The organism is Mesorhizobium sp. BE184 (assembly GCF_031457045.1).
GTDB lineage: Bacteria > Pseudomonadota > Alphaproteobacteria > Rhizobiales > Rhizobiaceae > Mesorhizobium.
This window is the reverse complement of record NZ_JAVDVU010000002.1, coordinates 111,556-1,034,301: the sequence shown is the minus strand read 5'-3', so window position 1 is coordinate 1,034,301 and position 922,746 is coordinate 111,556. Positions and strand designations below refer to the sequence as shown.

Below are 922,746 nucleotides of genomic sequence, written 5' to 3'. Positions count from 1 at the left end.
TCCGCCCAGTAGGCGAGCGTCGAGGTCACGTAGCCGGGGAACTGGGTGATCGATGACGTCGCGTTGGCTACGACCGGCGGGATGCCGACAAGGGTCAGCGCGCCAAAGGACAGGAAGGTGCCACCGCCGGCGACAGCGTTGATCATGCCGGTCAGCAGGCCTGCGACGAACAAGAGGGCGATTGTCGTGAAGGTCAAGGCAGCGCGTTCCCCATTTCAGTGCCCTGATTAGAAAGGTCGGTACGCAGAGACAAGCCGCAATGGCCAACTTTCACAGGTCCAGCAGCCACGCATTCGAGGCCGAGGTCCTCGGCAAGGCCCATTTCCAGTCCTCATCAAGCGATCAGTTTGGGCGTGACAAGGCCCGGAAATAGATGTATGTGCCCGCCCGAACCGGAAGATAACTTTCCGGGTCCCGTCAACGATGACGGTGTAGTCGCCCCTGCCGGATGTTTGGCCAAAACCTGACAAATGGCATAGCCGAGCGGTCCCCGATCCGGGAAGACTGCAAGGCGAGCGCCGGGCGCTCTGGCTGTCGGAAGAACAAGAAGTGGATTTTTGAGATGGATCTCATCCGTCAGCTCGAGGCCGAACAGGCCGCCAAGATCGAAGCCAAGCGCACGCTGCCCGAATTCCAGCCCGGCGACACGGTTCGCGTCCAGGTGCGCGTCACCGAAGGCTCGCGCACCCGCGTCCAGGCCTATGAGGGCGTGGTCATCGCTCGCTCCGGCGCCGGCTTCCAGGAGAATTTCACCGTCCGCAAGATATCCTACGGCGAAGGCGTCGAGCGCGTTTTCCCGGTCTACTCGCCGATGGTCGAGGGCGTCGAGATCGTGCGTCGCGGCAAGGTTCGCCGCGCCAAGCTCTATTATCTGCGCGACCGCCGCGGCAAGTCGGCCCGCATTTCCGAAAACACCGGCGTGCGCGCCCGCAAGCTGAATGATGGCGAGCGCGAGGCGATGCTCGCCGAGCGCGCCAGGCTCGAGGCCGAAAAGGTCGCTGCCGCCGAGGCTCTGGCCGCCGAGAAGGCCGCGCAGGACGCCGCCGAGAAGAAGGCCGCTGCCGAGGCTGAAAAGGCTGCCGCCGCAGCTGAAAACACCGCCGCCGAGCAGACGGCGGAATAATGTCTTCCTGTCTTTGGAACGCATGAAAGGCGGCTTCGGCCGCCTTTTTCGTTTGCGGCACAGCGGTGCTGGCGTCCGCGGCAAATCGTACACGCCAAAGCGATCCCGACGACTTCCGCGATAACACAGAAATTCATTCCGGTTTCAGCCGGAATTTTGCGACGATGTTTCTGATCCTGTCATCGCGAAAGGCGTAAAGGGAAACGAAATGCCGCTTGCGCGTTTTTGCGGGCAGGCGTCATATTGAGCGCTCAAGCGCCCGTTTCAGACAGAGATCGCATCATGTCCCAGACACACGCTCATGCCACGCCGGCCCACCCGCGCGCTGCGAAACCCTTCTATTCTTCCTTCGGCTTCCAGGTGCTCGCCGCCATGGTGGCCGGCCTCGTCCTCGGCCTCGTCGCCCGCAATCTTGGACCCGATGCCGCCGGCAATCCGAACTGGCTGGTCCAGACCCTGTCCACCATCGGCTCCATCTTCGTCCAGCTGCTGCGGGCGCTGGTGCCGCCGCTGATCTTCACGGCCATCGTCGCCTCGATCAGCAATCTGCGCCAGCTTACCAACGCCGCGGCGCTGGTCTGGCAAACCCTGCTGTGGTTCGCCATCACCGCCTTGATCGCGGTGCTGATCGGCATCGCGCTCGGCCTGATCATCCAGCCCGGCCTCGGGACCGCCGTGGTCGCCGACGTGGCGAAGGCGCCGGCCACCAACGGCTCCTGGCTTGACTTCCTCAAGGGCCTGATCCCCGCCAACGTCTTCGGCCTCGAAGCGTCCACACGACTGACCGACGGCAAGGCCTCGACGTCGTTGAACTTCAACGTCCTGCAATTGCTGGTCATTTCCATCGTCTTCGGCGTCGCCGCGCTGAAGGTCGGCGACAAGGCCGAACCGTTCTTCACATTCAACCGCGCCGCCCTTGCCATCGTGCGCAAGATCCTGTGGTGGGTGATCAGGCTGACGCCCATCGGCACCATCGGCCTGCTCGGCAACGCGGTGGCGCAATATGGATGGCAGACGCTGGCGCAGCTCGGCTGGTACGCCGGCGCCATCTATATCGGCCTCGCCATCGTGCTCTTGATCGTTTACCCGACGCTTCTCCTGCTTCATGGGCTGTCGCCGGCGCGCTTCTTTGCCGGTGCGTGGCCGGCGATCCAGCTCGGCTTTGTGTCGCGGTCCTCGGTCGGCACCATGCCGGTGACGGAAAGCGTGACCGAAAAGAGCCTCGGCGTGCCGCGCGAATATGCCGCCTTTGCCGTGCCGCTCGGCTCCACCACCAAGATGGATGGCTGCGCGGCGATCTATCCGGCCATTTCGGCGATCTTCGTGGCGCAGTTCTACGGCGTGCCGCTCGGCATCCAGGACTATTTCCTGATCGTCTTCGTTTCGGTGATCGGTTCGGCCGCCACCGCCGGCCTGACCGGCGCGACGGTGATGCTGACGCTGACCCTGTCGACGCTCGGCCTGCCGCTCGCCGGCGTCGGCCTGCTGCTCGCCATCGATCCGATCCTCGACATGGGCCGCACCGCGGTCAACGTCGCCGGCCAGGCGCTGGTGCCGACGCTGGTGTCGAAACGGGCCGGCATTCTGGACCAGGCGCAATACGACCGTGCCGGCGGCATCGATGCGCTCGACGCGAGCAGTGAAGCAGTGCCGGCCTGACCTCGCCAAGCCCTTATGTCGCGCAATCATATAACCCGCATCGGCTGTGCCGGTGCGGGTCTTTTCAATCGCGCAAGCCAGCTTTGCAAGGCCACGCTTGGCCGCTAGTCTTGGCAGATCGCAGCCATTCTTACAGGAGCAGATCGTGAAGCCCCGCATCCTACTCCATGCGCTTGCCATGCTCGTCGCTTTGGCCTCCGCCGCCGCGGCGGCGCAGACACTGCCCGACCTGAAAGGTCGCAAGGTGGTTGTGGTGACGGAGAACGCCTATCCGCCGCTGCAATTCGTCGAGCCCAAGACCGGCAAGCCGGTCGGCTGGGAATACGATGCGATGAACGAGATCGCCAAGCGGCTGAATTTTGCTGTCGAATACCAGAACACCTCCTGGGACGCGATGATCCAGGCGGTTTCCGACAACCAGTACAACATCGGCATGACCGGCATCACCATCAATGACGAGCGCAAGGCCAAGGTCGATTTCTCCGATCCCTACATGCGCTCCGAGCAGTTCATGCTGGTGCGCGCCGACGAGTCGCGTTTCAGCGACGCCAAGGGCTTCGCCGCGCTCAAGGACGGGCTGGTCGGTGCGCAGCCGGGCACCACGCCCTTCTATACGGCAGTCTACAGCGTGCTCGACGGCAATGAGCAGAACCCGCGCATCAAGCTGTTCGAGACCTTCGGAGCCACCGTGCAGGCATTGAAGACGGGCGATGTCGATACGGTGTTGACCGACGGCACAGCCGGCATGGGCTATGTCGAGGCTTCCAATGGCGGCCTGAAGCTGGTCGGCGGGCCGCTGGGCAGCGAGGATTTCGGCTTTATCTTCCCGAAAGGCTCAGACCTCGTCCAGCCGGTAAACGCCGCCATTGCCGCGCTGAAGGCAGACGGCACGCTGGATGCTCTGAACAAGAAGTGGTTCCTCGACTACAAGATGGGGCAGTGAAGCAGGCGCGGGCACTTCATCATCCTGCTTGTGGGGGTCCGAAGGACGGGCAAGACCCGTGGCTTGCCCTGGCAGGTCGGACCGCAGGTCCGGGTTGGTGGTGCTCTGGCCTCGGTGTTGCCCCCACCCCGCTGCCACGCAGCGACCCTCGCCACAACGGGGAGGGTAAATGGCGCTGCCCCTAAAACCCGACTTCCCGTGGTGGCTGGTGGCCGTCGCCGGTCTTGCCGCCATGGCTGCGGTCTTCATCGCCACGAGCGGCCTCTACGCCCAGGTGTTCTCGACTGTCGTCACGGGCATAGGCGTCACCATCTTCGTCACCCTGGTCGCCTTCGCGCTTGCCTCGGCGCTCGGGCTGGCGGTGGCGTTGATGGGTCTTTCCGGTTCAGTGGCGCTGCGGCAGATCGCGCGCTTCTATGTCGAGATCATTCGCAGCGTGCCGATCCTCGTGCTGCTGTTCTGGATCGCCTTCGTTGGCGTCCCGGCCTTCGTCGCCGGCTGGAACTATCTCGCTACGCCATTGCGCGAGGCCGGCTATGTCGGCGACCTCATGGTGCGCGACGTCTCCCTTCTGTGGCGGGCGATCATCGCGCTGACCATCGCCTATTCCTCCTTCATCGCCGAGATCTTCCGCGCCGGCATCCAGTCGGTCGGCATCGGCCAGATCGAGGCGGCCAAGGCGCTGGGCCTCAGCCGCTACCGGCGCTTCCGCCACATCGTCTGGCCGCAGGCCTTCCGCACCATCCTGCCCACCTACGGCAACGACTTCATCGCCATGGTCAAGGACAGTTCGCTGGTATCGGTGCTTGGTGTCGCCGACATCACCCAGATGGCCAAGGTCTATGCCGCAGGCTCGTTCCGCTTCTTCGAGACCTATTCGATCGTCGCCTACATCTACCTGTTCCTGACCATTGGCCTGTCCTTGGCGCTGCGCGCGCTGGAAAAACGCCTGCGCCAGCCCGACAGCCAGTATGGCACGGCCGGCCGTTGACTATTCTTGAGGTCAACCAGATACGTTACCTCCAGTAGTCTGGATCGGCAGCCGCTCGTGCAAGCCCATCAGCGTAGGCATAGGTGCCGAAAGAGTTCGTCTGGAACTCAAATCCAAAACCATCCGCACATTTGATAAGACCGGCCATGAGAAAGAAACCAGCCCGGTACTCATCGACTTCGGATCGAAATGACATCTGGAGGACATAATCCCCATGGCTAAAATTGGCGCCGACCGCACCAATCCGCTGCAGGTCGGCGTTGAGGTCAAGTGGGATGAAGTCCGACGAGCTTGAAAGCGACAGCGTATAGGTAGCCCCGTCCTCAAGGGTGACTTTTTCCTTCGGGACGTCGGGTCTCATCCCAAACGCATATGGGCTATCCGGTCCGAGCTTTGTAATTGAAGCTTCGAGATCAATCCTTTTGCTTTCAAACGACACCACAAATCCAAGCGCTCCCGGAATGGTCGTGAGCGGTTGATCGGCGTCAGATGGAGAAGAGATGATGACCGCAACCGGATAGTCCAGCTCTCCCAGACACCGGTTCAGAACGACAGGTGTTGGCCAATTGGTACCGTGAATCGCGACGAAATAATCTACACTCATCCTTGCCTCCTGCCTGTCGTAATACTGTTTTGGTGTTCGGCCTCTGGCAAGCACAGGTTGCATTAATGGATACCTGCCAATAAGGCTCGTCGAGTCGCTGACAATTCCATTGACCGGCTAAGGAACTTCACCGGCTATAAGGCGTTCAGCCCCCGCCAACGGACAGGGATCAAATGGAACAGCTCGTCGAGGAATTCGGCCATCCCACCTACATCGCCTTTCCCGTCATCGCCGCGCGGCTGCTGCTCGCCACCCTGTTCGGCGCGCTGATCGGCTTCGAGCGTGAGTGGCGCGACCGCCCAGCAGGGTTGCGGACACATATACTCGTCTGCGTCGCTTCCGCTACCTTCGCCATCCTCACCATCGAGATCGTGCATGCGCCGATGTTTGCCGCCGGCACGATGAAGGAAGCCGTCAAGGTCGATCCGGTCCGCGTCGTCGAGGCTGTTACAGCCGGCGTGGCGTTCCTAGCCGCTGGCGTCGTGATCTTCACACGCGGCGAGGTCAAGGGCCTGACCACCGGAGCCGGCATGTGGCTCGCGGGCGCCATCGGCGTCGCCTGCGGCCTCGGTCTGTGGCAAGTCGCGCTGTTCGCTACCTTGCTGGCGCTGGTGGTGCTGGGTCTTTTGCAGACGCTGCAGGCGAAGCTGGAGATGAACCGGTCGCCGGAAGAGGAAGCCAAGGCCGAACCGTCAATCAAGGCGAAGCCGGACAAGCCATCGGAAGTCGAACCGGTCAGCAAGCGCAGGCGTTAGATCTGGCTAGGCACAGCCAGCCCCGATTGCCGCCGCCCCAAAACATTGCTATTTAGCCGCCATGGAAGAGCTTTTTGGCGATCCGGCCTACAAGGGCTTTGTGCTGCAGGACAGGAAACGCCTGCCGGCGCGGTTCTTTGCGCGGATTTCAGGCGCGCTGACCAGCCGACTCGACTGATTTCGTAACCGCTGTCACCGGCCGCTGTGCCGGCTTCTTCCTCAAAAAAATCGACGGATTTACGCATATGAGCGCACCGCGCACCCTCTACGACAAGATTTTCGACGACCATCTGGTCGACCGCCAGGATGACGGCACCTGCCTGTTGTGGATCGACCGCCACCTCGTCCACGAAGTGACCAGCCCGCAGGCCTTCGAAGGCCTGCGCATGGCCGGCCGCAAGGTCCGGCACCCGGAAAAGACGCTGGCCGTCGTCGATCACAACGTCCCGACCTCGGCCGACCGCAAGCTCGGCATCAACAACAACGAGGAAAGCCGCATCCAGATCGCGGCGCTGGCCAAGAACGCTGCCGATTTCGGCGTCGAATATTATTCGGAAAACGATATCCGCCAGGGCATCGTCCACATCATCGGCCCGGAGCAGGGCTTCACGCTGCCAGGCATGACCATCGTCTGCGGTGACAGCCACACCTCCACGCACGGCGCCTTCGGCGCGCTGGCGCACGGCATCGGCACCTCGGAGGTCGAGCATGTGCTGGCTACCCAGACGCTGATCCAGCGCAAGGCCAAGAACATGCTGGTGCGCGTCGATGGAAAGCTGCCCGAAGGCGTCACCGCCAAGGACATCATCCTCGCCATCATCGGCGAGATCGGCACCGCCGGCGGCACCGGCTACGTCATCGAATACGCCGGCGAGGCGATCCGCGCGCTGTCGATGGAAGGCCGGATGACCATCTGCAACATGAGTATTGAAGGTGGGGCTCGGGCCGGCCTGATCGCGCCGGACGAGACGACCTTCGCTTACGTCAAGGACAAGCCGCGCGCGCCGAAGGGCGAAGCCTGGGACAAGGCGCTGGAATACTGGAAGACGCTGACGACCGACGAAGGCGCGCATTTCGACAAGATCGTCGTGCTCGACGCCGCCGCTCTGCCGCCCATTGTCACCTGGGGCTCCTCGCCCGAGGATGTCGCCTCGGTGCAGGGCGTCGTGCCGGACCCCGACGAGATTGCCGACGAGACCAAGCGCAATTCCAAGAAGCGCGCGCTCGACTATATGGGCCTGACCGCCGGCACCAAGATCACGGACATAGCCGTCGACCGCGTCTTCATCGGCTCCTGCACCAATGGCCGCATCGAGGACCTCCGCGCCGTCGCCAAGGTGGCCGAGGGCCGCAAGGTGCATCCGAGCGTCAACGCCATGATCGTCCCCGGCTCCGGCCTCGTGAAGGAACAGGCGGAAGCCGAAGGCCTGGACAAGATCCTGATCGCCGCCGGCTTCGACTGGCGCGAGCCGGGCTGCTCCATGTGCCTTGCCATGAACGACGACCGGCTGAAGCCGCAGGAACGCTGCGCCTCGACCTCGAACCGCAATTTCGAGGGCCGCCAGGGTTTCAAGGGCCGCACCCATCTGGTTTCGCCGGCCATGGCCGCGGCCGCCGCGATCGAGGGCCACTTCGTTGACATCCGCGACTGGAAATGATCGGTCTGCAGCAGAAATGAAAAAGGCCCGCATCTTGCGGGCCTTTTTTTGCCTCACGGTTCCGAAGCGTCAGCCGGCTTCACCGACCATGCCGATGAAACGCTGCAACTCTTCCGTCTTCGGCTTGGTGAACACCTCCTGCGGCGGACCGACTTCGTGCACACGGCCCTCATGCATGAAGACGACGCGCTTGCAGACGTCGCGGGCGAATTTCATTTCATGCGTCACCATCATCAGCGTCATGCCTTCAGACGCCAGTTCGCGCACCACCGCCAGCACCTCGCCGACCAGTTCAGGGTCGAGTGCCGAGGTGATCTCGTCGCACAAAAGCGCCATCGGCTGCATCGCCAGCGCCCGGGCGATGGCGACGCGCTGCTGCTGTCCGCCGGACAGCTCGTCGGGGTAGGCGTCGAACTTCTCGGCCAGACCGACGCGCTCAAGCATCCGCCGCGCCATTGCCTCGGCTTCAGGCTTCGGCGTCTTCTTCACTACGGTTTGCGACAGGATGACGTTGCCGCCCGCCGTCAGATGCGGGAAAAGGTTGAACTGCTGGAAAATCATACCGACCTTCAGCCGCAGCGCCTTCAGGTGCTTGTCATCCGGCAGCAAGGGCTGGCCGGCGACCGAGATCGATCCGGCGTTGATCTGTTCCAGCCCGTTGATGCAGCGCAGCAGCGTCGATTTGCCGGAGCCGCTGCGGCCGATAACGGCGACGACCTCGCCGGCCTCGACATTGAGGTTGATGCCCTTCAGCACCTCATTGCTGCCGAAGCTCTTGCGCACCTCAGTGATTTCGATGAGCGACATTCAGCTTCCTTTCGAGCATCTGGCTGCTTTTCGAAAGCGGCCAGCAGATGGCGAAATAGATGAGGGCGACGAAGCCGTAGACGGTGAACGGTTCAAACGTCGCATTGGTGACTACGGTGCCCGCCTTCGACAGTTCGACGAAGCCGATGATAGAGGTCAGCGCTGTGCCCTTGATGACCTGCACCGAGAAGCCAACGGTCGGCGGGATGGCGATCTTGAAGGCTTGCGGCAGGATGACCCAGCGCATCTGCTGCAGGTAGCCCATGCCGAGGCTGGCGGACGCCTCCCATTGACCCTTGACGACGGCCTCGACGCAGCCGCGCCAGATTTCTGCAAGGAAGGCGGCCGTCCACAGGATCAGCGCCGTGCCGGCGGCCAGCCATGGCGGCACGTCGATGCCGAACAGGCCGAGACCGAAGAAGGCGAGGAAGAGCTGCATCAGCAGCGGCGTGCCCTGAAACAACTCGACATAGTATTTGACGAAGATCCGGCCGATGCGGGCGCGCCCGATGCGCAGGAAAAGCAGCAGCACGCCCAACAGCCCGCCGCCGACGAAGGACACCAGCGACAGGACCAGTGTCCAGCGCGTCGCCAGGAGCAGGTTACGCAGGATATCCCAGGTGGTGAACTCGGTCATCGCACCGCCCTCCGCGGGAAGATCAAGCTGCCGATCCCGGCCAGGACGTAGCGCAGCGCGATCGCCAGCAGCAGGTAGATGGCGGTCGAGATGAAATAGGCCTCGAAGGCGCGGAAGGTGCGCGACTGGATGTAATTGGCGGCGAAGGTGAGATCCTCGGCGGCGATCTGCGAGACCACCGCCGAGCCGAGCATGACGATGATCGCCTGCGAGGACAGCGCCGGCCAGATGCGCTGCAGCGCCGGCACCAGAACCACATGGCGGAACACCTGCAGGCGGTTCATGCCGAGGCTGGAGCCGGCCTCGAACTGGCCGCGCGGCGTCGCCTGGATGCCGGCCCTGACGATCTCGGCGCTGTAGGCGCCCAGATTGACCACCATGGCCAGCAACGCCGCCTCCATCCCGCTCAGGCTGAACCCCAATCCGGGAAGGCCGAAGAAGATGAAGAAGAGCTGGATGATGAACGGCGTATTGCGGATCAGCTCGATATAGGCGATCGGCAGCGGCCGCAGCCAGGCAGGCCCCTGCGTGCGGGCCCAGGCGCAGGCGATGCCGACCAGAACGCCGAGCACCGTACCGACGAAGGTCAGCTCCAGGGTGATCCAAATGCCTTTCAGGAAGACCGGATAGTAATCCGCGACCCACCCGAAATCGAACTGGTAATGCATCGCCGCTGTCCCCGTTGCGAATTGGCCGGCCCATGCGCCTGCGCGCATGGGCCGGGCTTTGGGCTAGGTCAATCCTAGAGGTCGGCGGGAAGCTCCTGATGCAGCCATTTGTCGATGAAGCCGGCCAAAGTGCCGTCCTTCTTGGCCTCGCTGATGATGGCGTTGACCTTGTCCTTCAACCCCGCCTCGTTCTTGTTGAGGCCGATATAGCAGGGGCTCTTGTTCATCAGGAATTTCAGCTCCGGCCGCTTCGGCGGATTTTTTTCCAGAATGGCGGCGGCATGGACGTTACCGGTGACGATCACTTCGGTCTGGCCGGCAAGGAAGGCCGACATGGTGCCGTTATTGTCCTCGAAGCGCTTGATGTCAGCGTCCGGCGGTGCAATCTTCGACAGCGCGAAATCCTCGATGGCGCCGCGGGTGACGGCGATCGTCTTGCCCGAAAGATCTTCAGGCTTCTCGATCTTGACGTCCTTCGGCGCGAACACGCCGTTGAAGAAAGGCGCATAGGCCTGGGTGAAATCGACCGCCTTCTCGCGCTCGGCATTCTTGCCCAGGCTGGAGATGATGAGATCGACCTTGTTGGTTTGCAGATAGGGGATGCGGTTCGGCAGCGTCACCGGTACGAATTCGACCTTGGCCCCCATCTTCTCGCCGATCATCGTGGCCATGTCGATGTCGAGACCCTTCAGATTCATGTCTGTGCCGACCGAACCGAAGGGTGGATAATCCTGCGGCACACCGATGCGGATTGTCCCGCGCGCAGTGATATCGGCAAGCGCGTCGGCCTGCGCCGGAGCACCGGATAGGGAAAAGCCCGCGAGCAACATGCCGGCGACGGCAAACAATGAGCGGCGTTTCATCATGCTGGAAATCCCTGTGTTGAGGCTGGAAGGTTGGGGCGAGGAAAAGGCAAACTGCCGGTGCGGCCGATGCGCAGGCGCGAACCGGTGACCCGTTCGGGCACGCCGGGATCTGACGCAAAACGACAAGGCGGCCCCGAGCGGCGACCGGGCCGGAGGCCGGGCAAGGTGGGGAAGCAGCAGCATACGCCGCAACGGATTTTGATGGGTTCGGCGGGAGAAACCTGAAGTCCTGAACAAAAAACAAGTCATTCGTCCCGGCTGGCTCTTACGCTCTCGCGCAAGTCAGTGGAAATAGTGCCGATCGAAAATGATCGGCGATCCATGCATCGCGTGAATATAGAAACCCCGCCATTCATACGTTCATATGCCTATAGATCAGGCACGCCGCCCACGAATTGAGTTGTTCAGACTCAATCCGGGGAGCAATTCCCCATTATCATTTTTTAGACTCGTATTTCTTCTGGCATTGTTAGTCAGATTAAATCGCCTTGTCACCGAAAATCTGACAGGCGCGCAATCTGGCGCGCGCGCTGCTTTGGCGCGGCGCATTCCGTCGGCCCGGTACGGCGCTCGCGCTGGGCATAGAAAGACTCACCGGTCCCTCGACCGATTCATATTGAAGGATCAGGAGGCGAAGCCGCCGAAGCTGCGGACAACCGGCTTGACCGATATGATCGGCTGAGCTTCCGGCCACAATATGCCTGCCGTGTTGGCGAAGGTGATGAAGGCGTCCCGCGCCGCGGCAACGGAAATGTCGCCTGCGCGCGCCGCTTCGACGGCCGCGACAGCCCCGCCATAGCTGACGCTGCGTCGGGAGGGTTCCCATTCCGTCAGGAACTCATGCATTTCCGACAGGCAGGCGATCTCACGCTTGACGCCAAGTCCCGCGGAAACTGCAACCGGGGTGAAGAACATCTGATCGCGCATGGGAACTCTTTCGGGAAAGCCGCACGGTCGGGTTTGACGCGGCGGCATTTAAGTTCGCGACGCGCATCAACGCCGGGCCTTTCCTTCGGTTCCCGGCGCAAGGCGCGAACGACGTCACGTTCCCGCCCAGGTCGCAAACATGAAAGAACCCCGAATCCCACGTCTCCGCGATTTCAGACCTCATATAACTTGATTGTCTTTGTCAGCATAAAAATGTTGACTCGATTAGTCAGGATATATAGGCGGTCCCTATATGCCCGGATCGTTGTTGGGAACCACCCGGGCGATTGATCATCGGGGGCGACATGCGTAAATTTCTTGCAGTCTTTCTTCTCTCTTCATCGGCGCTTTCCGGCTCGGCCTGGACGCAGGAAACCGCGCAGCCGGTCGCCGGCAACGCCACGGAACTCGACCGCATCGTCGTCACCGGACGCGACGAGCGCTCCATTTCCAGCGTCGCCCAGTCTGTCCAGGTCGTCGACCGGGAAGAGGTCGAACGGGCGGCGCAGGAAAACATCGACGCCGCCACCTTCATGAGCCGGATCGTTCCCGGCTACGCACCGCGCAACCAGACGATCTCCGGCGCATCCGAGACCTTCCGTGGCCGCAGCGTGCTCATCATGGTCGACGGCGTGCCGCGCAACACCCCGCTACGCGACGTCTCGCGCATCTTGGCCATGATCGACATGAATACGGTCGAGCGTGTCGAGGTCGTCAATGGCGCGTCCAGCCTCTACGGCGCCGGCGCCACCGGCGGCACCATCAATTTCATCACCAAGCGTGGCGCCAGCGACAAGCCGAAGGTGACGGTGCGCACCGGCTTCAACGCCTTCACCGAGAACGTCGGCAAATCCATCGCGCCGAACGGCAGCGTCTCGGTCGAAGGCCGCAAGAACAATTTCGATTATTTCTTCTCCGCTTCCGGCGACATGTCGCGCCGCACCTATGACGGCAACGGCAACGAAATGGCGTCGGACGCCATGCTCGGACAGGGCGGCGGCGACCGCACCGGCTCCGGCAACCTGTTCGGCGTCGCCGGTTACGAGGCCGGCTCCAGGCGCTTCGAGGTCAGCGCCGACTGGACCTATGCCAACCAGGAGCCTGACTGGTTCACCGACTACGCCGCCGACCCGGTGGCTCCCGATTTCGGCGATCCCTATTTCGGCAAGCCGCTGAAGGAGGATTCCAAGTACCTGACGGCGAAATACACCGACAGCGACTTCGCCCTCGGCAATCTCGAGATCAAGGCCTTCTACAACGACATCTTCAAGCAGTCGCCCTTCACCAAATTCTCGGCCGTCAATAGCCAGGTCTATCTGCCGTTCAATCCGGCGACCCCCATCCTGATCCCGGTGGGCGTCGATCCGACCGCGCCGTTCAACCAGACGGCGCTGTCATCGCAGCGCACCGGCGTCAACCTCACCGTCAACACGCCGGTCGATTTCATCAAGGAAGGCAGCACCCTGACATGGGGGGCCGATTACACTTTCGACAACACCGAGCAGCACCTGACCAATGGCCAGGACGCCATCGCGCCGACCGCGCAGCATTCGGTCGCCTTTTTCGCCCAAGCCGAGGTGCCGGTCACCGACCGGCTGCGTCTCAGCGGCGGCGCGCGTTTCGACCAGTTCTATTTGAATGTCGCCGATTTCACCCGGCCGGCGGCCGGCGTGCTCTTCGGTTCGCGCATTGTCGGCCTGCCGGCCATCGATGTGACCGGCGGCGAGTTCGACTACAACGCCTGGAGTTTCAACGCCGGCGCCGTCTACGATCTGACCGACGAGATGCAGGCCTTCGGCAATTTCTCGCAAGGCTACAGCCTGACCGACATTGGCGGCTTCACCCGCCGCGCCGGCCTGAACTCCAACGGCGAGATCTGCGATGCTTATGGCAGCACCGTCACGCCTCTGGGGCTGCCATGCGTCGGCGCCCCGGACTACGCCATCAGCTATGCCGACATCGCGCCCGAGCCTCAGCTGGTGAACACCTATGAAGCCGGCCTGCGCGGCGACTGGGGCACCTATCGGGGCGGCGTCAGCGCCTACATGTCCACCTCGGACAACGGCGTCAGCTACGACATCGCGGCCAACCGCGTCTCGCAGCAGAAGGAACGCATCTGGGGCTTTGAAGCGAACGCCGAGACGGACCTCAACGGCATGTTCACGCTGGGCGGCTCCGTCGGCTATGTCGAGGGCAAATACGACGCCGACCGCGACGGCAGGATCGAAAGCAGCGAATACCTGCCCAACAACCGAATACCCTCGACGTACAAGGGGCTGGTCTATCTCGTCACCCATTTCGAGAGCGATCTGACGCTGCGCACCGAACTGGAGCTGTTCTCCGGCCGCGACCGCGTGGCGACACAGGAACTGGACGGCGCGGCGCTGGTCAATGTCGGCCTCTCGAAGAAATTCGCCAATGAAAGCGTGCTGAGCCTCGCCGTCCGCAACGTCTTCGACACCGACTACGTCAACCCGTCGGCAACGGCGACGCGCGGCGCCGACGTTCCCGGTCTCGGCCGATCCTTCGGCATGTCCTACCAGGTCACTTTCTAGGGCAGCCCGATGACGATAACCCTGCAACGGCAAGGCAACGTGGTTTCGCTGGTCGGCGAAGCCCCCGCCGATCCGGCCGACGGCGAGCGCTACGTCGAGGCGATCAGGCGGATTTCGTCGGAGCCGGGACCGTTCGTCCTGCTGGTTGATATCGGCGTCGAGATCAATCTGACCGACGCCCAGCGCAAGGCGCAGAACCTTTGGTACAAGGCGGACCGCGAGACGGTCGAGGCCGCCTGCCGCGCTTGCGCGCTCGTTCGCCCTGCTGCCGACGACAAGATGCAACGCGTCTGGCAGGGCCTGTTCGACTTTCCGGTTCTTGTCACCCGCAGCCGCGCCAAAGCCGACGCCTTCCTGAACATATTCGTATCGGAGCCGCTTGTCGGCGGAGCGCACCAATGAGCCCGTCCGCTGAACGCCGTGCCCCCGGCGCATCGCGCATCAGGCTGTTCGTCGTGCTGGCGTGCCTTTATCTGGCGCAGGCCATCCCGAGCTACCTCTTCGCCGCCGCCATTCCGCCCATCCTGCGAGAGCAGGGCGTCTCACGCACCGCCATCGGCATGATGGCCCTGTTGATGCTGCCTCTGATCCTGAAATTCCTGTGGGCGCCACTGGTTGACCGCTTCCGCCCTGTGGCACGCGCGCACCGCGCCGGCTGGGTTATCATCACCCAGATCGGCGTCATCGCCGGCATCGTCGCCATGATGTGGGTCGAGCCTACGGATGTCACTGGCATCTTCGCCATCGGCTTCGTCGTCTCCGTCCTGATGTCAACACAGGACATCGCCACCGACGGCTACGCCGCCAAATATCTCGACCCGAAGGACCGGCCGATCGGCAATGCGATCCAGGGCGGTTCCGTCGCGCTCGGCGTCGTGCTGGGCGGCACGCTCGGCCTCCTGACCTACCACCATTTCGGCTGGACCAGCATGCTGGCCATGGTCGCTTCCGTGTCGGTCATCCCACTGTTCGCCGCCCTGGCCATGCGCGAGACTGACCCGGTCAGCAACGGCCAGGCGGCGATCACCCGTCCTTCCATCACGCGCTTTCTGCGCCGGCCGGAAGCACGCCAGATTCTGTGGATCGCGCTCATCTACCGCGCCAGCGAAGGGCTGGTGAAGTCGATGGAGGGGTCCTATCTCGTCGACGCCGGCGTGCCGCTCGACATCATCGGCTATCTGTCGGGCGGTGCGGCGTTTACTGTCGGGCTCGGGGGTTCGGCGCTGGCGGCATGGCTGCTGCACAAGCGCGGCGCGGCGTCCGTGCTCGGCCTGCTGGGCACCTTGCGCACCGTCTGCTTCCTGATGTTCGCGCTGCACGCCTTCGGCGCGCTGACCGGCTTCTGGCCGATCTTCGGCGCCTCGTTCCTGCAGACGCTGGTGCGCTATATGGAAATCGTCGCGCTCTACAGCCTGTTCATGGCCGTCACCTCGTCGGACCAGCCGGGCACCGACTTCACCATCCTGTCCTGCGCCCAGCTCATCGTCTATCTCGTCGGCTCGATGCTGGCCGGACGCCTTGCCGACATGCTCGGCTATTCGGCGCTGTTCACCCTGGCGGCGGCGCTGTCGGCCATTGCCGTGATCGCGACCTATCGCATGCTCAATGCCTATGCCGCCGATGCCGGAAAGATACGGGCCAATGCGCGGCCGCTCCCGGAGGTCGCCGAATGAGGGCGTTTCCGGCAGCCCGCTTCACGCTATTGGCCGCTACCCTTGACCGTGGTCGCGAAGCAGGCGGCGATAAGCGCCAGCGCCGCGCAGCCAGCCAGCGGGGCGAACGGCCAAAGCGTGAAGGCGAAGCCGCCGACCAGCGCACCGATGCTCTGCCCCAGCACATGGGTGGTGGCCAGCCATCCGGCCGCCGCACCCTGCTGTTGCGGCTCGACGCGCTTCGTCAACCAGGCGATGTAGCCCGGCGTCGCCACCGCGATGCCGGCCGCGGCCGCCGCCAAGGCAATAGCCGAGACGGTATGGTTGCCCGTGACCGCCAGCAGCACCATGCCGGCGCAGACCAGCAGGCATCCGGCGACGACGCTCTTGCGCTCGCTCAGGCGCAGCCGTGCCACGACCAACCCCTGCACCAGCACCATCACCACCGCCACCAGCATCAGCGCCACGCCGGTGACCGTCGTCGCCTGCGTTGCGTCGAGGCCGAAACGCTGCTGTATCATAGGCCCAAGCATCATCTGCACCTGACCGAAACCGAGCGTCAGGCAAAAGCCGATCGCCAGGCAGGGCAAGACACGGCGGTCGAACGGCGATATGCCAACGTCCTTGCTGGCATTGACCGCATTGCCGTCCGCTCGTCCGCCGCTTTCTTCCTTGCCCGGCGCCAGCCACAAGAGCAGCGGGCTGAGCACGAACAGCAGCGGAGGCAGCAGCGGCGAGATGATGGCTGCGGCAGCCGGCACCGCGCCGGCCAGCCTTCCGGTGCTGACGCCGGCGCCGAGCAGACCCAGCGCCGCCTGCCGCCTGTCGTCGGCAACCGCTCGGCTGGCCCAGACTTGCACCGTCGGCATGACGCCGGACGCGGCAAAGCCGTATACGAACCGCGACAGCATCAGCAGAACGATGCCCAGCGCCGCGCAGGCTCCGAACACCAGAAGCGCCGCGAACATCGCCTGCGCCGCCAGCATGGCGAGGCCGAGCAGACGCAACAGCTTCCCGTATCCGAGCCGCTCGCCCATGCGGCCCCACAGCGGCGAGCCGACCAGGAAGGCGGCGGCGCCAATGGCCGTCGCCGCGCCGATGGCAAATGCGTCCAGCTTCAGCCGTTCCATCACCATGGGGACAAGCGAAACGAAGGCGGACTGGCCGAACCCGATGGCCGATACCGCCATCGCCAACCGAGGCAGCAAAGCGGACGATTTTTCCATATCACTCACGGCAAAAGCAAGTTAGTTTCTTTGCGCTTGTTAATTGATAAAAAGTAATATTAAAAGCTCTAAAGTATAAATATCTATCTCCATTATATTGTACTTCCAATATGAGGAAACCCATGGAACCAAGTACATTTGGAGCGTCTCCGGCATTGAGCCCTTTTCTTAATGCTCTCTTACGGGAATGGAACGGCTGGGAATTTATCACCGGCGCACCGACCGGACTATTCCGCCCGCGGGCGGACGTCCTTCGCTTGAATTTCCCTGCCTCGCGCTGCGCGGTTTTGGTCGAGGCACGGCACCGCTCCAAAGTCGGCTACCACGACTTCGCCATGCCGCTCTTGCGGCTCCGGCCCGATGGAGAGGCGGCCGAGATCGATCTTTTCAGCCTTCTGGCGCTGATCCTTGAAGAGCCCGCCATTGCCGGCCGCGCCACGCCGAAAAGCCGGCTGACCTTCCTGCGCCGCAGCCTCGCCAGCATCGCTGCCATCGGCGAGGTGAGCGCGGCGCGTGGCGAAATAAGGCCCTTTGCCGAGCGCGACCCGGGTTTCATCGAGGCGGAAAGCGCCCTGCGCTTCGGCCACGCCGTCCACCCCGCCCCGATGAGCCGCGAGGAGTTCACGCATGTGGACTCAGAACGCTTCGGCCATGAATACGGCAATGACTTCACCCTTCGCTGGTGGGCCGTCGATCCCTCCATCCTTGCCTCGGGAAGCGTCGAGCCTCTCAACGTCGTCGATATGGCTCGCAAGCTCGCCGTCGGCGATCCGCAACTTCTGACCCGGGCAGCAAGGGAATATGGCAAGGTCCTTGTCCCAATGCATCCCTGGCAGACCCTGCGGCTGATGCAGGAGGAACGTATCGAAAGGCTGTTCCGCGACGGCCGCATCGTCGATCTCGGGCTCGGTGGGCCGGCGTGGCGCGCCACCACCTCGTTGCGCACGATCCATTCATCACGAACGGACTGGATGCTGAAGTTTTCGCTCAGCCTGCGCCTGACCAACTCCCGGCGCATTGTCGAGGAGCATGAATGCCGGCGCGGCCTTTCGGTGCACCGGCTGGTCAAGGGCAAGCTTGGTGAGGCCCTGCGCAAGCGCTGCCCGACCCTGACAGTGCTGGGCGAGCCGGCCTGGTTCGGCCTGCGCGATGAAGACGGCACCCTGATGACCGACACCATCGTCTCCTTTCGCGAAAACCCCTTCCGCGGTGAGGACAGCCCCTCGGCGGCCGTGCTCGGCGCATTGTGCGAGCGCCATCCCGGCCGCACCGAAAGCCATCTGTCCGATCTGGTCAGCCGCATCGCCCGCGACGAAAAGAAGCCGGTGGAGAATGTTGCGCACCTGTGGTTCGAGCGATTCCTCGCAACCGCCATCGAACCCTTCATCGTCGCCTTCTCGGAATTCGGCCTTTTGTTCGGCGCGCACCAGCAGAACCTCGTCGTCGGCCTCGCCGGCGGCTGGCCAGACGCGCTCTATTTCCGCGACTGCCAGGGCACCGGCTATGTCCAGGAATTCCTGCCGAAACTCCGGCAGTTCCTGCCCGAGGCCGGCCAGAAGGGTGACCACGTCTTCCCGGCACCCGCGGCGGCAAAGCTCTTCGGCTACTATTTGATCGTCAACGGCGCCTTCGCCACCATCGCCGCGCTCGCCGCCGCCGGCCTGGTAAAAGAGGACGAGTTGCTGGCGATCTTCCGCCACTCGCTGGAAGGATTGGCCAAGCAGCCGATGGCCGACCGGACGTGCCTCGACTATTTGCTCAGCGCCCCGACGCTGGCCGCCAAGGGCAATTTCCTGATCGCGCTGCGCAACATCAACGAGAACACCGAGGTGACCGACCCGCTGGCAGGTTACGTGGAGCTTCCCAACCCCCTGCTGGTGAGAGAACACGCATGAACATCGAGACCGCGAAGAACTGGCCACATGCCAGCGACCCTGGCACCAGGGGATGGCAGCACCTGACATCCGCCACCGAACCGCTGGCAATCCGCGTCGATGGCGAGCGCCTCAGTCTGAATGTCGCAGACGGCACGCCTGCCGGACAGGCGCGCGTCACGACCACGGATGGTCGGCTTCTTGTCGACGATGTCACCTTCGCCGCCGAACGGCTCAACCAACCGCAGATCCTCGCCGGTCTCGTCGACGCCGCGTTCCGCCTGTATCCGGCTATCGACCGCGCCTTGCTGCCGTCGGCCAGGACGCTTTGGCCGGTTTCGGCATTGGCGACGGAAACCCTCCCGGACGAAGCCGAACGCACCCTCGTCCATCGCTCGGTCCTGCGCCAGCTGCCGCTTCTGTGGCGCCGGCAGGCTTCGCACGTCACCTATCCCGAACTGCCCACGGCTCTCGGTCCGCAGGATCGCCTGCCGCCGCTGCGTCCGCCGCGCCCGTGCGGGCCGATGTACGAGCGCTGGATCGCGGAAATCGGCATGACCCTGTCGTTCCGGCCCATAGACCGTCGGTGCGATCTCGACCTCTTTCATCGCTGGATGAATGACGGGCGCGTCGCCTTTTTCTGGGAGCTTGCCCAGAGCCGCGAGGAGCTGGACAAGTATCTCGCCGACCAGGAAAGCGATCCGCATATTTTCGGCGTCATCGGCAGCTTGGACAACGAGCCTGTCGGCTATTTCGAATTCTACTGGGCCAGGGAGGATCGGCTCGGACCCTATTACGAACCGCACGACTATGACCGCGGCTGGCATGGGCTGATCGGCAACGCGCGCCACCTCGGCCGGCCGAAGACGCTCGCCTTCTTCCGCTCGATCACGCACTATTTGTTCCTCGACGAGCCGCGCACGCTGCGCATCGTCGGCGAGCCGCGCGCATCGCACCAGAAGATGCTGAGCTATTGCGCCGACGCCGCCTATAACAAGGTCAAGGAATTCGACTTTCCGCACAAGCGCGCCGCACTGGTCTGCTGCGAACGCGAGCGCTTCTTCCGCGAGGTGCCGCTGTGACGGCACACCAACCCATATCCAAGGCTCGCGACACCGCGACCTGGGTCGCGATCAACCGTGACGTGGTCGCCAAGGCGATTTCCGAATTGACCTTCGAGGAATGCCTTGCGCCGCGCGAGGCGTCGCCCGGGCGGTGGGAGCTGACGCTCGGCTCCGGCGTCACCTACCGCTTTGCCGCCACGCGCCGCATTTGGGGCCAGCTTAGCGTCCGTCCCGAAACCCTCACCCGCGATGCCGGCGTCGAGCTTCCCGTCGACGACGCGGTTGCCTTCTTCGCCGATGCGCGCGACAGGCTCGGCATGTCGCCGGCCACCTTCTGCACCTATGCGAAGGAACTCTACAACACGCTGATGGCCGACATCCGGATCGCCGAACGGCGAGGCGCGAGATCCGCTGCTGAACTCGCAATGCTGCCGGACCCGGAATTGCAGACGCTGCTCGATGGCCATCCGAAGGCGCCCGCCAACAAGGGCCGGCTCGGCTGGGGCCTGGACGATTTCGAGCTTTATGCACCGGAATCCGGTGAGACATTCCAGCTTTTCTGGCTCGCCGCCGCGCGCGACCGCTGCAAGCTGGCGCTGGATCGCGAACTGGACGAAGAGGCCTTGCTGCAGGCCGCGCTCGATCCGGACGAACGGAGAAGGCTTGAAGCAACCCTTGCCGCAGTCGGCCTTTCTCGCGCTACGCACTTGGCGCTGCCTGTCCACCCCTGGCAGTGGCAGGCGATGATCGCCTCGCAGTTCGCGGGTGAAATCGCCGCCGGCAGGCTGGCGCCGCTTGGCCGTTTCGGCGACCCTTTCCTGCCGCTGCAATCGCTGCGCACGCTGGCAAACACGGCGCGACCGGAGACGCTTCACGTCAAGCTCCCGCTGACCATCCTCAACACATCCGCCTGGCGCGGCGTGCCGGGTAAATACATGGAGATCGGCGCCGACCTGTCACGCTGGCTGGGTGAGGTTGCGGCCGCCGACCCTGTGCTCAAGAATGTGAAAGTGCTCAGGGAAGTCGCCGGCGCATTCTACCCGCACCCCCACTATAGCGGCGTCGATGGCGCACCCTATCAGTTCTGCGAAATGCTCGGCGCCATCTGGCGCGAAAGCCCGGAAAAGGACCTGCCTTCGGGCCACCGCCCGATGATGATGGGGGCATTGCCGCAGCGCGACTCCCATGGCCGCTCGATCGCCAGCGCCCTGATCGAACAGTCTGGTCTCGACGCCGAAGTCTGGCTCGACCGGCTGTTTTCCTCGGTTTTCGTGCCACTCTACCATTTCATGTGCCGCTACGGCGTCGGCTTCATCGCCCACGGGCAGAACATCACCGTCATCCTCGATGGCGCGACGCCTGTCGGCGTGGCGGTCAAGGACTTCCAGGGCGATCTCGACCTTGTCGATCAGTCTTTCCCCGAACTCGGCGCGCTCGATCCGAAAATCCTCTCAACGCTGAAACGACGGCCGCCGGCGCACCTGCTCCAGCATCTGCAGACAGGCCACATCGTCAGCCTGCTGCGCTTCCTCTCCGAGGCGCTGGCCGAATATGACAGCTTTGACGAACGACGCTTTTACGCCATTCTGGCCACAGCCACCCGGCGCTATCAGGCCGAACATCCCGAACTGGCCGACCGCTTCGCGCTTTTCGACCTGTTCGCTCCCGAAATACCGCGCATCGCCATCAACAAGGTCCGCTTCGCGATCGGTTACGGCGATGCCGGCGAGCGCCCCTTGCCCGATCTCGGCACACCGCTCGACAATCCGCTCAACCCGAGTCAGCCCGGCGATCTCCCATCGGCCCAGCCAGCTCCAAACGGAGTTTGACCGCCATGACCCATACGCTTGATCTTGCCGGCATCGGCATCGGACCTTTCAATCTCAGCCTCGCCGCACATCTCGATTCCATCGAGGGCTTCGAGGCCCGCTTTTTCGACCGCGAACCAAGTCTCGAATGGCATCCCGGCATGATGCTGCCGGGCGTCGAGCTGCAGACGTCTTTCCTCAAGGATCTCGTCACCGCCACACACCCGACCAGCCCATGGTCGTTCATGGCCTATCTGGTGGCGCAGAAGCGCTTCTATGAATTTCTGAATGCGGACTTCACCGCCATCCCGAGGCCGGAATTCGCCCGCTATCTCTCCTGGGTCAGCGAGAACCTCGCCTCACTTCGCTTCGCCAGCGCGGTCGAGGAAATCGATTTCGACGGCAGGGATTTTCGGCTCCGCCTTGGTCGCGAAGACGTGACCGCACGCAATCTGGCGATTGCCGTCGGATTGAAACCCAACATCCCTGCCTGGGCGCACGCGGCGGCGGGGGAGCGCTGTTTCCATAACAGCCAGGCCGCCGACCGGCTGGATCGCCTGACCGGAAAACGCATCGCCATCGTCGGCGGCGGCCAGAGCGGCGCCGAGGTAATGTTGCATCTGATCTCCTCGGACCGTTTCGCCGGCTGCGAGATCGACTGGATCAGCATGCGGCCGAACTTCCTGCCGCTGGATGACTCGCCCTTTACCGACGAGTTATTCACGCCGGGCTACGTTGAAAACTTCCACCGCCTGCCGCGGGGGCGGCGCGAAACCATCCTCGAGCAGCAGGTACTCGCCGGCGACGGAGCCTCGACCAGCACTCTGAAGGCAATCTACCGCCAGCTCTACACGCTGCGGCATCTTTCCGCCGATGCCACCACGATCAACCTGACGCCGCACCGCGAAGTGTTGAACCTGACGCGCGAAGGCAACGAATACCGCCTCATCATGCGCAACGGCTTCGACGGGGCGATCGAGGCGCGGACCGCCGACGCGGTGGTGCTGGCCACCGGCTATGCCTTCGCCATTCCCGACTGCATGAAACCGCTGCTCGGCAGGATCGCCCTGGACGAACGCGGCCACTACCGGCTCGATGCGAATTTCGAGATCGAGTGGGACGGCCCCGCCGACCGCCACATCTATGCGCTCAATGCCGGACGCCTGACCCATGGCATCGCAGAGCCGCAGCTCAGCCTGATGGCGTGGCGCAGCGCCACCATCGTCAACGCGCTGCTCGGCCGCGGCCATTTCGACCTCGAACTGCCGCAGCCGCCGGTGACATGGGCTTCCAGGCAGACGGCGCGGGCCAGCCATCTCTACAGCGTCGGCCAGGAAAGGCTCCCGGTGCTCGGATAGGGGGCTCAGGCCACGGCGATCTGCGACGGAGCCGCCGAAGTGCAGACCCGGTTGCGGCCAGATCGCTTGGCCTCGTAGACGGCGGAATCGGCGTCGGCCATCAAGTCAGCGATCGTCCTGTGCCGACCGGGTCCCCGGCAGGCCAGCCCGATGCTCACCGTCACGGTTCGCTTTATCGCCGGGGAATGAGCGTCGGACAGCATCTCCACATTGCTCCGCATCTGCTGCGCAACGGTTTGCGCCGTGTCTTCATCGACATCCACAAGGACAATCGCGAATTCCTCGCCGCCCTGCCGCGCGACGAGATCGACCCCCGGTCTGGCGCTAGCCTGCAGTTCTGCGGCGACTAGCACCAGGCAGGCATCGCCCTCCGCATGGCCGAAACTGTCGTTGTAGGCTTTGAAATGATCGACATCGACGATCAGCACCGCGCAGCGTTCGGGCGCGGCGCGGGCAAAGCTCATCAGCTGGCGCCGGTTGGCCACGCCTGTCAGCGGATCGGTCAGGCTCTGAATCCTGAGTTCGCGATTGGCGGCCTCCAGCGCCGCTCCGCGCACCTGCAATTCCTCAGCAAGCTTGCGGTTCTCGTCATAGAGGCGAAGCGCCAGCACCAATTGCGATCCCATCCCCTGACCGATGATCGCGGCGAAGATGCACAGCAGCCCGGAGGCTATGGAAAGCAGTGCGCCGAACTCCATGCCGCTTGTGGCAAGGCCGATAGCAAACATGAAAAAGATCGGCACCTGGAAAAGATTGTAAGCCGGCGCATAAACCACGGCTGGGAACGTAACCGTCACCGCGCCCATGGCCAGGCAGCAGATCACCAGGGCCTGCTGCTCGTTGCCGTGGCCGAGCATCCAGGCGCCGCCGACGCCCCAGGAGAGGCCGGAAGCAAAATAGATGGCGCTGGCGACGCGCGCCCAGGAGACCGGCGTCCATCTCACTGGCCTGCCGCTGGCGCGCAGGGCGGTGCCCGCAAGATGCAGCAGGGCCACCGTGCTGACGCAGCCGACCCAAAGGATCAGTCCGAACTTCAAATCAGGCGACCAGTAGGCGAAGATGGCCATCAGGGCGCCGGAAATGCTCAGTATGGAAGCTGGGGCCGCCTTGTAGAGCGCGTCCATCTGCAGGGCCAGCACATCGGCCGCCTCGCCCCTGTTCCCGTCTGCCTGCGTCACACCAAGCCCCTCGTGCGCCTGCAGCCATACATGCCTAGTCCTAAGATTTGATTGCCCCAAGGTCACCCCAAGGCAAGCCGCTTCATGGCTTTGGCCGGCGGGCGTCCTAGACCAGAGCCGCCACGTGGGCGGCAATCGCCAGCGACGCCGTCAACCCGGGAGACTCTATGCCGAACAGATTGACCAGCCCGACGATCCCGTGCGCCGCGCGGCCCTGGATGACGAAATCGTTCCAGCCGGCGCCGGGCGCGGCGAGCTTCGGCCTTATGCCGGCATAGTCTGGCAGCAGCGATCCATCCGGCAGCGCCGGCCAATAGCGGCGGATCGCGGCATAGAAGCTCTCGCCACGCGCCGGGTCGACGGCGTAGTCGATCTCGTCGATCCATTCCACGTCCGGACCGAACCGGGCGCGTCCGGCGAGATCGAGCGTCAGATGCGTACCGAGCCCGCCAGGGACTGGAACCGGATAGATCAGGCGGCTGAATGGCGAACGGCCTGCAAGCGAGAAATAGTTGCCCTTGGCGTAGTACGGTCTCGGCACCAGTGCAGGCGGCATGCCCTTGATGCTTGCCGCCAGTGTACAGGCAATCAGCCCGGCGGCGTTGACGACGGCGCGGCAGCGCATGGACATCCCCGCCTCACCGCCGATGTGAAGAACGATAGCGTCTTCACCTGCCTCGCCGCGCAGCACCGGAGCATGGAAGGCGAAGGCCGCGCCGGCGTTTTCGGCATCGCCTTGCAGCGCCAGCATGAAGCCATGCGTGTCGAAGATGCCGGTCGAGGGCGACAACAGCGCCGCCGTGCAGGACAGCGCCGGCTCGAGGTCGCGGGCGGCGGCGGCGTCGAGTTCGACGATGTCGTCGACGCCGTTTTGACGCGCATGGGCGGCGATGGCTGCGAGGCGGGAGCTTTCCGCCGCATTCGTCGCCACGATCAGCTTGCCGCATTGGCGGAACGCGATCTGGCGTTCGGCGAGATAGCGGTAAAGCCGATGCCGGCCCTCCACGCACAGAAGCGACATCAGCGAACCGGCGGGATAGTAAATGCCGGCATGAATGACTTCGCTGTTGCGGCTGGATGTCTCCCGGCCAATCGCAGAATTGGCCTCCAGCACCAAGACCTCGCGGCCGTTTATCAAGAGGCGAAAGGCGTTATTCTGAAACAGGTGGAAGTCGACACGACAAAAGCAAGGCGCGGGCCACGGGCGGACTCTGTCCGCAATCGGGAAAAGCTGCTGGACGCGGCGGCCCTCATCTTCAGCGCCGGCGGCCCCCAAGCCAGCCTGGAGGCCGCCGCGCGTGAGGCAGGCGTGGGGATCGGCACGCTTTACCGTCATTTTCCGACACGCGAGTTGCTATTTGAGGCGGTCTACAGGCACGAGGTCGATCATCTGGGAGACCTGGCTGAAACACTCGCGCTTGAGGCCGAGCCGGTGGAGGCGCTACGAAAGTGGCTGCACGCCAATGTTCGGTTGGTGGCGACAAAGAAGGGAATGATCGCGGCGCTTCAGGAAGCGGCGTAGGCATCGAACGAGTTGAGGGCCTATTCGCTTGAGCGGCTGACCGGCGCCATCGGCCTTTGCTCAACGTGGAGTGGCGTCAGGGCAATTGCGCGACGACATCTCTCCGGACGAATTGCTACGCACCGTGCTCGGCATCTTCTATTCGCAAGGAGCGAGCGACTGGCAGCCGAGCGCATTGCGGCTGGTCGACGTTTTCGTGGCGGCCTGCATAAACGCTAACACACCAGACGTCCGCAATCAACTGCTTCTCACGACTGGAGACTGCCTTGAGCGCTAAAATGGCCGGGTCGTTCAAGTTACAGATTGTGGAAAGTGGACCGTTTTCCGTGGATGTCGCTCTCCGCGAGCAGTTCGAAGCTCCGCCGGCTGGCCCGGGCGCGTTATTTTTCCGCCCGAACGGGCCAAGCGTAACGACCGCGCCTTTCCAACGCGACAGCGATCTCGAGCAGGGCGTATTCGACAGCAAAAAACAGCCGTGACATAAGCATGGAATTGAATAATGAGGTCACCACGCTGCCCAGCCTTTATAGCAGGTCCGGCATAGGAGGCCGCATCGTATACACACCTACCAGCGACGCCATCGGAACCGTCGCCAATGGCAATTCCAGGACGCCGCTTTGCACGGCTCCTCGTATTGGCGCGGAATCTGCTCGTCCCCGGCGGTACCGTCATTGATCTCATTCCCCTCAGACGCCTTGAGGTTTTACTGACGACATTCCCGTCAAGCAGGGACATTGCCCTGCGCGGCGCAATTCGGGCGGGACCTCGATCCGGTTTCAGCTCGGCGACGGCAATACTTTGGAGGCGAAGTCTACAGGGCTCAGGCGACGGGTTCTATCCGGATGCGGATACCGCCCCTGTAATCGCCACGAACGGCGGCAGTTCGGCTTTACACCCTCTCCAGGTGGCGGTACCGTCCCCATGTCGCGCCGTGACAGCGAGGCACAAGGGCCGTCACGCCGAACGCGGGTTCTCTTCGAGGGCGTCGCACAACCGGTCGGGAGGGAATCGATGGCGTCGGTCTCGATAGACCAGGTCTATAAGATGTTCGGAGCGGTTGAGATACTGCACGGCATCAGCGTCAATATCGAGGACGGCGAGTTCGTGACGTTGGTCGGGCCGTCCGGCTGCGGAAAATCGACATTGCTGCGCATGATCGCCGGACTGGAAAAGGTTTCCGCCGGAGAAATCTCGATCGGATCGCGCGTCGTCAACAATGTCGCTCCAAAGGAGCGCGACGTCGCCATGGTCTTCCAGAATTATGCGCTTTATCCGCATATGACCGTCGCCGAGAACATGGGGTTTTCGCTGATGCTGAAGCGGGTCTCGAAGTACGAGATCGACGCCGGCGTCAAACGTGCCGCCGAGATTCTGGGCCTTTTGCCCCTCCTGGATCGTTATCCGCGCCAGCTTTCGGGAGGTCAGCGCCAGCGTGTCGCGATGGGGCGCGCCATCGTGCGCGATCCTCAGGTCTTCCTGTTCGACGAGCCGCTTTCCAATCTCGACGCCAAGCTGCGCGTTCAGATGCGCGCCGAGATCAAGGAAATGCACCAGCGCCTGAAGACCACCACCGTCTATGTGACGCACGACCAGATCGAGGCCATGACCATGGCCGACAAGATCGTTGTGCTGCGTGACGGCATTGTCGAGCAGATCGGCCGGCCGCTGGACCTTTATGACCGGCCGGCGAATTTGTTCGTTGCCTCCTTCATTGGCTCTCCGGCGATGAATTTCCTGAAAGGCGAGATCAGCACGGATGGGTCGTTGGCCTTTCAAGGTGCTGGAGGCGTTTCCATGTCGCTTCCGCCGACGCCGGCGGTCCGCAACGGCGACAGCGTGATGCTTGGAATAAGACCGGAGCATCTCAGGCTGTCGAGCGATGGGTTCCCGGTCACGATCACGGTTGTCGAGCCGACCGGGTCGGAGGTGCAAATGGTCGGTCGGACCGGCGGAGGCGAAGAGATCGTCGCCAATTTCCGCGAGCGTCATGCCTTCACGCCGGGCGAAACGGTGCACCTCGCCGCGGAGCCGGGTGCAGTTCATCTTTTCGAACGGGAGACGGGAAGCCGGGTCGAAATGACCGGCGCGTGAGGCGCGAACACTGAAAAGACAAGAAGCAAAACAGGAGGAGATTGCCATGAAGTTCACCAGACGCGATTTAGTCCGCACGACAGCCGGTGTTGCGGCCGGCGTAATTGGAAGCCGCCTTGTTGGGTCCCCCGCCTTCGCCCAGGCCGCCGCGCCGAAATTCACGCCTGAGCAGGGCGCCAAACTCAGATTGCTGCGCTGGTCGCCCTTCGTTCAGGGCGACGAGGAGGCATGGCTTGCGCTCAGCAAGAAATTCACCGAGGCGACCGGTGTCGAGGTTCGCGTCGACAAGGAGAGCTGGGAGGATATCCGTCCCAAGGCAGCCGTTGCCGCAAATGTGGGCTCCGGCCCCGACCTGATGTTCGTCTGGTTCGACGATCCCTTCCAGTATCCGGACAAGCTCCTCGATGTCACCGACCTCGGCGAGTATCTCGGCGGCAAGTATGGCGGCTGGCACGAGGGTCCGAAGAGTTACGCGACCAAGGACGGCAAGTTCATCGGCCTGCCGCTGGCAACGATCGGCAATGCCATCGTCTACCGCGAGAGCTGGGTCAAGGAAGCTGGCTTCTCGGAGTTCCCGAAGGACACCGCGGGTTTCCTCGAACTGTGCAAGGCACTCAAGGCCAAGGGCCATCCGGCCGGCTTCACGCACGGCCACGGCGTCGGCGACGGCAACAACTACGCCCACTGGCTGTTGTGGAGCCATGGCGGCAAGATGGTCGACGAAGGCGGCAAGGTGGCGATCAACAGCCCCGAAACCCTGAAGGCGATCGAATACGCGCAGGAGCTCTACAAGACCTTCATACCGGGCACGGAAAGCTGGCTTGACGTTAACAACAATCGCGCCTTCCTGGCCGGCGAGCTTTCGGTCATCGCCAACGGAATCTCGGCCTACGAGACCGCCAGGATCAACAAGGACAAGGATCCGAAGCTGGCCGAGATGGCCAAGGATATTCGCACCGCTAGCCTGCCGATCGGCCCGGTCGGCGAGTCGGTGGAGCTCTATCAGGTCACGTCGGCCGTGATCTTCAACTACACGCCCTATCCGAATGCGGCCAAGGCGTATCTGCAGTTCATGTTCGAGGAGCCGCAGATGTCGGAATGGATCAAGGGTTCCTCCGGCTATTGCTGCCAGACGCTCAAGGCCTATGACAAAAATCCGATCTGGACCGCCGATCCGAACTACGCGCCCTATTCCAAGGCTTCGGCGACGCTGCGCAACAACGGCTATGCCGGCCCGCTCGGCTACGCTTCGGCAGCCACCATGGCCGACTACGTCCTGGTCGACATGTTCGCCAAGGCGGTGACCGGTCAGGCGACAGCCCAGGAGGCGATGGAAGAGGCGGAGAAGCGGGCGAACCGTTATTACCGGGTGTAGTTCCTTTTCTTCTCGCAGTTCACGGGACAGGAACGCCGAACACCCCGGAGCCATGGCGGAGGGCAGTCTGCCCTTCGCCACGGCTCCGCCTTCACCGTCCTCCCGGACCTCTCCCCTCGTAGAAGAGGAGAGAAAGCTTCCGCAGCCGGTTTCGCCAATCCTCGAATCCGGCAACCGGAAAACCGGGCAGCGGTCAGGCGCCGTTGGCCACAGCTTGGATTTCAGGGAAGAGTCAATGGCCGTGACGACCGCAACCGCTCCGCTCCGCCCCTCGCTGTTGGCGCGCATGGCGGAGAGCCGCAATGTACTGGGCTTCGGCTTCATGCTGCCGACTGCCGTATTGCTGCTTGTCTTCCTTACCTATCCGCTTGGGCTCGGCGTCTGGCTGGGCTTTACCGACGCGCGCATTGGGCGCCCCGGCATTTTCATTGGCATCGAGAACTACGAGTATCTGTGGGACGACAGCGTGTTTTGGCTGTCGGTGTTCAACACGCTGCTGTACACGATCAGCGCCTCGGTGCTGAAGTTCGCGCTCGGCCTGTGGCTGGCGCTTCTGCTCAACGAGAAGCTGCCGCTCAAATCCTTCTTCCGTGCCGTGGTGCTGTTGCCATGGGTGGTGCCGACGGTGCTGTCGGCGATCGCCTTCTGGTGGATCTACGACACCCAATTCTCCATCCTTTCCTGGGCTTTGCGGCAGATGGGCCTGCTCGATCACAATATCAATTTCCTTGGCGATCCCGAGAATGCACGCGCCTCCGTGATCGCAGCCAATATCTGGCGCGGTATCCCTTTCGTGGCGATAACCCTGCTGGCCGGCCTGCAGACGATCCCGCAGTCGCTCTACGAGGCAGCCACGCTCGATGGCGCCAGCCGCTGGCAATTGTTCCGGCATGTGACGCTGCCTCTGCTGACGCCTATAATCGCCATCACCATGACGTTTTCGGTGCTGTTCACTTTCACCGACTTCCAACTGATCTATGTCCTGACCCGTGGCGGGCCCGTGAATGCCACCCATTTGATGGCAACACTTTCATTCCAGCGCGGCATATCTGGTGGCCAGCTCGGTGAGGGCGCGGCGATCGCCGTCGCCATGATCCCATTTCTCCTTGTCGCCATCCTGTTCAGCTATTTCGGCTTGCAGAGACGGAGATGGCAGCAGGGCGGGAGGGACTGACATGGCCATGACTAGAACGATGAAACGCCAGTCACTCGATGAAGGCGGTATGGGCTATCTGCAAAGCCTGCCGCGCCGGGTGGTGACTGTCTACGTCCCGCTCGCGGTATTCGTTTTCGTGCTGCTGTTCCCGTTCTACTGGATGGCCATCACCGCGGTGAAGCCAAACAATGAGATGACCAACTACGACCAGTTCAATCCGTTCTGGGTCGTCCATCCGACACTGCAGCACATCCGCTATCTGCTGTTCGAGACATCGTATCCCGGCTGGCTGCTGAACACCGTCATCATTTCGGTCGCGGCGACCGCGTTGTCGCTGCTTGCCTCGGTGTTCGCGGCCTATGCGATCGAGCGCTTGCGCTTTACCGGCGCGCGCCAGATCGGTCTGGCGGTTTTCCTGGCCTATCTCGTGCCGCCGTCCATCCTGTTCATTCCGCTGGCGGTGATGGTGTTCAACCTCGGCCTCTACGATACGCCTTTCGCGCTGATCCTCACCTATCCGACATTCCTGGTGCCGTTCTGCACCTGGCTGCTGATGGGTTATTTCCGCTCCATACCGTTTGAACTGGAGGAGTGCGCCCTGATTGACGGCGCCAGCCGATGGCAGATATTGACGAAGATCGTGCTGCCGCTGTCGGTGCCGGGGCTGATCTCGGCCGGCATTTTCGCCTTCACCCTGTCCTGGAACGAATTCATCTACGCACTGACCTTCATCCAGTCATCGGAGAACAAGACAGTTCCCGTCGGCGTCCTAACCGAACTGGTGCGCTCCGACGTCTATGAATGGGGCGCGCTGATGGCCGGAGCATTGATCGGCTCGCTGCCGGTGGTCGTCCTCTATTCCTTCTTCGTCGAGCACTACGTGTCCTCGATGACCGGAGCCGTGAAGGAATAGGCTTGGGCGTTGGGCCGCGTCCGTTAAGCTTTGATGGTTGGCTGAAAGAAGTCGAACCGAGACGCTTGGCCGCCCAGCTACTTTTGCCTGCCTATGGTCGACGCATGCCGCAACCTAAGACTCAACTGACCCGTACCTTCTCCTCCTCTTCAGATGCGACTGCGTCGATGGGATCGACGCCCCCTGAGGATTGATCTTGTGCTCGGCGAAGTTTTCCTGGTCGGTCGGACTTTGCCCCCTTGTTGATGTGGCACGACGACCTCCACATCTTCGCAACCAACCAGGGCAATGGACGGATCCGGTGACCTCTACCTCATCGAGCGCCACCTTACCGATCAACATGGCGGTCGCGGGGCATGACGTTCCATAGACTTATGATACGGGGACGACCAAGTTTAAACCGCACAATCCTGGCGTAGCTCACCCGCAGGCATCAACTGCGCCCGTCGTCTTGGAATTCAGGAAACTTGGATTTCGCGTGCTGAACCGGTGGAGCGGGGGAGTCGTGCCGAAACGAAGCTAGGCACTTCAGTCAACGTCGGAGCGGCTGTAAACGGCGCGACAGCGACAGGCCCGGGCTGCGATGAGCGACTTCATGAGATACCGAGCTTTTGCAGCGACACGACTATATCTGGACGGATTTTCGCTCGCCCTATGGCGGCTATCCGGCCGACCGCAACCGCATTGCCCGGGCCGGCGAGCCCGAACCTTGGGAAGAGGCCGCTTACGAGGCTGTCCGAACCCTGACGATCGAGGTGGCGCGCTCGATCAGGCCCGGAATGCTTTGCCGGGATGTCTATGACACCTACAAAAAATTCTGGGCCGAAGCGAAGCTGCCCCAACCTTACGGATTGGTCTCGCGAATCGGCCATGGCGGCGGGCTCGACGTAACCGAGCCGCCTTCGCTTTCGGCAACGGACCTGACCATCATAGTGCCTGGGATGGTCTTGCACCTGGAGCCCAAGCTTGAACTTGAGGGCGCGGTCTTCCAGTTCGAGTAGATCGTGCATGTGAAAGAAAACGACGTGGACTTCATCAGCGCCTTGTCGCCGCAATCACTCCCCGTTATCGTCCGCTGACCCCGGCTCTCAGAGCTAGCCCGACCGTACGGCCACCGCGACCGCATGACAGGTTGTGAGGAAATCCAGACGTTGGTACCGCTGACATTTCATGGCGTGTCTTGTCACGCTCTGCCGGCTTTACGCAAGCTGCTGACGCTTGCGATGATGGCGTTCCCACGAGCCGGCGTCGAACTCTTTCAGCTTCGAGCCCTTCCTCGATGCCGATGACATCGCCGACGTTGTCGTCGCGGCCGTGAAACCGTTGACCCGCTGGCGAAAGGCAAAGAAGTCTGGACGCTGCTACGGATTTCCATGGCCACGCTCTAGGCAGCTGTTCCCGAATCTAACGGAGGCTCCGACATGCCCAAACATGACCTATCCCAGCAATCTACGCGCGAAATCCTGACAGACCGAAAATCTAGATACTGGCAGACCGTAGCAGTCGGACGTTCGATAGGCCTCTACGTTTCACCACAGGGGCTTCAGATTTGGAAAGCGCCGGACCGGCAGCGTCTATCCGATCTCTACCGAGAACAATCTCGCACCGCGACTAATGACGCGCTCGGCGTGTTCATGATCGGAGTGCCGCTAGGCGGCGCCGACCAGGAGCCGGAAATTGCTCGGCTCAAAGGCCGCTGTGGCGATCCGTCCAAGAAAACATCATGACAGCGCACTGCTGTGGCCGCTTAATGGCCGGTCTTGGTAGCGAGCGGCCTTTGGCACTGTCCCACAGCCGAGGCTCACGTCACGCTCAAGAATGCCGAGGAGGTCGCCACCCATTTCAAGCGTTTCAAGCGCTCGTTGCAGAACGCGAGGAACAGGGCCGTATGCCGGACCTTCGCGAGCCTTCGGACGCGGCTGTCCTCACACACGCCTTCGCTCCCGCCGAAACGGTTGGTGCCGCGCCCTACGACATATCTGACGCTGAGGTGCTTGTAGAGTTGTACACCGTTCTGGAGGGCACGCCATGGATGCGTGGGGCTGCTAAACAAGGCGTCGTCGAGCAACAAGACGAGTTCGTAACCGTCGTTGCCCTGCAACTTCGCGTCGCGACTGCGTTGCAGGAGGTCCTGCTCAAGTCCGTCGGTCAGCGAGAAGACCATGGATCTATTCTTCCACAGGTGGCAAGCGGCTCTGAACAGGTCCTCCGCGGCCTTCTGATCATGCTCGCTGACCCGGTTCTCACGGCCCGCAACCAAAGCATATTGCTGGATACCTATGAACTTGCCACAGCAAACTTGGCGTCAAATATCGCGCTGGCGCTTCGCCCAAACCTGATTGAAATGACCGAAGCTCTCGCCGACCGCCTCGATGAATCGCATTGATCCCAGGTGAACAAGATCGGAACAGTTCTCCGCTCGGCGGAGTGCGCAGCCTCTTGCGCTGATGTCGCCGGAGCTTCGAAGGACTAAATATGTGCCTCACCCTCGATCTCCGCACCGACGTATCAATCGCACTCCGCCGGTTCGAAGCCGGCACTGATGCGGAGAGGCTTGAGGAAGCCGCCGTCCTCGCGCTGCGAGAATATCTGGTCGAGACCGGGGATCTGGAGTTGGATTCGTCTCTTGAGGAAAAACAGGCGATAGAACGGGGTGAACAGAGGGGACGCCGCTTGGATGTAGAGCTCAGGGAAGTGAGTGTGGCCGATTCCTATCTTCAATTTTTCTGGGATGGCAGGTGCGCTGTACGGAACCGATGTAGGCCGGCTCTCCTCCGGGTTCGACCGGCGTTTTTGTTTAGAAGGGCGCTCGGCCCTTCTGCGCCTGAACATCTGCTTCCATCTCTCCCATGACAGCATAGAACAGGCCCCGCACCTCATCTTGGGCAGATCGGGCGTCAACGCCACGTGCGATCAGGTTTTGCATGAGAGCTTTTGCAGCATCCCGCCAGAAAAGCGTGGCATCATCGCCCCGCTTGCAACGCAAAACGTCGGCTATTCCCCGCACAAGCTTCTGTTGGCGGCTCAGTGGAAACGCGGTGACTGTTGACTGCATAGGCTTCCCTCCAGAATCAGGAAGAGGCTATGGCGGCGAGGGTTAACGTCTTCTATCCCCGTTGAAGCCGTCGTTCTCGTTTCTAGACGGCTCCCCGATTGCCGCCCTCAGCATGGATGCAGATATGGCAAACAGGAGAAGTTTCGTATGTTCCACGTCATTCCGAAGTCGCGGGTCATCGACAACGGGCTCATATTTGCTTGAAAGCAACCATTTCGAGAGCGACTGGCAAAATGCCTTTGGGGAGGAACTAACCTAAGCTGCTGCGGATCAAGAAGCTCTATGAGGTAAGCTCCAAGTTGAACTTGGTCACGGTTTTGGCCGATAGTGCATCGGGGCGGATTTTCGGTCCACGGGGCATTAAAGCCAGCCCGACCGCACCGCGACCGCGACTGCCTGGCAGGTCGTGAGGACATCGAGGCGCTGGCGGACATGGTGGAGCTGCGACTCCACCGCGCGTCTCGTCACACCGCACAAGATGGCGACATCCTGGTTTGCCTTGCCTTCAGCGGTCCAACTCAGGCACTCCAGTTGCACAGGCGTGAGAGGGCACGCGACGGCGTCGGAGACGTCACGAATCTTGAGGAGATCGACGAAGCTGTCGAGGAACGCACCGACGCTCAGTGCCGTATAGGGGTCGACAACCAGATCGTCGGCGACGCTCTCCTTCATGGAGCTGAAGGTGACGGACGCTTTTCGACCGAAGGCGGCATCAATGGGAATGGTGAAGCCGGAGCGGATGCCGTGACCGCGCGCTTCCCGCAGGAACGCCACACCCGATTTGGAGGCTTACCGCAACAATTGCCTCGTCGACCAGGAAAATGGCGACTTGGCCGCCGTAGCTTGCAGAAGCACTGGATCGACGGCAGCGTAACTGCGCTCATCATATTTGCAAGCACCAGTCCTCAGGATGCGTCGAAAGGCGCGCGGAATAGGGGCTGTGATCGCTGCGATAGCTGAACCAGTCGAAACCTGAACGCCGTGCGAAATGTCTAAGCGCACTCTCGACGGAGCTTCGATCGCGCAATGGCCGCAAAACTTCTCGCAGGCTTTCCAGATCCAGCTTCAAGAAACGCACTCCCTTTAGCGGGGGATTGCGTAGCAAAAGAAGCGCACGAACTGGCATGGTGGAATCTTGGGATGGCAGAAAACCGGGATCTTTACCGACGCTATCAATCCGCACTCCTCATGCAGCAAGAAGAACATTCATCACTCCCACAGCCGCGACACTCCTTGACGTGCGCACAACCTGGTGGTTAGTTAATGCAATTAATTAACATCGGTTTCGCGTTGTTGCACTCAGATACAAGACTCGCAGGAAGTCTCGGCCAGGTCCTATCGGCACTGGCCTTCCAGGGAAGCGTGGCGCGCCATGAGCTTGCAGACGCCGCCGGTCTCACGCGAGCGACCGTCACAAAGGCCGTACAAGAGCTCATCGATGCCGGGATCGTCGCAGAAGTTGAACGGGGGCAGTCGTCGCCGCGCGGCGGCCCGCGCCCGATCCTCTTGAAAATACGCAAAGACCTGTTTCACCTCGTCGGGCTCGACATAAGACGAGAGAAGGTAACCGGTTGCCGGGTGGACCTTGCTGGTACTGTGAAAGACAGCTTCGCTATCAGGCTCGATACGACCGCCACCCCTGACCGAATGGTTCAAATTCTGTTTGAGATTGTCGACCGGTTGGCGGCAGCGCAGCCGGAAATACCATTGGGAGCGATTGGCGTGGGCTCAATTGGGCCCGTGGATGTGGCGGCTGGCAGGACTCATCCCCAAAACTTTCCGGTTCTGGACGACCTCCCGGTCTGTGACCTGCTCTCCAAGCGCTACGGCATACCCGCCACCATACGCATAGGCGCGATGGCCGCCGCGTATGGTGAAGAACGGAAATACCTTGGTCAGAAATACGCGCCCAAATCCATTGCGTTCGTCGTAATCGACTTTAGAGGCATCGGATTGGGATTGATCTCCGGTGGCTCGGGCTGGCTTACAGATCACGGCGGTGTTGGAGAAGTCGGGCACGTCACAGTCGATTTGAACGGCCGTGCCTGCGAGTGCGGGCGCCGTGGGTGCCTTGTGCAATATGCATCAGGGCTCGCCGCCTTGAAGACGCGTGAGAAGGACGGCAAAGGTCGCGGTCACGACGAAACAATGCTGTCCCAACTTGCGCTCGATGCCGAGAGTGGAGACGAAAATGCTCAACAGTCTTTGCTGGAAGCGGGACGATATCTGGGCTCTGCGATTGTTGACATAGACAGGCTCTTGCGTCCTTCCCGCATCGTCGTCGGCAGCTCGCACGACCATATGGCCGAATGGTACATGCGCGGAATTCAGACCTATGTGGAAGCGGTCCGCGAAGCGAGCGAGTTCACCGCGCTCAGCGAAAGGTTGAGCCTTGCCAGCAAGGGCAGCCTTGCCATCGCCTATGGAGCCGCAGCGCTCCAGCTCAAGAATTTCATGATCGCTCCTTCGACCATACTCGACATTGTGACGAAACGTCGAAGCGAAGCGAAGCTGCGTACGGGGGCGTTGCGAACAGCTGCGAATTGATCACTAAGGGAGGAAATGACATGAGAACTTTATCCAGGCTTATGGTGGCGGCGTTGGCGGCCAGCACCGCATCCACTGCATTCGCTGCCGACAATGATCCAAAGCGTTTTGCAGGCACGACACTCGACATGCTCTATGCCGAGATTTCGTTCATTCCCGGACTGAAGCTGCTGCTGCCGGAATTCGAGGCCAAGACTGGAATCAAGGTCAATATAGAGACGATGGCCGAAGCTGCTGCTGTGCAGAAAGCTCAGGTTGAATCGGCCACCGGAACCGGCGCCTACGACATCTTGGGCATTCAAAGCGGAAATCTTCCGCTCTATGCCCAGAATGGCTGGCTCGAGCCGGTGAAGAATTTTATCGGCGATGCGTCGGTATCTGATCCTGCCCAGCTTGACCTCAAGGACTTCATACCGTCCACGCTGGATGGCATGGCCGATCAGGGCACGCAGTATTGCCTGCCGTTCTTCGCGGCAACGACCCTCCTCTATTACCAGATCGACAAGCTGAAGGCTGCCGGCTTTGACCACGCCCCCAAGACACTGGACGAGTTGCTCGATGTCGCGGCCAAGGTCAATTCGGATGCACTGCCGGCCATTGCCGTGCGTGGCGCCCCTGCGACGACTGCGGGTAACATCTGGGTTTTCAACACCTTCCTCTACGGGTCGGGCGGCAAGTACTTCAAAGACTTCCCGAAAGACATGGCGCCTGTCGTCAATTCCCCGGAGGCTGTCAAGGCGCTTGAGACCTATGTGAAGCTAAAGCAGTCCTACACCCCGAAGGGATCGGTAAACTTTACCTTCGATGACGTGGTCACGGCCATGCAGCAGGGAAATGTTGCAATGGCAATCGAGGGCGCGCCTCTCGCCGGTCGCATTCTCGATCCGAAGCAGTCGAAGGTTGCGAACAATCTCGGCTTCGCGGTGGTTCCCGGCGGTGCGGCTGGCCCCAAGCCGGCTTTCGCATCCCACGGCCTGTGCATATCAAAGGACTCTGACAGTCCCGAAGCGGCCTACATGTTCCTTGAGTGGGCAACCAGCGCCGAGACGATGATCAAGATTTCGCAGAATTCGACCTATCTGGCGACCACACGCAACTCCGTTTGGGAAAACAAGGATTTCCGCGCAAAGTACGATTACAACTTTGGCGGCGGATCATTTCTCGAAGCCTACCAGCAGAGCCTGGCGAACGCGCCTTCGGACTACTATCCCGCGTTCGCTGCCTGGACTGTCGTTTCGAACCGTATGGGTCAGGCCGTTCAGGCCGCAGAAATCGGCCAACAGACGCCAAAGGACGCCCTCGACCAGGCGAATTCGGACATCACGGACATCCTTAAACAGGAAGGTCTGCTCAAGTAGGCCAGTTCGAGGCGGGGGTCGGACCGATCCCCGCAAACCCGTTGCAGCAAAACATTAGCGTGAGGTTGCGATGCCCGCAGCATCCATGCCGGATCCGATGGCGCTTGTGCGCCTTTCCTACCGGCGATCAAATTCGGGTTACAGGCGGTTCATCATACCGGCGATGGTCATCATCGCGGTTCTGACGATCCTACCAATACTCACTACCCTTACGCTCAGCCTGACGTCCCTGTCTTATCTCAATACCAGGCCTACCGCTTTCATAGGGTTCCAGAATTACGCAGATCTGTTCAAAGACCAGCGCTTTCTCGCCAGCCTCTGGCAGAGCGCGATCCTGATCTTCGGCCCACTGCCATTCCAGCTCGTATTCGGCTTCTTCCTGGCCCTCACAATGAACGAGCGCCTGCCCGGCATGGGCTGGCTGAGGCTGATCTTCATCATCCCGATGTTCTTTCCACCGATCGTCATGGGATTGATGTGGAAGATCATGTTCACGCCACAACTCGGCGGGATCAACTACTACCTGAGCATTTTAGGCATCCAGGGCCCTTTGTGGCTAGGCCAGCCATTTTATGCACTGATCTCCATCTGCATTGCTGCAATCTGGGGATGGACGCCATTCGTCGCGGTCATGTTCTACACGGCGATGCAGACGTTTCCGAAGGACCTTTATGAAGCGTCACGCATCGACGGAGCGACCTGGTTACAGCAACTGAGGTTCGTGACGCTACCGCTCCTGCGCGAGACGGCATTGGTCGTAATCGTGTTCAGGATCATGGAGGCGTTGGCAATCTTCCCCATTATCTTCGTGATGACCTCGGGCGGGCCTGCGGGATCAACCGAGACGGCCAACTATTACGCTTACACGGCAGGCTTCCAATTCTTGAAGATCGGCTACGCGTCGTCGATCATCCTGACATTCCTAGCCATCCTGTTCGTTATCCTTGCGCCGGCTACCCGCCTGCTGTTGCGCAAGGTCGGGGCGGAGGGAGAGCGCTGATGAAAACGCGCAGCAACACCGTCACCGCAGGGCTCTATGCCTTCGGCATCGTGTGGGGTTTGGTGATTGTAGCACCAGTTTTCTGGCTGGGGCTGCTCTCGCTGAAAACGAGGCTCGATGCCTTCGCAATCCCTCCGAAGCTTATATTTACCCCGACCCTGCAGGCATATTACGACGTTTTCGGAGACAGCAAATTCCTCACAGCGATCGGCAACAGTCTCGTCATCTCGATCGGATCGGTCGTCCTGTCGCTGTTGGTCGCCATCCCTGCCGCCTATGGATTGAGGAACCTGCGCGGGCCGCTTCGCTATCACTCCATGCTTTCCATTCTGCTGATAAGGATGGTGCCCGGCATGGTCTATCTGCTGCCGTTCTTCGTCCTCTACAAATATCTGAATCTGCTCGATACACATATCGGCCTGATCATCGTCCACCTGATCTTCAACGTCCCGCTGATCATCTGGATGCTGGCGCCGATCTGGGCTTCGATCCCCAAGGATCTCAGCGAAGCGGCGCGGATCGACGGGGCAACGCCACTGCAAATCCTGATGCTTGTCGACCTGCCCCTTCTCAAGGGTGGGATCCTCGCATCGTCGATCCTTGCATTCATCTTCTCGTGGAATGAGTTCCTGTTCGCCCTCATCCTCACGCGCCGCGCCGTCGTCACGCTACCCGTCGCGATCGTCAATTTTCTCGCCTACGAAGGCACCGAGTGGGGCAAGATCTCGGCAGCATCCATGTTCATCATCGTGCCAGCCGTCGTCTTCGGTTTCCTTGTCAGACGCTACATGATCGCCGGTCTTTCCGGCGGCGCCGTGAAGGGGTGAGCGGATGTCAAACTTCAAACTCGCATCGCCAGCCCGAAGGATCGCATATCATGGCTGAAATCGTTCTTTCCAAGGTCGGAAAGGTCTATCCGAACGGGCAAAGCGCCGTCACTGATCTCGACCTTACAATCCACGACAAGGAATTTCTTGTCCTGGTCGGCCCGTCAGGGTGCGGCAAGTCTACGATCCTGCGGATGATCGCCGGACTTGAAGACATATCGACGGGGGTGCTGACAATTGGCGGACGTGTCGCCAACGACCTCGAACCAAAAGACCGCGACCTTGCCATGGTCTTTCAATCCTACGCGCTTTACCCGCACATGACGGTCGCCGAAAACATCGGCTTTCCGCTCCGTCTGGCGAAAGTTGAGAAAGTTGAGATCGACAAGGCCGTGCGTGAAGCCGCCCGCATCCTGGAGCTCGGCCCCTACCTTGACCGTAAGCCTGCGCAACTGTCGGGCGGCCAAAGACAACGCGTCGCGATGGGCCGGGCGATCGTGCGCAAGACCTCGGTCTACCTGCTCGACGAACCGCTTTCCAACCTCGATGCCAAGCTGCGAGACCAGACCCGAAGCGAAATGGTCGACCTGCAGCTGCGCCTGGGGGTGACAACCGTCTATGTCACGCACGACCAGGTCGAAGCAATGACAATGGGCCATCGCGTCGCGGTGATGAAGGACGGCTACCTTCAGCAGGTGGCGGAACCCAAAGTGCTTTACAGCAAACCGGTGAACACATTCGTGGCCGCGTTCATCGGAACGCCGGCAATGAATTTCATTGATGCCGATCTGACGGACGGCGGGCTCTCGGTCTGCGGACAATCCGTTCCGACGACACCTAAGCTTCAAGCCGGCCTGCGAAAGACTTCTGGCTCTGGTCTCACCCTGGGGATCCGCCCGGAGCACCTTGTGCTTGCCGCAATTGGCATACCGGCGCAGGTGACGGGTGTCGAATGGCTCGGATCCGATGCGCTGGTGCGCGCACGATTTGAAGACAAGGGTCAGCAAAAGACGCTGGTCCTGCGCTGCGATGGTGAGACCCGCGTGAAACGTGACGATCGCATACACGTCAATTTCGACCGCGGCATCCATGTCTTCGATGAAGCCGGCAATCGCATCGAAGATGGCAACTAGCCCGGCCATCGGGGCTTTTCGTAATTCAAACAGGATATCTGGAGTGAACATCATGCGGCGTCCGAACGTGCTTTGGATATGCACCGATCAGCAAAGATGGGACACGCTGTCTTATTTCGGGTTTCAGGGTGCGAAGACGCCGAACATAGACAGGCTGGCGCAAAAGGGGGTCGCGTTCGAGCGCACCTATTGCCAAAGCCCTATCTGCACGCCAAGCCGCGCATCGTTTCTGACCGGACAATATCCGATCTCGCACCAGAACCATCGAAATGGAAATACCGAGTTTCGAGACCACCTACCCCTGGTTTCAAAAACGTTTGAGGATGCCGGCTATGAAACGGGTCTGATCGGCAAACTGCATCTGTCCCGCAGCAAGGGGATCGTCGAAAAGCGCCCGAAGGCCGATGGTTACAAGGAGTTCTACTGGAGCCACCACCCTGATCCCGATTGGCCAGAGGGCCATGACTACCAGCAGTGGATGACCGAAAAAGGCATCGACGGCGAAGCCATCTACAACCGCCAAAGGGCCTATGGGCCGGGTGTCGATACCGACGCCCATCAGACCACCTGGGCGGGTGAGCGGGCCGGCAGCTTCATCGAACGGCATGCAGGAAAGCCGTGGTTTCTCTCGATCAACCTCTTCGATCCGCATCCGCCGTTCGATCCGCCGGCAGAGTATCTGGCAAAATTCGATCTGAACGACATGCCGGCGCCGATTTTTGCCGAGTCCGACATGCAGCATCAGTTGAAATTCAAGGACATCGACCAGCAGATCACAGTTCCGGTCGACCCAAGACGCGGTGATCCGGACTCGCCGCTCTACGAGAACCCGCCCCTGGCCGCCGATACAGAAGGGCGCGACACGCCGCCGACCCTCTACAACGCCAAATACATTCGCGCCTGCTACCACGCTATGATCGCCCTGATCGACGACATGGTTGGCGATCTGGTGAAGAAGCTTGGCGAAACGGGCCAGCTTGACGACACGATCATCATTTTCATGAGCGACCACGGCGAGATGCTGGGCGATCACGGGATCATCTACAAGGGATGCCGGTTTTACGAAGGCATGATCCACGTGCCGATGATCATTTCCTGGCCCGGTCATTTCAGGGAAGGGTTGGTGTCGAACGCCCTCACCGAGCTCGTCGATATTCCCCAGACCTTGCTGGAAGCAGCAGGTCTGGACGCGAACCACGAAATGCAGGGACGGTCGCTAGTAAGCCTGCTCGAAGGCAGAAGCCCGAGCGACCACCACAAGGATTACGTCCTGTGCGAATATGCAGACGCTCTCGACGTCCCCGATGGCAAACACACGCGTGCCAGCATGTATTTCGATGGCCGCTATAAACTGAGCATCTATCACGGTACCGGCCTGGGCGAGCTTTTCGACCACCAGACCGATCCGCAGGAGGTCAGCGATCTGTGGGATGATCCTGCCTCTCAATCGCTGAGGGCGCAGCTCACAGCCAGGCATTTCGACGCGATGATGCTGGTGTCTGGCGGAGGGCCCGCTCGGACTGCGCCTTACTGACCTGAAGAAACCGGGGCAGGACTCCGCCGGGGCGAGATCAACCTGCAAGAAGGGCGCCGCAAGGCGCCTTTCTTGTTACGAAATCAGCTCATCCACTGGCCGCCATCGACATTGTAGGTTTGCGACACGACATAGTCCGACTCCGCGCTTGCGAGAAAGATCGCCATGCCGGTGAGATCGGCTGGCGTTCCCATGCGACCGAAAGGCACGGCTTCACCGACTTCCTTTTTCTTCTGGCCGGGCGCCTTGTTCTCGTGTTTGGCAAAGAACGCATCGACCCCGTCCCAATGTTCGCCATCGACGACGCCCGGAGCGATTGCGTTGACGTTTATCCCATGCTTGATCAGGTCGAGCCCCGCAGATTGGGTCAGTGAAATCACCGCCGCCTTGGTCGCGCAGTAGACGGCCACGAGAGCCTCACCGCGCCGGCCGGCCTGAGACGCCATGTTGATGATCTTGCCGCCGCCGCCGCGCGCGACCATGTGGCGCGCAACCGCCTGCAGCGTGAAGAGCGTACCGGAAAAATTCACGGCGAACACGCGGTCGTAATCCTTGCGATCGATGTCGACGATGGGCGATGCGGTGAAAAGGGCCGCGTTGTTTATCAGGATATCGATGCGCCCCATTGCAGCGATCGCCTTTGCAACACCGGCGTCGATGCTTTCCTGCTTCGTCACATCCATCTCGATCGCAAAGGCTCCTTCTCCCAGGGCGTTCGCCGACTTCTCAGCCGCCGCGAAATTGATATCCGCGATCGCCACCTTTGCGCCTTCGGACAGGTAGGCCTTGGCAAAAGCAAGGCCGATCCCTCGCGCCGCGCCCGTGATCAACGCACACTTGCCTTCCAGACGACCCATCTCCTGCCCCGATCCTTTGGTGTTGATAGCTTCAAGCTCGCTGAGCAGTCCGAGCCTTACATGATTTTTATCGCGCGTAAAATATTGTGGACGCGTTTCGTCATGCCGACTGACGAACTTTCATGATGCCAGGAAGCAATTGCTCCTCGCGCCCTTGCTCTTCAGCGGAGCCGTTCAGCCTGCGATGGATGATCTCAACGTATTGCGACGCCATCCCCACGACATCCTGCGCCACAGTCGAAGCGCCGTGCGCCCACAAGAAGCATTCACAAATTGAGGCATGTTGATCTTGCAGATGGAGAGCCGTGCCCTACGATCAGCATATGCCTCTGTTTTCCGTCCGGCACATCAAGTCGCCCGCCTGCACAACGATCTTTCCGCAGTCGACTTCTACGACACTGCATACAATGTGAATGGTCGCGGCGACACATTCTTCGCTGCCAGTGCGCACGACCAATTCAGTGGGGCGGCTGAAGTCCCCTGCGCTCTGCCAAGGCGTCGATGCCGGTCAGGCCAGTGCGTTCCCAACGCCGCCGCCGGATCCTTCAACCGTCGCTGGAACGTCCTACCCGCTCGTTTGAACTCGGCAGCCATGGGATCGATGACACCGGGTACGGCATCGTTGTCGCCTTGCCGCTAGACGCGCTCCCAAACAGTCGCGATGCCCTGGCCGCCCCCTATGCACATGGTGGCGAGGCCGTATCGCCCCTCCACCCTGTGCAATTCGTAGATGAGCTTGGTCACGATGATGGCGCCGGTTGCGCCGATCGGATGACCCAGTGAAATGCCGCTGCCGTTCGGGTTGACGCGCGTAGGATCGAGACCCAGCTCTCTGCTGACGGCGCAGGCCTGGGCGGCGAAAGCCTCGTTGGACTCGATGACATCCAGATCCCCTACCCCAATTTGTGCATTCGCCAGCGCACGGCGCGTCGCAGGCACAGGGCCGATGCCCATGAAGGCGGGATCGACACCGGCATGGCCATAGGACACCAGCCGCGCCAATGGTTTGAGGGCCTGCTCCTTCACCGCCGTCTCACCAGCCAGGATAACAGCAGCGGCGCCATCGTTGATTCCGGAAGAATTGCCGGCCGTAACCGTGCCGTCGGCCTTCTTGAAGACCGGTCTCAGCTTCTGAAAATCCTGAAGCTTTGCGCCGTGTCGTACATACTCATCGACGGCGAACATGTCTGTTTTCCGGCCGACCTGAACCTCGATCGGCACGATCTGATCGGCAAATCTACCGTCGGCGATCGCCTGCGAGGCACGACGCTGGCTTTCGAACGCAAGTGCATCCTGATCGGCTCGAGAAACGCTGAAGCGGTCGGCCACGTTCTCCGCGGTCACGCCCATATGAATGGCGTTGAAGGGATCGGTAAGCGCACCGGTCAGGCCATCGACAAGTGCTGCATCCCCCATCTTCTGCCCCCAGCGAACGCCTTGCGCGAAATAGGGCGCCCGGCTCATGACTTCGGTTCCGCCGGCCAGGCCGAGGTCGTTGTCACCCAGAAGGATGGCTTGCGCGGCAGTGACGATAGCCTGCATGCCCGATCCGCAAAGGCGGTTGACCGTGAGCGCCGGGGTCTCGTGCGACACCCCGGCACCGAGCCCGGTAATGCGCGCCACGTAGGCATCGCGCGGCTCGGTATAGAGCACAGTGCCGAAGACCACATTGCCGATGCGAGCCGCATCGACACCGGCGCGCTCGATGGCGGCGCTGGCGACCAGAGCGCCCAACTCACCAGGCTTCTGGCCTTTCAGCGAGCCGCCATAGGCGCCAATGCCGGTGCGCGCCGCTGACACCAGATATACATCCTTCATGACAATTCCTTCCACTTTGCCGCGCTTCACCATTCAGCGTCGCAGAGATCGTTCAGAGATCTCGCCACAGCGGTTCGAGCCGGGATATTGAGTCCGGCTAGATGACTTGCGCCTCACGCAGGGCATCGATCTCGGCGTGGTCCATGCCCAGCATTTCCTTGAGGACCTTTTCGGTGCTCGACCCCAGCGCCGGCCCGAGCGTGCGAACCTCTCCGGGTGTCTCGCTCATGCGGGGTATAGGCGCCGCCATCAGCACCCGCCCGTATTCGTCGTCCTCCACCTCGATCAACGTTTGGCGCTCGCGATAGTGCGGATCGACCGCGATATCTGCCACGCTCATTACTGGCGAGGCCGGAATATCGGATGCGACAAGCGCCGTCATTGCGTCAATGAGGCTCGTGCGGCCGGCCCAGTCGGCAACCACGGCGTAGAGCTTTTCCTGATTGGCGACACGAGAGGCGAAATTCGAAAAGTCCGGTTCATCCGCCAGGCCCGGGCGTCCAACAACCTTGGCGAGGCGGCGCAGCAGCGTCTCGGTACCGCCATGTATGGAGATGCGCTTGCCGTCAGCGGTGTCGTAGTCGGCGGCCGGCACCACGTCGGGATTGGTGTTACCCATCCGCTCACGAACCTTACCGGTGGCGGAAAAGGCGATCATCGCATCCTCGCTGGCCCGAAAGCCCGGCTCATAGAGTGCGAGATCGATTATTTGGCCCGTTCCGCCCTTGTGATCGCGGTTGTAGAGCGCCGTCACGACGCCAAACGCCCCGGCATAGGCTCCCATATAGTCGATGACGGCATAGCCCGCGCGGACCGGAGGGCGGTCGGCGTCGCCGCTGACATAGGTGAGGCCGGAAAAGGCGCTGGCGATCCGGTCGAAAGCACCGCGGTCCGAATAAGGCCCGGTGAGACCATAACCGGTCACGTAAAGGGCAATCAAACGCGGGTGGCGCATTCTGATCGTTTCCGGGTCAAACCCCCAGCGGCGCAGGGTCGGCGGACGAAAATTGGTCACCAGCACGTCAAAATGCGGCAGCAGGCGGTGGACGATCTCACGCGCCTGCGGCTTCCTGAGGTCGAGCGTGACGGACGCCTTGTTGCGCGCGTCCTGCACCCATTGCAGCGAGCGACCGCCCTGGTTTGGCGCGGTGCGCCGCATGAAGTCGCCGTTGCGCGGTTCTTCGATCTTGATCACCTCCGCGCCGAAATCTCCCAAGGTGGTCGCTGCCACCGGGGCAGCGATGATGGAGGAAAGGTCAAGGACCTTTATGTTTTTAAGGGGAAGGGTCATGCATGCGCTCCGTATCTGCGTTCATTGCGGCCGAAAGTCCCGACGACACTTAAAAACCTGCGTCGGCCGTCCCGGTGCTCCGGCTTTAGGCTCGTGATCGCCGGCTTCATCCGGGGACATCCGTGCTTCCCTTGCTCCACCGCAGCAGACGGTTCTCGACGACATCGAGCAACGCCGTCAAAGCCATGACCACGGCGGCGACCACCAGGATCAGGGCCAGCACGCTGGCGACGTCGAAACGTCCGCTGAACGACTGGATCAGGACGCCGAGACCGCTTTGAGCGGCGATCATCTCGCCGATGACCGCGCCGGCGCTACAATAGATCAGGGTCAGCCTGAGGCCGGCGAAGATGCTGGGCAGCACCCAAGGCAGCCGGACATCGCGGAACAGACGCAGTTCGGAGGCGCCGAACAGACGCGACATCAGCAAGAGGTTGCGATCGACATTCTTCAGGCCGCCGAGCGTGCTGAGCAGCATGATGAAGTAGCCGAGGGAGACGGCGAGCACGACCTTGGAGGTGATGCCGATGCCAAACCACAAAATGAAAAGGGGACCGAGCGCTATGCGCGGCATGCTGTTGAAGGCGGTCATGAAGGGCGAAAGGATCTTGTTCAGCCAATCGCTGCGGTCGAGAACGAGGGCTGAAGAAATGCCGAGGACGACCGACAGCACGAAGGCGAGGACGATTTCGATCAGCGTGGTGAGGAGGTTGGAAAAAAGATCGCCCTGCCCTGCCAGGTCAACGAAGGCTTTTGCGACCAGAACCGGGGACGAGACAAAAGCGGGATCGGCATAACCATAGGCAACCGCGCCCTGCCAAATCGCCAGGAACGTGGCGAGGAACGCGACGCGCGCCAAAAGCACCGACAGGGAAATGCGCGTGACCGATCCATTCACGGCGCCGAGACCCGCTTCCGATGTGACGGTATCGCTCATTGCATGCTCGCCTTCAGCGCGGTCCACGTCCGGCGGTATAGATCGTGATAGCGGGCATCGGCCTGAAGGGCCTCGGCCGAGCGGGGCCGCGGAATATCGATTGCGATCTCGTCGGCGACGCCGGTTCCATTTTGCGACATGACCACCACGCGATCGGCCAAGGTGATCGCCTCGCCGATATCGTGTGTGACGAAGACGACGGTCGCGCCGCTTTTGTCCCACAGGTCGAGGAGTTGATCGTGGAGAAGAAGCTTCGTCTGGGAATCGAGGGCGCTGAAGGGCTCGTCCATGAGATAGACACTGCGCCCGACGGCGAAGGCGCGGGCCAGCGACACGCGTTGGCGCATGCCTTGCGACAATCTGGAAGGGTAGAAATCCCGAAAGTCCTGAAGCCCGACCTTTTCGATGTAGACACGGGCCCGTTGCCGGCGCTCGTCCTTGACGGCTTCTGAGAACTCAAGCCCGTATTCGACGTTGCGCTGAACGGTGCGCCACGGAAGCAACGCGTCCTGCGCCAGGACGTAACAAATGTCCTTGCGCCCCGCCGCCGGCGCCGAGCCGAGGACGGTTGCCGTCCCGCCAGCGACCGGCACCAGGCCGGCCACGACGTTCAAGAGCGTGGTCTTGCCGCAGCCGCTGGCGCCGATCAGCGCGACGAATTCTCCGCGCGGCACACAGAGGTTTACGCCGCTCAGGACATTGCGCAGCTGTCCGAAATTCACCGTCAGGTCACGGACGGCGATGTCGGCGGGCGCGTGTTCGCGTTGTGCCGGGCCTGTCGTCTTGGGATTGGCCATGGCTGCGCTACTTTGGGCAGGTATAGATCTCGGGCGCCGCGGCGGCGATGATGTCGGCGCGCGTCTTGCCCTTGGTGACCTGGCCCTGATCGATGACCATCTGCGACCAGGCGTCGACGGTCCGGCTATCGACTGCCGGGCCGTAGGCTGGCAACAGACGCTTCACCATCGCCTTATACTGGTCGTCCGACAGCTCGGGCACCTTGGCGTATTTCTGCATGATGACCACGAGCTCGTCGAGGTTGGCGGGATCGCTGTACCAGCAGTAGCTATCCTCCATGGCTTTGACGAAACCCGAGACGAGCCGCGGTTTTTGCTCGATCGTCGACGTCGACGCCCACCAGCCATTATAGCCCAGTCCTTGGAAGAACTTCGGCCCGTCATCGGCGGCGAGATTGACGACGATCTGGCCCTCGCCATTGGCTTCGACGATCGACGGGAAGGGCTCGACGCTCAGATAGGTGTCGACGGTGCCGCGCTGCAATGCTGGACGGCCCGTATTCGGCATGCCTACAGCCAGGAAAGTGGCGTCCTTAGCCTCATAGCCGCCCTCTGTCAGGATTTTCTGTGACAGATATTGGACGGAGACGCCCAGCGCCACGACCCCCCATTTGGTGCCGACCAGATCCTTGAGAACGCCCGGATATCCCTCTTTGAGATGAGGCAGTGCCAGGCCCTTGCGGGCAATGAGCGAGAACGGAACCTTGGCGGTCGAGCCGGCGACGCCGCGCACCGGCAGGCCCTTGTCCACGGCCACGATCAAATTGTCCCAGGCATTGTTGACGAAGGTCACGCTTCCGCTCGCCACGGCGGAGGTCATTGCGGGTCCGGTGTTGATGGGGATGAGCTCGACCTTGAGGCCGTTCGTTTCGAAGAACTTCTTGTCCTGGGCGACGAAGGCGGGCAGCGAGACCAGCGCGCCGGGATAAAACCCAACCATGGCGTCCATACCATCCTGCGCCCGGGCGCTGTCGCTCGCGCCGCCTGCGAGCGCCGCGACCAGTCCGGCGGTCAGCGCAAAGGCAAGGATCAATCGTCGGGCACGTCTGGGCTGTGTCATCATGTACCTCCTCATCTACGGCGCGGATTACGCGACCTTGCTCCAGTCTTCGGCGGCGCCTATTGCGGCGCACCGGGTTCACATTCGAAATTTCGCGTCCGGCAGGCCGCGCACGCCCAGGCCCCGAATGGCAAACAGATGTCCCGTTCGCGGCCGCGCGAGCCGGTCTGCTTCGTCGGAAAAGCGGCTGGCCGACGTAACGTAGAGCGTGCCGAGGTCGTCGTCCCCGAAGCTGCACATGGTCGGATAGGTGACAGGCAGTTCGATGCGCTTGATCAATTTCCCGTCGGGATCGAACTGCGCTACCGCGCCGGCCTGGAACAGGGCGGTCCAATAGCAGCCATCGGCGTCCACCGTCGCGCCATCGGGAACGCCGAGCGCCTCGGTCGAGACGAACAGGCGACGGTTCGCGACTTCGCCGTGTTCGAGGTCGAAGTCGTATTGCCAGATCCGCCGCAGGAACGAGTCGGCGAGATACATGATGCGATCATCGGGGCTCCAGGCAATGCCGTTGCCGGCCTGCAGGCCATCGTCCATCAAGCGCGCACCACTGCCCCGATCGAACCGCCACAACGCCCCGGAGCGCGTCTGCCGATCCGTGTTGATCGAAGCGCACCAGAAGCGACCCCTGCGGTCGCATTTTCCATCGTTTAGCCTGTTGGTCGGCGGCCTTTCGGTTTCGACCGCCGCCAGAAGCTCGACGTCACCGTTGCGCATGTCGAGCCTGTAGAATCCGCCCTTGACGCCGCTGATCAGAGCGCCGTCGTTGCCAAGGGCAATCGAGCCGATCGGCCGCCCGTCCAGAGGCCGGGCGAAATCGATGCGGCCGATATTGCCCGTGACGGGGTCGTAGGTCTGGACGAGACATTTCCACGCATCGATCCAGTAGACCAGCCCGCCATCCGCGTCCCATAGCAGCGACTCGCCGAGATCGTTTCCAAACGACGTGATGCACTCGACTTCGGCTTGCAAGGTGAGCTCCGCGACATTCCGGTTGTGACGAAAGGGTGAAAGCGTGCGCCTTACCGCGCGATGATACCGGCATTTTCCATGATCACCTTGTTCTTGGCGGTACTGTCTGCCATCTCCTTCGTTGCCGCGGCCGGTTCGAGGTATTGGATGGGAATGTCGACCGCGTCCGCGACCTTCTTGAAATCGGGATCGTTCTCGCAGGCCTTCAAGGCCATAGCCAGTTTGTCGATGATCGCTTTCGGGGTGCCCTTGGGAACGATCACCGTGGTGCGGGTGTCCATTCCAAGCGGATAACCCTGTTCCTCGACCGTGGGCACGTCGGGCGCCGAAGGATGGCGGAAGGTCGTCGTCGCAGCGATGCTCTTGATCTGGTCGGGATAGCGGTAGTGGATGCCGCCCGAATAGGCCAGCATCAACTGCCCGCCCAGGAGCCCGTTGATCACCTCGGAGCCCGACTGCACCGGCACGATATTTACCTGGATGCCGTTTTTCTTCATGATCTCGGTGATATAGAGCCTCGCCTCCGGCGCGAGCGCAGCGTAGCTGGAACCTGGGTTCTTCTTGGCCCATTCGACATATTCCGCGATGGTATTGAAAGGCGCGTCCTTCGGCGCGGCCAGCGCCAGCTGGAAGGCTGTGATCATGCCGACATAGTCGAACTGATCCGGCTTGAAGTCGGCGTTCTTCATCACAAAGGGCGCCAGATTGATCAACGCGTTCGAGTTGAACAGGATCGTGTAGCCGTCCGCCTTGGCCTGCCCCAGCTCGCGCGCTGCCACGGCGCCGCCAACGCCGGGCTTGTTGATGACATTGATCGGCTGGCCGAGCTGTTTGGACATCACATAGGCGGCGGCGCGCGCCACCAGATCCGTCTGGCCGCCGGCGCCGTAGCCGACCAACATGTCGATCGGCTGGTCGGGATAATCGGCTGCGACCGCCGGTCCGCTTGCCATTATTGCCATCGTGAGCGACAGGGCAAGCGCCCCTTTGACCAGGGTGCGTCTGTTAAAGAGCGTCATTTTAATCCTCCCGTTTGCCTGCATGTTTTCCATTCAAGAAACCGGTTCGTTCGGGACCGGTTGGACTGTGGCCGGCCTCAGATTTCCCCTGGCGGTCAACCAGACCGCGGCGAGCGTCAGGACGATGAAGACGATCGCGATGGGATGGCTTTGAAGGTTCCACACATCGTAGTTGAGCAACTGGATCGACTGGCGAAAGCTGAGCTCCAGATTGGGGCCGATCACAAAGCCGATCAGGAAGGTCACGAACGAGAAATCGAGCTTTCGCGACAAGAAGCCTATCAGCGTGAAAAACAGCATGATGTAGATGGAAAAGATGCTGTTTGTTTCGACGTACGCGCCGACCACGCATAGCAGCAGAACGCTGGGTATGATCAGCCGAAGCGGCACCTTGGCGATCTGGGCGAAAATTCCCTGCCCGAAATAGCCGATGGCCAGCATGATCGCGCTGGCGGTGATCATGGCGGCATAGACGTCGGCCACCAGCCGCGGCTGCTGCTTGAACATGAGCGGTCCAGGCGTGAGGCCGTGCAGGATGAAGGCGGCGATAAGAATTGCCGCGATGACGCTGCCGGGTATGCCGAGGGCAAACAGCGGGATCAGGCTGGAAGGGACCACGGCGTTGTCGGCGCATTCGGCCGCGGCGACACCCTCGATCATGCCAGTGCCGAATTTTTCCGGCGTCTTCGACGCGCGCTTGGTCGCACCGTAGGACAGGAACGATGCGACGCTTGCGCCGAGCCCCGGCAATATGCCGACGGCCGAACCGATCAGGGTGCCGCGGATCAGCGCGGGCATGCACCGGCGCCACTCCGCACCGGTTATGATGCGGTCCTCGCGCGAGGTGCCTTCGGCGATCTTCGCCGTCTGTACGTCAAGCGCCTTGATATCAGCGGCCTGCAGGATCATCTCGGCGACCGCGAGCATTCCGATCGTCATCGGAATGAGCGAAATCCCGTCCTCGAGTTCGAAGAGCCCGAAGGTCATTCGCGATACGAAGGTTTCGGTCTCGATCCCGACGGTTGCAAAAAAGACGCCGAACCCGGCGGCGATCAGCGACTTGATCAGACAACCGCCGGACAGTACGCCGATGATCGTCATGGAAAAGGCAAGGATCGCGCAAAGCTCGACCGGTCCGATCAGCAAGGCGTATTTGGCGAGCGGCGCGGCGAGGACGATCAGGATCACGGTGGAGACGAAGTCGCCGATGACGGACGCGAACAGGCCCATTTTCAGCGCCTTTTGCGCCTTGCCCTGCCGCGCCAAGGGATAGCCGTCCAAGGTTGTGGGGGCCGACGAGGGCTCGCCGGGGGTATTGAGGAGAATGGCGGTCACCGCACTTCCGGTGCCGGCGCCCTTAGCGATGCCGATCAGCATGCCGAGTGCTGCGACCGGGCTGAGATAAAAGGTGAGCGGGATCGTCACGGCAACGCCGGTCCCCTTGCCCAGTCCGGGAAGAACGCCGACGACGTAGCCGATCGTCACCCCGATGGTCACCCACACCAATGTCTGCAGGTCGAGGACGTCCCAGAAGCCGAGGAGGAGATAGTCCATATCCGCTACACGATCCGCGTGCCGAGGACTTTGTAGAAAAGCAACCAGAGCAACAGCAGCAGCGCCGTGGGAAGCGCCACGATCATCCATGAGCGCCGCTCGCCAAGCATCAACAAGGCGCCCACCACCAGGACGACGGCCGACAGCAACGGCGAGACCCACAAATAGAGGCCGATCGAAACCGCGAAGAGCGCGGTCATCCAGACGAACGCGACAAGTTCCGCGCGCGATATTGGCGGCTCCACATCGGTCTCGGACGCGGTCGGGGTAGCCCTCATGTTGGTGACGACCAGCAACACCGACAAGAGGGTGATGAAGCTCATCATGAGGTTTGGCATCAGCCGCGGGGACATGTAGCCAGGCGGACCGGGATCGATCTGCCAGGGAATGACGGCGAAAAGCATGACGAGGCCGAAAACGGCGAGCACCACGCCCGAAATGATGTTGGTTCGCCTCATGAACCCTCCCCTGCAGATTGTCTTGGATTTGCAACTCTGACGGCCGCTTGCTTGCGCATCTATCCACGATCGGTGCTAAAGAAACAGTCGAAAATTTGTAGAATGTGATAGGATTTTCTTATGCCTACACCGCCTATGCGCCTGGATGGATTGCGACTGCGCCACCTCAGGCTCCTGCAACTGATCGACGAGCAGCGATCGCTGCGATCGGTCGCAACGACGCTGAACCGGACGCAGCCGGCGGTGTCGCAGATGGTCAAGGATTTGGAATATGCTTTCGGAGTGCAGCTGGTCGAACGCTCTATCCGCGGCGTCGAACTCAGCCCGGCGGGAAAGCTTGTGCTTCAACGCGCACGCTCTGGTCTTGCGTCCTTCGAACATCTGGTGAGCGAACTAGGAGCCGACCCGTCTCCGATATTGAGGGTCGGCACAAACCCCGCCTTAATCTTCAAGTTGATGCCGGCCGCCATGCGCCTTTTGCAGGCCAGGCCGGAGCCCGTGCGGCTTCGCCTCCATACCGGCGTGGTCGGCGATATGCTTCGTTCGCTGTCGAACGGCGAACTGGACTGCTATGTTGGCCGCATCGACTGGGACCAGATCCCGCAGACCATGGTTTCGACGCTGCGCCACGATCCCCTGATCCGCGCCGATCTCGTCCTGGCATGTTCGATCAGCCATCCACTGGCAAGCCGGAAGAATATCGCGATTTCCGAGCTGGCGTCCTGGCGATGGGCCCTGCCGCCCGCCGACTCCAACAACCGGGTCGCGCTCGAAACGGAATTCCGGAACCGGGGCGCCGCCGTTCCGGTGCCGATGATAGAGGTCGCGGATCCCGCGGGCCTGCTGATCCTGGCACGTGAGCTCGAGGTGCTGACCTGCGTACCACGCTTCACGCTCGATACCCACATCGCCGCCGGCGAGTTGCGGGCGCTCGACATACAGAGCCTGGCCCTGCCTTTGATAGAGATCGGCTTCCTGACGCTGGTGGAACATGAAAACCTGGCGGCGCTACGGGCATTGCGACAGGTGGTCGGGGACCTGACCCCGCAACTCAATGACACGTCCGGGCAATAAACCGGGTTTGATGGTCGATCAGGACGATTAACGGAGGAACGAGAGCCGATCGCTGCGTTCTAAGCCAATATGCGACTAAGCACAGAAAGAACATCGTCTTTTTCAGAGCGGTCTTAAAAGCGCAAAGAAACCGCAGACCACAATATTCCTCGCCAGATCTGATGCGGCGGTCCGAGCGTAGACGAGCTTTCGGTGTCTGAAATTTGCTACAATTTTCGGACATGCTACGATCCACTTGGAGGTCGATATCGCTCGCCCCTACACCGGAACCAAGCGCTGGAAGCCGCCATCTCCGCGGCTTGTCACTGGCCGAGCACACGCTCTAACGCTTCGTAGGTGCGGCGGTGCCGCTCCTTCGGCATTCGCTCCAAATTACGCAACTTCCAGCGCACAGCAGGCAGTTTGTCGACCCCGTCAAGGCCAAGAAGCTTCCAGTCCGGTCTACGTGCCTTGAACGAGAGGATGAACATGCGCTGGTCGGCTGTCATCGCCTTGTTGATGGCGGCGATGAGTTACTCGCGAACAGCTAGCAATTCATCGAGCCCAACGTCGATCTGCGACATGCGCAGGAACTCGCCTTCATAGACGCCCGCGATGTCCTTGCGGTTGGCCGCAACAGTTCCGCCATCGTTCGGTTGTGGCTGATGAGGTAGGCGAGGAAGGTTTTCACGAGATCCTCGGTGAGGCCCTCGTTTTCGAGGAGCAGCTTGACGTCGAAGAGATCGCGGGGATGCTGCTAGTCGAGCGCCGCGCAAAGTTTTCCGGCGTAGAGATCTGGGATGGAAAGAAGCTGCATTTCGACGTAGCCGAATTGCTCTTCCACCACCGGCGCCACTTCGCGCAGTTCCTCCGGGAAGACCGATCCGCGTAGTACGGGTGACAACTCGATTTTGATGCGGTCATTGCCTTGGCTAACGAATAGCCTAAGTGCGTCCGCTTGATCCTCATAGGATCGGATGATCGCGGTGTCGGGAATCGCCCTGGTGATCGCATCTGCTATCCGAGACAGTGCTGCGGCAATTTTTCTTCAGCGCCTCATCGCGGTCGTCCATAGGCAGGTAGAGTACATGAGATCGATGTCGACAGACAGCCGCGTCAGATCTCTTGTGAAAAGATTGATAGCGGTTCCGCCTCTTAAAGCGAAAACCTTCTCCTCCGCTACGAGCGGAAGAACGCGAGTCAGGAGGCGACTTGTCGGTAGTATGGGCTGGTAGTGTCAACATCTCCTCCGGAACGGTTATGTGGTATTTTGAATGTCTGCCACCCTTTGCTACCACTCTGTTGCCGCTGCCCATGCCGAGTTCATCAAGCGCGTCGGGCCTGGGCAGCTTCTTCAGCCAAGAGAAGGAATGACGTTCGGCCATCCAGTAGAAGAGGCGGCGCACCTTTACGTTCGTGCACTTGCGCAGGAGTTGCTCCATGCGGCGCGGCGACAAGGTGGTCATTCCCTGGAGGAGCTGATCGGCATGCTCGAACGATACAGTCGTTGGCACATCCATTAGAACCTCAAGATAAGCCCGTTCCGGCGCTGACAGCGTGAAGGGCCAGGCAGAGGGGCGTTGTGTCTCCGTGTCTATGATGAGAGATCGCTCCCTTGTGTCGTACTCGTAGTTGACGAGTCCGGTACCCCCGAGCGCGGCTAGGCGACTGTGCCGAACGAACTGCCTCCGGCAGCGCGGCCGCTACCCATCGTGGCAACGGATCCTTGCCATAGAGATGAACCGCACGCCGCCGGGACAGTGGCAGGTAGTGGGCGAATCCATGCAGTTCCAGGGCAGTCAGCCCGCCGACGCTCAGATCGGTGCGAGAGATATTCTGCAGTGAGCTGACCACACCTTGCCAGGTGAGGTGTGTACCGGGCCGTGTGTAACACCCGGCGCAAGGGCTGTGAGTTGCCTGCTTTTGAGGAGGTTGTCGACCGCATGACGGTCGAGGTCGGGGTTCTGTTTTTGCAGCCATTGTTTCGTGACCGGGAGCCCGTCTGGCACCAGGTTCAACAGCAGTTGACGTCCCTCAGCGTTCGTTGGCATGAATTTTCTGGTTACCCAGCTTGCGGCGATGATCGCCGTAAAATTATGATCCTTTAAACAGTCCGACTTGCACATTGGCTTGATCGCCGGGCCGATCGCTCTCACATTCGCTCGCAGGTATGGCGAGCCTCGGAGCCTTCGTCTTCGAGGAACGGCTGGCGCAGGCGGCGGGCGCACGTTGCACCAATGGGAGCTTTGCGCCCTCGTTCCGGTCGTTGCTCAGCATTGTTGAATGTCCCAAAAGCTGCCAATCCGATTAGGGCACACAAAACACCATATCGGGCGGACCCGGATCTCAGTCTTTGGACTGTTGCGGTGAAACAGAGGCCATCGCGCTTAGCTGCCATGCGGTTCCGCTTACATTGGCGCGATCGTCAAGGCCATTGATCACATTGGTTGATGCCGGCAAGCTGTCAGAACCCGTAAAATAGGCGCTCTGACACGATTCTGAGTTTCCGAGACCCGCCGTTCGTTTGTCAACTGACTTAGTCAGCGATGACTGGCTCAGCTACCGTTACAGAAAGACTTTGCTCGCGCAATCCGGTCCAAAACATAGGTCCGATACATGGAAAGCAGCGCCAACTATCCTGGATCAGTGTTTGCAATCAACACCTCCAACGCATCGAGCGCGGCGACCAGTGTGAGCGGTCCCCCATCGGCATACGCTCCGGATAGGGTGAAGGTTCAGTGACCCTCCAGTTTTCTGTGTAGATACGGATCAGCCTTGCGCCGATCTCACCGGCGGCGCGGTAGCGGCGAGCCCTTCGCGGGCAGTCTCCACATCGATCCCCGGCATTAGGTCGTCCGCCTCTTCAAGCGGTGTCAGCGTTGGAGCACCATTCACTCGCAGCCGTCGTAGCGGCGTCCCCTTGCGTGAAATCTCGGCTCGAACCTCATCATCCGACATCCGATCCCAGCCGTCTGGATCGTGATCCAGGTCGATGCAGAACCTTCCTTGACGGTTATCCGGGCTCATTCCGATGCAGACGACCGCAAGGTGGTAAGCTTCGCCGCCGTAGAATTCCGTCAGCAAGAAGCCCTGTTCCTCGTCGACGAGTTCGGCAACGGCTGCTCTGTTCGAAAGTCGGACGAATCGCTGCCACGCGTCAGGCGATCGATCCTTGACCCTGCGGCACAGTGCGACTGTCCCAAGGACCTCGGACATTGCATAGTGGGCATCCTCCGAGCTGAGGCCGTTCGCGTCCAGGAGCGAGGCCAGGCTGAAGTCGCGTCGCCCGTCGACCTTGAGCGGGACTGCCAGACATCCGGGGCTTAGAGCGCAAGCAGTCTGGACCAAGCCATACGCGTCAGCCCTGCCGCAGCCTGTCCCGCTTGTCAGGTATGGATGGAAAAGGGTCTGAAAGAGGGCGTTGCGCAGCATTTCCTCGTCGACGCCAATCGAGTTGAAGCCGGCGAAGACTGCGGGGGACCAGGCGAGCAATTTGTGTCTCACCTCAGCCACCATCTCGCTATGCGTGGGTAGTCCGCGATCAACGAGCAGTTCGATTGGCAAGCGGTTCGTGAGCATAGCAGCAGGATGCGGCACTACATGCGGCTACAGCCGTGACCTGACCTCAAATCTGTCGAGTTCCTTCAGCTCATGATCCGTGTGGATGGCGGCAAAGTGCAGAATCTGATCGAACGCCGGAGAGAGCCCGGTCGTCTCGGTGTCAAAGAAGACGTATCCCAAACGACCCTCTCTCGCTACCAGGAGTAGCTCAATCGATTCCTCACGGCAGAGGCGCTCGCCTTAAACCTGCGCGCGAGTGCGTCGGCTGCAGCATCATCATCCAAATCGAGGCCTTCCTAGCCGATAGCATCGGCGAGGAAGGCTTCCGGCATGAGGAGTTCCGCCGCGAACGCGTTGGCTTCCACCTCCAAAGGATCGGTGCCCTCGGCCGAAACCCGCAGCGCCAGTTCGCGGGCCACGGCAAGGCCGACCGCGCCAGCACCGATGACGGCTACGTCAATGTCCTCCACATTGGTCTCCCGCTTGGCCGATGGCCGTTGCCCGGCAACATATGCCGCTCGCGCATAAACGCACGGCACCTATGCAGAAAGCTCAATTGCCAGATTTATGGATCGCGTTATGGGTCAGTCATGCTGACGATTCATTCCTCCCGGAACAATGTTGGCACAGACTGCGGTGCACCTCCTCCCGCGCCGCTGTTCAGATCAGGCCTGCCGGTCCTCCCCCGGCGGGCCTTTTTCTTGTCCGCGAGGTGATCTCATGAACATTGCCGTGATGGGCGCTGGTGCTGTTGGCTGCTACATGGGCGCGATCCTGGCGAAGGCCGGCCATGCCGTAACCCTGATCGGCCGGCCGCAGCATGTCGAGGCAGCCAGGCAGAGCGGTCTTCTTCTTGAGAGCAAGTTAAGGTTCACCGGCCATGTGCCGATGCAGGCGACGACCGAACCTGACGGCGTCGCCGGCGCGGACATCGTCCTGTTCTGCGTGAAATCGACCGATACCGAAGCGACCGGACGGCAGATCGCGCCGTATCTCGGCGACCGGACGGCGATCATCTGCCTGCAGAACGGCGTCGACAATGCCGAACGCCTGCGGGCCGTCATCGGACACACAACCATCCCGGCTGCCGTCTACGTGGCGACGGAAATGGCCGGGCCCGGCCATGTCAAACATCACGGCCGCGGCGATCTCATCATCGGCGCCTCGCTGGATAGTGACAGGATCGCCGAAGCATTCACGGCGTCCGGCATCCCGACGGTCGTGTCGGACAATGCCATCGGCGCGCTGTGGAGCAAGCTGATCGTCAACTGCGCCTACAACGCCTTGTCGGCCATCCCGCAGCTTCCCTATGGCAGGCTGCTTGAGACCGATGGCGTCAAAGAGGTCATGCAGGATGTTTTGAACGAATGCCTGGCCGTCGCCCGCGCGGCGGGGGTTACCGTTCCGGCGGAAACCGCGCAGACGGTCGCCAATCTCGCCGCGAGCATGCCGAACCAGTATGCCTCGACGGCGCAGGACATCGCCCGCGGCAGGCCGACCGAGATCGAGCATCTCAACGGCTACGTCGTCCGCAAGGGCGACGCGCTGGGTGTTCCGACCCCGGTCAACCGGACGCTTCTAACGCTGGTCAGGCTGATCGAGGCGAAGGCGCTTTCCTGAGACGTCAGCCGTCGCCGCGGGCGACGATGCGGCGCGGCTCGAAGAAGAACGGCCGCATTGCCGACGCCCAGGATGTTGCCCGCGAACGCCGCAATCGCCCATAGATAACCGTGCAGGCTGCCGGATGCGATGCCCGAGAAATAGGCGCCGATGTTGCAGCCATAGGCGATGCGCGCGCCATAACCCAGAAGCAGGCCGCCGATCACCGCTGCCGCGACCGAGCGCAGCGGAATGTCCAGGCTCGGCGCGAAGCTGCCGGCGAGCGCCGCCGCCAGCATGGCCCCGGCGATAATGCCGAAATCCATAACTGAGGTGATGTCGGCGAACACGCTGTTCGCCAGTGCGCTGGCATTGCCCGGCGTCTGCCAGTATGCCCATGCCGTCGGATCGATGCCGACAAGCTGTGCGCCCTTGGCGCCCCAGAGCGCGAATGCCGAGGTTATGCCCCAGGGGCGTCCAGCCAGCGCCAGCGTGACGAAGTTGAGCACCACCAGCGCAACGGCGCCGAACACAAGCGGCCATGGTCCGCGCAGGAATCGCGACAGGCCGTGACGCGGCGAGACCGGCGCCGTTTCCAGCGCGCCGTGCTTGCGTTTTTCCACCAGAACGGAAATGCCCGCCACGGCGGCGAAGACCACCAGCGACAGCGCGATGCCGCCTGCCGCGCCGAAGCTCTGCACCAACGAGATCGGCGGTAGCGAAGGCAGGCTCGTCCACCAGTCGAAATTGACAGTGCCGAGCAGCGACCCGACGATGAAGAACAGCAGCGTCACCAGCATCCGCGCATTGCCGCCGCCGGCCGTAAACAGGGTTCCGGAGGCGCAGCCGCCGCCCAGCTGCATGCCGAGTCCGAACATGAACGCGCCGACGACGACCGAGACCCCGGCCGGAGAGACCGAGCCCTTGATCGGGTTCCCGAACAGCGTGCCCTGCGCCAGGAAGGGGAAGAACAGCAGCACCGCCAACGCCAGCAGCAGCATCTGCACGCGCAAGCCCCGGCCACGGCCTTCGGCGATAAAGACCCGCCGGGCCGATGGGCGGGAAGCGGCTTTCGGCCGCCAGAGGCCGAACCAGTGTCGACATCGTCATTCTGCCCTTGGATGTTACCGTAACGTCAGGATCGGAACCTAAACCCTCCGGCGCCAGCCGGCGAGGCCCATGTTCCCGCTGGCTCGTGGTCTACCGGAACGATGTTTCCTTCAGCGGGTCTCAGCCGGATTCCCTTTCCGGGAGCGCGCACGGTCCTTGTCAGTCTGAGCGACGCACCAGCTGGTGATACTGTTCCCGCCTGCCGGCCTGCTCCGCTTCCACCACCAGGGCCAGTTCCAGTTCATCGAATAGCTTGAACCATTCATCCCACTCGACCAGTTCGTACCCGCCAGCATTGGCCGGCCGGTCCGCCTGATCGTTGTCGGCATAGGCGTGCTGGCCGAAAACGATCCGCAGCATAGGCTGCGTGCCGCTTTCCGGCGACACGTCGACGATCGCCGGGAAACCGGCGCGGGCGGCGGCCCAGTCGCGGACGGCTTCGTGTTCGGTAAGGGTTACGGTTTCAGCCATCTCATTCTCCTGAATCGCAGTGTGCATCCGCATCGAAGGGTTGGCCGTGCAACGCCGGCCGCCGCCGCTGGTTCCAGGCAAAGGCGCCGGGCCGTTCGTGCCATGCCGGGGTGGCCGACGCCGGCAACGTCGCGGCGTTGCGCCGCACTTGGCGATCCAGGAGTTTAACCCGTTGTTTGTGCTTGCCCCTTATGCTCCTTCCGCAGGGGAAACGGCTGAAGGCGCAATCGGTGAACATGGGCCTGGTGACAGCGCTGCTCAATCCGTCGATCGCGCTTATGCTGGCGGCGTCGTTCGCCACCTTGTGGCTTTATCAGCGCCATAGCCGCTATCTGGCCGTGCTTGCCTTCGGCTATCTGTTTTCCTCCGTCGGATTCCTGCTGCAGTATTTCGTGCTGCCCATCGGCTTTTACCCCACCAAGCTCATCTCCAACGTCGCCTTCATCGCGGGCACCGCCTGTATCGCTCTGGCGGTCAGCGCCCGCTACACGGCGCGCCCGCCCTATGCCGCCGTCGGCATCCTTTCAGCGATCGGGCTTTCGCTTCTGATCTGGTTCCTTTTCATCGATCCCAATCTGTCCTGGCGCATCTACGCCATGAACTTCTCGCTCGGCGGCATCACCTTCTTCGTTGCCGCGCAGATGTATCGGGCGCCCGGCAGAGGGCCTCTCGGAACGGTCCTGGTGATGCTAACTTTCGTTGTTGGGCTGAATTTCGTCGCCCGTACCGCCGTCGTCCTGTCCTTGCAGGATGGTCCCCTCACCTATGATAACCTCTACCAGTCCGCCTACTGGATGTCCGCCGTGCTGTCGCATGCGCTGCTGTCGCTGATGCTGGCGCTGGTCCTGCTCGCCGGCGCGGGACTGGACGTCGTGTCCGGGCTCAAGGCCGATTCGCATACCGACCCCCTGTCCCGGCTGCTGAACCGCCGTGGCTTCGAGGAGCGCGCCGCGCGCCTGCTGGATCGTTGCGGCAAGACCGGGTTGCCCGTGGCGCTGGTCCTGACCGACCTGGATCATTTCAAGGCGGTCAACGACGTTCACGGGCATCAGGCCGGCGACAGGGTGATCGCCGATTTTGCCCGCAAGCTGCAGGCCGCCGCCGGCAACCGCGCCTTGGTTGCGCGGTTGGGCGGCGAGGAATTCGCCATACTGCTGCCGGTGGCTGATCTCGCTGCGGCCCGCCTGTGCGCCGAGGCGATCCGCACCGGCTTCGCCGCCGCCGATGTGGACGGACTGCCGCCCGGCAAGCGCGTCACAGCCAGCTTCGGCATTGCCGCACGCAGCTTCGGCGAAAGCCTTGAGCCGCTGATGCGCCGCGCCGACGACACCCTTTATAAGGCCAAGCGAAGCGGGCGCGACAGCGTGCGCCTGTCCTATGAGCGCCCTGCCGCCAGCCCCTTGCCGGCCCACCCGATGTCATTTGTCGCCGTGGATCCTGCCTGACGTTAACTGGATTTTCGTGCCTGCGTGATTAGCTGGGCCACACGCGTGGAACGACGATGAGCGGAGCAAACTTCATCCTGGCGATCAACATGGTCGTTGCCGGCCTGCTGGCCGCGGCGTTCCTGGCGATTGCCGTTCAGGATGCAAGGCGCATAGCGGCGCGATGGATGGCCGCCAGCTATTGCATCGGCATCGTCTATCTCCTGATCGAACTCTCGATCCAGTCCTTCACCGACGCGCGCTGGCCGGTGGTGGCCGCCTTCGCCGTCCTGCTGGTCGCGACGATCGTCTTCAACACCGGTCTCGCCCGCAAATACGACGTCGCGCCACCCTGGCGCTCCATGCTGGCCTTCCTCGTGTTCGCCAGCGCCGCCGTCTATCTGGTTCAGGATCTGCCGCGGCAATCGCTGGCGAGGATGATGGCCTATCAACTGCCTTATGCCGCGATGCAGCTGATCGGCCTCGGCATCGTCTGGTCGTCGCCGCACCGGAAGGAGGCGCTGGATCGCATCCTCATGGGCGTTCTCGCCGCCAGCGCGCTGCAATTTCTGAGCAAGCCCTTCATCGCCCATGCCGTTGGCGGCTGGGGAGCCGATGCGACGGCGTATCTGCAGACCACCTATGCCATGGTTTCCCAGTCCCTCGGCACGGTGTTTTCGATGGCGCTCGCCCTTCTGGTGCTTGTCATCCTCGTGCGGGACACGCTGACGGAGGCAGCGTCGCGCTCCGACACCGATTCGCTTTCGCTGCTGCTCAATCGCGGCGGCTTCGAACGCCGGGCCGGGGCCGTGCTTTCAGGCGCGGTGCGCCGCGGCATATCCGTGTCGCTGGTGATCGCCGATCTCGATCATTTCAAGTCGATCAACGATAGTTTCGGCCATGCCTGCGGAGACAAGGTTATCGAGACCTTCGCCAGTTTCCTGCACGAAGCCAGCGTCGAACGCCATGTCGCCGGACGCATCGGCGGCGAGGAATTCGCCATTCTTCTGGTTGGCACCAATCTGGCCGGCGCCCGGCTGCTGGCCGAAGGCACCCGCAGCGCTTTCGGCGCGCTCCCGGTGGAGGGTCTGCCCCGCGACTATCGCTGTACTGCAAGCTTCGGCGTCGCCGAACTGACGCCGTATGAAAGCTTTGCCGAACTGATGCAGCGGGCGGATCACGCGCTCTATGAGGCGAAGAAGGGCGGCCGCGATCAGGTGCGTGTTTCGGCCGTTTCCTCGATCATCTCGACCGGCGCAAGATCCGGACGCGACTTCAACGGCAAGGGCTGATCTGCGGCATCTCCCCGTCTGAAAGACCGTACATGTAGCTGCGGCCCTTCACCAGGACGGGAGGCCGGTAGCAGTCGCGCTCCGAGGTGGCGTCCGGCTCGCTGGAATAGACGACCTCCGGCTGGCCGGCGCCGGTATAGCGCGACAATTCCTTCGCCATCGCGCCTTCGCCGACAAGGATGCGCTTGTAGCCGGCAGCGCTTTCCACCACCAGATTGCCGAACGAATCGGCATAGACGTGATCCCGCTCGCGCGCCGAGGCGGATTGAAGGCTTGCGCAAAGCGCCAGAACGGCAAGCATTCCGAAACGAAGCAAATGTGTCGAACGCATTGAGCGTCCTCCCTGATAAGAACGTGCCGCCTCGATTCGCCAAATTAACCTTTTCTTAACCTTTGTTAAGAGGCGCGTGCCTCAACCAGGCCTGCCTTCAGCAAACATGGTTAACGTCGTAGTTTCGGTCAGCCGAGCCAGCCATTTCTTGCGTTTGTCCGCCAGGACCAGCTAAGTTCTGCGGCAGGAGAATAGAAAATGGCGTCATGCCAATTCCATCGGACGATACTTGCCGTCCTCCCGCTCGTTGCTGTTTCAGCCTGTGTTTCCCAGCCCGGGACGCCACAAGCCGGCGCTTCCCGTCCGGGCCCGTCAGCAGCGCCGCCAGGGGCTCACGTCGAAACCGATCCGGCGCAGCCGCGCGTTGCGACCTACACTTGCGCCGATGGCGGCAGAATGACGGTCGAAAACCTCGGCGGGTCTGTGCGCGTCGTCGGGTCGGATGGCATGAGCGAGGAACTGCCCGCCTCGCCCTCCAATCAGAACAGCCGTTTCGGGTTTGAGCACGACGCTATCGTCATCGACGGCAGCGAGGCGCTGGTCATGAAGGGCGGCTCGTCTCCCATGGCTTGCAAGCGCTGATTTTTGGTGGAAGTGACACTTTCCGATGGGCCAGCCCGGGCCTGAAACCGGTCGGCAAGGATACCCTCACCGGCTTCAATCGTTTGAAGCGGCGCATGCGGGATTTCTCAGACTAAATGACTTTTCCAAAACGGTTTTCCGGCTTTGACGCAGTGCAAAAAGAGTTCTAGAAACGCGCTGTCCGAAGTCGCAACCGGAATGGCCGTGCCGTTTTCTGAGTTGCATTCATGGGCGTCGATTCTGGGGGAGCCATGAGCCAATCACCAGCCACCCAAGCGCCGATCCGCCGTGAGAGGCCGCTTTCACCGCACCTGACGGTCTATCGCTGGCCGATCACCATGACGGTGTCGATCGTTCACCGCATCACCGGCGGCGCGCTCTATGTCGGCACGCTGCTGGTTGCATGGTGGCTGCTGGCTGCGGCGACCTCCGAACAGCAATTCTCCTTCATCGACGGCATCGTCGGCTCCTGGTTCGGCCGACTGGTTCTGTTCGGCTACACCTGGGCGATTTTCCAGCATCTGCTCGGCGGCGTCCGCCACCTGATCTGGGATACCGGGGCCGGTCTGGAAAAGCATACCGCTTCACGTCTTGCCTGGCTGACCGTCATCGCTTCGGTGGTGCTGACCCTGGCGCTGTGGGCGCTCTATTTCTTCGTCGGGAGCGCCACATGAACGACTTTCGAACCCCCCTCAACCGCGTCCGCGGACTGGGCTCCGCTAGGGAAGGCACCGGCCATTTCTGGCGTCAGCGCCTGTCCTCCATCGCGCTTCTTCCCTTGTCCTTCTTTGTCGTCGGCTGGATCGTCTCGCTGCGCGGCGCCGGCTTCGCCGAAGTGCGCGCCTCGCTGGCGCAGCCGCTGGTGACGCTGGTGGTGGCGTTGTTCCTCGTCATCGGCCTCGACCACATGCGCCTCGGCATGAAGGAAATCATCGAGGACTACGCGCACCATGAAGGCAGCAAGCTTGCCCTGATGGTGCTCAACACCTTCTTCACGGTAGCGGTCGGCGTCGTCTCCATCTTCGCCCTGCTCAAGCTCGCATTCGGAGGCTGAGCCTTGGCAACTGAAACGAAAACGGCCGGCAATTCCGCCTATACCTATGTCGACCATAAATTCGACGTCGTCGTCGTCGGCGCCGGCGGCGCCGGCCTGCGCGCCACCCTCGGCATGGCCGAACAGGGGCTGCGCACGGCCTGCATCACCAAGGTCTTCCCGACCCGTTCGCACACCGTCGCGGCGCAGGGCGGCATCGCCGCCTCGCTCGCCAATATGGGCCCCGACAACTGGCAGTGGCACCTTTACGACACCGTGAAGGGTTCCGACTGGCTGGGCGACGTCGATGCCATGGAATACCTCGTGCGCGAGGCGCCGGCCGCTGTCTACGAGCTCGAGCACTATGGCGTGCCCTTCTCGCGCACCGAGGAAGGAAAGATCTACCAGCGTCCGTTCGGCGGCCACATGACCCAGTTCGGCGACGGCCCGCCGGTGCAGCGCACCTGCGCCGCGGCCGACCGCACAGGCCACGCCATCCTGCATACGCTTTACGGCCAGTCGCTGAAGAACAACGCCCAGTTCTTCATCGAGTACTTCGCCCTCGACCTGATCATGGAGCCCGACGGCACCTGCACCGGCGTCGTCGCCTGGAACCTCGATGACGGCACCATCCATCGCTTTTCCGCCAAGACGGTGGTGCTGGCGACCGGAGGCTACGGCCGTGCCTATTTCACAGCCACCTCCGCCCACACCTGCACCGGCGATGGCGGCGGCATGGCGGCCCGCGCGGGACTGCCCCTGCAGGACATGGAGTTCGTCCAGTTCCACCCGACCGGCATCTACGGCGCCGGCTGCCTCATCACCGAGGGCGCCCGTGGCGAAGGCGGCTATCTGGTCAATTCAGAAGGCGAACGCTTCATGGAGCGTTATGCGCCCTCGGCCAAGGACCTCGCTTCGCGGGACGTCGTCTCGCGCTGCATGACGCTGGAAATCCGCGAGGGCCGCGGCGTCGGCAAGCTCAAGGACCACATCTACCTGCACCTTGACCATCTCGACCCGGCCGTGCTGCATGAGCGGCTGCCCGGAATTTCCGAATCGGCCAAGATCTTCGCCGGCGTCGATCTGACCAAGGAGCCGATCCCGGTCTCGCCGACGGTTCACTACAATATGGGCGGCGTGCCGACCAACTTCTGGGGCGAGGTGCTGAACCCGACCGCCGGTGAACCCGACCGTATCTCGCCCGGCCTGATGGCTGTTGGCGAGGCAGGCTGCGCTTCCGTTCACGGCGCCAACCGGCTCGGCTCCAACTCGCTCATCGACCTTGTCGTCTTCGGCCGCGCCGCCGCCATCCGCGCCGGTCAGGTCATCGACCGCAAATCGGCGATTCCCTCGCCGAACCAGGCGTCTGTCGATGCGATCATGGACCGTTTCGACAGACTTCGTCACGCCAACGGCCCGATCCCCACCGCGGTGCTGCGCGACAAGATGCAGCGCACCATGCAGGAGGACGCCGCGGTGTTCCGTACTGAGGAATCGCTGCAGAATGGCTGCAAGCGCATTTCGGAGATCTGGAGCGAGTTGAAGGACATCAAGGTCTATGACCGCTCGATGATCTGGAATTCCGATCTGGTCGAGACGCTGGAGCTGGAGAATTTGATGGCCAACGCGATTACCACCGTCTACGGCGCCGAAGCCCGCAAGGAGAGCCGCGGCGCCCAGGCGCGCGAGGATTATCCCGACCGCGACGACGTCAACTGGCGCAAGCACACGCTGGCCTGGCTTTCTGCCGACGGCAAGGTGACGCTGGGCTATCGCCCGGTCCACACCGAAACCGTGCTGCCGCAGTCCGAAGGCGGCATCGACCCGAAGAAGATCGCGCCCAAGGCGCGGGTTTATTGAGGATCGCACCATGGTCGAACTGACCCTTCCCAAGAACTCGCAGATCAGGCAGGGCAAAACCTGGCCGAAGCCGGACGGCGCGACCAATCTGCGCGAATACCGCATCTATCGCTGGTCGCCGGACGACGACGAGAACCCCAGCATCGATACCTATTTCGTCGACATGGACGATTGCGGGCCGATGGTCCTCGACGCCCTGCTCTGGATCAAGAACAAGATCGATCCGACGCTGACGCTTCGCCGTTCCTGCCGCGAGGGCATCTGCGGTTCCTGCGCCATGAACATCGACGGGTCCAACACGCTCGCCTGCACCAAGGGCTGCGACGACATTTCCGGCGCCGTGAAGGTCTATCCGCTGCCGCACATGCCCGTGGTCAAGGACCTCGTGCCCGACCTCACCAATTTCTACGCCCAGCACCGCTCCATCGAGCCATGGCTGAAGACGGTTTCGCCCGAGCCGGCCAAGGAATGGCTGCAAAGCCATGAGGACCGGCAGAAGCTGGACGGGCTCTACGAGTGCATCCTGTGCGCCTGCTGCTCCACCTCCTGCCCGAGCTACTGGTGGAACGGCGACCGCTATCTCGGCCCGGCGACGCTGCTGCAGGCCTATCGCTGGCTGATCGATTCGCGCGACGAGGCGACCGGCGAGCGGCTCGACAATCTCGAAGACCCGTTCCGGCTCTATCGCTGCCACACCATCATGAACTGCGCGCAGACCTGCCCCAAAGGCCTGAACCCGGCCAAGGCGATCGCCGAGATCAAGAAGATGATGGTGGAACGGCGGGTTTAAGCCGCGATCGTCTGGTATTTAGGCGCCGCGGCTAGCACGCCGCGAGCCTGAGAGCAGCAAACTATGACCGAAGACCTCCCTCACCTCTCTCCGGCCGAAGCGCGCATCCTCGGCTGCCTGATCGAAAAGAAGGAGCTGACGCCGGACGTCTATCCGATGACGTCGAACGCGCTGGTCGCCGCCGCGAATCAGAAGACAGCGCGCGAGCCGGTCATGGCGCTCGACATGGCGGACATCAACCGGGCGCTCGGCACGCTGCAATCGAAGGGACTGGTGCGGCAGGTCTTCGCCTCGCGCGTCGAACGCTACGAGCATCAGATGGCGCAGAAATTCTCGCTGACGCGCGGCCAGACCGCCCTTGTCGGCCTGCTTCTGCTGCGTGGGTCGCAGACGGTGCATGAATTGTTGGCGCGCAGCGAACGGCTGGCGCAGTTCGCCGATGCCGATGCGGTGCGCGGCGAACTCGACATGCTTATCGGACGCCGGCCGCCGCTGGTGCAGGATATCGGCCGCGCGCCCGGCCAGCGCGAGGAGCGCTTCGCCCATCTGCTCGCCGGCCCGGTCGAAGCGGCAGCCGCGATTGAGCCTTTCAAGGCCTCGCCAGTTGCAAACTCAGGTCTCGAATCCCGCGTCGCGGCGCTGGAAGCCGAAGTCGCGGAACTGCGTGCGATTGTCGAGGCCATCACACGCGCGTAGCGCATCGTTACGGTCCCGAATCGAGCAGTGTGAAAATTCACTTCACAGGCCAGGTCTTCGAGCCGTGGCCCTCTCAGATATGAATCGGCTTGAAGAACGTCGCCAGAGCCGCTTCCTTAACCACTTCCGAAATGGTCGGGTGCGCATGGCAGGTGCGGGCAAGATCTTCCGACGAACCACCAAACTCCATCAGCACCGCCGCCTCGTGGATCATCTCGCCGGCGCCGAAGCCGACGATGTGAACGCCCAGAACCTTGTCGGTCGTCTTGTCGGCCAGGATTTTGACGAAACCGTCCGTGTGCAGCATGGCGCGCGCCCGGCCATTGGCCGTGAACGGGAACTTGCCGGCCTTGTACTCGATGCCGGCCTTCTTCAACTCCTCCTCGGTCTTGCCGACCGAAGCAATCTCCGGGCTGGTGTAGACGACGCTCGGGATCACCTCGTAGTTCACATGCCCGGCCTGCCCGGCGATGGTTTCCGCCACCGCCACGCCCTCGTCCTCGGCCTTGTGCGCCAGCATCGGCCCGGCGATGGCGTCGCCGATCGCCCAGATGCCGGGCACATTGGACTTCCGATGGCCGTCGGTCTTGACCCGTCCGCGCTCATCGACATCGACGCCGGCTTCCTTCAGCCCGAGCCCGTCCGTATAGGCGCGCCTGCCTGTGGCGATCAGCACCACATCGGCATCGATCGTCTCGGCCTCGCCGCCCTTAACCGGCTCGAAGGTGACGCTCGCACCCTTCTTCGCCTTGGCGACGCCGGTGACCTTGGCGCCGAGCTTGAAGTCGAAGCCCTGCTTGGCGAGCAGCCGCTGGAACTGCTTCGATACCTCGCCGTCCATGCCGCCGAGGATCGTGTCGAGGAACTCCACCACCGTCACCTTGGCGCCGAGCCGCGCCCAGACAGAGCCGAGCTCAAGCCCGATGACGCCACCGCCAACCACGACCAGATGGCCCGGCACCTTGTCAAGCGACAGCGCGCCGGTGGACGAGACAATGGTCTTCTCGTCGATATCGACCTTGACGCCGGGAATGCCGGCGACATCCGAGCCGGTGGCGATGACGATGTTCTTCGCCTCGATCTCCTGGCTCTTGCCGTCCTCGCCGGTCACCGAAACCTTGCCGGCGGAAACAACCTTGCCGGTGCCACGGAAGGCATCGATCTTGTTCTTCTTGAACAGGAAGGCGACGCCACCGACATTCGAGGCGACAGTGGCGTCCTTGTGCGCCATCATCTTCTTCAAGTTCAGCTTCGGCGTCACCTCGACGCCCAGCATGTCGAAGGAATGGCCAGCCTCGGCGAACATTTCCGACGCGTGCAGCAATGCCTTGGACGGAATGCAGCCGATGTTGAGGCAGGTGCCGCCGAAGGTCTCGCGCTTTTCCACCACGGCTACCTTGAGGCCAAGCTGCGCCGCCTTGATCGCGCACACATAGCCGCCGGGGCCGGAACCGATCACCACAACATCGTAAGCCATTTCATTTTCCCTTCTTGGTCCGGTCCACGACCTTAGCGCCCGCCGCTGACGTCGAGCAGCGCGCCTGTCGTATAGGAAGCTTCGTCAGAAAGCAGCCACAGTACGGCCGCGGCGATTTCATCGGCGCGGCCTTCCCGCTTCATCGGGATCAGCGCACGCATCCTTTCGATCCTGTCCGGCTGGCCGCCGGAGGCGTGGATCTCGGTATCGATCATGCCCGGCCGCACCGCATTGACGCGAACACCCTCGGTCGCGACTTCCCGGGCAAGCCCCACGGTAAAGGTGTCTATGGCCCCCTTGGACGCGGCATAATCGACATATTCGCCGCTGCTGCCGAGCCTGGCGGCTGCGGAAGACAGACTAACGATGGCGCCGCCCCGACCGCCATGCCGGCTCGACATGCGCTTCACCGCTTCGCGTGCGCACAGGATCGAACCGATGACGTTGATGCGGAACATCCGCTCCAGCCGTTCGCCCGACATCTCGTCGATCCGCGCCTTCTTGTCGACAACGCCGGCATTGTTGACCAGCCCATCCAGCGAGCCGAAATGGGCATCGACGGTTTCGAACAGCCGCATGATGTCAGCCTCGCTGCCGAGATCGGCCTGCACCGCCAAGGCTTTCGCGCCTGTCTCCTCCAGCTCCCGCGACAGACTGTCGGCCGCTTCGCGGTTCGCGACATAGCTGAAGGCGACACGCCAGCCGCGCGCCGCCGCCATGCGCACGATCGCCGCGCCGATGCCGCGCGAGCCGCCGGTCACCAGCAGCGTTTTCGGCGCGTTCATTCCTGGCACCCCTTCAACGCGAAGACGTCCCACGGTAGTTTCGAAAAGCCTTGCGCGCCGTAGGCGGAGGAGTGGCGCAGCGAAGGGCCGAGGTCGGGAAAGATCAGCGTCTTCGGCGCATCGCCCTTCTTCGGCAGCAGGCTGACCACGCCGGTCTCGTCGGCTGCATAGACGACGCCTTGCCATAATGTGCAGGCTTGCAGTTCGGCGCCCGTAACGTCGCCGTCCGGACACTTGTACATCAGAGCCCCATAGGGCCGCTCGACGCCTTCGCTCCACATCACCATGCCGTCGAGCTGGACGCCATTTTCGAGATTCATCCTGAAGGCGTTGGTCACCGTTGCCGACTCCGTCGCTGGCCGGAAGTCGATTCCGGCTGCATCGTCGCGATCACCATACACGGCGAGTTCGACCGGGCAGCCGGCAAGGGCCGCTTGCGCCGTCGAAAGGACCGGGACGGCCATCACCGCGGCCCTGATCAGCCACCCGCTGTGGCCAGGCAACAGTCCGGCTTTGGTAACTGATGCTCCGAGCGAACCCATTCCACTGTGCTTACAGATCCAGCACCAGCCGTTCGGGATCTTCCAGGCTTTCCTTGACCCGCACCAGGAAGGTGACGGCTTCCTTGCCGTCGACGATGCGGTGGTCGTAGGAAAGCGCCAGATACATCATCGGCCGGATCACGATCTGGCCGCCGACGACGACCGGCCGGTCCTGGATCTTGTGCATGCCGAGAATGCCCGACTGCGGCGCGTTGAGGATCGGCGTCGACATGAGCGAACCATAGACGCCGCCATTCGAAATCGTGAAGGTGCCGCCCTGCATGTCGGCGACCGACAGCTTGCCGTCGCGGGCAGCCACGCCAAGCCTTCCGATTTCCTTCTCGATCTCGGCGATCGACATCTGGTCGGCATTGCGGACGACCGGAACGACCAGACCCTTCTCGGTGCCAACGGCAACGCCGATATGGGCATAGTTCTTGAAGATGATATCGGTCGCGTCGATCTCGGCATTGACCGACGGGATTTCCTTCAGCGCATGGGTAACGGCCTTGGTGAAGAAACCCATGAAGCCGAGCTTCACGCCATGCTTCTTCTCGAACACGTCCTTGTATTTGGCGCGCAGATCCATCACCGCCTTCATGTCCACCTCGTTGAAGGTGGTCAGCATGGCGGCGGTCGCCTGCGCTTCCTTCAACCGGCGCGCAATTGTCTGGCGCAGCTTGGTCATGCGCACCCGCTCCTCGCGGCCCGCATCCTCTTCCGAAGTCGGCGTCCGCGCCGCTGCCTGCGCTGCGGGAACTTTCGGCGTTTCGGCGGGCTGCGACGGCGCGCCCTTGGAGATGGCGTCGAGCACGTCGCCCTTCAGCACCTGGCCACGCTTGCCAGAACCCGACACCTGGTCTGCCGAGAGATTGTTCTCGGCAAGCAGCTTGGCGGCGGACGGCGCCGGCGGGGTGTCGCGCGGCTCGACGGGGCTTTCGCCGGCGATCTTGGCCTGCTGGGCGGCTGCCTCCTTCGTGGTGGATGCGGCGGTCGGCGCCGACGCTTGTGCGACTGCCGTTTCCTGCTTGGGGGTAGGCGCTTCACCGGTCTTTTCCGAGGTCTTTTCAGCCGGTTTGGCAGCCGGCTTTTCCGACGCCTTGTCGCTACCAGCGGAGATCGCGCCAAGCACCGCACCGACGCCGACGGTTTCGCCTTCCTGGACGATGATGTCGGACAGCATCCCGGCAGCCGGCGATGGCACTTCGATCGTCACCTTGTCGGTTTCCAGCTCGACCAACGGCTCGTCGGCCGCGACGCTTTCGCCCGCCTTCTTGAACCATTTGCCGACGGTCGCTTCGGTGACGGATTCGCCCAGCGTCGGGACTTTGATTTCGGTGGCCATTGGTTGCTTCCGTTGATTCGAGGTCTATCAGCCGTGGGTCAGGTCAGCCGCCCAGCGCGTCTTCGAGGAAGGCGGCGAGTTGGGCGAGATGTTTCGACATCAGGCCGGTCGCCGGCGATGCTGCTGCAGGACGGCCTGTATACCGCACCCGTTGATGCTTGGCGTCGATATGGGCGAGCACCCATTCGAGATAGGGGTCGATGAACGCCCAGGCGCCCATGTTCTTCGGCTCTTCCTGACACCACACCATCTCGGCATTGCGGAACCGAGACAGTTCGGTGATCAGCGCCTTGGCCGGGAACGGATAGAGCTGTTCGACGCGCAGCAGATAGATGTCGTTGATGCCCCGCTTCTCGCGCTCCTCGTAAAGATCGTAATAGACCTTGCCCGTGCACAGCACGACGCGGCGGATCTTCGAATCCTTGGTGAGCTTGATCGCCTGATCGGGCAGCATCTGCGCATCGTCCCACAGCAGCCGGTGGAAGGCGCTTTCGCCCGACATTTCGGGAAGCGTCGATACCGCCCGCTTGTGGCGCAGCAACGATTTCGGCGTCATCAGGATCAGCGGCTTGCGGAAGTCGCGCTTCAGCTGCCGGCGCAGTATGTGGAAATAGTTAGCCGGCGTCGTGCAGTACGCGACCTGCATGTTGTCCTCGGCGCAAAGCTGCAGGAAACGCTCCAGCCGCGCCGACGAATGCTCCGGGCCCTGTCCTTCATAGCCATGCGGCAACAGGCAGACGAGGCCCGACATGCGCAGCCACTTACGCTCGCCAGACGAGATGAACTGGTCGAACACCACCTGCGCGCCATTGGCGAAATCGCCGAACTGGGCTTCCCACAGCGTCAGCGCCTTGGGTTCAGCGAGCGAATAGCCATATTCGAAGCCGAGCACGGCCTCTTCCGACAGCATCGAGTTGATGACCTCGTAGCCGGCTTGCGCGGCCGAGAGATTGTTCAACGGAATGTAGCGCGTTTCGTCCTTCTGGTCGTACAGCACCGAATGGCGCTGCGAGAAGGTTCCGCGCTCCGAATCCTGGCCCGAAAGACGGACCGGATTGCCGTCGAGGAGGATGGCGCCGAAAGCCAGCGCCTCGGCGGTCGACCAGTCGATGCCTTCGCCCGACTCGATCGCCTGGCGGCGATTGTCGAGAAAGCGGCCGATGGTCTTGTGGACCTCGAAGTCCTTCGGCACCTCGGTCAGCTTCTTGCCGATTTCCTTCAGCGTCTTGACCGGCACGGCGGTCTTGCCGCGGCGCTGCTCGTCCTGATTGTCGGCGCTCCGCAGGCCAGTCCATGCGCCGTCCAGCCAGTCGGCCTTGTTGGGCTTGTAGGACTGGCCGACCTCCCACTCGCTCTCCAGATGCGCGCGCCAGTCGGCCTTCATCTTGTCGAACTCATCCTGGGTGAGGAGCCCTTCCGAGATGAGCCGGTCGGCATAAAGCTGCACCGTCGTCTTGTGCGAGCGAATGTTGCGGTACATGAGGGGCTGCGTGAAGGCAGGCTCGTCGCCCTCATTGTGGCCGAAGCGGCGGTAGCAGAACATGTCCACCACGACCGGCTTGTGGAACTTCATGCGGAATTCGGTCGCGATCTTGGCGGCGTAGACCACGGCTTCCGGGTCGTCGCCATTGGCGTGCAGGATTGGTGCTTCCACCATTTTGGCGACGTCGGAGGGATAGGGCGACGAACGCGAGAAACGCGGATCGGTGGTGAATCCGATCTGGTTGTTGATGATGAAATGCAGCGTTCCAGCGACGCGATGGCCGCGCAGCCCCGACAGGCCGAAGATTTCGGCGATCACGCCCTGGCCCGCAAAGGCGGCGTCGCCATGCAGCAAAAGCGGCATGACCTTGGCGCGCTCTTCCAGCGGCACCAGTTCGCCGCGTGAGCGCCCGAACAGATAATCCTGCTTGGCGCGCGCCTTGCCCATCACCACGGGATTGACGATTTCCAGATGCGAGGGGTTTGCCGTCAGCGAAAGATGCACCTTGTTGCCGTCGAACTCACGATCCGACGAGGCGCCGAGATGGTACTTGACGTCGCCCGAGCCTTCGACGTCGTCGGGAGCGTAGGAGCCGCCCTTGAATTCGTGGAAGACCGCCCGGTGCGGCTTCGACATCACATTGGTCAGCACGTTGAGCCGGCCGCGATGCGCCATGCCGAGCACGACTTCCTGCAAGCCGAGCGAACCGCCCCGCTTCAGGATCTGTTCCAGCGCCGGGATCAGCGATTCGCCGCCGTCGAGGCCGAAACGCTTGGTGCCCTTGTACTTGACGTCGATGAACTGCTCGAACCCCTCGGCCTCGATCAGCTTCGACAGGATCGCCTTCTTGCCCTCCGCCGTGAAGATGATCTCCTTGTCGGCGCCTTCGATGCGCGACTGGATCCAGGCCTTCTCTTCGGGATCGGAAATATGCATGAACTCGACGCCCAGCGTCGAGCAATAGGTGCGGGTGAGGATTTCCAGCATCTGCCGGACGGTGCCGAATTCCAGCCCCAGCACATTGTCGAGGAAGATCGGTCGGTCGTAATCGGCTTCGGTGAAGCCGTAATTCTCCGGCGACAACTCGTTATAGTCCTCGAGCGGCTTGGCGATGCCGAGCGGATCGAGATTGGCGTGCAGGTGCCCGCGCATGCGATAGGCGCGGATCATCATGATGGCGCGCACCGAATCGCGCGTCGCCTGGTGGACGTCGGCGTCGGACATGGTCGCGCCATTGGCAACCGCCTTGTCCTTGACCTTCCTGTCGATGACCTTTTCGACCAGGCCCCAATTGCCGTCGAGCGCCGAAACCAGTTCGCCATTGGCGACGAGCGGCCAGGACGGGCGTTCCCAAGAGGCGCCCTTGGCGTTCCTCTGGACGTCGTTGGAATCGTCCTTCAGCCCGGCGAAGAACTCCTGCCACTGCGGATCGACCGACTGTGGATCCTCCTCATAGGCGGCATAGAGCGCGTCGATGTAGTCGGCATTGCCGCCATAAAGGAAGGAAGTGAGGGAAAACTGGTCGTTGGCCTGATCTTGTCGTGCCATTTTATGTCTGCGGAGCCTTGCTCCGTCTCCTTGTTCCGAGGCAGTCGGTCTCCGGCAGTCGGCAGTCGATAACGCGGTCCCGACTGCCTATTGCCGATTGCCCACTGCCTAGCCCTTTATCGCTTCCACCAGCGTCGTGCCAAGACGCGCCGGCGAGGGCGAAACCTTGATGCCCGCGGCTTCCATCGCCGCGATCTTGTCTTCCGCGCCGCCCTTGCCGCCCGAGATGACCGCGCCGGCATGGCCCATGGTGCGGCCGGCAGGCGCCGTGCGCCCGGCGATGAAGCCTGCCATCGGCTTCGAACGGCCGCGCCTGGCTTCGTCCCGGAGGAACTGCGCGGCGTCTTCCTCGGCCGAGCCGCCGATCTCGCCGATCATGATGATCGACTTTGTCTCGTCGTCGGCGAGGAACATTTCCAAAATATCGATGAACTCCGTGCCCTTGACCGGGTCGCCGCCGATGCCGACAGCGGTGGTCTGGCCGAGGCCGACATTGGTGGTCTGGAAGACTGCTTCATAGGTAAGCGTTCCCGAGCGCGAAACAACGCCAACCGAACCCTTCTTGAAGATCGAACCCGGCATGATGCCGATCTTGCATTCGTCCGGCGTCATGATGCCCGGGCAGTTCGGCCCGAGCAGCCGCGATTTCGACCGGTCGAGCCGCGCCTTGACCCGCACCATGTCCATCACCGGGATGCCTTCGGTAATGCAGACGATGAAGGGGATTTCGGCGTCGATTGCCTCGATGATCGCTTCAGCCGCGCCCGCCGGCGGCACATAGACGACCGAGGCGGTGGCGCCGGTCGCTTCCTTGCCTTCGGCGACGGTGGCGAAGATCGGCAGTTTCTCGCCCTTCGCGCCTTCCCAGGTCTCGCCGCCCTTCTTGGGATGGATGCCACCGACCATCTTGGTGCCGTGATAGGCCAGCGCCTGTTCCGTGTGGAACGTGCCGGTCTTGCCGGTCAGCCCCTGCACCAGGATCTTCGTGTTCTTGTCGACGAGAATGGACATGCCTTACCTTCTTGCTCAGAGGGTGATCGATGAAGACGAAACGCGGCTGAAAGCGCCCTTCGCCATGTCTTGCCAGGTTTCCGAGCCCGCCGGCCGAAATCGCAGTTCGGTACGGTAGCTATCCTGGCTTTCGAGAATATAGGTGATGCGCGCCGCGCCACGGGGCGACGAGCGCTCCAGGACCAATCTATCGCCGTCCCACGATCCGCTGGCCGGGGAAGCCGGGACGAAGCCCATCGAATCGAACGCGTACATCTTGGTCAGCCCGTCCGCCTGGTCGAAACCGAAGACATTGCGCGCGGCGAAGCTTTCCCTGCCGTCGCGCATCTGACGGTAACGCTGGGTGACGAACAGGCCGCCGAAATCGGCTTCCCCAACCGCCTCGGCGCTCGCCGTGCCCGCCGGCGCCCATTGCGTCGCCGACATTTCTTCCACGCCACGCCACGCGCCGACCAGCGCCTGCAGGCGCTGGTGACCGTCGGAAAGGGCAAAGGAAGGCGCCGCGTTCATGTGTCTCTCGCTCCGTCAGCCGGCTTACTTGCCCACCGCCGCGACGATCTTCTTGGCTGCGTCGTCCAGATCGTCGGCCGAGATAACGTTCAGGCCGCTTTCGTTGATGATCTTCTTGCCAAGCTCGACATTGGTGCCTTCCAGCCGCACCACCAGCGGGACCTGCAGCCCGACTTCCTTCACCGCGGCGATGACGCCCTCGGCGATGATGTCGCACTTCATGATGCCGCCGAAGATGTTGACCAGGATGCCTTTAACGGCCGGGTCCCTGGTGATGATCTTGAACGCCGCCGTGACCTTTTCCTTCGTCGCGCCGCCGCCGACGTCGAGGAAGTTCGCCGGCTCGGCGCCGTAGAGCTTGATGATGTCCATCGTCGCCATAGCGAGGCCCGCGCCATTGACCATGCAGCCGATATTGCCGTCCAGCGCGACGTAGGCGAGGTCGTATTTCGACGCCTCGATCTCCTTCTCGTCCTCTTCGGTCGTGTCGCGCAGTTCCACCATGTCCGGGTGGCGGAACAGCGCGTTGTTGTCGAACGACATCTTGGCGTCGAGCACGCGCAGCCGGCCGTTCTTCATCACGATCAGCGGGTTGACCTCGAGCAGGCTCATGTCCTTCTCGACAAACGCCTTGTAGAGGATCGGGAACAGCGTCTCGCCATCCTTCGCCGCATCGCCACTCAGCTGGTAGGCGGCGTTGATCTTCTTCACGTCCTCCGCCGTCACGCCCTTTTCCGGGTCGATGGCGAGCGTGATGATTTTTTCCGGCGTGTCATGCGCCACGCCTTCGATGTCCATGCCGCCCTCGGTCGAGACGACGAAGGCAACCTGTCCGACCGTGCGGTCCACCAGCAGCGACAGATACAGCTCGCGCTCGATATCGGCGCCGTCCTCGATATAGAGGCGGTTGACCTGCTTGCCGGCCGGGCCGGTCTGCTTCGTCACCAGCGTGTTGCCGAGCATTTCATTGACGTTGGCGACAACCTCGTCGGCCGATTTCGCCAGCCGCACCCCGCCCTTGGCGTCCGCCGCGAGTTCCTTGAACTTGCCCTTGCCGCGGCCGCCGGCATGGATCTGGCTCTTCACCACATAGAGCGGGCCGGGCAGCTTCTTCGCCGCCGCTTCCGCCTCGCTTGCCTTGAACACCGGCACGCCTTCCGCCACCGGCGCGCCGAAACCTTTAAGAACCTGCTTGGCCTGGTATTCGTGGATGTTCATGTCAGCTCCCGGTTATTTCTTGGCCAGTTGCGGCGCGATGCCGACACAGGCCTCGCAAAGGCCCTTCACCGCCGCCACCGACTTGTCGAACATCTGCTGCTCGGCCTTGTTGAAATCGATCTCGATGACGCGCTCGACACCGCCGGCGCCGATCACCACCGGCACGCCGACATACATGTCCTTGACACCGTACTGGCCGGTCAGGTGCGCCGCGCAGGGCAGCACGCGCTTCTTGTCCTTGAGATAGCTTTCCGCCATGGCAATCGCCGAAGCGGCGGGTGCGTAATAGGCCGATCCGGTCTTGAGCAGGCCGACGATCTCGCCACCGCCCTTGCGGGTCCGCTCGACGATCGCCTCCAGCTTCTCCTTGGTGGTCCAGCCCATCTTGATCAGGTCAGGCAGCGGAATGCCCGCGACCGTCGAATAGCGTACCATCGGCACCATGTCGTCGCCGTGGCCGCCCAACGTCATGGCGCTGACATCCTCGACCGAGACCTTGAACTCGTCGGCGAGGAAATAGCGGAAGCGGGCCGAGTCCAGCACGCCGGCCATGCCGACCACATGGCTCTTCGGCAGGCCGGAGAATTTCTGCAGCGCCCACACCATCGCGTCGAGCGGGTTGGTGATGCAGATGACAAAGGCGTTGGGCGCGTATTTCTTGATGCCCGCGCCGACCTGTTCCATCACCTTGAGGTTGATGCCGATGAGGTCGTCGCGGCTCATGCCGGGCTTGCGCGGCACGCCGGCGGTGACGATGCAGACATCCGCGCCCTCGATGCCGGCATAGTCGTTGACGCCGGTCAGCCGCGAGTCGAAGCCGTCGACCGGCGACGATTGGGCGATATCGAGACCCTTGCCCTGCGGCGTGCCTTCCGCGATATCGAACAGAATGACGTCGCCGAGATCCTTCAGTCCGATCAAATGGGCGAGCGTGCCGCCGATCATGCCCGAGCCTATGAGCGCTATCTTGTTGCGTGCCATGTGAGGATCAATTCCCTTTGCATTGGGCGACGCCGGGCGGCGTCGGAGAGGGGCCGAGGAGGACGGAAACCGCGAATTTTCGCCGCACCCAATAGCCCCGGAGCGCTGAAAATTCAAACGATTATTTCAAGCCTAATAATTTCAATCGGTTAGAAACGTTTTGTCTTACGTAAACGTCAAAATATACGAAGCAAGGTCGGCGCATGGAGGCGAGCTGGACCTGTTCAACCAGAAGAACGTTAAAAGCCGATGACAATGTGGCGTCCGCGGCGACAAACAGCAATCACATTGCGCTGCATCGTGACCAATGACAAACGGCGCACGGCGATTGCTCGCCGCGCGCCGTTCAAGCGTCGCGTTTTCAGGACCAACCGACAGCCGGCCCGTTCCCTTAGCCAGCGCTTTTTAGTAACCGCGCGGGCAACGGGAGGTGTAGACGCGGCCATAACGGTCGCGATAACGGCACTGGCCGCGTTCGCTGGCATGGCCGACCAGCGCGCCGGCAACGGTGCCGACGGCGCCACCGATGATGGCTCCCTCTAGCGGGTTGCCGGATACGGCCGCGCCGATGGCTGCGCCGCCGAGGCCGCCAACGGCGGCACCCTGCTCAGTCTGGGAGCAGGCGGCGAGCGGAATAAGCAGCGCCGCTAGCACGATCAATTTCTTCATAAGTTTTCCTCTCGAAACCGGTATTGCCCCTACCGGGCCCATAACGCGGCAGTCGCGGATTCGATCCATCGCTGTTCGACAACAGGCAAAGTCGCTGTTTTCAGCCTGACAGCGCGAGGACTAATTCAAGCCGCCTGCTTCTTCGGCTGGATCAGCCCGCGCTCGACCAGAAGCTCGGCGATCTGCACCGCGTTCAACGCCGCACCCTTGCGCAGATTGTCCGATACGATCCAAAGATTGAGGCCGTTATCGACGGTCGAATCCTCGCGGATGCGCGAGATGTAGGTGGCGTCTTCGCCGGCGCTCTCGATCGGCGTGATGTAGCCGCCGTCCTCGCGCTTGTCGATGACCAGGCAGCCCGGCGCCTCGCGCAGGATCTCACGCGCCTCGTCGGCGGTGATCGGCTTCTCGAACTCGACATTGACCGCTTCCGAGTGGCCGATGAACACCGGCACGCGCACGCAGGTCGCAGTCAGCTTGATCTTGGGGTCGAGCATCTTCTTGGTTTCCGCCACCATCTTCCACTCTTCCTTGGTGGTGCCGTCCTCCATGAACACGTCGATATGCGGAATGACGTTGAAGGCGATGCGCTTGGTGAACTTCTTCACGTCCACCGAATCGGCGACGAAGACGGCGCGGGTCTGCGTGAACAGTTCGTCCATGCCTTCCTTGCCGGCGCCGGAAACCGACTGGTAGGTGGCGACGACGATGCGCTTTATTGTGGCCGCATCGTGCAGCGGCTTCAGCGCCACGACGAGCTGCGCGGTCGAGCAGTTGGGATTGGCGATGATGTTCTTGCGCGTGAACAGCGAGATCGCGTCCGGGTTCACTTCCGGCACGATCAACGGCACGTCCTGGTCGTAGCGGAAGGCCGACGAATTATCGATGACGACGCAGCCTTGCTTGCCGATCTTCGGCGACCATTCCTTCGAGACGTTGCCGCCGGCCGACATGATACAGAGGTCCGTGTCGGAAAAATCATACTGGTCGAGCGTGCGCACCTTCAGCGTCTTGTCGCCGAACGACACTTCCGTCCCCTGGCTGCGGCGCGACGCCAGCGCCACGACCTCGTCGACCGGGAACCCGCGTTCCTCCAGTATGTTGAGCATTTCCCGGCCCACATTGCCCGTGGCGCCGACGACCGCAACCTTGAATCCCATAAGAATGTCTCCTGTCGCTCTCCGCTTGTTGGCTTGGAGAAACCCGCCGGCCGGTGCGGGTTCCGTCCCCCTCCGGCTAGACCCGGGAGAGGGCGGTGCAGCCAAGGGAGATCAGACCGTGGTGGCGGTCGTTTTTTTGGCCGTGGTTTTGGTGGAACGGCGCGCGGCTGCTTCTCCGGCCATATGATGGCCGGGGAAGTCGAATGCGAAAAGCGCCAGGATGAGGCCGCGCATGGTGTGTTCCTGTTCGAGGCGGGCTTTTACGCTGTTTGGAAGAAGAGTCAATCAGCGCTTCAGCCTGTGATGGCCGCCCGTCCGGTCGCGCTGCTTTCGAACGCTGCGTCGATCAGTTTCTGCATGTCGGCTGCGCGGTGGAACGAAGGCTCGCCGTTCACGCCGCTGGCCAGCGCATCGACGAAACGGCGGGCGTTGCGCTTCACCGCCAGCAGTTCGATCGCGCGCCATTGCGCCCTGTCGATGTCTTCGCCGAAGCAGCCCTTGAGCGAGGACTGCTTGCCATCGGTCTCGACCAGCAGCGCGCCGCGCGTGCCATGCAGCTTGAGCGTCAGTTCGTTGAGATGGCCCGTGGCGTAGCGCGTCGCCAGCACGGTGCCGAGCGCGCCGGATGAGAACCGCACGGTCATTGCCACGCTGTCATTGGCGTCCAGCGTGTAGGCGCCGATTTGGTCGCCCTCGGCCTTGGGGAAGGTGGCGAGATCGGCATGAAGCGAGACGATGTCCTGACCGGCGCCGAAGGTGGCGAAGTCGAGAATATGGATTCCGACATCGCCAAGCACGCCGGTCGAGCCATGACTGGTCGACAGCCGCCACAGCCAGGTGTCCAGGCTGCGCCAGTCGCCCCATGCCTTCGACACCAGCCAGCTCTGCCGGTAGCTCGCCTCGACATGGCGCAGTTCACCGATCTCGCCGGCCTCCACCATCTGCCGCGCCATCTGCAGGGCAGGGGAATTGCGGTAGGTCAGATTGACCATGTTGATAAGGCCGGCCTGCTCCGCAGCTTCGGTCATTTCCAGCGCCTCGGCATAGGTCGGCGCCAGCGGCTTTTCGCAGAAAACATGCTTGCCCGCCGCCAGCAGCGCCAGCGTCGTCGCCTTGTGCACGCCATCCGGCGTGGCGTTGATGGCGGCATCGAACGCGCCCCATTGCAGCGCCGTCTCAAGACCCTCGAAAGCATGGCCAATCTCGTTCTGCTCGGCGAAGGCTTGCGCCCGACCCGGTATGGCATCGGCGCAAGCGACGATGCGGCAATCTTCCAGCAGGCCGAATTCGGTCATGTGCTGGCCGGCAATGCCGCCGGTGCCGAGAAGCAGAAGCCGATGCATGATTTCAGAACCTTTTCGAGGATGCGTCAGAGCGCGACGAAGATTTTTAGCGGAGACCTTCCTCGCCGTCCCGATGCAGCCGGGGTCCCTTCTGCACCAGCTTTTCCTTCGCCGCCGCAACCGGGACGTTCGGCGCGTCGGCGATCGCCGTCCACGCCGGCGCGGGATTGTGGGCCCAGTGCACGGCGTTGCGCAGCACCTGCCGCACCTCGGTATTGTGATAGATCGGATAGGTCTCGTGGCCGGGACGGAAATAAAAGATTTTTCCGGCGCCCCGCTGGTAGGTCAGGCCGGAGCGGAACACCTCGCCACCCTCGAACCAGGAGATGAACACCGTCTCCAGCGGCTCCGGCACGGCGAAAGGCTCGCCATACATTTCGGTGTTGGGCAACTCGATGCATTCGCCCAGCCCCTGTGCGATGCGATGACTGCGGTTGACGACCCAGATGCGCTCGCGCTCGCCCGCCTCGCGCCATTTCAGCGAGCAAGCGGTGCCCATCAGCCGCTTGAAGATTTTCGAGAAATGGCCGGAATGCAGCACTATCAGCCCCATCCCTTCCCAGACGCGCTTCTGCACCCGCTCGACGATGGCGTCCTCGACCTTGCCGTGCGCCGCATGGCCCCACCAGACCAGCACATCGGTCTTGGCCAACCGCTCTTCAGTCAGCCCATGTTCGGCGTCCTGCAGCACCGCCGTTGTCGCCGCGATGCCGGCATCCTCGTTCAGCGCCGAAGCGATGGTGGCATGCATACCCTCGGGATAGAGGCCGGCGACGACCGGGTTCTCCTGTTCATGCACGTTTTCGCCCCAGACCAGTGTCTTGATCGGCATGATGCATCTCCTGCGAATTCGCGAATTGGATCGTTTCAAATACAACATCGGGCGTTCACCGCAAGGGCCTGGCTCAACGATCCGCCATTCGTGTCCAGCCTCTTGCGGATCGCCCGGACTTTGCACAATCTCAGCCGGCAAACCCGGAGGCTGAAATGCGTGGCGAAGTGCTCTACTACGATGAAAGCCAGGGTTTTGGCTTCGTCCATGCCAACGACGGCGAGCGCTATACCTTTACGCGTGAGGATTTACGCCGCGAGGCCACGGTCGGGCAGGGAACGCTCGTCGAATTCCAGCCGAATGGCGGGCGGGCGCGCGACATTCTCATCCTCCGCGCCCAGATCGGCGCCCCCATCCCCGATCGGCACGAAGAGGCGGCGGCTCAGCCCGCAGGGGCGCAATCCGTGGCGCATTTCGGCCGCCTGGCGATGGAGGATGAACGGCAGTCCTCGGCCAGCCTGCCGGGATATTTCTGGCGCGCGCTCACCACCAATTATGTGAATTTCGCCGGTCGCGCCCGCCGTAAGGAATATTGGGGCTACGCGCTGTTCTGGCTGATTGGATTCACCGTGCTGCTGATCGCCGGGCTGCTGCTCGATGTGTCAACCGGCAGCCTAGACAGCGGACAGGACTTGCCAATCGCCACGTTCGGCATAGTCGGCACCTTCATGGTGGCAACCTTCTTTCCCGGCATCGCGCTGATGGCGCGCCGCCTGCACGATATCGGCCTGTCGGGCTGGCTGGTTCTCGTCGTGGTGATCCCGCTCGGCTGGCTGGTCATGCTGGTCTTCGCGCTGGTGCCGACGCAAAAGCGCGAAAACCGCTGGGGACCGATCCCGGAAGGCGTCACGCCTACGCCAACGACGCCGCCGGATGAAGGGGCTGTCTACTAACGGGACACCTACCCCAGGAATTTTGCCAGGATCGCGTCGCCCATCTCTGTCGTGCCGACTTCCTTCATGCCGGCCGACATGATGTCCTTGGTCCGCAGGCCATCGTCCAGCACGGCGGCGATCGCCGCCTCCAGTTGGTCGGCCTCGGCCACCATGGCGAAGGAATAGCGCAGGCACATGGCGAAGGAGGCGATCATCGCGATCGGATTGGCGATGCCCTTGCCGGCGATGTCCGGCGCCGAACCGTGCACCGGCTCGTACAGCGCCTTGCGCTTGCCGGTTTTCGCGTCCGGCGCGCCGAGCGAAGCCGACGGCAGCATGCCGAGCGAGCCGGTCAGCATGGCCGCCACATCCGACAGCATGTCGCCGAACAGATTGTCGGTGACGATGACGTCGAACTGCTTCGGCCAGCGCACCAGCTGCATGCCGCCGGCGTCGGCCAGCATGTGGTCCAGCTTGACGTCGGAATATTTCGCTTTGTGGGTCTGGGTCACCACCTCGTTCCACAGCACGCCCGATTTCATGACGTTACGCTTTTCCATCGAGGTGACGTGGTTGTTACGGGTGCGCGCCAGCTCGAAGGCGACGCCGGAAATGCGTTCGATCTCGAACGTGTCGTAGACCTGCGTGTCGATGCCGCGCTTCTGGCCGTTGCCGAGATCGATGATCTGCTTCGGCTCGCCGAAATAGACGCCGCCGGTCAATTCGCGCACGATCAGAATGTCCAGGCCCTCGACAACTTCCTGCTTGAGCGAGGAGGACGCGGCGAGCGCCGGGTAGCAGATCGCCGGACGCAGATTGGCGAACAGCTCCATGTCCTTGCGCAGGCGCAGCAGTCCGGCCTCGGGCCGCACCTCATAGGGCACGCTGTCCCATTTCGGCCCGCCGACGGCGCCGAACAGCACCGCATCGGCAGCCATCGCCTTATCCATATCGGCGTCGGAGATCGCCGCACCATGCGCGTCGTAGGCGCAACCGCCTACCAGTCCTTCGTCGGTGACGAAACCGGCGCCGGTTTTATCGTTCATGGCTGCGATCAGCTTCTTGACCTCGGCCATGGCCTCGGGGCCGATGCCGTCGCCGGCGAGGAGGAGAAGCTGTTTCGATGCCATGATGATTGTCCTGAAATCTGCGCCTGGAATGTGTGAATAGCCGCGAACTTGCTAACCGCCGAAGGGCCGCCGCGCAAGCATATCCTTCGACTGATCGGTTATGTTCTGCAGGTCGAAACGGGAACCGGCTCTAGCGGTGCTGCAGGATATTCACCAGCCGCCCGAAGGGATCCCGCACGTAGAAGCGCCGCACGCCCCATGGCTCCTCCACCGGCCCGTATTCGATGGCGACGCCGGCCTCCTTCATCGCGGCAAGCGCCGCATTGACATCGTCGACCTCGATGGAAAGGTCCGGCACCGGCGTCCCGCTGCCGCCTTCCGAGGCGAAGCTGACCTGCACGCTCATGCGCTCGGCCGAACCGTAGGTGGCGATCCAGCCGTGGTCCATCAAAAGATCGAGGCCGAGTATATTCCCATAAAAATGTTTCGCTGCCGAAACATCCGCCGTCGCGATATTGGCGACGATGCGCCTGACCTTCACCGGGCTGACCTTCATGAGAAGAACTCCTCGCTGCCGCAGGCAAACACAACGAACGCATTTCCGGTCGGTCTTCAGCCAGTCAGGCGCCGCGGCGCAGCGCCGTCACTTCGATTTCGATCTTCATTTCCGGCCTGTTCAGCCCGCAGACGATCATCGTCGCGGCAGGGCGTATCTCGCCGAAGGCCTCGCCAAGGATCGGAAACACCCGATCCACGAATACCGCGTCGGTGATGTAGTAATGCGCCCGCACTACGTCCGCGATTTCGAAGCCGCCTTCCGCCAGCGCCTTTTCGATCGTCGCCAGGCAATTGCGCGTCTGCGCCTCGACCTCGTCCGGCATCGTCATGGTGGCGTAGTCGTAGCCAGTCGTGCCGGAAACGAAGCACCAGTCGCCCTGCACCACGGCGCGCGAATAGCCGGCGGTCTTTTCGAAGGGCGAACCGGTGGAGATCAGCTTGCGCACGGCCTGCTCGCCGGCTCAGTTCGGCGGCGTCAGCGCGGTCTTCATCGCCTGCCGCAGATCGGCCGGCCATTTATCCGCCGCCGGCCAGGCCTGCGGGGCGCCCTTGTCGCTCTGATGCGCGAAATACAGCGCCTTGTTGCCGGCATCGACGGCCATGAAGGAATCGGCGACACCGCAGGCATGCGGCGTGCAGCCGCTGGCGTAGATCGCGCCGGAAGCCATCTTTTCCGTGCCGCCGCCGACGAGCAGCCCGGTGACGACCTCGGTAAGGTCCTTGCCCAGCAGCTTGCGGCCCGCTTCATAAACGGCCTCGTTGTGGAAGGCGTCGATGATGTTTTGGAATTTCGATGCGTCGATATCCTTCCAGTCCGTCTTCGGCTCGGGGACATAGCTCAGCATGCCGGCCGTCATCAGCCCGCTGTCGGGTGTCCAGCTCAGCGCAGCCTTCGATTCACCTGGCAAAAGGTAGGGCACGAAACTGATGCTGTAGTCGGAAACCGCCGCCGGCGGCGCGCCGCATTCCTCGGCCCCGACCGAAACAGTGCGGATGTCGGCATCCTTCGGTTTCCACACCAGCAGCATGGCCGGTCCGCAGGCGTTGCCGCCGGGACCGACGTCGAACAGCGCCACCTTGGTGCCGGCGACATCGACGACCTTCTCGAAATAGACGACATAGTCGCGCGCCAGCTCCTTGCCGCCGAAGGACAGGATCTTCTCGCCATATTCTTCCGGCTGCGCGATCGTCAGCTCGCCGCCCTCGAAGGGGATCGGCGCCTGCTTTTCGCTGGCCCCGGCGTCCGCATCGGGCGCGGCCGTCTGGGCGAATGAGGCTGCGGGCGCCAAGAACAGCATTGCCGCCGTGGTTGCGATGAGAAAGGGCCGCATCGTCACCTCCCGGTTGCCGGCTCTAAGCGATGCCCGGGCCGTTCAGGCCCAGGGGCGGCTTTCGGCGTTGCGCTTTTCGAACGAGGCGATGGCGTCCGACTTCTCCATCGTCAGGCCGATATCGTCCAACCCGTTGAGCAGGCAATGGCGCTTGAAATCGTCGAGGTCGAAATGCACCACGCCGCCATCCGGACCGCGGATTTCCTTGGCTTCTAGATCGATCGAAACCGTCGCGTTGGAGCCGCGATCGGCGTCGTCCATCAGCTTTTCCAGATCTTCCGGGCTGACGGTGATCGGCAAGATGCCGTTCTTGAAGCAGTTGTTGTAGAAAATGTCGGCGAACGAGGTCGAGATGACACAGCGAATGCCGAAATCCAGCAGCGCCCACGGCGCGTGCTCGCGGCTCGAGCCGCAGCCGAAATTGTCGCCCGCCACAAGAATCTGCGCCTTGCGGTAGGCCGGCTTGTTGAGCACGAAATCGGGATTTTCCGAACCGTCGTCATTGTAGCGCATCTCGGCGAAAAGCCCCGTGCCGAGCCCGGTCCGCTTGATCGTCTTGAGGTAATCCTTGGGGATGATCATGTCGGTATCGACATTGATGATCGGCAAGGGCGCGGCGACGCCGGTGAGCTTGGTGAACTTGTCCATGGCTATTGCCCGTCTTTCACGTTGCGGGGATTTTTTGTTGGGGTCGGTTTACACAAAGGCTCGGGCAAAGAAAAGGCGGCTGTTGCGGGCGGGTCTTGATTCAGGAATGGTCCTGCTGCCTGCCGGCGTTGGAAAACCGGTCGAAACCATTCCATTTTCGTGCAAACTGCCGGCATGAGCGACCGCCCTGCCGTAATATACGCCGCCGAACCCGGCCTCGGTCCCGCCGAATTCCGTCGCGTGCTGGAAGAATCCGGGCTTGGCGCGACCCGTCCTGTCGATCCGGAGCGGCTGAAGGCGATGCTCGACGGCGCCGATCTCTTGTTGACCGCCCGTCTTGGCGGCCCCGAAGGCGAACTGATCGGCGTCTGCCGCGCCATCACCGATTTTTCATGGGTCTGCTACATCTCCGAATTGGCGGTGTCGAAACAGGCGCAAGGCCTCGGCATCGGCAAAGGCCTGCTGGACGAAACCCGCCGCCGGCTGGGCCCGCGGGTTGCGCTTGCGCTGATCTCGATGCCGGACGCGGTCGGCTTCTACGAGCGCGTTGGCCTGGCACGCATGACCGATGCGTTTTGGCAAAAACGCGAACGCTAGAACACCAGCGAGCGATGAAGCTGCACACCGGCCCAGGCGCCGTCGCCAACCGCCAGCGTGACCGAATGAGGGATACGTGCCGCATCACCACAGGCGAACGCGCCCGGCACGGTCGTTTCCTTGGTCTCTTCGGTCTTGATCTGCGATCCGAACGGCGTTGGCTCCAGCTCGGCACCAAGGCCTGCGGCGACGGACGAGGCAGGATGCGTCTCAGTCGCGGTGAAAAGCCCAGCGAAGGAAAGAACCCGCCCGTCTGTCAATTCCACATCCGCATGGCCTTTGATTCTTGCGATGGGTGTTTCCTCGACGCTGACCTGGCGCGCCACCAGGTCAGCGCGTATCGCATCGTCGAGCGGCACGGCGTCATTGGTAAAGAACGTCACCGCGCCCCATTCGGGGATGAACTGCGCCTGGTGCACCGACATCTGGCTCGTGCCGATGACGCCGATCCGGCCCCGGCCGAGTTCATAGCCATGGCAATAGGGACAGTGGAAGATGCTCTTGCCCCACCGTTCCCCGACGCCCTCGATGGCAGGTAAAGTATCGGCGACCCCGGTGGCGAAAAGCAGGCGGCGCCCTCCATGCTCGTCACCGTCCTCGATCCCGACGACAAAGGCGTCCTTGTCGCCCCGCGCTGTTTCCGCGCGTCCGTCGATCCAGGTCAGCGTCGGATAGGCGAGAAGCTGTTCGCGCGCCTTGGCCGCAAGGACCGCCGGATCGACGCCATCCTGGCCGAGAAACCCGTAGGAATGGCTGGCGAAGCGATTGCGGCGCTGCCCCGCGTCGATCACCAGCACCGAGCGGCGCGCGCGCAGAAGCTGCAGCGCGGCGGCCATGCCGGCATAGCTGCCGCCGATAATGATCACATCATGTTGCATGTCGATGTCCTATGCTTGCGGCGTCCGGATGGATTGGTGCCGCCGGGCAAAATCCGCTGCGATGTCGCCGATCCTCACCTGCGCGAAATGTTCCATCAGCAGCGCTTCGGCCTTGGCGAAGGCGCCGTCGAGCGCGGCATTGACCGACTGTTCGACCAGGCATTCCGGCACTTCGCTGTGGTTGCCGATGGCAAAGACAGCCGGTTCGCCAAGAACCTCGTGCAGTTGGCGCAGTGTCACCGTCGACAGATCGGCGGTAATCGACCAACCGCCGGCATGGCCGCGCGCCGAAGCGACGATCCCGGCCTCGCGCAGCAGCCCCATCGTGCGCCGCACCACGACGGGATTGGTGTTCATGCATTGCGCCAGCGCCTCCGACGTCATCGGCCGATCGTGTTCGGCCATGTGCAGAAGGGCATGCAGGACTGAGGAAAGGCGGCTGTCTCTTTTCATGTAACTTTTGATATTACGAATATGAACAGGCTGTCAAGAAGCCGCTGCCGAAGCCATCGTCATCGGAAGCTGCAGCGAAGCTGGGCTGTCCGGCTCCGGTCCCAGAGGACGCTGCTCTTCCTTCCCCGTTCATGGGAGGATGCCGCGGCAGGTGAGGGCAAAGCCAGGTTTTGATCAGTTCACGCCGCCCCTTATCCGTCGCTTCGTAGGGCTTTCTCCCCCGTATAGGGACGGGAGGAACGAAGGCCGCGCGCTTCCAACAAAAAATCTATCCACGGCCTCTCCATCCCCTCCTACACTTTCCGCAGTTCCTACCGCGGGAGCGCCGGTCATGACGGTGGTTGTGCGTAGAAGAACCGGTTCCCGGCAAAACCGCTAACGTGGCGGCGGAGGCGGGCCGCGGTCCTTTTCCGGAAGGGGAAGACTTGAAAATTGTTCGCAAGCCGGTAACGGGGCGCGGGCAAGAGACAAGCGGGCCTGATGAGGCAGCGCTGGGTTTTCCTCCGGAGCGGTAAGCTTCCTTCCAAAGAAGCAGCTCCGCTCCCTTGACCGGGGAGCTCCCCTGCGGAAGCCGCGGTAAAGACTGGACGGGCGGCTGCGAGACCGCACGACTGCCCCCTCCCAGATGAGCGATCGCGCGACCGCCCGTCTTCCCGACCTTCGCCTTGCGGCAGGTCAATTCTCCGGCAATGGCCAGACTGCGAAAGCAGGGCGTGGCGAAGAGGAAGCGCGTCCGTTCAAATCACATTCAGTTCCCGGAACGGACGCCCGGACGTCACCCGTTCGTAGCCAAAGGCCGAGCAATCGATGGAGCGGTAGCCGCCATGCACGACCAGTTCCGCCAGCGCCTTGCCCACCGCCGGCGCCTGCTGCAGGCCATGCCCGGAAAAGCCGTTGGCGAAGAGAAAGTTGCCGACCTGGGGATGCGGCCCGATCACCGCATTCTGGTCGAGCGTGTTGTAGTCGTAATGACCAGCCCAGGCGCGCGTCATCTTGATCGCCTCGAAGGCCGGGATGCGGGTCGCCAGCACCGGCCAGATCGTTTCCTCGAACAGGCTCCATTCCGGCTCGAAATCGGCCGGGTCGGCGGCGGTCTCGCCCTCTTCCGATTCGGCGCCACCGGTCAGATAGACCGAGCCTTCCGGCCGCACATAGATGCCGCTCGGATCGACCAGCAGCGGCATGTCGGCGAATTTTTCTCGCGCTTCGAACACGAACACCGTGCGCTTGCGCGGCTCGACCGGCAGGGCGATGCCGGCCATGGCGGCGACCTTGCCGGCATTGGGGCCAGCGGCGTTGACGACGATGCCGGCGTCCAGCCGCTCGCCATTGTCGAGCGTCACGCCGGTGACGCGGTTGCCCTCCCGGCCGATCGCGGCGACCGGCGCAGTGATAAGATCGACATCCATGCCGCGCAGCGCCTTGCGCAACAGAGCCAGCAGCGCATGGGCGTCGAACCAGCCTTCGCCGCTCAACCCGAGCGCGCCGGCAACCACGCCTTCCGGCGAAAGCCAGGGGAAACGCCGCCGCAGCGCCTCGATATCCTCCAGCACGATGTCGGCGCCCTCGGCGATCTGTGTCTCATGGTTCGCCTTGAGGATCGGCAGGCCTTCCTCGCCGGCGAGGATCAGATAGCCGCCTTCGCGGAAGCCGATATCGGCCTCAGTGCCGAACTCCTCGCGCAATCGCCGGAACAGGCCGAGCGTGAAGCGCGACAGGCGGATGTTTTCGGCGATGGAGAATTGCTGGCGGATCGACGCCATCGACAGGGTCGTCGCCGCGTGGGCAAACTGCGGATCGCGCTCGATCAGCGCCACCGTCCCCGAAAAGCCTTCCTTGCGCAGATGATAGGCGAGCGACGAGCCTACGATGGCCCCGCCGACGATCACGATGTCATAGTGCGCCATGATGCATGTCCCGGATTGCTTCGATGCAAACAGCTTGAGCCGCTAGACCCTTGCAAGGGCCAGCCTTGAAAGGCAAGAAGACCAGATGACCCAGACATACCGCCCGCGCCGTTCCGTGCTTTACGTACCCGCCACCAACGACAAGGCGCTGGCCAAGATCGCCACGCTTGCCTGCGACGCCGTCGTCATCGACCTCGAGGATGCGGTCGCGCCGCAGGACAAGGCCGCCGCCCGCGAAAAGCTCGGCGCCATTTTCGCCAACCGGCCCGGCAAGCGCTGCGAGATGATCATCCGCGTCAACGCGCTCGCCAGCGAATGGGGCAGCGACGATCTCGCCGCCGCCGCCGCCTGCGAACCGGACGGAATCCTCCTGCCCAAGGTGGATACGGCGCGCGATATAATCGAGGCCGGCGATGTGCTGGACGATGCCTTTGCGCCGGAAAGCGTCCGGTTGTGGGCGATGATCGAGACGCCGAAGGCGCTGCTCAACATTGGCGCCATCGCCGAACTCGGCCGCGACCCGGCTTCGCGGCTTGCCTGTTTTGTCGCCGGCACCAACGATCTGGCCAAGGAAACCGGTGTCCTCGCTTTGCCGGACCGGCGCTATATGGTGCCGTGGCTGATGCAGATATTGTTGGCTGCGCGTGCCGGCGGCCTCGATGTCGTCGATGGCGTCTTCAACGATTTCCGCGATGCCGACGGCCTGGCGCGCGAATGTGCCGAGGCGGTCGCCATGGGATTCGACGGCAAGAGCGTCATCCACCCGGCACAGATCGAGGCGGTCAACAAGTCGTTTTCGCCCTCGGAGGTGGCCTTGACGGAAGCCCGCGCCATCCGGGATGCTTTCGCCAGGCCGGAGAACGCCGGCAAGGGCGTCATCGGCCTGGATGGCAGAATGGTTGAGCGCCTGCATCTCGCCCAGGCCGAAAGACTTCTCGCCAAGGCCGGGTCGATTGGCGCATGATAACGAAGATTACAGCATAGGATCGACCCGATGCGACTCTACCGTTTCCTCACCGAAGTCGACGATTCCAAATTCTGTCACAAGGTGACCGCGGCCTTGAACAAGGGCTGGCACCTCTACGGTTCGCCCAGCTACGCCTACGACAAGAAGGGCAAGGTCATGCGATGCGGCCAGGCCGTGGTGAAGGATGTCGATGGCCAGGAATACAAGGCAGGCGAAACCAAGCTGGGCGACTGGTAGGACTTTTCCTTGCCCCTTCAGGAAGAGGTGCCGAGCGAAACGAGGCGGATAGGGCGTTTAGTTCTGAATCGCTCTAAAGCGGACAGTCCTACTCCGCCGCTTCCTCGAGCTTTTCCATGTCGTCGTCGGACAGGCCGAAATGGTGGCCGATCTCGTGGATCAGAACATGGGTGACGATGTCGCCCAGCGTCTCCTCGTTCTCGGCCCAGTAGTCGAGGATGGCGCGGCGGTAGAGCGTTATCCGGTTCGGCCCCTCGCCGGTCGCCGGGTTCCAGCGCTCGGCAATGCCGCGCCCCTCGAACAGGCCGAGCAGATCGAACGGCGTTTCCAGCGACAAATCGTCCATAATCTCGTCGGTGGGGAATTCCGCCATCTGGATGACGATCTCGCCGGTCAGTGTACGGAAATCCTCGGGCAGATGCGCATAGGCCTCCAGCGCCAGGAACTCCAGTTCCTCCAGCGAGGGCGACAGTTCGCCATGCCAGGTGCGTGTCTTGTAGATGCGGGCCATTCTTCGTCCTTCGTCTCGCGGCATATAGGCTTTTGTACGGGACTCGGCAAACGACGCTCATGCCCGGCGGGGGCGTTTCGAAAACAACAGGAATAAATTCTTTTCTTCGTGGCGCTTGACTCTTGGTCGGGCCTCGGGAATCTATAGGAACATAACAGGAACAAATAAGCAGGAAGCACCGCCATGGCGACGCACGCCGTGGCGCAGGAGACACTTTGTGCCCTGCGCCGGGAAATCGCGAGGATAGAAGGCACGCTGCCCGAACGGTTCGCCGAACCCGGTCAGGAGGGCGCAGTCGTGCTGCGCCACAACGGCCGCCCTGGCGGCGAGTCGGGCCTGCTCATTACCGGAGTCCCAGCCCTGGACGAAGCGCTGGGCGGCGGGATTTCCAAGGCAGCGTTGACCGAAATCCACGGCCAGCATGCCCGCGAAGCCGGCGCCGGGGCGGGTTTCGTGCTGGCGCTGGTCAGCCTCCTGCTGAAACAGGCGCCGCCAAAGCCGGTTCTGTGGATCGGCACATCGGGGGTTTTCGCCGAAGCGGGCCTGCCCTATGCGCATGGGCTTTCCCGCCTGTTCGGCATCATGCCGCAGGGCCTGCTGTTCGCCGAAGCGCCGAGACCGGTCGATGCGCTGTGGATCGCCGAGGAGGCGGCTGGGCTGAAGACACTGGCGACCGTCGTCATCGAGATCTCAGGCAACCCGCAACGGCTGGACCTGACGGCGACGCGCCGGCTGCACCGCCGCGCCACCGAGGCGGGCCGGCCCGTCTTCCTGCTCAGGCAATCGGCAGAGGCCGAGGCGACCGCCGCGCCCCTTCGCTTCGCCGTCGCCCCGGCGCCGGCCGGGCAGCGGCATATCCTTGGCCGGCCGCTCGCTGGTTCCATCGGGCCTCCGGCCTTCGCCATCACTCTCGACAAGAACCGTCTGGCGCCTTTGGCGCACTTCGTCCTGGAATGGAACGCCGATGAACGCACCTTTGAATCTCGCGACGCAGTCCGGCACGACAGGCCACAGGATCCTGTCGCTCTGGTTCCCTTACCTCAGCACCGACCGGATTTGGCGGCAACGGCTGGGCCGCGCATGGCTTACGGCCTGTTCCGCTTTCCCCCCGCTGCTCGTCAGCCATCGTGACGGCAACGCGCAGCGCATCGCCGCGCTCGACCATCGCGCGGAGATGCTGAAACTGAAGCGCGGCATGGGCGTTGCCGATGCGCGCGCCATGCATCCTTCGATCGAAATCGTCGAGGCAGACCCCGAAGCCGACCGCCGCCTGCTCGAAGGCCTCGCCGACTGGTGCGACCGCTACACGCCCCTGGTGGCGCTTGACGGGACCGACGGGCTTTTCCTCGACATCACCGGTTGCAGCCACCTGTTCGGCGGCGAGGAACCCCTTGTCGCCGACATGCTGCGCCGCTTTTCCGAACAGGGTCTCGAGGCCAGCGCCGCCGTCGCCGCAACGGCCGGAACCGCTTGGGCGATCACCCGTTTTCGCGGCAATATCGTCGTGCCCGATGGCGTCGAATGCGACTGGCTTTCGCCCTTGCCGCCCGCTGCGCTGCGGCTCGACGGCAAGACATGCACCGCTCTCGACAGCGTTGGCCTGCGCACGATCGAGGCGGTCATGGCGGCGCCCCGCGCGCCGCTTGTCCGCCGCTTTGGCAAGGCGCTTGTCCTGCGTCTTGATCAGGCGCTCGGCCGGATCGACGAAGCGCTGTCGCCGCGCATGCCGCTGCCGGAACTGTCGGCCGAGCGCCCGTTGGCCGAACCCGTCATGATGGTGGAAGACATCGAGCGCATCATCCTTCTCCTCGCCATTGCGCTCCAGGAAGCGCTGGAAAGGCGCGGCGTAGGCGCGCTCGGCCTGCGGCTCTTCCTGTTCCGCGTCGACGGCGCCGTCAGCCGGCTCTCCGTCCATCTGTCGCAGCCGGCGCGCGCCGCGGACCGGATGGCAAAACTTTTTCACGAACGGTTGGCGGCACTTGGCGATAGCCTCGACGCCGGCTGCGGCTTCGATCTCGTCAGGCTCGCGGTGGAATCGGTTGCGCCGCTTGCCGCACGGCAGGTCGATCTTGGCCATGCGGAGCGCGACGACGACACCGACCTGGCCATGTTCGTCGACCGCGTCTGCGCCCGGCTGGGCCGCAACGCCGTGCGCCGGCCGGTTCCCGTCGCCAGCCATATGCCGGAACGGGCAGTGGCTTTTTCATCCTTCGCCAATGCCGCCAAGATCGTCGAGGCCGCGCTGCCGGCCTGGGCGGAGCGCCCGATGCGTTTGCTCCGCCAGCCCGAACATGTCGAGGTCGTGGCCGAAGTCCCGGAGGGTCCGCCCCTGCAATTCCGTTGGCGACGCGCACATTACCGCATTGCCCGTGCCGAAGGGCCGGAGCGGATTAGCCCGGAGTGGTGGCTTGCGAGCTTGCCACCCTTCGAGAAAAAGGACGGTGAAACGGATCCAGATCACGAAAAGCGCCGCAAACAGGCCGCAGCGCTGAAAACGACGCGTTCGGTTCGCGATTATTTCCAGGTCGAGGATACCGACGGCCGGCGCTACTGGCTTTACCGCCAGGGATCGTACGGCAATGCCGATTCGCCCCCGCGCTGGTTCCTGCACGGCATCTTCGCATGAGGCCGACGCTACCGCCCTGCAACACGCCAATTGAACCGCGCTATATCGAGTTCGGCGCGCAGTCGAATTTTTCTTTCCTGCGCGGGGCTTCCAGCCCCGAGGATTTGGTGAAAACCGCTTGTCTGCTGGGTCATGCCGGCATGGGTCTTGCCGACCGCAACACGGTTGCCGGCGCGGTGCGCGCCTGGAGCGCGTCGAAGCATATCCAGCTTGCCGACGCGGAGCCCGTGCACCTGCCCTATCATCCCGGTTGCCGTCTCGTCTTTGCCGACGAAACGCCCGACATCCTCGCCTACCCACAGGACCGCCAGGGTTGGGGGCATCTGTGCCGCATGCTGACCCAGGCCAATCTGCGCGACGAGACGGAGAAGGGCGCGACGCTTCTCAAGCGCGCCGACCTTCTGGAATGGGGGGATCGCATGTCGCTTGCGGTCCTGCCCGATCTCGCGGTCGATGAAGACACGACATTGACCCTGCTGCGCGGCCTGAAGCATCGGTTCGGCGACGACATCCGTCTGGCCGCCGCCCCCGCCTATCACGGCGACGACCGTTTCCGTCTGGAGAAAGCCGCGGCTTTGGCTGGTGCGGCGAAAATGCCGCTGATGGCCACCAACGACGTGCTCTATCACGTATCCGAGCGCCGCCCGCTGCAGGACGTGCTGACCGCCATCCGGCTGAACAAGACTGTCGCCGAGGCCGGGTTCGCCCTGGAAGCCAACGCCGAGCGCCACATGAAGTCCGGTTTTGAAATGGCCCGCCTGTTCCGCCGCCATCCGGAAGCGCTGGACGAGACTCTGCGCTTTGCTGAAAACCTGACTTTCTCGCTCGATGAATTGAAGCACAATTATCCCGAGGAAGCGACCGAGGAAGGCGTCGATCCGCAGACCGAACTGGAGCGGTTGACCTGGAAAGGCGCCCACCGGCGCTATCCCGGCGGCATTCCGCAAAAAGTCACCGGCCTGATCCACCATGAACTGGCGATCATCGCGGAGAAGATCTATGCCCGGTATTTCCTGACCGTGAATGACATCGTCCGCTTCGCACGGGAAAAGGCGGATGTCCTGTGCCAGGGACGCGGCTCGGCGGCCAATTCCGTCGTCTGTTTCTGTCTCGGCATTACTGCGGTCGATCCCATGATCATGGGCGTGGATCTGTTGCTGGAGCGGTTCATCTCGACGGAGCGCGACGAACCGCCCGACATCGACGTCGATTTCGAACATGAGCACCGCGACAAGATCATCGCCTACATCTACGAGAAATACAGCCAGAAGCACACCGCGCTGGCTGCGGCGGTGATTTCCTATCGCGGCCGCTCCGCCCTGCGCGAAGTCGGCAAGGCGATGGGACTTTCCGACGATGCGCGCAGCGCGCTCTCCGGCTCGGTCTGGGGCTGGTGGTCGTCCACGCTGGGCGAGCACGAAGCCAAGGCTGGCGGCCTCGATCTGGAACAGGCCATATCCCGCCACGTCATTGATCGCTCCAATGAGATCATGGGCTTTCCCCGCCATCTTTCGCAGCATGTTGGCGGCTTCGTCATCACCAAGGACCGGCTCGACGAAATCGTCCCGGTCATGAAAACGGCCATGCCCGAACGCAAGATGATCGAATGGGACAAGGACGACCTCGATGCCGTCGGCCTCCTCAAGGTCGATGTCCTGGCGCTCGGCATGCTCACCTGCTTGAAGCGGGCCTTCATCCTCCTGGAAGATCACTATCGGGTCCGCGACGAATACGGCCGGCCGGTCACCCTGGCGACGTTGCCGCAGGAAGACCCCAAGGTCTATGACATGATCTGCCGGGCCGACACGCTCGGCGTTTTCCAGATCGAATCGCGCGCGCAGATGTCGATGCTGCCACGGCTGCGGCCACGCAAGTTTTATGACCTCGTCATCGAAGTGGCGATCGTTCGCCCTGGTCCCATCCAGGGCAACATGGTGCATCCCTATCTGCGTCGCCGTACGGGGGTGGAAAAGATCGACTATCCGAGCCCGGTGCTGGAAGCGATCCTGAAAAGGACGCTGGGCGTGCCGCTGTTCCAGGAACAGGCGATGAAGATCGCCATCGACGCCGCCGGCTTCAAACCGGGCAAGGCCGATCAGTTGCGCCGATCGATGGCGACGTTTCGGCGCAATGGCACAATCGACGGCCACAAGCGTGAATTCATCGAAGGCATGGTCGTCAACGGCTATGAGAAGGAGTTCGCCGAGCGCTGCTTCAGCCAGATCGAAGGCTTTGGCGACTATGGCTTCCCGGAAAGCCACGCGGCTTCCTTCGCCCTGCTCGTCTATGCATCCTGCTGGTTCAAGACCTTTTACCCGGACGTCTTCTGCGCCGCCAACCTCAATTCCCAGCCCATGGGCTTCTATGCCCCGGCGCAGCTCATCCGCGACGCACAGGACCACGGCATTGAAATCAAACCTGTCGACATCAATCACTCCGATTGGGCCTGCACACTGGTCAAGGGCGGCTTCCAGCCGGCTCGGGTCGCCGCGCGCCATGTCGAAATGCGGCCGGTCATCAAATCCATGCGGGCTGTGCGGCTCGGCTTCAATCAGGTCAAAGGCCTGTCCGAAGCGCGTATGAACGCCTTCGTCGCACGGCGCGAGGCTGGCTACACTTCAGTGCGCGACGTCTGGCTGCGGTCGGGTCTCGAGGTGCGGGAGATCGAATGCCTCGCCAATGCCGATGGCTTTCGCTCTATAGGCCTCGACCGCCGGGCTGCGCTTTGGGCGGTCAGGGCTCTGGGCGACAGGAGCACGGCCAATCTGCCGCTGCTCGATCAACCGGGGCTTGTCCTGACTGACAATGAGCCTGAGACCCGGCTTCCGGTCATGCCGCTGGGCGAGCATGTCCTGCATGATTACCGCTCGCTCGGCATGTCGCTCAAGGCGCATCCGATTTCCTTCCTGCGCCGGCGGCTTGGCCGGTCTGGCGTCACCCCTAACATAAGGCTGGCCGCCATCGCCAACGGTCGCAGGGTCTCTGTCGCCGGTCTGGTGCTGGTGCGCCAGCGTCCCGGCAAGGGCAATGCCATTTTCCTGACCCTGGAAGATGAGGAAGCGATCGCCAATATCATCGTCTGGAATCGGGATTTCGAACGTCTTTTGCCAGTGATCATGGGTTCGAAATTCATCCGCGTCACCGGCAAGCTTCAATCGGCCTCCGGTGTCGTCCATATCGTCGCCGAGCGGATGGAGGATCTTTCTTCCTGGCTGGGCGTCCTGCGCGATCCCGAAGACACGGCTGAAGAAAAGGGCGTTTCCGAAATGGCGGTCCGCGAGGTCAGGGAGGTCATGCCGAAAGGGCGCAATTTCCAGTGACAAACCGCGTTTGCGGCCGATCTGCTGGAGCAATCAAGGGCCTGCGAAGCTCGCGCATGCGTACAACCGATCGAGTAGAACCATCGCCCTAACCGTCATCGCCGCCGGTTGGCCGCGCTTCTGAGGGCAGCATGATCGGAATACCGTCCCGAACCGGGTAAGCCAGCCGCGCCAGCCTAGACACCAGTTCGCCATGTTCGCCATCCCAGACCAGCGGCCCCTTGGTCAGCGGACACGCCAGCAGTTCGAGAAGTTTAGGATCCACCTGCGCTTTACCGGGTTCACGGTCCTGGGCCATCGAAGTCTCGCTTGCTCTTGCAGGCCTCACTATTGCAGGCTCGAGCCGAAATCGTCGGCATCGCGCGCCAGCGCCATTTCGGTGATCGCAACCAGCGTCTCCGCTCGCGTTTTCAGGTCCGCGGCCTCCAGCAGCGCCTGCTTCTCCGCCGGACCATAGGGCGCCATCATCGAAAGCGCGTTGACCAACATCGTATTGTCGGCGCGGCTTACGCTTTCCCAATCGGCCTCCAGGTCGTTCGCCTGGAGATAAGCTCGAAACGTCTTCAACAGAGATGGCCGGTCGATTTCGTTAGAGGACTGGTCGTCTTGCAGATCGGCCAGAAACGGCATTATCCGGCATTGCCGGAAAGGCGTCTTCGCCGCCATCTCCTGCGCCACCCTGAAGCGGCAGACGCCCTGCAGCGAGATCAGGTATCGTCCGTCCCCGGTTTCGGCAAAGGAGGTGATGCGCCCCAGACAGCCGACATTGCACAATTCGGGCTCGCCATCGGCACGAACAGCGCCCTCGAGACTTGGCTGGATGATTCCGATCAGGCGGTGGTCGGCCAGCACGTCATCCAGCATCTGCAGATAGCGCGGCTCGAAAACATTGAGCGGCATGCGGCCGCCCGGCAACAGCAACGCACCGGCAAGTGGAAAGACCGGAACCGTCTGGGGCAGATCCTTGTCGCGCCGATAATGTGCGTTACCTGCCTGCACTGATCATCCCAGTCCCATCGACAAATATTCCCCAGTTGATCTGGCCGGCAATCGCGGCATGGCAAGCTTGATCAGGAAAATAACAGCGACGAAAGCTTCCTGCGCGACGAAAGCGTCGCCTCATCGGTCACTCCCCAGGCCTCGAAAAACTGCAGCAGCTGCGTTCGCGCCGCATCGTCCTGCCAGCCGCGGTCGGTCCTGATGATGGCAAGCAGGCTGTCGGCCGCTTTTTCCCGATCGCCGTGCGCATTCTGGATCATCGCCAGATCGAACCGCGCCTGATGGTCCTTCGGGTTTTCGGCCAGACGCTTTTCGAACTCCGCGGCGTCGCCCAGCGAAGCGGCCTGATCGGCCAGCGCCATCTTGGCGCGGACTGCGGCCAGGGCCGGCGCGTCCTTCTTCGCCTCCGGCGCGCCGTCCAGCAGCGCCCCGGCGCCCTCCCTGTCTCCGGCCTCGAACAGCAAATCCGCCAGTCCGGCAATCGCCTCGACCGAGTCGGGAGCCTGCTGCAGGACGGCGTCATAAAGGCCGGCGGCAGCCTGGATGTCACCCTTGGCGCGCGCTTCCGCTGCCGCCGCCAAGGTTTCATCGAGCTTTGGTTGCGCGCCGTTCTTGCCTGCCAGTTTGGTGATGAACTCTTCCACCTGACTTTCAGGAATGGCGCCCATGAAGCCGTCGACGGGCTGCCCGTTGCTGAAGGCAATGACCGCCGGAATGGACTGGATGCCGAGCTGTCCGGCAATCGAGGGGTGCTCGTCGATATTCATCTTGACCAGTTTCACCCGGCCGCCGGCATTCCTGACCACCTTTTCGAGAACCGGCGTGAGCTGCTTGCACGGATTGCACCACGGAGCCCAGAAATCCACCAGGACAGGCTGGGTTCGCGATTCCTGAATGACGTCGGCGGTAAAAGTCGCCGTCGTGGTGTCCTTGATGATGTCGGCAGCGGCAGCCGGCGCTGCGCTTGCCGGGCCGCCATCGCCGCCGAACTGGACAGTGGTGGTGTACTGGCCGCCCGCGGCGCGAAATGGATTGTCGTTGTTCGTCGTCATCTGGCCCTTCGCCGCGTCCTGCTCAATTTCGATATCGAAGACCGCAACCCGGTCTGCCGTGCCCACGCATGTGGCGATCACGCGGCCACTTTCAAGATGACGGGATCGTGCCCTGTCGCCTTGATGAACGAGAGCAAATCGCCTGCGGCAATCGACGTCGTCGCCTCATTGGTCAGCGGATGCGCGTTGATGACCGCATTTTGCATCAACGCCTCATCGAGGACAAGCTTGACCTCCAGCCGGGCGTCATTGATGAGCCCGAATACGGTGACCGCACCCGGAACGACGCCCAGCAGCTCCATCAGTTTTTCAGGCCTCCCAAAAGAGACACGGCCGGCGGCGCCGATCAGATGGTGTATCTGCTTCAGATCGACCGACGCCTCTTCATCGACGGTCACCAGGAAGTAATGGTCCTTCTTGTCCTTCAAAAAGAGGTTCTTGGTGTGCCCTCCGGGGATTTCACCGCGCAGCGCCTGCGAATCGGCCACGGTGAAAAGCGGCGGGTGACGCAGCGTCGAAACCGCAATTCCCAGTTCGTCGAGGAAAGCAAAAAGGTCTTCTTCAGATTTTGGCATTGGATCATCCGCACCGTCGAACTGCCGTTTTTGGCCAAGATGACAAAAGAGACAAGAGGCTTGTGCTTCTTTGTGTTTTATTGCGGCTCTCGATGATGTGAGAGCGAGCTTTCCACGTCTCCAGCGCGAAGGTTTCAAAGTCCACGATTTCCCTGTTGCAATCGCCGCGCTCTTCGGCCATATAGGCGCGGCTTGCGGCCAAGGCCGCGCGAGCGGGTGTAGCTCAGGGGTAGAGCACAACCTTGCCAAGGTTGGGGTCGAGCGTTCGAATCGCTTCACCCGCTCCAAATCTTCTTAATTCTGAAGTGCTTAGAGGCTCGGATATCCGGGCCTTTTTGCTGTCTGGAATCTTGTTCGGTGGCCGGCAAAACGCATGCGCGCAGGGCCTCTCCATGCTAGGAGAGATCAATGGCGCAGAAGAAAGCATTCGAAGTCGATTCCTGGCTGGCAAGACCGGACCCGCGGTTTTCAATCGTGCTGATCTATGGTCCCGATCGAGGGCTTGTCGCCGAGCGGAGCAGAGACTTCGCCAAGAAAACCGGTCTCGCCCTCGACGACCCGTTTTCCGTGGTCAAGCTCGATGCGGCCGACATCGACCGTGAAGAGGGCCGCCTTCTCGACGAGGCGCGCACTGTCCCGATGTTCTCGGATCGGCGACTTCTATGGGTGCGAAATGCCGGCGCGCAGAAAGGCCTGACCGAAGACATCAAGGCTCTGGCTGCCGATCCGCCCGGCGATGCGATCATTCTGGTCGAAGCCGGCGACCTCAAGAAGGGCGCCGCGCTGCGCGCTCTGGTGGAGAGCGCCGCAAACGCCATCGCTCTGCCATGCTACTCCGACAGCGGCCGCGACATCGACCAGCTTATCGATGAGGAATTGACCAAGGCGGGGATGACCATCAGCCTCGAAGCCAGGCACACGCTGCGCCGCAGTCTGGGCGGCGACAGGCTGGCTTCGAGAGGCGAGGTGGCCAAGCTTGCGCTCTTTGCCCACGGCGCCGGCGAAGTTGGTCTTGATGACGTGAGAGCCTTGACCGGCGACGTATCGGGTCAGTCCTTCGACAATGCGCTGGATGCTTTGCTGGAAGGGCGGGTCGAGGATTTCGATACCGCATTCAGCCGGCAGTGCCAGGCAGGCGGGCACCCATTTCAGGCGCTGTTGACCGTCATGCGACAATTCCAGTCCCTGCATGCCATGCGCGCAGTGCTGGACACCGACCGGAAGAGCGCTGCCGCAATCGTCGCCTCAGCACGTCCTCCGGTATTCTTTAGCCGGCGAAAGTCTGTCGAAAAGGCTCTTGAACGATGGAATTCCGAGGCGCTTTCCCGTGCTCTGACACGCTTGCAGGCCGCCGTTCTTCAGACCCGGCGCCGTTCCGACATGTCGATCGCCGTGGCCAGGCAGGCATTGCTTGGAATTGCCGTTGAAGGCGCCCGTCTTTTGAAACAACGGGAATAACCAGAGCCGGCTAAATATCACCGTTCCTGCTTCAGCCGCCGGCACAGTTCATCGAGTTGGTCCAGTGTCCGATAGGCGATGCGAAGGTGTCCGCCGTGGTTTTTGTGGGCTATCGATACCTGCATTCCCGTCACGTCGGTCAAAAGCTTCTCGAGCGCCAGAGTATCGGTATCTTTCTCATGCGAACTGCTGGACTTGCCGCCACCCTCCCGGGCTGCCGGCATTTGCGCCAGTGCTTCGGCCTGACGAACGGATAACCCGTCCTCGACGATCCGCTTAGCCAGCCCTGCCGGATCCTGAGCCGTCACCAGCGTCCTGGCGTGACCGGCGGAAAGCGCTCCGTCGACCAGCATGTCGCGTATCACCTCCGGAAGCTTCAGCAGACGCAGCGTGTTGGCGACATGGCTACGGCTTTTGCCGATCACCTGTCCGAGATCGGCCTGGCTGTAGCCGTGATCGTCGATCAATTGCTGATAGCCCAGCGCCTCTTCGACCGGATTGAGATCGGCGCGCTGCACGTTCTCAATGATGGCGAGTTCAAGTGCCGTACGATCGTTGACGTCGCGGACGATAACGGGGATTTCAGCAAGCCCGGCGCGCTGCGCCGCCCGCCAGCGGCGCTCGCCGGCGATGATTTCGAATCTGTCGCTTTGTTGGGGCGACGGTCGCACGACGACCGGCTGCACCACGCCATGCTCGCGAATCGACTGCGCGAGGTCGGCAAGATCTGCCTCGCCGAAGCTGCGCCTCGGGTTCTTGGGATTGGGCGAGACGAATTCGATCGGAACCCGGCCATCCGCTGAAGCCCGCGGCCTTTCGGCCGTCTCAACGGGACGGTCCATTTCGCCGATCAGAGCTGCCAGGCCTCGGCCGAGGCGTTTTCTTGCCGGATCTTCAGTCATGCTTCTTCCAGATCGTTTCGATATCGAATCAATTATGCGGCCCTCAAGCGGCGTTCCCGGCGGATCACCTCCGAAGCAAGCTGCAAATAGGCTTGGCTGCCTGAGCACTTCAAATCATACAGAATTGCCGGCTTGCCATAGGATGGAGCCTCGGAAACGCGCACGTTACGGGGAATGACGGTCTCGTAGACCTTTTCACCCATATGCGCCCGCACATCCTGCACAACCTGGTTGGCGAGATTGTTCCGGCCGTCGAACATGGTCAGGACGATTCCCTGGATCGTGAGGTCGGGATTGATCGAGGCCCGCACCTGTTCGACAGTCTCAAGCAACTGGCTCAACCCCTCAAGCGCGAAAAACTCGCACTGGAGCGGAACCAGCACCGAATCCGCTGCCGCCATGGAGTTCAAGGTCAGCAAATTCAGTGAAGGCGGGCAATCGATGAGAATATAGCTGAAATCAGGCGTTCTCAGGGTCGATTCGCGAATCGCGTTGCGTAGCCGCAGCACACGATCCGGCGAGGCGGCGATCTCCATCTCGACGCCGAGCAGATCCAGGGTCGATGGCACGACGAATAGCCCAGGCACGGCCGTCGCCATCGCGGCGCCTTCCAGCGTCAGTTCACCCATCAGCACATCGTATGACGAAACGGCGCGATCGCGCCGATCGATACCCAGACCTGTACTGGCATTGCCCTGCGGGTCGAGATCGACGATCAGCACCCGCTCGCCAATGGCCGCCAGGGCCGTGGCGAGGTTGATCGCCGTCGTCGTCTTGCCGACCCCGCCCTTCTGATTGGCGACTGTAATGATTCGTGGGCCGCTATGATTCATGATATATGCCGAATATATGCCGATAATTCAGGTCATTAATCCGGTTTCTTCGACACGGATCGTACATTTCTAAATTCGAGAACGACGCCTTCCGGATCGACCAGACTGGGATGTTCTATCAGATCGAAAGCCCAGTGGTGAGCGCTTTCTGCCACCTCCTGCCGATAATCCCGTCCTTTATGGAACAGACCGGTTGCACCGTTCGTCAGCCACGGCGCAGCGAGGTCCAGTAAGGCGACCAGGGGCGCCACGGCGCGGGCGGTAACAATTTCGGGCTGGGGCACCAGTTGATAGCAATCATGAATTCGCTGGGCAAATACATGCGCGGGGAGGCCGAATTGACCGATTGTGGTTTGTAGAAATGACGCTTTTTTCCGGTTGCTTTCAACCAAACGGATGAATCCGCGGCGCTCTTGCAAAAGAAATGCCACCACAATTCCCGGAAATCCACCGCCCGAGCCCAGGTCCAGCCAGTTCGTTGCGTCAGGGGCAATTGACATTAGCTGGGCGCTGTCCAGCACATGGCGCCGCCAAATCTCACCCTCCGTTGAAGATGCGACAAGGTTTATACGCTGGTTCCACTTGCGGAAAAGCTGCTCGAAGGCCTGAAGCCCCTCAAATGTTTCACGTGAAACGGGTCCCGCGACCGCCCGGAGACTCTCGATGGTTGCGGCAGTCAAGCCGCACCTTTTCGGAGGAGCTCTGCATTCCGAACATGGGCGATCACCAAACCAAGCGCCGCCGGGGTCATCCCCTCCATCCGTTGCGCCTCGGCAACGGAGCGCGGCCGGCGATCCCGCATCTTTTGCCGCAGTTCGTTCGAAAGACCAGGAATCATGGAGAAATCGAGACTGTCCGGAATGAGGCGAGCTTCTTCGTGGCGCAACTGCTCAACGTCCGCTCGCTGCCGATCGAGATAGACAGCGTATTTGGCCTCTGTCTCAAGGGTTTCGGCGGTCCTGGCATCGATATCGCCAAATTGAGGTTCGATACGAGCCAGCCATTCCACGCTTACGTCCGCATGGGACAGCAACTCATAGGCCGACCGACGGACGCCGTCCTGATTGACCGCCAGTCCATACCTTGCGGCTTCATTGGGCGTCAAAGTGGTCTGGAGGGCCAAATTCTTCGCTTTCTGGAAACGATCCTGGACGAGACGAAACCGCTGCCGCCTCGCTTCCCCTACGATTCCAAGGGCTTCTGCCCTCGGCGTCAGGCGTTCATCGGCATTGTCCGCTCGCAGTGAAAGCCGAAATTCCGCCCTGGACGTGAACATGCGGTAGGGTTCGGCTATGCCTCGACTGGTCAGATCGTCGACCATAACTCCCAGATAGGCCTCCGAACGGCTCAGCACCACGCCGTCGGCGCCGGAAGCGCGGCGGGCGGCATTGACCCCGGCAAGGAGACCTTGCGCTGCAGCCTCCTCATACCCGGTGGTGCCGTTGATCTGTCCGGCCAGAAAAAGCCCGGTCACACGCCGCGTCTCCAGCGACGGCGCAAGCTCACGCGGATCGATATGGTCGTACTCGATGGCGTAACCGGGCTGCAACATTGTCGCGCGCCCAAGTCCGGGAATGGTCTTTAGGACTTCCAACTGGACTTCTTCCGGTAATGAGGTCGAAATGCCGTTGGGGTAAACGGTAGTATCGTCCAGCCCTTCCGGCTCCAGAAAGATTTGATGACCTTCCCTGTCACCGAACTTGACGATTTTGTCTTCGATGGACGGGCAGTAACGTGGGCCCACTCCTTCGATCGAACCGGAATACATGGCCGAACGCCCGAGATTCTCCCGTATGACATCATGTGTGGCGGGGGTAGTCCGGGTGATCCCGCATTCGATCTGCGGGTTGACGATTCCATCCGTCATCAACGAGAACGGCACAGGATCGGCATCGGCAGCTTGCATGTCGAGGCCGGCCCAGTCGATGGTCTGTCCATCGAGCCGGGGAGGCGTTCCGGTCTTGAGGCGCCCGAGCCGGAAACCAATGCGGGACATGGCCGCGGAGAGGCCGATCGATGCCGGCTCATTCATCCGCCCGGCGGTGATCTTGCGTTCGCCGATATGAATCAATCCACGCAGGAACGTGCCCGTGGTCAGAACAATGGCCCCGCAGCGGATACGGCGCCCATCGGCCAGAACAACACTTGTCGTTCTTTCATTCTGGACTATCAGGTCAGCAACTTCGCCTTCGATCACCGAAAGTCCCGATTGCTCAAGAATCGCCGTCTGCATTGCCTGGCGATAAAGCTTCCGGTCTGCTTGCGTCCGCGGTCCACGCACCGCCGGACCCTTGCGCCGGTTGAGGAGACGAAACTGAATTCCGGCGGCGTCTGCGACCCGGCCCATCAGCCCGTCCATCGCGTCGATCTCGCGCACCAGATGGCCCTTGCCGAGGCCCCCGATGGCCGGATTGCAGGACATCGCACCGATTGTATTGAAGGACAGCGTTACCAACGCCGTGTGGGCGCCAAAGCGCGCCGCGGCGGCGGCGGCCTCGCAACCCGCATGTCCTCCGCCGACCACAACCACATCGAAATTCAAATCCATGGGTCCATATCCGCCATCATCAGCGTTTCACGTGAAACGACAAGCACCGGTGCATGTTTCACGTGAATCACTTCCCTATACAAAATTGACCGAAAATGACATCGAGCAGTTCTTCGGTATCGATACTGCCAACGATCCGGCCAAGCTGGTCAGCGGCCAGGCGCAAATCCTCGGCATGAAGTTCAGCGCCGCGACCGCGGCCAGCCAGGCATACGAGCAGGAATTCCCGGCACCCCCTCAGCAATTCGACATGGCGGAGCCTCGACGGCAAGATATCGCCATGGAACCCAGCCGCCGACGCCGCGCGGCGTTTCAGTTCATCGAGCAGAATATCAAGCCCGGCCTCAGTCCTGACCGAGATTGCCATGTCATACTGATGCCGGTCTTCTCCATCGGGCACCAGATCGAGCTTGGTGCCTATCCGCAGCACTGCCGACGAGAGCGTCGGAAGCTTCGGGTCGGCAGGCGAAACCATATCGGTGAGCAGGAGAACGAGGTCAGCGCCGTCCAACCGCCCCTTCGCCCGTTCGATCCCGATCGATTCCACCTTTCCCGCACCGTCGCGCAAACCCGCCGTATCCGTTATCCGCACGGGCAATCCGCCCAGATCCAGCGTCACCTCCAGCAAGTCGCGTGTGGTGCCCGGCTCGTCCGTTACGATGGCTACCTCACGCCGCGCCAATGCATTGAAAAGACTGGATTTTCCGGCATTGGGAGCGCCGACGATAACCACGTCAAAGCCGTCGCGAATGATCTCTGCAGCGTGGAATCCATCAATGTGATTCTGAATTTCCGCAGCGAGCGCCTCCACATCCGTCCACACCGACGACGCGACCGATCCCGGTACATCGTCCTCGTCGGCAAAATCGATCTCCGCTTCGATCATGGCGCGGGCGTGCACCAACCGTTGCCGCCAGCCGAGATAGAGTTCGCTCTGTGCGCCGCCAGCATTGGCCGCCGCAAAACGTCGCTGCGCCTCGGTCTCGGCGGCGATCAAATCCGCCAAAGCCTCGGTCTCCACCAGATCGAGCTTGCCGTTGAGAAAGGCGCGCCGGGTGAATTCCCCCGGCTCTGCCAGGCGCACGCCGTCGATGGATGTCAGGGCTTCGATCATCGACACGACAACGGCGCGGCCGCCATGCACATGGAATTCGACGACGTCCTCGCCGGTAAAGCTGGCCGGGCCTGGAAAAAAAAGCATCAGACCGCGATCGATCCTCTCGCCAGCGGCATTGCTGAAATCAGCGACCACTGCTTTCCGGGGTGAAAAAGCAGCTCCGTTAACGATCGTTTCGAGAGCGAATCGACAGTGGTGGCCCGACAGACGGATCACCGCCACTCCAGCTGGCAGCCTGCCGCTCGACAAAGCAACGATGGAGTGTGTGAAATTCATTGCCGCGGAACCGGATAGCCATAGTTTGATCTGAAGTCTCTAGGGATGCCGACATGAACCAGCCGCCACATAATCTGCTCGACAAGGAAGCCAGCCCGTATCTGCGACAGCACGCCGGCAATCCCGTTCATTGGCGGGGCTGGTCGGCAGCCTCCCTGGCGGAAGCGCAGGCGCTGGACCGGCCAATTCTTCTGTCGATCGGCTACGCCGCTTGCCACTGGTGTCATGTCATGGCGCACGAAAGCTTCGAAAGCCAGGAAACCGCCGCCCTAATGAACCGTCTCTTCGTCAATATCAAGGTGGACAGGGAGGAGCGGCCCGATATCGACCAGATCTACATGGCTGCCTTGTCGGCTATGGGAGAGCAGGGCGGTTGGCCGCTTACCATGTTTCTGACGCCGGAGGGCAAGCCATTCTGGGGCGGGACTTATTTTCCGCCAGAGCCCCGATATGGGCGCCCTTCCTTTGGGCAAGTCCTCGAGGCCATCGCCAAGAGCTGGAACGAGAAGAAGGACGATCTGACAAACAGCGCCCACGCCTTGTCCAGCCATGTCGAGGCTCAGCTCTCGAGCACCGCGAGCAAAATCGGACTCGATCCCGATCAGCTCCCGACGCTGGCAGGCAGGATCGGGCAAATGATGGATCCCGAACTGGGCGGCATGCGCGGCGCCCCGAAATTCCCCAACGCACCGTTCATGCATAGCCTTTGGCTGTCGTGGATCGGGACGGGAAATGCCGGACATCGCGATCTCGTACTACTCAGTCTCGAACGTATGCTCGCTGGCGGCATTTACGATCATGCTGGAGGCGGCCTTAGCCGATACTCGACGGACGAGCGCTGGCTGGTGCCTCATTTCGAGAAAATGCTCTATGACAACGCCCAGTTGCTCCGTCTGTGCAATTGGGCGCTGGGCGAAACGGCAAACGATTTGTTCCGGATACGAATCGAAGAAACCATCGCGTGGCTTCTGCGTGAAATGTCTTCATCGGGCGACGGTTTCACGGCCAGCTATGACGCCGACAGCCAAGGTGAGGAAGGGCTATTCTACACGTGGAAGAAAGAAGACATCGACGAAGCGCTCGGGGCCTATTCCTCCTTGTTTTACAATTACTTCTCGCTGGAGAAGCCCCCCGGTTGGGAGGGCGATCCAATTCTGTTCCAGACCAGCGGGCAACAGAGTGCAAGCATCGTCGATGCTCAAAAAGCGGCCGGCCTGAAGGAAGGGCTACTTGCTGCCCGCGCGCGCCGTCCCATGCCCGGTCGGGATGACAAGGTCCTGACCGATTGGAACGGCCTGGCGATCGCCGCCCTTGCTGAATGCGGTCGTTCTCTGGGCCGGGCCCAATGGATAGAACGGGCAGGGAAAGCGTTTGTATCGATACTGGAGTCCTCGCAGGAAGGCAGGCTTCCCCATTCACAGCTTGACCGACAGGCGCTGTTTCCAGCGCTGTCGAGTGACTATGCGGCGATGACCAGTGCGGCGGTGGCCCTGTTCGAAGCGACGTCGGACCGACGATTCCTGAACCATGCCCAGCATTTCATGGAAATGCTCGACCGCTGGCATTTCGATACTGACAGGACAGGCTACTATCTGACGGCTTCCGACTGCGCCGATGTGCCGCTTCGCGTCCGCGGCGACATTGACGAGGCGATCCCGTCCGCCACCGCCCAGATCATCGAGGCCTTGCAGAAGCTGGCGATGGCAACTGGCGATATGAAGCTGCAGGAGAAAGCCATTGTCGTAGCCGAACACGCTTTCGGCCGGGCTTCACGCCAGACCTATGGACAGGTCGGCATCGTCAATGCCTGTGCGGTGGTCATCGAACCGATGAAACTGATCCTCGTCGATGATCCGGACAACCCGGCACTTGTTACGGTAGCGAATCGACACCCGGACCCCAGGCGCGTCGATATCGTTCTGCCTTTGAGCGCAAATGGCGGCGAGGCAACGCTGCCAGACGGAACCCGCCCCGCCACAGACAGGCCTGCGGCCTATCTGTGCATCGGCCAGTTGTGTCATCCGCCGATATGGGATGCGACCGACCTGCAAGCCAGGCTCAGGAAGCGCTGATACCCGGCGCCCCGAGCCACGCGATCGAGAATCAGGCCGTCAGGTATTCATGGAATCGAAGAAGTCGCTGTTGGTCTTGGTCTGCTTGAGCTTGTCGATCAGAAATTCGATGGCGTCGGTCGTGCCCATCGGGGCGAGAATGCGCCGCAGCACAAAAATCTTCTGCAAGTCGGCGCGTGGCACCAGCAGGTCTTCCTTACGCGTTCCGGATTTGAGGATATCCATCGCGGGATAAATCCGCTTGTCGGCCACCTTGCGGTCGAGCTGGATTTCGCAGTTGCCGGTGCCCTTGAACTCTTCGAAGATGACCTCGTCCATGCGGCTGCCGGTATCGATCAGCGCCGTCGCGATGATCGTCAGCGAGCCGCCTTCTTCGATGTTGCGCGCGGCGCCGAAGAAACGCTTCGGCCGCTGCAGGGCATTGGCATCGACACCGCCGGTCAGCACCTTGCCGGACGACGGCACGACAGTGTTGTAGGCACGGCCAAGACGCGTGATCGAATCGAGCAGGATGACAACGTCACGGCCATGCTCAACCAGGCGCTTGGCCTTTTCGATCACCATTTCAGCGACCTGCACGTGGCGAACAGCCGGCTCGTCAAAGGTCGAGGAGATCACCTCGCCCTTCACCGACCGCTGCATGTCTGTGACTTCCTCAGGCCGTTCGTCGATCAGCAGCACGATCAAATAGCATTCAGGATGATTGGCGGTGATCGAGTGCGCGATGTTTTGCATCAGCACCGTCTTGCCGGTACGCGGCTGCGCGTTGATCAACGCGCGCTGGCCCTTGCCGATCGGCGCAACCAGGTCGATCACACGCGGCGAGATGTCCTTACCGGTCGGATTGTCCACTTCCATCCGTAGCCGCTGGGTCGGATAAAGCGGCGTCAGGTTGTCGAAATGGATCTTGTGGCGGATCTTTTCCGGATCGTCGAAATTGATCGTGTTGACCTTGAGTAGCGCGAAATAGCGTTCCCCCTCCTTCGGGCTGCGGATCGGTCCTTCAACAGTATCGCCGGTCTTCAGCGAGAAGCGGCGGATCTGCGACGGCGAAATATAGATGTCGTCGGGACCCGGCAGATAGTTCGCGTTGGCTGATCGCAGAAATCCGAACCCGTCCTGCAGAACTTCAACAACGCCTTCGCCGATGATCTCGATATCCTGTCCGGCCAGCTTTTTCAGGATAGCGAACATCAGCTCCTGCTTGCGCATGACGCTGGCGTTTTCGACCTCGAGCGATTCGGCATAGGCGATCAGCTCAGGTGGCTTCTTGTTCTTGAACTCTGAGAGTTTCATTTCCTGCATGGATAGACTCTGAATGTGCGTCAGGGGAAAATTTTCGGCTGTATGCGAAAGTGCCGGGCGCGGCCGAAAGCAATGAAAAGCGGCGGCGCATGGCGGGAGGAAGACCCGTCTTTTATCGTCGCTCCAGCCAAAGAGCAAGCGGCCTTTTGGCGTTGGCGAAGGTGTTCAGAAAGGCTTCACGATCACCAGGATCACAATGGCGATCATCAGCAATGTGGGTATTTCGTTGACGATACGCCAGTGTCTCGCCGGCTTTTCGTTGCGGTCTTCGGCAAACTTGCGCACGGCGCCGGAAAGATAGCCGTGGACGCCGGACATCAGGACGACCGCCGCGATCTTGGCATGCAGCCAGCCGCCCTGGAAACCGAAGCCTTTCCAGGCAAGCCATAGGCCGAAAGTCCAGGTCACGATCATGGCTGGATTGATGATGCCGCGCAGCAGCCGGCGCTCCATCACCTTGAAGGTCTCGGACTGGACAGAACCTGCCTCCGCCGCCGTATGGTAGACGAACAGGCGCGGCAGATAGAGCATGCCGGCCATCCAGGAAATGACGGCAATGACGTGGATCGCCTTGGCCCAGAGATAGAAACCGTCCGGCGCGAAAAGAAACAGCAACCCCGCTAGCACGACGAAAATAGCGATTGCCATTGCCGCCCTACGTAGCGCCATCTTTCCACTGCCCGTTTCCGTCGCTCCCGGCGTGGTCATCGCTTCGCCTCCCGCACCAGCCGCACCATTTCCTCGACATGCGGGATCGGCGTCTCCGGCGTGATGCCGTGGCCGAGATTGAAGATCAGCGGCCCACCGCCGAGTTTCCCGAGGATGGCATCGACGCCCTCGGCAAGCGCCGGGCCGCCGGCCACGAGCCGCAGCGGATCGAGATTGCCCTGCACGGCGCCGCCAGCCTGTAATTGCCGCGCCTGTTCCAACGGCACGGTCCAGTCCAGTCCCAGACCATTCACCCCGGTCTCGCCGCGATACCCGGCATAGTTGGCGCCGGCGCCCTTCGGAAAACCGATGATCGGAACATCGGGATAAACCTCGCGCACCCTGCTGACGATTTTCGCTACGGGCGCGACACAAAATGTCCGGAACGATGCCTCATCGAGAACCCCTGACCAGGAATCGAAAATCTGCAAGGCATCGGCTCCTGCCTCAACCTGGCGGATCAGATAAGCCGCCGATTGCTCCGCAAGGATGTCCAGCAGGCTCCGGAAAGCCGCAGGCTCCCGGTAAGCGAACAGCCGAGCCGGAGCCTGGTCCGGCGTTCCATGGCCGGCGATCATGTAGGTCGCGACCGTCCAGGGCGCCCCACAAAACCCGATCAGCGTGGTTTCCCGTGGCAGGGAGGTGCGAAGACGACGGACCGTTTCATAGACCGGCTCCAGATTCACGTGAAACGTTTCCGTCTTCAGCAAGCCGATCTCAGCCGCCGTGATCGGCGTCAGCACCGGCCCGCGGCCCTCCTCGAACCGAAGGTCCCGACCGAGCGCATGCGGCACGACGAGGATGTCTGAAAACAGGATCGAGGCATCGAAGCCGAAGCGCTTGATCGGCTGCAAGGTCACTTCCACGGCGAAATCGGGATCGTAGCAAAGATCCAGGAAGGAGCCGGCGCGCTTCCGCGTCGCTCTGTATTCGGGAAGATAGCGTCCGGCCTGCCGCATCATCCAGAGCGGAGGCGGAAATACCGCCTCGCCTCGCAGTACCTTCAGGACGGTCCGGTTCTCACTCATGTCTTCGTCCTCAAGAGCCCTTCTAAAAAATAAAGAAAAGAGAAAAGAAGGTATTCTGATTCTAAGAGTCTGTTTGTAGCGGGAATACGCACCTGTCCATTGCCACGGTCAAAAAGGCCATCTGCCACGGTGTCGCGGACAACAATCCGGATCGTTGAGAATATCGGGGACGATCCAGATTCCCCTTTTGGATTCAAAAGCCTGCGAGGCCGCCATGCCGCGGTTGCCTGTGGGTCGAAAAAGCCCCTATATCTTCGTCCACGCTTTTGTCCCCAGCCCTCCGGCGGAGCTGACAGCACATCGAATTGTGGATAATCGCCCACTTGATACAGTCGCCTCCGACACGCCTATCCGCTGCCCCGACTTATTCACAGTAACCCACAAGGCCTCAAGGATATCGTGAACAAACCGCAAAGCTTCTTCCATTTGCACCTGATCTCTGATGCGACCGGCGAAACCCTGCTGGCGGCCGGCCGTGCGGCGGCGGCGCAGTACAAGGACGCCCGCGCCATCGAACATATCTATCCGCTGATCCGTAATGAGAAGCAGCTGATGAAGGTGTTCGACGACATCGAGGAGGAGCCTGGCATCGTGCTCTATACGATGGTCGATCAGAACCTCTCCCGCATGATTGATGAACGCTGCGGAGCGATGGGCCTGCCCTATGTCTCAGTGCTCGAGCCTGTGCTGACCGTCTTCCAGTCTTATCTCGGAACGCCGGCGGGCCGGCGGGTCGGCGCCCAGCATGTCCTCGACGCCGATTACTTCCGCCGCATCGATGCGCTCAATTTCACCATGGAGCATGACGATGGGCAGCTTTCCGACGATCTTGATGAAGCCGACATCGTGCTCATCGGCATTTCCCGAACGTCGAAGACGCCAACCAGCATCTATCTCGCCAACCGCGGAATAAAGACGGCCAACATCCCGATCGTTCTTGGCGTACCGATGCCAGACAGTCTGGCCAAGGCGACGAGGCCGCTGATCGTCGGGCTGGTGGCGACGGCCGAGCGCATATCGCAGGTCAGGCAGAATCGCGTGCTCGGAAATGCCGGCTATGATGCCGCCAACTATACGGACCGTTCCAACATAAGCGAGGAACTGGTCTATGCGCGGCAGATCTGCAGCCGCCATGGCTGGCCGATGCTCGATGTGAGCCGCAGGTCGATCGAGGAAACGGCCGCGGCAATCGTTGCCCTGCGCGGCAAGACGCGTTAGGTCCGCCGTTCAGAAGGAGTGGTTGCGATGGAAAAGATCGTTCTTGCCTCCGGCAGTCAGTTCCGCAAGGCGATCCTGATGAACGCCGGTCTCGATATCGAAATCGTTCCGGCGCAAATCGATGAGCGGGCAGCCGAAGCTCCCTTGCAGGAAAGCGGCGCTTCGCCCGAGGACGTGGCCCTGATCCTGGCCGAGGCGAAAGCCGTCGAAGTCAGCACACGAAAGCCCGGCGCATTGGTGCTCGGCTGCGACCAGACAATGTCTCTCGGTGACGAGGTTTTTCACAAGCCTGCCGACATGGAGGGAGCGCGGCGCCATCTCCTCAAACTCTCCGGCAAGACGCATCATTTGAACAGCGCCGCGGTTCTGGTGCGCGACGGCGAAGTCCTGTGGCGCCATGTCGGCACCGCCAGCCTGACCATGCGCAACCTCGATCCGGCGTTCATCGGCCGGCATCTGGCTCGGGTCGGGCCGAAGGCCCTGCTGAGCGTCGGCGCCTATCAGATCGAAGGCGAAGGCATCCAGCTTTTCGAAAAGATAGAGGGCGACTATTTCACCATTGTCGGCGTGCCTCTGCTCGCCACGCTTGCCGAACTTCGCCGGCTCGGGGCCATCGATGGCTGAGACTGGCGGCAAGGCCTTTGTCGTTGGCCACCCGATCAAGCATTCCCGCTCGCCGATAATCCACGGCCATTGGCTGAAGCAATATGGCATTGCCGGCAGCTACGAGGCGATCGACGTGGCGCCGGAAGATTTTTCTGCCTTCGTCCAGTCGCTCGCGGCGAACGGGTTCAGGGGCGGCAATATCACCATTCCGCATAAGGAAGCGGCCTTCAAGGCCGTCGCCCGGCGCGACGAATCGGCCGAGGCGATAGGGGCGGTCAACACGTTCTGGCTGGAAGACGGCAGGCTCTGCGGCGGCAACACCGACGCTTATGGGTTCGCCGCCAATCTCGATGCTTACAGTCCCGGCTGGGCACGCAACGGTCCGGCGGTGGTGCTCGGGGCCGGCGGCGCCGCGCGCGCGGTGATCCACGCACTCAAGCAACGCGGTGCGGGCGATATCCGCATCGTCAACCGCACAGTGGCGCGAGCCGCGGAACTGCGCGACAGATTCGGCATCGGCATATCGGCCCACTCGCCAGCTCAAACCGGCGAGCTGCTTGAGGATGCAGGGCTGCTGGTCAACACGACATCGCTCGGCATGGAAGGTAGCGCCGAGCTGCAGGTTGACTCGACGCTGCTGCCGAGCCACGCCATCGTGACCGACATCGTCTACGCGCCGCTGGAAACGCCTCTGCTGGCTGCTGCCCGCCAAAATGGCCTGAAGACGGTGGATGGCCTCGGCATGTTGCTGCACCAGGCGGTGCCGGGCTTCGAGCGCTGGTTTGGCCATCGGCCCGAAGTGACGGCGGAATTGCGGGCGCTGATCGTCGCCGATCTGGACCGTGTAAAATGATCGTGCTCGGCCTGACCGGTTCCATCGGCATGGGAAAGTCCACCACGGCGAAGATGTTTGCCAAGGCAGGGGTGCCGGTTCACGATTCCGACGAGACAGTGCATCGGCTTTATGCGGGCAAGGCCGTGCCACTGATCGAGGCGGCGTTTCCCGGTGTTGCTTCCGATGGCGCCATCGACCGAACGGAATTGTCGCACCGGGTTCTTGGCAATGCGGCAGCGTTGAAGCGGCTGGAAGAGATCATTCATCCACTGGTACGCGCTGACGCCGATGCGTTTGTCGCCGGCCACCGCAAGGCTGGCGCGCCTCTCATTGTATTGGATATTCCGCTTCTGTTCGAGACCGGCGGAGAAAGCCGCGTCGACAGGATCGCCGTGGTGTCGGCGCCGGCGGAGATCCAGAGGCGGCGTGTAATGGCGCGGCCGGGGATGACGGCGCAGAAGTTCGAAGCCATCCTGGCGCGGCAGGTTCAGGATGCGGACAAAAGGGCAAAGGCCGATTTCGTCATCGACACCGGCCACGGGCTGAGGGCAGCCCGCGCGCAGGTCGAAAAAATCATCGCCAGCCTGACAGGGGAAAAGACCTGATCGCCCTCCGGCCGAACTTGCACCTGGTTGCCACAGCCGCCATCTTTGGCTCCGGAGCGATTCGATGCGTGAGATAATCTTCGATACTGAAACCACCGGCCTTGATGCGCGCGAAGACCGTGTCATCGAGCTTGGTTGTATCGAACTGGTCAACCGCTTCCCGACGGGCCGCACGTTTCATCACTACATCAATCCGCAGGGGCGCTCGATCAATGTCGAAGCCCAGGCCGTGCACGGCATCAGCGCAGCGGATCTCGTCGGCAAGCCGAGCTTTGCCGATATTGCCGAGGAATTCCTTGTCTTCATCGATGGCGCCAAGCTGATCGCGCACAATGCCGGCTTCGACATGGCGTTCATCAATGCGGAGTTCGGGCGGCTTGGCCATCCGGCCGTCGGCCAGGAGCGTGTCATCGACACGCTGGCGTTGGCCCGCCGCCGGCATCCCATGGGTCCCAATTCGCTGGATGCGTTGTGCCGACGCTATGGCATCGACAACAGCCACCGCACAAAGCACGGTGCGCTTCTCGATTCCGAGCTCCTGGCCGAGGTCTATATCGAGCTGATCGGCGGCAAGCAGGCCGCGCTCGTTCTCGACGCGGTCGTCGTGACGAAACAGGGCAACGATGCGGCCGAAATGATCGACATCACCATCGGCATGCGGCCGGCGCCGCTGCCTCCGCGCCTGACCGATGCAGAACGGGCGGCGCATGCGGGGCTGGTGGCTGAGCTCGGTGACAAAGCCATCTGGCTGAAAGTGCCCGCCAATTGAAAAATCCGGCGCGAGGCCGGATCTTTCTGGACAATCACGATTGCCGAATGCTGAGGCCGGTCAGCTGACCTTGACCTTGGAGGCGGCCTGGTCTTCGGCGATCTTCTGCTGGAACATTTGCGCGAAATCGATCGGGTCGAGCATCAGTGGCGGGAAGCCGCCATTGCGCGTGGCTTCCGCTATGATCTGGCGGGCGAACGGGAAAAGCAGCCGCGGGCATTCGATGAACAGGAGCGGCAGCATGTGCTCCTGCGGGAAGCCGCTGATGCTGAATACACCGCCATAGACCAGCTCGACGTTGAATAGCACTTCCTTGTCGTAGGCAGCCTTCGCGGTGAGCGTCAGATTGACATCGAACTGCTTGTCGGAAAGCGGATTGGCGTTGACGTTGACGTTGATCGCAATGCCTGGCGCCTTCTCGCGGCCGCGCAGGGAATTCGGGGCTCCTGGGCTCTCGAAGGACAAATCCTTGACGTACTGGGTGAGTACGTTGAGCGTCGGCTGCGTGCCGTTGCCATTGGTGGCGGCGCCTGTCGGCGCTTCGTTGTTATCGGCCATGAGCCTGTTCCTCGTGAAGCTTGCGGGTGGAATGCAGCCGATCGGCTAAGGTCGGCGGAAGCGGGCGTTCGCTATCATGCCCGGCGCGGCAAGACAAGGTTGAGGCCTTCCTCAGTCGTCGGCGGTTTTGTCGTCCTTCAGTCGCCGCCAGGGCGAACTGGGGTCAGGCCGGCGCGAATAATCGTCGCTGTCCAGATCAATGACCTTCTCCTTGCGGCGCTGCGAAAAGCCGCCGCCGCTGAAATTCGCCACGATGGAGACGCGGTTCTTCAGAAAACGCCAGGCGAAATCGCGGACGGCGGGAATGAACAGAAGGATGCCGAGAATATCGCTGATGAAGCCCGGTACGATGAGCAGCATCGCGGCGATCAGCACGATCAGGCCATGGGCAAGTTGCCTGCCCGGGTTGCGGCCGGCATCCATTTCGGCGCGTACGCGCGACATGACGCCAAATCCCTGTTGCCGCAGCAGGAAGGTGCCGACCAGCGCAGAAAGCAGCACCAGGCCTACCGTGGCAAGAACGCCGATCTCGCGTCCGACCACGACGAAGCCGGCGATCTCCAGGATCGGAAGGGCGAGAACGAGGAGGGGGAGGAACGAAATGCGCAAATCGTGCCGAATCCGCTTCTTGGCCTGTTCCGTGGCCGGCGCTCATCGCCTGGCCGCTATCGGATGGGGCGGGATGCCTTAAATAGGAACGCCCACCATCCATTTGAATGATTGCGCTGCACGTTCTATATGCTTTGATGATTGGGCGCTATGCGGAGCATGGCCGTAACCAGCCCGACAGGATCGATTGGCAAACCATATGGCATTCTTCGACTTCGGTACGATTTTCTTCCTGGTCGCGGCGGTTGTCATCTTCCTGCAACTGCGCAATGTGCTTGGCCGCCGCACCGGCAACGAACGGAAGCCTTTCGATCCCTATACGGCAAGCCGGACCAAGGAAGCTGCGCAAGGACCCGACAATGTGGTTTCACTGCCGCGCAAGCGTGCTGCCGGAGAGCCTCCGGTAGAGGTCTATGCTGGGATCGACGCATTCGCCAAGCCGGACGGCGATCTTAACAAGGGTCTGCGCGCGATCAAGGACGCCGATGCGTCCTTCGAGCCCAAGACCTTTGTCGATGGCGCGAAAATGGCCTACGAGATGATCGTCATGGCTTATGCCGATGGTGATCGCAAAACGCTGAAGAACCTGCTTTCGCGCGAAGTCTATGACGGCTTCGTCGCAGCGATCACCGAACGCGAGTCAAAATCCGAAAAAGTTCAATCGTCCTTCGTCGGTATTGACAAGGCCGACATCGTTTCCGCCGAAATGAAGGGTGGCGAGGCGCATGTGACCTTGCGCATCGTCAGCGAACTCATCTCGGCCACCCGCGACAAGGCCGGCGCGGTCATCGACGGCGATCCGGAAACCGTCGCCGAGGTCAAGGACGTGTGGACCTTCTCTCGCGATACGCGCTCGCGCGACCCCAACTGGAAGCTGGTCGCGACCGAAGAAGAATGAGCCAGGGCGACGCTGCCGTGTCGCTTTCGCCGCTCTTCGCTCAAAAAACTTTCGCGGATTTGCCCGGCTGGGATGGCGACGACCATCTGGCCGCCTTTGCCGCATTTCGGCGCTCAGCCTTTCATGTGTCGGAAAAACCCTACAGGACAGGGTCGCTTGGCATCGACTTCGCCGCCTTCCAGCCGGCCTATGCCGAGGCGCGGAGTTCTGTTCCCACCCATGCGAACACCGCGCGTGCTTTCTTCGAACAGCACTTCACGCCTTTCCGTGTCAGCCCCGAAACCGGCGCTTCGGGCCTCGTCACAGGCTTCTACGAACCGGAAGTAATGGCCTCGCCGGTCCGAACCGGTGAATTCAACGTGCCGTTGCTGTCGCGGCCGGTCGATCTGGAAGATCTGGACGACGAGAACAGGCCTGCGGCAATGGATCCCTATTTTGCGTTTGGACGCCGGACGTCCGGGGGACTGACGGAGTATTTTGACCGTGGCGAGATCGAACGCGGCGCCCTGAGCGGCGAGAATCTCGAACTGGCCTGGCTGGCCGACAAGGTCGATGCCTTTTTCATCCATGTGCAGGGCGCCGCGCGGCTCCGCATGACCGACGGCAGCCTGCGCCGCATCACCTATGCGGCCAAATCCGGGCATCGTTTTACCGGTGCCGGGAAGGTTCTCGCCGACCTGGGTGAAATTCCGCTCGCCGAAGTGACGATGCAATCCATCCGCGCCTGGTTCAAAAAGCACCCGCACCGGGTCGATGAGATCCTGTGGCGGAACCGCTCCTACATTTTCTTTCGCGAAGCACCGGTTGCCGATCTCGATCTGGGTCCGGTCGCGGCGGCGAAAGTGCCGCTGACGCCGGGCCGTTCGGTGGCCGTGGACAGGCTTCTCCATACATTCGGCACGCCTTTCCATATCCACGCGCCGTCGCTGACGGCGTTCGGTGATGACGGATTCCACCGGCTGATGGTCGCCCAGGATACCGGCTCGGCGATCGTTGGTGCTGCCCGCGGCGATCTGTTCGCCGGTTCGGGCGATGCGGCGGGCGAAATCGCTGGCGTCATCCGCCATGCAGCCGATTTTTACGCTTTGGTTCCAAAAGCTCTCGTTTCGGAACCGAATCGATGAAGCGGCCGGTGGCAAATCCACTAAGCGACGAAGATCGCGTTCTGTGGAACCTGGTCGCTCGCACGGCAATGCCACTGAAGGGCCGTCTCGCGGTCGAGATTCCGGATATGTCCCTTCCGGACAGCAAGGCCGGGGAAACCGGGACATCCCGCGAAGCTCCGTCCGTAACTGCGGCAACCAAGCCGAAATCCCAGACGGTCGTGCAGCGGCTTGACGAACCGACCCTGGACAAGCTTGCAAAGGGCAGGCTGCCGATTGAAGGCCGGGTCGATCTGCATGGGCTGCGGCAGGATGAGGCATACAGCCTGCTTCATTCCTTCCTGTTGCGCGCGCAAGCAGGCGGCGTGCGTTATGTGCTGGTGATCACCGGCAAGGGATCGTCGTCCGGGGGTGACGGCGTGCTGCGGCGCTCGGTGCCGGCCTGGCTGTCGACGCCGGCTTTTCGAACCGTCGTTTCCAGCCATGATCATGCCGCCCGTCACCATGGCGGCGGCGGCGCGCTCTATGTGCGGCTGCGCAAGACGAAGCCATGACTCCGCTAGGTGAAAAAATCCGTGCGCTTCGGCGTCAGCGCGGCGTTAGCCGGAAAGATATGGCCAGCGCCATCGGCGTCAGCGCCGCCTACCTTTCGGCGCTGGAGCATGGCCGGCGCGGTGCGCCGAACTGGACCATGGTCCAGAAAATCATAGGCTATTTCAACATCATCTGGGATGAGGCGGACGAATTCGAGCGCTTGGCGGACAGCTCCCATCCCCGCGTCCGCCTCGATACATCCGGCCTTTCGCCCGCCGCGACTGAGCTCGCCAACCTTCTGGCGGGAAACATTGCCAACATGGATGAGATCGACATCGCCCGAATAACCGCCGCTGTCCGCGAGGCGCTGGGCAAGTAGCCGGAATTATGATCCTGCTTCCAGATGCGCTTTGAGCATCTGCCGGAGCTCGTCCACGACACCGTCCCTCAATCGTTTCTCGCCGGTCAGCGCCAGCGGTATGCGCATGAGCTGCGGCACGATGACGGCGATTCGCTCAGCCTGCTCGGGGTTCAGCGCCGGCTCGGCCCTGGCGAACAAAGCTGAAATCTGGTTACGGCGGCGGATGCGGATCGCGCGTCGCCAGCTTGCGTCGCCCGGCAGGTCGAGCATGGCGGAATAGGCCGGATGGGTTTTAAGAAAATCGCCCAGCAAGGCAAACAGTGCATCGGCGATGGCGGCCGGCGCATGACCGACCATGCGTTCGCTCAAACAGTCGAGCTGTGAGGAGATTTCCTCGGCCTGCTCCCGCAGAATCGCCTCGGCCAGCGCTTCCTTAGTCGGAAAAAACAGATAGAGCGTGCCGATGGCCGCGCAGGCGTTCGCGGCCACCTCGGTCATGGTCGTCGCTTCAAAGCCCTTTTCGGCGAACAGTTCCGCGGCGCTGGCCATCAGCGCGGCGACACGAAGGCGGCCGCGCTCCTGCTGGGGCCGGCGCGGCTTCAGGGCTTTAGCACTTGCTTTTTCCGAGGCCATCCTCATATACCAAACCTGAGATAACCCTCATATAAGACGCCGGCGGCTGCCGCGCCATAGATTTCGAAAGCGTGTTCCATGAATTCCGCACATGCCGAGCGCCCGCAGAACCACAAATGGATGGTTTTGAGCAACACTACCTTGGGCATGTTGGCCGCGGCAATCAATAGTTCTATCCTGCTGATCAGCCTGCCGGCGGTGTTTCGCGGCATCGGTCTGAAGGCGCTCGATCCCGGCAACATCAATTACCTGCTCTGGGCGATCATCGGCTATATGATCGCCACGGCGGTTCTGGTCGTGGCGTTTGGCAGGCTGGGCGACCAGTTCGGCCGCGCCCGCATGTATAATCTCGGCTTCGCCATCTTCACGGCTGCCTCGATCGCGCTCAGCCTGCTGCCGGGGCAGGGCGATTTCGCCGCCTCTTATCTGGTCACGGTTCGTATCATACAGGGCATTGGCGGCGCGCTCATCATGGCGAACGCGACCGCGCTCTTGACGGATGCCTTTCCCCAGAACGAGCGTGGCTTCGCGCTCGGCATCAATGTCGTGGCGGCGATCGGCGGCCAGTTCATCGGCTTGCTGATCGGTGGCCTGCTGGCCGACGCCAACTGGCGGCTGGTGTTCTGGATCAACGTGCCGTTCGGCCTCGTCGGGACGATCTGGGCCTATATGAAACTGAACGACGCGCCGAACCGGCGCAGCCACACCATCGACTGGCTCGGCAATATCAGCTTCGGCCTCGGCCTGGTGCTGATTTTGACAGCCATCACCTACGGCCTGCAGCCCTATGGCGAGCAGGTGATGGCATGGACCAGCCCGAAGGTGCTGTCGTTCTTCGCCATCGGCATCCTGTCGCTCATCGCCTTTGTCGTCGTGGAAAGCCGCGTCGCCAAGCCGATGCTCGACCTCAAGCTGTTTCGCATTCCAGGCTTCGCCTGGGGCAATCTTGCCAATCTTTCCTCAGGTATTGCCCGTGGCGGCTTGCAGTTCATGCTCATCGTCTGGCTGCAGGGCATCTGGCTGCCGCTGCACGGCTATTCGTTCGAGGAAACCCCGCTGTGGTCGGCCATCTTCATGCTGCCGCTGACAGTCGGCTTCCTGCTGGCGGGTCCGCTTTCCGGCTACTTTTCGGACCGCGTCGGCGGCGTGCCGTTCTCGGTCGGCGGCATGGTTGCCGGCGCCATCTCCTTCCTCGCGCTGATGGAACTGCCGGCCAACTTCTCCTATACCGCCTTCGCCGCGCTGCTGTTCCTCAACGGCCTCGGTTCCGGCCTGTTCGTGGCGCCGAACTCCACGCAGATCATGAACTCGGTGCCAGCGTCCGAGCGAGGCCAGGCTTCCGGCATGCGCGCCACCACCACCAATGCCGGGCAGGTTCTGTCGATCGGCCTGTTCTTCTCGCTTATGTTGGTCGGGCTTGCCTCTTCGCTGCCGGCGGCAATGGAAAGCGGGCTATTGGCGCAGCATGTGCCGCTGGCAGTGGCGCATCAGGTGGCGAACATGCCGCCGGTCGCCAGCCTGTTTGCCGCCTTCCTCGGTTACAACCCGATGGGCGAGCTCATCCCAGTCGACGTGCTGCACGCGCTGCCGCCGCAGAACGTCGCGACGCTGACCGGCAACGAGTTCTTCCCCGGCCTGATGGCAGAACCGTTCAAGCACGGACTGGTCTTCGCCTTCACCTTCTCGGCGATCCTCTATCTGCTCGCCGCCTTCGCCTCATGGCGCGGCGGGAAAAAGGCGGATGCGCCGGCTATGGCCGAAGCGGTCGCCGGGGAGTGACTCCGAAACGGCAGGGATAGCCCTTACGCCGCTTCGCGCACCTGATAGTCCTTCACGGCCGTGAAACGGATGGCTTTCCAGCGCTCGGCCTCATAATTCAGCGAGAATTCGTGCTGCGCGAGATAGACCGGATCGTTGTCGAGGTCCCGGGCAATGTCGCCACGATGCGCTTCGATGAAGCGGTGCAGCTCGGCCCGGTCGTCGGCATCGATCCAGCGGCAGACCGAAAAGCGCGACATCTCGAAATCGACCGGCAGCGTGTATTCGAAATTGAGCCGCTCCTTCAGCACGTCAAGCTGCAGCGCGCCGACCACACCGACGATGGCCGGCGAGCCGTCTTCCGGCGAGAAAAGCTGCACCACGCCCTCTTCCGCCATCTGCTGCAAGGCTTCCTTCAATTTCTTCGCCTTCATCGCGTCGCCCAGCCGCACGCGACGCAGGATTTCCGGTGCGAAGTTGGGTACGCCGCGGAACAGGATCTCCTCGCCCTCGGTCAGCGTGTCGCCGATGCGCAGCGTGCCGTGGTTCGGAATGCCGACCACGTCGCCGGCGAAAGCCTCGTCGGCGGTGATGCGCGAGCGGGCGAAGAAGAACTGCGGGGCCGACAGGCTCATCGGCTTGCCGGTGCGCACCAGCTTGGCTTTCATGCCGCGCTGGAGCGTACCGGAGCAGACGCGCACGAAGGCGATACGGTCGCGGTGGTTGGGGTCCATGTTGGCCTGGATCTTGAAAACGAACGAAGTCATCTTCGGCTCGGTCGCTTCCACCTTGCGCATGTCCGCCTCCTGCGCGCGGGGCGGCGGTGCCCAGTCGCCCAATGCTTCGATCAGGTCGCGGACGCCAAAGTTGCGCAGCGCCGAGCCGAAGAAGACCGGGGTCAGATGGCCCTCGCGGAACGCCCCCAGGTCGAAGGGCCGGCAGGCTTCGCGGGCAAGTTCAAGTTCCTCGATGAAGGCCGCGCGCTCATTCTCCGGCAAGAGCCCGGCAACGCGGTTGGAGTCCGGTCCGTTGACCTTGGTGCGCTCGGTTTCGGCGTCACCACGCCGAACCGCGTTCTCGGCCAGGTGATAGGTGCCGGAAAAACTCTTGCCCCGGCCGATCGGCCAGGTGATAGGCGCGGTGTCGAGCGCCAGCTTCTGCTCGATTTCGTCCAGGATTTCGAAGGTGTCGCGCGCCTCCCGGTCCATCTTGTTGACGAAGGTGATGATGGGGATGTCGCGCAGCCGGCAGACTTCGAACAGTTTCAGCGTGCGCGGCTCGATGCCCTTGGCGGCGTCGATTACCATGACCGCGCTATCGACCGCAGACAGCGTTCTGTAAGTGTCGTCTGCGAAATCCTCGTGGCCGGGTGTGTCGAGCAGGTTGAAGACGTTGTCGCCATATTCGAACGTCATCACCGACGTGACGACCGAAATGCCGCGCTCGCGCTCGATCTTCATCCAGTCCGAACGGGTCTGGATGCGGTCCTTCTTCGCCTTGACCTCACCGGCGAGTTGGATGGCGCCGCCGAACAGCAGCAGTTTTTCGGTCAGCGTCGTCTTGCCGGCGTCCGGGTGCGCGATGATCGCGAAGGTGCGGCGGCGGGCGACCGCCTGTTCGATGCTTTCGGTCATGATTGGAAAATCCGTCTGGTGCGCGGGCTTCTAGCAGTGACACGTCAGGCTGTCGAACGGAAATGAGGGTCAAACGCGGGCCTGGGCATGCCGATTCGCGATGCATTGACAGTCTTGCCGCCCGTGACCATTGTGCGGCGCGATGGCTTCCAGGGACTTTTCCAGAGCAGCATACAGCCGACCGGATGGTGGCCTCCTTTCCATAGCGCGGATTCCGCATTGGCTGGGAATTCGGCCGTGACGACGGCGGTGGACCGTATTAGGGGCGGCCGTTTCCTGGTCCTTGGGCGGGCCGGAATGGATCTCTATGCCGATCCTCCCGGCACTCTTGTCGAGGATGCGAGCAATTTCACGCCATGCCTCGGCGGATCGTCCGCGAACATTGCCGTCGCGCTGACCCGCCATGGGTTGAAAAGCACGCTTCTCACATCTGTTTCGGACGATGCCGTTGGCGGTTTCTGCCTCAACCAGCTCCAGCGCTACGGAGTCTCGACCGACCGCATCCGCCGCGTTGGCGGTCCGGCGCGCAATTCGCTAGCGCTGGCGGAAAGCCGTTTGGTAGATGCCCGCTGGGTGGTCTACCGCAAGGACGCCGCCGATCTCGACATGACGGCGGCCGATGTCGAGCGGCTGGATTTCTCAAGCTTCGATGCGCTCGTCGTCGCCGGTCTGGTTCTGGCGACCGAACCATCGCGAAGCGCCTCCTTGAGGGCGGTCGAGCTTTCCCGGCAAGCGGGCGTCTGCGTCGTGTTCGACATCGACTACCGAGCTTTCGCGTGGGCCTCGCCGCAGGAGGCCAGCGCCGTCTGCGCGCAGGTAGCCGCGCTTTCCGATATCGTGGTCGGCAATGAGGAGGAATTCGAAGTCCTGTCGGGCTTCGATTCGAACGGCTTCGCAGCCGCGTCTCGCCTTGCTGCGACAACTGCGGAGATCGTCGTCTACAAGATGGGCGATGCGGGTGCCATAACCCTGCATGGCAGCCAGCAGGAACGGACCGGAATATTCCCCGTCGAAGCCGTCAAGCCAATGGGTGCGGGCGACGCTTTTCTGGGCAGCTTCCTGGCGGCATTGGCGGATGGACGGTCGGTTCGCGAATGCGTCATACGCGGGTCAGCCGCCGCTGCCATCGTGGTGACGAAGGTCGGCTGCGCGCCCGCCATGCCGACCACCGGGCAGCTCGACGATTTTCTTGCCGCGAACGGCGCGCCAACAGAGTTTGTAGCTGTCGCCTGATCCGGCCCGTTTTTGAGCCTGCCACGTCTTTTGCAAACTGGCCGGAACGGCAACGTTCCTGTGCAAAAAGAACGCGTCGATGGCCATGGCCGTTGACCGTTTTGATGGCGAGGCGAATAGGATGATGCCCATGCCAAATCTCGCCTATAGCCACTCCGTACTCGGCCCGGCCGTCGGAATCGTGCGCCTGCCGCATAGCGAAGGTTTGCCACTTCCGGCCTATGAGAGTTCCGGCGCCGCCGGCATGGATTTGCGCGCCGCCGTACCGGAAGACCGGCCGATGCTTATCCTGCCGGGCAAGCGTGCGCTGGTCCCGACCGGCCTGGTCATGGAAATCCCCGAGGGGATGGAAGGTCAGGTCCGCCCCCGTTCCGGGCTGGCGCTGAAGCACGGCATCACCTGCCTCAACACGCCGGGCACCATCGACAGCGACTATCGCGGCGAGGTGAAGGTCCTCCTCATCAATCTCGGCGATGAGGATTTTGTGGTGACGCGGGGAATGCGCATCGCCCAGATCGTCTTTGCACAGGTCACCCAGGCCAGCATCGAAGAACGCAGCCTCGCTGGGGGCACGGTTCGCGGCGCGGCGGGCTTCGGCTCCACCGGGACGGCCTGACGATTGTCCAGCCAACCACCCAAGCTTGTGATCTTCGACTGCGATGGCGTGCTCGTCGATACCGAGAACCTGGCCAACCGCCGATTGTCGGACTGGCTGAACGAGGCCGGATTTTCCACGACCTTCGAATATTGCCGCAAGGTCTTCACCGGCCGCAGCATGGTCTCTGTCCAGAAGGAAATCGAGGAAGGCGGCATCATGCTTGGCGCCGATTTCGTCGAACGCTGGAATGCCGGCCTGCCGGATTTGTTCGCCGGCGGCGTGACGGCCATACCCCATGTCCGCGAATTCATCGACACGGTGCGCACGGCCGGCATCCCTTACTGCGTCGCCTCATCGGCTCGCGTCTCCAAGATGCACATCACGCTCGGCGCAACCGGCCTGCTGCCGCTGTTCGAGCACGCCATGTTCTCGGCCACCATGGTCAGCCGGGGGAAACCCTTCCCCGATCTGTTCCTCCATGCCGCCAAGACCATGGGCGTTGCGCCGGAAAGCTGCATTGTCGTCGAAGACAGCGTTGCCGGGACGCAAGCCGGCATCGCCGCCGGCATGCGGGTCTTTTCCTATCATGGCGACCCGCATTCCGATCCGGATGGGCTTGAGGCGGCGGGCGGCGTCCTGTTTGACGACATGCGCGATCTGGCTGGGCTTGCTGGCCTCAGTTAGCGGACGATTCCGCTCCGGTTATGGAAAAATCCCTGCTACAGCGGCATCCGTTGCTCGCCGCGCAACGCCCGGCTATGAAATAGGCGGGGTTTTCGTTCATCGCGGGGTGACACGGATGGGGACGGGCAGCTTTTTTCGCCAACTTCACGACAACATTTTCGTCATGCCCAATCCGTGGGACATCGGCACGGCCAAGCTGCTCGCCTCGTTCGGCTTCAAGGCCCTGGCCACCACCAGTGCCGGTTTCGCCTTTTCGCGCGGCCTGCCCGACGGCGGTGTCGGCTTCGACATGATGATCCAGCATTGCCGCGAGCTGGCGAATGCGACCGACCTGCCGGTCTCCGCCGATCTCGAAAAGGGCAAGGGCGACAGCGCCGGAAGCGCCGCTGAAACGATCTTCGCCGCGGAGGCCGCGGGTCTGGCCGGCTGCTCGATCGAGGACCACACGGGCGACACTTCCCAGCCGATCTACGATTTCTCCCAGGCCGTCGAACGTGTCGCCGCCGCGGCGGAAGCGGCGCGGGCGCTGAAGCGCGACTTCGTCTTCACCGCGCGCTGCGAAAACTTCCTCTGGAACAGGCCCGATCTGGACGAGACCATTAAGCGTCTGCAGGCTTTCGAGAAGGCGGGCGCCGATGTACTCTACGCCCCCGGCCTACCGGATATGGAGGCGGTGCGCCTCGTCTGCTCGGCGGTGCGGAAGCCGGTCAACGTCATGGCCCGACCCGGACTGACCGTCGCGGCGCTCGCGGAGGCCGGCGTCAAGCGGGTGTCGCTTGGCCCGTGGCTGACCGAATTTGCTTTCGGCATGCTCGAAACGGCTTCCCGCGAGATATTGCAGGACGGCACATTCGGCTTTGCCCGCGCCGCCATGCCATTCTCCAAGCTTCAGGGCCTCTTCACGCCGAAGCCATGACGCCGCCGCCGGGATTGCCGCGGCGGGCTTGCAAATGTGCCACAACCGGCTAGAACGCGCCCGGCCCGCGTTTCATGCCGGGCAACGGCATGGAGACGCTTATGAGCCAGTATGACGTGCTTTGCATTGGCAATGCCATTGTCGACATCATCGCCCAGTGCGAGGAAACGTTCCTGGCCGAAAACGGCATCATCAAGGGCGCCATGAACCTGATCGATACGGACCGCGCGGAGCTGCTCTACAGCCGCATGGGGCCGGCGATCGAAGCGTCCGGCGGCTCGGCCGGCAATACCGCCGCAGGCATCGCCTCGTTCGGCGGCAGGGCGGCATTCTTTGGCAAGGTCTCCAGCGACGCGCTGGGCGAAATCTATGCGCACGACATCCGCGCCCAGGGCGTCGCCTTCGATACCAGGCCGCTGGGCGGCACGCCGCCGACGGCACGCTCGATGATCTTCGTCACGCCCGACGGCGAACGCTCGATGAACACCTATCTCGGCGCCTGTGTCGAACTCGGGCCGGAGGACGTTGAGCCGGAAAAGGCGAGCGGCGCCAAGGTCACCTATTTCGAGGGCTATCTGTGGGACCCGTCGCGCGCCAAGGAGGCGATCCGCCAGACCGCCGCGCTGGCGCATGGCGCCGGCCGTGAAGTTTCGATGACCCTGTCAGACTCTTTCTGCGTCGATCGCTATCGCGACGAGTTCCTCGACCTGATGCGTTCGGGCACCGTCGACATCGTCTTCGCCAACTCGCATGAGATCAAATCGCTTTACCAGACGGCGTCCTTTGACGAGGCGCTGGCCGCCATTCGCAAGGATTGCCGCATCGCCGCCGTCACCCGCTCCGAAAAGGGCTCTGTCATCGTGCGGGGCGATGAAACCCAGATCATAGAGGCGACCAAAATCCGCGAACTGGTGGATACCACAGGCGCCGGCGACCTTTACGCCGCCGGTTTTCTCTACGGCTACACGACAGGCCGCAGCCTCAAGGATTGCGGCGATCTGGGCTCGCTGGCCGCCGGGCTGGTGATCCAGCAGATCGGCCCGCGCCCGCGCCAGAACCTGCGCCAGGAAGCCGAGCAGGCTGGACTTATCTGACAGGCGGATTGGCCACTATCTGCAGCCTTTTCCAGCGGCTTGGCGCCGGGCTAGGATGCTGTGGGAACAGCTAGAGGAGTCCGCATGGCAGGCAAATTCCCTGAAATCTACCTGGTTCGCCACGGCGAGACCGAATGGAGCGCGACCGGCAAGCACACCGGCCGCAGCGACGTTCCGCTGACCGCCGCCGGCGAGGATGCAGCCCGGTCGCTGGCCGAAAGGCTTCGGGCCCACGCATTCTCGACCGTCTGGTCCAGCCCGTCCAGCCGCGCCTGGCAGACCTGCGTTCTATCCGGCTACGGCGGCAACGCGGTGAAGAAGGACGACCTGCAGGAATGGGACTATGGCGATTATGAAGGCCTGACCACCAAGCAGATAACGGCCGAGCGGCCGGGCTGGAGCCTCTACAGCGATGGCTGCCCCGGCGGTGAAAGCGTGGCGGAGGCAGGCAAGCGCGCCAACCGCGTCGTTGCCGCGCTGAGGCGCCTGGAAGGCACGACGCTGATCTTTTCCTCTTCGCATTTCCTGCGCACGCTGGCGTCCTGCTGGCTTGGCCTTGGCCCCGAAGGCGGCCGGCACTTCGTGCTCGACACGGCCAGCGTCAGCATCCTTGGTTACGAGCATGACATGACCGAGCCGGTCATTCGCCGCTGGAACCAGCGTGGCTAGTTCGGCAATGCGCCCGGCAGCACTTCTTGCGCGATAATCGTCAAATCAGACTTATAGACCAAGTTCGCGCCGCCTTTGGCCCTAGCAATACTTGACCGAAAACGCTTTGGTGTGTCCTAACGACAGACGCGCCCGACGAGGCGCCGTCAGGGAGGAATGACGAAGGATGACGGATCGGGTTCAGGCCGTTCGCCTGAAGCAAGTAAGCATCGCGTTCGATCTCAAGGACCGTGGCCGTTTCGAAGCCGTCGCGGCAACGGATCTGGCGGTGGGCGAGGGCGAGTTCCTGTCGATCGTCGGTCCTACCGGTTGTGGCAAGTCGACCTTGCTCAATGCGGCCGCCGGGCTCTTGCAGCCGTCTACGGGTACGGTCGAAATATTCGGCCAGGAATTGAAGGGCATCAACCGCCAGGCCGGCTACCTGTTCCAGCAGGATTCGCTCATGCCGTGGAAGACCGTGATCGAGAACGTCGCCATCGGCCTGGAAATCGCCGGTACGAAGAGATCCGAAGCGAGACGGATGGGCATGGAGTGGCTGGAGCGCGTTGGCCTTGCCGCCTTTGCTGATCGGTACCCGCAGATGCTCTCGGGCGGCCAGCGCAAACGCGTCGGCCTTGCCCAGGTCCTGATCCGCAACCCCAGGCTTCTTCTGATGGACGAGCCGTTCGGTCCCCTTGATGCCCAGACGCGGCTGATCATGGGTGATCTGCTGTTGAAACTGTGGTCGGAGAACCGCAAGGCGGTGATGTTCGTCACCCACGATCTCGACGAAGCCATCGCGCTCTCCGACCGCGTCGTCATCATGTCCGCCGGGCCGCGCTCATCGATCATCGGCGACTTCCCCATTCCGCTGGAACGACCGCGCGCCGTCGCCGACATCAGGCACGATCCGCGGTTCAACCGGCTGCACAAGGAAATCTGGGACGCGCTGCGCCAGGAGGTCCTGAGGGCTTATGGGCAGACCGGGGAGGACAGCCGATGAAAAAGGCGGTGCTTCTTTGCCTGCAGGTTCTTGTCGCGGTGGTTATCATCGCGGTCTGGCAGCTTGCCTCGACCACCACACTGTTCGGCAACCCCAAGACCATCGAGTTCTTCTTCGCCGATCCGTTCAGCGTCATGAAGCGTATCGTCCAGTGGTTCGTCGATGGCTCGATCTGGTACCATCTCGGCATCACCCTGTCGGAATCGCTGCTCGCCTTCGTGCTCGGCTCGCTGGGCGGTGTCTTCTTCGGCTTCTGGTTCGCACGGCGGCCGCTGCTGGCGGCGGTGTTCGATCCCTACGTCAAGGCGGCCAACGCGCTGCCGCGCGTCGTGCTGGCGCCGATCTTCGCGCTCTGGTTCGGCCTCGGCATCTGGTCGAAAGTCGCGCTCGGCATCACGCTGGTGTTCTTCATCGTCTTCTTCAACGTCTATCAGGGCGTCAAGGAAGTCAGCCGGCCGGTGCTCGACAATGCCCGCATGCTCGGCATGAGCGAGCGCCAGCTGCTGCGCCATGTCTATGTCCCCTCGGCGCTCTCCTGGATGTTCTCCAGCCTGCACACTTCGGTCGGTTTCGCCGTGGTCGGCGCGGTGGTCGGGGAATATCTCGGCTCGGCGGCGGGCCTCGGCTATCTCATCCAGCAGGCTGAAGGCGTCTTCGATGTCGTCGGCGTCTTTGCCGGCATGTTCGTGCTGATGGCCTTCGTGCTGATCGTCGACTGGCTGGTGACGCTGGTCGAACAACGCCTGCTGGCCTGGCGGGCGCAATAATTCAAACTGGAAAGTGGAGGAAACACATGAAACGCAGAACATTCCTGATCGGCAGCGCCGGTCTGGCCGTCGGGGCCTCAGCCGGACTGATGCCGAGCTTCGCGCAGGACGCCAAGCCGGAGAAACCCGCGCTGACGCTCGGCGTCGGCGGCAAGCCGCTGCTCTACTACCTGCCGCTGACGATCGCCGAGCGCAAGGGCTTCTTCAAGGAGGAAGGCCTGGATGTAACGATCAACGATTTCGCCGGCGGCTCCAAGTCGCTGCAGGCGCTGGTCGGCGGTTCGGTGGACGTCGTCACCGGAGCCTACGAGCATACGATCCGCATGCAGGACAAGGGCCAGGACATCACCGCGGTCTGCGATCTCGGCCGCTTCCCCGGCATCGTCATCGCGGTGCGCAAGAACCTCGAAGGCGAGGTAAAATCCGTCGCTGACCTGAAGGGCCGCAAGATCGGGGTCACCGCTCCCGGCTCGTCGACAGCCCTGATGCTGCAATATGCGCTGCTGAAAAACGGCCTCAAGGCTGAGGACGCCTCGATCATCGGCATTGGCGGCGGCGCCGGTGCTGTAGCCGCGATGAAGAGCGGTGAAATCGACGGCATCTCCAACCTTGATCCGGTGATCGCGCAGCTCGAATTCGAGGGCGACATCAAGGTGCTGCTCGACACCCGCACCGAGGCCGGCACGCGCGAACTGTTCGGCGGCCCGAACCCTGCCGCGACGGTCTATCTCAAGCGCGAGTTCGCCGAGGCCAATCCTGTGACGACGCAGCGCCTGGTCAATGCGTTCATGAAATCGCTGAAATGGATTGGCCAGGCCAGCCCTGCCGATATCGCCGATACGGTGCCGCAGGAATATCTGCTCGGCAACCGTGACCTCTATATGCAAGCGGTCAAGAACTCGAAGGAGATGTATTCTCCGGACGGGATGGTGACCAAGGAAGGCTATGATTCGATGATGGGCGTTTTGAAAACGCTCGATCCCGATCTGGCCAATGCCGACGTCGCCTACGAAAAGACTTTCGATCCGAAATTCGTTCAGGCCGCTAAGACCTGATCGGCAAAAAAGAAGGGCCGTTTGGCGGCCCTTCTTTTCCTTGCCTGGTTACAGGGACGATCACGTCCCTGCGGAAAATGCCGCCATTGCCGCCATGTTGACGATGTCAGAGTCCTTGGCGTTCAGGCTGACGATCTGCACCGGCTTGTTCAGGCCGACCAGCAGCGGGCCGATGACGGTCGAGCCGCCGAGTTCCTGCAGCATCTTCGTCGAGATCGAGGCCGAGTGAAACGCCGGCATGACCAGCACGTTCGCCGGGCCTGAGAGACGGATGAACGGGTACTGGCCCATGGCGCGCGCATTGAGCGCAACGTCGGCTGCCATTTCGCCGTCATACTCGAAATCGACGCGCCGCTTGTCGAGAATGCGGACGGCCTCCTGAATCCGCTCGGAACGTTCGCCATGCGGATGGCCGAAGGTGGAATAGGCGAGCATGGCCAGACGCGGCTCGTAACCCATGCGGCGGGCAAAGCCGGCCGCTTCCTCGGCGATATCGGCGATCTGCTCTGCATTCGGCATATCGTGTACAGCCGTGTCGGCGACGATGACGGTGCGGCCGCGCGCCAGCACGATCGAGACGCCGATGACGCGGTGCCCCGGCTTGGCGTCGATGACGCGGCGGATGTCGTCAAGCGCCGTCGAATAATTGCGCGTCACGCCGGTGACGATGCCGTCGGCGTCGCCCAAGGCCACCATGCAGGCGGCGAAGTGGTTGCGGTCGTTGTTGATGAGGCGCTGGCAATCGCGGAACAGGAATCCTTTTCGCTGCATCCGCTCATAGAGATAGTCGGCATAGATGGCGTTCTTGCGCGACAGCCGGGCGTTGATGATCTCGAGCCCGGGCTTGTTCAGATCGACGCCGGCATTGCGGGCGTTTTCCTTGATGACGTCGTCGCGGCCCAAAAGAATGGCGGTGCCCAGCCGCTGGTTGACGTAGGCAACCGCCGCGCGCATCACCTGGTCCTCCTCGCCCTCGGCAAAAACGATACGCTTCGGCTGCCGCCGCACGCGGTCGTAGATGCGCTGCAGGGTAGAGGCGATAGGGTCGCGCCGGGCCGACAGTTCGTTGGCGTATTTGTCGAGATCGAGGATCGGCTTCCCCGCGACACCGGACTCCATGGCCGCCTTCGCCACGGCCACCGGAATGGCCGAGATCAATCTCGGGTCGAAAGGGACGGGGATGATATAGTTGGGGCCGTATTTCGGCCGGTTGCCCTGATAGGCTGCCGCGACATCGTCTGGCACATCCTGTCGCGCCAGATCGGCAAGCGCGCGGGCGGCCGCGATCTTCATATCGTCATTGATGGTGGTCGCGCGCACGTCCAGCGCGCCGCGGAAGATATAGGGGAAGCCCAGCACGTTATTGACCTGGTTCGGATAATCCGAGCGGCCCGTCGCCATGATAGCGTCGGTGCGGATTTCGGCGGCTTCCTCCGGTGTGATTTCCGGGTCCGGATTGGCCATGGCGAAGATGATCGGGTTCTTGGCCATCGATTGCACCATCGCCGGCGTCAGCGCGCCCTTGGCGGACAGGCCGAGGAACACATCGGCGCCATCCAGCGCGTCAGCCAGAGAGCGTGCTTCTGTCTTCACCGCATGGGCCGATTTCCACTGGTTCATGCCTTCGGTGCGGCCCTGGTAGACGACGCCCTTGGTGTCGCACAGGATGACGTTTTCCGGCGCGAATCCCATCGCCTTGATCAGCTCGATGCAAGCGATGCCCGCCGCTCCCGCGCCGTTGCAGACGAGCTTCGTCGTCTTCATGTCGCGGCCGGTCAGGTCGAGCGCGTTGATCAGGCCGGCGGCCGAGATGATGGCGGTGCCGTGCTGGTCGTCGTGGAAAACCGGTATGTCCATCAGTTCGCGCAGCCGCTGCTCGATGATGAAGCATTCCGGCGCCTTGATGTCTTCCAGATTGATGCCGCCGAAGGACGGTCCGAGGTAGCGCACGCAATTGATGAACTCGTCAGCATCCTCGGTGTCGACTTCGAGGTCGATGGAATCGACATCGGCGAAACGCTTGAACAGGACTGCCTTGCCCTCCATCACCGGCTTGGAAGCGAGCGCGCCGAGATTGCCGAGGCCAAGAATGGCGGTACCGTTGGAGATGACGGCCACCATGTTGCCGCGCGTCGTGTAGTCGAAGGCACGCGATGGATCGTCCGCGATCGCCTTGACCGGAACGGCGACGCCGGGAGAGTAGGCAAGGCTGAGGTCGCGCTGCGTCGCCATCGGCTTGGTCGGGCTAATCTCAAGCTTGCCTGGCCGGCCCATGGCGTGGAATTCCAGCGCCTCCTGTTCACTCACAGACGGCGTCTGACCGTTGGACTTGTCGTTTCTTGCCATTTTAAGAGATTTCCTTCCCGGGGGTGCCGCGCCATTTGATCCGGCTGCCTGCTTTCTTCTGTGGAGTGTGATCGATTAAGGCTACACATCGAAACTGTAAACCGCCAAGCAGCAGAAGATTGTTTTTGTGCAGAGCTCGATCGGGATGTCAGGCAGAAAAAACAGGGGGACTTGCGCACCCTCCTCCTCGCCGGGGAGGGCGCCCGAACCTGGCGCAATGAAGCGGGAATCCCTGTGAACGACGAGACGCCGATCCGGACAGGAATCGCGGTGCCGGCTTCGGCTGCCGCTGGCACCGTCACGCCGATGATGGAGCAGTTCATCGAGATCAAGGCGGCGAATCCGGATTCGCTGCTGTTCTACCGCATGGGTGATTTCTACGAACTTTTCTTCGACGATGCCGAGAAGGCGAGCGCGGCGCTGGGCATCGTATTGACCAAGCGTGGCAAGCATCAGGGCGCCGATATCCCGATGTGCGGCGTGCCGGTCCATGCCGCCGACGACTATCTCCAGAAGCTGATTGCACGGGGCTTCCGTGTCGCCGTCTGCGAGCAGATCGAGGATCCGGCCGAAGCGCGCAAGCGCGGTTCCAAATCGGTCGTGCGCCGCGATGTCATCCGGCTGGTGACGCCGGGCACGATCACCGAGGAAAAGCTGCTCGCGCCTTCGGAATCCAGCTTCCTTATGGCGCTTGGCCGGGTCAAGGGCGCCAGTGGTGGCATTGGCGGCCTGGCCCTTGCCTGGATAGACATCTCGACCGGTGCGTTCCGGGTTGCCGAAACCACCGATGAACGGCTCCTGGCGGACATCTGCAGGGTCGATCCGCGCGAACTGATCGTGGCCGATGCCGTCTTCTACGATCCCGGGTTGAAGCCGGTCTTCGATCTGCTCGGTCGCGTCGCCAATCCGCAGCCGGCCAGCCTGTTCGATTCTGCTTCGGCAGCGGGCCACATCGCCCGCTTCTTCGACGTGGCGACGCCGGACAGTTTCGGCGCCTTCTCCCGCGCCGAGCTCTCGGCGATATCGGGTATCATCGCCTATGTCGAAAAGACGCAGAAGGCGGAGCGGCCGCCTCTGTCGAGGCCGGAACGCGAAGAAAGCGGCTCGACCCTGTTTATCGACCCGGCGACCCGGGCCAATCTGGAACTGCTGCGTACATTGTCGGGCAGCCGCGACGGCTCGCTGTTCAAGGCCATAGACCGCACCGTCACCGGCGGCGGCGCGCGCCTGCTGGCCGACCGGCTGATGGCGCCGCTGACCGATCCGGACAGGATCGCCGCGCGACTGGATTCAGTCTCCTTCTTCCGCGCCGAACCGCGCTTGTGCGAAGCGGTGCGGCAGGCTCTGAAAGGCGTCGCCGACATGCCGCGCGCTTTGTCCAGGCTGGCGCTAAACCGTGGCGGCCCACGCGACCTCGGCGCCTTGCGGGCCGGATGCGAGGCCGCCGCGCAGCTTTCCGCCATCTTCGCCAAAGCCGAACCGCCCGTCGAGTTGCAGCGGGCGCTGGAAGCGATCGCGGCATTGCCGCGGCCGCTGGTCGAGCATCTCGCTCGCGCACTGTCGGACGAACTGCCGCTGCTGAAGCGAGACGGCGGTTTCGTGCGCGCCGGCTACGACTACGAGCTCGACGAGATGCGGGCGCTGCGCGACGAGTCGCGAAAAGTCATTGCCGCCATGGAGCGCGAGCTGATCGAGGAGACCGGCATAAGGTCGCTCAAGATCCGCCACAACAATGTGCTCGGCTATTATATCGAGGTGACCGCCAACCACCATTCGGTGCTGGCGGGATCGGATGGCGCCAAGGCCCGGTTCATCCATCGCCAGACCATGGCCAACGCCATGCGCTTCACCACGACGGAACTGGCCGGGCTGGAAACCAGGATCGCCAACGCGGCGGATCGGGCGCTGACCATCGAACTGACCGCCTTCGAGCGGCTGTGCGCCGAAGCGGTAGCGGATGCTGCCAAAATCCGCGCCGCCGCCGAGGCGCTGGCAGTCCTCGATGTTTCGGCGGCGCTTGCGCTGTTGTCGGAAAGCGAGAACTGGTGCCGGCCCCTGGTGGATTCAAGCCTGGCCTTCGAAGTGGCTGGCGGCCGGCATCCGGTGGTCGAACAGGCGCTCCGGCGATCGGGCGAGGGGCCGTTCGTCGCCAATGATTGCGATCTGTCGCCGGAAGGCGACGGGCCGCATGGAGCGATCTGGTTGCTCACCGGCCCGAACATGGGCGGCAAGTCCACCTTCCTGCGCCAGAACGCGCTGATCGCGGTCCTGGCGCAGATGGGCTCCTTCGTTCCGGCGCAGAGCGCCCATATCGGCGTCGTCGACCGGCTGTTCTCGCGCGTCGGCGCATCGGACGATCTGGCGCGCGGTCGCTCGACCTTCATGGTAGAAATGGTCGAGACCGCCGCCATCCTCAACCAGGCCGGCGAGCGGGCGCTGGTTATTCTCGATGAGATCGGCCGCGGCACCGCGACGTTCGACGGTCTCTCTATCGCTTGGGCGGCGGTGGAGTATCTGCATGAGCAGAACCGCTGCCGCGCCATCTTCGCTACCCATTTCCACGAGATGACGGCGCTTTCCGGCAAGTTGCCCCGCCTGCACAACGTCACCATGCGGGTGAAGGAGTGGGAAGGCGACGTCGTCTTCCTGCACGAGGTTGGCAAGGGCGCCGCCGACCGCTCCTATGGCGTGCAGGTGGCGCGGCTCGCGGGCCTGCCCGAGGCCGTGGTGGCGCGCGCCCGAGAAGTGCTGCAGCAATTGGAAGCCGGCGAAGTGTCCGGCAAGACAGACCGGCTCATCGACGATCTGCCACTGTTCTCGGCTGTGCTGAAGCGTGAAGCGCCCGCGCCGAAGACAGCCGAAAACGTTGGCGAAGCGCTGGGCAACATGAATCCAGACGAGATGACGCCAAGAGAAGCGCTGGAAGCGCTCTACCGGCTGAAGGGGCTGACCCGGAAACCGTAGCTATTCCGGCACGTACTGGGCTTCGCCATTGCCGAACGACCAATCGATAAGCTCGTTCTCGGTCAGCACGATCATGATGTCCTCTTTACGAAGGCCTGCGCGCGCAACGAGGTTGTCGGCAATAGCCCGGTAGAGCGCCCGCTTCTTTGCAACTGTGCGACCCGAACGCATGGTGATCTGGATGATCACCGCATCTTCGCTGCGCTCGATATCCATGTAGGTCGGGTCGATCACCAGCCTGCCTGCGGCATGTTCGGTGATGACCTGAAACCGGTCTGCCTGCGGGATGTCGATGGTGGCGACCATCGCATCATGCACGCCTTCGGATACGCTTTTGACGAAGGCCTCACCTTTGCCCGCGGGAACGGAAATCCGAACGAGAGGCATCTGCGCGTTCCTTCCAAAAGGGAAATCCTACGCTTGGATAGATCGGTGCAGCAACGTCGATTGCTGAGAGGCCAGAAGGGCTGAACAGTCGGACCAGCCGGAGTTCTTGCGCTATTTCGGTGCGTGCGCGGCAAGCCACTCCTGCATCTGCTTGATCTCGGCCTCCTGCGCCTTGATCACTGTCTCTGCCAGCTTGCGGATTTCGGGGTCCTTGCCGTGTTCGAGCTCGACCTTGGCCATGTCGATGGCCCCCTGATGGTGCGGAATCATGCCGCGCACGAAGTCGATATCGGCGTTGCCAGTGTAAGGGATGGCCATGTCGCCATGCATCTTGTCCATCGCCTTCCTGTAGCCCTCGGTCGAGGGACCGTCGGCGGCGGTCGTGGTCATGCCGCTCATATCGTGGCCTTTGTGGTCCTGAGCCGGCGCGGTTTCGAGGAAAACGGCAAGCAGCATTCCAGCTGCCATCAGCGCCAGCACGATCTTCTTGAATGGGGTCATGGAGGTTCCTTTCGAGGTTACGTAGCGCCCCGCCCTGGGGTCTATAATTTCAGCGTCCGCAGCCGCAGCGCATTGCCGATGACCGAGACGGAAGAAAGGCTCATCGCCGCGGCGGCCAGCATTGGCGACAGCAATGCGCCGGTCATCGGATAAAGCACGCCGGCCGCCACCGGCACGCCCAGCACATTGTAGAGGAAGGCGAAGACCAGGTTCTGGCGGATGTTGCGCAGCGTGCCTTCCGCCAGCCTTCTCGCCCTCACGATGCCGGCGAGGTCGCCCTTGAGCAGCGTAATGCCGGCGCTTTCCACGGCAACGTCCGCACCCGATCCCATGGCGATGCCGACATCGGCCGTCGCCAGCGCCGGCGCGTCGTTGACCCCGTCCCCGGCCATGGCGACGATGCCGCCGCGTTGGCGCAGCTCTTCGATAAGGTCGCTTTTCTGCTCGGGCAGCAGGCCGGCGCGCATCTGATCGATGCCGAGTTTCGCCGCGACGGCTTTCGCCGTGCGCCAGTTGTCGCCGGTGGCCATCACTACCGTGACGCCCCTTTCCTGCAGGGCGCGGATCGCCTCGCCGGCGTTCGCCTTGAGCGGATCGGCAACCGCCACGAGACCGGCGAGCCGACCGTCGACAGTGACGAACATGACGGTTTTTCCCTCGGCTTGCATCGCCTCCGCCCGGGGGATCATCGGCTGTGCATCGATGCCGAAATCGGCCAGCATCGCCGCGTTGCCGAGCGTCACCTGCCGGTCCGAGACGGTTCCCGAAACGCCTTTGCCGGTGATCGCTTCGAAATTCCCGGCTTCGCCCGGGCGGACGCCACGTTCCCGCGCGCCATCGACGATGGCTCCCGCCAGCGGATGCTCGGAGCCGACTTCGAGCCCCGCTGCCAGCGCCAGCAGCTCGTCTTCAGCAATGTCTTGAGCAACCACATCGGTCAGCCGGGGCCGGCCTTCGGTCAGCGTCCCGGTCTTGTCGACCACCAGCATGTTGACGGAGGCTAGACGTTCGAGCGCCGCGGCATCCTTGACCAGGACGCCGGCATGGGCGCCACGCCCGGTGGCCGTCATGATCGACATCGGCGTGGCGAGCCCGAGCGCGCAGGGACAGGCGATGATCAGCACCGAAACGGCCGAAGCGATGGCGAAGGCGAGGCCGGGACCGAATAGCAGCCAAATCAGGAAGGACGCCAACGCCACCAGCGCCACGGCGGGGACGAAATAGAAAGAGACGCGATCGGCCAGACCCTGGATCGGCGCACGGCTGCGCTGCGCCTTGGCGACCAACTCGACGATGCGTGCCAGCGTGGTGTCGGCGCCCACCTTTTCGGCCTGCATGATCAGCGAGCCATTCTTGTTCAGCGTTCCGCCGGTCAGGGCGTCGCCCTCGGTCTTCTCGACCGGAACCGGCTCGCCGGTGATCATCGATTCGTCTACCGAGGAACGCCCCTCGACCACTCTGCCGTCGACGGGAACGGCTTCACCCGGCCGGATGCGCAGCCGGTCGCCGGCTTTCACCTCGTCGCGCGGTACATCGGTCTCGGAACCGTCACGGTTAAGCCGCCGCGCGGTCTTCGGAGCGAGGTCGAGCAAGGCGCGGATCGCCGAGCCGGTTTGCTCGCGCGCCCGCAGTTCCAGCACCTGGCCGAGGAAGACCAGCGCCACGATGACCGCAGAGGCCTCGAAATAGACCGGCACCGCGCCGCCATGGCCTCGGATTTCGTGCGGGAAAAGCCCCGGGAACAAGACGGCGACCAGACTATAGAGATAGGCGGCACCGACGCCGAGCGAAATCAGCGTCCACATGTTCAGACTGCGGTTGACGATGGAAGCCCAGCCGCGCTCGAAAAAGGGCAGCGCCGCCCACAGCACCACCGGCGTGGCGAGCACAAGCTCGACCCATACGGCCAGGCCCTCGCCGATCCAACTGCGCGCCGGCAGGCCGAGCATCGAGCCCATGGTCAGGAGCAGGAGCGGCACTGACAGCGCCGCACTCACCCAGAAGCGTCGGGTGAAATCGACCAGCTCGGGATTCGGTCCCGCATCGTCCGCCGGAACACCCATCGGCTCCAGGGCCATGCCGCAGATCGGGCATGAACCGGGTTTGTCTCGGATAATCTCCGGATGCATCGGGCAGGTGTATTGCGTTCCTTTCGGCATTGGGGCCGGGTCCGGTCGCTCACCCAGATACCTTGTCGGGTCGGCTTCGAATTTCTTCAGGCAGCCTTCGGAGCAGAAGTAGTGTTTTTCTCCGTCGTGATGCAGGAAATGAGCCGCGGTGGCGGGATCGACAACCATACCGCACACCGGATCGCGTAGGACACTGCTCTCCTTTGCCATGGCTGGATGCGCCGCGCAGCAGGCGCTGCTTGCGGCATGATGATGATGGGAGTGATCGGACTGGGCCATTGGCATCTCGCTGTCGTTTCATCAGGAGATAAGGCTTCCAGTTACTGGAAGGTCAAGGGCTTAGAATCCTGATGCTTGAATATGAGCTATCGCTAAAATCTTAGCCGTTCCAATAAACGGAATTTAGCCGCCGTAGACTAGGCTCGGCGAAATGAATGAAATAAAAAAACGTATATTGGCCAAAACCTTGCTGGTCATTGGGCCGGCGGTCATCGCAACGTTTGCACTCTCGTTTTCATTGCGTCTGGCTTTCGGCATGCCGATCGACTGGCTGAGCTGGGTCGAATGCGCCGCCATCCCTGTACTGGTGGGAACGCCGATCGCCGCTTTCATTTTCTCGCAGGCAGAGAGACTTCAGTCCGCACTTGCAGAACTGGGCGAATCACATCGCAGCCTCGTTGAAACGCATGACACGCTGGCATTCGTTACCGGCCATGACCGAATGACCGGGCTTCCCAATCGCGAGGTTTTCCTGCGGCGCGTGGAGGAAGTGCGCCGGCGCGACGAAGCCTACGCGCTTCTTGCTATCGATCCCGACGGCTTCAAGAGCATCAATGACCGCTTTGGCTACGCACGGGGTGACGAAGCCCTGATCAGGGTGGCAAAGGCCATCCAGTATGCCGTCCGTCCGGTCGACATCGTTGGCCGCATCGCCGGCGACGAGTTTGGCGTGTTCCTTGTCTCCGTGGGCCCAGATGAGGCGCAACGGCTGGCCGAACTGATCCGCCGCCAGGTCGAGATCATTCCATGGCATGTCGATGGCGCCCGCATGCCCGATGTGAAAGTAAGCGTCGGCGGTGTCCTCATCCCGCGGTGCAGCCCCTTCCGCATCGTCGACGTGCTGCGTCAGGCAGACCGCCAGATGGAGGATGCCAAACGGCAGGGCGGCAACCGCGTCGCTCTGAACCATGCGCTGCCGGCGGTCGCATGAGTTCGTCTTTTTCTGCCCATACCCACGGACCGGAAAACAGGCTATAGACCGCGCCGGAAAAAGGGTCCGTCCGGCTTTATGGCGAAGATATCTCTCAAGCTAGATCATCTCATCGACGGCGACGCCCTGCGCCGCGACCTAACGGCGCTGACATCGGCCACCGGCGGCGACGGTGCGGCCGCTTCGGTCCGAGCTCAGGTCCTGCAGGCGCTGAAGGAGAGAATGATCGCCGGTCGCAAGACCGCCGAGGACATGTTGAAGGAAGATGGCGGCGGCACCGCCTGCGCTGCCCGTCTTTCACATCTGATGGATGAGCTGATCAGGGCGCTTTACGACTTCGCCGTCACCAACGTCTACCGGGCTCGCAATCCTTCGCTGGGCGAGCGCATCGCCATCGTTGCCGTGGGCGGCTACGGACGTGGCACACTGGCGCCCGGTTCGGATATCGACCTGCTTTTTTTGCTTCCCTCCAAGCAAACGCCCTGGGGTGAGCAGGTCGTCGGATATATCCTGCACATACTGTGGGATCTTGGCCTCAAGGTCGGTCATGCCACCCGCGACATCGAGGACTGCATCCGACTTTCGCTCTCCGACATCACCATCCGCACCTCCATCCTCGAAGCCCGCTTCTTGTGGGGCGAGGAAAAGCTCTACCAGGAGCTTGTCGGGCGTTTCGACCGGGATGTAGTGCGGCCCACCGGGCCGGAATTCGTCCAGGCCAAGCTTGCCGAACGCGATGACCGCCACGCCAAGGCCGGCGAAAGCCGCTATCTGGTCGAGCCCAACGTCAAGGATGGCAAGGGCGGACTGCGCGATCTGCAGACGCTGTTCTGGATCGGCAAGTATTTCTACCGCGTCCGCACCGGCGAGGAATTGGTCGACAAGGCCGTCTTCACGGACGCCGAATACCGCTCATTCCTGAAGGCCGAGGATTTCCTCTGGGCGGTGCGCTGCCACATGCACTTCCTGACAGGAAAAGCGGAGGAGCGGCTGCATTTCGACATCCAGCGCGAAATCGCCGAACGCCTTGGCTACACCAGCCATCCCGGACTGTCGGCGGTCGAACGCTTCATGAAGCATTATTTCCTCGTCGCCAAGGAAGTGGGTGATCTGACCCGAATCTTCTGCGCAGCACTTGAGGAGGAACAGGCCAAGCATGTGCCCGGCTTCAACCGCATTTTCCAGACCTTTCAGCGGCGCAAGCGCAAGCTGGCCGGTACCGCCGACTTCATCGTCGACAATCACCGCATCAACGTCGCTGACGACAAGGTTTTCGAGCGCGACCCGGTCAATCTGCTGCGGCTGTTCTGGCTGGCGGACAAGCACGGGCTGGAATTTCACCCCGACGCACTAAAGCTGCTCACCCGCTCGTTGAAACTGGTGGACCGGGCGTTGCGGCGCGACCCGGAGGCAAACCGCCTGTTTCTCGATATCCTGACTTCGGACCGCAATCCGGAACTCAATTTGCGGCGCATGAACGAAGCCGGGCTGCTCGGTAAGCTGATCCCGGATTTTGGCAAGATCGTCGCGATGATGCAGTTCAACATGTATCATCACTACACGGTGGACGAGCACCTCATACGCTGCATCGGTGTGCTGTCCGAGATCGAGCATGGCGACAGCAAGAAAATACATCCGCTTTCGCACGCATTGATGCCTGGATTGAAGGGCAGCCGCGAAATGCTCTATGTCGCGGTTCTGCTGCACGATATCGCCAAGGGCCGGCCCGAGGATCATTCGGAGGCTGGCGCGAGGATCGCACGGCGCATCGGCCCGCATATGGGCCTGTCGGCCGCCGACACCGAGACGGTCGTCTGGCTGGTCGAAAATCATCTCTTGATGTCGATGACCGCCCAGACGCGCGACCTCAACGACCGCAAGACCATCGACGATTTCGCCTCCGTCGTTCAGACGGTGGACCGGCTCAAGTTCCTGCTCATCCTCACTGTCTGCGACATACGCGGCGTCGGTCCCGGTGTCTGGAACGGCTGGAAGGGCCAACTGCTCAGGACGCTTTACTATGAGACGGAACTCGCCCTCACCGGCGGCTTCTCGGAAGTGTCCCGCGCCGAACGGGCATCGGTCGCGCGCGAAAAGCTGGCTGAGGGCCTGTCCGGCTGGCCGGATGCGGAACGCCATCGCGTCGTCGGGCTCCACTACGAGAATTATCTTCTGGCGGTCGATCTGGCCGACCAGCTGCGCCATGCCGAGTTCATCCGCGAGGCCGACGGTGCCGGCAGGAAGCTCGCCACCATGGTGAAGACGCATCAGTTCGAGGCGGTCACCGAGATCACCGTGCTGGCGCCGGACCATCCGCGCCTTTTATCCGTCATCGCCGGGGCTTGCGTCGCGGCGGGCGGCAACATCGTCGATGCCCAGATCTTCACGACGTCCGACGGCCGGGCGCTCGACTCCATCCTCATCAATCGTGAATTCGATCGCGATGAAGACGAACGCCGCCGCGCCGAGCGGGTCGGCAAGCTGATCGAGGACGTGCTTTCCGGCCGGGCATGGCTGCCGGAGATGATCGAGAAACGCACCAAGCCGAAGCGCGGCGCCAAGGTGTTCCGCATTCCGCCCCGCGCCGAGGTCCGCAACGCCCTGTCGAACCGCTTCTCCGTCATCGAGGTCGAGGGTCTCGACAGGCCGGGGCTTCTCTCGGAAATCACCGGAACGCTGTCCGATCTCTCGCTCGACATTGCCTCGGCCCATATCACGACGTTCGGCGAAAAGGTCATCGACACCTTCTACGTCACCGACCTGACGGGCCAGAAGCTTGAAAACTCGGCCCGCGTAAAAACCGTGCGCGACCGGCTGACAGCGGTACTGGAGGATGCCGTCCCCCAGCGCGCTGGCAAGGTCAGGGCGGCGGCGGAATGAGGGTGCGTCTTTCGAGGCTCGTCCGCCCGTCGATGCGGCCGCCCGACGCGTGCCCTGCGCGCACGCACCTCAGGATCAGGGCTGTTTGTTCTCTACGCCGGCAAATCTTCGTAGGCTTTTCAGGGCTTGAATCGAAGGGCGGAGGCAACGCCCGCTGCAAGCTGTACGCGAAGCGCATCAACAGTCCTCATCCTGAGGCGCGAACGGAGCGAGCCTCGAAGGACGCACTATGAGCCTCGTCAGAAAATTCGCCACGGTCGCATCCGGCACGCTGATGAGCCGGATTCTCGGCTTCACCCGCGAAATGCTGATGGCGGCGGCGCTTGGCACCGGTCCGATCGCCGACGCCTTCAATGCCGCTTTCCAGTTCCCCAACACCTTTCGCCGGCTGTTCGCGGAAGGCGCGTTCAACGCTGCCTTCGTGCCGCTCTTCTCCAAGGAAATCGAAGCCCACGGCCTCGAGGGGGCGAAGCGTTTTTCCGAGGAAGTCTTTGGCGTTTTGTTCAGCGCGCTCCTAGCGCTAACCATCGTCATGGAACTGGCGATGCCGCTGATCGTCCGCTACGCCGTTGCGCCGGGCTTTGCCGACACGCCAGACAAGTTCGCCATGACGGTGACGCTGGCGACCATCATGTTCCCCTATCTGATCTGCATGTCGCTGGGGGCGATGATGGCCGGCATGCTGAATTCGCTGCGCCGCTATTTCGCCGCCGCGGTCGCGCCGGTGTTTCTCAACGTCATTCTCATCGCTGTTCTGGCCTATGCCTGGTATGACGGCCAGGACGCCATCCGCGTCGGCTATGCCTTGTCATGGGGCGTGCTGGCGGCCGGCCTGGTCCAACTCGCCATCGTCTGGGTCGCTGTGCGCCATGCCGGCATTTCCATCGGCTTTCGCATGCCCCGCATGACGCCCAACGTCAAACGGCTGCTGGTGCTGGCGTTTCCGGCGGCGATCACCGGCGGCATCACCCAGATCAACCAGCTCATCGGTACTGCCATCGCCTCGGGGCAGGACAGCGCGGTGTCGTCGCTCGCCTATGCCGATCGCATCTACCAGTTGCCGCTTGGCGTCGTCGGTATCGCGGTGGCCATCGTGCTCCTGCCGGAACTGTCGCGGGCGCTGAAGGCGGGCAATGTGGTCGAGGCCGCAAATCTGCAGAACCGGTCGGTCGAATTCACCCTCTTCATGACACTCCCGGCAGCGGCAGCGCTTCTGGTCATGTCGGAACCCATCGTGCGGCTGCTTTATGAACGCGGCGCCTTCGCCGCCAACAATTCGACGCCGACCGTTGCCGCCATCCTGGCCATCTTCGGGCTGGGACTTCCGGCCTTCGTGCTCATCAAGGCGTTCACGCCGGGCTATTTCGCCCGCGAGGATACGCGCACGCCAATGGTCTTTGCCGCCATATCGGTCGCCGTCAACGTCGCTACCGCGCTCACCCTGTTTCCGTCCATGGGCGCGCCGGGCATTGCCGTCGCCTCGGCGGCGGCCGGCTGGGTCAACGCGGCGCTTCTGCTAGGTGTGCTGGTCCGGCGCGGTCACTGGGGCAGGGACGTGCCGCTGCTCAAGCGCATACCGCGCCTTCTGCTATCGGCCGCTCTGATGGGCGTGGCATTGTGGTTCGGCCAAGACTGGCTCGCGCCGCAACTGGCTTCATCCGCCCCGCTTCTGACCAAGGCGGTGGCGCTCGCACTGCTTTCCGGAGCCGGCGCCATTCTCTATTTCGCGCTCGCCTTCCTCACAGGGGGCGCCGATTTTGGCATGATCAGAAGAAATGTGAAGCGGGGGGCCAAGGCCGCCGAACCACCGCCGTAAACCACGGATATCTTGCCTATGGCTGCGTCATCGGTCATAAGCGCGTCCGAATTTGCCCACCGGGTTCCAGCAGCGTGGCCGTCGAAAAGTGTCAAACTTCTCGGGGTCATGCTCGACCGGCCCTCCATAAGCCAGGGAAAACAATCATGCCCTCCAGTCCTTTCCGGGAACTCGTGTTTTCCGGCGTGCAGCCGACCGGAAATCTGCATCTCGGCAACTATCTCGGCGCCATCAAGCAGTTCGTCGCGCTGCAGGAAAAGTCCGATTGCATCTACTGCGTCGTCGATCTGCATTCGCTCACAGCACAGCTGGTGCACAAGGATCTGCAGGACCAGACACGCTCGATCACCGCCGCCTTTCTAGCATCGGGCATCGACCCCAAAAAGCACATCGTCTTCAACCAGTCGCGGGTGATGCAGCACGCCGAACTCGCCTGGATATTCAATTGCGTGGCCCGCATCGGCTGGATGAACCGCATGACGCAGTTCAAGGACAAGGCCGGCAAGGACCGCGAGAACGCCTCGCTCGGCCTGCTCGCCTATCCGAGCCTGATGGCCGCAGACATTTTGGTCTACCGCGCTACCCACGTGCCGGTGGGCGACGACCAGAAGCAGCATCTGGAGCTGACCCGCGACATCGCCCAGAAGTTCAACAACGACTTTTCCGGCCGCATCGCCGACCTCGGCCTTGGGGTCGAGATGCAGGTCGGCGACGAGACGGTCAACGGCTTTTTCCCGATCACCGAGCCTGTCATCGGCGGTCCGGCGACGCGCATCATGTCGCTGCGCGACGGAGCGAAGAAGATGTCAAAGTCCGATCCCTCCGACCTGTCGCGCATCAACCTGACCGACGATGCCGACACCATTTCCAAGAAGATCCGCAAGGCCAAGACCGACCCGGATGCGCTGCCGAGCGAGCCGGACGGTCTTGCCGGCCGGCCCGAGGCGGAGAATCTGGTGGGCATCTATGCCGGTCTCGCCGACATCTCGAAGGAAGCGGTGCTGAAGGAATTCGGCGGCCGTCAATTCTCGGAGTTCAAGCCGGCCCTGGCCGATCTGGCGGTGGAGAGAATGGCGCCAGTGGCAGCCGAGATGCGGCGCATTTCAGCCGATCCGGCCTTTGTCGATGCTGTTCTGAAGGATGGCGGCGAACGGGCCGGCGCCCTTGCCGAAGCCACCATGAAGCACGTGCGCGACATCGTCGGGCTGCTGCAGGGTTAGAAGACACCGCGGCAACGCTGCTTGCCGCTGAGGGGCGGCAATGGCAGATTGCCCGAAACGGGAAGACAGCCAATGGTTTCAAAACGTCTCAGCCGGGAAGCCGGCCACCGGCGGAAGTTCCTGGCCATCATCGACGATACGCCCGAATGCGAACGGGCCGTGGTCTATGCATCGAAACGAGCGCAGACCACCAATGGCGTTCTCGTGCTTCTCTATGTCATTGAGCCGGACGATTTCCAGCATTGGCTCGGCGTCGAGAAGATCATGCGCGAGGAAGCCAATGCCAATGCCCGTGCCGCGCTCGACGGCTACGCCACCAAGGTCCGGCAGAAATTGGGCATCGAACCCGAACTCGTGGTGAAGGAGGGCAAGCCGGCCGACGAAATCCACAGACTGATCGAGGAAGATCAGGACATCGCCATTCTTGTCCTTGCCGCCGGCGCCGGCAAGGAAGGTCCGGGGCCCCTTGTCGCCTCCATCGCCGGCAAGGGCGCGGCTTTTCCGATTCCTGTCACCGTCGTGCCGCAGAATCTGTCAGACGAGGATCTGGAAAACCTGGCGTAGGGTTCCGACATGATGCGGGACGGTTGCTGAGGCCGTTTCTGCTTGAAGGCCGGACCGATTGGGCTTATTTAGAACTATTCCAAACTATTTGGCCCGCCATACGGCAGGCGTGGAGATCAAGATGTTCATCCAGACCGAGTCGACCCCAAATCCGGCGACGCTGAAATTCCTGCCTGGCAAGGAAGTGCTGCTCGAGGGCACCGCCGATTTCCGCGACGCCGGCAGCGCGGCCGCCGCCTCGCCGCTGGCGGGACGGCTGTTCGAGGTTCCAGGTGTCACCGGCGTCTTCTTCGGCTATGATTTCATCACCGTCACCAAGGACGGCCCTGACTGGCAGCATCTCAAGCCGGCCATTCTTGGCGCCATCATGGAGCATTTCATGTCCGGCGCGCCGGTGATGGTCAACGCCGGCCCCGCCGCCGAGACCAGCCAGACCGGCGAATTCTACGACAAGGCCGACGAGGAGATCGTCGTCACCATCAAGGAACTGCTCGACACCCGCGTACGGCCGGCGGTCGCCCAGGACGGCGGCGACATCACCTTCCGCGGCTTCGAGAACGGCACCGTGTTCCTGCACATGAAGGGTTCCTGCGCCGGCTGCCCCTCATCCACCGCGACGCTGAAGCATGGCATTCAGAACCTGCTGCGCCATTTCGTGCCGGAAGTTCAGCAGGTCGAGCAGGTCTCCTGAACCTCCAAACCGCTTTTCTTTCGGGATAGCACAACAAAAAACCGGGCTGTGAGGCCCGGTTTTCCGTTTGGGACGTCCGTGTTGCCTGGACGGTCCGCGTAAGAAACTTTTGCACCGCTTGACCGGGAGGCAGGTCGCCTCCGCGTCCGTTGCTACTTCACGATGACCTTGGCGCCGACTTCGGCGCGGTTGTAGAGGTCGATGATGTCCTGGTTCATCAGGCGGATGCAGCCCGACGACATCGCCTTGCCGATAGAGTTCCATTCCGGGCTGCCATGCAGCCGGTAGCCGGAATCGCCGCCCTTGTTGAACAGGTACATGGCGCGCGCGCCGAGCGGATTGCTGAGCCCGGGAGGCATGCCGCCGGCCCATTTCGCCAGCTCCGGCTGGCGGCGGATCATCTCGCGCGGCGGCGTCCAGGTCGGCCATTCGCGCTTCAGCGCGATGCGGGCCGTGCCGTGCCATTCGAAACCCTCGCGGCCGACGCCGATGCCGTAGCGCATCGCCTTGCCGTCAGCCATCACGAGGTAAAGAAACTTCTCATTGGTATCGACGATGATGGTGCCGGGCTTCTCCTGGCTGTCGAAGCGGACGATCTGCCGGTGATATTTGCGCGGAACCTTGCTGATCGGAATGCTCGGCAGCCGGTAGCCTGCATCCGTGACCGAACCATAATTGTTGGTGAACATCGGCAGCGAGCCGATGGTGCTGCATCCGGAAAGCGCGGTCGCCAGCACAAGTCCGGCAACGATGGCCAGTGATTTCATCCGCATGAACTGTCCGCACCCCCCAAAATCCGTCGCAGCCCGATTCGAGCCGTCTTTTCGACATCATTCATGCTGGCATTTGCTTTGCTTGCCAAGCAGGCGATGCCTATATGCTTTCCCTTACGCACCGGTAAGCCGATACCTATGGTATTTCGGCAACAGGCTTCACGGGAATGTGAAGGAAAAACAATGAAGCTGCACTTCTTTTAACGGAAAGACGGCTTTGAAAAGGGCAAGGACCATGAATGTCGGAACTGCCGCCCGCCGGTCAGGACTGCCGGCCAAGACCATTCGCTATTATGAGGAAATCGGCCTGATCAGTCCGGTCCGCGCCGGCAATGGCTATCGCGACTATACGGGCGACGACATCCACCGCCTCGCCTTCTTGCGCCGCGCCCGCAATCTCGGCTTTTCCATCGACGATTGCCGTCAGCTCATGGCGCTCTATCGTGACCGCAGCAGAGCCAGCCATGATGTCCGCGCCATCGCCTCGGCGCATGTCGCGGCGATCGAGGAAAAGGTGCGTGAGCTGCAATCGATGCGCGCCACGCTGCAGAAGCTCATCCACGCCTGCCACGGCGACGACCGCCCCGACTGCCCGATCCTGGAGGAAATGGCTGGGGAGATTTCCTGACTGAGCGGGTTCAAACCGTGAACAGAATCGGCCATACTGGGCCATGCCCATCGTTTCGCCGATTCTCGTGAACCCCCTTGTCGATGGCCGTCAGTCCGAGCGTGCCATGCTGGTCAGGCGCGGCGTGCAGCGCCTGCTCATGCAGATGGGCGCGCATGTCCTGCCCGAACTGTCGCTGGCCACCGGCCGCCGGGCCGATCTGGTGGCGCTGACCCGGCAGGGCGATATCTGGATCATCGAGGTGAAGTCCTCGATCGAGGATTTCAGGGTCGACCGCAAATGGCCGGACTACCGGCTGCATTCCGACCGCTTCTTCTTCGCCACCCATCCCGGCGTGCCGTCGGAGATCTTCCCGGCCGAGTGCGGCTTCATTCTTTCGGACGGCTATGGCGCCGAGATCATGCGTGACGCGCCGGAGCACCGCATGGCGGCGGCCACCCGCAAGGCGCTGATGCTGCGCATTGCGCGGGCAGGCGCGGCACGCCTGCTGGCGGCGGAACTCGCCGGCGTCTCGGTGCCGGCGCTGGAAGGCGAAAGCGAGTAGCTATTCGCCCGTGTCGCCCACGGGTTTCGACGCCAGCAACAACACTGCCGCGCCGAGCGCCGCCGCGATCAGCGAGCCGGCCAGGATGCCGACCTTCACCGCATCCTGCAGCGCCGCATTATCGCCGAAGGCGAGCAGGCCGATGAACAGGCTCATGGTGAAGCCGATGCCGCACAGCAGCGAAATGCCGACCATATGGATCCAGCCGGCATGGGCGGGTAGGTCGGCGAGACCGAGGCGCACCGTCAGGGCCGAGGCGCCGAAGACGCCGACCAGCTTTCCAAGCACCAACCCGGCGGCGACGCCCAGCGTCAGCGGTTCGATCAGATTGGAGACGGAAAGGCCTGCCAGCGAAACGCCGGCATTGGCGAAGCCGAAGATCGGGATGACGAGGAATGGCACGGCTTTGTGCAGCGCATGTTCCAGCCGGTGCAGCGGCGAATGCTCCAGGTCGTGCGCCAGGCCGGGTGAAACGCGCAGCGGCACCGTCAGCGCCAGCGCCACGCCGGCCAGCGTCGCATGCACGCCCGATTTCAGCACCAGCACCCACAGGACCACGCCGAGGACCAGATACGGGATCAGCGAGAGAACGCCCATGCGGTTCATCGCGATCAGAATAGCGATGACGGCGAAGGCGCCGCCAAGATACGCGAGCGACAGACCGCTTGTGTAAAAAATGGCAATGATGATCACTGCGCCGAGATCGTCGATGATCGCCAGCGCCGTGAGGAACACCTTCAGCGAGGCCGGCACGCGACTGCCGAGCAGCGACAGCACGCCGAGCGCGAAGGCAATGTCGGTGGCGGTGGGGATGGCCCAACCCGGAAGTGCCGGCGCATTGTTGCGGTTGACCACGACATAGACGAGCGCCGGAACGATCATGCCGCCGACAGCTGCGATACCCGGAAGCGCCCGGCGCGGCCAGGTTGAAAGCTGCCCGTCCAGCACCTCGCGCTTGATCTCCAGCCCGACCAGCAGGAAGAACACCGCCATCAGCCCGTCATTGATCCAGTGCAGGACGCTGAGCGGGCCGAGATAGGCGTGCAGGGCGGCGAAATAGGGTTCCGCCAGCGGCGAATTGGCGACGATCAGGGCAAGCGCCGCGGCGACGATCAGGATGATGCCGCCAGAGGCTTCGCCGTCGAGGAATTCGCGGAAAACGGAAACCGGACGGCGATTTTCATTCGTCATGTCGGGCTCCCTCACGCCGGTTGCGGATGCAGTGAATCGGCGACGATGATGCGCAGGCCGGCTTTGGGAAGCAAGCCGATGTAACCTACTCTCGGGTCATGCGGTAAAGAACTCAGCGTGGGGCGCGCTTGGCGAGGATCCGCTGCAACGTGCGCCGGTGCATGTTGAGCCGCCGGGCCGTTTCGGAAACGTTGCGCTCGCACATTTCGTAAACGCGCTGGATGTGCTCCCAGCGCACGCGGTCGGCCGACATCGGGTTTTCGGGCGGCGCGGCGCGTTCGCCGGAGGTACGGGTCAGCGCGGCGAAAACATCGTCGGCATCGGCCGGCTTGGACAGATAGTCGACGGCGCCGAGCTTCACTGCCGTGACCGCCGTGGCGATGTTGCCATAACCAGTGAGGATGACCGTCCGGGCATCTTCGCGCTTTTCGCGGATCGCCACCACGACGTCGAGGCCGTTGCCGTCGCCGAGCCGCATGTCCACGACCGCGTAGGCCGGTGGATTGGCGCGCGCCTTGCCGATCGCCTCCTCGACGCTTTCGGCCGTATCGACGATGAAGCCGCGCGTTTCCATCGCCCGCGCCAGCCGTGTCAGGAACGGCTTGTCGTCTTCCACGATCAGCAGCGACGTGTCGTCGCCGGTCACCATGCTGCCGCTGTTTTCTTCACCCGCCATGATCGGTCGTTTCCTGCTGCCTTATTATGACGCAGATATAACTCCGGAGGCCGAATGTCCAATTTCGCCGCATTTCAGGCGGTGTCGAACATCGGGCCTGTGGCCGTTTCGGGATGCAGGAAGACCTCGCGCGGCCAGCTGATGTTGACGATGGCGCCTTCGCCCAATCCGCTCGAATTGCGGAAATCGATCGTCGCGCCGGAGCGCTCCAGCAAAGTCTTGGCGATGAAAAGCCCGAGCCCGAGCCCTCCGCCGCGTTCCGCGCCCTGCCGGGTCGACATGTAAGGCTCGCCGATACGGTCGATGATCTCGGGCGGAAAGCCCGGCCCATCGTCGATGATGGAGAACGTCACCTGCTCCTCGTTCCAGCTCCAGCGCACCGTGACGTTGGAGCGGGCGAAGTCGACGGCGTTTTCCACCAGATTGCCGAGACCGTAGATGACGCCGGCATTGCGCCGCCCGACCGGTTCCGGCCCGATGCGCTCGCCCGGCCGTAGTTTTATGGCGATACCGAAGTCGCGATGCGGCGCGATGACCTCCTCGACCAGCGAGGTCAGCGGCAAGCGGGCGAGATGCTCCTCGCCCTCCGAGGAGAGGCTGGTGAGGCGCTTCAGGATTTCGCGGCAGCGTTCGCTCTGCGAGCGCAGCAGCGTGACGTCTTCCCGGTATTTCGGATCGTCGCCCAGCGCCTTTTCCATTTCCCGCGCCACCAGCGTGATGGTGGCGAGCGGCGTGCCCAATTCATGCGCCGCCGCCGCCGCCAATCCATCCAGCGCCGACAAATGCTGTTCGCGCTGCAGCACCAGTTCGGTGGCGGCGAGAGCGTTGGCAAGCAGCCGCGCCTCCTCGGCGACGCGGAAGGCGTAGATGCCGGTGAAAGCGATGGAAGACAGCACCGCCATCCACATGCCGGCGACATAGATGAACGGCATCGGCAGCGGCGAGCCGTCATACCAGGGCAGCGGCAGGTGGAAGAACACCAGCAGCGAGGCCAGCGCCGTGACGATCGTGCCGAGAACCGCCGTCAGCTTCAGCGGCAGCGATGTCGCCGAAATGACCACCGGCACCGTCATCAGCAGCGAGAACGGATTGGTCAGCCCGCCGGTCATGTAGAGCAGGCCGGCGAGTTGCAGGCTGTCGAACACCAGGATGCCCATCGCCGCCAAGGGCTTCAGCCGATGCGCGGCGGGGAAGCGGAACGCGAGCATCAGGTTCAGCCAGGCCGAGCAGGCGATCAGCCCGAAGCACAGGCCGACCGGCAGCGGGAAGCTCAAGCCGTAGGCGACGACAAGCACGGCCACGCTCTGGCCGACAATGGCCAGCCAGCGCAGGCGGATAAGGGTATTGAGCCGAAGCCGGTTGCTCTGCTGGAAATCCGGCGTGCGTTGGACGTTGATCATCCGCCTGCATTACAGCCTGGCGTGCGGGAACGCCAGAATGTGCGGTCCGGATCAGGTGCCGCGCGGCTTGGCGCGGCTGGTCGCCGCCGCCTCGAGCGGGTTTTCCGGCCAGACATGCTTGGGGTAGCGGCCGCGCATGTCGGCGCGCACGTCCGCCCACGAACCGCGCCAGAAACCGGGCAGGTCGCGTGTCGTCTGGATCGGCCGGTGCGCCGGCGACAGAAGCTCCAGCGTCAGCGGCACCGTGCCGTCGGCGATGGCAGGGTGGCGGTCGAGACCGAACAACTCCTGCACACGGATCGAAAGCACCGGCCATTCGCCTTCATAGTCGATCGGGACGCGGCTGCCCGACGGCGCGTCGTAATGGGTCGGCGCCAGCGCATCGACGCGCCGATGCAGGTCGTAAGGGACGATCGACATCAGCCCCGCCGTCAGGGCTTCGCCCGGAATGGCTGCGAAGGAAGCCTTGCCAGTCAGGAACGGCAGCAACCATCTCTCCAGCGTGTCCAGCAGCGCTTCCTCCGACATGTCTGGCCATGGCGCGCCAATGCCACGCTGCAGCCAGGCAAGCCGGCGGCGCAGCGTCTGCGCTTCCTTGCCCCATGTAAGCAGCGACAGGCCGTGCTGACGCAGGGCGTCGAGGATGGCGCGGTCGGCGGCTTCGCCTTGCGGCGGCGGCAGCATCCGTTCCGAAAGCAGAATGGCGCCGAGCCGCACCGTTTCGCGCACCCGTACGGCCCGCTTTTCCGGGTCGAAGGCGGTTTGCCCGTGCGTCTCGATGCGGCCGGCGAGTGCGGTGCGGATGTCGGCCTCGGCGACCGCCGCCGCCGCCGTGATGCGCGCATTCTGCGCCTTGCCCTGCATGTCTGCGAGGACGAGATAAGGCTCGCCCGCCAGCGGATCGGATGCGTCGAGCGCGGCGCCTGAACCATTCGCCAGCACGAAACGCCCACGTTCCCCGCGTGCTTTCGCCACCCGGTCCGGCCAGGCATGGAGGAGCAGGGAGCCGGCCTCTATACCCTCCTCCTTGTGGGGAGGGTCCGACCGTAGGTCCCGGGCCGGGGCGCGGGGCGGTAAAGCCCGCGCCAGCCTTTCCGCCAGTTGCCGGGCGGCATTGGCGCGAGGCGACCGGTCCGCGCGAAACCGCATCAGCCGCCGTTCCAGATCGGCGCTGTCCCCGCCTAGGCCGCGCTCGGTCAAAAGCACCGCAAGTTGAGCCGCCTCGCCGGCATGACCGGTCTTCGCTGCTTCCGCCACCATGTGCGCCAGCCGTACCGGCAGCGCCAGCCGGCGCATGGCCGCGCCGGCTTCGGTGATCCGGCCTGTGTCATCGATAGCGCCGAGCGTCCCCAGCAGCGCCCGCGCCTCGTTCAACGCCGGTGTAGGTGGGGGGTCCAGAAAGGCGAGGCTTGCCGGGTCGGCGACGCCGAACGCAGCGCAATCGAGCACCAGGCCGGACAGATCCGCTTCGAGGATTTCCGGCGGCGTGAAGGCGGCGAGCGCCGAGGTCTGCTCCGCCCGCCACAGGCGGATGGCGACACCCGGCTGCGTGCGTCCGGCGCGGCCGGCGCGCTGCTCGGCCGAAGCGCGGGAGACGCGGACCGTCTCGAGCCGCGTCAGGCCGCTCGCCGGTTCATATTTCGGCAGCCGCGACAGGCCGGAATCGATCACCACGCGAACGCCTTCTATAGTGATGGAGGTCTCGGCGATCGCCGTCGCCAGCACCACCTTGCGACGTCCCGCCGGCGCCGGCTGAATGGCGGCGTCCTGCGCTTTGCCGTCCAGCATGCCGTAGAGGCGGACGACATCGACGTCACCGCCGACACGTCCTTCCAGCCTCTCCGCTGTCCGCTCTATCTCGCGCTGGCCGGGCAGGAAGGCGAGTACGCTGCCGTTCTCGTCGGCCAGCGCCATGCGCACCGCCTTGGCCATCGCGTCCTCGATGGCTTCACCCGCAGGCCGCTCGCTGTAGCGGACATCGACGGGGAAGCTGCGCCCTTGGCTCTCGATCACCGGCGCGCCCGCCAAAAGCCGCGCCACCCGCGCGCCATCGAGTGTCGCAGACATGACCAGGAGGCGGAGGTCCGGCCGCAACGCGCCTTGCACATCCAGCGCCAGAGCCAGGCCGAAATCGCCATCGAGCGACCGCTCGTGGAACTCATCGAAGATGACTGCCGAAACGCCGGGCAGTTCCGGATCATCAAGGATCATGCGCGCCAGCACGCCTTCGGTGACGACGAGGATTTTCGTGCGGGCCGATGTGCGGTTTTCCATCCGCATCGCATAACCGACTGTGCCGCCAGGCTCTTCACCGAGCAGCATCGCCATGCGCCGCGCGGCGGCGCGGGCCGCCAGGCGGCGCGGTTCGAGAAGCACGATCCGGCCTTCACCAATCCACGGTGCATCGAGCAGCGCGAGCGGCACCAGCGTCGTCTTCCCGGCGCCGGGCGGCGCCACCAGCACGGCACTGTTGCGGCCTTCCAGCGCAGTCCGCAGCGCCGGCACCACCGCGGTGACGGGAAGATCGGGAAGGTCAGGCAAGCTCATCGCTCGATCGTTCGCATGGCGCGCGAGCCCATAGCAGCGCTGGCGCCGTCCGGCAAATGCCCCGCCGACAAGGAGCGCTCAACCGGGATGCGCCGGCTCGCCTCGATGGCGCCTATTTCCCCGGATCGATCCAGCCATTGGGCGGCGCGAAGCCGGCCATCGCGTCCTCAGGCCCCCAGCTTCCCTGCTTGTAGACAGGCGGTGGCGTCTGGTCGTCAAGCACCGGCCCGACGATCCGCCAGGCGATTTCGCTGGCGTCCTGCCGGGTGAACAGCTCGCTATTGCCGTTAATGGCGTCGCCGATCAGCCGCTCATACGGCTCCATGTCGCCCTTGGCATCGTCCACGGCGGTCAATTCGACCTGCTCGCCGACCATCTCGTCGCCGGCCGCCTTGCGCCGCGCGCCGATACCGATCGACATGACCGGGGCGATCCGAAAACGGACGTAGTTGCCCTCGTTGCGCTTGAACTCGTCGAAGACAGGCAATGGCGGACGCTTCAGTTGAACCACCACCTCTGTCGCATGCACCGGCAGGCCCTTTCCGGCGCGGATGAAGAACGGCACATCCTTCCAGCGCCAGGTATCGACGAAGAAGCGCACGGCGGCGAAGGTCTCGACCGGCGAGTTCGGCCGCACGCCGGGCTCCTTCAGGTAGCCTTCGAACTGGCCGCGCACCACGTCGTCCCTGGTCAGCGGCCTTATCGCCTTCAGCACCTGCACCTTTTCGTCGACGAGGTCGTCAACCGTTCTCCCCGGAGGCGGCTCCATCGCCAGTAGCAGCATGACATTGAGCAGATGGTTCTGGATGACGTCGCGGATCGCGCCGACCTCGTCATAGAATTTGCCGCGGCCCTGCACGCCGAAATTCTCGGCCATGGTGATCTGCACGCTCTCTACATAGTTGCGGTTCCAGATCGGCTCGAGGAAGGAATTGGCGAAGCGGAAATAGAGCAGGTTCTGGATCGCTTCCTTGCCGAGGTAGTGGTCGATGCGGAAGATCGCCTTTTCCTCGAAGACGATGTGCAGCACGCGGTTCAGCCAGCGGGCCGATTGCAGGTCGCGGCCGAAGGGCTTCTCCACCATCAGCCGGGCGCCTGTGGCGCCGCCGGATTGTTCGAGGCCCTGCACCACCGGCTCGAACATGGAAGGAGGCACGGCGAGATAGTACAGGGGGTGCCGAAAACCGGACAATGCCTCCTTCAACGCGTCGAACGTCGCCTGATCGCGGTAGTCGCCGCTGACGTAGCGCAGCAGGCCTTTGAGTTTCTTGAATATCTTGTCATCGACCTTGCCGAAGGCGGCCTTGATGCCATCATGGGCGCGCTCGGCAAGCTGCTCCACACTCCACTTGTCGTAGGCGATGCCGACCACCGGCTCCTTTAAAGTCCCGCGGGAGACCATCGCGTAAAGCGCCGGAAAGATTTTCTTGTGCGCCAAATCGCCGGTTGCGCCAAACAACACCAGCACGTCGGATCGTGGTTCGCTCATGTCCTGCCGCCCTGGATTACTTGTCGGATTTCGGCTTTGGGCCTGTCTTCGGCTTTTCGACATGGCCGCCGAAGGCGTAGCGCATGGCCGAAAGCAGCTTGTCGGCGAACATGGATTCGCCCTGTGAGGAGAAGCGGTCGAACAGCGCCGACGACAGGACCGGTGCGGGAACGCCGGTATCGATTGCGGCCTTCAGCGTCCAACGTCCCTCGCCGGAATCGGAAACCCTGCCGCCGAATTGCTCCAGCGCCGGGTCGGCCTTGAGCGCGCCCGCGGTCAGGTCGAGCAGCCAGGAGCCGATGACGCTGCCGTGCCGCCAGACTTCGGTAACCGCCGGGAGATCGATGTCGAACTGATAATATTGCGGCTGCGCCAGCGGGCTGGTCTCGGCGTCGGCCTCGCGCTTCTTCTTGCCGGCATTGGCCGCCTTGAGGATGTTGATACCCTCGGCATAGGCGGCCATGACGCCGTATTCGATGCCGTTATGGACCATCTTGACGAAATGACCGGCGCCGCTCGGGCCGCAATGCAGATAGCCGAGCGGCGCGGTGCCTGTATCCAGGTCCGGACCAACCCCTTTCTCGAGACGGTGGCTGGTATTGTCGTCCGCGCCCGGCGCAAGGGTGGCGAAGATCGGGTCGAGATGCTTCACAGCATCGTCGGGTCCGCCGATCATCAGGCAATAGCCGCGCTCCAAGCCCCAAACGCCGCCGCTGGTGCCGACATCGACATAGCGGATGCCCCTGCCGGCGAAGGCCGCCGCCTGGTCGACCGCGTCGTGATAGTGCGAATTGCCGCCGTCGATGACGATGTCGCCTTCCTCCATCAGCGCCGCCACCTGCCCGGCGATCTTGGCGGTGATGGCGGCGGGCAGCATCAGCCAGGCGCTGCGCGGCTTCGACAGTTTGGAAACGAACTCCTCCATGGAGGAAGCGCCGATCGCGCCGTCCTCGACCAGGGCCGCAACGCTTTCCGGATTGATGTCGTAGACGACGCACTCATGTCCGTCGCGCAGCAGGCGGCGCACCATGTTGGCGCCCATCCTGCCCAATCCCATCATCCCGAGCTGCATTGGGTTCTCCGTGTTTGGTGGGTCCGGTGGCGGACGAATGAGACTTCGAGAATCGGCATCAAGCCACACGAATATGAAGTTTCGATGCCGCCTGCCGGTCTGGCGGACCGGTCAGTCAACACCGATAGGACATAGACCACAGGACGGGATTTTCCAATGGAGTGATGGAGACGAGCCGGAACCCGCCTACATCAGCCAAAGATAGAGAATTCTTCCTAGTGCGCCCAGGAGCAGCACGAAGGCGGCGATCGACTGAATGAAAAATCCCGGATAGCGCTTCAGGGGCGCCGACAGGTAGCCGGTGAAATACAAGATCCGGCCGATCAGCCATAAGAATCCCAGCCCGGCCGCCCAGGTCGGACTGCAGTAGATGGCGAACAGCCACAGCGAGGGAAGGAAAACGGGGAGCCATTCGATCGTATTCGAATGGGCCCGGATCGCCCGTTCAAGCAAAGGGTCGCCGGTCATGGCCGGTGCCAGTATGCCGGTCTTGGAATGCATTCTCGCCACGGTGAGCGCCATGCCGAATATGAGCAGGCTGCAAAGCAGGGTGACGACGGCCACAGGATAATATTGTTCCATCATGGCTCTCCTCCATGCCATGCCGGAAGACAATCAGAGGTGAAGTCCATCCGCAAGCGTCTGCGCCACCGCTCCTGACGGAAGATGTCACCACCCATGCCGCCGCGGGGCCAATCAGGTGGGCGCCAAAGAAAAAGCCCCGCACGATGTACGGGGCTTTTTGCTGAAACTGGTGCCCAGAAGAGGACTCGAACCTCCACGCCTTGCGGCACACGGACCTGAACCGTGCGCGTCTACCAATTCCGCCATCTGGGCTGGTGCGCGCTGATGTAAGCGGGCCGGACTGGCCTGTCAACGCGCTTTTTTGCCGGCGCTTGCCGCTCCGCAGGTGCCCCGGCGCTCAGCCTTCCAGCACTTCCTTGGAGGCGACGGTGGAATCGGCGTTGAGCTTGTAGACGATCGGCACGCCGGTGCCGAGTTCCAGCTTGACGATCTCCTCGCCCGAAATCCCCTCCAGCGCCATGATGAGCGCGCGCAGGGAATTGCCATGCGCCGCCACCAGCACCGTGCCGCCGCAGAGCACATGCGGCTGCATGACATGCATGTAGTAGGGCCACACGCGCGCCCCCGTGTCCTTCAGGCTCTCGCCGCCGGGCGGCGGCACGTCATAGGAGCGGCGCCAGACCTGCACCTGCTCCTCACCCCATTTCTGGCGAGCGTCGTCCTTGTTCAGGCCGGAGAGGTCGCCATAGTCGCGCTCGTTCAGCGCTTGGTCGCGAATGGTCTTGAGATTGCTCTGGCCGACCGCGTCGAGAATGTGCTGCGAGGTCTTCTGCGCCCTTATCAGGGCCGAGGTGAAGGCGATGTCGAATTTCATCCCGCGCGCCTTCAGCTTCTGGCCGGCCGACTTCGCCTCCTCATGCCCCCGCTCGGTCAGATCGACGTCGCGCCAGCCGGTGAACAGGTTCTTCAAATTCCATTCGCTCTGGCCGTGGCGGACGAGCACGAGGGTTCCCGACATGTTTTGCTCCCTTGACGAGTTAAGGCGGGCTGCTCAGCCGAGGCCGAGCACGTCCCGCATGGAATAGAGCCCCGGCTTGCGGCCCTGCGCCCAGAGCGCCGCCTTAACCGCTCCGCGGGCAAAGATAGCCCGGTCTTCGGCATGATGCGAAAGCGTCACCCGCTCGCCGAGCCCGGCCAGCAGCACTGAATGCTCGCCGATCACCGAACCGCCGCGCAGCGTCGCGAAACCGATGGTTCCGGCCTCACGCGCGCCGGTATGGCCGTCGCGCACGCGCACCGATTTCTCCGCGAGCTGGATTTCGCGACCCGCCGCCGCCGCCTCGCCGAGCAGCAGCGCCGTGCCGGACGGTGCATCGACCTTGTGCTTGTGGTGCATTTCGAGGATTTCGATGTCGAAATCCGCCGCATCCAGCGCCCGTGCCGCCTGCTCGACCAGCACCGAGAGCAGGTTGACGCCAAGGCTCATATTGCCCGATTTGACGATGGTGGCATGGCGCCCAGCCGCCGCGATCCTTGCATTGTCATCGTCGGAGCATCCCGTCGTGCCGATGACATGGACGATGCGCGCCTGCGCGGCGTAGCCCGCGAATTCGACCGAAGCCGCCGGGGTGCTGAAGTCGAGCACGCCGTCGGCCTTGGCGAAGGCCGGCAGCGGATCGTCGCTGATGACGACGCCGAGCGGGCCGACGCCGGCCAGTTCCCCGGCATCCTTGCCGACATGCGGCGAACCGGCGTGCTCGATGGCGCCGACCAGGGTGGCGCCCGGCGTGGCTTGGATGATCTGGATCAGCGTCCGGCCCATCCGGCCCGCCGCGCCGACAACCACGAGACCCATATCCTTTGTGCGCTGGTCGCTCATGTGCTTCCCCCTGCGGTCTTCTTCACCCCAACGCGCTTTGCCTTCGGCTTCGCGGCCACGGCTGGAAGGCTGTCATCGACGAGGCCCAGGCCTTTGCTGCCCTGCAGGCGATGGAACCGGGCATACACGCTGTGCGGGTCGGCGAGCAAGGAGGCGTGCGTGCCTTCCTCGACCAGCCGGCCCTGTTCCATCACGATGATCTTGTCGGCGTTCACGACAGTGGAAAGCCGGTGCGCGATGACGATCGTCGTGCGGTCATGCATCACCTCGGACAGCGCTTGCTGCACTTTTGCTTCCGACTCATTGTCGAGCGCCGAGGTCGCCTCATCGAGCAGCAGGACCGGAGCCTGCCGCACGATCGCCCGCGCGATCGACAGACGTTGCCGCTGGCCGCCGGACAGCGTCACGCCGTTTTCGCCAACGGGGGTGTCGTATCCCATCGGCTGCTGCAGGATGAAATCGTCGGCGGCGGCGAGGCCGGCGGCGGTTTCGATCTCGCTGTCGGTGGCATCCGGACGGCCGTAGCGGATGTTGTCGCGGATCGATCCCTCGAACAGAGAGGGCTGCTGCGAGACATAGGCGATGGATTGCCGCAGCGAACGCTTCGTCACCTTCGAAATGTCCTGGCTGTCGATTTCGATCACACCGCTGTCGACGTCGTAGAAGCGCTGCAGCAGCGACACCAGCGTGGTCTTGCCGGCGCCTGACGTACCCACGATGGCCGTGGTCTTGCCGGCCGCCGCGACGAAGCTCAGATCCTCGATGACAGGATTGTCGCCATAGGCGAACGACACATTGCGAAAACGGATTTCGCCGCGATCGACATGGATTTCCTTTGCATCTGGCGCATCGAGCTGGTGCGGTTCGATGTCGAGCAATTCATAGATCATGCGGGCGTTGACCAGCGCCCTTTCGAGGCTGACCTGCGTGCGCGCCAGACGCCGCGCCGGGTCGTAGGCCAGGAGCAGGGCAGAAATGAACGAGAACACCGCGCCTGGCGGCTCGCCATTGACGGTGGCGCGATAGCCGGCATAGCCGACCACGCCGGCCACGGCGATGCCGGCGAGGATTTCGGAGATCGGCGTCAGCCGCTCGGAGACGCGAGCGATCCGGTTGGCGCGCTGCTCCGAACTGTCGATCAGCTTTTCGATACGCTCGGAAAGCTGGTCCTCCATGGTGAAGGCCTTGACGATGCCGATGCCCTGCGTCGCTTCCTGCATGGCGCCGATCAGGCGCGAATTGATTTCCACCGCCTCGCGGGTGACGCGCCGCAGCCGCCGCATCAGATAGACGACTGAATAGATCAGCGGCGGCCCGATCAAAAGCGACAGTACCGACAGGAACGGGTCCTGCACGATCATCACCCCGATCAGGCCGATGAGCGAGACGAAATCGCGCGCCACCGAGGTCAGCGTTATGCCGAGCAGGTCGCGGATGCCGTTGACGTTGACGTTGATCTGCGCGGCCAGCCGCCCGGAGCGGGTGTCGGTGAAGAAGCCCATGTCGAGCTTCATCAGGTGCTCGAAGATGCGGCTCTGGTAGCGGGCGACGAGATTGTTGCCGATCTTGGCCAGCGTCACCGCCTGTCCGTAGCTCGCCAGGCCGCGGATCAGGAAGGCAGCGAAAATCGAGGCGCAAATCAACAGGATCAGGTCCCCGCGCCGGCGGTAGAAGATCTCGTTGATGACGTCGCGCATGATCCACGCGGTGAAAGCGGTGGTCGCCGCCACGGCCAGGAGGCACAGCACCGCGAACACGTAGTACCCGATATAGTCTCGGCTGTTTTCGGCGAAGACGCGACGGACTACGGCCACAATCTCGCGCGGTTCGGCCCGCTGCGTTTTTTGGGCTGATTTCAAATCGGACGTCCCATGTTGCGGCGCTTCTCTTAGCGCCCCACGGTGTCGTTGCCTATTCCCCGCACGCGAATAATTGGCTGACTATGACCGCCAGCGTCGTCCGTTCGTCTGCACGCCGAAAAGCGACGGCATGCGCGCATAGGCGGCAAGCCCGGCCAATGCGGCCAGCGGATGGGTGATGACGTAGACAGGCATGGACCGCAGCAATTCGCTGTGCGGGGCCTTGTCCTCGAAGGCGGCGCGGAAAGCGCCGTCCTTCAGCGCCGGAACGATCTTCTGTGCGATGCCGCCGGTGAGAAAGACGCCGCCGCGGCTCATGAACACCAGCGCCAAGTCGCCGGCGGTGCGCCCTAGGCACGTCACGAAAAGCGACAGTGCTTCCTCGGCCACCGGGTCGGATTTCGCCAGCGCCGCCGCGGTGATCTCCGCCGGCAGGGTGAACGGCGCCGGCTTGCCGTCGGCCTTGGCGACGGCGCGATAGACGTTGACGAGGCCACGGCCGCACAGGATCTGCTCGCCGGAGATACGGCCGTCGATCTTCTCGATGTGCGGGAAAACCTCGAAATCACGCGGCGTGCGCGGGCCGATATCCATGTGCCCGCCCTCGCCTGGGACAGGAATCCAGTGACGCAGCGCATAGACGAGCCCGGCGACGCCAAGGCCGGTGCCGGGTCCCAGCACCACGCGTCCGGCATCGGGCTCCGGCGCCCCGCCGCCGATCTTCTCCATATGCTCTTCGCCCAGCGCCACCACGGCCAGCGCCTGCGCCTCGAAATCATTGAGCACCACGATGTCGGCGAGTCTCAGATTGGTCAGCATCTGCCGTGGCTTGACGATCCACGGGCAGTTAGTGAGCTGGATTTCGTCGCTCTCGACCGGCCCGGCGACGGCGAGCACCGCAGATTTCGGCTGAACGGAAACACTGTCCAGAACGGTCTGGATCGCTTCGTCAATGGTCGCGAAATTGGCGGTCTGCACGATTTGCGGCTCACCGACGCCGGAATTCGCGTCGAGCACCACCGAAAAGCGTGCATTCGTACCGCCGATGTCCCCGATCAGGATCGGGAACTCGAGCACGGTCTCGTCTTCCGCTACGCTTGCCATTTTCATGTCGTCCCCAGTCCAGACGGCTTTAGCCGTTCTTTCGTTGCTTCGGCAAGATGGTGGCCACGGTAGACGGCGGTTCCGTTCGGTAATTGTATGAAAGAAGCAACGTCACTCGACCCCGGCTCCTCCTGGCCAAGGTTGGCAGAGCCATTTTCAACAATTCCAGCGCGGACAGGGATCGCGCCACATCGCAGCCCGATGCCACTAGTTTGTCGGGCGTGGACGTGGCAGCGGAACGCCCATATCGGGCGTTTCGGCAAAGGCGTTGACGCCAAGGGGAAGAGCCGCCTTGGGACGAAGCACGTTGGGCGCCATCGCTCCTTGAACCGTTGCTGGCCCCGGCGACGCGGCGACGGAGACCGCGGCGCTGCCGCCCGGGTACGTCACAGCTTCTGCGGAAACGGGTCCTGGCGCGTCGAGCACCGCCTGGCAGGCTTTCGGCAGGCTGGCCATCGTCATCAGGTCGCGGGCCTTCGGCGCGTCGGGATTCTTGTTTGGCCGCCACGGCTCCTCGGTGAACCACCAAGCCAGGCTCTTGTCGCAGCCGTCGCTGGTGCCGGTGCCCTGCTGCGGCTTGCAGCCCGGCGAACCGGGCTGGCAGCCGATGCGGACATGGAAATGGTAGTCATGACCCCAGAACGGCCGCACCTTGTTCAGCCATGACCGGTCGCCTGTGACGGTATCGCACAATTTCTTCTTGATGCCCGGATTGACCAGGATGCGCTCGACTTCCGGATAGCTTGCCGCCCGCCGCAACAGCCGTGTATGCGCCGACGTCCACAGTTTGTCTTTAACCAGATGCGTGCGCTCGTTGACCATGGATACGGCGCTCATGTTCTCGCGTTCGCGGGCCGAAAGCCGGTGATCCGGCATTGGCGTGAACCAGATGTCGGCATCGAGGCCGATCTGGTGCGATGCGTGCCCGGTCAGCATCGGGCCGCCGCGCGGCTGCGATATGTCGCCCAGAAGCAGCCCCGGCCAGCCGTCGGCGACGGCGTCGCGCGAGAATTTCTCGATCAGCGCGATCATCGCCGGATGACCCCAGCGGCGGTTGCGCGACAGCCGCATCGCCTGCCATGTCGGCCCGTCGGTGGCGATCGCCACGCCGCCGGAAAAGCACCCCTTGGAATAGAAGCCGTAGGATTGCGGATTGCCGAGGGAAGGCAATTCCTCAGAGCCGAACAGGGTCTTGGCCAAATCGGAGGCCGCCGCCGGCCGCGTATCCTGCGTGGTGAAGGACAGAAGCGTCGTCAGCCCCAGGGCGGCGAAACTTGTCCTGCGCAGGAAACCCATCATGGCCTTCATCCGGAAATCCTCTCCCTGACGCCCATGGCCTCTCGTTTCCAAAACCGCCCTCCGGCAAGACGAATCACACCATAGCCGGTCCGCGCGCGGCGATCACGGCTTCTTCATCGGGCTGCGCGGCTCTCCTTGCTCCCAGTTGCCGCTCGGCCACATATGGTCGAGAGCACAGCGATAGTCCGGGAAGCGAAAGCGATACCCGCCGGCCTTCATGGCCGCGTTGGAAACGCGTTTGTTCTCGCCATAGAAAGACCGCGCCATGGGCGAAAGTTGGGCGGTCTCGAAGGAAATTGCCGGCGGCGGCGGCACATTCATGACTGACGAGGCGTATTCCACGACGTCCTGCGGCGGCGCCGGCAGATCGTCGGTGACGTTGAAGATGCCACCCTGATTGCGGCCTGCCAGATGCCACAACGCGCCGGCGATGTCCTCGACATGGATGCGGTTGAACACTTGGCCGGGCTTTATCAACCGCTTCGCCGTGCCGTTGGCGAGATTGACGAAGGCGTTGCGGCCAGGGCCGTAAATGCCTGAAAGCCGCAGGATGGCGACCGGAATGCCGGTCTTCTCGCCGAGTTCCCGCCATTGCTGCTCGGCGGCGACCCGCAAGCGCGACCGTTTCGAGACCGGGCGGCATTCGGCTGTCTCATCCACCCACGCGCCGCCATGGTCGCCATACACGCCGACGGTGGAAAGATAGCCGATCCATTGCAAGGCGGGCATTGCGGCAATCGCGTCGTGTGCGGCAGCCAGCACCGGGTCGCCGCCTTCGTCAGGCGCGATGGAGATGATCAGGTGCGTCGTTTGCGGCAGGGCCGCGTCGATCTCCGGCGTCAGCATGCCATCGAACGTCAAAGGTGTCATGCCTGCCTCGCGCAGAGCGTCGAAATTGTCTGCCGAGCGGGTGGTCCCGGTAACGGGGAGCCTGTTGCGATTGTCCCGCGCGAACGCCTTGCCCGAATAACCAGCGCCGAAGATGAAAAACTTGCTCAAGCAACGATCTCCAGTGCGGCCTTTTCAGCCAATACCGTCCGCCATTCGTTGCGAACACTTTCATCTGGCTCGAACCGTAATGCCTCCGCTGCGCGGCCTGCGAAACCGCCGTCCTCGTCCAGTCGCGCCAGCGCCCACACCGCGGCCCCGCGCACCAGCGGCGATGGATCGGCCAGCAGCGTCGACACCTGCCCAAGCAGCGTGCCGTCGCCGGAATTGCCGGCGGCGATCAGCACATTGCGGATGAACCGGTCGCGGCCGATCCGCTTGATCGGCGAACCGGAAAAGAAGCTCCTGAATGCCGCGTCGTCGAGGGTAAGCAGCGCCGTCAGCGGCGGTTCGCGCAGATCGTCGCGGGCGACGAGTTTTGCCTCCGACGCCGCATGAGCGAATTTGTTCCAGGGACAGGCGGCCAGGCAGTCGTCGCAGCCATAGATGCGGTTGCCGATCGCGGCGCGGAATTCGTGCGGGATCGGCCCTTTGTTCTCGATGGTGAGATAGGAGATGCAGCGCCGCGCATCCAGTCGGTACGGCGCCGGGAAAGCATCGGTCGGGCAGGCGTCGAGGCAGGCGCGGCAGGAGCCGCAATGGTCCTCTTCCGGGACATCAGGCGCTATATCGGCGGTGGTGAAGATCGAACCGAGAAAGAGCCATGAACCATGCTCGCGGCTGATCAGATTGGTGTGCTTGCCCTGCCAGCCAAGCCCTGCGGCTTCCGCCAGCGGTTTTTCCATCACCGGCGCGGTGTCGACGAACACCTTCACGTCCCCGCCGGCGCGCGCGACGATCTTGCCGGCGATCTCCTTCAGCCGGCCCTTCATCAAATCGTGGTAGTCACGATTGCGGGCATAGACGGAAATAGCGCCGCGTCTTGGTTTTGATTGCAACGCCCGAGGGTCCTCATCCGGTCCGTAATTCATGGCGACGATGACGATCGAGCGCGCGTCGGGCCACAGGATGGAGGGGCTGCCGCGGCGGTCGAGCGTCTCGACGATCCAGTCCATAGAGCCGTGGAAGCCGTCGGCGACGAACTGCGCCAGCCGTTGCGGCGCCAGCGGCGCGGCATCGGGCGAAGTGAAGGCGACCGCGTCGAAGCCGGCGCGATGAACCTCGCGCTCGATCAGATCACGCAGTTTCTGGGCGTCAGAAGTCGAGGTCCGCATAATGCGATACCGGGGACAGGCCGCGCACGCGATCGGTAAGCAGCGGCCGGAAGGAAGGCCGCGATTTCACCCGCGTGTACCATTCGCGCGCCGCGCCATGCTCGCGCCAGTCAATCTCGCCAAGATAGTCGAGGACCGAAAGGGCCGCCGCCGCCGCAAGATCGGCATAGGTGATGCGGCTGCCGGCCAGCCAATGACGGGTGCCGGCGAGCCAGTTGGTGTACTTCATGTGCTGGCGGATATTGGCGCGCGCCGCCCTGATCGCGGTGGAGTCGGGCGAGCCGCCGCCGGCCTCGGCCGGCATATGCGGTTTCAGCACGCGCTCGCGCACCAGATGGCGGGTGACCTCGCTCTCGGTCTTGGTCAGGTACCAGTCGGTGACGCGACGGATCTCGGCGCGTTCCATCGGCCCTTCCACGAAAAGGCGCTTGTCGCGCTTCAGCACGCCGCGCGTCTCGTCGAGATATTCGGCGATGACAGACGCACCCACCACCGGCACGTCTCCTTCCGCCAGAAGGATGGGCAAAGTGCCCGCCGGGTTCAGCGCCAGGAACTCCTTGCGCCGCGTCCACGGCTTTTCTTCGATCAGCGCCAGCTCCTCTCCGTACTCGCCGAAAGCGAGACGTACGAACCGGCAGGAAGTGAACATGGGGTGATGGAAAAGGGTCAGCATGGTCCGTGCTATCAAAAGCGCTCTGGCGAATCGCCGCCCGCGCCGATAAGTCTTGGTCGCCCGATTCTATGGGCGATAAGGGTGCTGGGACCTATAGGGGGAGTCCCGCGCCGTGACAAGTAAAGCCACAACGGGCAAGGCCTGAGCAAGGGTGCCGATGGAAATCCAGACGCTGATCGAAGCGCTTTTGCTCGGACTGCTCGAGGGCCTGACCGAGTTCTTACCGGTCTCCTCCACGGGACACATTCTGCTTGCCGGGCATTTTCTCGGTTTCGAATCGACCGGCAAGGTCTTCGAGGTGCTGATCCAGCTCGGCGCCATACTTGCCATTCTCAGCGTCTATGCCGGGCGATTTTTTACTTTCCTGCGCCGGCCTGGCGCCTTTCGGCTGATCGGCGAAGCGATCGTCGGCGTCATCGCAGCCCTTGTCTGGCTTTGCGGCTGTGCCTTCGAAATCGTTGCCGCGACTGTCCGCCGTCGCAAGGTCAACCTGTTCCTGCCGCCAGAACTGCCGAACGATCCGGCCGTGCGGCTGATGGTCGGTGTCGGCCTCGGCTTCCTGCCCGCTGCCGTAATCGGCGCGCTGGCGCATGATTTCATCAAGACCGTTCTGTTCGAAACGCCGATCCTGATCTGCGTCATGCTCATTCTGGGCGGCATCGTGCTGTTGTGGATCGATCGGCAGGACCTGAAGCCGAAGTATCATGATGCGGCCAGTCTGCCGCTTTCGACCTATCTCAAGATCGGCCTGTTCCAGTGCCTGGCGATGATCCCCGGAACCTCGCGTTCAGGCGCCACCATCGTCGGTTCGCTGCTGCTCGGCGTCGACAAGCGCGCCGCGGCTGAATTCTCGTTCTTCCTCGCCATCCCGACCATGATGGGCGCCTTCGCGCTCGACCTGTTCAAGAACCGCGACCTGCTGTCGGCCTCGGATTTCCCGGTGATCGCGGTTGGCTTCATCGCCGCTTTCGTCACGGCGGTATTGGTCGTCCGCAGCCTGCTCGCTTATGTGTCGCGGCACGGCTATTCGCTGTTCGGCTGGTGGCGTCTGGCCGTCGGCGGCGTTGGACTGATCGCCCTGCTCATCTGGGGTTAAGACAGCACTCAGGCCGCAGGCTTGCGCTGGAACTGTCCGGCGGCGCGGAACCGCCACAGGTAGCTCGGCAGGATGGTCCCCACCGACTGGCCCTGGATGCCAAGGCCTGCAAGCGTCCGTCCATCCTTTTCGGCGACTTCCGAAACCACATTGTGCTGTCGAAGCTGGATCACCTGATCGCGGGTCAGCAGCGGGTTCGGCAGCAATTCCAGGATGGAGGCCTGAATGTTGGCCAGCCACCACGGCACCGGCACAAGCAGGCGCTTGCGGCCGATGACGTCAAGCAGCTCCTGCATGCACTCCTTGAAGGTCAGGACCTTCGGACCGCCCAGTTCATAGACTTGGCCGCGCTTCACCTTGCCATCGACGGACCGCGCGATTGCCTCGGCCACGTCGCTGACATAGACCGGCTGGAACCGGGTCTCGCCGCCGCCGATCAGGGGCAGCACCGGCGAAAGACGCGCCATACCGGCAAAGCGGTTGAAGAAGCTGTCTTCCGGGCCGAACATGATCGATGGGCGGAAAACAATCGCTTCCCGCACGGTCTCCAGAACGGCCTGCTCGCCCAGCGCTTTCGTGCGTGCGTAGCCGGATTCCGAGTTGGCGTCTGCGCCGAGCGCTGAAACATGTGTCATGCCGGCGCCGACCGCTCGCGCGGCTTCCGCTATGGCGCGCGCGCCGAATTCCTGCACGGCGGAAAACTTCTGCCGGCCGCCTTCATGCAGGATGCCGACGAGATTTATGACGTGATCGGCGCCGCGCACCGCGTTGTCGACCGACCAGCGCACCCGCACATTGGCCTGCACCGCCTGGATCTGACCGACATTGCCCAGCGGCTGCAGATGCCCGGCGAGATCGGGCCTGCGGCAGGCCACCCGTATGCGATAGCCGCGCTTGGCCAGCGCCCGCACCACATGCCGGCCGACGAAGCCTGAACCGCCGAAGATCACCACGAGCTTGGGGGTCTGCAGAATCTCGGTCATCGTCGGCTCCGGCTGTACGCCCTTTTCTGCGGGCTTTGGCTGAAGCCGTTTCATAGTGCGTTTCGGCCCAAACGCAAAGGGCAAAGCGGCCGTTAGCCGCTCCGGAGCCCTGCGTTAAAGCGCCCTGCCCAGATGTGCGTCGACCGACTGCCGGTTGCCGCCGCGGATGACGAAGAAGAACAGGGCCGTCGCCCACAGCAGCGACTTTTCCGCACCGGAAAAACCCTGCCCCTGGACGATCCAGTGAAACCACACCGTGACCAGCAAGATGATCATGCCCGCGAAAGAGGCCGGGCGCGTCAGAAAGCCGATGGCGATCAGGATGCCACCGAAGAACTCGGTGACCGACAGTAGCGGCGACCAGAACGTTCCGGGATAGAAGCCCAGGCCCTCGACCATACCCACTGCGCCGAACGGATCGACGATCTTCTGCGAGCCGTGGATGGCCAGGAAACCGCCGGCCACCACACGCAGAAGTGTTTCGGCCAGATCGTGCAGGGCGCTGTAGATGTTTCCCATTGCCGGTATTAAAAGACGGGTGCGGCCGGGTTCGGTCGTGTGTGACAAGAATGGTCTCCTTCGTGGTCGAGGACCTGAAACGCCCGATGGTCAACCTCACGGTCAAATGAAAACAAGTTGATTAGTCGGGTCATATTTAAGGCGAATGCGGTTACGCGCTGCGGCCTTCGGCCAAGCGAATTTCGGTTGAGGGAATGCGCCGAAGGCGCAAGAATCGGCAGGGATCGAATAAGGAATTGCAGGAATGACGAGTAAGCTCGAAGGCAGGCATATCGTGGTGACGGGCGGCACCGGGCAGCTCGGCAGCACGGTGGTGGCCAAGCTTTTGGAAGAAGGTGCGGTCTGCCACGTCCCCAACAGCCACGCGGCGGCGCCGGAGCATTTTCCTTTTGTCGGGCACGAGCGCGTCAGGCTGGTGAACAATGTCTATCTCGCCGATTCCGCCGCGGTCGAAGCATTCTATGCGGATGTGCCTGAGCTTTGGGCGTCGGTTCACCTTGCCGGCGGGTTCGCCATGGCGCCGCTTGAAAAAACCGAATCGGCTTCATTCGCAGAGATCATGGACACCAATGTCCGCACCGCCTTTTTGTGCAGTCGCGCCGCGGTGCGGGCGTTGCTCGCGGCAGGCAATGAAGGCCGTATCGTCAATGTTTCGGCCCGTCCCGGGCTCGATCCGCGTCGCGGCGCCGGCATGGTCGCCTATGCTGCCAGCAAGGCGGCCGTTGCGGCGATGACCGTCGCCTTGGCCGAAGAGGTGAAGAGCAAGGGCATCCTCGTCAATGCCATAGCCCCGTCGACGCTGGACACCGCTTCAAACCGCGCCGACATGCCCGATGCCGATTTTTCGCGCTGGGTCAGCCTCGAGGCGGCGGCGGAAGCGATTTTCTATCTTGTGTCGCCGGCCAACCAGGCGATGAGCGGAGCTCTCGTTCCGCTCTATGGCCGCGCATAGGCGTTCAGCGCCAATACGCAGAGCCCTCTCGGCGAAAGGCAAGCCGCATAAAAAAAACCCCGCGAACCATGAGGCTCGCGGGGTTTTTGTTTTTCGTGGCAGGCTTAGTTGCCGGACTTCTTCAGCGCCGCGCCCAGGATGTCGCCGAGCGAAGCACCGGAGTCGGTGGAACCGTACTGGGCCACCGCTTCCTTTTCCTCGGCGATTTCCAGCGCCTTGATCGAAACCTGCAGCTTGCGGGTCTTCTTGTCGTAGGCGATGACGCGGGCATCGACCTTCTGGCCAACGGTGAAGCGTTCCGGACGCTGCTCGTCGCGATCACGTGACAGGTCGGAGCGCTTGACGAACGAGTCGAGACCGCTCTCCACCAGCCGCACCTCGATGCCGCCATCCTTGATGCCGGTTACTTCGCAGGTGACGACGGCATTCTTGCGCAGTTCGCCCGAAGTGGCGGCTTCGCCGGCCGCGTCGCGCTGCAGCTGCTTGACGCCGAGCGAGATACGCTCCTTCTCGATGTCAACGTCGAGCACCTGCGCCTTGACCATGTCGCCGCGATTGTACTCTTCGATGACCTGTTCGCCCGGACGGTTCCAGTCCAGGTCGGACAGGTGAACCATGCCGTCCACGTCGCCTTCGAGGCCGATGAACAGGCCGAACTCGGTCTTGTTCTTGACCTCGCCCTCGACTTCCGAGCCGACCGGATGGTTGGCGGCGAAAGCATGCCAAGGGTTTTCCAGCGTCTGCTTCAAGCCCAGCGAAATACGGCGCTTGGCCGGATCGACCTCGAGCACGACAACGTCGACTTCCTGCGTGGTGGAGAGGATCTTGCCGGGATGCACGTTCTTCTTCGTCCACGACATTTCCGAAACGTGGATGAGCCCTTCGATGCCCGGCTCCAGCTCGACGAACGCGCCGTAGTCGGTGATGTTGGTGACGGTGCCGGTGATCTTCTTGCCGATCGGGAACTTGGTGCCGATATCGGACCACGGATCGCTTTCGAGCTGCTTCATGCCCAGCGAGATGCGGTGCGTCTCCTGGTTGATGCGGATGATCTGCACCTTCACCGTCTGGCCGATGTTGAGGATCTCGGTCGGATGGTTGACGCGGCGCCATGCCATGTCGGTGACGTGCAGCAGGCCGTCAATGCCGCCGAGGTCGACGAACGCACCGTAATCGGTGATGTTCTTGACCACGCCCTCGACCACCTGACCCTCTTCGAGGTTCTGGACGATCTCGGAGCGCTGTTCGGCGCGGCTCTCTTCCAGCACGGTGCGGCGCGAAACCACGATGTTGCCGCGGCGGCGATCCATCTTCAGGATCTCGAAGGGCTGCGGGTTGTGCATGAGCGGCGTGACGTCGCGGATCGGGCGGATATCGACCTGCGAACGCGGCAGGAAGGCCACGGCGCCGTCGAGGTCGACGGTGAAGCCGCCCTTGACCTGGTTGAAGATCACGCCTTCGACGCGCTCGCCCTTGGTGAATTTCTCTTCGAGCTTGACCCAGCTCTCTTCGCGGCGGGCCTTCTCGCGCGACAGCATCGCCTCGCCCAGGGCGTTTTCGATGCGCTCGACATAGACTTCGACCGTATCGCCGACCTTGAGGCCGCCTTCTTTGCCCTTGACGCCGAATTCCTTCAGCGGCACGCGGCCTTCGACCTTGAGGCCGACATCGATGATGGCCATGTCCTTTTCGATCGCGGTCACGAGACCGCGCACGACCTGGCCTTCGCCGGAATGGCCGGCGCCGAAAGATTCGTCGAGCATGCTCGCGAAATCATCGCGAGTCGGTGTTGCAGTAGCCATATTTTCTCCTGGAAACCCCGCATTTGTCAGCGAGGTCGGCGCCGTGGTTAGCGTTGCGTTGGCCTGCCGGCGTTCCGGGTCGAAACCCTGGCCGCCCTGGAGCGGCAAATCCGGCGCATGCTAGAATGCTGGCAGGCTGGTTCTTGGTCTCGCCTGGGCTTCGCCGCATCTCCCGGCGGGAGCACAGGGCAAAAGCCGGTCAGGCCTTGTTCCGGATGGCAATGGCTTCGTCAACGATCGCCCGCGCCGCCTGGAACGCGGCTTCTATAGACATTTCCGAGGTGTCGAGCAAGTGCGCGTCAGCGGCGGGCCGAAGCGGCGAGTCGGCACGGCCCATGTCACGCTCGTCGCGCCGGACGATGTCGGCGAGGATATCGGCTCCATCGGCCTTTCCGCCGCGCGCCTCGATGTCGCGCAGCCGGCGCTGCGCCCGCACCTCGGCGCTGGCGGTGACATAGAGCTTTACGTCCGCTTCGGGGCATACAACCGTACCGATATCACGCCCGTCCAGCACGGCGCCGGACGCTTGCGCGGCGAAGGCGCGCTGCTTGTCGACGAGGATTTTGCGCACGTCCGAAATCACCGCCACGCGGGAGGCTGCATCGGCGACCTCGTGGGCGGATAAGGCCTCCCGGTCGAGGTTGCCGAGATCGACCAGTTTCGCAGCCTCGACAGCGTGCGTTTCATCTCCGAGCGGCCAGCCCTTGGTCAGGAGCATGTGCGCCACGGCGCGGTAGGTCAGCCCGGTGTCCAGATGCGGCAGATGATAATAATCGGCCAGCCGCCGCGCCAGGGTGCCCTTGCCGGAAGCCGCCGGTCCGTCGATGGCGATGATCATCGCTTCGCCCTGTAATGCCGCACGATCGCTGCCATATCGGCATTGGCGTGGACTTCACCGGGGTCGCCGAGACCGTCCGCCACCCGCTCCATGTCGGTCACCGGGCGGTTCTGGCTGGCCTTCCACTTGCCGTCGATGGCGGTGATCTCGATTTCGACGCCGATAATGCCCTTGATCTGCGCCTGGATGAAGTCTTCCGGCGCGTCCTCGACCGCCCACGGGGCCGGTCGGGCGGCTTCATGGTCGCGCGTCAGTGCGCCGATCTGGGTCCGCAGCCAACCTCCATCATCGATGACGCGCGCCACGCCACGCACCTGCACGACGGCATAGTTCCAGGTCGGCACGACCTTGCCGGTTTCCTGCTTCGCCGCATACCAGGACGGCGTGACGTATGTTTCCGGCCCCTGGAAGACGATGAGCACCATCGCTCCGTCGGCGATTTCGCGCCATTGGCCATTGGCCTTCGACATGTGCACCTGCAAGGTACCCTTCTCGGACCGCTCTGCTTCCAGATGGAAGGGAAGCAGATTGGCGTTCGGTCCGTCTGCGGCCGCGGTAATGAGCAGGCCGAGAGGATGCGACCGGATCAGCGCATGCTGGACCGAGAGATCATCCTCGCGGAAGTGCGGCGGCTGATACATGTCACTCTATCCCTGCGCCGAGTCCCTTCATAAGTCCCATGAATTCGGGGAAACTGGTGGCGATCATGGCGGCGTCGTCGATGGTAACCGGCTTTTCTGCTGCCAGTCCCATAACCAGGAAGCTCATGGCGATGCGATGGTCGAGGTGGGTTTGCACCATATCATCTTTCGCCTGACCGCCGAGTCCCTTGCCGCCGGGAACGCCGCGCACGGCGAGCGTGGAATGCCCCTCGGTGCAATCGACGCCATTGAGCTTCAGCCCTTCGGCGACGGCGGACAGCCGGTCGCTCTCCTTGACCCGCAATTCCTCCAGGCCCTGCATCAGCGTCTCGCCTTCGGCGAAGCTCGCGGCGACGGCCAGCACCGGATACTCGTCGATCATCGACGGCGCCCGCTGCGGCGGGACTGAAACGCCCTTGAGTTCGGAGTGACGCACCCGCAGATCGGCGACGTCCTCGCCACCCTCGTTGCGCGGGTTCAGAATGTCGATCCGGCCGCCCATTTCCTGCAGGGTCAGAAGCAGTCCGGTGCGCGTCGGGTTCATCAACACGTTCTCGATGACGATATCCGAGCCAGGCACGATCAGTGCGGCGACCAGCGCGAAGGCCGCCGACGACGGGTCGCCGGGCACGGCGATGGTCTGGCCGGTCAGTTTTCCCTGGCCTTCGATGAAGATGTGGCGCACGCCGCGCTCGTCCGTCTCCACCGTCAGATTGGCGCCGAAACCCTGCAGCATCTTTTCGGTGTGGTCGCGCGTCATCACCGGCTCGATCACCGTGGTGATGCCCGGCGTGTTCAGCCCGGCCAGAAGCAGGGCCGATTTCACCTGCGCCGACGCCATCGGCACCCGATAGGTGATCGGCGCCGCATGCTTGGGGCCGCGCAGCGTGATCGGCATGCGGTCGCCGGCGGCCGCCCGCAGAACCTGCACCCCCATCTGGCGCAGCGGGTCGAGCACCCGGCCCATGGGCCGGCCCGACAGCGACGCGTCGCCGATGAAGGTCGTCTCCATGTCGTAGGTGCCGACCAGCCCCATGGTCAGGCGCGAACCGGTGCCGGCATTGCCGAAATCGAGCGGTCCTTCCGGCTGCAGCAGCGCCCCATTGCCGGTGCCGCGGATGATCCATTCATCACCCTTCTTCTCGATATGGGCGCCCATTGCCTTCATGGCGGCGCCGGTGCGCATCACGTCCTCGCCCTCCAGCAGGCCGGTAATGCGGGTTTCGCCGGAGGCCAGGCCGCCGAACATGAAGGAGCGGTGCGAGATCGATTTGTCCCCCGGCACGCGGGCATTGCCGGAAAGCGGCGGCGAACGCCGCGCGGTCGCTGGTCGTGGTTTGGCGTCATGCGCCATGTCGTTATGCCCTGGATTGTTCGGCCGAGCGTGCTCAAAGCCGGAATGATCATTTTTGCACCGCTTCCGTAGCATGAAGGACATCGGCCGTCATCCTGAAAAAGCCTCGTGAAAATGCCGCCGGGCAACGTGGCTTTTGGCTTTGACAGCACGGTCAACTGTGAGTAAGGGGACCAGTCTTTCTGTACGAGGCTTGCCGTGGCAAAATCTGAACTTGGCACAAAACGCATAGACCCTGAGACGGGTCAGAAATTCTACGACCTGAACAAGGACCCGATAGTTTCGCCCTATACGGGCAAAACCTACCCGCGCTCCTACTTCGAGGAAGGCAAGGTTGCCGCCATCGAGGAAGAGGAGGAGGTCGAGGAAAAGGAAGCAGACGCCGAGGAAGAAGGCGCCGAGATCGTTTCGCTTGAGGATGCCGACGAGGAAGCCAAGGCCGACGATCTTCCTGACCTTGGGGACGACGAAGACGATGTCGACATCGGCGACGATGACGAAGACACCTTCCTCGAGGATGAAGAGGAAGAGGACGACGACGTTTCCGACATGATCGGCGTCGGCGATGACGAGGACGAAATCTGATCGGGCCGGTGGGCGCCAGGGCGCTCGCCGGCTTTCGCTGCCGGCATGATAAAAAGCCGCCGCGGAAGACTTGCTATTGCTGCGAGGCGGCGCTAGAAGCCGCCAGCATTAGGCGGCCGGGACCCAACCCGGCCTGATCTTTTCGCCGGAAACGGCGCCGGCGGCTTGCCGGGTGTGGGGCCATAGCTCAGCTGGGAGAGCGCCTGCATGGCATGCAGGAGGTCAGCGGTTCGATCCCGCTTGGCTCCACCAAATCGTTCTTCCTGAATTGCAATTCTTGGATTCCTGGAGTGTCCTCGGCATATTCGGAGCTGGTCCTCCGATCTGTTGGCCGGTTCAGGCAATCCAACGTGGCGATGCCGCCGGCTCAACCCAGTCTCTTTAAAGCATCCAGAGATGCAGCCCACGAGATATTCCTCGGTCGATGGGATCGATTTCTATCCCGTTCATCCGCCTGCCCGGCAAGGAAATCGCTCGGCGTCGGCGATCTGTAGCCGCAAGTCTGGTGGGTACCAACACAAAAAATGAATTGCACGCCTGTGCAAAATGCCCTGCCCAGCACTTGTCAGGCGAAGAAATTGCCATCTCCGCCGCAAGCGGCCCAGAAAGACAAAGGGTTGATTTTTCACGAGAAAGACAAGTTAATGCCAAGAGTGAACGCCCCTCATCCGGGTATGAGTCATGTTCAGAAAGCTATGCGCCTATATGCACACCAGTGCAAAAATGTCGCAAAGTTGGGTTGACTTTTGTCGACGGCACGGCGACAAAAATAAAAACCGTACTTCACGTGCGGTGCGGGCCGCGGGAGGTTGGCTCGGCAGGCGGGTGGCAGTAGCCGGCCTGCAAGCGTCAGGGAGGAACAATGACGCCTGGATTCTGTCTTCGTTTGTCCGCGGTCCGGCAATCCGGACCGATCATGGCTTCGGCATGACTCTTTCGAAGGCTGAACCGTCGCCAATGCGCCGCCGCGAAGCGCATCATCATGCGGTGTCGCGCCCGGACGCACGGGTCGCGCCGAGCCGCTGGCAGCGTTTGCGCTACAAGCTGCGGATCGCCATGCGCGAGCCCACGACCCTGATCGGCGTGCTGGCGGCGCTGCTGTTTGCCTATCTGATCGTCGTGCCGATCATCTCCATGCTGCTCGACGCCATCCGGGTGCAGCTGGGCGATGGCCGGCGCATCAAGGCGGAAACGGGTGAACTCACCTGGTACTATCTGGAGAGGACCTTCACCTCGCGCGTGGCGCGAAGCCTGTTCTGGGAGCCGCTCGCCAACACGCTCTCGGTCGCCTTTGGCGCCATCGTGCTGTCGGTCATTGTCGGCGGCATCCTGGCATGGCTTTTGGCGCGCACCGACATGTTCGGGCGCAAATGGTTCGCCACGGCGCTCATCGTTCCTTACATGCTGCCCGCCTGGACCTTCGCGCTCGCCTGGACGACCCTGTTCAAGAACCGCACCGTCGGCGGCCAGGTCGGCTGGTTCGAGGCTCTCGGCTTTTCCCCGCCCGACTGGCTTTCCTACGGCCGCCTGCCGGTGACGCTGATCCTGGCGCTCCACTATGCGCCCTTCATCATCCTCCTGTTCGGCAATGCGCTGCGCCGCTTCGATTCCCAGCTCGAGGACTCGGCGCGGATCCTCGGCGCCGGCCGCGTCACCGTCACCCGCAAGATCATCCTGCCGCTGATGCTGCCCTCGCTGCTGTCGGCCATCGTGTTGATCTTCGCCAAATGCCTCGGCGAGTTCGGCGTGCCCTATGTGCTCGGCCTGCCGGTCAATTTCGACGTGCTGGCGACGTCGCTTTACCGCAACATCTCCTCGCGCCAGACCGGCGTCGCCGCCGTGCTCGCCGGCTGCATCATGCTGATCGGCATCATCACGATCGTCATCGACGCCAAGCTCATCAAGGAAGCGCGCCGCTTCGTCACCATCGGCTCGAAGGGTTCCATGGACCGTCTGCAGCCGCTCGGCGCCATGCGCATTCTAGCAATGGCCTTCGCGGCGGGAATCTTCTTGGTAAGCGTCGGTCTGCCGCTGCTCACACTGTTCCTGTCGACCGTCATGAAGGTGCCTGCGCGGTTCACCCTGGACAATTTCACCCTCGACTACTGGATCGGCACGGATCTGAACACGGTCGCCCTGCAGACCGGCATCCTGCTCAGCCCCGACCTTTGGAACGCCGCCTGGAACAGCCTGCGTATCGTCGGCCTGGCATCGGTCACGTCCGGCCTGCTCGGCCTGCTGGTCGGCTACGTCGTCGCCCGCACGCCGGTGCGCCCGCTGGCAACCTTCCTCCGCCAGGTGACGTTCCTTCCTTATCTGGTGCCCGGCATCGCCTTCGCCGCCGCCTATCTGTCGCTCTTCGCCGTGCCGCGCGGACCGATACCGGCGCTCTACGGCACCACCCTCATCCTCATGCTGGCGCTGATTGCGGATCAAATGCCTTACGCTTCCCGCGCCGGCATCTCGGCCATGATGCAGCTTGGCAAGGAACCCGAGGAGGCGGCGCAGGTCGCCGGCGCCGGCTGGTTCCGCCGCATGCGCTCGATCGTAGTGCCGATCCAGAAGGGCTCGCTGGTCACCGGCATCCTGCTGCCCTTCATTTCGGGCATCAAGGGGCTGAGCCTGTTCGTCGTGCTGGCCGTTCCCTCGACCGACGTGCTGACCACCTACTCGCTGCGGCTTGTGGATTACCACTACACGCAGGCGGCCAATGCGGTCGTGCTGATCATCGCCGCGATCGCCTATTTCGGCACGCTGCTCGGCCAGAAACTTACCAGAACGAATCTCGCCCAGGGATTAGGGGGCTGACATGCCAAGAATAAACCTTCGCGGCGTCGACAAGAGCTATGGCTCCAATTCAGCCAATGCCGTCGCCAACCTCAATCTCGAAATCGGCGACGGCGAGTTCATGTGCCTGCTCGGCCCGTCCGGTTGCGGCAAGACAACGACGCTGCGCATGATCGCCGGGCTGGAGCATCTCAGCGACGGCGAAATCCAGGTCGGATCGCGGATCGTGGATTCGGTCGGGCAGGGCATTTTCATTCCGCCTGAGAAAAGGCAGATGGGCCTCGTCTTCCAGAGCTATGCGCTGTGGCCGCATCTGACCATCGAGCGCAACACCGATTTCGGCCTGCGCCTGCGCAACATGCCGAAGGCCGAGCGCGAACAGCGCGTCAGCGACGTCATGAAGACGCTGGGGATCGAGCAGTATCGCGACCGCTATCCGTCGCAATTGTCGGGCGGCCAGCAGCAGCGCGTCGCGCTGGCGCGCATGCTGGCGGTCAATCCGGAGGTCCTGCTGCTGGACGAGCCGCTCTCCAACCTCGACGCGGCCCTGCGGCTGGAAATGCGCGCCGAGCTGAAGCGGCTCCACAACGAGTTCAAGACCACCATCGTCTTCGTCACCCACGACCAGTGGGAGGCGATGACGCTTGCCACGACCATTGCGGTGATGAGTGAAGGCCACCTCCAGCAGGTCGGAACGCCGAATGACATCTACGACCGGCCGGCCAACCGTTTCGTTGCGCAGTTCGTCGGCAATCCGCCGATCAACATCGTCGAACTGGCTGGCAAATCGGCCTTGAGCCGGATGGCCAGCGACTACTTCACCGCCCGCTATCCCAACCTCTCCAACGTCGGTTCGATGGGAATTCGTCCGGAATCGCTGCGCATTGCAGGACCCGACGCGCCGGTTCCGCAAGGCGCTTTCACCGGGAACGCGGAGGTGACGGGCATCCTGCCCACCGGCGGCAGCTGGATCGTCGAGCTGACCCTGCCGGGCGAAAAGCTGTTCATGGCGACGCACCAGTCACCGGAGATGAGCTTGGGCGACCGTATCGAATTCTTCGTCAAGGCGAAGGCGCTTCACGTCTTCGACCGGCAGGGCAACCGGCTGGCGGAAGCGGACAGGGCGCTGTCGGCTTCGAAAGTTCATTGAGACATTGGGGGGAAACGACATCATGAAGCCATTGAAGAAGCAGCTCGCAGGATTTGCCGCCGTCGGCGCAATCACATTCGCCTTTGTGGCGGGCGCATCGGCGCAGGAAAAATTCGATCTCGACGCGCTGGTTGCCGCCGCCAAGGGCGAGGCTCCGATCACCGTCTATGCGGTGACCGGCAAGATCGTCGATACGGCGAAGGCGTTCACGGAAAAGTACGGCGTGCAGGCGACCGGCAAGAAGGTCAACGAGGCGACGCAGGCCGATCTCATGATCCGCGAAAGCCAGTCGGGCAAGGTCATCGGCGATGTCAGCCTTGCCATGGATGTCGGCTCGGCCATGGCGCAGCTGCTCCCCGAGGGGATCGTCGAAAGCTGGGTGCCCGGCGATATCGAGCCCGATATCGCCGACGCATCCCGCAATCCGCTGGTGGTCGTCTCGGACCCGCAGGTGTGGACCTACAACACCGAAAAATACAAATCCTGCCCGGTGAAGAACATCTGGGAGCTGACCGAGCCGAAGTGGAAGGGCAAGGTCGCCATGCTCGACCTGTTCGAAAAGCCGCTTTACGCCGACTGGTTCAACCAGCTCGAGACGCATCACGACGCCGAGATCGCCAAAGCCTATGAGGACCTCTACGGCAAGAAGCTGGAGACCGACCAGCCGAGCGCGACCGCCGCATGGGTCAAGGCCTATGCAGGGAACGCGCCGCTTCTGGCCGACTCGACCGCCGTGGCCGATGCCGCCGGCGCACCCGGCCAGGCCGAGCCGTTCATGGCGATAACGGCGACGGCGAAATACCGCGAGAACGTCACCGGCGGGCTGAAGCTTGGCATCTGCGAGGGCATCGAACCTTTCGTCGGGTTCTCGTATCCCGGCTTCGGTCTCATCGCCAAGGGCACCAAGAGCCCCAATGCCGCGAAGCTGTTCATCCACTATTTGCTGACCGAAGAGGGCATCGCCAACCAGACCGTCGACGGCAAGCTGCCCAGCAACGGCAAGATCGCGCTGCCCGACGACGAGCCGTCCGGTATCGCCAAGCACCGCGACAGCCTGATGCTTTTCGACTCATCCACCGCGGCCGACGATTTCGACAAGCGTCAGGATTGGCAGGACTTCTGGCGCGTCAACTACAAGAAATGAGGCTGGAACCGCCGGATGGCAAAGCTGCCGGCCAACGATAGACGGGAGGAACATCATGGTATTGGAAGGCATGGCAAGGACCTGGAAATCGATTCTGCTCGCCGGCTCGGCCGCGGCGCTTGCCGCCCTGTCGGTTCCGGCGCATGCGGACACGTTCGATATCGACGCGCTGATCGAGGCGGCCAAGAAGGAACCCCCGGTTTCGGTCTACTCGACCACCGGCAAGATCGTCGAGCAGGCCAAGGCGTTCACGGCGAAGTATGGCGTTCAGGCAACCGGCACCAAGGCCAATGCCGCCGCGCAGCTGGAAATGGTCGTGCGCGAAGCGCAGGCCAAGAACGTCCAGGCGGACGTACTGCAGATCAGCGACGTCGCCGCCGGCGTCGCGCAGCTGGTGCCGGAAGGCTATGTCGAGAGCTGGGTGCCATCGGATCTGGCCGACAAGATCGACCCGATCTACCAGAACCCGCTGGTCATCTCCAACGAGGCGAACGTCTGGGCCTACAACACCCAGACCTATGACAGCTGCCCCATCAAGAACATCTGGGAACTGAGCGAGCCGAAGTGGAAGGGCAAGGTCGCCCTGCAGGATCCGCTCGGCAAGGCGTCCTATGTCGACTGGTTCAACCAGATGTCCATGCATGCCGACGACAAGGTCGCCGCCGCTTACAAGGAGCAGTACGGCAAGGATTTGGAAACCGATGAGGACAATGCGACCTCCGCCTGGGTCAAGGCGCTCGCCGCCAACGGCCCGCTGCTGACGGATGCGGACGAAGCCGCCGCCCAGGCAGCCGGCGCCCCGGACCAGAAGGAGCCCTTCATGGGCATGATGAGTTCGGCCAAGTTCCGCGACAATCAGGAAGCCGGCACCAAGCTTGGCCTGTGCACCGGACTGAAGCCTTTTGCCGGCTGGATGTATCCGAGCCTCGGCTTCATCGCCAAGGGAACCGACAGCCCGAACGCGGCGAAGCTCTTCATCCACTATCTGCTGACCGAAGAGGGCATCGCGCCGCAGGCCGTGGACGGCAAGATTTCCACCAACAAGGACGCCAGGCTGCCTGCGGACGAGCCTTCCGGCATCGCCAGGGTTGTCGACCAGATGTTCCCCTATGACGCCTCGTCGGCTGGAGACGACTGGGATGCGCGCCAGGATTGGCAGGATTTCTGGCGCGTCAACTACAAGAAGTGAGACATGGCCGCACCGCCTGCACGCGGTGCGGCGTCATCCGTGGGAGGAAGACAATGACTTTTCTGAAAAGGCGCGCCGCCATCCGGCGCGGACAGGCGATCGTCGCAAGCATCGTGGCGGCGGGCGCGCTGGCGACGGCGGCCGTCGCGCAGGAGGCATCGAGCGTCGATGATTTGGTCAAGGCGGCCAAGGCCGAAGCGCCGATCAACATCTACGACAGCACCGGCAAGATCGTCGAGATGGCCGACAACTTCTCCAAGAGGTACGGCCTGAAGGCGACCGGCATCAAGGTGTCGGCTTCCAGCCAGCTCGAGATGATCGTGCGCGAGGGGCAGGCGAAAAACGTCCAGGGCGACGTCGTTCTGATCACCGACGCCCCTGCCGGTCTGGCCCAGCTGCTGCCGGGCGGCTACGTGGAAAGCTGGCTGCCGCCGGACATGAAGGACAGGATCCCGGCGAAGTTCCAGGACCCGCTATCCATCACCACCAATGCCAGCGTCTGGGCCTACAACACCGAGGTCTATGACAGCTGTCCGGTCAAGAACATCTGGGAGCTGACCGAGCCGAAATGGAAAGGCAAGGTCGCCTTCTACGATCCGCTGTCGAAGGGCACCTATCCGGACTGGTTCAACCAGACCGAAACGCATTTCGATGCCGAGATGAAGGACGCCTACAAGGCGCGGTTCGGCAAGGACATCGACACGGGCGGCGAGGAAAGCGCAACGGCGGCCTGGGTAAAGGCTTTCGCGCAGAACGGTCCCCTGCTGGCGGATTCGGACGATGCCATTTCCGAGGCGGTCGGCGCGCCGGGACAGAAGGAGCCTTTCTTCGGCCTGCTCTCGTCGGCGAAGTTTCGCGACAATGCCGACAAGGGCTTCAAGCTCGGCCTCTGCGCCGACATGGGACCGTGGCCGGGCTGGACCTATGTGAAGCTCGGGCTGATCGCCAGCGGCACCAGGAGCCCGAACACGGCGAAGCTGTTCATCCACTATATCCTGACGGAGGAAGGCATCGCGCCGCAGGTGATCGACGGCAAGCTGCCCACCAACCCGGATATCAAAATTCCTGCAGACGAGCCGTCTGGCATCACACGTGTGCTCGACAAGCTCGAACAGTACGACACCTCGACCGCTCTCGACGACTGGGACGCCCGCCAGGACTGGCAGGATTTCTGGCGCGTCAACTACAAGAAATGAACCCTGTGAGGGGCCGTGCCCGCAAGGCGGCCGGCCTCTTTTACCTCTGGAAGCCGATGATGAATTCGTTGCCGCAATCCGCACGGCTGCTCGATGTCGCCACAAGCGCGGCGCTGGCTGTCGAGGTCCAGCTCAGGTCTGCCTTCCGTTCCGTGATGACCCACAGCGCCAAGCGCGATTTCCATGACATCGTTACCGAGCACGACCGGGCGAGCGAGGAACGTATTTCCGAAGTCATTTTCAAGCAGGTGCCGGACTCGACCATCGTCGGCGAGGAAGGCGGCAGCAAAGGTTCGGGGGCGGTGACCTGGTATGTCGATCCGATCGATGGGACGTCCAACTTTGCGCGCGGCATTGCACAGTGGTGCGTATCCATCGCAGCCGCGGTCGAGGGCGAGGTCGTCGCTGGCGTCGTCTTCGACCCGGCGGCCGGCAATCTCTTTTCCGCCAGCCTTGGCGGCGCCTGGCTGAACGGCGCGCCCATCGTGGCATCGTCCTTTGCGCAGGAACGCCAGGCGACGCTGCTGACCAGCTTTCCCAATGTCCGCAACATCAACGATCTGGGCGCTCAGGCCTTCGATGCGCAGGTCGAACTGCTACGGTCGTTCCTGGCCGTCCGCAACCTCGGCAGCGGCGCGCTGAACCTCGCCTATATCGCGGCCGGCTGGTCCGACGCGACGCTTGGGCTCTCCACCAATCCCTGGGATGTCGCGGCGGGGACCCTGATCCTGCGCCAGGCAGGCGGCGCATATCGCGGCCTCGAAGCGGGGAGGGACATTTCCCCCGCGCATCTGGCGCCGGATTATTTCGCATTCGGCGCAGGCGCGGATTACCCGGTGCTGGAACGCGTGGCGCGCACGCTTTCCGCGCAGTCGAGTTTCAAGCCCAGAGCCGCCGCAGGAGGAAGATGATGACCACGGCCAAGCAACTATCCGGCAAAAGGCCGGCCTTTCCGCGCGCGCTGCTGCTGGATTTCGGCGGGGTCATTGTCGAAACGACGCGGATTGTGGACTGGGAAGATCGGCTCGCCGAAAAGGTGGAAACAGTGCTCGACCGCGCCGGCGTCCGCGTGGCGCTGCTGTCGCGGCAGCGGATCGTCGCCGACATCCGCGCCGGCTGCATCGCGGATTCGCATTGGAAGAACGCGATGTCGCGAACCCTGTCGCCGCCGGAACTGACCTACGGGCAATTCTGGGGCGAATTCGTCGGCGCCGACTGGCCGGCCGATGCGCGCGAAGCGGTCCTCGCCGAAGCGCGCGAACTCTGCCGCCGGATGGGGCACCTGCGCAGCGACCGCAAGCTGCGCGACGGCATGAGGGAACTCCTCGACCGCTGCGACGCCGCCAGTATTCCCGTCGGCATCGTCAGCAATGCACTGTCGGGACAGGTCCATCTCGATTTCCTCCATGACATCGGCTGGACGGGTCGGTTCGCGGTGAAAATCCACAGCGACGAGGTGAAGGTCCGCAAACCGAACCCGGAAATGATCTGGCTGGCATGCCGGGAGATCGGCGTCGACGCGGGCGATGCCTGGTATGTCGGCGACAATTTCGACCGCGACGTGCTGTGCGGCGTGCGCGCCGGCATCGGCGGCAATATCCTGATGGAGGCGAAGGGCACCTATGACATGCCCTATGATCTCGGATTGAAGCCCGACGCCATCGTCGCCACCCCGCGCCATCTCCTGGCGCTGCTCGAGCAATCGCAGACAGGCAAGGTGGCATGATGGACCGGAGCCAATCCGCCGAACTGCGGACAATCGCGATCGAGGCCGCGCTGCTGGTGCGCGCCCCGCTCGCCGCCGCCTTCCGGTCCGAAATGGCGATCGACTACAAGGTCGATCTTCACGACATCGTCACCAAGCACGACCGGCAGGCCGAAGAGACGATCCGAAGCCATATCCTCGAGCGGCTGCCCGGTTCCACCATTGTCGGCGAGGAATATGGGGCCAGCGGCGAGGGGCGGGTGCGCTGGTACATCGACCCCATCGACGGCACCTCCAACTTTGCCCGCGGCATCGCGTTCTGGTGCGTCTCGATCGGCGTCACGGTCGACGACGAGATCGTGGCCGGGGCGATTCTCGATCCCGTCACCGGAAACATGTTCTCGGCCGACCTGACCGGCGCCTGGCTGAACGACGAGCCGCTCAGATCATCCGCCATCGCCGATGAGCGGAAAGCGACGCTGATCACCGGCTATCCGGTGGCGCGGGATTTCCGGCTCGACGGACGCGAACGCGCACTGGAAAACTTCGCCACGCTTGCCGAGACGTTCTCGACGTTGCGGCGGCCAGGAAGCGCTGCGCTCAGCATCTGCCATGTCGCAGCCGGCTGGGCGGATGCGGCCGCCGGCTTCGGCGTCAACGCCTGGGATGTGACGGCCGCCATCCTCCTGTTGAGGCAGGCAGGCGGAGCCTACACCGGCTTGCCGATGGGCGAGGTCGCGCCGGGGAGCCCGGACCATTTTTGTCCCGGCTATATTGCGACGGGGAAAGGGGCTTCCTACCCGACCTTGTCACGGATCGGCCATGACATATCGAGGCATCGCTTCGAGGCGGGCCAACCAGTTCAGGTGCAAGGATAAGCCAATGCACGCGAAACCATACGGCCAGGCCGACGCGAAGGGTGGTTCCCTGAAAACGCCTGAACTTTGCTATTCTGGCTGGTTGCACGCGCGTGCAAAGAAGACTAGAAGCGCGGCAAATCACACACGGGAAAGCGCAAGGCCATGAACGTTGCAACTGGATCGCAGCCAGCCTCGAAGGTGCCAGGCCTCGATGCGCGCGAGGCGCTTTGCCGCGATATGATCCTCGCCGCTGGACAACTGGCTCTGGAGGGCTTCAAGGCGGCGAAGGAAGACCGCACGGCGATGAAAGGGCCGCAGGATTTCCTCACCGAGACCGACGGCATGGTCGAGCGCTATCTGCGAAGCCGGATCGAGCAGACTTTCCCGCAGGACGGGTTTCTTGGCGAAGAGACCGGCGGGACGCCGAGAGACAATCTTTGGGTTGTCGACCCGATCGACGGCACGGCGAATTTCGCTCGCCAGATACCGCATTTCTGCATCTCAATCGCCTTCGTCTCACAAGGCATTGTGGAAATCGGGGGGATCTACAATCCCGGGCTCGATGAATTGCATTTCGCCCGGCGCGGCATGGGAGCGACCCGCAACGGCAACCCTATCCAGGTCGCCGACACGGTCGACTACCAGCGCGCCTGCGTCGAACTTGGTTGGTCGAACCGGCTGCCGAACATCCGATATCTGGATGCATTGAGTCACATCCTGACGCAGGGCGCCAATGTGCGCCGCGGCGCATCAGGCGCGCTGGGACTGGCTTTCGTCGCCGACGGCCGGTCCGACGGCTATGCCGAATTGCATATGCATCCGTGGGATTGCCTTGCCGGCCTGCTCATGGTGCGCGAAGCTGGCGGCGTGACGGCGCCCTTCCTGGAACTGGATGGCCTGGCCAAGGGCGGCGGCGTGCTGGCTGCGTGCCCCGGTATCGCGCCGGGAATGAGTGAAGCGACCGGCATTGCGCTGACGCTGTGACCCGCTGAAGAACCGATACCGAGATACTGCCCATGAACATCGCGCCGCGCTACGAACGACCCAACATCAGCCTGATCGAACCAGATCTGCCCGGTTATGGCGTCGATCTTTTCATCGGCGGGATGGAGGGCGCTGGCGACCTGGCTGACCTGAAGGCCAGGAACATCACCACCGTCTTCAACTGCGCGGTCAATCTCGATTTCAACTATGCGGTTGAGCCCTTTGCAGACGAACCCGATCCGGCGGCGATCTATGGCGTCGGCGCTGTGCGTTATTACAAGCTCGGGCTGATCGACGGCGACGGCAACCCGGAGACCATGATGCTGGCCGGCTTCTACATGCTGCGCGGCGCGCTTTCGCAGACACTGCCCGACAGGCCGACCTATCCGCGCCGCGAAAAGGGCAATGTGCTGGTCAATTGCAGAGGCGGGCGCAGCCGCTCGGTGTCCCTCGTCGCGTTGTTCCTGCATGTCGAGGCGAGCGAACGCTATCCCACCTTCGATGCGGCGCTGGACCATGTCCGGACCATGCGGAAGCTGCGCCCCGACGAATGGTTCGAGACGCCGAAGCCGATGCTGGTCGCCGCCGCCCGCCGCGCCGCCGAATGGATCCGCCTGATCGACACCGGCGTGGCGCCGTCGACGCTCGCCCGCTCCCCGGAACAGGGCTGAAGACCAACGCATGGCCCGGCAAGAAATCGCTGTCATCGCCGATCCGCATTTCCATGACGTGACCTACCGGCCGGGCGGCGGAGGCGGCACCGCGTTTCGTTCCCTCGCCAATACGGTCGAATCGACCCGCGTCTTCAACGAAAGCTTCCAGGCGCTGCCGGCACTGCTCGACGACATCGTCCGCCGCGGCATCGAGATCGTCATCGTCGTCGGCGATTTGTCCGATGACGGGCAGCGGTCCACCATGACGCGTGCCTGCGCTCTGCTCGAACGCTACAACAGCGCGCACGGGTTGCGGTTTTTCGCGACGCCGGGCAACCATGATCTGTACGCCATGCATGGCCGCCATCAGAGCAAATTCTTCCTCGATGGGGATGGAACGCAAACGCTGGTCACCAGCGACCCGGCTGTTGCCGCCGCCTGCGCCGGGGATTGCATCCTGACCGACGAGATCTATTGCGGCGGCTACCCGCAATCGCTCGGATTGATGGCGTCGTTCGGGTTCTTCAAGCGGCCTGAGTTTCTGCACTGGGAATGCCCTTTCGGGCAGGACGACAGCCTTTCGGCGCGGCAATTCGAAATCCGCTCTCAGGACGGATCGGTCGTCACGCCCATGACTGACGCTTCCTATCTGGTGGAACCGGTCGAAGGGCTGTGGGTCCTGTCCATCGATGCCAATGTCTTCGAACCGAGAAACGGCGCAACGGATCTGACGGCCGAGAAAAGCTACTTCGACAGCACCGATGCCGGCTGGAATTCGATGCTGCGCAACAAGCGCTTCATCCTCGACTGGATGGCCGATGTGGCCAGACGCGCCCGAGAGCAGAACAAGCGCCTGCTCGCCTTCTCCCACTACCCGATGCTGGATACGCTGAACGGCACCGCCCCAGCGGAAGCGGAACTGCTGACCAAAACCGGCTTCAGCCGTCGCACGCCTTCGGCGGGGGTGGCGCGAGCCGCCGCCGCCACCGCCATCGGCGTGCATTTCAGCGGCCATCTGCACCTTAACGACACGGCCGTGGCCAAAGTCGGCGACGACATCATCGTCAACATCGCGGTGCCCTCCACCGTCAGCTTTCCACCGGCGTACAAGATCGTTTCGTTCGAAGACGCCAGCCTGAACGTCGAGACCGTGCTGGTCGATACCGTGCCGGGTTTCGATGCGACCTTCGACGCCTACGCCGGGGAGGTCGCACATGACGGGCGTGCGTTTGGCGATGTTCTTGCCGCCCGCGACCATATGGATTTCCTCGACAAGGTACTGCGCCAGACCGTGCTTTCCCGCTACGTGCCGCGCGAGTGGCCGAAGGACATGGCTGCGCTCGTTCCCAAGCTGCACGAAAGCGACCTCGTGCGTCTGGCGGGCGAAGCGCCGGTGCCGGCTGCCGAGTTCCGGCAGGCTTCAGGGAACAAGCGCAACGGCGACTTGTCCTTCCTCGACATCGTCGTGGACTGGTACAGGCTGCGCCATGGGCGCAGCCTCGCCTTCCATCTGATCGGCGCCAAGCGTCTGCAAAAATATCGCGATCTGGCGGATTTGTTTGCTGCGGCGGCGTGGCCCGAAGGCAGCGCGCAGTCCTGGCTGATGACCTTCTTCTCGGTCATGACCGCTTACATGGATGCTCAGCCGTCGGACCGCTTCTCGGTCGATCTCACGCGCGGCGAAATCACCGGGGCGCTGCCCGGGCGGACCGTCTTGCGCCAGACCGGGACGGCCTGAAATTTCGCCGTCGGTTCGCTGACGATGCCTTTCTCGGATTCGTCGAGCAATGTGGCGATGTGATCGGCCATCTGCTCGATGGGCTGGCGGAAGGTGGTAAGCGCATAGGAACCCCATGCCGCTTGCTCGATATCGTCGAAGCCGACGACGCAAAGCTCGTCGGGTATGGGAATGCCGAACTCTTTCCGGGCAGCGTCCATGAAGCCGCAGGCGAGCAGATCGGTTACGCAGAATGCCGCATCCGGACGTTCCGATCCGGCCAGAATCTGCCGGCCGGCTTCATAGCCGCTTTCGTAGCCGGTCGGGCCGGTTCGTATCACCCGCACCGACAGGTCGTGTTCCGCGGCCGCCTGCTCGAAGGCCTTCTCGCGTGTCGTGATGCTCGGCGTCCCGGCGCTGGAAGACACGACAGCCATGTTCCGGCATCCAGCCCGGCGAAGCATGTGGAAGGCTTCGCGGCAGGCGGTGACATTATCGACATAGATGTTTTCCGAACCGCTGTGACGGTCGTCGCGGTTGATGAGGATCACGTGCTGGCCACTGCGGACGCAGGTTTCGATCAAGGACGCGGGCGGCGCGCCTGAAAGGACCAGCGTGGCGTCCGCCCTGTAGTTCAGGGTCTGCCGCAAGGCCGCCTCGACGGAGTTCGTTTCGCCCGACGTGTTGATCACCATCGCGACGCGGTTGGTGCTCTGAAGCCGCCGTGTGATCGCATCCAGGATCTTGGACGGATAGGGAAGATTGAGGTCCGCGCCGATGATGCAGACGATGCCGCTGCTGTCGTGGATCAGGCTTCGGGCGAGATGGTTGACATGATAGCCGAGCTGTTCGGCCGCCTCCATGACCTTTCGCCGCGTGCCGTCGGAGACGCTCGCGCCATTGGTGAAAGTCCGCGAAACCGCCGATCGCGAGACGCCGGCCAGGGCAGCCACCTGCTGTGCCGTCACGAAGGAGCGTGTGGTCTTCACGTCGGGCATTGCCGGGTTTCCCAAGCGGTTCGCTGCTGATTCCAGCCATTGTAGGATCGCAGCCCGTTGGTTGACCAGAAGCCATTATTGTTCAAGCCAAATCGTGGCCTGCCTGGTCAGGCGACAGAAATGACGACGAGCGGCCGCATCTGCTCGAGCACGGCAGGCCGGTCCGAACTGGAAGCTACTTGCGGCGTGTCCCCGAACAGCCGGTCTGGCCGAAGGTTCCCGTGCTCGACTCATCTGTTGGATCGAAGCTAGGCGCTGAGTTCCCAGGTGGTGATGCGCTCGCCGGTCACCGAATCCTTGCCATCCTTGAGGCGGACCTGGCGGCTTTGAAGCTCCTCGCGGATGCGGTCGGCTTCCGCCCAGTTCTTGTCCCGGATGAACGCCAGCCGGCGTTCTATGGCGCGGTCGATCTCGCCGGTGTCTGCGCCCGCCAGCATGGCCATCAAGGTGCGGAGCGTGTCGGGAACCGATCCGCCGTGGCAGGCTGCGATCTCGATCAAGGCTTCCTGCTGGCCGAGGTTCGCCAGTTTCTGTAGCGGCGTCGGCAGGACGCCGAAGAAGGCCATGGCGGCGGCAAGCGCGTTGGAGTCGCTGTCTTCCGCTAGCCTGTGGATGGCAAGACTTGCCGCCGGGCTGTTCAGATCGTCCATCAGCGCGGCTACGACTTCTGGGGACGGCTCCCGCCAAAGCGAGGCGACGGACGCGGCGCCGATCTGCTCGCGCCATTTGTGCAGAATGTTCTCGGCCTCCTCCAGCTTGCGTATGCTGAAATCGATCGGCTCGCGATAGTGCGTCATCAGCATGGCCAGCCGCAGGACCTCGCCCGACCACGAGCGGCCGGCGAATGTGTCGGTCGAAAGCAATTCGCGGATGGTAACGAAATTGCCTTCACTCTTCGCCATCTTGCGACCCTCGACCTGGAGGAAGCCGTTGTGCAGCCACACGCTCGCCATCCTGGTCGTGCCGAAGCCGCAGCAGGACTGCGCCAGTTCGTTCTCATGGTGCGGGAAGGTCAGGTCGATCCCGCCGCCATGAATGTCGAACTGATGCGGATTGGCGAGGCCAGCGGCCGACAGCGCTGGTTTCGCTTCCTCCCACAGCCAGCGGTCCGCCATGGCTGAGCATTCTATATGCCATCCGGGACGGCCTCGCCCCCATGGGCTTTCCCAGCCCGGGTCTTCCGGCGAAGACGGCTTCCACAGAACGAAATCCATGGGATTGTGCTTGTAGGGCGCCACCTCGACGCGCGCGCCGGCGATCATGTCGTCCAGGGAGCGGCGTGCGAGCCTGCCGTATTCGGACGCGCCGTCGGCATCTTTCCAACTCGTCACGGCGAACAGCACATGGCCGTCGGCGGCATAGGCGTGACCGTTGGCAATGAGCCGCGCGGTGAGATCGATCATATCCTGGATATGCGATGTGGCGCGGGGTTCGATGTCTGGCGCCAGGCAGCCCAGTTCAGCGACGTCCAGATGAAACTGCCTTGCGGTCTTTTCCGTCACCGCGCGGATCGCCTCGTTCAGGGGAACGCCTGGATAGTCGCGGGCGGCCCGCGCATTGATCTTGTCATCGACGTCGGTGATGTTGCGGACATAGGTGACGCGCGCCTTGCCACCATGCGCTTCCCAGTGGTTGTGCGCCGCCAGATGCTTAAGAAGACGGTAGAGCAGGTCGAAGACGATGACCGGCCGTGCATTGCCGATATGGGCGTAGTCGTAGACCGTCGGTCCGCACACATACATGCGTATGTTGGAAGGGTCCAAGGGTGCGAAGTCTTCCTTCGCCCGCGCGCCGCTGTTGTGGAAACGCAATGTCTGGCCGCTATCCGGCATGGCCAATCCTCACTTTGATCGGTTCGCTCCACCCGGTCCCGGAACCCGGAGGGATGAAATCGAAATCGCCACTTTCCGGCGGCGCGAACATCCCGTCCACCACCTTGCTCGGAACGTCCTCGACGCTGCCATATTTCCAGCGCGGTTCGCGATCTCTGTCGATCAGAGCCGCGCGCACCCCTTCAAGGAAATCGCCGTGCTCCATGCAGCCGCAAACGAGCCGGTATTCGGTGCGCAGCGCCCCGGCAAGGTCTGGCGTCAGACGTCCCTGCTGGATCGCGCGCAACGTCATCGCAAGCGACAGCGGCGATCCCCGGTTCATCCGCCGCAGGCTGGCCCGATGCCATTCGTCGTCATCCCTCGCCGACAGCGCCTCGACGATTTCCGCCAGCGTCGCCAATCCGAAAACCGCGTCGATATCCTCCCGGCGGTCCAGCAAACCGCCAGCGTGTTCGGGTCGCCCTGCGAAGGTGAAGACAAGGTCCGGCTCGCCGCTTGCCGCGATTGCAGCCGAAAGCTCCGGCAGTTTTTCCGCAACCACGTAAACCGAGGCAAAGCCAGCATCGATCGCGTCGGCGGCGTTGAGCTTGACGCCAGTCAGGGCCGCATATTCGCCAATGTGCCCGGGCGCGCGCGACAATATATGGGTCGCGCCGGAATCGGGAACGAAGCCCACAGAACATTCCGGCACCGAAATGGCGGTGTTTTCGGTCGCCACCGTGTGGCTGGCGTGCGCGGATATGCCGATGCCGCCTCCCATCGTCATGCCGTCCATCAGCGTGACGACAGGCTTGGAATAGGTGGCGATCAAAGCGTCCAGCGCGTACTCCGTGCGGCAATGACGGCGCGCGGCTTCGATGTCCCCTGCCTTCACCGGATCGTAGAGCTCGGCGATATCGCCGCCGGCACAGAATGAGCGGCCTCCCGCTGCATCGATAATCACGATGCGAACGGCCGGGTCATCGACCCACGCCAGCAGTGCCTGCTCCATCAGCGTCACCATTTGCAGCGTCAGGGCGTTCAAAGCCCTGGGACGGTTGAGCGTGATACGCCCGGCGCGACCGTCAATGCGGATGATGACATCCATCTCGGTGTGTTCCAGCCTGAAACGACTCAGTGATGGACAAGCGCGGCCGACCAGGCGAAGCCGGCGCCGTTGGAAACCACCATGACCCTGTCGCCCTTGCGGATGAGGTTCTGCTCGACCGCCTCGGCGTAGTTGATGACCATGTCGCTTTCCTGGACATGGCCGCGCTTGGCCAGCGCCTTGGTGTAGACCTTGTCCGGCGTCAGCTTGAACCGCCGCATGAAGTAGGCCTGATCCCAGGTCGAAAAGGTCGGATAGACGTAATAATCGACGTCGTCGAAATCGAGTTTCAGCCTTTTGAGGAGCTTCTCCATCACCTTCCGGAACATGACGAAGTTGATCGGAATGACCCCCTCGTTGAACTTGTCCATCTTGCAGTACATGTGCAGGAGTTCCTCAGAGACCGCTTCGTCGGAGGTCCGGTTCTGCAGTCCCGGCACATACCAGACATCGTGCAGCCGACCGATCGAGATTGTCTCGACACCCAGAATCCTGGCCCGCTCGGAATTGCGGCGCAGCACGATGGCGCTGCCGCCGTCGCTGGCCACGGTGATCGGATAGTATGTCTTGTTGCGATCCGGCGTTCGGTCGCCGGCGAACAAAAGCGCCGTGTTGAAACGGTCGTCGCACTGCATCATCGCGACAACGGTCTTGAGCGCCAGATGGTAGCTGGCGCAGCCACCCGTATTGACGGCCGTCGCAAAGGCGTTCTTCAACCCCAACCTTTCCTGCACCAGCCCGGCCGCCGACCATGTCGGCCCGACATAATCTTCGGGAATACTGGTGAAATCGACGATCAGGTCGATCTCTTCGGCTTTGACATGCGCCTTGTCCAGCGCGCGTTGCGCGGCCTTCAGTCCAAGTTCCGAGGGCAGTTCATCGGTCACGTGCACTTCCTCGACGCCGACGTCGCGCTGGAAGTCGATGTTCTTGGATAGCGTGCCGAAGGGCACGTTTTCGTCGCGGAACACGTCCACGACCTTCTTTTTCTTTTCCGGAAGATAGAACGCTTCCGCCAGGATGCCGATCATATCCATGCAACTCTCCGTCAAAGCCGCAGCAATGTCGCAGCGGTGGTAAATCCCATGCCGTGCGAGGCCAGCATCACCAGGTCGCCGGCGCGGGCGCCGTTCAGTTGGGCGCTGAGATAGTTCATCACCAGATCGTTTGAATGAAGGTGTCCGCAGCTTGACAGGTTCTGCCGCGCGAGATGGTCCTGCGATCCCATGTGGTCGAGAAAGGCGTCGATATCGTCGCCGGAGATGTTCGGTGTGATAAAATGGCCGATATCGCGCTCTCCCAGCGCATGCTTGTCGAGCAAGGCGGAGGTCAGCCTCTTGAGTCCGCCGACGCGGTCGAAGGCGTCGTACTTGGCGCGGTCCAGCATCAGCCTGTACAGGTCCAGCCGCGCCGGATGGGCGATGCCGCCGCCCGGTATGTTGATGACGTCGTGCAGACTGCCCTCGGTGGAGACCATCGTATCGATGATGGCGCTTCCCGGCGCGCCGCGCTGGACGATGAGCGCGCTGGCTCCGTCACCTATCGCGGTCACCGGGTTCGTCCTGTCGATCAGGCGGTTGCCGGGGATGGCGCAGTCGCTGGCAACCAGCAGGATTGTCCGGACTTCCTCGTCGGTGCGGATCAGCGACGTGGCGAATTTGAGGGCGACATGCAAATTGGAGCAGCCGCCGCCGCTATAACCGAGCGTGAACGCCTTCTTGGCTCCCAGTTCCGCCTGCAACTCATTGCTCATCGACCATGCCGGCTCGACATATTTCTGCGGCATCACCGAGAAGTCGATGATGGCGTCGAGGTCGAGCGGCGACAGCGATCCCTTGCCGAGCGCATCCTTCGAGACCTCGACGGCCATGTCGGTCGGGCTCTCGCCCTCGAAGACGTGGACCTGCTCGACGCCGAGACGGGAAGCGGCCTCCTCGCTGAAAGGTACGCCCTCCTCCTCGAATATCTCGCGCAGGGTTTTGGTCCTCGGCGGCAGCAGGGTAGCCGCGGCCAAGATGCCGATAGGCTGGTCGTTCATCGGGAACCTCCTGGAAATGTGCCTGCGGCCAGTGTGGCCGTCGATCTAGTGAAGGCAGCTCTGGATGACGTCTTTCGGCACCGCATGGTCGTCGTACCAGCGCCCCTCTAGCGGCTTCTTCACCAGCACGACGTCCGCTGCGTAAGAGAGGATGTCGTTGTTGTGGTCCAGAAGCTCCCGCCGCAGCGATGCCGGCAGGGCGCCGTCCTTCGCATAGGCGCGGTCGATCGATCCGGTCAGGTAGCGCAGATGATCGATGCGCGAATTGACGATCTTGATGCTCTTCTTGGTGACGCGCCCGAAATCGGCCTTGTAATTGGCCAGCGTCTGCATCGCTTCGTACATGGAAGGCAGGAATTCGTCGCGCGCCATCCACTTGGTCTCGTAGTTCATGGCGTCTTTCCACATCGGCTTCAGCAGCGACTCCCGATGTGATTGCAGGTCGCGATGGAAGACCTTGTAGCCGTGTTTCTCGGGCTCCTCGAACCATTGGCAGCCGGGATCCAGGAACGGGATCATGCCGAAGATGGTTGGTATGACCTTGTCGTCGGGAAAGCGCTCCATCAGCCTGGCTGAGTATTCCACGGTCTCCATGACGGAAGCGTGGGTCTGCTGCGGCATCCCGATAGTGTACCAGAGGTAGAAGCCCTTGATGCCGATATCGAGCGCTTCCTGTATCCAGTCCTCCATCTCGGGATTGGTATAGGTTCCGCGGCCGGTCAGCCGGCTGATCTCCACGTCGTGCGACTGCGGCGACAGATTGATGTAGATGTCGGTGTTCGGCGCAGCGTTCACCATTTCCCTCAACAGCGACGGTTTGGTCAGCCGGAACTGCTCGAACGAAACGGATTTCACCACGCCGCTTTCATCGACCGCCTTGAGATAGTCGATCAGGCGCGGGCCGGACTCCGAATAGGCCTGCAGCGTGTAGACGCTGAGCGGCGATTCCGTCTTGGGGAAGGTGGTTATCTCGCGTGCAAGCTGTTCGGAACGGCGGTGGAAGACCGTCTTCTTCGATACGTTCATCATGCGCTGGTAGGCCCAGCGCGATCCGGAACACCAGCCGCAGCTCTGCTGGCAGCCGGTGTTGGGCAGAACCATGAGATTGGGGAGGTTCAACAGGCTCTGCGTTTTGGGGAACATCTTCGACCAGTCGATGGCGACGTCGTTGAGGATGTCCGGCGTGTAGGCATGGCCATTGTCGACGATGAACTCGTCGTCCTTGTAAATCATGTTGGGCACGTCGAACTTGCCCCGCTGACCCTTCTTGATGTCGCTGACGAGCTGGCAGAGTGGCTCCAGCGTGTCGTAGCCCCTGATGACGCCGTCAATCTGGGGATACTGCATCATTTCCTTGGCGTAGTAGGTGGAAACGATGCCGCCGAATACGACGAACGAATCCGGATGATGCTTTTTCAGCACGCCCGCAACCTCGACGGAACCCTGGCAATGGGGAAGCCAGTGCAGATCGATGCCGAAGATCGGCGCGTCGAGATGCCCGATGAGCTTGTCCACGTCCAGCGTCGGATGCTTCAGCATCAGCGAGGCGAGATTGACGATCTCGACATGCAGCCCGCGCTCGGCCAGGTAACTTTTGATCGAGAGAAATCCGAGCGGATACATTTCGAATATGGGCGTCACATTGCTGCTCTCCTGGCTGGAGTACCAGCCGAGCGCCATGTCGTCCCTGTTCCTGAAATCGAAGATCGCCGGCGCGTGAACGAGAATCAGGTCGGCTTTGACCGTGCTCTTCATCGACAGTTCCTTTAAGGGAAGGGATTTAAGCGGCGGCTCTTCCGAGCTTCGCCAGGCAGAAATCGGTCAGCGTTTTCAGCGACCGGTAGTTCTTCGCCGAAATCTCTTCTTCGTCGATCTCGACGCCGAATTCCTTTTCCATGAACTCGGTGATTTCAGCGATTCCCAGCGAATCCAGGATGCCTGTGTCGAGAAGGTTTTCTTCGGGGTCGATTGTGCCCGAGACGCTGACGCTGGAGTTCTCGACCAGATAGTCGTTCAGGGATTTCTGCAGCTGGGCTGCATTCGGCACAGTGTTGCTCACAACAATCTCCTCCTCGTTTGTGCAATTGTGGAAAACAAGCAGTCCCTTTGAGGGTCCTCGGCATCTGTGCTGCTGTCATAGGCCCGCCGGCGCGACAGACAGTTCCGAACGACGCAAATCCACGCTCCTTCCGCAGGCTTCAGGCTTGAAGCGCACGAAGATTAAACTTGTCGAGCCCGTGGATTTTTAGGTCTGCTTTGACACCAGATTGCAAAAACAAAAACTACATGTCAAGCGGGAACCAAGAATAAAATGCTATATTTTTGAGATTCGCCGATAAATTCATAAAATATACAAGTAACTATATTATGCCTATTTTTATATCAAGCAACAATACTTACTGACGCCGGCAAGACCTTCGCCGGCATCTCGTTTTCCAGAAGGAAAGAGGCCTCGGGATCAGAGGCCGAGAAAGCGTGCCGCTATGCTACGCTGGATATCGGACGTGCCGGAATAGAGCAGACTGCCGGCGGAATCGCGATAGTCCCGTTCGATCTCATAATCCGACATGAAGCCGTAGCCGCCATGGATGATCAACGTGTTCTGACAGGACGCCACCCAGGATTCGCTCAGGTAGAGTTTTGCCAGCGCCGCTTCCATGGCGCAGCTGCCCTTCACCTTTTTGAGGTAGGCGACCTTGTAAAGCAGCAGCTTCGACGTCTCCAGCCGCAGCTTCATGTCGACAATCCGGTTGGCAACCGACTGAAATTTGCCGATCGGCTTCCTGAACTGCTCGCGCTTGTTGGCGTGAGCGATGCAGGTTTCGATCTGGTACTCCATCGCGCCGACCAGATTGGCCAGGATCGCGCTGCGTTCCCACTCCATGGAATAGTTGAAAATCCTGCCGCCCTGGCCTTCTTTGCCGATCCGGGCAGTCACCGGGACGACGCAATCCTCAAGCGTCAGTTCCGCCATCGGCGATGTCCTGAGGCCCATCTTTCTCTTGTTGGGGCTGACGATCAGGCCGGGCGTATCGCGGTCCACCAGAAAACCGGTGATGCCGAGCGATCCGGCGCTGGCGTCGACTGTCGCGAAGATAACGAACACGTCCGCCACCGGCCCATTGGTGCAGAACACCTTGGCGCCATTGAGGACATAATTGTCTCCCTGGCGGACGGCCGAGGTCGAAAGGCTCATGACGTCGGAGCCGGCGTTCGGTTCGGTGATGCCATGGGCGCCGATCAGATCGCCGGCGATCAATCCGCGCAGATATTTTTCCTTCTGCTCGTCTGTACCGAATTTGGATATCGGCATCTGCACAGTCCACATCTGGCCATTGATGCTGAACAGCAAGCCGTTGTCCCGGCAGCCGTAGCCGAGGGCCTCCATGGCCAGAACGGTGGTGACGATGTCCTTTTCAGAGCCGCCATATTCCTTGGCGAAGGGAAGTCCCTGGACGCCGAACTGCGCGCACTTCTTCCACAGATCGCGTGACAGCTCACTGTCGGCGTCACGCTGCTTCAGCGTGCTGTCGGCCAGTTCCGCAAGGGCGAAATCCCGCACCTGCTGTTTAAAGTTCTCCTGCTCCTCGGTGAATGCGAAGTCCATTTCAACTCCTATTCGCAGATCAACTTTCTCGTCCCCCGGCCTGTCCTCCTGCCGGTCAATATCCCAGCGCTTGCGGCAGAGCCGTCGATAGGGCCGGAATGAAGGTAAGCAGCATCAGCACGATCAGATGCCCGATCAGGAACGGCGTCAGTTCCTTGGTGAGATCGGACATGCTGACCTTGGTGGCCATGGAAACCACGAAGAGCAGGCTTCCGACGGGCGGCGAAATCATGCCGAGTGTCAGATTGTAGATGACGATCATGGCGAACTGGATCGGGTCGACGCCGAGCGCGGTGGCGATCGGTGCCAGGATCGGCACCAGGATCAGCACGCCGGGCAGCGGCTCGAGAAAGATTCCGAACAGCAGCAAAAGCACATTGACTGCCAGCAGGAAGCCGATCGGGCCCAGGTTCCAGGAGACGATCGCCTGTGCGACGTCCTGCGGAAGACCTTCGATCGTCAGGATCCAGGCGAAGGCTTGCGACGTTGCCAGCACCAGCAGCACCGACGCCGTCATCATCGCCGAGCGGGCGAGGATGCTGGGCAAATCCGCGATCTTGAGCGTCCGGTAGAAGAACATGCCGCAAATGAGCGCATAGAACACGGCGATGACGGAGGCTTCCGTCGGCGTGAAGACGCCGGAGCGTATGCCAACGATGATGATGACCAGCAGCATCAGCGCCGGAATGGCGCGCCATGTATTGAGAACCATCGTCCGCCAGTCGGGGCGCGGTTCGGTCGAACGGTAGCCACGCTTGCGGCAGATGTACCAGTTGGCGGCCGCCATCGCCAAGGCGATGATGATTCCGGGAATGAAGCCGGCGATAAAAAGCTCGATCACCGAGACGCCGTCATACTGCAGCGCATAGATGATCATGGTGATCGAGGGCGGAATGATCGGACCGATGATGGCGGTCGATGCCGTCAGCGCAGCGGCATAGGAGCGTTTGTAGCCGGCCTTGTCCATCATCTGGATCATCATGGCGCCTGGTCCGGCGGCATCGGCGAGCGCCGAACCCGAAATGCCGGAGAATAGCGTCAGCGAAAGAATATTCGCATAGCCCATGCCGCCGCGCAGATGACCTAGGAACTGCATTGCAAAGCGCAGCAGGACGATCGTCAGCGCGCCGCCGGTCATCAGCTCGGCGGCAAGGATAAAGAACGGCACGGCCAGCAGCGGGAACGAGTCCATGCCGGTGAACATCTCTTTGAGCACGACGATCTGCGGAAACTGGCCACCCACGGCTACTGCGAGCCAAGCGGCGATTCCGAGTGCGAATGCGACCGGCATTCCCAGGGCCAGCAGCAGAACAATTGATATGACGAGTGTGGCGATCACGACTGTGTAGACCCTCTGTAGCCGGGCGGACGCGCCGGACTTCCCCTGTTTTTTTTTGAATTCCGGAATCCGGCTCTTTGGCCGGTGCCGTGTCTTGAACCCGGCGGGAGCGTGGATCTAGATCGATGCCGCGGCTTCCGCATCCATCTCGTCGCTCTCGGCAAACCGGTATTCGAGCACGTAGGAGCGCATAATGAGCAGCAAATGGATGATAAGCAGCCCGAACCCGATCGGGAATGCCGCATAGGCATAGTCGAACGAGAAGCCCATGGCGGGCATGGTCTGGTAACTCATCATGTCCATGTAGACTAAGCTCTGCCAGATCATGACGACGAAGAAAGCGAGCAGGAGCAGGCAGAGGAAGATGCGCAAAAGCCGCGCCAGCGGCTTGCTGAGCATGAAATGAATGTTGTCGATGGCCACGTGCCCACCGAAGCGAAGCACCAGCCCCGCTCCCAGAAAGGTCATCCAGATCATCAGATAGCGGGCCAGTTCCTCGGCCCAGACGATGGAATCGTTTGTCAGGTAACGCAGAGTTACGTTGGCGAAGACGATCACGCTCATCGCCGCGAGGATCAGGATAAGCGCCCAACGGTTGATGGCGACGAAGATTTCTTCCGCTTTTGCCATTTTTCCCTCCAAAAAAATGCGGAAGCGCCGGTTAAGACGCTTCCGCCAGTTGGGGCACGTTATTTCGCGGCGATGATGCTGTCGATTAGATCCTTGCCGTACTTCTCATAGTACTGGTCGTAGGCGGATTTGAGGGCCTTCTGGAAGCCTTCCTTCTGTTCCGCCGACAGTTCGTTGACCTGCATGCCGGCGGTCTTGAGCGTCTCGACGCCGGTCTTTTCGACATTGTCCACATAGGCGCGCATGGCGTCGCGGCCCTTCGCGGCGCCGTCGCGGAAGATTTTCTTCTCGTCGTCGCTCAGGCCGTCATAGAACTTCTTGGACATCAGGATCATGGCCGGCGAATAGACGTGGCCGGTCAGCGTCAGATATTTCTGCACCTCGTTCAGCTTGGCCGAAACGATCACCGACAGCGGGTTTTCCTGGCCATCGATCGTGCCCTGCTGGAGCGCGCCGATCACTTCCGGCCATGCCATCGGGGTGGGAGCCGCACCAAGCGTCTTGAATGCCGTGATGTGGACCGGATTTTCCATGGTGCGCAGCTTCAGGCCGGCGAGATCTTCAGGCTTGGTGATCGGGTGCTTGTTGTTGGTGATGTGGCGGAAACCCTGCTCACCCCAGGCCAGCGCCACCATGCCGCGCGCATCGAACTTTCCGAGCACGTCCTGGCCGATCTTGCCGTCGAGGACGCTGCGGGCATGCTGCAGGTCGCGGAACAGGAACGGAATATCCGTCGCGCCGACCTCCGGCACGAAATTGCTGAGGGTGCCGGTAGAGACAATGGTCGCCTCGACGGTGCCGAGGGGCAGACCTTCGACCACTTCGCGCTCGCCGCCCAGACCGGAGGACGGGAACATGCGGAACTTGTATTTGCCGTTGGTCTCTTTTTCCACATAATCGGCCCACGCCTTGGCGCCTGCGCCGTAGTGGGAATTTTCGGCGAGTGCATAGCCGAGCTTGACTTCGGTCTGCTGCGCCATGGCGACCGTACCGAGGCCGCAGACGCCGGCCACGATCGCGGCCGCCAGGAATGGAACTTTCAGAATTTTCATCATACTCCCCTTTGGAATGTTGCCGGCAATTTCTGGGAAGAAGCCTTCCAGATGCTCCCAGCCGTCTGCAGGACAGGCGCGGACGGCTTCGGCCGTTCCGGCTGATCCAGGCGGATCGCGACCGCGCACAAGTACGGCCTTTGCGCGTCGGCTGTTTTTTTCGTGCGAGGCGATTCCTGCGCTCCATCCGGCAGATCAGAACCGTAGCCGCGGTGGTGCAGTGAGAACTCACATGCACCATTACCTCCCGCAGCCCGGAAAAATGCTGCAACAATGGACAGCCCGGCGGCTGGATGGCCACCCAAGCGACGAAAAAACATCTATGCATTTCCTCCCATTTAAGCGAAAGCATCCTTTAGTAGGAGTTTCACTTGAAATCTTGCATAGACTTTTTTCGCAGTATTGGGAAATATCTCTTTTAGACCCAAATAGGTTGCGCGCTGAATTAGAGGCCACCGATGAACCTGAGGCAGCTTCGTTTTTTCGTTACCGTCGCAGAGGAATTGCATTTCGGTCGGGCCGCTGAGCGGCTGAGTATGACCCAACCACCGCTGAGCCAGGCCATACTGGCTCTCGAACAGGAACTGGGGGTGACGCTTTTCAAGCGCACCAAAAGACATGTCGAGCTTACCCCCGTGGGGGAGCACTGGCTCGTTCATGTGCGCAAGATACTGGACGATGCCGAGACGCTGCCGGTTCTTGCCCGGCAACTGGCCCGCGGCGAGATAGGAACCTTCAAGCTCGGGTTCGTATCCACGGCGGACTATAGTGTGCTTCCCGATCTGGTCGGCAATTATGGCGCCGCCTACCCGGACGTGAAGGTCACGTTGCGGGAAATGACCAGCGATCTCCAGATCGAGGCGCTTCTTCAGGGCGATATGGATGCCGGCCTGATCATACCCGTCCACGCCACCCTGCATTCATCCCTGGCCTACCTGCCCCTCCTGCGCGAACCGCTTGTCGCAGCCATTCCGGAGGCCTGGCTGAACGAAGGACGCATCAATTGCGCCGATGGCAGATTGCGGCTTTCGGAACTCGTCGATACGCCGCTGGTCATCTTCCCGCGCCGCAGCGCGCCGGCGTTCCACGACATCATCACAAGCTATTTCGCCACCAATGGCATTCGGCCCAATATCGGCCAGGAAGCCATCCAGATGCAGACGATCGTCAGTCTGGTATCGAGGAGCATGGGGATAGCGCTGGTGCCGGAATCGCTGCGCCGGCTAGGGCGCAGCGGCACCTGCTATATCCCTCTGGAAGGCAACCCGCCGATGATCGAAACCGGTCTTGTCTGGCGCAGCGACGACCCATCTCCCACAGTCAAGCGTTTCGTCAATATTGCCCGGCAGCAGGGGATCGAGCCGCAAAAGATGGTTGGGGCTGCCTGACGCTCGCCCGTCTGCCACGCGAACGGCTTGGCCGGGTTTTGGAAGGCGGGCAGGATCGTCTTTTCAGATGTATGGATGAAAACGAAAATTCTTTCGTTGTTTCGGCATTCGTAATACGCAAATCAACTCAAAATAATATGACAAATAGATTTCAGAAATAACCGAGCGGCATGTAGTGTTCTCCCACATGAGACTTGAGCCCTAGGGAGGGGACGGAGTGGCGTACGACAAGCGTTCTAGGAATATTATTGAAGGAGTGGAACGTTCGCCCAACCGGGCGATGTTTTACGCGCTTGGCTACACCAAGGAAGACTTCGACAAACCGATGATCGGCGTGGCCAATGGCCATTCGACGATTACGCCCTGCAATGGCGGGCTTCAGGTTCTGGCCGACGCGGCCTGTGCCTCGATCAAGGAAGCGGGCGCCAATCCGCAGGTTTTCGGCGTGCCGACCATCTCTGATGGCATGTCGATGGGCACCGAGGGAATGAAGTATTCCCTCGTCTCCCGCGAGGTCATTGCCGATTGCATCGAGATGACCGTCCAGGGTCAATGGATGGACGGCGTTCTGGTCATCGGCGGCTGCGACAAGAACAAGCCCGGCGGCATGATCGGCATTGCCAGGGCCAATGTGCCGGCGGTCTACGTCTATGGCGGAACCATCAAGCCGGGCAATTGGAAGGGGCAGGATCTGTCTGTCATTTCCTCGTTCGAGGCGGTTGGCGCCATTAAGGCCGGCCGCATGAGCCAGGAGGATTTCGACGGGATCGAGCGCAACGCATGTCCTACCACTGGCGCCTGCGGCGGCATGTACACCGCCAACACGATGAGCTCCTCCTTCGAGGCGCTCGGCATGGCGCTGTTTTATTCCTCGACGATGGCCAATATCGACGAGGAAAAGCGTGAATCGGCAGCAGAATCAGGTCGTGTCCTCGTCGAGGCGGTAAAAAAGGGCCTGCGCCCGCGCGATATCATCACCCGCAAGAGTGTCGAAAACGCCATCGCCCTGGTCATGGCGACGGGTGGCTCGACCAACGCGGTGCTTCACTATCTGGCTATCTGCCACGCCGCGCAGGTGGAGTGGACGCTCGATGATTTCGAGCGCGTCCGGCGCAGGGTCCCGGTTATTTGCGACCTTAAGCCTTCGGGCAAGCATATGGCGGTCGACCTGCATCGCGCCGGCGGCATTCCGCAGGTTCTGAAGATCCTGCTGAACGCCGGCCTGCTGCACGGCGACTGCATGACCGTTACCGGCAAGACCATCGCCGAGGAACTGGCGAATGTGCCGGACGAGCCGCCCGCTGGCCAGGACGTAATCCGGTCGATCAAGGATGCGCTTTATCCCCAGGGCCATCTGGCCATCCTGCGCGGAAATCTGGCCACCGACGGCGCCGTGGCCAAGATAACCGGCCTGAAATCGACGTCCATAACCGGCCCGGCCCGCGTCTTCAACGATGAGCAGTCGGCGATGGATGCGATCCTGTCCGACAGGATTCAGCCGGGCGACATCCTGGTGCTTCGTTATCTCGGGCCGAAAGGCGGTCCAGGCATGCCCGAAATGCTTGCCCCGACATCGGCGATCATCGGGCGGGGACTGGGCGACAAGGTTGGCCTCATCACCGACGGACGATTTTCCGGCGGCTCCTGGGGGATGCTGGTCGGCCATGTCACCCCGGAAGCTTACGAAGGCGGCCTTATCGCGCTGGTTGAAGAAGGCGACAAGATCACGATCAGCGCGGAAAAGGCGCTGCTGCAACTCGATGTCGACGAGGCGGAAATCGAGCGCCGGCGCAAGAACTGGCGGCAGCCGAAACCACGCTATGTAACGGGCGTGCTTTCGAAGTTCGCCCAGCTTGCGCGCCCGGCGAACGAGGGAGCGGTGACGGGCTGACGAGACAGCCAAAGACAACAAGGCGCGGGCAAAAGTATTCGCGCTACCAGGGCAGATGACATCGCAGGTTTGAAGAACGCGGTAACCGATTGGTGCCAGCGCTGGGAGGAGTCATGCGCAATATCGAGTCTGGAATATCTGCCACTCTATCAAATGTTTTCCGCATCTGCCGGCGTCACGCATATCGGCCAGGTCTCCTGGGCGCGAGCGTTCTCACGCTGGGAATGGCCCTGGGCGGTATGCCGGCCAAGGCGGCGACCTTCACGATGACGATTGCCCATCTCTATCCGGACGATCTCACCAACAACGAGACGGCGCCTTCGCTCAAACATTTCGAACAACTGGTCGAAAGCGCCACCAATGGCGATATCGACGTGCAAATCTTCGGCAACGGCGCCCTTGGCGGCGAGGTCGAGGTGGCGCAGCAGGCCCAGGCTGGCGTCACCGTCCAGTCGATCATGCTTGGCTCCGGAACACAGGCCTCGATCTTCAGAAATTACGAGATGATCACGGCGCCGTTCCTGTTCCCCGACTACCAGACGGCTTGGGCGTTTTTCGACTCGCCCTGGTTCGCGGACTTCATGAAGCCGATGGTCAAGGAAAGCGGTCTTCGCTACCTCGGCACGCTCGATGACGGCGGCGGATTCGTAGCCTTCGCCAACAACAAGCGGCTGATAAAGACGGTCAAGGACATTGAGGGCCTGAAGATCCGCGTCGAGGAAAACCAGGCGCATATGGCCATCGTCAAGGCCCTCGGCGGAACGCCGATTTCCCTGCCGTGGGGCGAAGTCCAGACCGGGCTGGCGACAGGCCTCATCGACGGCCATTTCCACGCACCCGGCGTCAACGATATTTTCCGGCTTTACGATGTCACCGACTACACGACGTGGACAGGCCACATCTACAACACGATCACCTGGAGCGTGAGTGAAGCCTGGTTCTCCAAGCTTCCTGAAAACTACAAGGAGATCGTCATTCGCTCCGCCAGGGAGTCGGTGAAGATGGCGCACGGCATCTCCGCTCAGATTTCCGTCGTCGGCTGGGTCAATTCCTGCAAGAAGTTCAAGGAATGCTACCTCCTGCCCGACAGCGAGAAGCAGAAGATGCGCGAAGTCTCGCAGTCCTACTATCGCGACTGGCTGGTCGAGGAGTTCGGTCCGCAAGCTTCCCGGTTCGACGATATCCGCACGGAAGTCGATCGCATCAAGGCTTCCCTCGATGAGGCCGACAAGCGCTACCTGAACTGAACAGCGATCACGGCGGTGGGCCCGCCCGCGTGCCGCCGGCGACGATCCCGCACAGCCAAATCGAACAACCGTAAGCTGGGAAGATCACGATGAGCGCTACCCTGCGACTAAGTAGAATAAGCGACGTGGCGAACCAGATATGTATCGCCATCTGTGCGTTGCTGCTTGTTGCCATGATGCTGGTTTCGACCCTCGGCATCCTGCTCGACCTGCTGCGCATGACACTGCGGTATGTCGGCATGGAAGCCGCACTCCAGTCGGGCGCTTTCGACTGGCTCTACTCCAACACCCGGCCTTCCTTCGTCAGGCTGTTCCTGCCCTGGTTCGGCATGCTCAGCATCACCGTCGCTTTCAAGTTCGGCGAACACATAGCCATCTCCGTGTTGGCCAACAGCATGCCGCGCTGGGCTTTGACGACCACGCGCTGGATCAACTACATTTCCGTCGGCCTCTTCGGGCTGGCGCTGCTCTGGTACGGTTACACCTTCTTCCTGCACGCCACGCACATCTTCGTCGTTTCCGACACGCTGCAGATTTCCAATCAATGGATGGCGGCATCGGTTCCCATTACCGGTCTGATCATTTGCATACATCTTCTGGATGGGCTGGCGCTCGTCGAGGAGCGCAATCCAATGCCCTTTGTCGAAGATGAGCCGGCGCATGATCCGCCCGCCGCCAACATACTGGAGGGCGTGTCGTGAGCGCCGCCGCCGGAGCCTTCATTCTCCTCATGCTGATCGGCGTGCCATTGGGGCTCGTCATGACCGCGGCCGGCCTCGTCGGCGCCTACACGATCGGCGGCACGGGCTTCCTCGGCATCATCGCCGACCGGTTCTACGCCGGTGTCTCGGGCTATGTGCTGATCGCCGTGCCGTATTTCATCATCACCGCAGAGATCATGAACCGCGCCGGCCTGACCGATCGCCTGATCGCCTTCGCCGGCAGTCTGTTCGGCCGTGTCCCTGGCGCGCTGTCCCACGTCAACGTCACCACCTGCCTGCTGTTTTCCGGTCTCACCGGCGCCGCCGTCACCGAGACGGTCGCGATCGGCAAGACCCTGATCCCGTCAATGCGGCGCGAAGGCTACAGCGCCGCCTACTGCGCCGCCGTTACCGCCTGCGCATCCATCGTCGGGCCGATCATCCCGCCCAGCATCATTATGGTCGCCTATGCGGCCTCGCTGCGTGACGTGTCCATCCTTGGCCTCTTCGCAGCCGGCATCGTACCGGGCCTGATGATGGGTTTCGGCATGCTGATCGTCAGCGGCATTATCTCATGGCGCCGGGGCTATGCCAGCCACCAGAAAGTCAGGCTGTCCACGGTCCTGCAGACGGGGGCCAGCGCCATTGCCGCCATGGGCATTCCCGTCGTCATTCTCGGTGGCATCCTTTCAGGTCTCACCACGGTGACCGAGGCAGCCGTTCTGGCAGCCGTTTATGCGCTGGTGCTTGGCACGCTGGCCTATCGCAGGCTGACCTGGCAGGACCTTTGGGAATCGGTCGTCGCCACGGTCAGTTTCAGCGGCGTGGTGTTCTTCTTGCTCGGCGCATCGAACGTGCTTGGCTGGTATATCACCCGGTCGGGAATAGCGCTGTATTCCGCCGAGACCATCGCCTCGGTCAGCGACAATCCGGTCATCCAGATACTTGCCGTCGATGCTCTGCTCATCATCATCGGCATGTTCATCGATGTCCTACCGGCGATCATCATTGCCGTGCCCGTTCTGGCGCCGGCATTGGTGGAACTGGGCTTTCACCCGCTCCATGCCGGCATGGTGATGCTGCTTGCGCTCAACCTCGGCAATATCACCCCGCCGGTCGGGCTGACGCTGATGACGGCGGCGCGCATCGCCAACGTTCCCTATGAGAGCGCGATCCGCGAGGCGCTGCCTTTCATGGCGGCGCACGTCGTCATCATCCTTCTCGCCTCGATTTATCCGGCCATCAGCCTGCTCCTTCCGAGCCTTCTCGGTGTCGCGGGATAGGCATGGCGCTTTCACAACAACGACAACAGGCACAGGACGGAAGCATCATGGGAGAAACGCTGCAACGGCTTCAGGCCGTACGCGACAAGGTCGCCGCCGCTGAGCGCGCACGCGGCGGGCAGGCGGCAGCCGTCACACTGGTCGCGGTCAGCAAGACGTTCGAGGCTGAGGACATCCGTCCGGTCATCGAAGCCGGCTGCCGGGTCTTTGCGGAAAACAAGGTTCAGGAGGCCGCGGGAAAATGGCCGGCGCTGAAGAACGAGTTCCCGGGCATCGAATTGCGGCTGATCGGTCCGTTGCAGTCCAACAAAGCCAAGGATGCGGTCGCCGTCTTCGACGTCATCGAATCCGTCGATCGCGACAAGATCGCCGCGGAACTGGCTCGGGAAATGAAAAGTCAGGGCAAGTCGCCGCGCTTCTACGTCCAGGTCAACACCGGGTCAGAACCGCAGAAGGCAGGCATCGAACCCGAAGACGCTGTCGCCTTTGTCGACCGCTGCAAGAATGTTCACGGCATGCAGATCGAGGGGCTGATGTGCATCCCGCCTGCCGGCGAGGACCCCGGTCCGCATTTCGACATGCTGGCGCGGCTGGCGCGCGAGGCCGGCCTGCAAAAACTGTCGATGGGCATGTCCGGCGACTACCAGGCGGCAATCGCTCATGGATCGACGAGCGTCCGGGTCGGGTCGGCGATCTTCGGCAGCCGCACCTACCCCGTAACCGAAAAAATCTGATGGGATTACACGGATGAATATACGCCAACGTCTGAACTACACGGTTACGCATAGCTATGACGGTCTCGACATTTCCGAGAAGGAGAGGACGAGGTTGCTCGACATAGCCAGTTGGAATGGCGCTGTGCCGACCTTCACCCGCCGGGGCCGCGGCGCCTGGGAAGGGCTGCACGAAACCGTTGCGCTGAAAGAAGACCCGACGGTCACATTCCATGCAGCGAAGCTCAAGGGTGTCGGCCTCTGGAACCCTGTCCTGCCCGGCGATGCCGCCTATTCCAACAAGCTCGCCGACGGCTCGGGCGACGATCCGGTGCCGCCATTGACCGATCTTCTCGAATATCTGGTTACCTATCCGCATTTCGGCGTCTCGAACACCGGCGAGTATCAATATGCCTACAGTTCGCCGAGCCCGATCGGCGGCATCGTGCACAGCCGCGCCCATCGCGAATACTGGGCGGCGGAACGCCTGATCGCCCATAACGTGCCGTCCATCGCGCCGCTTGCCGTCATCCAGTACGACAAGTCGCTCGAATTCCAGGGTGAGCCGATGGGGGCCGTGATCACCCTGTCGCCCGGCCTTGCCCCCTACCGCATTTCGGAAGTGCTGTTCGGCGCCGGCGTGGCGCGCGGGTCCGACCCGAAATTCGACGTTCATTACGACGAGATGCGCGCCTGCCTCGGCATCGAAGGCGATCCCGACGACGAGCGGGTGCGCCTCGCCGTCATCTGCGCTCTCGCCCGCGAAGCCGGCAAACTACTGCACGATTTCTCGCTGGCCGAGATGTTCCGCTATTCCGGCGACTGGGGCAATTTCGTCTATTCGACCGAAAGCAGGCGGCTGTTCCTGATCGATCTCGATTCCGTCCAGGACATCAATGTCCTGCCTGAACCGGTGCGACCGCTGCAGGCTTGGCGTGACATCGTCAGCTCCGTCTACCGGATGGTGGCGAAGATCGGCTACCCGACGGCCCTGGATAAATACACGCTCAACAATTTGCTCGAGTTCGATCCGATCACGGCGCTGCTGCAGGGCTATTTCGTCGAAGTTCCCGAAGCCGAGCTGCGGGCGATCTCCAAAAAGATGTGGGGCTATTTCATCCCGCATCTCTTCTTGCTGAAGAAACACCAGAACGCGATCCTGAACGAATGGTCCGGCGATGTCCGCAAGAGTTACAAGATGGACCATGACCTGTTCTACATTCTGGCGCTGACGCTGCTGCAGCCGCTGTTCGAGCGCTCGGCGGTCGGCCGTAAATATCCGAGCCCGATCACGCAAAAGGACATGTGGGGCAAGGCGGAACGCTTCCTCGGCCGGCGTTATGAATATTTCGCCTATCTGATGGGCGAATCCCGGCACGGCTGAGTTAATTGCCGGCCCTCCCGCGACGGGGGCCGGAAACCTCCTGGGGGAGCGGGTCGGCGATGAGCGGCATCATACCTTCGATACTGGAGGCGGCAACCGCCCGGGCGGGCGATAGGATTGCCGTCACATTCGAAGACCGGGCGATCTCCTACCGCGAACTGGACGGATTGGCGAACCGGATCGCGCACACGCTGCTGGCGGCCGGTACCCGGCATGGCGACAGGGTCGGCGTCTTTCTCGACAAGTCGATCGAATCCGTCGCCTGTCTCTTCGGCATTATGAAATGCGGTGCCGTCTGCGTGCCTCTCGACCCCACCGGACCGGCAGAGCGGATAGCCTATATCATCGCCGACTGCGCCATCCGCCGGCTCGTCACCAGTGTCGGCAAAAAGCGCAAGCTCGCCGAGATTCTGGCTCTTTCGCCGCCGCTCGGCACGATTGTGACGGTGGGCTCCGGTGCGCTTGACATCGATGCGGGCGATGCTGCCGTCGTACCCTGGGACACGGTGCTCGCCCAGAGCGAAACGGCTTTGCCGCAGACGGCCATCGATACCGATCTTGCCTACATCCTTTACACCTCAGGCTCCACCGGCAAGCCCAAGGGGGTGATGATCACTCATCGCAACGTGCTCTGTTTCGTCGACTGGGCCAGTGAGTATTTTGGTCTGACGCAAGACGATCGCGTCTCCTGTCATGCTCCGTTCCATTTCGACATCACGCTTTTCGACCTCTATGCCACGATGCGGCGGGGTGGCACGGTCTGCCTTGTTCCGCAGGAGATCAGTTTTCTCGGCGTCGATCTTCTGCGCTTCATCGTCGACAACCGGATTACCGTCTGGCAGTCGGTACCGTCCGTGCTGACGATCATCGCCAAGCAGATAACCGGGCCCGGCATTGACCTTGGCAGCTTGAGGACCATTTTCTTTTCCGGGGAAGTTTTTCTGCCCGAGGCACTGCGTGACTTGATGGCGAAGATACCGTCCGCCCGCTACGTCAACATCTACGGTTCGACTGAGATGAACGACGTCACCTGTTTCCCGGTCGATACGCCGCCGTTGGGGCCGGTATTGCCGATTGGCAAATCCTGTTCCCACATGAATGTCTTTGCCCTCGATGACGACGGCGCGCCCGTTACGAAGCCGGGTGCAGTCGGAGAACTCCATGCACGCGGCGGCACCTTGGCGGCCGGATACTGGGGCGACCCCGAGATGACGGCTGCCCGCTTTATCCAGAACCCGCTGCACGACCGCTTTCTTGATCTGGTGTATCGAAGCGGCGATCTGGTCGAACTGGATGCGGACGGCAACTACCTCTATGTCGGTCGCCGCGACGCGCAGGTGAAAATCCGCGGCTTCCGCATCAATCTGAACGAAGTCGAGGAGGCGCTTTCGCGCCATCCCGCTGTCGAACAGATTGCCGTCGTCGATCTGGAGGACGAGTCCCGGCAACGCTTTCTCAAGGCTTTCGTCGTTCCAGCCGCAGGCGCCGCGCTGGCCTATGGAGACCTGAAGAGGCATTGCCTCGACAAGCTGCCGAAATACATGGTGCCCGAGCAATTGGAGCTGTGCGCCTCGCTTCCGAAAACCTCCACCGGCAAGATCGACCGGCGTCAGTTGCGTCAGGCGGCTACCAGTGCAGAATCTTAGTAACACGCCAAGTAAAGCACCGGGAAATCAAGCTTTTCCCGAGGGGTTGCCTGATTCCTCGTACAAGAACAAAGATGTGAGAAGTCAGCGCCTATCAAAGAAGAAGAGTGGAGGCTTCGCCCGGATTCGAACCAGGGGTAAGAGGATTTGCAGTCCTCTGCGTAGCCACTCCGCCACGAAGCCGTATCACTTCTTTCCGATAGAGACTGGATACGTCAATGTGATGGGATGGTCAACACTTAGACTAAATAAAATGAATTCCTATCGGTTTATATACTATTTGATATATATCGGCCGCGAGGCCTCCTGTGTATCCGCCGGCCCTTCACAGCGGCGAAGGCGCATGCATATCCTTCAGGCTGCGAATGACGAAACTGGTGCGCGTGTTCTGGATGCCGCCAATCTTGTAGAGTTTGCGGAACAGAAAATCCTCCAGCCCTTCTGCCCCCTTGACCGCAACTTTGATGAAATAGTCGAATTCGCCAGTGGTCAGGGAAACATCCATGACCTCGGGGAGCGCCGCGACGAGCGTTCCGAACTTTCGAAGGACGTCTTCGTCGTGCCTGTTGAGCGTGACATCGATGAGCACGGTGTCGGTGTAGCCGAGCTGCTGGAAATCGACCAGGGTGGTGTAGCCCTTGATGTAGCCTTCCCGTTCGAGCCGGCGGACGCGCTGCCAGCAGGGGCTCGGCGTAAGGCCTACGCGCTGCGACAGGTCGTTCGTGGTTTGCCTGCCGTCGGCTATAAGCGCGTTCAGGATTTTCCGGTCGGTCGCGTCGATCGGCTTGCTCATTTGAAGTCCTCCACCGTCAAAAGAAACTATTGAGTTTTTGAACGAATAGCGGATTTTCTTTCAGCTGACTAAGACTTATGCAGACTTTTTCGAAAGCTTTTATCTCATAGTCCGGTAAAATAAACTGTGTCGCGGTTGCTTGGTCAAATGCGCGGCGGGAGACGGCCGGGAGACGTTTCATGGCACCTGCTTCAAAATCAACATCTGTCGGGCCTGAAGCCGGCGCAACATCAGCGCCGCTGCGTTTTCACGTCCCGGAACCAGAAGTCCGGCCCGGCGGCGCGCCGGATTTCTCCAGGGTCAAGATTCCGGAGGCCGGATCGGTCGAACGCCCGCCGGTCGATGCCGATCCGGAATCGATCCGCAAACTGGCCTTCTCCATCATCCGCGTCCTCGATCGCAAAGGCGAGGCCGTTGGCCCATGGGCCGGCTCGCTGACCGACGAGGAACTGGTTGAAGGCCTGCGGCACATGATGTTGCTGCGAACCTTCGACGCCCGCATGCAGATGGCGCAGCGGCAGGGCAAGACGTCCTTCTACATGCAGCATCTGGGCGAGGAGGCGGTCTCCTGCGCTTTCCGCAAGGCGCTTGCGCCGGGCGACATGAATTTCCCGACCTACCGACAGGCCGGCCTGCTCATTGCCGGCGGCTATCCGATGGTCACGATGATGAACCAGATCTATTCCAATGAGGCCGATCCGCTCAAAGGCCGGCAGCTGCCGGTGATGTATTCGGCCAAGGAGCACGGCTTCTTCACCGTATCCGGTAATCTCGCCACCCAGTTCGTCCAGGCGGTCGGCTGGGCCATGGCCTCGGCGATCAGCGGCGACACCCGCATCTCCGCCGCCTGGATTGGCGATGGCTCGACCGCCGAATCGGACTTCCATTCCGCGCTTGTTTTCGCCTCCACCTATAAGGCGCCTGTGGTGCTCAATGTCGTCAACAACCAGTGGGCGATCTCGACGTTCCAGGGCATTGCGCGCGGCGGTTCCGGAACCTTTGCCGCCCGCGGGCTCGGCTTCGGCATCCCGGCGCTGCGGGTTGATGGCAACGATTATCTGGCCGTCAACGCCGTGGCCAAATGGGCGACCGAGCGGGCACGCAGCAATCTCGGCCCAACGCTGGTCGAATATGTCACCTACCGCGCCGGCGCGCATTCCACCTCCGACGATCCCTCGGCCTACAGACCGAAAGCCGAGTCGGACGCCTGGCCGCTTGGCGATCCCGTCATCCGGTTGAAGAACCACCTCATCGTCAGGGGCATCTGGTCCGACGAGCGCCATACCCAGGCGGAGGCAGAGGTGCTGGACGAGGTCATCACCGCCCAGAAGGAGGCCGAAAAGCACGGCACGCTGCACGCTGGCGGCAAGCCGTCCGCCCGCGACATGTTCGAAGGGGTCTACGAAGACATGCCGCCGCATCTGAAACGCCAGCGCCAGCAGGCGGGAGTCTGATGCCGATGGTCCACGCCGTTCGCCGCTTCCTTGCTATCGGAGCCTGACCCATGCCGCGCAAGACAATGATCGAAGCCATCCGTGACGCCATCGACGTATCGATGGGACGCGACGAGCGCGTCGTCGTCTATGGCGAGGATGTCGGCTATTTCGGCGGCGTCTTCCGCTGCACGGCCGGCCTGCAGGCCAAATACGGGAAATCGCGCTGCTTTGACGCGCCGATCAATGAATCGGGCATCGTCGGTACCGCCATCGGCATGGCGGCCTATGGGATGAAGCCCTGTGTCGAAATCCAGTTTGCCGACTACATGTATCCGGCCTACGACCAGCTGACGCAGGAAGCGGCGCGTCTGCGCTACCGCTCCAATGGCGAATTCACCTGCCCAATCGTCGTGCGCATGCCGACAGGTGGCGGCATCTTCGGCGGCCAGACGCACAGCCAGTCGCCTGAAGCGCTGTTCACTCACGTCGCCGGCCTGAAGACGGTCGTGCCTTCCAATCCCGCCGACGCCAAGGGATTGCTGATTGCCGCCATCGAGGATCCTGATCCGGTCATCTTCCTGGAACCGAAGCGTCTCTACAATGGGCCATTCGACGGCCATCACGAGCGGCCGGTGACTCCATGGTCGAAGCATGAACTGGGGGAAGTCGCCGACGGTCACTACAAGGTGCCGCTCGGCAAGGCGGCCATCCGACGCAAGGGGTCGGCGGTGACCGTGCTTGCCTACGGCACCATGGTCTATGTGGCCTTGGCCGCCGCCGAGGAAACCGGCATCGACGCCGAGATCATCGATCTGCGCACCTTGCTGCCGCTTGATCTCGATACGATCGTCGAGTCGGTGAACAGGACGGGTCGCTGCGTCGTCATTCATGAAGCGACGACGACCTCCGGCTTCGGAGCGGAGCTGGTGACGCTGGTCCAGGAGCACTGCTTCTACCATCTCGAAGCGCCGGTCGCGCGCGTTGCCGGCTGGGACACGCCCTACCCGCATGCGCAGGAGTGGGACTATTTTCCCGGCCCGGCCCGCGTCGGCCGGGCGCTGATCGAAACCATGGAGGCCTGAGATGGGTGAACATGTCATCAAGCTTCCCGATGTCGGTGAGGGTGTTGCCGAAGCCGAGCTGGTCGAATGGAATGTGAAGGTCGGCGATCTCGTGCGCGAGGACAGCGTGCTCGGCGCGGTCATGACCGACAAGGCGACGGTGGAAATTCCCTCGCCGACCGATGGCGAGGTGTTGTGGCTAGGCGCCGAGGTCGGCGATACGGTGGCCATCGGCTCGCCGATCGTCAGGCTGAAGGTAGCCGGCGACGGCAATGGTGTTGAAAGCGACACGGCCACGGCAAAGCCGGAAAACTCTCCGAAGGCCGACCTTGCCGCAGTTGAAGAGCCGGCCAGGTCGGAACCTGCTGTCGTGGCAAAGTCGCCAGAACCAAAGCCGGTATCGAAACCCGCTTCCGCCAAGGTTCTTGCAAAACCGGCATCGTCCGGCGCGCCGCGTCCCGAAGGGGAAAGGCCGATTGCTTCGCCGGCCGTGCGCCAAAGGGCGAAAGAGGCGGGGATCGACCTGCGCCAGATAGCTGGCAGCGGACCCGCCGGCCGTATCACGCATGAAGACGTCGAAGCCTTTCTTGTTCGCGGGCCGCAAACCGCCGGTACGGCCGGCGGCCTCATCCGGAACAACACTGTCGAGGACATCAAGGTAGTGGGTCTGCGCCGCAAGATCGCGGAAAAGATGAGCCTTTCCAAGTCGCGCATCCCGCACATCACCTATGTCGAGGAGATCGACGTCTCTGCCCTCGAGGAACTGCGTGCTTCCCTCAACAAGGACAAGCGTGCTGCCAATGGATTGGAAAGGCCCAAGCTGACCATCCTGCCGTTCCTCATGCGCGCCATGGTCAAGGCGATTGCCGAGCAGCCGCAGCTCAATGCCGTCTTCGATGATGAGGCTGGCATCGTCCACCAGCATGGCGGTGTCCATATCGGCATGGCGGCGCAGACGCCGAACGGTCTCGTCGTCCCAGTCGTCAAACATGCCGAGGCGCGGGACCTGTGGGACTGCGCCGCCGAAGTGATCCGCCTGGCCGAAGCCGGGCGCTCGGGCGCGGCGACGCGGGAGGAACTTTCCGGCTCGACGATCACCATTACCTCGCTGGGCGCGATGGGTGGCGTGGCGACGACGCCGGTGATCAATCATCCAGAAGTCGCCATCGTCGGCGTCAACAAGATGATGGTCAGGCCAGTCTGGGACGGCGCCCAGTTCATCCCGCGCAAGATGATGAACCTGTCCTCGTCGTTCGACCATCGCGTCATCGACGGTTGGGACGCGGCGGTGTTCGTCCAGCGTATCAAGGCGCTGCTGGAAACGCCGGCGCTGATTTTCATGGATTGAGAGAACGCTCGTGAAAGACATCACCTGCAAGCTTCTGGTCATCGGCTCTGGTCCGGGCGGCTATGTCTGCGCCATTCGCGCCGGCCAGCTTGGCATCGACACTGTCATCGTCGAAGCGCAGAAGCCCGGCGGCACCTGCCTCAATGTCGGCTGCATTCCTTCCAAGGCGATCATTCATGCCGCAGAAGAATATGAGATCGCGCTGCATCATGCCGCCGGGACAAGCCCGCTCGGCATTTCCGCCGGCGCGCCGAAACTGGATTTCCGCAAGACCATCGCCTGGAAGGATGGCGTGGTCAGCCGCCTCAATGGCGGTGTCGCCGGCCTTCTGAAAAAAGCCAGGGTCAAGGTGGTGCAGGGCTGGGCCGTCTTCCGCGACGGCAAGACCGTTGCGGTGGACACCGAAACCGGCGTTCAAGTCATCAGGGCCGAAACGATCGTCATCGCCACGGGGTCGGCGCCCGTCGAGCTGCCCTTCCTCAAATTCGAAGGTGACGTCATTTCATCGACCGGCGCGCTGGCGCTGGCCGATGTCCCAAGACGTCTCGCCGTTGTCGGCGGTGGCTATATCGGTCTCGAACTCGGCATCGCCTTCGCCAAGCTCGGTTCGAAAGTGACCGTGGTGGAGGCGCTGCCGCGCATCCTTGCCACTTACGATGCCGAACTGACGCGCCCGGTTGCCAAGCGGCTGGGCGAACTCGGCGTTATCGTTTTGACCGGAGCCAAGGCGAAGGGGCTTTCGGCCAAGGGCGATGCGCTGCTCGTCGAGGATGCCGGGGGCGGTGACCAGAAAATCGCAGCCGACAAGGTGCTCGTCACCGTCGGCCGCAAGCCGCTCACGGAAGGCTGGGGGCTGGAGGAGATCGATCTGGCGATGAACGGCCGGTTCATCCGTATCGATGACCAATGCCGCACATCGATGCGCGGCGTCTATGCCATCGGCGACGTCACCGGCGAGCCGATGCTGGCCCATCGCGCCATGGCGCAGGGCGAGATGGTGGCTGAGATCGTCGCCGGTCACAAGCGTTCTTGGGACAAGCGCTGCATTCCGGCGATCTGCTTTACCGATCCGGAGGTAGTCTCTGCCGGTCTCTCGCCGGAGGAGGCCAAGGCGGCTGCGCCCGAAATCAAGGTCGGGCAATTCCCCTTCCAGGCCAATGCCCGCGCCATGACGAAGGTCGCGGAAGACGGGTTCATCCGTATCGTCGCGCGCGCCGACAACCACGTCGTGCTGGGCATTCAGGCCGTCGGCCAGGGCGTGTCGGAATTGTCAACGGCGTTCGGGTTGGCAATAGAAATGGGCGCCCGGCTGGAAGATGTCGCCGGCACGATCCATGCTCACCCCACCCAGGGTGAAGGGTTCCAGGAAGCCGCGCTGAAGGCGCTCGGCCACGCGCTGCATATTTGAAGCGGCTGTCGCGTGGCGAAAAACCGTGCCGTGAAGCGGCAATGAACCCAGTAATAGATTCCATGACTATCCACACCGGGAAATATATATTTCTAACAAAAAGCACTACGTTCTAATCTCCTCCTGAGCGTCCCGCATGCGCGCTCGAACAATTCCGGAGGAGAACGACGTGCGAGCATTGAGAGCGTTTCTGTCTGTCGTTCCGATTGCCGTCGGAAGACATGAGCCAGAGGCGTTTTCATTTCATCCTTCATCCACTGTGAAGAAATAGTCGCCGCGCCTGGATCCGTCCGGATTCACGGTTGGTCTGCAACGAATGCGGCTGTGCAACCGATCGGTTCACCCAGCGCGCAGATTACAAACCAGGAAACGTCCCTATGTCCAACACCGACGTAAAACGCTCAGGGCTCATGGAAAACTGGCCGACCCTGGCTGTGGCCGCGCTTGGCGCCTTCCTCGTGATCATGGATGTTACGGTTGTGGCGGTCGCCCTGCCGTCCATCGAGCGCGACCTCAACTCAAGTTTCGCCGAGCTGCAGTGGATCATCAATGCCTATAACATCGCTTATACATCGGTGCTGGTCGCCGTCGGCGCGCTCGCCGACCGGATCGGCCGCAGGCGAACGATGGTGACCGGCCTCGCCCTGTTCGGCGTGATGTCGCTCGTCGTCGGTTTGGCGAATTCGCCCACCGCGCTCATCTGGGGCCGTCTGGCGCAAGGCCTCAGCGCCAGCGCGATGCTGATCCTTGGCGTGGCGTTGATCTCTCATGCTTTCCAGGGCGCCGACCGCGCCAAGGCGTTCGCGTTCTGGGGCGTCTCCATCGGCGTGGCAGCCGCCTTCGGACCGATGATCGGCGGCGTGCTCGTCGATTTCCTGAGCTGGCGCTGGATCTTCCTGATTAACATTCCGCTCGTGGCGATACTGATCGCGCTCTGCTACTGGCGCGTCGAGGAATCCCTCGATCCGAATCCAGGCAAGTTCGATTGGCCGGGCATAGCAAGCTTCACCGTGGCATTTGCGCTCCTGTCCTTCGCCGTCATCGAAGGCGGCGAACTCGGCTGGAACAGCACACCGATCGTCAGTTCCTTTATCGCATCGGCGGCGCTCTTCCTTTTGTTCGTGTGGATTGGCTTGAGTTCGAAAAACCCGGCCTTCGATCTCGGCCTTTTCCGCATCCCGACTTTCACCGGCGCGCAGCTCCTTTGCATGCTGAGCAGCGTCACCTTCTGGGTCATGCTGGTCTACCTGCCGCTCTACTTCCAGGTGATGCGCGGCATGTCGCCCTGGGCGGCCGGCCTTATGCTACTGCCGCTGACGGTGCCTCTGCTCCTCTTGGCTCCCCTTGGCGCCAAGCTGGCCGCACCATCCAGTCTCGGCGTGCGTGGCCTGATGATCCTGGGCTGCCTGCTGCCGGCCATCGGCTTTGTCTGGCTGGCCGTCGCGCCGCCGGAGTCGATCGCCCTTTGGGTCGTCGCGTTCCTCATCATCGGCATCGGCACCGGCCTGATCAACGGTGAACTCGCCAATGTGGCGACCGCCGTTGTCCCGCCCGAGCGTGCCGGTCTTGCCTCGGGCATCAACATTACCTTCCGCCATGGCTCGTTCACGCTGGCCATTTCACTCGTCGGCGCCATTCTGCTTGCAAGCGTCACCGCGCAACTGGCCGCCGCGCCGGTGGCCGCCGCTCTCAGCGACCTGCCGCGGACGGCCAATTTGATCGCGCTTGGCGATTTCAGCTCAGCCGTCAGCGGAGCGCCGGCGGGCGCCCAGGAAGCATTGACCCAATTCGGCAGGGCCAGCTTCGAAAACGCCTTCTCACTCATCATGGGGATCGTTGCTCTCCTGGCGGTGCTGGCGGTGATCTGCGCGGTGTTCATGATCCGGCGCAGCGATCTGCCGGCAGCCGAGCCGGTAACGTCCAGCAGCTGATCGCTGCGGATTGAAGCCTGCAGCTTGCGGGCGGGATTTCGAGGCCGCGCGATTTTCGCGCGGCCTTTTCCTTCCGACCAGCGTCTGTGTGACTCGGTTCACGGAAGTGATGGGATTTGGCGTCCGCTTATCAGCGCAGACATCAAAAAAATGGCCCCGAAGGGCCATTTCGTCGAGCAGTGCACAGAACGGCGCAACAGCTCAACTCCAGTAGGTCAGCGGCGCCTCGTCGCCGCGATAGCCGATGAACGAGGACATGGTGACGCGGTCCGATCCCTTGCCGGGCGTCACGCCGTGTATGAGCTGCGAGTTGAAAATCACCAGGTCGCCCTGTTCCGGCCGGATCAGCAAAGGCGGTTCGCCGAGCACCGTTCGGTCCAGCCCGTCGCTGATCACCATTTCCTTGTCCTGATCGGGGGTCGGTTCGCGCAGCCACAGTTCTATCTCGCCGCCCTCCTGCGGCATCTTGAGATAGATGTTGACGGCAAGCTGGCCAGTCAGGTCGGATTCGCCGTTGATGAGCATGCGTCCCAGCCGGTCGCTGTGCGGCAGCATCTTGGCGCCGGGATCGATGACGCGGCAAGTCCCGACGAAGCACTTGTGCTCGTCGATCGATTCGATGTTCGATCCCGCCGGCCAGATTTCCTCGAGCATCAGCCGCAGATGGTCGAGCGGCGTGATGTAGGGATACATCAGATTGCGGATATCCCAGACCGCCTGGATGGCTTCGTCGTGGTACCGGATGGCGTTGCCGGCATCCTGGCCGACGTCAACATACCCCATGCCCAGGCGCTTGAGCGCAGTCTGCGTCTTGTAGGCTTCGAGCTTGGAGTTCGCCGCGATCTTCTCGGCAAATTTCAACGAGATGTCGCGCGGATAGAATCCAGGAACATGGATGACGTCTATCTCCTTGGCGACAAGTTTCCGGATGCTGTCCGGGGTCAATTCTTTCGCGATCTTTGCGCTGGTCATCGTCTCGGGCTCCTCCTGGCCAACATGCTGATTCGATTGATGCTGAACGGAACGCTTTATGTCGCTCCTCACTCTTGCCCGGCTTCAACAGTGGCAACCCCTGGCTTGGTCTGGTTCGGCTTCGCCTGGCCAGCCGCCATGGCCCTGACTTTCGCCGCGGCCAGCGGGTTTCTCAGCGTTCCGGCATACTGAAAGCCTTTCGCCGGATCGTTGGGGTCAAGAAGCTGCTGGTTGTCGCGAAGCTGCAGGCGGTTGATGCAGTTGCGGGGAAATTCGGCGATGAAGAGATCGTGGCGGGAAAACTTCTCGGCCAGCTGCGGCTGGCTGGCCTGGTAGTCTTCGACGCATTTTGCCACCAGTGTCCAGAAGCGCTGTTCCGGCAGGACGCCCTTGTCGTCGAGGATCGCCGCCAGATGGCGGAAATAGCAGTCGAAGACGTCGGTGAAGATGCCGTCCAGCCAGACCTCGTCGCGCACGGTGATGCAATTTCGTTGCACCGTCTCCGGCAGGCCGGCGCCGTCGTTGAGGATACGCATCTCCTCGGCGATGTCCTTCATGACGATGCGGGCGGGAGCATTGTCCTCCAGCATGAGAATGACGTTTTCGCCATGCGGCATGTAGATGATGTCGTAGGCGTAGAGGCAGTGCAGGATGGGCGACAGATAAGCCTTCAGGTACCGCTCTATCCAGGTATCGGCATCCAGGCCGGAAGCTTCGATCAGCGCGGCCGTCAGCGACTCGCCCTGCGGATCGAGATGCAGCAGCGCCGCCATGGTCATCAGCCGCTCGTTCTTGCCGAGCAGCGCCACCGGGCTCTCGCGCCACAGCGCTGAAAGCATGTGCTTGTAGCCCGAGTCCGATTTCAGGCCCTGTTCGTAATAGCTGTTGCGATAACCGAGTGTGGCTGCTTCGCAAATGATCTGGAACCCGTTATCCTGGAGGTATGGATCGGCATTTACCAGCCCGCGCACCCAGTCGTTGACTGGTGGCGTGGCCGCCATGTCCTCCGGCGACAACCCGCGCATCAGCATGAAGCCCATGTTGAGAATGGACAGCGCCATCTTCACATAGCGCCTGGTCGGATGGCTGATGTTGAAGAAAGTCCGGATCGACTGCTGCGGAAGATAGAGATCCGGCGACGGGCCGAGATAGACCACATTATTCAGGGCGATTTCCGCGGCGAAACTCATCGAGATGCGGTTGAACCACTGCCAGGGATGAACCGGCATGAAATAATAGGCGTCCGCGTCGAGCCCCTTGGCTTCGAGGATGGACTTGAAGCCGGCGATCGTTTCGGCGCCGAGTTCCTCGTCCATCAGCCGCTGATAATCCAACCCCTGCATGGCGGTGAAAGTGGCGTTGCGGCGCACCACAGCCACCCAGATAATGCTTTGGGCATGGGCTGCTTCCGGCGCATAGATCGGATAGTCCAGCGTGTCGAAGCCGATGCGGCCATTGTTGGCGACGAAGGTCGGATGGCCCTCGGTCATCCCGGTTTCGATCTGCTGGTATTCGCCGAGCGCCAGCCGCGCGGCATGATGCGGCTTGAAGGCGCGCTTGTAGGCGGCGCCGTAGAGAATGCTGCTGATCTCGTCGAGATAGACAGCCATCATCGCTTCACGGATGCCGAGAGGCTTCTGGAATTCGATGACGAACTTCAACGCATCGAGCGGCACGGCTTTGCCATCGATCGATTTTACGATCGAGTCCGGGTCGATATGCCAGTGGTCGAGGCTCATCTTTCGGGCGCGGAAACGGTATTGCAGCCGTTGCGCCTCGTCTGCCAGCACATAGGTCTGCCAGATGCCATCGGCACCCGTAGCAATCGGCTCGAGCAGAAGTTCGTGCGCGAATTCCGCGATCGCCTTGCGCACGAGAAGCCGGTTCACCTGCGACCATGTCTCCGGTTCCAGCTGGGCGACTGCAATGCGGCCGGCGTCCTGAAGAGACGGGTCGTTATGCTGATCCATGGTCCGGGCTCCTCGCATCAGCGGCAATGTCATTTTTCAGGCGAGTTCACGCCGGCCAGCATCGACACCGGCCCACCCGGGGTCTGTGCGGCGGCCGTCTCGGGCGCACCAAAGCGCTGGAACGCCACGCTGCGCTCGATCGGGTAGTATTCGCGGCCCAGGATTTCCTTGATGATGCAGGAATTGCGGTAGCAGGCTTGGCCAAGGTCGGGCGGGATGAAACTGTCGGCATGCGGCTCTGCGCTCTGCACGAAGATCTCATTGCCTTTGAGATCGACGGAACAATTGCGCGCCACGGCGAAGCGGCCATTGTCGCGCCAGTTTATGCGGTCGGCGATAGACTGGACGAATTCGGGCTGCTTGAAGCGGTAACCGGTCGCCATGATCACCGCTTCGGTTTCGAGATCGAAGCTTTTCTCCTCCTCGCGCTGGAAGAGACGCAGATTGAACCTGTGGTTCCGGCTGTCGTAGTCGCAGGACGACAATTCGGTGTTGGTCATCAGCGTCGTGTCGAAGTCGCTGACAAAGCGCTTGCGGTAGAGAAGATCGAAGATGTCGTTGATGAGCGACGCATTGATGCCGCCATAGACATCCTTCATCGATTTGACGAGGCGGGCGCGTTTTTCGGTCGGCAGCGTGTAGAAATAATTGGTGTAGTCTGGCGACGTGTGCTGCAGCGTGAACTTGGTCAGCTCCATCGGCGTGAAGCGTGGCGAGCGCGTCATCCAGTTCAATGTGTAGCCGTAGCGATCGATGTCCTTGAGCAGGTCGTAGTAGACTTCCGCCGCGCTCTGGCCGCTGCCGACGATGGTGATGGATTTCTTTGCTCTCAGCCTGTCCTTGTTGGCCATATAGGTGGAGGTGTGGACAAGCTCGTCCTTGAGATCGGCACAGAAATCGGGAATGGCGGGCGTCATGCCGGAACCGAGGATCAGCCGGCGGGTCCAGTAAGTCTGTTGCTCTCCCGTCTTGGTGTTTCGGGCGACGACTTGATAGAGACCGCTCGCCTGATGGTAATCGACGCCTTCGATTTCGGTGCTGAACATGACGCTGTCGAGCTGCGCCGCCGCCCATTGGCAATAGCGGTTGAATTCGTTGCGCAGCAGGAAGAAGTTTTCCGTCACGACAAGGTACGAATAGAAAGAATAGATTCGGCCCTGCCGCTTGAGATAGTTTAGGAAGCTGAACTCGCTTGTCGGGTCGGCGAGCGTGACCAGATCGCACAGGAACGGCGTCTGCAGCGTCGCATTTTCCAGCAGCATTCCCGCATGCCAGTTGAATTCGTCGTTGCGTTCCAGGAACAGGCCGTCGATGTCTTCGATCGGCTGCGTCAGGCAGGCAAGACCGAGATTGAACGGCCCGACGCCGACGCCAATGATGTCATATACTCTTGAGTTCATCCCATTCTTCCCGAAGATAATCGGCTGTCGAACCCGCCGCGTCCGGCGGGGCAAATCATGCGGGCTTGATGAAGGCTCTGCTTCTGGCAACCGTAAGCCGGGAGAGCCTCGGTTATACGGCTGCCGGCTGGGTCGTATGCTGGCTCAGCGCACAAACATCATGGCTGAACCATCAGCGAGGGTTTTTCCGCGAATCCTGCCAAATTGCAGTTGTTGACGCTGGAAACAGTCCTCCACCAGCAAAGACAGCCTGTGTTTCCTCCTCAGGCAGAATGTAGAACGCCTCCCGTGCGGCTGGGAAATATATAATAGTCTAGCAACTCGGTTACTTTTGGTATGAGTATTCAATCCATAGAGCAGAGCCGAACGTTTCATCTCCCAATATGACCGAACACAGAATGATTGCCGTGCGGGAAGCCATGAACGAAAGAGCAGCTTAGTAGGAAGAAGAACTGCCCGCCGACATATTGTGCGATTCATGGCCTTCGATGGGTGGCGAAAAGATGCTGAGGCATATGGATTCGTCTTTGACCACCATGCGGTGCGCATCGTTCCGGTTCATGATGAAAACAGTCGAGGTTCCCTCGCCCGTGTCGATCGGATGCCGGTTGGTGTCCCACACATACTCGCCGCTTCCCGAGACATAGTAGCAGGATTCGAAGTGGTTCCTGTACTGCAGGGGCGAGTCCGTGTTTGCGTTGCCGAAGGTTATGCAAAGGGCGAAGCCCAGCCCGTCTTTCCGGACCAGCAGCCTTCGGCTCTGGCCGTTGCCCCAGAATACGTCGCGTTCCGTCCCGACGATCTCATGCAGCGAACGCACCACCGCCTGGCCTGGTAGGGAGTCGTTGCCGAGGATCGTGCAGACGCGCATGTCCGTTTCAGCGATGATTTCAACGCTGTTTGGCAACGAAGCCGCTATCAGGGTGCCGGGACCGATATTGTGAAGCGCGCCGCCCAGCCGTGCCGTCCCACGCCCCTCAAGGCAGTAATGCGCCTGGCCCGAATAAAGCGCGACATAGTCGTCGGCGATGGTGTCTGACGTTCCGGCCTTGATTGTCGAATCGAACAGGAGATGTCCGACCTCGTCACTCGCAGTGACGATGTGCCTTGAAATAGAAGTTTTGAATAAATTGACAGAGTCAGACATATTAAATGTCCGTACGATCATCTTTGCCTCCTGTCTCGATGACAGGCAAATTAGATATCGTGTATTTATAGTTTTCAAGCATTGTTTTGCGCAGGAAAAGCTATGAAAGGAAATGATGTCCAGGGACATCAACCAAATATCGATATATTTACAAGTAATATGTAAATTATACATTCTAGAACAAAACCCGTATTTCAAAAGTCGAGATGTCGGATCGCGGTGGCCTGCCGCCGCGAAGCCGCGGCAGGTCTTGACGTCCATCCGCGTAATCCTGAAATGGCGCGGCAAGGAAAGGGAACAGGCAGGCCATGGCGTTTCTCACCAACACGGATGTCGTCGAACTGACCGGCTGGCGGCGCCATCTGCACCAGATGCCTGAGCTATCTGGCGAGGAGGCGGAAACCGCCGCTGAGGTCGAGAAATTCCTGTCGCCGACCTGTCCGGATCTCATCCTCTCAAGGCTGGGCGGGCACGGCGTCGCCCTTGTCTATGACGGCGCGGCAGCCGGTCCCACTCTGTTGTTCCGCTCCGAGCTGGATGCACTGCCGATCGAGGAACTCGGTGACATCGGCCATAAGTCCCGAGTTCCGGGAAAGGCGCATCTGTGCGGCCATGACGGGCACATGGCGATCCTGGCGGCGATGGCGCGCGGACTGGGCCGCCAGAAGCCGCGGCGCGGGCGAGTCGTGCTGGTGTTCCAGCCCGCGGAGGAGACGGGCGCTGGCGCGGACGCCGTTATCGCCGACCGCCGCTACAAGGAGATCGCGCCGGATTATGCCTTCTCGCTGCACAATCTGCCGGGCTTGCCGTTCGGCCATGTCGCGCTGAAGCCTGGGCCGGTGAACTGCGCTTCGCGGGGCATGCGCATCGTGCTTGAAGGTAAGACCGCGCATGCCTCGATGCCGGAAACCGGAACGTCGCCGATGGCGGCCATTTCATCGCTGATGCCGGCGTTGACCGCCTTGAGTGAGGGCAACGTGTCCTCGCCCGCCTTCACCCTGGTCACGGTCACCCATGCCGAAATGGGTGCGTCGGCCTTCGGCATAGCACCGGCGCGGGCGGAAATATGGGCGACGCTCCGATCCCTCGTTGACGACCGCATGGAGGCGCTGTGCGCCGCGGCCGAAGCGTTGGTGACCGAGACGGCGGCCAAGGCCGGACTGCGCTGCAGCATCTCCTATCACGAGATCTTCCACCACTGCGAGAACGATGCCGAAGCGACGCAGCATCTGCGCGAAGCGCTCGATGCCGAGGGCGTGGCGCATGACGAGGCCAATCTGCCGATCCGCGCCTCGGAGGATTTCGGGCGCTTCGGCGATACGGCCAAGTCCGCCATGCTTTTCCTGGGCGCCGGCGAAAACCATCCCGCCTTGCACAATCCCGATTACGATTTCCCCGACGACCTCATCGGTATCGGCGCGCGGATATTCATGCGGACGGTTCGCAATATCCTCGGCTAGAAAGGTGCAAAATAGCAGCCCCGATCAATAAGCCGGCTTCACCGGGAACCAGTCCTTGCGTTCCTTGTCCAGATAGGCGCCGGCAATGCCATCGACGCGATATTTGTCGATGAGGCCCTCATCGATCTCGACGCCGAGGCCTGGTTCCTCGGGCACTCCGAAACGGCCATCGGTCAGCTTCGGCGCGTTGGGCGAGATGTCGCCGCCCAGATAGGTCCGTTCCGTGTCGATGGCGATGGACATGTTGGGGATCGACGCGGCGAGATGGACATAGGCCGATTGCGACAGCGCCAGTTCGGCTCCCGAGTGCAATGTGACCGCAATGCCGACGGCCTCGCAGACCGCCGCCGCCTTGATCGTCTGCCACAGGCCGCCCGCCTCATGCGGATCGATCAGCACGACATCCGCCGCCTGCGCCCGCACGATGTTGCCGACATCGGCGAGCGTATAGGCGCTCTCATCCAGGGCAATCGGCACCGGGCTTGCGGCGACAAGCGCCGCGTGGCCGGCGAGATCGTCCAGTTCGAGCGGTTGCTCGACATAGGCCGGGTCGTATGGGACGAGCTTGTTCAACTGCCGCTTGGCGGTCGCCGGGTTCCACGCGCCGTTGACGTCGAGCCGCAGCGGCCGGTCGCCGATCACGCTTCGCGAAGCTTCGGCCAGCGCGATGTCGCTGCGCTCGTCGAAGCCGATCTTGACCTTGAACGTCTCGAAACCCTTGTCGAGGAAGCCTTGCAGGCGCGGCTTCAGCGCCGCTGGATCGTTGGTGAAAAGATAGGCCGCCGCCTCGACATCCTTGCGCCAGCGTCCGCCCCATAACGCATAAAGCGGCTGGCCCGCCTGCTTGCCCAGTGCGTCCCACATCGCCATTTCGAGCGCTGCGATCGCCATCACCGCGGCGCGCTTGTGATGGTAGTAGCCGGCGCCCAGCACATGGCGATGCAACCGCTCGACATCGGCGACCGGATAGCCGATGGCCAGCGGCGCGACGATGTCGGCGAACACTGCCGGCACATTGGCGATCAGCGAGATGGTCTCGCCCCAACCGGTGATGCCGGCGTCGGTTTCGATCTTGCAGACCAGCCGCGTCGTGCCGATGCGCCGCCCCGAACCCCACAATATATCCTCGGTGAACGGCATGCGGATCAATGCATGCTCGACCTTGATGATGCGCACGCGGGACCTCCTGCGGAAAAAATGCTCGAACCTGACGGAAGCTGGAACTGAGTTCCAAACCTGTTGACATGGAACTTAGTTCCAAGATATAGCGGCGGTCAAGACAAGGATTTTTTGGAGGAGAAGCCCTGTGGCGCAGATGCTCGGCATCGAAGCCGGCCGCGACCCGAGCGCCGAGAGCCATGGCGTTCCTGGCGTCCAGGCGCTGACGCGCGGTATCCAGATCGTCGATGCTATCGCGGCTCGCACCAAAGGCATGCGCTTCACTGACCTGCTGGAAGATACGCAGCTGCCGAAGGGAACTTTGCATCGCCTGCTGCAGGCCTTGGTCGAGGAACGGCTGCTCGCCTTCGACGAGCGCGACCAGGTCTACCGCCTGGCGCCGCGTGTGTTCCAGTGGGCGCACAAGGTCTGGGACGAGTTCGACCTGCGCGGCGCCGCCGAGCCTGAACTGGAAAGGCTGCGGGACCTGACCAGCGAGGCGGTGCGCCTCGGTGTCCTCGACGGCAGCTCCATTCTTTACATCGACCAGCGCGAGTCGACCCAGCCGATCCGGCTCAACAATGGCGTCGGCGCGCGCGCCGCCGCCCATGCCAGCGGCCTCGGCAAGGCGATCCTCGCGCACCTGTCGCTGGAGCGGCGGCACGCGCTGCTGACCGACAAGGCCCTGCAGCAACTGACGGCCAACACCATCATCGACGCTCGGGAATTGATGCCGCAGCTCGACCTCATCAAGGCGCGTGGCTACGCCATATCGGTCGACGAGCAGAACAGCGGCATTTCCTCCGTCGCCGCTCCGGTGCTGAACCATCGCGGCGACCCGATTGGCGCCATCGGCATCATCGGGCCGACCTATCGCCTTCCGGAAGAAAAGCTGCATGCGCTTGGCCGGGACGTCATCGAAGCGGCCCGCCGCACATCCGGCAATTTCGGAGAATTCGTCATGTCGCTCGCCATCAAGCCGCGTCCGCTCGGCCCCGACCGCTCGGACGTGCGCTGCGCCGTTCCCGCCAGCACCTTCCTGGGCGAGGGGCCGCATTGGTCGGCAGCGGAGAAGAAGCTCTATTTCGTCGATATCCTGGCGCCGTCGATCTATGTCAGCGATCCGGCGCTCGGCACCCACAGGACGGTGCCGGTGGGCGACCTGATAGGCTTTGCCATCCCGCGCCGCGACGGCGGGCTGGTCGCCGGCATGCATGGCAACATCGTCGGTGTCGATCCCGCAACCGGCGCGACCTCTATCCTCGCGCGGCCTGAACAGGACCGGCCCGGCAACCGCTTCAATGACGGCAAGTGCGATCGCAAGGGCCGGCTCTGGGCCGGCTCGCTGGCGATCGACACCACGGCCGATCGTGGCCGCCTGTGGCGCATCGATGGGGATGGCCAGGCCACCGCCATGGAAAGCGGCCTCCACGTCGCCAACGGCCTCGGCTGGAGCCCCGACGACAAGACCTTCTACTTCGCCGATACCGGCAAGCATCTGATCTATGCCTATGATTTCGACCTGGAGCGGGGCGAACTCGCCAACCGGCGCCTCTTCGTCGCCGTGCCGGAAGCCGAGGGCAAGCCCGACGGCCTGACCGTCGATGCCGAAGGCTTCGTCTGGGTCGCGCATTGGGATGGCTGGTGCGTCACCCGCTATGACCCGGCCGGCAAGGTCGAGCGCGTCATCAATCTGCCGGTGCCGCGGCCGACCAGCTGTGTCTTCGGCGGCGAGGACATGCAGACGCTGTTCGTCACCTCGGCGCGCATCCGGCTCTCGGCCGCCCAGCTCGCGGACGCGCCGCTCTCCGGCAGCGTCTTTGCCGTCAATACCGGCATTGCGGGCCTGCCGGATCCCGTCTTCGCCGGCTGAGAAAGGAAACATCATGGCAAAACTGGAACTCAGCGGCATCCGCAAATCCTTCGGCCCGGTCGAGGTGCTCAAGGGCATCGACCTGACTGTCGAGGATGGCGAATTCGTTGCCTTTGTCGGCCCCTCCGGCTGCGGCAAATCCACCTTGCTGCGGCTGATCTGCGGCCTCGACGAGATAACCGCCGGCCAGATGGCCATCGATGGCGAACTGGTCAACGACGTGCCGCCGGCCAAGCGCGGCATCGCCATGGTGTTCCAGTCCTACGCGCTCTATCCGCACATGTCGGTCGCCCAGAACATGGGCTACGCGCTGCGGCTCGCCGGCACGCCGAAGGACGAGATCAAGAGCCGCGTCACCGAGGCGGCCAGGGTGTTGCGGCTCGATCCCTACCTGGAACGCAAGCCGCGCCAGCTTTCCGGCGGCCAGCGCCAGCGCGTCGCCATCGGCCGCGCCATCGTGCGGGCGCCGCGCATCTTCCTGTTCGACGAACCTCTGTCGAACCTCGATGCGGCGCTGCGCGTCGACATGCGCATCGAGATCGCCCGCATGAAGGACGACCTCGGCACGACCATGATCTACGTCACGCACGACCAGATCGAGGCGATGACGCTGGCCGACCGCATCGTCGTGCTCAATGCCGGCAAGGTCGAGCAGATCGGTTCGCCGCTCGAGCTCTACAACAAGCCGGTCAATCGCTTCGTCGCCGGCTTTATCGGCAGCCCGCGGATGAACTTCCTGGCCCTGAAGGGCCGCTCCGCCGACAAGGCCGGCATCGTCGCCGGCGGCGAGGTGCGCCTGCCCGCCGGCCTGACGGAGGAACCTGCCGAAATCGGCATCCGCCCCGAGCATCTTTTGCTGACGCGGCGCGGAGCACCCGACAGCCTGGCCGGCAAGGTGACGATGACCGAGCATCTCGGCAGCGATACCTATGCCTATGTCGCGCTTGAAGGTTCGTCCGACATGCTGGTCGTCAGGCTCGCCGGCGAGAACGCCGTCGCGCGCAACGAGCCGATCGGTGTCCATGTCGATCCGAAGATGATCCATGTCTTCGCCGCGTCCGGCGCGTCGCTCGCTTCGGCGCAGCCCGCGGCGCTGGAGGCGGCATGACCCTCCACCCTGAATTGATTGCGAAGGTGAAGGTCGAGACGGCGCGGTACCCCAGCCTGGAGGGCAGGGGCGTCATCGTCACCGGCGGCGGCTCCGGCATCGGCGCTTCGCTGGTCGAGCATTTCTGCGCGCAGGGCTGCAAGGTCGGCTTTCTCGATCTGCATGCCGAAACCGCCGCCGCGACGGTCGAAGCCGTCGATGCGGCAACCGGCAACAGGCCGGTGATGGCGGTCGCCGACCTGCGCGATATCGATGCGTTGCGCGGCGGCGTCGAGATGCTGACGGCGGCGATCGGCCCGGTGCGGGTGCTGGTCAACAATGCCGGCAATGACGACCGCATGCCGCTCGAGGAGGTGACGCCTGATTATTGGGACGATCGCTTCGACGTGAATTTGCGCCATCAGTTTTTTGCTGCCCAGGCGGTGATCGGCCAGATGGCGGCGGCCGGCGGCGGCTCGATCATCAATATGGGCTCGATCTCGTGGATGCGCGGCGCCGCCGGGCTGATCTTCTACACCACCGCCAAATCGGCCGTCATGGGTATGACCAAGTCGCTGGCGCGTGAGGTCGGCGAACGCAACATCCGCGTCAATTCCATCGCGCCCGGCTGGGTGCTGACCGAACGCCAGGTCGAGCGCGCCAAGCGCGTCTACCAGGGCAAATTCGCCGAATATCTCGAGGTCCAGTGCCTCAAGGAACATCTGCTGCCGCCCGACATCGCCCGCATGGCGCTGTGGCTGGCGGCCGACGACTCGCGGCTGGTCACGGCGCAGACCTTCATCGTCGATGCCGGGGCGGTGTGAACATGTTGGTGAGTACGGTTGAATCAATCTGTAACGGGAGGAGTACGAAATGAAACTGAAGAAACTTGTCATCGCAACATTGGCCGCAAGCCTCATGGCTTCAGGCGCCGCGCGCGCCGCCGATCTGAGTTGGATGGGCTACAGCTATGCCGAGGAATCGGCCAAGCCGTCCGTCGAAAAGATCATCAAGGGCTTCGAGGCCAAGACCGGCAAGACGGTCGAGCCGATCGCCTCGTCTTTCGGCGACATGCAGAAGAACCTTCTGTTGCGCGCCCGCTCCAAGACGCTGCCGAGCATCGCGCAGATCTCGGAACGCTGGCTGCCTTCGCTCAGCAAGCTGCCCGGCCTGGTCGACTACAACACCGTCCTCGGCAAGGAATATCTCGAAAAGACCTATGCGCCGGAAGCGCTCGCCATGGGCCAGATCGACGGCAAGCAACTCGCCATCCCTCTGATGTCCGGCTCCATCGGTATGGTCGCCAACCAGGCCGTGCTGGACAAGGCCGGTATCAAGGACCTGCCGAAGACGATCGAGGAGTTCAAGACCGATCTGGAATTGATCCGCGACAAGGTCCCGAATTCGGTGCCCTATGCGATGGCGACCAAGAACAACAGCGACATTCTGGTCGACTTCCTGACCTGGGAATATGTCTTCGGCGCCCATGTCATCGACCCGCAGGGCAAGGTCGTCGTCGACAGCGACGCCAGCAAGAAGGCGCTCGCCTTCCTCGTTGACCTGATGAAGAACCGTCTGGTCGCGCCCGAAATCGGCAGGCCCGACGCACGCCGGCTGGTTGGCCAGAACGCCGCCGCCTTCTACCTCGATGCACCGCAGTCGCGCGCCTTCCTGCGCAGCTTCTCCGGCCAGGGCAAAGCTTTCGACGTCAACGTCAAGCCGATGCAGGTGCCTTCGCTCAAGGCGGGTGACACGCCGGTCTCGATCCAGTGGGCGCATCTGATCATCGCCTTCGCCCAGAGCAACCCGCCGACGAAGGAAGACGCCAACATGATGTTCGCCGAATATCTCGGCGACGACGCGGTCGAGACGCAGTTCCCGGTCGAGCAGAGCGCTCTCCCCGGCACGATCTCGGCACGCGCCAACCCTGTCGTGGCGGATGATGTCTATCTGACGGCCTGGGCGAAGAACAACACCCATCCGCTCCGCAACGAAGTGGGCATCTGGAGCAATGGCGGCGAGCTGACCGACATTCTGGCGCAGGAAGTGCAGGCGGCGTTGCTTGCACAGAAGAGCCCTGAAGAAGCGATCGCCTCCATGGGCGAACGCATGAAGGCGTCGATGACCAAGGCAGGCTACGCGCAGTAATGGCGCGGTGGGCAGCCGCGTTCAGCGGCTGCCCTTGCCTTTGAAGGATTGAAACGATGAGCGATGTGACGCTGGCCCCGAGCCGCCTGAACTATCCGGTTTCGCCGCATGCAAGGCGCGGCGGCCTGCACGCCGTGCAGCGCCGGGTCGGCATATTGATGCTGGCGCCAGCCGCCATCGCCTTCGCGATCGTGATCCTTTACCCGTTCTTCCAGGCGCTCGGCCTGTCGCTGTTCGAGGACACGCTCCAGTCGATCGAGCCGACCTTCATCGGCCTGGCGAACTTCAGGGCGATCCTCGCCGATCCTGAAACGTGGAATTCCTTCGGCATCACCGTCATCTATGTCGGCGGCGCCACCATCGGCACCCTCGTTCTCGGCCTCGGCTGGGCGCTGATCCTCAACCAGCCCTTTCGGGGCCGCAAGGCGTTGCGGGCCCTGACGATCATGCCCTGGGTGGTGCCCAGCACCGTCAGCGCCTTCATCTGGGCCTGGATCTTCAACAGCCGTTTCGGCGTCATCAACGGCATATATCTCGAACTGGGCTTGATCGACGTTCCGAAAGCCTGGCTTTCGACCCCGGAAGGCGCGCTCATCGCCGTCATTCTCACCCGCATATGGCGCTCGATCCCGCTGTTCATGGCTTTCTTCCTGGCCGGCCTGCAGAATGTCGACCAGGAGCAGATCGACGCCGCGCGCGTCGATGGCGCCGGCAACTGGGCGATCCTGCGCGACCATCTGCTGCCGCATCTGCGCCCGGTGCTGATCGTGGTGGTGGTGCTGGGCGTCATTGGCGGTCTCCAGGATTTCGACACCATCTACGCCTTGACCGGCGGCGGTCCCGTCAGCGCCACCTCGGTCCTGTCCATCTCCGTCTACCGCAAGGCATTCGAGCAGTGGGACATCGGCATGGCCTCCGCCATGGGCGTGCTCTGGGTCGCGACCCTTCTGCCGCCCGCCTATTTCTACCTGCGGCTGCTGATCAAGAAGGGCAATTGAAATGTTCGACCTGTCCAGCCGCACCGCCAAGCTGGTGTTCGGCGTCTCCATCCTGCTGATCGGTTTTTACCTCTTCTTCCCGATCTACTGGATGGTGATTTCCTCGTTCAAGGCCAATGGCGAGCTTTACCAGGTGCTGCCGACCTTCTTCCCGCGCGACGTGACGCTGGCGCATTACTGGTCGGTCTTCACCGAAAGCCAGCTCGGACTCTATCTGGTCAACAGCCTGATCGTTTCGGGCGCGAGCGCCGCCATCAACACTGTGCTTGCCGTCTATGCCGGCTACAGCTTTGCCAAATACCGCTATCCCGGCCGCCAGCCGATCATGCTGTTCATGCTGTCGGCGCAGATGTTTCCCTTTGGGCTGCTGCTCATCAGCCTCTATCCGGTGCTGACCAGTTTCGGCCTGCTCGATACGCGGCCGGGCCTGATCCTGAGCTACATCGTCTTCGCGCTGCCGGTGGCGGTCTACATGCTCTACAGCTATTTCACCCAGGTGCCGGACGAACTGATCGACGCGGCGCGAGCCGACGGCGCCAGTGATCTGCGCATCTTCCACACCATCGTTCTGCCGATATCGATCCCGCCGGTCGTCACCGTCTTCCTCTACTCCTTCATGTGGAGCTGGAACGACCTGCTCTATTCGATGACGCTGATCGTTTCCGAAGACAAGCGCACCATCGGACCGGGCCTTCTGCTGACCTATCTCAACGAGACCAATGCCGACTGGGGGGGCGCCATGGCGGCTTCGCTTGTGGTCTCCGCGCCCATCGTCATCGCCTTCATGTTCCTTCAACGCTACTTCATCCAGGGCGTCACCGCCGGAGCCGTCAAATGACCGAAACCGTGAAACTCGCCGGCTCCTTTCCGGTCCTGCCGACGCCCTTCCGCGACGATGGAAGCATTGATGAGAAAGACTTCCTCTCGATCATCGACTTCGCCGTCGAGAGCGGCTCCAACGGCGTCGTCTATCCGGGCGTCGCCTCCGAGGTCGATACGCTGACGCCGGAGGAGCGTCGCCGCCAGGTCGCGCTGCTGGCGGAACGCATCGCCGGCCGCATCCCGATCGTCATCGGCGCCAGCGATCCCGATCCGGCCAAGTCGGCCGCCCACATCGCCCAGGCGGCCGGGATCGGCGCCGCCGCCGCGATGGTCATGGCGCCGCTGGCGCTCGGCAACGACATCGCGGCGCAGGTCGCCTATTTCAAGAAGGTATCCGAAGGCGCGGGCGTGCCGGTCATGCTTCAGAACCAGCCGAAGCCGGTTGGCGCCGGCCTCACGCCGGAGGAGGTTGCAGCTGTCGTCGCGGCCGTGCCGGCGATCCGCTACATCAAGGAAGAGACGCCGCCCTGCGGCCAGCATCTGACCCGCATCAAGGCAGCCGTGAACGGCTCGGTCGATGCCATTTTCGGCGGTGCCGGCGGCCGCTACATCACTGACGAACTGGCGCGCGGCGCCGCCGGCACCATGCCGGCCAGCGAACTGGCAGACATCCACGCGGCGCTGGTCGATGCCTGGCGCGCTGGCGATGTCGCCACCGCGCGAAAGCTTTACTCGGCCTCGCTGCCGCTGCTCAATTTCCAGGCGATCTTCCGCATGCACATGACCAAGGAAGTGCTGCGCCGCCGCGGGGTCATCGCCAACACCTTCGTGCGCGGCAAGGGGCCGAAGCTGGACGAGGGCGACCGCGCCGAGCTGGCGCTGCTTCTCGCCGAGGCAGACCTGCCTTACAAGCATCATCGTCCGGTCTGAGCCGCTCCATGCCGAAAAACATCGTCGATGCCATCGTCAAGGTCGAGACCTTCATCATCTCGATCCCGCGCGCCGTGCCTTATCTCGGGCCGCTGAAAGAAGGCGAGGCGATCAACGAGCGCGGCTATCTGGTGCGCAAGGGCAACCGCACGATCTACCCCTCCACCGACATGACCTTGCTGGTCAAGATCACCGGCGAGAGCGGCAAAGCGGGCTGGGGCGAATGCTATGGCATCGTCGCACCGGAAGCGACCAAGGCTATCATCGACGACGTGCTTGGACCCGTCATCGTCGGCCGCGATCCCGGCGACGCCATGGTCATCCATGAAGACCTCTACGACCTGATGCGGGTGCGCGGCTTTTTCGGCGGCTTCTATCTCGACGCGCTGGCCGGCGTCGACATCGCGCTGTGGGATCTCGCCGGCAAGAACCTCGGCGTGCCGGTATCGACCCTGCTCGGCGGCCGCCGTCACGACACGCTGTCGGCCTATGTCTCCGGCTTGCCACGCGCCACGCTGAAGGAACGCTGCGATCTTGCCGCCGAATGGATCGGCAAGGGCTTCAAGGGCATCAAGTTCGCCGCGGTGGTATCCGACGAGGGCATCGTCGAGGAAATGGCGGCGCTACGCGAGGCGGTAGGCCCCGGCATCGACCTGATGGTCGATCTGCACTGGAAGTTCGAGGCTGCCGAAGCGGTACGGCTGATACGGCGTCTCGAACCCTACAACCTCTATTTCGCCGAAGCCCCGTGTCAGCCCGAAAACCTCGAAGGGCAGGCGCATGTCGCCCGCACCATCGGCGTGCCGTTGGCGCTGGGTGAGGAACTGCGCACCGTCTACGAATACCGTCCGCGCTTCGAGGCGCGCGCGATGAGCATCGTCCAGCCGGAGATGGGCCATACCGGCGTCGCCGAATTCGTGCAGATCGGCCGCATGGCGCAGGCCTTCCACATGCATGTCATCCCGCATGCCTCGATCAGCGTCGGCATCTTCATGGCTGCGAGCCTGCAGGCGGCCTCCACCTTGCCCAATGTGCCCTACCACGAGTACCAGCATTCGATCTTCGACCGGAACCTTGGCTACACCGATGGCGACATGGGTTGCGCGGCGGGCGCCTACACGGTGCCGACCGGGGCGGGCATCGGCGTCGAGCCGCGCGAGGAACTGTTCGAATTCGTCGTCCGACGCTGACGGCGTGTGGATATGCCGCGTCAGGGCGTGCTTGCGAGCAGGTAAAGCCCCTGCACGAAGTAGAACGCGCCGACGCCTGTCACCAGCCACCGCAATCCCTGGCGAAAGCCGTGATTGGTCAGGCGCAGCAGGATACGGTGGCCGACGATCGACCCGATGACCGAGAACGGTGCGGCGATGGCCACCGCCGCGGTCTCGCCTTTCGAAAGCAGCCACAGCGACTGCGAATAGAAGACGATCTTGGCCAGATGCGACAGCACCTGGATCGTCGCCTTGGTGGCGATGATCTGCCTTCGGTCATGTTCGGTCCGCACGAAGAAAATGTCGATGACCGGGCCGGAAACCCCGACGCCGATATTAAGGGCGCCGGAGATGAAGCCGCAAAGCATGGCGTGGCCCGGGCGCGAGGCGTCGAGCTGCGCCCATCGCATCGGCAGCCAAACCAATATCGGCATCAGGCCGATCGCGATCGAGACGACGGCAAGCGTCGGCGTATAGCTGACCAGCGCCAGCACGGCGGCGGCGAAGCCCAGGCCCGCCATGGCGAAGCCGACGATTTTCCATTCGACGAAAGCGCGGGCGAAATAGGCGCGCGAACCGTTGGCGACAAGCTGGATCACGCCCTGTATGGCGATGGCCGTGGCGACAGGCATCATCAGGAGCAGCAGCCACAGCAGCACCATGCCGCCGACCATGCCGAACACGCCTGACAGGGTGGAGGTGGCGAAGACCGCCAGGATCAGAAGCGCAGTGGTCAGGATGGGCACGGCCGGTCTTTGTTCGCGAAGCTTTTTTGCAGTTCGGCCGGATGGGAGAACCTGCCGGCTCTCTTTGCCGGGCGGTGGGTGCAATGTCCAGCGCAACGGTCATATAGGGACGGTTAACCAGGGCGCGACACCGGAGTGATGCGGAACAGCGGGCCGCAACTCCATTGCGGACACGGCACTGGCGTTCGCTTTTATTGAACATTGAGAATGCGCAAGTGAGCGTCACGTTCTGGAGGCGAGCTTTGCATCGATCGCCCTTCGTTCACGCCCGAGCAGCTGCTATCAATTCGCCGGCCGCGCGGGCTGACAGCGGCGCTTCTGGCTTCGGTTCCAGCCGGCAGATGGCGTCTTGGCGGCAATCGACGCGTTCAACAGAGAATCTATCGCCGTGTCGACCTGCGTTTTTCGATCTCGCGCGACATTCGGTCAACGGACGGAAAATCGATGAACCAGCGCGGCGAGATGCCGACCTCGAAACGCCTGTCGAGCTCCGACGCCAGCTTAACGGCGATGATCGAATCGACGCCGAGATTCGTGAATTTTGCATCGGTCGGAATCGCATCCGCCCGCAGCATCTTCTTCAGGCTCGACGTCAGATAGGTGGCGACAGCATCCAGGTCCCCGGCGCTGGGCGGGCCGGATGCGAGTTGGGCAGGATTCTGCGAACGCAGGTGTGCGGCAAGCAGCGCCACCGAAGGATACTGCAGCAGTTCCTTCGGCGACAGGCGCAGCTGCATACGCTGCTCCACAAGCACGATCAGCCTGATCGCCATGACGGAATCGAGACCGAGGCTTGGGAACGGACTTTGAGGATCGATTTCGTCAAGCTTGAGCAATTCGCGGATGATCGCAGACAACCGGACTTCCAGAACATGCTCGCCGCCGCCGGCGCCTGGGGAGACGACGGCTTGTTCCTCGGCGGCGTGGGAGATTGGATTTGAAACCGGCGTTCGGTCCGGCAGGCCTTTTGCGATGGAACCCTCCGCCAGACTCGCATGGGTGGAATTCACGGCCTCCAGTCCGGTCGGTTCAGCGTCTTTGCCGCCAGCGAGCATAAGGCCCGTTTCCAGATCGAGATGCTTGAGAATTTGCTCTTGCCAGCCTTGGGTGGCGAAGATTTCGCCGCTGCCTCGACCCATGATCGCGCGCCAGGCGTCAAGACCTTCCTCGATATCGAGAAAAGCGTAGCCGAGCGATGCGAACCATTCGTCGAAAGTTTCGGTGACGTATTTATCCCACTTCCATCGCGACCAGCTGATGGCGCGGCTGGCCCCATGCCGGACGCCGGCGGCAACGGCTCGCTCGCGCCATTGCGCGAAAGCATTCTGGAAGGCGCAGCCATAGGCGTAGTCGCTGCCACCGGCTAGTCCCAGCGCCGCCAACGACGAGAAGGCGACAAAGAAATCGAGGTCTACGTTTGCTGTTGCCAGATCGAGGTTGATCGTGCCCTCGACCTTCGAGGCGGCGACGGTGGCGAAATCGGCCCAGTCCTTGCGAAAGAGGTAGGCATCGTTATGGGCCGTGACCATGTTGACAACGCCGTTGAGCCGTCCCTGGCCGAGAAGGATCGCGTCGACCATGGCGCGCGTCTGGACGCCATCGGTGATGTCGCAGGCAACGTAGTGGATGGAGTCGGACGTCCTCGCCTGCCCTCGCAGCAAGTCGAGACGCTCGGCGATGAGACCCTGCAACTGGGAACGACCGCACAGAATAAAGGTGGCATCGATCTGGGCGACAAGCTTTTCGAGCAACCGATAGCCAAGTTCGCCCATGCCGCCGGCGATGAGATAGACCCCGCCCGGGCGGAACCATGTGTCAGGCCTGGCAGGGCCGGCCTGCAAGTCAGCCAGCCGCAATCCCTGGACTTCGCGCGCCGGATTGAAACGGAGCACGAGCGGCGTCCGCGGATCCGCGGCGGAGAGTTCGGCAGCCACCAGTTCGGCCAGATCGCCGGGTTCGGAATTGCGGCAAAAGATCGTGTGAACCTTTAACCGCTCGTTTTCGAGGAACGCCGATTTGGCGAGCGCGGGCATGGCGTCCGCGGCGGGCGAAACGCCGAAATCGAAGCCGGCCAGATAGAAGACGTCGATATCCCGGCCGAAGGAACGCTCCATCAACTCCTTGGCAAGGCCGAAAAGGATGCGTGTCTCTCCGTTCGCCGCCGCCGCTGCGTCGCTGACTTCAGGCGGCAGGACGATGACGGCGTCCGGCTCGTCGCCGGCCAGGTTCCAGACCTCCAGCGAGGGCTCGGGCCGCGCTTCCGCGGGCGCGTCCAGCAGGGAGGTAACCAGTGTCGTCCTTGCCGGCAAGGCGGCGCGCAACAGCGCTTCGAAGACTTCCAGCTGCGCGTCGCTCCGGCCGATGATCCAGACGCACTTGCCCTCTGTTCCCGGTCCGGTTCCCGCCTCTTGCGCCCGCCAGTGCCTTTCCAGATAGATCATCTGTGCAGGCTCGTCGGTTGCCAGGTCGGCGTCGTGTCTCGGCTCGAACCAGCAGGTCCTGTCCGGCCACGGTGACAAAGGCAGCGGACAGCGCCTTGCCCGGGCGATCTCGGGCCACTCGGCAACGCCGCCGCCGAGCCAGCGCACGACATTTTCTGGCCAGTCCGCCTGCCCGGGACGGTCGAAGCCGGACATCGCCACGGTGTCCGGCAGCGCGCCGCCGGCGGCGATGGCCTGCAACCCGTGTTGCAACTCCGCCAGCGACGAAGCAAGGACCGCCGCCCGTACCGCGCCGCACTCATTGCGGCTTCGCAGCGTGAAGGCGACATCGGCGAGCAGTTCATTGCCGCCGCGCCCTTCAAGCAGGCCGACCGCATCGGCGAGTTCGTCCGCGTGGATTTTCATCAGCTCGGCGTTCGACGCCGCGACCGGCACGAACAGCCGCTCCGCAGCTGCCGGCTCGCGGTGTGCCGCGGTGTGTTCCACCACGACCACGCAGGCATTGGCGCCACCGAAGCCGAAGGAATTCACCACGGCTGCCAGCGACTTGCCGCTTGCCGGAGCCTGCCATGGCGCTGTTTCGGACTGAATGGAGAAGCCGTCTTCCAGTTGCAGATGAGGATTGAGGCTGCGGAAGTTGGAAAGGCCGGGCAGCGTGCGGTTCGCCATCGCCATGACGACGTTGGTCACACCGGCGACCCCGGCAGCGGGTTCCAGATGACCGATATTCGTCTTCACGGAGCCGATGGCACAGGCCGTCGAAGGCAAGCCGCCCTCGGCCCGCAGCTTGCGAAATGCGGTCTTCACGCCTTCCAGCTCGATGGGATCGCCGAGTTCCGTGCCGGTGCCGTGCATTTCCACATAGGAAATGTCGTTCGGCGTCATCCTGGCGTCCTTCAGGGCGCGCATGACCAGGTCGGCGTGGGCGCGGCTGTTCGGCGCCGTCAGCGAGGCCGCCTTGCCGCCGTGATTGACGGCGGTGCCCTTGATGACGCCGTAGATGTGGTCGCGGTCTTCCATGGCATTGCGGAGCGGCTTGAGCAGCAATGCGCCAACGCCTTCACCGCGCACATATCCATCGGCGGCGGCATCGAAGGTGCGGCACTGGCCGGTGGGCGAGAGCACGCCGAGCTGGCGGCCCATGATGAACAGATCCGGCGTCAGGAGCAGGTTCACGCCGCCGGCGATCGCGACATCGCACTCGCCCTGGCGGATGGCCCTGACGGCATTGTGGATCGCCACGAGGCTGCTCGAACAGGCGGTATCGATCGCCTCGCTCGGGCCATGCGCGTCGAGCAGGAACGAGACGCGGTTTGCCAGCATCGCATGGGCGTTGCCGGTGCAGGCTTGCGCGCTGAGCACCCCGCCCTGATCCAGCAGCTTCTGGTAATCCTGGAACTGGACTCCGGCGAAGACGCCGAGCGGCTTGCCGGCGAATTGGGCCGGATCGTATCCCGCGTCCCAGATCGCTTCCCACGCTGCCTTCAGGAAAAGCCGGTGCTGCGGGTCCATCTGCTCGGCCTCATAGACCGAAATGCCGAAGAACTCTGGCGCGAACTGATCTTCACCGTCGATGAAGCCACCCCATCTGACGTCCGTGCGGCCATTCTCGCGCAACGGATCGCCGAACAGGGCCTGCCAGTCCCAACGCCGTTTCGGCACTTCCCGGATGCAATTCCGACGCGCCGCCTGGTTGGCCCAGAACTGCTCTTTCGAGGCAGCGCCCGGCAAACGGCAGGATAGACCGACAATGGCGATCTCATGGCTGGTGTCGGTGCCGTCGTGCTTCGCCACGGTGACGGGCAAGCCGGCAACGGGTTCCTGCTGGCTAGCCGGCGCTTCCTGCTCTGCCAGATAGTCCGCCAGTGAACGCAGGGTCGGATAGGTGAACAGGAGAACCGTATCGACCGGTGTGGCGAAGTGCTGTGCAAGCCGGCCCGCCAGAAGCTTCAGTGAAGCCGAGTCGAAACCGAGATACCCCAGCGCCTCGTCCGGATCGAGGGCGGCCGTGTCCGTTTCCAGTATGGAAGCGGCAATCGTCAGAATGTCGGCAAGCCGGTAGGGATGTCTGGTCGCACGCGTCACGTCATAATCCATCGTCATGCCTCGAACGTCGCTTGTTCGCCGCTGCGCTGCCCGGAGGAAGCGCCGCCGCGCTCACATTCCATCCGCCTGCAGCCCCACCGGCGCGGTCTTGCGGTCGCTGAACCAGAAACGCGTCGGTGCGAAGGGGTAGCCGGGAGCCGCGACCCGGCGCCTCTGCCCCGGCGCATAAAGGTTGGCGAAATCGACCTTCGCACCTTCCACCCACTGCCGCGCAAAACGCAGGGAGAGCGCTTCCATTTCGTCTTCCGGCGTGTCCTGCCTGATCACGCCGTCCACCGCTATGACAGCGGGGTGCGCCTGGCCGGCGGCGAAGCGCGCCAAAGCGACCTGGAGGCTTGACCAGTCCCTGGCGATGAAGGCGACGCGGCTGGGCAGGAACGCCCGTCCCGTCTGAAATGTATAGAGAAGGTCTTCCAGCGCCACGGCTTCGTCCGTGCCGGAGCCTTGCCCGGCGTTGCCGGTGGCGATCTCCTGCACGAACGACGACAACTGTCCGGCATAGCGCCGCAGCCGCTCCGGATCTTTGGCCGAGAGCGGCAGGATCGGCAACACAGGCGCGGCATCGGCGCCGACATCGTCACGGACCCCTGGCTGCGGATATTCCTCGACCACGACATGGCCATAAGCGCCGCCGAAGCCGAAAGCACTGACGCCGGCCCGATAAGGCAGCGGCTTGCCGTCCGCGTCATGCAAACGTTCCCAGCTTCCGGTCTCCCGGGCGAAGTGAAACGGCGTTCCCTGCGTCCTGCACATCGGATTGACCATTCGCAGATGTGGATTGCCGGGAATGCGTCCGTGCCGCATCGCCAGCAGCACCTTGACGACGCCGGCGAGGCCGGATGCCGCCTCGATATGTCCGATATTGGCTTTCACCGAGCCGATCGCGCAACGCTGCGGCGCGGCGTCGTTCTCCTGGCTACCGGCGAGCTTGGTATAGGCCCCGCGGATGGCGTTGAACTCGATCGGGTCGCCGATGGACGTGCCCGTTCCATGCGCCTCGATATAGCCGAGCGTGCGTGGATCGACGCCGGCTCGACGCCACGCGGTCAGGATAAGTTGTTCCTGGCCGATGGTGTTGGGCGCGGTCAGCCAGTTGGCGCGGCCGCCATGGCTGATCGCCGAGCCGGTGAGCAGGCCATAGATATGATCGCCGTCGGATTCCGCCTGCGCGCGTCTTTTCAGCAGCAGCGTAACGGCGCCTTCGCCGCGCGCATAGCCGTTACCGGCGGCATCGAAGCTGCGGGTTCGGCAGTCGGGGCTGAGTGCTCCCTCCTTGTCCAGGGACCGTGACAAGGTGGGGCTGAGAATGAGGTTCACGGCTCCGACGAGCGCAACCGCGCAGTCGCCGTTGCGGATCGATTGGGCGGCCACATGCAGCGCAGCCAGCGAGCCCGAGCAAGCCGAATCGATGGCCAGGCTCGGTCCAGTCAGGCCCAGCGCAAAGGAGATGCGGTTGGGAATGACGGATGTCGCGACGCCGGTTGCGAAAGTGGCACCGGGCTCGATATCGTCGCGGTACAGGAGCTCCTCGTAGTCGGATTTTCCGGTGGCGAAGAAGACGCCCGTCTCCAGCCGCTTTACGTCGGCTGCGCGATAGCCGGCGTCCTCGATGCAGTGCCATGCGGATTCCAGCGCCAGGCGCTGCAAGGGATCCATCATCGCCGCCTCGTCAGCGGAAATGCCGAAAAACGCTGCGTCGAAGGCGTCGATAGCGTCGAGAAATCCGGCTTCGGCAACGCCGGCCTCATCTCCTGCACGGCCTGCAGGCCTTGGGCTGACACAGTCGCGGCAAGCCGCAAGGTTGTCCCAGTATTGCGCCAGTGTGCCGGACATCGGAAGCCGTGCGTTCATGCCGATGATGGCGATCGGATCGCGCCAATGCTCCTCGGCCGGACCGAGGGCCCTGCCATGCGCCGGCGAGCCTTGCCGGACGTTCGCGAAAGGCACGATCTCGGCCACAGCGCCTACTCCTGCCTCTCAAGCGTCTGCTCGCCAAGCGCGGCCTTCAGGGCGCGAAGCAGGTCGTCGCTCGAACGGCTCTGGGCAGCCGGCTTCGACGGCATGGCCGCCCGCTCCGGCGCCAGATGGCGGGCAAGCAGTTCAGGCGTGGAATATTGCCAGAAGACCGCCGGTTCGAGTGAAAGACCGAGCGTCTCGTTCAGGCAGACCGCCAGTTGCGCCGCCAGGACAGAATCGATGCCGATCGTGCCGAAGCTGTCCGTCGCCTGCACCGGCGCGGCCGTAGCGGCCAGCTTGCGGGCCGCCGCGAAGATGCGGTCCTGCAAATCCTGTGCCTGCAAGCCGGTCGAGGCCGGTGCCTGCGCAGCCGTCCCAGCATCCTGTCCGCGCGGCTTGAGCGCCGCCAATTCATCCGACAGATACAGAGCTTTCGTCAGCCGCCGCTGCACCTTGCCGCTGGTGGTCTTCGGCAGCGAAGCCGGCGCAATGAAAATGACAGCCGCGAGGCTTATGTCATGCTCCTGCCAAACGGCATTGCGGACGACCTTCTCCAACTCCGAGAAATCGGTCGTGTTGCGCGCCGTGCGCTCGACCTCATGGACGACGACGATCGACTCGCCCTCGTCGTCCTCTACCGAAAAGGCGGCCCCGTTTACGGTGCGGAAGGCCGGATGACTGTCCTTGACGGTCAGCTCGATATCCTGCGGGTAGATGTTGCGGCCGCGTGAAATGATCAGGTCTTTCAAGCGCCCGGCGATGTAAAGCTCACGGTTCCAGAGAAAACCAAGATCGCCAGTGCGCAGGAAATGCGGCTGCCCTGCATCTGCCGGGCTTCGTCCGAAGGTTTGCCGGCTTGCATCCGGTGATTGCCAGTAACCGCGTGCGATGCTGGCGCCGCGCACCCACACCTCGCCGATCATGCCGTCGGCACAGCGCGTTTGCGACTCCGGGTCTATGATGGCGACCTCCATGTCGTGCGCCGGCCGCCCGGAGCTGACCAGTTCGACTGCGTCGCCATCGGTGTCTTCGGCCGGGACGAACGCGCCGCGCGCCAGCGCGGCCTTGTCGACGCGCATGATGACGGGTTTTTCGCCGACGCGCGACGTGGTGCTGAGCAATGTGGCCTCCGCCAGGCCGTAGGCGGGGAAGAAGGCATCCTCGGCGAAGCCGTAGGGGGCGAAACGCTCCTTGAAGCCGGTCAGCGTCGAAGCATGGATAGGCTCGGCCGCATTGAGGGCATTGCGCCAGCTGCTGAGATCGACGCCTTCAAGCTGCTCGGGCCGTATCGACTTGACGCAAAGCCGGTAGCCGAAATCGGACGACATCGATGAGGTCGCGCGATAGCGGCTGATGGCCTGCAGCCACAGCGCCGGGTTTCCGCTGAATGCCGCCGGGCTCATCATGTAGCAGGTGGCGCCGACATACAGCGTCTGGACGACGATGCCGATCAGGCCAAGGTCGTGGAACAAAGGCAGCCAGCTGACGATGACGGTTTTGTCGTCGTGGCCCATATGCCGCGCCGTCAGGCCGGCATTGTGGATCAGATTGGCGTGGCTGACCATGACGCCCTTCGGCGTGCTGGTCGAGCCGGACGTGTATTGCAGGAATGCGATTTCGGTCTTGACCGGCGCCGACTCGTCCCAGTCGGCAGACGCACATTCGCTTTCCAGGTCTTCGACGCACAGGAGTTCCAGCGAGCTGACGGTCGGATAGGGTTCAGACCATGCGACGATGTTGTCGCGGATGGAGCGGCAGGTGAGGACAAACCGGGGCTGGCAATCCGCCACGATGGCCTCGAACGTCGACCAGCTGCGTTTGTTGGGTTTCGGCGTATGAGCGGGCACGGCAATCGCGCCGCCGTAAAGTGTACCGAAGAAGCCAAGGACGAATTCGGCCCCTTGCGGAAACAGCAGCAGGATGCGCTCGCCAGCGGTGCCGCGTTTTTGCAGGGCTGCGCCGATGCGCCGGCAGGCCTCATCCAGTTGCCTGTAGCTTATCTGCCTCTGTTCTTCCTTGCCGTCCTTGAGATTTGCGTAGGCAACCTTGCCGTCGAGTTGCTGCGCCCGGTCCCGCGCAATATGGACCAGGGTTTCAGAAAACGCTTGTGTCATACGTCATCCTCTCGCGCCGCTTCTTCGAAGACGGCTCCTCCCGATCTTCGAAGTGACGAGGTCCACCGGAGCATCCTGTTTTGTCGATGCCGGCTACCGTGGAACATTCATTCGTTTAGAGTTACACTAATATAATAGTATCCGCAACGCGAAACGGCTGGGAGACTCGGAGGTTTCTGCGTCTCTTGCGGATACTTGCAAGGTTGCTCAGGAACGGTGCCCCGGCCCTCCAATCAGGCGGCGATGCCGTTGTCGTCGAGTGCGGGAATCTTGGCGACCATGCGGGCCAAAACCGAGCCGGGACCGACTTCGATGAATTCGTTGGCCCCAGCGGCCTTGAGGTAGCCTATCGTCGGCGCCCATAGCACCATGGACTTGAGCTGCCGTACCAGCAGCGAACGGATGATCGTTCCCGGATCGCCATCGTTTGGGTAAGGCCGGGCCGTCACGTTTGAGATGACAGTCTTTCGGAGCGGATGGAAGACGATTGTCTCCAGGGACGCGTCGAAGGATGCCGCCGCCGGCTCCATGGCGCGAGAATGGAAGGCGGCGCCCACCGGCAGTTTCACGAATGCCAGCGCACCGGCGGCCACTAGCGGCATTTCAGCCTTCTCGATGCTCCCGGCCGGACCCGAGATCACCGTTTGATCCGGGGTGTTGAGATTGGCGATGTCGAGGTCGTCGAGACCGGCTCCGGCCAGCGCCCCGGCTATGGCGTGCGGCGCCATACCGATGATGGCCGCCATCGCGCCGTGGCTCAGCGCCGCCATGATCTGCCCGCGCCGAACCACCATGCGCAACCCGTCGAGCAGATCGAAAGCGCCCGCCGCCTGCAGCGCGTTGTATTCTCCAAGACTATGGCCGGCCAGCCAGTCCGGCGCTTTGCCGTTCGCCGCCTGATATTCATGATACAGCGCATTGACGATATAAAGGCATGGCTGCGTGACATCGGTTCGGCTGAGCGTCGCCTCATCGCCATCAAGGCACATCTGCCGGATGGAGAAGCCGGCAATCCGGTCGATCCGGCTTTCGAGCGGGCCGTACATGCGGCTCTGGCCGAACAGATCCTTGCCCATTCCCGGAAACTGTGATCCCTGACCGGGAAACATGAAGACTCGCATTGGATGCCTCTGTTGTTGGATCGTCATAGGGTTTTGCTCCAGAACGGCGCCGTTTGGTGCTGGCCGAACCCCTTGCCCTTGATGCGTGTCTGGCTGGTCCGCCAATGAATGGAGGCGACCCCCGGCCGGGCCAGATCGATCTCTGGTATGTGCCGCTGGCCGACTTCGGGGACGATGATCAGGCTGCGTGCTTCCGGCTTCTGAGCCCGCCGGAACGCGAACGGCACGATGCTTTCAGATCCGAGTCCGCCCGGCTTCAGCATCTCGCCGCACGGGGCCTCGTCCGCACCACCTTGTCGCGCTACCGCGATGTTGCGCCCGACCAGTGGCGGTTTGAAACGAACCGCTACGGGCGTCCGTCCATCGACGGCAGCCTTCAAATCAGCGGTCTTCATTTCAACTTGTCGCATACCCATGGCATGGCGGTGTGCGCGATTGCTTCCGTGGAAGAGATCGGGGTCGATGTCGAATCGCGGGATCGCGATGCCGGCCTCGACGAACTGGCAGCGACGGTGCTTTCGCGGCAGGAACGCGAGCGGTTCGACACCATGCAAGGTCAGGCGCGGGGGGATTTCTTTTTCACGCTGTGGACGTTGAAGGAAGCCTATGTGAAGGCGCGGGGCATGGGGCTTGCCCTGCCCATGAACGGCATCCTGGTTGATCTTGAAAGCTCTGCTCCAGCGGTGCATTTCTCCGATGAAATCGCTGACGATCCGGCGCGCTGGACATTCCGCAGCCTGCCATTGGAAGCCGGCTACATCGTTGGCGTCGCGGCAGCCCTCCCGGCGGACAAGCTCAAGATCAGACCGGCGCGCACACGCGCCATCAACCTGCCGACGACGCCCTGAGCGGGGACCGCCGGCGTTCGGGTTGAATGGCGTTCTGTGGCCCATGGTACGATCCGGCTGAAATGCGCGCTGCTCAACCGAGCCGCTGCGCGCGATCTCCGTGGCCCCCTGAATGCGCCTTGGGCTTGGCGTTCGCGTGCCTTGGTTCCGAGGCCTCGGTCCTGGCCATTACGGCTGTTATCTTTTTCGCGATGGCATCGATCATCGGCGCTCTCACGATGGTGTAGTGGTCGGCGTCCATGGCGATGATCTCGATACCTGGCATCAGCGTGCGCCATGTCTGCCGCATGCAGGCGGCGTCCGGCCTTCGGTCCGCTGCAAACAGAAGCACCCCGGCATCGACGCTGCGTGGCGCGTGCGCGTCGAGTGCTTCGGAGCCCGCCTGAAAGACATCGTACACGGACTTGATCGCCGCGCCGGTCATCGCAATGCCAGCCTGTTCCATCCGGCGCTCCAGCCAGGCGAAACGCGCCTCGTCGGACAGGTTTCCAAGCTCATGGTCCGCACCGTCCAGCTGCAGGTTGGCGACGGCGGCCAGATCGTTGGCGAACCGTTGGAAGCGGACCGGTGGCAAAGGCTCCGCCGCCGGAGATGGCGCCTTCGGCACGGCGCTGTCGATCATCGCCACCAGCCCCAGGGTTTCCCCTTCCATGGCGAGGTGGCGCGCCATCTCCTGCACCACCAACCCGCCAAGCGACCAGCCGAGGAGGTGATAGGGTCCATCGGACTGCACCGAGCGTATCTCATCGACGTAACGGGCGGCCATCTCCTCGATGGAAGCGAGCGGGGTCTCCCGGTCCGAGGCAAGGCCCGGCGCACGAATGCCATAGATCGGCCTGCCGGGCTCGAGCGCTTGCGCCAGCGGCGCATAGCACATGACGTTGCCGCCAATGGGATGAACGCAAAACAGCGGCGCGCCGTCATCGCCTGCGCGTATACGCACAATGAGGGAAGCATCGGGCACGCCCGCCTCGCCGCGCACTACCTCCGCCATTTCCGCCAGCGTCGGATGGCTGATCAGCATGGCGAAGGGCATGGTCCGGCCGAAGCGCTCTTCCAGCTTCGCCATCAATCGCATGCCGGCGAAGGAGGAGCCGCCGAGCGCGAAGAAGTTGTCGTTGCGGCCGATCTCGCTTGTAGCGAGGACTTCCCGCCACAGGGCCGCTATGGCTTCTTCAAGGCTGTCGCGAGGCGGTTCGTAAGCACGCTCCGTCCTTTCGCGCGAGCCGAAGTCGGGCTTGGGCAGGGCAGAACGCACGACCTTGCCATTGTCACTGAGCGGTAGCCGGTCCAGTTCGACAAAGAAACTCGGAACCATATAGGCCGGCAAACTCGCGCGGAGCCGCTCGCGAAGCGCAGCGATATCAATATTCCGGCGATCCGCTTTCGGCACGATATGGGCCACGAGATGCCGCGTGCCTGCGCTGTCGGCAGCAGCCGAGACCACGGAGGCCCGCAGCTCCGGGCCGGCAAGCAAGGCAGCTTCTACCTCCGAGCATTCGACCCGATAGCCCTGGATCTTGACCTGAAAATCCTTGCGTCCAAGGAACTCGATTTCGCCGTCGCCGAGATAGCGCCCCAGGTCGCCGGTGCGGTAGAGCCGTTCACCCGTGACTGGATGGATAATGAAGCTGGCCGCCGTCTTGGCCTCGTCGCCCAGATAGCCGAGCGCGACGCCGATGCCGCCGATGTAAAGATCGCCCGGAACCCAGGGCGGACAGACCATGAGATTGGCGTCGAGAACGTGGATCGACTGATGATCCATTGCATGGCCATAAGGGATCGAGCGCCATTCGGGATCGACCGCGTCGATCGGGTAGAGCACGGACCATATCGAGGCCTCTGTCGCGCCGCCAAGGCTGTATATTTGCGCCCCGGGCGCTGCCGGACGGATACGATCCGGCAAATTCAGGGGGATCCAGTCGCCGCTGAGCATCACCAGCCGCAGCGACGGCATTGCGGCGCCTTGCGTGCCTTCGACCGCGAGCTGCATGAGGGCGGGAACCGAGTTCCAGATGGTCACGCCATGCCGGCGCCCCAGCTCGCGCCAGTGCGACGCTTCCTTGGTGCGCCCGGGGTCGGGCATGACGATGGTGGCGCCCGCCGCCAGCGTACCGAAAATGTCATAGACCGACAGGTCGAAGCTCAGCGAAGACAGGGCGAGCACCTTGTCTGCCGGTCCGACCGTATAACGGTCATTGAGATCCGCGATGGTGTTCGCCGCGCCGCGATGATCGATCATGACGCCCTTGGGAATTCCGGTCGAGCCCGAGGTGAAGATCACATAAGCGAGATCGCCGACGTCTCCGGACGGCCCCGGGACATGGTCTGTACTGCTTGCCGCAAGGGCATCGACCGCGATGCGGACGACCTGAGGCTGGGCCAGACACCCGTCGAGGGCCTGCTGCGTCAGCACGACGCGGGCTCCGCTGCTGGAGACGAGCAGCTTGCGGCGTTCTTCCGGAAGCTCGGGATCGACCGGTACATAGGCGGCGCCGGCGTAGAGGATGCCGAGCACGGAGGCGACCTGCTCCCAACCCTTTGTCAGCGAAACCGCGACCAGATCGCCGCGTTTGACGCCCTTGCTGGCGAGTTCGGCAGCAAGGGCCAGGGCGTGCTGGCGCAACTCGCCATAGGTCATGGCCCGCTCGCCTGCGATCACGGCAATCCTGTCCGGATGATCGACGGCCTGCCGGTCGAAGCTTTTCTCCAGCCGCTGCAGGATGCAAGCCGGCGTCGCGGCCGGAACGGGGGCGCGACGATTGTCCGTTCCCGGCTCCTTCTGGTGCCAGAGCTGTTCGTCGTTGGCCAGCCGGGAAATCAGGTCGTGATGCGCGTCGCAAAGCTCCTGCACGAAGCCGGCGGGAAATATCTGCTCGACATAATCCCAGTTGAAGACGACGGAGCCATCGTCGCAAAGATGCATCTGGTGATCGAGATAGACCTGCGGCACCTCCAGGCGGGCCGAGGCGTGATCGATGCGGGCGCGGGGCCGTTCCTTTCCATCGCCGTCGGCTGCCGGTGTGACGGCCGTGAAGGTTACCGGCACGCTGACGCCCGGTCCGGTGCCGGCGCGCTGCTGCATGGCGCGCGAAACGTCCATGCCACTAACTTCCAGGCGTTCGCTGTCACGCCAGAACTGCCGCTGCAATGTCTTGATACGGTCGAGGAAGGTGCAATCGCGCGACGCGTCCACTTCCAGGAGGATGGTGGTGCCGAAGTTGCCGAACACGTTGGCCGATCTCGGCAGGTGCTGGAAGCGGCCGGAATGCAGGATGGTTATGGCAAAATGCTGGCTGCCGGCATAGCGCGACAGAACCTCGGTATAGACCGCGCAGGCCAGCATGCTGGGCGTGACCCGCATTCTGGCGCAGATGTCGACAATGCTTTTCCAGTCGGCGGCGTTCACCGTGCGGCTGAGATGACGAAAGCGCGGCGGCTGGCCCTCCCCCATCGCACGGCTCAAGGGAAGCGCCGGCGGGCCTGGAAAATCAGCGATGCGCGGCTGCCAATAGTCCCACGCCTTTTGCCATCGCGCTCCCCGGCGCGTTTCGCCCTGCGCCTCCACATAGTCGGCAAAGGACATGTCCGGCGTCGGCAGGACGGCTTGCGGGTTCGCGCTGAGCGCCAGCAGTTCCTGAAGCAGTATATGGAAGCTCCAGCCATCCATCATCCACAGCGCGAAGCGCATGTGCAGCAGCAAACCCGCATCGGTGCGCGTGGCGCGTATATCGAATTGCGGCCACGTTCCGGACAGCAACTCCCTTGCCTGCATGTCGGTCCGCAGTGCATCGATCCGCAGGCCGCGTTCGCTTTGCGGGAGCTTTCGCAGGTCCTGTATGTCGATGGTGTAGATGCCGACGTCCTGCAGCACCTGCTGCTCACCGGAGGGTGTGATGACAGCGCGCAGCATGGCATGCCGTTCGATGACGCGCCGCAAGGCGGGCGTCAATCCATCGGCCAGATCGGCCGGAATGTCGGCTTCGACGTAGTAGCTCGCCGGTATGCTGAGCTCCAGCGCGGCCGTCTGCCCGACCCAGTAAGCCTGTTGGATGCTTTCAAGCAGAAACGGCTTTTCACCTGTGTCGACGGGTCGAACCTCGGCACGCTTGTTCATGTTTTTGCTCCTCCTCAGCAAATGGGACACCGCTCCGCATCAGCGCCTTGATCAGTTCTAATATATTAGTGTAATAGGAAGGACAAGTGCGACAAGGCCGCGAGCGGCAGTCGGCTGCTGCGTGTCGCGGAGCAATTCCGCGTCGTCAGGTTCCAGGAGGATTGAGGCGGATGGGCGTGAATGTCCGTGAGTTGAACGGGAACCTGTCCGACAACGAGCGGACGGCATCCATTGCCCTACACCAGGAGGCGGTCGCCTGGGCCCTGCGGCTTCATGGGGTGGCTCCCGATAACTGGGTCCCGGAGCGCCCGGGCACCGACCATGACGTGACGGTCGTCGGCGGTGGCCAGTCCGGCGTCGCCATCGCTTTCGCGCTACGGCGCGCCGGGATCGCCAGGACGACCGTCATCGACGCCGCTTCCGAAGGCCGGGAGGGCGTCTGGCTGACGACGGCGCGGATGAACAACCTGCGCTCGCCCAAGACGCTGCCGGGACCCGAACTCGGCATACCGGAACTCGGCTTCCAGGCCTGGTACGAAGCCCGGCACGGCGAAGCCGCTTACGCCGCCATGACGTTCATCCCCCGGCTCGAATGGGCCGCCTATCTGAAGTGGTACCGCGCAGCCACGGGCATATCGGTACGGTACGATACACGCCTCGAGAGCATTGAACCCGCCGGGGAAGGATTTCGGCTCAAACTGTCGGTCTTCGGCAGTCCGATTGAAGAGGTCTGCCGGAAAATCGTGCTGGCCACCGGCTTCGCCGGCAGCGGCAACGCCAACGTGCCTGCCTTCATCAGGCATTACCTGCCCGAGCAGTTCTATGCCCACACCGAAGAGCCCCTCGATTTCGAACGGCTGCGAGGTCGCCGCATCGCCATATTCGGGGCCGCCTCAGCCGCCTTCGATACCGCGGCGGCCGCCCTCGAGAATGGCGCGGCTGCCGTGCACATGTTTTGCCGGCACGACGATATCGAGCGGTATTCGCTGATGCGGACGCTTTATTTTCCCGGTTCGGTCGAGCATTACCGCGAGTTGTCCGACGCCGACCGCTGGCGCATCATGAGCATCCTTTGCCGGCGTGCCCAGGGGCCGGTGCCCGACACGGTACGCCGCGTCGAGCGGTTCGAGTCTTTCCATCTGCATCTCGGGGCGCGCGACCCGAAGCTCAGGGCGGAAAACGGCGCGATCCACCTGACCCTGGCCGGACGCGACAGCGGCCCTGCGTTTGATTTCGTGATCGCCGGCACAGGCTACAGCGTCGACCTGTCCACTCGTCCCGAACTAGCCACCATTGTCGACCGGATCGCACTGTGGCGCGACCGCTATCATCCGGAACCGGGGCAGGAAAATGCGGACCTGGCGCGCTATCCCTATCTGACGCCCGGCTTCGCCTTCACCGAGAAGGAAGCCGGCACGGCGCCCTATCTGCGGAACATCCATTTCTTCAGTGCCGGTGCGATGCTCTCCAACGGCCGTAATCCCGGCGAGGTCAGCGGCATGCGTTTTGGCATTCCGCAGCTTGTCTCAGCCATAGGCCGTGACCTGTTTCGCGACGACGCGGAAGCCCATGTGGCGCGTGTCCTGACGCCGGTAGCACCGATCCTCACAGGCGCGGAATACCAGGGTTGCCTGTGGAAACCGGAAGGCGGCGAGCCAACGAGGAGCCGCAAAGATACGACAGGAGCAACAGGCAATGGATAGCACGGCTGCGACAGACCCCGACGCGGTAAAAGAGCGGATCCTGGAACTGGCACGCGTCATACTCAAATGCGAGAGCGTCGGGTCGCAGGACCACTTCCTCGATCTCGGCGGGGATTCACTGGTGGCGCCGGTTCTGGCCGGGCGGATCGAGACCGAATTCGGCACCCGCCCGGAAATGGAAGACATCTTCACGCGGTCGTTCGGCGAACTGGCGGAACTGGTTTCGGCAGCGTCGGCAAGCCGCCGCTAGAGACAGCGGCCGCTTTCCATTTTGAGAAGCCGGCTTCTGCAGGCGCGAAGCCGGTCTGCTCGTCAGGTGTCGGCGCGGACGTTTTGCCGTTGCGCACCGAGCCCCTCGATGCCGAGTTCGACGACGTCGCCCGCCTTGAGATAGCGCGGCGGCTTGAACCCCTGCCCCACGCCGGGCGGCGTGCCGGTGGAAACCACGTCGCCTGGATGCAGCGTCATGAATTGCGATAGGTAGCTGATGCAGTGAGCGACGCCATAGACCATCGTACTGCTCGAACCGTCCTGTTTCGTGTCGCCGCTGACTTTCAGCCACATTTTCAGCTTCTGCGGATCGGCGACCTCGTCGCGCGTCACCAGCCACGGCCCGATCGGGCCGAACGTGTCGCAGGATTTTCCCTTGGTCCATTGTCCGGAGCGCTTGGTCTGGAAGTCGCGTTCGGACACGTCATTGATGACGCAATACCCTGCCACATGATCCAGCGCCTCGGCCTCGGAAACATATTTAGCCGGTTTGCCGATTACGACGCCGAGCTCGACCTCCCAGTCGGTGGCAGTCGATCCGCGTGGAATGACGACGTCGTCATTCGGCCCGCAGATGGCCGAGGTCGCCTTCATGAAGATCACCGGTTCCGGGGGCACTTCCAGTCCGGACTCGGCGGCATGATCGGCGTAGTTCAGCCCGATGCAGATGAATTTGCCGGTGCCGGCCACGCACGGGCCGAGACGCGGCTCGCCTTCGACGACCGGCAACTTCGCAACATCGAGGGAAAGCGTCCAGGACAAGTCGGCCAGCCAGCGCCCGCCAATGTCGTCAACAATGCCGGAAAGATCGCGGATGCGGCCGTCGCCGTCGAGCAGGCCGGGCCGTTCTGAACCGGCCGCGCCGTATCGGAGAAGTTTCATTTCCTATTACCTTTCAGGACTTGCGGGAGCGGTCAGGCGACGTTCGCCGCCTGGCGCATCAGGTGTGCGTTGAGCTCCCAGGACTGGATGTCGATCAAGAGTTCGGTTTCCGGCCGTTTGAACTTGCTGTGCAGATAGATCTTGTTGGGCCGGGACGAGCGCGAGTTGACCTCATGCGACTTCGAATGCGGCAGGTGAATGCCACAGGCGTCACGGCATATCGAAAACTGCGCTCCGCTCTCGAACAGCGTTAGCGAGAAGTCGATGTCTTCGGCGCCCCATGTGCGGTAGTTTTCATCGAAGCGGAAGCGGTCGCCGAGCCTGTCGCGCCGGACGGAGATGTTGCCGGACCAGGCGATCGACCATGGCACTGGCAGGGCGGACATGTTGTCGGCGCAAGCCGCGTAAGTCGCCTCCCGCAAATCGGGGAAGCGGCCGGTCTCGCGCAGCTTGTCGATGGTCCGATCGACGTCGGCAAGATTCATTTCCGCGACCGCGGCGTCGAGTTCCTCGGCATGGTCGTCGGTGTTCGAGAAGCCGTAGAGATAACCAAGCACGACAGAGTTCGGCTTCGCGTGCGCGTCGATATGGGCCTGAACGAAGCCTTGGGACACGACGATGCCGCAATCAAGGAGAATGCAGACGGCTCCTTCGGACAATTCGATACCAAGATTGCGGGCGCGACCGGCTCGATAGCCGCTGTCCTGCTGATAGACGTAGCGTATCTGGCAACTGTCGGTGAAGTTGCGGACCACGTCGAGCGTGTTGTCCGACGAGCCGTCATCGACGACGATGATCTCGAAATCGTCCTTTGAGATCGCGCTCGCCTTGAGAGACTGCAGGTTCTGATAGAGCATTTCCTGACGGTTATACGTCGGGATGATGACGCTTGCCGCGAACTTGGTTTCCCTGACCATGCTTCCTTCCATCTCCTCCAGATCGCCGGCTATCCTCGTCGCCTCGAAGACGGCCGGCCTGACGCACACATTCGCCGCGATCGTGTTCGCGGCGGCGTGCCGTTAATAGGTCGTCCGTCCGCCCGACAGATCGAAGGTCGAAGCCGTGGTGAAGCTGTTTTCCTTCGAGACCAGCCAGGCCACCATGGCGGCGGCCTCGTCGACCTCGAGCAGACGGCCACGCGGAATACGCGAGCGCATATACTCGATATGCTCCGGCGTCAGCTGCTCGAGGATGCGCGTCTGCGCCGTGGCCGGCGATATGCAGTTGACGGCGATGTCGTACTGGGCGAGCTCCTTGCCGAGCGACTTGGTCAGCCCGATGACCGCGGCCTTCGAGGCTGAATAGGCGGCGGCGTTGGGATTGCCTTCCTTGCCGGCCACCGAGGCGATGTTGACGATACGCCCGTAATTGCGCGCCTTCATGCCCGGAACCACAGCGCGGTTGACATAGAAGGTGCCGTTGACGTTGACGTCGATGACCTTCTTCCACGTCTCGATGTCATAGGTATCGAGCGGCGCGGCCGGGCCGGCTATGCCCGCCGAATTGACGGCGATCGAAATCTTGCCGGCGCGTCCTTCCGTACGGGCGCGCGCCGCATCGACGGAAGCCCAGTCAGCCACATCCACGATTTCGGTCGATGCGGCGCTGCCCAGTTCCTTCTTCGCGGTTTCGAGCCGGGCCTCGTCCAGGTCCCACAAGGTGACGGTTGCACCAGAAGCGACGAAGCGCTTCGCCATCGCAAAGCCGAGGCCTTGTGCGCCGCCCGTTACCACGGCGTGTTCGCCGTCAAGATCGATCCTGTTCATGTCGCGCGCGCTCTCCCTAAGATGTTTCGCAGACCCGCAGCAACCCGCGGACGGGTGCCGGCCCAATTCCTCACGCCGGTTCCACGCCGCATCAAGGCGCCAGCGCAAGGCTTGATCGGGATCATTATATTAGTGTAACAACTCCGACAAGCAGGCGATGCGATTTTTCCGGCCTGCAGGATTGGAGGGACTGTGAAGGTCGAGAAAAAGAGCGCCGTGGGCGGAACTGGTCTGGAGATCACCGCGCTCGGAATGGGCTGCGCGTCGCTGGGCGGGCTTTATGCGCCGGTGGATGCGGCAACCTGTATGGTGACCTTGCGGGCCGCGCTCGATGCCGGCATGAACTATTTTGACGCCGCGCCCATGTATGGGCTTGGGCGCGCCGAACACATGCTCGGCTATTTCCTGCGCGAGCAGGTTCCGGCTGCACCCGCTGTGGTCAGCACCAAGGTCGGGCGCCTGATGACGCGCGAGCGGCCCGGCCGCATCCTGCCCCCCGCCGCGGAGAAGAACCCGCTCGACGCCGGTTGGGAGAACGGCCTGCCGTTCCGCGAGGTGTTCGATTATTCCTATGACGCGATCATGCGCAGCTTCGACGACAGCCAGCAGCGCATGGGCCGATCGCAAATCGACATCCTGTTCGTCCATGACATAGGAAAACTGACGCATACCGACGCGTCGCAATTCCACTGGGACGCACTGACCAGGGGCGGCGGCTTCCGCGCGCTGGCGGACTTGCGGGACGCCGGCATCATCCGCGGCTTCGGTCTCGGCGTGAATGAAGCCGAGGTGGTTCTCGACGCCATGGGCGAAGCGCGCCTGGACTGCACATTGCTCGCCGGCCGCCACACTTTGCTGGAGCAGAATGCCGATACACTGCTGGAGAAGGCGCATCGCGACGGCATGTCCATCGTCATCGGCGGCGTTTTCAACTCAGGCATTCTTGCCGCCGGAAACGCCGGCAACCGCAAGTTCAACTACAAGGACGTTCCCGAGGCGGTTGCCGCCAAGGTGGATGCACTTGCAGAGGTCTGCGACGAATTCGACGTGCCGCTCGCCGCAGCCGCCATCCAGTTTCCCTTCCAGCACGAGGCAGTGACCTCGGTGCTGATCGGCGCCAAGCACCCCGATCGTGTCCGGCAGAATGTCGAATGGTTCGAAAGGCCCCTGCCAGACGAACTGTGGCAGGCGCTGAGGAGCAAGGGGCTGGTTTCCTGAAGCCTACGCGCAGACCTGAACGGGCGCATCCCGCTCAGGTCGCGCTGATTGCTACATCGTCGCGCCGAGGCTCCACGGCACGAACTCGTTGTCGCCATAGCCCAGGCCTTCGGAGCGGGTGCGGCCTCCGGAGGCGACGCGCAGGATCTCGGCGAAGATTTCTTCGCCCTTCTGCGCCAGCGTCACCCCGTCCAGTATGTCGCCGCAGTTGATGTCCATGTCGTCGCGCATCTGTTCGTAGATGAAGGTGTTCGAAGCGAGCTTGATCGACGGCGTCGGCTTGCAGCCGAAGGCGGAGCCGCGTCCGGTGGTGAAGCAGAGAACGTTGGCGCCGCCCGCGACCTGTCCTGTCGCCGAGACCGGGTCGTAGCCGGGCGTATCCATGAAGACCAGGCCGCGTTCGTTGATCGGCTCGGCATATTCCAGCACTGCGCGCAGATTGGTCGTGCCGCCCTTGGCCGATGCGCCGAGCGATTTTTCCAGGATGGTCGTCAGCCCCCCCAGCTTGTTGCCGGGTGATGGGTTGTTGTTCATCTCCATGTCGTGCCTGGCGGTGTAGTCCTCCCACCAGCGGATGCGCTCGATCAGCTTCTCGCCCACCTCGCGGCTCTCGGCGCGCTGCGTGAGAAGATGTTCGGCGCCGTAGATCTCGGGCGTCTCCGAAAGCACAGCCGTGCCGCCCTGCGCGACCAGCAGATCGACGGCCGCGCCGAGCGCCGGATTGGCGCTGATGCCCGAGTAGCCGTCGGAACCGCCGCATTGCAGCGCCAGCACGAGTTCGGAAGCAGGCTGGGGCGTGCGCTCCGCGGTATTGACGACAGGCAGCATATCCATGATCGCCTTGACGCCCGCGTCCACGGTCTTGCGGGTGCCGCCGGTCTCCTGGATCGTCATCGTGCGGAAGGTCGTGCTTTCCTCGATATTGTAGGATTGCATCCAGCGCGGAATCTGGAACGCCTCGCAGCCAAGGCCCACCATCAGCACGCCGCCGACATTGGGGTTGGTGGCGAAACCCCATTGCGTGCGCTTCAGCAGATCGTAGGCCGGCCCCTTGACGTCGATGCCACAGCCCGTGCCGTGGACCAGTGAGATGACGCCGTCCACATTGGGATAGTCGCGCAGGACACCGGACCGGTTGATCTCGTCGGCGATGAAGCGCGCGACACTGGCCGAGCAGTTCACCGATGTCAGGGTGGCGATGTAGTTGCGCGTGCCGACCTTGCCGTTCGGTCTTCGGTAGCCCATGAAGGTGGCGCGCTCCGCCTCGGAAACCATAGGCGTGTCCCTGACGTTTGCGCCAAATCCATAATCGCGCTCGAAATCGCGCAGGTAGACGTTGTGCTCATGGATCCAGTCGCCGGCGGCGATGGGCACGCGCGCAAAGCCGATGGTCTGGCCGTATTTGACGATCGCCTCGTCCGCCGGAATATCGCGCAGCGCCATCTTGTGGCCGCGCGGTATGCGCGCCCTGGCGACCACCTCTCCGGCCTTGTCTCCGACCTTCAACGGATCGACTGCCAACAGAATATTATCGGCGTCCGAAAGCTTGATGAACCGCGTCATTACCCAAACTCTGAAAAGGCGCTCGGCAGGGGCCGGATGCGCAAAAATGATTCTGAATACTAATATAATAGAATGACAATGGTCAAGCCGCGCAGCGGAACTGTGCGACGGGGCGGTGAGGGCTGGTCGGCAAGGGTGCCACGGCGAACGAGGGCCACGCCGCCTGGCGCGGGAAACATGGTGAATTGCGGGGGCGCGATCCGGATACCGGGGATCAGTCCAGATGGAAAACCTCTTCCATCGCAGCCCACCACTCGCCCTTTGCGCGTGTCGGCAAGGGATGCTGCATGGGGTCGCAAAGCTTCCACCATTTCTGCATCGCTTCCGATTCGCCCATGAGCTCGGCGTCACGCGCGAAGTCGCTGCCGTGGTATTCCCAGTAGGCGAAGAGGAGGTTCTCCGGTTCGCGCAGGAAGATGGAATAGTTGCGGATGTTGGCGCGGCTGATGACGTCCAGCACTTCCGGCCAGACATCGGCATGGACCCGCTTGTATTCCTCGAGCGCCTCGGCTTTCACGCCGATGCAAAGCCCCATTCGCTTCATATTGCCCTGTCCGTTGCTGGTCCGACCGTCAGCCGAGAAGTTCGGCCGCGACGTCGAGCGTATTGCGGAACGACGTCTCGAGGTGATGCTCCATGGCCTGAGCGGCAGCCTCGGCGTCATGGCGTTCCAGCGCGTCCAGGATCGCTTCGTGCTGCTCGATCGTCTGTTCGCCATAGCCGGGTTTCGGGATCGCCAGATAACGGCCTCGGTCCATTTGCGCCTTGGAGATGTCGACCGCCCTCCAGATCATCGGCATGCCGCAAATCTCGGCGATGGTGCGATGGAACACATCGTCGAGCTGGATTGCCACGGCGTATCGGCCCCGCGATATGGCGAGGCGATGCGCCGCCATATTGTCTTCCAGCGTTTCCTTGGCGACAGGCGTCAGCTTGTCGGCGGCGCGCCTTGCGCTTTCCATCTCCAGCGCCCGTCTGATGACATAGGCTTCTTCGAGATCTGCCCGGCTGATGGGCGCGACATAGGTTCCGGTCTGCGCCAGGATCTTGACCAGCCCTTCATCGCTGATGCGCTTTACCGCTTCCCGCACGGGTGTGCGGGACACGCCCAGGGCTTCAGCGATGGCCACTTCATTGATGACGTCGCCGGGTTTCAGCCGCCCGACGACGATCATGTTTCGGATCTTGTAGTAGATCTGGTCGCGCAGCGGCAGGGCCCGGTTCAGAGTCGAAGGGTCGAGGTCCATGGGAAATCCCGAGTTTTGTTGACCTGAAATGATAAGATTATATTAGAATGTCAAACGGAATGCACCTGCCTCCCGATGGGTGCCGTTCGAGCGCTGAACAGCGCCCAAAACAACTGAATTCCAGCTTGTCAGAACTGTTATATTAGTGCAATAGTCTCCTCCGGTCGCGTAAATCTCCTCTGCGGATTGTGCGGCTATCTTGCCAGGGAGGAACCTAGCCAGACATGACTGCAGCCGATTGCGCCTTGGATATGCGAGGCATCAGCAAGACGTTTCCGGGCGTGAAGGCCCTGTCCAACGTCAACTTCTCCGTGAAGTTCGGCACGGTCCATGCCGTCGTGGGCGAGAACGGCGCTGGCAAGTCGACGCTCATGAAGGTGCTCAACGGTTCATATGCGCCCACTAGCGGCACGATCCATGTCGGCGGCTCGGAAGTGCGCATGCGCCGGCCCGCTGATGCGCAGGCGCTCGGCATCCGCATGGTGCACCAGGAAATCAACCTGGTCCCCGACCTCACAGTCGCCGAGAATGTCTATCTCGGCCGCATGCCCGCCCGGTGGAGTCTTTTGCGCAAGAGCGAGATGATCGCCAGGGCTGCCGCGGTTCTCGACGAATTGGGCGCGGCCATCAACCCGCGCGAGCGGCTCGGAAACCTGTCGATCAGCCAGCAGCAGCTCGTCGAGATCGCCAAGGCCTATGCGGCGAAGCCGAGGATCATCGTCCTGGACGAGCCGACATCGAGCCTTAGCGAACATGAGACGGCGGCGTTGTTCAGGATACTGCGCAAGATGCGCGACGACGGCATCGCCATCGTCTACATCAGCCACCGGCTCAAGGAAGTGCTTGAGATCGCCGACGAGGTGACGGTGCTACGTGACGGCAGCATGATCGAGACGCGGCCGATCCATGGCATAACGGCCGCTGGGATGATCCGGCTTATGGTTGGGCGCGAGGTCAGCAACGTCTTCCCGAAAAGCCCCGCCGAAATCGGCAACTCCGTGTTGCGTGTCGATGGCCTCAGCGATGGCCTCCGCTTCCGTGACATCAGCTTCGATGTGAAAGCCGGCGAGATTCTGGGGCTGACCGGCCTGGTCGGGGCCGGCCGCACCGAGGTCGCGCGGGCCATTTTCGGCCTGTCCCCGCTGATCGAGGGGTCGATCAGCGTCAATGGACGGAAGGTTTCCATCAACTCTCCCTCGGATGCGGTCAAGGCGGGGATCGCCTATGTGCCCGAGGACCGCAAGGGCGACGGCATCGTGCCCGGCATGTCGATCCGCGAGAACATCAGCCTGCCGATCTTGCGGCGCCTGACCCGGTTCGGACGCATCAGGCGCAGCGCCGATCGCTCGCTGGCGGCAGGCTATGTGAAGCAGTTCTCCATTTCGCCACCGGACGGCGAAAGGCGCATCAACCTCCTGTCCGGCGGAAACCAGCAAAAGGCGGTGATCGCCAAATGGCTTGCCGCCAATCCCCGGGTTCTGATCCTGGACGAGCCGACGCGCGGTGTCGATGTCGGCGCCAAGGCCGAGATACACCACATCATCGGCCAGCTCGTCGCCGGCGGCATGGCTGTCGTCATGATCTCGTCCGAGCTGCCGGAAATCCTCGGGGTCTGCGACCGCGTCGTCGTCATGCGTGACGGACATGCTTCCCAGCCGCTGGTCCGCAAGGAACTCAGCGAGGAACGCATCATGGCGCTGGCGACCGGGGAGGAGATAGCGTGACCGATACCGCCATGGAGATCAGCGGCGTGACCCGCAACGACCGTTTTACCCGCGGCAGCAAGCTTGCCGACATGCTGTCCAAAGCAGGGCTTGGCTTCGCCATTCTGGCCGTCGTGCTTTACGGCTCCTTTGTCAGTCCCGCCTTCTTCACCGCCGGCAATCTGCTCAACGTGCTGACGTCGATGTCCATCGTCGGCATCGTCGTGGTAGGCATGACATTCGTGCTGGTGGCCGGCGGCCTGGCGGACCTTTCGGTGCCGGCCACCATCGCCTGCGGCGCCATCCTGTCGCTCGGGCTGCAGCCGATGATCGGGCCCGTGCCGGCCTTCGTCCTCGCGGTCGGCCTCGCCGGGCTGATCGGCCTGCTCAACGGGGTACTGGTCGGATATATCGGCATCAATCCCATCATCGCCACGCTCGGTGTCGGCACGATCAGCCTCGGCATCGTCCAGGCGGCTGTCGGCGGCGTCATCGTCTATGGCAGCAACCCGGCCTCGGCCGAATTCGCCAAGGGGCGGCTGTTCGGGATCCCGGTCGTCGTGCTGATCTTTCTTGCCATCGCCCTTGTCGGCCATTTCCTGCTGTCGCGATCCTTCTGGGGGCGATGGACGCTCGCAACCGGTGGCAATTACAGCGCGGCCGAGGCCAGCGCGGTCCCGGTCAAGGCGGTCAAGGCAGGCGCTTTCGTCATAACGGCGCTGGCTTCAGGCATCAGCGGCGGCCTGCTCGGCCTGACGCTGCAGAGTGCACGCCCGCTTATCGGCGCAGGCTACGAGTTCAGCGCCATCACTGCGGTCGTCGTCGGCGGCGTTTCGATCATCGGCGGCTTCGGCTCCGTCCCGCGCGCCATCGCCGGACTCATCTTCGTGCAGCTCCTGACCAACGTCATGGTGCTGAACGGCGTGCGCACGCCGATCCAGGGTTTCGTGCTCGGCGCCCTGATCGTTGGCGCTGTCGGCGTCGACGCGGCCCTGCGCAAAAGGGGAGGAGCGTGATGCGTTTCCTGGCACTCATCTCGCAGCATCGCGTCGCCATCATTCTCGGCCTGACGCTGATCATCTCCTCGCTGGTCGTTCCCGGTTACCTTGCGACGTCGACCCTCAGCCTCGGCCTGGACCGGGCGGCGACCATCGGGCTTATCGCCATCGGCCTGACAGTGCTGCTGATCGCCGGCCAGATCGACCTGTCGGGCGGCGCGGTCTTCGCGCTTGCCGGCATCGTCTCCGTCATCCTGCAGCGTGAGATCGGAGTCCTGCCCGCCGCGATCGTCGGCATTCTGGTCGGCACGCTGGCCGGTGCGATCAACGGTCTGCTCGTCGCCGGGCTGAAGGTGAATTCGCTGGTGCTGACGCTGGCGACCATGCTGATCTTCCGCTCCCTCGCGCACTGGATCACCAACAGCCAGCCCGTGACGGGCACGGACATCATGTTGTCGCTGGCGTTCGCGCAGGTCTTCCTGGAGATATTCACCGTCCGCAGCGCGCTTTTCATCGTGCTCATCGTGCTGCTGCATTTCTGGCTCACGCGCACCGTGCCCGGCCGCAACGTCTTCGCTGTCGGTTCCAATCCGGTGGCGGCCAAAGACAGCGGCATCGCTTCGGACCGCATCCTTTTTCTCGGCTTCGTCTTCGCCGGCACGCTGGCCGGGCTGGCCGGCGTTCTCCAGAGCCTCGTCACCAACACCGGCTCGCCCGTTTTCGGCTCCGAACTGACGGTCGCAGTCATCGCCGCGGTCGTGGTCGGCGGCACGCGCCTCGAAGGTGGCAAGGGATCCGCGCTCGGCACGCTGGGCGGCGTGCTCACCATCGGGTCGCTGACCATCGCAATGGAGTTCCAGTCCATTCCCGCATACGTCCAGCAGGTCGTATCCGGGCTTATCCTGATCCTGCTCGTCGTGCTCGATCGGGCCGTGACTACCAAGGGGAGGGCTCCGGGCACACGCCCCGCGCTCGTTCGCGACAATCCAATCACTCAAGGAGGAAACGTATGATTGGCAAGAGAAGCATGCTCCACATCACCGCCATGGCGGTGGTGCTGGCATCGACAGGCTGGGCCAGCGCAAAGACCGTCTGCTATGTGACCGCGGCGGATTCGCATGCCTATGCGACGCCGGCCAACAAGGCGCTTCAGGCGCGCGCCGACGAACTCGGCATCGAGGTCCTCAGCCTCAGCCAGGACTTCGATGTGCAGAAGGGCACCGAGCAGCTCAACACCTGCGTGGCCCGCAAGGTCGACGGCATCATCCTGTGGCCGCTAGACCCGCAGGCATACATCCCCGGCCTCGCCCGCGCGCAGCAGGCGAACATCCCGGCGATCCTGATCAACTCACCCATGGGTGACGACGCCAAGCCGTTCATCAAGTCGTTCACCGGTCCGGACGTCTACGAGGAAGGCAAGCTCGCGGCGGACTCGCTCAGCAAGGCGCTGGACGGCAAGGGCTCCGTCGTCATCATTGCCGGCCAGGCTGGCAATGGCACGACCATCGGCCGTGTCGACGGTTTCAATGACCGTCTCAAGGAGACCAATTCCGAAATCAAGGTTCTCGACACGGTCAATGCCGACTTCGACCAGCAGAAGGCCCTCGTCGTCAGCCGCGACCTGATCACCCGCTTCGGCGACCAGATCAGCGGCGTCTATGCCAATGACGACACCATGGCCCGCGGCTTCATCGATGCCTGGAAGGAGGCCAACCCGTCCAAGAAGGCGCCGCCAATCGTCGGTATCAACGGGCAGAAGGACGCTTTCGCGTCCATCAAGACCGACGAGATGTACTCGACGATTGTCCAGTCGCCCGTCGAGGACGGCAAGCTTGCGATCAACACCATGGCCGAAATCATGGACGGCAAGGAGGTCAAGGACCGCCTTCCGATCCCGTTGACCGTGGCGACCAAGGAAAACGTCGACTCGGTCGAACCGGCGTTCTGATGCGGCAAGCCGGTCCGGTCCAGAGCCGGACCGGCTTCTCCGCCCTTGCGGCAAGGCGTGATTTGTCGCCTGTCGCAACCTGTCCCGGCGGGTCCGGAGATGCGGTTATCGAGGACCGATCATGAAGTTCAGCCTGATCTTCTTCTCCAACTCCTATCCCGAGGAAGCTGGAGGCGCCTATGCCGTCATTTCGGAAATGGCAAAGTATGGCGACCGGCACGGCTTCGAGGCGGTGTGGATCCCGGAACGTCATTTCCATACGATGGGCGGGATCTACCCTAACCCGGCGGTGGTTGCTGCCTATCTGGCGTCGATCACCAGGACCATCAGGCTGCGCGCCGGCAGCGTCGTGGTGCCGTTGCATCATCCCGCCAGCATCGTGGAATCGTGGTCGGTGGTCGATCACCTCTCCAATGGCCGCGTCGATCTTGCCCTGGCGAGCGGCTGGAACGTCAATGATTTCGTGCTGGCGCCGGGCGCCTTCGCCAATCTGCGCGACCTCTGGTTCGACCGCATCGACGAAATCCGCAACCTTTGGTCGGGGCGGCCGACGTCCTATCCCAATGGCGCGCAGAAACCGACGCAGATCGTCACCTATCCGCGTCCGGTCCAGCCCGAGCTGAACCTGTGGCTCACCGCGACCAAGCAGCCTGAATCGTTCCGCAAGGCCGGCGAGCTCGGCATGAACGTTCTGACGATGCTCTCCGGCATCTCGCTCGAACAGCTGGCGCAGAAAGTGACGCTCTACCGGCAGGGGCGGGAAAGCGCTGGGCTCGATCCCGCCACGGGCACCGTCACCCTTATGCTGCACACATTCGTCCATGAGGACATGGACACCGTCCATCGCGCAGTTCGGGGGCCATTCCTGGACTACATCAAGACCAGCCTGAAAAGCCACCTGCAAGGCGGGGCCGTCGATGTCGGGCATCAGCTCTCGGCCGACGAAATCGACAAGATGGCCGAATACTCTTTCGAACGCTATTTCGGCACCGCCGCCCTGTTCGGCACGGTCGCCGATACGCGCCGGTTCGCGCTGACGGCCGCGGAAGCCGGCGTCGACGAGATCGCCTGCCTGCTCGACTATGGCCCGACCGTCGCCGATATTCGCCTGAACCTGCCCTATCTCGCCGAGCTCAAGCACAGCTTCGAAACGGTGGAAGCCTGAGCGGCCGACGGCATGAAGAAGCAATCGGAAAGCCAGGACTCGCAACAACAGGACATTGACGCCGGGGCTCCGGCGGCGATGGCGATCGTCGGCATGTCGTGCCGCTTTCCCGGCAGCGTCGGCCCGGAAGCGTATCACCGCTCCCTCATCGAGGGCGCCGATCTCTTCTCGCCACCACCGCGCGAACGCTGGGACTGGTGCGGCGACGACCGCATCCGCGTGCCGAAAATGGGCGTGCTGGACGATATATTCGCCTTCGACAATGCGCTGTTCCGCATCTCCCCGCGCGAGGCGGAGACGATCGATCCGCATCAGCGCCTGATGCTGGAGGAAGCGTGGCTGGCCGTGCAGAATGCCGGCTACGATCACGCCGATTTCGCGCGGCGGACCACCGGGGTTTTCGTCGCAGTCTACAATCCGGATTTCCAGTTCTATGCGCGCGCCGGGGATTGGGACGATATCTCCAGCATGTATCTGGCGACCGGCAGTGCCCACACGATGGTGCCGAATCGCATCTCCTATGCGCTGGACCTGCGCGGGCCGAGCGAGGTCGTGGATACGGCGTGCTCAAGTGCGCTGGTCGCCGTTCACCGCGCGGTCGAGGCAATCAGGAATGGTGAGTGCGAGCAGGCGATCGTCGGCGGGGTGAGCCTGCTTCTGGAACCGAGCCGTCTGGTCAGGCTGCAGGAACTCGGCCTGCTCAGCCTGTCGGGGCAAAGCGCGCCTTTCGACAGGGATTCGCGCGGCCAAGTGCTGGGCGAAGGCGCCGCCGCCCTTGTCGTCAAGCCGCTCGACCGCGCCATTCGCGACCGCGACACGATCCACGCCGTCGTCCTTGGCGGCGGCGTCAACCATCAGGGCGCAACGTCGGGCGGGCTCACCCGCCCGAGCGCTTCCGCACAGGCCGAGCTGATCCGGCATACCTATCGCCGCCATCGCATCGACCCCGAGGCCGTCGGCTATGTCGAGGCACATGGCAATGGCGGCAGCGGCGATCTCAGCGAACTGCTGGCTTTCCAGAACGTGTTCGCCGATGGCATCCAAGTCGGCTCGGTCAAAGGCAATATCGGCTTTCTGGAAGCCGCCGGCGGACTATCGCAGATCATCAAGGTGGTCATGGGCATGAAGGAAGGCGTCATGCCGGCCACCCGCTCGCACCGTACATTGATCGAGGGCGAAACATTGCGTCCTCGCGCAGTTCGGGTTCTCCAAACCGACGCGCCGCTGGGTGCATTCAGCGCCGGCGCCCCGCTGATGGCCGGCGTCCATGCCTACGGGCTGGGCGGTTGCAACGCGCATGTGGTGCTCGGTCAAGCGCCTGTCAGCGAAAGCGGCGCCGACACGCCGTATCCCATCCTGTTGTCCGCTGAGGACGAGGCCGGCCTGTCCGCCCGTGCGCAACAGATGGTCCAGTGGCTGGAAGGCGGCCCGCCGGCCACCCTGCCGGACATCTCCTTTACGCTCGCCGTTGGCATGCCCCAACAGCAACGGCGGGCGGCTTTTCTTGTCACGTCCAGGGACGAGCTGATGCAAGGGCTGCGACAACGCGATCCCGGATCGGCCCTCATGGAAAGTCCGGCGGTCCAGCCGGACATCCACAAGGCAGTGGCCGCATGGCTCGCCGGCGAACGGGTCGACTGGCATCGGCTGCTGCCGTCCGGCCGCAGGACAGCGGTGGCGCCGCAAGCCCTTCACCGGCGCCGTTTCCAGCTGCCGGCGCTTCGCAGGCAAGCGCACCAGGCTTGAAGGCCCGAACCGGCATAGTTGAAGGAGTGCCTCCGCTTCGTGCAGCGCCTCTGCTTGGCAAGGTCAGGATTGCCCGTGCCGCGGAGCCTCTGCCGCGAAGGCGTCCATGGAGCCGAACGGCCGCCAGACGACCAGTCCGACGCACAGGCAAAACGCCATAACGCCCGCTATCCAGAAGATGGCGACGACTGAAATGATCTGCGCGATCACGCCCGCGACCAGAAGAGCGCCGACATAGGACAGCCGGAGGATGTTGGAGTAGATCGAGCTGGCGTGGGCGGGCCGGTCGGCCAGCCGCTCCTGAAGAACGATCAGGCTGAGACCCATCATGGTACCGGTGACGATGCCGTTGATCACGCTGAGGGAAATCAATCCGAACAGATTTTCCATCAGCGCGGCGGTCAGGAAATAGACGCAAAGCAGGGCGCATGAGAGGAGCAGTATCCTCGCATAGCCGAACCGGTTCCTTATGGCGTTCGAGCCGGCGATGATCGGGACTTCGATGGCGGCCGCGATCGAGAAGGCCAGTCCGACATGAAATTCCGTCCCGCCGATCTGCGCGAGCCGCCACGGTATGCCGAGCGCGCAGATTGAAATCAGCAGGTGCACGGATGACAGTGTGAGCACGGTGAGGACGATCGACTGCTGCCCGGACGTCCCCTGTGCGGCCGGCTTCGCGGATTCCGCTGCAAACGGGGTTTTCTGGGAAAAGAAAGCCTTGGTCCCGACGATGAAAACCGCCAGCAGCGCATAGGCCGCGGCCGCCGCGTAGAACACGGCGGCCTGTGAGTAGACGGTGGCAATGAGCCCCCCGAAAGGCGGTCCCGCCACCCAGCCGGCGCTTGCCAGCGCGCGGATAAAGCCGGTCGAAGATCGGTCGTTAATGAAGGCAAGCGCCATCAGTTGCGAGAACAGGCTCCCCGCTATCGCGATCAGGGACGCGAAGACGAGAAAATAGACCCAGTAGTTGGTCGCCAAAGCCAGGCACAGGCTGCCGGCCAGTCCGCAAAGGGCGGTTGCTATCGTGATGGGGTAGCGCAGTCGCGGTACGTCGCCGATCCTGCCCAGCATATAGACGGCGGCCGAAGAAGAGAGCGTCCCGGCTACCATGAAAAGGCTTGCATCGAAGTAAGTGGCGCCAAGCTTTACCGTCAGGAAAATCGGCAGCGTGGCGGAAAAGGCGGCCGTGATGCAGGCATTGAGGGCAACGCAAAAAGCTATCGATCCCGTGTATCCTTGCGATTTGCAGTCATTTTGACGAGGCATCAACTCTTCCGCATGCACGCCAGTATGATCGATCATTACACTAATATTTCAGTGCGGCAACCACGAGTCGGCAGGGAGATCGAATGCGTCATGGCAAGAAACAGAACGGCAGGTCATCGCTTCTCGTCATGCTCCGCATGAGGCCAGGCATGACCGGACGACGACCCCAGCTGCTCACGAGGGACCAGTCCGCGCAACGGTTGCGCCACCACCACGATGCTGGGGTCGGCGCGTCATGAGCATGGGGCTAAAGGACATTCCTACAATGGACAAACGACTCCGGGATCAACGGTCGAACCTACGGGTTCGCTGTCGACACGCGCACGACGCTGCCCGAGACACTTCGTAACCATCAATACGGTGACCCGCCGTTGGTGGAGCTGAGGGGGATCGAACCCCTGACCTCGTCATTGCGAACGACGCGCTCTCCCAGCTGAGCTACAGCCCCGTCCAGCGGATGGCGCATTTATGTGGCGGGCCGGGCAGCTGTCAAGCAAGCATTGCGGGTGACAAGCGAGCTCCATCAAGGACCCTTGTCGTCAGAGCAAGCTGGACCTGAAATGATCTCGATGCACTCCCGCTTTCGTGCCGTGTTCGCTGAAAGTGCGGAAATATTGGAAGGAAAGGCCATCGTCGGGCCACATTGCAACGGCTTGGGGCCCACAAGACACTTCAGGCGAGCCTGCTCTTGCCGCATTCGGCTGCAGTGGCTACATGTCGGCAACAATCGGAGACCGGTATGTACGCCCTCATTCAAACCATTCTTATGGCGCTGAATATCTACTGGTGGATCATTATCGCCTCGGCCGTCTTTTCCTGGCTCTACGCCTTCAATGTCGTCAACCCGCGCAATCAGTTCGTCGGCACGATCGGCAATGCGCTCTACCGTCTTACCGAGCCGGCCCTGCGGCCCATACGCCGCTTCATACCCGACCTCGGCGGCATCGACATCTCGCCGATCATTCTCCTGCTGATCCTGTTCTTCCTGCAGCAGTTCATCATCTACACTATAGCCCCGGCTCTGCTCGGCTGATTGTGAGGGCACCGTTCCGGCTTCGCAGCGACGGGATCGATTTGTTTGTGCGGCTGACGCCGAAATCCTCGCTCGACAGGCTTGAGGGCGTGGAAGAAACCGTCGACGGCCGCACTCATCTCAAGGCCCGCGTGCGCGCTGTGCCCGAGAAGGGTCTCGCCAACGCGGCGCTCATCGGGCTTGTCGCCAAAGCGCTCGGAACACCAACGTCGGCGATATCCGTTGTCGCCGGTGACACCGCGCGGCTGAAGACCCTGCATATCGCCGGCGATCCGGCCGTGCTGATTGACCGGATCGCGGGTCTGCCGACACGCTAGCGCCGTCGTCGTTTGAGCGATAATCTGCGAAGCCATTGCGATGGAGATGTCCGCATGCGCTTGCTGATCTTGATCCTTGCCGCAGTCGGTTTTTGCAGCGTCGCCCGGGCGGGCGACATTTCGAGCGCCTATACCGATCTCGACTGGAAGACGGACTGCGCCACTTACGCCCAGGCGGAGGAGGGCGAGGGCGACTGGTCCGACCTCGTCTGCTCGGGCTATCGCGGCTATCCGGTGATGATCGCCTATGACGATGCGCGGGAATCGCTTTACTACGGCTTTCCGGCCGCCGACATGACGGCGGTTTGGGAGAGCTTCGTCGGTTTCAATTCCGGCGGTCCAAGGATCGAATGGCGCATCGAGACCGATGGCGATATCGTCGTGCCCTTCGCCACCATCCATCGCCGTTCCGTCGCCAGCGCCGACGGGTCGGACAAGAAGATCGAGGTGCTGGTGGTCTCGAAAGTCGGCCAGCCGGAGGAGAAGCAGGGCTGCACGGTCGGGCTGGTGCTGGCCAGCGGCGTTCCGGACGCCAACGCGGCGGCGCAGAAGCTGGCGGACGAAAAGGTGCGCGCCTTCACCTGCGGCAAGGACCAGCGCGTGACGATCGGCGCGGTTCCGGCGTTCGGCCGGGTGGACAATTGAGACGGTGTGGCGCCTTCCCTTGAGGGGAGGAATCGCGCCGCTCCCGCGAAAATCTGTCCACACCCCGAAAACCTCTCCCATACTTCTGCCCAATCGAAACGGAGGATGGGATGGGGACCTGGGAAGCAGATTGGAGCCGCGATGTGCTGGAGCGCATCGCGGCGCTGCTTTTCGTTCTCGCCGATCTCGCCGACCTTGCCGCCTGTGCGCCTTACCGCCGCCGCCGGCAGGTGCTCGAAATCCTGAGCCATGGCGAGGCCGTGGCCCGCCCCTTCGTCATCGCTCTGGCGACCGGAGCGCCGATGCCGGCAGATGGGCCAGCGGAAGCACCGGAAACGGCCGGCGATGCTGTGCGTCTCGCCGGGAGTTTGCGGGCGCTGGCGCTTGCGCTGTGTGTATTGTTGGCGCGGCGGTCGGCGCTTCGCCGAGCGGCCCATCCGCGGGCCGGATGGCACGGGCCTGCCAGGCCGGAAGGCCGTCAGACGTTGTCGTTCGCGCCTGACACCTCATGAAGTCAATCTGGCTGGCGTCGCATTCATGCCTGACAAACAACGGCTTTCCAGAACCTGGCGCACGAAAAACGCGCCGCCGGGAACGCGGGACTGTGCCATTGCCAGCGGCAAAAGGCAGAAAAGGCGCGGTCTACTTGCCCTTGGCCCGCTCGATTGCCTCGACGATCATCTTCTTGGCATAGGCGGCATCGTGCCAACCGGCAATCTTGACCCATTTGCCGGGTTCAAGATCCTTGTAGTGCTCGAAGAAGTGCGTGACCTGGTCCAGTGTGATTTGCGGCAGGTCGGTGTAGTTGAACACCTTCTCGTAACGCTTGGTGAGATGCGGCGACGGGACGGCGATGACCTTCTCGTCCTGGCCGGCATTGTCTTCCATGATGAGAACGCCGATGGGCCGCACATTGACGATGCAGCCGGGGATCAGCTCTCGCGTGTTGCACACCAGCACGTCGATCGGATCACCATCGCCGGACAGGGTGTGCGGCACGAAGCCGTAATTGCCGGGATAGCGCATTGGCGTGTGCAGGAAACGATCGACGAAGAGCGCGCCGGCGGCCTTGTCCATCTCATACTTGATCGGCTCGCCGCCGACAGGAACTTCAACAATGACGTTGACGTCGTCGGGCGGGTTCTTCCCGATGGCTATCGCTTCGATGCGCATGGCGTGCTCCCTCTCTTGTGCAATCGATAGAGGGACAAATGCTGCGGTGCAATGCGGCGAAAGCGCCACCGGTCACCGGCTTGTCTATTCCCAGACGAAAGCGATCTTCTTCAAAGCCCTCTGCTCGAAGATCTCGACCCCCTCGGCGATATCGCGGCCGCCGGCGCCGGTGTAGAAGGCCAGCGCGTTGGCGTTGTCCTCGAGCGCCCAGACAACCATGCCCCGCAGGCCATTATCGGCAAGCGCCCGGCGCGCGGCGGCGAAAAGCCTGCTGCCGAGGCCGATGCCCTGATATTCGGGGCGCAAATAGAGCTCGTAGATCTCGCCCTGCTGCCTGAGTTCGCGGGCGCGGTTGCGGCCGATAGTGGCATAGCCGGCAATGTTGCCGCCGATCTCGACGACCAGAACGGTGGCGGCGCGGCGTATCGCGTTCGCCCACCAGTCGGCGCCCCGGCGGTTGATCATGGAAGACAGCGCCCGGTGCGGAATGATGCCGGCATAGGCGCCGCGCCAGGCCTCCATGTGCACGTCGGCGATCTCCCGCGCGTCACGCGGTTCGGCCTTCCTGATGTCGATCGTCAACGTGTTCATGATTTGTTAACCATAGCCCGACGTTGCGCGCTTGCAAAGAGTCTGGCGTCAATTCGCACAGGGCTATGGGTAGAGATGGCGACGCGCTGCGGCGGAACGCTGCGCAACGCCTTATCGCCGGAGCTAGAGGCTAGATTTCGACCAGATGGTCGTCGAGCTCGTTGGTATCGCCCGGCGATACCGGAAAATGCTCCGCCAGCACCGAACCGACCGTTGCAACTGCCGTGACGAACCCATCGGCCAGACGGTCACCGCGGGCGTGAGCGATGAGGTCGCGCACGACATCGTCCCAGACATGCTGGCCGACGCGGCCGTCAATCCCATTGTCGGCCACGACCTCGGCATAGCGCTCGGCCAGCGAGACGAAGATGAGCACGCCGGTGCGCGCGCTCGTGAGATGGACGTTGCGGGCAAGGAACTGCTTGACCGCGTTGGCGTGCGCCGCCTGGTAGCGGAGCCGCCGCGGCACGAGGTGGATCCTGAGACCTGGAAAAGCCCAAAGGAGCGCAAAGACGCACAGGATCGCCAGGCCTTGGGCCGAAACGAAATACGGCAGCCGCACCGACAGCCACCAGGCCTCGATGCCAATCGTCAGCAACAGGGAAACGATCAGCATGGCAAGAGTTGCGGTGAAAGCGGCCGGATAGAAATAATTGTCGCTGGCGCGCGCCACGACGCAGTAGATTTCGCCGTCGGTCTGTTGCTCGGCAGCCCGGATAGCGGCGGTGATGCGCGCATGCTCTTCGGCGGTGATCGGACGTGTCGCCATCGTTCACCAGCTCCCCGAAGATCCGCCGCCGCCGGACGAGCCGCCACCGCCCGAAAAGCCGCCGCCGCCACCGCCCGAAGACCAGCCGCCGCCGCCGGACGACCAACCACCGCCGCCTGTGGTCCACGCGCCGCCGGAAGAGGAGCGCTTTCTATTGGTGTCGAAGGTCATGCCCAGCCACCTGTACCGGCCCGGTGCGATCTTCGTGCCCAGGATCGGCGGCAGGATGGCCATGGCGAAGCTGCCGAAGAAAATGGTGAGCCAGATGGCGATGAAAATGAAGAAGATGATGGCATCGGGATCGATGGATGTGTCGGGGTTGCGCTTGCCGCGCGCCTCCAGCTCCTCGGGATTGCCTTCCAGCACCATGATCATGTCATCAACGGCCTTCGATATACCGCCGGAGAAGTCTCCGGCGCGGAATGCCGGCACCATGTCGTTTTCGATGATCAGCTTCGTATGCAGGTCGGTCAGCGTGCCTTCCAGGCCGTAGCCGACCTCGATGCGCATCTTGCGGTCGTTCTTCGCAACCAGAAGCAGCGCGCCATTGTCCTCGCCCGCCTGGCCGAGACCCCAGTCACGGAACAGGCGGTTGGCGTAGGGCTCGATCTCTTCGCCGTTTAGGCTGTCGACAGTGGCGACGACAATCTGGTCGGATCCTTTCTTTTCGAAGTCGGCCAGCTTCTGGGTAAGCAGTACCTCGGTGGCGGCGTCGATAATGCCGGCATTGTCGACGACCCGCCCTGTCAGCTTCGGCAGGTCCTGCGCGAATGCGACAAGCGGAAAAAGGAGGCAAGCCAGCGCGAACGCCATCAGCCGAATGCCGACGGGCATCCTTCTCCTGTAATGAAGCAAGGGCGAAAATCGCCAGTCGAAGCTATCCGGCATGGCTGTCACGGATGCACGCGAATACTCAACCGCCCTGCTTGGCGCCGGTGCCGAAATCGACCTTCGGCGTCTCCATCTTGTCCTGCTCGATCGTGAAGGTCTGGAACGGCTGGTTGCCGCGGAACCACAGCGTCGCCCAGATCACCGAGGGGAAGGTCCGCAGGGTCAGATTGTAGTCGCGGACCGCCTGGATGTAGTCGCGGCGCGCAACGGCGATGCGGTTCTCGGTGCCTTCGAGCTGCGCCTGCAGCGCAAGGAAGTTCTGGTTGGCCTTGAGGTCGGGATAGTTCTCGGTGATGGCGAGCAGGCGCGACAGCGCGCTGGTCAGGCCGGATTGGCTGTCCTGGAACTTTTTGAAGGCCTCGGGGTCCGAAAGTGTCTCCGGCGTCACCGTCACCTGCGTTGCCTTGGCGCGCGCTTCGACCACGGCCTGTAGAGTGTCCTGCTCATGCGACGCGTATCCCTTCACCGTCTCGACGAGATTGGGAATGAGATCGGCGCGGCGCTGATACTGGTTCAGCACTTCGCTCCAGGCCGCCTTGGCGTTTTCCTCGGCGGTCGGAATGGTGTTGTAGCCGCAACCGGCGAGCAGCGGCAGCAGAACCGCCAGTGTCAGGAACGACAAAAGACTGCGAAGCGACGGAAGCGAAGAATGACGCGCGGCGAGCATGACTGTTTTCCTCGTGGACTGTAGTGCGAAGCTTTAGCACAAACCACGCGCAAGGAAATGACCCCCGTTGCATCCGGTAGAGCCCACGTGACAGACGCCTGCAACCCTCTACACTGGTTCTTTCAAGGAGGATTCGTGATGGCTGGACGCAGCGACGATGAACGGGAATCGCGCCGCATTCTCGAGCGCATTCAGCGCGAGACCGATCCTGCCGGCTCGCTTCTGGGCAAGGCGGCGAAGGGTGCGCACAATCATGTCGCCGCCGCCGATGTCGACCCTGCCGACAAAATAGAATATTGGGGAACGCGCATTGGCAGAGCCCTCGGACTCCTGCTCGCGGTCGCCATGCTGGCGTGGCTGGTCTATTTTATTTTCAACCGGGGATAAGGCTTGAGAATGAGCGCCGAAACCACCGACGCCCCGCGCGCCGTCATTGTTGTTTCCAGTCATGTTGCGCGCGGATCGGTCGGCAACCGCGCTGCCGTTTTCGCCCTGGAATGTCTCGGTTTTCCGGTATGGGCGGTACCCACTGTGATCCTGCCATGGCACCCCGGACATGGGCGGGCGACAAGGATCGTTCCGCCGGCGGAACAATTTACCGCGTTGATGGCCGACCTTGAACGCGCGCCATGGCTGGGTGAAGTCGGCGCGGTGCTTTCGGGTTACCTCGGCGACGCATCCCAGGCCGACGCCGTGGCGGGTCTGGTCCGGGCAGTGAAGACGAGGAACCCTGCATCCCTCTATATCTGCGATCCGGTCCTCGGAGATTCCGACGGACTTTATGTCCCCGAGCCAACGGCGATCGCGCTCCGCGACAGACTGATTCCGCTCGCCGATATTGCGACGCCGAACCGCTACGAACTTGAATGGCTGACGGGTCTGGAACTGCCGGATCTGAAATCCACCATCGCCGCCGCGCTTCACGCCGGACCACCGACGATGCTGGTCACGTCGGCGCAGTCGATGATGGCTGGCGGCACCGGCAATCTGCTGCTCGATTCCAGCCATGCGCTGCTTGCCGAACACCGGGTGATCGCGCGGCCGCCCAACGGGCTGGGTGACCTGACCGCCGCAATCTACCTGGCGCGTATCATGTCGGGCCAACCGCCGGCCAAGGCGCTGCAAACCACCACCGCCGCCGTGTACGAAATTCTCGCCCGCACCGCCAAGCGCGGCGGCGACGAACTGCAGCTTGAAACGGACGCTCAAAGCCTCTCGCATCCCATGGCCATGGTTCAACTCCGCCATCTGCTGCATCCAGGCCGCAACAAGCTGGCTTAGACTGGCGGGATGGGCATGGCTCCAACGCTGGCTGGTGTGGATGGCTGCAAGGCCGGATGGATAATGGTACGCCATGAAGGCGACGATCCTCCCACGACTGCCGTGTTTCCCGTCTTCGCCGAATTGATCGCGACGCTGCCGGATGACGCCATCGTCGCGGTCGACATGCCGATCGGTCTTCCGGAAACCTGCGGACGCAGCGGGCGTGGACCCGAAATTCTGGTGCGCCCGCTTCTCGGCGCGCGGCAGTCGAGCGTCTTTGCCATTCCATCGCGCGCGGCAATCTACGCTGAGGCAGATGCCTTCACGGACATCGAAACCTGGTATGCCGCGCATCGGCGAGCAAGCCTCGTCGCCAGGGCGACCTCCGACCCGCCGCGCGGCGTATCCATTCAGGCTTTCGGTTTGTTCGCCAGGATCCGTGAGATCGACGCCCTGCTGATCGCCCGGCCGGACCTGCGGACCCGCATCTTCGAGTCCCACCCGGAAGTTGCGTTCTGGCGGCTCAATGGCGGCAGGGCGATGCAGTTGCCGAAGAAAATCAAAGGCGCCGTCAATCCTTCGGGGATGGAAGAGCGCAAGGCGCTGCTTGGCCGTTGTGGCTATGATCGCGCCTTTCTCGACATGCCGCCGCCACGTGGAGCTGGGACCGATGACTTCCTCGACGCCACGGCGATGACTGCGATAGCGCGGCGCATCGCCGATGGCGACGCCGTCTCCTTTCCGGATCCGCCCATGAAGGACGGCCTTGGCGTTCCAATCGCCATCTGGGCGTGAGCACGGCTCGATGGTGTCGTCACCGCTTGTCCGGATCAAGGCCTGCACGATTCAGGATTGATCGGCACGCACTTTTCGCCTTAATAGCCGCCGATGCCTCATTTGCCCGAACACCTCCTCACCGGCTACCGCAATTTCATAACCGGTCGCTATGTCACGGAAGGCAGCCGCTACCGGTCGCTGGCCCGCGAGGGACAGACGCCGGAAAGCATGATCATTGCCTGCTGCGATTCCCGTTCGGCGCCCGAAGTCATCTTCGACGCCGGGCCGGGCGAATTGTTCGTCGTCCGCAATGTGGCCAACCTCGTGCCGCCCTACGCACCCGATGGCGAGTTCCATTCCACTTCAGCTGCCCTCGAATTCGCGGTCCAGGTCCTCAAGGTCAAGAACATCGTCGTCATGGGCCATGGCCGCTGCGGCGGCATAAAGGCGGCGCTCGATCCGGCTTCATCCCCGCTGTCGCCCGGTGACTTCATCGGCAAATGGATGAGCCTGATCGGCCCGGCTGCCGAAACCGTTTCGGCATCGACGATGATGACAGCCGGCGAGCGTCATACCGCGCTCGAGCGTATCTCCATCCGCTATTCGATCGCCAATCTGCGGACGTTTCCCTGCATCTCGATCCTGGAAGGCAAGGGCCGGCTGGCGCTTCACGGCGCCTGGTTCGACATCTCCACCGGCGAATTGTGGGCAATGAACACGCAGACCGGCGATTTCGAAAAGCCCGAAATCGACTGACATCTTCTGTTCGGCGTCGAACCGTCATAGGCTGCGGCGAGGGCTCCCGCGCTGCCGCGCCTCCTTTACCTGTCGATCGTGCTGCTTGCGGCAGCAGGTCCGGTACGCGCGGATGACGCGGCGGTCATCGGTAAATGGTATGGCGCCCTGCTCACGGCCGATCGCGCGGTCCTTTCCGAGCTTCTTGCCGAGAACGCCCGTATCCGGCTCGACGATCTCGGCATCGAGCAGAGCAAGGACGAATTCATCGCTTCGATGGATGCGTGGGAAGGCGCGGTCGCGGGCGCTGCGATACGGCACAGGATAGACAGCCAAGAGGCTGGCGTCACGACCGTGACCGCATGCTACGACTTTCCAGCCAACGACATCATGATGCAGGAAACGTTCACCATCGAAGGCTACCACGTCGCCGCCAGCACCCAGGCGACGGTCGCCGAAAACTGCGACAGCTTCTGATCGGTGAGGTTGCCGAGCGCGGCGCATCATCCTACATCGGTTGCGGCCCGCGATTGCCAAGCCCTGTCACCTGAAAGTCCTTCCCAATGTCCAAATCTCCCGACCTCGCCTCGCATCCGCTGACCGCATGGAACGGCCCGCTCGGCCTTCCCGATTTCGAACGGATAGACGATGGCGATTTCGGTCCGGTTTTCGACATGGCCTTGAGAGCGCATGAGGCCGAGATCGAGCAGATCGCCAACAGCAAGGACAAGGCGACCGTCGAAAACACGCTGGCGGCGCTGGAACTCGGCGGCGAGGCGCTGGACCGCGTCTCCGCGATCTTCTGGTGCCGTGCCGGCGCGCACACCAATGAGACGATCCGGGCGCTGGAACGCGAAATCGCGCCGAAGATGTCACGGCATTTCTCCGCCATTTCCATGAACGAGGCGCTGTTTGCCCGCATTGACGACCTGTATCAGCGCCGCGCCAGTCTCGGCCTCGACCCCGAAACCCTGCGTGTCCTTGAAAAGACCTGGAAGGGCTTCGTCCGGTCGGGCGCCAGACTGGATGCCGAGGGCAAGAAGCGGCTGGCGGCGATCAACGAGGAGCTTTCTTCGCTCGGCACGACATTCGGCCAGAACCTGCTGGCCGACGAGAGCGAATGGGCGCTGTACCTCGACGAGGCCGACCTTGCCGGGGTGCCTGACTTCCTGAAAAGTGCCATGGCCGAGGCGGCCGAACTGCGCGGCCAGAAGGGCCGCTATGCGGTGACGCTGTCGCGGTCGATCTACGAGCCGTTTTCGTGTTTCTCGGAGCGGCGCGATCTGCGCGAGGCCGCCTGGCGCGCCTTCACCATGCGCGGCCAGAATGGCGGCGCCACCGACAACACCGCGGTCGTCCGCGATATGCTGGAACGTCGCGCGGAGAAGGCCAAGCTCTTGGGCTATGAAAGCTACGCGGCGCTGAAACTCGACGACACCATGGCGAAGACGCCGAAAGCAGTCCACGCGCTGCTCGATCCCGTGTGGGAAAAGGCGCTCGAGAAGGCCCGTGGCGACCAGACGCAGATGGAAAAGCTGGCAGCCGACGCCGGCAGCAACGAAAAGTTTTCGGCCTGGGACTGGCGCTACTACCAGGAAAAACTGCGGGCGCAGAAATTTGCCTTCGATGACGCCGAACTGAAGCCCTATCTGCAGCTCGACCGGATCATCGACGCCTGCTTCGATGTGGCTCACCGGTTGTTCGGCATTACGATCAAGGAAAAGAAGGGCATCCCGCTCTGGCATCCGGACGCCCGCGCCTTCGTCGTCAGGAATGCCGACGGCTCCGAGCGCGGGCTTTTCCTGGCGGACTATTTCGCCCGGCCCTCGAAACGGTCCGGCGCCTGGATGAGTTCGCTGCGATCCGGCTACAGGCTGGGACACGGCTCCACGCCGATCATCTACAACATCATGAATTTCGCCAAGCCGCCGGCCGGTGAGAAGGCGCTGCTCTCGGTCGACGAGGCGCGGACGCTGTTCCACGAATTCGGCCACGCCTTGCATGGGATGCTGACAGACGTCACCTGGCCTTCCGTTGCCGGCACCTCGGTCAGCCGCGATTTCGTCGAGTTGCCGTCACAGCTCTACGAACATTGGCTGACGGTTCCGGCGGTGCTGGAAAAGCACGCGCTGCACGTCAAGACAGGCAAGCCGATGCCGAAGGAACTCCTCGACAAGATGCTGGCGGCGCGCACCTTCGATGCCGGCTTCCTGACCGTGGAATTCACTTCGTCGGCGCTTATGGACATGGCCTACCACGCCAGGGCCGATGCCCCGGCCGAGCCGCTCGCCTTCGAGGCCGAGACTTTGCGCGAACTCGCCATGCCCGACACCATCGCCATGCGCCACCGCACCCCGCAATTCGGCCATGTCTTCGCCGGCGACGGCTATTCGGCCGGTTACTATTCCTACATGTGGTCGGAGGTGCTGGATGCCGATGCATTCTCGGCCTTCGAGGAAACCGGCGATCCGTTCAACCCGATGCTGGCCGAGAGGCTGCGCAAGAATATCTACGCAGCCGGCGGCTCGAAGGACCCCGAAGAACTGTACAAGGCGTTCCGCGGCAAGATGCCCTCGCCCGAGGCGATGCTGGTCAAGCGCGGTCTGGTTTAGCCTTTTTGATCTGACGATCACGCGAAACGGGCCGGGAAAGGCCCGTTTTAAATCAATCTGCCTACGTAAAATATTGCCCGCCGTTGGCGGTGAGCGTCGAACCGGTGATGAAACCAGCTTCCTCGGAAGCGAGGAACACGACGCAGCGTGCGATTTCCTCGGGCTCGCCGAGGCGGCCTATCGGAATCTGGGCGATGATGGATTCGCGCACCTTGTCCGGCACCGCCATCACCATGTCGGTGGCGATGTAGCCGGGGCAGATGACGTTGACGGTAATGCCGGCGCGCGCGCCTTCCTGCGCCAACGCCTTGGTGAAGCCGATGTCGCCGGCCTTGGAAGCCGAATAGTTCGCCTGCCCCATCTGACCCTTCTGGCCGTTGATCGAGGAGATGGTGATGACACGACCGAACTTGCGGTCGCGCATGCCGCTCCACAGCGGATGGGTCATGTTGAACACGCCGGTGAGGTTGGTGTCGATCACCTCTTTCCACTGCTGCGGCGTCATCTTGTGGAACATCGCGTCGCGGGTGATGCCGGCATTGTTGACCAGCACGGAGACCTGACCGAGATCCGCCTCGACCCGGCTGATGCCGGCGGCGCATGCCTCATAGTCGGCGACAGACCATTTGTAGGTCTTGATGCCGGTCTCGGCGGTGAATTTCTGCGCCGCCTCGTCATTGCCGGCATAGTTCGCCGCAACGGAATAGCCGGCATTTTTAAGCGCGACCGAGATCGCGGCGCCGATGCCGCGCGACCCGCCCGTGACGATTGCTACCTTGGACATGAGTTCTCCCTCCCTCGTGGTAAGTCGGCAGTTGGCAATCGGCAATGGGCAGTCGTTTTCCGTTCTTTTCCGACTGCCGACTGCCTAATTCCGACTGCCGTTCAGTTCATCGCTTCCACACACATCGCCACGCCCATACCGCCGCCGATGCACAGCGTGGCGAGGCCCTTCTTCGCGCCGCGCCGCTTCATCTCATGCACCAGCGTGTTGAAGACGCGGGCGCCGGAGGCGCCGATCGGGTGGCCGATGGCGATTGCCCCGCCATTGACGTTGACGATATCGGGGTTCCAGCCCATGTCCTTGTTGACGGCGCAAGCCTGCGCGGCGAAGGCCTCGTTGGCTTCGACCAGATCGAGGTCGCCCACTGACCAGCCCGCCTTTTCCAGCGCCTTGCGCGAGGCGGGGATCGGCCCGGTCCCCATGATCGCCGGATCGACGCCCGCCGTCGCCCACGAGGCTATGCGCACCAGCGGGGTGATGCCGCGCCGCACCGCCTCGGCTTCCGTCATCAGCAGGGCGCCGGCGGCGCCGTCATTGATGCCGGAGGCGTTGCCGGCTGTCACCGTGCCGTCCTTGTCGAAGGCGGGCTTCAGCTTGGTCATGGCATCGATGGTTGCGCCATGGCGGATATATTCGTCCTGGTCGATGACCGTATCGCCCTTCCTGCCCTTGAGTGTCACGGCGACGATCTCGTCCTTGAACCGTCCGGCCTTCTGCGCCGCCTCCGCCTTGTTCTGCGAGGCAAGCGCGAACGCGTCCTGATCGTCGCGGGTGATCTGGAACTGCCTGGCGACATTCTCGGCGGTGTTGCTCATGTGATAGCCGTTGAAGGCATCCCACAGCCCGTCCTTGATCATCGTGTCGATCAACTTGGTGTCGCCCATCTTGATCCCGGCGCGCAGGTGCTGGGCATGCGGCGACAGCGACATGGATTCCTGCCCGCCGGCGACGATCATCCTGGCGTCGCCCGCTGCGATCTGCTGCATGCCAAGCGCGATGGCCCGCAGGCCCGAGCCACAGACCTGGTTGAGGCTCCAGGCGGTGGTCTCCTTGGGCAGTCCGGCGTTCATCGATGCCTGGCGCGCCGGGTTCTGGCCCTGCGCGGCCGTCAGCACCTGGCCGAGAATGACTTCGTCCACTTCATGCGGCTCGACCCCGGCCCGCGCCAGAAGCTCGCGGATCACCACCGCGCCGAGTTCATGGGCCGGTGTCGCGGCGAACGACCCGTTGAAAGAGCCGACGGGCGTTCGCGCGGCACTGGCTACGACGATGGCGTTGGAAGCGGGCATATTCTTCTCCAGACTTCTGTCAGTTTCTCGGACTTAACGAGACTTTGCCCGTTCCTGCCCGGCTGTCAAACCGGAAATGGAAGCCGTCCGGCGCCGGCGAGCCGGCCCCGGAAAATGCTGCGCGGCATTTCGCAGCGCAGAAAACGTTGGAAAAATCCCGCACTGCACAAACCGCTTGGAATTGTGACGGCTTTGCGCATATCCTTTCCTGGATCGTTATATTAGCGACGGCTTACGCGCCGGTGTCCGGGGGAGGATTATGATGGCTGCGAAAGACGAACCGGTGGTGATCAAGAAATACGCCAACCGGCGTCTCTACAACACCGGGACCAGCACTTACGTCACCCTCGAAGACCTGGCCGAAATGGTCAAGAAGGGCGAGGAGTTCACCGTCCAGGACGCCAAGACCGGCGACGACATCACCCATCCGGTGCTGACGCAGATCATTTTCGAGCTGGAGAACAAGGAAGGGCAGAACATGCTGCCGATCCCGTTCCTCCGCCAGCTCATCGCCTTCTACGGCGACCAGATGCAGATGATCGTGCCGAGTTTCCTCGAGCAGTCGATGGTCGCCTTCTCCAAGGAGCAGGAGCGGTTTCGCGAGCAGATGAAGTCGGCCATCGGCAAGACGCCGATGGACATGATGAAGATGGCGACGCCGATGAAGGCGCTGGAAGAACAGACGCGCCGCAATGTCGAGATGTTCCAGAACGCCATGCGCATGTTCACGCCGTTTCCACCGGCCGGGAACACCAATGCCGCGCCCGATGCGCAGGAGCCGGAAGCGCCGGGGAAGGCCGACGATCTTCAGGAGCTGAAAGAGCAGATCGCCGCCATGCAGAAGAAACTGGACAAGATGTCCTGATGCCTGCGGGGCTGGCCTAGCCAGAACGACCAGCCCGGCCTACGCGAAAACGCCCTTGTAGCGTTCCCTGGCAGGTTCTTCTGCACCTTGCCCATCGTGTTGCGGGGCAGTTCATCGATGACGAAGATGCGCGCGGCTGCTTGAAGCGGGCGAGCTGGTCGCGGATGGCGGCGAGTAGCGCCTCCTCTTCCACTTGATTATCCCGACGCGCCTTGACGACGCCGACCACCGCCTCGCCGAGATCGGCATGCGGGATGCCGACCACCGCCGATTCCTCGACGCCCGGCAGAGCATCGAGGAGCAGTTCCACCTCTTTCGGATAGATGTTGTAGCCGCCCGAGATGATCAGGTCCTTGGCCCGGCCGACAGTGCGTTGGCAAAGCGTGCGGTCATGCGGATGAACTGCGCATGGCTGGGCTCGCGCCCGTCCTTCAGCGCCAGGAACGCGCCTCGTACTGTTCATGGGGACGGAAAAGCGCGTCGTAAAGTGTATTGGCCATATTGGTGTTCCCGATTACTGCGCCTTTCAGCACCGAAGCGCGCCAGCCAACAAGCCCAATCGCTGTTCTAGCCTTTGCAGAGCGAGGCATACCCGCCTAGGTTAGCGTAAAATCCTGCGACTCAGCGGCAGCCTTGAAGACTGAAAGCCAATAATGTCAGACCAAAAACGGGTTCCCGTCTTCGACGGCCACAACGATACGCTGCTTAAGCTTTACGCAAACTCGCAAGCCGACAAGGTCGGGCTTTTCGTCGATGGCGCGCCGGCCAGCTGGCACATCGACCTGCCGCGGGCACGCAAGGGCGGCCTGGCCGGCGGCATGTTTGCGATCTTCCCGCCGCCGCTGGAACAGCGCCGGGCCACGGCTTCCAGCGCGCTCAGCGTCGATGAACCCCTGCCGCCGGAACTGCCGCTGGAAGCGGCGCGCGGCTTTACCTTCGCCATGGCCGCCATCCTGCTCGAACTGGACCGGGCAGGGGCGCTCAAAATCTGCCGCAGCGCCGCTGAGGTAAGCGCCGCGATGCACAACGATATGATGGCGGCGATCTTCCATATCGAAGGCGCGGAGGCGATCGACCCCAGGCTGGATGCGCTGGAAGTGCTGCACGCCGCCGGCCTGCGCTCGCTCGGCATCGTCTGGAGCCGGCCTAACGCCTTCGGCCAGGGCGTCCCCTTCCGCTATCCTTCCTCGCCCGATACCGGCGACGGGCTGACGGACGCCGGCAAGGCGCTGGTCAAGGCCTGCAACGAATTGAAAATCCTGATCGACCTGTCGCATCTCAATGAAAAGGGTTTCCGCGATGTGGCGGCGCTGACGGATGCGCCACTGGTGGCGACGCATTCCAACGTCCATGCCATCTGCGCCCATGCCCGCAATCTGACCGACTGGCAGCTCGGCGCGATCCGGGACACCGGCGGCATGGTCGGGCTGAACTTCGCCACCGGCTTCCTCAACCCGAAAGGTCCCGGCGCTGGCGGGGCAAACATCGAGATGATGGTGCGCCACATCGATGCCCTGCTGGAAGCGCTGGGCGAGGATGGTGTCGGCCTGGGCTCGGATTTCGATGGCGCCCCGATCCCGCCGGAGATCGGCGACGCCGCCGGCCTGCCGCGGCTGATCGAGGCGTTCGCCAAGCACGGCTACGGCACTGCTCTGATCGAAAAGATCGCCTGGAAGAACTGGGTGAGCATGCTGGAGCGCACGATAGGGTAGTCCGTCCTCGAGGCGGCCTGTCGTTTTTGTGTCCGCGCTGTCGGCGTCAGCCTTTGCGCGGTTTCGCCGCCTTAGCTGAAGCCGCGGATTTGCCTGCAGGCTTCGTAGCCGCCTTTGCCCGTGCCGGCGACTTTTTGGAAGAAGCGATGGACTTCGTCTTTTCGGCATCGATCTCGGTCGCGGCCTGGTGCCAGTGGCGTTCGTGGGCTCCGTCGGGCCTGCCTTCATTTTCCCAGATCGCATGAGCGCGTTTGCGGATACGATCCTGCTTGTCGTCGATCATGGAACAACACCTCTCCGTTCAATGCAGAAATGCGATGACTGACAAAGGGGTTCCGGCGCGCCGCCGAAATGTTCGGCCGCGCCGGCTTGCCCTGATGTTGTAGCATGAACGGGGGCAACCATGAATGGCTGCAGCGGCGCCGGACCCGTGACAGGTTCAGCACAAGGATTGGAGTAGCGGGCGGAGAGCGACGAACCGGAATGAGACTCAAATCTACGTTCGTCGCCCTCCCTATGTCCGAGAACGCGGCTTTCCTAGGCGGCCGGTTGCTCTCCCCGTGCGGTCCGGACCCATTGTTCGATGTCGGCAAGGTTTGCGGGCACCGGCAGCCCGCACTGGGCAAGTTCAGTGTCCAGCTTGAGGGTAATGCCCAGCTTGCCCTGCGCCAAAGCGTCGGCGATGGGGCCGTTCGAAAGCTGGGTCTTGGCATTCTGAAGATCCGACGCCCCCTCGCACAGGTGGACGACGTTACCGCCTGCGCTCCACCACACATGGTCCTCGCCGACGAGTTGTGTCACCACCTGGGACTCGACGACTGCCTGTTCCTGCGACAACGGCTTGAAGTCGATGCCGAGCGCGACCGCCGCGAGCGCGACGACAATGCCGGCAGCGCCTGCTATCCCCTTCTGCTGCTGGTTCATATCCTTGTTGGTGAAGATCAGGATGATCAGCGGCAGGAAAGCCAGAAGCGCAATAAAGGCTCCGAGCTGGTTCTGAATGAAGAACCTCACAGGCTCGTTCCTGGAAGCGGGATCGTGACGATTCGCGCTCTTCCAAAGCTGCGAGCCGATGATCGCGAGTAAGCCAATGACGGCGATGAACCCGAGAAGTGTCCACCACCGCCACTGCGGAAAGCCATGACTGGCGGCCAATTCGTCGAACGACGGCCGCAGCAGCCAGAAGATGGCGACCAATTCGAGTGCAATCGCGACCGCCCACAGCACCAAGGCGATGATCCGCGAACGCGTCGCCTGTGCCTTGGCCGCCGGGGCGGGCGTGAAAATCGGCGCCGAGGCCGGCTCGGCGGTTTCTTTGGTTGTCCTGGCCATGAATCCCTCTCTTCTGCTTGACGCTATTGACCGGCTGCGGAGTCTCCACCGAAGCGATCAGTCATCTCTACAATATTGGCGTCAGGGATGCGACAGCTAGCAGATGAAGGATGGAGTTCGAACTCGGAGCCAAGCCGACGACTGTCCGCTGGCCGGTCAGGCCGAGCATGGGAGCCGTGATCGAAGCGAACTGGTAGCGATAAGGAAACTGGCGGAGAGGGAGGGATTCGAACCCCCGATGGGCTTGCACCCATGCCGCATTTCGAGTGCGGTGCATTCGACCACTCTGCCACCTCTCCGGGGTCGCGGGTCCGCCGTTGCCGGCGCGGCGACTAGATAACGACTGCAAGGCTGGGACACAAGGCCTAATCTGGGCCCAATCTGCCGTTCCGGATCGCCGAACGGGTGCCTTGCCTTGACTCGGGCATGACCTTCGGTTAGGGACGGCGCGCAATCGGCGTGGGAAGCTTTCCGCGCCGCTTGTTTATTGAACCCGCAGACTGACAAAAAGACGGCCGGACCGCCCTGCTCCCCGTGAGACCAGCGATCCGCAAGGCCGACCGAACAGCGAAAGGCAAAAAATGTTCGCAGTCATCAAAACGGGCGGCAAGCAGTATCGCGTTGCCGCCAACGATCTCCTGAAGATCGAAAAAGTCGAAGGCCAGGTCGGCGATATCGTCGAAATCGGCCAGGTTCTGGCGCATGGCGAAGGCGACAACGTCACCTTTGGCGCGCCCTTCGTCAGCGGCGCGCTTGTCACCGCCGAAGTCGTCGAGCAGGGCAAGAATCGCACCGTCATCGCTTTCAAGAAGCGCCGCCGGCAGAATTCCCGCCGCAAGATCGGCCACCGCCAGCTTCTGACCACCGTGCGTATCTCCGAGATCCTGCTGGATGGCGCCAAGCCGTCGAAGAAGGCGGCGGCGAAGCCGGAAGCCAAGGCCGAGGCGAAGGCCGAGAAGACCGAAGCCGCCCCGAAGAAGGCAAAGGCCGCGGAAGCTGACGACAGCACCAAGGCCGCCGCCGCGGCGCCGCTGTTCAAGGCGCCGAAGGGCAAGGGCGACGATCTCACGGTCATCAAGGGCATCGGCCCGGTTGCCGCCAAGGATCTGAACGAGCAGGGTATCACCACTTTCGCCCAGCTTGCCAAGCTCACCGACGCCGACGCCGAGAAGATCGACGCGTCGATGCCGTTCAGCACCGACCAGATCAAGGATTGGCGCGAACAGGCCAGGGAACTGGCAAAATAATTTGTCAGCAACCCTGACCGACCGGACTTGAAACGGAACGCGAACGCGTTCATAAGCATCGCAGGCGCCCGAAGGGGCGCAAAGGAGCAATAAGATGGCACACAAGAAAGCTGGCGGTTCGTCGCGCAACGGTCGCGATTCCGAATCCAAGCGCCTTGGCGTGAAGAAGTTCGGCGGCGAAGCTGTTCGCGCCGGCAACATTATCGTGCGTCAACGCGGCACCAAGTGGCATCCGGGCACCAATGTCGGGCTTGGCAAGGACCACACCATTTTCGCGCTTGAAGCCGGCGCAGTCGCCTTTTCGAAGAAAGCCAACGGCCGAACCTACGTATCGGTCAACCCGATGCAGAAGGCCGCGGAGTAGCCGGTTCCGCACTACAACACCGGCGCCCCATCTCGGGAACCGGTGTCTGGCGCAGCCAGGAAAAGGATCAGGGGAGATGGGTGGCCATCTCCCCTTTTTCTTTGCCTGGAGGACGTCAAATGGTTGCCGAAGCGGAAGACACGGAAGACGAAAGTTACGCGATAGACTGTCCCACGCTCGTCACCGAGCGGCTGGTGATGCGTGCGCCCTGCGAGGCCGACATCGCCGATCTGGTGCAGCTTGCCGACAACCGCCACGTTGCCGAAATGCTGGCGCGGATGCCGCATCCCTACGGCCCTGACGAGGCTCGCGCCTTCCTGGCGGCGGCGCAGGGACGCCGCTCCGGCGTCGCCTACGCGCTGACCCTCAAAAACAGCGGCGCCTTCATCGGCTGCGCAGGGCTCAACACCACAGATCGCGGGCTGGAACTCGGCTACTGGATCGGCGAGCCGTACTGGCGGCAGGGTTATGCGACCGAGGCCGCGCACGCGCTGGTCGACCTCGCCTTCACCCGCACCGGCATACAGGTGCTGCATGCCTCGACGCGGGTGATCAATCCGTCGTCGCGGCGCGTCATCCACAAATGCGGTTTCCAGTATGCCGGTCAGGGCATGCTGAACTCCATCGTCGCGGGGCAGGTGCCGGTGGAGCGTTACAGGCTCGACCGCAAGACCTGGACGTCACTGCGGAACTGGGTGCATTTTTGAGCGATATTACTATGGCAGGGCTACGGAATAGGGATCGCCCCCTCATCCGGCCGCTACGCGGCCACCTTCTCCCCGCTGGGGAGAGGAGGCAATCGCCATCGACCCCTACCTCTCCCCTCGGGGAGAGGGTTGCCGAGCGAAGCGGAGGCTGGGTGAGGGGCGCCCCGTATGCCAGGTCGCTTTGTGGGTGCGTGGAGCGCTATCCCAGTTCCAACCACACCGGCATATGATCGGAGCCGACCGCCTTGCGATCAACCCAATAGCGCTTGAGCGAAGCGGCGAGCGAGGCGCTGGTGAAGATATAGTCGATGCGCTTGTGACGGCTGGCGTCCTCGGGGCGCAGCGGATCGACCCAGGTGACGAGATCGTCGCCGGCCGCATCGAGGCGGACGGCCGCGTCGACGGCGAGGTCGGCCGTCATCGGCATGCCGAATTCGTGGTCCGGCGTGCCGGCCAGCTCGATATATTCCGGCGCGCCATGCAGCATGTTGAAGTCGCCCGCCAGAACAAAAGCCTCCGGCGTTGGCGGTTCCGGCATGCCGATCTCCGACAGGCCGGAAATGCCGCCCCCTTCGAGCGGATAGCCAAGCACGCGCTCGCGCAGGAAGCGGATCTGCCGCGCACGTTCAAGCGGCCCGCGATGGTCGAGATGAATGGAATAGAAGCGAACATAGCCGAGCGGCGTTTCGACCAGCGCTTCCAGCGCGCCGCGCTGGAAATTCATCGCCTCGAAAGAGCGGCTGCGCGGGAGAAGCAGGTTGCGCGACAACTGGATCGGCGTCTTCGACAGGATCATGTTGCCGAACTGGAACGTTGTGGTAACGGCCCGGCCAGCCTTCAGATACGAACCCATATTGGCTTCGAAATTGGCGCCGTAGACAAAAAAGTAATCAGGCAGCGCTTCACCGAGCTCGGCGACCATGTCGCGGCCGCCATTGTTGGGATTGTTGCGGGAAACCTCCTGCAGCGCGATCACATCGGCGCCGCGCACCGCATCGGCGATGCGGGCGATATCGTAGCGCCCATCGAGGCCGATGCCGTACTGGATGTTGTAACTGACCACCCGCATTGCGATATCTCCACCAAAGCGGCGCCAAATCCGCCGTTTCCGCTCTCGCCCTGTGGCGCGCCATAGGATAGAGCACTTTCACGAAATCCTTAGCAGCGGCAACCGCACAGTCCGATGAAATTCCTCGACCAGGCCAAAGTGTATGTGAGATCCGGCGACGGCGGCGCCGGGTCGGTTTCGTTCCGGCGCGAGAAGTTCATCGAATTCGGCGGGCCGGATGGCGGCGATGGCGGCCGCGGGGGGGATGTCTGGCTCGAAGCGGTCGACGGGCTGAACACGCTGATCGACTACCGCTACCAGCAGCATTTCAAGGCAAAGACCGGCGTCCACGGCATGGGCCGCAACATGACCGGCGCCAAGGGCGCCGACGTGACGCTCAAGGTTCCGGCCGGCACGCAGGTCTTTGCCGAGGACAATGAGACGCTGATCTGTGACCTGACCGTGGTCGGTCAGCGCTTCCTGTTGGCCAAGGGCGGCAATGGCGGCTTCGGCAACCAGCATTTCAAGACCTCGACCAATCAGGCGCCGAGGCGGGCGAACCCCGGACTGCCGGGCGACGAAATGAACATCTGGCTGCGGCTGAAGCTGATCGCCGATGCCGGGCTGGTCGGCCTGCCCAATGCCGGCAAGTCCACGTTCCTGGCGGCGGTGACGGCGGCCAAGCCGAAGATCGCCGACTATCCGTTCACGACGCTGCATCCCGGCCTCGGCGTCGCCCGCATCGACGCGCGCGAGTTTGTCATCGCCGACATTCCCGGCCTGATCGAGGGCGCGCATGAGGGCGTCGGCATCGGCGACCGCTTCCTCGGTCATGTCGAGCGCACCCGCGTGCTGTTGCACTTGGTCTCCGCGCAGGAGGAAAATCCGGGCAAGGCCTACAAGACCGTGCGCGGCGAGCTGGAGGCCTATGGCCATGGCCTGGCCGACAAGGCCGAGATCGTGGCGCTCAGCCAGATCGATACGCTGGATGCCGACGAGCGCAAGAAGAAGATCGCATCGCTCAAACGCGCCTGTGGCAGGGCACCCATGCTGCTCTCCGCGGTGACCCGCGAGGGCGTAGAGGCGGTGTTGCGAGCGTTGATGGCGGTGGTCGAGGAAGCGAGGGTCGAGAAAGTGCCGGTCCAGGATGACCGGTGGGTGAAATAACCGTCATGGATACGCTGTCCGGGGCCCCCCTTTCCCTGCGAGCCTACCGCCGCATCACCGTCAAGATCGGTTCCGCGCTGCTGGTCGATCGCGCCAGCGGCCTGAAGCGCGACTGGCTGCGATCGCTGGCCATGGACGTTGGCGAACTCGCGGCCGGCGGCGCGGAAATCCTCGTCGTCTCGTCCGGCGCCATCGCGCTCGGCCGCACCATTCTCGGCCTCGGCAAGAAGGCGTTGAAGCTGGAGGAAAGCCAGGCGGCTGCGGCGGTCGGGCAGATCGCGCTCGCCGGCGCATGGTCAGACGCACTGGGCAGCCAAAAGCTCAAGTCCGGACAAATCCTGCTGACGCTCGGCGATACCGAGGAACGCCGCCGCTATTTGAATGCGCGCGCCACGATTTCGACCCTGCTGAAGATGAAGGCGGTGCCGGTCATCAACGAGAACGACACGGTCGCCACATCGGAAATCCGCTATGGCGACAACGACCGGCTGGCGGCCCGCGTCGCCACCATGATGGGCGCGGATCTGCTGGTGCTGCTTTCCGACATCGACGGTCTTTACACCGCCCCTCCGGCGCGCGACCCGGAAGCCAAATTCATCCCGGTCGTCGACCGCATCACGCCGGACATCGAGGCGATGGCGGGCGCCGCCGCTTCGGAACTGTCGCGCGGCGGCATGCGCACCAAGCTGGACGCCGGCAAGATCGCAACCGCCGCCGGCACGGCGATGATCATCACCGCCGGCACGCGGCTGTCGCCGCTGATGGCGATCGAGCGCGGCGAGCGCCACACCTGGTTCCGCCCCAGCGAGCAGCCGGTCAAGGGCTACAAGACCTGGATAGCCGGGCAACTCGAACCGGCGGGCCGGCTCACCGTCGATGCCGGCGCCGTGGGCGCGCTGTTGTCGGGCAAATCGCTGCTGCCGGCCGGCGTCAAGCTGGTCAGCGGCAGCTTCGGCCGTGGAGACACGGTGGCCATCCTGTCGCCCGAGGGCCGCGAGATCGCGCGCGGGCTGGTTGCCTACGACGCCGCCGATGCCGTAAGGATCGCAGGCTTGAAGACGGCCGAAATCGAAACCGTGCTCGGCTATGAGGCGCGCTCCGCAATGATCCACCGCGACGATCTCGTGGTGAACCATGCCGGCCGTGCCGGACAGACAAGCGAAGGATGAGCCATGCTGAAACTGCATGAAAAATCCCCGAACGATACCGCGGCGCTTATGGCCGATCTCGGCCAGCGAGCCCGCGCTGCCGCGCGGCCACTGGCTGTCGCCACCACGCAATCCAAGAACACGGCGCTGGTCGCCATGGCTGACGCGCTGATGCGCAATCAGGCGGAAATCCTTCTGGCGAACGCCATCGACATGAAGAATGGCGAGGAGGCGGGCCTGGCTGGCTCGTTCCTGGACAGGCTGAAGCTCGATCCGGCGCGCATCCGCGCCATGGCGGATGGCGTGCGCGCCGTGGCGGCCCTGCCTGACCCCGTTGGCAATGTGATCGCGGCATGGGACCGGCCGAACGGGCTCCATATCGAGCGTGTGCGCACGCCGCTCGGCGTCATCGGCGTGATCTATGAAAGCCGTCCCAATGTGACGGCGGACGCCGGCGCCCTCTGCCTCAAGGCGGGAAACCCGGTGATCCTGCGCGGCGGCTCGGACTCGATCAATTCATCCGCCGCCATTCATTCCTGCCTGGTGGAAGGGTTGAAAGCCGCCGGCATTCCCGAGGACGCGATCCAACTGGTGCCGGTGACCGACCGCGCCGCCGTCGGCGAAATGCTGAAGGGCCTTTCCGGCAATATCGACGTCATCGTGCCGCGCGGCGGCCGCAGCCTGGTCGAGCGCGTGCAGACCGAGGCGCGCGTCCCGGTGTTCGCCCATCTCGAAGGCATCTGCCATCTCTATATCGACAAATCCGCGAAGCTGGAGATGGCGAAGGAGATCGCCGTCAACGCCAAGATGCGCCGGACCGGCGTCTGCGGGGCGGCCGAGACACTGCTGGTCGACCGCGCCGTCGCCTCGACGCATCTGGTGCCGATCCTGGAGGCGCTGCGTGAAGCCGGCTGCGAGATCCATGCCGACGCCGAGGTGCTCGGGGCCTTTGCCGATGCAAGCCCGGCGACCGACGCCGACTGGATCACCGAATATCTCGACGCCATCATCGCGGTGAAGCTGGTAGACGGCGTCGGCGAAGCGATCGGGCACATCGAGACCTTCTCCTCGCATCACACCGAGGCGATCGTCGCCGAGGATGAAAAAGCCGTGGAGCGCTTCTTCAACGAAATCGATTCGGCGATCCTGCTCGCCAATGCCTCGACGCAGTTCGCCGATGGCGGCGAGTTCGGCATGGGCGCCGAGATCGGCATCGCCACCGGCAAGATGCATGCGCGCGGACCGGTCGGCGTCGAGCAACTCACCTCGTTCAAGTACCGAGTGCGGGGCAGCGGGCAGGTGCGGGCGTAGTTGCCTGTCCGGCCTGTTGTGCTATATTGTGTACATGGGAACACAATCCGAGACCGTCACCGTTCGCCTCGACAGCGCGACCAAGTCCCGCCTCGAGGAACTGGCGCAGCACACACGGCGAACAAAGTCCTTCCTGGCCGGTGAGGCCATAGCCAACTATGTCGAGCGCGAACTTGCGATCGTCCAGGGCATCAAGCGGGGGCTGGCTGATATAGAGGCAGGCAGGACCGTTCCCCATGAAGAGGCAATGAAGCGCCTGCGTGCAACGATCGATCGCGTCCAAAAGCGTTGATGCCGCGCGTGGGCTGGTCGCGCGATGCGTTAGACGACCTCGACGAGGCGATCGCCCATATCGGATTCGATGCGCCCAAGTCGGCGCATCTGGTCCTCGACAGGATTGAGGCAGCTGTCGATCTCTTGGCTGAAACGCCGGCGGGCCGCATGGGGCGGGTAAGCGGAACCTATGAATGGCATGTTCGACAGACACCCTACATCATCGCCTACTCCCTGACGGATGAGACGCTCAATATCTTGCGCGTCATCCACGGCGCACGCGATTGGCCCGAAGGCGAGTGGCCGGCCGAATGATTTCTCATGACGTTCCTGATCACTACCTTCGCATGCCTTACGTCGAGAAGGGCATGCAGGTCGGTCTGTTCGGCGGTTCGTTCAACCCGCCGCATGCCGGTCACGCGCTGGTGGCCGAGATCGCATTGCGGCGGCTGGCGCTCGACCAGCTCTGGTGGATGGTAACGCCCGGCAATCCGCTGAAATCGACGCGGGAACTGGCGCCGCTCGCGGAGCGCATCGAGGGATCGAAAAAGATCGCCGAGGACCCGCGCATCAAGGTCACGGCCTTCGAGGCGGCGCATCATGTTCGCTTCACCGCCGACACGCTCGAACTGGTGCGCGCGAAGAATCCCGGTGTCGAGTTCGTCTGGATCATGGGGGCGGATTCGCTGCGCGATTTCCATCGCTGGCAACGCTGGCGCCAGATCATGCTGACGTTTCCAATTGCCGTCATAGACCGGCCGGGCGCGACATTGTCGTTCCTGTCCTCGGTGGTCGCCAAGACCTTCGACTATGCCCGGGTCGACGAGGGGGACGCTCCGCTGCTTGCCCGCATGAAAGCGCCGGCCTGGACCTTCATCCACGGGCCGCGCTCGTCGCTGTCGTCCACCGCCATCCGGCAAGCGGCAAAGGCCTGAACTGCCGGACTAGGTTCCGGGTTTCATTTCCCGATAGACCACTTCCTGCTGCGGGAAGGGTATTGAGATACCTTCCATGTCGAACCGTTCTTTGGCGAGCTTGGTGAGGCTGAGCTTGGTGGCGAAGAAATCCGCCGCCGAGGTCCAGTACCGCAGCGTGATGCCGACCGAGCTGTCGCCCAGCGTCGATACGAAGGCACTGGCCGCTGGATCAGACCGCACCCGCTTGTCCGCCCTGGCCAGGTCAAGCAGCGTCTCCTGGGCGTGGTCGATGTTGTCGCTGTAGGCGATGCCGATGACGATGTCGTTGCGCCGAACGCCGTTGCGATTGAAGTTGCGCACCGGCGTGTTCCACAGCGTTGAATTGGGCGCCAGGATGTAGATGCCGTCCAGCGCCCGCAGCCGGGTGGCGAACAGGCCGATTTCCTCCACCGTTCCCGCCACCGAACCGATCTCGACATATTCGCCGATGCGGATCGGGCGCAGCGCCAGAAGCATGATGCCGGCGGCAATGTTCTGCAGCGTTCCCTGCAGGGCGAGGCCGATGGCAAGCCCGATGGCGCCGACCGCGGCGATGATCGACGCCGTCTGCACGCCGAACTGGCCGAGCACCATGATGAAAACGAGGATCAGGATCGCATAGCGGACCATCTTGGAAAAGAAGTGCCGCAAGGTGGCGTCGAAGCCGCTGATATGGCCGAGCCCGGCGAAAGTTGAGCGTTCGGCGACACCCGCGAGCAGATAGCCGGCAACCATGAGAACAATCGCACCGAGGGCGGAAAACGAATAGGAAACAATGAGCGTGCTCAGTTGAGCGAGGCCGGCTTGGATGGTGACAAGGGCACCTTGAGCATCGATAGCCATGGCGGCGGTCCAGTTATTCGGAACTTGCATAACCCTCGCGTTTTGCCTCGGTTCCGAACTTTTCTTCCGCCCGGATGCGGGAACCGGAACGGAACGGCGCCATGGGCGTTGCTGGCACAGCGGAAGGTCCGTCTTGAAACTGCCATGCGACTCTGCCTATCTAGGTGACATCACCTGCGTCGCCTGGTGATTTGGTTGTTCTTGCTGCGAAAGGAAAGACACTGAGAACAGCACTGCGGAAGAAGGCCGACATCATGCCTTCGCCGGCCGGGATAAGCGTTGCCGATGCTTCGTCCCGCGCCATTGAAACAGTCCTTGCCAGTCTGGAAGACTCCAAGGCCGAAAACATCGTCTCGATCGACATTCAGGGAAAATCGACCCTCGGTGACTACATGGTCGTCGCCTCGGGCCGGTCGCACCGCCATGTCGCGGCTGTCGCCGATCATCTTCTCAAGGCGCTCAAGGATGCCGGTCTCGGCACTGCGCGCGTCGAGGGGCTGGCCAGCGCGGATTGGGTGCTGATCGATTCCGGCGATATCATCGTCCACGTCTTCCGCCCGGAGGTCCGCGAATTCTACAACATCGAGAAGATGTGGCAGGCGCCGGATCTCGACGACGAGACGATCCACTAGTTCGTTCTCGGACGTGCTCGGGCTTCGGCCCGTTGAGGCAGGGATGAAGATTACCGTACATGCCGTGGGCCGCATGAAGACCGGCCCCGAGAGAGAGCTCGCCGACCGCTACTTCGAGCGTTTCGCCAGAAGCGGTCCCGGCATCGGGCTCGAATTTTCCAATATTGTCGAAATTCCGGAAAGCCGCGCGCAGACTGCAAGTGAGCGCCGGCGTGACGAGGGCAGGGCGTTGCAGTCGCATCTCCAGTCCGGGACCGCGCTTGTGCTGCTCGATGAACGCGGGAAGGCTTTCACTTCCGAGGATTTCGCCGGACGGATCGGCCTGTTGCGGGATGGCGGACGCAAGGAGATGGTCATTGCCATCGGCGGCGCCGACGGACACGACCAGTCGCTGCGCGACCAGGCGGAGATGACCGTCTCCTTCGGCAGCATGACCTGGCCGCACCAGTTGGTGCGGGTGATGCTGGCCGAACAGCTTTATCGCGCCGCGACGATCCTTTCGGGCCATCCCTATCACCGCGGCTAGGGCCTCAATCCGGCTGGGTTTACCGACGGCCGATTCCGATTTTTGCCCCATTGATGCCCCAGTGTCGGATGGCCACAGCGATATGGTTGATGCTTCGTTAACGAACCCCCGAATAGAATTGGACCGAATGGCTGAACGGGTGAAATCGAGCGCGGGTTTCCGGCATGCCCGCCGTGGAATCGCGGCGGCTTTGCTGTCGTCTTTGCTCGTCGGGGTGGCCCATGGACAGAGCGCCTCTGCCGTCACTCCTGATTCGGACCAGAGCCGGACCGAATATGAGCGCATTTCCAACGAGATCACGCTGTCGGCCGAGCGGCGGGCGAAGCTCGCGGCCGAGATCGCCACCGTCCGCAAGGACCGCACCTCGATCACGGCGGCGCTCATCCAGTCGGCGAAGACCGAACAGAAGCTCGGCCAGGACATCGAGGACATCGGCGCCAAGCTGGAAGGCTTCAAGGGCCAGGAACAGATCATCCGCAAATCCCTGGCCGCCCGGCGCGACGTGCTGGCGGAGGTGCTGGGCGCCCTGCAGCGCATCGGCCTCAATCCGCCGCCGGCGCTGCTGGTCAAACCCGAAGACGCCCTTTCATCGGTGCGCAGCGCCATCCTGCTTGGCGCGGTTGTGCCGGAGATGCGCCACCAGACCGAAGTGCTCGCGGCCGATCTGGCCGAACTGTCACGCATAACCGCTTCGATCGAATCGGAGCGCGGCAAGCTGACGGCGGCCATCGGCGAGCAGGCCGCCGAGAAGCAGAAGCTGACGTTGCTGCTGGAAGCCAAGCGCAAGGCGCAGGCGGAAACCGAACAGGCGCTGGCGCAAGAGCAGCAAACGGCGCAGCAACTGGCCGCCAAAGCCGCCAGTCTGAAGGACCTTATCGGCTCGCTGGAGGCGGAGGCCGACAAGACCCGCAAGGCAGCCGACGCCGCGAGGCGCGAGGCCGAAGCCAGGGCCAACAGCGAAGCCGAACTGGCCGCCCTGCCGGTGCCGGAAGCCAATCAGCTGGCCGAATCGGTCCCGTTTTCAGCCCTGGTCGGGCAGGTCGCGCTGCCGGCGACGGGCATGATGAAGCGGCGATTCGGCGGCAGTGACGGTAACGGCGGCGTGATGCAAGGCGACACGCTCGCGACACAATCGAACGCCATCGTCACCGCTCCGGCGGATGGAAATGTTCTTTATGCGGGGCCTTTTCGCTCTTATGGTCAACTCTTGATCCTGGATGCCGGGGGCGGCTATCATGTCGTTCTGGCGGGGATGAGCAGATTGAATGTCGCGTCCGGCCAATCCGTGCTTGCAGGCGAGCCGGTCGGAGCGATGGGCGAGGCCAGGGTGGCAAGCACCGCGGCATCGTCGAATGGAAATGTCACGCCGGAACTTTACATAGAGTTCCGCAAGGATGGAAAACCCGTCGATCCGACCCCGTGGTGGGCGGGCCGCTTTTCTGGAAGGACCTGAAATGATGCGGAAAGTGTCGCTCTTGCTTGCCGGTGCGCTGATGGGCGCATCCGCCATGAGCCTTGTCTATGGCGCGCCCGGCTCCACTGCGAACGCCGCGGGCTCGGAAACCTACAAGCAACTGGCGATTTTCGGCGATATCTTCGAGCGCGTCCGGGCCCAGTATGTGACGCCACCCGATGACAAATCGCTCGTCGAGAACGCCATCAACGGTATGCTCACCTCGCTCGATCCGCATTCGTCCTACATGAATGCCGAGGCCGCGCAGGACATGCGCGTGCAGACGAAGGGCGAATTCGGCGGCCTCGGGATCGAGGTCACCATGGAAAACGATCTCGTCAAGGTCATCACCCCGATCGACGATACGCCGGCCGCCAAGGCGGGCGTTCTGGCTGGCGACTACATCGCCAAGATCGAAGGCCAGGAAGTCCGGGGCCTTACCCTCAACGATGCCGTCGAGAAGATGCGCGGACCGGTCTCCACGCCAATCAAGCTTACCATCCTGCGCCAGGGCGCCGACAAGCCGATCGAGATCACCGTGGTGCGCGACATCATCAAGGTCAAGGCGGTGAAGTTCCGGGTCGATAACAATGTCGGCTACATGAAGATCACCTCGTTCACCGAAAAGACCTATGACGATCTGCAGAACGCCATCAGCACCATCAAGAAGCAGGTGCCGAACGACAAGCTGAAGGGCTATGTGCTCGACCTGCGGCTCAATCCGGGCGGTCTGCTCGACCAGGCGGTCAGCGTGTCTGACTCGTTCCTCGACCGTGGCGAGATCGTTTCGACGCGCGGCCGCGACCCGAAGGACGTCACCCGCTTCGACGCCCGCGCCGGAGACGACATAGACGGCAAGCCGCTGGTCGTCCTGGTCAATGGCGGATCGGCGAGCGCTTCCGAGATCGTCGCCGGTGCGTTGCAGGATTTGCGTCGCGCCACCGTTGTCGGCACGCAGTCGTTCGGCAAGGGCTCGGTACAGACCATCATCCCGCTCGGCGAAAATGGCGCGCTCAGGCTGACGACGGCGCTCTACTACACGCCGTCGGGCAAATCGATCCAGGGCAAGGGGATCACGCCCGACATCAAGGTCGACCAGCCGCTGCCGGAAGAGCTCCAGGGCCGCGACCTGACGCGCGGCGAATCCGATCTCAAGGGCCATATCAAGGGCGCCGAAGAGAGCGACAAGGGTTCGGGTTCCGCCGCCTATGTGCCGCCGGAACCGAAGGACGACCTGCAACTGATCTATGCCGAGCAGCTGCTGCGCGGCGAAAAGACCGATCCGGCCTTCCCTCCCAATCCGGACAAGGCCGTCATGAACCAATAGGTCTGGCTGTCAGATCACGAGAATGCCATCCTGCCGGGGCCGCGAGGTTCCGGCAGTTTGATTCGGAAACCGCTGCAGGGGTTGCGGCTTGGCTCAGTCCATCAAGGAAATCGAACGCCCGCTGGGGCAAGACAGGCGGCCCGACGTTCCGGGACGCCGCTTCGGCATGGGCGTGAAGCAGATTGCCGGGCTCGTCGCGATGCTGGTGCTGGTGGGTATTTCCGGCGCCATCGCTCTGCGCGACAAGCCTTTTCGCAAGGCAGAAGAAATCGCCGCGGTGAAGCCGGCGCCATCACCCGCGTTGCAAACCAAGCCCGAGCCCACCGCTTCCAAACCGGCCGATCCGGCGTCCCTCGCCGCTGCCAGGCCGGATGGTCCGCAGATCATTCATGTGCAACCCACCGATACTGGTGGGGCAGCGGGCATCACTGTCCGCGATCCATCGGCTCTCGGCCAGAACCTGGCGACCGCGCATATGCCCGACAGGGCGCTGATCGAAGACAGCGCTACCGGCCCGCTGCCGATCCGGGCCGCTGATGGGCGCAGGCCGTTCGATGTCTATGCGCGGCCATGGTCGGGCGGACGCGGCGCGAGGGTCGCCATCGTGATCGGCGGGCTTGCCGTTTCGCAAACCGGCACCCAGGCGGCCATCACCAAGCTGCCGGCGGAAGTGACGCTGGCCTTCGCACCACAGGGCAACAGCATCGGCCGCTGGATGCAGGAGGCGCGCCGACGCGGCCACGAGATCGTCATGCAGATCCCGCTGGAGCCGTTCGATTATCCGAACGTCAATCCGGGCCGCAACACGCTGACCGTCGATGCCGACGCCGACGAAAACCTGAAGAATTTGCGCTGGGCGCTGTCGCGCACCACCAACTACACCGCTGTTATGAATTACATGGGCGCTCGCTTTGCCACCGACGCCGGCGCCATGGAACCGATCATCGCCGAGCTCGGCAAGCGCGGGCTTGGCTATCTCGATGACGGTTCGACCGCCCGCAGCGTTGCCTCGGAAATTGCGCTCAAGGAAGGCGTGCCGCTGGCGATCGGCGATACGACCATCGACGCCGTTCAGGATCGCGGGTCGATCCTGAAGAAGCTCGACCAGCTGGAAGCGACGGCCCGCGCCAAGGGCTTTGCCATTGGCATTGGTTCGGCTTTCAATGTCACGGTCGACGCCGTCGACGCCTGGGCCGACGAGGCGAAAAAGCGCGGCATCGAGATCGTGCCGATCTCGGCGGTCGCGACCGACCCTCAGCGCCGATAGACTTCCCTTCGCACGGAACCGTGAATGCCCATGCAGGGGCCGCCACGCCGCTGCCCTGTGCATCCTTGCAACAAAGCCCTATGTTTAGGCGGAACCAGACCTGCAACAGCCGAGACGGCAGGAGACCGACATGGACACTCATACCTATCCCGTGACCCGAAGCGACGCCGAATGGCGGGCAAAGCTTTCGCCGGAGCAATATGCCGTCATGCGCGGCCATGGCACGGAACGGCCGGGAAGCTGTGCCCTGCTCCACGAAAAGCGCGCCGGCACCTTCAAATGCGTCGGCTGCGATCAGCCGCTGTTCGAATCCAAGCTGAAATTCGAAAGCGGCACCGGCTGGCCGAGCTTCAACGATCCGGTCCCCGGCTCGATCGAAACCACCGTCGACCGTTCATATGGGATGACGCGCACCGAGGTTCACTGTGCCACCTGTGGCAGCCATCTCGGCCATGTGTTCGAGGATGGCCCGCCGCCCACCGGCCTGCGCTATTGCATCAACGGCGTGGCGCTGGACTTCGAGCCGGCGGCCTGACCTGAGGCAAGTTGAAGCGCCGGTTTTCGTCGGCGCTCGATGCCCTCCACTATAAACCGACTGTCCGGTGGGATCCCACTGCCGTCCACCGGCGGAGCTGTCCCGCGATCGATCCAGGCCTTGGAATGCAAAAGAGCGACTATTGTATGTTGACATAAAGATGTCTTTATATGACTTAGAGTCGTTTGCAGAACAATGGGTGTCGCGATGTCGGCTATGGATGAACTCTTTGGCGAGACGGCCCTCCGGCAGGACGGAGAGGTTTTTGCCGCTCTGGCTGCGGCTGCGCGCGAACGCATCCTTATCCTCGACGGCGCCATGGGCACGCAGATCCAGGGTCTCGGTTTTGATGAAGATCATTTCCGGGGCGACAAGTTCGCCGGGTGCGCCTGCCATCAGCAGGGCAACAACGACCTTCTGATCCTGTCGCAACCCAAGGCGATCGAGGACATCCACTACGCCTATGCCAGGGCGGGCGCCGACATCGTCGAGACCAACACCTTCTCCTCCACCTCCATTGCCCAGGCCGATTACGCGATGGAGGACATGGTTTATGAGCTGAACCGCGATGGCGCCCGGCTCGCCAAGCGCGCGATCCGCCGGGCCGAGCAGGAAGACGGCCGCCGCCGGTTCGTCGCCGGCGCGCTGGGGCCGACCAACCGCACCGCCTCCATCTCGCCCGATGTCAACAATCCGGGCTACCGCGCGACCTCCTTCGACGATCTGCGCCTCGCCTATGGCGAGCAGCTGCGCGGTCTGATCGATGGCGGTTCGGACCTGATCCTGATCGAGACGATCTTCGACACGCTGAACGCCAAGGCGGCGATCTTTGCCTGCGAGGAGATTTTCGCCGAGAAAGGCGTTCGCCTGCCAGTGATGATCTCCGGCACCATCACCGATCTGTCCGGCCGTACGCTGTCAGGTCAGACGCCGACGGCGTTCTGGCATTCGGTGCGCCATGCCAAACCCTTCACCATAGGCCTCAACTGCGCGCTCGGCGCCGCCGCCATGCGGCCGCATCTGGCGGAGCTCTCGGGCGTCGCCGACACCCTTGTCTGCGCCTATCCGAACGCCGGCCTGCCCAACGCCTTCGGCCAGTATGACGAGACACCGGATTTCATGGCGCGTCAGGTCGAGGATTTCGCACGCGAAGGCCTGGTCAACATCGTCGGCGGCTGCTGCGGCTCGACCCCCGAGCACATCGCCGCCATTGCGCAGGCGGTGTCGAAGCACGAGCCACGCAAGCCGGCTGCCCGAACGCCGCTGATGAAGCTTTCCGGCCTTGAGCCGTTCACGCTCACCGAGGACATTCCCTTCGTCAATGTCGGCGAGCGCACCAACGTCACCGGCTCGGCGAAGTTCAGGAAGCTGATCACCGCAGGCGACTATGCGGCCGCGCTCGACGTCGCACGCGACCAGGTCGCCAATGGCGCGCAGATCATCGACATCAACATGGACGAGGGTCTGATCGACTCGCAAAAGGCGATGGTCGAATATCTGAATCTCGTGGCTGCCGAGCCCGACATCGCCACCGTTCCGGTGATGATCGACAGTTCCAAATGGGAGGTCATCGAAGCCGGCCTCAAATGCGTGCAGGGCAAGCCGATCGTCAATTCGATCTCCATGAAGGAGGGCGAGGAGGCCTTCCTGCACCATGCAAGGCTTTGCCGGATGTACGGTGCGGCCGTCGTCGTCATGGCGTTCGACGAGCAGGGCCAGGCGGATACGAAGGCGCGCAAGGTTGAAATCTGCACCCGCGCCTACAAGCTGCTGACCGAGCAGGCGGGCTTCGCGCCGGAAGACATCATCTTCGACCCGAACGTGTTCGCCGTCGCCACGGGCATCGAGGAACATGACAATTACGGCGTCGATTTCATCGAGGCCACCGGCGAGATCACCGCCACGCTTCCGCACGTCCACATCTCGGGCGGCGTCTCCAATCTTTCGTTCTCGTTCCGGGGCAACGAACCGGTGCGCGAGGCGATGCACGCCGTGTTCCTCTACCATGCCATCCAGCGCGGCATGGATATGGGCATCGTCAATGCCGGCCAGCTCGCCGTCTACGACACGATCGAGCCGGATCTGCGCGAGGCCTGCGAGGACGTGGTGCTCAACCGCGCGCCGAAAGCCGGGGGCACCGCGACCGAGCGCCTGCTGGAAATCGCCGAGCGCTTCAAGGGCACGGCCGGCAAGGAAGCCAAGGAACGCGACCTCGCCTGGCGCGAATGGCCGGTCGAGCAGCGGATTTCTCATGCCCTCGTCAACGGCATCACCGAGTTCATCGACGCCGATACCGATGAGGCGCGACTTGCCGCCGAGCGCCCGCTGCATGTCATCGAAGGCCCGCTGATGGCCGGCATGAATGTCGTCGGCGACCTGTTCGGCGCCGGCAAGATGTTCCTGCCGCAGGTGGTGAAGTCGGCCCGTGTGATGAAACAGGCGGTGGCCGGGCTGCTGCCGCACATGGAGGCCGAGAAGCTCGCCAACGCTGCTGCGGGCATCGAAAATGGCGAGCGCAAGACTGCCGGCAAGATTCTGATGGCGACCGTGAAAGGCGATGTCCACGACATCGGCAAGAACATCGTCGGCGTCGTGCTCGCCTGTAACAATTACGAGATCATCGACCTCGGCGTCATGGTGCCGGCCACCAAAATCCTGCAGACCGCCAGGGACGAGAAGGTCGACATCATCGGCCTGTCCGGCCTGATCACGCCATCGCTCGACGAAATGGTGCATATGGCGTCGGAGATGGAACGGGAAGGGTTCGACATCCCGCTGCTGATCGGCGGAGCGACGACCAGCCGCGTTCACACGGCGGTCAAGATCCATCCTCGGTATTCGAAAGGCCAGACTGTCTATGTGACGGACGCCAGCCGTGCGGTCGGCGTCGTTTCCAACCTTTTGTCGCAGGATGTGAAGCCCGGTTACGTCGAGACGATTCAGGCTGAATACCAGAAGGTCGCCGACGCCCATCACCGGTCGGAAGCCGACAAGCAACGTCTGCCTTTGGCCAAGGCGCGGGCGAATTCCCACAAGGTCGACTGGCCGGCCTATACACCGCCCAAGCCATCCTTCCTTGGGACACGCGTGTTCGAGACCTGGGACCTGGCCGAACTCGCCCGCTACATCGACTGGACGCCGTTCTTCCAGACCTGGGAACTGAAGGGCCGCTATCCGAAAATCCTCGACGACGAGAAGCAGGGGCAGGCGGCACGTCAGCTCTTCGAGGATGCGCAGGCGATGCTTGCGAAGATCATCGAGGAGAAATGGTTCGCGCCCAAGGCGGTAATCGGCTTCTGGCCTGCCAATGCCGTCGGCGACGACATCCGCCTGTTCACCGACGAAAGCCGGTCCGAGGAACTGGCGACCTTCTTCACCTTGCGCCAGCAGCTGACCAAGCGCGACGGCAAGCCGAATGTCGCGCTCGCCGATTTCGTCGCGCCGATGGACAGCGGCAAGCCGGACTATATCGGCGGCTTCGTCGTGACGGCCGGCATCGAGGAAGTCGCCATCGCCGAACGCTTCGAGCGCGCCAACGACGATTATTCCTCGATCATGGTCAAGGCGCTCGCCGACCGCTTCGCCGAGGCCTTTGCCGAGCGCATGCACGAGCAGGTCCGCAAGGAGTTGTGGGGCTACGCCCCGGATGAAAGCTTGACGCCTGACGAACTGATTGGCGAACCCTACCAGGGCATCCGCCCGGCGCCCGGCTATCCGGCGCAGCCCGACCATACCGAGAAGGTGACGCTGTTCAAGCTGCTCGACGCTGAGAACAAGGCCGGCGTCACCCTGACTGAGAGCATGGCCATGTGGCCCGGCTCCTCCGTGTCCGGCATCTACCTGTCGCACCCGGAGAGCTATTATTTCGGCGTCGCCAAGGTCGAACGCGACCAGGTCGAAGACTATGCGGCGCGCAAGGATATGCGCGTCGCCGATGTCGAACGCTGGCTCGGCCCCATCCTCAACTACGTGCCTGCTCCCTTGGTAGAAGCGGCGGAATAGTCGCCGGGGCGCTCTATTTGACGAACGCCTTGCCAAGCCCCATGGCGCGCTCGACGATCATGATGACGCCGAGGGTCAAGAGGATCAGCAGGACGGATGCGGCGGCGACCAGCGGGTCGGCCTGGTTGAACACGTAATTGTAGAGTTCCACGGGCAGCGTGCTGATGCGCGGGCCGGTCAGGAACAGCGTGATCACCACTTCGTCGAAACTGACGAGGAAGCAGAGCGCGGATGCCGCGACAATGCCGGGCGTCAGCATCGGCAGGGTGACGCGGAAGAAGACCGTCAGCGGTTTCGCGCCCAATGTCCGGGCGGCTTCCTCGCAGGCGCGGTCCTGCGTGCCCAGCGAAACCGCCAGCACGCGCAGCGCATAGGGCAGTGTCACCACCAGATGGGCAAGCACCAGCCCTTGCATCGTCGCCAGCAGGCCGAAGGAAGCAAAGACGATCAGGATTGCCAAGCCGAGCACGATCGTCGGCAGAAGCAGTGGCGCGGTGAACAGGTTGAACAGGAACTCCTTGCCGAAGAAACTGGTCCGCGTCATCGTCCAGGCGGCGGGCACCGCGATGACGATGGACAGGATGGTGACGACGACAGCCAGCGTCAGGCTGGTCCAGAACGCCTTCAGCATGACGGTGTTTTGGAACAGGGCCGTATACCAGCGGGTCGACCAGAAGCTGGGCGGAAACTGCAGCACCTGATCGCCGGAGAAGGAGATCGGGAAGACCAGGATCACCGGCGCCAGGAGATAGAGGAACAGCACCAGCACGAGGACGCGCATCGGCCACGAGGTCTTGTGGATTTCCATCATGACCTCCTCAATCCAGCCGCCGCAGCACGACGGAATAGGCCCAGAGCGCCGCGCCGAAGACGATCAGGACCAGGATCGACAGGGTCGAGGCCAGCGGCCAGTTCAGGGTGACGATGGCCTGGTCGTAGATTTCCGTGGCCAGCAGGAAGACGCGGCCGCCGCCCATCAGCTTGGGCGTGATGAAGGACGAAACGGCCAGCACGAAGCAAAGGAGGCAGCCAAGCGCGATGCCGGGCAGCGTCAATGGCAGGATGATCTTCCAGAATGTCCGCGAAGGGGTCGCCCCAAGCGTGCGCGCTGCCTCCTCGACGCGCGGATCGAGCCGTCCGAAGCCGGCCATCAGCGCCAGGATCATATAGGGCATGAGGATCTCGGTCAGGCCGATGAAAACGCCCTTGATGTTGAACATCAGGCTCGGCGCCGGCAGTCCGACATACCTCAGGAAGCTCAGCACCGGCCCGTTGTCGGTCAAAAGCGCGATCCAGCCATAGGTGCGCACGACCGCCGAAGTCAGCAGTGGCGAGATCACCAGTACGGTCAGGAAAGTCTTCCACGACCCGGTCGATCGATGAAGATAGAGCGCGATCGGATAGGAGACGACGAGCGTCGTCAGCGTGATCGCCAGGCTGATCCATACCGAATTGAAGATGAGTTCGAGGTAGAACGGATCGCGCAGCAGGCCGGTCCAGTTCTCCCAGGTGAAGACATTGGCGATGCCGCCGCCGGCGGTCGACTGGTTGAAGGAATAGCGCGCCAGGTTAAGCACCGGCAGGATGAAGCCGATCGCATTGATCAGCGCGATCGGAAGAAGCAGCACGATGGCCAGCTCGCCGGAGCGCCAAACGCGAGGAGCCGTTGCGGATGCGGCGTTCATTGGTCTTTGTCCGGATAGACCAGCGTGTCCCCGGCCGACCAGGCGAGGCTCACCGTGTCGCCCACCGCGAAGGGGGGTGCGATGCGACGCGTCGCTTCCTCGATCATGATCTCATCGCCGCCGACGCGCACGCCATATTGGACAAGATCGCCGATGAAGGTCACGCTGGCGATCTCGCCTTGCACGAGGTTGCTGCCTTCAACTGCCTTGCCTGCGCCGGCAGGCTGCATGGCGATGCGATGCGGCCTGACCAGAACCTCCACCTTGCCCGGTTCAAGCTTTGCGGAACTGGTCAGTTGCTGCCCGGCCGCGCTCAGGTTCCCCTGCGCATCGACAGTGCCTTTCAGCCGGTTCGTCCGCCCGACGAAATTGGCGACGAAGGCGGTCGCCGGCTTTTCGTAGATTTCGGTCGGCGTGCCGAACTGCTCCACCCGTCCGTTGCGCATGACGACGATCCGATCGCACATCGACAAGGCCTCGACCTGGTCGTGGGTGACGAAGACGGCGGTGATGCCGCTCGCCTGCTGCAACGCCCTGATCTGCACGCGCATCTCGTCGCGCAGCTTGGCGTCGAGATTGGACAGCGGCTCGTCGAGAAGCAGGATGGAGGGCTGGATGACCAGCGCCCGCGCCAGTGCCACCCGCTGCTGCTGGCCGCCCGACAATTCCTTCGGCTTGCGCCCGGCCAGATGGCCGAGCTGGACCATGTCGAGCGCCGCCCTGGTGCGGGCGGCAATCTCGCCGGCGGCGAGATTGCGCATCTTGAGGCCGAACTGGACGTTGCGGCTTACATCCATGTGCGGGAACAGGGCATAGCTCTGGAAAACCATGCCCATGTCGCGGTCGTGGATTGGCAGCGCTGTGATGTCACGGCCGCCGACATGGATGCGGCCGTGCGAAGGCGTGATCAGGCCCGCGATCATCCTGAGCGTGGTGGTCTTGCCGCAGCCCGAAGGGCCGAGGAAGGCGACCATCTCGCCCTTGCGGACCGACAGGTCGAGCGAGGGGATGACATTGACGGAGCCGAAGCTCACGCCAATGTTCTCCAGTCTGAGATGATCTTCCTTGGCGGTCGAAACGGTCACGGCAATCTCCCTTTGCCCGGATCGTGAACCAACCGGAATCAACGGCTGAGCGGAATAATGCGCCGGCGCCACTGCTCGGTGATGGCATCCCGGATCTTTGCCACCTCAAGCCAGTTGATGTCGATCATCTGGTCCATCGAGCCCGCCGCCGTCCGCTCGATCGCTTCCTTGGAGATCAGCGGCGCTGCCTTCGAATTGGTCGGCGCGTAGAACATCGCCTGGGTAAAGGCAGCCTGGGCTTCCGGGCTCAGCGCATAGTCGACGAACTTCTTGGCGCTTTCGCTGGCAGGGCCGCCCTTGACCAGACCGATGACGTTGATCTGGAAGCCGCTGCCTTCCTTCGGCAAAACTACGCCGAGCTTGCCGCCGGACAGGTCGGCATAGACCTGGGCGCGGGCATTCCAGCCGATGCCGATCGAGGCCGTGCCGCTGGAGATCGGCTGGTAGACATCGGGACGCGGGTCCCAGGTCTGCACATTGGGCGCCAGTGCTTCGAGCTTCTTGAGGCCGGGTTCCACCGTCTCGGTATAGTTGGTTCCGCCGGCCATCTTGTTGGCGATGATGGTAAGCGTCGTGCCCTGGATGTCCGGCACCGCCGGGATCGAAACCTGCTTGGCGTAGGTCTTGTCCCACAGGGCTTCCCACGAGGTCGGCGCCTGCTTGATCTTGCCGGTGTTGTAGAGAAGCACGAGGTTGTCAAAGGTGACGCCGACGGCGTTGACGCCGGCAATTCTGGCCTGCGGGTAAAGGTCGGCGATATGCTTGGAAACGCTTTCGTCCATCGGCGCGAACAGGCCTTCGCCGGTGGCAGCCTTGGCGACCGAAACGTCAAGGATGGCTGCATCGATCTGCGGGGCGCTGGCCTGCGCGCGCAGGGTGCCAAGCGTCTGCGCGGAATTGGGCATCGGGTAGAATTCGACGGTGATGTCGGGATTGGCCTTCATGAAAGGCTCGACCACGGCCTTCACGTAATTTTCCTGGAAGATGCCGGCATAGCCGGCGACGACCACATTGTCGGCCATGGCCGTTCCGGCCGTCAGCATCGACAGCGACAGGGCGACGATGCCTGCCCCGAAGGCGCGTTTCATTTTAGTCATTGATCTTCTCCTCTTGAATGAACGTTCCCTGTTCTTGTTTTTATGCGTCTTATGCCGCCCGGGATGCCTCCACCAACCGGGTAGCGCCGGAAATGTCCGGCAGTTTCTCGCCATTGCGCAGGCGCTCGAGCAAAACGAGTTCGTTCTGCTGCATGCCGATGGCCTTGTCGGCAGCCCACTCGGCCTGGTCGGGAGCCAGCACCACGATGCCGCTTTCGTCGGCGATGATGGCGTCGCCCGGATTGACGATCTGGCCGCCGACGGAGACCGGAACGTTGATGGCGCCTTCGAGCCCGAGGATCTTGGTGGTGATGGGGGAAGGACCACGGCACCACATCGGCAGGTCGACCCGGCGGATTTCGGAGAAATCGGTCGCCGGCCCGTCGATGACGGCGCCCACAATGCCGCCGAGCTTCATCGAATGGGTGACGACGCCGCCCCAGCAGGCGTGCTTGTCGTCGCCGCAGCGGTCGACGACGACGAAATCGCCGGGCCGCACCAGCTTGGTCAGATAGTGCAGGATGGTCGAGTCCGCATGGGGCAGGCGCACGGTGACGGCGGTGCCGCCGATACGCTTTTCAGGCAGCACGGCGCGCAATTCGCGGTCCATGAAGCCGGAATGCAGGAAGTGGCCGACCGTCGCGGTCTCGACCTGTTCCATCTTCTTGATCAGTTCCGGAGCGATCTGCTCCGGCATTGGATTGACGACGAACATTCGACCGCTCCTCAGATGACGTGATGCTGCGCGACGGGCACATCGGCGCGGACCTTGGAGATGCGGTCCATGTCGAGCTTCGCCGTCGTCGTTCCGACGCCATCGGAACATTGCGCGACCATGTGGCCCCATGGATCGATGACCATCGAATGGCCCCAGCACCATTTCTTGCCGTCTGCATGCGCGCCGGTCTGGCCGACCGCGACGAAATAAGTCTGCGTTTCGATGGCGCGTGCGCGCGCCAGGACTTCCCAGTGATCTTTGCCGGTCATCAGCGTGAAGGCGGCGGGAAGCACGATAACGTCGGCGCCCTTGTCGCGCAGCGCGCGGAACAGCTCCGGGAAACGGATATCGTAGCAGATGGCGCAACCGACCGTGGCGTCGCCCACCTTGTAGGTCACCACGTCTTCGCCGCGGCTGATCGTGTCGGACTCGCGATAGGAGACGCCGCCGGGCGTATCGACGTCGAATAGATGCATCTTGCGATACTTGGCGATTTCCTCGCCGTCGGGGCTGAAGACGACCGATGCGTTAAAATGGTTGTTGCCCTGCTTTTCGACCATCGAGCCGGCATGCAGGGTGACGTTTAGTTCCTTGGCCAGCGCCGCCATGCGCTGATAGACGGGGCCGTCGGGGAAGCTTTCACCGCTGCCGTGGACGGCGTCGCGGCCCTCGCCGAGGAAAGCGAAATATTCGGGCAGCACCACCAGGTCCGGCTGCTCCTCGGCCACCACTTCGCGCACCATCCGCTCCGCCTCGTCGAGGTTTTTGGCCTTGTCCGAATCGGAATTCATCTGAACGACACTGATCTTCATCGACATCCTCCGCGTCTCGTGTTGACGCATCGTCATGGGGAAGACGCGATCTGACAAACGACAAAGAATTATCGTTCGCGATAAGAAAAACTTGTGATCTACGCGAAGGGCAAAACGGTCCTGGGCGGCTGATAGGAGGCTTCGCGCGCGATGACCGAAAGGATTGAAGGCACGAGGTTTTCCGGGTCGTCGGCGTAGACGGCGTGGAGCTTCAGCGCCGGGAAACGGGGCGTGATCGACAGCACTTCCAGTGCTCCACGCTGGATCAACGGCTGGATCATCGGTGACGGCAGCAGGGCGATGCCGACGCCGTCGCAGGCCAGGCGCGACATCGCCGACAGCGAGTTCGAGTTGGAAATGACCGGCGGCGCGATGCCTCGTTCCTCGAACTGGCGCAGCAGCCATATATGCGGCACGCTGTTGCGGGAGAAGGTGAGCACCGGATAGGGCGCCAGATCCTCCAGCGTCAGCCGCTTGTCCGAGAGCCCGAAGGACGGCGCCGCCACCCACACGCATTCCATGGCGTTCAGATCGATGTTCTTCAACCCGGCGCGCAGCACCGGACCCATGACCAGCGCGAGGTCCAGCCGACGCTCGCCGATCTCGCGGGCGATGGCCAGAGAAGTATCGACGTTCAGATCGATGCTGAGCGACGGGAAGCGCTCCTTGGTCATCTCGATGAAACGCGGCAGCCAGGCGTGAACGATGGAATCGATCGTCCCGATGGACACGGTCGCCCGCAGCTGCTCGGGATTTCCGATCGACACCTTGAAATTGGTCGCGGCCCGCAAAAGCTCTTCCGCCGGCTGGATGGCGCGCTGGCCGATGCTCGACAGCCTCACGCCGCCGGCGACGCGCTCGAACAGCTCGCAGCCCATTTCCGCCTCGAGGCTGGCGATGCGGTTGGAGACCGCGGCCTGTGTCGCATTCAGCCGCTCCGCCGCCGCGCGAAAACTTCCCAGGCGCGCCACCCAGACGAATGTTTCGACGAAACGGATATTCATGGCGGCAGTGCCCCAGATTTTCGCGTCCAGCGTAACAGCCGAGCGGCACGGTCCTCAAGCACAGGGCAATGGCGAAACGGCGCATTGTAACGACCTTTGGAAAAGTCATCGCCTGGGCGGCCGGTTGCCGAAGCTAATTTCTACAATATTAGTAGAGTTCGCAATCAAATGCGCTCGCAACACCGTCCCGACGATGGCTTCATTCAAACCAGCGAAACAAAGAGCGAGACACGCATCGTGAGTAAAAGTTATAACATGCTTGACATGTCAGAACATATTAGCCATTTTTCGCCAGTCACGTCGTGAGAAGGGAGGCTCTGATGGACACTTTCAAGCTGAATAGACGCCGCGTTCTGGCCGGCATTGCCGGCTCGGCAACTGGCATCCTGGCGATGCCGTATCTCACCCGTTCTGCCTTTGCGCAGGACGCCGATCTGGCGCCATACCAGTCGGCAAAGCTGGACTGGCGCCAGGCCGAAGGGCAGAACATCACCGTGGCGGTCATCCCCGCCGGCTATTTCGACAATCTGGTCGCGCTGGCCCCGCAGTTCCAGGCGCTGACCGGCATCAATGTCCGCTTCGAGAAGGTGCCGCCTGCCCAGATCCGGCAGAAGGCCGTTCTCGATCTCACATCCGGCACCGGGACCTATGCGACCCATGCCGCCGATCCGATGTACTACCCGCTCTACGCCGCCAATGGCTGGGTCGAGGACCTGACGCCATACCTTGAAGACCCGAACCTGACCGACAAGGCCTGGTTCAAGCCTGAGGACATCGTTCCGGCCTGGACAGCCGCCAACACCATCGACGGCAAGCTCTATGGCGTTCCTTACGATGGCGAGGTCACGCTCCAGGTCTTGCGCAAGGATCTGCTGGATTCCAAGGGTCTGAAGCCGGCTGACGATATGGAAACCTTCATCGCCAACGCCAAGGCGTTGCACGATCCAAACAACCGTCTATGGGGTACGGCGCTGCGCGGTCTGGCTGGCGCAGGGCAGAACATCTACATCTATTCGTCGATCTTCCGCGAGTTCGGCGGCGACTGGCTGCCGGGCGGCAAGCTGACCGTCAACAGCCCCGAGGCGGAGGCCGCGCTCGCCTGGTATGTCGACACCATGAAGACCTACGCACCGTCCGCCGCGCAGAACTGGAACTGGCCGGATATCGCCGACGCCTTCTCGCAAGGCACGCTGGCGAGCTACATCGATGCGCATTCCTCGGCCTCCGTGGTCAACAATCCGGAGAAGTCGCAGGTCATCGGCAAGGTCACCTATGCCCGCTGGCCGAAAGGACCGTCCGGCAAGCGGGTCTCCTCGATCTGGAACTGGGGTTTCCCCATCAATGCCAAGTTGACCGACGAGCAGAAGAAGGCGACCTGGCTGTTCATCCAGTGGGCCGCCAGCCCGGAGACGCAGATCCGTACGTCCTACAAGTTCACCGGGCCTTCGAAGCGCTCCGGTGTCAACCGGCTCTCGCTGTGGGAGGACAAGGGCTACATCGATACGGTCAGCAAGTTCGGCGACAATTTCGTCGAGGCGACGCTGACCGCGCTCAAGGAAGATACCGATGTCGACTGGCGGCCGCGCGTTCCGCAATGGCCCGGCATCGGCGATGTCGTCGCGACGGCCGTGGCCTCTGCACTGGCCGGCCAATCGACGCCCAAGGCGGCGCTCGACGCGGCGCAGGAGCGCGTTGCCTCGATGATGCAGTGATGCCCGAGGCAGGCGCTTTTTCGAGCGGGGAGCCGGACGGGCTCTCCGCTCAAAACCTCGACCGCCTCGAGCGGCTGCGGGAGAAGCGCTTTGCCGGTGCGCTTCTGGCGCCGGCCTTGCTCGCTCTGCTGGCGACAACGACCTTTCCGCTGTTTTTCCTGGTCTGGATCAGCGCCCAGCGCAAAGACCTGGCCATGCCCTTCATGGACGGCTTGGTCGGCCTCGAGAATTACCGCCAGTTGCTCGGTGATCCGCGCTTCTGGGAATCGCTCGGCCTCAGCATGATCTACACGGTTTCCACCGTCGTGCTGCAGGTGGCGATCGGACTGGCGCTGGCGCTGCTGCTGATGAAGATGAAGCGCGGCCAGACGCTGTTCCGCATCATCGCCATCCTGCCGGTGGTGCTGTCGCCCGCGGTGGTCGGCATGGTCTGGCGCTCCTTCATGCTGACGCCGGAGTTCGGCGTCATTGACTATCTTTCGATCACCGCCGGTTTCGGCAGCAGGAACTGGCTGGGCGATCCCACGCTGGCGATGATCTCGGTCATCGTCATCCACACCTGGCAATGGACGCCCTTCGCCTTCATGGTGCTGCTGGCGAGCCTCGCAGCACTGCCGGAAGACATTTACGAGGCCGCGCGCATCGACCGCGCCAATTCATGGCAGCGCTTCACCCGCATCACCCTGCCGCTGCTCCGGCCGGCCATCGTCATGGTCGTCATCATGCGCACCATGGTGGCTCTGACGGCCTTCGCCGCGATCTATGTCGTCACCGCCGGAGGGCCGGGGACCGCGACCGAAATCCTCAACCTCTATGCCTACAGGAAGTCGTTCACCGAGCTTTCGCTCGGCTACGGTTCGGCGCTGGCGGTCGCGCTGCTGATCGTGACGGTGCTCATTTCCTTCGTGCTGTTCCTGCTCAGAAGGGAGCGCACGGCATGAGGCACCTGCGCTCCGCCGCCATCCTGATCGGCGCCCTCGTCTTCACCTTCGCCTGGGTATTCCCGATCCTGTGGAGCGTGCTTAACTCGTTCAAGACGGAGCAGGATATTCTCGCCTATCCGCCGAAGCTGTTCTTCGAACCGACGCTCGCGGCCTACCGGCAGGTCCTGTTTGGCGCGCAGTCGATCCTGCCCAATGTCTGGAGCAGCATCGTCATCTCGGTCGGCACCACGGTCATCACCATGATCCTGGCGGTTCCGGCGGCCTATGCGCTGGCGCGGCTGCAGGTGCCGGGAAAGAAAAGCGCCGGCTTCTACATCCTCGTCACCCAGATGCTGCCGCCGGTGGGAATCATCATCCCCTACTTCCTGGCGCTCCGGAACATCGGCTGGATGGATACCTATCACGGCATCATCATCATCTATCTGTCCTTCTCGCTGCCTTTCGCGATCTGGCTGATGGTCTCCTATTTCGAGGACGTTCCGTGGGAGATGGAGGAAGCCGCCGCCGTCGACGGCGCCGGCCGGCTGACCACGCTATGGCGCATCATCATCCCGCAAGTGAAGGGCGGCATCGCCGTCACCGTCGTCTTCGTGTTCCTGAACGCCTGGAACGAGTTCCTGTTCGCCGTCGTGCTCAGCGGCAATACGGTGAGGCCGGTCACCATCGCCATGTTCAATTTCGTTTCGGTCGAGCAGACGCTGTGGGCCCAACTAGCGGCGGTCTCGGTCGTCGCCATGCTGCCTGTGGTCATTCTCGGCATTGTCGCGCAGCAGCACATCGTCAAGGGCCTCACCGTTGGCGCCGTGAAGGGAGGGGGTCGGCGATGACGACACAAGGTCAGGTCAGGCTCGAAAACGTCGCCAAGTATCACGGGCAGGTGGCGGCATTGAAGAATGTCGAGCTGGACATCCGGCCGGGCGAGTTCTTTGCCCTGCTCGGGCCGTCCGGCTCCGGCAAGAGCACCACGCTGCGGCTGCTGGCCGGTCTCGACAAGCCGACGCGCGGCCGCATCCTGTTCGACGGCGCCGATGTCACTGCGAAAGGCGCGCAGGACCGGGACGTCGCCATGGTGTTCCAGAGCTACGCGCTCTACCCGCATATGACGGTGGCGCAGAACATTTCCTTTCCGCTGGAAATGGAAAAGACTCCGAAGGCCGAAATCGCCGGCCGCGTCCAGGAGGCTGCCCGCAAGGTGCGGATCGAACACCTGCTGGACCGGCGGCCGGGACAGCTTTCGGGCGGCCAGCAGCAGCGCTGCGCGCTGGCGCGCGCCATCGTGCGCCGGTCCGGCCTGTTCCTGCTCGACGAGCCGCTGTCCAACCTCGACGCCAAGCTGCGACTCGAAACGCGAACCGAGTTGAAACGCCTTCAGCGCAGCCTTGGCGTCACTACGGTCTATGTCACCCACGACCAGGAAGAAGCCCTGACGCTGGCCGACCGCATGGCGGTGTTCATGGATGGCGAAATTCGCCAGATCGGCAGTCCGGCCGAGGTGTTCGCCCGGCCGAATTCCATCGAGGTGGCGGCCTTCATCGGCAGCCCGCCGATGAATTTGATGAAGGCGACCTTGACGGACGGCGTGCCGTCCATTGATGGCCGGCCGCTCGATGTGAAGCCGGTGTCCGGCTCCCGGGAGGTGATTGTCGGCGTGCGCCCGTCCGCGGTGCGGATCGGCGGCGACGGCATCCGCGCGACGGTCGATCTCGTCGAGAACCTCGGCGACAACGCGATCCTCGATCTGAGCTATGAAGGCGGCACGGCGCGGGCCCGCGTCGACGATGCGGCGGACTATGCCGAAGGGCAGACCGTCGCCATGTCGTTCGATGCAAAGAACATCCATCTGTTCGATGCCGCAAGCGGCCGGCGCCTGGAGGTCCAGTGACCGTGAAGGACAATCCGGCGATCTTCGCTTCCGAAATTGACAGCGCCAGCCGCGTTCCGCTGCATGTGCAGGTGCGCCGGCTGATCCGCGAGAAGACGATAGACGGCGCTCTGGTCAACGGCGAAGGCCGGCTCAAGACCGAGGCGGAACTCGGCGAGATCTTCGGCGTCAGCCGCATCACCATCCGCAACGCCATCCAGCCGCTGGTCGATCAGGGCATGTTCTCGCGCACCCGCGGCAAGGGCACCTTCCTGCGCAGTTCCGAAATCGAGAACTGGGGCGGCACGCTGATCGGTTTCGTCGAAAGCGGCGACGAAGCCGGGTTCGAACCGGTCGGCGAAATCCTGCATCAGGGCATGACCAATCGCCATGACAGCGACGTCGCAACCCTTCTGAAGGAGCGCGCCGTCTTTGAACTGCGCCGGCTGCGCTCGGCCGACGGCACGCCGGTGGCGATCGAGCAGGCCTTCTATCCGCCTGACATCGGTGTCGAGCTTGCCGCACGCGACCTGACCGACGCGGCGATCTACCGGATTTTTGAAGAGGAACTCGGCTTCGAGATCAAGGAAGCCCGGCAGACGATCGGCGCAACGCTTGCTGATGCCCAACAGGCGGCGCGGCTCGGCGTCAGACAGGGCCATGCGCTGATTTCTGTCGAACGCCTGACCATCGACCGCGAAGGCCGCCCGCTGGAGTTGCTGCGCGCCGTCTACGTGCCGGAACGCCATCAGTTTTCCATCACGCTGACGCGCCGAAACGCCAAGCCCAGCGCCTAACGACCCAAGTGCCCAGCCGGAGAAAAACCATGGAAAAGACAAGACCCGACATCGTCATCATCCTGAATGACGACATGGGTTTCTCCGACATCGGCTGCTACGGCGGCGAGGTCCAGACGCCCAACCTCGACCGGCTGGCTATGGATGGACTGCGCTACTCGCAATTCTACAACACCGCGCGCTGCTCGCCTTCCCGCGCATCGCTGATGACGGGCCTGCATCCGCACCAGACGGGGATTGGCATCCTCACCTACGACACCGGCCCGGAAGGCTATGCCGGGGACCTCAACCGCAACTGCGTCACCATGGCGGAGGTTCTGCGCGCGGCCGGCTACGGCACCTATCTCAGCGGCAAGTGGCATGTCGCCAAGAACCTGACCGAGCCGACGGATTCGTGGCCCATGCAGCGCGGTTTCGACAAATTCTACGGCACGATCATCGGCGCCGGCAGCTTCTACTACCCGAACACGCTGACGCGCGGGAACGACAATATCGACCATGAGGCGGCAAACGATCCGGAGTTCTTCTACACCGACGCCATCAGCGATCAGGCCGCCGCCTTTATCCGCCAGCACCATGAGGCGACGCCGGACAAGCCGCTTTTCCAGTATGTGACCTACACCGCGCCGCACTGGCCACTGCATGCGCATGACGAGGACATCGCCAAATACAAGGGTCGTTTCGACGCCGGCTGGGACAGGCTGCGCGAGCAGCGGTTGGAACGGTTGGTGCGCGCCGGCATCATTGATGCGTCGTGGACGCTGACCGATCGCGACCCGACGCAGCCGCCATGGGAAACCGCCGAGCAGAAGGAATGGCTGCTGCGCTGCATGGAAGTTTACGCGGCCCAGATCGACCGCATGGACCAGGGCATAGGGCGCATCATCGCCGCGCTTGAGGAAACCGGCCGGCTGGACAACACGCTGGTCATCTTCCTGTCCGACAATGGCGCCTGCGCCGAGGACATCCCAGAAGGCGTCGATGTCCAGTCGCTGGTCGATGATCTGAGGATCGCCCGGTCCGAAACGCGCGATGGCAGACCGGTGCTGCTTGGCAATGATCCGACCGTCATGCCGGGAGCGGAGGATACGTACCAGAGCTATGGTGTCGCCTGGGCCAATCTCTCCAACACGCCCTTCCGGCTCTACAAGCACTGGATCCACGAGGGCGGCATCGCCACACCGCTGATCGCTCACTGGCCGAACGGCATCGCCGAAAAGGGCGGCTTGCGGCATACGCCCGGCCAGTTGCCCGACCTGATGGCGACGGTGCTGGAAGTGAGCGGGGCGCAGTATCCGCGGACATTTGAAGGCCGTGAGATTCAACCGCTGGAGGGCATCAGCCTGGCGCGTTCGTTCCCGTCCGACCAGGACCGGACCGAGCCGCTATTCTGGGAGCATGAGGGCAATGCCGCGGTGCGCGTCGGCAAATGGAAGCTGGTGCGCGAATACCCGAAGGACTGGGAACTCTACGACATGGAGACCGACCGCACGGAGATGCGCGATCTCGCCTCGGCGCATCCTGAACGTGTCAGCGCCATGAAAGCGCAGTACCACGAATGGGCCAGACGCTGCGGCGTCATTCCGCGGGAAAAGATTCTCGAAGAGATGAAGAAGCTGGGCGGCACGGCATTCTGGGAAAAGGAGGACGAAAGCGTCGGTTGACGGGGCTCTCGTCCTAAGTTTCTTCTTCGAAAATTTCGCCACGCCGTTGCCGCATCGCCGGCAGTAAAACCAGGATCAACAGCGCCCCGGCAGCGATCAGCATCGCCGCCGAGAGCGGACTGGTGAAGAAGGTCGACACGTTGCCATGCGAGAGTTGCATGGAACGGCGCAAATTCTCTTCCATCATCGGGCCCAGGATGAAGCCGAGAAGCATGGGCGCTGCTTCGCAACGCCAGCGGTAAAAGAAATACCCCAGCACGCCGAACGCCGCCCCGAGATAAATCTGGAAGACGCTGTTCTTGATGCCGAACAGGCCGATGCAGCAGAAGAGCAGGATGGCGGGAAACAGCACGTTGTAGCGCACCCTGAGCAGCCACACCCAGATCGAGATCAGTGGCAGGTTGAACACCAGAAGCATCAGATTGCCGAACCACATCGACACGATGAGGCCCCAGAACAGCGCCGGCTCCGTCGTCATCACCTGCGGTCCGGGCTGGATGCCGTGGATCATCATGGCGCCGATCATCAGCGCCATGGTGCCGTTGCTGGGAATGCCGAGCGTCAGCATGGGAATGAACGCGGTCTGCGCTCCGGCATTGTTGGCCGATTCTGGTCCTGCGACGCCTTCGATCGCCCCTTTTCCGAAACGTTCCGGATGCTTGGAAATCCGCTTCTCGATCATGTAGGAGGCGAAGGATGCGAGCATGCCGCCGCCGCCTGGCAGGATGCCGAGCAGCGAGCCGGCAATCGTTCCGCGCGCGATGGCGGGAACCGACGCCTTCACCTCGTCCTTCGTCAGCCACAGGCCCTTGACCTTTTCGGTGACGAGTTGGCGGTTGGAATTCTTGTTGGCGCCGACGATCACGTCGGTGAAGGCGAAGAAGCCCATCGCCAGCGCGACGAACTCGATGCCGTCGGATAGCCGCAGCACGCCGAAGGTGAAGCGCTGCGCCCCGCTTCCCGGATCGGTTCCGACAAGTCCGAGCAGCAGCCCGAGAACGATCATGGCGAGGGCTTTCAGGATCGATCCCTGGGCCAGGATGATCGAAGCAATGAGCCCGAGCACCATCAAGGAGAAATATTCCGTTGGTCCGAATGTAAGCGCTACCCGGGCCAGCACGGGCGCGAAGGCGGCCACGATCAAGGTGGCCACTGAGCCGGCGACGAAAGAGCCGATGGCGGAGATCGCCAGGGCGGCGCCGGCGCGGCCCTGTTTCGCCATCTGGTGACCGTCCAGGCAGGTGACGACGGAGGCGACCTCGCCGGGTATATTCACCAGGATCGAAGTGGTCGAGCCGCCATAGCTCGCGCCGTAATAAATGCCGGAAAGCATGATGAGCGCCGACACCGGTTCGAGCTGGAACGTTATGGGCAAAAGCATGGCGATCGTCGCCAGCGGCCCCAGTCCGGGCAGCACGCCAATGGCGGTGCCGAGCACCGCGCCGATCAGGCAATAAAAAAGGTTTGCCGGCGAAACCGCCGTCATGAAACCGAGGCTGAGATGTGCGATCAGATCCATGACGGCAAATCCGGCCACAGAGGAATGAACAGGTTCAGGCCGTAGATGAAGATGGCCACGCACATGGCCAGCAGCACCACCGTCAGCACCGCCACGCGTTTCAGACTGAAACTGTCCGATGCCGCCGATGCCACGAACACAAGAAGCAGAACCGCGACCGCCAGACCAAACTTCATCAAGGCGACCGCAAAACCGACGACGGCAAGTGTGATCAGGAAAAGCGACTTGGCTTCGAACTTCTCCTGTGGCTCCGCATCATCGGAACCAACAAGGCTGCGTCCGAAAATGACCACGCCGAGCAGTGCGAGAATCCCGCCCAGAACGACCGGGAAATATCCGGGACCCATACGGGACGCGGTTCCCATATCGTAGTCGAGACCCCGCCAGACGGCGAACGCCCCGACCACGAGAAAGAACAGGCCGGACTTCATGTCAGCGCTGAAGTGCTTGCCGGTCACGGCCTGCTCCTCGGGATATCAGCGAACAGATCAGCTGAGCGATTCAACGATCGGCTTCCATTTGGCCAGCTCGTTCTCGATATGCATGGTCATCGCGTCAGGCGTCGTCTCTGTAACCGGATTGGTCGCCACGGCCTGCAGCTCCTCCATGAACTTCTTGTCGGAAATGGCGGCGCCGGCCGCTTCAAAGAGTTTTGCCCTGATATCGTCCTGCAGGCCCTTGGGCGCGGAAATGCCGAGGAACGTTTCCGACACCAGGCCAGGAACGGTGTCCGCGGCTACCGCCAAATCGGGATGGGAAGCGAGCTTCTTCTCGGAGCAGACCGCAAGGATCTTCAGCTGTCCTGATTTCTGGTACGGCAACACCGCGCCGATCACTTCGACCATCATTTGCAGACGGCCGGCGACAATATCCTGAAGCGCCGGCGCGCCTCCCTGATAGCCGACATGTTCGATCTGCAGCCCGCCGGCCAGCTTCTTGAAAAGCTCGCCGGTCAGATGCGCCAGCCCGCCGACGCCGCCGCTGCCGTAGAACAATTCGTTAGGCTTCGCCTTGATCAGGTCGATCATCTCGGCGAGCGTGTTCGCCGGGACCTGCGGGTTGACCACGATCGCCCAGGGCTGCAGCGTCAACAGCCTGATGTGGGTGAAATCCTTGATCGGATCGAAGGAAACATCCTTGCCGGTCAGCGGCGCGGTGACATGTGTCGAGGCGCTGGCGAGCTGAAGCGTGTGGCCGTCGGCCGACGCTCTCGCCACCTCGCCGCTGGCGATCGCGCCACCGGCGCCGGGCGTGTTGTCGACGACAACCGGCTGGCCAAGCTGCTTGCTCAAAAGGTCGGCGAAGCGACGGGCGATGACATCCGAATTGCCTCCCGGCGCAAAGCCGACGACGAACTGGACGGGCCGGCTTGGATAGGCGCCCTGCGCCAAAGCCATGCCCGGAACTGTCATCGTGTAGGCGACGGCTGCGCCGCCCGCTGCAAGGAACTGCCTCCGATTCATGATATTTCCCCTTTGTTTTTGTTGAATGGTTTCGGTCTCAGGCTTGGCTGCTGTCGCCATCTCCAATGACTTGCGTCGAGCGGTAGGCGCTGGAGAAGGTGATGGCGAGTTCGGCCATGGTGCTGCCGACGTTGCGTGCGTTGTGGACGACATTGGGCGGGATGACGATGACATCGCCATCCTGCATTTCGACTTCCAGATCGTTCCAGCTATGGACGATGTGCCCGCGGATAACGGTGAGGACCTCCTCGCAATCGGGATGAAGATGGCGGTCGTTCATCTGGCCGGGGTTGATGAAGCACAGCCCAGTGGTGAGTTCTTCCGAATTGCCTTGGCTTGCCGAGACGTGCCAGACGAGACGACCCCAGTCTGTGCGCACTTCGTCATGGTCGCCGACGCGCGCCACGATTGGATTTTGATCAGACGCCATCAGGCTCTCCTATGCGTACTTTTTCACCGTTCGAAAGCAGCGCGGCCTCGTAGACCCGCGTTACTTCCAGCGCCATTTCGAGCGTCCCGTTGCTGGCTGGAACGCCATCCAGGACCGAGGTGCAGAAATGGTCGAGTTCGCCCCACACGCCCTGCGTGAACACGGCCTTGTTTTCGAGCGTGTTGAGACCGTCCTGCGCTTCCCAGACGATAGCCCCGCCTTCGAGGCCAGCCGGCGCAAACGATGTGCCGGTGGCGTACTGGAAATGGATGCCGCGCTGGTAGACGAGCCGTCGCGCGTTCTCGATCTCGATGCAGCGCTCGCCGGCATAGATGTGGTAGCGCTCGAAGGGCTGGAACTTCGGGCCGCCCTGGGCGAGGTGCAGGTTGCTTACCACGCCGTTGCGGTGCTCCAGTACGCACGTCCCACCCAGACCGTCCGGGCCCCGAAATACCGTCACCGAGGCGACAGGTCCGCCCAAGGCCAGCAGCGCCGAAAGCGGATGGCAGCCATTGGCGAGCCAGTCGCTGGACAGGCCTTGCTCAAGCACCTCGCGCCCGTTCGCCGGGATGGACATCGGGTAGATGCCGAGCACGCTCCTCAGCGGCGAGGTCTTGTCTTCGCCCAGGAGTTCCCTGGCCTTGAGCAAAGCGGGCATGAACGCCTTCTTGTAGCCGACGACGGAAACGAGGCTGCCGCGCGCGGCGATCATCCGTTCCACATCCGCGGCGCGCATCGCCGCCGGCTTTTCCACCCACACATGCAACCCCGCGGCGAACGCCTCGCAGGCGAGTGTCGGATGCATCTGCGGCGACACGCAGATCAGCACGGCGTCGAGGGATTCTGCACGGTACATGTCCGTACTCGTGCGGTAGGCGCCGCAGCCATACTGCTTTGCCGTCGCGGCACATTTCTCGTCGTCCGGGTCGGCCAACGCCACCAGTTCGACCGGAAGGTAGGTCAGCGTCGGCAGGATGTTGCGGTAGGAATGCGACCCAACCCCGATGACGCCAAGTCGAATGCGCCGTGCCAAATCGCGCTGGTATTCCATCAGTTCACCCCCGCAATTTCGGAGCGCAGGAAATCGATGTCGCGTCCGGTTACCTGTTCATAGTCATAATTGGGCCGTGGCTGGCCATGCTGCGGCGGGTTGAGACAGATGACCGGCGAGACGCCATCCGCCACCACCCGGCGCGCTATCTCGACGACTGGCCAGCTCGCTTCCTCCAGCGCGACGTTCCAGGCCAGCGCATCGCCGCCCGGCTCCGCCGCGCCGCCCTTGAAATGGCAGTATTCGATCAGCGGCTTCAGCCGATCATAGACGGCGACGGTCGGGAACTCACCGGTCGACCACTGGTTCTGGACGTCCCAGGTCAGGCCGACCTTCCCCTGGCGGTCCAGCGCCTCGAAGAAGTCGAGAAACTCGTCTGTCCGCGCCAGGAAGCACTGCCGGACCTCGTTCTCGATGGTGGGGCGAAAGCCCGCCTCATGGAAGCGGTCGACGGCCTCGCGATAGACATCGAACACCCAGTTATGTTTTCGCTGCAGGCTTTTGACGGCATTGCCGTTGTCACGCTCGAGGAATTGCGCCGCCGTCATCCGGATCAGCTTTGGCTTGAACACTTTCGCCAACGCGATGACATGGTCGATCTTGCCGAGCTGTTCGCGGCCAAAGATCTCAAGACCCTTGTCGATGGAATCGAAGAAGATCGAGGTCGACAGGCAGTAGACCTTCTGGCCGGACCGCTCGATTTCCGCCTGCGCCCGGGCGGCAAGATCGAGCGGGATATCAACGGTCCAGTGGCCGTAGATCTGGTTCTTGATGTCCATCCAGACCAGGTTCCTGGCGCGGTGATAGGCAAGCTGCGCGTCGAGATCGTCCCCGCCCATGGAATTCAGGATCGTGAGATCGGCACCTGGCATGGGTTCAAGCCGTCCCGATCCTGATATTCTTGAACCGGCGCATGTTTTCGGTCATCGCCGTTTCGGTCGGCAGGCGCTCCATGCTCGACGCGCCGAAGAAACCGGCCACGCCCTTGGTGCGGCTGAGAACCTTCGCGGCATCCTCGGCCGTTGCGATCGGCCCGCCATGGCAGATGACGATGACATCGTCGCGTGCGGCCCGCGCTGCATCATGGATTTCCTGCACCCGCACGATGGCGTCGTCCAGGCTGAGTGTGGTGCGCGCGCCGATGGCGCCGGAACTGGTGAGCCCGACATGGGCGACGATCAGGTCGGCACCGGCACGGGCCATCGCGTCGGCCTGTTCGGCGTCGAACACATAGGGGGAAGTCAGCAGGTCGAGCTGGTGGGCCGCCGCGATCATGTCGACTTCGAGCTGGAAGCCCATGCCGGTTTCCTCGAGGTTCTGGCGGAACATTCCATCGTAAAGGCCGACGGTCGGGAAATTCTGCACCCCGGTGAAGCCCATGTCGGCAAGCTGGCGCAGGAACAGCGGCATGCGGCGGAACGGATCGGTCCCGCACACGCCGGCCAAAACCGGCGTGGATTCGACGATCGGCAGCACTTCGCGCGCCATGTCGACGACAACCGCATTGGCGTCGCCATAGGGAAGCAGGCCGGCAAGCGATCCGCGCCCGGCCATGCGGTAGCGGCCGGAATTGTAGATGATGATGAGATCCGCGCCGCCCGCCTCCGCGCACTTCGCCGAAAGCCCGGTGCCTGCTCCGGCGCCGACGATGGTGCGCCCTTCCTCGACCTGGCCGCGAAGCCGCCTGAGCGCTTCCTCTCTCTTCATCGATTGAACCCCTTCTTTCGGCCGTCTTGATTCGATCCCTGGACAAGTTCTGCAAGCCGGTCGGCCATCGCATTGGCGAAATCGGGATCGTTGATTTCGGTGTCTACCTCGCGAAGGTCGATGCGCGGATTGAGGTTTTCCCGCAGGGCTCCGATCAACGCCTTGTCGGCCTCCGGATCATGGAACGGTTGGCCTTCGCGCGCGATCATCGAGATGCCCCGCAACGGGACAAACACGGAGAGAGGTCCGGTGGCCTTATTCAGTCGTTCTGCCACTCGTTTCCCCAATTCGGCGCATTCCTCAGGCGTGGTGCGCATGAGGGTGACAGACGCATTGTGCTTGTACAGCCGGCGCGAGCGGAATTTTTCGGGCACCGTGTCCCAGCCGCCAAAATTGACCATATCCAGAGCGCCGAGGCTTACGACTTGCGGTGTTCCCGTTGCCCCAGCTGCTTTCAGCCGGTCAGGGCCGGCGGAAAAAACGCCGCCGACGAGTTCGTCGGCCAGTTCGGTCGTCGTTATGTCGAGCACGCCGGCCAGCATTCCTGCGCGCACCAGCGCTTCCATGGATTGGCCTCCGGTGCCGGTCGCATGGAACACAAGGACTTCGTAGCCAAGGCTCTCAAGCCTTTGGCGGGCTGCCTGCACGCAAGGCGTCGTCACGCCGAACATGGTTGCGCCGATCAGGGGCTTCTCGGTGACAGGAGCAGCCGGCCGATCCTTGACCATTCCTGCGATGGCGCCCGCCGCGTTGCCCAGGATAACGCGGGAGAGCTTGTTGATTCCCGCTATGTCGACAACAGAATACATCATCGTAATGTCGAGGGCGCCGACATAGGGGCGCGTGTCGCCGGAGGCGACGGTGGAGACGATCAGCTTCGGCACGCCAACCGGCAGTTCTCGCATGGCTGCAGAGATGAGCGTCGTGCCGCCGGTTCCTCCCAGTCCGATTATGCCATCGAGCCGCCCTTGCTCATAAAGAGCGGTAATCACTTGCGCCGCTCCGCGCGACATGGCTTCGACGGCTATTCCCCGGTCATCTGCCGAGGCGAGCTTGAAACCAGCCGCCTTGGCGACTTCCTCGCGAGTCACATCGGGCTTGAAGGATGGTCGTCCCTGGGAACCAGCATCGACAACGCGTGGTGTGATTCCGCGGCGTTTGAGCTCATCTACGAGGAATTTGTACTCCTCGCCTTTCGTGTCGAGAGTGCCGAGCAGAACAACTTGAGTCATCGTCGCACCTGCGGTTTGCCTTGTATACAAAATTTGGTATACCAGATACCAAATAGCGTCAATGGTGATTTGCCTCCTGTTGTGAGACATATTCACGGACTTGGGCCTGTGGGACGCGGGTGATTCCCGCAGCCGGCCGTTGTGAAAGAAACCGATGAAGAATGATCTGAAACTGGAAATCCAGACCGTGAATCAGCGCGCCTACGAGCGCATCCGCGAGCTGATCGTAACGGGGGAACTCACCTGGGGCGCAAGGTTGGATGAACGCATCCTTGCCGAGCGTCTCGGGATAAGCCGGACACCCGTCAGGGAGGCCATCGTGCGGCTGGGCAATGAGGAAGTTATCGAGCGCCGCCCCTATCAGGGCAATGTCGTGCGCTCTTTTACGCAGAGCCAGATCGTCAATCTTTTCGACGTAAGGGCGGAAATGGAAGCGCTTGCGGTTCGCCGTGCGGCTGAGAATGGATCGGCGGCCGATTTCGACGTTTTAGAGGACATCGTGCGCCAATGTCATGCGGCGCTTCACGCAGGCGATCTTGTCGAATTCGAGAAACGCGATCAGGAATTCCATCAGCAGATCGCCGCCATCTCGCGCAACGAGACGCTTATCCAGTGCCTCAATCGGCTTGGCCTGCAGATCCAGCTTGCCCGACACCGGGCAAACCTGCTGCTTGATTTCCCGATGAGCACGATCGAAGACCGGGAGCAGATACTTGCCGGCTTGAGAAAAGGCGACGGCGCGGCCGCGGAACAGGCCATGCGCCGCCATATCGACCGCTCACGCAACAGCGCACTGCGTGGGTCTGTCGAACCGGCAAACTAAACGGCGAGGTCAGTTCGATTCTGCTGTTTTCCCGGGTCCTTTCCCGGCTTCGGCCTGGGGCTTTTCCGCCGGAACCACGCCGCTGAGGAAGGCTGCATACTGGGCTGAAAATCCGTCGAGGGGATAGTCGAAGGCATAGAATGTGCTGCCCGCATGCGGAGAGAAGGCAAGCTTCAACTGCGCGCCACGCTTCAGCTGAGCCAGGAGATCCGGCGACAGCGGGGCAAAGCCCACGCAACCGGGAGCCTCGCAATAGAGCGACTGGGTGGGAAAAGCCGGCTTCCCGTCGATCTGCAGGAGAATGCCTTTTTGCAGATTGACGCCGAGCGGCACCAGATACTCGACCACGATCTTCTTGCCGACCTTATAGATCAGCAGCCGGGTGACGAGTTGGCCGCTATTGGTCTGCGTAAACCCGAGTTCGCATTTGCCGTCGGCCGCGCAATTCAGCCGCCACCCGCTCTTTTCGGCCAACGGTTCCTGCTGGGCGAATGCGCCAGTGCCGCCCGCAAGGAGCAGCGCGGTAAAAAAAGTGGCCGAACGAAATTTTCGTCCGGCCACAGCTGGGTTTGTAGAGCGATGAGTTTGACCGGCCATGGCCGGTGGATCAGAATTCGACGGCCAGACCGCCGCCGGCGCCGAACTTCTTGTCGTCTGTACCGCCAAGCGTCACGCGTCCGACGACGTTTTCGCTGAAGCGGGCATTGGCGCCGAAGGCGTAGCCGAAGCCGCCCTCGAACGTGCCGACGCCCATGCCGACCGAAAAATTCTTGTTGGAGCTGAGCTGGGGGATGTTTGACATCGCCATGGCCAGCGATACGCCGCTGTAGGCGGTATCGAGGTCGGACTGGATCGAGTTGAAGCGGTCGAGGACATCGCCGCCCAGCTTGTTCATCGTCACCGCGCCGTCCTGGATAGTGCGGGTCGAGACGGAATTGTCCGCCATTTTTTGCTCGGTCACGGCCAGATCGGCGATCTTTGTCGTGGTGACCGCACCGTCCGCGATCTTGACCGTGGTCACCGCGCCATCGGCTATCTTTGCGGTCGTCACAGCGCTGTCCTGGATCGTGCGCGTCGATACCGAGTTGTCGGCAAGGTCTTCTTCCAGGATGGTGCCGTTCAGAATCTTGTCCGTCGTAACGGAATTGGCCGCGAGCTTGGTGTTGGTCACCGCGCCATCAGCCAAATCCTCGGCCAGTATCGTTCCGTTCAGGATCTTGTCTGTTGTAACCGCATTATCCGCCAGCTTGGAATTGGTGACCGCCCCCGCCGCGATCTTGCCGGTCGTCACCGCTCCGTTGGCCAGATCTTCCGTGGCGACACTGCCGTTCTCGATCTTCTGCGAGTTGACCGAATTGTCTGCAAGGTCGTCATTGCCAACCGCGCCGTCCTGGATCTTGTCCGACGTTACGGCGTCGCCGCCGAGTTTGGCATTGTCGACCGCGCCATCGGCCAGATCCGAGTTGCCGACCGAACCGTCGACGATTTCGGCCCCCGTCACGGAATCGAAGGCGAGGTCGTCGTTGTTGATCGACTGGTTGCAGATGATCTCATCGCCCCCTTCAGCCGTATCCACGGTGAAGGGGTCGAGGCCGATGAGGTCAATCACGACCCGCGGGCCGCAGTAGGTTCCGGCCATGGCCGCATTCGAGAAGCACGCAGCGATTGCCAGTGCGCTGAACCCCGTCAGCAGCGAAATCTTCCTGGATTGAAAGTTCATTATAAGCACCCCTTCGCGTTCCCTGTCCCGTCGCCCTCGATCGCAGGATAGCGACCGTGAAGGCAGATCGGGGCCAGTGTGTTGATTCCGCCGCCGGGCAACAGTCGGCATTTGCCGACTGTTGCGGGCGTTCCGTTGCGTTATGACATTTATGCCACAGCTTGGGTGCATCGGATGACGCAGGATATGACCCAACGATACGACGGCGCCGCTGTCCGTTCCCATGCCAGAGGCCCCGGCTATGCCGCGGCGTTGGCGGGCTGGATCGTGTCGGTGGCGGTCTCGGTCGGCCTTGTGCTGTTCCTTGCCAGCCCGCAGGGCATGGACCTACCGGGCAACCCCTTTTCCCGCCTGACCGAACCGGCTGGGCCGAAGTTCACCGTCGCCATGAAGACCGTCAGGCCGGGCGAGGGTGGCCTGAAGACCGGGGACCAGGCACGGGCTTCATCCGAAACGGAGCGGGCGCTCGATCCGCTGCGCCAAGCGCTGGGGACGCCGAAGCCAGCCATCGCGCGGATCAACGCCTTGATCGCACTCGGCAACATCCTGAGGGACTACGCCGCCAGGACAAAGACCTATCCCAGTTCGCAGATGAAGCTGGTGCCCGCCGCCGGCGCGCTGGCGATATTGAAGGATGGCGAATTCGAGAAGAATGTGCCGACCTCGATCATAAACGAGATGCAGTATGTTTCGGATGGCAGGTCCTACAAGGTCATTGTGCTGGGATCGGGTGACTGCGCCGTCGTTCGCGCACTCCGGCCGTCGATGGTCGACCCCAAGCGATCGGCCGGAGACCTGGACTGCATCGCCTACGGCACCTGGACCCCGGCGGGCCGAGAATTTTGACCATACGCGGTGCATCAAAATGACGGCCTGTCGCAAGGCTTGTCAGGTAGTGAGGGCGCCGACCACCGCAGTTGAAGCATACCAGATCAGCAGCAGTCCGGCACCGATGCCGAACGGCCTGCGGCAGCGCATATAGAGCGCGCTGGACGAGGCAGCCGATATGCCGATGGCGACCAGGCCGAACCAGCAGGCGGCCACCAGGAAAACGGTGAGCGCCATCGCATGTGCCGGGATGCTGTTCTGGCTGTAGTCCAGTGTGACGGAGGCAGAGGCGAAGAAGACGGCGCTCAGCGGGTTGGTGAGCGCGGTCAGGAATCCCAGGCCGAAATGCGGCTCCCGCACGGGCCGAGGCGCCGGTATCTCGGCCTCCCGCATGGTGCTGCCGATCAGCCGGGCGCCGCCCGCCAGAAGCATCGCGGCGAAGATGATGGTGGCGAAGAAGTGGAAGGAAGCATTGGTGAACAATACGGCGCAACTGCTCGCGGCCAGCAGCGCAAGCAGGCTGGCGCCTGCCGCGACGCCGCCTGCCGTCGTCACCGCCGCCATGCGCGAGCCGGCCAGCGACGCGCGCGCGACAATCAGGAAGTTGGGCCCGGGAATCATCGCCAGCGTGGCATAGGTGCCGGCGAAGGCCAGCATGCCGGACGCTTGCGCGCTTTGAATGTCGAACATCGGACGCCGCTCCTCGCGTCGTCCGCCCCCCGCCAGGGCTGCGCCGCGTCGAACGGCAATCTGATCCGGAGAGATCGACCGGCCTAGTCGGCAAATGCCGACCGTCGCGGCTTTTTTCGCACTGGCCTTGATCTAGAAGCCGAGCGGTGAGGCTGTCTTCAGCAGCGCCACCAGGTCGCTCTGCCGGTGCGTGCCGGTTTTGGCGAAGAGCCGCTCCAGATACGTTCGCGCGGTCTTGACGGTGATGCCGTTCTGCACCGCCGCATCGTTGACCGACGCACCGGAGGCGAGCCCGATTGCCAGCTTCACCTCCGCTGGGGAGAAGTCGAAGAGCCCGGTCAGGATGGAAGCCTGCGGCACCTGGAGATGCGCGCCCACGGCGGTCGCGGCAATCAACATGTCGCCGCTCGAAAAAATATCATGGGCGGAACGGCACAGCGGCAGGATATGTACGACACAAGCCTGCGTGGTTTCGCTCGCGGCGACCGGGATGGATCGTACCACCGGCCGGTCGTGAGGGGCGGAAGCCTCCACCGCATTCCTGAAAAGCGTTTCAGCCGCTGCGTCGGCAAGAGCCACGCGCCCGAAAGCGCGAGGCAGGAACAGCGAGGCGGCTGCGTCGAACAGGATATTGGTCGCCAGAACCTTGCCGGATTTCTGCAGAACCGCCGCGGGCAGGCCGATCGCCTGCAAGGCCGAGACAGTTGCTTCCGCCCGTTCGAGCCGCAGTTTCGCTGCCATCAGCCCGGACCGCGCAAGATGCGGCCGTGTTTTGTCCAGCATGGCGAGCGCTTCGGCCGAATGGCGGCCCTCGCCTGCGCGGCGCTCGAATGTGAATGAGACGACCTCGCCGCTGAATAGTGGTATGACTGTGGTCGCCTGGGCTTCGAGCCCCAGTTCACGGAGGCTTCGCGCCACGGAATCGCCGGCCAGCTGCTCGGCTGACATGTGGTCGTTCAGATACTGGAAACTCGAAAAATCGCCCGTGATGATGTTCTTGAACAAAGCCTCCGCCCGGCGGCTCTCGCGCCATCGTTCGGTTGTCGTGAATTCGTGCAGCGATGCCCGGGTGTAATCCGTCGTTCTATAGAGTGGCGGCTGATCGATGCCGCTGAAGACAAGAACCGCCCCCGAGACGGAGCCGGACATGGCCGCCATGTCATCCAGCACCGAAGGCCAGAATTCCGGCACGAAGGCCGCTTCATAGATGCGATCGATCAGCGGGACCGGCATGGGCTCACGACAGAGGTGCGGTTGATTTCAGCAGAGCGACCAGCTCGCTCTGCCGGTGCGTGCCGGTTTTGGCGAAGATGCGTTCGAGATAGGTGCGTGCGGTCTTGAGTTTTATGGAAGCGGACATCGCGGCATCGTTTAACGATGTACCGGCGGCAAGAGCAGTCGCCAACTTCGCTTCCGCGGGTGACAGATCGAAGAGGCCGGTCAGAATCGACGGCGAGGGAACGAGGTTGCTGGCCGAAACCATGGTGGCGGCGATGATGACATCGCTTCCCGAAAAAACGTCGTAGGCGCTTCGCCGGATTGGCAGGACATGGATGACAAGCGGCTGCCTTTCGACGGTTGCCGCCAGAGGAATGGAGCGAATTGCCGTAAAGTGCCCGTCGGACAAGGATTGGATGGCATCGCGGACCATGTCGTCCGCCCGCTTCACGGCCACCGATATTTGGTCGAACGCACGCGGCAGAAAAACCTCCGGCAGCGCTTCGAAAAGCGAATTCGTTGCCCGCACCTTGCCGGATGCGCTCATCACCGCCGCCGGCAGGCCGAGCGCCTCGAGTGCCGAAACCGTTTCGCGCGCCCGTTCCAGTTGAAGCCTGGCGGCGATCAGCCCGCCGCGAGCCAGATGCGGCCGCAACTCGTCAAGCCGGTCGATCTCGTCCTGTCCCGGCTTGCCTTGCGCGACCCATCGTTCAAACGTCACACCGACCACTTCGCCCGTCGGCATGGGAATGAGCGTGCCGAGCTGCCAGCCGAGGCCGATCCTGCCCATGACCTCATAGGCAGGATCTGCGGCGAGCTGGCCGGCATCCATGTAGTCGTGGTCGCACAGAAAACCGGCATGGTTCAGTTCCAGGAGGACCTGAGGCCGCATACATCGCCGCCACATGCCGCTCGCCATGAAGTCGTCCATGACCGGACGGGTCACGTCGGTGGCTTGCCAGCGTGGCGTGGCGCTATCGGTGATGAGCTGGAACTCGCCGCTGACCGAACCGGTCCGGACCGCGATTTCCTGCAGCGTTTCAGGCCAAAGCTCGGGAACGAAGGCGGCTTCGTAGATGCGGTCGATAACCGGAGCCCACATTCCACCACCTCAGGAAAAAGGAGATATATTCTTCAACAGGCTGATGAGCTCGCTCTGCCGGTGTGTGCCGGTCTTTGCGAATATCCGTTCAAGATACGTTCTTGCCGTCTTGGCCGTGACTTTGCTCACGGTCGCAGCGGCCTGCAGCGATGCGCCCTCGGCAAGCGAGGTCGCCAGCCTTGCTTCGGCCGGCGACAGATCGAAAAGCGTTGCCAGGATGCCGGTCGATGGCGGCGAGCCGCCAGCACCGACCATGGTGAGCGCGACAATGACATCGGCGCTTCCAAAAATATCCCGCGCGAAGCGGTAGAGCGGCAGAACATGGAGAACGCAAGCGGGCCGGCCTTCATCAGCCGGTATGGCAATGGACCTGACCGGGGGGCCGTTGGGACCGCTGCGCACCGCGGCCTGGAACAGCGCATTGGCGTTCTTGTCGGCGATCGCCATGCCCTCGAAAGCAGTTGGAGAAAAGATCGCGGTCTGCATCTCCAGCAATTCATTCGAGACGAGCACGCGGCCGTTCGATGTGAGAACTGCCGCCGGCAGGCCAAGCAGTTGAAGCGTCGAGACGGCAGTCTGCATCCGTTGCAGCCGCAGGCGCGCGGCAATCAAGCCGGCGCGGGCCAGATGCGGCCGCATGCGGTTCAGTTGCAGGAGCTCGTGCTCGGATGGCCTGTCGGTAGCCTGCCAGCGATCCATCGAGAACAGCACGATTTCCCCCGTCGGCATTGCGATGAAGGAACCGACCTGGCCGCCTATGCCAAGCGGTTCGGTGAGGTCGAGCCGGGCACGGTTGCCCTCGATCGCTTCCGTCGGAAAGTAGTCCCGGTCATAGATGAACGCGGCCGGCGGCATCATCGAAAACAGCAACTTCACCTCGGAGCTGTTCTGCCAGCCATCGTTGGCGTCGAATGTTTCCAGCACCGGCCGGATTCTATCGGTGGCGACGAATTTCGGCGAGGTGCGATCCTCGAACACGATGAACGAACCGGAGGCGGAATTCGAAAGGTCGCACAGCGACTCCAGTACGTCGGGCCACAGCTCAGGCACAAAGGCCGCTTCGTAAATGCGGTCGGAGAGACCGCTTTCAGGTTCAGCAAGGTTCATGTCGTCCAAACCTGAAGCCGTTGTCCAATGGAAGCGGTTGCTGACATTGCACGCATCGCCGGCTGGCTCGCCCACGATAGCGGACTGAAGTCTGTCATACGGCACAAGGCGCGCCGGTTACGTCGCGGAAGGAAGCTATCGCGGTTTCGTTGAGATGCAAGGTTCTTTTTGCAGTGCGAAAAGACAATGGGACTTGAACGGACCTGCGGTGGCGAATCCAGCCGTTCCGCCTACGCACGGGCCGGATGCTGGAGGCCTGCCTGTTGCAATCCCTTCAGCGCTGGTCGTTGTAGGACTGCTTCGTTTCGCCCACGGCTCGTGTCAATTCCGAGAACGACATGACGCCGACCTCTCCCTGAGACGTGTTGGCAAGGCGCAGGAGGCGAACGGGAAAGCAGACGGCGTCCCGATTGGCCGGCGACATATCCTCGCAAAAGCGCTCGTCGCCGGTCAGCGACGATTCGGTTCTGGCAAGCGCCAGCTCGATTTCATCGATGGTGAGAAGCCCTTTGTGAACCAGGGCATTGTTGATAGCCGCCATCGCCATCAAAAGCCCCTCGATCTGCAGGTTTGCAACGTTCATCGCGTTTACTCCCTATGGCTATCGACCAGGTCCGACTGACTACCGCGGCTCATTCCTGAGGCTGAGATAGGTCGGATCGAACTCAGCCAGCGACGCAAGGCGATCGAAATCAGGAAGGCGCACAGTCGGGTTCTTCCACTCGACCAGTCCCGTGTTCTTGAGCTGCTGCAGCTTCTTGTTCACATGCACGATCGAAAGTCCGAGCACATCCGCCAACTGCGCCTGTGTCAACGGCAATTCGAACCGGAAGTCCGTCGCTGCCCCCGCGGCTTCGAACCTTCGATAGAGTTCGCAGAACAGATGGGCGATCTGCTGTTCGACCGACCGCCGGCCCAGGCAAGTGATCCAGGTGCGTTGGATGGCGCCGTCGATCACTGTCGACAGCCAGAAGAGCCGACCGAGATGATGGCTTTGCTCCGTCACCGATCGGATCGCCGTATGAGGTACGAAGGAAACTTCGCAGGGGCCCATCGCGACCACGCTGTGGTCCATGGTCTTGAGAAGATAGGCGTGAAGATCAACGAAATCGCCGGAGATATGGAGAGCGGTGATCTGGCGTCCGCCACCGCTGACAGACTGGCTGCGCGCCGCCAGCCCATGCAGCATCAGGCAGCTTTCCTGCGGGCGCGAACCCTCCGCGACAATATCCTCATCGGACCTGAATCGCACCTTTCGCATCGGCAGCCTCTCGATGAGGGCGATGTCTTCCTTCGATAAGTTATCCCGGCGTTGCAACATGCGGATGAAAGAGGAGATGTCGCTCGTGCCTGTCGTTCGATTGGCTGAATCGCTCATAGTTGAAGAACGCTTCTGTCTTTCACGGGTTCCTGGTCATCATAAGCACGAGAAGAGGGGGCCGAAAGCCGGCAGATGATGGTTGTTCATTTGCCGGCTTCGCTCTGCAGCCAGGAAACGAGACGTTCGCTTTGCTTGTCGGGCGAACGCGGCGGCACTAGCCAGTAGCCGCGGTGCGGCGCCTGCAATGCCGGCCCGGCTTTCACCAGCACACGCGACCGCAGCAGCCCGTCGATCAGGCCCATCCAGCCCAGCGCGACGCCCTGGTTTTCGCTCGCTGCCTGGGTGACCAGCGAATAGGTGTTGAAGCTGATGTCCCCTTCATGACCCGCCGGCTCGCGCGCCAGCCCGAGCCCGTCGAAATAGCGGTTCCAGTCGAACCACGGCGCCGGCGCCAGCGCATCCAGATGGATGAGGCGCGCCCGCGCCAGCATCTTCGGATCGGCCAGGAGATCGTTCCGGTCGAGATAGTCCAGGGTGCAGACAGGCACGACCTCTTCCCGCAGAAGGATCGAGGCATTGGCGTCGAAACTGCCCTGTTCGCCGAACGGAATGGCGATATCGCTCTCTCCCACATCTTCCTGCCTCAGCCTCTGCGTCGCGACGATCTGGATGTCGATTTCGGGATAGAGCAGGCGGAAAGCGTGCATCTTCGGGATCAGCCACAGCGAAGAGAAGGCGTAGTCCGTGTGCAGGCGCAGCGACGGCCGTTCCGCCATGGCTTCGTATTCGCGCATCAGCGCATCGATATCGGTCACCGCGCGCTCGGCGATTTCGTAAAGCCGCCGCCCCTTCGCGGTGAGTTCAACGCCATGGCGGTGCCGGTTCAGCACGGCAAAGCCGGCCTGCTCTTCCAGCCGCTTGATCTGGTAACTGACCCCCGGCTGCGACAGCCCGAGGGCGCCGGCGGCCGACGAGAAGCTGCCGCGCCGCACCGTCTCGGCGAGAATACGCATCCATCCGGCGTCCAGTTTTCGCATGAATATAAAATTTCCTTATGGGAACCATTGGAAAATAACCCGTTTACAGCGCGATGGCCAGATTTCTTAATGACATCTCGCCAACGGAGCGTCCGGCTTCGCCGGCGACGCATCCGCTGGCGAGTGAGTTTGGAATGGCGCAGCCGAACATCCTCATCCTGATGGTGGACCAGCTCAACGGAACGCTGTTTCCCGATGGGCCGGCCGATTTCCTTCACGCGCCCAATCTGAAGGCGCTTGCGGCACGTTCGGTACGCTTTGCCAACACCTATACGGCAAGCCCGCTCTGCGCGCCGGCGCGGGCATCGTTCATGTCCGGGCAATTGCCGCAGCGCACGCGCGTCTATGACAACGCCGCCGAGTTCGCCTCCGATATCCCGACCTATGCGCATCACCTGCGCGCCGCGGGCTACGCAACAACCCTTTGCGGAAAAATGCATTTCGTCGGGCCGGATCAGCTCCATGGTTTCGAGGAGCGGCTGACCACCGACATCTACCCCGCCGACTTCGGCTGGACGCCGGACTATGCCAAGCCCGGCGAGCGCATCGACTGGTGGTATCATAATCTAGGCTCGGTGACCGGGGCTGGCGTCGCCGAAATCACCAACCAGATGGAGTATGACGACGAGGTCGCCTATCACGCCACGCGCAAGCTCTACGATCTTGCCCGGGGCCATGACGAGCGACCCTGGTGCCTGACTGTCAGCTTCACCCATCCGCACGACCCTTACGTCGCCCGCCGCAAATATTGGGATCTCTACCAGGATTGCCCGGCGCTGGATCCCGAGATTGGTCCTATTGCCTATGACGATCACGATTTGCATTCGCAGCGCCTGCTCGACGCCTGTGACCACACCGCTTTCGGCATCACGCCGGACGATGTGCGCCGCGCCCGCCGCGGCTATTTCGCCAGCATCTCCTACATCGACGAGAAGATCGGCGAGATACTCGAGGTGCTGGAGCGCGGGCGCATGGCCGAGGACACTATCGTCCTGTTCGTCTCCGACCATGGCGACATGCTGGGTGAGCGCGGCCTCTGGTTCAAGATGAGCTTCTTCGAGGGTTCGGCGCGCGTGCCGCTGATGATCGCCGCGCCCGGCTGGTCGCCGAAGCGGCTCGACGCACCCGTCTCGACGCTCGACGTGCTGCCGACTCTGGCCGGCCTCGCCGGCCTCGACATCGGCGGTCTGGCACCATGGATCGATGGCGAGGACCTCGCGCCGTTGGCGGCAGGAACCGGTCGGCGGGGCCCGGTGCCGATGGAATACGCCGCCGAGGGGTCGCAAGCGCCGCTGGTGTGCCTGCGCGAGGGCCGCCACAAGCTTGTGTTATGTGACCGGGACCCGCCGATGCTGTTCGATATCGAGGCCGATCCGCATGAGCTCGCCAACCTTGCCGCCGACCCGGCGCATCAGGGGGCATTGGCCACTCTGACAGCGAAAGCGCGCGCCCGCTGGGATCTCGCAAGCTATGACGCCGCCGTGCGCGAAAGCCAGGCCCGCCGCCGCGTCGTCTATGAAGCGTTGCGCAACGGCGCCTACTACCCATGGGACTACCAGCCTTTGCAGAAGGCCTCGGAACGCTACATGCGCAACCACATGGATTTGAACGTGCTGGAGGAAAGCCAACGCTTTCCCCGCGGCGAATGAACGAACAACAACAGGGAACAGGAGCAGTCACATGAACAAGATGGGAATGCGTGCCGCAGGATTTGGATTGGTGATGGCGCTGGCGGCCGGCCAGGCGATGGCGGCGGATGCCGAAAGCTGCAAGAAGGTCAGGCTGTCGGACGTCGGCTGGACCGACATCCAGGTGACGACCGCCACCACGGCAGCCGTTCTGGAAGCGCTCGGTTACGAGCCGGAAATCACCCAGCTGACCGTACCGGTGACCTTCGCCGCGCTGAAGGACAAGGATATGGACGTCTTCCTCGGCAACTGGATGCCCTCGCAGACCGAGGCGATCAAGCCCTATGCGGACGAGGGCGCATTCGACGTGGTCGGCCAGAATTTGGAAGGCGCGGGCTTCGGCCTCGTGGTTCCCGACTATGTTCAGGCTGAAGGCGTCAACGACATTAAAGACCTTGGCAAGTTCAAGGACAAGTTCAACGCCAAGATTTACGGCATCGAGGCGGGCGCGGCCGGCAACAAGAACATCCAGAATCTGATCGACGATCCGAAGAATGGGCTCGAGGGCTTCGAGCTCGTGGAATCCTCCGAAGCCGGAATGCTGACGGAAGCCGAGCAGACCATGAAGGCCAAGGACTGGGTCGTGTTCCTCGGCTGGACGCCGCACCCGGTTATGGGCGGAATGAAGATCAAATATCTCGGCGGCATGGAGGCTTCAGGCTTCGGCGAAGCCAAGGTGTTCACGAACACCCGCAAGGGCTATGCGGCCGAATGCCCGAATGTCGGCGCCTTCATCAAGAACGTCAAGTTCACCCTGCCGATGGAGAACGTGATGATGGATGCAGTCATCAAGGGCGGCAACCCTGGCGACGTGGCGAAGGATTGGCTCAAGGCCAACCCGGATGCGGTCACGCCGTGGCTCGCTGGCGTCACCACTTTCGACGGCGGCGATGCGGTGGCGGCGGTCAAGGCTGCGCTCGCCAACTAGGCAGTCTGCCGGGCGGAGATTTGCTCTGTGAGTCGGTCGAGGACATAGGCCTTCGACCGGCTTACGCTTTCCTCCAGCGATCTCCCCAGCGCTATGTTCGCGGCAATCGCGCTGGCGAGCATGCAGCCGGTGCCGCGCATTTCGGCGTCGATCCTGGGTGCATCGAAGCTGACTGGCGAAATGCCTCGCTCCACCAAAATATCGGTCGACGTGTCACCCGTTCCATGCCCGCCCTTGACCAGCACCGCGCGAGCGCCTTGATCGACCAGCAGGCCAGCCTGATGGATAGTCTCGGCCTCGTTCCGTGCCGGCTCGCTTTGCGTCAGAAGAGCAAGCTCTGGCAGGTTCGGCGTCACCAGCCGGCAAAGCGGCAGAAGTTGGCCCTTTAGCGCCGTGCGTCCTGTCGCGTCGAGCAGAAGCCTGCCGGAAGTAGTCGCCAGAACCGGGTCCAGCACCACTGCAAGCGTCGGGTGATCGTCCAGAACCGCCGTGACCGCATCGATGATTGCCGCGGTGCCGAGCATGCCGAGCTTGATCGCGGCCACTTCATTGGCCTCGAGCGCCGCGCGCATCTGTGCGGCGACGAGATCGGGCTGCACAAGTTCGACTGCGCCGACTTCCCGATGCGTCTGCACCGTGATCGCCGTGACGGCAAGGCAGGCGCGCAATCCGAAAGCCGAAACGGTCTCGATATCGCGCGCAATGCCCGCGCCGCCGCTGGCGTCCGAACCGGCGACGATCAGCACATGCTTCGTCATCGCCATGGCGCCGTCGCCGCGATCCATTCGCGCGTGCGGCCCTCGGGATCGGCGTTGCGGGTGATGTCCGTCACCACCGCCGCGCTGTCCGCGCCTTGCTCGAAAACACCGGGCAGCCTCTCGGGGTTCAGCCCGCCAATGGCGACCAGCGGCGTCGTACCGACAAGCTTCTTCCATCTGCCGATGCGCTCCAGGCCCTGCGGTTCCCACTTCATCTTTTTCAGGATGGTGGGGTAGACCGGCCCCAGCGCGACATAGTCCGGCTTGCAGGCAAGGGCTGTTTCCAGCTCGGCATGGTCATGTGTGCTCAGCCCCAGCCTCATGCCGGCAGCGCGGATGGCGTCGAGGTCGGCGGCGGCGAGATCCTCCTGGCCGAGATGGACGAAATCGCAGCCTTCCTCGATAGCGAGGCGCCAGTAGTCATTGACGATCAGCTGACAGTCATAGTGCGAGCAGATCGCTTTGGCCGCGCGGATTTCCCGGCGCAGGACCGTCTCGTCAATGTCCTTGATGCGCAGCTGCGCCAGCCTGACACCGAGCGGCGCCAGCCGCTCGATCCACGCCGCGCTGTCGACGATCAGGTAGAACGGGTCGAGTTTCACGAGAACACCGCCTGGCCGATCACCGGCGTCGAGGGCACGGCCATGTCGCGCGGTTCCAGCGGCCCGGCGAGGAAGGCGCGGTGGCCGGCTTCGATGGCTTGGGCAAAGGCCGCCGCCATCTGGACCGGGTCGCCGGCCTGGGCGACCGCCGTGTTCAGGAGCACCGCATCGTAGCCCAGCTCCATCACGCTTGCCGCGTGCGAGGGCCGGCCGATTCCGGCATCGACAATCAGCGGCGTGTCGGGAAAATGCGCGCGCAGACTGCGCAGCGCATCCAGGTTTTGCGGACCGCGCGCGGAACCGATCGGCGCGCACCACGGCATCAGCAACTCGCAACCGGCATCGAGCAGCCGCTCGGCGACCACCAGATCGTCGGTCGTGTAGGGGAAGACCTTGAAGCCTTCGCGGCTGAGGATGCCGGCGGCCTCCACCAGCCCGAACACGTCCGGCTGCAACGTATCGTGATTGCCGATCACCTCCAGCTTGATCCAGTCGGTGCCAAAGACCTCGCGCGCCATGTGGGCGGTGGTCACCGCCTCCTTGGCGGAATGACAGCCGGCGGTGTTGGGCAGGACCTTGACGCCGAGCGAATGGATCAGTGACCAGAACTGCCCGCCGTCCTTGCCGCCCGCCGTCTCACGCCGCAGCGACACGGTGACGATCTCGGTGCCTGAGGCTTTGACCGCATCCGCCAGGACGGCAGGCGAGGGATATTGCGAGGTGCCGAGCAGCAGGCGCGAAGAAAGGTGTTGTCCGTAAAGTTCCAGCATCTCTTACCCTCCCTTCATCGGCGACAGGATTTCGATGCGGTCGCCTTCCGCGAGGGCACATCGGCCTCGGTCCCGCGCGGGCACAACCTCGCCGTTCACCGCCGTGGCGAGCCAGCTTCCCTGATAGTCCAGCGCCTGCATCAGCGCAGCCAGGGTCTCGGCGTCGACATCCAGGCTTTCACCGTTGACGATCAGCTTCATGCGCTGCGTCTCCTTTCCTTCTGACCTTCCAGCAGGTCGGCGGCTTTTTGGGCCATGGCCGGCGCCAGCAGGAAGCCATGGCGGTAAAGTCCATTGATGCTGAGAACCCCGCCAGTCCATTCCACACGCGGAAGATTGTCCGGGAAGGCGGGACGCAGGCCGACGCCCGTCTCGACGATCTCCGCCTCGCCGAAGGCTGGATGCAGCGCATAGGCGGCATTCAGCAGTTCCATCGTCGAGCGCGCGGTGATCGGCCCCGTGGCGCTGCTTTCGATCATCGTCGCGCCGACCATGAAGTGGTGATCTTCTCGCGGCACGATGTAGAGCGGGAAACGCGGATGCAGGAGCCGCACTGGTCGCGACAGCCGAAGCTCCGGCGTGCGCAGGATCAGCATTTCGCCGCGGACGCTGCGCAGTTCGGCATGGCCGCTTGCCGTGCCAGTGCAGTCGGCCTGCACGTCCGCTCCTGCCCCGGGCAGGAGGCCCGCACGGGCATCGTCACCAAAGACAAATGGCACGCCGTCGCCCGCCAGTTTCGCCGCCAGCGCTAGCAGAGCGCGGCGCGGGTCGAGATGCGCTTCGCCGGCAAAGAAAAGGCCGCGCGGAAATCGACCTGCCAGATCCGGCTCAAGCGTTTCGATCTCCGTGGCATCGACGGGGACATGGCCTGTTGTCCGCCCGGAAAAGCGCTCCAGTTCGGCCATGTCCCGCCTTTGCGTCACAACCAGTGTGCCGTTGCGCCGGACATGACCGGGCAGGGCGGCATCCCACCAGTCGGCGGCGGTTCGCCCGAGCTCGAGCACCGGCGGCTCGGCGCTGGCGCGTTCGCACCAGGGCGCCAGCATGCCGCCGGCCTGCCAGGACGCGTTGCCGGCAATGGTTTCGCGCGTCTCGCGCACCGTTACCGACACTCCGCGCGAGACCAGTTCATGCGCCAGCGTCAGCCCCGCCACGCCGGCGCCCTTGATCAGCACATTCACGGCAGCGCCGGCTCCACGTCTTCCACGGGCATGTAGAGATCGCCGCCTTGCCGGTACTTCTCCGCCATGGCCGTCATGCCCTCCTTCTGCGCCTCGGCGCGGATATCGTGCGAGATGCGCATGGAACAGAATTTCGGCCCGCACATCGAGCAGAAATGCGCCACCTTGTGCGCTTCCTTGGGCAGCGTCTCGTCATGCAGCGCACGCGCCGTTTCCGGGTCGAGCGACAGGTTGAACTGGTCTTCCCAGCGGAACTCGAACCGCGCGCGGGAAAGGGCATCGTCCCTGAGCTTGGCGGCTGGATGACCCTTGGCCAGGTCCGCGGCGTGCGCCGCGATCTTGTAGGTGATGACGCCGGTCTTGACGTCGTCGCGGTTCGGCAGGCCGAGATGCTCCTTCGGCGTGACGTAGCAGAGCATCGCCGTGCCGAACCAGCCGATCATCGCCGCGCCGATCCCCGAGGTGATGTGATCGTAGCCCGGTGCGATGTCGGTCGTGAGCGGCCCGAGCGTATAGAACGGCGCCTCGCCGCAGACGGCCAGCTGCTTGTCCATGTTCACCTTGATCTTGTGCATCGGCACGTGGCCGGGGCCTTCGATCATCACCTGGCAGTCCTTCGCCCAGGCGATCTTGGTCAGTTCGCCCAGCGTTTCGAGTTCGGCGAACTGCGCGGCGTCATTGGCGTCGGCGATCGAGCCGGGGCGCAGGCCATCGCCCAGTGAGAACGACACGTCATAGGCCCGGGCGATGTCGCAGATTTCATCGAAGTGTTCGTAGAGGAAGCTCTCCTTGTGGTGATGCAGGCACCACTTGGCCATGATCGAGCCGCCTCGGCTGACGATGCCGGTGACGCGGTTGACGGTGAGCGGAATGTAGGCGAGCCGGACGCCGGCATGGATGGTGAAATAATCGACGCCCTGCTCGGCCTGTTCGATCAGCGTATCGCGAAACACCTCCCAGTTCAGCGCTTCGGCGACACCGCCCACCTTTTCCAGTGCCTGGTAGATCGGCACCGTGCCGATCGGCACGGGCGCATTGCGGACGATCCAGTCGCGTATGTTGTGGATGTTGCGGCCGGTCGAAAGGTCCATCACCGTGTCGGCGCCCCAGCGGATCGCCCACACCATCTTCTCGACCTCCTCGGCCATAGAGGAGGTGACGGCGGAATTGCCGATATTGGCGTTGATCTTGACCAGGAAGTTGCGGCCGATGACCATCGGTTCGCATTCCGGATGATTGATGTTGGAAGGGATTATGGCGCGCCCGCGGGCGATCTCGTCGCGGACGAATTCCGGCGTGACGAAATCGGGGATTTCCGCGCCGAAATCCTCGCCATCGCGCTCCAGCGCATTGCGCAGCTTCTCGCGGCCGATGTTCTCGCGAATGGCCACGAATTCCATCTCCGGCGTGACGATGCCGGCGCGCGCATAAGCCATCTGGGTGACGGCCTTGCCGCCCACGGCGCGGAAGGGCCGGTGCCGCACGGGGAATTCCGGCGTCAGCCGATCCGCCGCGACATTGCCGTTGTCCTCTGGCCGGACGGTGCGGCCTTCATAGCGCTCGACGTCACCACGCGCGGCAACCCAGGTTTCGCGCAGGCGCGGCAGGCCGCCGTCGATGTCGATTCTGACATTGGCGTCAGTGTACGGGCCCGAGGAGTCGTAAACCGTCACCGGCGGCTCGCCGGCCGTCGGATGCACCGCGATTTCGCGCATCGGCACCCGCACTTGCGGATGCAATACGCCGGGTTTGAACACCTTGCGCGATGCCGGCAGGGACCCGGTGGTAACGGTAAGGGTGGATGCGGTCATTGTGAGCCTCCTTGCTCGATGCAACGGAGACCCAGTTCGTGCCGAGAGGAGGAAGAGACGCTTCGCCGAGGGAATTCGGCTGTTTGCCGAATGCCGGGCCATGATAAGCCGACCCGCGAAACCTCGCACCGTCCCTACGCCAGTGTGAACTGGATCAGGTTCAACGGGTCACTGCGCTGCCCAATATCTGGGCCAGCAGTATCTCAGCCCCTTGTCGGGACTCCCCTGGTGAGACCTGAGACTGGCCTACGGCTTCAGCCCTGTCAACCTTGGTTGGGCGTTGGGTCAGTCGTTGCGGCGCTTACCTTCCAGCAAATCGAGAACGGCGCGGGCCGCGTCGAGCACATTGGTGCCGGGACCGAAGACGGCGGCGACGCCGTGGTCGAACAGGTACTGGTAATCCTGGCGCGGCACGACGCCGCCGCAGACGACGATGATATGCCCGGCGTTCCGCGATTCCAGCGCCGTCACAAGTTGCGGCAGCAATGTCTTGTGACCCGCCGCAAGCGACGAAACACCGAGAACCCGCACCTCGGCCTCCACCGCCATGGCCGCCGCTTCTTCTGGCGTCTGGAACAGAGGTCCGGCCACGACCTCGAAGCCGAGGTCGCCGAAAGCCGAAGAGATGATCTTGGCACCGCGGTCATGACCGTCCTGGCCGAGCTTCGCCACCATGATCTTCGGCGCCTCGCCCAATGTGCGGGAGATCGCATCGATGCGTGCCGTCAGCGTCTCGTATTCGGGCTCGTTCGCGTAAGAGGCCCTATGAACATTCTTCACCACTTGCGGTATCGCGGCATGGTCGCCGAACGCGCGCCGCAGCGCCTCGGATATTTCGCCGACGGTGGCGCGCGCGCGCGCCGCCTCGACGGCCGACCCCAGAATATTGCCGGTCCCCTCGCGGGCAACCCTCTCCAGTTCGGCGAGTGTAGCCTCGACCTGTCCGGCATCGCGCCGGGCCTTTGTCTGCCGGATGCGGGCGACTTGCGCACTGCGCACCGCGCTGTTGTCGATCTCCAGTATGTCGATCGCGTCTTCCTGCTCGAGCCGGTATTTGTTGACGCCGACGATGATGTCCTCGCCTTTGTCAACCGCGGCCTGACGCCGGGTCGCCGCCTCTTCGATCAGCCGTTTCGGCAGCCCGCTCTCGACCGCCTTGGTCATGCCGCCCATGGCCTCGACCTCCTCGATGAGGGCCCAGGCTTTCGCGGCAAGCTCGGCGGTGAGCGACTCGACATAGTAGGAGCCGGCCAGCGGATCGACGACCCTGGTCACGCCTGTCTCATGCTGCAGGATGAGCTGCGTATTGCGCGCGACGCGGGCGGAGAATTCCGTCGGCAGCGCGATCGCCTCGTCAAAGGAATTGGTGTGCAGCGACTGCGTGCCGCCAAGTGCGGCGGCAAGCGCCTCATAGGCCGTGCGCACGATGTTGTTGTACGGGTCCTGCTCCTGCAGCGACACGCCGGATGTCTGGCAGTGTGTCCGCAGCATCAGCGAGGACGCCTTCTTCGGCTCAAACTCTTCCATGATGCGAGTCCACAGGAGCCTTGCCGCCCGCAGCTTCGCAGCTTCCATGAAGAAGTTCATGCCGACGGCGAAGAAGAAGGAAAGCCGCCCGGCGAAGGCATCGACATTGAGCCCCTTTTTCAGCGCCGCGCGCACATATTCGCGTCCGTCGGCAAGCGTGAAGGCAAGCTCCTGAACCAGCGTCGCTCCGGCCTCCTGCATGTGATAGCCGGAGATCGAGATGGAGTTGAACTTTGGCATCTCCGTCGCCGTGTATTCGATGATGTCGGCGACGATCCGCATCGAGGGTTCGGGCGGATAGATATAGGTGTTGCGCACCATGAACTCTTTGAGGATGTCGTTCTGGATCGTGCCCGAGAGCTTGGCGCGCGGCACGCCCTGTTCCTCGCCAGCGACAATGAAGCTGGCCAGGATCGGAATCACGGCGCCGTTCATGGTCATGGAAACCGACATCTCGTCCAGCGGAATGCCGTCGAACAGGATCTTCATGTCCTCGACGGAATCGATGGCGACGCCGGCCTTGCCGACATCGCCCTCGACGCGAGGATGGTCGCTGTCATAGCCGCGATGGGTGGCGAGATCGAAGGCCACCGACAGGCCCTTCTGGCCCGCCGCCAGCGCCTTGCGATAGAAGGCGTTGGATTTTTCTGCCGTCGAAAAGCCGGCATATTGGCGGATCGTCCATGGTCGCCCGGTATACATGGTGGCGCGCGGCCCGCGGACAAAGGGCGCGAATCCCGGCAAAGAGCCAAGATGATCGACACCGGCAACGTCTTCATCCGTATAGAGCGGCTTGACGTCGATGCCTTCCGGCGTCTGCCAAACCAGCGTTTCAGGATCGGCCTGCAATTCCTTGTTTGCTGAGGAGCGCCAGGCATCGAGCGGTTCGGTCATGACGACACCTATGCGAATTCCAGGATCAACTCGTCGACGGCCAAGCTGGCGCCGGCCTCGACCGCGATCTTGCCGATCGTTCCCCTGCGCTCTGCGCGCAGCACGTTTTCCATCTTCATCGCTTCGACAGTGGCCAGCGCCTGTCCCGGTTCGACCGCATCGCCTTCGCCGACCATGATGGCGGTAACGATGCCGGGCATTGGGCAAAGAAGCAGCCTCGATGTGTCGGGCGGCGCTTTCACCGGCATCAGCCTGGCAAGTTCGGCGACCCGCGGTGCCCGAACGATGGCGGTGGTATCGATGCCGCGCCACCGCAGCCTGATGCCGGAGCCGGCGCTCTCCGTTTTCACGCTCATCTGTTCGCCGCCGACATCGAAAATCGCGTGAGAGGTCCCCGGCTGCCAAGTGCTGTGCACGGCAAGCATCGTACCATCGTCGAAGGTCAGATCGGCCTGCTGATCGCTCCCATTTGTCCGCAGCGCAAATGTGTAGCCGGCTACCGCCGCCACCCAATCGGTGCCGAGCGTGCGGGGATGGTTTGCCAGCGCGCCGGAAATGAGTGCGCTGCGCTTCTGCAGACGCAGATGGATGAAGGCCGCGACCGCCGCCAGCATCCGCCCCTGATCTTCATTGGCTGCCACGCCCGAAAACCCGTCCGGGAATTCCTCGGCGATGAACGCTGTCGTCAATCGGCCTTCCTGGAACCGGGGATTGCCCATGACCGCCGACAGGAAGGGCAAATTGTGGCCGACGCCCTCGACTTCGAAATCGTCCAGCGCCCGCGCCATCGCGGCAACCGCGCCGGCGCGGTCCGGCGCCCAGCTGCACAGCTTGGCGATCATCGGATCGTAGTACATCGAGATTTCGCCGCCTTCGAAAACGCCGGTGTCGTTGCGGATCACCGTGCCGTCCTCGCGTCGGCCTTCGACCGGCGGCCGGTAGCGCCTGAGCCGCCCGATGGATGGCAGGAAGTTGCGGTAGGGGTCCTCGGCATAAAGACGGCTCTCCAGCGCCCAGCCGGAGAGTTTCATGTCGTCCTGGCCGAAGCGTAGGGGCTCTCCCGCCGCCACGCGGATCATCTCCTCGACCAGGTCGATGCCCGTGATCAGCTCGGTCACCGGGTGCTCGACCTGCAGGCGGGTGTTCATTTCGAGGAAATAGAAATTGCGATCGCCATCGACGATGAACTCGACCGTGCCGGCGGAGAAATAGCCGACCGCCTTGGCAAGCGCCACCGCCTGCTCGCCCATCGCCTTGCGGGTTGCCGCATCGAGGAATGGCGAGGGGGCTTCCTCGATCACCTTCTGGTTGCGGCGCTGGATCGAGCATTCGCGCTCGCCGAGATAGACGAGATTGCCGTGCTGGTCGCCAAGCACCTGGATCTCGATATGGCGCGGCTGCGTCACGAACTTTTCGATGAAGATGCGCTCGTCACCGAAGGAGGAGCGCGCCTCGTTGCGGGACGACTGGAACCCTTCGCGGGCTTCCTGGTCGTTCCAGGCGATGCGCATGCCCTTGCCGCCGCCGCCGGCTGATGCCTTGATCATCACCGGGTAGCCGATCGAGCCCGAAATACGAACCGCCTCGTTGGCGTCCTCGATCAGACCCATATGGCCGGGAACGGTCGAGACCCCGGCCGCCGCCGCGATCTTCTTCGAGGTGATCTTGTCGCCCATCGCTTCGATGGCCACAGGCGGGGGACCGATGAAGGCGACGTTGGCCGCCTTGAGCGCCTCGGCGAAATTGGCGTTCTCGGACAGGAAGCCATAGCCCGGATGCACCGCGTCGGCGCCCGTCGCCTCGATGGCGTCGAGAATCTTGCCGATGACAATGTAGGACTGGCTGGAGGGCGCGGGGCCGATATGCACCGCCTCGTCGGCCAGCCGCACATGCAGGGCGTCGCGGTCGGCATCGGAATAGACGGCGACGGTGGCAATGCCGAGCCTGCGCGCCGTCTTGATGACGCGGCAGGCGATCTCGCCGCGATTGGCGATGAGGATTTTCTTGAACATGTCAGGCCTCACAACGGCATCGTGTCGTGTTTCTTCCACGGCGCATCGAGCGTCTTGCCGCGCAGCGCTGCGAAGGCGCGGGCGATCCGTTTGCGCGAGGAATGCGGCATGATCACCTCGTCGATGAAGCCGCGCTCCGCCGCTTTGAACGGATTGGCGAAATTGACCTCGTATTCCTTTGCCCGCGCCGCGATCCGGTCCTTGTCGCCGAGTTCCGAGCGATAGAGGATTTCCGTCGCGCCCTTCGCACCCATGACCGCGATCTCGGCGGTCGGCCAGGCATAGTTCACGTCCGCGCCGATATGCTTGGAGGCCATTACGTCATAGGCGCCGCCATAGGCCTTGCGGGTGATCAGCGTCACCATCGGCACGGTCGCCTGGCTGTAGGCGAACAGCAGCTTGGCGCCGTGCTTGATGACGCCGCCATATTCCTGCGCCGTACCCGGCAGGAAACCGGGAACGTCGACCAGCGTCAGGATCGGGATTGAGAACGCATCGCAGAAGCGCACGAAGCGCGCTGCCTTGCGCGAGGAATCGATGTCGAGGCAACCCGCGAGCACCATGGGCTGGTTGGCGACGACACCGACGGTCTGGCCCTCGATGCGCATGAAACCGGTCAGGATATTCCGGGCATAGGCCTCCTGGATTTCGAAGAAGTCGCCTTCATCGGCGACCGCAAGGATCAGTTCCCTCATGTCGTAGGGCTTGTTGGCGCTGTCCGGGATCAGCGTATCCAGCCGCATCTCCAGCCGGGAAGGGTCGTCGTGGAAGGGGCGGACGGGAGGCTTGTCGCGATTGTACAGCGGCAGGAAGTCGAACAGGCGGCGCATGGCTTCCAGCGCCTCGACATCATTGTCGAAGGCGCCGTCCGCAACGGACGATTTCTGCGTATGGGTGCGCGCGCCCCCAAGTTCCTCCGCCGTGACGATCTCGTTGGTGACGGTCTTCACCACATCCGGCCCAGTGACGAACATGTAGGAGGAGTCACGCACCATGAAGATGAAATCGGTCATCGCCGGTGAATAGACCGCGCCACCGGCGCATGGCCCCATGATGACGGAGATTTGCGGGATGACTCCGCTCGCGTCCACATTGCGCTTGAACACATCCGCGTAGCCAGCAAGCGACGCGACGCCTTCCTGGATACGGGCGCCACCGCTGTCGTTGAGGCCGATGACCGGCGCGCCATTGCGCACGGCCATGTCCATGATCTTGCAGATTTTCTGCGCATGGGTTTCAGACAGCGAGCCGCCGAGCACGGTGAAATCCTGCGAGAAGACATAGACGAGGCGGCCGTTGATCGTGCCCCAGCCGGTCACCACGCCGTCGCCGGCAACCTTCTGGCTCGCCATGCCGAAATCGGTGGCGCGATGGGTGACATACATGTCGAACTCCTCGAACGATCCCTCGTCGAGAAGCACGTCAAGGCGCTCGCGCGCCGTCAGCTTACCCTTGGCGTGCTGGGCGTCGATGCGCTTTTGCCCGCCGCCCAGCCGCGCTTCGGCGCGCCGGCTGTCCAGTTGTTCGAGAACGGTGCGCATCAGCGGCCTGCCTTGCCCTCGAGTGCCGCCCATGCCGCGGGGAACGCGATCGCCGCCAGCATCGCCTTGATGATGTCGCCGAAGATGAAGGGATAGAGGCCGAACTGCAGAACCGGCTTGTCGAAGCCGATGACCGTGCCCAGCCACAGCAATCCGGGCACGTAGATGACGGCGCCGCAGACCGATGCGGCGGCCATGGCGCGCAACGGGTTGCGGTCCCAGCCCTTTTTCGCCAGCCAGCCGCCGATCATAACGGCGGGTATGTAGCCGAGAAGGTAACCGCCCGTCGGGCCCATCATGTAGGCGAGGCCGATGCCTTTGGCCGGCGTTCCGGCAAAGACGGGAAAGCCGGCGGCGCCTTCAGCCAGATAGAGCAGCACCGCTGCCAGAGCGCGCCAGGGTCCCAGCGCAAGGCCGAGGCCAATGACCACGAATGTCTGCATGGTCAGCGGCACTGGATAGAAGGGCACGGAAATTTTCGCTGAAAGCGCGAGCAGGAGCGAAGCCGCGACAACTGTGGCCGCGTCGATCGCGACGCGCTGGGCGCCAGCCCGGTCGGTGGTGGCGATAGCGTTGAAAAGGGTCATGTCTTCCCATCCTTGTGATGCCGGTCATCAGGCGCACTAGCGGGAAGAGCGGATGGAGAAAACGATTGAAAAGGTGCAAAAGCGTAGTATACAAAAATTAGAACTGCAAATTGCGAATTTGCGAATGGCACTACCCAAGCTTTTCATCGGCCGGCGCATCCGGGAACTACGGGACGCGCAAAAGGCGACCCAGGCGGTTTTTGCCGAGCGTTTGGGCATTTCGACGAGCTATCTCAACCAGATCGAGAACAACCAGCGTCCCGTGTCGGCTGCTGTCCTGCTGGCGCTGGCGGAAAAGTTCCAGGTCGATATCGCGGCCATCTCGCAGGGCGACAACGACCGTATGCTCTCGGCGCTGTCGGAGGCCCTGTCGGATCCGTTGTTCGAAAACAGCGCCATCGGCCTGCAGGAACTGAAGCTGGTGACGCAGAACGCCCCCGCCATCGCCCGTGCCCTGATCGACTGCCACCAGGCCTACCGCCGCAGCGGCGAACAATTGGCAAGCCTGGACGATACCCTCGGCCGCGCCGCCACCATTGCCGAGCCGACTTCCTACGAGGAGGTCCGTGACTTCTTTCATTTCGTCGATAACTACGTGCACGATCTGGACGTGGCGGCCGAACGGATGGCGGCGGATGTTGGTCTGACCGGCGCCGACACGGCTGCTGCGCTGGGCGCCTATCTGGAGACGCGGCACGGCATCCGCGTCGCACCGGCGGGCGATCCCGAAGGCGACTTCATCCGCCGTTACGATTCCGGGTCACGCGTACTTCATCTCAACCCTTTCCTTCCGGCTGCGACGCGCAGCTTCCAGATCGCCTTCCAGATCGCCGAGATGGAGACGGCCAGACAGGTTGCGACGATTGTCGACAAGGCGGACTTCCGCAGCGCTGAGGCGGCGGAGATCTGCAAGATCGGGCTCTACAACTACTTCGCCGGGGCGCTTCTTCTGCCCTACCAGGCATTCTTGGATGCGGCTCGCTTGCTCCGTCACGACCTCGATCTGCTGGCCCTGCGCTTCGGCGCCAGCCTCGAGCAGGTGGCGCATCGGCTGAGCACCTTGCAACGCCCCGGCGTCAAGGGTGTGCCTGTGTTCTTCGCCCGCATAGACAGGGCCGGCAACATCACCAAACGCCACAGCGCGGCAAAGCTGCAGTTCGCCCGCTTCGGCGGCGCCTGCCCCTTGTGGAACGTCCATCAGGCGTTCGAGACGCCCGGCCGCATCATTCGGCAGTTGGCTGAAACGCCGGATGGCGCGCGCTATCTCAGCGTCGCGACCGAGGTCATCAAGACCAGCGGCGGCTTCAAGGCGCCGGTGCGGCGCTATGCCATTGCACTGGGCTGCGAAGTGACCTACGCGGATGCCTTCGTCTATGCCGACGGGCTGGACATGACCAACCGCGCCACGTTCGATCCGATTGGTATATCGTGCCGTATCTGCGAGCGCGCGACCTGCCAGCAAAGGGCTATACCGCCGCTGAAGCGCAAGCTGGCAGTTGACCACGACAGGCGTTCGGTTCTGCCCTATTCCATACTCTAGATCATTGCTGCAAAAGCAGTTTGTTAACCCGCTGTGGCTTAAGCTGCTGCGGATCAATTCAATCGGCCTGCCATGGCGCACCTTACTTTCGATGAGCGCCGATTGCCGGAGCCGAAGATGCCAGCTGACATCAAGCCCAGATCGGACATCGGCGAGGCCCCGGCCCGAACCGCTTCTCCGCCGGCCGTTGTCATCCTCGGCGGCGCCCATGGAACGCTGGCGCTGGCGCGCAGCCTCGGCTCCCGCGGCGTGCCGGTCGTCCTTGTCAGCAACGACACGCCCTTGCCCGGCTGGTCGCGCTATGTCGGCAGCAAGGCCGAATGGGCCGGCCCCGACAGTCCGGACGCCATACCTTTCCTTCTCGGTCTCGCCGCCGATCGTCGGCTTTCCGGCGCTCTGCTCATTCCCGGCGGCGACGCCGAAGTGCGGGTCGCGTCGCAATCGGGGGAGGCGCTTTCCTCAGCCTACCGGGTGATGCTGCCGCAATGGGAGCAGTTGCAATGGGTATGCGAGAAGCCGCTGCTTTATCGGCGCGCCACCGAACTTGGTATCGGCATCCCCGCCACCTATGAATTTGCCTCGGTTGAGGAGGCAGAGCGGGCCGATATCCGGTTTCCCGTGGTGCTGAAGCCGAACATGGGCGGCGGCGACAACCGCTTTTCCCGCGCCAAGGTGGTGCGCGCCGACGACCGCCAAGCCTTTCTCGCCGCCTACCGCGATGCGGTGGAGCAGATCGGCATCGGCAATGTCGTCGTGCAGCAGTTGATCCCCGGTGGCGGCGAAAGCCAGTTCTCTTATGCAGCGCTCTGGTATGAGGGCCGCCCGGTGGCGGAGTTCACCGCGCGCCGCAGCCGCCAGTATCCGGTCGATTTCGGCTACACCAGCACTTTCGTCGAAGTGGTCGAGGAGCCGGAACTGGTCGAGGCGGCGCGCCTTCTCCTCGGTTCGATCCAGCATCACGGCCTGGTCGAAATCGAGTTCAAGCGCGATCCGCGCGACGGGTCGCTCAAGCTCCTCGACGTCAATCCGCGTCCGTGGTCCTGGTTCGGCCTCGCCTCGGCGGCGGGAATGGATCTCGGCTCGATGCTTTGGGAAAAAGCCAATGACAGGCAGCCGGCAACGGCGGTCGCGAGGCTCGGCACTGCCTGGATGTATATGGTGCGCGACATGGTGGCGGCTGTGAGGCTCAATGCCCGCGGCACGCTGAAAGTCGGCGACTATCTGCGGTCGTTTGGCTCTGTCCGCGCTTGGGCGACGTTCGCGGGCCGCGATCCTTTGCCCGGCCTGATGGACATTCCGCTCACCGCGTGGCGCGTGCTGACGCGCCGCATCCTGCGCTGATCCGGTCTGAAGGCCCGTCATGCCGTTGAAGAATACAGCCAAGCGCCTGCTCAAGCACGCCGTCATCCGCACCGGCCTCGAAGCGGTCGCGCTCTCGCGCGCTGGCGCGCTGTGGCCGGCGGCGGCGGGGCGGGGGCTGATCTTCACCCTGCATCATGTCAGGCCGGCGCGCGAAGGCCGTTACGACCCGAACGCTCTGCTCTCGGTGACACCCGAATTCCTCGACCAGGCGATAAGAGTCTGTGCCGAAAGCGGCCTGACGCCGGTCGCCCTCGAGGATTTGCCGAAGCTTCTGGCCGATCCGAACGATACCAGGCGTTTCGTCTGCTTCGCGCTGGATGACGGCTATCGCAACAATGCCGAACACGCGGCGCCGGTCTTTCGCAGTCATGGCGTGCCTTACACCATCTTCATTACGCGCGGCTTCGTCGAGCGGACGTCTTCCATGTGGTGGGAAACCGCCAAAGCGTTGACCCGCAAGAAATCGGCGTTCGAGTTCGACTTCGGTAACGGACGCGAGACGATGTCCACTCGCAGTCACGGCCAGAAGCTGGCTGCCTTCGACCGCATCAGCCGGTTCGTGCAGACGGCGGATGAGGATGTGGCGGTGGCGCGCCTCGATGCCGTGGCGCGTTCCTGCCTGATCGATCCGCTGGCTATCGTCGACCAGCTGACCATGGATGAACGCGCCTTGCGCGATCTCTCCGGCGACCCGCTCGTCCGCTTCGGCGCGCATACGCTGACCCACGTCAATCTGCGGCGCGTTGGTGAAAAACGGCTTGCCGAGGAAATGGCTGGTTCGGCGACAGCGGTCGAAGCCTATGTCGGACGCGCGCCGCAAAGCTTCGCCTATCCTTACGGCTTTGCCGCCGCGGCAGGCGAGCGGGAGTTCGAGGCGGCCGCTCAGGCTGGCTTCGCCGTCGCTGTGACGACGCAGCCTGGCGTTCTGACTGCTGAAACCCTCGCCCAGCGCCCGACGGCGCTGCCTCGGGTTTCGCTGAACGGCCTCTATCAGAGACCGCGTTACGTGCGCGCGCTGATCTCAGGCATACCGTTCCGGTTCATGTAGCCTCAGCCCGCGCGGGCGAGCTTTTTCTCATCGAGGCGGAAGACCGCATAGTCGATGACCCGCACCGCATCGAGGAAGCTTGGCATTGGCGGTACGGGAAGTTCTTCGAACACGCCTGTCGCGCGGATTGCCGGACGCGCCCAGTCGATGGCGCTGTGGCTGGAGCTTCCATAGACGACGAAGCATCTGCGCGGCTTGGCCTTCAGCGAGGCGACGAGGTTGGCGATGACCACGTCGAAAACGTCCTTGGAGAACGGGTTGTAGAAATAGACGAGCAGCGGCGTGTCGGGGAACTCATAGGCGGCGGCATCCGCCTGCACCACCGACAGCGTATCGCAGACCTTGCGGGGATTTTTGTAGCTGCGCAGGTTTCGCTGGGCGATCTCCACCAGTTCACGCGCGAATTCGACGCCGACGATTTTGCTGAACGGATAGTGCGAGGCCAGCAGCAGCGTGCGCGACTTGCCGGAGCCGATATCGATGAAGGTGGTGCCGCCGAGATCGGACGGCAGGCTCTTCATGATGAAGTCGAAGGATTTGGGCGAGGTGCAGACGCACTCATTGCCCTTGTCGCGATTGGGGCCGACGACATCGAGCATGGCGAGCTGGATGGAGCCGGCCGTATCGACATTGTGGTCGCGGTCCCATTTGCGCGCCAGCCGGTCGGCGATCAGGTGACGAACGTTGCGCGAAATGAAGCGCGCGCTTTCCGCCAGGCCATGCTTGCGCACCAGGCGGAACGGCTCCAGCACGCCACGCTGGCGCAACAGGCGGGCGGCCCTGCCGATCCGGCCCGTCGAATGGTCGTAAAGTCCGGCCCTGTCCTCACGGCTCGTCATCGTCGGCTCCCTGCAACGCCGACGCCCTCATAGCCGAATTTCGTAAACAAACCGGGCGGCCAATGCCGCGGATTTTCCCGATTGCGAACTGCGGGCCTGAATCCGGTCAGGCGCCCTCAACCAGCACGATCTCGCCTTCGGCAATCTTCTGGCGGATAGCCGCCGCCTTCTGGTACTCGGGCGAATGGTAGCAGTCGCGTGCGACCGCGAGGGATTCGAACTCAATGATGACATTGCGGCTGCGACCGGCCCCCTCCGCCGCTTCGGCAGCGCCGCCGCGCGCAAGGAACTTGGCCCCGAACCGCTGAAATGCCGGCGTCGCGGCATCGATATAATCCTTGTAGCGCTCCGGCGTATGCACATCGATGCGAGCGATCCAGTATCCTTTGGGCATGCCATTCTCCTTGTCTGCGGCCGAGCAATCAGCCTGTGCTATTGACCGGTGCCGGCGGCGTCAACAGGCCAGCGGCCGCACGCAATAGGGGCTGTGTCCTCGATGTCGAGTTCCTGCAAACATCGCAGACACTAGGATGTCGAAAAGCCGGGATACTCTTCCATCGCCCTCCAGCCGCACAGCAGGGCGCGATCCCGCAGCCGGAAGGCAAAGAGATTTCCGCCCCCGGCCGGCTGGTCCTCGCTCCGCGCGATCGACTGCCCTGCCAAGTGACATTTCAGCAGCGTTCCCACGGCGCCATGGCCGACGAAAAGAATGGGGATGTCGCCGGGATGGGTCTGAAGCACCCGCTCCACGGCGCCGCGAATCCGCGCCGAGGCATCGGCAGCGCGCTCCCAGCCGTTCCAGCTCATCTCAGGATGAAGAAAGAAGGCATCCGCGGCTTTCTCGAAAGCCGAGGGTTCGAGGAAGCCTGTCGAGGATCGGTCGTTCTCGCCCATGTCGTGTTCGATCGACAGTGCACATCCCGCCGTCTCGGCGATCGGTCGGGCCGTTTCGATTGCCTTGCGCTCGTCGCTCGAAACCACGCGGCCGATCCTGGATATCCATTGTCTTGCCAGCAGCGCATCGACGCGCGCGGCACCGACCGCCGAAAGACCCCACTGCGGTACCGGAACGGACGCGTCGATCTCGACCTGCGGATGCGTCAGGTAGACCCCGATCACGGCTCGATCCTCACCGAAAGATGCCGGGCCGCCGACATCAGGTCGTGACACAGCGCCTGCATCGCCTTGTCCAGCCTTTCGTGGACGAAATCGCCGTCCGCATCGAAGGCGCTGCCCCCATCCGGCACGGAGCACTCCGCCATCACCACCTCCATCCGGCAGCGCACCAGGATGGCGCGCAGATGGTTGATGGCGCGAATGCCTGCCATGTCGCCGCTGGAGGATGAGCACAGGCCTGCCGGCTTGCCCTGCAGGGCGCTCCATTTGCCGTCATGGCGTACCCGGCTCAGCCAGGCGAGCGCGTTGAGGAGCAGCGGCGAGGTCGAGCCGTTGTATTCGGGCGTCGCGATCAGCACCCCGTCATGCGCGGCGATTTGCTGCGACAGAAGCAGGGCATTTTCGGGAATGCCCTTTTCCTTCTCGAGATCCTGATCGAAGATAGGCAACGGATAATCGCCGAGCGAGATGCGGGTCACGTCCGCACCCTGCAGCGCCAGCGTCCTGTACGCCACATCGGCGGTCTTGCCGCTGTAGGCGCCCGTCCGGATCGAACCGGCGAAGATCAGGATTTTTGGGATGAGGGCCATGAGCATTCCTTTTGCGGAGACGCTACAGGCAAAACCCTGCGCACTTCAACGCCCGGATGCAGTTCCCAGGCTGGTCGTCGTCAGGCGGGCTCGCCACGGCGGTAGACCCAAAGCTGGGTCGGCGGGATGTTGCGGATGATGAAGTCGAAATGCTTCACCGTATAGTCGCCCTTGCCAGCCGGAATCGGCGACATCGGACCGTAGGTGAGTTGGACGACCGGCCGGCCGGCTGGAATCCGGTCGAGCAGGCTTTCCAGATAGCGGATGCGCTGCTCGACAGGGAAATTCAGCAGCGGCACGCCTGAAATGACGGAATCGAAGGTGCGATCCTTGTGGTCGCCCAGCGCGGCGGAGAGATTGAACGCATCGCCTTCGATGACGTTGACCCCAGGATAGCTGCGGCGCAGGTGGCGGACGAAATCGTCCGAATATTCGACGGCGTAGAGATCATACGGCTTGATTCCGCGCGCCAGGATCGCCCGTGTGATGACGCCGGTTCCCGGCCCGACCTCGAGCACCGGCAATCCCGAATTGGGATTGATGACCGAGGCCATCTTGCGGGCGGTGACGGAACTGGTCGGCACGATCGAACCGACCGCCTTCGGCCTGTCGATCCAGCCTTTGAAGAACTTCAGCTCGTCGTCGAATTTCTCGGCGAACGCCTTCCTCAATCCGGGCCGTGCCATGCAAGCTCTCCTCATGCGCTCCCCAGGGGTACTTATCAGCTACGCACAAGGGAGCAAGACAGGCGCACCCAGAAAATGTCGTTACCAAGACAATTTTTGTCGTTGTCAACGTTCGCCGAACGACTCGAAGAAGTCCTTCATCCGCGAGAAGAAGCCACTGGATTGCGGTGAATTTTCCTTTGACGACAGTTGTTCGAACTCCTCCAGAAGTTCGCGCTGGCGTCGCGTCAGGCTCTGAGGGGTTTCCACTGCCGTCTGGATGTAGAGGTCACCGATCTGCGGTTGCCGCAATATAGGCATGCCCTTGCCCTTGAGACGGAACTGCCGGCCGTTCTGCGTGCCTTCCGGCACTTTCACGCGGGTCTGGGTGCCATCCAGCGTTGCCACCTCGAAGGAGCCGCCTAGGGCCGCGGTCGTCATCGAGATCGGCACCTTGCAATAAAGATCGGCGCCGTCGCGCTGGAAGAATTCGTGCGGTTTGACCGCCAGGAATATGTAGAGATCGCCGGAGGGTCCGCCGCGAAGGCCGGCTTCGCCCTCATTGGCGAGGCGGATGCGGGTGCCGTCCTCGATGCCGGCGGGAATATTGACCGAAAGCGACCGCTCCTCGGTCACGCGGCCCTGGCCAGCGCATTTCGGGCAGGGGTCCTTGATCGTCTGGCCACGGCCCTGGCACTGCGGACAGGTGCGCTCGACCGAGAAGAAGCCCTGGCTGGCGCGCACCTTGCCATGGCCTTGGCACATCGAGCAGGTGACGGGCTGGGTGCCCGGCTTCGCGCCGGAACCGGAGCACTCCGTGCACGAAATCGATGCCGGCACGCGGATCTGCGCTGTCTTGCCCGCAAAGGCCTCCTCCAGCGTGATTTCCATATTGTAGCGAAGGTCGGCGCCGCGTTCGCGACCGCCGGACGAACGACGGCGGCCGCCCATCATCTCGCCGAATATGTCTTCGAAGATGTCGGCGAAGCCGCCTTGGGCGAAGCCCTGGCCGCCATTCATGCCGCCATGTTCAAACGCCGCGTGGCCGAAACGGTCGTATGCAGCGCGCTTCTGCGGGTCTTTCAGCGTCTCGTAGGCTTCGTTGATTTCCTTGAACTTGTGCTCGCAGGCGTCGTCGCCCGGATTGCGATCAGGATGGAACTGCATGGCAAGCTTGCGGAACGCGCTTTTCAGTTCCTTTTCGTCGGCGCCCTTCTGAACGCCCAGCGTTTCGTAGAAATCCGCTTTCATGTCGTTCCGAAGTCCGGATGTTCAATGTCTTGGCGCATTGTATGGTGTCATCCTGCGAATAGTGGAGGTTCGCCATCGATTTAGTGAGTCGGCATCGCCAATGCTATAGGCGAACCGATGCGAGCAGATTTTATTCAGGATTGTCTAGGCCGTACCTACTCATCTGATGGACCTTTCAGAGAACGGGCGAATGGTGGCCGTTCGGTTTGAGGCAGTTCCAACAATCGTTCGCAACTTCTCATGGCGCCCGTGTAGTTTTCGATCTCTCGATCTATGCCATCCAAGACAATCTGTCCGAATTCGCTTCCCTGTTTCTTGTAGAAAAATCCACGCTCTGCGTAGATCGCGATATGATCCAAAAATGCCGAGGCCTTCTCGCAATCAGACAATTTTGTCCGGTCGCGTTCTCGGCGTGCAAAAGCCCGGTCCACGACTAAGCCAAGTTTGTCGGCCTGTCGCCTCAAGCTTGTAAGGTTTCGAGCTTTTAGAGCTTCGTTTATTCTAATTTCCACCGCTTTAAGGCTGCGATAGATACTTGCTTCATATGCAGCGTCGGCAGCAGCAGGCGTGGCCAAGAACAGTAAAACAAGGCCAGCCAATACGTTTGCGGCCGGCGTTTTCGCCGGCCGCAAGACAGCAGATTCTAGAAGATGTTTCTTCAAGCGCTCTTCTTCTTGTCGTCGTTCTCGTCGAGTTCCTCGAAATCGGCGTCGACGACATCCGAGTCCTTTGCGGCATCCGCCCGGGCGTCGGCCTCGGCGGCTTCCTTCTGTGAGTCTTCGTACATGGCCTGGCCGAGCTTCATCGAAGCTTCCGCCAGCACCTGGCTCTTGGCTTCGATTTCAGTTGCGTCGTCACCTTCGGCGGCGGTCTTGAGCGCCGCGATTGCATCGGAGATCGCGGTGCGGTCAGCCTCGGAGACCTTATCACCATAATCTTTCAGCGATTTCTCGGCGGAATGCGCGAGGGCCTCGGCCTGGTTACGGGCCTCGACCAGACCGCGCCGCTGCTTGTCGCTCTCGGCATTGGCCTCGGCGTCCTTGACCATCTTCTCGATGTCGGCATCGGAAAGACCGCCCGAAGCCTGGATACGGATCTGGTGCTCCTTGCCGGTGCCCTTGTCCTTGGCCGACACGTTGACGATGCCGTTGGCATCGATATCGAAGGTGACCTCGATCTGCGGCACGCCGCGCGGCGCCGGGGGGATGCCGACCAGGTCGAACTGGCCAAGCGCCTTGTTGTCGACCGCCATTTCGCGCTCGCCCTGGAAGACACGGATGGTCACCGCCGACTGCGAATCCTCGGCAGTCGAGAAAGTCTGGCTCTTCTTGGTCGGGATCGTCGTGTTGCGTTCGATAAGACGCGTGAACACGCCGCCCAGCGTCTCGATGCCGAGCGAAAGCGGGGTCACGTCGAGCAGCAGCACGTCCTTGACGTCGCCCTGCAGCACGCCGGCCTGGATCGCCGCGCCAAGCGCCACAACCTCATCCGGGTTGACGCCCTTGTGCGGCTCCTTGCCGAAGAACTGCTTCACGACTTCCTGGACCTTGGGCATGCGGGTCATGCCGCCGACCAGAACCACTTCGTCGATCTCGCCAGCCTTGAGCCCGGCATCCTTGAGCGCTGCCTTCAAAGGCCCGACGGTGCGCTGGATCAGGTCATCGACAAGCTGTTCGAATTTGGCGCGGGTGAGCTTCATCGTCAGGTGCTTCGGACCCGAAGCATCGGCGGTGATGAAGGGCAGGTTGATTTCGGTCTGCGCCGAGGACGACAGCTCGATCTTGGCCTTTTCCGCCGCCTCCTTGAGGCGCTGCAGGGCAAGCTTGTCGTTCTTCAGGTCGATGCCCTGTTCCTTCTTGAACTCGGACGCCAGGTACTCGACAAGCCGCATGTCGAAGTCCTCACCGCCGAGGAAGGTGTCGCCATTGGTCGATTTCACCTCGAAGACGCCGTCACCGATTTCCAGTACGGAAATATCGAAGGTGCCGCCACCAAGGTCGTAGACGGCAATCGTCTTGCCTTCCTTCTTGTCGAGGCCATAGGCAAGTGCCGCGGCCGTGGGCTCGTTGATGATGCGCAGCACTTCCAGGCCGGCGATCTTGCCGGCGTCCTTGGTGGCCTGGCGCTGGGCGTCGTTGAAATAGGCGGGCACGGTGATGACGGCCTTGTCGACCTTCTCGCCGAGATAGGCTTCCGCCGTTTCCTTCATCTTCTGCAGGATCATCGCCGAGATCTGGGAAGGCGACTGCTTCTTGCCGTTGGTCTCGACCCACGCGTCGCCATTGTCGCCATTGACGATCTTGTAGGGGACAAGCTTCTTGTCCTTCTCGGTCACCGGATCGTCGTAGCGGCGGCCGATCAGGCGCTTGACCGCGAAGATGGTGTTTTCGGGATTGGTGACCGCCTGACGCTTTGCCGGCTGGCCGACGAGACGTTCGCCGTCGCCGCTGAAAGCGACGATCGACGGCGTGGTGCGCGCGCCTTCCGCGTTCTCGATCACTTTGGCGTCTTTGCCGTCCATGACGGCGACGCAGGAATTGGTTGTTCCAAGGTCGATGCCGATTACTTTTGCCATTGGTTCAGTCTCTCCATCAAGCAGGCTTTCAAGGACCCTGTCAGGCGTTCCAGCGAAAGCCCCTGTTCACAAGAATTCCGCACGGCGCCGCAGCTTTGACGCGGTCCGCACGGTTGTGGGGCGTATATAAGAACAGGGCGCGCGGCGCGCAAGCATCCAACCCTAAGCATCTTGGGGGTTCTTGGCGGTCTTACCGGCCGTCACATGCCGCATTTCTGCCGACCAGGGTAAATACTTATCCAACGGCCGTAGCGGATTGCGCCTGCTCGAACGCCGCCAGCGCCGGCTTGAGCGCGTCGGTGCCTGCCGCAACCATTTCGCGTGACGGCGAGAAGCCGGCGCCGATCATCTTGCGGCCCAGCATGTGGTCGGCCGGCTTGTTGATGGATTCGATCGCCAACAGCCGGTCGCCGGCATAGTGGTAGATCGAGAATTTGTTTTCGGCGGGATCGCCGGAAATGACATGGCTGTCGCCGCCCGTCGGCAATCCCACCATTTGCAGCTTCATATCGCCGATATCCGACCAGAACCACGGAACGGCGCCATAGCCGCCCGAATGCCCGACGATGGTTTTCGCCGCCAGCTTGGCCTGGTCGGTGGCGTTCTGGACCGATTCCAGCCGCGCGTCGTCGCCGGTCAGCCAGTGCCGGTAGAGCGCGGCGTCTCCAACCGCGAAGACATCCGGGGCCGAGGTGCGCATCTGTCCGTCGACCCGGATGCCGTTGCCGGTTTCGATGCCGGCGGCCGCGGCCAGCTCGATGTTCGGCACGACGCCGATGCCGACAATGACCATGCGGGCCGGCAGTCGTTCACCTGACGAAGTGACCGCCGCCGTAACGTGCCCGTTCTCGCCTTCGAGGTGCGATATTGTCGTGCCGGTGATGACCCGCACGCCCATCGCCTCCAGCCGCTGCCGCACGTGGCTGCCGATGGCAGGCGCGACGACACGGCCCAGCAGGCGGTCGACGGCTTCGACTACGGTCACCTTGCGGCCCGCGGCGGAAAGCGTCGCGGCGATTTCCAGTCCGATAAAGCCGCCGCCAAGGATGACCACGTCTTCGCATCCGGCGCTGATCTCGCGGATCAGCCGCGCATCGCCGAGCGATCGCAAGGAAAGCACGCCGGCAAGATCGGCTCCGGGCAGCGGCAGGAGCCGCGGCCGCGATCCGGTCGCCAGGATCAGCTTGCCGAAGGGCAGTGCGCCGGCACCGGCGAGTTCCAGTTGCCGGCCGGCAAGGTCGATGCGTTCGACGCGCAGGCCTGGGCGGAAATCGATGGCATTACCGGTGTAGAACACCTCGCCACGCAAGGGTTGCGGCTTCGCTTCGGCATCCTTGATAAAGGTCTTCGACAATGGCGGCTTGTGGTAGGGAAGATCGAGCTCTTCGCCCAACAGGATCACCGGCCCTTCGAAGCCTTCCTCGCGAAGGCTGGCGGCGGCCTGTACGCCTGCATGTCCGGTTCCTACGATAACGACGCTGTTGTCCATGACGGTCAATTTCTTGAATCTGTTCTGGTCCGCAGCAGGTGGCGATTGTCCAGCTTCACCGCAAGGCCACTTCGGGTCGCATCGCCAGCGCTGGCTGTCAAGACATGGGTGGCTTCGTAACGACGCACCATCTCTCCGAAAACATGACTAATGCAGTTTAGAATAATTCTAAACTATTGTTTCGATTGGTTTTTCCTGGCGATTTGATTTGACTTTCCTGTTTTTCTCCACTTTATGAGGCGGAGCGCTACAGGCGCTTTCCCTTTGATGGCTGGGCCTTGAACCCTTTCGATTGGAGGCATGTCGGTGATTTTGCTGGTTGAACTGTCCTGCCGCGGGGCCGAGCGTCCCCGCATCGATTCCAGCGCCTTGCAAACAGCAGGCGCTCGCCGAATCCCTTCCAGCTTTTTGAACATGCGCCACGGGCGCCCTGTTTCAGCAATTTTCCAGGAGAGATGACGATGAACAAAACCCTGGGTGCCTTGCGGTACGGCAGGCTCGCCGCCATCGGCGCGACAGCCGCGCTCACCGCGGCCGCCTTCGTGCTGCCGGCCAAGGCCGAACCCGCCGCCAAGGCAGTCATCAAGACCTATGCCGACATCGCGCTCGCCAAATATGAGGATTCGCTGACCACCGCCAAGGCGCTCGACGCCGCGGTAGACGCGCTTATCGCCAAGCCCTCGGCCGAGACACTGACCGCGGCGCGCGAAGCCTGGAAGGCGTCGCGCGTTCCCTACCAACAGACCGAGGTCTATCGCTTCGGCAATGCCATCGTCGATGACTGGGAAGGCCGCGTGAACGCCTGGCCGCTGGATGAAGGCCTCATCGACTATGTCGACCAGGCCTATGGCACCGACTCCGATGAGAACGCGCTCTACACGGCCAACGTCATCGCCAACAAGGAAATCGAGATAGACGGCAAGAAGATCGACGCGTCGAAGCTGACGCCGGAATTCCTCTCCGGCACGCTGCAGGAAGCCGGCGATATCGAAGCCAATGTCGCCACCGGCTACCATGCCATCGAATTCCTGCTCTGGGGGCAGGATCTGCACGGTACCGGGCCGGGCGCCGGCGAGCGGCCCTATACCGACTACGATACGGCCAATTGCACCGGCGGCAATTGCGACCGCCGCGCCGACTATCTGAAGGCCGCCTCCGATCTTCTGGTGTCGGATATTGAGGAAATGGTCGGCAACTGGCAGGAAGGCGGCGCGGCGCGCAAGAACCTCGTCGATGGCGAGCCGAACGCCGGCATCTCCACGATCCTGACCGGCATGGGCTCGCTGTCCTACGGCGAACTGGCCGGCGAGCGCATGAAGCTCGGCCTGCTGCTGCATGATCCGGAGGAGGAGCATGACTGCTTCTCCGACAACACCCATATCTCGCATCTGGAAGATGCGGTCGGCATCCGCTCCGCCTATATCGGCAGCTACAAGCGCGTCGACGGCTCCGTGGTCGAAGGCCCGTCAGTGTCCGACCTGGTCAAGGCGGCCGATCCCGCGCTCGACAGGGAACTCACCGGCAAGCTCGACGCGACGGTCGCCAGGATGGAGGCGATCCAGGCCCGCGCCTTCGGCGGCGAGGCCTACGACCAGCAGATCGGCGAAGGCAACACGGAAGGCAACGCCACCGTGCAGGCCGCGATCGATGCGCTTGTCGACCAGACCAAGTCGATCGAACGCGTCGTTTCGACGCTCAAGCTCGACACCATCGCCTTCGAAGGATCGGACAGCCTGGACTCCCCCGACAAGGTCTTCCAGTAAGCCGACAATAATCCAGCCGGACGGCGCGATGAGCGCGCCGTCAGCCAGATGAGTTCATACGAGAAATGCTAGTCTGCCATTGCAACATCATCACCGAGAAGGAGATCGAGCAGACGATCATCGGTCTGCTCGACCAGGATCCCTGGCAGCTTATCGTGCCCGCGAAGGTCTATCATGCGATGCACAAGCGCGGACGCTGTTGCGGCTGCTTCCCAAATGTGGTGGAAACGATCATTCGCGTCACCGAAAATTACCACGCCCGTTCGGAGGCGAACGGCGTGGATATCGTTTCACACCTGGACCGCGTGAGAGGCTTGCGCGTCCAATACGGGAGCAGAACCCATGAAGGGCGAACCACAGGTCATCGAGCGGCTTAACGAGGCTCTGTTTCTGGAGCTCGGCGCCGTCAACCAGTACTGGGTGCATTTCCGGCTGCTGGAAGACTGGGGCTACACCAAGCTGGCCCGCAAGGAACGCGCGGAATCGATCGAAGAGATGCATCATGCCGACAAGCTGGTGGCCCGCATCATCTTCCTGGAAGGGCATCCGAACCTCCAGTCGGTGGCGCCGCTGCGCATCGGCCAGAACGTCAAGGAAGTGTTGGAATCCGACCTTGCCGGCGAATACGACGCCCGCACCGCCTACAAGCGGTCGCGCGAAATCTGCAACGAGCTGGGCGACTATGTCAGCATGAAACTGTTCGAGGAGCTTCTTGCCGACGAGGAAGGCCACATAGACTTCCTCGAGACGCAGCTCGACCTGCTCGCTTCGCTGGGCGAGGAGAAGTACGGCCAGCTCAACGCGGAATCCGCCGACAAGGCTGAAGTCGGCGAGGCTTAAAGGACATGGAATGCGGCGCATCCTAGGTTTTTTGCGCCGCGCGTCGCCGGGTTCCTTCTCGCCGTTCATGGGGCGAAGGTTTCGCGACGAGACGGATGAGGGGCAGCGTTACCCTCTGGAAGGTTCGCGCCGCCCCTCATCTGCCTGCCGGCATCTTCTACCCGTGAATGGGGAGAAGCACGCGCTCGGCCCTCTCGCTGTCTTCACCGCCGTGGCTCTGGTCGCGGCGTGGCCGACGGCGATATTTGCCGGCGATATCGTCTCCCCGAACCTCTCCACCGTCCGCACCGATCTTTCCGCGAAAGACCTCGCCCGCGTCGAGGCGATCACCAGGCCGACGGCGGATTTCTCGAGGCCCGAGCAGTTCGAGCGGATGCAAGGCGGCGCCGGCACGTCGCGCAAGCGGGTCAACGCCGATTCCTTCTCGCAATCCTCCGCCAACATCACGTTCGAGGAGGAGGGCGCCTTCAAGCTCGGCAATGCCCTGTTCCGCAAGAACTGGGTGTCGTCGCCGTCCTCGACGCAGGCATCCGACGGCCTTGGCCCGCTGTTCAACGCCCGCGCCTGCCAGAGCTGCCATCTCAAGGATGGTCGCGGCCATCCGCCCGAAGGCAATCCGGACGCCACCTCGATGTTCCTGCGGCTGGCGCGCGAGGCATCGACCGACGAGGAAAAGGCGGCGCGCACCGAAGGCCGGGTGCTGAATTTCCCCGACACGACCTATGGCGCGCAACTGCAGGACCTTGCTGTCCCGGGTCTCAAGGGTGAGGGCCGCATGCGGGTCACCTACGCGGAAACGCCGGTAACGCTCGGCGATGGCGCCGTGGTTTCCCTGCGCAAGCCGTCTTATCGAGTCGAGGACCTCGCCTACGGTCCTCTCGATCCCACGACGACGCTGTCGCCACGCATCTCACCGCCGATGATCGGTCTCGGTCTGGTCGAACAGATCGCGCCTTCCGATATCCTCGCCCACGCCGATCCGTATGACCGCGAGGGCGACGGTATTTCCGGCAAGCCGAACATGGTGCCCGACGAGCTGACCGGCAAGCACACGCTCGGCATCTTCGGCTGGAAGGCGCAGACACCGTCCATCCGCCAGCAATCGGCCGACGCCTTCGCGGGCGACATCGGCATTTCGACGCCGGAAGTGCCGCATCATTGGGGCGATTGCACCAAGGCCGAGGCCGATTGCCTCGCCCTGCCGAACGGCGTGCAGGAACGGCTGGGACCGGTCGAGGCCCCGCCGCCGGTCATGGATCTCGTCACCTTCTACTCGCAGAATCTTGCCGTGCCCGCCCGCCGCGACATCGGCAGGAAGGATGTCCTGGCCGGCAAGCAGGCGTTCTACGGGATGGGCTGCATCTCCTGCCACACGCCGAAATTCGTCACCCGCCGCGATACACCGAACAAGGCGCAGTCGTTCCAGCTCATCTGGCCGTATTCGGATTTCCTCCTGCACGACATGGGTGAGGGACTTGCGGACGGACAGGCCGTTGGGGAGGCCACGGGGAACGAATGGCGCACGCCGCCGCTCTGGGGCATCGGCCTGACGAAACAGGTCAACGGGCATACGTTTTTCCTCCATGACGGACGTGCGCGTAATCTGACGGAATCCATTCTGTGGCACGGCGGCGAGGCGCAAAAGGCGCGTGACCGTTTCGCCGCCGCCGATGCCGAAACACGCGCGGCGTTGATCAAGTTTCTGGAGTCGCTGTGATGCCGAAACGCCTTGCTCTTGCCGGCGGTGTGTTCGCCATTTTGATGGCATGCGGCTGGCCCGCCGCTGCCACCGCTGCAGATGCCTCCGTCATCGTCCGCCAGGCAATAGACGGCTTTGTCCGTCCGGCCTACGCGACGCTGGCCGAAAAGGCGGGTGAGGCAAAAACGGGTATCGAAGCTCTCTGCGCTGCTCCGAGCCAAGAGGCGCTCGACGCAGTCCGGAAGGAATTTGCCGGCCTGATCGACGCCTGGTCCTCGGTCGAGATCATCCGCTTCGGTCCGATCACCGAGGACAATAGGCTGGAGCGGATGCTCTATTGGCCGGACCGCAAGAGCATCGGCCTGAAGCAGGTGCAGGCGGCGCTGGCGCGCAAGGACCAGACCGCTGCCGACTCGAAAACCTTGGCGGGCAAGAGCGTCGCCATGCAGGGGCTCGGCGCACTGGAATTTGTCCTTTACGGCACTGGCGCCGAAGCGCTGGCTGGCAAAGATGATCCCTACCGTTGCGCCTACGCCGCCGCCATTGCCGGCAACATCAAGACGATTTCCGGTGCGGTCGCCGAGGCATGGGCCAAGCCCGATGGCTTTGCGGCGCTGTGGGCCAATCCCGGCCCAGACAATCCGGTTTATCGCAACGGCGCTGAAGCCATCACGGAACTCGTCGGCGTCTTCATCAACGGGCTCGAACTGGTGCGCGACCAGCGCCTGAAAAGCTTTCTCGGCGCAGCCCCCGATGCCGACAAGCCGAAAAGCGCGGTGTTCTGGCGTTCCGGTCTCACCGGCGCGGCCCTGGGCGCCAATCTCGATGGCATGGACGGGCTTTTCCAGGCGTCGCATATCGCCGATGCGCTGAATCCCGATTCGCGCTGGATCGCCGAGTCGATCCATATCCAGCTTGCCAATGGCGCGGCCGACGGTAGGGCGGCTTCGGGACCGATTGACGAAGTGCTGGCCCATCCCGCCAGACGGGCAAAACTCGACCATTTCGCGCTGGTCACCAGCAGCCTGTCGACTCTTTTTGGCGTGAGGCTGTCGGGTGAGTTCGGCCTGAGCGCCGGCTTCTCGTCGCTGGACGGGGATTGAGGACGCCATGCGCACCCCGCTGATTGACCGCCGCGATTTCCTCAAGGCCGCCGGTTCGGGCTTCATCGCCGCCATGGCCCCGTCCGCCTGGGCGGCGACACTGAATGCGGATGCCATCTTCGCCACCGCCTACATGCGCCGTGACGGCAGCTACGGCGCCGCGGTTCTCTCGGAAGCCGGCAAGGTGCTCCATACGGTAAACCTGCCCGACCGGGGGCACGATGTCACTTTCGACCCGGTCTCGAAGCGTTCCGTGGTGTTTGCGCGGCAGCCGGGCACATTCGCCGTGGTGTTCGATCACACCGGCCGACAGAAGCCGCAGACTATCGCCAGCATCGCCGGTCGCCACTTCTTCGGCCACGGCGTTTTTTCCAAGGACGGCAAGCTGCTCTACGCCACGGAAAACGATTTCGAGAACGCCGCCGGCATGGTCGGCGTCTACGATGCCGGCCACGGGTTCCGGCGGATCGGCGAGTTCCCCACCTACGGCGTCGGCCCGCACGAGCTTCTGCTGCTCGGCGACGGCAAGACGCTGGCGATAGCCAATGGCGGCATCGAGACCCATCCGGATTTCGACCGCGCCGAACTCAATCTGGCGACGATGAAGCCGTCCTACGTGCTGGCCGACCGCCTGACTGGCGACCTGATCGAGAAGCATGAGCTTGCGCCCGACCTGCACAAGCTATCGATCCGCCACATGGCGACGGACGAGTCAGGGGCGGTGTGGTTCGGCTGCCAGCATCGCGGGCCGGTCACCGAGCGGCCTTTGCTGGTCGGCCGCGCCGAACGCGGCAGGGAACTGAAACTCATCGACATGCCTGAAAAGGTGCTGAATGGGTTCAGGAACTATATCGGCTCGGTCGCCGCCAATCCGCAGGCGGGAACTGTCGCCGTGTCGTCGCCGCAGGGAAATGTTTTCGTCGTGATGGATGCAAAGACCGGCGGCATCATCGCATCGAACGACATGGTCGAGGTCTGCGGCCTTGCGCCCGACGGCCCGGATTTCATTGCATCCACCGGTATGGGCGTTATCGCCGAGCCGGGCGGGCGGTCCGTTTCCGAACCGGACTATGTCTGGGACAACCACATGCTGCGGATCGGCTAGCCAGCAGGCCTACGGCTTCATCAGCCACTCGTGCTCGGGCGCATTGTGGAACTTCCACGTCCGCTTCGGCCCGGCCATGACGTTCAGGTAATAGAGGTCGTAGCCGTGGCAGGCGGCGCAGGGGTGATAGCCCTTCGGCACCAGCACGACGTCGCCGTCCTCCACCGCCATGACCTCATCAAGATCACGCACGCCATTCGCGTCGGCGTCGGTATAGACGCGCTGGAAGGCAAAACCCTGCGGCGGGTTGATGCGGTGATAGTAGGTTTCCTCGAGATAGGATTCGGCCGGCAGATTGTCCCGATCATGCTTGTGTGGCGGATAGCTCGATGTGTGGCCGCCGGGCGTAATCACTTCGACCACCAGCAGCGAATCCGCCGGCTCGCCTTCCGGCAGGATATTGGTGACATAGCGTGTGTTGGTCCCCCTGCCGCGCGTTTCCTGGCCGAGCGCATCCGGCCTGATCACCCGCACAGGCAGCCCGCCGCCGAGGCCGGGCGCGGTGCAGACGGCCAGTTCGACGTCCGTGGTCGCGGTCACCAACCAGCTGGAATTCTGCGGCACATAGACCGACCATGGCTTGCCCTCGAACGGCGACATGCGCTCGCCAAGCTCGCCCAGATCCTCACCGCCGGCCGTCGTCTTGCCCTTGCCCGTAACGAAAACCAGACAGGCCTCGCGGGAACCGGTGTCCATGGAAACCGTCTGTCCGGCCGCCAGGCGGTGCAGGTCGAACCCGACATAGGTCCAGCCGGCGTTTTGCGGCGTCACATGCGCGACACGGCCTTCGCCTTGTTGCGCCTTTACGAGCAGTTTCGACATGATGTCCTTCCGATCAGTCCTTGGCGCCCGGGTCGGTGTTTTCCGCCGCGCTTGCCTGCGTCGTGCCTGCCTCCGGGGTGGATGCCTCCGGCGCAGGCTTGTAGGCATAGAGATATTGCCAAGCGGCATAGACGCCGAGCGCCGCCACCATAGTTCCCCAGTTCGGCGAACCGGCGTAAAATTCAATGCCTGCCCAGATGAAGCACACCGCGACCAGCGCGACGCGCCGCCACAGGGGCCGCAGGAATGGATGCTGGCTGCCGTTCGACATGGTTTGTCCTCTCGCGGATACGGTCCTGCACGAAACCTAGCGTGCCGGAAAGCCCTGCGTCTCCACAGTGTAGCCCGCCGCCGTCATCACCCGCATCAATTCCTTGTGGCCGACCTCGGCCATCTTGAGCGGCGGATTCTTCTTCGGGTCCTGCTCGGCTTCGACCACGAACCAGCCTTCATAGCCATAATGGGCGAATTTCTGCACGATAGCCGCGAAATCCAGCGAGCCGTCGCCAGGAACCGTAAAGGCGCCGAGCGCCACGGCGTCGAGGAAGGATTGCTTCTCCCAATCGAGCGCCGCGATCACCGGCTTGCGGATATCCTTTACATGCACATGATTGATGCGCGCATGGTGCTTGTCGATGACGCCAAGCACATCGCCGCCGGCGAAGGCCAGATGCCCGGCGTCGAGCAGCAGCGGAATGCCTTGGCCCGAATGCTTCATGAAGGCGTCGAGTTCGTGCTCGAACTGCACCACTGCCGCCATGTGGTGATGGTAGGACAGCGGCATGCCCTGGTCGGAGCACCATTCGCCAAATTCAGTGACCTTGCGCGCATAAGCCTTCATCTCGTCGTCGGAGAGGACCGCCTTCGTTGCCAGCGGCCTGGAGCGATCACCCTGGATTGAGCGCCCCACCTCGCCATAGACGATGCACGGAGCATCCACCGCCTTGAACAGCTCGATCATCGGCTGGATGCGGTCCTTGTTGACGGCCAACTCCTCATTGACGAGGGTGCCGGAGAACCAGCCGCCGCACAGCGTCACGTCCGCTTGTCTGAGAATGGGCAGCATGGTCTCGGGGTCGTCGGGAAAGCGCCGGCCCTTTTCCATGCCGGTGAAGCCGGCCGAGCGCGACTGCCGCAGGCATTCCTCGAGCGACACGTCGTCGGAGAGTTCGACAAGATCGTCATTCCACCATGCGATCGGGGACATCCCCAGTTTGGCTTTCAAGATATCAGTCCCCTACGCTCTGCGTCCGCCGCTTCTTCTCATAAGCCTTGCGCGCGGCGTTGACTTGCGCGCGCTCGCTCACCTCCGGCACCGCCACGTCCCACCAATGACCCCCGGCCTCTGTCGAAACCAGCGGGTCGGTGTCGATGACGATGACTGTCGTGCGCTCGTTCGTCTTCGCTGCCGCCAACTCCGTTTCCAGTTCCGGAATCGAAGAGACCTTCTTCGCAATCGCACCGAGGCTCGCCGCATGCGTGGCGAAGTCGATATCCGGCAGGACCTCGTGCCGCGAGTCCTTCAGGAGATTGTTGAAGTTGGCACCGCCGGTGGCCATCTGCAGCCGGTTGATGCAGCCGAAGCCGCGATTGTCGAGCAGCACGATGGTGAGCTTCAGGCCCAGCATCACGGAGGTGGCGATCTCGGAATTGAGCATGAGGTAGGAGCCGTCGCCGATCATCACGACGACTTCCTGGTCGGACTTCGCCATTTTTGCCCCAAGCCCGCCGGCGATCTCGTAGCCCATGGTCGAGAAGCCGTATTCGGCATGGTAGGAGCCGGGCGCGCCGGCCTGCCATAGCTTGTGCATTTCGCCCGGCAGGCCGCCCGCTGCGTGCAGTACGGTTGCGCCAGATCCCATGACGCGCTGCACAGCGCCGATCACCTGCGCGTCGGAGGGGAACGCCGCATTGGTCGTGGCCGTAACCTTCGCCGCTTCTTCCTGCCACGCCGTCTTGCCGGCGCGGGCATTGTCCGTCCACGCGGATGGCGCTTTCCAGCCCTTCAGCGCTTCGGTGAGTTCGGCAAGCCCCTCCCGCGCATCGGCCACCAGCGGCAGGGCGCGATGCTTGCCGGCGTCGAGGGCCTGCACGTTGAGCGCGACGATCCTTTTCCCGGCATTCTTGAACAGCGCCCAGGAACCGGTGGTGAAATCCTGCAGCCGGGTGCCGATTGCAAGCACCAGATCGGCTTCCTCGGCCAGCCGGTTGGCGGCGGAGGTGCCGGTGACGCCAACCGCCGCCATGTTGAGATCATGTGTATCCGGCAGCGCGGATTTTCCACCCTGAGTCTCGCACACGGGGATGCCGGTTGCCTTGGCGAAACGGTCGAGTTCCTCCGAAGCCTGGGAATAGAGCACGCCACCGCCGGCAATGATCAGCGGTTTCTTGGCTGCCTTCAATGCCGCCACGGCTGCTGCAAGTTCATGGCGGTCCGGGCGGGGCCGTCGCGGCGTCCAGATGCGCTCCTCGAAAAAGCTTGTCGGATAATCATAGGCTTCGGCCTGCACGTCCTGGCAGAGCGACAGCGTCACCGGTCCGCATTCGGCCGGGTCGGTCAGCACTTGCAGGGCCCGATTGAGGGCCGGAATGATCTGCTCGGGCCGGGTGATGCGGTCGAAATAGCGCGACACTGGCCGGAAGCAGTCATTGACCGTCGCGGTGCCATCGGAAAAGTCCTCGGCCTGCTGCAGCACCGGGTCCGGGATGCGGTTGGCGAAGACATCGCCGGGCAGGAACAGCACCGGCAGCCGGTTGACATGGGCAAGTGCTGCCGCCGTCACCATGTTGACCGCGCCGGGGCCGATGGAACTGGTCGCGGCCATGAAACGGCGGCGGAAATTCGCCTTGCCATAGGCGATCGCCGCGTGCGCCATCGCCTGCTCGTTATGGGCGCGATAGGTCGGCAGCTCTTCGCGCACGCCATAGAGCGCCTCGCCGATGCCGGCGACATTGCCGTGGCCGAAAATCGCCCAGACGCCACCGAAAATCGGTAGCCTCTCGCCATTGATCACTGTCATCTGGCGCGTCAGAAAACGGGTCAGCGCCTGCGCCATTGTCAGGCGGATGGTTTTGGTCATGGTCGCTTCTCCTCCGCCAGCCTTATGCCGCCTTGGGGTTGCGCGCGGCAAGCCAGGCCTCGGTCAATTTCTCGAAACGGCCTGCCATGTCCGCAATGGCCTGCTCGTCATCCATCGTCCCGGCCAGCCACTGCTCGGCGGCGTCGGCAAACAGGGTGCGGCCGACAGCGAAACCCTTGACGATGCCGACATCGGCGGTCGCGGCGAAAGCCGCTTCCAGCTCTTTCTGCGGTGCCTCCAGCCCGAGAAGCACCACGCCGCGACACAGCGGATCGTGATTGGCGATGGTGGCCCCGATGTTCTTCCATGCGGCACGTGATGCCTGCGGCTCAAGCTTCCACCAGTCCGGCTTGATGCCGAGCGCATAAAGCTCGTCCAGCGTCCGCGAAATCGTGTCGGCCTCCAGCGTCCCATACTTGCCGGCGATGATCTCGACCAGCAGTTCCCGGCCGACCTTGCGTGACGCCTGGAACAGGGCGAGCAGTTTCTGCTGCTGTTCTTCCTTCAACGCCGCCGGATCGTCGGGATGGTAGAAGCACAGGCACTTTATGCAGTGCGTCACCGGCCAGTCGACGAGCTGCGAGCCGATATCCTGGCCGAACTCGAACCGCAGCGGCCGCGAGCCCGGAAGCTCGACCGGGCGGCCGAGCCAGGCAAACGGATGCCGGGCGAACTCGAACATGGCCTCGCGGCCATATTTCTCGTCGAGCAGCATGCCGTAGCCGTCGCGGCCATCGGCCACCTTTGCTGCCGCCTTCACCGCCAGTACCTTGAAGGCGTTGAGACGTGCCGGGTCTGCCCCGGCCTTGTCGGCGATGGCTTCGAGTTGCGACCGATGGTCGATCGCAAATGTCATCATCGACGGAATATCGCGCCGCCGCGTCGTCGCCCAATGGATATGATTGATTTCCGCGTCCTTGCGCAGGGCATGATGGCGGCTGCCATGCTTGAGAAAATAGGTGAGCTCCTCGAAGGTCGGATATTCCGGAGCGCAGAGCAGCCGCGAGACGGCGAAGGCGCCGCAGGCATTGGCCCAGGTCGCCGCGGTTTCCAGGCTTTCGCCGCCCAGCCAGCCGCGCAGGAAACCTGATATGAAGGCGTCCCCGGCGCCCAGCACATTGTAGACCTCGATGGCGAAACCCTTGCCGACGATGCCGGCTTCGAGGTCGTCGCTGATGGGACCGTCATAGACGATGCAACCCTGGGCGCCGCGCTTCAGCACGATGGTTGCAACCGACAATTTTCGGATGGTCTTCAGCGCCGCCAGCAGGTCGCTTTCGCCCGAGGCGATCAGCACCTCTTCCTCAGTCCCGACGATCAGGTCGCAGTCGGGAAGCACGGTCTTCATCTCGGCAGAGACGCGATCGGATTTAACATAACGCCCGAAGCCTTCCGCGTGTCCGGCGAGGCCCCAAAGATTGGGCCGGTAGTCAATGTCGAACACGACCTTGCCGCCCTTCGCCTTCATGATACGAATGGCCTTGCGTTGGGCTGCAGCGCTGTTTTCGCGCGAGAAATGCGTTCCGGTCACCACGACGGCGCGGGCGGTGGCGACGAATGCCTCGTCGACATCGTCCGGCGCCAGCGCCATGTCGGCGCAGTCGGTCCGGTAGAAGATCATGGGCGAGACGCCCTCGTCCTCGACCGAAAGCAGCACCAGCGCCGTCAACCGCTCGGGGTCAGTCTTCAGCGCCGCGACCGACACACCCTCGCGCACCAGTTGCTCGCGGATGAAGCGGCCCATCTGCTCGTCGCCGACGCGCGTCAGCAGGGCCGAGCGCAGGCCGAGCCGCGCCGTGCCGACGGCGATATTGGCAGGGCAGCCGCCAACCGACTTGGCGAAGGAGGCGATGTCTTCCAGCCGCGAGCCGATCTGCTGGCCGTAGAGGTCGACCGAGGCGCGGCCGATGGTGATGACATCCAGCGACGCCCTGGCGTCCACCGCTTCGATCATCATGTCCTCCCATGGGCTGCTGGCGCGGCGCGGACCCGCCGCGCGAATATGCAATACGAAATATTAATTCCATCCGTCAGTCAATATGGAATATACATTCCTAAGTTGGATCTAACCGGAGACACGCCGATGTTCTGCAACGCTGACCGCCAAGGCCATGGCCAGCGCGATGGTGGCGGACAGGGAGCGGAAACCAGCGAAATCCGCTTCGGCGACCTCGAACCAGACGGTGGCGAACTGGGCGAGCGGCGAGAAGGACGAATCGGTGATCGCCACCAGCGGCACGCCTCGTTCGGAAATCGCGCGCGCCTCCTCGATGGTCGCCGGCGCGTAGGGCGAAAAGCTGATCGCCAGCGCCGCGTCGCCGGGTTTGGCGAAGCCGATCATCTCGGCGTTGAGGCCGCTCGCGGATTCGATAAGTTGGCAGCGGATCTCAAGCTTGCTCAGCGCATAGGCGAGGTAGCTGGCCACGGGGTAGGAGCGCCGGCGCGCCAGGATATAGATGGTCTCGGCTTTGGCCAGCAGCTTGACCGCGCGGTCCAGATGCTCCTCGTCGACCGCGCGCGCAATGTCGTTGAGCGACGTTGTCGCCGCGGCGACGAAGCCCTCGAAAATGCCGCGATGGCCGGTGCCGGAATCCGCCTCCGCGCGCAGGGCATTCAGTCGTTCCTCATAGGAGGAATTACGCTCCCGCAACCGCTCCCGGAACACCGATTGCAGGCTGGTGAAGCCATCGAAGCCGAATTGTTGGGCAAAGCGGATCAGCGTCGAAGGCTGCACGCCCGCCGACGTCGCGATGCTGGCGGCGGTTCCGAAGGCGACGTCGTCCGGATTGTCGAGCGCATAGGCGGCGATCTGCGCGATGCGCTTGGGCAGGTTCTGCCGCCGCTCGAGGATGGCCGAACGCAGTGTCTCGAAATCGCGGGGCAGCCGTTCGTCCATCGTGCGTCCTGTCATTGCTGTTTGGGCACAATAGCCGGACCGTGCCGCGTCGTCATGGCGAATGATTCATCCATTCCATTTTCATGAATAACGGACTACGTCATCCACAAAGTTCTGGGAGGAAAGCAGGCATGGTAGGCGTCGGTCTGATCGGCACGGGGTTCATGGGCAAATGCCACGCCATTGCCTGGAACGCGGTGAGCGCGGTTTTTCCGCAGGCTGACAGACCGAGGCTGGTTCATCTTGGCGAGGCGAATGCGGAACTGGCCAGCCGTAAGGGTGTCGAATTCGGCTTTGAAAAAGCATCCGGGGATTGGCGTGCGGTCGTAAACGATCCTGAGGTCGACGTCGTTTCGATCACCACGCCGAACCAGTTTCACCCCGAGATGGCGATCGCCGCGCTGGCGGCGGGCAAACATGTCTGGTGCGAGAAGCCGATGGCGCCGGCCTTTGCCGACGCGCAAGCCATGACGGAAGCCGCCAGACGATCCGGCAGGATCGCCGCCCTCGGCTATAACTACATACAGAGCCCGGCGATCCGCCATATCGGAACGCTTCTGGCGGAAGGCGTGATCGGCGACCTCAATCATCTGCGCATCGAGATGGACGAGGACTTCATGGCCGATCCGGACGCGCTTTTCGGCTGGAAGCACGAGAAAAGCTCGGGCTATGGCGCGCTGGATGATTTCGCCGTGCATCCGCTGTCGCTGGTCGCGGTCCTGTTCGGACGGGTGAGCCGCGTGATCTGCGACATGGCCAGGCCCTATGCTGAGCGCCGCACGGCCGGCGGCAACAGTCGCGCTGTCGAAACGCATGACATCGCCAGCGTGCTGATGCGGCTGGAAAACGGCATGTCGGGCACGCTGCAGGTCAACCGCTCGGCCTGGGGACGCAAGGGTCGCATCGCCGTCCAGATATTCGGCTCGAAAGGCTCGATCCTTTTCGACCAGGAACGTTTCAACGAATTCCAACTCTACGTCACCTCGGACCGCCCGGCCGAGCAGGGCTACCGCACGATTCTCGTTGGCCCTCAGCACACACCCTACGGCGACTTCGTTCCGGCTCCCGGTCACGGTCTGGGGTTCAACGACCTCAAGATCGTCGAATGTCGGGAACTCCTGGCCGCGATCAGGGGTGATCGCGACACCCGTTTGATCGATTTCGACGACGGGCTGGAGATCGAGCGCACCGTTCACGCCATGGCCCGTTCGTTCGAGCAGGAACGTTGGGTGGACGTGCGCTGAGATATCGGCTGGGGAACGGTAAGGCCGCTCCCCAGTTTCGTCGCCCTTGCCTTCAGGCTACCCCCGAACGCTTGGCGACTACGGCGTCCCGTGACGCCCGGCGCTTTCCGACCGCGTCGGCCAGCCCGCGCAGCACCGTCTCCGTTGTCTCCCAGTCGATGCATCCGTCGGTGATGCTCTGCCCATAGACCAGTGGCTTGCCGGGAACGACATCCTGCCGGCCGGCAACCAGATTGCTTTCGACCATGACGCCGATGATGCGGTCGTCACCGGCGGCGACCTGGCCGCCCACATCGGCGGCGACCGTGGGCTGGTTCTCGGGCTTCTTCAAGCTGTTGGCATGGCTGACGTCGATCATCAGGCGCGGCACGATGCCGACGCGGAGAAGTTCGGCGCAGGCCGCATCGACGCTCGCCGCGTCATAATTGGGGGTCAGGCCGCCGCGCAGGATGACATGGCAGTCCTCATTGCCGGTGGTTGTCGCGATGGCGCTGCGTCCAGCCTTCGTCACCGCCATGAAATGGTGCGGCTGCGCGGCCGATTTCACCGCGTCGGCGGCTATGCGCAGATTGCCATCGGTGCCGTTCTTGAAGCCGACCGGACAGGACAGACCGGACGCCAGTTCGCGGTGGATCTGGCTTTCGGTCGTGCGCGCTCCGATGGCGCCCCAGGATACAAGGTCGGCGATGTATTGCGGCGTTGTCATGTCGAGGAATTCGGTCGCCGCCGGCAGGCCGAGATTGTTGACGGCGGCCAGCACATTGCGCGCCAGCCTCAATCCCTTGTCGATGTTGAAGCTGCCATTGAGGTCGGGATCGTTGATCAGGCCCTTCCAGCCGACCGTCGTACGCGGCTTTTCGAAATAGACGCGCATGACGATCTCGAGCCGGTCCGACAAAACTTCGCGCAGCGCCGCCAGACGGCTGGCATAGTCCACGGCCGCGGCCGGGTCGTGGATCGAACAGGGCCCGACAACGACGATCAGCCGATCGTCGGCGCCGGTCAGCACGGCATGAATGGCGTTGCGCGACGCCGTGACGGTGCGCGTCGCCGTCAGCGTGCGCGGGATTTCCTGCATCACCTGATCAGGTGTGCTCAGTTCCTTGAGTTGGGTGACCCGAAGGTCGTCTGTGGTGGTCAACACGGCTTTCTGCTCCAGATTTGGAGACCTGCCGGCTGAAACAAAAAAGCCGCCAGGTCTGGCGGCTGTTCGGATATTGATGCTGCAATCTTTAGATCGAGCGCAATCCTCCCGCCGCCAGCGAGTAGCTAAAATACCAAAACGAGGCGGTCAGGTTGATCATGCAGGCCTAATAGCCGAAGCTTGGGCGTTTGTCACGCACGATGTCGTTACTCGCCGATGATGCCCGCCACATGCTGGTCGTAGTCGATCAGCGCACCGGTCATGATGCCGGACTGCGGCGACAGCATATAGGTGATCAGCCCGGCCAGCTCATGTGTCTTGGCAAGCTGTCCCATCGGCGCGGCGGCCTCGGCCTTTTGCAACCAGTCCGCGCCCGCGCCATGGAATTTGGCCTGTGTCTGCGCTTCGCCGGGCGTGTCCATCCAGCCCGGCAGGACGCCGTTGCAACGGATGCGGTTGCGGCGGTAGGCGTTGGCGACATTCTTGGTCAGGGTCGCCAGTGCACCCTTGCTGGCCGAATAGGACGACAGGAAGGACTGGCCGCCATGGACGTTGACCGACAGCACGTTGACGATCGACCCCGGCTGCTTCGTTTCCAGCAGGTGCTTCACCAGCCCCTGCATCAAAAAGAACGGTCCGCGCACATTGGTGTCGAACATGTCGTCGAACATTTCCGGCGTGGTCTCCACCAGCGAACCGCGCGCGGCCGACGCGGCTGCATTCACCAGCGCGTTGAGGCTGCCAAAACGGCTGATGCCGGTCTCGACGGCCTTCAGGCATTCATTCGGGTCGGCAAGATCGGCGGCGATGAAAATCGCCTCGGCGCCAAGCTTCTCCAGTTCGGCGACGGCGACACGGCCTTTTTCCTCGGAGCGTCCGAGCAGAACCAGCGACCGGCAGCCCTCGTCGATCAGCTGGCGCGCAACGGCAAGGCCGACGCCCTGCGCGCCGCCGGTGATCAGTGCTTTGGTCTTGGCGTTGCGCGTCGTCAGCTCGGACATGGTGACCTCCGGTCAGGTTTCGAAGCCAGGACATAGGCCTGGATGCGGATGGTCTTGCCTTGCTTCGCCGACTTCAATGCGGCGTCGGCGAGTTTCAGCGCCGCCAGCCCGTCGGCGCCGCTCGGCGAGGCCTTGCCCTTGCGGCTCATCGTGTCGATGAAGGCGGCGATCTCGTTGGCATAGGCATCGATGTAGCGCGTCATGAAGAAGTCGTGCAGCGGCGGGCGGGTGTAGCCCTTGTCGTTGGCGATTTCGATTGAAACCGGCCGCTGGTTCTCGGCAGCCACCATGCCCTTCGAACCATGCACCTCGATACGCTGGTCGTAGCCATAGGTGGCGCGGCGCGAGTTGGAGATGACGCATTGCTTGCCCGACGCGGTTTCGAGGATGACGCTCACCGAATCGTAGTCGCCGGCTTCGCCGATCTTCTTGTCGACCAGCACCGAGGCGTGTGCCGAGACAGACACCGGCTCTTCGCCCAGCAGAAAACGCGCCATGTCGAAATCGTGGATGGTCATGTCGCGGAAGATGCCGCCCGAACGCTTGATGTAATCGACCGGCGGCGCGCCGGGATCGCGCGAGGTGATCGTTACCATCTCGACCTTGCCGATGGCGCCGTCATCGATGGCCTTCTTGACCGCCATGAAATGCGGGTCGAAGCGGCGATTGAAACCCACCATCAGCGCCGCTCTGGTCTTCTCCACCACGGCCAGGCACTTCTCCACGCGCTTGACGTCGAGATCGACGGGTTTCTCGCAGAAGATCGCCTTGCCGGCTTTGGCGAAGCGCTCGATCAGGTCGGCATGCGTGTCGGTCGGCGTGCAGATGACCACGGCGTCGATGTCGTCGGCCTTTTCGATGGCTTCGATCGTACGCACCTCGGCCCCGTATAGGGAGGATATTTCCCTGGCCGCCTTTTCGAAAGCGTCCGCTACCGCGACCAGCCGCGCATTGGGGTTGGCGCCGACGGCGCGGGCATGCACCTTGCCGATGCGGCCTGCGCCAAGCAGGCCAAAACGAACCGTCATGAGATTCTCCTCCCGGAGCCGCGAGGAGGCAGCATCCGCATTTCAGAATATGGAAACCAAACTTCAGCTTGGATGAAACATTTATTCCAAACAGGAAATCGACGTCAAGCTAGTGCTGAAGGTGTTTTTGGCCCGTTCAGATGCAGCCAAAGTTGGTGTTCCGGCAATAGCGTCAATCGTTAGAAAAGCGCCTGAAGCTCGGGCAGCTTGTCGTTGACCAGCCAGCCGTAGTAATTTTCCTCGGGCATTTTCGCCGGCTCTCCGGCCGCAATTCGGCGGTCGTTCTCCGCCTTCAGTGCGTAGGCGCGCTGTTCGGGATTGCCGACATTGTAAAGCGTGGCGGTAATGCCCGGGTTCTTCGAAATATCGTAGCCGGCGATCTGGCGATAGGCATCAATGGATGTCTTCAGCGTCGCGGCCACGTAGTTCAGCGTCAGGTCCGGGTCCATGATGGTCTTGTAGACCTCGTTCGGATCGCTGGCGTCCAGTTTCGGCAGTCCCGAAACGCGGTTGACGAGGTCGCTCATCTGCAGCGCGGTAAGCGGGTTGAGCTGTCCAAGTCCAAAGGTCTGGCCGGCATAATATGGCTGGAAGAACACGGCGCCGAAGCGGTTGTCGGGAAAGCCTTCGCCGCCCACCGTCTTGCCCCGGAAGGAACGGTTCCACACCTGCTCGCGGCAGGCCCAGAGGTCATAGCTGCCGCTCTGGCCGGCGCAGCGGGAAAACTGCGGCCGTCGCACGAAGTCGGTGATGTCCTCGCCTTCGTAGGAAAAGGTCAGCTTGCGCGACAAATAGGAGATCGCCTTGACGTAGTAGGTCTGCAGCCGGTCGTAGGCATCGACATTGTAGGTGTGCTCGCCGACGATGGCGCCGACGATGTGCATCGGATCGATGCCGTAGCGGGAGGCCGCTTCGCGAATCTTCGAACGAAGCCCGCCATCGTTCTGCAGCAGCGCATAGACCTTGCGATACTTCGCCTGGAAGGTCGTGTTGGTGGCCTGCGTGCGCCGGCTCGATGCGCCGGGGATCGGCGGCTGTTCGGCATTCCGGTTGCCGGGCGGCACAAGGGTCGCCGCGGTCGCCGGCAACGCTGCCGCGATCAACATCAAGCCGACAAAAAGGAAGATCAGTTTTTTCACGCGCCGCCGCCCGAGCCTGTTGCCGCGCAAACTAGGGTGAGCACCCGCAGGAGTCGAGAGCTTGATGGCCGGGCGCAATGAAAGCGGCCGAAGCTGCTTCCATTTCGCCACACTTCCGGTGGACGGCGCGATATTCACCGCGACGGCCTCCCGGATTAAAGCGGTGATTAAAGAATAAACCGCGACAGGTCTGTGTTCCGGGACAAATCGCCGACATGCTTCTCGACATAGGCGGCGTCGATCGTCACGGCCGTGCCGTTGCGGTCCGGCGCATCGTAGGAAATGTCGTCCAGCACCCGCTCCATCACCGTTTGCAGCCGCCGCGCGCCGATATTCTCGACGCTGGAATTGAGGTCGACGGCGATGCCCGCGAGCGAATCGATGGCGTCCGGCGTGAAGTCGAGCGTCACGCCTTCCGTGCCCATCAGCGCGATATACTGCTTGATCAGGCTCGCCTCGGTCTCGGTCAGGATGCGGACGAAATCCTCCTTCTCCAGCGCACGCAACTCGACCCGGATCGGCAGACGGCCTTGAAGTTCAGGCAGAAGGTCCGATGGCTTCGACACATGGAAGGCGCCTGACGCGATGAACAGGATATGGTCCGTCTTGATCGGCCCGTACTTCGTCGCCACCGTCGTGCCTTCGACCAGCGGCAGCAGGTCGCGCTGCACGCCTTCGCGCGACGGACCACCGGAAATGTCGGAGCGGGCGGCAATCTTGTCGATTTCGTCGAGGAAGACGATGCCGTCATTTTCCGCAGATTCCAGCGCCCTGCGGATCACCTCGTCCTGGTCGAGCAGCTTGTCGGATTCATCCGAAATCAGCAGCTCGTAGGATTCCTTGACCGTGGTCTTGCGCGTCTTGGTGCGCTTGCCACCCATGGCCTTCTGCATCATGTCGGACAGGTTGATCATGCCGACGCTGCCGCCGGGCATGCCGGGAATGTCGAAGCCGGGCATGCCGCCATTGCCGGTATCGGCGACCTCGACCTCGATCTCCTTGTCGTCCATCTCGCCGTCGCGCAACTTCTTCTTGAAGCTGTCGCGGGTGGCGGGCGACGCCGTCTTGCCGACCAGCGCCTCCAGGACGCGTTCCTCGGCATTGATGTGGGCGCGCGCCTTGACGTCCTCGCGCATCTTTTCCCGCACCAGGCCTATCGCTGTCTCGACGAGGTCGCGGATGATCTGCTCGACATCGCGGCCGACATAGCCGACCTCGGTGAACTTGGTCGCCTCGACCTTGATGAACGGCGCGCCCGCCAGCTTGGCGAGGCGGCGTGAAATCTCGGTCTTGCCGACGCCGGTCGGACCGATCATCAGGATGTTCTTCGGCATCACCTCTTCGCGCATCTGGCCTTCCAACTGCTGGCGCCGCCAGCGATTGCGCAAGGCGATGGCCACGGCGCGCTTGGCGTCCTTCTGGCCGATGATGAAACGGTCGAGCTCGGAAACGATCTCGCGCGGGGAGAAATTGCTCATAGTGGGTAACTCATGAAACAGCGGGTGCCGCTTATGTATGAGGTGGAAGCCCGCGTACAAGAGTGTTGGGCAACAGTGCAAGCAGACTGCGGCGTAAGGCCTGCCAGCCGGCACTGAGGAGAAGCACCAGCGCACCCAGCACCAGCAGGGTCAATGGCACGGCACTGTCGCTGAGGCCGATCTGCTTGACCAGGGAACCGAATGCGATGCCGGCATAGGAAAGGCCGGATACCAGGATAGCTCGCCTGTCCACCAGAACGGCAACGAGAGCGAGGCCGCCAAAGATCGCCAGCACGCCAAACGAGGTGGCGGCGCTCAGGCCTCCCGGGCTGACCAGGACACTGATCAGCGGATGGACGATCAGTGGCGCCGCCAGCATGTGGAGCCAGAAGGCGATATCGGTGCGCCGGGTCTGACGCTGCGGATCGCTCATGTCGAAGTGCATGGCAAGGGCGAATACACAGATGCCGCAGACGAGAAGTACCGGTCTGATAAGAACACTCTCGAGACCGGGCGTCAGGCTGGACGCCAGGGCCACCACGCTGGCGACAAGCGCCGCAACGCCGGCGGCGAAGGTGATTGGAACGTGGAAGCGGCGGTAATGCAGGGCTGTCGCAGCGATGGTGACCAGCCCGGCCAAGACAACCGGCCAGCCCTTCTCATGCAGTTCGTCGAAACGGAAGGTTTCCGTCCCGGTCACCAGCAGCAGGGTTGCGACAGAGACGGAGCATGCAAAGACAAGCAGAAGGACGATGCTTGGCAGTGCCATCCGCCGTCTGGCGGTGAAGTATTCGGCCAATAGCCAGCTTGTCAGCGCCACCGTGCATCCAGCTCCGACGCTGCCGACCAATTTGGAGGCGAAATAGGAAAGTGCTCCCAGGAACAATGCGACGCCGATGGTAACGAAGATGTCGCCGAACCCATTGATAAAACGAAATTCTTCCTCGTCGGCAGGTTCCGTCACCGTCGCACTGGCCCGTGCCTTTTCCAGATAGCGCAGCATCTCGACCTGCTGGAGCGTCAGCACGCCCTGCGCCACCGCACGCTCGATCGTATCGCTTGATATCGCCTCATTGCCGGATGGGTTCGAGGACATGGTCAAAGTCCTCCCTGCCAAGCTTTCACCGACTCCAGCGGATGGACGAGCATCAGAACGTTGAGGGTAAGATTGTCACGAATGAGATAGCCGACGATTAACTCTGCCGCTACGGCAAGCGTCACGGCCAGCCAGACCGGCAGGCGCGCGGCGAGGAAGAAGCCGAATACCATGAACAGGGTGTCGAAGACCGAGTTTAGGATGCTGTCGCCGAAATAGTCGAGTGAGATGGTCGCCTCGCGATAACGATTGATGATGATCGGACTGTTCTCGAGGATTTCCCACGCTGCTTCGAGCAGGATGGCGAAGGAAAGCCGTGTCCACACGGTGGACCTGCGGAAAAGCGCCCAGAACAGCAGGTAGAACAGGAAGCCGTGGATGATGTGGGAGAAGGTGTACCAGTCGGAAATGTGCTGGGAATTTTCCGGACTCACCGTCACGCCATGCCAAAGCTTCACATAGCCGCATTTGCAGATCCAGATGTGATCCATGAGGCGCAGGATCACGACCTGAGCTGCCATCAGCAGCACTGCTGCCAGCACACCTGCCTTCCAGTCCAGTCCCCAGGATCTACGTTCGTGCGGTGCCGTAAGTTGAGCCAAGTGCGTCCCCTTTCACCACGCATCATCGCCATGCGCTTCTAGAGAACACAACATGCGATACAGCGATTTTACGGGGAAATTATCCGGTCAGTTCACTTCGTCTGCATCGCGCGCCATCATCAGCGCCGGCCCATAGATGGACGTCCGTGTGTCGAAGGCCCGAAAGCCGGCCTTTTCATAAGCGCGGATAGCCCTGCCGTTGGCAGGATCCGGATCGATGATAACGCGGGGCGTACCCTCTGTGAAAAGCTGCCCGACGAACTGCTGCAGGATTGCCGACCCATGGCCGATGCCGACCAGTTCCGGCACGCCGATGGTCAGATCGACGCCAAGCGTGCCGAAGGGCTGGTCCGCATAGGGATGGTCGTCCTCCATATGCGGATCGTAGCTCTGCAGATAGGCGATGGGTTTCCCGTTCAGCTTGACGATCAACGGCTCAACCGAAACGCTGTTGATGTGTTCTCGAATGGCGGCGATCTCGGTCTCGGGATCGCCCCACCATTCGGCCACATGCGGCTCCGCCAGCCAGCCGGCGATCGTCGGCAGGTCTTTTTCCGTCACCGCCCGAAATTGATAAGCCGGTTCAGGCGGCATCGAGCGTTTCGATGACGAAGCTGTTATTGGTGTAGACGCAGATGTCGGAAGCGATCTGCATTGCCTTGCGGGCGATTTCCTCGGCGTCCTTGTCGGTGTCCATCAGCGCCCGAGCAGCCGCCAGCGCATAATTGCCACCCGAACCGATGGCCATGACGCCATGCTCCGGTTCCAGCACGTCGCCGGTGCCGGTCAGCGCCAGCGAAACATCCTTGTCGGCCACCAGCATCATCGCTTCCAGCCGGCGCAGATAGCGGTCGGTTCGCCAGTCCTTGGCGAGCTCGACACAGGCGCGTGTCAACTGGTCGGGATATTGCTCGAGCTTGGCTTCCAGCCGCTCCAGCAGTGTGAAGGCGTCGGCTGTTGCCCCGGCGAAGCCGGCGATGACGCTGCCGCCCTTGCCGATGCGGCGCACTTTCCTGGCGTTACCCTTCATGATGGTCTGGCCGAGGCTCACCTGGCCATCGCCGGCAATGACCACCTTGCCGCCCTTGCGCACCGTGACGATGGTCGTCGCGTGCATGGTCAATTCATTAGACATGTCTTGCTCCGATTGCGCGCCGTCCCGATCAGGCGACGAGCGCGGTACGAGTTGATGCGGCCTTATGTATGCAGCCGGCGGGCGTTTGCCAACGGCTTGTCCGGCAAGCCTCCTGCGCGTTTTGGCAACTGGCAATTGGCCGATCATGCTGCTAGAAGGCTTTCGTTTTCAAGCACCTGACAGGCGATCCTGGAAGGCAAATGGCACAAGGATGAGGCAATGAGCCCGCGTTCCGCCGAAGTGAGCCGCAAGACCAAGGAAACCGACATCGCCGTGTCGCTGCACGTCGACGGCGCCGGCAAGTCGGAGATGGCGACAGGCGTCGGCTTCTTCGACCATATGCTGGACCAGCTTGCGCGCCATTCGCTGATGGACATCGCCGTCAAGGCGAAGGGCGACCTGCACATCGACGATCACCACACGGTCGAGGATACCGGCATTGCCATCGGCCAGGCGCTCTCCAGAGCGCTGGGCGAGCGTCGCGGCATCATGCGCTACGCCTCGATCGATCTCGCCATGGACGAGACGCTCACACGCGCCGCGGTGGATGTTTCCGGCCGCCCGTTTCTTGTCTGGAACGTCGCCTTCTCGTCGCCGAAGATCGGAACTTTCGACACCGAATTGGTGCGCGAATTCTTCCAGGCGTTGTCGCAACATGCCGGAATCACCCTGCATGTCACCAACCACTATGGCGCCAACAACCACCACATCGCCGAGACCTGCTTCAAGGCGGTGGCACGGGTGCTGCGCGCCGCGTTGGAAAGCGATCCGCGCCAGCCGGACGCGGTGCCCTCCACCAAAGGATCGCTGAAAGGGTAGGCCATGGCTGTCTATGTCGTCATGGAGCCGCCGGGCGAAGCCGGACAGGCGGAGCGTGCCAGACTGATCCGCGACGGGTTTGCCTGGGTGGCATTCCTTGTGCCGCCGCTCTGGCTGCTGTGGCATCGGCTGTGGATCGAGGCCCTGCTTGCCTTCGTCGCGCTTGCCTTGTTGTCGGCGCTGGGCGAACTGGCGGGTTTCGGCCTCGCCGGCTGGTCGCTGATGCTGCTCGTCTCCGTCTATGCCGGTCTGGAGGGACAGGCGTTGCGCGTCCATGCCTTGCGCCGCCGCGGCTGGAGGGAGTGGGGCGTGGTTTCAGCGGACCGGTTCGACGACGCCGAGGCGCGCTATGCCTATGGCGGCGAGGAAGAGATCGTGGACCAGTCTGCCCCTTCGCCGGTCATTGTTCCCGACGCATCGCGGGCGCGGCCGGCGCAGACCGGCCTTGCCCTCGGTCTCGCCCACACGCCGGGACGGCCATGATGCGTGTCGCCATCATCGACTACGGCTCGGGCAATCTGCGCTCGGCGACCAAGGCCTTCGAGCGCGCCGCGCGGGAAGCCGGCATCGCCGCCGAGATCGAACTGACCGCCGACGCCAAGCGCGTCCGTGGCGCCGATCGTATCGTGCTGCCCGGTGTCGGCGCCTATGCCGACTGCGCCGCAGGTCTGCGCGCCGTCGAAGGCATGTGGGAAGCGGTGGAGGAGGCCGCAGTGCAACGCGCCCGGCCATTTCTCGGCATCTGTGTCGGTATGCAGCTCATGTCGCAGCGCGGCCTTGAAAAGACGGTCACCGAAGGCTTCGGCTGGATCGCCGGCGACGTCAAGGAGATCAGGCCCGCCGATCCGGCGCTGAAGATACCGCAAATCGGCTGGAACACGATCGACCTGAAGCGCGACCACCCGCTGTTCGCCGGCATTCCGACCGGTCCATCGGGTCTGCACGCCTATTTCGTCCATTCCTACCATCTCGACGCGCAAAAGCCGGACGAGGTTCTTGCCGTCACCGACTATGGCGGGCCGGTGACGGCCGCCGTCGCGCGTGACAATCTCGCCGGGACGCAGTTCCATCCGGAAAAGAGCCAGGCGCTGGGCCTCGCCCTGATCGGCAATTTTTTGAGGTGGAGGCCTTAGAAGGATGATCCTTTTTCCCGCCATCGACTTGAAGGACGGCCAGTGCGTGCGCCTCAGGCACGGCGACATGGATACTGCGACCATCTACAACGACGATCCGGCATCACAGGCGAAAGCCTTCGAGGATCAGGGCTTCGAGTGGCTGCATGTCGTCGATCTCAATGGCGCGTTCCAGGGCCACAGCATCAACAGCGCCGCTGTGGGTGCCATCCTCAACGCGACCAAGAACCCTGTCCAACTGGGCGGCGGCATCCGCACTCTGCCACAGATCGAGGATTGGCTGGATCGTGGGCTGGCGCGGGTCATTCTCGGCACGGTCGCGGTGCGCGATCCGGATCTGGTGAAGGAAGCCTGCCGTCTTTTCCCCGGCAAGGTCGCCGTCGGCATCGACGCCAAGGGCGGCAAGGTCGCCGTCGAGGGTTGGGCCGAAGCTTCGTCGTTGGGTGTCATTGAACTGGCGCAGAAATTCGAGGGCGCCGGTGTCGCGGCCATCATCTACACAGACATCGACCGTGACGGCGTGCTGATGGGAATCAACTGGGACTCCACCATCGCGCTCGCCAACGCCGTGTCGATCCCGGTGATCGCCTCCGGCGGCCTGGCGTCCATCGACGACATCGTGCGCATGACCCGGCCTGACGCAGCCAAGCTTGAGGGCGCGATTTCCGGCAGGGCGCTTTATGACGGCCGCATCGATCCTGCCGAAGCGCTGTCGGTCCTGCGTGGTGACGCAATCCGGGGCCGTGGCTGATGAAAGCCACATTCATCGTTGCGCCTTACGACAGCGGCCAGGTCTATGCGGGCTTCGGACAAGGCCCCGAAGCGCTGATCGCCGGTGGGCTGGTCGAGGAACTCACGCTCAACGGGCATGACGTCGAGGTCAGGGACATCGGCGAGGTTGGCGATGCGCCGCGCGAGATTTCGACCGGTTTCGCCGTCTGCGCGGTGGTGGCGAAGACTGTGGGCGAGGCGCTTGGCCGTGGCCGTTTTCCGATAGCGCTGGCGGGGAACTGCCTTACATCCGTTGGAGCCGTCGCCGGTGAGGCCGCCGATTCCATCGTCTGGTTCGACCAGCATGCCGACATCAACACGCCGGACACGTCCACCACCGGGTTTCTCGATGGCATGGCGCTGGCCGCCGTTCTGGGTCTCTGCTGGCGCGGCATGACGGGCGCGATCCCAGGATTCAGGCCGATAGACCCTGCGCGCTGCCTGCTTGCCGGCGCACGCGATCTGGATGCAGCGGAAACAAGGCTGCTTGAAGAACTGCCGGTGATCCGCGCCGCCTGCGGCAGCGCGCCGGAAAAGATGGCCGCCCTGAAAGCAGCCGGCGCTACCTGCGCGCATCTGCATCTGGACCTCGACGTGCTGGATCCGGAAAAATTGCAGGTCAACCGCTACGCCGGTCCCGGTGGGCCCGATCCCGAGCAGCTGCGCAACGCAGTGTGCGGCCTTGTCGGTCATGTTCCCATCGCCGGCATGACCATATCCGCCTATGACCCGGCCTTCGATCCGAGGGCAGAGGTGCCACCTGTGGTCGGCAAAATGCTGGCGGATTTCCTCGCGGCCATGGAGCCCAGCCGGTGACATTGAAAGCCCGCGTCATCCCCTGTCTCGACGTCAAGGATGGCCGCGTCGTCAAGGGCGTCAATTTTGTCAGCCTCGTCGATGCCGGCGATCCGGTCGAGGCCGCCAAGGCCTATGATGCCGCCGGCGCCGACGAGCTTTGCTTCCTCGATATCACCGCCTCGTCCGATAACCGCGAGACCATCTTCGATGTCGTCGCCCGCACCGCCGAGCAGTGCTTCATGCCGCTCACCGTCGGCGGCGGCGTGCGGCAGGTGGCCGATATCCGCAAACTGCTTCTTGCCGGCGCCGACAAGGTGTCGATCAACACGGCGGCGGTGAAGAACCCGGAATTCGTCGCCGCCGCGGCCGACAAGTTCGGCAACCAGTGCATCGTCGTCGCCATCGACGCCAAGAAAGTGTCCGCAGCAGGCGAGGAAGACCGCTGGGAAATCTTCACCCATGGCGGCCGTGAGAAGACCGGCATCGATGCGGTGGAGTTCGCGCGCAAGGTGGTCGATTTGGGCGCCGGTGAAATCCTGCTCACCTCCATGGATCGCGACGGCACCAAGATCGGCTATGACATCGCGCTGACGCGTGCCGTCGCCGATGCCGTCCGCGCGCCGGTCATCGCCTCTGGCGGCGTCGGCACGCTGGAACACATGGTCGATGGCGTCCGCGACGGCCATGCGGCGGCCGTGCTGGCCGCCTCGATCTTTCACTTCGGCACCTATACCATTGCGCAGGCCAAGCAGTTCATGGCCGCCGCCGGCCTGCCGATGCGACTCGACTCCGTTCCGCAACGACCTTAAACGGGCGTCATGGCTACTTTTTCGCTCTCCGACCTCGAAACCATCGTCCGTGAGCGGTCGCAGTCGGGCGACGCCGGTTCATGGACCGCGAAGCTGTTTTCGCAGGGCATTGACAAGGCCGGCCAGAAGCTGGGCGAAGAGGCGGTCGAAACGCTCATAGCCGCTATCCGCGGCGACAAGAAAGCTCTCGTTTCGGAAAGCGCCGATCTCCTTTATCATTGGCTGGTGGTGCTCGCCATTTCGGGGGTTTCCCTAGCCGATGTCATGGCGGAACTGGAGCGCCGGACCGGGCGTTCGGGCATTGCGGAAAAGGCCTCGCGCCAAAAACCGGACTGAGGATTTCAGGAAACGCGATGGACCAACTGGCTCCAACTGAAAAATACTCTCCGTACCTGTTCTTTTCCGCCTCGGAATGGGCCGAGTTCCGGGCCGACACGCCGCTGACGCTGGGCGCCGACGAAATCAGCCGCCTTCGTTCACTGAACGATCCGGTCGACCTGGAAGAGGTCAAGCGAATCTATCTGTCGATGTCGCGGCTGCTCTCCGCCCATGTCGAATCCAGCCAGTTGCTGTTTCGGCAGCGGCAGGCCTTCTTCAACAGGGCGAGCGCCGTCAAGACGCCTTACATCATCGGCATTGCCGGGTCGGTGGCCGTCGGCAAGTCGACCACGGCGCGCGTGCTCAAGGAACTTCTCGCCCGCTGGCCTTCCAGCCCGAAGGTGGATCTGGTCACTACCGACGGCTTCCTGCTCCCCAACGAGGTATTGCGCCGCGAGAACCTGATGGAGCGCAAGGGCTTTCCCGACAGCTATGACGTCGGCGCGTTGCTGCGCTTCCTGTCGGGAATAAAGGCCGGGCTGCGCGATGTGCACGCGCCGCTCTATTCGCACCTGACCTATGACGTCCTGCCGGGCGCCTATGCGACCATCGACCGGCCGGACATTCTCATTTTCGAAGGCATCAACGTGCTTCAGCCGGGCAAGCTGCCGCGTGACGGCACCTTCGTGCCGTTCCTGTCCGATTTCTTCGATTTCTCGATCTATATCGATGCCCATGAGGACCTGATCCACGACTGGTACATCGCCCGTTTCATGCGGCTGCGCGAAACCGCTTTCCGCAATCCCGAATCCTTCTTCCACCGCTATTCGCGGCTATCGGAGAACGCCGCCCACGCGATCGCCGAAGGTCTTTGGACCAACATCAATTTGAAGAACCTGCGCGAGAATATCATGCCGACAAGGCCCCGCGCCGATCTCATCCTGCGCAAGGGCGCCGACCATCTGGTCGAGGAAGTGGCGCTGCGTAAGATTTGACCGGCTTGCAGTCCCTGCGGCTCAGGCGGCCGGGATCGTCACGCGCCGCAGCGTCAAATTGATGCGGCCGCCATTGCTCATCAGCGTCGATGTTTTCGGATAGATACGATCGACGCCGTGGAAGCTAAGCCTGCCCTCGCCGCCCAGCACGACGACATCGCCGCTTTTCAGCCTGAACGAAACCGTCGCGTCGCCGCGCTGCGTGCCGCCGACCCTGAACAGGCAGTCATCACCCAGGGAAACGGAAACCACCGGTGCGTCGAAGTCGCTTTCGTCGCGATCCTGATGCAGGCCCATCTTGGCCTCGGCGGCATAGAAATTGACCAGGCAGGCCTCCGGCGGATGAGGATAGCCGGCGACCTCCTGCCACAGATCGAGCAGCGCGTGCGGAATGGGCTGCCACGGCTCGCCCGTGACAGGGTGCGTCGGCTGGTAGCGGTATCCGCGTTCCTTGTCTGTAACCCAGCCGAGCGACCCGCAATTGGTCATGCGCACGCTCATTTCCTTGCCCGTGCGCGGCATGGCTGGCACATAAAGGGGGGCTGCCTGCACGGCGGCACGGATACCGGACAGAAGGTCCAGTTGCGCCTCCGGCGAAAGATAGCCGGGCAGGTGGCGCACGCCTTTCGGCAGATCGGTCATGGGGCATCCTTTCCTGGGCTTGAACGAATATGGCGCGCCCAAAGAAAAACGGCGACCCGAAAGCCGCCGTTTCCCGTAATCTGTTGCGACCGATCAGGCGGTCTCGATATCGGGAATGCGCAGGACCTGACCCGGATAAATCTTGTCGGGATGCGTCAGCATCGGCTTGTTGGCCTCGAAGATGACGGTGTATTTCGAGGCCTTGCCCTTGCCATACTGCGCTTCGGCGATCTTGGAGAGGTTGTCGCCCTTCTTGACCGTGTAGAATACCGGCTGCTTCGCCGGAGCGGAGGCTTTGACCAACTCGGTCATGTCGACATTGCCGTCGAGCTTCACGCTCGATTCCGGCGCCACCACCTTCAGTTCATCGGCCTGGACCTTCGATACGCCCAGCGTATTGCCAACCGCGATGATGGCTTTTTCGAAGATCGACTGGTCCTTGACCACGCCCTTGAGGACTGCGGTGTCACCCCTGACTTCGACCTGAACCTGATCGGTGCCGAGCTTGTGCGAATCCAGTTCCTTTTTCAGGCTGCCGGCATCGGGGGTCGGGTCGTCGCCACCGATACCCAGTTTCTTGCCGACGCTCTTGACGAAATCGAACATACCCATCTTGGCACTCCTCGCTGTTGGCCTTGCTCCGCAAAGTGACGCAAGACGTTGCAATCTTCAATCGCTATCGACCCTGCCGCGCAGCTTCTTGACCGTTGACCTGCCCGCCTTCGTCTTCAGCCGTCTTTCGACCGAGCCCTTGGAGGGCCGGGTTTTCTTGCGCGGTGACGGCGGTGGCTCGGCAGCCTTGGCGACCAATGCGGTCAGCCTGGCGCGGGCGTCCGCTCGGTTCTGCTCCTGGGTCCGGAAACGCCCGGCCTCGATGACGATGACACCGTCCTTGGTGGCGCGCTGTCCGGCGAACTTGATCGTCCGCTCGCGCACGCGCTCCGACAGGCCGGGCGCTCGCGCCGCGTCGAAGCGAAGCTGCACCGCGGTCGCCACCTTGTTGACGTTCTGGCCGCCCGGACCCGAGGAGCGGATGAAGCTTTCCTCGATGTCGTCGGGGTGAATGACCGCATCGGCGGCAACGATGATCCTGTCCTCGGCGCTCATAAGGCAGTCATGGCAAGGCTTTGACCAAAAGAAAAGGCCCGGTCGCCGGGACCGGGCCTGGAAAAGGGACCGTCTGCCGGGAGGTCTACTCGGCAGCTTCCCGGGAACGGGGCGCGGCGCCGCGCACATTGGCGTCGACATGCGTCTCGAATTTCTCGAAATTGGTTATGAACATGCCGACCAGCTTGGCCGCTTGCCGGTCGAATGCGGCCTTGTCCGACCATGTGGACCGCGGATCGAGGATAGCGCCATCGACGCCGGGCACGGAAACCGGCACTTCAAAGCCGAAATTGGCGTCGGTGCGGAACTCCACGCCCTTGAGCGAACCATCCAACGCGGCCGAAAGCAGGGCCCGGGTCGCCTTGATCGGCATACGCCTGCCCGTGCCGTAGGCTCCGCCTGTCCAGCCTGTGTTGACAAGCCAGCAGGTAACGTCGTGGCGGGCGATCAGTTCACGCAGCAATTCGCCATATTCGGAGGGATGGCGCGGCATGAAGGGTGCGCCGAAGCAGGTGGAGAATGTCGCCTCAGGCTCCGTGACACCTTTTTCCGTACCCGCCACCTTCGCGGTATAGCCGGACAGGAAATGGTACATGGCCTGCGCCGGGGTAAGCCTGGCGATCGGTGGCATCACGCCGAAGGCATCGGCCGTCAGCATGATGATGTTCTTCGGATGGCTCGCGCGTCCGGTCTTGCTGGCATTGGGAATGAAGTCCAGCGGATAGGCGCAGCGCGTGTTTTCCGTCAGGCTGCCATCGTTGAAATCCGGCACGCGATTGCCGTCTAGCACGACGTTTTCCAGCACGGTGCCGAAACGTTGGGTGGTCGCGAAGATTTCCGGCTCCGCTTCGGCTGAGAGCTTGATCGTCTTGGCGTAGCAGCCGCCCTCGAAATTGAAGATGCCATGCGGACCCCAGCCATGCTCATCGTCGCCGACCAGCGTGCGTGACGGATCGGCCGAAAGCGTCGTCTTGCCGGTGCCGGAGAGGCCAAAGAACACGGCGGCGTCGCCGTCCGGTCCTTCATTGGCCGAGCAGTGCATGGGCATGACGCCCTGCGCCGGCAGCAGGTAATTCAGTGCGGTGAAAACCGACTTCTTCATTTCGCCGGCATAGGAGGTGCCGCCGATCAGCACGATCATGCGCGTCAGGTCGAGCGCGATCATCGTCTCGCCGCGGCTGCCATGCCGTGCCGGGTCGGCGCGGAACGAAGGAAGGTCGATAATCGTCATTTTCGGCAGGAAATCCGCCAGCGCAGCCGTCTCCGGGCGGATCAGCAGGTTGCGGATGAACAGCGAGTGCCAGGCGAATTCGGTGACGACGCGCGTCGGCAGGTGAAGTTCGGCATCGGCGCCGCCAACCAGATCCTGAACGAAAAGATCCTTCGACGCCGCGTGGGTGAGGAAATCGCCCAGCAGCGTGTCGAACTGTGCCTGGGTGATGGCTTTGTTGTTGTCCCACCAGATATGCGGCTCGGTGTTCGCGTCGCGGACGACGAATTTGTCCTTCGGCGAGCGTCCGGTGTGCTGGCCGGTTTCGGCGACAAGCGCGCCGCCGGCGGTGAGGCGGGCCTCGCCGCGCCGGATGGCCTCCTCGCAAAGGTCGGCTGCCCCGAGATTGTAGCGGACCGTGCCGGTCGTTTTCAGGCCGATCGAATCGATCCCGCAAGCGGGGTTGCGTATGCCGAGTTCCGACATGAAGGTTCCTTCTTCTCTGGTTGCCGCATTTGCCCCGGGGAAATTCGGGAGCCCTCTTGTCGGAGCCTGGAAGGGTCAGAACCAGAAAAAGCAAGCGATATCAAATCATTAATCGATTTAAAAATTTTGAAAGTTGTTTAAATCGTTTATATGTGCAAAACTTTTACCGGTTGCCCAAAGGATTGCCGGCGCACGAGCGTCCAATCCGCATGAGGGTGCGGTTGTGGACATGCTCGGAACCTGCCTGTAGGAGTTCAGGCGCAGTGCCACATTTTGTACCTAATTTGTCCTGCAGAAGCCCCTTCTCGATGCAGTAAGGGACTTACGCTCATGAGGGAGCCGCTTGAAATGGCGACGATCGCGCTTGTCGACGACGACCGCAACATTCTGACCTCGGTTTCGATCGCACTGGAATCGGAAGGTTACCGCGTCGAGACCTACACGGATGGCGCCTCCGCGCTGGAAGGTCTGACCGCGCGCCCGCCCAATCTGGCCATCCTCGACATCAAGATGCCGCGCATGGACGGCATGGAACTGCTGCGCCGCATGCGTCAGAAGTCCGATCTTCCGGTGATCTTCCTGACCTCCAAGGACGACGAGATCGACGAGCTTTTCGGCCTGAAGATGGGCGCTGACGACTTTATCCGCAAGCCGTTCTCGCAACGCCTTCTGGTCGAGCGCGTCCGCGCCGTCCTGCGGCGCGCCAACGCCCGCGAGGCAGCGGCCAAGACGCCGAACCAGCAGGCTCGTTCGCTCGAGCGCGGCCAGCTCGTCATGGATCAGGAGCGCCACACCTGCACCTGGAAGGGCGAGCCGGTCACGCTCACCGTGACGGAATTCCTCATTCTCCATTCGCTGGCCCAGCGCCCCGGCGTGGTGAAGAGCCGCGATGCGCTGATGGACTCGGCCTATGACGAGCAGGTCTATGTCGATGACCGCACCATCGACAGCCACATCAAGCGGCTGCGCAAGAAGTTCAAGCAGGTCGATGACGATTTCGAGATGATCGAAACGCTCTACGGGGTCGGGTACCGGTTTCGCGAGGCCTAGGATCGGCTATGGCGGTGGATGTGGAGCGGAGAAGGCCAGCCGCCATGGCCAGGCGGTCTTCCCCGATTCTGCCACCCTTTCTATCGAAGCTGGCGTTGCGTCTGAGGCGGTTTCTCGGCCACTACATCTTTTCCAGCCTGACCCGCCGCATTCTGTTCCTCAATCTGGCCGGCCTCGCCGTCCTCGTCATCGGCATTCTTTATCTGAACACCTTTCGCGATGGCCTGATCGATGCGCGGGTCGAGAGCCTGATGACGCAGGGCGAGATCATCGCCGGCGCCATAGCAGCCTCGGCGACGGTCGAGACCAACTCGATCTCCATCGATCCGGAAAAGCTGCTGGAGCTTCAGGCGGGCGAAAGCATCGGTCCCGCCACCGATCAACTCGACAACCTCGATTTCCCGATCAATCCCGAACGTGTAGCCCCCGTGCTGCGGCGGCTCATTTCGCCAACCCGCACGCGCGCCCGCATCTACGATCGCGATACCAACCTGCTACTGGATTCGCGTCATCTCTATTCGCGCGGCCAAATCCTGCGCTACGATCTGCCGCCGGTCGCCGAGGAAGAACCCGACCTGCTCGATCGCGTGCAGAAGTTCATCTTCGACGTTTTCCGCAAGGGCGATCTGCCGGTCTACAAGGAACAACCGGGCGGCAACGGCGCGGCTTTTCCCGAAGTGGTCAAGGCGCTGACCGGCAGCCCCTCCACCATCGTCCGCATCTCCGAACAGGGCGAGCAGATCGTCTCGGTCGCCGTGCCGATCCAGCGCTTCCGCGCCGTGCTCGGCGTCCTGATGCTGTCGACCGAAGGGGGCGACATCGACAAGATCGTCTCCGCCGAACGCAAGGCGATCCTGCGCGTCTTCGGCATCGCCGCCATGGTCACCGCGCTGCTTTCGTTGCTGCTCGCCTCCACCATCGCAAACCCGCTGCGGCGGCTTTCGGCGGCGGCGGTGCGGGTGCGGCGCGGCGTCAAGAATCGCGAGGAAATTCCCGACTTCTCCGACCGCCAGGACGAGATAGGCAATCTGTCGATCGCCGTGCGCGACATGACCAATGCGCTCTACGCCCGCATTGAGGCGATCGAAAGCTTCGCCGCCGATGTGTCGCACGAACTCAAGAACCCGCTGACATCGCTGCGAAGCGCCGTCGAAACCCTGCCGCTGGCCAAGAACGAGGAATCGCGCGGCCGGCTGATGGACGTCATCCAGCATGACGTCAAAAGGCTCGACCGGCTGATAACCGACATTTCCGATGCCTCCCGCCTCGACGCCGAACTGGCGCGCGAGGATGCGGATCGCATCGACCTGAAGAAGTTCATCACCGACCTGGTCGATGCCTCGGCGGAGGGATCGCACCACAAGAAGAAGGTCGAGGTCGAACTCAAGGTTGCGAAGCTGCCGCAGGGCGTCAAAACCTATCATGTCGTCGGGCATGATTTGCGCATCGGCCAGGTCGTCACCAATCTGATCGAAAACGCCCGCTCTTTCGTCCCGGACGAGCGGGGCCATATCGCGCTGACGCTGAACCATACGGGCAAGTTCGTCATCCTCACCATTGACGACAACGGGCCTGGCATCCGCCCGGACGCCATCGACCGCATCTTCGAACGGTTCTACACAGACCGCCCTTCCGGAGAAGCCTTTGGACAGAATTCCGGACTTGGCCTTTCCATCAGCCGGCAGATCGTCGAAGCGCATGGCGGCACTCTGACGGCCGAAAACATCCCCGGCACCAAGCCTGGCGAGGTCAAGGGCGCCCGTTTTGTCGTGACGCTGCCGGCCGAAGGCGGCTGATGTCAGCCATAAATCTCCATGGCACGGCTATAGTGGTGGGCGACCGGGGCGTTCTGGTGACGGGCCGGTCCGGCGCCGGCAAGACGACCCTGGCCTTGGCCTTGGCGGACCATTTCTCCCGCAGGGGCCTGTTTTCCCGGCTTGTCGCCGACGACCAGCTTTTTGTCGCCGCACACGCCGGACGCGTCGTCTGCACCGCGCCAGCCAGTATTGCGGGCCTTGTCGAGGTGCCGGGCATCGGACCGCACCCGCTTTCTTCGGTGACGGCCGCGGTGATCGACCTTTGCATTTGCCTTGTCATGCCGGACGCCATGCGGCGGTTTCAGGAAGATGCTGTGGAAACGATTGCCGGCTGCGCCGTACCTGCATTGTGTCTTGCCGAGCGCAACGTCACAGCCGCGGTGCCTGCGGTCGCTGCGAAGCTTGGCCTTGCTCCATTTGGGCCGAAGTGATGCCGGTTTCATGCTGCAATGCGTCAAAATGGCTCGGTGCGGCGCAATTTTGCACTTGTCAACGCGCCAAGCCTCGACAAGATAGCGCTCCCGCCGCCGGAACGGCCGGCGAGCATAAATGGGCCTGTGAAGAGGCCATGACGGGAGCCGCCAAAGAATGATCGGACTCGTGCTCGTGACGCACGGTCAGTTGGCCAACGAATTCCGCCACGCTGTCGAGCACGTGGTGGGACCCCAGGAAAATTTCGAAACCGTGGCCATCGGCGCCGACGACGACATGGAGCAGCGCCGCCGCGACATCGTCGGCGCGGTTGAGCGGGTCAACACGGGAGCCGGTGTGATCGTGCTCACCGACATGTTCGGCGGTACCCCCTCGAATCTGGCGATTTCGGTAATGGAGTCCGGTCAGACGGAGGTGATTGCGGGCATGAACCTGCCCATGCTGATCAAGCTCTCCAGCATCCGCAAGGGCGACGACATGGCCACGGCGCTGACGCAGGCGCAGGCGGCCGGCCGCAAGTACATCAATGTCGCCAGCCAGTTGCTGACCAGCAAATGAGCGACACGGCTTCCGACAAGACAGAGATCGTCCGCGAGTTTCGCATCATCAATCAGCGTGGGCTTCATGCGCGCGCTTCCGCAAAGTTCGTGCAGGTTGCCGGCAGCTTCCAGGCCTCGGTGGATGTCGAGAAGGATGGCGTCAAGGTCGGAGGCACCTCCATCATGGGCTTGATGATGCTGGCAGCCAGCCCCGGCTGCTCGATCCGCGTCATCGCCAGCGGCCCGGAGGCGCGTCAGGCGCTCGAAGCGCTGGAGGACCTTGTCGCCGCCCGCTTTGGCGAGGAAATTTAATTTTCCAGGACATGCAGGGATAAAGATTTCTTTATATCCCATTGTCGAGCGTGCGCCCTTCTGCTAGTCAGACGCCACATCGCGATCCCTTGTGGCGCATGCCGCGCGGGCGCGTCTATCGGAAAACCGACTGGAGTTCGCCATGAGCAAAGATTATGTGGTCGCCGACATTTCCCTCGCCGCCTGGGGTCGCAAGGAAATCGAGATAGCAGAAACGGAAATGCCGGGCCTCATGGCCTGTCGCGACGAGTTCGGCGGCAAGAAGCCGCTGAAGGGCGCGCGTATTTCGGGCTCGCTGCACATGACGATCCAGACGGCGGTGCTGATCGAAACGCTCAAGGTGCTGGGCGCCGATGTTCGCTGGGCGTCCTGCAACATTTTCTCCACCCAGGATCACGCGGCCGCCGCCATCGCCGAAGCCGGCATCCCGGTCTTCGCGATCAAGGGCGAGACCCTTGAGGAATACTGGACCTACACCGACCAGATCTTCCAGTGGGCCGATGGTGGGCCCACCAACATGATCCTCGACGATGGGGGCGACGCCACCATGTACATCCTGATCGGCGCCCGCGCCGAGGCTGGCGAGGATGTTCTTTCGAACCCGGGCAGCGAGGAGGAGGAAATCCTCTTTGCCCAGATCAAGAAGCGCATGAAGGCCTCCCCCGGTTTCTTCAGCAAGCAGCGCGAGGCGATCCGCGGCGTCACCGAGGAAACCACCACCGGCGTCAACAGGCTCTACCAGTTGCAGAAGAAGGGCTTGCTGCCCTTCCCGGCGATCAACGTCAACGACTCGGTCACCAAGTCGAAATTCGACAACAAGTACGGCTGCAAGGAATCGCTGGTCGACGGCATCCGCCGCGGCACCGACGTCATGATGGCCGGCAAGGTCGCGGTCGTGTGCGGCTATGGCGACGTCGGCAAGGGCTCGGCCGCCTCGCTCAAGGGCGCCGGCGCCCGCGTCAAGGTCACCGAGGTCGATCCGATCTGCGCGCTTCAGGCCGCGATGGACGGCTTCGAGGTCGTGACGCTGGAAGATGCGGCCCCGACCGCCGACATCGTCATCACCACCACCGGCAACAAGGACGTCATCACGCTCGACCACATGCGCGCGATGAAGGACATGGTCATCGTCGGCAACATCGGCCACTTCGACAACGAGATCCAGGTCGTCGCGCTGCGCAATCTGAAATGGACGAACGTCAAGCCGCAGGTCGACATGATCTCGTTCCCGGACGGCAAGCGCATGATCCTGCTTTCGGAAGGTCGCCTGCTCAATCTCGGCAACGCTACCGGGCATCCGAGCTTCGTCATGTCGGCTTCCTTCACCAATCAGGTGCTGGCGCAGATCGAGCTCTATTCCAAGCAGGGCCAGTACCAGAACCAGGTCTATGTCCTGCCCAAACACCTCGACGAGAAGGTCGCCCGTCTGCATCTCGACAAGCTGGGCGCCAAGCTGACGGAGCTTTCAGGCGAACAGGCCGCTTATATCGGCGTGACCACCACCGGGCCGTTCAAGCCGGAACACTATCGCTATTAATTCTGCTGCTGCGGAATACCAAATGTTGAAGCCGGGTGAATTGACAATTCATCCGGCTTCATTTTTGCGCGTCGGTGCTTCACGCCGATTCGGCGAGGCGTTATTGTGAACTGATTCGCGAAGCTTCCGGCTGGCGCGTGGCCCCGGCAGGGGAATCGGTCTGGAACCGGTCACGTGTCTGCTTTCCTGGTATCGGGGCGTTCTTTGCGTGTCCAATTCGGGCGCGGAACTTTCGATTCGAGGATAGAAACCGGCCGACGGGCGGTCTTGCATTCAGGCGGCGGAGAGGACAGGACATGCCGGGGGAAAACCCGCTGAAAGCGGGACAGGCCGCTTCCGGCGGCCACAAGGATTCGACCGTCAATCCGCTATCGGCTGGTGGAGCGGGTTCCTTGTGTCGTGGGCTCAGGGCTCTGCTGGCCGGTTCCACGGCTTTCATCGCCGCTTTCTCTTTCGCCGGCGATGCCAACGCGCAGCAAGTCGCGAAAGCACTTCCTGTCAGCACTGTGGAAGTCATACAGCTAGCGGTCTTCGTGGGCGTCATGGGCGCCGCCCTGATCTCGGCCATTCTGCTCATTCGCGAGCGGGCAAGGACGGCATCGGAGAATGTCCAGCTTCGAGCCCGTATCGCCGATGTGAATGCTGCCTTGCAGCGCTCGGAAGCGCTTTTGAACCTGCGCGACCAGCGGGTGATTGCGTGGAGCACCGAAAACCGGAAAACCGAGCTCATCGGAACGCTGCCGGTCGAGACCGGAGCGCCGGAAGACCGTTCGGCCTTCCTGGCTTTCGGCCGCTGGCTGATGCCACGCTCGGCGGCCGCGCTGGAGCATGCGCTGACGGCCTTGCGCGAGAAAGGCGACGCTTTCGACTTGGCGGTTGAAACGCAGGCCGGCGCGCCGCTTGAAATTCAGGGTCGCAAAAATGCGTCCTATGTCTTCGCCCGCTTCCTCTCCCTTTCCGAGACGCAGCGCAGCCACGCCAGGCTGAAGGTCGAAAACCAGCGGCTCACATCGGACCAGGAAACGATTCTCGGTCTGCTCGACGCGCTGAAGATGCCGTTCTGGGTGCGCGCCGCCGATGGAAGGCTGAAATGGGTTAATCGCGCCTATGCAGCAGCGGTCGAGGCCGACAATTCGGATGCCGTCATCCGCGAAGGCAAGGAGTTTTTGGGCAGCAGCGCACGCGAGGCGATTGCCGAACAGCACAGGTCCCGTCCGGTATTCGAGCATACGCTCCCAACCGTCATCGGCGGCGACCGCCAGATGTTCACCGTCACCGATGTTGCTACCGCTGAAGGATCGGCCGGGCTGGCCTGTGACGTCAGCGCCATCGAGACGGTGCGCGAGGAATATGAGCGCACCGTCCAGAGCCACGCCGACACGCTGGATCAGCTCAATACGGCAGTCGCCATATTCGATGCCGATGCGAAACTGCGCTTCTTCAACCAGGCTTTCCAGAAACTCTGGGCGCTCGACATCGCCTTCCTGCACTCCTCGCCCGACAATGCGCTTCTGCTCGACAGGTTGCGCACCGAAGGCAAGATCGCAGAACAGCCGGAATGGCGGCGCTGGAAGGAAAACCTGCTCAGCGCCTACCGCGCCGTCGAATCGCAGGAGCATTGGTGGCATCTGCCGGATGGCAAGACCGTGCGTGTCATCGCCAACCCGCAACCCAAGGGCGGGGTTACCTGGGTGTTCGAGAACCTGACCGAGAAGATCGACCTGGAAAGCCGCTATCAGACAGCCGTGCGCGTGCAGGGGGAGACGCTGGACAACCTGGCGGAAGGGGTGGCGGTGTTCGGTCCGGATGGGCGGCTGCGCCTGTCGAACCCGGCCTTTGCCGCTCTGTGGCGGCTTGATCCCGACCAGGTGAAGCCCGGCGAGCATGTGTCGGTCATCCGGGATCTCTGCGACGCGCGCGCCAAGGATGGACCCTGGGCCGGTTTCGTCGCCGCCATAACCGGCTTCGACGAGGAGCGTCGCGACCGTCACGGCCAGACCGAGCTGACCGACGGCTCCATTTCGCGCTACGCCGTCATCCACCTCCCCAACGGGCAGGTAATGATCACCTTTGTCGATGTGACCGACAGCGTCAATGTCGAGCGGGCGCTGAAGGACAAGAACGAAGCGCTGCTGAAGTCGGACCAGTTGAAGAACGAGTTCGTGCAGCACGTGTCATACGAACTGCGGTCGCCGCTCACCAACATCATCGGCTTCACCGAACTGCTTTCACTGCCGGGCACCGGTCCGCTGAGCACCAGGCAGCGCGAATATGTCGAGCATATCGGCTCGTCGTCGTCGGTGCTGCTCACCATCGTCAACGACATTCTGGACCTTGCCACCGTCGATGCCGGTATCATGCAGCTCGATATCTCCGAGGTGCAGATAGACCGCACCATCGCCGCGGCGGCTGACCTTGTCGCCGACCGGCTGGAAGAGCACAAAATATCGCTGAAGATCGAAGCGGCAGCTGCCCCGAAAAGTTTCCATGGCGATGAAATCCGCATCCGCCAAATCCTCTACAATCTGCTCAGCAATGCGGTGAACTATGCGCCAGAGGCCAGCACGGTGACTCTTGCCTGCCGCCAGTCCGGCGCCGGCGTCGAGTTCTCCGTCCATGACGACGGGCCGGGAATGCCGCCCGACGTTCTGGAAACGGTCTTCCGGCGCTTCGAGCCGAGGGTCAACGGCGGACGCCGCCGCGGCGCTGGTTTGGGCCTGTCCATCGTCAAGAGCTTCGTCGAGCTTCACGGCGGCTCCGTCCGCATCGAGACCGGCGAGAATCGCGGCACCACCGTAGTCTGCACTTTCCCTGATGCGCCGTCGGGCATCCGCGAAGCCGCCGAGTAGCGCTGCCCATGGCTGACGAGGGCATGGAACGCTTTCTCGCCGATGATGCGGCGACGGCCAGGCTGGGCGAGGACCTCGCCATGGCCCTGCGTCCGGGCGATGTGTTTGCGCTTCAGGGTGATCTCGGCGCTGGCAAATCGACGCTTGCCCGTGCCCTGATCCGCGCGCTTGCCGACGATTCCGCCCTCGATGTCCCGAGCCCGACCTTCACGCTTGTCCAAAGCTACGAGACGCGCGTTCCCATTCACCACTTGGATCTCTACCGGCTAGGCTCGGCGGCTGAACTGGACGAGCTCGGCCTCGACGACGCGCTGGCCGAGGGCGCGGCGCTTGTCGAATGGCCGCAGCGCGCCGCATCGAGGCTGCAGCCGACTCTGACCGTCGAGCTTGTCCATAAGGGTGACGGTCGCTTGGCGGTGATGTCCGGCGGGATTGCTTTCGATCGGGTGAAGCGCTCGCTGGCCATGCGCGATTTTCTCGGGTCTGCCGGTTGGGGAGAAGCCCTCCGCCGCCATTTGACCGGCGATGCCTCCGCGCGTTCCTATGAGATGGTCTCGTTGGAAGGCGAAGCGCCGCGCGTGCTGATGAACTCGCCGCCGCTGGTGCTCGGTCCTCCCGTGCGCGGTGGCAGGCCCTATGCCGAGATCGCCCATACGGCGCAGACGGTGGGCGCCTTCGTCGCCATCGATCGCGCCTTGCTGGAGGGTGGCGTCAGTGTTCCGGAAATTTATGCGCGGGACCTCGACGCGGGCTTTCTGCTGCTTGAAAACCTGGGATCGGGCAACTTTCTGGACGAGGCGGGAAGCCCCGTCGCCGAACGCTATGCCGCCGCCGCCGAACTTCTCGCGGCGATGCATGGCCGTCGCTGGCCTGACGCCATGGAAGCAGCCCCGGGCGTCGTCCATCACGTGCCGCCCTTCGACCATGACGCCATGATGATCGAGGCGAGTCTGCTGCTGGACTGGTATGTGCCCGCCGTCACTGGCGATGCCGCATCCGAGCGACTGCGGGGTGATTTCGAGCGCGAATGGCAGGGACTGTTCGACCGGCTCGCTGACGCCGAATACACGCTGATGCTGCGGGATTTCCATTCGCCGAACATCATCTGGCGCGGCGTACGGCGGGGACATGACCGCCTTGGCATCGTTGACTTCCAGGACGCGCTCATCGGCCCTGCCGCCTACGATGTCGCCTCGCTGGCCATGGATGCGCGCGTCACGGTGCCTATGGAGATCGAGCAATCGACGCTCGACGCTTATGAAGCGGCGCGCCGCGCCGCGGGCGCTTTTGACGAAGGCGCGTTTCGCGAATCCTATGCGATCATGGCGGCGCAGCGGAATTCGAAGATTCTCGGTATCTTCGTGCGGCTGGATCGTCGGGACGGCAAGCCGGCTTATCTGAGGCATCTGCCGCGCATCCGCGACTATCTGCGGCGCGCGCTGGGACATCCATCTCTGGCGGGGCTGAACCGCCTCTATGCCGAGAACGGCATCCTTGAGGAAAGAGCGTTGTGAGCGGTCGAAGCATCCCCGGAACAGCCATGGTTCTTGCCGCCGGTCTGGGGAAACGCATGCGGCCGATCACCGACACGATGCCGAAGCCGCTGGTCAAGATTGCCGGCAAGGCGCTGCTCGATTGGAGCCTCGATAGCCTCGCCGCTGCCGGCGTGACAAAGGCTGTCGTCAACGTCCATTATTTTCCGCAGCAGATCATCGACCATGTAGCGGACCGCAAGACACCGCGCATCGTCATATCCGACGAAAGCACGGGCCTCCTCGATTCCGCCGGTGGCATCGTTAAGGCTTTGCCCGAACTGGGAGCGGAGCCGTTCTTCGTCGTCAACGCCGATACGTTCTGGATGGACGGGGGTGAATCCAATTTGCAACGCCTTGCCCTTGAATGGGACGAGGCGAGCATGGATATTCTGCTGATGCTTTCGCATCTCCATACCGCCACCGGCCATAGCGGCGGCACCGATTTCCTGGTTGCGCCGGACGGTGCGCTTCGCCGCGCCAACGGCGATCCGTCGGGTCTGATCTATGCGGGTGCGGCCATCGTCCACCCCCGCATTTTCGCTGGCGCAACGGCAGGGCCGTCGTCCCTCAACGGCCATTTCGACGAAGCCATTGCGGCGGGCCGCCTGTTCGGAATGCCGATGCAGGGTCACTGGATCACGGTCGGCACGCCAGAGGCGATGGCGCCGGCGGAAGCGGCGGTGGAACGGGCGCGCGGCAAGGCGCGATGAGCGCCATGGACCCAGGGTCATCGCCTCGCGTTTTCTCGATCCCGCCCGGTGTCTCTTTCCTGTCGACGCTGGCCGAGGCGCTGCTGTCGGGCCGGCTGGTGCCGGATTTCCGCTATGACGGCGATCCGCTGGCCTTGGCCGACGCCACGATCTACGTGCCGACGCGGCGCGCCGCCCGCACCCTGCGCGCCATCTTCACCGAAGTCCTCGGCGGCAACTCCGCCATCCTGCCGGTCATACGGCCGCTCGGCGAGTTCGACGAGGATGAGGCCGCTTTCGAAACCGTGGAGTCGGAAGAGGCAGCGGCCATCAACCTTGCGCCGCCCATGGCATCGGTCGAAAGACTGCTGCTGCTGGCGCCGCTGGTGCGGCTCTGGAAAAGCCGGCTGCCGGCGGAAGTCGCCGCGCGGTTCGACGAGGAAGTGACGGTCCCGGCCTCCGCTGCCGACGCCATCTGGCTGGCGCGCGATCTCGCCCAGCTTATGGACGAGGTTGAGATGGAGGGGTCGGACTGGGCCAGGCTCGCCGGCCTGGTCGACGGCAATCTCGCCGGCTGGTGGCAGGTGACGCTCGACTTTCTCAAGATCGTCACCGAGTTCTGGCCGCAAATACTCGACGAACGCGACCGCTCCAATCCCGCTGCGCATCGCAGCGCCCTCATCCGCATGGAAGCCGCGCGACTGAAACGGAATCCGCCGAAAGGCCCGGTCATCGCCGCCGGCTCGACCGGCTCGATACCAGCGACGGCCGAATTGCTGGCTGCGATCTCTGGTTTGCCCCGTGGCGCCGTGGTCCTGCCGGGATTGGATCAGGCGACGGACGATATCTCTTTTGCTGCGATCACCGCACCCGGCGCCAAGCCGGCTTTGCTTGGCCATCCGCAATACGGGTTGGCGAAACTCATCGGCAAGATGGGGATCCTGCGCCAGGATGTGGAGGAAGTGGGAGTCCCGTCTTCTGCCCTGTCGCAGCGCGCCGCGCTGCTTTCGGAGGCGCTCCGGCCTGCCGAGACAACCGATCTGTGGGCGCAGACGCGCAGCCGTTTCAGCGACGCCGATATCGATGCGGCGCTGTCCGGCGTGACGCTTGTCGAAGCCGCCAATGAGCGCGACGAGGCTGCGGCCGTCGCCATTGCGCTCCGGCGCGCTGTCGGGCAGCCTGGAAGGCGCGCGGCGCTGGTCACGGGCGACAGGGCGCTGGCGCGCCGGGTCTGCGCCGAGCTGCTGCGCTTCGGCATCGTTGCAGACGATTCCGGCGGTACGCCGCTTGCCGACGCGCCGACAGCCGGTCTGCTCCGGCTCATCCTGGAAGCGGCGCTGCGGCCCGGCGATCCGGTCGTTCTGCTCGCGCTCATCAAACATCCGCTGCTTGCGCTGTCCCTGGACCGATCCCTGATCCGCCACGCGTCCGAGATCGTCGAACTGGTGGCGCTGCGTGGCGGCACCGGCCGTCCGGACATAGTGTCCCTGCCCGAGCTGTTCGAGGCCCGGCTGCTGCGCCTGCGCGACGAGGCAAGCCGCCCGCCCTTCTGGATGCCGCGCCTGTCGACACGGCGGATCGAGGAAGCGCGCGATCTGCTCCGACGCCTGATCGCTGCGGTTCTTCCGCTCACCGCGCTGCGCGCCAAGGCGGAAACCGGCATCGCTGAACTGGTCCGTTGCAGCGTCGTCACGCTGGAAAATCTGGGACGCGACGCGGACGGCAGTCTCGCCAGCCTCTATGCCGGCGATGCCGGTGACAAGCTCGCTGAGGTGCTGCGCCAGCTCGTCGCTGCCGACGCTCCGTTTGCCGTAAAGCCAGACGAATGGCCGGATGTCATGGCGGCCTTGATCGCGCCGGAAGTCGTCAAGCCTGCCCGCGGGGCCGATCGATCCGTCGCCATCTGGGGCGCGCTGGAGGCGCGGCTGCAAAGCGTCGATACGCTGGTGATCGGCGGCCTGAACGAGGGCGTGTGGCCGCGCAAGCCCGAGAGCGACCGCTTCATGTCCCGGCTGATGAAGACCGGCATCGACCTCGAACCGCCGGAACGCCGCATCGGCTTGGCCGCCCATGATTTCCAGATGGCGATGGGGATTCCCGAGGTGGTGCTGGCGCGCTCGGCACGCGCCGGCGACGCACCCGCCGTTCCCTCGCGCTGGCTGCAGCGCCTGCTGACCTTCGTCGGCAAGCAACAGGCGGACGAGTTGCGCGGCAGGGGCGAGAAACTGCTTGCCTGGGCGCGCGGGTTGGATGCTGGCGAACGCACGGACTTTGCGCCCTGGCCGCAGCCGAAGCCGCCGGTTTCCGCCCGGCCCGACCACTTCTCCGTTACCGAGATCGAAACCCTGCGCCGCGATCCCTACGCCATCTATGCCCGCAAGGTTCTGGCCCTTTCGCCGCTCGACCCGCTGATCCGCGATCCGGGCGCGGCCGAGCGCGGCACGCTCTTCCATGCCATCCTGCATCGCTTCTCAACGGCCGTACCTGATCCCGCGGCACCCGACGCGCTGGAGCAATTGCTCGCTGCCGGCCGCGCCTGTTTTGCCGAAGCCGAGCTGCCGCCGGACGTCGAGGCGGTTTGGTGGCCGCGCTTTGCCATGCTTGCCGGCAACATCATCAACTGGGAGCAGGAACGGCCGCAGGGCGTCACGCGCCGCTCCGCCGAGGAACGCGCACAGAAAACGGTGGTCGGCGAGTCCGGCGTCTCGCTTTCCGGCTATGCCGACCGCATCGATCTTCTGGCAGGCGGCATGGCCGATATCCTCGACTACAAGACAGGATCGTCACCCTCCAAGGCGCAGGCGCACACGCTGCTGGCGCCGCAACTGGCGCTCGAAGGCGCCTTGCTGAAGCGCGGTGCGTTCACGGCGCTGGGCGCGCGCGAGCCGTCGCAGTTGGCCTTCGTGCGGCTGAAGCCGAACGGCGAGGTATTCGAAGAATCGATCCTGGAATACAGGAACAAGCCCCGCAGCGCCGCCGAACTCGCGGAAGAAGCCTGGGTCCGGCTGGAAAAGCTTCTTCTTCATTATCGCAATCCCGAGGTCGGCTATCTGTCGCGGGCCTTGCCCTTTCGCGAGGGCGAAGCCGATGGCGACTACGACCATCTCGCGCGTGTGTTGGAATGGTCGGCCGGCGGCGACGACGCCGACGGAGACGACGAATGAAGCGCGCCTACCCCATACCCTCCGAGACGGCGTCGAACCAGGCGAGCGCTTCCGACCCGCTCAATTCGGCCTGGGTTTCGGCCAATGCCGGCTCGGGCAAGACCCATGTCTTGGCGAACCGCGTTATCCGGCTACTCCTGCGCGGCACCGACCCATCGAAAATCCTCTGCCTGACCTATACGCGCGCAGCGGCTGCCAATATGTCGAACCGCGTCTTCACCACGCTGTCGGACTGGACCGTGCTCGGCGATGAGGAACTGGCCGACAAGGTCGCGGCGCTCGATGGCCGGCGTCCGGATGGCGATGGTATGCGCCGGGCGCGTCGGCTGTTTGCCGAGGCGTTGGAAACGCCCGGGGGGCTGAAGATCCAGACCATCCATGCCTTCTGCGAATCGGTGCTGCACCAGTTTCCGTTGGAGGCGAACATCACCGCGCACTTCCAGCTGCTGGACACGCAGATGGAGGCGATGCTGTTTGCCGCTGCCCGGCGCGACATGATCTCGGGCGCCGGTGGCGAGGACAACAGAGACCTCGCCGATGCCTTCGCCACCGTCCTGGAGCGCGGGGGCGAGGCCGGTCTCGATGCGCTTCTCTTTGAAATCCTGCGCAAGCGCGACGGACTGCGCGAATTCATCGCCGCAATCGGCGGCGACGGTTCGCGTTTCGCAGCCCTTTTCGAAGCGTTTGGTTTCCGCAATGACGAGACGGCGGTGGACATCGCCTCCGCGGTCTGGCCGCTGCCAAGCTTTTCGCCCGCCTATCTCGAAACGCTGGCGGTGGCCGCCCGTCGTCTGAGCGCCAACAGAGCGCAGGACTATCTGGTCGGCGACGCCCAGCAGGCCTTTTGGGAGACCGAGCCTGTTCGCCGACTCACTCTTCTCAAGAAGGCGTTCCTGAGCGAGAAGGGCGAGGCCTACAAACCGGACTGGCTGTTCAGCAAGGCGCTGTGCGGTCAGATGTCCGACCTGCCGGCGCGCTATCTGGATGCGACCGCAGCCATTGCGGACGTATCGGACCGGCTGGCTCTTTTCCGGATGCTGGAAGGCACGCGCGCCGCGCTGACCATCGCCGACTGGCTGATCGCCCGCTACGAGCAGCTCAAGCACGGCCGGGGCTTCCTTGATTTCAACGATTTGATCGTGCGCACGGTCAATCTCCTGTCGCGTGCCGATGCGGGCCCCTGGGTGCAGTACAAGCTCGATCAGGGAATCGACCACATCCTCCTCGACGAGGCGCAGGACACCAGCCCCGAGCAATGGGACGTGGTGCGCAAACTGGCCGAGGAATTCTTTGCCGGCTCCGGCGCGCGCGACAACGTGCTGCGCACTATCTTCGCCGTCGGCGACGAAAAACAGTCGATCTATTCGTTCCAGGGCGCCGCGCCCGATTCCTTCGAGGAAAGCCGCAATCTGTTCGCCGCCCGGATCAGGAACGGCAACGCCGCTTTCGCCAACCTCAAGCTGAAATGGTCCTTCCGCTCGACCGGCGATGTCCTCGCCGCCGTCGATCGTGTCTTCGCCGATCCTGAGACACGCCGCGGCATCAGCCACGATCCCGATCCCCTCGTTCACAAGCCGATACGTCACGACGCACCGGGTTATGTCGAGGTCTGGCCATCGCTCGGCGCCGCGGCGGTCGAGGAGCCTGACGACTGGACCTTGCCGGTCAACCATCTCGGCGCGCCGGCCGTCCGCGTCGCCGAGCATATCGCCGCCACCATCAAGGGATGGCTGGACAGCGGCGAAATCATCGAAGGACAGGGGCGCAGGCTGAAGGCGGGCGACGTCGTCGTTCTGGTGCGCAAGCGCGGCCGTTTCGTCCACGCGCTGTCGAAGAGCCTGAAGGACAAGGGCATACCGGTGGCCGGCGCCGACAGGCTCAGCCTGCCCGGCCATATCGCGGTTCAGGATATGATCGCGCTCGGCCGCTTCCTCATTCAGCCAGAGGATGATCTATCGCTCGCCGCCGTGTTGCGGTCGCCGATCTTCGACATCTCCGAGGACCGGCTGTATGCCCTTGCCGCCGGGCGCGGACCCGGCGTTTCGCTCATCATGTCCCTGCGCGAGAAGGCGCGCACCGACAAGGTCTTGGCGGAGACCGCCGAGAAGCTGGACGAATGGAGCAACGAGGCTGCTTTCAAGCCGGTGTTCGAGTTCTATGCCGGGCTGCTGGCGCGCGACGGTGTCCGCAAACGGATGATGGCCCGGCTGGGACCCGAGGCCGGCGACATACTGGACGAGTTCCTGAACTTCGCTCTGGCCGAGGAACGCACCGGCATGCCCGGCCTCGAGACATTCCTGTCGACGCTGGAAAGCGCCGGACCGGAGATCAAGCGCGAAATGGACCAGACGCGCGACGAGGTGCGCGTCATGACCGTCCACGCTGCCAAGGGGCTGGAAGCGCCGGTCGTGTTCCTCGTCGATGGCGGCTCCGCGCCATTCAGCGACCAGCACCTTCCCCGGCTCATACCGTTTTCGCACCCGGACGGCTCATGGCGCGGCAAGGGTTATCTGTGGCGGGCTGCGGGCGATGTTGCCAACGACTTCTCGCGGCAAGTCTCGACGCAAGCGCGCGACCTCGCCGACGACGAGTATCGCCGTCTGCTCTATGTCGGCATGACCCGCGCCGAAGATAGGCTCATCGTCTGTGGTTATCACGGCAAGCGTACCCCTTCTCTCGGCACCTGGCATTCTATTGTGAGCCGCGCCCTGTCTTCCGCGCCGCATAGCCGCGAACAGCCGCATCCTGTAACCGGAGACCCGGTCTTGCGCTTCCGTGTAACGGACCTGCCGCCCCTGAAGGGCGACGAGCAAAGCGAACGCCCGCCGGCGGATTTCGGGCGACTTCCGCAAAGCCTGTTCGATGCGCTGCCACCCGATGACGACTTGCCGCGGCCTTTGTCGCCGTCGGGTGCTTCGGCGCTGATCGACGCGGCCAGGGAGCCGGCAACGGACAACAGTTCCCCCGTGTTGGACTTCAAGGCGGAACCCGCTTTCGCCATCCAGCGCGGTCTGGCGATGCACAAGCTGCTGCAGATGCTGCCCGGTATCGCAGCGGCGGAGCGGCACGCGGCTGCTGCCCGCTATCTCGCCAGGGCCGGAGTGGGCTGGAGTGAGACAGATCGGCTCAAGGCGCGGGCCGCGGTCGCTTCGATCCTCGAAGAGCCGCGTTTCGCGCCGCTGTTTTCTGAAAGCTCCCGCGCCGAGGTGACGATAGCCGGCACCATCGATGTGAGGGGCAAGCCGCGCGCCGTTTCCGGCAAGATCGACCGCCTGGCGGTGACTGGGCAAACGGTGTGGATCGTCGATTTCAAAACCGACCGCTCGCCACCGGCAGGCCTCGACACTGTGCCCCCGGCCTATGTCCTGCAGCTTGCCCTCTATCGCGCTTTGCTGCGGCCGATCTATCCCGGCAAGGAAATCGCCGCCGCGCTGCTTTTCACCGAAGCGCCCCGCCTGATCGAATTGCCGGCTGCGGCCATGGATGCCGCGCTTGCCCGACTCACCGCATCGTGACACAAGAAATGCTTGAACAAAGACGCGATAGCCACCACATTTGGTGCGACGCGTTAACTCGAAAGGATTCCACCGATGGCCACCGTGAAGGTCGACAAGAGCAATTTCCAGGCTGACGTGCTCGACGCCAAGCAGCCGGTCGTCGTTGATTTCTGGGCCGAATGGTGCACGCCGTGCAAGATGATCGCACCGGCGCTTGAGGACATCGCTGCCGAACTCGGCGAGAAGATCAAGGTCGCCAAGCTCAACATTGACGAGAACCCGGAACTGGCGGCGCAGTTCGGTGTGCGTTCGATCCCCACCCTGATGATCTTCAAGGGCGGAGAAGTCGCCGACATGAAGGTCGGCGCTGCGCCGAAGACCGCGCTGTCGCACTGGATCAATGGCGCCGTCGCCTGATCGATATCCGATTTTTGCAAAAAATAAGCCCGGCCTTGAGCCGGGCTTTTTTGCGCCGGCATATCAAGTCGGCGGGGTGCCGTTTTCGGCCAGAACCGCGCCGGCAAGATAGAGCGATCCGCTGATCAGGATGCGGGGTGGCTTTTCCGGCTCGTGCCAGATTTCGGCGAGCAGCATCAAGGCCTCGCCGACGGAGCTGACTGGTTCCGCCGACAGGCCTGCCTCTACCGCACGAATGGCAAGTTCGTCGTTCGGCACGCCGGCGTCGCTGGTCGAAACCGGCACCGTGTAGACATGCCGGGCCAGCCCCTTGAACGCGCTGAAATAGCCGGTCTGGTCCTTGGTGTTGATCATGCCGCAGATCATGAACAGCGGCCGCGGGCTTTTTTCTTCCTGCTCGGCCAGCGCTTCGGCCACGACGATTCCGGCGCCCGGATTGTGACCGCCGTCGAGCCAGATCTCGGAACCCGCCGGCGCCATGTCCACCAGCCGTCCCTGCGTCAGCTTCTGCATCCGTCCCGGCCATGAAACAGTCGTCATCGCCTTTTCAACGGCGCGCTCGGTCAAGTCGAAACCTGCTGCCTTGATGGTGGCGATGGCGGCTGCGGCGTTGGTAAACTGATGGCGACCGGGAAGGCGGGGCGGCGTGAGGTCCATCAAGCCGTCCTCATCCTGGTAAACCATGCGGCCGTTCTCGCCATAGGCGAGGAAATCCTGGCTGTAGACCGTCAGCGGACAGCCGAGGCGCTTGGCGGTCTCGATCAGAACCTCCAGCGCGGTTTCGCTTTCCTGCGCGCCGATCACCACCGGCGATCCCGGCTTCATGATCCCCGCCTTTTCGGCGGCGATCAGTTCAACGCGGTCGCCGAGATAGGCTTCGTGGTCGAGCGAGACCGGCATGATGACCGAGACGGCGGGCTGGCAGACGACATTGGTGGCGTCGAAACGCCCGCCGAGACCGACCTCGATGATCGCCGCATCGGCGGGATGCTCGGAAAACAGGATGAAGGTGACGGCGGTCAGCACCTCGAAGACAGTGATGGTCTCGCCATTGTTGGCCTTGGCGACCCGCGCGATTGCTTCGGCGAAGACCCTGTCTTCCACCAGCTTGCCACCGCCCGGCGCCGCCAGCCGGTAGCGCTCATGCCAGTGCACCAGATGCGGCGACGTATGGACGTGGACGGTAAGGCCCGCCGCCTCCAGCAGCGCGCGCGCGAACGCGGCGCAGGAGCCTTTGCCATTGGTGCCGGCGATGTGGATGACAGGCGGCAGCCGGTCTTGCGGATTTCCCAGCCTTTCGAGCAGCCGCGAGATGCGGTCGAGCGAAAGATCGAACCCCTTCGGGTGCAACGCCATCAGGCGTTCGATTTCACGGTCGGCGGAGAGCGTGGTCATGGAATGCCGTTCAATCGTGGATGTCGGTCCTCACCCGGAAACCGGGTGAGGAATGCCCCAATCTCAGGCCTGCGGCCGTGCTTCCGGAACCGCCACGGCCGGCGGCAGGATTTCGGGTTGGAGCGGTTTCTCTTCGACCGGCACTTTCATCAGAAGCTTCAGCAGATTGGCGACGGTCTTCTTCATCTCGAGCCGGGACACGACCATATCGATCATGCCGTGCTCCATCAGATATTCTGACCGCTGGAAACCCTCCGGCAGTTTTTCGCGGATCGTCTGCTCGATCACGCGCGGGCCGGCGAAGCCGATCAACGCACCCGGCTCGGCGATATGGACATCGCCCAGCATGGCGTAGGAGGCGGTAACGCCGCCGGTGGTCGGATTGGTCAGCACCACGATATAAGGCAGCCCGGCTTCCTTCAGCCGGTCGACGCCCACCGTCGTGCGCGGCAACTGCATCAGCGACAGAATGCCCTCCTGCATGCGGGCACCACCCGAAGCGGCAAACAGCACCAGCGGACGTTTGCGCTTCAACGCCGTATCGAACCCATGCACGATCGCCTCGCCGGCGGCCATGCCAAGCGACCCGCCCATGAAGGCGAAATCCTGCACGGTGGCAATGATGGGCAGGCCCTCGATCGTACCCGCCCCGTTGACGATGGCGTCTTCGAGATTGGTCTTGGCCTTGGCGTCCTTGAGCCTGTCCGTATAGCGCTTTTCGTCGCGGAACTTGAGCGGGTCGAGCACCACCTTGGGGTTTTCGAGCTGCTCGTATTTGCCATCGTCGAAAAAGAAGCGCAGCCGTTCCTTGGCCGAAATCTTCATGTGATGGCCGGATGCCGGGATGACGAACTGGTTGCTCTCCAAATCCTTGTGGAAGACCATCTCGCCGCTCTCCGGATCCTTGATCCAGAGGTTTTCCGGCATATCCCGCCGGCCGAGCATCGAGTTGATCTTCGGGCGGACGTAATTGGTGATCCAGTTCATGACTTTGGCTCCTGTCCTGGCAAAGAGGTAGGAAAACTATTCGGCGGCAGCAAGGCGGGCGGTGCGAACGCCTTGTGACAGGCCGTTGACCAGCGTTGCCACGGCTTCCGCTGGGTCGGCGGTCTTCTCGCCCTTCGGGCCGAGCACATTGGCGACCGCATTGACGATCGCCGTGCCAACGACGACACCGTCCGCCGAGGCGCCGATAACGCGCGCCTGCTCCGCCGTCTTGACGCCGAAGCCGACGCATACCGGCAAATCCGTATGGCCCTTGATGCGCTTGACGGCAGCGGCAACCTTGGTCGTATCCGCCAGCGCTGAACCGGTAATGCCGGTCATCGACACGTAGTAGACGAAGCCGGAGGTGTTCTGTAGCACCTTGGGCAGCCGCTTGTCGTCGGTCGTCGGTGTTGCGAGGCGGATGAAGTTGACGCCGGCTTTCAAGGCCGGCACGCACAGCTCGTCGTCCATTTCCGGCGGCAGGTCGACGATGATCAGCCCGTCGATGCCGGAAACCTTGGCGTCGGCGAGGAAGCGATCTACCCCATAGATGTAGATCGGGTTGTAGTACCCCATCATGACGATTGGCGTCTCGTCGTCGCCCTTGCGGAATTCCGCCGCCATGGCCAGCGTCTTCTTGAGCGTCTGCCCGCCCTTCAGCGCGCGCAGGCCGGCGGCCTGGATCGCCGGGCCATCGGCCATCGGGTCCGAGAAGGGCATGCCCATCTCGATAACGTCCGCGCCGGCTTTCGGCAGCGCCTTCATGATCGACAGCGAGGTGTCGTAATCGGGGTCGCCACTCATGAAGTAGGTGACGAGCGCCGGGCGGCCTTCGGCCTTGAGCTTCGCCATGCGGCGGTCGATGCGGGTATCGGTCACCGTCAGATCTCCATGCCCATCATCTGCGCCACCGTATGCACGTCCTTGTCGCCGCGGCCGGACAAATTGACGATGATGATCTTGTCCTGGTCCATGGTCGGCGCAAGCTTGACCGCCTGTGCGATGGCGTGAGCCGATTCCAGCGCCGGGATGATGCCCTCCACCTTGGTGGTAAGCTGGAAGGCGTCGAGCGCCTCGTCATCCAGGATCGGCACATATTCGACGCGGCCGCTGTCGCGCAGCCATGAATGTTCCGGGCCGACGCCGGGATAGTCGAGGCCGGCTGAGATGGAATGGCCGTCGAGGATCTGGCCATCCTCGTTCTGCAGCAGATAGGTGCGGTTGCCGTGCAGAACGCCCGGCTTGCCGGCGTTCATCGAGGCGCAATGCTCGTCGCCCTCCAGCCCGCGACCGCCGGCCTCGATGCCGACAATGCGCACGTCCGTGTCGTCGAGGAAGGGGTGGAACAGGCCGATGGCGTTCGAGCCGCCGCCGACGGCGGCGATGATGGCGTCGGGCAGGCGGCCTTCCTGCTCGAGAATTTGCGCCCGCGCCTCGGTGCCGATCACCGACTGGAAATCGCGCACCAGTTCCGGATAGGGGTGCGGCCCGGCGGCGGTGCCGATCAGATAATAGGTGTCCTCGACATTGGTGACCCAATCGCGAAGCGCTTCGTTCATCGCGTCCTTCAGCGTGCCGTGGCCTGCGCTGACCGGCTTCACCTCGGCGCCGAGCAGCTTCATGCGGAAGACATTCGGCTTCTGCCGTTCGACATCGGTCGCGCCCATATAGACCACACAGGGGTAGCCGAAGCGGGCGGCGACCGTGGCCGAGGCGACGCCGTGCTGGCCGGCGCCGGTCTCGGCGATGATGCGCGTCTTGCCCATGCGCTTGGCCAGCAGGATCTGACCGAGGCAATTGTTGATCTTGTGCGAACCGGTGTGGTTCAAGTCTTCGCGCTTGAAATAGATTTTCGCGCCGCCGTGCCCACCTTTGGCGGCGGCCGTCTCGCGCAGATGCCGCGTCAGCCCTTCAGCGAAATAAAGCTTTGAGGGTCGCCCGGCATAGTGGGTCGAGAGGTTCTGCAGCTCCGCCTTGAATTCCGGATCGTCCTTGGCCTCGTTCCAGTGGCGCTCCAGCTCAAGGATAAGCGGCATCAGCGTCTCGGCGACGAAGCGGCCGCCGAAAATGCCGAACATGCCCTGTTCGTCGGGCCCGGTGCGGAAGGAATTTGGCATCGCCGGCTTGTTCATCGCCGATCTCCTAACTTGTCTTTGTCGGACTTGCCGTTGCGTGCGAGACGCTCTCCGTCGCCGATGGAATGCTTCTGCGGTGCATGTCAGGCGGCGCGGGCCTTGCGCGCAGCCGCGACAGCCCGGACGAATTCGGCGATGCGTGCCGGATCCTTGACGCCTGGGCTGCTCTCCACACCCGACGATACGTCAACGCCGGGTGGGTTTGCGAAGCGGATGGCGTCGCCGACATTGGCGGGATTGAGCCCGCCGGAAAGCACATAGTCGATGTCGCGGTCCAGGCCGGCCAGGATATGCCAGTCGAACGGCAGGCCGTTGCCGCCCGGAAGATGCAGATCGGTGAGTGGTTTGGCGTCGAACATGAAGCGGTCGGCAACACCCCGGTAGGAGCTGACGATGTCGAGATCGGCAGCTTCATGCACCGAGAACGCCTTCATGACCGGAATGCCATAGCGCGTCTTCACATAAGCCACGCGCTCCGGGGTTTCCTCGCCATGCAGTTGCAGCATGTCGGGCGCCATGCCAGCGACGATTGCGTCGAGTTCGGCGTCGCTGAGGTCGACGGTTACGGCAACCGCCTTCGCCTTGCCTTTGGCGGCCTGGCGCAAGCGCCCGGCTGCCGCCGGATCGACAGCGCGCGGGCTGCGCGGATAAAAGATGAAGCCGACATGGGTCGCCCCGCAGGCAAGCGCCGAGGCGATGCCTTCTTCGGTCTTCAATCCGCATATCTTGATGTCGATCGTCATGGCGGCGGAATTGGCATGAAAAGGCCCAAGAGTCGAGGGAAAGCGTCAGTGCGCCATGCCCAAGTCCGGCATTCCGATTGCAGAACCTGCGGCCGGCGCTACCTACCTATATAGTTATCGGCGGGAGGAAGTCATATGACGGACGAATCGACGACGGACCAATCGGCCGCCCGGTTGAAGAAGAAGCTGGCGCAGGCGTGCGAAGTGATCGCTCATCTGATGGACAAGGCCGCCTACAACGGCGCCGAGGCGCATCGCGCGCTCGCCTATTTCGGCAACGAGGCCTTCGACAAGGATTTCCTGCCGTGGCCAAGGCAGGAGGACGAGGGAATGCGCCCTGAGAACCTCAATGCGGCGAATGACGACTGAGGGCAGGTTGCCAGTCAGCCGAGCCGGCAGCTAATCGAACCGGATCGCCTGCAGCGCGCCGCCATTGCGCTTGAGCCAATCCTTGCAGCGCTTGGTGTCCGGGCAAAGTTCGGTGCAGAGCTTCCAGAATTTCGGGCCGTGGTTCATCTCCTGAAGATGCGCCACCTCATGCGCGACGAGGTAGTTAATTACAGGCGGCGGCGCCATCATGATGCGCCAGGAGAAGGAAAGGCTGCCGTCGGAGGTGCATGACCCCCAGCGGCTCGTCGTGTCCTTGAAGCGCACTGTTTTCGCCCGCTTGCCGACGCTTTCAGTATGCCGGGCTACCAGCGTCTCGATTTCGCGCTTGGCTTCGCGCTTGAGGAAATCGGCGACGCGCCGCGGCAGATGCACCCGGTCGCCATGGACGATCAGGATTGGCCCCGCTTCGTCCGTCGAAACGATCACGGTGCCGCGCTTGCCTGGCTCGTGCACGACAAGATGCGGCACGCCGCGCACGGGGATCTTGATGCCGGGCCGCACCTGCGGCCGTTCAGGCACCTTGGCCAGCCGCTGTTCCAGCCAGCCTCGATGACGGTCGAGGAATTTTTCGACCTCACCCCGGCGCAGTCCGGGCGGAACGGTAATGCGCAATCCCTGGCCGCCCGCGTCGATCCTCAGCGTCAATCGCCTGGCGCGTTCGTTCTCGACGATCCTGAGCGGCAGGGTGCGGCCCGCAACAAAATGTTCCCGCTCCTCGACAGGGGCGGGTTTTGGTTTGTTCAGGGCGCGGAAGAAGCCGAAGGACATAAGTAGAACATACGTGATTCGAGAGGATTAGGCAGGCGGAAACGCATTACGCCTCTGTCGGCGCTTCAGCGGTTGAATGCGAGAAGCATCAGCAAACAAAAACGGCGTCGCTTTCACGACGCCGTTCGATACACCGGATAACCCAGGCTCAGTCGTCGAGCAGGTTCGTGCCCTTGTCCTTTGACGGCCCCTTGCCGGGCTTGTTCGTCGGGGCTGGCGCGGTGCCGTGGTTGCGATGGGCCATGAAGCGGTCGAACTCGTCCTGGTCCTTGGCGCGGCGCAATTCACGCGCATACTCGTCGAATTCGGCCATCGCCTCATCCAGCTTGCGGCGCTCTTCGGACAGACGCTCGAGTTCCTTCTCGCGCCAGTCGTCGAAAGCCACATTGCCGGTGCGGGCGCCATGGCCCCAGCGGCTGGCCTTGTCGGCGCCGCGGCGGCAGCCGGCGAAGATGCCGTCCGTGGTGCGATTCACGTCCCGCTTGAAACCCTCAAGCCGGTCGCCCCAGATGATGTAGGCCAGCATGGCGAAGCCGAGCGGCCAGAACACCATGAAGCCGATCACCATCAGCGCAATGGTCGCCGGCGTCCAAGCCGGGCGGATCAATGCAGAAGTGTTCATTTTCTCCCGTTCCTTCCGTTACGAACAGCCAACCGGGCTGCCTCGAATCGAGATGGTAACGGCAAAACCCCGATTCAAGACGGCCGCCGCCGAAACCGGAGAAGAGGCTGGAATGATTATCTCTTTTTGATGCGGTCGAGAACGATGACGGCCAGCCCGGCAAGCAATCCCCAGAAGGCCGAACCGACGCCGGCCAGCGTCAGGCCGGAGGCGGTGACGGCAAAAGCCGTTGTCGCAGCCATGCGGTCGCGCTCTTCGGTGAGGGCAATCGACAGCGCATTGGCCAGCGGCGCCATCAGAGCCAGACCCGCGACCAGCACGATCAGGCTTTGCGGCAGCACCGCGAAGACCGCCACCAGCGAAGCCCCGAACATCGCGAAAATAATATAGGCAAGCGCGTAGAACGGTCCGGTCTTCCACCGCTCTGCCGGATCGGGATGCACGTCCGGGCCTGTGCAGATCGCAGCTGAAATGGCGGCGAGGTTGGTGGTGGATGCGCCGAACGGGGCGGTCATCAGCGAGAAAAAGCCGGTGACGCCGATCAGCGGGCCGGGCTCGGGGTTGTAGCCGGCGGCGCGAAGCACGGCGAGGCCCGACAGGTTCTGCGACGCCATCGTCACAAGATAGAGTGGCAGCGCCAGGCCGACGATCGAAGCGACGGTGAACTGCGGCGCGACCAATACCAGTGTTGAGAGCTCGGGCGCCGGGAGGCTGCCGACCCGTCCGGTCAGCAAGGCCGCTGCGCCGCCGCCGATCAGCACCGCCAGAACCGACAGCGCCGGGTTCCAAAGCCGGATCAGGAAGAAAGCGGCGATCAATGGCAGGATCAGCCATGGGTCGACAGGCACGGCTTTCACCGCGTTGATGGCGAAGGTAACGACGATGCCGGCGAGCATGCCCGACGCAACCGAGGCGGGAATCTTGGCGATCAGCCGGGTCAACGGCCGGAACAGGCCGGTGGCGATCAAAAGGATCGCGGTGACGATGAAGGCGCCGACCGCCTCAGCCATGGTAAAGCCGCTGGAGGCAGCGATCAGCGCCGCGCCCGGCGTCGACCAGGCGGTTATCACCGGCATCCTCGTTCGCCAGGACAACCACAGGCTTTCGGCCGCCATGGCGAGGCAGATGGCGGTCACCCAACTCGCCGTCTGCGGTTGCGTCGCGCCGACCGCCGTCGCCGCGGCGATGATGATGGCAAGCGTGCCGCCGAAGCCGACGACCGCCGCGACGAAGGCGGAAATGGGAATGGAGAGGCGCATCGATCTAGCTCGCCCTTTCCACCATCGCCTCGACCGCGCTGACCAGCAGGGCCAGATCCTGCGGGCGCGACAGCCGGTGGTCGCCGTCCGGCACCAGCGACAGCGTCACGTCGTCCGCCGGTATCAGGCTGGCGAGTTTGAGCGCATGGCTCGACGGCACGTCGGCATCGGCGAGCCCCTGCAGGATATGCACCGGGCAATGCGTGTCGATCGGGCCGGTCATGACCAGATTGGCGCGGCCATCCTCGATCAGCGCGCGCGTGTAGATATAAGGCTCTGGCGAATAGTCGGACGGTTCCTCGAAATACCCTTTCTCGAGCAGGTCCTTGCGCTGGGCGTCGTTCAGTACCGGCTCGACCAGCTCGGCGGTGAAATCCGGGGCCGGCGCAAGCAGCACCAGCCCAGCCACGCGGTCGTCGCCGGCCCTGCGCAACTCCTGCACCATTCGCAGCGCGATCCAGGCGCCCATCGACGACGCCACCAGCACCTGCCTGCCCTCGCTGTAGTTCCGGAACACGGCAAGGCTCTGCCCGAGCCACTTCGAGATTGTGCCGTCCTTAAATGCGCCGGCCGATTCGCCATGGCCTGAATAATCGTGGCGCAGAAAGGCGCCGCCTCGATTGGCTGCCCAGCCAGCCAGCGCTTCGGCCTTGGTTCCCCGCATGTCGGATTTGTAGCCGCCGAGCCAGACGACGCCCGGTTGCGCGCCGCGCTGCAGCCGAACCGCGATGGCCGTCCCCTCGACATCGAAAAAGATCGGCTCGGCTGTTTCCATGAGGCCCTGTCCTTCGCACGCTGTCTTTTGGCACAGCCGGCGCAGGGACGGAAAGTGCCGGGCCAATTTCTTCTTTGGCGCAGAAGCTTTGCTGCAACAGGTGATTTATTGTCATCGCTGTGCTATTGACTCGCTGCCCATGCCAACCACATTGGCGCGTTCTGAACCCTTTACCCAAACGGCTCGAGGAGACCACGGCCATTCGCAGACCTTTTAAAGCAGCGGCGCCCACCAAGGATGGCCCGCGCGCAAACCGGGACATTCGTGTCCCCCGCGTCCAGCTCATTGACGCTGAAGGCAAAAATCACGGTGACATGTCCACCAGCGACGCATTGACGCTCGCCGAGGAAGCAGGACTCGACCTGGTCGAGATCTCTCCGAACGCGGTGCCGCCTGTCGTCAAGATTCTGGACTTGGGCAAGCTGAAATACGCCAACCAGAAGAAGGCGGCGGAAGCACGCAAGAACCAGAAGGTCATCGAGATCAAGGAGATCAAGATGCGCCCGAACATCGACAGCCACGACTACGAAGTGAAGATGCGTTCGGTGCGCCGGTTCTTCGAGGAAGGTGACAAGGTCAAGCTCACCTTGCGTTTCCGCGGCCGCGAAATGGCCCATATGGAGCTTGGCATGGAGCTTCTGAACAAGGTGCGCGAGGAAGTCGCGACCATCGCCAAGGTCGAGGCCGAGCCGAAGCTCGAAGGCCGCCAGATGATGATGGTGCTGGCGCCGCGCTGATTGACCCCGGCGGATTTGGCCAGCGGATTTGGGAGGAGGCGCTTTCCGTCTGGGGAAAGCGCCTTTTTCTCTCCTTAAAGGCAGCGTCTTTCAGCCTTCACCAACCGGAATGCTCGCATGAAACAGGAAGCCGTCGTACAGCCATCCGGAAAGGCGCTGAGCCGTTTCCAGTCGCTGCGCCGGCTAACGCTGGCCGTCCTCGTGGTGCTGTTGTTCGCGGCGCTGCTTTTCGGTCAATCCCTGTTTCCGCCGGAGACCATGATGCACGAAACCGTGGAGATGACCGGCGTGCTGCTGATCTTCCTCGGTATCATCGGACGTCTGTGGTCGACGCTTTACATCGGCGGCCGCAAGGCCGAAACAATCGTTACGGGCGGACCGTATTCGATGACGCGCAATCCGCTTTATCTGTTCTCGTCGATGGCCGCCGCCGGCGTCGGCGCCCAGATGGGTTCCATTGTCGCACTGATCGGCTTTGCGCTCTTGTGCGCCGTAGCCTTTCATTTTGTCATCCTGCGCGAGGAAAAGTTCCTGAAGCAGGCGCTTGGCGCACCCTATGAGGCCTACCTGCGCGCGGTGCCGCGCTTCTGGCCGGATTTCGCACTCTACCGCGAAGGCGAGACTGGCAGCTTCCGTCCAAAGCTTCTTCTCACGACGCTGCTCGACGGCCTCGTCTTCCTCGTCGCCATGCCGGTGTTCGAGATGATCGATGCCTGGCAGATTTCGGGGACGCTGCCGGTGTTGTTCAGGCTGCCCTAACAGGAGGCGTCCTTGCTTCGATGTTACAAGGGGCGCTGGCCAGACGAAATCGTGCCGGTCGATGAGCCTGCATGGCTTTACTATGAGGTTGATGTTGTAGCCGACAACATCATTCGTTCCCTTCATATCTTCCAGGATGGCCGGATTGAGCGCAATAGCGTCGCTTTGGAGGAGCGAAATGGAGATATCTGTCCTTCTCTTACCGATCAGCCGTTTTTGGTCCATGCTAGAGACCACCTTGAAGAAATCTCGCCATCAGAATTTGCCAGTCTTTGGAGCCGGGGAATCGACAAGCCCTTCTGGTTTCCCTGAAGGTTAAGGTGTTGCGCGCCGCGCTGCTTTGCAGTATAGGGCCGCGTTCCCAAAAAACCGCCCGGCAGGGCATGCCGTGGCGGTTTCATTTGCTTTTCGGACTTTGGTCGGTCTGAAAACAACAAAACGGAGGCGTCAAAGCCTCGATAGGAGAAGCAAAATGCCCAAGATGAAGACCAAATCCGCTGCCAAGAAGCGGTTCAAGATCACGGCGACCGGTAAGGTCAAGTCGGCTGCGGCCGGCAAGCGTCATGGCATGATCAAGCGCAGCAACAAGTTCATTCGCGATGCCCGCGGAACGATGGTTCTGGCCGAACCGGATGGCAAGAAGATCATCAAGAACTTCCTGCCGAACGGCCTGTAAGCGCGCGATATAAGGAGATCATGACATGGCACGTGTAAAGAGAGGCGTCACCTCCCACGCCAAGCACAAGAAGGTCCTGAAAGCCGCCAAGGGTTTCTACGGCCGCCGCAAGAACACCATCCGCATCGCCAAGCAGGCGGTGGAAAAGTCGCTGCAGTACGCTTATCGCGACCGCAAGATCCGCAAGCGCAACTTCCGCGCACTCTGGGTCCAGCGCATCAACGCCGCCGCTCGCGAGCACGGCCTGACTTATGCCCGTCTCATCGACGGCCTCAACAAGGCCGGGATCGAGATCGACCGCAAGGTGCTGTCCGACATGGCCATCCACGAGCCGCAGGCTTTCGCCGCTCTGGTTGGCAAGGCCAAGATTGCGCTCGAATATCTGAAGAACACCACGCCGAACGCTTTTGAAAGCGCTGTTGCCTGAGCATTTTCCAGCGGGTTGCGAAGCAATTCCCGCGTCGGATAAATGCACATAGGAAAGCCCGCCGCGCTTCCCAAGCATTCGCTTTTCTGATTTGGGAAACCCGCGCCGGCTAGGCTGGCGCGGGTTTTTCTTTGATCGCATGTAACCGAAATGGCGAAGCCCCAGCCAGATTGGCGGTTTTGCCCGATCCGAAAGAGTTTCGCCGTGAACGCCACCGCTGGAAACCTCGACGTTCTTGAGAGTTCGCTGCTTGCCGACATAGCCGCGGCCGCCGATGAAGCCGCCATCGAAACCGTGCGCGTTGCGGCGCTGGGCAAGAAGGGCGCCGTCACCGAACTCCTGAAGACACTCGGTCCTATGACCCCCGAGGAACGCCAGACCAAGGGCCCTGCCATCAATGGCTTGAAGACCCGCGTCACCGATGCGCTCGCGGCACGTAAGAGTGAACTGAAGGACGCCGCGATTACCCAACGGCTTGCGTTGGAAAAGGTCGACGTCACCCTGCCTGTGCGCCAGTCGCCGGCGGAGCGCGGCCGTATCCATCCGATCAGCCAGGTCATCGACGAGATCACCGCGATCTTCGGCGACATGGGCTTCGCCATAGCCGAGGGGCCGGATATCGAGACCGACCACTATAATTTCACCGCGCTGAACTTCCCGGAGGGGCATCCGGCGCGGGAAATGCACGATACGTTCTTCTTCAATCCGGCCGATAACGGCGAACGCAAGCTGTTGCGCACCCATACTTCGCCCGTGCAGATCCGCACGATGGAGGCGCAGAAGCCGCCGATCCGCATCGTCATCCCCGGCAAGACCTACCGGCAGGATTCAGACGCCACCCATTCGCCGATGTTCCATCAGGTTGAGGGCCTGGTCATCGACAAGACTGCCAATGTCGCCAACATGAAGTGGGTGCTGGAGGAGTTCTGCAAGGCCTTCTTCGAGGTGCCATCGGTCAAGATGCGCTTCCGCCCGTCCTTCTTCCCCTTCACCGAGCCGAGCCTGGAGGTCGACATCCAGTGCGACCGCTCGCGCCCCGGCGAGGTGCGCTTCGGCGAAGGCAGCGACTGGATGGAAATCCTCGGCTGCGGCATGGTGCATCCGAACGTCATCCGCCATGGCGGCCTCGACCCGGACGAGTATCAGGGTTTCGCCTGGGGCATGGGCATCGACCGCATCGCCATGCTGAAATACGGCATGCCGGATCTGCGCGCGTTCTTCGACGCCGATGTGCGCTGGTTGCAGCATTACGGCTTCCGCCCGCTCGACATGCCGACCCTGTTCGGAGGTCTGAGTTCGTGAACGCAACGCACACCGGCGGCTGCCGCTGCGGCGCGGTCCGGTTCGAGGCATCCGCCGAATCGACGCATGTCAGCTATTGTTCTGACTGCCGCCGGGCGTCAGGCGCGCCGGTCTCTGCCTTTGTCGGCTTCAAGGCCGATCAGGTGGCCATTGATGGCAGCGCGCTCAAAGCGTTCGAGAACGGTGCTGTGACGCGTTCGTTCTGTGGCAATTGCGGTTCGCCCATCGCCTATGTCGACGCGCGGTTGGAGAACCAGATCTATTTCATGCTCGGCGTCTTCGACATGCCGGCCTATTTCAGGCCGACGCACCATTCCTATGTACGCGAGCAGCTTCCTTTTCTTCACATGCCGGACAGCCTGCCAAGGCACCTCAAGAGCAGCGTCCAACGACCCGATGGGGCATACCAATGAAGTTCACCCTTTCCTGGCTGAAGGATCATCTCGATACCGACGCAACGCTCAAAGAGATCGTCGAACGTCTGACGTCCATCGGCCTCGAAGTCGAGCATGTCGATGACAAGGCGGCGCTGAAGCCATTCGTTATCGCCAGGGTCGTCAGCGCGGTCCAGCATCCGGACGCCGACCGCCTGCGCGTGCTGACGGTCGACACCGGCTCAGGCAATCCCATTCAGGTGGTCTGCGGCGCGCCGAACGCGCGGGCCGGTATGATCGGCGCATTCGCCGCGCCCGGTACCTATGTTCCCGGCATCGATGTGACGCTTGCCGTCGGCAAGATCCGTGGCGTCGAGAGCCACGGCATGATGTGCTCAGAGCGCGAGCTGGAACTGTCGGACGACCACAACGGCATCATCGACCTGCCGGACGATGCGCCGGTCGGCACCAGCTTCGCTACCTATGCGCATCTGGACGACCCGGTCATCGAGATCAATCTGACGCCAAACCGGCCGGACGCCACCGGCGTCTACGGCATCGCCCGCGACCTCGCCGCCAGCGGCCTCGGCACGCTGAAGACGCCCCCGGTGGAACCAGTACCCGGCAAGGGCGCATGTCCGGTCAAGGTGGAGATCGCCGCGTCCGAGCTTTGCCCCGGCTTCGCACTTCGGCTGGTGCGCGGCGTCAGGAACGGCGCGTCGCCGAAATGGCTGCAGCAGCGGCTCATCGCCATCGGACTGCGCCCGATAAACGCGCTGGTCGATATCACCAACTACGTCACCTTCGACCGCGGTCGGCCGCTGCATGTCTTCGACGCCGCCAAGGTAGCGGGCAACCTTGTCGTCCGTCGCGCGAAGGACGGCGAGAAGGTGCTGGCGCTGGATGGCCGCGAATACACGCTGACGCCGGATATGTGCGTCATTGCCGATGACAAGGGTGTCGAATCCATCGCCGGAATCATGGGCGGCGAGCACTCGGGCTGTGATGAGAACACCACCGAGGTGCTGATCGAATCGGCACTGTGGGAACCGCTCAACATCGCCCGAACCGGCCGCACTCTCGGCATCATTACCGATGCGCGCTACCGGTTCGAACGGGGTGTCGACCCTGAGTTCATGGTTCCCGGCCTGGAATTGGCGACGAAGCTCGTGCTCGATCTCTGCGGCGGCGAACCGACCGAGAGTGAAGTCGTCGGCTATGCCGGCCACAAGTCGAAAATCGTGTCCTTCCCGCTGTCGGAGGTCAAACGCCTGACCGGGCTCGATGTGCCCAAGGCCGAAAGCCTCGACATCCTCAAGCGGCTCGGCTTCGCCCCCAAGGGCGACGGCGACCGCGTCGACGTTACAGTCCCTTCCTGGCGCCCGGATGTCGACGGCAAGGCCGATCTGGTCGAAGAGATCATGCGCATGCACGGCGTCGACGAGATCGCCTCGCAGCCTCTCGCCAGCCACCATGCGGTCAACGCCAAGATCCTCACCGTCCTGCAGATCCGTACCCGCGCCGCCAAGCGCGCGCTGGCTGTGCGCGGCATGATGGAGGCTGTCACCTGGTCGTTCATTCCGGCGAGGCACGCCGAACTTTTCGGCGGCGGTCAGCCGGCGCTCAAGCTCGCCAATCCGATCGCCGCCGACATGTCGGATATGCGGCCTTCGCTGCTGCCGGGGCTAGTATCCGCCGCGCAGCGCAATGCCGACCGCGGCTTCGGTGACGTGGCCCTGTTCGAGGTTTCCGGAACGTATGAAGGCGACGTGCCCGATGCGCAGCGCCGTGTGGCCGCAGGCGTGCGCCGTGGCACTGCCGGCCTTCAGGGATCGGGGCGGGACTGGTCCGGCAATGCCGCGCCGGTCGGCGTGTTCGACGCCAAGGCCGATGCGCTCGCCGTGCTCGAAGCCTGCGGTGCGCCGGTCGATCGGCTGCAGATCGAGGCCGGCGGTCCCGCCTGGTATCATCCCGGCCGCTCCGGCACCATCAAGCTCGGGCCAAAGGTGGTGCTCGGCACCTTCGGCGAGTTCCATCCGAAGACCCTCGAAACGCTGGACGTCTCAGGCCCGCTCTGCGGCTTCGAAGTGTTCGTCGATGCTATCCCTGAGCCGAAGATGAAGGCGACGCGCACCAAGCCGAAACTGGAGTTGTCCGCCTTCCAGGCAGTCAAGCGCGATTTCGCCTTCGTCGTGGACCGGGCCGTCGAGACGGGTACGCTCACCCGCGCCGCACTCTCCGCCGACAGGAAGTTGATCACCGGAGTCTCCGTCTTCGACATCTTCGAAGGGGCATCGCTGGGCGAGGGCAAGAAATCCGTCGCCATCGAAGTGTCGATCCAGCCGGCTGAAAAGACCCTGAACGACGAGGATTTCGAAGCGCTGGCCAAGCGGATCGTCGACAGCGTTGGCAAACAAACCGGCGGCGTGCTGCGGGGCTGATGCCGCCGCCTGAACCAGCTTACGCATCGGAAGGCCCGCCTCGCGGCAGCTGCATTGGCTTTTTCCTCCAATTCAGGCAAGTCTTCGCCTGAGCATATTGTAGGAGAAATTGCATGTTTCGTTGGGGTGTCCTTTCGACGGCCAAGATTGGCCGCGAGCAGCTTTTGCCGGCCATTGCCAGCGCGGAAAACGGGGTGCTTTCCGGCATAGCCAGCCGCGACAAGGCGAGGGCGCGCGCCCTGGCCGACCGTTTCGGCGCCCAGTTCGCTTTCGGCTCCTATGAGGAATTGCTGGCGTCGCCGGATATTGACGGCGTGTATATCCCTTTGCCGACCTCGCAGCATGTCGAATGGACCGCCAAGGCCATCGAGGCTGGCAAGCATGTGCTGGTCGAGAAGCCTCTGGCGCTGAAGGCCGAGGAGATTGAGCCGCTGATCGCGCTGCGTGACAGGCGGGCTGCTTCGGGACAGAAGGTGCAGGTCTGCGAAGCCTTCATGGTCATCTACCATCCGCAATGGATCAAGGTGCGCGAACTGGTGGCGTCGGGCGCCATCGGACGTCTGCGCCATGTGCAGGGCGCGTTCACCTATTACAATGTCGATCCGCAGAACATGCGCAACAAGCCCGAACTCGGCGGTGGCGCGCTGCCCGACATCGGCGTCTACCCGACGGTTTCCACGCGCTTTGTCACGGGCAAGGAGCCGAGCCGCGTGCAGGCGACCGTGGAGCGCGGCGCTTTCGGCACCGATTCCTATTCATCCATCCGCGCCGACTTCGGCGATTTCGAATTGTCGTTCTATCTGTCGACCGAAATGGCCGCGCGCCAGACCATGGTCTTCCACGGCGACAAGGGGTTCATCGAGGTCGCGTCGCCCTTCAATGCCGGGCTCTACGACCATCACCGCATCGAACTGCACAGCCAGAACCATGCCGAGACGCAGGTCTTCCGTTTTCCGGGCACCGAACAGTACAGGCTCGAGGTCGAGACCTTCGCGCGGGCGGCGCATGGCGGTGGCGACAGGGTGTTCACGCTGGAGGAATCGGTGCTCAACCAGAAGGTCATCGACGCGATATTCCGTGCCGGCGGCAAGGATGGCTGGGAGACGGTCTAGCCTTCAATCACGTCAACGTTTCCGGCTCTTGGGGGAGATAGCTGATGGCCAACGATGCCGATGTCATCATAGTCGGGGCCGGCCTCGCCGGACTGGTCGCAGCGGCGGAATTGGCCGAAGCCGGTCGGAAGGTCATCATCGTTGATCAGGAGCCGGAGCAGTCTCTGGGCGGGCAAGCGTTCTGGTCGCTGGGCGGCCTGTTCCTGGTCGATTCGCCCGAACAGCGGCGCATGCGCATCCGCGACTCGCATGAACTGGCGCTGTCGGACTGGCTCGGCACCGCCGCTTTCGACCGCGAGGAGGACCACTGGCCGCGTAAATGGGCCGAGGCCTATGTCGCCTTCGCTGCGGGCGAAAAGCGCTCATGGCTGATGCAGCGCGGCATGAAGTTCTTCCCCGTCGTCGGCTGGGCCGAGCGGGGCGGCGGCAACGCCACGGGACATGGCAATTCGGTGCCGCGCTTTCATATCACCTGGGGTACCGGACCGGGCGTGCTGGAGCCGTTCGTGCTGCGCGCGCGCGAGGCGGTGAAACAGGGGCTGGTCAGCTTCCGCTTTCGTCATCGCGTCGATGAACTGATCCGCACCGGATCGGCGGTCGAGGGCGTCAGCGGAACGGTGCTGGAGCCGAGCGGCGTCGGACGCGGCGAAAAAAGCTCCCGCGAAGTCGTCGGGGATTTCGAGATCAAGGCGCAGGCAGTTATCGTGACCTCCGGCGGCATCGGCGCGAACCATGAACTGGTTCGCAAGAACTGGCCTTCGCGTCTGGGACAGCCGCCGAAGCGGATGATCACCGGCGTACCGGATCATGTCGATGGGCGGATGCTTTCCATCGCCGAGACGGCCGGCGGCCGGCTCATCAATCGTGATCGCATGTGGCACTATGTCGAGGGCATCAAAAACTGGGCGCCAATCTGGACCGGCCACGGCATCCGCATCCTGCCCGGGCCGTCGTCGCTTTGGCTCGATGCGCGCGGGCAGCGCATGCCGGTGCCGCTTTATCCCGGCTTCGACACGCTGGCGACGCTGGGCCACATCGCCAGCACCGGCTTTGACTATTCCTGGTTCATTCTCACCGAAAAGATCATCCGCAAGGAATTCGCTCTGTCGGGATCGGAACAGAATCCCGACCTGACCGGCAAGAGCTGGCGCCAGGTGCTCGGCCGCGCCACGTCGGGAATTCCTGGACCGGTCCGGGCCTTCATGGACAAGGGCGAGGATTTCATCGTCGAGCGCGATCTGTCGGCGCTTGTGAAACGCATGAACGCACTGGCCGGCGGCGAGCCGCTCCTGTCGCTAGAGGCGGTGGAGCGGGAAATCCATGCGCGCGACATGCAACTCGACAATCCGTTCTCGAAGGACATGCAGGTGACGGCGCTGCGTGGCGCCCGTGCCTATCTCGGCGACCGGCTGATCCGCACGGCCAAGCCGCACAAGATGCTCGATCCTGCGAACGGGCCGTTGATTGCGGTCAGGCTTAACATCCTCACCCGCAAGACGCTGGGAGGGCTTGAAACCGATCTCGACAGCCGTGTTTTGGGGAGGGACGGCCAACCGGTGGCCGGACTCTATGCAGCAGGCGAGGTCGCGGGCTTCGGCGGCGGCGGCGTCCATGGCTATGCGGCGCTCGAAGGCACATTCCTCGGCGGCTGCATCTTTTCAGGCAGAAGCGCCGGCCGGGCTGCGGCGCAGACAGTCGGCTAACCACCCGGCTGGAGCTGGCCTGCCTACAGCACTCCGCCGTCGACGATCAGCGTCTGCGCCGTCAGCATCAGCGATGCATCCGAGGCGAGGAACAGGCAGGGACCGACTATGTCGTCAGCCACCATCTCGCGTGGGATAGCCTGCCAGTCGACATGCTTCTTCAGGCTCTCTTCCGTCACCCACAGCGCGCGCTGCCGCTCCGTGATGACCCAGCCCGGTGCGATCGCGTTGACGCGGATGCCGTATTTTCCGTAACGCCCGGCCAGCCCTTTGGTCAGCCCGATGATGCCGGCCTTGGCCGCCGTGTAGGATGGCATGTCGCCGATGTTCAGCATGAAGGCGGTGGAGGTGAAATTGACGATGGAGCCGCGTCCGGTTTCCTTCATGCCGCCGACCACCGCCTGGGCTGCGAAGAATTGCGGTCGCAGATTGATGGCCTGGTTCGCATCCCAGAATTCTTCGGTAACCTCCTCGGCCGGATGGCGGCTGTCATTGGCGGCGTTGTTCACCAGCACTGTGACGGCGCCGTGCCGGGCGGCAGCCTGGCCGACCGCGTCGCGCAACGCCCCGACATCGGTCAGGTCGGCGCGGAGATAAAGCGGGCGGTTGCCCGTGGCTTCGGCCAGCGTTTCGCACAACGCCGAGCTGGGTTCGTCGGCAATGTCGATGAAGGCGACCTTCGCGCCCTGCCTGACGAAGCCTTCCGTCAGCGCCGCGCCGATGCCGGAGCCGCCGCCGGTGATGAGCACGGAGGCGCCTTCGAGGTCGCTGAATCGAGCAGACGGCAGCATGGCGGTCACATTTCTCCGTAAGCCAGGCGCAGATTACACGGCGGCATGCCGGGGGTTGCGGAAAGAATCGCGCAGATAGGCGAGGGTAGCGTCGGCATCGGCCGGCTTGCCGAAAAGATAGCCCTGTCCGCCACGGCAACCGAACTCGATCAACCGTTGGGCCTGTGCCTCCTGCTCGATGCCTTCGGCCACAACGTCCATGCCAAGTCCTTCGCACATGGCGAGGATAGCGCGGATGATGTGTTCGGAGGGGCGGTCGTCGAGGATCGAGGACACAAAGGTGCGGTCGATCTTCAGCTTGTCGAAATGGAACTCGCGCAGCCGCCCCAGCGAGGACTGGCCGGTACCGAAATCGTCGAGCGAGACGCGGATGCCGACGCGGCGCAGGTCCTCGAGGATTTTCTCCGCCGAGGCCGGATCGTTCATAAGGCCGGTTTCAGTGATCTCGATCTCCAGCCGCCGAGGGTCGAAGCCGCTGCGGTCGAGGATGGAAAGGATGTGCAGCCCTGTATTCTGGTCGACCAGTTGCGACGGCGACAGATTGAAAGCCAGAAACAGGTCTTTCGGCCAGCTTTTCGCGGCCTCGGTCGCCTTGCGCAGAACGAGTTGCGAAAGCGGGCCGATAATGCCGCGTTCTTCGGCGATGGGGATGAAGACCGCGGGCGAGACCACGCCAAGATCGCGGTCCGTCCAGCGTGCCAGCGTTTCGAAACCGATGGTGCGGCGCGTCTTCAGGTCGACGATGGGTTGGAAGTGGGGCTCCACCTCACCCGCGGAAATCGCCCGCCGCAGCGCCTGTTCGATGCGCGTGACCCGCTTGGCCGCTTCTTCCATCGACCTTGTGTAGACGAAGACCTGACCGCGGCCGGACCGTTTGGCATGGTAAAGCGCGGTCTCGGCCTTGTTGACGAGGATTTCCGTCGTTTCATCGCCCGAATAGAAGAGCGAACAGCCGACCGAGGCCGAAAGCCTGGCGGTTCGATCGCCGACATCGTAAGGCGCCGACAGGATTTCGATCAGCATCCGCGCCTTGTTCAGCACCGCGTCTTCGCTGAAGACCATCGGAAAGAGACAACCGAATTCATCGGCGCCGATGCGGCAAACCGCCGAATAACTGTCCATCGAGGCGCGCAGCCGCATCGCGACCTGGGCCAGGATATCGTCGCCTGCCTTGTGGCCGAACAGGTCGTTGATCGGCTTGAAGCCATCGAGATCGAGGATGGCGACGGCGAAAGGCGCCGGGTCGTCGGAGCGGTCGTTGATGAGACGCTCGATCTTGTCGTAGAACCGGCGATGGTTGCCAAGTCCCGTCAGCGAATCGGTGAGCACCAGATCCGTCGTTTCCTTGATTTTCTGCCCGGTGCCAAACGACGTTTGCATCGGCGTCCCTGTGTGCATTTCAGCATTTTTTCCGAAGCTGACAGAAAACTCTTTAGGAAAAGTATCGTAGCGCCCATTTTGCCAGCAAATCTCCTATGGTTGCCGCGGTTATCCTTCTGTGCGCCGGCGTTGAACGCAGCGGTTCATGGCTTCTTATCCCTGCGTTCAAAACGTCTCGATTGGCAGAAGGCGGGCAAGGCGGTACATGACGGCAGACCCGCCGTCCGGAGAACCCGCCAATGCCGCTGAAGATCGCCGTCCAGATGGACCATGTCTCAACCGTGAACATCGCCGGCGACACGACATTCGCGCTATCGCTTGAGGCGCAGCGGCGCGGCCATAAGCTCTTTCACTATACGCCCGACAGGCTTTCCCTGCGGGACGGCGAAGTCTTCGCTCGCGTCGAGGAAATGAGCGTGCGCGACGAGAAGGGCGCTCACTATTCGCTGGGCGAGCAGGTGCGCACCAACTTGGCCGAAATGGATGTGGTGCTGCTGCGCCAGGATCCGCCCTTCGACATGAACTACATCACCACCACCCACATTCTGGAACGCATTCACCCCGGAACGCTGGTGGTCAACGACCCGGCCTGGGTGCGCAACAGCCCCGAGAAGATTTTCGTCACCGAATTTGCCGACCTGATGCCTGAAACGCTGATCACCAAGGATGTTCGGGAGGTCGCGGATTTCCGCAAGCAGTTCGGCGACATCATCGTCAAACCGCTCTACGGCAATGGGGGCGCCGGCATCTTCCATCTGCATGAAGTCGACCGCAACCTTGCCTCGCTGCTCGAAATGTTCGCACAAATGTTCCGCGAGCCCTTCATCGTCCAGCGCTACCTCAAGGACGTCCGTAAGGGCGACAAGCGCATCATCCTGATCGACGGCGAGCCGGTCGGCGCCATCAACCGGGTCCCGGCCGAGCATGATTCGCGCTCCAACATGCATGTCGGCGGCCGCGCCGAGAAAACCGAACTGACGAAACGCGAACGCGAGATCTGCGAGCGCATCGGCCCTTCGCTGAAGGAGCGCGGGTTCATTCTCGTCGGCATCGATGTCATCGGCGACTATATGACCGAGATCAACGTAACCTCGCCGACGGGCGTGCGCGAGGTGAAGCGTTTCGGCGGCGCCGATATCGCCGCGCTCTTCTGGGACGCGGTCGAAGCCAAGCGCTGACGGCAGCACGGCGCGTTCCTTCGAAGGGTCTGTCGAAACGAGACCACCCGGTCAGTTCTAGGCGGGTCGAACTGCAGTGTTCTCGCGCTGCCATTTCGGCTGTGGGACGGCCTGCAGAAGTGTCCGCGTGTAGGCATGCCGCGGCGAGGCGAACAGCGCTTCCGTTTGGTTTTCCTCGACCACCTTGCCCTGCTGCATCACCAGGATGCGGTCGGCGAACTGGCGGACAATGGGCAGGTCGTGGGTGATGAAGATGTAGGACAGGCCGAGCCGCTGGCGAAGATCGGCCAGCAGCCCGATCACCTGCATCTGGATCGATACGTCGAGCGCCGAGACCGCCTCGTCGCAGACGATCAGCTCCGGCTCGCTGGCGAGCGCGCGGGCGATGGCGATGCGCTGCCGCTGGCCGCCGGAAAACTGGTGCGGATGGCGCTCGGCATGCTCGGCCTTGAGCCCCACCAGTTCCAGAAGCTCAATCACCCTGTCATTCCATTGCGGCCGCGGCAGGATGTCTCGATGGATCGCCCAGGGTTCGGAAATGATGGAGCTGACGTTCATGCGCGGGTTCATCGAGCCGAACGGGTCCTGGAACACCATCTGCACCCGACGCCGGAACCGGTTGAGCGCTGCGCCTTCCAGTGTGAAGATGTCCTCGCCGGCGAAGATGGCGCGACCGGAGATCGGCTCGTTGAGACGCAGCAGCATCCGCGCGATGCTCGACTTGCCGGAACCGGATTCGCCGACGATCCCTACGGTCTCGCCGCGGTGGACGGCAAAACTGACATCGTCGACGGCCCGGAACTCGCGCTTGGCTGAAAACAGGCCGGATTTGAGCGCGTAGTGCTTGCTCAGATGTTCCACCCGCAGAAGCGTTTCATTCTGCCGGCCGGCCGGGCGCGGAGTGTCCCTGGACTGCTCGTGCGGCAGGGCCGCGATCAGCCGCCGGGTATAGGCATGCTCGGGCCGCTTGAACACGTCCTCGGCCTTGCCGGCCTCGACGATCCTGCCGGCATTCATGACGATTATGCGATCCGCCATGGCGGCCGCCACCTGCAAATCATGGGTGATCATGATCAGCGCCATGCCGGTTTCCTGCTGCAGATCGCGCAGCAGATCGAGGATTTGCGCCTGCACGCTGATATCGAGGGCGGTGGTCGGCTCGTCGGCGATCAGGATGTCGGGCTTGAGCGCGATCGCCATGGCGATCATCACACGCTGCCTTTGTCCGCCGGAAAACTGATGCGGATAATAGTCGGTCCGCTTTTCCGCTTCAGGAATGCCGACGCGCTCGAGCAGCGCGATCACCTTGTCCCGAACCGCGCGTCCTTCGCCGGCTTCGTGGCTCTCGAAGACCTCGGCGATCTGCCGCCCGACCGTGTAGACGGGGTTGAGATAGGCCAGCGGGTCCTGGAAGATCATGGCGATGCGCCGCCCATTCAGTTCCCGGCGGCCGTTCTCGTCCAGTTGCGTCAGGTCGGTTCCGTCGAACACGAAGGAACCCGAGACGATATCGCCGGGCGGGCAGTCGATCAGTCCCATGACCGTGCCGGTGCTGACGCTTTTGCCCGAACCGCTTTCGCCAAGGATGACGAGCGTTTCGCCAGGGCAGACGTTGAACGACACGTCGTCCACCGCGCGAACGGGATCACCTTCCGACAGGAAATCCACCGTCAGCCCGTCGATCGTCAGGATGGGTTTGCCTGCCGCCGTCATCGCGCGGTCTTTCTCAAGGATTGCAGCCGCCAGCGTTGCTGAGGGTCGGCCACGGTTCGCGCCCAGCTGGACAGGATGTTCAGGGACAGGGTGGTGAGGAGGATGGCCAGGCCCGGCCAGAACGCGATCCACCAGGCCGTCGCCAGGTAACCGCGGCCGTTGGCGACCATGGCGCCCCAGGTGAAGTCCGGCGGCTGGATGCCGAGACCGAGGAAACTCAGCGCGGATTCCGTCAGGATCACCGTGGCAAAGTCGATCGCGGCGATGGTCACCAGCGTCGGCAGTGCCAGCGGCGCGATGTGCCGCAACAGGATTCTCGTCGAACTCGCACCCATCGACCTGGCGGCGCTGACGAACATGCGCTCGCGCAGTTCCAGCACCTCGGCGCGCGCCGTCCTGATGAAGATAGGCATGCGTGTGATGGCCAGCACGATGATCAGATTGAGCATGCTGGGGCCGAGCGTATAGAGGACGATCAGCGCCAGGAGCAGCGAGGGAAAGCTCATGATCACGTCCGCTAGCCGCTGGATGACATGGCTGTACCAGCGTTCGGAATAGCCGGCGATGAGGCCGAGCGTGCCGCCGACGATCATCGAGCAGAGAACGGCGGCGGCGGCGATGGTCAGCGTCTTTTGCGCGCCGACGATGAGCCGGGCCAGGATCGGCCGTCCCAGCGTGTCCGCTCCCAGTACGTAGAGCCAGCCCTGTTGCACCGAAAAGGGCGGCAGGTTGCGTTGGCGCAGACCGAGCTTGGCGGCCTGTTCGCCGACCAGCAGCGGCCCGAGCAGGACACAGAGCAGCAGCAGCGCCAGGAACAGCGCCGCGACCAGGGCAAGCTTGTCGCGGGTGAGGTAGATCGCCAGCTGCCGCAGGTTCCCCGGCGACTTCCGCGATGGCAAGGTCAGATCGGTCATCGTCGCGCTCTCCCGGCCTAGTAGCGGATGCGTGGATCGAGACCGACATAGAGGAGGTCGATCGCGATATTGACGATGAAGATGGCGATTGCGGTCACCAGGATCGTCGACTGGACCACGGCGAAGTCGCGCTGGATGATCGAGTCGATCATCAGCTTGCCGATGCCCGGCCAGCCGAAAATGGTCTCGACGACCACGGCTCCGTTGATCAGCCCGGTGGTGAGATCGCCCGCCACCGTGATAACCGGCAGCAGCGAGTTCCTCAGCGCATGGCCGAAGATGATCTTGCGCCGCTTCATGCCCTTGGCATGGGCGGTCTTGATGTAGGGCGATGCCAGCGCCGAGATCATGGTGCCGCGCACGACCTGCACCAGTAATCCGAACGGACGCAGCATCAGGACGAAGACCGGCATGATCCAGTGAAGGATGCTTCCCGTGCCTGAAGTCGGCAGGAGACCCAGGCCGACCGCGAAGACGAGGATGCCGACGATGGCGATCCAGAAATCCGGCGTGCTGGCGCCTGCCAGCGAGACCAGGCCGGTGACGCGATCGAACAGGCTGCCGGGGCGGGCGGCGGCGAGGGCGCCGACGAGAATGGCCAGCAGGATCGACAGGGTCATGGCGACGACCGCAAGCTTGAGCGTCTGCGGAAAGGCCTCCAGCGCCACGTCGATGGCCGAGCGGTGTTGCCGCAGCGACTCGCCGAAATCGAACGACAGCAGGTCGCGGAGGTACTGGAAGAACTGCACGTAAAGGGGCTGGTCCAGCCCGTTCAGCCGCGCGAAGGCTTCGCGGGCCTCGACGCTGGAATCCAGAGGAAGGTAGAGCGCCGACGGATCACCGGTCAAACGGGTGAGGAAGAAGACGAGCGTCAACAGGCCGATCACGGAAAGGATGCTGTGATATGCCCGCCGCCCGATATAGCCGAGCATCATGCGGAGCCTCTGAATTCGCTTTAAGGTCAGGCGAAGCGCGGAGGGTCATCCCGCGCTTCGCCCTTGTTGCGGTCGCTCAGTTCTTGAGGCCGATATTGGCCAGCGGGATTTCGCTGTTGGTCGTGATGTCCGGCTTCCAGTCCAGGCGCTTGCCGACGCGGGTGTAGCCGATCATATGGAACATGGGGATGTCGGTCACCACATCGTTGCGCACCTTGTCGAAGATGGCCTTGAAGTTCGCCGTGCGAGCCTCCCCGGTGGAGGCCATCGCCTCGGCGACCTGCTTGTCGAGCGCAGGATCGCTGACGGTCGAATAGCTGCCGTTCGAGGTGTAGAAGATCGGGATGGTAAAGGCGGCGTCGCCCTTGTTGTTGTCGTGCATCATCTGCAGGAGGTTCGGACCGCGGCCTTCCGGGAATGGCTTCTGCAGGAAACGCAGCCAGTCGTTCACGTCGAGCATGGTCAGCTTCACGTTCAGCCCGACATCCTGCCACATGGCCATCATGGCTTCCATGGCTTCGGCGCCGTTCGGGTAGATGCCGTTGCGGCCGATGAGTTCGATCTCCGTATCGACCGGCACGCCGGCGGCCTTGGCCTCGGCAATCAGCGCGCGCGCCTTCTCGGCGTCGTACGGCCATGGCTCCAGCTTGTCGTCGTGGCCGTTGATGCCGGGGACCGACATCTGCGAGGCGCGCTTGGCGTCGGCGCCAAACAATTGCCCCAGGCCTTCCCAGTCGATGGCGAGGTTCAGGGCCTTGCGGATGCGAACATCGTCCAGTGGCGCAAAGCCGGCGTCGATACGGATCGCCGTCGTCTCGGAGTTCAGATAGGCGAAATCCGTTTCCGGATTGCTGGCGTCCTGTGCGGCGATGGAAGGCGTAAGGTCAGCTTCGCCGGTCTCGACCATGGCGGCTCGGATGGACGATTCCGGACGCCAGACATAGCTCGCCTTGGTGATGGCCGGCTTCTTGCCCCAATAGCCGTCGAACGCGTCGATCACGACGGTCTGCGGCGTGAAGCTGGAAAGCTTGAACGGCCCGGTTCCGACCGGATCGTTGACCGCCTTGTCCACCGGCGTGTTCGGCGAGACGATCATGACGACGCTGAGCAGGGTAGGCAGGATGGGCTGCGGCTTGTCCGACTTGATCTCGACCGTCAGATCATCGATCGCCTTGACCGTCAGCTTGGCGTCGCCGAACTTGGCGATGTTGCTGCAGGTCAGCTTGCCGCCGGTCATGCGCTCGATGGAGAACTTCACCGCCTCGGCGTTGAACGGCGCGCCGTCCTGGAATTTCACCCCTTCGCGCAGCTTGAGCGTCCAGGTGTTCGGATCCGCCTGCTTCCACTCCGTCGCCAGGCTTGGCTTCGGCTGGCCGGACGCCGCGTCGATGACGGTCAGCGGCTCGACCACGTTGCGGCTGAGGATCTGGCCGACATTGGTGATGATGGTGCCGCAGGGCTCCAGGTTCGCCGGCTGTTCCGGCAGCACGATGCGGACCTCGGTTGCGTTCTGCGCCATGGCCGAGCCGGCCCAGCCGGCTGCGAGCAGGGCACCTGCCATGATTCGAATACTTGCACTTCCCATTGCATTCCTCCCGATTGAAACAATGAACTTTTAAGCAGGGACACCGTCCTCCCGGCGTCTGGAAAACGGCTGGATCAGCCTTGCGCGGCCTCGATCAGCCCGCGCAGCGCCTCACGTTCGTCAGGGGCCAGGTCGACCAGCGGCGGGCGCACCGGGCCCGGCGTATAGCCGACCAGGTCGACGCCGGCCTTGATGATCGAAACCGGGTAGCCGGCCTTGCGGTCGCGCAGCGCCGCGAACGGGAAAAAGAACCTGTGCAGGATTTCCTCCATCGTCGCCCGGTCGCCCGCACGCAGGGCGCGGTAGAAGCGCTGCGCCAGTTCGGGCACGAAATTGAAGACCGCGGATGAATAGGTGGTGACGCCGACGCCGTTGAACCCTTCGGCGAAAAGCTCATGGGTCGGCATGCCGCCGATGTAGCACAGCCGATCGCCAAGCCTGGCGGTGACGTGGCGCACCAGATCGACCTTGCCGGTGCCGTCCTTGAAACCGATCAGGTTCGGGCACACCTCGGCCAGGCGCGCGACGGTGTCGGCATTGGCGACTGAATTGGCGCGGTTGTAGAGGATGACGCCGAGGCCGGTCGAATCGCAGACCGCCTTCACATGGGCGAAAATGCCCTCCTGCGGCGCTTCCATCAGATAATGGGGCAACAGCAGCATGCCATCGGCGCCGGCAGCCTCGACAATCCGGGCGGTCTCCACGGCAAGTGATGTGCCGTAGCCGCAACCGGCGATGATCGGCACGTCTCCCGAGGCTTCCTTTGCCGCCCGGGTGACCTGTCCGACCTCGTCGGGCGAAAGCGAGAAGAACTCACCGGTTCCGCCAGCGGCGAAAAGCGCCGCCGCTTCAAAGCCCGAGAGCCACTCGACATGGCGGCGGTAGCTTTCGAGATTGAGCCCAAGCTCCTCGGTGAAGTGGGTTACCGGAAAGGACAGCAGTCCAGAACCGACACGCGACTTGATTTCTTCCGGCGACAACGAATTCCCTCTCGTCTTCCTTCGTTTATGACGAGAAAATTCATATGATGACTTTTAAGATGAGTCAACCTTGGCCGTCGGATTTCTGGTTCGGTCTCCAGGAGGTCAGGGAGCGATAGCGCTTGATGCCGGTGACGAGGTGCCGACGCATGGCTTCGCGCGCCCGTTCCGGATCGCGCGCCAGGATCGCGTCGGCGATCTCCCGATGCTCCCGCAGGATTGGCTCGTCCCGGCTGGGCAGCGGATCGACCCCGCCCATTACCGTGCGGAACTTCACGCGGGGGATCATGCGGCGCCCGACATGCTCGAGAAAGGTGCGGAAGCGGGCATTGTTGGTGGCCGTGGCGATGGCCATGTGGAAATGGAAGTCGGCTTCGGCGGTCGAGCCTCCTTGCGCGACCAGCGAGGCGAAATTATCGACCTGTGCCAGGATTTCGGCCTCCTGGGCGGGCGAACTCCTTGCCGCCGCCAGCCCCGCGGCTTCGACCTCGATAGCGATGCGAAGCTCCAGTTCCTCGATGATATCGGAAATCTTGTCGGTCTCGCTGGTGAACAGCTTCAGCGCCGGATCCGTCTGGCGCGGTCCGATGACGAAGACGCCGGCCCCTTGGCGGGATTCGACCAGCCCGTCGGCGCGCAAGGCGGCAATGGCTTCGCGGATCACGGTGCGGCTGAAGCCGAACCGGTCGATCAGCGCGGGCTCGGTCGGCAATTTGTCGCCCGGCGCGTAATAGCCGGCTTCAATTTGCGCCCGCAGGGCATCGGATACCCGCGACGACAGAGTACGGCGCGCGCCTTGCCGATCTGATCCTTGCATGACACCCTCCAAGGCGATCGAAAAGATAAAGTCGTACTATGAATTACGAATCCGGATCGCAATTGATCTTATGGAGGAAAGCCGGATTTGTAAAACGGCGCTGTTGAATTATCACCCGCTCGGCGCCGGCAGGGCGGGCTTTTCCTTCTCCTTCGACACCGGATCCGCGGCATTTGTTTCGTGACCTTCTGACCTAGGCTACCATCTCCTGGACCCGGTCAGACTTTGTCATCTGCTTGCGGTCAGGTACGCCATCGACATGACGCAGCGCGGAGGGAGCCGATGCCTAATCACTATGAAAATGTTGCCGGTCGGGCTTTATCAGCGTCGCGCCGCTTCTCAGCGGCTGCGTGCCGACCGATGGCTGACCGTACGCCGACGGGCTCCGCTGACTTTTTGCGGTGCTGACGTGGATGTTCCAGCGCCACAACCAGCCGCAACCAGTATGCATCTCATGCGTGAGATCGTTCATGAAATGTTCTTGATTTGACCCTTGAACTATGCTTGTCTTCGCCTTGATGATCATTCTGGGTTGCGGACAATCCGCTGCGGGGACGGCAATGGTTTCGCGTGTGCGCACAGTAGCCTTTCAGGGCATCGAGGCCGTGCCTGTCGATGTTCAGGTGATGGTCGCGCCCGGCAAGGTCGGCATGTCGATCGTCGGGCTTCCCGACAAGGCGGTCGCCGAGAGCCGGGAGCGCGTTCAGGCGGCGCTTCATGCGTCGGGACTGTCGATGCCGGCCAAGAAGGTGACGGTCAACCTCGCTCCGGCGGATATTCCCAAGGAAGGCAGCCACTACGACCTTCCCATCGCGCTCGGGCTGATGGCGTCATTGGGCGCCATACCCGGCGACATGCTGGCCGGCTTCGTCGTGCTGGGTGAATTGTCGCTCGACGGGACAATCACGGCGGTGGCCGGGGCGCTTCCGGCGGCGATCGGCGCCAATGCCGATGGCAGGGGATTGATCTGCCCGCATGGCTGCGGCCCGGAGGCGGCATGGGCGGGATCGGAAATCGATATTCTGGCGCCCCGCAGCCTGATCGCCATCGCCAATCATTTCCGCGGCACGCAGGTTCTGTCGCGGCCCGAACCCGGCACGCGCGCGCCGGCGTCCGGCCTGCCGGACCTCGCCGACATCAAGGGCCAGGAGAGCGCCAAGCGGGCGCTGGAAGTGGCCGCAGCCGGCGGCCACAACCTCTTGATGATTGGCCCGCCGGGTTCTGGCAAGTCGATGCTGGCACAGCGTCTGCCGTCCATATTGCCGCCCTTGGCGCCGAAGGAACTGCTCGAAGTGTCGATGATCGCTTCCGTCGCCGGCGAACTTGCCGAGGGCAGGTTGACCGATCGGCGGCCCTTCCGCGCCCCGCATCATTCGGCGTCGATGGCGGCGATGGTGGGCGGCGGCTTGCGGGCGAGGCCGGGCGAGGTGTCGCTTGCCCATCACGGCGTGCTGTTCCTTGATGAGTTTCCCGAGTTTTCGCCGCAGACGCTGGATGCCTTGCGCCAGCCGCTGGAATCGGGAGAGTGCATGATTGCCCGCGCCAATCATCGCATCACCTATCCGGCCCGCATCCAGCTCGTCGCCGCCATGAATCCGTGCCGATGCGGCATGGCCGGCGAACCCGGCTACCGCTGCGCGCGCGGCGAGCGCTGCCGTGGCGATTATCAGGCGCGCATTTCCGGTCCGCTGCTGGACCGCATCGATTTGCGCGTCGATGTGCCGGCCGTTGCCGCCAGCGATATGCTGCGCCCGGGCAAGGCGGAGACGAGCGCGGCGGTCGCCGCCCGCGTCGCCACAGCCCGCGCCGTGCAGCGGGCGCGTTTCGAAAGGCTGGGCGTGGCCGCCAGCACCAACGCGCAATGTGCGGCTTCGGCAATCGAGGAAGTCGCGCTGCCCGACGGCGCAGGCCGGGCGCTGTTGCAGGATGCCAGCGAAAAGTTCGGATTTTCGGCCCGCGCCTATCATCGGGTTCTCAAGGTGGCCCGCACGCTGGCCGACCTGGACGGCAGTGAAAACATCGGCCGCATTCATCTGGCTGAGGCGATTTCCTACCGGATGGCGGCGGATCGTATGGCGCAGGCGGCCTGATCCGTCACTCGTAGCCGGCAGCTGGAGGTTTCAGTCCGAGGCGGCGCTGTTGTGATCGGAGACTACTGGACCGAGCCCACCAGAATCTGCTGGCCGTCGCGGATCGAAACCCAGCGGCCGGTGTTGTTGGCGGCCTGCCGCTTGAGGAAACGGTATCCGGTCTCGTCCCAGAGCCTGACCTTGTCGGTCAGATTGTCGAGAATGTAGTCGCCCTTGTTGGTCCGCACGGTCAGGACCGCGTGGCCTTCGCCATCAGGCTTGCGCACGACGGTGATCAGGAGATCGGCCAGCGACATGCCGAGCCTGTTGAGCTGGCGGCGCTTTTCCAGGACGTAATCTTCGCAATCGCCGACGCCGCTGTCGGGAAAGGCCCAGACTTCATCCTTGCCGTAAATGTCGATGTCGTTCATCGGCTTGACTGCGGCATTGACCGCTGCGGTCACGCCGGCCAGCTGCCGCCAGAGCGTTTCGGTCATCGAGGCGGGGCCGGTATTGGCGAGCTTTATGGAGCATTCCGCCGGATTGGCCTTGCAGAAATCATAGTGGCCGATCGGCTGCGAGGTGATGCTGCCCGTCGCCATCGACGCGGACGCCGATGTCGCATCCGCCGCCCACACTCCCGCCGTCAGGCCAACCGCAATTGCTGCGCAATAGCGCAGGCCGCGCGCCACCAGTGAGGAAACCATTGTCCCCGCGAACCCCTGTTGTTAACGAAACGTTAAGGGGGTTTCACACTTCGTGTCAATTGAAGGAATGGCCTGCATCACGTCATGGTTACTGACTGCGGGGCGACAGCGGCTATTGTGCAACAGCCGCCTTGAATCGCCGAATTGTCATGTGACATGCTCCGTCTGCATGAAGGGCTTGGTCAGATGCGCTCAATTCAGGGTTTGAACGCCTGAACCGCCTTGGCTTTGGCCGGAACGCCCGTATTGCGTCCATAGCTGGTGATGAAATCGACGATGCGCGGCACGATCTCGGCGCGGAAACGCGAGCCGTTGAACACGCCGTAATGTCCAACCGCCGGCTGCATGTAGTGCGCCTTCATGTCGGCGGGCAGACTGGCGCAGAGGCCATGCGCCGCCTCCGTCTGGCCGAGGCCGGAAATGTCGTCGTTCTCGCCTTCGACGGTGAAAAGCGCCACATTGCGGATCTTTCCGGGATCGACCGGAACACCACGATAGGTCATTTCGCCCTTGGGCAAGGCATGACGGATGAAAACCGTGTCGACTGTCTGCAGGTAGAATTCCGCCGTCAGGTCCATCACCGCCAGATATTCGTCGTAGAAGTCGCGGTGCTTCTCCGCCCCGTCGCCGTCATGCTTTACGAGGTTCATGAAGAAGTCCTTGTGAGCGATGATGTGGCGGTCGAGGTTCATGGTCATGAAGCCCGACAGTTGCAGGAAGCCGGGGTAGACCTCGCGGCCAAAGCCCGGCACCGGCCACGGCGCCGTCATGATGACATTGTCGCGGAACCAGTCGAGGTCCTTGTCCTTGGCCAGCAGGTTCACCGCCGTCGGGTTGCGGCGGGTATCGATGGGGCCGCCCATCAACGTCATCGTGGCCGGCGAGAAGCGATCTCCCTCGGCCTCCATGATCGAAACCGCGGCTAGCACCGGCACGGAAGGCTGGCACACGGCCATCACATGGGTGTCGGGTCCGAGTGCGTGAAACATATCGATGACGTAGTCGATATAGTCGTCGAGATCGAAGCGGCCTGCCGAAACCGGCACCGTGCGGGCGTCGATCCAGTCGGTGATGTAGACCTCGGCGTGCGGCAGCATGGCCTCGACCGTGCCGCGCAGCAGCGTCGCATAATGCCCGGACATCGGCGCGACGATCAGCAGCTTGGGATCGGCCCGCCGTCCGGCCGGTACCTCGCGCTCGAAATGGATCAGCCTGCAGAAGGGCTTCGACCAGACGGTCTTCTCTTTAACGGGGACCGTCTTCCAGTCGACGATCGTGCTGGTCAGCCCGAATTGCGGCTTGCCGTACCGGCGGGTTGTGCGCTCGAACAATTCGGCGCTTGCCGCCACCGAGCGGCCCCATGGCGTATGCGAAAAGGGGTTCAGCGGATTGCTGTAGAGCAGGCGCGTCGCCTCGGCAAAGGCGCGCGCTGGCTGCAGTGCAGCATGGTTCATCTCGTAGAGTTGGTAAAACATCGAAACTCCCGCTGCTCTATGCCAAGGAAAGGACGACAGGCGGCGCCGAGCTTCCAATATCTCATAGGGAAGTTAGCAAGAATTTGCTGCAGCGCAATAGATCGTCGCGGAACTGTCATGCAGCGGGCGAAGGGCGTGGGCGGCGCACTTCCATCAAGCGAACGCAATTGGCGGATTTCGGACGAAAAAAGCGCCGTACACCGGCGCTTTGATCGTTGAACTGCTGTTTCGGGCTAGACTTGCGCCATGCAGACCGAGGCATGGCCGGATTTGATGATCCCGATGCGGCTCGCGGCGCCCTTCGAAAGGTCGAGCACGCGTCCCTTGATGAAGGGGCCCCGGTCGTTGATGCGGACCACGACGCTCTTGCCGTTTTTCTTGTTGGTCACCTTGAGACGGGTGCCGAAAGGCAGGCTTCGGTGCGCGGCGGTCAGTGCCGAGGGGTTCATGCGTTCGCCCGAAGCGGTGCGGGAGTGAAGCGCATACCATGAGGCGCGGCCGCATTGCGCGGCGGCGGGGGTGACCGAGGCGCTGAGCACAAGCCCGGCCACGGCGGCCGCGGAGAAAAGCGCGGCGCGTTTGTTGATAATCATTCCTGGGAAACGTGCTCCATTGACAGATACGAAGCGTTAACCGACGAAATGTGGCAACAAATGCGGCTGTAGCTTGGCAGTTCCATGTCGAAGGCACACGTTTGGAGTCATTGAGAAACAGTACGTCATGAAAAAACCCAAGAAAATCCTGCTGTATATCCGTGATGGCCTCGTGGCTTGCTCTGTGTCCTGATGCGATGTGAGCCTCGTTGCTCACCGCTGGCAAAAGCCGATTGGATCAATTTGAGGAATGATTCAGGCATATCTTATCCTGGCGTTGACACCCCGTGAAAACGACATCGCAAGCTTTTCGTGCGGGCGCTTTGCCGCATTGCATAAAGCCGGCGGCAGATCAGGATAGCGGCATGGCGGCAGCTTCCCTGGCGATCCTGGTCATCGATGAAAACCGAATCCGCGCCGCGATCATCGAGGCCGGATTGCGCGAGGCTGGACATGAGCGTGTGACGCTCATCCACGACATTGCAGGCATTGCCGCCCGCATCGCCGAGATCGAGCCGGACGTCATCGTCATCGATCTGGAGAATCCCAATCGCGACATGCTGGAAAACATGTTCCAACTGTCGCGTGTGGTGAAGCGGCCCATCGCCATGTTCGTCGACAGGTCGGACGCCAGTTCCATCGAAGCCGCTGTCGATGCCGGCGTTTCCGCCTATGTGGTCGACGGGCTTCGCAAGGAGCGCGTCAAACCGATCCTCGATATGGCGATCAGCCGATTCCGGGCCTTTTCGCGATTGGCGCAAGAACTCGAGGAAGCCCGTTCCGAATTGCAGGGACGCAAGGTCATCGACCGCGCCAAGGGCATTCTGATGCGCTCGAGGGGGATTTCGGAGCACGAGGCCTATGCGCTGCTACGCAAGACGGCGATGAACCAGAACCGCAAAATCGCCGACATCGCGCAAAGCCTCGTCACCGCGGCCGGCCTGCTTGGCGAGGGAGACCAGCCATGACCCATCGCATCGCGGCCGGCATCATGCCTCTGCTTGACAGCGCCATTCTGGTTGCGGCGCGCGAAAAGGGTTTTGCCGAAGCCGAGGGCATTGACCTGCATCTGGTTCGCGAAATCTCCTGGGCCAACATCCGCGACCGCATGGCGGTCGGGCACTTCGACGTCGCGCACATGCTGGCGCCGATGCCGATCGCCTGCAATCTCGGCATGACCCCGCTGGCGACGCCGACGCTGGCGCCGATGGCGCTTGGGCTAGGCGGCAATGCGGTGACCGTCTCCGTGGCGCTCTGGCAGAAGATGGCGGATGCCGGCTCGGTCGGCGATCTCGATCCGACGACTGCCGGCCGCGCACTGCGCGCGACGATCGCCGCCGGTGCGAAGGCGGGGCGACCGACGTTGCGCTTCGGCGTCGTTCATCCGCATTCGGGGCATAATTATGAACTGCGCTACTGGCTTGCCGCCAGCGGCATCGATCCGGACCGGGACGTCGAGATCGTCATCCTGCCGCCGCCGCTGATGGCCGATGCCATCGGGGCAGGGCGCATCGACGGTTATTGCGCCGGCGAGCCCTGGAACACTGCCGCCGTGGCCAAGGGCCTCGGCCATATCGCCACGGTCAAGGCGGCGATCTGGAAGTCGAGCCCCGAAAAGGTTCTCGGCGTCGCCGCGCTCTGGGCTGAGGCCAATCCCGGTGAGCTTGCGGCGCTGTTGCGGGCGCTCTACAGGTCGGCGGAATGGTGCGCGCAGCCCGGCAATCGCGAGGAACTGGCGGGGTTGCTCTCGTGCCCGCACTACCTGGATTGTCCCGTTGACTGGCTGCTTCCCGCCCTGTCGGGGCAAATCCGGAGCGGTGCGGGAACGGTTCAGGTGGATGATTTCTTCCTGCCTCAGGCCAAGGCCGCGACCTTCCCGTGGAAGAGCCATGCCTTGTGGTTCTATTCGCAGATGGTCCGGTGGGGACAAATCAATGCCACGGCTGAAAATGCCGCCAGGGCCTTGGACACTTATCGCCCCGACCTCTACCGCTCCGCCCTCAAGCCGCTTGGAGTGGCGCTGCCGGGGGCAAACGCCAAGGTCGAGGGCGCGCTGACCTCGCCGACGCCGGTGGGTTCGGCAGGCGCCAGCCTGGTGCTGGGACCGGACGGCTTTTTCGATGGCAAGGTGTTCGACCCCGACGCGCTCGATGCCTACGTGAGGGGCCAGCAGGCGCGCGATTAAATCCTGCACAATTTATTGCAGCGCACAAATCTTATGCAGTTTGCCCTGCGGATTGGCCATTTCGTTGGCGATTGCCGAGAGCTGCCAGAAACCGGGTTCTTCATTAAGCATCTGATTATATTGCAAAAAATTGCAAATCTTGGATTTGGCACGCTTCCTGCTTGATCTATCGCAGGCCCTTCGGGGTCGAGAAATTTGCGTCCAATGACGGGCGCACCCCAGGCAAAGCCGCCGAACAGGTCTTTTCGCGATTCCGCACAGGAGCGCGACAGGCCTGCTCGGCGGTTTTTTTTGTTTCAGCCACAGCGCGGCCACCTCCCAGCCGCCCATGGAGCGAAAATGAGCAGGACTCACCCACCGGCCGCCATGCATGACCACGCACCGTCGCGCGCGCTCGCTATGTCCACCATCGCTTTCACCATCTGCTTTGCGGTATGGACCATATTCTCCATCATCGGCGTCAGGATCAAAGGCGAGCTTGGCCTGACCGAGACCGAGTTCGGCCTGTTGATCGGCATGCCGATCCTGACCGGCTCGCTGGTGCGCATGGTGCTCGGAATATGGACCGACCGCTTCGGCGGCCGGCTGGTCTACACCGCGACGATGGCGGCGGCGGCGCTCGCCACCTTCCTGCTCGCCTTTGCCACCACCTACGCGCAGATGCTGGTCGCTGCCCTCGGCGTCGGCCTCGCGGGCGGTTCCTTCGCGGTCGGCGTCGCTTACGTCTCGCGCTTCTATCCGGCAAGCCGTCAGGGTACGGCGCTCGGCATTTTCGGCGTCGGCAATGTCGGCGCCGCGGTGACGAAATTCGCCGCGCCGTTCTTCCTGCTCGCCTTCGGTTGGCAGAGCGTCGCCCTGATCTGGGCGGCCGCGCTTGCCGTCATGGCCATGGTGTTCTGGTTCACGACCGAGGACGACCCGGTCATCCGCCAGCGCCGCCTCACCGGCGCCGGTCAGCCGCGCAGCTTCATGGCGGAATTCCAGCCCCTCAAGGACATCCGCGTCTGGCGCTTCGCCTTCTACTATTTCTTCGTCTTCGGCGGCTTCGTCGCGCTCGCCCTGTGGCTGCCGCGCTACCTCATCGGCGTCTACGGCTTCGACCTCGTCACCGCCGGGATGATCGGCGCGGCGTATTCGATCCCGGCCTCGGTCTTCCGCGCCTATGGCGGCGTGCTCTCCGACAGGATCGGCGCGCGCACGGTGCTCTACTGGACTTTCGCGGTGTCCTGCGTGTGCTGCCTGGTTCTGGCCCTGCCCGCGGCCGATTATGTCGTGCGCGGCATCAACGGCCCGATCAACTTCCACTTTGAAGTGAGTTGGGTCGCGTTCATCGCCGTTGCCTTCGTGCTCGGCTTCTTCATGGCTGTCGGCAAGGCCGCCGTCTACAAGCACATTCCGGTCTACTACCCGAACAATGTCGGCGCCGTTGGCGGCCTCGTCGGCATGATCGGCGGCCTCGGCGGCTTCGTCCTGCCGATCGTCTTCGGCGCGCTGAACGACCTGACTGGCGTCTGGTCGAGCTGCTTCATGCTGCTGTTGCTTGTCGCCGCCGCCTGCCTCGTCTGGATGCAGATCACCATAGTCAGGATAAGCCGCCGGACCCCGCTCGGCCAAGCCACAGAACAAGCCAGGACCTGAACCAATGACCGAGAAACTCGTCATCATCGGCAACGGCATGGCGCCCGGCAGAATGCTGGAGCACCTGCTGGAGGCCGCGCCAGACCGCTACCGGATCACCATCTTCAATGCCGAGCCGCGCGTGAACTACGACCGCATCATGCTGTCGCCGGTTCTGTCCGGCGAAAAGGACTATGATGAGATCGTCATCCATGGCGATGGCTGGTACATCAAGCACGGCATCACCCTCTACAAGGGCCACAGGATCGTCGCCATCGACCGTGAGGCGAAGACCGTGACCTCCGACCACGGCGTGACTGAAAGCTACGACCGGCTGGTGATCGCCACCGGTTCGGTGCCTTTCATAATCCCGGTGCCCGGCAAGGACCTGCCGGGTGTGCTCAGCTACCGCGACCTCGACGACGTCAACGCCATGCTGCTGGCCGCCCAGTCGCGCGCCAGGGCTGTGGTGATCGGCGGCGGCCTGCTCGGCCTCGAAGCGGCGGCCGGCTTGAAGGAGCGCGGCATGGATGTGACTGTGCTGCATGTCATGCCCACGCTGATGGAGCGACAACTCGACCCGGCTGCCGGCTATCTGCTGCAGAAGGCAGTGGAGGCGCGCGGCATCAAGGTAATCACCAAGGCCAACACCAAGCAGATAGTCGGCAACGGCAAGGTCGAGGGCGTCGAACTGGCCGACGGCGAGGTGATCCCCGCGACGCTGGTGGTCATGGCTGTCGGCATCCGGCCCAATGTGACGCTTGCCAGCGAGGCCGGGCTCGAGGTCAACCGTGGCATCGTTACCGACGACCGCATGCAGACGTCCGACCCGGCGATCTTCGCGCTCGGCGAGTGCGCCGAAGTTGGCGGCCATGTCTATGGTCTCGTCGCACCGCTTTATGAAATGGCGCGCGTCATGGCGGCCAAGCTTTCGGATGGCGAGGACAGGCGGTTCGCTCACGCCGATACGCCGACCAAGCTCAAGGTCACCGGCATCGACCTCTATTCCATCGGTGACTTTGCCGACGGCGAGGATCGCGAGGAGATCATCCTGCGCGATGCCTCGTCCGGCATCTACAAACGCGTCATCCTGCAGGACAACAGGATCATCGGCACGGTGCTGTTCGGCGAGACCGGCGACGGCGCCTGGTTCAACGACCTCAAGAAAAAGCAAACCGACATTTCGGAGATACGCGATACGCTGATCTTCGGCCAGGCCTTTCAGGGGGGCCAATCCGCGGACCCTTTGGCGGCCGTTGCGGCGCTGGCGGATGATGCGGAAATCTGCGGCTGCAACGGCGTCTGCAAGGGCAAGATCACCGGCGCGATCACAGCCAAGGGTCTGACCGGCCTGGACGATGTGCGCGCCCATACCAAGGCGTCGGCTTCCTGCGGCTCCTGCACCGGGCTGGTGGAACAATTGCTGAAGCTCACACTGGGCGACAGTTACAACGCCGCCGCAGTCCAGCCGATGTGCGCCTGCACCGCGCTTGGCCATGACGACGTGCGCCGGCTGATCAAGGCCAAGGGGCTGAAGACTATTCCAGCCGTCATGCAGGAACTGGAGTGGAAAACCTCCTGCGGCTGCGCCAAATGCCGGCCGGCGCTGAACTACTATCTCATTGCGGACTGGCCGGACGAGTATGCCGACGATTACCAGTCGCGGTTCATCAACGAACGCGTCCACGCCAACATCCAGAAGGACGGCACCTATTCGGTGGTGCCGCGCATGTGGGGCGGCATGACCTCGTCGAAGGAACTGCGTGCGATTGCCGATGTGGTCGACAAATTCGGCATTCCGGCGGTGAAGGTCACTGGCGGACAGCGCATCGACATGCTGGGTATCCGCAAGGAGGATCTGCCGGCGGTTTGGGCCGATCTCGGCCAGGCCGGCTTCGTCTCCGGTCAGGCCTATGCCAAGGGCCTGCGCACGGTGAAGACGTGTGTCGGCACCGACTGGTGCCGTTTCGGCACCAAGGATTCTACGGGTCTTGGCATCCGTATAGAAAAGTTCATGTGGGGATCGTGGACGCCGGCCAAGGTCAAGATGGCGGTGTCCGGCTGCCCGCGGAACTGCGCCGAGGCGACCTGCAAGGATGTCGGCGTGGTCTGTGTCGATTCCGGCTACGAGATCCACTTCGCCGGCGCCGCCGGGCTCGACATCAAGGGCACCGAGGTGCTGGGCATGGCGAAGTCGGAGGACGAGGCGCTCGAGATCATCGTTGCGCTGACTCAGATGTACCGCGAGCAGGCGCGTTATCTCGAACGCATCTACAAATGGGCCAAGCGCATTGGAACGGCCGAGATCAAGCGCCAGGTGCTCGACGATGCCGGCAGGCGCAAGGCCTACTACGACCGCTTCGTCTTCAGCCAGAAATTCGCGCAGATCGATCCATGGTCGGAACGCGTCTCCGGCAAGGACAAGCATGAGTTTCAACCAATGGCCGTAGCCCAGTTCGCCGAAGCCGCGGAGTAGCATCATGACCTGGTTCGACATCGGCAGCATCGGCGACATCCCGCAGCGCGGTGCGCGTTGTGTGACGACGCCGCGGGGCAAGATCGGCGTCTTCCGGACCGCGGATGACCGCATCTTCGCCATCGAGGATCATTGCCCGCACAAGGGAGGTCCGCTCAGCCAGGGCATCGTTCATGGCGCGGCAGTGACCTGCCCGCTGCACAATTGGGTGATCTCGCTGGAAACCGGCAAGGCGCTCGGCGCCGACGAGGGTGCCGTCCGAACGATCCCCCTGCGGATCGAGGACGGCCGCATTGCGCTGGCGCTCGGCGAAATGCTGCAGGCGGCTGAATAGAAGCCGATGTCAACCGAGCTGGCAGCCGAAGTGAGGACCACCTGTCCCTATTGCGGGGTGGGTTGCGGTATACTGGCCAAAATCGCCGCGGACGGAGCCATTTCCGTTCGCGGCGACCCAGATCATCCGGCGAATTTTGGCAAGCTCTGCTCGAAGGGCTCGGCGCTTGGCGAGACGATGGGATTGGACGGCCGCGTGCTCTATCCCGAGATCGCCGGCAGGCGGGCGGATTGGGACGGCGCGCTTGATCTGGTCGCTGAAAAATTTTCCCGAACAATAGCCGAGCACGGCCCGGATTCGGTTGGCTTCTACATTTCCGGACAGTTGTTGACCGAAGACTATTACGTCGCCAACAAGCTGATGAAGGGGTTCATCGGCTCCGGCAACATCGATACGAATTCACGCCTCTGCATGGCATCGTCGGTCGCTGGCCATCGCCGCGCCTTTGGCGAGGACATTGTCCCCGGCATCTATGAAGATTTCGAGGAAGCGGACCTGGTCGTTTTGACCGGCTCGAACACCGCCTGGTGTCACCCGATCCTCTACCAACGCCTGCTCGCGGCGCGCAGGACGCGTGGCACCCGTATCGTTGTCATCGACCCTCGACGCACCGCCACCGCCGACGAATGCGATCTGCATCTGGCACTGGATCCCGGCACGGACGTGCTGCTGTTCAACGGCCTGCTGGCGCATCTGTCTCGGGTCGGCGTCACCGATACCGACTTCGTCGTCAAGAGCACGACCGGCTTCGTCGACACTCTGGCGCTTGCGGAAGCCGACGCGCCGACGATAGAGCGCGTCACGCAAGGTTGCGGCCTGAAGGCTGCCGACGTGCGCTTGTTCTACGAACTGTTCGCGGTCACCGAGCGCACGGTCACGGTCTACAGCCAGGGCGTCAACCAGTCGGCGCACGGCACGGACAAGGTCAACGCTATCATCAACTGTCATCTTGCGACGGGCCGCATTGGCAAGCCCGGCATGGGGCCATTCTCCGTCACGGGTCAGCCAAATGCGATGGGAGGCCGTGAAGTGGGCGGGCTTGCCAACCAACTGGCCGCGCATATGAACTTCGAAAGCCCTGCGGACGTCGACCGCGTGTCACGTTTCTGGAACGCGCCCGGGATTGCCACGAAGGGCGGGCTGAAAGCCGTCGACATGTTCCGCGCTGCTGCCGACGGCCGTATCAAGGCACTGTGGATCATGGGGACCAATCCGGCCGTCTCCATGCCCGACGCTGGGAGAGTTCGCGCGGCCCTGAAGTCCTGCGATTTCGTTGTCGTGTCTGATGTCACGCGGACCGATACAACGCGCTACGCCGATGTGCTTTTGCCCGCCGCTGGCTGGGGCGAGAAGGATGGCATGGTGACGAATTCGGAGCGCCGGCAGTCACGTCAGAGGCCGTTTGTGCCGGCGCCCGGCGAGGCGCGGGGCGACTGGCGCATCATCGTCGAGGTGGCGCGTCGCATGGGATTCGCCGGGGCGTTCGGCTTCGAATCTCCGGCCTCGATCTTCCGCGAACACGCGGCGCTTTCCGCATTCGAAAACAATGGCGAGCGGCTGTTCGACATCGGCGCGCTCGCATCGATCTCGACCGAGTCTTATGAGGATTTCGCGCCGCGCCATTGGCCAGCCCGGCAGGCGGGCGCAGGTTCTCCCTTCCCATCGGGCCATACACGTCTGCTCTCGGACGGGCGATTCCCTACCCCCGACCGGCGTGCCCGTTTCATTCCGGTTCGGCACGAGGGCGTGTCGCTCACCGTGGATTCCACCTATCCGCTGGCCCTCAATACGGGGCGGCTGCGCGACCAGTGGCACACCATGACGCGCACCGGCAGCGTGCCGCGCCTGATGGCGAATGCGCCGGAGCCGGTGATCGACCTGCACCCGGCCGATGCGGAGGCCCACCGACTGCGGGACGGTGATCTGGCACGGATTTCCTCGCGCTACGGCTTTGTCCGCGCGAAGGTGCGGGTGACCGATGCGCAGCGCCCGGGACACGCCTTCCTGCCGATGCATTGGAGCGGCCGTTTCGCGGCGAATGCCGCCGCCGGAACGTTATCGACGCCGCTCACCGATCCGTATTCCGGCCAGCCTGAATTGAAGCATGTTCCGATAGGCATCGTGCGCGAGGATACGGCCTGGGCTGGCGTGCTGATCAGCCGCCGCGACCTGCGGCCGACCGGCTTCGTCCACTGGAGCCGCACCCGGGTGCAGGGCGGCTGGGTCTACGAATTCTGCGGCACCGAAAAGCCGGATCAGGGCATCCTTTTGACCCGCAAATTTCTCGACGTTTTCCACCGCGATCACCTGCTCGAATACACCGACCGGCGCGGCCTGGCGTACCGGGCGGCTGCAGCGGACGAGACCGGCGCCCTGGCGGAGGCGCTTTTGGTCGCAGCACCGGATCAGCTCCCGGCGCGGGAGTGGCTGGTCTCCCTGCTCGGTTCCCGCCAGCCGCTTGCCGCGGCCGACCGCCATGCGTTGCTTTCGGGCCGCTCGCCGTCGCCGCTGCCCTCGGCCGGCCGTATCGTCTGCTCCTGTTTCAATGTCGGGATCAATCAACTGGCATCCGCTGTCGCCGCGGGCTGCGACAGCCTCGATGCCATCGGCAAGGCGCTGAACGCCGGCACGAATTGCGGCTCATGCCGCTCCGAGATACGGCGCATTATCGACGTCGGAGGTGTCCACGCGGCCGAGTAGACAGCCCCTGGCGATCAGATGAAGCCGGATGCGCGACGGCTGTGGCGGGGACGTGTCAGCCGGCTCCGACGCCGTCGAAGAGCGCGTCGGCGGCTTCGCGGATCTTCGCCTCGACTTCATCGGCGGGACCGGAGCCGTCGATGATGGCATAGCTGGGAAGATAATCGGGGCCCCATGGCTGGTCGATGAACGCGGCGCGGGTGCGCGCCAGAAATTCCAGATCCACTTCCTGACGCTTGTGCGCAGCACCATCACGCGCAAGCACACGCTGGCTGGATATCGCCGGATCGACATCGAGATAGATGGTCAGGTCTGGAACCGGCATCAGCCTGTTCAGCGACATGAGCCACGGCAGGTCCTTGAACCCTGCGGCAAGAAGCGATGTGTAGGCCGACAGAATGTGCCGGTCGGACAGGATGATCTCGCCCGCCGCCAGCCGCGGCTGCAACTCGCTCCTGAGATAGCGCAGCCGGTCGGCGCTGGAGAACAGGGCAAGCTCGGATAGAAATATGTCCGTGTTCTCGATTTCCTGGTTCAAATAGGCGCGGACGGCCGGGTCCTGCCTGAACCAGTCTGTCGGCAGCGTCGTCCGGAACACTGTGCCGTACCGTTCGAGATGCCGGGCTAGCCGATCCAATTGCGTCGTCTTGCCGGCGCCGTCCAACCCGCAGAACGCGATAAGCTTGCCTGGAGTGCCGTTCGTCATTCTCTGTCCGCCAGTACCGTCTAAATAATCAGCCAAATTCTCATTTTTGAAGCATGCAGCAGCGTCCGATGTTGGACAAGTTCTTTTTGGGTGCTCGTCGTTGAGCTGTCTACAAGGTCAAGAACTCGCTTGTCGGGCGGTCGGGATTGCTGACGATTTGGACGAGGAGCCGTTGGTAGGCCTCGGCCATCTCCTGCACGACCGCCTTCGTATAGCGGGATTTCCAGCAGCCCAGCCAGCCATGCACCTGGGTGCCTTCGCAGCGCATGAACAGATTGATGTCGTTCAGGGCGTTGTCGCTGTCATGGGGAAGAATGTGTTCGCATTGAAGATCATTGAACAGCGATTCGAAAACAGGCTCATTATCGATATGGAGAAAATTGAACAGGATTTTCGGTTGGCTGAGGTCTGTCCAGAACCGATGATGCATTCGATCGACGCGCGTCAGTCCAGGCAGCAGCGCCAGGATGGGGATCGCGCCGTGGGGCAACGCTGACAGGAAATCGATCTGCAGCTCCTTCATCGCCTCTTTGGCCGTCTTGCCAGGCGAAATGGCGATCTTTTGGAGCAGCATGCGAACGAGAAGGCCGACAACGTTATTGAATGCGGGTGAGAAGCGGCCAGAAATCGTGTGCAGGATGTAGAGGTTGTCGGACTTCGCGTAGGCCGAGAGCATCATGCCGTATGCCAGCAATGGCGCCGCAAAGGACAGAAGTGCGTTTCTTTTGCTGAAGTCGGAGAGTTTCTCAGGCAGGGCAAATTTGATTTCGGCCCATTCCGCCTGAAAGTCTATCGCCTCGACATCGACGGAAAGATCCTGCCCCAGGTCGTTTCCGGTAAATCCGCTGAGATACTTCGCCCAGAAACTCGTCGCTTTCTGCTGGGCCTCGGGCGAGGCCTGCCTGTTGTACCATTCAAGGTAGTCGACGATGTCTGCGCTTTTTTCGTCAGCGAGATAAGCCGGATCGGCATGAGTAGCATTGTAGTGTTGGGCGATTTCCTTGATCAGGACGTTGAGCGACCAGACGTCCGAGACCGCATGATGCAGAGTGATGAAAAGATAGAACTCACGCTCCGTGCTTTTCACCAGCGTGAAGTGACACAGCGGACCGCGTTCGAGATCAAACTGCCGCTTGTGCTCCTGGGTTTTGACCTTCTGGATCGAGTCCAGCTTCTGCTCGGTCGACTGGTCGCTAAAATCCCCGACTTCGAGCTTGACGATCGAGGCAGGGTTGATGACCCGGACAAGGCGTGGACGGTTTGCGCGGACTCCCGGAACCTCGGAAAAACTCGTTCGCAGCGCCTGGTTCTGCTCAACCAGGATGTTGATGGCGTTTTCCAGTGCGCGAACGTCCAGCTTTCCGTGAAACCGCAGCACGGACTTCAGATGCATTAGGCCCTTGCTGTCATTCTTGCCGATCTGAACGAAATACTGCTCGATTGCGGTCAGCGATTGGAGGGTGTCCAGTGATTTTTCGGAATCGGTCTGCATGGCTCCGCACCATCATCGTTGTTGTGGAATAGTACCGAGACGCCGACGATCAAAAGCAGACCTGCGGGCGCTTGCGCGCGGCGAACTCACAGCACGGTCGTCACGTCAGTGTTCCCGCTCCCAGAGGCGGAAGCAGCAGACGGGTAGGAGTGCCTTTCTGGCCGTAAGGCTTGGCGCGGAAATTATACTCCATTTCAACGTATTCCTCGCCGCCGGCCGGATCCAGATGTACCTCCTGACGCAGCTTGGCGAGCGCCTGTTCTCCCGAAGGATTGGGAAGGCGTTCCAGGAGCGGCCGCGAGGCATCGTAGATGTCGTCAATGAGGTCGAGAGACTTTTCGACATGGGCCACTTTCTGCTGTGGGCTATCAGCTCCCTGGAAAAAGAAGCTTTCGAGGAAGCGCTGCTTGATCGTCGCGTCCATCTCGGTTTGTTCGACATAGACCAGCAACCATTTGCGCCTGATGTTGGTTACGCCGAGCAGGCACAGAAAGCCGGTCATCTCCAGGACGACCAACTCGCGGGCAAGGTCCGCAGCCAGGTCGATCCGACCCTGATGCCATGCCCCGAGGAGGTCCAGCAGGACGGAAAAGTCGGAAGCAAACCACCTGTAGCTTAGATAGGCATATTGCGAGAGGGAGAGCTGTGACTTCAGATCCTGCAGCGCTGATTCATTGATGATGGCGCTACAGTTGAACAGGCGGTGAATGATGAACTCATCGCGGGGCTTGAGCCGTTTGGACATCATCGCCAGGTTGTCGCACGCATAGGCGTGCATCGACCTGACCTCATCGAAAAGCGAGTCGAATTCCTTGCGGGTCTTGAATTCGACATCGACCTTGATTTTGCTTTGCGGCAGAACGGTGTGGATCAGCAGTACCTGCTTGGGCGTACAGCCTTTGCGGGCGATATCCCGTTCTACCGTGAGGACGCGATGATGCCGCCCGATGTCGATCATGTCGCTGGACCGCAGCTCATCGGTGATGACGTAGACATCCAGATCGGAATACAGGTTGCCCATGTCTTCCACCAGAGAGCCTGCGAGGATGACAACATCATTCGGCCGCAGGTAGCATTGGCTGGTGATGAAATCGACGTCGACCGAGATCGTATCCTTTAGAAGCTTAATTGTCTGACCAGCAGCCAACATTGCTATCTAGACTCCCCCCAAATTCTGCGCTTTCGTCACAATAATGATCTATCATGGTACGTTGTATCCAAATTTGACAAGACCCGGCCGGTTGATTGATCGGCCCTGACGACAGGTGAATAAATGGGATACTCACGAATGCCGGCTTCGGGCTGGCAGTGAAATCCGGGCAGTGAATCGAAGGAATTGAGAGATGCAACCGATCGTCGTTGGGGTACCGGCAAACTTCTTTTCGGACATTCATTCGCACGGGATCTCGAACCGCTATCTTGAGACCCTGGTTACCCATTCCCGCGCGATCCCCATGATCATCCCGTGCCTCGCGACGATGGCCGGCGGCGACGGGTTTTCAGCGGCAGCCATTGTCGCACAGCTCGACGGGTTGCTGCTGACGGGCAGCCGTTCCAATGTTCATCCAAGCCGCTATGGCGCCGCGGTGGATCCCAAAGTCACTCTGTTCGATGAAGCGAGGGATGCAACGACCCTTCCGCTCATTCATGCGGCGATAGAGGCCGGGGTTCCGATCTTCGGCATTTGCCGTGGCGCACAGGAGCTGAACTGCGCGTTCGGCGGCACGCTTCATCAGCTCGTGCACGAACTGCCTGGCAATCTGGACCACCGTGCGGTGCAGGACCTTCCCCAGCATCTGAAATATTTTCCCGCCCATGACATCGAGCCTGCTCCGGGAGGCTGGCTGGAAACAACGCTCAGGCAGCGGGGTTTCGACCTTGATGACCTGAAAATAAACAGCCTTCATGGTCAAGCGATTGCAGAGCCGGGCGTCGGCATCGCGGTCGAGGCGCGCGCACCCGACGGCGTCATTGAAGCCATTTCCGTGCCTGACGCCCCGGCATGGACTTTTGCCGTGCAGTGGCATCCGGAATGGCACACCGAGGAAGTGCCGATCAACAAGCTGCTGTTCGAAGCTTTCGCGACGGCCTGCGCCAGCCGGCAAGAAGCCCGTTTGGCGCAATTCTTCGTCAATCCGCAACAAGAGCGCAATGGATCGAGAGCGGCGTCGGCGGCTATGTAGGCGAGACTGCGCCCAACGCATCAAGCTGAAGAGACACGATGAGCGACCCCTCCAACATGCGCCGGAGCCTGGACCGGTTTTTTGCGGACAGCGCACGACTTTATCCGGACCGGCCGGCGCTTAGCATCGGCGATCGGCAGTGGACTTACGAGGCCTTGCGACGTGAATGCAATGCGATCAGGCGAAGCCTGGAAGCCGTCGGGCTTGGAGGAGCGCAGGCCAACATCGGCGTGCTGTCGGCGAAAAGCCTGGCGTCCTATGCTTCCATCATCGCCACGATGGAAAGCAACAATGTGTATGTGCCGCTCAACCCGAAGTTTCCGGTCGAGCGCCTGCTGAAAGTCATCGAGGACGCCGGCATCGAAACCGTAATTATCGATGCGGAATCCGTGCGCGCTGCCATGCCTCTCCTGCGGGATGCCCGGTTCCGGAATGTTATCCTGCCGGACAGTGAAGAGAACCCGTTCCCCGATTTCGATGGCGCCTCGACCTTTATCTGCCGGGGCGGGCCCGTAGCTGATTTGCAGGACGCCGCTTCCTTGGGGCCGGCGTCCCATCCTCCTCGCTTTGCCTATATGATGTATACATCAGGAAGCACCGGTGGCCCGAAGGGTGTCGCCGTCACCCACGACAACGCTTGTGCCTGCATCGACAGGGCGCTTCGTCTCTTCAAGACGGACCATACGGATCGTTTCAGCCAGATATTCGAACTGTCGTTCGATCTTTCGATCTGTGACATCTTCCTGTGTTGGCTCAGCGGCGGCTGTCTGTGCGTTCCGCTGCCTCAGGATCGGCTGTTCCCACTCGATTTCGTCCGTCGCAACGAAATCACCGTCTGGGGTTCCGTGCCGTCGCTCGCAACCAATATGCAGAAGCTGAATGTTCTGAAGGAACGCACGTTTCCCTCACTTCGTGTCAGCTGGTTTTGCGGCGAGGCCTTCCCGGCGGAATTGGCGCAAGCGTGGTCCGAGGCCGCGCCGTCATCCAGGGTCTACAACCTCTATGGCCCGACGGAGACGACCATCTTCGTCACCCAATACCGATATGAGCCCGGCAAAAGCCCGGCCACCGGGGTCGCGCCGATCGGCGACATGCTGCCCGGCCTGGACTTTCTCGTCATCGATGGCGACGGGAAGCCGACAAGCGAGGCTGGAGAATTGTGGCTGGCGGGCGATCAGGTCGTGCCGGGTTATTGGAACAAACCGGACGCGACAGCGGCTTCATTCGTCAGACGGCCGGGCAGTGAGCGCATCTGGTACCGGACCGGCGATCTTGCGAGTATCGACGACCGCTTCGGCTTGATGTTTCACGGCCGCGTCGATCGGCAGGTCAAGATGCGCGGCAATCGGGTGGAATTGCAGGAAATCGAAGGGGCTGTTCGACGGACGGTTGGCTGCGCGACCGTCGCCGTCGTTCCGGTTTTTTCCAAGGACCAGATCTGCACGCACCTCGTTGCATTTTGCGACAAGGTGGATGGGGGGGAGGGTGCTGCCAAGAAGGCCTGCGCCAGGGAATTACCCCTCTATATGATTCCCGAAAAGTTCATCGAGATCGACCGGTTTCCTTACAACAGCAACGGCAAGCTGGACTACAAGGAACTGTCCAGCCGGGTCGCCGATCTGTAGTTGCCCAAGCCCCGATAGAGCCCCCCCGTAAGGCACCCTAAGAGGCTGCAGCCAACGTCTGCCGGGTCATTTGACAGGATCGATTTTTTAGACAAGACTAAAAATTGAGATGGTGATGCTTCAAGCAAAACGCCGTTCGGATGGGCGCGGATCCAGGCGGTTTTTGTGGAGCGCTTGCGCTCCATGATGCTGAGATAAGGATTACCGAAACGCGAAAATCGGCATGCTCCAGCGCGTGCGACTGGTATCTGGTATGATGACGCGGCCGCCTGTTCATGATTGGTTTTCAGATTTCGACCTGCTGGATCCCGAATGGGTCGCTGAGCCATTCTCCATTTGGGACGATATGCGCAAGTCCTGTCCGATCGCGCACACGGATCGCTACAACGGCATCTATTTTCTAAGCCGTTACGAGGATGTCCGCGCGGCGGCCTATGACACGGAGCATTTCTCGTCCCGCCGCATCTTTATTCGCGAGCATGCGTCGCTGGACCCCAAGACGCCGCCGATTACGTCCGATCCTCCCCATCACCGCCCAGCCCGTCTTCCGCTGATGCCCAGGTTTTCGCCGGCGGCAGTTCAGGAACTGGAAGCGCCGACGCGGGAGATTTGCGCCGGCCTCATCGACGATCTTCTAAAAAGAAACGACACAAGCCAGTGTGACGTGGCGACGGAATATGCCCTCCATATTCCCATGCGCGTCATGTTGTACATGTTCGGATTGCCCTACACGTTCAGCGCGCAATACCGGAAGTGGATTCTCGATATCCTCGAGAACGGCATCACAGATCACGCGATCTATTTGCGCGCGGTTGCGGAAATGCGGCGTGCGCTGTTCAAATTGGTGCGGGAGCGTCAGCGAAATCCAGGCGACGATCTCGTCAGTTATCTCAACACCACGACGTTCGAGGGCAAGCCGCTTGAATTCGAACAAATCCTGGGCGGACTTGCCTTGTTGATGATAGCCGGCGTCGAAACCTCCGGCAGCGCCTTGTGTTCGATATTCCTGCACCTTGCGACCAACCCGGAGGATCGCCGACGTTTGGTGGCAGATCCGGAATTGCTGCCGACCGCGATCGAGGAATTTCTTCGGGCATACTCGCCTCAGACGATATCGCGCGAAATCATCGCGGATACGAAAATGGGCGAGTGCCCGATGAAGTCGGGAGAAATGCTGATCCTGTCATTCCCGTCGGCGAACCGCGATCCAGAGGCCTTTCCTGATCCGGACCGTGTGATCCTCGATAGAAAGGAAAATCGCCATATGGCCTTTGGCGCCGGCATTCACCATTGCATTGGGGCTAACCTGGCCAGAATGGAATTGCGGGTCGCTCTGGAAGAATGGTTCAAGCGGTTTCCTGAATTTCATCTCGACAAAAGCATGCCTGTCACCTGGGCCGCAGGACCGATGCGGGGTCCACGAACAGTGCCGGTATTGCTCGATGCCGAGCCGAGGCAGTCTGAATGAGGGTAGGTCACTTCTCCGCGGCGTCTGACGACAGTCGTGTTGCACGCGAGAAGGGAAGAGATTGCGCAGGCCAAACAAAGCACAAGGCGGGAGCCGGGTCGAGATTTGGGCATGACTGAGTCGGTTCTTGAAAGTACCCGGCGTTCGTTTGTGTCCGAGAGCGTCGCTCTGCGGTTTTCGTCACCCTTCTTCGCCGCGCTGTCGCAATCATGCGCGGACGACCAGGACATGCTGGCCTTGGGCGAGGCTGTGCGACCTGGACAGCCGCCGGCGCAGTTCATTCTGCTGGCCGCTCAGTTTCTGGTCTTTCAGCGTCCGCAGTCGGAATGCGCTGGCTACTTTCCGTCCATGCTTGAGAAACCACGGCCGGTTGACGAGGCCTTTCCGGTATTTCGCGAATTCTGTCTTGATCATTGCCAGGATCTGACCGCTCTCCTGTCGGAACGCACCGTCAACACGACGCTGGTCGACCGGGCGAGCTACATCTTGCCGATCCTCCACCACGTTGCTCGAGAAAGCGGGGCACCGCTTTCGCTGATCGAGATTGGTTGCAGCGCAGGGTTGAACCTTCTGTTCGACCACTACCGGTACGATTACGGCTTGGACGCCATCGTTGGAGAGGCAAGTTCGGAAACAACGATCCGCTGCAGAATCCTTGACGGGAAGCCGCACCTCGACAATCCCATGCCGGCCATCGCCCGACGTGTCGGTGTCGACCTGGTCGAGGTGGACTGTTCAAGCGCCGATGAACGGCTATGGATGGAGGCGATGTTGTTCCCGGAGTGGATCGAGGAGCGGCGCCGCTTGCGCTCGGCACTCGCTTTCAGAGCCAGCACGCCGCTGGAGATCGTCATCGGTAACGCCCTCGATGTCCTGCCCGCGCTTATCGCGGATATGCCTGGTCCGATCTGTGTGCTGCATTCCCATAGTCTCGGTCAGTGGAGCGAAGCATCCCGCCTTGGACTTGACCGATTGCTTTGCGAACAAAGTCGAACGCGAACCCTCCATCGCATCGGCGTCGAGGCATATGGCGATCAGCCTCCGCAGCGGATTCGGGAGAGATTGATAAAAATAGCAAGCGCGGGAATTCCCCTGACCCGGAGAAGCCTTCCATGCCCGGTGGTTCACACCGTTTATGAAAATTCTGCGAAGACCGAAAGGATCATCGCGGAGGTCGATGGTCTTGGCAGTTGGATAGACTGGTATTCATGATCCACCCGGATCTGGTCCTGCTTGAGTATTTGAAGCGGCGGAACGCGATCTGGTAGGATGATAGCGAAAGAGAGATGACGATGAGCGCCCAATCCACCGCCGAGGAGGTCCAGTATACCTTCACCGAAAAGGCGTCACACGACATTCACACCAGCAAGAACGTCGAGCAATTCTGTGCCCGTTTCGAGATGGAAACGAAGTGCCATCCAAGCAACCTTGTCGACAATATCCTGCGGCCGGATCAGCCGCGCGCAATTTTCGTTGCCGGCTCGATATCGATGGGAATGGCGACGAGCATCTCGGATATCGACTTCATCGTATTTGTCGATTCCCAGGACGCGCTTCTGCCGGGTGCAACTTCAAAGAAGAACAGCGACAGCGCCCTGACATTTTCCAATGACGGTGATCCGCTGTCGATTGGACACTTCATCCATCTGATCAACGGTATTGAGGTCGATATCAATATCGTGCTGGCATCGAAGATCGAGGCAATTACCCAAAGGCTCAAACTTCCCGGCCCGGAACTGAGCGATGGAGAGGTCTTGACGATCGGCCGTCTGAAAAAGGCGTGGCTGATCAGCAAGAGCGACGGCTTCCTGGATCATTGGGACGATTTTCTATCCGATTATGCCTTCGAGGTGCTCTGTGCCACGCGATTTTACTGGATGTCGCTGAAGATGCTTGAAAAAGCCCGCAAGGCGGCCTCGATGCGGGATTTTCCGGTTGCGCTCTACCTTGCCCGGATCAGCGCGGAATGCGTGTACTGGTCGTATTTCGCCAGCCGCGGTTTTTGCGCTCTCGGCACCAAATGGCTCAAGTTTGTCACGGTTTTCGATTTTAACGGCGACGACAACGCGAAACAGCTCTTCACCGGCAAAATCCCCTTGGTGTTTCCGCAGTATCAAATGGACTTAGCGGCGCTGGAGCAGCATTTCGAGACCATCGTTGGCTTCCAGCGGTCAGGCCGGGAGACGATCGAAAAGGACCTTCGGTTCAAGATCGCCTTTGCGGTATGTCCGCAGATATATCCGGTCTAGGTACAATTTTCATCGTCGGCTCGCGCATAAAGCCCCCGGGGATCACGACATTTCAATCTGGATACGAGCAGGGAGGTTCGCTTGAATAATTACCCTTCGTCGCAGGTCGGCACGCTGCTGCCATGCAACAGCACTAAAGCTTTGTCCCTATGATGCTGGAGGATTCGCATACCGGCGTCGAAGAGCGGGCACCCTGGTGGGAGGAGGACTTCCTTGACATGACCACCAGCACGTTTGGCCCGGTCAGCAAGTACATCAAAAACATCATGCCGGGCTTGCCAAAGCGCGGGAACGTTTTGGACCTGGGATGCGGCGACGGGCGCATCAGCCTGTTCTTTGCCGAGCATGGCTATGACGTGTTGGGTATCGATATCTCGCCAAGAGCCATCCACAAGCTGAATCATCTTGCGGAGAACCGTGGGCTGGATGTGACAGCACGCGTGCAGCAGATGGAGGATTTTGTTTTTGAGCGCGATTTTGACGTGATCGTTGCGCATGGAACGCTGCAACTGATGGAGCGTCCCGCATGGCAGGAACTGATCGCGGAGATGCAGCGTCGCACCTCGCCGGGGGGGCACAACATCGTGGTTGTTCTAACCGATGCTGCTCCTCCGCCGTCGGATCTCGCTCCGTTCTGTCGTGGCTTGTTTCACCGAGGCGAGCTCGCCTCTCTCTATCGGGGATGGCAGTTCATCGAAAACGAGAGCATCGTCAAGGAAGGCCAGGATGTCGGCAACGAGCCGCGATCGCTGGCTCTGGATCGGCTTGTCGCTCGACGTCCGCTCTAGGATATTCAAGCTTCACCGGGCCGGCTTTAGCTGACGACCTCGGCTTCCCAGCCAGGGGATTTTCGCGACGCCACGCGCAGCCGATGGGCAGGTTCCAACATGTTCGCACATTTGCTGAGACGAATCTCAATCCCTTGACCCTCAAGGGATTGAGGGTCTACTCTCCGCAATCGATTTCGGTTGCAAGGCATGACCCATGGACGTGGCCGCTCCGCCGGTATCCTTGTTCGATCCCCTGATCCTGCCGAATGGCGCTGTCCTCATGAATCGCATCGCCAAGGCGGCGATGGAGGAAAATCTCGGCGACGAGCAGCAACTGCCGAGCGAGGCCATGTGCCGCCTTTATGAGACGTGGGCCATGGGCGGCGCCGGCGTCAACATATCCGGGAATGTCATTGTCGACCGGAATGCATTGATCGGTCCCTGCGGCGTGGTGCTTGACGAGCATCAACCGCTCGAGCCGTTCAGGGAGTGGGCGCGCAGATCGACCGGCGGTGGCAGCCACATGTGGCTGCAGATCAATCATCCGGGCCGACAGGTGTTTGTCACGATGGGGCAACAGGCCGTCGCCCCTTCGGCAATTCGCATCGAGATTGAGGGGAATTCACACGCTTTCCCCGTACCCCGCGCCTTGGAGCCTGACGAAATTGACGCCATTGTCGGCCGCTTTGTAATGACCGCGAAGCTGACGGAAGCCGCTGGGTTCACCGGCGTGCAGATCCATGGCGCTCATGGCTACCTGATTAGCCAGTTTCTATCGCCATTGAGCAACAGACGGACCGATGCATGGGGTGGTTCGCTGGAAAATCGCGCCCGGCTGCTGCTCGATGTGGTCAAGGCGGTCCGCAGAGCGGTCTCGCCCGGATTCTGCGTTTCGGTGAAGTTGAATTCGGCTGATTTCCAAAAGGGTGGTTTTGAGGAGGAGGATGCGACGCAGGTGGTGCATTGGCTGAATGATCTGCCGATCGATCTGCTGGAGCTCTCGGGCGGCACCTATGAAAGCCCCGCCATGCAGGGTTTGCCGAAGGCAGGCAGCACAATCGAACGGGAGACCTATTTCATCGATTTTGCCCGCAGGGTGAGCGCTATCGCCCGCATGCCGATCATGGTCACGGGTGGCGTCCGGCGCCGTTCGGTCGCCCAGGAGGCGCTGGAGCCACGTAATGGAATGCCGGGCGTCGCTGTCGTCGGCATCGGCACGGCCATGATCTACGAGCCGGCGTTGCCACGGAAATGGCAGGCCGGCGAAGCGCTCGAGGTCGATATTCCGCAGGTCACCTGGCGCAACAGACCGGCCGCCAGCGTTGGCAAGATGGCGCTGGCCATGCTGCAACTGCGCCGGATCGGCAACGGACAATCGCTCAAGCCTCGCGCCAACGTTCTGCTTACGCTGATCGCCCAGCGTCTCATGATCAAGCGGCGCACCAAGAAATTCCGCGCGCGGGTCGCTGTAAATCCACCGCCTGCCGACCCGACGGATACGCAAGGTGTATGAACCCACCGTCTGCCCGAATATTCCGTCAGGAGCAGCTCAGGCCGAAAATACGAATCGCTTCACATTGACTTCTGCGGTTGGGATCACATTCTACCGGCGGCTGAAATAGAGCGGATCAATGTTACCTTCACAGCGCGCGTCATTCGACATTCCCGCCAATATCTGCTTCCTCGACGCCGCCACATTCAGCCCCCAGCCATTGGCTTGCCGTGATCTCGGCCGGGAGGCCGTTGCACGCAAGAGCCGTCCCTGGGAGATCGCGCCGACATTTCCGTCCGAGCAGTACCACCGTGCACGGCAGACGGCGGCCAGCCTGATCAATGCCGATCCGGAAGACATGGCCCTGATATCGTCGGTTGGATACGGCGTCGCCGCGGTAGCGAAAATGCTGCCTGTTCCGTCCGGCTCGCGCGTCCTGGTTTTGCAGGACGATCATTCGTCGCCGGTTCTCGAATGGATGACGCGGGCGCAGTCCGGGGAGTTCACTGTCGAGGCCGTACGCAAGCCCGGCAACGGTGACTGGACCGACGCCCTTCTCGACGCGATAGGGCGAGCGAATGCCGAACCGATCGCAATCGCGTCCATATCATCGGTGCATTGGTCGGACGGTGGACTCGTCGATCTTGCGCCCGTGGCCGCCGCCATACGCGCACAGGGCGGAGCATTGCTGATAGACGCCACGCAGAGTGCCGGCGTCATCGACCTCGACGTCCGGACGCTGGATCCGGATTTCGTCGTGTTCTCCGCCTACAAGTGGCTGCTTGGACCTTACGGCCGCGCCTTTCTCTACGTTGCCAGGCGCCACCAGGAGGGCGTGCCGCTCGAGCAGACCAGCTATGGCCGGCGGGCGGTGCGGGCCGATCAGGATGTGTATTTTGCGGACTTGAACTATGTCGGCAACGCGCAGCGTTTCGACATGGGGCAACGCGATCTCGTTTCACTCGAAATGGCGTCGCTTGGTATGGAGATGGTCTCGAACTGGGGAACGCAGGCCATCCGCGAGCGTCTTGCAATGCTGACCGGACGTCTCGCCGATGGATTGAGCGGCTCCGGCGCCGGCATTCCTGATATAGGCGTCAGAGCGCCTCACATACTGAGCCTTGAATTTAGCGGCGGCATCCCAGCCGGACTCCTCAAGGGGCTTGCTGCCGAGAACATTTTTGTGGCGCGACGCCTTGGACGCCTGCGCGTCAGCCCATTCGTCTACAACGATGAAGACGACATCGACCGGTTGCTCGAAGCTTTCCGTGAGCTCCTGCCTGCCTGAAGGAAGGTCTAGCTTTTCAGGAGCTGGCTGAGATTGGAAACCGTCGGATTCTTGAAAAATTCAACGAATTCGATTTGTTCATTATAGTGTTCGGATACGGCGACCAGCATCTCGACGACCTGCATCGAACTGCCGCCCAGTGCAAAGAAATCATCGTCGGGGCCAACGGTGTCGAGGCCAAGCAACTTGGTCCACAGCTCTCTGAGGTAGACTTCGACAGAGGCGGTCTGGTCGTTGTTTTCTAACATCTACTTTGATCCGCGCCTTCGGTCTCACGCGACATTGTACACCAATAGCTACTAGCCGTGATCATGCCGTGTGTCAAAAATTTGGCCGCGTTTCTAATTTGATACGCATAGCCTTGTTGGGTGAGCGTTGAAAGTATAACACGGATGGATGACAGGACGCGTCACCGCCATCATAGCAGGTGTGCCTGCGGGCTGCCGTGACGGCAGCCTTACCTCAGGTCCGGATAGGCAATGAAGGATCTCAGCTTCGATCTGGTCGCGGGCGAGGTGAAGGAAATTGCTTCCGGGGTGAGGGCCGTCGTCGCCGGCAACGAGGGGCCGTTTACATTCAAAGGCACGGTGACATACATCGTCGGCCAAGGCCATGTCGCCATCATCGATCCGGGCCCGGATGAACCCGCGCACATCGATGCGGTCCTGGAAGCCGTGCGCAACGAGACCGTGACGCATGTCTTCGTCACGCACACCCATCGCGATCATTCCTGCGCGAGCGGGGCGATCAAGGCCAGGACCGGCGCGATGGTTTTGGCGGAAGGCCCCCATCGTCTGGCGTGGCCACTGGACGAGGACGATTCGAATCCCCTCGATGCCAATGCCGATTTCGACTTCCGCCCCGATTTCGTGTTGCGGGACAAGGATACGGTGACCGGCCCCGGATGGACGATCGAAGCCGTCGCCACGCCGGGTCATACGCCAAACCACATGGCCTATGCGCTCAGGGAAGCTTCTGCACTGTTTTCCGGCGATCATGTGATGGCATGGTCGACGTCCATCGTGGCGCCGCCCGATGGCCTGCTGAGCGACTACATGGCTTCGCTATGGAAACTGCAAGAGCGCGACGAGACCGTTTATTTTCCCGGCCACGGCAATCCGGTCCGCAACGTCCCTCTTGCGCTGCGCACCTATATCCGCCACCGGCAGGGGATCGACGCATCGATCTGCAAGCGGCTTTCGGACGGGCCGATGACGATCCCGGCCTTGGTCCGCGCGATCTACGGCGACATCGACGCCAAACTCGCTGGCGCCCTGTGCCTGTCGCTGCTTGCGCATGTGGAAGATCTGATGGCGCGCCAGAACGTCATCGCCGAAGGCCCGTCGACAATGGCCAGGCTGTATCGTCTGGCCGCCTGAGGCGGCGTTGCGACACCACTCGACAAGCCGAAGCCGCGTTCAGACTTTCGATGGCGGAATTTGGCGCACCCGACAGGATTCGAACCTGTGACCTCTGCCTTCGGAGGGCAGCGCTCTATCCAGCTGAGCTACGGGTGCTTCCGGAACGGCGGTCCGTCGCCGAAAACAGGCCAGCCGGCGAACCGGTCGGCCACGGCTTCTTAGCGGAACCCGGGGCCGGCTTCAACGGACAAATGGAATGGTGCTGTCTCGTCAGCCAAGGTCAAATTCGAAACCTGGGGGCACGCGGAAGCCATAGGCTGGTGCGCCGGCGTTCGTTCTCTCATCCAGGCGAAAAGGTCCCGGGGTGGCGGACGAAGCCGTCGCTGGCCGCGAGCAGGCGTTGCGTATAATCGTGGCTGGCTTGCCGCGTCGCCAGTTCGGCTGCTGACAGCATCTCGACCGTTTCTCCGTTGCGCATCACCATCAGCCGCCCGCACATATGGGTGACGACGGCGAGATCGTGGCTGACCATCAGGAAAGTCAGGCCCCTGGCGCGCCGCACCTCCTCCAGCAGGTTCAGCACTTCAGCCTGTACCGACGCGTCGAGCGCCGAAGTCGGCTCGTCGAGCAAAAGGATCGACGGCTCGAGGATGAGCGCGCGCGCGATCGCGACGCGCTGGCGCTGGCCGCCGGAAAGCTGGTGCGAGTAGCGGAAGCGGAAGCCGGAGCCGAGGCCGACCTCGTCCAGCGCGCGCTGGATCCGGGTTTCGCCGTCGCCGATGCCATGCACGGCCAGAGGCTCCTGCAGCAGCCGGTCCACGGTCTGGCGTGGGTGTAGCGAACCATAGGGGTCCTGGAACACCATCTGCACCTGGCGGTAGAACGCCTTGTCGCGGCGTGGGCCGAGCTTTTGGCCGTTGACGGAAATCGTCCCGGCGCTGACGGGCGCGAGGCCGGCGATGGCGCGCAGCAGCGTCGACTTGCCGGAGCCGGATTCCCCGACCAGCCCGAAGGATTCGCCGGCCTCAACCTCCAGGCTGACGCCATTCAGTGCATGAAACCGGTCGTAGACCACCTGGAGATCGGTAATGGAGATGGCGGCGCTCATGTCGCCCACTCCGCTTTGCGCGCCAGCACGGGTAGCGGATGACGATCTGCCCCGATCTTCGGCATGCAGTCGAGCAGGCCCCGCGTGTAGGGATGTTCGGCATTGTGAAGTTCGGATGCCGGCAACTGCTCCACCACTTTACCGGCATACATGACCACGACGCGGTCGCAGAACGAGGACACCAGCCGCAGGTCGTGGGAGATGAAGATCAGCCCCATGCCGTGTGTCGAGACCAGCCGGTCGAGAATGCCCAGCACGTCGAGTTGTACGGTAACGTCGAGGGCCGAGGTCGGTTCGTCGGCGATCATCAGTTCCGGCCCGGCGATCAGCATCATGGCGATCATGGCCCGCTGACCCATGCCGCCCGATACTTCATGCGGGTGCAAATTGAAAACCCGCTTCGGATCGCGAATCTGCACCGCCTCCAGCATTGAAAGGGCGCGGTCGCGCGCCTCGGCCCGGGCGACGTTCTCATGCGCCCGCAAGGTCTCGACGATCTGGCTGCCGATGGTCATGACCGGATCGAGCGAATATTTCGGATCCTGCAGGATCATGGCGATGCGCTTCCCCCGGAGGGCGCGCCGTTCGCGAGGCGTCATCTTCAGCATATCCTTGCCGTCGAAGGCCAGTGTCCTGGCCGTCACCACCGCCTGAGGCGGCGTCAGCCCCATGATAGCGCGGCCGGTCTGCGACTTGCCGGAGCCGGATTCGCCAACGATGCCCAGCCGCTCGCGCCCGAGCGAAAAGGAGACGCCGCGCACGGCTTTGATCTCGCCGGTGCGGGTCGGATAGGTGACGCGCAGGTCGTCGACATCGAGCAGCGGCGTCATTGGCCGCCGCTCCTTGGATCGAGCGCGTCCCGCAGGCCGTCGCCCAGAAGGTTGAAGCCCAGCGATACGATCAGGATCGCGCCACCGGGGGCTGCGGCCACCCACCACTGGTCGAGGATGAAGCGGCGCCCCGAGGCGATCATGGCGCCCCATTCGGGGAGCGGCGGCTGCGCGCCGAGGCCGACGAAGCCGAGGCCTGCCGCGGTCAGGATGATGCCGGCCATGTCCAGCGTCACCCGCACGATCAGCGACGAGATGCAGAGCGGCATGATGTGGCGCAACACGATCCGGAAGGGCGAGGCACCCATCAGTTGCACCGCCTTGATGTAGTCGGAGTTTCGCACCGTCAGCGTTTCGGCGCGCGCGATGCGGGCATAGGGCGGCCAGGAGGTAATGGCGATGGCAAGCACAGCGTTTTCGATGCCGGGGCCGAGCGCCGCGACGAAGGCGAGCGCCAGGATCAGCTTGGGGAAGGCGAGGAAGATGTCGGTGATGCGCATCAGGATCGCGTCGATCCAGCCTCCGGCATAGCCGGCGACGGTGCCGACCAGCAGGCCGACGGGTGCCGCGATGATCGCCACCAGCGCCACGACGTACAGCGTCAGGCGCGAGCCGTAGATGATCCGTGAAAGGATATCGCGTCCGAGGTCGTCGGTACCGAATATATGCGCTGAACTGGGCGGCAACAGCCGGGCGTTCTTGAGATCGCCGATCGTGGCCGATTGCGGCGCCAGCACGTCGGCGAGCGCCGCCACGACCAGAAGCGCGACGATGATGCTGAGACCGACCATGGCAAGGCGGTTCGACGAAAATCGACGCCAGGTGACATAGGCGCGGCCGAGCCGCGCCTGCAGGCGCGAGGCCGGGCGTTCGCTGAGCAGCCATTCGCGACGGGTTCGGGCAATCTCGCTCATGCCGCCTTCGTCCTTGGATCGAGCACGCGGTAGAGCAGGTCGGACAGAAGGTTGATGCCGATGAACACCGAACCGATGAGGATGGTGCCGCCGAGCACGGCGTTCATGTCGGCGTTCTGCAGCGAATTGGTGATGTAGAGGCCGATGCCCGGCCAGGAGAAAACGGTTTCGGTCAGCACGGAGCCTTCGAGCAGCCCGGCATAGGAAAGCGCGATGACCGTCACCAGCGGCACCGCCGCGTTGCGCAGCGCATGGCCCCAGATGATGCGGGTTTCGGACAATCCCTTGGCGCGCGCCGCGACGATGTATTCCTGTGTCAGTTCGTTGAGCATGAAGGACCGCGTCATGCGGCTGATATAGGCGAGCGAGAAGTAGCCGAGCAGCGATGCCGGCAGGATGATGTGGCGCGCGACATCGCGAAAGACGTCCCACTGGCCCTGCATCGCCGAATCCAGCAGGTAGAAGCCGGTGACCGGCGTAAAGCTGTATTCATACACGATGTCGATGCGGCCGGGATAAGCCACCCATTGTAGCTTGGCGTAGAACAGCACCAGCGCCAGCAGCCCAAGCCAGAAGATGGGAATGGAATAGCCGAGCAGGCCGATCACCCGCACGAACTGGTCGGTGAGAGAACCCCGGCGTACCGCTGCCAGCACGCCGAGCGGCACGCCGATGACCGAACCGATCAGCGTGCCCAGCGTGGCAAGCTCGATCGTCGCCGGGAAGGCGCGGCGCAGATCCGTCATCACCGGGTTGGTGGTCAGCACCGAGTTGCCGAAATCGCCGCTCAGCGCGTTCTTTATGTAGAGATAGAATTGCTGGATGAGCGGCAGATCGAGACCCATCTCACGCCGCGTGCGCTCGACGACGCTGGGCAGCGCCCGGTCTCCCAGCACCGCCAGCGCCGGGTCGATGGGGATGACGCGGCCGATGAAGAAGGTGACCGCAAGCAGCCCGAGATAGGTGGTGATCGCGATGACGAGGAAGCGGGCGACCGCCAACGCAAACTCGGTGGCGCGCCGCCCGCTGGTGCGCCCCGACTGCCGTGTTTCGACCGCGCTCAAGCGGGCCGACCCCGCCACCTATTCCTTGGTTATCCCCCAGACGAAGTTGGTGTCGAAGCTCGGACCGAGCTTAAGGCCCTTCACATTGCCGCGCAGTCCGGCGACTTCCAGTTGCTGGTGGATAATGATGAAGGGGCTGGTGTCGAGCACCTTCTTCTGCAGTTCCTGATAGAGGGCGGCACGCTTGGCGGAATCCTTTTCCACCAGCGCCGCTTCCGTTTCCTTGGAGAGCTCTGGAATGTCCCACGCATTGCGCCAGGCAAGCGTAGCCACCTTGCCGGCATCGGAATTGTCGGGATTGGAGGCGAAGGTCTGGGCATTGGAGTTCGGATCGAAATAATCCTGGCCCCACTGGCCGATATAGATGTCATGGTTGCGGGCACGGTATTTCGTCAGCGTCTGCTTGCCATCGCCTGGAATGATCTCGACCTTGACGCCGGCCTGTCCGGCGGTCTGCTGGAAGGATTCGGCCATGCCTGTCACAGGCTGATTGTTCCGCACATCCATGGTGACGGAGAAGCCGTCCTTCAGACCGGCTTTTTCAAGAAGCTCCTTGGCCTTGGCGACATCGAGCTTGAAGGGATTTTCGTCCAGTTCGCCGAGCACACCCTTGGGTAGGAAGGTCTGGTGGATCTCGCCGATGCCTTTCAGGATGGTCGAGCCCAACGCGTCATAATCGACCAGATATTTGAGCGCCTGCCGTACCTCCGGCTTGGCGAGGTTCGGATTCTTCTGGTTGAGGCTGATGTAGTAGACCGTGCCCTTCGGCGCGCTCGTTGTGGCGAGTTCCGTGTTTTTCGAGACCGCATCGTAATCGTTCGGTTCGAGATTGCGGGCGACGTCGATGTCGCCGGCCTCGAGCGCAAGGCGCTGGCCCGAACTTTCCTTCATGTGGCGGTAGATGACGCGGGCGAGCTTCGCCTTGTCGCCATGGTAATTCTCGTTGCGCTCCATGACGACGACCTCGTTCGCCCGCCACTCCCGCAGCTTGTAGGGACCGGAGCCGGCATAGCCGGTCTTCAGCCATTCATTGCCGAAGTCGTTGTCGTATTTGTAATCGGCGCTTGGCGTCATCGGCTTGGCATGTTCAAGAACCAGCTTCTTGTCGACGACGGAAGCGACGGTTGCCGACAGGCAGTTCAGCACGAAGCTTGGTGCATAGGGCTTGTCGACGGTGAAGACGAAAGTCGTCTCGTCTGTCGCCTTCGCTTTTTCTGCCACGTTGTCACCGTTCAGGCCGAATTGCGAAAGGATGAAGGCGGGGCTCTTGTCGAGCTTGACGGCGCGTTCGAAGGAATAGGCGACATCCTCGGCGGTAATAGGGTTGCCGGAGGCGAACTTCATGCCGGTCTTGAGTTTGAACGTGTAGGTCAGTCCGTCATCCGAGACGGTCCAGCTTTCGGCCAGGTCGCCCTTGACCTTGGATGTATCGTCGAGATCGAGACGCACCAGAAGGTCATAGGTGTTGCCGGTGACCTCGGCGGTGGAAAGTTCGAAGGCCTCGCCGGGGTCCATGGTGATGATGTCGTCGATGGCAAAGCCTTCGACCAGCGTATCGGCGGGAGTGACCGCGAAAGCGGGCCCGGCCAGGAGGAAAGCGGACAAGGCGGCGCCGGCAAGCAGGGAGCGCGAGTGGGCGGCCAGTCTTTGCATCATCATCGAATTGTTCCCTTTGCTTTCGCTTTGTTTTCCTATTCATGCGCTCTTGGCCGAGAACGTCAAGTCTGCCCGGAATTTGGCGCTCCGGTGCCCTCAAGGCTGACCTGACCAGGCCCTTGCATTTGGGCAAGATGAAACGGCGGCGTGAAGCGCGCGGCGCCAGCGCGCTTGGACAGCGCGCTGGATCGATGACGGCGGATTGTCTTAGTAAGGCTGCACGCCCGGCGGGGGCAGCCCGCCGATTGGCGCAGGCGTCGCCGATTGCGGAACCTGCGGCCGAGGCTGGCTGTCGGCATTGAAAACGACCCTTGTCGTGCCCGACCCCGGCGAGAGCGTCCGTCGCAGAAGCGCTTCGACGTGGTCGTTACGCTGCCTCGCGCTGTCGGCGCCCATCACCACGATCACCAGGCGCCGCCCGTCCGCATCGTAGGACGTCACGATGTTGAATCCGGACGCGCGGATATAGCCGGTCTTGATGCCGTCGACACCGCGCACGCGGCCGAGCATGTCGTTGTGGCCCTTTACGAGCCTGCCTCGGAACATGAAATCGGTCGCCGAGAAATAGAAGTAATATTGCGGGAAGCGGGAGCGCAGGGCGATACCCAGAACCGCCATGTCGCGCGCGGTGGTATGCTGCGCGGCATCCGGCAGGCCCGATGCATTGCGGAAGACGGTGTTGCGCATACCGATCTGGCGCGCCTTCGCCGTCATCATCGCGGCAAAGCCGTCCTCGCTGCCGCCGAGATATTCCGCCACCGCAACGGCCACGTCGTTTGCCGATTTGACCGTCAGCGCCCTTATGGCGGAATCGACATCGATGCTCTCGCCCGGTCGGAATCGGAGCTTGGTGGGCGGCTGGGACGCCGCATGGGCGGAAACCGGTATCTGCGTCTCCTTGCTCAGGCGACCCGTTTCCAGCGCATCGAAGACGAGATAGAGCGTCATCATCTTGGTCAGCGAAGCCGGATAACGCTGCGCGGTGGAGTTGACGTCGAACAGGCTCTTGCCGGTGCGCGCATCGACGACGATGGCGGCGTATTTCTCCGCCGGCGCCGGCACGGTCAACAGGGCTTCAGGGGGCGTCGTCGTCGCGCAGCCGGCTACGAAAAGCAGCAGGATGGACGCGGCGAAGGCTCGAACGAGGGAGGAACGGTATTTATGCAAGGCGGCCTGTTGCGGAGGTGACGGTTGCTGAGACGGGGCGCAAACTATCCTAAGCACCTCCCGGCGTCCATTTGGTTAATGCGCTTCTCCTCAGCCCTGATACCGCGTCAAAACAGATGCTAAAAACCCCAAACGGCGCCCGCCAACCGCTGGCTTGCTTTTGCAGGTATGGCTAACATGCCCCGACCGCAAACGCGGCAAAATGTAATAAGACCAGAGGTGCGGCACGTGGACAGCGTCACGATCAAGGCGAAGGGCATATACGTGACGGTGGACCTTGCGGTCGGGCATCTGGCCGATATGGTGGTCGAGACCGGTGGCCGCACCCTGAGCCCCCTGCATCGCGCGCCATGGATCGACGAGCCGCAAGGCACCATTCCGGCCGATTTTCCGGCTGGCAGCGCCCGCCTCTCCGGTGATTTCCTGTGCGCGCCGTTTTCGCGCAGCGACGTCGAGGAGGCGCCGCTGCATGGCTGGCCGGCCAACAGCCGGTGGGATTTGATCGACACGTGGCAGCGCGACGGCGAATCCGGCGCGCTGTTCCGGCTCCAGCGCAAGGTGATGGGCGCGACGGTGGAAAAGCGGCTGACCCTGCGGGACGGCCACCCGTTTCTCTATCAGGAGCATGGCTTCATTGGCGGCTCCGGCGGCATTTCGGTCGCGCATCATGCGATGACGGTCATGGCGAAGGGCGGGCGGCTGGCATTCTCGCCGAAGCGGATTGCGGCGACGGGCAGTGACCCGCTGGAGCCGGACCCGACGCGCGGTCGCTTCCTGCTTGCCTATCCCGCACAGACACAGGACCTCACCCGCTTCCCCACGAACGACGGCGGCACGCTGGATTTGACGAAATACGCGATGGACCGGCGGCATGAGGATTTCGTTACGCTGGTCGAGGCCGAACATGAAGGGCCGGGCTGGACCGCCGTGGCGCGCGCTGCCGAAAAGGACCTCGTTCTGGTGCTGAAGAACCCGGCCGAGCTGCCGGTCACCATGCTGTGGATTTCCAATGGCGGCCGAGATTACGCGCCCTGGAACGGTCGCCACCGCGGCGTCATCGGCATCGAGGATGGCCGCGCGGCGGTCGGACACGCGGCGTCGCTGGGCGACAACTGGCTGAAGCGGCAAGGCATTCCGACTGCTTTCGAACTGGCTGATGGGCGTCGCGCCGCGTTCCGCCAGATCATCGGTTCGGCGTTGCAGGCCGACGGCAACCCGCCGAGGGACATCAGTGTCGATGGCGACAAGCTGGCAATTGAAATGGCGGATGGCAGCGCCAGCGAGCTGCCATTCGACGGTGCTTTCCTGAGAGAGTTCACGCCGCTTTGACGGTTTCTCGTGGCCGGCGGATTTGAAGTTTCGTCGATCTGCCGTCACAGTAGGAGCCGACCTGCAACGGCATGACTCATGATTCGAACCAGAAGACGGTAGAACCATGTCCGAGATCGCGCACATAGCAGCTTCCATTTTCAAGCGTGCCGGCAAGGCCGGCCGCTTCATCGTGGCCATCGCGGGGCCGCCGGGCGCGGGAAAATCAACCATTTCGGCCACTTTGCACGACGTGCTGCCGGAGGGTACGGCAGCCATCGTGCCGATGGACGGCTTCCATTTCGACGATGTCGTGCTTGAGCAACGCGGGCAAAGAGCGAGGAAGGGCGCGCCCGAAACGTTCGATTTCGCCGGCTTCGAGGTTCTGCTCAAGCGCATCCGCGCCGGCGAGCCTGACATTGCCGTCCCGGTCTTCGACCGCAGCATGGAGCTGTCGCGCGCCGCAGCGTCGGTCATTGCTGCCGACATAAAATTCATCCTCGTCGAAGGAAACTATCTGCTTTTGGATGAGGAGCCTTGGTCGCGCCTGGGTCCGATGTTCGATTTCACGATTTTCATCGATGTGCCGCGCGCCGAACTGGAGCGCAGGCTCCGCCAGCGCTGGCGTGATCACGGCCGGGCGGAAGAGGAAGCTCTTGCCTGGATCGCGTCGAACGACATGCCGAATATCGAACGTGTTTTGGCGCGCCGGCGACGCGCCGACCTTGTGTTGGATCATGAGCTTTAAGAGCGTGCAAACGGCTTCCGGAACCGTTGGGAAGCAAAGTCGTTTAAGGAGTTGACGGCAATTCCGCCGGCCAATGAGGGAAATGCAATGGCGACGACGAAAGCGAAGAAGCCGGCAACGGCTGGAAAGACTGTACAGGCAAAAGCACAGCAGGCCGCCAAGGCGGGCGCCGGCAAGGCCGTGGCGGAACGCTCCAAGGATGCCAAGCCCGCATTCGGCAAAGCCGCCCCGAAGCGCGTGACGCCGACGGCAACGGCGGCTGCCTCTAAGACGGCTTCCGCTGCGAAGTCGTCCGTCAAGGCCGGCGCGGCGAAGGCAAGTTCCGCGGCAAAAAGCGCTGCGGCCCCGGCGGCGTCAACAAAGGCCACTGCCGCCAAGACGACGAAATCGAAGAAGAGCTCCGACGATTCGATCGTCTCGTCTCTGGCGCGGACCGTGAAAGCAACGGCCAATGTGGCGGTCGGAGCGGCGGTCGCCACAGCGAAGGGGGCGGCTTCCTTGGTCGGCGGCAAGAAGTCTTCTCAAAGCAAGACCGGTTCGAAAGCGAAATAGGCTTCGCTTAGTCAGGCAGAGGGAATGGCCAGGCCGCGCTGTACCGCCGGCCTCGCCAGCCCGCGCTCGAGCCATGCCGCCAGATTGGTGAACTCGTCGAAGCCGACGATCTCGCGCGCTTCATAGAAGCCGATGAGATTGCGGACCCAGCCGAGCATGGAAATGTCGGCGATGGTGTAGTCGTCGCCCATCAGCCAGGCGCGGCCTTCGAGACGCGTGTTCAGCACGCCGATGAGCCGGCGCGACTCGCTGCGATAGCGTTCCAGCGGCCGTTTGTCGGCGATCTCGCGGCCGGCGAATTTGTGGAAGAAGCCGAGCTGCCCGAACATCGGGCCGATCGCCGCCATCTGGAAAAACACCCATTGGATGGTCTGGTAGCGCTGGGCCGGATCGGCGGGCAGGAACTTGCCGGTCTTTTCGCCCAGATAAACCAGGATGGCGCCCGATTCGAACAGCGCCAGCGGCTGACCGCCGGGACCGGCCGGATCGATGATGGACGGTATCTTGCCGTTCGGGTTGAGCGACAGAAATTCCGCTCCCCAGGTCTCGTCCTTGCCGATGTTGATGTAGTGGGGTTCGTAAGGCAGGCCGGTCTCTTCCAGCATGATCGAGACTTTGACGCCGTTAGGCGTCGGCGCTGAATAGAGCTGCAGCCGGTCTGGGTGCTTCGCCGGCCAGCGCTTGGTGATCGGGAAAGCTGACAGGTCGGCCATTCGAGGTCCTCAGACGGACTTGAAGGCGAGCACCGCATTGGTGCCGCCGAAAGCAAAGGAATTGGAGATCGACACGCGCAGCGGCCGCTCGCGCGCGACGTTGGGCGTCACGTCCAGATCGCATTCCGGATCGGGTTCGCGGTAGTTGGCGGTCGGCGCCACCAGGCCTTCTTTCATGCCCATGATGCAGGCGATCATCTCCAGCGCGCCGGATGCGCCGAAACAATGCGCATGCATGGATTTGGTCGATGAGATGGAAAGCTTGCGCGCATGCTCGCCGAACACCCGCTTGATCGCGACAGTCTCGATCTGGTCGTTGGCCTTCGTTCCGGTGCCGTGGGCATTGACATAATCCACGTCTTCCGGGTTCAGACCGGCATCGGCAAGGCAGAGGCGCATCGCCGCCTCCGGTCCCTCGATCGTCGGTGCGACGATGTCGGAGGCATCCGCCGACATGCCGACGCCGGCGACTTCGCCGAGGATCGTGGCGCCGCGCGCGCTGGCGTGTTCATAGCTCTCAAGCACCGCCATCCCGGCGCCTTCGCCGATGACCAGGCCTTGGCGGTCGGCCGAAAATGGCCGGCAGGTATCAGGCGCAAGCACCCGAAGCGCTTCCCAGCCCTTGAGGATGGCCCATATCAGCGGCGCGTCCGTGCCGCCGGCCAACATGACATCGGCGCGGCCGAGACGAATCTGGTCCACCGCCGAAGCGATTGCATGATTAGCGGAAGCACAGGCGGAGGTGACGCCGAAGACTGGACCGCGAAGCCCGAGATTGATGCTGACCTGTCCGGAAGCGGCGCTCGGCATCACCTTCGGCACGGTGAAAATGCCGGCCCGGGTCCTGCCTTCAAGAAGGATGGCCCGGTAGTTCTCTTCGATCGCTTCCCAGCCGCAGACACCGACGCCGACCGACGCGCCGAAACGCGCCGCGTCTCCGTCCCTGGCGGACAGTCCGGAATGACGCATGGCTTCGCGAGCAGCGATGACGGCCAGCACGCTGAAGCGGTCCATCGTCACCATCTGCTTCCGGTCGATGCCGTGGTCGGGCATCGCCTTGATCTCTGCGCCGATCCGCACTTTCAGATCGTGCAGCTCGCTGTTGACGAGCGGGCCGATGGCCGAACGCCCGGCGCGCATCTCGCCCCAGATGCTCGCAACATCGTTGCCGAGGCCGCAGATGCCGCCCAAACCGGTGATGACGACTCGTTTGTGCATTGAGCGCTCTTGATCAGCCTTTTTTTGCGATCAGCACGCGAACGGCCTCAACCATATCGCCGACATTCTTGAGATTGCTCCAGGCATCGACGGTGTTCATCTCGATTTCGATGCCATACGCCTCTTCAAGGTCGAAAATGATTTCGGTGAGTTCAAGGGAATGGATGCCTAGCGCCGTCAATTCGGTCTTCGTGGTGATTTCGCCGCCATTGGTGTCGGCGTGAGCCTTGATCTTTTCGATGATGTCGGTTGCCAACTCGTCAGCCATCCGGTTCCTTCCCCAATATAAGCTTTCCGACGCTGCGGCGCTTTTTTGCCTCTTTAATTCAGCCATGCCGCGGAATCTGCCCCGCCCGGGCCTCAGGCAGCCTTAGAGGTCATCCTCTATAGAAACCGAAACCGAGGGTGGCAACAACGGATATCGACAAAGCTGCCGCAACCGGCAGCCGTGACCAATGGCAGGAACCTATGCAATGCTAAAACTCGATTGGATCGAGGAGAAGCCACCACCCACCATCGAAAGTTATTTTTAGGGAAAGGATAATGGCGAGAGCGGGCGCTTCGACCTTTAACCGGCCTATTTGGCTGGTTTGGCTGCCGCGTAGACTGTGACGTTCCTTGGGCCGTCGAACGAAACCGCCAAGACATCCTGCGTCAGTACGCGACGCGAATCGATCGCATGGAAAAGCAAGGCGTTGGCTTCGATTTCCTGGCGCAACTCGGCGACGTCGCCCTCATGCTCCTTGACCTTTGTCTGAATGGAAGGCGGCGGGCCGCCTTCGCTGCGCGCCGCATCCGTCAGGAAAACGATATCGATCTTGTCTACCATCGAGGTCTTGCGCACCTCTCCGATCGTTTCCCGGGTCCGCTCGATCGCGGCGATGACGTTTTTCTCATCGGCAATCGCCGGCTTTTCTTCCTGGGTGACCTCGGATCCGACGATTTTATCGATCGACTGGGTTGACTCCAGTCCCTCCGCATTCAGGGCGCCACCTGGCAACGCGGCCGCGAGCAGGGCGCCTATTGCAGCCGGATAAAGCCATTTCACGTTCAAATCGTCGATGGTCATGGCGTATTCCTGCCTCTAGTCGATCCATATATCAATGCGAAACGTAACCGATTTGCAGAAGGTTCCTGATGGCGCGACGGACCGCGAGGCATAGGCCCGCCGCGCGGCAGGGTCAGCCTGCCTTCTTGGTGATCAGGGTCAAGGCCCGTCGCTGCCCATGCTGGCCGCGACGATCTGGGCTGACGTCATGCCTTTTGCTTCCAGTGCCGACTTGATCTGCGGCACACCGTCGATCGACGCGCGTAGCCGTTTGAGCTCGGCGTCACTGCTCTTGGCGACGAACGCGTTCACTTGGTCCTTGGTGGCCGCGGGCAGTTGTTCGATATCGATGATCTCCACGCTCTTGATGGCCGGCTGGACCGAAGGCGCCGCTGGTGCAGTCGGGGCTGGACTCGGCGCGGCGGGAGCGGGCTGCTGCTGCGCGCTGGCGGCAGAAGCCATCATCATCGCGGCGCCGGCGATGAGCATCGTCACTTTACGCATGGATTTCCCTTCCTTCGAGTTGGATCGTCGGTGACGCGCGCAGTGCACACGGCAAATGGGATCAGAAGCTGCCGTTCATCGGGTTATTGCGTGACCATAGGATGGCCGCAATGTGAACCCGAGGGAGGGACGCTGATTCCGGTAGCGGTGGCGTAGAAACATTTTCCGGTCTAGAAAGCCGGACGTAGCATGGGAGCGGCAATTGCAGAGCGGAATGTGAACTGATGGATCAGCAGGTCGCCACCGTCCACGACATCTTTCCCCATATACGCATCGTCATGGGCATGGTGATCGGGCTTGGGGTCACCCGTCTTCTGTCCGGTGTCGCCCGCATCGTCCAGCATCCCAAGCAGTATCGGCTTTATCCTGTGCATCTCGCCTGGGTAGCGTCGGTACTGCTGATGCTCGTACATTTCTGGTGGTGGGAGTTCGGCCTCTACCAGATCGAGAACTGGACATTCGGAAAATATCTGTTCCTCATCATCTACGCCGTCGCGCTCTTCCTGCTCTGTGCCCTGCTTTTCCCGGACTCAATGCAGGACTACCGCAGTTATGAAGACTATTTCTATTCGCGCCGGGCCTGGTTCTTCGGCCTGCTGGCGACGACCTATCTTCTCGATGTGATCGATACTCTGTTGAAGGGCGAGGCGCATTTCGCACATTTCGGCAGCGAATATCTTTTCCGAACGCCGGTATTCGTTGCGCTCTGCATCGCCGCCATCCTCATGCGGAACCGGTATTTCCACATGGTCTTCGTCGCCTTGGCCCTGATTTATCAAGTGTCGTTCATCCTGCGGCTCTTCGACACCATCGCATGAGGACGATTGGGCCGGCGTTGTGGATGGGTTAGGCTGATGCGCCGCTTCCAGGGATTGTCTGCATGAAATTCAGCATCAACACCGACTTCACCAAGCTCCCACGCGCCCTATCGGTTCTGCGCGCCGGTACAGGCGCCGCCGAGCCATTCGACGCCGTCATGCTTGCGCATGACGAGCGCCATCTGCGACGCCGAGTGGTCGAACTTGTCCGTGGCGAACGCATCCTGGTCGACTTGCTCGAGCAAATAACGTTGGCAGATCACGACCGCCTTGTGCTTGAGGATGGAAGACAGGTCGAGATACTAGCTGTGGACGAGGAGGTCTATGAAATCCGCGCCCGCGATGCCGTGCATCTAGCCGAACTCGCCTGGCATCTCGGCGGCCGGCATCTCGCCATCGCCATCGAGGCGAGCCGCATCCTCATCCTGCGCGATCATGTCGATAAGGCTATGCTTGAAGAACTCGGCGTACAGGTCACAGAAATTTCCGCTCCGTTCGAACCGCTGCGTGCCGCCTCTTCAGGCGGGCACGCCCACGATCATCATCATGAGCATCAAGGCCATGGTCAGCCGGACCGGTTCGGCCGTCTCCCCGGCGACCCTCACTATGGACACAACCATGCATGAGGCGGAAAGGTTTGCGTCGACGCGGCGCTTGACGCTTGGGGGCGAGACGTGGCCTGAAACCTCGCATCTGTGGCTCGTCCAGCCATGATCATTCTTGCCTTCGCGCTTTCCGGAGTGCTGCTTCTGATCACCGCCGCGCATGTCTACTGGGGCATAGGCGGCATCCTGCCGGGTAAGGACCAGCAATCCTGCGCTCATGCGGTTGTCGGGTTCAAGGGGGTCGATGAGATGCCGCCGCCCCTATCGTGCTTCGCCGTCGCCGGATGCCTTGGATTGGTCACACTGTGGCCGATGGCGCTTGAAGGCATCTTCGCCTCGCCTTTCCCACAGGCTGGGCTGGCGGCAACGGCGTTGATGATCGCGTTGGTCTTTCTCGGCCGGGGCATAGCCGGCTTCACCCCTGCCTGGCGCAGATTGGCTCCGGAGCAGCCCTTCGCGCGGCTGGATGTGCGTTATTATACGCCGCTCTGTCTGTTGATCGGCGTGGGGTTCGGTGTCCTGGCGCTGTCGAACTTCGCCGCATGACGCTGCGCTGCTGTTCGCAGGATTTCGAGTATAGCGGAGAAATCCGGTCCCGACCGATGTGTCAAAGACCGAGTTCGACCCTCAACGCTTCGGGTGTTTCGATGTAAACGGCGCCCGCCGGCCCCTGCATTGGTCTTTCCGGCCAGAAGATGGTTTTCATGCCAGCTGCAAGGCCGGACGTCGCCCCCGTTACGCTGTCATCGATGGCAACCGCATCGGCGGGATCGACGCCGGCCAGCCACGCCGCGCGCAGGAACGGTTCAGGATGCGGCTTGCCTTCGCGCACGTCATTGCGGCTGACCGTGCGCAGGCCCGCGAGGGCGAGACCCACCATGCGCAGATTGGCGTCGACGATCAGGCGGTCTGAATTGGAAACGACGGCTTGTGGCACGCCGCGCTCATGCAGCGCGAGGAAGATCTCGATTGCTCCCGGGCGCGGCTGCAACGTGCCGACATGGTCAAGGTAATAGTCGTATTTGCGAGCGATCCATTGATCAAAGGGCAGCTTGAGCCCGAATTCGTCCCGCATCATCGCATAGACATGCTGGGCGCTTTGCCCCAGCACGCGCTCGTGAAGGTCGGCGGGCGGGGATAGTCCAAGGCTGCGCATGGCGGCAACGAGCGCCGCGTCATGCAGCGGCTCGCTGTCGACCAGCGTTCCGTCCATGTCCCAGAAAACGGCTTTCGGCGTCATGTGTGCATCCTTTCAGGGGCGTCTCTTAGAGTGTTTGCCGGGCAAGCGAAACGTTTTCTCCAAATCCGGGGCGGATGTGCATCATGCTGTTCGGGCCGCTCCGGGCAATTGACGCTTTAATACGACAATTGCGCGAAGAGGGAATCCCTGTAATGTGCGCCCGAGGAGCATTCATATGAACGCCAGGCAGGATGCTGGTACGACCAGGCTGGACGATGCGGCGCGCGCTGGCTGGCTGTATTACGTTGCTGGCAACACGCAGGATCAGATTGCCGGAAAGCTTGGCATCTCACGCCAGACCGCCCAACGGCTTGTTTCGCTTGCCGTCACCGAAGGGCTCATCAAGGTTCGCGTCGACCATCCCATCGCCAACTGTCTGGATCTTGCCGCGCGGCTGCGCGAGCGCTTCGCTCTTGATCTGGTCGAGGTGGTGCCGAGCGATCCCGATTCCTCTTCCACCACGATAGGCATTGCCGAAGCCGCCGCTGCCGAGATCGAACGCCGACTTCGTTCGGTGGAGCCTATCGTCATGGCGATCGGCACGGGCCGGACGCTCAAGGCGGCGATTGAACAGCTGCCGCCGATGGAATGTTCCCAGCACAAGGTTGTATCCTTGACCGGCAACATTTCCCCGGACGGTTCGGCTGCTTTCTACAACGTCATTTTCACCATGGCTGACCGCATAAAGGCCCGGTCTTTTCCCATGCCGCTGCCTGTCATCGCCTCCTCGCCGGAGGAACGGGAGATGCTTTTGAGCCAGCCGATGATCCAGCCCACGCTGGCGCTCGCCGCCCAGGCTGACGTGACATTCGTCGGCATCGGCGATCTGGGGCCAAGGGCGCCGCTCTATCAGGACGGCTTCATCTCGGATGCCGAACTGAAGGCTTTGCAAAAGGCCGGCGGCGTTGCTGAGATCGTCGGCTGGGTTTTCGACAGGGAAGGCCGGCTCATCGACGGCATCACCAACGACCGTGTTTCCTCGGCGCCGCTGCCGTCGCGCGAAAGGTCTCTGGTGGTGGCCCTCGCCATGGGCGAACTGAAACTGCCTGGCATATTGGCGGCGGTGAACCGGCGTCTTGTCAACGGGCTGATCACCGACGAGCGTACCGCCGTCGCGCTTCTGGCGGGCTGATACAGTAATTTTTCACGACTTCATCTGTCGCGCTTGCACGGCTGTGAGGCCGCGGCCTACCGGCCCGCTTGACGGCCGGCCCTCCCGTGCTGCGCTGCAGCAACGATTGCGGCTTGACATAATTCAGACTTAGTGAGTAATTGCTCAACACCAAAGCAAATGCTCACTTTGGTTTTTGGGAGGATTTTGATGAAACTTTATACGCTCATTCTGGGCCTTTGCTCCGCGAGCGCGCTCGCTGTTGCCGCGCACGCCGAATCCATCACCATCGCCACGGTCAACAATGGCGACATGGTCCGCATGCAGAAGCTGACCGACGACTTCACGTCCAAGAACCCCGACATTCAGCTCAACTGGGTCACGCTGGAGGAAAACGTCCTGCGCGAACGCGTCACCACCGACATAGCCACCAAAGGCGGCCAATATGATGTGATGACCATCGGCACCTACGAGGTTCCGATCTGGGCCAAGCAGAACTGGCTGTTGCCGCTCGACAATCTCGGCGCCGACTATGACGCGTCCGACATTATTCCCGCCATCGCCGGCGGCCTTTCGGTGGATGGCAAGCTCTATGCCGCGCCTTTCTATGGCGAATCCTCGTTCGTCATGTACCGCAAGGATTTGATGGAGAAGGCCGGGCTGCAAATGCCCGATGCGCCGACCTGGGAATTCATCAGGCAGGCAGCCGACAAGATGACCGACCGCGCCAACGGCGTGAACGGCGTCTGCCTGCGCGGCAAGGCCGGCTGGGGTGAGAACATGGCCTTCCTGACGGCGATGTCGAACTCTTACGGCGCGCGCTGGTTCGACGAGAAGTGGGTGCCGCAGTTCGATCAGCCGGAATGGAAGAACACGCTTCAGTCTTACGTCGACCTCATGAAGGCCGACGGTCCGGAGGGCGCTTCCTCCAACGGCTTCAACGAAAACCTGGCTTTGTTCCAGCAGGGCAAATGCGGCATGTGGATAGACGCCACCGTCGCCGCCTCCTTCGTCTCCGATCCGAAGAACTCGACCGTCGCCGACAAGGTCGGCTATGCGCTCGCCCCCGACAACGGGCTTGGCAAGCGTGGCAACTGGCTGTGGGCATGGTCGTTGGCCGTCCCAGCCGGTACGCAAAAGGCCGAAGCTGCCCAGAAGTTTGTCTCCTGGGCGACCAGCAAGGCCTATCTCGAGCTGGTTGCTTCCAAGGAAGGCTGGGCCAACGTTCCGCCCGGAACGCGCAGCTCCCTCTACAACAATCCCGAGTACCAGAAGGCCGCGCCGTTCGCCAAGATGACCCTGGACTCCATCAATGCCGCCGATCCGACCAAACCGACTGTCAAGCCGGTGCCCTATGTCGGTGTCCAGTTCGTCGCCATTCCTGAATTCCAGGGCCTGGGCACGACCGTCGGTCAGCTCTTCTCGGCTGCCCTTGCCGGTCAGATGAGCGTCGACGACGCCCTCAAGCAGGCGCAGGATGCCGCCACCAGCACGATGAAGGAAGGTGGCTACATACAGTAAAGGCAACCTCCCGGTGCCTTGGCCGTCCGGGTCCCAGTCCGGACGGCCAGCTCTTCACAACTGTTGAAAACCGAATCCGTCAAACTGAGGGTGACCACCATGGCTACTCGACAGACAAGTTCGCTCGCGCGCCTCATGATGGCGCCGTCCGTGGTGCTGCTTCTGATCTGGATGGCCGTGCCGCTGGCCATGACCCTGTGGTTCTCCTTCCAGCAGTACAATCCGCTGAACCCCATCCGCGACGGATTCATCGGTCTCTCCAACTATGCCCTGTTCTACAACAATCCGGCTTTCATCGCCGCCATCCTCAACACCCTCATCCTGGTTGGAAGCGTGCTGTTGATCACCATCATCGGCGGCATCCTGCTGGCGCTTCTGCTCGACCAGCCGATGTGGGGTCAGGGCATCGTCCGCATCCTGGTGATCTCGCCCTTCTTCGTCATGCCGCCGGTCGCCGCGCTGGTGTGGAAGAACATGATCATGCATCCCAGCTACGGTGTCTTTGCCGACATCGCCCGCTTCTTCGGCGCGCAGCCGATCGACTGGTTTGCCAGCTATCCATTGTTTTCCATCATCCTGATTGTCGCCTGGCAATGGCTGCCTTTCGCGACGTTGATCCTGCTCACTTCGCTGCAGTCGCTCGACGGCGAACAGAAGGAAGCGGCGGAAATGGACGGCGCCGGCTTCCTCAGCCGCTTCTGGTATCTGACGCTGCCGCACCTCGCGCGCGCCATTACCGTCGTCGTGCTGATCCAGACCATCTTCCTGCTTGGTGTATATGCCGAAATCCTGGTCACCACCAATGGCGGACCGGGCTACGCCTCCACCAACCTGCCTTTCCTGGTCTACCAGAAGGCGCTGCTCGAATTCAAAATCGGCCAGGCGTCCGCCGGCGGCATCATTGCCGTGATCCTCGCCAACATCATCGCCTTCTTCGCCATGCGCGCGGTCGGCAAGAACCTCGACAAATAGGAGGTCGATCATGGCACGCACTGTCACCAACCGGCACAAGACGATCGCTACCGCTGCGGCCTGGATCGTGGCGCTGTTGATCTTCTTTCCGATCCTCTACACCATCATCACCTCGTTCAAATCCGAGCAGGAGGCGATCCAGGGCTTCAACCTCATTCCTTCGGGCACGTTCGAAAGCTATTCCGCGGTTGAGGACCAGAGCGGCTATTTCAAGTTCTTCCTGAACTCGGTGATCCTCTCCGTCGGCTCGACCATACTGGCGTTGATCGTCGCCGTGCCGGCGGCCTGGTCGATGGCGTTTTCGCCGACAAAGCGCACCAAGGACATCCTGATGTGGATGCTGTCCACCAAGATGATGCCGGCGGTCGCGGTGCTCTTTCCGATCTACCTGATCTTCCGCGACTTCGGTCTGCTCGACAGCCGCGTCGGCATGACCGTGATGCTGATGCTGATCAACCTGCCGATCGTCGTCTGGATGCTCTACACCTATTTCCGCGAGATCCCCGGCGAGATCCTGGAAGCTGCGCGCATGGACGGAGCGTCGCTGTGGGGCGAGATCGTCTATGTGCTGACGCCCATGGCCGTGCCGGGCATCGCATCCACAATGTTGCTCAACATCATCCTGGCCTGGAACGAAGCCTTCTGGACCATCCGGCTGACCACCACGAACGCTGCGCCGCTGACCGCCTTCATCAGTTCGTTCTCCAGTCCGCAGGGTTTGTTCTGGGCGAAGCTTTCGGCGGCCTCGACGCTGGCGATCGCGCCGATCCTGATCATGGGCTGGTTCAGCCAGAAACAGCTCGTGCGCGGCCTCACCTTCGGGGCGGTCAAATAAAGACGAATTGAACCGGCGTTGCGGGACGCAACGCTGCTTTTGGAGGAAGCGATGGGCAATATCGTTCTGAGAAACGTAACGAAGTCGTTCGGGTCGACGACGATCATACCGAACATCGACCTCGACATCGCCGACGGCGAGTTCGTGGTGTTCGTGGGACCCTCGGGCTGCGGCAAGTCGACCCTGCTCAGGCTGATCGCCGGGCTCGAGGACACCACGGCCGGCTCGATCATCATCGACGGCCGCGATGTCACCGACGAGGCGCCGGCCAAGCGCAAGCTCGCCATGGTCTTCCAGTCCTACGCGCTCTATCCGCACATGACGGTGGCCAAAAACATCGGCTTCCCGCTCAAGATGGCCGGCGAGAAGCCGGAAGTGATCGAAAAGAAGGTGGCCGACGCCGCCCGCGTCCTCAACCTCACCAACTATCTCGAACGTCGCCCCGGCCAGCTTTCCGGCGGCCAGCGCCAGCGCGTCGCCATCGGCCGCGCCATCGTGCGCCAGCCCTCCGCCTTCCTGTTCGACGAGCCGCTGTCGAATCTCGACGCGGCGCTGCGCGGTACCATGCGCCTTGAGATCTCCGAACTGCACCATCAGCTGAAGACGACGATGATCTACGTCACCCACGACCAGGTCGAGGCGATGACCATGGCCGACAAGATCGTCGTCCTCAACGCCGGCAACATCGAGCAGGTCGGCTCGCCGATGGAGCTCTACAAGACGCCGAAGAACCTGTTCGTCGCCGGTTTCATCGGCTCGCCCAGGATGAACCTCGTCGATGGCGCCGCCGCGGCCAAGTACAAGGCCGACAAGATCGGCGTGCGCCCCGAACATGTCGCCATTTCGACCAAACCCGGCGCCGCTGGCGCCTGGAAGGGCACGGTGGGCGTCGCCGAGCATCTCGGCTCCGACACGTTCGTGCATGTCCACACCGAGGGCCAGGGCACCATCAATGTGCGCACCGATGGCGATCTCGCCGTCCACCATGGCGATACCGTCTACCTCACCCCCGACGAAACCCGCATCCACCGCTTCGGCAAGGATGGCCTGGCGATGTGAGTCGACAGACGCGTGGGTCAGGAAGGTTCACTTGCGTTGGAAGGCATGACAATGCGGCTCGCCGGCAAATCGGCTATCATCACCGGCTCGGCGCGCGGTATAGGCAAGGCTTTCGCCAAGGCCTATCTGCTTGAAGGCGCTACCGTCGCCATAGCCGACATCAATCTGGAGGCCGCCGAGGCGACGGCCACCGAACTCGGCGACAAGGCCTATGCGGTACGGCTCGACGTCACCGACGGCGCTTCGATAGAGGCAGCGGTGAAGGCCGTCGAGCGCAAGGCCGGCGGTATCGATATCCTCATCAACAACGCCGCCTTGTTCGATCTCGCGCCGATCGTCGAAATCGAACGGGCCAGCTATGACCGGCTGTTTGCTGTCAATGTCGCGGGCACCCTGTTCATGATGCAGGCGGCGGCTCGCTCGATGATCGCCCGGGGCAAGGGCGGCAAGATCATCAACATGGCGAGCCAGGCCGGCCGCAGGGGCGAGGGCCTGGTAGCGGTTTACTGCGCTACCAAGGCGGCGGTGATTTCGCTGACTCAATCGGCCGGCCTCGACCTGATCAAGCACCGCATCAACGTCAACGCGATCGCACCCGGCGTCGTCGACGGCGAGCACTGGGATTATGTCGATGCGCTGTTCGCCAGGCATGAGAACAGGCCGCGCGGCGAAAAGAAGAAGATCGTCGGCGCCAGCGTTCCCTATGGCCGCATGGGCAGGGCCGAGGATCTGACCGGCATGGCCGTCTTCCTCGTCAGCGACGACGCCGAATACATCGTCGCCCAAACCTACAATGTCGATGGCGGCCAGTGGATGAGCTGACCATGTCCGGCGCCTTGCCGGCGGGAGAATGGAAATGACCACGAAGCTTTCGGCTGCAACATTAAAAAAACTGCCCGCCAAGGTGGCCAAGCCAAAATATGACCGTCGCGAATTGAAGGCCGGTATCCTGCATTTCGGTGTCGGCAATTTCCACCGCGCGCACCAGGCCGTCTATCTGGACGATCTGTTCAATGCCGGTCTGGGTTGGGATTGGGCGCTGGTCGGCGCCGGCGTGTTCGACGGCGAGAAGACCGGGCGCGCCAAGCTCCAGCAGCAGGACTGGCTGACCACGGTGGTGGAGCAGGATCAGGCTCACAAGAACGCACGCGTCACCGGCGTCATGATCGATTTCCTGATGCCCGGCGATTCCGCTGCGATCGTTGAACGACTGGCCGATCCGGCTATCAGGATCGTCTCGCTCACCATCACGGAGGGCGGCTACTTCATTGATCCCGCATCCGGTATCTTCAATCCCGCTCATCCGGAAATCGCTGCGGACGCCGGCAACCTATCCGCGCCGAAGACCGTGTTCGGCATGATTCTGGCCGGCATCGTCCGCCGGCGGGAAGACGGCATCGTTCCGTTCACCGTCATGTCCTGCGACAACATTCCTCACAACGGTCATGTCACCTCCGACGCGGTCGTAGGCCTGGCGCGACTCGTGGACGAGGACCTGGCCGAATGGATCGCCGACAACGTCGCCTTTCCCAACGGCATGGTCGACCGCATCACGCCGGCGACCTCGGAGCGTGAACGCGCTCTGCTGGCGCAGGATTTCGGCGTCGAAGACAATTGGCCGGTCTTTTGCGAGCCCTTCCGCCAATGGGTGCTTGAAGACCGCTTCACCAACGGCCGCCCGCCGTTGGAGAAGGTTGGCGTCCAGTTCGTCAAGGATGTCGCGCCCTACGAACTGATGAAAATCCGCATCCTCAATGGCGGCCACGCGACCATCGCTTACCCGGCGGGATTGATGGATATCCATTTCGTCCATGAGGCGATGCAGGAGCCGCTGGTTCGCGGCTTTCTGGCAAAACTGGAGCGAGAAGAGATCATCCCGACCGTACCGCCGGTTCCCGACACCAGCCTCGACGACTACTACAAGCTGATCGACAAGCGCTTCGCCAACCCGAAGATTGGCGACACGGTCAGGCGCCTGTGCCTCGATGGCTCCAACCGTCAGCCCAAGTTCATCATCCCCACCATCGCCGATCGTCTGAAAGCCGGGCAGGGCACGGCAGGGCTTGCGCTGGCCTCCGCCTTGTGGTGCCGCTATTGCTACGGCACCACAGATTCCGGCACCATAATCGAGCCCAACGATCCGAATTGGGACCGAATGCAGGAAACGGCGAAGGCGGCCAAGGACAATCCCGCCGCCTGGCTTGCGATGGAAGACATCTATGGAAAGGTTGGCCGCTCCGAAGCCTTTGCTGCCGATTTCGCCGCTGCCCTGCGGGCGCTGTGGCAGAACGGAACGCGCGAAACGCTGTCTGCCTATCTTGGCGGAAAGGCCTGAGCGACCTGCGTGAAGCCTGAACTCGTCATTTTCGATTGCGACGGCGTGTTGGTGGATAGTGAGGGGCTGTCCATGGCCGCGCTGCTCGACATGGTGGCTCAGGCTGGCGGCGCGATCGGCGAGGAGGTCGCTTATGAGCGGTTCCTCGGCCGCAGCATGGCTTCGGTCCGCGAAATACTGATGCAGGAATTCCGGCTCGCTATCACCGAGACTCACCTCTCCGCAATGCGCGTCGATCTGATGCGCAAATTCCGCGAGGAACTGAAGCCCATTGCGGGCGTCGCAGAATTGTTGGCCGGGATCCCGATCGCATTCTGTGTTGCATCTTCAGGTACCCTCGATCGCATCCGCTATTCGCTGGAAGTGACGGGGCTGCTCGGACTGCTGGAGCCGCACCTCTTCAGCGCGACGATGGTGGCGCGCGGCAAGCCGGCGCCCGACCTCTTTCTGCATGCGGCAGCCTCTATGGAAAAATCGCCCGCCGCATGTCTTGTGATCGAGGACAGTCCCGCCGGCGTCCAGGCTGCCCAGTCCGCCGGCATGCGGGTCGCAGCCTTCGTCGGCGGTTCGCACGCGGCTGGCCCCGGCCTCAAAGCGCGGCTTGCGTCGATGCATCCTGACTTTATATTCGCCGATATGCTGAAACTGCCCGGACTGATCGCGCAAATGGGAGAGGAAGTAGAAACCTCTTGAAGAACAGCTTTGTCTGCGCGGTCGATGTCGGCACCAGCAGCGCCCGTGCAGGCATACTGGACGAGCGCGGCAGGCTGCTCGGCCGGGCGGAAAAGCCGATCCTCATGCACCGGCCGAAAGCCGATCATGCCGAACACGATTCGGAAGACATCTGGTCGGCTGTCTGTGGCGCGGTGCGGCTCGCCCGCGAAAAAGCTGGCGTCGCCGCTGAAGACATCGTCGGCATCTCCTTCGACGCCACCTGCTCACTCGTGGTGCGCGACCGCCAGGGCGATCAACTCAGTATCTCGACAGCGGGTCAGCAGCGCTGGGACACGATCGTCTGGCTCGACCACAGGGCCATTCGTGAAGCCGACGAATGCACCGCAAGCGGGCATCGCGTGCTCGACTACATCGGGGGCGTCATGTCGCCCGAAATGGTCACGCCGAAACTGATGTGGCTGAAACGGCACCTGCCGGAAACCTGGTCGGAGGCAGGATATCTGTTCGACCTGACCGATTTTCTCACCTGGCGGGCTTCAGGGTCGCTCGCCCGGTCGCAATGCACGCTGGCGGCCAAATGGACCTATCTTGCCCATGAGAAAGAGGGTTGGCAGCGCGATTTCTTCGCCGGAATTGGCATTGGTGACCTCTTCGACCATGGCAACTTGCCGGAGAGGGCCTCGCCCGTCGGTGCAAATATCGGCAATCTCACACCTGAGGCCGCCAGGGCGCTGGGCTTGACCACACACTGCCTGGTCGGGGCAGGCGTCATCGATGCATATGCCGGCGCGCTTGGTGTCCTTGGCGGGTTTGCCGGCGACATCGACAATATCGGCCGGCATCTGGCGCTGATTGCCGGCACATCTTCCTGCGTCATGGCCATGTCTGCCGACCCGCAGCCCTTTGCCGGCGTATGGGGGCCTTACTACGAGGCAGCGCTCCCCGGATGCTGGTTGTCCGAGGGTGGCCAGTCCGCCACCGGCGCGCTGCTCGACCACGTCATCCGCTGGCACGGCGCCGGCGGCGAGCCGAACGCGGCCATGCACGCGCGCATCGCCGATCGGATCGGCGAACTTCGATCCATCGAGGGCGAAGACCTTGCAAGTCGCCTCCACGTCCTGCCCGATTTTCACGGCAGTCGCTCGCCGCTCGCCGACCCGCATGCGGTCGGCGTCATCAGCGGCCTGACGCTCGATTCGTCCTTCGACAGTCTTTGCAAGCTTTACTGGCGCACCGCCATTGCCATCGCGCTTGGCGTGCGCCACATCCTCGATGCGCTGAATGAAAACGGCTACGTCATCGATACCCTGCATGTAACCGGCGGCCACACCAAGAACCCGCTGCTGATGGAGCTTTATGCCGACGCCACCGGCTGCTCCGTCGTTGAGCCGCTCGCAGACGAGGCCGTGCTGCTGGGCGCCGGAATGATCGCCGCCACCGCTGCCGGGCTCTACCCCAATCTCACCGCAGCCTGCATCGCCATGCAGCAGGGCAGCCGGAAGCGCGCTTCCAATCCCACCGCCCGCGGCCGTTTCGACCGGGATTATCGCGTGTTTCTGGAAATGCACCGCCAGAGGCAGGCGCTCGACGCCATTATCTGATAGCGGCTCCTTGGACCGGCCTTCGCGCGCTCTGGCTCAATCTCTTCCTCATCACGCATCTTGTTTTCGGCGGTTCCTTCGTTCAAAAACGGCTCACATCCGGCATTTTTCATGCCGCCTGGAAATGCGGCTTCCGGTCGAGACCGACGTGCCGCAACCTGAAAGAATGGAACATGTCTGCCATCGAAGCCTGCGCCAAAGCGCCGGAAAGTCTCTGGCGCTCCGAAGCAAAGGCGATGCTATCCCTCGCCTGGCCCATGGTGCTGACCAATCTCGGCCAGACGGCGATGACGGCCACCGACGTGATGATGATGGGCCGGCTGGGACCGAACGCGCTCGCCGCGGGCGCACTCGGCGCCAACCTCTACTTCATGGTGCTGATCTTCGGCATGGGGCTCGTGCTGGCCACCGCGCCGATGGTGGCGACCGAACTCGGCCGCTTCCGCCATTCTGTCCGTGACGTGCGCCGTACGGTGCGGCAGGGCCTGTGGCTTGGTGTCTTCATCACCATTCCGATCTGGATATTCCTGTGGAACGGCGAACGCATTCTGCTTGCTATGGGACAGGAGCCCGATCTCGCCCGCGAGGCGGGCATCTACCTGCGCTGGATGCAATGGTCGGTGCTCACCTTCTATGGCTACATCATTCTGCGCTCCTTCATCTCGGCGCTGGAGCGGCCGGGCTGGGCGCTGGCCATCATCTTTGCGGCGGTCGGTCTGAACGCAGCCATCAACTGGGTTTTCATGTTCGGCAATCTCGGCGCGCCCCGCATGGGCGTGGCCGGCGCCGGCCTGGGCACGACGCTGTCGTCGCTGTTTTCTTTCGTTGGCCTGGTCGTGGTGGTGCTGCTTGATCGGCGGTTCCGGCGCTACCATCTTTTCGGCCGGTTCTGGCGTTCCGATTGGCCTCGTTTCTGGTCCTTGCTGCGCCTCGGCCTGCCCATTGGCGGCATCCTCGCCTTCGAAGTCACGATCTTCAACGCGGCGGCCTTTCTCATGGGCCTGATCGGCGCGGATTCGCTGGCCGCCCACGCCATCGCCCTGCAGATCGCCTCGATCACCTTCATGGTGCCCCTGGGCTTGAACCAGGCTGCCACCGTGCGGGTGGGTCTTGCCCATGGCGCACGCAACGTCGACGGCGTCAGCCGCGCCGGCTGGACCGCTTACATTTTGGGCGTTTCCTTCATGGCGTTGATGGCTATGACGATGATCTTGTTGCCGCGCCTTCTCATCAGCGCCTTTATCGATATCGACGATCCGGACAACCAGCACGTCGTAACGCTGGCCGTATCGTTCCTTGCCTTCGCGGCGCTGTTCCAGATATTTGATGGTGCCCAGGCGGTCGCGTCCGGAATGCTGCGCGGATTGCACGACACCACCGTGCCGATGATCTACGCCGCGCTCGGTTACTGGGGTGTCGGCCTGCCGCTCGGTATAGTGCTGGCCTTCCATTTCGGCTTCGCCGGCAGCGGCATCTGGATTGGGCTTACGGCCGGGCTTGCGGTTGTTGCAGCGTTGCTTCTTGTCCGTTGGCTGGGGCGAGACCGACTGTCGCCTTTCGTCGCAATCGGGCCCTGATCGTCGGACCGCCAGCGCTGCGGCTTTCGGTGTGACGGCCTGGTATTTTCTTTGCGCAAGCGCCCTGGGATAGGCAGCGCGTTTTCCAAATCAGTGCTATGAGGCAGTCGCGTAGGCGAATGCCAGCCGGAGGGTCGGATGCCAAAAACTGATATTGCGCGCAGGGTGTACAATCACACCTGGAAGCTCGATCCGATCGTGCGCAGCCTGCTCGATACCGACTTCTACAAACTGCTGATGCTGCAGATGATCTGGGGCATGTACCCCAAGGTCGACACCACCTTTTCCCTCATCAACCGCACCACCTCCGTTAGATTGGCGGACGAGATCGATGAGGGTGAACTGCGCGATCAGCTGGACCATGCCCGCACCCTGCGCTTCAGCAAGAAGGAGATGATCTGGCTGGGCGGCAACAATTTCTACGGCCGCAAGCAGATATTCGAGCCCGAATTCCTCGCCTGGCTGGAGGGCTTCCGGCTGCCGGAATATGAGCTGCGCAAGAAGGACGGCCAGTTCGAACTCACCTTCTCCGGTCCGTGGATGTATACCACGCTATGGGAAATCCCCGCGCTCGCCATTATCAACGAGCTGCGCTCCCGCTCCGCCATGAAGGCTTTCGGGCCTTTCGCGCTGGACGTGCTCTACGCCCGCGCCAAGGCCAAGATGTGGGCGAAGACCGAGCGCCTGAAGCGCCTGCCGGACATAAAGATTTCCGACTTCGGCACGCGCCGCCGCCATTCCTTTCTGTGGCAGCGCTGGTGCGTGGAGGCGTTGAAGGAAGGTATCGGCGAGGCATTCACAGGCACGTCGAACGTGCTGCTCGCCATGGACAACGATCTGGAAGCGCTCGGCACCAATGCGCACGAACTGCCCATGGTCTTCGCCGCGCTGGCAGAATCCGAGAAGGAGCTGAAGCAGTCGCCCTACCGCGTTCTGCAGGACTGGCAGCGCTACTATGGCGGCAATCTCCTGATCGTGCTGCCGGATGCCTTCGGCACGTCAGCCTTCCTGCGTGACGCACCGGACTGGGTCGCCGACTGGACCGGCTTCAGGCCGGACAGCGCGCCGCCGATCGAAGGCGGCGAGAAGATCATCACCTGGTGGCGCGAGCGGGGCCATGATCCGAAACAGAAGCTGCTCATCTTCTCCGACGGTCTCGAGGTCGAGACGATCGAGGAAACCTACAGGCACTTCCAGGGCAAGGTGCGCATGGCTTTCGGCTGGGGCACCAATTTGACCAATGATTTCGAGGACTGCGCGCCGACGCCGACTGACAGGCTCAACGCCATATCGCTGGTCTGCAAGGTCACCGAGGCCAATGGCCGTCCGGCCGTCAAGCTTTCGGACAATCCCGAAAAGGCCACCGGCGACAAGGACGAGATCGCGCGATATTTGCGGGTTTTCGGCGAGAAGGACCGGGTGAAGCAGCTGGTCAAGGTGTGATGCCTGTAGTTGGCGGGCCACAATGACCGTCACATCCTGCGGAGGATTGGCTCACATCCGGGTGCCAATCCTCTGTGCGCTTGCAGTATTTGCCACATCTCCCGCCCTTGCCCATGCATCCGACCGCGGCCATGTGCTGCTTCTGCCCACGGGCTATTATCTGGTGGGGGGCGCATTCGCCGTCGCCATCTCCTTTATGGCGCTGGCGCTGCTGCCGCAGGGCTGCCTCGATCGGGTTTGGGGCCGTTCGCTCCAGCTGTTTACCCTGCCGGATACGCTTCGTCCCTATATAAGCCTGGTTTCATTTGCCGGCTTTGCGGTTCTGATTGCCGCTGGCTTTTTTGGCAGCCGCGATCCGCTGTCGAATCCGTTGCCGCTGTCCGTCTGGACACTGCTTTGGGTGGGGTTTGTCCTGCTGCAGGGCGTCGCTGGCGACCTGTGGTCGTGGTTGAACCCGTGGTACGGACCGTGGCGGATTGCGTCGTGGGTAACAGGCGGCCGAACGCCTTTGCGCTTGCCGGTCTGGCTCGGCTACTGGCCGGCGTTCATCCTGTTTGCCGCCTTTGCCTGGTTCGAACTGATTTATCCGGCCCCCGACGACCCCGAACGCCTGGCATGGACTGCCGGACTCTATTGGCTTTTCACCTTCGTCGCCATGCTACTCTTCGGCTGGCCGGAATGGAGCCGGCGCGGTGAATTCCTGACGGTCTTCTTGTCGCTGATTGCCCGTTTCGCCGTGCTGCGGCGCGACGGCCCGAACCTCTCGCTTTGCTGGCCGGGCGCGAAAATTCTGCACGTCCCCCCACTGCCCTTGAGCGGCACGGCATTCGTCCTGCTGGCGCTTTCGTCGGTGTCTTTCGACGGTCTGTCGAAGACGTTCTTCTGGCTCGGCCTGTTCGGCGTGAACCCGCTGGAATATCCCGGTCGCACCGCGTTGATGGGCGTCGGCACGCTCGGTCTCGCCTTGACCTTCCTTTTGCTCGCGGGGTTATTCCAGATCGCCATATTTCTCGGCCAGCGTCTCGCGGCTCCAGATTCGGCCGGGCTTGTCGAGGTGGCCGGCCTTCTGGTCTGGTCGATCATGCCGATCGCGCTTGCCTATCATGCCGCGCATTATCTGACGTTGCTGCTGGTCGACGGCCAATATGCACTGGCCGCGATTTCAGACCCGTTCGGGCTCGGATGGGATTTGTTCGGCACGGCGCAGATGCAGATAGAAGCCGGCATCGTTGCCGGCGCCGACTCCGCCTGGTGGCTGTGGAACATCCAGGCCGGCGTCGTCATCGCCGGACACCTGCTTGCCGTCCTTGTCGCGCATGCGCTGGCCGAGCGCCTTCATCCGGTAGCCTCGCGCGCAGTTCTCAGCCAGTTGCCGCTTACGCTGCTGATGATAGCTTATACGGTCTTCGGCCTGTGGCTGCTTGCCGCGCCCGCGGCCGGCTAGGTTGAGCGACGCAATGTTTCTTGTCAGCCATCGGCTTTGATGATTTGTAGAGCCGGTGAATTGAGCTCTCCGCGACAGGGCAATTCTCCCTGACGCTAGTCAAAGTCGAGAAGAGGGACCGCCGTGACCGACAGCAAGGGCTATTTCGATCTTTCCAAGAACCGGCTGAGCCGCCGCACCGCGCTCAAGGGTTTGGCGGCTGGCGCCGGCCTGGCCGCGGCGCCCGGTTTCGTCCGCTACGCGCAGGCGCAAAGCTCGGCTCCCATCAAGATCGGTTTCCAGTCGCATCGTACCGGCATCGGCGCCGCCTACGGCCGCTGGTACGAAAAGACGACAGCGGCGGCGGTCAAGGCCATCAACGCCGCTGGCGGCATCAATGGCAGGCCGGTCGAAGTCGTCATAGAGGACGACGGCACCGACCCCGGCCGCGGCGCCGAGGTGGTGGCCAAATTCGCCAACCAGCATAAGACGGACATCGTCTTTGGCACCTTGTTCTCGCATGTCGTCATCGGCTCGGCCCCGGCGGCAGGAGAGAACAAGATTCCCTATTTCGTCGTCAGCGAAGGTCACCATGTCGCCTCGACCAAGCTGAATCGCTACGTCTTTCAGCCCGGCATCACCGACGTCAAAAGCCAAATCCAGGCGATGGCGCCATGGATCGCTTCCAATGCAGGTAAAAAAGTCTGCCAGATATTCCCGGATTTCGCTTTCGGCTACGATCATCGTGACTATCTGCCTCCGGCGCTCAAGGCGCAGGGCGGCGAGGTGATCGCCCAGATCGCCATTCCGCCAACAGAGTCCTCCTTCACCAAATACCTGCCGCAGATTCCGGCTGAAACCGAAGTCATCTATCACGTGATGGTTGGGCCGGCGGTGCTCACCTTCGTCAAGGAACTGGGCGAATTCTACGGATCGAACCGCCCGCAGCTGTTCGGCTTCATCGATTCGCTCGAAGCCGTAGACATCAACAGCCCGGGCCTGGAGTTCCTCGATGGTAGCCACTTCTGGGAAGGCTCGCCTCGTTATGCGCAGGCGGGCGATTCCGAAGCGCAGAAGGCCTATCGCGCCGCCGTCGGCATCGACGACAACGGTGCCGCTGTCGGCGATCCCAAGGATGTCTCGACCGCGGCCCACATGTTCGGCTGCTGGGAGACGCTCTACGTGGTCAAGAAGGCGATGGAAGACGCCGGCTACAAAGGGCCGGAGGACCGCGCCAAGCTGGTTGAAGCCACTGAGGCGCTGACCGAATTCGCGGAAGGTCCCGAGCATCCGCAGGGAAAGAAGATCTTCAACGGCAAGATTCACCAGTGCTTCGGCATCCAGAACATCTCCAAGGTCGAGGGCGGCAAGCTCAAGGTCGTCCACAAGACCAGCATCGAAGATGGGTTGTACGAACCGGAAGGGGACTACACGACGCAGGCCTTATAGGCTCCGTCTCCTTCACCGATGGCCTTCGGACCGCACCTCCTCCTTGCCTCGCTGGAAGGGCTTGTCACCGCGGCGGTGCTGGCGCTGACAGCGCTCGGCCTGTCGCTGGTGTTCGGCGTCATGCGCATCGTCAATGTAGCGCATGGCGAGTTCTTCATGTTGGGCGCAGTGCTGGCCTGGGCCATCACCACGGCGATCACCGGGCATCCCGCGCTAGGCTTTCTCGCCGCGCTGGTGATCGCGCCGCTGATTGCCGGCGCCGTGGCTCTTGTCGCAGAACGGGTGGTGCTTCGGAGGCTGAACTACAATCCCGAAGCCACCATCGTCGCCACCATCGGCCTGCTCTACATAATTCAGCAGCTTGCCCTGACCTTCTATGGGCCGGAGGCGCGGCCGGTCGAGCCGCCGTTCAACTATCGCATCCTTCTGCCCTGGTTCGGCTATTCGGGATACAAGCTCTCGGTCGTGGCGGCTTCGGCACTGCTGCTGATGGCGACATGGCTGGTGCTGACCCGCACGAAGATCGGCATGGTCATGCGCGCCACACAATACGACCGGGAAACCGCGCAGGCTTTCGGCATTCCGGTCGAGCGCGTCTATGCCGGGGTCTTCGCCCTCGGCGCCATGCTGGCGGCGGTGGCGGCTGTGCTGATCGTGCCGATCAGCCAGGCGCATTATCTTATGGGGCAGGACCCGCTGCTCCTGTCCTTCATCGTCGTCATCATCGGAGGGCTCGGCTCGCTGCGCGGCACGGTGGTCGCGGCGCTCATCATCGGCCTGTCCGACGGCATCATCTCGGTGTTCTTCTCGCCGACGCTGGCCAAGATCATCGCGACGTTCCTCGTCGCCATGGTGCTGGTGTTCCGGCCGCAGGGCCTGTTTGGAACGACGGCACGATGAAGGGAGAGGCTTCAGCCCTGAAGGCCTATGGCCTCCATGTCGCGGTCATCGGCCTTCTGTTCGCTCTGAGCTTTGTTCTTCCGCCCTATCACCACGGTCTCGTCGCCCGCATCATGGTGCTGGCGACATTCGCGATGGGCTACAATCTGCTGTTCGGCTATGTCGGGCTGCTCAGCCTCGGCCATGCCATGTTCTTCGCCGCCGGCCTCTATGGCGCGGGTCTCTCCGTTTATCATCTGGGCTGGAGCGTTCCGCTCGCCTTCGCCGGCGGCATCGGTTGTGGTGCTGTGCTGGCGCTGGTGATCGGGCTGCTCGCGCTGCGCACCAGCGGCGTCGCCTTCATGATCGTCACCATGATGTTCGCGCAGGTCTTCTACCTGACAATCCTCTATTTCGCCCGCTGGACAGGCGGCGATCAGGGACTGGTCGTTCCGCAAGGATCGAGAGTGATGTACCTCGGTGGCGCATCCTTCGATCTCACCAACCCTGCCGTTCGCTATAGGGTGGCGCTAGCGCTATTTGCCATCGTGCTGGCGGTGGTGCTTGTGCTTGTGCGTTCAGGCTTCGGACGGGTGCTGGTCGCCATCCGCGAAAACGAGGAGCGCACGAAGATGCTGGGCTTCGACACCTTCGCCAACAAGCTGGCGGCGGTGATTGTTTCTGGCACGATATGCGCCGCTGCCGGCGCGGCCTATGCGCTGCTGTTCGGTTATGTCGGGTCGAGCTTTGCCTCGGTGCAGTATTCGATCCTGCCGCTGCTCTGGGTGTTGCTCGGAGGGGCCGCCACGGCGCTCGGCCCGCTGGTCGGCACCCTGGCCATGTACTATGTCACCGATATCGCCAGCAGCTACACCTCCGCCTGGCTGCTGATCGTCGGCGTCATGCTGATCGTCGTCGTCTTGTTCTTCCCCAAGGGCGTGCTGGGAACGATCCGGCACCGCTGGCTGAGATGGCTGCCGTGACGCCGCTTCTGACCACCAGCAAGCTGTCGCGTAATTTCGGCGGTCTGCGCGCCGTGCAGGACGTCGACTTCAGCCTGTTGCCGGGCGAAATCCGCGCCGTCATCGGCCCTAACGGCGCCGGCAAGACCACTTTCGTGAGCCTGATCTGCGGGCGCATTCCGCCATCCTCGGGCCGCATCCTGTTCGATGGCGCCGACATCACCTCCCTGCCGGCGCATCGCCGGGTGCGCATGGGCATTGCCTACACGTTCCAGATCACCAGCATCTTCGCGAATTTGAGCGCCTATGACAATGTGGCGCTTCCGGTGCAGCGCACGCTGGCCGACGGCCGCTCAAGGCGAACGGTCCATGCCAGTGTGATGGAGGCTCTCGACCGCACCGGTCTGGCCGGACGAGCGCACACGCTGGCCGGTTCGCTCTCCTACGGTCACCAGCGTCTTCTCGAAGTGGCGATGGGGCTGGCGCTGAAGCCGCGCCTGCTCATTCTGGATGAGCCGACGCAAGGGCTCGCCGATAGCGAGATCGAGAACTTCATCGGCCTCGTCCGCGATATCGCCAAGGACGGAACGGTGCTTTTGATCGAACACAATATGCCCGTGGTCATGGAACTTGCAGGGCGCATCACCGTGATGAATGCAGGGCGGGTGCTGGCGGAGGGCTCGCCCGAAGAGGTGCGTGCCGATGCCCGCGTGCAGGAAGCCTATCTCGGGGTGGCGGCGCATGTCTGACATCCTAACCATCTCCGAGCTCGATTGCTTTTATGGCGAAGTTCAGGTGCTGCACGGCCTGAACTTGACGTTGGCCAAAGGCGAGGTGCTGTGCCTGCTCGGCCGCAACGGCGCCGGCAAGACGACGACGCTGAAGGCGATCATGGGACTCGTTCCGGCGGCCGCCGGGTCGATCAGGCTCGGAGATCGGGAACTGACCGGTTTGCCGGCTCATGAAATTCCGAAAACCGGCATCGCCTATGTGCCGCAGGGCAGGCGTCTCTTTGCCGAGATGACGGTGGCCGAGAACATCGAGATCGGCCTGATGACGCGCGGCAAAGGCAAGGCGGTTCGCGAGGCCGTGCTGGACCTCTTCCCGGTGCTGCGCGAACGGCTGAAGCAACGTTCGGGCACGCTGTCTGGCGGCGAGCAACAGCAGTTGGCAATGGCGCGGGCGCTTTGTGTCGAACCGCAGGTGCTGCTTCTGGATGAGCCGACGGAAGGACTGATGCCGTCGATGATCCAGAAGATACGCGAGACGGTGGCGCAACTGCGCGGCCGTGGCGTTTCCACCATTCTGGTCGAGCAGCGCGTCGATGCTGTCCTATCGGTCGCCGACCGCGTCGCCTTCATCGAGAACGGTCGCAACCGTGAGACAATGCCGGTCGAGGCCCTGCGCGCCGACCCTTCCGCTGTCCGCCGTTACGTCGGAGTCGGCTGATCTCAGCGGAAGAAAAGCAGGCTCGCCAGTATGAAGATCGGGATCAGCACCGCTCCCGACCAAAGCATGTAGCCGAAGAATCCCGGCATCTTCACCCCTTGATGGCGGGCGATGGCATAGACCATGAAGTTCGGGGCGTTGCCGACATAGGTGTTGGCCCCCATGAACACTGCGCCGGCCGAAATAGCCGCTAGCGTCGAGGCGAGGTCCGTCATCAGCCTTTGGGCGTCGCCGCCAGCAAGCTCGAAGAACACCAGATAGGTCGGCGCATTGTCGAGAAAGGAAGACAGAGCGCCGGTCAGCCAGAAATAGGCGAGATCGTTCGGCTGGCCGTCGGCCCCGGTGACCAGCGCCACGAGCGGAGCTAGCGCTCCCGACGGTCCGGCGCGCAGGATGGCGATCACCGGCACGATGCAGATGAAGATGCCGGCGAACAATTTTGCCACCTCGGCGATCGGCCCCCAGGTGAAGCCGTTGGCGGCGCGGTATTCCTTGCGCGATATCGCCAGCGAAACCAGCGCCAGAGCGAGGATGACGATGTCGCGCGCGAGGTTCTGTATCTCGATCTCCACGCCCATGATGGAGAAGGCGGTGCCGGGTTTCCATGCGGCCGACATCAGGATCGCGGCGATGACGCCGGCCAGCAAAACAATGTTCGGCAGGCCGCGGATTCGAATCTTGGAATCCGGCGTCGGATCCTTGATCTTCGGCGCGCCTTCCTCCCGCCCGTGGAAGTAGAAATCCATCGCCAGGAAGACGGCAAGCACCAGTCCGCCGACGAACAGCGTGTCCGGCAGGATGTGGATTGTGGTCCAGAAGAAATCGACGCCGCGCAGGAAGCCGACGAACAGCGGCGGATCGCCAAGCGGGGTCAGCGAGCCGCCAATGTTGGAGACGAGGAAGATGAAGAAGATGACGACATGGGCGTTGAAAGGCCGGTTGTCGTTGGCGCGAATAATGGGGCGGATCATGATCATCGACGCTCCGGTGGTACCAACCACGGAAGCGAGCATCGCGCCGATCAGCAGCAGCCCGGCATTCATCAACGGCGTGCCATGAATGTTGCCCGCCACAAGGATGCCGCCGGCAATGGTAAACAGGGCAAACAGCAGGATGATGAAGGACATGTATTCGAGCAGCACCGCGTGCAGCACGGATTCGGTTGCCGCACTTGCCCCATAGGCCCAGCCCATCGGGGCGATTGCCAGCAAAGCCCAGCCCATGGTGATCTTTCCGTAGTGATGCTCCCAGACATGCGGGAAAAGCAGCGGCCCGGTAGCGATCGACAGCAGCAGACCGGCAAACGGAACCGCCCACCACAGCGACATCACGTCGCCGGGAAGAGCGTGGCTCTCCGCTGCAAAAGCCGTGACGGAAAAAAGCGTGGCAAAGGCCAGAGTGGCCAGCCCGGCCGCCAGCGTTAAAAATCGCACGTCGCCCAATCCCCGGTTACAATCCTCGACCCCGTTGAAAAACCTTGGATCGAATAATCCCTGGGGCGTTTGACAGGCAAAATCACGCCAGCGCAACCCCCGCTTCCCGGATTCGCGCCAGCATCGCGTCGAGCGAGCCGTTCAGGTCGATGGCGCGGCAGGCGTCGAGTTTGACGGTGACGCGAAAGCCTTGGCGGATCGCGTCGAGGGCCGAATAGGCGACGCAGAAATCGGTTGCCAGCCCGACCAGCGTGACTGCCGATATGCCACGTTCGCGTAAATAACCTGTCAGCCCCGTCGGCGTCTTGTGGTCATTCTCGAAAAATGCCGAATAGCTGTCGATGTTGGGCCGAAAACCCTTGCGCAGGACCAGTTCCGCCTTCCCCCAGGCAAGCCCGGAATGGAACCGCGACCCTGTGCTACCCTGGATGCAATGATCCGGCCACAGGGTTTGCGGACCATAGTCCATCTCGATTGCCTCGAACGGTTTCCTGCCGTGATGGCTGGAAGCGAAGCTGGAGTGACCGGCAGGGTGCCAATCCTGCGTCATGACGACATGATCGGCATGACGGATCAGATCGTTGACGAGCGGAACGATCTCGTCGCCGCCGGCAACCGCCAGCGCCCCGCCGGGGCAAAAATCGTTCTGCATGTCGATGACGATCAGAGCTTCGTTGGACAAGAAAGCCTCCTCGCGAACGGAAGGCAGAAACTCGGCCAGATGGCCGCTTGCGTCAACCGCGAACCGTCCGTCGCCGCCTGCGAAACTCGGCTTTGACAATATGACGCGGCTTGATATCATTTGCATACGAATGAATTGGCCGGCACACCGGCTGGTCTTGGGGAAGGCCGCTCCTCGCGAAGTTTATGTCTGCGGTGAAATGGAAGGCAGGCGTGACTCGTTACGCAAAGCCCACCGAACTTGAACAGGCGCTCGCCCTGCTTGGCGAAGGATCCTGGCGAATCCTTGCCGGCGGCACTGATTTCTATCCGGCCTTGGGCAACCGGCCATTGCGGGAAAATGTGCTCGACATAAACGGCCTCTCGGCGCTGCGCGGCATCGCCGAGACGGACAGCCATTGGTCTATCGGCTCGCGCACCACCTGGACCGATCTCATCGGGCATGAGTTGCCGCCGGCCTTTGATGCCCTGAAGCAGGCGGCGCGTGAGGTCGGTTCGCAACAGATCCAGAACGTCGCGTCCATTGCCGGCAATCTTTGCAACGCTTCTCCGGCCGCCGACGGTGCTCCGGCGCTGATGGTGTTGGGCAGCGAGGTCGAACTGCGTTCTGCGGCGTCGACGCGATACCTCCCGCTCGAAGCCTTTATTCTCGGCAACCGCCGCACCGCCTTGCAGCCCAACGAGATGGTAACGGCCATTCGCGTTCCGAAGGCCGCCGCCACCGGCCGCTCGGCCTTCGTCAAGCTTGGCGCACGGCGCTACCTGGTGATTTCGATCGCCATGGCCGCCGCCCGGTTCGTCATCGAGAACGGAATAGTTGCGGAGGCTTCGATTGCCGTTGGTTCCTGCTCGGCGGTTGCTGTCCGCTTGGCGGGGCTGGAATCCCTGCTGCTGGGGAAATCGGTCAGGGAATTGCCGGACATCGTGCGCGATGCATCGATTGATGAACTCTCGCCCATCGATGATGTGCGTGGCACCGCCCTCTATAGGCGAGACGCAGCGCGGGAAATCGTCAGGCGCGCCATGCTCTCCGCCACCGGACTTGATTCCGCTGAAGTGGCGGCCGGGATGGTCGCATGAGCATCGACGGCGTTGACATCGAGTTCGCGGTGAACGGAACGGCAGTTTCGGTCCGAACCCTGCCTGTTCGCCGCCTTTCGGCGCTGCTGCGCGATGATTTGCGGATGACGGGAACGAAGGTGGGCTGCGATGCCGGCGATTGCGGCGCCTGTACGGTGCTGGTCGAAGGGGCGCCAGTCTGCGCCTGCCTGGTGCCGGCTGCATCCGTGGCCGGATGCTCCGTTACCACAGTCGAAGGGCTTGCCGCCTGCAATCTGTCGGCGCTGCAGGCATCCTTTCTAAAGCACGGCGCGGCCCAGTGCGGCATTTGCACGCCAGGCCTTCTCGTCGCGGCAACAGCCTTGCTGGAACGGAATGCCTCTCCAACCGAGGCGGAGGTGCAGGACGCGCTGGGCGGGATACTGTGCCGCTGCACCGGCTACCGCAAGATCGTCACGGCAGTGATGGACGTCTCGTCGAATGCGCTCGGATTGGATCGCCGATGGCCGAGGGTGGGGCAGGCTGTGGGAGCGTCGCCGGTCCGGCTGGACGGTGTGCCGAAAGTGACGGGGGCTGAAAAGTTCGGCGCCGATTCCTTCCCGACGGACGCTTTGGCTGTGGCTGTGATCCGGTCGCCTTATTTCCATGCGGATTTCAGCTTTGGCGATCTTGCTGGATGGGCTGAGGGCCGGCCGGGCATCGTCGCTATCTTCACGGCGGCCGACATTCCCGGACGCAATTGTTTCGGCGTCATCACGCCCTTTGCCGATCAGCCGGCGCTGGCCGAGGAAACGGCGAGGTTCCGCGGCGAGGCGGTGGCGCTGGTCGCGGGCGAGCGGGAAGCGATGCTCGCTCTCGACCTCACGGATTTTCCCGTGGAATGGCGCGAGCGGCCCAACATGCTGGAAGCGGCCGCTGCAACCGCCGAAGGCGCGTACCGCATTCATTCTGGCCGTGAGGGAAACCTGCTGACCAGCGGCTTTGTCGAACGCGGCGATCCTGACGAAGCGCTTGCCGGCGCGGCCTTCATCGTGTCCGGCGCCATCAGCACCTCCTATGTCGAACACGCCTATATCGAGCCGGAGGCAGGCCATGCCCATATGGACGGCGACACGCTAGTGGTCGTCGCCTGTACCCAGGCGCCCTACATGGACCGCGACGAGACGGCCAAGGTGTTGGGACTCGCCCCTGAAAAGGTCCGCATCGTGCCGACCGCCACAGGTGGCGGTTTTGGCTCCAAGCTGGACATCTCATTGCAGCCGCTGATCGGGCTCGTGGCATTGAAAACAGGCCGACCCGCCGCCCTTGCCTACACACGCGGCGAATCCATGATGTCGACGACCAAGCGTCATCCGGCACAGATGCAGGCGCGCATCGGCGCCGACGCCGAAGGCCGCATTGTCGGCATGACTTTCGCGGGCGAGTTCAACACCGGCGCCTATGCGAGCTGGGGGCCGACCGTCGCCAACCGCGTGCCGGTTCATGCCAGCGGCCCTTACCTCACGCCGAACTATCGCGCCTGGGGGCGGGCGATCCATACCAACGGCCCGATCTCAGGGGCCTTTCGCGGCTTTGGGGTACCGCAGGCGACGCTCATGCAGGAAACCTTGTATGATGAGCTTGCCGCAAAGCTGAACATTGATCGGCTTGAGTTCCGGCTGCGCAATTGCCTTCGTAACGGTGCCGAAACGGTTACCGGACAATGGCTGGAAAGCGGCGTCGGCATTGCCGATTGCCTGGACGCGTTGAAGCCGCACTGGCGGCGTGCCCTGGCCGAGGCCGAAGCCTTCAATACATCGAACAGCGGCCTGAAACGTGGCGTTGGCATAGCCTCGTGCTGGTATGGTTGCGGCAACACGTCTTTGCCAAACCCGTCCACCATCAAGGTCGGCCTCTCGCAAAGAGGCGAGGTGGTGCTGCATCAGGGCGCGGTCGACATCGGCCAGGGTTCGAACACAGTCATCGCGCAGATTTGCGCAGACGCGCTTGGCGTGCCGCTGCAGTCGCTGCGCCTCAGGGGCGCCGACACCGCGATAACTCCCGACGCCGGCAAGACATCCGCCTCGCGCCAGACTTTCGTCACCGGAAAGGCCGCGCAAAAAGCCGGTCAGGCGCTGCGCGACGCGGTCCTGCGCTTTGCCAATGTTTCGGCGCAGGCCGAGCTCGATCTTGACGGATCGGTCGTGGTGATCCGCGAGGACGAGGCCGTCCGGCGCATCGATCTGGCGTCGATGCCGGCGGATGCCGATGGCTTCGTCTTTGTGGCTGAGGAGACCTACGATCCGCCGGTGACTGCCATGGATGCCAAGGGCCAGGGTAAGCCTTATGCCGTCTACGGCTATGGCGCGCAGATCGCTGAACTCGAGGTCGATATGAAGCTCGGCACGGTGAAGCTCATCAAGATCACCGCGGCACACGATGTCGGCAAGGCGATCAATCCGATACTGGCGGAAGGCCAGATCGAGGGCGGTATCGCCCAAGGCATAGGCATGGCGCTGATGGAGGAATACATCCCCGGCCGCACCGAGAATTTACACGATTATCTCATTCCGACAATCGGCGACGTGCCGCCGATTGAAACGATCCTTGTCGAGGTGCCCGATCCCGAAGGTCCGTTCGGCGCCAAGGGGCTGGGCGAGCATGTGCTGATCCCGACGGCGCCGGCCATCCTGAACGCGATCCGCCATGCCACCGGCATTCTCGTCACCAAGGTTCCCGCCACCCCGTCACGGGTGCTGGCGGCAATCCAGGCAGGAAAGGACGCCGCATGAGCGAGCTTTCCGAACGGTTTGAAACCCACGATCCCGGTCAGAAGCAGATAGCCGAAAAGGTTCGCTGCGACGCCTGTCCCGTCATGTGCTACATCGCCGATGGCCGCACCGGAGCTTGCGATCGTTACGGCAACATAGACGGCCGCATCGTTCGCATGGACCCGCTGACGATCCTCGATCATGCGGCCGATGCCGGCGGCGCAGTCGTTCCCTTTGCCGCGGGGGACCGGGAGTGGAACGGCGATCTTGTCAGCACCGCGCGCCCGTTCGTCACCGCCATCGGCGCCGGCACGACCTATCCCGACTACAAGCCGGCACCCTTCATCGTCAGCCAGGAGGTCGAGGGTGTCGATCTCGTGACCGTCGTCACCGAAGGCATCTTCTCCTATTGCGGCGTCAAGGTGAAGATAGATACGGACCGTCACCTCGGTCCCGAAACGGCGATGGTGCGAGCGCAGGGCGAGGCGGTCGGCCACGTGACAACAGGTGAATACGGCTCGCAGATGCTGTCGCTCGGCGGCGTGCACCATCTGACCGGCGGCTCGAAGCAGGAAGGCCGCGTCACCTGCGACACACTGCTCGACCTTTGCAACCGCAAGCCCGTCGAACTGGCCATCGAGGGCGGCTCGACGGTGATCGTCGAAGCCGGCAAGCCGCCCGTTATCGACGGCAAGGCCGAGAGCCGCATGCGCGTCGGCTGCGGCTCCGCCACCATCGGCATGTTCGCCTCGCAATGGCGCGGGCTGGTCGACGAGGTCGTCGTGGTCGACGATCACATCACCGGTGTCGTGTCCGAGCATCAGGCCGGCAAGGTGCTGGGCTGGGAAGACACCGGCATCAGGATCGTCGGTCGCCGCTCAACCCCTGGCCGCTATTTCAAGGTGTCGGAACCAGGCATCGGCTGGGGCGGCACGAGCATTTCCGACCCGCGGTCGATTCTTGGCGACTGGAATGAAAAAAAAGGCGCTCGCCCCGGCCTGTCGCTGCTCATGGTGTCGACCACTGGCGAGCAGTTTACCTACTACGAACTGGACGCGGCGTTGAAGCCGGTCGAAAAGCCGTTCCCTGAACGGCTGCGCAAATCGGTGGGTCTGATCGAGGACAATTGCGAGCCGGCGCTGTGCACGGTGCTGTTCATTGGCGGCGCGGGCGGTTCGCTGCGGGCCGGCGTCACCGAAAATCCGGTCAATCTCACCCGTTCCGTCCAGGGGATGAAAACCTATGTCACAGTAGGCGGCGCGCCGGTCTATGTCTGGCCCGGCGGTGGCATCACCCTGATGGTGGATGTCACCCGCGTGCCCGAAAACGCCTTCGGCCATGTGCCGACCCCGGCGCTGGTGGCGCCGATAGAGTTCACGCTGAGACGGGATGACTACATAAGGCTTGGTGGCTACGCGGACGAAATCCGCAGCGTCGAAGACGTCAAAGCGCGAGGCGGCGAATATCTCAATGCCCGGCGCGACAGGGACGCTCCACCCAGCAATCCGTGGCCACCGCTGGCGCAATTGCACAGAGGTGGCGAGGGTGGCCGATCATGAACGGCCCGCAGGCGCACTGGCTGGAAGACGGCAGGCGGCTTCATCTCAATCACGGACCTATCGATCTTGTCATCGAGGTTTTCGGACCGCCGACCGAACGCCGGTTGGCTTACGAGCAAGCGGTCGCCCGCTTCGAGACAGTGCTCGGCGAACTGGTGGAGGAACTGGCCGAACTTCGCCGGCCGGCCACTCCTGGGCCCCGGCCTTTCTGGCGCACAACTGCTCGCCGTATGGAGCAGGCGGTTTCGCCACTCGCCCATACCTTCATCACGCCGCTGGCGGCCGTGGCCGGCTCGGTTGCGGATGAAGTGCTGGTGGCTCTGGTGGCGGGCCGTACGCTCGACAAGGCCTATGTCAACAATGGAGGCGACATCGCTTTGCATCTGGCCCCGGGCCAGACGATGACGTTGGCGATCGGCGGAACCGGCCATGGCCTCTCGGACCGTATCGCTATCAGCGCCGACAACCCGGTGCGCGGCATCGCCACCAGCGGCTGGCGTGGGCGGTCTTTCTCGCTTGGAATTGCTGATGCCGTGACGGTGCTGGCCCGCAATGGCGCTGCGGCCGACGCTGCCGCAACGCTGATCGCCAACGCGGTCGATCTGCAGGGCCACCCCGCGGTGGCGCGTCGGCCGGCGTGCGAACTGGCACCGGACAGCGATCTCGGCGGGCGGCTGGTGACGACTGGCGTGGGATATTTGTCCGAGCAGGATATTGAAACGGCGTTGGCCGCCGGCCTTGCGGTGGCGGAGGATTTTCGCCGGCGCGGCCTGATCGAGGCGTCGGCATTGTTCCTTGCAGGCAGATGTGTGATGACGGACCCATTCCCGTTGAAGAGTTCTCTTTCGCCGCCGGCTGGAACCATCGACCAGTCATTCGCCAGGGGTCCTGCCCATGCCTGACTTTCCCGTCCGCAAGATCGCCGTCATTACCGAGGAAATCCTTCATGAAGGTGGTCCGGCTCCCGCGATGCCGCGTCGCCGCGCCGCCGCGTGGGCAATCGTGCTAAACCCGTTTGCCGGCAAATATGCCGCCGATCTGCAGCCGGCGATGGATGATCTGAAGCCGCTTGGCCTTGACCTTACCGACCGATTGATCGCTGCGCTGGGCGGCGATGTCGTGCAGATTGACGGCTACGGCAAGGGCGCCATTGTCGGCAGCGCAGGCGAGATCGAACATGGCGCGCTTTGGCATGTGCCGGGCGGTTATGCGATGCGGGAGCGCCTCGGTCAGGCCAAGGCGATCGTGCCCTCGGCGATGAAGGTCGGCGGCATTGGCGCGACACTGGACGTGCCGCTCGGACACATCAACGCCGCCTATGTTCGCAGCCATTTCGACGCCTTCGAGGTGCGCGCCGGCGACGGCCCCCGCGCGGACGAAATCCTGTTTTGCCTCGCCATGGCCTGTGGCCCGCGCATCCACAGTCGTATGGGTGGGTTGGAAGCCAAGGACATCAAGCTGTGGGACGGCCAGCGATGACCGGCGAAAGCAATCTCCTCAAGATCGTCGAGGCCGATGCCGCCACGGACGAGGCCTATCACCTGCAGGAGCAGGTGGGCTTTATCCTGCGCAAGGCGCACCAACGCCATGTCTCGATCTTCGCCGCTCATATCGCCGACCTGACGCCGCCGCAGTTCGCGGCGTTGGCGAAGCTTCACGACGTCGGCGAAACCTCGCAGAACCAGCTTGGCACGCTTGTCGCCATGGACGCAGCCACGATCAAGGGTGTCATCGACCGGCTGAAGGCGCGAGGATTGGTCGATCTTTCCAGGCATGATGCCGACAAGCGCAGGCTGATGGTGAGCCTGACCGCCGAGGGAAGATCGACCATCGAGCGGCTCATCCCGCTGGCGCAGCAGGCCACACAGGAGACGCTGGCGCCGCTGACGGACAAGGAAATCGCCACTTTCCTGAAGCTTCTGGCAAAGCTTGCCTGAGCCCCGCATTCATGAGGAGGCGCTGGTGACTGATCCGGTGGACAAGCCCCGAAACGCCCTCTGGCGCTGTCTCTATACGCAGGGCCATGACGCCGCACTGCTCACGACTGTCTCCAACGGCTGGAAGCTGACCGGGACAGCCGTGTTCCGGGGCGACAACGGGCCGATGTCAGCCGGTTACTCGGTCGAAATGGACGAGGCCTGGGTAGCGTTTCGAGGCGCCGTCGCGGGCTTTTCCGGCGGACGGCATTTTCGACACGAAATTGAAAAGACGGCGGAGGGGTGGATGCTCGACGGCAGGCCTAACGGGCTGGTGGAACTGACCGATCTCGATTTCGGCTTCACGCCCGCAACCAATTTCCAGCAGTTGCGGCGTGCGAACTTGCATATTGGCGAAAGGGCTGAATTCTCCGTCGTCTGGTTCGACATAGGCAGGGAGCGCTTGCTTGATTTGCCGCAGATATACGAACGGCGCGACGACACCCACTATTGGTATGAGTCGCCCACGAGCGGATATCGGGCCACGCTCGAGATCGACAGCAGCGGTTTCGTTCGGCTCTATCCGGAACTGTGGCAGATGGAGGATCGGACAGCTTCAGCGGTATGAGGTTCCGAACAGTCGCTCCGCCTGCTCCAGCGTATAGTAACCCATCTCCACATCGCGGCGGATCGGCTCGGGGCTGCGCTCCGCCGGGTCGCCATAGCCTCCGCCGCCGGGGGTCGCCACCCGCACGCGGTCCCCGGCCTTGAGAGGAATGTCCTGTTCCTTGGAAAGATGCGGCGGCACATGTGCCTCACCATCCCGGAAAACCGTTACCTCGTTCACCGCGCCGTCCCCGCCACCCAGAACGCCCTGCGGTCCGAAGCGGCCGTGGTCCATGACGAAGGAGGCCCGCGCCTCGCCGCGCAAAAGCTCCACTTCATAGGCGAGACCGAAGCCGCCGCGATGCTTGCCGGCGCCACCGGACCCTTCACGCAAGGCATAGTGGCGGTAGAGCACGGGGAATGCCTGCTCCATGATCTCGACCGGCGGGGACTTCGAAATGCCGATGGTCGAGCAGCCGTTGGAGAGGCCGTCATGGCCGGCATTGCCGCCATAGCCGCCGCCGGAGATCTGGTACATGACATAGTCACGCCCGCGCAGCGGATCGCTGCCGCCAAGCGCGAAATTGCCGCTCGATCCGGCCGGGGCCGCCGTCACTTTTTCCGGCAATGCCTGAACCATCGCCGCGAATACGGCTTCGGCGATGCGCTGCGAAACCTCAGCCGCGCAGCCCGAGACGGGGCGTGGATAATGCGCATCGAGGAAGGTGTCCTCCGGCGTATTGACGACAAGCGGCTCGAAGGCGCCGGCGCTGATCGGAACGTCGGGAAAGATGTGGCGCATGGCGAGATAGACAGACGACAGCGTCGTCGCCAGCACGCTGTTCATCGGCCCGGCGCAGGGTTTCGACGATCCTGTAAAGTCGAAAGTCAGCCTGTCGGTCGTCTTCTCGACAGCCAAAGCGATGGTCAGCGGTTCGTTCACGACGCCGTCTGAGTCCACGAACGCCTTGGAGCGATACGTGCCATCCGGGATGGCGGCGATATGCGCGCGCATCTGGTCGGCGGCGCGGCGGCGCAGTTCCGCAATGGCCTCGGAGACTGTTTCGTCGCCGTAACGGTCCAGGATTTCGTTCACCCGGTCTTGCCCGACCAGCAAGGCGGCTGCCTGCGCCTTGATGTCGCCGATGCGCTGGTCCGCGACCCGGATGTTGGATGAAATGATGGCGTGGATCTCGCGGTCGAGCACGCCTTTCTTGAACAGTTTAACCGGTGGCAGCCGCAGTCCTTCCTGCTCGACGGCTGTTGCGGAAGCCGAGAAGCCGCCCGGTACCGAGCCGCCAATGTCGGGCCAATGACCGGTGTTGGACAGCCAGCAGAAGATACGGCCCGCCCGGTAAAGCGGCATGACAAAGCGTACATCCATCAGATGCGTGCCCCCGAGATAGGGGTCGTTGACGATGTAGATGTCGCCTTCCTCGGGCGGCAGGCAGCGCCCGTCGGCGATCATCTCGATAACAGTTCTCGTCGAATACTGCATGACGCCGACGAACACCGGCAGGCCCTGGCTGCCCTGTGCGATCAGCGAACCGTCAGCTGCCGAATAAATGCCGTCCGAGCGGTCGTTGGCTTCCGCGATGACGGGCGAAAAGGCGGCGCGCGAAAATGTCAGGTCCATCTCGTCGCAGGCCTGCTGCAGCGCCGCCTGGATGACGGAGAGAGTTATGGCGTTGAGCGTGGTCATCGTCCCACCTCGATGACCAGATTCCCATCCGCGTCGCTCTGCGCCCGGTCGCCCGGCTCCATCACCGTGGTGCAGTCCATCTGCTCGAGGATCGCAGGACCCTCGATCATGGCATCGAGCGGCAGCTTTTCGCGATCGTAAACCGGCGTATCGTGCCATATCCCGCCGTACCAGACAGGCCGGACCTCGCGCAGCGCGGCATCAAGGCTGGAAGCTCGCCCGGCCGGATCGATCAGTCGGCTAAGATCGAGCGGCGTCCGCACACCGGTGACGGATGTGTTGAGATTGACCAGTACGGCGCGGATTTCCGGCAGTTTGACCCTGAAACGTGCGAAGTAGGCGCGCTCGAACAAATCTTGCAGCACCGCCCGTTCGATGTGGGCCGAGGGGAGCGGCACGTTGATGATATGCGTCTGGCCGATGAACTGCATGTCCGCCGAATGGGTGACGCGAATCGTTTCAGGCGTCACCGCTTCCTTGGCGATCAGCGCCTCGCCTTCTGACCTGTGGCGCGCCAGAATGCCCGCCGCCTGCGCTAAATCGAGGCCGCTGACCGGCTGGTTGATCGTGTTGACGAAATCGTGGCGCATGTCGGCCACCACGCAGCCCAATGCATTGGTGATGCCCGGCCGCGCGGGCACCAGTACGCGCGGCAGGCCGAGCTCTCGCGCCAGCGCCGAGGCGTGCAGCGGTCCCGCGCCGCCGAAGGCGAACAGGGAAAAGTCGCGCGGGTCATGCCCCCGTGCAACCGAGACCATGCGGATCGCCCCCGCCATCTTGATGTTGCCGAGGCGCAGAACGGCGCCTGCGGCGTCAACGCCCGACAGTCCGGTCGCCCGGCCGATCTTGTCTTCGAATATTCGCGTGACGCTCTCCATCGAAATCGGATGATCGACCGCCAAAAGCTTTTTCGGCGCCAATCGGCCAAGCACCAGGTTGGCGTCGGTCACGGTGGGCTCGCTGCCGCCGCGGCCATAGCAGATCGGGCCAGGGTTGGCGCCCGCGCTTTCCGGTCCAAGCTGGATGAGACCTGCCGCATCGACGCGCGCGATCGACCCGCCGCCGGCACCCACCGTATGCACCGCGACCATCGGCACATGGATCGGCATCCCATATTCGATTTCGATTTCGTTGGAGACGGCCGGTTCGGCGTTGCGGATCAACGCCACATCGGTCGAGGTGCCGCCCATGTCGTATGTGACGAGATTGGGGAACCCGGCGCGCTTGCCGGTATAGGCGGCGGCGATGACGCCGGAGGCGGGTCCCGACATCACGGTCTTTGCCGACTCTGCGGTGACGAAACGGGCCGAGATCATGCCGCCATTGCCGTTCATGATCAGGAAGTCGCGCGCATAGCCCTGCGCGGCCAGTTCCTTGCGCAGCCTGGCGACATACCGTTCCAGTATGGGCTGGACGGAGGCGTTGACGGCGGCGGTGACGCCGCGCTCGAACTCGCGCGCTTCCGACAGAAGCGCATGGCCGGCGGTGATGTGGCCGTTGGTCCAGATCTCAGCGGCGATCTCGGCCGCGCGCCGCTCGTGCGTGGGATTGGCGTAGGAATGGAGGAAGTGGATGACGAGGGATTCGCAGCCGGCTTCGACAAGGCGCTGCACGGCCTCGCGCACTTCTTGCTCGTCGAGCGCGACACGGATCGCGCCGCCGGCTTCGACGCGCTCCGTCACCTCCAGCCGCAGATTGCGGGGAATGACGGGCACGAATGTTCCGGTCATCCCGTAGGCCTGTGGCCGGGTGCGCCGGCCGAGCTCGATCACGTCGCGGAACCCCCGCGTGGTGATCATGCCGGTTTTCGCCAGACGCCGCTCGAGCACGGCATTGGTGGTGGTCGTCGTGCCGTGGACGATGAGGTCGATGTCGGAGACTGGGAATTGCGTGGCGCCAAGCGCCGAAACCACGCCGAAGGCCTGGTTCTCCACGGTGGTGGGTATCTTGGCGATGTGGACGCTTCCGCCGTCGCGCGCGTCGATCAAAAGCAGGTCTGTGAAGGTGCCGCCGACATCGATGCCCGCGACGACGCTGCCGGCCGCGGCCGAAACTTTCTCATTCATTCCCGAAACCCGAAATGCTCGAACTACGGATATGTATCAGTTTGGAAAGGCGTTTCCCGCACTTATCTTGACTCGGAGATCGTTTGTATACTAATAGTTTTACGAAACAAGGGCTTACGTCATTTCGGCCCGGCAGCGCTTCTGCGGCTCGGGCGCGTCGTGTCGTCGCCCTTTTTGCCCTACAAGCGCCAGGTAACGAGCGCCAGGCAGAGGTTGGTTTTGAAATGAACACCATTCCCGCGTTGAACGACGCAGGCGCGAAGGCGCAATTTCCGATACCTGCCAATGTTTTCGCCGAGACGGTGGTATCGGTGAAGCATTTTACCGACCGTCTGTTTGCGTTCCGCATCACCCGTCCGCAATCGTTCCGATTCCGCTCGGGCGAGTTTGTCATGATCGGCCTGCCTAATGCCGAAAAGCCGGTCTTCCGCGCTTATTCGGTCGCCAGCCCGGCCTGGGACGACGAACTGGAATTCTTCTCGATCAAGGTGCCGGACGGCCCGCTGACCTCGCACCTGCAGAAGATCCAGGTCGGCGATACTGTCATCATGCGGCAGAAGCCGACCGGCACGCTGGTGCTGGATGCGCTGACGCCGGGCAAGCGGCTGTTCATGATCTCCACCGGCACGGGCATCGCGCCTTTCGCCAGCCTGCTGCGCGATCCCGATACCTATGAGAAGTTCGAGCAGGTCTATCTGACCCACACCTGCCGCGACATTGCCGAGCTGACCTATGGCCAGGAGCTGGTTTCGGCTCTGAAGAACGACCCGCTGATCGGCGAACTGACCGGTGGCCGGGTCACGCTCTACAACTCCACCACGCGCGAGGCTTCGGCCTGCATGGGCCGCATCACCGCGCTGATCGGTTCCGGCAAGTTCTATTCCGACCTCGGCATCGAACCGCTGGATCCGCAAACCGATCGCGTGATGATCTGCGGCTCCATGCACATGCTGAAGGACGTCAAGGAAATGGCCGAGGGGCTCGGCTTCGTCGAGGGCTCGCTGAGCCAGCCCGACAGTTTCGTCGTCGAGCGCGCCTTCGTCGGCTGATCGCGGGGACGCCAGCTGGACTGGCGGTTCGCCAGCCATCCCCTGTCTTCGGATCGCAGGATGCGGAGATCGGCATGGACGTTAGCAGGACGATCTGTCAGGCCATAAGCGGGTGGCGCCGGCTCCGCTTCACTTACAAGGACAGCGTCCGGATCGTCGATCCCTATATTCTCGGCTATGGCGAGAATGGCGCTCTCATTCTCTCGGCCGTGCAGGTGTCGGGCGGCAGCGGCCGAGGTTTTCGCAGTTTCGCCGTGCAGGACCTGGAAGCACTTGCCGTCACCGCCGAAAAATTCTTCGGCAACCATCCGGACTACAACCCGCGCGACAGGTTTTTTCGTCGGATAGTCTGCCAGATCTGATTCCGCAAGACTGGTCCTTGACGTCTCAAGTTTTGTTCTTTACCGAGAAAAAACATTTGGAATGCGGTGCCGGTCGTGTCGGGTTGGCGTGACGAAATGACCGCAGCGGGAGGACGATCATGATAACGAAACTCGCTGGCAAGACGGTGGTCATCACGGCTGCAGCGCAAGGCATCGGCCGGGCCAGCGCGCTTGCCTTCGCGGCTGTGGGTGCGAAGGTGCATGCCACAGACATCAACGAAACGGCGCTGTCGGAGCTCACCGGAAAGTCCGGCATTTCGACCCGTCGGCTGGACGTGCTCGATAACGCCGCGGTCGAAGCCGCCTTCGCCGAAATCGGCCCGGTCGACGTGCTGTTCAACTGCGCCGGCTTCGTCCATGCAGGCTCCATTCTGGAGATGAAGGAAGGCGATCTCGATTTCGCCTTCGACTTGAACGTCCGCGCCATGGTCCGCACCATCCGCGCTGCGCTGCCCGGCATGCTGGAGCGCGGCGACGGCGCGATCATTAACATGGCCTCCGTTGCCGGCGCGCCAAAGGGCGTGCCGAACCGCTTCGTCTATGGCGTCACCAAGGCGGCGGTCATCGGTCTGACCAAGGCGGTGGCGGCGGACTATGTTGGCAAAGGCATCCGCTGCAACGCCATCTGCCCTGGCACGGTCGAAAGCCCGTCGCTGGAAGGCCGCATGCGCGCGGGTGGAGACTATGACGCGGCCCGCGCCGCCTTCATCGCCCGCCAGCCCATGGGCCGGCTGGGCACGCCTGAGGAAATCGCCGACCTCGCCGTCTATCTCGCCGGTGCTACCTATACGAGCGGGCAGGCGTATAACATCGATGGCGGCTGGTCGATCTGAGAGACCCTCCGCCGGGCGCGCGACGCGACTTTCCGCGCATCCCGTGCTCACATACTTAAAGTACGCTCCGCTCCGGTTCTCGAAAAGCCACGCCGTGCACCTAGGCGGAGCGAGTTTTCAAACGGCTTCTCGGCCGTAATCAGGGAGACAAAATATGAAACTTCTGCGCTACGGCGAACCCGGTTCGGAAAAACCCGGCCTCCTGGACGCCGAGGGGTCGATCCGCGACCTGTCCGGCAAAGTGGCTGACATCGGCGGCGCGGGCATCTCACCTGAGGGCCTGGCGAAACTGGCGGCGCTCGATTCCGCCTCGCTGCCCAAGGTCGACGGCAAGCCACGTCTCGGTCCGTGTGTGGCGGGTACGGGAAAATTCATCTGCATCGGGTTGAACTATTCAGACCATGCCGCCGAGACCGGCGCCACCGTGCCGTCCGAGCCGATCATCTTCATGAAGGCGACTTCGGCCATCGTCGGCCCCGACGACGACGTGCTGATCCCGCGCGGTTCGGTCAAGACCGACTGGGAGGTCGAACTCGGCGTCGTCATCGGCAAGACGGCGAAGTACGTTTCCGAAGCCGAGGCGCTGGACTATGTCGCCGGCTACTGCGTTGCCCACGACGTGTCGGAGCGCGCCTTCCAGGCCGAGCGGCAGGGGCAGTGGACCAAGGGGAAGAGCTGCGACACGTTCGGTCCGACCGGTCCATGGCTGGTGACCAAGGACGAGGTCGCCGACCCGCAGAACCTTGCAATGTGGTTGAAGGTCAATGGCGAGACCATGCAGAACGGCTCGACGAAGACCATGGTCTACGGCGTGGCGCATCTCGTCTCCTATCTCAGCCAGTTCATGAGCCTGCAGCCCGGCGACATTATCTCGACCGGAACGCCGCCCGGCGTCGGGTTGGGCATGAAGCCGCAACGCTTCCTCAAGGCCGGCGATGTCGTCGAACTCGGCATCGAAGGACTGGGCACGCAGAAACAGAACATCAGGGCGGACGGGTAGGCGCTCTCCGCACGGGTGCGCCAAGCTTACTTGATAGCCTTCCCATCCGCATCGAACCGATAAGTCTTCGTCGGGTCCGGCGTTGCATAAAGCGTCGCGCCGGGCTCGGCATCGTAGACGCCGAAAATGCGCACCGTGATCAACCCGGTCTTTTCGCAGTCGAGATAGAGGTTGGTGTCGGCGCCGAGATGTTCGGCATGCACCACTGTGCCCTTCCAACTGCCCTTCTTCGGGTCCACCGTGATGTGCTCCGGACGGACGCCGATCGTTTTCGCCGTCTCGCCCAGCCGCCCGCCGTCGATGAAATTCATCTTCGGCGAGCCGATGAAACCGGCGACGAATTCGTTTGCCGGTGCATTGTAGAGCTCCATCGGCTTTCCGACCTGCTCGATGCGTCCGCCGTTGAGCACCACGATCTTGTCGGCCAGCGTCATCGCCTCGACCTGATCGTGGGTGACATAGATCATCGTTGCCTTCAGCCGCCGATGCAGTTGGGCGATTTCCAGCCGCGTGTTGACCCTGAGAGCCGCGTCGAGGTTCGACAGCGGTTCATCGAACAGGAACAGCTTCGGCTCGCGCACGACGGCGCGGCCAATGGCGACGCGCTGGCGCTGGCCGCCTGACAGTTCCGCCGGCCGGCGCTTGAGGTAGGGCTCCAGCGACAGCATCGACGAGGCAATGCCGATGCGCCGGTCGATCTCGCTCGCCGCTTCGCCGGCCTGCTTGAGGCCAAGGCCCATATTGTCACGCACGGTCAGGTGCGGGTAGAGCGCATAGGTCTGGAACACCATGGCGATGCCGCGCTTGGCCGGCGGCGTGGCGCTGACATCGTCACCGTCAATCAGCACGCGACCGGAGGAAGAGTCCTCCAGACCGGCGATGACCCGCAGCAGCGTGGACTTGCCGCAGCCGGACGGCCCGACGAAGACGACGAACTCGCCATCCTCGACGGTCAGGTCGATGCCTTTCAGCACATCCACCTTGCCGAAGGACTTTTGCACATTCTCGATTTTCAGCGAGCCCATTTCAGCCTCCTACCCTCCCCTTGTGGGGAGGGTGGCGAACGCAGTGAGCCGGGTGGGGTGTGCCTTTGATCCCGCATCTGCTGCTCGCAAGTTTCATATCCCCACCCCGTCTCGCAAATCTCCGCTTCGCTTCATTTGCTCGTCGACCCTCCCCACAAGGGGGAGGGTGAGGCGCATCTCCCTCACAGCCGCACCGCCTTGCCGGTCCGCACGCTCTCGTCCGCCGCCAGACACACGGCCAGCGACTTCACCGCGTCGTCCATGTGGCGGGTCAGGTCGATGTCCTCGCGGATAGCCTTGAGCAGAAAGGCTTGTTCGGCGTCGCACAGTTCCTGATGGCCGGGTTCACCCTTCATAGACAGAAGCTCGTCCGGATTGGCGAATTTCCCATCCGGTCCGGTCGTCGCGCTGTGCAGCCTTATGGTCGAGGTTTTCGTATGTGTATCGATGTCGTCGGACTTTACGCCTTCGGCCATGACGATCGACACGCAACCCTTCGGCGAGATGACGTCCTTCACGAAGAAGGCGGTTTCCGAAATCATCGGACCCCAGCCGGCCTCGTACCAGCCGACCGAGCCGTCCTCGAACAGCACCTGCAGATGGCCGTAATTGTACATGTCCGACGCGATCTCGCCGGACAGCCGCACGCCCATGCCACGCACTTCCACCGGCCGGGCATCGGTGATCTGCAGCATGACATCGAGATAATGCACGCCGCAGTCGACGATCGGCGAGGTCGTCTGCATCAGTTGCTTGTGCGTGCCCCATGTTGCGCCAGAGGATTGCTGGTTCAAATTCATGCGGAAGACATAGGGGCCGCCGAGTTTGCGGGCCTCCGCGATCAGCCGCATCCATGATGGGTGATGGCGCAATATGTAGCCGACGACCAGCTTCTTGCCGTTAGCCTTCGCTGCATCGACGACGCGCTGCGCATCGGCGACCGTCGTGGCCAGCGGCTTCTCGACGAAGACGTGGCAGCCGGCTTCCAGTGCGCGCACCGCATAGTCCGCATGGCTGTCCGAATAGGTGGCGATGGCGACGACATCGGGTCTTTCGGCGGCGATAGCGTCGTCGAAGGAACGGCGGATTTCCTGGCCGGACAGACCGCCCGGCAACGGCACGTCCGAACGGTTCACCAGCGCGGCGATCTCGAAGCCCGGATTCTCGTGATAGGCCAGCGCATGGCTGCGGCCCATATTGCCGAGCCCGGCAACGACGACGCGCAGGGGGGTCAGCGACATGCTCATTTCACCGCTCCTGACGTGATGCCGCGGATCAGTTGCCGCGAGAAGATGACGTAAAGAACGAGCACCGGCAGGATGGCGAGCGACAGCGCCGCAAGCACGGCGTTCCAGTTGGTGACGAACTGGCCGAGGAAAAGCTGCGCGCCCAGCGTCACAGTCTTGGTGCTTTCCGACGGTGCCAGGATGAGCGGGAACCAGAGATCGTTCCAGATCGGGATCATGGTGAAGACGGCGACGGTCGCCATGGATGGCCGCACCAGCGGCAGCACGAGGCGGAAGAAGATCGTGTATTCGGACAGGCCGTCGATGCGGCCGGCGTTCTTGAGGTCGTCGGAGACGCCGCGCATGAACTCCGACAGGATGAACACGGCGAGCGGCAGCCCCTGCGCCGTATAGACCAGGATCAGCGCCGTCAGCGTGTTGACCAGTCCGCCGGCGACCATCATCTGCAGGATCGCCACGGTGCCCAGCCGGATCGGGATCATGATGCCGAGCGCCAAATAGAGCCCCATCAGCGTGTTGCCGCGAAAGCGGTATTCCGACAAGGCGAAGGCCGCCATGGCGCCGAACAGGAGCACGAAGAACAGCGACGCGACCGTGACGACGATGCTGTTCTGGAAATAGAGAAGGAAGTCGCCCTGGTTCACCACCGTGGCGTAGCCGACGAGGTCGAACGTCGTGCCTGTCGGCGGCATCAGCGGCGTGCGGAAGATGGCGGCGCGCGACTTGAACGAATTGACGATGATCAGCACGACCGGAAACAGCGCGATGATCGTATAGAGGATCAGGATCGCATGGGCGGCAACCGAGCGTGGAAGGGAAGCAGTGGCGCGGCTCATCCTACCCCCTCAGAACTGGTAGCGACGCAGGCGCGTCTGGATGAGGAACAGATAGATGCACACGCCGGCGAGGATGATCAGGAACATCATCGTCGCGATTGCCGCACCCATATTGGGATTACCGACCTGGAGCTGGAAACCGAAGAAGGCGCGGTAGAGGAAGGTGCCAAGAATATCGGTCGAGTAGTTGGGGCCGGCAAGCGCGCCTTGCGCCGAGTAGATCAGGTCGAAGGCGTTGAAATTGCCGACGAAGGTGAGCACCGAAATAATGCCGATGGCCGGCAGGATCAGCGGCAGCTTTATCTTCCAGAATTGCGACCAGCCAGTCACGCCGTCGCATTCGGCCGCCTCGATCACTTCATCCGGGATCGACAGCAGGGCTGCATAGATCAGCATCATCGGGATGCCGACGAACTGCCATACGGAAATCAGGGCCAGCGTGGTCAGCGCATAGGCTTCCTTGCCGAGCCATGGCGTGAACAGGCTCTTCAGGCCGATCAGGTCGAGCAGGTTTGGCGCCACGCCCCAGAGCGGCGACAGGATGAGCTTCCAGGCAAAGCCGACAACGACGAAGGAAAGCACAGTCGGTACGAAAATGGCCGTGCGGTAGAAGGTGGAGAAGCGCAGGCGCGGGCTGGACAGAAGCGCCGCCAGCAGGATGCCGATCGGATTTTGCACGAGCATATGGACGATGAAGAACCATACATTGTTGCGCAGCGCGTTCCAGAAGCCAGCCGACCAGTTCGGGTCGCCGAACAGGGTGCGGAAATTCTGCAGGCCGACGAAGGTCTGGCTTTGCTCGATGTTGCGGAACAGGGAAAGCTGCAGCGTGCCGGCCAGCGGTAGGATCATGATCGCGGTGTAGACCAGCACCGCCGGCGCCAAGAACACGAGGATGTGCCAGCGGAACGGTTTTTTCGGTGATGCTGTTGCGGCCATGGATGCGAGCCTGTTGAGAAGTTGGAGATTAGCCGCGTCCGCTGGGCCGGCACACCCTCCCCTTTGAGGGGAGGGCGGGGAGCAATCGTAGCGGAGCGAAGATTGAGAGCAGGGCTGGGGTAGGTCAGCGTGGAGCGCTGCTTCGATCACCCCCGCCCGCGTCAAAAACCTCGCAAGCTCGGTCCTCCCCAAAAGGGGGAGAGCAACGTGCTCTTACTTAGCCGGCTTGTACCAGGCGTCGAGACCGTCCTGCAGTTTCTTGGCTGCGGCTTCCGGCGTATCGGTGCCATTGATCACATTTGCCGATTCCACCCAGGTCTCATTCTCGAGGTTCGGCGTGCCGCGCGACAGGATCTGGTAGGTTGAGCGGATCGTCGGCTTGCACTTCTCGCGCCACGAGACGAACTCCTGCGCCAGCGGGTCTTCCATCTTCACCGGCGAGGAGTTCAGGCTGAAGAAGCCGGGCAGCGCGTTGGCGTAGATGGTGGCGAATTCTGGCGAGGCGACCCAGGTGAGGAATTTCTTCGCCGCGTCAGCGTTCTTGGAGGCGGCGTTCAAACCCATGCCGATGTCGTTGTGGTCGGAGATGTAGCAGGTGTCGCCGGCCTTTTCGACCGGCGGCGGGAAGGCGCCCATCTTGAACTGCGCCTGCGTGTTGAACACCGAGATTTCCCATGAGCCGGACGGATAGATAGCGGCGCGCCCGAGCGTGAACAGGTTCTGACTGTCGGGATAGGTCTGTGCCTCGAAGCCGTCGCCCAGATAGGGCTTCCATTTCGCCAGTTCGGCATAGGGAGCGACCCAGTCGGCGTCAGTCAGTTTCTGCTCGCCCTTGATAAGCGCCAGACGGCCTTCCTCGCCCTTCCAGTAGTTTGGACCGATGTTCTGATAGCCCATGGTCGCGGCTTCCCAGAGGTCCTTGGTGCCCATCGCCATCGGCACGTAGGTGCCGTCGGCCTTGATCTTGTCGAGCGCTGCGAAGAACTCGTCACGCGTCTGCGGCACCTTGATGCCGAGCTTGTCGAAAGCGTCCTTGTTGTAGATGAAGCCATGGATGACCGAGGCCATAGGCACGCAGAAATTCGCCTTGCCGTCGTCCGTGGTCCAGGCCGCCTTGGCGACATCGGAGAAGTTCTCCATGCCGGGCAGCGTGGTCAGGTCGGCGAGGTTCTTCTTGTTGTAGAGGTCGAGCGACTTGTCGAACGGGCGGCAGGTGATCAGGTCGCCGGCCGAACCTGCCTGAAGCTTGGCGCCGAGCGCGGCATCATACTCGGTTGGGGCCGACGGCGAGAACACGACCTTGATGCCGGGATTCTTGGCTTCGAAAGCCGGGATCAGCTTCTCCTGCCAGATGGCGAGATCGTCGTTGCGCCAGCTTTCGATGTTCAGCGTCACGTCCTGGGCATGAGCGGTGCCGGCAGCGCCAAGCACGCTCGAACCCAGAAGAAGGGCGGTAAAGAGCTTCGTCTTCATTTTCAGTCTCCCAATTGACCTTTTTCAGGTTCGGCTTTGAAACGGTTGGGGGTGGTTTGCATCCTCCCCTCGATTGCGGACAGGGCCGGCCTGAGCTTCTGGCCGCTTTGGTCCAGCATTTTGTGTGCCGTATCGGCATCGGTCGCACCCGCTGCCAAAAGGATGGCGGCCTTGACGGAGCCACCGCTTTTCTCAAGCAGGCGAGAAGCCTCATCATGGCTGCGGCCACTGACCGACGCGACGATGCGTGTGGCGCGGTCGCGCAGCTTGATGTTGTCCGCGGTCAGATTGACCATGTAGCCGTCATGCACATGGCCGAGATGGATGGCGGCCAGCGTCGACAGCATGTTGAGCGCGATCTTCTGCGCCGTGCCGGCGCCCATGCGGGTCGAGCCGGCGATGACTTCCGGCGGGGTCTTCAGGAGAATGGCGACGTCGGCTTGCTTGAACAGCGCTGCATCGGCGTTGTTGGCGATGGCGATAGTGGCCGCACCGCGCCGTCGGGCTTCTTCAAGCGCCTGCAAGGCGTAAGGCGTCGAGCCGCTGGCGGAGACGGCAATCAGGCAATCGCCCGCGCCGATCGATGCCGATGCAACAGCCTCCTTCGCTCCTTCCGTGTCATCCTCGGCGGCCCCTGCAAGGGTGCGGAGCGCCTCGTCGCCGCCGGCCAGCAATATCGAGATGCGCTCGCGCTCGAGGCCGAACGTGCCGGGTAATTCCAGCGCATCGGCCAGCGCCATCAGCCCCGAACTTCCGGCTGCCGCATAGGCGAGCCTGCCGCCGGCGCCCAGGCAATTGGCAACGATGGCGGCGGCTTGTGCGATGGCGGGAATGGCGTCGCGCACGGTGGCGGCGGCTTCAATCTGCGCGTCGGCCAGCGACCGCAGGATGGCGTCGGGAGCCTGGGCGTCGAGCCCGGGAGCATTCCTGTGCTGCGCTTCTGTGCGCGGTTCCGCCATCTGTTTCCTCCGAATGAAAGACAATACCAAAAAAATACCACTTGTCCACACGCATTAACGAGTTTTCGAACAGCCAAGGATGAAAGTTAGAAAAAATGATGACTTTCAACGAGATAAATCTTAACCGTTTGTCAGTGGAAATTAATCCTTGGTCAATTGGTATTTTATTGGTATGGTGAAATCGAGGAGACTCCAATTTGGATTTCGTGCTCGGCATCGACGGCGGCGGCACCAGTTGCAGGGCGGCTCTGGCCACTCCTGACGGCCGGATTCTGGCCCGCGCCAAGAGCGGGGCCGCCAATATACGCACCGATCTCACCGGCGCGCGAGACAACATCGTCGAGGCGGCGCGGCAGGCATTTCTTGCCGCCGGCCACACGCCGGAATTGATCGAAGCGACGCCGGCCGTTCTGGGGCTCGCCGGGGCCAATGTCGGCACCTATCGCCAGCAGTTGGAGACGATACTGCCTTTCAGCAAAAGCCGGGTCGAGACCGACGCCGAGATTGCCCTGGAAGGCGCCGTCGGCGGCGGCGATGGCGCAATGGCCATTCTCGGCACCGGCACGGCCTATATGGCGCGCAAGAATGGCAGTTCACGTGCCATTGGCGGCTGGGGCTTTCAGGTCGGCGATCAGGGCAGCGGCGCCCGCATCGGCCGCGATCTTCTCGAACAGACGCTGCTGGCCCATGATGGCATTCGCGCCGCCTCGCCGCTGACGGACGAGATGCTGGCAGTGTTCCGCGGCAATCCCGAGGACCTGGTCGAATTCACCACCAATGCCAAGCCGGGCGATTTCGGCGGCTTCGCGCCCAAGGTTTTCGAGCGCGCGGCGGCAGGCGATGCGGTGGCGAACTGGATCGTAGGCAAGGCGGTAGACGATGTCGAGGCGGCGCTCGGCGTGCTCGATCTGCGTGACGGCGATCCCTTGTGCTTGCTCGGCGGGCTGGCTCCGCTTTACGCCTTGCGCCTTTCGCCGCGTTATCAGGCATTGCTGAAGCCACCGCTGGACGATGCGCTGGGCGGCGCGGTGCGCATGGCTGTGCGCTTGTTTACCGATGCGGCGGAGGTCGCTCCATGAGCGAAGCTGCCGATAGCATCTTCTCAGGTTTGAAGCAGTCGCAGCAGAGCGGCGCGCCACTCTATCTGCAATTGCGGCGGAGCATCGAGGACGCCGTCAACCGCGGCGTGATCGGACCTGGCGATGCCCTCCCTTCCGAACGCGATATCGCCAGCAAGGCGGATATATCCCGCGTCACCGTGCGCAAGGCTGTCCAGGACCTGGTCAAGGGCGGCATCCTGGTGCAACGGCACGGTTCCGGCACCTTCGTTGCGCCGCGCATGGAGCGTGTCGAACAGTCGCTGTCGCGGCTGACCTCCTTCACCGAGGACATGGCGCGCCGCGGCATGGCGGTGCGGTCGCAGTGGCTGGACCGCGGCCTCTATGCGCCGTCGCCGGAAGAGATGATGGTTCTCGGCCTTGCATCGAGCGAACTGGTCGCGCGCGTCGCGCGCCTGCGCATCGCCAACGATACGCCGCTCGCTATCGAGCGTGCCTCCATTTCGGCCAGCGTGCTGCCTGATCCCGGCGCCGTCGCGACCTCGCTCTATGCGGTGCTTGAGACCACCGGCAACCGGCCGGTCAGGGCGGTGCAACGCATATCCGCCGCCAATCTCGGCGAAAGCGATGCGCAATTGCTCGAAGTGCCGGCAGGCTCGGCCACTTTGCGCATCGAGCGCATCTCCTATCTCGGCAGCGGCAAGGTGATCGAGTTCACCCGCTCCATCTATCGCGGCGATGCCTATGACTTCGTCGCCGAACTGCGCCTCGGTGTTGCAAGCGACGGCAACGGGGAGCGCTCATGACGGCCAAGACCCATATGCGGCGCGAGATCGAGGAAATTCCGCAAGCAGTGGCTCGCCTTCTCGACGGTTCAGGACCGGCGCTGACCGCCGCCGGCCGCGATATCCGCGCCCGCGATCCGAACTTCATCATCAGCGTGGCGCGCGGTTCGTCCGACCACGCCGCTACCTTCATCAAATACGCCGTCGAGCTGACCGCCGGGCTGGCTGTCGCCTCGGTGGGACCGTCGATCGCCTCCATCTATGGCGCGAAGCTGAGGCTGAACGGTTCGGCCTGCCTTGCGATATCGCAATCCGGAAAAAGTCCTGACATCGTCGCCATGGCTGAAAGCGCGCGCTCCCGCGGGGCGCTGACCGTCGCGCTGACCAACACAGCCGGGTCGCCGCTGGCCTCGGCCTGCGACCATGCCATCGACATTCTCGCCGGCCCGGAGCGCAGCGTCGCCGCGACCAAGACATTCGTCAACTCGGCGCTGGCAGGGCTCGCCTTGATGGCGCATTGCACGCAAGACACAAGCCTGTTGGCGGCGCTCAGGCAACTGCCGCAGCATTTCGAAAAGGCCATCGACTGCGACTGGATGGCGCTGGCCGGGGCGCTGGCGAACCACGGCTCGCTGTTCGTGCTCGGTCGGGGTCCGTCCTACGCCATCGCCAGCGAAGCGGCGCTGAAGTTCAAGGAAACCTGCGCCATGCATGCCGAGGCCTATAGCGCCGCCGAGGTGATGCACGGGCCGCTGGCTCTGGTCGGGCCGGGCTTTCCCGTGCTGACGCTGGCGGCGCGGGACGCATCGCACCGGTCGGTCGCCGAAGCGGCGGATGACCTCGCCGGCAAGGGTGCGGCCTCCTTCATCACCAGCGACGGCGCGAAGAAGGCCATTTCGCTTCCGTTCGTCGCCACCGGTCACCCGCTGACCGACCCGTTGCCGCTCGTTGTGTCCTTCTATGCCTTCATCGAAGCCTTTGCCCGCCATCGAGGCCTCGATCCGGATACTCCGCCCAATCTGCGGAAGGTGACGGAGACGATATGAGAGCGCCCTTCGCCTTGACCGGCGCCCGGATTTTCGACGGCGATGATTGGCACGAAGGCGCTGCGCTGGTCATGCGCGACGGCCTGATCGAGGCCATCCTGCCGGAAGCGGCCGTGCAGCCGGACGTCGAACGCCTTGAGATCGGCGGGATCTTGGCGCCGGGTTTCGTCGATCTTCAGGTCAATGGCGGCGGCGGCGTCATGTTGAACGACCACCCATCGGTTGAAGGCATCGGGACGATCTGCCGCGCGCACGCACCGTTCGGCACGACGTCGCTGCTGCCGACGCTGATCACCGATACGCCGGAGATCACGGCCAGCGCCGTCGCAGCCGGCGCTGAAGCTGCGCGACAGAAGGTGCCGGGCTTTCTTGGCCTGCATCTGGAGGGGCCGCACCTTTCGATCGGCCGCAAGGGCGCGCACGATCCCAAATTGATTCGACCGATGACCGCCGCCGATCAAGCCGCACTGATCGCGGCGCGGGAACAACTGCCGGTATTGCTCACCACCGTCGCGCCGGAATCCGCGACCGTCGAACAGGTTGCCGCGCTGGCGCAGGCGGGAATCGTGGTCAGTCTCGGCCATTCGGACGTCAGCTACAAGACCGCTGTCACCTACGCAGCCGCCGGTTCATCGATGGTGACGCATCTGTTCAACGCCATGAGCCAGATCGGCAACCGCGAGCCGGGCCTTGCCGGCGCGGCGATTGACGATGGGCGTCTTTCGGCTGGCCTGATCGCGGATGGCATCCATGTCAATCTTTCCACGATAGAGATTGCCATGCGCGCCAAAATCGGTCCGGGCAAAATTTTCCTCGTCACCGACGCCATGGCCACCATCGGCACCGACATGACTTCGTTCACGCTTAACGGCCGCACCATCCACCGCAAGGACGGGCGCCTGACGCTGGCCGACGGCACGTTGGCTGGGGCCGACCTCGACATGATCTCCGCCGTGCGCTTCATCACACGGCTGCAGGGCAAGGATTTGACGGATGCCTTGCGCATGGCCTCGCTCTATCCAGCCGAAGCGGTGGGCCAGTCGCACCGGATCGGCCGGTTCGCGAACGGCACGGCGGCCGACGTCGTCGCCCTGTCGGACGATCTGGAGGTCAAGGGCGTCTGGATCGGTGGTGAAAGGGTCGTCGGCTGAAAGCTTACGTTTCCAACAAGGGAGGACTCTAGACCGCTGCCCTGTCCGCCGCCGATCGGATCGCCTCGATGTTTTTCCGATAAGCCTCGACGCTGTCGCCCTTGAAGATCGCCGCGCCTGCCACCAGCACGTCGGCTCCGGCTGCTGTCACCAGCGGCGCCGTCTCGGCCGTGACGCCGCCATCGATCTCGATGCGGATCGGCCGCGCGCCGATCATCGCCTTCACCCGCTTCACCTTATCGACGATGGAGGGAATGAAAGCCTGGCCGCCAAAGCCGGGATTCACCGTCATGATCAGCACGAGATCGAGCCGGTCCAGCACATATTCGATTGCCGATTCAGGCGTCGCTGGATTGAGCGATACGCCGGCTTTCTTTCCGAGGTTCCTGATGGTCTGCAGCGAGCGGTCGAGATGCGGCCCGGCCTCGGCATGCACCGTCATGCCGTCGCAGCCGGCCTCGGCGAAGGCGGCCAGATAAGGATCCGCCGGCGCGATCATCAGATGGCAGTCGAAGAACTTGTCGGTGCGGCTGCGGATCGCCTTGATGACCGGCGGGCCGAAGGTGATGTTCGGCACGAAATGCCCGTCCATGACGTCGAGGTGGATCCAGTCGGCGCCCGCGGCCGCGATTGCCTCGACCTCGTCTCCCAGCTTCGAGAAATCCGACGCCAGGACGGATGGCGCAATCAGTGTCTTGCCGGTCATGCCGATGCCTCTTTCTACAGGTCTCCGGCCTAGCTAGAGGAACGCCGGTTGTCGACCGAAATTTCTTCGCCTCCCGGGAGAAGAGAGGCGAAGGTCCTGGGTTCGACTATCTCTGGAAATTGTCGCTCCGGCCTGGGCGGCGGCGTATGTCACCGCCGCGCGGGATGAAAGGTTCGATCATCCGTGGCTCGAACTCGAAAATCGGCCGCCGCGGCTCGAAGCAGTCCGGATATTCTCCGATCATGCCGCGCGGGCAGTCCCGTTGCCTGAGCAGGATGCAGCGACCGCCGCGGGCGACGGTTCCTTCCGGGCATTCGAGCTGCCGGGCCGGCCGGCATGAGCCGCGAACCACTTCCATGCCGCGCGGGCAGACGCAGGATCCGCGTTTGGTGCGGATCTGCCCACGGATGTCGCATTCCAGCACCGGTTTCTTGGCCGACACGCAGCGCTTGCCATTGAACTCGCTGCCGCGCGGGCAGACGCAGTCACCGGCCTGGGTCCGGATCTGGCCCGGCAGCAGCTTGCATAGGCGCACAGGCGGCTTTTCCGGTGTCTTTTTTTCCGGCGTACGGCAAGCGCCGTTCAGCAACTGCGTGCCGCGCGGGCAGACGCATTCGCCTGCACCGGTGCGGATTTGGCCTTTCAGCAGCACGCATTGTTCGGGTTGCGGGTCGATAGGCTTAGGCCTTTCCGGCCTGGGCTGTTCAGGTTGCGGTTGATCGACGGGACCGCCGGAGCATTGTCCGTTGCGGAAGGTCGCGCCGGTCGGGCACGTGCAGGTGCCCGAAGGGCTCATCACGAATGTTGCCGGGCAGGCGTCGTCGCCCGGAGGCGTGCGTGGCGGTTCAGGTTTCTTGCTGTCCTTGACGATGGTGAAGTCATGGCAGGCAGAGGCCTTGCCGCTGCCGTCCGCGCCGCGGCCGAGCACCACACCGCCGCGCACCGGCGTCTCCGGCGAGACGACGCCGACACAATTCTGCGCCGGTATCCGGCCCTCCATCGCCGTCAGCGGGCCGGCATCCGGAATAACGATGGTGACGGAGTGCGAGCGGCTCTGGCCTGGATCGAGCGACAGGTTGGCAATGCAGGAGAGCGGCAGCGTGGTCGGTTCGGCGTCGCAGCCGAAGGGAGGCGAGATGGATTTCACCGTTACGCCCTCCAGCCGGTCGGCGCCATTGATGCCGATGGCATCGCCGACCCGCATCGGCGCGGAGAAAGCGCTGTCGCCATCGTTGGCGATGGTGATGCGGAAGCTGCAGGGTTGGCCGACGCGGCATTCGGCGTCGCCGGTCTTTTCGACGCGTATCGGCGCTTGCCGAACACCGCCGCCCTTGGCGCAGGCTTTGCCGATTGGGTAGACGATGTCGTCTCCCGGCGCTGGGCCTTGGGTGGCCCGCGCGCAGTTCTCGAATTCGGCGAGGCCTGCGACCGTGACGTCGAAATGACGGCTGGCCCCGGGTGTCAGCACCTCGCCGGGAATTTTGCACGACAGGTTGGCCGACGGCACACCGCCGCATGACCATTCTACGCCGTCCGGTGTGACGTTCTGGATCTGGACCGGATTGCCGGAGCCGATCAGGGTCGCGGCATCGTCCACGCGAATGGAGCCGGCAGGCGTGACCGTGCCGGCATTCACGACAGCAATTCGGCACGACACCGTCGCGCCGCCATTCGCTGCGTTGTTGCACTGCTTGGTGATGCGCAGCGCCGGCTTTTCGCCGTTCGGGCGGCGGAAGCGCGCCGTGGCGCATGCCTTGTTGTTGGTGAGGTCGGTCTCGCCGCCAATGGCTTTCACCTCGGCGCAGTTCTGCACGATGTCGCGCTGGTAGCCAGCCGGCATGATGGCCTTGACGCCGATCGATGTGGAAGCACCCGGAGGCAGTACAATGCCCGGGTGGTCGCAACGGAACTGGCTGAGCCCGTTGGGTCCGCAGGTCCAGGGCGGCGTCGGCCCAAAAGTCGAGGACGAAGGCGCGCCGGTGGGGTAGGAATCGGCCACCGTCAGCGGTCCGCTATAGGTTGTCGAGCCGTTGTTGATGACGTCGATGATGAAGGTGCAAACGCCTTCCGCCGTGCAGACAGGACTGCGGGCGCGCTTCTTCAGGATCAGGTCGGCCTTCTTCTCCGGTGGCGGGCGGCAGTTCTTGTCGCGGTCGCCGCGCTGGCAAAGCGGAATGCGGGCGCAGGCGCGGTCGTTTTCCGTGCGGCCGAAATAGGTCTTGTTGCTGCCCCGATAGTCGAAGCGCGCGCAGTTGGCGAAAGTGCGTCCCTGCCAGCCGGCTGCCGGCTTGAAGCTCAGGCTGAGATCGACGGACTGGCCCGGATTGAGCGTCGTTTCCGGATGCGTGCAACTCATCGGGCTTGTCGCGGGCGCACAGGTCCACGGCGGATTCGGTCCGGCATCGAGCGTCGAGCCGGCCGGCATGGTCACCTCGTCGAGCACGATCGCCCCATGATAGGGCGCCTCGCCGACATTCGTGACAGTGATCGTGAAGGCGCAGCCGCCGGCGATCGTGCAGCGCTTCACATCGGCGCGCTTTTCTATCTTCAGGTCCGGTTCACGCTGGCGGCAGTCCACCTGCCGGTCGCGTCCCGGTTCGCCTTGCGTCGGCACGGCATGCGTCTGTGGCCGCCGCGGATCGGGTCGCTGCGGGTCGGGTCGCTTATGGCCGGGTTCACAGAACGGCAGGTCGATGCCGGGCGGTATGTAAGGCGGGTAGAAGGGCAGGAAGCCCTCCAGCGTTTCGTCATAGACGTCGCCGCTGCCCTGGCACGGACGCCAGACCTCGACGTCGCCAACCTGGCCTTCCATCTGTGGGTCTTCGAAATAACCGTCGAAATCGACGAACCATGAGGCGAAGGGCGGTTCGTTGGCAGGGCGGATATTCTCGGTTCCGGTGATCTGGACGCCATGCACCGCCAGCGGGCCGCCTGCCGCCAGGCGCTCGGCATAGGCAGGATTGTCGCGCAGCTTGTCGCCGGTTGCCAACAGCGTGGCGGCGCAGGCATTGGTATCGAGATTACCGTCGCGGTCATAGCCATATTGCAGGTCGAGCCCGCCGGCGGCCTGTCGGTGGCCTTCCGGAAAACCGACGGCGTAGCTCTGCGGGCTTTCGACCCAGGCGCTTTCGGTGGCCGGATCGTCCGGCGTCTCGCGGACGTAGCGCAGCACCTCGCCTTTGCCGGAATCGGCGAACTGGCTGTAGTCGTAGCGGTTCTCGAGAGGGCCGCGCTGCGCCAGATAGAGCGCGCCGTCGCTGCCGAAGGCGATGTCGGTGACGGCTTGGTCGCGCTCAGCCTTCACCGTGAGTTCACGGCGCGGATCGGTGCCGAAGCCGCCGTTCTCGGTGATGCTGACCGACCAGATTTCGGCCTCTTCGCCGACGGAATAATAGAGCCGGCCGGAACGGTAGGCGACGGCCCAGACGCGCCGCTGGTCCTGTGTATAGCCCCAGCTTTCCGGGTCCTCGCTGTCGAAGACGGGATTGCGAATATCCATCACAGCGCCGTCGTCGGCGACGGCCTCGAGGTCTTCCCCCTGCCGTCCGGCGACGCCATGATCGAATGTGTCGAGGAGATTGCCGTCGGCGCCGATGCGGTGGATCAGGCCATTGTCGAGGTCGGATGCGAAGAACTGGCGATGTTTTCCGTCGAACGTGACATCGCCGATGCCTGGTCCGCTGTTGCCGTCGATGTCGGCGAGTTTGCTGACCGTACCGCTGATGCCGTCGATCTTCCAGATTGTGCCAGGGCCGCCGCCATTCTCCTCGCCGAACTGTCCGTCCATGAAGACCGCGTCCGCAGCGCCGCGCCGCTGCCGCTCCGGCCGGCCGTCTCCGTCGGCGTCCGGGGTGACGATGCGCAAGCCGTGCAGCGACGTAGCACCGGCGTAGAGATTGGGAACGTCTGACGGCAGGCCGTCGCGCATGCCGTCGTCATAAGTGAGGCCGAACACTTGCCCGATCTGTCCGGCTGTAACCTCAAAGGGCGGTGGCGTGCTGACGAGTTGGCCTGACGCCGGACCGCCGAGACTGGATGGGTCGAAGACGCGCAATGTCGCAAGGCCGGTGTCGATGAATGTCTCGTCGACGGGATCGACGCCGGGCGGCAGGCCGTTTTCGATGCCGGGAATGGTCGTTCCGGCAAAGCCGGTCACAGCCATGGAGCCGGGGTAGATGATCTGTGTCTGCGCGTCCTGCGCTTGAGCGGGCGAGAACCAGAGGCCGGCCGTCAGAGCCGCCAAGCCTGCGGCAAACCGGAAGCTCTGGCGAATGCGCGCCAGGCGGGCTGGGAGGTGTGGGACCGGGCGTTCGCCGTCACAAGGCACGGGACATCTTCCGTTGTCTGTGGGATCAACTGCCGGGATGGACGCACCGCAGGAAACCAGCCGCGCTGTTCCGGCACTCTCTCCCGTATTCAAACCGCAAATGTCCCTCGGCCTCACGATACGCCGGGCGTTGGAGCCGGTCAACGGAACCAGCGGAAAGCCGAACGCGTCGTGATTGTCGCCAAGGTTGTGCCATGTGGCCCAAGGCCGTTTGGTGAGCTGTCCGCGTTCCATTGTCCTGTTCATGTCCCGCTCCTCCCGCTGAAACGCCTGATGGCTTCAGACAGTCAGTCGTGGCGGGTGGATGGAAGGTTCACGGAAATATATTCGGGGCCGAACCTTCGGATCAGTAACCGGCTTCGCGGTTGACGAGGTTCTGCAACGGCTCGCCGCGTTCGAAGGCGGCCATCTGGCGCAGCATGATCGGCGCCAGATGCGAAGGATCCGAGGTTGCCGCCGCGTGCGGCGTCACGAACACTTTCGGATGGCTCCACAGCGGGCTGGTTTTGGGCAGCGGTTCGACCTCGAAGACATCGAGGCTGGCCTCCTTCAACGTGCCGTCATCCAGCGCCCGCAAGATGTCGGCATCCTTCTGCAGCCGGCCGCGGCCGGCGTTGATCAGCACCGCGCCGCCAAGGCCGTTACGCCTGCGCAACTGCTTGAGCAGGCCGTAATTGACGATGCCTTGCGTCGCCGAGGTCAACGGCAGGAGGACGACAAGAATATCGGTGGCATTGAGGAAGGGGATAAGTCCAGCCTCGCCTGCGAAGGTCGAGACGCCCGGCAGCGGGCGGTCAGTGCGCGACCAGCCATTCACGGTGAAGCCGAGCGGAAGCAAGGCCGAGGCACAGGCCCGCCCAAGCGTTCCCAGTCCCATGATGCCGACCGAAATATCCTGCGCCGACCGCTGGGGCGGTTCATGCCAGGTCTTCTTCGGCTGCTGCGCCCTGTAGAGCATGCCCTGGCGGTGGTGGTCGAGAACGCGCCAAACCACATATTCCGCCATGTGTTGGCTCAGATTGTCGGCGACGATCTTGACGATGGGTACGTCCGGCACCGTCGGATCGGCGAAGATGTGGTCGACGCCCGCGCCGATCGAGAAGATGACGCGCAGATTGGGCAATGACGAGAGCACGTTCGGCCGCTGCTTCCACACCACGGCATAGTGAATGGAGGGATCGGCTGGTCCGTCCGGTTCCGTCACCACCTCGCGCTCGGCCGACAGCAGATCATGCCAGCGCTGCGGATGGAAACCGGTGACCGACAAAAGCACGCGGCCGCGCTCAATTGGTGGCCGGCTATCTTCCGAGCTGTCCGCGGCTGGCATGTGCCTGGTCTCCTCCTGCATCGGAATGCTACTGGCTGACCACGTCTACAGGCGCGGTTTCGATGCGGAACGCAGCCGAGATCAGCGCCCTTGTATAGTCGGTTTGCGGATTGCCAAAAATATCCTCGGAGGCTCCTGCCTCGACGATCTTGCCATTGCGCATGACGATGACATGGTTGGCCAGCGCGCGCACCACCTTCAAATCGTGGCTGATGAACAGGTAGGCGAGGTTGTGTTTGGCCTGCAGATTGCGCAGCAGGTCGACCACTTGCGCCTGAACGCTCATGTCTAGGGCCGAGGTCGGTTCGTCCAGCATGACGAAGCGCGGATTGAGCACCATTGCCCGTGCGATGGCGACGCGCTGGCGTTGCCCGCCGGAAAACTCATGCGGGTAACGGAAACGCGTTGCCGGATCGAGGCCTACCTCATTGAGCACATCGACGACGCGGTGGTCTCGTGCCTGTGCCGACAGTTTCGGCTCGTGGATTTTCAGGCCTTCCTCGATGATCTCGGCCACCGACATGCGCGGGCTGAGCGAACCATAAGGGTCCTGGAAAACGATCTGCAGTTCACGCCGCAATGGCCGCATGGCGTTGAAGGACAGTTCGTTGATGTCGCGGCCGTTAAAGCGGATTTCGCCCTCTGACGAAATCATCCGCGACAGCGCCAGGCCGAGCGTCGTTTTGCCGGAACCGGATTCGCCGACGACGCCGACTGTCTGGCCGGCGCGCACGGTGATGTCGATGCCGTCCACGGCCTTCACATGATCGACAGTGCGGCGGAAGAAGCCCTGTTTGATCGGGAACCAGACCTTGATGTCCTCGCCCGTCATCACCGGCTTCGCCGTCTCGTCGGCGGTCGGTGGTTTGCCTTTCGGCTCGGCGGCCAGCAGATGGCGGGTGTATTCATGCTGCGGGTTGGCGAAGATTTCCTTGGTGATGCCGGTTTCGACGATCTTGCCCTTGGTCATGACGCAGACGCGATCGGCGATCTTGCGCACGATGCCCAGGTCGTGAGTGATGAACAGCATCGACATGCCGTTTTTCTTCTTGAGATTGGCCAGCAGCTCGAGAATCTGCGCCTGCACGGTGACGTCGAGCGCCGTCGTCGGCTCGTCGGCGATCAGCAGTTCCGGCTCGTTGGCGAGCGCCATGGCGATCATCACGCGCTGGCGCTGGCCGCCGGAAAGCTGATGCGGGTAAGCTGAAAGTCTTTTTTCCGGGTCGCGGATGCCGACCTCGTTGAGAAGCTCCAGCGTGCGCGCCTTCGCTTGCCGGTCGCCCATGCCGCGATGCAGTTTCAGCACCTCGACGACCTGCTGCTCGATTGTATGCAACGGGTTCAGCGAAGTCATCGGCTCCTGGAAGATCATGGTGATCTTGTTGCCGCGGACCTTGCGCAGTTCCTTTTCATTAAGGGAAAGAAGGTCCTTGCCGTCGAAGACGATCTTGCCGGACGGATGGCTGGCAGTTGGGTAGGGCAAAAGCTTCAGCACCGAAAGCGCCGAAACCGATTTCCCCGAGCCGGATTCGCCCACCAGCGCCAGCGTCTCTCCCTTGGCGATGTCGAAGGATATCCGGTCGACCGCAAGCGAAGCCTTGCCGCCTTGTTCGAAGGCGACGGACAGGTCCTGGACAGAGAGGAGGGGAGCTTCGCTCACTTGAACGTTTTCCTTGGGTCGAAAGCGTCGCGCGTCGCTTCGCCGATGAAGATCAGCAGCGACAGCATGAGCGAGATGACGAGGAAGCCGGAGAAGCCGAGCCACGGCGCGTTGAGGTTGCGCTGGCCCTGCTTCAGCAATTCGCCGAGCGAGGCGGACCCTGGTGGCAGGCCGTAGCCGAGGAAGTCGAGCGAGGTCAGCGTCGAGATCGAGCCGTTGAGGATGAACGGCAGGAAGGTCAGCGTCGCCACCATGGCGTTCGGCAGGAGATGCCGGAAGATGATGGTGCGGTTGGGCACGCCGAGCGCCCGCGCCGCGTTGACATATTCGAAGTTGCGGGCGCGCAGGAATTCGGCCCGCACGACGCCAACGAAGGCGACCCAGGAAAACAGCAGCATCAGCCCCAACAATATCCAGAAACCGGGCGGCAGGATCGCGGCGACGATGAGCAGCAGGTAGAGCACCGGGATCGCCGACCAGATCTCGATGAAGCGCTGGAAGATCAAATCGGTCCAGCCGCCGAAATAGCCCTGGATCGCGCCGGCGGACACGCCGATCAGGGCAGAACCTGCCGTCAGGATCAGGCCGAACAGCACCGAGATGCGGAAACCGTAGATGACGCGCGCCAAGACGTCGCGCGCCTGGTCGTCGGTGCCGAGCCAGTTCCAGTTGCCGACCACGCATTCAGGGTCGGCGGCCTTCTGCGGATACTGGGCGCAGCGCTTGTCCTTGTCATAGAGCCAGGACGGCTTTGCCGGCGCTGCTTCGGGAACGGCGTTGTTGACCGTCCGGTAGGAATAGCGGATCGGCGGCCAGATCATCCAGCCATTGGCCTCGATCTCGTCGCGGATCACCGGATCGCGGTAGTCCGCGACAGCGTAGAAGCCGCCGAATTTTTCTTCCGGATAGGCGACCAGAACCGGAAACAGGATTTCGCCCTTGTAATAGGCAAGGATCGGCTTGTCGTTGGCAATGAACTCCGAGAACAGCGTCAGCACGAACAGGATGAGGAAAATCCACAGCGACCAGTAGCCTCGCCGGTTGGCCTTGAAATTGGCCCAGCGGCGCTGGTTGAGCGGCGAAAGCCAGGCCCTTTTCGTTTCGCGGCCGATTTCCTCGCGCTCCGTCTCGACCGCCGCTTTCATCTGGATGTCCGACATCACACTTCCCGGCGTTCGAAATCGATGCGCGGATCGATCCAGGTGTAGGTGAGGTCGGAGACGAGGCTGACGAACAGGCCGATCAGCGAAAAGATGTAAAGGTTGGCGAACACCACCGGATAATCGCGGGCGACGATGGACTTGTAACCGAGCAGGCCGAGGCCATCGAGCGAGAAGATGTTTTCGATCAGCAGCGAGCCGGTGAAGAAGGCCGAGATGAACGCGCCCGGGAAACCGGCGATGACGATCAGCATGGCGTTGCGGAAGACGTGTCCGTAAAGCACCCGACCTTCCGAAAGGCCCTTGGCCCGCGCCGTGACGACATATTGCTTGCGGATTTCCTCGAGAAAGGAATTCTTGGTCAAAAGCGTCGTGGTGGCAAAGGCGGACAATACCATCGCCGTCAGCGGCAGCGTCAGGTGCCAGAAATAGTCGAGGATGCGCGCCGGCCAGGAAAGCTGGTCCCAATTGTCCGAGGTGAGGCCGCGCAGCGGAAACCAGTCGTAAAACGAGCCGCCGGCGAACAGGATCATCAGCAGGATGGCGAACAGGAAGCCAGGGATGGCGTAGGCGACGATGACGATGCCGCTGGTCCAGACGTCGAAGCCGGAGCCGTCGCGCACCGCCTTGCGGATGCCGAGGGGAATCGAGATCAGATAGGAGATCAGCGTGATCCACAGACCGAGCGAGATCGAGACCGGCATCTTTTCGAGAATGAGGTCGACCACCGAAACGTCGCGGAAATAGCTGTCGCCGAAATCGAAGCGCAGATAGTTCCACAGCATCATGCCGAAGCGTTCGAGCGGCGGCTTGTCGAAGCCGAACTGCTTTTCCAGCTTGGCGATGAATTCCGGGTCAAGACCCTGCGCGCCGCGGTATTTGCTGTTGACGTCGCCGCCCGAGGCATCGAAGCCGCCGCCGGCAAGGTCGCCACCGCCTCCGCCGCCAAGCCGGTCGCCGCTGTCACCGCCCTGGTTGGTCAGATTGGCGATGACCTGCTCGACCGGTCCGCCGGGCGCGAACTGGATGACGGCGAAGGAGATCGCCATGATGCCGAACAGCGTCGGGATCATCAGGAGAATGCGGCGCAGTATATAGGCGCCCATCAGGAAGCAGCCCCTGTTCGAACCGGAATATCAGGCCTTGCCAATCTTCGCCGCCTTGTCCTTGTCGAACCACCACAGTGCTTCCATCGCGAAGCCATAGTCCGGTTTCGGTTCCTTGAAGCCGAACATGTCCCAGAAGGCCACGCGGTGATTCGCCGAATACCAACTTGGAATCCAGTCCAGGCGCGCGCGCAAGACCCTATCGAGCGCGCGCAGCACCGTTATAAGAGCGGCGCGGTCCTGGACTTTATCTATTGCCTCTACCAGCGCGTCGACCGCAGGATCCGCTATGCCGGGCAGGTTGCGCGACCCCTGCAGACTGGCCGAGCGCGAATGGAAGACGCCGTCCATGCCCTCCCGTGTGGGGGTCGGCGAGAACAGCAATGCCATGGCGATCATGTCGAAATCGAAACTGGCCTGTCTTTCCTGATACTGCGCCGATTCGACGAGACGAATCGAGGCGTCGAAGCCGACGGCCTTCAAGTTCTCCACCCAGGGAGCGTAAATGCGCGTAAGGTCGTCATCGTGAACAAGGACTTCCGCCTTGAAAGTTTCGCCGGCTGCATTCTGGAAGAACGGGCCGGATCGCTTCCAGCCCGCCTCGGTCATCAGCCTTTGCGATTCACGCAGCAGTTTCCGGTCGCGGCCGCTGCCGTCCGAGGCGGGTAAGATATTGACTTCGCCAAAGACTTCAGACGGCAGTTTGTCGCGCAGCGGTTTCAGCAATGCCAACTCCTCTGGCGAGGGGACGCCTGTCGCCTTGAAGTCCGACTTCTCGAAGTTGGACTGGGCGCGGTCGTAGAGGCCGTAGAACAGCGATTTGTTGGTCCATTCGAAATCGAAGCAGAGCGAAATCGCGCGCCGCACGCGCACGTCTTTGAACCGTTCGCGCCGTTGGTTCATGGCGGTGCCATACAGGAGAGGGCGTTTTTCCGAAGGAAATTCGCGTTTCACCACCTTGCCGGCGGTGAGCGCCGGAAAATCGTATCCAGTCGCCCAGACCCGGGACGTCGCTTCCTCGCGGAAATGTACCTGACCCTTTTTGAACGCCTCGAAAGCCGCTTGCCGGTCGCCGTAGAATTCGATGCGCAGCTTGTCGAAATTATTGGCGCCGCGATTGACCGGCAAATCCTTGCCCCAGTAATCGGCCACCCGTTCCAGCTCGATCGTCTGCCCAGGCCGCATCAGCCCGACCTTGTAGGGACCGGAGCCGAGCGGCGCTTCCATGCGCGAGCCGTCGAAGGGGACCTTGGCGAAATAAGCTTTCGACAGGATCGGAAAAATTGCGACATCCAGTATGGTGCGATCGGACTGCTTTCCTGAAAAACTCAGCCGCAATGTTGTCTTGTCTACCGCGACGGCCTTGGTCAGCTCCTTGAGCGGCAGCGAGAGGTCGGGGTGCCCCTGATCCTTGAAAAGATTGAACGTGAAGGCGGCATCTTCGGCCGTCAGCGGCGAACCGTCATGCCAGCGCGCCTCGGGCCGCAGCGCGAACACGAAGCTGTTGTGATCCGGCGAAATCGTCACCGCTTCCGCTACCAGCCCGTAGATGGAGTCCGGTTCGTCCAGGGCGCTGACCATCAAGCTGTCGAAGCACATTTCCATGCGCGGCGGGGCGTCGCCCTTGGGCACGAAGCTGTTCAGCGTGTTGAACGTGTTGGGGTTCTGGTTGAACACCCATTGCGACGGACCGAAATTGAAGGTCCCACCCTTGGGCGCATCGACGTTCACATAGTCGAATTGCTGGAAATCGACCGGATATTTGAGCTCGCCGAACGCCGACAGGCCATGCAGCCTAACACCGGCCGGGCTGCTGGCGAAGAGCCTGCCCGGCAGGAATGCGGCCGTCGCCGCCGCCCCACCAAGCGCGATGACGTTCCTGCGGGACAGCCGCGCCAAACCAACCATCAATTGCCGCTCTTGTACTTGGCCGCGAGCGCCTTTTCTTTCTCCGGATCGATCCACCAGGATTCGATGTCGGGGCCGACATAGGTCGGCTGCTTGTCCGGCACGCCGAACTTGTTCCACGAGGCGAGCCAGACGTCGGGCCGGGTCAGTTGCGGCACGACGTAAAAATTCCACAGCAAAACGCGGTCGAGGGCATGCGTCGCCGTCACCAGGTCGTCCCGGTTCGTCGCGAAGATCACACGCTCCACCAGCGCGTCGATAACCGGATCCTTGATCCCCTCATAGTTGCGCGACCCTGGCGAATCCGCAGCTTTGGACGACCAGAAGTCGCGCTGCTCGTTGCCCGGCGAATCCGACTGGGCCAGCACGACCGTCGTCATGTCGAAGTCGAAATCGCTAAGACGATTCACATATTGGGACGGATCGACAAAACGCAGCGTCGCCTCGATGCCGATCTTGCGAAGCATCTGGATGTAGGGCGTCAGCGACGATTCCGCGCCTTGCCGCGAATCCAGGACCTCGAATCGGAATGGCGCGCCGCTCTGCGCATTCACCATCCTGCCGTCCTTGATGTTCCAGCCCGCGGCGGCCAGAAGGTCCACCGCCTGCTTGAGAACCTTGCGCTCGTCCTGCGAGTTGTCGAAGGCCGGCAGCTTCCATTCCTGCGTGAACAGTTCCGGCGGCAGCTTGTCCTTGTACTGGTTCAATATTTCCAGCTCCTTGCCCTGCGGAAGGCCGCTGGAAGCAAGTTCGCTGCCGATGAAGTAGCTGGTAATGCGCGTATTCAGCCCGAACGACATCGTGCGGTTCATCGTGTCGAATGGGTAGAGAAGAGAAAGCGCCTGGCGCACGCGCCGGTCCTGGAACAGCGGGCGACGCGTGTTCATTGCGAAACCCTGCATGCGGGCCAGTGCGTTAGCCTTGAATTCCTTCTTCGTCACGTCACCGGCTTTCAGGGCTGGAAAAGTATACTTGGTCATCCAGTCGCGGGCGCTGTTTTCGGAATTGATGTCCTGCAGGCCGCCCTTGGTGAAGGCCAGCCATTCCGCGGTTTCATCGAGGAAGTAGGTGTAGCGGCGGTTGTCGAAATTCTCGCGCCCCACTTTCACCGGCAGCTTGGCGGCCCAGTAGTCCGGCACGCGCTCCCAGACGATCTCCGCGCCGGGCTTGAAGCTCTTGATCTTGTAGGCGGCGGAGCCGAGCGGGACTTCCAGCGTCGGCTTGGTGATGTCGCGCTTCTTGCCACTGACGTCCGTGCCTTCCCACCAGTGCTTCGGCAGTAGCACGAGGTCGCCGATGATCTTCGGCAGTTCGCGATTGCCCTTCTGGTCGAACTTGAACTGGACCTCGCGGTCGGAAAGGGCGACCGCTTCCGTGACGTTCTCGAAATAGCGGTTGTACATCGGGCTGTTGGCTTTCAGCACGTTGAAGGACCAGACGACATCATCGACCGTAATCGGCTTGCCGTCATGCCATCGGGCGCGGGGATCGAGCCGGTAAGTCGCAGACGAATAATCGTCTGGATATTTATAGGCGTCGGCGACGAGGGGATGGCTGACGCTGCCTTCGTCGGTCGCCTGTTCCATCAATGTATCGTAGAGCAGCCCGCCTCCAAACCCGACGAGGCCCGCGGCCGGCGAACCCTGCACGATGTAGGGGTTGAAGCTGTCGAACGTTCCGGTGACCGTCGAATTCAGCGTCCCGCCCTTCGGCGCATCCGGGTTCACATAATCGTAGCGTTGGAAGTCCTGGCCATATTTCGAGTCGCCGATCAGGGAGGAAGATGTGTGCCATTCCTGGGCGTGGACTGCACCAGCGGCCAACAGGGCAGCGGCAACGACCGTTCCAAGAATGCTTCGCTTGCGGCAACCCGTCATCCGTCTTCCTCTGCAGTAAGCTTCGGCGCGCAATCTAGACCATTAACCGCCACAGGAAACCGCCTCGGTGCGCTTTCTGGCGGCGGTTCGCCCGTTTCATAACAAAAAAGCCGGGGCGAACCCGGCTTTTTCATGGATATGGCGATTACAATTTCGTCATTTGGCGGGAGCGGCGCCCTCGGCGGGCTTTTCCGCCGGTGACGCTCCGTCCGCAGGTTTGGCATCGGCTGGCGCTGTACCTTCGGAAGGCTTTTCCGTCGGCGCGGCGCCCTCGGTGGGTTTGGCCTCGGTAGGTGCCGCGCCGCCTTCGGCGGGCTTGGCATCGGCGGCTGGCGCCGCAGCTTCAGGCAAAGGCTTAGGGCTGTCGGACAGCGTGCGCAGATAGGCGATGACGTTGGCGCGCTCGTCGTCCTTCTTCAGGCCGGCAAAGCCCATGGCCGTACCCTTGACGAAATTTTTGGGCGAGGTGAGGAAATGGTTGAGGTTGTCGTAGGTCCAGTGTTCCTCGCCACCCTTGGCGAATTCCTTCATGCCGGACGAATAAGCAAAGCCCTCATGATGGGCGACGGGACGGTCGACGATGTCCCACAGGTCCGGACCGACCTTGTTCGGGCCGCCCTTCTCGCCCGAATGGCAGGCCTGGCATTTCTTGAAGACGGTGGCGCCGGCTTCCGCATTGGCGGTGGCGAGCAGTTCCGCGATCGGCTTGGCGGCTTCTGCCGGGCCTGCTGCGCCAGCCTCGGGCTCGACCGCCTCGATGGCGAAGCCGGGTTTTTCGGGCGCGGGCGAGGCAAACAGCGCATCGGACACGAGGCCGACCGAGAACACCACGAAAACGGTTCCGAGAAGTCCGCCGATCACCTTGTTAAGTTCGAACGAGTCCATGCACCCCAACTCCCTTTTCCGGCGGACCGTTTCGTCCATCCGTCCGTCGGTATGGCGACACACCTTGGGAAGGCGGTCAAATCGGGCGGAAACTAGGTCTTTTGCTCTGGCGTTGCAACACCTATAAGGGCGCTTCCAGTGAGACCTTTTGCCACTTTTTTCGCAATCCTTTTCATCTGCCGCAGAGCCCGATGTCCACTCTCGTCCTGATCCCGGCCCGCATGGCCTCCAGCCGCCTGCCGGGCAAGCCGCTGGCAGACATCGCCGGCAAGCCGATGATCGTGCATGTGGCCAGCCGCGCCGTCGAAAGCGGTGTCGGCCGTGTGGTCGTGGCGACCGATACGGAAAGCGTCGCCGAAGCCATTCGGGCGCATGGTTTCGAGGCGGTCATGACCCGCGCCGACCACGAATCGGGGTCGGATCGCATTCACGAGGCGCTTTCGATGCTGCAGGGCGGCGGCGAGGTGGACGTCGTGGTCAATGTGCAGGGCGATTTGCCGACGATAGAGCCGGGCATCATCGGTGCGGCGCTGCGGCCTCTCGACCAGGCCTCGGTCGATATCGCCACGCTCGGCGTCGAGATTGTCCGCGACGAGGAAAAGACCAATCCCAATGTGGTCAAGATCGTCGGATCGCCCCTGTTCGGGTCACCTCTGGCTGCGACACGCCTGAGGGCGCTCTACTTCACCCGCGCCACCGCGCCCTGGGGCGATGGGCCGCTCTATCACCACATCGGCCTCTACGCCTATCGCCGCGCCGCGCTGGAACGCTTCGTAGGCCTCAAGCCTTCGCCGCTCGAACGCCGCGAGCGGCTGGAGCAGTTGCGCGCGCTCGAGGCCGGTATGCGTATCGATGCCGAAATCGTCCAGTCCGTTCCCCTTGGCGTCGACACGCCCGAGGATCTCGAACGGGCGCGCCAGATCCTTTCACGCTGAACCGAGCTACGAACATGCCCGAAAAGACCAACAGAATATCCTTCCAGGGCGAGCCCGGCGCGAACTCTGACACCGCCAGCCGCAATATGTTCCCGGCGATGGAGCCGTTGCCATGCCCCACCTTCGAGGATGCTTTCAACGCGGTTGAGACCGGCAAGGCCGATCTGGCGATGATCCCGATCGAAAACACCATCGCCGGGCGCGTCGCCGACATCCATCATCTCCTGCCGGAATCGAAGCTCAACATCATCGGCGAGTATTTCCTGCCGATCCATTTCCAGCTCATGGTCCTGCCGGGTGTGAAGCGCAGTGAGATCAAGACCGTCCACAGCCACATCCACGCGCTTGGCCAATGCAGAAAATACGTCCGCAAGAATAGCTGGAAGGCGGTCGTGGCCGGCGACACCGCCGGCGCGGCGAAGTTCGTTTCCGAGGAAAAGGACTGCACCATGGCAGCGCTAGCCCCGGCGCTGGCAGCCAAACTCTACGGCCTCGACATCATCGAGGAGAATGTCGAGGACACCGACAGCAACGTCACCCGCTTCGTCGTGCTGACGAAGAACAAGCAATGGGCCGACCGTCCGTCCGCAGGCACCAAGATGATGACCACCTTCATCTTCCGCGTCCGCAACGTGCCGGCGGCGCTCTACAAGGCCATGGGCGGCTTCGCCACCAACGGCATCAACATGACCAAGCTGGAAAGTTACCAGCTCGGCGCCTTCACCGCGACGCTGTTCTATGCCGACATCGAAGGCCATCCCGACGATGCCAACGTCAAGCTGGCGCTGGATGAACTGCGCTTCTTCTCCAAGGAGGTGCGCATTCTGGGCGTCTACCCGGCCAGCGCCTCGCGCGACGAATGGAAAGCGCCCGACTGATCTCTGTGTGGGCGAGTCGGCCGGTTCGGCTACTCGTTGTCCAGCCACGCCAGGATCAGGTGGTGCGCGATCGCACCCTTCTGCGGCGTCGACAGATTATCCGGATGCGCCCGCGCCATCATCAGCCGTACCTCATCACGGCCGAACCAGCGGCAATCTTCCAGTTCGGTCAGGTCGGTCCTGATCTCGTCGTTGATGGGCTCGCCGAAGCAGCCGATCATCAGCGAATAGGGGAAGGGCCAAGGCTGGCTCGCATGATAGACGACGCGGCCAAGCCGGATGCCAGCCTCCTCGAAGGTTTCCCGACGCACCGCGTTCTCGATTGTCTCTCCCGGCTCGACGAAGCCGGCAAGCGTTGAATACATGCCCGGCGCGAAGTGGCGGCTGCGGCCGAGCAGGCATTTGTCTTTCGTCGCCGTCAGCATGATCACCACCGGATCGGTGCGCGGAAAATGGTCGGCGCCGCAGGCCGGGCAGTGCCGCCGATAGCCGCCGGCGCGCATGTCCGAGGCCGCGCCGCAGCGACTGCAGAAGCGATGGGTCGAATTCCAGGCCAGCAGCGCCGCCGCCTGCGCCAGCGCGCCGAGCGCTTCCTCGTCGATCAGGCCCTGCAAGAGAATGGAGCGGTGGTCGATGGCCTTGATGTCCTGCGGCAATTGCTCCGGATCGATGGTCGCGGGCACCGCAAGCACCGGACCTTCTTCCGACATGCCGAGCAGGATCGCGTCGTCCACCACCGGCATCAGTGTGCGGCTTTCCGCCGGCGTTAACCACGGCATGAAGGTCTCTCCGGCCTTCAGGTGCAGCCTGCCGTCGCGCAGGACGAGCAGCCGCGCGCGCGGGTCGGTCAGAGCCTTTTCCACGCAGTCGTCGGTGCGATTTTCGGATTGACGGTCTATCGTGTTGCCGGCAAAGCCGACGAACTGACTCGGCTCGCGCAAGGGCGCGTCAAAAAGGCTGAATGGCATGGACGGGACTCAAGCGATCGTTCGGATACAGTCGCTCTATAACGCCGCGCGGATCGTTTGGGCAAACCGGTGCAGGTCGTTTCCGGTGTAGGGCTCGCGCACCCCGTGGCTCCAGACCGGTCCGGGCCAGCCGGCGTCGCCCTCATTGCGGGCGATGACGTGGACATGCAACTGCCGCACGATATTGCCCAGCGCGCCCGAGTTGATCTTGGTGCAGCCTGTGGCCTTTTTCAGCGCTTCCGCAACCATATTGACCTCGAAGGTCAGCATGGCTTGATCGAGCGGGGTGAGGTCGTGGATTTCCTCGATGCCCGGCCGCTGCGGGATCAGCAGCAGCCACGGCCAGCGGCTGTCGTTCATCAGCCGCAGCTCGCACAGGCCGAGCCACATCACCTGCTCGCTGCTGGCTTCCAGCCGGGCATCGAGCGTAAATCCGGCCTTGAGGCCCGGCAGCATTGGCGTTTCCCCTGAATCCCGTTGTCGGCGAAGGCTATTGCGCCGCACTGTCCGCTGCAAGCGAATCATGGGCCGCTTTCGTGAATAGCTGCAATCGCCGCGACGCCCTTGCATTTCGCTGACGAATTGCCGATATGGACGGCGGGAGGTTGGTGGTGGACGATCCACTCGCCAACCGGGTCAGGTCCGGAAGGAAGCAGCCCTAACGAGCCCGGAACGGGTCATTGTTCCAGCCTCCCACCTCAGAACCGCTTGTGCAAGGCGTGCCGCGGATATTCGACGCGGCTCGGCATCGCGCCGTTTGCGGGCCGGAATGCCTCCGATCGTGAAATGGCTCCCAAACGGTTCGCGCAAGGTTGACGATGGCCGCCCCGGCGCGTCAATGTTGACGGGACTGACCGCCCTGCCGCGGTCCGACGAGGAAATTATCGAGACCGATGAGCGAAGCCGGACAGTCAGGCAAGGACAAGGGCGGCGCCTATCGCGTTCTGGCGCGCAAGTACCGGCCGTCGAATTTTTCCGAATTGATCGGCCAGGAGCCGATGGTTCGCACGCTGACCAACGCCTTCGCCACCGGCCGCATCGCCCAAGCCTGGATGCTGACGGGCGTGCGTGGCGTCGGCAAGACAACGACCGCGCGTATTCTCGCTCGGGCTCTCAACTACAAGACTTCGGACAAGAATGAGCCATCGGTCGATCTGGCCGTGCTCGGCGAACACTGCCAGGCGATCATGGAAGGCCGCCATGTCGACGTGATCGAGATGGACGCCGCCTCTCACACCGGCATCGACGACATCCGCGACATCATCGAACGGGTGCGCTACGCGCCGGTTTCGGCGCGCTACAAGGTCTACATCATCGACGAGGTGCATATGCTTTCGACGCAGGCCTTCAATGGCCTGCTGAAAACGCTGGAAGAGCCGCCGCCGCACGTCAAGTTCATCTTCGCCACCACCGAAATCCGCAAGGTGCCGATCACGGTGCTGTCGCGTTGCCAGCGCTTCGACCTGCGCCGTATCGACGCCGGCGCTCTTGTCGGGCATCTGACTTCGATCGCCAGCCAGGAGGGCATCGATGTTGACCCGGCCGCTCTGGCGATGATCGCCCGCGCCGCCGAGGGATCGGCCCGCGATTCGCTTTCCATTTTCGACCAGGCCATCGCCCATGGCGGCGGCAAGGTGGATGCCATCGCGGTACAGGCTATGCTCGGCCTTGCCGACCGCGCCCGCATCGTTGACCTGTTCGAGCATGTGATGAAAGGCGACGTGGCCGCCGCGCTTGGCGAATTGCGCGCCCAGTACGAGACCGGCGCCGATCCGGCCGCGGTGCTGACCGATCTGGCGGAGTTCAACCATCTCGTCACCCGTCTGCGTTTCGTGCCGAGCGCCGGCGACGATGCTTCGTTGTCGCAGGATGAACGCAGCCGCGGTGCCGAATTCGCCGCCAGCCTGTCTGTCCGCGTTCTGTCGCGCACCTGGCAGATGCTCCTGAAGGGCATTCCGGAAGTGCAGAGCTCGAACCGGCCGATGAGCGCGGCGGAAATGGTGCTGATCCGGCTTGCCCACGCCGCTGATCTGCCGACGCTCGATGAGGCGCTGAAATCGTTCGAAGCTGGCGATGCGGTTCCCGCTGCTCCCCGGTCCAACGGCGCCTCCGCCGCTCCCGGAAATGGCGGCTCGAACGGCGGAGCATCCGCGGGCGCGGTTTCGCATGCGCGTATGCCCACGACGGGCGGCGGCGCGCAGACCATGCGGCTGGTGGAAAGCACCCCCGAACCGGCAATGTTTGCGTCGCCACCAGAAGCCGTTACGGAAGCGCCGCCTGCGGTATCGGTCAAGACGCTGGCGGATATCGCCGCACTCGCCGACACCCATCGCGACATGACCTTCAAGGTGCTTTTGAAGCGCTGCGTGCGACCGGTGCGCATCGAGCCCGGCCGCATCGATGTCAGCCTGACCGCCGACGCGCCGAAGATGCTGCTGAACGACCTGACCGCCAAGCTGCGTGCCTGGACCGGCCGCAACTGGCTGGTTTCGCTGTCGAAGGACGAGGGCGGGCAGACGCTGGCCGAGATGGAATCGGCGAAGCGTGAGAACGCCTTTGTCGATGCGCGCAGCGACCCCGCCGTCGCCGCAATTCTCGCACGTTTCCCCGGCGCCAAAATCATCGACGTGCGTATTCCGGATGCGCCAGACATCGACGTTGACGCCGATATATCGCCGACGGACCCTCCCGTCGAAGACGACGATCAGAACTAAGCGATCATCAACCGCAAAGGACCGCACGATGAAGGATCTTCTCGGCCTGATGGGCAAGGCGAAGGAAATGCAGGCCAAGTTTCAGGCCATGCAGGACGAAATCTCAGGACTGGAGGCAAGCGGCCAGGCCGGCGGCGGTCTCGTCAACGTTACGCTGACAGGCAAGTTCGAGATGAAGACGCTCAAGATCGACCCTTCGCTTTTCAAGGAGGACGATGTCGAGGTGCTGGAGGATTTGATCCTTGCAGCCCACAACGACGCCAAGGCCAAGGTCGAACAGGTGATGCAGGAAAAGACCAAGGCGCTGACCGCCGGTCTGCCGATGCCTCCCGGCATGAAGCTGCCTTTTTGAGGCTTAGAAGGACCGGCCTTTGTTTCGCCTCTATCACGCTATGTTGCCGAGTAGGGCGGATTGTTGATCAGTCATAGAGTCTTGTGCGGAGCGGTTCACTTGCGTTCGTAAGCATTTGGCCATCTTTTTGCCGGAAAGATTCTCATTCTGGCCGTGACCTGGGGACAAGGCGGCAGCAAAATAATGAGGCTAGGCCATTGACTGCCGCGCGATGGAAGGTGCCGCTTGTACTCGGCATCGCATTATCTCCGCTCCTTCTGGCCGGTTGTAGCCAGACTTCTTCCCACGGCATGTCCGTCGCCAATCTGACTGACTCCCTCAAGCCGTCTTCCCGTGCGCGGCCCTACCGGTACACGTCGCGTGACAAGGAATGCCTTGAACGCGCAATGTTCTTCGAGTCCAATCGCTCCAGCCGTGATGGCATGGTGGCGGTCGGAACGGTGGTGATGAACCGTCTCAGGTCCGGCCAGTACAGCGATTCCATCTGCGGTGTAGTTGGACAAAAGCGGCAGTTCGCGCCCGGCGTGATGACCCGCCAGATGAATTCCAAGGCTATGCCTGATGTTCAGGAGGCGGCTGAGGCCGTTCTCAAGGGCGAGCGCGCGCCAAAGCTGAACAACGCCATGCACTTCCATACGGCTGGCCTGAAGTTCCCTTACAAGAACATGCATTACATCACCGTGGCCGGCGGCAACGCTTTTTACGAAAAGCGCGGCCGCAAATGGCAGCCACTGCCGCCGGATACCGGAACGGCGTTTGCATTTGCCGGCCCGACGACTGCGCCCGCAGCTGATGGCGTGCCGGGTGTCCAGACGCCGGCCCTTATGGTTGCCTCCGCCGAGCCGACTGCGACAGCCACGGCCGCATCCTTTGCCGCTGCACCTGCCGGCGCTGCATCTGCTGTTGAAAAACCGATTCTCGTCGCCTCGGCCGCCGCTACGCCCCTGCCTGAAGCCAGGCAGTTCGGGGAGGCAAGACAGGCCAGGATCGCCTACGACCGCCAGCCTGACGCGGCCCGTTTCGGTGGCGCTTCGGCCGCGCCGCAGAGCACGCCCTTCATGACCGCATCCGCTTCGGCGAACGAGGCGCAGCCGGTCATGGGGTTCGAGTCCACTCCCGACGACACCAGCGCCATCGGCGCGTTGATCGTCAAGGAAGGGCGTCCTTTCGACGAATAGCGGACAATTCGCGGACGCCTCCTGCCGCCCAGACATCTGTTCGGCTTGGCGCATTCGCTCTATACGAATCGCATGTCCAAGCGAATCGCCGGCCCCGAGATCGAGCGCCTGATCCAGCTTCTGGCCAAGGTGCCGGGGCTGGGACCCCGTTCGGCGCGCCGCGCTGCCCTCCATCTCATCAAGAAGAAGGAGCAGCTTCTGCAACCGCTGGCCGACGCCATGGGCGAAGCTGTCGAGAAAGTGCGCATCTGCTCCGTTTGCGGAAATGTCGATACAGCCGATCCCTGCCTGGTCTGCACGGATCCGCGACGCGACGACGCCACGCTGATCGTCGTCGAGGATGTCGCCGACCTGTGGGCGCTGGAACGCGCCGTGGCGATGAATGTGCGCTACCATGTCCTCGGCGGTACGCTGTCGCCGCTGGACGGCATTGGTCCGGACCAGCTGAACATCAAGGCGCTGGTCGATCGCGTCGCCGGCGGGGCGGTGCGCGAGTTGATCATCGCCGTCAACGCCACGGTCGAGGGCCAGACTACCGCGCACTACCTCACCGACCAGCTTGCTGGCTTCGACATCAAGGTGACACGGCTGGCGCACGGCGTGCCGGTCGGCGGCGAGCTGGACTATCTGGACGAAGGCACGCTGGCGGCGGCGCTGAAATCACGGACGGCGTTTTGACGAAAACGGTCGTCAATTCTCCTCGGACCAGGCTTTGAAAATCGCAATGACTGCCGCCAAGTCCAGGGCCCCGCAAGCAGCATGAAATGTATTGTCTCTGCGGAAGCAAACCCACCATGACGCATCATCTTCATAATTGTGACGGATCTCATCGAAAGCAATTGTCTCAAGTGCCGTACCGGTAAGTTCGATTTTTAAGCGCCAACCGGGATTGTCGAGTGTATCAATCGCTATTCCGAAGCTGTGTTCCCAATCGCCGTTGCAATGACGAGCATACCAGTTGACCAGCCAATCCATTCCGCTTTCTTCTGCCACGGTCCCTCCCGATGCATGAGGATGAACTGAATAGCATCATGTTACTATCAACAATAAGGCTGAAGCTAAGGTTGATCCTGCTGCCGATGTTTGTAGTCGCAGTTTTGACTGCGCAGCTAACGCCATCGTCCGCCGCCAAAATCGACGACCAGTTCCAATCCTGGCTGCAAGCCGATCTCTGGCCGGAGGCCAAGGCAAAAGGTATTTCGCAAACGACCTTCGATGCCGCCTTCGACGGCATCAAGCCCAATCTCAAGCTGCCCGATCTCGTCCTGCCCGGTGAGAAACCCAGGACGCCCAAACAGCAGCGCCAGGCCGAGTTCGGGTCGCCGGGCAATTACTTCGCCGAAAAGGTGATCGGCGCAGTAGCGAGCGGGGGCCGCGCCCGCTCCGGCAAGTATGCCAAAACACTAGCCGCCGTCGAAAAGCGCTATGGCGTGCCGGGCGAGGTGGTGCTCGCCATCTGGGGCCGCGAGTCCGGCTTCGGCGCGGCGAAAATGCCTTACGACGCTTTCGAGGTGCTGGGCACCAAGGCTTTCCTGTCGACCCGCAAGGACATGTTCCGAACCGAGTTGCTGGCGGCGCTGGAGATCGTCCAGCGTGGCCTGGCGCCGGCCGGAGCCATGCGGTCGTCCTGGGCCGGCGCGCTCGGCCAGCCGCAATTCATGCCGACTTCGTTTCTCAAGCACGCCGTGGACTTCGATGGCGATGGCGCGGTCGATATCTGGAATTCTGTCCCCGATACGCTCGGCTCCATCGCCAACTATCTTGTCCACTACGGCTGGGCCTCTGACCGCGACTGGGGTTTTGAGGTGACCGTGCCGGACAGCCTTTCCTGCGCGCTGGAAGGGCCGGACCGCGGCAAGCCGATTGCGCAATGGGCTTCGATGGGCGTGACGCGCGTCGGCGGCAAGCCGTTCCCGGCCCGGGAGGCGAAAGCCGAGGGTTTCCTGATGATGCCGGCGGGGCGCAACGGTCCGGCCTTCCTCGTCACGCAGAATTTCTACGTGCTCAAGGAATACAATATGAGCGATCTCTATGCGCTGTTCATCGGCCACGGCGCCGACAGGATCGCCCATGGCGACAGGAAGTTTTCGGCTGCGTGGGGAGCTGTCGGCGGACTCCATCGCTCCGATGTGGCGGCCCTGCAGCGGGCTTTGCAGGCGAAGGGCTATGACGTCGGCGGCGCCGACGGGCTGCCCGGCTTCAAGACCCGCCGCTCGATCGGCGATTGGCAGGCGAAGAACGGCCGCGCCGCGACCTGTTTTCCCGATGCGGAACTGGTGAAGGCGGTGAATTGATTTTCTTCGTCCCGTTTACGGGGCGCGGGAAAGGAACTACGCCGCCTGCGACAGCTCTCTTTGAACCTCCGCCAGAAGCTCGAACGACCGCACCCGCGCGGCGTGGTCGAAGATCTGCGCCGTTACCATCAGCTCGTCGGCCCCGGTGCGCTCGACGAAGGCCTCGATGCCGCGCCGCACCGTATCCGGCGAGCCGACCACGGCTTGCGACAGCGCATGGCCAAGCATGGCGCGCGCTTGCGGGTCGAGTTGCGTCTCGTAACCCTCTACCGGCGCCGGCAGCTTGCCCGGCCTGCCGCTGCGCAGATTGACGAAGGCCTGCTGCAGCGAGGTGAAATGCAGTTTCGCCTCCGCGTCCATGGGCGCTGCGATGACATTGATGCCGAGCATCACATATGGCTTTTCGAGATGTTTCGATGGCTGGAAGCGCGAGCGGTAGACCTCCAGCGCATTGTCCAGTTCCGCTGGTGCAAAATGCGAGGCGAAAGCGTAGGGCAGGCCGAGCATGGCGGCGAGCTGGGCGCCGTAGAGGCTCGAACCCAGTATCCACACCGGAACATTCTGGCCTTCGCCGGGCACGGCGCACACGCGCTGCCCTTCCTCCGCCGGGCGGAAATAATTCATCAGCTCGATCACGTCCTGCGGAAAGGTATCGACGCTGGCCTCGAGATTGCGGCGCAACGCCCTGGCCGTGAGCATGTCGGTTCCCGGCGCCCGCCCGAGGCCGAGGTCGATACGGCCTGGAAACAATGCCGCCAGCGTGCCGAATTGCTCGGCGATGACCAGCGGCGAATGGTTCGGCAGCATGATGCCGCCGGCGCCGACGCGGATGGTCTTGGTGCCGCCGGCGACATGGCCGATGACGACGGCTGTGGCCGCGCTGGCGATGCCGACCATATTGTGATGCTCGGCCAGCCAGTAGCGCTTGTAACCGAGCCGTTCGGCATGGCGTGCGAGATCGAGCGAGTTCGCCAGCGATTGCGCTGCGTCGCCACCCTCCGGCACGGGGGCAAGATCGAGGACGGACAGTTCGGCCATGGCAACGGGTCTCCGGGATCCGCTGGATATGGAGGCCGGAGACCCGTTCTGCAAGCGGCCGAAAGTCCAATCCTCAGGCGGCAGTCTTCGTCTTGGCGCGGCTCGCCCTGGACGGCGCTGTTTTCGGCGAAGTCGGCTTCGAGGGCGCCACACGGCGTTGCGGGCGCCGCTTCGGCAAATTTTTCAGCGGCTTGGCTGCATTGTCCGCAAAAGCGATGCGAACGGCCTCGGCAATGCTCGAAACGACGAAATCGGCATTGGTTTTTTCCTCGGTTATCGCGCTTGCGTGGCTGTCGTCGTCCGTCGCCATCGGTACGAGCAGTCCGACCCTCAGCTTGGAATCGCGCCGCTTCAGCCGCCTCACCGTATGCCGCGCCTGGGCTAGGGATGCTGCGTTGAGGTAGATCAGGATCACGGTGTCGACGTCCTTCACGGCAATATCCTTGAACCGGTCAGGTTCGATCGCTTCGTATGAAGCGGCCGCTGCCGTCGCCCCCTGAACCTCGAGCACCTGGACGACCATCTCTGCTGCTGCGTCGTCGATTTCGCCGCGTCCGCCGATGCACAGCAGCGTGCGTCCCTCGCCATCCGGCAAGGTTTCGTCGGGTGTATCGTCCTCGTCCTTTTCCGCCTTGGCATCGTCGCCATTGTCGCCGTTTTCTTCTTCTTCCTCGTCTGCGGTTTCGCTCAGTTCCTGCACCAGTGTCTGGGCCGCCGAGGCAAAGCGTATCCGCTGCTCGTCGGTCATGACGCCGCGCTGGCGGTCCAGTTCTGCCAACGCCAGCGCCGGCAGTCCTACCTTGTCGTAGAAAGAGACGAGATATTCGTCCTCCAGGAAGTCCTCGGCATAATCGGCAGCCTCATAGGGATCGCCGGCCAGCAGCCTCTGGTAGACGCGGGCATGCGGCTCCAGAACCGGCTCGTCACCAAGCAGCACATCGAGGAATTCGAACTGCGAAACATGCCGCCCAAGAACCACCAGGCAAACGGTCAGCGGTGTCGACAGCACCAGCCCAAGCGGCCCCCAGAGCCATGCCCAGAAGATGGCGGCGATGATGATGGCAAGCGGGGAAAGGCCGGTCTGCGAGCCGTAGAGCCATGGCTCAAGCACGTTGTTGGAGATGAGTTCCATGGCGATGAAGAGGCCTACCGTCCACAAAAGCGGAGCCCACCCTGGCGATACCGCCACGGTAAGAAGCATCGGCAGGATCATGCCGATCGCCGGACCGATATAGGGCACGAAGCGCAGAACCAGTGTCAGCAGGCCCCAGAGCATGGCGTTGGGAATATTCAGCAGCCACAGGCCGAGCGCGATCGGCACCGCATAGATCGTGTTGATCAGGAGCTGCATCAGAAGATAGCGTCCGACCCTCTTGCCGGCGTCCTGCAGGGCCTCGGTCGTCTTGTGCAGGTCGCCATAGCCGGCAAGCCGGATGAAGCGGTCACGCAATCCTTCCCGCTCAAGCAACATGAAAATGACCACGACCACGATCAGGCCCGCGGTGGCGAACGGACTGATCAGCGGCACGACGATGTTCCGCAGGATGTCGAGCGGGCTTTCACGGTAGATGATTTCGACCGGCAGCGGTTGCGGGCCTGGAATGGTCGTGGACTGCTGCGTGCCGGCCTGCAATTCCTTGCCTACCCTTTCGACCATGTAGGTGAGCCGCTCGACAAGGCCGCCGCCTGCGCCCATCTCTTTGAGGGAGCGGACCTTTTCGACGATATTGGCCTGGTAGGTCGGTATGTTCTGGGCAAGGTTCGAAACCTGCGTGGCCACAAGGAAGGCAAACGCCGCAATGACCAGGAAAGTGATCATGACCGTCAGGATGACGGCCACCACTTTCGGCACCGACCACTTCCGCAGTCTCGACACGATGGGCGCGAGCGCAAAGGTGAGGAGAAGTGCAATGGCAAATGGGAGCAGGACATCCTTGGCGAGGTAAAGGATCGCCGTCACGCCGATGATGGTGACGACCGGCGGCAGCGACAGCCGCGTATGCCGCGCCGCTCCGCCATCGGCTAGCGGGGCGGTCATCTGTGGAATTTCGGTATTCGTCGCCACCTTTCGCCCCTCCTGGTGGGCATCGCCCGGACTGCACCATGCAGCGCACGGTTTTCGTCGGGAGGGAAGTCACATTCGTCGGTCAGCTTCGCGGTTTGTCTTGAAAAGAACCCTTATTCGCCCTTTTGCCCGCTGGCCGCGGTCAATACGGAACAGTAACAGCCGCGTCGGCACTCAAGACATCAGCGGTCCGGGCAGAAACGCAGTCCAGCCGACGAGGTTCCAGTGCGAGGCGGGGCGCGCCGCCTTGGACAGGCCAACCCTGGCGCCGAACCTGTTTCGCCACGGCAACAGCCATGAATTTCATGGCTGCCATTCCGTTTTGGCGCTTGAACTCTCGGCTCGCGCGCGTATGTAAGCGACGCGAATTGAGTTCAGGGAAACAGATTTGGCTATCTACAGGGAAAAAGACTTCTCCGAGCGGCGCAATGCCGCAGACGAAGCAAGAAAGGCGCTCTTGGAGCGCTTCAAGGCGAAGCCGGCGGCAGATGACCCGGCGGTGTTGGCAAAGCGGGCGGAACGCAAGGCGATCCTCGAGGCCCGCGCGCTCCGTGAAGCTGAAAAGCTGAAGCAGAAGCAGGAGCGGCTGGCCCGTGAGGCTGCCGAAAAGGCGGCCAGCGAAGCCGCCGAAGAAGCCGCTCGGCTCGAAGCCGAGATCCAGGCTGCCGCCGACGCCAAGATTCGCGAAGCCGAGGAAAACGAGCGGATCGCTCGCCTTCTGGCTGACGAAGCGGAACGCAAGGCCAAGCGCGATGCGCGCTATGCAGCGCGCAAATCGCGTAGCGGTCGCGCTCCTCCCGGCTTCTCGGCGCGCTAGCTTCAAGAATCGGCTGAATTTTTTGATGCAGGCTGCCCGCGAGGGCGGCCTGCATATGCCGTTGCCTTATGCATGTCGCCCAAAGGTGGGCAGCGGTTTTGGGAAACGACATGACTGAAATACGTCGGTTGAATCCGTCTTGACGTGACGTGCTTTGTCGCGATTCAGGCGGCGAGCTTGAGACCGACGATCCCGGCGACGATCAACCCGATGCAGGCCAGCCTTGTCACGGTCGCGGGTTCTCCCAGCAACCAGATGCCGAGCATGGCGGTGCCGACCGTGCCGATGCCGGTCCACACGGCGTAAGCCGTCCCGACCGGAAGCGTCTTCAGCGCCAGGCCGAGCAGGCCAAGGCTGACGATCATCGAGGCGATGGTGAGAAGAGTAGGCAGCGGCTTGGAAAAGCCATCGGTGTATTTGAGCCCTATGGCCCAACCGATTTCGAACAGCCCGGCAAAGAACAGAAAAATCCACGACATGACGTGCTCCGTTTCGTTGGCGGGCCGTCCAGCCGGGTTTCAATGGCGAGGTCGTCCTCGCCTCGGGAATATATGAATTTGTCGGCAGTCTTTCAACCGGATCACCGGCGGCTCGCGCCGCCGGTGCAGCCTTCCGCCGTCTATTTTTCCTTGATGCGCATCGCCTTCACCGGCGGCGCTTTCGGGGCCGCGGCGGCTGCCGGCTTCTTGGCATCCTTTTTCGGTTTGCGGGCTTCCTTGCTCGCCTTCATCGCACCTTTGGCCATGATTCGTTCCTCCAAATTGTTACGAGCGGAGTGAAGCAAGAGTCCTGCCCGACTGCAAGGGATGCTCGCAGATGGCTCAGGCCTCACGGTGAAAGGGTCTGGGCTTTGGCGGTTGAAACGCTATCTTCGGCTGACAGAGCAATGGAAGCAGGCATGGCGGCGCACGGCGGATCGAAGAAAGTCATCTACGCAGCGCTGGCCGGCAATCTGCTGATCGCGGTGACCAAATTCGTCGCCGCCTTCTTCACCGGCAGTTCCGCGATGTTGTCGGAAGGCGTCCATTCGCTGGTCGATACCGGCAATGGCGGGCTGCTTCTCTATGGATTGCACCGCGCCGCGCGTCCGCCCGACAAAACCCATCCTCTCGGCCATGGCCGCGAGCTTTATTTCTGGAGCTTCATCGTCGCGCTGCTGGTCTTCGCCCTCGGCGCCGGCGTCTCCTTCTATGAAGGCGTCATCCACATCATGGCGCCGGAGCCTGTGGAGAACCCCAGCGTCAACTATATCGTTCTTGCCTTGTCGATGCTTTTCGAAGGCAGCTCCTGGTGGGTGGCCCTTAGGGAATTCCGCCTTACCAAGGGCAAGCTCGGCTGGTTCGAAGCCGTGCGGCTGAGCAAGGACCCCAGCGTCTTTACGGTGCTGTTCGAAGACAGCGCGGCCTTGCTCGGCCTGCTGATCGCTTTCGGCGGCATACTGGCAGCCGACATTTTCGATATTCCGGAACTCGATGGCGTCGCCTCGATTGGCATCGCGGCCATCCTCGCCACGACGGCCATCTTCCTTGCGCGCGAAAGCAAGGGTCTGTTGATGGGCGAGCCGGCATCGCCGGAGGTGCAGGCCAAAGTGATGGACATCGTCCAGAATGATCCCGCCGTGCAACGCGCCAACGGCGTCCTGACCGTCCATATCGGGCCGACCGAGATCGTCGCCGGCCTCAGTATCGAATTCGAAGACCATCTGACCGCGCCGGAGATCGAGGCGTGCGTCGAGCGGCTGGAGGAAGAGCTGCGGCGGGAGATGCCGGAAATCACAAATCTGTTCGTCAAGCCGCAGACCACAGGCACCTGGGAGCGGCGGCGCAAGGCGATTGTGGACGCATCGCCGCCGAGTGGTTAAATCGTCCACCTGCGGGTATGGCGAGGGGTCTTGTCTGGGGACCGTCGCCAATGCCCGGACCGAGAGGAGAGCTGGGATGAGAATTGACGGCGGCTGCCATTGCGGCGCGATCACTTACGAAGCCGAGGTGGATCCCGACAAGACATCGATCTGCCACTGCACCGATTGCCAGCAACTCACCGGCACCGCTTTCCGCGTGACAGTGCTGGCCCCGGAAGACAAATACGAGGTCACCAAGGGCACGCCGAAGGTTTATATCAAGCTTGGTGAGAGTGGCGCCAAGCGGGCGCAGGCTTTCTGTCCGGAATGCGGTTCGCACCTCTACGCCACCTCGGTCGGCGACGGACCGAAAATTTACGGTATCCGGGTTGGTACGGCCAAACAGCGTGACAAGCTCGTGCCGAAAACGCAGAAGTGGCACCGCTCGGCGCTCCACTGGCTGCCGGAATTCGAGGACATGCCGGCGACTGAAAAACAGTAGCCGCGGGCCGGCGGACTTTACTCGCCGTCTTCGACGACGCGCAGACGCAACTGCCCGGTTTTCGAATCCACCCGCTTGGCGGGCTCCGCCTGAGGTTTTTTTTCGTCTAACGCATCGGCGCTGTCCGCTGTCTGCGTGGCGAACTCCATCGCTTCGATCTTCTGCCCGCGCTTGGTCACCTTCGAAGAAGACACGAGGATTTCGTCGATGTCCTTGGAGGCCTGGCCGAAATGGCTTTGCAGCTTGCGCACACGGTCGTCCAGCCGGCCGACATCGTCCATCAGCCGGATGACCTCATGCTGGATCAAATGCGCCTGCTCGCGCATGCGGGCGTCCTTCAGGATCGCCTGCACCACCTGGATCGACAGCATCAGCAGCGATGGTGAGACGATGACGACGCGGGCGCGGTGGGCGCGCTGCACTAGCGCCTCGAAATTCTCGTGGATTTCGGCGAACACCGATTCCGACGGCACGAACATGAACGCCGTATCCTGCGTTTCGCCCCGGAGCAGGTATTTCTCGGCGATGTCACGGATGTGGACTTCGATATCGCGCCGGAACGCCTGCGAAGCCACCTTCTGCAATTCAGGGCTCTCGGCGGCGCGAATGGCGTTCCATGCCTCCAGCGGGAACTTCGCATCGATGACGAGCGAAGCGGTGCCGTTCGGCATCTTCACCAGGCAATCGGGGCGGCTGCCGTTCGAAAGCGTCGCCTGGAACTCGTAAGCGCCCATCGGCAGCCCGTCCGCGACGATGGCCTCCATGCGCGATTGCCCGAAAGCGCCGCGCGTCTGCTTGTTCGACAGGATCGCCTGCAATTGCACGACCTGCCCGGCCAGCGACTGGATGTTGCCTTGCGCGGTGTCGATGACGGCCAGCCGTTCCTGCAGTTTGGCCAGGCTTTCATGGGTGGATTTCGTCTGCTCGGTCATGGTCTGGCCGAGCCGGCCGGTCATGGCATCGAGGCGTTGGCCGATGGATTGCGTCAATTCGGCCTGCCGCGCGCCGAAAACTTCGGCGATGGCGCCCATGCGCCCCTGCATCTCGGCCTGCGACTGAAGGATGCCGGCCATCCGGGCCTCGGAGTCGCGGGCAATGTCGGCGGCTTCCGCCGCGGCCACGGCGCGCGCCTTGGCGGAGCGCCACAACGCAACGACAAGCGCCACCATGAGGACAACAAGCAGGATGACCAGAAAACCCAGCAACTGGCCGAGTGTGAGCACGCTCGCGCCAAGCCGCACGATCGGTTCCGAAAGAATGCTGTCGAGTTCGTTCATCGCCGCAGCATAGATGATTCGCGATCGGCTAACAGATCAAAACGGGAACGTGCGTTCCAGTTGACGCTTTTCGTGCAACGTCTTAGGTGAGCATCATGCCGATCAAGCCGCTCATCATTCTTCCTGACCCCATTCTGCGCCTGGTGTCCAAGCCCATCGAGCGCGTCGATGCGCCACTGCGCAAGCTGGCCGATGACATGCTGGCCACGATGTACGATGCTCCGGGCATTGGTCTTGCCGCGATCCAGATCGGCGAACCGCTGCGGATGCTGGTGATCGATCTCGCCAAGGAGGATGAGGAGCCGGCTCCGCATGTTGTCATCAACCCGGAAATTCTCGAAAGCGGCGAGCAGCGCTCGGTCTATGAGGAGGGCTGTCTGTCGATCCCGGATTATTATGCCGAAGTCGAGCGCCCGGATTCGGTGCGGGTGAAATATCTCGACCGCGACGGCAAGGAGCAGGAAATGCTCGCCGAGGGCCTGATGGCGACCTGCCTGCAGCACGAGATCGACCACCTCAACGGCGTTCTCTTCATCGACCACATCTCCAAGCTGAAGCGCGACATGGTCGTGAAGAAGTTCAAGAAGCTGGCCAAGGACAAGGCTCCAGGCCGGCTGGTGGGGTAGGCCCGACCTCACACCAGGCCTGCTACCAGCCAGGCGAGGCCCGCCCGCACCAGGCCGCCGATCAACGACCAGACGCCCGGCGCCAGCGACAGCGCGACGATGATCCAGAGGCCGAGCGGCCGTACCCTCAGCGCCAGAGTCTTGCGGCGTGTCTGCTGCGGCTTGCCGTCCTGATATTGTGTTTCACATGCTTCCACTTCCGCAAGCGCGGAAGCAAGGGGAGTCCCAGATACGCGGTGTGTCATCGCACTCTCTCGAAATTTGTCTGATGTCCGAGGCTAAGCGCGTGGGGATTGGGGTGGATAAGTCGCCCTCTTCGTTCCTGCCAGTTCTCGCCAGCATGGCGAAGCCTTGACGTTGCGTGCGGAAACCCGTTGAACGAGCCGTCTTGGAACGGAACGGCTGCATGCTTCGCGTCGTCTTCATGGGAACGCCGGATTTCTCGGTGCCGACGCTGCGTGCTCTGGCGCAGGCCGGGCACGAGATCGCCGCCGTCTATACACAGCCGCCGCGTGCCGGCGGCCGGCGCGGGCTGGAGGAAGTGCCCTCGCCGGTGCAACGCGAGGCTGAAAGCCTAGGCATTGAGGTTCGCACGCCGGTCTCCTTGAAGGGCGAGGCCGAGCAGGAAGCATTTCGCGCGCTCGGGGCCGATGTCGCCGTAGTCGTCGCCTATGGCCTGCTGCTGCCGAAACCCGTGCTGGAGGCGCCGCGTCTGGGCTGCCTCAACAGTCACGCCTCGCTGTTGCCGCGCTGGCGCGGCGCGGCGCCCATCCAGCGTGCCATCATGGCTGGCGATCACGAAACCGGTATGATGATCATGAAGATGGAGCAGGGGCTGGATACCGGTCCCGTCGCGCTGCTTGAAAAAACCGCAATCGAACCCGACATGACCGCCGGCGACCTGCATGACCGGCTGATGGCGATGAGTGCATCGCTGATGATGCGGGCGCTCGAGTTGCTCGAAGAGGACAGGCTGGCCTATACGCCGCAGTCGGCTGAAGGGGTGACCTACGCGTCCAAGATAGATAAGGCTGAAGCTCGGATAGACTGGACGCTTCCGGCGAGCGAAGTACACAACCGCATCCGTGGCCTTTCCCCTTTTCCAGGGGCGTGGTGCGAGGCGGAAATCGGCGGCCGGGTGGAGCGGCTGAAACTGCTGCGGTCGACCTTGCCGGCACAAGCCGAGGACCGGTCCGGCGAACCGGGAGGAATTCTCGACGACCGGCTGACGATTGCGTGCGGAGCGGGCGCGATCAGGCTGGTCGAACTCCAACGGGCGGGCGGAAAGCCCGTCAGCGCGCCACAGTTTTTGCATGGCGCGAAGATCGAAGAAGGAATGAAATTGTCATGAGCATGATGTCGATACGGGCGGCGACGCCGGGCGACCGCGATGCCATACGTCAGGTCGAGGAACATGCATTCGGCCAGGCCGCCGAAGCCGGCCTTGTCGATGCGCTGATCGGCGAAGGCGATGCGGTGGTCGAACTGGTTGCCGTCGAAGAAGGTCAGGTGGTCGGCCACATCCTGTTTTCGCGGCTGTTCGTCCAGACGGCCGGCGGGAAGGTCCCTGCCGTGGCGCTGGCGCCGCTGGCGGTGGAACCTTCATTCCACGGCACGGGCATTGGCGGCGCTTTGATCAGCGAGGGCCATATCCGTCTCAAGCTGGCTGGCGAGACGCTGTCTGTGGTTCTGGGCGATCCTGCTTATTACGGCCGCTTTGGCTATACGCATGATCGCGCGGCAAGGTTTGAAAGCGTCTATCATGGCGAAGCTTTGCAGGCACTGGCCTGGGGCGATGCGCCGGAAGCCGGCCTGCTGGTTTATCCTTCGGCCTTCGGTTCGGCGCTGGCCGCCTGATCGGAGCCTGATGCCGCGCTTTCGCCTCGACATCGAATATGATGGCGCCCCCTATGCCGGCTGGCAGCGGCAGGCCGACCATCACACGGTGCAGGCGGCAATCGAGCAGGCATTGGAGAGGTTCTGCGGCGAGGCGATCACGCTGCGCGCCGCCGGCCGCACCGACGCGGGCGTTCACGCTGCCGGACAGGTGGCTCACCTGGACCTGGCGAAAGCATGGTCGACCGACAAGGTGCGCGACGCGGTCAACGCGCATCTCCAGCAGGCGGGCGAGCGTGTGACAGTCTTGAAAGTTGCTGCCGTCCCGGACGATTTCGACGCGCGGTTTTCCGCCACGGGCCGGCATTATCTCTACCGCATCTCCAACCGAAGAGCGCCGCCTGCACTGGACCGCGGCAAGGTCTGGTGGGTTCCCAAGCGGCTCGACGCCGCCGCCATGGACGAGGCGGCGAAGGTGCTGCTCGGCAGGCACGACTTCACCACCTTCCGCTCCACCCAATGCCAGGCGAACAGCCCGCTGCGCACCCTTGAGCGGCTGGAAGTGGTTCGCGATGGCGACGCGATCGATATCCGCGCCTCCGCCCGCTCGTTCCTGCACAATCAGGTTCGCTCGATGGTCGGCTCGCTGAAGCGAGTAGGCGACGGCGGCTGGTCGGCGAACGATCTGAAGGCGGCACTGAAAGCCCGGGACCGCGCTGCCTGTGGGCAAGTCGCTCCGCCCGACGGCCTATTCCTCGTCAAGGTAGACTATCCGGACGAAGGCTAGAATCGGGCTGTGCTAGTTCGCCGGCGCGTTAATGCCCAGCAAGGCTTGCAGCAGGAAAAGCACGGCAAGCGACGTCACGAACATGCCGGTGAACACGGCGGTACCGACTGCCGGTCCCTTGCCGATCGTCGCGGTTGTCATGCGCCAGGTCAGCGCCATCGAGACCAGGAGCAGGACAAGCGACACCAGAACCGCGAACTGGTTCGTCGAGGGCAGGAAAAGCCGGATAAGCGCCGCTGGCAGCATCATCCAGGCGATGATGGCCGAAGCCCAGTTGGACGCCACGACGTAGTGGACGAAGCGGTTACCGATGCCGGTCCTGGGAGCGATTGCTGCGAAGGCGACCAGCGGCAGGATCCAGGCGCCGAGGTCGATCGTAGCGAGGCGCATGACGAGACTGAAGCGGCTGGAAAACGCTTCCGGGTCTCCGATCTCATTGGCGATGCCGACCCAGCCGACGATCAGCGCCGGCGCAGCGACCAGAATGGCGAAGAAGGAATTCCAGAAACCATCGACCGAAAGGTCGAGCAGCCGCAGGCCATCGGCCTTGCCCAGCATCAGCCGCCAGGCGCCGTTCAGCGAAGCGTGGGTTTCATCGGCGGAAAGCATCGATTTACGGGTCCACCATGTGGCCGAACCAGTCCTCGATGAAACGCAGATAGATCCGCGTCAGCGTCTCCAGTTCCGAGACCGGAACGCGCTCGTCCACCATATGCATGGTCTTGCCGACGAGGCCGAACTCGACCACCGGGCAGTAATCCTTGATGAAACGCGCATCCGATGTGCCGCCGGAGGTGGAAAGGGCTGGTTCGCGGCCGACAACCGCCGCGACCGACCGTCCGAGTGCCGCGACCAGCCGGTCGTCGCGGGTGAGAAAAACCTGGCTCGGCCTGTCTTTCCACGTGAGTTCGTAGTCGATCGGCTCATTTCGGCCCTGCCGGTACTTCTTGCGCCGGCTTGCCTTGTCCAGCCGGTTGTGGATCTCCGCCTGCAGCGTCTCAGGCGTCCATGTGTCGTTGAAGCGGATGTTGAAGGCGGCGGTCGCCCTCGCCGGGATGACGTTGGTCGCCGGATTGCCGACATCGACCGACGTCACCTCCAGATTGCTCGGCTGGAAATCCACGGTTCCTGCATCGAATACGGGATCGAGCAGGGCGTCCACCAGCGTCAGCAGCCCGCGCACGGGGTTGTCGGCTAGCTGCGGATAGGCGGCGTGCCCCTGCCGGCCATTAACTGTTACGAGACCGGAGATCGACCCGCGCCGACCGATCTTGATCATGTCGCCAAGCGCATTCGGATTGGTCGGCTCGCCGACCAGCGCGGCATCCCATTTCTCGCCTTTCGCGGCAGCCCACTCCAGCAGTTTTACCGTGCCGTTGATGGCAGGGCCTTCCTCGTCGCCGGTGATGAGCAGTGAAACGGAGCCCTTCGGTCCGCCGTGCTTTTCGACATGGCGTGCCACCGCCGCGATGAAGCAGGCGATGCCGCCCTTCATGTCCACCGCGCCGCGTCCGTACATCTCGCCATTGGCAATGGCTGCGGAGAAGGGTGGATGCGTCCACGCCGCCGTGTCGCCGATAGGCACGACATCGGTATGGCCGGCGAACATCAGATGCGGGCCGTTGCCGGAACGCCGTGCGTAGAGGTTCTCGATATCGGGCGTGCCGTCTTCCGAAAACACCGGGCGGTCGATTGCAAAGCCGAGCGGTTCAAGCATCGCCGCCAGCGCGGTCAGCGCCCCGCCTTCCTCGGGCGTCACGGAGGCACAGCGGATCAGGGCGGCGAGATTGGATGCGGGATCGGTCGGCAGCGTCATGCGCAAAGCGATAGTCGAAAGCGGATTGCCTGTCACGAGCAACGATGACGCGACGCTTTTTATGGTTTCGCGATCTGGCCAGCCGGCAATATGGTGCAGATATATCGTGCTGAGCTCTGCGACAGGATGCTGGATAAAAACGCCTCAATTGCCATAGCTGGCGCAGGCAACATCGGCTGTTATGTCGGCGGCTGTTTGGCGCTGGGCGGCAGGACGGTAACCTTGCTGGCGCGGCCCGGCGTCGCGGTCGGCATCCGGAACCGCGGCTTCCAGGTGACAGACCTTAACGGCAGGGATCGACACCTCGCGGCGGCGCAAGCCACGGTAACGGGAGACCCGGAGGTTGCGTTCGCTGCCGCCGACGTGATTCTCGTGACGGTGAAAAGCGGCGCGACCGCAGGGATGGCCGCCCTCATTGCCGAACACGCAAGAAAGAATGCCGTCGTCGTCAGCCTTCAGAACGGCGTCGGCAATATCGACGTCTTGCGGTCCCATGCTGGCGACCGCCGGTTCCTGCCCGGCATGGTGCCGTTCAACGTCGTCCGGTTCGAAGGACCGCCACTGCGTTTCCACCGCGCAAGTGAAGGCGCGGTGTTGATTGGCGAAGGCATGGCGGGTCTGGCGGAACTGCTTTCAGTGGAAGGCTGTATGGTGAAAACCCATGCCGACATGAAGGCGGTGGCGTGGGGCAAGCTGCTGCTCAATCTCAACAATGCGCTGGTGGCGCTATCCGATCTTCCGCTTGCAACAGAACTGTCTGACCGGCGCTGGCGGCGCGTGCTCGCCGCGCAGATCGCCGAAGGGCTTGCGGTCCTGAAGGCGGCGGGTATCCGCCCGGCAGGCGGGGTCGGCGCGCCGCCTTCGCTGCTGCCGACGATCCTGCGGCTTCCCGACTGGATCTACACGCGTCTGGCGCGGCGCATGCTGGAGATCGATCCGCAGGCGCGCTCCTCCATGTGGGATGATCTGCAACGCGGACGCTTGACGGAGATCGACGAGTTGCAGGGCGCCATCGTCGCTCTCGCGCACGGGACGAATGTGGCGACGCCTTTGTCCAATCGCATCATCGCGCTAGTTCGCGCGGCCGAAACAGCCCGGCGCGGCTCGCCGGGCCTGCCGCCCGAGCACATTGTGCCGGATGCCTAGGCCGGGACGTCCGGCTGCTGGCCGTACTGGTTCGCTCCCGCCTGTCCCGGCATCAGGCACAGCGCCAGGAAGGCGATCAGCGAAATGACCGGGATGAAAAGGCCGATGACGAAGAAGCCCGGTCGGCCCAGATCATGCAGGCGTTTCACGCTTGTGGCGATGTGAACCCAGAAGAAAACCGCGGCCGAAACCAGAAAGAACTTCGACCAGAGCTGCGCCTCCGAGCTTTCTTCCGGCACCCGCAGATACTGGTAGAGCGGGAACGACATCACCACCGAAAAAAGCAGGAACGCCAGTATGTATGGGACACGGCTTATCCGGCCCGTCAGCTTGAAGAAAAGCCAAGGCATTTTCGATTGTGAGTTCAAAACCGCTCGATCCAGCGCATAGAGTTAGGGACTGCGTTTCCGCCAGAGGTGGGAACCTGCGGGATAAAAATCAATCTCTGAGCAGTTCGTTGATGGAGGTTTTGGACCGCGTCCTGGCATCGACGCGCTTGACGATCACTGCGCAATAAAGGTTTGGCCCCGGTTCTCCGTTCGGCAACGGCTTGCCGGGCATCGTGCCCGCTACCACGACCGAATTGGACGGAACCTCGCCGTAGAAGACCTCGCCCGTGGCGCGGTCCACGATCTTGGTCGACTGGCCGATGAACACCCCCATGCCGAGCACCGATCCTTCGCGCACGATGCAACCTTCGACCACCTCCGAGCGCGCGCCGATGAAGCAATTGTCCTCGATGATGGTCGGGCCGGCCTGCAGTGGCTCCAGCACGCCGCCAATGCCGACGCCCCCGGAAAGGTGCACATTGGCGCCGATCTGGGCGCAGGAGCCGACGGTCGCCCATGTATCAACCATGGTGCCGGCGCCGACATGAGCTCCGACATTGACAAAGGACGGCATCAGAACCGCCCCCGGCGCGATATAGGCTGATCGGCGCACAACGACCGACGGGACGGCGCGGAAGCCCGCCTTCTCGAAATCCATTGCGCCCCAGCCGTCGAATTTCGACGCCACCTTGTCCCACCACACCGACTGGCCGGGGCCGCCGCCGATGATCTCCATCGGGTTGAGCCGGAACGAAAGCAGCACCGCCTTCTTCAGCCACTGGTTGACCTGCCAGTTGCCGTCGTCGCCGCGCTGGGCGACCCGGGCCGTGCCACGGTCGAGCAGGTCGAGCGACGTCGTGATCGCCTCGCGTACTTCGCCGCGCGTCGAGGGGGAGATGCCTTCGCGTTCCTCGAATGCCTTGTCGATTGTCTTTTCAAGGCTCGCCAGATCAGGCTTAGACATCTAAATGCTCCATTACACGCGCTGTTAAGGGCCGGCGCTTAACCTGTTTTCAAGTCGCGCGGACCCTATTTGAACGCCTGTTGAGGGTCAATCGCGACCGCGTCACGGGACGGCGCGCAAGAACTGTATCTGGGGATTTCGCCATGGATCCGATGGAAAACACAGGGTGGGCTCCTTTGCCGCACTCGGACGAGGATCTGGAGCGGGCAAAGAGCGCGCCGGATACGCCGCAGACGCGCGCCGCCACATATCGCCTCGCCTGGAACGACGAGGATTTCATGACTCGGCGCGAATTGCGCCCGGTGCGGCTGCAGCTCGAACTGCTGAAGCCGGAGATGATCCTGGCTGAGCGGGGCATCCAGTCGACGGTCATCCTGTTCGGCGGCGCCCGCATCCCCGAACCCGGTGGCGATGCATGGGCGGCCAAGAACGAGACGCAGAAGAAGAACCTCGAAGCGAACAGCAAATATTACGAGGAAGCGCGCAAGTTCGCCCGTCTCTGCTCGCAGCAGTCGGCGGCGTCCTACTATCGGGAATTCGTCGTCGTCACCGGCGGCGGTCCTGGTGTCATGGAAGCCGGCAACCGCGGCGCCGACGATGTAGGCGCCCCCTCCATCGGCCTCAACATCGTGCTACCGCACGAACAGGCTCCCAACGCCTATGTGACGCCCGAACTCTGTTTCAATTTCCATTACTTCGCCATCCGCAAGATGCATTTTGTCATGCGGGCAAAGGCGGTGGCGGTGTTTCCCGGCGGCTTCGGCACCATGGACGAGCTGTTCGAAACGCTGACGTTGATCCAGACGGGGCGCATGGAGCGGGTGCCGATCGTGCTGTTCGGCAAGGCGTTCTGGGAGAAGGCCATGAACCTGGATTTTCTCGCCGAGCAGGGCACCATTACCCCGGGCGACCAGGACATCATCGACTTCGTCGACACTGCCGACGAGGCCTGGGACATCATCCGGCGGTTCTATAAGCTCTAGAAATCGTTTGTCTGTGGCAGTTTTCAGCCGCCACGCGCCCCCGCAAGGGTTTCATCTGGGCTCTCGAGCGGCCGCGGACGATGCGTCAGCGTCACCAGCACGAAAGATATGATCATCAGGAGATACCAGGAGCCGAGCTTTTCGATGGAAACCGGCGTCCAGCCGCCACTCTGGTTGGGATAAATCCAGGCGCGCGACCAGGTGCCGATATTCTCGGCGAACCAGATGAACAGCGCCACCAGCAGGAAGCCGAGCAGCAGCGGCATCCTGTGCCGGAACCGGAACACGCGATAATGCACCGTGGTCCGCCAATAAAGGACCGCCGTCGCCGCGAAGAGGCCGTAGCGGATGTCGATGGTGAAATGATGGGCGAAAAAATTCACATAGATCGCTACACACAGCAGGGCGGTAGCCCAAAGCGGCGGATAGTTGGAGTAGCGCATGTCGAAGATGCGGCTGATTCGCGCCAGATAGGAACCGACCGCCGCATACATGAAGCCTGAAAACAGCGGCACTGCGCCGATCCTGAACAGGCTGTCTTCCGGATAGATCCATGACCCGGCCGAGGTCTTGAACAGCTCCATCGCCGTGCCGACGATGTGGAAGACAAGGATCACCTTGGCTTCGTCCCGTGTTTCCAGCTTCAGCCCCAGCATGGCGATCTGGATCGATAGCGCCGCCAGAAACAGAAAGTCATAGCGGGCCAAGGGTGCGTGTTCCGGCCAGAGGAATTTCGTCGCCAGGATGAGGAACAGCATCGCGCCGCCGAACAGGCAGGCCCAGCCCTGCTTCAGCCCGAACACCAGAAACTCGACCGCGGCACCCGAAAGCCCGCGGCCCGGCAGCCGGTCGAGCAGCCGGTGCGCGGCGGTATCGATGACGGCTTCTAGCGACGTGAAGCGCTTCACGCGTCGGCGTCGACGATGGCCGTGAGGAAGCCGCCGAGATCGTCGGTGACGAAATCGACATGATCTTCCTGGCCGGGGTCGCGTTCCCAGATTTCGGAGAAGGTGGGCTCGAAGTTGCGCGGCACCACCAGAACTGTGGTCATCCCCAGCGCCTTGGGCACCGTGAGATTGCGAGCCAGATCTTCGAACATCACCGTCTTGTGGCCTGTCACGGCATGCAGCGCAGCGAATTTCTCATAGCCCTGCCGCATCGGCTTGGGGGTGAGGCCGGCAGCCACGATGTCGAAGATGTCGTCGAAATGATCCAGGATTCCGAGCTGCCGCGCGGCGCGCTCGGCGTGCTTGCGGTCGCCATTGGTGAAGATGAATTTCCGGCCTGGTAGCTGCCGGATCGCCGTGCCCAGAACCAGGTCTGGCACCAGCCAGGAATAGTCGATGTCGTGTACCTTCTCGAGGAAGTCATCGGCATCGACCTTGTAGCGCTGCATCAGACCGTTCAGGGTCGTTCCATACTCTTTGTAGAGCTCTTTCTGAAGTTTACGGGCGTCGTCGCGCGGCAGGGTCAGGAGCTCTGAAATGTAACCCGTCATCTTGGCATCGATCTGCGAAAACAGGTTCGAATGATGCGGGTAGAGCGTATTGTCGAGGTCGAACACCCAATCGGTGACATGGGCGAAGGCTGCGGTATTCGGAGCTTGAGTCATATGGCTCTTATGACACGAAGTGGTCGGTTCGCGGGGGGATTCTTATCCACAACCTATGCGGGTCGGATGAGACCAAAGCAGCGCAGCGATTCAAATTTTAGCTTTTCCGGAAAGGTCCTGTTTAGAGCCGTTTGCGAAGCAGGAGCTTGACTTGGGAGAACGCAATGAATCGCATTCTGACACGATCGGCAATAGTTGCGCTTGTATCTGTCCTCGCTTCTCTCCTCGCTACCCGCTCTCTTGTTCCCGCTCTCGGCGGCGCGCTGGATGCCGGAACCTTGCTCCTGTGCACCATATGCCCTCTGGCCATCGCCTGGCCGACCAGCGCCTACGCCTTCTGGCAGGGAGAAAAGCTAAAGAAAGCCCACCGCGAACTCGCCCGCACCCATGCTCAGCTTGCCGCCGCCCACCGCAGGCTGGAGGAGAAGGCCAGCCGCGACGACATGACCGGCCTGCTCAACCGCGAAAGTTTCTTCGCGGTGCTGGAATGCTCGCGGCGCAAGTCGGATCGCGGCGCGCTGCTGATCATCGACGCCGATCATTTCAAGACAATCAACGACCGCTTCGGCCATCTTGCCGGTGACGACGCCCTGCGTCTGATTTCGAGCGCGATCCAGCGAGGACTTCGCTCCGGCGACGTTCTTGGCCGCATTGGCGGCGAGGAATTCGGCGCGCTTCTGGTCGGGACGACCGCCCAGGAAGCACGGCACATTGCCGAGCGCGTGCGCCGTGAAGTGGAATCGATCGGGTTCAGTCCGGAAGGAACGCCGGTTCCGCTGACTGTTTCCATCGGAGGAACGATCTGCGGGCAAAGCGCGACCTTGGCGGAAATCATGCGCGGCGCCGACCTGCGTCTTTACGAGGCCAAGCACGGCGGCCGAAATCTGGTGGTTGTCGAGCCGCCAACGATTTCACAGGCGGCCTGATCCGCGGATTGCCGTCCGGCGAATGTCGGCTCGGCCCGGACAGCTTGCCGGTCGGCTGTTACGGGACGATCAGCGTGCCTGCGCCATGTTCGGTGAACAGTTCGAGCAAAACGGCGTGCGGCGTCTTGCCGTTCAGGATGACGACGCCCTCAACGCCCCGCTCGATGGCCTCGATACAGGTTTCCACCTTGGGGATCATGCCGCCGGAAATGGTGCCGTCGTGGATCAGCGCCTTGGCCTGTGCGACCGAAAGCTCGTCGATCAGTTTCTTGTCCTTGTCGAGCACGCCGGGAACGTCTGTCAGGAACAGAAGGCGCGTTGCCCCCAGCGCGCCAGCGATCGCGCCGGCAAAGGTGTCGGCGTTGATGTTGTAGGTGTGGCCATCGCGGCCGGGCGCTACCGGCGCCAAAACAGGGATCATCTCGGAGCGGGCGAGCAGGTCGAGCAGCGTCCGGTCGACTTCGACAGGCTCGCCGACAAAGCCGAGATCGAGCACTCGCTCGATGTTGGAGTCCGGATCGATCATGGTCTTGTTGGCTTTTTCGGCGAAGACCATGTTGCCGTCCTTGCCGCACAGGCCAATCGCCCATTCGCCTTCGGCATTGATGAGCGCGACGATCTCCTTGTTGATCGATCCCGCCAGCACCATCTCGACGATCTCGACCGTCTTGGCGTCGGTGACGCGCAAGCCGCCCTCGAACTTGGATTCAATACCCATCTTGTTCAGCATGGCGCCGATCTGCGGTCCGCCGCCATGGACGACGATCGGATTAACGCCCGACTGCTTCAAGAGCGCGATGTCGCGGGCGAAGGCTTTGCCGAGATCGATGTTGCCCATGGCGTGGCCGCCATACTTCACCACGACCGTCTTGTTCTCGTAGCGCTGCATATAGGGCAGGGCCCTGGACAGCAGAGCGGCCTGCATTTCGGCGGTGGCGGCGATGTCCGTCATCGGCTTTTCCCGTCAAAGGATAGGATTGTCGCGGCGTCTTATCGCGATTTCCCGCCAGGGGCAACGCACTGCGACAACGTCGCCCCGCGATGCGGCCCGATGTCGAATGATTTGCAAATCGGTCGCCTGGGTCGTTGCAAAAGCCGGATGATTGCCTAATTTGGCTGCAATGACGCCACAGGATATCACCAAGCTGATCGTCCGGACCTCGATGAAGGATCGGGCCGCGTTTGATCTGCTCTATCGGCAGACGAGCGCGAAACTTTTCGGCGTATGCCTTCGTGTATTGAACGACCGGGGAGATGCCGAAGAGGCTCTGCAGGAGGTCTTCGTCAAGATTTGGACGAAGGCCGACCGCTTTGCCGTCTCCGACCTTAGCCCGATCTCCTGGCTGGTGGCGATTGCGCGCAATCATGCGATCGATCGTATCCGGGCGCGCCGCAGGCCTGCATCGGATATTGATGCTGCGCTGGATGTGGCCGATCCCGCGCCAGGACCTGAGGCGGCGGCGGTAGCGGGCGGCGAAGCCGAGCGCGTCTACCACTGTCTCGACGAATTGGAAGAAGACCGGGCGGCGGCCGTCCGGGGCGCCTATCTCAAGGGCGAAAGCTATGCCGAACTGGCGGAACGTCACAAGGTGCCGCTGAACACGATGCGAACCTGGCTGCGCCGCAGCCTGATGAAACTTAGGGAATGCCTCGAGCGATGACGCTGGCACAGGACAACGGACCGGAACGGGGAGGCGACGACATGCTCGCCGCCGAATACGTTCTTGGCGTTCTGCCCGCCGAGGAACGGCAGACGGCGGGCCGCCGCGCTGACGCCGAAACCGAATTCGCGCGTCTTGTCGATGCATGGGAGGTGCGGCTGGCGCCGCTGGCCTCCGCCTATCCCGAGATCGAACCTCCGGCGTCGGTCAAGCCGGCCATTGAGCGGCGTCTTTTCGCTGCAGGCAGCACTGCCTCGGCACAACCGGGACTCTGGTCCAGCCTGGCGTTCTGGCGTGGGCTTGCGGCGGCGGCGGTTGCCGCGCTGGCCATCTATGTCGCGGTTCCCTACGTCAATCCGCCAGTTGAACAGGAGCCTGTGCGTCTCGTCGCCTCGCTGGCCGCCGAAGGCAGCGACGTCAAATATCTTGCTGTTTATGATGCCGCGCATCACGAAGTTGGTCTCTCCCACGTCGCGGGTGAGCGGGCCTCCGGCCGCGACTTCGAATTGTGGATGATCGAAGGTCAGAAGCCGCCGGTGTCCATGGGCGTCATTCCGTCAGGCTCGTCGGTCCACATCGCCCTGAGCGCGGAGGTGCAAGAGAAGCTGTCGTCCGGCGCCGTGCTGGCGATCAGCCTCGAACCGTCCGGCGGGTCGCCGACCGGTCAGCCGACGGGTCCTGTCGTGGCCGCCGGTGACTTGAAGAGCATATGACGGGAGCTCCTCATCAGCGGATAAAAGACTTTTGAGATATAAAAGGGTCGAATAAGAAACAAAAAGGCGAACTTTCGGGTTCGCCTTTTTGTTTAAAATAGTCTTGTTGGAAAAATAAATTTTCCTCGTTCGAAACTAGCGCTTTTTCGATCCGTATCTCCATCTGCCCAGAGAAATGGGAAGAAAAAACCCCGAGGAGATTCAAACAATGCGTAAATTCGCCACCCTTTTGTTCGCCGGTACTGTTGCGATGTCCGCTCTGGCAACGGTTGCCTACGCCGAAAACCCGAAGGTCGGAGGCGCCGCGATGTTCGCCGACAAGAACATCGTCGAAAACGCCGTCAACTCGAAAGACCATACCACGCTGGTCGCCGCCGTGAAGGCTGCCGGCCTGGTCGAGACGCTGCAGGGCAAGGGTCCCTTCACCGTCTTCGCGCCGACCAACGAGGCCTTTGACGCTTTGCCGAAGGGCACGGTCGAGACGCTGGTCAAGCCTGAGAACAAGGAAAAGCTGACCAAGATCCTGACCTGTCACGTCGTCGGCGCCAAGGCGATGTCCGCTGACGTGATGAAGATGGTCAAGGACGATGGCGGCGCGCACAAGGTCAAGACCGTGGGCGGCTGCGAACTGACCCTCAAGGCAGATGGCGGCAAGGTCACCGTGACCGATGAGAACGGCAATGTCGCCAACGTGACCATTGCCGATGTCGAGCAATCGAACGGCGTCATCCACGTCGTAGACAAGGTTCTTCTGCCCAAGATGTAACACCGGACCGTCTCCAGGCGAACAACAGAAGCATCCTGCGCCGCAAACGGCGCGGGATGCTCACTCGATTTTGAGTTCCTGGAATGCGCAGGATTTGGCATAGAGACGCCAGGAGGACCAGCATCATGAACCGTCGCGATTTTCTCTTGAGCAGCACCGGCGCGATCACCTGCGCGGCAGGCGCCGGCGTTCTTTGGCGCCTGGGCATGTCTTCACCGGCGCTGGCCGAAACTTTCGAGGTAGTCAAGACCGACGCGGAATGGAAGGCGCAGTTGTCCGAGGCTGCCTACCAGGTGCTTCGCCATGAAGATACCGAATATCCTGGGACCAGCCCGTTGCTCAACGAGCACCGCAAGGGCACTTTCGCCTGCGCGGGCTGCGACCTGCCGGTTTATCCGTCTGAGACGAAGTTCGAGTCCGGCACCGGCTGGCCGAGCTTCTGGCAGGAAATTTCCGGCGCTATCGGCAAGAACGAGGATACCACCCTCGGCATGACCCGCACGGAGGTTCATTGCCGGCGCTGCGGGGGCCATCTCGGCCACGTCTTTAACGATGGCCCCAAGCCGACCGGCCTGCGCCATTGCATCAATGGCGTGGCGCTGACATTCAAGCCCGCCACCCCCGCCTGAGCGCAAAGTCCGCGGTTCACAAAGGATCGGAGTTGAAGGGGTGGAGGCCGCAATTTGCCTCCACCCCTTCTGGATCGCGTATGGGAAGCGCAATCCATCCGATGGGCGTGGGGAAGGGACCCATCGGCATCTGCATAATCAATGCATATCGGTCATTGAGGCGCCTTATATCTAATGACCGCCGCCACCACCGGCTGATTCCGGCGGCTTGCGGATGAACATCGTGAACACCGCCAACAGGGCGAACAACACGGTGATGAGATAGAAGACATCCATGAATGACAGCAGCGCCGCCTGCTGGTGAACCATGCCCGAAAGCTTCGACATTGCCGCGGTGGCGGCATCGACGCCCCCATGGGTCTCGAAGTTCCGCGTCATGTTCTGAAACTGCGTCTGTGCCTCGGCGCTGCCCCACTGCACGCTTTCGGCCAGCCGCGCATAGTGGAAGGCATTGCGGTCGGTCACCACGGTGTTGATCACCGCCAGGCCCACCGCACCGCCGAGATTGCGCGTCAGGTTGAACAGGCCGGACGCGTTCTTCAGCCGTTCCGGCGGCAGCGTGCCGAGCGCGATGTTGTTGATCGGCACCATGCACAGCATCATCGAGACACCGCGCAGGATCTGCGGCACCAGCAGCTCCCAGAAATCCCAGTCCGCGGTCAGATAGGTCATGCGCCATGTGCCGGCGGCGAAGCCGAGGAAACCAATCGCCATCATGATCCGTGGGTCGAGCTTGCGCGAAAGGATGCCGGAGATCGGCGCCGTCAGGAACATCGCGAGGCCGGAAACAAACAGCGCCTCACCGATCATCATCGAATCGTAGCCGCGGATGCGTCCGAGGAAGATCGGATAGAGATAGGTCAGGCCGTAGAGGCCGATGCCCATGACGAACGAAAACAGCGAGCCGAAGGCGAAATTGACGTTGGCGAATGCCTTGAGATCGACAATGGGCTCCTCGGCCTTGAAGGCGCGCCAGAAGAACAGCACCGCGCCGATCGACATGACGATGGCGAACAGGAACACCACCTGGTCCTGCAGCCAGTCATGCGCCGGGCCTTCCTCAAGCACATATTCCAGCGAGCCGAGGAACGCCGCCATGCCGGCAAGGCCCCACCAGTCGAATTTCCTCAGCAAGGAGCGGTCCGGTTTGTCGAAATCGACAAGCGTCCACACCGCCGTGGCGACCAGGATGCCGGGCACGCAATTGATGAGGAACAGCCAGTGCCACGACATGGCGTGAGAGATATATCCGCCGACGGTGGGACCGATGGTGGGGGCCAGCGTTGCCACCAGGCCGATCATCGGCGAGATCACCGCGCGGCGCGACGGCGGAAAGATGGTGTAGGCAGCGGCGAACACGCTGGGGATCATGCCGCCGCCGATAAAGCCCTGGATGGCGCGGTAGACGATCATCTGGTCGATGTTGGTGGCGGTGGCGGCGAGCGCGCTGGCGGCGGTGAAGCCGGCGGCCGAAATGGTGAAGAGCACGCGCGTCGACAGCATTCGCGACAGGAAGCCGGATAGCGGGATCATGATGACCTCCGCGATCAGGTAGGCCGTCTGCACCCACGGGATTTCGTCCGAGCTGGCGCTGAGGCCGGCCTGGATTTCGGCCAGCGACGCCGAGACGATCTGGATGTCGAGGATGGCCATGAACATGCCGAAGACCATGGCCATGAAGCCGATGACCTTGCGAATGTCGAGTTCGTCGCCCCGCACCGCGGGCGGGGCCGCCGATGGCGTCATCGTCGTTGCGGTGGACATCTCCGCGCTCCGCCTTCGCGCCTAGTTGGCCGCTGTCTGCGGCGCCGTCCGGCTGTCAACGTCGACCACGACGCTGAGGCCGGCGCGCAGCCGTCCGGATTCCAGCACATCCTGCGGCACGTCGATGCGGACGGGAACGCGCTGCACCACCTTGGTGAAGTTGCCGGTGGCGTTATCGGGCGGCAGCATCGAGAACACCGAGCCCGAGGCCGGCGCCAGCGACGAGACGGTGCCTTCGATTTCGTCGCCGGACATGGCATCGACCGACAGGCGCACCTTCTCGCCGGGCACGAGCCGGGCCAGTTGCGTTTCCTTGAAATTGGCGACGATATAGAGCTTGTCCATCGGCACGATGACGGCGAGCTTCTGGCCCGGGCTGACGAGGTCGCCCTGTTCCACCGACAGATTGCCGACGACGCCGTCATACGGCGCACGCAAGGTGGTGAAGGAGAAGTCGCGCTCGGCCTTTTCCTTGCCGAGCGTCAGGGTTGCGAGGGTACTGGCGGCTTCGGCGCGTTGCGCCCGCAGCACGCCGATATTGGCCTTGGCGGCGGCGATCTGGGCATCGGCGCCGACCAGTGCCGCATTTGCCTGCTCGACAGCGGTGCTGGCGTCATCCAACTGGGCCTGCGTCGCCACCCGCGTCTTCAGCAACTGTGCCGCCCGCTGCTGCGCGCGCGCGGCATTATCGGCCCCGGCCTTGGCGGACGTCTTCTGCGCCTCGGCCTGCTTGAGCGAAGCCTGCGCCGCTTCGATCTGCGCGTCGTAGCGATCCAGCGTCTTGCCCTGCGTTGCGATCTGAGCGTCGGTTTGCGCCACCGCGATGCGATAGTCGCCCGGATCGATGGCGACCAGCGGATCCCCGGCCTTCACCGTCTGGTTTTCGGTGACGAGAACCTTGTCGACATAGCCCGAAATCTTTGGCGACACGAAAGCCATGTCGGCCTGCACATAGGCGTCGTCGGTCGAGATCATGAAGCGGCCGTCGGTCCAGTAGCCATGGCCGTACCAAGCGCCGGTGCCGAGCAACGCGACCAGTATGGTCGGCAAAAACAGCGAACGCACCGAGCGCTTCTTTTTCGCAGGTGCTTCCGCCGCAGCCGGCTGCGCGATTTCCGTCGGGGCTTCGATGGTCGGGGCCTTGGCGGTGGGGAAGGCGTGGACTTCGGCGCTGGGGGAGGCGGTGGAAGACATGAGCTCTCTCTGATATAATCATACCGAACCGTTCGGTTCGACGTTGACATAACCCGTTGCCAAGGCCATATCAAGAGTGAATCGAACCGATCGGTTCGAATTATTTTCGGAAAGTCTGACATGGACGATGACAAGGACCTGACAGGGAAAGAAGGGTATGAGCTGTTGGACAGCCTGCGCCGCGGCGGCCGGCCGGCGGCCGGTCAGGACCCGGTCAAGCGTAAGCAGATCATAGACGGTGCCCGCCGGGTTTTCATCAATATGGGTTTCGACGCGGCCTCGATGAACGACATAACTCGCGAAGCAGGTGTGTCGAAGGGGACGATCTACGTCTATTTCCAGAACAAGGAAGAGCTGTTTGAGGCGCTGATCGAGGAAGAGCGCGGCGAGATATTCAGGAACATGTACGAGGCGCTGGAAAATCGCGACGATTTGCGCGTTACTTTGGTGCGGTTCGGCATCGCTCTGGCTACCAAAATCACCTCGGCCAAAGTCATCCTGGCGCAGCGCACCGTCATCGGCGTTTCGGATCGCATCCCCGAACTGGGCGCCCGCTTCTATGAACGAGGACCCCGGCGTGGACATGCGCGGCTTGTGGAATTTCTCGACGCGGCCATCGGAAAGGGTTTGTTGACCGTGGCCGATGTCGACTTGGCGGCTTACCAGTTTACCGATCTGTGCATGTCGAAATTCTTTCGCCAGTGCCTCTTCGCCTATCGCACCGAAGTTCCGGGTAACGACGAGATCGGCTATGTGGTGCGATCTGGCGTCGATGTCTTCCTGAAGGCATACGGCACCGAAAAGCTTGCCGCTCTGGAACAACAAAACAAGGCGTCCGGCAAGGAAGCCTGAAGGCCTTATCCGCCCAACGCGGCCAGCGCGATGGCCGCGCGCAACTCATCCAGTCCTTCGCTCCTTTCCGACGAGGTGGCGAGAACGATCGGGAAGGCTGCCGCCCGCCGCTTGATTTTTGCGAGCGTGTCCTCGATCAGTTTTGGCACGCCGACGGCCTTGATCTTGTCGGTCTTCGTCAACACGATCTGGTAAGACACGGCTGCCTTGTCGAGCAGCGAAAGCACGTCCTCGTCGTTCTTCTTGATCCCGTGGCGCGCATCGATCAGCACATAGACGCGCTTCAGCGTCACGCGGCCTTTCAGATAATCGAAAACCAGCTTCGTCCACTGGTCGACCTGTTCCTTGGGCGCCTGCGCATAGCCGTAGCCTGGCATGTCGACCAGCGCCATCGGCGGCATGTCGCCGGCCTCGCCCGAGTGGCCGTCCGGCACGAAGTAGTTCAGCTCCTGCGTGCGTCCCGGCGTGTTCGAGGTGCGCGCCAGTCCCTTCTGGTTCACCAATGCATTGATCAGTGACGATTTGCCGACATTGGAGCGACCGGCGAAGGCGATTTCCGGCGGTCCTTCCGGCGGCAGGAATTTCATCGATGGCACGCCGCGGATGAACGTCCACGGCCGTGTGAAAAGGTCGGCGTCCAGTACCGTCTTCGCGGGCGCGTTCAAGACGCCGCCTCCAGCGCCGAAATGTTCGCGCCGCGGATCGCATTGAGGTTGCGGCTGATCTTGTCGACGGGCCAGTCCCACCAGGCCGCCTTGAGCAGCTTGCGCACGGTGAGGTCGTCGAAACGTGTCTTGACCACCTTCGCCGCATTGCCGGCGACGATGGCGTAGGGCGGCACGTCATGCGTCACCACGGACTTCGCGGCGACGATGGCGCCATGGCCGATCGTGACGCCGGGCATGATGATGGCTTCCATGCCGATCCACACATCGTTGCCGATCACCGTGTCGCCACGGTTTTCCTTTTCCCAGGTTTTGATGTCGAATCCCTCTTCCCAGCCATGGCCGAAAATATTGAACGGATAGGTCGAGAAGCCCGACATGGCATGATTGGCGCCGTTCATGATGAACCGCGCGCCCTCGGCGATGGCGCAGAACTTGCCGATGATCAGCTTGTCGCCAATGAAGGGGTAATGGTGCAGCACGCATTTCTCGACGAACTTGTCCGGCCCGTCCGGGTCGTCGAAATAGGTAAAGTCGCCGATCTCGATATTCGGGGCATTGGCCAGCGCCTTGAGGAACCCGACGCGCGGATGCATCGGTATCGGGTGCTTGATGTGCGGGTTGGGTCCGGTCATGGCAGGCTCCGTCCGGTGGATTGGCGGGAACGAAAAGGATAGCGCAAGCAACCGTTCGCACCAATGGCTGCTTGCAGGGTTTCCCGGCCAGGCCGGTCTTTGCGTTCGCGCAATAGCAGCCGCGCTTGTTGGTTGCGTCGCCTGAAAAGAAAAGCCCCGGCTGATCCGGGGCTTTTCATGCCGCAGCGCTATTCCGCTGGAGATGGTTTTTTTCGGAACAGTCCCGCCAGATTATCCCAGAGCTCGATCTTGACGCCCTGGCGCTTCATGATGATGCCCTGTTGGGTAATGGAAAGCAGGTTGTTCCAGGCCCAGTAAATCACCAGGCCGGCCGGAAAGCCTGCCATCATGAAGGTGAAGATGACGGGCATCCAGGTGAAAACCATCGCCTGCGTCGGGTCCGGCGGCGTCGGGTTCATGCGCATCTGCAGGAACATCGTCACACCCATGATGAGCGGCCAGATGCCGATATGCAGGAAGGCCGGCACAGCCCATGGCATAAGACCGAACAGGTTGAACAGCGATGTCGGATCGGGCGCGGCAAGATCGTGGATCCAGCCGAAGAATGGCGCGTGCCGCATCTCGATGGTGATGTAGAGCACCTTGTAGAGCGCGAAGAAGACCGGGATCTGCACCAGAACCGGCCAGCAGCCGGCGATCGGGTTTATCTTCTCCGTCTTGTAGAGCTCCATCATGGCCTTTTGCTGCGCCATCTTGTCGTCCGCGTATTTCTCGCGGATTTCCAGCATCTTCGGCTGCACCTTTTTCATGTTCGCCATCGACTTGTAGGACTTGTTGGCGAGCGGGAAGAAGATGGCCTTGACGATGACGGTGGTGGCGATGATAGCCAGGCCGAAATTGCCGAGCAGCTTGTAGAGATTGTCGATGAGCCAGAACATCGGCTTGGTGATGAAGTGGAACCAGCCCCAGTCAATCAAGAGGTCGAAGCGGCGGATTTTCCTGTCCTGTTCATAAGCGTTGATCTTGCCGACTTCCTTGGCGCCGGCAAAGACCTCGGTCTCCACGGTTGCCGATTGGCCAGCGGCAACGGTGATCTGGTCGGTCAGGAAGTCGGACTGGTAGCGATGGCGGCCGTCCTCGAAGAAAGCGAAGCGCGGCTGGAACGGCTGCTTTTCCGTCGGCACCAGCGTCACCGCCCAGTATTTATCGGTGATGCCCAGCCAGCCGTCAGTCGATTTGGAGGGAACGTACTGCTTGTTCTCTTCGACCTTGGCGTATTTGTATTCCTGCAGTCCTTCCTCGCCGGTGACACCGATCAGGCCTTCGTGAAGGACGTAGGTCGAGGCGACGGCCGGCTTGTCGAAGCGGGTGACGCGGCCATAGTTGGAAAGGGTAACCTGTTCCGCGCCGGCATTCTGAACCGTATCGGAAATGGTGAACATATAGTCATTGTCCACCGCGATATTGCGCTTGAAGGCAAGACCCTTCTCATTGGTATAGGTGAGGGTGACGGGCGTCGCCGGCGTCAGGGTCTGGTTGCCTTCTACCGACCACACGGTCTGTGGCCCGGGAACAGTTCCCGTCGCTTCATTGCCGACGAAACCGATCTCGGCATAGTAGCCATTGGGCAGTTCCGCCGGGTTCAGCAGCTCGATCTCCGGCGAGGTATCGTCGACCGTCAGCCGGTAGTGCTTGAGCTTCAGATCGTCGAGACGCGCGCCGGTCAGGTTGATCGAACCTTCGACGCTCGGCGTGTCGATGCGGACGCGCTGTGTCTTGGCCAGCGCCTGGTCGCGGCCGGCCTCGGTGGTGCCGTCCGTGCCGGGAATTGTGTTGGGTACCGCGCCCAGCGAAGGCGCCTGCGCGCCCGGCGTGGCGCTTTCGGCCGGTTTGTTTGCGGCCTGGCGCTCCGCCTCGATCCGCGTCGCCTCGCGCTGCGACTCGATGCGCGGGTTCATGTAGAACACCTGCCACAATGTCAGGATCAGCACCGACAGCGCGATGGTGATGAAGAAGTTGCGGTTGTTTTGCATCGAGGGTCTCGGTTCCTGGACCTACCTGGTCCCGCGTATACGGCGGGAGAGTTCGGCCTTCAATTGGTCGAATGGAATGGACAGCACATCGTCGCGTCCGACGATTACATAGTCATTGCCGGTGGCCATATCATGGGCTGCATGCGTGCGCACGGCTTCCTTGAGCCGTCGGCGGACACGATTGCGAACGACCGCATTGCCCACCTTCTTGGTCACGGTGAAGCCGACGCGCGGCGCATTGCCGTCGCCGCGGTTTAGAACTTCAACGAGAAAAAGCCGCCCGCGGCGCTTTTCACCACGCCGGACAGCCAGGAATTCCGCGCGTTTCAGAAGCCGTCCGGGTTCTTGTCCCATAGGCCCGCTCGCGGGCAACAATCTCGTCTTTCGCTTAGGCGCTGAGGCGCTTGCGGCCACGGTTGCGGCGCGCAGCGACGACGCCACGGCCACCCTTGGTGGCCATGCGCGCGCGAAAACCGTGCCGGCGCTTGCGGACGAGCTTGGAAGGTTGGTAGGTGCGCTTCATTTGTTTTAATACCGCGGCGTGCGGCCCTTCTTGTTTCTGTCACACTGTAACAGGAGCTTTGCCGGGCAGCGTTGGCGCGACCGAAACCGCGCCGGATTGCATGGCCCGAGCGTGTGCGGGCTTATATTTAGAAGGATTTTGGAAGTCAATCGGCTTGCCGCCCGCCCGGCCGAGGCCCGAAATCCCGGCGCATCCTCAAAGCCAAAATCCGGGCAGCCAAAAGGCCAAATTGGCAATCGCACCGCAATCACCTACTCTTGTTTTGACAGGCATATATTCGCCGGAGCCCATGAGCGACAATCTTTCCCCGGACCAGGACGCCGCCGCGCCGCCAGCCGCGCATACGGGTTCGCAGGCGGTGCCGCTGGCGCGCGGCCTGTCGACCAAGCTATTGCTGCTCACCATTGTCTTCGTGCTTCTGGCGGAAATCCTCATCTTCCTGCCATCCATCGCCAGCTATCGCATGAGCTGGCTGAACGAGCGCCTCGGCACCGCCGCCGCCGTCTCCGTCGTGCTCGTACAGGGCGACCCCGCCTCGCTTTCACCGGCCGCGCAGAACGATGTGCTGATGGCCATAGGCGCCAAGGCCATCGCCGTGCGCGATGGCGGCGTGTCGCGTCTTCTTGTGGTTGCGAGCATGCCGCCGCAGGTTGACGAGCATATCGCCGTCAACGAGACCGGCATGATCGAGGAAATGAAAGGCGCGCTGGACACACTGTTCTTCGGCGGCAACCGCATGCTGCGCGTTTACGGCCCGGTCGGCGACAGCGACAAGGAGTTTGAGCTGATCATGCCGGACTACCGGCTGCGCAGCGCCATGCTGGTCTATTCGCGCAACATCGCATTCGTATCCCTGCTCATCTCGCTGATCACGGCGGTGCTGGTCTACGCCACCATCGACCGCATCATGATCCGGCCGATCCGCTCCATGACGCGTTCCATCCTGTCCTTCTCGCAGGCGCCGGACGATCCAGGCCGTATCATCCGGCAGACCGCGCGCACCGACGAGATCGGCGTGGCCGAGCGTGAGCTTTCCCAGATGCAGGAGCGGCTGCAGAGAATGCTGGCCGAGCGCAAGCATCTCGCCGATCTTGGGCTCGCCGTGTCGAAGATCAACCACGATATGCGCAACATCCTGGCGTCGGCGCAATTGATGTCGGATCGTCTGCGGCAGGTGAAGGACCCGACGGTGCAATCCTTCGCGCCCAAGCTGCTGCGCGCCCTCGACCGCGCCGTCGCCTATTCGGAAGGTGTGCTCGCCTACGGCCGGACGCAGGAGCCGCCGCCGGCGCGCCGGCGCCTACGGCTGCATCAGCTTGTCGAGGACGTACATGGCCTGCTCGACATGGAAAACGGCATAGAGTTCGTCAACGTCGTCGATCCGACGCTGGAGGTAGATGCCGATTCCGACCAACTGTTCCGCGTGCTGACCAACCTCAGCCGCAACGCCGTGCAGGCTATGGCTGCGGATTCGGGTCCCGAGGTGGTGCGCCGGTTGACCGTGTCGGCTGAGCGCGAAGGCAGCGTCAGCCGCATCCTGGTGGCCGATACCGGCCCCGGTCTGCCGCCCAAGGCGCGGGAAAACCTGTTCGCCGCTTTCCGCGGCTCGGCCCGCAGCGGCGGCACCGGACTGGGGCTGGCGATTGCGCAGGAGCTGGTGCGCGCCCATGGCGGCACGATCGAGTTGATTGAAAGCCGGGGCGGTCGCACCGTCTTCGCCATCACCATTCCAGACCAGCCAGTGCATATCGAACAGGCCCGCTCAGGCTTGCGCGGCCGTCGCGAGCGCGCGGGATGACGCCGATCCTGAAGCCGGCGAGCGAAGGGCATCCGTTCGAAAGCCGGCGGCAAAACTTTTGACGGGATCGCTTGCTTTTCGCCCGTTCAGTCGCTAGGTAGCTGCTCACGTCGCGAGCCGGTTGGCGAAACCGGTTGGCGGGGTTGTGCCGGACAGTGTCTTACGACACGTCCAGACATGACCCATTGCGCGCCCGTAGCTCAGCTGGATAGAGCACCAGACTACGAATCTGGGGGTCAGGAGTTCGAATCTCTTCGGGCGCGCCATTCCATTTCCACGACTTGGCATCTTTTTCGGCCAACTGCGGCGCTTTGGTTTGCGGACGGTTTGCAATCCGTGCTTGATGCTTTTCCCAAAACGGTCAACTGCTTTGCTCGCCAGGATGCGGTGTCAATCGGCCCTCAATATGCCCCCCGGATCGGGGCGTAAGAGGACCTCGGTGGCTCGTGCTTGCGCCTGATGCCGGTTGCCATCACCGTCATAGGCACTGCGCAAGTCATCGCGCAGGATCCAGCCTGCCGGCGCGACATGGGAACCGGCCAACGGCTCTGTCTGCCTTGGTGCCGAGCTTCTGGTTAATCCTCAAAATCTGCTGTTTAGCTTCAGTCCGAAGGCATGGCTGTGACTGTCTTCGAAGCCGATCGTGCCACGGTAGTCGAAGCCGATGGTCATCTGGTTGTGCAGCCGCAGATCCGCGCCGAGCCCGATCATCACCTGGTCCCGTGCAAACGGCGTCGTCTGGAAACCATAAGCGGGACCGCCCGGCAGGTCGGCGTAGAGGATGTCCACATCGCTCGAACCTGAAAACTCATGCGTGTATTCAAACCGGAAGCGTGGCACGAGCAGGCCAATCGCCACCGGTATCTCGTAACTGCCGGTAAGCCCGATCGTACCGTCAAGGCTGTCGACGCTCTGCTCGCCATAGGCTAGCGAATAGATACCCGCCCCGCTTTCGGTGAACGCATCCAGCGTCGACGAGGAGGCTGCCAGCCGGGCGAATGGCGTCAATTGGAAGCTGCCGGTCGAATAGTCAAATCCGGTTGTGATCGAGCCGAACACCTGATCGCCGTCGCGCTGGCCATTCGCGAAGCCGCCTGTGCCGGTAACGAAGCGGCGCGAGTCGAAACTGAAGTCGCCGCATCCGGCCAATGCATCGACAAACAGCCACTCGGTTGGACGGTAGCTGGCATAGAGCGTGACGCTGTAAGCTTCGCCTGAACTCTTCGTGCCATTGACGCCGATGTCGCTTTCGTCGCTGGCATAGCCGATGCCCAACCCGGCAACGAACTGGTTATTGAAGCGATAGTCGAAACCCGCTGTCACATCGACGGAGATGGAGTCGCGGGTCGTCCCATCGTCCGGCGATTTGTAGCCAAAATCGACATAGCCGCCGGCCCAGAACCCCACGCCCCCGGTCATGGCCGCGTTGTCGCACCCCGTTTTATCAGGCAGTACGACGCTTTCCGGCCTGCCATCCTCGCCTGCGCCGGACAAACGAACCGCGTTTGCAAAGGTGTCGCGGCAGGTCTCGCCGCGCAAGGCGCCCATGCGTTGATTGATGTTGTCGATCTGCCCGGCGGCGAATTTTTGCGCGGCCTGTGCCTGCGCATTGAGTAGCCCCGCAACCTCGGGGTCATCGGACGGATCAGGCCTTGGGGCGACCGTTATCGTCACGGTCGCCGGGGCAGAGACGCCGCCGGGACCCGTCAGCGTGTAGGTCACGATGGCCGTGCCCGAAAACGCCGATGACGACGTAAAAGTCAGTGCGTAGGCCGGTGCGCCGGACAATGTGGCCGTACCTGCTTCCGTTGGTGTGCTGGATAGGATTGCGGCGTCGCTGAATGGCCCGCCAGTAGCCCCCTGCGTCAGAGGCAGCGTCACGGTTTCACCGGCAACAACCGATGCGGTGAGCGAGGGTGCGGTGGGCGGCGGCAGGGCGTCGATGACGAGCGTGTATTGGCGGCATCGAACACATCGACCGTAAAGGGAAAACTGCCGCTCTGCGTCGGAGTGCCGGCAAGTGTTCCATCCAACGCCATGTCGATGCCGTCCGGCAAATTTCCGACGACTACAAAATATCGGTACGGGGCACCGATGCCGCCGCTGGCCGTAAATGTCTGGCTGTACGGTTGGCCAATCTGGCCGGCCGTTATCGTGGTCGGGCTCAAAGTCACGGGCGGCGTGGAAGAAATCACGATTGAATATTGACGTTCGATGAAATTTCCACCGCGATCCGTCGCGCGCAGTGTGAAGGGGTACGTGCCGGCGACCGTTGCCGTGCCGGAGAACCTGCCGTCAGCATATGCAAGGCCAGGAGGCGTGACCGGGATGCCGACAAGCGTGATGGAATATGGCCCGCCCGCGCCGCCGGAAGCGACTACCGTCTGATCATAAGGCTGGCCGACCTGGCCATCTGGCAGCGCCGTTGGCGAGAGGGTAACCGGGGTGTCCGCGATCACGATCGAATAGTCGCGCTCGGTGAAATTTCCGGCGCGATCCACCGCCCGGACCGTAAAACTGTAGGTGCCTGCCACGGTCGCCGTGCCGGAGAGCCTGCCGCCAGCATATGCAAGGCCAGGCGGCATGACCGGGATGCCGACAAGCGTGATGGAATAGGGCCCGCCCGCGCCACCGGACGCTACCATCGTTTCATCGTAAAACTGGCCAACCTTTCCGTCTGGAAGCGTTGCTAGTGCAATCGTGACGGGCGGCCCATCGGAGATCACCACCTTGTAGTCGCGCTCGCCCGTATAGCCGACATCGTCGGTGGCCCGGATTCGGAAGTTATATATTCCGGCGACGAGCGCCGTGCCCGACATGACCCCAGCGCTGCTGAACGTGCCAACGGGCAGGTTGCCGGAGACGATGGAGAATTGATAAGGCCCTCGCGCACCACCGGATGCGGTCAATGTGTGATTGTAAGGCTGCCCGAGTTGCCCATCGGGCAGTATTGCTGGCGCCACGACGACCGGCGGCGGCGGCGCGATCTCGAAAGTGTAGCTCCGGTCGCCAGAGCGGCCGCCGCTGTCCGTCGCGCGGAATCTGACGGTAAAGCTGCCGCTTTGAATTGGCGTGCCGCCTATCGCACCGGCGGCACTGAATGACATGCCGATCGGGATTGCTCCAGACACGATGGAGAAACTGTACGCTCCATCGCCGCCGCTCGCCGTCAGTTGTGCGCTGTAAGGCTGGCCAGCCTGGCCATCTGGAAGACCAGCGAGCGTGATCTCGACAGGGTCGGGCTCGGCAATGACGACCGTGTATATCTTCGGGACGGGGGGCGACGCGCCCGGGACCTCGTCGAGCCAAGCCCTTTCACCGAACAAGTATCTCAGGACATATGTGCCGGCGGCTTTAGGTACGCCGGAAATTCGGAACTCGTTGTTGGCGAAGCAGCACAGGCCGGTATCCGGTCGGAGGCTCCCGAAAAGGTTGAGAAATACGGGCCGCCGCTCAACCCTCCCGATACGACGTACGTTTGGTCATACGCGACACCTACCTTGCCGGGGGGCAAAACTTCCGGCGAAACGCTAATGGGGTCTGCCTGGGCTTGGCCGGCAGCAAATGCCGAGGCTATCAGCACAAACACAATGCAAAGAAAATTTTGGACCGCGGCGACTTTGCCCGTTCGCAGCTTTGAAATCGTCATACTTCCCCGCATGGCCATTTTCTGGCTGCCCAACTCGCGAGGAGGGTTTCCGATTTCCGAAACCTTGAATACCTGTCATATAACAGGGGTGCCGCGCGGCGAGGTCAGCCTGTGACATGTGGGCAACAGCCCGAGCCAGCCTGGATTCAATCGGCGCGATGCAGCGGCAGGGTCGAATTGATCAATGCAACTAGTTCGCCTTGACGGTGCGTGCCGGTCTTTCGAAAAATCTGCTCGAGGTAATGGCGCGCCGTCGTCATACGGATGTTCTGCTCCGCCGCTGCCTGCTTGAGCGCCACACCCGTCGCAAGTGCGGCTGCCAGCTTGGCTTCCGCAGGTGCGAGATCGAACAGGCCGGACAGCAACGTGGGAGACGGGACGATGTTGCTCGCATTGACGGCCGTGGCCGCCACGAGAATATCCGCGCCCGAAAAAATATCGTGGGCGCTGCGACGCAACGGCATTATGTGTATCACGAGCGGACCGGCCTCCTTAGGTCTGACAGGGATGGAGCGCACCACCGGCTCAGCGGCATGGCTCGACGCTTCAATAGCCTTCCTAAAAAGTCCGTTGGCGGCTACGTCAGCGATTGCCATGCCGCCAAAGGACTTCGGCAGGAATACCGAAGTCATGCTGTCAAACAGGTCGTTCGAAGCCCGCACGCACCCATTGCCGGAAAGCACGGCAACAGGTAGTCCGATAGCCTGCAAAGCCGAGGCAGTTGCTTGTGCCTGCCGCAGGCCCAGGCGCGCCGCCATCAGCCCGGCACGCGCAAGATGGGGACGAAAGCTGTCTAACAAACGGATAGAACGGCGATCATAGGCGCCGTCCTTCGTCCATCGCTGAAATACGAATGTAACGAGTTCCCCGCTTGGCATGGGCACAGCCGCGCAGACATGCTGGCCAATCCCAAATGCTCTGAGTTTCGACCGCACTGGGTCTTCCTCAACTTCGTCGGCGGTCATAAAATCCTCTACGGCAACGAAGCTCGTTGGCTGCAGGGCGCGCATGCGTTGAATTCCGCCGGAAGACCGCCATGTGTCGCCGGCCAGAAACTCTTCGAAAAGATGGCGAACGTTCTCTTGGGCGCTGCCTCTTACCGGAGACTCATCGCTGAACAGGCAAATCGCGCCGCTTGCGGAGGCCGACAAATCGCTGATTGCAGCCAGTACTTGCGGCCATTCGTCCGGTACAAAGGCGGCTTCGTAGATGCGATCGACGAGTTGGTTCGGCATGGATCAAGACCCGTGTATCTCGTCAGGGATAGCAGAAACAGATTGAGTTACATATTCGGGATGCCTCGTGCCTCGGCTTTGCCTGCGTCGGGCCTTGAGTTGCCCGCCTTGTTCCGCGGCAGCGATGAAATGGCGACAGCAGCACATACCTATTTGGAGGATTTGCCGTCACTCAAAAAGGCCGGGATTGTCCGACTCGATCTGCGGCAGGTCGGTCAGGATGCCGTTCAGATGAACCCGCATTGCATCGGCGGCGGCGTCCGCGTCCTTCCCGTCGATCGCCATAACGATCTTTTCGTGCTGGCCGATCAGATTGCCCATTGAGGCCGGATTGCGAAGCTGCAGGTTGCAGACCCGGTCCATATGCGCCTTGATGTCGGAAATCGCATTCCAGGCGAGCGCACAACCGGCGCCTTCGGCGATGGCGATATGAAACTGCTCATCCTCCTTGCGGAACCAGTTGTGGTCGTGCGCCTCCATGGCGCTTCGCTGCCGCGCCAGAATGCCGTCGAGCTTGCGCCTAGTCCAGGCGTCGAAGTTTTCGCTGGCGCGCCGGGCGACCGCGGTTTCGATCACCTCGCGCACAAAACGCGCCTCCATCATCTGGCGCGCTGAAATCTTGACCACGACGGTCCCGCGGTTGGGCCGGATATCCACCAGCTTGGATTTTCCAAGTGCGATCAACGCTTCCCGGACCGGCTGGCGCGATACGCCCATGCGGGTGGCGATGTCCTGCTCGGAAAGGCGCGAGCCGGGCGCAAAATCCAGGCGAATGATCGCCTCGCGCAGGTCCCGCTCGACCTGCGCCGCGGTCGATTCTCCGGTCTCGATTTTCAGTATCTCAAGGTTCATGCGTGTTGCCGCCAGCTCAACGTTGACATCAGTTTAGAACCACCATACAGTACCATACAATTCAAGACCAACACAAACCCGGCGCTCGACAAGCTGGGTTAGCATGGAAGGGCCGGGACACATCGTCCGGTTGATTGATGACAGCATATCCTAACTTCATAGTGCCGGATTCTAGTGATCCGCGCCTGCAGAGTAAATCCCGCTACAGGATGCTGATCGACGGCCGGTCCGTCGACGCCGTGTCGGGCAAGACGATCGACCGGGTAAGTCCGGGTCATGCTGGCGTTGTAGTCGGCACCTGGCCGGATGCTTCGGCCGACGATGTGCGTACCGCGGTCGCGGCCGCACGCCGCGCGTTCGACACCGGGCCATGGCCACGCATGTCCGGCGCCGAACGGTCCCGCCTCATGTTCAGGACGGCCGAGCTGATCCTCGCGCATGTCGAGGAGATCGCGCTGATTGAGAGCCTCGAAGTTGGCAAGCCGATCGCCCAGGCGCGCGGCGAGATCACCTTCTGCGCCGACCTCTGGTCCTATGCCGCGGGCCAGGCCCGGGCGCTGGAGGGTCAGACCCACAACAATATCGGCGATAATCGCCTCGGGCTGGTGCTGCGGGAGCCGATCGGCGTCGTCGGCATCATAACGCCTTGGAATTTCCCCTTCATCATCGCGTCGGAACGGGTTCCCTGGGCGATCGGCGGCGGTTGCACCGTCGTGCTGAAGCCATCCGAATTCACATCCGGCACGTCGATCCGCATGGCCGAACTGGCGCGCGAGGCAGGCATCCCCGACGGCGTGTTCAATGTCGTCACTGGCTATGGCGATCCGGCTGGCCAGGTTCTGGCCGAGGAACCCGGCACTGATATGATCGCCTTCACTGGTTCGACCCGCGTCGGCATCAAGCTCGGCGAGATCGCCGCACGCAGCGTCAAGCGCGTCGGCCTCGAACTTGGTGGCAAGGGACCGCAGATCGTCTTCGCCGACGCCGACCTCGACGCGGCGGCCGATGGCATTGCCTATGGCGTCTACCACAATGCCGGCCAATGCTGCATTTCAGGCAGCCGGCTGATCGTGCAGGATTCCATCCGCGACGCGTTGCTCGAACGGCTGCTCGATATTTCCCGAAAAGTCACGTTCGGCGATCCGCTGAGCGAGCGGACGAAGATCGGCGCCATGATTTCCGAAGCCCATGCGGCCAAGGTGCATTCTTACGTCGAAACTGGCCAGGCCTCCGGAGCGGAACTGCTGCTGGGGGGCACGCGTGTGGGTGACGGAGCCGGGCTCTATTATGCGCCAACTATATTTGGCGGCGTCACTTCCGACATGTCGATCGCGCGTGACGAAATCTTCGGTCCGGTGCTTGCAACCATGACCTTCAAGACAGCGGACGAGGCCGTTGCGCTCGCCAATGCCTCGGAGTTCGGCCTGTCGGCCAGCGTCTGGTCCACCAGTCTCGAAACCGCGCTTCAGAGCATCCGCCGTATTCGCGCCGGACGCTGCTGGATCAACAGCGTCATTGACGGCACGCCGGAACTGCCGATCGGGGGCTACAAGAAAAGCGGCCTCGGGCGCGAGCTGGGGCGCTACGGTTTTGACGAATACTCACAGTTCAAGGGCATCCACGTGACGCTCGGACGGCCGGATCCCTGGTTCGGGTGATGGTTTTCTCGTGAATTGAGAGGGAGGAAATCCCGGCTGGCGCGATCTTTGGTCAGAGCTCGCCAGCCGAGATACGGGTCTTTCGACCCGATTGCATATCCAAAGGGAGGACACGCAAATGAAATCGACAAAACTGGCAGCCGCAATGCTTGCGGCCTGCACCGCCACGGCTTGGACTTCAATTGCTTCGGCCGCCGACGTCAAGGCGACGATGATCATCTACCTGGACCCAAGCGTCCAGTTCTTCAATCCGGTCGTCAAAGGCGCCCAGGACGCCGCCGCGCAGTTCGGCGTGGATCTCGACGTGCAGTATGCCAACAACGATCCGGTCCGCCAGAACGACCTGATCGAAGCTGCGACGGCGGCCGGCGTCGATGGCATCGCGGTGGCGATCTCCAGCTCCGACGCCTTCGACAACAGCATCTGCAACGCCACCAAGGCCGGCATCATCGTCATCGGCTTCAACAATGACGATCTGGAAGGCGCAAAAGGCAACTGCCGTCAGGCCTATGTCGGCATGAACGAATTCGCCTCCGGCTACGAACTCGGCCAGCGCATGATCGAGAAGTTCGGGCTGAAGGAAGGCGATGTCGTCTTCAATCCGCGCGAAATTCCGGAGGCCAGCTTCGCGGTGGCGCGCGGCGGCGGCATCGAAAAGGCGATGAGCGAAAAGGGCATCAAGGTCGAGACCGTGAAGTCCGGCCTCGATCTCGCCGAGGCGCGCAACATCATGGCGCAGTTCCTGATCGCCAACAAGAACGTCAAGGCGCTGTTCGGAACCGGATCGGTCACCTCGACGGTCGGTGCCGGCGCTATCAAGGATGCCGGCGTCGACATTCCCTTCGGCGGCTTCGACCTCGCGGTGGAAATCGTCAACGCGGTTGAATCGGGCGCCATGTTCGCGACGATGGACCAGCAGCCCTATCTCCAGGGCTTCTATCCGATCGCCCAGATCGCGCTGGCCAAGAAGTATGGCCTGACCCCCACCGATATCGACACCGGCCAGGGCGCGTTCCTCGACAAGGATCGCATCGGCGCCGTCAAGCCGCTGATCGGCACCTACCGCTAGCCCTTCTCAACCGGACCCTCCGGATATGCCGGAGGGTCCCTTGCGCCGGATCCCAGATGTCCTCACCATCACCCAGCTCCGCTCCGGCGGCTTCCGCCGTCGCCCCGCGCCGCGTGCGGACGCAGTCGCCGTTCAGACGCCTGCTCGTCGCGCCCGCCGGCGCCATCCTGGTCGCTTTTCTTGCCTTGCAGGTCATCTGCATCATCTATGCGCTGATCAATCCGGACGAGTTTCGCTACCTCTCTTCCCAGAACCTGACGATCCTGATGAAGGCGATCCCGGTGCTGGGCTGCTTGGCGCTTGGCGTCGGCGTCCTGATGATCGCCGGCGAATTCGATCTGTCGGTCGGGTCGGTCTATACGCTGACCGCGATCGTCATGGCCGTGCAGGTAAATGCCGGCTGGACCCCGTTCCTGGCCGCGCCGATAGCGATCCTGATCGGCGTCCTTATCGGCGTCCTGCATGGGACGATCACGCTGAAGGCGAGGCTGCCCTCGTTCATCGTGACGCTCGGAGGCCTGCTGTTCTGGCGCGGCGCGGTGCTGCTCTACAACGGCGCCGTGCAGGTTCGTTTCGATCCCGGCCCGATCTTCCAGGGCCTGTTCAGCGGCACCTTCCTCGGCATCAACGCGGCCTTCTGGTGGTTCCTGGTCCTGTCGCTCGCCTTCTATGGTCTGCTGCATCGCCACCGCTTCGGCAACCACGTCTTCGCCACCGGCGGCAACCAGGCGGCGGCCACCGCGATCGGCATCAACACCAATCGGGTCAAGATCATCGCCTTCGCCATCGCCGGCGGCATGGCGGCATTCGCCGGCATCCTTGCGACCGTGCGCGTCGGCAGCGTCCAGCCAGGCCAGGGCGTCGGCATCGAACTGCAGGCCATCGCCGCCTGCGTCATCGGCGGCGTCTCGCTGACCGGTGGGCGCGGCTCGATTCTCGGCATTTTCCTCGGCGCCATGCTGATCCACACCATCACCGATGTGCTCCTGCTCCTGCGCGCGCCGGGTTTCTATCTCGACATGTTCATCGCCGTGCTGATCGTCGGCGCGGCCGCTTTCAACAGCCTCATCGAACGCAAGGGCGCCGGTTGATGTCGACTCCGATCCTGGAACTGCACAACATCTGCAAAAGCTTCGGGGCGCTCGACGCTCTGCGCAGCCTGAGTTTCCATATCGGCCAGGGCGAAGTGATCGGCCTGCTCGGCGACAATGGCGCGGGCAAGTCGACCGCCGTCAACCTGATATCCGGCATCCACAAGCCGACCTCGGGACATCTCAGCGTCGACGGCAAGCAGACGCTCTTCACCTGCCGCATGGACTCGGCCGAAGCCGGCATCGAAACGATCTACCAGAACACCGCGCTCGTGGATTCGTTGTCGATCACCCGCAACATATTCATGGGTCGCGAGCGCTGCTCAGGCGGCGGTTTCCTCAAGCTGTCCGATATGCGGGAGATCGCCATGGAGGTCCTGCAGAGCGCCGTGCACATATCGGGCATCGACTCGCCGGACATGCTGGTCGGTGAATTGTCCGGTGGCCAGAAACAGGCCGTCGCGATCGCCCGCGCCGTCTTCTTTAAGCGACGCATCCTGATGCTCGACGAGCCGACGTCGGCGCTGTCGGTGCGCGAAACGGAGGCGCTGCTCAACCAGGTGCTGAGGCTCAAGGCCGAGAACGTCTCGAGCGTGTTCGTCACCCACAATCTCTATCACGCCTACCAGGTGTGCGACCGCTTTGTAATCATGAGCCATGGGACGAAGGTCTTCGACGTGGCGAAGGCCGATACGTCGATCAGCCAGCTGACCGAATATGTCGTTCTGACCTGACAGCCCGGTTCTTCAGAAAAGGCAATGCAAGTGAGGATTTCCGTGAACATACGCCAGGTCATCGGCCCCGAAGACGCCGCCCGACGCGACACAAGTGGATTGCGGGACGCCTTCCTGATCGAAGACCTGTTCCACCCCGGAGATATCAATCTCACCTACAGCCATCTCGATCGAATGATCGTCGGGGGTATCATTCCACTGGCGCAGCGACTGACTATCGACCACGTGAAGGAAACCGGTACCGAGCGTTTTCTCGAACGGCGCGAGGCCGCCATTCTCAACATTGGCGCTCCAGGCGTCGTGACGGCCGGCGGCATCGATTATCCGCTTGGCTTCCAGGAAGCGCTCTATGTCGGGATGGGCGAGGGTCCGCTCACCTTCGCAAGCGATGACGCGGACAATCCCGCGCGCTTCTACCTACTCAGCGCACCGGCGCATCGTACCTGCCCGTCGGTTCTGATCACGCTCGACATGGCCAAGAAGGTGCGCACCGGCTCCGCCGAGGAGGCCAACGCCCGCACCATCAACCAATATGTGCATCCGGATGTCTGCGAAAGCTGCCAGTTGCTGGTGGGGCTCACCATCTTCGAACCCGGCTCGGTGTGGAACACCATGCCGGCGCACGTGCACGACCGGCGCATGGAGGTCTATCTCTATTTCGGCATGGAGGAGGCGACGCGGATATTCCATTTCATGGGCGAACCGCACGAGACACGGCATCTCGTGGTCAAGAATCATGAAGCGGTGCTGTCCCCCGGCTGGTCCATTCATTCCGGCGCCGGCACCGGGCGGTACTCCTTTATCTGGGCGATGGCCGGTGACAATATGAGCTTCACGGACATGGACAAGGTTCCGATGGACAGTTTGCGATGAACCTGTTCGATCTTTCCGGCCGCTGCGCCATCGTCACCGGCGCCAATACGGGTATCGGACGGGCGATCGCCGCAGGGCTTGCCAGGGCCGGCGCCGACATCATAGGCGTCGGGCGTTCGTCGATGGACGAAACGGCAGCATCCATATCTTCGACTGGTCGGGTTTTTCACGCGTTGAACGCCGATCTTTCCAGGGTCGAGGCGGCGCGGGATGTCGTCGCTCAGGCGCGGGCATTGGGCGCGAAGCCGGATATCCTGGTCAACAATGCCGGGATCATAAGACGCGCCGATACGGTCGACTTTACCGAAGCGGATTGGGATGCCGTGATCGATACAAATCTGAAATCGGTGTTCTTCCTTTGCCAGGCGTTTGCGAAGGCGGTCCTGGATGACGGCATTCCGGCAAAGATCATCAACGTCGCCTCCCTCCTGTCCTTCCAGGGCGGTATTCGCGTGGCCTCCTACACGGCGTCGAAAAGCGGTATTGCCGGATTGACCCGGCTGATGGCCAACGAGTGGGCAGTCCGCAACATCAACGTCAATGCCATCGCCCCCGGTTATGTCGAGACCAACAACACGCAGGCCCTGCGCGCCGATGCCGAGCGCCATGCCGATATTCTCAAACGCATACCGGCAGGGCGTTGGGCGCAGCCGGACGATATGGCGGGGGCCGCCATCTTCCTCGCCTCGCGCGCCTCGGATTATGTCCACGGCACGATTTTGCCTGTCGATGGCGGGTGGCTGGCGCGATGACCAAGGACAAGCTCTTGCCTACATTCTATTCCCTCCCGGAAGATCTGGTCTGGACCGAACTGGCGCCCGGCAACCGCCGTGCGGTCTTGTCGGCGCGGCCGGAATTGATGCTGGTCGCCTTCAGCTTCGAAAAGGGCGCCGTCGGCGCGCTGCATTCCCATCCGCATACGCAAGTCAGCTATGTTGCTGAGGGCGCCTTCCTGGTCACGGTGGATGACGTGACGAAGACGCTGAGGGCCGGCAGCAGCTTCATGGTCGCACCGAACCTTCTGCACGGCGTTCTCGCGCTCGAAAGGGGATTGCTGATCGACACCTTCACGCCGTGCAGGGATGATTTCATCTCGCGGTGATCCTTCATCAGCCCGGCAGGGATGGTGGGCGTCCGGTCATCATCCACGCGCGTTCAGCTGCCGACGCTTGCCCCTGCCGGTGAATTCTTGCCGAGTATCGTCGATACCGGGCCTTGCACAATATCTCGTTGGCCTGCCGAAGCGTCGGTTCTCCCGCTCCAGAGCCTTTAGCTTCTCGGCAGCCTCGGATGCTTCGGCTTGCCCTTGTGCCTACGGACTTTGTCGCGATCGGCATTCAGTGGTTTATCCAGATGCCCAGGGATATTCTCGGGCCCTCGGCCTTTGCCGATTTTCGGCCCTGCCTGCCAATCTGAGCCACGGGCCCCTTCGGCAGGCTTGATGACGATGCCCGGCTGAATGGCGCCAGGCCGTCTGATCTGCCCCGCGAAATCGGCCGCCCTGTCGGCTGCGATCTCGAAGCGCGTCTCCGTGTCGTCGATTCTGATCGAGCCGACATCGCGCTTCGACACGCCGCCAGCCTTGCAAATCATCGGCAACAGCCATTTTGGATCGGCGCGCTGCTTGCGTCCGAGCGACAAGGTGAACCAGACGCCACCCTCCATATCGGATTTCCGAGGTTCTCGCGCCTTCACGGAGCCGCGTTCGTCCTCGACTCGGCCGCCTCGTTTGAGCTTTCCTGCCTGCATGGTTGCGACGGGCAGCGGAGAAATATCCTCCGGCACCGGGCGGGCGGCAAGCTGTTGGCGCAAGAAGACAACGGCAATCCGTTCCGGGGAGGCCTTTTCAAGCAGTTCCGCCACGAACGCCGCCTCCACCTCGTCTGGCTCAGCGGTGGAAACCGCCGTATCAAGGATTTGCCTGCGATAGCGCGCCTCGATCTCGATAAAGGAGGGGGCGGCGCGCACAATGGCCGACAGCTTGGCAAGTGTCAGGACGCGCTGGGCTGCGATGCGCCTGTTCTCGGGCACGATAAGTACGCAAATCCCCTTGCGGCCTGCGCGCCCGGTTCGGCCGGAGCGGTGGAGCAGCGTCGCCGGATTGCTTGGCACATCCGCGTGGATCACCAGATCAAGGTTCGGCAGGTCGATGCCGCGCGCCGCGACATCGGTCGCCACACAGACATGCGCACGACCGTCGCGCATGGACTGCAAGGCGTTCGATCGCTCCGACTGCGCCATCTCTCCCGACAGGGAAACGACCGAGAAGCCGCGATTGGCAAGCCGGGCGGACAGGTGCCGCACCGCCTCGCGAGTGTGGCAGAATACCAGCGCACTCGCGCTGTCGGAATCGAGCAACGTATTGATAACGGCATGTTCGCGCTCGTCACGCCGAACCAGCATCATCTGATATTCGATATCGGCGTGCTGCTCGGTAGAAGCTGTGGCCGCGATGCGCACCGCGTCCTTCTGGAAACTCCTGGCCAGTTCCGCGATCCCGCGAGGGACTGTCGCCGAAAACAGCAGCGTCCGGCGCTCTTGTGGCGCCGCGCCGAGAATAAATTCAAGGTCCTCGCGGAAACCCAGGTCCAGCATCTCGTCGGCCTCGTCGAGGACGATCGCACGGATCGCGCCGAGATCGAGCGTCCCCTTGTTGATGTGGTCGCGCAGGCGGCCGGGCGTGCCGACGACAAGATGTGCACCGCGCTCCAAGGCACGGCGTTCCGTACGCATATCCATGCCACCGACACAGGTCGCGGTCTGGACGTACGTCGCGGCATAGAGCCAATCCAGTTCCCGCTGCACCTGGATCGCAAGTTCGCGTGTCGGCGCGATAACCAGTCCGAGAGGACGCTCAGCCGCCTTGAATTTTTCGGTATTGCCCAAAAGCGTCGAGGCGATCGCGATGCCGAAAGCGACCGTCTTGCCGGAGCCGGTTTGTGCCGAAACCAGAAGGTCGGCGTCGCCATGACCGCCGTTCGCCATCTCCATCTGGACCGGCGTCAACTGGGTGTAGCCCTTCGCTTTCAGTGCAAAAGCGAGGTCTGGGTGGATGGCATTCGGAAAGGAAAATGTCTCGTTGGCAGGCGTCATGGTCGCGGTCTCTGTTTGAAGCCGCATATCATGATAGCTGCCCGGGCGCCTAATGACGTTCGTGGGCCTCTCCTAAGAAACTGACACCGATCGTCCAATGACGCTTGTGTTGCCGTCGCTTTGCATCTGCTCTGCGATCGAAAATTCGTTGCCGAAGGTCGTGGTTCTGACGCCACCAGAGCCAAATCGCCAAATTAAAGATGTCACTTATAAGTTATTTTAACAATATATAACAAGCAAAGACTCAGTTTTTATTTTTATAATTAAGTCAAACATCTCTTGCGGTAAGAAATAAAAAACTTTTTAAATACTTATAATTAACTGATCCGGTTAAGTCGTACAGGAGATATTTTGAATGGCGCAAGAATTATCTCAAGGATTATCGTCGAGCGCCTATCTTTTGAGAGCCAACCAGGTTACCTTGGCAATGTCGCATCCGTTCGCGGCTTCAGAAGATATCGAGAATCCGGCCACTCCACGACTGCCTCGTTATCCGGCGCGTCGTGAGGGTTCTAGCTATCGCGCCCGACACGAAGGCAAGGGCTCAATGCTCTTGAGTTCGATACTTGGTCGCTAACGAATTTTAGGCGGGCCTCTCGTCGACCGCAAGCAATAGGAGTTCATTTGATGATTACCTATGTCAAAAATCCTGATCTGACGCCCACGGCCAAAGATACCGAACAAAATCGCTTCGAAACCATCCGCAAGGCGGCCGCCGATCGGCACAAGAAAGCAGACACCGACGGCGCCCGGCGGCGGTCTCGCCAGACGGTTGAGGACAACCGCCTCCGATAAATGGGTAGTGCGCCCGCTTGTATGCAGTCATATGGCTTCTGCCTGCCGGCCTTTCGCGTGGCGGCCGCTCACGCATGGAGAACTGACCGTTGTCGTTGACGCAATCCGCCACTTCCATCTGCCCGTTTGCGGACAACCAACGGTCTTGGCCAGCGGTTCTCGCCAGGTATCGGCAGCCGCGCAGGGCGCGTAGCCTTCTTGAACTCACACTCACACTTTTCCCCTTTATCGGCTTTTGGGCACTGGCCGTAATGACGGTGCATCATGGCTTTTGGTGGGGGATGGCGCTAACGGTTCCCGCGGCTGGCTTCCTGCTTCGACTATTCATGATTCAGCACGATTGCGGTCACGGCTCCTTCTTCGCTAACCGCAGGGCGGATGACTGGACCGGTCGCCTGATCGGCGCCCTGACGTTCACGCCTTATGATTATTGGCGCCGGGCGCACGCGGTGCATCATGCCTCTGCCGGCAATCTCGACGAGCGCGGCGTTGGCGACATCACCACGCTGACGGTAGCCGAGTACCGGCAGATGTCGTGCTTGCGCAAGCTCGGCTACAGGCTCTACCGCAATCCAGCCGTGATGTTCGGCATTGGCCCCATCTGGCTTTTCCTGTTCAAGCAAAGACTACCTTTCGGCATGATGCGATCAGGGCTGGAGCCATGGGTCTCGACGATGACGACCAATCTGGCGATCCTGGTTCTGGCTTTCGGCCCCATCTGGTTTGTAGGACTTGCGCCGGTCATGCTGGTGCAGTTGCCGATCGTGGTGTTGGCAGGATCGGCGGGCATCTGGCTGTTTTATATCCAGCATCAGTTCGAGGAAACGCACTGGTCGCAAAGTTCGCAATGGCAATTCCAGGACGCCGCTTTGCACGGCTCCTCGTATTACGTGCTGCCCTTCGGCCTGCGATGGCTGACCGCCAACATCGGCATTCATCACGTCCACCATCTATCGAGCAGAGTGCCATATTATCGGCTTCCGGAAGTACTTCGCGACTATCCGGAGCTGCGGGACGTCGGTCGCATTACCGTCATGGAGAGCTTTCGCTGCGTCAAGCTCGTCCTGTGGGATGAACAGGCCCAGCGCCTCGTTTCGTTTCGTGACATGCGCGCCATGCCGTCTCAATGAGAAACATCTCGCCACTATGACGAATATTGACATGGCTGCAGGCGCCGGGTCAGCGGATTGGCAATGCCGCCACGATGGTCGGTGATGATGGGCGCTTGCAGCCATCGCCGGTCTGTCAGGCATTTGCCGAGCTGAGACCTGGAGCAAAGCGCTTCTTTAGCGTGACGTCCTTAAGCACCCGGCGCAAATGCGCGCCGGGTGTCTGTTCGGGCGATTATTTCGCAGCCCACTTGTCCATCTGCCACGAAGGCAGGCCACGCAGATCCTGAGCGGAGGTATCGGTAAAGCCCTTTTCGTCCGGCACCTTGCCGCTCGCCTCGTAGACCTTGGCAAGCAAGGGCGCCGATTTCGCGAAGCCTGCCTTGACCTGCTCCCAGCTCAACGGAGCGTCGATCTGCTTGCCTTCAACCATGAAATTCGAGATCTGCAGGATTGCGGCCGCGTCGCCCTCGGTCGGCCAGATCCAGCCGCGGCGGAACAGAACCTCGTCCTCGACGACCTTGGCGCCGAGCTCGGACGGCAGGCCCCAATATTTGTTGACCATGTCGGAGACGGCAGCCGGTTTTTCCTTGCCGAGTGCGACCAGCGCCCGCTGGGCGGCGACCAGGAAGGCCTGGCCGATCGGGGCGTCGTCGGTCACGATGCGGTCCGAGCAGATCCAGAACGAGCGGTGCAGGTAATAGCCATCCGGATAGAATTTCGACTTCTTGACGCTCTCGAGCAGATGTCCCGCGCCTTCGCCGGCGGGGCCGCTATAACCGTCCTCGGTATAGCCGAATGAATTCATGATGCCCTTGACGCCGATCTCGGCCTTGGCCTTGAGGAAGGCCGGATAAATGGCGATGGCGGCATCCATGCCCTGCGGCACCGATGCGGCCTGCGCCTGCGTCGGCGTGTTGACGATGGTGATGCCGAAGGCCTTCGGATCGGCATTGCCGGTCTCGTAGAGCAACATCTGCGAAAGGGCGTTGTAGGGATCGCCGCCGACCAGCGCGCCGACCGTCTTGCCCTTCAGGTCCTGGATCGTCTTGATGTCGGAGTCCGCGCGCGTGCACAGCACCATGCGCAGGTGGCCTTCGCCTACCGTCAGGATATTGATGGGTTGCTGCTGTGCCAGAAGCCTGACGATCGGGGTGTTGCCCCACATGCCGATATCGAGGTCGCCGGACAGGAAGGCTTCGACCATCGGCAGGGCTGACGGGTAGTCGCGCCAGTCGACTTCCAGCTCGTAGCCGAGTTCGCTTGCTGCCTGTTCGAGCATCTTGTCGGCGATCATCTTTTGCGTGATCGGCGAATTTCCGGCAGCAAATGGCTGGCGCCCTACGGAAACCTTGGCTTTCTTCCCAGCCTGGGCCCGCCCGATCGAAGGCAGCGCGAGCATGCTGGCGGCGCCAGCCATGAAGTGCCGCCGGTTGAGGCGGAATGGATTCAACACAGTCATCAGTCTTCCTCCCTTGGTTTCATTTCATCGTTGCGCGATAGGCTTCTTCGCGGATCAGTTCCCAGATCTCCTGGGACAGTTCGGCAAACCTTGCGGATTTGCGCGTTTCGCCATTGCGTGGCCGTGGCAGGTCGATATCGACGATCGCTTTCAGCCTTCCCGGATGGCTGCTGAGGACGACGACGCGATCGGCAAGAAACACGGCCTCGTCGATGCCATGCGTGACGAACATGACGGTCCTGCGCGTCTCCTGCGCTGTATCCTGACCCCAGATACGAAGCAGCTCTTCCTGCAAAATGATGCGGGTCTGCGCGTCCAGCGCGGCCAGCGGCTCGTCCATCAGCAGGATGTCGGGCTGGTTGGCGACCAGCCGGCCAAGCGCGACGCGCTGGCGCATGCCACCGGACAACTGGTGCGGATACTTGTTCTCGGCGCCGGAAAGACCAACGAGCGCGATCGCGTCATCTACCCGCTTGCGGCGCGCTTCGCTGGAGACGCCCTGGCCGGGCTTGCCGTAGAGCAGGCCGAATTCGATGTTGCCGCGCACGGTGCGCCAGGGAAACAGCGCATAATCCTGGAACATCACGCCGCGCTCGGCGCCCGGTCCGGAAATCGCGACGCCGTCGAGCAGGATTTGTCCCGAAGAGGGACTATCGAGCCCGGCGAGCATATTGAGGACCGTCGTCTTGCCGCAGCCCGAGGGTCCTACGACGGCGAGGAACTCGCCGGCACGGATATCGAAACTGAGGTCGGACAAAGCAACGAAAGCGTTGTTTACGTGCCCGAAGCTTTTGTTGACGCCCTTCAACGCGATCTTCGGCATCATCGTGCGTTACTCCATGGGGTGATGAAGGTCAGGCAGAGGCTGACCAGCCGGTCGAGGCAAAAAGCGACAACGCCAACCGCCGCCATGCACACGACGATGCCGCTGAGCTGGATGCTGTAGGCGTAGAAGACGAACATCATCTGGCCGATGCCGCCGCTGCTGCCTGACTTCGCGCCGACCGCCAGCTCCGCCGCGATGATGGCGGTCCAGGCGACGCCAAGGGCGATCCTCATGCCGACCAGGATTGACGGCATCGCTGCCGGAAGCAGCACCGCATGAAGGCGGGTGAAGGGCGAGAGGCCCATGGTGTGGGCGGCGCGCAGAAGCGAAGGCTCGACATTCTTGACGCCGGAGATCGTGTTGACCAGCACCGGGAAGAAGGCCGCGTAAGCGACGATGGCGATTGCCGCGGTGTTCCCCGTGCCGAGCCAGAGAATGACCAGCGGCAGGATGGCGATGGCGGCGACCGGCCGGAAGGATTCGACCACAGGATCGAGATTGCGCTCGACCGAACGGACCGCGCCCATGACGAGGCCGAGCGGCACGGCGACAAGGCAGGCAACGACGAAGCCCGCAAGCACCCGCACGATGCTTGTCGAAAGACCCGCCAGCAATTCTCCGCTGGCGATGAGTTCGCCCGCCGCAACGAAGACCGTGGAGGGGCTTGGGGCGCGCGGACTGCCGGAGAGCCGGACCAACACCTCCCACAAGACAAGCAGTCCGACGGGGGACATGAGGCGGATGGCAAGCCACTTCATGGCAGCACCCGGTCGCGGGACCACGGAGTGAGCCAGGTTTCGGCCAGACGCAGCAGCTTGTCGGTCAGGGACCCGAGAATACCGATGACCACGATGAAGGCGATGACGTGGTCCGTCGCCAGCATGGAGCGGAAATATTCGATGGCATATCCGAGACCGCTGGGTGCTCCGACCAGTTCCGCGGCCACCACGGCCGTCCAGGCCGCGGCCACGGCAAGCCGCAGCGAGACGATGATGGAGGGCAGGGCGCTCGGCAGGACGACATGCAGCACCAGCGGCATCCCGGTCACGCCCATGGTACGGGCGGCGGCGAGCAGGCGCCGGTCGGTGCCGCGCACGCCTGCGGCGGTTCCAATGATCAGCGGAAACAACGCCGTATAGAACATGATGAAAACCGGCAGTGTGTTGCCGATGCCGAACATGAAAAGAGCGAGCGGTATCCAGGCGATGCCGGCGATCGGCCGCAACAGCTCGATCGGCAGCTCGAACGCATCTTCCCAACTGCGGCTAAGTCCGATCACCAGTCCCAGCGGCAGACCGATCACCGCGGCCGCCAGCATTGCCACGACAAGCCGCAACAGGCTCGTGAACGCATGGAAGGCGAGGTCGCCGTCCCGAGCGGCATCGAGCAGGGCCCAAAAGACACTCGTCGGCGACGGAAGCAGGAGACGGTTGGAAATGAGCATTGCGCCGACGAACCAGATCCCGATAAAAATCAGCATCGTCCGGAAATAGACGAGAACGCCGTGGGCTCTGGCGTTGCGCGGGCGGTGGCTCGCGGTGGCTGTCCGCACGATCTCGCTCACAGATGCGCCCCGCCGGTTGCCTCGAGATTTGCGCCGGTGATGTAGCTGCCCGCGTCCGAGCACAGGAGCAGCGCCGCCGCCGCCATTTCTTCGGGCCTTCCGGCGCGTCCGAGAGGCGAAAACCGCTCCTGGATGTCGTGCCAGACCTTGGCGTCCTGCCGACGCCAGCGATTGCGTTCCGTCGCTATGAGGCCGGGCGCCAGATTGTTGACAGTGACGCCGTAGCGGGCGTTGTCCCGCGCGAGGTTCATCGCCAAATTTGTCTGGGCGCTCTTGAGCGCCGCGTAGACCGGTTGATCGGCGTCCGGCTTCATCTCGTTGATGCTGCCGATGGTCAGGATGCGTCCCCAACCCTGTTCCCGCATTCCTGGCAGCGCCGCCTGCAGCAGTTCCAGCGTCGCGAGGAAGTTGATGCGGACCTGCCGCTCCATCTCCTCCATGGGATAGTCGTCAAAGGGTATGCGCTTTTGCACCGACGCGCAGACGACCACCACATCGATGCCTGAAAGCGCGGCGCGGGCGGCTTCGACGCAGCGTCTCGCCTCGCCGGTAACGGAGAAGTCCGCCTCGACTGCGACCCCTCGGTGCCCGCGTGCCTCGATCTCCCCGACAACGGTGGCGGCGGCATCGGGCAGGCCGAATGCCGCGTCGGCTGCCGCGGAATAATGCACGGCAATGTCGGCGCCGGCTTCGGCAAAGGCCAGGACGATGTCGCGGCCGATGCTGACGCTTCCCCCCGTCACGAGCGCGCGTCGGCCCTCCATGGAAAAGCGGCGCGCCAGCCGCCGGGCGTTGGACGTCGCGATATCGGTTTCGTCTTGCGCCATCATCGTGCCCTGAGGCTGACAAGGTTATGGACGTGCACATGCTCGCCCTTCACAACCGGCGCGGTGAGTTCACCAATGATCTCGCCATATTTGCGGACGCGATGACCGGCCGTCATATCGTGCATCGCCACCTTGTGGCCGGTTGGCAGCGCCGTTCGGATGTCGACCAGGCAAATGTCCGCGCCATTGAGCGTCCGGATGCGTTCGCCGGCGGCAACGTCGCGCAGGACGACGGCGATATCGTCGTCCTTGTGCAGGACCAGCGCATCGGGCCGTTCATTGTGCGCCGAACCGGTCATTGCGCGAGACGCACCGTGACGCCCGCCTCGTCCTCGCGGAGCTTGAGGACGGCGCCGACGTCCTTGTTGGCCAGCCCCCGCGCCATCGCCTCGGCCAATGCTTCAAGCGTCGCCGAGCCGACCGGGGTGGAAACGCCCAATTCCTGGTTCATCCCGATGGCGAGCCGGCAGTCCTTGTGGGCCAGCTTCACCATGAAGCCAGGCTCGAAATCGCCCTTCAGGGCGCGAGCGTGCATGGCAATGGCGAGCTGATTGTTCCAGGCCATGGTCGTCTTCAGCACGCTGATCATCGTGTCGAGCGTGAGGCCGGCCTTCCGCCCGGCAACCAGCGCTTCGGAACTCGCAGTGATCAGAACGCTTGCCAGCAAGTTGTTGACGAGCTTCATGGCCTGTCCCATGCCGAGTTCGCCACAGCGGATGAGATCCTGGCCCATGAGGCGCAGGATGGGTTCTACCCGGGTGATGACCGCATCCTCGCCGCCAAGCATGAGCGTGGAGGTGCCGGCGATCGCCTGGTCGACCGTCTTGCCGACGGGAGAATCGATCATGTCGACGCCCTTTTGCCTGAAGCGAGCCCCGATCCGCCGCGTCGTGGCGGGATCGATCGTGCTCATGTCGACATAGACAGAGCCTGGCCGGATGTTTTCAAGAATGCCTCCGTCACCGGTCGCAGCGGCCTCGACGTCGGGAGCGTCGGGCAACATGGTGAAGACGATTTCGGCAGATTTTGCTGCCTCGGCGATGGACGCCGCGGCTCTGGCGCCATGCCCGACCAGTTTCGCGACCGACTTCGGATTCAGGTCGAATACGATGAGATCGTGACCACCTTTCAAAAGGTTCGTCGCCATCGGTGCGCCCATGGTGCCGAGCCCGATAAAGCCAATCGTCGTCATCACGTTCTTCCTGTCTTGTTAGGCGTTCGATCTTTGATCAAACCTTCGTCCACTAGAGAGACCCGAGAATCCGCGTCGGCACTTCCAGCCCTTCCTTCAGCACCTCGCCCCATGTCAGCTTGCCGTTGCAAACTTCGACCAGGGAAGCCACCAAACGCGATCCGGCATCGGCGATGCTCTCAACACCCAAAAACGTGTCGCCGGCATCGAAATCGATCTGCTCGCGCAGGCGCGCCGTTGTCGCCGGTTGCGCGGTAATCTTGAGGGTAGGGGCGATGGCGTTGGTGAAGCTGTTGCCGGGGCCTGTGGTGAAGAGCATGATCTGGGCTCCAGCGGCGGCGAACCCGGTCAGCGACTCGGGGGAGAAGGACGGACCATCCATGGCGTGGACGCCCGCTCCAACCGGCTTTTCTCCGACCGAAACCAGGCTCTGGATCGGCCGCGTGCCCGATTTGACGATTGCGCCCAGAGATTTCTCCTCAATGGTCGAGAGCCCGCCGCGAATGTTCTCTTCGCCCGGATTGTTGCCGGTAAGGCTTTTGCCGGATGACCGCGCCCATTGCTCCCGTCGCTCAACGGCGGCGACGATCGCCTCGGACAGTGCCGGTGTCTTCGCCCGCTTTGCCAGCAGATGCTCGGCGCCCAGCCATTCTATGGTCTCGCCCAGAATGATCGTCGCGCCGAGGTCGGCGAGCCGGTCGACGGCGGCGCCGACGACCAGGTTTCCCGCCACACCGGAGCTTGCGTCGGAATGGCCGCATTCAATCCCGATGATCAACTCGGAGATTGGGGCCTGTTCGCGCGGTTGATCGGATATCAGGCGGGCAAGCCGGGCGGCGCGGCGGATGCCAAGATCGACCAGCGCGAGCATGTCTTCCTGGGTCTCGGCGAATGTAACGACGTCACAGGGCTTGCCGATTTGGCTAATCCGCGCCGTGACGGCATCAGCGGACATCTGGTCGACACCGACGACGAGCACCGCGCCCACATTGGGGTTCTTCGCAAGACCGATGAGTTGGTTCATGTGAAGCGAGAAGTCGGGCTCGATCTGACCGCGTCCGGCATGGGTGGCCGCCAGCGTCGCGCCGAGAATGTTGGCGGCGATGCGTTCCGCGGCGCGTGCGGCCAGGCCGTTGATGCCCAGAACCAGCATATGGTTGCGGATACCGAATTGCCCGTCGGTCCGGCGATAGCCAAATATCTTCGCACCATCGACGTCCGACACCAACTCGTCTCCTGCCCTCGGTCCTCAATCTACAAATTGGACAATATTTGATCAAAAAATATCATGCAAGAGCAGAAATTGACAATTTCCAGTGGCTATGCATGCTGGATTTGCTCAAATCGGGATTTGGCATGGCAAGAACATCCGACATCGGACAGCAAATGCGGAATGACATAATCGCCGGCGCTCTGCCCTTTGGGGCCCGCCTGCGGATCGATGAACTGGCGCACCGCTACGGCGTCAGCCATATGCCGGTCCGGGAAGCATTGCGTGTCCTGCATGGCGAGGGGCTTGTCGTCATCGAGCCGAACCGCGGCGCCCGTGTCCAGTCAATGGACCGCGGCTTCATCGAGGATCTCTTTGACATTCGCAGCGCTATCGAAACCATGCTCGCCAAGCGCGCGGCCGAGCGCCGCACGCAAGCCGATATCGCGAACCTGCAGGCGATCGAGGACGAACTCGAAGCGCGGGTCCATCGCGGCGACTATTTGATCGTGCCGGAGGCGAACAAGAACTTCCACAGTGCAATCAACGATGCTGCGGGCAATCCGGGAGCGCTGTCGATCGTCGAGCGCCACTGGCTTCTGATGGCGGCGCTCTGGCAACGTCTCGGCGTCGAGGAAGGACGCTTTCCTATCGTGATCGATGATCATCGGCAGCTGATCCGCGCCATCGAGCGGCGCGATGCGACATCGGCCTCCGTGCTGATGGGCGCTCACATAGAACGCGCCAAGCACGATCTCCTTGACCGGTTCCATGAGTTCGAGCAGCGCACGGGAGCGGCCGCGTGACCGCGACGACAGATGGCGACGTCGCGCCTGTCGTCCACAATGAAGATATTTTGGGAGAGAGCCCGTTTTGGGACTGGCGGACCGGGTACCTCTATTGGGTGGATCTTCGCAAGCCTGCGTTGCACCGCCTCGACCCGGCCACCGGGGTTGTTCAAAGTTGGGGGATGCCGAGCTTTGTCGGCTGTGTGGTGGGACGCCGCTCCGGCGGAGTGGTCGTGGGGCTTGCCGACGGGCTCTACGCCTTTGTGCCGGAAAACGGCGGCTTGTCGCGTCTGTTGCCGCTGGAGGCCGATGTCGCGGACCATCGATTGAACGACGCCAAGTGTGATGCGCAGGGGGCGTTGTGGATCGGAACGATGCGGGATTTCGGCCGTGCGCCGACTGGCAGCCTCTATCGTATTGCGCCGGATCTGTCGGTTTCGGTCATACGGCGCGACGTGTCCGTCCCGAACGCCATCTGTTTTTCTCCCGACGGCGGAACGCTGTATTTTACCGACAGCCGCCTTGGGAAACTTGAAAGTGCGACGCTCGATGCCCGGCGGCAAGGCGTGGCTCAGTGGAAGACCATCCTTTCCGCAAGCCGTTTCCCGGGAAGTCCCGACGGCGCCACTGTCGATGCGGAAGGTCTGATCTGGCATGCGCGCTACGGCGGTGGCGCCATTGTCCGGCTGGCGTCCGACGGCCGTATCGACCGCGAACTCAAGCTGCCTGTTTCGCAGCCGACGTCCTGCGCTTTTGGCGGTCCGGATCTCTCGACGCTTTACGTCACGACCGCGCGCCAGGGGTTGTCAGCCGCGCAATTGGCTTGCGAACCGCTGGCCGGGGCGCTGTTCGCTGTCAGGCTTGAAGTCCAGGGCAGGCGCGAGCCGCTGTTCGGCGGCTGATCGGTCAGCGCAGACGCCGGGAACGAAGCGGCATCATTTCCGGGACTGGTTGGCAAGGCCGGAATTGGGCGTAGACGACTTCAAGGCGCATAAATTGTATCTGGCGCAATTGCAAACGGGAGGGTCGTTTACCGCAGATGCGCGTTTGGGGAACGGGAGTGCAAAGCATCTACACCCTGGCGTTGGAGGCCATCGCGGTAGGCCGCAATCTCTCTGGCGTCATTGACAGCCATGGCTTTGGCGAGACCGTAGATTTGGAACGGCTTGCCACGGAGGGCGAACTCGACGTGCCGGTCCGCCATCCCGACCCTGCGCATATGATCCTATCGGGAACCGGGACTCACACACTTGGGTTCGGTGTCCACCCGGGACACGATGCATTCAGCGGCCAACGGCGTCGGCCTGAACGACACCATGAATATGTTTCGCATGGGGCTGGAAAAATGGAAAGCCGGGCGCCGTTATGCCCGACGCTTGTCAGTGCAGCTGGTCTGGGGAGTTCGAAACTCTTCGGGCGCACCAATTCCGCTTATAACTTTAAACAAATGTGAGGGAAGGGCTTTGCCTTTCCTGTCGTGAGGCTGGTTGCAATCTTGAGTCCTTGTTTTGACGCGATCTCGCAGATCGACCATCATCGTTTCGAGGGACAATGGGAATTGGTTACCTCAGTCGGCTTTAGAATCCGCTGCAACCTTGGTTTCTGGCCGAAGAATCCGCTGTCCGCCGCCGTTGTGATTTCTCCGACCACCTCGTAATCCAAATCCAAATTCATCCCGAAGTGGTGAATGACCGTGGGGGAGATGCTGTGCGATCCTCCAGGCTCGACGAGGAGCCACGCCGCTTCGCGTTCAGTACAGGGCACGCGCGCCAACGCCTCTTCGGCCACCCGATCGCTGCCAGGGTAGCCGCCGATTATCCACGCCTCGCCGATGGGTTTGGCGCCGATTGTGTAGAGCACAGTCGGCGAGTGGCCCGTCAGATCGATCATCGGCGTACCGGCAGTGAAACCCGAATGTTCGCTCAATTTGGCAATTTCGTTGAAATACCGCGCAAAACCGTCATCGAGAAGGAGTTTGCTGCCGCCGACATTCGTCACCTGGGTGTTGAGACGCAGCGGTTGCGGTTGCCGGTAGGGAGCCTCCGAGGCGGCATAGGCAGCAAGAAACGCAACCATCTGGCACAGCATCGCGACGGGCAGAAGGGGGCGCCATGAACCCACCCGCTCCACGACGAGCAGCAGCAGGGGTACAACCGAGGCCACCCAGAACAGGCCGGCCGCCACCGAACGGCTCCAATAGTTGTCGGCCGTCCCGAAGACGAAAGCGTAGGGCAACATCAGCAAGGCGATTGACAGCGCCAGACGCCGCACGACCGCCTTGGAGAATATCTCGCCGCGGATCAGCACAAGGCATGCCACCGCCGCTCCAAGTGGTATGGAAAGCATGATCTTGGCGTCGAAATCGGCCGGGCGAATGTTCGGCAGCCATAGTCCGAAGATCAAAGCGAGCTCAAACAAGGCCACGGCGGCCGGTACAAGAAAGCCGAGTATGATCACTGCCCGATTTCTCGATGCGCAGAGGCAGACGCCAACGAATGTCGTTAGGGTGCCGATCGCAAAACCGATCTTTGCCTTCGGAGCGAGCCCGAACTTCTCCCACCTGAAAAGGGTTTGCGCTTGACCGCTGCCGAGAGCGTCGAAGCTCGTGAGGCCAGCCTTGAGCCGCCAATATGTACCCTGAGGGGACCCGTCGATGAGCAGGGACGCTATCAGGAGCAACAGGGCGGCGGTGAGCACGGACACTGATGCCATGCGCACGTTGAACTTCCCGGCAGCGGGAATGTACAGGGCGACAAGCACTGCGAGGGCCGCCGCCGTCGATGGCTTTGCCAGGAAAGCAAGCGCACCGCCGATACCGATCGTTGCCCAGCCAACGACACTAACCCTGGAGGGTTGTCGATCGGCCAGAACGATCCCGGCCGCCACGATCGTCACGGCCTGCAGGGTCAAGCCATTGTAGCTTGGCGTAACCAGCCAATAGTAAAAGAAGGAGAACGATCCGGCCGCCATTGCCGCGGTGATGATGGTGCGTACCCACGCGGGCATGGCGTCTGGTCTGACTGGATGGCGGAAAAGCAGAGCGGCGCAAAAAACCCAAGCAAATCCAAATGTGAGGACGATGTTGGCTTGACGCAGCAGGACGATGTCCCCACCCAACAGCCGGTAGATCGGATGGTAGACGAAACCGAACAGCGTGACTGAAACCGGATAAGTCCCGGGAGCAGCGATCCAGTTTAGGTAAAAACCTTCGTCGGTGATGTCGATGCCACGGCGGGCAAGCAGCAGCATCCAAGCCACAACGGCCAAGGTCGCCAACCCCGACAAAATCAGAGCGACAAAGTCGGCGGTGGAACGATTTTTTGAATTCACGGCAAGGCTCGGCTGCGCTGTCGGGGTCTATAACGCAAAAAAGCCCTGCTGACGCAAGCCAGCGGGGCTTTGGTGTTTAAGGGTGGAGCTGCCAGATTGCGCTTTGTCGGATACCATCGAGGACGATAATCTTGTTCATAGCCTCAAGGCTCGCGACCGCTCAGGCGGCGTCGACTGTATCCAGCAGGCCGGTGAGGTAGGCTTTGTAACTGCCATTCGGATAGGTCGCGATCGTCGCCCGCAACTGCCCGGACGTCACAAAACCCTTGCGTAGCGCCACCTCTTCGGGACAGGCGATGCGCATGGCGGCTCTTTTTTCCAGCACACGGACAAGCTGGCCGGCTTCGAACAGGTCGTCCGGCGTGCCGCCGTCCAGCCATGCGATGCCTCGCATTATCCGTTCTACATAAAGCTCGCCAAGTTCCAGATAGGCCCGATTGATGTCGGTGATCTCAAGCTCGCCCCGCCCCGAGCGGACCTGTTGCGCTGCGATAGTGGCGACACGATTGTCGTAGAAATAAAGTCCTGGGACAGCGAGTTGCGAACCCGGATGGGTCGGCTTTTCAATCAGCGAAACGGCCCGCCCATGGTCGCCAAGCGTAACCACGCCGAAGCTCGAGGCGTCAGCGACTTCATAACCGTAAATGGTCGCGCCGCGATCACGCGCCAGGCCGCGTTGCACCAGGCTCGTCAGCCCCGCGCCGTAGAAGATGTTGTCTCCCAAAATGAGCGCGACATTGCGCTCGCCGATATCCGGCTGGCAGATGCGAAAGCATTCCGCGATGCCGCCGGGGTTTTCCTGTACGCGCATCGTTATCGAAATGCCGAGATGCGAGCCGTCGCCAAGCAAGGCCTCGAATTGCGGGACATGCTCCGGCGAGGTGACAATGAAAAAGTCCCTGAGACCGCCCAGCATCAATGTTGTCAGCGGGAAATAGATCATCGGCTTGTCATAGACCGGCAGCAGATGCTTGTTGACGCTGCGGGTCAGTGGCTCAAGCCGCGAACCGGATCCGCCCGCCATGATGACCGCACACCAGTTGACCATCTTCTCTCCACCCGCAGCTCAGGGGATGGCCGCGCCACCCGTCAGGCCGAGCCGGCCGAAACTCTGCTTTGACGCGATCCAGTCACGATTGTCGAGATACCAGTCGACCGTCCTGGCCAGCCCGCTGTCGAGGGTCTCCTTGCGCCGCCAGCCAAGATCGCGCTCGGCCCTGGAGGAGTCTATGGCGTAACGGAAATCATGGCCGGGCCGATCGGTGACGAAATCGATGAAACTGGCATATGAGCCGCCGTCGGGGCGCGGCAAGCGTCGGTCGAGAAGTTCGCAGATCGACCGCACCAGCCTTATATTGGACCGTTCTGCAGAGCCGCCGAAATTGTATTTTTGCCCTGGCTTGCCGCGGGTAAGCGCGTCCATCAGGCCCTGCACGTGATCGTCAACGAAAAGCCAATCCCGGATATTTTCGCCGTTTCCGTAAACTGGAATCGGTTGGCCAGCGAGTGCTGTACGGATGACCGTCGGAATCAGTTTTTCGGAATTCTGGTAGGGACCGTAATTGTTTGAGCAGTTGGTCACGATGGTCGGCAGCCCGTACGTCTCGTGCCAGGCGCGGGCAAGATGATCGGCCGACGCCTTGCTGGCCGAATAGGGCGAATTCGGTGCGTAAGCCGCGGTCTCCGAGAAAAGGCCAGTGTCACCCAGGCTTCCATAGACCTCATCAGTGGAAACCAGCACGAAACGGAATTCGTCCGCGCCGCGCCGCGCGTTGCGACAATGGTTGAGTGCCGCTTCCAGCATCACGTACGTGCCGATGATGTTGGTGGTGAGGAAGTCGGCCGGCCCGTCGATCGACCGGTCGACGTGGCTTTCCGCGGCGAGATGAATGACGGCCGTCGGCTGAAAATCGCGGAAGGCGGCGGCCATCGCCTCGGCATCGACAATGTCTGCCTGCAGGAATTGGTAGCCAGGATTGGCTTCACAACCGGCGACCCCACGCAGATCTCCCGCATATGTCAGCTTGTCGATATTGAGAACCGCAGCCCCTTCCGAGATGAACCGCCGCACCGCGGCGGAACCGATGAAACCGGCGCCGCCGGTTATGATGAGGCGCATGATTTCCTACCAGACGTTGCCCGCTGTTTGCGCATTACATAGGCCATGGGTAAGGATCAACGGGCAAGGCTCTTTTTCCAGCGTTGACCGAAGACAGGAGAACCTGGTGGACGGCTTCGGACAGACATTCGACGATTGGTGCAGCCACATACCGGGACTGCGGAAGACTGGGGACCGCCAATGGACTCATGTGAAGGAATCGGCGGTTTCCTATCCGCAGGCCGGGCTGGCGCGGCTCGCTGAGATCGAACCTGTTTCCTTCTGGTTCCGGCACCGCAACAACGTAATCGTCGCGGCGTTGAAGCGCTATCCTCCCCACGGCCGACTGGTGGATATAGGAGGTGGCAACGGGTTCGTCAGCCTAGCGATGGCGCAGGCGGGCATTGACTGCGTCGTCGTCGAACCCGATGCCGGTGGCGCTGCAACGGCGGTGTCGCGGGGATTGCCTGTTGTATGCGCCGCGTTCCAGAACCTGGACTTGCGCGCCGCATCGCTGGACGCTATCGGCATGTTCGATGTTCTCGAACACATCGAGGACGAGGGTGGAGTGCTCGACGAACTTTTCCATAAACTGAAGCCTGGCGGCATGATCTACATCACGGTTCCGGCTTACCGGTTCCTCTGGTCGAGGGAAGATGTCTATGCCGGACATTTTCGCAGATATAGCCGCCGCCGCCTCGATCGCGCTCTGCGGCAAGCGGGGTTTGCGCCCCTCTATTCCAGTTACTTCTTTTCGCTGCTGGTGCCAGCGGTCGCAGCGTTCAGAAGTATTCCCTCCCTGTTGCGTTTGGGTCGCCGCAGAGCGCATGACATCGATCCCCAGGATCACCAGTTGCCGGGCGGAATAGCTGCATCGGTCTTGAAGGGGTCGTTCCAGGCGGAGGTGCGAAGAATTTCCAGGGGAAGGCGCGTGGCGTTCGGAACGAGCTGCCTCGCGATAGCGCGCAAGGCGGATGGCGGCGGCTCCGAAGCTGGCGGTGGCAATGATTAAAAAAACCTACATCGCGGTTGTTGCCCCGGTTTACCGGGGCGAACAGTTCGTCGAAGAGCTGTGCAACAGGCTCCACACCACGCTTGGGCAGATCGATGCCAGCTATTCCATCGTGCTGGTCGATGATGCGAGCCCTGACAATTCCTGGCAGAGGATCAAGGACGAAGCGCGCAAGGATTCGCGTGTCCTGGGCGTCCAGCTAAGCCGGAATTTCGGACAGCATTACGCAATTACCGCCGGTTTGGACAATGTCGATGCGGATTGGGTCGTCGTCATGGACGGCGATCTGCAAGACCAGCCCGAAGATATTTTGACCATGCACGAGAAGGCGGTTCGGGATGGCTTCGACGTCGTTATCGCCGAACGTTCGCTGAGGACAGATCCATTTCTCCGCAAGATGAGCTCCGCCATTTTCAACCGGTTTCTCAGTCTGTTGTCAGGGCTCAACCTCAGCGCGCGCTATGGCAATTTCCGGATCATGAACCGCAACGCGCATCAGGCCTTCGCGCAGATGCGCGAACACATGCGCTTTTATCCGGCGATCATGCAGTGGATCGGCTTCAGATCGGGATATGCGCAGACCAGCCGGGTAGCACGTCCGCATGGCCGTTCCTCCTATACGCTCGTTCGCCTCATCAAATTGGCGGTCCAGGCGACCGTCGCCTATTCGGAACGCCCGCTCCACGTCAGCATCGTGCTGGGTCTCGTCATCTCGCTGGCTGCGTTCATTCTCGGAGCCTACGTGATCGCGATGAAGCTCTTCTGGAACGTCGATGTCGAAGGTTGGACGAGCTTGTTTGCGACCGTGAGCTTTTTGGGCGGGCTGCAGATTTTTCTCCTCGGAATCGTTGGGCTTTATATCGGGAAGACATTCCAGGAATCGAAGAAGAGGCCGCTTTATCTGGTGAGGGAGCGGGCGGATGGGGCGGTCAATACCGCGATTTTGCCGAAGCCCGTAAAAGCCCTTCCGTCTGCGGAGCAATCGAGACCGACACGCAGATCGACGGCTGACCGCAAGGGATTTAAGGACAACCGATGACCAGCCGATTTTCGAGCGAACGGATCATGGAGTTCTGGACCGAGCAGGCCCTGGCCCACGGCCAGGAAGCAGGCGCCTCATGGTCGGACGTTCGTGTTATGGAGATGGAGGTGCGGGAGATCGCCAAACGCCTCGGTCATGGCATGCGTGTTCTGGATGTCGGCTGTGCAAACGGGTTTTCCACGCTGCAACTGGCAAGGAGCACTGGCATCAATGTGCGCGGGATCGACTACATTCCCGAGATGATCGAGGCAGCCAGGCTGAACCTCGCCGAATCGAAGGATATTCCACAAGCGCAAGTCGAATTCGATGTCGGCAATATCCTGTCGCTTGCTGAAGCAGATCAAAGTTTCGACGCCGTGGTCGTCATCCGGGTCGTCATCAATCTAGAGAACTGGCAGCGCCAGCAGCAGGGGCTCTTGGAATGCGCGCGCGTCTTGCGCCCGGGCGGCCTGCTGCTGCTCTCGGAGGCAACGCTTCAAGGGTTGAGCCGGCTCAACGCGTTGCGTCGCGAATGGGGTCTCGATGACATTCCAATGCCACCCTTCAATTTCTACCTGGATGAGCCGAAGGTGGCGGCGCATCTTGAGGGATCGCTTGAACTGGTCGAAATTGTCAACTTCGCCAGCACCTATTTCGCTGCGACGCGTGTGATCAAGCCGCTGCTTGCCAAACTGGCGGGTGACTTTGTCAATCCGGCGGATCCACTGATGGAGTTCAATCGTTGGATGTCCACCGCGCCGGCCTGGGGGGACTACGGGACGCAGAAACTCCTGGTGTTCAGGAAGAGATGAGCTACGCGCCGCTGGCCACCAGAAGGACGCCGGCGACGATGAAGAGGTTCCCGATCAGCGCGGGCCATGAAAAGGCCTCGCCGAGAACCAGCACCGCGCCGGCGAACACCATCGGATAGGACAGGGCGGCAACCGGAAATGCCAGCGACAGGGGAAGCCGCGAAATCCCGGCATACCAGCACACTGCCGCGAAGACCAGCACGCCCACTCCCAGCATCAGCCTCCAGTCTTGCAGAACCGCCAGCAGGTAGCGAAGAAAATCGCCGGGAACCAGCGGAATGGCGCCATGCGTGCCCAGCCGGCTCTTGATGATCAACTGGGTAACGGTGAGCAGGCAGACCGAGAGCAGGACGAGGCTCAGGCCCGTCGTTCTGAATTCCATGGCAGGCATCCAAGGTTTGGAGAGCGGCGCGGTGCATCTAGCGCGCATTTCATTAATGTTGGAAGACGGCAGCCCGGCGTTGTGAGAGGAACCAGCGTCCACGCATGGCCGGTCCTTGCGGCGCTTTCCATAGCAGGCGCGACATGCCATATGCGTGTCAGTTTTGAACCAGCCACGGACCGCCATGCTCGATCCACGTCAGCTGCTTTCCTACGCATGGGTTTACAGCCTGTTCCGCCGACTGGTCACCGGCAAGAAAGAAAACCGCTATCTTAAGGAATTTCTCCGCATCGTTCCGGGGCAGCGGGTGCTCGACATTGGCTGCGGCCCGGCAGACCTTCTGGCCGACTTCCCCGTGGGCGTTGACTATCACGGCTACGATCATGAGCCAGACTATATTGCTTCGGCGAAAGCCCGTTACGGGGATCGCGGCACTTTTCGCGTGCATGCGGTCACGCCGGACGCCGTGGATGACATCGGTACCTTTGACGTTGTCCTTGCCACCGCCGTCCTGCACCATCTGACCGACGAAGAAGCTGGTACGCTTCTCGCCGGCGCCGCAAAGGTGCTGCGGCCCGGGGGACGCCTCGTCACGCTGGACGGCGCCTACGTCGAAGGACAGGCCTGGCTGGCAAGGTTGCTGCTAAAGCTGGATCGTGGCCGCTTCGTGCGAACGCCCGATGCTTATCTTGCCCTCGCACGGCGTCATTTCGGGCATGTGGAAGCGACGGTCGTGCATGACCTCATTGCGATACCATACACGCATATTATCCTTGAGGCGGCCGATCCTCTCCCGTCCCCGTAACGGTGGGCTTCACCTAAGGCGCTTCATTCGCTCTTGAAAAATAAGAATGCACCGCATCGATCACCCGGGTCGCGGCGTCGCCATCCATGCCATGATAAAGCGGCAGCCGCACCAGGCTCTCGGCAACCCGTTCGGTTGTCGTCATGGGGCCAGCGGTGCGGCCGTATTTCTGTCCGCCGGGACTTGAATGCAGAGGAACGTAATGAAACGCGGACGAGACGCCGGCCACACGCAGAGCATCGATGAATGCACCGCGTTCCGCGGCGGTGCCGAGCAGCAGATAGTAAATGTGACCGTTGTGGCTTGCGTAATTGGGAATGACGGGACGGCGCACAAGGCCTGATAACTCCAGCCCGGCAAAGCCCCGATGATAATTCTCCCACGTCACCAGCCGGTCGGCATTGATTCGGTCGGTATGCTGCAACTGCGAAAATAGAAACGCCGCAATCAGTTCGCTCGGCAGGTATGAAGAACCGATATCGACCCAGGTATATTTGCCGACTTCGCCTCTGGAGAACTGGCTGCGGTTGGTGCCTTTCTCGCGGATGATCTCCGCGCGCTCGATCATGGCGGAATCGTTCAGCACCAGCGCACCGCCCTCGCCGGAGACGATGTTCTTGGTTTCGTGGAACGAAAGAGCTGCGAGATCGCCAAGCGCGCCGGCCGGCCTGCCTCTATGGAACGACCCCAGCGCCTGCGCCGCATCCTCCACGACCATCAATCCGCGTGATCGTGCGACCGCGTTGATGGCGTCCATGTCGCATGGCACGCCGGCGTAATGCACAACGAAAATCGCTTTCGTCCTCGGCGTGATAGCCGCTTCGATCGCTGCCGGATCGATGTTGAGCGTTTCGGGATCGATATCGACGAAGACCGGAGTGGCGCCACGCAAGACCACCGCATTGGCTGTCGATACAAAGGTGAAGGACGGCATGACGACCTCGTCGCCCGGTCCCAGACCGCACAGGATCGCCGCCATTTCGAGCGCAGCGGTGCAGGAGTGGGTCAGCAATGCTTTGGGAGATCCAAGGCGTGACTCCAGCCAGGCGTTACATCTCTTTGTGAATTCGCCGTCGCCCGACAATTTGCCGGTTTTCAACGCCTCGGCAATGGTTTCGAGTTCGTTGCCGATCAGTGGAGGCCGGTTGAAAGGGATCATCTTTTCGGCAACTCAGCTCCACGCAACGCCATATGCGCTGCGATCGATCCGGTTGCTAGCACGACTTGACGGGAACAGGCCATACTGCCAGCGCCGGCATGGGTTCGAGTGACTGTGCCGGGCTCCTGCACGGCTGTTGCCTTCAGGCACTGGCTGGCCGCCCGGCGCGAACCCGCCGCGCGGCCAGCCAGGTAAATCCGGCGCCGGTCAAAACGGCGACCAGCCAGTAGGGTGCGGTCGGATGGATCTTTGCGAAAAGCAGACCGCACAGGGCCGGTCCGATCACCCGGCCGATGGCTGCGGCGCTGTTGGCATAGCCAAGCAGGGCGCCCCGGGAGTGATCCGCAGAAAGTCGCGAAAGAAGCGTGGTGCACAGCGTCTGGATCGTGGTTATCCCGCCCAGCAGGACCGGCGAAGTGATGATGAGCACGAGAGCGGATTGCGGGAAAATCAAAAAGACCGCTGCCGCCAGGAAGGTCACCAGCACGCCTCCCAACAGCAGGATACCTTCGTCGAACCTGTAGATCAGTTTGGGCAGCAATGCGATCTGGACACCAACGGTGAAAAGCGCCGCCCAAAGAAACAGGATGCTCACCCGCGCGGCATTCCAGCCGAAGGTATGAGACACCCAGAAGCCGGTCATGGCGACCAGACCGGTCTGGATCATGGCCGTCGCCCCGAACAGGCCGAGCAGTTCGTGCCTAGACCAGGGACAGGGGCCGGCCGGGCCGCCCGCATCGGTCTCGCCGGACTGCGCAGCCCCCGGTATTTTTTCCGTGCCGTATAACCCGGCAACCGAGATGAAGGCCGCACCGCTTGCCAACGCCGCCAGGATCCCTGGCCAGAATGCGATGTAGTCCATGTCATGGGGCAGCATCGCGCCGATGGCGGGACCCATGACAAATCCGAGCGCCCACGCCGCAGAGAGCATCGCCATCGCCTTACCGCGCTTGGCGCCGGGGCTGGCGTCGGCGACGGCCGCTTGTACGACGCCGGTGCTGCCGGCCATCGCACCGGCCAGCAGGCGCGACAGGAAAAGGCTGGCAAGGGTGCCGCTGAACGCGAACAGGATATGAGCCAGGACCCTTCCAAGCAGCGGCAGGAGAATAACCGGGCGGCGGCCGAAACGATCGGAAAGCACGCCAAGTAGCGGCGCCGAAATGGCGGCCATGAAAGCGTAGGCGGCGGTCAGCAGTCCACCCGTCAGCGCCCCGGCGTCATGAGCCTCCAGGATGAAGGGCAGCAGCGGAAGGATGAGGGCATAACCAATTGAATCCAGCAGGACAACCGAGGTGAGCGCATTCATGGCGCGGTTGCCAGATTTGCCGCTGGTCCTCACACCAGCTTCGCGACCAGCGCGCAATTCAGTCCGCCGAACGCGAATGACGTCGACATCGCCGCCCGAAAATCGATGCCTTCCGCTTTGAGAACCAGGGGCAGCCGGCACTCTTCATCCGGCCTTATGTAGTTCAGGATGGCCGGCGCCTGCTTCTTGTAAATCGCAAGAATAGCCAGCAGGAATTCCATGGCGCCGGTTGCGCCGAGCATATGGCCGTGGCTGGATTTGGTGGCGATCACCCTGTTGTGGTTGAGACTGTCGCCATAGACATTGCGGAACACTTCCGCCTCGGTCCTGTCGTTCAGGATCGTCCCGGTGCCGTGGGCGCTCAGCAGGATCGGCTCGTTCACGTCAAGGCCGGCGTCCCGGTGAGCCGCCTTCACCGCGGCCGCGGCTCTTTCCGTATTCGGCTTGGTGATATGAGCGGCATCGGAGGTCGCGCCGCTGCCGGCTATTTCGGCATAGATGCGCGCACCGCGCTTTTGTGCGCTTTCCATGTCCTCCAGGATCAGCGTCGCTGCGCCTTCGCCGACGGCGGTGCCATCGCGCTCGGCCGAAAAAGGCCGGCAGGCGGTTGGCGAAAGCGCCTGCAGCGATTCCCATGCCCGCAGACTGCCATAGGTGAGGCTGGCGTCGCTGCCGCCGGTGATCACCATATCGGCGCGGCCGCTGCGGATCAGGTGCATGCCCTCGCTGACCGCATGCGCGGAGGAGGCGCAGGCGCTGGAGAGCGCATAGGCCAGACCCTGGATGCCAAACAGGATGGAAATGTGCGAGACGCCGGCGCTGCCCATGATCCTCGGCACGGTCAGCGGATGCAGGCTGGAGCGGCGCTTGATGAAAAGCTGATTGTACTCCTGGTTGAGCGTGACCAGCCCGCCGCTCGTCGTCGCATAGAGGATCGCGGCGTCGCGAAGCGCCGGATTGCCGATCTCGATACCGGCGTCGGCCAGCGCCTCGGCAGTCGCCACCGCGGCCAGATTCGCGAAAGGATCGACGCTGTTGATCTGCCGGGGACCGAACCGCTCGCGCAGCTTCGGCACCGGATCGTCCTTGATGCGGGCGAGAGGCAGGGAAAAATCCATTCCCTCAAGTCCGGGCTCGCTGATCGTCTCTTCGGCGATTCCACACACGCCGTTCATCAGATTGGACCAGGCGGTCGCCGTGTTTTCACCCAGGGCCGAAACGGAGCCCAGTCCGGTTACCGCCACTCGGCGCATGTCATCTCCGTTCGATCCACGTCTGCGTCATCGATGCCATTCGCCTGCCGCCACTCAGTCTTTGCCCAGCACGCCGAATTTCTTTTCGCCCGGTGGTTCATTCATGACGCCCTCGATGTAGCGGCAGACCTCTTCCACCAGGAACGGGCTTTTCTCGACGGCCGCGTCGCCATATTCCAGCGCGATCCATTGCTGCACCGGCAGCTTGACGCCACAGGTCCGCTCGATCCGGTAGCTGGCGCGCAGCAGGTCCAGGCTGTCTATATCCAGATCTTTGAGCAGATGTGTGCTGCTGGCGACGGTATCGGGTTCGACACCGCATTCTTCAAGAAGCGCAGAACGAAGCAGATCCAGCGTATCCATGGTATATTTTCCTCAGCCGCAAGGGATCCCGGCAGGACTTGCAATCACAGGGCTTCGAACCTCTTGGCCAAAAAGCCGAGATCAGCACCAGTATCGGCTGCGGCCGCCGACCAGTTTCGCATTGCCCGCAGAATCTGTCTCTGGCTGGATGTCCCCATGCCGTCGGGAACATCGCCCGGCAGCTGCTCGATCAGCCCGTTTCCGAACGAAAGCAGTGCCGCACACAGCGTTTCGGCGGAGGCATCGGGCCTGTCCAGGCAGACTGCCCGCACGAGTTCGGCGCTGCCGATATTGAACGCCGGGAGCCCATGCTGCAAGGCAAAGGCAAGCTCGTGCCCTGGAGCGACGCTTACACCTGAGCCAGGAAACGCATGCCCCATCTTTTGCAGCGTCTCGACCAGAAGCAGCCTCAGGGCCTTCAGATATTCAGGCTGGTTCCCGGCGCCGCCAATGTCTTCGAGGATGCTCCGGATGCCGGTGCCGGCGCTCCAGAAGAAATCCACCAGATTTTCGAAGGAATTGCTGATGACGAGCGTGCTGCCGGTCTCGGGATCGGCCAACCCCGACATGGAGGCGGCGTCTGAAGTCGGTTCCATTGTCATGCTTCCTCGACTGCGGCGTACAAGAAACCATGCTGCAGCAGCGTCAGCGCCGTAGCAGCGTCCCGTGGCGTCGCAAAATCGTTCGTCGCATTCGTGCCGGCCGTTTGCAAATGATCGACAATCGCCGAACCGACGACCGCCGCCGCGTCCTTGAGATGGAGGCTGGTCGCATTGGGCAGGAAGCCATGCGCCCGGACACCCTGCGCCAGGGTCAGCCGGATCGCAGGCAGCCGGTCGGAAGGAAAAATCCACCTTTCAAAATAGGCGTTCACGGCCTCGAAGAGGGTCAATTGATCCGGCTCCTTCGAAAGCGCGCCCGCATCGAGATTTTCGTGCAGCGCCGTCAACAGCGCCACACCCTCCCGCACCGCCGGCCGTTTCGCATCGACGGCGAAGCGGCTCCAGCGTTCGAAAATCCATTTCATGTTGGACTGCACATGCCCGCATGACGCCATCAGCACATCCATGGCGGCCATCAGCGCCAACTGGCCGTAAGCATAGGCGGACTCGGCAAGTCCCGCCTTGACGGCGAGCCGCAGGAACAGGGCGTTGAACAGATAGTCCTTCAGACGGGATGCCGCCGTGGCGCCGCAAAGTGTCGCCAGTCGGTGATGATAGCTTTCGCCATCGCTGAACGGCACGCCGTTGGTGATCCTTTCGAGGTCAACCCACCGGACCGGCATATCTTCGGTCAGCCTGGCATTCAGGACGACGGCCTGCAGGGTGGGATAAGCCGTGGCGCTCTCGAGCGTGTCGAGCGTTGTCTCGATGTTGGCGCCGCTCAAAAGCTTCAAGCCCACCCGCCGCTGCTGGAAGAAAAGCATGTTCGACGTCGCGTGGTTTTCGGGCAAGGGACCGTCCGCAACCAGCATGATGTCGATGTCGCTGGTGCCTGACGCCAGGCCCCGCGCGACCGTGCTGACATAGAAGGGCCGATGCGACGGGTCGCTGCGCTCCAGCACGAATTTCTCGAATTCGGCCTTGTCGAGACCCTGACTGGCGAAGAATTGGTCCACGTTGTGGCGGCCTCGCCGCAGCGCATCGTCCTGGTAGGCCGATAGTTCCTCCATGACGATCATGCCGGCTGCTCCTCGCCCAGCCATTCCGGCACGCGGTCGACCAGAACGCGGGAACGGTTGCGGCCGATCCAGTAATCGACAACCGAAGGCATGTAGGATTCGGGCATCGGCATGGCGTTGCCGAGCAGGCGCGGTTCGATGTCCCGGCCGCTGCCGCCATGGGCGATATAGCCGGCCATGATGTCGCTGATCTGCTCGACCTTGGAGAACTGCTGTTCCATATCCCAGCTTTTCGAAGCTTTCATCAGGAAGCGGAATTGCCTCTCGCTGATGATCGAGATCTGCGGCAGGGCGCCGAGACCTTCCGCGGCTCGTGTGTCATTGACCCGGGCCGAGGTGATCTCGGCGAACTTTGCCAGTCTGATGGCGTTGTTGCCGGAGGCGACGATGAGCCTCAGCACCGGGTCGGCGTCTGAAAGCTGCCGCGCCGCCAGCTCGATCTCGCGCCAGACGATATCGATGGGCACCGTATCGACCGTGTAGGTGCGCTCCGCGATCAGGCACGGCACCTCGGCCATGGCGATCAGGCTCATCATCGGATAGAGGCCGTTGAAGCGGGCGATCCAGCCGTCCGATTGCGAACCCACCACGAGGCTGCAACGGATCGTCGCCAGATAGGCCCTAGCGGAGAAATCATCCAAAAGCATGCGTTCTGCCTGCAGCTTCGTCGCCTCATAGGCGTTGCGCGGTTCCGCATCGTCGCTGCAGAAAGCCGTGGACAGGAAGATGATCGCCGGGCGGTTCCTGCTCGCTTCCACGGAGAGTTGTGCGAACCGCCGCGTGCCGTCGATGTTGATGGGCCCCACCAACCGCTGGGATTTGGTCCAGGACACATCGCCGGCGCAATGGATGGCCAGACAGCGGTGATGCACGCCGACCACCGCTTGAGCCGCCGCCGCATCTTCGTCTTTCGTCAGATCGGCGTAGACAGGTATTACCCGAGCGGCCATATCGTCGCCCACCGCCTTGCGCAGGCGGTCCATGGATGACGGCTCTCGCAGGATGCAAATAAGCTTCTGCGGCCAGTGTTCGGTCAGTTCCCGCACGAGGAAGCTGCCCACCGCGCCCGACGCTCCCGAAAGGATTATGGCGTCATAATCAAGCACGGGCATCCTCGTAACGGCTTCGCGCCTCGATTTCACGCAGCATCTGGCCGCAATTGTCGCGAATGGCCTTTTCGCCGAGTGGATGCAGGATGTGCGATAGGGCAGGAACGCCAAGGTCGAACGTCACACTGTACCGAGCGATGACGGAGTTTCCGCTTTCTATCGTTTCGAACGAACCCGTCCACTCTGCAAGGTCGCCGCTGATCTGCTCGAATGTCATGCGATGCACGGCGTCGAAATATTCGTCGGCCTCCGTCCATTGGAGCTCGTTGCCATTGAAAAGCACCACCCATGCCGTGGCATGCGCCACGCCGGGGATATCGCATTGCTCGACGCTGATCACCTGCTCCATGAACTTCGGATAATCGAGCAGGTTTCGGGCGATGGTCCAGACCCGTTCGGCGGATACGCCGACGATTTCCCGTTCGACTGTCACATCAGGCATTGGAATCTCCTTGCATCGATGCAGCGACGTTTTGATATGCTGCAGATGCGAAATATGGCGTCACAGGTCGCCAACTCGACCATTGATTGTCGAAAAGCGCCGGAAAAGGGTGAAGGATAAGGCGGCTCGGTGACAAGCATTGTGCGAAACCCCGTGACAGCGGAAAGTTTCCCAGGCTTTTCAATTGCTTTTCATCTTGCATTTAGAAGTGGCCAGACGCCAATGTTCGTCTACTTTTTGAAACTTTTCCAAATAAAAGCCGGCTATGTCAAGCCAAGTACAAAAAGGTTTGATCGAAATTGCAGTGCACAAAAAATAACAAGCAGCCGCGAGTAAAAGTTGATTTGCCTTGTCAACACACACCGCCCGCCCGAAATACTATATCGTCGGATCGACGCAACGGTTGCACGCGCTGCCTTCATCGCAAATTAAGGGCTGTGACGGATGGTGGCGCGGAGTGGGCGAGCGGACTTCCGGTCGCAGTTTTCCGGTAGCGGTTTTCCATGTTTCCCGAAGGATCTGAGATCGTTCTGTCGATGGTGGTCGCAACCGTTGGCCGTTCCGACGAATTGTCGCCGCTGCTGCAGTCTCTCTGCGCGCAGGGCCGGCGCGATTTCGAAGTCATCGTCGTCGATCAGAACCCGGACGATCGTCTCGTGCCGGTGCTCGCCGCCAAGGGAGCGGAGCTGAACATCGTTCATCTACGCACCGACAGGCACGGCGTCTGCCGGGCCCGCAACCTGGGGGCGGCGCACGCACGGGGAGAATGGCTGCTCTTTCCGGACGACGACTGCTGGTATCCGGACGATTTTCTCGGTCGTCTCGATGCAGTCAGGGCATCGCATCCGGCCGATTTCTATAGCGGCAGGGCCGCCGCCCCGGACGGTCGCGACATCATGGGTGCGTTCGAGTCCCGCGCCATGCCGATTACGCGGGCGAATGTATGGACGACACTGATCGAATGGATGCTGACGGTGCGCAAGGCCGCTTTCACCGAGGCGGGCGGGTTCGACGAGAATATCGGTCCCGGCGCTAAGACCCCGTGGGGCGCCTATGAGGTCCAGGACCTTGCGCTCAACCTGCTCGCTCATGGCCGTCATGGCTACTACGATCCATCGTTGACGGGCCATCACCCCGAAGATCTGAGCGACCGCACGACGGCGACGAACATTGCCAAGATGCGCGTCTACAGCGGCGGTCTCGGCTACGTCATGCGCAGGCACGGATACGCCTTGCCGGCGTTTCTGCCCAGCCTCCTACGGCCGCTTGCCGGCGTCGCTGTCTATACGGCTTCAGGCAAGCCAGGAATGGCGCGAAGGTCGTGGCAGATATTCCTCGGCCGATGGACCGGTTGGCGCAATGCGCCGCGGCCCCCGGAACCTGAAAAGGCGAGGGTATCTTAAGACTCCGGCGCTAGAGTCCGCCCGCGTGCGCGGTGGCGCCATGGCACATGACGTGCTGTGCTTTCAGGACCTGTGATGACCAAAGGCATCATGTCGAATTCGATCGTCAATGCGGCGGCGGGAATGCTGCTGCTGGTGACCGGATTCTGCTGCTCGGTCATCGTTGCGCGGCTTCTGGGGCCGGAAGCAAACGGCACGATCGCCTTTGCATTGTGGATTGCCGCCACCGGTTCGCTGATTGCCGAACTCGGCACCGGAATTCTCCTGATGCGACTTCTGCCACAGCTCAAGACAGCCGGACTGGACCATGACCGCCGCCGCGCGTTCGCGGCCTATCTGGCCTACCCGGTCCTGGCAGCGACGCTTCTGCTGGCCGTCGTCTATGTCGGCATTTTCCAGGCGCCGCGGGCGGCCGAATGGATCAAATCGACCACGCATGTGGTGATCCTCACCGGTGTGCTGTTGTTGGTGCAGTCGCTGGGGTCGTTCGCCAAGAATTACCTGATCGGCGAACAGCGCCTCGGCACATTCTTCCGGCTCACGCTGATCGGCTCGATCCTGCAACTGGCTGTCGTCCTGGGCGGCGCTATGACATACGGGGTTCTCGGCGCGCTCTTCGGCTACGTCGTTGGGCAGGCGGTTCTGTTTGCGTACACACTGAGAATCCTGACGACGCCTCCCCGGAGCGCCGGGCACGATGCCCGCCTTTTGGCCGGCACATCGGCGGTGCTTTTCATCGAATACCTCATCAGTGCGGTCTTCCTGACCCGGCCCGAGCTTTTCTTTCTCCAGCATTTTCGCGCCGTGGAGGAAGTCGGTTTCTATGCCGTGGCGTTGTCGCTCGCCAATCTGGCGCTGCAATTGCCGATCCAGCTCACCGGCAGCCTCATCCCCTTCTATTCGGAGAAGCGCGGCGCCGAAAATGGAACCGTGCCGGCCGAAACCTTCTCCGGCGTCATCCGCAGCTTCGCCTACATAACGCTTCCCATGTGCTTCGGTCTCGCGGCGATCGCCCAACCGCTGGTCGTCGCGGTCTACGGACCGCAATTCGCTCCGGCAGGTCTCGTCGTTGCCATACTGGCGCTCGGCTCCCCGGCCTACGTCTTCATTCAGCTCATGACGCAGTATCTTTATTCGATGGACCGCGTCGGCTACCGGCTCATGGTCAGCGGCATCGGCGCGCTCATCATGGTCGCCGGCTGCCTTCTCGCCGTGCCGCTGTGGGGCGGCGCCGGCGCCTCGGCGGTGCGCGGCCTGGTGTTCCTGGTCATGGGTCTGCTGTTGCTCCGCCACGTCCGCCTGACGGGAGGGCACGAAGCGTCCGGCGCTGTGGTGACAAAGATCGTGCTGGCGGCGCTGGCCTGCGGCGCTGTGGCGTTTTTCATGACCAAGGTGACGGCTGGCGTTGCCGGAATCGCCCTCGGCGTCGTTGCCGGCGCGATAGCCTATGCGGTGATGCTGCGGCTGCTGGCGACGGTTCCACCGCAGGATGCCGCCGTGCTCGACCGCATGTTGAACAGACTGCCGCGTGGCGTCCGCAAGGCGTTCCAGCCTTTGGTCCGGCTCATCGTACCGCTGAACTCATCGCGGCAGGCCGCCGAATGAGGGCCATTGGCGACCCTGGGCACGTTGCGGCTCAGTCCGAGCGGGAACCGGCAGCGGCCGCGCAGCCCGTCACCGTCGCGCGCACCGTCGGGCTCTACACGTCGGCGAAGGGCCGGCAGGCGGCTGCCTCGGTGCTGTTCCTCAGCCCGTGGGGGTTCGAGGAGATGTGCACGCGAAAGCTTTGGCGCATCCTCGCCGACCGGTTCACCGAAATCGGCGTCGCCAGTCTGCGCTTCGATTATCCCGGTACCGGCGACTCCCTCGATGCTGTCGATCACGGCACTGGTCTGCCGCTGTGGGAAGATTCGATCGTTGCCGCTGCCGCCGAATTGCGCCGATTGTCCGGCGCACACCGGATCGTCCTTGTCGGCCACGGCCTTGGCGCTGCGCTTGCCGGCATCGTCGCGCCGCGCCTGACCGACGTCGAGGCCATCGTCATGATGGCGCCCGTCGTTGAAGGCCGGTCCTATCTGCGCGAACTGGCGGCGTGGTCCAAAATGGTCGATGAGGGACTTGGTCTAAAGGCAGATCAGCGCATGACCGGCCATATCGCCATTGCCGGTCTCGTGATGCCTGATCAGGTCGCCGCCGAAGTCAAAACGCTCGCGCTGAGCCGGCTTGAGGAGCCGCCGGCACCGCGAATATTGGTGGTCCAGCGTCCCAACCAACCACGCGACGCCGGCATCGCCGACCATTTCGAAGCGTGTGGCGCGGATGTCGGGCGTCTGCCTTATACCGGCTACGAGGACCTCGTTTCCAATCCGTCCATCGCCAGGCAGCCGGAGGCGCTTGTCGAGAAACTGGTGAACTGGCTGGGCCGGGTTGCCGAACCTTTCGAACCGACCACTTCGGTTCCGGGTCTACCGAAGGAGGTTGTCCTTCACGGCAAGGATTTCATCGAAACGCCGCTGCGTTTCGGCGAAGGCGACCGACTTTTCGGTATTCTCTGCCACCCTCTGGGGCAACGGCGCGGCGCAACGGTGATCCAACTGGGCACCGCCTATGACCGCGCCGCCGGCTGGGGCCGCTCCAGCGTGGAAACGGCTCGATATCTTGCCTCGAACGGCGTCGCCAGCCTGCGCTTCGATGCCGCCAATGTCGGCGACAGCCCGCCGGCGCCCGCGGCGCCGGAACAGGTGTTGTTCGCGGATAGCCAGGTAGCCGACGTGCGTGCGGCGCTCGACATTGTGAAGGCGCATGATCTTGGACCGGCGATACTTGCTGGCCGCTGCAGTGGCGCCTATCTCGCCTTCCGGGGTGCCGTGGCCGATGCGCGGTGCAAGGCGGCACTGGTCGTCAACCCATACACCTATGTCTGGGACCACGAGGAAATCGTAGACGAAGCGCTACGCCAGACGGCGCGGTCTCTCGAGGACTATCGCAGCCGCGCCTTGCGGGTAGAGACGCTCAGGCGTCTCGCCGCCGGCGACATCGACCTCGCGCGCGCCGTACTCAACATCAGCAAGCAGATCGGCCGCAGACTTTCAGCCAGATCGGTTCGGCTTGGTAGCCTCTCCCGGCAGGGGCGAATCCACGAGGCCATTCACGCCGACTTCCGCATCCTGTGCGACCGTGGCGTGCCGCTCACGATCCTCTACAGCGGAGGCGATGTCGGTCTGCATCGATACCGGCTGCATTTCGGCCGCGAGGGCGCCGGAATGAAACGCTATCCGAATGTCGCGGTCGAAATCGTGCCGGATGCGGACCACAACATGTCGCCATCCTTCGCCAGGGTGCTTGTCCGCGATCGGATATTGCAGATGGCCCTGAAGTTCTGAAGGCTGGAAACTGGCTATAATGCCCTGGCCGCGCTCGGCTAGAATTGCACCGTCGATTTCATGTTGATCGCGCGGACGTCGCCGAAAGGTTTGGCCTCGCTTGACCGGCGCGAGAACCGCACCAGCCTTGGCTCGTGGGGAGCAAGGTTGAACCAGTTATCGCCGGCTGAAAAGCCTGGCGCATCTATCTGCACGCCCTGCGCCAGATGGCTGGCCGACAGCGTTAGCAGCCAGCCTTCGGAATCCTCGCTGAGCTCGACCGAAACCTCGGTGTTGCCGAGCGCGGCGGCGCGGCCGAGCGGAAAATGGAACGCCTCGCTGATTACAGCGCCGGTCTGCGCGTCCTTCAGCCGAGCCACCGTGACGTCATGCGAGGGCGGCCCGAACCGGAACGCGTAATTCGTATCGAAGAAAGCACCGAAGATCTGCGTCGCGGGCAGGGTCATGCCCTGCCGCGCGGCAAGAGTGACAATGCTTTCGCCGCGGACCACCGGAACCGAGCCATCGCGCAGGCAGACGAGTTCGATACGCAATTCGCGTGCCGCCGCCGTCTCGTTCAATACGTGTACATCGACCCCATTGGTGCCTTCGTCGGAAAGCAATATCTGCACCGGCCGAAAAGCGCGGCGCAGGGCATGGAACGCCGGCTTTGGTGTGCCAGTCGCGTCGATGACGCCCCAACCGGCGCCGGGCAGGAAATCCTGCAGGGACAGCACGAGCGCCCCATTGCAGCTGGATCCGGGCCTGCGCCATTCCGCGAACGTCGCTTCCATCACCTCCGCCGAGACTATACGCGACAGGTCGAGATAGTGCGTCGGGTTTTCGCGCCTCAAACGGATGGGGTCATGTCCGTAGAGGTCGGCGAGATAGTGATCGCGGATATCTTCGAAGTCCCACGAAGCGCCACGGTCGCGGGGCACGCGCGCCTTCCAGCGCGGATCGTGCGCCGCCGGGACCGGCAGATGCGTGTCCAGCGTCGATTGTTCCGGCACATTGGCAAAGGCGAGGCTCTCGGCGGCAAAGCGCATATTGGCCCGGCGCGCATCGTCGAGCGGCCGGCAATAGGCGCCGACGCCATAATAATGGGTCACGCCCGCATTCGGCGAGAACGGCATTGCCCCGCCGCACGGGCTGTTCGGCACGTAGGGCAGATCCGGCCTGATTTCGGTTGCAACTCCGGGGAGGATTTCGTCGGTCAGCGGGCCGGACCACGAAGCCTGGGGCAGCCCGAGCATAGCGGCCTGCTGCGCCATTTCGCTGCCGCCACACAGCACGGCAAGTGAGGGGGATGCGGACGTTCCCTGCAGAAACTGCCGCGCTTCCTGCTCGACCAGCGCCGCGAAGTCTGGATCTTCGCCGGGATAGTCGAAATTGGCGAACATGAAGTCCTGCCAGACCATGATGCCGAGCTCATCGCACAGCCGGAAAAAGTCCGGCGTCTCGTAGGTCATGGTGCCTGGAATGCGCAGCATGTTCATGCCGGAATCCGCGGCCAGACGCAGCCATGGTTCGTAGCCCTCCCGGGTACCCGGCAGGTTCGCCATGTCGGCGTTTGTCCACACCGCGCCGCGGCAGAAGACGCGCTCGCCATTGATGAGAATGGCGAAATCCTTGCCATCCGCGCCACGATCGATTTCGATGCGACGGAAGCCGGTGCGTCCTGCCGGATGCGCTCCGTCCGCGGTAACGATCGTCACATCCTGCAAGGCCGGACGTCCATGCGTGTGCGGCCACCATGCTTCGATGCTGGGCAGCAGAAGCGAGCCCGAAAAGCAGTCGCCGTCACGCACAAGCTCGGCTTCCCGATCAGCGCAGACGACTTTGACTGGTCCGCGCAATCCATGAGCGGAAAAACGTATATCGAGCCGGCCGTTGCCTGCCTCGTCGAGGCCTGCGCGCATGACGACGTCGCGCGGCGCGGGCGAGGCGTCCCGGAAGAGGCGGATCGGCCGAAAAGGACCGGCGGGATGGACTTCCGGGCACCAGCCCGGCATGTAGCCGATCAGCGACGTACGGGTAAGCCGCAACCCCTGCGGCGTAATCATCTGCGGCCGCCAGCGGGCGCGGCGGCCGCGCTGATCCAGATACGGCGCCAGCGCCCGGAAGCAGATGGCGAGACGATCCGTTCCGGTCAATATGACCGGAACGTCCAGAGCCACGAACATCGAGTTTGACGCGGCGACCAAACGGTCGTTCAGGAAGATTTCGGCGATGGTCGCCAATCCTTCGAACCGAAGCGTCGCTGCTCCTGGCGCTTCACCGGCGAGGTCGACCAAATACCACGCGTCTTGACCGTTCAAGGGTTGCGGCGCGGCGCGGTCGAACTTCCCCGCCCGCTCCAAGGCGCCAGCCACCGTGCCGGGCACCTGCGCGTCGATCAGTTTGGCGTTGTCGCACGCGCTTGGATCCGCCCAGGCTCCGGCGGGGGTTACAGCCATTCGCCAACCCCTGTCGAGCAGACGGTCGGTTTGCTCCAGAGGGGAGATCATCATGTCCATGCTCAGCCGATCCGCCCGGCCAGGATGCCGAACAGCCGGTCCCAGGCCTCTGCGGCAGGCTCGAGGATGCCCGCCAGCGGCTCGAATTTCCTGCGGGTGACGGCGCGGGCGAGCTGGAACTGAGCCGACTTGGCGACCTCGGAGACGCGCCGCGCTTCCGTGGCTGCCTCGCTCAGCGACCCATCCGGCGCGATCCAGTCCAAGTGACTTGCCGCCAGTTCGAAATTGGCGCCGAGCTGGCGCAGCGTGTTGAACGCGTATTGGTGGAAGAAGCCGAAAGGCCGTTCGGCGATTTCGGTGACCTGCTCGGGAAAAACCTGGGCGAATGCCGCGACGGGATTGGCCGCCGGCCGGCGGGCAAAGTGAACGCCAAGCAGCCGCAGCGCCTCGACGTGCAGATGATCTGGCGTGGGTGGCGCGGCGGGAAAACGCGCGAACTCCGTGTAGGGCAGGAAGGACGGTTCGTCCGGCGCGGCGTTGTGGTGGAACAGCCCGTCGAAATCGTCGTCCTCCAGCCGGAAGAACCCGCCATTGTGGAAGTAATCGAGACTACGGCCAGCTATATCGAGCCGGTTGACGGCGATCGTCGTCTTGCCGTGCTCGGTCCGGTAGGCGACGCCGCGCGTATCGGGCAGGAAATAGCTGTCCATCTCGACCAGGCAAAGCCGGCCGCGCTCGATCTGCACCGCAAGATGGGTCTCGACGCGGTCGTAAATGGCGAGTTCGGTGCATCTGATGCCGTAGAGCGATTCCAGATCGTCCAGCGGAACCTTGAAGAAAGTGAATTGGTCGCCCTCGAAATCCTGTGTCAGCGTAAAGCCGAGCATCGCCTCGGGCGGCGCGCCGAAGCTGTTCAGCACTTCGATCCACAGATCGACATAGCAATTGGTCTCCGGCCACATGCGCTCGGCATCGTGCAGCGCATGCGGACGGTAGCTCCCGGGGTCAAGCCCGGCGAAGACGGCCTTCTGGCTCAAGCCGAATATCCGAGCGCCTCGCGAACGGCGGTGGGCCAGTCGGCCACGCGCAGCCCGTGATGATGGAACAGCGCCAGCGCGATGCGCTCCAGCCCGAAGCCGACGCAGGCGGTATGCGCCACTTCGCCGTCGCTGGTCGTCAACTCCCAGGTCTTGCCGAAATGGTCCTGATGATAGTTGAAGCTCATGCAGGCGGTGGGCTTCGCCACCGAAGTGATCGGGATCAGCAGCTCGAACTTCAGATTCTGGTCGCGCTGGTTGTTCTTCATCATCCGCCCGGCGCGGCCGAAGAACGGGTCGTTGGCGACGTCGATCTCCACCGGAAGCCCAACCTTCGCCATCAGCTTCTTGCCGCGCTCCATCCACTCGCCACGGAAGGCCACGACCTGCTCGGGCGTGCCCATGCGGACGAACTCGCGCATGCGGAAAAGCTGCATGCGGGCAGGATCGTTGGACGGCTCGTGACGGAAGCAGTAGGACTGCAAAGCGAATAGCCCGCCCTTGACCGGCAACGGACCGCGCTTGGCGACCGTCGGATAGAGCGGATAGCAGGCGGCCGGCGTCAACACGATGTCGGTCGCTTCCTGCCCTTTTGTCCAATCCTGCCCGGTTTCCAGGCATTGCAGCAGGTTCATGTGGTCGAGTTCGTTGCCGCAGAAGCTGTGCACCGTGCCGGCAAGCTGCGGGAAGCTCTTCAAATAGCCGCTGCCCTCGAAATGCGCCTTGTTCATGCCCGGCGGAAAGCTGATCGCTTCAGCAGCATCGCCGGTCGCGAAGGTCTCGATCAGCGCCTCGAAGCGCCGGATAACGTCCTCGAATTCGCCGCTGCGGCCGTAAAGGCCTTCGACGCCCATATCGATGAGGAGGCCTGACTCGAACAGCCTGTCGAGCAGTGAGGTCTGCATGTCCATTGGATTATCCTGTCAGGCTGGTGTCCTGCCTGTGCGCCAGCAGCAGGTTGGACGTGTTGCCCAGTATGCGGTCGTTGGAGATCATCAGCTGCGCCGAATGCGCATCGCGCAGATGCCGTCCGAGGCTGAAGGGCGTGCCGTTCTTGTAGCCGAGGATGCCGCAGATCAGCATGGCGTGATTGATGATGGTGAGGATTGTCTCGGAAGAGCCGACCTTCACATTGTTCATCGCCACCGCGAAGCTCATCGACGACAGCCGGTCCGGATCGGACTTGGCCGTTTCGTATTCGCGCAACCCGGCAATCACGTTCGATTTGACCAGCTGAAGCAGGTTCGACGCCTCGGCCAGCCGCAGCGCGCCGGGCGGCGTGACGCCGGGGCTCTTGCGGGCCGCCGCGCGCACAAAGTTCTGCGCCCGCACCACCGCATTGACGGCGATGCCGTACCACACCGCGCTCCATAGCAGATGCGAGGTCGCCAGCATCGATTGCGCCGCGATTTCGGCGAAAGGCTTGGGCAGGATTTGCTCGGCCGGCGCCTCGCCCTTGAACAGATAGCCGTCGGAGCAGGTGCCGCGCATGCCGAGCGTATCCCAGATCTGGGTGCGTTCGAGCGAATACTGGTCTCTGGTGAAGGCCGTCATCACTTGGTCGGTCGACGCAGCTTCGGCGTTGGCGCGCGAGGTGATCAGGATCGCGTCGGCATATGCGCCATAAGATATGACGGTCGCGTCCTTCTCCAACGTGCAGCGGTCTCCGTTGACCGAAATGGCGCAGATGCTGTTGCGCAGATTGCCGCCGATGCCGCCTTCTGTGGTTGCCGAGGCGAGAAGCAGCTGTTCGTCGCAGATGCGCCGCATGAAGGCGCGATGCCAGGCGCTGTCGGCGCCATGCGTGACGAGGCTCGATAGTTTGATGTGGTGCATGGCGAACATCATCGCCGCCGCCGAACAGGACTGGCCGAGCAGCGAGCAGATTTCCGCGACCTGCGACAGGCTGGCGTCCTCGCCGCCCAGATCGCTGGCGACCTGGATCGACAACAGCCGCTCCAGCTTCATCGCATCCGCCGCTTCCTGCGGAAAGCGCGCCTGGGCGTCGACATCGTCCGCATGAGCGGCCGCGATTGCCGCGACACGCCCGGCGCGTTCGGCCAGGCTGGCGTTGACGGAGATGGTCATCAGGCTGCTGCCGCGCTGCCGGTAATGCTTTCCACGGCGAGCGCAATCGAGTCGATGCTCTGGAATGACCTGCGGTTGAGCAGGGCGTCGGGAAATTCGATGTCGAAGGCTTCTTCGATAGCCAGCATGATCTGCACCGAGGCGAAGGAGGAAAGGCCGGCCTTATAGAGGTCGGAATCGTCTCTCAGTTCGCTGGCCGCCATGGACAGGCCGCCATGCCTGGCAAGCAATTCACGTATCGTCTGTTTCATCGATGCCCCAACCTCTTCAAGGATCGTCTTGCATGGCCCTCAGGCTTGCAGTCGGGACCATACGGCAAGGTTGATAAGATGGGCTAAAGGGGAATGGATAAGGGTCGTTGAAACAAATCGCTAAATTGCTTTGGGTTTGTAGTTTTACCGGGCTTGTATGCCGGCTCGGGGCCGGAAATTTGCCGAATGGATTGAAGTTCGGTTTACCAAACGGTGCAAAACAATTCTGCCCGCTGCTGTGCGGAAGCTATCTTAACCCCACCTTAAGGATGCGGCGCGCGTCGGTGATGGCGAGCCCGCAGCAGTCCTCTGCCGTCAGGGCTGGAGCATGGCCGATTGCACGGACCGAAAAGATGAACCCGAGGCCTTCATTCAAGTCGGAATTCGCCGATAGCCGCCGGCCGCTCGCCGTGCAGGTGGTGCGCCAGTACGCGCCCAATCGCGGCGGTCTGGAAGACGTGGTGGGTAATCTTTCTGCCGAGCTGCGCAAGCGCGGCTACCGCGTACGAGTGGTGACGCTTGACCGGCAGTTCACCGCGCTCGACAAGAAATTGCCGGAACGGGAAATGCTGAAGGGTGTCGAGGTGGTGCGCATACCGTTCCGGGGCTCCACCCGCTACCCGCTGGCGCCGGCGGTTTTCCGCCATCTCGCCGATGCCGACATCGTCCATGTCCACGCCATCGATTTCTTCTTCGATGCCTTGTCATGGGGCCGCTTCCTTCACCGCAAGCCGCTCGTCGCCACCACGCATGGCGGTTTCTTCCACACAAGGAAATTCGGCGCGGTCAAGAAAATCTGGTTCCAGACCGTGACACGCCTGTCAGCCCTGGGCTATCGCTATCTGGTCGGCTGCAGCGCCCAGGACACCCGCGCCTTCCAGGCGATCGCCGGCGAGCGGGTGGTGCAGATAGACAATGGCGTCAACATCGACAAATTCGCCGGCGCCGCATCGGCCTTTCCCGTTCGGCGCATGGTCACGCTCGGCCGGTTCTCGGCCAACAAGCGTCTCGACAATCTGCTCGATACGATGCAGCGGCTCGTCCGGCTCCAGCCAGACTGGCGGCTGGATATTGTCGGCATTCCCGGCGACATCACCGAGGCCGATTTGCGGCGGATGATCGGAGAGCGTGGCCTGACCGGCAAGGTGGAATGTCATATCGGTCTGCCGGACAGCGCCATCCGCGCGCTTCTCGGCCACTGTTCCTTATTCGCTTCCGCTTCCGAGTATGAAGGATTCGGCCTTGTCGCTGTTGAAGCCATGAGCGCGGGGCTGATGCCTCTGCTCCACCCCAACACCGCTTACAGCGATCTCGCTTCCAGGCATAAAGAGGTCCGGCTCTGCGATTTCGGTGCGCCTGAAAAAGCGGCGGCTTCCATAGAAGCGGCGTTCGCCGAACTGTTCACCGGCGCCAATGCCTATCGCCTGGCCGCGATGCAGGCGGCAGCGGCTTACTCATGGGAGCGCGTCGCAGACCGATACGCCGAACTATACGGACACGTCCTGAAATCCGAGCCAGCGTCCGAGGAGCAGTTGACGCTCCGGCACAAGCGCATCTGAGATCGGTCTTGCAAAAAAGCCCACAGATCGGTTCGGCAGGCGTGCCACGCACGGGCGATCGGTCGCGCCGCCATTTACTGCGGCTGTCGGCAACGATTGTGGCCCTTGCCGTTACGTTCGATGCATCGGCGAGTTGCCTGCGCGGCATAAACCTTTCGGGGGCGGAATTCGGCGAGCCTCCGGGCGTCTACACCAAGGATTATATCTACCCCAGCGACCGCACGATCGAGTATTTCACCGCCAAGGGCTTCAATTCCGTGCGGCTGCCGTTTCTGTGGGAGCGGTTGCAGCCGGAACTGATGAAGGATTTCAACGGCGCGGAGAAAGACCGACTCGCTGATGCCGTGGCCCAGCTGAAGACCGCCGGCATGACCGTCATTCTCGATCCCCATAACTATGCCCGCTATCGTGGTCAGGTGATCGGCTCCGACGCGGTTCCGGAAGCGGCCTTTGGTGATTTCTGGAAGCGGCTGGCGGCCCAGTACAAGAACGACAAGTCGGTCCTGTTCGGTCTGATGAACGAGCCGCACGACATGCCGGCGAGGCAATGGTTGTCGGCTGCCAATGCGGCGATAGCCGGGATACGCGAAGCCGGCGCGGACAATCTGGTCCTGGTTCCCGGAACGAACTGGACCGGCGCGCACAGCTGGGAGAGCGGTTCGCCGGAGGAGGCGAACGGGACCGTCATGCTCGGCGTCAAGGATCCTGGCGAAAACTACGCCTACGAGGTCCATCAGTATATGGACGGTAGCTTCTCCGGGACCAGCCCGACCTGCGAACGTGCCGGCGATGCGGTGGCCGCGCTGAAAAGCGTTGGTGCATGGTTGGAGAAGAACGGCAAACGTGGCTTTCTCGGCGAGTTCGCCGGCGCTGCCAACACCGAGTGCATGACCGGGATCGCCAACATGGCGGGCGTCGTCAATGCCGACCCGCAGCACTGGGTCGGCTGGACGTACTGGGTCGCGGGCGACTGGTGGCCGGCTACCGAGCCGATGAACATCCAGCCCTCGGAAGACGGTGACAGGCTGCAATTGAAGGCGCTGGAACTTGGCGGCGGCGTGCCCGCGCCATCGGGGGCATGTCCGGCACTGGAAAAGCAGCCAGGCTAGCGCGCCATCGACATTGATTGTGGGCGCGAAGAGCGATGCCGGGCTGCCGAAAGCCTGTCTTCGGCGGTTCGGCTTGTGTTGCGCCGATACGCGTCGGAGCAACCAAGCAGGAACCACAGCAGCGCCGCCGTCTTGATCGAATAGAACGAGTCGCTGATCAGCATCAGAAGCAGCAGATAGACGATCGCCATGGAGTGAAAGCGCCAGGCCCGCGCTTCCGCCAGCGGCGCGTTGACGAACAGCACCCACAGGGCGACGAACCCGCCAATGCCGAAGGCGGTCAGAGAATAGGCGATGCCGGAATCGGCAGTGAACTGGTCGGTGGTTTCGGTGCCCAGCACGACGCCGGTCGAAAGCTTGGTCAGAATGCTGGCGGTCACGGCGAAGCGACCGGAAATATCGTTCGGCCCGCCGCCGGTCACCGAGGTGATGCCATAGATCGCCAACACCGCGAGCAGGATGAAGGGCAGCACGCTCCAGAAGATGCGAGGAATGTAGTTGTAGAACGGGTAGAGCACAGTGATGAGTACGCAGGTGTAGAGGCCGAAGCGGGCGTCAGCCAGCGCGACCACCACGAAGGCGAGGGCGAACACCCACCAGCGCCCGGCAAATTCCCGTCCGCGGTAGAGCGCCCACGAATAGATGATGACGGCGAAGTTGCCCATCGAGACCGGCTCGAGGAACACCGACGAAACCCGGTGCTGGCCGAGGAAGGGCAGGATGGTGCGCGCCTCGGGCCGCACGCCGGAAATGAACAGCCCCTTGGTCTGGCCGTAGAGCTGGTCGACCGTCACCGTGCCGCGTGCCAGATAGTAGCCGATGACGTTGAAATAGGAGATGAAGGTATCGACCGCGAGATATTCGAACAGGCCGATACCGACGACGATCAGCGCGCTGATGACGACAAGCTTGTCGCCGAGCTTTGGATCGCGGATGCGCGTGCCGACAAAGTAAAACGCGATCGGGATCAGGATATCGCGCACGGATTTCAGGTTGAACTGGCCGCCGCGCAGTGCGAACAAAAAGATCATGTAGCTGACGAAGACCGCGACCAGGAGGTAGAGCGCCGAGCGCCGCGTCATTGCCAGCAGGAACACCGAGCCGACGATCGCCATCTCCGACAGGATGACATAGTTGTCGTTGATGCCGGTGATGCGCGTGTTGACGAAGCACAGCAGGAAGTTGAATACCAGCGCGCCGACGATCAGCAGGGCCGTCAGCAAACGCACCGCCTGAGGCGCGGCCGGGCTCTCGGCATTGGAGAACGATGCCGCAGGAGCGCTGAACGCCGATAAGGTCGTCGCTTGGGCCCAGTCCCGGCTCATGATTGCCGCCGGTTGGTCATGCCGCCTTCCGGGCGGCGACGAGCGTACCGACCAGCTTTTCGCGCCATGGCTCGATTTCGGCCATCAGCATGTTCAGGGTCGTAGGGTCCGCCTTGCCTTGCGAAAGGATGAGGATGCTGTCGGCATATTTCAAAACGATCGGCAGGATTTCCTCGGCCTCGGTTCCCCATGCATCGACGACGAGGAAGGGCCGATTGTTTTGCGGGGCCGCCTCCGGGACGAGCGCCAGCAGTGTCTTTGCCGGACGCGGCTTTTCGCCCAGCCGCGTAAACTCCAGCAGTTCCGTCAATGGATTGAGACCGTAGCGCGTCAGCGGAGCGACCTTGTCGAGGAAGCCGACCGGTTGACGGCCGGTCAGGGACTGGATCGTCTCGAGCCGCAATGTGCCGTCGCTGAAAAACACGTCTTCCCCGGCGCGGTGCAGTGAGCTGGCGATGTCGGCGGCGGCAAGGTAGCCGGCATAGCCTGGTGTCGCGTTCAGCACGGCCACCGCAGTCGCAGAACCGGCTTCGCGGCGGGAGCGCAACAGTTCCATCGTGCGACCGAGGCTGAGTTCGAGCGGTAGGTCGGCCAGCTTTCCTGTTTCAGATGCGCGGCTGCGTTTTAGCTTGAACATCTGCCGGACATTGTGCGCGAAGCCGGCGCTATCCCGCGCTGCGGGAGCTTCGGCAGGGCGTTGTGCCGGCGTTTGCACGACAGTCGCGGCCGGAGCGCCGCCGGATAGCATGTCCCGCGCCACGGCGACCACGCTGCCCAGCGCAAGGCCGAACAGCAACGACGCGGCAAGGACGAGCGCCTTGGGCGCCTGCACCGGGGTGGAGGACGGGACCGCTGCCGATATGACGCGCGAATTGCTGCTGTTGATATCCTGTTGCCGGCCAAGCTGCTCGGCGCGGGTCAGGAAGGACTGGTAGACCGTGTTGATCGAGGCGGCTTCGCTTTCAAGCTGTGCCAACCTGATCTTGGCCTTGCCCTTGTCGCTGTTGCTTTCGCTTGTTTCGTCGAAACGGTTCTGCAGTGCGGCCACGTTGGCCTTTGCCCGTTCGTAATTGTTGGCTGCGGATTTGCGGATGCGGCCAAGCTCTTTTTCGATTGTCGTGCGCATGCTCGCCACCTGGGAGCGGATGGCGCGCATCTGCGGATGCCCTTCGCCGAGCGTGGTGGAAAATTGCGCCTGCTGGTCGAGCAGTTGCGCATAGCGTGCGCGCAGACTGGTCAGCCCGGTCGACTGAAGGGCCTCGGCGATGGCGCCAGTCTCCACATCCGACAGATTGAGCTGGTTCGCCTGTTCGGAGATCGTCTTCTGCTGGTCGGCCACCTGTTTTGCCGCCAGCAACTGCTGGCTCAGTCCTGCCAATTGCTGGTCGCCGACGAGACCTTGCTGGCCGGTGCTGACAAGGCCGTTTTCGGCGCGGAATCGTTCGGCTTCGGCCAGCGCCGCGATCAATCTCTTGCGCAGCTCTTCCGTCTGCACTTGCAGCGCCATGCTGGCCTTGTTGTCGGCGTCGGATTTGGACGTGCTGGATGTGTCAATGTAAAGCTCGGCGATGGTGTTGGCTATTTTCGACGCCGCGTCGCTGTCACGGTGTTTGACAGTGACCGAAAAGACCAGTGAATCGTCGGCCCGGGCGATGGTCAGGTTTTTGAGCAGCGCATCGACGACGGCATCCGTCCGGTCACCCTCCGCCTGGGGAGCGCGGCCGAAGATCATCTGGCGCAGGCCGCCGCCGCCAGCCAGATAGCTGTCCTTCGTCAGGTCGAGCTTCTTGACCACCTCGCGCAGCAGATCGCGTGATTGCAGGACGTAGATCTGGCTGCCCACGGTCTGTGCGCTGGCCTGCTGGCCGATGCCGGCGTTGCTTTCTGCCCCGATGACGGGGGCACGGTCCAGATCGACCAGGATCTGGGCGCTGGAGCGATAGTAGGGCTTCTGGACGAGAAGGAATGCGAACGCCAGCGCCACGCACAACAGCGTGGTGAGAATCACATAGCCGGCCCGGCGTTTGAGAATCCCGGGCAATTGAAAAATGTCTATGTTCATCGGACGCCGGAAAACCAACAGTGGCCATCCGTTGGGGCTGGCCGGGCGGCGCGAACAGCAGCCGTTGCTTTCATCTCGAACGGAATAGGCTGGCGGCGTTCGCGTCGCCCCAAATCTTTCAACTTATGATTAATAAACTCATAATTCCGCGTCCCGATCTGCGTTTACGGACACGAAGCAAGCTGCTTTGCAGCGGCAAAAGGGCAAGCGGGGGCGAAAAGCCTTAGTTGATGCTGTTCGGCACGTCTGCCGGCCCATCGTCGACCACCTTTTGTCGGTGGAAGATGAACAGCCCGGCGAGCACGATCACCGCCGCTCCGACCAGCACGCGCGGCTCGGGGAATTGCGAGAACAGGAGCAGCCCCAGTATCACCGCCCACAACAGCAGGCTGTAGTGGAGCGGCGCCAGCACCGAAGCTGGGGCAAGCTTCGCCGCGCGCGTGATCAGCAGATGCGCCACGCAGGAAACGACGCCGAGCAACAGCATCATGCCGGTTTCCGGCAGGGTCGGCGTTTTCCAGGCGAAAGGCACGAGGGCGGCGCCGACAAGCAGCGCGCCGATGGTCTGCCAGGTCACCAATGTGGTGTCGCTGGTGTTGCGCAGCCGACGGTTCAGAACCGTCGAGATGGCGAAGGCGATGCTTCCGGCGAGCGCCAGCATCGAGGCGGGCGAGAAGGCGGCCGCTGACGGCTTGAGAATGATGATGACGCCGATGAAGCCGATATAGATCGCGGCCTGCCGCCGCCAGCCGACTTTTTCCCCGAGGAAGAAATGCGAAAGCGCCGTCACATAGATGGGGCCGGCCATATAGAAGCTCATGGCGTCGGCTAGCGGCAGATAGACCACCGCCGCATAGAAGAGGCCGGTGTCCAGAGTCGCCATGACGACCCGCAGGAGCTGCAGCCAGGGCTTTTCGATGTGGAAAAGCTTGGCAGCGCTCTGACGGACAAGCATCGGGCCGAGGATGAAGAACGCGCCGGCGGAGCGGATCAACAGCACCTGTCCGACGGAAAAGCTGACGACCATGATCTTGCCCATGGCGTCGTTGAGCGAGAACATCATGTCACCCAGCAGCATCAGTGCGATGCCGGCCAGAAGCGTGTTTGTCGTGAACAGGTTGGAGAGTCGGGCAAAAGCCATGTCGGTCGGATACCCGCTAAGACGCGATTGTCAGGCAGTGCCGCCGGCGTCGTGCCGGCGGTTGACGCTGCCGGGCCGCCCGGCGATGGAAAGACTTGTATCGCGTTTTGGCCGCGTGGCGACAATTTTGCCGCGGGAAATGACGCATAGGCGCTCGGCCCGCAGCCGCACGGCTTCCACCGGATTTTCCGCATCCAGCACGACGAGGCTGGCCCGCTTTCCGACTTCGAGTCCCAGATGATCGAGCCCCATGATGGCGGCGTTGACGTTCGTCACCATGTCGAAGCAGCGCGCCATCTCCGCCGGGCTCGACATTTGCGCCACGTGCAGGCCCATGAAGGCGACGTCGAGCATGTCGGCTGTGCCGAGCGAATACCAGGGGTCGAGCACGCAGTCCTGGCCCCAGCCGACACGGATGCCCAGCGCCTGCATCTCCTTCACGCGGGTGAGGCCACGCCGTTTGGGAAACGTGTCGTGCCGCCCCTGCAACATGATGTTGATGAGCGGATTGGGAATGGCCGAAACCTGCGCTTCCGCCATCAGCGGCAGCAGCTTCGAAACATAGTAGTTGTCCATCGAATGCATGGAAGTCAGATGCGACCCCGCCGTCCGGCCTTGCAGGCCGAGGCGCTGGGCCTCGTAAGCCAGTTGCTCGATATGGCGCGACAGCGGATCGTCGGTCTCGTCGCAATGCATGTCGACCATAAGCCCGCGTTTCGCGGCGATCTCGCACAATTCTGTCACCGAGCGCGTGCCATCAGCCATCGTGCGCTCGAAATGCGGGATGCCGCCGACCACATCGACGCCCCTGTCGAGCGCCCGCAAGGTGTTTTCCCGAGCTGTCGGCGAGCGGTAGAACCCATCCTGCGGGAAGGCCACCAGTTGCAGGTCGATATAAGGTGCGATCTGCTTTTTGACGTCGAGAAGCGCTTCAACGGCAAGAAGCCGGTCGTCACACACGTCGACATGCGTGCGGATTGCGAGCAGGCCCATCGAAACCGCCCAGTCACAATAACGCAGCGCGCGATCGCTGACGGCCTCATGCGTGAGCAGCGGCTTCAGTTCGCCCCACAGCGAAATGCCTTCCAGCAGCGTGCCCGACGCGTTGATGCGCGGGATGCCGTAGGACAGCGTGGCGTCCATGTGGAAATGCGGGTCGACGAAAGGCGCCGAGACAAGGTCGCCAGAGGCGTCGACGACCGTACCGGCTTCGGCCTCGAGCTGCGGCTCGATGGCCGTTATGGTCTCGCCTTCGATCCCGATGTCCGCCGTTCTGCCGTCAGGCAAGACACCGCCCCGAACGATGAGGTCGAATGCCATGCGATCCCGCTCAGTCCGGCACTTTGCGCACGGCGCCCTTGTCGGCGCTGGTGGCGAAGGCCGCGTAGGCGCGCAGGGCCTGGGTGACATTGCGCTTGCGCTTTTCCACCGGCTTCCAGCCTGCCTTGTCCTGCGCTGCACGCCGTTGCGCGAGTTCGGATTCGGACACGGCGAGGTTGATGGTGCGGTTCGGGATGTCGATCTCGATGATGTCACCGTTGCGCACCAGCCCGATCGTGCCGCCAAGCGCCGCTTCCGGCGAAGCGTGGCCTATCGAAAGGCCGGACGTGCCGCCCGAGAACCGCCCGTCCGTCAGGAGCGCGCAGGATTTGCCAAGCCCCTTCGACTTCAGATAGCTGGTCGGATAGAGCATTTCCTGCATGCCGGGACCGCCGCGCGGACCCTCGTAACGGATGACGACGACATCGCCCGCCTTGACCTCGTTGCCGAGGATGCCCTTGACCGCCGCGTCCTGGCTCTCGAACACCACGGCGGGACCGGAAAATTTCAGGATGGATTCGTCCACCCCGGCCGTTTTCACCACGCAGCCGTCCAGCGCCACATTGCCCTTCAGCACAGCAAGTCCGCCATCCTTCGAGAAAGGATGCTCGGCGCTGCGAATGGCGCCCTTTTCACGATCCATATCCAATTCTTCCCAGCGCCGGCTCTGGCTGAAGGCCGTCTGGGTGCGCACCCCGCCTGGAGCGGCCTTGAAGAATTCATGTACGTTCTGGCTTTTCGTGCGGGTGATGTCCCAGTGGTCGATAGCCTGGCCGAGTGTTGGCATATGCACGGTTGGCAGGTCGCGGTTGATCAGGCCCGCTTTGTCGAGTTCGCCGAGGATCGACATGATGCCTCCTGCGCGATGGACATCTTCCATATGCACGTCGTTCTTGGCTGGCGCCACCTTGCAAAGCACAGGCACCCGGCGCGACAGGGCGTCGATGTCTTCCATAGTGAAGTCGATCTCGCCCTCATGCGCGGCGGCAAGGATATGCAGCACCGTGTTGGTAGATCCACCCATGGCGATGTCGAGAGACATGGCGTTTTCGAAGGCTTTCTTGGAGGCGATGTTGCGGGGCAGGGCGTTGGCGTCGTCCTGCTGATACCAACGCTGCGCCAGGTCGACGACCACATGCCCGGCCTCGACGAACAGGCGTTCGCGGTCGGCATGTGTAGCCAGCGTCGAACCGTTGCCAGGCAGGGAGAGGCCCAGCGCCTCGGTCAGGCAGTTCATCGAGTTGGCGGTGAACATGCCGGAGCACGAACCGCATGTCGGGCAGGCGTTGCGCTCGATTTCCGTGACGTCCTCGTCGGAAACGCTATCGTCAGCGGCCGCCACCATGGCGTCGACGAGATCCATGGCGCGCGTCTTGCCGCCGAGCACGACCTTGCCGGCCTCCATGGGACCGCCCGAGACGAAGACGGACGGGATGTTGAGCCGCATCGAGGCCAGCAGCATGCCGGGAGTGATCTTGTCGCAGTTGGAGATGCAGACCATGGCGTCGGCGCAATGCGCATTGACCATGTATTCGATGGAGTCCGCGATGAGCTCGCGCGAAGGCAGCGAATAAAGCATGCCGTCATGGCCCATGGCGATACCGTCGTCGACGGCGATCGTGTTGAATTCTTTGGCGACGCCACCGGCTTTTTCGATTTCCCGCGCTACAAGCTGACCAAGGTCCTTCAGATGCACGTGGCCGGGTACGAACTGGGTAAAGGAATTGACCACGGCGATGATCGGCTTGCCGAAATCGGAATCCTTCATGCCTGTGGCGCGCCACAGGCCGCGCGCGCCGGCCATGTTGCGGCCATGGGTGGTCGTACGTGAACGATAGGGAGGCATTAGCTTGTCCTAGCTGGGGTCAACACGCCTTGCGTGGAACCAGAAAACGAGGCCTTATATACGCGACAGTGCGGCCTTGCCACGGTTTAATTTCACTATCCGTTTTAACGGAATCGACGATTTGCCCTGTGGCCAGTGCGACTGACGTGAAATCGCCCAGTCCGAGCAGCCGGCCCGAAAAAAACCGAGACATGCATATGTCGTTCGTCCCTGGCACAACGGCGGCATCTCGCGCTTGTTCCAATCGAGTGTCGCCGCAACCGCTTCAGACAGATTCGAGAGACAAGGCGAAAGCCGGCCGGGTGATGGCGGCGATGATGAGGATGGTCAAGGTCGACGTCGCCAAGATCGAGGAAGCGGCAAAAGGATAAGCCGTCATTTGCACGGGCAGCAGATCAGCCCCGGACAAATAAAGGCGGTGGATCGCTCCACCGCCTTTATCTTTTCTGGCCGGAAAGTCGGCCGGCGGGACTTAGTCGTGCGCAGCCGGCATCAGCCTGGGATCCGGCTTTTCCGCATGGTGAGGCAAATCCTTGCTGGCGATCAGCGTGTAGAACATCGGCACGACGAACAGCGTGAACATCGTTCCGATGAGGATGCCGGTGAAGATCACCAGGCCCATCGAATAGCGCGCCGCCGCGCCGGCGCCGCTCGATGTGATCAGCGGCACCACGCCGAGCGCCATGGCGGCCGTGGTCATCAGGATTGGCCGCAGGCGCACCTTGGCAGAGGCGATGATGGCGTCGCGCCGGCGCATACCGTGAACGTCGCGCTGCTGGTTGGCAAATTCGACCAGCAGGATGCCGTGCTTGGTGATAAGGCCGATCAGCGTGATCAGACCCACCTGCGTGTAGATGTTGAGCGTGCCAAGGCCGAGGTTAAGCGGCACGATGGCGCCGAAGATCGATAGCGGCACCGACATCATGATGATCAGCGGGTCGCGGAAGCTTTCGAACTGCGCCGCCAGCACCAGGTATATGACCAGAATAGCTGCGCCGAAGGCGATCAGGATCGTATTGCCTTGCTCCTTTTCCTGCCGCGACTGGCCCGAATAGTCGATGAAGAACGAGTCATTCAGGGTCTGGTTGGCGATGTCCTCAATCGTCTTGAGGCCATCGCCCGTCGTCACGCCGGGAAGCGGCAGCGCTGAAATGGTCGCCGAGTTGAGCTGGTTGAACTGCTCGATCGCAGCTGGCGCCGAATTGGTCGAAATTTTCACCACAGCTGAAAGGGGCACCATGTCGCCTGAAACGCTGCGAACGAAATAGTCGCCGAGCTTTTCCGGGTTGTTGCGGAATTCCTGCGGCACCTGCGTGATGATGTCATAGCTGTTGGAATCGCGGTCGAACTGCGCCACTTCGGCTCCGCCGACCAGCAGCGTCAGCGTTCGGCCGATATCGGCAATAGGCAGGTTAAGCGCCGCGGCCCGGTCACGGTCGATCGTTACGGTGACCTGTGGCGCGTCGTAGGACATCGAGTTCTGCACGACGATGAAGCGCCCGGAGGCCTGCGCCTTGTTCTTGATCTGCTCGGCAGCCTCAAAGACTTGCGACGCATCGCCTGTCGATCGCACCACCATGGTGATCGGCAGGCCGCCGCCTGAACCCGGCAAGGTCGGTGGAGCGAAGACGAAGGCCTCCACACCGGCCACATTGCCGAGGCGGCCCTGGATGTCCGCCTGCAGTTCCTTCGAGCTGCGGGTGCGGTCGGCCCAGTCCTTGAAGGCGAAGCCGACGAAGGCGCTATTGGTTGCGCCGCCAAACGCGACAGCCGAGAACTGAGCCCGGGTTTCCGGTATGTCTTTCACCAGGCCGAGGATCTGGTTGACGTAGGTTGCGGTATAATCCGAAGTCGCGTAGCGGGGCGCCGTCACCAGCGAGAGCAGGAAGCCCTGATCTTCTTCCGGCGCCAGCTCGCTGGATGTCTTGGTGAACATGAACCCGGTCACGGCAACCAGCGCGATGACGATCATCAACGTCACCGGACGATACTTCAGCGACCCGCTCACCAGCCGTTCATAGCGGTTCTCGACGTAACCGAAGGTGGATTCGACGATCCGCTGGAACCGGCCCTGCTTGCCATGCTTAAGGATACGTGCCGACATCATCGGCGTGATCGTGACGGCCACGATGCCGGAAATGACCACGGAACCGGCCAGCGTCACGGCGAACTCGCGGAACAGCGCGCCGGTCAATCCGCCGGTGAACGCGAGCGGTGCGAAGACCGCGGCCAGCGTCAGCGTCATCGCGACAATTGCCGAGGATATTTCGCGCATGCCGTTGAACGCCGCCTGCATGGGCGACATGTGGTCTTCTTCCATGTGTCGGTGGACGTTTTCCACAACCACGATGGCGTCGTCGACCACCAGGCCGATGGCCAGAACCATGGCCAGCAGTGACAGCAGGTTGATCGAATAGCCGACTGCGAACAGAATGAAGCAGACGCCGATCAGGGCCAGCGGAATGGTCACGATCGGCATCAGGACCGACCGGAACGAGCCGAGGAAGAGCAGGATGACGACCACGACGATCGCCACCGCTTCGGCGATGGTCTTGTAGACCTCGTCGATGGAGGCGCTGATCTGCTCGGTCGAATCGTAGACGATCTCGATCGTCATGCCTTGCGGCAGGCTTTCCTGGATCAGCGGAACGATGTCATGAATTGCTTCCGCCGTCGTCAGCGGGTTCGCCGCCGGCGTCGGGAAAATGGCGAGGAAGGTGCCAGGCTTGCCGTTGAAGGTAACCCTGGTGTCCGTGCTTTCCGCTGCCAGCTCGACCTTCGCGACATCGCGTAACCTTACGACATTGCCGTCTTTCGAGCTCAGGGGCAGGGCGCCGAACGCCTCGGGGGTCTGGAGCGTGGAGCGGACAGTGATCGAAGAGACCACGAATTCGTTTTCCACCTTGCCCGGAGCGGACAGGAAGTTGGAAGAGTTGATGGCGGTCAGCACGTCCGACGCGGTGACCCCTCGCGAGGCAAGCTTCACCGGATCGATCCATACCCGCATCGAATAGTCCGCAGCGCCGAAAATCTGCACTTCCGCGACGCCTTCGACGGTCGACATGCGCGGGCGAATGACGCGCTCGATGTACTCGGTCAACTGCTCCGGCGTCATGTTCGGATTCTGCATCGAGATGTACATCATCGCGAACGAGTCGCCGGTCCCCTTGACGATGACCGGGTCCTTGGCCTCTTCCGGCAATTGGCCGCGCACGCCCTGCACCTTCGACAGAACTTCCGTCAGCGCCACGTCCGGGTTGGAGCCGAGCTTCATCTGCACGGTCACCGTGCTGGCCGAGGGGCGGCTGCTGGAGGTGACGTAGTCGATATTTTCCGTCGATGCGACCGCACGCGCGATCGGCGCGGAAATGAAGCCCTGGATCAGGTCCGCGCTGGCGCCTGGATAGGCAGTTGTTATCGTGATCGCGGTTTCATCGACCTTGGGATACTGGCGGATCGACAGGTTGAAGATGCCCTGGAAGCCGAGCAGCAGGATCATGCAGGCCAGAACGGTCGAAAGCACCGGCCGGCGAATGAAGATATCGGAAAAACTCATTTCGCCGCACCCTGCGGTTTGGAAAGATCGACGGTATTGTCGACCTTGACGGGAGCGCCGTTCGAGAGACGGTTCTGGCCCGCCGTGACGACTTCGTCGCCGCCGGCAACGCCTTCGGTGATTTCAACCATGCCGGCAAAGCGGCGGCCGGCCTTGACGAAGACCTGGTAGGCGGCGAGCGACGGCCCATCAGCCTTCGGCGCCGCCTGTTCCGCGGGTTTCGCCGCCTCGGGTTTTGCCTCAGCGCTTTTGGCATCCGTCGGGGCCGGCGCCTGCGCTGGAGCTTCAGCCTGTTTGGCCGGACGCACCACATAGACGAAATCCCCGTAAAGGCTCGTCGTCAGCGCTGTCTGTGGAATGGCGATGACGCCGTCTTCCTTGGGGAGCTCTACACGAACCTGGAGGAATTGGCCCGGGCTGAGCTGTCCGTCCGGATTTGAGACGTCGGCTCGCACCGACACCAGCCTGCTGGCCGGGTCGACCTTGGGATCGATACCGGTGATCTTTCCCCTGAAGGTAAGGTCGTTGGTGGTCCTGCCGAAAGCGACCGGCTGGCCGATCTTCAATGAATTGAGCAGTTGCTCGGGGACCGTGAAGTCAGCCCGCATCGTATCGAGGTCTTGCAGAGTCGCGACGATGGTTCCAGGCGCGATATACTGTCCCTGCTCGATCCTCGGGATGCCGAGGGTGCCGGAGAAAGGCGCATTGAGCAGTTTCTGATCCGCCAGCGCCTGCAACTTCACAACCTGCGACTTGGAAGTCGAAGCGGCGGCGCGCGCCGTATCGAGCGTTGCGTCGGAGCCGACTCCGCGCCTCTGCAATTCGACCGCGCGGTCGAGCGCCTGCTGATCGAGGGCCGCCTGCGTCTTGGAAGCAGCGAGGTCTGCCTGTTCGACCGCGTCGTCGAGTCGCACCAGAAGCTGTCCGCGTTCGACGTGCTGGTTGGCGGAGAACAGCAGTTCCTTGATGATGCCCGTCGTCTCGACGGTCAGGGCGACGCCGCGTGAGGCTGCCACCGTGCCAATCGCCTCGATGCCGGGGGTCCAGGGCGCGGGTTCCACCTTCGCGGTGGAGACCGTCAGCTGATTGACCGGCATATTGGCGAAAAACTGCGAAATCGCATTGTCACGGAAGATGTTGAAGCCGACGATGCCGCCGCAAATCAGAACGAGCAATACGAAGGCGATAATCAGGCGCTTTATCACGATGGTCCCCTCTCGGCCGGTTACCCGGTTTGGTCTTCCGAACCCGGCTCAGAGTCGGTTTCGGACGTTCGTCTAACTGTACCGTCCGGACGGTCTTGTCAACGGCACCAAAGCTACTGTAGGTAGTCTTGGCTTGCAGACCGGTCACGGAGCGCAATGAAAGTCCAACGCACGAACTCACGGGAGAAAATCCTCGCCGCCGCAGCCGATGTCGCGCGTGAGACGGGGCCGGGGAGTCTCTCTCTCGATGCCGTCGCCGCCCGGGCGGGCGTTTCGAAGGGTGGACTACTTTACAATTTTCCGACCAAGGCGAAGCTCCTTCAGGCCCTGGTCGAAGACTATCTCTATGATTTCGATCAATCTCTCGAAGAGGCTGCGTCCAACAGCGACGGCAAGGAAAGCCTGCTGTCGCTCTATGTCAGGCTCTCGGCCAGGGAATGCGAGGAGAACGTCTCCTGTCCGTCATGGATATTTTCTGCCGTCGCTGAGGATCCCGATTTCCTTGAACCGATCAAGATATTCAGACGGCAGCTTTTTAATCGGCTGAAATCCGAAACGCCAGACCTCAAGGTTCTGCTGGTGACATATCTGGCCATCGAAGGCCTGCGAAGCATGAACCTCTTCGATTCCAAGGTTCTTTCCGGCGAAGAACGGAAGCTTCTCGTCTCGTCGCTTATATCAATCGCGGAGTCGGCTGGACCCAATCTCCAGTAGCGCTGTCCGCTGAAATGGGCAGAGATCGGTGGAATGGAAAAAATGTTCCACCGAGAGTCTCCTTTGGAATTGCAATTCCCTTAAAATCCCATCAGATTGTTTGTTTCCGGCGTGCTTTTTAGTAAGTCGGCAAATGACAGGGAGGAATATAATGACCAGCAAATCATTGTTGGCTGCCGGTGTCGTCGCGCTCGGACTGTGGGGCGCGACATCTGCGGCGAAAGCGGAAAGCCTGACCGTCTATTGTGGCGTCGATGAAGCCTGGTGCCAACTCATGGCGCGTGCCTTCGAGGAAAAGACCGGCATCACAGTCGATATGACGCGCAAGAGCGCTGGCGAAATCTATGCGCAGCTCCGCGCCGAGAAGGACAATCCCAAGGGCGATATCTGGTGGGGCGGCACCGGCGACCCGCATCTGCAGGCAGCGGAAGAAGGGCTGACCGAGGAATACAAGTCGCCCATGCTCGACCAGTTGCAGCCCTGGGCGATCAAGCAGGCGGAAGCAGCGGGCAATCGCACAGTCGGTGTCTATTCCGGCGCTCTCGGTTTCGGCTACAACAAGGATTTGCTGGCAAAGAACAATCTGCCTGAGCCGAAATGCTGGGCCGACCTGATCAAGCCTGAATACAAGGGGCAAATCCAGGTGGCCAATCCGAATTCCTCCGGCACCGCCTACAACCTTCTCGCCACGATCGTCCAGATCATGGGGGAGGACAAGGGTTTCGAATATCTCAAGGCCCTGCACAAGAACATCAACCAGTACACCAAGTCGGGCTCCGCCCCGATCAAGGCGGCGGGCCTCGGTGAAACGACGATCGGCATCGTCTTCGTCCATGATGCGGTGGCGCAGACCGTTGCCGGCTTCCCGATCGTTCCGGTCATTCCTTGCGAAGGCACGGGCTACGAAATCGGTTCGGAATCGATCATCAAGGGTGCGCGCAACCTCGACGCCGCCAAAAAGTTCTACGACTGGGCGCTGACCGCGGAAGTGCAGTCACGCGCGCCGGAAGTGAACTCCTTCCAGGTGCCCTCCAACAAGGCTGCCAAGCAGTCCGACAAGGCGCCGGACCTGTCGAAGATCAAGCTAATCGACTACGACTTCAAGAAGTACGGCTCCAGCGAGGAGCGCAAGCGCCTCTTGAAGAAGTGGGACGATGAGGTGGCTTCGCTGCCGCAGTAAAGACCCGTGCGTTTCCGCGAGAACCGCTGGCCGTTCCACCCGACCGTCATCCTCTGGATGGCGGTTGGCTGGGTCGGTTTTGCCCTCCTGCCATGGTACGGGCTCGATGGCTTCTTCGGCCTGTCGTGGCTGTTCGACGGCTATCCGCTCGACAGCGAGGTCGCGCCGGCGCTCTTCCTGAACCTGCAGGGGCAGAAGCTCTGGCTGGCGCCTTTGGGCTTCCTGCTCTTGGCGCCTTTTCTCCTGTGGGGGCGGGCGAAGTCGGACCCACTCTTCGGCAGGCTGCTGATCCTGGTCGGGGCCGCCGGCTTCGGCTGGCTGCTGGTGCAAGGCTTCTCCATCGGCCTGCGCGGCTGGCAGTTCGACTGGCTCAACGGGCTTTTCGGTGAACTTGGCGACCGCCAGTTCGGTATGGGTTACGGCGCGCTTCTGGTGGCCGGTGCTTTCCTGTTCCTGTTTACCCTCGGCGTCGCCGCCCGCGGCGCGATAGGCGGCGATGTCTTCGTCGTCAGTTCCATCGGGTTTGTCGTGACCATGGTCGCGATCTTCATTTTCATGCCGATCCTGCAGATGTTCGCCAATGCGATGGAAACCGACACCGGCTATTCGCCGCTGGTTTTCCTCGGAAAGTTGTTCAGCGAGCGCATCTGGGGGCTGGACTGCGTTTTCGGCGGCACGCGCTGCGGCGTGGCCTGGAATTCGCTGTTGCTCGCAGTCCTGGTCGGGCTGGCGACAACCTTCCTCGGCCTCGTCTTCGCTTTGGTGGTGACGCGAACCGGGTTCAAATACGGCAAGCTGCTCCGCGCCTTGACGGTGCTGCCGATCATCACGCCGGCCTTCGTCATCGGTCTGGCGATCATCCTTCTGTTTGGCCTGTCGGGTGCGGTGACGCAAGGCATCTCCGGCATGCTCGGCATCCAGCCGACGCGCTGGGTCTACGGGCTTCCGGGCTTGCTGATCGCCCAGTTGCTGGCTTTCACGCCCATCGCTTTCCTTGTGCTGATCGGCGTCGTCGAGGGCGTCAGCCCCTCCATGGAAGAGGCGTCGCAGACGCTGCGGGCCAGCCGCTGGCAGACCTTCTGGACCGTGTCGCTGCCGTTGATGCGCCCGGGCCTGGCCAACGCCTTCCTGCTCGGTTTTATCGAGAGCCTGGCCGATTTCGGCAATCCGCTGGTGTTGAGCGGCAATTACGACGTGCTGTCGACGGAAATCTTCTTCGCCATCGTCGGCGCGCAGAACGATGCGGGGCTGGCCGCGATCCTTGCTCTTGTCCTGCTCGTCTTCACGCTGGGCGCCTTTTATGCGCAACGTTTCTGGCTGGGCAAGCGCTCCTACACCACCGTTTCCGGCAAGGGCGATTCAGGCGTGCATCCGCACCTGCCTTCGGTCCTGACGTGGGTGTTGTACGCTATCGCCGGCGTCTGGACCTTCTTCACCGTCGTTGTCTATGCGACCATCTTCTATGGCAGCTTCGTCAAGCTCTGGGGCGTCGATCAGACCCTGACCTTCCAGCATTACATCAAGGCGTTTTCCATCGGCTGGACCGGCTTTGGCCTGCACTGGTCGGGCTCCGCCTGGCAATCATTCTGGACGACGATGGAGATCGCCCTGATCTCGGCGCCGCTGACGGCGGGCATCGGCCTTTTGACCGCTTATCTCTTGGTGCGGCAGAATTTCCGCGGCAAGAACGCCTTCGAATTCGCAACCATGCTGTCCTTTGCCATTCCTGGCACCGTCATCGGCGTCAGCTACATCATCGCCTTCAACGTGCCGCCGATCGAACTGACCGGCACCGGCATCATCCTTGTGCTGTCCTTCATCTTCCGCAACATGCCGGTCGGCGTGCGGGCTGGCGTCGCCTCCATGTCGCAGCTCGACCGCAGCCTGGACGAATCCTCACTCACGCTGGGGGCCAATTCCTTCCAGACGTTCCGCCGCATCATCCTGCCGCTTCTGCGGCCGGCCATGCTGGCGGCGCTGGTCTATTCCTTCGTTCGCGCCATGACCGCCATCAGCGCCGTGATCTTCCTGGTCAGCGCGCGTTACGACCTGTCGACGAGCTACATCGTCGGCCGCGTCGAGAACAATGAGTACGGCATCGCCATCGCCTATTCGACGGTGCTGATCTTTGTGATGCTTGTGGTGATCGGCCTGATGCAGCTGTTGGTCGGCCGCCGCAACATCGGCCGCAGGGGCGTGCAGAGCAAGGGCGGCTGGAGCGTGCGCACCAATGTCGGCATTCCGACTGGCGGCCAGCAGACGATAGCGGGAGCGGGATGATGGTGGAAATCCGTAGCAACGCGGCTTCGGTGGTGTTCGAGGACGTCACCAAGACCTATCCCGGCGGAACCACGCCTGCCGTCAACGATATCTCGCTGACTATCGAGGCAGGCAAGCTGGTGACGCTGCTCGGTCCTTCCGGCTGCGGCAAGACCACCACCCTGCGCATGATCGCCGGGCTGGAGATGCCGAGCAGCGGGCGCATCCTGATCGGTGGGAAGGATGTCACGCGCTTGCCGGCGACCGACCGCGACGTCTCCATGGTGTTCCAGTCCTATGCGCTGTTTCCGCATATGACGGTGCTGCAGAACGTATCCTATGGCCTGGGATTCTCCGGCTATGATAAGAAGGAAACCACGTCGCGCGCCCATGCCGGGCTGGAGCTGGTCGGTCTCACGGGTTTCGAATCCCGGCTGCCGAGTGAGCTTTCCGGGGGCCAGCAGCAGCGTGTCGCCGTTGCACGCGCGCTGGTTCTCGAACCGCAGGTGCTTCTCTTCGACGAGCCGCTGTCCAACCTCGATGCCAAGCTGCGGCGGCATGTGCGCGAGGAGATACGTGAGATCCAGACCAAGCTCGGCCTGACGGTGGTCTACGTCACTCACGACCAGGAGGAGGCGCTCGCCGTTTCCGACCGCATCATCGTCATGAACCGCGCCGTGATCGCGCAGGACGGCACGCCGCGTGAACTTTACGACGCGCCGAGCAATGCCTTCGTGGCGGACTTCATTGGAGAGGCCAATATCTTCGACTGCGAGATCGTTGCGGTGAACAAGGGTCAGGCCACCGTGAAGCTGGGCTCCGTCGAGCTCAAGATGGCTGCGCGCGATTTTACGCCCGGTCCAGCCAAGCTGGCGATCCGGCCAAGTCGTGTGGAAATCAAAACCGGCGGAGCGGCCAACACAATTGCCGGCAAGCTTGCCAAGGTGACCTATGTAGGCAGCCATTTGGAACTACTGGTCGAGGCCGATATCGGCAACGTCTTCGTGCTATCGCCGGATGTCGATGCATCCTTTGAAGTCGGGCAGGCAGTGGGCGTCGGGTTTCCCAAAGGCGGCCCGGTTCTGATCAAAGCTTAAACGCATCCAGGCTGAACTGCCGAAGTTTCGGGAAGATGCCCTTGCCGGCGCAGATCACCAGCGTTCCGTCCTGAAGGACGGTGGCGGGGTCTGGCTCGACGATGGTCCCGCCTGCCTCTTCCACCAGCAGCAGAGCGGCGAGGCAGTCCCAGGCATTCATGTGTTCTTCCGCATAGCCGAGCAGGCGGCCGGCGGCGACATAGGCCAGCATCAGCGCCCCGGAGGCGTTGCGAAAGAACACACCGCCTTCCGCCATGATGTCGCGCATCAGCGGCAGCACCTTCGCTGCCTCAACTCGATTGGAAAAGCCGATACCGATCGAACCTTCCGTCATGCGGGTGGCCGGGCTGGCGCGCATAGTCTTGCCATTGACGAATGCGCCGCCGCCCTTGCGTCCATAGAAGGTTTCGCCCGAAGAAGGCTCATGTACCGCGCCAACCACGGTCCGGCCATCCTTGGTGCAGGCGATCACCACCGTCCAGGCCGGAATGCCGCGGACGAAATTGGCGGTGCCGTCTATCGGGTCGAGGACCCAGTCATAGCCGGTCGAGCTGGCGACTGGCGCGTGTTCCTCGCCGACGATGCCATCGCCGGGATAAGCTTCATTGATCGCCGCGCGAATGAACAGTTCCAACTCCCGGTCGGCGTTGGAGACGAGGTCCTGGTGTCCCTTGCTCTCGACCGTGAGCTTGTCGACCTCGCGGAAATATTTCATGCCGAGTTCGCCGGCCTGCTTCGCGATATCGACCGCGAATTTCAACCGCGCTTCAAGGTCCTGGCTCATCGTGCTCTCCGCTTCGAGTGCGGAGGCTGATAGCAGAGCGCCGTCATCGGCGGAAGCGATTGCCAGCTAAGAGGATCAGAATCTGCGAGCCGGTGCCACAAATTGCTGTGTGCTATTTTTGTGAGGCGGCGATCTCGGCCTTGGATTCGCCGGCCGCGCTTCCCTTGCCACCGGGCGCGCCGCGTTCCACATCGGCGCCTGCGCCGATGCCCACGCCTTCCGGCGCCGTCGGTGGTCGCACCATCGGCGCCGCGGCAAGCACCAGTTCGTCGAAGCCTTTACCGCCTGCATCGAGCAGCTCGAAAAACTGGCGCCGCATTCTCGGCTCCCAGAATTTGTTGATATGCTCAGCGACACCGGCCACGCCTTCCTCGCGCGGTTTCGAACGGAAGAAGGTCGCGATCTGGTTGGCCATGCGAACCAGCTTTTCGGCGGTGCTGGCGGTGTGATGCTCGTCATGCGACATGGTCTGGAACTCCGATGGTCACCCGCTCCGGGTGGGTGAAAAGATCGAAATCGTCGCCGCGTACCAGGGCCGCGAGCGTCATGCCGGCGACCTCGGCGTTGCGGATCGCCAGCGCCGTCGGCGCCGATACCGCGATGATCGCGGGTGACCCGATCGCTGCCGTCTTCTGCACCATCTCGACAGACACGCGCGATGTGACGACGACCGCGCCCGACGCACCGTCAATTCCCGCTTTGGCGAGCGCGCCCGCCAGCTTGTCGAGTGCGTTGTGACGGCCGACGTCTTCTCGCGCCAGCACGATCTCGCCCTTCGAGCCTTTGCCGGGAATGTAGAAACCGGCTGCGTGAACAGCACCCGTCTTTGCATGAAAAGGCTGCTGCCGGGACAGAAGCTTGACCGAGGAAACGATATCGTCGGCGGAAAGCCGAAGCCCCGCCGCACCGACCGCTCTGACCGAACGCATCGCCTCCTCGATGGATTCGATGCCGCACAGGCCACAGCCGACGGGTCCGGCCAGCCTGCGGCGGCGCACCTCGAAGCGGGTGTTGGCCTTGTCCTTCAGGCGGATCTGGATGTCGATGCCGGCGCCGCCACTTTCACCGGCAAGGTCCTCGATCTCTATGGCTTCGATCTCCTCCGGCAACGCGATGATGCCTTCGGTCAGCGAGAAGCCGAGCGCGAAGTCTTCCAGGTCGGCGGGGGAGGCCATCATCACCGCATGGGTTGTGCCGGCATAGGACAACGCCACAGGTGTTTCTTCCGGGACCATGCGGTCGGCTTGCTTGGTGCCATCCGCGCGGTGTGCAAGGCGGTTGGTGGAAGTAAGGGGCGGGCGCACTTTACCCTCCCCCTTGTGGGGGCCCGAAAGACCGGCGGGACCCGTGGCTCGCCCCGGCAAGTTGGCGTGCAAAGCGAAGGCTATGAGACGGAGTGGAGGGGCAGAAGATCGCACAGGTACGACGCTCGGGTGACAGTGCATCCCTACCCACGGCCTTCGGCGCGAACCTCCCCACCAGGGGGAGGGGGGAACGCTGCGCGCCTGTCACTCCGCCGCCTCGAGATGCCCCTTGATGCGGCGGCTGCGGCGGGCGAACTCGTCATACTCTTCCTGCCAGTCGCTTGGGCCGTTGGACGGCGCCACCTGCACCGCGGTCACCTTGTATTCAGGGCAGTTCGTCGCCCAGTCGGAGAAATCCGTGGTGACGACGTTCGCCTGCGTGTCAGGGTGATGGAAGGTCGTATAGACGACACCGGGCGACACCCTGTCGGTGATCAGCGCCCTGAGTGTCGTCTCGCCGGCGCGGCTCTGGATGCGTACCCAGTCGCCGTCGCGCAGGCCGCGGTTCTCGGCATCGTGCGGATGGATTTCCAGCCGGTCCTCGTCATGCCAGACGACATTGCCGGTGCGGCGCGTCTGCGCGCCGACATTGTACTGCGACAGGATGCGCCCGGTCGTGAGCAGCAGCGGAAAGCGCGGGCCGGTGCGCTCGTCCGTCGCGACATATTCGGTGCGGATGAACTTGCCTTTGCCGCGCACGAAGCCGTCGACATGCATGATCGGCGTACCCATCGGCGCCTTCTCGTTGCAGGGCCACTGAACCGACCCGACCTTGTCGAGGAATTCGAACGATACGCCGGCGAAGCTCGGCGTCGTCTGCGCGATCTCGTCCATGATCTGGGAGGGATGGGTGTAGTTCCAGTCCAGTCCGATGGCCTGGGCGAGCTTTTGCGTCGCTTCCCAGTCGGCATAGGTGCTTTTCGGCTCCAGCACCTTGCGCACCATGTTGATGCGCCGCTCGGCATTGGTGAAGGTGCCGTCCTTCTCCAGGAAGGTCGAGCCGGGCAGGAAAACATGCGCGTAGTTGGCCGTCTCGTTGAGGAAGAGATCGTGCACCACCACGCATTCCATCGCGGCGAGGCCGGCGGCGACATGCCTGGTGTCGGGATCGGATTGAAGAATGTCCTCGCCCTGGATGTAGATGCCCTTGAACGAGCCATCGACGGCGGCGTCCAGCATGTTGGGGATGCGCAATCCGGGTTCGTCGTCCAGCTTCACGCCCCACAGGCTTTCGTAGATGTCGCGAACGGCTTCGCCGGAGATGTGGCGGTAACCCGGCAATTCGTGCGGGAACGATCCCATGTCGCATGAGCCTTGCACGTTGTTCTGGCCGCGCAGCGGGTTCACGCCGACGCCGCGCCGGCCGATATTGCCGGTGGCCATCGCAAGATTGGCGATTGCCATCACCGTCGTCGACCCCTGGCTGTGCTCGGTGACGCCGAGCCCATAATAGATCGCGCCGTTGCCGCCGGTAGCGAAGAGCCGCGCCGCGCCGCGGATGGCCTCAGGATCGACGCCGGCCAGTTCGCCGACAATCTCGGGCCTATTCTCAGGCAGTGCCACGAACGAGGCCCAGTCCTGGAATTCGGCCCAGTCGCAGCGCTCGCGGATGAAGGCCTCGTCGAACAGGCCTTCGGTGACGATGACATGCGCCAGCGCCGACAGCATCGCCACGTTGGTGCCCGGCTTCAGCGGCAGATGATACTGCGCCTCGACATGCGCGGAGCGCACGATGTCGGTGCGTCGCGGATCGAGCACGATCAGCCTGGCGCCCTGCCGCAGGCGCCGCTTCATCCGCGAAGCGAACACAGGATGCGCGTCCGTCGGGTTGGCGCCGATGATCATGATGACGTCGCTCTCGTCGACGGAATCGAAATCCTGTGTGCCCGCCGAGGTGCCGTAGGTCTGGCCGAGCCCGTAGCCGGTCGGCGAATGGCAGACGCGGGCGCAGGTATCGACATTGTTGTTGCGGAAACCCTGCCGCACCATTTTTTGAACGAGATAGGTCTCCTCATTGGTGCAGCGCGACGAGGTGATGCCGCCGATCGAGGTGCGGCCGTACTGATGCTGGATGCGGCGGAATTCCTTGGCCGTATGGGCGATCGCCTCTTCCCATGATACCTCGCGCCAGGGGTCGGTGATCTTCTCGCGCAGCATCGGGTTGAGGATGCGGTCCTTGTGGGTCGAATAGCCATAGGCGAAACGGCCCTTGACGCAGGAATGGCCGTGATTGGCCTTGCCCTCCTTGTAGGGCATCATGCGGATGACCTCGTCCTGCCCGGCCTCGTTCGTCTTAACTTCGGCCTTGAACGAGCAACCGACGCCGCAATAGGCGCAGGTGGTGACGACGGAGCGCTCCGGCATCCCTTTCTCGAGCACCGATTTCTCGCGCAGCGCGTCAGTCGGGCAGGCCTGCACGCAGGCGCCGCAGGACACGCATTCGGATTCGACGAATGCTTCGTTCATCGAGGCGACCATGCGGCTTTCGAAGCCGCGGCCCTCGATGGTCAGCGCGAAGGTGCCTTGCACTTCCTCGCAGGCGCGTACGCAGCGCGAACAGACGATGCACTGCGCCGGATCGTAAGTGAAATAGGGATTGGATTCGTCGCGCGCGATGTAGTCGATGGCAAGAGAACCGTGCCCCGGCGCTACGCCGCCTTCGGTGGGCTCGACATGGTTGCGGCCCTCGACGCCGTAGCGGTTTTCGGCCAGGCCGACCGATGCCGCCACCGCATCGAACTCGCTGGCGCCGGTGCCGGCCTGTTCGTTCCAGCCCATCGGATGGTCGGAGACGTAAAGCTCCATCACGCCGCGGCGGATGGCATCCAGCCGATCGGATTGCGTGCGCACGACCATGCCCTCGCCCACCGGCGTGGTGCAGGAGGCTGGCGTGCCGTTACGGCCGTCGATCTCGACCAGGCAGATGCGGCACGAGCCGAACGAATCCAGCATGTCGGTGGCGCACAGTTTCGGAATTTCGACGCCGGCTTCCATCGAGGCGCGCATGATCGAAGTGCCTTCCGGCACGGTGATCGACCTGCCATCGACGGTCAGCGTCACCTGCTTCTCGGCGCTGGAGGCTGGCGTGCCGAAGTCGATTTCCTCGACCAGCGATTTGATGTCGGGCATCACGTTCATCTGCCGCTCCTATTCCGCCGCCTGCTGAACCGGCGCTGGTTTGAAATCATCGCCGAAATGGTTGATCGCGCTCATCACCGGGTAGGGCGTGAAGCCACCGAGCGCGCACAGTGAGCCGAATTTCATCGTGTTGCAGAGGTCGGTGACAAGCGCGAGGTTTTTCTCCGGCTCGATGCCGCTGGCGACCTTGTCCAGAACTTCCACCCCGCGCTGCGAGCCGATGCGGCACGGTGTGCACTTGCCGCAGCTTTCGACGGCGCAGAATTCCATGGCGAAACGCGCCATCTTCAGCATGTCGGCGGTGTCGTCGAACACGGTGATGCCGGCATGGCCGATCAGGCCGTCGCGCTTGGCGAACTCCTCGTAGTCGAATGGCGTGTCGAACAGTTCGCGCGGGAAGTACGCGCCCAGCGGCCCGCCGACCTGCACCGCCTTCACCGGTCGGCCGCTCGCCGTGCCGCCACCGATCCCGTCGACGATTTCGCCCAGCGTCAGGCCGAATGCGACCTCGTAAAGGCCGCTGTTCTTGACGTTACCGGCGATCTGGATCGGGATGGTGCCGCGCGAACGGCCCATGCCGAAATTCTTGTAGTACTCGGCGCCCCTGTCCATGATGATCGGCACCGAGGCCAGGCTGATGACGTTGTTGATGACCGTCGGCTTGCCGAGAAATCCCTGAATTGCCGGTAGTGGCGGCTTGGCCCGCACCACGCCGCGCTTGCCTTCAAGCGAGTTGAGCAGCGAGGTTTCCTCGCCGCAGACATAGGCGCCGGCGCCGACGCGGATTTCCATGTCGAAGGCGTGGGAAGAGCCGAGCACCGCCGGACCGAGCATGCCGGCCTTGCGCGCGACGTCCACCGCGCGGCGCATCTTGTCGACGGCATGCGGATATTCGGAGCGGATGTAGACATAACCCTTGGTCGCGCCGGTGGCGATGCCGGCGATCGCCATGCCTTCGAGCAACACGAATGGATCGCCTTCCATGATCATTCGGTCGGCGAAGGTGGCGCTGTCCCCCTCGTCGGCATTGCAGACGATATATTTCTGCGCCGCCGCCGTATCGAGCACCGTCTTCCATTTCACCCCGGTGGGGAACCCGGCGCCGCCGCGCCCGCGCAGGCCGGACTCGGTCACCTGAGCAACGATGTCGGCAGGCGGCATCGCCACCGCCTTGCGCAACCCCTTGAGACCGCCATGACGCTCGTAGGAGTCGAGCGACAGCGGATCGATCACGCCGCAGCGCGCGAAGGTCAGCCGGGTCTGGCCGGCGAGGAACGGAATCTTGTCTGGCGAACCCAGCCACCTTTTATGATGCGCGCCGGTTAGGAAGCCGGCGTCAAAAAGGCCTTTGACATCCGAAGGCTTGACCGGCCCGTAGGCGACGCGGCCGTTCGCCGTAGCGACCTCCACCATCGGTTCAAGCGAATACGCCCCGCGCGATCCGTTGCGCACGATCCTCGCGTCGATGCCACGCCGGGCCAGTTCCTGCCTGATTGCCGTGGCAACCTTCTCCGCACCGAGCGCCAGCGCGCCGGAATCGTCCGGTATGAAGATGCGCGGGGTCATGTGCGCACCTCGGCAACGATCGCGTCGATCTTTTCGTTGTCGAGCCGACCGATGACCTCGCCATCCAGCATGGCGGAGGGTGAACAGGCGCAAAGGCCGAGGCAATAGACAGGCTCCAGCGTCACCGAGCCGTCCTTCGTCGTTTCGTGAAAGCCGATGCCGAGTAACTGCTTCAGTCGCGCCGCGACCGCATCCGAGCCCATCGACTGGCAGGCCTCTGCCTGGCAAAGCTTTAGGACGTGCCGTCCCGCCGGCTCACGGCGGAAGTCGTGATAGAAGGTGACGACGCCATGGACCTCGGCCCGCGACAGGTTGAGCGCATGGGCGATGACCGGCAGCGATCCCTGCGGCACATAGCCGAATTCTGCCTGAATGCCGTGCAGGATCGGCAGCAACGGCCCTTCCAGATCCTTCAGATTCTGGACGATGGACGCCGTTCGCGCCTCGATCTCGGTACTTGCAGGCTGCATGGACATGCAGCGCCCTCCCTGGAACCAGTCAATGCCGCGGCCGATGAAGCAGCCGATAGACGGTGCCTTATAAAAGCGCCATCGTTTCGAACGAAAACAGACAAAATCGCATAAATCAATAAAGCCTTTTCGTTGAACGATAGGGTTTTTCTATCAAGGAGCCCTTCTAACTCAATCTTTCACCTTGAAAGCGCCAGCCAGCGTCATCGCCTCTTCCAGAAGCGCCGAAACCAGCGGCGTATGCGGCTCGCGCGAGGCCGCAACAAGACCGACAGCGTGACTGGCATTGGGCTCGACGATGGGGATGGCGCGGATCGGTTCGGCAAAGCCGAAGGTCTCGGCCAGGTTGAGCGGCATGATCGACGACCATTTGCCGGTCCTGATGTGCGAGAACAGTACGATCATCGAGTTCGATTCCAGCGTCGGTCGGACCTCGACGCCGGCTTCGGTCAGATGCTGGTCGATGATGCGGCGGTTCTGCATGTCGGGCGTCAGCAGGCAGAGCGGCAGCCGGCTTACCTCAGCCCATGTCACCCGGTCGCGATCCGAATAGGGGTTTCCCATGGCGGTGATGAGCTGGTAGCGCTCGTTATAGAGCGGCACCCGGCTCACACGGCCGAGCGGCTCGTTGTCGAGGTAGGTTATGCCGGCATCTATGTCGAAATTGCCGAGCAGCGTCAGCACCTCGATGGAGGTCCGCGACAGGATGGAGAAGGTGACGCCGGGGTGCTTTTCCCGGAAAGGCGTCGTCAGCCGCGCCACCATGGCGAGCGCGGTGGGGATCGCCGCGATGCGGATGTGGCCTGACAGGCCGTGGCGGGCGGCCCGCATCTCTTCCTTCATGGCGCGTGCATCGCCGACGATGCGCTTTGCCCATTGCAGCACCTGCACGCCCTCCGGCGTCAGGCCCTGGAAACGGGAGCCGCGCATCACCAGCATGACGCCGAGCTGGTCTTCGAGCTGCTTGATGCCGGCCGAAAGGGTCGGCTGGGTAATTCCGAGCTGTTCGGCCGCGCGGCCGAAATGCCGTTCCCGGGCCAGCGCAATGAAGAATTCCAGCTTGTCCAGCACGACCCGCAATAGCCCTTGCTCAGTCGGGTCACATCAGCCTGACTGTCCTTACAGTTAACTGCCTTGCTGCGGCGCCGCTAGGTCTGACCCCAGACTCAGCATTCATCCGTGCATATGCCGGGCGGGTCGATATACATGCCCAGGCAATTGCCGTTCTCATCTTCGAAGATCACCACGTCTGGATGCTGCCAGTCGGCCACGAAAAGCGAAACGTCGGTCTTCGCGATGTCCTTGGGGCCGATCTTGAAACGAATGGCGGCTGCCTGGTTTCCGGTTATGCCGGAAACCAGCTTTGAAAGCTGGCTCAGGTTTTCCTTGGCGGCGGCCATATATTTGCGGGCGTTGTCGATATCTGGCGCTGAAAGCTGACGTTGCGATGAACTGGATTGGGCCATCGTCGTTACCATGTGCTGGAGGTCTGGTTACGGTCTGCTGAAAGTCTGCTGGCCCAAAATACCATGGAGGGGGCCGAAATCGTGCATCGTTTTTGCAGCCGGTCCCTCCCGGAAAACGTCTGCATTCCCTTTCTATCCTCAGTTTTCAGCCGGCTATGTGTTTCCCGCATCCATCTGCCGCGCTATGTGCGTAGGACGAAAGTCTGCGGAGAGGGACATGCTGGGCTGGTTTCGGAAACTGCTGCCGCGCGAGGATCGCTTCTTCGATCTGTTCGAGCGCCATTCGCGCACCGTCGTCAGCGGCGCCGAGGCGATGCAGAATCTGCTGGCCGGCGACGATGTCGACCGCTGGTGCGACCGCATCGTCGAGCTGGAGAACGAGGCCGATCTCATCACCGCCGAAGTCCTGCTTGCCGTGCGCCGCTCCTTCATCACCCCATTCGACCGCGGTGACATCAAGGATCTGATCCAGTCGATGGATGACGCCATCGACATGATGCACAAGACCGTCAAGACGGTGCGGCTTTTCGAGAAGCGGGAGTTCGATCCGCTGATGTGCGACATGGGCGTCGTCATCGTCGAAGCCGCCAAGCTGGTGGCCGAGGCAATACCGCTTCTGTCGAAGCCCGGCGCGAATGCCCCGCGGCTGACGGCGATCGCCGAGGAAGTCATGCGCGTCGAGGGCCGGGCGGATGATCTGCACGACAAGGGGCTCAAGGATCTGTTCAAGCGGCACGGCAAGACCGACCCGATGGCCTATCTGATCGGCTCCGAGATTTATGGCCAGCTCGAGAAGGTGGTCGACCGGTTCGAGGACGTCGCCAACGAGATCAGCGGCATCGTCATCGAGAACGTTTAGGCCACGCCGCGATGGATGCCACGATCGCCTTTCCATTGCTGGTCGGCCTCGTCGGCGTGGCGCTGTTTTTCGATTTCCTGAACGGCCTGCACGACGCCGCCAATTCGATTGCGACCATTGTCTCGACTCGCGTGCTCAGGCCGCAATATGCCGTCTTGTGGGCGGCGTTCTTCAATTTCATCGCTTTCCTGTTCTTCGGCCTGCATGTTGCTGAAACGCTGGGCACCGGCATCATCGACGCGAACATCGTCACCCCGGCGGTGATCTTTTCGGCGCTTGTGGGAGCGATCGTCTGGAACATCGTCACCTGGCTGCTCGGCATTCCGTCGAGCAGTTCACATGCACTGATCGGTGGGCTGGTCGGCGCTGGCGTCGCCAAGGCGGGCACCGGCGCCATCGTCTGGGCAGGTCTTGCCAAGACGACCGCAGCCATTGTGCTGTCGCCGGCTGTGGGCTTCCTGCTGGCGCTGTTTCTTATTCTTGTCGTTTCCTGGCTGTTCGTGCGCCAGACGCCGTTCGCGGTCGACAGCAGCTTCCGCGTGCTGCAGTTCTTTTCGGCATCGATGTACTCGCTCGGCCATGGCGGCAACGATGCGCAAAAGACCATGGGCATCATCGCGGTGCTGCTTTATTCGCAAGGCATGCTCGGCGACACCTTCTACGTGCCGCTATGGGTGGTGCTGACCTGCCAGTCGGTACTGGCGCTGGGCACCTTGTTCGGCGGCTGGCGCATTGTCCACACCATGGGTTCCAAGATCACGCGGCTCAACCCGATGCAGGGCTTCTGCGCCGAAACTGGTGGTGCGCTCACCCTTTTCGGCGCGACATGGCTGGGCATTCCGGTTTCCACCACGCACACCATCACCGGCGCCATCATCGGTGTCGGCGCGGCGCGCCGCATCTCAGCGGTGCGCTGGGGCATCGCCGGCAACATCGTCATCGCCTGGGTCGTCACCCTGCCGGCGACGGCGGCCATCGCGGCTGCCACATACGGTTTGACGCGGCTGGCCGGCTGAAGCTGCCGTCTGGCGCTTGGTGCCGCGACGATTCTGTCCTATCTCAGCCGCAGGAAAGCGCTCGAAAGCGCCGAGGAACCATCATGCCCGTCAGCAAGGAAGACGTCATCGAGAAACTGAAGACGGTGAACGGTCCGGATTTTACCGGCAACATCGTCGATCTCGGGCTCGTTTCGGAAATATTCATCGCCGACTCCAAGGTCTTCTTCTCCATTACCGTGCCTGCCGACCGGGCCAAGGAGATGGAACCGCTGCGCGCCGCGGCCGAACGCGTAGTCATGGCCATACCCGGTATTGCCGGCGCCGTGGTGGCGCTGACGGCTGAAAAGAAGGGTTCGGGCATGGAGGCGCCAGTCCCGCAGCGTCCCGTCCCGCCGCCGCCCGCCGCCCGGCCATCTCCGCCGCCTGCGGCCGCTCGTCCGGCCCCGCACGCACCGAGTTCCCAGACCTCGGGCCGTCGTGGCGTCCCCGGCATCGAGGCGATCATCGCGGTCGCTTCCGGCAAGGGCGGCGTCGGCAAATCCACCACCGCCGTCAACATCGCGCTCGGCCTCGCCGCCAACGGCTTGAAGGTCGGCGTCCTCGACGCCGACATATACGGCCCATCCATGCCGCGCCTGCTCGGCATTCGCGGGCGGCCCGAGACGGTGGACGGCAAGGTCCTGAAGCCGATGCAGAATTACGGCCTCAAGGTCATGTCAATGGGTTTCCTCGTCGATGAAGAGACACCGATGATCTGGCGCGGGCCGATGGTCATATCGGCATTGACCCAGATGCTGCGTGAGGTCGAATGGGGTCCGCTCGACGTGCTGGTGGTCGACATGCCCCCCGGTACCGGCGATGCCCAGCTCACCATGGCACAGCAGGTCCCGCTGGCCGGCGCCGTCATCGTATCGACCCCGCAGGATCTGGCCCTGATCGATGCCCGCAAGGGCCTGAACATGTTCAAGAAGGTGGATGTGCCGCTGCTCGGCATCGTCGAGAACATGAGCTATTTCATCGCGCCTGATACCGGCACGCGCTACGATATCTTCGGCCATGGTGGCGCCAGGAAGGAAGCCGAGCGGCTCGGCGTGCCGTTCCTCGGTGAAGTGCCGCTGGAAATGGACATAAGGGAGAATTCCGATGCCGGAACCCCTGTGGTTGTGTCCCGGCCGGACGGCGCGGCAGCCCGAACTTACCGCGAGATCGCGACCAATGTCTGGAACCGGCTGCAGGAAGAAAAGACCGTATCCGCAAGTGCGGTTCCGAACATCGTGTTCGAGTAAGGATCGCGAGTCTACCCGCTGACCTTTTCATTGAAAGTCGAGAAGAACTGCCCTGCCAGTTTCTTCGACGTGGACATGATGAGCCGGCTGCCGAGCTGGGCGATCTTGCCGCCGACATCGGCCTTGGCCGCATATTTCAGGATCGTAGCATCGGGACCGTCCTCGGTCAGGTTCACATCCGCGCCGCCCTTGGCGAAGCCGGCGATGCCGCCCTTGCCTTCGCCCTGGATGGTGTAGGAATTCGGCGGGTTGAGGTTCTTCAGTGTCACCTCGCCGTTGAAGGTTGCCTTGATCGGGCCGATCTTCAGCACCACGATTGCCGCCATCTCTGTGTCGGATTTCATTTCCAGCGACTGGCAGCCGGGAATGCTCTCCTTCAGCACGGCCGGGTCGTTCAACGCTTCCCAGACCTTGCCGATCGGCGCGGCGATGCGCTCCTCACCTTCGATAACCAGAGCCATTGACGCCTCCTTCTGAAATGGTAGCCCACGCCTAGCGCGGCTGAAGGCCTCTGTCCATCGCCCAAAAGTCCACCGCATCGAGGGCACGACCTGTCCGTCCATGCGGCAATCATCGCTCTTGCCGGGCGGACGATGTTGCCATATCCATTTGTCTTACAAATACGGAGTCCAAGATGGCAGGCGCCCCCACCAAGAAGAAGTTCCGCTCGCAGGAATGGCTGGACAATCCAGACAATCCGGGCATGACGGCGCTCTATCTGGAACGCTATCTGAACTATGGTCTGACGCGCGGCGAATTGCAGGCCGGCAAGCCGATGATCGGCATCGCGCAGACTGGTTCCGACCTGTCGCCCTGCAACCGTCATCATCTGGAACTGGCCAAGCGCGTGCGCTCCGGCATCGAGGCTGCAGGCGGCATAGCGTTCGAATTTCCGTGTCATCCGATCCAGGAGACCGGCCGCCGGCCGACGGCGGCGCTGGACCGCAACCTTGCCTATCTTTCTCTCGTCGAAGTCCTCTACGGTTATCCACTCGACGGCGTCGTTCTCACCGTCGGCTGCGACAAGACCACGCCGGCCATGCTGATGGCGGCTGCCACCGTCAACATTCCCGCCATAGCACTTTCCGTTGGCCCGATGCTCAATGGCTGGCACCAGGGCAAGCGCACCGGATCCGGCACCATCGTTTGGGAATCGCGCCAGCGTATGTCGGCGGGCGAGATCGACTACAACGAATTCATGGAGATCGTGTCGTCGTCGGCCCCGTCGGTCGGTTATTGCAACACGATGGGCACGGCCAGCACCATGAACAGCCTGGCTGAGGCGCTGGGGATGCAGTTGCCGGGCTCCGGCGCTATCCCCGCGCCCTACCGTGAGCGCGGCCAGATTTCCTACGAGACGGGCCGACGTATCGTCGAGATGGTGCACGAGGACCTGAAGCCTTCCGACATCATGACGCGCGAGGCGTTCGAGAACGCTATCGTCATCAACTCCGCCATCGGCGGCTCGACCAATGCGCCGATCCACCTCAACGCCATCGCCCGTCATCTTGGTGTGCCGCTGACCAACGACGATTGGCACAAGATCGGCCATGACATACCGCTGCTGGTCAATCTGCAGCCGGCCGGCGAGTATCTCGGCGAGGATTTCCACCATGCCGGCGGCGTGCCGGCCGTCGTGCGCGAACTGATGGACGGCAAGCTCTTGCCGCACCCAAATGCGCGAACCGTCAATGGCAGGACGCTCGGCGAGAATTGTGCCGCTGCACAGAACATGGACGCCAAGGTTATCCGCACGGTGGCCGATCCGCTCAAGGCGCAGGCCGGTTTCATCAATTTGAAGGGCAATCTGTTCGACAGCGCCATCATGAAGACCAGTGTGATCTCGAAGGAGTTCCGCGATCGCTATCTGTCTAATCCGCGCGACCCGGAAGCCTTCGAGGGCAGGGCGGTGGTGTTCGATGGGCCTGAGGATTATCACGCCCGCATCGACAATCCGGCGGAGCAGATAGACGAATATACTGTCTTGTTCATGCGCGGCACCGGGCCGATCGGTTATCCTGGCGGCGGCGAGGTGGTGAACATGCAGCCGCCGGACTATCTGATCAAGCGCGGTATCCATTCGCTGCCCTGCATCGGGGATGGCCGCCAGTCCGGCACATCGGGCACGCCGTCAATCCTCAACGCCTCGCCCGAGGCTGCCGCTGGTGGTGGGCTGGCGTTGCTGCGGACGGGCGATCGCGTCCGCATCGATCTCAAGAAGGGCACGGCCGACATTCTCGTCACCGACGACGAGATCACCCGCAGGCGGGCCGAACTGCAGAACGAAGGCGGTTACAAGTTTCCAAAAAACCAGACTCCGTGGCAGGAAATCCAGCGCGGCATGGTCGACCAGTTCTCGGAAGGAATGGTGCTGAAGCCGGCGGTGAAATACCAGCATGTGGCGCAGACGAGCGGCATGCCGCGCGACAATCACTAAGGCTTTCCCCGCCCGGCCAGAGCCGGGCTGGAGGTATCAATCGACTGCTCTGTCTGGGGTTGCCCTACAGATAATTTGTGATCGCCGGTGCTTCCATTTGCTTGTCGCGTTTGCCGTCTTCGTAGATGACCGGCGCGGCGGCGAGTTCTTCTTCTGTGGCGTCGTCCAGGCAGGCAACGTTCACCGCCCAGAAATTGCCGCCCATGAAGTCCAGGAAGCCACGCGAGAACGTATGGGCGCCGCAATGCGGGCACATATAATGGTTGATGTCGCCTTCGGGCCAGTTCGACGGCGTCGCCTGGTAATCGCGCATCGTCTCGCGGCCTTGGGTCACACGTAGCGCCTCATAGCCAGTGAATGACTTCTTGTAGCCGAGCTTCAGGCAGAAGCTGCAATTGCATTTCCTGATGCCTTCGCCAAGATCGAGGTCGGCCTCGAAACCAATTTTCCCGCAATGGCAACTGCCGTGATATGTCTTCATCGCCGATTCCCGCTGTAGCCTTGTTCCTCGGGCTCGAAGTCGAGGGAGGAACCTGCCGTCGATGATGCACATTGAACCCAGCAGCGAAACACGTTTCTCCCTAAAGCCAGTCAGTTCCGATCACATCCTGCCATGACCGAACGATCCCCCGTGCGCCGCCAGACCGTCGATCTCACCAGCGGGCCGATTTCGCGTACGCTGCTGCTGTTCGCCCTTCCCGTGCTCGGCTCCAACGTGCTGCAGTCGCTGAACGGCTCCGTCAATTCAGTATGGGTCGGCCGCTTCCTCGGCGAATCCGCCCTGACCGCCACTTCCAACGCCAATCTCGTTCTGTTCCTGATCCTCGGCACGGTGTTCGGCATCGGCATGGCGGCAACGATCCTGGTGGCGCAGTCGGTGGGCGCGAAAAATCTCCCGGAAGCCAGGAAGATCGTCGGCACCAGCGCCACGTTCTTCTTCCTCATCTCGACGCTGTTCGCGGTGTGCGGGTGGATCTGGGTCGATTCCATCCTCAATCTGCTTGGCACGCCGCCGGACGCGCTGCCGCTGGCGCGGTCCTATCTGCGCATCATCTTCGTCGCCGTGCCGGCTGCGAATTTCCTCAGCTTCGTGATGACCGCCCTGCGCGGCGCGGGAGATTCCCGCACGCCCTTCTATTTCATGCTGCTTGCCGTGGTGCTCGACATCATCCTTAACCCGCTGCTGATCGCCGGTATCGGGCCGTTTCCTGAACTGGGCATCGCCGGCTCGGCGCTTTCGACCCTGATTGGCCAGTCGGTCAGTGTCGTGGCCATCCTCGTCTTGCTCTATGCGCGCAAGCATCCGCTACGGCTGGCTGGCGCCGATCTGATGTTGTTGAAGCCAGATCTGCGGATTTTGAAGATTGTCATCTTCAAGGGCGTCCCGATGGGACTGCAGATGATCGTTATCTCAGCCGCCGCGCTCACCGTGATGGGGCTGGTCAATACTTACGGCTCGCAAGTCGCAGCCGCCTATGGCATCGCCGCGCAACTGTGGACCTATATCCAGATGCCGGCGCTGGCGATCGGCGCGGCGGTCTCGTCCATGGCCGCACAGAACGTCGGCGCCGGCAAATGGGACCGCATCGGCCGCATCGCGGGGGCCGGCATCGCCTTCAACGTCGTGCTGACCGGAGCGTTGATCAGCCTGCTCTATCTTTTCGACCGGCCTCTGCTCGGCCTTTTCCTCGTGAACGACAGCGCCGCCATCGATATCGCCGCGCACATCAACAACGTCGCCTCATGGTCTTTCGTGCTGTTCGGCATCACCATCGTCATCTTCGCCACGGTGCGCGCCACGGGGGCGGTCATGGCGCCGCTGATCATTCTCATTGTCTCGGTTCTGCTGGTGCGCACCACCTTCGCCTATGTGGCCAGGGACTATATGGGGCAGGAAGCGCTGTGGTGGAGCTTCCCGGCCGGTTTCATCGCCTCGGTGATCCTGTCGATTGCCTACTACCGTTTCGGTAAATGGCGGACCATGCACATGATCGAAGGTGAACGTCCTGCCGCCGGTGAGCCGCCGGATACCGGGCTCGGCATGCCGCGTCAGCGTGCGCAGCTCGGCGTGGCGGCGGCCGCAGAGCCGGATTGAAGCTCGCTTCAGCCGCCCATGCTGGCGCGGGGAAGCAGGATGAGCTCGCCGAACCGCGACCTTAGCCAGTCGTCCAGCGATCGTGAAATGTGCCGCGGGAACTGTTCGGCCAGGATGCGCTGCTTTTGGTCGATGGCGCGCTGCACGATATCCGGTCTGCCGGCCTTCTCCCAGTCTTTCGGCGAGAGGCGATCGGCCAAGGCCGGGCGATGGCCGCGTTCGGGTTCATCGCCGGCTTGCGCATCGCCGCGATAGTGACCTGGTCCACCGAGGCAGACCTCGGCAACGGTGCTGACGCAAAGCGCGTCCTCGCTGACGTCGATGCCGCGCACGCACCGCATGCATTGCCCCAGTATGTCGTTGTCGAGGATCAGGCTTTCCAGGCAGAAGCCCTGCAGGGAGGCATGCATTCCCGCCGCCTCGTAGACCATGTTGAGCCCGGCCAGACCGGCCAGCACATTGCTGATGCCTTTTTCATAGCCGCTTTGAAGGTCCGGCAGTTTCGCATCGGCCATGCCGGCAGGCGAACCGCCTGGAAGATCGTAGAAATGCGCCATCTGCGCGCAGGCGGCGGTCATCAGGGCCTGTTCCGCCGACCCGCCTGCCATCGCGCCGGTCTGCGGATCGGAGGCGAATGGCCAGGCGCCGAAGACCGCCGGATGGCCGGGGCTGATCGCGTTGACGTAGACCAGACCGGAGAGAACCTCGGCCACCGCCTGGGTCACGGCGCCGGCGAGCGATGCCGGGGCGGTGACGCCGGCCTGTACCGCGGACACAAGCAGGATCGGCATGCCGCCTTCCACACAGGCTTCCAGCACGCCGCAGGCGTCTTCGGCGAATTTCATCGGCGGCACGACGAAGCAGTTGGCGTTTGAAACGAATGGCCGCGCCCGGAAATTCGCCTCGCCGCCGGCGATGGCGTAAAGCATTTCGAGCGCCGGCTTCACGTTCTCCCGCACTGTGAACGAAGTGCCGACATGCTTGGCCGTTCCGGATACGCAGGCGTAAAGCGTATTGAAATCCAGCTGCGTCGGGTCGGCGATGTCGCGCGCCACCATCGGCCGCTGGAAGAAATGGATGTTGTCCAGCCCGTCGGCGATGCGGGCCGCGTCGTAGATGTCCTGCAGCCGCGATTCCCGATATTCGCGCTTCTCGACATCGACCAGATGCACCGCTGCGCCGGCGGTGCCGTAGTGAACGCGCTTGCCCTGCATCGTCAAATCGTGCCGGGAGTCCTGCCCATGCAGCGAGAAATTGCGGCCGGCCTTGGCGATCGCGTCGAGCACAAGCCGGCGCGGGAAGCGGACGCGGCCGTCGGGGCCTGCAAGCGCGCCCGCCTTCGTCAGCACCGTCTCGCATGAGGGGATGGCATTGGCGAAGCCGACTGTTTCCAGCAGCCGCAATGCCGCATCGTGGATACGCTCCACATCGTTCTGGCCGAGCGGCCGGTAGCTTCCTCCTTCCGCCATGTCTGTCGCGCGGGAAACGCCTGTCGAAGGTTTGCTGGCGAGCGCGTGCAGCGCATGACGCTCGGCAAGGCGCGGCGGACCTCGGTCGGGCCGCGCCTCCTGCTTCTTGACAGCACCAGGCATCGAACTCATTCCCACTTTTTCGGCAGTGTTCCCCGCGACGGTTATCTCCGCCGTCCAACTGCCCGTTCATTGGAAGACTATGCTGCCATCTCCTGTCAGCTTAAGAGCCAGCATATTTGCGCCGTCTGAGCCAGCAAATGGGACCGGGCGTCGCATGCGCCCGGCTTCCATGTCCCCCTTGTGCTGTCAGGCGGCCGCAGGGCGTCGGCCGGCAGCGGTCGCCAGTTCGCGGATTCCAGGCTCTATATGCTGCAGCGCGATCGACGAAATGCCGAGCCGCATGAAGCGCGAGGGCTGGTCGTTCTGGTCGAAGAAGCGGTCGCCGGGCTCGATGATGACGCTGCGGCTGGCAGCCGTGGCGGCAAGTTCACGCGAATCCGTGCCGCGCGGGCCTTCCAGCCAAAGCGACGTCCCCCCGGCGGAATCCGTGGAGCGCCATTCCGGCAGGAATGCGGAAAGCGCATGCACCAGCCGCTTGCGGCGTTCCTCGAATGCTGCGGACAGCCGCCGCACCAGCGCTTCGTGATGGCCGAGCGACAGGAACAGCGCCACGGCGCGCTGATTGTTGGCCGGCGGATGCCGCAGCATGAAGCGGCGCAGCGCCCGCAATTCCGCGATCAGCCCGGCGGAGGCGACGATGTAGCCGAGCCGCAGGCCGGGCGCCAATGTCTTCGACATCGAGCCGACATAGACGACGCGGCCGGACCGGTCGATGCTCTTCAGCGCCTGCTGCGGCGCTTCGTCGAGAAGCTGGCTGTCATAGCCGTCCTCGATGATGATCTGGTTGTGGCGGTTGGCGCGCGCCAGAAGGTCCTGCCGTCGCTCGGCCGAGAGCGGCACCATGGTCGGACAGTGATGGCTCGGCGTCACGAAGACGAAGCCGGCATCGTTGGCGATGGACGAGGTGACGATACCCGACTGGTCCACCGGAACCGGCTGTATGTCTGCGCCGACAAGGCGGAAGATCGACCGCGCGTCGGGGTAGCCGGGGTCTTCCATCGCCACCTTCGAGCCCTTGCTCATCAGAAGCGTCGCCAGCATGTAAAGCGCGTTCTGCGCGCCGAGCGTGACGATGATTTCGTCCGGATTGGCGAAGATGCCGCGCCGTGGCAACAGCCGCGCCTGTATCTGCTCGATCAGCAGCGGATCGTCCCGATCGACCATGTCGGAGGCCCAGTTGCGGATTTCCAGCACCGCCAGCGCCATGCGGTTGCACTCGCGCCATTCGGCAGTCGGGAACAGCCCCGGGTCGAACTGACCGTAGACGAACGGGTAGGACGATTTGATCCAGTTCTCGTGCTTGGCCGGGGGCGGCATGTCGCTGGCGGCGATCTTGCGCCGCTGCTTCCAGTCGATCTCGTTGGACTGTTCCGGCGTCTTCTGCGGCTTGGACGGCGTCGTCAGCACTTCCGGATTGACGAAATGGCCGCGCCGCTCGCGCGCCACCAGGAATCCCTGATCGACCAGTTGCTGAAAGGCCAGCACGACGGTGCCGCGCGCCACGCCGAGCTTTTCGGCCAGGATGCGGCAGGACGGCAGCGGCATGGAAGCGGCGATCTGGCGGTCAAGGATGGCGGCAACGATGGCCTGACGGATTTGCGCCTGCAGCGTCTGGCCGGATTCGGCCGATATCCTGAACAGGCCGGACCATATGGCCGTATCGTTTCGCTGTGGCATTTGGGTGCTCCGTCGAGGCTGACCTGCTTGCGCGGCCGATCCATGATTCCGTGGACCAGTCGAATGTAGGCGTGGCCCAAGATATTGCGCCAATCAATAATTCTGATTTTTTCGATTTACGTCGCTGATCCATTGAGGTCCGCCACGTCGTTTCGGATGACGAAAAGCGGTTGAAACGACCGGAATTTCCCACGATAGTCGCGCGCCGTCTCTGCCCGCGCGTCGGGTCTGGCAAAGCTAGTTCGAAATCGATCGCGGAGCCCGCCATGGACCACAAATCTTTCCAGTCCACGCTGTCCGCCCTGCGCGATCGCCGCGCCGGGCCATCAATGAACATGCGCGAGGCGTTCGCTGCCGATCCCAGGCGGTTTGCCGAATTTTCCGCAACCGATGGCGACCTTTTGCTCGATTGGTCGAAATGCGCGGTCGATGGCGAGACCATGCGACTGCTGGAGAAATTGGCCGAAGCTGCCGGTGTTGAGGCAAAACGCGCGGCCATGTTCGCCGGCAAGCACATCAACATCACCGAGGACCGCGCGGTTTTGCATACCGCCCTGCGCGATCTCGACGGCAAGGGGCTTCACGTCGACGGTCAGGACATCAAGAAGGACGTAGTGGATGTTCTGGTCGCCATGGCGGATTTTGCCGAATCCGTCAGGGATGGAAAGACCGTCGGCGCCACCGGCAAGAAGATCACCGATGTCGTCAATATCGGCATAGGAGGGTCGGATCTTGGGCCAGCCATGGCTACGCTGGCTCTCGCGCCTTATCACGATGGGCCGCGCAGTCACTACGTTTCCAACATAGACGGCGCGCATATCCACGATACGCTGAAGGGGCTCGATCCTGCGACGACGCTGTTCATCATCGCGTCCAAGACCTTCACCACCGTCGAGACGATGACCAATGCCGAGACGGCGCGGCGCTGGGTCGAGGCGAAGCTCGGCAAGGATGCCGTCGGCCATCACTTTGCCGCGGTATCGACGGCGCTCGATCTGGTTGCAAAATTCGGCATCCGCGAGGAAAGGGTGTTCGGCTTCTGGGACTGGGTCGGCGGTCGTTATTCGGTCTGGGGCGCTATCGGCCTGCCGGTGATGATCGCGATCGGCTCGGTGAACTTCGATGAATTCCTCGCCGGCGCGCACGAGATGGACGAGCATTTCCGCACCGCGCCGCTGATGCGGAACCTGCCGGCGCTGCTCGGCCTTGTCGGCTGGTGGCATCGGGTTGTCTGCGAGTACCCGGCGCGCGCCGTCATCCCTTACGACCAGCGCCTGTCGCGCCTGCCCGCCTATCTGCAGCAGCTCGACATGGAATCGAATGGCAAGAGCGTCACCATCGAAAGCACGCCGGTGCCGACGCCAACCGGGCCGCTTGTCTGGGGCGAACCCGGCACCAACGGCCAGCATGCCTTCTTCCAGCTCCTGCATCAGGGCACCGACTTCATCCCGGTGGAATTCCTCGCCGCCGCCGTCGGCCACGAGCCGGACCTCAAGCATCACCACAATCTGCTGCTGGCCAATTGTCTGGCCCAGTCCGAGGCCCTGATGAAGGGTCGCACGCTGGAAGAGGCGCGGGCGCAGATGCTGGCCAAGGGCCAGAAACCTGATTTCGTCGACCGGATCGCCCCGCACCGGGTCTTCTCCGGCAACCGCCCCTCGGTGACAATTCTTTACCGCAAGCTCGACCCGCGCACCTTTGGTCGCCTCATCGCGCTCTATGAGCACCGCGTTTTCGTGGAAGGCGTGCTCTACGACATCAATTCTTTCGACCAGTGGGGCGTCGAACTGGGCAAGGAACTGGCGACGGGCCTGCTGCCTGTCGTGGAAGGCAAGGAGAATGCCGCAGGCCGCGATGCGTCCACCGCCGGTCTGGTGGAAACTATCCGCCGGCTGCGTGGATCGGAGTAGGGGCGTTTGGCGGGCATAAAAGGCATCCTGTTCGACAAGGACGGCACGCTTGTCGATTTCAACGCCACTTGGTTCGGCGTCGCGGATTTCATGGCGATGGAAGCCGCCGAAGGCGACCGGCGGCGCGCCGACGAACTGCTTGATGCGGGTGGCTTCGATTTTGCCGCGAAGCGTTTCAGGCCGGATTCCGTCTTTGCCGCCGGCACCAACCGCGATGTTGTCGAACTGTGGTTCCCGCACCTTGCCGGCGACGATTTCGCCGGCACGCTGCGCCACTTCAATGCGACGACAGCATCGCAGGGCGCCGCCATGGCCGTCGCCCTGCCGGGGATAGCCGAAGCACTCGCCGTACTGCACGCCAAGCCTTACCGGTTGGGCGTCGCCACCAACGATTCCACCGCCGGCTGCGAGCAGACGCTGCTGGCGCTCGGCATCGCGCAACTCTTCGATGCGGCTTACGGCTATGATGCCGTGGCGAATCCGAAGCCGGCGCCCGATACGGTGGTGTCTTTCTGCGACCTCACAGGGTTGAAACCCGTGGAAATCGCCATGGTCGGCGATAACCGTCATGATCTTGAAATGGCGCGGGCCGGCGGTTGCGGTCTGGCCGTGGCGGTTCTTTCCGGAACCGGCACGCGTGAATCGCTGACGCCGCTGGCGGACGTAGTTCTGGATTCGGTCGCCGAACTGCCGGCCTGGCTCGAAAAGCAGACCCGGGATTGACCGGTTCGGTGCAGTTGCGATCAACTAATTTTATCCGGGTAATATTGACAATGGAATAAAATCCGGGTAAAAACCTCCGAAAGGAGTCCAGAATATGGAAAACACCATCACCGCCTTTTCGGGCGAGCACATGTTCGCGTCCGGTCCCGCTGGCGAAGTGGCGCTGGCGGTCAAGGCGACGCAGGATCTCGACAACGCGACCACGGTTCTGATTTTTGATGACCTCACTGGCCGGCAGGTCGATTTCGATCTGCGTGGCAGCAACGAGGAAATTCTCGGTCGGCTGAAGGCCAGGACACGACAACCCGAGGAAAAATCAGCCGAGGAACAGCCGACCGAAGGGCCGGTCGCAGGTGAATCCCGCCGCTCGTCGGGACGCCCGAAGCTCGGCGTCGTCGCCCGCGAGATCACGCTTCTGCCACGGCATTGGGAATGGCTCGGCGAGCAGCCGGGCGGCGCGTCGGTTACGCTTCGCAAGCTGGTCGACGCGGCGCGCAAGGCAGCCGGCGGGCAAGTCTCGTCCAAGCAGGCGCAGCAGGCCGCCGACAGCTTCATGGGCGCGATGCTGGGTAACCAGCCAGGCTATGAGGAAGCGACGCGCGCGCTTTATGCCGGTAACCGCGACAGGTTCCTGGCCTTGAGCAAAGACTGGCCGGCGGATTTGCGCGACCATGCCCGCAAGCTGGCCAAGCCAGCCTTTGCCGAAGACGGCAGCGCGACCTGATTGGTTCCTCTGACGGACCATTGACCAATGCGAATGCGGCGGTGTTCTTGATCAACCCCTGCCGTCATGACAGGGGCTTGACTATCCCCTGAGCTCTCGCCGCAGGATCTTGCCGACCGGCGTCTTCGGAAGTTCAGTACGGAATTCGATGTATCGCGGGCGCTTGTAGCCGGTGAGATTGTCCCGGCAGTAGGCGGTTATCGCTTCCGCCGTCAGCGCCGGATCCTTCTTGACGATGAAAAGCTTCGGCACCTCGCCCGACTTTTCGTCCGGCACGCCGATGGCGGCCACTTCCAGCACGCCCGGATGCTGGGCCACCACGTCCTCCAACTCGTTCGGATAGACGTTGAAGCCGGAGACAAGGATCATGTCCTTCTTGCGGTCGACGATCTTGGTGTAGCCGCGTTCGTCCATGAAGCCCATATCGCCGGATTTGAAGAACCCGTCCGCAGTCATCACCTTGGCGGTCTCGTCGTCGCGGTTCCAGTAGCCGGCCATTACCTGCGGTCCGCGAATGCAGATCTCGCCGACCTCGCCAAATGGCAGGTCGTTGCCGTCGTCGTCGCGGATGGCGATTTCGGTCGATGGCAACGGCAGACCGATCGTGCCGGTGTAGTCGCCGACGCTGAATTTGTTGGCCGTCGCTACCGGCGATGTTTCCGACAGGCCATAACCTTCCGAGATCGGGCACCCTGTCAGCGCCTTCCAGCGTTCGGCCACCGCCTTTTGCACCGCCATGCCGCCGCCCAACGTCAGGATCAGCGGCTTGAAGTCGAGCTTGCGGAACTCCTCATTGTTCAGCAACGCGTTGAACAGCGTGTTGAGACCGGGGAAGATGTTGATCGGATATTTCTTCAGTTCCTTGACGAAGGCGGGAATGTCGCGCGGATTGGGGATCAGGATGTTGTGCGCGCCCTGCTGCATGCCCATCAGCGCGTTCACCGTCAGCGCGAAGATGTGATAGAGCGGCAGCGCGCAGACGAAGGTCAGGTTCGCCGGCTTCGGCTTCACCGTATAGGCGTCCTCCACCCACAGCGCGTTCTGCGCGACATTGGCGACGACATTGCTGTGCAGCAGCATAGCGCCCTTCGACACGCCCGTAGTCCCGCCAGTATATTGCAGGAAGGCGACTTCCTCGGCTCTCGTCTCCACCGCCTTCGGCGTCTGGCCCGCGCCCGCCTTCAGCGCCGCGGCGAATTTCGTATGGCCGGGCAGCGACCATGCCGGCACCATCTTCTTGACCCGCCGCACGACGAGATTGACGATCGCGCCCTTCAGCCCGCCGAGCATCTCGCCCATCGAGGCGACCACCACATGCTTGACCGGCGTCTTGGCGACTATCGCCTCCAGCGTCGCGGCGAAGTTCTCGAGGATGACGATCGCCTGCGCGCCGGAATCCTTGAGCTGGTGCTCGAGTTCGCGCGGCGTGTAGAGCGGATTGACGTTGACCACGATATAGCCGGCGCGCAGCACGGCCATCATGGCCACCGGATACTGCAGCACATTGGGCATCATCAGCGCCACCCGCGCGCCCTTCTGCAACCCCTTGGATTGCAGGAACACGGCGAAGGCGGCGGAGAGCCGGTCGAGTTCGCCATAGCTCATCGTCTTGCCCATGCAGGTGAAAGCCGGGCGTGTGGAAAACGCCTTGCAGGCATCCCCCAGCAGGTCCCCGATTGAATCGGCCGGCAGCTTTCCAATCTCGGCGGGAACGCCCTTGGGGTAATTGTCCAGCCAGGGCTTTTTCTTCTGGCCAGCGGCGAGCGCGGCAAGGGCCTTGGGCAGTTTCACGGCGACCTTGGCGCTATTTCCGCTATTTGACGGCACTGGGGACCTCGACGCAGCAGCTTTCTTCGGCGCTTTGACAGAGGCTATTGCCGCCGTTTTCGGTGTTGCCGGCTTTGTCGACGGTTTGGCGGCCGCCGCTTTTACCGGAGCTGCTTTCGCTGGCGCTTTGGCCACCGATGCCTTCACCGCTGTCGCCTTGGATGCTGCGGTGCTTGCTTTTGGCATCAATTGCTTTGCAGCAGGAGGTTTGGCTTTGGCGGCGCTGGTCCTGGTGGGTCCGCCGGTTTTGGCGGATACCTTTGCAACAGCGGGTTTGGCGGTCTTCGCCGCCGACGCTTTGGCGGCAGTAGTTGGCTTGGCTGATTTTGTGGCGCCTGCCTTCGATTCCGCCGCGGGTTTCAGGGCGGACTTTGCGGCGACCGCCACGGGCTTCGCACTCTTGGCAGGACTTGCCTTGACGGGCCTGGCCGCGATCTTCGCACCTGCTTCAGCCGTTGTAGCGCCTGTCTTCGCCGTGCTGGCCTTGGCCCCGGAGCTTTTCGACGCGCTGCTCTTGGGTGTGTTGCTGGCCGAAGCCGCCGCCGTCTTGCCTGACTTTGCCACCTGATTCCCTCCCTCGATGCCGACCTTGGTCGGTCGGCTCTTTTTGCCGGCGCTTGCCGGACTTTGCGGGGCAAGGCCGAATTCTTGGCCTGGTTCCTCCACTCTATCTATGGCGACAATCCGGGGACAAGCAAGTGGTGCCGCAGGGGTAGCTTGGCAGAGATCCCTGCAGGGGCACGTTGTCGGGCATCGATAGCGCTGCCTCGCAGACTCGGGCTTTGCCGGTGGAAAGCAATACCCGGTTAAAGGCGGATCGTCGCCGCTGCTTCCGTTAGGGTAAACCGCAGGGTGTTCCAAAGCCAAATGAACGGTGCTTATATGCTGCCTTCACGAGCCTGAAGAGGGGCTTGTAAGAAAATCAGGGAGTGCTCAATGAAAACGAAACTGGCTTTTGCGGCTGCCTTGCTGGCCGCAACCATGCTGGGCGGCGTGGCCAACGCCAAAACGCTCGTCTATTGTTCGGAAGCTTCGCCGGCAGGCTTTGATCCCTCGCCGTGGAGCGGCGGCAACGATTTCGACGCATCCTCGCGCACCATCTATTCGCGGCTGGTCGAGTTCGATAAGGGCAAGACGACCATCTCGCCGGGCCTTGCCGAAAGCTGGACGGTTTCCGACGACGGGCTGGAATACACGTTCAAGCTGCGTCCGGGCGTCAAGTTCCAGACCACCGACTATTTCACCCCGACCCGCGACCTCAATGCCGACGATGTGAAATTCTCCTTCGAGCGTCAGTGGAAGAAGGACAGCCCCTGGTACGAATATCTCCCCGGCACCGGCTGGGAATACTTCACAGGCATGGGCTTCCCCGACCTGCTGAAGGAAATCGTCAAGGTCGATGATCTGACGGTCAAGTTCGTGCTGACCAAGCCGGAAGTGGCTTTCCTTCCCGACCTTGGCATGGATTTCTCGTCGATCGTTTCGAAGGAATATGCCGACCAGCTCGAAAAGGCCGACACCAAGCAGCAGTTCACCCAGAAGCCAGTCGGCACCGGCCCTTACCAGTTCGTCGACTATCAGGTCGACGCGGTCATCCGCTACGCTGCATGGGACGGCTATTTCGGCGGCCGCCAGAAGATCGACGACCTGATCTTCGCCATCACGCCCGATCCCGCGGTGCGCGCGCAGAAGCTCAAGGCCGGCGAATGCGATATCATGTCGTACCCGGCGCCCGCCGACATTGAGGGCCTCAAGGCTGACACCAACCTCAATGTCGAGGAGCAGGAAGGGTTGAACATCGGCTACATGGCCTACAACACCACGCTGCCGCCGTTTGACAAGGTCGAGGTCCGCAAGGCCCTCAACATGGCGGTCAACAAGCAGGCCATCATCGACGCGGTCTATCAGGGCGCCGGCCAGGTGGCCAAGAACCCGATCCCGCCGACCATGTGGTCCTACAACGACGCCATCAAGGACGACGAGTACAATCCTGACGAAGCCAAGAAGATGCTCGAGGCCGCCGGCGTGAAGGATCTTTCCATGAAGATCTGGGCCATGCCGGTCAGCCGTCCGTACAACCCGAACGCCCAGCGCGTCGCGGAACTGATCCAGGCCGACTACGCCAAGGTCGGCGTCAAGGCGGAGATCATCAGCTACGAATGGACGGAGTATCGCGAGCGCGGCAAGGCCAAGGACCGCGACGGCGCCTTCCAGCTCGGCTGGACCGGCGACAATGGCGATCCGGACAACTTCCTGTTCCTGCTGGGCTGCTCGGCTATTGGCCAGTCCAACTACGCGATCTGGTGCAACAAGGAGTTCGAGGACCTGCTGCAGAAGGGCAAGGCCACCACGGACCAGGCCGAACGCACCAAGATCTATGAAGAGGCGCAGGTCGTGTTCAAGCGTGAGGCTCCGTGGCTGACCATCGCCCACTCCAAGGTGTTCATGCCGATGAACAAGAAGGTCTCGGGCTTCGTCATGGATCCGCTCGGCATTCACCGGTTCGACGGCGTCGACGTCACCGAGTGACCTACGGCAATCGAGCGATCGCGGCGCTGGACTCGCGTCCAGCGCCGTTGTCTTATCCGATAAGCGTATCGGTAACGTTCTAGGATTGGTCCTAGCCGGGTTGACTGAACATGTTCCGCTACCTGCTCCATAAGCTGGCGCTGATCGTGCCGACTGTCATCGGCATTTCGCTGGCGGCGTTCGCCTTCGTCAGGCTGCTGCCGGGCGATCCTATCCTGGCGCTCGCCGGCGAACGCGGCGTCAGTCCGGAGCGCTACGCCGAACTGATCGAGCGCTTCGGTTACAACCGGCCCTATATCGTCCAGTACCTCGACTATATCGGCAATGTGCTGACCGGCGACTTCGGTATCTCCATTGCCACAAAGCGGCCCGTGTGGGGCGAGTTCATGGCGCTGTTTCCGGCAACGCTCGAGTTGGCAGTGGTGGCGCTCATCATCGCTGTCGCCATCGGCATCCCGGCCGGCATCTTCGCCGCCGTCAAACGCGGTTCCTGGTTCGACCAGGCCACCATGGGCGTGGCGCTGACCGGCTATTCCATGCCGATCTTCTGGTGGGGGCTGTTGCTGATCATCTTCTTCTCCGGCTATCTCGGCTGGACGCCGGTCTCGGGCCGCATCGGGCTGCAATATTTCTTCCGCCCCGTCACCGGTTTCATGCTGATCGACAGCCTGATCGCCGGCCGGCCCGGCGCGTTCTCGTCCGCCGTCAGCCATTTGATTTTGCCATCCATCGTGCTGGCGACCATCCCGCTCGCCGTCATCGCGCGCCAGACGCGTTCGGCCATGCTGGAGGTACTGGGCGAGGATTATGTCCGTACGGCCCGCGCCAAAGGGCTGGCGCCGCGCCGCGTCGTCGGCCTGCATGCCTTCCGCAATGCGCTGATCCCGGTGGTCACCACCATCGGCCTGCAGGTCGGCACGCTGATGGCCGGCGCTATCCTGACCGAGACGATCTTCTCCTGGCCCGGCATCGGCAAATGGATGATCGATGCCATCGGCAAGCGCGATTATGTCGTGGTCCAGAGCGGGCTGCTTATCATCGCGCTGATCGTCATGGCGGTGAACCTGCTCGTAGACATGCTCTATGCCGTCATCAATCCGCGCATCAGGGTGCAGTAGCCAATGACCGATCAGTCCGCAGGCGAAGGCACCGCCGCCACGCTTCCGCCGGAACCGCGCAACCGCGGCCTGGTCGAGTTCTGGCACTATTTCTCGATGAACACTGGCGCGGTGATCGGGCTGGTCGTGTTCACGCTGCTGGTGCTGATGGCGATCTTCGCGCCGCTGGTCGCGCCGCATCTTCCCGACGAGCAGTTCCGCGATTCGCTGCTGACGCCGCCTGCCTGGCAGGAGGGCGGCAAGTCGATGTTCCTGCTCGGCACCGATGCTGTTGGGCGCGACATGCTTTCGCGGCTGATCCACGGCGCGCGCTATTCGCTGTTCATCGGCCTGGTGGTCGTCGTCTTCGCCCTCGTCAGCGGCATCATTCTCGGCGTCCTGGCGGGATATTTCCGTGGCTGGGTCGATGCGCTGATCATGCGGGTGATGGATATCATCCTGGCGTTCCCGTCGCTGCTTCTGGCGCTGGTGCTGGTGGCGATCCTCGGTCCCGGCCTGTTCAACGCCATGCTTGCCATCGCGCTGGTGCTGCAGCCGCACTTCGCCCGATTGACCCGCGCCGCCGTCATGGCCGAGAAGAACCGCGAATATGTCGTCTCGGCCAAGGTCGCAGGCGCCAGTCATCTCAGGTTGATGCTTGTCACCATCCTGCCGAATTGCGTGGCGCCGCTGATCGTGCAGGCGACGCTGTCCTTCTCCAACGCCATCCTGGAGGCCGCCGCGCTCGGCTTCCTCGGCATGGGCGCGCAGCCGCCGACGCCGGAATGGGGCACGATGCTCGCCTCGGCGCGCGAGTTCATCCTGCGCGCACCCTGGGTGGTGACGTTCCCGGGCCTTGCCATCCTCATCACCGTGCTCGCCATCAATCTGATCGGCGACGGTTTGCGCGATGCGCTCGATCCCAAGCTGAAGAGGTCGTGAGCGATGCCGCTTCTCGATATCAAGAACCTAACCGTTTCCTTCGACACCTCGACCGGACCGTTCATGGCGGTGCGGGGCATCGACCTGTCGGTCGAGCCACGCGAGGTGCTGGCGATCGTCGGCGAATCCGGCTCTGGCAAGTCGGTGTCGATGCTGGCGGTCATGGGGCTGCTGCCGCCGAGCGCCATCGTGAAGGCGGATCGCATGGCCTTCGACGGCATCGACCTGCTTGGTCTCAGCCCTGCCGCGCGCCGCAAGATTGTCGGCAAGGACATCTCGATGATCTTCCAGGAGCCGATCGCCAGCCTCAATCCCTGCTTCACTGTCGGTTTCCAGATCGAGGAAGTGCTGCGCTTCCACATGGGCATGGACCGGGCCGAGCGCCGCGCCCGCGCCATCGAGCTGATGACGCTGGTCGGCATTGCCGAACCGGAGGAACGCCTGAATTCCTTCCCGCACCAGATGTCGGGCGGCCAGTGCCAGCGCGTCATGATCGCCATCGCCATTGCCTGCAATCCCAAGCTGTTGATCGCCGACGAGCCGACGACGGCGCTCGATGTGACGATCCAGAAGCAGATTCTCGACCTGCTGGTCGGCCTGCAGGAAAAATACGGCATGGGCCTCATCATGATCACCCACAATATGGGCGTCGTCGCCGAGACGGCGGATCGGGTCATCGTCCAGTACAAGGGCCGCAAGATGGAGGAGGCGGACGTGCTGTCGCTGTTCGAGAATCCGAAGAGCAATTACACGCGCGCGTTGCTTTCGGCGCTGCCCGAGAACGCTGTCGGCGACCGGCTACCGACTGTTTCGGATATGATGTTCGAACCGGCGCCGGGAGCGGCCTGATGGCCAGGATCGTACTCGACGCCCGCAACATTGTTCGGGACTACAACGTCGCCGGTGGGCTGTTCAGAGGGGGGCGCACTGTCCATGCAGTCAAGGGCGTCTCCTTCACGGTGGAGCAGGGCAAGACGCTCGCCATCGTCGGCGAGAGTGGCTGCGGCAAGTCCACGCTCGCCCGCATCGTCACGCTGATCGATGCGCCGACCGCCGGTGACTTGTTCATCGACGGGGAGAAAGTCGATATCGCCCGTCACGGCCTGTCGAAGGAGATGCGCCGCAAGGTGCAGATCGTCTTCCAGAATCCCTACGGGTCGCTCAATCCGCGCCAGAAGATCGGCGACATCCTCGGTGAGCCTCTGAAGATCAACACCGACACCCCGGCGAGCGAACGACGCGACCGCGCCATGGCGATGCTGAAGAAGGTCGGGCTTGGGCCTGAGCACTACAACCGCTATCCGCATATGTTCTCCGGCGGCCAGCGCCAGCGCATCGCCATTGCCCGCGCCCTGATGCTGAACCCCAGCCTGCTGGTGCTGGACGAGCCGGTCTCGGCGCTCGATCTGTCCGTGCAGGCGCAGGTGCTGAACCTGCTGGCCGATCTGCAGGACGAGTTCAAGCTGACCTACGTTTTCATCAGCCACGATCTGTCTGTGGTGCGCTATATCGCCGACGATGTGATGGTGATGTATTTCGGCGAGGCGGTGGAGTACGGGCCGCGCGACGCGGTCTTCACCAACCCGCGGCACGCCTATACGCAGACGCTGTTCGCCGCCACGCCGCGCGCCGATGTCGAGAGCATCAAGGCGCGGCTGGCAAGGAAGAGAGCGGCCTGACCCATAGGGGCGGGGTCGTCAGACCGTCGTCACCGTGTAGCCGGCCGATCCCGTCCAGGACAATTTCCACCGGGCAGCGGGGCGCACATTCTGCACGACATGCGGCTCGAAGGCGACGAGGCAGGTGCCGCCGCGCCGGCGTACCGATGGATAGACGAGGCCGCGCGACCCTTCGTGCCTCAATTCCCGGGCCAGTTGCTGACCGGCGGGATAGGCCGAGGCCGGGTCAGGACCGAGACAATCCGGCCTTGGCTTCATTTTTCGCAGATCATGAAAATCGCCGATAAACCCGGCGAGCAGCGCTTGGTAGATCGCCTCGTCCTCGAAGCGGCCGATATTGGCGAGTTCGCGGGTGCGGTGAAAGCCCACCTCGGCAATGGCTGTACCCTCATCGAAGGCGCAATACCATGCGCCGCGGTCGCCGCTGTTGAAGCGGTTGCCCTCGGCGCGCGTATAAGTGAAGGCGGCGTTGATATAGGTGCGGCCCCAGGCCTGGAAGATCAGTTCGCGCGGATGCAGCGAGGCAAGCCCTGATCGCTCCGCCTGCAGCCGCCGGTTGGTCAAGCCTTCGAGGTCCTCGAGGATTTGCAACTCCTCATCCGTATCGACCAGCACCTTCAGCACCGGAGGCTTGAAGTAGGCAGTCGATATCAGGCGGACGGTGGCCGGCTGGGCCACGGCCGTCAGCGGCGGGATCACACGCCGCCCCGCAGCGCATCGACATAATCGCGCGTTTGCAGGATGGCCGGCAAGCCCGAGCCAATCATCACGTCCTTGGGTGTCTGGCCGCCGAAGCTCTGCCCTTCATTGGCCAGCCCAACCCACTCGTCGGCCAGCGGATTACTGAAATAGAGATGCAGCGCCTTGTAGAGCCCGGTGACGCCGCTGATGCGCAAAAGCTGGTCTTTCGACAGGCGTCCCGACCAGTTGCCTGCCTTCATGCGTGCCCAGGTGCGTGGTGAAACGTCGATCAGGCCCGCCGCCTCCTCATTGCGCAAGCGCCATGCGGCGGCAATCCGTGCATAGGCCTTGGCGGCCGTGCCGGCCACCTCCTCTTCGGTCCAGGTAAGACCCGCGGCAGGACCGTCGGAAGGTTCGCTCCGGGCGGCTCTCGTTGCGGCCAATCGTAACGCATTTCTTGCCATGTGGCATAAGATAGCACGCCATATGGCATACTTCAAGCAAAGGCATTCAATCCGGATTTCGCGCCTTCGTCCTCGGGAAATCAAGTCCCATGACGGAGGCCGCAATCAAGCGGCTGGCGCGGAACCGTCTTCGTCCCCGTGCCTCAGCAGCCGGCGCAGCATCGGTTCGATGCGGTCGAGTTCGTCGAGATGGGCGGCCGAAAGGTCGGCCAGGTGTGCCTCCGCGCGCGGCGTGAGGTTCAGCACGACGCGGCGGTGGTCGGCCTTGTCCTGATCCCTGGTGATCAGGCCTGCCTCGCAGATGCGGTCGACCAATTCGACCGCGCTGTGGTGGCGGATGCGCAGGCGCTCCGCCAGCTTGCCCACCGTGACCGGACCCCCGCCGGGATACCCCTTGATCGCCAGCAGCGCCTGGTGGTGGCGTGGGGTCAGGCCGGCAAGCCTGGCCTTTTCCTGGCTGAACTCCAGGAAGAGCCGGATCAGATGCCGGAATTCCGACAGCCTTTCGTAATCCGATTGCCGGATGGCCGGCCGTTTCCTCGAAGGTCTGTCATTCGGGTCCGGTGTATCCGTCATGGCGATTTCCTCGGCAACAAGAGGCTTGAGAATTTATATCGTATTACGATATAGGTCTACCGCAATGGGCGCGATGTCCGACACCAAACATATGGCCGTTGCGCCTCGAGTAAGAAAGCGGTTTCCATGCAGTCCGGACAATTCAGCCATCGCCGGCTCGGCGATTTCACGACCGACGCCCGTGTCCTGTTCATCGCCGCCATTGCGGTGGTGGTGGCGTCGGTCGCTCTGGTCGCTGGCATCATTCTGTTGAAGCTCATCCAGCTGGCGACCAACATCGCCTATTTCGGGCAGTTCGATTTTTCCGACCTGAAGCCGGGCGACAACCATCTCGGCTATGCAGCCGTACTTATTCCGGTGATCGGAGCGCTGATCATCGGCCTCATGGCGCGCTTCGGCAGCGAGAAGATCAGGGGCCATGGCATTCCCGAAGCCATCGAGGCGATCCTGCTCGGACGTTCGCGGCTCGACGCCAAGGTCGCCGTGCTGAAGCCGCTTTCCTCGGCGATCTCGATCGGCACCGGCGGACCCTTCGGCGCGGAAGGCCCGATCATCATGACGGGCGGCGCCATCGGCTCGCTGATCGCGCAGTTGCTGCCGGTCAGCGACAATGAGCGCAAGACCCTGCTGGTGGCGGGCGCTGCGGCAGGCATGACCACCGTCTTCGGCACGCCGATCGCCGCCATCATGCTGGCGGTCGAACTGCTCCTGTTCGAGTGGACGCCGCGCAGCTTCATTCCCGTCGCGGTTGCGGCCATCGTGGCAGAGGTGGAGCGCACCCTGCTGCACATGCCGGCGCCCCTGTTTCCCTTCGCCGGCAGCATCGACGTCTCGCTCGCCGCCTTGGGCGGCTGGGTCGCCATCGGCGCCGCCGCCGGCCTGCTGTCGACGCTGCTGACGCAGATGGTCTATGCCTGCGAGGATGCGTTCCTGAAATTGCCGATCCACTGGATGTGGTGGCCCATGCTGGGCGGCCTCGTCGTTGGCATCGGCGGCCTGATCGAGCCAGATGCGCTGGGCGTCGGCTACGATAACATTTCGAGGCTTCTGGAGGGCAATACGCTGGCCGCGGCAGCGCTCGTGCTGCTGGTGGTCAAGGCCATCATCTGGTCGGTGGCGCTCGGTTCGGGAACCTCGGGCGGCGTGCTGGCGCCTTTGCTGATCCTTGGCGGCGCCATGGGCGCCATGCTTTCGGGCTTCCTGCCCGCGGCCGATCCCGGCCTGTGGGCGCTGCTGGCGATGTCCGCAACCATGGGTGGCACCATGCGCGCGCCGCTGACGGCAACCTTCTTCGCCGTCGAACTGACCGGCAACACGCACATACTGGTGCCGTTGATCGCCGCTTGCGCGACCGCTCATGCGGTCACGGTATTGGTGATGAAGCGATCCATCCTGACCGAGAAAGTGGCGCGGCGAGGTCATCATCTGGTGCGGGAATACCGCGTCGATCCCTTCGCGCTGACGCGCGTCAGCGAAGTGATGACGGCCAAGGTGCAGACGGTTCCAGGCTCCATGACGCTTCACGGCGCGGCGCTGTTCCTGACTGCGCCGGATACGTCGCATCCGAGTTTTCCGGTCGTCGATGACGGCGGCCGCGTGCTCGGCCTGATCGATCCGCCGGCCATCCTGCGCTGGCGCCGCAACGGCCGGCACCGCACGACGACGCTTGCCGAACTGCTTGCCGGCAGCAAGATCATGCTGGCCCATCCGGATGAATATCTCGAGGCGCTTTCGGACAAGCTGCTGACGGCGAATGTCTCGCACCTGCCCGTGGTGTCGCGGGACGATTCCAGGTTGGTCGGCTATATCGGCTGGAAGGACCTGATGCGGGTCCGGTCCCGCCAGCATGAGGCGGAGACCAGCCGTTCGGCGCTGCTCAGCTTCAGAAACCGGAAGGGGGGCTAAGCTATTGGCAGCAACGAATAAGCATCGCGGCGGCACACGATGCGGATGGGGAAGGCCCGCGGGGCTCTGTCGGTGGAAGTCTGCTTGCCTGCTAAGGTAAGTCTTCAGTGCGCCAGCATCTCGCTGACGATCTGGTCTCCGCTCAACGACGACGGATAGTAGGTTGGCCAGTTGTCCATCTGCTTGAGGAGCGCGGAGCGGTCGTCTCCCCAGTAGAGATGAAAATGGCCGGCTTTGGCTGGTGCGATCCCGTGATCGCTGAACTGGATGGACTGGGGAGCGCCATCGTCACCCTGCACTTTCCTGAAGATGTAGCGGACACCCCTGTTGCCCCTCTTGTAGGCCAGGATTTCGTGCCCGTCAGTGACATATTTTGCCTTGGCCGGCTTGTCGCCCCGGTGAAAGGTCACGGTGTCTCCGGCAATGACGATTTTCGAGACGTCCGTCTTGTAACCGGCCTCGTAATAGGCGCGGTATTCGTCAGCCGTCTTGTCTCCGGCTTCCGCCTTGTGCGCCAGAACCGGATCCAGCGTTCCATCCTCGAGGTAGGGGTAGAGCGACTGCCAATCGCCTTCCCAATCCGCCAGCGACCGGTCTTTCACCTGGCCATCTTCGAAATATCCTTTGGAGGCGGCATCCTTTGCAACATCGCCAGAGGCATGGTCATGGCTGTGACTAGGCGCCTTTTCAACAGCAGCGGCCGGCTGCGGAACAATTTGGGCGGCCATCAACAGCCCCATGGCTATCGACAGTGCGCCGGCACACTTCAGACTTAAGCCTCGCATCATTCTAGTCCTTATCGGTTTCGGGAGAATATATGTAATGTTATTTTATTACAAATAATCTGATAACGCCCTTTGACGGCGCTGGCAAGCACGAGAATGCGCATCAGGTGCAATCTTTGATCGGAGGACGAAGGGCATGTTTGGAGGGGCGCGACGCCGCAAGCAAGCATGGTCCGCGGCAAGCGGCTCTACGATACTGACGATCTCAAGGAGTGGTGGTGCCGCTTAGGTGACTCGAACACCTGACCCCATCATTACGAATTGTTTTTCGTAGCAATATCAGAGATTTAGACGCTCTACGAAATCGTTGGACCCTACTGGACAAGCCATTGGCTGGAATCCACTTTCGGGAGTTGAGAGGTAGCACAGGGTATCACCCGGTTGCCACCCCTTTGATCCCGCGACACTACTAGAAGCCTACAGTTCACCGCGTGCCCTACTAATCGGCACGGCACCCCGCCGGACCTCCCCCCTTCAACGGCGCGCACAGTTCGACGCGGGAGCGGGAGTCCGTTGGCGTCGGGATGTCCTGAATTCCCGAGTTTCTTGACGTTAGTGGCCTGACTCTGCTCAGCGCCGGTCTTTGGTGGTTTTTGGTACGTTGTCGGCGATCCGTTTCAGTTCATCTACCTCATCAGTCTTCATATCGGCCAAGCGGTCGGCCTCCTTTCGCCCGGTATCAAAGCTCTCATAGCGAGCCTCCGCAATCTGGGTGGCCTGCTTGTGAGATACGGACCCCGCGTTCTTCAGGACATTTAGTTCGTTGGAGCGCAGGAAAGTGTCCAGCACACTTTCCCATTCAGCCAACTGCATGGTCTGCCGGCGTCTGGCGCGCAAATCGGCCGTGTCCAGAAACATCGTGACGATGAGGTTGAGTTCCGAAATCTCCGGCTGTGCGAGATAATTCTTCGCGGTCACGACATCGCCCTTGCGCACTCGCGACCCTTTCCATGAGGTCAATCCCATATTTGGTGCAGCGGCGTCAGCGCGAGCGACGATAAGCTCAGCAGCGGTATGACCGGTAACTGCGTGCAGCATCTTGTTCTGGATCGTCGCATAGAACGTGGTCACGGATTTCGAACTGGGATCGTAATCCTCGCTAAGCGCCAGAATATCCCGCACCTTTTGATAGAAGCGCGCTTCCGATGCCCGGATGTCGCGGATGCGCTCAAGCAGCTCGTCGAAATAGTCATAACCCGGCTGTTTTAGCCGGGCATCGTCCATCACGAAGCCCTTAATCAGGTACTCGCTCAACGTCGTCGTTGCCCACCGGCGGAATTGGACACCGCGAGCCGACCTAACGCGGTATCCTATGGCGAGGATCATATCGAGGTTGTAGTGGTCAACCTGATACGTCTTTCCGTCAGCGGCAGTGGTTGCAAAATTTGCAACAACTGAATCCTCGGCTAACTCCCCGTCGTCGAAGATATTGGCGATGTGTCGGGAAATGACGGACTTGTCCCGCTCAAACAGGTCAGCGATCCGGTTCAGCGAAAGCCACACCGTACCGTTCTGCGCGCGCAATTCGATCCTCTCGCGCCCATCGTCGGTGGTGTAGAGGATAAGGTTGCCGTCAGACATTGATACCGATCTCCATCGTTATTGCTGGTGACTTTCCCGCGCACCAGGACCTAAGATGCAGCAAATGCAAAAAACCAAGATTTTGAGCCCAAAAATTAGTGGTTGTTTCTACTGCTGATTCGGTAGGCTGAGAGATGGAACAGTAATAGCATTGCCTCATTTGGCTCCGGCCTCGCCAAGGAAGTGTCGAAGTATCTGCTCGATGGCGGTCGTGGAAGTAGTGATCTCGCATTCCCACAAGACTAGTACTCGCCACCCCGCATCTTCGAGTGCAGCGATATTTCTCCGGTCGCGCTCTATTGTCCGCTGAAGTTTCGGCTTCCAATATGTGGCGTTAGCCTCCGGGATGCGACCGGCGCGGCAGTCGGAGTGTTGGTGCCAAAAGCACCCGTGGACGAAGATCACTTTACGTCGGGGGCCGAAGACGAGATCGGGGTTGCCAGGCAAATCCCGCCGGTGAAGCCGGTATCGAAATCCCAGTCCGTGGACCGCTCGTCGAACCACGAGTTCAGGGGCGGTGTCCTTACCCTTGATCTTGCGCATGTTTGCGCTGCGTTGAGCCTTCGATATCCTATCGGCCATCATCTTCCTGTCGGGCTATTCCGATCAGTCCGGAAACTGATTGTTTGCGATCAAACCACACATCTCTTGAGGCGAGAGCCGGGAAAGTGCTTGAGGGGCGTCGGTGTCGGACAGCAGACTTCGCGCCATGCCCGACTTACGCTCCAAAGCCTTGGCGATAGCTTCATCTATGGTATCCGCGGCCACCAGCCGGAGGTAGCTCACCGGTTGGGTCTGCCCAATGCGGTGATTCCTATCCTGGCTCTGAGCATAATGATCGTAGCGCCAGGACATCGATTCATAGATGGTGAAGCTGGCCGATGTCAGCGTAAAACCGGTGCCCGCAGCGGCCGCGTTCGCGATAAGAATTCTCGTATCGGCATTGTCTTGGAAGCGCGCGGCGACTTCTTGGCGCTCGGTCGCCTCCACCCCACCATAGATAGCCACGGCGCCGTATTCGGAAAACCGGGCAAGCAGCGACTCAATGTTCTTAATGTACGTGGACCAAATAATTACCTTGCGACCGGGAACCGAAATTATGTCGCTGACGAGGCCGTCGAGAACTTCGAACTTGGCGGGCGTCTGACTCGCATTTGGCAAGAGTAATGCCGGATTGCTGGCTAACTGGCTGAGGCGGGTAAGCTGCGCGAGCGCAGTTGAAGCAAAGGCCCTATATTGTTCGCCGGACATCGCCTGAATGTCGCACACCATCTGGGTGCGCATTTCATCATAGAGTTTGCGCTGCCAAGGCGGCAGTTCGACCACAATATCGGTGAAGGACTTGGCCGGAAGATCGAGGCATTGCTCTTTGGTCCGGCGCAAGATTAGCCGGTCCAGAACGGGTTTGGCGAATCCGGCGCTCGGATCGTCCTCCACTCTTGCCATAAACGTTTCTAGCGATCCGAGCGAATGCGCTCCCGGCGAAATGATCTCCACCTGAGTATATAGGTCGGCAGGCGTGTTTGTGACTGGAGTGCCCGAAAGGAGCCAGCGGTACTCGCAGTGGGGAGCAAAATGCCGTATCGACAACGATGTCAGCGAGCGCCAGTTTTTTGCCGTATGCGACTCATCAAGCACAAGCGCTATCCGGTTCGCAGCGACCAGCGCTAAGATGGCGGTCACTTCTACCCTAGCAGTCTCGTAGCTTGTAATGATCACCTTGGCGGGCGAGTTGGCGAAAATGTGTCTCCTCGCCCTTGCACTGCCCTCGGCGATTTCGGCAGTGAGGCCAGGAGCGAACTTGTCGATCTCAGCCACCCAATTGCGCTTGAGGGAATTGGGGCAGATCACTAGCATCTTATCTACGCTACCCTCGGCGACGAGGCGGCGAAAAGAGTCGATGGCCACCAAGGTCTTGCCAAGCCCTTGTTCGAACGCGAGGAGACCCGCGCGTTCGGCCGTCAGGAAGGCGACGCCCTCCCGCTGATGCTGCATGAGATTCATGTTAGGTCGCCTTGCCGTGCTTTAGGTAGAGCTGATCGAAGTATTCGAGGGCTTCGCGGAATTCCTCCACGTCACTCGGGTCAAGAGCTTTCACGTCTGCCATGCTCACCTCCGTGAGGGAGATGGTAAATTTCCTCAGCGATACCCTGAACGGCCGCACGCCTGGCATAAGGTGCTGTTCGATCTGCGCAGCAGCCTGATTAAGCAGCTTAATCTCGTCTTCACCCAAGTCGCCCTCATCACGGTCAAGCGAGCGCACTACCTGCTGCCCGATGGAAGCGATCTTGGCCTTAACGCTGCTTGAGTTAGACTTGATCTCCAGCGCCAACCTGCCCGCTACGTGTTTCTCGCCGGATTTCAACTGGTCCCATTTCTCCGGGTCGTCATAGAACTCCTTCAGAAACCTTGCATCTCGATACTCCTTGAAGGCCTCATTGCGCACCATGTCGAACACGTCGGCCCGGAGGCTATCAAAGTTCGGGTTGTCGTATTCCCTGAGTTGTGATCCGATCACCCTGGCCTTGCTGATCTCTTCCAGCACGCTGAATTTTTCGGCGGCGATCTTTTCGCCCATGCCCTCGTCCTCATCGACGTGAACCACGTAGGCGTGCGCAAAGGTGTACGCATCCCTGAGCCGCTGTACCCAGGATACTGACTTCTCCATGTGCTGAGCCATCTCTGAAACGTTCATGAGCGCGCCCGACGTGGCAGTGCCCACAACGGCCTCATGGATGAACCTCGCCTCAATATAGCGCCCCCAGTCCCGCACGCCGGTTCCACGAACATGGATGCGGGCGAGAAGAATCGTCCTCTCACGCTCACCGAATTCTGGAGGAAGCAACTTCGCGCGGATACGGCGGAACTTGCCCTCCTTGATCCCCTTGGTGAACTTTCGATCAAGTTGCCGAAAGATGGTGAGGCGGGTCGCCCCCTCAAGCACCAGAGCCTTCGACATGTCATCGAAGCGCTGCACATACACGGGCTCCATCTGCCCGATGTCTTCGATGGACTTCAACAAAGTGTCATAGCCCCGCGAGTTCTGCAAAGCCGCCTCCAATTGGAGTTCGGACTTCAGCCCGCTCGGCGCGAGCAGGTTTTGAAGGCGTGGGTTCTCCGACCAGAGAGTGACGTCATCGTAAACGTCAAGCTCGACTTCCTCCAAATCCCAGTCCCTGCCGCCAATGCGTTCGACGTATTTCCGAGTCTTGGGCTTCAATTCCGTTACCGTGGCGTCCACATGTATCTCCTCTCATCGCTTGCTATGGCAAGTACGTAGCAAACGATGGCAATCTGGTCAAGCCACTCTTCATTTACCGCTTGATAACCCATTCCGGGCTATAAATATCCTTGCAATTGTTCTATATTTGTTCCAATAAGCGTTCGGTGATTCACACCAGGGTATTGGCGTCGTGGAGGCCGCGTGGATCATAAGAAGGCGAAGGAATCCCAAGAGCTAACGATCTACCCTGCTTCGCTAAAGCTGAAGAGTGGGGCGCCCACCTGTGTCGACTTATTTGCCGGCGCTGGCGGTCTGGCTGTGGGATTCCGGAAGGCCGGATGGAACGTCATTGGCGGAAATGATATCGATCCAGATGCCGGCGCTACGTTCCGGCTTAACTTCGGCGAGGCTGTATTCTTCGAAGGCCCGGTCTCATCGCTCACCACCGAAATAGTCTTGCGCGAGTGCGGTCTCGTACCCGGAGAGTTGGACTGCCTTATCGGCGGTCCCCCCTGCCAATCCTTCAGCTACAACAATCACCAACGGTCGGAGAAGAATTCGCGAGCGCGCTTATTTGAACACTACCTTCGCCTCGTAAAAGGCCTGAAGCCAAAAACGCTTGTGATGGAGAATGTGCCGGGCATCCTCACCATAGGCGACGGCAGCGTAATCCAAGAGATCAGGACCGAACTTAAGACGCTCGGCTATGAATGCGTTGTAAAGGTCCTATCAGCAGAGGAATTCGGAACACCGCAAGTCCGGCGCCGTGTTTTCATTGTTGGGAGCCGGGTGGGCAGTCCCGCTGAGATGATCCCTGCCGCTACTCACAGATCAGCGTCCAAGCCGGGTGTGAAGTCGGATTCAAATGGAAAACGGCTTAAGCGTTTGGTGACGGTGCAGAACGCCATCGGCGATCTGCCCTCAATTCCAAATGGCGGTGGTGAACTAGTCTCACATCGCGGCAGCACCAAGCCATTTTCAGGGTTCCAACGTGAGTCTAGGAAGGGCACGCGCAAACTCTTCAATCATGTCTGCCACGGGCTGACCAAAGTGAACCTTCAGCGTATTATACATGTGCCCGAAGGCGGAAACTGGCGCGATATTCCCCGTGACTTGTTGCCTGCCGGTATGCAGCGCGCACGCCTTTCGGACCATACGAAACGATACGGTCGCCTCGCAAAAGAGGGGCTGGCCTCGACGATTCTTACAAAATGCGATCCTCATTGGGGCGCCTATATTCACCCCACGCAAGACCGGACAATCTCCGTGCGTGAAGCTGCTCGTCTTCAAGGCTTCCCCGATTGCTTCCTATTTGCAGGTTCGAGTTTAGGTCGACATTACGAGCAGGTTGGAAATGCCGTCCCCGTCCCGGTGGCTGAAGCGGTCGCAACGGCCGCAATGACTCACGTTGTTGGGCGTAAGGTGAAGCCGAAGGTTCGGCCAAATGGCGAATCCGTGGTGAGGGTTGCCGCTTAGTGCCAGGGCAATTAGGCTGATGATGGAGCGATCGCATGCTTCATGCCTCAGCCTATCGGGTACCTAGCCACATATGCGCCAGTTCTGGTGGGTAAATCACAAACAGACAGTCCGGCAGGAGATTGAGGGCCAGTACCTTTGGTCTCCAAAAACGGAAAGTAATGGTGCGCGAAGCGAGTTTTACAACAACATGCGCCGCGCGTCGCCGGGCGACCTTGTTCTCTCCTATGCCGACCAAATGATACGGCACGTTGGCAGGGTAGCCGAGTTTGCCTTTACCGCCCCGAAGCCAGAGGAGTTCGGCGACACCGGCGCCTATTGGAGTAATGAAGGATGGCTCCTTCCGGTTTTCTGGACGCCGCTATTTCCGCCGGTGCGCCCAAGAGCTTTACTAGAAGCCATTAGGCCGTTTCTGCCTTCCCGCTACTCGCCACTTAATCCGGTTACGGGCGGTGGCAATCAGAAGGCCTATCTTGCAGGCATTCCAGAGCCGATGTTCGATGTTCTAACTGCTGGCACGACATTCAGTCGGGAAATGCTCGGTCGTGGCGGTTCGAATAGCCTCAACTATGAAGTGGTCATCGAGCTTCTTGAGGATACCGTTCAGCGCCAGATCGCTGACGACATGCAACTCGAAGATACGACCAAAAAGAGCGTCATTCTGGCAAGGCGCGGACAGGGTGCCTTTCGGGCAAATGTTGAGAGTGTCGAAAGCGAGTGCCGATTGACAGGCATTACCAATCCTACGTTGCTGATCGCTAGTCACATAAAGCCATGGCGGTCATGTCATTCTGCCCAGGAGCGTCTCGACGGTGATAATGGGCTTCTGCTAACGCCCGACGCGGACCTGCTCTTTGATCGGGGGTTCATTAGCTTCGAAGACAATGGCGAAGTTCTTGTCTCCCCCCGCGTTGATCAAAGAGACTTGCGCCGACTCGGCTTTGATCAGCTTGTAATGGAGCGGTTTGGGTTTGCCGAGGCACCCGCAATTTGGCGAACGAATAGTTTCAGTCCGCAAAAGTGCAACTATATGGCTTATCATCGCTCGGAAGTGTTCGTGTCTTAGGGCGACGTCACCCTGCCTGCTATCGGCCTGACATCGCTCACCGCAGGCTGATGCCACTGTGCTACGCGGGCTAAACTGAAGCTGCCGATGCTCATGTGCGTCTGATCGCGCGTGCGCAGGCGTTGGACGGCGTTTCATTGTGCTGGACCAGACTAGCAAATGCTAGATAAATATCTGATATTGCTTGTATTTTAAAGATGATTTGGTTAGTTTGAGTTGAGGCCAACAGGAGGTCTCAAATGCCTAACCTACGTCTTACCCGCCGCGCCATTGATGACATACCGTTCTCGGCAAGCGGCCAAATCCTTTACCGTGATACGCTGCTTTCTGGTTTCGGCCTTAGGGTAGGCAGCCGCTCCAAGGTCTATTTCGCCGAGGGGCAGGTGAACCGCGACACCCGCCGCGTCACCATTGGTCGTGCAGACCTGTTTGCGCCGGAGGTGGCCCGCAAGAAGGCACTGGCGCTGCTGGGCGAAATGGCCGAGGGCCGCAACCCCAACGAAGAAAAGCGCAAGGAGACGGTAGAGCGCGTCACTCTGGCCGTGGCCTTCGAACGCTTCTTCGAGGCGCGCAATAAACTGTCACCGCACACCGTCAGCAATTACGGGCGCACCGCCAAGCTCTACCTGAAGGCATGGCGCAAGAAGCCCATGAACCAGATAACCCGACAAATGGTGCTGGCTAAGCATCAGGAGATTGCCAAGACGCATGGCGAGGTGACGGCCAACAATGCGATGCGGCATCTGCGCTCGGTCTACAATTTCATTGCCGCCACCCAGGACGACTTCCCGCCGAATCCCGTGCTGATTCTTTCGCAGGCGCGGGCATGGTATCGCGAGCGGCGTCGGCAAACCTTGGTCACCGCGCTGGACCTGCCCATGTGGTGGAAAGCCGTCATGGCTGAGCCGGACTATTCCCGCGATTTTCTACTGACGGCACTGTTCACGGGAATGCGCCGGGGCGAACTGCTGAAGCTGCGCTGGGACAACGTGGACCTGCAAGCGCGGACCTTGCACCTGCCCACCACCAAGAATGGCGACCCGCTGAACCTGCCGCTGTCGGCATTCCTTGCGGACCTGCTGACCAAGCGCAAGGAGGCGGCGGACGGCTCACCTTGGGTGTTCCCCGGCCCCGGCAAGAACGGTCACCTCGTGGAGACCAAAAAGTTTCTGCTCCGCGTCACCACAGGGTCAGGCGTCAGCTTCACCCTGCATGATCTGCGCCGCACCTTTATCACCATCGCCGAAAGCCTTGACGTCCCCTACTACGCGCTCAAGCGGCTCCTGAACCACCGCGCCAACGGCGACGTCACGGGCGGCTACATCGTGGTCAATGCCGAACGGTTGCGCGTGCCGGTTGAACTGGTCGCGGCCCGGATATTGGAGCTTGCCAATGTCAGTTAGTGACTCCACTTACGTCGCAGCTTTCGGCGATGGCACAAGCGTTCTGGAACGGGTCCTGATGGCCGTCATCAATGCCCACACGACCGACGCGAGCGAGGGTCTTCAGGCGGAACGGCTTCAAACGGCGATGACGGCGCTGATCGGACCAGCGGCGCGGAATGGTCAGGATATGGAGCGGGCGCTGCTGTTTATGCGGCGACAAAGGCAGCGGGAAATTTGCGACGTCGAGATGCAAGCGCTGCGCTTATGCGCTGGTGCCCCAAGGTGTGCGCCCCGCACGGTCCCCGAACTTGCAACGCTCGCGGCGCGTGAGGTTCTGGGTTGCACCACCGCTGGCGAAGTGCGGACGACCGCCAGCGTCCTTTGCGAGATGTTCCGTAAGCACGGCAACAACTATGGCGCAGAAATTGACAACGTCAGGCAGGCGCTGGAGGCCGAAGCGGTGCAACGGCTATGTAACGAACTCTCCGAATGGGATGTGCCCACGAGGCTTTGAGGCCCTTCATCCGCGACGATGGCAAGCAGAATGTTGGATCGGCTTGCACCGCATTTCACACCCCGCAGGCCCTTCTTGTCTTTGTCTTTTCCACCTCGTATCTTGATCGGGCTTGGAAGCGCGTTCCTCTCCGGTTTTCCGGCGAGCGATACACCTAAAGCGGTTTGACACCCGCGAGGCCGGTAGCAGTCCGGGACCAAGTCGGCGAGACCAGGACAACGCGGAGGTCTCGTAAGCTAACGGGAGTTGCCCGCTTCTATGCGGGCCGAAGCCAGCGCCGAAGTCACTCACCCAAACATCAATTCGGCACGCCCGCCTTTCGATGGCGCGTGCCCAAAGGTGGAGTGGCCAGATGGCACATCCTGATATGCAAACACGCGCGCAAGCAGACGAATGGCTCTGCACGAAAGAAGTCGCTTGGCTAACCAAGCGGAGCACATCCACGTTCGAAAAGGCGAGACTCCGGGGACGCGGAAATAACCTGCCTTGGTACAAGGTGGGTGGACGCGTTCTCTATCGCAGGTCCGACGTTGAAGCATCGCTCGAATCTGGCCGTATGCCCGGAGGCGAAGGTCATGATTGATTTCAACCTCACTTCCGAAAAACAATTCGTTTCACCCGGCGATGCCGCCGTCTTTTACAAATCTCTGGGCTGGGAGCCACTTGTGCTCCCAGCCCGCGAAAAGGCCCCGAAAGGCAAGTGGGGAAGTGTCGCGGAAAGGGATGATGTCGATGTGTTCATGGCCTATGGGCCGGGAAGCAATGTCGGCATCGCGCTCGGCGACCGCTCGGGTGGCCTGATCGATCTCGACTTCGATTGGGCGGAAGCCTCCAAGGTAGCCAACGTCGTGCTCGGCCATTTGCCAAGCTTCGGCCGAGCCACCTCGCAGAACAGCCATCGCTTCGCGAAGGGGGAATTGCGCAAGAATATCCGTTTTCAAATCCCTGCTACGGCGCAGAACCTTTTTGATACCGATAAGGCGACGGTGCTCGAACTGCGTGGCGACAAGCTGCAAACCATGGTGCCGCCGTCCGTTCATCCGAATGGTGAACTTCTCCGCTGGAACGACGATCCGCGCCGTATTGCAGAAACTGATACAGCGGAACTGGAGCGATATGCCGGGTGCGTCGCCGCCCTCGCCGTGATTCTAAAGCGATATCCGCGCGGTTCAGGAAATCGCGACAATATATGTCTGGCGCTCACGGGCACACTTATTCGTGCGGGATTCACCGACGCGGAGATTGATGGCTGGGTCGCGCATATTGCGTCGCTTGCTGGAGACGAGGAAGCGGGCAAACGCGGTGGCAAGGCTACCGCGAGCCGAGAGAAGTTTGATGCGGCCGAGGAAACGTGGGGGCTGCCCGCTCTGTGCGAGTTTCTCGGCATCGAGCCGATGGAAAAGACCTTGCGGAAGTGGCTTGGCGTCGGGGACGACTACGATGGTGTTGACCCCAACGCCATAGTCGTTCGGCCCGGTGAACTTCCTCAGGCCGTCGACAGGGCCGAACAAGCGCTGATCGAAAAGGGTGTCGATATTTTCCAGCGCTTCGAGTCTCTCGTGCGCGTTGCGCGTATCGTGACGACCGCAGAAAGCGATGGCATCAAACGTGAAACCGGGGCGCTGGTGCTGCAAACGGTAACATCCACCTGGCTTCGCGAACAGTTCGCTCGTCATGCCCGATGGGCTAGACGGCAGAAAAAGGGGCTGGTTCTCGTCGATCCGCCGACTGAGGCCGCCACGGCCTACCTCGCTCGCGTGGGCAGTTGGAATCTGCGGTTTCTAAAGGGCGTCATTCAGGCACCGACACTTCGGGCGGATGGGTCCGTCCTTCAGGATAAGGGCTATGATCGCGAGACCGGTCTTTTGTACGATCCGGGACGTACAGAGTTTGCCCGAATTCCAGATCACCCGACTGAGGACGCCGCCCGCTCTTCTTTGGGACTGCTTAGGCGACCATTCCGCGAAGTCCGGTTCGACGGTGAACCCCACCGCAGTGTCGCGCTTGCCGCAGTCATGACGGCACTCGTGCGGCGCATGTTCCCTTCGGCTCCATTGTTCGCAATCGATGCGCCTACTGCCGGGTCCGGAAAGTCGCTGCTTTCCGAAATCGTGTGCATTATCGCGACCGGGCATAAACCGGCGATGATGTCGCAAGGCAAATCGGACGAAGAGAACGAAAAGCGGCTGTCGTCTGTGCTGATGGCCGGCGACCCCGTCATTGTCATCGACAATTGCGACCGTCCAATAGAGGGCGACTTCCTTTGCACGATGCTGACCCAAGAAAAGGTGAGGCCGCGCATTCTCGGTCGCTCCGAAGTCGCCAATGTACCCACGGGGAGCCTTGTGATCGCGACCGGCAACAATCTTGAGCTCGCCGGCGACGTTACGCGCCGGACTCTGTTTTGCCGGATCGACACCGGCGAGGAGCGGCCTGATCAGATCGAATACAGTTTCGACGCCATCGCTGAAACAACTGCAATGCGACACCAGCTTGTCGTCGCGGCACTAACGGTTCTGCGAGCCTACATTGTGGCGGGACGGCCAAGACCGCTCAAGAAAATCGGCTCGTTCGAACAGTGGGGGCTGATCCGCGAAGCCCTTGTTTGGCTCGATCAGCCTGACCCAGCGCTTACCCGCGAACTGGTGATGGCCGACGACCCACACAAGGCAGTGTTGGTTGATTTCCTGCGGCTCTGGCGGGACGTATTCAAGGACCGACAATTGAGCCTCAGCGAAGTCGCCCATATGGCCCAGGATGAAGGCCACGAAGGAGCGCAGGCTGTTATCAATGAACTGATCGCCAGCACCAACGGCAGGGTGTTCAACACGCGTAGTGCGGGGAAATTCCTCCGCAGGCATATGGGTCGGATTGCGGGTGGCCTGATCCTGAAGGCCGAGACCGACAGCTCTGGCATTAAACATTACCGAGTGCTCGAAGTGGGTCAGCGTCAAGAGGAACTGGAGCATCCCCAGAGCGCTCCGTTTTGAAGTGGGTGAAAGGCGGGCCGGTTTGTGCCGGTTTGCCGGGTTTTATTTGCCCGCTAGGCAGCGCACAAACCTGCCAAACCCCATCAAACCGGGGGCGGCGGGCCCCAAGGCCTAACCGCCCGCCGCGCGGCCCCTCTGACGCCCTTTGAGGGCCGCGCAACGGGTGGCGCTGGTGTGTAGCCGTGCAGGGCAAAACACGCCTGTGGGGCGCTCTGAAGGCCAGCATGGCGGGGTTATGGGCGGCGGCGTGGTTTGCGCGGGGTAGGACGTCAGCCAGTCCGGTCAGTCAACAGGTCCGCCGTCGTGGTCCCAAGTGCCTGCGCGAACCTGGCGACGACGGTAATCGTCGGGTTTCGCACCTGCCGTTCGATACCGGAGACATAGGTACGGTCGATCTTTGCACGGTCTGCAAGTTCCTCTTGGGACCAGCCTAGGAGCTTCCGGGCTCCTTTAATGTTTCGGGCAAGTATCGCGGACACGTCTTCCATGCGTGCCATTGATCGAGGACGCAGACGATAAGCCCACGGACGATGAGTCTCATTTCTGCTTTCGATTTACGATTGTTGACTATAGGCTACATCGCACTTGGTCTGGGGTGGTGCGATGTGGGATATATTCGGTCAAGCCTTCTCGTGGCTGCTGATGATCTTCTTCGGCGGGCAGGCCGTCATCTTCGTCGGCCTCGTGCTGTGGACGATCTGGACCGACTCGATAAAGCCGAGGTTGATCCCTGCCGACAACATCGCCCGCGTGGCTGACGACATTATCGCCAATTATCCCGACCCGGAATTTGAGGCTTTCGCCCGCCACGAGCGCGCGTGGTATGATAGCGACGGTGCGGAGCAGACGTATTGGTATCGCGTTCGGAAGGCTGTCAGGCGGCAACTGAGCGCGGGCCGGTGATCGACCCGCGCTTTATTCCGCTAAGCCGCTACGGATATGGGCGACCGACGCTTCTTGGTCTTGCGAAACCATACCGCTGCTAACGCTTTGAAATATGGCATTCTATGCGCATGAGCGAGAATGTTTGCTTCGTCCTCAGCGACGAGGAATAGATCAAATATCGCCTTTGACAAATCCTCCGGATCAAACTTTTGAGCGTGATCCTTGTCGGTCATCAGAAACTCCGCCGCTCGGATATGATGCATCGTGATCGGCGCGAGTTCGGCATTTGCGAGCACTTCCATTATCTGCCGAGCGCCCACAGCAGTTTGTCTGACTATTAGGCCACGTAGCGTCGAGATCGCAACCGTTTCCCTCGCATTGTATTTTGCGTGGCTTGGCGGCATGCTCAGGACAGTAACGCCCGCTCGTCGGCAAACCTGCTCTACCGTTAAGGCATCCTCATCTTCAGCAACGATGGCTGCCCGGAAAAGCTGTAGCGAGGTGACTCCAACCCTTTCCGTATTTTGTCCGACGAATGCCGCAGCTTGCTCCGCCGTTCGTGGCGCTTCAACGACCATAATCGGTATTTCATGAATATGGGGATTAGACGCAGCGGCGATCGCCGTGTGTTGGCCATCAAGCACCATGAGGACTTGCCTGCCCTCATATGGACCATAGGCACACACCGGAGGCTTGAATCGCGTCCAGCAAAAATTCTCGATAATCTTTAGTATCTGACGGCGACCGCGCTCTGCAATAGACCGCTGGTAAGCGCCGTCCACGAATAAAGTACGCGGATCGACCGCCCTAAGTTCGGGCATAGACGTCTTAGGCGAAAGTGGCCGCAGGCCGGTGATATCGATTGGTGTGATTGCTCGTATCGTTGTCATGCTATCCTCCCTTGCATCAGGAGTTTTTTTGCATGTTATCGCAACAGCAAAATCGAGCGATCTTCCTGATTACCGCAATCCTCGTAGTAATCCACAAGACCGACAATTAATCAGCCTGTTCACGCCGAAGTTGAAAAAGAGCTACAGAGCGTGCACGGTGAGATGCGAACCTGAGTTACTTGCTGAAGTGTGGTGCCGCTTAGGTGACTCGAACACCTGACCCCATCATTACGAATGATGTGCTCTACCAACTGAGCTAAAGCGGCTTAACCCTTCACACTGGCCATACTATGGCCCTACTAACTTTCACTCACCAGCCCCAACGCACTGGCTTCGAACGTCATTCTCTAGCGGACCCGCTAATTACGAATGATGTGCTCTACCAACTGAGCTAAAGCGGCCCGGAGGCTGTCGCCGTCCAAGATGCGGCGGTGATAGACGCAACCCCGCGCAAATTCAAGATGCGTTGTTGCCTTTCCTTGGCTCGATCATGGCAAGTGCGCCGTTGGCTTCGCTGCCGCGTCGCGCCCTTGCCGTCAGGCGGTGAGCCTGGCTTTTGCCTGCGCATATTCGCGGGCCAGCCTGTCGACCAGTTCCGCGGCCGGCACGATGGCGTCGACAACGCCAACGCCCTGGCCGCAGCCCCATATGTGCTTCCAGGCTTTCGCCGCGCTTTCTTCGAAGTTCATTCTGGACGGATCCGCCACAGGCAGATTGTCAGGGTCGAGCCCCTGCGCCCGGATCGAGCCTTTCAGGTAGTTGCCGGAAATCCCGGTGAACAGGTTCGAAGAGACGATGTCGGCGGCGTTGGAATCGACGATCATCTGTTTGTAAGCCTCAACGGCCCGCGCTTCCTGCGTGGCGATAAAGGGCGAGCCGATATAGGCCATGTCCGCGCCCATCGCCTGGGCGGCGAGGATCGCGCCGCCATTTGCGATGGCGCCGGAAAGCAGCAGCGGACCCTGGAACCAGCGGCGGATCTCCTGCACCAGCGCGAAGGGTGACAGCGTGCCGGCATGGCCCCCGGCGCCGGCTGCGACCGCGATCAGCCCGTCGGCGCCCTTCTCGATTGCCTTGCGGGCATGCCGGTCGTGGATGATGTCGTGCAGCACAACGCCGCCATAGGAATGGATGGCCTGGTTGACTTCTTCGACGGCGCCGAGCGAGGAAATGACGATCGGCACCTTGTATTTGACGCAGAGGCCAAGGTCGTGCTGCAGCCGGGCATTGGATTTATGGACGATCTGGTTCACCGCGAAGGGCGCTGCCGGGCGTCCGGGATTGGCGGCGTCATGCGCTGCGAGCCCCTCGGTGATCTCCGCCAGCCATTCGTCGAGTTGGGCTTCCGGCCGCGCGTTCAGCGCCGGAAAGGAACCGACGATTCCAGCCTTGCACTGCGCCAGCACCAGCGGCGGATGCGATATGATGAACAGCGGCGCGCCGACCACCGGAATGCGCAGGGTTTTTCGCAGGATATCCGGCAATGCCAAGGCGGCCCTCCATTCTGACGTTTCCGTAAACGTAAGGTTCAATACAGGACAGTCGTGGGTGCTGCAAACCCGATTTCGGGCGCCAGCCTCGGGTATTGTCGGCCGGAAAAGTTGAGCCCACTGGCGGGGGAAATGCTTCGAGAGGAGAGAACCCGCTCGAAGCGCGCAATGACTGACGATGTGGCAGCCAGGGGATTGCCCGGGGCATCTCGGGCGTCATGACCTGGAATGGCAAATTTCGACAGTTCGGTGCCGTCTTGCTGGCTTGGCGCTGCCGCGGCCGGGTGCGATGCAGGATTGGCGTGTGCCGAGATTTATCTTGCCGGCATGGCACCTTATCCATCGTCGACCGTTGATTGATCGGCTTGCTGGGGCTAACGATCATAAGTACGTGATCGGTGAAGGGAACCGTTCTTGGACGCCATCGAAAAAGCGATTCGCAGCGCCTTCGAGAAAGGCGACGCCGACGACCGGGCATTTCGCGAGAAAGTCTACCGGTCGGCCTTTGCCGCGCTCGACAGGGCGCTTCAGGCCAATCCCGGCATCACGGTGGAAAATGCCATCAAGCGCCGCAAGGCGATGCAGGCCAAGATTGCCGAGATCGAATCGGAATTCCTGCCGGCGGTTGCGCCAATGGGAGCCCATGAAGGTGGCAACGCCCCCTCGGTGGATGCGCCGGTTTCGGCCACCGGCTCCGCGCCGTCGATCGACGAGCGACGCGAACCGTCGCTGGAACGCTCCGCCGCTGGCGGCCGCGTGCTGCCGGACATCGTTCCGGACAGGCCGCTGCCGGGTTCGCAGCGGCCGGAAACCGCAGCCGGTGCCGTAGCGCCGGACCGCGATCCGCGCCGTGCGCGCAGGCGGTTCCCAACAGGTGCGCTAGCCGGCGTCGCAGTGCTTGTCGCTATCGGTGCGGGTCTGTGGTGGGCGGTTCAGTCCGGCATTTTGAAAATGCCGGATGGAGCCGGCCAGTCGTCTGCGACACAGGCAAGCGGGGCAGGCGGGAACGACGCGGCGCCGCTGAAACCCGGTGAAGCCAATGATACCCGCAACTGGATCGACGTTTTCACGCCAAGCGATCCGACATTGGTTTCGGCGCCCTCCGACGCGAAGGCCGATGTTTTGCAGGACGATTCCGGTTCGTTCCTGCGGATACGCTCCGGCAGTTCCGGCTCGGCGGTAAGCTTCGATGTCGGCCAGGGTATATTGGAGCAAATTGCCGGCAAGCACGCCGTGTTCGACATCGTCGCCCGCGCCGAGGACGGCAAGGACACGCAGATTTCGGTGGATTGCAATTTCGGCGAACTGGGCGATTGCGGCCGCAAGCGCTACGCGGTCGGCCATGAGAAGAACGAATATCTTTTCGATGTCCGCTTGCCGGACGTACACCCCGGCGCAGCCGGAACCATCGCCATCAGCTCCGATTTCGACAAGCAGGGCAAGTCGGTGGATATCTACCAGATACGGGTTTCGGTGGTCGAATAGGGGTCAATCGAGCAGGTCCTGCAGTGTCTCGATGCGGTCGGCTTCCGCCGCCGGCTTGTCCCAGCGCAGTCGCGAGATACGCGGAAAGCGCATGGCGACGCCGGACTTGTGGCGCGTCGAGCGGTTCAGTCCCTCGAAGGCGATTTCCAGCACCAACCCGTTCTTCCTGTCGGCGCGCACCGATCGTACCGGCCCGAAGCGCTCGATCGTATTGTCGCGGACATATTTGTCGATCTGCTTCAGCTCTTCGTCGGTGAAGCCGAAATAGGCCTTGCCGACCGGCACCAATTCCTCGCCGCCTTCCGGCCCCGACCAGACGCCGAACGTGTAGTCGGAATAGAAACTTGAGCGCTTGCCGTGACCGCGCTGGGCGTACATCAGCACCGCATCGACCGTATGCGGATCGCGTTTCCACTTGAACCATGGGCCCTTGGGTCGTCCGGCCACATAGGCGGAATCCCACCGCTTCAGCATCACCCCTTCGATAATGGGGTGCGGCGGCGCCGAGCGTAGGGCCTCCAGTTCCGGCCATGCGGTGAAGGCAACCAGCGGCGACAAGTCGAAGCGCGTGGGATCAAGGGTTTCGGCGAAGGCCTCTAGCCGTGTGCGCCGTTCGCGGAACGGCAGTCCGCGCAAATCCTCACCCTCGTGCTGGAGCAAATCATAGCAGCGCACGAAAGCCGGATAGCGTTCGCGCATCTTTGGCGACACGCTCTTGCGGTTCAGCCTCTGCTGCAAATCGGAGAAGGTGCCGGTCGCCGAGGGAGATCCAACCAGCAGCTCGCCGTCCAGCGTCGCATCGAAATCGACGGCGTCGGCAAGATCGGGAAAGGCGCCGGCGACATTGTCGCCCGTGCGGGAATAAAGCCGGGTAATCCCGCCCTCCGAAACAACCTGCACGCGGATGCCGTCCCACTTCCATTCCGCCGCATAGTCCGCCGGGTCGAGCTTGGCCAGGTCACTGTCCTCGACCGGATGCGCCAGCATGACCGGCCGGAACAGCGCCTTCGCCGCCTTCTCCGGTTTCGGCGCCTTGCCTTCAAGCCACGCGAAAAGTTCGGTATAGGGCGGTTCGAGCCCGTGCCAGAGCTCCTCGATCTCGGCGACATCCACCATGCCGAAATCGGCCAGCGCCTGCTTGGCCAGCCGGGCCGAGACACCGATGCGCAGCCCGCCCGTGACCAGCTTGATGATGGCGAAACGCGCCGCGATACCGGCGCTGTCCAGTAGCCCGGCCAGCACTTTCGGCCCGTCGGACCGGCTGGCGGACTGCAGCTTTTCGACGACTTCGGCAAGGCTGGGCTCGCGGTCCGGAATGCTGTCATACGGCGTCGGCCATACCAGCGAGACCGTCTCGGCGAGATCGCCGACATAGTCGTAGGAATAGCCGAACAGCACCGGGTCCATGCGCTCGGCCACAAGCGCCCGCAACATGGCCGGTTTGACCGCGGCGATGTTCAGGTCGCCGGTGATGGCGGCCAGCCCCAGCCCGCGGTCGGGGTCCTCCACCGCGCGGAAATAATCGCTGAGCAGCTTCAGCTTGCCGTTGCGCGACGGCGTCAGCACCAGCCGGTCAAGGAGTTCGGCGAAGCGGTTCACGCTCAATCCCCCTCGTCTTCATAGCCGACGAGATGCAGCGGCTTGGCCGCGATCCCTTGCAGTTCGCACCAGCGCACCAGCGCTTCCTCGCGGCCATGCGTGACCCAGACCTCGCCTGCGCCGGTCTCCAGGATCGTCGCCGTCAGCTCGTCCCAGTCGGAGTGGTCGGAGATGATGAGTGGCAGTTCGACGCCACGTTGCTTGGCCCTTTGGCGGATGCGCATCCAGCCCGAGGCAAAACAGGAGACAGGGTCGGGAAAGCGCCGTGCCCAGCGGTCCAGAAAGGCAGATGGCGGACCGATGACGACGGCGCCGGCGAATTCGCCTTTGCCGCCCTTCTCGACCGTAGCCGGTTCAAGAACGCCGAGATCGATGCCCTGGCTCCGATAGTATTCGCTCAGTTTTGCCAGTGCGCCATGAATGTAGATGGGCTTGTCATAACCGGCATCGCGAATGAGGCGCATGACGCGCTGCGCCTTGCCCAGTGCATAGGCGCCCACCAGATGGGCGCGTTCGGGAAACTGCTCGATCGACTTCAGCAGCCGCGCGATTTCCTCTTGGTCCGGTGGATGCCGGAATACCGGAAGGCCGAAGGTCGCCTCGGTGATGAAAACATCGCAAGGCACGACTTCGAAAGGCTGGCAGGTCGCGTCGGGAATGCGCTTGTAGTCGCCCGAGGCGACGATGCGGATGCCTTCGTGTTCGACCGCGATCTGCGCTGAACCGAGCACATGCCCGGCTGGATGGAAAGTAACGGAAACGCCGTTGATAGGGGTCATTTCGCCCAGCCCTGCCGCATGCGTCGTTCCGGCAAAGTCCTCGCCATAGCGCAGCGCCATGATGTCCAGCGTCTGCCGCGTTGCCAACACAGCCTGATGCCCGGATCGCGCATGGTCGGAATGGCCGTGGGTTATCAGCGCGCGCTTCACTGGCCGCACCGGATCGATGAAGAAATCGCCGGGTGGGCAGTAAAGCCCTTCGGGGCGAGGGCAGAGCAGATCCTTGGCGCGCATGGTTGGAAGATAGGTGTTTATTCCCCGGCGGGAAGACATTGCCTGCGGCCTGCTGACTCCATCTTGCAAATCCGCCTTGCCGGGATCATAGGAGCGCGCGGCGATCCCGCCGCCGGAACCTCAATCCATGAAACCGCTCCAGGCTTCGTCCGGCGACGTTTTAGCCGACCGGCGTGCCGATTATGCCGAGATGCTCTATGCCTCCGGTGATCAAGCGGCCGCGGCCGAACTGATGCTTGGCGCGCTGGAGCTTGCGCCCGGCTGGGCGATGGGCTGGTTTCGCCTTGGCGAGATGCAGGAAGCTGCGGGCGTGCTCGACGCGGCCGCCGAAGCCTGGCGCATGACGCTGAAGCTTGAGCCGACGGACAGGCCGGGCGCGGCGCTGAAGCTGGCGCTGATCGGCAAGGCTGAGCAAGCCGAGGCCCCGCCCAGCGCTTTCGTCGAGGCGCTGTTCGACCAGTATGCCGACAGTTTCGACGCTTCGCTGGTCGACAAGCTGGCTTACCGCGTGCCGGAATTTCTGGCCGAAGCCATCCGCGCCCAGGGCGAGCGCCGCTTCCGCCTGGCCCTCGATCTTGGTTGTGGAACCGGCCTGATGGGTGAAAAGCTCCGGCCCATGGTCGATCGGTTGGAAGGCCTCGACATTTCCGCCGAGATGCTGCGCAAGGCACGCGCGAAGGGCATTTACGACAGGCTGGAAAAGGCCGACCTGCAGGATTTTCGCTATGATGGTCCTGAGCCGGATCTCGTCGCTGCCGCCGACGTCTTCATGTATGTCGGCGCGCTTGAGCATGTGGTCCGCAAAATTGCCGGCGCGCTGGCGGACAAGGGCCTGTTTGCCTTTTCGGTCGAGAAACTGGCGGACAAGGGTAATTTCGCGCTGCAGCCGTCGCGCCGTTATGCCCATTCAAAGGTCTATCTGCGCCAGGTGCTGGCGGCTAGTGGTCTCTCCGTATTGTCGCTGGACGAAAAGACCATCCGGCAAGATCGCAATGAGCCCGTGCAGGGCCTGATCGTGGTCGCGACCGTTTAACGAGGATAGGGCTCGCAAGCGATCCCGTCATTGTCAGCGTCATGTGATGGCCAATAACCTGGTTGCCCGCGTCGTGCAGGTGCCAAGCCAACGGCGCGCGCGGCGGCGCAATCAGGAGCGGCAAGAAGATGCTGCGCTTGTTTGACGACTTCGAAAGGAGAGCTGAAAAAGTACCAAAAAATGAGGGCTGCACTCCCGAATAGAAATCCAGCTCGAATCGTCTTCCCTATTACTTGGGGAAGACGTCTTGGTCTGGGTTCTCGGGGCGAAACCTTTACGAAATGGCGATGAAGCCGCTTGAGATTTGCTTCGCGGTTTCGCAATGGCGTTCGGAATGTAACGATGTCGCCCACAAAGCGAGCGTAGACCATATCTGGAAATCGACAGTTGCATCGGACCGTACAAATTTAACGATCGATCCCGATCACGCTTTGTTCCAGATTTTCCTTGGTCTTTGATCTTCGCCGCGCTACGTCAATCGCGTGACCGTCGCTCCGACCCTTGTCAACGACAATGCCGCCGCCCTGCTGCCAGACCCTTTCGTCCGATGGTTCGCGCAGAAGGGCTGGTCGCCGCGTCCGCATCAGCTCGAATTGCTGGCGCGCGCTCAGGCAGGACAATCCACGCTGCTGATTGCGCCGACCGGGGCCGGCAAAACCCTTGCCGGTTTCCTGCCGTCGCTCACAGAATTGGCGGCGCGGCCAAAACGCAAGCCCGGTGAAGCGCATCGCGGCATCCACACGCTCTACATTTCGCCGCTAAAGGCGCTGGCGGTGGATATCGAGCGCAATCTCGGCAAGCCGGTCGAGGAGATCGGGCTGCCCATCTCGATCGAAACCCGCACCGGCGACACGCCAGCTCACAAACGCCAGCGCCAGAAGCTGGCGCCGCCTGATATCCTGCTCACCACGCCTGAGCAACTGGCCTTGCTGATCGCCGGCACCGATGCCCGCCGCTTCTTCGAGGATATGCGCTACGTCGTGCTGGATGAACTGCACTCGCTGGTCACGTCCAAACGCGGGCACCTTCTGTCGCTCGGCCTGGCGCGCTTGCGAACCTTTCAGCCGGACCTGCGCGCCATCGGCCTTTCCGCCACGGTGGCCGAGCCGGACGAGTTGCGGCGCTGGCTGGTGGGACAGGATGCCTCCGGGCCCATGGCCGGCCTGATCACCGTTGCCGGCGGTGCCAAGCCGGAAATATCCATCCTCGATTCCGATGAACGCGTGCCATGGGCCGGCCACTCGGCGCGCTATGCCATTCCGGAAATCTATGATGCGATCAAGCGGCACAAGACCACGCTTCTGTTCGTCAACACCCGCAGCCAGGCTGAATTGCTGTTCCAGGAGCTATGGCGTGTCAACGAGGACACACTGCCGATTGCCCTGCATCACGGCTCGCTCGATGTCGGCCAGCGGCGGCGGGTCGAGAAGGCCATGGCCGACAACGTCCTGCGCGCCATCGTCGCCACCTCGACGCTCGACCTCGGCGTCGACTGGGGCGATGTCGATCTGGTCATTCATGTCGGGGCACCGAAGGGCGCGAGCCGGCTGGCCCAGCGCATCGGCCGCGCCAACCACCGCATGGACGAACCGTCGAAGGCGGTTCTCATTCCCGCCAACCGCTTCGAGGTGCTGGAATGCCGTGCCGCGCTCGATGCCAACTATCTCGGCGCGCAGGATACGCCGCCGCTGCTGGATGGCGCGCTCGACGTTCTCGCGCAACACGTGCTGGGCACCGCATGCGCCGCGCCGTTCGACGCTAATCTGCTTTACAGTGAAGTCACCAGCGCCGCGCCCTATGCCTGGCTGGGCCGCGAAACCTTCGATCGCGTCATCGACTTCGTCGCCACCGGGGGCTATGCGCTGCAGAGCTACGAGCGCTATGCCCGCATCCGCAGGACAAAAGAAGGGCTGTGGCGCGTCACGCACCCGCGCGTCGCCCAGCAATATCGGCTCAATGTCGGCACGATCGTCGAGATGCCGGAACTGAACGTGCGTTACGTCCGCCAGGGCAGGGGCATGGTGGGGCGCGGCGGGTCGGTGCTCGGCAAGGTCGAGGAATATTTCGCCGAGACGCTGCGGCCCGGCGATAACTTTCTTTTCGCCGGCAAGGTGCTGCGTTTCGAAGGCATCCGCGAGAACGAATGCGTCGTTTCCAATGGCGGCGCCGGCGCGCAGATCATCGTGCCGAGCTATGCTGGCGGCAAGTTTCCGCTTTCCACCTACCTTGCCGATCAGGTGCGCGGCATGCTGGCCGATCCGGCTCGCTGGAACGTTCTGCCGGAACAGGTGTCGGATTGGCTGCGCCTGCAGAAGGAGAAATCCGTTCTGCCGCCCCGCGGCGACCTGCTGGTCGAAACCTTCCCGCGCGGCAACCGCCACTACATGGTGTGCTACCCGTTCGAAGGCCGGCTGGCGCATCAGACGCTTGGCATGCTCCTGACAAGGCGTCTGGAACGCGCCAACGCCCGCCCGCTCGGCTTCGTCGCTACCGACTACGCGCTGGCCGTGTGGGCGCTGGACGACATGGGAGCTCTGTTCAAGTCAGGAACGCCGTCCTTGGCGAACCTGTTCGACGAAGACATGCTGGGTGACGATCTCGACGCCTGGCTGAACGATTCCTGGATGTTGAAGCGCATGTTCCGCAACTGTGCGGTCATTTCGGGGCTGATCGAGAAACGCTTTCCCGGGCAGGAAAAGAGCGGCCGGCAGGTCACCGTTTCGGCCGACCTCATCTACGACGTGCTGCGCAGTCATGAGCCGGACCACATTCTCATGCAGGCGACGCGGGCCGATGCGGCGGCGGGATTGCTGGATGTCAGCAGACTTGGGGACATGCTCTCGCGCATCCGCGGTCGAATCATGCATAAGGAACTGGAACAAATATCGCCGCTGGCCGTGCCGATCATGCTGGAAATCGGCAGGGAAACGGTCAATGGCGGAGCGAACGAATCGCTGCTGATGGAAGCTGCAGATTTGGTGCAGGAAGCGATGGGGGATGCGGCGCCGGAGGGACCTGCCCGCAACGGACCGAAGGTTACCATCCGCGGCACAGCATCGAAACCGGCGCGCAGCGAACGCCAGGGCGTTGGAACGGCGGACTACGGTCGCCGAACCATTCAGGAAAAGGGCATGAAGCGGAAATGACTGCGGCCGCGCTGGCAAGATCGATAGCTGATACCGGCCTTGTCGGGGTTGCCGGGGAATGCGCGGTCTGCGATCCGCGCGGCGTGCTCTATTTCCCCGATCTCCGGCTGCTTGCCGTGTCCGACCTGCATCTGGAGAAAGGCTCCTCCTATGCAAGGCGTGGCGCGCTGCTGCCACCCTATGATACCGAAGCGACGCTGCTCCGGCTGCAGGCGGTGATCGCGGACTATCAGCCCGCCATCGTGGTCAGCCTCGGCGATTCCTTTCATGATGGCCAAGGGGCAGAGCGCCTTCATCCAAGCTTCCGGGAACGGCTGCAAGGGCTGATCGCCGGCCGCGACTGGTTCTGGGTGGCGGGCAATCATGATCCCGATGCACCGGCGGATCTGCCTGGCGAAACGGTTCGCGAACTGGCGGTAGCCTCGCTTCTATTCCGCCATGAGCCGTCGCGGGCCGCCGTCGAGGGCGAGATTGCCGGCCACCTGCATCCCTGCGCCCGGATCGTTCAGCGCGGCCGCTCGGTCAGGCGGCGTTGTTTCGTCGGCGATGGCGGCCGCATGATCATGCCGGCTTTCGGCGCCTATACCGGGTCGCTCAACGTGCTCGACCGCGCCTATCAGGGGCTTTTCCGGCGCGAGACGCTGATGGCCTATATGCTGGGCGCCGAACGCATCTTCGCGCTGCCCGGCTCCATGCTGCGGCCCGGCTGATCCCGCCGCCTCAATCCCGCTTGAACACCATCCGCCCGAGCCAGCCGGTCGCCATGGCCAGGAGCACACACAGCAAGCCGTAGCTCGGTCCGTGATTATGGGCGAAGCGGAAGATGGTCTGTTCGAAGCCGGACTTGCGGATTTCGAGCTGCGCCGAGGTTTCCTTCACGAAGGCGCCGTTCTTGAACAGGAAGGCCCGCGCCTTATGGGTACCGACCGGAACGTTCGGGGCCAGCCGAACCGTCGCGCGGAATAAGTTCTGCGACAGAAACTCCACCCCGCCGGGGTTTTCGCTGTAGAGCCCGTTGGCGACCTTGCGTTGCCGCAATGCCGCGGTGAATTCCTGGATCGTCGCTGGTGCTTCCGTCGTATCGGCTGGCCGCATGTAGATGTTGTTGGCGCCCAGCGCGAGCCGCTTGTAGCTGTTGGGATCGGTAATGTCCTGCGTCGCCCGGGTAGTCGCTACGGAATAGGAGACCGGCACGTTCTCGAATGTCTCGGATTCGAGATTCATCCAGATGCCGAGGACGCGGTCCTTGCGCCGCACCATCACGGGCCTTCCCGGGCCTTCGAGCACCACGACGACGTCATAGCGCCCCTGCCGCGCGAACAGCGGGTCGGCGTCTTCGAGCGAACCGAAAATGGTCAGGTCGGCGCCTGAAAAGCCGGCGGTGATGGAAACGCGGTCGGTCGACAGCCCGATCTGGATGCCTTCCACATGCGGCGATTGCGCGTTGGCGGGCAGGCCGCCCAACAAGGTCAGTGTAAGCAGCAGGCTGAGCAGGACATGCCGGCGCATCAGCCTATGTCCGCCGTCGTGAGGGAATAAAGATTGGCCGGCGTGATGAACAAGTCGATGGCCAGGCGGATCGCTACCGCCAGCACCAGCAGCGCAAGCAGCGCCCGCAACTGTTCTCCGCGCAGTTTCTGCCCGGCCTTGGCGCCGTACTGCGCGCCAGCCACGCCCCCCACCATCAGCAGGAAGGCCAGCATGACATCGACCGTGTAGTTGGTGCTGGCATGAACCAGCGTCGTATAGGCGGAGGTGAAGATGATCTGGAACAGCGAGGTGCCGATGACGACATTTGTCGGCACGCGCAGCAGGTAGATCAGCGCCGGCACCATGATGAAGCCGCCGCCGACGCCCATGATCGAGGACAGGAAGCCGATGGCCACGCCGATGCCGATGACCGGGATGACGCTGACGAACAGCTTCGAGGCCCGAAACCGCATCTTCAGCGGCAGCCGGTGGATCCAGTTATGCTGGCCGGATTTCTTAAGCACCGGTGCAGCGCCGCTGCGCGTGGCCCGCAACGCGTTGACGCTCTCGAAGAGCATCAGCCCGCCGACGGTGCCGAGCAGGACGACATAAAGGAGCGAAATGAACAGGTCGAGCTGGCCTATGCTGCGCAACAGCGCGAACACGTAGATGCCGAAAGTCGACCCAACCACGCCTCCCGCAAGCAGCACGCCGCCGAGCTTGAAGTCGAGCGTGCCACGCTTCATATGCGACAGCGCGCCGGAAAAGGACGAGGCGATGACCTGGTTGGCGCCGGTGGCGACGGCGATCGCGGGAGGGATGTTGTAGAAGATCAGCAGCGGGGTGATGAGAAAGCCGCCGCCGACGCCGAACATGCCCGAGAGGAAACCCACCGCCGCGCCCATTGCAAGCAGCACGAAGATGTTGACCGAAATTTCCGCGATCGGAAGATAGATGCCCACCCGTCTGTCTCGATCAGTTCCACGCCCGGCGCGAAAATGTCCCGCGGAAAGCGCTCAAAAGCTTGTCCGTTCTTGCGCCGGCGGCGCAGCGAAGTCAAACCGCGCTGCGCTGCCGAAACGAAAAACATCTCAATCGGTTAACAGGCGAAAATATGGCGCGCCGTCGAGGAAACGACACCGCCGTCCTTATTTGCGTGCGATCAGCGCCTTCACCAGCTTTTCATCGACCTTTCCGGTCGCCGGCAGGTCGTTGTCGCCCTGGAAGGCGATGATGGCGTCCTTGGTTTTCTGGCCCATGACGCCGTCGGCGCCGCCGGCATCGTAGCCGTTCTTGTTGAGGATGCGCTGGATGTTCTGCACCGCCTTCTTCATGTCAATGCTGGCCGTAGTCGTCGGAGCTTCCTGCCAGGCATCGGGAATGTCGATGCTGTTGGTGGCTTCGTTCAGCGACTTGGCCTTCCAAAGTTCCGTGGCGGCGCGCGCGCGTTCCAGCTGTTCCGGCCGCAGCGCATTGGCGATTTCGTCGCGCTTGGAAGCGGCATCCTTGTCGCCGGTCTTGGCCACCAGCGCGAACCACTTGTAGGACTCTTCGAGGTTCTGCTGCATGCCGACGCCCTTGGCGGCGAGGATGCCGAGGTTGAACTGGCTGTCCTTGACGCCGAGGTCGGCGGCTTCATGGAACCAGCGCGCCGAGGCTTCATTGTCGCTCTTGCCGTCCGCTCCCATGGCGAACAGCACTGCCAGATTGTGCATGGCGCTGGCGTTGCCCTGTTCGGCGGCCTTGCGGTACCACGACTTGGATTTCTCGATATCGCGCCCGACGCCGATGCCCTTTTCGTAGAAATTGCCGATGCGGTATTCGGCTGGTGCAAAGCCGAGATTGGCCGCGGCTTCATACCATTTCGCCGCAGCCGGCATGTCTTCCTTGACGCCGCGCGCCTCGGCGTAGCGCGAGCCGATCTCGAACAGCGCCTTGGCGTCGCCGCCTGCCGCCGCCTCGCGCAGCGCCGGCGTGCCGATGTCTGACGGCACCTCGAACGTTTTGGCGGCGCTCGCCTGTTCCTGCGCCGGGGGCACGGCGCCTGTGGTGTCTGCCGTTGCGGGCATGGCGGTGGAAGCCGGAACCTCGCTCGCCTGCATTTCGCCCGTCTGCGTTGTGGGCATGGCCGGCGCTGGAGCTGCCGTCATGCTCGCCATTTCAATATCGTCTTTGGCCTTGCCTGCAGGAAGGGTGTCGATGGCAGTGTTGCCAGCCGGTTCGTCCTGGCCGACGACACGCACCATCTCCGGCGCAGGTGTCTCCTGCTCCGATGCAAGCGGTGCAGCATTCGAAGCCTCGGCCGTCGTGGCTTCGGCCGCTGGCTCGCTTGCGACAGACGGGACATCGATCGACGCGACCTGGGGATCGGACAGGAAGGCCTTGCCCAGTTGCAGACCGGCCAGCGCCAGCATGATCGCGGCGGCCGCCATCAGCACGGGCTTGCGCCGCGCCTTCAGGAGATCGCCAAGCCGCAGCGCCTTGACCGGCCCGCCGAGGCTGGACTGCTTCTTCAGAACTTCCGCTTCGGCGGCGGCCGCCTGGGCGGCGCGGCGTGCGGCGGCGATGAAGTCGGATTTGGCCGCGTCGCCCTCGTTCTGCCTCGCCGGTTGGCCGCGTTCGTCGCGGACGCGCTTCATGATGGCGCTGAGATCGGGTGCGCCCGAGCCCGGCTCCAGCGGGCGGTTGACCAGTGTCGGCTCCAGGGGCTCGTCGAGGCTGACCGCCGGCGCTTCAGAGGCCGCGGCGTTAAGGGTAGGCTCGCTGGATGCATCCTTCCTGCCGCTGAGAGCCTTGGCAAGACCGCCGAGAATGGACTTCCGGCGTCCTTCCGGCTGTTCCTTGGTTTCGACGGCATCGACGTCCACGGCGGCTCTTGCAGCCTCCGCTGCTGCTTCCGCCGGCGTGCGGGCAAAAACGGCGCGTGCGGTCGCCGTCAGGCGGTCATCGTGGTCGATGTCCGCCGAAAAAGGCATAGGATCGTCCATCGCCAGCGTCGGCGCGTCATGGACGGCCAGTTTCGCCGCCGGCAGCTCGTTGCCATTGTCATCGCTGCCGGGTTCCAGCGATCCGAGCCGGTCAACGATCTTCAGCAGTGTGTCGTGGATGGCTTCGAAGGTCTTGGTGTTGCGTTCGTCGGAGCGGCGGGTCAGCGTTTCCAACTGCTTGAGATCCTGGGCGAGGCCGGACACCGCAATGCCTTCGGCGCTACCGGCGCCCATGGCGCGAACCGCGCTTTCCGCCGCCTGTCGCGCAGCTTCGAGAATGCTGTCGCGGCTCCCGGCGATGGATTGCTCGATCTTCTCGATCCTTGGCGAGATATCCTCGAACTCCGGCAGCGGCGTGCCGGGCTTGGAGAGATGCGCCGACAGGCCCGAGACCTGCGCCTCAAGGCTGCGGATCAATTCGGGGTCGATTCCGGCGAACTGCGCCGCGGACGAATCCAGCCGGGTTGAAATGTCGGCCAACCGGCTTTCGAGGCCGCGGATCGCAGCCTCGCTTGCGCTGTCGGTAGAGCGTGTCTCCAGCCGTTGCGCCAGCGCGGTGAAACGGGCGTCGATGGCTTCCATGATGCCGGCGCTGTCGAACGAGGCTTCCGGCGTGTGGCGGTCCAGCCTGTCGGCGACCTCGTCCAGTCGGCGCTCGAGATCGCGGAAAAGCATATTGCCATGCTCGATCGCGTCTCCCTGGCGCCGTTCGAACATGCTGGACAGCATGTCGAAGCGCTGCTCGAGGCCCTGCAAAAGCTGGTCGGCTTCCGGCAGCGCTGCGCCTTGGTCGATCTTGTCAACGATTGAGGCTATCTGCCGGCCCAGCCGGTCTATGGCCTGTTCAGGCAACTGCGCGCGCGTCGCCAGGTCGTCGACGCGATTGGAGAGCGACTCGAGCTGATCCATGACGGCGTTGGCGGGGCGGTTCTCGGCAACTTCCTCGATCTGACGCGCGAGCGAGTCGATACGCTGTTCGATGCGCTCGAAAGGAGCGGGATCGAACATGTTGGATTTGGAGGCCACGGTCGAGGCCACGATGGCGCGGGAGATCTCGTCCAGCCTCTCGTCGATCAGGCCGAAGGTCTGGCTGCCGCCGGCGTTCTGCTGGCTGGTGAAATGATCGACAGCCCCTGCCAGCGTGCGGATCTTGTCCTCCAGCGAGCGCAGCGGCAAGGAGTCCGGCAGGCTGTTGACCGCGCGGCTGATCTGTTCAAGTCGCTCGCTCAGAGCGTCGAGGCCGGCGCCCTTGCCGTCACCCACGAACCGGTCCTCGAAGGCGTTCCAGCGGCGGTCGAAATCGTCCCAGCGGCGGTCTACGGCCTGCACGCTTTCCTCGCGCGCCAGTGTATCCAGTGCGGCTTTGACCTGTTCGAGTTCCAGGCGCAGCAGGCTGACATTGCGGTCTTCGCCCTTTTCGGAGAGCGACCGGATTGCTGCTGACAACCGTTCGAATTCCAGATTGAGTTCCGCCGCGTGTTTCGCCGAAGGACCGGATTGCAGTGAGCGGTCGATATCCTTGCGCAGCGCTCCGAATTCGCGTTGCAGGCCCGAGGTCATCTGGTGACGCAGTTCTTCACGCAGGCCGCGCAATTCATTGGCGATCTTGCCAACCATGGCGACGCCGTCTTCCTGGCCGCGCACGCGATCGATGTCGCGCGCCAGCGACTGGTAATTCTGTTCAGGGCGCCGGCCTGACGGCCTTTGCTGATATCGGGGCTCGTCATGGCCGCGCTGCGGCCGCGCCGTCTCGAACGAGCGTTGAGCATAAGGATCGGCGCGCGCGTAACGCGGTTCGCTCTGGAGGCTGTCGCGGCGGTCGCCATATTCGTCGGCGTCCTGCCGCGAACGGCCGAGCCTCTGCTCCAGCGTTTCCAGCGAGCGGTTGAGCTGTTCCAGCGTCGTATGCGGCCTGCGCTGCCTGCCGGCATTGAGTGTATCGAGATAGGACCGCTTGCTGTTCATCGAACCGCCTGTTTCCGAATGCCGGCCGGAACCGGTTTCTTCTCAAATCCCGTCGGGGACGAAGGCGGCCGCTTGATCATGCGGCGGAAGATGGACTTTCCCGGGTTCTACCCGCGCTCCGAGAAACCGTGAAAAATTCGATACAGGATAAACACGGGTGACCGACATGCGCACAATTCTCCCATCGTGGTAAACAAGGCGTTAACCAAGCTTAAGAAGCTGAAAGAATTGTGAGGCTGTGCCTCTGTCCTCAGTCCGGGATTGTGCGGCAACATTGCACTTGCGTAGAACGGGCATAATAGATATACGTTTACGTAAAGGTAAGTAAAGCCAACTGGCTCGCTTGCCATCGTTCCAACAGATTGGAAGTCTGCCCCAGCTTCCAAATGGCGACGTCGGCTCTGCCGCGATGCCGCCTCGGGGAAAGCAAAATGACCATGACAATCACGAAGGCCGGTAAATCCGCGGCCAATACGAATACTCTTCCGGATGCCGACAGCGACGAGTTCGTGCGGATCGGCGAGATGGCCAAGAAATACGGCGTCACGCTGCGCACCCTGCGTTTCTATGAAGACAAGGGCCTGCTCAACCCCAAGCGGGACGGCGCGACGCGCCTTTATACCCGCCGGGACAATGTCAGGCTGAAGCTCATCCTGCTTGGCCGCAAGGTCGGGTTCTCGTTGCGCGACGTCAAGCAGATGATCGATCTCTACGATCCGACCGGCTCCAATGCCAAGCAGTTGCGCCTGGCCCTGGACAAGTCGGAAAAGCAGCTCGCCCGCCTCAACAAGCAGCGCGCGCTCATCGACGAGGCGATTGGGGATTTGAGCGGAGCCATGGCGGTTGTCCGCAAGATGCTGGCCGAGCGGTCTTCGCAATCCGGCGCAGCGAGCTAAGCGAAAAGAGGCGCACCGGCATATCTATCGGAAAGCCGGATCCGCTTTTTAGGCCGTGAACCATAAAGCTGCGATAGCGGAGCTCCGTTCACTTGGCGTTGCACCGCGTGCCGAGCAGTCATAATCATTGTGTATGAAAGATCAGCTATTTCGTTTTCAACCTCGGTGGAAAGAAGAACTGGTGGTTTCAGGGAGCGGTGGCTCTTTCGTTCTGGAATTGCCGATGGGCGTTTTGTCGGCCCATCTTCCTACAGAGACGGAATGGGAACGACGCGCGCCAGAATGGGCGCGATCACTTTGGCCGTCGCTGAAGCAGGAACTGGAAAACTGGTGCGGCGAGAACAACGCACAGTTTCACATTGATCCTTCTGCGGACGTTCACCCGCTTTGATTGCAGCTATACGCTTCCGTGTTTTGATTGTGGCTTCGCGCTTTGCACCAGCTTCCATTCGCCGGAGAAGCGGCCGCCAATCCGCATTGAAGTGCCCGCATTTCGTAAAGTGTCATCGCGTGTCGGCGGCGAAGTGACTAGGCCAATTCGCTTGTTTTCCATATTGACGTTTACGCAAACGTCAATATTTTAACGCTGCTTCGAAATCTGTTTCCGCAGCCTACAGCCTGGCGCGGAATGGGAATGTCTGGGTGGAGGGACTATAAGCATGCCGATCTATCAAGCCCCGGTCCGGGACACACTGTTCGTCCTCAACGAGGTGCTGGGCTTCGAGCGTTATTCCAATCTGCCGGGCTTTGCCGACGCCACGCCCGACATGCTGGAGGCGATCCTCGCCGAGGGCGCCAAGCTGGCCGAGAACGTCATGCTCCCCACCAACCGCGCTGGCGACATGGAAGGCTGCACCCGCCACGAGGACGGCTCGGTCACCACGCCCTCCGGCTTCAAGGAGGCCTATCGCCAGTATTGCGAGGGCGGCTGGATGGGGCTTGCGGTGCCTGAAGAATATGGCGGACAGGGCCTGCCCTACGCGCTGCACAACGCCGTCGGCGAATATATGGCGTCCGCCAATATGGCGCTGCTGATGTATCCGGGCCTGACCCAGGGCGCCATCGCCGCTATCCACCAGCATGGCAGCGACGAGCAGAAGCAGACCTGGCTGCCGAAAATGGTCGAGGGTTCATGGACCGGCACCATGAACCTGACCGAGCCGCATTGCGGAACCGATCTCGGCCTGCTGCGCACCAGGGCGGCGGCGGCGGCGGACGGAACCTACAGGATTTCCGGCCAGAAAATCTTCATCTCGGCTGGCGAACACGACATGGCCGACAACATCGTGCATCTGGTGCTGGCCCGCATCGAGGGCGCGCCGGAAGGCGTGAAGGGCATCTCGCTGTTCATCGTACCGAAATTCCTGTTGGATGATGCTGGCAATCCGAAAGATCGAAATGCGGTCTCCTGCGGCTCCATCGAAGAGAAGATGGGTATCCACGGCAACGCCACCTGCGTCATGAACTATGACGAGGCCACCGGCTACCTGCTCGGGCAGGAGAATGGCGGCCTGAAGGCGATGTTCGTGATGATGAACGAGGCGCGCCTCGGCGTTGGCCTGCAGGGGCTTTCGCAGTCCGAGGCGGCCTATCAGAACGCGGTCGCCTACGCAAAGGAACGTCTTCAGGGCCGTTCGCTGACTGGCCCGAAGGCGCCGGACAAGAAGGCCGATCCGATCATCGTGCACCCCGACGTGCGCCGCAATCTGATGACGATGAAGGCCTGGAACGAGGCCGGCCGCGCCTTCATGCTGTGGACGGCGCTGAAATCGGACATTGCCCATCGCTCGCCCGACGAGACCGACCGCCAGACCGCCGACGACCTGCTCGGCCTGATGACGCCGGTGCTGAAAGGCGTGCTCACCGACAAGGGCTTCGAACATGCCGCCATGGCGCAGCAGCTGTTCGGCGGTCATGGCTATATCGAAGAGCACGGCATGAGCCAGTTCGTGCGCGATGCCCGCATCGCCATGATCTACGAAGGCGCCAACGGCATCCAGGCGCTGGATCTGGTCGGCCGCAAGCTGGCCCTGAACGGCGGCCGCGCCGTGCAAACCTTCTTCAAGGAAGTCGGTGACTTCTGCGAGGAGAACCGCGCCGACGAGAAGATGGCGCCCTTCACCAAGGGGTTGAAGAAAGGTCTCAACGATCTGCAGGCGGCAACCATGTGGCTGATGCAGAACGGCATGAAGAACCCCGACAATGCCGGGGCCGCCTCAACCGACTATATGCATCTCTTCGGTCTTGTCGTGCTGGGTTACATGTGGGCGCAGATGGTCAAGGCCGCGCAGGGTGCGCTGGCAAATGGAGCCAATGGGTCGGGCTCGTTCTACGAGACCAAGCTGGTGACGGCGCGCTACTTCATGGAGCGTGTCATGCCCGAAACAGCGACGCATCTCGCCCGCCTTTCCAGCGGCGCCGAGACGATGATGGCGCTGCCGGCCGAGGCGTTCTGATAAAGGAAACTGAAGTTCCGTTCATTCTTGAACGGAATTCTGTATAGTTGTGCGAGCGCGGTAACAGGGAGAAGACCGTGGCAACCAATCCCGCCGAAGTGCTGTCGCTGCCCGCCCCTGCTTGGGCCGGGGAGGATGTCGTCATGCTCTACGACATGGCGCGGCGCTTCATGGCCGAGGAAATCGCGCCGCACTACGACACCTACGAGAAGAACGAGATCGTCGATCGCTCGGCTTGGGAAAAGGCCGGCGCGGCGGGCCTGCTTTGCGCGTCGATGCCGGAAGAATATGGCGGCGCGGGCGGCACCTATGCGCATGAGAGCGCCATCATCGACGCTGTCAGCCATGTCGGCGTCGATGGCTTCGGCATCGTCCTGCACAACGCCATCGTCGCGCCGTATATCCTTCACTACGGCTCCGAGGAGCAGAAGAAGAAGTGGCTGCCGAAGCTCGCCACCGGCGAACTGATCGGTGCCATCGCCATGACCGAGCCCGGCGCCGGTTCCGATCTGCAAGGCGTCAAGACGCGCGCCGAAAAGGACGGCAACCAGTACCGCATCAACGGCTCCAAGACCTTCATCACCAACGGCCAGAACGCCAATTTCGTCATCGTCGTCACCAAGACTGATCCGTCGAAGGGCGCCAAGGGCACGTCTTTGATCGTGGTCGAGACGGAAGAGGTGGAAGGCTTCGAGCGCGGCCGTAACCTCGACAAGATCGGGCTGAAGGCCAACGATACGTCCGAACTGTTCTTCAACGATGTGCGCGTGCCAACGGCGAACCTGCTGGGTTCGGACGAAGGGCAGGGCTTTGTCCAGCTCATGCAGCAATTGCCGCAGGAGCGGCTGCTGATCGGCGGTCAGGCCGTCGCGATGGCTGAACGCGCGCTCGCCGTCACCATAGACTACGTCAAGGAGCGCCAGGCCTTCGGCCAGCCGGTGCTGAATTTCCAGAACACCCAGTTCAAGCTTGCCGAACTCAAGACGGAAACGACGATCGGCCGCGTCTTCTACAACGATTGTGTGGCGCGTCATCTTGGCGCCGGCCTCGATCCGGTCACGGCGTCGATGGCCAAATACTGGCTGTCCGACCTTCAAGGAAAAGTGGTCGATGAATGCCTGCAATTGTTCGGCGGCTATGGCTACATGAATGAATACCCGATCGCCCGCATGTACCGCGATGCCCGCGTGCAGCGGATTTACGGCGGCACCAACGAGATCATGAAATTGCTGATTGGCCGCTCGCTTTAAGCGACAGCCGGACAGGCACAAGGAGAACGAACATGGCAGAAGCTTACGTCTATGACGCTGTCCGCACCCCGCGCGGCCGGGGCAAGAAGGATGGCGCGCTGCACGAAGTGCCGGCCGTTCGCCTCGCCGCCAGAACGCTGGAAGCCGTGCGCGACCGTAACGGGCTCGACACCTCGACCGTCGACGACATCATCTTCGGCTGTGTCGATCCGGTTGGCGAGGCCGGTGCGGTCATTCCGCGCGCCGCGGCCTTCGAAGCCGGCTATGACGACAAGGCGCCCGGCCTGCAGATTTCGCGCTTCTGCGCCTCCGGCCTCGACGCCATCAATCTCGGCGCTGCCAAGATCGTCCAGGGTTCGGACGACATCGTCATTGCCGGCGGTGTCGAATCGATGTCGCGCGTCGGCATGGGCGCCGCCGGTGGCGCCTGGTTCATGGACCCGTCTGTCGGCTTTCCGGGATGGTTCGTGCCGCAGGGAATCTCGGCCGATTTGATCGCCACGAAATACGGCTTCAGCCGCGACGATGTCGACGCCTATGCGGTCGAGAGCCAGAAGCGCGCCAGCAAGGCGTGGGAAAAAGGCTACTTCAAGAATTCGGTCATCCCGGTCAAGGACCAGAACGGCCTGACCATCCTCGACCATGACGAGCACATGCGCCCGACCACCGACATGCAGTCGCTGGCCTCGCTCAATCCGTCCTTCGTCATGCCCGGCGAAATGGGCGGCTTCGACGCGGTGGCGGTGCAGAAGCACCCCGAGATCGAAGCGGTCAACCACGTCCACCACGCCGGCAATTCCTCCGGCATCGTCGATGGTGCGGCAGCCGTGCTGCTGGGTTCCAGGAAGGCCGGCAAATCGCTGGGCAGGAAGCCGCGCGCCCGCATCCGCGCCTTCGCCAACATCGGCTCCGAGCCGGTGCTGATGCTGACCGGACCTGTCGATGTGACTGAAAAGCTCCTGAAGCGCGCCAAGATGAAGACGTCCGACATCGACCTCTTCGAACTGAACGAGGCCTTCGCCTCGGTGGTGCTGCGCTACATGCAGGCTTTCGACATTCCGCACGACCAGATCAACGTCAATGGCGGCGCCATTGCCATGGGCCATCCGCTCGGTGCCACCGGCGCGATGATCCTCGGAACGGTGCTGGACGAGCTGGAGCGGCGCGACCTCAACACCGCGCTGGTGACGCTGTGCATCGGCGCCGGCATGGGCACCGCAACCATCATCGAGCGGGTGTGAAATGGCAGATTTCGAAGAACTTCTTGATGAATGCGATCTTCTGCCGAGTGACATAGCCCCAGCGGCCAAGGCGATTGCATATTATGCTGCGTCGGTATCTGGGAACGTGTGGACCAAGGACCAGAGCGGCAAATGGCGTCCGACGGCTGAAAACTTCGTTACGATAAAGCCTCAATGGAAGCAGGCCAAAAGTTTGGCGGTGACACTTAGAGGCGAGCCGGCTGAATTCGAGGCAAGTAGTTCGTTGGATATCAAGAAGGATCAGAACGGCTACTCAGCTTTCCGCTTGGAAGTTGCCAGTCAAATCGCTGATGCTTTTGTCGCAATAAAACGTGCGCATGTGTTGTTCGAACGAGGACGCACCAGAACTAAAACGTCTCCCAAAACAATTGGCTAAGTGGAGTAGCTAGATGATCTACAACAACTTCACGGTCGAAACCGACGCCGACGGCATCGCTCTCGTCACTTGGGACATGCCGGAAAAATCGATGAACGTCTTCACCGAGGAGGTGATGATCGAGTTGAATAACATCGTCGATCAGGTGGTGGTGGATGCTTCCATCAAGGGCGTGGTGATCACGTCCGGCAAGGACACCTTCTCCGGCGGCGCCGACATCACCATGCTGCAGAAGATGCTCAACACCTTCGCGCGCGAAAAGACGAAGGATGAGCAGAAGGCGGCGCAGAAGCTGTTCGAGGCTGCCGGCTACATGAGCGGCCTGTTTCGCAAGATAGAGACCTGCGGCAAGCCGTGGGTTTCCGCCATCAATGGCACCTGCATGGGCGGCGCGTTCGAGATGTCGCTGGCCTGCCATGGCCGCGTCGCCGCCGATTCCGACAAGGTGAAGATGGCGCTTCCTGAAGTGAAGATCGGCATCTTTCCCGGCGCCGGTGGCACGCAGCGCGTGCCAAGGCTGACCGACCAGCAGCAGGCGCTGCAGATGATGACCACCGGCCAGACGCTGACGCCGCAGAAGGCAAAGGCGATGGGCCTTGTCACCGAGATCGCCGAGCCGAAGAAGCTTGTCGAGACGGCCAAGGCCATGATCAAAAACGGCCTCAGCCCCGTCGCGCCCTGGGACCAGAAAGGTTTCAAGCTGCCGGGCGGGCCGATCTATTCGGCCGCTGGCGCGAACCTCTGGCCGCCGGTAATCGCCATCCTGCGCCGTGAGACCTATGGCAATTATCCGGCTGCCGCGGCGATCCTGAAATGCGTTTACGAGGGCCTGCTGGTGCCCTTCGATACGGCGCTGCGGATCGAACAGCGCTATTTCACCGAGATCATGCAGACAAAGGAAGCGGCGGCGATGATCCGCTCGCTGTTCATTTCGCTGCAGGAACTGAACAAGGGCGCGCGCCGACCGGAAGGTGTGCCGGCGACGAAGTTCAAGAAGATCGGCGTCCTGGGCGCCGGCTTCATGGGGGCGGGCATCGCGTATGTCACCGCCAAGGCCGGCATCCCGGTCGTCCTGCTCGACCGCGATATGGCGTCCGCCGAAAAGGGCAAGGCGCATTCCGAAGGTCTGATCGCCGACCAGGTGAAGAAGGGCCGCGCCAAGCCGGAGGACAAGGACAGGCTTCTTTCCCTCATCACGCCGACCGCCGACTATGCCGACCTGACCGGCTGCGATCTGGTCATCGAGGCTGTGTTCGAGGATTCCGAGATCAAGAAGAAGGCGACCGAGCAAGCGGAAGCCGTGCTGAAATCCTCGGCCGTCTTCGCCTCCAACACCTCGACCATACCCATCACCGGCCTTGCGAAGAATTCGGCGCGGCCGAAGAACTTCATCGGCATCCATTTCTTCTCGCCGGTCGACAAGATGATGCTGGTTGAGATCATCCTCGGCAAGAAGACCGGCGACAAGGCGCTTGCGATGGCGATCGACTATGTCCGCGCCATCAAGAAGACGCCGATCGTCGTCAACGACACGCGCGGCTTCTATGTCAACCGCTGCGTGCTGCGCTACATGTCGGAATCCTACAAGATGCTGATCGAAGGCGTGCCGGCGACGATGATCGAGAACGCCGCCAAGGCTGCAGGAATGCCGGTCGGGCCGCTGGCGCTGACCGACGAAACCGCCATCGATCTGGCCCAGAAGATCATGAAGCAGACCATCCGCGATCTCGGCGAAAAAGCCGTCGATCCCAAGCAGATGGCTTTGATCAACACGCTGGTCGATACCCATGGCCGCAACGGCCGCAAGAACGCCAAGGGCTTCTATGATTATCCGCCAAAGCCCGCCAAGAAGAAGCTGTGGCCGGGCCTGAAGGACCTCTATCCGCAGAAGAAGGCGGAAGATATCGACTACGAGGAACTGCAGCAGCGCCTTCTGGTCGTCATCGCCCTTGAGGCGGCGCGCGTCATGGAGGAAGGCATCGTTACCGATCCGCGCGAGGCCGATGTCGGTTCGATCCTTGCTTTCGGCTTCGCGCCTTACACGGGTGGCGCGCTGTCCTACATCGACGGCATCGGCGTTAAGGAATTCGTCCGCATCGCCAAGGGCCTGCAGAAGAAGTACGGCGCCGAGTTCAAGGCGCCGAAGCTTCTGCTCGACATGGCGGAGAAGGGCGAGACCTTCTACAAGCGCTTCAATCCGTACGCCAAGGCGGACGTCAGGAAGGCGGCCTGAGTGGCGATCCCTCCCCTCGAGGGGAGGGATCAGCGTCGGAGCATTTCATGTATGTATGGGGCCGTCTTGCTCGGGTAGCTGCCACCGCGAAAGGGCGTGGCGACTATCGCTTCGGGGATGAGAGCCGTCTCTCATTCCGCTGTCTGCCGATCGATATCGATTTCAACATGCATCTCAACAATGCCCGCTACATGATGCTGGCCGATCTCGGCCGCATGGATATTTTCTTTCGCGCCGGGGTTGTGCGCGCCGCACGCGAACATGGCTGGTCGCCGATGCTGGGCGGCGTCCAGGCGACCTTCGTGCGTGAGATCAAGCTATGGCGGCGCTTCGACATCGTGTCTTCTCTGGAAACATGGGAAGGCACACAGATCGTCGGCCGGCACCGCTTTGTCCTCGACACTGGCGAAACGGCGGCGATGGTCATGACCACGGCCGGCGTCTATCAGCGGAAGGCGCGGCGTTTTCTTGAGATCGACGAAGTGGTGGCGGCGCTCGGGCAACAGGTCACGCCGCGTCCACCAACCGAGGCGGAGCGCATTTTCATGGCGTCCCACAACGGGTTGCGGGCGCTGGCGAAGACTACCAACTGATATTCAGCAGTTGATCGCCGGCATGGTGGACAAGCCACGTTCTCCGCGCTAGAACCGAAAGGTATTTTTTCCTTTTCCAGGGATCGCGCGATGCTTTCGCATGACCGCGTATGGGCCGCCATCGACGCCTTGGCCGAACGCTACTCGCTGTCGGCATCGGGGCTCGCCAAGCGCGCCGGGCTCGATTCGACCGCCTTCAACAAGTCGAAGCGCCTGTCTGCCGATGGGCGGCCGCGGTGGCCGTCTACCGAGTCGCTGGCCAAGATCATGGAAGCAACGGGAGCCTCGCTGGAGGAGTTTCTGGCGCTGGTGGAAAACCGTATCCAGGCCAGCATTTCGCCGAGGCAGGCAGTTCGAAAGTCCGCCGTGCCGCTGGTGGGTTTCGCCCAGGCCGGCGCCGGTGGCTTCTTCGACGACGCTGGCTTTCCGGTCGGGCAGGGCTGGGACTTGGTCGAATTGCCGGCCGAATCGACCGAAACCTCCTATGCGCTGAAGGTCCAGGGAGACTCCATGCTTCCGCTCTATCGCCACGGCGACGTGTTGATCGTCGAGCCCGGTGCGACGGTGCGCAAGGGCGACCGCGTCGTCGTCAAAACCGGTGGCGGCGAGGTGATGGCCAAAGTTCTGGAGCGCCAGACCGCGCGGTCGATTTCGCTTGTGTCGCTGAACCCCGACCATCCCAATCGCGATTTGCCGATGCGCGATGTCGAATGGGTTGCGCGGATCGTCTGGGCGAGTCAGTAAGACAGCATGAAAGCAGCTCATGGTGCCGTGGCCGGCCTCATCCTGGTCGGCTTGAGCGTGGCCATCCTGGCCGGCAAGCAGATTGTTGTCGCCGCCCAGGACGTTCCCATCCTTGTCGATGCGCCCGAGGATATTCCGTTGGACGCGCCGATGGCGCAGGATGACACATCGGAGGCCGACGCGGCACAAGCGGACTCGGCAAATGAAGATGCAACGGGAAAAGACGCGACAGCGGCCGTTGTACCGCCACAGATCGCCAACGCTCCGGGCCCACGCGCTTTCGATCCCGAATTGAGCTCTTCTGAGAGCCATCGTGACGGTGCGTTCGAGCGGATCGCGCCGCGCGCGCCGCTCAGCGAACTGGCCCTCGCCGCTCCGCCCAAGCCACCAAAGCAGACGAAACCGGAAGACTGGAAGGGCACGCCGCTGTTCCAGCCGGTCGCCAAGGCCGCCGGGCTGATCGATGCCAAGGGCTATTCGGTTGCCGTCTCGGGCATCGACATGGTCGGCGTGGACAAAACATGCACCGATGCCGGGAAGGAATGGGCCTGCGGCCAGCGCGCGCGCACGGCATTCCGTGGCTTTCTGCGCGGCCGCGCCGTTGTCTGCAAGGTGCCGCCGGAAAATGGCCGCGATATCATCGCCGCCGAATGCCGCATCGGCAAGGAAGATGTCGGCCAGTGGCTCGTTGAAAACGGTTGGGCGAGGGCGGCATCAGGCGGTCCTTACGCCGAGGCTGGCAAGAAAGCCGAAACCGACAGGAAAGGCATTTTTGGCCCGCCGCCCGAACGCATCAGGATGATGCTGTCGCCCGGCGCCAGCAGCCTTCCGGCGCCACCCTCTGTGTCAACGCAAGCCGCTACGCCGGAAGAAGTCGTTCCGGCTCTGCCCGACATCGCTCCACCGTCCGAACTTTCGGCTACGCCGCAAGTTTTCCCGCCAGCGCCTCGGCGATAAGCGCGCGCGTTTCTTCGATCCCGTAGAGTGCGGCGAAGGAACCGAAGCGCGGGCCGCGCTCCTGCCCGATCAGCACCTGGTAGATCATCTGGAAGAAGGCGACGGATACGCCGGGACCGCCTTCCGGCGCCTGCTTGGAGTGGTCCTGGTAGCGCTCGATCTTACGCGCGACGTTGAGGGCGGCATTCTGGATCACCGCGCCATCCGTACCGGCTGGCAAGGCACCAAGGGCGTCGGATAGTTTCGCCAGTGCATCCCGTTCCACCTCGTCGGCCTCGCGGAAAGCCTTGGTCGGCTTCACGAAGTCGTCGAAATAGCGGATGGCGAAGCTGGTCAGCCGGTCCAGTTCCGGATGCGAGGCGGGCGTCACCCCGGGCGCATGGCGCGAAATGAAGCCCCACAGCACGTCCTTGTTCTGCGCGTTGGAGGCGCTGACCAGGTTGAGCAGCAGCGCGAACGGCACCGGCAGGTCGATCGCCGGCGGATGGCCGTCATGCATGTGCCAGACAGGGTTGCCGAGACGCTCCTTCCAGTCCTGCCGGGGATAGGCGGACAGGAACGAGTAATATTCATCGACCGCCTTCGGAATGACGTCGAAATAAAGCTTCTTCGCCTGCCGTGGCCGCTGGAACATGTAGAGGCCGAGGCTCTCGGTCGGCGCGTAGGCGAGCCACTCGTCAATGGTCAGCCCGTTGCCCTTCGACTTGGAAATCTTCTGGCCGTTCTCGTCGAGGAACAGTTCGTAGACGAAATGCTCCGGCGCGCGTCCGCCAAGGATCACGCAGATGCGGTCGTAGATCGTCTGGTTGGTCTGGTGATCCTTGCCGAACATCTCGAAGTCGACGCCGAGCGCTGCCCAGCGCATGCCGAAATCTGGCTTCCACTGCAGCTTCACCTTGCCGCCGGTCACCGGCAGCGTGGTCTCGGTGCCATCGTCGTCGAACGTAATCGTACCGGCCTTGGCATCGACATGCTTCATCGGCACGTAAAGCACCCGTCCGCTCTTTGGCGAGATCGGCAGGAAGGGGCTGTAGGTCGCCTGGCGTTCCTCACCCAGTGTCGGCAGCATCACCTTCATGATGTCGTCGTACTTTTCCGCCGCGCGCAGGAGCACCGCGTCGAAACGGCCGGCCTTGTAATATTCGGTCGCGCTGGCGAATTCGTAGTCGAAGCCGAACGTATCGAGGAAGCGGCGCAGCATCGCGTTGTTGTGATGCCCGAAGCTCTCGTAGTTCCCGCCAAACGGGTTCGGCACGGCCGTGAGCGGCATGTGCAGATAAGGTTCAAGCGCGGCGCGGTCCGGCACGTTGTCCGGGATTTTGCGCATCCCGTCCATGTCGTCGGAGAAGCAGAGAAGCTTGGTCTTGACCTTGTCCTGCGTCAGCACGCGGAAGGCGTGCCGCACCATGGTGGTGCGCGCCACTTCGCCGAACGTGCCGATATGCGGCAGGCCGGACGGGCCGTAGCCGGTCTCGAACAACACGGTCTCCGGGAAGTTTCCGTCCTTGTAGCGGGCGATGATTTTCTTGGCTTCCTCGAACGGCCACGCCTTGCTTTCGCCAGCGGCGGCCAGGAGTTGAGGATTGAGGTCGATGCTGTTTGACCCTGCCATGTCGTTAGTCCCGTGATTTTCGCACGCCTCGTGCGGCTGGCGCATGGTCTAAGCATCGGGGCAGGAGGCGTCAACGATAGCGGACGTTTTTCCTTGCGGCTGCCGGTCCGCGTTCCTACGTGCTTGCCTAACACAGGAGACCTTCATGCCCTCGCTTAGCGCCCTCGACGCCATGATCCATCTGATGGTGATTGCCTCCGCATCGGACAAGGATATGTCCGATGTCGAACTGGCGCGTATCGGCCACGTGATCGACACCTGGCCGGTCTTCGAGGACTTCAAGCACGACCGCCTCATCTCCGTCGCGCAGGATTGCCAGCAGGCACTGCATGGCGAGGAGGGGTTGGAAGGCGTATTGTCGCTGGCCGCCGCGGCCTTGCCGGAGCGGCTGCATGACACCGCCTATGCCGCCGCCTTCGAGGTCGCCGCCGTCGATCTCGAGATGCGGCTGGAGGAGGTGCGGGTGCTGCAGCTCATCCGCCGCGAACTGGATATCGATACGCTGACCGTGGCTGCCATCGTCCGCGGCGCCAAAGCCAGGCTGCGCACGCTGACCTGATCGGATCCGCCATATGCTGGATCAGTAGAAGCCGATCGGGAAATAGCGCAGGTAGAGCTCGGCGAAAGTGCCATCTACCGTGATTTCCTGCAGCGCATAGTTAAACGCGGCCAGCAGGACATCGTCCTGCTTTCTGGTGGCGATGGCCATTCCGGCGCCGACATAGTCGGGCGCAAGATAAGGTCCGCCAGCAAAGCGGCAGCAATCGTCGGATTCGGGCGAAGCCAGCCAGAAGGACAAGCGCAAACCATCGCCGAAGGCGGCGTCGATGTTGCCGGCCTTCAGTCCGTCATACAGTTTCTCCGGCGACGGATACGGGATAACTTTCACCGCATCGAAATAGTCCCTCAACATGCGTTCGTGCGCCGATGCGCCTAGGACGCCGACCCGCTTGCCCTGGAGCTTTTCCCAGATGGGCTCGGCGACGGCAGTCGCTTTCGGCATGATGAATCGGGCGGGAAATTGCAGGTAGGGGCGGGTAAAGGCATAGTTTTCGCGGGAAGCGGCCGTGACTGCCGTGCCGGCGACGATGGCCTCGCCTTCGCCGGCCCGCAGCGCTCCATCCAGTTCCTTCCACGGCAAAGCCTGGATCTGGCATTTTTCGGCAACGTCGAGTTCCGCGCAAATGGCGCGCGCCAGATCGATATGAAACCCCGACAGCCGACCCTGATCGTCAAAGAAATTGAAGGGTGGGAAATCCGTGGTGGTGAGGAAGCGAAGCCGGGGAAGGGCAGACAGATCTGGCTTGGGCAACCGTTCCTTGGTGTCCCACAGGACGGGGATCTGCGGCTCTGCCGCAATTGTCTGCGCGCAGGCCAGGGAAGGCGCTGCAAGCGCCAAAAACGCAGTCAGGATCAAGACTCGACCACGCAAGATGAACTCCATTGCAAATGCCGCGCTTTTTGTACAAAAATGATACAAGTAAAATTTTAACAATAAAACTATCGAGGTCGTTGAAGCTTAAATTGTGACCTTCTGCGTGACGGGCAAACGCCGAAGGGGGTCGGGGGGGCAGTATGGGGCTGTTCGAGTTTAGCCACCGCATAGGCGCGTCGCGTGTTCGGCGCAATGCAAGTCTGATCAGGCGCGCGACGAAGCCGAACTACGGTTTCCGCCTGGCGGAAACCTTTTTTCCCGAGATGATCGAATGGCGGGCGGTCCTGGATCGCCTCTCCGTGCCTTTGCGCACCCGGGTCGACATCGCCGCGCGGGCCCGCAGGGAGGGTCGCAGCTTCCAGACCGGATTGACGGCCTATGGCGTGATCGAGGCGACCGAACTCGTCGAGAGCATGGGGGATGAACTGGGCCTCGGTGTCGCTGCCGATATCGATCCGGCGCAGCTGATCGTGAGAGCCAAGGATTGCCTGGGTCTTCTGCGCCGGCCGAGCGCCGGGGTTCCGGTGCGGCTGATAGAGGAGCGGGAGGGACGGGTCGCCTTTTTGGTGCCCGCCCAGACCGTCAGTCCGGCGGCGCTGCGCGACCATATCCGCCGCTTGCCGGTGTTGGCCAGCCGCCTGAAGCTGACCGACGCCGGCAAGCTTCGTGCCGCATTGCTGAAGCGGGCGCGACCTGCCCTGATGAAGATTGCGACATCGGGCCTCTCCGAGCGCTTTCCCAAAATGTCGGCGAGCGTCGTGCTCGATGGCTGGCAGGGATATATGATCGGCACACTTGCGACTTTGCTGCCTGTCGCATTGCTGCTCGCCTTCGGGCCGACCATCACCTTCCTGCACGGTCTGGCGACTTTCTTCTTTCTCGCCTGCGTCGTTCTTCGGCTCGCCGTCGTACTTGTGCCGCGGACGAAGACAGAGACAGAACCACCGAAGCCGCCTTCAGCAGACGAAGCGCCGATGTTTGCCGTGCTGGTCGCGCTCTACAAGGAAGCGGAAATCATCCCGAACCTGATTGCATCGCTCGACCGTCTTGTCTGGCCGCGCGACAGGCTGCAGATCAAACTGGTCTGCGAGGCGGACGACAGGCAGACACTGGCCGCTATCCGCGCCAATCCGCTGCCACCGCATTTTGAAATCGTCGAAGTTCCGTCTGGAGGTCCGCGAACCAAGCCGAAGGCTCTGTCCTATGCCTTGCCGATGAGCGGTGGGGATTTCATCGTGCTCTACGACGCGGAAGACCAGCCCGATCCCATGCAACTGGTCGAGGCCTGGCGTAAATTTGAGGCCGACGGGCCGGATCTTGCCGTCGTGCAGGCGCCGCTCGAGATTTCCAACCGCGGCGAAAGCATCATCGCCCGCATGTTCGCTTTCGAATATGCCGGCCTGTTCCGTGGGCTGCTGCCATGGCTTGCTGGCGGGCGCATGGTCCTGCCGCTGGGTGGAACTTCCAATCATTTCCGGCGCCAGGCGCTGGAAGAGGTTGGAGCCTGGGACCCCTATAACGTCACTGAAGACGCGGACATAGCTATGCGCTTTGCACGTTTCGGTTACCGCGCCGACGTGATCAGACGACCGACCTATGAAGCCGCCCCGACCCGCTTCGCGGTGTGGCTGCCGCAACGCACCCGCTGGTTCAAGGGTTGGTTGCAGACATGGCTGGTCCATATGCGCGACCCGATGCAGTTGATGCGGCAACTTGGACCGGGTTCCTTCATGGTCGCCCAGATCCTGTTTGCCGGCATGCTTGCTTCGGTTCTCCTGCATCCGCTGCTTTTCGGCACGTTCCTTTACCTCGCGGTGGAGATCGGCATGGGCCACTTTCCGGGACCGTTCAAGATGGCCCTGCTTGCCGTCGACGTCGTCAACATCGCCTGCGGCTACCTGTCTTTTCTGCTGCTCGGCTGGCGCTCGCTTCGCAAGGGCGAGAGACATGATTTATGGAAGGTCTTTCTGTTCACGCCCGTCTATTGGCTGATGATGTCGGCAGCCGGCTGGCGCGCGGTCTGGCAACTGTGGCGAAAGCCGCATCACTGGGAAAAGACGCCGCACGACAACAAGGGTCGCGTGGCAGAACCGAACCGACCACAGGTGCCGACCCAGGCAGCCTCTCCGGTCGCCGGTGCTTTCCGGTCCTAGTCTTTCAGGAAGCCAGGGCCCTCGCCGATGATCTTCTTGTCCTCCTTGCCGATCACGTCGAGATCGCGCCCGTCATAGGGCAGTGACAAAAGCAGCCTTCGAATGACGGCGATGCGCGCCCGCCGCTTGTCGTTGGCGCGCACGATTGTCCATGGCGATTCCTTGCTGTGGGTCCTGCGCACCATTTCGTTGCGCGCCTTCGTGTAGTCGTCCCACTTCTCGATCCCCGCAATGTCGATGGGTGAGAACTTCCAGCTCTTCAGCTTGCTGTGACGCCGATCGTGGAACCGCTCCAACTGGGTTTCCTGGCCGATATCGAGCCAGAACTTGAAGAAATGGATGCCGTCATTGACGATCATCCGCTCGAAATGCGGCGTCTCGTCTAGGAATTGCTGGTGCTGCTCGGGCGTGCAGAAGCCCATGACCGGCTCCACGCCGGCCCGGTTGTACCAGGAGCGATCGAAGCTGACGAATTCGCCGGCAGTAGGGAAGCGTGACACATAGCGCTGGAAGTACCATTGCCCGAGTTCCGTTTCAGTCGGCTTTGCAAGCGCCACGTTGCGCGCCGTTCTGGGGTTCATGTACTCGTGGACCGCAAAGATCGTGCCGCCTTTGCCGGCAGCGTCACGGCCTTCGAAGAGGGCAAGCACGCGGGCGCCGGTCGCCTGCATCCAGGTCTGCGCCTTGACCAGTTCGATCTGCAGCGCCTCGAGTGTCTCCTCATATTCCCCCCTTTTCAGTTTCTTGTCGTAGGGGTAGCCGCCAGCGGTCAGCTTGTTGTCTTCGATCCAGTCGGGCAATTCAGGGTCGTCCATGTCGAATTCCCGCGTCTTGCCGTCGATCCTGATCTTGATCGGAGGCAAATCCGAGGATGGCGAATTTTCATTGGCCTTTTTCATGAACACGTACCCTTTTCAGTGCGATGGTTCATGCTATGGGGATGCTCGCTGGCGGTCCAGCGGGAAGTTCGTGGCGCCGGGATGGAGCGCATGGCTGACACCAACAGAGCGGACAGAACGGGCGACGGCCTGCTTCAGCTAGCGGTGCGCCGCCTTTGGGGCAGCCGATGGCTGCTGTCTGGCGGCGTAGCGGGCGTTGTAGTCGCGTCCTCCGTCGCCGGCAGTGCGCTTTATATCGCCCCCGCCATCGTCGTTGTGCTTCTCGCCATCGCCGCTTTTGCGCCCACCAGCGAACGGTCGCTTCCCCTGCCTGGCGCCGGTCCAGCCGAAGCCATGAGCCTGCGCGACCTCTCCGGGGAATATCTTGCCGCCGCCGTGGCCGACCCGCTCATCATCTTCGACCGTTATGGCAGCGTCATCCACGCCAATGCCGCCGCCATGGCCGCCTTTGGCAACCTCGCGCCCGGCCTGTCGCTGCCGCTGAAATTCCGCGCGCCGGAAATGCAGGTACTGATTGAAGCGGTGCTTTCGGGCAATGCCGCCGTCGAAACCGCTGAGTACATCGAGAAACTGCCGGTGGAACGCGCTTATAGGGTCAGCGCGTCTCCCGTTGGCCATGGCACGGAACTGTATGTGCTGGTCTTCAAGGATCAGAGCGAAACCCGCCGCATCGACCGCATGCGCGCCGACTTCATCGCCAACGCCAGCCACGAGTTGCGCACGCCGCTTGCCTCCATCGCCGGCTTCATCGAGACCCTACGAGGCCCGGCCCGCAAGGACCCCGCAGCACAGGAGCAGTTCCTGCAGATCATGCAGAACCAGACTGGCCGCATGGCGCGGCTGATCGACGATCTCCTGTCGCTGTCGCGGCTGGAGATGCGGCCCTATCTTGCGCCCGGCAGCCGCGTCGATATCGGGCAGGTCGTCGGCAGCGTCATCGATTCCCTCGGACCGCTGGCGAAGGACAACGGCATCGTCGTCGAGAAGAATTTCATCGAGGGACCGATCGAGGTCGCGGGAGACCGGGACGAGCTCTTTCAGGTTTTCGAGAATTTGATGGAAAACGCCTGCAAATACGGCCAGTCCGGCGGCCGTGTCGTTGTTTCGATCGACCGCGGCACGTCGGGTCCGGAACCTACTGTCGACGTCACTATCCGCGACTTTGGACCCGGTATCGCCGAAGAGCACATACCGCGCATCACCGAACGCTTCTATCGCGTCGATGTCGACGCCAGCCGCTCGCAGAAGGGGACGGGTCTTGGCCTGTCGATCGTCAAGCACATCCTGACGCGCCACAGTGCCCGGCTGTCGATCAAATCCGAGCTTGGGCAGGGCGCCGCTTTCACCGTCCATTTGCCAGCAAAGTAGATTTGCGGGCCGACAGGCGCTATCTATGGCCGGAAGCCTTCTTCATTCTGTCATGTGCCCGGCGTATCAGCGACAGTTGAAGACACGAATCAACAGCCGCCCTGGAAGAGCTTTCCGCCATGCAGTCAGTGCATATCGTCAGCGCCTATGACGAGGAACTCAAGTACCTGACCAAGCGCATTGCCGCGATGGGCGGCCATGCCGAGCGCATGGTCGAACAGGCGATATCGGCGTTGGTCAACGCTGATCCGGACCTTGCCCAGAAGGTGATAAAGGACGATGTCGTTCTCGATGAAGGACAGCGCGAGATCGACGAAAAGGCGATCGTCATCATCGCCCGGCGCCAGCCCATGGCGACGGACCTGCGCGAGATCATCGGCGCCATCCGCATTTCCGCCGATCTGGAGCGGATTGGCGATCTCGGCAAGAACGTTGCCAAGCGGGTGGTTGCCGTCACGCAGGAACGGCAGCCGAACAGCCTTTTCCGCGGCATCGAAGCGCTGGCGAACCTTGCGCTCCAGCAGTTGAAGGACGTCCTTGACGTCTATGCTTCGCGCAACATCGACAGCATCGGCTTCGTGCGCGATCGCGACGAGCAGATCGACGCCATGTACACGTCATTGTTTCGCGAATTGCTCACCTACATGATGGAAGATCCGCGCAACATCACCCCCTGCACGCATCTGCTGTTTTGCGCCAAGAACATCGAGCGCATCGGCGATCATGCCACCAACATCGCGGAAACGATCTATCACATCGTCACCGGCGACCAGATGCCGGCCGAGCGGCCCAAGGAAGACAAGACCGACCGTGTCGTCCTGCCGGTGCATCAGCCTGCCAAATAGTCGCCAACACCTCGTATTTGCGCTAGGCTTGTACAGGTCCTAGCACCGTACCCAAGGCAATGCCGCGAGGGAGGCGTGATGGAATATGTCCGTGAATTCGTTCCCGCATCTTCGGCCGATGCCATCGTGGCATGCAGCGTCTACACGGCCGGCAAGCGCATAGCCGACATTCCGATCGAAGAAGCGGGCGAATGGTCGCGCAAGAAGGACCATGTCGTCTGGATCGGTCTTCTGGAACCGAACCGCGAGCTTCTTCTGCGGGTAAAGGCCCAGTTCAACCTGCATGAACTCGCCATCGAGGATGCGGAGCATCCGCATCAGCGGCCGAAGCTCGAGCAATATGGCGAGGCGCTGTTCATCGTTGCCCGCACGGCGCAATTGGTCGATGGCAGGGTCACTTTCGGCGAAACGCATCTTTTCGTCGGCAAGGGCTACATCGTCAGCGTTCGCCATGGCCCCTCGACCTCGTACACCACGGTGCGCCAGCATTGGGAAAGCTGCCCTCACGCGCTCGCCAAGGGGGAGGACTTCGTCCTCTACGCCATCCTCGATTTCATCGTCGACAACTACATGCCCGTGCTCGAACAGATCGAGGACGAGGTGGAGCACATCGAAGACAAGGTGCTGGTCAGGCCGATGGTCGCTGGCGACATCGAACGGCTTTACATGCTGCGGCGCGACCTGTTGCGGCTCCGCAATGCCGCGCTGCCGCTGGTGGAGGTTTGCCGCCGGCTGACAAGCGCCGACCTGTCACAGATACAACCAGGAATGCACCCGCTGTTCCGGGACGTCACCGACCATATCCGCACCGTCCAGGAAAAGATCGACAGCCTGCGCGAGGTGCTGGCCTTCGCTTTCGAGACGAGCCTTCTCGTTGGCCAGAGCCAGGAGACGGCGATCACCAAGAAGCTCGCCTCATGGGCGGCCATACTGGCTGTGCCGACCGCATTTGCCGGCATCTACGGCATGAATTTCAACGACATGCCGGAATTGCGGATGAGCTACGGCTATCCGACCGTTCTGACGGCCATCGGCACGATATGCGTCGTTCTCTATTGGCGCTTCCGCAAGAACGGCTGGCTGTGAGGATGGCAGTAGGCAGTAGGCTATTGCTCTCTGCCCGGCTCTGGCAGAGCAATCTCGATTGCCGATTGCCGATTGCCGATTGCCGATTGCCGATTGCCGATTGCCGATTGCCGATTGCCGATTGCCGATTGCCTTACCGGCTGCGCCGGCGCTCCGATGCGGGCTGGAAAGCCACGCGCGAATGATAAGTGCAATACGGGCCACTATCGGCTGAATCGTTGCCACAGAAATGGAACTCTTCGCTCAACGGGTCGCCATTCGGCCATTTGCAGGTGCGTTCGGTCAGTTCGACGAGGTGCAGACGCCGCGAGATCGGCACGACGACGTTTTCCACAGGGCGGATGTAGTGGCGCGCCACCGGCTCAGCGTCGAACTGCGCCTGCAGCGCAGTGGCGCCGATCGAGGTGGTGACGTGCCGTGTCGCCGAGGCAGCCCGCGTGACCGACTTGGTGATCGTCGACCCTTGCGATGCCTTCTTCTGGCGAGCCGGCGCCGCGGTTGCGCGGCCACGGCTGGAGAGCTTCAGGCGGTGTACCTTGCCGATGACGGCATTTCGGCTGACGCCTCCAAGCTGGGCGGCGATCTGGCTTGCGCTCAGACCCTCCGACCAGAGTTTTCTCAAAAGTTCGACGCGCTCGTCGGTCCAGTTCATGAGACGGCACTCCTTTGAATCCACACGGCGCTGGAATCGATTCACGACCCGGCTCACACCGGGCGGACACCACATCTACAGGGGTGATTAGATCCGCCGCACGAAATCTAGTTATTTCTTCTTCACAACTACTCTATGCGCTGACTCGGTGACAAGAGTCCTGAGGGCAACACGATTCGGTTTTTTCGGTTTTCCCCAACTTGCCGACCTGTTGGCGAACAGGTTCTCCAGAAGGGGTGGACGGCCGGCTTAAAAGACGTTTTCGTTGACTTCGTGACTGAAAAACAGGATAAGCCGCAAAAGGCCGCCGAACGGGCGGCTTTTTGATTTTTCCGGTTCCGGAGACGCATATAATGAGCGGTTCGGCGCTTTACGAGACCTTTGCCCGCATCCCCCTGTCCTTCGACCATGGCGAGGGCGCCTGGTTGGTGACGGACAAGGGCGAGCGATATCTCGATTTCGCCGCCGGCATCGCCGTGAATTCCCTGGGTCACGGCCACCCGCATCTCGTCGCCGCCCTGACCGAGCAGGCTCAGAAGCTCTGGCACGTTTCCAATCTCTATGAGATCCCCGGCCAGCGCCGGTTGGCCGAGCGGCTCGTCGAAGAAACGTTCGCGGACAAGGTGTTTTTCACCAATTCGGGTGCGGAAGCGCTCGAATGCGCCATCAAGACGGCGCGCCGCTATCATTTCGTCAACGGCCGGCCGGAACGGTTCCGGGTTCTCACCTTCGAAGGCGCCTTCCATGGCCGCACGCTGGCGACGATCGCCGCCGGTGGCCAGTACAAATACATGGAGGGCTTCGGGCCCAAGGTGGAAGGCTTCGACCAGGTCGCGCTCGGAGACATCGAAGCGGTGGAAAAGGCCATAACGCCGGAAACCGCGGCCATCCTGATCGAGCCGATACAGGGGGAGGGCGGTATACGCCAGGTGCCGGCCCAGACGCTCAAGCGGCTGCGCCAGATTTGCGACCAGCAGGGCCTCGTGCTGATCTTCGACGAAGTTCAATGTGGCATCGGCCGCACCGGGAAGCTGTTCGCCTATGAATGGAGCGGCGTGAACCCGGACGTGATGGCCATCGCCAAAGGCATTGGCGGCGGCTTCCCGCTTGGCGCCTGCCTTGCCACCGACGCCGCGGCCGCGGGCATGACCGCCGGCGTCCACGGCACGACCTTCGGTGGCAACCCGCTGGCCATGGCTGTCGGCAACGCCGTGCTCGACGTCGTTCTGGAAGATGGTTTCCTCGACGAGGTGAGCCGCAAGGCGCTGCTTTTGAAGCAGGGCCTTGGCGCAGTCGCGGACGAGTTTCCGGACGTCGTCGAAGACATACGCGGCGTCGGCCTGATGCTCGGCCTCAAATGTTCGATGCCGAACGTCAAAGTCAACACCGCGTTTCGTGACCAGCATCTCCTGACCGTCACGGCGGGCGACAACGTCATTCGCCTGCTTCCGCCCCTCAACGTCAGCGATGCCGAGATTCACGAGGCGCTGGCACGTATCCATAAAGCTGCCAAGGCCTTGTCCGAGACAATTGCTGCGGCCGCGAAGTAAGCGAACGAGCCGCATGGAACTACGCCATTTCACCGACCTTTCCACCGTTTCGGAAAGCGACCTGCGCACAATGCTGGACGATGCCGTCGTCCGCAAGCAGCGGCTGAAAGCCGGCGAGCGTTCAAAGCCGCTCGATGGCAAGATGCTGGCCATGATCTTCGACAAGCCATCGACGCGAACCCGCGTCTCCTTCGATGTCGGCATGCGCCAGCTCGGCGGCGAAACGATCATGCTGACCGGCGCCGAAATGCAGCTTGGCCGTTCCGAGACGATCGCCGATACCGCACGCGTGCTGTCGCGTTATGTTGACGCGATCATGATCCGCACCACGTCGCACGACCGGCTGCTGGAGTTGACCGAAGCCGCCACCGTTCCCGTCATCAACGGCCTCACCGACGAGACCCATCCGTGCCAGCTCATGGCCGACATCATGACCTATGAGGAGCACCGCGGTCCCGTGGCCGGCAAGACTGTCGCCTGGACGGGGGACGGCAACAATGTCCTGCATTCGCTGCTGGAGGCTGCCGCACGCTTCCGCTTCAATCTCAACATCGCCGTGCCGGAAGGCAGCGAGCCGGGGGAGAAATTCGTCGACTGGTCGCGCCGCAACGGTGGCACTGTCAATTTCACCAAGTCAGCCGAAGCGGCTGTCGACGGCGCCGACTGCGTGGTCACCGACACCTGGGTGTCGATGGGCCAGGAGCACCGAGCCCGTGGCCACAACGTGTTCCTGCCCTATCAGGTCAACGCGACGCTCATGGCCAGAGCCAACCCCGGCGCGTTGTTCATGCACTGTCTGCCGGCCCACCGTGGCGAGGAAGTCACCGATGAGGTGATCGACGGGCCGCAATCGGTGGTCCTCGATGAAGCCGAGAACAGGCTGCACGCCCAGAAGGCGGTGCTGGCCTGGTGTCTGGGCGCTTGATCCGGAGCGACGCGATGCCTATCTGCGCGGCATCACGCACATTGAAGGCGTTTCGAGCCATGCTGGCACCCCGGGCCGCATCGCCGCGCCCGGAGATTGACCATGCTGGAAGCTATGCAATTGACTGACCGCGAACCCAGGCTTGGCGAGTTCGGCCATGCCGGCGACGACCATGTCGTGCCGTTTGAAGTCGGCCCGCTCGACGTGCGCGGCCGTGCCGTGCAACTCGGCCCGATGCTCGACGCCATCCTCTCGCGGCACGATTACCCGGATCCGGTTGCTCGTCTGCTCGCCGAAGCCTGCGTGGTGACGGTGCTGCTGGGAACCTCGCTCAAATTCGACGGCAAGTTCATCCTGCAGACTCGCACCGACGGCCCGCTCGACATGCTGGTTGCCGATTTCACGACGCCCGGCGCGCTGCGCGCTTACGCCCGTTTTGACGCGGAACGGATCGGCGAACTCGTCGCCGCCGGCGATGTTTCGGACGAGGCTCTGCTTGGCTCGGGCGTGCTGGCGCTGACCATCGACCAGGGTGCTCATACCCAACGCTACCAGGGTATCGTCCAGCTCGACGGCACCTCGCTGGAAGAGGCGTCGCGCACCTATTTCCGGCAGTCCGAACAGATACCGACCGACCTCAGGCTGGCGGTGGCCAAGCAGGTCATGCCCGGCGGGCGCGAGCAATGGCGCGCCGGCGGTCTGCTGGCGCAGTTCTTGCCGGAAGCGTCGGAACGCATGCGCGTGCCCGACCTGCCGGGCGGCGATGGCGATCCCGCCGAAGCCACACACGATCCCGTCGACAATTCCTGGCAGGAATTGCTGGTGCTGCTGGCGACCGTCGAACGCACGGAACTGATCGATCCGACCGTCGGCGCCGAGCGGCTGCTGTACCGGCTGTTTCACGAGCATGGCGTTCGCGTCTTCGGCGGCGCGCGTGTCGTCGACCAGTGCTCGTGCTCGCAGGACAAGGTCCGGGGGATCCTGAAGGGCTTTTCGGCCGAGGAGATCGATAGCAGCATCGAAAACGGCAAAATTCGTGTCGATTGCGAATTCTGTTCGTCACGATACGAATTCGACCCCGCCGAATTTGCGCCAGCGCAATAAGAAGGAATCTGCCCGCGGCAAACGGATCAGTTTAGGGTCCGCTTGCCGCGCGGAATGTCGAGCGAGAAAGCGGGAATGGCGATTTCGAACAGTTCGCCGCCCGCGTTTCGCATCGTGTAGCGGCCGACCATGATGCCGGACGGCGTCGAGAGCGGACAGCCTGACGTGTATTGATAGCTGTCGCCCGGATTGAGTTCGGGTTGCTCGCCGATCACCCCATCTCCCCGTACTTCCTTGACGTGGCCCGATTCGTCCGTGATCTGCCAGTAGCGCGACAAAAGCTGCACGAGTTCGTCCGATTGGTTGTCTATGGTGATACGGTAGCCCCACACATAGTGCTTTTCGGAGGGGTCCGACTGCTCTTCCATATAGAACGGCTGGACTTGCACCTCGATGCTGCGCGTGACCGCCCGATACATTCGCGTCTCCAATGCCAAGCGAACGACTCTTCGGCCGCCGGTGCCTGCAGGTCAACAATATCCGACAGGCCATGTCATCGCCCTGACATGAAACGATGATGTTTTCGCGGCAGCCGCGATCTGGCGACTCGTGCCCGATTGAAGGCATTCAAGGAACGGGGCCGTCAAGCGGAACCGTTGCCACGGACCAGGTGCCCATGGAACTGACAGTCGCAGCTTCAGCCGCCTCTCTCACCCTGATCTCCATCAATGTCGTCGGCATTCTTCTCGCTTCTTCCCGGCTCAGGCCACAGGGCGAGTTGCTGGCACCGCAAGCGGACGCGCCGCCGGTCTCGATCGTCATTCCGTCGCGCGGCATGGAATCGTTTACGCAGGAAACGCTGGAGCGGGCCTTCTCGCTGGATTGGCCCGATTATGAGTTGATCTTCTGCATTGCCCATGCCGATGATCCGGTCGCCCCGGTGATCGAGCGTGTCATGGCGCGGTTTCCGCTGGTGCCGGCGCGGCTGCTTGTCGGCGACGATCGCTTCAGCGGCAACCCAAAGCTCAACAACTGCGTCAAGGGCTGGAAGACGGCGCGCCACGAATGGGTAATCCTAGCCGATTCCAACGTGCTGATGCCGCGGGACTACGTGCAGCAGATGATGGCGGCGTGGCACGCCGACACCGGTCTCGTCTGCTCGACGCCCATCGGTTCGCGGCCGGACGGCTTCTGGGCCGAGGTCGAATGCGCGTTCCTCAACACCCTGCAGGCCCGCTGGCAATATACCGGCGCGGCCATCGGCTACGGCTTCGCGCAGGGCAAGAGCATGCTGTGGAACAAGCCAATGCTGGATGCCAACGGTGGCATCCATGCCTTGGCCGCCGAGATCGCCGAGGACGCGGCCGCGACCAAGCTTGTGAATAGCCTCGGCCTGCAGGTCCGGCTTGTCAGTTCGCCCTTCGAGCAGCCGCTCGGCCGCCGCACGCTGCCCGAAATCTGGTCGCGGCAGATACGCTGGGCGCGGTTGCGCAGGGTGACGTTCCCACTGTTCTTCGCGCCGGAAATCCTGATCGGCGCGGCGGTTCCTTTACTGCTTGCGCTATGCGCTGCCTGGAGCCTGGGGCTCAGCATTCCAGTTGTCGCGATGGTCGTGCTCGCCGCCATCTACCTGCCGGAATACGCCCTGGCGCTCGCCAAGGGTTGGCAGGCATCGCCGCGTCTGCTTGCGGCGATGCTGGTGCGCGATGCCATCCTGCCGGCGGTATGGCTGCGCGGTTGGCTGGGCGGCGCAGTCAACTGGCGCGGCAACGAAATGGACATCCGCACCAAAGCCGCCGAGGAAGCCATTTCGGGCGTCTGAACGCAGCCGCCCGCGCGGCACCAAAACTCAGGCGCTGGCCAGCGCCTGTTCGATGTCGGCGATCAGATCGTCCGTGTCCTCCAGGCCGACGGACAGCCGCAGCGTCCCCGGTCCTATGCCGAGTTCCGCCCGCGCCTCTTCGGCGAGGTTCTTGTGCGTCGTCGTCGCCGGATGGGTGATGATGCTCTTGGCGTCGCCGAGATTGTTGGAGATGGTGACGATATCCAGCGCATTGGTGAAGGCGAAAGCCGGCTTCTTGCCGCCCTTCAGGTCGAAGCAGATCAGCGTCGAACCGCCGGTCATCTGCTTGGCGATGATGTCGGCCTGCGGATGGTCGGCGCGGCCCGGATAGATGAGCTTCGAAACCTTGGGATGCTCGGCCAGGAAGTCGGCGATCCTCCCGGCCGCTTCCGTCTGCTGGCGCACGCGCAGGGGCAACGTCTCCAGGCCCTTGAGCAGGACCCAGGCGTTGAACGGCGACATGCTGGGGCCGGTATGACGGAAATAGTCGTGCAGGTTCTCGTCGATCCATTTCTTGTCGGATAGCACGACGCCACCCAGGCAGCGTCCCTGGCCGTCAATGTGCTTGGTGGCCGAATAGACGACGACATGCGCGCCGAGTTCCAGCGGCTTCTGCTGCAAAGGCGTGGCAAAGACGTTATCGACGATCAGCCGCGCGCCGGCGGAATTGGCAATGGCGGCGACGGCGGCGATGTCGACCACTTCCAGCGTCGGATTGGTTGGGCTTTCGAGGAAGAACAGCTTGGTGTTGGGACGCACTGCATCCTGCCAGTTGCTCGTCTGCCTGCCATCGACCAGCGTCGTCTCGATACCGTATCTGGGCGCCAGCGTTTCCACCACCCAGCGGCAGGAGCCGAACAGGGCGCGCGCCGCGACGATATGGTCGCCGGCCTTCAGGCTGCAAAGCACCGCGGCGGTGACGGCCGCCATGCCGGAGGCGGTGGCGCGCGCATCTTCCGCGCCTTCCAGCGCGCACATGCGCTTTTCGAACATGTCGACGGTGGGGTTGGCGTAACGCGAGTAGATGAAGCCCGGTTCCTCGCCCTTGAAACGCGCTTCAGCCTGTTCGGCGCTCTTGTAGTGGTAGCCCTGCGTCAGGAACATCGCTTCCGACAGTTCACCGAACTCGGAACGAAGCGTTCCGGCGTGCACGAGTTGCGTTGCGGGTTTCCAGTTGCGCTTTTTCTCAGTCATGGTCCCTGTTCCGACACAAAAAAACCGGCCGCGAAAGTCGCAACCGGTCCTATGGCTCTCGCCGACGGTCCTTTAGCGACTTGTTTAACGTGGCTGCAAGCCGACCGGCCAAATCACCACGGGATAAAGGTCCTTTAGACCCGGGGCCGGCTTGCGTCAATCGCCGGCTTGATTAAGAGGTTAGGCCAGCGGCCTCCGATCGGCCTATCAGCGGAACCAGAGCCTTGCGGCAGACCGGAATTCTCCCAGACCAGGATATAGCGGCGCTGTTTGCGGCCGGCGCGCTCAAGAGCGAGCGCCCGCTCGACGCTGACCAGATTCAGCCGGCCAGCCTCGATCTGAGGCTCGGCGCAACCGCCTACCGGGTGCGCGCCTCCTTCCTGCCGGGACCGGACAGCACGGTCGCCGAGAAGCTGGAACGCCTGAAGCTGCACGAGATCAACCTGACCGAGGGCTCGGTTCTGGAGACCGGTTGCGTCTACATCGTGCCGCTGCTCGAAAGCCTGGCGCTCCCGGGGGAGATTTCCGCTTCGGCCAATCCGAAGAGCTCCACCGGACGTTTGGACATTTTCACCCGGGTCATGACCGATCGCGGGCACGAATTCGACAAGATCGCTGCCGGCTACGAGGGACCGCTCTATCTCGAAGTCAGCCCGCGGACGTTTCCGATCGTCGTGCGGGCCGGGTCGCGCCTGTCGCAAATCCGCTTCCGGACCGGCAACGCTTTGCTGTCGGAAACGGAACTGCACGCGCTGCACCGCGCCGAGACGCTGGTGGCGGTCGACCCGCCCAACATCTCCGGCGGAGGCATCGCGCTGTCGATCGACCTTGCCGGCGACAAGGATGGGCTGATCGGCTATCGCGGCAAGCATCACACCGGACTGGTCGATGTCGACAAGCGCGCCGCCCAGGATGTTTCCGGCTTCTGGGAACCGCTCTACAAGAGCGGCGCCGGCGAGCTCGTTCTCGATCCGGACGAGTTCTACATTCTGGTGTCGCGCGAGGCGGTGCATGTGCCGCCGCTCTACGCGGCGGAGATGACGCCCTTTGACCCGCTGGTCGGCGAGTTTCGCGTCCATTATGCAGGCTTCTTCGATCCGGGTTTCGGACATTCGGCCGCCGGCGGCACCGGCAGCCGCGCGGTGCTCGAGGTGCGCAGCCACGAGGTGCCGTTCATCCTCGATCATGGGCAGATCGTCGGACGGCTGGTTTATGAGTACATGCTGAAGCGGCCTTCGGCACTTTACGGAACCGATCTTGGTTCCAATTATCAGGCGCAGGGCCTGAAACTGTCGAAACATTTCCGCGCCGCGCGCTGAAGCGGCCACGGCGTCGTCGCAGGCGCCGGGTTTTGCCGCGTCGCGCCAGGAGAAAAGCATGAAAATTTCAGGATTGCTCGCGTCTCTGCTCGGCCTGGCCATGGTCGCCGCGACCTGCCTTCCGGCCAACGCGCAATCGAAGCTGAGGATCGCCACGGAAGGCGCTTATCCCCCCTTCAACAGCGTAACAGCGGACGGCAAGATCGTTGGCTTCGACGTCGACATCGCCAATGCTCTCTGTGCGCGGCTGAAGGTGGAATGCGAGATCGTCGCCCAGGACTGGGATGGCCTCATTCCCGGTCTCCAGGCCGGCAAGTTCGACATGATCGTCGCTTCCATGACCGTCACCGATGAACGCAAGAAGCAGATCGCCTTCACGCATAAATACTACGCCACGCCCTTTTCCCTTGTGGCTCCGAAGGCCAGCGACATTTCCGGCACCGTGGCAGCCGCGTTCAAGGGCAAAGCGTTGGGCGCGCAAGCTTCCACCGTGCTCGGCGACTATGCCCAGAAGGTCTACGGCAAGGCCGGCGCCGACGTGAAGCTCTACCCGTCGCAGGAGGAGGCGATGGCTGATCTCATGAACGGACGTCTCGACGCCGTCCTTTCCGACAAGTTCTTCCTGATGAGCTGGCTCAAGGGCGTTGACGGTGCATGTTGCAGGATGCTCGGCGATATCGACGGCACGGCGGCCGAAGCTGGCATCGGCGTTCGTCTGGATAACACCGAATTGCGCGACAGCCTCAACGCCGCGCTGGATGCGATCCGCGCCGACGGCACCTACAGGAAAATCCAGGCGAAGTATTTCGACTTCGATATTTACTGACGAAGCCGTGCTTCCGCGCGGGGCGCGCCGTGGGATTTGACGATTGGAAGCTGGAGCGGGCAGCGGGAATCGAACCCGCACGAAAAGCTTGGGAAGCTTCCAGGCTACCACTACATCATGCCCGCGCTGGCGGCTTCGTATCATGAGGTCAACCGTTCGGGCAATCGGCAAGATCAAGCTTTGTGCTATCTCGGTGACACCGCGTGCCACCCGGCTGGTCGTAATCGCATCAAAGTCCGAACCGCTCTCCATGTACGGTCGAATTGTCGCAACTCATCTTGCCCGGTCCAGGAAATGGGAATATCCATATTTCAACATTCATAGGATTATAGAAATATGGAAGAACGTCAGGCCCTGCTGGCCTTTCATGCGCTGTCGCAGGAAACCAGGCTTCGGATCCTGCGTTTGCTTGTTGTCGCCGGCGCCACAGGCATGGCGGCCGGCGCCATAGCCGAAAAGGCGCAAGTCTCTGCGTCAAATGTCAGCTTTCATCTCAAGGAACTGGAGCAGGCAGGGCTTCTCGCCACACGCCGAGAGTCCCGGTGGATCATCTACACCGCCAGATACGATACCCTGAAAGGGCTTATCCGTTTCCTGATGGATGATTGTTGCGCAGGACAGCTGGACGTTGCCTCTCCGCCTCCCGCACCGGACAAGCATCCGCCGATGGCGAAACCGTAGGTGTTGGCAATGACCGCTCCACCCGACCCTGAGATGGTTCCGGTCCGAGTGCCGATTGAGGAAGATTCGACTCCGCTGCCGATTGAAAGGCGATCTGCGATCAAAGTTGTCGTCGCTCTCGGCATCACCCAGATCATCGGCTACGGAACGCTGTATTATAGTTTCAGCATTCTGGCTGACGACATGGCCGGCGATTTCGGCTGGTCCACCGAATGGATATTCGCGGTGCTCTCGGCGGCCCTGCTGGTGGGTGGACTGGCGGCCCCGCTGCTGGGGCGCTGGATTGATCGGTTCGGCGCGGGGCGGGCGATGACCGCCGGCTCAATCCTGGCAGCAATCGCGCTTATTGCCTGCGCCTGTGCGCTAAACGGTCCGTCCTTCATTCTCGCGCTCATCGCCATCCAGGTAGCGTCGAACCTGGTGCAATATGGTGCCGCGTTCGCCCTGCTGGTGCAGATCGGCCCCGGAACGGCGCAGCGCAGCATCGTTCATCTGACCCTTATCGGCGGCTTCGCTTCAACCGTGTTCTGGCCGGTTACCACGGCGCTGCACGCCTATATGCCGTGGCAGGAGGTCTATTTGATCTTTGCGGCGCTGAATTTGGTTGTCGCGGTCCCGTTACATGCCTGGCTGTCCAAAAGACGGACAACCGTGGCATCGACTGCCGAACCGCCCGTCAGCCATCTCGCCGGCTCCCTGGGGCCATCGAGGCGACATGCGGGCTTCATCATCATGGTCAGCGCCTTCGCGCTGCAAAGCCTGATCAGCGCCGCGATCCTTGTCCATATGATTCCGCTGCTTTCCGGCCTCGGTCTCGGCACGATGGCTGCAGTCGTTGGCACGCTGTTCGGACCGTCCCAGGTCCTGAGCCGATTTGTGACCATGATCATGCGCCAGCAACCGCCTTTAAGATTGGCGGCAATCTCGGCTGGCCTCATGACCGCCGGGGTGGCGGTGCTTGATGCTGCGACGCCATCCACTGCAGCTGCGATGGCATTCGCGGTCATCTTCGGCATGGGCAACGGCCTGTTCAGCATCGTCACTGGCACATTGCCACTGGTGCTGTTTGGCAGCGAAGGTTACGGTCGCCTTCAGGGCCGCGCCATGGCCGCCCGGCTGATCGTGTCGGCGGTCGCGCCATTCGCCTTTGCCGCAGTCATGGTTCGACTGGGCGTGCCGGCGTCCCTGTTGATCGTCGTGGTCCTCGGTCTTGCCGCCTTGCTCTTGCTGGCCGCCATCGGCCGGCTGGTCAAACAGGACAGGAACGCCGCTACCTGACCCGTCACCCCCTTCGGCGCGGTCAATCGACGGTCGTCTTGCCTTGCGATTCCACCACGAGTTCGACGCGGTCAGCGGGGAACCGCGTTCTCGAATACTGAAAGGGATCGCCCTTCATATCCACGTTGATCGCGTGGGTGACGATCACGACGGCGCCGGGTGAAAGCCGCAGGTCGCGTGCATCGGCCTCGTCGGCGTGGCGCGCCTCGATCCGCGTTGAAGCGCGCAGATAGTCCTCGACGCCGAATTTGCGCAGGGCTGCACTGAGCGACCCCGCATCGGCATAAGCTTCGGCAATGGTAGGGAAACGCTGCGCATCGAACCAGGATGTGGCGCGCGATACCGGCACGCCGTCAGCGCTCCCGCGCGCTTCCACTCTGATAACCTTTGAGCCGGCTTCGAGACCGAGCGCTTTGGCGATCTCCGTGCTGGCGGATTCCTGCACGCCGGCGAATATGTCGGTGTGGCGCTCGCGAGCCTGGCTCCCCAGCCCTGTCGAAAAGCGCGTGCGTTCGCCGATCGGATAGACGAGACGCTTCTGCCGGCGTGCAAAGGTGCCGCGACCATGGACCGGATGCAGCACGCCTTCGTGGGCGAGCGCGGCGATGGCCGCCCGCACTGTGTGCCTGTTGACGCCGAACCGCTCGGCCAGAGCTGCTTCGGGCGGCAGCCGTCCTTCCGCTCCGGCGAGGGTTCCTGCGGCAAGTCCGCCCCGGATGTCATCGGCGATCTGACGCCACAGCGCGACACCAACGCCGCGCTGGATCGCCCGTCTTTTCCCCGTCGTCCCAGCCCCTGTCATGTGTCTGTCATCCCAACCCGCTACGAGTCCGATAAGTCATCGAGTTGTATAGATCAATAGACAATGAAAAACAAGACGCAGGCGGCCGGCGATACAATGGCCAGGCAAAGAAGAATGCGGGTTCTGGCGTTGAGCGACGCTGAAACGCTGCGGTCCCGCTACGCCGCGTTGGGCGCGGAGCCGCCCCATAGCCTGTTGCGTGGACCTGAGACCGGTCTGGTCATGCTGCGCGGCCGCATTGGTGGCACGGGGGAAGCGTTCAATGTCGGCGAAGCAACCGTTACGCGGGCGACGGTGAAGTTGGCGGATGGCTCCGTTGGCCACGCCATGGCGCTCGGCCGGGTGCCGGAGAAAGTCCGTCAGGCGGCGGTGATCGATGCGCTGTGTCAAGACGGCGCGCGGGCCACTCTCATCGACGCCGAATTCATCGCCCCGATCGAGCAGGCGCTTGCGCAGGCCGACGAACGGCGGCGGCGAGAAACTGCGGCCACCAGGGTCGATTTCTTTACTCTGGTGCGGGGAGAAGACTGATGTTCGCGCAACCTTCGGCTCTGGAAGGCGGGTTCGCCCGGCCGGTCATGGATGCTCAGGCGGTGTTCCGCACGGTCATGGATGCCATGGCCAGGCCGGCGCGCGTCGTGCCTTTGAATCCGATGGTGACGCCGCCCGCGCCTCTGTCGCCGGCCGTTGCCGCAATCGCCTGCACCCTGTTCGATGCGGAGGCCGATTTCTGGCTGGATTCGCGCCTGGCAAGCCATGGCGCGGTTGTGGACTGGCTGGTGTTCCACACCGGCGCGCGTTCGGCGCCGAAGCCTGTGGACGCTGCTTTCGCGCTGGTCACCGATATTGCAACCATGCCGCCGCTCGATCGCTTCGCCCAAGGCACGCAGGAATATCCAGACCGTTCAACGACGCTGGTGATGCAACTGCCAAGCCTCGCAGGCGGGAGCGAGATGACGTTCCAGGGCCCGGGAATCAAGGGCCACGCCAGCATCGCGCCGCGGGGATTGCCGGCCAGTTTCGCCGACCAGTGGCGGGCCAACGGCGAGCGGTTCCCGCGCGGGGTGGACGTGATCTTGGCGGATGCGGAAGCGGTCCTCTGCCTGCCGCGCTCCGCGCGTCTCGTCAACGCGGAGGGATAGACATGTATGTCGCTGTGAAAGGTGGCGAAGCCGCCATCGACAATGCGCATAGCCTGCTGGCCGACCGTCGCCGCGGTGACCGCTCTGTGCCGTCGCTGACCCTGGATCAGATTGCAGAGCAATTGGCGCTCGGCGTCGACCGTGTGATGAGCGAAGGCTCGCTCTATGATCGCCGCTTGGCCGCGCTTGCCATCAAGCAGTCGCGTGGGGATCTGATCGAGGCGATCTTCCTCGTCCGCGCCTACCGCACGACGTTGCCGCGCTTCGGTCATTCCGAGCCGGTCGATACAGGCGCGATGGCGGTCGAGCGGCGCATCTCGGCCTGCTACAAGGATTTGCCCGGCGGCCAGCTTCTAGGCCCCACTTTCGACTACACCCACCGTTTGCTCGACGCCGAACTTGAGGGTGACCCGGAAATTCCTGCGGGGGCGACGCGCGACGGCCCTCCGGAAGCCGTAACGCGGATTGCCGACATTCTAGGCGCGGAAGGCCTGATCGAAGAGGATTTTCCGGCCACCGGTCAGCCTGGCGACATAAACCAGACGCCGATGGAATTCCCGCTGTCGCGGGCCATGCGGCTTCAATCCCTGTCGCGCGGCGACGAAGGCTTCCTGCTGGCGCTGGGCTATTCGACGCAGCGCGGCTATGCCCGTAGCCATCCCTTCGCCGGCGAGATCCGCATTGGCGAGGTTGAGGTCGAAGTCTTCCTTCCGGAACTCGGTTTCGCCGTAGCGGTCGGGCGCGTGAAGCTGACCGAATGCCAGATGGTCAATCAGTTCAAGGGGTCGGCGAAGGCGCCGCCGCAGTTCACCCGTGGTTATGGGCTGGTCTTCGGTCAGTCGGAACGCAAGGCGATGGCCATGGCGCTGTGCGACAGGGCGTTGCGTGCGCAGGAATTCGGCGAGGATGTGGTTGCGCCGGCCCAGGACGAGGAATTCGTCGTCTCGCATTGCGACAATGTCCAGGCGACCGGCTTCGTCGAACATCTGAAGCTCCCGCATTACGTGGATTTCCAGGCCGAACTCGGACTGGTTCGCACCATGCGCGCCGAATATGAGGCGGGTCTGGGCGCCCCCGCTGTCGAAACCCCGCCCACCATCGAAATCCGGGAGGCGGCGGAATGAACGCGCATCATCAAGCTTCCAACTACAATTTTGCCTATCTCGACGAACAGACCAAGCGGATGATCCGCCGGGCGATCCTGAAGGCGATCGCCATACCCGGATATCAGGTCCCCTTCGCCAGCCGCGAGATGCCGATGCCGTACGGCTGGGGCACCGGCGGGGTGCAGGTCACCGCCGCCATCCTCGGTCCTGAAGATGTCTTGAAAGTGATCGATCAGGGGGCCGACGACACAACGAATGCGGTGTCGATCCGCAAATTCTTCCAGCGCGTCGCCGACGTCGAGACTACGACGAAGACCGCGGATGCAACGATCATCCAGACCCGCCACAGGATTCCGGAAACGCCGCTGCGGCTGGGGCAGGTGCTCGTCTATCAGGTGCCCATTCCCGAGCCGCTGCGCTTCCTGGAGCCGCGTGAGACGGAAACGCGCAAGATGCACGCGCTTGAGGAATACGGGCTCATGCATGTGAAGCTTTACGAGGATATCGCCCGCAACGGCCATATCGCCACCACCTACGCCTACCCGGTCAAGGTCGAAGGCCGGTACGTCATGGACCCGTCGCCGACGCCGAAATTCGACAATCCAAAGATGCACATGTCGGAAGCGCTGCAACTTTTCGGAGCCGGCCGGGAAAAGCGCATCTACGCCCTGCCGCCCTATACCGAAGTCGTCAGCCTCGATTTCGAAGATCATCCGTTTGAAGTGCAGCGTTTCGACAAGCCCTGCGCTCTCTGCGGCGCCGAGGCCGTCTATCTGGACGAGGTCGTGCTGGATGATCGCGGCGGCCGCATGTTTGTGTGCTCGGATACCGATCATTGCGAAACCCGCCGAGTCGAAGGGCATCGTGGTGAAATGGGCGGGGAGGCAGCGTGATGAGCCCTCTGGTCTCCACTGAAGAAAGACAGCACGAAACGAGCGACCAGCCGCTGCTGTCGGTGCGTTCGCTCGGCAAGATGTATGGCAGCCGCATCGGTTGCGCAGGCATCGATTTCGACGTCTGGCCGGGCGAAGTCATGGCCATCGTCGGCGAGTCCGGTTCGGGCAAGACCACGCTTCTCAATTGCATTTCCACCCGGCTGGCGCCGACCTCGGGCACGGTCTCCTATCGCATGCGCGACGGCATGGTCCGCGATCTCTACCAGCTTGGAGAGGCCGAGCGCCGCTTCTTGCTGCGAACCGACTGGGGGTTTGTCCACCAGAACCCGGCGGATGGACTGCGCATGACGGTGTCGGCAGGCGCCAATGTCGGCGAGCGCCTGATGGCGGTCGGCGAGCGCCATTATGGCCGCATCCGCGAAACTGCGACCGATTGGCTGGGGCGTGTCGAGATCGATGCCAACCGCATCGACGACCAGCCGCGCGCTTTTTCCGGCGGCATGCGGCAGCGGCTTCAGATCGCGCGCAATCTCGTTACGTCGCCCCGTCTGGTGTTCATGGACGAGCCCACCGGCGGCCTCGATGTCTCGGTGCAGGCCCGCCTGCTTGACCTGCTGCGCGGGCTGGTGTCGGACCTCGGCCTCGCCGCCATTGTCGTCACCCACGATCTCGCCGTGGCGCGGCTTCTCTCCCATCGCATGGTCGTGATGAAGGAGGGCCGGATTGTCGAACAAGGCCTCACCGACCGGCTGCTGGACGACCCGCAGGCGCCTTACACGCAACTTCTCGTTTCCTCCATCCTGCAGGTCTGAGGCAGCGTCGATGTCACTTTTGCTTTCCGTTTCCGGCCTCTCGAAAACCTTCACCATGCATCTGCGCGGCGGTTTGGCGCTTCCGGTCATCTCCGGAGCCAGTTTCGAGCTTATGTCAGGCCGCTGCGCCGTCCTCGGCGGTCCCTCTGGCGCCGGCAAAAGCTCGATCCTGAAAATGCTCTACGGCAATTATGCCGCCGACGGCGGATCGATACGGGTGCGGCATGACGGCGAGGACATCGATCTGGCGACGGCATCGCCGCGTAAGGTGATCGAGGTTCGGCAGCGCACCATCGGTTACGTCAGCCAGTTCCTGCGCGTCGTGCCGCGCATCGGCGCGCTGGACATCGTTGCCGAGCCACTGGTCGATCGCGGCGTCGAGCGCAGCGCCGCGACGGAACGGGCGGCGGTTCTGCTGGCCCGGCTGAACCTGCCGGAGCGGCTGTGGCGTCTGCCGCCGGCGACATTTTCCGGCGGTGAACAGCAGCGCGTCAATGTCGCGCGCGGTTTCATCACCGATCATCCGATCCTGCTGCTGGATGAGCCCACCGCTTCGCTCGATGCCGCCAACCGCGCCGTCGTGGTCGACATGATCGACGAGAAGAAGCGGGCCGGTACAGCCGTTCTCGGCATATTCCATGACGCGGAAGTGCGTGCCGCTGTCGCCGATACAATCATCGACGTTGCAGGCTTCGCACCCGACCGGAGGGCTGCCTGACCATGCCGCGCCTGTCAGAAACGCCTCGGATCGATCCAACCGCCGTGGTCGAGGATTGCGAATTTGGCCGTTATACCGAGGTCAGGGAAGGCTGCCGCCTCTCCGAAACCGTTCTCGGCGACTATTCCTATCTGATGCAGGACTGCCAGACTTGGTGCGTCACCATCGGCAAGTTCGCCAACATCGCTGCATCCGTTCGCATCAATGCCACGCATCATCCGATGACGCGGGCGACGTTGCACCACTTCACCTATCGCGCCGGCGACTATTTCGAGGACGCCGGACACGAGCCGGATTTCTTCGCCGCCCGCCGCGCCAAGCGGGTGGTCATCGGCCATGACACCTGGATCGGCCACGGCGCCGTCATCCTGCCCGGCGTTACCATCGGCGATGGCGCTGTAGTGGGATCTGGCGCCGTCGTCACCCGCGATGTCGCGCCCTACGCGATCGTCGGCGGCGTGCCGGCCCGACTTATCCGGATGCGGTTTCCGGCCGACATCGCGGCCAGGATGCGCACTCTGGCCTGGTGGGATTGGGATCATGCGCAGCTACGCGCCGGGTTGGAAGATTTCCGCACCCTTTCGGCCGAGCAATTTCTCGACCGCTACGAACCGGCGGCTGCGCATCACGCGCCTGTGGACGGTCATGAAACTGACATCGGACCGCAATCCCCGCGTCACGGGCGACCGTTAGTTGCGGAGCAGGACTGGGCCCAACCGCTCGGGACATCGGGCGGATAACGGCAGCCGGAACGGTTTTTGCCCATCATCATCGTCACCGCCAGCAATCAACAAAGGAAAGACCGCAATGGGTGCCATATCCATCAGAAATCTCTCCAAGACATTTGGCAAGAAGCTGGCGCTGGACAATGTCAGTCTCGACATCGGCAGCGGCGAAATGGTCGCCCTGATCGGCGCGTCTGGCTCCGGCAAGAGCACGCTCATCCGGCATATTTGCGGCCTGGAGACGGCGCAGTATGGCGGCGGGGCGATCGACATCATGGGTTCGCAAATCCAGGGCGGCGGACGGCTGGCGCATGGCGCCAGGCGGCTGCGCCGCGATGTCGGCGTCGTGTTCCAGCAGTTCAACCTCGTCGGACGCCTGTCGGTGCTTTCGAATGTACTGCTCGGCAATCTGGGACGGATCTCGCTTTGGCGGGGCACGTTCGGCCTGTTCACGGGCGAAGAGAAACGAGCAGCGCGTGAAGCGCTGGCGCGGGTCGGCATCCCGGAAGTTGGCTGGCAGCGCGCCTCGACGCTTTCCGGCGGCCAGCAGCAGCGCGCGGCCATCGCCCGCACACTGGTGCAGAAGTCCCGAATCCTGCTCGCCGATGAACCGATCGCATCGCTGGATCCGTCTTCGGCGCGGCGCGTCATGGAAGTGCTGGCGACGGTGAACCGGGAAAACGGCATCACCTGCGTCGTCTCACTGCATCAGGTCGAATATGCCCGCCGCTATTGCCCGCGCACAATCGCCCTTCGCGACGGTCGCATCGTCTTCGACGGCCCATCGGCGGAACTGACCAACGCCATGCTGGTGGAACTTTACGGCGACGGTTCCGAGGAACTGGTCCTTCCGGATATCGAGGCGCCGAAGAAAACCCCGTCCCGTCCCGTCAGCCCGGTTCTGAAGCCAGCCGGCGTGTTTGCAGCCTGAACAATCCCCGAACCCAAAAGGAAAAATCCATGAACGTCTTTTTGAAGACCTTAGCGGCGGCCACGCTTGCCCTCACGGTGACTGCGGCCCATGCCGACACGATCGATTTCGGCATCATATCGACCGAATCCCAGCAGAATTTGAAGCCGAAATGGGAGCCCTTCCTGGCCGATATGGCGAAGAGCACCGGCCTCGACATCAAGCCCTTCTTCGCATCGGACTATTCCGGCGTAATCGAAGGCATGCGGTTCAAGAAGGTGCAGTTGGCCTGGTACGGCAACAAGTCGGCCATGGAAGCGGTCGATCGCGCCGAAGGCGAAGTCTTCGTCCAGACGGTCAGCGTCGAAGGCGAGCCCGGCTATTGGTCGCTGATCCTGGCGCCCAAGGACAGCAAGCTCAATTCAGTCGAGGATTTGCTGAAATGCGACCAGTCGCTGAACTTCGGTCTAGGCGATGTGAATTCGACCTCCGGCTACCTGGTGCCGACGACCTTCATCTTTGTGGCCAACAAGGTCGACCCCAAGACCTGCTTCAAGAACGTCACGAATTCCAACCATGAGACCAACGCCATGGCGGTGGCCAACGGCCAGCTCGACGCCGCCGCCAACAACACCGAAAACATGACTTTGATCGAAAAGAACAATCCGGAAGCCTTCGCCAAGATCAAGATCATCTGGAAATCGCCGCTCATCCCGGCCGATCCGATCGTCTGGCGCAAGGATCTTTCCGCGGAGACGAAGGCCAAGATCAAGGATTTCTTCCTCACCTACGGCACCGACAAGTCGAAGGGCGATGCAGCCAAGGAAAGGGAAGTCCTGGCCGGTCTTGAATGGGCGCCCTTCCGCGAATCCAGCAACGATCAGCTGCTGCCGATCCGCGTGATGGAGCTGACCAAGTCGATCGCCAAGATCGAGGCCGACACCAAGCTCTCGGCGGATGACAAGAAGGCCAAGATCGAAAAGCTAGAAGCCGAAAAGAACGGCTACGAAGCCAAGATCAAGGCCAGCAACCAGAGCTGACATCTTCTGACGCTGCGCCGGCCGGAAATCCGGCCGGCGTCATGCATTCGAGGCACACATGACGCATCTCGCCGACAGTCCTCCCCTCAAGGCGCCTCGCCCGGAAATCGCGCGCGACTGGACGCGCACGCTGTGGACAGCCTTCATCTGGATCGCCCTGGCGCTCCTGCTGATCTGGAGCTGGGGGCCAGCCGAGATGTCGCGGTGGACTTATCTGTTCACCGATGCCGACAACATGGCCAGCTATGCGGCGGGTTTTGCGAACCCGAACTTCTCCGAATGGCGCTACTATCTCGCGGAAATGGGCGTCACCATCCAGATCGCGCTGTGGGGTACGTTTCTGGCGGCTGTTCTCGCGATCCCCTTCGGGGTGCTTTCGGCCCGCAACATGGCGCCCTGGTACATCGTCCAGCCGGTCCGCCGCCTCATGGACATATTCCGCTCCATCCACGAATTGGTGTTTGCGGTGCTTTTCGTGGTCGCCGTCGGCCTTGGACCGTTCGCTGGCGTCATGGCGCTGTTCATCCACACCACAGGCATCCTGGCCAAGCTTTTCTCCGAAGCCGTGGAGGCTGTCGATCCTCGGCCCGTCGAGGCGATCCGCTCGACTGGCGCGACTCGCCTGCAGGAGGTCGTCTTCGGCGTCATCCCCCAGGTCATGCCGCTGTGGGTTTCCTATGCACTCTACCGCTTCGAATCGAATGTCCGCGCCGCAACGGTGCTCGGCGTCATCGGCGCCGGCGGCATCGGCCAGGTCCTCTTCGAATCCATTCGCGGCTTCTACTATGGCGAGGCCGCGGCAATGCTCATCATCATGCTGGTGACGGTCTCGTTGATCGACCTTCTGTCGCAACAGCTGCGCAAGCTGTTTCTCTGAAGTGTGAATCGGCCATGCGATACGCCCTGTATTTTACGCCACCTCCCTCGCACCCGCTGACCGCGGCCGCGTCGCGTTGGCTGGGCCGTGACGCCTTCAGCGGCGGCATGCAGCCTTTGCCGCACGTCTCCGGAGTGACCGCGCTGCAGGGAGAACGTCTCGTCGGAGAGCCGCGTCGCTACGGTTTCCACGGCACGCTGGTCGCACCGTTCAGGTTGAGCCCCGCCGCCACGCCGGACCAGCTTGGCCGCTTGGCCGAAACCTTCTGCGCGGATCTGAGACCCTTCGAATTGCCGAAGCTCGAAATCGTGCGGATCGGCCGTTTCTTCGCCCTCTGCCCGAGCGTAGAGACAGCCGGATCGATACTCTTGCCGCTTCGGCGGTCGATCATTTCAACCCGTTGCGGGCGCCGCTGGACGAAGCCGAAATCGCAAGACGCAAGCCGGACGCCCTGACGGCGCGGCAGCAGGCGTACCTGCTTCGCTACGGATACCCATACGTCAAGGAAGAATTCCGCTTCCACATGACGCTGACCGGCCCGGTCGATGCCGGGGAGGAAGCCCCCGTGCAGGCTGCCCTGCAGGCCTGGTTCGAACCGGTGCTGGCGGAGCCGATATCGGTCGAAAGCCTGTGCATTTTCAACGAACCGGAAACGGGCGCTCCGTTCGTCGTTTTGAGCCGCCACGCATTCGCCGCCGCGACGGCGAGAAAGATCGCCTGACATGCAAGAGACCGTCCTCAAAAACGCGAAACTGGTGTTCGAACACGAAATCATTTCCGGCTCTGTGGTTCTCCGCGACGGCATGATCTGCGGTGCCGCTGCCGGGCCGCATACAGGCGGCGAAGACATGGAGGGCGACTATATCGTTCCCGGTCTGGTGGAATTGCATACGGACCATCTGGAATCCCACTATTCGCCACGGCCGGGCGTGCGGTGGGACAGCATGGCCGCCCTGCAGGCGCACGATGCCCAGGTTGTCGGTTCGGGTATCACAACCGTCTTCGATTGCCTGCGGTTGGGCTCGGATGAAGACGGCGGTTTTCTGAAGGGGGAGATGCGCGCCATCGGCCATGCGATCGAGCAGGCAGGCAACGAGGAGCGGCTGCGCGCCAGTCACCTGATCCATCTGCGCTGCGAAGTTTCGGCCGGCAACGTACTGGAGCATTTCGAGGATTTCCGAGGCGATCCGCAGGTGCGACTGGCCTCGCTTATGGATCATGCGCCGGGTCAGCGGCAGTTCGCGACACTCGACCAGTACATTCTTTACTACAAGAAAAAGGTCGGGCTGAGCGACGCGGAATTCGACCGCTTCATGGCCCGCCGGCAGCAGGATTCGGCGAAATATTCGGCCGGCAATCGCAAGGCCATTGCGCAGGCCTGCAACGATCGCGGCATCGCCATCGCCAGCCATGACGACGCGACGCTTGAGCATGTCGAAGAATCGAAAGGCTTCGGCGTTCGGCTGGCGGAGTTCCCGACCAGCATCCAGGCGGCCCAGGCGTCGCACGAGGCGGGCATGTCCGTGATGATGGGCGCGCCCAACATCGTGCGTGGCAAGTCGCATTCCGGCAATATTTCGGCCAAGTCACTGGCCGATGCCGGCGTTCTGGACGTGCTCTCGTCGGACTACGTGCCGATCAGCCTCATCCATGCGCCGTTCCTGCTGGCTTCGGAGGAGGGCGGCATGGACTTGCCGCAGGCGATCCGGTTGGTGACGGCAACGCCGGCGCGAACCGTGGGGCTGGAAGACCGCGGCCTCATCGCCGAAGGTTTGCGGGCCGATCTGGTCAGGGTTCGCCACAAGCAGGGCGTCCCCGTCGTACGATCTGTCTGGCGAGAGGGGCGGCGCGTTGCCTGAGCGCGATGTCCTTCAGGATGCCGGCCCTGCTTGCGGGCGGACCGGAAAGCTTGTCGTGATTGTCGGCCCCAGTGGTGCCGGCAAGGACAGCCTCATGGACTATGCCAAGACGCGGTTGGCCGGCGATCCCCTTCTCCATTTCGTCCGCCGCGCGGTGACGCGTCAGGTTGACGCCACCGCCGAAGATCACGATGCAATGTGCGCCGCCACATTCGAGGCGGCTGCGGCGTCCGGCGTTTTCGCGGTGACATGGGAAGCCCATGGATTGAAGTATGGCATTCCCGATACGGCGCGCGCGCATACCGCCAATGGCGGCATCGCCGTCGCCAACGGGTCGCGCGGCGCGCTCCCGGCAATCCGGGCGCGTTTCGAGGACATCGCCGTAGTGCTGGTTCACGCAGCGCCAGAGGTGTTGGCTCAAAGGCTGTCGGCGCGAGGCCGTGAAACCAGAGCCGAAATCGTCGCCAGACTGGCGCGCTCCGCCTATGCATTCGAGCATCCGGTTCCCGATCTGAGGCTCGACAACGGTGGCGAACTTGCTGCCGCAGGGGAGTTGCTGGTCGCCTTCCTGCACCGTCTGGCGGGGCAGGCTTGCGGGCGAAATCAGTCCCGCGACCTGCGTGGTTCGGGCCTGCACATCTAACGGCTTCGAAGTCGATAGGCGAAGTCCCATGCCATTTTGAGCATGTTCACGGCGACCGTGCCGCTACTCCTTCGTCGAAATATCGAGCCTTGACACTACTTGACATGTCGCTAACATGTTAGGTGTGGCATCAGGGCGGAAACATGCGTTCAAAAGAGATTTTCGGATTGTCGGCGGCGCTCATTACGCCTTTTGACGAGGGTGGAGGCATCGACCTTGCCCGACTTGTGACCCATGCCCGCAACGTGCTTGCGGAAGGTTGCGACAGCGTCACTGTTTTCGGCACGACCGGGGAAGGTTACGGCATTAGCCTGATGGAGCGCGCCGCGGTCATGGGCGCCCTTGCAGGCGCTGGCATCGAGCCTGCCAAAAGGGTCTATGCCGGTGTCATGGCAGTCACCACCGACGACGCGGTCGCCCAATCCCGTGTCGCTCTTGACGCCGGCGCCCGCGGTCTGTTGTTCGCGCCGCCTTTCTATCTGAAAGGCGTCGAAGACGAAGGTCTCTATGCATGGTTTTCGCGCACGATCGAAAAGATCGGCGCTTCGGCACGCGGCGTCATCCTCTACCACATACCCGGCCAGACCTCCGTGCCCATATCGGTGTCGCTGGTGTCGAGGCTGAGAAAAGCTTTTCCCGGCGTCATTTCCGGGGTCAAGGATTCCTCCGGCAGATGGGAGGATGCTGAGGCTTTCCTGGCGGAGCATGGCGATCTGGCGATCCTGATCGGCGAGGAACGGCTGCTGGCCCGCGCCGTCAGGACCGGTGCAGAAGGCTCGATCTGTGGTCTCGCCAACATGGCGCCGGCGCTGCTCCGCCCGGTGATTTACGAAGGCAAGGACAGCGATAAGGTAGTTCGGCTGGTCGATATGATAACCAGCTTCCCGGTGCTGCCCACGGTCAAGGCTTTGACCGGCCATGTCCGCAAGGATGCCCGCTTTGGCAAGGTGCGGCCGCCGATCAGCGATCTCGAGCCGGCGCTTGCCAAAAAGGCGGCGGACGCCTTTGATGCTATCCTTGCGGCATAGGAAACGACAGGGTGAACAGTCCCGCGGCAACGCCTCCGTCTGAAAGCCAGAACCTCCGGGACAAGGCCTATGTCGGCTACACCAGGAGCCTGCTGGAGCAGCAGATCAAGCCGGGACAGTTCATCACCCAGCGCGAACTGGTCGCGATCACCGGTTTTCCTCTCGGCTCGATCCGGGAACTTGTGCCGCGACTCGAGGCAGAAGGGCTGATCCGCACGGTGCCGCAGCGCGGCATGCAGGTTCCGCAGGTGGATCTCGCTCTGGTTCGCAATGCGTACCAGTTCCGCGCCTTTCTGGAGGAGCCGGCTGCGCGCCTGTTCGCGCGCGACGCTTCCGATGATGCGATCGCCGCCTTGCGCGAAAGCCATGAACGCATCCTGCACAGGCACGAGAACGGCGATGCCGCCAACCTCATGCAAGACGCCGAGGCGGTCGATTTGAGCCTGCATGAGGCGATCATCGGACTGCAGAACAACGAGATACTCTCCAACGCCTATCGCGTGAACTGGCTCAAGATAAAGCTGATCAGGCTGGCGGAAACGCGCCTCTATGTGCCGATGATTCCGGAGGTGATGGGTCAGCATCTGGAGATCATAGCGGCGTTCGAGCGGCGCGATGAGGATGCGGCCGCGCAGGCCATCACCAAACACATTGAAGTCGCGCGGCGGAGGGCTGTCGATATCTGACGAATGCCGCCTTGGGCTGCGCCGGGAGGAGGCGTGTTCGCGGGTCGGTGGAATGTCCACAATTAAAAAAACGATGGAGGAAGACATGACGTTCAAGACATTCAAGCCAAGCAGACGCGAGTTCCTTGCCGGCGCCGCCGGCCTGGGTGCCGCGGGTCTTATCGGCGCCCGACCGGCATTTTCCGCCGAGGTCGACTGGAAGAAGTTTTCCGGCCAGACGCTCGAGGTCAATCTGGTCAAGAGCCCGCGCAGCGACACGCTGCTGAAATACATGTCGGAGTTCGAAGAACTCACCGGCATCAAGGTCAACGCGGAGGCCACACCTGAACAGCAGCAGCGCCAGAAGACGGTGATCGAACTGAGCGCCGGGAAACCCAGCTTCGACGTTGTTCACCTGTCCTATCATGTGCAGAAGCGCCAATTTGAGAAGGGCGGCTGGCTCGCCGATATCGGCGGCTTCGTCAAGGACCCGACGCTGACCGATCCCGGACTCACCGAGGCCGATTTCGCCGAGGCCGGTCTGGAGTTCGCCAAGGACGGCGATGGCGCGCTGCGGTCGCTGCCGTTCTCGGTCGACTACTGGATCATCTATTGGAACAAGGACCTGTTCGAGAAGAAGGGCCTGCAATACCCGGCGAGCTTCGAGGAGTTGACCAAGGCCGCCGAAGCGCTGACCGACAAGGACGCCGGCACATTCGGCTTCGTTGCGCGCGGGCTGAAGAACGCCAATGTGCCGGTCTGGACCTCGCTGATGCTCGGCTTCGACAAATATACCGTCGATAAAGGCGTGCTGCAGACGGAAACCCCCGAAGCCATCGAGGCGGCGAGCATCTACAAACGCCTGATGACGGTCTCGGCTCCTCCCGGCGTCGCAGGGTTCAACTGGGCGGAATCGCAATCAGCGTTCCTTCAGGGCCGCATCGGCATGTGGTTCGATGGCGTCGGCTTCGCGCCACCGCTCGAAGACCCAAATAAATCGCGCGTCGTCGGCAAGGTTGGTTATGGCGTCATGCCGAAAGGCCCCAAAGCGCATGCGTCGGGCACCTTCGGCGACGGCATCGGCGTCACCGCCGCCAGCGAGAAGAAGGAGGCCGCCTATCTGTTCTGCCAATGGGCTGTTTCGCCGATCATGGGCGCACGGCTGCTGCAGGCAGGCGCCGGCGTGCCGTTCCGCAAGTCCATACTCGGCGATCAGAAGGTCCGCGAGGGCGTCACCATGCCGGGCGAGTGGGTCGACGCTGTCGCGGGGTCCGGCGAGATCAGCCGGCTGGCGCTGCCGGTCATCGTTCCTGTGACGGAATTCCGCGATACTTTCGGCGTGGCGCTCACCAATCTGATTTCCGGCGGCGATCCTGCCGCCGAACTCAAGAAGGCGACGGAAGCCTTCAAGCCGGTGCTTGAAAAGAGCGAAAAGGCCTGATGGCCGACGCGACCGCGCCCACCGCTTACGAAGTCGAGGGCCAGCCGGTTCGGCTGGCCCCGAACTACTGGCCGTTCGTCCTGCCTGCGCTGGTTGTGGTGTTGGCCGTCATCGTCTTTCCGTGGGTGTTCACCATCTGGATGAGCGCCAACGAGTGGACGCTCGGCCAACCGCGAAGCTTCGTCGGTGCGGCAAACTACGTCCGTCTCTGGGGCGACCCGCGCTTTTGGGAATCGCTCGTCCACACGCTCTGGTACACGCTGCTGTCAGTCGTTGCGCCGCTGTTTCTCGGCACGCTCGCGGCTTTGATTTTCGATGCGCGCTTTCCGCTGCGAGGCTTTCTTCGCGCCATCTTCGTCATGCCGATGATGGCGACGCCGGTGGCCATCGCGCTGGTGTGGACGATGATGTTCCATCCGCAGCTCGGCGTGCTGAACTATCTGCTGTCGCTGGTGGGCATTCCGGCGCAGGAGTGGATTTTCAATCCCAACACCGTCATCCCTTCGCTGGTCGCGGTCGAGACCTGGCAGTGGACGCCGCTGGTGATGCTGATCGTGCTCGGCGGCCTGGCCTCGGTGCCGCGCGAACCTTTCGAAAGCGCGGAGATCGACGGCGCCAATTATTGGCAGCAGTTCCGTTTTATCACGCTGCCGATGATCATGCCCTTCATCATGGTCGCGGCCATCATCCGCACCATCGATGCGCTGAAGAGCTTCGACATCATCTTCGCCATGACCCAGGGCGGTCCCGGAACGGCTTCGGAAACGATCAACATCTACCTCTACAACACCGCCTTCGCCTACTACGACATCGGCTATTCGTCGGCGATGGCGATCATCTTCTTCATCATCATCGTGGCGCTTTCGCTCGTCCTCCTGATGTTGCGCCAGCGCATGCAATGGTCGGAGGTGAAAGGGAAATGAACACCAGCTTCCTCAACCGCCTCGGCCTCTTCTTCGTCGCGCTGGTCATGGTCTCGCCGGCGATCCTTTTTTTCATCTGGATGATTTCGCTGTCGCTGAAGTTCGAGATCGACAACGGCGCCTATCCGCCGATCCTGATCCCCGAACGTTTCGCCTGGGTGAATTATGTGCAGGTGTTCCGCGAGAACAATTTCTTCCTCTATCTGTGGAATTCGATCCTGGTGACCGGCACGGCTACGCTGCTCGCCTTGCTGATCGGGGTTCCTGCCGGCTACGGAATTGCGCGGCTCAAAGCCGACAAGGCGGCTGTCGTGGTCATGATCGCCCGCATGACGCCGGGTCTTTCCTATCTCATACCGCTCTATCTGCTGTTTCAGTGGGTGGGTCTCGTCGGCACAATCTGGCCGCAGATCATTATCCACCTGGTGGTGACGGTGCCCATCGTTGTCTGGGTGATGATCGGTTACTTCGAGACAACACCGATGGAACTGGAAGAAGCGGCGAGCATTGACGGCGCCAGCTCCTGGCAGGTCTTTCGGCTCGTCGCGCTTCCCATCGCCAAGCCCGGCATTGTCGTGGCGCTGATCCTGTCGGTGATCTTCTCCTGGAACAATTTCGTTTTTGGCGTCGTGCTCGCCAACCGCGAGACGCGGACGCTGCCGGTCGCCGTCTACAACATGCTGTCTTACGAACAGGTGAGCTGGGGGCCACTGGCGGCCGCGGCGCTGGTGGTGACGCTGCCGGTGTTGGTGCTGACCATATTCGCGCAACGGCAGATCGTGGCGGGCCTCACGGCCGGCGCCGTAAAGGGTGGGTGAGAATGGCCTCTGTTGAAATTCAGGACGTCCGCAAGGAATTCGGCTCGGTCAAGGTCATTCGCGGCGTGTCCGTGGATATCAGCGATGGTGAGTTCGTCGTGCTGGTCGGGCCATCTGGCTGCGGAAAATCGACCCTGCTGCGCATGATCGCAGGATTGGAGACGATCAGCTCAGGGACGATCAGGATCGGCGACCGCGTCGTCAATGCTTTGCGCGCCCGTGACCGCGACATCGCCATGGTATTCCAGAACTACGCGCTCTATCCGCACATGACTGTCGCTGACAATATGGGCTTTGCGCTGCGCATCAAGAATTTCGAGGCTGCGGAAATCGCGAGCCGTGTCAGCAATGCGGCCGCGATTCTCGGTCTCGAAAAGCTGCTCGAACGTTATCCACGGCAGCTTTCGGGCGGCCAGCGCCAGCGCGTGGCCATGGGACGCGCCATCGTGCGCGATCCGTCGGTCTTCCTGTTCGACGAGCCGCTATCCAACCTCGATGCCAAGCTGCGCGTACAGATGCGTGGCGAGATCAAGAGCCTGCACCAGCGCCTCGGCACCACGACGGTCTATGTTACCCATGATCAGATCGAGGCGATGACCATGGCCGACAAGATCGTCGTCATGCATGACGGCATCGTCGAGCAGGCCGGCGCACCGCTGGAGCTTTACGAGTGGCCAGCCAACATGTTCGTGGCCGGCTTCATTGGCTCCCCGGCGATGAATTTCGTTGCCGGCAAGGTTGGGAGCGGCCGCTTCGTCAGCACGAAGGGGTTGGAACTGCCGGTCTCGGCGGCTGCGGCGGGTGCAGCTGAGGGGCGTGATGTTTTGTATGGCATCCGGCCCGAACACATTCATTTCGCGACCGCCGGCATCAGTGGTGAGGCGCTGCTTGTCGAGGCGACCGGGTCGGAAATCTTCACGAGGCTGCGGTGTTCCGGCGAAACGCTCTCCTGCCTGTTCCGCGAACGCGGACTGGTGCTGCGCCTCGGGCAGGCCGTATCGGTCCGCATCGACCCTGTGGATGTTCACCTGTTCGATGCGCAGACGGGTTCCCGCCTCTGACAGAGACGGAACGAAATGCGGCGCTGTCCGTTCGAATTTCGAATGGGAAAAACCCCGCTGGGGTCAAGGCTTCGGACAGCGCTGAAAGGAAGGACATGGCCGACGAGAGCGAAAGGCTTCCGACGCCCGGCGGCGACGATCCGGATGTGCGGTTTCTTGCCGAAAACACCGACCTGTCACCGAAGCAGGCCAGGGAATTGATCGCCGAGCATGGCCACGATCGTAAGAGGCTGCTTGAGATTGCACGCACCCGAAAGGCCGAAGGTTAGCCGGCTTCAGCGCGTTTCGCCTCTCCAGCGCAGGCCATCCATGAGCAGCATGGTCAGCCGTCGGGAACGGTCGCGCCAGTCCGGGCTTTCCGGCGCCGAATAGATGCCTGAAAGGGCATGCAAGATATCCTGGCTGTTGATGTCCGGACGGATCGATCCGCTTGTCACCGCAGCGCTCACCAGCATATCCAACACCCGGGCGACCTTGCCTGACGTATCGGAAAACAGGGACGAATTACTGGTGAGAAGGATGCGCAGGCTTTTGGCCAGCCCGCGCTTGGTCGCTATGTAGTCGACGAAACGCTGCATCCACAGCTCCAGCGCCACGTCGGGTTTGTGCTCATGCGCCAGTTCGCCAGCCGCCGCGATCAGGCTCTCGACTTCGCGCCTGTAGACGATTTCTACCAGGTGCTCGCGCGTCGGGAAATGCCGGTAAAGTGTGCCGATGCCCACATCCGCGCGTCGCGCGATCTCTTCCAGAGGGGCATCGACACCCTGTTCGCCAAAAAAGGTCGCGGCGGCCTGTATGAGCTTGTCGCGATTGCGTTGCGCATCGGCGCGCAAAGGCCTTGGCTCGGTGTCAGAGACGGCGTCTGCCCGGCCCGGCTCTTCCGGCGAGGCGGATTCTATTTTGTCCTTGGGCTTGAAACGCATGGTGGTCCGCCCCAACTCTTAAACGGAGGCACCCTCCACTTAGGATTCCGCGTCTTCAAGTCAACATTCGAATGAAGAGCAGGTCCCTGAGGCCGTTTCAACCGTCCGCGTCAAGCAATCGGAGCCAGACGCCCATGAGCAATAAAATCGACATCACTCTAAACGTCAATGGCAGGCAGGAAGCCCTGCAGCTTGAACCGCGGGTCACGCTGCTTGACGCCTTGCGCGAACAGCTTGGACTGAACGGCACCAAGAAGGGTTGCGATCAGGGCCAGTGCGGCGCTTGCACCGTCCATGTCGATGGCGAGCGCGTTCTGGCCTGCCTGACGCTCGCCGCGCAGGTCGAGGGCCGCGAGGTCACCACCATTGAAGGTCTGTCGAAACCGGGTCAGGAAGCCCACCCGGTCCAGGCCGCTTTCCTTGAACAGGATGCGTTCCAGTGCGGCTACTGCACGCCCGGACAGATCATGTCTGCGGTCTCGTGCATCCGCGAGGGCCATGCCGGGTCGGATGAGAAAATCCGCGAATACATGTCAGGCAATCTGTGCCGTTGCGGAGCCTACCCCCATATTGTCGCGGCTGTGCGACAGGCAGCGGAGGCCGTGCGATGAGGGATTTTACCTATCAGCGCCCTGCCTCGCTGGCAGAAGCGCGCAATGCCGCCGCTCTCCCCGGCGCCATGCTTCTGGCCGGCGGCACGACATTGCTCGATCTTGCCAAATGCGGTGTGGCCGCGCCGGAAACGGTGATCGACATAAGCCATCTCCCCGGCCTCGCTTCGATCGAGGTCGGCCTCCAAGGCGCCAGGATCGGCGCCTTGGCCAAGATGAGCGCAGTTGCCGACAATGCCGGGATCATACGGGAATTTCCTGCGGTTTCCGAGGCGCTGTGGCAGTCCGCCTCGGCGCAGTTGCGCAACATGGCCACCATTGGCGGTAATCTGCTGCAGCGCACCCGCTGCGCCTATTTCCGCGATCCCTCGGGATTTCCGGCCTGCAACAAGCGTAATCCCGGAAGCGGTTGTTCCGCTCTTGGCGGCGTCACCCGCAACCATGCCGTGCTGGGCGCCAGCCCATCCTGCATCGCAACCAATCCGGGGGACCTCGCGGTTGCCCTGGTCGCCTTCGATGCGCAGGTGGAACTTGGTGCGCGCACAGTTGCGCTGGAGGATTTTCTGCTCACGCCTGGAGACCATCCAGAACGTGAGACCGATTTGCAGCCAGGCGAAATCATCGCTGCGGTATCCATACCTGCATCGGTTGCGGCGCGCCGCTCGACTTATCTGAAGGTTCGTGACCGCCAGTCCTACGAATTTGCCGCCGCCAGCGCCACTGTCGGCATCGAATTCGAGCCGGACGGCCGCACCATACGCGACCTGCGGGTCGCGCTCGGCGGCGTCGCAACCCGGCCCTGGCGTGCCCGCAACGTCGAGGACGCGTTGAAAGGCAAGGTGCTCGAACCTGATGCCGTGCGCCGCGCCAGCCTGCTTGCCATGGAAGGCGCGATTGCGCAGGCCGACAATCATTACAAGATCGAACTGGCCCCGCGCGTCGTCGCGCGCGCCCTTCTGAAGACAGGAGCACTGGCATGAGCGCCGCCGAAGCCACGCGCCGTTACGGCGATTCATCCGACTCATCCTCAACGGCCAGCGGCAGCGTCATCGGCGCAAGTGTCACGCGCTTCGACGGGTCGGCCAAGATCCGCGGCGCCGCCACCTATGCGCTCGAACACCACCCCGCCAACGTGGCCCACGCGGTCCTGGTGCCGAGCACCATCGCCGCCGGCCGCGTCCGTTCCATCGGCACGGCTATGGCGGAAACTGCTCCGGGTGTCTTGAAGGTGCTGACGCCGGACAATGCCCCGACGCTCAAGGCGGCATCCGACTGGCTGGGCAATCCGCCCGCCCGGCCGGACTACCAGCCGCTGACCGCCGAGATCGCCTATGCCGGCCAGTATATTGCTCTTGTCATAGCCGAGACGTTCGAGCAGGCGACGCAGGCTGCCCATCTCCTCGATATCGTCTACGAAGAAGCCGAAACCGTGTCGGGCCTTCGGGACGTCGCCCAAGGCGGTGGTTTCCTTGCCGAGCCGATGACGAGGGAATGGGGCGATGCGCAAGCCGCTTTCGCTTCCGCGCCTGTGCAAATCGAGCATGAATACGAGATGCCGCGCGAATTCCAGATGCCGATCGAGCCCAATGGGTTGATCGCCGAATGGCAGGGCGACAAGTTGACCATATGGGAGCCTTGCCAATGGCTGGACGGCATGGCCCGCACTTATTCCGAATGGTTCGGCATTCCTTTCGAGAATGTCCGTATCATCTCGCCCTATATCGGCGGCGGCTTCGGCTCCAAGGCGTTCTGCGGAGTTCACGACGCCATCGGCGCGATGGCCGCGAAAATGCTTGGCAGGCCGGTCAAGCTGGCTTTGACGAGGCCGCAGATATTCAGCAGCATCGGCGGCCGCGCCGCGACCCGCCAGACAATCGCCATCGGCGCGACGGAGGAGGGCAAGCTCCTGTCCATCGTCCATAGTGGTGCCAGCGAGACGTCCATCAACGAGACCTGGGTCGAGCCGCTCGGTGTCGTCACGGCGTTGATGTATGCGACGCCCAATTTGTCGTCGCACCAGCGTGTCGTGCGCGTCAATACGGTGATGCCCGGCGCCAAGCGCGCGCCGGGCGAGAACCCCAGCGCCTTTGGCATTGAAAGCGCCATTGACGAACTCGCATACGAGATCGGCATGGATCCGCTGGAAATCCGGCTGCGCAATTATGCCGAGGAAGACCCGCATACGCGCAAGCCATGGTCGACCCGGCAATTGCGCGAAGCCTTTGCCGCCGGCGCCGAAGCCTTCGGCTGGTCGCGGCGCAAGCCTGAGCCGCGTTCCATGCGCGATGGCCATCATCTGATCGGCTGGGGCGTTGCGGCGGGCACTTACCCCGTGCGCCGTGCCGCCGGTGAGGCGCGGGTGCTGCTGCTGGCCGATGGCACCGTCGAGGTGTCCAGCAGCACGATCGACATGGGGCAGGGCGCTTATACGGTGATCGCCCAGACGGCAGCCGAAGTGTTCGGCCTGCCGCTCGACAAGGTGGCGGTGAAACTCGGCGACTCCACCCTGCCGCGCGCCGGCGTCACCGGCGGTTCGCGCATGGCCGGCGTCATGACTTCGGCAGTCCACAAGACCGCCGTGGCGCTTCGCGAGCAGCTTGTCGAACTGGCGCTGACCGATCCGGCATCGCCGTTCCGCGCATTGCAGGCGAATACGCTGACCGTGGCGGATGGAAGGATATCTTCGCCTTTGGCCGACGGGCCGGTGATCTCCATCGGTTCGTTCCTGGCGGCGATCGGCAAGACCGAGATCGACGCCACCCGCGATACGTTCGCAGAAATCGGCATCGATCCCAAGGACAGCTACAAGAACTACACGACGATCGCCATGGCGCCGCCGCCGACGGCCGGTGATTTCTCGCTCCACAGCTGGTGCGCGCATTTCATCGAGGTGCGGGTGGATGAGGATTTCGGCACCGTACGGGTGTCGCGGGTGGTCTCGGCGTTCGATTCCGGCAGGCTCTACAACTCGCGGCTTGCGGCAAGCCAGATCAAGGGTGGCATCATCATGGGCATCGGTCAGGCCTTGCTGGAGGAAGGTCTGGTGGACGGCCGCCATGCGCGGTTGATGAACGCCAATCTGGCCGACTACCTGATCCCCACCAATGCGGACATCCCGGATATCGAGGTGATCTCCGTCGGCATTCCCGACCCGCATGCTTCGGCATTGGGCGGCAAGGGCGTTGGTGAACTCGGTATCGTCGGCGTCGCCCCGGCGATCGCCAATGCCGTTTTCCACGCGACCGGCAAGCGTATTCGCGATCTGCCGATCACGCTCGACAAGCTGATCTGATTTCGATCTTCCTTGACGATTTCAAAGGCCGCGCTGCTTGATGCAGTCTAGATTCTCAACAGGTGTCCCTGTTTTGAGATTGACAGCAATAATGCAAACTGCAACGCTCAAAAGTGCGATTATTACTTTGCTTGCTTAATATCGGCTGCCTTCAAACAGGAGATCGGAAATGAGCATGGAAAAAGAAAGTTCCGCTGAGCGGGATGAACTTGAGATCGTCGAGTTGAACGATAACGAAGTGGCAGAGATTTACGGCGCTTTGCACGCGACTTCTCTCGGCTAAGACGTTCCATAAATTCATACGATGGCCGTCGGTATTCCGGCGGCCATTTCTTTGTGACCGCAACCATCTTGTATGCGGTTCCAGTTGATCGCAAAGCTCCGTCCAATTTTGAAGAAATCGTCCCAGTTTTTAGATTGACAGGGGCGGCGTCGGCTGCAAGCCTGTCTGGGCAAGCACGAACTGCTTGCCGAAGACGACGATCTCTAATCATCGAAGAGGACATGCAAAATGACCAAAATTGAATTGGAAGTCGAAGCCAAGGAAGTCGAGCTTGAAATCGCCGAGCTGACCGAGACTGAAGTCGAAGCCGTTTTCGGCGCCAATCATCCGAAAATCTAACGTCTTCTGACAAGGCGGCGGTGGCCTACGGCCGCCGTTTGCTTCACGGCCGACGCAGGTTCGGTCCTTGAAATATGTTTTGAGAACCATCCTGGTGCTTGTGCGAGGTCTTCCGAATTACCGGATGACGATGCGTTGACGCTTGCGCATGGCGGGAAAAGGTTCCGCAGAAAACGTCTAAATTTTCCACTTTAGTCCAAATTTTTAGATTGACACTGACAGGCAGGGCTGCAAGCCTGATGTCTTGGACAGGCGGCCTGTCTGTTCATTGTTACTCTCGCAATTAAAAAGGAGATGCAACATGACCAATGAAACTGAACTGGAAGTCGAGCTCGAAATCGCCGAACTGACCGAGACTGAAGTCGAAGCCGTTTTCGGCGCGAGTCATGCGATCTGAAGTTAGTCGACAATGCAACGGTGGCCTCCGGGCCGCCGTTCGCGCTAGGCAGTCACTCCCTACAATATGCTGGGAGAGCTGTAATCAGGTCCGGCAATAGGCTGTCCGACCTGCTTTCCGCATAGATGCGTTTGAGGACTCGGAGTTCCCCAAGGGAACGTCCAAATTTCCAGTCATTGTCCCATTTTCTAGATTGACAGGATTGGTCGGCGCTGCAAGCCTTCGACCGGGCCGGCATCCGCTTGCCTGTCGATCCATCTCTAGATCCCAGAGGAGAATCACATGAACGAAGTCGTAGAGACCAAGGAAGTTGAGCTCGAGATCGCTGAATTGACCGAGACGGAAGTCGAGGCTGTTTTCGGCGCAGGCCACATCATCTAGACTTTAGATGGCGGCCCGGAGGTTTCTTCGGGTCGTCACCGTTATTACGGTGAAACGACGGTCTATACCCCGCGCCGGGGTTTTTCGGTACACGTACTGAAATGCCGAGGTACTGGCGTGGCGCAGCGGTCAGCGCGCTTTAACAGAGTGGCTGTGATGAAAAGCGATCCTTTTGGCCGATATAGGTGACGAACCGACAGAGAAGAAGGTGGAAAGCAAGCAAAGCCCTAAAGGCCGGGCTTCCTTGTTTCGTATCGAGGCGCTGCAGGCCCGCAACGAATTGCGGGTGGTTGGCGACATAAGTCCCAAGGACGATAACGTCCTTTCCACAGTGGTTTCGGTTGCATCTGTTCTCGGTCTGCTAATCTTCGTATTCTGCCTCATCTATCCCTTTCCCGTTTATGTCGATGCATCCGGCGTGATTGAGCGCAACCCGGCCGATGCGGTCATTTCCAGTTCCATGCCAGGGACGGTTGTCCGACTCTATGTCAAGGATGGACAGGAGATCGCAGGGGGAGCTGCGGTGGCGTGCGTTCAGCCTTCGGCACAACAGGTTCGGCCGGCTTCGCAGCCAACCGGCTGCCCCGACATTGGTGGCAACGCCTTCGCCTTGCATACCCCGACTGCCGGGACGGTGTCTCTGGCATCTCTTCGCGAGACCGATGAAATTGCCGCCAACCAGCCGGTCATTTCCATCCAGCGCCCACAGGCGAAACTTGTCGGTTTTGTACTGACGGACCCGCAGAAGGCGACCGCCATCAAGCCTGAAGCGCATGCCACGATATGGCCTGCTGCCTCGCCCCTGTCGCGATCGACCGGGGTCGAAGCGACGGTGATCGGCAGCACGATGGATCTTGGCAAGGGAGAAGGCGAGCCTGCGTCTCGGTACCGGATTCGATTGGAAATGGTGTCTGCTCCACCGCCATCGCTGCTTCCGGGCATGCCGTTCCGCGCACGCATTATGGTCGGTTCGCGGCCGCTTTATCAGTACATCCTGCCGGGTCGGACGGGCGCATGACCTTCTTCGGCAAGCGCGGGTTCCAGACGGTCTTCCAGTCTCGCAATGCCGAATGCGGCCTGGCCTGCCTGACCATGATTGCGCGCTATCATGGTCAGTCCGTGGACCTCGCCACTTTGCGGCAGACGGCTCCGATGTCCAACCGCGGCATGTCGCTGCGTGACCTGATAGATGCCGCGCCCATGGCCGGATTGGCCTGCCGGCCGGTCCGCTGCGATCTTGCGGCGGTGAAGCGGCTACGGCTGCCGGCCATCCTGCATTGGCGTTTCAATCATTTCGTCGTCGTCACCAAGGTGGATGGCGACATGTTCGAGATTCACGATCCGGCGCTGGGGCCGCAGACCGTCGATGCCGCCAGCGTCAGCCGCGCCTTCACCGGCATCGCCGTAGAGCTGGAGGTTTCGAACCCCCTTACCGGGCAACTGCCCAACCGGGGGATCGGGCTGGCCGATCTCTGGCGGCTGGCCCGCGAGCAGAAAGGCATGATGGCGCGCCTGGCCTTCCTCTCGCTGTTCGTGCAGGCGCTGGAACTGTCCGGGCCGCTGTTTTTCCAACTGCTTATAGACCGGGCGGTGCTGTCGCAAAGCATCCCGATCCTGCTGCTGATAACCGGCATCTTCTGCGGCGTCGCCTTTTTCAGCGCCTTTGCCCGCTATTCGCGCAGCGGCGCGGCGATGCGCATTATCCGCGTGCTGGACCTGCAACTCTCGGCCGCCTTGTCGCGTCGTCTGATGGCGTTGCCGTTCGATTTTTTCCTCGCCCGCTCGCCACAGGACATCCTGCAGCGCATCCGCGCCATCCGTCCGGTGCGCGAGCTTGCCTCGGCTGAACTGGTCGAGACCATCTTCGACGCCATTGGCATGCTTGTCCTGTCGGTCGTCATCATCCTCTACAGCTTTCCGCTGTGGCTGGTGATGATGCTGTTCTCGACCGTGTATCTCGCGGTCAAGCTCAGCAAACTCGGCAAGACCAAGAACGCCTTGCGCGCCCAGTCCGCCCGCTCCAGCTCCGAAGCCGGCCTGCTGCTGGAAAACGTCCAGGGCGTGGAATCGGTCAAGCTGTTCACTGCCGAGGAACTGCGTCACGTCATGTGGCGCAACACCTACGAGGAACTGTCGCGGGTCGATATCGAGCTGGAATCCTACCGCCAGACCGACAGCTTCGCCGGCGAGATTGTCATCACCGGCGGCCGCATCATCTGCGCCGCGATTGCCGCGCTGTTGGTCATCGAGGGAACGATCTCGATCGGCATGCTGCTGGCGATAGCATTCCTGCAGGCCATCTTCTTCACCAAGGTCCGGCAGTTCATCGACCGCATGATCGACATCCAGAAGATCCAGGAACATCTGGATGAGATGGCCGAGATCATCGACGCCGATCCCGAGCCCCACAGGCTGGCTTCGCCGGCCGTAGCGATGCAGTTGACTGGACAGATTTCCGTCCGCGATTTGAGCTTCCGCTATTCCGAGCGCGACCCGCTTCTGTTTCAGCACCTCTCCTTCGACGTGGGTGCGGGCGAATCCTTCGCCATCACCGGCTCGTCCGGCTGCGGCAAGTCCACGCTTTTGCGGATCATGACCGGGCTCGTGCCGCCCGTGGAAGGCGCTGTTACCTACGATGGCATGGCGCCTTCGGCTATCGGGCTTCTGAATCTCCGCCGCCAGCTTGGCACGGTGTTGCAGAACGACAGCCTGTTCATAGGCACATTGTTCCAGAACATCTCCATGTTCGATTCCAGCGCGGACGAGGAATGGGTGAATGAATGCGCGCGGCTCGCCTGCGCCCACGAATTCATCTCGCGCATGCCGATGAACTACAATTCAGTCATCAGCGATACCCAGGGCGGCCTGTCCGGCGGCGAGAGACAGCGTGTTTTGCTGGCGCGGGCGCTCTACAAGCGGCCTCGCATTCTGCTGCTCGACGAATCCAGCAGCCATCTCGATGCCGAGACCGAACGCCAGGTGAACGAGGCGCTTCGCAGCCTCACCATCACGCGCGTGCTTGTCGCCCACCGCGAGGAAACCATCAAGCTGGCGCAGAACAGGATCGTCCTCGGTCAGTGGCAAGCTGGCCGCCCCGTTGAAGCAGGAGGAACAGGCTGATGACAGTCCAGGCGCAAAGACTTCAGGCCCAGCTTGCCGCTGTGGAAGAGATCGTCGGCCCGCTGAGCATGATCCGCGAGGAGATCGCGAAAAAAGACCTGCCGGCGCACAGCTGCGCCTTTTTGGGCGGCTCGATCACCGATGGCTTCGCAAACAAGAATTCCGACGTCGATATCTATCTGCTCGTAGACAATGATGAGGAGGCAGCCCAAGGCGAACCGGGCACGATGCTGAAGGACGGGAGATTTTGGCAGTTCTATTTCTTGTCAAAATCCATGCTGGACGACTTTCGCCGAAAGATCGCCAACAACACCGTGGCGTCTCTGGTGGAGGACGAACGAGTGACGCTGCATCGCATACTCACCGGCGTCGCCATTTCCGGAGAAGATCGTCTGATAGGGGTCCGGCAGGAACTCGACGAGACCCGCCTGCACTACCTCTTGAGCGCGACTTCGTTCGACTTTAGCGGCGGCATGCACAATGACTGCCTGGGGATGAAGGCCGCCGACACGCTGGGTTACCTGCAGTCGGTGCGCATCGGCTACGACTGCATAGCGGACTCGATCCTGAACTTGTGGGGCGATACGGTCGCGCGTCAGAAATGGCGCCTGCGCAGGTTGCAACGGACATTCGGCGACGGACCTTTCCTGGAGGCGTATCTTTCAGTCCTGTGCGGTCCGCACGACAGGTCGCCGGACGGAATGGGCCGGTACATCGACTACTCCATGCGGCTCTGGCAGTTCATGTTCGCGGAGGCGATTCTGGGTTACCTGGCAGGCAGGGATCTTCCTTCGACGATGGAAGGCGCGCGGCGCGACATCAACGATGGTGCAGCTGCGCTGGCGGAATCCCTTGCGTCACCGTCGCGTCATCCCTGCCGCCATCCAGACTATCGGCTGGAGCGCTATGGCGAGGATGGTTTCGTCTCGGCCCGCGCTCAGGCCGAAAAGAAACTATCGCCGCTTCTCGCCGCCATCTGGTGCGCCATGGATGGCAGGCGTGACCCGGAAGCCGTGGTGGAATTTCTCCGCCGCCGCGTGCCGAAGCTGGCGGGATCGCTGACGGTGGAAACAGTCAACAAGGCCGAAGGCATGCTGAGAGCAGCCGGCGTGCTCGCCTGACCGGAGCGGTTCCATTCGCGGTGTAGCCGGCGACGGCTTGCGGGGCTGGTTGCAAGTGCGTATCTGGTTCCAGACCTGTTGAACGATGGAGACGAACCTTGTCCGCATTGGCGCGCTTTCTTGGTGACTCGCCGTTTCGCGTGTTTCTGAAACTTCTGGTCGTCTCCTTTTTGGTCGGGCTGGTGATGAGCGCCTTCGGCTGGTCGCCCTTCGACGTGCTGCGGAGCATCCAGGACTTCTTCCTCGACATCTGGCGCATGGGCTTCCGCGCCATCGACAAGTTCATCGGCTATCTGCTTCTCGGCGCGGCGATCGTCATCCCGGCCTTCATCATCCTGCGCCTGTTCAGCTACCGGAAATAACGGCAGCCTCCTCGAACAGGATGGCGTGGCGAGCGGCGAGCGCCGGCACGTCGGTGGAATAGCCGCCGCCAATTACCCCGCAGACCGGAATGCTGGCGTCGCGGAAATGCGACAGAACCATGCGGTCGCGGGTGCGGATGCCGTCGCGACTCAGCGCCAGCCGCCCGAGGCGGTCATCGGCATGGACATCGACACCGGCATTGTAGAAGACGATATCCCATGTCCTGCGACGGGAAAGCTGCGGCAGGATTTCGGCGAGCGTTTCGAGATAGACCTCGTCTTCGGTGCCGTCTGGCAACGCGATGTCGAGATCCGAGGCAATCTTGCGGACCGGATAGTTGCGCTCGCCATGCATGGAAAAGGTGAAGGCGCGGGGTTCGTCACGCAATATATCGGCGGTCCCGTCTCCCTGATGCACGTCGAGATCGACCACGAGGATGTCGTGCGCCGCGCCTTCTTCCAGAAGCAGCAGCGCCGCCACCGCCACGTCGTTGAACGTGCAGAAACCGGCGCCCTGGGCACGGCGTGCATGATGACTGCCGCCGGCGGTGTTGCAGGCGATGCCATGCGCCAGCGCCAGCCTCGCCGCCATGACGGTGCCGGCGCTGGCCAGTTGCGCGCGCAGCGACACTCGCGGGTCGACGGCAAACCCGATTTCGCGCTCGATGTTTGGCGGAACAGTCGAGGTAATGACCTGATCGACATAGGCGCTGTCATGGGCGAGTTTCAGCCATTCAGGCCTCGCCGGCTCGGGCATGTGGAGGTAGCTCCGGTCGATCAGGTCGCGCGTCTGCAGCGCCTCCATCAGCAGGGGATACTTGCTCATGGGAAAACGATGGTTGGCGGCGAAGCCGGCGTCGTAGCCGGGATGATGGACGATGTTCAGCGGCATTCACTTCGAGCAGGGATACGCCAACGCAGGAATTTTATTGGCAGATGAAGGCAGGTGGTTGCGCTTGCCCCTGAAACTGGGACACATCATCGTTTCGTTCAAGAGCCGGGTTTCGACCTCAGGGATATCCAAGCTGAACCAGATTGAACCGATGGGCGGGCAGGCGCGCGCCTTCACCGTCACCAACCGCCTCGTGCTTGTCATCGCAGTGCCGATGACGCTCGCCTATCTGACGACGCCGCTGCTCGGCATCGTGGCGACGGCGGTGGTGGGTCAGATGGGCGACGCAGCCCTTCTGGGCGGACTGGCGGCTGGTGCGCTGGTCTTCGATGTCGTCTTCACGACCTTCAATTTCCTGCGCTCCGGCACCACGGGTCTTGTCGCGCAGGCTTTTGGCCGGGGAGATGCGCTGGAGGAACAGGCTGTCTTCTGGCGGGCGGCGCTCATAGCGCTGGTGTCCGGCATCGTGCTGGCGGCGCTTTCGCCGGTGCTCACGGCCGCGGGCAAGTGGTTCATGGGCGCCGAGCCCCGCGTCAACGATGCGATGGCGATTTATGTCCATGTACGGATGCTGGGGGCGCCGTTCTCGCTCATCAACTACGCCATACTCGGTTACATTCTGGGACGGGGCGAAGGTACGCTGGGGCTTATCCTCCAATTCGTCCTCAACGGCATCAACATCGTCCTATGCATCATTCTGGGTCTTGAACTGGGGTGGGGTGTCGCCGGTGTCGCCTGGGCTACGGTCTGCGGTGAATTCATCGCCATGACGGTCGGCCTGGCAATCGTCATTCAGCGCTTCCGGGCCGCTCCCCGTCTGCCGAAGGGGCGCGTCCTCGACCTTTCGGCATTCCGCGTCATGATGTCGTTGAACCGCGACATCATGATCCGTTCCTTCTCGCTGCTGGCGGCCTTCGCGCTGTTCATCAGGCAGGGCGCCCAGTATGGCACGGTGACGCTCGCCGCCAATTCCGTGTTGATGAACTTCTTTCTCTTTGCGGGCTTCTTCCTCGACGGGTTCGCCACGGCGGCGGAACAACTGGTCGGACGGGCGATCGGCGCGCGTCTTGAGAGCGCCTTTCGGCGCGCCATCCGGCTCACGGTGATCTGGGGCTTCGGCCTGGCCGGGATTACAACGCTGGCGCTGCTTGTCTTCGGAACCGACCTGATCGCGGTGATCACCACCGCGCGCGACGTCCAGGCCGAAGCCGCGATCTTCCTGCCATGGGTAGCGTTCACGGCGCTCAGCGGCGTGCTCGCCTTTCAGATGGATGGCGTATTCATCGGCGCGACATGGTCGCGCGACATGCGCAACATGATGCTTCTGTCGTTTCTCATTTTCTGCGCGGCGCTTCTGACGCTGGGCCCGGCCTTCGGCAATCACGGGCTTTGGGCGGCGCTGAACATATTTCTGCTGGCGCGCGGGTTCAGCCTGCTGGCGGTACTGCGCATTCGGGTCAGAACGGCGTTCTGACAAGCCCGCTTGTTAGATCTGCTTGCCCGCCCAGTGGTCGAGCCGGCTATCGCGCAGCTTGTCGATCGAGGCGACGCCTTCCTTGTCGAGGATGCGCACCATCCCGTTCAGGATTTGGCCTGGCAGGGACGGCCCGGCATAGATCATGCCGGTGTAGAGCTGCACCAGATCGGCGCCGGCGCGGATTTTCTCTAGCGCCGTTTCGGCGGAATTGACGCCGCCGAGACCGATGATCGCGCATTGCGGGCCAAGGAATTTGCGCATCCTTGCCAGCACCGCCGTCGAGCGTTCGAAAAGCGGCGTTCCCGAAAGTCCGCCCGGCTCGCCGTTGGCGCGGCTGTGCAGGGGTGGCCGCGTCGTCGTCGTGTTGGAAACGATCACGCCGTCGAGGCGCTGCTCCAATACTTCCGCTGCGATGTCCTGCATTTCCGCTTCGGACAGATCCGGGCCGATCTTGAGAAACACCGGCGGCTGCGTGGATGCTGCCGCGCGCGCCGCCATGACTCGCGAAAGCAGTTCCGACAATTGCTCGCGCGCCTGCATGCCGAGCAGGCCCGGCGTATTGGGCGACGAGATGTTGACCGTGAGGTAAGACGCCAGCGGCGCGAAACACGTGACGCCCTTTTCGTAGTCTCCGACGCGGTCCGTGCTGTCCCGGTTGGCGCCGATGTTGACGCCAACGATGCCGGGCCGGCTCTTCCGCGCGATCAGTCGCGCTTTTGCAGCGTCATGGCCCTCATTGTTGAAGCCCAACCGGTTGATCACCGCGTCATCCTGCTCGAGGCGGAAGATGCGCGGCTTCGGATTGCCCGGCTGCGCCAGCGGCGTGATCGTGCCGACTTCCGCAAAGCCGAACCCGAGCGAAAGCAGCCCGTCCGGCACCTCCGCATTCTTGTCGTAGCCTGCCGCCATGCCGAGCGGATTGGGAAAGCTCATGCCGCAGATGTCGACATTCAATCGCGTGTCGCGCGGCGGACGGGCGGCCACGGGCACGCCGCACTTCAAGGCTGCAATGGATAGACCGTGGGCTGTCTCCGGATCGACGGAGAAAAGAAGCTTCTTGCCGATCCGGTCCAACACGCTCATTCCGTCTCCATGTCCGGGAATTGATGCAGGCCGTCCGGCCCGAGAGGCAATGGTCTGACCCAAAGGACCGCATCCAGCCCGAGCGGGCCGTAAAGATGCGGGAAAAGCTGGCCGCCGCGCGACGTCTCGTATTTGAGCGCCGACCCGAGATGATCTGCGTCGATGGCAACCAGCACCAGATCGGTCTGGCCGGCAAAATGCTTGGCTGCGGTTTCCGGCGCCTGTGCGGCGGTGGAGAAATGGATGAATCCGTCGCTGACGTCGATCGGCGCGCCGGTAAAGCGGCCCATTCTTTCGGCCTCGCGCCAAAGGTCTGAGGGCGCAATCTTGTAAATCATTCGCGGCATGGCTGCGCTATAGTCCGAATGTGCGAGCCGGGAAAGGGAGTGTGAAGCTTCATCCCCATTTCCGGCACAAAGACCGGCTAGTTTTTTGGCGATTGATCCTGGAGACCTCGGATGAACGCGATGCTTGTACGATGCCTCATTGTTCCGGCCACCCTGACTTCTTTTCTCGTGGCCTCCGCCAATGCTCAGGATTCGGAGCGCTACCAGCTTGAAAAGTCCGGCGACCATTATGTTCGCATGGACAAAAGCACTGGTGATCTCTCCACATGCGAGGAGCGTGACGGGCAAATGGTCTGCCGCATGGCGGCGGATGAGCGCACGGCGTTCCAGGACGAGATCGACCGCTTGCAGTCTTCGGTCAAGATGCTGGACGAGCGTGTGGCCAAGCTTGAGGGTTCGCTTGCGGCAAAGCTCGAATCTACCCTTCCCAGCGAGGAGGATTTCGACAAGACCATGAGCTACATGGAGCGCTTCTTCCGCAAGTTTCTCGGCATCGTGAAGGAACTGGAAAGCGAAGAGACGCCGCCGCAAAAGACGTGAATCGGGCTTCCAGCCATACGGAATAGACCGTGCAGAGCGGTTGCGTCGGCTTGCTGCTTGAAATGACCGTGTTTAGCCGCATAATCCGCCGCGCCGGTGTCAGGCGATGGGGATCATGGGATGCGCGCCTGACAGACGGCCGCAAAATTTGGTAGGGTTCCAGTTCGGAGCCTCCGGGGGAGACAGGATGCCGGCGGGTCACAGCTTCGTCATTGCCGACGATCATCCCCTGTTTCGGGGCGCGTTGCGCGAGGCGCTGGCAGGAATCGGCGATGTCAGCGCCATTCACGAGGCGGGTGATTTCGAAAGCGCCAAGGCGCTGGTCCTTGCCAATGAGGACATTGATCTCGTCTTGCTCGACCTTTCCATGCCTGGCGCCAGCGGGCTTTCAGGGCTTATATCGCTCCGTGGCATCCATCCGACCGTGCCGATGGTCGTGGTCTCGGCACATGACGACCCGGTGACGATCCGGCGCTCGCTCGATCTCGGTGCATCCGGATTCATCTCCAAGTCGGCAAGCATGGACGAAATCCGCCGGGCGGTTCTGACTGTGCTTGCCGGCGACATCGCCGCGCCTGTCGGCGTCGACCTCGGTATCGAGCGCGATCCGGAGATTTCTGAACTCATCAAGCGCTTGCAGACACTCACGCCGCAGCAGACGCGCGTGCTCGGCATGTTGGCCGAGGGGCTGCTCAACAAACAGATCGCTTATGAACTCAGCGTCTCGGAAGCGACGATAAAGGCGCATGTGTCGGCGATCTTGCAGAAGCTCGGCGTCGATAGCCGCACGCAAGCCGTCATCCAGCTTTCCAAGATCGGCGGCGATCCCTTGCAGGGCGGTGGCTGACGCCGCTACTCCGCGGCCGTCGCAGTCGGCCTGATCCGGGCCATCAGCGAGCGCAGGGCCGCGGGCTTCAGCGGCTTGTTCAGCACCGGCACATCCATTTCAGCGGCCGCAGCCCGCACCTCCGAAGAACGGTCGGCGGTCACCAGCACAGCCGGTAATGATTCGCCATAGGCCGCGCGCAGCCTGGCAATGACACTCAATCCGGTCTCGCCGTCGAGATGATAATCCGCGACGACGAGATCAGGCCGGCCTTCGATGGCGTCCGGATGGCCCACTCCCGACGACGTCGCGACGCGGCATCCCCAGGCCTCGAGCAGCAGGCGCATGCCCTCCACAATGCGGATGTCATTGTCGATGCACAGGACCCGCAGGCCCGAAAGCGTGGCGGGCGAGCGTTGCGCCGGCTTCGCCACCACTTCCGATCGTAACGCGGTTGCCGTCTCGATCGGCATGATGACGGAAAAGCGCGTGCCTTTACCCGGATTGGAAAAGATGCGGATTTCAAGCCTGAGCACCCGCGCGATGCGGTCGACGATGGACAGGCCGAGCCCCAGGCCGGCGGCCTCGCGCGCGCCTTCGTCCAGTCGGGTGAATTCACGGAACACCGCGTTCAGCTTGTCACCTGCTATGCCGATGCCGGTATCCAGGACCTGGACCTCCAGCAGTTCGCCGCGCCTGCGTACACCGACAAGCACGCGGCCACCACGCGTATATTTTATGGCGTTCGATACGAGGTTCTGGATCAGCCGGCGCAAGAGGTTGCGGTCCGTTTTCACCGTAAGCGAGCAGGGCATGATGATGAGCCGAAGCTTCTTTTCCGCCGCCATCGGCTGGAAGTCGGTGCCGATCTGGCGCAGCAGCCCGTCGAGACGGAATGCGGTCTCCTCCGGTTTCATGGCGCCGGCGTCGAGTCGGGAAATGTCGAGCACCGCGCCGAGAATGGTCTCGACCGACTCCAGCGACGATTCGATGTTGACCGCCGCCCGGCTGGCTGGACCCTTGCCGGCTTTTTCGATGAGCGACGCGCAGTAGAGCCGCGCCGCATTGAGCGGTTGCAGGATGTCGTGCCCGGCGGCGGCGAGGAACCGCGTCTTGCCGAGATTGGCCTCCTCGGCCAGCATCTGGGCCTGAGCCAGTTCCTCATTGACGCGGGTCAGTTCGGCGGTGCGCGTCCTGACCCTCAGTTCCAGGGATTCATTGGCGCGCTTCAGCGCAATGTCGGCCTCGACGCGCGCCGAAATGTCGGCATAGGTGGCGACGATGCCCCCGTCCGGCATCGGATTGGATACCAGCTCGAGGATGCGCCCAGTCGTCTTCATCTCGACCTGCCAGGGACCATCGAAATTGGTCAGGCGGTTCAACATGGCCGTCTGACCGGCCGGCGGTATGTCGCCCCGCCGGGCCAGATGCTGAAGGATCTGGTCCAGCGAGACACCCACCTGGCCGAGATCGTCGGGCAGGTCGAACAGCATCCGGTACTGCCGGTTCCAGCAGATCAGCCGGAGATCCTTGTCGAAGACGGTAATGCCTTGTTCCATCTGATCGAGAGCCGTCTGCAACAGATCACGGTTGTGCTGCAGCGCTTCCGTCGCATCGTCCAGCAGCCGGAACGCATCCTTGGATTCCCGGTCGTTGCGGCGAAACAGCAAGGACAGGATGAGCCGGGCAGACGATGAGCCGACGGCGCTGGCCAGAAGCTGCTCCGAAAAGCGGATGACGTCCATGCTTGCCTGCTCATTGCCGTGCAGGATAAGGCCGTTGTTGCTTTGGTATGTCTGAAAGGAACGTTCGGTGCGTTCGACGCCGAGATAGCGCGAGATGGTGTCCTTGAGATCGTCTACCGTTGTCGTTGTGCGGAAGCGGCGCAGGTTCGGCATCGGCCCCGTCTCGCGCGGCACGAAGATCGATGCCTGGATGCGCTCCAGTGGCACCGAAGTCCGCGACAGCGAACCGAAGAAGAAGAACAGCGCATTGATCGAAAGGCTCCACAGCACGCCATGGTTCAGCGGCTCGGCGCTGGTGCCGAACAAGGCTTGCGGCCGCAGCGCCTCGATCCCGAACAGCCCGTTGACGACGATGGCATTGTCCGGCGCCGCCAGCGTCGGGAACAGCAGCGTGTAGCCCCACACGATGATGCCCGCGGCCATGCCGAGTGCCGCGCCCCGCCCGTTGGCGCCGCGCCAGATCAGTCCGCCAATCAGGGCCGGTGCGAATTGCGCAATCGCTGCAAACGACATCAGGCCGATCGACGACAGGCGCGCGCTGTCTGTGCTTGCGCGATAGTACAGGAAGGCGATGAACAGCAGGATGAAGATCGAGGCCCGGCGTACGTTGAGGATGAGCGTCGACCAGTCCTCGTTTTCCGAGGTCGAGGTTTTCAGGACCCGACGCACGAACAGCGGAATGATCAGGTCGTTCGAGATCATGATCGAAAGGGCTACGCTTTCCACGATCACCATGGCGGTTGCCGCCGACAAGCCGCCGATGAAGGCAGCCATGGCCAGCCCGTCATGACCGCTGAGCAGTGGCAGGGACAGCACGTAGAGATCGCTCGACGTGCGTCCGCCGACCATCGCCAGACCGGTCAGCGCGATCGGCAGCACGAACAGATTGATGGCGATCAGATAGAGCGGGAACACCCAGCTCGCTGTACGAAGTTCGTGCTCGCTGCGATTCTCCACGATGGTGACATAGAACTGGCGCGGCAGCATCACGATGGCGAAACCGCTGAGACCCGTCAGCACAAGCCAGGTGGCGAGCGATGTTCGATAACTCATCGCGTCGCGCACCTGCGGATCTGCCGCCAGGATTTCAAACATCTTGGCTGGGCTGCCAAATATGGCGAACGTGACCATCAGCCCGATCGCCAGGAACGCCGCCAGCTTGACCACCGATTCGACCGCCACCGCCAGCACCAGCCCGTCCTGATGCTCCGTCGCATCGGCATGGCGCGTGCCGAACAGCACCGCGAACAGCGCCAGCAGCATGGCCACGATCAGCGATATGTCGCTGACGAACGGATCGAAGGATGGCGGTGCGCCGGTATAGTACTCGACCATGAGGCTGACCGAGCCTGAGATCGCCTTCAATTGCAGGGCGATATAAGGCACGGCGCCGATCATCGCGATCAGTGTGGCGATTGCCGCCACGGTGAAGCTCTTGCCGTAGCGTGCGCCGAGGAAATCGGCGACCGAGGTGATTTTCTCGGTCTTGGCGAGGCGCACGATGCGGGAAAGCAGCGGGAAGCCGAACAGGAAAACCAGCACCGGTCCGATATAGATGCCCAGAAATTCAAGTCCGCGCTCGGAGGAGAGACCGACCGAACCAAAGAAGGTCCACGACGTACAGTAGATGGCAAGGCTCAGCGCATAGATGAATGGCCGCGGACGACCCGGCCCATGGGCGGTCGAACGACGGTCGCCGAGACTGGCGACGACAAAAAGAAGCGTCACATAGGCGAGTGCTATGATGACGATGAACCAGCCCTGCACGCCGGTGCTCCTCCAACAGCCAGCCTCCCGGCTCGGTGGAGGCAATCACAGCTTCGAAGCCAAGTCCACTGGCGCGTGTCTTGTCAAAAGGTCTTCTTGGCCGCGTTATTTTTGGGTTTTGCAATCTATGGTTTTTGTTATGGTGCATTTGGCCGCGATTGGAGCGGGATAGGGAAACGACCGTCAATCTTCTGAAGCTGGACGGAGCAAGAGGGACAAAATGCTGAAAGAATTCCAGGAGTTCATCTCCAAGGGCAACGTCATGGACCTCGCGGTCGGTGTCATCATCGGCGCTGCCTTCGGCAAGATCGTCGACTCGCTTGTCAACGACATCATCATGCCGATCGTTGGCGCGATTTTCGGCGGCCTCGATTTCAATAACTACTTTGTCGGCCTGTCCTCCACGGTCACCGCCACTTCGCTCGCAGCCGCCAAGGAACAGGGCGCGGTGTTCGCCTATGGCAGCTTCATCACCGTGGTGCTGAATTTCATTATTCTGGCCTGGATCATCTTCCTGATGGTCAAGGCGGTGAACAACATGCGCAGGCGCCTCGAGCGTGAGAAGCCGGCCCCGCAAGCCGCGCCGCCGCCGGCAGATGTCGCTTTGCTTACCGAGATTCGCGACCTGCTCGCCAGGCGCCCTGCCTGAACAGCTTTTCTGTTCTGGACCAAGACCCCGGTCGTTTTCGGCCGGGGTCTTGTATTTTCGCGGAGCGGGAAACCGGCTAGCACTTAGCCAAGATGCATCGGTCAAAACATGGTCCTGTTTGAATCCCTTCGCGCCCAGGCGCGCGCAGCCCCGGAAAGCGGCATCGTCGCGGTGATGAACCGCGGCCGTGGCCGCGACGGCATGATTCCGCTGTGGGCGGGCGAGGGCGACATGCCGACGCCGGCATTTATCACCGAGTCCGCACGGCAGGCGCTCGCATCGGGCGAAACCTTCTACACCTGGCAAAAGGGCATACCGGAACTGCGTGACGCGCTGGCGCGCTACTACCGCCGGCATTTCGGCAAGGCTTTCGCCGGCGAGGAGTTCATCGTTACCGGTTCCGGCATGCACGCCATCCAGCTCGCCATCGATGCGGTGGCGGGCGCTGGCGATGAAGTGATCTATCTTTCCCCTGCCTGGCCGAACTTTGCCGCCGCTGCCGCGATTGCCGGGGCGGTTCCGGTTCCGGTGACGTTGGACAATGCCGGAAACGGATGGTCGTGCGATGTCGAGAAGATCGCCGCCGCGATCACGCCCGCCACGCGCGCGATCTTCGTCAACACGCCGTCCAATCCGACGGGCTGGACCGCCGACCGCGAGACGCTGAAAGCGATCCTCGATCTGGCGCGAGCGAGGAAGCTCTGGATCATCGCCGACGAGATTTATTCGTTGTTCCACTATGGCGGCGGCAGGGCGCCCTCCTTTCTCGACGTCGCGACCGATGACGACCGTATCGTCTTCGTCAACAGCTTCTCCAAGAACTGGGCCATGACGGGCTGGCGCATCGGATGGGTCAAGATCCATCCGTCGCTGCAGCAGGTCTTCGAGAACCTCGTTCAGTACTCCACCTCGGGCGTCGCGCAGTTCATGCAGCGCGGGGCGGTGACGGCGCTCGACGAAGGCGACGCCTTCGTCTTCGAACAGGTCGAGCGCGCGCGGCAGGCGCGCGATCTGGTCTGCGGCATTCTCGGCCAGACGGGCAGGGCGCGCTTCACCGTGCCGGCCGGCGCTTTCTACCTGTTCTTCGCCATCGATGGCATCAACGATTCCCGCAGCGCGGCATTCGACATCGTCGACAACGCCAATGTCGGATTGGCGCCCGGCTCCGCCTTCGGTCCGGGGGGTGAGCCGTTCCTGCGTCTTTGCTTCCATCGCCGGCTTGACCAGCTCGAAGAGGCCGCGATGCGGCTGGCGGACTGGATGCGGCGGCTTTAAGGACGCGACCGAATTCCGGCCTTGCCTTTGCACGCAAAACGCGCAAATCACGTCCGGTATCAGAGAGTAGACCCATGACAGACAAGACCGCGATCAAATCCATACCCCATGCTTCACCAACATCCGCCGACGCGCGCGCGGCGCGGATGGAAAATCCGGGGTTCGGAAAGGTATTCAGCGATCACATGGTCACGGTGACCTGGACCGCCGACAAGGGTTGGCACGATGGCGAACTGAAGGCGCGCGCGCCTTTCTCCATCGATCCCGCCGCAGCCGTACTGCATTACGCGCAGGAGATTTTCGAGGGCATGAAGGCCTACAGGACGGAAAAGGGCATCGTGCTTTTCCGACCCGAGGAGAATGCCCGCCGCCTCGCAATGTCGGCCGAGAGGCTCGCCATGCCGGCCGTTCCGGAAGATTTGTTCCTGGATGCGGTCGAAGCGCTGGTGCGCGCCGACGCCGATTGGGTGCCGGGGGGCGATGGCAGCCTGTATCTGCGGCCCTTCATGTTCGCCAACGAGGCGTTTCTCGGCGTGCGTCCGGCAACGCAGTATATCTTCAGCGTCATCGCCTCGCCGGTCGGCTCCTATTTCAAGGGCGGCTACAAGGCGGTGTCGGTCTGGGTTTCCGACGATTACACACGCTCCGCGCCGGGTGGCACGGGTGCCGCGAAATGCGGCGGCAACTATGCCGCCAGCCTGGTCGCGCAAGCCGAAGCCTCCAGGCATGGCTGCGATCAGGTTGTATTCCTCGATGCAGCCGAGCATCGCTGGGTCGAAGAACTGGGCGGCATGAATGTCTGCTTCGTCATGGACGACGGTAGCCTGATCACGCCGCCGCTGGGTGGCACCATCCTGCCCGGCATCACGCGCGACTCGATCCTGACCTTGGCCCGCGAAAATGGCTTGCGCATCGAGGAAAAGCCCTACTCTTTCGACGAATGGCGCAAGGACGCCGAAAGCGGCAAGCTGCGCGAGGCCTTTGCCTGTGGCACGGCGGCGGTCGTGGCCGGCATCGGCACCATCCGCTTCAACGGCGGCTCGTTCTCCATCGGCAACAGCGGCGACGGACCGGTGACGGCGCGCCTGCGCAGCGAACTGGTCGGCATCCAGCGCGGCACCGCTGCCGACAAGCATGGCTGGGTGCGCCCGGTCCTCTGAGGCGTCGCCACCGGCATAGCCTCTCCAGACAATGAAAAAGGCAGCCGGGTCACCCTGGCTGCCTTTTGTCTCGATGACCGTAGGCTGGAATGACTTGCCGTTCAGCCGCCCGACTTAGGCACCAGCAGCGGGATGATGCGGTCGCTCTTGGCGACAGCGGGGCGTCCAGTCGCGCCATAGGGAATGCCGAGCGCATCCCAGGTTTCCACCAGCGCGTCCTGCAATTCTGCGATCAGTTGGTCGGAATGGAACGGCGTCGGCGTGACGCGCAGCCGCTCGGTGCCGCGCGGTACGGTGGGATAGTTGATCGGCTGGATGTAGATGCCGTGGACGCCGAGCAGGCGGTCGCTGGCCATCTTGCAAAGCTCGGGATCGCCGACCAGAATCGGGACGATATGCGTCGGCGATTCCATCACGGGCAGGCCGGCGGCCGAGAGCACTTCCTTGGTGCGCGTCGCCTGCCGTTGCTGCGCATCGCGTTCGGTCTGCGAGGTCTTGAGGTGACGGATGGCCGCCGTGGCCGCGGCCGCGATCGCAGGTGGCAGCGCGGTGGTGAAGATGAAACCCGGCGCATAGGAGCGCACGGCGTCCAGCACCGTCTGCTTGCCCGTAATGTATCCGCCGAGCGTTCCGAACGCCTTGGCCAGCGTTCCTTCGATGATGTCGATCCGGTCGGCCAGCCCCTCGCGTTCGGTGATGCCGCCGCCGCGCGGTCCATACATGCCAACTGCGTGGACCTCGTCGATATAGGTCATGGCGTTGTATTTTTCCGCGAGATCGACGATCGCCTCGATCGGCGCTATGTCGCCGTCCATCGAATACACGCTTTCGAAGACGATCAGCTTGGCGCGTTCACGGCCGGCCTGTTGTAGCAGGCTTTCCAGATGCGCGACGTCATTGTGGCGGAAAATCTTCTTCTCCGCATTGGAGCGGCGCACGCCCTCGATCATCGAGGCGTGGTTCAACTCATCGGAAATGATGAGGCAATTGGGCAGCAGGCGCGCGATGGTCGAGATGGCTGCCTCGTTCGAGACGAAGCCGGAGGTGAAGACCAGCCCCGCCTCCTTGCCATGCAGGTCGGCGAGTTCATGCTCGAGCTCGACCAGCGGGCGATTGGTGCCGGAGATATTGCGGGTGCCGCCCGCGCCGGTGCCCATGCCGCCGGCAGCGGCTTGCATTGCGGCGATAACGTCCGGGTGTTGGCCCATGCCGAGATAGTCGTTCGAACACCAGACGGTGATTTCCTGAGCGCGGTCGTTGGCGCGCCACAGAGCACGCGGGAACCGGCCGGCGATGCGTTCCAGATCCGCGAACACCCGATAGCGCCGTTCTGCGTGCAACTGGTCGATCGCTTCTTCGAAAAACCGTTGGTAGTTCATTCCGACATTCCAGTATCAGGCTCAGTGGCAGGCGGAGGGGCTAATTTTTGGCCGGATAATAATCATTGGTCCGGGCCGCGTCCATCATGGCGTTCGGTCAAAATGCCACGCCCCATTATCGCCTAACGCATGGCTGTGGTTCGGTATTCCGGTTGACCGCGCACATTGGTATTTGCACGGATTGCCATGGCTTCTTAAAGGTTTTGCGGCATTTTGGGCACCTTCGCGGCATTTGAGACAGTTTACGGCACAACAAGGGTAGCGGCGGCATGGCGGTTCTGGTCACGGGCGGCGCGGGCTATATCGGCAGCCACATGGTCTGGGAGTTGCTCGACGCCGGCGAGCGGGTGGTAGTTCTCGACCGCCTGTCCACCGGTTTCGAATGGGCGGTGGCGCCGGAGGCGAAACTGATCGTCGGCGATGTCGCCGACCGCGAACTTGTCGCATCGGCCATTCGCGAGCACGGCGTCGATTCCATCATCCATTTCGCCGGTTCCATCGTTGTCCCGGAATCGGTCGCCGATCCGCTCGGCTATTACGAGAACAATACCTGCAAGACGCGCACGCTGCTCGAAACGGCAGTGCGTTCCGGCGTCGCCAACTTCATCTTCTCCTCCACCGCAGCCGTCTATGGCGGAGCCGGCATGGAGCCTGTGCGCGAGGATGCCCGCCTTGCGCCGGAGTCGCCTTACGGCCTGTCAAAGCTGATGAGCGAATGGATGTTGCGGGACGCCGCCGCCGCGCATGGTCTGCGCTACACCGCGCTGCGCTATTTCAACGTCGCCGGCGCCGATCCGAAAGGCCGCACGGGCCAGTCCACACCCGGCGCCACCCATCTCATCAAGGTCGCCTGCGAAACGGCGCTCGGCAAACGTGCATCCATGCAGGTGTTCGGCACGGACTACCCGACGCCGGACGGCACCTGCATTCGGGACTATATCCATGTCAGCGATCTCGCAGCGGCGCATCGGCTGGCATTGCAGCGGCTTCGGGAAGGCGGCGCGAACCTGGTGGCGAATTGCGGCTATGGCCATGGCTATTCGGTGCTCGATGTCATCGACAGCGTGCGCCGTGCTTTCGGCCACGACTTCGATGTCCGCATGGGGGAACGCCGTCCGGGCGATGCGGCCGCGGTCGTCGCCAATTCCGATCTGGCGCGTGGCGAACTGGGCTGGGTGCCGCGGCTCGACGACCTCGATCTCATCGTCAACGACGCGCTGCAGTGGGAGCGGCTGCTGACGGGCAAGAATTCGGCGCGCGGCTGACGCGGGGCGCAGATCGCGAGGAACTTAAGCGCCGAGGCCGGGTTGTCCTGCATACAGCCACGGGAGCCCATGATGGAACCGAAAGACGCTTACGAAACCGGCGCGCGGAAATATCCGGCGGCCACCGGGCCCGATCCTCACGACGATTTCTCGCAGGACGCGGCAGGCAACAAGCCGCCCGCCGAAGGGTTTGGCAACGCATCTCCCCGCAGCGACACGGATGACAAGACACGCCATTCCGAAGGCCGCGACCCGCCCGACGCCACCACGCCGAAGCTGCCGGGCGGCACTGCTGGAGCACCCGCGCCGGGTGCGCCCGAACGTAAGCTATGAAAGACGTTGTGAGACGGGAGGCCCGGCGCAAGGCCGGGCCGCAGCAGCCTAGGACTTGTTGACCGAAGTCACCGCGAGATTGGTGAGCTTGTTGTTGGTCGCCTTTTCCTGGTCGAGTATTTCGCTCAGCAGCTTGTGCGCTTCGTCGTGGCCAAGAACCTTCGCCCATTCCCGCAATGAGCCGTAGCGTGCAATCTCGTAGTGCTCCACCGCCTGGCAGGCAGCCAGCAAGCCGGCATCCAGCGCCGTGCCGGAAGCTTCTTTCATGATCCCGTCGGCTTCCTTCAGCAGGCCCTCGATGGCGTCGCATTTTTCGCCCTCGGCCTTCTTGCCGATAGACGTGAAGACCTTCTTGAGCGTTGCGATCTGGCCCTTCGTCTCTTCAAGGTGGTCTTCCGCGGCCTTTTTCAGCTTGGCGTACGTCGCCGCCTTGGCAACCTTCGGCAGCGCCTTGGTGATTGCGTTTTCAGCGTAATAAATGTCCTGAAGCGTATGTTCGAAAACATCGGCGAGCGTTTTCATGAAGTGTCCTCCTTGCCGGAATTGGCAGGGCAAAACGAACGCCGCGATTTAAGGTTCCTAGGCTTTTCCAGCAACCGGTCCGATACGATTGATCGTGGAAGTCACGAAGCCGAAGGCGGAGCGCGACATCTTAAAAAAGGCCGCAGCCTATTTCGCGAGGGAACGGACGTGAGGTTCGCTTTCATGGCGAGGCAACGGAGCATCTGGCCGGTGGCATGGCTTTGCAGTCGCTGGATGTCTCCCGCTCAGGCTTCCATGCCTTGGCTCAACCGCAGCCCCAGCGCTCGCTCCCGGCATGACGAGATTCTCGTTTCCCAGATTGATCGAAGCTTCAAGAGCAGCGACCACACTATGGCGCAAGCGCGTCTGGCACAACGTTCTGGCGGAGGGCTCCTGCGGCCTTCATCGTGTCGAGAGGCTCATGCGGGAGAACGGGCTGCGTGCCCGGCTGCGCCGCCGTGGCTGCCAAAGGATGCGGAGAGCGAGCCGCGGTGCGAAGGATGGCTCTACGTGGCCGTCGTCGTCGACCTGTTCTCCAGGCGTGTCGTCGGCTGGGCGATGAAGGCGGAGATGACGGCGCAACTCGTCACCGACGCCCTCATCATGGCGATCTGGTGCCGAGGCAAGCCCGACAGCCTGATCTATCACTCCGACCAGGGGTCGCAATATACCAGCGAGCAGTTCCAGCGACTGATGGCCGACCACGGCATCACCTATTCAATGAGCCGGTCAGGCAATGTCTGGGACAATGCGGCAATGGAGAGCTGCTTCTCGTCGCTCAAAACGGAGCAGACAGCCCGCAAGGTCTACAGGACGAGGGATGATGCCAGGGCGGATGTGTTCGATTACATCGAGCGCTTCTACAATCCTCGGCGGCGGCACTCGACACTCGGCTATCTGAGCCCTGTGGAGTTCGAGGAACAAGCTATGTTAGCTTAACCTCGTGTCCAAAAAACCGGCAGCAGGCCATTACGCGTACTCATGGCAAGTTAACACCTGACCGTTTTCGGCCCCTACGGATGTTGAATGAGGTTCTGGCGGCTGACCGATGTCATCTCCAATTTAGGCTCGATTCTTATGCTGCGTGGGAGGTGAAAAGGATTTTTCAAATCATTGAAGGGTATGCGCTCTCGGGCGTATTTTGCATTAGAGCACTTCACCGGCCAAGACCCTCAAAGGTGACATTTCTTCGAAAAAGGATAATATGGTGAGACTCGCTAGGCACTGAAATCGACGGGAGGCGATTTCAATGACTTCGGAATCACAGCGTGGTCTACGAAGGACTATCACCTATCCATCGATCACCGGCTTCTGGACTTGGGATGTCAAGCTCGATCTGGTTCATGGCGATGCCAATCTGTTCGATTATTTTGCGCTTTCTGTCGACGAATTTGCGCGCGGCACGAATTTGAGCCGCTTTCTGGAAGCGATCGTCATCACCGACCGTGATAGAGTTGCCGCATCAATCAGCAGAAGTGTGGCTCTCAAGACAGGATTTCGCGAAACCTACACCGTAGCCACGACCAGCCACGGCTTACGGACGATCATGGCCGTAGGTCATTGTTATACCGATGAAGCCGGCGAGCCAGCGCAGTATCCGGGCTGGTTCTTGGATATCACCAACCCGGTTCGCTTTCAGCAGAACGCTCTCCAGGTTGCTGCAGATTATGTTGAGCATGCGAGGGATATGGCGATGGCGTCCGGGCAGGATTTCATCAGCTATCTGCTGGACAATGCACTTGAACACATCGAAGAGATTTCGAACCCACCCACCGACGGGAACGGCGCCGGCCTAACGCTTAGGCTGCTCGGAGAGCATCTGCTCCACTTCCTTGGTCACCAAGCGGGCAAAATATGTGGCGTCAGGGCGTCCTTCCAACAATTTTGCTCGATCCAGCGCACTGTCAGGATAATGCTTCAAGAGGAATTCCGCAGCAGTGCGCACGTCCGCGCGAATTTTTGTAAGATTGTCGGCGCTGCTCAACTTCGTTGACGCAACAAACTTCACCTCGCGCAAGATGGCGCTTAGGCGCTGAAGAGACGTTGGGGAGTCTTGCCCCATTTCCAACTCCATGAGGAAGGCGGGCGGAATGTAGTGGAGCAAAGCTCGCTTGTCTAACGAAAGTGCATTCTGCAACCGCCATCAGTTGAAGGTTGCAAATCATCGAAATCCTCGCACAAGCAAGGAATGCGATGATCGCATTGGAAAAAGGGGGAAATTATGGCCAAATTTTCGCGCATCGACACCTTGAGACATACACAAGAAATGCTTCGAGAGTTGCGGCGTATGAGTGCCGCCGACCGCGACCCGTTCCTGACCTACCTACTCGATATGGCCTACAGCGAGGCGAGCGACCGTATTCGGTCCTTCCATGCTCAAGGAAATAGCAAAGCTAACCATGAAGCTAATGATGATGAAGTTCCAACGCGGGTCTCGATACGGTCGAACCTTCGGCTTGACAAGGCTAGTTAGCGTCCAAAATGCTCCTGGCGCACTGGAAAAGTCACCCGGTGGGTTAATAGCATTCCGTCCGGGCTCTACGCGACGTCACCGATCTTCGACTAAGGTTACGTCGCACGCAGCCCGGTGCACAAAGCCACGCGACCTGCAAAAGCAGTCTTAGGAGGATACAAATGATCTGTCACTCAGGCCAGATGCTTCGTTATGAGGCAAAAAGCACGACACGTCCGCCCATTGGAAGCTGACGTCATCGGCCTTAAAGGCGCGCGGTGATGCCACCATCGACCGCCAGGATGTGGCCCGTCACATAGGTCGCGGCGTCCGATGCGAGGAAGACCGCCGCTCCCGCCAGTTCCTCCACGTCACCCCAACGCGCCAGCGGCGTGCGATCCTCTATCCAGGCGCTGAAAGCAGGGTCGGCGACCAGTGCCGCATTAAGCTCGGTGCGGAAATAACCCGGTGCGATGGCATTGACACGGATGCCGTGGCGACCCCAATCCGTCGCCATCCCCTTGGTCAGCATCTTCACGGCGCCCTTGGAGGCGGTATAGGGCGCAATGCCGGGGCGCGCCAACTCGCTCTGTACCGACGCGATATTGATGATGACGCCGCGTCGCCGCGGGATCATGGCGCGGGCGACCTCCTGCGCGACGAAAAAGACCGCATCGAGATTAAGTGCCATCAGCCTGTGCCAGGCGTCCTCCGGAAAATCTTCCAGCGCGCCGCGATGCTGCATGCCGGCATTGTTGACAAGGATGTCGACGGGACCATGCCTGTCCTCGATCACGGCGATCGCACGCTCGACCGCCGCGCGGTCCGTGACATCGAAGACACTGTATGCGGCGACAATCCCCTCGGATGAGAGGTCCGCAACTGCGGATGCAAGCGCCTCGGCGTTGCGACCGTTCAGGATGATCTCCGCCCCGGCTATTCCCAAGCCGCGGGCTATGGCAAGGCCGATCCCGCGGGAGCCGCCGGTGACAAGAGCCCGACGCCCGCCGAGGTCAAAGGGCTGGGTGCGCATATCCGACTCTCAATCCAGCTTTGTTCCGTTTCCAGCAGCGACAATATCGGAAATCATCGGCACGTAGTGGTCCGCACGGCCCGTTGCCGCGGCGCCGGCGAAAGTGTTCTTGACGGCGTTGCCGATCGGATTGGCCAATCCAGCCGCATCGGCCATGGCCTCCAGATAGCGCAAATCCTTGGCCGCGTTGCCAATGGAGAATTTGTGCGCGTTCTCGTCGCGGTCGAGCACGTAGCGCATGAAGGTCTGGTAAAAACCGCAGTCCATGCGGCCTCCGCGTATGACGCTGTCGAATGGCGCAGGCTCGATGCCAGACTTCCTTCCGAGTGCCAGTGCCTCGGCATATATCGCCGCGTAGCCGAGTGAAACGAAGTTGTTGAGCAGCTTCATCTTGTGGCCGTCACCGACCTTGCCGACATGCACGATCCTGCCCGCCCACGCGGCAATGACGGGTTCGATGCGGGCAAAGACCGCATCGTCAGCACCAACCATGCAGTCGAGCGTGCCATCCATCGCCTCTTTTGGCGTGCGGGATAGTGGCGCGTCGGCGTAATCGACTTTCAAAAGCGCAAGTTCTGCCGCGAGCATCAAGGTTGAATTCGGATCGGACGTACTGCAGTCCACAATGGTAAGGCCTGGGCGCGCGCCGATTGCCAGGCCCGCTTCGCCCCGCACCAGCGATTCGACCTGCGCGGAACTGCCGACGCAGATGAAGACGATATCCGAGGCGGCGGCAACTTCGGCCGGCGTCGCAACCTCGCTGGCGCCCAAGGACAACAGGTCATCGACCGCCTCACGGCGGCGGTGCGCCATGACAGTCAGGGGAAACCCTTTCGTCACCAGGTTGCGGGCCATTCCGTGTCCCATCATGCCAAGTCCGATGAAACCCGTGCTGATGCGTGCCGTCATTGATCCTGCTCCACTGTTCGACCCGGATTGAACTGCGGCAGAAGGCGGCGTCACAACGGCCGCCTTCCGCCAGGTTCGATCGTCCCCTATCCACCATAGGAAGCTGCGTGCTGCTTCACTTTTTCCAGATCGTAGTCGCTGATCCGGTCAACAAGATCGGTACGAACAATCTCATCGGCCTTGTCTATCGCCAGGCCCAGGAACTTCGCCTCACGCACCAGTTCATCGGCATGTATAAAGCCCATCTTGGTATCCGGATAGGGTGGCTCGAAATGCGCCATCCGGCGCTTGATCGGATAGAGCAGCGTCTTGAGCGCATCCTCTTCACTCGCGCCGCGCGGAGCCAGTTCCGGATACATCTTGAGGAAGACCTTGGCCCCGGCCTCGGGATTGGCGAGGATAAATTGTGAAGCCCGCGAGATGGACCGACCAAAGCCCACGGCAAGCTCCTGGTTCTTTTCGATGAAGTCGCGATTGGCGGAAACGTAGAGACCGCCGATCATCGGCGTCTTCTCGGGACGCGCAAGGATACGGATCGGTATTCCTGCCGCCTCCACCTGCCCGAAGCCGGTGTCGAAATAGGCCAGTGCGTCGATGGTGCCGCGTTGCAGCGCCACGCCCGCCGGGACGCCAGCGCCCGTCGCGACCCAGGAAACGTCCTTGTCGGGATCGACGCCGACATTCGTCAGTGCCGCGCGGGCGATCGGATAATCGGTCGTGCCAAGCGCCGACACCCCGATCGTCTTACCCTTCAGATCGGCGTAGGTCTTGGCTTCGGAGTCCGGCAGGACGGCGATGTCCCAGCGGTACGGGTAGCACCATTCGTAGAAGTTCTGGATCGGCGGCAACTCACCCTTGGCAAAGAGCGGCAACTGGAAAGGTCCGGTGCCTACGCCAAACTCCACATTGCCCTTGTCGAGCGCAATCTGCACGTTGGAGTTTGATCCGAGCATGATCGGTTCGAGTTGAAACCCTTCCTCGGCATTGTAGCCAAGGCCTTCCGCGATGATGGAATTCACCACGGAGACATTCATGGCGGTGACGCTGATGCCCCAACGGACCTTTCGCAGGGTCCCTTGAGCCAAGGCCGGCGCGGCCAGGGCCATCGCAGCGGAACCCGCTGCCAGTTTGAGAAATTCGCGACGCGTGTTGTTCATAGTTTCCTCCCTTGATAATTCTATCGATCGAAACCCCGCGGCGAGCGCATCTACCAGCGGATGATACGGGCCTTGAGCCAGCTGATCCCCAGATGCATGGCCACCCCCACCGCGCCGAGGATCACCAGCACCGCGAAAACCGTTGGGACGTCGGTCACGGCCTCGGCCTGCATGATGGTGACGCCGATCCCCTGCTGCGCGCCGAGATATTCCGCCACGATGGTTCCGAGCAGGGCGTAGACGATGCCCATTTCGAGGCCGGCGAAGATGTAGGGCGCGGCAGAGGGGAGTTTGACGTTCCAATAGGTCTCGAGGCGGGAGGCCGACAGGGATTGCATGAGGTCGAGGCGCCCACGCTCAGTCGACTGGATCCCCGCAAAGGTGTTGACCAGGACTGGAAAGAACGTCAGCAGCGCAGCCATCGCGATCTTGGAGCTGTCGCCGAACCCACACCAGATCACGATCAGCGGAGCGATGGCGACCTTCGGCAATGACTGCAGCGCGAAGGCGTAAGGCATCAACAGTTTTTCCATCGTGCGGAACTCGGCCATGAGGGAGCCAAGGACGATGGCGAGAAGGCCGCCGATGAAATAGCCGATCGCCGAATTCGACAGCGTGCTCCACAGTGGCAGGTAGTAGCCGGAGCGATCCGTGACAGGCACCAGAAGACCGTCGGCGAGCGACCGAACCACATCCTCGATCGATGGCAGCACATAGCTGGGAATACCCGTGCCGTGGACGAGCAGTTCCCAGCCGCCGAGCACGACGGCGAGCCCTGCCATGCTGATGAGGCTGCTGCGGCCCGGCCATCGCTTGCGGTTGGGTCGGCGCTTCTCCTGCGGCGCCGAATTCATCGACGTATCGGCGATCCTGCTCATTTGCCTTCTCCCTCGTTCAGCAGCTTGCGGACCTGGTGCGAAAGCTCAATGAAGGCGGGATGGCCGACAGCGTCGGCGAAGTCGCGAGGACGGTCGAGCGGGACCGTCAGATCGGCGATGACCCGGCCTGGGCGCGGCGACATGACCAGGACACGATCGGCAAGGAATACCGCTTCGGAAATCGAATGCGTAATCAGCACGATGGTCTTGCCGGTCGCCAGCCATATGCGTTGCAGTTCGGCATTCATCCGCTCTCGGGTCAGCGCGTCGAGCGCGCCGAAGGGTTCATCCATCAAAAGAACCTTGGGTTGGCGAATGAGGGCCCGGCATATGGCGGCGCGTTGCTGCATGCCGCCCGACAGTTCATTGGGATACTTGGCCCCAAAGCCGCCCAGCCCGGCCATGTCCAGCAATTCTTCCGTGCCCAGCGCCGGACCGCGCTGCTTGCCGCCAACACGCAGCGGCAGGCTCACGTTGGACGCGATTGTGAGCCAAGGCAGCAGCGTGGCATTTTGGAAGACGACGCCGACATCACGAGACGGCGCGCTCACCATATGGCCGTTAAGTTCGATGCGGCCACTATCAGGCAGGTCGAGGCCAGCCAGAAGTCGCAACAACGTGCTCTTGCCGCAGCCCGACGGCCCGACGATTGCAATGAATTCACCGTCGCTGACATGCAGGTCCGTATCGGCCAGGGCGGTAACTTCGCCGCCATCGGCCGTGGGATAGGTGCGACGCAGTTGCCGTACCGCGATCATCGCCTGTGTTGCGTGCTCAACCGCAGTGTCGACTGCAGGGGTCGAGTGGGCTGAAACGAATGTCATCGCCTGACTTGCTCCTTCGTGCGCGGCTGCGTCGCCATTGAAAGGGAACGATTCTGGAAGTTGAGCTCCAGACCCTGTCGGGGCCATTCGAATGCGGCAAGTACGCCCGTGCCCGACAAGGTGACGAAAGCCGTGCGCATGTCCGGACCGCCGAAACAGATGTTGGTGGTGAAAGGATCCGGCATGGCGATGTGCTCGACCAGGTGTCCGCGCGGCGAGACGACCGTGATGCCGCCATTGATCATTGTGGCAATGCAGACATTGCCTTGAGCGTCGATCGCCATGGAATCCAGGAGCTGATATCCAGGCAAACCAATCAGCAACTGCTCGATGCCGCGAGCGTGGCGCTGTGCGGGCGCTATCTCGCCCGGTTCGACCAGATCGAAGCTCCACACGCGCGCCGTGTTCGTCTCGGCAACGTAGAGCCTGCTCTCGTCCGGTGAGAGCGCTATGCCGTTGGGCTGCATCATGGGATAGACGATCTCGCGGATCTGCGCGCCATCGACGCTCGCATAGTAGATGCCGCCATAATCCATGTCGCGCTTGCGGCGCTTACCCATGTCGGTGAACCAGAGCCCGCCATCCCTGTCGAAGACGATGTCGTTGGGACCACGCAAGGGACCCGACGGACCGCGATCGTAGAGGACCGACACTTGACCGGTGGCGAGGTCAATCTTTTCGATGCGGCCGCCCGCATAAGCGTCCGCTTGACCTAGCGCGACGAGCTGCCCGTTCTCCCGGGTCCAGTTCTGGCCGCCATTGTTGCAAACATAGAGGCATCCGTCAGGGCCGAGAGCCAGACCATTGGGACCGCCGCCCGTTTCGGCAAGGGTGCTCTTGGTGCCATCCGGGGCAATACGGGTGATGCGCCCGGCAGCCATTTCGCCCACAAGCAGCGTGCCGTCCTCAAGCGCTACCGGCCCTTCAGGAAATTCCAGCCCCGATGTGACTGCCCGCACCGCCGCTCTGGTGACCAAGCGACCCTCCCCAATATTTTGTTTTGTGCAGAGTGCCGGGCAAGTCCATACTCGTCCAATACCGTTTGGCTTCGAAGGTATAACGTGCGCTCATGTTGACGTTTCGACAAATGATGATCTTCCGGGCCGTCATGGAGGCGAACACCCTGACGCAGGCGGCGCGGGCTATGAGCCTTTCGCAACCTGGCGTGAGCAAGAGCGTCCGCGACATCGAAGGCCTGCTCGGATTCCCGCTGTTCCGGCGTCAAAGTGGAAGGTTGACCCCGACAAAGGAGGCCCGCGCGCTTTATGGTAATGTTCTTGTGGCTCTCAGAGGCATGGATTCCGTGAGCCGGGCGGCAGAAAACTACCGTGACGCGCGCTCCGGCTACGTTCGCATCGCCGCGACAGCTACGCTCGCGCACAGTCTTGTGCCGCTGGCGATCGAAGATTTCCGACGGCGGCGGCCGGCGGCACGCGTGGTCCTTTATACGGGCATCAATCACGAGGTGGTGCGAATGGTGGCCGATCTCGAAGCGGATTTCGGCCTCGTGCTGATGCCGACCAACCATGCAGGTACAGAGGGGCGCGATCTTTGCGCAGCACGCTTGAAGGCCGTCATGCCGGCGGGACATCCACTGTGCGCTCTGGAGACCGTGGGTCCGCACGATCTAAAGCCTTACCCGCTTGTCAGCTATAGCCGCACCCAGCCCATCGGCCTTGAGATCGATGAACAGTTCCGGCAGGCCGGGATCGAACGGCAGATTGCGATTGAAATCATCCAGTCCGCGACTGCCTGCAGCATCGTCGCGGCTGGCGCCGGCGTCGCGGTCGTCGATGGTTATTCGCTGGTCAACGGGGCGTTTCCTGATCTTGAGGTCCGCCCATTCATGCCGGCGGTCGACGTGGTTGCCCGCATCCTGATGCCGCCGGCGCAGGAGCCGACCCGCCTCGCCAGGGCGTTCCTGCATGTCTTGGAAGAAACCGCCGCGAAAGCGGTGCAAACGGGTCTGATGACATCGGCTTCTGGAAGCACCTGACGGCGCTTCCATCGCCAGATGGGTTCGGTAACGCGTTCATCATCACCGGACAGGATCGGCTACGAGGTGACCATGCAGCAGCTGGAAATGCACAGCTGGCGATCACGTCTCGCCGTCGAAGCGGACGGGATACGTGCCGGAAAATTGAATAAGCCCGCCCCGAAGTTTTCGGGGCGGGCTTATTCACAGTGCGGTATGACAAACGCGCAGACCTGTCCATGGCGAATGTCAGGGACGAAGGCTCCAGTGAACCCAAGTGACCTTATCTGCTCGGCGCAAGCACTTACTTCCGGCGCTTACACCCAATGACGTCATCTGCTCGCCGGATCAGAGGTTGGCGAGCAGATCGTTGATGCGGCTTTCCGCGCTGGTCAGGGCATCATCGACGGACTTGTCGCCGTTTATGGCTGCGCCGGCTTCCTCGCCGATAATATCCTGGATCGGGAACTGGCGCTGGACGGCGGCCGGCAGCGAGCGGCCGGTCTGCGCGATCTCCGCGATGTTTTCACGATGCGGCAGCGCCTTGAATTCCGGCTTGTCGAAGACGGCCTTGACGGACGGCAAATGGCCGGTGCGGGCCCATTCGTAATCGTTGTCGGCGAGGAACTTGAAGAGCTTGCCGATCGCCGCCGTCTGCTCCGGTGTGCGATCCTTGTGCGGCAGAACCCAGCTGTGCCCATCGGCGTAGGTGCTGTCGCGGCCGGGATAGAGCTGCGGAACCGGGTAGACGGTGTAGCCCTTTGCGAGCGGGGTTCCTTCCTTTTCCGACTGGGCGACGTAGTCGCCGATCAGCCAGGTGCCGTTGACGGCAATGCCGCCATCGCCATTCTGGAAGGCCGTTACGGCGGCCGCATAGTCGAGCCCCGTCGTGGTCAGGCCCTCGTCCTTGATCTTCTTCATGAATTCAAGGGCGGCCTTGGCTTCCGGCGTGTTGAGCTTGATCTTGGTTGGATCGGCGAAGAAATCGGAATTCTGCTGCTGGAGCAGCGTGTAGAGGATGCGGGTGTAGGCGGCGGTTTCGTTGGCGTAGATCTGGACGAGATAGGGCTTGCCGGTCTTTTCCTTGAACTGCTTGCCCTGGGCGATCAGTTCGTCGGCCGATTTCGGCAGGATCGGCGTGCCGTCCGCGTTGACCAGGCCCGCTTCCTTCATCAGGTTCAGATTGACGTGGAAGAGCATTGTCCAGTTGTCGAAGGGCAAGCCGAACATCTTGCCGTCCTTGGTGACGCCGTCGCGGGCGGCGTCGGTGAAGCTGTCGGGCGAAATGCCCTCGGCGGAAAGAACCTCGTCGACAGGATCGATCAGGCCGCGCGACTGGTAGTCGGAGATGGCGGAATAGTGCATCGACACCACGTCCGGCGCAGCGCCCGACGCCAGCTGGGCGTTAAGCTGGTCGTAGCCCGGCCATTCGACCGTGGTGACGTTGACGTCGATATCCGGATTGTCCGCTTCGAACTTGTTGACCAGCGAGGTGATGATGCCGCATTCGCCGACCGCCTTGGAGACGTCGGTGACGGTTCCGTAGTCAGCATCGCAGGCGCCGAAGAAGCGCTGCAGCTCGATCTTCGTCTCGGCCTGCGCCGGGGTGCCACAGCTCAAAGCGATCAGGGCTGCCGTGCTCAATAGAAAACGTCTCATGGTCTGTCTCTCCGGTTGAAGGGGCCTTGCCCCCGGTTGAACTTGCCGCGGCCGGTTTGCTCCCGGCCGTGGCCGCAATCACTTCACGGCGCCACCTGAAACCGCGGTGACGATATGGCGCTGGAAAATCAGGTAGACGATCAGCACCGGCAGGCTGGCGAAGACGGCCTGGGCGCTGAGGAAGCCGAGCCCTTCGGTCTGGGCGAAGTTGATCTGCGACGAAGCAATGCCGATGGTGAGCGTGAACATCTCCTTCTTCGTGGCGGAGATCAGCGGCCACCAGTAGTCGTTCCAGGCGCGCAGGAAGGTGAAGATGCCGAGCGTCGCCTGGGCGGGCAGCGTCAGCGGCAGGAGCACCTTCCAGAAGATGCGCAGCGGCGAGGCATTGTCGAGCAGCGCCGCCTCGTCGATCTCCCTTGGGATCGCCTTGAAGAACTGGGTCATCAGGAAGACCCCCAAGGCAGATGACAGATCGGGCAGGATCAGGCCGACATAGGAATTGTGCAGGCCGGCCCAGTTGAACATCTGGTGGCGGGCGATGATGACCGCCTGCTCCGGCACGGCGAGACCGAAGAGCACGATGACGAAGATCGTCCTGCGGAACGGAAATTCGAGGCGGGCAAAAGCATAGCCGGCGAGCGACGACAGGACGAGCACGCCAAAGGTCTGCCCGGTCGCGACCACGAGGCTGTTGAAGAACCAGCCGAAGACCTGCGATGAATGAAGGATGTTCAGGTAATTGACGAGCGTGTAGGGCAGCTCGAAAACGGAGTCCGTTCCGAGCTTCAACTCCATATTGTCCTTTATCGACAGGCCGACGAGCCAGGCGACGGGCGCCATCATCGCGACCGACAGGACGGCAGCAATCGTCAGCGGCGTGCGGTTGGCAATCAGGTTTTCGGGACGATAGGTGGACCGATCCGCGCTCACTCGGACGCCTCCGACTTGCGGGCCGAAACCACATACTGCGCCATCGCCGCCACAAGAATGATGAGGAACAGGAGTTCGGAGGCCGCCGCCGCCTTGCCGACGTCCCATCGCAGGAAGCCAACCTCGTAGATATACATGACCAGCGGGCGCGACGTGCCGTTCGGGCCGCCATTGGTCATCAGTTGCGCCTGACCGAACAGCTGGAACTGCATGACGATCTGGATGACCGCGACCAGCATGATGGTGCGGGCGATCGAAGGCACCGTCAGCCGCGTCAGCACCCGCCAGGGGCTGGCATTGTCGAGGGCCGCGGCTTCATAGAGATCGTTCGGAATCTGTTGCAGGGCAGCCAGAAACAGCATCATCGGCAGGCCGACACACCACCACACGGTGGCGACACCGACGGAAAACAGCGACCAGCCGCTCGTCGACAGGAAGTTGACAGGCTGGACGCCCAAAGCCTCGGAAAGGACGGCCAGAAGTCCGTCGCCGGGGATGAATACGAAACGCCAGATCAGCGTGACAATGGTCACCGACAAAACGGAAGACGAGAAGAACAGGCCGCGCAGGAACGAGGTCATGCGCGTCGTCCTGTTGATTGCGAGCGCCAGAAACAGCCCCAGCGCCACCAGCGCCGGAACGCTCACCAGGACAAAGACAATGGTATTGCGCAGCGCCTGCAGGAAAACGGGATCGACCAGGACACGGCCATAATTTGCAAGGCCGACGAACCGGCCTGGCCCGAAGAGATCGACCTTGTGCAGGCTCAGCCACACGCCCCAGAAGAGTGGAAAGGCGAGCAGCACGACAAAGACGGCGAGATAGGGAAGAACGAAAAGGCCATTGCTCCATTGGCTGCGGCGATAGCTTTCGGCCATATCAACCGCCCTCCCCATGATGGGCGGCGCCGGCGGCGTCGAAAAGATGAATGGCCGAGGTGTCGAGCGCGATCTGCACCATATCGCCGCTGCGCGCTTCGCTGCGTCCGTCGGCTTCGACCGTCAGCTTCGTTCCATCCGTGAGATGTCCGTAGATCAGGGTCCGGTCGCCAAGGCGCTCGACGACTTCGGCCTTGAGCGGAATGCCCGGCTGGCCAGCCGGCAACACGGTGACGTCTTCGGCCCGGATGCCGAGGCTTGCGCCGCTCAGCGAAAAGCGCGAAGGCGGGCGGATGACAGCCCCGACACTCCCCAAGCCACCGGTTTGGATCGTCAGCATCTCGCCATTACTCGTGGCGCTTTCGACGGGAAAGAAGTTCATGGCCGGCGAGCCGACGAAGCCGGCGACGAAGCGGCTCGCCGGGCGCTGGTAGATTTCCATCGGCGTGCCGATCTGCTCGATCCTGCGGTTGTGCAGGATGACGATGCGGTCGGCGAGCGTCATCGCCTCCACCTGATCATGCGTCACGAAGATCATCGTGCTGCCAAGCCGGGTGTGGAGCTGGGCGAGCTCCAGCCGGGTGCGCCCACGAAGAGCCGCATCGAGGTTCGAGAGCGGCTCGTCGAACAGGAAGGCCTTCGGCTCCTTGACGATGGCGCGCCCGATCGCCACCCGCTGGCGCTGGCCGCCCGACAGCTTTGCCGGCTTGCGGCCGAGCAGATGGGCGATTTCGAGCGTCGCCGCCGCCTGCTGGACCCGGCGTTGGACTTCCGCCTTCGGCAACCCGATATTCTCGAGGCCGAAGGACATATTCTGCGCCACTGTCATATGCGGATAAAGCGCATAGGACTGGAAGACCATGGCAACGCCGCGCTGGCCGGGCGGCAGCGTATCGACGCGCCGCTCGCCCACCGAGATCGAGCCTTTCGTCACGTCCTCAAGGCCCGCGATCAGGCGCAGCAGCGTGGACTTCCCGCAGCCCGACGGGCCGAGGATGACGACGAACTCACCGGCCCTGATGGACAATGAAATATCGTCCAGCACCGTCAGTTCGCCGTAACGCTTGGTGACGTCGGTGATTTCGATGGATGCCGACATTGTTCCTCCTCCCAGCCGAGCCGGCCTAGGCCCCAAGCCGGATCATCCGGTAGCTCAGAGGCGTGATGCTGGCGACAAGACGGCCGCCCGCGGCCGATGCGCCCGAGGCATCCCTGGGCGCTATCGTCTCGGCGCCCGGACCATTGACGGCGCGCAAATCGTGCCCCTCCATCACTTTGTCCATGATCACCTTGCGGTCGCCGAAACCTTCAAGCGCGAGTTCCAGATCGACCGCTTCCGTCTGGTGGCGATTGACGATGAACAAGGTCAGCGCGCCGTCCGCCCCGGTTTCCACGGCGGCGACGTCGAGGTAGGGAACGCTTGCGGCGAATCCGGTTGAATATCCGGGGCACTCCAGCGACAGGTTCAGCGCCTTGCCGCGGCCATACCTGGACGCGTAGGCATAGGGGAAGAAGGTTGTCTGCCGCCAGGCCGGGCCACCCGGAACGGTCATGATCGGGGCGATGACGTTGACGAGTTGGGCCAGGCAGCCGACCTTCACGACGTCCGACCGGCGGATGAAGGTGTTGAGTATGCAACCGACCTGCAGCACGTCCTCGAAATTGTAGATGTCTTCCAAAAGCGTGGGGGCATGCGGCCAGCCGGCTCTGCCTTCCACCACCTTCCGGTCGGCCTCGCGCGAGTGGTACCAGACGTTCCATTCGTCGAAGCTGATGTAGACGTCCTTCTTGGAGCGCTTTTTGGCTTTGGTATAGGCAATCACGCCGGCGATGGTGGTGATGTAGTCTTCGAGACGGGCGTTCTGCGCAAGATAATCTGCTGTGTTGCCTGCGTGATTTTCGAAATACATGTGCAGGCTGATGTAGTCGATGACATTGTAGGTGTAGTCGAGAACCGTGGCTTCCCAGGCGGGATAGGTCGCCATCTTCGGTGATGACGAGCCGCAGACGACGAATTCCAGCGACTTGTCGAAGGCGCGCATGGCCTTTGCGGTTTCAAACGCGATACGGCCATATTCGTCGGCCGTTTTCTGGCCGATCTGCCAGGAGCCGTCCATCTCGTTGCCGAGGCACCAGATCCTGACGTTCCAGGGATCTTCCCGGCCGTTCTTGCGGCGCAGGTCCGACCAGTGGCTGCCACCCGGATGGTTGACGTATTCAAGGAAGGCGCGAGCGGATTCGAGGCCGCGCGAGCCAAGATTGACGGCCAGCATCATGCTTGTGTTGGCGGCCTCTGCCCAATCGGCGAACTCGTGGATGCCGACCTGGTTGCTCTCGGAGCTGTGCCAGGCGAGGTCAAGACGCACCGGACGTTCCTCGCGCGGACCGATGCCGTCTTCCCAGTTATAGACCGAAACGAAATTGCCGCCGGGATAGCGGACGATCGGAACATCGGCTTCACGGACGAGGTCGATGACATCCTGCCGCATGCCGTTCTTGTCGGCCGTCGGATGGCCCGGCTCGTAGATGCCGGAATAGACGGCACGACCAAGATGCTCAACGAAGGAGCCATAAAGCCGGGGATCAACAGTACTGACGACGTAACCGCTGTGTGCGGTTCCGACTGCGCGCATACGTGCTCCCCGCGTGCTCGAAAAGGAGATTCATATCAATAAATTGCACAGGACGGTGCGAGCGTCGAGGATTATCTGACGGACGAAATGAGCGCGGAAACGTCTATGCGAACGACCGATGGCGGCCACGATCTGGTCGGGCTGTCATGTCGTTGAACGCACCTTCGGCGCCCGCAACAACCGTTTCAAAGCCGCTTTTCGCGTCGCCGGCGCATTGTTGGGACACCCATAATCCACGACTTAAGGCTGGACACTTCCGCATCGTACCGGCATGTTGCCGCGTATCAAAAATACCGCCAATACAAGATTTTTGCGACAAATTGAGACTATCGCCTCATCAGGTCCATTCTGACGAAGGCTTCAGGATTGCCTTTTGCATAGGGCGTTATCAACAACGGGGGTTGGCGTGCCGGCTGAAGAATACGTAGCTATACGAGATCGCGAAACAGCGGCCCATCTGATGGCCTTCACTGCCGGAGTTCGCAGCGATCCGCCGTCATGCCTCCTGCAAGACCCGCGGGATTCGGTCGATTTCCTGCTGGCGCAGCGTGTTGTCGGGCGGCTTATTACCGCTATCGACAAAACCGGAGATCCAGCATTCGGCGAAGTTCGGCAAATCGCCCTGGAAACCTATGACAAGTGGACCGGTCATTTTAACTTCCTTTTGGAAAAGCTCGCCAAATTTATAAAGCTTTACTGCTACGACATGGATGTCGTTCTTTTTAAATGTCATTGCTTTTTCTATACGAATGACTTCAACATCCGGGCGACCGGCGATCTGGATATTGCCGTATCGAAGCCAAGCGTCCTGCTCGAGCGGGTCAACGCTGATAATATACCGCATCTCCGAGACCGGCTGCCGTTGCACGAAGTCGCCAACCTCGATTTCGAAGGCGCGCATATCGACCTGCACCGCTACTACCCGGCCTGGGAGATCACGCCCTACATAACGCATCTGGTTGAAGACGGCGGCGGATGCACGCTGAGCACCCACCGCGCTCATGAAACCGGCCTGCCCGTCGCGGAGTTGATCGCGAATGGCCTGGCGGTCGACCCACACGGCGCACGTTTCTTCGTGCCGTCGCGGACCACGGCCGCGACCATCACGCTGGCGGCCAGCCATCGGGACTTCGTCACCCAGGCGGCATGGTATCTCAAAAACCATCCGCCGCAGCGCTTGTCGGATCTCTGCGAGGTCCGGGATGCGCTGGATGATCCTGGTTTTTCGAAGGCGGAGTTCATCGAGCTTATCAAGCGGCAAGGCTTGCGGGACGCGCTACGGTGGTTTGCCGGCAACACCGAGGAGATCCTCGGCGACACAAGGCTTTCGGCGATCTACCGCGAGGCGTTCGGCGATGTTGAGTCCAGCGCCATCGGGGACGACTGGATGCTGCATCTGGTGGCCGGCGGCTTCTGGCTGCCCTTCACCCGCGATGCGGTGCGCGACCTGACAATCCTCGTCCCGACGCACGAGGTGACCGACAGCCTCAAGGTTCCGGCGATGACGCTGGCCGACGGCGAGCGCAAGGTCTTCGCGCTGGATGATCCGGCCGTGCAAAAAGAGATCGGCGTCGTGCTTGTCGGCCATACGCTGCTCGACAACCATACGCTGGAAATCAGCCGCGACGGGCTGGTGCTCTCCCTGGCATTCAAGGCCGGCGTCGAGATTCACATAGAATATCGCTCCTACTTCGAACTCAACGGCGAATGCCTCGAATGGGACAATCTCTATACTCCTGAAGTTGAGTATCTTTGCGGATCCGAGGCCGCCTACAAGGCCATGGTCAGCAGTTCCTACGAACCGGGTTCGAGGATGATGCGGCTGCAATACAGACTCCCGGAAGATCAGCGCGATGATGAGCTGAATATGGTGGTCGCCGTGTCGGCGCCTGCCATGCCATGGGAATCCGAGCGCGGCTACATGGCGGCGCTGCGAATCCGGCTGACGTGATCTGTCGGCCGGCGACAAATTTGTCGCCTATTGCGCGCCTCCCTGCCACAACCGGTCTCAAATAACCCCGATGAAAAGCGCAGCGCCGCCTCTTGCGGCGGCTGCGTTGATTCGCGTTGCCGCCAAATGCTCCGCAGCAAAATCATTCAACAAAGCAAATTGACGTGATATAATCCAAGATTAGGTGCTACATCGCGGGTAAACAGCGGCCCGAACAACAAGCTCGACTTGCATGGTCTGCGATATCGTCAAGTAGGCATATCAAAGGCAGCTTGACTATACCGATACAATGATTTGCAGTGGATGCGGCGGTAAATATAATATACAATATAAAATGATAAAGCATCCAAAAATCGAAATGTCTATTTGGGAGGATATGACACATGGATGCCTATTTGGTCAGCAAGACGTCCCCTACCCAGCGCGACGACAAGACTTCGTCAGCCCTGTCTGCTTTGCAGAATTTTGTGGTCCTTGTCGGAACGGAAAAGAGCGCGCCCGTTTCGAATGAAATTTCTGCAGATGAGCAGAAAAATCTGGTCGGATTACTGCAAAAATATCATTTATCATATTTGTTTGCTAAATTGGGTGCCAACTATAATCTATTGAATAGTATAAGAAACGATATTCAATATAATGCTGAATCTGCCAAGCAGCGAGGACGCATCTTCGCAGCAGAGATGGTCGAAATTCTGGATCTTTTTCGCTTGCGGCAGATTCCATGCTCGCCGTTCAAAGGGCCGTTTCTGTCAGCGATGCTGTACAATGACAGCTATGCGAGAGATGCCTCAGACATCGACATCCTGATCGAGCCGCACCAGGCAGCGCAGGTCGATCGCTTGCTGCGCGACCGCGGATATAAACAGGACGGGTTTGAATATTTCTACGACGGAAACGCGCCCGAGTGCCCGGATTTTCCGCTGCAGACAACCAGCAGACGCGGGCTCGCGGGCTATGGACGCACCGTGGATGACGTGCCTGTGTTCATTGAGATTCATACCTCTGTTCGCTATCTTTCACGATCGGGCCAGACGGCGATCCTGATGCGGCGCAAGCCTTATGATCTCGACGGCTTCAAAGCACTTGGCCCCGATTACGACTATGGCCTCCTGCTTTTCTTCATGGATAAATACAAGGACCTCGAGCACAGCGATTTCTTTGGTTTAAGAGATATAATGGATATTTATTGCTGCATTAATTTGCTGCCAAAGGAAATTTGGGCAAAGACAATCAAGCTTGCAGAAGACTATGACTGTCTGGAGCGTATCTGCGACGTCGTCAGCGCCGTGACTGATAGCGGCCTTCAGCTACCGATTTCCGCCGATTCGTTCTGGAGTACGGGCGCTCCCGTCTCTCTTCCTTCGCCCGCCAAGTTTCCCTATTTGAACTGGGACATTCTGCTGTCTCCAAACATGAAGGGCGCATGGCACGTAGGCAGGCAGCACCGGGCAAGGCGCTACCTTGAAAATGGTCCTTTCCTCACGGTCGCCGGCGAACCGGAAAGTCTGGCGCCCGAGCAGGAGAACCCGATCGAAAATGAACTCGGTATCGACCTGAGATGCCGCATTCATCTCGTCCACGACCGCATGGCCGTGGAGATCATTTACCCCGCCGGGGCGCTGGATTTCATTGGCAGCCATGCTTTGCGCGTTTCGCTGTCCCGTCCCGACGGCGGCGATCCCTATCCCGGACTTGGTTATGTCGCTGTGTTCGATAGGGCCGGAACGGTAACACTCAGACATCTGTCCGGCTGGGGGCTGGGGCCGCCCGACAGCGTCACCGACGGGAGCTGCGCAGCGATGCTGGAGCATGAAGGTGGCAATATGCTGCAACTGCTGATGGCTTCGCCGAGCGCGGAGGGCTGGACCAAGTCGCTTCCTATCGTCCTCGAATTCTCGATTCGTCGATCGTACTATGCTTTCCCCGACAATGCCGGGTTCGCGTTCTACACCGCCGGCTCGAAAGGCCCGCTGGTCATTCGGGCGGAGTGAAACAAAATGGCTTTCGAAAGCGACGGCGAACCGCCAAAAAACATCCTGATAACCGGCATATCCGGCAGCATCGGGCAGAAACTGTACAGTCACCTGCAACAGCTCGAACGATACAATATCACCGGGCTCGACAAGGAGGCGAGCAGCGGCGGGATCCATAAGGCTGACCTGACGGATGCGCCGGAAACCTGGAGTAAATACCTAAGCGGCATCGACACCGTGGTGCATCTGGCTGCCTACGCCAGAAATTACGCATCCTGGGGTGACGCCATCGGTCCGAATGTCGATGGGCTTCTGAACCTTTACTGCGCGTGCCAGAAGCAGGGCGTAAAAAGGGTCATTTTTTCCAGTTCCGTCTGGCCGATGGCCGGATATCGATTTGCCGACAACATCATTCGGGGCGACACGACCCCTTCGCCCATGAATGCCTATGGCGCGACCAAGACCTTCGGCGAGCGCGTCGGGCGCAGCTTCCACGAGAACTACGGAATCGAAACTGTTGTTCTACGGCTGGGGGCCTGTCTTCGGCAGAATAATCGCCCCAGCGTTCAAATGGTACGCGGCGACTGGCAGCAGAGTCATTGGCTCAGCGACCGGGACATGTGCCAGGCGTTCCGATTGGCGATCGAACGTCCCAGCCCCGGCTACGGCGTGTACAATGTCACGTCGGCGATAACCGGGTCTCGCTGGGATATCCAAAATACGCGTGATGAGCTGGGTTATTCCCCCCAGGATCAACACACGGTGCGCGTGACTGCCACCCGCAAATTCCAGGCATTTGTCGCGCGTGTCTCGTTTGAAAAGCTGCCGTCGCTGCTGAAGCGGATTGTCCCGCCGACCTGGTAGCGATCGAGCGGCGCCCGGCTGCTTCATGAACGAAAGAGAGCCACGGTCATGACCGGGCTCTGTTTCAGGGTCGGCGAATTTACTCCGCCCCGGCCAGCGTCAGCTCGCTTCCGGTGATGGCCTCACCAATATTGGGATTGCCTTTGCCGGTTTCGATCAGTGCCTTCAGGCTGCCGTTGATGTAGGTCCGCCACCCGTCGGTGCAGGCGTCGTAACATTCGTTTTCAGGGAGGAGGCCGACATGGGTGAACCTGACTTCGGTCCTGCCGTCGCGCCGGGCGATGTCAAACACCATATCGGTATCCTTCCACTCGGTGTCATCGTCGGTGAAGCTGAAATAATTCTCGGCGACGTGCCAGGCAACCCTCTTGCCGACGACCAGTTCCGTCACTTCGATCTCGCAACGGTGCAGGTCGCGGAAGCGGTATTTGTAGCTGACGCCCACCTGATCGGTCGCACCCTCGACGTTTTCCGACCACCAGCCCCGGACATTGTTGATTGCTGTGAAGACCTCCTCCGGCGTCTGATCAACCGAAAAGTTCGTGGTGTAGCTCTGCTGCGTATTCATGGGATCGCTCCTGGTTAAGTTGAGGACCCGACTATGATCGATCGCCGCGGCGGTCGAGAGTTACAAGTCTGGCGGGATTCGGCGCTATATCGACGCCAACCCAGCCTTCAACACAAGTCGCTGGGCGCTTATCCTCACAGAGGCTGAATATGAGGCCGAACATGTCCAACGACCCGCAAACGGTGGAAAAGCACGACAAGTGGCGGGCTCTCGCATCATCACGGCCCGCAGCATCCAGGGCGAACTGGTTGCAACGGTAATGACGCACCTACGCGGTGTGCAACTGGGCCGGCATGGAGCGAAGGAACGAACTACTCTCCAATCTTTTCGGAAAAGCAACTGACCCGCATAGAGTCGATTGTTTCCCAAGCGATACACAGGGGGCCGAAATTCTATGCGGCGGTCACCGTATGGCGCATTCAGGAAGCTCTACGAACCGACGATAATTACTGGCGTCGATACCAGTTCACCCGCGATCATCGGGGAAATCTTCGGGATCGAGGCCGGTACCGTTTGGGTAAACCGGTATGGCCGTTCACCTGATCACATTCTTCCAACCGGAGGCTGGAGAGCCTCTGGTCTCGGTAAAGACCTCGGGCGCGAAGCCTACCACCAAAACCGCCGGACGAAATCCGTGTTGGTTGATTTCTGAGCCGGACTTGAGTCCCATGACTTTCCCAGTGATATTGGAGCGACGGGAACGCGCGCCGACGGTATCGGTCAGGAGGGTGGTCGAGCGGTGCCTGAGCTACGTCTACAAGATGTACCGAGTTTACAGGGTCGGTCCAAACGCAGCGATTGATACTCGGGTAGCATTCTATCGCGGAATAAGACCAATATCGTCGATTGCTACGAAGCCCTGATTGATCACTATCAACCGGCGACAGGATCTTCTTATTCGACTTCAGCAGGGAGCCTTCACGGTGCGTGAGCGTGGCCAATCTGCTGATGCTCTGTCAAATTCGCACCCACCATGGCAACCAGCCGTTCCCGCCTCAGAAAGGCGATCCGCGATATCGCCAGCAGTACTGGAACACGGAGCAGGGCACCCACGTGGCTTGAGCACGCCGGTTTGGCGCCGCTCATGAATCTGGCGAAGTCCACCGCTCCAAAGCATGGCTACTTCACCGGGGTGTTTGATACTGTAGCGGCTCTTAACGTCAAAGGTCCTCTTGCAGGGTATCAGGTTCCCTGGCTTCGGCCGCAGCTTTGCTCGCCACTGCTTGCGCGTGACACGCCGGATGTCTTTGATAAGCTTCTCAGCAGAAGGCTTCGTCGCTTCCGTTTTCTGTTTCATCGTCGTTCCTTCGAAAGGCTGCGATGAACCAGAAATCCTCCTCTCTCAATTAGCCGAATTCTGTCTCATAAGCGCTGACGCCGATGCACTCGCAGTCAAGATGCTGGTCCCTGGCGGACAAGTCATGAGGTGTTCCGATGCTCCTTCGTTTGCTGCTCGCTGCTGCCTGCGTATCCGTCAGTCCTGTGATCGCTCTTGCGGGAAAGGACGACGTTCCGGAACGATTGCAGGGCAAGTGGGTAGATCGCGGCGAGGCTTGCGGCGCGAGCGGCAAACCTATCGTGATTTCGGCGACATCGGTAATCTATCCCGATGGAAGGTTCAGCGATGTGTACTTCGCATCCGAGGAAAGCCTTATTCGCATTCGCGAAGAAGGGACCAACTACGAATATGTCGAGCGTGAGGATCTGCTGGTCTTGCATCCAGAAGGCTTCGGCATGGGCAGCTCTTTCCCCATGGTGCGGTGCCCGGAGCCTACGGGCAGCGCCAGCCGTCGCTGCGGCTGGTTGGCAAATCTCACACCGGGTGACTGGTGGCTGGTCGATCGCGACAGGACCTGGGTTCTGGCGAAACAGGGCGACGATAATCTGGCCACGACGGCCGTAATGGACCGTGTGCCTGGGTTTGATACCGAGCAGTTTGTTTCAACAGGTGACCACCACGGCTATGGCTGCGCTTGCCTAACCAGTGTTGCCGACCGCACCGTGGGACGCATTACCTCCATCGCCACTAGCCAACGCTTGCCACTCGTCACCTGTGAAGCCGACGCGGCTTTGCCTGTATTCGGAAACTGGTAGATCGCTTCGGCATCTGCTTCCATCGGCAATTCAGATCAGAGGAAATCCCATCTGCCGCAAGGATTCCCGTAGCACGTCGCGGCCGTGCAGGCTTTTGGCGTCCTTGAGCCTGTTGGTTATCTGCGTCGTCCAGCTGATCGCGTCCAATGCCTGCTCCCGCCTGAAAGCGGCAAGCCGGGTCTCGTAGCCGCCGATGGCTTCATCCTGCCCGCCGGCATCATAGCGGTCGCGGTGAAGGACAGCCTTTTGCGGCAGCCGCGGTTTGACGGCGGCCGGGCGGTTCGGGTTTGGTCGGCCAACGCACAGGCCGAATATCGCGAAGCATCTGCTGGGAAGGCCAAGCGTCGTTGTCACCTCGAGCGCCTTGTTCCTCATGCCGCCGATGCAGACGGTCCCGAGACCCAGCGATTCCGCCGCGACCAGGGCATTCTGGGCCGCCAGCGCGGCGTCGATGACACCCAGCAGCAGGCTTTCGAGAAAATCCAGGCCCTCCATATTCATCTCACGGCGCTCGCCGAAGGCGGCCACCCGCGACAGGTCGGCCAGAAAAACCAGGAACAGGGGCGCGGCTTCGATGTGTTTCTGGTTGCCGGCAAGCATTGCGAGCCTGGCCTTCACGGCCGGATCGGTGACCGCGATCACGCTCCATGCCTGCAGGTTTGAAGATGTCGGCGCAGATTGTGCCGCGGCGACAAGCGTCTCCAAAGTCGCTTCCGGGAGCGCATCGGGTAGAAAGTCGCGAACGGACCGGTGCTTCAACAGACATTCGATGGTCTGGTTCAGCGCAGGCAGGTCGAAGGATGGCGCTTCCCGGTAGCGGCTTTCCAGAAGGCTTGCGAAATCGGCGCTGGTAGGTTCGCTCATATCCACTCCGTTGATCGTCGCATAGGCCTTGTGAAGCGCATCGTCTCGTTTGAATGAATGGCTTTCTTCGCGCCTGGAGCGGCAGCCGTCCCGATATCGTCTCCGCGGCGGACCTCGATTTTCAGACAGGGTCGCCGGTGGCCGTCCGGACGTGACGGAAGATATCTCCAAGACGCTGCACGACAGACGCCGGAAGCGGCTTGCCGCAGATCGATTTGATGTTCTGCTCCAGGTGGGTCAGATTTCCGGTTCCCGTCATGACAACCTCAATGCCGGGCGTGTGCCGGCAAAACCGATAGGCGGCCTCGGTAAGCGAGTGGGCGACGCCACCGCCTAGCAGGAAGCCGAACGGAGCCTTGCGGTCGAGCTGCTCCGGATCGATTTCTCCCTGTTCAATCAGCCTGTCCACAAGGATATTAAGGCTGTCGGAGTGCGCGAGCGCACCGCGAACGGCATACATGCACATGACGCCGAGCCTGTTTGATCTGGCGGCGGGCAGGATGAGCTCGGCCGCCGACGGATTGACGAAATTGTAGCCCATCATAAGCACGTCCCAGACGCTGTCATGGACGGCGCGCCGCATGACCTCGCGTTCGGTATCGACGCCAAAGCCTTCGGTTATGCCGAGGAAGCGGATTTTGCCCTCGTCCCGCAGCCGCAGCATTTCCGGCGCGAGGTGGTTCAGGCAGTATTCGTACTGGTGCGGGCGCACCCCATGGAGGTGCAGAATATCCAGGCGGTCGGTGCGCAGTGCCTTGAGGCTTGCCTCCACACTGTCCCGAACCATGGCGGGCGCGATGAAATCGCTGCTTTCGTAGGAAGACCCCGGTACCGTCGGGCGTATCTTGCTCGAAACCACGACCCCATCCCTCAGTCGCGCCAGTCCGGCGCCCACTGCGGATTCGGTGCCGTACACCGGGGCTGTGTCGACGATGGTTATCCCGCGATCAACGGCAGCGCGAACCAGATCGGCGGCCTGGGCTTCCGTGGCGCCGGTCCGCAAGCCCAGGCGGCTGTGGCCGCCCGCGCCCAAGGCGACGACGCTGACCTGAAGTCCGGTTCGCCCAAGTGTCGTTGTTTCCATGGGATTTTGGCTTGCCATCACGATGTTCGGGCTGCTGGCCCTGCCTTGTTCAGCGGACTACCGCGACGCCGTTGATAAGGCAGCCGACCGCGCCGATATCGACCTCTACGCGGTCGCCATCCTGCAAATAAACCGGTGGCTCGCGGCGGTCACCGACGCCGCCGGGTGTGCCGGTGACGATCACGTCGCCGGGCGACAGCGGCGTAAACGCCGAGCAATAGGCGATGAGCTTTTCGATCGGGAAGATCAGGTCCGAAAGCGTGGCGTCCTGCATGGTCGTGCCGTTGAGGCGCAACCGGATGGGAAGTTGCCGGTAGTCGCCGATTTCATCCGGCGTCACCAGTGCCGGTCCAAATCCGCCAGTCGCAGGGAAATTCTTGCCCGGCGTGAACTGGCTGGTGTGGCGCTGCCAGTCGCGAACCGAACCGTCATTGTAGCAGGCGTACCCGTCCACGAAATCCAGTGCGCCTTCCTCGGATACTCCGTGAGCCGGTGCGCCTATGATGACAGCAAGTTCGGCCTCGTAGTCGAAGCGGCTCGAGAAGGAGGGCTTGAGTAGCGGCTGTCCGTGACCGACCTGCGAATCCGCAAAGCGCGTGAAGAGTGTCGGGTATTCCGAATCCGGCCGCTTCGTCTCGCGCCGGTGGTCTTCGTAATTGAGCCCGACGCACAGGATCTTGCCCGGATCGGGAATGACCGGAAGCAGGCTTAGATCGGCGAGCGGCAGGTCCGCCGGCCTGCCCGTCCATTCGCCGGCACGCGCCAGCAGGCCCGCGGCGATTGCCTGTTTCAGCGTGACAATCTCCGGCGCCAGTTTGCCCGTCAGGTCGACGACGCCGTCGCCGCGCAGCAGCCCGAAGCCGTGCCGGCCGTTGTGATCGAAACTTATGAATCTCATACCCGTCCTTTCGATGGAAAAAGAATGGCTCTTGAGCCGGGCGCATTGCGGACCGTTTCACGCCACATTCTGCCGCTGCCATCAGGCCTCCTCGACAAAGGCCTCCTTGCGGCCACGGCGGATTTGCGGCAGCAGCACGATCAGGCACATCACCGCCGCGATGGACAGCATCGCGACGGAGAGCGGGCTGCGGTAGAAAATCGCCAGATCGCCATTCGACAACAGCAGCGCGCGGCGGAAGTGCTCCTCCATCAGCGGCCCAAGGATAAAGCCCAGAAGCAGCGGCGCCGCTTCGGCGCGCATACGCCAGAACAGGCAGCCCAGCAGCGTGAATCCCGCGGCGAAATAGATCGGCAGGACGCGGTTCTCGATGCTGAAGAGGCCGACACAACACACTGTGAGAATGATCGGATAGAGAATCCAGTAGTGCACCTGGATCAGCCTCACCCACAACGGAATGAGCGGCAGGTTCAGCACCACCAGCATCGCGTTGCCGATCCACATGGAGGCGATCAGGCCCCAGAAGATTTCCGGGTTCGAAACCATGACATAGGGACCTGGCGCGATGTTGTGGACCATCAGCGCACCGATCATCAGCGCCATCACGCCGTTGCTGGGAATGCCGAGCGTCAGCATCGGGATGAACGAGGTCTGGGCGCCGGCATTGTTCGCAGCCTCCGGTCCGGCCAGACCCGCCACGGCGCCGTGGCCGAACTCCTCCGGCCGTTTCGAAACGCGCTTTTCGACGGCGTAGGACGCGAAGGACGAAATCATAGCGCCGCCGCCGGGGAGCAGGCCGAGCACCGAGCCGATCGCCGTGCCCCTGACCACCGGGAACGCCGCCTGCATGAATTCCTTGCGGGTCATCCAGAGATTGCCGAACGAGGGCGCGGTCACATCGCGGGCCTGGTCGTTGCGGATATTGGCGACGATGTCGGTGAATGCGAACAACCCCATGGCCACGGCGACGAACTCGATGCCCTCCGTCAGGGCAAACGAGCCGAAGGTGAAGCGGTAGGTTCCGCTGTTCACGTCGGCTCCGACAAGACCGAGGATCAGGCCGGTCAGGACCATCGCCACGCCCTTGATGAACGAGCCGTGTGCAAGCAGCGTCGCGGCGGTCAGTCCGAGCACCATCATCGCGAAATATTCAACCGGACCGAACAGGAAGGCCACTTGCGCCAGCACCGGCGAGAACGCTGCGATCAGCAGTGTCGCCACCGTGCCGGCGAAGAAAGATCCCAATGCGGCTATGGCGAGAGCTGAGCCGGCGCGTCCATTGCGCGCCATCTGGTGCCCGTCGAGACAGGATACCACCGCCGAGGATTCGCCGGGCAGATTGACCAGAATGGCGGTGGTGGAGCCGCCATATTGGGCGCCGTAGTAGATGCCGGAAATCATGATCAGGCCGGAAACCGGCTCGAGCGCGTAGGTGAGCGGCAAAAGCATGGCAATCGTCGCCAAGGGGCCGAGCCCGGGCAGGATTCCGATCGCGGTTCCTACAAGAACGCCGATGAAGCAGAAGGTCAGATTGGTCAGCGAGAGAGCCGCCTCGAAACCAATGTCGAGATTGTGAAGGAATTCCATCGGATCAAACCGCGATCATCGGCACGGCAATGCCGAGGAAATGGACGAACACAACGTAGCAAAAGACAAGCAGGCCGGCGCTCAAAGCGGCTGCCCGTTTCCAGGTGAAGTGTTCCGATGCCCACAGCGCAATCACCACCTGCGCTGGAATAGCCGCGACCAGACCCACCGGCAGCACCAGGAATGCGAAGACCAGAAGCGATGCCGTGATCATGATCACGGGTCCGAGCGGGAGGCTCTTCGACTTTTCACCTCTCGCCAGCAGACCTTTGGTCAGGATCACCAGGCCGAGGATTGCCAGGATGGTCCCCAGTATCAGGGGAAACATCCCCGGGCCCATGGTGGCGATGCTGCCCAGTCGGTACTGCAAGGACAAGCCTGCAGTAAGGATCCCGAACAAAGTGAAGAGTATCCCGGCCTCGACATCGGCCCGTCCGTTTAATTTGGAAATCACCTTACCGACCTCACCTGACGTCCTCCGACCTGCTCAAACCGGCGTCGTGTGCAAAAAGCACTCGACGCCGATCGATAATTCAAAAGCTCACTCGGGCTTCAGTCCAATGCTTTCGACGATGGCCTTGCTGGTTGCCATCTCCTTTGCCAGGTAGTCTTTCGCCTCGGCCGACGTGCTGGCGATAGCCTCGATGTTCTGGCCTGCGAGCCTGTCCTTGACGTCTTGCTCGGCGAATATTTCGGTGAGGGCGCCGTTCAGCTTGTCGGTAATCGCAGCCGGGGTCCCGGCCGGTGCGATCAGCGCAAGCCAGTTCTGATACTCGAACCCCGGAACGGTCGCGGCAATCGGCGGGATTTTTTCCGTACCCATGGGCTCGGTGCCGGTATGAGCAAAGAACTTCATCTTTCCGCTTTCGACGAACGGGCGCACCGTCTCGTAGCCTGAAAACACCATGTCGACGAAGCCGCCCGCCACATTGTTCAGGCTTTCGCCCGCGCCCTTGAACGGGATCTCGCGAATTTGAATGCCTGCTTTTTCGTTGAAGAGGCCCAAGGCCAGCTGGGCGCTGGCGCCGCGGCCGGATGTGCCGGCGGTCAGTTTGCCCGGATTGGCCTTGGCGTAGTCAACCAGCTCCTTTACATCCTTGAAGGGTAGGTCGCTACGAACGCCCAGCACGAAAGGGTAGGAGGTCAGAATCGAAACCGGCGTCAGCGACTCGGTCTTGTAAGGCAGGTTGGCATAAAGAAACGGGTTGTTGGCGAAGGCTCCGGTGACGACGAGGAATGTGTAACCGTCGGGTGCGGAGTCAGCCAGCAAGGCCGTGCCGATGACGGAATTGCTGCCGGGATGGTTCTCCTTGATGATCGGCTGGCCGAGTTTCTGGCCCAGCTTGTCGGAGAAGGCCGCGGCCACGGCGTCCGTGCCGCCGCCGGGGGCGTAGGGAATGATGAATTTGATCGGCTTGTTCGGATAGTCGGCGCTCTGCGCGCTCGCTGCTCCGATCGAAACTGCCGAAGACACGACCATGGTCGCGGCCAGGGCCAAGGTGCGGATTATCTGTCCCATTCACTCCTCCAAGTATTATGGACTTTTCAGTATTTTGCCGGGGCTGAGCAGCAAGCGACGCATACCGGCGCAGCAGGGCCCGCAGCGGTCTCCCTTGTTGCCTACGGGCCATCGCAGCAGGCTTCTTCAAACACGTTAGCGAAGAAAGACAACGTTGTCTATCCTGTTTTAACAGGCTATGTTCGGCCATACTGCAGCGGGCTTCGGCCGCATCGGACACCTCGGCGCCAACAGCATGGATAGTCACTTGAGCAGAGCGACAGACGACAAGGACACAAAGAACGCGACCCTGATCGAGGTGGCGAAAGCGGCGGGCGTCTCCGTCAGTACCGCTGCGCGTGTCATGCGCAATTCCGGCTATCCGGTCGATCAGAAACTGAAGGATAGGGTCAGTGCGGCGGCAAAGCTCGTCGGCTATGTTCCCAATCTCGTGGCCAGGCGGTTGCGCGGTGGCAGACAGGGTGTGGTCGGGCTTGTCATCGGCGATATGCTCGACTCGCACTACGGCATCATCGCCGAAAGCGTCACCGAACGAGCGGAGACCGCTCACTCGACGTTTGCCATCGTCTGCAACATGCAGCGCGATCCGCTGCTCGAGATCAAGTATCTGCGCAAGCTTCTGGAATATCGGGTGGACGGCGTCATCCTCGCCGGCGGCGGGTTCGACCAATGGACGCATCAAAAGGCCCTTGCGGATACCGTCGAGGAACTGAACCGGGCCGGCACCATTGTCGCCTCGCTTATGCCTAGAAACATAGAAGTTCCTGTTTTTTCAGCAGATAATGAAGCTATCGGCATAACCAAGGCAAAATTCATCGTCCAGAATGGGCACACCAAGATCGGCATTTTGCTCGGCCCGGCCCGCAACGACATGACCAAGCAGCGGATGCAGGCGATGACCAGTTATCTGTCGGGGCATATGGTCGATTATGCGATCGCCAACATCGATTCGACTCCCGAGGCCGGAGCGCTCGGGGCTGCCGAAATGCTGGCCCGCAATCCCGACTTCAGTGCGCTGATCTGCGGGTCCGACGCGATCGCCTTCGGAGCGATAAATTACCTTCGAGGCGAGGGGATCGACATTCCCGGGCGGATTTCGGTGATGGGGCTTGGCAATACGCGACTGGCGACCCTGTGCACGCCACGGCTGACAACGGTCGAGATGAACTTTGACCGGGCAGGCAGCGCAGCACTGGATTTCATCATATCGCACGATGCCTCAGCCGCCGGCGATCCGGGTGCGGTCATTCCGCATTCGTTGGTCATCGGCGAATCCTTCGCCGGGCTCAACGGTTCGGGAGGACTTATTGCCGGGACCGCACAGCCGCTGGGCGCGGCGCCTCGCTGATGGCTTGTTCTTGACAGCCGCAAATTCGCAGATTAATGCCAAGACAACGTTGTCTTTATGGGTCTCGCATCGAAAATGCTTTTGAAGTCCGCTCCCTGCTCGGCTCCCGCGCTGTCTTCTCCCAAGGTGATCGCGGTCGCCGGAGCTTCCGACATCGAGGGCGGCAATTATTACGGCGCCAGGGTGCTGGCAAATCTGGTCGAGGGCGGCGCTAAAGCGACGATCTATCCGGTCAATCCCAGGCTGGCAGGCACTAGACTGCTCAACCTGCCGGTCTATGCGTCCCTTTCGGATCTGCCTTCGCCTCCGGACACGGTTTTCGTGGTGACGCCGATCAAATTCGTCCTTCCGACACTGGAGGAAGCTGCGAAACTGGGGGTGGCGACGAGTGTCGTGGTGACGGCCGAGGGCGGCAATGAAACCGAACGACGCCTATTCCGCCAGCGGATATCCGAGATCGCCCGAACGTCCGGGATGAGGATCATCGGGCCGAACTCGATGGGGCTGATGAATGGCACGCTCAGCCTGAATGGGAGCTTTGCGTCAGGCACGGTCGGCGGGCGTATCCCGCCAGGCAGCATCGCATGCCTCTCCCAGAGCGGCGCGACGCTGTCGGCCATGCTGCAGTGGTTCGGCAATTCCAAGGTCGGCTTCTCTTGGCTTGTCAGCACCGGCGACGAAAGCGCGACCGGTGTCGAGGAGCTGATGCAGGCGATGGCCGACGATCCGGAGGTCCGGTCGATCATGCTGTTCCTGGAGGGGATCGGCGATGGTGTTGCCTTCCGGCGAGCGGCGCTGGCGGCCAGAATGGCCGGCAAACCGGTGACCATGCTGCAGGTGGGCAAGTCCGAAAAGGGCAGGGAGGCCGTCCAGTCTCATACCGGCCGCGTGGCCGGAACACGTGAGGTCTACGCTGCGGTGGCGCGGGAGACGGGCATCATCGAAACCGAGAATTTCGTCGAGTTTTTCAGCATTGCCCGAACGATGGCGCAGCGCCCGCAGCGGCCCGACAATCTGCCCCGCAAGCGGCGGGCGGCGGTCATCTCGGTTTCCGGCGGCGCGGCTTCGCTCAGCGCCGATCAGGTCTACGCGCTTGATTGGGAAATGCCGGAGTTTTCGTCGTCGATGGTCGCAGCGATCGCGGACGCCACCGGGCAATCCGGGGTTCACAATCCTGCCGATATCGGTGGCGCCTGGCGCAACCCCGAGAAGATGACCCGCGCGATCACCGCGATCGCAAAGGACGAAAGCATCGACACCATCTTTCTTTCGATGGGAGCCGGCGGCGTCTTCGCAGAGGGCGTGGCGGAGGCGATCGTCACGGCAGCCAAGGCCATCACGCAGGATTTGTTCGTCGCCTGGGTCGGCATGCCGGATGCGGTCAAGCAAATCTTCGACAGCGCCGATGTCCCGGCTTTTGCAGACTTTCCGCTGGCGGTGCGCGCCGCGGAGGCGTGTGCGAAGTTCAGCGAAAGCCAGGCAGGCCGCAAGGATGCGGCGGCGCTGCTCGAGATACTGTCCGGCGCTCCGGCAGACACGCCGCCGGCAACGGCTGCCGCTTCGGGGATATGGACCGTTGTCGAGGCGCTGGGTGACCTGCGCGAGGCCGGCTTGCCTTGCGCTGCTTTCGATGTCGTCGAGGCGCTCGATCCAGGCGAGGTCGCAAAACGCGCCGAGCGGATCGGCTTTCCGGTGGCGCTAAAGCTCAGCTCGCCCGATCTGAATCACAAATCCGACGATGGCGGGGTTGCCATACGCCTGGCCGACGGGCCGGCAGTGGAAGCCGCGGTAGAGGCCTTCAGGAAAATCGCCGAGCGCAAGAAGCTGACCGGCAGTTCCGTGCTGATCCAGAAAATGGAACAGGGGCTCGAACTTCTGGTGGGCATCAAGCGCGATCCGTCCTTTGGCCTGGTTCTGGTTGTCGGCCTCGGCGGCACATTCGCGGAAATTCACGGCGAAGTCGCCGCGACCGTGCTGCCGACGACCCCTTTCATGCTGCGCGATCTCCTGTCGAGGAACAAAAAATTGAACACGCTTCTCGACGGTTACCGCGGCCAGCCCGCAGCGGACCGCGAGGCGCTGGTTTCGTTCCTGGCCAGTTTCGCCCGTTGGGCGCTGGATAAAGGCGAGGCGCTGCAGGAGGTCGATCTCAATCCGGTCATGATATCGGGCGGGCATATATCGATCGTCGATGCGCGTGCCGTCTGGCACTGATCAAGCAAGAAAACGAGGAGGACGGCCGGTGCTCGGCAGAACAGAACAGGCCTGTATTACAGGCGTCGGCAATACCGAATATCGCAAGAAGATCGACCGCCCGGCAGAGATTCTGGCGATCGAAGCTGTGCTGGCGGCGGCTGCCGACGCGGGCATCGATCCGAAGCAGATCGACGGGATAATCCCCTATCCGGGGCATATCGGTGACGACGTCATCCAGGCGGAGCTGGGTCTGAACCCGCGTTTTCGCGTCATGATCGACATGGGTGGCTGCAGCGCTGTGTCGGCGCTTCGGGTCGCCGCGATGGCGGTGCTGAGCGGCGCGGCCAATCATGTGCTGCTGTTCCGCGGTCTCAAGGGAAGCTCCGGCGCGCGCAAGGCCGACCGCCCGTCCTTCCTGCCCGGACAGCCTTTCCGCCGCCACCTTGAATATGTGTACGGCATGAATACGCCGGCACAGCGCTATGCGGTGCTGTGCCAGCGATACAAGCATGAATACGGGCTGGAACGCCGCACGCTCGGCGAGATCGCGCTTGCCGCCCGCGCCCATGCCAACCTCAACCCCAATGCGCAGATGCATGGGCGCGATCTGACCATGGACGACTATCTTGGCGGGCGGCTGATCGCCGATCCCTACACGCTTTTCGACTGTTGCCTTGAAACCGACGGAGCCAGCGCGGTCATCGTCTCCGCCCGCAACGAGGCACGCGACATCCGCATCCTTTCGGTTGCCGAAGCGCAAGGCGCTTCTCCCGACGATACATCCAATCGCGATCCGTTTCTGGACATCGGGCTGACGCAGGCAGCCAACCAGGTCTGGAACGACCTTGGCATGGGGCCGCAGGATATGGACGCGGCGATGGTCTACGATTGCTTCACCTTCGAGGTGCTGCATCAGCTTGAGGAAGCGGGCTTTGCAAAACATGGCGAAGGCGCCGCCCTGGTCGCCGACGGCGGTATCCGGCTGGGCGGAAAGCTGCCGGTCAACACGCATGGCGGGATGCTGTCGGAGGCGCACCAGGCGGGTCTCAACCACGTGGTCGAGGCCGTGCGCCAATTGCGCGGCGAATGCGGCGTCCGCCAGGTCGAAAACGCCCGCCTTGTCGCCGTGACCGGCTGGGGACAACTGGGCGACGGCAGCTTCGCCGTGCTGGGAGGACAGAATGTTTGAACTTGATCAGGTCCCGGTCCCGGACCTTGGCAATCCGAATTTCGCGCCTTTCTGGGAGGGAACCCGCGCCGGGGAGTTGAGGATCCAGAAGTGCAGCCGTTGCGATGCCCATCGCTGGCCGCCACGCATCACCTGCCGGAACTGCGGATCGACCGATGTCGAATGGACGCGCGTCGAGCCGCGCGGAACGCTCTATACTTTCACGATCGTCGGCCGCCCCACGGCAAAAGGATACCCGGCCGTGCCCTACACGGTGGGGTTCGTGACGCTCGACCAGGCGCCCCGGGTGCGCATCGTTGGCAATGTGGTCGATATCGATCCATCGGCCGTGACAATCGGCATGGCGCTCAAGGGCCGCTTCGTGCCCGCCGGGCCAGACGGTGAGATGACGCTCATTCACTGGTCGCCGGCAGAGGCCGGAGCCTGAGGGCTGGCCAAAAGGGAGTTAAGAGATGGACGGACTGCTCTACAGCAAGGTCGAGGACAGAGGCCGTATCCGGATCGTGACGATCAACCGGCCGGAAGTGGCGAACGCGCTCAACCGGGAAGCCAGCCACGAACTTGAAGCGGTGTGGAACGATTTCGCCGCCAATGACGATCTGTGGGTCGGCATCGTGACGGGCGCTGGCGATCGCGCCTTCTCCGCCGGAAACGATCTGAAGGCTCAAGCCGCCGGCAAACGCGGACCGCGGCCGCATACCGGCTTCGGCGGCCTTGCCATGCGCTTCGATCTGGCCAAACCGGTCATCGCCGCCGTCAACGGTCTTGCGCTCGGCGGCGGTTTCGAGCTGGCGTTGGCCTGCGACCTGATCATCGCGTCGGAGAACGCCTATTTCGGACTGCCGGAGGGCAAGGTCGGAATGATCGCTTCCGGTGGCGGCGTGCAAAGACTGCCGCGCATTATCCCGCAGAAGGAAGCACTGGGCATCATCCTGACGGGACGCCGGGTCACGGCGGAAGAGGGGCGCAAGCTCGGGTTCGTCAACGAAGTCGCCCCGGTTTCGAAGGCGCTGGACGTGGCGCTGACCTGGGCGGAGCAAATTCTCGAACAGGCCCCCGTCGCCGTGCGGGCTGCCAAGGAGGCCGTCCATGCCTCGCTGGACAAGCCAACGCTCGAGGAGGCCATCAGGACGGTCTACCCCATTCACTCGACCTTGAGCGACACGGAAGACTTCATCGAAGGGCCTAAAGCTTTCGCTGAAAAGCGAAAGCCGGTCTGGAGGAATCGCTAGACTGACGGCAGCGTCTGAACGCTCTGCAAGACGCAAACGAAGGTGAAGTTGCTGCCACGCGACTCCTGGGCGAGTGTTCCTTCTTCTGGAGGACTACATTGGTTCAGGAGGCAATTGATCGCAGCGGTGCGAGAAGAGAACCCACGTCGGAAACGGTGTCTATGGTCAAGATCTTGTCTATGAGATCGTCGGCCGCGGACGCAGTGATGACGCCTGCGACGTTGGCCTGGAACTTGTCGACGAGGACTTCCTTCGATGCCGGGTTTCTTGCCGTACCGGGCATGTCCGCGACGGTGTGCTGCAACGTGCTCCCATCATTGAATACGATGGTGAGGACGCCGCGCGAGCGTGAAGTGTCCGCGGCCGCGATCGGATCGGCGATGTGGACGACCTTGTCGGCCAGAGCGTTGATACGCGGGTCCTTCAGGCTCTCCGGCGAAAAGGCGTTCTTGTCGAAACGGCCCAGCACCAGGGCTTCCGCAACCGTATGCTGAAGGCTTATCCGTCCGTGCCACGAGGTTGCCGGCCGTCGCTTTTCGCCGACAGGCTCGCAAACCGTGTGGAACGAGCGCGGCATGATTTCGCAACGGATTTCGGCAATCGCATCCAGATCAAGGGGATGGGACGCGCGCAATGTCAGCGCTGCCAGGATGAATGGCATCAGCGTATAGGCGACCGGATAAAGCTTGGTGGCGATGTTCAGCACCTCCCATCGTGATCCCAGTCCGTCAGTCACCTGACCGAAACGAAATTCAGGCTGGGACTGCACATAGCTCCTGAACCAACCGAATCGGCCTTCGAAAACCGCGCTCGGTCCGGAAATGCCTTGCCTGGCCAGGGCTGCCGAACGGATAGCGGCGGCGGCCGCGAATCCGACGTGAAGCGTCTTGGTCGAGCTGCCGTCTTCGAAGGAAGCTATCGAGCCGGCTGACAGGCTGGCTGCGGTCCCCACCGCGTGGACGGTCTGCTGAACGGAAAGACCGTTCAGCCGCGAAACCGCATAGGTGGCCCCGAAGACGCCATAGAGGCTCGTCGGATGGAGGCCCAACTCATGCATCCTGACCGGAGAGACAAGCCCAAGGCGGCACAGGATTTCCGATCCGACGATCATGGCCTCGAGCAGTTGCCGCCCGGACAGGCCGTTGGCTTGGGCAATGGCCAGCGCCGGCGATGCTATCACGCCGGCAACATGAATGTTGCTCGCCACATGCGTATCGTCGAATTCGAGGACGGCCGAGGCGACGCCGTTGATGAATGCAGCGCCTGCCAGAGAGGTTTCGCGATTTCCCATGAGAGAAAAGGCGCCGTGGCCTCCGCCGTCTGCCTCATCCTGCGCGCGGATCGCTGCCGAGACGCTTGGATGATCCCACGATGCGATGACAACGCCCAGTATGTCGAGGAGCCGGAGCTTGAGCGCATCGACGACGTCCTGAGGCGCGTGCTCCAGAGAAAAATCATGCGCCCACGCGGCGAGTTCGGCATTGAGTGATTTCATGTCCGCAGAATAACCCCTGATGGAAAGATGCGTCCCGCGAGAACACGCATGAATGCACCGCGTTGCGTGCCTTCACGGCGAGCTCAAGTTTTTCAGAAACTCCGGAACGTCCACGTTCAAGCGGCGCGCGCGCGCGACAAGCGCGTCGGCGACGGGCTCCGCAATTTCGATCGTGCCGTCGTTGTGGGCGAGCGCCTCGGCACTGCGCTCTCCTGGTGTGAACAGCCTGTCGACGCCCTCGGCGCGGCTGGAGGTTCTGACCCTCTCGATTGCCCGCGCCGTTTCATCGAGAAAGCCGTCGAGATCCCGGAAGCGCGAGACGTCGAGAACGATGAAGATATAGGACGAGGACGGTGGAGGGGATGCTCCCGCGGCGTCTTGACTGGAGATCCAGCTGTCTCCGCCCGAGAAAAGCCTTGCCATGAGATCGATGACGAACGACAGGGCAAAGCCCTTGGCTCCGGCCATCGGCAGCAGGAACCCAGCCATGGCGGCTTCCGGATCCGTCGTCGGGTTTCCCGACGAATCGAGCGCCCAGTCACCGGGTATGGGTTTTCCGATGGCCTTGGCATGACGAATGCGGCCGTACGTTCCGGCGCTCGTCGCCATGTCCAGGACAATCGGTCCCTCGGCTGCGGGAATGCCGACAGCCAAAGGATTGGTGCCGACCAGCCGCTCGATGCCGCCGGGAGCGGGCATGACCGGCCTTGTGTTGCCCATGGCGACCGCCGCGCAACCGGCTTGCGCGGCGATGCGCACATAGCGCCCCATAACACCAGTATGCTGGCCGCGTCGCACGGCGACCGCCGCGACGCCATTTTCGCGCGCGGCTTCTATGGCGATGCCGATCGCTTCCTCAGCAGCAAGATGCCCTTCCATATCGCCCGCGTCGAGCACGATGGCGCCGCCCGAACGACTGACGACGATCGGGACCTCGGCCGTCGACATGGCGCCCGATGCAAGGCGAGCAAGATAATTCTCGGCTTGCAGGACGCCATGCGACGGGCGTCCGGAAAGGTCAGCCTCGATCAAGGCGGCTGCGACCCGCCGGGCGGCATCTTTCGACAATCCGCACGCATGAAAAAGATCCTGCAGGAACTGGTCGAGATCCTTCGACGGAACGTTTTTCATCACGGTTACCAAAGCCTCCCGGTCAACCGAGTCATTGTGCCTTGATGCCTGCTTCCGAGATCACTTTGCCGAATTTTTCGTAATCATCACCGATGACGGCGCCGAATTTGTCGGGCGTGCTGGGGTCTATCTTGGTTCCGACCTTGGCGAAAAATTCCTTCGCCTTATCTGTCGCAAGATAAGCGAGGATGGCTTCATTGAGCGCCTTGACGATCTCCGGGGGCGTTCCCTTCGGCGCGACGAATCCGTTCCAGGCCGTTAACTCGTAGCCGGGGACCTGTTCGGCCACGGCGGGAACTTGAGGCAGCACCTCGGAGCGCTGTGCGCTGGTTACGGCGAGCGGGATCAGTTCGCCAGCGTTGATATGGGGCACGGCGGTCGTCAGCGTATCGAAGGCGAATGGCACCTGATCGGAGATCAGGGCGGCGAGCAGATTGCCGCTTCCGGTGAACGGGATGTGGACGGATTCTCCCTTGATGGCCTGCAGAAGCATTTCCATGGATAGATGCTGGCTGTAGCCGATACCGCCGCTGCCATAATCGAACTTTCCGGGGTTGGCTTTTACCTTCTCGATCCACTCGGCAAGCGTCTTGACCCCGAATGACGGGTTCACGAGCAGGACGTTCGGCGCCGACGATACCTTGGCGATGGGAGCGAAGTCGGTGACGGGGTTGTAATTGACCTTGGGGTTCAGCGAGGGAAGGATCGAGAAGGAAGAGAAGACGAAACCGATCGTATAGCCATCGGGCGCGGCGGCCTTGACAGTCGTCGCGGCTAGCGCACCACCTGCGCCTGGCATGTTGTCGACGACGAAGGTCTGGCCGAATGTCTTCCCCAACTGGTCGGCGATGAGCCGCGAGACCGTATCGGCGGTGCCGCCCGGGGATGAGCCGACGACGATGTGGACGATGTCCTTGGGATATTTCGCATCCTGCGCGCTGGCGCTGGAAAGGAGAGCGAGGCTCAGGCAAATGGACGTTACAAGCGATGCGACTTTCATGAATTTCCTCCCGTCGTTTTTCAGATCGTGCCGGCCTTGCGAAGCGCGGCGATTTCTTTTGCGGTGTAACCGAGTTCATCAAGCAGATGCTCGGAGTGCTCGCCCATGCGCGGCGGCGGGCGGTCCATGCGGGCGCCGCCATGCGCGAGTTTGAACGCGGCTTTCGGCACGGTTATCGAGCCGGCAATTCCCGGCTCGTTGTCGAAACGATGCAGAATGTCGCGGCTTTGCAGTTGCGGGTGGGCGAGTGTCTCGGGCAGGGTCCAGATACGCGCGGCGGGTATGTGGTTTGCCTGGAACCATTCCTCCCACTGCTGCGCGGTTTTGCCGAGAAGGATAGGCTGCAGCACCTCGCGCTCGCGCTGCGCGTCCGCGCGCCGCTGCTCGTTGTCGGACTTGACGAGTTCAGGATGTCCCAGCAACTCCCATAGCCGGCGCTGCTGCCGCAGATTGATGGCTGCGAGCTGTAGCTTGCCGTCCGCGGTGTCGTAGAGGCCAACGGTCGCGAATTCATGTCGGTTGCCGCCGGCCTTCGGCTCGCGGCCTGAACGGCTGTGGTTGGTCAGGTGCGCGCCAAGCAGCATGAGGGCTGTGTCGAGCATCGACAGGTCTATATATTGGCCTTTGCCGGTCCGCTCGCGTTGCAGCAGCGCGGCGGCAATGGCGAAGGCCCCCATGGCGCCGGTGGAATAGTCGATTGCCGGAGTTCCCACCTTCATCGGTACGGTTTCAGCCGTGCCATTGACCATCATCATCCCGGACACGGCCTGGATGACTTGATCGTAGCCGGTTTGTCCGCCGCGAGGACCTTCCTGTCCGAAGGCGGATATCGAGGCATAGATCAAGCGCGGGTTCAAAACGCGCAGATCCGAATATCCGAGACCCAATGCCTTCATCGCGCCGGGCCGGAAATTCTCCACCAGCACATCCGCCGTCGGCACCAGGCGGCGCAGAACGTCGCGTCCCGCCTCGCTCTTCAGGTCGAGTGTCAGTGAGCGCTTGCCGCCGTTCTGTATGATGAAGTGCGTCCCTATCCGATCCTTCGACAGGGCAGGATCGACGCCGTCGGTGCGGGTCTGATCGGGATCGTGGGGGTTTTCAATACGGATGACGTCCGCGCCGAAGACGGCGAGCTGATAGGTCGCGAACGGGGCCGCCAGCACATGCGTGATATCAAGCACCCTGATCCCGTCGAAGGGTCGCATCGAATGAACATCGGACATGGTCTCAGTCCTCGACAAAGACTTCTTCGCGGCGTCTTGCGATGGCCGGCGCGCAGATTATGAGCAGCGCCAGGACCGCCGCGACAAGGAAGCCGAGACTGATAGGCTCGGTGAGGAAAACGGTCGGATCGCCGCGCGACATCAACATACTGCGCCTGAGCTGCTCTTCGAGCATCGGGCCGAGGATGAAGCCAAGCGTCAACGGCGCAGGCTCGCAGCCAAGCTTCATGAACACGTAGCCGAGAAGGGCGAAGAACCCCAGTTCGCCCATGGAAAACAGGGTCCCCGAGGCCGAATAGATGCCGACAGCGCTGAAGGCCATGACGGCGACCACCAATACGGGATAGGGGACGGTCAGGAACCGGACCCACAGACCCACGAGCGGCAGATTGAGAAGCACCAGCATCAGGTTGCCGATCCACATCGACACGATGAGCCCCCAGAACAGATCGGGCTGTTTGACGATGATTTCCGGGCCGGGCTGGATGCCTTGGAGGATCATCGCGCCGATCATGAGCGCCATGACCGCGTTGGAAGGCAGGCCTAGCGTCAACATGGGAATGAAGGCCGTCTGCGAGCCGGCATTGTTGGCACTTTCGGGCGCGGCCACGCCTTCGATGGCGCCGTGGCCGATCTCGTCGCGGTTCTTCGAGACCTTCTTCTCGACGATGTAGGCTGCGAAGGAAGACAGCATGGCGCCGCCACCGGGAAGGATGCCGAGGGCGGAGCCGATCAAGGTGCCACGGATCGTTGGGGCAATGATGCGCTTCAGATCGCTCAGCGAAGGCATGAGCCCGGTCACCTTCTTGGTCAGGACCTCGCGGGTCTGATGTCCTTCAAGGTTTTTCAGAATTTCGGCGATACCGAACAGACCGATGGCAAGCCCGACGAAATCGACGCCGTCGGCAAGTTCAAGCATGCCCATATTGAGCCGGGCCGTGCCCGAATAGATGTCGGTGCCGATAGTGCCCATGAGAAGGCCCAGCAAGACCATAGCGATCGCTTTGAGCACCGACCCACGGGCGAGGACGACGGAGGCGATAAGCCCCAACACCATCATCGAGAAATAGGAAGGCGGCCGGAAGGCCATCGCCACCTTGCTCAAAGGCGCGGCAAAGAGCGCGACGATCACCGTTGCGATGGTTCCAGCGAAGAAAGACGACAGGGCCGCGGCCGCCAGGGCTGGCCCCGCCCTTCCGTTTCGCGCCATCTGATACCCGTCCAGCGTGGTGATCGCGGACGAAGCTTCGCCGGGGAGGTTGAGAAGGATCGCGGTCGTGGATCCTCCGTACTGGGCGCCGTAATAAATGCCGGCCAGCATGATGAGCGCCGAGGCCGGCTCCATCGAGAAGGTTACGGGCAGCAAAATTGCGATGGTTGCGAGCGGGCCTACGCCCGGCAGAACGCCGACCAGCGTGCCCGCCAGCACGCCCACGAAGCAGAAAAAGATGTTGTTCACCGCCAATGCGACGTGAAACCCGAGTGCGAGATTAGAGAGGAAATCCAAAATGTGTCTCCTAGCGCAGCCAGTCGCCCAGCAATGGGAGGCCGATGTCGAGCCCAAAGCTGAAAATGCCAACGCAGACGGCCGTGACCGCTGCCGACAGAGCGACGGAGCGGATTGGGGTCATACCCTTCACCGCCATCGATGCACACAGGCACAGCCCGAGCAGCGCAATCACCAGACCCAGCGGCCGCATGGCCAGACCAAAAAGCAGGAGCCCCAGCGGAAAAAGGATCAGGGCTCTCCACGGCACATTTTCCAGGCTGACGGTCTCGTTCTGCACTCGCCAGCCCTTGATCGCTATGACGACACCGAAAACGAGGAGCAAAAGGCCCACGGCGGCGGGGAAGAAGCCTGGTCCCATGCGGAATGTCGTTCCAAGCGCGAGTCCTGAAAAAGCCGAGGCGGCAAACCATGCGCCAAACCCGGCGAACAGCAATCCGGCGGCCATGTCGGCGTTGAGCTTCAAATTCTGCATAAGGAAATAGGCATTCTTTTTTGGAGAGGACGTTTGATAAATTTCCGCGATGATAGATCAGTCATTTGGATCGATGAGAGCTAGTCTCGGGCCGTTTCGGCAAGCGAAATCTCGGGAGAGACACTGAACGACGATGTCGCGCTGCAGGCACATTGGCTGCCGCACCGGACGAGATTGGGGATATGAGATTTAAACATGAAGATAACCCGTGTCATTTGCCACGCCTATCGCATGCCTCTCAAGACGCATTTTGCTTCCAGCAGAGTGAAGATGACGCATCGGGAACTGGTTGTTGTGGAACTCCAGACCGACGGCAGCGAGACGGGAGTGGGCTGGTCCACGACGGCGGGCGTCGGCGCCGCGGCGGCCCACGCCCTGATCATCGGTTACCTCGCTCCCATGCTGGTTGGCTCGGATCCCCGCAATAACGAACGGATCTGGCAACAGCTATGGATGGAATGCCATGCCGCTGGGCCGGGCGGGATCACCACGCTTGCGCTTTCCGCCATCGACATCGCTGTGTGGGACCTGAAGGCAAAGGCGGCTGGCGAGCCGCTTTATCGAATGCTCGGTGGCGCCAGACAAAGCGTCGATGTCTATGCCAGCGCCATAAACCTGGGTCTGTCGACGGCCGAATTGGTGACGCAGGTCCGCCACCAACTGGCCGACGGCTACAAGGCATTCAAAATCAAGGTCGGCCGACCTGGACCTTACGACGATCTCGAACGATGCAGGGCGGTACGCGACGTTATTGGCGACGAGGGCATCCTTATGCTGGACGCCAATCAGAAGTGGTCGTTACCCGAGGCGCTCCAGCGCATCCGCATACTCTCGGACGTCGGGCCACTTTTTGTCGAAGAGCCTCTGCTGTCCGATACGATCGACCCGCATGCGAAGCTGCGCGCGGCGACGGGCGTCCCGATCGCCGTTGGCGAGCAGCTTTGCAACCGCTTTGAGTTCTGGAACTACTGTCGCGAAGGCGCCGCTGACATCCTCCAGCCGGACGTGTGGAAAGTCGGAGGGATCACCGAGTTCCTCAAGATTGCGGCGCTTGGCGCCGCCATAGGGATCCCGATCTCCCCGCACGGGGCCATGGAGATTTCCGTTCATCTGGCGGCCGCCCTTCCCAACGCCATGCATGTGGAGAATATTTTCGGTCTGAATCTCTTCGACTTCGGCGCGACCCGCCAAGCGCCCGATATCGTGAAGGGGAGGATTACGCCATCCGATACTCCGGGTCATGGCGTGGTGTTCGCGCGCGAGGCATTGACGGAACATCTGCTTGTTCCCGGCGAAGAGATAGAGCGCAGTCCGCTCTACCTGCCGTTGGCATGAGATACCTGCCGGTCAACAGCGAAGTCGGTGCGATGTTCCGGTCGTCGAAACGGGCGCGCGGCCTCATGTTCACGGGTAAGCCGAGAGAATATGCGGGACTGTTCCGGTCCGGGAGGTTGGCTTGCCGATAACCTATGACATCGTCCGCAAGGCGGCGCGCGACCTTTATGGCTGGTCGCTGAAGAAGGTTCCGGACGATACTCTGGCCGCGCTCGCCGAGGCCAGAACGCGCGAGACAAATCCCGCCTCGCAAAAGACGCTCGATTTCATGCGGGCGGCGGCGTTGGCGGCGGAGCGCGAAGATCGCCACGCCTGCTCCGATGCCGGGTTCCCGACATATTTCGTCAAAGTCGGAACGCGGCTGACGCTGGATGGCGACATCCGTCGTGCTTTCGTCGACGGGTTCGCCGACCTCGTCGCGACTATCCAGCCACCGATCCTGAAGTTCATCACCCATCCCCTTACGCTTGAGCGCAGCTACGAGGGCAGGGACATGCCTATCCTGTCCTTCGATATCCTCGACGGTGCGGACTACATCGAAATCACCTGCTCGCCCAAGGCGCTTGGTTCCGGGCGCTGGGCCGACCTGAAGGTGTTCAGCTACCCGAAGATCGCCGAGATCGAGGAATACTTCATGCAATGCGTACTGGAGGCCGGCTCGCAGCATTGTCCGCCGGTGGTGATCGGCATGGGCATCGGCGGTTCTTTCGACCACGCGGCCAAGATGGCCAAGCGCGCGACGTTGCGCAGGATCGGCAGCGTTCACGACGACCCGATGGTCCGTGACATGGAAACGCGCCTCCTGGCTGCCGTCAACAGGACCGGCTTCGGACCGATGGGCACGGGGGGCGATACCACCGCGCTCGCCGTCCACGTCGATTATGCACATGGGCACGGGTTCGTGCCGGTCGCCGTCTGCTTCAATTGCTGGATCAACCGGCGCACCACCCTGCGGATTGCCGACGACGGGACGGTAACGCGAGTTGAATAGCGCCGCAGATAATATCCGCCGTCTCACGCTGCCGCTTTCACGCGTCGAGGCGAAGAGCCTCATGGTAGGCGAAACCGTCCTGCTCGACGGTGAGGTCGCCGCGACGGCAGGACTCCCGGCGCACCAACGCCTGCTCGAAGCGCTCGACGGCAAACGGCAGATGCCGTTCCCGCTCGCTGGCGGCGCGATGTTCCATCTTGGCAGTTCTTGCCGCGAGGAAGCCGGCCGTTGGTTGCCAAATTATGTGAACCCCACGACCTCGACTCGGTTCGATGCGTTCATGCCGCGCATCATTCGTGAGCTGCAGCTGACCTCGATAGGCGGCAAGGGTGGTATGGACAACGCTTGCGTGGAGGCAATGAAAGACGCGGGCTGCGTCTATTTCTCCATGCCCGGCGGAGCTTCGCCTTTGCTCAGCAATGGAGTCGCTGAACGTATCGAGACCGGCTGGAACGATCTCATCGAGCAATTCCGCCTTTCGCGGTTCCGCCTCGACGGTTTCGGCCCGGTGACGGTCGCCATCGATGCGCATGGCCACTCGATTTATCACACGCTGCAGGAACAGGCGGCGAACCGTCTGCCGGACATCCTGAAGGATATGGAAGAAGCCCGTCGTTCGGCCGACTTGCGACGACGATAGCCGGCCAATCTCAAATCGGGTGCGATGCGGATGGCATGGGCCTGAAGATAGAGCGCATGGTCGACGGTCAGCATCTCACGGTTACAACGATTTTACCGATCTGCTCATTTCGGTCGAGCATGGCGTGGGCAGCGGACATATGGTCGAAGTCGAAGACTTCGTGGATGCGTGTGGCGATCGTGCCGGTCTCGATCAGGGGCCAGACCCGGCTGACGAGTTCGCACGCTATGCGGCCTTTGTACTCTGCCGGGCGCGGGCGCAATGTCGATCCCGTCAGGGTCAGCCGCCGTCGTACCAGGGCGCGCGTGTTGACTTCCGACACCTCGCCAAGATGGCTGGCCAACAGCACCAGACGTCCGTCGAAGTCGAGCAGGTCGAGTTGCTGTTGCGTGTAGGGCCCGGCCTGACCGTCGAGCACCATATCCATGCCCTTCCCGCCCGCCGCAGCACGGATCTGGTCCGGCCAGTCAGCATCGTGGTAGTCGACGGCTGCCTTCGCGCCAAGTTCCAGGCAGACCGCGCGCTTTTCCTCGGTTCCGGCAGTGGCATAGGTTTCCGCCTGGAAGAGATGACGCGCGATCTGCAGCGCGGCGATGCCGACGCCGCTGGTGCCGCCCTGAACCAGCAGGTGCTCGCGATGGCTAAGGCGACCGAGCCAGACGACATTGTTCCAGGCGGTGAAGAAGACTTCCGGTAATGAGGCGGCCTCAACCATGCTCAGCCCTTTGGGGATGGGCATGGCCTGCACGGCGGGCACACAGCAGAATTCCGCGTAGCCGCCGCCGTTCGCAAGAGCGCAGACCTTCATGCCGAGCAGCGCTTCGTCAACGCCGGCGCCGATAGCCTCGACTGCCCCGGCGATATCGAGCCCGGGCAGATCGCTGGCATTTGGTGGTGGAGGATAGAGGCCCCGGCGTTGCTGGACGTCGGGCCTGTTCAGGCCGATGGCCTCCACGCGGACAAGGATTTCGCCGTCCGCTGGAACCGGCTTTTCCCTATCCACGATTTCGAGGACTTCCGGGCCGCCCGGGCGGGTTATCGCGATCGCCTTCATCACGAAGCGCCTACGGCCCGCTCCATCCGAGCGGACCAGTCCGCGCCGTCGAGCGCGTTGCGGGGTGCGGCGCCTTCAGCTGCGGCGACTGCATCGCGCGCTTTTGTCAGTTCTGCGGAACCTGATGAAATCAGGGCGCGCATGGTGTGGGGCGTGGGGCCAAGGACCGCCGCTTCATAAGCATCGGCCAGTGCGATCGCCTCGCTGTCGGAAACGCGCGGGATCCGTACGGGCTCGCCTTTGGGGTGGATGGTGTCAAACTTCATGAATGTTTACTCCAGCCCTTAAGCTCAAACATCTTTGCGGTGCATTCAAAGGCGATGGCGGACCGTTCCGACAAGCGAAATCCGGAATGCAGCGGCATCTGCCCAAGGCGGGGCAGTCGAATTGCGAAAATCCGCGCCCGTCGCTCCTTGGCGGTGTTGGAAGACTACCTTGCGGCTTCGGCCAGCGGATCCAGTCCTTTGCCTACAACCGTCGAACCTTCGGTTTCCTTGGAAGGGTCGGGTCGACGGCCGTTCGACGTCCTTATTGTTTATAAGGATCAGACAATGGCGCGCAGTTGTTCGGAGCCGGCATCGGTGCCCCGCAGCCTTTCGGTATCGGCAGTGATCTGTGCGCTCACCTGCTTCAGCTTGACCGCATAATCGCGAAACAGTTCGTGAGACTTGATGGCAGAGCGAAAAAACGTCATGCCGAGAGTGGCCCGTACCCTGCCGTCAAGAAAAATCGGCACCGCGAGCGTGTTTGAATTCCGCGGCTCGGCGCGAGTGTCGCGCAAGGCGTAACCGGCGCGGCGAATGGATTTGACCAGCATCTTCAAATAGTCCTTGTCGGCGGCGATCTTCGACGCCATCGGGTCCTCGCTGCGCGCCGCGATCTTGGCAAAAGATTCGATTTCCTCGTCGTTGCAAAAAGCGAGGTAGGCGCGTCCGAGCGCTTTCGTGAACAGGTTGAGATGCATGTTGATCGTGGAATGGAAGGGGGACATGGGACTGTCAGGTACAGTCGAGAGGCGCACGACCATGGAGTTGGCGTCGAGGACCGCGATCGATACCGGCCAGTGCAGTTGACGTGTGAGCTGAACCGCCCACGGACGACCGGCTTCGATAAAGAGCGGATCGCCGTGATATCCGCTCGATAGCGAACTGACGAGCGACGTCAGTTGATATCCCGAATGGCGCTCGTCGTTGATGACATACCCGGCGCGCGCCATGGTCTTGAGGAAACGCACGAGTGTCGGCTTGGGCAGGCCCGTATCGCGATAAAGGTCCAGAATGGTCGAGTTGGGCCTCCGGTTCATGCAGGACAGGATTTGCAAGGTTCTCTCGGCCGCCCGGATATATCCGCCGTCTTCTTCCTGGGACAAGCCGCGTTCCTTCCGTCAGCCAATTCAGAGATCCGTGGGGCAAGCATAGAAGATGAGCTCGCGAAGGCGCAAGGCGTTAAGGCCGTGCCTGCCAGGGCTCTCGCGCCCATCAGGAACTGACGAACCAGAAGCCGGCTTTAATTGGTGCAATTGCAAGGCTTCAATCATAGGGGTGGGTCAATCCCGGCGCGCTAAGTCGCTTTGCTCTGAGTCGAGTTGCGAAAAGGCACATCGTGGGTTTGCCGATACCGGTCCATCTTCATCGCAAGTTCGGTGGTGATGGAGATTTCTTCCGGTCCCGCGCGCACGAGATCGGCATCCTGCAGAAGGTCTGCAAGTGCTTCGGCGAATGTCGCAAGAATCGCGCGAGGATCGTGTTCCTCCATAAGAGCGCCCACCATTTAGTACGAGCGTATCAGCCATGCCGAAACGGCAGAAGCAGCAAAAACGGGATCGTCACGCGCGGTCCCGCTTTGAAGTTATGAGGATCATTAGTACGGCAGCTCGGTCTGGCTGTCGCCGACGGGCAGGATGAAGATCATGCTTTGGCGCTGGGTCAGCTCAATCGGCATGATGTCGAAGGCGAGCAATCCGCCCCCATTATTGCCCTTGCGGGGCCAGATGGTACCGATCTCTTTCGGCTTTCCGAACTGGTCTCGTCCCTCAGTGTCTGTACCTTCCTCGGTGCGGCAGCCGTTGCGATAGGATTTCGGCTTTTGGCGGCTACAAGATCGCCGGCAATGACCGATTTGAAGGCGCCAAGCGGGCATTCGCCCGCGAAGGCTTCGTCGGCTTTTGCTCAGAACTGCCAGTATTTTACCCATATGAAACCCATCACGATCTTCCGCGCTTGAGGGCTAAAAACCCATACTTCAATCTTTTGATTTCATTGGATGAAAATGGTGCCAGAGGCGGAATCGAAGTGTAAGCTATGTATTTGAATTTAATTAGAAATCGTCAGTGAGGGTATTGATCGATACCCTCAAAATTACCCAATCTAAAATCATACCGGTGCTTCGGTTCCACTATCCACTGAAAAAGCATGAAGATGATATAGATGCTATTATTTCACCAGCTCTCGCAACCGGATTTATCGGGTTTAATCACCCTCTCGCCTCTGCCTCCAAGATACCGGATCCTCCACCCACCGATTGACATCGGATTCGCGCCAGCCCGCACCGTTGATGCTGATTTTGATCTGAGCCGGGAACGTGCCTTCGGCGATCTTGCGGTACATGGTTGAGCGGGACAGGCCGGTCCGGGCAAGGACAGTTCTGCTGCGGATGATGCGATCGGGTTCGGGCATGGCGCGCCTGTCTCCTCCTGAGTGCCTCTGATATCTGATGGTTCACACGAAACAGGCTGCATCGGTCAGGCAAGACGCATCCCCGCCCCACCGCGATGTGGCGTGGAAACGGAGGCAAATCGGATGGTCAGATTCCGATGCCTTTGCCTCGGCCGAGCCCGATGCCATGGTTAAAGGCGAGTTCCGCCCCGAGACGACGGCCGGATTCGATCCGAATGCCGAGCGCCTTCTTATGATTAGCAAGCAGGGATTCAAGTTGAGGATCGCGTTCGAGGCTCTTGGCCATATCGGACATGGCCGAGCGCGTTGACTTGTAGCCGGACATGTCGCCGACATGGTATTGCTCCCGTCCCGTCCGGTCGAGCTTTTGCCAACGTTCCACGAAGCGGTCGGCGCGGCGGCTGGGATCAATGTCCATCCCGGTGCGGATTTCCGTTTCAAGCTGGAGAGCAAGCACGATGCGGCTGACGCGGCCGGCGGCCGCCTCGCGCACAAGGTCGGGATTTTTAACATAGGCCGCTTCGGCATCGCGCCAGCCATGCGGCCGCACCTTCTCAAACGCGCTACGGGCATCCTTCAGTTCCTGCATCTGCTCCGGACTGCCCTGGCCATGCGAGTTTCCAGTGCTGAGGATCGCGTCGAGTGCGCGCGCGTGACGCACAAGCGACTGGGTGCGGGCTCGGCGCATTTCTGTTTCGGGGTTCCCCCGCAGATCTGTGTCGCGCGGCATTGCCCTGGCAGGAGGATCTCCTTCCGGCGTCGGGCCTGGATCTCCGATCCGCACCCCAACTTCTTCCCTTCCCGGCCCGCGCCCACCTTGGTGGCTGGGCTCGCCGTCTGCGGGCGAGCGCAACCCGTCCAGCAATCCGCCAATCCTGTCGCGCAGCTTCTCCGGAACGACCCGGCGCACAATCTCGACCAGACGCTCGCGGAACGTGATGCCGCGCCGTTCGGCATAGTGTTGCGCCGGGTCGACCTGCTCGTAATCCGATGCCATGTCCTTGGCGCGATCACGCGACAGCGTGCGGACGAGCCGGTCTCGTGTGGCGAAGTCATCGCCGCCGTAATGCAGGTCCATCCCGTCGCGATGCCGCGACAGTGCGACGTAGCTGCCATGTGCATTCATGCCCGGCGTGGCGAGCACATGGGTCCGGTCGACGGTCATGCCCTGCGCCTTGTGAATGGTCGCGGCATAGCCGTGGTCGATGTGCGCGTAGTCTTTCAGGTCGAACCGCACCGACCTGTCGTCATCGGTGCGAACCGTCATGCTCTGTGTGGTGACTTCTTCCACGATGCCGATCGTGCCGTTCTTGACGCCAAGCCCGCGCTCGTTGCGCAGGAACATGACCCGGTCACCGCTGGCGAAGGCCCTTGCACCGCGTTCGACATCCACGTGAACCTCGTCGCCGAGATCGCCAGCAGCGCGCATGCGCTCGCGCGCTGCCTGGTTCAGGACGGTCACCTCGTCGTTTGTGTGGGTGAGGATGATCCGGCTTGCCTCTGGATGCGCCTGCCTGTCTCGATCCCAGCGCTCGACGAGATCACTGCGCGCCTCGTCGCGCGTCGCAGCCTGATGCACCATGCCCTGAGCGTCGTAGGCGCTGATCGCGGCGCCGACCCCGCCGGTTGCCAGATCGCGCGTCGCATCGCGCTGCCAGTCCTGGCGCTGCCGCGCACCTGACCGATTTCGACGCCGCCGTGTCGCTCGTGAATCGAGCGGAATGCAGCACCGGCTTCGATTGCCTGCAACTGCTGCGGATCGCCGACGAGAACGACTTTCGCGCCGACGTCCGCCGCATGGGAGAGCACGCGCTCCAGCTGGCGCGTGCCGACCATGCCGGCCTCATCGATCACCAGGATATCGCGCGCTGTAAGCAGATCGCGGCCCTGTCCCCAACCATGCTCCATACTGGCGATGGTGCGTGAGGGGATGCCTGATCCGCCCTCCAGATTCTCGGCGGCAATGCCGGAGAGTGCGGCGCCTCGAACCTCGTAGCCGGCCGCTGCCCATGCCTGTCGCGCAACGCCCAGCATGGCGCTCTTTCCCGTCCCGGCAAAGCCGACAACGACACCAAGACCGCGACCATCGGTGATATGCACCAGCGCATCGGTCTGCTCACCTGACAGGACAAGACCGACCTGCTTGGCATTAGCCAGAGCGCCATCGCGATGTGCGTCACTTACTGCATGGTCCTCCTGTCCGGCCAGGCGTTCCGCCGCGCGGTGAAGGCGCTGTTCGGTCTCGATCATCTGCTTGGTGGCAAAACGGTCTTCGCCGCGCCGATCCTTGCCGAGTTCGACCAGATCGGGTGCGTTGGTGATGGCGGCCACGACCGCGTTGAACTGCTCCATTCCATCGCTGTGGCGATGCGAGAACTTCGCGATGTCTTTTCGGGTGAAGGTCGATTGTTGATGCGTGATGGCATCGAGCGCCAGGTGAGGATCGGCAATGATGCGCGCGCCATTGTTGCGCGCGATCTCGCGATGCAGTTCGGCGCGATCAGCTTCACTATCGCCAGCGGCAACGCCGCTGCCTTCGATGCGTTGCGCCGGTGCACCAATCTGGGTTTGCGGCTCCAGGGCGATGCCCTGCGCTTCCAGGCTGCGATGATCGATGCGGGCGTCGATATCGAGTTCGGCCAGGCGTTCATTGGTCAGCTCCGCCCATCGCTCGCGCCAGCGCTCGACCAGCTGGGTAGCATTCCAGTCTCGAACCTTGGCACCAAAACCGTTCTCGTCCACGGGCCGCATGGTCAGCATGACATGAGCGTGCGGCTTGGGACTGCCATCCTCGGCCCTGTCCCAGTGGACGTTGAGATCGGCGATCATGCCCTTGCTGACAAACTCGACTTGAACGAAGTCGCGCGCCAGTTCGATGCCTTGCGCCTGGCTGAGTTCACGCGGGAGCGCAAACTCGACCTCGCGGGCAAGCTGGGCATCCTTGCGGACCTCGAACGCCTCGACATCGTTCCACAGCCGTTCGCGGTCGCGCCAGGCCTCCGGCGCATCCTCCGGCAGCATCACCTCGGAATGGACGACACCGCGCTTGGCCGAAAAATCATGGCTGCGTTCGATCCGCTCGTCGCGCAATCGCGAGGCCGAGCGGTAGGCAGCCGACGCCACAGCACTGCACCCAGCCTTGCGGCCAATGACCTTGACGTGAAGATGATAGATCGCCATCGCGACAGGATCATTTGCACAGCAAACCGCACGTCGGCACGACGTATAAGCGCGCCCTCCCTCGAAAAATTCTCGGGATGGACCAGCCCGTCCCGGGCTGTCTCGGCAACACTGAAGCCTTCCGTCAGGCGCTCCCCTATCATCCAGAGATCGACAATTGATGGAGACAGCCATGCGAAAACCACGGGACTTCGACGCCGAACTGAAGGCACTGGAAGACAAAGCACGAGAGCTCAAGACGCGAAAGGTGCAGCAGCTTGGCGAACTGGTGATCGCCACTGGCGCCGATCAACTCAGCACCGACGAACTGGCTGGCGCACTGGTCGCAATCACTGAGACGAAAGACACCTCAAAGCGTGAGGCATGGGCCAAGCGTGGAGTGATGTTTTTCGAGAGCCGGTCCCGGCGATCTGCTTCGGCATCTCAGCGCAACTCACGCGGCGCTCCAGCGCAACCGGGCAGCGCACAATCGCCGGCAGGCGGCACAGGCTCGCAATGACATGCGCACCTGGCAGGTCGAGCGCCGCAAGCGCACCCGACATCTGATCGAACTCGGCGGTCTCGTCGTCAAGGCAGGCATCGTCGAACTAACCGCCGATGATCGCGCCGTCATTTACGGCGCGCTGCTGTGGATCGCCGCGAAGCTACAGAGCCATGAAGGCGAGCACGCGCGGAACTTATGGGCCGCGAAGGGAAGGCAGGCGTTCGATGCGGAACGGCATGGTGAGCCGAAGGCCCGGTAAACGAAGCGGTGTCTCGCGCAAGTGGCGGGCGGCGCGAAGCACCCAAACATCATATCGCCGCTCGCTTCGTGTCGGCAGTTTCGAAGGTCCCGCCGGGGGCAGATTGCGGACCGTCATCTTCAGGCGTTTCCATTGTCGTTATCGGACGTTCAGGATGGCACGCTGATAGGTCCCAGTCTGCCCTCCGCGCGAAAGTTCGTACAGACCGTCTTTGGTTTTTTGCCTCAGATGTGAAAATGGTTCGAATCCTCTCGGGAGCCCGTGAAAAAAAGATCTCGCAGTCCATTACAACGAAGGTTTGTCTACCCGTAGACATCCTTACTGTCCGCATAGTCGACAAGGCCTCGTGGCTTCCACTGCCTGGGTTTCTCGGCCACGGCGAACTGGCTGGGGAGTCCAATTTCCGGACCCTCGCCATAGGGTATGGACAACCCGTAGCTGATTGCAAAGCGCGTGAAGTCGTCATCTCCGACCTTTGGCATGGAAAAGTCTTTCGGGCTCGGCACTTCCAACAATTTATAGGGCGGCACTCCTGCGTTGTGATGCTGGAATGCCGTGTACGTCGATGCAATTGCTGCGTTGTACCAGCTTGACTTGGACCCGCCGCCACCGATGAAAACAATCAGAGGCCGCATGCGCTTGGTGGACAGCTGGCCTATGTATTTGCGCTCATAGTCCGAACTCTGGATGGCATCTTCCTGCCAGTTTCTGCCGTCTTTCTGCTTCGCCGTCATGACGACTTCGCCAACGACACGACGGATTCTTTGCACAAGATCATCTTGTGTAGTCTGAGGACAGTTCCTCAACAAAGACTCCAGCTTTCCAGCGTCTACGCCGCTCGCCCCTTCGCCAATCGAGGCAGCGATCGCTGAAATACCTAGCGATTCGACCTTCCCGGAATAGAAGTGAATTTTGCGGTCGCCATTGCGGTTGAGGTAGTTGAATGCGACTCCGTCAACCGTGCCCCCGCCGATGTCGAAATAGACGTAGATACCCGGCAGCGCTTCGCGGGACATGACGAATGATTGGACCGCTGCGGCGATTTCAGGAACCGCATGGAAATCGGTGACCTCATCCTTCAGGCGACTGACTGCCGGACCATATCCAGCCATCGCGTCTTGCAGAGACACAGGTACATGGCCGTCTTTCACCCACAGCCAAGCAACACCCAGAACCTCCTCGAAGGTCTTGAGGACCAACGAATCGAAATGCTCCACCGGAACGCCGACATTTGCCGACCAGACAGGCTTTCTGTTTGTTAGCCGGTCGGTCTCATGCAGAGTGATCCATTCCTGGCTCCGCGCGATGACAGACGCCAGAAACCATGCAGCAAGTACTTTTGTGCATTCAGGCTGATTGAGGTCGAGCCCCGCGACTGCGGGTAAGGTGTCGCCGATCGGCGCGCCGGCCAGCCTCATTTTCAAATACGGAACCAAAACAGCGGATTTCGGTGCCTTCGCATTGTCGCCTAGATAGAGATGGCCTGTTTGCGACACCGCTACAACCGATGGCACAAGGGCTTTCTTAAAGCCTTGCCCGACTGCAGCAACACCGGACTCTTCGGTGCCGATATCGCGGTAGCATACCTTCGTGAAGCTGGTGCCGAAATCGATACCGAGGTTGAGCGCGACGGGGCGAAGAGCCGGCGGCCGAGGCGCAACAGACTGACGGGATGAACGAGCCGGCAGGCCCGAGGCATTCTTGACTTTGGCCGCAGGATTGGGAGTGAAAGGGGCAATCTTGGATCGCGCCTTACTCGTTCGGCTACTTGGGCCTTCGACAGACCCGGCAACCGCCTTCTCAATCCCGGCGGATGGTTGAACTGCGCTTTCCTGGTCATGCTGGGAATGCGTAGTATCGGTATCCGGGGGCATGGCATGCATCGTCCCGCCATCAGGTGGAGACGTGGGGCTTGGTTCCTTCGCTGCATCATTTCCGAATATGCGATCTCGGATCGCCTGTAATCTTTCGCGCCAGCTAAGCATCAAGGCACAACCTTGATTACGCCGACGGCAAGGGGAATCATTGTCGGATCGACCTGCTGGCGCTTGCCTATGCGGTCCAGCTTCGTCTTCAATTGCTCCTCTTCCTTTCGGATGAGACCTTCAGTCATTGCGACCGGTCGGATATTTCCGTCATGCCGGAACCGGGCAATGCGAGCCTTCAATCCTTCGAGTCGGCGGTGAGCAAGCTTTTCTGCACTCGTTCGTTGCTGATCGCACCGCACGGAGTTCTCGGCCTCAAAGTCGGTGAGCCTTTCGGCAAACAAGTCGCCTAACGCTTCCTCGCAGCGGACGGCTGCTTCACAGATAATCTCAATTTCCGGCAAGACATTAACGGCATTCGGCAAGACGTTCCCGATCCGCGCAGCGATAGAGACCAGAGTCTCGGAAGCGGCAGCGCTTAGCGGAGCCGAGCCTCCCACTTCAAGCGCGCGGAATGCCAGAAGCTGGTCTGACTTCAATCCGTTGAATGACCACCGGTGAGCGCTGAAGACATAGTCGCCTGGGGGCAATTCAACATCCTTTGCTGCGATCCTGATGGCCGTGACAGGATGCAGCTGGCTATTCTCCGCCTCATATTGAGAGCGAATCCATTGAATGAGCGGGTGGCTCGGCTCGATGAACTCGGTCTCTGCTGAAACATCCTCAGTGCGTCTCGGGTCGAAGACACAAAGGACGGGGCGATTGCTGCGGTGAAGCGCCGTCCGCGTCGAGGGTCGTGTTTCCGAGATAAAGTAGGCAAGCGCGGCCCTGGCCTCGTCGGACAGGACGATACGCGCCGAATGGTCCAAGCTCGCCACCGGCTCTATCTTCGTTCTTGGAAAGTTTCGAGCGAAAAAGTCCTCGACCAGAGCCCTGAGTTCCGCCGCGCTGAGCCAGCGGCCTTTCTCCCTGCTGTCCTTTACGTGGTCTAGAATGTAGTCCGAGAAGCCCACCAGATTGACGGCCTCCTCTTCAAGCTTCTGCTGTTCCTTCTGCGTGTTGCGGATGGCCAGTTCGGCCTGGGCGGACTTCCGTTCACGCTCGTCGTCGGTCAGGTTGGGATTGAAGAGGTTGACCAGCAATTGCTCGGTGACCTCGCCCAGTATATCTTCCAAATCCCCAATGCTTTCACGGAACACATTAATGCGGTCATAAAGTCGCATAAGAATCCGATCCTCGATCGTGTTCTCCACGACAAGGTTTATTATCGAAATGCGCTCGGCCTTTTGTCCAAGGCGATCCAGCCTGCCAATCCGTTGCTCTACGCGCATCGGGTTCCAGGGCAGGTCGTAATTCACGACAAATCGACAGAACTGAAGATCGATACCTTCACTTCCGACCTCGGACGAAAGCAACACCGAGGGGCCATCGGCACGAGCAAAGTCGCGAATGATATTGTCCTTCTCGGCCCCCATATCACCCATGATGAGCGAGGCAGTGATCCCGTCCGCTTTCAACCGGCGTGAGAGATATTTGAGGGTGCCTCTGAAGAACGCGAACACCACAAATTTTTCTTTGGAGTCCTTATGTAATTCCGCCGCCAAGAACTCCTTCAAAGCGCGATATTTGTTATCGCCAGCTTCGAGGTCGGCAAGGTTGTAATTCAGGTCCAAAACTTCAGAAGACTCGCCGTCGCTTTCGGTTTCGCTATCCGTTTCCTGCTCCAGGCCATGGGCGTCCTGAAACAACTCGCGCGAGATGCCAAAATCTTCCCACAGCAATTCGGCGATCAACCCTTTGTCGCGCCAGCTCTCCAGAGCGCCGACGATCGAGCTCGCCATTTGACGCTGCCTCGCGATCAGAGAGAACAGCGACACGCCACTCTTTCCCACAGCCTCCTCTCGAATCTTCTCCGTGACATACGTGTAGAGCGCCGACTCTGCTTTACTGAAACGCACACTCAAGACTTGTGGGGCACGCTCGACGCGCCTCTCAAGAACTTCGCGCTTCCGGCTCCGGGTCATGTATTGTGAAAGAAGTGACCGTCCTTCGAGCAGCCGGAGTATTTCGACGCGTCGCTCCGCGTCATGGTTGCCATCTGTCAAATAATCCTTGATTCGCGCCAGGATCGGATCGTTCTTGAAGTAATCAGACTGCTCGGCGTCCGAAAGAGCAGTCAGAGCGCCCTCTATGTCCACCGGCTGTTGCCAAAGCGCCCTTTGTGCACGGACGATGCAGGAATTCGCAGCCAACATCTCTTGAAAAAGAAGCGAATCGTAGAACTGATCGGGGTCTACCAGCCGCAACAGCTGGTAGAGATTGTCACTACCGATCTGAATCGGGGTGGCCGTCAGGAGGACCAAATGATGCGACGCCTCACGCAGGAGGCGTCCGAGCCTATTGTTGCCCGTCGACGGATTTCGGAGATAGTGAGCCTCATCGATGATGACCTGGTCGAAAAGCGCAAAGTCCTCAGACGCCGTATTATCGTCGAGCAAGCGAGCGAAGCGTGCTCTAACGCCGGTGACGCTCTCGCTCTCGAAATTTGCAGGCGGTCTCAGTCCTTCCAGGCTTGTGATATAGACAAAAGAGTCTGACGTATGATGGTCAGCGACGTCCTTCACGCGGGAGAGCAGGTCCCTTGCAGATACGATGTCGCCGGTAATATTGAACCGTTTTCGGAGATCGCTCCGCCATTTCTCTCTCAGCATGGCCGGACAGACGATTAACAGCCGCCGCGCGGACTGACGCGCCTGAATTTCTTTCCAGATGTAAGCCGCCTCGATGGTCTTGCCGAGGCCAACCTCATCGGCGATCAACATGCGCCCAATTGGAGATTCGATGAATCGCATTACGGGCTTGAACTGGTGCGGATAGAAGTCGGTATTGCTGGCTTCCATCGAATAGAAAATGTTGGTCAACTCGCCCTTGATCTTCTCGAACGTCAGAACGCGCCGCAGATCGCTGGGGCCGCCAAATACCCCGCTCTCCAGCAGATCGAATATCTCCTTCTGCTCGCCGATGAGTTCTAAAAGATCGTACCGTTTGAATTGCTTTTCGTTTGGTCCGAAATCCACCTCGACCATGAGGAAGCTCCCGGCGCGCTTGGTGCGGCCGGTCGTCGACCCTTGCCTGCCAGGGTTGTCGCGTAGCCGTACACGCGTTCCGATGGCCTCAGAGTCCCAAGCGGACGTGCTAGTCTTCGACTGAACCTCCGGCATATCCTCCCCGCTTCTAATCCATATGAATAAAGAGGAATACTTACGACATGCGCCGGAAATATTCCAACTTTTTGGCTGCTCCAGCCTCGCCTACGTTCTTGGCCTGGGCAGGCATAAGCAAAGCCGATCCCACTATATGTTGTCACAACCAACAGCGGGCCTCACGTGCTCAACAGGTCCCTCGCCAGCTGAAGGATCGCTTGAGAATCCAGGCCTTGATTTGAGCTGTCCTCCGTAACCACAAGACGACCCACGCGATTTGCCGCGCTATATTCCATGAAGCCATTGCGAGCGTAGAGTTGCTTCTTACGCTCCCAACGTTGCCTATAGTTTGCGTCGGCCATCATGCCGCAATGTTCCCAGTACCAACTCTTGCCGTTCGCCTCGATCAGGAAATCGGCCCACCGACCCCTGCCATCCTCGAAGGGAAGCTTGGGTTCGACCTGATAGGTTAGAGACCCTTGCTTTTCCAACTCGAACAAGATGTTGGCAATCGCCAGTTCGTTCTTCGAGCTGACCATCTCACCGCGCAGGGTGCGATGGATCAGGCGCTCTTCGAGGAACGGTCTTTGCGAGGCTCCTAAATCTCTAGGGACAACGGCTGTGAGCCGTGGCGCCTCCACGTGCGGCTCCCGTAGGAGGTTTGTAAGTCTTCCTGCAATATCGGAGAAGGCGTATTGGCGAAGCGCTAGGTATCTGTCGAACGGCCCTTGATGCAATATCCATATCCGCTTCTTCTGCCGTGTAAGCGCCGTGTAGATCATTTCTCTCGAAACGAGCCGGCTGTCGCGCGGCAGGACTAGGATAACCGTACTGAATTCGCTGCCTTGCGCTTTATGCACCGTGATGGCGTAAGCCAACTCTAGATAGGGCTGATTCTCCTCGGAAAAATCAGACGACCAGAACGAAAAATTGCGATCGGACCGTCCCGATAGTTCCACATGAGTTGCGCGCGGATTCTTGTTGCCGTAGCTCATCTGACCGGTGATCATGCCGATCTCGCCATTGGCGATGAACTCTCGATCCCCATCGGCCCCATTGTAAATGTACGGACCGCGGCGGTGATTTCTTACACAGATGACTTTGTCACCGTAGACGATTTGCTCGGGGCCGCGCGGCTCCACAAAGCGCATCCATTTCTTGTAAAATGGTACCTTCGTTGCATCGATCGTCCGACGAAGCCGTTCGAGTCTCAATGACTCTTTGATTCTCCGGTTGAGATAGAGCGAGCCTCCAGGAAGGTTACGGTTGACGCTCAGTATTTGCCAATTTTCGGCAGCGTCTGCGCACCCCTTCTCGAAGTTCAAATATCCTTTTTCATTGCGAGTTGCGCCAAGGGAGATTTCCACCGAATCGGTGAGCTGGTCACCCGAACTGCATAGTTCCTCCGCGAGGACGTTGCTAATAAGGTCGGGAAGCTGACTGACGTTTTCCCATTGACGGTAGCGCACCGTTTCGTCGTCGGCTCCAGCGATGGCTTGTACGACGATCTCGTCGTCGCCAGGGGGAAGGTCTCGTCCAGAAAATATCGCTGCCAACTGAACATCAGACCGCGCGAGGGACGGCGTGGGCTTGTTTCCGTCTAACTGATCATCGGCCTGCCGACGAGGCGTAGTCAGCTGGCCGACACCGCGGCTATTGTGTTCCCGCTTAAGATTCTCGATAATGTCGACGAACGGGCAACCGGCGCCTATCGGTGGGAGCTGGTACGGATCGCCGACCAATATCAGGCGGCAATGTTGCGGTATCGCGTCGATGATCGCGGCAAGCATGTCCTCCGTCAACATCGAGGACTCGTCGATTATACATGTTGTCGCTTCGACTTTCGGCGCTCCGGGATTCGGATAGTATCTGCCCGTCGCAGCATCAAATCTATCCGGCAACAAAAACTGCGCAACAGTCTGAACGCTATCCCTCGCGCCCGTCTCTGATCCTAGCCGTACGCGCGCCTTCCCTGTCGGCGCCAAGAGCCTCACTCTCGCTCCGACAATTTCCGTTTGTAACAGAAGAAGCTGAAGGACGGTGGTCTTCCCGGTACCTGCCGGCCCGATCAGAACCGCAAATCTGTTCCTGGCAGTCTGATGCAATGCTTCCGCTTTTTCCTCACGCGCGCGATCTTCGTCCTCATCCATATCCTTAAGAGGACCGAACTTCTGATCGACAAGAGTGCGCCATTCCACAGAGTTCTTGTCCTCGGCAACGACCAGGCGAGCGGACACTGCTTTCGAAATCAGCTGGCCGCAGTTCACATATCGCTCAAGCTGAAGGGTCAGAGTTTCGCCGTCGCCCTCGACCTTGATGAGTGGCGCGAAGTCGTCGCGGCATAAGTCGATGACCTCAGCGCTCAAGGGAATGTTCTGCGCAACGGTGATATCCGGAAGGGCCGCTTGAAGTGTGATCAGCGGGAGGAACGTATGACCTTGGGAAACACTCTGCTCCAGCATCTGCACACAGGCGGCGCGAAGACGGAACTCGTTGTCATACTCCGAAAGCTGCTTATTGCAGGAAGGCGGCAACGGATGTGCGGTCGCGACCTCTTTGCCAGGCAAGATACCACGGTCAACCGCAGCAAATGAAATCGGCTCAAGGGCCGTTCTATCGTTTTCAAAGAGCAGGTAGGGATTCTGCAGAACATCGTCTACCGGTAATTTAATCGCGCGTTGAACCTGATCTTTTGTCAGCTCGATACGGGCCAGCAGCTTGAGCCTGTCGAGGGCTTTCGGGTCTGCCTTTAGTTTGCTCCAGTGCTTCCGCAGCATGCTGGTAATATCGGGTGAACCGGCGGGAGGCTTCCGCTCTCCAGACAAAATCTGATCTATTACCGGCCAGGGATCGGCATTGACCTCCAACTCGTCGGCCAGCGCTATGGCGAAAAGCGTACCGTTGAAGCCCTGATGAAGTGCCGAAAGCACAACACCTAATCCAGGTGCCGGGCCGCGCAGGGCCCAGAGACGGCTAAGGCGCTCGTCAATCCAGCTGATGTACGAATCCCAGGGTCCGCTTAAGACCTCCCCGACACGTTCGAGGGCGGCGCGTGCAGACAGGAGAGCGGCAGCTGCTACACCGGCGGTAACTTGCTCACTGCCGTACGAGAATTGTTCGCGTCCATCTTCGGGCGCGAAGGCGACATAACTTTTCAGGTCAAGGTCGGGCCGGTCGGGCACGGCCTTCAACAATGCCTGATACGGCATGACGAATCCGCCAGTAACACCGGAGCCATCCTTCATCCGCCGCATGGAGTGTTGGATTGGCCGTTCCCAGACCATCGCGCGTAATGCCTCTTTGCCGCCGGGAACGTAAGAGTACTCGGTCAGTTCATGGGCTTTTTCGAGGATTGCCGCTCCTAGAAGAACTCTGCGCTCATCGTCGCAAAGTGGTGTCCTCGGGGCGTAGAATAGTACCAAACTCTCGCCTGCCTTCAGCGGCGCAGCGAAAGCACCCAGCAAGGCATTTTGGTTCTGGAATCCCTGTATCCAACTCGTATCCGACAGCCAGCCTGGTGATGCCGGCTCGCGGTCATTGTGTGCATCAAGATTGAGCGATTGGGCAATCTCAAACCCGCTTTCCTTGAGCATCCAGCGATACGGGATCGTCAACGCACCCCAGGCTGGTACGTGGACGGTTTTTGGCTGAATATGCTTGTGGTCTGCACTCCAGCGCGAATAGGCCATCACGCTTTCAAAGTTGTGTCCGCGCGCGCTCAAAAACGTGGCACTGGAGCGAAGACAGGGCGGCCGCTTTTGCGGCTCGATAGTTTCGAAAGATTCACCGCGAATGGCGGCTTCTTCGGCATCCCGCTTACTCTCCGCAATGAGCTTCAATGCGAGGCAAGAGCTGTTACCTTCCGGGTCATCACAAACATGCCCGTCCCAGCCCCGATCGTGCCAAGGGACGCGAATCGATAAATTCCTTACGTATGACAAATCTCAGCCCCTCCCTCGTCATCTACTTTGTGCGCGTACTATCAGCGACAGGACACACCGTCTTTCATTTTGGTTCATGGCATTCATAGTTCTGCAAGCGCGGTTTCAAGCCTATGGACAAGCCTGGTCCGCGGCTCGGCTGTTAGCTTGTTGAGATTAAGTTGCTTCCAACGCACGGCGGGAAGTTCCGCAGCGTCGGGCAATCCCATCAAGCTCCAGTCGGGCTCTCCGCGTTTGAAGCTGAGACAGGGGCCAGGAGCTTATATTTGGAGACTTCAGCCACGAGTCACCTCGGCCGGAACACGCATAGTGCTCTCGGGTCCCTCCTTCGACGAAACAATCCGATGCATAAGATCGCGAACATAGGTCGCCTTATCCTCATCCTGGAAAAGGATGTTGCGCGTGTCCATAGCCTTCTTGTCGACTGCCCAGAGTAGCCGCATGACGTGCGATGGAGTGTTCGAAATAATGAAGCTGCTGAGCGTGACGGAAGACTCACCGAGGCGCCGCTCGATGTCCTTGATGGTCTGGTAGAACTGAATCTTGGGATCGTTGAAACCAAGGTTGCGGATGCCCTTGGGATCGACGAAGGCGATGTACTGCCGGCCATCGACGATTAGCCACAAAATGAAATCGGGATGGAAATTGCCTGCTTCGAAGAAGCCAACGCCGCGCCCTTTGCTGAGGTTTCGGAGCAGATATAGCTCTTTGTCAGCGAAGAATTCTGGCGCGCCATCGTGGAACGCCTTCACATCCTCTACGAGATTGCGCTCCCCTTTGTTCAGGGCAACGGGGCTTACTTCTACGATGTTCTGGTCGAGGTACAAGAGCGGTTCGTAAAGGTGCTTTCCAAACCAGATCGCCTTCATGCCGCTAAATTCCCACGGCTTCAGGTCCCCGCCTTCAATCAGGATTTTCAGTTCGGTCAGTTTGGCGACAATATCCTCCTGCGATCGATCCAAAAGGATGCGGTAGTAACCCTCGCCATCCTCGTCCCGGCCTTTAGGGAAATTCGGATCGTCGGCTGTCAAGTCCTGGTACTCAAGATGCGGCAGCTCCCATTCGCGCTTCCGAAAGGTGTAGTAACGCTCAGTGTATTTTTTGAGCAACGAAAGCGCGATCTCCTCCCAGAGCTTAACTTTCTCGAAGGAGTCGCACGTGAGTTCCTCAGCGGGGATTAGAAGCTGATACCAGCTTTGGTCCACGAGAAGGCCGCTAAGTCCATCTGCTGTGAGGTTGAGATTATACCAGCCTCGTTCGGCCTTGAACCTCTCAAGCTCAAAATACAGCCTATCAAGGTCGAGAAACGCGATGTGCTTCGCAGTGAAATGGGCATGGTTCGGAGAGGTTTCGACATCGCCGCCCGCAACGCCCCCTGATTTCATGGCTTGGATTTTCGGATACCAATTCAAAACGACCTGGTTTTTCTGAAGGTAAGCCGTGGCCTCCTCCTTGGCCGGGTCGGGCGTGGCGAGGGTGGGTATCGGGCCGAGCCGTCGAAACGCGTCACCAAACTCAGTGCTGACACCGTTGATCGTCTTCTTGAGGCGGATGGTCTTGAGTTTCTGCGTTCCAAGATTCTTTATGATCGGCAGCAGGAACTCCATGCGATCGTCGTTGACCGGCAATCCTTCCTCTTCAAGGAAATCACGGAATTGCGCCATGTAATCTGCGCGGATACCGAAGATTGAGAGGGTCTCCAACACCCCAATATGTTTTGGACGAGTCACCTCATCCGGCAACTGAACTTTGCCGCTTCTCTTGAGGCTTGAACCATATCCCTTGAGGCGGACACCGCGCCCGAAGAGCTGGATGATCTGCGACCCTTCAGTCTGGCCGACATTCATCAGTCCCATTGTGCTAACGCGCCAGCTGTTCCAGCCCTCCGTGAACTTCTTGGAACCGATCAGCAGGTTGATCGTCGATTGTGAGGTGTTGATCCCTTGGAACAGAGAGCCGGCGAATTCACGGTCGTCAGTCGGAATGCCTTCTTTCTCGCACAGCTGGACAAGTTTGGCATCGTCGCCGACGTTGATCACGCCAAACGGCTCGTTGTCGCCGACACGCAATGCGATTTCACCTGTCGCACCTTTCAGGTTTTCAACGTGCAGTGCCCCACCGCCAACAGCGTTGAAGAGAATGTCTAATGTCTCATCGAATATCTGGGTGGCCGACAATCCGACAGTGTTCAAATAGGCGAAGCGCCCAGCAAACAAGTTCTTGCCGCCTGCCGTAAGAAGCCCCTGGTTCAGCACTCGCTCAATGCGCTGGATGCTTCCTGCCCTGTCCGAGATATAGCGGGAAAGGAACTTCAGGATTTCGATGATGTCGGATGCATCACGGGAGGCGAGCGTCTTGGTCACGCTGCCACCGACAAAAATCCAGAGCGGCTTATCGATATTAAAGGGGCGGAACGCGAAGCTCTGCTCTTTGTAGAGCCGCTGCTGCTGGAAGAAGGACAGCAAGCATGCCACCAGATAGGCGTCCAGATGGTTCGCCTGCGTTCCCTCGTCGAGGTTGAGTATCTGATAATCCTTGCCGAAACCGTCGCCGTAGAAGTAGCGGTAGGAATAGTCGAATAGGATGCTCTTGGCATAAAGATTGGTGAGGGATTTGTTTCCCTTCACAGCTTGCCCGAAAGTCGCAGAATATTCGAAAGAAAAGCCCTTCTCACAGAGCGCATTGCGAAAGCGCATCCATGCACCTTCCTCGCCACCAGAAGCGCCACGGTGACCTTCGTCGACCAACACTAGATTGTTGCCCTCGAAAGCGTCGACGGCGATGGTTTTATCGCCCATCTCATCTTTGAGCTTATGGATGTCGAGAATTTCGATCCTTTGCCCGGTAAAAAGGCCGGTGCCGTCTTTTTGAAACAGCTCCGCCTGAAGTCCAGCCACCTCGAATTCACGCAGGTGCTGTAAGCTTAAGCCCTCGTTAGGAGTGAGCAGAATGATCCGGTTAAGCTCACGCTGCCGCCCATGCTTATCGAGATAGAACTGATACTGCAGGATGTTGGCATGCATCAGCAGCGTCTTGCCACTGCCGGTCGCACTCCAATAAGCAATCTTGTTGATCTGGGGCCAAGCCTCGGCCTCCTCCTTGAAGGGCGCAATATGATCGCCCTCGGGCTTATCAGTGTTAGCGGCCGACACCCGCGCATTGATAGCCTTCAAGAGCGCTTGAGGATCTCGGAAATAGCGGTCGAGATAAATCTCTGTAAACAGCAGCGTCAGATACTGAAAGTACTTCCAGACAATCGGAGCTTGGCCCCGCGTAATCCGGCGTTCGTTGAGGCGTTGCGTGTGTTTGACGATGTTTTGGTCATATTCGAGCAGCAGCTCAGTCGGCAGCAGTGTGAGGTTAAAAAGCTGCGCCGTCAGCGCGTGATGGAAATGATGGACGTTGTTCTCGTCCATCCCTTCCAGTTTTTCATTGCGCAGATGTTCGGCCAGTTGCTCGAAACGCTGCACGTCAAATAGAGAGAGCAGCCATTGGTTCAAGGCCAGCTTGTGGACGAAAGGAATTTGAGGTCTCCCATTCGCGCGCCGACGCGGCGTGGCGGCTGGCGCTGCAGCGGCAGCATCCTTGCGGGGGCGTCCGCGCGCCATCACAGACCCTCCCTGTCGAACATCAGCCGGTGGAAATCATCTTCGATGAGGCGCACCTTCCAAGTGTCGTCGGTCGTCTTCAGGTTCTCCAGATTGTTGTCGCCATTCACATAGATAAGGCCGAATTCGCTGTCCTTGGCGGAATAGCCGGCGCGCGTGAACCACGTGTCCAGGACAAGATTGTCCTCCTCGGCATTGCCGGTGAGTTTGCGCCAGATGATTAGCGCTCGGCGCCCCTCAGGTGTGGTGCCGGTCGCGGGTCGGAACCGCCAAGGGCCGTCAGCGTCTTGGCGCAACCGTCCCTTTAGGGTCAGGCGCCCCTCCGCGTCGCGTTCGAACTCGGCCACGAAACTTTGCGGTGCGGCGATGCCCTGGACCCTTAACCCGATAAGCCAGTTGAAGGTCTCCAGCAGGTCGACATTCATCTCTCGGCTTTCATCCGATCCCGGACGCTTCACGTTGAGCTGGTAAGCGGATGGATTGGCGAAAGCTCTGACATTCAACAGAGACTGGCTACCGCGCGTTTCAACGTCGAGCATATAGCGGAGCATGTATTGCTCCTTGAGGTGATCGGGACCTTGCGCTTCAGCTGAAGCCAGAAGGTCCTCCTGCTTGGCCGTACGGCGTGGAACCAAATTGTTGAGCGCATCTTCGTACGACTCGAGACGGATTATCTTGATAATACCTGGACTAGCTTTCGCTTCATCGGGCGAGGCAAATGCGGTTGGCTTTCCGTCTGCCCAATTAGGCGTGAATGTGACCTTCTTTAGACGGGGCAAGAGTACCGTATCGATGTGACTTCCCATTTCCACGAGAATGAATTGCCGGCGTCCGCCGTCTTCCCGGTTCAGATTAATGACTGCGTGGCCGCTCGTTCCGGAGCCACCAAAATAGTCGAGAATTTTCGAAGTGTTTTTTGGGTTTGAGGCGCGGATACAATCGACGACAAGGCCCAGGGCCTTGGGAAAGTCGAACTGCTTTGTTCCGAAAAGCGCTTTCAGCTCCGCCGCGCCGTAGTTCGAGGAGGCGTATTCGTTTTTGTCCCACCACGTTACGGGCGTAGAATCCTCATCGATACGTGTCTTAAAGTCTATTGAGGGGACGCCCGCTTCATCACGACGGACTCTGAATTCCTCAGGCTCGTCAATGACTCGTTCGTACCCCCGATGCCAACGCTTTTCGATCACGCCTTCCGATGTTTTGACAATCGGGTATACGGCGACTTCGTCGCCCCTGCACTCCTCTTCGATGATGTAGGCGTTTCGGTCATCTGACCACGTCATCCTTGGAATTCTAAGCTTGTTCTCGCCGTCGACATAAACTGGGAAGTGCATTTTCGGACGGTCTTCCCGTTTGTCATTCGTCCCAGTTCGAATGAAGCTCATCCAAGAATATCGGCCTTTCTCATCCTCCTTTGGATAACGCGCCAACCGCTTAACGGTAAGCTCAAGGCTGCCGGGAACGGACTCGTTCGATTTCCCGTAAAACAGTGCGTACTCATGAGATGGGGAAAATGTCCCCTTTGCCTTCCGGCTTTGCGGGTTCGACCGGACAGCGACGATACCAACCGTCTTCTGGAAGTGCCCCCCTAGCAATTGGCGCGCTTCGGACAACTCCTCATCGTCGATAGCCATGCAGAAAATGCCCCGCTTGGTCATCAGACTCGAAGAGGCGGAAACCCGATTGTCGATCAAGCTCAGCCACGACGAATGCTTATAATCGTTTTTGTAAATAATCGCCGACGCGTCAGTATTGTATGGCGGATCGACGTAGATGCAGTCGATCTGGTCGCGATATTTTGCCTGCATGAGTGCGAGCGCCTGAAAGTTCTCCCCGTCGACCACGACGCCGCCAATTTCGCTTTCCATGTCATGGATCGAAGCCAAGAGTCGGTCCTTGAAGCTTTCACTGAAAAATATTGTATCAACCATCAAGGTCGGAAGCGCATTTAAGAATGCCGCCGTGAGCGGAACCGAATAGGCAGGAACGGTAAGATCACCCTTGACTTGATTTATCGTCAGTAGCTTCACCCATTCCTCACGCTGCGCATCATTCGCAGCGATCTCCGAGTAAAACTCTTGAGGGATACGATCGAGAGTTATGCAGTATTGTGTTTCAACCACGAATTTCTTCTTCAGCCACAGCTTTTTCTGGAACTCCTCCAACTGGGCCAGGAAGTCGATCACCTTGCCTGCGATTCGGCGGACAACCTTTATTTTTGACAGATACTGCTCGACGCGTGGCGCAGTGTCGTTCTCTACGTCGTCGAGATGCATGACCTCGTTCTTTACGTAGAAGTCCAGCTCCCGACGCAGGAAGGTGGCGAGGTCCTTGTGAATGAAATAATCGAAGGTGTTGCGGGCCGTGTAGCGCATTAGATGCCCTTCGAGGCGCGAATGGCCGGGCGTCTCCCCGGTGATGGTCACATGTGGTTTGGCCAGCTCGGCGATCCATAAAGTGTAGGCGGCATCGCCTACTGCTAGAATCCGGCTGACGGCGGATGCCGTGAGGTCCTTCTGCGCAGGGGGCTTTTTCTTGCCATCCCGCTCGCTCTCCGGCCAGTCGCTCAAATTTGCCGCTCGATAGGCAAAGCGCAGGATGAGGTCACCGTCTTCCTCGGCGACGAAGGCCTCTGATGCTAGGATGAAGACGCGGTCCTTGCTCTCAGCGGCCTTAATGTTGCCGTGCTCGCCCTCCGCGACATCCACCAGCCGAAAATGCACCCGCATTGGGCTTGCAGCATTGTCCGGACGGAGTCGGAAGGCATAGTCGCGGAGGTACTCGCTTGTCTTGATGTAATACTGGTCCCGGTTGGCCCAGTGGAGTTTTACCTCCTCCCCCTCATAGGGAATAGCGTATACGCCGGGCCGATAGACGCGCTTGGCCAGGAAATCGCCTTCCGAGTAGTAGCGTCGAAAGAAACTGAAAAGGTGGTCGTAAACCTCGCTCTCAAGCGCGCCGATATCGACGGCGTCGTTGGCGAGCTTGGCCCGAAGGTCCTTGACCTTCGGCAGCGCCTCGGGATCGGCGCCGAGGTTTTGCGCCTGCTCAATCGCCTTGGCGAGTTCCTTTTCCAATTCGGCTTTGTCGGACGTTTTGTAGAGACCGAATGCCTGCCTCACCTGCGGCAGAAGTTCTTGGTCGAGGAACTGTGTGACCTCGGCGCTCTTGGCGTGCATGATGCGGTATAGGCCGAAATCGAGGTCCGGCTGGTTGAGCTGGAAAAGCTCCTTCAGCAGAGCCTTCAGCTTTTCAAATTTTTGACTCATCAAACCCACCCCTCAGCGTACCATCCGCTTGTTTTGACAAAGAGTCCTGCAACGGCGGTTTCGACAATTTTTTGTCAATCCAACCTGAAGACTCGTAAGAAAGCGCAACAAAACTTTGCGGCGGAAAAAAATCAAAGTGTTCCCGCAGCTCGGAGAGCTTTATCGCTTCGTCGAATATCATGTTATCGTGAATGGCGTAGCATCCAACAGTATTATATCCACGAAAATATTTCTTGAGTTCGTCTGCGTCTATCTGTGCTTCGCTTGCAATATTAAGCGCCTCAGGCAGCGTGATCTGTTGAATGTACTTCGCATTAAAAAAGCCTATTATCTCGGAAATCGGAGAGGCCACGTATACGAACACCCGCTTCGGCACGAATGAGCTGGGAACTCTTCTGCGAAATATATAGTTCGGGAAATTACCGCGAAGGCGATCGATCCACCGCGATGAGAAAGATACGAGTATATCGCCAGATCGTTCCGACTCTGATTGAGATTTGAAGGGCATTGGGTTGCTCATACGACTTTCCATCTCAACAGAAACAGGGTTTCGGTTTCGGTCCGCTGTGCGAGACGCTGCTCCAGCTGGTCAATCAGCGAATCCCGTTTCTCAATGATCTCGTCTTCAACGATGAAAATCTCCTGGCGCTGGCGGCGCTGCTGACGTTCCAACTTTTGGATTTTCTCCTGAATGCCGTGCTGCTCTTCAAGGGTCACGGCTTGCCGCGCCTGACGGCGTAGCGCTTTGATCTGCTCTTTAGTATCTGCCAGCGCCTTCTCAGCTGAAAGCACCATGTCATCGGCCCACTTCTCAAGCTTTTCGCGCGCCTGGTTGAAGTGAACGCTGTTCTGTTCAAGCGAAAGGCTGATCGTTGCCCTGGCGTGGCGCTGGGCTTCTGCGTCCAGACGCTTGGCCTTGGTATCTGAAACCTGGCATGTACTTTCGACCTGGCCAGAGCAGCCAAAGAGCTTCTCCATCGTCTCCTGATCGATCGATGCGCCTTCGTCATCAAAGGCAGAGAACAACAAATACTCCTCGCGCTCATACGAATCGATTTGGAGACGCGTCAGGACCAGATGACCTGCCTTGCCTCGCAGCGCCTCAACGACATGCAACCGCGACGCATGGTGTGTGACGTCGAAAACGACCTCGGCGGTTGGTGTCGCCAAGCCCTTGCCGTTCGCGACGACATTTTCACCAAGGGGATGGGACAAACGATAGAGGTATCGGCTCTGCTCGTCACTCCGGTCCAGCCCCGGCTCGGGCTGAGACCTTGAAATTAGGTGATAGCGGCCAGCCGGAATGTTCTCACGCGGCGGCTTGCGGAGGTCGAAGGCCAGCGCCTCATCATCAAAGTGGGCACGGTCAGCGAGAATGTATCGCGTGAGTGACCAAAAGCGCTGTCCGACCCGGTCCAACTGGGCTTTCGCATCGGCAAGCTTGATCCGAAGACGCTGATGCACGTCCTCATCGAAACGTTCAAACAACTTGCGCCGCGTATCATCCAACCGGGCGCGGATGCTCTCGTCCATCTCCTGCTGGAGTTTCTGAAAGGCTGCCTCGATCTCCTCGGACGTCCTACATTCCTGGTAGATGGCAAGAATGCGCTTTTCGAAATCCACGCCAGACTCAATGCTTCCGAGCACATCATCTGACGCGCCGAACACGCCGTTGAACAGGCTAAACTTCTCGCCGAGCAGCTCCAGGACGCGTCGATCCGCCTCGTTTCGCTCGTTGAGAAAATTGATGACGACAACATCGTGTTTCTGGCCGTAGCGGTGGCATCGGCCGATCCGTTGCTCGATCCGCTGCGGATTCCACGGCAGGTCGTAGTTGACGACGAGAGAACAGAACTGAAGATTTACGCCTTCGGCGGCGGCTTCGGTGGCGAGCAGGATCGCCGCGTCGTCTCGGAAATGCTCGACCAATGCTGCGCGCACATCGATCCCGCGTGACCCAGATGCCCGGCCTGTGATTCTATTTTTCGCCAGCCATGTCTCATAGATTCGGGTGGCGTCGGGACTGCTGTTGGTGCCATTGAAAACGACTACCTCTCCCTGATACCCATGCGTTTCGAGGAAGGTTTTTAGGTAGTCCTGGGTTCGCCGCGACTCTGTGAAGATCACAGCTTTCCGCGCAGCCCCTGTTTCGGCCATCTGGGCGAAACCAATATCGAGCGCCTTCAGGAGCGTTTGCGTTTTTGTATCGACGGGGATACTTCGCGCCATAGAGGAGAGGCGCTCTAGCAGTTCGATTTCTTCTTTCAGCTGCTGCCGATCAATGGTCACCACGTTGTCATCGAGATTTGCAAGCGGCGCGTCGTCCGCCAGGATGTCGTCCAGCAGTTCGTCCTCGATTTCCTCGGCCTCGATCAAACGCTCCGCAAATTCTGGGTCATCCGCTACCTGCTCATCGCGGAGCGCTTCCAATCTCGTTCGCAGCGTGTCTAGCGTGCCCGCTATGGCGAGCGACGATGAAGCCAACAGCTTTCGAAGGATGAGTGCGGTCAGATGGCGCTGCCGCCGGGGAAGCGCATAACTGTTGGGGCGCTGCAAGAACGTGGAGACGGCCTCATAGAGGGAGTGTTCTGCGTCGCTTGACGTGAACGGACGCGTGATTGCCCGTCGCTCCGTGTATCTGACGTATTCCGTAACCTGGTTACGAAGCGTCCGTTTGCAAAAGGTGGCAAGCCGCTGACGCAGGTCGGTAACACTGCTCCCGGCACTGGCGTAGCGTGCTCGAAATGCGTTGATGTCGCCGAACAGATGCTCGTCGATCAGCGTTGAAAGCCCATACAACTCAACGAGTGAATTCTGCAGGGGCGTGGCAGTCAGCAATAATTTGCGGCAATCTTCGGTCGCCCAGCGGATGCCTTGGCCGACTTTGTTGCTGGGCCGATAGGCGTTCCGGAGCTTATGGGCCTCGTCGATGACGACCATGTCCCACGCGATCGCCTTGATCTCATCGCGGAGCGCATTGGCGTAGTTGAACGAAAGGATCAATACGGCCTTCTCGTTCAATGGGGCCCTTCCCAGTCGCCGCTCGTCCTTGAAGGTTTTCGCGTCCAGGACCCGAGAAGGAAGGTTGAACTTTTCTGCAAGCTCCAGCGCCCATTGTTTTCTGAGCGATGCAGGACAGATTACCAACAGGCGACGTTTCCGCTCGGCCCAAAGCTGGCAAAGAACGATCCCCGCTTCGATGGTCTTTCCAAGCCCCACTTCATCGGCAAGCAATACGCCCTTCGAAAGCGGCGATTCGAGCGCGAAGAGCGCGGCTTCTATCTGGTGAGGATTGAGATCGACGGCGGCGTCAAACAGCGACATCGAAAGGCGATCAAGGCCGCTTGAAGCGCGGCGGGTTAGATCATGGGCGTAGAATTTGGCGTGATAGGCAGTGACGTTCATAGTGCGCCGCCACTCGCGCCAACGGGCTGTTGGCTGACAAGGTTCTGTCGGTGCACGTCATGTCGGGCAAGCAAAGTGATTTTCTCAGCACCCGATATCGTCTTGGGCACGCGGACAGCACAGAGCTTGCCGGCATCAGCAACCAACCGCCGCCTGCTCAGCTCACGCGCATAAAGTTTGGTGTGATACTCCGTCCTCACCCCTGGTGCCCCTGCTTTTCCGTCTGCCGCTTTATCCAGTTCTCGATTTCCCCCCGATCGAACCGCCACGAGCCGCCGACTTTGAAGCCGGGAATCTCGCCCTTCGCCGCCAATTTGTAGGCCGTCTTCTCATTGATCTTGAGCAGGGCAGCCACTTCCCGCACAGTGAGAATCTCGCTCATGGCCTTGAATTTCCCCGCTACTGCCGGGGAGAGTATAGGGAAAATCGGAGAGGATTGGAGCGAAAACTTGCGAATTTACCAGGGTTATGAAAACGACGAAGTCGATAATGCGGAAGGCTCGCAGCCTGAACATCAGCCTGCTTCGTTTGCAGCCGTCCGCCCCTCACAAGGCGCGGGAAAAATGGCACGACAGCAAACAGGTGCCGGCCTGTGTTGGTGGTATGTTCCCAAGCTCGCGCGAAGGATCGTAGCCCGGCTCCAATCAGGTATGAAACCGATATGACGGGTTCGGCACCTGATTGTCAGAGAGCTCGGTCATAAGCATGCCGACCTTACGGGCGAAGGAAATCGTGATCGGATGCCGTCCGATACCCTCGCTCGAGTTCCAATTCATCTTTGTAAGAGCCAGAATCTCGCTGGCGCGCTGGCGGATATCGGTGGGTCCGCAGGACCCGATCTGCAGGGGCGCCGGAATATGCGGCCCGGGATATTCATCCCACCACGGCACGTAGCCGCTCGTGTAGAGATAAGATTCGTTTCCGATCGTACAGAGCGTCCCGCGCCAGGGCTCCTGCATTCCTTTGCGGATCAGGCGGAAGGCCGTAGGTCTGATCCAGACCAGGTCACAAACTGGCACGCGCAATTCAGCGGCGTCCCTGAAGCCCGCCGCCTCCTCCGGCTCGTATGTGCTGGTCTTGTGAACCACCACGCGCGAAGGCAGCACACCGGCGATCGCTTCGTATTTATCGAGCACATCCTTCATCATGTCGCCCGCCTGCGCAGCGCTCAGATAAGGCTGGCGGTTGCGTCTCTGTTCGTGCGGAACCGTGGCGCCCTTCAGTACAAAGGGTTCGATTTCGTTCGAGAACGCTTGCGCCACGCTGGCGTAAACGACATCCCCCTCGCGCCGCTTCAGGTGGTGGAACGAGATGCCGATGAAGCAGGTGTTGGCAGGCAAATCGGCCGGCCTCCACGGCTCGTGCCCTGCCTTGTAAAACAGAGATGTCGCGAGGTTCCACGCGCGCGTCGCAAAACTTTGGCCAACATCATCTGGACGCATGTATGTGTCGCGGCGCAGAACCTGTATAGGAACCGGGTTCTGGTGCGTCATTATTTTGGCCTTCAGGGCTCTGTAAAAGGTCCTGAACAGTAGATCTTCAGCTTGTGTTCTCAGGTCCTCCGCCGCCTTGGCTTCTTCCGGCGTTGGCTGGAACAGTAACAACTGATCTTGCTCCTCCTCCCGCTGTAGCCTCTCCAGAGCGTTACGCTCCTGAATTGAGAGCCTGGGATTGCTTATGCGGAGGTCGGCGAGCTCCTCGGGCAGGCACACAACGATACAGTCGGGGCGCGTGTCGCCAAACAGGGTCTGAATCTTGGAATCGAAAAGATCGAGCAGTTCCTCGAACCTTTCCGTTGGCGACGCGCGGCCCATCGCATGGGAAAGGCGCTCACCATCGAGCGGACGAACGAAACGGCCCTCAATGATAAAGTTGACCCCAAGCGCCTTGGCTGCTCCCGGCCAGTCGCGGTACCGGCGGGCGTTACGCTCGCGCGCGACCGACATGCCGTTGAAGCGCAAAAGCCATTGGCGTGCGGCCGCCATCTCGTCCACGGGGCCGATAAGCGCAATGCGCACGTCCCTCATCGACGTGGTGTCGACGGGTCCAGCCGCCGCCATCACACGGCGCGGGTCGACCCCTTGCTTGTTGCCTCCAAAAACCAGCTCCGGCTCAGGCAGGCATTCGATCTTGATCTTTAACGTCATCTTTCACAAGCCCTATCTCGGGCACCTCTACCGTCAGGAACGACGATTCCAGGATCAGATCGTCGACATGCCGGTTTCCAATGTTGATCGTTTCCGCGCTCTTGCCCAAGAGCCGGCTCCAGAACAGAAGATCAGCCTCGACATTCTTGTTGCGGTCAAACTTCATGCGGCTGGTTGCCTTCGCTGTGCGCGTGAATGACGGCAATGGCGTTTTGCCGTTACGGCCCGTGAACATGTAGAAGGGCTTTATCCGCACACACCACTGCCCGCCTAGCTCGACAATCTCGAAGGAAAACCCTTCATTCTCGAACCACGTCTTTGGCCCGTCGCCGCGCTTTTTGGCGACGTCGCGCTTGATGTTCCGGCGCTGCGGACTATTCCAGACAAACGTCCTGCTTTGACCCTCTCGCCCCTGGAAGTAGGCGCGGTTTTTTCGCTTTCCTTCCTCAAGCATGAGACCCTGATCCGCAAACCCGCTGACGTAGCGTTCCCAGTGCTTTCGCAAAAGCCATGACAACACACGGCGCTGGTCAGCGTCGGCTTCGATCTCCGAACGAGGAATCCACGTACTCGATGTTTCATGGGCCATCGGTCCGAGGACGGTCAGGAGCAGCGGCAAGGGCACAAAACTCCAAAGCTCGGTGCCACGATCGACGAAGGTCCCGCACTCCGACAGGTCGAAACCGGCCGGGCGTTCGCGCAAGGGCTTTCGAAGTTGGACGATCGATACTCGTTCGGGCAGCACGCTGAACGGAAGTACGTTTAGGATATAGATGCCGGTCGGCACATCCGACCGAGCCACTGTATTGGAACCCGCCGCGCTCGTGGCGCGCTCGACAATGGCTTCAAAGCGTCCGCGACGATTATAAAACGCCGTTCCGCCACCGGACGCACCCATGAGGTCTCTGACTTCAATAAGGCCGGTACCTTCTCTCTCCATCGCGCTGAGACCGAAGAACACATCGCATAGTGAGGGATTTCGAGTGTCGGTGATGGTTTCGGTCGGATTGAACCGGCCATCGTTATCGAGCGTCAAGCGTCCCGCCAGCCTCTGGGTCAGGCCGCCCGGATTGCTAAAGACAATCTCGGCGCCCGGCCGGATTTCGATCGTCGAAGGCTCATGTATGGCATAGTCTCGATGCACCAGCATGTTGACCAACAGTTCGACAAGCGCGCGCGGCGGATAGGCTGGCCGCTCATCATGCTGCCGCTGCTTTTTTACCTTGAGTACCGGATTGACGTCAGCTGATTCGATCTTGGCAAGCAGCTGCTTATGCTGGCCTATGAGGTTGCCTTCATAGACCTCCCGCTTCTTCCCTGCCTCGGTCACCGCCACAACGGCATGCGGGAAAAACCGCTGAGTGTTCTTGCCAAACAGAAGCAAGGCGCCCGCGGTGATACTGAGGCCGCTATCACTCGCGATCAGCAGGCCCTGCTCTTTCATAAGGGTGGTAAGCGACTCACTGGTAATGGGGGCACGTTTCAACTTCACGCAATATTCGCGCAGGACTGAGAGCGCGAGGTCGAGATCGAGATCGTCGATCGACGCCCCGGGCACAATACGCTCATCATATGCCGCCAGATGCTCCGCCTGGGCGGCGTCTTCAGGCCGAGCGGAGTACCGCTCGAGGCCAGCGACCTCCTTGTCCAGTTCATCAAAGAGCTCGTCAAAACCATCGATATGCAGCAGACGGAAATTCGGACCGAGCCGACGGGCCAGTGCTTCAACATGCGGGTGCGGGGTTTCACCGTGCCGAAGGCACCAGTAGACGCCGCGCGGAAAATCCAGACGGCCTTCCGTATTCTGACCGAACACGCCGTCCATGATGGAAGGCTCTGAGCCACGGAATCCGACCACAATCAGCGGTGCCCCGTGTGTGAGGGGACGGATCAGGTCCGTGAGTTTGGAATCAAGTGCCCCGATTTCGTCGGTAGCATTTTTGTCGGCATACTGTTCGGCGCGTCCGTGAAGCCAGACAACCTGGCACTTGCTGAAGACGTTGAACTGGGCAAAGTCTCCTGGCCCGCGGTTGACTTCATGTATGTGACGAATATGCGGCTGCCGCTCCTTCAGAGCGTCCACCAAGCAGGTGTCGAAATTCGTTGTGAAAATCGTATTGATCAGTCCGCGCATCACGAGTTCCGATACGACCTTGTAGCCCCGGCTGATCCCATTGACCGGCGTTAGAATGTCGAGAATGACGCGCTTGCGGAATTCAGCGGGCCGGAGCAGGTGCTCAACGATCAGGGGGAAATTCTCTGCAAGCCGGTCGTTTCCCTGAATGAACCACGGAAACGCCTGCAGCCAAACTTCCCATTCAGTCGGCCTAACGCGTTCAGGCGGCCGCACGCCTTTTAGGACCTGCTCAGAGTAAACACGGCGCGCGATCTGCTTGACGGCCTCTGCCGCCATGGGGACGCCGGAGCGAAACGATGCACCCGCTCCCAGCAACAGAAGCGGCGGCGGGTCGTCAGACGGCCTCAATAATTGAGCAAGTACGCTAACAGCTTCGGCGTTGCCACTCATGGACATATCACTCCTGCCCTAAGCGTACTCTATTTGTTCTTTGATTCCCATAGGACACAAGTTTTCATCAACAGCCCATAAAACCGGTTCGTCTGGAGCCGTGCGCCAGCTCGCAACGCGATAGCGACGACAGCGAACAGGGCTGCCAAAATCTGTTTAGATAGCAGCCTTTTCGTGCCGTTCAGGTACCCCATACCCGGTCAGACTACAGGTTATTCGTCCCTCTCAGATTCTTCCAAAACGAGCCACAGACGAGCCACAGGCGAAAAAGGAGTGCTACGGACAATGGCGGATTTCTGCGGGTTTCCGAGGACAAGAAAAAACCCGGTTTCTCTACCATTTTTCGACTACCGGCTAACCTATTGACTTTAAAACTGGAGCGGGGGAAGGGTATCGCACCCTCATAGCCAGCTTGGAAAGCTGGAGATGTGGTGGCTCTTATGCCCACAAAAATGAGGAATTTCGCCGTCCCGCGACACATTAGGTGGTCAACTCCACGGCAGTGATACCTACCGTCTCGGGGTGTCGTGCCCACAGCGCTCACTCCATGGAGTCGACTCGGTTGATCGCTCGGATGCCCGCTTCCGAATTTATTGATAGCCCGCTCAACGACCGGGTTGGGGGCGCGAAGCCGCTGTTCGGTATCGGCGAACCAACGGCAGTTTTTGGATCGCACATCTCTATCTTCGACTAACCAAGATGAGCCCGAAGCCGACGCGCACCGCCGCCCGTTCGCTACGATGTTGTATAAAGGGGGCGCCAGCATGCAGCTATGCGCACGCCTTGCCTCAACGCCCCTTCTTCGACGTGCGGATCAGGGCTTCTGGCTCCATCCCGAGCGCGTCCGCAATTCGGCCGAGAACCGTGACACTGGCCGATACACTAGCGCGTTCAATCGCTCCAATGTAGCGCGCGCTCAGACCTGATCGCTCGGCCAATTCCTCTTGCGTTAGATCTCGGCTGCTTCTGGCCCGCCGTAAATTGATAGCCAAGGTTTCCTTGAGGTCCATCCCAAGAGATAACTCGGGAATGGAACGATCATTCCAGGAACGATAGTTCCTATTCGTCATTCAGTATGCTATGGAGTGAAACCCCGTCGTCAACGCAAATGGTCATCCGAAATGAATGGTTTTCGCCAAGTCTCTAGGGGCAGCTCTCCCGATCCTGCTTTGAATTTGTGGAACGACTGGCACCGCGCTCGGCACGTGTCGCTGGTCCTTTGCCGGGTGCAGCAGCGGTTGGAGACGCGAATGATGGTCAATCCCGGAATTCCGGTATTGACCGATGGAGAACCGAAAACGCGTCGAACTTCGGTGCCCGCGTCGGAGGAGGGATCGGAATATGCGGTGATTCGAGAGGCCGAAGTGTTTGCGATGACCGAGGCGCTCCGATTTCAGGATGCGATTCCCAACGTCGCTGCTCAGTCTCTCGTGGGTATAGTGGCAAAACTGGAAATGATTGTTGGCGCCGACCGGGACATTGGCGACCCGACGGATTTTCCATGGCCGCACATCGCGTCCGTTCTTAGCGACCTGAAGGCGATTGCTGGAGATCTGCCGGCTTACCGGTTAAACCGGGCTGCTACCCGCGCGGATGTGGCGCGGCATCGGAAAGAAGCAACCGAGTTCGTCGCGGCCTTGGAGACGCACGGCTGAACGGCTCAAGTACAGCGATCAACGCCAACACGGAAAACAGCGATCCGATCGTGGAATGCGTTTAAGACTAATGGTTCGCCTTCAACGCGTCTAGCAGATCTCCCCACTCCTGCATTAGCGTGACCCGCTGCTCCCAATAGGTCGCTCGGTTGTAGGTCCGCCGGATGGCGTTCTTGTCCTGGTGCGCCAGGACAGCTTCAATCACGTCTGGATCGTAGTCGCGGGCGTTGAGGATGGTGCTCGCGGTCACCCGGAAACCATGGGCGGTCACTTCGTCCTTTCCGTAGCCCATGCGTCGTAGCGCAGCGTTCATGGCGTTCTCGGAAAGCGGCCGTTTTGTGGAGCGGATCGAAGGAAAGACCAGGCCGCCGTCCTCTGAGAGCTGCCAGACCTCTCCCAAGATCGAAAGCGCCTGTTTGGACAGTGGCACGTCGTGCGGAGCACGCATCTTCATGCGCTCGGCCGGAATATGCCAGACGGCCTTCTTTCGGTCGAACTCGTCGCGTGTGGCGCCCCGTACTTCGCCGGGACGGACACAGGTGAGGGCAAGAAACTGGAGGGCGGCTTTGATGGTTGGCCAGCCGTCGTATTCGTCGACCGTCATCAGGAGCTTGCCGAACTTCTTTCCATCGGTGATAGCGGCACGACCGTTGACTTTCGGGGGCTGGAGAGCGCCCCGGAGGTGTAGGGTTGGATCGGCCTCTGCCCGTAAGGTGACAATGGCCAAGCGGAAGACGCTGCCTATCACGCCGCGTAAACGCCGCGCTGTCTCTCTTCGACCACTCTTTTCGATCTTCTGGAGGAGTTGGAAAATTTCGGCTGGAGTGATCTCGTTAATGGGGCGCTTGGCGAGTGGGCCGGCCAGATCTTCCAGGAGCCATTTGGTTTTGGTGATAGTAGCCGCCGCAGCGTCCCGTTCTTCCATCCGAGTGACATACTCCTCAGCGACCAAGGCGAAGGTGGTGCGTGCTTCCGTGATGGCGGCAGTCTTCTCCTCTTTGCGCTTGGTGGAGGGGTTAATGCCGGCGATCAACAGCCTCTTGGCTTCGTCGCGCTTTCCTCTCGCGTCGAGAAGTGACACCAGCGGGTATTTTCCAAAGGAGAGGATATTTTCCTTCTCCAGGTAGCGGTACCGCAGTTGCCAGAGTTTGGAGCCGTTGTTCCGGACGAGGAGATAAAGCCCGTCGCCATCAGCAAGACGATACGGCTTATCTTTGGGCTTAGCGTTCTTGCAGGCGAAGTCGGAGAGAGACATGGGTAACGGACCTCCCGGGTAATGGGTAACGCCTAAATCGTTACCCACAAACCGATGCGTTGCAACGGCACGCGGTGGGTCACCATAAACCGCCAAACTAGGCTAAGTCATTGATTTGTATTGATTGGTGAGACGTCGTGAGAAGCGATGGGAAAGTGAAATGGTGCCCAGGGGCGGAATCGAACCACCGACACGCGGATTTTCAATCCGCTGCTCTACCAACTGAGCTACCTGGGCCTGTCCGGGAAGCGGTTTGACGCCGCTTGCGGAAGCTTTGCCGGGCGTTGCGTACCCTCGAAAGCGCGTGGGTTATAGCACGAGAATCCGGCCTGTCCAGCGCTGCCGAGCCGATTTTCCACGATGCATGAAAGACCGCTCCGGCCGCCGTACCATGGGTTCCGCGTGAGAAATTCGTGCCGGTCCACGCCGGGATGCTCGCGCTTGATATCGATGGTGGAAAAGCAATCGTCGCGGAGATGATTCAGCAGCTTGGCGGCTTGGAGAAACGGGGGCAGCGGACAGCCACAGCCAGCTTACTCCTCGGCTGGTTTTGACGCGGTTCCGTCCTCGTCGTCCTCGTCGTCGCGCACCGGGATGGCGTAGGCGCCCTTCAGCCAGCGGTTGAGATCGACGTCCTTGCAGCGCGGCGAGCAGAACGGATAATTTTCGCGCGTCGAAGGCTTGCCGCATTCGGGGCAGGGGCGGCGTGGCCTCAACGGGGTTACGGCGCTGTCTTTGCTGATCATGGTCTTGCCATGCCGTTTCCTTGTCGGTCAGGAAAGGCGGCTGGACGGCCAGCCGCGGTGGATGTCGAAGCCTTCGCCCGCCAGCAGGGCCACCGCTTCATACAGCGGCAGGCCCACGACATTGGTGAACGACCCGACCATCTTGACGATGAAGGAACCGGCGAGGCCTTGCGCGGCATAGCCGCCGGCCTTGCCGCGCCATTCGCCCGACGCGATGTACATGTCGATCTCGGCGCGCGGCAGCCGCTTGAAGCGCACCCGTGTCTCGACAAGACGCTGCCGCACCTTGCCGCCTGGCGCAATCAGGCAGACGCCCGTGTAGACCCGGTGCGTGCGGCCGGACAGCAATTGCAGCGAGTAGGAAGCGTCGTCGATCGTTTCCGCCTTGGGCAGGATGCGGCGGCCGACCGCCACCACCGTATCGGCGGCAAGCACGAAGCCCGGCTGGTAGCCGGCCTCGCCCATGAGCGAAAGCAACGCTCTTTCGGCCTTTTCCTTCGCCAGCCGCTTGGCGAGCGAGCGCGGATGTTCGGCCCGCAGCGGTGTTTCGTCTATGTCGGTCGGCAGGATCCGGTCCGGCTCGATGCCGGCCTGCTGCAAAAGCTCGATCCGGCGCGGGGAGGCCGAGGCAAGCACAAGCTTCTGCGAATTGGCCATCGCGATTCCAGCCGGAACGGACGCGTTACTTGAAACGATAGGTGATACGGCCCTTGGTCAGGTCGTAGGGGGTCATTTCGACCAGAACCTTGTCGCCCGTCAGCACACGGATGCGGTTCTTGCGCATGCGGCCGGCTGTATGGGCGATGATTTCGTGTTCGTTTTCGAGCTTCACGCGGAACATCGCGTTGGGCAACAGTTCCGTCACGACACCCGGAAACTCGAGGACTTCTTCCTTCGGCATTCGAACCCTTTGGTTTGGATTGGTTTCCAGCGACCCGGCTGGAATTGGCGCGGAACCTATATGATTATAGTGGCTTTGTGAACACGCTTAATCGGCCTCGCCGCCTGCCACCGCAGAAAGGAAGCGGGCGGCGATCCGCGCCTTCAGCCGCTCGCGCACATCGCGGTAGGAAGCCATGATCTGATCGCGGGTGCCGCTGGCCGCCGTGGGATCGAGTGTCGGCCAGTATTCCACCTCAACGGCTGCCGAACGGGTCAGTTCGATGGCAGCGTGGTGCGCCTCGGGAGTCAGCGTGATGATCAGGTCGAAATAGTCGTCCTCCATCTCCTCCATGGTTTTCGAATGGTGATTTTCGAGCGAAAGGCCGTCCTCCGCCAACACCGCGTCGACGAAAGGATCACGATCGCCGGTGCGTACACCGGCGGAAGCGACGAAGGTCGCGGAGGGCAGCATGCGCCGCGCCAGCGCCTCGGCCATGGGCGAACGGACCGCATTCATGCGGCACATGAAGAGGATGGATTGCGGGATGCGTTCGCCTGACGCCACGGCTTTCCCGTCACCCGCGCCAGTGAAGGACACAGACCAGCGTGAACAGCCGGCGCGCCGTACCGAAATCGATGTCGATCTTGCCGGCCAGCCGCTCCTTCAGCGTTTGCGAGCCTTCATTATGCAGTCCGCGCCGGCCCATGTCGATGGCCTCGATATGGCTCGGCGTCGAGGAGCGGATGGCGTCGTAGTAACTTTCGCAGATCAAATAGTAGTCCTTGACGATGCGCCGGAAGGGGGTCAGCGACAGGATATGGGTGACCACCGTGTCGCCGCCCTCGCGGCTGACCGCGAAGACGAGACGCGAATCCGCCAGCGACAGCTTCAGCCTGTAGGGCCCGCTACCATCGTCATTGACGGGCTGGAAGCTGTTTTCCTCGATCAGGTCGAAGATCGCTACCGCGCGCTCATGCTCGACATCCGGCGTCGATCGGCCGATCGATTCGTCGAGCTCGACATCGATCAGCCTGGCGTTGTTCTGGCCGGAGGGCGACATCGGTGCCTACATGTTCAGCCGGATCGCGACGGAGCGGCCGTGCGCGTCGAGGCCTTCCGCCTTGGCCAGCGCGATGGCCGCCGGCGCCAGGGCGCGAAGCTGGTCGGGACCGAGCTTCAATATGGACGTGCGCTTGACGAAATCGAGCACCGAAAGGCCGGAAGAGAAACGCGCCGAACGCGCCGTTGGCAGAACGTGGTTGGAACCGCCGACATAGTCGCCGATCACTTCGGGTGTGTGGCGGCCAAGGAATACGGCGCCGGCATTGCGCATCTGCGACAGGAAGCCTTCCGCATTCTCGATGGCCAGCTCGACATGCTCGGCGGCGATACGGTCCACCAGCGGCAAAGCCCGGTCGAAATTCTCCACGAGGATCACCGCGCCGAAATCGCGCCAGCTCGCCGCCGCCGTTTCGGCGCGCGAGAGGGTCTTGATCTGGCGGGCGACAGCTTCTTCGACACGGCCGGCGAAGGCCGGATCGTCGGTGATCAGGATCGATTGCGCCGACACGTCGTGTTCGGCCTGCGCCAGAAGGTCGGCGGCGATCCATTCCGGATCGTTGCTGCCGTCCGCCACGACCAGCACTTCGGAAGGGCCGGCGATCATATCGATGCCGACCGTTCCGAACACCTGCCGCTTGGCCGCTGCGACATAGGCATTGCCCGGGCCGACGATCTTGGCCACCGGCTTGATCGTCTCGGTTCCATAAGCCAGCGCCGCAATCGCCTGAGCGCCGCCGACGCGGTAGATTTCGGAAATGCCAGCGAGATCGGCCGCCACCAGCACCAGCGGATTGACCGCGCCGCCGGAAGCCGGAACCACCATGACGATGCGTTCCACCCCCGCCACCTTGGCCGGCACGGCATTCATAAGAACCGAGCTTGGATAGCTGGCCGTACCGCCCGGAACATAAAGCCCGACCGCCTCGATGGCCGTCCAGCGGGAACCCAGTTCGACGCCGGCGGGATCGACATAGCGGTCGTCCTTCGGCCGCTGGCGCTCATGGTGCGAACGGATGCGGTCGCGCGCGAATTTCAGCGCCTCGATCGTATCGGCATCGGCGGCTGCATAAGCCCCGGCGATGTCTTCCCGCGACACGGCAATGCCGACGGCTGAAAGATCGGCCCGGTCGAATGTCTTGGTGTAATCGATGAGCGCGGCGTCGCCTTCGGCGCGGACGCGGGCGATGATTTCACGCACCGTCGCATCGACATCGGCCGACACTTCGCGCTTCGTTGTCAGGAAGGCGGCGAAGCGCCGTTCGAAATCGGCATCGGACTGGCGGAGCGTGATGGCCATCGCTCAGGCCTTGTGGAAGGGGCGGGACGTGGCCTGCCAGGCGCCGCCGAGATCGGCCAGCCGCGCCTCGATGCATTCGACATCGAGCATGATGGCGCCGCCGCCGGAGAAGATCAGTTCGACCAGCCCGGACGGCGCCTGCAGCGGCACGAAGCTGACGGCGAGCAGCGACAGCACCTCGTCCGGCTTGTCGCGCGCGATCCCGCTGGTCTTGGCGCCGATGACACGGTCGAAATGCAGCACGCTCTGCCGCCGCTCATTATGCCGGCGGAAGAGGCCGGATTTCACCTCCCAGGCGAAGCGGTTCATCGGCAGCACGAAACGCTGCCGCGCCGGCAGATATTCCAGGTCGCCGATCTTCATCACCGCGTCCTGCACATGCGCGGAAATGATGTCGAGGTCCTGTTCGTCGAGGGCGGCTAGCTTGAGTGCGGACATAGGGATTTCGCACCTGCGAAGGTTTCGATCGCCTTTCTGTTAGGCGGTCTTTGCGGGCCGCGCAACCGTGGTGGGCGCAGCCCGGCCTCAACCGATGGCCGTCAGGCCGAAATGCGCTCGATCACCGCGCCACAGCCGGACAACTTCTCTTCCAGCCGTTCGAAGCCACGGTCCAGATGATAAACGCGGTTGACGGTGGTTTCGCCTTCGGCCGCGAGGCCGGCGATGACCAGCGACACCGAAGCGCGAAGGTCCGTCGCCATCACCGGTGCGCCCTTCAGCTTCGACACGCCCTCGACGATGGCCGTCTGGCCGGACAGCGTGATGTGGGCGCCGAGACGGGCGAGTTCCTGCACATGCATGAAGCGGTTTTCGAAGATCGTCTCGGTGATGCGCGACTTGCCCTTGGACATCGTCATCAGGCCCATGAACTGCGCCTGCAGGTCGGTCGGGAAGCCGGGGAAGGGCTCGGTGGTCACATCAACGGGGGAAATGCCGCCGCCGTTGCGTTTGACGCGGATTCCTTCATTGGTCGGCGTGATCTCGGCCCCGGTCTGGCCGATGATATCGAGGGCGGATTGCAGCAGGTCGGGCCGCGCGTTTTGCAGCAGCACATCGCCGCCGGTCATGGCTACCGCCATCGCATAGGTGCCGGTCTCGATGCGATCGGGGATGACGCGCACGCTGGCGCCGGTCAGGCGGTCGACGCCGTCAATGGTGATGGTGGGGGTGCCGGCGCCGTGGATTTTCGCGCCCATGGCGTTCAGGCATTCGGCGAGGTTGACAATTTCCGGCTCGCGCGCGGCGTTCTCCAGCACCGTCTCGCCCTTGGCCAGGGCCGCCGCCATCAGCGCGACATGGGTGCCGCCGACAGTCACCTTGGGAAAGGTGTGGCGATTTCCGACAAGCCGGCCATTTCGCGCCCTGGTGATGACATAGCCGTTGTCGATGTCGATTTCAGCGCCGAGCGACTGCAAAACCTCCAGCAGCAGATCGACCGGGCGCGTGCCGATGGCGCAGCCGCCGGGCAGCGAGACCTTGGCCTCGCCCATGCGCGCCAGCAGCGGGCCGATCACCCAGAACGATGCGCGCATCTTGGACACCAGATCATAGGGCGCAGTGGTGTCGACGATGTCGCGGGCGGAGAAGTTGATGGTGCGCGAATAGCCGCTCGGATTGCCGTTCTGATGGTCGCGCTTGCCATTGACGGAATAGTCGACGCCATGATTCCCGAGAATACGAGTCAACTGCTCCACATCGGCAAGATGCGGCACGTTCTCCAGCGTCAGCGTCTCGTCGGTCAAAAGCGAAGCGATCATCAAAGGCAGCGCCGCGTTCTTGGCGCCGGAGATGGGGATGGTACCGGCAAGCTGGTTGCCGCCGACAATCCTGATACGATCCATAAAACAACGTCCCCTAGCCGGGTTTTCCGGCTTTTAATCGGTTGAGCGTAGATCGGTCCGTCTAAACCATTGCCCGATCCGGTTCAAGAAATAGGATTGCCTGGAGTGATGGCGCAGAGGAACTGCGCAATGTTTTCCGCGCGCGTTGCTTAAAACCGACAGTCTGGGTGTGGAACGGTATCGCCCTAACCATCGCTGCTGTCTCCGGAGGTCTCGATGCCCTCTGGGCGCATGTCTGCCTGTCCGGTCCGGCGCGATCGCACCTGCGCCTTGCGTTTTGCAAGATTGGCGCGCAATTGCTCCGCCAGCCGCGCCTTGCGCTGGTCGCCCTGACTTTTGGGCGCGGTGGCCGCCTTTGATGTCCTGGGGTTGTCGCTCATCGTCCGTTCCCATGCCGCGCAGCAAGAGCCGGCATTATGGCGCGGTCATGTCGCAAACGGCAGCACAAAAGCCCACAACACACAACTTGCGCTCAAGGGAGTGATGTGGCAGAAGCGCCGCGTCCGGAAGCTGCGGTAGCTCAGTGGTAGAGCACTCCCTTGGTAAGGGAGAGGTCGAGAGTTCAATCCTCTCTCGCAGCACCAGTCCATCGTCCACCGATAGCCGATGTACGGCCCAGCGCTGGCCTGCCAACGGGCGGTTGGTTGGTTATCTCGACCCGATCCGGATAAAAGGCCACATGATCTTTGATCGCGGCGACTGCCTCGTGGGGTTTGTCGTATTGCCACACCGCGTTCTCGCCGCCCTTGCCGACGACGATGGTGTAGTACGAGCAGTCTCCTTTATAGGGGCAATGGGTGGTGTGGTCGGTGCGCTTGAGCAGCGGCACATTGACATCTTTCAGCGGAACATAGTGCACAGGCGGATAGTCCGCCTCCTTGAGGATCAGCCCGTCCTTGGTGTCCGCGATGATCTGCCGCGCAAAGGTAACGATGATTCGGTCCGGGTTGCGCTCGATTGTAATGGGATGGTCGGGGCCAGGGTTTTTTACCGCTTTATCCATGCTCAATCTCCACTGTCGTGAGCGACAGTTTCTTACCAACGCCGTCGCTACTCAATGAATTAAAGAACATTTTCGGCGTCTTCAACAAAATCCAGACGCTTCCCGCTTCAGGCGATCTGCAATCGTGACCAGCCGCCAACGGGCGACAAGAATCTAGAGCAAGGCCTGTTTCGTTGACAAGTAAGGGGTGTTGGCTGCTATTGCGGCCACAATCAAAGCCTGTCCGGAACTTCTCATGACCAATGTCGCCCTGACGGGGCTTGCCCGAGATCTTGCACGACGCGCCGCCGAAGGGCGTCCGGTCCGCATAGGCGTCATCGGTTCGGGGGAGATGGGCACCGATCTTGTGACCCAGGGCATGCTGATGCCCGGCATTTCGGTCTGCGCCGTTTCCACGCGCCGTCCGCATACCGCGCGTGACGCCATTCGCATCGCCTATGGCGACGAGGCCATGGCCTGCGAGGCCGACACTCCCTCAGGCGTCACAGCGGCAATCGAAGCCGGCAGGATCGCCATCACCTCGAACGAAAACCTGGTCACAAATCCGCTGATCGACATTGTCATCGACGCGACCGGCAAACCCGGCGTCGCCGCCGATTTCGACCTCATGGCGATGGAGCACGGCAAGCATCTGGTGATGATGAATGTCGAGGCCGACGTCACCATCGGCTGCCTGCTGAAGCAGGAGGCAGACCGGCTGGGTGTCGTCTATTCGGTCGGCGCGGGCGACGAGCCTTCGTCCTGCATGGAACTGATCGAATTCGCTTCGGCGCTGGGCTACACCATCGTCTCCGCCGGCAAGGGCAAGAACAACCCGCTCAATCACGATGCGGTGCCGGACGACTATCGCGAGGAAGCCGCGCGCCGCAACATGAACCCGCGCATGCTGGTGGAGTTCGTCGATGGCTCCAAGACCATGGTCGAGATGTGCGCCATCGCCAACGCCACCGGCCTCGTGCCGGACGTGCCGGGGATGCACGGACCCAATGTCAACCGCGACGATCTCGCCAAGGTGCTCATTCCGCGCGAGGACGGCGGCGTGCTCGGCCGCAAGGGCGTGGTGGACTATACGATCGGCAAGGGCGTGGCGCCGGGCGTCTTTGTCGTCGTCGAGGCGACGCATCCGCGCATCATCGAGCGCATGGACGATCTGCATATCGGCCACGGTCCCTACTACAGTTTCTTCCGGCCTTATCACCTGACCTCGCTTGAGGTGCCGCTGACCGCCGCCCGCATCGCCTTGTATGGCCGTCCCGACATGGTGCCGCTGCCAAGGCCGGTGGCGGAAGTCTGCGCAGTCGCCAAGCGCGACCTGAAGGCTGGCGACACCTTGGATGCCATCGGCGAGACATGCTATCGCTCATGGACGATGACCGTCGAGGAAGCCCGCGCCAGCCGCGCCGTGCCTGTCGGCCTGCTGGAAGGCGGCAAGGTGCTGAAGCCGGTCCGCAAGGGCGAACTTCTGACCGTCGACAATGCCGCTCCGGACTCGACCACCCGCCTGTTTGCGCTGCGCAAGCGGCAGGACGAGATGCTTTACGGAACTTGATCGTTTCCCTTGTCAGGGATTATTCGCCAAGTTCCATCGATCTGACCCTTGCCGCCTCGACTGCCTCGATCACCAGCGTCTTGAGCCGGTCTTCGCCCATCAAAACGCCGAGCGCCGCCGCTGTGGTGCCGTTCGGGCTCGTCACCTGCTGGCGCAGCGTGCCTGGATCGTCCTTGCTTTCGGCTGCCAGCGACGCCGCGCCATAGACCGTTTGCCTGGCCAGCAACTTAGCTGTTTCCGTAGGCAGGCCGGCTTCCTCGGCCGCGGCCGTCAGGCACTCGATGAAATGGAAAACATAGGCTGGGCCTGAACCGGACACGGCGGTCACCGCATCCATGAGGCTCTCGTTGTCCACGGTTGCCACTTCGCCGCTCGCCGACAGCAGGTCGGCGATAAAGCCTCTCGTTTTCGCTGAAACCAGCGGACTGGGGTATACCACCATCATGCCCTTGCCGATGGCCGCCGGCGTGTTCGGCATGCAGCGCATGACCGGCGTGCGTGTGCCCAAAATCTGCTCGAACGTGGCGACCGGCGTGCCGGCCACGACGCTCAGGAACGTCGTGCGTCCATTGCCGAAATGCTTGTACTCTTCGGTTACCTTGCGGATCACCTGCGGTTTGACCGCCAGAACCACGATTTCGGGGCTTGCGCCGGCCGCGATTGCACCGGCCTCCGAAACTGTGGGGCAGCCGAGGTCCTCAGCGCGTCGGCGCAAGGCTTCGTTCGGTTCGACCACAAGCACGTCTGTAGCCTTGAGCTTGCCGGATTTCAGCCAGCCGCCGAGCATCGCGTAACCCATATTGCCGCAACCGGCGAGAACGAGCCTGGTCGTCATAGTGTGGTCTCCTGAGCCGAAGCCCTGCTTAGACTTTTGCTTTAACCGCGGGAAGCCCGAACCGAAGATGCGCGGATATGGCTGCTGCTCGCACCGTCTTGTCGGCGGAAAGGATTTGTTAATCACCTTGCGCGGCAACAGCATCTCACTCGGTGTTTTCAACCCAAGATTGCCGGGTCTTAATCAAGGGTTCATTGCGTTTTGCTACCTGCATGATGTGGATTGAGAGAGATGCATCTGCATTTGGTACTGTTTCCTGTTCCGTCAGCGCGTCGGGCTGACCCGATGTCTGTCATCCTGCTCGTTCAGGATGTGGCGGCGCGCGGCTGTGCGCCTGCTGGGATGATCCCGGGCAACACTGCAACCCTTTCCCGGCGGGCTTTTTCATGAACATGCACGCCGTTCACGCTGCCGCAGGCGAAAGGCCCGCCAAGTCGATCCTCGGCATCCCCGTTCTCAGCATCGGTTGGGACGAGGCGATTTCGCTGCTCACCGGTCTGCTGCGCGAGCGCCGTTTCACCAAGATCACCTTCCTCAATGCGCACAATGCAAACATTGCGTGTGCGGATCCGGCTTTTGCCGGGGCGCTTGAGGATTTTCTCGTGCTTCCCGATGGCATCGGCGTCGATATGGCGGCGAAGCTTCTTTATGGCGCGCCGTTTCCAGCCAATCTCAACGGCACCGATTTCGTCCCGGCTTTCCTGCAGGCTTCCACCAAGCCGCTGACGGTCGCGTTGCTGGGGGCCTCCCGGGCCAATGCCGAGGCCGCGTCGGAACGGCTTGCCGCAATGACGCCGCAGCACAAGCTCGAAGTCATCCACGACGGTTTCTTCACGCCCACGCAGGAACCGCAGATCATTCAGCGCATCGCCGACCTGCGCCCCGATATTCTCTTGGTCGCCATGGGCGTGCCGAGGCAGGAACTCTGGATCGCCAATCATATCGACGCGCGCCATTGCACCTTGCCGATCGCGGTTGGCGCATTGCTCGATTTCCTCAGCGGCACCGTGCCGCGCGCACCGCTGTGGATGCGGCGCCTGCGGCTGGAATGGGTCTTCCGTCTTCTGGTGGAGCCCGGACGGCTGTGGCGGCGCTATGTGGTGGGCAATCCGTTGTTCCTGTGGCGCGTTCTAAAGCAGAAACTGTCGTCCGGCTCAGGCGCCGTTCGCAAAGAGAGCTGATCGCCACTGCGCTGGCGAAATCCGCTCCGCTGCGCGCCAAAATTCCCGTCATTTTTGATGTGCCAGACCGTTCGCTGCTGGAATCCGGGCAATTTCGGGTTTACGGCATCAAAGGGCGCATTGTCGGGATTGCCGGCGTCGTTTTTCGTGACAATAGCGGTTCGAACCGACTGACCTGCAGGATATCCGATGGCTGAAACTATCGATGGAAAGAGCCTAGCCCTAGAAGTGGTGGCCAAGGTGAAGGCGCTTGCCGCCGATCTCGCGGCGAAAGGCAAGGGCGTTCCCGGTCTCGCCGTGGTCATCGTCGGGGAGGACCCGGCCAGCCAGGTCTACGTCGCCTCCAAGTCCCGTACCGCCAAGGAATGCGGATTTCATTCCGTCCAGCACACGCTGCCGGAGACGACTTCCGAGACCGAACTTCTCGGCATCATCGCAAACCTCAACGCCGACGCGGCCATTCACGGTATACTGGTGCAGCTGCCGCTGCCGGCGCATATCGATGCCGGCAAGGTCATCCAGGCCATCGCGCCGAACAAAGACGTGGATGGCTTCCATTTCGTCAATGTCGGCAAGCTGACCACTGGCGAACTGGCTACGGCTTTCGTGCCCTGCACGCCCGCCGGCTCGATGCTGCTGATCGAGCGCGTGCGCGGCAAGGATTTGTCAGGCCTCAGCGCAGTGGTGCTCGGCCGCTCCAACATTGTCGGCAAACCGATGGCCAATCTGCTTCTGGCCGCCAATTGCACCGTCACCGTCGCCCACAGCCGAACCAGGGACCTGCCGGCGCTCGCCAGAACCGCCGATATATTGGTGGCGGCTGTCGGACGGCCGCAAATGGTCAAGGGCGATTGGGTCAAGCCCGGCGCCACCGTCATCGATGTCGGCATCAACCGCATTCCGGCGCCGGAGAAAGGCGAGGGCAAGACCAGGCTCGTGGGCGACGTGGACTTTGCCGAGACAGCGAAGGTCGCCGGCGCGATCACGCCAGTTCCCGGCGGCGTTGGGCCGATGACCATCGCCATGCTCATGGCCAACACCCTTGTCTCGGCCTATCTCGCAGCCGGTCTGGACAGACCAACTTTCTGACCACGAGGCACCGCTTTGCCGCCATCCTCTCTCTCTGTAGAACAGCCGTTCGCGGGAGGCCCCGTCCAGGGCGGCAGGCAATTCGCCTTCCTTCTGGTAGACAAATTCCCGATGTTCTCGCTGGCGGCGGCGATCGACACGTTTCGGTCGGCCAACCGCCTGCTCGGCCGCGATTTCTATGGCTGGACCACGATCTCTGCCGATGGCGAGGCCGTCATGGCGTCCAACGGCCTGCCGATCAAGATCGACTATTCAGTGGCCGACATTCCGCCGGTCGATATTCTCTTCGTCTCAGTCGGTCTGACCACGGAATTTCCGGGCAAAAGCAAGGTGCTTTCAGCTCTGCGCGGTTGGGGCCGCCGTGGCGGTGCGCTCGGCGCGCTGTCGGTCGGCTCCCATCTTCTGGCCGAGGCCGGCCAGCTGGACGGCTACCGCTGCACCATCCACTGGGAAAACCGCGCCGGCTTCATGGAACGGTTTCCGGACATAAACTGCACCGGCAACGTCTTCGAGATCGACCGCAAGCGCTATACCTGCGCCGGCGGCATCACCTCGATGGATCTGATGCTGGAAATCGTCCGCGGCGATTTCGGCGCTGGCCTGGCAAATGGCGTCGCCAATCAGTTCCAGCATGAGCGCATTCGCTCGGCAGGCGACCGCCAGCGCGTCGGCCCCGAGCGCGACCTGACCGGCAAGTCCGACAAGCTGCGGCGCATCGCCGAGCTGATGTCCGATCATCTCGATGAACCGCTTTCGGCCGTGCAGCTGGCGAAATCGGCGGGCCTGTCCGTCCGTCAGGTCGAACGTCTGTTCCTGCGACATCTGAAGGTGACGCCCGGCCGCTACTACATGCGGCTGCGGCTCGAACGGGCGCGCGAACTGCTGCGGCAGACCAACATGCCGATCCTCGATGTCGCCATCGCCACCGGCTTTACCTCGCATTCCTATTTCGCCCAGAGCTACCGGCTGCAATTCGGCCGCCCGCCTTCCGAGGAACGGCGCACGACCTATTGATCGCTGGGGAAGTCAACGTTGCATGTTTTAAACAAGTCGCTGCCTTGTCCGCGTCCGGAGGCTCCTTTAGCCTGCGCCGCTGTCAGATGCGGGGATTCGGATGTCGTTGTTCATGAGATCGCTTGCGGCGCTGTGTTTTGCACTGTTTTGCGCCTCGGCAGCGTCCGCCGCCGACCGCGTCATCATCGTTCTCGACGCTTCCGGCTCCATGTGGGGGCAGATCGACGGCAAGCCGAAGCTGGAAATCGCGCGCCAGTCTCTGCGCACGGTCTTGCAATCCGTGCAAGGCGATCGCGAAATCGGCCTGATGGCCTATGGCCACCGCGACAAGAATTCGTGCCAGGATATCGAGCTGATCGTGCCGCCGCGCGCAGGCTCGGCCGGGGCCATCGCCTCTGCCGCCGATTCGATGAAGTTCCTTGGCAAGACGCCGCTGACCGATGCCGTCAAGCAGGCCGCCGAGGCGCTGAAGTATACCGAAGACAAGGCGACGGTCGTTCTCATCACGGATGGTCTTGAAACCTGCGAAGGCGACCCGTGCGCACTGGGCCGGGAGCTGGAGGCGGCCGGCGTCGATTTTACCGTCAACGTCGTCGGCTTCGGCCTGACGGATGCGGAGGGCAAGCAGGTCGCCTGCCTCGCTGAAAACACCGGCGGCAAATACATCCAGGCGTCCGACGAGAAGTCTTTGCAGCAGGCGCTGGCCGAAACGGTCTCTGCGCCGAAGCAGGCGCCATCCACGCCGCCGGCCTCTTCACCAGCACAGCAACCGGCGCAGGCGTCTGAATCCGCTCCGGCTCCGGAACCTGTTCCGGAGGCACAGAAACCGGAGTTCAACTTCCTGCCGACAACCGTTTTTTCTGCCGGTGGCGATCCGGTGACGGATGGCAACGCCTATGAAATCTACAAGGCCAAGGACGACGGCTCGCAGGGCGAGTATCTCACCACGGAATATGGCGCCTACAAGGGTGACCTTGACCCCGGCGACTACCTCGTCGTCGCCCGCAATGGCGAGGCGAAGGTCGAGCAGAAGCTCAAGGTCGAGCCGGGGCAGGTTTACAAGCCGGTCTTTGTCCTCAATGCCGGAACGCTGGTGATACGGCCGCGCGCAAGCCAGGGCGCTGAAATCAATGTCAGCGCCCGCGTTGATTTCGCTTATCCCGGCGGCACCACCACCACCACCTATGGCGAAACGAAGATCGTCGTGCCGGCCGGCGAGCAGAAGGTCACTGTCGGCATCGGGCAGGGCAACGCGACGGAGACCGTGCAGCTTGCGGCCGGCCAGACGGTGGAGAAGGATATCGTCGTTGGCGTCGGCCGCGTCGTCATCAACGCGTTCTATGCCCTGGGCGGCGACAAGATCGAGATGCCGGGCCTCGCCTTCCAGATCGTCAAGGCCCAGAAGAAGACCGACGGCACCCGCCAGGACGTCGAGCATTCCTACGGGCCGGACAGCACATTCGACCTGCCGGCCGGCGATTATGTCGCCGTCGCCACCGCCGACCTTGCCAGTGTCGAGCAGCCCTTCAACATTCGTGTTGGCGAAACCAAGGAGGTCGAGGTGGATATGAATGCCGGTGTGCTGTCGATCAGCGCTCCCGGAGCTTATTCGATCGAGATCGTCGCCGCGAAAAAGGATATCCAGGGCAATCGAACGTCGCTGGGATTGAACTATGGCGACAAATGGAACCAGACAATGAAGGCGGGCGACTACGTCGTCATTCGTCACCAGCCTGACAATGGCGGCGAGCGGGAAAGACCGGTTACGGTCAGGCCGGGCGGCCGGGCCGAAATCACCGTTCAGTAAGGCGGCGTTTCATGAAAAAGGGCGTTGCGAGGCGCCCTTTTTGCCGGGGATCAGCTCTCAGACGTTGCCGAACGCGCTCGCTCCATGGTCGGCGCGCGCGGCCAGTTGCCGGAAGCCTGCGAACAGATCGCGGCCCATGCCGAACTCGTTGCCGCTCAGATCGGCGCTGGCCGGATGGCGCAGGGCGAAGTCGCCCGCCGGCACCAGCACTTCCAGCGTGCCGGCCTCGCCGTCCAACCGGATGATGTCGCCTTCCTGGATGCGGGCGATGGGTCCGTCTTCCAGCGCCTCGGGCGTTACATGGATCGCCGCCGGCACCTTGCCGCTGGCGCCCGACATGCGCCCGTCCGTCACCAGCGCAACGCGCTGACCACGGTCCTGCAAGATGCCGAGCACCGTGGTCAGCTTGTGCAGTTCCGGCATGCCGTTCGCCTTCGGTCCCTGGAAGCGGACAACCGCGATGAAATCGCCGGTCAGTGTTCCGGCCTTGAACGCGTCGTTCAGTTCCTGCTGGCCGTGGAAGATCTTTGCCGGCGCCTCGACGACGCGGCGCTCCGGCTTGACGGCGGAGGTCTTGATGATCGCATGGCCGAGATTGCCGTTCAGAACCTTCAGTCCGCCAGTCGACTGGAATGCCTTGGTGTAGGGCACGAGAACCTTCTCGTCGCCGCTTTGCATCGGCGCTGGCTGGCGCGCCACCGCGCCGTCCGCGCCCAGTGTCGCCTCGACCGTATAGTGCCGCAGGCCTTCGCCCCATATGGTCTGCACGTCTTCATGCAGAATACCGGCGTCGAGCAGTTCGCGGATCAGGAACCCCATGCCGCCAGCGGCATGGAAGTGATTCACGTCAGCCAGCCCGTTCGGATAGACGCGCGCCAGAAGCGGCACGGCTTCGGAAAGGTCGGAGATGTCCTGCCATGTCAGCTTTATGCCAGCCGCCGCCGCCATCGCGATCATGTGGATCGTGTGGTTGGTAGAGCCGCCGGTGGCGTGAAGGCCGACCAGACCGTTGACGATGGAACGTTCGTCGATCATGCGTCCAACCGGTATGTAGTCGTTGCCGAGGGCGGTGATCGCCAGCGCGCGCTTGGTCGCCTCGCGGGTCAGCGCCTCGCGCAGCGGCGTGTTCGGGTTGATGAACGAAGCGCCGGGCGTATGCAGGCCCATGATCTCCATCAGCATCTGGTTGGAGTTGGCGGTGCCATAGAAGGTGCAGGTGCCGGGGCCGTGATAGGATTTCGATTCCGCTTCGAGCAGTTCTTCCCGCCCGACCTTGCCCTCGGCATAAAGCTGACGCACGCGCGCCTTTTCGTCATTCGGCAGGCCGGTTGTCATCGGACCGGCGGGAACGAAAACAGCCGGCAGGTGCCCGAAGGTCAGCGCGCCGATCAGAAGGCCGGGCACGATCTTGTCGCAGACGCCGAGGAATATGGCCGCGTCGAACATGTTGTGCGAAAGCCCGACGGCGGTCGCCATCGCGATCACGTCACGCGAGAACAGCGACAGTTCCATGGCTGGCTGGCCCTGGGTGACGCCGTCGCACATGGCCGGCACGCCGCCCGCCACCTGGGCGATGCCGCCTGCCTCGGCCGCAGCCTGCTTGATCAGCGCGGGGAACGTCTCGAACGGCTGGTGCGCCGAAAGCATGTCGTTATAGGCGGTGATGATGCCGATGTTGGGAACGCGGTCGCCGCCCAATGCCACCTTCTCGGACGGGCTGCACACTGCAAAGCCATGGGCGAGGTTGCCGCAGGATAGCACCGCGCGGTTGGCGACCTGGCTCGACGCCTCGGCGATACGGCCAAGATAAATCTCTCGCGTCGGCTTTGAACGTTCCCGTATACGGTCCGTGATGGCTTCGATGTCACGTCTGGCGGTCATGGCTATGGTCCTTGTCGGGCCTCGCCACAGGCAGGGCCCGTTTGGTCGGTCAGGGCGCCCAGAAAACCTGGACGGTTCGGGGCGAAGCTTCGATAACGGCGCGGATGGGCTTGATCTCGCCCGCTCCCATGACCGTCTCGAACACCTCGCGTTTCTCCTCCCCTTCGATATGCAATGCGAGAAAACCGGCGGCGACGATCGGTGCAAGCGACAATGTCAGTCTCGGCTCGCCAGCGCTTTGCGCCTGGACCGGCATGACGATCTCCCCCGATGCGGGGTCCAGCAAGACGTCAAGATGCTCCGCGTCGGGAAAGAATGAGGCAGTATGGCCATCGGTTCCCATGCCGAGCACGACGGCGTCGAAGGGCAGGGGTAGTTTGTTGATCGTTGCGCCGGCCTCGGCCGCCGCTACGGCGACATCTTCGTCGGCGTGGTAAAGTGGCACGAAACGCGCTGCCGCCGCCTTGTTCTGCAAAAGGTTCGCCGCGACCAGCGCAGCGTTCGAACGCGGCGAGGTTGGCGGCACGAACCGCTCGTCCACCAGCGTTACCGTGACCTTGTTCCAGTCGATGTCGACTTTGGAAAGGGCGGTGAAGAACCGGCCGGGCGTGCTGCCTCCGGAAACCGCGAGTACGGCTCCGCCCTTGCTGTCAACGGCGGCCTGCAACAAACCGGCGATACGCGTTGCCAACGCCTCGGCGAGGCTTTGCCGATCGGGGAAGGCATTCCATTGGTAAGCTGCGGACATCCCTTTAGGTGCTTTCGTGCCAGGTGCGGCCGTCGCGTTCGATCAGCGCGATGGAGGCGGACGGACCCCAGGTTCCGGCTGTATAGCCCTGCGGGTCCTGGCCGTTCTGCTCCCAGGCATGCAGGATGGGATCGATCCACGTCCACGCTGCTTCCACCTCGTCTCGGCGCATGAACAGCGTCTGGTTGCCCCGGACAACGTCCATGACCAGGCGCTCGTAAGCCTCCGGCGCGCGACCCTGGAAGGATTGGGCGAAGCTCATGTCCAGCGGAATCTGGCGCAGCCGCATACCGCCGGGGCCGGGATCCTTGACCATCAGGAACTGCTTGACGCCTTCATCCGGCTGCAGGCGGATGACGAGCTGGTTGGGATTTACGTTGCCCGCGCTCTCGCCGAAGATCGAATGCGGGATCTGCTTGAACTCGATGACGATCTCGGACACGCGGGTGGCGAGCCGTTTGCCGGTGCGCAGGTAGAAAGGCACCCCGGCCCAGCGCCAATTGGCGATTTCAGCCTTGATGGCGACGAAGGTTTCGGTGTTGCTGTCGTTGCCGAGCTCCTCGACATAGCCCTTTACCGGTCCGCCGGCGGAAGCACCGGCGCGGTATTGGCCGCGCACCGTCGATTTCGGCGCCTCGTTGCCGTTCAGGCGCTTCAGCGCCCGCAGCACCTTGAGCTTTTCGTCGCGAACCGCGTCGGCCTCCATTGAGGCGGGCGCTTCCATCGCCACCAGGCAAAGAAGCTGGAGGATGTGGTTCTGCACCATGTCGCGCAGCGCTCCGGCCTTGTCGTAATAGGTGACGCGGTCCTCGAGCCCCACGGTTTCCGCCACGGTGATCTGGACGTGGTCGATATGGGCGGAATTCCAGAGCGGCTCGTAGAGCATGTTGGCGAAGCGAAGCGCCATCAGGTTCTGCACCGTTTCCTTGCCGAGATAATGGTCGATGCGGAAGATCTGGTGTTCGTGGAAAGCCTCGCCGACGAGGTCGTTCAGCGCGCGTGCCGAATCGAGGTCGCGGCCGATCGGCTTTTCCAGAATGATGCGGGAATTCGCCGTCACCATGCCGTGCTCCTGCAGCCGGTGCGAAATATCCCCGAACAGCGACGGTGCGACGGCCAGATAGAAGGCGCGGATGCGGTCGCTGTCGCCAAGCGCCTGCTTCAGATCGCCGAAACCCTCGCCGCTCCGCGCGTCGGCCGAAACATAGGAAAGACGCGCCAGCAGCTTGTCCAGCTCGCCGGCGTCGATGTCCTCGGCCTTCACATGCTGGGTGATGGCCTGTTTCGCGAAGGCCCGGAATTCCTCGTCGCTCATCCTGGTTCGCGAAGTGCCGATGATGCGCGTCGGCTCGGAAAACTGGTGGTCGCGCTGGCGGTAGTAGAGGGCGGGCAGAAGCTTCCGCTCCGAAAGGTCGCCGGTGCCACCGAAGATGATGAAGTCGAAAGGCTCTACGGGAATGATCTGACTGGTCATGCGCTGCTTGTTCCAAACCGTCCGGTTTTCCGGCGGATATAATCTAATCGATTTAAATTTGCCAGCCCAATTCGGCTGTTTCTCGCTTGCACGTCATCGTTTGCTTGCGCCACGGTGTCACATCAGCCGCTCATTATTGGACCAATGTGGACAGGGAATGACGCGCAATAGTCTTCAATGCTTGCGCCGGCAACACAGATGTCGGATGCAGGAAGCTAAAGGGAGCAGATACCGCGATGGACGTGCATCTTTCGACGACGGTCGCCGAAGGCGTTGCTTTCCGGCAGTTGATCGGCGGCAAGGCCGTCGATGCTGGGTCCGGCGCGCGCATCGACGTTGTTTCGCCGTCGACCGGCCAGGTCTTCGCCTCGATACCGGCGTCGGATGCCGCCGATGTCGACAACGCGGTCAAAGCCGCACGCACGGCATTCGACAGCGGGCCATGGCCGAAAATGCCGGCGGTCGAACGTGGACGTCTGCTCACCCGCCTCTGCCAACTGGTGGAAAAGAACGGCAGCGAACTGGCGGCGCTCGAATCGCGCGACACCGGCAAGCCGCTCCGGCAGGGGCGGGCGGATGTCGTCGCCACGATGCGCTACTACGAATTCTACGGCGCCGCCGCCGACAAGATCCACGGCACCACCATTCCGTTCCTCGACGGCTACACCGCGCTGACGTTGCGCGAGCCACATGGCGTCGTCGCCGGCATCATCCCGTGGAACTACCCGCTGCAGATTCTCGCCCGCGTGGCCGGCGCGGCGCTGGCTATGGGCAACACGCTGGTGGTGAAGCCCGCCGAGGACGCTTCGCTGACCACGATCCGCATGGCGGAACTGGCGCTGGAAGCAGGATTTCCGGAAGGCGTCTTCAACGTCATCACCGGCTATGGACGCGACGCGGGCGCGGCGCTGTCCGCCCATCCGTTGGTCGACTATGTCACCTTCACGGGTTCCACCGGCACCGGCACGGCCATCCAGCAGGCCGCGGCGCAGAACAATCGCGGCGTTACTATGGAGCTCGGCGGAAAATCACCGCAGATCGTCTTTGCCGATGCCGATATCGAGAAGGCCGCGCCGGTTCTGGTCAACGCCGTCATTCAAAATGGTGGGCAGACCTGCTCGGCAGGCAGCCGCATTCTCATCGAGCGCCGCATATATGACGATCTCGCCGCGATGCTGGCGACGCGCTTTTCGGCACTGGTGGCAGGGCCGCACGATGCCGACCTCGATCTCGGCGCGCTCATCAACAGCAAGCAGCAGGCGCGTGTCACAGCCATGGTTTCCCAGGCCGAAGCAGCTGGCGCGCAGATCCTGGCTCGGGGCACGGTTCACAAGGATGCGCCCTCCGGCGGATTTTATTTCGCGCCCGCCTTGTTCGGCGGCGTCGATCCTGCCTCCGCATTGGCGCAGGAGGAGGTGTTCGGCCCCGTCCTGGCGCTGTTTCCCTTCGACGGTGAGGAGGAAGCGATCCGCCTCGCCAACGGCACCGACTACGGACTCGTGGCCGGCATCTGGACGAAGGACGGCGGCCGCCAGCATCGCGTCGCCAAACGCGTGCGGGCCGGGCAGGTGTTCGTCAACGCTTATGGCGCGGGCGGCGGCATCGAACTGCCGTTCGGCGGCTTCAAGCGGTCCGGACATGGCCGCGAGAAGGGCTTCGAAGCGCTCTACGACATGTCCGCCACCAAGACGGTGGTATTCCATCATGAGTGAAGTCAAACAAGCGGCGAGGATCGGATGCGTCTGAAGGACAAGGTTGCAGTCATAACCGGAGCGGCATCGGGTTTTGGCGAAGGTATGGCCCGGCGTTTCGCCGAGGAGGGCGCCAGGGTTGTGATCGCCGACCTCAACGGCAAGGCCGCGGAGCGCGTGGCCGGTGATATCGGCAAAGCCGCCATCTGGACGCAGACCGACGTTTCCCAGCGCGCCGAGTTCGACGAGATGATCGCCGCGACGCTGGATGCGTTCGGCCGCGTCGACATCATGGTCAACAATGCCGGCTACACCCACCGCAACGGTGATCTGCTTGAGGTCGATGAGGCGACGTTTGATCTGGTCACCGCCGTCAACATGAAGGCAATCTACCACTCGACGCTGTGCGTGGTGCCGCTGATGGAAAAGCAGGGTGGCGGCGTCATCCTCACCACGGCATCGACGGCAGGCCTCAGGCCGCGGCCAGGACTGACCTGGTACAACGCCTCCAAGGGCTGGGCGATCACCGCGACGAAGTCTATGGCGGTGGAACTCGCGCCGAAGAAAATCCGCGTCAACTGCCTGTGTCCGGTGGCGGGTGAGACCGCGATGCTTGAAAAATTCCTCGGCGCCGACACACCGGAAATTCGGGCGAAATTCCGTGCCTCGATTCCGCTCGGCCGGCTGTCAACGCCACTCGACATCGCCAACGCGGCCCTCTGGCTTGCATCCGACGAAGCAGCGTTCATCACCGGGGTCGCGCTGGAAGTGGACGGTGGCCGCTGCATTTAGGTTTTTGGCGGCTTTGTCGATTTCAGCTGGGGTTTTCAACGGGGCGCGTTGCGGTTCTTCGCCAGCGCGCTTCCGCACCAGTCTTCCAGCGCTTGGCGGATCGCTACATCGGGCGCGCCATTTCGCGTAAACGCCCACCACGTCTGGGCGCCAAGCCAGACGCTTGCCATCTGCCAGCCCAGGCGCTCGCCTTCCGGAGCGGCGTCGAGGCGTCTTCCCAGGATGTTGGCGAGACGCGTTCCCCAGTCAGCCCCTCTCGCGCGCAGGACTGGATTGCGGATGTCTTCGCGCAGCAGAAGCAGGCCGTCGGTCGCGTTTTTCTCGGCGGCCTCAGGCGGCATCAGGCGGAGCAGGATACGGATCGCGCCGTCCGGTGTCAGCGGTTCTTCCGCGTCCGCGGCCGCGGTTTCGGCATCCAGCCGATCCCATGCGCGCAACAGCGCCGCCTCAAGCAGAGCATCCCGATTACCGTAGCGTTGCACCAGCGTTGCTGGCGAAAGCCGGGCAGCTTGTCCCGCGCGGGCGAAGGTCAATCCCGCCGGGCCGGTTTCGGCAATCAGGTCCAGTACAGAATCCAGCGCTGAATCGTCGGAAATGCTCTTGGTTCGTCCCATGGTTTAATATAAATGAATATTCGTTTATATTGCAAGCAGCATGATCAGTGGCCAAAATCCTGGGGTATATCGCCGTCAGCCTGGATGGCTTCATTGCGACGAAAGATGACAGTCTGGATTGGCTGTTCAAGTACGATGACATGGATCTCGGCGAGCACGACTATCGCCTGTTCCTGCAAGGCATCCGTACCGTCGTGATGGGGCGCGGAACCTATGATTTCATCGCGCGCGAACCTGCGCCCTGGGCCTATGGTGACAAGCGGGTTCTGGTCGTCACCTCGCAGCCCATCAGCGACCCGAAAGGTCCAATGGAGGTTAGGACGGATGTCGACGCACTGATAGCCGAGTTGCGGACGCTGGACGATGGCGATGTCTGGATGCTCGGCGGCGGGCGGTTGCAGATGGCTTTCCTGGAACGCGGCGCGCTCGATGAAATTGAAATCTACGTCATCCCCGAAATGCTTGGGGGCGGAAGGCCGCTCTTTCCGGCAACCGGCTTTACGGCCAGCCCCACGCTGGTCAGCGCGCAATCGATGCCGAAAGGGTGTGTCCGGCTGCACTATCGTTTCGGTGCAGCCTAGCGAATTGGAAGGTAGGGATTGCGCCGCTCTTATCCGCCGGTGCGCACGAAGCTCTTGTAGATCCAGCCGCGCTTGCCCTTGTAGATCACCTGGCACCACTGGTTGCAGGAAAGCACCTCGACGGAGGTTTTCGCCGGGATCGTGCCGATAGCGGAAGCGCCTTTCTTGGGACCGCTGCGCATGGTCACGCCGCGCAATATCTGTCCGCTCTTGCCGTCTGTTTCCGCCTCTGCCTTCTCGGTATTCGCTTGCTTGGCAGGCGTCTTTGGCCTCGGCGTCGGTATGGCTGCTGTTTCGGCCCCGTCCGGATGGGCCAGCTTCTCCGCCGCCTGGCCGGCGTCACCCTTGTCGGACGAATTCGCGTAGGCGAGTTCCTGGTCGGTGTCGCCCTGTTCCGGTTCTGCGTCGCGCGCTGTCGCGACGACGGCGCTTTTGGCCTCCTCGTCGATGGGACGCGGGGCTTTGACGCCGGAAGCAGCCACAACGGGTTTTGCGACTTCGGCCGATGCGGTCTTGCTGAGGGTAGAAGGAGGCGTTTTCGCAGGTATTGCGGCGACATCGGCCGCTTGTGGCTTGCCCGCCACGATGGCGGGCTTTGCAACTGAAGCGAGTTCAGTGGTTTGCGCCGGCTTGGGATCGGCAAAGGCCTGCCGTTCGCCGCTTGGCATGGCAAACCAAAGTGCACCGCCGGCAACACCGAGCAGCGCCACGGTGCCGACACCCGCGATGATCAGATGCGACTGCGACTTGATGTCGTGCCAGAGCGAAGGCCGCGCGGCATAGCCGTACTGCATCGACAAACGCTGCTGTTTTGGCGAGCCGAAACGGAAAGGCCCCTTCACTTCAGCCACCTCTCAAAAAGGGCCGATGTTCTTCATGCTTAAGGACAAGGTCCTTGAATGTGCATCGGTCCCACAAGCGGGCAATACGCGAAACGTGTCGCTTTGTATTGCACCCCCGCAACAATTTAAATGATAAATTGTGGCATCTCTGCGCTCTTGGTCGCGAAATCAACATCGAAAACTAGATTCGGTCGCGAAGTGCGTACCAGTTGAGCGCCAGGAAGAGCAGCGGGGCGCGAAGGCGGCGGCCGCCGGGGAAGGCAGGAATCTTCAAATCTTCGATGAGTTTGAGCCGGTCGCGGTTGCCTGAAACGGTTTCTGCGTAGAGCTTGCCGACGAAGTTCGACAGCATGACGCCGTGGCCGGAATAGCCGCCGGCCGAAATGACATTCGGCATCACCTCGCGCACGAAAGGCTTGCGCGGCAGCGTTATGCCGACATAGCCGCCCCAGCCATGGGTGATCTCGATATCTTTCAGCGCCGGATAGAGCTCGCCGATCTGTCGGCGGATATGGATGTGGATATCTCTGGGATCGTTGACGCCGTAGATCTCGCGCCCGCCGAACAGCAGCCGGCCGTCCTTCGATTTGCGGAAATAGCGCACCACGAAGCGGGAATCGTCGACCGCCTCGCCGCCGGGCAGCACGGTTGACTCAGAGCCAAGCGGCACGGTCGCGCCGATGAACGAGCCGATCGGCATGATATGCGCTGCGCTCACCGGCTCGAGATCGCCGCCATAGGCGTTGACCGCAATCAGGCATTTGTCTGCCTTCACCGTGCCTTTCGGCGTCGTCACCCGCACTTTGCCGCCAGCGGAGATGATGCCCGTCGATGGGGTATTCTCGAACAACTGTGCGCCGGCTTGTGCGGCGACCCGCGCCGTGCCGATCACCAGCTTGAGCGGATGGATGTGGCCGGTGCCGGTGTCGCGCGTACCGCCGAAATAGCGGTTGGAGCCAAGCCGCTCGGCCGTTTCGGCAGCGTCCATGAAGGCGACATGCGAGTAATTGAAGCGCTCCGCCATGATCTCGGCATGCGCCTTGTAATCATCGACATAACGCCGCTTGTGCGCGACCGAGAGCTGTCCCGGTATATAATCGATGTCGATGCCGTTGGAGCCGACAAATTCCAGCAGGTGCGTCTTGGCCTCTTCGGCAAGGTCGAACAGCGCCCTGGCGCGGGCCAGGCCATAATCGGCTTCGAGTTCCTCCGCCCAGGCGCGCTGGCCGGTGCCAAGCTGTCCGCCATTGCGGCCGGACGCGCCGTCGCCGAAACGGTGCGCATCGATGAGCACGACGTCGGTGCCCATCCTGGCCAGATGCGCCGCAGCCGAAAGTCCGGTGTAGCCGCCGCCGACGATGACGACGTCAGCTGTCTTGTCGCCATCAAGCGCCGCATAGACCGGACGCTCGCCGATACTGTCCTCGTACCAGGAATGACCGGGGGAGATAGGGGATTGATAGGCAATCATAGGATGCTGTGGCTTATGCTCCCAGCCCCTTCGCCTTTAGCCAGGCCAGAGAATCTTCAGCCAGTTGCGGCCAACCGCTATCGCAGATCAGGGAATGGCCGCGATCATCATAGCGCTTGTATTCGGTCGAAGCTGACGAGTTTCGATACTGCTTGAACGTCGAACGGGTCAAAACATCCGGAACGGTGTGGTCCAGCTTGCCGGACATCAGTAGCAGCGGACCGCGCTTTGCATTGGCCGTGTCGACCTTTGCCGGCGAGTTTGGAATGAAATTCCCGAGCGCCAATTGGAATAGCGGCCTGGCTGGGCTCGGTATCGTCCACTTGCTATACATCTCGTCGCATTCTTGCTGCGACACCGCATTGGCGAAGCCAAAGCGGAACTGGGCGGGGTTCAGCGACACCGCCCGCTTCGTGTTCGCAGGGTTGCTCAGAAACGCGATGGTGGAGCGGGCCTGCGCTGGGGCAATGGCGAACACGCCTTTGATCTGCCCCGGACAAATGGCGATGGCGGCACGACCCAGATCCTGACCGAGCAGATGCTGGACAATGAATCCGCCGACCGAATGCCCGATCAGGATCGGCTTGCTCGGGAGCTTGCGGATAATGTCGGCATGATGTGTGGAAATCTCCATCAATCCTACACCGGCCTGCTGGTCCGGATGTTTGCGCGCCTCGGCAACGCTGTTGGGGACACCCGGCCATTCTGGCAGTATCGGCTCGTAGCCGGCTTCCCTGAACCGTTCGGCCCAGCCTTCCCAGCTGGAGGAGTGCAGCCACAATCCATGCACGAACATGACCGGTGTGCGTTCAGCTTTTGCCATGTCTATTGTCTCCGATCGACGTTGACTTTTAAACGTTCAGCAGCAGATATTCCCGTTCCCACGGACTGATAACCTCCATGAACGTCTCGAACTCGGCCCGCTTGATGGCGGCGTAGGTCGAGGCGAAGGTGGCGCCCAGCATAGCTTTCAGGTCCTCATCCGCTTCCAGCAGGTCGACTGCCTCCAGAAGTCCGCGCGGCAGGTCGATTTCAGCTTCGTTCGCCGTGGTCAGGACCGGAGGCTCCGCCTTCGTCTTGCCGATCAGGCCGATGAGGCCGCATGCCAGCGATGCCGCCAGAGCGAGATAGGGGTTGGCGTCCGACGAGGGGATGCGGTTTTCCACACGCCGTGCCGATGGATCGGAACGCGGAACGCGGAAGGCCGTGGTGCGGTTGTCGTAGCCCCACTTGTTGTTGACCGGCGCCGAAGCGGCCTGGGTCAGACGGCGATATGAGTTCACGTAGGGCGCGAACATCGCCATGGCGTTCGGCACGTGCTTTTGCATGCCGCCGATGAAATGGAAGAAATCGTCGCTTTCAGAACCATCCTCTTTCGAAAAGATGTTCCTGCCGGTTTTCTTGTCGATGATGGACTGATGGATGTGCATGGCCGATCCCGGCTGCCCTTGGATCGGCTTGGCCATGAAGGTGGCGTATATCTCATGCTTCAGCGCCGCTTCGCGGATCGTACGCTTGAACAGGAAGACCTGGTCGGCCAGTTCGACGGGATCGCCGTGGCGCAGGTTGATTTCCAACTGGCCCGCGCCTTCCTCATGGATCAGCGTGTCGATCTCCAGCCCCTGGCTCTCCGAGAAATGATAGATGTCGTCGATCAGTTCATCGAACTCGTTGACGCCGGCGATCGAATAGCCCGCGCCTCCGCCGATGGCGCGGCCGGAGCGCCCCACCGGCGGGGTCAAAGGGTAGTCGGGATCCGGATTCTTCCGCACCAGGTAGAACTCGATCTCCGGCGCCACGACAGGTCTCAGACCGCGCTCGTCGTAGGCCGCTATCACCCGCTTCAGGACGTTGCGAGGCGTGAATTCGACGGCGCGGCCATCCTGATGCACGAGATCGCAGATCACCTGCGCGGTCGGATCGTCTTCCCAGGGAACCTCCGAAAGCGTCGACAGGTCCGGCACCAGCTTCAGGTCGCCGTCGTCTTCCGGGTATTGGAAGCCGTTGCCGTTCTCCGGATAGTCGCCGGAAATCGTCATCATGAACGGCGCCGATGGCAGCGCCAGCGACGTGTTGGAGGTGAATTTCTTGGATGGCATCATCTTGCCGCGGGCCACGCCGGCCTGATCGGGCGTGATGCATTCGATGTCTTCGATACCGCGCCATTCCAGCCAGGCGCTGGCCTCTTTCCAATTCCTCACGCCCCTGTGGTTTTTCACGAAAGCGGGCGTACGGGCTCGCTTCGGGCGGGCTTCCTTCTTTACAGGCGGCATCAATCACCAGACAGGTTGCGGATTTTGAAGTATAGCCGCGCCATCCGGCAGAAGGGAAGCTGGCGAGGCGATTTACGTCGGCGAGCGCTTCATTCCCGCGACAAAAAGCATTAGGTCATGATCTGGAAAGACTGGGCTTCGGAATTCGATGAAATCTGGGAATCTGACCACAATCGGCTTCGATGCCGACGACACGCTCTGGCAGAACGAGCAGTTCTTCCAATTCACTGAGAAGCGCCTGACGGAACTGCTTGCCGACTATGCCGGCGAAGAGCATGTTTCGCACCGCCTGCTCGAGGCCGAGAAGCGTAACATCGGTGTCTACGGCTTCGGCATCAAGGGTTTTACCCTGTCGATGATCGAAACCGCCATCGAAGTGACGGAAGGCCGGATCACTGCCGCCGGCATCGCCGAGATTCTGGCTGCCGGGCGCGAAATGCTGGCGCATCCGATCGAGATACTGCCGCACGCGCGCGAGGCGCTGGAGGCGCTGGCCGGAACGTATCGGCTCGTGCTCGTGACCAAGGGCGACCTGTTCGACCAGGAGCGCAAGCTGGCGCAATCGGGACTGGGCGAGTTGTTCGAGGCTGTGGAGATCGTCAGCGCCAAGACGCCGGAGACCTATTCGCGCGTCTTCGCCCGTCACGGCGACGGTCCGCGGAAAAGCATGATGGTTGGCAATTCGGTCAAATCGGACATCATACCGGCCATCGAGGCCGGAAGCTGGGCCATACATGTCCCGCACGATCTGACTTGGGTTCTGGAACAGGTCGAGCCGCCGCTGGATGCGCCACGGTTCAGGCAGATTCCCGACCTTGGTCAACTTCCGGAGATTGTCCGGGAGATTGGGTAAGCAGCTACCGGTGCTGGCCGGCAAGCCGGCTGAGCACCGGCTGAAGCAGTTCGGGCGTGATCGGCTTGGCGACGACCGCGTCGATCACGCCGGAGACTTCCATGTCGCCGTCGGCTCCGGTCTTGGTCGAAAGCAGGATGACCGAGGGCTTGTTGCCGGACGCGCGACGCATCGCCTCGAGGTCCGAGAGAAGCGCGTCGCAATCCCTGTTGTCTGCACCCCCGTCGAGCACCACGGCGCAAGGCACAAGGGTCTTGAGGGTCTTGGAGGCCATTTCGGGCGTTTCCGATATTGGCCTCATGCCGGACCGTTCGACGATCTTCGAGACGACGACGAGATTGATCCGCGATCTGCCGACGACGAGAACCCTGGAAAAATCAGCCATCATCCCCCCGCCTCACCCCCGCATTCTTTGCTAGTCGTCTTTGTTGGCTGTCAAGAACAGCATTGTCAGACTAACTTTCAATGTCAGGTTGAGATTTGCGAACAGATGGTTGAGATCATTGGTGATGTCAAGTGCAGCTCGGAACCGCCTGCGAAGGGTGCATAAAAATAGGCGGGGCCATCCGGTCACATTTTTTCGAACGAGAGCTTTTGACGAAAGAAACAAACATATCACCTGAATTGGTGGGCAATTGTCTCAGGTGATATGTTTTAAAAATCAAAGGACAGGAGGTCAGCCGACGGTCTGCTGGGTGACGATCACCGGAATCAGGAGATCGCCCCAATTGCCGTCGCCGCCATGATGCCGCGCGGAGCGAACCAGTTCGACGGACACGCCCGCCTCCACCGCATTCATCACCGACTGGTTCAGCCTGTGCAGATCGTTGGCGAGCATGCGGATCGTCGCCTGCTGGTTGCTGCTCATCGCCGATGATTGCTCCTCGGTGCGTTCCTTGACCCGGCTTATCGATGCCATTTTTCTTCTCCTTGGTTGTCGAAGCCCTCTCGGGCGTTTCCTCTGGGGTTGTTATTCGGCCGCCGCCCTGAACTGGGCGTGCTCGGTCGATTCATGCATGGCGGTCGTCGAAGACTGGCCGCCGGTAATCGCCATCGATACCGCGTCGAAATAACCGGTGCCGACCTCGCGCTGGTGCTTGGTCGCGGTGTAGCCATTGACTTCCGCTGCGAATTCCGCCTCCTGCAACTCCGAGTAGGCAGCCATCTGCCGGTCCTTGTAGCCGCGCGCCAGCTCGAACATGCCGAAGTTGAGCTGATGGAAGCCGGCCAATGTGATGAACTGGAACTTGTAGCCCATGGCGCCGAGCTCGCGCTGGAACCTGGCGATGGTCGCGTCGTCGAGGTTTTTCTTCCAGTTGAACGAAGGCGAGCAATTGTAGGCGAGCTTCTTGCCCGGATGCGCCCTGTGTACCGCCTCGGCGAACTTCCGCGCCTGGTCGAGGTCCGGCTTGCCGGTCTCCATCCAGATCAGGTCGCAATAGGACGCATAGGCGATGGCGCGGGCGATGCACGGCTCGATGCCGTTCCGCACCTGATAGAAACCCTCCACCGTGCGCCCGGCGTCCTGGTCGACAAAGGGCCGATCGCGCTCGTCGATGTCGGACGTCAGAAGCTTGGCGGCCTCGGCGTCGGTGCGCGCCACGATCATCGTCGGCGTCCCCATCACGTCGGCGGCCAGCCGCGCGGCGTTCAAATTGCGGATATGCGCCGCCGTCGGGATCAGCACCTTGCCGCCGAGATGGCCGCACTTCTTCTCCGAGGCCAGCTGATCCTCGAAATGGACGCCGGCCGCGCCTGCTTCGATGAACGCCTTCATGATCTCGAAGGCGTTGAGCGGTCCGCCGAAACCGGCTTCCGCATCAGCCACGATCGGCGCGAACCAGGTATCGACTGACAGGCCCTTTCCTTCCGAAACCTCGATCTGGTCGGCGCGCTGCAGCGTGCGGTTGATGCGCTTGACCAGCTCCGGCGCGGCGTTGACGGGATAGAGCGACTGGTCGGGATACATGGCCGAAGCGGTGTTGGCGTCGGCGGCGACCTGCCAGCCGGACAGGTAGATCGCTTTCAGCCCGGCGCGCACCTGCTGCATGGCTTGGTTGCCGGACATGGCGCCCAGCGCGTTGACGAAATCCTCCTCGTTGATCAGCTTCCACAACCGGTTGGCGCCGTTCTCGGCCAGCGTGTGGCGGATCTGGACCGACCCGCGCAGCCGCCTGACGTCTTCCGCGGAGTAGGGCCGTTCAATGCCTTCGAAGCGGCCTTCGGGCGCGGAAGGAACGAGGTTGTAAAAATCGGTCATAAGTTTCTCCGATCGAACTGTTCAAAGGCAAAGCGAGTGTGCTGCCTCGGTGGAATGTTGTGACTTGATTGACATTCAAGCGACAAAAAGGCCAGAAGAACCGTGATATGGCCGAGAAAATTAGAGAAAACCTGTATTGTGCTTTACTGAACGGCGTTGTAAATCTGTCACAATTGTAAAATTCATGTTGTTGATTCAGTGTTGATGCGGTCTGTAAATACCTGTCAAAGGCACGGATATGGCTGAACAGAAAATCTTTGCCGGACCGCGTATCCGCCGCATCCGCAACGCCAAGGGCCTGACCCAGACTGCGATGGCGGAGGGGCTGGGCATCTCGCCCTCCTATCTGAACCTGATCGAGCGCAACCAGAGGCCCATCACGGTCCAGCTCATCCTCAAGCTGGCGTCGGTCTACAAGGTCGAGCCGGAGGAATTGCAGGGAGAGGCGCGGGGCTCCATCGCGGCGTTGCGCGAGGTCTTCGCCGACCCGCTGCTGGCAGGCGAACTGCCGGGCGATCAGGAACTCATCGAGATCGCCGAAGGCGCGCCGAACGCTTCCGCCGCGGTGATAAAGCTGTTCCGCGCCTATCGCGAGCAAGCCGAGCGCCTGTCCGATCTGAACGAACTGCTGGCGCGCGAGGGTAGAGGCACAGCCATCTCGAGCGCACGGTTGCCGCTCGATGAAGTGCAGGAGGTTTTCGAGCGCGGTTCAAATCATTTTGCGGCAATCGAGGCCGAGGCTGAGGCATTTTCCGCTCTGCTCGATCCGGGCGACGATCTGATGGCGGCGCTGGCCTCATGGCTCAGGCGCGAGCACGGCATCGTCGTCAAGGTGCTGCCTGTCGCCACAATGCCAAACTGGCGTCGTCGTTATGACCGGCATTCGCAGCGCCTGTTCATCTCGGAGCGCCTCTCGCCGTTCGACCGGCTGCGTGAAATCGCGATGGAAGCCTGCCTCATCCGCATGGACGTCGTGGTCGCGGCGGAAATCCAGATGATGAAGTTCGCCAGCGCGGAAGCGCGGCGGCTGGCCCGTTTCGAGCTCGGTCGCTACGCTGCGCACGCGCTGATGATGCCTTATCAGCCGTTCCAGCAGGCTGCGCTGCGCAGCCGCTGCGACATCGATGTCCTGCGCTCCCGTTTCGGCGTGTCTTTCGAGCAGGCGGCCAATCGCCTGACCACGCTGCAGCGTTCTGGTTCGGCGGGGGTGCCGTTCTTCATGCTGGAGGTCGACAATGCCGGCAACCGTTTCCGCCGCGCTGGCGCGCAGGGCTTTCCACACAGCCGCTTCGGCGGCGGCTGTCCGAAGCTGCCGGTCCACGCAGCCTTCACCCAGCCAGGCCAGATATTTGTCGAAGCCGTCGAGATGCCGGACGGCGCCCGCTTTCTCTGCATCGCGCGCACCCTCGAAGGTCCACAGGGCGCGTTCAACGAACGGCCGCGCCGCACCGCGATCCTGCTCGGCTGTGACCTCAGCTTCCGCAATGACGTCGTATATGGCGGGGCGCTTTCCGCCCTGTCGTCAGGGGCGGCTTCGAACCGTGACCAGCATGCCATGGAGGCCACGCCGATCGGCCCTGCCTGTCGCCTGTGCGAACGCACCGGCTGCCTGTCGCGCGCCGCGCCGCCGGTGACGCGGCCGCTCGGTCTCGACGAGATGGTGAGTGGGCTTAGCGCCTTCGATTTTCAGTGAATTGCTCCGTCGCGTCGGCGAGCCGTCCCCCCTCCCGCTCGCTCCGAGGTTTGTCATTGACAATGGCGCGGCGCGGCGGGCAGTCTCCAATCTCGGCAACAACCAGACAGGCGTATCTTGCCAAGTTTCTGCGTAGGTCCGTTCGCGCTCGGATCATCACGTCCTGAACCCGGCTGTGCCGGTGCGAGGGCGTGTGCATGCGGGGTTCGCGTCGCGAGAAGACGCCTCAATCTCAAAAGGAGAATTCCATGATCCGCAAAGCGCTTTGGCTTTCCGCGGCCGCCGTCGCAGTTCTGGTCACGTTTGGCGCACAGGCCCAGGAACGCGTGGTCAATGTCTTCAACTGGTCGGACTATATAGACTCTTCGATCGTTGACGATTTCACCAAGGAAACCGGCATCAAGGTTGTCTACGACGTCTACGACTCCAACGAGATTCTTGAAACCAAGCTGCTGGCCGGCGGCAGCGGTTATGACGTGGTGGTGCCCACCGCAACGCCGTTCCTGGCGCGGCAGATCGAGGCCGGCGTCTACCAGAAGCTGGACAAGTCCAAGCTGCCGAACCTCACCAACATGTGGCACGCGGTGTCCGAGCGCGTCGCAAAGTTCGATCCCGGCAACGAATATTCCGTCAACTACATGTGGGGCACCACAGGCATTGGCTATAACACCAAGAAGATCAAGGAAGCGCTGGGCGTCGACGCGATCGACAGCTGGGATTCCGTCTTCAAGCCCGAGAATATCGCCAAGCTGGCTGGCTGCGGCGTCTATTTCCTCGACTCGCCGACCGACATCATTCCGACGGCGTTGAATTATCTCGGCCTCGTTCCGGACTCGACCTCGCCGGACGATATCGCCAAGGCCGAGGAACTGCTGCTCAGCATCCGTCCTTCCATCCGCAAGTTCCATTCCTCGGAAATGATCAACGCGCTGGCCAATGGCGACATTTGCCTGGCCGTCGGCTTCTCGGGCGACCTGTTCCAGGCCCGCGACCGCGCCGCCGAGGCGGATCAGGGCGTAGACATCGCCTATGTGATCCCGAAGGAGGGCGCCGAAATGTGGTTCGACCAGATGGCCATTCCCGCCGACGCCAAGCATGTCGAGGAGGCGCACGCCTTCATCAACTACATGATGAAGCCGGAAGTCATCGCCAAGTCCTCGAACTATGTCTTCTACGCCAACGGCAACAAGGCCTCGCAGCCTTTCATCGACAAGGAAGTGCTGGACGACAAGGCGATCTACCCGGACGAGGCGACCATGGCCAAGCTGTTCACCGTCAAGCCCTACGATCCGAAATCGCAGCGGTTGATCACCCGGTCGTGGACGAAAATCGTTACGGGCCAATAAGCGATCAGATTCGAACCCCGGCAGTCCATCGTCGGGGTTCGTCCTTTGACGGAGCAAGGCAGGACGGAGTGGGACATGAAATCGCTTGGCAGCATCCGCCGGAAATTCGCCCCGTGGAACGATCCTGACGCCAAGCCTTATATCGTCTTCGAAAACGTCACCAAGAAGTTTGGCGATTTCATCGCCGTCAACGATCTTTCGCTGGCTATTTTCGAGCGCGAGTTCTTCGCGCTGCTCGGCGCTTCGGGCTGCGGCAAGTCGACCCTGTTGCGGATGCTGGCCGGTTTCGAAGAGCCGACCTCAGGGCGCATCCTGCTCGATGGGCAGGATCTGCGCGGCATCCCGCCCTATCGGCGGCCCGTCAACATGATGTTCCAGTCCTATGCGCTGTTCCCGCATATGACGGTGGAAAAGAACATTGCCTTCGGCCTGAAGCAGGAAGGGATGCCTGCCGTGGAAATCGACAAGCGCGTCGCCGAGATGCTCAGGCTGGTCAAGCTCGAGCAATTCGCCAAGCGCAAGCCGCACCAGCTTTCCGGCGGCCAGCGCCAGCGTGTGGCGCTGGCGCGCTCGGTGGCGAAACGGCCGAAGGTGCTGCTGCTCGACGAGCCGCTGGGCGCGCTCGACAAGAAGCTGCGCGAGGAAACCCAGTTCGAACTGATGGATTTGCAACAGGAATTGGGTCTGACCTTTGTCGTGGTCACTCACGATCAGGAAGAGGCGATGACCATGGCCGACCGCATCGCCATCATGGACAAGGGGCAGGTCATGCAGGTGGCGACGCCGGCCGAGGTCTACGAGGCGCCGGCATCGCGCTTCGTCGCCAACTTCGTCGGCAATGTGAACATGTTCGAGGGCACGGTGGCGGATCGCACGCAAGACACGGCGCGCATCACCGGCGCCAGCGGCGCGCAAATTCTGGTTGAGAATGCTGCCGATGCCGTTGCCGGCGCAGACGTCGCCTTCGCCATCAGGCCGGAGAAGATCAGGGTGTCGTCGAAGAAGCCGGCCGATGCCGTCAATGCGCTGGAGGGCGAGGTCTACGACATCGCCTATCTCGGCGACATGACCGTCTACCATGTGCGGCTGGACGACGGGCAGATGGTGCGGGCCTCCATGCTGAACGCGACGCGCGAAATCGACGATCCGCTGACCTGGGACGACCGCGCCTGGATCTCGTTCCGGCCGAATGCCGGTATTGTGCTGACGCGGTAGGAGGCGACCATGACGGACGCAACCGCAACGGCCGGCACGGTGGCAACGCCTTCCAGCGGACCGCCCACGAGCTTTCTCCAGTCGATCGCCAACCGGCTGGTGATCATCGTTCCCTATGTCTGGCTGCTCTTCTTCTTCCTCATACCGTTCGTCATCGTCTTCAAGATTTCCCTGTCGGATACGGCGAGGGCGATGCCGCCCTATGTCCCGACATTCGATATCTCAAAAGGCTTTGGCTCCCTGCTCGCCGGCTTGCGCGAGCTGGATTTCGAGAACTATCTGTGGCTTGCCGGCGACCCTCTATATTTCAACGCCTACATTTCCAGCGTCGTCGTTGCCGCGATCTCCACCGTTCTGGCGCTCCTGGTCGGCTACCCCATCGCCTACGGTATGGCGCGCGCGCCCGCGACGATCCGGCCGACGCTGCTGATGCTGGTGATCCTGCCGTTCTGGACCTCGTTTCTGATCAGGGTCTATGCCTGGATCGGCATCCTCAAGCCCGAAGGGCTCCTCAACCAGTTTCTCCTGTCCGTCGGTGTCATCAGCCAGCCGCTGGTCATCCTCAACACCTACGCCGCGATCTTCATCGGCATCGTCTATTCCTACCTGCCGTTCATGGTGCTGCCGCTTTATTCGTCGCTGGAGAAGCTGGACCATTCGCTGATCGAGGCGGCGCAGGATCTTGGCTGTCCGCCCATCACGGCATTCTGGAAAATCACTTTCCCGCTGTCGCTGCCCGGCGTTGTCGCCGGCTGCCTGCTGGTCTTCATTCCCGCAGCCGGCGAATTCGTCATTCCCGACCTGCTCGGCGGCTCGCGGACGCTGATGATCGGCAGGACGCTGTGGAACGAATTCAATTCCAATGGCGACTGGCCGGTCGCGTCGGCGGTGGCGGTCGTCCTGCTGTTGATCCTGATCGTGCCGATCGTCCTTTTCCAGCACATGCAGGCCAAGGCCCAGGAACAGGGGAGATAGGCCATGAACGCCGTCTGGAGCCGCTTCAACATCGCATCCATCGTGCTCGGTTTCGCGTTTCTCTACCTGCCAATCGTGCTGCTGGTCGTCTTCTCCTTCAATGAATCGAAACTCGTCACCGTCTGGGGCGGCTTCTCGACCAAATGGTATGTCTCGCTGTTCCACAACCAGGGCTTGATGGACGCGGCATGGGTCACCATCCGGGTCGGGCTGATATCTGCAACCGTGGCGACCGTTCTCGGCACGCTCGCCGCGCTCACCCTGACCCGCTATACACGCTTCAAGGGCCGGCTTCTGTTCAGCGGCATGGTCTTTGCGCCTCTGGTCATGCCGGAGGTCATTACCGGACTTTCCCTTTTGCTTTTGTTCGTCGCCGTCAATCTCGATCGCGGATTTTTCACCCTGACGCTCGCCCACATCACCTTCTCGATGTGCTTCGTCGCCGTGGTGGTGCAGTCGCGGCTGCTGACCTTTGACCGGTCGCTGGAAGAGGCGGCCATGGATCTCGGCGCCCCGCCGGTGAAGACGTTTTTCCAGATCACGCTGCCGGTAATCCTGCCAGCCATCGTCTCGGGCTGGATGCTGGCTTTCACGCTATCTATCGATGACCTTGTCATCTCTTCATTCACGTCTGGTCCGGGCGCCACCACCCTGCCGATGAAGATTTACAGCCAGGTCCGTCTCGGCGTGACGCCGGAGATCAACGCCGCCTGCACCATCCTGATCGGCTTGGTGGCCACCGGCGTCGTCATCGCCTCGGTCGTCAACAAGCAGCGCGAGGTCCAGCGTCTGCGCGACGAGCAGATCGCGCTGCGCGGCTGATCCTGTTCTCAGGGGCTAGTTGGCTGTCTGCTCGCGATTGATCGGCGAGATGAACGGCGTGTTCCAGGTTCCGCCGACGAAGAAGGTTGCCTGACGGCCGACGGGCGGGCCGTTCGCTGCTTCGGCCGGCGGCGCCGGCGGATTGCGCGGCACGATTCCGCCGAACAAGGCGAGCCCACGTCCGGCATAGGGCACGATGCCGGATAGCCAGATCTTCTGCTGTGGCGAGTTCGCTTCGGCCTTGTCCAGCCGCGCCACGCCTTTGGAGATTGTCGCTTTGAGCTCGGCCCCGTCGATGGGGACGCTGCCGTCGGCGACCTCGTTGAGCGGGAAGAAGCCGCCTTCCTGGCTGCGCTTGAGAAATTCCGGCAAATTCAGTCCGCCGAGCGAGCCGGAACCGAAATTGGCGCTGACCGAGCCATCGGCATTTTCGAGGATGCCGTCCCACGTCCTGCCGGGTCCTTTGAGGATCACGGAAACGGTGCCCTTCGCCGTCGGCACCAGCCGTTGCATTCCTGCCGCTGCGCCGAAGGCCGCGCCGTCGATGTCGGATGCCAGCAGCTTGATCTCCGCCTGCGTGCCTTCCGG

The 922,746-nt window shown here is 62.2% G+C and carries 841 protein-coding genes, 12 tRNA genes, 1 other RNA gene, 10 pseudogenes and 2 riboswitches (2 of these 866 cut by a window edge); of the genes and pseudogenes, 426 read left to right on the top strand and 438 right to left on the bottom strand.

Annotated elements, in window-relative coordinates:
• Positions 1-197: the 5' end (the start) of a sulfite exporter TauE/SafE family protein gene (locus J2X35_RS13080; protein ID WP_056112991.1), read on the bottom strand. Its footprint begins 556 nt before the window's first position; only the first 197 of its 753 coding nucleotides appear in the window; it begins with the start codon at positions 195-197; its stop codon lies beyond the left edge, outside the window.
• A gap of 365 nt (positions 198-562) precedes the next feature.
• On the opposite strand from J2X35_RS13080, the gene rplS reads away from it, so the two are divergent.
• The 4 genes from rplS (at position 563) to J2X35_RS13060 (ending at position 4,716) form a co-directional block, all read left to right on the top strand.
• Positions 563-1,123, top strand: a complete 561-nt coding sequence (gene rplS, locus J2X35_RS13075) for a 50S ribosomal protein L19 (protein WP_056112992.1) — start codon at positions 563-565, stop codon at positions 1,121-1,123.
• 282 nt (positions 1,124-1,405) lie between these two features.
• Positions 1,406-2,782, top strand: a complete 1,377-nt coding sequence (locus J2X35_RS13070; protein ID WP_310185958.1) for a dicarboxylate/amino acid:cation symporter — start codon at positions 1,406-1,408, stop codon at positions 2,780-2,782.
• A gap of 178 nt (positions 2,783-2,960) precedes the next feature.
• A complete protein-coding gene (locus tag J2X35_RS13065) occupies positions 2,961-3,725 on the top strand; it encodes a basic amino acid ABC transporter substrate-binding protein (protein WP_310186160.1) in 765 nt (254 codons plus the stop codon).
• Positions 3,726-3,894: 169 nt separating this feature from the next.
• The gene (locus J2X35_RS13060) at positions 3,895-4,716 is read left to right on the top strand and encodes an amino acid ABC transporter permease (RefSeq protein WP_310185957.1); all 822 of its coding nucleotides are present in this window, start codon (positions 3,895-3,897) and stop codon (positions 4,714-4,716) included.
• 25 nt (positions 4,717-4,741) lie between these two features.
• On the opposite strand, the gene J2X35_RS13055 is transcribed toward J2X35_RS13060, so the two are convergent.
• A complete protein-coding gene (locus tag J2X35_RS13055; RefSeq protein ID WP_310185955.1) occupies positions 4,742-5,320 on the bottom strand; it encodes a hypothetical protein in 579 nt (192 codons plus the stop codon).
• 173 nt (positions 5,321-5,493) lie between these two features.
• Between J2X35_RS13055 and J2X35_RS13050 the strand changes: the two genes are divergently transcribed.
• Together J2X35_RS13050 and leuC are read left to right on the top strand one after the other, a co-directional pair.
• Positions 5,494-6,075: an MgtC/SapB family protein gene (locus tag J2X35_RS13050; RefSeq protein WP_310185952.1), complete on the top strand. Its 582-nt coding sequence runs from the start codon at positions 5,494-5,496 to the stop codon at positions 6,073-6,075.
• A 245-nt stretch (positions 6,076-6,320) separates the two neighbouring features.
• Complete coding sequence (leuC, locus tag J2X35_RS13045; RefSeq protein WP_056113004.1) at positions 6,321-7,733, top strand: 3-isopropylmalate dehydratase large subunit; 1,413 nt, start codon at positions 6,321-6,323, stop codon at positions 7,731-7,733.
• Positions 7,734-7,802: 69 nt separating this feature from the next.
• Here leuC and J2X35_RS13040 read toward each other — a convergent pair whose 3' ends face one another.
• The 5 genes from J2X35_RS13040 to J2X35_RS13020 all read right to left on the bottom strand — a co-directional run bounded on the left by J2X35_RS13040 (position 7,803) and on the right by J2X35_RS13020 (position 11,638).
• A complete protein-coding gene (locus J2X35_RS13040; RefSeq protein ID WP_056113007.1) occupies positions 7,803-8,540 on the bottom strand; it encodes an amino acid ABC transporter ATP-binding protein in 738 nt (245 codons plus the stop codon).
• Positions 8,518-9,177, bottom strand: coding sequence for an amino acid ABC transporter permease (locus J2X35_RS13035; protein WP_056113010.1), 660 nt, complete (start codon positions 9,175-9,177; stop codon positions 8,518-8,520). The genes J2X35_RS13040 and J2X35_RS13035 overlap by 23 nt, the downstream gene beginning before the upstream one ends.
• Positions 9,174-9,845 carry an amino acid ABC transporter permease gene (locus J2X35_RS13030; protein ID WP_310185945.1) on the bottom strand — a complete coding sequence of 224 codons (672 nt, stop codon included), beginning with the start codon at positions 9,843-9,845 and terminating at the stop codon, positions 9,174-9,176. The genes J2X35_RS13035 and J2X35_RS13030 overlap by 4 nt, the downstream gene beginning before the upstream one ends.
• Before the next feature lie 74 nt (positions 9,846-9,919).
• Positions 9,920-10,711 (bottom strand): transporter substrate-binding domain-containing protein, encoded by a 792-nt coding sequence (locus J2X35_RS13025; protein WP_310185944.1) that lies wholly within the window; start codon positions 10,709-10,711, stop codon positions 9,920-9,922.
• A 624-nt stretch (positions 10,712-11,335) separates the two neighbouring features.
• Complete coding sequence (locus J2X35_RS13020) at positions 11,336-11,638, bottom strand: DUF982 domain-containing protein (RefSeq protein WP_310185943.1); 303 nt, start codon at positions 11,636-11,638, stop codon at positions 11,336-11,338.
• Positions 11,639-11,943: 305 nt separating this feature from the next.
• Here J2X35_RS13020 and J2X35_RS13015 point away from each other — a divergent pair, with 305 nt between their 5' ends.
• The 3 genes from J2X35_RS13015 to J2X35_RS13005 are packed head-to-tail and all read left to right on the top strand — an operon-like array spanning position 11,944 to position 15,866.
• Positions 11,944-14,193 carry a TonB-dependent receptor gene (locus J2X35_RS13015; RefSeq protein WP_310185942.1) on the top strand — a complete coding sequence of 750 codons (2,250 nt, stop codon included), beginning with the start codon at positions 11,944-11,946 and terminating at the stop codon, positions 14,191-14,193.
• Positions 14,194-14,202: 9 nt separating this feature from the next.
• Positions 14,203-14,595 (top strand): hypothetical protein, encoded by a 393-nt coding sequence (locus tag J2X35_RS13010; RefSeq protein ID WP_056113022.1) that lies wholly within the window; start codon positions 14,203-14,205, stop codon positions 14,593-14,595.
• Positions 14,592-15,866: a RhtX/FptX family siderophore transporter gene (locus J2X35_RS13005; RefSeq protein WP_310185941.1), complete on the top strand. Its 1,275-nt coding sequence runs from the start codon at positions 14,592-14,594 to the stop codon at positions 15,864-15,866. The genes J2X35_RS13010 and J2X35_RS13005 overlap by 4 nt, the downstream gene beginning before the upstream one ends.
• 26 nt (positions 15,867-15,892) lie before the next feature.
• On the opposite strand, the gene J2X35_RS13000 is transcribed toward J2X35_RS13005, so the two are convergent.
• On the bottom strand, positions 15,893-17,071 hold the full coding sequence (locus J2X35_RS13000; protein WP_310185940.1) for an MFS transporter: 1,179 nt from the start codon (positions 17,069-17,071) through the stop codon (positions 15,893-15,895).
• Between the two features lie 257 nt (positions 17,072-17,328).
• Here J2X35_RS13000 and J2X35_RS12995 point away from each other — a divergent pair, with 257 nt between their 5' ends.
• Genes J2X35_RS12995 through J2X35_RS12980 form a run of 4 tightly spaced genes read left to right on the top strand, consistent with a single transcriptional unit; the run spans position 17,329 to position 23,175 of the window.
• Complete coding sequence (locus J2X35_RS12995) at positions 17,329-18,966, top strand: IucA/IucC family protein (RefSeq protein WP_310185938.1); 1,638 nt, start codon at positions 17,329-17,331, stop codon at positions 18,964-18,966.
• On the top strand, positions 18,963-20,027 hold the full coding sequence (locus J2X35_RS12990) for a GNAT family N-acetyltransferase (protein WP_310185937.1): 1,065 nt from the start codon (positions 18,963-18,965) through the stop codon (positions 20,025-20,027). Before J2X35_RS12995 ends, J2X35_RS12990 begins: the two co-directional genes overlap by 4 nt.
• Positions 20,024-21,838 (top strand): IucA/IucC family protein, encoded by a 1,815-nt coding sequence (locus tag J2X35_RS12985; RefSeq protein ID WP_310185935.1) that lies wholly within the window; start codon positions 20,024-20,026, stop codon positions 21,836-21,838. Before J2X35_RS12990 ends, J2X35_RS12985 begins: the two co-directional genes overlap by 4 nt.
• A gap of 5 nt (positions 21,839-21,843) precedes the next feature.
• Positions 21,844-23,175, top strand: coding sequence for a SidA/IucD/PvdA family monooxygenase (locus tag J2X35_RS12980; protein ID WP_310185933.1), 1,332 nt, complete (start codon positions 21,844-21,846; stop codon positions 23,173-23,175).
• A 5-nt stretch (positions 23,176-23,180) separates the two neighbouring features.
• Here the strand turns inward: J2X35_RS12980 and J2X35_RS12975 are convergent, their stop codons facing one another.
• Complete coding sequence (locus tag J2X35_RS12975) at positions 23,181-24,353, bottom strand: GGDEF domain-containing protein (protein ID WP_310185930.1); 1,173 nt, start codon at positions 24,351-24,353, stop codon at positions 23,181-23,183.
• A 106-nt stretch (positions 24,354-24,459) separates the two neighbouring features.
• Positions 24,460-25,518 (bottom strand): NAD(P)/FAD-dependent oxidoreductase, encoded by a 1,059-nt coding sequence (locus J2X35_RS12970; protein WP_405023225.1) that lies wholly within the window; start codon positions 25,516-25,518, stop codon positions 24,460-24,462.
• Here J2X35_RS12970 and J2X35_RS12965 point away from each other — a divergent pair.
• The 10 genes from J2X35_RS12965 to J2X35_RS12920 all read left to right on the top strand — a co-directional run bounded on the left by J2X35_RS12965 (position 25,405) and on the right by J2X35_RS12920 (position 33,796).
• Positions 25,405-25,875 (top strand): helix-turn-helix domain-containing protein, encoded by a 471-nt coding sequence (locus J2X35_RS12965; protein ID WP_310185928.1) that lies wholly within the window; start codon positions 25,405-25,407, stop codon positions 25,873-25,875. The genes J2X35_RS12970 and J2X35_RS12965 overlap by 114 nt on opposite strands.
• 85 nt (positions 25,876-25,960) lie before the next feature.
• A complete protein-coding gene (locus tag J2X35_RS12960) occupies positions 25,961-26,152 on the top strand; it encodes a hypothetical protein (protein WP_310185926.1) in 192 nt (63 codons plus the stop codon).
• Positions 26,142-26,354 carry a hypothetical protein gene (locus J2X35_RS12955; RefSeq protein ID WP_310185924.1) on the top strand — a complete coding sequence of 71 codons (213 nt, stop codon included), beginning with the start codon at positions 26,142-26,144 and terminating at the stop codon, positions 26,352-26,354. Before J2X35_RS12960 ends, J2X35_RS12955 begins: the two co-directional genes overlap by 11 nt.
• A gap of 532 nt (positions 26,355-26,886) precedes the next feature.
• Positions 26,887-27,966: a sn-glycerol-3-phosphate ABC transporter ATP-binding protein UgpC gene (locus tag J2X35_RS12950; RefSeq protein ID WP_310185922.1), complete on the top strand. Its 1,080-nt coding sequence runs from the start codon at positions 26,887-26,889 to the stop codon at positions 27,964-27,966.
• 46 nt (positions 27,967-28,012) lie between these two features.
• Positions 28,013-29,341, top strand: a complete 1,329-nt coding sequence (locus tag J2X35_RS12945) for an ABC transporter substrate-binding protein (protein WP_310185919.1) — start codon at positions 28,013-28,015, stop codon at positions 29,339-29,341.
• 286 nt (positions 29,342-29,627) lie between these two features.
• Entirely contained in the window at positions 29,628-30,515 is an 888-nt protein-coding gene (locus tag J2X35_RS12940) for a carbohydrate ABC transporter permease (protein WP_405023224.1), read from the top strand.
• A gap of 1 nt (position 30,516) precedes the next feature.
• Complete coding sequence (locus tag J2X35_RS12935) at positions 30,517-31,410, top strand: carbohydrate ABC transporter permease (protein WP_310185914.1); 894 nt, start codon at positions 30,517-30,519, stop codon at positions 31,408-31,410.
• A 611-nt stretch (positions 31,411-32,021) separates the two neighbouring features.
• Positions 32,022-32,411, top strand: coding sequence for a M24 family metallopeptidase (locus J2X35_RS12930; protein ID WP_310185912.1), 390 nt, complete (start codon positions 32,022-32,024; stop codon positions 32,409-32,411).
• A 420-nt stretch (positions 32,412-32,831) separates the two neighbouring features.
• Positions 32,832-33,137, top strand: a complete 306-nt coding sequence (locus tag J2X35_RS12925) for a hypothetical protein (protein WP_310185910.1) — start codon at positions 32,832-32,834, stop codon at positions 33,135-33,137.
• A 161-nt stretch (positions 33,138-33,298) separates the two neighbouring features.
• The gene (locus J2X35_RS12920) at positions 33,299-33,796 is read left to right on the top strand and encodes a hypothetical protein (RefSeq protein ID WP_310185908.1); all 498 of its coding nucleotides are present in this window, start codon (positions 33,299-33,301) and stop codon (positions 33,794-33,796) included.
• 411 nt (positions 33,797-34,207) lie between these two features.
• On the opposite strand, the gene J2X35_RS12915 is transcribed toward J2X35_RS12920, so the two are convergent.
• From J2X35_RS12915 to J2X35_RS12905, 3 genes and pseudogenes are all read right to left on the bottom strand, one after another.
• Positions 34,208-34,465, bottom strand: a complete 258-nt coding sequence (locus tag J2X35_RS12915; protein ID WP_310185905.1) for a DUF6074 family protein — start codon at positions 34,463-34,465, stop codon at positions 34,208-34,210.
• Between the two features lie 360 nt (positions 34,466-34,825).
• Entirely contained in the window at positions 34,826-35,137 is a 312-nt protein-coding gene (locus J2X35_RS12910; protein WP_310186159.1) for a helix-turn-helix domain-containing protein, read from the bottom strand.
• Positions 35,129-35,467 (bottom strand): annotated as a pseudogene (locus J2X35_RS12905) (autoinducer binding domain-containing protein); the annotation flags it as partial. The pseudogene J2X35_RS12905 and the gene J2X35_RS12910, both read right to left, overlap by 9 nt.
• A gap of 261 nt (positions 35,468-35,728) precedes the next feature.
• Here J2X35_RS12905 and J2X35_RS12900 point away from each other — a divergent pair.
• The 6 genes from J2X35_RS12900 to J2X35_RS12875 all read left to right on the top strand — a co-directional run bounded on the left by J2X35_RS12900 (position 35,729) and on the right by J2X35_RS12875 (position 42,864).
• Complete coding sequence (locus J2X35_RS12900; protein WP_310185903.1) at positions 35,729-37,012, top strand: ROK family transcriptional regulator; 1,284 nt, start codon at positions 35,729-35,731, stop codon at positions 37,010-37,012.
• A gap of 20 nt (positions 37,013-37,032) precedes the next feature.
• Positions 37,033-38,370, top strand: a complete 1,338-nt coding sequence (locus J2X35_RS12895; protein ID WP_310185901.1) for a sugar ABC transporter substrate-binding protein — start codon at positions 37,033-37,035, stop codon at positions 38,368-38,370.
• 70 nt (positions 38,371-38,440) lie between these two features.
• A complete protein-coding gene (locus J2X35_RS12890) occupies positions 38,441-39,370 on the top strand; it encodes a sugar ABC transporter permease (protein ID WP_310185899.1) in 930 nt (309 codons plus the stop codon).
• A complete protein-coding gene (locus tag J2X35_RS12885; RefSeq protein WP_310185898.1) occupies positions 39,370-40,197 on the top strand; it encodes a carbohydrate ABC transporter permease in 828 nt (275 codons plus the stop codon). Before J2X35_RS12890 ends, J2X35_RS12885 begins: the two co-directional genes overlap by 1 nt.
• A 50-nt stretch (positions 40,198-40,247) precedes the next feature.
• The gene (locus tag J2X35_RS12880; protein ID WP_310186157.1) at positions 40,248-41,330 is read left to right on the top strand and encodes a sn-glycerol-3-phosphate ABC transporter ATP-binding protein UgpC; all 1,083 of its coding nucleotides are present in this window, start codon (positions 40,248-40,250) and stop codon (positions 41,328-41,330) included.
• 52 nt (positions 41,331-41,382) lie between these two features.
• Positions 41,383-42,864 (top strand): sulfatase-like hydrolase/transferase, encoded by a 1,482-nt coding sequence (locus J2X35_RS12875; RefSeq protein ID WP_310186156.1) that lies wholly within the window; start codon positions 41,383-41,385, stop codon positions 42,862-42,864.
• Between the two features lie 83 nt (positions 42,865-42,947).
• Here J2X35_RS12875 and J2X35_RS12870 read toward each other — a convergent pair whose 3' ends face one another.
• From J2X35_RS12870 to J2X35_RS12825, 10 genes are all read right to left on the bottom strand, one after another.
• Positions 42,948-43,721, bottom strand: coding sequence for an L-iditol 2-dehydrogenase (locus J2X35_RS12870; protein WP_310185897.1), 774 nt, complete (start codon positions 43,719-43,721; stop codon positions 42,948-42,950).
• Positions 43,722-44,357: 636 nt separating this feature from the next.
• A complete protein-coding gene (bktB, locus tag J2X35_RS12865) occupies positions 44,358-45,539 on the bottom strand; it encodes a beta-ketothiolase BktB (protein WP_310185895.1) in 1,182 nt (393 codons plus the stop codon).
• Between the two features lie 97 nt (positions 45,540-45,636).
• Positions 45,637-46,830: a CoA transferase gene (locus J2X35_RS12860; protein WP_310185893.1), complete on the bottom strand. Its 1,194-nt coding sequence runs from the start codon at positions 46,828-46,830 to the stop codon at positions 45,637-45,639.
• 106 nt (positions 46,831-46,936) lie between these two features.
• Complete coding sequence (locus J2X35_RS12855) at positions 46,937-47,767, bottom strand: ABC transporter permease (RefSeq protein ID WP_310185892.1); 831 nt, start codon at positions 47,765-47,767, stop codon at positions 46,937-46,939.
• A complete protein-coding gene (locus J2X35_RS12850; protein WP_310185891.1) occupies positions 47,764-48,564 on the bottom strand; it encodes an ABC transporter ATP-binding protein in 801 nt (266 codons plus the stop codon). The genes J2X35_RS12855 and J2X35_RS12850 overlap by 4 nt, the downstream gene beginning before the upstream one ends.
• A 7-nt stretch (positions 48,565-48,571) precedes the next feature.
• Positions 48,572-49,624: an ABC transporter substrate-binding protein gene (locus tag J2X35_RS12845; RefSeq protein WP_310185890.1), complete on the bottom strand. Its 1,053-nt coding sequence runs from the start codon at positions 49,622-49,624 to the stop codon at positions 48,572-48,574.
• Positions 49,625-49,702: 78 nt separating this feature from the next.
• A complete protein-coding gene (locus J2X35_RS12840; RefSeq protein ID WP_310185888.1) occupies positions 49,703-50,596 on the bottom strand; it encodes an SMP-30/gluconolactonase/LRE family protein in 894 nt (297 codons plus the stop codon).
• 50 nt (positions 50,597-50,646) lie between these two features.
• Positions 50,647-51,615 carry a tripartite tricarboxylate transporter substrate binding protein gene (locus tag J2X35_RS12835; protein WP_310185886.1) on the bottom strand — a complete coding sequence of 323 codons (969 nt, stop codon included), beginning with the start codon at positions 51,613-51,615 and terminating at the stop codon, positions 50,647-50,649.
• A 33-nt stretch (positions 51,616-51,648) separates the two neighbouring features.
• On the bottom strand, positions 51,649-53,169 hold the full coding sequence (locus tag J2X35_RS12830; RefSeq protein WP_310185884.1) for a tripartite tricarboxylate transporter permease: 1,521 nt from the start codon (positions 53,167-53,169) through the stop codon (positions 51,649-51,651).
• 5 nt (positions 53,170-53,174) lie between these two features.
• Positions 53,175-53,627, bottom strand: a complete 453-nt coding sequence (locus J2X35_RS12825) for a tripartite tricarboxylate transporter TctB family protein (RefSeq protein WP_310185883.1) — start codon at positions 53,625-53,627, stop codon at positions 53,175-53,177.
• A 120-nt stretch (positions 53,628-53,747) separates the two neighbouring features.
• On the opposite strand from J2X35_RS12825, the gene J2X35_RS12820 reads away from it, so the two are divergent.
• Positions 53,748-54,701 carry a LysR substrate-binding domain-containing protein gene (locus J2X35_RS12820; protein WP_310185881.1) on the top strand — a complete coding sequence of 318 codons (954 nt, stop codon included), beginning with the start codon at positions 53,748-53,750 and terminating at the stop codon, positions 54,699-54,701.
• 302 nt (positions 54,702-55,003) lie between these two features.
• On the opposite strand, the gene J2X35_RS12815 is transcribed toward J2X35_RS12820, so the two are convergent.
• From J2X35_RS12815 to J2X35_RS12790, 7 genes and pseudogenes are all read right to left on the bottom strand, one after another.
• The gene (locus J2X35_RS12815; protein WP_310185879.1) at positions 55,004-55,189 is read right to left on the bottom strand and encodes a hypothetical protein; all 186 of its coding nucleotides are present in this window, start codon (positions 55,187-55,189) and stop codon (positions 55,004-55,006) included.
• A 38-nt stretch (positions 55,190-55,227) separates the two neighbouring features.
• Positions 55,228-55,884, bottom strand: a pseudogene (locus J2X35_RS12810) (nucleotidyl transferase AbiEii/AbiGii toxin family protein).
• Between the two features lie 106 nt (positions 55,885-55,990).
• Positions 55,991-56,200 (bottom strand): annotated as a pseudogene (locus J2X35_RS19855) (type IV toxin-antitoxin system AbiEi family antitoxin domain-containing protein); the annotation flags it as partial.
• Between the two features lie 7 nt (positions 56,201-56,207).
• Positions 56,208-56,660, bottom strand: coding sequence for an AbiEi antitoxin N-terminal domain-containing protein (locus tag J2X35_RS12800; RefSeq protein WP_310185876.1), 453 nt, complete (start codon positions 56,658-56,660; stop codon positions 56,208-56,210).
• 789 nt (positions 56,661-57,449) lie between these two features.
• Positions 57,450-58,259 carry a hypothetical protein gene (locus J2X35_RS12795; protein WP_310185875.1) on the bottom strand — a complete coding sequence of 270 codons (810 nt, stop codon included), beginning with the start codon at positions 58,257-58,259 and terminating at the stop codon, positions 57,450-57,452.
• 27 nt (positions 58,260-58,286) lie between these two features.
• Positions 58,287-58,421 (bottom strand): exonuclease domain-containing protein, encoded by a 135-nt coding sequence (locus tag J2X35_RS19850; protein ID WP_405023213.1) that lies wholly within the window; start codon positions 58,419-58,421, stop codon positions 58,287-58,289.
• 116 nt (positions 58,422-58,537) lie between these two features.
• The gene (locus J2X35_RS12790) at positions 58,538-58,711 is read right to left on the bottom strand and encodes an ImmA/IrrE family metallo-endopeptidase (protein ID WP_310185874.1); all 174 of its coding nucleotides are present in this window, start codon (positions 58,709-58,711) and stop codon (positions 58,538-58,540) included.
• Between the two features lie 250 nt (positions 58,712-58,961).
• On the opposite strand from J2X35_RS12790, the gene J2X35_RS12785 reads away from it, so the two are divergent.
• A complete protein-coding gene (locus J2X35_RS12785) occupies positions 58,962-59,861 on the top strand; it encodes a 2-dehydropantoate 2-reductase (RefSeq protein WP_310185873.1) in 900 nt (299 codons plus the stop codon).
• Here J2X35_RS12785 and J2X35_RS12780 read toward each other — a convergent pair.
• Together J2X35_RS12780 and J2X35_RS12775 are read right to left on the bottom strand one after the other, a co-directional pair.
• Positions 59,762-60,841, bottom strand: coding sequence for a YeeE/YedE family protein (locus J2X35_RS12780; protein ID WP_310186155.1), 1,080 nt, complete (start codon positions 60,839-60,841; stop codon positions 59,762-59,764). The two genes, J2X35_RS12785 and J2X35_RS12780, sit on opposite strands and share 100 nt — an antisense overlap.
• Before the next feature lie 268 nt (positions 60,842-61,109).
• Positions 61,110-61,421: a hypothetical protein gene (locus J2X35_RS12775; RefSeq protein ID WP_310185871.1), complete on the bottom strand. Its 312-nt coding sequence runs from the start codon at positions 61,419-61,421 to the stop codon at positions 61,110-61,112.
• Positions 61,422-61,657: 236 nt separating this feature from the next.
• Here J2X35_RS12775 and J2X35_RS12770 point away from each other — a divergent pair, with 236 nt between their 5' ends.
• The gene (locus J2X35_RS12770; RefSeq protein ID WP_310186153.1) at positions 61,658-62,866 is read left to right on the top strand and encodes a GGDEF domain-containing protein; all 1,209 of its coding nucleotides are present in this window, start codon (positions 61,658-61,660) and stop codon (positions 62,864-62,866) included.
• 56 nt (positions 62,867-62,922) lie between these two features.
• Entirely contained in the window at positions 62,923-64,137 is a 1,215-nt protein-coding gene (locus tag J2X35_RS12765; protein ID WP_310185869.1) for a GGDEF domain-containing protein, read from the top strand.
• Here J2X35_RS12765 and J2X35_RS12760 read toward each other — a convergent pair.
• Complete coding sequence (locus J2X35_RS12760; RefSeq protein ID WP_405023223.1) at positions 64,121-64,438, bottom strand: hypothetical protein; 318 nt, start codon at positions 64,436-64,438, stop codon at positions 64,121-64,123. The two genes, J2X35_RS12765 and J2X35_RS12760, sit on opposite strands and share 17 nt — an antisense overlap.
• Positions 64,439-64,864: 426 nt before the next feature.
• Here J2X35_RS12760 and J2X35_RS12755 point away from each other — a divergent pair, with 426 nt between their 5' ends.
• The 6 genes from J2X35_RS12755 to J2X35_RS12730 all read left to right on the top strand — a co-directional run bounded on the left by J2X35_RS12755 (position 64,865) and on the right by J2X35_RS12730 (position 69,429).
• Positions 64,865-65,050, top strand: a complete 186-nt coding sequence (locus tag J2X35_RS12755; protein WP_310185865.1) for a hypothetical protein — start codon at positions 64,865-64,867, stop codon at positions 65,048-65,050.
• A gap of 251 nt (positions 65,051-65,301) precedes the next feature.
• Complete coding sequence (gene sdhC / locus J2X35_RS12750) at positions 65,302-65,724, top strand: succinate dehydrogenase, cytochrome b556 subunit (RefSeq protein WP_310185862.1); 423 nt, start codon at positions 65,302-65,304, stop codon at positions 65,722-65,724.
• Positions 65,721-66,104, top strand: coding sequence for a succinate dehydrogenase, hydrophobic membrane anchor protein (gene sdhD / locus J2X35_RS12745; protein ID WP_310185860.1), 384 nt, complete (start codon positions 65,721-65,723; stop codon positions 66,102-66,104). The genes sdhC and sdhD overlap by 4 nt, the downstream gene beginning before the upstream one ends.
• A 3-nt stretch (positions 66,105-66,107) precedes the next feature.
• Entirely contained in the window at positions 66,108-67,943 is a 1,836-nt protein-coding gene (sdhA, locus tag J2X35_RS12740) for a succinate dehydrogenase flavoprotein subunit (protein WP_310185858.1), read from the top strand.
• Positions 67,944-67,953: 10 nt separating this feature from the next.
• Positions 67,954-68,733 carry a succinate dehydrogenase iron-sulfur subunit gene (locus J2X35_RS12735; protein WP_056113070.1) on the top strand — a complete coding sequence of 260 codons (780 nt, stop codon included), beginning with the start codon at positions 67,954-67,956 and terminating at the stop codon, positions 68,731-68,733.
• Between the two features lie 63 nt (positions 68,734-68,796).
• Complete coding sequence (locus J2X35_RS12730) at positions 68,797-69,429, top strand: DUF480 domain-containing protein (protein WP_310185856.1); 633 nt, start codon at positions 68,797-68,799, stop codon at positions 69,427-69,429.
• A gap of 73 nt (positions 69,430-69,502) precedes the next feature.
• Here J2X35_RS12730 and lpdA (J2X35_RS12725) read toward each other — a convergent pair whose 3' ends face one another.
• The 14 genes from lpdA (J2X35_RS12725) to J2X35_RS12660 form a co-directional block, all read right to left on the bottom strand.
• A complete protein-coding gene (gene lpdA, locus J2X35_RS12725) occupies positions 69,503-70,906 on the bottom strand; it encodes a dihydrolipoyl dehydrogenase (RefSeq protein ID WP_310185853.1) in 1,404 nt (467 codons plus the stop codon).
• Between the two features lie 32 nt (positions 70,907-70,938).
• Positions 70,939-71,691: an SDR family oxidoreductase gene (locus J2X35_RS12720; RefSeq protein WP_310185851.1), complete on the bottom strand. Its 753-nt coding sequence runs from the start codon at positions 71,689-71,691 to the stop codon at positions 70,939-70,941.
• Positions 71,688-72,155, bottom strand: coding sequence for a hypothetical protein (locus J2X35_RS12715; protein WP_310185849.1), 468 nt, complete (start codon positions 72,153-72,155; stop codon positions 71,688-71,690). Before J2X35_RS12715 ends, J2X35_RS12720 begins: the two co-directional genes overlap by 4 nt.
• Positions 72,156-72,243: 88 nt before the next feature.
• Positions 72,244-73,578, bottom strand: coding sequence for a 2-oxoglutarate dehydrogenase complex dihydrolipoyllysine-residue succinyltransferase (gene odhB / locus J2X35_RS12710; RefSeq protein ID WP_310185846.1), 1,335 nt, complete (start codon positions 73,576-73,578; stop codon positions 72,244-72,246).
• Between the two features lie 43 nt (positions 73,579-73,621).
• The gene (locus J2X35_RS12705; RefSeq protein ID WP_056113084.1) at positions 73,622-76,609 is read right to left on the bottom strand and encodes a 2-oxoglutarate dehydrogenase E1 component; all 2,988 of its coding nucleotides are present in this window, start codon (positions 76,607-76,609) and stop codon (positions 73,622-73,624) included.
• Positions 76,610-76,717: 108 nt separating this feature from the next.
• Positions 76,718-77,620: a succinate--CoA ligase subunit alpha gene (gene sucD, locus J2X35_RS12700; protein ID WP_056113087.1), complete on the bottom strand. Its 903-nt coding sequence runs from the start codon at positions 77,618-77,620 to the stop codon at positions 76,718-76,720.
• Between the two features lie 15 nt (positions 77,621-77,635).
• Positions 77,636-78,130 carry a DUF1579 family protein gene (locus J2X35_RS12695; protein ID WP_310185844.1) on the bottom strand — a complete coding sequence of 165 codons (495 nt, stop codon included), beginning with the start codon at positions 78,128-78,130 and terminating at the stop codon, positions 77,636-77,638.
• Between the two features lie 24 nt (positions 78,131-78,154).
• Positions 78,155-79,348, bottom strand: coding sequence for an ADP-forming succinate--CoA ligase subunit beta (sucC, locus tag J2X35_RS12690; RefSeq protein ID WP_310185841.1), 1,194 nt, complete (start codon positions 79,346-79,348; stop codon positions 78,155-78,157).
• A gap of 12 nt (positions 79,349-79,360) precedes the next feature.
• Complete coding sequence (gene mdh / locus J2X35_RS12685; protein ID WP_310185838.1) at positions 79,361-80,329, bottom strand: malate dehydrogenase; 969 nt, start codon at positions 80,327-80,329, stop codon at positions 79,361-79,363.
• Between the two features lie 405 nt (positions 80,330-80,734).
• Positions 80,735-80,998, bottom strand: a complete 264-nt coding sequence (locus J2X35_RS12680; protein WP_056113100.1) for a YMGG-like glycine zipper-containing protein — start codon at positions 80,996-80,998, stop codon at positions 80,735-80,737.
• Positions 80,999-81,123: 125 nt separating this feature from the next.
• A complete protein-coding gene (locus J2X35_RS12675) occupies positions 81,124-82,158 on the bottom strand; it encodes an aspartate-semialdehyde dehydrogenase (RefSeq protein ID WP_056113103.1) in 1,035 nt (344 codons plus the stop codon).
• A gap of 111 nt (positions 82,159-82,269) precedes the next feature.
• Complete coding sequence (locus J2X35_RS12670) at positions 82,270-82,392, bottom strand: hypothetical protein (protein ID WP_310185834.1); 123 nt, start codon at positions 82,390-82,392, stop codon at positions 82,270-82,272.
• 59 nt (positions 82,393-82,451) lie between these two features.
• On the bottom strand, positions 82,452-83,501 hold the full coding sequence (locus J2X35_RS12665; RefSeq protein WP_310185832.1) for a Gfo/Idh/MocA family oxidoreductase: 1,050 nt from the start codon (positions 83,499-83,501) through the stop codon (positions 82,452-82,454).
• A gap of 46 nt (positions 83,502-83,547) precedes the next feature.
• Entirely contained in the window at positions 83,548-84,333 is a 786-nt protein-coding gene (locus J2X35_RS12660) for a ThuA domain-containing protein (protein ID WP_056113107.1), read from the bottom strand.
• A 155-nt stretch (positions 84,334-84,488) separates the two neighbouring features.
• On the opposite strand from J2X35_RS12660, the gene J2X35_RS12655 reads away from it, so the two are divergent.
• Positions 84,489-85,226, top strand: coding sequence for a DUF805 domain-containing protein (locus J2X35_RS12655; protein ID WP_310185831.1), 738 nt, complete (start codon positions 84,489-84,491; stop codon positions 85,224-85,226).
• An 8-nt stretch (positions 85,227-85,234) separates the two neighbouring features.
• Here the strand turns inward: J2X35_RS12655 and leuB are convergent, their stop codons facing one another.
• The 5 genes from leuB to leuD all read right to left on the bottom strand — a co-directional run bounded on the left by leuB (position 85,235) and on the right by leuD (position 88,815).
• Positions 85,235-86,338, bottom strand: coding sequence for a 3-isopropylmalate dehydrogenase (gene leuB, locus J2X35_RS12650; RefSeq protein WP_310185830.1), 1,104 nt, complete (start codon positions 86,336-86,338; stop codon positions 85,235-85,237).
• Between the two features lie 130 nt (positions 86,339-86,468).
• A complete protein-coding gene (locus tag J2X35_RS12645) occupies positions 86,469-86,819 on the bottom strand; it encodes a VOC family protein (RefSeq protein WP_056116214.1) in 351 nt (116 codons plus the stop codon).
• Positions 86,820-86,898: 79 nt separating this feature from the next.
• Positions 86,899-87,282 (bottom strand): RidA family protein, encoded by a 384-nt coding sequence (locus J2X35_RS12640; RefSeq protein ID WP_310185829.1) that lies wholly within the window; start codon positions 87,280-87,282, stop codon positions 86,899-86,901.
• 15 nt (positions 87,283-87,297) lie between these two features.
• Positions 87,298-88,167 carry a hypothetical protein gene (locus J2X35_RS12635; protein WP_310185828.1) on the bottom strand — a complete coding sequence of 290 codons (870 nt, stop codon included), beginning with the start codon at positions 88,165-88,167 and terminating at the stop codon, positions 87,298-87,300.
• Positions 88,168-88,209: 42 nt separating this feature from the next.
• The gene (leuD, locus tag J2X35_RS12630) at positions 88,210-88,815 is read right to left on the bottom strand and encodes a 3-isopropylmalate dehydratase small subunit (protein WP_056113123.1); all 606 of its coding nucleotides are present in this window, start codon (positions 88,813-88,815) and stop codon (positions 88,210-88,212) included.
• Positions 88,816-88,989: 174 nt separating this feature from the next.
• Between leuD and J2X35_RS12625 the strand changes: the two genes are divergently transcribed.
• Positions 88,990-89,412 carry a GNAT family N-acetyltransferase gene (locus tag J2X35_RS12625; RefSeq protein WP_310185827.1) on the top strand — a complete coding sequence of 141 codons (423 nt, stop codon included), beginning with the start codon at positions 88,990-88,992 and terminating at the stop codon, positions 89,410-89,412.
• Here the strand turns inward: J2X35_RS12625 and J2X35_RS12620 are convergent.
• The 3 genes from J2X35_RS12620 to J2X35_RS12610 all read right to left on the bottom strand — a co-directional run bounded on the left by J2X35_RS12620 (position 89,409) and on the right by J2X35_RS12610 (position 92,650).
• Positions 89,409-90,290: an NAD(P)/FAD-dependent oxidoreductase gene (locus J2X35_RS12620; protein WP_056113132.1), complete on the bottom strand. Its 882-nt coding sequence runs from the start codon at positions 90,288-90,290 to the stop codon at positions 89,409-89,411. The genes J2X35_RS12625 and J2X35_RS12620 overlap by 4 nt on opposite strands.
• A gap of 9 nt (positions 90,291-90,299) precedes the next feature.
• The gene (locus tag J2X35_RS12615; protein ID WP_310185825.1) at positions 90,300-90,743 is read right to left on the bottom strand and encodes an Rrf2 family transcriptional regulator; all 444 of its coding nucleotides are present in this window, start codon (positions 90,741-90,743) and stop codon (positions 90,300-90,302) included.
• 737 nt (positions 90,744-91,480) lie between these two features.
• Positions 91,481-92,650 carry an FAD-binding oxidoreductase gene (locus tag J2X35_RS12610; RefSeq protein WP_310185823.1) on the bottom strand — a complete coding sequence of 390 codons (1,170 nt, stop codon included), beginning with the start codon at positions 92,648-92,650 and terminating at the stop codon, positions 91,481-91,483.
• Positions 92,651-92,735: 85 nt separating this feature from the next.
• On the opposite strand from J2X35_RS12610, the gene J2X35_RS12605 reads away from it, so the two are divergent.
• Both J2X35_RS12605 and J2X35_RS12600 read left to right on the top strand, forming a co-directional pair.
• Positions 92,736-93,614, top strand: a complete 879-nt coding sequence (locus J2X35_RS12605; protein ID WP_310185821.1) for a CoA ester lyase — start codon at positions 92,736-92,738, stop codon at positions 93,612-93,614.
• Between the two features lie 30 nt (positions 93,615-93,644).
• Positions 93,645-93,854, top strand: coding sequence for a DUF1737 domain-containing protein (locus J2X35_RS12600; protein WP_310185820.1), 210 nt, complete (start codon positions 93,645-93,647; stop codon positions 93,852-93,854).
• Positions 93,855-93,942: 88 nt separating this feature from the next.
• On the opposite strand, the gene J2X35_RS12595 is transcribed toward J2X35_RS12600, so the two are convergent.
• A complete protein-coding gene (locus tag J2X35_RS12595; RefSeq protein ID WP_310185819.1) occupies positions 93,943-94,365 on the bottom strand; it encodes a metallopeptidase family protein in 423 nt (140 codons plus the stop codon).
• A gap of 183 nt (positions 94,366-94,548) precedes the next feature.
• Between J2X35_RS12595 and J2X35_RS12590 the strand changes: the two genes are divergently transcribed.
• Genes J2X35_RS12590 through J2X35_RS12580 form a run of 3 tightly spaced genes read left to right on the top strand, consistent with a single transcriptional unit; the run spans position 94,549 to position 100,311 of the window.
• Positions 94,549-95,496 carry a hypothetical protein gene (locus tag J2X35_RS12590; protein ID WP_310185818.1) on the top strand — a complete coding sequence of 316 codons (948 nt, stop codon included), beginning with the start codon at positions 94,549-94,551 and terminating at the stop codon, positions 95,494-95,496.
• Complete coding sequence (locus tag J2X35_RS12585; protein WP_310186151.1) at positions 95,381-96,991, top strand: DNA polymerase Y family protein; 1,611 nt, start codon at positions 95,381-95,383, stop codon at positions 96,989-96,991. Before J2X35_RS12590 ends, J2X35_RS12585 begins: the two co-directional genes overlap by 116 nt.
• Positions 96,988-100,311 carry an error-prone DNA polymerase gene (locus J2X35_RS12580; RefSeq protein WP_310185815.1) on the top strand — a complete coding sequence of 1,108 codons (3,324 nt, stop codon included), beginning with the start codon at positions 96,988-96,990 and terminating at the stop codon, positions 100,309-100,311. The genes J2X35_RS12585 and J2X35_RS12580 overlap by 4 nt, the downstream gene beginning before the upstream one ends.
• 88 nt (positions 100,312-100,399) lie before the next feature.
• Here the strand turns inward: J2X35_RS12580 and J2X35_RS12575 are convergent, their stop codons facing one another.
• From J2X35_RS12575 to J2X35_RS12560, 4 genes are all read right to left on the bottom strand, one after another.
• Positions 100,400-100,609: a Trm112 family protein gene (locus J2X35_RS12575; RefSeq protein WP_310185813.1), complete on the bottom strand. Its 210-nt coding sequence runs from the start codon at positions 100,607-100,609 to the stop codon at positions 100,400-100,402.
• 29 nt (positions 100,610-100,638) lie between these two features.
• A complete protein-coding gene (locus tag J2X35_RS12570; RefSeq protein WP_310185811.1) occupies positions 100,639-101,310 on the bottom strand; it encodes an LON peptidase substrate-binding domain-containing protein in 672 nt (223 codons plus the stop codon).
• 71 nt (positions 101,311-101,381) lie between these two features.
• Positions 101,382-102,362 (bottom strand): thioredoxin, encoded by a 981-nt coding sequence (gene trxA / locus J2X35_RS12565; RefSeq protein WP_310186150.1) that lies wholly within the window; start codon positions 102,360-102,362, stop codon positions 101,382-101,384.
• Positions 102,363-102,439: 77 nt separating this feature from the next.
• Entirely contained in the window at positions 102,440-102,937 is a 498-nt protein-coding gene (locus J2X35_RS12560) for a prolyl-tRNA synthetase associated domain-containing protein (RefSeq protein WP_310186148.1), read from the bottom strand.
• Positions 102,938-103,149: 212 nt separating this feature from the next.
• Here J2X35_RS12560 and J2X35_RS12555 point away from each other — a divergent pair.
• Positions 103,150-103,224, top strand: a tRNA-Gly gene (locus J2X35_RS12555).
• A gap of 121 nt (positions 103,225-103,345) precedes the next feature.
• A complete protein-coding gene (gene holA / locus J2X35_RS12550) occupies positions 103,346-104,395 on the top strand; it encodes a DNA polymerase III subunit delta (protein ID WP_310185810.1) in 1,050 nt (349 codons plus the stop codon).
• Positions 104,396-104,412: 17 nt separating this feature from the next.
• Here holA and J2X35_RS12545 read toward each other — a convergent pair whose 3' ends face one another.
• The 5 genes from J2X35_RS12545 to mnmE all read right to left on the bottom strand — a co-directional run bounded on the left by J2X35_RS12545 (position 104,413) and on the right by mnmE (position 110,071).
• Positions 104,413-105,297 (bottom strand): ParB/RepB/Spo0J family partition protein, encoded by an 885-nt coding sequence (locus J2X35_RS12545; RefSeq protein ID WP_310185809.1) that lies wholly within the window; start codon positions 105,295-105,297, stop codon positions 104,413-104,415.
• 32 nt (positions 105,298-105,329) lie between these two features.
• Positions 105,330-106,130 carry a ParA family protein gene (locus J2X35_RS12540; protein ID WP_056113166.1) on the bottom strand — a complete coding sequence of 267 codons (801 nt, stop codon included), beginning with the start codon at positions 106,128-106,130 and terminating at the stop codon, positions 105,330-105,332.
• Between the two features lie 35 nt (positions 106,131-106,165).
• Positions 106,166-106,810, bottom strand: a complete 645-nt coding sequence (gene rsmG / locus J2X35_RS12535) for a 16S rRNA (guanine(527)-N(7))-methyltransferase RsmG (RefSeq protein WP_310185808.1) — start codon at positions 106,808-106,810, stop codon at positions 106,166-106,168.
• Positions 106,807-108,678, bottom strand: coding sequence for a tRNA uridine-5-carboxymethylaminomethyl(34) synthesis enzyme MnmG (gene mnmG / locus J2X35_RS12530; protein WP_310185807.1), 1,872 nt, complete (start codon positions 108,676-108,678; stop codon positions 106,807-106,809). The genes rsmG and mnmG overlap by 4 nt, the downstream gene beginning before the upstream one ends.
• Before the next feature lie 67 nt (positions 108,679-108,745).
• The gene (mnmE, locus tag J2X35_RS12525; protein WP_310185804.1) at positions 108,746-110,071 is read right to left on the bottom strand and encodes a tRNA uridine-5-carboxymethylaminomethyl(34) synthesis GTPase MnmE; all 1,326 of its coding nucleotides are present in this window, start codon (positions 110,069-110,071) and stop codon (positions 108,746-108,748) included.
• 53 nt (positions 110,072-110,124) lie between these two features.
• Between mnmE and J2X35_RS12520 the strand changes: the two genes are divergently transcribed.
• Positions 110,125-112,143 carry a thioredoxin domain-containing protein gene (locus J2X35_RS12520; RefSeq protein ID WP_310185802.1) on the top strand — a complete coding sequence of 673 codons (2,019 nt, stop codon included), beginning with the start codon at positions 110,125-110,127 and terminating at the stop codon, positions 112,141-112,143.
• 39 nt (positions 112,144-112,182) lie between these two features.
• Here J2X35_RS12520 and rho read toward each other — a convergent pair whose 3' ends face one another.
• The 3 genes from rho to hemE all read right to left on the bottom strand — a co-directional run bounded on the left by rho (position 112,183) and on the right by hemE (position 115,184).
• A complete protein-coding gene (rho, locus tag J2X35_RS12515; protein WP_310185800.1) occupies positions 112,183-113,448 on the bottom strand; it encodes a transcription termination factor Rho in 1,266 nt (421 codons plus the stop codon).
• A gap of 165 nt (positions 113,449-113,613) precedes the next feature.
• Positions 113,614-114,117, bottom strand: coding sequence for a protoporphyrinogen oxidase HemJ (gene hemJ, locus J2X35_RS12510; protein WP_405023222.1), 504 nt, complete (start codon positions 114,115-114,117; stop codon positions 113,614-113,616).
• A gap of 35 nt (positions 114,118-114,152) precedes the next feature.
• The gene (hemE, locus tag J2X35_RS12505; RefSeq protein WP_310185796.1) at positions 114,153-115,184 is read right to left on the bottom strand and encodes a uroporphyrinogen decarboxylase; all 1,032 of its coding nucleotides are present in this window, start codon (positions 115,182-115,184) and stop codon (positions 114,153-114,155) included.
• A gap of 399 nt (positions 115,185-115,583) precedes the next feature.
• Here hemE and J2X35_RS12500 point away from each other — a divergent pair, with 399 nt between their 5' ends.
• The 5 genes from J2X35_RS12500 to dnaQ all read left to right on the top strand — a co-directional run bounded on the left by J2X35_RS12500 (position 115,584) and on the right by dnaQ (position 119,217).
• A complete protein-coding gene (locus J2X35_RS12500) occupies positions 115,584-116,402 on the top strand; it encodes a pyruvate, water dikinase regulatory protein (RefSeq protein ID WP_056113187.1) in 819 nt (272 codons plus the stop codon).
• A gap of 27 nt (positions 116,403-116,429) precedes the next feature.
• Complete coding sequence (locus tag J2X35_RS12495) at positions 116,430-117,026, top strand: Maf-like protein (protein WP_310185793.1); 597 nt, start codon at positions 116,430-116,432, stop codon at positions 117,024-117,026.
• Positions 117,019-117,861, top strand: coding sequence for a shikimate dehydrogenase (locus J2X35_RS12490; RefSeq protein WP_310185790.1), 843 nt, complete (start codon positions 117,019-117,021; stop codon positions 117,859-117,861). Before J2X35_RS12495 ends, J2X35_RS12490 begins: the two co-directional genes overlap by 8 nt.
• Positions 117,858-118,448: a dephospho-CoA kinase gene (coaE, locus tag J2X35_RS12485; protein WP_310185787.1), complete on the top strand. Its 591-nt coding sequence runs from the start codon at positions 117,858-117,860 to the stop codon at positions 118,446-118,448. Before J2X35_RS12490 ends, coaE begins: the two co-directional genes overlap by 4 nt.
• Positions 118,449-118,512: 64 nt before the next feature.
• The gene (gene dnaQ / locus J2X35_RS12480) at positions 118,513-119,217 is read left to right on the top strand and encodes a DNA polymerase III subunit epsilon (protein WP_056113197.1); all 705 of its coding nucleotides are present in this window, start codon (positions 118,513-118,515) and stop codon (positions 119,215-119,217) included.
• A gap of 60 nt (positions 119,218-119,277) precedes the next feature.
• Here the strand turns inward: dnaQ and secB are convergent, their stop codons facing one another.
• Together secB and J2X35_RS12470 are read right to left on the bottom strand one after the other, a co-directional pair.
• Positions 119,278-119,775 carry a protein-export chaperone SecB gene (gene secB / locus J2X35_RS12475; RefSeq protein ID WP_056113199.1) on the bottom strand — a complete coding sequence of 166 codons (498 nt, stop codon included), beginning with the start codon at positions 119,773-119,775 and terminating at the stop codon, positions 119,278-119,280.
• Positions 119,776-119,886: 111 nt separating this feature from the next.
• Positions 119,887-120,384 carry an FxsA family protein gene (locus J2X35_RS12470; protein ID WP_310185785.1) on the bottom strand — a complete coding sequence of 166 codons (498 nt, stop codon included), beginning with the start codon at positions 120,382-120,384 and terminating at the stop codon, positions 119,887-119,889.
• A gap of 199 nt (positions 120,385-120,583) precedes the next feature.
• On the opposite strand from J2X35_RS12470, the gene J2X35_RS12465 reads away from it, so the two are divergent.
• The 4 genes from J2X35_RS12465 to J2X35_RS12450 are packed head-to-tail and all read left to right on the top strand — an operon-like array spanning position 120,584 to position 123,298.
• Positions 120,584-121,282 carry a Tim44/TimA family putative adaptor protein gene (locus tag J2X35_RS12465; protein ID WP_056113204.1) on the top strand — a complete coding sequence of 233 codons (699 nt, stop codon included), beginning with the start codon at positions 120,584-120,586 and terminating at the stop codon, positions 121,280-121,282.
• Positions 121,283-121,299: 17 nt separating this feature from the next.
• Positions 121,300-122,406 (top strand): murein transglycosylase A, encoded by a 1,107-nt coding sequence (locus tag J2X35_RS12460; protein WP_310186147.1) that lies wholly within the window; start codon positions 121,300-121,302, stop codon positions 122,404-122,406.
• Positions 122,403-122,939 carry a Smr/MutS family protein gene (locus tag J2X35_RS12455; protein ID WP_056113207.1) on the top strand — a complete coding sequence of 179 codons (537 nt, stop codon included), beginning with the start codon at positions 122,403-122,405 and terminating at the stop codon, positions 122,937-122,939. Before J2X35_RS12460 ends, J2X35_RS12455 begins: the two co-directional genes overlap by 4 nt.
• Positions 122,936-123,298, top strand: coding sequence for a helix-turn-helix transcriptional regulator (locus J2X35_RS12450; RefSeq protein WP_310185782.1), 363 nt, complete (start codon positions 122,936-122,938; stop codon positions 123,296-123,298). The genes J2X35_RS12455 and J2X35_RS12450 overlap by 4 nt, the downstream gene beginning before the upstream one ends.
• Positions 123,299-123,304: 6 nt before the next feature.
• Here the strand turns inward: J2X35_RS12450 and J2X35_RS12445 are convergent, their stop codons facing one another.
• Positions 123,305-123,913 carry a TetR/AcrR family transcriptional regulator gene (locus tag J2X35_RS12445; protein ID WP_310185779.1) on the bottom strand — a complete coding sequence of 203 codons (609 nt, stop codon included), beginning with the start codon at positions 123,911-123,913 and terminating at the stop codon, positions 123,305-123,307.
• 78 nt (positions 123,914-123,991) lie between these two features.
• Here J2X35_RS12445 and J2X35_RS12440 point away from each other — a divergent pair, with 78 nt between their 5' ends.
• Complete coding sequence (locus tag J2X35_RS12440; protein ID WP_310185777.1) at positions 123,992-125,692, top strand: MFS transporter; 1,701 nt, start codon at positions 123,992-123,994, stop codon at positions 125,690-125,692.
• A 23-nt stretch (positions 125,693-125,715) separates the two neighbouring features.
• Here the strand turns inward: J2X35_RS12440 and J2X35_RS12435 are convergent, their stop codons facing one another.
• Positions 125,716-127,305 (bottom strand): peptide chain release factor 3, encoded by a 1,590-nt coding sequence (locus J2X35_RS12435; protein WP_310185774.1) that lies wholly within the window; start codon positions 127,303-127,305, stop codon positions 125,716-125,718.
• 237 nt (positions 127,306-127,542) lie between these two features.
• On the opposite strand from J2X35_RS12435, the gene iolC (J2X35_RS12430) reads away from it, so the two are divergent.
• From iolC (J2X35_RS12430) to J2X35_RS12390, 9 genes are all read left to right on the top strand, one after another.
• Positions 127,543-128,538, top strand: coding sequence for a 5-dehydro-2-deoxygluconokinase (gene iolC / locus J2X35_RS12430; RefSeq protein WP_310185771.1), 996 nt, complete (start codon positions 127,543-127,545; stop codon positions 128,536-128,538).
• 130 nt (positions 128,539-128,668) lie between these two features.
• A complete protein-coding gene (dut, locus tag J2X35_RS12425; protein WP_310185769.1) occupies positions 128,669-129,154 on the top strand; it encodes a dUTP diphosphatase in 486 nt (161 codons plus the stop codon).
• Positions 129,155-129,157: 3 nt separating this feature from the next.
• Complete coding sequence (locus J2X35_RS12420; protein WP_310185766.1) at positions 129,158-129,820, top strand: HAD family phosphatase; 663 nt, start codon at positions 129,158-129,160, stop codon at positions 129,818-129,820.
• A gap of 115 nt (positions 129,821-129,935) precedes the next feature.
• Positions 129,936-130,736: an isocitrate lyase/phosphoenolpyruvate mutase family protein gene (locus J2X35_RS12415; protein WP_310185763.1), complete on the top strand. Its 801-nt coding sequence runs from the start codon at positions 129,936-129,938 to the stop codon at positions 130,734-130,736.
• Positions 130,737-130,837: 101 nt separating this feature from the next.
• Positions 130,838-131,830, top strand: coding sequence for an adenosine kinase (locus tag J2X35_RS12410; RefSeq protein WP_310185760.1), 993 nt, complete (start codon positions 130,838-130,840; stop codon positions 131,828-131,830).
• A gap of 84 nt (positions 131,831-131,914) precedes the next feature.
• The gene (locus J2X35_RS12405) at positions 131,915-132,499 is read left to right on the top strand and encodes a histidine phosphatase family protein (protein ID WP_310185757.1); all 585 of its coding nucleotides are present in this window, start codon (positions 131,915-131,917) and stop codon (positions 132,497-132,499) included.
• Positions 132,500-132,665: 166 nt separating this feature from the next.
• Positions 132,666-133,481: an ABC transporter ATP-binding protein gene (locus J2X35_RS12400; RefSeq protein WP_310185754.1), complete on the top strand. Its 816-nt coding sequence runs from the start codon at positions 132,666-132,668 to the stop codon at positions 133,479-133,481.
• Positions 133,478-134,248: an ABC transporter permease gene (locus J2X35_RS12395; protein ID WP_056113239.1), complete on the top strand. Its 771-nt coding sequence runs from the start codon at positions 133,478-133,480 to the stop codon at positions 134,246-134,248. The genes J2X35_RS12400 and J2X35_RS12395 overlap by 4 nt, the downstream gene beginning before the upstream one ends.
• 26 nt (positions 134,249-134,274) lie before the next feature.
• Entirely contained in the window at positions 134,275-135,303 is a 1,029-nt protein-coding gene (locus tag J2X35_RS12390) for an ABC transporter substrate-binding protein (protein ID WP_310185751.1), read from the top strand.
• A 60-nt stretch (positions 135,304-135,363) separates the two neighbouring features.
• Here the strand turns inward: J2X35_RS12390 and J2X35_RS12385 are convergent, their stop codons facing one another.
• Entirely contained in the window at positions 135,364-137,649 is a 2,286-nt protein-coding gene (locus J2X35_RS12385; protein ID WP_056113245.1) for an NADP-dependent malic enzyme, read from the bottom strand.
• 252 nt (positions 137,650-137,901) lie between these two features.
• On the opposite strand from J2X35_RS12385, the gene mutS reads away from it, so the two are divergent.
• Positions 137,902-140,613 carry a DNA mismatch repair protein MutS gene (gene mutS / locus J2X35_RS12380; protein WP_310186146.1) on the top strand — a complete coding sequence of 904 codons (2,712 nt, stop codon included), beginning with the start codon at positions 137,902-137,904 and terminating at the stop codon, positions 140,611-140,613.
• Here the strand turns inward: mutS and J2X35_RS12375 are convergent, their stop codons facing one another.
• From J2X35_RS12375 to J2X35_RS12365, 3 genes are all read right to left on the bottom strand, one after another.
• Positions 140,614-141,000, bottom strand: coding sequence for a tautomerase family protein (locus J2X35_RS12375; protein WP_310185749.1), 387 nt, complete (start codon positions 140,998-141,000; stop codon positions 140,614-140,616). It lies immediately after the preceding gene.
• Between the two features lie 111 nt (positions 141,001-141,111).
• Positions 141,112-141,501 (bottom strand): DUF305 domain-containing protein, encoded by a 390-nt coding sequence (locus tag J2X35_RS12370; protein WP_310185746.1) that lies wholly within the window; start codon positions 141,499-141,501, stop codon positions 141,112-141,114.
• A 41-nt stretch (positions 141,502-141,542) separates the two neighbouring features.
• Positions 141,543-143,909, bottom strand: coding sequence for a heavy metal translocating P-type ATPase (locus tag J2X35_RS12365; protein ID WP_310185743.1), 2,367 nt, complete (start codon positions 143,907-143,909; stop codon positions 141,543-141,545).
• Positions 143,910-144,060: 151 nt separating this feature from the next.
• On the opposite strand from J2X35_RS12365, the gene J2X35_RS12360 reads away from it, so the two are divergent.
• The 6 genes from J2X35_RS12360 to J2X35_RS12335 all read left to right on the top strand — a co-directional run bounded on the left by J2X35_RS12360 (position 144,061) and on the right by J2X35_RS12335 (position 152,011).
• A complete protein-coding gene (locus tag J2X35_RS12360; RefSeq protein ID WP_056113256.1) occupies positions 144,061-144,840 on the top strand; it encodes a GGDEF domain-containing protein in 780 nt (259 codons plus the stop codon).
• A 78-nt stretch (positions 144,841-144,918) separates the two neighbouring features.
• Positions 144,919-147,720 carry a [protein-PII] uridylyltransferase gene (locus J2X35_RS12355; protein WP_310185740.1) on the top strand — a complete coding sequence of 934 codons (2,802 nt, stop codon included), beginning with the start codon at positions 144,919-144,921 and terminating at the stop codon, positions 147,718-147,720.
• Positions 147,721-147,949: 229 nt separating this feature from the next.
• The gene (gene murJ / locus J2X35_RS12350) at positions 147,950-149,536 is read left to right on the top strand and encodes a murein biosynthesis integral membrane protein MurJ (protein ID WP_056113263.1); all 1,587 of its coding nucleotides are present in this window, start codon (positions 147,950-147,952) and stop codon (positions 149,534-149,536) included.
• 146 nt (positions 149,537-149,682) lie between these two features.
• Positions 149,683-150,756, top strand: a complete 1,074-nt coding sequence (gene trpS / locus J2X35_RS12345) for a tryptophan--tRNA ligase (RefSeq protein ID WP_056113266.1) — start codon at positions 149,683-149,685, stop codon at positions 150,754-150,756.
• Positions 150,757-150,828: 72 nt separating this feature from the next.
• Entirely contained in the window at positions 150,829-151,320 is a 492-nt protein-coding gene (locus tag J2X35_RS12340; RefSeq protein ID WP_056113269.1) for a universal stress protein, read from the top strand.
• Between the two features lie 121 nt (positions 151,321-151,441).
• The gene (locus J2X35_RS12335; protein WP_056116241.1) at positions 151,442-152,011 is read left to right on the top strand and encodes a NifU family protein; all 570 of its coding nucleotides are present in this window, start codon (positions 151,442-151,444) and stop codon (positions 152,009-152,011) included.
• 152 nt (positions 152,012-152,163) lie between these two features.
• Here J2X35_RS12335 and J2X35_RS12330 read toward each other — a convergent pair whose 3' ends face one another.
• Complete coding sequence (locus J2X35_RS12330; RefSeq protein WP_056113274.1) at positions 152,164-152,784, bottom strand: L,D-transpeptidase; 621 nt, start codon at positions 152,782-152,784, stop codon at positions 152,164-152,166.
• A gap of 235 nt (positions 152,785-153,019) precedes the next feature.
• On the opposite strand from J2X35_RS12330, the gene cueR reads away from it, so the two are divergent.
• Positions 153,020-153,412, top strand: coding sequence for a Cu(I)-responsive transcriptional regulator (gene cueR / locus J2X35_RS12325; protein WP_310185736.1), 393 nt, complete (start codon positions 153,020-153,022; stop codon positions 153,410-153,412).
• A gap of 43 nt (positions 153,413-153,455) precedes the next feature.
• A complete protein-coding gene (locus J2X35_RS12320) occupies positions 153,456-153,956 on the top strand; it encodes an MmcB family DNA repair protein (RefSeq protein WP_056113278.1) in 501 nt (166 codons plus the stop codon).
• Here the strand turns inward: J2X35_RS12320 and nhaA are convergent, their stop codons facing one another.
• From nhaA to J2X35_RS12240, 16 genes are all read right to left on the bottom strand, one after another.
• Positions 153,957-155,147 (bottom strand): Na+/H+ antiporter NhaA, encoded by a 1,191-nt coding sequence (nhaA, locus tag J2X35_RS12315; RefSeq protein ID WP_310185734.1) that lies wholly within the window; start codon positions 155,145-155,147, stop codon positions 153,957-153,959. It abuts the gene before it with no gap.
• Positions 155,148-155,259: 112 nt separating this feature from the next.
• Positions 155,260-155,823 carry an ActR/PrrA/RegA family redox response regulator transcription factor gene (locus J2X35_RS12310; protein ID WP_156459854.1) on the bottom strand — a complete coding sequence of 188 codons (564 nt, stop codon included), beginning with the start codon at positions 155,821-155,823 and terminating at the stop codon, positions 155,260-155,262.
• Positions 155,824-155,897: 74 nt separating this feature from the next.
• The gene (locus J2X35_RS12305; protein ID WP_056113284.1) at positions 155,898-157,223 is read right to left on the bottom strand and encodes an ActS/PrrB/RegB family redox-sensitive histidine kinase; all 1,326 of its coding nucleotides are present in this window, start codon (positions 157,221-157,223) and stop codon (positions 155,898-155,900) included.
• Positions 157,224-157,274: 51 nt separating this feature from the next.
• On the bottom strand, positions 157,275-159,770 hold the full coding sequence (hrpB, locus tag J2X35_RS12300; RefSeq protein WP_310185731.1) for an ATP-dependent helicase HrpB: 2,496 nt from the start codon (positions 159,768-159,770) through the stop codon (positions 157,275-157,277).
• Between the two features lie 112 nt (positions 159,771-159,882).
• Entirely contained in the window at positions 159,883-161,259 is a 1,377-nt protein-coding gene (gene zwf, locus J2X35_RS12295; RefSeq protein ID WP_310185730.1) for a glucose-6-phosphate dehydrogenase, read from the bottom strand.
• 16 nt (positions 161,260-161,275) lie between these two features.
• Complete coding sequence (gnd, locus tag J2X35_RS12290) at positions 161,276-162,331, bottom strand: phosphogluconate dehydrogenase (NAD(+)-dependent, decarboxylating) (RefSeq protein ID WP_310185728.1); 1,056 nt, start codon at positions 162,329-162,331, stop codon at positions 161,276-161,278.
• Positions 162,332-162,517: 186 nt separating this feature from the next.
• Positions 162,518-162,913, bottom strand: coding sequence for an MAPEG family protein (locus J2X35_RS12285; protein ID WP_056116247.1), 396 nt, complete (start codon positions 162,911-162,913; stop codon positions 162,518-162,520).
• Positions 162,914-163,083: 170 nt separating this feature from the next.
• Positions 163,084-163,168, bottom strand: a tRNA-Leu gene (locus J2X35_RS12280).
• 85 nt (positions 163,169-163,253) lie between these two features.
• A complete protein-coding gene (locus J2X35_RS12275; protein WP_310185723.1) occupies positions 163,254-163,874 on the bottom strand; it encodes a 2,3-bisphosphoglycerate-dependent phosphoglycerate mutase in 621 nt (206 codons plus the stop codon).
• 33 nt (positions 163,875-163,907) lie between these two features.
• Positions 163,908-164,735 carry a 4-hydroxy-tetrahydrodipicolinate reductase gene (dapB, locus tag J2X35_RS12270; protein ID WP_310185721.1) on the bottom strand — a complete coding sequence of 276 codons (828 nt, stop codon included), beginning with the start codon at positions 164,733-164,735 and terminating at the stop codon, positions 163,908-163,910.
• Positions 164,732-166,594: an ABC transporter ATP-binding protein gene (locus J2X35_RS12265; protein WP_310185719.1), complete on the bottom strand. Its 1,863-nt coding sequence runs from the start codon at positions 166,592-166,594 to the stop codon at positions 164,732-164,734. The genes dapB and J2X35_RS12265 overlap by 4 nt, the downstream gene beginning before the upstream one ends.
• An 81-nt stretch (positions 166,595-166,675) precedes the next feature.
• Positions 166,676-167,698 carry a glucokinase gene (locus tag J2X35_RS12260; protein WP_310185717.1) on the bottom strand — a complete coding sequence of 341 codons (1,023 nt, stop codon included), beginning with the start codon at positions 167,696-167,698 and terminating at the stop codon, positions 166,676-166,678.
• Positions 167,699-167,905: 207 nt separating this feature from the next.
• Positions 167,906-169,006, bottom strand: coding sequence for a penicillin-insensitive murein endopeptidase (mepA, locus tag J2X35_RS12255; RefSeq protein ID WP_310185715.1), 1,101 nt, complete (start codon positions 169,004-169,006; stop codon positions 167,906-167,908).
• A 93-nt stretch (positions 169,007-169,099) separates the two neighbouring features.
• Positions 169,100-169,996, bottom strand: coding sequence for an SDR family oxidoreductase (locus J2X35_RS12250; RefSeq protein WP_310185713.1), 897 nt, complete (start codon positions 169,994-169,996; stop codon positions 169,100-169,102).
• Positions 169,993-171,159: a tRNA epoxyqueuosine(34) reductase QueG gene (queG, locus tag J2X35_RS12245; protein ID WP_310185710.1), complete on the bottom strand. Its 1,167-nt coding sequence runs from the start codon at positions 171,157-171,159 to the stop codon at positions 169,993-169,995. The genes J2X35_RS12250 and queG overlap by 4 nt, the downstream gene beginning before the upstream one ends.
• A complete protein-coding gene (locus J2X35_RS12240; protein WP_056113310.1) occupies positions 171,140-171,832 on the bottom strand; it encodes a glutathione S-transferase family protein in 693 nt (230 codons plus the stop codon). The genes queG and J2X35_RS12240 overlap by 20 nt, the downstream gene beginning before the upstream one ends.
• Before the next feature lie 157 nt (positions 171,833-171,989).
• Here J2X35_RS12240 and J2X35_RS12235 point away from each other — a divergent pair, with 157 nt between their 5' ends.
• Positions 171,990-172,928 carry an undecaprenyl-diphosphate phosphatase gene (locus J2X35_RS12235; RefSeq protein ID WP_310185707.1) on the top strand — a complete coding sequence of 313 codons (939 nt, stop codon included), beginning with the start codon at positions 171,990-171,992 and terminating at the stop codon, positions 172,926-172,928.
• Positions 172,929-172,936: 8 nt separating this feature from the next.
• Here the strand turns inward: J2X35_RS12235 and J2X35_RS12230 are convergent, their stop codons facing one another.
• Both J2X35_RS12230 and J2X35_RS12225 read right to left on the bottom strand, forming a co-directional pair.
• Positions 172,937-173,911, bottom strand: a complete 975-nt coding sequence (locus J2X35_RS12230) for a complex I NDUFA9 subunit family protein (RefSeq protein ID WP_310185705.1) — start codon at positions 173,909-173,911, stop codon at positions 172,937-172,939.
• Between the two features lie 114 nt (positions 173,912-174,025).
• Positions 174,026-174,478 carry a DoxX family protein gene (locus J2X35_RS12225; protein ID WP_405023212.1) on the bottom strand — a complete coding sequence of 151 codons (453 nt, stop codon included), beginning with the start codon at positions 174,476-174,478 and terminating at the stop codon, positions 174,026-174,028.
• Positions 174,479-174,674: 196 nt separating this feature from the next.
• Between J2X35_RS12225 and J2X35_RS12220 the strand changes: the two genes are divergently transcribed.
• Positions 174,675-175,382, top strand: coding sequence for an SDR family NAD(P)-dependent oxidoreductase (locus J2X35_RS12220; RefSeq protein ID WP_056113318.1), 708 nt, complete (start codon positions 174,675-174,677; stop codon positions 175,380-175,382).
• Between the two features lie 104 nt (positions 175,383-175,486).
• On the opposite strand, the gene rpsA is transcribed toward J2X35_RS12220, so the two are convergent.
• From rpsA to aroA, 4 genes are all read right to left on the bottom strand, one after another.
• Complete coding sequence (gene rpsA, locus J2X35_RS12215; RefSeq protein WP_056116257.1) at positions 175,487-177,184, bottom strand: 30S ribosomal protein S1; 1,698 nt, start codon at positions 177,182-177,184, stop codon at positions 175,487-175,489.
• A 199-nt stretch (positions 177,185-177,383) separates the two neighbouring features.
• On the bottom strand, positions 177,384-178,022 hold the full coding sequence (gene cmk / locus J2X35_RS12210) for a (d)CMP kinase (RefSeq protein ID WP_310185703.1): 639 nt from the start codon (positions 178,020-178,022) through the stop codon (positions 177,384-177,386).
• A complete protein-coding gene (locus tag J2X35_RS12205; RefSeq protein ID WP_310185701.1) occupies positions 178,019-178,663 on the bottom strand; it encodes an FMN-binding negative transcriptional regulator in 645 nt (214 codons plus the stop codon). The genes cmk and J2X35_RS12205 overlap by 4 nt, the downstream gene beginning before the upstream one ends.
• Before the next feature lies 1 nt (position 178,664).
• Positions 178,665-180,017 carry a 3-phosphoshikimate 1-carboxyvinyltransferase gene (gene aroA, locus J2X35_RS12200; RefSeq protein ID WP_310185698.1) on the bottom strand — a complete coding sequence of 451 codons (1,353 nt, stop codon included), beginning with the start codon at positions 180,015-180,017 and terminating at the stop codon, positions 178,665-178,667.
• Between the two features lie 198 nt (positions 180,018-180,215).
• On the opposite strand from aroA, the gene J2X35_RS12195 reads away from it, so the two are divergent.
• The 13 genes from J2X35_RS12195 (at position 180,216) to J2X35_RS12135 (ending at position 194,008) form a co-directional block, all read left to right on the top strand.
• Entirely contained in the window at positions 180,216-180,602 is a 387-nt protein-coding gene (locus J2X35_RS12195) for a TIGR02300 family protein (RefSeq protein WP_056113327.1), read from the top strand.
• Positions 180,603-180,778: 176 nt separating this feature from the next.
• A tRNA-Ala gene (locus J2X35_RS12190) sits at positions 180,779-180,854 on the top strand.
• A gap of 705 nt (positions 180,855-181,559) precedes the next feature.
• Positions 181,560-183,410, top strand: coding sequence for an iron ABC transporter permease (locus J2X35_RS12185; protein ID WP_310186144.1), 1,851 nt, complete (start codon positions 181,560-181,562; stop codon positions 183,408-183,410).
• A 1-nt stretch (position 183,411) separates the two neighbouring features.
• On the top strand, positions 183,412-184,539 hold the full coding sequence (locus J2X35_RS12180) for an ABC transporter ATP-binding protein (protein WP_310185696.1): 1,128 nt from the start codon (positions 183,412-183,414) through the stop codon (positions 184,537-184,539).
• Between the two features lie 22 nt (positions 184,540-184,561).
• Positions 184,562-185,683, top strand: coding sequence for an ABC transporter substrate-binding protein (locus J2X35_RS12175; RefSeq protein ID WP_310185693.1), 1,122 nt, complete (start codon positions 184,562-184,564; stop codon positions 185,681-185,683).
• Between the two features lie 55 nt (positions 185,684-185,738).
• The gene (locus J2X35_RS12170) at positions 185,739-186,872 is read left to right on the top strand and encodes an ABC transporter substrate-binding protein (RefSeq protein WP_310185690.1); all 1,134 of its coding nucleotides are present in this window, start codon (positions 185,739-185,741) and stop codon (positions 186,870-186,872) included.
• 53 nt (positions 186,873-186,925) lie between these two features.
• Positions 186,926-188,068, top strand: a complete 1,143-nt coding sequence (locus J2X35_RS12165; RefSeq protein WP_310185687.1) for an ABC transporter substrate-binding protein — start codon at positions 186,926-186,928, stop codon at positions 188,066-188,068.
• Between the two features lie 56 nt (positions 188,069-188,124).
• Positions 188,125-188,979 (top strand): inositol monophosphatase family protein, encoded by an 855-nt coding sequence (locus J2X35_RS12160; RefSeq protein ID WP_310185685.1) that lies wholly within the window; start codon positions 188,125-188,127, stop codon positions 188,977-188,979.
• Positions 188,979-189,794: an HAD-IA family hydrolase gene (locus tag J2X35_RS12155; protein ID WP_310185683.1), complete on the top strand. Its 816-nt coding sequence runs from the start codon at positions 188,979-188,981 to the stop codon at positions 189,792-189,794. The genes J2X35_RS12160 and J2X35_RS12155 overlap by 1 nt, the downstream gene beginning before the upstream one ends.
• On the top strand, positions 189,791-190,651 hold the full coding sequence (locus J2X35_RS12150; RefSeq protein ID WP_310185680.1) for an inositol monophosphatase family protein: 861 nt from the start codon (positions 189,791-189,793) through the stop codon (positions 190,649-190,651). The genes J2X35_RS12155 and J2X35_RS12150 overlap by 4 nt, the downstream gene beginning before the upstream one ends.
• Positions 190,652-190,795: 144 nt before the next feature.
• Positions 190,796-191,617 carry an inositol monophosphatase gene (locus J2X35_RS12145; RefSeq protein ID WP_310185677.1) on the top strand — a complete coding sequence of 274 codons (822 nt, stop codon included), beginning with the start codon at positions 190,796-190,798 and terminating at the stop codon, positions 191,615-191,617.
• Positions 191,618-191,649: 32 nt separating this feature from the next.
• Positions 191,650-192,288 carry a dual specificity protein phosphatase gene (locus J2X35_RS12140; RefSeq protein ID WP_310185675.1) on the top strand — a complete coding sequence of 213 codons (639 nt, stop codon included), beginning with the start codon at positions 191,650-191,652 and terminating at the stop codon, positions 192,286-192,288.
• Positions 192,289-192,298: 10 nt separating this feature from the next.
• Complete coding sequence (locus J2X35_RS12135) at positions 192,299-194,008, top strand: metallophosphoesterase (RefSeq protein WP_310185673.1); 1,710 nt, start codon at positions 192,299-192,301, stop codon at positions 194,006-194,008.
• Here the strand turns inward: J2X35_RS12135 and J2X35_RS12130 are convergent.
• From J2X35_RS12130 to J2X35_RS12080, 11 genes are all read right to left on the bottom strand, one after another.
• Entirely contained in the window at positions 193,912-194,985 is a 1,074-nt protein-coding gene (locus J2X35_RS12130) for a substrate-binding domain-containing protein (RefSeq protein ID WP_310185670.1), read from the bottom strand. The two genes, J2X35_RS12135 and J2X35_RS12130, sit on opposite strands and share 97 nt — an antisense overlap.
• A gap of 248 nt (positions 194,986-195,233) precedes the next feature.
• Positions 195,234-196,817 (bottom strand): cysteine--tRNA ligase, encoded by a 1,584-nt coding sequence (gene cysS / locus J2X35_RS12125; protein ID WP_310185668.1) that lies wholly within the window; start codon positions 196,815-196,817, stop codon positions 195,234-195,236.
• Positions 196,807-197,904 carry an enoyl-CoA hydratase/isomerase family protein gene (locus J2X35_RS12120; RefSeq protein WP_310185665.1) on the bottom strand — a complete coding sequence of 366 codons (1,098 nt, stop codon included), beginning with the start codon at positions 197,902-197,904 and terminating at the stop codon, positions 196,807-196,809. The genes cysS and J2X35_RS12120 overlap by 11 nt, the downstream gene beginning before the upstream one ends.
• Before the next feature lie 26 nt (positions 197,905-197,930).
• Positions 197,931-198,941: a 3-oxoacyl-[acyl-carrier-protein] synthase III C-terminal domain-containing protein gene (locus J2X35_RS12115; protein WP_310185663.1), complete on the bottom strand. Its 1,011-nt coding sequence runs from the start codon at positions 198,939-198,941 to the stop codon at positions 197,931-197,933.
• Between the two features lie 11 nt (positions 198,942-198,952).
• The gene (locus J2X35_RS12110) at positions 198,953-199,942 is read right to left on the bottom strand and encodes a 3-oxoacyl-[acyl-carrier-protein] synthase III C-terminal domain-containing protein (RefSeq protein WP_056113358.1); all 990 of its coding nucleotides are present in this window, start codon (positions 199,940-199,942) and stop codon (positions 198,953-198,955) included.
• A gap of 45 nt (positions 199,943-199,987) precedes the next feature.
• Complete coding sequence (locus tag J2X35_RS12105) at positions 199,988-201,697, bottom strand: cobalamin-dependent protein (protein WP_056113366.1); 1,710 nt, start codon at positions 201,695-201,697, stop codon at positions 199,988-199,990.
• Positions 201,698-201,722: 25 nt separating this feature from the next.
• On the bottom strand, positions 201,723-202,001 hold the full coding sequence (locus J2X35_RS12100) for an acyl carrier protein (RefSeq protein ID WP_056113369.1): 279 nt from the start codon (positions 201,999-202,001) through the stop codon (positions 201,723-201,725).
• 399 nt (positions 202,002-202,400) lie between these two features.
• On the bottom strand, positions 202,401-203,549 hold the full coding sequence (locus tag J2X35_RS12095; protein WP_056113372.1) for an acyl-CoA dehydrogenase family protein: 1,149 nt from the start codon (positions 203,547-203,549) through the stop codon (positions 202,401-202,403).
• Positions 203,550-203,604: 55 nt separating this feature from the next.
• Positions 203,605-204,888, bottom strand: coding sequence for a TRAP transporter large permease (locus J2X35_RS12090; RefSeq protein WP_310185658.1), 1,284 nt, complete (start codon positions 204,886-204,888; stop codon positions 203,605-203,607).
• Between the two features lie 117 nt (positions 204,889-205,005).
• The gene (locus J2X35_RS12085) at positions 205,006-205,518 is read right to left on the bottom strand and encodes a TRAP transporter small permease (RefSeq protein WP_056113379.1); all 513 of its coding nucleotides are present in this window, start codon (positions 205,516-205,518) and stop codon (positions 205,006-205,008) included.
• A gap of 59 nt (positions 205,519-205,577) precedes the next feature.
• Positions 205,578-206,570: a TRAP transporter substrate-binding protein gene (locus tag J2X35_RS12080; protein ID WP_056116269.1), complete on the bottom strand. Its 993-nt coding sequence runs from the start codon at positions 206,568-206,570 to the stop codon at positions 205,578-205,580.
• A gap of 458 nt (positions 206,571-207,028) precedes the next feature.
• Between J2X35_RS12080 and J2X35_RS12075 the strand changes: the two genes are divergently transcribed.
• The 8 genes from J2X35_RS12075 (at position 207,029) to J2X35_RS12040 (ending at position 216,823) form a co-directional block, all read left to right on the top strand.
• The gene (locus J2X35_RS12075) at positions 207,029-207,958 is read left to right on the top strand and encodes a LysR family transcriptional regulator (RefSeq protein WP_310185652.1); all 930 of its coding nucleotides are present in this window, start codon (positions 207,029-207,031) and stop codon (positions 207,956-207,958) included.
• A 217-nt stretch (positions 207,959-208,175) separates the two neighbouring features.
• Positions 208,176-209,849 (top strand): dihydroxy-acid dehydratase, encoded by a 1,674-nt coding sequence (gene ilvD, locus J2X35_RS12070; protein ID WP_310185648.1) that lies wholly within the window; start codon positions 208,176-208,178, stop codon positions 209,847-209,849.
• A 224-nt stretch (positions 209,850-210,073) separates the two neighbouring features.
• The gene (gene dctP, locus J2X35_RS12065) at positions 210,074-211,096 is read left to right on the top strand and encodes a TRAP transporter substrate-binding protein DctP (protein ID WP_056113389.1); all 1,023 of its coding nucleotides are present in this window, start codon (positions 210,074-210,076) and stop codon (positions 211,094-211,096) included.
• Between the two features lie 89 nt (positions 211,097-211,185).
• Positions 211,186-211,797, top strand: coding sequence for a TRAP transporter small permease (locus J2X35_RS12060; protein WP_082542485.1), 612 nt, complete (start codon positions 211,186-211,188; stop codon positions 211,795-211,797).
• Entirely contained in the window at positions 211,794-213,080 is a 1,287-nt protein-coding gene (locus tag J2X35_RS12055; RefSeq protein WP_200946422.1) for a TRAP transporter large permease, read from the top strand. Before J2X35_RS12060 ends, J2X35_RS12055 begins: the two co-directional genes overlap by 4 nt.
• Before the next feature lie 47 nt (positions 213,081-213,127).
• Positions 213,128-213,814 carry a YggS family pyridoxal phosphate-dependent enzyme gene (locus tag J2X35_RS12050; RefSeq protein WP_056113396.1) on the top strand — a complete coding sequence of 229 codons (687 nt, stop codon included), beginning with the start codon at positions 213,128-213,130 and terminating at the stop codon, positions 213,812-213,814.
• Between the two features lie 13 nt (positions 213,815-213,827).
• On the top strand, positions 213,828-215,177 hold the full coding sequence (locus tag J2X35_RS12045) for a hypothetical protein (protein WP_310185642.1): 1,350 nt from the start codon (positions 213,828-213,830) through the stop codon (positions 215,175-215,177).
• A gap of 59 nt (positions 215,178-215,236) precedes the next feature.
• Entirely contained in the window at positions 215,237-216,823 is a 1,587-nt protein-coding gene (locus J2X35_RS12040) for an amino acid adenylation domain-containing protein (protein ID WP_310185639.1), read from the top strand.
• Positions 216,824-216,931: 108 nt separating this feature from the next.
• Here the strand turns inward: J2X35_RS12040 and J2X35_RS12035 are convergent.
• A tRNA-Cys gene (locus J2X35_RS12035) sits at positions 216,932-217,006 on the bottom strand.
• 142 nt (positions 217,007-217,148) lie between these two features.
• A complete protein-coding gene (locus J2X35_RS12030) occupies positions 217,149-217,616 on the bottom strand; it encodes an Lrp/AsnC family transcriptional regulator (protein WP_056113402.1) in 468 nt (155 codons plus the stop codon).
• A 179-nt stretch (positions 217,617-217,795) separates the two neighbouring features.
• Between J2X35_RS12030 and J2X35_RS12025 the strand changes: the two genes are divergently transcribed.
• From J2X35_RS12025 to J2X35_RS12005, 5 genes are all read left to right on the top strand, one after another.
• Positions 217,796-219,070 (top strand): 3-methyl-2-oxobutanoate dehydrogenase (2-methylpropanoyl-transferring) subunit alpha, encoded by a 1,275-nt coding sequence (locus tag J2X35_RS12025; RefSeq protein WP_056113406.1) that lies wholly within the window; start codon positions 217,796-217,798, stop codon positions 219,068-219,070.
• 50 nt (positions 219,071-219,120) lie between these two features.
• Positions 219,121-220,134: an alpha-ketoacid dehydrogenase subunit beta gene (locus J2X35_RS12020; RefSeq protein WP_310185637.1), complete on the top strand. Its 1,014-nt coding sequence runs from the start codon at positions 219,121-219,123 to the stop codon at positions 220,132-220,134.
• 1 nt (position 220,135) lies between these two features.
• Positions 220,136-221,461, top strand: coding sequence for a dihydrolipoamide acetyltransferase family protein (locus J2X35_RS12015; RefSeq protein WP_310185634.1), 1,326 nt, complete (start codon positions 220,136-220,138; stop codon positions 221,459-221,461).
• 10 nt (positions 221,462-221,471) lie between these two features.
• On the top strand, positions 221,472-222,869 hold the full coding sequence (gene lpdA, locus J2X35_RS12010) for a dihydrolipoyl dehydrogenase (protein WP_310185632.1): 1,398 nt from the start codon (positions 221,472-221,474) through the stop codon (positions 222,867-222,869).
• A gap of 377 nt (positions 222,870-223,246) precedes the next feature.
• On the top strand, positions 223,247-224,800 hold the full coding sequence (locus J2X35_RS12005) for an MFS transporter (RefSeq protein ID WP_310185630.1): 1,554 nt from the start codon (positions 223,247-223,249) through the stop codon (positions 224,798-224,800).
• Positions 224,801-225,001: 201 nt separating this feature from the next.
• Here J2X35_RS12005 and J2X35_RS12000 read toward each other — a convergent pair whose 3' ends face one another.
• The 4 genes from J2X35_RS12000 to J2X35_RS11985 all read right to left on the bottom strand — a co-directional run bounded on the left by J2X35_RS12000 (position 225,002) and on the right by J2X35_RS11985 (position 230,550).
• On the bottom strand, positions 225,002-225,772 hold the full coding sequence (locus tag J2X35_RS12000) for a 2OG-Fe(II) oxygenase (RefSeq protein WP_056113421.1): 771 nt from the start codon (positions 225,770-225,772) through the stop codon (positions 225,002-225,004).
• A gap of 68 nt (positions 225,773-225,840) precedes the next feature.
• Positions 225,841-227,742, bottom strand: a complete 1,902-nt coding sequence (locus J2X35_RS11995; RefSeq protein ID WP_310185626.1) for an IucA/IucC family siderophore biosynthesis protein — start codon at positions 227,740-227,742, stop codon at positions 225,841-225,843.
• Positions 227,743-227,771: 29 nt separating this feature from the next.
• Positions 227,772-229,142 carry a SidA/IucD/PvdA family monooxygenase gene (locus J2X35_RS11990; RefSeq protein ID WP_310185625.1) on the bottom strand — a complete coding sequence of 457 codons (1,371 nt, stop codon included), beginning with the start codon at positions 229,140-229,142 and terminating at the stop codon, positions 227,772-227,774.
• A 436-nt stretch (positions 229,143-229,578) separates the two neighbouring features.
• Positions 229,579-230,550 carry an ectoine synthase gene (locus tag J2X35_RS11985; RefSeq protein ID WP_082542486.1) on the bottom strand — a complete coding sequence of 324 codons (972 nt, stop codon included), beginning with the start codon at positions 230,548-230,550 and terminating at the stop codon, positions 229,579-229,581.
• A 47-nt stretch (positions 230,551-230,597) separates the two neighbouring features.
• Here J2X35_RS11985 and J2X35_RS11980 point away from each other — a divergent pair, with 47 nt between their 5' ends.
• Positions 230,598-231,749, top strand: a complete 1,152-nt coding sequence (locus J2X35_RS11980; protein WP_310185622.1) for an amidohydrolase — start codon at positions 230,598-230,600, stop codon at positions 231,747-231,749.
• Between the two features lie 24 nt (positions 231,750-231,773).
• Here the strand turns inward: J2X35_RS11980 and J2X35_RS11975 are convergent, their stop codons facing one another.
• Positions 231,774-232,925, bottom strand: coding sequence for a mandelate racemase/muconate lactonizing enzyme family protein (locus tag J2X35_RS11975; protein ID WP_310185620.1), 1,152 nt, complete (start codon positions 232,923-232,925; stop codon positions 231,774-231,776).
• A 139-nt stretch (positions 232,926-233,064) separates the two neighbouring features.
• Here J2X35_RS11975 and J2X35_RS11970 point away from each other — a divergent pair, with 139 nt between their 5' ends.
• The 8 genes from J2X35_RS11970 to J2X35_RS11935 are packed head-to-tail and all read left to right on the top strand — an operon-like array spanning position 233,065 to position 241,955.
• The gene (locus J2X35_RS11970; protein ID WP_310186140.1) at positions 233,065-234,780 is read left to right on the top strand and encodes an SMP-30/gluconolactonase/LRE family protein; all 1,716 of its coding nucleotides are present in this window, start codon (positions 233,065-233,067) and stop codon (positions 234,778-234,780) included.
• Positions 234,781-234,793: 13 nt separating this feature from the next.
• Complete coding sequence (locus tag J2X35_RS11965) at positions 234,794-235,888, top strand: ABC transporter ATP-binding protein (protein WP_056116276.1); 1,095 nt, start codon at positions 234,794-234,796, stop codon at positions 235,886-235,888.
• Positions 235,885-236,691: an SDR family oxidoreductase gene (locus tag J2X35_RS11960; protein WP_310185618.1), complete on the top strand. Its 807-nt coding sequence runs from the start codon at positions 235,885-235,887 to the stop codon at positions 236,689-236,691. The genes J2X35_RS11965 and J2X35_RS11960 overlap by 4 nt, the downstream gene beginning before the upstream one ends.
• A 49-nt stretch (positions 236,692-236,740) precedes the next feature.
• The gene (locus J2X35_RS11955; RefSeq protein ID WP_056113446.1) at positions 236,741-238,015 is read left to right on the top strand and encodes an ABC transporter substrate-binding protein; all 1,275 of its coding nucleotides are present in this window, start codon (positions 236,741-236,743) and stop codon (positions 238,013-238,015) included.
• 56 nt (positions 238,016-238,071) lie between these two features.
• Positions 238,072-239,013, top strand: a complete 942-nt coding sequence (locus J2X35_RS11950) for a sugar ABC transporter permease (RefSeq protein WP_310185616.1) — start codon at positions 238,072-238,074, stop codon at positions 239,011-239,013.
• Position 239,014: 1 nt separating this feature from the next.
• Positions 239,015-239,851, top strand: a complete 837-nt coding sequence (locus J2X35_RS11945) for a carbohydrate ABC transporter permease (RefSeq protein ID WP_056113452.1) — start codon at positions 239,015-239,017, stop codon at positions 239,849-239,851.
• Positions 239,848-240,765 carry a dihydrodipicolinate synthase family protein gene (locus tag J2X35_RS11940; RefSeq protein WP_200946423.1) on the top strand — a complete coding sequence of 306 codons (918 nt, stop codon included), beginning with the start codon at positions 239,848-239,850 and terminating at the stop codon, positions 240,763-240,765. The genes J2X35_RS11945 and J2X35_RS11940 overlap by 4 nt, the downstream gene beginning before the upstream one ends.
• An 8-nt stretch (positions 240,766-240,773) precedes the next feature.
• The gene (locus J2X35_RS11935) at positions 240,774-241,955 is read left to right on the top strand and encodes a mandelate racemase/muconate lactonizing enzyme family protein (protein WP_310185612.1); all 1,182 of its coding nucleotides are present in this window, start codon (positions 240,774-240,776) and stop codon (positions 241,953-241,955) included.
• 20 nt (positions 241,956-241,975) lie between these two features.
• Here J2X35_RS11935 and J2X35_RS11930 read toward each other — a convergent pair whose 3' ends face one another.
• From J2X35_RS11930 to J2X35_RS11905, 6 genes are all read right to left on the bottom strand, one after another.
• Positions 241,976-242,722 carry a sulfite exporter TauE/SafE family protein gene (locus J2X35_RS11930; RefSeq protein WP_310185610.1) on the bottom strand — a complete coding sequence of 249 codons (747 nt, stop codon included), beginning with the start codon at positions 242,720-242,722 and terminating at the stop codon, positions 241,976-241,978.
• A gap of 380 nt (positions 242,723-243,102) precedes the next feature.
• Positions 243,103-247,248 carry a beta-ketoacyl synthase N-terminal-like domain-containing protein gene (locus J2X35_RS11925; RefSeq protein WP_310185608.1) on the bottom strand — a complete coding sequence of 1,382 codons (4,146 nt, stop codon included), beginning with the start codon at positions 247,246-247,248 and terminating at the stop codon, positions 243,103-243,105.
• A 72-nt stretch (positions 247,249-247,320) separates the two neighbouring features.
• Positions 247,321-249,228, bottom strand: coding sequence for a beta-ketoacyl synthase N-terminal-like domain-containing protein (locus tag J2X35_RS11920; protein WP_310185607.1), 1,908 nt, complete (start codon positions 249,226-249,228; stop codon positions 247,321-247,323).
• 5 nt (positions 249,229-249,233) lie between these two features.
• Positions 249,234-251,339, bottom strand: a complete 2,106-nt coding sequence (locus J2X35_RS11915) for an AMP-binding protein (RefSeq protein ID WP_310185605.1) — start codon at positions 251,337-251,339, stop codon at positions 249,234-249,236.
• Between the two features lie 233 nt (positions 251,340-251,572).
• Positions 251,573-252,460, bottom strand: a complete 888-nt coding sequence (fabD, locus tag J2X35_RS11910; RefSeq protein ID WP_162246426.1) for an ACP S-malonyltransferase — start codon at positions 252,458-252,460, stop codon at positions 251,573-251,575.
• A gap of 23 nt (positions 252,461-252,483) precedes the next feature.
• Positions 252,484-252,855, bottom strand: coding sequence for a hypothetical protein (locus J2X35_RS11905; RefSeq protein ID WP_310185604.1), 372 nt, complete (start codon positions 252,853-252,855; stop codon positions 252,484-252,486).
• A 48-nt stretch (positions 252,856-252,903) separates the two neighbouring features.
• On the opposite strand from J2X35_RS11905, the gene J2X35_RS11900 reads away from it, so the two are divergent.
• The gene (locus J2X35_RS11900) at positions 252,904-253,308 is read left to right on the top strand and encodes a 4'-phosphopantetheinyl transferase superfamily protein (RefSeq protein ID WP_310185602.1); all 405 of its coding nucleotides are present in this window, start codon (positions 252,904-252,906) and stop codon (positions 253,306-253,308) included.
• Between the two features lie 73 nt (positions 253,309-253,381).
• Here the strand turns inward: J2X35_RS11900 and J2X35_RS11895 are convergent, their stop codons facing one another.
• Complete coding sequence (locus J2X35_RS11895; protein ID WP_310185600.1) at positions 253,382-257,425, bottom strand: amino acid adenylation domain-containing protein; 4,044 nt, start codon at positions 257,423-257,425, stop codon at positions 253,382-253,384.
• A 170-nt stretch (positions 257,426-257,595) separates the two neighbouring features.
• On the opposite strand from J2X35_RS11895, the gene J2X35_RS11890 reads away from it, so the two are divergent.
• Together J2X35_RS11890 and J2X35_RS11885 are read left to right on the top strand one after the other, a co-directional pair.
• Positions 257,596-259,128 (top strand): NAD(P)/FAD-dependent oxidoreductase, encoded by a 1,533-nt coding sequence (locus J2X35_RS11890; RefSeq protein ID WP_310185597.1) that lies wholly within the window; start codon positions 257,596-257,598, stop codon positions 259,126-259,128.
• Positions 259,121-259,378 (top strand): phosphopantetheine-binding protein, encoded by a 258-nt coding sequence (locus J2X35_RS11885; protein ID WP_056113478.1) that lies wholly within the window; start codon positions 259,121-259,123, stop codon positions 259,376-259,378. The genes J2X35_RS11890 and J2X35_RS11885 overlap by 8 nt, the downstream gene beginning before the upstream one ends.
• Before the next feature lie 62 nt (positions 259,379-259,440).
• Here the strand turns inward: J2X35_RS11885 and J2X35_RS11880 are convergent, their stop codons facing one another.
• The 3 genes from J2X35_RS11880 to J2X35_RS11870 all read right to left on the bottom strand — a co-directional run bounded on the left by J2X35_RS11880 (position 259,441) and on the right by J2X35_RS11870 (position 262,046).
• A complete protein-coding gene (locus J2X35_RS11880) occupies positions 259,441-260,280 on the bottom strand; it encodes a fumarylacetoacetate hydrolase family protein (RefSeq protein WP_310185595.1) in 840 nt (279 codons plus the stop codon).
• Between the two features lie 32 nt (positions 260,281-260,312).
• Positions 260,313-261,197: a glycosyltransferase gene (locus tag J2X35_RS11875; protein ID WP_310185591.1), complete on the bottom strand. Its 885-nt coding sequence runs from the start codon at positions 261,195-261,197 to the stop codon at positions 260,313-260,315.
• A gap of 102 nt (positions 261,198-261,299) precedes the next feature.
• A complete protein-coding gene (locus J2X35_RS11870) occupies positions 261,300-262,046 on the bottom strand; it encodes an SDR family NAD(P)-dependent oxidoreductase (protein WP_310185589.1) in 747 nt (248 codons plus the stop codon).
• Positions 262,047-262,298: 252 nt separating this feature from the next.
• On the opposite strand from J2X35_RS11870, the gene J2X35_RS11865 reads away from it, so the two are divergent.
• Positions 262,299-263,264, top strand: a complete 966-nt coding sequence (locus J2X35_RS11865; RefSeq protein ID WP_310186138.1) for an aldo/keto reductase — start codon at positions 262,299-262,301, stop codon at positions 263,262-263,264.
• 51 nt (positions 263,265-263,315) lie between these two features.
• On the opposite strand, the gene J2X35_RS11860 is transcribed toward J2X35_RS11865, so the two are convergent.
• From J2X35_RS11860 to J2X35_RS11850, 3 genes are all read right to left on the bottom strand, one after another.
• Positions 263,316-264,827 (bottom strand): altronate dehydratase family protein, encoded by a 1,512-nt coding sequence (locus J2X35_RS11860; RefSeq protein WP_310185587.1) that lies wholly within the window; start codon positions 264,825-264,827, stop codon positions 263,316-263,318.
• Between the two features lie 214 nt (positions 264,828-265,041).
• Positions 265,042-265,371, bottom strand: a complete 330-nt coding sequence (locus J2X35_RS11855) for an L-rhamnose mutarotase (RefSeq protein ID WP_310185585.1) — start codon at positions 265,369-265,371, stop codon at positions 265,042-265,044.
• A gap of 28 nt (positions 265,372-265,399) precedes the next feature.
• Positions 265,400-266,074 (bottom strand): GntR family transcriptional regulator, encoded by a 675-nt coding sequence (locus J2X35_RS11850; protein WP_056113498.1) that lies wholly within the window; start codon positions 266,072-266,074, stop codon positions 265,400-265,402.
• Between the two features lie 224 nt (positions 266,075-266,298).
• On the opposite strand from J2X35_RS11850, the gene J2X35_RS11845 reads away from it, so the two are divergent.
• The 6 genes from J2X35_RS11845 (at position 266,299) to J2X35_RS11820 (ending at position 273,634) form a co-directional block, all read left to right on the top strand.
• Positions 266,299-267,798, top strand: coding sequence for a sugar ABC transporter ATP-binding protein (locus J2X35_RS11845; protein ID WP_310185582.1), 1,500 nt, complete (start codon positions 266,299-266,301; stop codon positions 267,796-267,798).
• The gene (locus J2X35_RS11840) at positions 267,795-268,793 is read left to right on the top strand and encodes an ABC transporter permease (protein WP_244478779.1); all 999 of its coding nucleotides are present in this window, start codon (positions 267,795-267,797) and stop codon (positions 268,791-268,793) included. Before J2X35_RS11845 ends, J2X35_RS11840 begins: the two co-directional genes overlap by 4 nt.
• A complete protein-coding gene (locus J2X35_RS11835; protein ID WP_310185578.1) occupies positions 268,793-269,788 on the top strand; it encodes an ABC transporter permease in 996 nt (331 codons plus the stop codon). The genes J2X35_RS11840 and J2X35_RS11835 overlap by 1 nt, the downstream gene beginning before the upstream one ends.
• Entirely contained in the window at positions 269,785-270,723 is a 939-nt protein-coding gene (locus tag J2X35_RS11830) for a sugar ABC transporter substrate-binding protein (protein WP_310185575.1), read from the top strand. The genes J2X35_RS11835 and J2X35_RS11830 overlap by 4 nt, the downstream gene beginning before the upstream one ends.
• A 121-nt stretch (positions 270,724-270,844) precedes the next feature.
• Positions 270,845-271,888, top strand: coding sequence for a MupA/Atu3671 family FMN-dependent luciferase-like monooxygenase (locus J2X35_RS11825; protein ID WP_310185572.1), 1,044 nt, complete (start codon positions 270,845-270,847; stop codon positions 271,886-271,888).
• 12 nt (positions 271,889-271,900) lie between these two features.
• Positions 271,901-273,634: a beta-ketoacyl synthase N-terminal-like domain-containing protein gene (locus tag J2X35_RS11820; RefSeq protein WP_310185569.1), complete on the top strand. Its 1,734-nt coding sequence runs from the start codon at positions 271,901-271,903 to the stop codon at positions 273,632-273,634.
• Positions 273,635-273,697: 63 nt separating this feature from the next.
• On the opposite strand, the gene J2X35_RS11815 is transcribed toward J2X35_RS11820, so the two are convergent.
• Both J2X35_RS11815 and J2X35_RS11810 read right to left on the bottom strand, forming a co-directional pair.
• The gene (locus J2X35_RS11815; protein WP_310185566.1) at positions 273,698-274,900 is read right to left on the bottom strand and encodes an MFS transporter; all 1,203 of its coding nucleotides are present in this window, start codon (positions 274,898-274,900) and stop codon (positions 273,698-273,700) included.
• A 372-nt stretch (positions 274,901-275,272) separates the two neighbouring features.
• Positions 275,273-275,348, bottom strand: a tRNA-Ala gene (locus tag J2X35_RS11810).
• A 291-nt stretch (positions 275,349-275,639) separates the two neighbouring features.
• Between J2X35_RS11810 and J2X35_RS11805 the strand changes: the two genes are divergently transcribed.
• The 4 genes from J2X35_RS11805 to J2X35_RS11790 all read left to right on the top strand — a co-directional run bounded on the left by J2X35_RS11805 (position 275,640) and on the right by J2X35_RS11790 (position 277,407).
• Positions 275,640-275,933 carry a YggT family protein gene (locus J2X35_RS11805; RefSeq protein WP_310185563.1) on the top strand — a complete coding sequence of 98 codons (294 nt, stop codon included), beginning with the start codon at positions 275,640-275,642 and terminating at the stop codon, positions 275,931-275,933.
• Positions 275,934-275,935: 2 nt separating this feature from the next.
• Positions 275,936-276,250: a DUF167 family protein gene (locus J2X35_RS11800; RefSeq protein ID WP_310185561.1), complete on the top strand. Its 315-nt coding sequence runs from the start codon at positions 275,936-275,938 to the stop codon at positions 276,248-276,250.
• Between the two features lie 54 nt (positions 276,251-276,304).
• Positions 276,305-276,895: a hypothetical protein gene (locus tag J2X35_RS11795; protein ID WP_310185558.1), complete on the top strand. Its 591-nt coding sequence runs from the start codon at positions 276,305-276,307 to the stop codon at positions 276,893-276,895.
• 110 nt (positions 276,896-277,005) lie between these two features.
• Positions 277,006-277,407, top strand: a complete 402-nt coding sequence (locus J2X35_RS11790) for a hypothetical protein (protein ID WP_056113527.1) — start codon at positions 277,006-277,008, stop codon at positions 277,405-277,407.
• Between the two features lie 130 nt (positions 277,408-277,537).
• On the opposite strand, the gene ppa is transcribed toward J2X35_RS11790, so the two are convergent.
• The 5 genes from ppa to J2X35_RS11765 form a co-directional block, all read right to left on the bottom strand.
• Positions 277,538-278,068, bottom strand: coding sequence for an inorganic diphosphatase (ppa, locus tag J2X35_RS11785; protein ID WP_310185555.1), 531 nt, complete (start codon positions 278,066-278,068; stop codon positions 277,538-277,540).
• Between the two features lie 84 nt (positions 278,069-278,152).
• Entirely contained in the window at positions 278,153-278,659 is a 507-nt protein-coding gene (locus tag J2X35_RS11780; RefSeq protein WP_056113534.1) for a GNAT family N-acetyltransferase, read from the bottom strand.
• Positions 278,660-278,789: 130 nt separating this feature from the next.
• Positions 278,790-279,428, bottom strand: coding sequence for a TPM domain-containing protein (locus tag J2X35_RS11775; RefSeq protein WP_310185552.1), 639 nt, complete (start codon positions 279,426-279,428; stop codon positions 278,790-278,792).
• A gap of 3 nt (positions 279,429-279,431) precedes the next feature.
• A complete protein-coding gene (locus J2X35_RS11770; RefSeq protein WP_310185550.1) occupies positions 279,432-280,262 on the bottom strand; it encodes a YgcG family protein in 831 nt (276 codons plus the stop codon).
• Positions 280,263-280,341: 79 nt separating this feature from the next.
• Positions 280,342-280,986: a LemA family protein gene (locus tag J2X35_RS11765; protein ID WP_056113542.1), complete on the bottom strand. Its 645-nt coding sequence runs from the start codon at positions 280,984-280,986 to the stop codon at positions 280,342-280,344.
• Positions 280,987-281,124: 138 nt separating this feature from the next.
• Between J2X35_RS11765 and J2X35_RS11760 the strand changes: the two genes are divergently transcribed.
• The 6 genes from J2X35_RS11760 (at position 281,125) to J2X35_RS11735 (ending at position 286,373) form a co-directional block, all read left to right on the top strand.
• Positions 281,125-281,373: a hypothetical protein gene (locus J2X35_RS11760; protein WP_310185548.1), complete on the top strand. Its 249-nt coding sequence runs from the start codon at positions 281,125-281,127 to the stop codon at positions 281,371-281,373.
• Positions 281,374-281,382: 9 nt separating this feature from the next.
• Positions 281,383-282,267: a pyridoxal kinase PdxY gene (gene pdxY / locus J2X35_RS11755; protein WP_310185546.1), complete on the top strand. Its 885-nt coding sequence runs from the start codon at positions 281,383-281,385 to the stop codon at positions 282,265-282,267.
• A gap of 9 nt (positions 282,268-282,276) precedes the next feature.
• Positions 282,277-283,044, top strand: a complete 768-nt coding sequence (locus J2X35_RS11750; RefSeq protein ID WP_310185544.1) for a DUF429 domain-containing protein — start codon at positions 282,277-282,279, stop codon at positions 283,042-283,044.
• 93 nt (positions 283,045-283,137) lie between these two features.
• Entirely contained in the window at positions 283,138-283,782 is a 645-nt protein-coding gene (locus J2X35_RS11745) for a carbonic anhydrase (protein ID WP_056113552.1), read from the top strand.
• 78 nt (positions 283,783-283,860) lie between these two features.
• On the top strand, positions 283,861-284,238 hold the full coding sequence (locus J2X35_RS11740) for a nuclear transport factor 2 family protein (RefSeq protein ID WP_310185541.1): 378 nt from the start codon (positions 283,861-283,863) through the stop codon (positions 284,236-284,238).
• Positions 284,239-284,324: 86 nt separating this feature from the next.
• Positions 284,325-286,373 carry a M3 family metallopeptidase gene (locus J2X35_RS11735; RefSeq protein ID WP_310185540.1) on the top strand — a complete coding sequence of 683 codons (2,049 nt, stop codon included), beginning with the start codon at positions 284,325-284,327 and terminating at the stop codon, positions 286,371-286,373.
• 61 nt (positions 286,374-286,434) lie between these two features.
• On the opposite strand, the gene J2X35_RS11730 is transcribed toward J2X35_RS11735, so the two are convergent.
• The gene (locus tag J2X35_RS11730; protein ID WP_056113562.1) at positions 286,435-287,157 is read right to left on the bottom strand and encodes a beta-ketoacyl-ACP reductase; all 723 of its coding nucleotides are present in this window, start codon (positions 287,155-287,157) and stop codon (positions 286,435-286,437) included.
• Between the two features lie 101 nt (positions 287,158-287,258).
• Entirely contained in the window at positions 287,259-288,446 is a 1,188-nt protein-coding gene (locus tag J2X35_RS11725) for an acetyl-CoA C-acetyltransferase (protein ID WP_310185539.1), read from the bottom strand.
• A gap of 262 nt (positions 288,447-288,708) precedes the next feature.
• On the opposite strand from J2X35_RS11725, the gene phaR reads away from it, so the two are divergent.
• Positions 288,709-289,311 carry a polyhydroxyalkanoate synthesis repressor PhaR gene (gene phaR, locus J2X35_RS11720; protein ID WP_056113568.1) on the top strand — a complete coding sequence of 201 codons (603 nt, stop codon included), beginning with the start codon at positions 288,709-288,711 and terminating at the stop codon, positions 289,309-289,311.
• 39 nt (positions 289,312-289,350) lie between these two features.
• Here the strand turns inward: phaR and J2X35_RS11715 are convergent.
• Positions 289,351-289,678: pseudogene (locus tag J2X35_RS11715) on the bottom strand (AMP-binding enzyme); the annotation flags it as partial.
• Between the two features lie 286 nt (positions 289,679-289,964).
• Here J2X35_RS11715 and J2X35_RS11710 point away from each other — a divergent pair.
• Positions 289,965-291,023, top strand: a complete 1,059-nt coding sequence (locus J2X35_RS11710; protein WP_310185538.1) for a dipeptidase — start codon at positions 289,965-289,967, stop codon at positions 291,021-291,023.
• Positions 291,024-291,069: 46 nt separating this feature from the next.
• Here J2X35_RS11710 and J2X35_RS11705 read toward each other — a convergent pair whose 3' ends face one another.
• The 3 genes from J2X35_RS11705 to J2X35_RS11695 form a co-directional block, all read right to left on the bottom strand.
• Positions 291,070-291,306 carry a DUF2934 domain-containing protein gene (locus J2X35_RS11705; RefSeq protein ID WP_310185536.1) on the bottom strand — a complete coding sequence of 79 codons (237 nt, stop codon included), beginning with the start codon at positions 291,304-291,306 and terminating at the stop codon, positions 291,070-291,072.
• Positions 291,307-291,560: 254 nt separating this feature from the next.
• Positions 291,561-292,355, bottom strand: a complete 795-nt coding sequence (locus J2X35_RS11700) for a hypothetical protein (protein ID WP_310185534.1) — start codon at positions 292,353-292,355, stop codon at positions 291,561-291,563.
• Between the two features lie 209 nt (positions 292,356-292,564).
• A tRNA-Ser gene (locus tag J2X35_RS11695) sits at positions 292,565-292,654 on the bottom strand.
• Between the two features lie 282 nt (positions 292,655-292,936).
• Between J2X35_RS11695 and J2X35_RS11690 the strand changes: the two genes are divergently transcribed.
• From J2X35_RS11690 to J2X35_RS11680, 3 genes are all read left to right on the top strand, one after another.
• Positions 292,937-293,602, top strand: coding sequence for a 50S ribosomal protein L21 (locus J2X35_RS11690; RefSeq protein WP_056113582.1), 666 nt, complete (start codon positions 292,937-292,939; stop codon positions 293,600-293,602).
• A 94-nt stretch (positions 293,603-293,696) separates the two neighbouring features.
• A complete protein-coding gene (gene rpmA / locus J2X35_RS11685) occupies positions 293,697-293,966 on the top strand; it encodes a 50S ribosomal protein L27 (RefSeq protein WP_056113584.1) in 270 nt (89 codons plus the stop codon).
• Between the two features lie 119 nt (positions 293,967-294,085).
• Positions 294,086-294,673, top strand: coding sequence for a GNAT family N-acetyltransferase (locus tag J2X35_RS11680; RefSeq protein ID WP_310185531.1), 588 nt, complete (start codon positions 294,086-294,088; stop codon positions 294,671-294,673).
• A gap of 199 nt (positions 294,674-294,872) precedes the next feature.
• Here J2X35_RS11680 and J2X35_RS11675 read toward each other — a convergent pair whose 3' ends face one another.
• Entirely contained in the window at positions 294,873-295,742 is an 870-nt protein-coding gene (locus J2X35_RS11675) for an endonuclease/exonuclease/phosphatase family protein (protein ID WP_310185530.1), read from the bottom strand.
• Positions 295,743-295,856: 114 nt separating this feature from the next.
• On the opposite strand from J2X35_RS11675, the gene obgE reads away from it, so the two are divergent.
• The 6 genes from obgE to J2X35_RS11645 are packed head-to-tail and all read left to right on the top strand — an operon-like array spanning position 295,857 to position 300,555.
• Positions 295,857-296,888, top strand: coding sequence for a GTPase ObgE (gene obgE, locus J2X35_RS11670; protein WP_310185529.1), 1,032 nt, complete (start codon positions 295,857-295,859; stop codon positions 296,886-296,888).
• Positions 296,889-296,893: 5 nt separating this feature from the next.
• Positions 296,894-298,057 carry a glutamate 5-kinase gene (proB, locus tag J2X35_RS11665; RefSeq protein ID WP_310186135.1) on the top strand — a complete coding sequence of 388 codons (1,164 nt, stop codon included), beginning with the start codon at positions 296,894-296,896 and terminating at the stop codon, positions 298,055-298,057.
• 3 nt (positions 298,058-298,060) lie between these two features.
• Positions 298,061-299,347 (top strand): glutamate-5-semialdehyde dehydrogenase, encoded by a 1,287-nt coding sequence (locus J2X35_RS11660; protein WP_310185527.1) that lies wholly within the window; start codon positions 298,061-298,063, stop codon positions 299,345-299,347.
• A 34-nt stretch (positions 299,348-299,381) separates the two neighbouring features.
• Positions 299,382-299,639, top strand: coding sequence for a CopG family ribbon-helix-helix protein (locus tag J2X35_RS11655; RefSeq protein WP_056113601.1), 258 nt, complete (start codon positions 299,382-299,384; stop codon positions 299,637-299,639).
• A complete protein-coding gene (locus J2X35_RS11650) occupies positions 299,639-299,935 on the top strand; it encodes a type II toxin-antitoxin system RelE/ParE family toxin (protein WP_310185525.1) in 297 nt (98 codons plus the stop codon). Before J2X35_RS11655 ends, J2X35_RS11650 begins: the two co-directional genes overlap by 1 nt.
• Before the next feature lie 32 nt (positions 299,936-299,967).
• Positions 299,968-300,555 carry a nicotinate-nucleotide adenylyltransferase gene (locus J2X35_RS11645; protein WP_310186133.1) on the top strand — a complete coding sequence of 196 codons (588 nt, stop codon included), beginning with the start codon at positions 299,968-299,970 and terminating at the stop codon, positions 300,553-300,555.
• A 9-nt stretch (positions 300,556-300,564) separates the two neighbouring features.
• Here J2X35_RS11645 and J2X35_RS11640 read toward each other — a convergent pair whose 3' ends face one another.
• Positions 300,565-301,419 carry a mechanosensitive ion channel domain-containing protein gene (locus J2X35_RS11640; RefSeq protein ID WP_310185522.1) on the bottom strand — a complete coding sequence of 285 codons (855 nt, stop codon included), beginning with the start codon at positions 301,417-301,419 and terminating at the stop codon, positions 300,565-300,567.
• Between the two features lie 254 nt (positions 301,420-301,673).
• On the opposite strand from J2X35_RS11640, the gene rsfS reads away from it, so the two are divergent.
• The 7 genes from rsfS to metH all read left to right on the top strand — a co-directional run bounded on the left by rsfS (position 301,674) and on the right by metH (position 311,161).
• Positions 301,674-302,051, top strand: a complete 378-nt coding sequence (rsfS, locus tag J2X35_RS11635) for a ribosome silencing factor (protein ID WP_310185519.1) — start codon at positions 301,674-301,676, stop codon at positions 302,049-302,051.
• Positions 302,052-302,094: 43 nt separating this feature from the next.
• Positions 302,095-302,577 carry a 23S rRNA (pseudouridine(1915)-N(3))-methyltransferase RlmH gene (rlmH, locus tag J2X35_RS11630; protein WP_310185517.1) on the top strand — a complete coding sequence of 161 codons (483 nt, stop codon included), beginning with the start codon at positions 302,095-302,097 and terminating at the stop codon, positions 302,575-302,577.
• Positions 302,578-302,704: 127 nt separating this feature from the next.
• Entirely contained in the window at positions 302,705-304,030 is a 1,326-nt protein-coding gene (locus tag J2X35_RS11625) for a murein hydrolase activator EnvC (RefSeq protein WP_310185516.1), read from the top strand.
• Position 304,031: 1 nt separating this feature from the next.
• Positions 304,032-305,357: a S41 family peptidase gene (locus tag J2X35_RS11620; RefSeq protein ID WP_056113618.1), complete on the top strand. Its 1,326-nt coding sequence runs from the start codon at positions 304,032-304,034 to the stop codon at positions 305,355-305,357.
• An 88-nt stretch (positions 305,358-305,445) separates the two neighbouring features.
• On the top strand, positions 305,446-306,624 hold the full coding sequence (locus J2X35_RS11615; RefSeq protein ID WP_310185513.1) for a divergent polysaccharide deacetylase family protein: 1,179 nt from the start codon (positions 305,446-305,448) through the stop codon (positions 306,622-306,624).
• Positions 306,625-306,754: 130 nt separating this feature from the next.
• Complete coding sequence (gene msrB / locus J2X35_RS11610) at positions 306,755-307,159, top strand: peptide-methionine (R)-S-oxide reductase MsrB (RefSeq protein WP_310185511.1); 405 nt, start codon at positions 306,755-306,757, stop codon at positions 307,157-307,159.
• Positions 307,160-307,366: 207 nt separating this feature from the next.
• Complete coding sequence (gene metH, locus J2X35_RS11605) at positions 307,367-311,161, top strand: methionine synthase (protein ID WP_310185509.1); 3,795 nt, start codon at positions 307,367-307,369, stop codon at positions 311,159-311,161.
• A gap of 13 nt (positions 311,162-311,174) precedes the next feature.
• On the opposite strand, the gene J2X35_RS11600 is transcribed toward metH, so the two are convergent.
• The 7 genes from J2X35_RS11600 to J2X35_RS11570 form a co-directional block, all read right to left on the bottom strand.
• Positions 311,175-311,969, bottom strand: coding sequence for an ABC transporter permease (locus J2X35_RS11600; protein ID WP_056116294.1), 795 nt, complete (start codon positions 311,967-311,969; stop codon positions 311,175-311,177).
• Between the two features lie 10 nt (positions 311,970-311,979).
• Positions 311,980-312,846: an ABC transporter permease gene (locus J2X35_RS11595; RefSeq protein WP_310185504.1), complete on the bottom strand. Its 867-nt coding sequence runs from the start codon at positions 312,844-312,846 to the stop codon at positions 311,980-311,982.
• A complete protein-coding gene (locus J2X35_RS11590) occupies positions 312,843-313,931 on the bottom strand; it encodes an ABC transporter ATP-binding protein (protein WP_310185500.1) in 1,089 nt (362 codons plus the stop codon). Before J2X35_RS11590 ends, J2X35_RS11595 begins: the two co-directional genes overlap by 4 nt.
• A 38-nt stretch (positions 313,932-313,969) precedes the next feature.
• The gene (locus J2X35_RS11585; protein ID WP_310185497.1) at positions 313,970-315,028 is read right to left on the bottom strand and encodes an ABC transporter substrate-binding protein; all 1,059 of its coding nucleotides are present in this window, start codon (positions 315,026-315,028) and stop codon (positions 313,970-313,972) included.
• Between the two features lie 49 nt (positions 315,029-315,077).
• The gene (locus tag J2X35_RS11580; protein WP_310185493.1) at positions 315,078-315,743 is read right to left on the bottom strand and encodes an RraA family protein; all 666 of its coding nucleotides are present in this window, start codon (positions 315,741-315,743) and stop codon (positions 315,078-315,080) included.
• An 11-nt stretch (positions 315,744-315,754) separates the two neighbouring features.
• The gene (locus J2X35_RS11575; RefSeq protein ID WP_310185490.1) at positions 315,755-316,558 is read right to left on the bottom strand and encodes a carbon-nitrogen hydrolase family protein; all 804 of its coding nucleotides are present in this window, start codon (positions 316,556-316,558) and stop codon (positions 315,755-315,757) included.
• Positions 316,559-316,656: 98 nt separating this feature from the next.
• Positions 316,657-317,562: a LysR family transcriptional regulator gene (locus J2X35_RS11570; protein WP_056113642.1), complete on the bottom strand. Its 906-nt coding sequence runs from the start codon at positions 317,560-317,562 to the stop codon at positions 316,657-316,659.
• A 320-nt stretch (positions 317,563-317,882) separates the two neighbouring features.
• Here J2X35_RS11570 and J2X35_RS11565 point away from each other — a divergent pair, with 320 nt between their 5' ends.
• The 6 genes from J2X35_RS11565 to J2X35_RS11540 are packed head-to-tail and all read left to right on the top strand — an operon-like array spanning position 317,883 to position 324,540.
• A complete protein-coding gene (locus tag J2X35_RS11565) occupies positions 317,883-319,274 on the top strand; it encodes a sugar ABC transporter substrate-binding protein (RefSeq protein WP_056113645.1) in 1,392 nt (463 codons plus the stop codon).
• Positions 319,274-320,215: a sugar ABC transporter permease gene (locus J2X35_RS11560; RefSeq protein WP_310185487.1), complete on the top strand. Its 942-nt coding sequence runs from the start codon at positions 319,274-319,276 to the stop codon at positions 320,213-320,215. The genes J2X35_RS11565 and J2X35_RS11560 overlap by 1 nt, the downstream gene beginning before the upstream one ends.
• Positions 320,212-321,045, top strand: coding sequence for a carbohydrate ABC transporter permease (locus J2X35_RS11555; protein WP_056113650.1), 834 nt, complete (start codon positions 320,212-320,214; stop codon positions 321,043-321,045). The genes J2X35_RS11560 and J2X35_RS11555 overlap by 4 nt, the downstream gene beginning before the upstream one ends.
• Positions 321,042-322,100, top strand: a complete 1,059-nt coding sequence (locus J2X35_RS11550; RefSeq protein ID WP_310185483.1) for an ABC transporter ATP-binding protein — start codon at positions 321,042-321,044, stop codon at positions 322,098-322,100. Before J2X35_RS11555 ends, J2X35_RS11550 begins: the two co-directional genes overlap by 4 nt.
• The gene (locus tag J2X35_RS11545; protein ID WP_056113656.1) at positions 322,097-322,876 is read left to right on the top strand and encodes a GntR family transcriptional regulator; all 780 of its coding nucleotides are present in this window, start codon (positions 322,097-322,099) and stop codon (positions 322,874-322,876) included. The genes J2X35_RS11550 and J2X35_RS11545 overlap by 4 nt, the downstream gene beginning before the upstream one ends.
• 29 nt (positions 322,877-322,905) lie before the next feature.
• A complete protein-coding gene (locus J2X35_RS11540) occupies positions 322,906-324,540 on the top strand; it encodes an arylsulfatase (protein ID WP_310185479.1) in 1,635 nt (544 codons plus the stop codon).
• Positions 324,541-324,553: 13 nt separating this feature from the next.
• On the opposite strand, the gene J2X35_RS11535 is transcribed toward J2X35_RS11540, so the two are convergent.
• Genes J2X35_RS11535 through J2X35_RS11500 form a run of 8 tightly spaced genes read right to left on the bottom strand, consistent with a single transcriptional unit; the run spans position 324,554 to position 332,032 of the window.
• Positions 324,554-326,059 carry a tripartite tricarboxylate transporter permease gene (locus J2X35_RS11535; RefSeq protein WP_056113661.1) on the bottom strand — a complete coding sequence of 502 codons (1,506 nt, stop codon included), beginning with the start codon at positions 326,057-326,059 and terminating at the stop codon, positions 324,554-324,556.
• Positions 326,050-326,517, bottom strand: a complete 468-nt coding sequence (locus J2X35_RS11530) for a tripartite tricarboxylate transporter TctB family protein (RefSeq protein ID WP_310185476.1) — start codon at positions 326,515-326,517, stop codon at positions 326,050-326,052. The genes J2X35_RS11535 and J2X35_RS11530 overlap by 10 nt, the downstream gene beginning before the upstream one ends.
• A gap of 30 nt (positions 326,518-326,547) precedes the next feature.
• The gene (locus tag J2X35_RS11525; RefSeq protein WP_056206839.1) at positions 326,548-327,522 is read right to left on the bottom strand and encodes a tripartite tricarboxylate transporter substrate binding protein; all 975 of its coding nucleotides are present in this window, start codon (positions 327,520-327,522) and stop codon (positions 326,548-326,550) included.
• 37 nt (positions 327,523-327,559) lie between these two features.
• Entirely contained in the window at positions 327,560-327,952 is a 393-nt protein-coding gene (locus J2X35_RS11520; protein ID WP_310185474.1) for a cupin domain-containing protein, read from the bottom strand.
• Positions 327,942-329,003: a Gfo/Idh/MocA family oxidoreductase gene (locus J2X35_RS11515; RefSeq protein WP_310185472.1), complete on the bottom strand. Its 1,062-nt coding sequence runs from the start codon at positions 329,001-329,003 to the stop codon at positions 327,942-327,944. Before J2X35_RS11515 ends, J2X35_RS11520 begins: the two co-directional genes overlap by 11 nt.
• Positions 329,003-329,875, bottom strand: coding sequence for a hypothetical protein (locus J2X35_RS11510; RefSeq protein ID WP_310185470.1), 873 nt, complete (start codon positions 329,873-329,875; stop codon positions 329,003-329,005). The genes J2X35_RS11515 and J2X35_RS11510 overlap by 1 nt, the downstream gene beginning before the upstream one ends.
• Positions 329,876-329,879: 4 nt before the next feature.
• On the bottom strand, positions 329,880-330,710 hold the full coding sequence (locus tag J2X35_RS11505) for a phosphoenolpyruvate hydrolase family protein (RefSeq protein WP_310185468.1): 831 nt from the start codon (positions 330,708-330,710) through the stop codon (positions 329,880-329,882).
• A complete protein-coding gene (locus J2X35_RS11500) occupies positions 330,707-332,032 on the bottom strand; it encodes a Tm-1-like ATP-binding domain-containing protein (protein WP_310186132.1) in 1,326 nt (441 codons plus the stop codon). The genes J2X35_RS11505 and J2X35_RS11500 overlap by 4 nt, the downstream gene beginning before the upstream one ends.
• A 64-nt stretch (positions 332,033-332,096) precedes the next feature.
• Here J2X35_RS11500 and J2X35_RS11495 point away from each other — a divergent pair, with 64 nt between their 5' ends.
• Complete coding sequence (locus tag J2X35_RS11495; protein WP_310185467.1) at positions 332,097-332,765, top strand: GntR family transcriptional regulator; 669 nt, start codon at positions 332,097-332,099, stop codon at positions 332,763-332,765.
• A 9-nt stretch (positions 332,766-332,774) separates the two neighbouring features.
• On the opposite strand, the gene J2X35_RS11490 is transcribed toward J2X35_RS11495, so the two are convergent.
• Together J2X35_RS11490 and J2X35_RS11485 are read right to left on the bottom strand one after the other, a co-directional pair.
• Positions 332,775-333,362, bottom strand: coding sequence for an invasion associated locus B family protein (locus J2X35_RS11490; protein WP_310185464.1), 588 nt, complete (start codon positions 333,360-333,362; stop codon positions 332,775-332,777).
• A 10-nt stretch (positions 333,363-333,372) separates the two neighbouring features.
• Positions 333,373-334,485, bottom strand: coding sequence for a YadA C-terminal domain-containing protein (locus J2X35_RS11485; RefSeq protein ID WP_056113693.1), 1,113 nt, complete (start codon positions 334,483-334,485; stop codon positions 333,373-333,375).
• 186 nt (positions 334,486-334,671) lie between these two features.
• Between J2X35_RS11485 and J2X35_RS11480 the strand changes: the two genes are divergently transcribed.
• Entirely contained in the window at positions 334,672-335,331 is a 660-nt protein-coding gene (locus J2X35_RS11480) for a hypothetical protein (protein WP_310185462.1), read from the top strand.
• Positions 335,332-335,373: 42 nt separating this feature from the next.
• On the opposite strand, the gene J2X35_RS11475 is transcribed toward J2X35_RS11480, so the two are convergent.
• The 7 genes from J2X35_RS11475 to J2X35_RS11445 form a co-directional block, all read right to left on the bottom strand.
• On the bottom strand, positions 335,374-336,003 hold the full coding sequence (locus J2X35_RS11475) for a LysE family transporter (RefSeq protein WP_310185460.1): 630 nt from the start codon (positions 336,001-336,003) through the stop codon (positions 335,374-335,376).
• A gap of 132 nt (positions 336,004-336,135) precedes the next feature.
• A complete protein-coding gene (locus J2X35_RS11470) occupies positions 336,136-337,236 on the bottom strand; it encodes a helix-turn-helix transcriptional regulator (RefSeq protein ID WP_056113702.1) in 1,101 nt (366 codons plus the stop codon).
• A 4-nt stretch (positions 337,237-337,240) separates the two neighbouring features.
• Positions 337,241-338,323, bottom strand: a complete 1,083-nt coding sequence (locus J2X35_RS11465) for a helix-turn-helix transcriptional regulator (protein WP_310185458.1) — start codon at positions 338,321-338,323, stop codon at positions 337,241-337,243.
• A gap of 9 nt (positions 338,324-338,332) precedes the next feature.
• The gene (locus J2X35_RS11460; RefSeq protein ID WP_310185455.1) at positions 338,333-339,430 is read right to left on the bottom strand and encodes a helix-turn-helix transcriptional regulator; all 1,098 of its coding nucleotides are present in this window, start codon (positions 339,428-339,430) and stop codon (positions 338,333-338,335) included.
• Between the two features lie 274 nt (positions 339,431-339,704).
• Positions 339,705-340,013, bottom strand: a complete 309-nt coding sequence (locus tag J2X35_RS11455; protein WP_310185452.1) for a hypothetical protein — start codon at positions 340,011-340,013, stop codon at positions 339,705-339,707.
• A gap of 39 nt (positions 340,014-340,052) precedes the next feature.
• Complete coding sequence (locus J2X35_RS11450; protein ID WP_244478780.1) at positions 340,053-340,691, bottom strand: Crp/Fnr family transcriptional regulator; 639 nt, start codon at positions 340,689-340,691, stop codon at positions 340,053-340,055.
• A 203-nt stretch (positions 340,692-340,894) separates the two neighbouring features.
• Complete coding sequence (locus tag J2X35_RS11445; protein ID WP_244478781.1) at positions 340,895-341,788, bottom strand: LysR substrate-binding domain-containing protein; 894 nt, start codon at positions 341,786-341,788, stop codon at positions 340,895-340,897.
• Positions 341,789-341,922: 134 nt separating this feature from the next.
• Between J2X35_RS11445 and betC the strand changes: the two genes are divergently transcribed.
• Together betC and choX are read left to right on the top strand one after the other, a co-directional pair.
• Positions 341,923-343,437 carry a choline-sulfatase gene (gene betC, locus J2X35_RS11440; protein WP_310185433.1) on the top strand — a complete coding sequence of 505 codons (1,515 nt, stop codon included), beginning with the start codon at positions 341,923-341,925 and terminating at the stop codon, positions 343,435-343,437.
• Positions 343,438-343,468: 31 nt separating this feature from the next.
• On the top strand, positions 343,469-344,404 hold the full coding sequence (choX, locus tag J2X35_RS11435) for a choline ABC transporter substrate-binding protein (RefSeq protein ID WP_310185430.1): 936 nt from the start codon (positions 343,469-343,471) through the stop codon (positions 344,402-344,404).
• On the opposite strand, the gene J2X35_RS11430 is transcribed toward choX, so the two are convergent.
• From J2X35_RS11430 to J2X35_RS11385, 10 genes are all read right to left on the bottom strand, one after another.
• Positions 344,401-345,189 carry a hydroxymethylpyrimidine/phosphomethylpyrimidine kinase gene (locus J2X35_RS11430; protein WP_310185428.1) on the bottom strand — a complete coding sequence of 263 codons (789 nt, stop codon included), beginning with the start codon at positions 345,187-345,189 and terminating at the stop codon, positions 344,401-344,403. The genes choX and J2X35_RS11430 overlap by 4 nt on opposite strands.
• Positions 345,159-345,764, bottom strand: a complete 606-nt coding sequence (locus J2X35_RS11425; protein WP_310185426.1) for a thiamine phosphate synthase — start codon at positions 345,762-345,764, stop codon at positions 345,159-345,161. Before J2X35_RS11425 ends, J2X35_RS11430 begins: the two co-directional genes overlap by 31 nt.
• Positions 345,761-346,534 carry a thiazole synthase gene (locus J2X35_RS11420; protein ID WP_310185424.1) on the bottom strand — a complete coding sequence of 258 codons (774 nt, stop codon included), beginning with the start codon at positions 346,532-346,534 and terminating at the stop codon, positions 345,761-345,763. Before J2X35_RS11420 ends, J2X35_RS11425 begins: the two co-directional genes overlap by 4 nt.
• A gap of 3 nt (positions 346,535-346,537) precedes the next feature.
• The gene (gene thiS, locus J2X35_RS11415) at positions 346,538-346,735 is read right to left on the bottom strand and encodes a sulfur carrier protein ThiS (protein WP_310185422.1); all 198 of its coding nucleotides are present in this window, start codon (positions 346,733-346,735) and stop codon (positions 346,538-346,540) included.
• Positions 346,732-347,715: a glycine oxidase ThiO gene (thiO, locus tag J2X35_RS11410; RefSeq protein WP_310185421.1), complete on the bottom strand. Its 984-nt coding sequence runs from the start codon at positions 347,713-347,715 to the stop codon at positions 346,732-346,734. Before thiO ends, thiS begins: the two co-directional genes overlap by 4 nt.
• Positions 347,712-349,526 carry a phosphomethylpyrimidine synthase ThiC gene (thiC, locus tag J2X35_RS11405; RefSeq protein ID WP_310185420.1) on the bottom strand — a complete coding sequence of 605 codons (1,815 nt, stop codon included), beginning with the start codon at positions 349,524-349,526 and terminating at the stop codon, positions 347,712-347,714. The genes thiO and thiC overlap by 4 nt, the downstream gene beginning before the upstream one ends.
• A gap of 113 nt (positions 349,527-349,639) precedes the next feature.
• Positions 349,640-349,763: riboswitch (TPP riboswitch) on the bottom strand.
• 48 nt (positions 349,764-349,811) lie between these two features.
• On the bottom strand, positions 349,812-351,947 hold the full coding sequence (gene scpA, locus J2X35_RS11400; protein ID WP_310185419.1) for a methylmalonyl-CoA mutase: 2,136 nt from the start codon (positions 351,945-351,947) through the stop codon (positions 349,812-349,814).
• A gap of 8 nt (positions 351,948-351,955) precedes the next feature.
• Entirely contained in the window at positions 351,956-353,959 is a 2,004-nt protein-coding gene (locus J2X35_RS11395) for an acetyl/propionyl/methylcrotonyl-CoA carboxylase subunit alpha (RefSeq protein ID WP_310185416.1), read from the bottom strand.
• Positions 353,960-353,967: 8 nt separating this feature from the next.
• Positions 353,968-355,500, bottom strand: coding sequence for an acyl-CoA carboxylase subunit beta (locus tag J2X35_RS11390; RefSeq protein ID WP_310185414.1), 1,533 nt, complete (start codon positions 355,498-355,500; stop codon positions 353,968-353,970).
• Positions 355,500-356,087, bottom strand: a complete 588-nt coding sequence (locus J2X35_RS11385; RefSeq protein ID WP_310185412.1) for a biotin transporter BioY — start codon at positions 356,085-356,087, stop codon at positions 355,500-355,502. The genes J2X35_RS11390 and J2X35_RS11385 overlap by 1 nt, the downstream gene beginning before the upstream one ends.
• 124 nt (positions 356,088-356,211) lie before the next feature.
• Here J2X35_RS11385 and J2X35_RS11380 point away from each other — a divergent pair, with 124 nt between their 5' ends.
• The 3 genes from J2X35_RS11380 to J2X35_RS11370 all read left to right on the top strand — a co-directional run bounded on the left by J2X35_RS11380 (position 356,212) and on the right by J2X35_RS11370 (position 360,037).
• Complete coding sequence (locus tag J2X35_RS11380; RefSeq protein ID WP_310185410.1) at positions 356,212-357,627, top strand: short-chain fatty acyl-CoA regulator family protein; 1,416 nt, start codon at positions 356,212-356,214, stop codon at positions 357,625-357,627.
• A 117-nt stretch (positions 357,628-357,744) separates the two neighbouring features.
• Positions 357,745-358,968 carry an ATP-grasp domain-containing protein gene (locus J2X35_RS11375; RefSeq protein WP_310185408.1) on the top strand — a complete coding sequence of 408 codons (1,224 nt, stop codon included), beginning with the start codon at positions 357,745-357,747 and terminating at the stop codon, positions 358,966-358,968.
• Positions 358,969-358,987: 19 nt separating this feature from the next.
• Positions 358,988-360,037, top strand: coding sequence for a polysaccharide deacetylase family protein (locus J2X35_RS11370; protein ID WP_310185405.1), 1,050 nt, complete (start codon positions 358,988-358,990; stop codon positions 360,035-360,037).
• Between the two features lie 2 nt (positions 360,038-360,039).
• Here the strand turns inward: J2X35_RS11370 and J2X35_RS11365 are convergent, their stop codons facing one another.
• The 9 genes from J2X35_RS11365 to J2X35_RS11325 all read right to left on the bottom strand — a co-directional run bounded on the left by J2X35_RS11365 (position 360,040) and on the right by J2X35_RS11325 (position 368,562).
• Positions 360,040-360,876: a class I SAM-dependent methyltransferase gene (locus J2X35_RS11365; RefSeq protein WP_310185403.1), complete on the bottom strand. Its 837-nt coding sequence runs from the start codon at positions 360,874-360,876 to the stop codon at positions 360,040-360,042.
• Positions 360,877-360,982: 106 nt separating this feature from the next.
• On the bottom strand, positions 360,983-361,270 hold the full coding sequence (locus J2X35_RS11360) for a DUF1330 domain-containing protein (RefSeq protein ID WP_056113757.1): 288 nt from the start codon (positions 361,268-361,270) through the stop codon (positions 360,983-360,985).
• Positions 361,271-361,401: 131 nt separating this feature from the next.
• Positions 361,402-361,995, bottom strand: a complete 594-nt coding sequence (locus J2X35_RS11355) for a histidine phosphatase family protein (RefSeq protein ID WP_310185401.1) — start codon at positions 361,993-361,995, stop codon at positions 361,402-361,404.
• Entirely contained in the window at positions 361,992-362,582 is a 591-nt protein-coding gene (locus J2X35_RS11350; RefSeq protein WP_310185397.1) for an NAD(P)H-dependent oxidoreductase, read from the bottom strand. Before J2X35_RS11350 ends, J2X35_RS11355 begins: the two co-directional genes overlap by 4 nt.
• Positions 362,583-362,662: 80 nt before the next feature.
• Positions 362,663-363,268: a phospholipid N-methyltransferase PmtA gene (gene pmtA / locus J2X35_RS11345; RefSeq protein WP_310185395.1), complete on the bottom strand. Its 606-nt coding sequence runs from the start codon at positions 363,266-363,268 to the stop codon at positions 362,663-362,665.
• Positions 363,269-363,373: 105 nt separating this feature from the next.
• A complete protein-coding gene (dnaJ, locus tag J2X35_RS11340; RefSeq protein ID WP_056113766.1) occupies positions 363,374-364,498 on the bottom strand; it encodes a molecular chaperone DnaJ in 1,125 nt (374 codons plus the stop codon).
• Between the two features lie 155 nt (positions 364,499-364,653).
• Entirely contained in the window at positions 364,654-365,160 is a 507-nt protein-coding gene (locus J2X35_RS11335; protein WP_310185390.1) for a hypothetical protein, read from the bottom strand.
• A complete protein-coding gene (dnaK, locus tag J2X35_RS11330; RefSeq protein WP_056113770.1) occupies positions 365,157-367,073 on the bottom strand; it encodes a molecular chaperone DnaK in 1,917 nt (638 codons plus the stop codon). Before dnaK ends, J2X35_RS11335 begins: the two co-directional genes overlap by 4 nt.
• Before the next feature lie 235 nt (positions 367,074-367,308).
• Positions 367,309-368,562, bottom strand: coding sequence for an FAD-dependent oxidoreductase (locus J2X35_RS11325; protein ID WP_310185387.1), 1,254 nt, complete (start codon positions 368,560-368,562; stop codon positions 367,309-367,311).
• Between the two features lie 461 nt (positions 368,563-369,023).
• Between J2X35_RS11325 and J2X35_RS11320 the strand changes: the two genes are divergently transcribed.
• The 6 genes from J2X35_RS11320 (at position 369,024) to J2X35_RS11295 (ending at position 375,072) form a co-directional block, all read left to right on the top strand.
• A complete protein-coding gene (locus J2X35_RS11320; RefSeq protein WP_310185385.1) occupies positions 369,024-370,325 on the top strand; it encodes an imelysin family protein in 1,302 nt (433 codons plus the stop codon).
• Positions 370,326-370,390: 65 nt separating this feature from the next.
• Complete coding sequence (locus J2X35_RS11315; RefSeq protein WP_056113777.1) at positions 370,391-370,702, top strand: (2Fe-2S)-binding protein; 312 nt, start codon at positions 370,391-370,393, stop codon at positions 370,700-370,702.
• Positions 370,668-371,165, top strand: a complete 498-nt coding sequence (bfr, locus tag J2X35_RS11310; protein WP_056113781.1) for a bacterioferritin — start codon at positions 370,668-370,670, stop codon at positions 371,163-371,165. Before J2X35_RS11315 ends, bfr begins: the two co-directional genes overlap by 35 nt.
• Positions 371,166-371,376: 211 nt before the next feature.
• Positions 371,377-372,882: a di-heme oxidoredictase family protein gene (locus J2X35_RS11305; protein WP_405023221.1), complete on the top strand. Its 1,506-nt coding sequence runs from the start codon at positions 371,377-371,379 to the stop codon at positions 372,880-372,882.
• Entirely contained in the window at positions 372,882-373,967 is a 1,086-nt protein-coding gene (locus tag J2X35_RS11300) for an imelysin family protein (RefSeq protein ID WP_310185381.1), read from the top strand. Before J2X35_RS11305 ends, J2X35_RS11300 begins: the two co-directional genes overlap by 1 nt.
• A gap of 7 nt (positions 373,968-373,974) precedes the next feature.
• Positions 373,975-375,072, top strand: a complete 1,098-nt coding sequence (locus J2X35_RS11295; RefSeq protein WP_310185379.1) for a DUF1513 domain-containing protein — start codon at positions 373,975-373,977, stop codon at positions 375,070-375,072.
• Positions 375,073-375,081: 9 nt separating this feature from the next.
• On the opposite strand, the gene iolB is transcribed toward J2X35_RS11295, so the two are convergent.
• The 6 genes from iolB to J2X35_RS11265 all read right to left on the bottom strand — a co-directional run bounded on the left by iolB (position 375,082) and on the right by J2X35_RS11265 (position 381,870).
• Positions 375,082-375,894: a 5-deoxy-glucuronate isomerase gene (gene iolB, locus J2X35_RS11290; RefSeq protein WP_310185376.1), complete on the bottom strand. Its 813-nt coding sequence runs from the start codon at positions 375,892-375,894 to the stop codon at positions 375,082-375,084.
• A gap of 13 nt (positions 375,895-375,907) precedes the next feature.
• On the bottom strand, positions 375,908-376,165 hold the full coding sequence (locus J2X35_RS11285) for a DUF3329 domain-containing protein (RefSeq protein ID WP_310185374.1): 258 nt from the start codon (positions 376,163-376,165) through the stop codon (positions 375,908-375,910).
• Between the two features lie 36 nt (positions 376,166-376,201).
• On the bottom strand, positions 376,202-377,119 hold the full coding sequence (gene iolE / locus J2X35_RS11280) for a myo-inosose-2 dehydratase (protein ID WP_310185372.1): 918 nt from the start codon (positions 377,117-377,119) through the stop codon (positions 376,202-376,204).
• Positions 377,120-377,123: 4 nt separating this feature from the next.
• Positions 377,124-378,974, bottom strand: a complete 1,851-nt coding sequence (gene iolD, locus J2X35_RS11275) for a 3D-(3,5/4)-trihydroxycyclohexane-1,2-dione acylhydrolase (decyclizing) (protein ID WP_310185371.1) — start codon at positions 378,972-378,974, stop codon at positions 377,124-377,126.
• A gap of 22 nt (positions 378,975-378,996) precedes the next feature.
• Complete coding sequence (gene iolC, locus J2X35_RS11270; protein WP_310185370.1) at positions 378,997-380,928, bottom strand: 5-dehydro-2-deoxygluconokinase; 1,932 nt, start codon at positions 380,926-380,928, stop codon at positions 378,997-378,999.
• Positions 380,929-381,039: 111 nt separating this feature from the next.
• Positions 381,040-381,870, bottom strand: coding sequence for a MurR/RpiR family transcriptional regulator (locus J2X35_RS11265; protein ID WP_310185366.1), 831 nt, complete (start codon positions 381,868-381,870; stop codon positions 381,040-381,042).
• A gap of 131 nt (positions 381,871-382,001) precedes the next feature.
• Here J2X35_RS11265 and J2X35_RS11260 point away from each other — a divergent pair, with 131 nt between their 5' ends.
• Entirely contained in the window at positions 382,002-383,114 is a 1,113-nt protein-coding gene (locus J2X35_RS11260) for a Gfo/Idh/MocA family oxidoreductase (RefSeq protein ID WP_310185365.1), read from the top strand.
• A 52-nt stretch (positions 383,115-383,166) separates the two neighbouring features.
• Here J2X35_RS11260 and J2X35_RS11255 read toward each other — a convergent pair whose 3' ends face one another.
• The 9 genes from J2X35_RS11255 to hslV all read right to left on the bottom strand — a co-directional run bounded on the left by J2X35_RS11255 (position 383,167) and on the right by hslV (position 391,737).
• Positions 383,167-384,258: a 3-deoxy-7-phosphoheptulonate synthase gene (locus J2X35_RS11255; RefSeq protein WP_310185364.1), complete on the bottom strand. Its 1,092-nt coding sequence runs from the start codon at positions 384,256-384,258 to the stop codon at positions 383,167-383,169.
• 206 nt (positions 384,259-384,464) lie between these two features.
• Entirely contained in the window at positions 384,465-385,259 is a 795-nt protein-coding gene (locus J2X35_RS11250) for an SDR family oxidoreductase (protein ID WP_310185361.1), read from the bottom strand.
• Positions 385,247-386,287, bottom strand: a complete 1,041-nt coding sequence (gene iolG, locus J2X35_RS11245; protein ID WP_310185359.1) for an inositol 2-dehydrogenase — start codon at positions 386,285-386,287, stop codon at positions 385,247-385,249. Before iolG ends, J2X35_RS11250 begins: the two co-directional genes overlap by 13 nt.
• Positions 386,288-386,466: 179 nt before the next feature.
• Entirely contained in the window at positions 386,467-387,426 is a 960-nt protein-coding gene (locus tag J2X35_RS11240) for a DUF1402 family protein (RefSeq protein ID WP_405023211.1), read from the bottom strand.
• 167 nt (positions 387,427-387,593) lie between these two features.
• Positions 387,594-388,904 (bottom strand): ATP-dependent protease ATPase subunit HslU, encoded by a 1,311-nt coding sequence (gene hslU, locus J2X35_RS11235; RefSeq protein WP_310185357.1) that lies wholly within the window; start codon positions 388,902-388,904, stop codon positions 387,594-387,596.
• 31 nt (positions 388,905-388,935) lie between these two features.
• Complete coding sequence (locus J2X35_RS11230) at positions 388,936-390,000, bottom strand: hypothetical protein (RefSeq protein WP_310185354.1); 1,065 nt, start codon at positions 389,998-390,000, stop codon at positions 388,936-388,938.
• A gap of 2 nt (positions 390,001-390,002) precedes the next feature.
• Complete coding sequence (locus J2X35_RS11225) at positions 390,003-390,602, bottom strand: DUF2585 domain-containing protein (protein WP_310185351.1); 600 nt, start codon at positions 390,600-390,602, stop codon at positions 390,003-390,005.
• Positions 390,603-390,689: 87 nt separating this feature from the next.
• Positions 390,690-391,196, bottom strand: coding sequence for a GNAT family N-acetyltransferase (locus J2X35_RS11220; protein ID WP_310185350.1), 507 nt, complete (start codon positions 391,194-391,196; stop codon positions 390,690-390,692).
• Positions 391,186-391,737 (bottom strand): ATP-dependent protease subunit HslV, encoded by a 552-nt coding sequence (hslV, locus tag J2X35_RS11215; protein ID WP_056113830.1) that lies wholly within the window; start codon positions 391,735-391,737, stop codon positions 391,186-391,188. Before hslV ends, J2X35_RS11220 begins: the two co-directional genes overlap by 11 nt.
• Positions 391,738-391,956: 219 nt before the next feature.
• Between hslV and hisB the strand changes: the two genes are divergently transcribed.
• From hisB to coaA, 8 genes are read left to right on the top strand one after another with little or no spacing between them, the layout of a single operon-like run.
• Positions 391,957-392,556 (top strand): imidazoleglycerol-phosphate dehydratase HisB, encoded by a 600-nt coding sequence (gene hisB / locus J2X35_RS11210; RefSeq protein WP_056113834.1) that lies wholly within the window; start codon positions 391,957-391,959, stop codon positions 392,554-392,556.
• Between the two features lie 3 nt (positions 392,557-392,559).
• Positions 392,560-393,039 (top strand): DUF2628 domain-containing protein, encoded by a 480-nt coding sequence (locus J2X35_RS11205; protein ID WP_310185347.1) that lies wholly within the window; start codon positions 392,560-392,562, stop codon positions 393,037-393,039.
• Positions 393,039-393,689: an imidazole glycerol phosphate synthase subunit HisH gene (hisH, locus tag J2X35_RS11200; protein WP_310185345.1), complete on the top strand. Its 651-nt coding sequence runs from the start codon at positions 393,039-393,041 to the stop codon at positions 393,687-393,689. Before J2X35_RS11205 ends, hisH begins: the two co-directional genes overlap by 1 nt.
• A gap of 4 nt (positions 393,690-393,693) precedes the next feature.
• On the top strand, positions 393,694-394,440 hold the full coding sequence (hisA, locus tag J2X35_RS11195; protein WP_056113840.1) for a 1-(5-phosphoribosyl)-5-[(5-phosphoribosylamino)methylideneamino]imidazole-4-carboxamide isomerase: 747 nt from the start codon (positions 393,694-393,696) through the stop codon (positions 394,438-394,440).
• Positions 394,440-395,276: an arginase family protein gene (locus J2X35_RS11190; protein WP_310185344.1), complete on the top strand. Its 837-nt coding sequence runs from the start codon at positions 394,440-394,442 to the stop codon at positions 395,274-395,276. Before hisA ends, J2X35_RS11190 begins: the two co-directional genes overlap by 1 nt.
• Positions 395,273-396,067: an imidazole glycerol phosphate synthase subunit HisF gene (gene hisF / locus J2X35_RS11185; RefSeq protein WP_056113845.1), complete on the top strand. Its 795-nt coding sequence runs from the start codon at positions 395,273-395,275 to the stop codon at positions 396,065-396,067. Before J2X35_RS11190 ends, hisF begins: the two co-directional genes overlap by 4 nt.
• Before the next feature lie 9 nt (positions 396,068-396,076).
• Complete coding sequence (locus J2X35_RS11180) at positions 396,077-396,403, top strand: phosphoribosyl-ATP diphosphatase (RefSeq protein WP_310185341.1); 327 nt, start codon at positions 396,077-396,079, stop codon at positions 396,401-396,403.
• A gap of 17 nt (positions 396,404-396,420) precedes the next feature.
• Positions 396,421-397,380, top strand: a complete 960-nt coding sequence (gene coaA, locus J2X35_RS11175) for a type I pantothenate kinase (protein WP_310185339.1) — start codon at positions 396,421-396,423, stop codon at positions 397,378-397,380.
• A gap of 21 nt (positions 397,381-397,401) precedes the next feature.
• Here the strand turns inward: coaA and J2X35_RS11170 are convergent, their stop codons facing one another.
• The 4 genes from J2X35_RS11170 to J2X35_RS11155 form a co-directional block, all read right to left on the bottom strand.
• Positions 397,402-398,022, bottom strand: a complete 621-nt coding sequence (locus J2X35_RS11170) for an alpha-ketoglutarate-dependent dioxygenase AlkB (protein ID WP_310185335.1) — start codon at positions 398,020-398,022, stop codon at positions 397,402-397,404.
• 93 nt (positions 398,023-398,115) lie between these two features.
• Positions 398,116-398,634, bottom strand: coding sequence for a peptidoglycan-binding protein LysM (lysM, locus tag J2X35_RS11165; protein ID WP_056113857.1), 519 nt, complete (start codon positions 398,632-398,634; stop codon positions 398,116-398,118).
• A 57-nt stretch (positions 398,635-398,691) separates the two neighbouring features.
• On the bottom strand, positions 398,692-399,129 hold the full coding sequence (gene arfB / locus J2X35_RS11160; RefSeq protein ID WP_310185333.1) for an alternative ribosome rescue aminoacyl-tRNA hydrolase ArfB: 438 nt from the start codon (positions 399,127-399,129) through the stop codon (positions 398,692-398,694).
• A gap of 85 nt (positions 399,130-399,214) precedes the next feature.
• Positions 399,215-400,825 carry a phosphoenolpyruvate carboxykinase gene (locus J2X35_RS11155; RefSeq protein WP_310185331.1) on the bottom strand — a complete coding sequence of 537 codons (1,611 nt, stop codon included), beginning with the start codon at positions 400,823-400,825 and terminating at the stop codon, positions 399,215-399,217.
• Between the two features lie 348 nt (positions 400,826-401,173).
• On the opposite strand from J2X35_RS11155, the gene J2X35_RS11150 reads away from it, so the two are divergent.
• From J2X35_RS11150 to trxA (J2X35_RS11095), 12 genes are all read left to right on the top strand, one after another.
• Entirely contained in the window at positions 401,174-401,875 is a 702-nt protein-coding gene (locus tag J2X35_RS11150; RefSeq protein ID WP_156459930.1) for a response regulator transcription factor, read from the top strand.
• A gap of 8 nt (positions 401,876-401,883) precedes the next feature.
• A complete protein-coding gene (locus J2X35_RS11145; RefSeq protein ID WP_056113870.1) occupies positions 401,884-403,671 on the top strand; it encodes a sensor histidine kinase in 1,788 nt (595 codons plus the stop codon).
• The gene (locus J2X35_RS11140) at positions 403,671-404,123 is read left to right on the top strand and encodes an HPr kinase/phosphorylase (RefSeq protein WP_056113873.1); all 453 of its coding nucleotides are present in this window, start codon (positions 403,671-403,673) and stop codon (positions 404,121-404,123) included. The genes J2X35_RS11145 and J2X35_RS11140 overlap by 1 nt, the downstream gene beginning before the upstream one ends.
• A 157-nt stretch (positions 404,124-404,280) precedes the next feature.
• Positions 404,281-404,682: a PTS sugar transporter subunit IIA gene (locus J2X35_RS11135; protein ID WP_056113874.1), complete on the top strand. Its 402-nt coding sequence runs from the start codon at positions 404,281-404,283 to the stop codon at positions 404,680-404,682.
• Entirely contained in the window at positions 404,679-404,975 is a 297-nt protein-coding gene (locus J2X35_RS11130; RefSeq protein ID WP_310185324.1) for an HPr family phosphocarrier protein, read from the top strand. Before J2X35_RS11135 ends, J2X35_RS11130 begins: the two co-directional genes overlap by 4 nt.
• A 142-nt stretch (positions 404,976-405,117) precedes the next feature.
• Positions 405,118-406,512 carry an adenosylhomocysteinase gene (gene ahcY, locus J2X35_RS11125; protein WP_056116322.1) on the top strand — a complete coding sequence of 465 codons (1,395 nt, stop codon included), beginning with the start codon at positions 405,118-405,120 and terminating at the stop codon, positions 406,510-406,512.
• A 296-nt stretch (positions 406,513-406,808) separates the two neighbouring features.
• Entirely contained in the window at positions 406,809-409,361 is a 2,553-nt protein-coding gene (locus tag J2X35_RS11120; RefSeq protein ID WP_310185322.1) for an ATP-binding protein, read from the top strand.
• A gap of 8 nt (positions 409,362-409,369) precedes the next feature.
• Positions 409,370-410,875 carry a tRNA (adenosine(37)-N6)-threonylcarbamoyltransferase complex ATPase subunit type 1 TsaE gene (gene tsaE, locus J2X35_RS11115; RefSeq protein ID WP_310185320.1) on the top strand — a complete coding sequence of 502 codons (1,506 nt, stop codon included), beginning with the start codon at positions 409,370-409,372 and terminating at the stop codon, positions 410,873-410,875.
• 26 nt (positions 410,876-410,901) lie between these two features.
• Positions 410,902-411,606: a nucleotidyltransferase family protein gene (locus tag J2X35_RS11110; RefSeq protein WP_310185319.1), complete on the top strand. Its 705-nt coding sequence runs from the start codon at positions 410,902-410,904 to the stop codon at positions 411,604-411,606.
• Between the two features lie 5 nt (positions 411,607-411,611).
• A complete protein-coding gene (gene addB, locus J2X35_RS11105) occupies positions 411,612-414,749 on the top strand; it encodes a double-strand break repair protein AddB (RefSeq protein WP_310186128.1) in 3,138 nt (1,045 codons plus the stop codon).
• A complete protein-coding gene (addA, locus tag J2X35_RS11100) occupies positions 414,746-418,264 on the top strand; it encodes a double-strand break repair helicase AddA (RefSeq protein ID WP_310185317.1) in 3,519 nt (1,172 codons plus the stop codon). The genes addB and addA overlap by 4 nt, the downstream gene beginning before the upstream one ends.
• Before the next feature lie 75 nt (positions 418,265-418,339).
• Positions 418,340-418,663 carry a thioredoxin gene (gene trxA / locus J2X35_RS11095; protein ID WP_056113895.1) on the top strand — a complete coding sequence of 108 codons (324 nt, stop codon included), beginning with the start codon at positions 418,340-418,342 and terminating at the stop codon, positions 418,661-418,663.
• 63 nt (positions 418,664-418,726) lie between these two features.
• Here trxA (J2X35_RS11095) and J2X35_RS11090 read toward each other — a convergent pair whose 3' ends face one another.
• The 5 genes from J2X35_RS11090 to J2X35_RS11070 form a co-directional block, all read right to left on the bottom strand.
• The gene (locus tag J2X35_RS11090; RefSeq protein WP_310185316.1) at positions 418,727-420,058 is read right to left on the bottom strand and encodes a folylpolyglutamate synthase/dihydrofolate synthase family protein; all 1,332 of its coding nucleotides are present in this window, start codon (positions 420,056-420,058) and stop codon (positions 418,727-418,729) included.
• Between the two features lie 63 nt (positions 420,059-420,121).
• Positions 420,122-421,045 (bottom strand): acetyl-CoA carboxylase, carboxyltransferase subunit beta, encoded by a 924-nt coding sequence (gene accD, locus J2X35_RS11085; RefSeq protein WP_310185315.1) that lies wholly within the window; start codon positions 421,043-421,045, stop codon positions 420,122-420,124.
• Positions 421,046-421,081: 36 nt separating this feature from the next.
• The gene (trpA, locus tag J2X35_RS11080) at positions 421,082-421,897 is read right to left on the bottom strand and encodes a tryptophan synthase subunit alpha (RefSeq protein ID WP_310186127.1); all 816 of its coding nucleotides are present in this window, start codon (positions 421,895-421,897) and stop codon (positions 421,082-421,084) included.
• A 29-nt stretch (positions 421,898-421,926) separates the two neighbouring features.
• Positions 421,927-423,177 (bottom strand): tryptophan synthase subunit beta, encoded by a 1,251-nt coding sequence (gene trpB, locus J2X35_RS11075; RefSeq protein WP_310185313.1) that lies wholly within the window; start codon positions 423,175-423,177, stop codon positions 421,927-421,929.
• A gap of 86 nt (positions 423,178-423,263) precedes the next feature.
• The gene (locus J2X35_RS11070; protein ID WP_310185312.1) at positions 423,264-423,923 is read right to left on the bottom strand and encodes a phosphoribosylanthranilate isomerase; all 660 of its coding nucleotides are present in this window, start codon (positions 423,921-423,923) and stop codon (positions 423,264-423,266) included.
• 135 nt (positions 423,924-424,058) lie between these two features.
• On the opposite strand from J2X35_RS11070, the gene J2X35_RS11065 reads away from it, so the two are divergent.
• Entirely contained in the window at positions 424,059-424,292 is a 234-nt protein-coding gene (locus J2X35_RS11065) for a hypothetical protein (RefSeq protein WP_310185309.1), read from the top strand.
• A gap of 30 nt (positions 424,293-424,322) precedes the next feature.
• On the opposite strand, the gene J2X35_RS11060 is transcribed toward J2X35_RS11065, so the two are convergent.
• The 4 genes from J2X35_RS11060 to J2X35_RS11045 form a co-directional block, all read right to left on the bottom strand.
• Positions 424,323-425,081 carry a M48 family metallopeptidase gene (locus J2X35_RS11060; RefSeq protein WP_310185307.1) on the bottom strand — a complete coding sequence of 253 codons (759 nt, stop codon included), beginning with the start codon at positions 425,079-425,081 and terminating at the stop codon, positions 424,323-424,325.
• Between the two features lie 148 nt (positions 425,082-425,229).
• A complete protein-coding gene (locus tag J2X35_RS11055; RefSeq protein ID WP_310185306.1) occupies positions 425,230-425,703 on the bottom strand; it encodes a DUF2852 domain-containing protein in 474 nt (157 codons plus the stop codon).
• 116 nt (positions 425,704-425,819) lie between these two features.
• Positions 425,820-426,962 (bottom strand): benzoate/H(+) symporter BenE family transporter, encoded by a 1,143-nt coding sequence (locus J2X35_RS11050; RefSeq protein WP_310185303.1) that lies wholly within the window; start codon positions 426,960-426,962, stop codon positions 425,820-425,822.
• A gap of 4 nt (positions 426,963-426,966) precedes the next feature.
• Positions 426,967-427,737, bottom strand: coding sequence for an alpha/beta hydrolase (locus tag J2X35_RS11045; RefSeq protein ID WP_310185300.1), 771 nt, complete (start codon positions 427,735-427,737; stop codon positions 426,967-426,969).
• A gap of 200 nt (positions 427,738-427,937) precedes the next feature.
• Between J2X35_RS11045 and infC the strand changes: the two genes are divergently transcribed.
• From infC to J2X35_RS10995, 10 genes are all read left to right on the top strand, one after another.
• Positions 427,938-428,474: a translation initiation factor IF-3 gene (infC, locus tag J2X35_RS11040; RefSeq protein ID WP_082542576.1), complete on the top strand. Its 537-nt coding sequence runs from the start codon at positions 427,938-427,940 to the stop codon at positions 428,472-428,474.
• Between the two features lie 117 nt (positions 428,475-428,591).
• The gene (locus J2X35_RS11035; protein WP_310185298.1) at positions 428,592-429,233 is read left to right on the top strand and encodes an isoprenylcysteine carboxylmethyltransferase family protein; all 642 of its coding nucleotides are present in this window, start codon (positions 428,592-428,594) and stop codon (positions 429,231-429,233) included.
• A 12-nt stretch (positions 429,234-429,245) separates the two neighbouring features.
• A complete protein-coding gene (locus tag J2X35_RS11030) occupies positions 429,246-429,545 on the top strand; it encodes a hypothetical protein (protein WP_310185296.1) in 300 nt (99 codons plus the stop codon).
• A 160-nt stretch (positions 429,546-429,705) separates the two neighbouring features.
• Positions 429,706-429,909 (top strand): 50S ribosomal protein L35, encoded by a 204-nt coding sequence (rpmI, locus tag J2X35_RS11025; protein WP_056113929.1) that lies wholly within the window; start codon positions 429,706-429,708, stop codon positions 429,907-429,909.
• A gap of 25 nt (positions 429,910-429,934) precedes the next feature.
• Positions 429,935-430,336: a 50S ribosomal protein L20 gene (gene rplT, locus J2X35_RS11020; RefSeq protein ID WP_056113932.1), complete on the top strand. Its 402-nt coding sequence runs from the start codon at positions 429,935-429,937 to the stop codon at positions 430,334-430,336.
• A 204-nt stretch (positions 430,337-430,540) separates the two neighbouring features.
• The gene (pheS, locus tag J2X35_RS11015) at positions 430,541-431,638 is read left to right on the top strand and encodes a phenylalanine--tRNA ligase subunit alpha (protein WP_056113935.1); all 1,098 of its coding nucleotides are present in this window, start codon (positions 430,541-430,543) and stop codon (positions 431,636-431,638) included.
• Positions 431,635-432,051: a GFA family protein gene (locus tag J2X35_RS11010; RefSeq protein WP_310185293.1), complete on the top strand. Its 417-nt coding sequence runs from the start codon at positions 431,635-431,637 to the stop codon at positions 432,049-432,051. The genes pheS and J2X35_RS11010 overlap by 4 nt, the downstream gene beginning before the upstream one ends.
• Positions 432,048-434,453 (top strand): phenylalanine--tRNA ligase subunit beta, encoded by a 2,406-nt coding sequence (gene pheT / locus J2X35_RS11005; protein WP_310185291.1) that lies wholly within the window; start codon positions 432,048-432,050, stop codon positions 434,451-434,453. Before J2X35_RS11010 ends, pheT begins: the two co-directional genes overlap by 4 nt.
• 113 nt (positions 434,454-434,566) lie before the next feature.
• A complete protein-coding gene (locus J2X35_RS11000; RefSeq protein ID WP_310185290.1) occupies positions 434,567-435,565 on the top strand; it encodes a Gfo/Idh/MocA family oxidoreductase in 999 nt (332 codons plus the stop codon).
• A gap of 44 nt (positions 435,566-435,609) precedes the next feature.
• Complete coding sequence (locus tag J2X35_RS10995; RefSeq protein WP_310185288.1) at positions 435,610-437,268, top strand: FAD-binding dehydrogenase; 1,659 nt, start codon at positions 435,610-435,612, stop codon at positions 437,266-437,268.
• Between the two features lie 23 nt (positions 437,269-437,291).
• Here the strand turns inward: J2X35_RS10995 and J2X35_RS10990 are convergent, their stop codons facing one another.
• Both J2X35_RS10990 and J2X35_RS10985 read right to left on the bottom strand, forming a co-directional pair.
• Positions 437,292-438,059, bottom strand: coding sequence for an SDR family oxidoreductase (locus J2X35_RS10990; RefSeq protein WP_310186123.1), 768 nt, complete (start codon positions 438,057-438,059; stop codon positions 437,292-437,294).
• 33 nt (positions 438,060-438,092) lie between these two features.
• Positions 438,093-439,439, bottom strand: a complete 1,347-nt coding sequence (locus J2X35_RS10985; RefSeq protein WP_310185287.1) for an EAL domain-containing protein — start codon at positions 439,437-439,439, stop codon at positions 438,093-438,095.
• 239 nt (positions 439,440-439,678) lie between these two features.
• Here J2X35_RS10985 and gshB point away from each other — a divergent pair, with 239 nt between their 5' ends.
• Positions 439,679-440,617, top strand: coding sequence for a glutathione synthase (gene gshB, locus J2X35_RS10980; RefSeq protein ID WP_056113952.1), 939 nt, complete (start codon positions 439,679-439,681; stop codon positions 440,615-440,617).
• Positions 440,618-440,674: 57 nt separating this feature from the next.
• Here gshB and J2X35_RS10975 read toward each other — a convergent pair whose 3' ends face one another.
• The 6 genes from J2X35_RS10975 to J2X35_RS10950 form a co-directional block, all read right to left on the bottom strand.
• Positions 440,675-442,330 (bottom strand): ABC transporter ATP-binding protein, encoded by a 1,656-nt coding sequence (locus tag J2X35_RS10975; protein ID WP_310185285.1) that lies wholly within the window; start codon positions 442,328-442,330, stop codon positions 440,675-440,677.
• Entirely contained in the window at positions 442,327-443,244 is a 918-nt protein-coding gene (locus J2X35_RS10970; protein ID WP_310185283.1) for an ABC transporter permease, read from the bottom strand. The genes J2X35_RS10975 and J2X35_RS10970 overlap by 4 nt, the downstream gene beginning before the upstream one ends.
• 17 nt (positions 443,245-443,261) lie before the next feature.
• Complete coding sequence (locus J2X35_RS10965) at positions 443,262-444,176, bottom strand: ABC transporter permease (RefSeq protein ID WP_310186122.1); 915 nt, start codon at positions 444,174-444,176, stop codon at positions 443,262-443,264.
• Between the two features lie 79 nt (positions 444,177-444,255).
• Positions 444,256-445,764 (bottom strand): ABC transporter substrate-binding protein, encoded by a 1,509-nt coding sequence (locus J2X35_RS10960; protein ID WP_310185281.1) that lies wholly within the window; start codon positions 445,762-445,764, stop codon positions 444,256-444,258.
• 74 nt (positions 445,765-445,838) lie between these two features.
• Positions 445,839-446,744: a 5-dehydro-4-deoxyglucarate dehydratase gene (gene kdgD, locus J2X35_RS10955; RefSeq protein ID WP_310185279.1), complete on the bottom strand. Its 906-nt coding sequence runs from the start codon at positions 446,742-446,744 to the stop codon at positions 445,839-445,841.
• A gap of 64 nt (positions 446,745-446,808) precedes the next feature.
• Positions 446,809-447,561, bottom strand: a complete 753-nt coding sequence (locus J2X35_RS10950; RefSeq protein ID WP_310185278.1) for a FadR/GntR family transcriptional regulator — start codon at positions 447,559-447,561, stop codon at positions 446,809-446,811.
• On the opposite strand from J2X35_RS10950, the gene J2X35_RS10945 reads away from it, so the two are divergent.
• On the top strand, positions 447,560-447,745 hold the full coding sequence (locus J2X35_RS10945) for a hypothetical protein (protein ID WP_310185274.1): 186 nt from the start codon (positions 447,560-447,562) through the stop codon (positions 447,743-447,745). The two genes, J2X35_RS10950 and J2X35_RS10945, sit on opposite strands and share 2 nt — an antisense overlap.
• A 102-nt stretch (positions 447,746-447,847) precedes the next feature.
• Here the strand turns inward: J2X35_RS10945 and J2X35_RS10940 are convergent, their stop codons facing one another.
• Positions 447,848-448,033 carry a hypothetical protein gene (locus J2X35_RS10940; protein WP_310185273.1) on the bottom strand — a complete coding sequence of 62 codons (186 nt, stop codon included), beginning with the start codon at positions 448,031-448,033 and terminating at the stop codon, positions 447,848-447,850.
• Positions 448,034-448,121: 88 nt separating this feature from the next.
• Here J2X35_RS10940 and J2X35_RS10935 point away from each other — a divergent pair, with 88 nt between their 5' ends.
• A complete protein-coding gene (locus tag J2X35_RS10935) occupies positions 448,122-449,651 on the top strand; it encodes a YifB family Mg chelatase-like AAA ATPase (protein WP_310185270.1) in 1,530 nt (509 codons plus the stop codon).
• Between the two features lie 62 nt (positions 449,652-449,713).
• Here the strand turns inward: J2X35_RS10935 and J2X35_RS10930 are convergent, their stop codons facing one another.
• The 3 genes from J2X35_RS10930 to J2X35_RS10920 all read right to left on the bottom strand — a co-directional run bounded on the left by J2X35_RS10930 (position 449,714) and on the right by J2X35_RS10920 (position 452,405).
• Positions 449,714-450,337 carry a transglutaminase-like cysteine peptidase gene (locus tag J2X35_RS10930; RefSeq protein ID WP_310185267.1) on the bottom strand — a complete coding sequence of 208 codons (624 nt, stop codon included), beginning with the start codon at positions 450,335-450,337 and terminating at the stop codon, positions 449,714-449,716.
• A 197-nt stretch (positions 450,338-450,534) separates the two neighbouring features.
• Complete coding sequence (locus tag J2X35_RS10925) at positions 450,535-451,812, bottom strand: polyhydroxyalkanoate depolymerase (protein WP_310185264.1); 1,278 nt, start codon at positions 451,810-451,812, stop codon at positions 450,535-450,537.
• 233 nt (positions 451,813-452,045) lie between these two features.
• The gene (locus J2X35_RS10920; protein ID WP_310185261.1) at positions 452,046-452,405 is read right to left on the bottom strand and encodes a septal ring lytic transglycosylase RlpA family protein; all 360 of its coding nucleotides are present in this window, start codon (positions 452,403-452,405) and stop codon (positions 452,046-452,048) included.
• A gap of 365 nt (positions 452,406-452,770) precedes the next feature.
• On the opposite strand from J2X35_RS10920, the gene J2X35_RS10915 reads away from it, so the two are divergent.
• From J2X35_RS10915 to J2X35_RS10890, 6 genes are all read left to right on the top strand, one after another.
• Positions 452,771-453,373 (top strand): ANTAR domain-containing response regulator, encoded by a 603-nt coding sequence (locus J2X35_RS10915; protein ID WP_310185259.1) that lies wholly within the window; start codon positions 452,771-452,773, stop codon positions 453,371-453,373.
• Entirely contained in the window at positions 453,370-454,590 is a 1,221-nt protein-coding gene (locus tag J2X35_RS10910) for a CmpA/NrtA family ABC transporter substrate-binding protein (protein WP_310185256.1), read from the top strand. The genes J2X35_RS10915 and J2X35_RS10910 overlap by 4 nt, the downstream gene beginning before the upstream one ends.
• Positions 454,591-454,929: 339 nt before the next feature.
• Positions 454,930-456,228, top strand: coding sequence for a nitrate/nitrite transporter (locus J2X35_RS10905; protein ID WP_310185254.1), 1,299 nt, complete (start codon positions 454,930-454,932; stop codon positions 456,226-456,228).
• 4 nt (positions 456,229-456,232) lie between these two features.
• A complete protein-coding gene (gene nirB / locus J2X35_RS10900; protein ID WP_310185251.1) occupies positions 456,233-458,683 on the top strand; it encodes a nitrite reductase large subunit NirB in 2,451 nt (816 codons plus the stop codon).
• A gap of 4 nt (positions 458,684-458,687) precedes the next feature.
• On the top strand, positions 458,688-459,017 hold the full coding sequence (gene nirD, locus J2X35_RS10895) for a nitrite reductase small subunit NirD (protein ID WP_056113994.1): 330 nt from the start codon (positions 458,688-458,690) through the stop codon (positions 459,015-459,017).
• 6 nt (positions 459,018-459,023) lie between these two features.
• The gene (locus J2X35_RS10890; protein ID WP_310185249.1) at positions 459,024-461,717 is read left to right on the top strand and encodes a nitrate reductase; all 2,694 of its coding nucleotides are present in this window, start codon (positions 459,024-459,026) and stop codon (positions 461,715-461,717) included.
• Between the two features lie 55 nt (positions 461,718-461,772).
• Here the strand turns inward: J2X35_RS10890 and J2X35_RS10885 are convergent, their stop codons facing one another.
• From J2X35_RS10885 to J2X35_RS10875, 3 genes are all read right to left on the bottom strand, one after another.
• Positions 461,773-462,423 (bottom strand): dTMP kinase, encoded by a 651-nt coding sequence (locus J2X35_RS10885; RefSeq protein WP_310185248.1) that lies wholly within the window; start codon positions 462,421-462,423, stop codon positions 461,773-461,775.
• A gap of 109 nt (positions 462,424-462,532) precedes the next feature.
• Positions 462,533-463,915 (bottom strand): condensation domain-containing protein, encoded by a 1,383-nt coding sequence (locus tag J2X35_RS10880; RefSeq protein ID WP_310185245.1) that lies wholly within the window; start codon positions 463,913-463,915, stop codon positions 462,533-462,535.
• Positions 463,916-464,015: 100 nt separating this feature from the next.
• Positions 464,016-465,065, bottom strand: coding sequence for a hypothetical protein (locus J2X35_RS10875; RefSeq protein WP_310185242.1), 1,050 nt, complete (start codon positions 465,063-465,065; stop codon positions 464,016-464,018).
• 193 nt (positions 465,066-465,258) lie between these two features.
• Between J2X35_RS10875 and J2X35_RS10870 the strand changes: the two genes are divergently transcribed.
• The 8 genes from J2X35_RS10870 to J2X35_RS10835 all read left to right on the top strand — a co-directional run bounded on the left by J2X35_RS10870 (position 465,259) and on the right by J2X35_RS10835 (position 474,990).
• Positions 465,259-466,098, top strand: coding sequence for a gamma-glutamyl-gamma-aminobutyrate hydrolase family protein (locus tag J2X35_RS10870; RefSeq protein WP_310185239.1), 840 nt, complete (start codon positions 465,259-465,261; stop codon positions 466,096-466,098).
• A 38-nt stretch (positions 466,099-466,136) separates the two neighbouring features.
• On the top strand, positions 466,137-467,723 hold the full coding sequence (locus tag J2X35_RS10865; protein WP_310185236.1) for an amino acid adenylation domain-containing protein: 1,587 nt from the start codon (positions 466,137-466,139) through the stop codon (positions 467,721-467,723).
• A 223-nt stretch (positions 467,724-467,946) separates the two neighbouring features.
• Positions 467,947-469,191 carry a cytochrome P450 gene (locus J2X35_RS10860; protein ID WP_310185234.1) on the top strand — a complete coding sequence of 415 codons (1,245 nt, stop codon included), beginning with the start codon at positions 467,947-467,949 and terminating at the stop codon, positions 469,189-469,191.
• Between the two features lie 111 nt (positions 469,192-469,302).
• Positions 469,303-470,403: a DUF2332 domain-containing protein gene (locus J2X35_RS10855; protein WP_310185232.1), complete on the top strand. Its 1,101-nt coding sequence runs from the start codon at positions 469,303-469,305 to the stop codon at positions 470,401-470,403.
• Between the two features lie 80 nt (positions 470,404-470,483).
• On the top strand, positions 470,484-471,440 hold the full coding sequence (locus J2X35_RS10850) for a hypothetical protein (RefSeq protein ID WP_310185230.1): 957 nt from the start codon (positions 470,484-470,486) through the stop codon (positions 471,438-471,440).
• Between the two features lie 218 nt (positions 471,441-471,658).
• Complete coding sequence (locus J2X35_RS10845; RefSeq protein WP_310185228.1) at positions 471,659-472,228, top strand: methyltransferase domain-containing protein; 570 nt, start codon at positions 471,659-471,661, stop codon at positions 472,226-472,228.
• 196 nt (positions 472,229-472,424) lie between these two features.
• Entirely contained in the window at positions 472,425-473,723 is a 1,299-nt protein-coding gene (locus tag J2X35_RS10840; protein WP_310185226.1) for an NADH:flavin oxidoreductase/NADH oxidase family protein, read from the top strand.
• A gap of 118 nt (positions 473,724-473,841) precedes the next feature.
• Positions 473,842-474,990, top strand: coding sequence for an aminotransferase class V-fold PLP-dependent enzyme (locus tag J2X35_RS10835; protein WP_310185224.1), 1,149 nt, complete (start codon positions 473,842-473,844; stop codon positions 474,988-474,990).
• An 8-nt stretch (positions 474,991-474,998) separates the two neighbouring features.
• Here J2X35_RS10835 and J2X35_RS10830 read toward each other — a convergent pair whose 3' ends face one another.
• The gene (locus J2X35_RS10830; RefSeq protein ID WP_056114032.1) at positions 474,999-475,238 is read right to left on the bottom strand and encodes an acyl carrier protein; all 240 of its coding nucleotides are present in this window, start codon (positions 475,236-475,238) and stop codon (positions 474,999-475,001) included.
• Between the two features lie 231 nt (positions 475,239-475,469).
• Between J2X35_RS10830 and J2X35_RS10825 the strand changes: the two genes are divergently transcribed.
• Positions 475,470-476,369, top strand: coding sequence for an MBL fold metallo-hydrolase (locus J2X35_RS10825; RefSeq protein WP_310185222.1), 900 nt, complete (start codon positions 475,470-475,472; stop codon positions 476,367-476,369).
• Positions 476,370-476,430: 61 nt separating this feature from the next.
• Here the strand turns inward: J2X35_RS10825 and J2X35_RS10820 are convergent.
• From J2X35_RS10820 to J2X35_RS10790, 7 genes are all read right to left on the bottom strand, one after another.
• A tRNA-Arg gene (locus J2X35_RS10820) sits at positions 476,431-476,507 on the bottom strand.
• A gap of 184 nt (positions 476,508-476,691) precedes the next feature.
• Complete coding sequence (locus J2X35_RS10815) at positions 476,692-477,459, bottom strand: ABC transporter ATP-binding protein (RefSeq protein ID WP_310185220.1); 768 nt, start codon at positions 477,457-477,459, stop codon at positions 476,692-476,694.
• Positions 477,456-478,289 (bottom strand): ABC transporter ATP-binding protein, encoded by an 834-nt coding sequence (locus tag J2X35_RS10810; RefSeq protein ID WP_056114039.1) that lies wholly within the window; start codon positions 478,287-478,289, stop codon positions 477,456-477,458. Before J2X35_RS10810 ends, J2X35_RS10815 begins: the two co-directional genes overlap by 4 nt.
• Positions 478,286-479,203 carry a nickel transporter permease gene (gene nikC / locus J2X35_RS10805; RefSeq protein WP_310185218.1) on the bottom strand — a complete coding sequence of 306 codons (918 nt, stop codon included), beginning with the start codon at positions 479,201-479,203 and terminating at the stop codon, positions 478,286-478,288. The genes J2X35_RS10810 and nikC overlap by 4 nt, the downstream gene beginning before the upstream one ends.
• The gene (locus J2X35_RS10800) at positions 479,200-480,267 is read right to left on the bottom strand and encodes an ABC transporter permease (protein WP_310185217.1); all 1,068 of its coding nucleotides are present in this window, start codon (positions 480,265-480,267) and stop codon (positions 479,200-479,202) included. Before J2X35_RS10800 ends, nikC begins: the two co-directional genes overlap by 4 nt.
• A gap of 18 nt (positions 480,268-480,285) precedes the next feature.
• On the bottom strand, positions 480,286-481,926 hold the full coding sequence (locus J2X35_RS10795) for an ABC transporter substrate-binding protein (protein WP_405023210.1): 1,641 nt from the start codon (positions 481,924-481,926) through the stop codon (positions 480,286-480,288).
• A 204-nt stretch (positions 481,927-482,130) separates the two neighbouring features.
• On the bottom strand, positions 482,131-483,090 hold the full coding sequence (locus tag J2X35_RS10790; RefSeq protein ID WP_310185215.1) for a D-alanyl-D-alanine carboxypeptidase family protein: 960 nt from the start codon (positions 483,088-483,090) through the stop codon (positions 482,131-482,133).
• Between the two features lie 228 nt (positions 483,091-483,318).
• On the opposite strand from J2X35_RS10790, the gene J2X35_RS10785 reads away from it, so the two are divergent.
• Positions 483,319-484,419 (top strand): hypothetical protein, encoded by a 1,101-nt coding sequence (locus tag J2X35_RS10785; RefSeq protein ID WP_310185214.1) that lies wholly within the window; start codon positions 483,319-483,321, stop codon positions 484,417-484,419.
• A 106-nt stretch (positions 484,420-484,525) separates the two neighbouring features.
• Complete coding sequence (locus J2X35_RS10780) at positions 484,526-485,146, top strand: nucleoside triphosphate hydrolase (RefSeq protein ID WP_056114055.1); 621 nt, start codon at positions 484,526-484,528, stop codon at positions 485,144-485,146.
• On the opposite strand, the gene J2X35_RS10775 is transcribed toward J2X35_RS10780, so the two are convergent.
• The 6 genes from J2X35_RS10775 to J2X35_RS10750 form a co-directional block, all read right to left on the bottom strand.
• Positions 485,143-485,658: a hypothetical protein gene (locus J2X35_RS10775; protein ID WP_310185211.1), complete on the bottom strand. Its 516-nt coding sequence runs from the start codon at positions 485,656-485,658 to the stop codon at positions 485,143-485,145. The genes J2X35_RS10780 and J2X35_RS10775 overlap by 4 nt on opposite strands.
• 51 nt (positions 485,659-485,709) lie before the next feature.
• Positions 485,710-486,411 (bottom strand): glutathione S-transferase N-terminal domain-containing protein, encoded by a 702-nt coding sequence (locus J2X35_RS10770; RefSeq protein ID WP_310185210.1) that lies wholly within the window; start codon positions 486,409-486,411, stop codon positions 485,710-485,712.
• Positions 486,412-486,420: 9 nt separating this feature from the next.
• Positions 486,421-487,629: a beta-ketoacyl synthase gene (locus J2X35_RS10765; protein WP_056114061.1), complete on the bottom strand. Its 1,209-nt coding sequence runs from the start codon at positions 487,627-487,629 to the stop codon at positions 486,421-486,423.
• A gap of 13 nt (positions 487,630-487,642) precedes the next feature.
• Positions 487,643-487,897 (bottom strand): acyl carrier protein, encoded by a 255-nt coding sequence (locus tag J2X35_RS10760; protein ID WP_056114064.1) that lies wholly within the window; start codon positions 487,895-487,897, stop codon positions 487,643-487,645.
• Between the two features lie 309 nt (positions 487,898-488,206).
• On the bottom strand, positions 488,207-488,698 hold the full coding sequence (locus J2X35_RS10755) for a hypothetical protein (RefSeq protein ID WP_310185208.1): 492 nt from the start codon (positions 488,696-488,698) through the stop codon (positions 488,207-488,209).
• A gap of 138 nt (positions 488,699-488,836) precedes the next feature.
• Positions 488,837-489,181, bottom strand: coding sequence for a hypothetical protein (locus tag J2X35_RS10750; protein WP_310185206.1), 345 nt, complete (start codon positions 489,179-489,181; stop codon positions 488,837-488,839).
• 224 nt (positions 489,182-489,405) lie between these two features.
• On the opposite strand from J2X35_RS10750, the gene J2X35_RS10745 reads away from it, so the two are divergent.
• The 3 genes from J2X35_RS10745 to J2X35_RS10735 all read left to right on the top strand — a co-directional run bounded on the left by J2X35_RS10745 (position 489,406) and on the right by J2X35_RS10735 (position 491,150).
• Entirely contained in the window at positions 489,406-489,999 is a 594-nt protein-coding gene (locus tag J2X35_RS10745; RefSeq protein ID WP_310185204.1) for a hypothetical protein, read from the top strand.
• A 62-nt stretch (positions 490,000-490,061) separates the two neighbouring features.
• Positions 490,062-490,625, top strand: a complete 564-nt coding sequence (locus tag J2X35_RS10740; RefSeq protein ID WP_310185202.1) for an urease accessory protein UreE — start codon at positions 490,062-490,064, stop codon at positions 490,623-490,625.
• A gap of 84 nt (positions 490,626-490,709) precedes the next feature.
• Positions 490,710-491,150, top strand: coding sequence for a DUF3995 domain-containing protein (locus tag J2X35_RS10735; protein ID WP_310185201.1), 441 nt, complete (start codon positions 490,710-490,712; stop codon positions 491,148-491,150).
• A gap of 61 nt (positions 491,151-491,211) precedes the next feature.
• On the opposite strand, the gene J2X35_RS10730 is transcribed toward J2X35_RS10735, so the two are convergent.
• Positions 491,212-491,844, bottom strand: coding sequence for an HAD family phosphatase (locus tag J2X35_RS10730; protein WP_310185199.1), 633 nt, complete (start codon positions 491,842-491,844; stop codon positions 491,212-491,214).
• A 175-nt stretch (positions 491,845-492,019) separates the two neighbouring features.
• On the opposite strand from J2X35_RS10730, the gene J2X35_RS10725 reads away from it, so the two are divergent.
• From J2X35_RS10725 to J2X35_RS10645, 17 genes are all read left to right on the top strand, one after another.
• Positions 492,020-492,976 carry a sugar-binding transcriptional regulator gene (locus J2X35_RS10725; RefSeq protein WP_310185197.1) on the top strand — a complete coding sequence of 319 codons (957 nt, stop codon included), beginning with the start codon at positions 492,020-492,022 and terminating at the stop codon, positions 492,974-492,976.
• 189 nt (positions 492,977-493,165) lie between these two features.
• On the top strand, positions 493,166-494,476 hold the full coding sequence (locus J2X35_RS10720) for a sugar ABC transporter substrate-binding protein (protein WP_310185196.1): 1,311 nt from the start codon (positions 493,166-493,168) through the stop codon (positions 494,474-494,476).
• Positions 494,477-494,575: 99 nt separating this feature from the next.
• On the top strand, positions 494,576-495,448 hold the full coding sequence (locus J2X35_RS10715; protein ID WP_310185194.1) for a sugar ABC transporter permease: 873 nt from the start codon (positions 494,576-494,578) through the stop codon (positions 495,446-495,448).
• 10 nt (positions 495,449-495,458) lie between these two features.
• The gene (locus J2X35_RS10710; protein WP_310185193.1) at positions 495,459-496,283 is read left to right on the top strand and encodes a carbohydrate ABC transporter permease; all 825 of its coding nucleotides are present in this window, start codon (positions 495,459-495,461) and stop codon (positions 496,281-496,283) included.
• Positions 496,284-496,334: 51 nt separating this feature from the next.
• On the top strand, positions 496,335-497,342 hold the full coding sequence (locus J2X35_RS10705) for an ABC transporter ATP-binding protein (RefSeq protein WP_310185190.1): 1,008 nt from the start codon (positions 496,335-496,337) through the stop codon (positions 497,340-497,342).
• A 51-nt stretch (positions 497,343-497,393) separates the two neighbouring features.
• Positions 497,394-498,164, top strand: a complete 771-nt coding sequence (locus J2X35_RS10700; RefSeq protein ID WP_310186118.1) for an L-iditol 2-dehydrogenase — start codon at positions 497,394-497,396, stop codon at positions 498,162-498,164.
• 34 nt (positions 498,165-498,198) lie between these two features.
• Positions 498,199-499,677 carry a mannitol dehydrogenase family protein gene (locus J2X35_RS10695; RefSeq protein ID WP_310185189.1) on the top strand — a complete coding sequence of 493 codons (1,479 nt, stop codon included), beginning with the start codon at positions 498,199-498,201 and terminating at the stop codon, positions 499,675-499,677.
• A gap of 9 nt (positions 499,678-499,686) precedes the next feature.
• Complete coding sequence (locus J2X35_RS10690; RefSeq protein ID WP_056114118.1) at positions 499,687-500,370, top strand: HAD family phosphatase; 684 nt, start codon at positions 499,687-499,689, stop codon at positions 500,368-500,370.
• Entirely contained in the window at positions 500,367-501,953 is a 1,587-nt protein-coding gene (locus tag J2X35_RS10685; protein WP_310185187.1) for an FGGY-family carbohydrate kinase, read from the top strand. The genes J2X35_RS10690 and J2X35_RS10685 overlap by 4 nt, the downstream gene beginning before the upstream one ends.
• 173 nt (positions 501,954-502,126) lie before the next feature.
• Positions 502,127-503,530 (top strand): MATE family efflux transporter, encoded by a 1,404-nt coding sequence (locus J2X35_RS10680; protein ID WP_310185185.1) that lies wholly within the window; start codon positions 502,127-502,129, stop codon positions 503,528-503,530.
• A 138-nt stretch (positions 503,531-503,668) separates the two neighbouring features.
• Positions 503,669-504,973, top strand: coding sequence for a nicotinate phosphoribosyltransferase (gene pncB, locus J2X35_RS10675; RefSeq protein ID WP_056114128.1), 1,305 nt, complete (start codon positions 503,669-503,671; stop codon positions 504,971-504,973).
• Between the two features lie 22 nt (positions 504,974-504,995).
• Complete coding sequence (locus J2X35_RS10670; protein WP_310185181.1) at positions 504,996-506,417, top strand: hypothetical protein; 1,422 nt, start codon at positions 504,996-504,998, stop codon at positions 506,415-506,417.
• A 123-nt stretch (positions 506,418-506,540) separates the two neighbouring features.
• Positions 506,541-507,845, top strand: coding sequence for an ABC transporter substrate-binding protein (locus tag J2X35_RS10665; protein WP_310185180.1), 1,305 nt, complete (start codon positions 506,541-506,543; stop codon positions 507,843-507,845).
• Positions 507,846-507,863: 18 nt separating this feature from the next.
• On the top strand, positions 507,864-508,745 hold the full coding sequence (locus tag J2X35_RS10660) for a branched-chain amino acid ABC transporter permease (RefSeq protein ID WP_310185177.1): 882 nt from the start codon (positions 507,864-507,866) through the stop codon (positions 508,743-508,745).
• Positions 508,742-509,707, top strand: a complete 966-nt coding sequence (locus J2X35_RS10655; protein ID WP_310185173.1) for a branched-chain amino acid ABC transporter permease — start codon at positions 508,742-508,744, stop codon at positions 509,705-509,707. Before J2X35_RS10660 ends, J2X35_RS10655 begins: the two co-directional genes overlap by 4 nt.
• A complete protein-coding gene (locus J2X35_RS10650) occupies positions 509,704-510,435 on the top strand; it encodes an ABC transporter ATP-binding protein (protein ID WP_056116360.1) in 732 nt (243 codons plus the stop codon). Before J2X35_RS10655 ends, J2X35_RS10650 begins: the two co-directional genes overlap by 4 nt.
• Positions 510,428-511,135, top strand: a complete 708-nt coding sequence (locus tag J2X35_RS10645; RefSeq protein WP_310185169.1) for an ABC transporter ATP-binding protein — start codon at positions 510,428-510,430, stop codon at positions 511,133-511,135. Before J2X35_RS10650 ends, J2X35_RS10645 begins: the two co-directional genes overlap by 8 nt.
• 2 nt (positions 511,136-511,137) lie before the next feature.
• Here the strand turns inward: J2X35_RS10645 and J2X35_RS10640 are convergent, their stop codons facing one another.
• Entirely contained in the window at positions 511,138-512,568 is a 1,431-nt protein-coding gene (locus tag J2X35_RS10640) for a sodium:proton antiporter (RefSeq protein ID WP_405023209.1), read from the bottom strand.
• A gap of 82 nt (positions 512,569-512,650) precedes the next feature.
• Positions 512,651-513,250 carry a bifunctional nicotinamidase/pyrazinamidase gene (gene pncA / locus J2X35_RS10635; RefSeq protein ID WP_310185168.1) on the bottom strand — a complete coding sequence of 200 codons (600 nt, stop codon included), beginning with the start codon at positions 513,248-513,250 and terminating at the stop codon, positions 512,651-512,653.
• Positions 513,251-513,462: 212 nt separating this feature from the next.
• Here pncA and J2X35_RS10630 point away from each other — a divergent pair, with 212 nt between their 5' ends.
• From J2X35_RS10630 to J2X35_RS10600, 7 genes are read left to right on the top strand one after another with little or no spacing between them, the layout of a single operon-like run.
• Positions 513,463-514,329: a xanthine dehydrogenase family protein subunit M gene (locus J2X35_RS10630; protein WP_310185167.1), complete on the top strand. Its 867-nt coding sequence runs from the start codon at positions 513,463-513,465 to the stop codon at positions 514,327-514,329.
• Positions 514,326-517,079 carry a molybdopterin cofactor-binding domain-containing protein gene (locus J2X35_RS10625; RefSeq protein WP_310185165.1) on the top strand — a complete coding sequence of 918 codons (2,754 nt, stop codon included), beginning with the start codon at positions 514,326-514,328 and terminating at the stop codon, positions 517,077-517,079. Before J2X35_RS10630 ends, J2X35_RS10625 begins: the two co-directional genes overlap by 4 nt.
• A complete protein-coding gene (locus tag J2X35_RS10620) occupies positions 517,076-518,617 on the top strand; it encodes a 6-hydroxynicotinate reductase (RefSeq protein WP_310185162.1) in 1,542 nt (513 codons plus the stop codon). The genes J2X35_RS10625 and J2X35_RS10620 overlap by 4 nt, the downstream gene beginning before the upstream one ends.
• The gene (locus J2X35_RS10615) at positions 518,614-519,519 is read left to right on the top strand and encodes a UPF0280 family protein (protein WP_310185160.1); all 906 of its coding nucleotides are present in this window, start codon (positions 518,614-518,616) and stop codon (positions 519,517-519,519) included. Before J2X35_RS10620 ends, J2X35_RS10615 begins: the two co-directional genes overlap by 4 nt.
• Positions 519,512-520,096 carry an amino acid synthesis family protein gene (locus J2X35_RS10610; protein ID WP_310185159.1) on the top strand — a complete coding sequence of 195 codons (585 nt, stop codon included), beginning with the start codon at positions 519,512-519,514 and terminating at the stop codon, positions 520,094-520,096. Before J2X35_RS10615 ends, J2X35_RS10610 begins: the two co-directional genes overlap by 8 nt.
• Positions 520,093-520,554: a MarR family transcriptional regulator gene (locus J2X35_RS10605; RefSeq protein WP_310185157.1), complete on the top strand. Its 462-nt coding sequence runs from the start codon at positions 520,093-520,095 to the stop codon at positions 520,552-520,554. The genes J2X35_RS10610 and J2X35_RS10605 overlap by 4 nt, the downstream gene beginning before the upstream one ends.
• Before the next feature lie 25 nt (positions 520,555-520,579).
• Complete coding sequence (locus J2X35_RS10600; RefSeq protein WP_056206848.1) at positions 520,580-521,161, top strand: putative glycolipid-binding domain-containing protein; 582 nt, start codon at positions 520,580-520,582, stop codon at positions 521,159-521,161.
• On the opposite strand, the gene J2X35_RS10595 is transcribed toward J2X35_RS10600, so the two are convergent.
• Positions 521,150-522,841 (bottom strand): hydantoinase B/oxoprolinase family protein, encoded by a 1,692-nt coding sequence (locus J2X35_RS10595; RefSeq protein ID WP_310185154.1) that lies wholly within the window; start codon positions 522,839-522,841, stop codon positions 521,150-521,152. The genes J2X35_RS10600 and J2X35_RS10595 overlap by 12 nt on opposite strands.
• A complete protein-coding gene (locus J2X35_RS10590) occupies positions 522,838-524,907 on the bottom strand; it encodes a hydantoinase/oxoprolinase family protein (RefSeq protein ID WP_310185151.1) in 2,070 nt (689 codons plus the stop codon). Before J2X35_RS10590 ends, J2X35_RS10595 begins: the two co-directional genes overlap by 4 nt.
• A 224-nt stretch (positions 524,908-525,131) precedes the next feature.
• Here J2X35_RS10590 and J2X35_RS10585 point away from each other — a divergent pair, with 224 nt between their 5' ends.
• The 4 genes from J2X35_RS10585 (at position 525,132) to J2X35_RS10570 (ending at position 528,172) form a co-directional block, all read left to right on the top strand.
• Positions 525,132-525,956, top strand: a complete 825-nt coding sequence (locus J2X35_RS10585; RefSeq protein WP_310185150.1) for a ferredoxin--NADP reductase — start codon at positions 525,132-525,134, stop codon at positions 525,954-525,956.
• A gap of 74 nt (positions 525,957-526,030) precedes the next feature.
• Positions 526,031-526,318, top strand: a complete 288-nt coding sequence (locus J2X35_RS10580) for a WYL domain-containing protein (RefSeq protein ID WP_310185149.1) — start codon at positions 526,031-526,033, stop codon at positions 526,316-526,318.
• 119 nt (positions 526,319-526,437) lie between these two features.
• Positions 526,438-527,172: an SDR family oxidoreductase gene (locus tag J2X35_RS10575; RefSeq protein WP_310185148.1), complete on the top strand. Its 735-nt coding sequence runs from the start codon at positions 526,438-526,440 to the stop codon at positions 527,170-527,172.
• 154 nt (positions 527,173-527,326) lie between these two features.
• Positions 527,327-528,172 (top strand): fumarylacetoacetate hydrolase family protein, encoded by an 846-nt coding sequence (locus J2X35_RS10570; protein WP_310185146.1) that lies wholly within the window; start codon positions 527,327-527,329, stop codon positions 528,170-528,172.
• Between the two features lie 26 nt (positions 528,173-528,198).
• Here the strand turns inward: J2X35_RS10570 and J2X35_RS10565 are convergent, their stop codons facing one another.
• From J2X35_RS10565 to J2X35_RS10540, 6 genes are all read right to left on the bottom strand, one after another.
• A complete protein-coding gene (locus tag J2X35_RS10565; RefSeq protein WP_310185145.1) occupies positions 528,199-529,197 on the bottom strand; it encodes an ABC transporter ATP-binding protein in 999 nt (332 codons plus the stop codon).
• Positions 529,198-529,379: 182 nt separating this feature from the next.
• On the bottom strand, positions 529,380-530,444 hold the full coding sequence (locus J2X35_RS10560; RefSeq protein WP_310185143.1) for a Gfo/Idh/MocA family oxidoreductase: 1,065 nt from the start codon (positions 530,442-530,444) through the stop codon (positions 529,380-529,382).
• Complete coding sequence (locus J2X35_RS10555) at positions 530,441-531,280, bottom strand: carbohydrate ABC transporter permease (RefSeq protein WP_310185140.1); 840 nt, start codon at positions 531,278-531,280, stop codon at positions 530,441-530,443. The genes J2X35_RS10560 and J2X35_RS10555 overlap by 4 nt, the downstream gene beginning before the upstream one ends.
• Positions 531,281-531,289: 9 nt before the next feature.
• Positions 531,290-532,219, bottom strand: a complete 930-nt coding sequence (locus J2X35_RS10550; protein WP_310185139.1) for a sugar ABC transporter permease — start codon at positions 532,217-532,219, stop codon at positions 531,290-531,292.
• Positions 532,220-532,432: 213 nt separating this feature from the next.
• Positions 532,433-533,692 carry an ABC transporter substrate-binding protein gene (locus J2X35_RS10545; RefSeq protein WP_056114194.1) on the bottom strand — a complete coding sequence of 420 codons (1,260 nt, stop codon included), beginning with the start codon at positions 533,690-533,692 and terminating at the stop codon, positions 532,433-532,435.
• A 2-nt stretch (positions 533,693-533,694) separates the two neighbouring features.
• On the bottom strand, positions 533,695-534,651 hold the full coding sequence (locus J2X35_RS10540; RefSeq protein WP_310185136.1) for an N-acetylmuramic acid 6-phosphate etherase: 957 nt from the start codon (positions 534,649-534,651) through the stop codon (positions 533,695-533,697).
• A 197-nt stretch (positions 534,652-534,848) separates the two neighbouring features.
• Between J2X35_RS10540 and J2X35_RS10535 the strand changes: the two genes are divergently transcribed.
• The 4 genes from J2X35_RS10535 to nagA are packed head-to-tail and all read left to right on the top strand — an operon-like array spanning position 534,849 to position 538,691.
• Positions 534,849-535,730 (top strand): N-acetylglucosamine kinase, encoded by an 882-nt coding sequence (locus J2X35_RS10535; RefSeq protein WP_310185133.1) that lies wholly within the window; start codon positions 534,849-534,851, stop codon positions 535,728-535,730.
• A complete protein-coding gene (locus J2X35_RS10530; protein WP_310185132.1) occupies positions 535,727-536,515 on the top strand; it encodes a GntR family transcriptional regulator in 789 nt (262 codons plus the stop codon). Before J2X35_RS10535 ends, J2X35_RS10530 begins: the two co-directional genes overlap by 4 nt.
• Positions 536,512-537,540 carry an SIS domain-containing protein gene (locus tag J2X35_RS10525; RefSeq protein ID WP_310185130.1) on the top strand — a complete coding sequence of 343 codons (1,029 nt, stop codon included), beginning with the start codon at positions 536,512-536,514 and terminating at the stop codon, positions 537,538-537,540. The genes J2X35_RS10530 and J2X35_RS10525 overlap by 4 nt, the downstream gene beginning before the upstream one ends.
• The gene (nagA, locus tag J2X35_RS10520; protein ID WP_310185127.1) at positions 537,537-538,691 is read left to right on the top strand and encodes an N-acetylglucosamine-6-phosphate deacetylase; all 1,155 of its coding nucleotides are present in this window, start codon (positions 537,537-537,539) and stop codon (positions 538,689-538,691) included. The genes J2X35_RS10525 and nagA overlap by 4 nt, the downstream gene beginning before the upstream one ends.
• A 28-nt stretch (positions 538,692-538,719) precedes the next feature.
• Here nagA and rpe read toward each other — a convergent pair whose 3' ends face one another.
• From rpe to J2X35_RS10475, 9 genes are all read right to left on the bottom strand, one after another.
• A complete protein-coding gene (gene rpe, locus J2X35_RS10515; RefSeq protein WP_310185124.1) occupies positions 538,720-539,397 on the bottom strand; it encodes a ribulose-phosphate 3-epimerase in 678 nt (225 codons plus the stop codon).
• Positions 539,398-539,503: 106 nt separating this feature from the next.
• Positions 539,504-543,970, bottom strand: a complete 4,467-nt coding sequence (locus J2X35_RS10510; RefSeq protein WP_405023208.1) for a hypothetical protein — start codon at positions 543,968-543,970, stop codon at positions 539,504-539,506.
• Positions 543,971-544,070: 100 nt separating this feature from the next.
• Positions 544,071-545,012, bottom strand: a complete 942-nt coding sequence (locus J2X35_RS10505; RefSeq protein ID WP_310186110.1) for a glyoxylate/hydroxypyruvate reductase A — start codon at positions 545,010-545,012, stop codon at positions 544,071-544,073.
• A 67-nt stretch (positions 545,013-545,079) separates the two neighbouring features.
• Complete coding sequence (locus J2X35_RS10500) at positions 545,080-546,711, bottom strand: ABC transporter ATP-binding protein (RefSeq protein WP_310185120.1); 1,632 nt, start codon at positions 546,709-546,711, stop codon at positions 545,080-545,082.
• Positions 546,708-547,871, bottom strand: a complete 1,164-nt coding sequence (locus tag J2X35_RS10495; RefSeq protein WP_405023207.1) for an ABC transporter permease — start codon at positions 547,869-547,871, stop codon at positions 546,708-546,710. Before J2X35_RS10495 ends, J2X35_RS10500 begins: the two co-directional genes overlap by 4 nt.
• Positions 547,871-548,977 carry a microcin C ABC transporter permease YejB gene (locus J2X35_RS10490; RefSeq protein WP_310185118.1) on the bottom strand — a complete coding sequence of 369 codons (1,107 nt, stop codon included), beginning with the start codon at positions 548,975-548,977 and terminating at the stop codon, positions 547,871-547,873. The genes J2X35_RS10495 and J2X35_RS10490 overlap by 1 nt, the downstream gene beginning before the upstream one ends.
• 30 nt (positions 548,978-549,007) lie before the next feature.
• Positions 549,008-550,885, bottom strand: a complete 1,878-nt coding sequence (locus J2X35_RS10485) for an extracellular solute-binding protein (RefSeq protein ID WP_310186106.1) — start codon at positions 550,883-550,885, stop codon at positions 549,008-549,010.
• The gene (locus J2X35_RS10480) at positions 550,885-552,762 is read right to left on the bottom strand and encodes an extracellular solute-binding protein (protein WP_310185116.1); all 1,878 of its coding nucleotides are present in this window, start codon (positions 552,760-552,762) and stop codon (positions 550,885-550,887) included. Before J2X35_RS10480 ends, J2X35_RS10485 begins: the two co-directional genes overlap by 1 nt.
• Before the next feature lie 156 nt (positions 552,763-552,918).
• A complete protein-coding gene (locus J2X35_RS10475) occupies positions 552,919-553,647 on the bottom strand; it encodes a c-type cytochrome (RefSeq protein ID WP_310185114.1) in 729 nt (242 codons plus the stop codon).
• 191 nt (positions 553,648-553,838) lie between these two features.
• On the opposite strand from J2X35_RS10475, the gene J2X35_RS10470 reads away from it, so the two are divergent.
• Both J2X35_RS10470 and J2X35_RS10465 read left to right on the top strand, forming a co-directional pair.
• The gene (locus J2X35_RS10470) at positions 553,839-554,582 is read left to right on the top strand and encodes a 3-deoxy-manno-octulosonate cytidylyltransferase (protein WP_310185111.1); all 744 of its coding nucleotides are present in this window, start codon (positions 553,839-553,841) and stop codon (positions 554,580-554,582) included.
• A gap of 14 nt (positions 554,583-554,596) precedes the next feature.
• A complete protein-coding gene (locus tag J2X35_RS10465; protein WP_310185109.1) occupies positions 554,597-555,460 on the top strand; it encodes a prephenate dehydratase in 864 nt (287 codons plus the stop codon).
• A gap of 29 nt (positions 555,461-555,489) precedes the next feature.
• Here the strand turns inward: J2X35_RS10465 and nudC are convergent, their stop codons facing one another.
• Both nudC and J2X35_RS10455 read right to left on the bottom strand, forming a co-directional pair.
• Positions 555,490-556,428 (bottom strand): NAD(+) diphosphatase, encoded by a 939-nt coding sequence (gene nudC, locus J2X35_RS10460; RefSeq protein WP_310185108.1) that lies wholly within the window; start codon positions 556,426-556,428, stop codon positions 555,490-555,492.
• A gap of 36 nt (positions 556,429-556,464) precedes the next feature.
• A complete protein-coding gene (locus J2X35_RS10455; protein WP_310185106.1) occupies positions 556,465-556,884 on the bottom strand; it encodes an HIT family protein in 420 nt (139 codons plus the stop codon).
• Between the two features lie 144 nt (positions 556,885-557,028).
• On the opposite strand from J2X35_RS10455, the gene ffs reads away from it, so the two are divergent.
• The 5 genes from ffs to recR all read left to right on the top strand — a co-directional run bounded on the left by ffs (position 557,029) and on the right by recR (position 561,350).
• Positions 557,029-557,125: signal recognition particle sRNA small type (gene ffs, locus J2X35_RS10450), an RNA gene on the top strand.
• A gap of 196 nt (positions 557,126-557,321) precedes the next feature.
• Positions 557,322-559,142 carry a DNA polymerase III subunit gamma/tau gene (locus J2X35_RS10445; protein ID WP_310185104.1) on the top strand — a complete coding sequence of 607 codons (1,821 nt, stop codon included), beginning with the start codon at positions 557,322-557,324 and terminating at the stop codon, positions 559,140-559,142.
• A 28-nt stretch (positions 559,143-559,170) separates the two neighbouring features.
• A complete protein-coding gene (locus tag J2X35_RS10440; RefSeq protein ID WP_310185102.1) occupies positions 559,171-559,494 on the top strand; it encodes a YbaB/EbfC family nucleoid-associated protein in 324 nt (107 codons plus the stop codon).
• Positions 559,495-559,691: 197 nt separating this feature from the next.
• Positions 559,692-560,672: a cell wall hydrolase gene (locus J2X35_RS10435; protein ID WP_310185100.1), complete on the top strand. Its 981-nt coding sequence runs from the start codon at positions 559,692-559,694 to the stop codon at positions 560,670-560,672.
• A gap of 72 nt (positions 560,673-560,744) precedes the next feature.
• On the top strand, positions 560,745-561,350 hold the full coding sequence (gene recR / locus J2X35_RS10430; protein WP_056116380.1) for a recombination mediator RecR: 606 nt from the start codon (positions 560,745-560,747) through the stop codon (positions 561,348-561,350).
• Positions 561,351-561,362: 12 nt separating this feature from the next.
• On the opposite strand, the gene J2X35_RS10425 is transcribed toward recR, so the two are convergent.
• Positions 561,363-561,665 carry an immunity 53 family protein gene (locus J2X35_RS10425; RefSeq protein WP_310185097.1) on the bottom strand — a complete coding sequence of 101 codons (303 nt, stop codon included), beginning with the start codon at positions 561,663-561,665 and terminating at the stop codon, positions 561,363-561,365.
• Positions 561,666-561,751: 86 nt separating this feature from the next.
• Between J2X35_RS10425 and J2X35_RS10420 the strand changes: the two genes are divergently transcribed.
• Positions 561,752-562,966 carry a lytic murein transglycosylase gene (locus J2X35_RS10420; RefSeq protein ID WP_310186104.1) on the top strand — a complete coding sequence of 405 codons (1,215 nt, stop codon included), beginning with the start codon at positions 561,752-561,754 and terminating at the stop codon, positions 562,964-562,966.
• A gap of 36 nt (positions 562,967-563,002) precedes the next feature.
• Here the strand turns inward: J2X35_RS10420 and J2X35_RS10415 are convergent, their stop codons facing one another.
• Both J2X35_RS10415 and J2X35_RS10410 read right to left on the bottom strand, forming a co-directional pair.
• Entirely contained in the window at positions 563,003-564,004 is a 1,002-nt protein-coding gene (locus tag J2X35_RS10415) for an LLM class flavin-dependent oxidoreductase (protein WP_310185095.1), read from the bottom strand.
• A 73-nt stretch (positions 564,005-564,077) separates the two neighbouring features.
• Positions 564,078-566,069: an AI-2E family transporter gene (locus J2X35_RS10410; protein WP_310185093.1), complete on the bottom strand. Its 1,992-nt coding sequence runs from the start codon at positions 566,067-566,069 to the stop codon at positions 564,078-564,080.
• 388 nt (positions 566,070-566,457) lie between these two features.
• On the opposite strand from J2X35_RS10410, the gene J2X35_RS10405 reads away from it, so the two are divergent.
• Entirely contained in the window at positions 566,458-566,886 is a 429-nt protein-coding gene (locus J2X35_RS10405) for a DUF6481 family protein (RefSeq protein ID WP_310185091.1), read from the top strand.
• A gap of 164 nt (positions 566,887-567,050) precedes the next feature.
• Here J2X35_RS10405 and sugE read toward each other — a convergent pair whose 3' ends face one another.
• Together sugE and J2X35_RS10395 are read right to left on the bottom strand one after the other, a co-directional pair.
• Entirely contained in the window at positions 567,051-567,365 is a 315-nt protein-coding gene (gene sugE / locus J2X35_RS10400) for a quaternary ammonium compound efflux SMR transporter SugE (protein WP_056114263.1), read from the bottom strand.
• A 140-nt stretch (positions 567,366-567,505) separates the two neighbouring features.
• A complete protein-coding gene (locus J2X35_RS10395; RefSeq protein WP_310185089.1) occupies positions 567,506-567,631 on the bottom strand; it encodes a hypothetical protein in 126 nt (41 codons plus the stop codon).
• Between the two features lie 153 nt (positions 567,632-567,784).
• On the opposite strand from J2X35_RS10395, the gene J2X35_RS10390 reads away from it, so the two are divergent.
• Positions 567,785-568,747, top strand: coding sequence for a cation diffusion facilitator family transporter (locus J2X35_RS10390; protein WP_310185087.1), 963 nt, complete (start codon positions 567,785-567,787; stop codon positions 568,745-568,747).
• 76 nt (positions 568,748-568,823) lie between these two features.
• Positions 568,824-569,228: a GFA family protein gene (locus J2X35_RS10385; protein WP_310185086.1), complete on the top strand. Its 405-nt coding sequence runs from the start codon at positions 568,824-568,826 to the stop codon at positions 569,226-569,228.
• A gap of 17 nt (positions 569,229-569,245) precedes the next feature.
• On the opposite strand, the gene J2X35_RS10380 is transcribed toward J2X35_RS10385, so the two are convergent.
• Positions 569,246-570,505: a DNA recombination protein RmuC gene (locus tag J2X35_RS10380; protein WP_310185083.1), complete on the bottom strand. Its 1,260-nt coding sequence runs from the start codon at positions 570,503-570,505 to the stop codon at positions 569,246-569,248.
• A gap of 95 nt (positions 570,506-570,600) precedes the next feature.
• On the opposite strand from J2X35_RS10380, the gene def reads away from it, so the two are divergent.
• Positions 570,601-571,131, top strand: a complete 531-nt coding sequence (def, locus tag J2X35_RS10375; RefSeq protein WP_310185081.1) for a peptide deformylase — start codon at positions 570,601-570,603, stop codon at positions 571,129-571,131.
• Positions 571,132-571,139: 8 nt separating this feature from the next.
• Here the strand turns inward: def and J2X35_RS10370 are convergent, their stop codons facing one another.
• Entirely contained in the window at positions 571,140-571,376 is a 237-nt protein-coding gene (locus J2X35_RS10370; protein WP_156459867.1) for a hypothetical protein, read from the bottom strand.
• Between the two features lie 161 nt (positions 571,377-571,537).
• On the opposite strand from J2X35_RS10370, the gene fmt reads away from it, so the two are divergent.
• The 3 genes from fmt to truA are packed head-to-tail and all read left to right on the top strand — an operon-like array spanning position 571,538 to position 573,754.
• Positions 571,538-572,482, top strand: coding sequence for a methionyl-tRNA formyltransferase (gene fmt / locus J2X35_RS10365; protein WP_310185078.1), 945 nt, complete (start codon positions 571,538-571,540; stop codon positions 572,480-572,482).
• Positions 572,479-572,988 (top strand): N-acetyltransferase, encoded by a 510-nt coding sequence (locus J2X35_RS10360; RefSeq protein ID WP_310185076.1) that lies wholly within the window; start codon positions 572,479-572,481, stop codon positions 572,986-572,988. The genes fmt and J2X35_RS10360 overlap by 4 nt, the downstream gene beginning before the upstream one ends.
• Before the next feature lie 10 nt (positions 572,989-572,998).
• Complete coding sequence (gene truA / locus J2X35_RS10355; protein WP_310185072.1) at positions 572,999-573,754, top strand: tRNA pseudouridine(38-40) synthase TruA; 756 nt, start codon at positions 572,999-573,001, stop codon at positions 573,752-573,754.
• A gap of 12 nt (positions 573,755-573,766) precedes the next feature.
• Here the strand turns inward: truA and J2X35_RS10350 are convergent, their stop codons facing one another.
• Entirely contained in the window at positions 573,767-574,363 is a 597-nt protein-coding gene (locus J2X35_RS10350; protein ID WP_056114284.1) for a hypothetical protein, read from the bottom strand.
• A gap of 4 nt (positions 574,364-574,367) precedes the next feature.
• Positions 574,368-575,570 (bottom strand): succinyl-diaminopimelate desuccinylase, encoded by a 1,203-nt coding sequence (dapE, locus tag J2X35_RS10345; protein ID WP_310185070.1) that lies wholly within the window; start codon positions 575,568-575,570, stop codon positions 574,368-574,370.
• A gap of 126 nt (positions 575,571-575,696) precedes the next feature.
• On the opposite strand from dapE, the gene J2X35_RS10340 reads away from it, so the two are divergent.
• Positions 575,697-576,716 (top strand): 2-dehydropantoate 2-reductase, encoded by a 1,020-nt coding sequence (locus tag J2X35_RS10340; protein WP_310185068.1) that lies wholly within the window; start codon positions 575,697-575,699, stop codon positions 576,714-576,716.
• Here J2X35_RS10340 and J2X35_RS10335 read toward each other — a convergent pair.
• Together J2X35_RS10335 and dapD are read right to left on the bottom strand one after the other, a co-directional pair.
• Complete coding sequence (locus J2X35_RS10335; RefSeq protein ID WP_056114291.1) at positions 576,713-577,066, bottom strand: DUF805 domain-containing protein; 354 nt, start codon at positions 577,064-577,066, stop codon at positions 576,713-576,715. The two genes, J2X35_RS10340 and J2X35_RS10335, sit on opposite strands and share 4 nt — an antisense overlap.
• Before the next feature lie 88 nt (positions 577,067-577,154).
• A complete protein-coding gene (dapD, locus tag J2X35_RS10330; protein ID WP_056114295.1) occupies positions 577,155-578,009 on the bottom strand; it encodes a 2,3,4,5-tetrahydropyridine-2,6-dicarboxylate N-succinyltransferase in 855 nt (284 codons plus the stop codon).
• A gap of 143 nt (positions 578,010-578,152) precedes the next feature.
• Between dapD and J2X35_RS10325 the strand changes: the two genes are divergently transcribed.
• Positions 578,153-578,992 (top strand): LOG family protein, encoded by an 840-nt coding sequence (locus J2X35_RS10325; protein ID WP_156459868.1) that lies wholly within the window; start codon positions 578,153-578,155, stop codon positions 578,990-578,992.
• 23 nt (positions 578,993-579,015) lie between these two features.
• Here the strand turns inward: J2X35_RS10325 and J2X35_RS10320 are convergent, their stop codons facing one another.
• Positions 579,016-579,900 carry a DUF817 domain-containing protein gene (locus J2X35_RS10320; protein ID WP_310185065.1) on the bottom strand — a complete coding sequence of 295 codons (885 nt, stop codon included), beginning with the start codon at positions 579,898-579,900 and terminating at the stop codon, positions 579,016-579,018.
• Positions 579,897-580,604, bottom strand: a complete 708-nt coding sequence (locus J2X35_RS10315; protein WP_056114304.1) for a pyrimidine 5'-nucleotidase — start codon at positions 580,602-580,604, stop codon at positions 579,897-579,899. Before J2X35_RS10315 ends, J2X35_RS10320 begins: the two co-directional genes overlap by 4 nt.
• 164 nt (positions 580,605-580,768) lie before the next feature.
• On the opposite strand from J2X35_RS10315, the gene J2X35_RS10310 reads away from it, so the two are divergent.
• The gene (locus J2X35_RS10310) at positions 580,769-581,530 is read left to right on the top strand and encodes a GGDEF domain-containing protein (protein ID WP_056114307.1); all 762 of its coding nucleotides are present in this window, start codon (positions 580,769-580,771) and stop codon (positions 581,528-581,530) included.
• A 58-nt stretch (positions 581,531-581,588) separates the two neighbouring features.
• Here J2X35_RS10310 and argB read toward each other — a convergent pair whose 3' ends face one another.
• On the bottom strand, positions 581,589-582,482 hold the full coding sequence (gene argB / locus J2X35_RS10305) for an acetylglutamate kinase (RefSeq protein WP_056114311.1): 894 nt from the start codon (positions 582,480-582,482) through the stop codon (positions 581,589-581,591).
• A gap of 169 nt (positions 582,483-582,651) precedes the next feature.
• On the opposite strand from argB, the gene J2X35_RS10300 reads away from it, so the two are divergent.
• From J2X35_RS10300 to msrB (J2X35_RS10285), 4 genes are all read left to right on the top strand, one after another.
• Positions 582,652-583,191 (top strand): sigma-70 family RNA polymerase sigma factor, encoded by a 540-nt coding sequence (locus tag J2X35_RS10300; protein ID WP_056114314.1) that lies wholly within the window; start codon positions 582,652-582,654, stop codon positions 583,189-583,191.
• Positions 583,188-583,904: an anti-sigma factor domain-containing protein gene (locus J2X35_RS10295; protein ID WP_156459869.1), complete on the top strand. Its 717-nt coding sequence runs from the start codon at positions 583,188-583,190 to the stop codon at positions 583,902-583,904. The genes J2X35_RS10300 and J2X35_RS10295 overlap by 4 nt, the downstream gene beginning before the upstream one ends.
• A gap of 208 nt (positions 583,905-584,112) precedes the next feature.
• Positions 584,113-584,670 (top strand): fasciclin domain-containing protein, encoded by a 558-nt coding sequence (locus J2X35_RS10290; protein ID WP_056114320.1) that lies wholly within the window; start codon positions 584,113-584,115, stop codon positions 584,668-584,670.
• Between the two features lie 125 nt (positions 584,671-584,795).
• The gene (gene msrB / locus J2X35_RS10285) at positions 584,796-585,299 is read left to right on the top strand and encodes a peptide-methionine (R)-S-oxide reductase MsrB (protein ID WP_310185061.1); all 504 of its coding nucleotides are present in this window, start codon (positions 584,796-584,798) and stop codon (positions 585,297-585,299) included.
• Positions 585,300-585,470: 171 nt separating this feature from the next.
• Here the strand turns inward: msrB (J2X35_RS10285) and J2X35_RS10280 are convergent, their stop codons facing one another.
• On the bottom strand, positions 585,471-587,063 hold the full coding sequence (locus J2X35_RS10280) for a DHA2 family efflux MFS transporter permease subunit (RefSeq protein ID WP_310185059.1): 1,593 nt from the start codon (positions 587,061-587,063) through the stop codon (positions 585,471-585,473).
• Positions 587,064-587,084: 21 nt separating this feature from the next.
• A complete protein-coding gene (locus tag J2X35_RS10275) occupies positions 587,085-588,257 on the bottom strand; it encodes an HlyD family secretion protein (protein WP_310185058.1) in 1,173 nt (390 codons plus the stop codon).
• A gap of 120 nt (positions 588,258-588,377) precedes the next feature.
• Between J2X35_RS10275 and J2X35_RS10270 the strand changes: the two genes are divergently transcribed.
• Positions 588,378-589,109 carry a TetR/AcrR family transcriptional regulator gene (locus J2X35_RS10270; RefSeq protein ID WP_310185056.1) on the top strand — a complete coding sequence of 244 codons (732 nt, stop codon included), beginning with the start codon at positions 588,378-588,380 and terminating at the stop codon, positions 589,107-589,109.
• A gap of 5 nt (positions 589,110-589,114) precedes the next feature.
• Here J2X35_RS10270 and yihA read toward each other — a convergent pair whose 3' ends face one another.
• The 5 genes from yihA to rpmH all read right to left on the bottom strand — a co-directional run bounded on the left by yihA (position 589,115) and on the right by rpmH (position 592,926).
• Positions 589,115-589,774, bottom strand: coding sequence for a ribosome biogenesis GTP-binding protein YihA/YsxC (yihA, locus tag J2X35_RS10265; RefSeq protein WP_310185053.1), 660 nt, complete (start codon positions 589,772-589,774; stop codon positions 589,115-589,117).
• Positions 589,771-590,409 carry a CatB-related O-acetyltransferase gene (locus J2X35_RS10260; RefSeq protein ID WP_056114338.1) on the bottom strand — a complete coding sequence of 213 codons (639 nt, stop codon included), beginning with the start codon at positions 590,407-590,409 and terminating at the stop codon, positions 589,771-589,773. The genes yihA and J2X35_RS10260 overlap by 4 nt, the downstream gene beginning before the upstream one ends.
• Positions 590,410-590,597: 188 nt before the next feature.
• On the bottom strand, positions 590,598-592,403 hold the full coding sequence (yidC, locus tag J2X35_RS10255; RefSeq protein WP_310185049.1) for a membrane protein insertase YidC: 1,806 nt from the start codon (positions 592,401-592,403) through the stop codon (positions 590,598-590,600).
• 21 nt (positions 592,404-592,424) lie between these two features.
• The gene (gene rnpA / locus J2X35_RS10250; RefSeq protein ID WP_310185047.1) at positions 592,425-592,757 is read right to left on the bottom strand and encodes a ribonuclease P protein component; all 333 of its coding nucleotides are present in this window, start codon (positions 592,755-592,757) and stop codon (positions 592,425-592,427) included.
• A 34-nt stretch (positions 592,758-592,791) separates the two neighbouring features.
• Positions 592,792-592,926, bottom strand: a complete 135-nt coding sequence (gene rpmH, locus J2X35_RS10245) for a 50S ribosomal protein L34 (RefSeq protein ID WP_008833937.1) — start codon at positions 592,924-592,926, stop codon at positions 592,792-592,794.
• 289 nt (positions 592,927-593,215) lie between these two features.
• Between rpmH and J2X35_RS10240 the strand changes: the two genes are divergently transcribed.
• Positions 593,216-594,724, top strand: a complete 1,509-nt coding sequence (locus J2X35_RS10240) for a HAMP domain-containing sensor histidine kinase (protein ID WP_310184766.1) — start codon at positions 593,216-593,218, stop codon at positions 594,722-594,724.
• Between the two features lie 189 nt (positions 594,725-594,913).
• Positions 594,914-594,990, top strand: a tRNA-Arg gene (locus tag J2X35_RS10235).
• Between the two features lie 316 nt (positions 594,991-595,306).
• On the opposite strand, the gene J2X35_RS10230 is transcribed toward J2X35_RS10235, so the two are convergent.
• The 4 genes from J2X35_RS10230 to J2X35_RS10215 form a co-directional block, all read right to left on the bottom strand.
• The gene (locus J2X35_RS10230; RefSeq protein ID WP_310184764.1) at positions 595,307-596,605 is read right to left on the bottom strand and encodes an autotransporter domain-containing protein; all 1,299 of its coding nucleotides are present in this window, start codon (positions 596,603-596,605) and stop codon (positions 595,307-595,309) included.
• Positions 596,602-598,050 carry an Ig domain-containing protein gene (locus tag J2X35_RS10225; protein ID WP_310184763.1) on the bottom strand — a complete coding sequence of 483 codons (1,449 nt, stop codon included), beginning with the start codon at positions 598,048-598,050 and terminating at the stop codon, positions 596,602-596,604. Before J2X35_RS10225 ends, J2X35_RS10230 begins: the two co-directional genes overlap by 4 nt.
• Before the next feature lie 469 nt (positions 598,051-598,519).
• On the bottom strand, positions 598,520-599,608 hold the full coding sequence (locus J2X35_RS10220; RefSeq protein WP_310184762.1) for a helix-turn-helix transcriptional regulator: 1,089 nt from the start codon (positions 599,606-599,608) through the stop codon (positions 598,520-598,522).
• 168 nt (positions 599,609-599,776) lie between these two features.
• Positions 599,777-600,460 (bottom strand): GntR family transcriptional regulator, encoded by a 684-nt coding sequence (locus tag J2X35_RS10215; protein WP_056114370.1) that lies wholly within the window; start codon positions 600,458-600,460, stop codon positions 599,777-599,779.
• Between the two features lie 137 nt (positions 600,461-600,597).
• Between J2X35_RS10215 and J2X35_RS10210 the strand changes: the two genes are divergently transcribed.
• From J2X35_RS10210 to J2X35_RS10180, 7 genes are all read left to right on the top strand, one after another.
• Entirely contained in the window at positions 600,598-602,118 is a 1,521-nt protein-coding gene (locus J2X35_RS10210; RefSeq protein WP_310184761.1) for an aldehyde dehydrogenase family protein, read from the top strand.
• 118 nt (positions 602,119-602,236) lie between these two features.
• Complete coding sequence (locus J2X35_RS10205; protein WP_056114376.1) at positions 602,237-603,187, top strand: substrate-binding domain-containing protein; 951 nt, start codon at positions 602,237-602,239, stop codon at positions 603,185-603,187.
• Between the two features lie 56 nt (positions 603,188-603,243).
• A complete protein-coding gene (locus J2X35_RS10200; RefSeq protein ID WP_082542507.1) occupies positions 603,244-604,278 on the top strand; it encodes an ABC transporter permease in 1,035 nt (344 codons plus the stop codon).
• Positions 604,278-605,012, top strand: a complete 735-nt coding sequence (locus J2X35_RS10195; RefSeq protein ID WP_056114380.1) for an ATP-binding cassette domain-containing protein — start codon at positions 604,278-604,280, stop codon at positions 605,010-605,012. The genes J2X35_RS10200 and J2X35_RS10195 overlap by 1 nt, the downstream gene beginning before the upstream one ends.
• A gap of 30 nt (positions 605,013-605,042) precedes the next feature.
• Positions 605,043-605,885, top strand: coding sequence for a 5-dehydro-4-deoxy-D-glucuronate isomerase (kduI, locus tag J2X35_RS10190; RefSeq protein WP_056116402.1), 843 nt, complete (start codon positions 605,043-605,045; stop codon positions 605,883-605,885).
• Positions 605,882-606,637, top strand: a complete 756-nt coding sequence (gene kduD, locus J2X35_RS10185; protein ID WP_310184760.1) for a 2-dehydro-3-deoxy-D-gluconate 5-dehydrogenase KduD — start codon at positions 605,882-605,884, stop codon at positions 606,635-606,637. Before kduI ends, kduD begins: the two co-directional genes overlap by 4 nt.
• A complete protein-coding gene (locus tag J2X35_RS10180; RefSeq protein ID WP_310184759.1) occupies positions 606,634-606,987 on the top strand; it encodes a cupin domain-containing protein in 354 nt (117 codons plus the stop codon). The genes kduD and J2X35_RS10180 overlap by 4 nt, the downstream gene beginning before the upstream one ends.
• A 167-nt stretch (positions 606,988-607,154) precedes the next feature.
• Here J2X35_RS10180 and J2X35_RS10175 read toward each other — a convergent pair whose 3' ends face one another.
• A complete protein-coding gene (locus J2X35_RS10175) occupies positions 607,155-609,005 on the bottom strand; it encodes a DEAD/DEAH box helicase (RefSeq protein ID WP_405023206.1) in 1,851 nt (616 codons plus the stop codon).
• A gap of 600 nt (positions 609,006-609,605) precedes the next feature.
• Between J2X35_RS10175 and J2X35_RS10170 the strand changes: the two genes are divergently transcribed.
• Together J2X35_RS10170 and J2X35_RS10165 are read left to right on the top strand one after the other, a co-directional pair.
• Positions 609,606-609,773: a hypothetical protein gene (locus J2X35_RS10170; protein ID WP_310184757.1), complete on the top strand. Its 168-nt coding sequence runs from the start codon at positions 609,606-609,608 to the stop codon at positions 609,771-609,773.
• A gap of 95 nt (positions 609,774-609,868) precedes the next feature.
• Positions 609,869-610,903: a fatty acid desaturase gene (locus J2X35_RS10165; protein ID WP_310184755.1), complete on the top strand. Its 1,035-nt coding sequence runs from the start codon at positions 609,869-609,871 to the stop codon at positions 610,901-610,903.
• 214 nt (positions 610,904-611,117) lie between these two features.
• Here J2X35_RS10165 and J2X35_RS10160 read toward each other — a convergent pair whose 3' ends face one another.
• From J2X35_RS10160 to J2X35_RS10125, 8 genes are read right to left on the bottom strand one after another with little or no spacing between them, the layout of a single operon-like run.
• A complete protein-coding gene (locus tag J2X35_RS10160; protein ID WP_056114387.1) occupies positions 611,118-612,344 on the bottom strand; it encodes an ABC transporter substrate-binding protein in 1,227 nt (408 codons plus the stop codon).
• A gap of 19 nt (positions 612,345-612,363) precedes the next feature.
• Positions 612,364-613,170, bottom strand: a complete 807-nt coding sequence (locus J2X35_RS10155; RefSeq protein WP_056114390.1) for an ABC transporter ATP-binding protein — start codon at positions 613,168-613,170, stop codon at positions 612,364-612,366.
• Positions 613,167-613,928: an ABC transporter permease gene (locus tag J2X35_RS10150; RefSeq protein WP_310184753.1), complete on the bottom strand. Its 762-nt coding sequence runs from the start codon at positions 613,926-613,928 to the stop codon at positions 613,167-613,169. The genes J2X35_RS10155 and J2X35_RS10150 overlap by 4 nt, the downstream gene beginning before the upstream one ends.
• A complete protein-coding gene (locus J2X35_RS10145; protein WP_310184751.1) occupies positions 613,925-614,734 on the bottom strand; it encodes an ABC transporter permease in 810 nt (269 codons plus the stop codon). The genes J2X35_RS10150 and J2X35_RS10145 overlap by 4 nt, the downstream gene beginning before the upstream one ends.
• Positions 614,731-615,561, bottom strand: coding sequence for an SDR family oxidoreductase (locus J2X35_RS10140; protein WP_310184749.1), 831 nt, complete (start codon positions 615,559-615,561; stop codon positions 614,731-614,733). The genes J2X35_RS10145 and J2X35_RS10140 overlap by 4 nt, the downstream gene beginning before the upstream one ends.
• On the bottom strand, positions 615,561-615,860 hold the full coding sequence (locus J2X35_RS10135; protein WP_056114402.1) for a UxaA family hydrolase: 300 nt from the start codon (positions 615,858-615,860) through the stop codon (positions 615,561-615,563). Before J2X35_RS10135 ends, J2X35_RS10140 begins: the two co-directional genes overlap by 1 nt.
• A complete protein-coding gene (locus tag J2X35_RS10130; protein ID WP_310184747.1) occupies positions 615,857-616,753 on the bottom strand; it encodes an NAD(P)-dependent oxidoreductase in 897 nt (298 codons plus the stop codon). Before J2X35_RS10130 ends, J2X35_RS10135 begins: the two co-directional genes overlap by 4 nt.
• Before the next feature lie 52 nt (positions 616,754-616,805).
• Complete coding sequence (locus tag J2X35_RS10125; protein WP_310184745.1) at positions 616,806-617,978, bottom strand: UxaA family hydrolase; 1,173 nt, start codon at positions 617,976-617,978, stop codon at positions 616,806-616,808.
• A gap of 101 nt (positions 617,979-618,079) precedes the next feature.
• Between J2X35_RS10125 and J2X35_RS10120 the strand changes: the two genes are divergently transcribed.
• The 3 genes from J2X35_RS10120 (at position 618,080) to J2X35_RS10110 (ending at position 620,204) form a co-directional block, all read left to right on the top strand.
• Positions 618,080-618,769 (top strand): GntR family transcriptional regulator, encoded by a 690-nt coding sequence (locus J2X35_RS10120; protein ID WP_056114414.1) that lies wholly within the window; start codon positions 618,080-618,082, stop codon positions 618,767-618,769.
• Complete coding sequence (locus J2X35_RS10115; RefSeq protein ID WP_310184743.1) at positions 618,766-619,653, top strand: SMP-30/gluconolactonase/LRE family protein; 888 nt, start codon at positions 618,766-618,768, stop codon at positions 619,651-619,653. The genes J2X35_RS10120 and J2X35_RS10115 overlap by 4 nt, the downstream gene beginning before the upstream one ends.
• Before the next feature lie 158 nt (positions 619,654-619,811).
• On the top strand, positions 619,812-620,204 hold the full coding sequence (locus J2X35_RS10110; RefSeq protein WP_310184741.1) for a hypothetical protein: 393 nt from the start codon (positions 619,812-619,814) through the stop codon (positions 620,202-620,204).
• A gap of 80 nt (positions 620,205-620,284) precedes the next feature.
• On the opposite strand, the gene J2X35_RS10105 is transcribed toward J2X35_RS10110, so the two are convergent.
• From J2X35_RS10105 to rfbB, 3 genes are all read right to left on the bottom strand, one after another.
• Positions 620,285-622,081 (bottom strand): hypothetical protein, encoded by a 1,797-nt coding sequence (locus J2X35_RS10105; protein ID WP_310184739.1) that lies wholly within the window; start codon positions 622,079-622,081, stop codon positions 620,285-620,287.
• 160 nt (positions 622,082-622,241) lie between these two features.
• A complete protein-coding gene (locus J2X35_RS10100) occupies positions 622,242-623,129 on the bottom strand; it encodes a sugar phosphate nucleotidyltransferase (protein WP_310184737.1) in 888 nt (295 codons plus the stop codon).
• An 18-nt stretch (positions 623,130-623,147) separates the two neighbouring features.
• Positions 623,148-624,200, bottom strand: a complete 1,053-nt coding sequence (rfbB, locus tag J2X35_RS10095; protein ID WP_056114428.1) for a dTDP-glucose 4,6-dehydratase — start codon at positions 624,198-624,200, stop codon at positions 623,148-623,150.
• Between rfbB and J2X35_RS10090 the strand changes: the two genes are divergently transcribed.
• From J2X35_RS10090 to J2X35_RS10080, 3 genes are read left to right on the top strand one after another with little or no spacing between them, the layout of a single operon-like run.
• Positions 624,199-625,191, top strand: coding sequence for a class I SAM-dependent methyltransferase (locus tag J2X35_RS10090; RefSeq protein ID WP_310184736.1), 993 nt, complete (start codon positions 624,199-624,201; stop codon positions 625,189-625,191). The genes rfbB and J2X35_RS10090 overlap by 2 nt on opposite strands.
• A complete protein-coding gene (locus J2X35_RS10085) occupies positions 625,184-626,230 on the top strand; it encodes a glycosyltransferase family 2 protein (protein ID WP_310184735.1) in 1,047 nt (348 codons plus the stop codon). The genes J2X35_RS10090 and J2X35_RS10085 overlap by 8 nt, the downstream gene beginning before the upstream one ends.
• Entirely contained in the window at positions 626,227-627,024 is a 798-nt protein-coding gene (locus J2X35_RS10080; protein WP_056114438.1) for a class I SAM-dependent methyltransferase, read from the top strand. The genes J2X35_RS10085 and J2X35_RS10080 overlap by 4 nt, the downstream gene beginning before the upstream one ends.
• 1 nt (position 627,025) lies before the next feature.
• On the opposite strand, the gene J2X35_RS10075 is transcribed toward J2X35_RS10080, so the two are convergent.
• Positions 627,026-627,406 carry a hypothetical protein gene (locus tag J2X35_RS10075; RefSeq protein WP_156459873.1) on the bottom strand — a complete coding sequence of 127 codons (381 nt, stop codon included), beginning with the start codon at positions 627,404-627,406 and terminating at the stop codon, positions 627,026-627,028.
• 184 nt (positions 627,407-627,590) lie between these two features.
• On the opposite strand from J2X35_RS10075, the gene J2X35_RS10070 reads away from it, so the two are divergent.
• Complete coding sequence (locus J2X35_RS10070; protein WP_310184734.1) at positions 627,591-628,211, top strand: class I SAM-dependent methyltransferase; 621 nt, start codon at positions 627,591-627,593, stop codon at positions 628,209-628,211.
• A gap of 13 nt (positions 628,212-628,224) precedes the next feature.
• On the opposite strand, the gene rffA is transcribed toward J2X35_RS10070, so the two are convergent.
• The 8 genes from rffA to J2X35_RS10030 all read right to left on the bottom strand — a co-directional run bounded on the left by rffA (position 628,225) and on the right by J2X35_RS10030 (position 635,524).
• Positions 628,225-629,370, bottom strand: coding sequence for a dTDP-4-amino-4,6-dideoxygalactose transaminase (gene rffA, locus J2X35_RS10065; protein WP_056114448.1), 1,146 nt, complete (start codon positions 629,368-629,370; stop codon positions 628,225-628,227).
• Between the two features lie 142 nt (positions 629,371-629,512).
• Positions 629,513-630,676, bottom strand: coding sequence for an MFS transporter (locus tag J2X35_RS10060; protein ID WP_310184733.1), 1,164 nt, complete (start codon positions 630,674-630,676; stop codon positions 629,513-629,515).
• 29 nt (positions 630,677-630,705) lie between these two features.
• Positions 630,706-631,929, bottom strand: coding sequence for a beta-ketoacyl-[acyl-carrier-protein] synthase family protein (locus tag J2X35_RS10055; protein ID WP_310184732.1), 1,224 nt, complete (start codon positions 631,927-631,929; stop codon positions 630,706-630,708).
• 54 nt (positions 631,930-631,983) lie between these two features.
• Positions 631,984-632,292 (bottom strand): phosphopantetheine-binding protein, encoded by a 309-nt coding sequence (locus J2X35_RS10050; protein ID WP_310184731.1) that lies wholly within the window; start codon positions 632,290-632,292, stop codon positions 631,984-631,986.
• A gap of 44 nt (positions 632,293-632,336) precedes the next feature.
• A complete protein-coding gene (locus J2X35_RS10045; protein WP_310184730.1) occupies positions 632,337-632,852 on the bottom strand; it encodes a DUF6031 family protein in 516 nt (171 codons plus the stop codon).
• A 38-nt stretch (positions 632,853-632,890) separates the two neighbouring features.
• Positions 632,891-633,973 (bottom strand): DUF6001 family protein, encoded by a 1,083-nt coding sequence (locus J2X35_RS10040; RefSeq protein ID WP_310184729.1) that lies wholly within the window; start codon positions 633,971-633,973, stop codon positions 632,891-632,893.
• A complete protein-coding gene (locus J2X35_RS10035; protein WP_310184728.1) occupies positions 633,970-635,079 on the bottom strand; it encodes an SDR family oxidoreductase in 1,110 nt (369 codons plus the stop codon). The genes J2X35_RS10040 and J2X35_RS10035 overlap by 4 nt, the downstream gene beginning before the upstream one ends.
• On the bottom strand, positions 635,072-635,524 hold the full coding sequence (locus J2X35_RS10030) for an SRPBCC family protein (RefSeq protein WP_310184727.1): 453 nt from the start codon (positions 635,522-635,524) through the stop codon (positions 635,072-635,074). The genes J2X35_RS10035 and J2X35_RS10030 overlap by 8 nt, the downstream gene beginning before the upstream one ends.
• A gap of 503 nt (positions 635,525-636,027) precedes the next feature.
• Here J2X35_RS10030 and J2X35_RS10025 point away from each other — a divergent pair.
• From J2X35_RS10025 to J2X35_RS10015, 3 genes are all read left to right on the top strand, one after another.
• Positions 636,028-636,927, top strand: a complete 900-nt coding sequence (locus tag J2X35_RS10025) for a glycosyltransferase family A protein (protein ID WP_310184726.1) — start codon at positions 636,028-636,030, stop codon at positions 636,925-636,927.
• 75 nt (positions 636,928-637,002) lie between these two features.
• Positions 637,003-638,532, top strand: coding sequence for an oligosaccharide flippase family protein (locus J2X35_RS10020; protein WP_310184725.1), 1,530 nt, complete (start codon positions 637,003-637,005; stop codon positions 638,530-638,532).
• Positions 638,529-640,310, top strand: coding sequence for an alpha/beta hydrolase (locus tag J2X35_RS10015; RefSeq protein ID WP_310184724.1), 1,782 nt, complete (start codon positions 638,529-638,531; stop codon positions 640,308-640,310). Before J2X35_RS10020 ends, J2X35_RS10015 begins: the two co-directional genes overlap by 4 nt.
• A gap of 38 nt (positions 640,311-640,348) precedes the next feature.
• Here J2X35_RS10015 and J2X35_RS10010 read toward each other — a convergent pair whose 3' ends face one another.
• From J2X35_RS10010 to J2X35_RS09990, 5 genes are read right to left on the bottom strand one after another with little or no spacing between them, the layout of a single operon-like run.
• The gene (locus J2X35_RS10010; RefSeq protein WP_405023220.1) at positions 640,349-642,799 is read right to left on the bottom strand and encodes a glycosyl hydrolase 2 galactose-binding domain-containing protein; all 2,451 of its coding nucleotides are present in this window, start codon (positions 642,797-642,799) and stop codon (positions 640,349-640,351) included.
• Between the two features lie 11 nt (positions 642,800-642,810).
• Positions 642,811-643,785: a DUF1839 family protein gene (locus J2X35_RS10005; RefSeq protein WP_405023205.1), complete on the bottom strand. Its 975-nt coding sequence runs from the start codon at positions 643,783-643,785 to the stop codon at positions 642,811-642,813.
• Entirely contained in the window at positions 643,782-644,696 is a 915-nt protein-coding gene (locus J2X35_RS10000) for an amino acid--[acyl-carrier-protein] ligase (protein ID WP_056114487.1), read from the bottom strand. Before J2X35_RS10000 ends, J2X35_RS10005 begins: the two co-directional genes overlap by 4 nt.
• Positions 644,697-644,700: 4 nt before the next feature.
• Positions 644,701-645,873, bottom strand: a complete 1,173-nt coding sequence (locus tag J2X35_RS09995) for an acyl-CoA dehydrogenase family protein (RefSeq protein ID WP_310184721.1) — start codon at positions 645,871-645,873, stop codon at positions 644,701-644,703.
• Positions 645,873-646,124, bottom strand: coding sequence for an acyl carrier protein (locus J2X35_RS09990; RefSeq protein ID WP_310184720.1), 252 nt, complete (start codon positions 646,122-646,124; stop codon positions 645,873-645,875). Before J2X35_RS09990 ends, J2X35_RS09995 begins: the two co-directional genes overlap by 1 nt.
• A 353-nt stretch (positions 646,125-646,477) precedes the next feature.
• On the opposite strand from J2X35_RS09990, the gene J2X35_RS09985 reads away from it, so the two are divergent.
• Together J2X35_RS09985 and J2X35_RS09980 are read left to right on the top strand one after the other, a co-directional pair.
• On the top strand, positions 646,478-647,683 hold the full coding sequence (locus J2X35_RS09985; RefSeq protein WP_310184719.1) for a glycosyltransferase family 4 protein: 1,206 nt from the start codon (positions 646,478-646,480) through the stop codon (positions 647,681-647,683).
• Between the two features lie 95 nt (positions 647,684-647,778).
• Positions 647,779-648,792 carry a glycoside hydrolase family 5 protein gene (locus J2X35_RS09980; RefSeq protein ID WP_405023219.1) on the top strand — a complete coding sequence of 338 codons (1,014 nt, stop codon included), beginning with the start codon at positions 647,779-647,781 and terminating at the stop codon, positions 648,790-648,792.
• On the opposite strand, the gene J2X35_RS09975 is transcribed toward J2X35_RS09980, so the two are convergent.
• The 7 genes from J2X35_RS09975 to J2X35_RS09940 all read right to left on the bottom strand — a co-directional run bounded on the left by J2X35_RS09975 (position 648,789) and on the right by J2X35_RS09940 (position 661,247).
• Positions 648,789-650,117 (bottom strand): UDP-phosphate alpha N-acetylglucosaminyltransferase, encoded by a 1,329-nt coding sequence (locus J2X35_RS09975; RefSeq protein ID WP_310184717.1) that lies wholly within the window; start codon positions 650,115-650,117, stop codon positions 648,789-648,791. The two genes, J2X35_RS09980 and J2X35_RS09975, sit on opposite strands and share 4 nt — an antisense overlap.
• A gap of 16 nt (positions 650,118-650,133) precedes the next feature.
• The gene (locus J2X35_RS09970; protein WP_310184716.1) at positions 650,134-652,179 is read right to left on the bottom strand and encodes a GumC family protein; all 2,046 of its coding nucleotides are present in this window, start codon (positions 652,177-652,179) and stop codon (positions 650,134-650,136) included.
• 223 nt (positions 652,180-652,402) lie between these two features.
• Positions 652,403-653,320 (bottom strand): DMT family transporter, encoded by a 918-nt coding sequence (locus tag J2X35_RS09965; protein WP_310184715.1) that lies wholly within the window; start codon positions 653,318-653,320, stop codon positions 652,403-652,405.
• 30 nt (positions 653,321-653,350) lie between these two features.
• Positions 653,351-654,640: an amidohydrolase family protein gene (locus J2X35_RS09960; protein WP_310184714.1), complete on the bottom strand. Its 1,290-nt coding sequence runs from the start codon at positions 654,638-654,640 to the stop codon at positions 653,351-653,353.
• A 10-nt stretch (positions 654,641-654,650) separates the two neighbouring features.
• A complete protein-coding gene (ilvD, locus tag J2X35_RS09955; RefSeq protein WP_310184713.1) occupies positions 654,651-656,486 on the bottom strand; it encodes a dihydroxy-acid dehydratase in 1,836 nt (611 codons plus the stop codon).
• 472 nt (positions 656,487-656,958) lie between these two features.
• On the bottom strand, positions 656,959-660,042 hold the full coding sequence (locus J2X35_RS09945; protein WP_310184712.1) for an efflux RND transporter permease subunit: 3,084 nt from the start codon (positions 660,040-660,042) through the stop codon (positions 656,959-656,961).
• Positions 660,039-661,247 (bottom strand): efflux RND transporter periplasmic adaptor subunit, encoded by a 1,209-nt coding sequence (locus J2X35_RS09940; RefSeq protein WP_310184711.1) that lies wholly within the window; start codon positions 661,245-661,247, stop codon positions 660,039-660,041. The genes J2X35_RS09945 and J2X35_RS09940 overlap by 4 nt, the downstream gene beginning before the upstream one ends.
• Before the next feature lie 156 nt (positions 661,248-661,403).
• Here J2X35_RS09940 and J2X35_RS09935 point away from each other — a divergent pair, with 156 nt between their 5' ends.
• The 4 genes from J2X35_RS09935 to J2X35_RS09920 all read left to right on the top strand — a co-directional run bounded on the left by J2X35_RS09935 (position 661,404) and on the right by J2X35_RS09920 (position 666,497).
• On the top strand, positions 661,404-661,961 hold the full coding sequence (locus J2X35_RS09935) for a TetR/AcrR family transcriptional regulator (protein ID WP_056114518.1): 558 nt from the start codon (positions 661,404-661,406) through the stop codon (positions 661,959-661,961).
• A gap of 151 nt (positions 661,962-662,112) precedes the next feature.
• A complete protein-coding gene (locus J2X35_RS09930) occupies positions 662,113-663,141 on the top strand; it encodes an ABC transporter substrate-binding protein (RefSeq protein ID WP_056114521.1) in 1,029 nt (342 codons plus the stop codon).
• Between the two features lie 57 nt (positions 663,142-663,198).
• On the top strand, positions 663,199-665,421 hold the full coding sequence (locus J2X35_RS09925) for an iron ABC transporter permease (RefSeq protein WP_310186101.1): 2,223 nt from the start codon (positions 663,199-663,201) through the stop codon (positions 665,419-665,421).
• Entirely contained in the window at positions 665,421-666,497 is a 1,077-nt protein-coding gene (locus tag J2X35_RS09920) for an ABC transporter ATP-binding protein (protein ID WP_200946429.1), read from the top strand. Before J2X35_RS09925 ends, J2X35_RS09920 begins: the two co-directional genes overlap by 1 nt.
• Here J2X35_RS09920 and J2X35_RS09915 read toward each other — a convergent pair.
• From J2X35_RS09915 to J2X35_RS09880, 8 genes are all read right to left on the bottom strand, one after another.
• Entirely contained in the window at positions 666,487-667,281 is a 795-nt protein-coding gene (locus J2X35_RS09915; RefSeq protein WP_056114525.1) for an inositol monophosphatase family protein, read from the bottom strand. The two genes, J2X35_RS09920 and J2X35_RS09915, sit on opposite strands and share 11 nt — an antisense overlap.
• Before the next feature lie 112 nt (positions 667,282-667,393).
• On the bottom strand, positions 667,394-667,747 hold the full coding sequence (locus J2X35_RS09910) for a formate dehydrogenase subunit delta (RefSeq protein ID WP_310184710.1): 354 nt from the start codon (positions 667,745-667,747) through the stop codon (positions 667,394-667,396).
• Complete coding sequence (fdhD, locus tag J2X35_RS09905; protein ID WP_310184709.1) at positions 667,737-668,585, bottom strand: formate dehydrogenase accessory sulfurtransferase FdhD; 849 nt, start codon at positions 668,583-668,585, stop codon at positions 667,737-667,739. The genes J2X35_RS09910 and fdhD overlap by 11 nt, the downstream gene beginning before the upstream one ends.
• A gap of 204 nt (positions 668,586-668,789) precedes the next feature.
• Entirely contained in the window at positions 668,790-671,714 is a 2,925-nt protein-coding gene (gene fdhF, locus J2X35_RS09900; protein ID WP_405023218.1) for a formate dehydrogenase subunit alpha, read from the bottom strand.
• Between the two features lie 18 nt (positions 671,715-671,732).
• Positions 671,733-673,289, bottom strand: coding sequence for an NADH-quinone oxidoreductase subunit NuoF (locus J2X35_RS09895; RefSeq protein ID WP_310184707.1), 1,557 nt, complete (start codon positions 673,287-673,289; stop codon positions 671,733-671,735).
• Positions 673,286-673,765 (bottom strand): formate dehydrogenase subunit gamma, encoded by a 480-nt coding sequence (locus tag J2X35_RS09890; protein ID WP_310184706.1) that lies wholly within the window; start codon positions 673,763-673,765, stop codon positions 673,286-673,288. Before J2X35_RS09890 ends, J2X35_RS09895 begins: the two co-directional genes overlap by 4 nt.
• Positions 673,766-673,930: 165 nt before the next feature.
• A complete protein-coding gene (locus tag J2X35_RS09885; RefSeq protein ID WP_310186099.1) occupies positions 673,931-674,830 on the bottom strand; it encodes a LysR family transcriptional regulator in 900 nt (299 codons plus the stop codon).
• A gap of 95 nt (positions 674,831-674,925) precedes the next feature.
• Positions 674,926-675,225, bottom strand: coding sequence for a hypothetical protein (locus tag J2X35_RS09880; RefSeq protein WP_156459874.1), 300 nt, complete (start codon positions 675,223-675,225; stop codon positions 674,926-674,928).
• Positions 675,226-675,442: 217 nt separating this feature from the next.
• Here J2X35_RS09880 and J2X35_RS09875 point away from each other — a divergent pair, with 217 nt between their 5' ends.
• From J2X35_RS09875 to J2X35_RS09865, 3 genes are all read left to right on the top strand, one after another.
• Entirely contained in the window at positions 675,443-676,084 is a 642-nt protein-coding gene (locus tag J2X35_RS09875) for a DUF47 domain-containing protein (protein WP_056114543.1), read from the top strand.
• Between the two features lie 11 nt (positions 676,085-676,095).
• Positions 676,096-677,100 (top strand): anion permease, encoded by a 1,005-nt coding sequence (locus J2X35_RS09870; protein ID WP_310184705.1) that lies wholly within the window; start codon positions 676,096-676,098, stop codon positions 677,098-677,100.
• Between the two features lie 80 nt (positions 677,101-677,180).
• Positions 677,181-678,368, top strand: a complete 1,188-nt coding sequence (locus J2X35_RS09865; protein WP_310186098.1) for an Mrp/NBP35 family ATP-binding protein — start codon at positions 677,181-677,183, stop codon at positions 678,366-678,368.
• Between the two features lie 11 nt (positions 678,369-678,379).
• Here J2X35_RS09865 and J2X35_RS09860 read toward each other — a convergent pair whose 3' ends face one another.
• A complete protein-coding gene (locus J2X35_RS09860) occupies positions 678,380-678,829 on the bottom strand; it encodes a carbon monoxide dehydrogenase subunit G (RefSeq protein ID WP_056114550.1) in 450 nt (149 codons plus the stop codon).
• 173 nt (positions 678,830-679,002) lie between these two features.
• On the opposite strand from J2X35_RS09860, the gene J2X35_RS09855 reads away from it, so the two are divergent.
• Complete coding sequence (locus J2X35_RS09855; RefSeq protein WP_310184702.1) at positions 679,003-680,805, top strand: IlvD/Edd family dehydratase; 1,803 nt, start codon at positions 679,003-679,005, stop codon at positions 680,803-680,805.
• Positions 680,806-680,869: 64 nt separating this feature from the next.
• Here the strand turns inward: J2X35_RS09855 and J2X35_RS09850 are convergent, their stop codons facing one another.
• Positions 680,870-681,286 carry a GFA family protein gene (locus J2X35_RS09850; RefSeq protein WP_310184700.1) on the bottom strand — a complete coding sequence of 139 codons (417 nt, stop codon included), beginning with the start codon at positions 681,284-681,286 and terminating at the stop codon, positions 680,870-680,872.
• A gap of 132 nt (positions 681,287-681,418) precedes the next feature.
• Between J2X35_RS09850 and J2X35_RS09845 the strand changes: the two genes are divergently transcribed.
• The gene (locus J2X35_RS09845; RefSeq protein ID WP_310184698.1) at positions 681,419-682,900 is read left to right on the top strand and encodes an MATE family efflux transporter; all 1,482 of its coding nucleotides are present in this window, start codon (positions 681,419-681,421) and stop codon (positions 682,898-682,900) included.
• A gap of 8 nt (positions 682,901-682,908) precedes the next feature.
• On the opposite strand, the gene J2X35_RS09840 is transcribed toward J2X35_RS09845, so the two are convergent.
• Positions 682,909-684,492, bottom strand: a complete 1,584-nt coding sequence (locus J2X35_RS09840) for a trimethylamine methyltransferase family protein (RefSeq protein WP_405023204.1) — start codon at positions 684,490-684,492, stop codon at positions 682,909-682,911.
• Positions 684,493-684,678: 186 nt separating this feature from the next.
• Positions 684,679-686,169 carry a PLP-dependent aminotransferase family protein gene (locus tag J2X35_RS09835; protein WP_310184695.1) on the bottom strand — a complete coding sequence of 497 codons (1,491 nt, stop codon included), beginning with the start codon at positions 686,167-686,169 and terminating at the stop codon, positions 684,679-684,681.
• 266 nt (positions 686,170-686,435) lie between these two features.
• Here J2X35_RS09835 and pgi point away from each other — a divergent pair, with 266 nt between their 5' ends.
• The 3 genes from pgi (at position 686,436) to J2X35_RS09820 (ending at position 689,526) form a co-directional block, all read left to right on the top strand.
• On the top strand, positions 686,436-688,079 hold the full coding sequence (gene pgi / locus J2X35_RS09830) for a glucose-6-phosphate isomerase (protein WP_310184693.1): 1,644 nt from the start codon (positions 686,436-686,438) through the stop codon (positions 688,077-688,079).
• A 6-nt stretch (positions 688,080-688,085) separates the two neighbouring features.
• A complete protein-coding gene (locus J2X35_RS09825) occupies positions 688,086-688,802 on the top strand; it encodes an HAD family hydrolase (protein ID WP_310184691.1) in 717 nt (238 codons plus the stop codon).
• A gap of 94 nt (positions 688,803-688,896) precedes the next feature.
• Positions 688,897-689,526: a DUF2239 family protein gene (locus J2X35_RS09820; RefSeq protein ID WP_310184689.1), complete on the top strand. Its 630-nt coding sequence runs from the start codon at positions 688,897-688,899 to the stop codon at positions 689,524-689,526.
• A gap of 81 nt (positions 689,527-689,607) precedes the next feature.
• Here J2X35_RS09820 and J2X35_RS09815 read toward each other — a convergent pair whose 3' ends face one another.
• The gene (locus J2X35_RS09815) at positions 689,608-691,311 is read right to left on the bottom strand and encodes a long-chain fatty acid--CoA ligase (RefSeq protein ID WP_310186093.1); all 1,704 of its coding nucleotides are present in this window, start codon (positions 691,309-691,311) and stop codon (positions 689,608-689,610) included.
• Here J2X35_RS09815 and J2X35_RS09810 point away from each other — a divergent pair.
• The 6 genes from J2X35_RS09810 to J2X35_RS09785 all read left to right on the top strand — a co-directional run bounded on the left by J2X35_RS09810 (position 691,304) and on the right by J2X35_RS09785 (position 697,600).
• Positions 691,304-691,921, top strand: a complete 618-nt coding sequence (locus J2X35_RS09810) for a hypothetical protein (RefSeq protein WP_310184687.1) — start codon at positions 691,304-691,306, stop codon at positions 691,919-691,921. The genes J2X35_RS09815 and J2X35_RS09810 overlap by 8 nt on opposite strands.
• Before the next feature lie 368 nt (positions 691,922-692,289).
• On the top strand, positions 692,290-693,882 hold the full coding sequence (locus tag J2X35_RS09805) for an ABC transporter substrate-binding protein (protein ID WP_056114578.1): 1,593 nt from the start codon (positions 692,290-692,292) through the stop codon (positions 693,880-693,882).
• A 110-nt stretch (positions 693,883-693,992) separates the two neighbouring features.
• The gene (locus J2X35_RS09800) at positions 693,993-695,000 is read left to right on the top strand and encodes an ABC transporter permease subunit (RefSeq protein WP_056114581.1); all 1,008 of its coding nucleotides are present in this window, start codon (positions 693,993-693,995) and stop codon (positions 694,998-695,000) included.
• 3 nt (positions 695,001-695,003) lie between these two features.
• Positions 695,004-695,921, top strand: a complete 918-nt coding sequence (locus J2X35_RS09795) for an ABC transporter permease subunit (protein ID WP_056114584.1) — start codon at positions 695,004-695,006, stop codon at positions 695,919-695,921.
• 3 nt (positions 695,922-695,924) lie between these two features.
• Positions 695,925-696,770: an ABC transporter ATP-binding protein gene (locus J2X35_RS09790; RefSeq protein ID WP_056114587.1), complete on the top strand. Its 846-nt coding sequence runs from the start codon at positions 695,925-695,927 to the stop codon at positions 696,768-696,770.
• On the top strand, positions 696,770-697,600 hold the full coding sequence (locus J2X35_RS09785) for a dipeptide ABC transporter ATP-binding protein (RefSeq protein WP_310184684.1): 831 nt from the start codon (positions 696,770-696,772) through the stop codon (positions 697,598-697,600). Before J2X35_RS09790 ends, J2X35_RS09785 begins: the two co-directional genes overlap by 1 nt.
• Positions 697,601-697,618: 18 nt before the next feature.
• Here J2X35_RS09785 and J2X35_RS09780 read toward each other — a convergent pair whose 3' ends face one another.
• From J2X35_RS09780 to J2X35_RS09770, 3 genes are all read right to left on the bottom strand, one after another.
• The gene (locus J2X35_RS09780; protein ID WP_310184682.1) at positions 697,619-698,299 is read right to left on the bottom strand and encodes an RES family NAD+ phosphorylase; all 681 of its coding nucleotides are present in this window, start codon (positions 698,297-698,299) and stop codon (positions 697,619-697,621) included.
• Positions 698,296-698,649, bottom strand: a complete 354-nt coding sequence (locus J2X35_RS09775; RefSeq protein WP_310184680.1) for an antitoxin Xre-like helix-turn-helix domain-containing protein — start codon at positions 698,647-698,649, stop codon at positions 698,296-698,298. The genes J2X35_RS09780 and J2X35_RS09775 overlap by 4 nt, the downstream gene beginning before the upstream one ends.
• A gap of 201 nt (positions 698,650-698,850) precedes the next feature.
• Positions 698,851-699,321, bottom strand: a complete 471-nt coding sequence (locus tag J2X35_RS09770) for a MarR family winged helix-turn-helix transcriptional regulator (RefSeq protein ID WP_310184677.1) — start codon at positions 699,319-699,321, stop codon at positions 698,851-698,853.
• A gap of 126 nt (positions 699,322-699,447) precedes the next feature.
• On the opposite strand from J2X35_RS09770, the gene J2X35_RS09765 reads away from it, so the two are divergent.
• The gene (locus tag J2X35_RS09765) at positions 699,448-701,226 is read left to right on the top strand and encodes a chloride channel protein (RefSeq protein WP_310184675.1); all 1,779 of its coding nucleotides are present in this window, start codon (positions 699,448-699,450) and stop codon (positions 701,224-701,226) included.
• 104 nt (positions 701,227-701,330) lie between these two features.
• Here the strand turns inward: J2X35_RS09765 and J2X35_RS09760 are convergent, their stop codons facing one another.
• The 5 genes from J2X35_RS09760 to J2X35_RS09740 all read right to left on the bottom strand — a co-directional run bounded on the left by J2X35_RS09760 (position 701,331) and on the right by J2X35_RS09740 (position 706,833).
• Positions 701,331-702,011, bottom strand: a complete 681-nt coding sequence (locus J2X35_RS09760; protein ID WP_405023203.1) for a ZinT family metal-binding protein — start codon at positions 702,009-702,011, stop codon at positions 701,331-701,333.
• Positions 702,012-702,581: 570 nt separating this feature from the next.
• Positions 702,582-703,592 (bottom strand): virulence RhuM family protein, encoded by a 1,011-nt coding sequence (locus tag J2X35_RS09755; protein ID WP_310184671.1) that lies wholly within the window; start codon positions 703,590-703,592, stop codon positions 702,582-702,584.
• Between the two features lie 156 nt (positions 703,593-703,748).
• Positions 703,749-704,174, bottom strand: a complete 426-nt coding sequence (locus J2X35_RS09750; protein ID WP_310184669.1) for a DNA mismatch endonuclease Vsr — start codon at positions 704,172-704,174, stop codon at positions 703,749-703,751.
• Positions 704,175-704,198: 24 nt separating this feature from the next.
• On the bottom strand, positions 704,199-705,596 hold the full coding sequence (locus J2X35_RS09745) for a DEAD/DEAH box helicase (RefSeq protein ID WP_310184667.1): 1,398 nt from the start codon (positions 705,594-705,596) through the stop codon (positions 704,199-704,201).
• Position 705,597: 1 nt separating this feature from the next.
• The gene (locus J2X35_RS09740) at positions 705,598-706,833 is read right to left on the bottom strand and encodes a hypothetical protein (RefSeq protein WP_310184665.1); all 1,236 of its coding nucleotides are present in this window, start codon (positions 706,831-706,833) and stop codon (positions 705,598-705,600) included.
• Positions 706,834-707,016: 183 nt separating this feature from the next.
• Here J2X35_RS09740 and J2X35_RS09735 point away from each other — a divergent pair, with 183 nt between their 5' ends.
• The 6 genes and pseudogenes from J2X35_RS09735 to J2X35_RS09710 all read left to right on the top strand — a co-directional run bounded on the left by J2X35_RS09735 (position 707,017) and on the right by J2X35_RS09710 (position 714,246).
• Positions 707,017-708,291 carry a DNA cytosine methyltransferase gene (locus J2X35_RS09735; RefSeq protein ID WP_310184663.1) on the top strand — a complete coding sequence of 425 codons (1,275 nt, stop codon included), beginning with the start codon at positions 707,017-707,019 and terminating at the stop codon, positions 708,289-708,291.
• Positions 708,292-708,364: 73 nt separating this feature from the next.
• Positions 708,365-709,357 carry an HNH endonuclease gene (locus J2X35_RS09730; protein WP_310184661.1) on the top strand — a complete coding sequence of 331 codons (993 nt, stop codon included), beginning with the start codon at positions 708,365-708,367 and terminating at the stop codon, positions 709,355-709,357.
• A gap of 239 nt (positions 709,358-709,596) precedes the next feature.
• Positions 709,597-709,815 (top strand): annotated as a pseudogene (locus J2X35_RS09725) (hypothetical protein); the annotation flags it as partial.
• A gap of 18 nt (positions 709,816-709,833) precedes the next feature.
• Complete coding sequence (locus J2X35_RS09720; protein WP_310186090.1) at positions 709,834-710,760, top strand: tyrosine-type recombinase/integrase; 927 nt, start codon at positions 709,834-709,836, stop codon at positions 710,758-710,760.
• A gap of 58 nt (positions 710,761-710,818) precedes the next feature.
• Positions 710,819-711,256 carry a hypothetical protein gene (locus tag J2X35_RS09715; protein ID WP_310184659.1) on the top strand — a complete coding sequence of 146 codons (438 nt, stop codon included), beginning with the start codon at positions 710,819-710,821 and terminating at the stop codon, positions 711,254-711,256.
• A 575-nt stretch (positions 711,257-711,831) separates the two neighbouring features.
• On the top strand, positions 711,832-714,246 hold the full coding sequence (locus J2X35_RS09710; RefSeq protein ID WP_310184657.1) for a bifunctional DNA primase/polymerase: 2,415 nt from the start codon (positions 711,832-711,834) through the stop codon (positions 714,244-714,246).
• A 269-nt stretch (positions 714,247-714,515) separates the two neighbouring features.
• Here the strand turns inward: J2X35_RS09710 and J2X35_RS09705 are convergent, their stop codons facing one another.
• Positions 714,516-714,734, bottom strand: coding sequence for a helix-turn-helix transcriptional regulator (locus J2X35_RS09705; protein ID WP_310184655.1), 219 nt, complete (start codon positions 714,732-714,734; stop codon positions 714,516-714,518).
• Between the two features lie 115 nt (positions 714,735-714,849).
• Between J2X35_RS09705 and J2X35_RS09700 the strand changes: the two genes are divergently transcribed.
• Positions 714,850-715,149: a hypothetical protein gene (locus J2X35_RS09700; RefSeq protein WP_310184654.1), complete on the top strand. Its 300-nt coding sequence runs from the start codon at positions 714,850-714,852 to the stop codon at positions 715,147-715,149.
• A gap of 20 nt (positions 715,150-715,169) precedes the next feature.
• Here the strand turns inward: J2X35_RS09700 and J2X35_RS09695 are convergent, their stop codons facing one another.
• The 3 genes from J2X35_RS09695 to J2X35_RS09685 form a co-directional block, all read right to left on the bottom strand.
• The gene (locus J2X35_RS09695; protein WP_310184652.1) at positions 715,170-716,021 is read right to left on the bottom strand and encodes a DUF6551 family protein; all 852 of its coding nucleotides are present in this window, start codon (positions 716,019-716,021) and stop codon (positions 715,170-715,172) included.
• A gap of 190 nt (positions 716,022-716,211) precedes the next feature.
• Positions 716,212-716,287, bottom strand: a tRNA-Thr gene (locus J2X35_RS09690).
• A 270-nt stretch (positions 716,288-716,557) separates the two neighbouring features.
• On the bottom strand, positions 716,558-717,511 hold the full coding sequence (locus J2X35_RS09685; RefSeq protein ID WP_310184651.1) for a nitronate monooxygenase family protein: 954 nt from the start codon (positions 717,509-717,511) through the stop codon (positions 716,558-716,560).
• A gap of 414 nt (positions 717,512-717,925) precedes the next feature.
• On the opposite strand from J2X35_RS09685, the gene J2X35_RS09680 reads away from it, so the two are divergent.
• Positions 717,926-718,996 (top strand): hypothetical protein, encoded by a 1,071-nt coding sequence (locus tag J2X35_RS09680; protein WP_310184649.1) that lies wholly within the window; start codon positions 717,926-717,928, stop codon positions 718,994-718,996.
• A gap of 3 nt (positions 718,997-718,999) precedes the next feature.
• Here the strand turns inward: J2X35_RS09680 and J2X35_RS09675 are convergent, their stop codons facing one another.
• Positions 719,000-720,595 carry a cisplatin damage response ATP-dependent DNA ligase gene (locus J2X35_RS09675; RefSeq protein WP_310184647.1) on the bottom strand — a complete coding sequence of 532 codons (1,596 nt, stop codon included), beginning with the start codon at positions 720,593-720,595 and terminating at the stop codon, positions 719,000-719,002.
• A gap of 2 nt (positions 720,596-720,597) precedes the next feature.
• Positions 720,598-721,608 carry a ligase-associated DNA damage response exonuclease gene (locus J2X35_RS09670; protein WP_310186088.1) on the bottom strand — a complete coding sequence of 337 codons (1,011 nt, stop codon included), beginning with the start codon at positions 721,606-721,608 and terminating at the stop codon, positions 720,598-720,600.
• A 127-nt stretch (positions 721,609-721,735) separates the two neighbouring features.
• On the opposite strand from J2X35_RS09670, the gene J2X35_RS09665 reads away from it, so the two are divergent.
• A complete protein-coding gene (locus J2X35_RS09665; RefSeq protein WP_310184646.1) occupies positions 721,736-722,641 on the top strand; it encodes a methyltransferase domain-containing protein in 906 nt (301 codons plus the stop codon).
• On the opposite strand, the gene J2X35_RS09660 is transcribed toward J2X35_RS09665, so the two are convergent.
• The gene (locus J2X35_RS09660; protein WP_310184644.1) at positions 722,638-723,012 is read right to left on the bottom strand and encodes an excalibur calcium-binding domain-containing protein; all 375 of its coding nucleotides are present in this window, start codon (positions 723,010-723,012) and stop codon (positions 722,638-722,640) included. The genes J2X35_RS09665 and J2X35_RS09660 overlap by 4 nt on opposite strands.
• A gap of 111 nt (positions 723,013-723,123) precedes the next feature.
• Here J2X35_RS09660 and J2X35_RS09655 point away from each other — a divergent pair, with 111 nt between their 5' ends.
• Entirely contained in the window at positions 723,124-725,787 is a 2,664-nt protein-coding gene (locus J2X35_RS09655) for a ligase-associated DNA damage response DEXH box helicase (protein ID WP_310184642.1), read from the top strand.
• Positions 725,784-726,497, top strand: a complete 714-nt coding sequence (gene pdeM / locus J2X35_RS09650; protein WP_310184640.1) for a ligase-associated DNA damage response endonuclease PdeM — start codon at positions 725,784-725,786, stop codon at positions 726,495-726,497. Before J2X35_RS09655 ends, pdeM begins: the two co-directional genes overlap by 4 nt.
• Before the next feature lie 10 nt (positions 726,498-726,507).
• On the opposite strand, the gene J2X35_RS09645 is transcribed toward pdeM, so the two are convergent.
• The 3 genes from J2X35_RS09645 to J2X35_RS09635 form a co-directional block, all read right to left on the bottom strand.
• Entirely contained in the window at positions 726,508-727,296 is a 789-nt protein-coding gene (locus tag J2X35_RS09645) for a TIGR02186 family protein (RefSeq protein ID WP_056114651.1), read from the bottom strand.
• Positions 727,296-728,219: a sulfite exporter TauE/SafE family protein gene (locus J2X35_RS09640; RefSeq protein WP_310184637.1), complete on the bottom strand. Its 924-nt coding sequence runs from the start codon at positions 728,217-728,219 to the stop codon at positions 727,296-727,298. Before J2X35_RS09640 ends, J2X35_RS09645 begins: the two co-directional genes overlap by 1 nt.
• A gap of 186 nt (positions 728,220-728,405) precedes the next feature.
• Positions 728,406-732,209, bottom strand: a complete 3,804-nt coding sequence (locus J2X35_RS09635; protein ID WP_310184635.1) for a peptidoglycan-binding protein — start codon at positions 732,207-732,209, stop codon at positions 728,406-728,408.
• Between the two features lie 431 nt (positions 732,210-732,640).
• Here J2X35_RS09635 and J2X35_RS09630 point away from each other — a divergent pair, with 431 nt between their 5' ends.
• From J2X35_RS09630 to J2X35_RS09585, 10 genes are all read left to right on the top strand, one after another.
• The gene (locus J2X35_RS09630) at positions 732,641-733,105 is read left to right on the top strand and encodes a MerR family DNA-binding transcriptional regulator (protein ID WP_056116442.1); all 465 of its coding nucleotides are present in this window, start codon (positions 732,641-732,643) and stop codon (positions 733,103-733,105) included.
• A 133-nt stretch (positions 733,106-733,238) separates the two neighbouring features.
• A complete protein-coding gene (locus J2X35_RS09625; RefSeq protein WP_082542516.1) occupies positions 733,239-733,496 on the top strand; it encodes a hypothetical protein in 258 nt (85 codons plus the stop codon).
• 268 nt (positions 733,497-733,764) lie between these two features.
• Positions 733,765-735,561 carry an acyl-CoA dehydrogenase C-terminal domain-containing protein gene (locus J2X35_RS09620; protein WP_310184633.1) on the top strand — a complete coding sequence of 599 codons (1,797 nt, stop codon included), beginning with the start codon at positions 733,765-733,767 and terminating at the stop codon, positions 735,559-735,561.
• 77 nt (positions 735,562-735,638) lie between these two features.
• Entirely contained in the window at positions 735,639-736,811 is a 1,173-nt protein-coding gene (locus J2X35_RS09615) for an acyl-CoA dehydrogenase family protein (RefSeq protein WP_156459879.1), read from the top strand.
• A gap of 32 nt (positions 736,812-736,843) precedes the next feature.
• Entirely contained in the window at positions 736,844-738,052 is a 1,209-nt protein-coding gene (locus J2X35_RS09610) for an acetyl-CoA C-acetyltransferase (protein WP_310184630.1), read from the top strand.
• Between the two features lies 1 nt (position 738,053).
• A complete protein-coding gene (locus J2X35_RS09605; RefSeq protein ID WP_310184628.1) occupies positions 738,054-738,449 on the top strand; it encodes a hypothetical protein in 396 nt (131 codons plus the stop codon).
• A 13-nt stretch (positions 738,450-738,462) separates the two neighbouring features.
• The gene (locus J2X35_RS09600; RefSeq protein WP_310184627.1) at positions 738,463-740,682 is read left to right on the top strand and encodes a 3-hydroxyacyl-CoA dehydrogenase NAD-binding domain-containing protein; all 2,220 of its coding nucleotides are present in this window, start codon (positions 738,463-738,465) and stop codon (positions 740,680-740,682) included.
• Between the two features lie 47 nt (positions 740,683-740,729).
• A complete protein-coding gene (locus J2X35_RS09595; RefSeq protein ID WP_310184625.1) occupies positions 740,730-741,275 on the top strand; it encodes a thioesterase family protein in 546 nt (181 codons plus the stop codon).
• Between the two features lie 90 nt (positions 741,276-741,365).
• Entirely contained in the window at positions 741,366-742,019 is a 654-nt protein-coding gene (locus J2X35_RS09590) for a helix-turn-helix transcriptional regulator (protein WP_310184623.1), read from the top strand.
• Between the two features lie 6 nt (positions 742,020-742,025).
• Complete coding sequence (locus tag J2X35_RS09585) at positions 742,026-742,976, top strand: thermonuclease family protein (RefSeq protein ID WP_310184621.1); 951 nt, start codon at positions 742,026-742,028, stop codon at positions 742,974-742,976.
• On the opposite strand, the gene J2X35_RS09580 is transcribed toward J2X35_RS09585, so the two are convergent.
• Positions 742,939-744,588: a lysine--tRNA ligase gene (locus tag J2X35_RS09580; protein WP_056114679.1), complete on the bottom strand. Its 1,650-nt coding sequence runs from the start codon at positions 744,586-744,588 to the stop codon at positions 742,939-742,941. The two genes, J2X35_RS09585 and J2X35_RS09580, sit on opposite strands and share 38 nt — an antisense overlap.
• 145 nt (positions 744,589-744,733) lie before the next feature.
• Here J2X35_RS09580 and J2X35_RS09575 point away from each other — a divergent pair, with 145 nt between their 5' ends.
• Positions 744,734-745,147, top strand: a complete 414-nt coding sequence (locus J2X35_RS09575; RefSeq protein ID WP_310184620.1) for a tellurite resistance TerB family protein — start codon at positions 744,734-744,736, stop codon at positions 745,145-745,147.
• A 21-nt stretch (positions 745,148-745,168) separates the two neighbouring features.
• Here J2X35_RS09575 and J2X35_RS09570 read toward each other — a convergent pair whose 3' ends face one another.
• Entirely contained in the window at positions 745,169-746,032 is an 864-nt protein-coding gene (locus J2X35_RS09570; protein ID WP_405023202.1) for a transporter substrate-binding domain-containing protein, read from the bottom strand.
• 131 nt (positions 746,033-746,163) lie between these two features.
• Between J2X35_RS09570 and J2X35_RS09565 the strand changes: the two genes are divergently transcribed.
• Positions 746,164-748,176: a glycosyltransferase family 2 protein gene (locus J2X35_RS09565; RefSeq protein ID WP_310184616.1), complete on the top strand. Its 2,013-nt coding sequence runs from the start codon at positions 746,164-746,166 to the stop codon at positions 748,174-748,176.
• Here J2X35_RS09565 and ppk2 read toward each other — a convergent pair.
• Positions 748,173-749,075 carry a polyphosphate kinase 2 gene (ppk2, locus tag J2X35_RS09560; RefSeq protein ID WP_310184614.1) on the bottom strand — a complete coding sequence of 301 codons (903 nt, stop codon included), beginning with the start codon at positions 749,073-749,075 and terminating at the stop codon, positions 748,173-748,175. The two genes, J2X35_RS09565 and ppk2, sit on opposite strands and share 4 nt — an antisense overlap.
• A gap of 90 nt (positions 749,076-749,165) precedes the next feature.
• Here ppk2 and J2X35_RS09555 point away from each other — a divergent pair, with 90 nt between their 5' ends.
• From J2X35_RS09555 to J2X35_RS09545, 3 genes are all read left to right on the top strand, one after another.
• Positions 749,166-750,443 (top strand): ATP-binding protein, encoded by a 1,278-nt coding sequence (locus J2X35_RS09555; protein WP_310184612.1) that lies wholly within the window; start codon positions 749,166-749,168, stop codon positions 750,441-750,443.
• Between the two features lie 119 nt (positions 750,444-750,562).
• On the top strand, positions 750,563-751,288 hold the full coding sequence (gene phoU / locus J2X35_RS09550) for a phosphate signaling complex protein PhoU (protein ID WP_310184610.1): 726 nt from the start codon (positions 750,563-750,565) through the stop codon (positions 751,286-751,288).
• 78 nt (positions 751,289-751,366) lie between these two features.
• A complete protein-coding gene (locus J2X35_RS09545; RefSeq protein ID WP_056114694.1) occupies positions 751,367-752,374 on the top strand; it encodes a magnesium and cobalt transport protein CorA in 1,008 nt (335 codons plus the stop codon).
• Between the two features lie 133 nt (positions 752,375-752,507).
• Here the strand turns inward: J2X35_RS09545 and J2X35_RS09540 are convergent, their stop codons facing one another.
• Positions 752,508-753,026, bottom strand: a complete 519-nt coding sequence (locus J2X35_RS09540; RefSeq protein WP_056114696.1) for a GcrA family cell cycle regulator — start codon at positions 753,024-753,026, stop codon at positions 752,508-752,510.
• Between the two features lie 353 nt (positions 753,027-753,379).
• Here J2X35_RS09540 and J2X35_RS09535 point away from each other — a divergent pair, with 353 nt between their 5' ends.
• The 3 genes from J2X35_RS09535 (at position 753,380) to J2X35_RS09525 (ending at position 756,605) form a co-directional block, all read left to right on the top strand.
• Positions 753,380-754,576 carry an aspartate aminotransferase family protein gene (locus tag J2X35_RS09535; protein WP_056114698.1) on the top strand — a complete coding sequence of 399 codons (1,197 nt, stop codon included), beginning with the start codon at positions 753,380-753,382 and terminating at the stop codon, positions 754,574-754,576.
• A 13-nt stretch (positions 754,577-754,589) separates the two neighbouring features.
• Positions 754,590-755,501 (top strand): ornithine carbamoyltransferase, encoded by a 912-nt coding sequence (argF, locus tag J2X35_RS09530; RefSeq protein ID WP_056114702.1) that lies wholly within the window; start codon positions 754,590-754,592, stop codon positions 755,499-755,501.
• Between the two features lie 102 nt (positions 755,502-755,603).
• Positions 755,604-756,605 carry an Hsp33 family molecular chaperone gene (locus tag J2X35_RS09525; RefSeq protein ID WP_310184606.1) on the top strand — a complete coding sequence of 334 codons (1,002 nt, stop codon included), beginning with the start codon at positions 755,604-755,606 and terminating at the stop codon, positions 756,603-756,605.
• Positions 756,606-756,631: 26 nt separating this feature from the next.
• Here the strand turns inward: J2X35_RS09525 and apaG are convergent, their stop codons facing one another.
• Entirely contained in the window at positions 756,632-757,024 is a 393-nt protein-coding gene (apaG, locus tag J2X35_RS09520) for a Co2+/Mg2+ efflux protein ApaG (RefSeq protein WP_056114707.1), read from the bottom strand.
• A gap of 197 nt (positions 757,025-757,221) precedes the next feature.
• On the opposite strand from apaG, the gene J2X35_RS09515 reads away from it, so the two are divergent.
• Entirely contained in the window at positions 757,222-758,367 is a 1,146-nt protein-coding gene (locus J2X35_RS09515) for a ceramide glucosyltransferase (RefSeq protein ID WP_310184603.1), read from the top strand.
• Positions 758,368-758,394: 27 nt separating this feature from the next.
• On the opposite strand, the gene J2X35_RS09510 is transcribed toward J2X35_RS09515, so the two are convergent.
• Entirely contained in the window at positions 758,395-759,582 is a 1,188-nt protein-coding gene (locus J2X35_RS09510) for an O-succinylhomoserine sulfhydrylase (protein WP_310184601.1), read from the bottom strand.
• 52 nt (positions 759,583-759,634) lie between these two features.
• Positions 759,635-759,712: riboswitch (SAM riboswitch) on the bottom strand.
• A 94-nt stretch (positions 759,713-759,806) separates the two neighbouring features.
• On the opposite strand from J2X35_RS09510, the gene J2X35_RS09505 reads away from it, so the two are divergent.
• Together J2X35_RS09505 and J2X35_RS09500 are read left to right on the top strand one after the other, a co-directional pair.
• Entirely contained in the window at positions 759,807-760,901 is a 1,095-nt protein-coding gene (locus J2X35_RS09505; RefSeq protein WP_310184599.1) for a 2'-deoxycytidine 5'-triphosphate deaminase, read from the top strand.
• A 73-nt stretch (positions 760,902-760,974) separates the two neighbouring features.
• On the top strand, positions 760,975-761,727 hold the full coding sequence (locus tag J2X35_RS09500) for an ABC transporter substrate-binding protein (protein ID WP_310186086.1): 753 nt from the start codon (positions 760,975-760,977) through the stop codon (positions 761,725-761,727).
• A 51-nt stretch (positions 761,728-761,778) separates the two neighbouring features.
• On the opposite strand, the gene J2X35_RS09495 is transcribed toward J2X35_RS09500, so the two are convergent.
• Positions 761,779-761,852, bottom strand: a tRNA-Gly gene (locus J2X35_RS09495).
• A 211-nt stretch (positions 761,853-762,063) separates the two neighbouring features.
• Here J2X35_RS09495 and J2X35_RS09490 point away from each other — a divergent pair.
• Positions 762,064-762,408: a helix-turn-helix transcriptional regulator gene (locus J2X35_RS09490; protein ID WP_056114722.1), complete on the top strand. Its 345-nt coding sequence runs from the start codon at positions 762,064-762,066 to the stop codon at positions 762,406-762,408.
• 9 nt (positions 762,409-762,417) lie between these two features.
• The gene (gene arsK, locus J2X35_RS09485) at positions 762,418-763,686 is read left to right on the top strand and encodes an arsenite efflux MFS transporter ArsK (protein ID WP_310184597.1); all 1,269 of its coding nucleotides are present in this window, start codon (positions 762,418-762,420) and stop codon (positions 763,684-763,686) included.
• 22 nt (positions 763,687-763,708) lie between these two features.
• Here arsK and phnF read toward each other — a convergent pair whose 3' ends face one another.
• Positions 763,709-764,488, bottom strand: coding sequence for a phosphonate metabolism transcriptional regulator PhnF (phnF, locus tag J2X35_RS09480; protein ID WP_056114725.1), 780 nt, complete (start codon positions 764,486-764,488; stop codon positions 763,709-763,711).
• Positions 764,489-764,551: 63 nt separating this feature from the next.
• Here phnF and phnG point away from each other — a divergent pair, with 63 nt between their 5' ends.
• The 20 genes and pseudogenes from phnG (at position 764,552) to J2X35_RS09375 (ending at position 781,421) form a co-directional block, all read left to right on the top strand.
• Positions 764,552-765,019: a phosphonate C-P lyase system protein PhnG gene (gene phnG, locus J2X35_RS09475; protein WP_056114729.1), complete on the top strand. Its 468-nt coding sequence runs from the start codon at positions 764,552-764,554 to the stop codon at positions 765,017-765,019.
• Positions 765,019-765,630, top strand: coding sequence for a phosphonate C-P lyase system protein PhnH (gene phnH, locus J2X35_RS09470; RefSeq protein ID WP_310184594.1), 612 nt, complete (start codon positions 765,019-765,021; stop codon positions 765,628-765,630). Before phnG ends, phnH begins: the two co-directional genes overlap by 1 nt.
• A gap of 2 nt (positions 765,631-765,632) precedes the next feature.
• Complete coding sequence (locus tag J2X35_RS09465; RefSeq protein WP_056114735.1) at positions 765,633-766,754, top strand: carbon-phosphorus lyase complex subunit PhnI; 1,122 nt, start codon at positions 765,633-765,635, stop codon at positions 766,752-766,754.
• Entirely contained in the window at positions 766,751-767,629 is an 879-nt protein-coding gene (locus J2X35_RS09460; protein ID WP_056114738.1) for an alpha-D-ribose 1-methylphosphonate 5-phosphate C-P-lyase PhnJ, read from the top strand. The genes J2X35_RS09465 and J2X35_RS09460 overlap by 4 nt, the downstream gene beginning before the upstream one ends.
• Entirely contained in the window at positions 767,629-768,444 is an 816-nt protein-coding gene (phnK, locus tag J2X35_RS09455; RefSeq protein ID WP_310184591.1) for a phosphonate C-P lyase system protein PhnK, read from the top strand. The genes J2X35_RS09460 and phnK overlap by 1 nt, the downstream gene beginning before the upstream one ends.
• 10 nt (positions 768,445-768,454) lie before the next feature.
• Positions 768,455-769,162, top strand: coding sequence for a phosphonate C-P lyase system protein PhnL (phnL, locus tag J2X35_RS09450; protein WP_310184589.1), 708 nt, complete (start codon positions 768,455-768,457; stop codon positions 769,160-769,162).
• A gap of 2 nt (positions 769,163-769,164) precedes the next feature.
• Positions 769,165-769,770 (top strand): annotated as a pseudogene (locus tag J2X35_RS09445) (DapH/DapD/GlmU-related protein); the annotation flags it as partial.
• 199 nt (positions 769,771-769,969) lie between these two features.
• Positions 769,970-770,818: a phosphonate ABC transporter ATP-binding protein gene (phnC, locus tag J2X35_RS09440; protein ID WP_310184587.1), complete on the top strand. Its 849-nt coding sequence runs from the start codon at positions 769,970-769,972 to the stop codon at positions 770,816-770,818.
• 29 nt (positions 770,819-770,847) lie between these two features.
• Complete coding sequence (gene phnD, locus J2X35_RS09435) at positions 770,848-771,837, top strand: phosphonate ABC transporter substrate-binding protein (protein WP_310184586.1); 990 nt, start codon at positions 770,848-770,850, stop codon at positions 771,835-771,837.
• 58 nt (positions 771,838-771,895) lie between these two features.
• The gene (phnE, locus tag J2X35_RS09430) at positions 771,896-772,714 is read left to right on the top strand and encodes a phosphonate ABC transporter, permease protein PhnE (protein ID WP_056114756.1); all 819 of its coding nucleotides are present in this window, start codon (positions 771,896-771,898) and stop codon (positions 772,712-772,714) included.
• A 14-nt stretch (positions 772,715-772,728) separates the two neighbouring features.
• Positions 772,729-773,435: pseudogene (locus J2X35_RS19845) on the top strand (DUF1045 domain-containing protein).
• A 1-nt stretch (position 773,436) separates the two neighbouring features.
• Positions 773,437-774,573, top strand: coding sequence for an alpha-D-ribose 1-methylphosphonate 5-triphosphate diphosphatase (locus J2X35_RS09415; protein WP_056114761.1), 1,137 nt, complete (start codon positions 773,437-773,439; stop codon positions 774,571-774,573).
• Between the two features lie 55 nt (positions 774,574-774,628).
• The gene (gene phnN, locus J2X35_RS09410) at positions 774,629-775,216 is read left to right on the top strand and encodes a phosphonate metabolism protein/1,5-bisphosphokinase (PRPP-forming) PhnN (RefSeq protein ID WP_244478797.1); all 588 of its coding nucleotides are present in this window, start codon (positions 774,629-774,631) and stop codon (positions 775,214-775,216) included.
• A 143-nt stretch (positions 775,217-775,359) separates the two neighbouring features.
• Positions 775,360-776,244: a dihydrodipicolinate synthase family protein gene (locus J2X35_RS09405; RefSeq protein ID WP_310184583.1), complete on the top strand. Its 885-nt coding sequence runs from the start codon at positions 775,360-775,362 to the stop codon at positions 776,242-776,244.
• Between the two features lie 11 nt (positions 776,245-776,255).
• Positions 776,256-776,930: a GntR family transcriptional regulator gene (locus J2X35_RS09400; protein ID WP_056114767.1), complete on the top strand. Its 675-nt coding sequence runs from the start codon at positions 776,256-776,258 to the stop codon at positions 776,928-776,930.
• Positions 776,931-777,015: 85 nt separating this feature from the next.
• Positions 777,016-778,350: an ABC transporter substrate-binding protein gene (locus J2X35_RS09395; RefSeq protein ID WP_056116452.1), complete on the top strand. Its 1,335-nt coding sequence runs from the start codon at positions 777,016-777,018 to the stop codon at positions 778,348-778,350.
• On the top strand, positions 778,350-779,273 hold the full coding sequence (locus J2X35_RS09390) for a sugar ABC transporter permease (protein WP_310184580.1): 924 nt from the start codon (positions 778,350-778,352) through the stop codon (positions 779,271-779,273). The genes J2X35_RS09395 and J2X35_RS09390 overlap by 1 nt, the downstream gene beginning before the upstream one ends.
• Positions 779,270-780,091, top strand: a complete 822-nt coding sequence (locus tag J2X35_RS09385) for a carbohydrate ABC transporter permease (RefSeq protein ID WP_310184578.1) — start codon at positions 779,270-779,272, stop codon at positions 780,089-780,091. Before J2X35_RS09390 ends, J2X35_RS09385 begins: the two co-directional genes overlap by 4 nt.
• 2 nt (positions 780,092-780,093) lie before the next feature.
• Positions 780,094-781,152 (top strand): sn-glycerol-3-phosphate ABC transporter ATP-binding protein UgpC, encoded by a 1,059-nt coding sequence (locus J2X35_RS09380; protein ID WP_310184576.1) that lies wholly within the window; start codon positions 780,094-780,096, stop codon positions 781,150-781,152.
• A 95-nt stretch (positions 781,153-781,247) separates the two neighbouring features.
• Positions 781,248-781,421 carry a hypothetical protein gene (locus tag J2X35_RS09375; protein WP_200946430.1) on the top strand — a complete coding sequence of 58 codons (174 nt, stop codon included), beginning with the start codon at positions 781,248-781,250 and terminating at the stop codon, positions 781,419-781,421.
• A gap of 6 nt (positions 781,422-781,427) precedes the next feature.
• Here J2X35_RS09375 and J2X35_RS09370 read toward each other — a convergent pair whose 3' ends face one another.
• A complete protein-coding gene (locus J2X35_RS09370) occupies positions 781,428-782,075 on the bottom strand; it encodes a TetR/AcrR family transcriptional regulator (protein ID WP_082542522.1) in 648 nt (215 codons plus the stop codon).
• Positions 782,076-782,209: 134 nt separating this feature from the next.
• Here J2X35_RS09370 and J2X35_RS09365 point away from each other — a divergent pair, with 134 nt between their 5' ends.
• The 7 genes from J2X35_RS09365 (at position 782,210) to J2X35_RS09335 (ending at position 791,981) form a co-directional block, all read left to right on the top strand.
• Positions 782,210-782,686 (top strand): 2Fe-2S iron-sulfur cluster-binding protein, encoded by a 477-nt coding sequence (locus J2X35_RS09365; protein ID WP_310184573.1) that lies wholly within the window; start codon positions 782,210-782,212, stop codon positions 782,684-782,686.
• A complete protein-coding gene (locus J2X35_RS09360; RefSeq protein WP_310184572.1) occupies positions 782,683-783,666 on the top strand; it encodes a xanthine dehydrogenase family protein subunit M in 984 nt (327 codons plus the stop codon). The genes J2X35_RS09365 and J2X35_RS09360 overlap by 4 nt, the downstream gene beginning before the upstream one ends.
• Positions 783,663-785,978 (top strand): xanthine dehydrogenase family protein molybdopterin-binding subunit, encoded by a 2,316-nt coding sequence (locus J2X35_RS09355; RefSeq protein ID WP_310184570.1) that lies wholly within the window; start codon positions 783,663-783,665, stop codon positions 785,976-785,978. The genes J2X35_RS09360 and J2X35_RS09355 overlap by 4 nt, the downstream gene beginning before the upstream one ends.
• A gap of 1,572 nt (positions 785,979-787,550) precedes the next feature.
• The gene (locus tag J2X35_RS09350; RefSeq protein WP_310184568.1) at positions 787,551-788,396 is read left to right on the top strand and encodes a hypothetical protein; all 846 of its coding nucleotides are present in this window, start codon (positions 787,551-787,553) and stop codon (positions 788,394-788,396) included.
• A complete protein-coding gene (locus tag J2X35_RS09345; RefSeq protein ID WP_310184566.1) occupies positions 788,393-790,498 on the top strand; it encodes a peptidase domain-containing ABC transporter in 2,106 nt (701 codons plus the stop codon). Before J2X35_RS09350 ends, J2X35_RS09345 begins: the two co-directional genes overlap by 4 nt.
• Positions 790,498-791,619, top strand: a complete 1,122-nt coding sequence (locus J2X35_RS09340; protein WP_310184564.1) for a hypothetical protein — start codon at positions 790,498-790,500, stop codon at positions 791,617-791,619. Before J2X35_RS09345 ends, J2X35_RS09340 begins: the two co-directional genes overlap by 1 nt.
• Before the next feature lie 98 nt (positions 791,620-791,717).
• Entirely contained in the window at positions 791,718-791,981 is a 264-nt protein-coding gene (locus tag J2X35_RS09335) for a DUF6460 domain-containing protein (protein WP_056114795.1), read from the top strand.
• Here J2X35_RS09335 and J2X35_RS09330 read toward each other — a convergent pair.
• On the bottom strand, positions 791,965-792,873 hold the full coding sequence (locus tag J2X35_RS09330) for a histone deacetylase (RefSeq protein ID WP_056114798.1): 909 nt from the start codon (positions 792,871-792,873) through the stop codon (positions 791,965-791,967). The two genes, J2X35_RS09335 and J2X35_RS09330, sit on opposite strands and share 17 nt — an antisense overlap.
• A gap of 151 nt (positions 792,874-793,024) precedes the next feature.
• Between J2X35_RS09330 and J2X35_RS09325 the strand changes: the two genes are divergently transcribed.
• Complete coding sequence (locus J2X35_RS09325; RefSeq protein ID WP_056116457.1) at positions 793,025-794,347, top strand: MATE family efflux transporter; 1,323 nt, start codon at positions 793,025-793,027, stop codon at positions 794,345-794,347.
• A 12-nt stretch (positions 794,348-794,359) separates the two neighbouring features.
• On the opposite strand, the gene J2X35_RS09320 is transcribed toward J2X35_RS09325, so the two are convergent.
• Both J2X35_RS09320 and J2X35_RS09315 read right to left on the bottom strand, forming a co-directional pair.
• Positions 794,360-795,433 (bottom strand): quinone-dependent dihydroorotate dehydrogenase, encoded by a 1,074-nt coding sequence (locus tag J2X35_RS09320; RefSeq protein WP_310184561.1) that lies wholly within the window; start codon positions 795,431-795,433, stop codon positions 794,360-794,362.
• Positions 795,430-795,780 carry a DUF952 domain-containing protein gene (locus J2X35_RS09315; protein WP_310184559.1) on the bottom strand — a complete coding sequence of 117 codons (351 nt, stop codon included), beginning with the start codon at positions 795,778-795,780 and terminating at the stop codon, positions 795,430-795,432. Before J2X35_RS09315 ends, J2X35_RS09320 begins: the two co-directional genes overlap by 4 nt.
• A 120-nt stretch (positions 795,781-795,900) precedes the next feature.
• On the opposite strand from J2X35_RS09315, the gene J2X35_RS09310 reads away from it, so the two are divergent.
• Both J2X35_RS09310 and J2X35_RS09305 read left to right on the top strand, forming a co-directional pair.
• Complete coding sequence (locus J2X35_RS09310; RefSeq protein ID WP_310186080.1) at positions 795,901-796,320, top strand: hypothetical protein; 420 nt, start codon at positions 795,901-795,903, stop codon at positions 796,318-796,320.
• 187 nt (positions 796,321-796,507) lie between these two features.
• Complete coding sequence (locus J2X35_RS09305; protein ID WP_310184558.1) at positions 796,508-797,167, top strand: response regulator transcription factor; 660 nt, start codon at positions 796,508-796,510, stop codon at positions 797,165-797,167.
• Between the two features lie 5 nt (positions 797,168-797,172).
• On the opposite strand, the gene J2X35_RS09300 is transcribed toward J2X35_RS09305, so the two are convergent.
• On the bottom strand, positions 797,173-800,658 hold the full coding sequence (locus J2X35_RS09300; protein WP_310184556.1) for a PAS domain-containing hybrid sensor histidine kinase/response regulator: 3,486 nt from the start codon (positions 800,656-800,658) through the stop codon (positions 797,173-797,175).
• Between the two features lie 220 nt (positions 800,659-800,878).
• Between J2X35_RS09300 and mscL the strand changes: the two genes are divergently transcribed.
• From mscL to J2X35_RS09285, 3 genes are all read left to right on the top strand, one after another.
• The gene (gene mscL / locus J2X35_RS09295; protein ID WP_056114815.1) at positions 800,879-801,307 is read left to right on the top strand and encodes a large conductance mechanosensitive channel protein MscL; all 429 of its coding nucleotides are present in this window, start codon (positions 800,879-800,881) and stop codon (positions 801,305-801,307) included.
• Between the two features lie 108 nt (positions 801,308-801,415).
• Entirely contained in the window at positions 801,416-802,582 is a 1,167-nt protein-coding gene (locus tag J2X35_RS09290) for a pyridoxal phosphate-dependent aminotransferase (RefSeq protein ID WP_310184554.1), read from the top strand.
• 74 nt (positions 802,583-802,656) lie between these two features.
• Positions 802,657-803,742 (top strand): branched-chain amino acid aminotransferase, encoded by a 1,086-nt coding sequence (locus J2X35_RS09285; protein WP_056114821.1) that lies wholly within the window; start codon positions 802,657-802,659, stop codon positions 803,740-803,742.
• A 101-nt stretch (positions 803,743-803,843) separates the two neighbouring features.
• Here the strand turns inward: J2X35_RS09285 and hemA are convergent, their stop codons facing one another.
• Positions 803,844-805,121: a 5-aminolevulinate synthase gene (gene hemA, locus J2X35_RS09280; protein ID WP_056114824.1), complete on the bottom strand. Its 1,278-nt coding sequence runs from the start codon at positions 805,119-805,121 to the stop codon at positions 803,844-803,846.
• Between the two features lie 269 nt (positions 805,122-805,390).
• Here hemA and galE point away from each other — a divergent pair, with 269 nt between their 5' ends.
• Positions 805,391-806,386, top strand: a complete 996-nt coding sequence (gene galE / locus J2X35_RS09275) for a UDP-glucose 4-epimerase GalE (protein ID WP_056114827.1) — start codon at positions 805,391-805,393, stop codon at positions 806,384-806,386.
• A 72-nt stretch (positions 806,387-806,458) separates the two neighbouring features.
• Positions 806,459-806,719, top strand: coding sequence for a hypothetical protein (locus J2X35_RS09270; RefSeq protein ID WP_310184551.1), 261 nt, complete (start codon positions 806,459-806,461; stop codon positions 806,717-806,719).
• Positions 806,720-806,767: 48 nt separating this feature from the next.
• On the opposite strand, the gene J2X35_RS09265 is transcribed toward J2X35_RS09270, so the two are convergent.
• On the bottom strand, positions 806,768-807,241 hold the full coding sequence (locus J2X35_RS09265) for a ferritin-like domain-containing protein (RefSeq protein ID WP_310184549.1): 474 nt from the start codon (positions 807,239-807,241) through the stop codon (positions 806,768-806,770).
• An 82-nt stretch (positions 807,242-807,323) separates the two neighbouring features.
• Between J2X35_RS09265 and J2X35_RS09260 the strand changes: the two are divergent.
• Both J2X35_RS09260 and J2X35_RS09255 read left to right on the top strand, forming a co-directional pair.
• A pseudogene (locus tag J2X35_RS09260) lies at positions 807,324-808,180 on the top strand (IS3 family transposase); the annotation flags it as partial.
• Positions 808,181-808,490: 310 nt separating this feature from the next.
• Positions 808,491-809,234: a hypothetical protein gene (locus J2X35_RS09255; protein ID WP_310184547.1), complete on the top strand. Its 744-nt coding sequence runs from the start codon at positions 808,491-808,493 to the stop codon at positions 809,232-809,234.
• Positions 809,235-809,958: 724 nt separating this feature from the next.
• Here J2X35_RS09255 and J2X35_RS09250 read toward each other — a convergent pair.
• The 6 genes from J2X35_RS09250 to J2X35_RS09225 all read right to left on the bottom strand — a co-directional run bounded on the left by J2X35_RS09250 (position 809,959) and on the right by J2X35_RS09225 (position 815,471).
• Positions 809,959-810,726 (bottom strand): glucose 1-dehydrogenase, encoded by a 768-nt coding sequence (locus tag J2X35_RS09250; protein ID WP_310184545.1) that lies wholly within the window; start codon positions 810,724-810,726, stop codon positions 809,959-809,961.
• Positions 810,727-810,735: 9 nt separating this feature from the next.
• A complete protein-coding gene (locus J2X35_RS09245; RefSeq protein WP_310184543.1) occupies positions 810,736-811,635 on the bottom strand; it encodes an NAD(P)-dependent oxidoreductase in 900 nt (299 codons plus the stop codon).
• A gap of 86 nt (positions 811,636-811,721) precedes the next feature.
• Positions 811,722-812,792, bottom strand: coding sequence for an ABC transporter substrate-binding protein (locus J2X35_RS09240; RefSeq protein WP_310184542.1), 1,071 nt, complete (start codon positions 812,790-812,792; stop codon positions 811,722-811,724).
• Between the two features lie 50 nt (positions 812,793-812,842).
• Positions 812,843-813,670, bottom strand: a complete 828-nt coding sequence (locus J2X35_RS09235) for an ABC transporter permease (protein ID WP_310184541.1) — start codon at positions 813,668-813,670, stop codon at positions 812,843-812,845.
• Positions 813,667-814,494, bottom strand: coding sequence for an ABC transporter ATP-binding protein (locus tag J2X35_RS09230; protein WP_310184539.1), 828 nt, complete (start codon positions 814,492-814,494; stop codon positions 813,667-813,669). Before J2X35_RS09230 ends, J2X35_RS09235 begins: the two co-directional genes overlap by 4 nt.
• Complete coding sequence (locus tag J2X35_RS09225) at positions 814,491-815,471, bottom strand: SMP-30/gluconolactonase/LRE family protein (RefSeq protein ID WP_310184537.1); 981 nt, start codon at positions 815,469-815,471, stop codon at positions 814,491-814,493. Before J2X35_RS09225 ends, J2X35_RS09230 begins: the two co-directional genes overlap by 4 nt.
• Before the next feature lie 110 nt (positions 815,472-815,581).
• Here J2X35_RS09225 and J2X35_RS09220 point away from each other — a divergent pair, with 110 nt between their 5' ends.
• Entirely contained in the window at positions 815,582-816,490 is a 909-nt protein-coding gene (locus J2X35_RS09220) for a LysR substrate-binding domain-containing protein (protein WP_310184535.1), read from the top strand.
• Between the two features lie 327 nt (positions 816,491-816,817).
• Here the strand turns inward: J2X35_RS09220 and J2X35_RS09215 are convergent, their stop codons facing one another.
• The 5 genes from J2X35_RS09215 to J2X35_RS09195 all read right to left on the bottom strand — a co-directional run bounded on the left by J2X35_RS09215 (position 816,818) and on the right by J2X35_RS09195 (position 822,569).
• Positions 816,818-818,128: an extracellular solute-binding protein gene (locus J2X35_RS09215; protein ID WP_310184533.1), complete on the bottom strand. Its 1,311-nt coding sequence runs from the start codon at positions 818,126-818,128 to the stop codon at positions 816,818-816,820.
• A 78-nt stretch (positions 818,129-818,206) separates the two neighbouring features.
• On the bottom strand, positions 818,207-819,001 hold the full coding sequence (locus tag J2X35_RS09210) for a carbohydrate ABC transporter permease (protein WP_405023217.1): 795 nt from the start codon (positions 818,999-819,001) through the stop codon (positions 818,207-818,209).
• A 53-nt stretch (positions 819,002-819,054) separates the two neighbouring features.
• Positions 819,055-819,936 (bottom strand): sugar ABC transporter permease, encoded by an 882-nt coding sequence (locus J2X35_RS09205; protein ID WP_310184529.1) that lies wholly within the window; start codon positions 819,934-819,936, stop codon positions 819,055-819,057.
• Between the two features lies 1 nt (position 819,937).
• Positions 819,938-821,035, bottom strand: coding sequence for a sn-glycerol-3-phosphate ABC transporter ATP-binding protein UgpC (locus J2X35_RS09200; protein ID WP_310184527.1), 1,098 nt, complete (start codon positions 821,033-821,035; stop codon positions 819,938-819,940).
• 25 nt (positions 821,036-821,060) lie between these two features.
• On the bottom strand, positions 821,061-822,569 hold the full coding sequence (locus tag J2X35_RS09195) for an alpha-N-arabinofuranosidase (RefSeq protein ID WP_310184525.1): 1,509 nt from the start codon (positions 822,567-822,569) through the stop codon (positions 821,061-821,063).
• Positions 822,570-822,975: 406 nt separating this feature from the next.
• Between J2X35_RS09195 and J2X35_RS09190 the strand changes: the two genes are divergently transcribed.
• From J2X35_RS09190 to J2X35_RS09180, 3 genes are all read left to right on the top strand, one after another.
• Positions 822,976-824,520, top strand: coding sequence for a hypothetical protein (locus J2X35_RS09190; RefSeq protein WP_310184523.1), 1,545 nt, complete (start codon positions 822,976-822,978; stop codon positions 824,518-824,520).
• A 383-nt stretch (positions 824,521-824,903) separates the two neighbouring features.
• The gene (locus J2X35_RS09185; RefSeq protein ID WP_310184522.1) at positions 824,904-826,511 is read left to right on the top strand and encodes a nucleotidyltransferase family protein; all 1,608 of its coding nucleotides are present in this window, start codon (positions 824,904-824,906) and stop codon (positions 826,509-826,511) included.
• A 6-nt stretch (positions 826,512-826,517) separates the two neighbouring features.
• Positions 826,518-827,357: an NAD(P)-dependent oxidoreductase gene (locus J2X35_RS09180; protein ID WP_310184520.1), complete on the top strand. Its 840-nt coding sequence runs from the start codon at positions 826,518-826,520 to the stop codon at positions 827,355-827,357.
• 79 nt (positions 827,358-827,436) lie between these two features.
• Here the strand turns inward: J2X35_RS09180 and J2X35_RS09175 are convergent, their stop codons facing one another.
• Complete coding sequence (locus tag J2X35_RS09175; protein ID WP_310184518.1) at positions 827,437-827,925, bottom strand: SRPBCC domain-containing protein; 489 nt, start codon at positions 827,923-827,925, stop codon at positions 827,437-827,439.
• A gap of 285 nt (positions 827,926-828,210) precedes the next feature.
• Here J2X35_RS09175 and J2X35_RS19840 point away from each other — a divergent pair.
• A pseudogene (locus tag J2X35_RS19840) lies at positions 828,211-828,577 on the top strand (aldehyde dehydrogenase family protein); the annotation flags it as partial.
• 782 nt (positions 828,578-829,359) lie between these two features.
• Positions 829,360-830,019, top strand: a complete 660-nt coding sequence (locus tag J2X35_RS09165) for a DUF4087 domain-containing protein (RefSeq protein ID WP_310184516.1) — start codon at positions 829,360-829,362, stop codon at positions 830,017-830,019.
• Between the two features lie 30 nt (positions 830,020-830,049).
• Here the strand turns inward: J2X35_RS09165 and J2X35_RS09160 are convergent, their stop codons facing one another.
• From J2X35_RS09160 to J2X35_RS09135, 6 genes are all read right to left on the bottom strand, one after another.
• Entirely contained in the window at positions 830,050-830,883 is an 834-nt protein-coding gene (locus J2X35_RS09160; RefSeq protein ID WP_310184514.1) for an NADPH-dependent oxidoreductase, read from the bottom strand.
• A 121-nt stretch (positions 830,884-831,004) separates the two neighbouring features.
• Entirely contained in the window at positions 831,005-831,967 is a 963-nt protein-coding gene (locus tag J2X35_RS09155) for an aldo/keto reductase (protein WP_310184513.1), read from the bottom strand.
• Positions 831,968-832,016: 49 nt separating this feature from the next.
• Positions 832,017-832,865: a fumarylacetoacetate hydrolase family protein gene (locus J2X35_RS09150; RefSeq protein ID WP_310184511.1), complete on the bottom strand. Its 849-nt coding sequence runs from the start codon at positions 832,863-832,865 to the stop codon at positions 832,017-832,019.
• Positions 832,866-832,946: 81 nt separating this feature from the next.
• A complete protein-coding gene (locus tag J2X35_RS09145) occupies positions 832,947-834,452 on the bottom strand; it encodes a tripartite tricarboxylate transporter permease (RefSeq protein WP_056114889.1) in 1,506 nt (501 codons plus the stop codon).
• A gap of 4 nt (positions 834,453-834,456) precedes the next feature.
• The gene (locus J2X35_RS09140; RefSeq protein WP_056114892.1) at positions 834,457-834,906 is read right to left on the bottom strand and encodes a tripartite tricarboxylate transporter TctB family protein; all 450 of its coding nucleotides are present in this window, start codon (positions 834,904-834,906) and stop codon (positions 834,457-834,459) included.
• 87 nt (positions 834,907-834,993) lie between these two features.
• Entirely contained in the window at positions 834,994-835,971 is a 978-nt protein-coding gene (locus J2X35_RS09135; protein WP_056114895.1) for a tripartite tricarboxylate transporter substrate binding protein, read from the bottom strand.
• A 247-nt stretch (positions 835,972-836,218) separates the two neighbouring features.
• On the opposite strand from J2X35_RS09135, the gene J2X35_RS09130 reads away from it, so the two are divergent.
• From J2X35_RS09130 to J2X35_RS09110, 5 genes are all read left to right on the top strand, one after another.
• A complete protein-coding gene (locus J2X35_RS09130; protein WP_162246436.1) occupies positions 836,219-837,319 on the top strand; it encodes a LacI family DNA-binding transcriptional regulator in 1,101 nt (366 codons plus the stop codon).
• A 75-nt stretch (positions 837,320-837,394) separates the two neighbouring features.
• Positions 837,395-839,533 (top strand): acetate--CoA ligase family protein, encoded by a 2,139-nt coding sequence (locus tag J2X35_RS09125; protein WP_310184506.1) that lies wholly within the window; start codon positions 837,395-837,397, stop codon positions 839,531-839,533.
• A 28-nt stretch (positions 839,534-839,561) separates the two neighbouring features.
• Positions 839,562-840,704 carry a thiolase C-terminal domain-containing protein gene (locus tag J2X35_RS09120; protein ID WP_310184505.1) on the top strand — a complete coding sequence of 381 codons (1,143 nt, stop codon included), beginning with the start codon at positions 839,562-839,564 and terminating at the stop codon, positions 840,702-840,704.
• On the top strand, positions 840,697-841,131 hold the full coding sequence (locus J2X35_RS09115) for an OB-fold domain-containing protein (RefSeq protein ID WP_310184504.1): 435 nt from the start codon (positions 840,697-840,699) through the stop codon (positions 841,129-841,131). The genes J2X35_RS09120 and J2X35_RS09115 overlap by 8 nt, the downstream gene beginning before the upstream one ends.
• Before the next feature lie 25 nt (positions 841,132-841,156).
• Positions 841,157-841,936 carry an enoyl-CoA hydratase-related protein gene (locus J2X35_RS09110; RefSeq protein ID WP_310184503.1) on the top strand — a complete coding sequence of 260 codons (780 nt, stop codon included), beginning with the start codon at positions 841,157-841,159 and terminating at the stop codon, positions 841,934-841,936.
• Between the two features lie 103 nt (positions 841,937-842,039).
• On the opposite strand, the gene J2X35_RS09105 is transcribed toward J2X35_RS09110, so the two are convergent.
• The 6 genes from J2X35_RS09105 to J2X35_RS09080 form a co-directional block, all read right to left on the bottom strand.
• Positions 842,040-843,431, bottom strand: a complete 1,392-nt coding sequence (locus tag J2X35_RS09105; protein WP_310184502.1) for an MmgE/PrpD family protein — start codon at positions 843,429-843,431, stop codon at positions 842,040-842,042.
• Between the two features lie 72 nt (positions 843,432-843,503).
• Positions 843,504-844,562 carry an Ldh family oxidoreductase gene (locus J2X35_RS09100; RefSeq protein WP_310184501.1) on the bottom strand — a complete coding sequence of 353 codons (1,059 nt, stop codon included), beginning with the start codon at positions 844,560-844,562 and terminating at the stop codon, positions 843,504-843,506.
• 31 nt (positions 844,563-844,593) lie between these two features.
• Positions 844,594-845,562, bottom strand: a complete 969-nt coding sequence (locus tag J2X35_RS09095) for a tripartite tricarboxylate transporter substrate binding protein (protein WP_056114916.1) — start codon at positions 845,560-845,562, stop codon at positions 844,594-844,596.
• 20 nt (positions 845,563-845,582) lie between these two features.
• A complete protein-coding gene (locus J2X35_RS09090; protein WP_310184499.1) occupies positions 845,583-846,785 on the bottom strand; it encodes a CaiB/BaiF CoA-transferase family protein in 1,203 nt (400 codons plus the stop codon).
• Positions 846,786-846,789: 4 nt separating this feature from the next.
• The gene (locus J2X35_RS09085; protein ID WP_310184498.1) at positions 846,790-848,292 is read right to left on the bottom strand and encodes a tripartite tricarboxylate transporter permease; all 1,503 of its coding nucleotides are present in this window, start codon (positions 848,290-848,292) and stop codon (positions 846,790-846,792) included.
• Between the two features lie 10 nt (positions 848,293-848,302).
• The gene (locus J2X35_RS09080; RefSeq protein ID WP_162246437.1) at positions 848,303-848,758 is read right to left on the bottom strand and encodes a tripartite tricarboxylate transporter TctB family protein; all 456 of its coding nucleotides are present in this window, start codon (positions 848,756-848,758) and stop codon (positions 848,303-848,305) included.
• A 204-nt stretch (positions 848,759-848,962) separates the two neighbouring features.
• Here J2X35_RS09080 and J2X35_RS09075 point away from each other — a divergent pair, with 204 nt between their 5' ends.
• From J2X35_RS09075 to J2X35_RS09065, 3 genes are all read left to right on the top strand, one after another.
• Positions 848,963-850,102 (top strand): mandelate racemase/muconate lactonizing enzyme family protein, encoded by a 1,140-nt coding sequence (locus J2X35_RS09075; protein WP_310184496.1) that lies wholly within the window; start codon positions 848,963-848,965, stop codon positions 850,100-850,102.
• 121 nt (positions 850,103-850,223) lie between these two features.
• Entirely contained in the window at positions 850,224-851,093 is an 870-nt protein-coding gene (locus tag J2X35_RS09070; RefSeq protein ID WP_310184495.1) for a fumarate hydratase, read from the top strand.
• 61 nt (positions 851,094-851,154) lie between these two features.
• Positions 851,155-851,733, top strand: coding sequence for a fumarate hydratase C-terminal domain-containing protein (locus J2X35_RS09065; RefSeq protein ID WP_310186079.1), 579 nt, complete (start codon positions 851,155-851,157; stop codon positions 851,731-851,733).
• Between the two features lie 67 nt (positions 851,734-851,800).
• On the opposite strand, the gene J2X35_RS09060 is transcribed toward J2X35_RS09065, so the two are convergent.
• The 7 genes and pseudogenes from J2X35_RS09060 to traA all read right to left on the bottom strand — a co-directional run bounded on the left by J2X35_RS09060 (position 851,801) and on the right by traA (position 858,642).
• On the bottom strand, positions 851,801-852,787 hold the full coding sequence (locus J2X35_RS09060; protein WP_056114937.1) for an NAD(P)H-quinone oxidoreductase: 987 nt from the start codon (positions 852,785-852,787) through the stop codon (positions 851,801-851,803).
• Entirely contained in the window at positions 852,787-853,053 is a 267-nt protein-coding gene (locus J2X35_RS09055; RefSeq protein ID WP_310184493.1) for a hypothetical protein, read from the bottom strand. Before J2X35_RS09055 ends, J2X35_RS09060 begins: the two co-directional genes overlap by 1 nt.
• A gap of 278 nt (positions 853,054-853,331) precedes the next feature.
• The gene (locus J2X35_RS09050; RefSeq protein ID WP_310184491.1) at positions 853,332-854,156 is read right to left on the bottom strand and encodes a helix-turn-helix domain-containing protein; all 825 of its coding nucleotides are present in this window, start codon (positions 854,154-854,156) and stop codon (positions 853,332-853,334) included.
• A 191-nt stretch (positions 854,157-854,347) separates the two neighbouring features.
• Positions 854,348-854,542 (bottom strand): hypothetical protein, encoded by a 195-nt coding sequence (locus J2X35_RS09045; protein WP_310184490.1) that lies wholly within the window; start codon positions 854,540-854,542, stop codon positions 854,348-854,350.
• Between the two features lie 105 nt (positions 854,543-854,647).
• The gene (locus tag J2X35_RS09040; protein ID WP_310184487.1) at positions 854,648-854,980 is read right to left on the bottom strand and encodes a hypothetical protein; all 333 of its coding nucleotides are present in this window, start codon (positions 854,978-854,980) and stop codon (positions 854,648-854,650) included.
• 275 nt (positions 854,981-855,255) lie between these two features.
• Entirely contained in the window at positions 855,256-855,462 is a 207-nt protein-coding gene (locus J2X35_RS09035) for an AlpA family phage regulatory protein (protein ID WP_310184486.1), read from the bottom strand.
• A 127-nt stretch (positions 855,463-855,589) separates the two neighbouring features.
• Positions 855,590-858,642 (bottom strand): annotated as a pseudogene (traA, locus tag J2X35_RS09030) (Ti-type conjugative transfer relaxase TraA).
• Between the two features lie 172 nt (positions 858,643-858,814).
• Between traA and J2X35_RS09025 the strand changes: the two are divergent.
• Both J2X35_RS09025 and J2X35_RS09020 read left to right on the top strand, forming a co-directional pair.
• Positions 858,815-859,141 carry a conjugal transfer protein TraD gene (locus J2X35_RS09025; protein ID WP_310184484.1) on the top strand — a complete coding sequence of 109 codons (327 nt, stop codon included), beginning with the start codon at positions 858,815-858,817 and terminating at the stop codon, positions 859,139-859,141.
• A gap of 1 nt (position 859,142) precedes the next feature.
• A complete protein-coding gene (locus tag J2X35_RS09020; protein WP_310184482.1) occupies positions 859,143-859,385 on the top strand; it encodes a conjugal transfer protein TraD in 243 nt (80 codons plus the stop codon).
• A 302-nt stretch (positions 859,386-859,687) separates the two neighbouring features.
• On the opposite strand, the gene J2X35_RS09015 is transcribed toward J2X35_RS09020, so the two are convergent.
• From J2X35_RS09015 to J2X35_RS08965, 11 genes are all read right to left on the bottom strand, one after another.
• The gene (locus J2X35_RS09015) at positions 859,688-861,259 is read right to left on the bottom strand and encodes a hypothetical protein (protein WP_310184480.1); all 1,572 of its coding nucleotides are present in this window, start codon (positions 861,257-861,259) and stop codon (positions 859,688-859,690) included.
• Between the two features lie 110 nt (positions 861,260-861,369).
• On the bottom strand, positions 861,370-864,396 hold the full coding sequence (locus J2X35_RS09010) for an SNF2-related protein (RefSeq protein ID WP_310184479.1): 3,027 nt from the start codon (positions 864,394-864,396) through the stop codon (positions 861,370-861,372).
• Between the two features lie 296 nt (positions 864,397-864,692).
• Positions 864,693-868,352 (bottom strand): AAA family ATPase, encoded by a 3,660-nt coding sequence (locus J2X35_RS09005; protein ID WP_310184478.1) that lies wholly within the window; start codon positions 868,350-868,352, stop codon positions 864,693-864,695.
• Positions 868,353-868,729: 377 nt separating this feature from the next.
• The gene (locus J2X35_RS09000) at positions 868,730-872,062 is read right to left on the bottom strand and encodes a DEAD/DEAH box helicase family protein (RefSeq protein ID WP_310184476.1); all 3,333 of its coding nucleotides are present in this window, start codon (positions 872,060-872,062) and stop codon (positions 868,730-868,732) included.
• The gene (locus J2X35_RS08995) at positions 872,062-875,331 is read right to left on the bottom strand and encodes a DNA methyltransferase (protein WP_310184474.1); all 3,270 of its coding nucleotides are present in this window, start codon (positions 875,329-875,331) and stop codon (positions 872,062-872,064) included. Before J2X35_RS08995 ends, J2X35_RS09000 begins: the two co-directional genes overlap by 1 nt.
• Positions 875,315-875,851 (bottom strand): hypothetical protein, encoded by a 537-nt coding sequence (locus tag J2X35_RS08990; RefSeq protein ID WP_310184472.1) that lies wholly within the window; start codon positions 875,849-875,851, stop codon positions 875,315-875,317. Before J2X35_RS08990 ends, J2X35_RS08995 begins: the two co-directional genes overlap by 17 nt.
• Entirely contained in the window at positions 875,848-878,736 is a 2,889-nt protein-coding gene (locus J2X35_RS08985) for an SNF2-related protein (protein ID WP_310184470.1), read from the bottom strand. Before J2X35_RS08985 ends, J2X35_RS08990 begins: the two co-directional genes overlap by 4 nt.
• Positions 878,737-878,932: 196 nt before the next feature.
• A complete protein-coding gene (locus tag J2X35_RS08980; RefSeq protein WP_140686527.1) occupies positions 878,933-879,118 on the bottom strand; it encodes a helix-turn-helix domain-containing protein in 186 nt (61 codons plus the stop codon).
• Positions 879,119-879,380: 262 nt separating this feature from the next.
• Positions 879,381-880,883 carry a hypothetical protein gene (locus J2X35_RS08975; RefSeq protein ID WP_310184466.1) on the bottom strand — a complete coding sequence of 501 codons (1,503 nt, stop codon included), beginning with the start codon at positions 880,881-880,883 and terminating at the stop codon, positions 879,381-879,383.
• Positions 880,849-883,410, bottom strand: a complete 2,562-nt coding sequence (locus J2X35_RS08970) for an SIR2 family protein (protein WP_310184464.1) — start codon at positions 883,408-883,410, stop codon at positions 880,849-880,851. The genes J2X35_RS08975 and J2X35_RS08970 overlap by 35 nt, the downstream gene beginning before the upstream one ends.
• A 788-nt stretch (positions 883,411-884,198) precedes the next feature.
• Positions 884,199-884,420 carry a helix-turn-helix transcriptional regulator gene (locus tag J2X35_RS08965; protein ID WP_310186077.1) on the bottom strand — a complete coding sequence of 74 codons (222 nt, stop codon included), beginning with the start codon at positions 884,418-884,420 and terminating at the stop codon, positions 884,199-884,201.
• Between the two features lie 240 nt (positions 884,421-884,660).
• Between J2X35_RS08965 and J2X35_RS08960 the strand changes: the two genes are divergently transcribed.
• Positions 884,661-885,065 carry a hypothetical protein gene (locus J2X35_RS08960; RefSeq protein ID WP_310184462.1) on the top strand — a complete coding sequence of 135 codons (405 nt, stop codon included), beginning with the start codon at positions 884,661-884,663 and terminating at the stop codon, positions 885,063-885,065.
• Positions 885,066-885,132: 67 nt separating this feature from the next.
• On the opposite strand, the gene J2X35_RS08955 is transcribed toward J2X35_RS08960, so the two are convergent.
• The 11 genes from J2X35_RS08955 to J2X35_RS08905 all read right to left on the bottom strand — a co-directional run bounded on the left by J2X35_RS08955 (position 885,133) and on the right by J2X35_RS08905 (position 892,529).
• Positions 885,133-886,320: an integrase arm-type DNA-binding domain-containing protein gene (locus tag J2X35_RS08955; protein WP_310184460.1), complete on the bottom strand. Its 1,188-nt coding sequence runs from the start codon at positions 886,318-886,320 to the stop codon at positions 885,133-885,135.
• A gap of 161 nt (positions 886,321-886,481) precedes the next feature.
• A tRNA-Phe gene (locus tag J2X35_RS08950) sits at positions 886,482-886,557 on the bottom strand.
• A gap of 296 nt (positions 886,558-886,853) precedes the next feature.
• Positions 886,854-887,063, bottom strand: coding sequence for a DNA gyrase inhibitor YacG (gene yacG / locus J2X35_RS08945; protein WP_056116468.1), 210 nt, complete (start codon positions 887,061-887,063; stop codon positions 886,854-886,856).
• 30 nt (positions 887,064-887,093) lie between these two features.
• Positions 887,094-887,723: a Maf-like protein gene (locus tag J2X35_RS08940; protein ID WP_310184458.1), complete on the bottom strand. Its 630-nt coding sequence runs from the start codon at positions 887,721-887,723 to the stop codon at positions 887,094-887,096.
• Between the two features lie 25 nt (positions 887,724-887,748).
• A complete protein-coding gene (gene infA / locus J2X35_RS08935; RefSeq protein ID WP_006200926.1) occupies positions 887,749-887,967 on the bottom strand; it encodes a translation initiation factor IF-1 in 219 nt (72 codons plus the stop codon).
• An 87-nt stretch (positions 887,968-888,054) separates the two neighbouring features.
• Positions 888,055-888,474 (bottom strand): low molecular weight phosphatase family protein, encoded by a 420-nt coding sequence (locus J2X35_RS08930; protein WP_310186074.1) that lies wholly within the window; start codon positions 888,472-888,474, stop codon positions 888,055-888,057.
• Positions 888,475-888,523: 49 nt separating this feature from the next.
• Positions 888,524-889,009: a UPF0262 family protein gene (locus J2X35_RS08925; protein WP_310184031.1), complete on the bottom strand. Its 486-nt coding sequence runs from the start codon at positions 889,007-889,009 to the stop codon at positions 888,524-888,526.
• Positions 889,010-889,015: 6 nt separating this feature from the next.
• A complete protein-coding gene (gene hisD / locus J2X35_RS08920) occupies positions 889,016-890,308 on the bottom strand; it encodes a histidinol dehydrogenase (RefSeq protein ID WP_310184029.1) in 1,293 nt (430 codons plus the stop codon).
• A gap of 3 nt (positions 890,309-890,311) precedes the next feature.
• Positions 890,312-890,746 (bottom strand): DUF2948 family protein, encoded by a 435-nt coding sequence (locus J2X35_RS08915; RefSeq protein WP_056114951.1) that lies wholly within the window; start codon positions 890,744-890,746, stop codon positions 890,312-890,314.
• A gap of 101 nt (positions 890,747-890,847) precedes the next feature.
• On the bottom strand, positions 890,848-892,149 hold the full coding sequence (gene murA, locus J2X35_RS08910) for a UDP-N-acetylglucosamine 1-carboxyvinyltransferase (protein ID WP_310184026.1): 1,302 nt from the start codon (positions 892,147-892,149) through the stop codon (positions 890,848-890,850).
• A gap of 185 nt (positions 892,150-892,334) precedes the next feature.
• Positions 892,335-892,529: a hypothetical protein gene (locus J2X35_RS08905; RefSeq protein WP_310184024.1), complete on the bottom strand. Its 195-nt coding sequence runs from the start codon at positions 892,527-892,529 to the stop codon at positions 892,335-892,337.
• Between the two features lie 129 nt (positions 892,530-892,658).
• Between J2X35_RS08905 and J2X35_RS08900 the strand changes: the two genes are divergently transcribed.
• Positions 892,659-892,733 (top strand) — tRNA-Thr (locus tag J2X35_RS08900).
• On the opposite strand, the gene J2X35_RS08895 is transcribed toward J2X35_RS08900, so the two are convergent.
• Complete coding sequence (locus J2X35_RS08895; protein ID WP_082542530.1) at positions 892,712-893,152, bottom strand: DUF427 domain-containing protein; 441 nt, start codon at positions 893,150-893,152, stop codon at positions 892,712-892,714. The genes J2X35_RS08900 and J2X35_RS08895 overlap by 22 nt on opposite strands.
• A 235-nt stretch (positions 893,153-893,387) precedes the next feature.
• Here J2X35_RS08895 and J2X35_RS08890 point away from each other — a divergent pair, with 235 nt between their 5' ends.
• Positions 893,388-894,701, top strand: a complete 1,314-nt coding sequence (locus tag J2X35_RS08890) for an NAD(P)H-dependent oxidoreductase (RefSeq protein WP_056114961.1) — start codon at positions 893,388-893,390, stop codon at positions 894,699-894,701.
• 19 nt (positions 894,702-894,720) lie between these two features.
• Here J2X35_RS08890 and proC read toward each other — a convergent pair whose 3' ends face one another.
• Positions 894,721-895,536, bottom strand: a complete 816-nt coding sequence (gene proC, locus J2X35_RS08885) for a pyrroline-5-carboxylate reductase (RefSeq protein ID WP_310184020.1) — start codon at positions 895,534-895,536, stop codon at positions 894,721-894,723.
• A gap of 386 nt (positions 895,537-895,922) precedes the next feature.
• Between proC and J2X35_RS08880 the strand changes: the two genes are divergently transcribed.
• From J2X35_RS08880 to J2X35_RS08865, 4 genes are all read left to right on the top strand, one after another.
• Positions 895,923-896,717, top strand: a complete 795-nt coding sequence (locus J2X35_RS08880; protein WP_310184018.1) for a WecB/TagA/CpsF family glycosyltransferase — start codon at positions 895,923-895,925, stop codon at positions 896,715-896,717.
• Positions 896,718-896,906: 189 nt separating this feature from the next.
• Entirely contained in the window at positions 896,907-897,806 is a 900-nt protein-coding gene (gene folD, locus J2X35_RS08875; protein WP_056114970.1) for a bifunctional methylenetetrahydrofolate dehydrogenase/methenyltetrahydrofolate cyclohydrolase FolD, read from the top strand.
• A 111-nt stretch (positions 897,807-897,917) separates the two neighbouring features.
• Positions 897,918-898,820, top strand: coding sequence for a GlxA family transcriptional regulator (locus J2X35_RS08870; RefSeq protein WP_310186072.1), 903 nt, complete (start codon positions 897,918-897,920; stop codon positions 898,818-898,820).
• 100 nt (positions 898,821-898,920) lie between these two features.
• Positions 898,921-900,627 carry a VWA domain-containing protein gene (locus tag J2X35_RS08865; protein ID WP_405023201.1) on the top strand — a complete coding sequence of 569 codons (1,707 nt, stop codon included), beginning with the start codon at positions 898,921-898,923 and terminating at the stop codon, positions 900,625-900,627.
• 57 nt (positions 900,628-900,684) lie between these two features.
• On the opposite strand, the gene edd is transcribed toward J2X35_RS08865, so the two are convergent.
• Genes edd through zwf (J2X35_RS08850) form a run of 3 tightly spaced genes read right to left on the bottom strand, consistent with a single transcriptional unit; the run spans position 900,685 to position 904,730 of the window.
• A complete protein-coding gene (gene edd / locus J2X35_RS08860; RefSeq protein ID WP_310184014.1) occupies positions 900,685-902,508 on the bottom strand; it encodes a phosphogluconate dehydratase in 1,824 nt (607 codons plus the stop codon).
• A 49-nt stretch (positions 902,509-902,557) separates the two neighbouring features.
• The gene (pgl, locus tag J2X35_RS08855) at positions 902,558-903,256 is read right to left on the bottom strand and encodes a 6-phosphogluconolactonase (protein WP_310184012.1); all 699 of its coding nucleotides are present in this window, start codon (positions 903,254-903,256) and stop codon (positions 902,558-902,560) included.
• Positions 903,257-903,260: 4 nt separating this feature from the next.
• A complete protein-coding gene (zwf, locus tag J2X35_RS08850; RefSeq protein ID WP_056114984.1) occupies positions 903,261-904,730 on the bottom strand; it encodes a glucose-6-phosphate dehydrogenase in 1,470 nt (489 codons plus the stop codon).
• 236 nt (positions 904,731-904,966) lie between these two features.
• Here zwf (J2X35_RS08850) and J2X35_RS08845 point away from each other — a divergent pair, with 236 nt between their 5' ends.
• Together J2X35_RS08845 and J2X35_RS08840 are read left to right on the top strand one after the other, a co-directional pair.
• Entirely contained in the window at positions 904,967-906,442 is a 1,476-nt protein-coding gene (locus J2X35_RS08845) for an aldehyde dehydrogenase family protein (RefSeq protein WP_310184010.1), read from the top strand.
• Positions 906,443-906,466: 24 nt separating this feature from the next.
• The gene (locus J2X35_RS08840; RefSeq protein ID WP_310184008.1) at positions 906,467-907,213 is read left to right on the top strand and encodes an SDR family oxidoreductase; all 747 of its coding nucleotides are present in this window, start codon (positions 906,467-906,469) and stop codon (positions 907,211-907,213) included.
• 35 nt (positions 907,214-907,248) lie between these two features.
• Here the strand turns inward: J2X35_RS08840 and J2X35_RS08835 are convergent, their stop codons facing one another.
• Positions 907,249-907,827 (bottom strand): TetR/AcrR family transcriptional regulator, encoded by a 579-nt coding sequence (locus J2X35_RS08835; protein ID WP_310184006.1) that lies wholly within the window; start codon positions 907,825-907,827, stop codon positions 907,249-907,251.
• Positions 907,828-907,874: 47 nt separating this feature from the next.
• Between J2X35_RS08835 and J2X35_RS08830 the strand changes: the two genes are divergently transcribed.
• Positions 907,875-908,408 carry a dihydrofolate reductase family protein gene (locus tag J2X35_RS08830; protein ID WP_310184004.1) on the top strand — a complete coding sequence of 178 codons (534 nt, stop codon included), beginning with the start codon at positions 907,875-907,877 and terminating at the stop codon, positions 908,406-908,408.
• Positions 908,409-908,437: 29 nt separating this feature from the next.
• Here J2X35_RS08830 and J2X35_RS08825 read toward each other — a convergent pair whose 3' ends face one another.
• From J2X35_RS08825 to J2X35_RS08810, 4 genes are all read right to left on the bottom strand, one after another.
• The gene (locus tag J2X35_RS08825) at positions 908,438-909,250 is read right to left on the bottom strand and encodes an SH3 domain-containing protein (RefSeq protein WP_310184002.1); all 813 of its coding nucleotides are present in this window, start codon (positions 909,248-909,250) and stop codon (positions 908,438-908,440) included.
• A 181-nt stretch (positions 909,251-909,431) separates the two neighbouring features.
• Positions 909,432-910,718, bottom strand: coding sequence for an FAD-binding oxidoreductase (locus J2X35_RS08820; RefSeq protein WP_310186070.1), 1,287 nt, complete (start codon positions 910,716-910,718; stop codon positions 909,432-909,434).
• A 16-nt stretch (positions 910,719-910,734) separates the two neighbouring features.
• Positions 910,735-911,544: an alpha/beta hydrolase gene (locus tag J2X35_RS08815; RefSeq protein WP_056115004.1), complete on the bottom strand. Its 810-nt coding sequence runs from the start codon at positions 911,542-911,544 to the stop codon at positions 910,735-910,737.
• Positions 911,545-911,572: 28 nt separating this feature from the next.
• Entirely contained in the window at positions 911,573-912,994 is a 1,422-nt protein-coding gene (locus tag J2X35_RS08810) for a glutamine synthetase family protein (protein ID WP_056115008.1), read from the bottom strand.
• 148 nt (positions 912,995-913,142) lie between these two features.
• Here J2X35_RS08810 and J2X35_RS08805 point away from each other — a divergent pair, with 148 nt between their 5' ends.
• A complete protein-coding gene (locus tag J2X35_RS08805; RefSeq protein ID WP_310183997.1) occupies positions 913,143-913,847 on the top strand; it encodes an HAD family hydrolase in 705 nt (234 codons plus the stop codon).
• Between the two features lie 4 nt (positions 913,848-913,851).
• Here the strand turns inward: J2X35_RS08805 and J2X35_RS08800 are convergent, their stop codons facing one another.
• From J2X35_RS08800 to aceA, 3 genes are all read right to left on the bottom strand, one after another.
• Positions 913,852-914,232, bottom strand: a complete 381-nt coding sequence (locus J2X35_RS08800) for a response regulator (protein ID WP_310183995.1) — start codon at positions 914,230-914,232, stop codon at positions 913,852-913,854.
• A 291-nt stretch (positions 914,233-914,523) separates the two neighbouring features.
• The gene (locus tag J2X35_RS08795) at positions 914,524-914,766 is read right to left on the bottom strand and encodes a hypothetical protein (protein WP_056115015.1); all 243 of its coding nucleotides are present in this window, start codon (positions 914,764-914,766) and stop codon (positions 914,524-914,526) included.
• Positions 914,767-914,817: 51 nt separating this feature from the next.
• Positions 914,818-916,107: an isocitrate lyase gene (gene aceA / locus J2X35_RS08790; RefSeq protein WP_310183993.1), complete on the bottom strand. Its 1,290-nt coding sequence runs from the start codon at positions 916,105-916,107 to the stop codon at positions 914,818-914,820.
• Positions 916,108-916,345: 238 nt separating this feature from the next.
• Between aceA and J2X35_RS08785 the strand changes: the two genes are divergently transcribed.
• The 5 genes from J2X35_RS08785 (at position 916,346) to J2X35_RS08765 (ending at position 922,158) form a co-directional block, all read left to right on the top strand.
• Positions 916,346-917,800, top strand: a complete 1,455-nt coding sequence (locus tag J2X35_RS08785; protein WP_310183991.1) for an XRE family transcriptional regulator — start codon at positions 916,346-916,348, stop codon at positions 917,798-917,800.
• Positions 917,801-918,048: 248 nt separating this feature from the next.
• The gene (locus J2X35_RS08780) at positions 918,049-919,146 is read left to right on the top strand and encodes a polyamine ABC transporter substrate-binding protein (protein ID WP_310183989.1); all 1,098 of its coding nucleotides are present in this window, start codon (positions 918,049-918,051) and stop codon (positions 919,144-919,146) included.
• A 75-nt stretch (positions 919,147-919,221) separates the two neighbouring features.
• Positions 919,222-920,361, top strand: a complete 1,140-nt coding sequence (locus J2X35_RS08775; protein ID WP_310183987.1) for an ABC transporter ATP-binding protein — start codon at positions 919,222-919,224, stop codon at positions 920,359-920,361.
• A 9-nt stretch (positions 920,362-920,370) separates the two neighbouring features.
• Complete coding sequence (locus J2X35_RS08770; protein ID WP_310183984.1) at positions 920,371-921,336, top strand: ABC transporter permease subunit; 966 nt, start codon at positions 920,371-920,373, stop codon at positions 921,334-921,336.
• A gap of 3 nt (positions 921,337-921,339) precedes the next feature.
• Positions 921,340-922,158 carry an ABC transporter permease subunit gene (locus J2X35_RS08765; protein ID WP_310183981.1) on the top strand — a complete coding sequence of 273 codons (819 nt, stop codon included), beginning with the start codon at positions 921,340-921,342 and terminating at the stop codon, positions 922,156-922,158.
• A gap of 15 nt (positions 922,159-922,173) precedes the next feature.
• Here J2X35_RS08765 and J2X35_RS08760 read toward each other — a convergent pair whose 3' ends face one another.
• Positions 922,174-922,746, bottom strand: partial view of an AsmA family protein gene (locus J2X35_RS08760; protein ID WP_310183978.1) — the end only. It continues 1,293 nt past the right edge of the window; 573 of the gene's 1,866 nt are visible here — the last part of the coding sequence; its start codon lies beyond the right edge, outside the window; it ends in the stop codon at positions 922,174-922,176.

Coding starts and splice junctions, on each gene's coding strand:
- rplS (WP_056112992.1), top strand. CDS start 563: ATGGATCTCATCCGTCAGCTCGAGGCCGAACAGGCCGCCAAGATCGAA.
- J2X35_RS13070 (WP_310185958.1), top strand. CDS start 1,406: ATGTCCCAGACACACGCTCATGCCACGCCGGCCCACCCGCGCGCTGCG.
- J2X35_RS13065 (WP_310186160.1), top strand. CDS start 2,961: ATGCTCGTCGCTTTGGCCTCCGCCGCCGCGGCGGCGCAGACACTGCCC.
- J2X35_RS13060 (WP_310185957.1), top strand. CDS start 3,895: ATGGCGCTGCCCCTAAAACCCGACTTCCCGTGGTGGCTGGTGGCCGTC.
- J2X35_RS13055 (WP_310185955.1), bottom strand. CDS start 5,320: ATGAGTGTAGATTATTTCGTCGCGATTCACGGTACCAATTGGCCAACA.
- J2X35_RS13050 (WP_310185952.1), top strand. CDS start 5,494: ATGGAACAGCTCGTCGAGGAATTCGGCCATCCCACCTACATCGCCTTT.
- leuC (WP_056113004.1), top strand. CDS start 6,321: ATGAGCGCACCGCGCACCCTCTACGACAAGATTTTCGACGACCATCTG.
- J2X35_RS13040 (WP_056113007.1), bottom strand. CDS start 8,540: ATGTCGCTCATCGAAATCACTGAGGTGCGCAAGAGCTTCGGCAGCAAT.
- J2X35_RS13035 (WP_056113010.1), bottom strand. CDS start 9,177: ATGACCGAGTTCACCACCTGGGATATCCTGCGTAACCTGCTCCTGGCG.
- J2X35_RS13030 (WP_310185945.1), bottom strand. CDS start 9,845: ATGCATTACCAGTTCGATTTCGGGTGGGTCGCGGATTACTATCCGGTC.
- J2X35_RS13025 (WP_310185944.1), bottom strand. CDS start 10,711: ATGATGAAACGCCGCTCATTGTTTGCCGTCGCCGGCATGTTGCTCGCG.
- J2X35_RS13020 (WP_310185943.1), bottom strand. CDS start 11,638: ATGCGCGATCAGATGTTCTTCACCCCGGTTGCAGTTTCCGCGGGACTT.
- J2X35_RS13015 (WP_310185942.1), top strand. CDS start 11,944: ATGCGTAAATTTCTTGCAGTCTTTCTTCTCTCTTCATCGGCGCTTTCC.
- J2X35_RS13010 (WP_056113022.1), top strand. CDS start 14,203: ATGACGATAACCCTGCAACGGCAAGGCAACGTGGTTTCGCTGGTCGGC.
- J2X35_RS13005 (WP_310185941.1), top strand. CDS start 14,592: ATGAGCCCGTCCGCTGAACGCCGTGCCCCCGGCGCATCGCGCATCAGG.
- J2X35_RS13000 (WP_310185940.1), bottom strand. CDS start 17,071: ATGGAAAAATCGTCCGCTTTGCTGCCTCGGTTGGCGATGGCGGTATCG.
- J2X35_RS12990 (WP_310185937.1), top strand. CDS start 18,963: ATGAACATCGAGACCGCGAAGAACTGGCCACATGCCAGCGACCCTGGC.
- J2X35_RS12980 (WP_310185933.1), top strand. CDS start 21,844: ATGACCCATACGCTTGATCTTGCCGGCATCGGCATCGGACCTTTCAAT.
- J2X35_RS12965 (WP_310185928.1), top strand. CDS start 25,405: ATGAATGACTTCGCTGTTGCGGCTGGATGTCTCCCGGCCAATCGCAGA.
- J2X35_RS12950 (WP_310185922.1), top strand. CDS start 26,887: ATGGCGTCGGTCTCGATAGACCAGGTCTATAAGATGTTCGGAGCGGTT.
- J2X35_RS12945 (WP_310185919.1), top strand. CDS start 28,013: ATGAAGTTCACCAGACGCGATTTAGTCCGCACGACAGCCGGTGTTGCG.
- J2X35_RS12940 (WP_405023224.1), top strand. CDS start 29,628: ATGGCGGAGAGCCGCAATGTACTGGGCTTCGGCTTCATGCTGCCGACT.
- J2X35_RS12935 (WP_310185914.1), top strand. CDS start 30,517: ATGGCCATGACTAGAACGATGAAACGCCAGTCACTCGATGAAGGCGGT.
- J2X35_RS12925 (WP_310185910.1), top strand. CDS start 32,832: ATGCCCAAACATGACCTATCCCAGCAATCTACGCGCGAAATCCTGACA.
- J2X35_RS12920 (WP_310185908.1), top strand. CDS start 33,299: ATGCCGGACCTTCGCGAGCCTTCGGACGCGGCTGTCCTCACACACGCC.
- J2X35_RS12915 (WP_310185905.1), bottom strand. CDS start 34,465: ATGCAGTCAACAGTCACCGCGTTTCCACTGAGCCGCCAACAGAAGCTT.
- J2X35_RS12910 (WP_310186159.1), bottom strand. CDS start 35,137: ATGAAGGAGAGCGTCGCCGACGATCTGGTTGTCGACCCCTATACGGCA.
- J2X35_RS12900 (WP_310185903.1), top strand. CDS start 35,729: ATGCAATTAATTAACATCGGTTTCGCGTTGTTGCACTCAGATACAAGA.
- J2X35_RS12895 (WP_310185901.1), top strand. CDS start 37,033: ATGAGAACTTTATCCAGGCTTATGGTGGCGGCGTTGGCGGCCAGCACC.
- J2X35_RS12890 (WP_310185899.1), top strand. CDS start 38,441: ATGCCCGCAGCATCCATGCCGGATCCGATGGCGCTTGTGCGCCTTTCC.
- J2X35_RS12885 (WP_310185898.1), top strand. CDS start 39,370: ATGAAAACGCGCAGCAACACCGTCACCGCAGGGCTCTATGCCTTCGGC.
- J2X35_RS12880 (WP_310186157.1), top strand. CDS start 40,248: ATGGCTGAAATCGTTCTTTCCAAGGTCGGAAAGGTCTATCCGAACGGG.
- J2X35_RS12875 (WP_310186156.1), top strand. CDS start 41,383: ATGCGGCGTCCGAACGTGCTTTGGATATGCACCGATCAGCAAAGATGG.
- J2X35_RS12870 (WP_310185897.1), bottom strand. CDS start 43,721: ATGGGTCGTCTGGAAGGCAAGTGTGCGTTGATCACGGGCGCGGCGCGA.
- bktB (WP_310185895.1), bottom strand. CDS start 45,539: ATGAAGGATGTATATCTGGTGTCAGCGGCGCGCACCGGCATTGGCGCC.
- J2X35_RS12860 (WP_310185893.1), bottom strand. CDS start 46,830: ATGACCCTTCCCCTTAAAAACATAAAGGTCCTTGACCTTTCCTCCATC.
- J2X35_RS12855 (WP_310185892.1), bottom strand. CDS start 47,767: ATGAGCGATACCGTCACATCGGAAGCGGGTCTCGGCGCCGTGAATGGA.
- J2X35_RS12850 (WP_310185891.1), bottom strand. CDS start 48,564: ATGGCCAATCCCAAGACGACAGGCCCGGCACAACGCGAACACGCGCCC.
- J2X35_RS12845 (WP_310185890.1), bottom strand. CDS start 49,624: ATGACACAGCCCAGACGTGCCCGACGATTGATCCTTGCCTTTGCGCTG.
- J2X35_RS12835 (WP_310185886.1), bottom strand. CDS start 51,615: ATGACGCTCTTTAACAGACGCACCCTGGTCAAAGGGGCGCTTGCCCTG.
- J2X35_RS12830 (WP_310185884.1), bottom strand. CDS start 53,169: ATGGACTATCTCCTCCTCGGCTTCTGGGACGTCCTCGACCTGCAGACA.
- J2X35_RS12825 (WP_310185883.1), bottom strand. CDS start 53,627: ATGAGGCGAACCAACATCATTTCGGGCGTGGTGCTCGCCGTTTTCGGC.
- J2X35_RS12820 (WP_310185881.1), top strand. CDS start 53,748: ATGCCTACACCGCCTATGCGCCTGGATGGATTGCGACTGCGCCACCTC.
- J2X35_RS12815 (WP_310185879.1), bottom strand. CDS start 55,189: ATGACAGCCGACCAGCGCATGTTCATCCTCTCGTTCAAGGCACGTAGA.
- J2X35_RS12800 (WP_310185876.1), bottom strand. CDS start 56,660: ATGGCTGCAAAAACAGAACCCCGACCTCGACCGTCATGCGGTCGACAA.
- J2X35_RS12795 (WP_310185875.1), bottom strand. CDS start 58,259: ATGCTCACGAACCGCTTGCCAATCGAACTGCTCGTTGATCGCGGACTA.
- J2X35_RS12785 (WP_310185873.1), top strand. CDS start 58,962: ATGAACATTGCCGTGATGGGCGCTGGTGCTGTTGGCTGCTACATGGGC.
- J2X35_RS12780 (WP_310186155.1), bottom strand. CDS start 60,841: ATGCTGCTGCTGGCGTTGGCGGTGCTGCTGTTCTTCCCCTTCCTGGCG.
- J2X35_RS12775 (WP_310185871.1), bottom strand. CDS start 61,421: ATGGCTGAAACCGTAACCCTTACCGAACACGAAGCCGTCCGCGACTGG.
- J2X35_RS12770 (WP_310186153.1), top strand. CDS start 61,658: ATGGGCCTGGTGACAGCGCTGCTCAATCCGTCGATCGCGCTTATGCTG.
- J2X35_RS12765 (WP_310185869.1), top strand. CDS start 62,923: ATGAGCGGAGCAAACTTCATCCTGGCGATCAACATGGTCGTTGCCGGC.
- J2X35_RS12760 (WP_405023223.1), bottom strand. CDS start 64,438: ATGCTTGCCGTTCTGGCGCTTTGCGCAAGCCTTCAATCCGCCTCGGCG.
- J2X35_RS12755 (WP_310185865.1), top strand. CDS start 64,865: ATGACGGTCGAAAACCTCGGCGGGTCTGTGCGCGTCGTCGGGTCGGAT.
- sdhC (WP_310185862.1), top strand. CDS start 65,302: ATGAGCCAATCACCAGCCACCCAAGCGCCGATCCGCCGTGAGAGGCCG.
- sdhD (WP_310185860.1), top strand. CDS start 65,721: ATGAACGACTTTCGAACCCCCCTCAACCGCGTCCGCGGACTGGGCTCC.
- J2X35_RS12735 (WP_056113070.1), top strand. CDS start 67,954: ATGGTCGAACTGACCCTTCCCAAGAACTCGCAGATCAGGCAGGGCAAA.
- J2X35_RS12730 (WP_310185856.1), top strand. CDS start 68,797: ATGACCGAAGACCTCCCTCACCTCTCTCCGGCCGAAGCGCGCATCCTC.
- lpdA (WP_310185853.1), bottom strand. CDS start 70,906: ATGGCTTACGATGTTGTGGTGATCGGTTCCGGCCCCGGCGGCTATGTG.
- J2X35_RS12720 (WP_310185851.1), bottom strand. CDS start 71,691: ATGAACGCGCCGAAAACGCTGCTGGTGACCGGCGGCTCGCGCGGCATC.
- J2X35_RS12715 (WP_310185849.1), bottom strand. CDS start 72,155: ATGGCCGTCCCGGTCCTTTCGACGGCGCAAGCGGCCCTTGCCGGCTGC.
- odhB (WP_310185846.1), bottom strand. CDS start 73,578: ATGGCCACCGAAATCAAAGTCCCGACGCTGGGCGAATCCGTCACCGAA.
- J2X35_RS12705 (WP_056113084.1), bottom strand. CDS start 76,609: ATGGCACGACAAGATCAGGCCAACGACCAGTTTTCCCTCACTTCCTTC.
- sucD (WP_056113087.1), bottom strand. CDS start 77,620: ATGTCCATTCTCGTCGACAAGAACACGAAGATCCTGGTGCAGGGGCTG.
- J2X35_RS12695 (WP_310185844.1), bottom strand. CDS start 78,130: ATGAACGCGGCGCCTTCCTTTGCCCTTTCCGACGGTCACCAGCGCCTG.
- sucC (WP_310185841.1), bottom strand. CDS start 79,348: ATGAACATCCACGAATACCAGGCCAAGCAGGTTCTTAAAGGTTTCGGC.
- mdh (WP_310185838.1), bottom strand. CDS start 80,329: ATGGCACGCAACAAGATAGCGCTCATAGGCTCGGGCATGATCGGCGGC.
- J2X35_RS12680 (WP_056113100.1), bottom strand. CDS start 80,998: ATGAAGAAATTGATCGTGCTAGCGGCGCTGCTTATTCCGCTCGCCGCC.
- J2X35_RS12675 (WP_056113103.1), bottom strand. CDS start 82,158: ATGGGATTCAAGGTTGCGGTCGTCGGCGCCACGGGCAATGTGGGCCGG.
- J2X35_RS12670 (WP_310185834.1), bottom strand. CDS start 82,392: ATGCGCGGCCTCATCCTGGCGCTTTTCGCATTCGACTTCCCCGGCCAT.
- J2X35_RS12665 (WP_310185832.1), bottom strand. CDS start 83,501: ATGCATCGGCTTCTGCTTCTCGGCACCGGCGGCATTGCCGGCCAGCAC.
- J2X35_RS12660 (WP_056113107.1), bottom strand. CDS start 84,333: ATGCCGATCAAGACACTGGTCTGGGGCGAAAACGTGCATGAACAGGAG.
- J2X35_RS12655 (WP_310185831.1), top strand. CDS start 84,489: ATGCGTGGCGAAGTGCTCTACTACGATGAAAGCCAGGGTTTTGGCTTC.
- leuB (WP_310185830.1), bottom strand. CDS start 86,338: ATGGCATCGAAACAGCTTCTCCTCCTCGCCGGCGACGGCATCGGCCCC.
- J2X35_RS12635 (WP_310185828.1), bottom strand. CDS start 88,167: ATGCGGCCCTTTCTCATCGCAACCACGGCGGCAATGCTGTTCTTGGCG.
- leuD (WP_056113123.1), bottom strand. CDS start 88,815: ATGGACAAGTTCACCAAGCTCACCGGCGTCGCCGCGCCCTTGCCGATC.
- J2X35_RS12625 (WP_310185827.1), top strand. CDS start 88,990: ATGAGCGACCGCCCTGCCGTAATATACGCCGCCGAACCCGGCCTCGGT.
- J2X35_RS12620 (WP_056113132.1), bottom strand. CDS start 90,290: ATGCAACATGATGTGATCATTATCGGCGGCAGCTATGCCGGCATGGCC.
- J2X35_RS12615 (WP_310185825.1), bottom strand. CDS start 90,743: ATGAAAAGAGACAGCCGCCTTTCCTCAGTCCTGCATGCCCTTCTGCAC.
- J2X35_RS12610 (WP_310185823.1), bottom strand. CDS start 92,650: ATGGCGCACTATGACATCGTGATCGTCGGCGGGGCCATCGTAGGCTCG.
- J2X35_RS12605 (WP_310185821.1), top strand. CDS start 92,736: ATGACCCAGACATACCGCCCGCGCCGTTCCGTGCTTTACGTACCCGCC.
- J2X35_RS12600 (WP_310185820.1), top strand. CDS start 93,645: ATGCGACTCTACCGTTTCCTCACCGAAGTCGACGATTCCAAATTCTGT.
- J2X35_RS12595 (WP_310185819.1), bottom strand. CDS start 94,365: ATGGCCCGCATCTACAAGACACGCACCTGGCATGGCGAACTGTCGCCC.
- J2X35_RS12590 (WP_310185818.1), top strand. CDS start 94,549: ATGGCGACGCACGCCGTGGCGCAGGAGACACTTTGTGCCCTGCGCCGG.
- J2X35_RS12580 (WP_310185815.1), top strand. CDS start 96,988: ATGAGGCCGACGCTACCGCCCTGCAACACGCCAATTGAACCGCGCTAT.
- J2X35_RS12575 (WP_310185813.1), bottom strand. CDS start 100,609: ATGGCCCAGGACCGTGAACCCGGTAAAGCGCAGGTGGATCCTAAACTT.
- trxA (WP_310186150.1), bottom strand. CDS start 102,362: ATGACGACGAACAACGACAATCCATTTCGCGCCGCGGGCGGCCAGTAC.
- J2X35_RS12560 (WP_310186148.1), bottom strand. CDS start 102,937: ATGCCAAAATCTGAAGAAGACCTTTTTGCTTTCCTCGACGAACTGGGA.
- holA (WP_310185810.1), top strand. CDS start 103,346: ATGGCGCAGAAGAAAGCATTCGAAGTCGATTCCTGGCTGGCAAGACCG.
- J2X35_RS12545 (WP_310185809.1), bottom strand. CDS start 105,297: ATGACTGAAGATCCGGCAAGAAAACGCCTCGGCCGAGGCCTGGCAGCT.
- J2X35_RS12540 (WP_056113166.1), bottom strand. CDS start 106,130: ATGAATCATAGCGGCCCACGAATCATTACAGTCGCCAATCAGAAGGGC.
- mnmG (WP_310185807.1), bottom strand. CDS start 108,678: ATGGATTTGAATTTCGATGTGGTTGTGGTCGGCGGAGGACATGCGGGT.
- mnmE (WP_310185804.1), bottom strand. CDS start 110,071: ATGAATTTCACACACTCCATCGTTGCTTTGTCGAGCGGCAGGCTGCCA.
- J2X35_RS12520 (WP_310185802.1), top strand. CDS start 110,125: ATGAACCAGCCGCCACATAATCTGCTCGACAAGGAAGCCAGCCCGTAT.
- rho (WP_310185800.1), bottom strand. CDS start 113,448: ATGCAGGAAATGAAACTCTCAGAGTTCAAGAACAAGAAGCCACCTGAG.
- hemJ (WP_405023222.1), bottom strand. CDS start 114,117: ATGGCGCTACGTAGGGCGGCAATGGCAATCGCTATTTTCGTCGTGCTA.
- hemE (WP_310185796.1), bottom strand. CDS start 115,184: ATGAGTGAGAACCGGACCGTCCTGAAGGTACTGCGAGGCGAGGCGGTA.
- J2X35_RS12495 (WP_310185793.1), top strand. CDS start 116,430: ATGGAAAAGATCGTTCTTGCCTCCGGCAGTCAGTTCCGCAAGGCGATC.
- J2X35_RS12490 (WP_310185790.1), top strand. CDS start 117,019: ATGGCTGAGACTGGCGGCAAGGCCTTTGTCGTTGGCCACCCGATCAAG.
- coaE (WP_310185787.1), top strand. CDS start 117,858: ATGATCGTGCTCGGCCTGACCGGTTCCATCGGCATGGGAAAGTCCACC.
- dnaQ (WP_056113197.1), top strand. CDS start 118,513: ATGCGTGAGATAATCTTCGATACTGAAACCACCGGCCTTGATGCGCGC.
- secB (WP_056113199.1), bottom strand. CDS start 119,775: ATGGCCGATAACAACGAAGCGCCGACAGGCGCCGCCACCAATGGCAAC.
- J2X35_RS12465 (WP_056113204.1), top strand. CDS start 120,584: ATGGCATTCTTCGACTTCGGTACGATTTTCTTCCTGGTCGCGGCGGTT.
- J2X35_RS12455 (WP_056113207.1), top strand. CDS start 122,403: ATGAAGCGGCCGGTGGCAAATCCACTAAGCGACGAAGATCGCGTTCTG.
- J2X35_RS12450 (WP_310185782.1), top strand. CDS start 122,936: ATGACTCCGCTAGGTGAAAAAATCCGTGCGCTTCGGCGTCAGCGCGGC.
- J2X35_RS12445 (WP_310185779.1), bottom strand. CDS start 123,913: ATGGCCTCGGAAAAAGCAAGTGCTAAAGCCCTGAAGCCGCGCCGGCCC.
- J2X35_RS12440 (WP_310185777.1), top strand. CDS start 123,992: ATGAATTCCGCACATGCCGAGCGCCCGCAGAACCACAAATGGATGGTT.
- J2X35_RS12435 (WP_310185774.1), bottom strand. CDS start 127,305: ATGACCGAAAGCATCGAACAGGCGGTCGCCCGCCGCCGCACCTTCGCG.
- dut (WP_310185769.1), top strand. CDS start 128,669: ATGCCAAATCTCGCCTATAGCCACTCCGTACTCGGCCCGGCCGTCGGA.
- J2X35_RS12415 (WP_310185763.1), top strand. CDS start 129,936: ATGGGGACGGGCAGCTTTTTTCGCCAACTTCACGACAACATTTTCGTC.
- J2X35_RS12410 (WP_310185760.1), top strand. CDS start 130,838: ATGAGCCAGTATGACGTGCTTTGCATTGGCAATGCCATTGTCGACATC.
- J2X35_RS12405 (WP_310185757.1), top strand. CDS start 131,915: ATGGCAGGCAAATTCCCTGAAATCTACCTGGTTCGCCACGGCGAGACC.
- J2X35_RS12400 (WP_310185754.1), top strand. CDS start 132,666: ATGACGGATCGGGTTCAGGCCGTTCGCCTGAAGCAAGTAAGCATCGCG.
- J2X35_RS12395 (WP_056113239.1), top strand. CDS start 133,478: ATGAAAAAGGCGGTGCTTCTTTGCCTGCAGGTTCTTGTCGCGGTGGTT.
- J2X35_RS12390 (WP_310185751.1), top strand. CDS start 134,275: ATGAAACGCAGAACATTCCTGATCGGCAGCGCCGGTCTGGCCGTCGGG.
- J2X35_RS12385 (WP_056113245.1), bottom strand. CDS start 137,649: ATGGCAAGAAACGACAAGTCCAACGGTCAGACGCCGTCTGTGAGTGAA.
- J2X35_RS12375 (WP_310185749.1), bottom strand. CDS start 141,000: ATGCCTCTCGTTCGGATTTCCGTTCCCGCGGGCAAAGGTGAGGCCTTC.
- J2X35_RS12370 (WP_310185746.1), bottom strand. CDS start 141,501: ATGACCCCATTCAAGAAGATCGTGCTGGCGCTGATGGCAGCTGGAATG.
- J2X35_RS12365 (WP_310185743.1), bottom strand. CDS start 143,909: ATGGCCCAGTCCGATCACTCCCATCATCATCATGCCGCAAGCAGCGCC.
- J2X35_RS12360 (WP_056113256.1), top strand. CDS start 144,061: ATGAATGAAATAAAAAAACGTATATTGGCCAAAACCTTGCTGGTCATT.
- J2X35_RS12355 (WP_310185740.1), top strand. CDS start 144,919: ATGGCGAAGATATCTCTCAAGCTAGATCATCTCATCGACGGCGACGCC.
- murJ (WP_056113263.1), top strand. CDS start 147,950: ATGAGCCTCGTCAGAAAATTCGCCACGGTCGCATCCGGCACGCTGATG.
- trpS (WP_056113266.1), top strand. CDS start 149,683: ATGCCCTCCAGTCCTTTCCGGGAACTCGTGTTTTCCGGCGTGCAGCCG.
- J2X35_RS12340 (WP_056113269.1), top strand. CDS start 150,829: ATGGTTTCAAAACGTCTCAGCCGGGAAGCCGGCCACCGGCGGAAGTTC.
- J2X35_RS12335 (WP_056116241.1), top strand. CDS start 151,442: ATGTTCATCCAGACCGAGTCGACCCCAAATCCGGCGACGCTGAAATTC.
- J2X35_RS12330 (WP_056113274.1), bottom strand. CDS start 152,784: ATGCGGATGAAATCACTGGCCATCGTTGCCGGACTTGTGCTGGCGACC.
- cueR (WP_310185736.1), top strand. CDS start 153,020: ATGAATGTCGGAACTGCCGCCCGCCGGTCAGGACTGCCGGCCAAGACC.
- J2X35_RS12320 (WP_056113278.1), top strand. CDS start 153,456: ATGCCCATCGTTTCGCCGATTCTCGTGAACCCCCTTGTCGATGGCCGT.
- nhaA (WP_310185734.1), bottom strand. CDS start 155,147: ATGACGAATGAAAATCGCCGTCCGGTTTCCGTTTTCCGCGAATTCCTC.
- J2X35_RS12310 (WP_156459854.1), bottom strand. CDS start 155,823: ATGGCGGGTGAAGAAAACAGCGGCAGCATGGTGACCGGCGACGACACG.
- J2X35_RS12305 (WP_056113284.1), bottom strand. CDS start 157,223: ATGATCAACGTCCAACGCACGCCGGATTTCCAGCAGAGCAACCGGCTT.
- hrpB (WP_310185731.1), bottom strand. CDS start 159,770: ATGAGCTTGCCTGACCTTCCCGATCTTCCCGTCACCGCGGTGGTGCCG.
- zwf (WP_310185730.1), bottom strand. CDS start 161,259: ATGAGCGAACCACGATCCGACGTGCTGGTGTTGTTTGGCGCAACCGGC.
- gnd (WP_310185728.1), bottom strand. CDS start 162,331: ATGCAGCTCGGGATGATGGGATTGGGCAGGATGGGCGCCAACATGGTG.
- J2X35_RS12285 (WP_056116247.1), bottom strand. CDS start 162,913: ATGGAACAATATTATCCTGTGGCCGTCGTCACCCTGCTTTGCAGCCTG.
- J2X35_RS12275 (WP_310185723.1), bottom strand. CDS start 163,874: ATGTCGGGAACCCTCGTGCTCGTCCGCCACGGCCAGAGCGAATGGAAT.
- dapB (WP_310185721.1), bottom strand. CDS start 164,735: ATGAGCGACCAGCGCACAAAGGATATGGGTCTCGTGGTTGTCGGCGCG.
- J2X35_RS12260 (WP_310185717.1), bottom strand. CDS start 167,698: ATGGCAAGCGTAGCGGAAGACGAGACCGTGCTCGAGTTCCCGATCCTG.
- mepA (WP_310185715.1), bottom strand. CDS start 169,006: ATGAAGGCCATGATGGGTTTCCTGCGCAGGACAAGTTTCGCCGCCCTG.
- queG (WP_310185710.1), bottom strand. CDS start 171,159: ATGCGGACCTCGACTTCTGACGCCCAGAAACTGCGTGATCTGATCGAG.
- J2X35_RS12240 (WP_056113310.1), bottom strand. CDS start 171,832: ATGCTGACCCTTTTCCATCACCCCATGTTCACTTCCTGCCGGTTCGTA.
- J2X35_RS12235 (WP_310185707.1), top strand. CDS start 171,990: ATGGAAATCCAGACGCTGATCGAAGCGCTTTTGCTCGGACTGCTCGAG.
- J2X35_RS12230 (WP_310185705.1), bottom strand. CDS start 173,911: ATGACCGAGATTCTGCAGACCCCCAAGCTCGTGGTGATCTTCGGCGGT.
- J2X35_RS12220 (WP_056113318.1), top strand. CDS start 174,675: ATGACGAGTAAGCTCGAAGGCAGGCATATCGTGGTGACGGGCGGCACC.
- rpsA (WP_056116257.1), bottom strand. CDS start 177,184: ATGGCTACTGCAACACCGACTCGCGATGATTTCGCGAGCATGCTCGAC.
- cmk (WP_310185703.1), bottom strand. CDS start 178,022: ATGATCATCGCCATCGACGGACCGGCGGCTTCCGGCAAGGGCACCCTG.
- J2X35_RS12205 (WP_310185701.1), bottom strand. CDS start 178,663: ATGTATCAGCCGCCGCACTTCCGCGAGGATGATCTCTCGGTCCAGCAT.
- aroA (WP_310185698.1), bottom strand. CDS start 180,017: ATGGCGCATGACGCCAAACCACGACCAGCGACCGCGCGGCGTTCGCCG.
- J2X35_RS12185 (WP_310186144.1), top strand. CDS start 181,560: ATGCGCCGCCGCGAAGCGCATCATCATGCGGTGTCGCGCCCGGACGCA.
- J2X35_RS12180 (WP_310185696.1), top strand. CDS start 183,412: ATGCCAAGAATAAACCTTCGCGGCGTCGACAAGAGCTATGGCTCCAAT.
- J2X35_RS12175 (WP_310185693.1), top strand. CDS start 184,562: ATGAAGCCATTGAAGAAGCAGCTCGCAGGATTTGCCGCCGTCGGCGCA.
- J2X35_RS12170 (WP_310185690.1), top strand. CDS start 185,739: ATGGTATTGGAAGGCATGGCAAGGACCTGGAAATCGATTCTGCTCGCC.
- J2X35_RS12165 (WP_310185687.1), top strand. CDS start 186,926: ATGACTTTTCTGAAAAGGCGCGCCGCCATCCGGCGCGGACAGGCGATC.
- J2X35_RS12160 (WP_310185685.1), top strand. CDS start 188,125: ATGATGAATTCGTTGCCGCAATCCGCACGGCTGCTCGATGTCGCCACA.
- J2X35_RS12155 (WP_310185683.1), top strand. CDS start 188,979: ATGACCACGGCCAAGCAACTATCCGGCAAAAGGCCGGCCTTTCCGCGC.
- J2X35_RS12150 (WP_310185680.1), top strand. CDS start 189,791: ATGATGGACCGGAGCCAATCCGCCGAACTGCGGACAATCGCGATCGAG.
- J2X35_RS12145 (WP_310185677.1), top strand. CDS start 190,796: ATGAACGTTGCAACTGGATCGCAGCCAGCCTCGAAGGTGCCAGGCCTC.
- J2X35_RS12140 (WP_310185675.1), top strand. CDS start 191,650: ATGAACATCGCGCCGCGCTACGAACGACCCAACATCAGCCTGATCGAA.
- J2X35_RS12135 (WP_310185673.1), top strand. CDS start 192,299: ATGGCCCGGCAAGAAATCGCTGTCATCGCCGATCCGCATTTCCATGAC.
- J2X35_RS12130 (WP_310185670.1), bottom strand. CDS start 194,985: ATGCCCGACGTGAAGACCACACGCTCCTTCGTGACGGCACAGCAGGTG.
- cysS (WP_310185668.1), bottom strand. CDS start 196,817: ATGCCGGATAGCGGCCAGACATTGCGTTTCCACAACAGCGGCGCGCGG.
- J2X35_RS12120 (WP_310185665.1), bottom strand. CDS start 197,904: ATGGATGTCATCATCCGCATTGACGGTCGCGCCGGGCGTATCACGCTC.
- J2X35_RS12115 (WP_310185663.1), bottom strand. CDS start 198,941: ATGGATATGATCGGCATCCTGGCGGAAGCGTTCTATCTTCCGGAAAAG.
- J2X35_RS12110 (WP_056113358.1), bottom strand. CDS start 199,942: ATGAACGACCAGCCTATCGGCATCTTGGCCGCGGCTACCCTGCTGCCG.
- J2X35_RS12105 (WP_056113366.1), bottom strand. CDS start 201,697: ATGAAGAGCACGGTCAAAGCCGACCTGATTCTCGTTCACGCGCCGGCG.
- J2X35_RS12095 (WP_056113372.1), bottom strand. CDS start 203,549: ATGGACTTCGCATTCACCGAGGAGCAGGAGAACTTTAAACAGCAGGTG.
- J2X35_RS12085 (WP_056113379.1), bottom strand. CDS start 205,518: ATGGCAAAAGCGGAAGAAATCTTCGTCGCCATCAACCGTTGGGCGCTT.
- J2X35_RS12080 (WP_056116269.1), bottom strand. CDS start 206,570: ATGAAAATTCTGAAAGTTCCATTCCTGGCGGCCGCGATCGTGGCCGGC.
- J2X35_RS12075 (WP_310185652.1), top strand. CDS start 207,029: ATGAACCTGAGGCAGCTTCGTTTTTTCGTTACCGTCGCAGAGGAATTG.
- dctP (WP_056113389.1), top strand. CDS start 210,074: ATGGCCCTGGGCGGTATGCCGGCCAAGGCGGCGACCTTCACGATGACG.
- J2X35_RS12060 (WP_082542485.1), top strand. CDS start 211,186: ATGAGCGCTACCCTGCGACTAAGTAGAATAAGCGACGTGGCGAACCAG.
- J2X35_RS12050 (WP_056113396.1), top strand. CDS start 213,128: ATGGGAGAAACGCTGCAACGGCTTCAGGCCGTACGCGACAAGGTCGCC.
- J2X35_RS12045 (WP_310185642.1), top strand. CDS start 213,828: ATGAATATACGCCAACGTCTGAACTACACGGTTACGCATAGCTATGAC.
- J2X35_RS12040 (WP_310185639.1), top strand. CDS start 215,237: ATGAGCGGCATCATACCTTCGATACTGGAGGCGGCAACCGCCCGGGCG.
- J2X35_RS12030 (WP_056113402.1), bottom strand. CDS start 217,616: ATGAGCAAGCCGATCGACGCGACCGACCGGAAAATCCTGAACGCGCTT.
- J2X35_RS12025 (WP_056113406.1), top strand. CDS start 217,796: ATGGCACCTGCTTCAAAATCAACATCTGTCGGGCCTGAAGCCGGCGCA.
- J2X35_RS12020 (WP_310185637.1), top strand. CDS start 219,121: ATGCCGCGCAAGACAATGATCGAAGCCATCCGTGACGCCATCGACGTA.
- J2X35_RS12015 (WP_310185634.1), top strand. CDS start 220,136: ATGGGTGAACATGTCATCAAGCTTCCCGATGTCGGTGAGGGTGTTGCC.
- J2X35_RS12005 (WP_310185630.1), top strand. CDS start 223,247: ATGTCCAACACCGACGTAAAACGCTCAGGGCTCATGGAAAACTGGCCG.
- J2X35_RS12000 (WP_056113421.1), bottom strand. CDS start 225,772: ATGACCAGCGCAAAGATCGCGAAAGAATTGACCCCGGACAGCATCCGG.
- J2X35_RS11995 (WP_310185626.1), bottom strand. CDS start 227,742: ATGGATCAGCATAACGACCCGTCTCTTCAGGACGCCGGCCGCATTGCA.
- J2X35_RS11990 (WP_310185625.1), bottom strand. CDS start 229,142: ATGAACTCAAGAGTATATGACATCATTGGCGTCGGCGTCGGGCCGTTC.
- J2X35_RS11985 (WP_082542486.1), bottom strand. CDS start 230,550: ATGGACGTCAAGACCTGCCGCGGCTTCGCGGCGGCAGGCCACCGCGAT.
- J2X35_RS11980 (WP_310185622.1), top strand. CDS start 230,598: ATGGCGTTTCTCACCAACACGGATGTCGTCGAACTGACCGGCTGGCGG.
- J2X35_RS11970 (WP_310186140.1), top strand. CDS start 233,065: ATGCTCGGCATCGAAGCCGGCCGCGACCCGAGCGCCGAGAGCCATGGC.
- J2X35_RS11965 (WP_056116276.1), top strand. CDS start 234,794: ATGGCAAAACTGGAACTCAGCGGCATCCGCAAATCCTTCGGCCCGGTC.
- J2X35_RS11960 (WP_310185618.1), top strand. CDS start 235,885: ATGACCCTCCACCCTGAATTGATTGCGAAGGTGAAGGTCGAGACGGCG.
- J2X35_RS11955 (WP_056113446.1), top strand. CDS start 236,741: ATGAAACTGAAGAAACTTGTCATCGCAACATTGGCCGCAAGCCTCATG.
- J2X35_RS11950 (WP_310185616.1), top strand. CDS start 238,072: ATGAGCGATGTGACGCTGGCCCCGAGCCGCCTGAACTATCCGGTTTCG.
- J2X35_RS11945 (WP_056113452.1), top strand. CDS start 239,015: ATGTTCGACCTGTCCAGCCGCACCGCCAAGCTGGTGTTCGGCGTCTCC.
- J2X35_RS11940 (WP_200946423.1), top strand. CDS start 239,848: ATGACCGAAACCGTGAAACTCGCCGGCTCCTTTCCGGTCCTGCCGACG.
- J2X35_RS11935 (WP_310185612.1), top strand. CDS start 240,774: ATGCCGAAAAACATCGTCGATGCCATCGTCAAGGTCGAGACCTTCATC.
- J2X35_RS11915 (WP_310185605.1), bottom strand. CDS start 251,339: ATGACACAAGCGTTTTCTGAAACCCTGGTCCATATTGCGCGGGACCGG.
- fabD (WP_162246426.1), bottom strand. CDS start 252,460: ATGCGAGTCTTCATGTTTCCCGGTCAGGGATCACAGTTTCCGGGAATG.
- J2X35_RS11905 (WP_310185604.1), bottom strand. CDS start 252,855: ATGAAGACCGCTGATTTGAAGGCTGCCGTCGATGGACGGACGCCCGTA.
- J2X35_RS11895 (WP_310185600.1), bottom strand. CDS start 257,425: ATGAACAAGCGTGCCGAGGTTCGACCCGTCGACACAGGTGAAAAGCCG.
- J2X35_RS11890 (WP_310185597.1), top strand. CDS start 257,596: ATGGGCGTGAATGTCCGTGAGTTGAACGGGAACCTGTCCGACAACGAG.
- J2X35_RS11885 (WP_056113478.1), top strand. CDS start 259,121: ATGGATAGCACGGCTGCGACAGACCCCGACGCGGTAAAAGAGCGGATC.
- J2X35_RS11880 (WP_310185595.1), bottom strand. CDS start 260,280: ATGAAACTTCTCCGATACGGCGCGGCCGGTTCAGAACGGCCCGGCCTG.
- J2X35_RS11875 (WP_310185591.1), bottom strand. CDS start 261,197: ATGGTCAGGGAAACCAAGTTCGCGGCAAGCGTCATCATCCCGACGTAT.
- J2X35_RS11870 (WP_310185589.1), bottom strand. CDS start 262,046: ATGAACAGGATCGATCTTGACGGCGAACACGCCGTGGTAACGGGCGGC.
- J2X35_RS11865 (WP_310186138.1), top strand. CDS start 262,299: ATGGGCTGCGCGTCGCTGGGCGGGCTTTATGCGCCGGTGGATGCGGCA.
- J2X35_RS11860 (WP_310185587.1), bottom strand. CDS start 264,827: ATGACGCGGTTCATCAAGCTTTCGGACGCCGATAATATTCTGTTGGCA.
- J2X35_RS11855 (WP_310185585.1), bottom strand. CDS start 265,371: ATGAAGCGAATGGGGCTTTGCATCGGCGTGAAAGCCGAGGCGCTCGAG.
- J2X35_RS11850 (WP_056113498.1), bottom strand. CDS start 266,074: ATGGACCTCGACCCTTCGACTCTGAACCGGGCCCTGCCGCTGCGCGAC.
- J2X35_RS11845 (WP_310185582.1), top strand. CDS start 266,299: ATGACTGCAGCCGATTGCGCCTTGGATATGCGAGGCATCAGCAAGACG.
- J2X35_RS11835 (WP_310185578.1), top strand. CDS start 268,793: ATGCGTTTCCTGGCACTCATCTCGCAGCATCGCGTCGCCATCATTCTC.
- J2X35_RS11830 (WP_310185575.1), top strand. CDS start 269,785: ATGATTGGCAAGAGAAGCATGCTCCACATCACCGCCATGGCGGTGGTG.
- J2X35_RS11825 (WP_310185572.1), top strand. CDS start 270,845: ATGAAGTTCAGCCTGATCTTCTTCTCCAACTCCTATCCCGAGGAAGCT.
- J2X35_RS11820 (WP_310185569.1), top strand. CDS start 271,901: ATGAAGAAGCAATCGGAAAGCCAGGACTCGCAACAACAGGACATTGAC.
- J2X35_RS11815 (WP_310185566.1), bottom strand. CDS start 274,900: ATGCCTCGTCAAAATGACTGCAAATCGCAAGGATACACGGGATCGATA.
- J2X35_RS11805 (WP_310185563.1), top strand. CDS start 275,640: ATGTACGCCCTCATTCAAACCATTCTTATGGCGCTGAATATCTACTGG.
- J2X35_RS11795 (WP_310185558.1), top strand. CDS start 276,305: ATGCGCTTGCTGATCTTGATCCTTGCCGCAGTCGGTTTTTGCAGCGTC.
- J2X35_RS11790 (WP_056113527.1), top strand. CDS start 277,006: ATGGGGACCTGGGAAGCAGATTGGAGCCGCGATGTGCTGGAGCGCATC.
- ppa (WP_310185555.1), bottom strand. CDS start 278,068: ATGCGCATCGAAGCGATAGCCATCGGGAAGAACCCGCCCGACGACGTC.
- J2X35_RS11780 (WP_056113534.1), bottom strand. CDS start 278,659: ATGAACACGTTGACGATCGACATCAGGAAGGCCGAACCGCGTGACGCG.
- J2X35_RS11775 (WP_310185552.1), bottom strand. CDS start 279,428: ATGGCGACACGTCCGATCACCGCCGAAGAGCATGCGCGCATCACCGCC.
- J2X35_RS11770 (WP_310185550.1), bottom strand. CDS start 280,262: ATGCCCGTCGGCATTCGGCTGATGGCGTTCGCGCTGGCTTGCCTCCTT.
- J2X35_RS11765 (WP_056113542.1), bottom strand. CDS start 280,986: ATGCTCGCCGCGCGTCATTCTTCGCTTCCGTCGCTTCGCAGTCTTTTG.
- J2X35_RS11760 (WP_310185548.1), top strand. CDS start 281,125: ATGGCTGGACGCAGCGACGATGAACGGGAATCGCGCCGCATTCTCGAG.
- pdxY (WP_310185546.1), top strand. CDS start 281,383: ATGAGCGCCGAAACCACCGACGCCCCGCGCGCCGTCATTGTTGTTTCC.
- J2X35_RS11750 (WP_310185544.1), top strand. CDS start 282,277: ATGGGCATGGCTCCAACGCTGGCTGGTGTGGATGGCTGCAAGGCCGGA.
- J2X35_RS11745 (WP_056113552.1), top strand. CDS start 283,138: ATGCCTCATTTGCCCGAACACCTCCTCACCGGCTACCGCAATTTCATA.
- J2X35_RS11735 (WP_310185540.1), top strand. CDS start 284,325: ATGTCCAAATCTCCCGACCTCGCCTCGCATCCGCTGACCGCATGGAAC.
- J2X35_RS11730 (WP_056113562.1), bottom strand. CDS start 287,157: ATGTCCAAGGTAGCAATCGTCACGGGCGGGTCGCGCGGCATCGGCGCC.
- J2X35_RS11725 (WP_310185539.1), bottom strand. CDS start 288,446: ATGCCCGCTTCCAACGCCATCGTCGTAGCCAGTGCCGCGCGAACGCCC.
- phaR (WP_056113568.1), top strand. CDS start 288,709: ATGGCTGCGAAAGACGAACCGGTGGTGATCAAGAAATACGCCAACCGG.
- J2X35_RS11710 (WP_310185538.1), top strand. CDS start 289,965: ATGTCAGACCAAAAACGGGTTCCCGTCTTCGACGGCCACAACGATACG.
- J2X35_RS11705 (WP_310185536.1), bottom strand. CDS start 291,306: ATGATCGACGACAAGCAGGATCGTATCCGCAAACGCGCTCATGCGATC.
- J2X35_RS11700 (WP_310185534.1), bottom strand. CDS start 292,355: ATGGCCAGGACAACCAAAGAAACCGCCGAGCCGGCCTCGGCGCCGATT.
- J2X35_RS11690 (WP_056113582.1), top strand. CDS start 292,937: ATGTTCGCAGTCATCAAAACGGGCGGCAAGCAGTATCGCGTTGCCGCC.
- rpmA (WP_056113584.1), top strand. CDS start 293,697: ATGGCACACAAGAAAGCTGGCGGTTCGTCGCGCAACGGTCGCGATTCC.
- J2X35_RS11680 (WP_310185531.1), top strand. CDS start 294,086: ATGGTTGCCGAAGCGGAAGACACGGAAGACGAAAGTTACGCGATAGAC.
- J2X35_RS11675 (WP_310185530.1), bottom strand. CDS start 295,742: ATGCGGGTGGTCAGTTACAACATCCAGTACGGCATCGGCCTCGATGGG.
- obgE (WP_310185529.1), top strand. CDS start 295,857: ATGAAATTCCTCGACCAGGCCAAAGTGTATGTGAGATCCGGCGACGGC.
- proB (WP_310186135.1), top strand. CDS start 296,894: ATGGATACGCTGTCCGGGGCCCCCCTTTCCCTGCGAGCCTACCGCCGC.
- J2X35_RS11660 (WP_310185527.1), top strand. CDS start 298,061: ATGCTGAAACTGCATGAAAAATCCCCGAACGATACCGCGGCGCTTATG.
- J2X35_RS11655 (WP_056113601.1), top strand. CDS start 299,382: ATGGGAACACAATCCGAGACCGTCACCGTTCGCCTCGACAGCGCGACC.
- J2X35_RS11650 (WP_310185525.1), top strand. CDS start 299,639: ATGCCGCGCGTGGGCTGGTCGCGCGATGCGTTAGACGACCTCGACGAG.
- J2X35_RS11645 (WP_310186133.1), top strand. CDS start 299,968: ATGCCTTACGTCGAGAAGGGCATGCAGGTCGGTCTGTTCGGCGGTTCG.
- J2X35_RS11640 (WP_310185522.1), bottom strand. CDS start 301,419: ATGGCTATCGATGCTCAAGGTGCCCTTGTCACCATCCAAGCCGGCCTC.
- rsfS (WP_310185519.1), top strand. CDS start 301,674: ATGCCTTCGCCGGCCGGGATAAGCGTTGCCGATGCTTCGTCCCGCGCC.
- rlmH (WP_310185517.1), top strand. CDS start 302,095: ATGAAGATTACCGTACATGCCGTGGGCCGCATGAAGACCGGCCCCGAG.
- J2X35_RS11625 (WP_310185516.1), top strand. CDS start 302,705: ATGGCTGAACGGGTGAAATCGAGCGCGGGTTTCCGGCATGCCCGCCGT.
- J2X35_RS11620 (WP_056113618.1), top strand. CDS start 304,032: ATGATGCGGAAAGTGTCGCTCTTGCTTGCCGGTGCGCTGATGGGCGCA.
- msrB (WP_310185511.1), top strand. CDS start 306,755: ATGGACACTCATACCTATCCCGTGACCCGAAGCGACGCCGAATGGCGG.
- metH (WP_310185509.1), top strand. CDS start 307,367: ATGTCGGCTATGGATGAACTCTTTGGCGAGACGGCCCTCCGGCAGGAC.
- J2X35_RS11600 (WP_056116294.1), bottom strand. CDS start 311,969: ATGGAAATCCACAAGACCTCGTGGCCGATGCGCGTCCTCGTGCTGGTG.
- J2X35_RS11595 (WP_310185504.1), bottom strand. CDS start 312,846: ATGAACGCCGCATCCGCAACGGCTCCTCGCGTTTGGCGCTCCGGCGAG.
- J2X35_RS11585 (WP_310185497.1), bottom strand. CDS start 315,028: ATGACTAAAATGAAACGCGCCTTCGGGGCAGGCATCGTCGCCCTGTCG.
- J2X35_RS11580 (WP_310185493.1), bottom strand. CDS start 315,743: ATGTTCGTCGTCAATCCAATGCCGGAGCAGATCGCTCCGGAACTGATC.
- J2X35_RS11575 (WP_310185490.1), bottom strand. CDS start 316,558: ATGAAGATCAGTGTCGTTCAGATGAATTCCGATTCGGACAAGGCCAAA.
- J2X35_RS11570 (WP_056113642.1), bottom strand. CDS start 317,562: ATGAATATCCGTTTCGTCGAAACATTCGTCTGGGTGGCGCGCCTGGGA.
- J2X35_RS11565 (WP_056113645.1), top strand. CDS start 317,883: ATGGACACTTTCAAGCTGAATAGACGCCGCGTTCTGGCCGGCATTGCC.
- J2X35_RS11560 (WP_310185487.1), top strand. CDS start 319,274: ATGCCCGAGGCAGGCGCTTTTTCGAGCGGGGAGCCGGACGGGCTCTCC.
- J2X35_RS11555 (WP_056113650.1), top strand. CDS start 320,212: ATGAGGCACCTGCGCTCCGCCGCCATCCTGATCGGCGCCCTCGTCTTC.
- J2X35_RS11550 (WP_310185483.1), top strand. CDS start 321,042: ATGACGACACAAGGTCAGGTCAGGCTCGAAAACGTCGCCAAGTATCAC.
- J2X35_RS11540 (WP_310185479.1), top strand. CDS start 322,906: ATGGAAAAGACAAGACCCGACATCGTCATCATCCTGAATGACGACATG.
- J2X35_RS11535 (WP_056113661.1), bottom strand. CDS start 326,059: ATGGATCTGATCGCACATCTCAGCCTCGGTTTCATGACGGCGGTTTCG.
- J2X35_RS11525 (WP_056206839.1), bottom strand. CDS start 327,522: ATGAATCGGAGGCAGTTCCTTGCAGCGGGCGGCGCAGCCGTCGCCTAC.
- J2X35_RS11520 (WP_310185474.1), bottom strand. CDS start 327,952: ATGGCGTCTGATCAAAATCCAATCGTGGCGCGCGTCGGCGACCATGAC.
- J2X35_RS11515 (WP_310185472.1), bottom strand. CDS start 329,003: ATGGAATACCAGCGCGATTTGGCACGGCGCATTCGACTTGGCGTCATC.
- J2X35_RS11510 (WP_310185470.1), bottom strand. CDS start 329,875: ATGCCAGGTGCCGATCTCACGATCCTGAATTCCATGGGCGGGGACGAT.
- J2X35_RS11505 (WP_310185468.1), bottom strand. CDS start 330,710: ATGAAGAGAGAGGAAGCGCTCAGGCGGCTTCGCGGCCAGGTCGAGGAA.
- J2X35_RS11500 (WP_310186132.1), bottom strand. CDS start 332,032: ATGTCTCACAACAGGAGGCAAATCACCATTGACGCTATTTGGTATCTG.
- J2X35_RS11495 (WP_310185467.1), top strand. CDS start 332,097: ATGAAGAATGATCTGAAACTGGAAATCCAGACCGTGAATCAGCGCGCC.
- J2X35_RS11490 (WP_310185464.1), bottom strand. CDS start 333,362: ATGGCCGGTCAAACTCATCGCTCTACAAACCCAGCTGTGGCCGGACGA.
- J2X35_RS11485 (WP_056113693.1), bottom strand. CDS start 334,485: ATGAACTTTCAATCCAGGAAGATTTCGCTGCTGACGGGGTTCAGCGCA.
- J2X35_RS11480 (WP_310185462.1), top strand. CDS start 334,672: ATGACCCAACGATACGACGGCGCCGCTGTCCGTTCCCATGCCAGAGGC.
- J2X35_RS11475 (WP_310185460.1), bottom strand. CDS start 336,003: ATGTTCGACATTCAAAGCGCGCAAGCGTCCGGCATGCTGGCCTTCGCC.
- J2X35_RS11470 (WP_056113702.1), bottom strand. CDS start 337,236: ATGCCGGTCCCGCTGATCGATCGCATCTATGAAGCGGCCTTCGTGCCG.
- J2X35_RS11465 (WP_310185458.1), bottom strand. CDS start 338,323: ATGTGGGCTCCGGTTATCGACCGCATCTACGAAGCCGCCTTCGTTCCC.
- J2X35_RS11460 (WP_310185455.1), bottom strand. CDS start 339,430: ATGAACCTTGCTGAACCTGAAAGCGGTCTCTCCGACCGCATTTACGAA.
- J2X35_RS11455 (WP_310185452.1), bottom strand. CDS start 340,013: ATGAACGTTGCAAACCTGCAGATCGAGGGGCTTTTGATGGCGATGGCG.
- J2X35_RS11450 (WP_244478780.1), bottom strand. CDS start 340,691: ATGCGAAAGGTGCGATTCAGGTCCGATGAGGATATTGTCGCGGAGGGT.
- J2X35_RS11445 (WP_244478781.1), bottom strand. CDS start 341,788: ATGCGAAAACTGGACGCCGGATGGATGCGTATTCTCGCCGAGACGGTG.
- betC (WP_310185433.1), top strand. CDS start 341,923: ATGGCGCAGCCGAACATCCTCATCCTGATGGTGGACCAGCTCAACGGA.
- choX (WP_310185430.1), top strand. CDS start 343,469: ATGAACAAGATGGGAATGCGTGCCGCAGGATTTGGATTGGTGATGGCG.
- J2X35_RS11430 (WP_310185428.1), bottom strand. CDS start 345,189: ATGGATCGCGGCGACGGCGCCATGGCGATGACGAAGCATGTGCTGATC.
- J2X35_RS11420 (WP_310185424.1), bottom strand. CDS start 346,534: ATGCTGGAACTTTACGGACAACACCTTTCTTCGCGCCTGCTGCTCGGC.
- thiS (WP_310185422.1), bottom strand. CDS start 346,735: ATGAAGCTGATCGTCAACGGTGAAAGCCTGGATGTCGACGCCGAGACC.
- thiC (WP_310185420.1), bottom strand. CDS start 349,526: ATGACCGCATCCACCCTTACCGTTACCACCGGGTCCCTGCCGGCATCG.
- scpA (WP_310185419.1), bottom strand. CDS start 351,947: ATGACCGAACCGCTCGATGCCTGGCGCTCCTCAGCAAACAAGGAATTG.
- J2X35_RS11395 (WP_310185416.1), bottom strand. CDS start 353,959: ATGTTCAAGAAAATCCTCATCGCCAATCGCGGCGAGATCGCCTGCCGC.
- J2X35_RS11390 (WP_310185414.1), bottom strand. CDS start 355,500: ATGCGCACCGTTCTCGAACAACTGGACAGCCGGCGCGCCGAAGCGCGG.
- J2X35_RS11385 (WP_310185412.1), bottom strand. CDS start 356,087: ATGACCCTTTTCAACGCTATCGCCACCACCGACCGGGCTGGCGCCCAG.
- J2X35_RS11380 (WP_310185410.1), top strand. CDS start 356,212: ATGGCACTACCCAAGCTTTTCATCGGCCGGCGCATCCGGGAACTACGG.
- J2X35_RS11375 (WP_310185408.1), top strand. CDS start 357,745: ATGCCAGCTGACATCAAGCCCAGATCGGACATCGGCGAGGCCCCGGCC.
- J2X35_RS11370 (WP_310185405.1), top strand. CDS start 358,988: ATGCCGTTGAAGAATACAGCCAAGCGCCTGCTCAAGCACGCCGTCATC.
- J2X35_RS11365 (WP_310185403.1), bottom strand. CDS start 360,876: ATGACGAGCCGTGAGGACAGGGCCGGACTTTACGACCATTCGACGGGC.
- J2X35_RS11360 (WP_056113757.1), bottom strand. CDS start 361,270: ATGCCCAAAGGATACTGGATCGCTCGCATCGATGTGCATACGCCGGAG.
- J2X35_RS11350 (WP_310185397.1), bottom strand. CDS start 362,582: ATGGCCCTCATCCCAAAAATCCTGATCTTCGCCGGTTCGATCCGGACG.
- pmtA (WP_310185395.1), bottom strand. CDS start 363,268: ATGGCACGGCCCGGATTGAGGAAGGCGTTCGCCGAGAAATTCGACGAC.
- dnaJ (WP_056113766.1), bottom strand. CDS start 364,498: ATGAAAGCGGATTTCTACGAAACGCTGGGCGTTCAGAAGGGCGCCGAC.
- dnaK (WP_056113770.1), bottom strand. CDS start 367,073: ATGGCAAAAGTAATCGGCATCGACCTTGGAACAACCAATTCCTGCGTC.
- J2X35_RS11325 (WP_310185387.1), bottom strand. CDS start 368,562: ATGGACAACAGCGTCGTTATCGTAGGAACCGGACATGCAGGCGTACAG.
- J2X35_RS11320 (WP_310185385.1), top strand. CDS start 369,024: ATGAACAAAACCCTGGGTGCCTTGCGGTACGGCAGGCTCGCCGCCATC.
- J2X35_RS11315 (WP_056113777.1), top strand. CDS start 370,391: ATGCTAGTCTGCCATTGCAACATCATCACCGAGAAGGAGATCGAGCAG.
- bfr (WP_056113781.1), top strand. CDS start 370,668: ATGAAGGGCGAACCACAGGTCATCGAGCGGCTTAACGAGGCTCTGTTT.
- J2X35_RS11300 (WP_310185381.1), top strand. CDS start 372,882: ATGCCGAAACGCCTTGCTCTTGCCGGCGGTGTGTTCGCCATTTTGATG.
- J2X35_RS11295 (WP_310185379.1), top strand. CDS start 373,975: ATGCGCACCCCGCTGATTGACCGCCGCGATTTCCTCAAGGCCGCCGGT.
- iolB (WP_310185376.1), bottom strand. CDS start 375,894: ATGTCGAAACTGCTCGTAAAGGCGCAACAAGGCGAAGGCCGTGTCGCG.
- J2X35_RS11285 (WP_310185374.1), bottom strand. CDS start 376,165: ATGTCGAACGGCAGCCAGCATCCATTCCTGCGGCCCCTGTGGCGGCGC.
- iolD (WP_310185371.1), bottom strand. CDS start 378,974: ATGACCAAAACCATCCGCCTGACAATGGCGCAGGCGCTGACCCGTTTT.
- iolC (WP_310185370.1), bottom strand. CDS start 380,928: ATGATCGAAGCGGTGGACGCCAGGGCGTCGCTGGATGTCATCACCATC.
- J2X35_RS11265 (WP_310185366.1), bottom strand. CDS start 381,870: ATGGACGAACGGCTGCCCCGCGATTTCGAGACACTGCGTTCGGCCATC.
- J2X35_RS11260 (WP_310185365.1), top strand. CDS start 382,002: ATGGTAGGCGTCGGTCTGATCGGCACGGGGTTCATGGGCAAATGCCAC.
- J2X35_RS11250 (WP_310185361.1), bottom strand. CDS start 385,259: ATGTCCGAGCTGACGACGCGCAACGCCAAGACCAAAGCACTGATCACC.
- iolG (WP_310185359.1), bottom strand. CDS start 386,287: ATGACGGTTCGTTTTGGCCTGCTTGGCGCAGGCCGCATCGGCAAGGTG.
- hslU (WP_310185357.1), bottom strand. CDS start 388,904: ATGAGCAATTTCTCCCCGCGCGAGATCGTTTCCGAGCTCGACCGTTTC.
- J2X35_RS11230 (WP_310185354.1), bottom strand. CDS start 390,000: ATGTCCTCGAACCCATCCGGCAATGAGGCGATATCAAGCGATACGATC.
- J2X35_RS11220 (WP_310185350.1), bottom strand. CDS start 391,196: ATGCCGCCTGAACCGGCTTATCAATTTCGGGCGGTGACGGAAAAAGAC.
- hslV (WP_056113830.1), bottom strand. CDS start 391,737: ATGTCTAATGAATTGACCATGCACGCGACGACCATCGTCACGGTGCGC.
- hisB (WP_056113834.1), top strand. CDS start 391,957: ATGAGCCCGCGTTCCGCCGAAGTGAGCCGCAAGACCAAGGAAACCGAC.
- J2X35_RS11205 (WP_310185347.1), top strand. CDS start 392,560: ATGGCTGTCTATGTCGTCATGGAGCCGCCGGGCGAAGCCGGACAGGCG.
- hisH (WP_310185345.1), top strand. CDS start 393,039: ATGCGTGTCGCCATCATCGACTACGGCTCGGGCAATCTGCGCTCGGCG.
- hisA (WP_056113840.1), top strand. CDS start 393,694: ATGATCCTTTTTCCCGCCATCGACTTGAAGGACGGCCAGTGCGTGCGC.
- J2X35_RS11190 (WP_310185344.1), top strand. CDS start 394,440: ATGAAAGCCACATTCATCGTTGCGCCTTACGACAGCGGCCAGGTCTAT.
- J2X35_RS11180 (WP_310185341.1), top strand. CDS start 396,077: ATGGCTACTTTTTCGCTCTCCGACCTCGAAACCATCGTCCGTGAGCGG.
- coaA (WP_310185339.1), top strand. CDS start 396,421: ATGGACCAACTGGCTCCAACTGAAAAATACTCTCCGTACCTGTTCTTT.
- J2X35_RS11170 (WP_310185335.1), bottom strand. CDS start 398,022: ATGACCGATCTGCCGAAAGGCGTGCGCCACCTGCCCGGCTATCTTTCG.
- lysM (WP_056113857.1), bottom strand. CDS start 398,634: ATGGGTATGTTCGATTTCGTCAAGAGCGTCGGCAAGAAACTGGGTATC.
- arfB (WP_310185333.1), bottom strand. CDS start 399,129: ATGAGCGCCGAGGACAGGATCATCGTTGCCGCCGATGCGGTCATTCAC.
- J2X35_RS11155 (WP_310185331.1), bottom strand. CDS start 400,825: ATGTCGGAACTCGGCATACGCAACCCCGCTTGCGGGATCGATTCGATC.
- J2X35_RS11150 (WP_156459930.1), top strand. CDS start 401,174: ATGGCGACGATCGCGCTTGTCGACGACGACCGCAACATTCTGACCTCG.
- J2X35_RS11145 (WP_056113870.1), top strand. CDS start 401,884: ATGGCGGTGGATGTGGAGCGGAGAAGGCCAGCCGCCATGGCCAGGCGG.
- J2X35_RS11140 (WP_056113873.1), top strand. CDS start 403,671: ATGTCAGCCATAAATCTCCATGGCACGGCTATAGTGGTGGGCGACCGG.
- J2X35_RS11135 (WP_056113874.1), top strand. CDS start 404,281: ATGATCGGACTCGTGCTCGTGACGCACGGTCAGTTGGCCAACGAATTC.
- J2X35_RS11130 (WP_310185324.1), top strand. CDS start 404,679: ATGAGCGACACGGCTTCCGACAAGACAGAGATCGTCCGCGAGTTTCGC.
- ahcY (WP_056116322.1), top strand. CDS start 405,118: ATGAGCAAAGATTATGTGGTCGCCGACATTTCCCTCGCCGCCTGGGGT.
- J2X35_RS11120 (WP_310185322.1), top strand. CDS start 406,809: ATGCCGGGGGAAAACCCGCTGAAAGCGGGACAGGCCGCTTCCGGCGGC.
- tsaE (WP_310185320.1), top strand. CDS start 409,370: ATGGCTGACGAGGGCATGGAACGCTTTCTCGCCGATGATGCGGCGACG.
- J2X35_RS11110 (WP_310185319.1), top strand. CDS start 410,902: ATGGTTCTTGCCGCCGGTCTGGGGAAACGCATGCGGCCGATCACCGAC.
- addB (WP_310186128.1), top strand. CDS start 411,612: ATGGACCCAGGGTCATCGCCTCGCGTTTTCTCGATCCCGCCCGGTGTC.
- addA (WP_310185317.1), top strand. CDS start 414,746: ATGAAGCGCGCCTACCCCATACCCTCCGAGACGGCGTCGAACCAGGCG.
- trxA (WP_056113895.1), top strand. CDS start 418,340: ATGGCCACCGTGAAGGTCGACAAGAGCAATTTCCAGGCTGACGTGCTC.
- J2X35_RS11090 (WP_310185316.1), bottom strand. CDS start 420,058: ATGACCACGCTCTCCGCCGACCGTGAAATCGAACGCCTGATGGCGTTG.
- accD (WP_310185315.1), bottom strand. CDS start 421,045: ATGAACTGGATCACCAATTACGTCCGCCCGAAGATCAACTCGATGCTC.
- trpA (WP_310186127.1), bottom strand. CDS start 421,897: ATGGCGAAGCTCAAGGCCGAAGGCCGCCCGGCGCTCGTCACCTACTTC.
- trpB (WP_310185313.1), bottom strand. CDS start 423,177: ATGAACAAGCCGGCGATGCCAAATTCCTTCCGCACCGGGCCCGACGAA.
- J2X35_RS11070 (WP_310185312.1), bottom strand. CDS start 423,923: ATGACGATCGACATCAAGATATGCGGATTGAAGACCGAAGAAGGCATC.
- J2X35_RS11065 (WP_310185309.1), top strand. CDS start 424,059: ATGACGGACGAATCGACGACGGACCAATCGGCCGCCCGGTTGAAGAAG.
- J2X35_RS11060 (WP_310185307.1), bottom strand. CDS start 425,081: ATGTCCTTCGGCTTCTTCCGCGCCCTGAACAAACCAAAACCCGCCCCT.
- J2X35_RS11055 (WP_310185306.1), bottom strand. CDS start 425,703: ATGAACACTTCTGCATTGATCCGCCCGGCTTGGACGCCGGCGACCATT.
- J2X35_RS11050 (WP_310185303.1), bottom strand. CDS start 426,962: ATGCGCCTCTCCATTCCCATTTCCGCCTTCGTCGCGGCGGTCGTCGGC.
- J2X35_RS11045 (WP_310185300.1), bottom strand. CDS start 427,737: ATGGAAACAGCCGAGCCGATCTTTTTCGATGTCGAGGGGACGGCCATC.
- J2X35_RS11035 (WP_310185298.1), top strand. CDS start 428,592: ATGAAACAGGAAGCCGTCGTACAGCCATCCGGAAAGGCGCTGAGCCGT.
- rpmI (WP_056113929.1), top strand. CDS start 429,706: ATGCCCAAGATGAAGACCAAATCCGCTGCCAAGAAGCGGTTCAAGATC.
- rplT (WP_056113932.1), top strand. CDS start 429,935: ATGGCACGTGTAAAGAGAGGCGTCACCTCCCACGCCAAGCACAAGAAG.
- pheT (WP_310185291.1), top strand. CDS start 432,048: ATGAAGTTCACCCTTTCCTGGCTGAAGGATCATCTCGATACCGACGCA.
- J2X35_RS11000 (WP_310185290.1), top strand. CDS start 434,567: ATGTTTCGTTGGGGTGTCCTTTCGACGGCCAAGATTGGCCGCGAGCAG.
- J2X35_RS10995 (WP_310185288.1), top strand. CDS start 435,610: ATGGCCAACGATGCCGATGTCATCATAGTCGGGGCCGGCCTCGCCGGA.
- J2X35_RS10990 (WP_310186123.1), bottom strand. CDS start 438,059: ATGCTGCCGTCTGCTCGATTCAGCGACCTCGAAGGCGCCTCCGTGCTC.
- J2X35_RS10985 (WP_310185287.1), bottom strand. CDS start 439,439: ATGCAAACGTCGTTTGGCACCGGGCAGAAAATCAAGGAAACGACGGAT.
- gshB (WP_056113952.1), top strand. CDS start 439,679: ATGCCGCTGAAGATCGCCGTCCAGATGGACCATGTCTCAACCGTGAAC.
- J2X35_RS10975 (WP_310185285.1), bottom strand. CDS start 442,330: ATGACGGCGGCAGGCAAACCCATCCTGACGATCGACGGGCTGACGGTG.
- J2X35_RS10970 (WP_310185283.1), bottom strand. CDS start 443,244: ATGACCGATCTGACCTTGCCATCGCGGAAGTCGCCGGGGAACCTGCGG.
- J2X35_RS10965 (WP_310186122.1), bottom strand. CDS start 444,176: ATGCTCGGCTATATCGGGCGGCGGGCATATCACAGCATCCTTTCCGTG.
- J2X35_RS10960 (WP_310185281.1), bottom strand. CDS start 445,764: ATGGGAAGTGCAAGTATTCGAATCATGGCAGGTGCCCTGCTCGCAGCC.
- J2X35_RS10945 (WP_310185274.1), top strand. CDS start 447,560: ATGACACCCTCCAAGGCGATCGAAAAGATAAAGTCGTACTATGAATTA.
- J2X35_RS10950 (WP_310185278.1), bottom strand. CDS start 447,561: ATGCAAGGATCAGATCGGCAAGGCGCGCGCCGTACTCTGTCGTCGCGG.
- J2X35_RS10940 (WP_310185273.1), bottom strand. CDS start 448,033: ATGAACGATCTCACGCATGAGATGCATACTGGTTGCGGCTGGTTGTGG.
- J2X35_RS10935 (WP_310185270.1), top strand. CDS start 448,122: ATGGTTTCGCGTGTGCGCACAGTAGCCTTTCAGGGCATCGAGGCCGTG.
- J2X35_RS10930 (WP_310185267.1), bottom strand. CDS start 450,337: ATGGTTTCCTCACTGGTGGCGCGCGGCCTGCGCTATTGCGCAGCAATT.
- J2X35_RS10925 (WP_310185264.1), bottom strand. CDS start 451,812: ATGTTTTACCAACTCTACGAGATGAACCATGCTGCACTGCAGCCAGCG.
- J2X35_RS10920 (WP_310185261.1), bottom strand. CDS start 452,405: ATGATTATCAACAAACGCGCCGCGCTTTTCTCCGCGGCCGCCGTGGCC.
- J2X35_RS10915 (WP_310185259.1), top strand. CDS start 452,771: ATGGCGGCAGCTTCCCTGGCGATCCTGGTCATCGATGAAAACCGAATC.
- J2X35_RS10910 (WP_310185256.1), top strand. CDS start 453,370: ATGACCCATCGCATCGCGGCCGGCATCATGCCTCTGCTTGACAGCGCC.
- J2X35_RS10905 (WP_310185254.1), top strand. CDS start 454,930: ATGAGCAGGACTCACCCACCGGCCGCCATGCATGACCACGCACCGTCG.
- nirB (WP_310185251.1), top strand. CDS start 456,233: ATGACCGAGAAACTCGTCATCATCGGCAACGGCATGGCGCCCGGCAGA.
- nirD (WP_056113994.1), top strand. CDS start 458,688: ATGACCTGGTTCGACATCGGCAGCATCGGCGACATCCCGCAGCGCGGT.
- J2X35_RS10890 (WP_310185249.1), top strand. CDS start 459,024: ATGTCAACCGAGCTGGCAGCCGAAGTGAGGACCACCTGTCCCTATTGC.
- J2X35_RS10885 (WP_310185248.1), bottom strand. CDS start 462,423: ATGACGAACGGCACTCCAGGCAAGCTTATCGCGTTCTGCGGGTTGGAC.
- J2X35_RS10880 (WP_310185245.1), bottom strand. CDS start 463,915: ATGCAGACCGATTCCGAAAAATCACTGGACACCCTCCAATCGCTGACC.
- J2X35_RS10875 (WP_310185242.1), bottom strand. CDS start 465,065: ATGTTGGCTGCTGGTCAGACAATTAAGCTTCTAAAGGATACGATCTCG.
- J2X35_RS10870 (WP_310185239.1), top strand. CDS start 465,259: ATGCAACCGATCGTCGTTGGGGTACCGGCAAACTTCTTTTCGGACATT.
- J2X35_RS10865 (WP_310185236.1), top strand. CDS start 466,137: ATGAGCGACCCCTCCAACATGCGCCGGAGCCTGGACCGGTTTTTTGCG.
- J2X35_RS10860 (WP_310185234.1), top strand. CDS start 467,947: ATGCTCCAGCGCGTGCGACTGGTATCTGGTATGATGACGCGGCCGCCT.
- J2X35_RS10855 (WP_310185232.1), top strand. CDS start 469,303: ATGACTGAGTCGGTTCTTGAAAGTACCCGGCGTTCGTTTGTGTCCGAG.
- J2X35_RS10850 (WP_310185230.1), top strand. CDS start 470,484: ATGAGCGCCCAATCCACCGCCGAGGAGGTCCAGTATACCTTCACCGAA.
- J2X35_RS10845 (WP_310185228.1), top strand. CDS start 471,659: ATGACCACCAGCACGTTTGGCCCGGTCAGCAAGTACATCAAAAACATC.
- J2X35_RS10840 (WP_310185226.1), top strand. CDS start 472,425: ATGGACGTGGCCGCTCCGCCGGTATCCTTGTTCGATCCCCTGATCCTG.
- J2X35_RS10835 (WP_310185224.1), top strand. CDS start 473,842: ATGTTACCTTCACAGCGCGCGTCATTCGACATTCCCGCCAATATCTGC.
- J2X35_RS10830 (WP_056114032.1), bottom strand. CDS start 475,238: ATGTTAGAAAACAACGACCAGACCGCCTCTGTCGAAGTCTACCTCAGA.
- J2X35_RS10825 (WP_310185222.1), top strand. CDS start 475,470: ATGAAGGATCTCAGCTTCGATCTGGTCGCGGGCGAGGTGAAGGAAATT.
- J2X35_RS10815 (WP_310185220.1), bottom strand. CDS start 477,459: ATGAGCGCCGCCATCTCCATTACCGATCTCCAGGTGGTCTACGACCGG.
- J2X35_RS10810 (WP_056114039.1), bottom strand. CDS start 478,289: ATGACGCCGCTGCTCGATGTCGACGACCTGCGCGTCACCTATCCGACC.
- nikC (WP_310185218.1), bottom strand. CDS start 479,203: ATGAGCGAGATTGCCCGAACCCGTCGCGAATGGCTGCTCAGCGAACGC.
- J2X35_RS10795 (WP_405023210.1), bottom strand. CDS start 481,926: ATGATGATGCAAAGACTGGCCGCCCACTCGCGCTCCCTGCTTGCCGGC.
- J2X35_RS10780 (WP_056114055.1), top strand. CDS start 484,526: ATGTCCGAGATCGCGCACATAGCAGCTTCCATTTTCAAGCGTGCCGGC.
- J2X35_RS10770 (WP_310185210.1), bottom strand. CDS start 486,411: ATGGCCGACCTGTCAGCTTTCCCGATCACCAAGCGCTGGCCGGCGAAG.
- J2X35_RS10765 (WP_056114061.1), bottom strand. CDS start 487,629: ATGCACAAACGAGTCGTCATCACCGGTTTGGGCGGCATCTGCGGCCTC.
- J2X35_RS10760 (WP_056114064.1), bottom strand. CDS start 487,897: ATGGCTGACGAGTTGGCAACCGACATCATCGAAAAGATCAAGGCTCAC.
- J2X35_RS10755 (WP_310185208.1), bottom strand. CDS start 488,698: ATGACCATCGACGATTTGAACGTGAAATGGCTTTATCCGGCTGCAATA.
- J2X35_RS10750 (WP_310185206.1), bottom strand. CDS start 489,181: ATGCGTAAAGTGACGATGCTCATCGCCGGCGCCGCGATGATGATGGCT.
- J2X35_RS10745 (WP_310185204.1), top strand. CDS start 489,406: ATGGATCAGCAGGTCGCCACCGTCCACGACATCTTTCCCCATATACGC.
- J2X35_RS10740 (WP_310185202.1), top strand. CDS start 490,062: ATGAAATTCAGCATCAACACCGACTTCACCAAGCTCCCACGCGCCCTA.
- J2X35_RS10735 (WP_310185201.1), top strand. CDS start 490,710: ATGATCATTCTTGCCTTCGCGCTTTCCGGAGTGCTGCTTCTGATCACC.
- J2X35_RS10730 (WP_310185199.1), bottom strand. CDS start 491,844: ATGACGCCGAAAGCCGTTTTCTGGGACATGGACGGAACGCTGGTCGAC.
- J2X35_RS10725 (WP_310185197.1), top strand. CDS start 492,020: ATGAACGCCAGGCAGGATGCTGGTACGACCAGGCTGGACGATGCGGCG.
- J2X35_RS10720 (WP_310185196.1), top strand. CDS start 493,166: ATGAAACTTTATACGCTCATTCTGGGCCTTTGCTCCGCGAGCGCGCTC.
- J2X35_RS10715 (WP_310185194.1), top strand. CDS start 494,576: ATGGCTACTCGACAGACAAGTTCGCTCGCGCGCCTCATGATGGCGCCG.
- J2X35_RS10710 (WP_310185193.1), top strand. CDS start 495,459: ATGGCACGCACTGTCACCAACCGGCACAAGACGATCGCTACCGCTGCG.
- J2X35_RS10705 (WP_310185190.1), top strand. CDS start 496,335: ATGGGCAATATCGTTCTGAGAAACGTAACGAAGTCGTTCGGGTCGACG.
- J2X35_RS10700 (WP_310186118.1), top strand. CDS start 497,394: ATGCGGCTCGCCGGCAAATCGGCTATCATCACCGGCTCGGCGCGCGGT.
- J2X35_RS10695 (WP_310185189.1), top strand. CDS start 498,199: ATGACCACGAAGCTTTCGGCTGCAACATTAAAAAAACTGCCCGCCAAG.
- J2X35_RS10680 (WP_310185185.1), top strand. CDS start 502,127: ATGTCTGCCATCGAAGCCTGCGCCAAAGCGCCGGAAAGTCTCTGGCGC.
- pncB (WP_056114128.1), top strand. CDS start 503,669: ATGCCAAAAACTGATATTGCGCGCAGGGTGTACAATCACACCTGGAAG.
- J2X35_RS10670 (WP_310185181.1), top strand. CDS start 504,996: ATGACCGTCACATCCTGCGGAGGATTGGCTCACATCCGGGTGCCAATC.
- J2X35_RS10660 (WP_310185177.1), top strand. CDS start 507,864: ATGGCCTTCGGACCGCACCTCCTCCTTGCCTCGCTGGAAGGGCTTGTC.
- J2X35_RS10655 (WP_310185173.1), top strand. CDS start 508,742: ATGAAGGGAGAGGCTTCAGCCCTGAAGGCCTATGGCCTCCATGTCGCG.
- J2X35_RS10645 (WP_310185169.1), top strand. CDS start 510,428: ATGTCTGACATCCTAACCATCTCCGAGCTCGATTGCTTTTATGGCGAA.
- J2X35_RS10625 (WP_310185165.1), top strand. CDS start 514,326: ATGAGCATCGACGGCGTTGACATCGAGTTCGCGGTGAACGGAACGGCA.
- J2X35_RS10620 (WP_310185162.1), top strand. CDS start 517,076: ATGAGCGAGCTTTCCGAACGGTTTGAAACCCACGATCCCGGTCAGAAG.
- J2X35_RS10615 (WP_310185160.1), top strand. CDS start 518,614: ATGAACGGCCCGCAGGCGCACTGGCTGGAAGACGGCAGGCGGCTTCAT.
- J2X35_RS10610 (WP_310185159.1), top strand. CDS start 519,512: ATGCCTGACTTTCCCGTCCGCAAGATCGCCGTCATTACCGAGGAAATC.
- J2X35_RS10605 (WP_310185157.1), top strand. CDS start 520,093: ATGACCGGCGAAAGCAATCTCCTCAAGATCGTCGAGGCCGATGCCGCC.
- J2X35_RS10595 (WP_310185154.1), bottom strand. CDS start 522,841: ATGACCACGCTCAACGCCATAACTCTCTCCGTCATCCAGGCGGCGCTG.
- J2X35_RS10590 (WP_310185151.1), bottom strand. CDS start 524,907: ATGAATGAGAAAGTTTCGGCCGCGGCCGGCAGCGTCGTCGCGGGCATC.
- J2X35_RS10585 (WP_310185150.1), top strand. CDS start 525,132: ATGAACACCATTCCCGCGTTGAACGACGCAGGCGCGAAGGCGCAATTT.
- J2X35_RS10580 (WP_310185149.1), top strand. CDS start 526,031: ATGGACGTTAGCAGGACGATCTGTCAGGCCATAAGCGGGTGGCGCCGG.
- J2X35_RS10575 (WP_310185148.1), top strand. CDS start 526,438: ATGATAACGAAACTCGCTGGCAAGACGGTGGTCATCACGGCTGCAGCG.
- J2X35_RS10570 (WP_310185146.1), top strand. CDS start 527,327: ATGAAACTTCTGCGCTACGGCGAACCCGGTTCGGAAAAACCCGGCCTC.
- J2X35_RS10565 (WP_310185145.1), bottom strand. CDS start 529,197: ATGGGCTCGCTGAAAATCGAGAATGTGCAAAAGTCCTTCGGCAAGGTG.
- J2X35_RS10560 (WP_310185143.1), bottom strand. CDS start 530,444: ATGAGCATGTCGCTGACCCCCCTGCGCGTCGTCGTTGCCGGGCTCGGC.
- J2X35_RS10555 (WP_310185140.1), bottom strand. CDS start 531,280: ATGAGCCGCGCCACTGCTTCCCTTCCACGCTCGGTTGCCGCCCATGCG.
- J2X35_RS10550 (WP_310185139.1), bottom strand. CDS start 532,219: ATGGCCGCAACAGCATCACCGAAAAAACCGTTCCGCTGGCACATCCTC.
- J2X35_RS10545 (WP_056114194.1), bottom strand. CDS start 533,692: ATGAAGACGAAGCTCTTTACCGCCCTTCTTCTGGGTTCGAGCGTGCTT.
- J2X35_RS10540 (WP_310185136.1), bottom strand. CDS start 534,651: ATGGCGGAACCGCGCACAGAAGCGCAGCACAGGAATGCTCCCGGGCTC.
- J2X35_RS10530 (WP_310185132.1), top strand. CDS start 535,727: ATGAGCGAAGCTGCCGATAGCATCTTCTCAGGTTTGAAGCAGTCGCAG.
- J2X35_RS10525 (WP_310185130.1), top strand. CDS start 536,512: ATGACGGCCAAGACCCATATGCGGCGCGAGATCGAGGAAATTCCGCAA.
- nagA (WP_310185127.1), top strand. CDS start 537,537: ATGAGAGCGCCCTTCGCCTTGACCGGCGCCCGGATTTTCGACGGCGAT.
- rpe (WP_310185124.1), bottom strand. CDS start 539,397: ATGACCGGCAAGACACTGATTGCGCCATCCGTCCTGGCGTCGGATTTC.
- J2X35_RS10510 (WP_405023208.1), bottom strand. CDS start 543,970: ATGAACAGGACAATGGAACGCGGACAGCTCACCAAACGGCCTTGGGCC.
- J2X35_RS10495 (WP_405023207.1), bottom strand. CDS start 547,871: ATGTCGGACATCCAGATGAAAGCGGCGGTCGAGACGGAGCGCGAGGAA.
- J2X35_RS10490 (WP_310185118.1), bottom strand. CDS start 548,977: ATGGGCGCCTATATACTGCGCCGCATTCTCCTGATGATCCCGACGCTG.
- J2X35_RS10485 (WP_310186106.1), bottom strand. CDS start 550,885: ATGGTTGGTTTGGCGCGGCTGTCCCGCAGGAACGTCATCGCGCTTGGT.
- J2X35_RS10480 (WP_310185116.1), bottom strand. CDS start 552,762: ATGACGGGTTGCCGCAAGCGAAGCATTCTTGGAACGGTCGTTGCCGCT.
- J2X35_RS10475 (WP_310185114.1), bottom strand. CDS start 553,647: ATGGACTCGTTCGAACTTAACAAGGTGATCGGCGGACTTCTCGGAACC.
- J2X35_RS10470 (WP_310185111.1), top strand. CDS start 553,839: ATGTCCACTCTCGTCCTGATCCCGGCCCGCATGGCCTCCAGCCGCCTG.
- J2X35_RS10465 (WP_310185109.1), top strand. CDS start 554,597: ATGCCCGAAAAGACCAACAGAATATCCTTCCAGGGCGAGCCCGGCGCG.
- nudC (WP_310185108.1), bottom strand. CDS start 556,428: ATGCCATTCAGCCTTTTTGACGCGCCCTTGCGCGAGCCGAGTCAGTTC.
- J2X35_RS10455 (WP_310185106.1), bottom strand. CDS start 556,884: ATGCTGCCGGGCCTCAAGGCCGGATTTACGCTCGATGCCCGGCTGGAA.
- J2X35_RS10445 (WP_310185104.1), top strand. CDS start 557,322: ATGAGCGAAGCCGGACAGTCAGGCAAGGACAAGGGCGGCGCCTATCGC.
- J2X35_RS10440 (WP_310185102.1), top strand. CDS start 559,171: ATGAAGGATCTTCTCGGCCTGATGGGCAAGGCGAAGGAAATGCAGGCC.
- recR (WP_056116380.1), top strand. CDS start 560,745: ATGTCCAAGCGAATCGCCGGCCCCGAGATCGAGCGCCTGATCCAGCTT.
- J2X35_RS10420 (WP_310186104.1), top strand. CDS start 561,752: ATGTTTGTAGTCGCAGTTTTGACTGCGCAGCTAACGCCATCGTCCGCC.
- J2X35_RS10415 (WP_310185095.1), bottom strand. CDS start 564,004: ATGGCCGAACTGTCCGTCCTCGATCTTGCCCCCGTGCCGGAGGGTGGC.
- sugE (WP_056114263.1), bottom strand. CDS start 567,365: ATGTCGTGGATTTTTCTGTTCTTTGCCGGGCTGTTCGAAATCGGTTGG.
- J2X35_RS10395 (WP_310185089.1), bottom strand. CDS start 567,631: ATGGCCAAAGGTGCGATGAAGGCGAGCAAGGAAGCCCGCAAACCGAAA.
- J2X35_RS10390 (WP_310185087.1), top strand. CDS start 567,785: ATGGCGGCGCACGGCGGATCGAAGAAAGTCATCTACGCAGCGCTGGCC.
- J2X35_RS10385 (WP_310185086.1), top strand. CDS start 568,824: ATGAGAATTGACGGCGGCTGCCATTGCGGCGCGATCACTTACGAAGCC.
- J2X35_RS10380 (WP_310185083.1), bottom strand. CDS start 570,505: ATGAACGAACTCGACAGCATTCTTTCGGAACCGATCGTGCGGCTTGGC.
- def (WP_310185081.1), top strand. CDS start 570,601: ATGCCGATCAAGCCGCTCATCATTCTTCCTGACCCCATTCTGCGCCTG.
- J2X35_RS10370 (WP_156459867.1), bottom strand. CDS start 571,376: ATGACACACCGCGTATCTGGGACTCCCCTTGCTTCCGCGCTTGCGGAA.
- fmt (WP_310185078.1), top strand. CDS start 571,538: ATGCTTCGCGTCGTCTTCATGGGAACGCCGGATTTCTCGGTGCCGACG.
- J2X35_RS10360 (WP_310185076.1), top strand. CDS start 572,479: ATGAGCATGATGTCGATACGGGCGGCGACGCCGGGCGACCGCGATGCC.
- truA (WP_310185072.1), top strand. CDS start 572,999: ATGCCGCGCTTTCGCCTCGACATCGAATATGATGGCGCCCCCTATGCC.
- J2X35_RS10350 (WP_056114284.1), bottom strand. CDS start 574,363: ATGCTTTCCGCCGATGAAACCCACGCTTCGCTGAACGGCGCCTGGCGG.
- dapE (WP_310185070.1), bottom strand. CDS start 575,570: ATGACGCTGCCGACCGATCCCGCATCCAATCTCGCCGCCCTGATCCGC.
- J2X35_RS10340 (WP_310185068.1), top strand. CDS start 575,697: ATGCTGGATAAAAACGCCTCAATTGCCATAGCTGGCGCAGGCAACATC.
- J2X35_RS10335 (WP_056114291.1), bottom strand. CDS start 577,066: ATGCCTTGGCTTTTCTTCAAGCTGACGGGCCGGATAAGCCGTGTCCCA.
- dapD (WP_056114295.1), bottom strand. CDS start 578,009: ATGTCTAAGCCTGATCTGGCGAGCCTTGAAAAGACAATCGACAAGGCA.
- J2X35_RS10325 (WP_156459868.1), top strand. CDS start 578,153: ATGGATCCGATGGAAAACACAGGGTGGGCTCCTTTGCCGCACTCGGAC.
- J2X35_RS10315 (WP_056114304.1), bottom strand. CDS start 580,604: ATGACTCAAGCTCCGAATACCGCAGCCTTCGCCCATGTCACCGATTGG.
- J2X35_RS10310 (WP_056114307.1), top strand. CDS start 580,769: ATGAATCGCATTCTGACACGATCGGCAATAGTTGCGCTTGTATCTGTC.
- argB (WP_056114311.1), bottom strand. CDS start 582,482: ATGACGGACATCGCCGCCACCGCCGAAATGCAGGCCGCTCTGCTGTCC.
- J2X35_RS10300 (WP_056114314.1), top strand. CDS start 582,652: ATGACGCCACAGGATATCACCAAGCTGATCGTCCGGACCTCGATGAAG.
- J2X35_RS10295 (WP_156459869.1), top strand. CDS start 583,188: ATGACGCTGGCACAGGACAACGGACCGGAACGGGGAGGCGACGACATG.
- J2X35_RS10290 (WP_056114320.1), top strand. CDS start 584,113: ATGCGTAAATTCGCCACCCTTTTGTTCGCCGGTACTGTTGCGATGTCC.
- msrB (WP_310185061.1), top strand. CDS start 584,796: ATGAACCGTCGCGATTTTCTCTTGAGCAGCACCGGCGCGATCACCTGC.
- J2X35_RS10280 (WP_310185059.1), bottom strand. CDS start 587,063: ATGTCCACCGCAACGACGATGACGCCATCGGCGGCCCCGCCCGCGGTG.
- J2X35_RS10275 (WP_310185058.1), bottom strand. CDS start 588,257: ATGTCTTCCACCGCCTCCCCCAGCGCCGAAGTCCACGCCTTCCCCACC.
- J2X35_RS10270 (WP_310185056.1), top strand. CDS start 588,378: ATGGACGATGACAAGGACCTGACAGGGAAAGAAGGGTATGAGCTGTTG.
- J2X35_RS10260 (WP_056114338.1), bottom strand. CDS start 590,409: ATGACCGGACCCAACCCGCACATCAAGCACCCGATACCGATGCATCCG.
- yidC (WP_310185049.1), bottom strand. CDS start 592,403: ATGCAAAACAACCGCAACTTCTTCATCACCATCGCGCTGTCGGTGCTG.
- rnpA (WP_310185047.1), bottom strand. CDS start 592,757: ATGGGACAAGAACCCGGACGGCTTCTGAAACGCGCGGAATTCCTGGCT.
- rpmH (WP_008833937.1), bottom strand. CDS start 592,926: ATGAAGCGCACCTACCAACCTTCCAAGCTCGTCCGCAAGCGCCGGCAC.
- J2X35_RS10240 (WP_310184766.1), top strand. CDS start 593,216: ATGAGCGACAATCTTTCCCCGGACCAGGACGCCGCCGCGCCGCCAGCC.
- J2X35_RS10220 (WP_310184762.1), bottom strand. CDS start 599,608: ATGCCGAACCAACTCGTCGATCGCATCTACGAAGCCGCCTTTGTACCG.
- J2X35_RS10215 (WP_056114370.1), bottom strand. CDS start 600,460: ATGAACCTTGAGATACTGAAAATCGAGACCGGAGAATCGACCGCGGCG.
- J2X35_RS10210 (WP_310184761.1), top strand. CDS start 600,598: ATGACAGCATATCCTAACTTCATAGTGCCGGATTCTAGTGATCCGCGC.
- J2X35_RS10205 (WP_056114376.1), top strand. CDS start 602,237: ATGAAATCGACAAAACTGGCAGCCGCAATGCTTGCGGCCTGCACCGCC.
- J2X35_RS10200 (WP_082542507.1), top strand. CDS start 603,244: ATGTCCTCACCATCACCCAGCTCCGCTCCGGCGGCTTCCGCCGTCGCC.
- J2X35_RS10195 (WP_056114380.1), top strand. CDS start 604,278: ATGTCGACTCCGATCCTGGAACTGCACAACATCTGCAAAAGCTTCGGG.
- kduD (WP_310184760.1), top strand. CDS start 605,882: ATGAACCTGTTCGATCTTTCCGGCCGCTGCGCCATCGTCACCGGCGCC.
- J2X35_RS10180 (WP_310184759.1), top strand. CDS start 606,634: ATGACCAAGGACAAGCTCTTGCCTACATTCTATTCCCTCCCGGAAGAT.
- J2X35_RS10175 (WP_405023206.1), bottom strand. CDS start 609,005: ATGCGGCTTCAAACAGAGACCGCGACCATGACGCCTGCCAACGAGACA.
- J2X35_RS10170 (WP_310184757.1), top strand. CDS start 609,606: ATGATTACCTATGTCAAAAATCCTGATCTGACGCCCACGGCCAAAGAT.
- J2X35_RS10160 (WP_056114387.1), bottom strand. CDS start 612,344: ATGACTGTGTTGAATCCATTCCGCCTCAACCGGCGGCACTTCATGGCT.
- J2X35_RS10155 (WP_056114390.1), bottom strand. CDS start 613,170: ATGATGCCGAAGATCGCGTTGAAGGGCGTCAACAAAAGCTTCGGGCAC.
- J2X35_RS10150 (WP_310184753.1), bottom strand. CDS start 613,928: ATGAAGTGGCTTGCCATCCGCCTCATGTCCCCCGTCGGACTGCTTGTC.
- J2X35_RS10140 (WP_310184749.1), bottom strand. CDS start 615,561: ATGGCGCAAGACGAAACCGATATCGCGACGTCCAACGCCCGGCGGCTG.
- J2X35_RS10135 (WP_056114402.1), bottom strand. CDS start 615,860: ATGACCGGTTCGGCGCACAATGAACGGCCCGATGCGCTGGTCCTGCAC.
- J2X35_RS10130 (WP_310184747.1), bottom strand. CDS start 616,753: ATGACGACGATTGGCTTTATCGGGCTCGGCACCATGGGCGCACCGATG.
- J2X35_RS10120 (WP_056114414.1), top strand. CDS start 618,080: ATGCTGGATTTGCTCAAATCGGGATTTGGCATGGCAAGAACATCCGAC.
- J2X35_RS10100 (WP_310184737.1), bottom strand. CDS start 623,129: ATGGTCAACTGGTGTGCGGTCATCATGGCGGGCGGATCCGGTTCGCGG.
- J2X35_RS10090 (WP_310184736.1), top strand. CDS start 624,199: ATGATTTCCTACCAGACGTTGCCCGCTGTTTGCGCATTACATAGGCCA.
- rfbB (WP_056114428.1), bottom strand. CDS start 624,200: ATGCGCCTCATCATAACCGGCGGCGCCGGTTTCATCGGTTCCGCCGCG.
- J2X35_RS10085 (WP_310184735.1), top strand. CDS start 625,184: ATGATTAAAAAAACCTACATCGCGGTTGTTGCCCCGGTTTACCGGGGC.
- J2X35_RS10080 (WP_056114438.1), top strand. CDS start 626,227: ATGACCAGCCGATTTTCGAGCGAACGGATCATGGAGTTCTGGACCGAG.
- J2X35_RS10075 (WP_156459873.1), bottom strand. CDS start 627,406: ATGGAATTCAGAACGACGGGCCTGAGCCTCGTCCTGCTCTCGGTCTGC.
- J2X35_RS10070 (WP_310184734.1), top strand. CDS start 627,591: ATGCTCGATCCACGTCAGCTGCTTTCCTACGCATGGGTTTACAGCCTG.
- rffA (WP_056114448.1), bottom strand. CDS start 629,370: ATGATCCCTTTCAACCGGCCTCCACTGATCGGCAACGAACTCGAAACC.
- J2X35_RS10060 (WP_310184733.1), bottom strand. CDS start 630,676: ATGAATGCGCTCACCTCGGTTGTCCTGCTGGATTCAATTGGTTATGCC.
- J2X35_RS10055 (WP_310184732.1), bottom strand. CDS start 631,929: ATGCGCCGAGTGGCGGTAACCGGACTGGGCTCCGTTTCGGCCCTGGGT.
- J2X35_RS10050 (WP_310184731.1), bottom strand. CDS start 632,292: ATGGATACGCTGGATCTGCTTCGTTCTGCGCTTCTTGAAGAATGCGGT.
- J2X35_RS10040 (WP_310184729.1), bottom strand. CDS start 633,973: ATGATCGTCATGGAGGAACTATCGGCCTACCAGGACGATGCGCTGCGG.
- J2X35_RS10030 (WP_310184727.1), bottom strand. CDS start 635,524: ATGCCTGATGTGACAGTCGAACGGGAAATCGTCGGCGTATCCGCCGAA.
- J2X35_RS10025 (WP_310184726.1), top strand. CDS start 636,028: ATGTTTCCCGAAGGATCTGAGATCGTTCTGTCGATGGTGGTCGCAACC.
- J2X35_RS10020 (WP_310184725.1), top strand. CDS start 637,003: ATGACCAAAGGCATCATGTCGAATTCGATCGTCAATGCGGCGGCGGGA.
- J2X35_RS10015 (WP_310184724.1), top strand. CDS start 638,529: ATGAGGGCCATTGGCGACCCTGGGCACGTTGCGGCTCAGTCCGAGCGG.
- J2X35_RS10010 (WP_405023220.1), bottom strand. CDS start 642,799: ATGATCTCCCCTCTGGAGCAAACCGACCGTCTGCTCGACAGGGGTTGG.
- J2X35_RS10000 (WP_056114487.1), bottom strand. CDS start 644,696: ATGGACATGCAGACCTCACTGCTCGACAGGCTGTTCGAGTCAGGCCTC.
- J2X35_RS09995 (WP_310184721.1), bottom strand. CDS start 645,873: ATGACCATCTCCGTCAACGCCAGCCTGGCCGAACGCGCCGGGCGTGTC.
- J2X35_RS09990 (WP_310184720.1), bottom strand. CDS start 646,124: ATGAAACAGACGATACGTGAATTGCTTGCCAGGCATGGCGGCCTGTCC.
- J2X35_RS09985 (WP_310184719.1), top strand. CDS start 646,478: ATGAACCCGAGGCCTTCATTCAAGTCGGAATTCGCCGATAGCCGCCGG.
- J2X35_RS09975 (WP_310184717.1), bottom strand. CDS start 650,117: ATGAGCCGGGACTGGGCCCAAGCGACGACCTTATCGGCGTTCAGCGCT.
- J2X35_RS09970 (WP_310184716.1), bottom strand. CDS start 652,179: ATGAACATAGACATTTTTCAATTGCCCGGGATTCTCAAACGCCGGGCC.
- J2X35_RS09965 (WP_310184715.1), bottom strand. CDS start 653,320: ATGGCTTTTGCCCGACTCTCCAACCTGTTCACGACAAACACGCTTCTG.
- J2X35_RS09960 (WP_310184714.1), bottom strand. CDS start 654,640: ATGGCATTCGACCTCATCGTTCGGGGCGGTGTCTTGCCTGACGGCAGA.
- ilvD (WP_310184713.1), bottom strand. CDS start 656,486: ATGCCTCCCTATCGTTCACGTACGACCACCCATGGCCGCAACATGGCC.
- J2X35_RS09945 (WP_310184712.1), bottom strand. CDS start 660,042: ATGAGTTTTTCCGATATCTTCATTCGCCGGCCGGTGCTTTCGACCGTT.
- J2X35_RS09935 (WP_056114518.1), top strand. CDS start 661,404: ATGAAAGTCCAACGCACGAACTCACGGGAGAAAATCCTCGCCGCCGCA.
- J2X35_RS09930 (WP_056114521.1), top strand. CDS start 662,113: ATGACCAGCAAATCATTGTTGGCTGCCGGTGTCGTCGCGCTCGGACTG.
- J2X35_RS09925 (WP_310186101.1), top strand. CDS start 663,199: ATGGCGGTTGGCTGGGTCGGTTTTGCCCTCCTGCCATGGTACGGGCTC.
- J2X35_RS09920 (WP_200946429.1), top strand. CDS start 665,421: ATGGTGGAAATCCGTAGCAACGCGGCTTCGGTGGTGTTCGAGGACGTC.
- J2X35_RS09915 (WP_056114525.1), bottom strand. CDS start 667,281: ATGAGCCAGGACCTTGAAGCGCGGTTGAAATTCGCGGTCGATATCGCG.
- J2X35_RS09910 (WP_310184710.1), bottom strand. CDS start 667,747: ATGTCGCATGACGAGCATCACACCGCCAGCACCGCCGAAAAGCTGGTT.
- fdhF (WP_405023218.1), bottom strand. CDS start 671,714: ATGCCCGACATCAAATCGCTGGTCGAGGAAATCGACTTCGGCACGCCA.
- J2X35_RS09895 (WP_310184707.1), bottom strand. CDS start 673,289: ATGACCCCGCGCATCTTCATACCGGACGATTCCGGCGCGCTGGCGCTC.
- J2X35_RS09890 (WP_310184706.1), bottom strand. CDS start 673,765: ATGTCCATGCAGCCTGCAAGTACCGAGATCGAGGCGCGAACGGCGTCC.
- J2X35_RS09880 (WP_156459874.1), bottom strand. CDS start 675,225: ATGGCCCAATCCAGTTCATCGCAACGTCAGCTTTCAGCGCCAGATATC.
- J2X35_RS09875 (WP_056114543.1), top strand. CDS start 675,443: ATGCTGGGCTGGTTTCGGAAACTGCTGCCGCGCGAGGATCGCTTCTTC.
- J2X35_RS09870 (WP_310184705.1), top strand. CDS start 676,096: ATGGATGCCACGATCGCCTTTCCATTGCTGGTCGGCCTCGTCGGCGTG.
- J2X35_RS09860 (WP_056114550.1), bottom strand. CDS start 678,829: ATGGCTCTGGTTATCGAAGGTGAGGAGCGCATCGCCGCGCCGATCGGC.
- J2X35_RS09855 (WP_310184702.1), top strand. CDS start 679,003: ATGGCAGGCGCCCCCACCAAGAAGAAGTTCCGCTCGCAGGAATGGCTG.
- J2X35_RS09850 (WP_310184700.1), bottom strand. CDS start 681,286: ATGAAGACATATCACGGCAGTTGCCATTGCGGGAAAATTGGTTTCGAG.
- J2X35_RS09845 (WP_310184698.1), top strand. CDS start 681,419: ATGACCGAACGATCCCCCGTGCGCCGCCAGACCGTCGATCTCACCAGC.
- J2X35_RS09840 (WP_405023204.1), bottom strand. CDS start 684,492: ATGCCTGGTGCTGTCAAGAAGCAGGAGGCGCGGCCCGACCGAGGTCCG.
- J2X35_RS09835 (WP_310184695.1), bottom strand. CDS start 686,169: ATGCCACAGCGAAACGATACGGCCATATGGTCCGGCCTGTTCAGGATA.
- pgi (WP_310184693.1), top strand. CDS start 686,436: ATGGACCACAAATCTTTCCAGTCCACGCTGTCCGCCCTGCGCGATCGC.
- J2X35_RS09820 (WP_310184689.1), top strand. CDS start 688,897: ATGGAAAACACCATCACCGCCTTTTCGGGCGAGCACATGTTCGCGTCC.
- J2X35_RS09805 (WP_056114578.1), top strand. CDS start 692,290: ATGAAAACGAAACTGGCTTTTGCGGCTGCCTTGCTGGCCGCAACCATG.
- J2X35_RS09800 (WP_056114581.1), top strand. CDS start 693,993: ATGTTCCGCTACCTGCTCCATAAGCTGGCGCTGATCGTGCCGACTGTC.
- J2X35_RS09795 (WP_056114584.1), top strand. CDS start 695,004: ATGACCGATCAGTCCGCAGGCGAAGGCACCGCCGCCACGCTTCCGCCG.
- J2X35_RS09790 (WP_056114587.1), top strand. CDS start 695,925: ATGCCGCTTCTCGATATCAAGAACCTAACCGTTTCCTTCGACACCTCG.
- J2X35_RS09785 (WP_310184684.1), top strand. CDS start 696,770: ATGGCCAGGATCGTACTCGACGCCCGCAACATTGTTCGGGACTACAAC.
- J2X35_RS09770 (WP_310184677.1), bottom strand. CDS start 699,321: ATGACGGATACACCGGACCCGAATGACAGACCTTCGAGGAAACGGCCG.
- J2X35_RS09765 (WP_310184675.1), top strand. CDS start 699,448: ATGCAGTCCGGACAATTCAGCCATCGCCGGCTCGGCGATTTCACGACC.
- J2X35_RS09760 (WP_405023203.1), bottom strand. CDS start 702,011: ATGCGAGGCTTAAGTCTGAAGTGTGCCGGCGCACTGTCGATAGCCATG.
- J2X35_RS09755 (WP_310184671.1), bottom strand. CDS start 703,592: ATGTCTGACGGCAACCTTATCCTCTACACCACCGACGATGGGCGCGAG.
- J2X35_RS09750 (WP_310184669.1), bottom strand. CDS start 704,174: ATGGCCGATAGGATATCGAAGGCTCAACGCAGCGCAAACATGCGCAAG.
- J2X35_RS09745 (WP_310184667.1), bottom strand. CDS start 705,596: ATGAATCTCATGCAGCATCAGCGGGAGGGCGTCGCCTTCCTGACGGCC.
- J2X35_RS09730 (WP_310184661.1), top strand. CDS start 708,365: ATGCGCCAGTTCTGGTGGGTAAATCACAAACAGACAGTCCGGCAGGAG.
- J2X35_RS09720 (WP_310186090.1), top strand. CDS start 709,834: ATGGCCGAGGGCCGCAACCCCAACGAAGAAAAGCGCAAGGAGACGGTA.
- J2X35_RS09715 (WP_310184659.1), top strand. CDS start 710,819: ATGGCCGTCATCAATGCCCACACGACCGACGCGAGCGAGGGTCTTCAG.
- J2X35_RS09710 (WP_310184657.1), top strand. CDS start 711,832: ATGATTGATTTCAACCTCACTTCCGAAAAACAATTCGTTTCACCCGGC.
- J2X35_RS09705 (WP_310184655.1), bottom strand. CDS start 714,734: ATGGAAGACGTGTCCGCGATACTTGCCCGAAACATTAAAGGAGCCCGG.
- J2X35_RS09700 (WP_310184654.1), top strand. CDS start 714,850: ATGTGGGATATATTCGGTCAAGCCTTCTCGTGGCTGCTGATGATCTTC.
- J2X35_RS09695 (WP_310184652.1), bottom strand. CDS start 716,021: ATGACAACGATACGAGCAATCACACCAATCGATATCACCGGCCTGCGG.
- J2X35_RS09670 (WP_310186088.1), bottom strand. CDS start 721,608: ATGCGCGCCAAGGATCTGCTCTGCCCTCGCCCCGAAGGGCTTTACTGC.
- J2X35_RS09665 (WP_310184646.1), top strand. CDS start 721,736: ATGAAACCGCTCCAGGCTTCGTCCGGCGACGTTTTAGCCGACCGGCGT.
- J2X35_RS09660 (WP_310184644.1), bottom strand. CDS start 723,012: ATGGTCTACGCTCGCTTTGTGGGCGACATCGTTACATTCCGAACGCCA.
- pdeM (WP_310184640.1), top strand. CDS start 725,784: ATGACTGCGGCCGCGCTGGCAAGATCGATAGCTGATACCGGCCTTGTC.
- J2X35_RS09645 (WP_056114651.1), bottom strand. CDS start 727,296: ATGCGCCGGCATGTCCTGCTCAGCCTGCTGCTTACACTGACCTTGTTG.
- J2X35_RS09635 (WP_310184635.1), bottom strand. CDS start 732,209: ATGAACAGCAAGCGGTCCTATCTCGATACACTCAATGCCGGCAGGCAG.
- J2X35_RS09630 (WP_056116442.1), top strand. CDS start 732,641: ATGACCATGACAATCACGAAGGCCGGTAAATCCGCGGCCAATACGAAT.
- J2X35_RS09625 (WP_082542516.1), top strand. CDS start 733,239: ATGAAAGATCAGCTATTTCGTTTTCAACCTCGGTGGAAAGAAGAACTG.
- J2X35_RS09620 (WP_310184633.1), top strand. CDS start 733,765: ATGCCGATCTATCAAGCCCCGGTCCGGGACACACTGTTCGTCCTCAAC.
- J2X35_RS09610 (WP_310184630.1), top strand. CDS start 736,844: ATGGCAGAAGCTTACGTCTATGACGCTGTCCGCACCCCGCGCGGCCGG.
- J2X35_RS09605 (WP_310184628.1), top strand. CDS start 738,054: ATGGCAGATTTCGAAGAACTTCTTGATGAATGCGATCTTCTGCCGAGT.
- J2X35_RS09600 (WP_310184627.1), top strand. CDS start 738,463: ATGATCTACAACAACTTCACGGTCGAAACCGACGCCGACGGCATCGCT.
- J2X35_RS09595 (WP_310184625.1), top strand. CDS start 740,730: ATGTATGTATGGGGCCGTCTTGCTCGGGTAGCTGCCACCGCGAAAGGG.
- J2X35_RS09590 (WP_310184623.1), top strand. CDS start 741,366: ATGCTTTCGCATGACCGCGTATGGGCCGCCATCGACGCCTTGGCCGAA.
- J2X35_RS09585 (WP_310184621.1), top strand. CDS start 742,026: ATGAAAGCAGCTCATGGTGCCGTGGCCGGCCTCATCCTGGTCGGCTTG.
- J2X35_RS09580 (WP_056114679.1), bottom strand. CDS start 744,588: ATGGCAGGGTCAAACAGCATCGACCTCAATCCTCAACTCCTGGCCGCC.
- J2X35_RS09575 (WP_310184620.1), top strand. CDS start 744,734: ATGCCCTCGCTTAGCGCCCTCGACGCCATGATCCATCTGATGGTGATT.
- J2X35_RS09570 (WP_405023202.1), bottom strand. CDS start 746,032: ATGGAGTTCATCTTGCGTGGTCGAGTCTTGATCCTGACTGCGTTTTTG.
- J2X35_RS09565 (WP_310184616.1), top strand. CDS start 746,164: ATGGGGCTGTTCGAGTTTAGCCACCGCATAGGCGCGTCGCGTGTTCGG.
- ppk2 (WP_310184614.1), bottom strand. CDS start 749,075: ATGAAAAAGGCCAATGAAAATTCGCCATCCTCGGATTTGCCTCCGATC.
- J2X35_RS09555 (WP_310184612.1), top strand. CDS start 749,166: ATGGCTGACACCAACAGAGCGGACAGAACGGGCGACGGCCTGCTTCAG.
- phoU (WP_310184610.1), top strand. CDS start 750,563: ATGCAGTCAGTGCATATCGTCAGCGCCTATGACGAGGAACTCAAGTAC.
- J2X35_RS09545 (WP_056114694.1), top strand. CDS start 751,367: ATGGAATATGTCCGTGAATTCGTTCCCGCATCTTCGGCCGATGCCATC.
- J2X35_RS09540 (WP_056114696.1), bottom strand. CDS start 753,026: ATGAACTGGACCGACGAGCGCGTCGAACTTTTGAGAAAACTCTGGTCG.
- J2X35_RS09535 (WP_056114698.1), top strand. CDS start 753,380: ATGAGCGGTTCGGCGCTTTACGAGACCTTTGCCCGCATCCCCCTGTCC.
- argF (WP_056114702.1), top strand. CDS start 754,590: ATGGAACTACGCCATTTCACCGACCTTTCCACCGTTTCGGAAAGCGAC.
- J2X35_RS09525 (WP_310184606.1), top strand. CDS start 755,604: ATGCTGGAAGCTATGCAATTGACTGACCGCGAACCCAGGCTTGGCGAG.
- apaG (WP_056114707.1), bottom strand. CDS start 757,024: ATGTATCGGGCGGTCACGCGCAGCATCGAGGTGCAAGTCCAGCCGTTC.
- J2X35_RS09515 (WP_310184603.1), top strand. CDS start 757,222: ATGGAACTGACAGTCGCAGCTTCAGCCGCCTCTCTCACCCTGATCTCC.
- J2X35_RS09510 (WP_310184601.1), bottom strand. CDS start 759,582: ATGACTGAGAAAAAGCGCAACTGGAAACCCGCAACGCAACTCGTGCAC.
- J2X35_RS09490 (WP_056114722.1), top strand. CDS start 762,064: ATGGAAGAACGTCAGGCCCTGCTGGCCTTTCATGCGCTGTCGCAGGAA.
- arsK (WP_310184597.1), top strand. CDS start 762,418: ATGACCGCTCCACCCGACCCTGAGATGGTTCCGGTCCGAGTGCCGATT.
- phnF (WP_056114725.1), bottom strand. CDS start 764,488: ATGACAGGGGCTGGGACGACGGGGAAAAGACGGGCGATCCAGCGCGGC.
- phnG (WP_056114729.1), top strand. CDS start 764,552: ATGAAAAACAAGACGCAGGCGGCCGGCGATACAATGGCCAGGCAAAGA.
- phnH (WP_310184594.1), top strand. CDS start 765,019: ATGTTCGCGCAACCTTCGGCTCTGGAAGGCGGGTTCGCCCGGCCGGTC.
- J2X35_RS09465 (WP_056114735.1), top strand. CDS start 765,633: ATGTATGTCGCTGTGAAAGGTGGCGAAGCCGCCATCGACAATGCGCAT.
- J2X35_RS09460 (WP_056114738.1), top strand. CDS start 766,751: ATGAACGCGCATCATCAAGCTTCCAACTACAATTTTGCCTATCTCGAC.
- phnK (WP_310184591.1), top strand. CDS start 767,629: ATGAGCCCTCTGGTCTCCACTGAAGAAAGACAGCACGAAACGAGCGAC.
- phnL (WP_310184589.1), top strand. CDS start 768,455: ATGTCACTTTTGCTTTCCGTTTCCGGCCTCTCGAAAACCTTCACCATG.
- phnC (WP_310184587.1), top strand. CDS start 769,970: ATGGGTGCCATATCCATCAGAAATCTCTCCAAGACATTTGGCAAGAAG.
- phnD (WP_310184586.1), top strand. CDS start 770,848: ATGAACGTCTTTTTGAAGACCTTAGCGGCGGCCACGCTTGCCCTCACG.
- phnE (WP_056114756.1), top strand. CDS start 771,896: ATGACGCATCTCGCCGACAGTCCTCCCCTCAAGGCGCCTCGCCCGGAA.
- J2X35_RS09415 (WP_056114761.1), top strand. CDS start 773,437: ATGCAAGAGACCGTCCTCAAAAACGCGAAACTGGTGTTCGAACACGAA.
- J2X35_RS09405 (WP_310184583.1), top strand. CDS start 775,360: ATGCGTTCAAAAGAGATTTTCGGATTGTCGGCGGCGCTCATTACGCCT.
- J2X35_RS09395 (WP_056116452.1), top strand. CDS start 777,016: ATGACGTTCAAGACATTCAAGCCAAGCAGACGCGAGTTCCTTGCCGGC.
- J2X35_RS09390 (WP_310184580.1), top strand. CDS start 778,350: ATGGCCGACGCGACCGCGCCCACCGCTTACGAAGTCGAGGGCCAGCCG.
- J2X35_RS09385 (WP_310184578.1), top strand. CDS start 779,270: ATGAACACCAGCTTCCTCAACCGCCTCGGCCTCTTCTTCGTCGCGCTG.
- J2X35_RS09380 (WP_310184576.1), top strand. CDS start 780,094: ATGGCCTCTGTTGAAATTCAGGACGTCCGCAAGGAATTCGGCTCGGTC.
- J2X35_RS09375 (WP_200946430.1), top strand. CDS start 781,248: ATGGCCGACGAGAGCGAAAGGCTTCCGACGCCCGGCGGCGACGATCCG.
- J2X35_RS09370 (WP_082542522.1), bottom strand. CDS start 782,075: ATGCGTTTCAAGCCCAAGGACAAAATAGAATCCGCCTCGCCGGAAGAG.
- J2X35_RS09365 (WP_310184573.1), top strand. CDS start 782,210: ATGAGCAATAAAATCGACATCACTCTAAACGTCAATGGCAGGCAGGAA.
- J2X35_RS09360 (WP_310184572.1), top strand. CDS start 782,683: ATGAGGGATTTTACCTATCAGCGCCCTGCCTCGCTGGCAGAAGCGCGC.
- J2X35_RS09355 (WP_310184570.1), top strand. CDS start 783,663: ATGAGCGCCGCCGAAGCCACGCGCCGTTACGGCGATTCATCCGACTCA.
- J2X35_RS09345 (WP_310184566.1), top strand. CDS start 788,393: ATGACCTTCTTCGGCAAGCGCGGGTTCCAGACGGTCTTCCAGTCTCGC.
- J2X35_RS09340 (WP_310184564.1), top strand. CDS start 790,498: ATGACAGTCCAGGCGCAAAGACTTCAGGCCCAGCTTGCCGCTGTGGAA.
- J2X35_RS09330 (WP_056114798.1), bottom strand. CDS start 792,873: ATGCCGCTGAACATCGTCCATCATCCCGGCTACGACGCCGGCTTCGCC.
- J2X35_RS09325 (WP_056116457.1), top strand. CDS start 793,025: ATGGGCGGGCAGGCGCGCGCCTTCACCGTCACCAACCGCCTCGTGCTT.
- J2X35_RS09320 (WP_310184561.1), bottom strand. CDS start 795,433: ATGAGCGTGTTGGACCGGATCGGCAAGAAGCTTCTTTTCTCCGTCGAT.
- J2X35_RS09315 (WP_310184559.1), bottom strand. CDS start 795,780: ATGCCGCGAATGATTTACAAGATTGCGCCCTCAGACCTTTGGCGCGAG.
- J2X35_RS09310 (WP_310186080.1), top strand. CDS start 795,901: ATGCTTGTACGATGCCTCATTGTTCCGGCCACCCTGACTTCTTTTCTC.
- J2X35_RS09305 (WP_310184558.1), top strand. CDS start 796,508: ATGCCGGCGGGTCACAGCTTCGTCATTGCCGACGATCATCCCCTGTTT.
- mscL (WP_056114815.1), top strand. CDS start 800,879: ATGCTGAAAGAATTCCAGGAGTTCATCTCCAAGGGCAACGTCATGGAC.
- J2X35_RS09290 (WP_310184554.1), top strand. CDS start 801,416: ATGGTCCTGTTTGAATCCCTTCGCGCCCAGGCGCGCGCAGCCCCGGAA.
- J2X35_RS09285 (WP_056114821.1), top strand. CDS start 802,657: ATGACAGACAAGACCGCGATCAAATCCATACCCCATGCTTCACCAACA.
- hemA (WP_056114824.1), bottom strand. CDS start 805,121: ATGAACTACCAACGGTTTTTCGAAGAAGCGATCGACCAGTTGCACGCA.
- galE (WP_056114827.1), top strand. CDS start 805,391: ATGGCGGTTCTGGTCACGGGCGGCGCGGGCTATATCGGCAGCCACATG.
- J2X35_RS09270 (WP_310184551.1), top strand. CDS start 806,459: ATGGAACCGAAAGACGCTTACGAAACCGGCGCGCGGAAATATCCGGCG.
- J2X35_RS09265 (WP_310184549.1), bottom strand. CDS start 807,241: ATGAAAACGCTCGCCGATGTTTTCGAACATACGCTTCAGGACATTTAT.
- J2X35_RS09255 (WP_310184547.1), top strand. CDS start 808,491: ATGACTTCGGAATCACAGCGTGGTCTACGAAGGACTATCACCTATCCA.
- J2X35_RS09250 (WP_310184545.1), bottom strand. CDS start 810,726: ATGCGCACCCAGCCCTTTGACCTCGGCGGGCGTCGGGCTCTTGTCACC.
- J2X35_RS09245 (WP_310184543.1), bottom strand. CDS start 811,635: ATGACGGCACGCATCAGCACGGGTTTCATCGGACTTGGCATGATGGGA.
- J2X35_RS09240 (WP_310184542.1), bottom strand. CDS start 812,792: ATGAACAACACGCGTCGCGAATTTCTCAAACTGGCAGCGGGTTCCGCT.
- J2X35_RS09235 (WP_310184541.1), bottom strand. CDS start 813,670: ATGAGCAGGATCGCCGATACGTCGATGAATTCGGCGCCGCAGGAGAAG.
- J2X35_RS09230 (WP_310184539.1), bottom strand. CDS start 814,494: ATGACATTCGTTTCAGCCCACTCGACCCCTGCAGTCGACACTGCGGTT.
- J2X35_RS09220 (WP_310184535.1), top strand. CDS start 815,582: ATGATGATCTTCCGGGCCGTCATGGAGGCGAACACCCTGACGCAGGCG.
- J2X35_RS09215 (WP_310184533.1), bottom strand. CDS start 818,128: ATGAGACGTTTTCTATTGAGCACGGCAGCCCTGATCGCTTTGAGCTGT.
- J2X35_RS09205 (WP_310184529.1), bottom strand. CDS start 819,936: ATGGCCGAAAGCTATCGCCGCAGCCAATGGAGCAATGGCCTTTTCGTT.
- J2X35_RS09200 (WP_310184527.1), bottom strand. CDS start 821,035: ATGTCGGCATCCATCGAAATCACCGACGTCACCAAGCGTTACGGCGAA.
- J2X35_RS09195 (WP_310184525.1), bottom strand. CDS start 822,569: ATGCGCGCAGTCGGAACCGCACACAGCGGTTACGTCGTCAGTACTGTT.
- J2X35_RS09185 (WP_310184522.1), top strand. CDS start 824,904: ATGGATGCCTATTTGGTCAGCAAGACGTCCCCTACCCAGCGCGACGAC.
- J2X35_RS09180 (WP_310184520.1), top strand. CDS start 826,518: ATGGCTTTCGAAAGCGACGGCGAACCGCCAAAAAACATCCTGATAACC.
- J2X35_RS09175 (WP_310184518.1), bottom strand. CDS start 827,925: ATGAATACGCAGCAGAGCTACACCACGAACTTTTCGGTTGATCAGACG.
- J2X35_RS09165 (WP_310184516.1), top strand. CDS start 829,360: ATGCTCCTTCGTTTGCTGCTCGCTGCTGCCTGCGTATCCGTCAGTCCT.
- J2X35_RS09160 (WP_310184514.1), bottom strand. CDS start 830,883: ATGAGCGAACCTACCAGCGCCGATTTCGCAAGCCTTCTGGAAAGCCGC.
- J2X35_RS09155 (WP_310184513.1), bottom strand. CDS start 831,967: ATGGAAACAACGACACTTGGGCGAACCGGACTTCAGGTCAGCGTCGTC.
- J2X35_RS09150 (WP_310184511.1), bottom strand. CDS start 832,865: ATGAGATTCATAAGTTTCGATCACAACGGCCGGCACGGCTTCGGGCTG.
- J2X35_RS09145 (WP_056114889.1), bottom strand. CDS start 834,452: ATGGAATTCCTTCACAATCTCGACATTGGTTTCGAGGCGGCTCTCTCG.
- J2X35_RS09135 (WP_056114895.1), bottom strand. CDS start 835,971: ATGGGACAGATAATCCGCACCTTGGCCCTGGCCGCGACCATGGTCGTG.
- J2X35_RS09125 (WP_310184506.1), top strand. CDS start 837,395: ATGCTTTTGAAGTCCGCTCCCTGCTCGGCTCCCGCGCTGTCTTCTCCC.
- J2X35_RS09115 (WP_310184504.1), top strand. CDS start 840,697: ATGTTTGAACTTGATCAGGTCCCGGTCCCGGACCTTGGCAATCCGAAT.
- J2X35_RS09110 (WP_310184503.1), top strand. CDS start 841,157: ATGGACGGACTGCTCTACAGCAAGGTCGAGGACAGAGGCCGTATCCGG.
- J2X35_RS09105 (WP_310184502.1), bottom strand. CDS start 843,431: ATGAAATCACTCAATGCCGAACTCGCCGCGTGGGCGCATGATTTTTCT.
- J2X35_RS09100 (WP_310184501.1), bottom strand. CDS start 844,562: ATGAAAAACGTTCCGTCGAAGGATCTCGACCAGTTCCTGCAGGATCTT.
- J2X35_RS09095 (WP_056114916.1), bottom strand. CDS start 845,562: ATGAAAGTCGCATCGCTTGTAACGTCCATTTGCCTGAGCCTCGCTCTC.
- J2X35_RS09090 (WP_310184499.1), bottom strand. CDS start 846,785: ATGTCCGATGTTCATTCGATGCGACCCTTCGACGGGATCAGGGTGCTT.
- J2X35_RS09075 (WP_310184496.1), top strand. CDS start 848,963: ATGAAGATAACCCGTGTCATTTGCCACGCCTATCGCATGCCTCTCAAG.
- J2X35_RS09065 (WP_310186079.1), top strand. CDS start 851,155: ATGGTAGGCGAAACCGTCCTGCTCGACGGTGAGGTCGCCGCGACGGCA.
- J2X35_RS09060 (WP_056114937.1), bottom strand. CDS start 852,787: ATGAAGGCGATCGCGATAACCCGCCCGGGCGGCCCGGAAGTCCTCGAA.
- J2X35_RS09055 (WP_310184493.1), bottom strand. CDS start 853,053: ATGAAGTTTGACACCATCCACCCCAAAGGCGAGCCCGTACGGATCCCG.
- J2X35_RS09045 (WP_310184490.1), bottom strand. CDS start 854,542: ATGGAGGAACACGATCCTCGCGCGATTCTTGCGACATTCGCCGAAGCA.
- J2X35_RS09040 (WP_310184487.1), bottom strand. CDS start 854,980: ATGGGTAAAATACTGGCAGTTCTGAGCAAAAGCCGACGAAGCCTTCGC.
- J2X35_RS09035 (WP_310184486.1), bottom strand. CDS start 855,462: ATGCCCGAACCCGATCGCATCATCCGCAGCAGAACTGTCCTTGCCCGG.
- J2X35_RS09025 (WP_310184484.1), top strand. CDS start 858,815: ATGCGAAAACCACGGGACTTCGACGCCGAACTGAAGGCACTGGAAGAC.
- J2X35_RS09020 (WP_310184482.1), top strand. CDS start 859,143: ATGCGCACCTGGCAGGTCGAGCGCCGCAAGCGCACCCGACATCTGATC.
- J2X35_RS09015 (WP_310184480.1), bottom strand. CDS start 861,259: ATGCCCCCGGATACCGATACTACGCATTCCCAGCATGACCAGGAAAGC.
- J2X35_RS09010 (WP_310184479.1), bottom strand. CDS start 864,396: ATGGTCGAGGTGGATTTCGGACCAAACGAAAAGCAATTCAAACGGTAC.
- J2X35_RS09000 (WP_310184476.1), bottom strand. CDS start 872,062: ATGGCGCGCGGACGCCCCCGCAAGGATGCTGCCGCTGCAGCGCCAGCC.
- J2X35_RS08995 (WP_310184474.1), bottom strand. CDS start 875,331: ATGAGTCAAAAATTTGAAAAGCTGAAGGCTCTGCTGAAGGAGCTTTTC.
- J2X35_RS08990 (WP_310184472.1), bottom strand. CDS start 875,851: ATGAGCAACCCAATGCCCTTCAAATCTCAATCAGAGTCGGAACGATCT.
- J2X35_RS08985 (WP_310184470.1), bottom strand. CDS start 878,736: ATGAACGTCACTGCCTATCACGCCAAATTCTACGCCCATGATCTAACC.
- J2X35_RS08980 (WP_140686527.1), bottom strand. CDS start 879,118: ATGAGCGAGATTCTCACTGTGCGGGAAGTGGCTGCCCTGCTCAAGATC.
- J2X35_RS08975 (WP_310184466.1), bottom strand. CDS start 880,883: ATGACGTTAAAGATCAAGATCGAATGCCTGCCTGAGCCGGAGCTGGTT.
- J2X35_RS08970 (WP_310184464.1), bottom strand. CDS start 883,410: ATGAGTGGCAACGCCGAAGCTGTTAGCGTACTTGCTCAATTATTGAGG.
- J2X35_RS08965 (WP_310186077.1), bottom strand. CDS start 884,420: ATGGACCTCAAGGAAACCTTGGCTATCAATTTACGGCGGGCCAGAAGC.
- J2X35_RS08960 (WP_310184462.1), top strand. CDS start 884,661: ATGATGGTCAATCCCGGAATTCCGGTATTGACCGATGGAGAACCGAAA.
- J2X35_RS08955 (WP_310184460.1), bottom strand. CDS start 886,320: ATGTCTCTCTCCGACTTCGCCTGCAAGAACGCTAAGCCCAAAGATAAG.
- J2X35_RS08940 (WP_310184458.1), bottom strand. CDS start 887,723: ATGGCCAATTCGCAGAAGCTTGTGCTTGCCTCGGCCTCCCCGCGCCGG.
- infA (WP_006200926.1), bottom strand. CDS start 887,967: ATGCCGAAGGAAGAAGTCCTCGAGTTTCCGGGTGTCGTGACGGAACTG.
- J2X35_RS08930 (WP_310186074.1), bottom strand. CDS start 888,474: ATGTGCCGCATGAATGCGGTCCGTTCGCCCATGGCCGAGGCGCTGGCG.
- J2X35_RS08925 (WP_310184031.1), bottom strand. CDS start 889,009: ATGTCGCCCTCCGGCCAGAACAACGCCAGGCTGATCGATGTCGAGCTC.
- hisD (WP_310184029.1), bottom strand. CDS start 890,308: ATGGCCATCACGCTCCGCCAGTCCGATGCCGATTTCGAACGGCGCTTC.
- J2X35_RS08915 (WP_056114951.1), bottom strand. CDS start 890,746: ATGTCCGCACTCAAGCTAGCCGCCCTCGACGAACAGGACCTCGACATC.
- murA (WP_310184026.1), bottom strand. CDS start 892,149: ATGGATCGTATCAGGATTGTCGGCGGCAACCAGCTTGCCGGTACCATC.
- J2X35_RS08905 (WP_310184024.1), bottom strand. CDS start 892,529: ATGAGCGACAACCCCAGGACATCAAAGGCGGCCACCGCGCCCAAAAGT.
- J2X35_RS08895 (WP_082542530.1), bottom strand. CDS start 893,152: ATGGATAAAGCGGTAAAAAACCCTGGCCCCGACCATCCCATTACAATC.
- J2X35_RS08890 (WP_056114961.1), top strand. CDS start 893,388: ATGACCAATGTCGCCCTGACGGGGCTTGCCCGAGATCTTGCACGACGC.
- proC (WP_310184020.1), bottom strand. CDS start 895,536: ATGACGACCAGGCTCGTTCTCGCCGGTTGCGGCAATATGGGTTACGCG.
- J2X35_RS08880 (WP_310184018.1), top strand. CDS start 895,923: ATGAACATGCACGCCGTTCACGCTGCCGCAGGCGAAAGGCCCGCCAAG.
- folD (WP_056114970.1), top strand. CDS start 896,907: ATGGCTGAAACTATCGATGGAAAGAGCCTAGCCCTAGAAGTGGTGGCC.
- J2X35_RS08870 (WP_310186072.1), top strand. CDS start 897,918: ATGTTCTCGCTGGCGGCGGCGATCGACACGTTTCGGTCGGCCAACCGC.
- J2X35_RS08865 (WP_405023201.1), top strand. CDS start 898,921: ATGTCGTTGTTCATGAGATCGCTTGCGGCGCTGTGTTTTGCACTGTTT.
- edd (WP_310184014.1), bottom strand. CDS start 902,508: ATGACCGCCAGACGTGACATCGAAGCCATCACGGACCGTATACGGGAA.
- pgl (WP_310184012.1), bottom strand. CDS start 903,256: ATGTCCGCAGCTTACCAATGGAATGCCTTCCCCGATCGGCAAAGCCTC.
- zwf (WP_056114984.1), bottom strand. CDS start 904,730: ATGACCAGTCAGATCATTCCCGTAGAGCCTTTCGACTTCATCATCTTC.
- J2X35_RS08845 (WP_310184010.1), top strand. CDS start 904,967: ATGGACGTGCATCTTTCGACGACGGTCGCCGAAGGCGTTGCTTTCCGG.
- J2X35_RS08840 (WP_310184008.1), top strand. CDS start 906,467: ATGCGTCTGAAGGACAAGGTTGCAGTCATAACCGGAGCGGCATCGGGT.
- J2X35_RS08835 (WP_310184006.1), bottom strand. CDS start 907,827: ATGGGACGAACCAAGAGCATTTCCGACGATTCAGCGCTGGATTCTGTA.
- J2X35_RS08815 (WP_056115004.1), bottom strand. CDS start 911,544: ATGGCAAAAGCTGAACGCACACCGGTCATGTTCGTGCATGGATTGTGG.
- J2X35_RS08810 (WP_056115008.1), bottom strand. CDS start 912,994: ATGCCGCCTGTAAAGAAGGAAGCCCGCCCGAAGCGAGCCCGTACGCCC.
- J2X35_RS08805 (WP_310183997.1), top strand. CDS start 913,143: ATGAAATCTGGGAATCTGACCACAATCGGCTTCGATGCCGACGACACG.
- J2X35_RS08800 (WP_310183995.1), bottom strand. CDS start 914,232: ATGGCTGATTTTTCCAGGGTTCTCGTCGTCGGCAGATCGCGGATCAAT.
- J2X35_RS08795 (WP_056115015.1), bottom strand. CDS start 914,766: ATGGCATCGATAAGCCGGGTCAAGGAACGCACCGAGGAGCAATCATCG.
- aceA (WP_310183993.1), bottom strand. CDS start 916,107: ATGACCGATTTTTACAACCTCGTTCCTTCCGCGCCCGAAGGCCGCTTC.
- J2X35_RS08785 (WP_310183991.1), top strand. CDS start 916,346: ATGGCTGAACAGAAAATCTTTGCCGGACCGCGTATCCGCCGCATCCGC.
- J2X35_RS08780 (WP_310183989.1), top strand. CDS start 918,049: ATGATCCGCAAAGCGCTTTGGCTTTCCGCGGCCGCCGTCGCAGTTCTG.
- J2X35_RS08775 (WP_310183987.1), top strand. CDS start 919,222: ATGAAATCGCTTGGCAGCATCCGCCGGAAATTCGCCCCGTGGAACGAT.
- J2X35_RS08770 (WP_310183984.1), top strand. CDS start 920,371: ATGACGGACGCAACCGCAACGGCCGGCACGGTGGCAACGCCTTCCAGC.
- J2X35_RS08765 (WP_310183981.1), top strand. CDS start 921,340: ATGAACGCCGTCTGGAGCCGCTTCAACATCGCATCCATCGTGCTCGGT.